At 49.8% G+C, this 922,746-nt stretch carries 784 protein-coding genes, 12 tRNA genes, 2 other RNA genes, 20 pseudogenes, 2 CRISPR repeat arrays, 2 riboswitches and 1 other annotated feature (2 of these 823 only partly in view); of the genes and pseudogenes, 358 read left to right on the forward strand and 460 right to left on the reverse strand.

What is annotated here, in order from left to right:
• From CWC46_RS16875 to CWC46_RS16885, 3 genes are all read left to right on the forward strand, one after another.
• Window positions 1-489 carry the final stretch of an HlyD/EmrA/EmrK family protein gene (locus tag CWC46_RS16875; protein ID WP_021015375.1) on the forward strand. 690 nt of this gene lie to the left of the window's left edge, so 489 of the gene's 1,179 nt are visible here — the last part of the coding sequence; its start codon lies beyond the left edge, outside the window; its stop codon occupies window positions 487-489.
• Window positions 490-499: 10 nt separating this feature from the next.
• Window positions 500-2,026, forward strand: a complete 1,527-nt coding sequence (locus tag CWC46_RS16880) for a DHA2 family efflux MFS transporter permease subunit (protein ID WP_021015374.1) — start codon at window positions 500-502, stop codon at window positions 2,024-2,026.
• 97 nt (window positions 2,027-2,123) lie between these two features.
• Window positions 2,124-3,146, forward strand: a complete 1,023-nt coding sequence (locus CWC46_RS16885) for a sugar kinase (protein WP_021015373.1) — start codon at window positions 2,124-2,126, stop codon at window positions 3,144-3,146.
• A 568-nt stretch (window positions 3,147-3,714) separates the two neighbouring features.
• On the opposite strand, the gene CWC46_RS16890 is transcribed toward CWC46_RS16885, so the two are convergent.
• A complete protein-coding gene (locus CWC46_RS16890) occupies window positions 3,715-5,673 on the reverse strand; it encodes a glycoside hydrolase family 127 protein (protein ID WP_021015372.1) in 1,959 nt (652 codons plus the stop codon).
• A gap of 21 nt (window positions 5,674-5,694) precedes the next feature.
• The gene (locus tag CWC46_RS16895; RefSeq protein ID WP_021015371.1) at window positions 5,695-7,092 is read right to left on the reverse strand and encodes an MFS transporter; all 1,398 of its coding nucleotides are present in this window, start codon (window positions 7,090-7,092) and stop codon (window positions 5,695-5,697) included.
• 263 nt (window positions 7,093-7,355) lie between these two features.
• On the opposite strand from CWC46_RS16895, the gene CWC46_RS16900 reads away from it, so the two are divergent.
• Window positions 7,356-8,177 carry an AraC family transcriptional regulator gene (locus tag CWC46_RS16900; RefSeq protein ID WP_021015370.1) on the forward strand — a complete coding sequence of 274 codons (822 nt, stop codon included), beginning with the start codon at window positions 7,356-7,358 and terminating at the stop codon, window positions 8,175-8,177.
• Between the two features lie 652 nt (window positions 8,178-8,829).
• Here the strand turns inward: CWC46_RS16900 and CWC46_RS16905 are convergent.
• Window positions 8,830-9,087, reverse strand: a complete 258-nt coding sequence (locus CWC46_RS16905; RefSeq protein ID WP_021015369.1) for a hypothetical protein — start codon at window positions 9,085-9,087, stop codon at window positions 8,830-8,832.
• Between the two features lie 335 nt (window positions 9,088-9,422).
• Between CWC46_RS16905 and CWC46_RS16910 the strand changes: the two genes are divergently transcribed.
• Window positions 9,423-9,935: a hypothetical protein gene (locus CWC46_RS16910; RefSeq protein WP_021015368.1), complete on the forward strand. Its 513-nt coding sequence runs from the start codon at window positions 9,423-9,425 to the stop codon at window positions 9,933-9,935.
• 200 nt (window positions 9,936-10,135) lie between these two features.
• Here CWC46_RS16910 and CWC46_RS16915 read toward each other — a convergent pair whose 3' ends face one another.
• The 5 genes from CWC46_RS16915 to CWC46_RS16935 are packed head-to-tail and all read right to left on the reverse strand — an operon-like array spanning window position 10,136 to window position 15,424.
• Window positions 10,136-11,650, reverse strand: a complete 1,515-nt coding sequence (locus CWC46_RS16915) for an ABC transporter substrate-binding protein (RefSeq protein WP_021015367.1) — start codon at window positions 11,648-11,650, stop codon at window positions 10,136-10,138.
• The gene (locus CWC46_RS16920) at window positions 11,631-12,665 is read right to left on the reverse strand and encodes an ABC transporter ATP-binding protein (RefSeq protein WP_021015366.1); all 1,035 of its coding nucleotides are present in this window, start codon (window positions 12,663-12,665) and stop codon (window positions 11,631-11,633) included. Before CWC46_RS16920 ends, CWC46_RS16915 begins: the two co-directional genes overlap by 20 nt.
• Window positions 12,655-13,647, reverse strand: a complete 993-nt coding sequence (locus CWC46_RS16925; protein WP_021015365.1) for an ABC transporter ATP-binding protein — start codon at window positions 13,645-13,647, stop codon at window positions 12,655-12,657. Before CWC46_RS16925 ends, CWC46_RS16920 begins: the two co-directional genes overlap by 11 nt.
• Window positions 13,644-14,489, reverse strand: coding sequence for an ABC transporter permease (locus CWC46_RS16930; RefSeq protein ID WP_021015364.1), 846 nt, complete (start codon window positions 14,487-14,489; stop codon window positions 13,644-13,646). The genes CWC46_RS16925 and CWC46_RS16930 overlap by 4 nt, the downstream gene beginning before the upstream one ends.
• Entirely contained in the window at window positions 14,486-15,424 is a 939-nt protein-coding gene (locus CWC46_RS16935; RefSeq protein ID WP_021015363.1) for an ABC transporter permease, read from the reverse strand. The genes CWC46_RS16930 and CWC46_RS16935 overlap by 4 nt, the downstream gene beginning before the upstream one ends.
• Before the next feature lie 381 nt (window positions 15,425-15,805).
• Here CWC46_RS16935 and CWC46_RS16945 point away from each other — a divergent pair, with 381 nt between their 5' ends.
• Window positions 15,806-16,561, forward strand: a complete 756-nt coding sequence (locus tag CWC46_RS16945; protein WP_021015362.1) for a LuxR family transcriptional regulator — start codon at window positions 15,806-15,808, stop codon at window positions 16,559-16,561.
• Window positions 16,562-16,662: 101 nt separating this feature from the next.
• Window positions 16,663-17,562 (forward strand): proline iminopeptidase-family hydrolase, encoded by a 900-nt coding sequence (locus tag CWC46_RS16950; protein ID WP_021015361.1) that lies wholly within the window; start codon window positions 16,663-16,665, stop codon window positions 17,560-17,562.
• Window positions 17,563-17,670: 108 nt separating this feature from the next.
• Here the strand turns inward: CWC46_RS16950 and CWC46_RS16955 are convergent, their stop codons facing one another.
• Window positions 17,671-19,707 (reverse strand): choline transporter, encoded by a 2,037-nt coding sequence (locus tag CWC46_RS16955; protein WP_021015360.1) that lies wholly within the window; start codon window positions 19,705-19,707, stop codon window positions 17,671-17,673.
• A 372-nt stretch (window positions 19,708-20,079) separates the two neighbouring features.
• On the opposite strand from CWC46_RS16955, the gene betI reads away from it, so the two are divergent.
• The 3 genes from betI to betA are packed head-to-tail and all read left to right on the forward strand — an operon-like array spanning window position 20,080 to window position 23,876.
• Window positions 20,080-20,667, forward strand: coding sequence for a transcriptional regulator BetI (gene betI / locus CWC46_RS16960; protein WP_021015359.1), 588 nt, complete (start codon window positions 20,080-20,082; stop codon window positions 20,665-20,667).
• A gap of 26 nt (window positions 20,668-20,693) precedes the next feature.
• Entirely contained in the window at window positions 20,694-22,166 is a 1,473-nt protein-coding gene (betB, locus tag CWC46_RS16965; protein ID WP_021015358.1) for a betaine-aldehyde dehydrogenase, read from the forward strand.
• A gap of 24 nt (window positions 22,167-22,190) precedes the next feature.
• The gene (gene betA / locus CWC46_RS16970; RefSeq protein WP_021015357.1) at window positions 22,191-23,876 is read left to right on the forward strand and encodes a choline dehydrogenase; all 1,686 of its coding nucleotides are present in this window, start codon (window positions 22,191-22,193) and stop codon (window positions 23,874-23,876) included.
• Window positions 23,877-24,232: 356 nt separating this feature from the next.
• Here the strand turns inward: betA and potE are convergent, their stop codons facing one another.
• From potE to CWC46_RS17010, 9 genes are all read right to left on the reverse strand, one after another.
• The gene (potE, locus tag CWC46_RS16975; RefSeq protein ID WP_021015356.1) at window positions 24,233-25,561 is read right to left on the reverse strand and encodes a putrescine-ornithine antiporter; all 1,329 of its coding nucleotides are present in this window, start codon (window positions 25,559-25,561) and stop codon (window positions 24,233-24,235) included.
• A gap of 78 nt (window positions 25,562-25,639) precedes the next feature.
• Entirely contained in the window at window positions 25,640-27,802 is a 2,163-nt protein-coding gene (gene speF, locus CWC46_RS16980) for an ornithine decarboxylase SpeF (protein ID WP_021015355.1), read from the reverse strand.
• A 454-nt stretch (window positions 27,803-28,256) separates the two neighbouring features.
• On the reverse strand, window positions 28,257-28,361 hold the full coding sequence (speFL, locus tag CWC46_RS22935; RefSeq protein ID WP_157831385.1) for a leader peptide SpeFL: 105 nt from the start codon (window positions 28,359-28,361) through the stop codon (window positions 28,257-28,259).
• Window positions 28,362-29,144: 783 nt separating this feature from the next.
• Entirely contained in the window at window positions 29,145-29,633 is a 489-nt protein-coding gene (locus CWC46_RS16985; RefSeq protein WP_021015354.1) for an arginine repressor, read from the reverse strand.
• A 122-nt stretch (window positions 29,634-29,755) separates the two neighbouring features.
• A complete protein-coding gene (locus CWC46_RS16990) occupies window positions 29,756-31,159 on the reverse strand; it encodes a YfcC family protein (RefSeq protein WP_021015353.1) in 1,404 nt (467 codons plus the stop codon).
• 130 nt (window positions 31,160-31,289) lie between these two features.
• The gene (gene argF, locus CWC46_RS16995) at window positions 31,290-32,294 is read right to left on the reverse strand and encodes an ornithine carbamoyltransferase (RefSeq protein WP_021015352.1); all 1,005 of its coding nucleotides are present in this window, start codon (window positions 32,292-32,294) and stop codon (window positions 31,290-31,292) included.
• A gap of 100 nt (window positions 32,295-32,394) precedes the next feature.
• Window positions 32,395-33,309, reverse strand: a complete 915-nt coding sequence (gene arcC, locus CWC46_RS17000) for a carbamate kinase (protein WP_021015351.1) — start codon at window positions 33,307-33,309, stop codon at window positions 32,395-32,397.
• A gap of 22 nt (window positions 33,310-33,331) precedes the next feature.
• Window positions 33,332-34,552, reverse strand: a complete 1,221-nt coding sequence (gene arcA / locus CWC46_RS17005; protein WP_021015350.1) for an arginine deiminase — start codon at window positions 34,550-34,552, stop codon at window positions 33,332-33,334.
• Window positions 34,553-35,378: 826 nt separating this feature from the next.
• Window positions 35,379-36,545, reverse strand: a complete 1,167-nt coding sequence (locus CWC46_RS17010) for a linear amide C-N hydrolase (protein WP_157831386.1) — start codon at window positions 36,543-36,545, stop codon at window positions 35,379-35,381.
• Between the two features lie 557 nt (window positions 36,546-37,102).
• Between CWC46_RS17010 and CWC46_RS17015 the strand changes: the two genes are divergently transcribed.
• Window positions 37,103-37,447 (forward strand): SymE family type I addiction module toxin, encoded by a 345-nt coding sequence (locus CWC46_RS17015; RefSeq protein WP_021015348.1) that lies wholly within the window; start codon window positions 37,103-37,105, stop codon window positions 37,445-37,447.
• A 98-nt stretch (window positions 37,448-37,545) separates the two neighbouring features.
• On the opposite strand, the gene CWC46_RS17020 is transcribed toward CWC46_RS17015, so the two are convergent.
• The 4 genes from CWC46_RS17020 to efeU form a co-directional block, all read right to left on the reverse strand.
• On the reverse strand, window positions 37,546-38,232 hold the full coding sequence (locus CWC46_RS17020; RefSeq protein ID WP_021015347.1) for a hypothetical protein: 687 nt from the start codon (window positions 38,230-38,232) through the stop codon (window positions 37,546-37,548).
• A 295-nt stretch (window positions 38,233-38,527) separates the two neighbouring features.
• A complete protein-coding gene (gene efeB / locus CWC46_RS17025; protein WP_021015346.1) occupies window positions 38,528-39,823 on the reverse strand; it encodes an iron uptake transporter deferrochelatase/peroxidase subunit in 1,296 nt (431 codons plus the stop codon).
• Window positions 39,824-39,834: 11 nt separating this feature from the next.
• A complete protein-coding gene (gene efeO, locus CWC46_RS17030) occupies window positions 39,835-40,959 on the reverse strand; it encodes an iron uptake system protein EfeO (protein ID WP_021015345.1) in 1,125 nt (374 codons plus the stop codon).
• A 20-nt stretch (window positions 40,960-40,979) separates the two neighbouring features.
• Complete coding sequence (efeU, locus tag CWC46_RS17035; RefSeq protein ID WP_021015344.1) at window positions 40,980-41,825, reverse strand: iron uptake transporter permease EfeU; 846 nt, start codon at window positions 41,823-41,825, stop codon at window positions 40,980-40,982.
• Between the two features lie 356 nt (window positions 41,826-42,181).
• On the opposite strand from efeU, the gene CWC46_RS17040 reads away from it, so the two are divergent.
• The 4 genes from CWC46_RS17040 (at window position 42,182) to CWC46_RS17055 (ending at window position 46,260) form a co-directional block, all read left to right on the forward strand.
• Complete coding sequence (locus tag CWC46_RS17040) at window positions 42,182-42,499, forward strand: DUF134 domain-containing protein (protein ID WP_021015343.1); 318 nt, start codon at window positions 42,182-42,184, stop codon at window positions 42,497-42,499.
• Window positions 42,474-42,992 carry a NifB/NifX family molybdenum-iron cluster-binding protein gene (locus tag CWC46_RS17045; RefSeq protein WP_021015342.1) on the forward strand — a complete coding sequence of 173 codons (519 nt, stop codon included), beginning with the start codon at window positions 42,474-42,476 and terminating at the stop codon, window positions 42,990-42,992. Before CWC46_RS17040 ends, CWC46_RS17045 begins: the two co-directional genes overlap by 26 nt.
• Before the next feature lie 197 nt (window positions 42,993-43,189).
• On the forward strand, window positions 43,190-43,531 hold the full coding sequence (locus CWC46_RS17050) for a carboxymuconolactone decarboxylase family protein (protein ID WP_021015341.1): 342 nt from the start codon (window positions 43,190-43,192) through the stop codon (window positions 43,529-43,531).
• A gap of 770 nt (window positions 43,532-44,301) precedes the next feature.
• On the forward strand, window positions 44,302-46,260 hold the full coding sequence (locus CWC46_RS17055; RefSeq protein ID WP_021015340.1) for a methyl-accepting chemotaxis protein: 1,959 nt from the start codon (window positions 44,302-44,304) through the stop codon (window positions 46,258-46,260).
• 62 nt (window positions 46,261-46,322) lie between these two features.
• On the opposite strand, the gene CWC46_RS17060 is transcribed toward CWC46_RS17055, so the two are convergent.
• The 12 genes from CWC46_RS17060 to CWC46_RS17115 all read right to left on the reverse strand — a co-directional run bounded on the left by CWC46_RS17060 (window position 46,323) and on the right by CWC46_RS17115 (window position 60,311).
• Entirely contained in the window at window positions 46,323-46,838 is a 516-nt protein-coding gene (locus CWC46_RS17060) for an Lrp/AsnC family transcriptional regulator (protein ID WP_021015339.1), read from the reverse strand.
• A gap of 160 nt (window positions 46,839-46,998) precedes the next feature.
• On the reverse strand, window positions 46,999-48,315 hold the full coding sequence (gene gabT, locus CWC46_RS17065) for a 4-aminobutyrate--2-oxoglutarate transaminase (RefSeq protein WP_021015338.1): 1,317 nt from the start codon (window positions 48,313-48,315) through the stop codon (window positions 46,999-47,001).
• Between the two features lie 170 nt (window positions 48,316-48,485).
• Window positions 48,486-49,412, reverse strand: a complete 927-nt coding sequence (locus tag CWC46_RS17070) for a 2-hydroxyacid dehydrogenase (RefSeq protein ID WP_021015337.1) — start codon at window positions 49,410-49,412, stop codon at window positions 48,486-48,488.
• The gene (locus CWC46_RS17075; RefSeq protein WP_021015336.1) at window positions 49,412-50,257 is read right to left on the reverse strand and encodes a GNAT family N-acetyltransferase; all 846 of its coding nucleotides are present in this window, start codon (window positions 50,255-50,257) and stop codon (window positions 49,412-49,414) included. The genes CWC46_RS17070 and CWC46_RS17075 overlap by 1 nt, the downstream gene beginning before the upstream one ends.
• A gap of 7 nt (window positions 50,258-50,264) precedes the next feature.
• Entirely contained in the window at window positions 50,265-51,596 is a 1,332-nt protein-coding gene (locus tag CWC46_RS17080; protein WP_021015335.1) for an NAD(P)/FAD-dependent oxidoreductase, read from the reverse strand.
• Window positions 51,597-51,683: 87 nt separating this feature from the next.
• The gene (locus CWC46_RS17085) at window positions 51,684-53,360 is read right to left on the reverse strand and encodes an ABC transporter ATP-binding protein (protein WP_021015334.1); all 1,677 of its coding nucleotides are present in this window, start codon (window positions 53,358-53,360) and stop codon (window positions 51,684-51,686) included.
• Window positions 53,357-54,208, reverse strand: coding sequence for an ABC transporter permease (locus tag CWC46_RS17090; RefSeq protein WP_021015333.1), 852 nt, complete (start codon window positions 54,206-54,208; stop codon window positions 53,357-53,359). Before CWC46_RS17090 ends, CWC46_RS17085 begins: the two co-directional genes overlap by 4 nt.
• Window positions 54,208-55,161 (reverse strand): ABC transporter permease, encoded by a 954-nt coding sequence (locus CWC46_RS17095; protein ID WP_021015332.1) that lies wholly within the window; start codon window positions 55,159-55,161, stop codon window positions 54,208-54,210. Before CWC46_RS17095 ends, CWC46_RS17090 begins: the two co-directional genes overlap by 1 nt.
• Window positions 55,162-55,176: 15 nt before the next feature.
• Window positions 55,177-56,781 (reverse strand): ABC transporter substrate-binding protein, encoded by a 1,605-nt coding sequence (locus CWC46_RS17100; RefSeq protein WP_021015331.1) that lies wholly within the window; start codon window positions 56,779-56,781, stop codon window positions 55,177-55,179.
• A 33-nt stretch (window positions 56,782-56,814) separates the two neighbouring features.
• A complete protein-coding gene (locus CWC46_RS17105) occupies window positions 56,815-58,092 on the reverse strand; it encodes an NAD(P)/FAD-dependent oxidoreductase (RefSeq protein WP_021015330.1) in 1,278 nt (425 codons plus the stop codon).
• Between the two features lie 35 nt (window positions 58,093-58,127).
• A complete protein-coding gene (locus CWC46_RS17110; protein WP_021015329.1) occupies window positions 58,128-58,796 on the reverse strand; it encodes a haloacid dehalogenase type II in 669 nt (222 codons plus the stop codon).
• A 42-nt stretch (window positions 58,797-58,838) separates the two neighbouring features.
• Window positions 58,839-60,311: an aldehyde dehydrogenase family protein gene (locus tag CWC46_RS17115; protein ID WP_021015328.1), complete on the reverse strand. Its 1,473-nt coding sequence runs from the start codon at window positions 60,309-60,311 to the stop codon at window positions 58,839-58,841.
• Between the two features lie 653 nt (window positions 60,312-60,964).
• Between CWC46_RS17115 and CWC46_RS17125 the strand changes: the two genes are divergently transcribed.
• Window positions 60,965-61,771, forward strand: a complete 807-nt coding sequence (locus CWC46_RS17125) for a C1 family peptidase (RefSeq protein ID WP_021015327.1) — start codon at window positions 60,965-60,967, stop codon at window positions 61,769-61,771.
• A 79-nt stretch (window positions 61,772-61,850) separates the two neighbouring features.
• Here the strand turns inward: CWC46_RS17125 and CWC46_RS17130 are convergent, their stop codons facing one another.
• From CWC46_RS17130 to CWC46_RS17145, 4 genes are all read right to left on the reverse strand, one after another.
• A complete protein-coding gene (locus CWC46_RS17130; RefSeq protein WP_021015326.1) occupies window positions 61,851-63,131 on the reverse strand; it encodes an MFS transporter in 1,281 nt (426 codons plus the stop codon).
• Between the two features lie 52 nt (window positions 63,132-63,183).
• The gene (locus CWC46_RS17135) at window positions 63,184-65,310 is read right to left on the reverse strand and encodes an alpha-galactosidase (protein WP_021015325.1); all 2,127 of its coding nucleotides are present in this window, start codon (window positions 65,308-65,310) and stop codon (window positions 63,184-63,186) included.
• A 107-nt stretch (window positions 65,311-65,417) separates the two neighbouring features.
• A complete protein-coding gene (locus tag CWC46_RS17140) occupies window positions 65,418-66,434 on the reverse strand; it encodes a substrate-binding domain-containing protein (protein ID WP_021015324.1) in 1,017 nt (338 codons plus the stop codon).
• 102 nt (window positions 66,435-66,536) lie between these two features.
• Window positions 66,537-67,070, reverse strand: a complete 534-nt coding sequence (locus tag CWC46_RS17145) for a DinB family protein (RefSeq protein ID WP_021015323.1) — start codon at window positions 67,068-67,070, stop codon at window positions 66,537-66,539.
• A 246-nt stretch (window positions 67,071-67,316) separates the two neighbouring features.
• On the opposite strand from CWC46_RS17145, the gene CWC46_RS17150 reads away from it, so the two are divergent.
• The gene (locus CWC46_RS17150) at window positions 67,317-68,375 is read left to right on the forward strand and encodes an MBL fold metallo-hydrolase (RefSeq protein ID WP_021015322.1); all 1,059 of its coding nucleotides are present in this window, start codon (window positions 67,317-67,319) and stop codon (window positions 68,373-68,375) included.
• 106 nt (window positions 68,376-68,481) lie between these two features.
• Here CWC46_RS17150 and phnE (CWC46_RS17155) read toward each other — a convergent pair whose 3' ends face one another.
• The 16 genes from phnE (CWC46_RS17155) to patD all read right to left on the reverse strand — a co-directional run bounded on the left by phnE (CWC46_RS17155) (window position 68,482) and on the right by patD (window position 83,397).
• Window positions 68,482-69,423, reverse strand: coding sequence for a phosphonate ABC transporter, permease protein PhnE (gene phnE / locus CWC46_RS17155; protein ID WP_021015321.1), 942 nt, complete (start codon window positions 69,421-69,423; stop codon window positions 68,482-68,484).
• Entirely contained in the window at window positions 69,420-70,283 is an 864-nt protein-coding gene (gene phnE / locus CWC46_RS17160) for a phosphonate ABC transporter, permease protein PhnE (RefSeq protein ID WP_037381427.1), read from the reverse strand. Before phnE (CWC46_RS17160) ends, phnE (CWC46_RS17155) begins: the two co-directional genes overlap by 4 nt.
• A 59-nt stretch (window positions 70,284-70,342) precedes the next feature.
• Window positions 70,343-71,272: a phosphonate ABC transporter substrate-binding protein gene (phnD, locus tag CWC46_RS17165; RefSeq protein ID WP_021015319.1), complete on the reverse strand. Its 930-nt coding sequence runs from the start codon at window positions 71,270-71,272 to the stop codon at window positions 70,343-70,345.
• Between the two features lie 58 nt (window positions 71,273-71,330).
• Window positions 71,331-72,164: a phosphonate ABC transporter ATP-binding protein gene (gene phnC / locus CWC46_RS17170; protein WP_021015318.1), complete on the reverse strand. Its 834-nt coding sequence runs from the start codon at window positions 72,162-72,164 to the stop codon at window positions 71,331-71,333.
• A gap of 156 nt (window positions 72,165-72,320) precedes the next feature.
• Window positions 72,321-73,070 carry a phosphonate metabolism protein PhnP gene (gene phnP / locus CWC46_RS17175; protein WP_021015317.1) on the reverse strand — a complete coding sequence of 250 codons (750 nt, stop codon included), beginning with the start codon at window positions 73,068-73,070 and terminating at the stop codon, window positions 72,321-72,323.
• Window positions 73,070-73,603 carry a ribose 1,5-bisphosphokinase gene (gene phnN / locus CWC46_RS17180; RefSeq protein ID WP_021015316.1) on the reverse strand — a complete coding sequence of 178 codons (534 nt, stop codon included), beginning with the start codon at window positions 73,601-73,603 and terminating at the stop codon, window positions 73,070-73,072. Before phnN ends, phnP begins: the two co-directional genes overlap by 1 nt.
• Window positions 73,603-74,739, reverse strand: a complete 1,137-nt coding sequence (gene phnM / locus CWC46_RS17185; protein WP_021015315.1) for an alpha-D-ribose 1-methylphosphonate 5-triphosphate diphosphatase — start codon at window positions 74,737-74,739, stop codon at window positions 73,603-73,605. The genes phnN and phnM overlap by 1 nt, the downstream gene beginning before the upstream one ends.
• Entirely contained in the window at window positions 74,736-75,440 is a 705-nt protein-coding gene (gene phnL / locus CWC46_RS17190) for a phosphonate C-P lyase system protein PhnL (RefSeq protein WP_021015314.1), read from the reverse strand. Before phnL ends, phnM begins: the two co-directional genes overlap by 4 nt.
• Window positions 75,441-75,543: 103 nt before the next feature.
• The gene (gene phnK, locus CWC46_RS17195; RefSeq protein ID WP_021015313.1) at window positions 75,544-76,320 is read right to left on the reverse strand and encodes a phosphonate C-P lyase system protein PhnK; all 777 of its coding nucleotides are present in this window, start codon (window positions 76,318-76,320) and stop codon (window positions 75,544-75,546) included.
• The gene (locus CWC46_RS17200; protein WP_021015312.1) at window positions 76,307-77,161 is read right to left on the reverse strand and encodes an alpha-D-ribose 1-methylphosphonate 5-phosphate C-P-lyase PhnJ; all 855 of its coding nucleotides are present in this window, start codon (window positions 77,159-77,161) and stop codon (window positions 76,307-76,309) included. Before CWC46_RS17200 ends, phnK begins: the two co-directional genes overlap by 14 nt.
• Window positions 77,139-78,230: a carbon-phosphorus lyase complex subunit gene (locus tag CWC46_RS17205; protein ID WP_021015311.1), complete on the reverse strand. Its 1,092-nt coding sequence runs from the start codon at window positions 78,228-78,230 to the stop codon at window positions 77,139-77,141. Before CWC46_RS17205 ends, CWC46_RS17200 begins: the two co-directional genes overlap by 23 nt.
• On the reverse strand, window positions 78,230-78,805 hold the full coding sequence (phnH, locus tag CWC46_RS17210) for a phosphonate C-P lyase system protein PhnH (RefSeq protein ID WP_021015310.1): 576 nt from the start codon (window positions 78,803-78,805) through the stop codon (window positions 78,230-78,232). Before phnH ends, CWC46_RS17205 begins: the two co-directional genes overlap by 1 nt.
• A complete protein-coding gene (phnG, locus tag CWC46_RS23105; protein WP_021015309.1) occupies window positions 78,802-79,251 on the reverse strand; it encodes a phosphonate C-P lyase system protein PhnG in 450 nt (149 codons plus the stop codon). The genes phnH and phnG overlap by 4 nt, the downstream gene beginning before the upstream one ends.
• Entirely contained in the window at window positions 79,252-79,971 is a 720-nt protein-coding gene (gene phnF, locus CWC46_RS23110) for a phosphonate metabolism transcriptional regulator PhnF (protein WP_021015308.1), read from the reverse strand. It abuts the gene before it with no gap.
• A 288-nt stretch (window positions 79,972-80,259) separates the two neighbouring features.
• Complete coding sequence (gene ygjG, locus CWC46_RS17225) at window positions 80,260-81,678, reverse strand: putrescine aminotransferase (protein ID WP_021015307.1); 1,419 nt, start codon at window positions 81,676-81,678, stop codon at window positions 80,260-80,262.
• A 294-nt stretch (window positions 81,679-81,972) separates the two neighbouring features.
• The gene (gene patD / locus CWC46_RS17230; protein ID WP_021015306.1) at window positions 81,973-83,397 is read right to left on the reverse strand and encodes an aminobutyraldehyde dehydrogenase; all 1,425 of its coding nucleotides are present in this window, start codon (window positions 83,395-83,397) and stop codon (window positions 81,973-81,975) included.
• 1,254 nt (window positions 83,398-84,651) lie between these two features.
• Here patD and CWC46_RS17240 point away from each other — a divergent pair.
• A complete protein-coding gene (locus tag CWC46_RS17240) occupies window positions 84,652-85,992 on the forward strand; it encodes an anaerobic C4-dicarboxylate transporter (RefSeq protein WP_037380791.1) in 1,341 nt (446 codons plus the stop codon).
• A 90-nt stretch (window positions 85,993-86,082) separates the two neighbouring features.
• On the opposite strand, the gene gltP is transcribed toward CWC46_RS17240, so the two are convergent.
• Window positions 86,083-87,408: a glutamate/aspartate:proton symporter GltP gene (gene gltP, locus CWC46_RS17245; protein WP_021015304.1), complete on the reverse strand. Its 1,326-nt coding sequence runs from the start codon at window positions 87,406-87,408 to the stop codon at window positions 86,083-86,085.
• A 655-nt stretch (window positions 87,409-88,063) separates the two neighbouring features.
• Between gltP and CWC46_RS17250 the strand changes: the two genes are divergently transcribed.
• Entirely contained in the window at window positions 88,064-89,050 is a 987-nt protein-coding gene (locus CWC46_RS17250) for a DMT family transporter (protein WP_021015303.1), read from the forward strand.
• A 268-nt stretch (window positions 89,051-89,318) separates the two neighbouring features.
• Here the strand turns inward: CWC46_RS17250 and hypC are convergent, their stop codons facing one another.
• A complete protein-coding gene (gene hypC, locus CWC46_RS17255; protein ID WP_021015302.1) occupies window positions 89,319-89,588 on the reverse strand; it encodes a HypC/HybG/HupF family hydrogenase formation chaperone in 270 nt (89 codons plus the stop codon).
• A gap of 404 nt (window positions 89,589-89,992) precedes the next feature.
• Here hypC and CWC46_RS17260 point away from each other — a divergent pair, with 404 nt between their 5' ends.
• From CWC46_RS17260 to CWC46_RS17345, 18 genes are all read left to right on the forward strand, one after another.
• On the forward strand, window positions 89,993-90,619 hold the full coding sequence (locus CWC46_RS17260) for a 4Fe-4S dicluster domain-containing protein (RefSeq protein ID WP_021015301.1): 627 nt from the start codon (window positions 89,993-89,995) through the stop codon (window positions 90,617-90,619).
• Window positions 90,616-92,637 carry a hydrogenase 4 subunit B gene (hyfB, locus tag CWC46_RS17265; RefSeq protein ID WP_021015300.1) on the forward strand — a complete coding sequence of 674 codons (2,022 nt, stop codon included), beginning with the start codon at window positions 90,616-90,618 and terminating at the stop codon, window positions 92,635-92,637. Before CWC46_RS17260 ends, hyfB begins: the two co-directional genes overlap by 4 nt.
• 13 nt (window positions 92,638-92,650) lie before the next feature.
• Window positions 92,651-93,598, forward strand: a complete 948-nt coding sequence (locus CWC46_RS17270; RefSeq protein WP_021015299.1) for a respiratory chain complex I subunit 1 family protein — start codon at window positions 92,651-92,653, stop codon at window positions 93,596-93,598.
• 16 nt (window positions 93,599-93,614) lie between these two features.
• Window positions 93,615-95,069 (forward strand): hydrogenase 4 subunit D, encoded by a 1,455-nt coding sequence (locus CWC46_RS17275; RefSeq protein ID WP_021015298.1) that lies wholly within the window; start codon window positions 93,615-93,617, stop codon window positions 95,067-95,069.
• Between the two features lie 9 nt (window positions 95,070-95,078).
• On the forward strand, window positions 95,079-95,729 hold the full coding sequence (hyfE, locus tag CWC46_RS17280) for a hydrogenase 4 membrane subunit (protein ID WP_021015297.1): 651 nt from the start codon (window positions 95,079-95,081) through the stop codon (window positions 95,727-95,729).
• Window positions 95,730-95,734: 5 nt separating this feature from the next.
• Window positions 95,735-97,375, forward strand: a complete 1,641-nt coding sequence (locus tag CWC46_RS17285; RefSeq protein WP_021015296.1) for a hydrogenase 4 subunit F — start codon at window positions 95,735-95,737, stop codon at window positions 97,373-97,375.
• Complete coding sequence (locus CWC46_RS17290) at window positions 97,368-99,095, forward strand: hydrogenase large subunit (protein ID WP_021015295.1); 1,728 nt, start codon at window positions 97,368-97,370, stop codon at window positions 99,093-99,095. Before CWC46_RS17285 ends, CWC46_RS17290 begins: the two co-directional genes overlap by 8 nt.
• 11 nt (window positions 99,096-99,106) lie before the next feature.
• Window positions 99,107-99,676 carry a hydrogenase 4 subunit H gene (hyfH, locus tag CWC46_RS17295; protein ID WP_021015294.1) on the forward strand — a complete coding sequence of 190 codons (570 nt, stop codon included), beginning with the start codon at window positions 99,107-99,109 and terminating at the stop codon, window positions 99,674-99,676.
• A complete protein-coding gene (locus tag CWC46_RS17300) occupies window positions 99,673-100,464 on the forward strand; it encodes an NADH-quinone oxidoreductase subunit B family protein (protein WP_021015293.1) in 792 nt (263 codons plus the stop codon). Before hyfH ends, CWC46_RS17300 begins: the two co-directional genes overlap by 4 nt.
• A complete protein-coding gene (locus CWC46_RS17305; RefSeq protein ID WP_021015292.1) occupies window positions 100,461-100,865 on the forward strand; it encodes a formate hydrogenlyase maturation HycH family protein in 405 nt (134 codons plus the stop codon). Before CWC46_RS17300 ends, CWC46_RS17305 begins: the two co-directional genes overlap by 4 nt.
• Window positions 100,866-100,887: 22 nt before the next feature.
• The gene (gene hycI / locus CWC46_RS17310; protein ID WP_021015291.1) at window positions 100,888-101,337 is read left to right on the forward strand and encodes a hydrogenase maturation peptidase HycI; all 450 of its coding nucleotides are present in this window, start codon (window positions 100,888-100,890) and stop codon (window positions 101,335-101,337) included.
• A 468-nt stretch (window positions 101,338-101,805) separates the two neighbouring features.
• A complete protein-coding gene (locus CWC46_RS17315) occupies window positions 101,806-102,762 on the forward strand; it encodes a PLP-dependent cysteine synthase family protein (RefSeq protein WP_021015290.1) in 957 nt (318 codons plus the stop codon).
• On the forward strand, window positions 102,759-103,955 hold the full coding sequence (gene lysA / locus CWC46_RS17320) for a diaminopimelate decarboxylase (protein WP_021015289.1): 1,197 nt from the start codon (window positions 102,759-102,761) through the stop codon (window positions 103,953-103,955). Before CWC46_RS17315 ends, lysA begins: the two co-directional genes overlap by 4 nt.
• 7 nt (window positions 103,956-103,962) lie before the next feature.
• On the forward strand, window positions 103,963-104,898 hold the full coding sequence (locus tag CWC46_RS17325) for a LysO family transporter (RefSeq protein ID WP_021015288.1): 936 nt from the start codon (window positions 103,963-103,965) through the stop codon (window positions 104,896-104,898).
• A 19-nt stretch (window positions 104,899-104,917) separates the two neighbouring features.
• Window positions 104,918-105,586: an alanine--tRNA ligase-related protein gene (locus CWC46_RS17330; RefSeq protein ID WP_021015287.1), complete on the forward strand. Its 669-nt coding sequence runs from the start codon at window positions 104,918-104,920 to the stop codon at window positions 105,584-105,586.
• A gap of 250 nt (window positions 105,587-105,836) precedes the next feature.
• Window positions 105,837-106,571, forward strand: coding sequence for an SDR family NAD(P)-dependent oxidoreductase (locus CWC46_RS17335; RefSeq protein WP_021015286.1), 735 nt, complete (start codon window positions 105,837-105,839; stop codon window positions 106,569-106,571).
• Window positions 106,564-107,610: a phosphotransferase gene (locus CWC46_RS17340; protein WP_021015285.1), complete on the forward strand. Its 1,047-nt coding sequence runs from the start codon at window positions 106,564-106,566 to the stop codon at window positions 107,608-107,610. The genes CWC46_RS17335 and CWC46_RS17340 overlap by 8 nt, the downstream gene beginning before the upstream one ends.
• Window positions 107,607-108,881, forward strand: a complete 1,275-nt coding sequence (locus CWC46_RS17345) for an aspartate aminotransferase family protein (protein ID WP_021015284.1) — start codon at window positions 107,607-107,609, stop codon at window positions 108,879-108,881. Before CWC46_RS17340 ends, CWC46_RS17345 begins: the two co-directional genes overlap by 4 nt.
• On the opposite strand, the gene CWC46_RS17350 is transcribed toward CWC46_RS17345, so the two are convergent.
• Entirely contained in the window at window positions 108,871-109,680 is an 810-nt protein-coding gene (locus tag CWC46_RS17350) for a DNA-binding transcriptional regulator (protein WP_021015283.1), read from the reverse strand. The genes CWC46_RS17345 and CWC46_RS17350 overlap by 11 nt on opposite strands.
• Window positions 109,681-110,064: 384 nt before the next feature.
• On the opposite strand from CWC46_RS17350, the gene CWC46_RS17355 reads away from it, so the two are divergent.
• The 7 genes from CWC46_RS17355 to mhpT all read left to right on the forward strand — a co-directional run bounded on the left by CWC46_RS17355 (window position 110,065) and on the right by mhpT (window position 117,624).
• A complete protein-coding gene (locus tag CWC46_RS17355) occupies window positions 110,065-111,723 on the forward strand; it encodes a bifunctional 3-(3-hydroxy-phenyl)propionate/3-hydroxycinnamic acid hydroxylase (RefSeq protein ID WP_021015282.1) in 1,659 nt (552 codons plus the stop codon).
• A 1-nt stretch (window position 111,724) separates the two neighbouring features.
• Window positions 111,725-112,669: a 3-carboxyethylcatechol 2,3-dioxygenase gene (mhpB, locus tag CWC46_RS17360; RefSeq protein ID WP_021015281.1), complete on the forward strand. Its 945-nt coding sequence runs from the start codon at window positions 111,725-111,727 to the stop codon at window positions 112,667-112,669.
• Between the two features lie 19 nt (window positions 112,670-112,688).
• Window positions 112,689-113,558 carry a 2-hydroxy-6-oxonona-2,4-dienedioate hydrolase gene (mhpC, locus tag CWC46_RS17365; RefSeq protein ID WP_021015280.1) on the forward strand — a complete coding sequence of 290 codons (870 nt, stop codon included), beginning with the start codon at window positions 112,689-112,691 and terminating at the stop codon, window positions 113,556-113,558.
• Between the two features lie 11 nt (window positions 113,559-113,569).
• Window positions 113,570-114,382: a 2-keto-4-pentenoate hydratase gene (gene mhpD / locus CWC46_RS17370; protein ID WP_021015279.1), complete on the forward strand. Its 813-nt coding sequence runs from the start codon at window positions 113,570-113,572 to the stop codon at window positions 114,380-114,382.
• Window positions 114,375-115,325: an acetaldehyde dehydrogenase (acetylating) gene (locus CWC46_RS17375; RefSeq protein WP_021015278.1), complete on the forward strand. Its 951-nt coding sequence runs from the start codon at window positions 114,375-114,377 to the stop codon at window positions 115,323-115,325. Before mhpD ends, CWC46_RS17375 begins: the two co-directional genes overlap by 8 nt.
• Window positions 115,322-116,329, forward strand: coding sequence for a 4-hydroxy-2-oxovalerate aldolase (mhpE, locus tag CWC46_RS17380; protein ID WP_021015277.1), 1,008 nt, complete (start codon window positions 115,322-115,324; stop codon window positions 116,327-116,329). The genes CWC46_RS17375 and mhpE overlap by 4 nt, the downstream gene beginning before the upstream one ends.
• Window positions 116,330-116,415: 86 nt before the next feature.
• Entirely contained in the window at window positions 116,416-117,624 is a 1,209-nt protein-coding gene (mhpT, locus tag CWC46_RS17385; protein ID WP_021015276.1) for a 3-(3-hydroxy-phenyl)propionate transporter MhpT, read from the forward strand.
• 147 nt (window positions 117,625-117,771) lie between these two features.
• On the opposite strand, the gene CWC46_RS17390 is transcribed toward mhpT, so the two are convergent.
• Window positions 117,772-118,452 carry a GntR family transcriptional regulator gene (locus CWC46_RS17390; RefSeq protein WP_021015275.1) on the reverse strand — a complete coding sequence of 227 codons (681 nt, stop codon included), beginning with the start codon at window positions 118,450-118,452 and terminating at the stop codon, window positions 117,772-117,774.
• Between the two features lie 513 nt (window positions 118,453-118,965).
• Here CWC46_RS17390 and CWC46_RS17400 point away from each other — a divergent pair.
• Together CWC46_RS17400 and fdhF are read left to right on the forward strand one after the other, a co-directional pair.
• Window positions 118,966-119,508, forward strand: a complete 543-nt coding sequence (locus CWC46_RS17400) for a 4Fe-4S dicluster domain-containing protein (RefSeq protein ID WP_021015274.1) — start codon at window positions 118,966-118,968, stop codon at window positions 119,506-119,508.
• Window positions 119,509-119,546: 38 nt separating this feature from the next.
• A complete protein-coding gene (gene fdhF, locus CWC46_RS17405; RefSeq protein WP_021015273.1) occupies window positions 119,547-121,697 on the forward strand; it encodes a formate dehydrogenase subunit alpha in 2,151 nt (716 codons plus the stop codon).
• A gap of 134 nt (window positions 121,698-121,831) precedes the next feature.
• Here fdhF and flhA read toward each other — a convergent pair whose 3' ends face one another.
• The gene (flhA, locus tag CWC46_RS17410) at window positions 121,832-124,015 is read right to left on the reverse strand and encodes a formate hydrogenlyase transcriptional activator FlhA (RefSeq protein ID WP_021015272.1); all 2,184 of its coding nucleotides are present in this window, start codon (window positions 124,013-124,015) and stop codon (window positions 121,832-121,834) included.
• An 890-nt stretch (window positions 124,016-124,905) separates the two neighbouring features.
• Between flhA and CWC46_RS17420 the strand changes: the two genes are divergently transcribed.
• Complete coding sequence (locus CWC46_RS17420) at window positions 124,906-126,198, forward strand: dicarboxylate/amino acid:cation symporter (RefSeq protein WP_021015271.1); 1,293 nt, start codon at window positions 124,906-124,908, stop codon at window positions 126,196-126,198.
• Between the two features lie 167 nt (window positions 126,199-126,365).
• Here the strand turns inward: CWC46_RS17420 and hypT are convergent, their stop codons facing one another.
• Complete coding sequence (gene hypT / locus CWC46_RS17425) at window positions 126,366-127,253, reverse strand: hypochlorite stress DNA-binding transcriptional regulator HypT (protein WP_037380782.1); 888 nt, start codon at window positions 127,251-127,253, stop codon at window positions 126,366-126,368.
• A 156-nt stretch (window positions 127,254-127,409) separates the two neighbouring features.
• Between hypT and cuyB the strand changes: the two genes are divergently transcribed.
• The 4 genes and pseudogenes from cuyB to CWC46_RS17445 form a co-directional block, all read left to right on the forward strand.
• Window positions 127,410-128,126 (forward strand): cysteate racemase, encoded by a 717-nt coding sequence (gene cuyB / locus CWC46_RS17430; RefSeq protein ID WP_021015269.1) that lies wholly within the window; start codon window positions 127,410-127,412, stop codon window positions 128,124-128,126.
• Between the two features lie 367 nt (window positions 128,127-128,493).
• Window positions 128,494-131,606 (forward strand): annotated as a pseudogene (locus tag CWC46_RS17435) (beta-galactosidase).
• A 286-nt stretch (window positions 131,607-131,892) separates the two neighbouring features.
• Window positions 131,893-131,968 (forward strand) — tRNA-Asn (locus tag CWC46_RS17440).
• Window positions 131,969-132,130: 162 nt separating this feature from the next.
• A pseudogene (locus CWC46_RS17445) lies at window positions 132,131-132,592 on the forward strand (tyrosine-type recombinase/integrase); the annotation flags it as partial.
• Window positions 132,593-132,761: 169 nt separating this feature from the next.
• On the opposite strand, the gene CWC46_RS17450 reads toward CWC46_RS17445, so the two are convergent.
• On the reverse strand, window positions 132,762-133,697 hold the full coding sequence (locus CWC46_RS17450; protein ID WP_021015266.1) for a quinone oxidoreductase family protein: 936 nt from the start codon (window positions 133,695-133,697) through the stop codon (window positions 132,762-132,764).
• A gap of 70 nt (window positions 133,698-133,767) precedes the next feature.
• Between CWC46_RS17450 and CWC46_RS17455 the strand changes: the two genes are divergently transcribed.
• Complete coding sequence (locus CWC46_RS17455; RefSeq protein ID WP_021015265.1) at window positions 133,768-134,250, forward strand: MarR family winged helix-turn-helix transcriptional regulator; 483 nt, start codon at window positions 133,768-133,770, stop codon at window positions 134,248-134,250.
• 97 nt (window positions 134,251-134,347) lie between these two features.
• Here the strand turns inward: CWC46_RS17455 and CWC46_RS17460 are convergent, their stop codons facing one another.
• From CWC46_RS17460 to CWC46_RS17475, 4 genes are all read right to left on the reverse strand, one after another.
• A complete protein-coding gene (locus CWC46_RS17460; RefSeq protein WP_021015264.1) occupies window positions 134,348-135,805 on the reverse strand; it encodes an efflux transporter outer membrane subunit in 1,458 nt (485 codons plus the stop codon).
• A 67-nt stretch (window positions 135,806-135,872) separates the two neighbouring features.
• On the reverse strand, window positions 135,873-138,923 hold the full coding sequence (locus tag CWC46_RS17465) for an efflux RND transporter permease subunit (RefSeq protein ID WP_021015263.1): 3,051 nt from the start codon (window positions 138,921-138,923) through the stop codon (window positions 135,873-135,875).
• Window positions 138,920-140,011, reverse strand: coding sequence for an efflux RND transporter periplasmic adaptor subunit (locus CWC46_RS17470; RefSeq protein WP_021015262.1), 1,092 nt, complete (start codon window positions 140,009-140,011; stop codon window positions 138,920-138,922). Before CWC46_RS17470 ends, CWC46_RS17465 begins: the two co-directional genes overlap by 4 nt.
• On the reverse strand, window positions 140,012-141,079 hold the full coding sequence (locus CWC46_RS17475; RefSeq protein WP_021015261.1) for an efflux RND transporter periplasmic adaptor subunit: 1,068 nt from the start codon (window positions 141,077-141,079) through the stop codon (window positions 140,012-140,014). It lies immediately after the preceding gene.
• Window positions 141,080-141,315: 236 nt separating this feature from the next.
• On the opposite strand from CWC46_RS17475, the gene CWC46_RS17480 reads away from it, so the two are divergent.
• Complete coding sequence (locus CWC46_RS17480; protein WP_021015260.1) at window positions 141,316-141,933, forward strand: TetR/AcrR family transcriptional regulator; 618 nt, start codon at window positions 141,316-141,318, stop codon at window positions 141,931-141,933.
• A 1,039-nt stretch (window positions 141,934-142,972) separates the two neighbouring features.
• Here the strand turns inward: CWC46_RS17480 and CWC46_RS17490 are convergent.
• The 4 genes from CWC46_RS17490 to CWC46_RS17505 form a co-directional block, all read right to left on the reverse strand.
• Complete coding sequence (locus CWC46_RS17490) at window positions 142,973-146,083, reverse strand: autotransporter domain-containing protein (protein WP_021015259.1); 3,111 nt, start codon at window positions 146,081-146,083, stop codon at window positions 142,973-142,975.
• A gap of 209 nt (window positions 146,084-146,292) precedes the next feature.
• On the reverse strand, window positions 146,293-146,973 hold the full coding sequence (locus tag CWC46_RS17495) for an HAD-IA family hydrolase (RefSeq protein ID WP_021015258.1): 681 nt from the start codon (window positions 146,971-146,973) through the stop codon (window positions 146,293-146,295).
• 11 nt (window positions 146,974-146,984) lie between these two features.
• Complete coding sequence (locus tag CWC46_RS17500; protein WP_021015257.1) at window positions 146,985-147,368, reverse strand: RidA family protein; 384 nt, start codon at window positions 147,366-147,368, stop codon at window positions 146,985-146,987.
• 52 nt (window positions 147,369-147,420) lie between these two features.
• Complete coding sequence (locus tag CWC46_RS17505) at window positions 147,421-148,545, reverse strand: alanine racemase (protein WP_021015256.1); 1,125 nt, start codon at window positions 148,543-148,545, stop codon at window positions 147,421-147,423.
• 87 nt (window positions 148,546-148,632) lie between these two features.
• On the opposite strand from CWC46_RS17505, the gene CWC46_RS17510 reads away from it, so the two are divergent.
• Window positions 148,633-149,538, forward strand: coding sequence for a LysR family transcriptional regulator (locus CWC46_RS17510; protein ID WP_021015255.1), 906 nt, complete (start codon window positions 148,633-148,635; stop codon window positions 149,536-149,538).
• A 43-nt stretch (window positions 149,539-149,581) separates the two neighbouring features.
• On the opposite strand, the pseudogene CWC46_RS23345 reads toward CWC46_RS17510, so the two are convergent.
• From CWC46_RS23345 to CWC46_RS17530, 4 genes and pseudogenes are all read right to left on the reverse strand, one after another.
• A pseudogene (locus CWC46_RS23345) lies at window positions 149,582-149,792 on the reverse strand (Bcr/CflA family drug resistance efflux transporter); the annotation flags it as partial.
• 235 nt (window positions 149,793-150,027) lie between these two features.
• A complete protein-coding gene (locus tag CWC46_RS17520) occupies window positions 150,028-153,117 on the reverse strand; it encodes an efflux RND transporter permease subunit (protein WP_021015254.1) in 3,090 nt (1,029 codons plus the stop codon).
• On the reverse strand, window positions 153,114-154,226 hold the full coding sequence (locus CWC46_RS17525; protein ID WP_021015253.1) for an efflux RND transporter periplasmic adaptor subunit: 1,113 nt from the start codon (window positions 154,224-154,226) through the stop codon (window positions 153,114-153,116). Before CWC46_RS17525 ends, CWC46_RS17520 begins: the two co-directional genes overlap by 4 nt.
• Window positions 154,227-154,303: 77 nt before the next feature.
• On the reverse strand, window positions 154,304-154,918 hold the full coding sequence (locus tag CWC46_RS17530) for a TetR/AcrR family transcriptional regulator (RefSeq protein WP_021015252.1): 615 nt from the start codon (window positions 154,916-154,918) through the stop codon (window positions 154,304-154,306).
• Window positions 154,919-155,007: 89 nt separating this feature from the next.
• On the opposite strand from CWC46_RS17530, the gene CWC46_RS17535 reads away from it, so the two are divergent.
• The 3 genes from CWC46_RS17535 (at window position 155,008) to CWC46_RS17540 (ending at window position 157,173) form a co-directional block, all read left to right on the forward strand.
• Window positions 155,008-156,459 (forward strand): efflux transporter outer membrane subunit, encoded by a 1,452-nt coding sequence (locus tag CWC46_RS17535; RefSeq protein WP_021015251.1) that lies wholly within the window; start codon window positions 155,008-155,010, stop codon window positions 156,457-156,459.
• 141 nt (window positions 156,460-156,600) lie between these two features.
• Window positions 156,601-156,753 carry a hypothetical protein gene (locus tag CWC46_RS22940; RefSeq protein WP_021015249.1) on the forward strand — a complete coding sequence of 51 codons (153 nt, stop codon included), beginning with the start codon at window positions 156,601-156,603 and terminating at the stop codon, window positions 156,751-156,753.
• A gap of 144 nt (window positions 156,754-156,897) precedes the next feature.
• Window positions 156,898-157,173: a hypothetical protein gene (locus tag CWC46_RS17540; RefSeq protein ID WP_157831387.1), complete on the forward strand. Its 276-nt coding sequence runs from the start codon at window positions 156,898-156,900 to the stop codon at window positions 157,171-157,173.
• 412 nt (window positions 157,174-157,585) lie between these two features.
• Here the strand turns inward: CWC46_RS17540 and CWC46_RS17545 are convergent, their stop codons facing one another.
• Window positions 157,586-158,323: an SDR family oxidoreductase gene (locus tag CWC46_RS17545; protein ID WP_021015247.1), complete on the reverse strand. Its 738-nt coding sequence runs from the start codon at window positions 158,321-158,323 to the stop codon at window positions 157,586-157,588.
• A gap of 512 nt (window positions 158,324-158,835) precedes the next feature.
• Here CWC46_RS17545 and CWC46_RS17550 point away from each other — a divergent pair.
• The gene (locus CWC46_RS17550; protein WP_021015246.1) at window positions 158,836-159,444 is read left to right on the forward strand and encodes an ATP-dependent Clp protease proteolytic subunit; all 609 of its coding nucleotides are present in this window, start codon (window positions 158,836-158,838) and stop codon (window positions 159,442-159,444) included.
• A gap of 113 nt (window positions 159,445-159,557) precedes the next feature.
• Here the strand turns inward: CWC46_RS17550 and CWC46_RS17555 are convergent, their stop codons facing one another.
• Together CWC46_RS17555 and fsa are read right to left on the reverse strand one after the other, a co-directional pair.
• Complete coding sequence (locus CWC46_RS17555) at window positions 159,558-160,310, reverse strand: helix-turn-helix transcriptional regulator (RefSeq protein ID WP_021015245.1); 753 nt, start codon at window positions 160,308-160,310, stop codon at window positions 159,558-159,560.
• Between the two features lie 676 nt (window positions 160,311-160,986).
• A complete protein-coding gene (gene fsa / locus CWC46_RS17560; protein ID WP_021015244.1) occupies window positions 160,987-161,649 on the reverse strand; it encodes a fructose-6-phosphate aldolase in 663 nt (220 codons plus the stop codon).
• 142 nt (window positions 161,650-161,791) lie between these two features.
• Between fsa and CWC46_RS17565 the strand changes: the two genes are divergently transcribed.
• Both CWC46_RS17565 and CWC46_RS17570 read left to right on the forward strand, forming a co-directional pair.
• On the forward strand, window positions 161,792-162,691 hold the full coding sequence (locus CWC46_RS17565) for a glycyl-radical enzyme activating protein (RefSeq protein WP_021015243.1): 900 nt from the start codon (window positions 161,792-161,794) through the stop codon (window positions 162,689-162,691).
• A gap of 4 nt (window positions 162,692-162,695) precedes the next feature.
• Window positions 162,696-165,128, forward strand: coding sequence for a formate C-acetyltransferase/glycerol dehydratase family glycyl radical enzyme (locus CWC46_RS17570; RefSeq protein ID WP_037381410.1), 2,433 nt, complete (start codon window positions 162,696-162,698; stop codon window positions 165,126-165,128).
• A gap of 88 nt (window positions 165,129-165,216) precedes the next feature.
• Here CWC46_RS17570 and CWC46_RS17575 read toward each other — a convergent pair whose 3' ends face one another.
• The 9 genes from CWC46_RS17575 to CWC46_RS17615 form a co-directional block, all read right to left on the reverse strand.
• Window positions 165,217-165,981, reverse strand: a complete 765-nt coding sequence (locus tag CWC46_RS17575) for a DeoR/GlpR family DNA-binding transcription regulator (RefSeq protein WP_021015241.1) — start codon at window positions 165,979-165,981, stop codon at window positions 165,217-165,219.
• Between the two features lie 144 nt (window positions 165,982-166,125).
• A complete protein-coding gene (locus tag CWC46_RS17580; RefSeq protein ID WP_021015240.1) occupies window positions 166,126-167,094 on the reverse strand; it encodes a chemotaxis protein in 969 nt (322 codons plus the stop codon).
• 436 nt (window positions 167,095-167,530) lie between these two features.
• Complete coding sequence (locus tag CWC46_RS17585; protein WP_021015239.1) at window positions 167,531-169,348, reverse strand: ABC transporter ATP-binding protein; 1,818 nt, start codon at window positions 169,346-169,348, stop codon at window positions 167,531-167,533.
• A gap of 3 nt (window positions 169,349-169,351) precedes the next feature.
• Entirely contained in the window at window positions 169,352-170,209 is an 858-nt protein-coding gene (locus CWC46_RS17590; RefSeq protein WP_416354409.1) for an ABC transporter permease, read from the reverse strand.
• 62 nt (window positions 170,210-170,271) lie between these two features.
• The gene (locus tag CWC46_RS17595; RefSeq protein ID WP_021015237.1) at window positions 170,272-171,243 is read right to left on the reverse strand and encodes an ABC transporter permease; all 972 of its coding nucleotides are present in this window, start codon (window positions 171,241-171,243) and stop codon (window positions 170,272-170,274) included.
• Between the two features lie 18 nt (window positions 171,244-171,261).
• The gene (locus tag CWC46_RS17600) at window positions 171,262-172,212 is read right to left on the reverse strand and encodes a nucleoside hydrolase (RefSeq protein WP_021015236.1); all 951 of its coding nucleotides are present in this window, start codon (window positions 172,210-172,212) and stop codon (window positions 171,262-171,264) included.
• The gene (locus CWC46_RS17605; protein ID WP_021015235.1) at window positions 172,209-173,162 is read right to left on the reverse strand and encodes a nucleoside hydrolase; all 954 of its coding nucleotides are present in this window, start codon (window positions 173,160-173,162) and stop codon (window positions 172,209-172,211) included. Before CWC46_RS17605 ends, CWC46_RS17600 begins: the two co-directional genes overlap by 4 nt.
• Window positions 173,159-174,043 (reverse strand): dihydrodipicolinate synthase family protein, encoded by an 885-nt coding sequence (locus tag CWC46_RS17610; protein WP_021015234.1) that lies wholly within the window; start codon window positions 174,041-174,043, stop codon window positions 173,159-173,161. The genes CWC46_RS17605 and CWC46_RS17610 overlap by 4 nt, the downstream gene beginning before the upstream one ends.
• 51 nt (window positions 174,044-174,094) lie before the next feature.
• Window positions 174,095-175,657, reverse strand: a complete 1,563-nt coding sequence (locus CWC46_RS17615) for an ABC transporter substrate-binding protein (protein ID WP_021015233.1) — start codon at window positions 175,655-175,657, stop codon at window positions 174,095-174,097.
• A gap of 152 nt (window positions 175,658-175,809) precedes the next feature.
• Here CWC46_RS17615 and CWC46_RS17620 point away from each other — a divergent pair, with 152 nt between their 5' ends.
• The 10 genes from CWC46_RS17620 to CWC46_RS17665 all read left to right on the forward strand — a co-directional run bounded on the left by CWC46_RS17620 (window position 175,810) and on the right by CWC46_RS17665 (window position 197,812).
• Window positions 175,810-176,694 carry a LysR family transcriptional regulator gene (locus CWC46_RS17620; protein WP_021015232.1) on the forward strand — a complete coding sequence of 295 codons (885 nt, stop codon included), beginning with the start codon at window positions 175,810-175,812 and terminating at the stop codon, window positions 176,692-176,694.
• A gap of 435 nt (window positions 176,695-177,129) precedes the next feature.
• Window positions 177,130-177,822, forward strand: a complete 693-nt coding sequence (locus tag CWC46_RS17625) for an EAL domain-containing protein (RefSeq protein WP_021015231.1) — start codon at window positions 177,130-177,132, stop codon at window positions 177,820-177,822.
• Window positions 177,823-178,845: 1,023 nt separating this feature from the next.
• Window positions 178,846-181,917 (forward strand): non-ribosomal peptide synthetase, encoded by a 3,072-nt coding sequence (locus CWC46_RS17630; RefSeq protein WP_021015230.1) that lies wholly within the window; start codon window positions 178,846-178,848, stop codon window positions 181,915-181,917.
• Between the two features lie 59 nt (window positions 181,918-181,976).
• A complete protein-coding gene (locus tag CWC46_RS17635) occupies window positions 181,977-183,791 on the forward strand; it encodes a non-ribosomal peptide synthetase (protein ID WP_021015229.1) in 1,815 nt (604 codons plus the stop codon).
• A complete protein-coding gene (locus CWC46_RS17640) occupies window positions 183,791-189,271 on the forward strand; it encodes a type I polyketide synthase (protein WP_021015228.1) in 5,481 nt (1,826 codons plus the stop codon). The genes CWC46_RS17635 and CWC46_RS17640 overlap by 1 nt, the downstream gene beginning before the upstream one ends.
• A gap of 74 nt (window positions 189,272-189,345) precedes the next feature.
• Window positions 189,346-193,416, forward strand: a complete 4,071-nt coding sequence (locus CWC46_RS17645) for a non-ribosomal peptide synthetase (RefSeq protein WP_021015227.1) — start codon at window positions 189,346-189,348, stop codon at window positions 193,414-193,416.
• Window positions 193,413-195,005 carry a DHA2 family efflux MFS transporter permease subunit gene (locus CWC46_RS17650; protein ID WP_021015226.1) on the forward strand — a complete coding sequence of 531 codons (1,593 nt, stop codon included), beginning with the start codon at window positions 193,413-193,415 and terminating at the stop codon, window positions 195,003-195,005. Before CWC46_RS17645 ends, CWC46_RS17650 begins: the two co-directional genes overlap by 4 nt.
• Before the next feature lie 9 nt (window positions 195,006-195,014).
• The gene (locus CWC46_RS17655; protein WP_021015225.1) at window positions 195,015-195,677 is read left to right on the forward strand and encodes a DUF3159 domain-containing protein; all 663 of its coding nucleotides are present in this window, start codon (window positions 195,015-195,017) and stop codon (window positions 195,675-195,677) included.
• Window positions 195,658-196,719 (forward strand): NADP-dependent oxidoreductase, encoded by a 1,062-nt coding sequence (locus CWC46_RS17660; RefSeq protein ID WP_237160188.1) that lies wholly within the window; start codon window positions 195,658-195,660, stop codon window positions 196,717-196,719. The genes CWC46_RS17655 and CWC46_RS17660 overlap by 20 nt, the downstream gene beginning before the upstream one ends.
• An 85-nt stretch (window positions 196,720-196,804) precedes the next feature.
• The gene (locus tag CWC46_RS17665) at window positions 196,805-197,812 is read left to right on the forward strand and encodes an HlyD family secretion protein (RefSeq protein ID WP_021015223.1); all 1,008 of its coding nucleotides are present in this window, start codon (window positions 196,805-196,807) and stop codon (window positions 197,810-197,812) included.
• A gap of 121 nt (window positions 197,813-197,933) precedes the next feature.
• Here CWC46_RS17665 and CWC46_RS17670 read toward each other — a convergent pair whose 3' ends face one another.
• Both CWC46_RS17670 and CWC46_RS17675 read right to left on the reverse strand, forming a co-directional pair.
• On the reverse strand, window positions 197,934-198,536 hold the full coding sequence (locus CWC46_RS17670; protein WP_021015222.1) for a response regulator transcription factor: 603 nt from the start codon (window positions 198,534-198,536) through the stop codon (window positions 197,934-197,936).
• An 801-nt stretch (window positions 198,537-199,337) separates the two neighbouring features.
• Window positions 199,338-200,117 (reverse strand): acetoin reductase, encoded by a 780-nt coding sequence (locus CWC46_RS17675; protein WP_021015221.1) that lies wholly within the window; start codon window positions 200,115-200,117, stop codon window positions 199,338-199,340.
• A gap of 384 nt (window positions 200,118-200,501) precedes the next feature.
• Here CWC46_RS17675 and pfkB point away from each other — a divergent pair, with 384 nt between their 5' ends.
• Complete coding sequence (pfkB, locus tag CWC46_RS17680) at window positions 200,502-201,467, forward strand: 6-phosphofructokinase II (protein ID WP_021015220.1); 966 nt, start codon at window positions 200,502-200,504, stop codon at window positions 201,465-201,467.
• A 72-nt stretch (window positions 201,468-201,539) separates the two neighbouring features.
• Here the strand turns inward: pfkB and CWC46_RS17685 are convergent, their stop codons facing one another.
• From CWC46_RS17685 to CWC46_RS17735, 11 genes are all read right to left on the reverse strand, one after another.
• Complete coding sequence (locus tag CWC46_RS17685) at window positions 201,540-201,842, reverse strand: chaperone modulator CbpM (RefSeq protein ID WP_021015219.1); 303 nt, start codon at window positions 201,840-201,842, stop codon at window positions 201,540-201,542.
• A 5-nt stretch (window positions 201,843-201,847) separates the two neighbouring features.
• The gene (gene cbpA / locus CWC46_RS17690; RefSeq protein WP_021015218.1) at window positions 201,848-202,780 is read right to left on the reverse strand and encodes a curved DNA-binding protein; all 933 of its coding nucleotides are present in this window, start codon (window positions 202,778-202,780) and stop codon (window positions 201,848-201,850) included.
• Window positions 202,781-203,086: 306 nt separating this feature from the next.
• Entirely contained in the window at window positions 203,087-203,653 is a 567-nt protein-coding gene (locus tag CWC46_RS17695; RefSeq protein WP_021015217.1) for an RBBP9/YdeN family alpha/beta hydrolase, read from the reverse strand.
• 100 nt (window positions 203,654-203,753) lie between these two features.
• Window positions 203,754-204,695 carry an oligopeptide/dipeptide ABC transporter ATP-binding protein gene (locus CWC46_RS17700; protein ID WP_021015216.1) on the reverse strand — a complete coding sequence of 314 codons (942 nt, stop codon included), beginning with the start codon at window positions 204,693-204,695 and terminating at the stop codon, window positions 203,754-203,756.
• Window positions 204,692-205,717: an ABC transporter ATP-binding protein gene (locus tag CWC46_RS17705; protein ID WP_021015215.1), complete on the reverse strand. Its 1,026-nt coding sequence runs from the start codon at window positions 205,715-205,717 to the stop codon at window positions 204,692-204,694. The genes CWC46_RS17700 and CWC46_RS17705 overlap by 4 nt, the downstream gene beginning before the upstream one ends.
• A 2-nt stretch (window positions 205,718-205,719) precedes the next feature.
• Window positions 205,720-206,637, reverse strand: coding sequence for a D,D-dipeptide ABC transporter permease (gene ddpC, locus CWC46_RS17710; protein ID WP_021015214.1), 918 nt, complete (start codon window positions 206,635-206,637; stop codon window positions 205,720-205,722).
• 5 nt (window positions 206,638-206,642) lie between these two features.
• Window positions 206,643-207,659, reverse strand: a complete 1,017-nt coding sequence (locus CWC46_RS17715) for an ABC transporter permease (RefSeq protein ID WP_021015213.1) — start codon at window positions 207,657-207,659, stop codon at window positions 206,643-206,645.
• 194 nt (window positions 207,660-207,853) lie between these two features.
• On the reverse strand, window positions 207,854-209,371 hold the full coding sequence (locus CWC46_RS17720; RefSeq protein ID WP_237160240.1) for an ABC transporter substrate-binding protein: 1,518 nt from the start codon (window positions 209,369-209,371) through the stop codon (window positions 207,854-207,856).
• A gap of 159 nt (window positions 209,372-209,530) precedes the next feature.
• On the reverse strand, window positions 209,531-210,121 hold the full coding sequence (gene ddpX, locus CWC46_RS17725; protein ID WP_021015211.1) for a D-alanyl-D-alanine dipeptidase: 591 nt from the start codon (window positions 210,119-210,121) through the stop codon (window positions 209,531-209,533).
• A gap of 59 nt (window positions 210,122-210,180) precedes the next feature.
• Window positions 210,181-211,056 (reverse strand): MurR/RpiR family transcriptional regulator, encoded by an 876-nt coding sequence (locus CWC46_RS17730; protein WP_021015210.1) that lies wholly within the window; start codon window positions 211,054-211,056, stop codon window positions 210,181-210,183.
• A 222-nt stretch (window positions 211,057-211,278) separates the two neighbouring features.
• Window positions 211,279-212,052, reverse strand: coding sequence for a hypothetical protein (locus CWC46_RS17735; RefSeq protein WP_021015209.1), 774 nt, complete (start codon window positions 212,050-212,052; stop codon window positions 211,279-211,281).
• Window positions 212,053-212,709: 657 nt separating this feature from the next.
• Between CWC46_RS17735 and CWC46_RS17740 the strand changes: the two genes are divergently transcribed.
• Genes CWC46_RS17740 through CWC46_RS17765 form a run of 6 tightly spaced genes read left to right on the forward strand, consistent with a single transcriptional unit; the run spans window position 212,710 to window position 217,786 of the window.
• On the forward strand, window positions 212,710-214,260 hold the full coding sequence (locus tag CWC46_RS17740) for an amino acid adenylation domain-containing protein (protein ID WP_021015208.1): 1,551 nt from the start codon (window positions 212,710-212,712) through the stop codon (window positions 214,258-214,260).
• Entirely contained in the window at window positions 214,247-214,519 is a 273-nt protein-coding gene (locus tag CWC46_RS17745) for a phosphopantetheine-binding protein (RefSeq protein WP_021015207.1), read from the forward strand. The genes CWC46_RS17740 and CWC46_RS17745 overlap by 14 nt, the downstream gene beginning before the upstream one ends.
• A 2-nt stretch (window positions 214,520-214,521) precedes the next feature.
• Window positions 214,522-215,469 (forward strand): chlorinating enzyme, encoded by a 948-nt coding sequence (locus tag CWC46_RS17750; protein WP_021015206.1) that lies wholly within the window; start codon window positions 214,522-214,524, stop codon window positions 215,467-215,469.
• A gap of 15 nt (window positions 215,470-215,484) precedes the next feature.
• A complete protein-coding gene (locus tag CWC46_RS17755) occupies window positions 215,485-216,147 on the forward strand; it encodes an alanyl-tRNA editing protein (RefSeq protein ID WP_021015205.1) in 663 nt (220 codons plus the stop codon).
• Window positions 216,148-216,156: 9 nt separating this feature from the next.
• Window positions 216,157-217,074, forward strand: coding sequence for a DMT family transporter (locus CWC46_RS17760; RefSeq protein ID WP_021015204.1), 918 nt, complete (start codon window positions 216,157-216,159; stop codon window positions 217,072-217,074).
• Window positions 217,067-217,786 carry a thioesterase II family protein gene (locus CWC46_RS17765; RefSeq protein WP_021015203.1) on the forward strand — a complete coding sequence of 240 codons (720 nt, stop codon included), beginning with the start codon at window positions 217,067-217,069 and terminating at the stop codon, window positions 217,784-217,786. The genes CWC46_RS17760 and CWC46_RS17765 overlap by 8 nt, the downstream gene beginning before the upstream one ends.
• A gap of 68 nt (window positions 217,787-217,854) precedes the next feature.
• Here CWC46_RS17765 and CWC46_RS17770 read toward each other — a convergent pair whose 3' ends face one another.
• Window positions 217,855-218,421, reverse strand: a complete 567-nt coding sequence (locus CWC46_RS17770; protein WP_021015202.1) for a helix-turn-helix domain-containing protein — start codon at window positions 218,419-218,421, stop codon at window positions 217,855-217,857.
• A gap of 823 nt (window positions 218,422-219,244) precedes the next feature.
• On the opposite strand from CWC46_RS17770, the gene CWC46_RS17775 reads away from it, so the two are divergent.
• Window positions 219,245-220,354 carry an SDR family oxidoreductase gene (locus CWC46_RS17775; protein ID WP_021015201.1) on the forward strand — a complete coding sequence of 370 codons (1,110 nt, stop codon included), beginning with the start codon at window positions 219,245-219,247 and terminating at the stop codon, window positions 220,352-220,354.
• 51 nt (window positions 220,355-220,405) lie between these two features.
• Here the strand turns inward: CWC46_RS17775 and CWC46_RS23705 are convergent.
• The 7 genes and pseudogenes from CWC46_RS23705 to CWC46_RS17805 form a co-directional block, all read right to left on the reverse strand.
• Window positions 220,406-220,543, reverse strand: a pseudogene (locus tag CWC46_RS23705) (IS256 family transposase); the annotation flags it as partial.
• A gap of 188 nt (window positions 220,544-220,731) precedes the next feature.
• A complete protein-coding gene (locus tag CWC46_RS17780) occupies window positions 220,732-221,862 on the reverse strand; it encodes an ATP-binding protein (RefSeq protein ID WP_237160189.1) in 1,131 nt (376 codons plus the stop codon).
• Window positions 221,808-222,557, reverse strand: a complete 750-nt coding sequence (locus CWC46_RS17785; RefSeq protein WP_021015199.1) for a response regulator — start codon at window positions 222,555-222,557, stop codon at window positions 221,808-221,810. Before CWC46_RS17785 ends, CWC46_RS17780 begins: the two co-directional genes overlap by 55 nt.
• Window positions 222,558-223,036: 479 nt before the next feature.
• A complete protein-coding gene (locus CWC46_RS17790; protein ID WP_084297631.1) occupies window positions 223,037-224,305 on the reverse strand; it encodes an MFS transporter in 1,269 nt (422 codons plus the stop codon).
• On the reverse strand, window positions 224,305-224,700 hold the full coding sequence (locus tag CWC46_RS17795) for a hypothetical protein (protein WP_021015197.1): 396 nt from the start codon (window positions 224,698-224,700) through the stop codon (window positions 224,305-224,307). The genes CWC46_RS17790 and CWC46_RS17795 overlap by 1 nt, the downstream gene beginning before the upstream one ends.
• 3 nt (window positions 224,701-224,703) lie before the next feature.
• A complete protein-coding gene (locus CWC46_RS17800; RefSeq protein ID WP_021015196.1) occupies window positions 224,704-227,850 on the reverse strand; it encodes an efflux RND transporter permease subunit in 3,147 nt (1,048 codons plus the stop codon).
• Window positions 227,851-227,862: 12 nt separating this feature from the next.
• Window positions 227,863-229,020, reverse strand: a complete 1,158-nt coding sequence (locus tag CWC46_RS17805) for an efflux RND transporter periplasmic adaptor subunit (protein WP_021015195.1) — start codon at window positions 229,018-229,020, stop codon at window positions 227,863-227,865.
• A 223-nt stretch (window positions 229,021-229,243) separates the two neighbouring features.
• Between CWC46_RS17805 and CWC46_RS17810 the strand changes: the two are divergent.
• Window positions 229,244-229,357, forward strand: a pseudogene (locus CWC46_RS17810) (IS1 family transposase); the annotation flags it as partial.
• 49 nt (window positions 229,358-229,406) lie between these two features.
• Here CWC46_RS17810 and CWC46_RS17815 read toward each other — a convergent pair.
• From CWC46_RS17815 to CWC46_RS17825, 3 genes are read right to left on the reverse strand one after another with little or no spacing between them, the layout of a single operon-like run.
• Window positions 229,407-232,472 (reverse strand): efflux RND transporter permease subunit, encoded by a 3,066-nt coding sequence (locus tag CWC46_RS17815; protein ID WP_021015193.1) that lies wholly within the window; start codon window positions 232,470-232,472, stop codon window positions 229,407-229,409.
• Complete coding sequence (locus CWC46_RS17820; RefSeq protein WP_021015192.1) at window positions 232,472-233,596, reverse strand: efflux RND transporter periplasmic adaptor subunit; 1,125 nt, start codon at window positions 233,594-233,596, stop codon at window positions 232,472-232,474. Before CWC46_RS17820 ends, CWC46_RS17815 begins: the two co-directional genes overlap by 1 nt.
• A 24-nt stretch (window positions 233,597-233,620) precedes the next feature.
• Window positions 233,621-234,433: a MipA/OmpV family protein gene (locus CWC46_RS17825; RefSeq protein ID WP_021015191.1), complete on the reverse strand. Its 813-nt coding sequence runs from the start codon at window positions 234,431-234,433 to the stop codon at window positions 233,621-233,623.
• Window positions 234,434-234,595: 162 nt separating this feature from the next.
• Here CWC46_RS17825 and CWC46_RS17830 point away from each other — a divergent pair, with 162 nt between their 5' ends.
• The 3 genes from CWC46_RS17830 to CWC46_RS17840 all read left to right on the forward strand — a co-directional run bounded on the left by CWC46_RS17830 (window position 234,596) and on the right by CWC46_RS17840 (window position 237,439).
• On the forward strand, window positions 234,596-235,285 hold the full coding sequence (locus tag CWC46_RS17830) for a response regulator (RefSeq protein ID WP_021015190.1): 690 nt from the start codon (window positions 234,596-234,598) through the stop codon (window positions 235,283-235,285).
• Window positions 235,286-235,291: 6 nt separating this feature from the next.
• A complete protein-coding gene (locus tag CWC46_RS17835) occupies window positions 235,292-236,476 on the forward strand; it encodes a sensor histidine kinase (RefSeq protein WP_021015189.1) in 1,185 nt (394 codons plus the stop codon).
• A gap of 201 nt (window positions 236,477-236,677) precedes the next feature.
• Window positions 236,678-237,439 carry a CDP-diacylglycerol diphosphatase gene (locus CWC46_RS17840; protein WP_021015188.1) on the forward strand — a complete coding sequence of 254 codons (762 nt, stop codon included), beginning with the start codon at window positions 236,678-236,680 and terminating at the stop codon, window positions 237,437-237,439.
• A gap of 292 nt (window positions 237,440-237,731) precedes the next feature.
• On the opposite strand, the gene CWC46_RS23020 is transcribed toward CWC46_RS17840, so the two are convergent.
• From CWC46_RS23020 to CWC46_RS17865, 6 genes are all read right to left on the reverse strand, one after another.
• Entirely contained in the window at window positions 237,732-237,878 is a 147-nt protein-coding gene (locus tag CWC46_RS23020) for a hypothetical protein (RefSeq protein WP_021015187.1), read from the reverse strand.
• A gap of 401 nt (window positions 237,879-238,279) precedes the next feature.
• Window positions 238,280-239,686: an NADP-dependent phosphogluconate dehydrogenase gene (gndA, locus tag CWC46_RS17845; RefSeq protein ID WP_021015186.1), complete on the reverse strand. Its 1,407-nt coding sequence runs from the start codon at window positions 239,684-239,686 to the stop codon at window positions 238,280-238,282.
• 186 nt (window positions 239,687-239,872) lie between these two features.
• Window positions 239,873-240,778, reverse strand: a complete 906-nt coding sequence (locus CWC46_RS17850) for a sugar phosphate nucleotidyltransferase (protein ID WP_021015185.1) — start codon at window positions 240,776-240,778, stop codon at window positions 239,873-239,875.
• Between the two features lie 70 nt (window positions 240,779-240,848).
• Entirely contained in the window at window positions 240,849-242,015 is a 1,167-nt protein-coding gene (locus CWC46_RS17855) for a nucleotide sugar dehydrogenase (RefSeq protein ID WP_021015184.1), read from the reverse strand.
• Window positions 242,016-242,129: 114 nt separating this feature from the next.
• Complete coding sequence (locus CWC46_RS17860) at window positions 242,130-243,137, reverse strand: NAD-dependent epimerase (protein WP_021015183.1); 1,008 nt, start codon at window positions 243,135-243,137, stop codon at window positions 242,130-242,132.
• A gap of 521 nt (window positions 243,138-243,658) precedes the next feature.
• The gene (locus CWC46_RS17865) at window positions 243,659-244,378 is read right to left on the reverse strand and encodes a glycosyltransferase family protein (RefSeq protein ID WP_051391469.1); all 720 of its coding nucleotides are present in this window, start codon (window positions 244,376-244,378) and stop codon (window positions 243,659-243,661) included.
• An 848-nt stretch (window positions 244,379-245,226) separates the two neighbouring features.
• Here CWC46_RS17865 and CWC46_RS17870 point away from each other — a divergent pair.
• Window positions 245,227-246,813 (forward strand): TerC family protein, encoded by a 1,587-nt coding sequence (locus CWC46_RS17870; RefSeq protein ID WP_021015181.1) that lies wholly within the window; start codon window positions 245,227-245,229, stop codon window positions 246,811-246,813.
• An 83-nt stretch (window positions 246,814-246,896) separates the two neighbouring features.
• On the opposite strand, the gene asmA is transcribed toward CWC46_RS17870, so the two are convergent.
• The 4 genes from asmA to apbC all read right to left on the reverse strand — a co-directional run bounded on the left by asmA (window position 246,897) and on the right by apbC (window position 251,513).
• Entirely contained in the window at window positions 246,897-248,729 is a 1,833-nt protein-coding gene (gene asmA, locus CWC46_RS17875; RefSeq protein ID WP_021015180.1) for an outer membrane assembly protein AsmA, read from the reverse strand.
• Window positions 248,730-248,771: 42 nt separating this feature from the next.
• The gene (dcd, locus tag CWC46_RS17880) at window positions 248,772-249,353 is read right to left on the reverse strand and encodes a dCTP deaminase (protein ID WP_021015179.1); all 582 of its coding nucleotides are present in this window, start codon (window positions 249,351-249,353) and stop codon (window positions 248,772-248,774) included.
• Between the two features lie 236 nt (window positions 249,354-249,589).
• Complete coding sequence (gene udk, locus CWC46_RS17885; RefSeq protein WP_037381372.1) at window positions 249,590-250,231, reverse strand: uridine kinase; 642 nt, start codon at window positions 250,229-250,231, stop codon at window positions 249,590-249,592.
• Between the two features lie 172 nt (window positions 250,232-250,403).
• A complete protein-coding gene (apbC, locus tag CWC46_RS17890; protein ID WP_021015177.1) occupies window positions 250,404-251,513 on the reverse strand; it encodes an iron-sulfur cluster carrier protein ApbC in 1,110 nt (369 codons plus the stop codon).
• Window positions 251,514-251,770: 257 nt separating this feature from the next.
• Between apbC and metG the strand changes: the two genes are divergently transcribed.
• Entirely contained in the window at window positions 251,771-253,801 is a 2,031-nt protein-coding gene (gene metG, locus CWC46_RS17895; protein ID WP_021015175.1) for a methionine--tRNA ligase, read from the forward strand.
• Between the two features lie 149 nt (window positions 253,802-253,950).
• Here the strand turns inward: metG and pgl are convergent, their stop codons facing one another.
• Window positions 253,951-254,949, reverse strand: coding sequence for a 6-phosphogluconolactonase (gene pgl, locus CWC46_RS17900; RefSeq protein ID WP_021015174.1), 999 nt, complete (start codon window positions 254,947-254,949; stop codon window positions 253,951-253,953).
• A gap of 180 nt (window positions 254,950-255,129) precedes the next feature.
• On the opposite strand from pgl, the gene CWC46_RS17905 reads away from it, so the two are divergent.
• Window positions 255,130-255,951: a pyridoxal phosphatase gene (locus tag CWC46_RS17905; protein WP_021015173.1), complete on the forward strand. Its 822-nt coding sequence runs from the start codon at window positions 255,130-255,132 to the stop codon at window positions 255,949-255,951.
• Between the two features lie 50 nt (window positions 255,952-256,001).
• Here CWC46_RS17905 and modC read toward each other — a convergent pair whose 3' ends face one another.
• The 4 genes from modC to CWC46_RS17925 all read right to left on the reverse strand — a co-directional run bounded on the left by modC (window position 256,002) and on the right by CWC46_RS17925 (window position 258,815).
• Window positions 256,002-257,060 (reverse strand): molybdenum ABC transporter ATP-binding protein ModC, encoded by a 1,059-nt coding sequence (gene modC, locus CWC46_RS17910; RefSeq protein ID WP_021015172.1) that lies wholly within the window; start codon window positions 257,058-257,060, stop codon window positions 256,002-256,004.
• Window positions 257,060-257,749 carry a molybdate ABC transporter permease subunit gene (modB, locus tag CWC46_RS17915; protein ID WP_037380771.1) on the reverse strand — a complete coding sequence of 230 codons (690 nt, stop codon included), beginning with the start codon at window positions 257,747-257,749 and terminating at the stop codon, window positions 257,060-257,062. Before modB ends, modC begins: the two co-directional genes overlap by 1 nt.
• Window positions 257,736-258,521 (reverse strand): molybdate ABC transporter substrate-binding protein, encoded by a 786-nt coding sequence (gene modA / locus CWC46_RS17920; RefSeq protein WP_021015170.1) that lies wholly within the window; start codon window positions 258,519-258,521, stop codon window positions 257,736-257,738. Before modA ends, modB begins: the two co-directional genes overlap by 14 nt.
• Window positions 258,522-258,665: 144 nt before the next feature.
• Entirely contained in the window at window positions 258,666-258,815 is a 150-nt protein-coding gene (locus CWC46_RS17925) for an AcrZ family multidrug efflux pump-associated protein (protein WP_021015169.1), read from the reverse strand.
• A gap of 201 nt (window positions 258,816-259,016) precedes the next feature.
• Between CWC46_RS17925 and modE the strand changes: the two genes are divergently transcribed.
• The 7 genes from modE (at window position 259,017) to gpmA (ending at window position 267,142) form a co-directional block, all read left to right on the forward strand.
• Window positions 259,017-259,808, forward strand: a complete 792-nt coding sequence (modE, locus tag CWC46_RS17930; RefSeq protein WP_021015168.1) for a molybdenum-dependent transcriptional regulator — start codon at window positions 259,017-259,019, stop codon at window positions 259,806-259,808.
• Between the two features lie 86 nt (window positions 259,809-259,894).
• Window positions 259,895-261,376, forward strand: coding sequence for a molybdate ABC transporter ATP-binding protein ModF (gene modF / locus CWC46_RS17935; RefSeq protein ID WP_021015167.1), 1,482 nt, complete (start codon window positions 259,895-259,897; stop codon window positions 261,374-261,376).
• A 214-nt stretch (window positions 261,377-261,590) separates the two neighbouring features.
• The gene (galE, locus tag CWC46_RS17940; RefSeq protein ID WP_021015166.1) at window positions 261,591-262,607 is read left to right on the forward strand and encodes a UDP-glucose 4-epimerase GalE; all 1,017 of its coding nucleotides are present in this window, start codon (window positions 261,591-261,593) and stop codon (window positions 262,605-262,607) included.
• Window positions 262,608-262,625: 18 nt separating this feature from the next.
• Window positions 262,626-263,672 (forward strand): galactose-1-phosphate uridylyltransferase, encoded by a 1,047-nt coding sequence (gene galT / locus CWC46_RS17945; RefSeq protein ID WP_021015165.1) that lies wholly within the window; start codon window positions 262,626-262,628, stop codon window positions 263,670-263,672.
• Window positions 263,673-263,677: 5 nt separating this feature from the next.
• Window positions 263,678-264,829, forward strand: coding sequence for a galactokinase (gene galK / locus CWC46_RS17950; protein ID WP_021015164.1), 1,152 nt, complete (start codon window positions 263,678-263,680; stop codon window positions 264,827-264,829).
• On the forward strand, window positions 264,819-265,859 hold the full coding sequence (galM, locus tag CWC46_RS17955) for a galactose-1-epimerase (protein WP_021015163.1): 1,041 nt from the start codon (window positions 264,819-264,821) through the stop codon (window positions 265,857-265,859). The genes galK and galM overlap by 11 nt, the downstream gene beginning before the upstream one ends.
• 530 nt (window positions 265,860-266,389) lie before the next feature.
• Window positions 266,390-267,142, forward strand: a complete 753-nt coding sequence (gpmA, locus tag CWC46_RS17960; protein ID WP_021015161.1) for a 2,3-diphosphoglycerate-dependent phosphoglycerate mutase — start codon at window positions 266,390-266,392, stop codon at window positions 267,140-267,142.
• A 55-nt stretch (window positions 267,143-267,197) separates the two neighbouring features.
• Here gpmA and aroG read toward each other — a convergent pair whose 3' ends face one another.
• Complete coding sequence (gene aroG / locus CWC46_RS17965) at window positions 267,198-268,250, reverse strand: 3-deoxy-7-phosphoheptulonate synthase AroG (RefSeq protein ID WP_021015160.1); 1,053 nt, start codon at window positions 268,248-268,250, stop codon at window positions 267,198-267,200.
• A gap of 293 nt (window positions 268,251-268,543) precedes the next feature.
• Between aroG and zitB the strand changes: the two genes are divergently transcribed.
• Window positions 268,544-269,464, forward strand: a complete 921-nt coding sequence (zitB, locus tag CWC46_RS17970) for a CDF family zinc transporter ZitB (RefSeq protein ID WP_021015159.1) — start codon at window positions 268,544-268,546, stop codon at window positions 269,462-269,464.
• A gap of 16 nt (window positions 269,465-269,480) precedes the next feature.
• Here the strand turns inward: zitB and pnuC are convergent, their stop codons facing one another.
• The 4 genes from pnuC to CWC46_RS17990 form a co-directional block, all read right to left on the reverse strand.
• Complete coding sequence (gene pnuC / locus CWC46_RS17975) at window positions 269,481-270,206, reverse strand: nicotinamide riboside transporter PnuC (protein WP_021015158.1); 726 nt, start codon at window positions 270,204-270,206, stop codon at window positions 269,481-269,483.
• Between the two features lie 215 nt (window positions 270,207-270,421).
• On the reverse strand, window positions 270,422-271,465 hold the full coding sequence (gene nadA / locus CWC46_RS17980) for a quinolinate synthase NadA (RefSeq protein ID WP_021015157.1): 1,044 nt from the start codon (window positions 271,463-271,465) through the stop codon (window positions 270,422-270,424).
• Window positions 271,466-271,691: 226 nt separating this feature from the next.
• Window positions 271,692-272,408, reverse strand: a complete 717-nt coding sequence (locus tag CWC46_RS17985) for a DUF554 domain-containing protein (RefSeq protein WP_021015156.1) — start codon at window positions 272,406-272,408, stop codon at window positions 271,692-271,694.
• 287 nt (window positions 272,409-272,695) lie between these two features.
• Window positions 272,696-273,319: a TetR/AcrR family transcriptional regulator gene (locus CWC46_RS17990; protein ID WP_021015155.1), complete on the reverse strand. Its 624-nt coding sequence runs from the start codon at window positions 273,317-273,319 to the stop codon at window positions 272,696-272,698.
• Window positions 273,320-273,555: 236 nt separating this feature from the next.
• Between CWC46_RS17990 and CWC46_RS17995 the strand changes: the two genes are divergently transcribed.
• The 3 genes from CWC46_RS17995 to CWC46_RS18005 are packed head-to-tail and all read left to right on the forward strand — an operon-like array spanning window position 273,556 to window position 278,267.
• Window positions 273,556-275,256, forward strand: a complete 1,701-nt coding sequence (locus CWC46_RS17995) for an FUSC family protein (protein WP_021015154.1) — start codon at window positions 273,556-273,558, stop codon at window positions 275,254-275,256.
• On the forward strand, window positions 275,253-276,728 hold the full coding sequence (locus tag CWC46_RS18000) for an aldehyde dehydrogenase family protein (RefSeq protein ID WP_021015153.1): 1,476 nt from the start codon (window positions 275,253-275,255) through the stop codon (window positions 276,726-276,728). The genes CWC46_RS17995 and CWC46_RS18000 overlap by 4 nt, the downstream gene beginning before the upstream one ends.
• A gap of 48 nt (window positions 276,729-276,776) precedes the next feature.
• On the forward strand, window positions 276,777-278,267 hold the full coding sequence (locus tag CWC46_RS18005; protein ID WP_021015152.1) for a carotenoid oxygenase family protein: 1,491 nt from the start codon (window positions 276,777-276,779) through the stop codon (window positions 278,265-278,267).
• A 184-nt stretch (window positions 278,268-278,451) separates the two neighbouring features.
• Here the strand turns inward: CWC46_RS18005 and CWC46_RS18010 are convergent.
• The 22 genes from CWC46_RS18010 to sdhC all read right to left on the reverse strand — a co-directional run bounded on the left by CWC46_RS18010 (window position 278,452) and on the right by sdhC (window position 298,318).
• Window positions 278,452-278,578, reverse strand: a non-coding RNA gene (locus CWC46_RS18010) — RtT sRNA.
• 40 nt (window positions 278,579-278,618) lie between these two features.
• Window positions 278,619-278,694 (reverse strand) — tRNA-Lys (locus CWC46_RS18015).
• A gap of 44 nt (window positions 278,695-278,738) precedes the next feature.
• Window positions 278,739-278,814: transfer RNA gene (locus CWC46_RS18020), tRNA-Lys, on the reverse strand.
• Window positions 278,815-278,988: 174 nt separating this feature from the next.
• Window positions 278,989-279,783, reverse strand: a complete 795-nt coding sequence (gene cpoB, locus CWC46_RS18025) for a cell division protein CpoB (protein WP_021015151.1) — start codon at window positions 279,781-279,783, stop codon at window positions 278,989-278,991.
• A 9-nt stretch (window positions 279,784-279,792) separates the two neighbouring features.
• A complete protein-coding gene (gene pal, locus CWC46_RS18030) occupies window positions 279,793-280,302 on the reverse strand; it encodes a peptidoglycan-associated lipoprotein Pal (RefSeq protein WP_021015150.1) in 510 nt (169 codons plus the stop codon).
• A gap of 40 nt (window positions 280,303-280,342) precedes the next feature.
• Window positions 280,343-281,632 (reverse strand): Tol-Pal system beta propeller repeat protein TolB, encoded by a 1,290-nt coding sequence (tolB, locus tag CWC46_RS18035; RefSeq protein ID WP_021015149.1) that lies wholly within the window; start codon window positions 281,630-281,632, stop codon window positions 280,343-280,345.
• A 132-nt stretch (window positions 281,633-281,764) separates the two neighbouring features.
• The gene (tolA, locus tag CWC46_RS18040) at window positions 281,765-282,919 is read right to left on the reverse strand and encodes a cell envelope integrity protein TolA (protein ID WP_021015148.1); all 1,155 of its coding nucleotides are present in this window, start codon (window positions 282,917-282,919) and stop codon (window positions 281,765-281,767) included.
• Between the two features lie 63 nt (window positions 282,920-282,982).
• A complete protein-coding gene (tolR, locus tag CWC46_RS18045) occupies window positions 282,983-283,408 on the reverse strand; it encodes a colicin uptake protein TolR (protein ID WP_021015147.1) in 426 nt (141 codons plus the stop codon).
• Window positions 283,409-283,421: 13 nt separating this feature from the next.
• Window positions 283,422-284,108 carry a Tol-Pal system protein TolQ gene (gene tolQ, locus CWC46_RS18050; protein ID WP_021015146.1) on the reverse strand — a complete coding sequence of 229 codons (687 nt, stop codon included), beginning with the start codon at window positions 284,106-284,108 and terminating at the stop codon, window positions 283,422-283,424.
• The gene (gene ybgC, locus CWC46_RS18055; RefSeq protein ID WP_037380766.1) at window positions 284,105-284,509 is read right to left on the reverse strand and encodes a tol-pal system-associated acyl-CoA thioesterase; all 405 of its coding nucleotides are present in this window, start codon (window positions 284,507-284,509) and stop codon (window positions 284,105-284,107) included. The genes tolQ and ybgC overlap by 4 nt, the downstream gene beginning before the upstream one ends.
• A gap of 134 nt (window positions 284,510-284,643) precedes the next feature.
• Window positions 284,644-284,937 (reverse strand): cyd operon protein YbgE, encoded by a 294-nt coding sequence (gene ybgE, locus CWC46_RS18060; RefSeq protein WP_021015144.1) that lies wholly within the window; start codon window positions 284,935-284,937, stop codon window positions 284,644-284,646.
• Complete coding sequence (gene cydX / locus CWC46_RS18065; RefSeq protein ID WP_021015143.1) at window positions 284,934-285,050, reverse strand: cytochrome bd-I oxidase subunit CydX; 117 nt, start codon at window positions 285,048-285,050, stop codon at window positions 284,934-284,936. The genes ybgE and cydX overlap by 4 nt, the downstream gene beginning before the upstream one ends.
• Before the next feature lie 16 nt (window positions 285,051-285,066).
• Window positions 285,067-286,206: a cytochrome d ubiquinol oxidase subunit II gene (cydB, locus tag CWC46_RS18070; protein WP_021015142.1), complete on the reverse strand. Its 1,140-nt coding sequence runs from the start codon at window positions 286,204-286,206 to the stop codon at window positions 285,067-285,069.
• 12 nt (window positions 286,207-286,218) lie between these two features.
• Window positions 286,219-287,787 carry a cytochrome ubiquinol oxidase subunit I gene (gene cydA / locus CWC46_RS18075; RefSeq protein ID WP_021015141.1) on the reverse strand — a complete coding sequence of 523 codons (1,569 nt, stop codon included), beginning with the start codon at window positions 287,785-287,787 and terminating at the stop codon, window positions 286,219-286,221.
• Between the two features lie 830 nt (window positions 287,788-288,617).
• On the reverse strand, window positions 288,618-289,490 hold the full coding sequence (gene sucD / locus CWC46_RS18080; protein WP_021015140.1) for a succinate--CoA ligase subunit alpha: 873 nt from the start codon (window positions 289,488-289,490) through the stop codon (window positions 288,618-288,620).
• Complete coding sequence (gene sucC / locus CWC46_RS18085; protein WP_021015139.1) at window positions 289,490-290,656, reverse strand: ADP-forming succinate--CoA ligase subunit beta; 1,167 nt, start codon at window positions 290,654-290,656, stop codon at window positions 289,490-289,492. Before sucC ends, sucD begins: the two co-directional genes overlap by 1 nt.
• A 131-nt stretch (window positions 290,657-290,787) precedes the next feature.
• Window positions 290,788-292,017, reverse strand: coding sequence for a 2-oxoglutarate dehydrogenase complex dihydrolipoyllysine-residue succinyltransferase (odhB, locus tag CWC46_RS18090; protein WP_021015138.1), 1,230 nt, complete (start codon window positions 292,015-292,017; stop codon window positions 290,788-290,790).
• 16 nt (window positions 292,018-292,033) lie between these two features.
• Entirely contained in the window at window positions 292,034-294,841 is a 2,808-nt protein-coding gene (gene sucA, locus CWC46_RS18095; protein WP_021015137.1) for a 2-oxoglutarate dehydrogenase E1 component, read from the reverse strand.
• 247 nt (window positions 294,842-295,088) lie between these two features.
• Complete coding sequence (locus CWC46_RS18100) at window positions 295,089-295,805, reverse strand: succinate dehydrogenase iron-sulfur subunit (RefSeq protein ID WP_021015136.1); 717 nt, start codon at window positions 295,803-295,805, stop codon at window positions 295,089-295,091.
• Between the two features lie 16 nt (window positions 295,806-295,821).
• A complete protein-coding gene (gene sdhA / locus CWC46_RS18105) occupies window positions 295,822-297,588 on the reverse strand; it encodes a succinate dehydrogenase flavoprotein subunit (protein WP_021015135.1) in 1,767 nt (588 codons plus the stop codon).
• Window positions 297,588-297,935 carry a succinate dehydrogenase membrane anchor subunit gene (gene sdhD / locus CWC46_RS18110; protein ID WP_021015134.1) on the reverse strand — a complete coding sequence of 116 codons (348 nt, stop codon included), beginning with the start codon at window positions 297,933-297,935 and terminating at the stop codon, window positions 297,588-297,590. Before sdhD ends, sdhA begins: the two co-directional genes overlap by 1 nt.
• Window positions 297,929-298,318, reverse strand: coding sequence for a succinate dehydrogenase cytochrome b556 subunit (sdhC, locus tag CWC46_RS18115; protein ID WP_037380765.1), 390 nt, complete (start codon window positions 298,316-298,318; stop codon window positions 297,929-297,931). The genes sdhD and sdhC overlap by 7 nt, the downstream gene beginning before the upstream one ends.
• Window positions 298,319-298,952: 634 nt before the next feature.
• On the opposite strand from sdhC, the gene CWC46_RS18120 reads away from it, so the two are divergent.
• Entirely contained in the window at window positions 298,953-300,236 is a 1,284-nt protein-coding gene (locus CWC46_RS18120; protein ID WP_021015132.1) for a citrate synthase, read from the forward strand.
• Window positions 300,237-300,431: 195 nt separating this feature from the next.
• Here the strand turns inward: CWC46_RS18120 and pxpA are convergent, their stop codons facing one another.
• The 7 genes from pxpA to CWC46_RS18155 form a co-directional block, all read right to left on the reverse strand.
• Window positions 300,432-301,169: a 5-oxoprolinase subunit PxpA gene (pxpA, locus tag CWC46_RS18125; protein WP_021015131.1), complete on the reverse strand. Its 738-nt coding sequence runs from the start codon at window positions 301,167-301,169 to the stop codon at window positions 300,432-300,434.
• On the reverse strand, window positions 301,159-302,088 hold the full coding sequence (gene pxpC, locus CWC46_RS18130) for a 5-oxoprolinase subunit PxpC (protein ID WP_021015130.1): 930 nt from the start codon (window positions 302,086-302,088) through the stop codon (window positions 301,159-301,161). Before pxpC ends, pxpA begins: the two co-directional genes overlap by 11 nt.
• Window positions 302,082-302,738: a 5-oxoprolinase subunit PxpB gene (gene pxpB / locus CWC46_RS18135; protein WP_021015129.1), complete on the reverse strand. Its 657-nt coding sequence runs from the start codon at window positions 302,736-302,738 to the stop codon at window positions 302,082-302,084. Before pxpB ends, pxpC begins: the two co-directional genes overlap by 7 nt.
• A gap of 68 nt (window positions 302,739-302,806) precedes the next feature.
• On the reverse strand, window positions 302,807-303,550 hold the full coding sequence (locus CWC46_RS18140) for a type 2 GTP cyclohydrolase I (protein WP_021015128.1): 744 nt from the start codon (window positions 303,548-303,550) through the stop codon (window positions 302,807-302,809).
• 16 nt (window positions 303,551-303,566) lie between these two features.
• Window positions 303,567-305,009, reverse strand: a complete 1,443-nt coding sequence (phrB, locus tag CWC46_RS18145) for a deoxyribodipyrimidine photo-lyase (RefSeq protein ID WP_021015127.1) — start codon at window positions 305,007-305,009, stop codon at window positions 303,567-303,569.
• Window positions 305,010-305,031: 22 nt separating this feature from the next.
• A complete protein-coding gene (locus CWC46_RS18150; protein WP_021015126.1) occupies window positions 305,032-305,991 on the reverse strand; it encodes a YbgA family protein in 960 nt (319 codons plus the stop codon).
• Between the two features lie 189 nt (window positions 305,992-306,180).
• Window positions 306,181-306,387, reverse strand: coding sequence for a YbfA family protein (locus CWC46_RS18155; RefSeq protein WP_021015125.1), 207 nt, complete (start codon window positions 306,385-306,387; stop codon window positions 306,181-306,183).
• Between the two features lie 339 nt (window positions 306,388-306,726).
• Here CWC46_RS18155 and kdpF point away from each other — a divergent pair, with 339 nt between their 5' ends.
• The 7 genes from kdpF to CWC46_RS18190 all read left to right on the forward strand — a co-directional run bounded on the left by kdpF (window position 306,727) and on the right by CWC46_RS18190 (window position 315,094).
• A complete protein-coding gene (kdpF, locus tag CWC46_RS23710) occupies window positions 306,727-306,816 on the forward strand; it encodes a K(+)-transporting ATPase subunit F (RefSeq protein ID WP_101377516.1) in 90 nt (29 codons plus the stop codon).
• Window positions 306,816-308,504, forward strand: coding sequence for a potassium-transporting ATPase subunit KdpA (kdpA, locus tag CWC46_RS18165; protein ID WP_021015124.1), 1,689 nt, complete (start codon window positions 306,816-306,818; stop codon window positions 308,502-308,504). Before kdpF ends, kdpA begins: the two co-directional genes overlap by 1 nt.
• A 14-nt stretch (window positions 308,505-308,518) precedes the next feature.
• Window positions 308,519-310,585 carry a potassium-transporting ATPase subunit KdpB gene (gene kdpB / locus CWC46_RS18170; RefSeq protein WP_021015123.1) on the forward strand — a complete coding sequence of 689 codons (2,067 nt, stop codon included), beginning with the start codon at window positions 308,519-308,521 and terminating at the stop codon, window positions 310,583-310,585.
• A gap of 15 nt (window positions 310,586-310,600) precedes the next feature.
• A complete protein-coding gene (gene kdpC / locus CWC46_RS18175; RefSeq protein WP_021015122.1) occupies window positions 310,601-311,176 on the forward strand; it encodes a potassium-transporting ATPase subunit KdpC in 576 nt (191 codons plus the stop codon).
• 12 nt (window positions 311,177-311,188) lie between these two features.
• Window positions 311,189-313,918 (forward strand): two-component system sensor histidine kinase KdpD, encoded by a 2,730-nt coding sequence (kdpD, locus tag CWC46_RS18180; RefSeq protein WP_021015121.1) that lies wholly within the window; start codon window positions 311,189-311,191, stop codon window positions 313,916-313,918.
• A complete protein-coding gene (kdpE, locus tag CWC46_RS18185; protein WP_021015120.1) occupies window positions 313,915-314,604 on the forward strand; it encodes a two-component system response regulator KdpE in 690 nt (229 codons plus the stop codon). The genes kdpD and kdpE overlap by 4 nt, the downstream gene beginning before the upstream one ends.
• 61 nt (window positions 314,605-314,665) lie before the next feature.
• Window positions 314,666-315,094 (forward strand): EamA family transporter, encoded by a 429-nt coding sequence (locus tag CWC46_RS18190; protein WP_021015119.1) that lies wholly within the window; start codon window positions 314,666-314,668, stop codon window positions 315,092-315,094.
• Between the two features lie 46 nt (window positions 315,095-315,140).
• Here CWC46_RS18190 and pgm read toward each other — a convergent pair whose 3' ends face one another.
• The gene (gene pgm / locus CWC46_RS18195) at window positions 315,141-316,784 is read right to left on the reverse strand and encodes a phosphoglucomutase (alpha-D-glucose-1,6-bisphosphate-dependent) (protein WP_021015118.1); all 1,644 of its coding nucleotides are present in this window, start codon (window positions 316,782-316,784) and stop codon (window positions 315,141-315,143) included.
• Between the two features lie 25 nt (window positions 316,785-316,809).
• On the reverse strand, window positions 316,810-317,349 hold the full coding sequence (gene seqA / locus CWC46_RS18200) for a replication initiation negative regulator SeqA (protein WP_021015117.1): 540 nt from the start codon (window positions 317,347-317,349) through the stop codon (window positions 316,810-316,812).
• A 341-nt stretch (window positions 317,350-317,690) separates the two neighbouring features.
• Here seqA and ybfF point away from each other — a divergent pair, with 341 nt between their 5' ends.
• Complete coding sequence (gene ybfF, locus CWC46_RS18205) at window positions 317,691-318,458, forward strand: esterase (RefSeq protein ID WP_037380760.1); 768 nt, start codon at window positions 317,691-317,693, stop codon at window positions 318,456-318,458.
• A gap of 184 nt (window positions 318,459-318,642) precedes the next feature.
• Complete coding sequence (gene ybfE, locus CWC46_RS18210) at window positions 318,643-318,924, forward strand: LexA regulated protein (RefSeq protein WP_021015115.1); 282 nt, start codon at window positions 318,643-318,645, stop codon at window positions 318,922-318,924.
• Window positions 318,925-318,965: 41 nt separating this feature from the next.
• Here the strand turns inward: ybfE and CWC46_RS18215 are convergent, their stop codons facing one another.
• Complete coding sequence (locus CWC46_RS18215) at window positions 318,966-320,633, reverse strand: methyl-accepting chemotaxis protein (RefSeq protein ID WP_021015114.1); 1,668 nt, start codon at window positions 320,631-320,633, stop codon at window positions 318,966-318,968.
• Window positions 320,634-321,050: 417 nt separating this feature from the next.
• On the opposite strand from CWC46_RS18215, the gene fldA reads away from it, so the two are divergent.
• Window positions 321,051-321,578 (forward strand): flavodoxin FldA, encoded by a 528-nt coding sequence (fldA, locus tag CWC46_RS18220; RefSeq protein ID WP_021015113.1) that lies wholly within the window; start codon window positions 321,051-321,053, stop codon window positions 321,576-321,578.
• 334 nt (window positions 321,579-321,912) lie between these two features.
• On the forward strand, window positions 321,913-322,359 hold the full coding sequence (fur, locus tag CWC46_RS18225) for a ferric iron uptake transcriptional regulator (RefSeq protein WP_021015112.1): 447 nt from the start codon (window positions 321,913-321,915) through the stop codon (window positions 322,357-322,359).
• A 72-nt stretch (window positions 322,360-322,431) separates the two neighbouring features.
• Here fur and glnS read toward each other — a convergent pair whose 3' ends face one another.
• Window positions 322,432-324,090, reverse strand: coding sequence for a glutamine--tRNA ligase (gene glnS, locus CWC46_RS18230; protein ID WP_021015111.1), 1,659 nt, complete (start codon window positions 324,088-324,090; stop codon window positions 322,432-322,434).
• A 178-nt stretch (window positions 324,091-324,268) separates the two neighbouring features.
• On the reverse strand, window positions 324,269-325,759 hold the full coding sequence (nagE, locus tag CWC46_RS18235; RefSeq protein ID WP_037380758.1) for an N-acetylglucosamine-specific PTS transporter subunit IIBC: 1,491 nt from the start codon (window positions 325,757-325,759) through the stop codon (window positions 324,269-324,271).
• A 432-nt stretch (window positions 325,760-326,191) separates the two neighbouring features.
• Between nagE and nagB the strand changes: the two genes are divergently transcribed.
• The 10 genes from nagB to CWC46_RS18285 all read left to right on the forward strand — a co-directional run bounded on the left by nagB (window position 326,192) and on the right by CWC46_RS18285 (window position 332,171).
• Window positions 326,192-326,992, forward strand: coding sequence for a glucosamine-6-phosphate deaminase (gene nagB, locus CWC46_RS18240; protein WP_021015109.1), 801 nt, complete (start codon window positions 326,192-326,194; stop codon window positions 326,990-326,992).
• A gap of 21 nt (window positions 326,993-327,013) precedes the next feature.
• Window positions 327,014-328,168 carry an N-acetylglucosamine-6-phosphate deacetylase gene (nagA, locus tag CWC46_RS18245; protein ID WP_021015108.1) on the forward strand — a complete coding sequence of 385 codons (1,155 nt, stop codon included), beginning with the start codon at window positions 327,014-327,016 and terminating at the stop codon, window positions 328,166-328,168.
• Between the two features lie 7 nt (window positions 328,169-328,175).
• Window positions 328,176-329,399, forward strand: a complete 1,224-nt coding sequence (gene nagC, locus CWC46_RS18250; protein WP_021015107.1) for a DNA-binding transcriptional regulator NagC — start codon at window positions 328,176-328,178, stop codon at window positions 329,397-329,399.
• A gap of 300 nt (window positions 329,400-329,699) precedes the next feature.
• Entirely contained in the window at window positions 329,700-331,361 is a 1,662-nt protein-coding gene (asnB, locus tag CWC46_RS18255; protein WP_021015106.1) for an asparagine synthase B, read from the forward strand.
• 220 nt (window positions 331,362-331,581) lie between these two features.
• Window positions 331,582-331,658: transfer RNA gene (locus CWC46_RS18260), tRNA-Met, on the forward strand.
• A 7-nt stretch (window positions 331,659-331,665) separates the two neighbouring features.
• Window positions 331,666-331,750: transfer RNA gene (locus CWC46_RS18265), tRNA-Leu, on the forward strand.
• Between the two features lie 29 nt (window positions 331,751-331,779).
• A tRNA-Gln gene (locus CWC46_RS18270) sits at window positions 331,780-331,854 on the forward strand.
• 37 nt (window positions 331,855-331,891) lie between these two features.
• Window positions 331,892-331,965: transfer RNA gene (locus CWC46_RS18275), tRNA-Gln, on the forward strand.
• A gap of 49 nt (window positions 331,966-332,014) precedes the next feature.
• Window positions 332,015-332,091 (forward strand) — tRNA-Met (locus tag CWC46_RS18280).
• A gap of 6 nt (window positions 332,092-332,097) precedes the next feature.
• Window positions 332,098-332,171 (forward strand) — tRNA-Gln (locus tag CWC46_RS18285).
• 67 nt (window positions 332,172-332,238) lie between these two features.
• Here the strand turns inward: CWC46_RS18285 and ubiF are convergent.
• Window positions 332,239-333,405, reverse strand: coding sequence for a 3-demethoxyubiquinol 3-hydroxylase (ubiF, locus tag CWC46_RS18290; RefSeq protein WP_021015105.1), 1,167 nt, complete (start codon window positions 333,403-333,405; stop codon window positions 332,239-332,241).
• A 206-nt stretch (window positions 333,406-333,611) separates the two neighbouring features.
• Here ubiF and miaB point away from each other — a divergent pair, with 206 nt between their 5' ends.
• The 9 genes from miaB to CWC46_RS18335 all read left to right on the forward strand — a co-directional run bounded on the left by miaB (window position 333,612) and on the right by CWC46_RS18335 (window position 342,874).
• Entirely contained in the window at window positions 333,612-335,036 is a 1,425-nt protein-coding gene (gene miaB / locus CWC46_RS18295) for a tRNA (N6-isopentenyl adenosine(37)-C2)-methylthiotransferase MiaB (protein WP_021015104.1), read from the forward strand.
• 228 nt (window positions 335,037-335,264) lie between these two features.
• Window positions 335,265-336,320: a PhoH family protein gene (locus CWC46_RS18300; RefSeq protein ID WP_021015103.1), complete on the forward strand. Its 1,056-nt coding sequence runs from the start codon at window positions 335,265-335,267 to the stop codon at window positions 336,318-336,320.
• Complete coding sequence (gene ybeY / locus CWC46_RS18305) at window positions 336,317-336,796, forward strand: rRNA maturation RNase YbeY (protein ID WP_021015102.1); 480 nt, start codon at window positions 336,317-336,319, stop codon at window positions 336,794-336,796. Before CWC46_RS18300 ends, ybeY begins: the two co-directional genes overlap by 4 nt.
• A gap of 107 nt (window positions 336,797-336,903) precedes the next feature.
• The gene (gene corC / locus CWC46_RS18310) at window positions 336,904-337,782 is read left to right on the forward strand and encodes a CNNM family magnesium/cobalt transport protein CorC (protein ID WP_021015101.1); all 879 of its coding nucleotides are present in this window, start codon (window positions 336,904-336,906) and stop codon (window positions 337,780-337,782) included.
• Between the two features lie 7 nt (window positions 337,783-337,789).
• Entirely contained in the window at window positions 337,790-339,319 is a 1,530-nt protein-coding gene (gene lnt / locus CWC46_RS18315; RefSeq protein ID WP_021015100.1) for an apolipoprotein N-acyltransferase, read from the forward strand.
• Between the two features lie 359 nt (window positions 339,320-339,678).
• Complete coding sequence (locus tag CWC46_RS18320) at window positions 339,679-340,572, forward strand: amino acid ABC transporter substrate-binding protein (RefSeq protein WP_021015099.1); 894 nt, start codon at window positions 339,679-339,681, stop codon at window positions 340,570-340,572.
• A 159-nt stretch (window positions 340,573-340,731) separates the two neighbouring features.
• Entirely contained in the window at window positions 340,732-341,472 is a 741-nt protein-coding gene (locus CWC46_RS18325) for an amino acid ABC transporter permease (RefSeq protein ID WP_021015098.1), read from the forward strand.
• A gap of 2 nt (window positions 341,473-341,474) precedes the next feature.
• Complete coding sequence (gene gltK, locus CWC46_RS18330) at window positions 341,475-342,149, forward strand: glutamate/aspartate ABC transporter permease GltK (RefSeq protein WP_021015097.1); 675 nt, start codon at window positions 341,475-341,477, stop codon at window positions 342,147-342,149.
• Entirely contained in the window at window positions 342,149-342,874 is a 726-nt protein-coding gene (locus CWC46_RS18335; protein WP_021015096.1) for an amino acid ABC transporter ATP-binding protein, read from the forward strand. The genes gltK and CWC46_RS18335 overlap by 1 nt, the downstream gene beginning before the upstream one ends.
• A gap of 54 nt (window positions 342,875-342,928) precedes the next feature.
• Here CWC46_RS18335 and CWC46_RS18340 read toward each other — a convergent pair whose 3' ends face one another.
• Window positions 342,929-343,411: a zinc ribbon-containing protein gene (locus CWC46_RS18340; RefSeq protein WP_021015095.1), complete on the reverse strand. Its 483-nt coding sequence runs from the start codon at window positions 343,409-343,411 to the stop codon at window positions 342,929-342,931.
• A 308-nt stretch (window positions 343,412-343,719) separates the two neighbouring features.
• Between CWC46_RS18340 and leuS the strand changes: the two genes are divergently transcribed.
• The 13 genes from leuS (at window position 343,720) to lipA (ending at window position 357,442) form a co-directional block, all read left to right on the forward strand.
• The gene (gene leuS, locus CWC46_RS18345; RefSeq protein ID WP_021015094.1) at window positions 343,720-346,302 is read left to right on the forward strand and encodes a leucine--tRNA ligase; all 2,583 of its coding nucleotides are present in this window, start codon (window positions 343,720-343,722) and stop codon (window positions 346,300-346,302) included.
• A 10-nt stretch (window positions 346,303-346,312) separates the two neighbouring features.
• The gene (gene lptE / locus CWC46_RS18350; RefSeq protein WP_021015093.1) at window positions 346,313-346,870 is read left to right on the forward strand and encodes an LPS assembly lipoprotein LptE; all 558 of its coding nucleotides are present in this window, start codon (window positions 346,313-346,315) and stop codon (window positions 346,868-346,870) included.
• A complete protein-coding gene (holA, locus tag CWC46_RS18355; RefSeq protein WP_021015092.1) occupies window positions 346,867-347,901 on the forward strand; it encodes a DNA polymerase III subunit delta in 1,035 nt (344 codons plus the stop codon). The genes lptE and holA overlap by 4 nt, the downstream gene beginning before the upstream one ends.
• Window position 347,902: 1 nt before the next feature.
• Window positions 347,903-348,562, forward strand: a complete 660-nt coding sequence (gene nadD / locus CWC46_RS18360; protein ID WP_021015091.1) for a nicotinate-nucleotide adenylyltransferase — start codon at window positions 347,903-347,905, stop codon at window positions 348,560-348,562.
• A gap of 150 nt (window positions 348,563-348,712) precedes the next feature.
• Window positions 348,713-349,030 (forward strand): ribosome silencing factor, encoded by a 318-nt coding sequence (gene rsfS, locus CWC46_RS18365; protein WP_021015090.1) that lies wholly within the window; start codon window positions 348,713-348,715, stop codon window positions 349,028-349,030.
• A 1-nt stretch (window position 349,031) separates the two neighbouring features.
• Window positions 349,032-349,502 carry a 23S rRNA (pseudouridine(1915)-N(3))-methyltransferase RlmH gene (gene rlmH / locus CWC46_RS18370; protein ID WP_021015089.1) on the forward strand — a complete coding sequence of 157 codons (471 nt, stop codon included), beginning with the start codon at window positions 349,032-349,034 and terminating at the stop codon, window positions 349,500-349,502.
• Window positions 349,503-349,538: 36 nt separating this feature from the next.
• Window positions 349,539-351,443, forward strand: a complete 1,905-nt coding sequence (gene mrdA, locus CWC46_RS18375; protein ID WP_021015088.1) for a peptidoglycan DD-transpeptidase MrdA — start codon at window positions 349,539-349,541, stop codon at window positions 351,441-351,443.
• Window positions 351,444-351,452: 9 nt separating this feature from the next.
• The gene (mrdB, locus tag CWC46_RS18380; RefSeq protein WP_021015087.1) at window positions 351,453-352,565 is read left to right on the forward strand and encodes a peptidoglycan glycosyltransferase MrdB; all 1,113 of its coding nucleotides are present in this window, start codon (window positions 351,453-351,455) and stop codon (window positions 352,563-352,565) included.
• A 9-nt stretch (window positions 352,566-352,574) separates the two neighbouring features.
• Window positions 352,575-353,669, forward strand: a complete 1,095-nt coding sequence (gene rlpA / locus CWC46_RS18385; RefSeq protein ID WP_021015086.1) for an endolytic peptidoglycan transglycosylase RlpA — start codon at window positions 352,575-352,577, stop codon at window positions 353,667-353,669.
• 193 nt (window positions 353,670-353,862) lie between these two features.
• On the forward strand, window positions 353,863-355,074 hold the full coding sequence (gene dacA / locus CWC46_RS18390) for a D-alanyl-D-alanine carboxypeptidase DacA (protein ID WP_021015085.1): 1,212 nt from the start codon (window positions 353,863-353,865) through the stop codon (window positions 355,072-355,074).
• A gap of 117 nt (window positions 355,075-355,191) precedes the next feature.
• On the forward strand, window positions 355,192-355,455 hold the full coding sequence (gene ybeD, locus CWC46_RS18395) for a DUF493 family protein YbeD (RefSeq protein ID WP_021015084.1): 264 nt from the start codon (window positions 355,192-355,194) through the stop codon (window positions 355,453-355,455).
• 119 nt (window positions 355,456-355,574) lie between these two features.
• On the forward strand, window positions 355,575-356,276 hold the full coding sequence (gene lipB / locus CWC46_RS18400; RefSeq protein WP_021015083.1) for a lipoyl(octanoyl) transferase LipB: 702 nt from the start codon (window positions 355,575-355,577) through the stop codon (window positions 356,274-356,276).
• A 200-nt stretch (window positions 356,277-356,476) separates the two neighbouring features.
• Window positions 356,477-357,442, forward strand: coding sequence for a lipoyl synthase (gene lipA / locus CWC46_RS18405; protein ID WP_021015082.1), 966 nt, complete (start codon window positions 356,477-356,479; stop codon window positions 357,440-357,442).
• Between the two features lie 123 nt (window positions 357,443-357,565).
• Here lipA and tatA read toward each other — a convergent pair whose 3' ends face one another.
• Window positions 357,566-357,772 carry a Sec-independent protein translocase subunit TatA gene (gene tatA, locus CWC46_RS18410; protein ID WP_021015081.1) on the reverse strand — a complete coding sequence of 69 codons (207 nt, stop codon included), beginning with the start codon at window positions 357,770-357,772 and terminating at the stop codon, window positions 357,566-357,568.
• Between the two features lie 158 nt (window positions 357,773-357,930).
• On the reverse strand, window positions 357,931-358,719 hold the full coding sequence (locus CWC46_RS18415) for a deaminated glutathione amidase (RefSeq protein ID WP_021015080.1): 789 nt from the start codon (window positions 358,717-358,719) through the stop codon (window positions 357,931-357,933).
• A gap of 101 nt (window positions 358,720-358,820) precedes the next feature.
• Window positions 358,821-358,881, forward strand: a riboswitch (Fluoride riboswitch).
• A gap of 74 nt (window positions 358,882-358,955) precedes the next feature.
• Between CWC46_RS18415 and crcB the strand changes: the two genes are divergently transcribed.
• Window positions 358,956-359,339: a fluoride efflux transporter CrcB gene (gene crcB, locus CWC46_RS18420; protein WP_021015079.1), complete on the forward strand. Its 384-nt coding sequence runs from the start codon at window positions 358,956-358,958 to the stop codon at window positions 359,337-359,339.
• Between the two features lie 64 nt (window positions 359,340-359,403).
• Here the strand turns inward: crcB and cspE are convergent, their stop codons facing one another.
• Window positions 359,404-359,613, reverse strand: coding sequence for a transcription antiterminator/RNA stability regulator CspE (gene cspE, locus CWC46_RS18425; protein ID WP_009113827.1), 210 nt, complete (start codon window positions 359,611-359,613; stop codon window positions 359,404-359,406).
• Between the two features lie 226 nt (window positions 359,614-359,839).
• Between cspE and CWC46_RS18430 the strand changes: the two genes are divergently transcribed.
• A complete protein-coding gene (locus CWC46_RS18430) occupies window positions 359,840-360,535 on the forward strand; it encodes an aspartate/glutamate racemase family protein (protein WP_021015078.1) in 696 nt (231 codons plus the stop codon).
• Window positions 360,536-360,914: 379 nt separating this feature from the next.
• Here the strand turns inward: CWC46_RS18430 and ypfM are convergent, their stop codons facing one another.
• Entirely contained in the window at window positions 360,915-360,974 is a 60-nt protein-coding gene (gene ypfM / locus CWC46_RS23715; protein WP_101377563.1) for a protein YpfM, read from the reverse strand.
• A 586-nt stretch (window positions 360,975-361,560) separates the two neighbouring features.
• Here ypfM and CWC46_RS18440 point away from each other — a divergent pair.
• The 7 genes from CWC46_RS18440 (at window position 361,561) to CWC46_RS18470 (ending at window position 366,261) form a co-directional block, all read left to right on the forward strand.
• Window positions 361,561-361,926, forward strand: coding sequence for an ArsR/SmtB family transcription factor (locus CWC46_RS18440; RefSeq protein WP_021015077.1), 366 nt, complete (start codon window positions 361,561-361,563; stop codon window positions 361,924-361,926).
• A gap of 2 nt (window positions 361,927-361,928) precedes the next feature.
• Window positions 361,929-362,408, forward strand: a complete 480-nt coding sequence (locus CWC46_RS18445) for an arsenate reductase ArsC (protein WP_021015076.1) — start codon at window positions 361,929-361,931, stop codon at window positions 362,406-362,408.
• A gap of 275 nt (window positions 362,409-362,683) precedes the next feature.
• A complete protein-coding gene (gene arsB / locus CWC46_RS18450; protein WP_021015074.1) occupies window positions 362,684-363,730 on the forward strand; it encodes an ACR3 family arsenite efflux transporter in 1,047 nt (348 codons plus the stop codon).
• Between the two features lie 181 nt (window positions 363,731-363,911).
• Window positions 363,912-364,271 carry an ArsC family reductase gene (locus CWC46_RS18455; RefSeq protein ID WP_071790877.1) on the forward strand — a complete coding sequence of 120 codons (360 nt, stop codon included), beginning with the start codon at window positions 363,912-363,914 and terminating at the stop codon, window positions 364,269-364,271.
• Window position 364,272: 1 nt separating this feature from the next.
• Window positions 364,273-365,400: a succinyl-diaminopimelate desuccinylase gene (gene dapE / locus CWC46_RS18460; protein WP_021015072.1), complete on the forward strand. Its 1,128-nt coding sequence runs from the start codon at window positions 364,273-364,275 to the stop codon at window positions 365,398-365,400.
• Complete coding sequence (locus CWC46_RS18465) at window positions 365,397-366,071, forward strand: M15 family metallopeptidase (RefSeq protein WP_021015071.1); 675 nt, start codon at window positions 365,397-365,399, stop codon at window positions 366,069-366,071. Before dapE ends, CWC46_RS18465 begins: the two co-directional genes overlap by 4 nt.
• A 1-nt stretch (window position 366,072) precedes the next feature.
• Entirely contained in the window at window positions 366,073-366,261 is a 189-nt protein-coding gene (locus CWC46_RS18470) for a YpfN family protein (protein WP_021015070.1), read from the forward strand.
• A gap of 13 nt (window positions 366,262-366,274) precedes the next feature.
• Here the strand turns inward: CWC46_RS18470 and CWC46_RS18475 are convergent, their stop codons facing one another.
• Window positions 366,275-367,195 carry a LysR family transcriptional regulator gene (locus tag CWC46_RS18475; protein ID WP_021015069.1) on the reverse strand — a complete coding sequence of 307 codons (921 nt, stop codon included), beginning with the start codon at window positions 367,193-367,195 and terminating at the stop codon, window positions 366,275-366,277.
• A gap of 640 nt (window positions 367,196-367,835) precedes the next feature.
• Between CWC46_RS18475 and CWC46_RS18480 the strand changes: the two genes are divergently transcribed.
• The 6 genes from CWC46_RS18480 (at window position 367,836) to CWC46_RS18505 (ending at window position 373,495) form a co-directional block, all read left to right on the forward strand.
• A complete protein-coding gene (locus tag CWC46_RS18480) occupies window positions 367,836-369,155 on the forward strand; it encodes a CitMHS family transporter (protein ID WP_021015068.1) in 1,320 nt (439 codons plus the stop codon).
• A gap of 49 nt (window positions 369,156-369,204) precedes the next feature.
• Window positions 369,205-370,545, forward strand: coding sequence for an acyclic terpene utilization AtuA family protein (locus tag CWC46_RS18485; RefSeq protein ID WP_021015067.1), 1,341 nt, complete (start codon window positions 369,205-369,207; stop codon window positions 370,543-370,545).
• The gene (locus CWC46_RS18490; RefSeq protein ID WP_021015066.1) at window positions 370,542-370,844 is read left to right on the forward strand and encodes an AtuA-related protein; all 303 of its coding nucleotides are present in this window, start codon (window positions 370,542-370,544) and stop codon (window positions 370,842-370,844) included. Before CWC46_RS18485 ends, CWC46_RS18490 begins: the two co-directional genes overlap by 4 nt.
• A gap of 161 nt (window positions 370,845-371,005) precedes the next feature.
• Entirely contained in the window at window positions 371,006-371,662 is a 657-nt protein-coding gene (gene atoD / locus CWC46_RS18495) for an acetate CoA-transferase subunit alpha (protein ID WP_021015065.1), read from the forward strand.
• Window positions 371,662-372,324 (forward strand): 3-oxoacid CoA-transferase subunit B, encoded by a 663-nt coding sequence (locus CWC46_RS18500; RefSeq protein ID WP_021015064.1) that lies wholly within the window; start codon window positions 371,662-371,664, stop codon window positions 372,322-372,324. The genes atoD and CWC46_RS18500 overlap by 1 nt, the downstream gene beginning before the upstream one ends.
• Window positions 372,317-373,495, forward strand: a complete 1,179-nt coding sequence (locus tag CWC46_RS18505) for an acetyl-CoA C-acetyltransferase (protein WP_021015063.1) — start codon at window positions 372,317-372,319, stop codon at window positions 373,493-373,495. The genes CWC46_RS18500 and CWC46_RS18505 overlap by 8 nt, the downstream gene beginning before the upstream one ends.
• 82 nt (window positions 373,496-373,577) lie before the next feature.
• Here the strand turns inward: CWC46_RS18505 and ypfH are convergent, their stop codons facing one another.
• From ypfH to dapA, 6 genes are all read right to left on the reverse strand, one after another.
• A complete protein-coding gene (ypfH, locus tag CWC46_RS18510) occupies window positions 373,578-374,264 on the reverse strand; it encodes an esterase (protein WP_021015062.1) in 687 nt (228 codons plus the stop codon).
• A gap of 723 nt (window positions 374,265-374,987) precedes the next feature.
• The gene (locus tag CWC46_RS18515) at window positions 374,988-377,018 is read right to left on the reverse strand and encodes a tRNA(Met) cytidine acetyltransferase TmcA (protein WP_021015061.1); all 2,031 of its coding nucleotides are present in this window, start codon (window positions 377,016-377,018) and stop codon (window positions 374,988-374,990) included.
• A gap of 28 nt (window positions 377,019-377,046) precedes the next feature.
• Window positions 377,047-377,499 (reverse strand): DUF441 domain-containing protein, encoded by a 453-nt coding sequence (locus CWC46_RS18520; RefSeq protein ID WP_021015060.1) that lies wholly within the window; start codon window positions 377,497-377,499, stop codon window positions 377,047-377,049.
• Between the two features lie 177 nt (window positions 377,500-377,676).
• Window positions 377,677-378,390 (reverse strand): phosphoribosylaminoimidazolesuccinocarboxamide synthase, encoded by a 714-nt coding sequence (gene purC / locus CWC46_RS18525; RefSeq protein ID WP_021015059.1) that lies wholly within the window; start codon window positions 378,388-378,390, stop codon window positions 377,677-377,679.
• 100 nt (window positions 378,391-378,490) lie between these two features.
• Window positions 378,491-379,528 (reverse strand): outer membrane protein assembly factor BamC, encoded by a 1,038-nt coding sequence (gene bamC / locus CWC46_RS18530; protein WP_021015058.1) that lies wholly within the window; start codon window positions 379,526-379,528, stop codon window positions 378,491-378,493.
• A gap of 16 nt (window positions 379,529-379,544) precedes the next feature.
• Window positions 379,545-380,423 carry a 4-hydroxy-tetrahydrodipicolinate synthase gene (gene dapA / locus CWC46_RS18535; RefSeq protein WP_021015057.1) on the reverse strand — a complete coding sequence of 293 codons (879 nt, stop codon included), beginning with the start codon at window positions 380,421-380,423 and terminating at the stop codon, window positions 379,545-379,547.
• 147 nt (window positions 380,424-380,570) lie between these two features.
• Here dapA and CWC46_RS18540 point away from each other — a divergent pair, with 147 nt between their 5' ends.
• The 4 genes from CWC46_RS18540 (at window position 380,571) to arsC (ending at window position 383,638) form a co-directional block, all read left to right on the forward strand.
• Window positions 380,571-381,140, forward strand: coding sequence for a glycine cleavage system transcriptional repressor (locus CWC46_RS18540; protein ID WP_021015056.1), 570 nt, complete (start codon window positions 380,571-380,573; stop codon window positions 381,138-381,140).
• Window positions 381,141-381,142: 2 nt separating this feature from the next.
• The gene (bcp, locus tag CWC46_RS18545) at window positions 381,143-381,610 is read left to right on the forward strand and encodes a thioredoxin-dependent thiol peroxidase (protein ID WP_021015055.1); all 468 of its coding nucleotides are present in this window, start codon (window positions 381,143-381,145) and stop codon (window positions 381,608-381,610) included.
• A gap of 186 nt (window positions 381,611-381,796) precedes the next feature.
• Complete coding sequence (gene bepA / locus CWC46_RS18550) at window positions 381,797-383,260, forward strand: beta-barrel assembly-enhancing protease (protein WP_021015054.1); 1,464 nt, start codon at window positions 381,797-381,799, stop codon at window positions 383,258-383,260.
• Between the two features lie 21 nt (window positions 383,261-383,281).
• Window positions 383,282-383,638 (forward strand): arsenate reductase (glutaredoxin), encoded by a 357-nt coding sequence (gene arsC / locus CWC46_RS18555; protein ID WP_021015053.1) that lies wholly within the window; start codon window positions 383,282-383,284, stop codon window positions 383,636-383,638.
• Window positions 383,639-383,647: 9 nt separating this feature from the next.
• On the opposite strand, the gene hda is transcribed toward arsC, so the two are convergent.
• The 3 genes from hda to upp all read right to left on the reverse strand — a co-directional run bounded on the left by hda (window position 383,648) and on the right by upp (window position 386,469).
• Window positions 383,648-384,355, reverse strand: coding sequence for a DnaA inactivator Hda (gene hda, locus CWC46_RS18560; RefSeq protein WP_021015052.1), 708 nt, complete (start codon window positions 384,353-384,355; stop codon window positions 383,648-383,650).
• Between the two features lie 102 nt (window positions 384,356-384,457).
• Window positions 384,458-385,750, reverse strand: coding sequence for a uracil permease (uraA, locus tag CWC46_RS18565; RefSeq protein WP_021015051.1), 1,293 nt, complete (start codon window positions 385,748-385,750; stop codon window positions 384,458-384,460).
• 92 nt (window positions 385,751-385,842) lie between these two features.
• The gene (gene upp, locus CWC46_RS18570) at window positions 385,843-386,469 is read right to left on the reverse strand and encodes a uracil phosphoribosyltransferase (protein WP_021015050.1); all 627 of its coding nucleotides are present in this window, start codon (window positions 386,467-386,469) and stop codon (window positions 385,843-385,845) included.
• A 233-nt stretch (window positions 386,470-386,702) separates the two neighbouring features.
• Here upp and purM point away from each other — a divergent pair, with 233 nt between their 5' ends.
• The 10 genes from purM (at window position 386,703) to CWC46_RS18620 (ending at window position 399,122) form a co-directional block, all read left to right on the forward strand.
• A complete protein-coding gene (purM, locus tag CWC46_RS18575; RefSeq protein ID WP_021015049.1) occupies window positions 386,703-387,740 on the forward strand; it encodes a phosphoribosylformylglycinamidine cyclo-ligase in 1,038 nt (345 codons plus the stop codon).
• Window positions 387,740-388,378: a phosphoribosylglycinamide formyltransferase gene (gene purN, locus CWC46_RS18580; RefSeq protein ID WP_021015048.1), complete on the forward strand. Its 639-nt coding sequence runs from the start codon at window positions 387,740-387,742 to the stop codon at window positions 388,376-388,378. The genes purM and purN overlap by 1 nt, the downstream gene beginning before the upstream one ends.
• Before the next feature lie 351 nt (window positions 388,379-388,729).
• A complete protein-coding gene (gene galS, locus CWC46_RS18585; protein ID WP_037380743.1) occupies window positions 388,730-389,770 on the forward strand; it encodes an HTH-type transcriptional regulator GalS in 1,041 nt (346 codons plus the stop codon).
• A gap of 310 nt (window positions 389,771-390,080) precedes the next feature.
• Entirely contained in the window at window positions 390,081-391,076 is a 996-nt protein-coding gene (gene mglB, locus CWC46_RS18590) for a galactose/glucose ABC transporter substrate-binding protein MglB (RefSeq protein ID WP_021015046.1), read from the forward strand.
• A gap of 75 nt (window positions 391,077-391,151) precedes the next feature.
• Window positions 391,152-392,672 (forward strand): galactose/methyl galactoside ABC transporter ATP-binding protein MglA, encoded by a 1,521-nt coding sequence (gene mglA, locus CWC46_RS18595; protein WP_021015045.1) that lies wholly within the window; start codon window positions 391,152-391,154, stop codon window positions 392,670-392,672.
• Window positions 392,673-392,691: 19 nt separating this feature from the next.
• Entirely contained in the window at window positions 392,692-393,702 is a 1,011-nt protein-coding gene (gene mglC / locus CWC46_RS18600; RefSeq protein WP_021015044.1) for a galactose/methyl galactoside ABC transporter permease MglC, read from the forward strand.
• 312 nt (window positions 393,703-394,014) lie between these two features.
• Entirely contained in the window at window positions 394,015-394,839 is an 825-nt protein-coding gene (locus CWC46_RS18605; protein WP_021015043.1) for an ABC transporter substrate-binding protein, read from the forward strand.
• Window positions 394,836-395,690, forward strand: a complete 855-nt coding sequence (locus tag CWC46_RS18610) for an ABC transporter permease subunit (RefSeq protein ID WP_021015042.1) — start codon at window positions 394,836-394,838, stop codon at window positions 395,688-395,690. The genes CWC46_RS18605 and CWC46_RS18610 overlap by 4 nt, the downstream gene beginning before the upstream one ends.
• 218 nt (window positions 395,691-395,908) lie before the next feature.
• Window positions 395,909-397,018 carry an ABC transporter substrate-binding protein gene (locus CWC46_RS18615; protein ID WP_021015041.1) on the forward strand — a complete coding sequence of 370 codons (1,110 nt, stop codon included), beginning with the start codon at window positions 395,909-395,911 and terminating at the stop codon, window positions 397,016-397,018.
• Window positions 397,011-399,122 (forward strand): TonB-dependent siderophore receptor, encoded by a 2,112-nt coding sequence (locus CWC46_RS18620; protein ID WP_021015040.1) that lies wholly within the window; start codon window positions 397,011-397,013, stop codon window positions 399,120-399,122. The genes CWC46_RS18615 and CWC46_RS18620 overlap by 8 nt, the downstream gene beginning before the upstream one ends.
• A gap of 90 nt (window positions 399,123-399,212) precedes the next feature.
• Here the strand turns inward: CWC46_RS18620 and ybbP are convergent, their stop codons facing one another.
• Together ybbP and ybbA are read right to left on the reverse strand one after the other, a co-directional pair.
• A complete protein-coding gene (ybbP, locus tag CWC46_RS18625) occupies window positions 399,213-401,645 on the reverse strand; it encodes a putative ABC transporter permease subunit YbbP (RefSeq protein WP_021015039.1) in 2,433 nt (810 codons plus the stop codon).
• Window positions 401,642-402,328, reverse strand: coding sequence for a putative ABC transporter ATP-binding protein YbbA (gene ybbA, locus CWC46_RS18630; protein ID WP_021015038.1), 687 nt, complete (start codon window positions 402,326-402,328; stop codon window positions 401,642-401,644). The genes ybbP and ybbA overlap by 4 nt, the downstream gene beginning before the upstream one ends.
• On the opposite strand from ybbA, the gene tesA reads away from it, so the two are divergent.
• The 3 genes from tesA (at window position 402,296) to CWC46_RS18645 (ending at window position 404,663) form a co-directional block, all read left to right on the forward strand.
• The gene (tesA, locus tag CWC46_RS18635) at window positions 402,296-402,934 is read left to right on the forward strand and encodes a multifunctional acyl-CoA thioesterase I/protease I/lysophospholipase L1 (protein ID WP_071790876.1); all 639 of its coding nucleotides are present in this window, start codon (window positions 402,296-402,298) and stop codon (window positions 402,932-402,934) included. The two genes, ybbA and tesA, sit on opposite strands and share 33 nt — an antisense overlap.
• Window positions 402,935-402,962: 28 nt before the next feature.
• The gene (locus CWC46_RS18640) at window positions 402,963-403,739 is read left to right on the forward strand and encodes an SDR family oxidoreductase (protein WP_021015036.1); all 777 of its coding nucleotides are present in this window, start codon (window positions 402,963-402,965) and stop codon (window positions 403,737-403,739) included.
• A gap of 63 nt (window positions 403,740-403,802) precedes the next feature.
• Complete coding sequence (locus CWC46_RS18645) at window positions 403,803-404,663, forward strand: co-chaperone YbbN (protein ID WP_021015035.1); 861 nt, start codon at window positions 403,803-403,805, stop codon at window positions 404,661-404,663.
• Between the two features lie 105 nt (window positions 404,664-404,768).
• Here the strand turns inward: CWC46_RS18645 and CWC46_RS18650 are convergent, their stop codons facing one another.
• From CWC46_RS18650 to menF, 8 genes are all read right to left on the reverse strand, one after another.
• On the reverse strand, window positions 404,769-405,962 hold the full coding sequence (locus CWC46_RS18650; protein WP_021015034.1) for a nicotinamide mononucleotide deamidase-related protein YfaY: 1,194 nt from the start codon (window positions 405,960-405,962) through the stop codon (window positions 404,769-404,771).
• A 197-nt stretch (window positions 405,963-406,159) separates the two neighbouring features.
• A complete protein-coding gene (locus CWC46_RS18655) occupies window positions 406,160-406,705 on the reverse strand; it encodes a YfaZ family outer membrane protein (protein ID WP_021015033.1) in 546 nt (181 codons plus the stop codon).
• A gap of 129 nt (window positions 406,706-406,834) precedes the next feature.
• Window positions 406,835-408,223 carry an o-succinylbenzoate--CoA ligase gene (gene menE, locus CWC46_RS18660; RefSeq protein ID WP_021015032.1) on the reverse strand — a complete coding sequence of 463 codons (1,389 nt, stop codon included), beginning with the start codon at window positions 408,221-408,223 and terminating at the stop codon, window positions 406,835-406,837.
• The gene (gene menC / locus CWC46_RS18665) at window positions 408,211-409,182 is read right to left on the reverse strand and encodes an o-succinylbenzoate synthase (RefSeq protein ID WP_021015031.1); all 972 of its coding nucleotides are present in this window, start codon (window positions 409,180-409,182) and stop codon (window positions 408,211-408,213) included. Before menC ends, menE begins: the two co-directional genes overlap by 13 nt.
• Window positions 409,182-410,039, reverse strand: coding sequence for a 1,4-dihydroxy-2-naphthoyl-CoA synthase (menB, locus tag CWC46_RS18670; RefSeq protein ID WP_021015030.1), 858 nt, complete (start codon window positions 410,037-410,039; stop codon window positions 409,182-409,184). Before menB ends, menC begins: the two co-directional genes overlap by 1 nt.
• Window positions 410,040-410,041: 2 nt before the next feature.
• On the reverse strand, window positions 410,042-410,821 hold the full coding sequence (menH, locus tag CWC46_RS18675; protein ID WP_021015029.1) for a 2-succinyl-6-hydroxy-2,4-cyclohexadiene-1-carboxylate synthase: 780 nt from the start codon (window positions 410,819-410,821) through the stop codon (window positions 410,042-410,044).
• Window positions 410,815-412,491: a 2-succinyl-5-enolpyruvyl-6-hydroxy-3-cyclohexene-1-carboxylic-acid synthase gene (gene menD / locus CWC46_RS18680; RefSeq protein ID WP_021015028.1), complete on the reverse strand. Its 1,677-nt coding sequence runs from the start codon at window positions 412,489-412,491 to the stop codon at window positions 410,815-410,817. Before menD ends, menH begins: the two co-directional genes overlap by 7 nt.
• Before the next feature lie 107 nt (window positions 412,492-412,598).
• Window positions 412,599-413,921, reverse strand: coding sequence for an isochorismate synthase MenF (gene menF, locus CWC46_RS18685; RefSeq protein WP_021015027.1), 1,323 nt, complete (start codon window positions 413,919-413,921; stop codon window positions 412,599-412,601).
• 1,203 nt (window positions 413,922-415,124) lie between these two features.
• Between menF and CWC46_RS18690 the strand changes: the two genes are divergently transcribed.
• The 3 genes from CWC46_RS18690 to rcsB are packed head-to-tail and all read left to right on the forward strand — an operon-like array spanning window position 415,125 to window position 419,641.
• Window positions 415,125-416,306, forward strand: a complete 1,182-nt coding sequence (locus tag CWC46_RS18690) for an MFS transporter (RefSeq protein WP_021015026.1) — start codon at window positions 415,125-415,127, stop codon at window positions 416,304-416,306.
• 4 nt (window positions 416,307-416,310) lie between these two features.
• Window positions 416,311-418,971: a phosphotransferase RcsD gene (gene rcsD / locus CWC46_RS18695; RefSeq protein ID WP_021015025.1), complete on the forward strand. Its 2,661-nt coding sequence runs from the start codon at window positions 416,311-416,313 to the stop codon at window positions 418,969-418,971.
• 22 nt (window positions 418,972-418,993) lie between these two features.
• Window positions 418,994-419,641 (forward strand): response regulator transcription factor RcsB, encoded by a 648-nt coding sequence (rcsB, locus tag CWC46_RS18700; RefSeq protein ID WP_021015024.1) that lies wholly within the window; start codon window positions 418,994-418,996, stop codon window positions 419,639-419,641.
• A gap of 54 nt (window positions 419,642-419,695) precedes the next feature.
• On the opposite strand, the gene rcsC is transcribed toward rcsB, so the two are convergent.
• Window positions 419,696-422,557 (reverse strand): two-component system sensor histidine kinase RcsC, encoded by a 2,862-nt coding sequence (rcsC, locus tag CWC46_RS18705; RefSeq protein ID WP_071790853.1) that lies wholly within the window; start codon window positions 422,555-422,557, stop codon window positions 419,696-419,698.
• A 125-nt stretch (window positions 422,558-422,682) separates the two neighbouring features.
• Window positions 422,683-425,322: a DNA topoisomerase (ATP-hydrolyzing) subunit A gene (gene gyrA / locus CWC46_RS18710; RefSeq protein WP_021015022.1), complete on the reverse strand. Its 2,640-nt coding sequence runs from the start codon at window positions 425,320-425,322 to the stop codon at window positions 422,683-422,685.
• Window positions 425,323-425,579: 257 nt separating this feature from the next.
• Between gyrA and ubiG the strand changes: the two genes are divergently transcribed.
• From ubiG to CWC46_RS18745, 6 genes are all read left to right on the forward strand, one after another.
• Complete coding sequence (ubiG, locus tag CWC46_RS18715; protein ID WP_021015021.1) at window positions 425,580-426,299, forward strand: bifunctional 2-polyprenyl-6-hydroxyphenol methylase/3-demethylubiquinol 3-O-methyltransferase UbiG; 720 nt, start codon at window positions 425,580-425,582, stop codon at window positions 426,297-426,299.
• Window positions 426,300-426,761: 462 nt separating this feature from the next.
• On the forward strand, window positions 426,762-429,047 hold the full coding sequence (gene nrdA / locus CWC46_RS18725; RefSeq protein WP_021015020.1) for a class 1a ribonucleoside-diphosphate reductase subunit alpha: 2,286 nt from the start codon (window positions 426,762-426,764) through the stop codon (window positions 429,045-429,047).
• Window positions 429,048-429,118: 71 nt separating this feature from the next.
• Entirely contained in the window at window positions 429,119-430,249 is a 1,131-nt protein-coding gene (gene nrdB, locus CWC46_RS18730; RefSeq protein ID WP_021015019.1) for a class Ia ribonucleoside-diphosphate reductase subunit beta, read from the forward strand.
• A 5-nt stretch (window positions 430,250-430,254) separates the two neighbouring features.
• Window positions 430,255-430,515, forward strand: a complete 261-nt coding sequence (yfaE, locus tag CWC46_RS18735; protein ID WP_037380739.1) for a class I ribonucleotide reductase maintenance protein YfaE — start codon at window positions 430,255-430,257, stop codon at window positions 430,513-430,515.
• Window positions 430,516-431,089: 574 nt separating this feature from the next.
• Window positions 431,090-432,004, forward strand: a complete 915-nt coding sequence (locus CWC46_RS18740) for an SPFH domain-containing protein (protein WP_021015018.1) — start codon at window positions 431,090-431,092, stop codon at window positions 432,002-432,004.
• Window positions 432,004-432,459 (forward strand): NfeD family protein, encoded by a 456-nt coding sequence (locus tag CWC46_RS18745; protein WP_021015017.1) that lies wholly within the window; start codon window positions 432,004-432,006, stop codon window positions 432,457-432,459. Before CWC46_RS18740 ends, CWC46_RS18745 begins: the two co-directional genes overlap by 1 nt.
• On the opposite strand, the gene cueR is transcribed toward CWC46_RS18745, so the two are convergent.
• Window positions 432,456-432,890 (reverse strand): Cu(I)-responsive transcriptional regulator, encoded by a 435-nt coding sequence (cueR, locus tag CWC46_RS18750; RefSeq protein WP_021015016.1) that lies wholly within the window; start codon window positions 432,888-432,890, stop codon window positions 432,456-432,458. The two genes, CWC46_RS18745 and cueR, sit on opposite strands and share 4 nt — an antisense overlap.
• Window positions 432,891-433,005: 115 nt before the next feature.
• Between cueR and copA the strand changes: the two genes are divergently transcribed.
• The 7 genes from copA (at window position 433,006) to ybaL (ending at window position 443,365) form a co-directional block, all read left to right on the forward strand.
• A complete protein-coding gene (gene copA, locus CWC46_RS18755) occupies window positions 433,006-435,747 on the forward strand; it encodes a copper-exporting P-type ATPase CopA (protein ID WP_021015015.1) in 2,742 nt (913 codons plus the stop codon).
• A gap of 118 nt (window positions 435,748-435,865) precedes the next feature.
• Complete coding sequence (locus CWC46_RS18760; RefSeq protein ID WP_021015014.1) at window positions 435,866-436,666, forward strand: TraB/GumN family protein; 801 nt, start codon at window positions 435,866-435,868, stop codon at window positions 436,664-436,666.
• 31 nt (window positions 436,667-436,697) lie between these two features.
• Window positions 436,698-437,177 carry a Cys-tRNA(Pro)/Cys-tRNA(Cys) deacylase YbaK gene (gene ybaK, locus CWC46_RS18765; protein WP_021015013.1) on the forward strand — a complete coding sequence of 160 codons (480 nt, stop codon included), beginning with the start codon at window positions 436,698-436,700 and terminating at the stop codon, window positions 437,175-437,177.
• Window positions 437,178-437,544: 367 nt separating this feature from the next.
• Window positions 437,545-439,200, forward strand: a complete 1,656-nt coding sequence (lldP, locus tag CWC46_RS18770; RefSeq protein WP_021015011.1) for an L-lactate permease — start codon at window positions 437,545-437,547, stop codon at window positions 439,198-439,200.
• The gene (gene lldR, locus CWC46_RS18775) at window positions 439,197-439,985 is read left to right on the forward strand and encodes a transcriptional regulator LldR (RefSeq protein WP_021015010.1); all 789 of its coding nucleotides are present in this window, start codon (window positions 439,197-439,199) and stop codon (window positions 439,983-439,985) included. The genes lldP and lldR overlap by 4 nt, the downstream gene beginning before the upstream one ends.
• Window positions 439,982-441,163: an FMN-dependent L-lactate dehydrogenase LldD gene (gene lldD / locus CWC46_RS18780; RefSeq protein ID WP_021015009.1), complete on the forward strand. Its 1,182-nt coding sequence runs from the start codon at window positions 439,982-439,984 to the stop codon at window positions 441,161-441,163. Before lldR ends, lldD begins: the two co-directional genes overlap by 4 nt.
• A gap of 519 nt (window positions 441,164-441,682) precedes the next feature.
• The gene (gene ybaL, locus CWC46_RS18785) at window positions 441,683-443,365 is read left to right on the forward strand and encodes a YbaL family putative K(+) efflux transporter (protein ID WP_021015008.1); all 1,683 of its coding nucleotides are present in this window, start codon (window positions 441,683-441,685) and stop codon (window positions 443,363-443,365) included.
• Between the two features lie 45 nt (window positions 443,366-443,410).
• On the opposite strand, the gene hemH is transcribed toward ybaL, so the two are convergent.
• The 8 genes from hemH to CWC46_RS18825 all read right to left on the reverse strand — a co-directional run bounded on the left by hemH (window position 443,411) and on the right by CWC46_RS18825 (window position 451,717).
• On the reverse strand, window positions 443,411-444,373 hold the full coding sequence (hemH, locus tag CWC46_RS18790) for a ferrochelatase (RefSeq protein WP_021015007.1): 963 nt from the start codon (window positions 444,371-444,373) through the stop codon (window positions 443,411-443,413).
• 236 nt (window positions 444,374-444,609) lie between these two features.
• Entirely contained in the window at window positions 444,610-445,254 is a 645-nt protein-coding gene (gene adk / locus CWC46_RS18795; protein ID WP_037381342.1) for an adenylate kinase, read from the reverse strand.
• Between the two features lie 246 nt (window positions 445,255-445,500).
• Complete coding sequence (htpG, locus tag CWC46_RS18800; RefSeq protein ID WP_173861230.1) at window positions 445,501-447,384, reverse strand: molecular chaperone HtpG; 1,884 nt, start codon at window positions 447,382-447,384, stop codon at window positions 445,501-445,503.
• Window positions 447,385-447,549: 165 nt separating this feature from the next.
• Entirely contained in the window at window positions 447,550-448,155 is a 606-nt protein-coding gene (recR, locus tag CWC46_RS18805) for a recombination mediator RecR (RefSeq protein ID WP_021015004.1), read from the reverse strand.
• Window positions 448,155-448,484, reverse strand: coding sequence for a YbaB/EbfC family nucleoid-associated protein (locus CWC46_RS18810; RefSeq protein ID WP_021015003.1), 330 nt, complete (start codon window positions 448,482-448,484; stop codon window positions 448,155-448,157). The genes recR and CWC46_RS18810 overlap by 1 nt, the downstream gene beginning before the upstream one ends.
• 41 nt (window positions 448,485-448,525) lie before the next feature.
• A complete protein-coding gene (gene dnaX / locus CWC46_RS18815; RefSeq protein WP_021015002.1) occupies window positions 448,526-450,547 on the reverse strand; it encodes a DNA polymerase III subunit gamma/tau in 2,022 nt (673 codons plus the stop codon).
• Window positions 449,135-449,199 (reverse strand) — a sequence feature (DnaX frameshifting element). Its footprint overlaps the gene before it by 65 nt.
• Before the next feature lie 74 nt (window positions 450,548-450,621).
• Window positions 450,622-451,170, reverse strand: coding sequence for an adenine phosphoribosyltransferase (gene apt / locus CWC46_RS18820; protein WP_021015001.1), 549 nt, complete (start codon window positions 451,168-451,170; stop codon window positions 450,622-450,624).
• Between the two features lie 166 nt (window positions 451,171-451,336).
• On the reverse strand, window positions 451,337-451,717 hold the full coding sequence (locus CWC46_RS18825) for a DUF454 family protein (RefSeq protein ID WP_021015000.1): 381 nt from the start codon (window positions 451,715-451,717) through the stop codon (window positions 451,337-451,339).
• A gap of 169 nt (window positions 451,718-451,886) precedes the next feature.
• On the opposite strand from CWC46_RS18825, the gene priC reads away from it, so the two are divergent.
• Both priC and rsmS read left to right on the forward strand, forming a co-directional pair.
• Complete coding sequence (gene priC / locus CWC46_RS18830) at window positions 451,887-452,420, forward strand: primosomal replication protein PriC (RefSeq protein WP_021014999.1); 534 nt, start codon at window positions 451,887-451,889, stop codon at window positions 452,418-452,420.
• A gap of 71 nt (window positions 452,421-452,491) precedes the next feature.
• The gene (gene rsmS / locus CWC46_RS18835) at window positions 452,492-452,656 is read left to right on the forward strand and encodes a pleiotropic regulatory protein RsmS (RefSeq protein WP_021014998.1); all 165 of its coding nucleotides are present in this window, start codon (window positions 452,492-452,494) and stop codon (window positions 452,654-452,656) included.
• Window positions 452,657-452,741: 85 nt separating this feature from the next.
• Here rsmS and mscK read toward each other — a convergent pair whose 3' ends face one another.
• On the reverse strand, window positions 452,742-455,999 hold the full coding sequence (gene mscK, locus CWC46_RS18840) for a mechanosensitive channel MscK (protein ID WP_037381339.1): 3,258 nt from the start codon (window positions 455,997-455,999) through the stop codon (window positions 452,742-452,744).
• A gap of 209 nt (window positions 456,000-456,208) precedes the next feature.
• The gene (gene acrR / locus CWC46_RS18845) at window positions 456,209-456,850 is read right to left on the reverse strand and encodes a multidrug efflux transporter transcriptional repressor AcrR (RefSeq protein WP_021014996.1); all 642 of its coding nucleotides are present in this window, start codon (window positions 456,848-456,850) and stop codon (window positions 456,209-456,211) included.
• 142 nt (window positions 456,851-456,992) lie between these two features.
• Between acrR and CWC46_RS18850 the strand changes: the two genes are divergently transcribed.
• Window positions 456,993-458,177, forward strand: a complete 1,185-nt coding sequence (locus tag CWC46_RS18850; RefSeq protein ID WP_021014995.1) for an efflux RND transporter periplasmic adaptor subunit — start codon at window positions 456,993-456,995, stop codon at window positions 458,175-458,177.
• Between the two features lie 16 nt (window positions 458,178-458,193).
• Window positions 458,194-461,340 (forward strand): efflux RND transporter permease subunit, encoded by a 3,147-nt coding sequence (locus CWC46_RS18855; protein ID WP_021014994.1) that lies wholly within the window; start codon window positions 458,194-458,196, stop codon window positions 461,338-461,340.
• 63 nt (window positions 461,341-461,403) lie between these two features.
• On the opposite strand, the pseudogene CWC46_RS18860 reads toward CWC46_RS18855, so the two are convergent.
• Window positions 461,404-462,405 (reverse strand): annotated as a pseudogene (locus CWC46_RS18860) (IS4 family transposase); the annotation flags it as partial.
• A gap of 479 nt (window positions 462,406-462,884) precedes the next feature.
• Between CWC46_RS18860 and CWC46_RS23350 the strand changes: the two are divergent.
• The 3 genes from CWC46_RS23350 to CWC46_RS18875 all read left to right on the forward strand — a co-directional run bounded on the left by CWC46_RS23350 (window position 462,885) and on the right by CWC46_RS18875 (window position 464,147).
• The gene (locus CWC46_RS23350) at window positions 462,885-463,031 is read left to right on the forward strand and encodes a ribosomal protein bL36 (RefSeq protein ID WP_101377565.1); all 147 of its coding nucleotides are present in this window, start codon (window positions 462,885-462,887) and stop codon (window positions 463,029-463,031) included.
• Window positions 463,032-463,521: 490 nt separating this feature from the next.
• Complete coding sequence (gene tomB / locus CWC46_RS18870) at window positions 463,522-463,890, forward strand: Hha toxicity modulator TomB (RefSeq protein WP_021014991.1); 369 nt, start codon at window positions 463,522-463,524, stop codon at window positions 463,888-463,890.
• A 53-nt stretch (window positions 463,891-463,943) separates the two neighbouring features.
• Window positions 463,944-464,147 carry an HHA domain-containing protein gene (locus tag CWC46_RS18875; RefSeq protein WP_021014990.1) on the forward strand — a complete coding sequence of 68 codons (204 nt, stop codon included), beginning with the start codon at window positions 463,944-463,946 and terminating at the stop codon, window positions 464,145-464,147.
• A gap of 356 nt (window positions 464,148-464,503) precedes the next feature.
• Here CWC46_RS18875 and ffs read toward each other — a convergent pair.
• An RNA gene (gene ffs / locus CWC46_RS18880) (signal recognition particle sRNA small type) lies at window positions 464,504-464,600 on the reverse strand.
• Between the two features lie 154 nt (window positions 464,601-464,754).
• On the opposite strand from ffs, the gene CWC46_RS18885 reads away from it, so the two are divergent.
• Together CWC46_RS18885 and tesB are read left to right on the forward strand one after the other, a co-directional pair.
• A complete protein-coding gene (locus tag CWC46_RS18885; protein ID WP_021014989.1) occupies window positions 464,755-465,075 on the forward strand; it encodes an MGMT family protein in 321 nt (106 codons plus the stop codon).
• 355 nt (window positions 465,076-465,430) lie between these two features.
• A complete protein-coding gene (tesB, locus tag CWC46_RS18890; RefSeq protein WP_021014988.1) occupies window positions 465,431-466,294 on the forward strand; it encodes an acyl-CoA thioesterase II in 864 nt (287 codons plus the stop codon).
• An 80-nt stretch (window positions 466,295-466,374) separates the two neighbouring features.
• Here the strand turns inward: tesB and amtB are convergent, their stop codons facing one another.
• The 5 genes from amtB to CWC46_RS18915 all read right to left on the reverse strand — a co-directional run bounded on the left by amtB (window position 466,375) and on the right by CWC46_RS18915 (window position 472,436).
• The gene (gene amtB, locus CWC46_RS18895; protein ID WP_021014987.1) at window positions 466,375-467,661 is read right to left on the reverse strand and encodes an ammonium transporter AmtB; all 1,287 of its coding nucleotides are present in this window, start codon (window positions 467,659-467,661) and stop codon (window positions 466,375-466,377) included.
• 41 nt (window positions 467,662-467,702) lie between these two features.
• A complete protein-coding gene (gene glnK / locus CWC46_RS18900) occupies window positions 467,703-468,041 on the reverse strand; it encodes a P-II family nitrogen regulator (protein ID WP_002208627.1) in 339 nt (112 codons plus the stop codon).
• Window positions 468,042-468,344: 303 nt separating this feature from the next.
• The gene (locus CWC46_RS18905; RefSeq protein WP_021014986.1) at window positions 468,345-470,129 is read right to left on the reverse strand and encodes a SmdB family multidrug efflux ABC transporter permease/ATP-binding protein; all 1,785 of its coding nucleotides are present in this window, start codon (window positions 470,127-470,129) and stop codon (window positions 468,345-468,347) included.
• Complete coding sequence (locus tag CWC46_RS18910) at window positions 470,122-471,891, reverse strand: SmdA family multidrug ABC transporter permease/ATP-binding protein (protein ID WP_021014985.1); 1,770 nt, start codon at window positions 471,889-471,891, stop codon at window positions 470,122-470,124. The genes CWC46_RS18905 and CWC46_RS18910 overlap by 8 nt, the downstream gene beginning before the upstream one ends.
• An 83-nt stretch (window positions 471,892-471,974) precedes the next feature.
• Window positions 471,975-472,436: an Lrp/AsnC family transcriptional regulator gene (locus CWC46_RS18915; RefSeq protein WP_021014984.1), complete on the reverse strand. Its 462-nt coding sequence runs from the start codon at window positions 472,434-472,436 to the stop codon at window positions 471,975-471,977.
• Between the two features lie 117 nt (window positions 472,437-472,553).
• Here CWC46_RS18915 and CWC46_RS18920 point away from each other — a divergent pair, with 117 nt between their 5' ends.
• Together CWC46_RS18920 and queC are read left to right on the forward strand one after the other, a co-directional pair.
• Entirely contained in the window at window positions 472,554-473,618 is a 1,065-nt protein-coding gene (locus tag CWC46_RS18920) for a PLP-dependent cysteine synthase family protein (protein ID WP_021014983.1), read from the forward strand.
• Window positions 473,619-473,746: 128 nt separating this feature from the next.
• Complete coding sequence (gene queC, locus CWC46_RS18925) at window positions 473,747-474,442, forward strand: 7-cyano-7-deazaguanine synthase QueC (protein ID WP_021014982.1); 696 nt, start codon at window positions 473,747-473,749, stop codon at window positions 474,440-474,442.
• 333 nt (window positions 474,443-474,775) lie between these two features.
• Here the strand turns inward: queC and CWC46_RS18930 are convergent, their stop codons facing one another.
• The 8 genes from CWC46_RS18930 to bolA form a co-directional block, all read right to left on the reverse strand.
• The gene (locus CWC46_RS18930; RefSeq protein WP_021014981.1) at window positions 474,776-475,153 is read right to left on the reverse strand and encodes a ComEA family DNA-binding protein; all 378 of its coding nucleotides are present in this window, start codon (window positions 475,151-475,153) and stop codon (window positions 474,776-474,778) included.
• A 141-nt stretch (window positions 475,154-475,294) separates the two neighbouring features.
• Entirely contained in the window at window positions 475,295-477,172 is a 1,878-nt protein-coding gene (gene ppiD, locus CWC46_RS18935) for a peptidylprolyl isomerase (protein ID WP_021014980.1), read from the reverse strand.
• 250 nt (window positions 477,173-477,422) lie between these two features.
• A complete protein-coding gene (hupB, locus tag CWC46_RS18940; protein WP_021014979.1) occupies window positions 477,423-477,695 on the reverse strand; it encodes a nucleoid-associated protein HU-beta in 273 nt (90 codons plus the stop codon).
• Window positions 477,696-477,896: 201 nt separating this feature from the next.
• Window positions 477,897-480,257, reverse strand: coding sequence for an endopeptidase La (lon, locus tag CWC46_RS18945; RefSeq protein ID WP_021014978.1), 2,361 nt, complete (start codon window positions 480,255-480,257; stop codon window positions 477,897-477,899).
• Window positions 480,258-480,447: 190 nt separating this feature from the next.
• Entirely contained in the window at window positions 480,448-481,722 is a 1,275-nt protein-coding gene (gene clpX / locus CWC46_RS18950; protein ID WP_021014977.1) for an ATP-dependent protease ATP-binding subunit ClpX, read from the reverse strand.
• 172 nt (window positions 481,723-481,894) lie between these two features.
• Window positions 481,895-482,518 carry an ATP-dependent Clp endopeptidase proteolytic subunit ClpP gene (gene clpP / locus CWC46_RS18955; protein WP_021014975.1) on the reverse strand — a complete coding sequence of 208 codons (624 nt, stop codon included), beginning with the start codon at window positions 482,516-482,518 and terminating at the stop codon, window positions 481,895-481,897.
• A gap of 377 nt (window positions 482,519-482,895) precedes the next feature.
• Entirely contained in the window at window positions 482,896-484,200 is a 1,305-nt protein-coding gene (gene tig, locus CWC46_RS18960; protein ID WP_021014974.1) for a trigger factor, read from the reverse strand.
• Between the two features lie 291 nt (window positions 484,201-484,491).
• Window positions 484,492-484,806: a transcriptional regulator BolA gene (gene bolA / locus CWC46_RS18965; protein ID WP_021014973.1), complete on the reverse strand. Its 315-nt coding sequence runs from the start codon at window positions 484,804-484,806 to the stop codon at window positions 484,492-484,494.
• A gap of 328 nt (window positions 484,807-485,134) precedes the next feature.
• Here bolA and CWC46_RS18970 point away from each other — a divergent pair, with 328 nt between their 5' ends.
• From CWC46_RS18970 to CWC46_RS19005, 8 genes are all read left to right on the forward strand, one after another.
• Window positions 485,135-485,713, forward strand: coding sequence for a lipoprotein (locus tag CWC46_RS18970; protein WP_021014972.1), 579 nt, complete (start codon window positions 485,135-485,137; stop codon window positions 485,711-485,713).
• A gap of 60 nt (window positions 485,714-485,773) precedes the next feature.
• The gene (ampG, locus tag CWC46_RS18975; protein WP_021014971.1) at window positions 485,774-487,240 is read left to right on the forward strand and encodes a muropeptide MFS transporter AmpG; all 1,467 of its coding nucleotides are present in this window, start codon (window positions 485,774-485,776) and stop codon (window positions 487,238-487,240) included.
• Window positions 487,241-487,660: 420 nt separating this feature from the next.
• The gene (cyoA, locus tag CWC46_RS18980) at window positions 487,661-488,608 is read left to right on the forward strand and encodes a cytochrome o ubiquinol oxidase subunit II (RefSeq protein ID WP_021014970.1); all 948 of its coding nucleotides are present in this window, start codon (window positions 487,661-487,663) and stop codon (window positions 488,606-488,608) included.
• Between the two features lie 19 nt (window positions 488,609-488,627).
• Window positions 488,628-490,619, forward strand: a complete 1,992-nt coding sequence (gene cyoB, locus CWC46_RS18985) for a cytochrome o ubiquinol oxidase subunit I (protein ID WP_021014969.1) — start codon at window positions 488,628-488,630, stop codon at window positions 490,617-490,619.
• Entirely contained in the window at window positions 490,609-491,223 is a 615-nt protein-coding gene (locus CWC46_RS18990) for a cytochrome o ubiquinol oxidase subunit III (protein WP_021014968.1), read from the forward strand. The genes cyoB and CWC46_RS18990 overlap by 11 nt, the downstream gene beginning before the upstream one ends.
• A complete protein-coding gene (locus tag CWC46_RS18995) occupies window positions 491,223-491,555 on the forward strand; it encodes a cytochrome o ubiquinol oxidase subunit IV (protein ID WP_021014967.1) in 333 nt (110 codons plus the stop codon). The genes CWC46_RS18990 and CWC46_RS18995 overlap by 1 nt, the downstream gene beginning before the upstream one ends.
• 14 nt (window positions 491,556-491,569) lie before the next feature.
• Complete coding sequence (cyoE, locus tag CWC46_RS19000) at window positions 491,570-492,460, forward strand: heme o synthase (protein WP_021014966.1); 891 nt, start codon at window positions 491,570-491,572, stop codon at window positions 492,458-492,460.
• Window positions 492,461-492,614: 154 nt separating this feature from the next.
• Window positions 492,615-493,979, forward strand: coding sequence for an MFS transporter (locus CWC46_RS19005; protein WP_021014965.1), 1,365 nt, complete (start codon window positions 492,615-492,617; stop codon window positions 493,977-493,979).
• A 120-nt stretch (window positions 493,980-494,099) separates the two neighbouring features.
• On the opposite strand, the gene CWC46_RS19010 is transcribed toward CWC46_RS19005, so the two are convergent.
• Window positions 494,100-494,591 (reverse strand): YajQ family cyclic di-GMP-binding protein, encoded by a 492-nt coding sequence (locus tag CWC46_RS19010; protein WP_021014964.1) that lies wholly within the window; start codon window positions 494,589-494,591, stop codon window positions 494,100-494,102.
• A 207-nt stretch (window positions 494,592-494,798) separates the two neighbouring features.
• On the opposite strand from CWC46_RS19010, the gene panE reads away from it, so the two are divergent.
• Window positions 494,799-495,707: a 2-dehydropantoate 2-reductase gene (gene panE, locus CWC46_RS19015; RefSeq protein ID WP_021014963.1), complete on the forward strand. Its 909-nt coding sequence runs from the start codon at window positions 494,799-494,801 to the stop codon at window positions 495,705-495,707.
• Entirely contained in the window at window positions 495,670-496,260 is a 591-nt protein-coding gene (gene yajL, locus CWC46_RS19020; protein WP_021014962.1) for a protein deglycase YajL, read from the forward strand. Before panE ends, yajL begins: the two co-directional genes overlap by 38 nt.
• A 94-nt stretch (window positions 496,261-496,354) precedes the next feature.
• Here yajL and thiI read toward each other — a convergent pair whose 3' ends face one another.
• Window positions 496,355-497,803 carry a tRNA uracil 4-sulfurtransferase ThiI gene (gene thiI / locus CWC46_RS19025; protein WP_021014961.1) on the reverse strand — a complete coding sequence of 483 codons (1,449 nt, stop codon included), beginning with the start codon at window positions 497,801-497,803 and terminating at the stop codon, window positions 496,355-496,357.
• Window positions 497,804-498,052: 249 nt separating this feature from the next.
• On the opposite strand from thiI, the gene xseB reads away from it, so the two are divergent.
• The 3 genes from xseB to dxs are packed head-to-tail and all read left to right on the forward strand — an operon-like array spanning window position 498,053 to window position 501,105.
• A complete protein-coding gene (xseB, locus tag CWC46_RS19035; RefSeq protein ID WP_021014960.1) occupies window positions 498,053-498,301 on the forward strand; it encodes an exodeoxyribonuclease VII small subunit in 249 nt (82 codons plus the stop codon).
• Complete coding sequence (ispA, locus tag CWC46_RS19040; protein ID WP_021014959.1) at window positions 498,298-499,209, forward strand: (2E,6E)-farnesyl diphosphate synthase; 912 nt, start codon at window positions 498,298-498,300, stop codon at window positions 499,207-499,209. Before xseB ends, ispA begins: the two co-directional genes overlap by 4 nt.
• Before the next feature lie 33 nt (window positions 499,210-499,242).
• Window positions 499,243-501,105 carry a 1-deoxy-D-xylulose-5-phosphate synthase gene (dxs, locus tag CWC46_RS19045; RefSeq protein WP_021014958.1) on the forward strand — a complete coding sequence of 621 codons (1,863 nt, stop codon included), beginning with the start codon at window positions 499,243-499,245 and terminating at the stop codon, window positions 501,103-501,105.
• Window positions 501,106-501,263: 158 nt separating this feature from the next.
• Here the strand turns inward: dxs and pgpA are convergent.
• From pgpA to nrdR, 6 genes and pseudogenes are all read right to left on the reverse strand, one after another.
• Window positions 501,264-501,778, reverse strand: a pseudogene (gene pgpA / locus CWC46_RS19050) (phosphatidylglycerophosphatase A).
• Complete coding sequence (gene thiL / locus CWC46_RS19055) at window positions 501,759-502,733, reverse strand: thiamine-phosphate kinase (RefSeq protein ID WP_021014957.1); 975 nt, start codon at window positions 502,731-502,733, stop codon at window positions 501,759-501,761. Before thiL ends, pgpA begins: the two are co-directional and overlap by 20 nt.
• A 59-nt stretch (window positions 502,734-502,792) precedes the next feature.
• Complete coding sequence (gene nusB, locus CWC46_RS19060) at window positions 502,793-503,212, reverse strand: transcription antitermination factor NusB (protein ID WP_021014956.1); 420 nt, start codon at window positions 503,210-503,212, stop codon at window positions 502,793-502,795.
• Window positions 503,213-503,241: 29 nt separating this feature from the next.
• A complete protein-coding gene (ribH, locus tag CWC46_RS19065; RefSeq protein WP_021014955.1) occupies window positions 503,242-503,718 on the reverse strand; it encodes a 6,7-dimethyl-8-ribityllumazine synthase in 477 nt (158 codons plus the stop codon).
• 122 nt (window positions 503,719-503,840) lie between these two features.
• Window positions 503,841-504,956: a bifunctional diaminohydroxyphosphoribosylaminopyrimidine deaminase/5-amino-6-(5-phosphoribosylamino)uracil reductase RibD gene (ribD, locus tag CWC46_RS19070; RefSeq protein WP_021014954.1), complete on the reverse strand. Its 1,116-nt coding sequence runs from the start codon at window positions 504,954-504,956 to the stop codon at window positions 503,841-503,843.
• Window positions 504,957-505,012: 56 nt separating this feature from the next.
• Window positions 505,013-505,462 carry a transcriptional regulator NrdR gene (gene nrdR, locus CWC46_RS19075; RefSeq protein ID WP_021014953.1) on the reverse strand — a complete coding sequence of 150 codons (450 nt, stop codon included), beginning with the start codon at window positions 505,460-505,462 and terminating at the stop codon, window positions 505,013-505,015.
• 517 nt (window positions 505,463-505,979) lie between these two features.
• On the opposite strand from nrdR, the gene mgtA reads away from it, so the two are divergent.
• Together mgtA and CWC46_RS19085 are read left to right on the forward strand one after the other, a co-directional pair.
• Complete coding sequence (mgtA, locus tag CWC46_RS19080; protein WP_101377566.1) at window positions 505,980-508,688, forward strand: magnesium-translocating P-type ATPase; 2,709 nt, start codon at window positions 505,980-505,982, stop codon at window positions 508,686-508,688.
• A gap of 186 nt (window positions 508,689-508,874) precedes the next feature.
• On the forward strand, window positions 508,875-509,453 hold the full coding sequence (locus CWC46_RS19085) for a SadB/YajI family lipoprotein (RefSeq protein WP_021014951.1): 579 nt from the start codon (window positions 508,875-508,877) through the stop codon (window positions 509,451-509,453).
• Window positions 509,454-509,540: 87 nt separating this feature from the next.
• On the opposite strand, the gene secF is transcribed toward CWC46_RS19085, so the two are convergent.
• From secF to queA, 5 genes are all read right to left on the reverse strand, one after another.
• Window positions 509,541-510,509, reverse strand: coding sequence for a protein translocase subunit SecF (gene secF / locus CWC46_RS19090; protein WP_021014950.1), 969 nt, complete (start codon window positions 510,507-510,509; stop codon window positions 509,541-509,543).
• Between the two features lie 10 nt (window positions 510,510-510,519).
• Window positions 510,520-512,367: a protein translocase subunit SecD gene (secD, locus tag CWC46_RS19095; protein ID WP_071790851.1), complete on the reverse strand. Its 1,848-nt coding sequence runs from the start codon at window positions 512,365-512,367 to the stop codon at window positions 510,520-510,522.
• Window positions 512,368-512,394: 27 nt separating this feature from the next.
• On the reverse strand, window positions 512,395-512,730 hold the full coding sequence (gene yajC / locus CWC46_RS19100; RefSeq protein ID WP_021014948.1) for a preprotein translocase subunit YajC: 336 nt from the start codon (window positions 512,728-512,730) through the stop codon (window positions 512,395-512,397).
• A 51-nt stretch (window positions 512,731-512,781) separates the two neighbouring features.
• Entirely contained in the window at window positions 512,782-513,939 is a 1,158-nt protein-coding gene (gene tgt, locus CWC46_RS19105; protein WP_021014947.1) for a tRNA guanosine(34) transglycosylase Tgt, read from the reverse strand.
• 100 nt (window positions 513,940-514,039) lie between these two features.
• Window positions 514,040-515,107, reverse strand: a complete 1,068-nt coding sequence (gene queA, locus CWC46_RS19110) for a tRNA preQ1(34) S-adenosylmethionine ribosyltransferase-isomerase QueA (RefSeq protein WP_021014946.1) — start codon at window positions 515,105-515,107, stop codon at window positions 514,040-514,042.
• Between the two features lie 117 nt (window positions 515,108-515,224).
• Between queA and CWC46_RS19115 the strand changes: the two genes are divergently transcribed.
• Both CWC46_RS19115 and CWC46_RS19120 read left to right on the forward strand, forming a co-directional pair.
• Window positions 515,225-515,806, forward strand: coding sequence for an acyl carrier protein phosphodiesterase (locus CWC46_RS19115; RefSeq protein ID WP_021014945.1), 582 nt, complete (start codon window positions 515,225-515,227; stop codon window positions 515,804-515,806).
• A 214-nt stretch (window positions 515,807-516,020) separates the two neighbouring features.
• Window positions 516,021-516,623 carry a peroxiredoxin C gene (locus CWC46_RS19120; protein ID WP_021014944.1) on the forward strand — a complete coding sequence of 201 codons (603 nt, stop codon included), beginning with the start codon at window positions 516,021-516,023 and terminating at the stop codon, window positions 516,621-516,623.
• Window positions 516,624-516,747: 124 nt separating this feature from the next.
• On the opposite strand, the gene proY is transcribed toward CWC46_RS19120, so the two are convergent.
• From proY to phoB, 5 genes are all read right to left on the reverse strand, one after another.
• The gene (proY, locus tag CWC46_RS19125; RefSeq protein WP_021014943.1) at window positions 516,748-518,121 is read right to left on the reverse strand and encodes a proline-specific permease ProY; all 1,374 of its coding nucleotides are present in this window, start codon (window positions 518,119-518,121) and stop codon (window positions 516,748-516,750) included.
• 75 nt (window positions 518,122-518,196) lie between these two features.
• The gene (gene brnQ, locus CWC46_RS19130; protein WP_021014942.1) at window positions 518,197-519,516 is read right to left on the reverse strand and encodes a branched-chain amino acid transport system II carrier protein; all 1,320 of its coding nucleotides are present in this window, start codon (window positions 519,514-519,516) and stop codon (window positions 518,197-518,199) included.
• 486 nt (window positions 519,517-520,002) lie between these two features.
• A complete protein-coding gene (locus tag CWC46_RS19135; RefSeq protein WP_021014941.1) occupies window positions 520,003-521,109 on the reverse strand; it encodes a cobalamin-independent methionine synthase II family protein in 1,107 nt (368 codons plus the stop codon).
• A 292-nt stretch (window positions 521,110-521,401) separates the two neighbouring features.
• On the reverse strand, window positions 521,402-522,724 hold the full coding sequence (gene phoR, locus CWC46_RS19140) for a phosphate regulon sensor histidine kinase PhoR (protein ID WP_021014940.1): 1,323 nt from the start codon (window positions 522,722-522,724) through the stop codon (window positions 521,402-521,404).
• Window positions 522,725-522,751: 27 nt separating this feature from the next.
• Window positions 522,752-523,441 (reverse strand): phosphate response regulator transcription factor PhoB, encoded by a 690-nt coding sequence (gene phoB / locus CWC46_RS19145; RefSeq protein WP_021014939.1) that lies wholly within the window; start codon window positions 523,439-523,441, stop codon window positions 522,752-522,754.
• A 212-nt stretch (window positions 523,442-523,653) separates the two neighbouring features.
• On the opposite strand from phoB, the gene sbcD reads away from it, so the two are divergent.
• The 3 genes from sbcD (at window position 523,654) to rdgC (ending at window position 529,677) form a co-directional block, all read left to right on the forward strand.
• Entirely contained in the window at window positions 523,654-524,892 is a 1,239-nt protein-coding gene (sbcD, locus tag CWC46_RS19150; RefSeq protein WP_021014938.1) for an exonuclease subunit SbcD, read from the forward strand.
• The gene (locus CWC46_RS19155) at window positions 524,889-528,572 is read left to right on the forward strand and encodes an AAA family ATPase (RefSeq protein ID WP_021014937.1); all 3,684 of its coding nucleotides are present in this window, start codon (window positions 524,889-524,891) and stop codon (window positions 528,570-528,572) included. The genes sbcD and CWC46_RS19155 overlap by 4 nt, the downstream gene beginning before the upstream one ends.
• Before the next feature lie 193 nt (window positions 528,573-528,765).
• The gene (gene rdgC, locus CWC46_RS19160) at window positions 528,766-529,677 is read left to right on the forward strand and encodes a recombination-associated protein RdgC (RefSeq protein WP_021014936.1); all 912 of its coding nucleotides are present in this window, start codon (window positions 528,766-528,768) and stop codon (window positions 529,675-529,677) included.
• 62 nt (window positions 529,678-529,739) lie between these two features.
• Here the strand turns inward: rdgC and CWC46_RS19165 are convergent, their stop codons facing one another.
• Entirely contained in the window at window positions 529,740-531,530 is a 1,791-nt protein-coding gene (locus CWC46_RS19165; RefSeq protein ID WP_021014935.1) for a methyl-accepting chemotaxis protein, read from the reverse strand.
• Between the two features lie 236 nt (window positions 531,531-531,766).
• Between CWC46_RS19165 and CWC46_RS22945 the strand changes: the two genes are divergently transcribed.
• Window positions 531,767-531,910, forward strand: a complete 144-nt coding sequence (locus CWC46_RS22945) for a hypothetical protein (RefSeq protein WP_157831388.1) — start codon at window positions 531,767-531,769, stop codon at window positions 531,908-531,910.
• A gap of 280 nt (window positions 531,911-532,190) precedes the next feature.
• On the opposite strand, the gene ppnP is transcribed toward CWC46_RS22945, so the two are convergent.
• Both ppnP and aroL read right to left on the reverse strand, forming a co-directional pair.
• Window positions 532,191-532,475 (reverse strand): pyrimidine/purine nucleoside phosphorylase, encoded by a 285-nt coding sequence (ppnP, locus tag CWC46_RS19175; RefSeq protein WP_021014934.1) that lies wholly within the window; start codon window positions 532,473-532,475, stop codon window positions 532,191-532,193.
• A gap of 105 nt (window positions 532,476-532,580) precedes the next feature.
• Complete coding sequence (aroL, locus tag CWC46_RS19180) at window positions 532,581-533,102, reverse strand: shikimate kinase AroL (protein ID WP_021014933.1); 522 nt, start codon at window positions 533,100-533,102, stop codon at window positions 532,581-532,583.
• Window positions 533,103-533,477: 375 nt separating this feature from the next.
• On the opposite strand from aroL, the gene CWC46_RS19190 reads away from it, so the two are divergent.
• Window positions 533,478-534,317 (forward strand): PhzF family phenazine biosynthesis protein, encoded by an 840-nt coding sequence (locus tag CWC46_RS19190; protein ID WP_037381336.1) that lies wholly within the window; start codon window positions 533,478-533,480, stop codon window positions 534,315-534,317.
• Between the two features lie 27 nt (window positions 534,318-534,344).
• The gene (locus CWC46_RS19195) at window positions 534,345-534,809 is read left to right on the forward strand and encodes a GNAT family N-acetyltransferase (protein ID WP_021014931.1); all 465 of its coding nucleotides are present in this window, start codon (window positions 534,345-534,347) and stop codon (window positions 534,807-534,809) included.
• Between the two features lie 99 nt (window positions 534,810-534,908).
• Here the strand turns inward: CWC46_RS19195 and CWC46_RS19200 are convergent, their stop codons facing one another.
• Window positions 534,909-535,346, reverse strand: a complete 438-nt coding sequence (locus CWC46_RS19200) for a carboxymuconolactone decarboxylase family protein (protein WP_021014930.1) — start codon at window positions 535,344-535,346, stop codon at window positions 534,909-534,911.
• Between the two features lie 50 nt (window positions 535,347-535,396).
• Window positions 535,397-535,828, reverse strand: a complete 432-nt coding sequence (locus CWC46_RS19205; protein WP_021014929.1) for a GNAT family N-acetyltransferase — start codon at window positions 535,826-535,828, stop codon at window positions 535,397-535,399.
• Between the two features lie 92 nt (window positions 535,829-535,920).
• On the opposite strand from CWC46_RS19205, the gene pdxR reads away from it, so the two are divergent.
• Window positions 535,921-537,336 (forward strand): MocR-like pyridoxine biosynthesis transcription factor PdxR, encoded by a 1,416-nt coding sequence (gene pdxR / locus CWC46_RS19210; protein WP_021014928.1) that lies wholly within the window; start codon window positions 535,921-535,923, stop codon window positions 537,334-537,336.
• A 133-nt stretch (window positions 537,337-537,469) separates the two neighbouring features.
• Here pdxR and CWC46_RS19215 read toward each other — a convergent pair whose 3' ends face one another.
• The gene (locus CWC46_RS19215; protein ID WP_021014927.1) at window positions 537,470-537,997 is read right to left on the reverse strand and encodes a GNAT family N-acetyltransferase; all 528 of its coding nucleotides are present in this window, start codon (window positions 537,995-537,997) and stop codon (window positions 537,470-537,472) included.
• A gap of 230 nt (window positions 537,998-538,227) precedes the next feature.
• On the opposite strand from CWC46_RS19215, the gene CWC46_RS19220 reads away from it, so the two are divergent.
• Window positions 538,228-538,776, forward strand: a complete 549-nt coding sequence (locus CWC46_RS19220; protein ID WP_037380716.1) for a helix-turn-helix domain-containing protein — start codon at window positions 538,228-538,230, stop codon at window positions 538,774-538,776.
• Between the two features lie 159 nt (window positions 538,777-538,935).
• Here the strand turns inward: CWC46_RS19220 and CWC46_RS19225 are convergent, their stop codons facing one another.
• The 3 genes from CWC46_RS19225 to CWC46_RS19235 all read right to left on the reverse strand — a co-directional run bounded on the left by CWC46_RS19225 (window position 538,936) and on the right by CWC46_RS19235 (window position 542,578).
• Window positions 538,936-539,985 (reverse strand): type II asparaginase, encoded by a 1,050-nt coding sequence (locus CWC46_RS19225; RefSeq protein ID WP_021014925.1) that lies wholly within the window; start codon window positions 539,983-539,985, stop codon window positions 538,936-538,938.
• Window positions 539,986-540,239: 254 nt separating this feature from the next.
• Window positions 540,240-541,361: a 5-methyltetrahydropteroyltriglutamate--homocysteine S-methyltransferase gene (locus CWC46_RS19230; RefSeq protein ID WP_021014924.1), complete on the reverse strand. Its 1,122-nt coding sequence runs from the start codon at window positions 541,359-541,361 to the stop codon at window positions 540,240-540,242.
• A 284-nt stretch (window positions 541,362-541,645) separates the two neighbouring features.
• On the reverse strand, window positions 541,646-542,578 hold the full coding sequence (locus CWC46_RS19235; RefSeq protein WP_021014923.1) for a LysR family transcriptional regulator: 933 nt from the start codon (window positions 542,576-542,578) through the stop codon (window positions 541,646-541,648).
• 163 nt (window positions 542,579-542,741) lie between these two features.
• Between CWC46_RS19235 and CWC46_RS19240 the strand changes: the two genes are divergently transcribed.
• Together CWC46_RS19240 and CWC46_RS19245 are read left to right on the forward strand one after the other, a co-directional pair.
• A complete protein-coding gene (locus CWC46_RS19240; RefSeq protein WP_021014922.1) occupies window positions 542,742-544,169 on the forward strand; it encodes a M20 family metallopeptidase in 1,428 nt (475 codons plus the stop codon).
• 8 nt (window positions 544,170-544,177) lie between these two features.
• Window positions 544,178-545,458, forward strand: a complete 1,281-nt coding sequence (locus tag CWC46_RS19245) for an MFS transporter (RefSeq protein ID WP_021014921.1) — start codon at window positions 544,178-544,180, stop codon at window positions 545,456-545,458.
• Between the two features lie 62 nt (window positions 545,459-545,520).
• Here CWC46_RS19245 and CWC46_RS19250 read toward each other — a convergent pair whose 3' ends face one another.
• Entirely contained in the window at window positions 545,521-546,054 is a 534-nt protein-coding gene (locus CWC46_RS19250; RefSeq protein WP_021014920.1) for a GNAT family N-acetyltransferase, read from the reverse strand.
• A 96-nt stretch (window positions 546,055-546,150) separates the two neighbouring features.
• Here CWC46_RS19250 and CWC46_RS19255 point away from each other — a divergent pair, with 96 nt between their 5' ends.
• Window positions 546,151-547,041, forward strand: a complete 891-nt coding sequence (locus tag CWC46_RS19255; RefSeq protein ID WP_021014919.1) for a LysR family transcriptional regulator — start codon at window positions 546,151-546,153, stop codon at window positions 547,039-547,041.
• A gap of 109 nt (window positions 547,042-547,150) precedes the next feature.
• Here CWC46_RS19255 and CWC46_RS19260 read toward each other — a convergent pair whose 3' ends face one another.
• Window positions 547,151-547,753, reverse strand: a complete 603-nt coding sequence (locus CWC46_RS19260; RefSeq protein ID WP_021014918.1) for a hypothetical protein — start codon at window positions 547,751-547,753, stop codon at window positions 547,151-547,153.
• A gap of 689 nt (window positions 547,754-548,442) precedes the next feature.
• On the opposite strand from CWC46_RS19260, the gene CWC46_RS19265 reads away from it, so the two are divergent.
• The 4 genes from CWC46_RS19265 to CWC46_RS19280 are packed head-to-tail and all read left to right on the forward strand — an operon-like array spanning window position 548,443 to window position 551,406.
• Window positions 548,443-549,672, forward strand: a complete 1,230-nt coding sequence (locus tag CWC46_RS19265) for a SpoIIE family protein phosphatase (RefSeq protein ID WP_021014917.1) — start codon at window positions 548,443-548,445, stop codon at window positions 549,670-549,672.
• A gap of 37 nt (window positions 549,673-549,709) precedes the next feature.
• A complete protein-coding gene (locus CWC46_RS19270; protein ID WP_021014916.1) occupies window positions 549,710-550,261 on the forward strand; it encodes a SiaB family protein kinase in 552 nt (183 codons plus the stop codon).
• 1 nt (window position 550,262) lies between these two features.
• Window positions 550,263-550,682, forward strand: a complete 420-nt coding sequence (locus tag CWC46_RS19275) for a DUF1987 domain-containing protein (protein WP_021014915.1) — start codon at window positions 550,263-550,265, stop codon at window positions 550,680-550,682.
• A 4-nt stretch (window positions 550,683-550,686) separates the two neighbouring features.
• Window positions 550,687-551,406, forward strand: a complete 720-nt coding sequence (locus tag CWC46_RS19280) for a GGDEF domain-containing protein (RefSeq protein WP_021014914.1) — start codon at window positions 550,687-550,689, stop codon at window positions 551,404-551,406.
• A gap of 86 nt (window positions 551,407-551,492) precedes the next feature.
• Here the strand turns inward: CWC46_RS19280 and CWC46_RS19285 are convergent, their stop codons facing one another.
• Genes CWC46_RS19285 through CWC46_RS19295 form a run of 3 tightly spaced genes read right to left on the reverse strand, consistent with a single transcriptional unit; the run spans window position 551,493 to window position 554,364 of the window.
• Window positions 551,493-552,380, reverse strand: coding sequence for an EamA family transporter (locus CWC46_RS19285; RefSeq protein WP_021014913.1), 888 nt, complete (start codon window positions 552,378-552,380; stop codon window positions 551,493-551,495).
• Window positions 552,374-553,126: a 2OG-Fe dioxygenase family protein gene (locus tag CWC46_RS19290; protein WP_021014912.1), complete on the reverse strand. Its 753-nt coding sequence runs from the start codon at window positions 553,124-553,126 to the stop codon at window positions 552,374-552,376. The genes CWC46_RS19285 and CWC46_RS19290 overlap by 7 nt, the downstream gene beginning before the upstream one ends.
• An 8-nt stretch (window positions 553,127-553,134) precedes the next feature.
• Window positions 553,135-554,364: an argininosuccinate synthase-related protein gene (locus tag CWC46_RS19295; RefSeq protein ID WP_021014911.1), complete on the reverse strand. Its 1,230-nt coding sequence runs from the start codon at window positions 554,362-554,364 to the stop codon at window positions 553,135-553,137.
• A 146-nt stretch (window positions 554,365-554,510) separates the two neighbouring features.
• Between CWC46_RS19295 and CWC46_RS19300 the strand changes: the two genes are divergently transcribed.
• Window positions 554,511-555,413 carry a LysR family transcriptional regulator gene (locus CWC46_RS19300; RefSeq protein WP_237160191.1) on the forward strand — a complete coding sequence of 301 codons (903 nt, stop codon included), beginning with the start codon at window positions 554,511-554,513 and terminating at the stop codon, window positions 555,411-555,413.
• Window positions 555,414-555,528: 115 nt separating this feature from the next.
• On the opposite strand, the gene CWC46_RS19305 is transcribed toward CWC46_RS19300, so the two are convergent.
• The 3 genes from CWC46_RS19305 to CWC46_RS19315 form a co-directional block, all read right to left on the reverse strand.
• Window positions 555,529-555,870, reverse strand: coding sequence for a zinc ribbon domain-containing protein YjdM (locus tag CWC46_RS19305; protein ID WP_021014909.1), 342 nt, complete (start codon window positions 555,868-555,870; stop codon window positions 555,529-555,531).
• Window positions 555,871-556,055: 185 nt separating this feature from the next.
• The gene (gene mbfA, locus CWC46_RS19310; protein ID WP_021014908.1) at window positions 556,056-557,033 is read right to left on the reverse strand and encodes an iron exporter MbfA; all 978 of its coding nucleotides are present in this window, start codon (window positions 557,031-557,033) and stop codon (window positions 556,056-556,058) included.
• Between the two features lie 175 nt (window positions 557,034-557,208).
• Window positions 557,209-557,652, reverse strand: coding sequence for a PaaI family thioesterase (locus CWC46_RS19315; RefSeq protein ID WP_021014907.1), 444 nt, complete (start codon window positions 557,650-557,652; stop codon window positions 557,209-557,211).
• Window positions 557,653-558,401: 749 nt separating this feature from the next.
• On the opposite strand from CWC46_RS19315, the gene CWC46_RS19320 reads away from it, so the two are divergent.
• Both CWC46_RS19320 and CWC46_RS19325 read left to right on the forward strand, forming a co-directional pair.
• Window positions 558,402-560,297, forward strand: coding sequence for a methyl-accepting chemotaxis protein (locus CWC46_RS19320; protein ID WP_037380708.1), 1,896 nt, complete (start codon window positions 558,402-558,404; stop codon window positions 560,295-560,297).
• Window positions 560,298-560,528: 231 nt separating this feature from the next.
• Window positions 560,529-560,993: a YehS family protein gene (locus CWC46_RS19325; protein WP_037380705.1), complete on the forward strand. Its 465-nt coding sequence runs from the start codon at window positions 560,529-560,531 to the stop codon at window positions 560,991-560,993.
• A 32-nt stretch (window positions 560,994-561,025) separates the two neighbouring features.
• Here CWC46_RS19325 and cobA read toward each other — a convergent pair whose 3' ends face one another.
• The 7 genes from cobA to CWC46_RS19365 all read right to left on the reverse strand — a co-directional run bounded on the left by cobA (window position 561,026) and on the right by CWC46_RS19365 (window position 573,631).
• Window positions 561,026-561,853 carry a uroporphyrinogen-III C-methyltransferase gene (gene cobA, locus CWC46_RS19330; protein ID WP_021014904.1) on the reverse strand — a complete coding sequence of 276 codons (828 nt, stop codon included), beginning with the start codon at window positions 561,851-561,853 and terminating at the stop codon, window positions 561,026-561,028.
• A 27-nt stretch (window positions 561,854-561,880) separates the two neighbouring features.
• Window positions 561,881-564,601: a nitrate reductase gene (locus CWC46_RS19335; protein ID WP_021014903.1), complete on the reverse strand. Its 2,721-nt coding sequence runs from the start codon at window positions 564,599-564,601 to the stop codon at window positions 561,881-561,883.
• Window positions 564,598-568,791 carry a nitrite reductase large subunit NirB gene (nirB, locus tag CWC46_RS19340; protein WP_084297627.1) on the reverse strand — a complete coding sequence of 1,398 codons (4,194 nt, stop codon included), beginning with the start codon at window positions 568,789-568,791 and terminating at the stop codon, window positions 564,598-564,600. The genes CWC46_RS19335 and nirB overlap by 4 nt, the downstream gene beginning before the upstream one ends.
• Window positions 568,792-568,810: 19 nt before the next feature.
• A complete protein-coding gene (locus CWC46_RS19345) occupies window positions 568,811-569,605 on the reverse strand; it encodes an ABC transporter ATP-binding protein (protein WP_021014901.1) in 795 nt (264 codons plus the stop codon).
• A 10-nt stretch (window positions 569,606-569,615) separates the two neighbouring features.
• Window positions 569,616-570,539, reverse strand: coding sequence for a nitrate ABC transporter permease (gene ntrB, locus CWC46_RS19350; protein WP_021014900.1), 924 nt, complete (start codon window positions 570,537-570,539; stop codon window positions 569,616-569,618).
• 11 nt (window positions 570,540-570,550) lie between these two features.
• Window positions 570,551-571,810 (reverse strand): CmpA/NrtA family ABC transporter substrate-binding protein, encoded by a 1,260-nt coding sequence (locus CWC46_RS19355; RefSeq protein ID WP_021014899.1) that lies wholly within the window; start codon window positions 571,808-571,810, stop codon window positions 570,551-570,553.
• A gap of 516 nt (window positions 571,811-572,326) precedes the next feature.
• Window positions 572,327-573,631 carry a nitrate regulatory protein gene (locus CWC46_RS19365; protein ID WP_037381319.1) on the reverse strand — a complete coding sequence of 435 codons (1,305 nt, stop codon included), beginning with the start codon at window positions 573,629-573,631 and terminating at the stop codon, window positions 572,327-572,329.
• 285 nt (window positions 573,632-573,916) lie between these two features.
• Between CWC46_RS19365 and nfsB the strand changes: the two genes are divergently transcribed.
• Both nfsB and mutS read left to right on the forward strand, forming a co-directional pair.
• Window positions 573,917-574,570, forward strand: coding sequence for an oxygen-insensitive NAD(P)H nitroreductase (gene nfsB / locus CWC46_RS19370; RefSeq protein WP_021014896.1), 654 nt, complete (start codon window positions 573,917-573,919; stop codon window positions 574,568-574,570).
• Between the two features lie 568 nt (window positions 574,571-575,138).
• Entirely contained in the window at window positions 575,139-577,700 is a 2,562-nt protein-coding gene (gene mutS, locus CWC46_RS19380; RefSeq protein WP_021014895.1) for a DNA mismatch repair protein MutS, read from the forward strand.
• Between the two features lie 90 nt (window positions 577,701-577,790).
• Here mutS and CWC46_RS19385 read toward each other — a convergent pair whose 3' ends face one another.
• Entirely contained in the window at window positions 577,791-578,264 is a 474-nt protein-coding gene (locus CWC46_RS19385; protein WP_021014894.1) for a copper resistance protein NlpE N-terminal domain-containing protein, read from the reverse strand.
• A 46-nt stretch (window positions 578,265-578,310) separates the two neighbouring features.
• Window positions 578,311-578,859 carry a YaeQ family protein gene (locus tag CWC46_RS19390; RefSeq protein ID WP_021014893.1) on the reverse strand — a complete coding sequence of 183 codons (549 nt, stop codon included), beginning with the start codon at window positions 578,857-578,859 and terminating at the stop codon, window positions 578,311-578,313.
• A gap of 239 nt (window positions 578,860-579,098) precedes the next feature.
• On the opposite strand from CWC46_RS19390, the gene CWC46_RS19395 reads away from it, so the two are divergent.
• Together CWC46_RS19395 and rof are read left to right on the forward strand one after the other, a co-directional pair.
• Window positions 579,099-579,299, forward strand: a complete 201-nt coding sequence (locus CWC46_RS19395) for a YaeP family protein (protein ID WP_021014892.1) — start codon at window positions 579,099-579,101, stop codon at window positions 579,297-579,299.
• Entirely contained in the window at window positions 579,286-579,546 is a 261-nt protein-coding gene (gene rof / locus CWC46_RS19400) for a Rho-binding antiterminator (protein WP_021014891.1), read from the forward strand. Before CWC46_RS19395 ends, rof begins: the two co-directional genes overlap by 14 nt.
• Before the next feature lie 45 nt (window positions 579,547-579,591).
• On the opposite strand, the gene tilS is transcribed toward rof, so the two are convergent.
• From tilS to rpsB, 19 genes are all read right to left on the reverse strand, one after another.
• A complete protein-coding gene (gene tilS / locus CWC46_RS19405; protein WP_037380701.1) occupies window positions 579,592-580,923 on the reverse strand; it encodes a tRNA lysidine(34) synthetase TilS in 1,332 nt (443 codons plus the stop codon).
• Window positions 580,913-581,302, reverse strand: coding sequence for a VOC family protein (locus tag CWC46_RS19410; protein ID WP_021014889.1), 390 nt, complete (start codon window positions 581,300-581,302; stop codon window positions 580,913-580,915). The genes tilS and CWC46_RS19410 overlap by 11 nt, the downstream gene beginning before the upstream one ends.
• A 176-nt stretch (window positions 581,303-581,478) precedes the next feature.
• The gene (gene accA, locus CWC46_RS19415; RefSeq protein WP_021014888.1) at window positions 581,479-582,438 is read right to left on the reverse strand and encodes an acetyl-CoA carboxylase carboxyl transferase subunit alpha; all 960 of its coding nucleotides are present in this window, start codon (window positions 582,436-582,438) and stop codon (window positions 581,479-581,481) included.
• Window positions 582,439-582,450: 12 nt separating this feature from the next.
• Window positions 582,451-585,933 carry a DNA polymerase III subunit alpha gene (gene dnaE / locus CWC46_RS19420; RefSeq protein WP_021014887.1) on the reverse strand — a complete coding sequence of 1,161 codons (3,483 nt, stop codon included), beginning with the start codon at window positions 585,931-585,933 and terminating at the stop codon, window positions 582,451-582,453.
• Window positions 585,934-586,013: 80 nt separating this feature from the next.
• Complete coding sequence (rnhB, locus tag CWC46_RS19425) at window positions 586,014-586,610, reverse strand: ribonuclease HII (RefSeq protein ID WP_021014886.1); 597 nt, start codon at window positions 586,608-586,610, stop codon at window positions 586,014-586,016.
• Window positions 586,607-587,755, reverse strand: a complete 1,149-nt coding sequence (gene lpxB / locus CWC46_RS19430; RefSeq protein ID WP_021014885.1) for a lipid-A-disaccharide synthase — start codon at window positions 587,753-587,755, stop codon at window positions 586,607-586,609. The genes rnhB and lpxB overlap by 4 nt, the downstream gene beginning before the upstream one ends.
• A 3-nt stretch (window positions 587,756-587,758) precedes the next feature.
• Window positions 587,759-588,547: an acyl-ACP--UDP-N-acetylglucosamine O-acyltransferase gene (lpxA, locus tag CWC46_RS19435; protein ID WP_021014884.1), complete on the reverse strand. Its 789-nt coding sequence runs from the start codon at window positions 588,545-588,547 to the stop codon at window positions 587,759-587,761.
• Between the two features lie 4 nt (window positions 588,548-588,551).
• Complete coding sequence (gene fabZ / locus CWC46_RS19440; protein WP_021014883.1) at window positions 588,552-589,007, reverse strand: 3-hydroxyacyl-ACP dehydratase FabZ; 456 nt, start codon at window positions 589,005-589,007, stop codon at window positions 588,552-588,554.
• A 151-nt stretch (window positions 589,008-589,158) separates the two neighbouring features.
• Window positions 589,159-590,181, reverse strand: coding sequence for a UDP-3-O-(3-hydroxymyristoyl)glucosamine N-acyltransferase (gene lpxD, locus CWC46_RS19445; protein WP_021014882.1), 1,023 nt, complete (start codon window positions 590,179-590,181; stop codon window positions 589,159-589,161).
• 3 nt (window positions 590,182-590,184) lie between these two features.
• A complete protein-coding gene (gene skp / locus CWC46_RS19450; RefSeq protein WP_021014881.1) occupies window positions 590,185-590,682 on the reverse strand; it encodes a molecular chaperone Skp in 498 nt (165 codons plus the stop codon).
• A 130-nt stretch (window positions 590,683-590,812) separates the two neighbouring features.
• Complete coding sequence (bamA, locus tag CWC46_RS19455; RefSeq protein WP_021014880.1) at window positions 590,813-593,239, reverse strand: outer membrane protein assembly factor BamA; 2,427 nt, start codon at window positions 593,237-593,239, stop codon at window positions 590,813-590,815.
• A gap of 35 nt (window positions 593,240-593,274) precedes the next feature.
• The gene (gene rseP, locus CWC46_RS19460; protein WP_021014879.1) at window positions 593,275-594,630 is read right to left on the reverse strand and encodes a sigma E protease regulator RseP; all 1,356 of its coding nucleotides are present in this window, start codon (window positions 594,628-594,630) and stop codon (window positions 593,275-593,277) included.
• Between the two features lie 21 nt (window positions 594,631-594,651).
• Window positions 594,652-595,509, reverse strand: a complete 858-nt coding sequence (cdsA, locus tag CWC46_RS19465; protein WP_021014878.1) for a phosphatidate cytidylyltransferase — start codon at window positions 595,507-595,509, stop codon at window positions 594,652-594,654.
• Between the two features lie 9 nt (window positions 595,510-595,518).
• On the reverse strand, window positions 595,519-596,280 hold the full coding sequence (gene ispU, locus CWC46_RS19470) for a (2E,6E)-farnesyl-diphosphate-specific ditrans,polycis-undecaprenyl-diphosphate synthase (RefSeq protein ID WP_021014877.1): 762 nt from the start codon (window positions 596,278-596,280) through the stop codon (window positions 595,519-595,521).
• A gap of 181 nt (window positions 596,281-596,461) precedes the next feature.
• Window positions 596,462-597,661: a 1-deoxy-D-xylulose-5-phosphate reductoisomerase gene (ispC, locus tag CWC46_RS19475; protein ID WP_021014876.1), complete on the reverse strand. Its 1,200-nt coding sequence runs from the start codon at window positions 597,659-597,661 to the stop codon at window positions 596,462-596,464.
• Between the two features lie 187 nt (window positions 597,662-597,848).
• Window positions 597,849-598,406, reverse strand: coding sequence for a ribosome recycling factor (gene frr, locus CWC46_RS19480; RefSeq protein ID WP_021014875.1), 558 nt, complete (start codon window positions 598,404-598,406; stop codon window positions 597,849-597,851).
• A 137-nt stretch (window positions 598,407-598,543) separates the two neighbouring features.
• Entirely contained in the window at window positions 598,544-599,275 is a 732-nt protein-coding gene (gene pyrH / locus CWC46_RS19485) for a UMP kinase (protein WP_021014874.1), read from the reverse strand.
• A 146-nt stretch (window positions 599,276-599,421) separates the two neighbouring features.
• On the reverse strand, window positions 599,422-600,279 hold the full coding sequence (tsf, locus tag CWC46_RS19490) for a translation elongation factor Ts (RefSeq protein WP_021014873.1): 858 nt from the start codon (window positions 600,277-600,279) through the stop codon (window positions 599,422-599,424).
• Between the two features lie 111 nt (window positions 600,280-600,390).
• The gene (gene rpsB, locus CWC46_RS19495; RefSeq protein ID WP_021014872.1) at window positions 600,391-601,116 is read right to left on the reverse strand and encodes a 30S ribosomal protein S2; all 726 of its coding nucleotides are present in this window, start codon (window positions 601,114-601,116) and stop codon (window positions 600,391-600,393) included.
• 337 nt (window positions 601,117-601,453) lie between these two features.
• On the opposite strand from rpsB, the gene map reads away from it, so the two are divergent.
• The 4 genes from map (at window position 601,454) to CWC46_RS19515 (ending at window position 606,413) form a co-directional block, all read left to right on the forward strand.
• Complete coding sequence (map, locus tag CWC46_RS19500; RefSeq protein WP_021014871.1) at window positions 601,454-602,248, forward strand: type I methionyl aminopeptidase; 795 nt, start codon at window positions 601,454-601,456, stop codon at window positions 602,246-602,248.
• A 116-nt stretch (window positions 602,249-602,364) separates the two neighbouring features.
• On the forward strand, window positions 602,365-605,049 hold the full coding sequence (glnD, locus tag CWC46_RS19505; protein ID WP_021014870.1) for a bifunctional uridylyltransferase/uridylyl-removing protein GlnD: 2,685 nt from the start codon (window positions 602,365-602,367) through the stop codon (window positions 605,047-605,049).
• A gap of 34 nt (window positions 605,050-605,083) precedes the next feature.
• Window positions 605,084-605,908, forward strand: coding sequence for a 2,3,4,5-tetrahydropyridine-2,6-dicarboxylate N-succinyltransferase (gene dapD, locus CWC46_RS19510; RefSeq protein WP_021014869.1), 825 nt, complete (start codon window positions 605,084-605,086; stop codon window positions 605,906-605,908).
• A gap of 115 nt (window positions 605,909-606,023) precedes the next feature.
• Window positions 606,024-606,413 carry a DUF3461 family protein gene (locus tag CWC46_RS19515; RefSeq protein ID WP_021014868.1) on the forward strand — a complete coding sequence of 130 codons (390 nt, stop codon included), beginning with the start codon at window positions 606,024-606,026 and terminating at the stop codon, window positions 606,411-606,413.
• A 179-nt stretch (window positions 606,414-606,592) separates the two neighbouring features.
• Here CWC46_RS19515 and CWC46_RS19520 read toward each other — a convergent pair whose 3' ends face one another.
• The 4 genes from CWC46_RS19520 to syd form a co-directional block, all read right to left on the reverse strand.
• Window positions 606,593-607,051: a flavodoxin gene (locus CWC46_RS19520; RefSeq protein WP_021014867.1), complete on the reverse strand. Its 459-nt coding sequence runs from the start codon at window positions 607,049-607,051 to the stop codon at window positions 606,593-606,595.
• 36 nt (window positions 607,052-607,087) lie between these two features.
• Entirely contained in the window at window positions 607,088-607,858 is a 771-nt protein-coding gene (gene truC, locus CWC46_RS19525; protein ID WP_021014866.1) for a tRNA pseudouridine(65) synthase TruC, read from the reverse strand.
• Window positions 607,851-608,183 (reverse strand): YqcC family protein, encoded by a 333-nt coding sequence (locus CWC46_RS19530; protein WP_037380683.1) that lies wholly within the window; start codon window positions 608,181-608,183, stop codon window positions 607,851-607,853. Before CWC46_RS19530 ends, truC begins: the two co-directional genes overlap by 8 nt.
• Window positions 608,184-608,819: 636 nt before the next feature.
• A complete protein-coding gene (gene syd, locus CWC46_RS19535) occupies window positions 608,820-609,374 on the reverse strand; it encodes a SecY-interacting protein (protein ID WP_021014864.1) in 555 nt (184 codons plus the stop codon).
• A gap of 234 nt (window positions 609,375-609,608) precedes the next feature.
• Between syd and ppnN the strand changes: the two genes are divergently transcribed.
• Together ppnN and xni are read left to right on the forward strand one after the other, a co-directional pair.
• Window positions 609,609-610,973, forward strand: coding sequence for a nucleotide 5'-monophosphate nucleosidase PpnN (gene ppnN, locus CWC46_RS19540; RefSeq protein WP_021014863.1), 1,365 nt, complete (start codon window positions 609,609-609,611; stop codon window positions 610,971-610,973).
• Between the two features lie 58 nt (window positions 610,974-611,031).
• Window positions 611,032-611,796, forward strand: a complete 765-nt coding sequence (gene xni / locus CWC46_RS19545; RefSeq protein ID WP_021014862.1) for a flap endonuclease Xni — start codon at window positions 611,032-611,034, stop codon at window positions 611,794-611,796.
• 27 nt (window positions 611,797-611,823) lie between these two features.
• Here xni and rlmM read toward each other — a convergent pair whose 3' ends face one another.
• From rlmM to CWC46_RS19565, 4 genes are all read right to left on the reverse strand, one after another.
• Window positions 611,824-612,927 carry a 23S rRNA (cytidine(2498)-2'-O)-methyltransferase RlmM gene (rlmM, locus tag CWC46_RS19550; RefSeq protein ID WP_021014861.1) on the reverse strand — a complete coding sequence of 368 codons (1,104 nt, stop codon included), beginning with the start codon at window positions 612,925-612,927 and terminating at the stop codon, window positions 611,824-611,826.
• A gap of 1 nt (window position 612,928) precedes the next feature.
• Window positions 612,929-613,315 (reverse strand): DUF423 domain-containing protein, encoded by a 387-nt coding sequence (locus tag CWC46_RS19555; RefSeq protein ID WP_021014860.1) that lies wholly within the window; start codon window positions 613,313-613,315, stop codon window positions 612,929-612,931.
• Window positions 613,316-613,363: 48 nt separating this feature from the next.
• Window positions 613,364-614,290 carry a transcriptional regulator GcvA gene (locus tag CWC46_RS19560; RefSeq protein ID WP_021014859.1) on the reverse strand — a complete coding sequence of 309 codons (927 nt, stop codon included), beginning with the start codon at window positions 614,288-614,290 and terminating at the stop codon, window positions 613,364-613,366.
• 367 nt (window positions 614,291-614,657) lie between these two features.
• Entirely contained in the window at window positions 614,658-614,879 is a 222-nt protein-coding gene (locus tag CWC46_RS19565) for a YgdI/YgdR family lipoprotein (protein WP_021014858.1), read from the reverse strand.
• A gap of 183 nt (window positions 614,880-615,062) precedes the next feature.
• Here CWC46_RS19565 and csdA point away from each other — a divergent pair, with 183 nt between their 5' ends.
• Both csdA and csdE read left to right on the forward strand, forming a co-directional pair.
• The gene (gene csdA / locus CWC46_RS19570; RefSeq protein WP_021014857.1) at window positions 615,063-616,268 is read left to right on the forward strand and encodes a cysteine desulfurase CsdA; all 1,206 of its coding nucleotides are present in this window, start codon (window positions 615,063-615,065) and stop codon (window positions 616,266-616,268) included.
• Between the two features lie 10 nt (window positions 616,269-616,278).
• Complete coding sequence (csdE, locus tag CWC46_RS19575; RefSeq protein ID WP_021014856.1) at window positions 616,279-616,725, forward strand: cysteine desulfurase sulfur acceptor subunit CsdE; 447 nt, start codon at window positions 616,279-616,281, stop codon at window positions 616,723-616,725.
• A gap of 1 nt (window position 616,726) precedes the next feature.
• Here csdE and tcdA read toward each other — a convergent pair whose 3' ends face one another.
• Window positions 616,727-617,542: a tRNA cyclic N6-threonylcarbamoyladenosine(37) synthase TcdA gene (gene tcdA / locus CWC46_RS19580; RefSeq protein ID WP_021014855.1), complete on the reverse strand. Its 816-nt coding sequence runs from the start codon at window positions 617,540-617,542 to the stop codon at window positions 616,727-616,729.
• A 291-nt stretch (window positions 617,543-617,833) separates the two neighbouring features.
• Between tcdA and CWC46_RS19585 the strand changes: the two genes are divergently transcribed.
• Both CWC46_RS19585 and CWC46_RS19590 read left to right on the forward strand, forming a co-directional pair.
• Window positions 617,834-618,217 carry a GNAT family N-acetyltransferase gene (locus CWC46_RS19585; protein WP_021014854.1) on the forward strand — a complete coding sequence of 128 codons (384 nt, stop codon included), beginning with the start codon at window positions 617,834-617,836 and terminating at the stop codon, window positions 618,215-618,217.
• Window positions 618,214-619,194, forward strand: coding sequence for a D-2-hydroxyacid dehydrogenase family protein (locus CWC46_RS19590; protein WP_021014853.1), 981 nt, complete (start codon window positions 618,214-618,216; stop codon window positions 619,192-619,194). The genes CWC46_RS19585 and CWC46_RS19590 overlap by 4 nt, the downstream gene beginning before the upstream one ends.
• Before the next feature lie 109 nt (window positions 619,195-619,303).
• Here the strand turns inward: CWC46_RS19590 and mltA are convergent, their stop codons facing one another.
• Complete coding sequence (gene mltA / locus CWC46_RS19595) at window positions 619,304-620,473, reverse strand: murein transglycosylase A (RefSeq protein WP_021014852.1); 1,170 nt, start codon at window positions 620,471-620,473, stop codon at window positions 619,304-619,306.
• A 217-nt stretch (window positions 620,474-620,690) separates the two neighbouring features.
• Between mltA and CWC46_RS19600 the strand changes: the two genes are divergently transcribed.
• Window positions 620,691-620,767: transfer RNA gene (locus CWC46_RS19600), tRNA-Met, on the forward strand.
• A 46-nt stretch (window positions 620,768-620,813) separates the two neighbouring features.
• Window positions 620,814-620,890 (forward strand) — tRNA-Met (locus tag CWC46_RS19605).
• Window positions 620,891-620,977: 87 nt separating this feature from the next.
• Here CWC46_RS19605 and amiC read toward each other — a convergent pair.
• Entirely contained in the window at window positions 620,978-622,219 is a 1,242-nt protein-coding gene (gene amiC, locus CWC46_RS19610) for an N-acetylmuramoyl-L-alanine amidase AmiC (protein WP_021014851.1), read from the reverse strand.
• Between the two features lie 245 nt (window positions 622,220-622,464).
• Here amiC and argA point away from each other — a divergent pair, with 245 nt between their 5' ends.
• Window positions 622,465-623,790, forward strand: a complete 1,326-nt coding sequence (argA, locus tag CWC46_RS19615) for an amino-acid N-acetyltransferase (protein ID WP_021014850.1) — start codon at window positions 622,465-622,467, stop codon at window positions 623,788-623,790.
• Window positions 623,791-623,835: 45 nt separating this feature from the next.
• Here argA and recD read toward each other — a convergent pair whose 3' ends face one another.
• The 12 genes from recD to rppH all read right to left on the reverse strand — a co-directional run bounded on the left by recD (window position 623,836) and on the right by rppH (window position 642,408).
• Window positions 623,836-625,689 carry an exodeoxyribonuclease V subunit alpha gene (gene recD, locus CWC46_RS19620; RefSeq protein WP_037380678.1) on the reverse strand — a complete coding sequence of 618 codons (1,854 nt, stop codon included), beginning with the start codon at window positions 625,687-625,689 and terminating at the stop codon, window positions 623,836-623,838.
• On the reverse strand, window positions 625,682-629,251 hold the full coding sequence (recB, locus tag CWC46_RS19625) for an exodeoxyribonuclease V subunit beta (RefSeq protein ID WP_021014848.1): 3,570 nt from the start codon (window positions 629,249-629,251) through the stop codon (window positions 625,682-625,684). The genes recD and recB overlap by 8 nt, the downstream gene beginning before the upstream one ends.
• Window positions 629,248-632,133 carry a pitrilysin gene (gene ptrA, locus CWC46_RS19630; protein ID WP_021014847.1) on the reverse strand — a complete coding sequence of 962 codons (2,886 nt, stop codon included), beginning with the start codon at window positions 632,131-632,133 and terminating at the stop codon, window positions 629,248-629,250. Before ptrA ends, recB begins: the two co-directional genes overlap by 4 nt.
• Window positions 632,134-632,150: 17 nt before the next feature.
• Window positions 632,151-635,564, reverse strand: coding sequence for an exodeoxyribonuclease V subunit gamma (recC, locus tag CWC46_RS19635; protein WP_021014846.1), 3,414 nt, complete (start codon window positions 635,562-635,564; stop codon window positions 632,151-632,153).
• A 26-nt stretch (window positions 635,565-635,590) separates the two neighbouring features.
• Entirely contained in the window at window positions 635,591-635,992 is a 402-nt protein-coding gene (locus CWC46_RS19640; protein ID WP_021014845.1) for a prepilin-type N-terminal cleavage/methylation domain-containing protein, read from the reverse strand.
• Window positions 635,979-636,431, reverse strand: a complete 453-nt coding sequence (locus CWC46_RS19645) for a DUF2509 family protein (RefSeq protein ID WP_333782986.1) — start codon at window positions 636,429-636,431, stop codon at window positions 635,979-635,981. Before CWC46_RS19645 ends, CWC46_RS19640 begins: the two co-directional genes overlap by 14 nt.
• Window positions 636,415-637,020, reverse strand: coding sequence for a prepilin peptidase-dependent protein (locus tag CWC46_RS19650; protein ID WP_021014843.1), 606 nt, complete (start codon window positions 637,018-637,020; stop codon window positions 636,415-636,417). Before CWC46_RS19650 ends, CWC46_RS19645 begins: the two co-directional genes overlap by 17 nt.
• A complete protein-coding gene (locus tag CWC46_RS19655; RefSeq protein WP_021014842.1) occupies window positions 637,014-637,505 on the reverse strand; it encodes a prepilin peptidase-dependent protein in 492 nt (163 codons plus the stop codon). Before CWC46_RS19655 ends, CWC46_RS19650 begins: the two co-directional genes overlap by 7 nt.
• Before the next feature lie 170 nt (window positions 637,506-637,675).
• Window positions 637,676-638,470, reverse strand: a complete 795-nt coding sequence (gene thyA, locus CWC46_RS19660) for a thymidylate synthase (protein WP_021014841.1) — start codon at window positions 638,468-638,470, stop codon at window positions 637,676-637,678.
• Between the two features lie 30 nt (window positions 638,471-638,500).
• Complete coding sequence (gene lgt, locus CWC46_RS19665; protein WP_021014840.1) at window positions 638,501-639,367, reverse strand: prolipoprotein diacylglyceryl transferase; 867 nt, start codon at window positions 639,365-639,367, stop codon at window positions 638,501-638,503.
• A gap of 255 nt (window positions 639,368-639,622) precedes the next feature.
• Complete coding sequence (ptsP, locus tag CWC46_RS19670) at window positions 639,623-641,869, reverse strand: phosphoenolpyruvate--protein phosphotransferase (protein ID WP_021014839.1); 2,247 nt, start codon at window positions 641,867-641,869, stop codon at window positions 639,623-639,625.
• 11 nt (window positions 641,870-641,880) lie between these two features.
• Entirely contained in the window at window positions 641,881-642,408 is a 528-nt protein-coding gene (rppH, locus tag CWC46_RS19675; protein ID WP_021014838.1) for an RNA pyrophosphohydrolase, read from the reverse strand.
• Window positions 642,409-643,098: 690 nt separating this feature from the next.
• On the opposite strand from rppH, the gene mutH reads away from it, so the two are divergent.
• The 4 genes from mutH (at window position 643,099) to CWC46_RS19695 (ending at window position 646,137) form a co-directional block, all read left to right on the forward strand.
• A complete protein-coding gene (gene mutH, locus CWC46_RS19680; protein WP_021014836.1) occupies window positions 643,099-643,785 on the forward strand; it encodes a DNA mismatch repair endonuclease MutH in 687 nt (228 codons plus the stop codon).
• A gap of 83 nt (window positions 643,786-643,868) precedes the next feature.
• Complete coding sequence (locus CWC46_RS19685) at window positions 643,869-644,585, forward strand: TerC family protein (RefSeq protein ID WP_021014835.1); 717 nt, start codon at window positions 643,869-643,871, stop codon at window positions 644,583-644,585.
• 160 nt (window positions 644,586-644,745) lie between these two features.
• The gene (locus tag CWC46_RS19690) at window positions 644,746-644,964 is read left to right on the forward strand and encodes a YgdI/YgdR family lipoprotein (protein ID WP_021014834.1); all 219 of its coding nucleotides are present in this window, start codon (window positions 644,746-644,748) and stop codon (window positions 644,962-644,964) included.
• Between the two features lie 132 nt (window positions 644,965-645,096).
• A complete protein-coding gene (locus tag CWC46_RS19695) occupies window positions 645,097-646,137 on the forward strand; it encodes an NADP(H)-dependent aldo-keto reductase (RefSeq protein WP_021014833.1) in 1,041 nt (346 codons plus the stop codon).
• A 57-nt stretch (window positions 646,138-646,194) separates the two neighbouring features.
• Here the strand turns inward: CWC46_RS19695 and CWC46_RS19700 are convergent, their stop codons facing one another.
• The 4 genes from CWC46_RS19700 to trmB all read right to left on the reverse strand — a co-directional run bounded on the left by CWC46_RS19700 (window position 646,195) and on the right by trmB (window position 651,964).
• Entirely contained in the window at window positions 646,195-649,134 is a 2,940-nt protein-coding gene (locus CWC46_RS19700) for an autotransporter domain-containing protein (RefSeq protein ID WP_021014832.1), read from the reverse strand.
• 957 nt (window positions 649,135-650,091) lie between these two features.
• Window positions 650,092-650,808, reverse strand: a complete 717-nt coding sequence (locus CWC46_RS19705) for a YggN family protein (RefSeq protein WP_021014831.1) — start codon at window positions 650,806-650,808, stop codon at window positions 650,092-650,094.
• Between the two features lie 92 nt (window positions 650,809-650,900).
• Window positions 650,901-651,245: a YggL family protein gene (locus CWC46_RS19710; protein ID WP_021014830.1), complete on the reverse strand. Its 345-nt coding sequence runs from the start codon at window positions 651,243-651,245 to the stop codon at window positions 650,901-650,903.
• Window positions 651,245-651,964: a tRNA (guanosine(46)-N7)-methyltransferase TrmB gene (gene trmB, locus CWC46_RS19715; protein WP_021014829.1), complete on the reverse strand. Its 720-nt coding sequence runs from the start codon at window positions 651,962-651,964 to the stop codon at window positions 651,245-651,247. The genes CWC46_RS19710 and trmB overlap by 1 nt, the downstream gene beginning before the upstream one ends.
• A 160-nt stretch (window positions 651,965-652,124) precedes the next feature.
• On the opposite strand from trmB, the gene mutY reads away from it, so the two are divergent.
• From mutY to mltC, 3 genes are read left to right on the forward strand one after another with little or no spacing between them, the layout of a single operon-like run.
• Complete coding sequence (gene mutY / locus CWC46_RS19720; RefSeq protein ID WP_021014828.1) at window positions 652,125-653,192, forward strand: A/G-specific adenine glycosylase; 1,068 nt, start codon at window positions 652,125-652,127, stop codon at window positions 653,190-653,192.
• Window positions 653,193-653,212: 20 nt separating this feature from the next.
• Window positions 653,213-653,485: an oxidative damage protection protein gene (locus CWC46_RS19725; RefSeq protein WP_021014827.1), complete on the forward strand. Its 273-nt coding sequence runs from the start codon at window positions 653,213-653,215 to the stop codon at window positions 653,483-653,485.
• 55 nt (window positions 653,486-653,540) lie between these two features.
• On the forward strand, window positions 653,541-654,629 hold the full coding sequence (gene mltC, locus CWC46_RS19730) for a membrane-bound lytic murein transglycosylase MltC (protein WP_021014826.1): 1,089 nt from the start codon (window positions 653,541-653,543) through the stop codon (window positions 654,627-654,629).
• A gap of 99 nt (window positions 654,630-654,728) precedes the next feature.
• Here mltC and CWC46_RS19735 read toward each other — a convergent pair.
• Both CWC46_RS19735 and CWC46_RS19740 read right to left on the reverse strand, forming a co-directional pair.
• Window positions 654,729-655,128: pseudogene (locus CWC46_RS19735) on the reverse strand (phosphoenolpyruvate hydrolase family protein).
• Between the two features lie 54 nt (window positions 655,129-655,182).
• A complete protein-coding gene (locus CWC46_RS19740) occupies window positions 655,183-656,394 on the reverse strand; it encodes a Tm-1-like ATP-binding domain-containing protein (protein WP_021014823.1) in 1,212 nt (403 codons plus the stop codon).
• A gap of 286 nt (window positions 656,395-656,680) precedes the next feature.
• Here CWC46_RS19740 and CWC46_RS19745 point away from each other — a divergent pair, with 286 nt between their 5' ends.
• Together CWC46_RS19745 and ansP are read left to right on the forward strand one after the other, a co-directional pair.
• Window positions 656,681-657,298, forward strand: a complete 618-nt coding sequence (locus CWC46_RS19745; RefSeq protein WP_037381307.1) for a TetR/AcrR family transcriptional regulator — start codon at window positions 656,681-656,683, stop codon at window positions 657,296-657,298.
• A 301-nt stretch (window positions 657,299-657,599) separates the two neighbouring features.
• On the forward strand, window positions 657,600-659,063 hold the full coding sequence (gene ansP, locus CWC46_RS19750) for an L-asparagine permease (protein WP_021014821.1): 1,464 nt from the start codon (window positions 657,600-657,602) through the stop codon (window positions 659,061-659,063).
• 49 nt (window positions 659,064-659,112) lie between these two features.
• Here ansP and CWC46_RS19755 read toward each other — a convergent pair whose 3' ends face one another.
• Window positions 659,113-661,266 (reverse strand): ornithine decarboxylase, encoded by a 2,154-nt coding sequence (locus CWC46_RS19755; protein WP_021014820.1) that lies wholly within the window; start codon window positions 661,264-661,266, stop codon window positions 659,113-659,115.
• A 622-nt stretch (window positions 661,267-661,888) separates the two neighbouring features.
• Here CWC46_RS19755 and CWC46_RS19760 point away from each other — a divergent pair.
• Window positions 661,889-661,964 (forward strand) — tRNA-Phe (locus tag CWC46_RS19760).
• A 258-nt stretch (window positions 661,965-662,222) separates the two neighbouring features.
• Here CWC46_RS19760 and CWC46_RS19765 read toward each other — a convergent pair.
• Together CWC46_RS19765 and CWC46_RS23355 are read right to left on the reverse strand one after the other, a co-directional pair.
• Window positions 662,223-663,185 carry a tyrosine-type recombinase/integrase gene (locus tag CWC46_RS19765; protein WP_021014819.1) on the reverse strand — a complete coding sequence of 321 codons (963 nt, stop codon included), beginning with the start codon at window positions 663,183-663,185 and terminating at the stop codon, window positions 662,223-662,225.
• Window positions 663,186-663,225: 40 nt separating this feature from the next.
• Window positions 663,226-664,725, reverse strand: coding sequence for a TraI domain-containing protein (locus CWC46_RS23355; RefSeq protein WP_021014818.1), 1,500 nt, complete (start codon window positions 664,723-664,725; stop codon window positions 663,226-663,228).
• 191 nt (window positions 664,726-664,916) lie between these two features.
• Between CWC46_RS23355 and CWC46_RS19775 the strand changes: the two genes are divergently transcribed.
• The 5 genes from CWC46_RS19775 to CWC46_RS23115 all read left to right on the forward strand — a co-directional run bounded on the left by CWC46_RS19775 (window position 664,917) and on the right by CWC46_RS23115 (window position 669,098).
• The gene (locus CWC46_RS19775; RefSeq protein WP_021014817.1) at window positions 664,917-665,471 is read left to right on the forward strand and encodes a hypothetical protein; all 555 of its coding nucleotides are present in this window, start codon (window positions 664,917-664,919) and stop codon (window positions 665,469-665,471) included.
• Window positions 665,472-665,778: 307 nt separating this feature from the next.
• A complete protein-coding gene (locus CWC46_RS19780; protein ID WP_021014815.1) occupies window positions 665,779-666,723 on the forward strand; it encodes a hypothetical protein in 945 nt (314 codons plus the stop codon).
• A 125-nt stretch (window positions 666,724-666,848) separates the two neighbouring features.
• Window positions 666,849-668,054: a conjugal transfer protein TraF gene (locus CWC46_RS19785; protein ID WP_021014814.1), complete on the forward strand. Its 1,206-nt coding sequence runs from the start codon at window positions 666,849-666,851 to the stop codon at window positions 668,052-668,054.
• A 52-nt stretch (window positions 668,055-668,106) separates the two neighbouring features.
• The gene (locus CWC46_RS19790) at window positions 668,107-668,652 is read left to right on the forward strand and encodes a hypothetical protein (protein WP_021014813.1); all 546 of its coding nucleotides are present in this window, start codon (window positions 668,107-668,109) and stop codon (window positions 668,650-668,652) included.
• Window positions 668,653-668,888: 236 nt separating this feature from the next.
• A complete protein-coding gene (locus CWC46_RS23115) occupies window positions 668,889-669,098 on the forward strand; it encodes an FxLYD domain-containing protein (RefSeq protein WP_255401463.1) in 210 nt (69 codons plus the stop codon).
• A gap of 76 nt (window positions 669,099-669,174) precedes the next feature.
• Here the strand turns inward: CWC46_RS23115 and CWC46_RS19800 are convergent, their stop codons facing one another.
• The 7 genes from CWC46_RS19800 to CWC46_RS19830 form a co-directional block, all read right to left on the reverse strand.
• A complete protein-coding gene (locus CWC46_RS19800; protein ID WP_021014812.1) occupies window positions 669,175-669,858 on the reverse strand; it encodes an N-6 DNA methylase in 684 nt (227 codons plus the stop codon).
• A gap of 107 nt (window positions 669,859-669,965) precedes the next feature.
• Window positions 669,966-670,325 carry a DUF5983 family protein gene (locus tag CWC46_RS19805; protein WP_021014811.1) on the reverse strand — a complete coding sequence of 120 codons (360 nt, stop codon included), beginning with the start codon at window positions 670,323-670,325 and terminating at the stop codon, window positions 669,966-669,968.
• A 1-nt stretch (window position 670,326) separates the two neighbouring features.
• Window positions 670,327-671,253, reverse strand: a complete 927-nt coding sequence (locus CWC46_RS19810) for a DUF1281 domain-containing protein (protein ID WP_021014810.1) — start codon at window positions 671,251-671,253, stop codon at window positions 670,327-670,329.
• Window positions 671,254-671,353: 100 nt separating this feature from the next.
• On the reverse strand, window positions 671,354-671,641 hold the full coding sequence (locus CWC46_RS19815; RefSeq protein WP_051391490.1) for a TA system toxin CbtA family protein: 288 nt from the start codon (window positions 671,639-671,641) through the stop codon (window positions 671,354-671,356).
• An 8-nt stretch (window positions 671,642-671,649) separates the two neighbouring features.
• Window positions 671,650-672,651: an ArdC family protein gene (locus tag CWC46_RS19820; RefSeq protein ID WP_021014808.1), complete on the reverse strand. Its 1,002-nt coding sequence runs from the start codon at window positions 672,649-672,651 to the stop codon at window positions 671,650-671,652.
• Between the two features lie 242 nt (window positions 672,652-672,893).
• A complete protein-coding gene (locus CWC46_RS19825; protein ID WP_021014807.1) occupies window positions 672,894-673,223 on the reverse strand; it encodes a hypothetical protein in 330 nt (109 codons plus the stop codon).
• 108 nt (window positions 673,224-673,331) lie between these two features.
• Entirely contained in the window at window positions 673,332-673,673 is a 342-nt protein-coding gene (locus tag CWC46_RS19830; protein ID WP_021014806.1) for a hypothetical protein, read from the reverse strand.
• A gap of 862 nt (window positions 673,674-674,535) precedes the next feature.
• On the opposite strand from CWC46_RS19830, the gene CWC46_RS19835 reads away from it, so the two are divergent.
• Window positions 674,536-675,710 (forward strand): IS3 family transposase gene (locus tag CWC46_RS19835; protein WP_101377519.1). Its coding sequence is split into 2 segments (ribosomal slippage): window positions 674,536-674,794 and window positions 674,794-675,710, totalling 1,176 coding nucleotides; the frame shifts between segments, so codons are not numbered across the junction.
• A 248-nt stretch (window positions 675,711-675,958) separates the two neighbouring features.
• Window positions 675,959-676,579: a LysE family translocator gene (locus tag CWC46_RS19840; protein ID WP_021014805.1), complete on the forward strand. Its 621-nt coding sequence runs from the start codon at window positions 675,959-675,961 to the stop codon at window positions 676,577-676,579.
• Between the two features lie 111 nt (window positions 676,580-676,690).
• On the opposite strand, the gene CWC46_RS19845 is transcribed toward CWC46_RS19840, so the two are convergent.
• Entirely contained in the window at window positions 676,691-680,314 is a 3,624-nt protein-coding gene (locus CWC46_RS19845) for an AAA domain-containing protein (protein WP_021014804.1), read from the reverse strand.
• A 343-nt stretch (window positions 680,315-680,657) separates the two neighbouring features.
• Here CWC46_RS19845 and CWC46_RS19850 point away from each other — a divergent pair, with 343 nt between their 5' ends.
• Window positions 680,658-682,178 (forward strand): ISNCY family transposase, encoded by a 1,521-nt coding sequence (locus CWC46_RS19850; RefSeq protein ID WP_021014803.1) that lies wholly within the window; start codon window positions 680,658-680,660, stop codon window positions 682,176-682,178.
• 383 nt (window positions 682,179-682,561) lie between these two features.
• Here the strand turns inward: CWC46_RS19850 and CWC46_RS19860 are convergent, their stop codons facing one another.
• Entirely contained in the window at window positions 682,562-683,485 is a 924-nt protein-coding gene (locus tag CWC46_RS19860) for an integrase domain-containing protein (RefSeq protein WP_021014801.1), read from the reverse strand.
• Between the two features lie 1,081 nt (window positions 683,486-684,566).
• Between CWC46_RS19860 and CWC46_RS22950 the strand changes: the two genes are divergently transcribed.
• Complete coding sequence (locus tag CWC46_RS22950; protein WP_021014800.1) at window positions 684,567-684,980, forward strand: hypothetical protein; 414 nt, start codon at window positions 684,567-684,569, stop codon at window positions 684,978-684,980.
• 30 nt (window positions 684,981-685,010) lie between these two features.
• On the opposite strand, the pseudogene CWC46_RS23360 reads toward CWC46_RS22950, so the two are convergent.
• The 3 genes and pseudogenes from CWC46_RS23360 to CWC46_RS19880 form a co-directional block, all read right to left on the reverse strand.
• Window positions 685,011-685,124, reverse strand: a pseudogene (locus CWC46_RS23360) (hypothetical protein); the annotation flags it as partial.
• Window positions 685,125-685,333: 209 nt separating this feature from the next.
• Window positions 685,334-685,972: a hypothetical protein gene (locus CWC46_RS19875; RefSeq protein WP_021014799.1), complete on the reverse strand. Its 639-nt coding sequence runs from the start codon at window positions 685,970-685,972 to the stop codon at window positions 685,334-685,336.
• Window positions 685,960-686,295 carry a hypothetical protein gene (locus tag CWC46_RS19880; RefSeq protein ID WP_021014798.1) on the reverse strand — a complete coding sequence of 112 codons (336 nt, stop codon included), beginning with the start codon at window positions 686,293-686,295 and terminating at the stop codon, window positions 685,960-685,962. Before CWC46_RS19880 ends, CWC46_RS19875 begins: the two co-directional genes overlap by 13 nt.
• Before the next feature lie 439 nt (window positions 686,296-686,734).
• Between CWC46_RS19880 and CWC46_RS19885 the strand changes: the two genes are divergently transcribed.
• The 9 genes from CWC46_RS19885 to cas6 all read left to right on the forward strand — a co-directional run bounded on the left by CWC46_RS19885 (window position 686,735) and on the right by cas6 (window position 696,610).
• Window positions 686,735-686,995 (forward strand): hypothetical protein, encoded by a 261-nt coding sequence (locus CWC46_RS19885; RefSeq protein ID WP_021014797.1) that lies wholly within the window; start codon window positions 686,735-686,737, stop codon window positions 686,993-686,995.
• 139 nt (window positions 686,996-687,134) lie between these two features.
• Window positions 687,135-688,016, forward strand: a complete 882-nt coding sequence (gene cas1 / locus CWC46_RS19890) for a CRISPR-associated endonuclease Cas1 (protein WP_021014796.1) — start codon at window positions 687,135-687,137, stop codon at window positions 688,014-688,016.
• The gene (cas2, locus tag CWC46_RS19895) at window positions 688,009-688,305 is read left to right on the forward strand and encodes a CRISPR-associated endonuclease Cas2 (protein ID WP_021014795.1); all 297 of its coding nucleotides are present in this window, start codon (window positions 688,009-688,011) and stop codon (window positions 688,303-688,305) included. Before cas1 ends, cas2 begins: the two co-directional genes overlap by 8 nt.
• 251 nt (window positions 688,306-688,556) lie before the next feature.
• Window positions 688,557-689,225: a CRISPR direct-repeat array (repeat unit 37 nt; unit sequence GTCCTTACGGACGCTCCCTGACTGAAGGGATTAAGAC).
• 191 nt (window positions 689,226-689,416) lie between these two features.
• The gene (gene cas10 / locus CWC46_RS19900) at window positions 689,417-691,867 is read left to right on the forward strand and encodes a type III-A CRISPR-associated protein Cas10/Csm1 (protein WP_021014794.1); all 2,451 of its coding nucleotides are present in this window, start codon (window positions 689,417-689,419) and stop codon (window positions 691,865-691,867) included.
• Window positions 691,868-691,891: 24 nt separating this feature from the next.
• Window positions 691,892-692,275, forward strand: coding sequence for a type III-A CRISPR-associated protein Csm2 (gene csm2, locus CWC46_RS19905; protein WP_021014793.1), 384 nt, complete (start codon window positions 691,892-691,894; stop codon window positions 692,273-692,275).
• Window positions 692,276-692,287: 12 nt separating this feature from the next.
• Window positions 692,288-693,034 carry a type III-A CRISPR-associated RAMP protein Csm3 gene (gene csm3, locus CWC46_RS19910; protein ID WP_021014792.1) on the forward strand — a complete coding sequence of 249 codons (747 nt, stop codon included), beginning with the start codon at window positions 692,288-692,290 and terminating at the stop codon, window positions 693,032-693,034.
• On the forward strand, window positions 693,031-694,014 hold the full coding sequence (csm4, locus tag CWC46_RS19915; RefSeq protein WP_237160193.1) for a type III-A CRISPR-associated RAMP protein Csm4: 984 nt from the start codon (window positions 693,031-693,033) through the stop codon (window positions 694,012-694,014). The genes csm3 and csm4 overlap by 4 nt, the downstream gene beginning before the upstream one ends.
• Entirely contained in the window at window positions 694,011-695,690 is a 1,680-nt protein-coding gene (locus CWC46_RS19920) for an RAMP superfamily CRISPR-associated protein (protein ID WP_021014790.1), read from the forward strand. The genes csm4 and CWC46_RS19920 overlap by 4 nt, the downstream gene beginning before the upstream one ends.
• Window positions 695,687-696,610: a CRISPR system precrRNA processing endoribonuclease RAMP protein Cas6 gene (cas6, locus tag CWC46_RS19925; protein ID WP_021014789.1), complete on the forward strand. Its 924-nt coding sequence runs from the start codon at window positions 695,687-695,689 to the stop codon at window positions 696,608-696,610. Before CWC46_RS19920 ends, cas6 begins: the two co-directional genes overlap by 4 nt.
• A 52-nt stretch (window positions 696,611-696,662) precedes the next feature.
• Here cas6 and CWC46_RS19930 read toward each other — a convergent pair whose 3' ends face one another.
• Window positions 696,663-697,415, reverse strand: a complete 753-nt coding sequence (locus CWC46_RS19930) for a DUF6602 domain-containing protein (RefSeq protein ID WP_021014788.1) — start codon at window positions 697,413-697,415, stop codon at window positions 696,663-696,665.
• A gap of 333 nt (window positions 697,416-697,748) precedes the next feature.
• Window positions 697,749-698,346: direct repeats of the CRISPR family, unit length 37 nt; unit sequence GTCCGTAAGGACGTTCCCTGACTGAAGGGATTAAGAC.
• Window positions 698,347-698,487: 141 nt separating this feature from the next.
• Here CWC46_RS19930 and CWC46_RS19935 point away from each other — a divergent pair.
• On the forward strand, window positions 698,488-698,874 hold the full coding sequence (locus tag CWC46_RS19935; RefSeq protein WP_157831389.1) for a hypothetical protein: 387 nt from the start codon (window positions 698,488-698,490) through the stop codon (window positions 698,872-698,874).
• A gap of 38 nt (window positions 698,875-698,912) precedes the next feature.
• Here the strand turns inward: CWC46_RS19935 and CWC46_RS19940 are convergent, their stop codons facing one another.
• The 5 genes from CWC46_RS19940 to CWC46_RS19960 are packed head-to-tail and all read right to left on the reverse strand — an operon-like array spanning window position 698,913 to window position 703,608.
• Entirely contained in the window at window positions 698,913-700,442 is a 1,530-nt protein-coding gene (locus CWC46_RS19940) for a conjugal transfer protein TraG N-terminal domain-containing protein (RefSeq protein ID WP_021014786.1), read from the reverse strand.
• Window positions 700,443-700,453: 11 nt separating this feature from the next.
• Window positions 700,454-700,807 carry a hypothetical protein gene (locus CWC46_RS19945; protein WP_021014785.1) on the reverse strand — a complete coding sequence of 118 codons (354 nt, stop codon included), beginning with the start codon at window positions 700,805-700,807 and terminating at the stop codon, window positions 700,454-700,456.
• Window positions 700,804-702,222: an integrating conjugative element protein gene (locus tag CWC46_RS19950; RefSeq protein WP_021014784.1), complete on the reverse strand. Its 1,419-nt coding sequence runs from the start codon at window positions 702,220-702,222 to the stop codon at window positions 700,804-700,806. Before CWC46_RS19950 ends, CWC46_RS19945 begins: the two co-directional genes overlap by 4 nt.
• 10 nt (window positions 702,223-702,232) lie before the next feature.
• Entirely contained in the window at window positions 702,233-703,207 is a 975-nt protein-coding gene (locus tag CWC46_RS19955) for a TIGR03756 family integrating conjugative element protein (protein ID WP_021014783.1), read from the reverse strand.
• Window positions 703,204-703,608: a TIGR03757 family integrating conjugative element protein gene (locus CWC46_RS19960; RefSeq protein WP_021014782.1), complete on the reverse strand. Its 405-nt coding sequence runs from the start codon at window positions 703,606-703,608 to the stop codon at window positions 703,204-703,206. Before CWC46_RS19960 ends, CWC46_RS19955 begins: the two co-directional genes overlap by 4 nt.
• Before the next feature lie 301 nt (window positions 703,609-703,909).
• Between CWC46_RS19960 and CWC46_RS19965 the strand changes: the two genes are divergently transcribed.
• Both CWC46_RS19965 and CWC46_RS19970 read left to right on the forward strand, forming a co-directional pair.
• Window positions 703,910-704,161: a type II toxin-antitoxin system Phd/YefM family antitoxin gene (locus CWC46_RS19965; protein WP_021014781.1), complete on the forward strand. Its 252-nt coding sequence runs from the start codon at window positions 703,910-703,912 to the stop codon at window positions 704,159-704,161.
• Window positions 704,158-704,445 (forward strand): type II toxin-antitoxin system RelE family toxin, encoded by a 288-nt coding sequence (locus CWC46_RS19970; protein ID WP_021014780.1) that lies wholly within the window; start codon window positions 704,158-704,160, stop codon window positions 704,443-704,445. The genes CWC46_RS19965 and CWC46_RS19970 overlap by 4 nt, the downstream gene beginning before the upstream one ends.
• Before the next feature lie 141 nt (window positions 704,446-704,586).
• Here CWC46_RS19970 and CWC46_RS19975 read toward each other — a convergent pair whose 3' ends face one another.
• From CWC46_RS19975 to CWC46_RS20020, 10 genes are all read right to left on the reverse strand, one after another.
• Window positions 704,587-704,985: a hypothetical protein gene (locus CWC46_RS19975; RefSeq protein WP_021014779.1), complete on the reverse strand. Its 399-nt coding sequence runs from the start codon at window positions 704,983-704,985 to the stop codon at window positions 704,587-704,589.
• Window positions 704,982-707,801 (reverse strand): conjugative transfer ATPase, encoded by a 2,820-nt coding sequence (locus CWC46_RS19980; RefSeq protein WP_021014778.1) that lies wholly within the window; start codon window positions 707,799-707,801, stop codon window positions 704,982-704,984. Before CWC46_RS19980 ends, CWC46_RS19975 begins: the two co-directional genes overlap by 4 nt.
• On the reverse strand, window positions 707,801-708,208 hold the full coding sequence (locus CWC46_RS19985; RefSeq protein ID WP_021014777.1) for a TIGR03751 family conjugal transfer lipoprotein: 408 nt from the start codon (window positions 708,206-708,208) through the stop codon (window positions 707,801-707,803). Before CWC46_RS19985 ends, CWC46_RS19980 begins: the two co-directional genes overlap by 1 nt.
• Before the next feature lie 85 nt (window positions 708,209-708,293).
• Window positions 708,294-709,817, reverse strand: coding sequence for a TIGR03752 family integrating conjugative element protein (locus tag CWC46_RS19990; RefSeq protein ID WP_021014776.1), 1,524 nt, complete (start codon window positions 709,815-709,817; stop codon window positions 708,294-708,296).
• Window positions 709,814-710,686, reverse strand: a complete 873-nt coding sequence (locus CWC46_RS19995; RefSeq protein WP_037381288.1) for a TIGR03749 family integrating conjugative element protein — start codon at window positions 710,684-710,686, stop codon at window positions 709,814-709,816. The genes CWC46_RS19990 and CWC46_RS19995 overlap by 4 nt, the downstream gene beginning before the upstream one ends.
• Window positions 710,687-710,706: 20 nt before the next feature.
• On the reverse strand, window positions 710,707-711,366 hold the full coding sequence (locus CWC46_RS20000) for a PFL_4703 family integrating conjugative element protein (protein WP_021014774.1): 660 nt from the start codon (window positions 711,364-711,366) through the stop codon (window positions 710,707-710,709).
• Window positions 711,363-711,737, reverse strand: a complete 375-nt coding sequence (locus CWC46_RS20005) for a TIGR03750 family conjugal transfer protein (protein WP_021014773.1) — start codon at window positions 711,735-711,737, stop codon at window positions 711,363-711,365. Before CWC46_RS20005 ends, CWC46_RS20000 begins: the two co-directional genes overlap by 4 nt.
• Window positions 711,738-711,746: 9 nt before the next feature.
• Window positions 711,747-712,097: a TIGR03745 family integrating conjugative element membrane protein gene (locus CWC46_RS20010; protein ID WP_021014772.1), complete on the reverse strand. Its 351-nt coding sequence runs from the start codon at window positions 712,095-712,097 to the stop codon at window positions 711,747-711,749.
• 15 nt (window positions 712,098-712,112) lie between these two features.
• Window positions 712,113-712,358 carry a TIGR03758 family integrating conjugative element protein gene (locus CWC46_RS20015; protein ID WP_021014771.1) on the reverse strand — a complete coding sequence of 82 codons (246 nt, stop codon included), beginning with the start codon at window positions 712,356-712,358 and terminating at the stop codon, window positions 712,113-712,115.
• The gene (locus CWC46_RS20020) at window positions 712,358-712,672 is read right to left on the reverse strand and encodes an integrative conjugative element protein, RAQPRD family (protein ID WP_021014770.1); all 315 of its coding nucleotides are present in this window, start codon (window positions 712,670-712,672) and stop codon (window positions 712,358-712,360) included. The genes CWC46_RS20015 and CWC46_RS20020 overlap by 1 nt, the downstream gene beginning before the upstream one ends.
• A 314-nt stretch (window positions 712,673-712,986) precedes the next feature.
• Between CWC46_RS20020 and CWC46_RS23365 the strand changes: the two genes are divergently transcribed.
• A complete protein-coding gene (locus CWC46_RS23365; RefSeq protein ID WP_021014769.1) occupies window positions 712,987-713,559 on the forward strand; it encodes a hypothetical protein in 573 nt (190 codons plus the stop codon).
• Window positions 713,560-713,613: 54 nt separating this feature from the next.
• Here CWC46_RS23365 and CWC46_RS20030 read toward each other — a convergent pair whose 3' ends face one another.
• From CWC46_RS20030 to CWC46_RS20190, 33 genes are all read right to left on the reverse strand, one after another.
• Window positions 713,614-713,847 (reverse strand): PerC family transcriptional regulator, encoded by a 234-nt coding sequence (locus tag CWC46_RS20030; protein WP_021014768.1) that lies wholly within the window; start codon window positions 713,845-713,847, stop codon window positions 713,614-713,616.
• A gap of 7 nt (window positions 713,848-713,854) precedes the next feature.
• On the reverse strand, window positions 713,855-714,613 hold the full coding sequence (locus tag CWC46_RS20035) for a TIGR03747 family integrating conjugative element membrane protein (RefSeq protein ID WP_021014767.1): 759 nt from the start codon (window positions 714,611-714,613) through the stop codon (window positions 713,855-713,857).
• Entirely contained in the window at window positions 714,613-716,718 is a 2,106-nt protein-coding gene (traD, locus tag CWC46_RS20040; protein WP_021014766.1) for a type IV conjugative transfer system coupling protein TraD, read from the reverse strand. Before traD ends, CWC46_RS20035 begins: the two co-directional genes overlap by 1 nt.
• Window positions 716,715-717,302, reverse strand: a complete 588-nt coding sequence (locus CWC46_RS20045; protein ID WP_021014765.1) for a restriction endonuclease — start codon at window positions 717,300-717,302, stop codon at window positions 716,715-716,717. The genes traD and CWC46_RS20045 overlap by 4 nt, the downstream gene beginning before the upstream one ends.
• Window positions 717,299-717,817, reverse strand: a complete 519-nt coding sequence (locus CWC46_RS20050; RefSeq protein WP_021014764.1) for a PFL_4695 family integrating conjugative element protein — start codon at window positions 717,815-717,817, stop codon at window positions 717,299-717,301. Before CWC46_RS20050 ends, CWC46_RS20045 begins: the two co-directional genes overlap by 4 nt.
• Window positions 717,814-718,452, reverse strand: a complete 639-nt coding sequence (locus CWC46_RS20055) for a transglycosylase SLT domain-containing protein (RefSeq protein ID WP_021014763.1) — start codon at window positions 718,450-718,452, stop codon at window positions 717,814-717,816. Before CWC46_RS20055 ends, CWC46_RS20050 begins: the two co-directional genes overlap by 4 nt.
• Window positions 718,431-719,153, reverse strand: coding sequence for a TIGR03759 family integrating conjugative element protein (locus CWC46_RS20060; protein ID WP_051391466.1), 723 nt, complete (start codon window positions 719,151-719,153; stop codon window positions 718,431-718,433). Before CWC46_RS20060 ends, CWC46_RS20055 begins: the two co-directional genes overlap by 22 nt.
• 9 nt (window positions 719,154-719,162) lie before the next feature.
• The gene (locus tag CWC46_RS20065) at window positions 719,163-720,008 is read right to left on the reverse strand and encodes a hypothetical protein (RefSeq protein ID WP_021014761.1); all 846 of its coding nucleotides are present in this window, start codon (window positions 720,006-720,008) and stop codon (window positions 719,163-719,165) included.
• Window positions 720,009-720,106: 98 nt separating this feature from the next.
• Window positions 720,107-721,312 carry a shufflon system plasmid conjugative transfer pilus tip adhesin PilV gene (gene pilV / locus CWC46_RS20070; RefSeq protein ID WP_021014760.1) on the reverse strand — a complete coding sequence of 402 codons (1,206 nt, stop codon included), beginning with the start codon at window positions 721,310-721,312 and terminating at the stop codon, window positions 720,107-720,109.
• A gap of 9 nt (window positions 721,313-721,321) precedes the next feature.
• Window positions 721,322-722,002 carry a prepilin peptidase gene (locus tag CWC46_RS20075; RefSeq protein ID WP_021014759.1) on the reverse strand — a complete coding sequence of 227 codons (681 nt, stop codon included), beginning with the start codon at window positions 722,000-722,002 and terminating at the stop codon, window positions 721,322-721,324.
• Window positions 721,999-722,475: a lytic transglycosylase domain-containing protein gene (locus CWC46_RS20080; RefSeq protein WP_021014758.1), complete on the reverse strand. Its 477-nt coding sequence runs from the start codon at window positions 722,473-722,475 to the stop codon at window positions 721,999-722,001. The genes CWC46_RS20075 and CWC46_RS20080 overlap by 4 nt, the downstream gene beginning before the upstream one ends.
• 6 nt (window positions 722,476-722,481) lie before the next feature.
• On the reverse strand, window positions 722,482-723,072 hold the full coding sequence (locus CWC46_RS20085) for a type 4 pilus major pilin (protein WP_021014757.1): 591 nt from the start codon (window positions 723,070-723,072) through the stop codon (window positions 722,482-722,484).
• Window positions 723,073-723,082: 10 nt separating this feature from the next.
• Window positions 723,083-724,201, reverse strand: a complete 1,119-nt coding sequence (locus CWC46_RS20090; RefSeq protein WP_037380658.1) for a type II secretion system F family protein — start codon at window positions 724,199-724,201, stop codon at window positions 723,083-723,085.
• Entirely contained in the window at window positions 724,194-725,762 is a 1,569-nt protein-coding gene (locus tag CWC46_RS20095; protein WP_021014755.1) for a GspE/PulE family protein, read from the reverse strand. The genes CWC46_RS20090 and CWC46_RS20095 overlap by 8 nt, the downstream gene beginning before the upstream one ends.
• A 13-nt stretch (window positions 725,763-725,775) precedes the next feature.
• Window positions 725,776-726,288 (reverse strand): type IV pilus biogenesis protein PilP, encoded by a 513-nt coding sequence (gene pilP / locus CWC46_RS20100; protein WP_021014754.1) that lies wholly within the window; start codon window positions 726,286-726,288, stop codon window positions 725,776-725,778.
• Entirely contained in the window at window positions 726,275-727,567 is a 1,293-nt protein-coding gene (gene pilO2 / locus CWC46_RS20105; protein ID WP_021014753.1) for a type 4b pilus protein PilO2, read from the reverse strand. The genes pilP and pilO2 overlap by 14 nt, the downstream gene beginning before the upstream one ends.
• A gap of 2 nt (window positions 727,568-727,569) precedes the next feature.
• On the reverse strand, window positions 727,570-729,258 hold the full coding sequence (gene pilN / locus CWC46_RS20110) for a PilN family type IVB pilus formation outer membrane protein (protein WP_051391487.1): 1,689 nt from the start codon (window positions 729,256-729,258) through the stop codon (window positions 727,570-727,572).
• 17 nt (window positions 729,259-729,275) lie between these two features.
• Entirely contained in the window at window positions 729,276-729,752 is a 477-nt protein-coding gene (pilM, locus tag CWC46_RS20115; protein WP_237160194.1) for a type IV pilus biogenesis protein PilM, read from the reverse strand.
• Window positions 729,713-730,912, reverse strand: coding sequence for a PFGI-1 class ICE element type IV pilus protein PilL2 (gene pilL2, locus CWC46_RS20120; protein WP_021014750.1), 1,200 nt, complete (start codon window positions 730,910-730,912; stop codon window positions 729,713-729,715). The genes pilM and pilL2 overlap by 40 nt, the downstream gene beginning before the upstream one ends.
• A gap of 203 nt (window positions 730,913-731,115) precedes the next feature.
• Window positions 731,116-731,547 carry a DUF29 domain-containing protein gene (locus tag CWC46_RS20125; RefSeq protein WP_021014749.1) on the reverse strand — a complete coding sequence of 144 codons (432 nt, stop codon included), beginning with the start codon at window positions 731,545-731,547 and terminating at the stop codon, window positions 731,116-731,118.
• Between the two features lie 231 nt (window positions 731,548-731,778).
• On the reverse strand, window positions 731,779-732,321 hold the full coding sequence (gene ssb / locus CWC46_RS20130) for a single-stranded DNA-binding protein (RefSeq protein WP_021014748.1): 543 nt from the start codon (window positions 732,319-732,321) through the stop codon (window positions 731,779-731,781).
• Between the two features lie 77 nt (window positions 732,322-732,398).
• Window positions 732,399-732,899, reverse strand: a complete 501-nt coding sequence (locus CWC46_RS20135; RefSeq protein WP_021014747.1) for an STY4534 family ICE replication protein — start codon at window positions 732,897-732,899, stop codon at window positions 732,399-732,401.
• A 628-nt stretch (window positions 732,900-733,527) separates the two neighbouring features.
• Window positions 733,528-735,540 carry a DNA topoisomerase III gene (locus tag CWC46_RS20140; RefSeq protein ID WP_021014746.1) on the reverse strand — a complete coding sequence of 671 codons (2,013 nt, stop codon included), beginning with the start codon at window positions 735,538-735,540 and terminating at the stop codon, window positions 733,528-733,530.
• A gap of 9 nt (window positions 735,541-735,549) precedes the next feature.
• Entirely contained in the window at window positions 735,550-736,290 is a 741-nt protein-coding gene (locus CWC46_RS20145) for a PFL_4669 family integrating conjugative element protein (protein ID WP_021014745.1), read from the reverse strand.
• A 20-nt stretch (window positions 736,291-736,310) separates the two neighbouring features.
• Window positions 736,311-736,745 (reverse strand): hypothetical protein, encoded by a 435-nt coding sequence (locus CWC46_RS20150; RefSeq protein WP_101377520.1) that lies wholly within the window; start codon window positions 736,743-736,745, stop codon window positions 736,311-736,313.
• A gap of 3 nt (window positions 736,746-736,748) precedes the next feature.
• Window positions 736,749-738,005, reverse strand: coding sequence for an STY4528 family pathogenicity island replication protein (locus CWC46_RS20155; RefSeq protein ID WP_021014744.1), 1,257 nt, complete (start codon window positions 738,003-738,005; stop codon window positions 736,749-736,751).
• A 106-nt stretch (window positions 738,006-738,111) separates the two neighbouring features.
• On the reverse strand, window positions 738,112-738,345 hold the full coding sequence (locus CWC46_RS20160; RefSeq protein ID WP_021014743.1) for a ParE family toxin-like protein: 234 nt from the start codon (window positions 738,343-738,345) through the stop codon (window positions 738,112-738,114).
• Complete coding sequence (locus CWC46_RS20165) at window positions 738,342-738,923, reverse strand: DUF2857 domain-containing protein (RefSeq protein ID WP_037380654.1); 582 nt, start codon at window positions 738,921-738,923, stop codon at window positions 738,342-738,344. Before CWC46_RS20165 ends, CWC46_RS20160 begins: the two co-directional genes overlap by 4 nt.
• Window positions 738,924-739,014: 91 nt before the next feature.
• Window positions 739,015-739,770: a DUF2786 domain-containing protein gene (locus tag CWC46_RS20170; RefSeq protein ID WP_021014740.1), complete on the reverse strand. Its 756-nt coding sequence runs from the start codon at window positions 739,768-739,770 to the stop codon at window positions 739,015-739,017.
• Window positions 739,757-740,005: a TraR/DksA C4-type zinc finger protein gene (locus CWC46_RS20175; RefSeq protein ID WP_021014739.1), complete on the reverse strand. Its 249-nt coding sequence runs from the start codon at window positions 740,003-740,005 to the stop codon at window positions 739,757-739,759. The genes CWC46_RS20170 and CWC46_RS20175 overlap by 14 nt, the downstream gene beginning before the upstream one ends.
• The gene (locus tag CWC46_RS20180; RefSeq protein WP_021014738.1) at window positions 739,995-741,719 is read right to left on the reverse strand and encodes a ParB family protein; all 1,725 of its coding nucleotides are present in this window, start codon (window positions 741,717-741,719) and stop codon (window positions 739,995-739,997) included. The genes CWC46_RS20175 and CWC46_RS20180 overlap by 11 nt, the downstream gene beginning before the upstream one ends.
• Window positions 741,719-743,092 carry an SPI-7-type island replicative DNA helicase gene (gene dnaB-PI / locus CWC46_RS20185; RefSeq protein ID WP_021014737.1) on the reverse strand — a complete coding sequence of 458 codons (1,374 nt, stop codon included), beginning with the start codon at window positions 743,090-743,092 and terminating at the stop codon, window positions 741,719-741,721. The genes CWC46_RS20180 and dnaB-PI overlap by 1 nt, the downstream gene beginning before the upstream one ends.
• On the reverse strand, window positions 743,089-743,964 hold the full coding sequence (locus CWC46_RS20190; protein ID WP_021014736.1) for a ParA family protein: 876 nt from the start codon (window positions 743,962-743,964) through the stop codon (window positions 743,089-743,091). Before CWC46_RS20190 ends, dnaB-PI begins: the two co-directional genes overlap by 4 nt.
• A 291-nt stretch (window positions 743,965-744,255) precedes the next feature.
• Here CWC46_RS20190 and CWC46_RS20195 point away from each other — a divergent pair.
• Window positions 744,256-744,630 (forward strand): annotated as a pseudogene (locus tag CWC46_RS20195) (Arm DNA-binding domain-containing protein); the annotation flags it as partial.
• A gap of 1,048 nt (window positions 744,631-745,678) precedes the next feature.
• On the opposite strand, the gene CWC46_RS20210 reads toward CWC46_RS20195, so the two are convergent.
• Entirely contained in the window at window positions 745,679-746,632 is a 954-nt protein-coding gene (locus CWC46_RS20210) for a LysR family transcriptional regulator (protein WP_021014734.1), read from the reverse strand.
• Between the two features lie 196 nt (window positions 746,633-746,828).
• On the opposite strand from CWC46_RS20210, the pseudogene CWC46_RS20215 reads away from it, so the two are divergent.
• The 4 genes and pseudogenes from CWC46_RS20215 (at window position 746,829) to CWC46_RS20230 (ending at window position 750,268) form a co-directional block, all read left to right on the forward strand.
• Window positions 746,829-747,988, forward strand: a pseudogene (locus CWC46_RS20215) (iron-containing alcohol dehydrogenase).
• Window positions 747,989-748,047: 59 nt separating this feature from the next.
• The gene (locus tag CWC46_RS20220; protein WP_021014732.1) at window positions 748,048-748,353 is read left to right on the forward strand and encodes a DUF1330 domain-containing protein; all 306 of its coding nucleotides are present in this window, start codon (window positions 748,048-748,050) and stop codon (window positions 748,351-748,353) included.
• Window positions 748,354-748,392: 39 nt separating this feature from the next.
• A complete protein-coding gene (locus CWC46_RS20225; protein WP_021014731.1) occupies window positions 748,393-748,941 on the forward strand; it encodes an NAD(P)H-dependent oxidoreductase in 549 nt (182 codons plus the stop codon).
• 190 nt (window positions 748,942-749,131) lie between these two features.
• On the forward strand, window positions 749,132-750,268 hold the full coding sequence (locus CWC46_RS20230; RefSeq protein WP_021014730.1) for an MBL fold metallo-hydrolase: 1,137 nt from the start codon (window positions 749,132-749,134) through the stop codon (window positions 750,266-750,268).
• 340 nt (window positions 750,269-750,608) lie between these two features.
• Here the strand turns inward: CWC46_RS20230 and CWC46_RS23370 are convergent.
• From CWC46_RS23370 to CWC46_RS20265, 6 genes and pseudogenes are all read right to left on the reverse strand, one after another.
• Window positions 750,609-751,044: pseudogene (locus CWC46_RS23370) on the reverse strand (zinc-binding dehydrogenase); the annotation flags it as partial.
• 27 nt (window positions 751,045-751,071) lie between these two features.
• Window positions 751,072-751,470 (reverse strand): (R)-mandelonitrile lyase, encoded by a 399-nt coding sequence (locus CWC46_RS20245; protein ID WP_021014728.1) that lies wholly within the window; start codon window positions 751,468-751,470, stop codon window positions 751,072-751,074.
• A gap of 30 nt (window positions 751,471-751,500) precedes the next feature.
• Window positions 751,501-752,649 carry an iron-containing alcohol dehydrogenase gene (locus tag CWC46_RS20250; RefSeq protein ID WP_021014727.1) on the reverse strand — a complete coding sequence of 383 codons (1,149 nt, stop codon included), beginning with the start codon at window positions 752,647-752,649 and terminating at the stop codon, window positions 751,501-751,503.
• Between the two features lie 204 nt (window positions 752,650-752,853).
• The gene (locus CWC46_RS20255) at window positions 752,854-753,300 is read right to left on the reverse strand and encodes a cyclophilin-like fold protein (RefSeq protein WP_051391465.1); all 447 of its coding nucleotides are present in this window, start codon (window positions 753,298-753,300) and stop codon (window positions 752,854-752,856) included.
• 52 nt (window positions 753,301-753,352) lie between these two features.
• Window positions 753,353-754,381: an alpha/beta hydrolase gene (locus tag CWC46_RS20260; protein ID WP_021014725.1), complete on the reverse strand. Its 1,029-nt coding sequence runs from the start codon at window positions 754,379-754,381 to the stop codon at window positions 753,353-753,355.
• A gap of 10 nt (window positions 754,382-754,391) precedes the next feature.
• Window positions 754,392-755,588, reverse strand: coding sequence for an MFS transporter (locus CWC46_RS20265; protein WP_021014724.1), 1,197 nt, complete (start codon window positions 755,586-755,588; stop codon window positions 754,392-754,394).
• A 238-nt stretch (window positions 755,589-755,826) separates the two neighbouring features.
• Between CWC46_RS20265 and CWC46_RS20270 the strand changes: the two genes are divergently transcribed.
• Window positions 755,827-756,714 (forward strand): LysR substrate-binding domain-containing protein, encoded by an 888-nt coding sequence (locus tag CWC46_RS20270; protein ID WP_021014723.1) that lies wholly within the window; start codon window positions 755,827-755,829, stop codon window positions 756,712-756,714.
• Between the two features lie 150 nt (window positions 756,715-756,864).
• Here the strand turns inward: CWC46_RS20270 and CWC46_RS20275 are convergent.
• Window positions 756,865-757,848 (reverse strand): annotated as a pseudogene (locus tag CWC46_RS20275) (Fic family protein); the annotation flags it as partial.
• Window positions 757,849-757,947: 99 nt separating this feature from the next.
• On the opposite strand from CWC46_RS20275, the gene CWC46_RS20285 reads away from it, so the two are divergent.
• From CWC46_RS20285 to CWC46_RS20305, 5 genes and pseudogenes are all read left to right on the forward strand, one after another.
• On the forward strand, window positions 757,948-758,967 hold the full coding sequence (locus CWC46_RS20285) for an IS630 family transposase (protein ID WP_021014721.1): 1,020 nt from the start codon (window positions 757,948-757,950) through the stop codon (window positions 758,965-758,967).
• A 251-nt stretch (window positions 758,968-759,218) separates the two neighbouring features.
• Window positions 759,219-759,383, forward strand: a pseudogene (locus CWC46_RS23380) (MobC family replication-relaxation protein); the annotation flags it as partial.
• Between the two features lie 58 nt (window positions 759,384-759,441).
• Window positions 759,442-759,660 carry a type II toxin-antitoxin system antitoxin CcdA gene (ccdA, locus tag CWC46_RS20295; RefSeq protein ID WP_021014718.1) on the forward strand — a complete coding sequence of 73 codons (219 nt, stop codon included), beginning with the start codon at window positions 759,442-759,444 and terminating at the stop codon, window positions 759,658-759,660.
• Between the two features lie 2 nt (window positions 759,661-759,662).
• A complete protein-coding gene (gene ccdB / locus CWC46_RS20300; protein ID WP_021014717.1) occupies window positions 759,663-759,968 on the forward strand; it encodes a type II toxin-antitoxin system toxin CcdB in 306 nt (101 codons plus the stop codon).
• Between the two features lie 468 nt (window positions 759,969-760,436).
• Window positions 760,437-761,162, forward strand: coding sequence for an SDR family oxidoreductase (locus tag CWC46_RS20305; protein ID WP_021014716.1), 726 nt, complete (start codon window positions 760,437-760,439; stop codon window positions 761,160-761,162).
• Window positions 761,163-761,257: 95 nt separating this feature from the next.
• Here the strand turns inward: CWC46_RS20305 and CWC46_RS23385 are convergent, their stop codons facing one another.
• The 5 genes from CWC46_RS23385 to CWC46_RS20325 form a co-directional block, all read right to left on the reverse strand.
• On the reverse strand, window positions 761,258-762,196 hold the full coding sequence (locus CWC46_RS23385; protein ID WP_237160195.1) for an ATP-binding protein: 939 nt from the start codon (window positions 762,194-762,196) through the stop codon (window positions 761,258-761,260).
• Window positions 762,193-762,864: a hypothetical protein gene (locus CWC46_RS23390; RefSeq protein ID WP_021014714.1), complete on the reverse strand. Its 672-nt coding sequence runs from the start codon at window positions 762,862-762,864 to the stop codon at window positions 762,193-762,195. The genes CWC46_RS23385 and CWC46_RS23390 overlap by 4 nt, the downstream gene beginning before the upstream one ends.
• A 197-nt stretch (window positions 762,865-763,061) precedes the next feature.
• Window positions 763,062-763,364: a hypothetical protein gene (locus tag CWC46_RS23395; RefSeq protein ID WP_021014713.1), complete on the reverse strand. Its 303-nt coding sequence runs from the start codon at window positions 763,362-763,364 to the stop codon at window positions 763,062-763,064.
• A complete protein-coding gene (locus CWC46_RS20320) occupies window positions 763,357-764,343 on the reverse strand; it encodes a glycosyltransferase family 9 protein (RefSeq protein WP_021014712.1) in 987 nt (328 codons plus the stop codon). Before CWC46_RS20320 ends, CWC46_RS23395 begins: the two co-directional genes overlap by 8 nt.
• A 6-nt stretch (window positions 764,344-764,349) precedes the next feature.
• Window positions 764,350-765,183, reverse strand: coding sequence for a helix-turn-helix domain-containing protein (locus tag CWC46_RS20325; protein ID WP_021014711.1), 834 nt, complete (start codon window positions 765,181-765,183; stop codon window positions 764,350-764,352).
• Window positions 765,184-765,852: 669 nt separating this feature from the next.
• Here CWC46_RS20325 and CWC46_RS23400 point away from each other — a divergent pair.
• Together CWC46_RS23400 and CWC46_RS23035 are read left to right on the forward strand one after the other, a co-directional pair.
• The gene (locus CWC46_RS23400) at window positions 765,853-766,104 is read left to right on the forward strand and encodes a hypothetical protein (protein WP_021014710.1); all 252 of its coding nucleotides are present in this window, start codon (window positions 765,853-765,855) and stop codon (window positions 766,102-766,104) included.
• A 202-nt stretch (window positions 766,105-766,306) separates the two neighbouring features.
• Window positions 766,307-766,483 (forward strand): annotated as a pseudogene (locus tag CWC46_RS23035) (integrase core domain-containing protein); the annotation flags it as partial.
• Between the two features lie 56 nt (window positions 766,484-766,539).
• On the opposite strand, the gene CWC46_RS20335 reads toward CWC46_RS23035, so the two are convergent.
• Window positions 766,540-766,854 (reverse strand): integrative conjugative element protein, RAQPRD family, encoded by a 315-nt coding sequence (locus CWC46_RS20335; protein ID WP_021014708.1) that lies wholly within the window; start codon window positions 766,852-766,854, stop codon window positions 766,540-766,542.
• A 292-nt stretch (window positions 766,855-767,146) separates the two neighbouring features.
• Here CWC46_RS20335 and CWC46_RS20340 point away from each other — a divergent pair, with 292 nt between their 5' ends.
• The 6 genes and pseudogenes from CWC46_RS20340 to CWC46_RS20370 all read left to right on the forward strand — a co-directional run bounded on the left by CWC46_RS20340 (window position 767,147) and on the right by CWC46_RS20370 (window position 772,312).
• Complete coding sequence (locus CWC46_RS20340; protein ID WP_021014707.1) at window positions 767,147-767,689, forward strand: GNAT family N-acetyltransferase; 543 nt, start codon at window positions 767,147-767,149, stop codon at window positions 767,687-767,689.
• A gap of 513 nt (window positions 767,690-768,202) precedes the next feature.
• Window positions 768,203-769,204: a siderophore ABC transporter substrate-binding protein EitA gene (gene eitA / locus CWC46_RS20345; RefSeq protein ID WP_021014706.1), complete on the forward strand. Its 1,002-nt coding sequence runs from the start codon at window positions 768,203-768,205 to the stop codon at window positions 769,202-769,204.
• A 17-nt stretch (window positions 769,205-769,221) separates the two neighbouring features.
• A complete protein-coding gene (locus CWC46_RS20350; RefSeq protein ID WP_237160196.1) occupies window positions 769,222-770,238 on the forward strand; it encodes a FecCD family ABC transporter permease in 1,017 nt (338 codons plus the stop codon).
• Window positions 770,238-770,999: a siderophore ABC transporter ATP-binding protein EitC gene (eitC, locus tag CWC46_RS20355; RefSeq protein ID WP_021014704.1), complete on the forward strand. Its 762-nt coding sequence runs from the start codon at window positions 770,238-770,240 to the stop codon at window positions 770,997-770,999. The genes CWC46_RS20350 and eitC overlap by 1 nt, the downstream gene beginning before the upstream one ends.
• A gap of 176 nt (window positions 771,000-771,175) precedes the next feature.
• Window positions 771,176-771,364, forward strand: a pseudogene (locus CWC46_RS20365) (IS1 family transposase); the annotation flags it as partial.
• A 243-nt stretch (window positions 771,365-771,607) separates the two neighbouring features.
• The gene (locus CWC46_RS20370; protein ID WP_021014702.1) at window positions 771,608-772,312 is read left to right on the forward strand and encodes an acyl-homoserine-lactone synthase; all 705 of its coding nucleotides are present in this window, start codon (window positions 771,608-771,610) and stop codon (window positions 772,310-772,312) included.
• Here the strand turns inward: CWC46_RS20370 and CWC46_RS20375 are convergent.
• Window positions 772,229-772,972 carry a helix-turn-helix transcriptional regulator gene (locus CWC46_RS20375; protein WP_037380641.1) on the reverse strand — a complete coding sequence of 248 codons (744 nt, stop codon included), beginning with the start codon at window positions 772,970-772,972 and terminating at the stop codon, window positions 772,229-772,231. The two genes, CWC46_RS20370 and CWC46_RS20375, sit on opposite strands and share 84 nt — an antisense overlap.
• Before the next feature lie 780 nt (window positions 772,973-773,752).
• On the opposite strand from CWC46_RS20375, the gene CWC46_RS23720 reads away from it, so the two are divergent.
• Window positions 773,753-773,947, forward strand: coding sequence for a transposase (locus tag CWC46_RS23720; RefSeq protein WP_021014700.1), 195 nt, complete (start codon window positions 773,753-773,755; stop codon window positions 773,945-773,947).
• 64 nt (window positions 773,948-774,011) lie between these two features.
• Here CWC46_RS23720 and CWC46_RS20390 read toward each other — a convergent pair whose 3' ends face one another.
• From CWC46_RS20390 to CWC46_RS20405, 4 genes are all read right to left on the reverse strand, one after another.
• A complete protein-coding gene (locus CWC46_RS20390; protein WP_021014699.1) occupies window positions 774,012-774,317 on the reverse strand; it encodes a hypothetical protein in 306 nt (101 codons plus the stop codon).
• Between the two features lie 442 nt (window positions 774,318-774,759).
• Window positions 774,760-775,554 (reverse strand): molybdopterin-dependent oxidoreductase, encoded by a 795-nt coding sequence (locus tag CWC46_RS20395; protein ID WP_021014698.1) that lies wholly within the window; start codon window positions 775,552-775,554, stop codon window positions 774,760-774,762.
• Window positions 775,547-776,179, reverse strand: a complete 633-nt coding sequence (locus CWC46_RS20400) for a cytochrome b/b6 domain-containing protein (protein ID WP_037381242.1) — start codon at window positions 776,177-776,179, stop codon at window positions 775,547-775,549. The genes CWC46_RS20395 and CWC46_RS20400 overlap by 8 nt, the downstream gene beginning before the upstream one ends.
• 138 nt (window positions 776,180-776,317) lie before the next feature.
• On the reverse strand, window positions 776,318-776,944 hold the full coding sequence (locus tag CWC46_RS20405; protein WP_021014696.1) for a hypothetical protein: 627 nt from the start codon (window positions 776,942-776,944) through the stop codon (window positions 776,318-776,320).
• Window positions 776,945-777,192: 248 nt separating this feature from the next.
• On the opposite strand from CWC46_RS20405, the gene CWC46_RS20410 reads away from it, so the two are divergent.
• The 3 genes from CWC46_RS20410 to CWC46_RS20420 are packed head-to-tail and all read left to right on the forward strand — an operon-like array spanning window position 777,193 to window position 779,802.
• Window positions 777,193-777,864 carry a heavy metal response regulator transcription factor gene (locus CWC46_RS20410; RefSeq protein ID WP_021014695.1) on the forward strand — a complete coding sequence of 224 codons (672 nt, stop codon included), beginning with the start codon at window positions 777,193-777,195 and terminating at the stop codon, window positions 777,862-777,864.
• Window positions 777,861-779,288: a heavy metal sensor histidine kinase gene (locus CWC46_RS20415; protein ID WP_021014694.1), complete on the forward strand. Its 1,428-nt coding sequence runs from the start codon at window positions 777,861-777,863 to the stop codon at window positions 779,286-779,288. The genes CWC46_RS20410 and CWC46_RS20415 overlap by 4 nt, the downstream gene beginning before the upstream one ends.
• Entirely contained in the window at window positions 779,218-779,802 is a 585-nt protein-coding gene (locus CWC46_RS20420) for an FMN-binding negative transcriptional regulator (protein WP_071790847.1), read from the forward strand. The genes CWC46_RS20415 and CWC46_RS20420 overlap by 71 nt, the downstream gene beginning before the upstream one ends.
• 317 nt (window positions 779,803-780,119) lie before the next feature.
• Here CWC46_RS20420 and CWC46_RS20425 read toward each other — a convergent pair whose 3' ends face one another.
• The 4 genes from CWC46_RS20425 to CWC46_RS20440 all read right to left on the reverse strand — a co-directional run bounded on the left by CWC46_RS20425 (window position 780,120) and on the right by CWC46_RS20440 (window position 786,331).
• Window positions 780,120-782,051 carry an FAD-binding monooxygenase gene (locus tag CWC46_RS20425; RefSeq protein ID WP_021014692.1) on the reverse strand — a complete coding sequence of 644 codons (1,932 nt, stop codon included), beginning with the start codon at window positions 782,049-782,051 and terminating at the stop codon, window positions 780,120-780,122.
• A 130-nt stretch (window positions 782,052-782,181) separates the two neighbouring features.
• Window positions 782,182-783,447 carry a gallate dioxygenase gene (locus CWC46_RS20430; protein WP_021014691.1) on the reverse strand — a complete coding sequence of 422 codons (1,266 nt, stop codon included), beginning with the start codon at window positions 783,445-783,447 and terminating at the stop codon, window positions 782,182-782,184.
• 17 nt (window positions 783,448-783,464) lie between these two features.
• Window positions 783,465-784,841, reverse strand: a complete 1,377-nt coding sequence (locus CWC46_RS20435; protein ID WP_021014690.1) for an MFS transporter — start codon at window positions 784,839-784,841, stop codon at window positions 783,465-783,467.
• 263 nt (window positions 784,842-785,104) lie between these two features.
• Complete coding sequence (locus tag CWC46_RS20440; RefSeq protein ID WP_037380638.1) at window positions 785,105-786,331, reverse strand: LysR family transcriptional regulator; 1,227 nt, start codon at window positions 786,329-786,331, stop codon at window positions 785,105-785,107.
• 135 nt (window positions 786,332-786,466) lie between these two features.
• Here CWC46_RS20440 and CWC46_RS20445 point away from each other — a divergent pair, with 135 nt between their 5' ends.
• From CWC46_RS20445 to CWC46_RS20455, 3 genes are read left to right on the forward strand one after another with little or no spacing between them, the layout of a single operon-like run.
• Window positions 786,467-787,210: a PIG-L deacetylase family protein gene (locus CWC46_RS20445; protein ID WP_021014688.1), complete on the forward strand. Its 744-nt coding sequence runs from the start codon at window positions 786,467-786,469 to the stop codon at window positions 787,208-787,210.
• Window positions 787,207-787,926 (forward strand): 4-carboxy-4-hydroxy-2-oxoadipate aldolase/oxaloacetate decarboxylase, encoded by a 720-nt coding sequence (locus CWC46_RS20450; RefSeq protein ID WP_021014687.1) that lies wholly within the window; start codon window positions 787,207-787,209, stop codon window positions 787,924-787,926. Before CWC46_RS20445 ends, CWC46_RS20450 begins: the two co-directional genes overlap by 4 nt.
• Complete coding sequence (locus CWC46_RS20455) at window positions 787,926-789,008, forward strand: 4-oxalomesaconate tautomerase (protein WP_021014686.1); 1,083 nt, start codon at window positions 787,926-787,928, stop codon at window positions 789,006-789,008. Before CWC46_RS20450 ends, CWC46_RS20455 begins: the two co-directional genes overlap by 1 nt.
• A 189-nt stretch (window positions 789,009-789,197) precedes the next feature.
• On the opposite strand, the gene idi is transcribed toward CWC46_RS20455, so the two are convergent.
• Genes idi through CWC46_RS20475 form a run of 4 tightly spaced genes read right to left on the reverse strand, consistent with a single transcriptional unit; the run spans window position 789,198 to window position 792,066 of the window.
• Window positions 789,198-789,743, reverse strand: a complete 546-nt coding sequence (idi, locus tag CWC46_RS20460) for an isopentenyl-diphosphate Delta-isomerase (protein WP_021014685.1) — start codon at window positions 789,741-789,743, stop codon at window positions 789,198-789,200.
• 51 nt (window positions 789,744-789,794) lie between these two features.
• Window positions 789,795-790,025 (reverse strand): non-oxidative hydroxyarylic acid decarboxylases subunit D, encoded by a 231-nt coding sequence (locus tag CWC46_RS20465; RefSeq protein ID WP_021014684.1) that lies wholly within the window; start codon window positions 790,023-790,025, stop codon window positions 789,795-789,797.
• 11 nt (window positions 790,026-790,036) lie between these two features.
• The gene (locus CWC46_RS20470) at window positions 790,037-791,464 is read right to left on the reverse strand and encodes a non-oxidative hydroxyarylic acid decarboxylases subunit C (RefSeq protein ID WP_021014683.1); all 1,428 of its coding nucleotides are present in this window, start codon (window positions 791,462-791,464) and stop codon (window positions 790,037-790,039) included.
• A gap of 2 nt (window positions 791,465-791,466) precedes the next feature.
• Entirely contained in the window at window positions 791,467-792,066 is a 600-nt protein-coding gene (locus CWC46_RS20475) for a non-oxidative hydroxyarylic acid decarboxylases subunit B (protein ID WP_021014682.1), read from the reverse strand.
• A gap of 212 nt (window positions 792,067-792,278) precedes the next feature.
• On the opposite strand from CWC46_RS20475, the gene CWC46_RS20480 reads away from it, so the two are divergent.
• Window positions 792,279-792,692, forward strand: coding sequence for a MarR family winged helix-turn-helix transcriptional regulator (locus CWC46_RS20480; protein WP_021014681.1), 414 nt, complete (start codon window positions 792,279-792,281; stop codon window positions 792,690-792,692).
• 41 nt (window positions 792,693-792,733) lie between these two features.
• Here CWC46_RS20480 and CWC46_RS23725 read toward each other — a convergent pair.
• Window positions 792,734-792,925, reverse strand: a pseudogene (locus tag CWC46_RS23725) (hypothetical protein); the annotation flags it as partial.
• Window positions 792,903-793,043 carry a hypothetical protein gene (locus CWC46_RS22960; protein WP_157831390.1) on the reverse strand — a complete coding sequence of 47 codons (141 nt, stop codon included), beginning with the start codon at window positions 793,041-793,043 and terminating at the stop codon, window positions 792,903-792,905. The gene CWC46_RS22960 and the pseudogene CWC46_RS23725, both read right to left, overlap by 23 nt.
• A 190-nt stretch (window positions 793,044-793,233) precedes the next feature.
• Here CWC46_RS22960 and yicI point away from each other — a divergent pair, with 190 nt between their 5' ends.
• The 3 genes and pseudogenes from yicI to CWC46_RS20495 form a co-directional block, all read left to right on the forward strand.
• Window positions 793,234-795,561 carry an alpha-xylosidase gene (gene yicI, locus CWC46_RS20485; RefSeq protein WP_021014680.1) on the forward strand — a complete coding sequence of 776 codons (2,328 nt, stop codon included), beginning with the start codon at window positions 793,234-793,236 and terminating at the stop codon, window positions 795,559-795,561.
• Window positions 795,562-795,574: 13 nt separating this feature from the next.
• Window positions 795,575-797,002, forward strand: a complete 1,428-nt coding sequence (locus CWC46_RS20490) for a glycoside-pentoside-hexuronide (GPH):cation symporter (RefSeq protein WP_021014679.1) — start codon at window positions 795,575-795,577, stop codon at window positions 797,000-797,002.
• A gap of 64 nt (window positions 797,003-797,066) precedes the next feature.
• Window positions 797,067-797,219 (forward strand): annotated as a pseudogene (locus CWC46_RS20495) (integrase core domain-containing protein); the annotation flags it as partial.
• 59 nt (window positions 797,220-797,278) lie between these two features.
• On the opposite strand, the gene CWC46_RS20500 reads toward CWC46_RS20495, so the two are convergent.
• The 3 genes from CWC46_RS20500 to CWC46_RS20510 are packed head-to-tail and all read right to left on the reverse strand — an operon-like array spanning window position 797,279 to window position 799,029.
• Window positions 797,279-798,130, reverse strand: a complete 852-nt coding sequence (locus CWC46_RS20500) for an MBL fold metallo-hydrolase (protein ID WP_021014678.1) — start codon at window positions 798,128-798,130, stop codon at window positions 797,279-797,281.
• Between the two features lie 25 nt (window positions 798,131-798,155).
• Window positions 798,156-798,482 carry a hypothetical protein gene (locus CWC46_RS20505; RefSeq protein ID WP_021014677.1) on the reverse strand — a complete coding sequence of 109 codons (327 nt, stop codon included), beginning with the start codon at window positions 798,480-798,482 and terminating at the stop codon, window positions 798,156-798,158.
• A 7-nt stretch (window positions 798,483-798,489) separates the two neighbouring features.
• Entirely contained in the window at window positions 798,490-799,029 is a 540-nt protein-coding gene (locus tag CWC46_RS20510; protein ID WP_021014676.1) for a hypothetical protein, read from the reverse strand.
• 157 nt (window positions 799,030-799,186) lie between these two features.
• Here CWC46_RS20510 and CWC46_RS20515 point away from each other — a divergent pair, with 157 nt between their 5' ends.
• Window positions 799,187-800,071, forward strand: a complete 885-nt coding sequence (locus CWC46_RS20515) for a LysR substrate-binding domain-containing protein (RefSeq protein WP_021014675.1) — start codon at window positions 799,187-799,189, stop codon at window positions 800,069-800,071.
• A 220-nt stretch (window positions 800,072-800,291) separates the two neighbouring features.
• Here CWC46_RS20515 and malM read toward each other — a convergent pair whose 3' ends face one another.
• The 3 genes from malM to malK all read right to left on the reverse strand — a co-directional run bounded on the left by malM (window position 800,292) and on the right by malK (window position 803,848).
• Window positions 800,292-801,191 carry a maltose operon protein MalM gene (malM, locus tag CWC46_RS20520; RefSeq protein ID WP_021014674.1) on the reverse strand — a complete coding sequence of 300 codons (900 nt, stop codon included), beginning with the start codon at window positions 801,189-801,191 and terminating at the stop codon, window positions 800,292-800,294.
• Between the two features lie 219 nt (window positions 801,192-801,410).
• Complete coding sequence (locus CWC46_RS20525; protein WP_021014673.1) at window positions 801,411-802,706, reverse strand: maltoporin; 1,296 nt, start codon at window positions 802,704-802,706, stop codon at window positions 801,411-801,413.
• Between the two features lie 32 nt (window positions 802,707-802,738).
• The gene (malK, locus tag CWC46_RS20530; RefSeq protein WP_021014672.1) at window positions 802,739-803,848 is read right to left on the reverse strand and encodes a maltose/maltodextrin ABC transporter ATP-binding protein MalK; all 1,110 of its coding nucleotides are present in this window, start codon (window positions 803,846-803,848) and stop codon (window positions 802,739-802,741) included.
• A 442-nt stretch (window positions 803,849-804,290) separates the two neighbouring features.
• On the opposite strand from malK, the gene malE reads away from it, so the two are divergent.
• The 3 genes from malE to malG all read left to right on the forward strand — a co-directional run bounded on the left by malE (window position 804,291) and on the right by malG (window position 808,053).
• Window positions 804,291-805,505, forward strand: a complete 1,215-nt coding sequence (malE, locus tag CWC46_RS20540; RefSeq protein ID WP_021014670.1) for a maltose/maltodextrin ABC transporter substrate-binding protein MalE — start codon at window positions 804,291-804,293, stop codon at window positions 805,503-805,505.
• Window positions 805,506-805,566: 61 nt separating this feature from the next.
• The gene (malF, locus tag CWC46_RS20545; protein ID WP_021014669.1) at window positions 805,567-807,141 is read left to right on the forward strand and encodes a maltose ABC transporter permease MalF; all 1,575 of its coding nucleotides are present in this window, start codon (window positions 805,567-805,569) and stop codon (window positions 807,139-807,141) included.
• 21 nt (window positions 807,142-807,162) lie between these two features.
• A complete protein-coding gene (malG, locus tag CWC46_RS20550; RefSeq protein WP_021014668.1) occupies window positions 807,163-808,053 on the forward strand; it encodes a maltose ABC transporter permease MalG in 891 nt (296 codons plus the stop codon).
• A gap of 304 nt (window positions 808,054-808,357) precedes the next feature.
• On the opposite strand, the gene malQ is transcribed toward malG, so the two are convergent.
• Together malQ and malP are read right to left on the reverse strand one after the other, a co-directional pair.
• Entirely contained in the window at window positions 808,358-810,448 is a 2,091-nt protein-coding gene (gene malQ / locus CWC46_RS20555; RefSeq protein WP_021014667.1) for a 4-alpha-glucanotransferase, read from the reverse strand.
• A gap of 10 nt (window positions 810,449-810,458) precedes the next feature.
• Window positions 810,459-812,864: a maltodextrin phosphorylase gene (gene malP / locus CWC46_RS20560; protein ID WP_021014666.1), complete on the reverse strand. Its 2,406-nt coding sequence runs from the start codon at window positions 812,862-812,864 to the stop codon at window positions 810,459-810,461.
• A gap of 296 nt (window positions 812,865-813,160) precedes the next feature.
• Here malP and malT point away from each other — a divergent pair, with 296 nt between their 5' ends.
• Both malT and katG read left to right on the forward strand, forming a co-directional pair.
• Window positions 813,161-815,884 carry an HTH-type transcriptional regulator MalT gene (gene malT / locus CWC46_RS20565; protein ID WP_021014665.1) on the forward strand — a complete coding sequence of 908 codons (2,724 nt, stop codon included), beginning with the start codon at window positions 813,161-813,163 and terminating at the stop codon, window positions 815,882-815,884.
• A 377-nt stretch (window positions 815,885-816,261) separates the two neighbouring features.
• Window positions 816,262-818,436 (forward strand): catalase/peroxidase HPI, encoded by a 2,175-nt coding sequence (katG, locus tag CWC46_RS20575; protein ID WP_021014664.1) that lies wholly within the window; start codon window positions 816,262-816,264, stop codon window positions 818,434-818,436.
• 254 nt (window positions 818,437-818,690) lie between these two features.
• Here katG and CWC46_RS20580 read toward each other — a convergent pair whose 3' ends face one another.
• Entirely contained in the window at window positions 818,691-820,589 is a 1,899-nt protein-coding gene (locus CWC46_RS20580; protein WP_021014663.1) for an aspartate:alanine exchanger family transporter, read from the reverse strand.
• Window positions 820,582-821,964 carry a glutamate decarboxylase gene (locus CWC46_RS20585; protein ID WP_021014662.1) on the reverse strand — a complete coding sequence of 461 codons (1,383 nt, stop codon included), beginning with the start codon at window positions 821,962-821,964 and terminating at the stop codon, window positions 820,582-820,584. Before CWC46_RS20585 ends, CWC46_RS20580 begins: the two co-directional genes overlap by 8 nt.
• Window positions 821,965-822,521: 557 nt before the next feature.
• On the opposite strand from CWC46_RS20585, the gene CWC46_RS20590 reads away from it, so the two are divergent.
• A complete protein-coding gene (locus CWC46_RS20590; RefSeq protein ID WP_021014661.1) occupies window positions 822,522-823,169 on the forward strand; it encodes a pentapeptide repeat-containing protein in 648 nt (215 codons plus the stop codon).
• Between the two features lie 475 nt (window positions 823,170-823,644).
• Here the strand turns inward: CWC46_RS20590 and CWC46_RS20595 are convergent, their stop codons facing one another.
• From CWC46_RS20595 to CWC46_RS20610, 4 genes are all read right to left on the reverse strand, one after another.
• Complete coding sequence (locus CWC46_RS20595; protein ID WP_021014660.1) at window positions 823,645-824,304, reverse strand: O-methyltransferase; 660 nt, start codon at window positions 824,302-824,304, stop codon at window positions 823,645-823,647.
• Between the two features lie 57 nt (window positions 824,305-824,361).
• Window positions 824,362-825,651, reverse strand: coding sequence for a chloride channel protein (locus tag CWC46_RS20600; protein WP_021014659.1), 1,290 nt, complete (start codon window positions 825,649-825,651; stop codon window positions 824,362-824,364).
• Window positions 825,652-825,845: 194 nt separating this feature from the next.
• Entirely contained in the window at window positions 825,846-827,162 is a 1,317-nt protein-coding gene (locus CWC46_RS20605; RefSeq protein ID WP_021014658.1) for a type II toxin-antitoxin system HipA family toxin, read from the reverse strand.
• On the reverse strand, window positions 827,156-827,485 hold the full coding sequence (locus tag CWC46_RS20610) for a helix-turn-helix transcriptional regulator (RefSeq protein WP_021014657.1): 330 nt from the start codon (window positions 827,483-827,485) through the stop codon (window positions 827,156-827,158). The genes CWC46_RS20605 and CWC46_RS20610 overlap by 7 nt, the downstream gene beginning before the upstream one ends.
• A gap of 305 nt (window positions 827,486-827,790) precedes the next feature.
• On the opposite strand from CWC46_RS20610, the pseudogene CWC46_RS23780 reads away from it, so the two are divergent.
• Window positions 827,791-827,914 (forward strand): annotated as a pseudogene (locus CWC46_RS23780) (DMT family transporter); the annotation flags it as partial.
• 8 nt (window positions 827,915-827,922) lie between these two features.
• Window positions 827,923-828,167 (forward strand): annotated as a pseudogene (locus CWC46_RS23405) (EamA family transporter); the annotation flags it as partial.
• Window positions 828,168-828,218: 51 nt separating this feature from the next.
• On the opposite strand, the gene CWC46_RS20620 reads toward CWC46_RS23405, so the two are convergent.
• Complete coding sequence (locus tag CWC46_RS20620) at window positions 828,219-829,463, reverse strand: aromatic amino acid transport family protein (protein WP_021014655.1); 1,245 nt, start codon at window positions 829,461-829,463, stop codon at window positions 828,219-828,221.
• 1,072 nt (window positions 829,464-830,535) lie between these two features.
• Here CWC46_RS20620 and CWC46_RS20625 point away from each other — a divergent pair.
• Window positions 830,536-831,363, forward strand: a complete 828-nt coding sequence (locus CWC46_RS20625) for a Rossmann-like domain-containing protein (RefSeq protein WP_201797186.1) — start codon at window positions 830,536-830,538, stop codon at window positions 831,361-831,363.
• A 90-nt stretch (window positions 831,364-831,453) separates the two neighbouring features.
• On the opposite strand, the gene tsaA is transcribed toward CWC46_RS20625, so the two are convergent.
• The 17 genes from tsaA to CWC46_RS20710 form a co-directional block, all read right to left on the reverse strand.
• Complete coding sequence (tsaA, locus tag CWC46_RS20630) at window positions 831,454-831,927, reverse strand: tRNA (N6-threonylcarbamoyladenosine(37)-N6)-methyltransferase TrmO (RefSeq protein ID WP_021014653.1); 474 nt, start codon at window positions 831,925-831,927, stop codon at window positions 831,454-831,456.
• A gap of 127 nt (window positions 831,928-832,054) precedes the next feature.
• Window positions 832,055-832,783, reverse strand: coding sequence for a DUF1295 domain-containing protein (locus CWC46_RS20635; protein ID WP_021014652.1), 729 nt, complete (start codon window positions 832,781-832,783; stop codon window positions 832,055-832,057).
• 18 nt (window positions 832,784-832,801) lie between these two features.
• Window positions 832,802-833,881, reverse strand: coding sequence for a hypothetical protein (locus CWC46_RS20640; RefSeq protein ID WP_021014651.1), 1,080 nt, complete (start codon window positions 833,879-833,881; stop codon window positions 832,802-832,804).
• Window positions 833,871-834,575, reverse strand: a complete 705-nt coding sequence (locus CWC46_RS20645) for a 4'-phosphopantetheinyl transferase superfamily protein (RefSeq protein WP_021014650.1) — start codon at window positions 834,573-834,575, stop codon at window positions 833,871-833,873. Before CWC46_RS20645 ends, CWC46_RS20640 begins: the two co-directional genes overlap by 11 nt.
• On the reverse strand, window positions 834,544-834,858 hold the full coding sequence (locus CWC46_RS20650) for an REDY-like protein HapK (protein WP_021014649.1): 315 nt from the start codon (window positions 834,856-834,858) through the stop codon (window positions 834,544-834,546). The genes CWC46_RS20645 and CWC46_RS20650 overlap by 32 nt, the downstream gene beginning before the upstream one ends.
• Before the next feature lie 13 nt (window positions 834,859-834,871).
• Window positions 834,872-837,184 carry a prodigiosin MBC biosynthesis protein PigJ gene (pigJ, locus tag CWC46_RS20655; protein WP_021014648.1) on the reverse strand — a complete coding sequence of 771 codons (2,313 nt, stop codon included), beginning with the start codon at window positions 837,182-837,184 and terminating at the stop codon, window positions 834,872-834,874.
• Window positions 837,181-838,656, reverse strand: coding sequence for an AMP-binding protein (locus tag CWC46_RS20660; protein WP_021014647.1), 1,476 nt, complete (start codon window positions 838,654-838,656; stop codon window positions 837,181-837,183). The genes pigJ and CWC46_RS20660 overlap by 4 nt, the downstream gene beginning before the upstream one ends.
• A 3-nt stretch (window positions 838,657-838,659) precedes the next feature.
• Entirely contained in the window at window positions 838,660-840,621 is a 1,962-nt protein-coding gene (locus CWC46_RS20665; protein ID WP_021014646.1) for an aminotransferase class I/II-fold pyridoxal phosphate-dependent enzyme, read from the reverse strand.
• The gene (locus CWC46_RS20670; protein WP_021014645.1) at window positions 840,618-840,881 is read right to left on the reverse strand and encodes an acyl carrier protein; all 264 of its coding nucleotides are present in this window, start codon (window positions 840,879-840,881) and stop codon (window positions 840,618-840,620) included. The genes CWC46_RS20665 and CWC46_RS20670 overlap by 4 nt, the downstream gene beginning before the upstream one ends.
• Window positions 840,875-841,921 carry a methyltransferase gene (locus tag CWC46_RS20675; RefSeq protein ID WP_021014644.1) on the reverse strand — a complete coding sequence of 349 codons (1,047 nt, stop codon included), beginning with the start codon at window positions 841,919-841,921 and terminating at the stop codon, window positions 840,875-840,877. The genes CWC46_RS20670 and CWC46_RS20675 overlap by 7 nt, the downstream gene beginning before the upstream one ends.
• Window positions 841,922-841,931: 10 nt before the next feature.
• Entirely contained in the window at window positions 841,932-844,493 is a 2,562-nt protein-coding gene (pigE, locus tag CWC46_RS20680; RefSeq protein ID WP_021014643.1) for a prodigiosin MAP biosynthesis aminotransferase PigE, read from the reverse strand.
• A complete protein-coding gene (gene pigD / locus CWC46_RS20685) occupies window positions 844,490-847,090 on the reverse strand; it encodes a prodigiosin MAP biosynthesis protein PigD (protein ID WP_021014642.1) in 2,601 nt (866 codons plus the stop codon). The genes pigE and pigD overlap by 4 nt, the downstream gene beginning before the upstream one ends.
• Window positions 847,091-847,252: 162 nt before the next feature.
• Window positions 847,253-849,925 (reverse strand): prodigiosin ligase PigC, encoded by a 2,673-nt coding sequence (gene pigC / locus CWC46_RS20690; RefSeq protein WP_021014641.1) that lies wholly within the window; start codon window positions 849,923-849,925, stop codon window positions 847,253-847,255.
• Window positions 849,922-851,934, reverse strand: coding sequence for a prodigiosin MAP biosynthesis oxidoreductase PigB (gene pigB / locus CWC46_RS20695; RefSeq protein WP_021014640.1), 2,013 nt, complete (start codon window positions 851,932-851,934; stop codon window positions 849,922-849,924). Before pigB ends, pigC begins: the two co-directional genes overlap by 4 nt.
• Window positions 851,931-853,091, reverse strand: a complete 1,161-nt coding sequence (gene pigA, locus CWC46_RS20700) for a prodigiosin MBC biosynthesis dehydrogenase PigA (protein ID WP_021014639.1) — start codon at window positions 853,089-853,091, stop codon at window positions 851,931-851,933. The genes pigB and pigA overlap by 4 nt, the downstream gene beginning before the upstream one ends.
• Before the next feature lie 922 nt (window positions 853,092-854,013).
• Entirely contained in the window at window positions 854,014-855,678 is a 1,665-nt protein-coding gene (locus CWC46_RS20705) for an FAD-dependent oxidoreductase (protein ID WP_021014638.1), read from the reverse strand.
• Window positions 855,679-855,726: 48 nt separating this feature from the next.
• Window positions 855,727-856,587 carry an MBL fold metallo-hydrolase gene (locus CWC46_RS20710; protein WP_021014637.1) on the reverse strand — a complete coding sequence of 287 codons (861 nt, stop codon included), beginning with the start codon at window positions 856,585-856,587 and terminating at the stop codon, window positions 855,727-855,729.
• Window positions 856,588-856,717: 130 nt separating this feature from the next.
• Between CWC46_RS20710 and CWC46_RS20715 the strand changes: the two genes are divergently transcribed.
• The 7 genes from CWC46_RS20715 (at window position 856,718) to CWC46_RS20745 (ending at window position 861,709) form a co-directional block, all read left to right on the forward strand.
• The gene (locus tag CWC46_RS20715; RefSeq protein WP_021014636.1) at window positions 856,718-857,074 is read left to right on the forward strand and encodes an ArsR/SmtB family transcription factor; all 357 of its coding nucleotides are present in this window, start codon (window positions 856,718-856,720) and stop codon (window positions 857,072-857,074) included.
• Window positions 857,064-857,492 (forward strand): YeeE/YedE family protein, encoded by a 429-nt coding sequence (locus CWC46_RS20720; RefSeq protein WP_021014635.1) that lies wholly within the window; start codon window positions 857,064-857,066, stop codon window positions 857,490-857,492. The genes CWC46_RS20715 and CWC46_RS20720 overlap by 11 nt, the downstream gene beginning before the upstream one ends.
• 53 nt (window positions 857,493-857,545) lie before the next feature.
• Window positions 857,546-857,968: a DUF6691 family protein gene (locus CWC46_RS20725; protein ID WP_021014634.1), complete on the forward strand. Its 423-nt coding sequence runs from the start codon at window positions 857,546-857,548 to the stop codon at window positions 857,966-857,968.
• A 40-nt stretch (window positions 857,969-858,008) separates the two neighbouring features.
• The gene (locus CWC46_RS20730; RefSeq protein WP_021014633.1) at window positions 858,009-858,824 is read left to right on the forward strand and encodes a sulfite exporter TauE/SafE family protein; all 816 of its coding nucleotides are present in this window, start codon (window positions 858,009-858,011) and stop codon (window positions 858,822-858,824) included.
• Between the two features lie 431 nt (window positions 858,825-859,255).
• Window positions 859,256-859,669, forward strand: coding sequence for a GNAT family N-acetyltransferase (locus tag CWC46_RS20735; protein WP_021014632.1), 414 nt, complete (start codon window positions 859,256-859,258; stop codon window positions 859,667-859,669).
• Window positions 859,670-859,698: 29 nt separating this feature from the next.
• The gene (locus tag CWC46_RS20740; RefSeq protein WP_021014631.1) at window positions 859,699-860,388 is read left to right on the forward strand and encodes a helix-turn-helix transcriptional regulator; all 690 of its coding nucleotides are present in this window, start codon (window positions 859,699-859,701) and stop codon (window positions 860,386-860,388) included.
• 13 nt (window positions 860,389-860,401) lie between these two features.
• Entirely contained in the window at window positions 860,402-861,709 is a 1,308-nt protein-coding gene (locus tag CWC46_RS20745) for a cytosine permease (RefSeq protein WP_021014630.1), read from the forward strand.
• A 207-nt stretch (window positions 861,710-861,916) separates the two neighbouring features.
• Here the strand turns inward: CWC46_RS20745 and CWC46_RS20750 are convergent, their stop codons facing one another.
• Window positions 861,917-862,843, reverse strand: coding sequence for a cation diffusion facilitator family transporter (locus tag CWC46_RS20750; protein WP_021014629.1), 927 nt, complete (start codon window positions 862,841-862,843; stop codon window positions 861,917-861,919).
• A 299-nt stretch (window positions 862,844-863,142) separates the two neighbouring features.
• On the opposite strand from CWC46_RS20750, the gene CWC46_RS20755 reads away from it, so the two are divergent.
• The 3 genes from CWC46_RS20755 to CWC46_RS20765 all read left to right on the forward strand — a co-directional run bounded on the left by CWC46_RS20755 (window position 863,143) and on the right by CWC46_RS20765 (window position 868,441).
• Complete coding sequence (locus CWC46_RS20755) at window positions 863,143-865,665, forward strand: cation-translocating P-type ATPase (protein WP_021014628.1); 2,523 nt, start codon at window positions 863,143-863,145, stop codon at window positions 865,663-865,665.
• A gap of 57 nt (window positions 865,666-865,722) precedes the next feature.
• Window positions 865,723-866,994: a ferredoxin reductase family protein gene (locus tag CWC46_RS20760; RefSeq protein WP_021014627.1), complete on the forward strand. Its 1,272-nt coding sequence runs from the start codon at window positions 865,723-865,725 to the stop codon at window positions 866,992-866,994.
• A 514-nt stretch (window positions 866,995-867,508) separates the two neighbouring features.
• On the forward strand, window positions 867,509-868,441 hold the full coding sequence (locus CWC46_RS20765) for a LysR family transcriptional regulator (protein WP_021014626.1): 933 nt from the start codon (window positions 867,509-867,511) through the stop codon (window positions 868,439-868,441).
• A gap of 135 nt (window positions 868,442-868,576) precedes the next feature.
• Here CWC46_RS20765 and CWC46_RS20770 read toward each other — a convergent pair whose 3' ends face one another.
• The 4 genes from CWC46_RS20770 to CWC46_RS20785 are packed head-to-tail and all read right to left on the reverse strand — an operon-like array spanning window position 868,577 to window position 872,843.
• Window positions 868,577-869,773, reverse strand: a complete 1,197-nt coding sequence (locus tag CWC46_RS20770; protein ID WP_021014625.1) for a multidrug effflux MFS transporter — start codon at window positions 869,771-869,773, stop codon at window positions 868,577-868,579.
• A gap of 58 nt (window positions 869,774-869,831) precedes the next feature.
• Entirely contained in the window at window positions 869,832-870,428 is a 597-nt protein-coding gene (locus tag CWC46_RS20775) for a thermostable hemolysin (protein ID WP_021014624.1), read from the reverse strand.
• Window positions 870,429-870,441: 13 nt separating this feature from the next.
• Window positions 870,442-871,920, reverse strand: a complete 1,479-nt coding sequence (locus CWC46_RS20780) for an AMP-binding protein (protein ID WP_021014623.1) — start codon at window positions 871,918-871,920, stop codon at window positions 870,442-870,444.
• 2 nt (window positions 871,921-871,922) lie between these two features.
• Window positions 871,923-872,843, reverse strand: coding sequence for a TauD/TfdA family dioxygenase (locus CWC46_RS20785; RefSeq protein ID WP_021014622.1), 921 nt, complete (start codon window positions 872,841-872,843; stop codon window positions 871,923-871,925).
• Between the two features lie 295 nt (window positions 872,844-873,138).
• Between CWC46_RS20785 and CWC46_RS20790 the strand changes: the two genes are divergently transcribed.
• The 4 genes from CWC46_RS20790 to queF all read left to right on the forward strand — a co-directional run bounded on the left by CWC46_RS20790 (window position 873,139) and on the right by queF (window position 877,746).
• On the forward strand, window positions 873,139-874,890 hold the full coding sequence (locus CWC46_RS20790; RefSeq protein WP_021014621.1) for a polysaccharide lyase family protein: 1,752 nt from the start codon (window positions 873,139-873,141) through the stop codon (window positions 874,888-874,890).
• Between the two features lie 524 nt (window positions 874,891-875,414).
• Complete coding sequence (locus CWC46_RS20795; RefSeq protein WP_021014620.1) at window positions 875,415-876,029, forward strand: helix-turn-helix domain-containing protein; 615 nt, start codon at window positions 875,415-875,417, stop codon at window positions 876,027-876,029.
• Window positions 876,030-876,899 carry a queuosine precursor transporter gene (locus CWC46_RS20800; RefSeq protein ID WP_021014619.1) on the forward strand — a complete coding sequence of 290 codons (870 nt, stop codon included), beginning with the start codon at window positions 876,030-876,032 and terminating at the stop codon, window positions 876,897-876,899.
• Between the two features lie 4 nt (window positions 876,900-876,903).
• Window positions 876,904-877,746: an NADPH-dependent 7-cyano-7-deazaguanine reductase QueF gene (gene queF, locus CWC46_RS20805; protein ID WP_021014618.1), complete on the forward strand. Its 843-nt coding sequence runs from the start codon at window positions 876,904-876,906 to the stop codon at window positions 877,744-877,746.
• Window positions 877,747-877,995: 249 nt separating this feature from the next.
• Here queF and CWC46_RS20810 read toward each other — a convergent pair whose 3' ends face one another.
• Entirely contained in the window at window positions 877,996-878,907 is a 912-nt protein-coding gene (locus CWC46_RS20810; protein WP_021014617.1) for a LysR family transcriptional regulator, read from the reverse strand.
• A 109-nt stretch (window positions 878,908-879,016) separates the two neighbouring features.
• Between CWC46_RS20810 and CWC46_RS20815 the strand changes: the two genes are divergently transcribed.
• Entirely contained in the window at window positions 879,017-880,096 is a 1,080-nt protein-coding gene (locus tag CWC46_RS20815) for a tartrate dehydrogenase (protein ID WP_021014616.1), read from the forward strand.
• 241 nt (window positions 880,097-880,337) lie between these two features.
• Here the strand turns inward: CWC46_RS20815 and azuC are convergent, their stop codons facing one another.
• Window positions 880,338-880,415, reverse strand: coding sequence for a stress response protein AzuC (gene azuC, locus CWC46_RS23730; RefSeq protein ID WP_369685791.1), 78 nt, complete (start codon window positions 880,413-880,415; stop codon window positions 880,338-880,340).
• Between the two features lie 293 nt (window positions 880,416-880,708).
• On the opposite strand from azuC, the gene CWC46_RS20820 reads away from it, so the two are divergent.
• The 8 genes from CWC46_RS20820 (at window position 880,709) to ydfZ (ending at window position 888,656) form a co-directional block, all read left to right on the forward strand.
• A complete protein-coding gene (locus tag CWC46_RS20820; RefSeq protein ID WP_037380628.1) occupies window positions 880,709-881,902 on the forward strand; it encodes a multidrug efflux MFS transporter in 1,194 nt (397 codons plus the stop codon).
• Between the two features lie 330 nt (window positions 881,903-882,232).
• On the forward strand, window positions 882,233-883,462 hold the full coding sequence (locus tag CWC46_RS20825) for an ABC transporter substrate-binding protein (protein WP_021014614.1): 1,230 nt from the start codon (window positions 882,233-882,235) through the stop codon (window positions 883,460-883,462).
• A gap of 157 nt (window positions 883,463-883,619) precedes the next feature.
• Window positions 883,620-884,492, forward strand: coding sequence for a carbohydrate ABC transporter permease (locus tag CWC46_RS20830; RefSeq protein WP_021014613.1), 873 nt, complete (start codon window positions 883,620-883,622; stop codon window positions 884,490-884,492).
• Window positions 884,489-885,316 carry a carbohydrate ABC transporter permease gene (locus CWC46_RS20835; RefSeq protein WP_021014612.1) on the forward strand — a complete coding sequence of 276 codons (828 nt, stop codon included), beginning with the start codon at window positions 884,489-884,491 and terminating at the stop codon, window positions 885,314-885,316. Before CWC46_RS20830 ends, CWC46_RS20835 begins: the two co-directional genes overlap by 4 nt.
• A gap of 9 nt (window positions 885,317-885,325) precedes the next feature.
• Window positions 885,326-886,405: an ABC transporter ATP-binding protein gene (locus CWC46_RS20840; RefSeq protein WP_021014611.1), complete on the forward strand. Its 1,080-nt coding sequence runs from the start codon at window positions 885,326-885,328 to the stop codon at window positions 886,403-886,405.
• Window position 886,406: 1 nt separating this feature from the next.
• Window positions 886,407-887,171, forward strand: a complete 765-nt coding sequence (locus CWC46_RS20845) for an MBL fold metallo-hydrolase (protein ID WP_021014610.1) — start codon at window positions 886,407-886,409, stop codon at window positions 887,169-887,171.
• Window positions 887,168-888,154, forward strand: a complete 987-nt coding sequence (locus tag CWC46_RS20850; RefSeq protein ID WP_021014609.1) for a LacI family DNA-binding transcriptional regulator — start codon at window positions 887,168-887,170, stop codon at window positions 888,152-888,154. The genes CWC46_RS20845 and CWC46_RS20850 overlap by 4 nt, the downstream gene beginning before the upstream one ends.
• A 295-nt stretch (window positions 888,155-888,449) precedes the next feature.
• Window positions 888,450-888,656, forward strand: a complete 207-nt coding sequence (gene ydfZ / locus CWC46_RS20855; protein WP_021014608.1) for a putative selenium delivery protein YdfZ — start codon at window positions 888,450-888,452, stop codon at window positions 888,654-888,656.
• A 104-nt stretch (window positions 888,657-888,760) separates the two neighbouring features.
• Here ydfZ and CWC46_RS20860 read toward each other — a convergent pair whose 3' ends face one another.
• The 11 genes from CWC46_RS20860 to CWC46_RS20915 all read right to left on the reverse strand — a co-directional run bounded on the left by CWC46_RS20860 (window position 888,761) and on the right by CWC46_RS20915 (window position 901,520).
• The gene (locus CWC46_RS20860; RefSeq protein ID WP_021014607.1) at window positions 888,761-889,447 is read right to left on the reverse strand and encodes a GntR family transcriptional regulator; all 687 of its coding nucleotides are present in this window, start codon (window positions 889,445-889,447) and stop codon (window positions 888,761-888,763) included.
• A gap of 342 nt (window positions 889,448-889,789) precedes the next feature.
• Entirely contained in the window at window positions 889,790-891,283 is a 1,494-nt protein-coding gene (locus CWC46_RS20870) for an MFS transporter (RefSeq protein WP_021014606.1), read from the reverse strand.
• Between the two features lie 422 nt (window positions 891,284-891,705).
• Window positions 891,706-893,109, reverse strand: a complete 1,404-nt coding sequence (uxaC, locus tag CWC46_RS20875) for a glucuronate isomerase (RefSeq protein WP_021014604.1) — start codon at window positions 893,107-893,109, stop codon at window positions 891,706-891,708.
• A gap of 177 nt (window positions 893,110-893,286) precedes the next feature.
• Window positions 893,287-894,777, reverse strand: coding sequence for a mannitol dehydrogenase family protein (locus tag CWC46_RS20880; RefSeq protein ID WP_021014603.1), 1,491 nt, complete (start codon window positions 894,775-894,777; stop codon window positions 893,287-893,289).
• A 10-nt stretch (window positions 894,778-894,787) separates the two neighbouring features.
• Window positions 894,788-895,258: a NanQ anomerase/TabA/YiaL family protein gene (locus tag CWC46_RS20885; protein WP_021014602.1), complete on the reverse strand. Its 471-nt coding sequence runs from the start codon at window positions 895,256-895,258 to the stop codon at window positions 894,788-894,790.
• On the reverse strand, window positions 895,255-896,280 hold the full coding sequence (gene yiaK / locus CWC46_RS20890; RefSeq protein ID WP_021014601.1) for a 3-dehydro-L-gulonate 2-dehydrogenase: 1,026 nt from the start codon (window positions 896,278-896,280) through the stop codon (window positions 895,255-895,257). Before yiaK ends, CWC46_RS20885 begins: the two co-directional genes overlap by 4 nt.
• Before the next feature lie 164 nt (window positions 896,281-896,444).
• A complete protein-coding gene (locus CWC46_RS20895) occupies window positions 896,445-897,740 on the reverse strand; it encodes an MFS transporter (protein WP_021014600.1) in 1,296 nt (431 codons plus the stop codon).
• A gap of 72 nt (window positions 897,741-897,812) precedes the next feature.
• Window positions 897,813-898,823 (reverse strand): Zn-dependent oxidoreductase, encoded by a 1,011-nt coding sequence (locus CWC46_RS20900; RefSeq protein WP_021014599.1) that lies wholly within the window; start codon window positions 898,821-898,823, stop codon window positions 897,813-897,815.
• A gap of 32 nt (window positions 898,824-898,855) precedes the next feature.
• Complete coding sequence (gene manD, locus CWC46_RS20905) at window positions 898,856-900,070, reverse strand: D-mannonate dehydratase ManD (protein ID WP_037380625.1); 1,215 nt, start codon at window positions 900,068-900,070, stop codon at window positions 898,856-898,858.
• 221 nt (window positions 900,071-900,291) lie between these two features.
• The gene (gene alkB / locus CWC46_RS20910) at window positions 900,292-900,951 is read right to left on the reverse strand and encodes a DNA oxidative demethylase AlkB (protein WP_021014597.1); all 660 of its coding nucleotides are present in this window, start codon (window positions 900,949-900,951) and stop codon (window positions 900,292-900,294) included.
• A gap of 128 nt (window positions 900,952-901,079) precedes the next feature.
• Window positions 901,080-901,520, reverse strand: a complete 441-nt coding sequence (locus CWC46_RS20915; protein WP_023278717.1) for a multidrug/biocide efflux PACE transporter — start codon at window positions 901,518-901,520, stop codon at window positions 901,080-901,082.
• Between the two features lie 95 nt (window positions 901,521-901,615).
• Between CWC46_RS20915 and CWC46_RS20920 the strand changes: the two genes are divergently transcribed.
• From CWC46_RS20920 to tehB, 3 genes are all read left to right on the forward strand, one after another.
• On the forward strand, window positions 901,616-902,482 hold the full coding sequence (locus CWC46_RS20920) for a LysR family transcriptional regulator (protein ID WP_021014595.1): 867 nt from the start codon (window positions 901,616-901,618) through the stop codon (window positions 902,480-902,482).
• Between the two features lie 565 nt (window positions 902,483-903,047).
• A complete protein-coding gene (fumA, locus tag CWC46_RS20925) occupies window positions 903,048-904,691 on the forward strand; it encodes a class I fumarate hydratase FumA (protein WP_021014594.1) in 1,644 nt (547 codons plus the stop codon).
• A 190-nt stretch (window positions 904,692-904,881) separates the two neighbouring features.
• Complete coding sequence (gene tehB / locus CWC46_RS20930) at window positions 904,882-905,745, forward strand: SAM-dependent methyltransferase TehB (protein ID WP_021014593.1); 864 nt, start codon at window positions 904,882-904,884, stop codon at window positions 905,743-905,745.
• Window positions 905,746-905,807: 62 nt separating this feature from the next.
• On the opposite strand, the gene ribB is transcribed toward tehB, so the two are convergent.
• Entirely contained in the window at window positions 905,808-906,461 is a 654-nt protein-coding gene (gene ribB / locus CWC46_RS20935) for a 3,4-dihydroxy-2-butanone-4-phosphate synthase (protein ID WP_021014592.1), read from the reverse strand.
• Window positions 906,462-906,584: 123 nt separating this feature from the next.
• A riboswitch (FMN riboswitch) is annotated at window positions 906,585-906,753 on the reverse strand.
• A 158-nt stretch (window positions 906,754-906,911) separates the two neighbouring features.
• On the opposite strand from ribB, the gene ubiK reads away from it, so the two are divergent.
• Complete coding sequence (ubiK, locus tag CWC46_RS20940; protein ID WP_021014591.1) at window positions 906,912-907,193, forward strand: ubiquinone biosynthesis accessory factor UbiK; 282 nt, start codon at window positions 906,912-906,914, stop codon at window positions 907,191-907,193.
• Between the two features lie 57 nt (window positions 907,194-907,250).
• Here ubiK and yjeH read toward each other — a convergent pair whose 3' ends face one another.
• The gene (gene yjeH, locus CWC46_RS20945) at window positions 907,251-908,501 is read right to left on the reverse strand and encodes an L-methionine/branched-chain amino acid transporter (protein ID WP_021014590.1); all 1,251 of its coding nucleotides are present in this window, start codon (window positions 908,499-908,501) and stop codon (window positions 907,251-907,253) included.
• 124 nt (window positions 908,502-908,625) lie between these two features.
• Window positions 908,626-909,549: a cell division protein ZipA gene (gene zipA / locus CWC46_RS20950; protein WP_021014589.1), complete on the reverse strand. Its 924-nt coding sequence runs from the start codon at window positions 909,547-909,549 to the stop codon at window positions 908,626-908,628.
• 220 nt (window positions 909,550-909,769) lie between these two features.
• Between zipA and cysZ the strand changes: the two genes are divergently transcribed.
• The 5 genes from cysZ (at window position 909,770) to crr (ending at window position 914,667) form a co-directional block, all read left to right on the forward strand.
• A complete protein-coding gene (gene cysZ, locus CWC46_RS20955; protein WP_021014588.1) occupies window positions 909,770-910,543 on the forward strand; it encodes a sulfate transporter CysZ in 774 nt (257 codons plus the stop codon).
• 146 nt (window positions 910,544-910,689) lie between these two features.
• A complete protein-coding gene (cysK, locus tag CWC46_RS20960; protein WP_021014587.1) occupies window positions 910,690-911,658 on the forward strand; it encodes a cysteine synthase A in 969 nt (322 codons plus the stop codon).
• 425 nt (window positions 911,659-912,083) lie between these two features.
• Window positions 912,084-912,341: a phosphocarrier protein Hpr gene (gene ptsH, locus CWC46_RS20965; protein ID WP_021014586.1), complete on the forward strand. Its 258-nt coding sequence runs from the start codon at window positions 912,084-912,086 to the stop codon at window positions 912,339-912,341.
• Between the two features lie 47 nt (window positions 912,342-912,388).
• Window positions 912,389-914,116: a phosphoenolpyruvate-protein phosphotransferase PtsI gene (ptsI, locus tag CWC46_RS20970; RefSeq protein WP_021014585.1), complete on the forward strand. Its 1,728-nt coding sequence runs from the start codon at window positions 912,389-912,391 to the stop codon at window positions 914,114-914,116.
• A gap of 41 nt (window positions 914,117-914,157) precedes the next feature.
• Window positions 914,158-914,667 carry a PTS glucose transporter subunit IIA gene (crr, locus tag CWC46_RS20975; RefSeq protein WP_021014584.1) on the forward strand — a complete coding sequence of 170 codons (510 nt, stop codon included), beginning with the start codon at window positions 914,158-914,160 and terminating at the stop codon, window positions 914,665-914,667.
• Between the two features lie 50 nt (window positions 914,668-914,717).
• Here the strand turns inward: crr and CWC46_RS20980 are convergent, their stop codons facing one another.
• Together CWC46_RS20980 and CWC46_RS20985 are read right to left on the reverse strand one after the other, a co-directional pair.
• On the reverse strand, window positions 914,718-916,070 hold the full coding sequence (locus CWC46_RS20980; protein ID WP_021014583.1) for an ATP-binding protein: 1,353 nt from the start codon (window positions 916,068-916,070) through the stop codon (window positions 914,718-914,720).
• Window positions 916,070-916,750, reverse strand: a complete 681-nt coding sequence (locus CWC46_RS20985; RefSeq protein WP_021014582.1) for a response regulator transcription factor — start codon at window positions 916,748-916,750, stop codon at window positions 916,070-916,072. The genes CWC46_RS20980 and CWC46_RS20985 overlap by 1 nt, the downstream gene beginning before the upstream one ends.
• A 190-nt stretch (window positions 916,751-916,940) precedes the next feature.
• On the opposite strand from CWC46_RS20985, the gene CWC46_RS20990 reads away from it, so the two are divergent.
• Entirely contained in the window at window positions 916,941-918,149 is a 1,209-nt protein-coding gene (locus CWC46_RS20990; RefSeq protein ID WP_037381194.1) for an efflux RND transporter periplasmic adaptor subunit, read from the forward strand.
• A 3-nt stretch (window positions 918,150-918,152) separates the two neighbouring features.
• A complete protein-coding gene (locus CWC46_RS20995) occupies window positions 918,153-920,105 on the forward strand; it encodes a MacB family efflux pump subunit (RefSeq protein ID WP_021014580.1) in 1,953 nt (650 codons plus the stop codon).
• Window positions 920,106-920,190: 85 nt separating this feature from the next.
• Here the strand turns inward: CWC46_RS20995 and CWC46_RS21000 are convergent, their stop codons facing one another.
• From CWC46_RS21000 to CWC46_RS21010, 3 genes are all read right to left on the reverse strand, one after another.
• Window positions 920,191-921,090: a Dyp-type peroxidase gene (locus CWC46_RS21000; protein ID WP_021014579.1), complete on the reverse strand. Its 900-nt coding sequence runs from the start codon at window positions 921,088-921,090 to the stop codon at window positions 920,191-920,193.
• A 206-nt stretch (window positions 921,091-921,296) separates the two neighbouring features.
• Window positions 921,297-921,887 carry an RpoE-regulated lipoprotein gene (locus tag CWC46_RS21005; protein WP_021014578.1) on the reverse strand — a complete coding sequence of 197 codons (591 nt, stop codon included), beginning with the start codon at window positions 921,885-921,887 and terminating at the stop codon, window positions 921,297-921,299.
• Window positions 921,888-922,083: 196 nt separating this feature from the next.
• The gene (locus CWC46_RS21010; RefSeq protein WP_021014577.1) at window positions 922,084-922,509 is read right to left on the reverse strand and encodes a GNAT family acetyltransferase; all 426 of its coding nucleotides are present in this window, start codon (window positions 922,507-922,509) and stop codon (window positions 922,084-922,086) included.
• Window positions 922,510-922,684: 175 nt separating this feature from the next.
• Here CWC46_RS21010 and hemF point away from each other — a divergent pair, with 175 nt between their 5' ends.
• On the forward strand, window positions 922,685-922,746 hold the beginning of the coding sequence (hemF, locus tag CWC46_RS21015; protein WP_021014576.1) for an oxygen-dependent coproporphyrinogen oxidase. Its footprint extends 874 nt past the window's final position; only the first 62 of its 936 coding nucleotides appear in the window; the start codon lies at window positions 922,685-922,687; the stop codon falls past the right edge of the window.

The raw sequence follows: 922,746 nt of genomic DNA on the forward strand, positions 1-922,746 counted from the left end.
CACGTGAGTTCCGGCGCGACGCTAATGACAATCGTGCCCCTTAATCAGATATGGGTCGATGCCAATTTTAAAGAAAGCCAAATGCAGCAAATGCGGCTTGGTCAGCAGGTTACCCTGACCTCCGACATTTATGGTGATAAGGTGGTGTACAAGGGTGCGATAGAAAGCCTTGGTATCGGGACTGGCAGTGCCTTCGCCTTGTTACCTGCCCAAAACGCCAGCGGAAACTGGATAAAAATCGTCCAGAGGCTCCCGGTGCGCATTGCTCTTGATCCAGAAAGTATAAAGCAATATCCGCTGCGTATCGGTCTGTCGATGTACGCCAAAGTGGATATTCACAATGATCAAGGCAAATTATTACCCACAGAAACGGTCAGTACGCCACGTTATCACACCGATGTTTACGACGTTACTCTTAAGCAAGCTGACGAACTGGTAGCGCAAATTCTCCATGACAACAGTTTACCGTTGACGAACACCCATGGCTAAGGAAGCAGTGATGAACGATAAGGCTGCTTTTACACCGCCGAGTCTGGCACTGGCGACATTCGCAATCTCGCTGGCGACATTTATGCAGGTGCTGGACTCTACGATTGCCAACGTATCGTTGACGACGATTGCCGGTAGTCTCGGCGTCAGTTCGGATCAGAGTACCTGGGTGATAACCTCTTTCGCCGTGTGCAACGCCATTTCCCTGCCATTGACTGGCTGGCTTTCCCGTACCATGGGTCAACTACGACTGTTTATTGTCTCGGTTTTACTGTTCAGTCTTGCGTCTTTCCTTTGCGGTTTTGCGCAGAACATGACAGAGCTGATTATTTTCCGGGCCTTACAGGGTTTCTTTGCCGGTCCAATGTACCCCATGTGCCAAACGCTGTTGCTGATGATATTTCCACCCTCACGGCGCAACATGGCACTGGCACTTTTGGCGATGGTGACAGTAGTAGGTCCGATCGTCGGCCCTATTACTGGTGGCTGGATCACCGATAGTTATTCCTGGTCGTGGATTTTTTACATCAACGTGCCGATCGGCATTTTTGCCTCGATCATTGTCTGGATGCAGCTACGTGACTGGCGGAATACCATAGAACGCGTCAGTGTCGACTATATCGGTATTGGGCTGTTGGTCATCGGCGTTGGTTTGTTGCAGGTAGTGTTGGATAAAGGCAATGATCTGGACTGGTTTTCTTCCACGAATATCGTAACGATGTCGGTTATTTCCGCCATCGCGCTGGTGTCCTTTATTATCTGGGAGTTGGGAGAACGCCACCCGATTGTTAACCTACGGCTGTTTGCCGACCGAAATTTCACTGTCGGTACGCTATCGTTGATGCTCGGGTACGCCGCATTTTTTGCCATTAATGTGATTCTGCCTCAATGGCTTCAGAGGTGGATGGGATATACCGCAATCTGGGCAGGACTGGCAGCCGCGCCAATGGGGATGTTGCCAGTGATACTGTCGCCGATTATTGGACGTTACGGCAACCGGGTGGATTTACGGCTGCTCGCCACAGTGTCGTTTGTGATCATGGGATTATCATGTCTGATGCGCGCTCAATTCAACACCAATGTAGATTTCATGACTATTGCCGGTGTGCAGCTATTCATGGGAATGGGCGTGGCGTTTTTCTTTGTGCCACTGACCTCTATTTTGCTCTCGAGTCTGCATGGCAAGGATGTGGCTGAAGGCTCAGGACTGGCAACCTTTTTGCGCGTATTGGGTGGGAGTTTTGCCTCATCGCTTTCCACCTGGATCTGGTCAAATCGTGAGATTTATCACCACGCGATACTGAGCGAAAGCGTGTCCATATATAATCCGGCTGCGGTAAGTTACCTCCATCGGATGGGCGGTATCACGCAAACCAATCTGGCACAACTGGATCAAACAGTGCAACAACAGGCGTGGATGTCCTCGACTATTGATTACTTCCATTTATTGGGGTGGGGCTTTCTGGGACTGATCGTGGTTATCTGGTTTGCCAAACCACCTTTTACAACGCCAGGACCAGTATCATCAGGGCATTAACTGGCTTAACGATATCAGAGCGTCGTTTTCACCTGTCTGCAACGCCAAATCTATTAGGTATATAATTCGCTAACTTATTCAGAAATGGACGAAATAAATGAAAGTGTTAACTTTTGGAGAAATGATGTTGCGGCTGAAACCTGTCGGTAACAATCGCATTATTCAGTCCGATGTTTTTGAAGCCGCCTATGGCGGTGCCGAAGCCAACGTCGCGGTATCATTATCACTGCTTGGAAATAACGCCGCCTACCTGACCAAATTGCCCAAAAATCTATTGGGTGAAACAGCACTTTCCACACTGCGTAAATATGGTGTCGATACGACAAAAGTGTTACGTGGCGGAAACCGTTTGGGGATCTACTTCTTCGAGAAAGGTGCCAGCGTACGCGCTACCAATGTCGTCTATGATCGTGCTGGGAGCGCTTTCGCGGAAGTGAAACAGACAGAGTTCAACTGGGAAGCCATTTTCAGGGATGTCGATTATTTCTATTTCTCCGGTATCACTCCCGCCATTTCAGTCGAGCTGGAACAAGCCGTAACAGCTGCCTGCGTCTACTGCCAGAAGCATAATATCCCGGTGGTCTGCGACATGAATTACCGTGGCAAGATGTGGTTACCAGAAAAAGCGCAAACAGTGATGTCCAGGCTGATGCATTACGTCACAATTTGTATCGCCAATGATGAAGATTTCGAAGCGACGCTCGGCATCAAGGCATTTGATGGCGATATGTCCCGCGGCATCGAACAGATTGACGCGTTTAAAGACGGCATGCAGGAAGTCACCAGAAGATATCCAGGTTGCAAGATGGTAGTCAGTGTCCTGCGTAATATCCAATCCGTCGAAGACAGCCAGTGGATGGGGCTGCTGCTGAGTGAAGGTACATTCTATGAAACCAACCGTTACAATGTGCATGTAATGGAAGGCGTTGCCGCAGGTGATGCTTTTGGCGCCGGCTTAATGCACAGCCTGCTACACAAATTTGACACACAGGAAGCGATTGAATTTGCGATTGCAGCCAGCGTATTGAAACTGACCATCAGCGGTGATTTGAATCTGGTTCAGGAGTCAGATATCCGCGCGGTGATGAAAAAAGGCGGTGGCGCAAGCCTCAGCCGCTAAGCGGTAGGAAAAAGTATTCCGGCTGAAGCTATCGGCCGGAATACGCCCATAGCTTACGGATGACATCGGGTTATGCAGCCCCCGCCAGGCAATAACCATCTCTGGTGACCCATTTTCAGCAGGAATTACTGCTGATAAGACGCTGATTAGCGTCGCGGGCAACCACATGAAGAAGGTATTGCGTTGTCATACCAAGCTTGAACAGTCGATTCATCAAGCCAAAAAGTTAGCAAACCCCGACTGATGAGTGCCCTGTAGTATCCCTTCCAGTTAGTGATGTTGAACTTTTACTTTGCCAAGGTATGTCGGGGTATCGTCAGGAATATCGTGAACTGATCCTGATAACAACCCAAAATTCAATTTATTCAACGTCTATTACGCCCCCTCGTTTTTACAACAACTGAATTTGATGCAGTATGGAACGTTCTATCAACGTACCGCGACAAAATGGGATGAACATCTCATTAATCCTGGCTGCATTACTGGTGCAAGCAGGTCGTCAGCACAAAAATTACCTGTACCAAGGCGTTCCCTGCCGCACTGTCTTCTTATGCACGGCGATATTGGATCAGGTTTCCGCAATCCATACCCGCATCTCCCCTTCGCCTCGGTTGGCCCAGCAAAAATAGGGAATAAAGAGCAAGGAGCACTGTCGGCGTCGCGGAGGCTCACCGTCATAATCATAAAGGGGCTGTTGCAACGCATCTGTTACCGACACGCCTTCCCCCGGTGCCTGGATCAGTGTTTTCCCTGCCAGTACTCCTTCGCCGGCCAACAAACGAAAATTATTGCCAGCAGACAAACTCAGTTGATGCAGATTATCGCCGTTATCAGCCTGTTCCAGGCAATACACCAGCGGTCCACGTTGCAAAGCAACCTTGCCCAGGTTTTGGCGTACCAGCGGATTGCTTCGTACCCGGCGCACCGGCATCGGTAAGATCAATTGAATATTGTCACCTTCAGACCAGGTACGCGTGAAATAGACATATCCTCGCCGGGGCGTCATATCAACAGGTTCGCCGTTCAGGATCGCCTGTGGCTCCGGGCACCAACCCGGCAAACGCAGCGCCAGCGTAAATGACGTCGCGGACGGACAAGTTACCGTGATATTAACGGTATCATCCCAAGGATAATTACCGGTTTGACACACCGTCAGGGAATGCTCGCCCACAAGAAGAGTCACCTCGCTGCCGATATAGAGGTTCACAAACAGGGTTTCTTCACTTCGGGTGTAAATGTAATTTCCGAGAGACCCCAACAACCGAGCGATATTGGGTGGACAGCAGGCGCAGCCGAACCACTGCTGACGCACCGGTTTGATGTGATCGAAAATATGGTTGCATTTGATGGCGCCAGGATGGACCTCCAGCGGATTGACGTAGAAAAAGTGTTTCCCGTCGAGAGCCATACCCGCCAGCACGGTATTATACAGTGCCCGTTCCATCACGTCGGCATATTGCCCGTCTGTCTCCATTTGCAGCATGCGCCGGGCAAACATCATCAGGCCGATAGACGCGCAGCTTTCTGTATAGGCGGTGTCGTTGGGCAGATCGTAATCGGAAGTAAACGCCTCTCCATGGCTTTGTGCGCCGATCCCGCCGGTAATGTACATTTGACGTTGCGTCATATCGTCCCATAAACAATGACAAGCGCGGCGCATATCTTCATCGCCGCTGATACATGCCAGATGGGCGACACCCGCCAGCAGATAAACAAACCTGACCGCATGTCCTACCGCTGTCGTCTGCAACGCAATGGGTTTGTGCGCCTGGCTGTATGATTTGTCTTTCACCATCCAGGCCGCGCCGTAGTTTTGCCAATAGGAGGTGCGACCGCGATGTTCATATTCAAGGTCATAAAAGTGGGGTTCGGTGCCCCGTTGTTCAACAAAATAACGCGCCAGGGAGAGATAACGTTGCCTGTCGGTGACGTCATACAATTCCATCAATGCCAGTTCGATTTCCGGGTGACCCGGATACCCGTGAAGCTGCTGGGGGCCGGGGCCAAAAACTTCATCAATATGATCAGCCAGGGCGCAGACAACCTCGAGCAGGCGGGTTTTACCGGTGGCGCGGTAGTAAGCTACGCCGGCCTCGATCATATGTCCGGCGCAATACAATTCATGGCATTCCGCCAGGTTAGTCCAGCGCTGCTTCGGTGCCTTCACTGTGAAATAGGTATTCAGGTAGCCGTCTGGCTGTTGTGCAGCGGCGATCAGTTCAATGGTTTCATCAGCGGTATGCTCTAGTTGCGGATCCGGCTGTTGGCACAGCATCCAGGCCACCGCCTCCAACCATTTCGCCACATCGCTGTCCTGGAATACCATACCGTAAAATTCTCCCTGGCTGCATCCTGCCGCGAGACGAAAGTTTTCTATGGCGTGGCTAGGCTCTGCGTCGGCGATACGATCATTTAGCGCCTCCCACTGGTACGGCAAGACCACATCCCTGACCAGTCGCTGATAATCCAGCCAGAAGGAATCGGTCAACTTGATATGATGCAGGTCTATTTCAGATGTTTTTCCCATTTTTGATTCCCTGGTTAAGGTTTAGGCTAACTGACGATCCTGAAGATCACGGGATATGCGAGTCATACTGGCATTGTCCAGTCGGCAGAAATGTAAGGCGACAGCCAGCAAGACATGAAATATCGCCGGTATTAAGCTTTCCATCATCCGGATGCCGTGGAGTGACGCGGGAGTTTGATGATCGATACCGGGAACATAGGCCACCAGAACAAACACCAGGCTGATAATACCGGCACTGGATGCCCAGGCCAGTTTGATAAAGAACAGATTAAACGCAAAGCTCATACCCGATGAGCGAATACGCGTTTTCCAGAAACCATAATCATCGGCGAACGCCATCAGGGAGAAATGCAACGTCAGGGTAAAACCAAGGATAACGCTGTTGATGAAAATCACCGCCAGCCATAGGGTGCGATAGGCTTCCCCCGTGGGGATAAACCACATCAGGATACCCAGGACCGCCAAGACGATATTGGTGTAATAATACAGCCTTACCGTGTCGATGCGGCGAGATAAACCATTGACAATCATTGCGCCAATAATGGATGCCACGGTGACAGCGGTAAAAAACAGCGACGTGTAACTGGAGCTGCCGTGCAGCACATAGGAGATGAAATACATATACCCACCGCCGCGAATATTAAAGACATTTATCAGCAAAAATGACATCAGTAACATCAGCAGCAACTGATCGTTTTGACGCAAACCCCGTAAATGTTCCCGAGGTGAAAACTTACCCAGTACCGTCATGGGAACCCGTTCGCGCACCCAGAAAAAGCAGCACAGAAACATCGTTACCGCAATAACACACAGCACAGCGACGCCGCGTTGATAGCCGTGGGCTGCATTGCCGTTCCCCAGTGTAGCCACCAGCCAGGGCAATCCCACCGAGACCAGGAAACCAGCAATACCGCACAACACGAAGCGCCAGGCCTGACAGGAAATCACCTCCCGGTGGACACCGGTCATGGTATTTATCAACGCGCAATAAGGCACATTGATGGCGGTATAGCTCAAGGAGAGCATCAGGTAGGTGACAAAGGCCCAGAGGATTTTTACATTGAGACTCACATCGGGCACAGTGAACGTCAGGATACCGATAATACCGATGGGTAAAGCAGCCCATAACTGCCAGGGACGGAATCGCCCCCAACGGCTCACGGTTCGGTCCGCTAGCACCCCCATCAGGGGATCGGATACAGCATCTACGACACGAAGCACAATAAACATGATGCCCACCAGTGCCGGAGTGAGACCGAATATATCGGTATAAAAGAAGGTCAGGAAATTCATCATCAGGCTGGTAATAACGGTGCCACCCGCATCACCTAAACCGTAGCCGATCTTTTCACGAATGGATAAATAGCTGCCGACAGTTATTTCCGGGACAGCAGTATGAGGAATGGAGGTGGTTGACATTATTTTCTCCTCGCCGATAACGAGTTATTGGCATGCGGAAGGGTAAGAAGTTAATGACTCAATTTAGTACATATTTTTATTGTTCCACTGGTTAAAACTCGCACACTATATGGGCCGCAACAAGGTGCGGAAAAGGTAGATAAACGGTACGATTCCGACATGGATTTAAAATTGTGAAGCAGATCAATAGTGCAGCCGTATTACCTGAAATTCCCGTGCTTGTTTGCTAAGTTGAAAAGAAGTAGTAATTACGGTAATTAATTATGCTTGAAATATCAGTCAATTATCCAATTAGAATTGAAAATGGCGGTTTGTTTATTTCTCGTGGACTCGGCCATCACCCCACCCGTATTCTGGAATCCTATGAATTGATTTTTGTTGAACAGGGGATATTAGCGATTCGAGAAAATCAGCATGATTTTTATGTCAAAGCCGGGGAATCACTTTTATTATGGCCAGGCAGGAAACATGCAGGAATAGGTGATTTTCCCGCAGATTTAAAATTTTATTGGCTGCACTTCGATAGTGTGTCTACCCGGCCCTCGAAAGAAGAGGCCATTAAATTACCCATACCGCAATATAGTAAAATACGCGATCCTCACCGGTTTGTTACGTTGTTCAGACTGTTTCTCAGCGAGCAGGAAAACCGGTCGCCTGCCTCCTCGTTGGAATTGATTCTACTGCTGCTGCTACAACAAGTGGCGGACGGCTGGACCGAAAGTACTGAACCGGCAGAACCGGGTATAGCATTGGCATGGAAGGCGCAACAGCTTATCGGTACCCAGTTTCATCTGCCCCTTACCGCATCCGGGTTGGCATCACAGCTCTTTTGCAATGTTGATTATCTGGGGCGGGTCTATAAAATGACCTTTCGCATGACCCTCACCGAGGCCATTCATCGGCGACGCATCGGTAACGCCGAAAAGATGCTGATAGCAGACTGCGGCGTCATTGCCGATATAGCAAAACGCTGTGGTTTTCAGGATGTGGGATACTTCAGGCGGCTATTTCGCCGGCTGACTGGTCTGACACCGCTGGAATATAAAAAGCGCTACTGTAAAGAGCATATCAATTCAGATATCTAGCCGGGACGAGCTGTAGGCACACCGACGGAACCAGGGTCCAGCCGTTTGTTCTCGATGATGAAACAGAGAAGAAGACAGAGGGGTATAACGCGGTTTACTCGTCAATGGGACAATCGCTGGAATCGTTGCCTTTCATCAGCATCAACCTGGTCTGTAAACCAGGTATCATGTTGTATTTCCTGGCTTCAATATCCCCTGCCGTTTTCCCGGGTCAGCAAGTGGCCGTGGTCAAAAAGTAAAACTCAGCGTGTAATTTCTCTTTTTATGAACGTTTTGGAAATTAGCTGGTTTTAGCTAATTGTTGAGTTAGTGATTGGCATGGCTTAATGAAATGGTCTCTCCCACAGTGGGATACGTTATCAGCAGTGCCGCTATAGAATGGGGATGACCATTTCATTAAACCGAAAAACATATAACCCGCGCCCTGTCATGAGAAATTCTTTTTATTTTTTTAGTTATGTTATTTCAACATAGTCATTTGGCGTAGACCTGAGTTTAAGAATAAGATAGTAGACAGATAAACCCCCAAATATAAGCTGGCAACGACTTTAGCTGGTGAACGTACGCATTGCCGATAATTGAGTCATCATATTGCCGGGTAATTTTATGTACTTCTGCAAATAACAATTGATCGGCACCGGTCATCTCCACTTTATGCGTCACCACAGCGAAACAGCACGGCATCAAAGCCGGCGTTCAGTTCTTTCAAGGCATCAATGAATGGGATTGGGCGGAACACACAACGTCGAAGAATGCAATAGCGTTCACCGAAAACGACATAGAACCAGGTACTTCCAGGCCAATACCAAGACAACACATTCAGGCTTTTATTCCGAAATAAGTGAAATTCCAATAAAGCCAATGATGCAGAACAACAACCATTAAAAATGATTGTTATTCTCATCCACATAAAATAATCCCCTGAACATGACTGTAATATTTACTCTTATTTGGTTATTAACATTTACATGTGTTAAGAAACGATATTATCGTTAGTAAATTTTAAAAAAATAAAGATAAAAAACCAAATAAACAAGATAAAACATTACTTGTTATTAATATCAAACATCATCTGATTTTATGGTGTATGAAAGCCTGAGTATTAAGTAACTTAATATTATTTCCTTCTTTTATTCTTAATGAAAATAGCGTCATATTAAAACGTTCGTTTATCCAATACAGAAACATTTCCATATGAAGCGTTTTATTTTGAAAATTAAATATTTAACTGAGAGGAATTAATTTATGACAGAAAATAACAAAGTCGCTTTGTCGGTCGATTTTTCGCCGGTGAAAATCGGCCTGGCACTAGTGTTTTTGATGATCCTAATGAATATCTTTTTAGGTATTTTGTTCGGCGTTCATGAGGATTTTTTTCAAAACTATATCCATGCAGGCATAGCGGCTCATCCGTCTTTATTCACTGATCCAGCCAAGGATCAGAGCATCATCTGGCGCTGGGTTGAGAGAGCACATTTCCATGCCGGGGGTATCGCCGCCTTTGTGCTGGGCATGATCACCATTACTGCGCTGACAGATATGTCGAATCTCCGTAAACAAGTCACCTCTATCCTGATGGGACTGTCGTTCTTCTACCCTATGGCGTGGTTTGCCATGTTTTTCTACGCGCCTCAAATAGGACGAGCAGCAGCCCATCACACTCTGCTGGTTGAAATATTTGTCAAAGTCGGCGTTGGTGGTCTCGGCCTGGGTATGCTTTCTTTGCTGTTATGGTTGTTTCTTCCCGCTAAAAAATAACAATCTATAGAAAATGATTAAATCAGCACGCTGCGACATTATCCGAAACCGCTGGATGGAGATTCCCCCCGGCACGGTAAGCCGTGCCAAACAACAAAAACAAAGCCCGCTTACGTTTTCTTAAGCGGGCTTTTAACTTTTGCTATTTGATTACATTTTTTATTTTGGACGGTATCTATTTCCCCTGGAATAGCAAAAAATTACTCCTTCACCGTTTCTTCCAGCGTGAAACGGCCTAACGGGTTTTGGTGGAATCCTTTAATGTTTTTACGAGTAACGTTGCGGTACGGGCTGTAATAGAGATCGATCCAGTTCACATCCGCTTTGGCCATTTTTTGCAAATCGATATACATCTGCTTACGCTTGACCGGATCCATTTCGACACGAGCCGCGGCAACCAACGCTTTGACCTTTGCATTATGGTAACGGGTCATGTAATTCATGTTGGAATCATCACCCAAAACAAAGGTGGTTTTCTGATCGGGATCGAGAATATCGTTGGTCCAGTACATCACTGAAATGTCATAGTCGCCAGCAACCAGCATGCTCCAGCTCTGGCTTGGGTCCACCTTCTGCAATTTGGCGGTGATGCCCGCTTTTGCCAACTGTTGCTGCAACAAAATGGCAATCTGTTCATCCACTTCGTCACCGGCATTCACCAGATAATTGAGCGTCAGATTTTTTACGCCGGCACTGGCTAACAGCTGCTTGGCTTTTTGTGGATTGTAAGGCCGTTGCAAATTATCCGCGTAGTGATAAAGCGCCCCGTCGGGAATATAGGAATTGGCGATTTTACCGTAGCCAAACGTGATGGTATCGACGATGGCTTTTTTATCTATCGCAAAATCTATCGCCTGACGCACCGCCACCTGGCCTAACGGGCCATGTGAATGGTTAATTAGCAAGTGATCTTCGCGGGTTGAGCGGTCCAGCCTAACGTTCAGGTTGGGATCTTTTTGCAGCGACGCGATACGAGAGAAGGGGATAGACAAAGCCGCATCAATCTCGCCAGCCTGCACTTTCAACATACGGGTGTTGTCATCCGGCAGCGTCAGCCATTCCACGCCATCCAGTTTCACTTTGTTGGCTTCCCAGTAATAGGGGTTTTTCACCAACACCACCTTCTCGCCCCGATCCCACTCTTTGACACTAAAAGCACCAGAACCTACCGGGTGTTCGGCAAAGTCCTCTTCGCCTTGCCTGGTCAACGCCTGTTGCGATATCACCGAAGCATTAGGCAACGCCAACTGTGACAGAAATGCCGCTGACGGCGTTTTCAAGGTGATCACCAACGTGTGCGGATCTTTGGCTTCCGCCTTATCAATAATGCTGTAAGAATCTCGCCACAACGATTCGGCACTGTCGCGGATACGCAGCAGGCTGAAAACGGCATCGGCCGCCGTCACCGGTGTACCGTCTGAAAATTTGGCGTCACGCATTTTCAGGGTATAGACCTTGCCATCCGGAGAAATACTCCAGCTTTCCGCCAGCCCCGGCACCAATTTTGTGCCACTGTCATCAACGCGAATCAACGGATCAAACACATTGGAGAACACCCAGTTATCCGCGTTTTGTGCCGATTTTATCGGGTCAAACGTGGTGCTGTCTTCATGGCGTCCAATAGTGAGAATCCCGGCAGCCGGTGCCATTTCACTGACCAGGCTGAACGCCAGCATCAGCCCGGCGGCAATAACGTTAAAATGCTTTTGCTTCATGTAACATTTCCTCAGTCAACGGATAAATCCTGTCGCTGCTGCTGTCATCAAGCACGCAGGCGAAGGCATGGTCGGCAATATGCCGGGTTTCGGGTACTGTGCCCTGACAGCATGACGGTAAGGCATAGGCACAACGTGGATGGAAAGCGCAACCGGCGGGAATATCCAGCGGACTAGGTGGCTCGCCCTGTAGCGAATGCCTGGGTAGTGGCCGGTCAGGGTCAATCTCGGGAATCGCTGCGACCAATGCCGCGGTATATGGGTGTCGCGGCGTGCTGAAAACGATGGGTGTTGGCCCACTTTCCACAATACGGCCGAGATACATCACCGCCACCCGGTCGCACAGGCGACGCACAATCGCCAGATCGTGGGCGATAAACAGAATCGCCAGCCCCATACGCTCACGCAGGTCCATCAACAAGTTGATAATTTGCGCCTGAATAGAGACGTCTAACGCCGCCACGCATTCATCGGCAACAATTAAACGCGGCTCGATGGCCAGCGCCCGGGCAATACCCGCCCGCTGGCACTGCCCACCGCTCAATGCCTGCGGACGGCGCGTCGCCTGCTCCGGGCTCAAACCTACCAGCGTCAACAACTCGGCAACCCGTGCCGCGATGGCAGATTCCGCCACTTTGTGATGCACACGCAGCACTTCGGCAAGGCTTTCACCTAGCGTCTGACGCGGATTCAACGACGAAAACGGGTCCTGGAAAATCATCGCGGTTTGCTGGCGCAACCGAGTAATATCCGGCCTCATCCCATCGGTAATCAATCGACCGTCAAAACGTACACGGCCTGAAGTGGCATTTTCCAAATGCAGAATCGCCCGGCCCAGCGTGCTTTTTCCGCTGCCGGATTCCCCCACCAGCCCCAGCGTTTCACCGGCCTGAATGTGTAAGGACACCCCATTGACAGCGTGAACATACCGTTTTTTAGGACTAAAACCACCGGACGCCGGAAAAGCGACCGAGAGATCTTCCACTTCCAGCAATGGATACGATTTACTGGCCATGTTCCCTCCCACACAGCATGGTATGTAACGGATGGTGACACGCGGCAGCATGCGCACTGCCAGGCGTGGCAGTCTGCATCACCGGCTGAACACGTTGACAGTCAAGGGTGGCGTGCGGGCAACGTGGATGAAAACGGCAACCAGTGGGAAAACGCTGCGCCAATGGCGGCTGACCCGGTAGGGTGATCAATCGCCCTAATCCACCCTCGCTGGCGGGCTGGCAATCAATCAGCCCGCGGGTATAGGGATGGCGCGCCTGCGCAAGTACCTGACGTTTATCCCCAGATTCACACAATCTTCCGCCGTACATCACCGCAATACGATCACAGGTTTGTGCCACCACGCCGAGATCATGGGTGATCAGAATGATGGCAATGCCCAGCCTGTCCCGCAGGTCGCCAAGCAGTCGCAGAATCTGCATCTGTACGGTGACATCCAGCGCTGTGGTGGGCTCATCGGCAATCAGCACCTTCGGTTCACAGGCCAGTGCCACGGCAATCATGGCGCGCTGACGCATACCGCCAGAAAATTCATGCGGGTAGTTGTCCACTCGCCGAACCGGATCGGGGATGCCAACCTGACGTAATAATGTAATCGCCTGCTGGCGCGCATCGTGGCGACTGGCGCCGAAATGCAGACGCCGACTTTCGGCAATCTGCTGACCGATGGTCATCACCGGGTTCAGATGGCTGGCTGGATTCTGGAAAATCATGCCAATTTCCCGACCGCGGATGGCAGTCATCTGCTTGTCGTTGAGCGTCAATACATCCGTGTCATTGAGCCTGATTTGACCCTCGCGAATCGTCAATCCCTCACCGGGTAAGAGACGTATCATCGCCCGGCAGGTCAGGGTTTTTCCTGAGCCGCTCTCCCCCACCAGACCAAGAATTTCCCCGGCGTCCAATGACAGTGACAACGTATCCACCAGCGCCGTACCCTGACGGTCTTCAATCATCAGGCCTGAAACCTGCAACAGTGTCATGGTTGTGCTCCCAGCTTGTCGCCCAATCCGTCAGCCAGCAGACTGAAACCCATCGCCAACACAACAATGGCCAGTCCAGGAAACGTGGTTATCCACCAGGCGGTGGTGATAAAACTTTGGCCTTCGGCCACCATCACGCCCCACTCGGCAATCGGTGGCTGAACGCCAAGACCGAGGTAACTCACTGCCGCGCCATTGAGCAACACCAGCACGCAGTCAGACATGGAAAACACGATCGAGCTGGTAAGCGCGTTAGGTAATATATGTATAAACAGAATGCGCGGGTGGCTATAACCCAGACTTCGCGCCGCCAGAATAAAGTCCCGATGTTTAAGCGTCAGCACCTGTGAGCGCACCAACCGCGCATAAGACACCCATCCCACCATCGCCATAGCGATATAAAAACTGCCGAGTCCTGGGCCAAGAATGGCAATAATCGACAACATCAACACCAGAAATGGAAACGCCAGCACAATATCGATGATCCGCATCAAGATGGTATCCACCACACCACCGAGATACCCGGAAAACGCGCCGATGACCGTACCGATGGTAAAGGGGAAAATCACCCCGATGATGCAGATTTGCAGATCCACCCGTGCGCCCCACATCACCCGGGAAAAAATATCCCGGCCAAAGTTATCGGTACCGAAAGGATGAAGCAGACCAGGCGGCAACAGTGTCGCGGCAACATTCTGAGCGATGGGATCGTAAGGTGCCAACCAGGGACAAAACAGAGCCAGTAACACCCAAACAAACAGAATCGCCATGCCGGTTCTTAACGCCTGCTGGCGCGGTAGCCAGCGACGTTTGACACCAGAGAGGATGGTCATCGCGCTCATAGTTTCACCCTCGGGTCTAGCGCTACGGTCAACACGTCAGCCAGGAGATTCACCACCACCGTCGCCAGGGAAAATACCAGCACCACGCCCTGAACCACCATGTAATCACGGCTGATGATCGCCTTAACCAGCAATTGCCCCATGCCGGGAATAGCAAAAACACTTTCAATTACCACGGTACCGCCAATCAGCCACCCGATATTGACCGCCAGCAGATTGACCGTCGGCACCAGTGAATTCGGTATAACATGACGCCAGAAAATACGATTTTCGCTCTGTCCACGCGCCCGAGCGGCGGTGACATAATCGTTTTGTAATTCCATCAGCAGGCTGGCGCGCAAATTACGGGTCAGCACGGCGGACAACGCCAGCGCGACCGTCAGACAAGGTAAGAACATATGATGCAAACGTTCGCCCCAGTCACTGCCATAGCCCGATACCGGAAACCACCCCAGCGAGAGGCTGAACAGCAAAATCATCATGATCGCCAACCAGAACGAGGGCAAACCCAGGCCAATGGTAGAGAACAGACGGACGGCCTGATCGGCCAGCTTTCCACGATGACGGGCGGCACTGGCGGCCAGTGGTATGGTAAACAGTATCGATAGCAACACACTGCCCAACACCAGATACAGCGTCGGTTCAAGGCGTGACATGATCAGTTTCAGGGTATCAACTCGATAGATAATCGATTTTCCCATCTCACCGTGCAGCAAATTGCGCAGAAAATAGAAATATTGCAGCCACAGCGGTTCATTCAGCCCATATTGCGCCCGAACGCGGGCGATAGCGGCGGGTGTACTGTGTACTCCCAGCAGAATGCGCGCCGGATCGCCGGGAATGGCTCGCACCATAATAAAAGTGAGCACACTGATACCGAACAATACCGGCAGCAATTGCAACGGGCGCCACAACATAAAGCGGTAACGGTGCATGGCTATCCTCTCATGTGATGCTTAAAATTCGGTGTACGGTGGCGAAACAACGGATCATGGGCATGCCACCTGAATGTCGGGTATGGCTGCGCACCTGATTGGTGCAACGCGGTATAACAACGCATACTGCCCAGACCTTCCATTCGGGCATCCCGCCTTTGCTGCTGCGCTGAATGGTCACGCTTTATCATGTTGCCCCCCTGCTTCTGATGGATACTTGCCAGGCTCACAGCTACGTTAGCCTCTGTGGTGTGCCGCCGGTAGTTAGTAAAAATACTAGTTTTTCGTAATGAGGAAGCTGGCACCGTGTTTGCATGGTGTCTGATCGGTAGCAGTATTTGTGCCCGAATAGGCAAGTGCCGATGAAGAGGAGATGGTTTCATGAAGGTCGCGGTGCAAGACAGAACCACACCAATGCGGGAAACAACGGTGAATAGCGCGTTTAGCCAACTTTTCGCGCAGACATCCCGTCTTGGTTTTGACGCGCTGATTTATGACTACACACCCGTGCCACGTTCGCTGGAAGGTGAGTTGATCACGCCGTCGATACTGCATATGTACAACGTGCCTGCCGATATGCAACGGCTGTGGAGTGAGAGCGGTTATTATCAGGTCGACCCAGTGCAACATTATGCGTTGGAAAGCTGTGCCCCTTTCATCTGGTCTTATCAACGGCCAGATAGCACCTCACTGCACAATCGGCTCAGCGACAAGAACAAACCCGTCACTCACTACATGTGTGACAACAATATGCCCAGTGGCGCGACCGTGCCGTTACATCTGCCTCATGGTGGTTTCGTGACCGTGACGGGCATTCACACCGGTACCGGGCATGAGCTGGATATTCATGATGTACTGGCCGAATTCAGCTTGTTGGCACAGACTTTTCAGGAACAGATCTATCCGCTGTTTGATGACCGTGTTCTCACCTGCCATCATGTGCACTTGAGTAAACGCGAGCGCGAATGTCTGTCCTGGGCGGCTGAAGGACTGACGGCCAAAGAGATCGCCCGCAAACTTAACCGTTCGATCGCCACCGTGACGCTGCATCTTAATACCGCGGGGCGCAAACTCGGCGCCAATAACCGGGTACAAGCGGTGGTTCGCGCCCTGCACTATCGTCTGCTCGATAGTTGAGCACGCGTCAGAACGCCGTGCTTTTCTATCTTTTTTACTAGCTGTTCAATACCGTCCGGACGTTTACCCTGTGGTTATTATTCACCGACAAGGGAAACGTTATGTACTACATCACCGAAGGCTACGCGCCTTATCTGGAATATCAGACCTGGTATCGTATCTGCGGCAACCTTCACAATGGTATGACGCCGCTGGTCGTGGCACACGGCGGACCGGGATGCACCCACGACTATGTGGATGCCTTTCGTGATATTGCTAAAACCGGCCGGGCAGTCATTCATTACGACCAACTGGGTAATGGCCGCTCCACTCATCTTCCCGACCAACCCGCTGATTTCTGGCAGCCGTCACTGTTTCTGGCTGAACTGGATACCCTGTTGTGTCATCTCGGTATTGAAAACAACTACGCGCTGCTCGGACAATCCTGGGGTGGCATGCTGGGTGCCGAACATGCCGTCACCAATCCGCCGGGTCTGAAAGCGCTGATCATCGCCAACTCGCCAGCCTCAATGGCCTTATGGTTGCAAGCCGCATCCCGTCTGCGTAGCGAATTGCCAGAGGAGGTGCAGGCCACGCTACTGGCCCACGAATCTGCTGGTACGCTGGACAGCGACGAGTACAAAGCCGCCTCTCAAGTATTTTACCAGCGCCATGTGTGCCGCCTCGATCCCTGGCCAGACGACGTCAAGCGCACCTTTGACGCCATGGACCTCGACCCGACGGTCTATCACGCCATGAACGGCCCCACCGAGTTCCATGTCATCGGCAGTATGAAAGAGTGGACGGTGATTGATCGCCTGTCCGCTATCGACGTCCCGGTACTGCTGATTTCTGGCTATTATGACGAAGCAGCACCGGAAGTGGTACAGCCTTTTGCGGATCACATCAAGGATGTGGAATGGGTGATTTTCGAACACTCCAGCCACATGCCGCACGTTGAAGAACGCGAAGCCTGCATGGCCAAAGTAGCGACGTTTCTGCAACAAAAAACGCCCGCCTGAACATTTCCCTCATTGGCAGAGATCATTTCAGACCGGCTTTTATCACCAGCCTGACGGGAGCCTGAAGCGGAATCACAGTAATATGATGACGCTTCAGACTACGCGTCATTACCCCGGGAAGGTCAGCGTGTTCCCAGGAGCCTCCCGATGGATATGCAGAAACTGCATATGACGTTCGTACTGATCAAGAATGTCATTGATGATCTGCTCTTTACTGTAATCCATCAGATCATTGCCCTGAGTTCCTTCCATAAGATAGGTTTCCAACCGGTAATAATGAGATTTTCCTGAGCGCGCCCGATAGGTAAATGCCGGTATCGAATAGCGTTGCGGCCAGATCTGATACACAAAGTTCTCCTCATCACCCAGCCGGACCAGCAATTCCAGATGGTTCAGGCGTTCATCGTCCTGCGGCGGCAGTTCGTTGAATTCCACTTTCGCACCACGCAACGCCAACTCCCGGGCCACGTCCTGCATGGCCGGACGACAAACTGTATTCAACATCTCCTCGGTATGGGTAGTACCAGGATAATTCATCACCCGGGACAGACGCTGTTTCCAGTTCAGCACTTCATCGCCAGAAACCGGTATTGGTGCGAAGATTTGCTGCGACCCAGCTTTACGGTAATCCTCCACTTTCAATGATTTATATAAACCAACCATGACAAAAAACATCACAAAACTGAACGGTAATCCCATTATCACCGTGGTGTTCTGCAAAGCGGTAATACCGTCGGTCATCAACATGCCCAACGTCAGCGAACCGATAGCCAAAGACCAGAAAATCCGTAGCCAGTTGGGTGCGTCATTATTGATGTCAGTCAGGCGAGAGGTGAAGTTCCCTAGCACCAGAGAACCCGAGTCCGCCGAGGTGACGTAAAATAGCAGACCGGTGATGGTTGCCACTGACGCGCTGAAGGTAAATCCGGGATATTGTGCCAGCAAGCTGTAAAAACCACGCTCCGGATACGCCATCACTTCTTTGGCAAAACCGATATTGCCATGCAGAACCTGATACAGCGCACTATTCCCGAAGATAGACAGCCACAGCAAGGTGAAGATAAACGGAATAACCAGTGTTCCCGCCACGAACTGACGGATGGTCCGGCCTCGTGAGATACGTGCCAGGAACAAGCCGACAAACGGTGACCAGGCAACCCACCAGGCCCAGAAAAATAGCGTCCAGCTATTCATCCAGTCGGTCGGTCGATCAAAAGCAAAACTGTTTAGCGTCATCCCTAAAAAGCGATTGATGTAGTCACCCACATTGAGCACCAGTGCATTCAGCAGAAATGCCGTATCGCCCCAAAACAGCAGAAACAGAATCAGTCCCATAGACAGCAGCACGTTTAGCTCGGAGAGAAAGCGGATACCTTTGTTAACACCAGAGGTTGCCGAGACGGTCGCCATCACCACAGACAGCATAATCAATGCTGCTTGCGCCGTCAGGCCTTCCGGAATGTGGAACAGAACATTGAGGCCGTAATTAAGCTGCACCACGCCGATCCCGAGTGTCGTGGCAATGCCAAAAATAGTACCGATGACGGCAGCGATGTCCACACTGTGACCAATCGGGCCGTAAATACGCTTACCGAAAATCGGATAAAGCGCCGAGCGAATGGTCAGCGGCAAATTGTAGCGGTAACTAAAATACCCCAGGGCAATCCCCATCAACGCGTACATTGCCCAACCAGTCAGCCCGTAGTGAAACAAGGTCCAGACCATCGCCTGACGCGCCGCTTCCAGGGTTTGTCCCTGGCCTTCCGGCGGCATCATATATTGTGTTACCGGCTCGGCGACCGAAAAGAACATCAGATCGATACCGATGCCCGCGGCGAACAACATCGACGCCCAGCTTAACAGGCTGAACTCTGGCTTGGATTGTTCAGGCCCGAGTTTGATGGAACCATAACGCGAGGCCCCGATATAAATCACAAAGACGATATAGAGCGTGGCGGCCAGCAGATAGTACCAGCCAAACGTAACCGACACCCAATTGAGAACAATACCGATCCATTTATTGGAAAGTACGGGATAAAAAATAGTCATTAACGTGAACGCGAGGATCAGTCCTGCGGACGTAAAAAACACCACCGGATTTATCGTATCCTTTTGCGGTTTTGTGTCGATGTCTGAAGTCGCCATCGTTTCCCCTGCATAGGTTTAAAGTTAAAGCTCCAGAGTGAGTTGGGTAAGCGTGCCTTAGCGCATATCAAGATGAAGTAAGCCAATGACACCAGGCTAACCACGGGAGATCCGCTGAGTACACTTGCCTTCCTCCACTCGTTACGAACCCAAAAAAATCATTAATTCTCTGTAGAGAATTAATGCCTGAAATTCAACAATCACCGACCACAAATCATACAATTTATTAACGCGGCGGTAATAAAATATATTCATTTTTGATTGAACGTTCAATCAAAAAAAAGTTTAATGGACATAATCGAAGACAGACGGTCCATCAGAAGACCGCTTTTCTGATGGCATTTATTGATTGGATTGATGGGAGTCAAACCCGTGCCCAAAGTAGGAATGCAGCCGATAAGACGGCAGCAATTGATTGAGGCGACACTGGCCGCAGTGAACGAAGTAGGAATGCACGATGCGTCGATTTCACAGATTGCACGTCGGGCTGGCGTATCTAATGGCATTATCAGTCACTACTTCCGTGACAAGAATGGCCTGTTGGAAGCGACCATGCGTTACTTGTTAAGTCGCCTTGGCGAGGCTGTCACACAACGGCTTGCCGCGTTGAACGACAACGATCCACGTACCCGTTTGCGAGCCATTATCGAAGGCAATTTCGATGAAAGCCAAACCAACAGCGCCGCCATGAAGACCTGGCTGGCATTCTGGGCCAGCAGTATGCATAGCCCTCAGCTCTATCGGCTACAACGGGTCAATAATCGCCGACTTTACTCAAATTTATGCACCGAATTCAGGCGTTGTCTGCCTCGCGATCATGCGCGACTGGCCGCCAAGGGAATGGCGGGCCTGATTGATGGATTATGGTTACGCAGCGCATTGAGTGAGCAAACCTTTAACCGCGATGAAGCCCTGCTGATCACCCATCAGTTTATTGAGCAGCAACTGAATGGCGTTTAATCGCCACGAAAAAGACTGGAGAAACCATGTCCCGCTACGGCTTACAAAAACTCTATATCAACGGTGCCTATACCGACAGCACCCGTGATGACACTTTCGATGCCATAAACCCGGCCAACGGCGAAATCATTGCGCAAATTCAGGCCACCAGCGCAGCGGATGTTGACAACGCAGTGGCCGCCGCCGAGCACGGGCAGAAAATATGGGCAGCGATGACCGCCATGCAGCGTTCGCGCATCCTGCGACGGGCGGTGGATATCCTGCGCGTACGCAACGATGAACTGGCGGCGATAGAAACTGCCGACACCGGTAAACCCCTGTCCGAAACCCAGACGGTCGACATTGTGACCGGCGCTGATGTGCTGGAATATTACGCCGGGCTGATCCCGGCGCTGGAGGGACGGCAGATCCCACTGCGTGACAGCGCGTTTGTCTACACCCGCCATGAGCCACTCGGCATTGTCGCCGGTATCGGCGCATGGAACTACCCTATCCAGATAGCCTTATGGAAATCGGCCCCGGCGTTGGCGGCAGGCAACGCGATGATCTTTAAACCGAGCGAAGTCACATCGCTGACCGCCCTCAAACTGGCGGAAATTTATACCGAGGCCGGCTTGCCGGATGGCGTGTTCAACGTATTGACCGGTAGCGGTCAAGAGGTGGGACAATGGCTGACCGGACATCCGGGTATTGCCAAGGTGTCTTTCACCGGCGGCGTCGTCAGTGGCAAAAAGGTGATGGCCAATGCAGCAGGTTCAACGCTAAAAGAGGTCACCATGGAGTTGGGGGGAAAATCCCCGCTGATTATTTTCGACGACGCGGATCTCGATAAAGCCGCAGATATCGCCATGATGGCCAACTTCTACAGCTCAGGACAAGTTTGTACCAATGGAACACGGGTGTTTGTGCCGCAATTATTGCTGCGCGCCTTTGAGCAGAAAATTGTTGAACGCGTGAACCGCATCCGTATTGGCGATCCTGCCGATCCGCACGTCAACTTTGGCCCATTGGTCAGTTTTCAACACCGGGATGCGGTGATGCGCTATATAAATAGTGGTAAACGCGAAGGTGCCACGTTGCTGACCGGCGGACATTGTTTGACGGAAGGCCCGCTGGCACAGGGCGCGTATGTCGCACCGACCGTATTTACCGACTGCCGTGATGAGATGCAGATCGTGCGTGAAGAAATATTCGGGCCGGTGATGAGCATTCTTGGCTATCAGCATGAAGATGAAGTTATCCACCGTGCCAATGCAACGGAATACGGCCTGGCAGCGGGACTGATCACCCAGGATATCAGCCGGGCACATCGCGTTATTCATCAGCTTCAGGCGGGTATCTGCTGGATCAACACCTGGGGAGAATCCCCGGCGGAGATGCCGGTTGGGGGTTACAAACAGTCTGGCGTGGGACGTGAAAACGGGATCAGTACGCTGGAACACTACACACAAATCAAATCGGTACAGATTGAGTTGGGTAATTTCAGCTCGGTTTTCTAATCCATAAACAGGAGGGAATATCCGATGGAATACGACTACATCATTATTGGTGCTGGTTCGGCCGGCAACGTGCTGGCAACCCGTTTGACGGAAGATCCGACCATAACGGTGTTGCTACTGGAAGCTGGCGGGCCAGACTATCGGCTGGATTTCCGCACCCAGATGCCAGCGGCACTGGCTTTCCCGTTACAGGGGAAACGCTATAACTGGGCTTATGAAACTGACCCGGAACCGCACATGAACAACCGTCGCATGGAGTGTGGGCGCGGTAAAGGGTTGGGCGGATCATCATTGATCAACGGTATGTGTTACATCCGTGGCAATGCGCTGGATTTTGATAACTGGGCCACACTTCCCGGCCTGGAGGACTGGAGTTATCTTGATTGCCTACCTTATTTCCGCAAAGCGGAAACCCGTGACTGCGGCCCGGATGATTTTCACGGTAGCGATGGACCGGTGAGTGTCACCACACCGAAGGACGGCAACAATCCACTGTTCCATGCGATGGTGGAAGCCGGGGTTCAGGCGGGTTATCCGCGCACCGACGATCTCAATGGTTATCAGCAGGAGGGCTTCGGTCCAATGGATCGTACCGTGACGCCGCAAGGGCGTCGGGCCAGCACTGCCAGAGGTTATCTGGATCAAGCCCGTCAGCGTAAAAACCTGACCATCATCACCCACGCACTGACCGAGCGGATTTTATTTGATGGCAAGCGTGCCGTCGGTGTCAGCTATTTCAGAGGTGATGAACGCCGTGCCAGAAATGCCTGTGCCCGCCGGGAAGTTTTGCTGTGTGCTGGTGCCATCGCCTCGCCGCAAATCCTGCAACGCTCCGGGGTGGGGCCAGTTGAACTGCTCAACCGGCTGGATATTCCGCTGATACACGATCTACCCGGGGTCGGCGAGAACCTGCAAGATCATCTGGAGATGTACCTGCAATATAGCTGTAAACAACCCATATCGCTCTATCCGGCGTTGCAGTGGTTCAATCAGCCACAGATAGGCGTGGAATGGTTACTAAAAGGCACCGGTGTGGGTGCCAGCAATCAGTTCGAGGCGGGCGGATTTATTCGTAGCAGCAAGGTATTTGACTGGCCGAATATCCAGTATCATTTTCTACCGGTAGCCATTAACTACAACGGCAGTAATGCGGTGAAAGAGCATGGTTTTCAGGCACATGTCGGTTCAATGCGTTCACCAAGCCGTGGTCGTGTGCAGGTCAGGTCAAAGGATCCGCGCCGGCATCCGAGTATCCTGTTTAACTACATGTCGACAGAACAGGACTGGCAGGAGTTTCGTGACGCGATCCGCATTACCCGCCAAATCATGGCGCAACCGGCATTGGATCCCTATCGTGGACGGGAAATCAGCCCCGGTGAACAGGTACAAAGTGATGAAGAGCTGGATGCCTTTATCCGCGAACATGCCGAAACGGCATTCCACCCGTCATGCTCATGCAAGATGGGTAGCGATAAGATGGCGGTGGTGGACGGTCAGGGACGCGTGCATGGTATTCAAGGGCTGCGGGTTGTCGATGCGTCCATCATGCCACAAATCATTACCGGCAATCTTAACGCCACCACCATCATGATGGCCGAAAAGATAGCCGATCGCATACGAGGTCATCAGCCGCTGGCGAAAAGCACGGCCAACTATTTCGTCGCCGGAGATACGCCGGCCAGAACAGCACCGGTTAGAGAAATTGCCTGACAGATTCTGATTTCGCCCACTCAGGCCGCTTTCGGACAAGAGTTGAAAGCAAACAGTAAAAAGTCCCATTGCATAACAATGGGACTGAGTTTGATGACAACGTCTGTATGGCGGCGATAATGAGAAGATCGTAAAGACGCTGCAAGTCCCTCCCTGTAAGCTCAAGCCGCGCCATCCCTGGCGCGGATGCTTTACTCTTCTTTCTCATTATCGCCGTTCTGACGCTATACATGATGTTGTCGACGGTCTGAATCCCATTGCATAACAATGGGACTTCAGTTTGATGATAACCGTTCTGGTTCTGACCCCTTCCCTTGCCAGGGGAAGGACGTTATTAACGACAGAGAGAGGGTCGTTTAACGCGTTCCTTCCGACATCCGCTTCGATGCCATAAACCGTGCAGAAACCAACCCGTACAGCGTCCAGCCGAGGAACGTCACAATCGCGCCCCACATCATCGCATCTGAACCGGAACTGTACAGTGCATAAAAACTGTACAAAGCACCGATAAAGGCAATCACATTAGCGATGCGCGCTTTACCCGCCTCAATACCAGACATTTTCTGAATCACCAGTAACGCTGCCATCGACAGAATATACGGAATGATATTCGTCACCACCGCCAGATTAACCAGTACATCAAACTGTTTACTCAGCGACGGACTAATTGTCATCAATGACATAGCACTTTGCAGGATAACAATGACCAGCATGCCTTTAACCGGCGCATCCGCTTTGGAGACTTTTGAGAAAATCCTGGGGAAAAAACCGGCATCGGCAGAAGACTTAAACACCTGAGCAATAGTGAACTGCCAACCCAGCAGAGAGCCCACACAGGACATCACCATTAATGCCATGATGATTTTACCCACTGTCGGATTAAACATATGGGCAAACGCCAGACCAAATGGTGCATTGGAATTGGCCAACTCCATGTTAGGCACAATCCCGGCGATAACATTGGTTGAGATAATATAAATGACTGCCGCGCTTAATGTCCCGCCCAATACTGCGATAGGGACGTTACGTTCAGGGTTTTCCACAGTTTCGGTGTTGGCGCAAGCGGATTCTAACCCCAGGAATGCCCACAATGTCATGGAGATAGACGACCCGATAGCTTCAAACGTTGGCACATGATGCGGATTCCAGGACGAAACATAGGCGTCACTGCTGAACCAGAACCAACCGAACAGGGATATTCCTACTACCGGGATAATTACCCCCCACACGGTGATACTACTAAGTTGCCCGGTAATCCGTGCGCCACCGAAGTTGGCGACAGTGGCCAACCATAGCACGCCGATGGTCGCGATACAGATACCAAACGGCGACAACGACGTATCCAGCAATTCGATGCCATAACCGACCGCCGAAATCGCGATGGCAATGTTGGCGATCAGCAAAGAAACCCCGTAAGTGTAATTTGCCATAAAATTACCGGGCTTGCCGAAGGTATATTCAGCGTATCCACCCATTCCTCCGGGCTTACGACTTAGCATGCCACATTTGGCAAAAGCGAAAGCCAGTGCCATTGAACCAACCGCGGTTACCAGCCAGGATATAATGGATATCGTCCCTACTTCGGCTAATTTGGTGGGAAGCATAATAATACCTGACCCCATCATATTTACGGTCGTCAAAATCGTGAGCGAGACTACGCCCATTTTATTATTGGACTTACTCATAGTTAATCTCTCTTTCTGTTTTCCCTGGTGATAATGTATTACTGACACAGGGTATTTCAGTAAATTCACTGGTATTAATTAGCAATTAATGACATAGCCATAAGCTCTTTTTATTCCATCATCGTCCTGTTGGATATAGACACCCTGTAATTCTGGTGCGAAACCCGGCAATAAATTAATACCTTCTTCCAATGCCAGAAAATAATGCAGTGCCGAACCACCCCATATTTCTCCGGGAACCACACATAATACGCCGGGAGGATACGGTAATGCGCCTTCTGCGGCGATCCGCCCTTCTGCTTTACACAGCGGAATTAATTCAACATTACCGCGAACAAGTTCAGTATTGGCATCTTGTGGATTCATGGCGATGGCAGGGAAATAATCTTTGCGGAACATCTCTTTCTGTAACTGTTTGACATTATAACTGACATAAAGATCGTGCATTTCCTGACAGAGTTTCCGTAGGGTATAATTTTTATAGCGGATCTCGTTATTTTTATATATGGTAGGTAACACCTCGCTCAGCAATGTATTTTGTTCAATATGTTTTTCAAAACGGGCAAGCAATGCGACCAGATGCTGCATTTTGGCAATATCTTCTGCCGGAGTCAGCAGGAAAAGAATAGAATTGAGGTCACATTTTTCCGGCACAATACCATTTTCACGCAGGTAATTGGCTAATACCGTAGCCGGAATACCGAATTCAGTATATTCACCGGTATTGGTATCAATACCCGGTGTCGTCAACAGTAATTTACAAGGATCAATAAAGTATTGTGATTCGTCATAACCACTAAATGCATGCCATTTTTCACCGGGAATAAAATTAAAGAAACGCAGATCATTGGCCATGACAGCGGTATCGTAATCCTGCCAGGGGCGGCCATCCACAGTAACCGGCACAAAAGGCTTAATCATCTTACAAGCTTCCAGCAGCATCTTGCGCGCTTCGATACCCAACTCAACACATTCGCGCCATAAGCGACGTCCACTCTCCCCTTCATGCATTTTGGCGTTGATATCCAATGCGGCAAACAATGGGTAAAACGGACTGGTGGACGCATGTAGCATAAAAGCATTATTGAAGCGTTTATGGTTGCAATAACGGGGTTGTCCTTTGATATGTTTATCTTTTTTATGTATTTGCGATGTCTGTGAAAAACCGGCTTGCTGTTTGTGTACCGATTGTGTCACCAGAATCCCGGGATCGTTTTCGTTCAGTTCCAGCAGCAACGGCGAGCAGTCTTTCATCATGGGAATAAACTGTTCATAGCCAACCCAGGCAGAGTCGAACAGAATGTAATCACACAGATGGCCTATTTTATCCACGACCTGGCGCGCGTTATAAATGGTGCCGTCATAAGTACCGAGTTGAATAATGGCCAATCGGAATGGCCGTGCTTCGCTGGCGCGTTCCGGGGCAACCTGGCGGATTTGATCGCGCAGATATTTTTCCGTAAAACAGTGGGCATCAATACCGCCGATAAAACCGAACGGGTTACGGGCCGTTTCCAGATACACTGGCGTGGCGCCAGCCTGAATCAGTGCACCATGATGGTTGGACTTGTGATTATTACGATCGAACAGCACCAGATCGCCGCGGGTTAATAACGCATTGGTGACCACTTTGTTGGATGCAGAGGTTCCATTTAAAATGAAATAGGTTTTGTCGGCGTTAAAGACCTTAGCCGCGTGAATTTGCGCGTCGCAAGGGGCACCTTCATGGATCAGTAAATCCCCCAGTTTGACATCTGCGTTACACATATCCGACCTGAATATCGTTTCGCCATAAAAATCAAAAAACTGGCGACCCGCAGGGTGTTTACGGAAGAATTGCCCCCCTTGATGCCCCGGACAGGCAAAGGTTGAATTACCCATCTCCACATACTGTTTTAATGTATTAAAAAACGGCGGCAATAGCTCACTTTCATATTTTGCCGCTGCCGCTTCCAGTTGCCGACCATAAAAGTCAGTATTCGCTGTACACAGTTCAAATACCCCGGTCAACGACGATAACGTCGTACTGTCTAATTCTTCTTCACAGCAAACCGCAATAAATATCGGGATAGAGAATCCCGTATTTTCTACCTGTTTAATCATGCCATTATTAACGTCATCAACTGAAATCACGACCGCCGCAATATCAGTAAAATCAGTATGATTAATATCCACCACTTCCCTTTGTATTTCGAAGCAGGATTGTACCGATGTACTAGTGGCAATTTTTAATTTTTGCATCTGGTTATCTTCTTTTATTTTAGGGTGAATCAATCCCGTCAGACCGAATTAATCGGTCCAACTTATTACTTGCCTAATTCAGGGCGCAAGGAAGCCTGACAATTCTTGTATACTTTAAATAATTCGAGTTACAGGAAGGCGGGAAGCTAATAAATCCCGATGAGATTACTCACGTAAGTGATTCGGGTGAATAAGCTCGGCCAACACACATGCAACTTGAAGTATGACAAGTAGAATTGTTCTTCCGATTACCGTTGACTACGCAAACATGTAATGCCGTAAGTTACAGCAATGATTACAATAATTAAGGACGTATCCAGTGATACCAATTATTGAAGACAAAGCATCACCTTTCGAAAAAAACAATCGAAGTGAGTTTTTGTTTCAACAGAGATGGATGACAGTCCGTAATAATTGAAAATCAAAATTAACGGATGCCATTGAAGAAGGGCGACTATTTTTTATTGAAGTAGGCAAAAGTAAAACAACTGCGACAAGACATCTTCATTAGATGAGTAACCCGCCTGATATGCGGCATAAAACGGTTATTGTTTTCCATTTTCTGACACCTTCTTGGGTTGATGATTTAGCGCTAATTCTAGCGTTAAAAAGCCATCAAACGGTGATATAGATCAATTATTCCCGCTCATTATAAATAACCATGCAGTCAGAAATGGATTTATTTGCATAAAAAAACACTTATTTTGACTTTTATTTTATCCTTTATTTATACGTTAATTTTATTATTCTATTTTTAAATCATTATTTCATTAACAGTCTGGAAACATTAATGGTTTTCTTGCTAAGTAATATGCCCCATTATAGTGCAATGCCGGGGGGGACATGTTCATAAGGTGTTACCTGCCGGGAAGAATTTATGGCAGATGCAGAGAATCAAAACTGGAGTGCATAAATATTGCATAATTATGCATTATTGAAATTTAACCGAATTGCTGAATATGTGATGCAGTTCAAATAAACAGGTTGTAAAAAATATCCACATCAGAACGGGGAAAAGCGAAAACCAACAATAATTCATTAAATACAATTAGTTATATGAGTAACTTGTCGCATGAAGATAAGCATAATTTTATCGTTTCAGGGAGTAATGCTGTGAACAGGTGAAAATTTTCGGCCCTCGGTTCAAAGACAGGTCGTTATCTGGAATCAGTACACAGCACAAACAAAAAATCTGAGAACGGTATATCACCCCTCTCAGACCATAATCACTGCGCCATTTAAAGAATTAATCACTCAGACGCGGAACCGCTTACGTCGTTATTCCTGTGTGAGGGCTATCACGCCCTGCCCTTGCTGCACAGCCAGACAGGAAAGGCGACCGTTAGACGTCTTCCAACCCCAGAGAACGCAGAACCCGCTGGTGCACCTGCAAAATATTGCGGGTATCCCGTGGGGCGATCCAGACAATATTGCTGGTCGCCACCACGCCCAAAACCTCTGGCAGAGCGTGGTGGTCAATGACTCGCGCAACCGCCCGCGCATAACCGGAAACAACGGAAATCAGGATAAACTCATGGTTATGTTCAACATGTACCACCATATCGGCGATCGGTCGGGAAGCATCCGGTTCAGGTTGCCCTTGTGGACTAAGTGCATAGATTTTGTGTCCTTTCGCGTTTCTGATTTTAATGACGCCGAGCAGCGTTAACAGCCGGGAAATAGTGGATTGACTAATCCCCTGGTACCCACGCCGTTGCATTTCCTTACGTAGTTGCTCCTGAGAACTATAGCTATTGCCAATAATTAGCTGCTGGCAAAGAGCCAGTTGAGCCTGTTCCTTATCGAGTGTTGTTCGAGATTTCTTCACCATAACGACAATCCTGTAGACAATAGAGTGCCAAATTTATAGGAAATAAAGGGTTTACTAAGGCAAATTTGCACATCAGCCGCAGAAACGATTACGCAACGAGATACAGCCGAAAAACGGCGTGCTTACAGAAGTACCCCCAGACTCAGAGCGACCATCAGCAGTACAGTCAGGATCGCGATTAACGGCGCGACCCATTGCAACCAACGCACATAGGGAATACGGGCAATTGCCAATCCACCCATCACAACAGCGGAAGTAGGTGTAATCAGATTGACCACGCCGGAAGCGGATTGATATGCCGTGACGACCAGCTCGCGCCCGACGTTGGCAAAGTCGGCCAGCGGCGCCATGATGGGCATGGTGAGCACCGCCAGACCGGAAGAGGAAGGCACCAGAAAAGAGAGCAAGACTTCAAGCAGGAACATCACGTTAATGAACAGCACCGAGGACAACCCGCTTACGCACTCTTCCGCCTGATTGAGAATCGTGTGTGTGATCATCCCGTTGTCCATAACGACCACAATGCCGCGGGCAATGCCGATAATCAGTGCCACACCCAGCAGATCCCTGGCGCCATCGATGAAAGTGGAGGTCAGTTCTGCTTCACTCATCCGGGCAATCAAGCCGATGATAATCGCTGCGGCCAGGAAAACGCCGGAAATTTCCCCCATCCACCAGCCCCGAACAGATACGCCGTAAATCATCACGGCGAAAGCCAGGGCAAAAAGGGTTAGCACCACTTTGCGGGTAGTGGTAAACGGCAGTATCTCATGGCTTTTATTGCCCAAAAAATGCTCACGATCGGCGTCCAATTGATCGGCTATTATCGACGCGGCAGGATCTCGTTTCACTTTACGGGCGTAACGCATGACATAAGCGACACAAATCAACCAGCCAATAATCAGAATGGCAATGCGCAAACCGATACCCGCCGTAAACGGAATTCCCGCCGCGTTGGCGGCAATCACGGTAGCGAATGGATTGATGGTGGAGCCGAGTGTACCGATGCCCGCCCCCAGCAAAACCGTTGCTGCGGCAACAACCGCATCAAAACGCGCCGCCATCATGACGGGTACCATTAGACTGTAAAAAGGGAGCGACTCTTCCGCCATGCCATAAATGGTTCCCCCGGCGGCAAACAGGGCCATCAGAATGGGGATCATCCACTCTTCGCGCCCCTTTAAGCGCACTGTGACTCGTTCTATCCCGGCATCAATCGCACCCGTTTTAGTCACAATGCCGAGAAACCCCCCCACGATAAGAACAAATAGCGCCACATCAATGGCACCAGCTTCATTAGTACGATGATTGTATAGACCATCGATCGGCGCCAGCAGCACATCCGTGATCCCCTGTGGGTGGGAGGCCACCGGATGCCAGGTTCCGGCCACTGGCACCTCTTTGCCCAATGTGGGGTTCATCTTCATATCATATTGACCCGCCGGAATAACCCAACTGAGCATGGCCATGAGTGTGATAAGTAAAAAAAGAATGGTGTAGGCTGAAGGGAATTTAAATGTTTTCATGATGTTACTTCCTTGCGCAGTGCATTAAGCACTGACAGGTGTGGTAAATAACCATCGCGGAATAAGCACCGGAGAAAACGAGACCCCCATCATCCCCGGTGGCGACAACTACCTTGACGCGGATCAGGCATTAACCTGCCAGCGTGGCAACCATGACGGCTTTGATGGTATGCATGCGGTTTTCTGCCTCATCAAAAACAATGGCGTTCTCGGACTCGAAAACGTCGTCCGTCACTTCCAGCCCTTTTAACTGGTAAGCCAGTTCAATCTCACGGCCTACCTGGGTGTGCTCATTGTGAAAAGCGGGCAGACAGTGCATGAATTTGGCCTGGGGATTACCGGTAGCCTCCATCACGGCACGGTTGATCTGGTACGGTTTCATCAAGCTGACTCGTTCGGCCCAGGCCGACTTGGGTTCCCCCATTGACACCCAGACATCGGTGTAGAGGAAATCGACCCCTGCGACGCCTTCATCGACAAACTCGGTCAAGGTAATACGGCCTCCGGTCTGGTGAGCAATGTCCCGGCACTGCTGTACCAGCGTGTCTTCCGGCCAGTAGGTTTTCGGTGCCACCAGCCGGATATCCATGCCCATTTTGGCGGCACCGACCATCAATGAATTGCCCATGTTGTTGCGGGCATCGCCCAGATAGGCAAAGGAAAGCTGGTTTAGTTGTTTACCCGGCGCATGTTCCAGCATGGTCATCAGGTCGGCCAGAATCTGGGTTGGATGGAATTCGTCGGTCAGACCATTCCATACCGGTACACCAGCAAACCGGGCCAGTTCCTCAACAATGGCTTGACCGAACCCGCGATATTCAATGCCGTCATACATTCTGCCCAGCACGCGGGCGGTGTCTTTCATCGATTCTTTATGGCCAATCTGTGAACCGCTGGGGCCGAGATAAGTCACTCGCGCTCCCTGATCAAACGCGGCCACTTCAAATGCACAACGCGTGCGGGTGGAGGTTTTTTCAAAGATCAACGCGATATTTTTACCGGTTAATTTCGGTTGCTCTGTACCGTTGTATTTGGCCTTTTTCAAATCAATGGCCAGGTTGATCAGGAACTGGATTTCCTCGGTAGTGAAATCCAGCAGCTTCAGAAAATGGCGGTTATATAAATTAATAGACATTATTTATTCCTTTAAAATCAATTACATAATTTTTACGCATCAGGAATTTGGCGCACAGTATTCCTGACCGTGAATAACGGTTTAATTAACCAGGTGTTATTTATGCGAAACGGATGAGGGTGCCTTTTTTCCCGGCCAGAATAGCCGCACCATCCGCGAGTGATCCGATGCCTGCCACCCCATGACATTGATTGACAAACCCACAAGCGGCAGCGATTTTAGGCCCCATGGAACCGGCATCGAAAGACATGCCCGCCAGATCGCCGGGCGTGACTTTATCCAGTGGTCGCTGGGTGGCTTTCCCCCAGTCGAGGTAGACGGCGTCGGCGTCAGTCAGTATCAGCAAAGCATCTGCCTTGATTTGACGCGCCAGCATGGCGGCCGAAAGGTCTTTATCGATAACCGCTTCGATACCCGATAGCTGGCCCTCGTGGTTACGGACCACCGGAACCCCACCGCCACCGTTGCAGATAACCAGATGGTCACGCGCAATCAAGGTACTGATGGCATCGCTCTCAACAATGCGTTGCGGTTGTGGTGATGCGACAACACGACGGAAATGCCCACCATCCGCTTTCATGATCCAACCTTTTTCCCGCCGAATAGTTTCGGCCTGTTCCTGCTGATAGACCGGACCGATATATTTTGTTGGTTGAGTGAAGGCTGGATCGTGCGGATCAACCTCCACCTGCGTCAACAACGTACTGATCTCATACTGCGGCAAATCATTGTGCAGGGCCTGTTGCAACAGGTAGCCAATCATGCCCTGACTTTCCGCCCCCAGAATATCCAGCGGATAAGGGGTAACCTCGGTATAGGCGTTATTCTGTAGTGCCAGCAATCCAACCTGTGGGCCGTTGCCGTGTACCAGCACCACACGCCAGTGTTCAGTTAGACCGGCAATGGTCCGAGCGGCCAGTTCGATATTACGGCGTTGAACTTCCGCTTCCAGCGGTTCGCCCCGTTTGAGCAAGGCATTGCCACCGAGCGCAACAACCAATGTTGGTTTTGTCATTCTGTTTCTCCTGTGATGTAGCTCAGATAGCGTCACGTTCAAGTGGGCAACTCATGCAACGCGCACCACCACGTCCCCGTCCGAGTTCATCACCGGGAATAGGTAACACCGTAATGCCTGCCTTATCATATTTCTCATTGGTCCATGTATTGCGCTCATAACCAATCACCACACCGGGACGCACAGTCAGGACATTATTGGCATCGTTCCACTGCTCACGCTCTGCTTCAAAACGGTCGCCACCGGTAGTAATCAGCCTGACGTGATCAATACTTAGTGCCCGCTCAATGGCTTTCAGGAAATTCGCTTCCTCCTGACGTTTCAGCCCACCATGGCCGTCGTCGGTCAACGTCCAGCACTGGGTGTCGTTACTCACGATTTCGGGATAAACAGAGAACGTGTCGACATCAATATGTGTCATCACGGTATCAAGGTGCATACAGGAGCGGTGTTTCGGCAATTCCAGCGCAATAACGCAATCGGCCTGTTTATGCTGGAATAAAGACCGCGTCAGGAATTCAACACCCTGGGGAGTAGTGCGCTCGGACATACCAATTAATACCGCACCACGACCGATAACTAATACATCGCCACCTTCCAGCGTGGCATGATCGTAATTATTGTTATCATCACCGAAATACTTGATAAACCCACCTGAGGCAAACAGCGGATGCCAGCGGTATATTGCCCGCAGATTATTGGTTTCTCGCTGACGCGCAACTTTTGCCATTGGATTAATGGAAACACCGTTATATATCCAGCATGAAGTATCCCGGGTGAATAAATGATTGGGTAACGGCTTCATGATAAAATCCGTTTCCCGATTGGTGTCCACTACCATATTACTGAACGTTTCGGGAATTTCGTTATATGTCAGCCCGCCGGTCATAATCCGGGCCAACTGACGGTGTGGCTGATCAGCAAGCCAGCCACGAATATCAGCTGCAAAAGAAGGGCCTAAACGGTAATCAGAAATCTGGGAATTTAACAGCCAGTCTTTGGCTTCTGGCAATTCCAGTGTTTCGGTAAGCAAATCTGTCAATAATAAAACCTCGACATTTTGCTGACGCAGGACATTAGAAAATATGTCATGTTCCTGACCAGCTCGTTCAACCGACAGCACATCATCAAATAATAATTCCTGACAGTTTGAAGGGGTTAGTCTTTTCAGACTTAAATTTGGCCGATGCAACATTACACTGCGCAATTGCCCTATCTCTGATCCGACATAATGTTTCTGCATGGTGATTCCTTTTAAATAAAACAGACAATATTAATTCGCGGTAAATAATGAATATTTACCAATTAACGTTTTTATTCCTGTCTGGAATACGTGGCCATATTATTTAATAGCGATGGGTTTATTGTGACTGAGATCACATGACGATATCTGAAATAAATAAACTTCTTTTTTATTGAGCCAGCGCATTGTTTTATTTATTTAAATAAAATCAAATTTGAATAGATAACATGAATAAGGACTTTTTATTTTCAAATGGACATTTTTAATTTATGAATCACCATTTACACAATTATTTAACCGCTTGATATTTATCATATGTTTTTCTTATGTTTAATAAGTATACTTTCTGCGCGATTAATTATTTTACATTAGTCAAAATTATCAGAATTGTTATTCATAAATATGCAAAATATGATAAAACATATTCTCGTGACGCAGTCGTCATTTTTTTTAATTCTCTATTAATAACAGCACATTGAAATAGTCGCATAGATAGCGTGAGTAATTACCTATTCAGTATAGTTGCATAAGCATTTCTCTTTAATTTGTCTCTGTTTGTATAATAAAGAAATAGTTATGTACTGTTGTCTGATTGAATATTGGAAAACCGATAGCAGGCAGAAGAAAAAAGATACCCCGGTGGTTTGAAATCCATACTCGTCATCTTTTAAATCACAGGCGTTTTATCTGCTTTCAATGACCCGGTCCATCCCTGGACCTCGCCTCTTTGAGGCCGTTGTGAGCCACATTCAAACCAATCCTTCAGGGATTTATTCGTTTGTTCCTTTACAACAGATTGAAATATATTGGGTATATACCTTTTTGACTATTTCCCCAGTTCGCTATTGGAGATGGTGTGATAGAGAGAAGATACCGGTTTATAGCATTTTCCATCCAGTGCTTCCCAATCCAGATCGTCGAGTCTAACTGCGGTGACTTGCGGTGAGTCGTAATAACGAATGGCATACACGTTATTTATCAGATCTTTGCTTACTACCCATTGGGTGTAATCTTCTGCTCCTTGTTCACCCGGTTCCTTGAGAACCCCTTTGGGAATGTCGGTTGTATTAAGAATATGGAAAGCCAAGTTCATTGCTTCATCCGAACTGACTGGTTGATCGGCAAAGCTGGTTATGGCAACAGCCCGGACAAAACGACTTGGCGGAGTCAGGTCACCGGGCATACCAAGCAACCCGGTTCCATTGCCTGTCGCCTCTACAACGTATGAGTTGAAGGAGGCCGTTGTAATATTGGTTTTTTGCAAATTGACATAATTTCTCAAATTTTGAAGATGCACTGGAAATTCAGGAACATTAGTACAAACATGCACCGGATTATTATATATGTGCATTTTCCCCGCGATAAATTCGATGACAATGCTATGTCCCGTGGCATCATTGATGGAGTAGTGAAGAGGAAAGAAATCATTCGAGTCACTAATACCAAGATCTTTATAAGAGATTTTAGAGACATTGACTTGTGGCTGCGTGCCCGGCAGAGGTTCATACTCAAAAAATGTGTGAAGGTCAGCCCCATCCGATACGTTTCTGCCTAGTGCGCTAATGACCTCATTGCAACGAGAAAAACTACTGAGCATCCATTGTAGAAAATCGACGCTGGAGATGGTATTGGCCGGATTTATATTCTCAGGATATTCGCTACCGGGCAACCATAGCATGCCACCAGAAAGTCCGTCGGTATTCATACCATCGACTGCCACATCAAGATTAAAGGCATTCATGCTCACGAAACTATACTTTCCTATCCAACTAAATTGGCATCGCTCAAGGCGCGCCGTTGAGTGGTACTGGTATCCCGCCTTGCGGAAAAATAGTCTTGAACCCAGTTCATCGGCAAACTCCATTGAACGTCCATTTACCGCATATTCGTTACCATTTTTGTTAATTAAGAAATCTAAGCACATGGTGTGTATCCTTTTATTAGGTTTGCTGCCATCAAAAACAGTTAACACAGAGTCTGAACTGTAAGTCACCCGGATAATCCAGATGATAGAGACTTATTCTTATCACTCTTACATAACGACACTTTATAAATAATAGCTGGTTTTTTATATCTGGCTAAAACACTGGCAGAATACCAAGACAAACCACTGTCTTATTAAGGCCGCGCATTATCTCTGATAGAAAAAAAGGATGGCCATAATAGCCAAAAAAAACGTCACATACCAAAATTCGGATTATAAAAATTCTCATCGAGAATAATATCGATTTAATCCACTAAAAATTTACCATACCGACATATCAACACTTTTACTCAAAATTGTATCGATAAAACCGTGCAGCGCCATAGCGGAATCCGCTGTCTTAATAAAGATAGACATTATAGTTGCACTATCCTGCGAATTAGGATGGACAACATCCAGGTAAAACCATTACTTTATCTCCAGGCATGTTGAAATTGACTATACCCGTCACTTTTCAAGTTGCAGGAAAGCGGTAAGTGAAGGCGTCCCGATGAGCTTACTAAAGTAAGTGATTCGGCTGACTGAGAGGATTTCCCGATGAGCCAGATAAAAAAGGAGAGTGTGCAATGAACGTTCAGTCTACGTTTCATAACAATGGACTACCAGAGCTGACCATGACAGGGCAAGCGTTGGATGACGCAGGGTTTACGGCGGGAACATGGTTTCATATCCAGCTATACCGCAACGGGTTGGTACTCACCCGGCTTAGCGACGATACCGACATTGCCGAACTGATGACACAGTTGGATAGCACTGAACAGGAAGGCGCTGACTGGGTACATGACAACGGTGAAATTTATCTGGCGGGCGACTGGCTTACCCGCAGTGGGTTAATGGCCTCAACGCATAATATTGAGCTGTTGCCCGGTAAGATCATTATCCGAGCTGAACAACATAGTATGCTGGCGTAATATAAATCCCGGATATATAAAAATAGCCGGGAATATTTTATGATTATGTCGGGCTAAATGCCTGTTCTGCTTTTTCCTAAAAAATGAAATGACATAACCTATTTACCTGTTACTGCTAATTTGCAGATATACATATCATTAATTAATTGGTTTACTTTTGCATCATCAATATTTTTGTTGGTTCCACCAGAAACGCCCGTCAGCGCTTTTTTCAAGGTATCCAGATCAGGTGTCAGAAGTTTTACATCAGATTGTTTCTTTTTTAGTTCGTAAGTGATATCGCCTAAATATCTTTTTTCTTCTTCTAATAGCCCTGGGAATAAATTAATGTTATTACTAGCACGTAGAAATTCACCGTTCTTAACTACCACATCATAAATACAATTCGCCGCTTCAGCAGCACTCCGGTAATTCATGGCCTGTGCGGAATACTGGTATCGCTGTGGCAGAATAGAAGAACCTGCCGCTACCCCGCCTCCAGCCCAGGCAGTCGTTGTGGCACCATTAACCCCGGCGACCAATGCCGTGACCGTGCCGATAAAACCCAATTCACTAAAGGCATTCGACTGAGTGACAAGCCCGAATGATTTATTACTCCAGACATCACGATATAAAATCGCCAAAGTCGTCATTTTTTGATACCCATTTATATCTTCATTAAGTACATTATTTATCTCTTCAGAGGAAGGCTCGGTGACGGGCACGGGATAGGGACTAACACACCCTGTAATTAGCATACACATTATTAGCATATATGTTCTTTTCTCTGCGTGAGTCGTTTTCATAATAGAACCTCTGCCATTGATGAAACATATCAGTGTCATACCCTATTTTTATATTTAGACTACTACGAATGTTTTTACATAAAAGGGCAACAATATATTTTCATGCAATTGTATAAATCCGAGAATATTCTATGAATAACGTACTAATATATTTGAATAGCTATGTATATTCTGAATAATTCGAGTTGAAGCATTCGATAATAGGTTGTGAGCAGGCGTAGTAGGAACACGTATCAGAAGGGATCTCGCTATCGTCTTATTCTCGATGTTGAGGGCGAATACATCGCCCCAACAATCAAGCCGTCAATAATCCACGAGCCAGATAGTCACCCGTGTTTTTCACCCCCGGCAGTACAAAGAAATAGCCACCACCGATCGGTTTGATGTACTCCTCCAGCGGTTCACCATTGAGCCGTTTTTGTACGGTCAGGAAGCCATTTTCCAGGTCAGCCTGATAGCAGACGAACAGCAACCCCATGTCGAGCTGGCCCGCGTTGGACACACCCAGAGAATAACTGTAACCACGACGCAGCATCAGATTGACGCGTGTCTCGGGTGTCCGTGGATTGGCAAGACGCATATGGGCATCCAGTGGGATCACCTTGCCTGCCGGATCCTGACGGTAGTCCGGTTCGTCATGCTCATGTTTCATACCAAGTGGTGCGCCACTGTCTTTTTCGCGCCCGAAAATAGTCTGTTGTTCCTGAAGAGGAGTCCGGTCCCAGGATTCGACATAAAAACGGATAATTCTCACCGCCTGATAACTGCCGCCCACCGCCCATGACGGCTCCCCAGAGTGCGGACCAACCCACAGAATCTTATCCATCAGTGTGGTGTCGCCGGTGTTGGGGTTGGCTGTCCCGTCTTTAAAACCCAGCAGGTTGATCGGTGTCTCTTTCCCGTTAGTCCGCGCCGCATGGCCAGAAATGAACCCTTCCCGCTTCCAGCGCACACTCAGCAGGTCCGGTGTGTGTTTGATAATATCGCGCAACGCATGCAATACAGTTTCGTTGCTATTGGCACAAATTTGCAGTAGCAGATCCCCGTGACACAGACTGGCATCCAGCGAATCATGTGGGAAACGAACCATACGTTGCAGTTTTAGCGGCTTGTGCGCCTGTAGTCCAAAGCGCTCATCAAACAGAGACGTCCCCACCGACACCATAATCGTCAGGTTATCAGGGTAAATCACCGGTCCCATGATGCCCGAATCCACTGGCGGCAACAGAGGATTAACCGCCGCCACCTCGCCCCCGGTGGTCAGAAAGGCAATGCGTTGGGTCAACAATTGAAACAGGCGCGTTAAGTCGGCCTTGCTGGTCGCGAGTACATCAAATGCCACCAGCAACATCGATGCTTGCTGTGGGGTGGTAATACCAGCCTGGTGAAGGCCATAGAACGACTGTTTTCCCCAACGATCATCCTGTGGTATCGACGGCTTTTCCTCCGCCTGTACCCCCCGGCCTCCCCCCAGCGCCAGTGCGCCACCCATCATACCCAGTCCTTGCAGCAAACGTCGACGCGACGGTGATGCGGCTTCCGGCTGTGGTGCATGTGGCCCATTATGCGGGCCAGTTGTATGACGACTCATGGTAATCCGCCTCAGTCCAGTCCAAGCACACCGCGCAGCAGCGCCAGATCTTCCGCCAGCGCAGTAATCGGCCCTTTCAACGCCGTGCGATCCGCATCAGTCAATTTCTCATAAGATTCGAAACCGTCTTTGGTCCGGTACTTCGCCAGAATGCCATCCACAGTCTTAAAATTGGTATCGATCTTAGCCAGCAGTGGCTGATTGGCTTTTTCCAGCAGAGGGCGTAATAAGTTGACAATCTTTTGCGCACCGTCAACATTGGCCTGAAAATCCCACAGGTCGGTACGACTGTAGCGGTCTTCCTCACCACTGATTTTGCTGGCTGCCACTTCTTCAATTAGCCCAGACGCGCCGCCGACCACTTTACTCGGCGGGAAAGTCAGCGTCGCAATTCGTTGTTGCAGTTCCAGCGTATCGCTGTACAGACGATCGGCATACTTCGTCATGCCTTTAGTGGTGTGATCAGCAAATAGCGCCTTCTCCAGGCGGTGAAAACCAGTGAAGTTTGGATCTTCAGCTTTCTTCTCATAGTCATCTTCACGGGCGTCAATACTTCCATCCAGATCAGAGAACAGCTCCGCGATGGGCTCAATCCGTTCATAATGTTGGCGAGTTGGCGCATAGAGCTGCCGCGCCTCCTCCAGCTTGCCGGCTTTGATGGCATCGGTGAACTTTTTGGTCTGCAGTACCAGTCCATCGACCTCTTTAGTCACATAGACCTTGTATTCCGCGATCGGCCCGACCAGATCCAACAGATTGATTTGCGCTCCAGACATCTTGTCTGACGTCGCGGTAACGACAATCTTGCCTTTAGGGTTACTGAGCAGACCACAAGTCATGTCATATTCGCCCGGTTGCAGGTTGGCGGTCATTTTTTGGGTAAAACCTGGCGCGATATTTTCACGCTCTTCCACCACCATCACCCCTTTGAGGATCTCCCATTCCAGATTTTTCTGGCTGGCATTCGATACCACAAACTGTGTTTTGCCCGCCTTCAGGGTGATTTGCATCGGTTCACACTGCTTGTCGCTAACCGTTACCTTAACTTGCGGAATATCCGCAGCCAGTATGCTAAACACGGGCAGGGTAAATAAAGCGGCGCACAACGATGTACGATTAAAGAATGGTGCAGACATAGACATATCCCTTTTTACAATTAATGATGATTTTTATGTTGTGCCGGAACCGCTATTGGCCCCATGCGTTGCGGAAAGAAAAAGAAAAACAGCACCGGGATCAAATACATAAAATAGACAACCACCTCGCTGACAGTTGGCGCTTCCTGATAGCCGAAGATGCCTTCTAGCAACGTGCCAAACAGTGTATGGGTAGAAAGTGTGGTACTGAAATCAAACGCTACCTGTTGAAACTGGTTCCACAAGCCCGCTTCGTGGAAGGCGCGGATCGCCCCCGCGGCCAGACCAGCGGCAACAAACAGGATGAACAGACTGCTCCATTTGAAAAAGCGGGCCAGATTCAGTTTCACGCCGCCCCAATAGATCATCATCCCCACCACGATGGCACACACGAGTCCGAGTACGGCGCCAATCGGTGCGGCAATACCGACATCCTGCTGAAAAGCCGCCAGAAGAAAGAACACCGATTCCAACCCTTCACGCGCGACGGCAAAAAACACCATCGCCACCAGCGTCCAACCCTGACGTTTACTGGCGCTGAGTGCCTGATCGATAGCACCTTCCAGATGCACCCGAACCGACCGGGACACTTTACGCATCCAGAACACCATGTAGGTCAGTATGCCAACGGCGATCACCGCGACAAGACCTTCGAACAGTTCCTGCTGTTTCTGCGGAAACTCTCCCGTAGTGGCATTGATAAACACCCCAAGCGCCAGACACAACACCACTGCCAGAATGACCCCACCCCAGACCGCACCCTGCCATTGTTCGCGTTGGGTACGTTTCAGATAACTGGCGATCAGGCTGACGATCAGTGCCGCCTCAAGCCCCTCACGGAACATGATGAGTAAGGGAACAAACATGAATAATGACTCCTTAAGCGGACATAATGCGTAGCGGAACACAGGTCCGCCGCAACAATATAAATGCAAACACAAGTGGTAACAATAATGGTTCTTATTTAACAATAAAAAGTAAGATGAGATAAAGTGATTTTTCTAATTAAATATTGTAGAAAGACGAACCCACCGACAGCCCAGCTATAGGCTTCCTGTATCACAGAAGCCGAAAAACACAGGTAATGTTCTGAAATACCGACGCTACTGGCCAGATATCAGCGCGTTATACATCAGCGCATCGGCTCGTAATTGAATATAATAATTTGCATATGCTATAAACGAAGCGTATATATGGCATATGCCACTATAGAGGAGACGTTATGCCGCGACCTAAAATTCCAAGAATCATTTGTGGAAGGCCCGCTAATAGCTGTTTCAAACCTAATGGCCGGTCAATGAATCAGCTTGAACGTGTCTATCTGAAAGAAGATGAGTTTGAAGCATTACGGCTGGTTGATCTGATGGGAATGCAGCAACAGGAAGCCGCCGTCGAAATGGGCGTTTCCCGTCAAACACTGGCCAACGTATTAAAAGCAGCCCGCTTTAAAGTCGTGGACTGCCTGTCTCAGGGGAAAGCCCTGATGATGTCCCATAATGAGAGGAGTATTGACAATGATCACAGCCATTCCGATGAATGAAGATCGTATTGCCGGGCACTTTACCAAAGCGCTGAGCATCGCGTTCATTAATGAGCATGGCACAGAGATAAGTCGCCATGCTAATCCGGCACTGGACACCAACTGTACCGGCAAGCAGCAACTGATTGAGTTACTTCTTGAACAACAAGCCGACCATATCATCGTGCGTAATATTGGTACACAGATGCTGGGACGCTTACTGGAACATCATTTCCAGGTATTCCAACTGGATGGACGTCAACCTGATACGCTCAAACCAGACGACATCCCCGTAACCGCATTAACTGAAGCCAGTCAAGGGAAAGCCTCGCCAAACCATGCTAACAAGCCGGAAGGTGGATGTGGCTGTCACCATCATGATGACAATCCCGCTACTGACGGAATTGTCAGACGCTGCTGCCAGCAAGATGCCATTCATGCGCCTGGACATAGCGCCTGCCATTCAAGTGGGAACAAGTCCGGTCATGGTCACGGTAAATGCTGCCATTCATGATGATCTATACCCAAAATAATTCGAGTTGCAGGAAGGCGGCAAGAGAGTGAATCCCGATGAGCTTACTCAGATAAGTGATTCGGGTGAATGAGCGCAGCCAACACACCTGCAACTTGAAGTATGACGGGTCTATACTTATTTATCTTGCGGTGGGAACACCCACTATCGAGCCATACGTTTGTTAACAGGAGCCAAGCATGAGCAAGAGTTACAAAACCATTAATCAGGAACAACGTCAGTTAAGCATGGCTTACCAAAAAGAGAGTACGGAGGTCATGGATGCGTTCATGACGCTGCACAAAGCAGCCATAAAGGAAGGCGCGCTAAGCATCAAGCAAAAAGAGCTAATCGCGCTGGGCATCGCTATTGCCGCGCGTTGCGACGGTTGTATCGCTGCTCATGTTGCCGACTCACTCAAGGCCGGAGCCAAAAGAGAAGAACTGGTAGAGGCCATCGATGTTGCCATTTTAATGGGCGGTGGCCCATCGATGATATATGGCACCCAGGCACTTGCCGCCGTTACTGAATTAACTGAATAATTCCGACTGACTTCCATACCGCGCCTGAGTCTGTATTCATTGACTGATTCCAGCGATTATCAAAAAGGCGCGGATGCAAAAACCAGATATACCCTGAATAATTCAAGTTGCAGGAAGGCGGCAACACAACGAATCCCCGGAGCTTACCCCCATAAGTGACCAGGGTGAGTGAGGAGAGCTAACACTCCCCGCAATTTGAAGGATGATGGGTATAAGATAGGTATTAATGCGAATCTGCTAATAACAGCATTATTAATTTTTAGTTAAGGTTTATATTATTCATAGCATGAAACATTCAATCAAAAATAATAAAAAACATCACTAATTCTACTAATAATCGGTTGAGATAAACATAATTACTGATCCGATGAATATACCTGTTATCTCGCACATTGCTGATATATTGGTATCCTTCAGTTACCCGGCACATCTCTGGGCTTCACCCCTTGGTGCAGCCGTCAGCCGCACGCAAACAACTCTATATAATATTAAATAAAATCAATAAATTATATTGAAAAATCAGAAGCCACTTACCTCCTATCTTCCAGCATATTGAAACCTGTTGGGTATAACAACATTGTAATATAATCCCGTAACATAGTTAGTGCAGATAAAATAGTTATTGAAAAAATGAAAACAGATAATTATTTCCACTAAATTAAAAAATAAAGATCAATTGGTTAATTCATCGCGTGACACAGATCAACGTTATGTCATATCAATATACTTTACGATGATTTAACATTTACTCAAGGATAATGGAGAGAATAATGGGAATAATATCGTCTTTCCTCTCTGCTGCCGGTAAAATCGGCATTCACGGAACCAGCCCCACCAGTGGTAGCTTTGATTGTGATGCCCTGCCAACATCACTCCACGCAGCCGGTGTTCCCAATAAATCAGGTCTGCTGCTTACTTTCGTGCCTCCCAATGTGAATTTTCCGCAGGTCAGTGCTGCCTGGCAGCGGTTCTCCACCCCCAACAGAACCGTGATAACCCTTTCATCGACAGGAGCGTTGTGCACCAAACCAGACGCCTCCACCTACTGCGACATGGAGGGCCATCAGGGCAGTTGGTTATGGTTACCTCAGTCATTGATTTCCCAACATGAAGTCCACATGGTTGATCTGCACGTGCAGCGAAAAGCCACTGCACGTCAGCGGATTGATGCTATTCGCAAGGAATTGGAACGACTTGATGTCAAAATGCCGTTATCGGCGGACAGAACGTTTGCCATGGTGTATTGCGATGGACTTTCTGCCTCGGAAGGTTTTTTGATGCAGGCCTGGTATGCCTGCGGACGCTTTCCCTGCCTGCCGATTGGTGGTTCTGCTGGCGGTAAACTGGATTTTAGCGCCACTTATATCGGTACTGGCGGTTCAGTACTACAGGGAAAAGCGGTATTAATTTTCTGCCGAATGGCTAAAGGCAAATCCTTTGCACCATTCAAAAGTCAAAACTTTGAACCGACATCAAAAAGCTGGCTGGTTGCCGAAGCCGACCCGGTGGCACGTACCGTTACCTCAGTATTCGATGATCAAGGCCAGACAATACCCATTGTTGCAGCATTAGCCGATTACCTCCGTTGTCCACCAGATCAAATCGGCAATCGCCTGGAGGGAAAAACCTTTGCAGTAAAAGTGGATAACGAATATTTCATTCGTTCTGTGGCGGCAATCAAAGCTGATCATATCGACTTTTTCTGCGATCTGGAGTTCGGCGACCGACTCCATCTGCTTCAGGCAACCGATTTTATCGCCACAACCCACAATGACTGGCAGCAGTTCATTTCCCACTGCGGTACAACACCCAGTGGCCTGCTGCTTAACGACTGTGTTCTACGACGAATGGGAAATCTCACAAAGCTGGGTAAGGCCAGTTTTTTCGGCAACGTCCCGGCCGCAGGCTTTTCCAGCTTTGGTGAAATTCTCGGTGTTCCTATTAACCAAACCTTGTCAGCGCTGGCTTTCTTCAATCGCGATATCCAGGCCATGACTCGCTTTCCTGTCGAATATGCGGCATATGCGGGTCATTATGCGCAACGTTCATTGCGCCGCTGGGAAGCGCTCAACAGCATTCAATCTCATGTTGTCAATCAGGTCGTAGACTATGAACGAACACTCGCGCCGTTGTTAAGCACTCTGCCCCAACTCGAAGAGGCGACGATGCGTCAGAGCAAAACACTGGAAATGGCGCAATCCAGTATCCGCGAAATCAGCGACAGTGCGACATTAACCCGCGCCGAACAGGATCGGCTGGAAAACGGTCTTAACGATCTGGAGCATATTTCGCTCGGTATCAGTCAAATAACCGGCGGTATCAACGCCATTGCCGATAAAACCAATCTGCTGGCGCTTAACGCGGCAGTCGAGGCTGCCCGGGCTGGCGAGGCAGGCCGGGGTTTTGCCGTCGTCGCTGAAGAAGTGCGCAAACTTGCCAGCTCGTCAAAAGAGCAGGTGGATGCCACCACAAAAAGCATTAAGGAAGCGGTGAATACCATTGCTCATATTCGGGAAATTGCCTCACAAACGGTCAGTACGACACAAGAAATGGCTGATAAGAGCATTTCTGCCGCGAATCAGATTGCCAGCATGAGTGCGGATACCAACAAAAACCACAGTAACCTCACCGCGAATCTGAATAATCTGAAAGAACTGGTCAAAGGGATGGATGCCATGCAGGACGCACTTGACCAATTAACCATGTTGCAACGATTGACATCATCCTGATGTACTGAATATTCGGCCCCCTCCTACCCGTGACGAATACACGAGGGGGCCAGCATTAATAGTCAGGATAAAGGGAGTTCTGCGTGAGTCTGGCGGGTAATCAGTGATCGCAACGGAACACTGCTTTTCATAATCGGCGATTTAATAACAATATAACTAAAGTATTTATCGATACCGACTTTGCGGTCCAACAGCCCTTCTATCACGTCCTGATAATGCTCAATGCTGCGGGTAATGAAACGCAGCAGATAGTCGTACCCGCCGGTAATCAGGTGACACTCCATCAGTTCATCCACCTCGCGGATCGCGTTTTCAAACTTGATGAACTCTTCCCGGCGATGCCCTGCCAACGTCACTTCAGTAAACACCGTTACCGAATCGGTAATTTTAGTGAGGTTGATATGTGCCTCATAGCCAGTAATAAAGCCTGCGGCTTCCAGTCTTTTTACCCGTTGCAGGCAAGGGCTGGGGGAAAGGCCAACCGCGTCAGCAAGGTTCACGTTACTGATACGACCATCTTTTTGCAGGTGTACCAGAATATTGATATCAATGCGGTCAAGTTTCATTAAACCGTTCATAACCCCCCTCATTGGCCAGTCAGACGCTATTACTCAGATGATATAGCACGACTCCGACGGTATAACACGCTTTCGACCTGTTACGCCAGTGTTAACCCTGGGCATACCATCGGTGTGTGATTTGTGAATAATGCTTTAAAATCAATAAGGAGTGAAATTACTATCCCAAGCGTCCCGAGGCACGAGCCAGTGCAATATCAAAGATATGCGAGGCTTCTTCCAGTTGCGAATCACTGGTGACCAGCGGTGCCAGAAAACGGATGGTATTACGGTATACCCCGCATTTAATCAGTAACAGCCCTTCCTGACAGGCATAATCCAGAATTTTCTGCGTCAATGCAGCATCCGGTTTACGGCTATCTGGATCGACTATTTCGGCAGCCAGCATAAAGCCCGTGCCGCGCACGTCACCGATGCAGGCATACTTTTCCGCCAGTTGCTGCAATCTGGCCCGCAGTTGCTGCCCCAGCGTATTTGCCCGAACCAGCAACGTCCCTTCTTCCATCAGATCCAACACCGCCAGCGCAGCAGCGCAGGCCAGGGCGTTACCACCATAAGTACCGCCCAACCCGCCTGGCAGAGCGGCATCCATTATATCGCCGCGACCAATCACCCCAGAAATCGGTAATCCGCCGCCAAGACTTTTGGCAACCGTGATCAGATCAGGCACGATGCCGCTGTGCTCATAACCAAACATTTTTCCGGTGCGGCCAAAACCACTCTGGATCTCATCACAAATCAATACGATGCCGTGCTGCTGGGTTAATTGCCGCAGCGCCTGCATAAAATGGGGTGATGCGGGCAAAAAACCACCGTCCCCTTGTATCGGTTCGATAATTATCGCTGCGACCCGCTCCGCCTGAATTTGTGCTACAAACAGCGATTCCAGCGCCGCCAGACAGGTAATTTCAGTGATGCCATGGAAGGTATTGGGAAATGGAACCCGATAGATATCTCCCGGGAACGGGCCGAAATTCTGTTTGTAGGGCTGACTCATGCCGGTGAGCGCAATACCTAGCGATGTACGGCCATGAAAAGCGCCGTCAAAAGCTATCACACCACTGCGCCCGGTATAGGCTCGGGCTATTTTCACCGCATTTTCCACAGCTTCGGCACCGCTGGTAAAAAATATGCTTTTATACGCCACGTCGCTGCCCATCAACTGATTCAGTCGCCGCGCCAATTCAATGTAACCGGGATACGCCGCCACCTGGAAACAGACATGAGAAACCTGCTGGAGCTGTTGCTGTACCGCAGACACTACCGCCGGGTGATTATGGCCCACATTCAGGACGCCGATTCCGGCGACAAAATCGAGATAACGATTACCTTCAATATCCCAGACCTCAGCCCCTTTGCCTTTGGCGATAACCAATGGATGTGCGGTGACGACACCACGCGGGATATGCTCTGCGCGGGAATCCAGTAACAGGGTGTTATCAGCAAATACCTGCTGTTCAGCCATAAATTTCTGCATTGCGTTACCTCATCGACGGAAAAATATCTGTGCTTATGTAATAAGCGCATTCGGCTGACGATCGGGATCACCGTATCAACAGCATGGACTATTGAGTTAATGGGTATTGCGTAAGTTACATTTCAGAGCACACTGCACGAATGGAGCCGATGACAGTGGCAGATCAACGGCTAATATCCCTGTTGCCGGTCAATCAGCCCGACCATCGTTTCACCTCGCTCAAAACGGACGATATTCTCCAGCAATGCCGCAACCGCTCCTTCAGCCTGAGTCTGACTGGCAATATGCGGCGTCAGCCATAATGCCGGGTGGGACCAGAAAGGATGCGCGGCCGGCAAAGGTTCAGGATCCGTCACATCTACCACCGCCGCGCGCAAATGGTGGCTATCCAGCGCCCGCAATAAGTCCTGATGATCAAGCTGTGCCCCCCGTCCCACTTGAACCAGCGCTGCCCCTGCGGGAAGCTGTGCAAATAATTGGGCATTCAGCATGCCAGTCGTCGAGGATGTTAACGGCAGCAGGCAAACCAAAATATCCGTGCGTGCCAGAAACGTGTCGAATTCAGCTTCACCACACCAGCAGCGCACGCCTGGTAACGCCTTCGGCGTACGGCTCCAACCGCCACAGTCAAAACCGAACTGTTGCAACTGCGCCAGCACCGCTTTTCCCAGTATGCCCAGCCCCATCACGCCGATACGGCGTTGCGGCGCAGGAATCAATTGATGCCCTTGCCAGCGAGCTTCACGTTGTTGTTGCAGATAACGCGGCATGTCACGGTGCAATCCTAAAACCGAAAACGTGACATATTCCACCATCCCACGGGTAATGCCCGGTTCGACCATACGCACCACCGGTAATGACCGCGGCAACCTGTGAAAATCGAATTGATCGGCCCCCGCCCCCACTGAAAACAGCACGTTGAGATTCGGTAAACGCGCCATCAATTCTGCTGGCGCATCCCAGGCCACCAGATATTCCACCGCGGCGGGATCCGGGATCTCCGGCCACTGACGAAAGATCGCCGTTGGTTGTTGTTGGGCAATTAGCGCCGCCCATTGCCGACCACGTTCCGGCGTGGATTTAAACAGAATGTTCATCAGGCCAGCGCCTGCGTCATCAGAGCAAAGGCACTCATGCCAGCCGGTGTCGGTTGCCAAGGCGTACCACGGATCATCATCACCGGCGCATCCACCTGTTGCAGGCCGCAATCCCTTAACCAGCTTCCCAGACCCAGTGTTGGATCGCTGTCGATGCGCACAAATTCCCCGTGCCGTGATGACATCAAGGCACTGATCAGCTGTTGCGCCGCCATCGCACTATCAGCGATAACGGGGCCGATCACGCATCCACGGCCAAAATGGTGCATGGCCGCGAACCCCACGGTTTTGCCATCCTGCACCAGCATTATTACTCTGGCCGTCGCCAACAAATGCTCAAACAGCGCCGGGCGATACAACCCATGAGCTTGCTGATCCAACGAGGTCAACAACGCCATGTCATCGGGCAACGCCAGACGTAATTGCTGGCCTGGCAGCAGCGGGATCGCCGCTATTGGCCTCAGTCGCGAACATTGATACTGGTGAATTTCTCCAGTGGCGGCGAATCCCAGCCGGGCATACAGCCCCTGACCCGCGACGGTCGCATGCAGACGGACATTGCATCCCGGTAACGTATCCAACAGTCCTTCCATCAGCAAACGTCCGATCCCCTGCCCTTGCCGTGCCTTATCCACCACCACCAGACCGATAGTCGCCCACTCATTCCCCCAGCGCCAGCACAGTGCGGTGCCGACGGGTTGACCATTCGCTTCCGCCACCAAACCCGTGCCAAGCTTCAGCGCATCCCGCCAGTCTTCCCGGCGATGCGGCCAATCCATCTGCTGTGTTAACAGCCAGCCACAGTCAGCATCTGCGGTAGTCATCGTGCGTAATCTCAGACTCATTTTTTCCTCACATCATGCCCGGCGCATCAAGCCCGGAACCATCCACCAGTCGTGAATAACGAAACGGAGTCGGGTCAACAATCGGCGTATCACCTGCGATCAAGTCAGCGGCCAGACGCCCGGCACCGGGGCCGATACCAAAACCATGGGCACTGTAACCCGCCGACAGTAACAGACCTGGCAATTTTTCCACCGGAGAAATAACCGGAATGGCGTCCGGCGTGCTGTCGATCATCCCACCCCAGGCTTGTACCGCTCGCACGGCAGCCAGTGTCGGATACTCTTTCCGCATCGCCGACAGACCTTCCTGCACCATCGACATATCCGCCGCCGGATCAAGGATACGTACCTTTTCAAACGGTGAACGTGCATCAAATTGCCAGGACGCGACAGTTTCCGGGCCAGTGAAGAACGGCTTGAACCCGATACGGAGTGAAAGATTTTTGCGGCGCGACTTGAATGTTGGATAGAACTGCCGGGCATAGCGCAAGCTCTGGATGCCCGGTTCCAATCTTCCCCGACCAGAAACGGAGACCGTATAGCTGCCATCCATCTGTGGTCGACAGGCAAATGCGGCGGTATAGAAAGGCATGCTGATCACTTGTTCAATCGGCGCGGTACGAAACGCGGTTCCGATAACATTACCCAATGGCAGCTCGATACCATGACGGCGACAGAACATCGAGGTCCACACGCCACCCGCACAAACCACACGGGTCGTTTTAACCAGCCCGCGTTCCGTCCACACCCCACTTACCTTGCCTGCGGAAATATCCAGCCCACGCACCGCGCACTGCTGGATAACATCGGCACCCAGACGTTGTGCGGCGATCACCAGTCCGGCACAGGCCAACGCGGGTTCAGCATGACCATCCATCGGCGATGACACGCCCCCTAACCAACGAGTAGTGCTGCCCGGCGTCATGGCTTTGGCCTGCTCGGCGGTCAGAATATCGCTGCGCACACCATAGGCTTTAGCCATTTTTCCCCAACGATCCCAGGCATCAATCTCCGTCTGATCCTGCGTGGCATACAGTAAACCGGAGCGACGGAATCCCAGTTCCTCGCTGGTTTCATGCTGTATCTCTTCCCAGCGCTGCAAAGCATAGATAATTAACGGCAACTCCCGCTCATCCCGGTTCTGCTGTCGACACCAGCCCCAGTTACGGCTGGACTGCTCCGCCCCGACCAACCCTTTCTCCAGCAACAAGACACTGATCCCTTTTTTTGCCAGTTCGTACGTCGCTGCGGCACCGGCAATGCCGGCACCCATCACCACCACATCCACCGCTTCCGGTAAGTGACTGCTATCCTGAACATATCTGATCGGTGCTGGCATCTGTTTTCCTCTGTTTAACCGTATGGTGTCATATTGTCTTGCCCGGTATGCGGGCTTATTGCTGCAAGGTGGTGGTGTTACCCGACACTATTCCGCTTTTAAAATCTCGCTAGGCAGTGCTTCATGCTCTTCCAGCCAGCCTTGCCGTAATTCCGGCACCGCCCGTTTCAATCGCTCATAATACAAATCAGTAGAGGGTTTATCGTAATCGGCCCGCACTACCTGCGTCACCTTGCGGCCACCCTGCATAACAATAATCTCATCGCACACGGCACGTACCGCATGCAGATCGTGGCTGATAAATATCACCGTCAACCCGAGTTCCCGACGCAGGTCGGTAATTAAATCCAGTATGGCGGCGGCCACCACCGTATCCAGCGCCGAAGTGACCTCATCACACAAAATCAGATCAGGTTCGGCAGCCAGCGCCCGCGCCAGATTAACCCGCTGTTTCTGACCACCGGACAGCGCGGCGGGACAGCGATGCAACACATCATGCGGCAGCTTGACCAGATCGAGTAATTGCCGCACCCGCCGTTCCAGCACTACACCGCGCAGCCCGTGAAAAAGCATCAACGGGCGTTTGATTATGGTGCCAATGGAGTGGGCCGGATTCAGCGCTGTATCCGCCATCTGGAACACATACTGGATGCGCCGCAGCTCATCCTGTGAACGTTGTGACAAGCTGGCGGCAATGTAGTGACCATTAAACAGAATGTGACCGTCACCCGGCACATTGATACCGGCAATCACATGTGCCAGCGTGGTTTTCCCCGATCCGGATTCACCGATAATCCCCAGTGCCTGACCGCGATATAGCCGGAAATTAAAATCGTCCAGTATTTTGACCCGCGGCTGCCCATCCGCACCCTTTGGCCCATAACCTGCTACCAAATCACGCACTTCCAGCAGTGGCTGCACCGTTGATTCTTGCGGCTGCCATACACTTTCACGTTGATGTTGTCGGGCCGCCGCCAGCAAGGCACGGGTATATTCCGCCTGCGGTGCCGTCAGCAATTGGCCGGTGGTGCCATACTCCGCGATATTGCCATTGAGCAAGACCAGAATACGGTCTGCCATCTGGGCTACCACCGCCAGATCGTGACTGACGTAAACCGCCGTCATGCCGCGCTGGCGCACCACACGCCGGAACACTTTCAGCACCTCCACCTGCGTGGTGACATCCAGCGCGGTGGTGGGTTCATCCAGAATCACCACCGCCGGATCACTCATCAGGGCCATCGCCGTCATCAACCGCTGCAACTGACCGCCAGACACCTGATGCGGATAGCGCTGACCAATACTTTCCGGTTCAGGCAGCGCCAAATCGCGGAACAGCGCCTGTGCTTTGGCTTGTGCCTCTTTACGCCGCATCAGACCGTGGATCAGTACCGGCTCAATCACCTGTTCCATAATCCGCATCGCCGGATTAAACGCCGCGGCGGCGCTCTGGGGAATATAGGCCACCCGATTGCCACGAAACTGACATAACCGGGATGGCGTCAACGAACGGACATCCGTACCGGCAACGTGAATGTTACCGTCGGCAATCCGGCAACCGTGACGGGCATAGCCCATCAACGCCAGTGCGATGGTGGTTTTGCCGGAACCGGATTCACCAATCAGCGCCAGCACTTCGCCTTTCTGTACCGTAAAGCGAATATCGGAGACCAGATTCACCTCCTGGCCCCCATCAGTCTGAGCGACAATACGCAGGTTCTCTACCGAAACCAGCGGCCGCGCTGTATGCGCTGTCACGTTCATGCACTCCCCCTGGCCAGCGTAAGTGGTCGCCGCGTTTGTAGACTGTCAATAAACAGGTTGGCGCCGATAGTCAGGCTGGCGATAGCGATGGCAGGCATCAGCACCGCCGGAGCACCATCAAACAATCCTTGCATGTTTTCCCGTACCAACGTACCCCAGTCAGCATAAGGTGGCTGCACTCCTAGCCCAAGGAAACTCAACCCACTGAGCAGCAGGACGATATAGACAAATCGCAGACCCAAATCAGTCAACATCGGATGCAGCATATTCGGCAGGATATCGTGCACGGCGATATACCAGCGACTTTCCCCCCGCAAGCGGGCCACCTGTACATAGTCCATTGAGCGCAGACTGCTGGCCATCGCGTAGGCAATACGATAAGCACCGGGCCAGTAGGTCACCACCGCGGTGAGAATCAGCATCGGTAGCGACGACCCAAACACCGCGACCATCATCAAGGCCAGAATCTTGCCGGGCATAATCAGCAACGCATCATTGATGCGGCCAATCACTTCCTCCAGCCAGCGCCCTGCCAATGCGGCAAACAACGCCAGCGCCGTTCCCAGCAGGCTTGCCAGCAATGCGGCCGTCAGCGCCAGCCCGAGGGTATAACGCGCGCCATACAGAATCCGGCTCAGCATATCCCGGCCGAGATAGTCGGTACCCAGCCAGAAGTGGCGGTTGACGTCGCCGAACAGATCACCGCTGCCGATATCCTCCAGACTATGCGGCGCCAGGCTATTTCCGCACACCGCCATCAAAATCCAGAACAGGGTGATCGATAAACCCACCCGCCCGGCGATCGACAGTGATAAAACAAAGCGCCACGGCAACAAGAGTCGGTTCATCAGCCCCTCCACTTAGGATTGAACGCAATGGTGATAATGTCCGCCATCAGCAACAACGACAAATAGCAGACCGAGAAAAACATCACGCAGATCTGTACCACCGGCAGATCACGGTTGCTGACCGCATCCACCATCTGGCTGGCCAGACCGGGATAGCTGAAAATGGTTTCAATAATCAGCACCCCGCCGAACAAATAGGACAGACTGAGCGAGACGGCATTGGCAATCGGCCCTACTGCGTTGGGTAAAGCATGACGCAGGATGGCACGCAGTGGTGAAACCCCTTTGAGCAACGTCATCTCAAGATAGGGGCTGTCCATCTGATTGATGATGGCCGAACGCGTCATCCGCGCCATCTGTGCCACCAGCACACAACACAGGGTTATCACCGGCAATGCGTAGGTACGCAAAAAGCCCGTCAGATCCTGATTCGGCGACCCCAGAGACATAGCGGGAACCCAATGCAGCTTCACCGCAAAAATCAATACCGCCACCGTCGCCACCAGAAACTCCGGCACGGCTACTACGGACATCGTGCCAATCACCAGCACGCGATCCAACAGAGAACCACGTTTCATCGCCGCAGTAATACCAATCAACAGCGACAATGGGACAGATACCAGCGTGGTAACGGCTGCCAGCTCAAACGTGGCCGGAATGCGTTGCGCGATCAATTGCGTGACCGGAACATTACTGGCGAAAGAGGTGCCAAAATTCCCGTGCAATATACCGGTAATCCACAAGATATAACGTACCGGCAAGGGTTGATCCAACCCCAGTTGCTGACGCAGCGCCGCCACGGTTTCCGGCGTGGCGGACTGCCCGAGAATCATTTGGGCCGCATCCCCCGGCAACAGACTGGTGATGAAAAACACCAGTGCCGAGATAATCAGTATCATCAACAGACCCGTGCCACAGCGCCGGGCGATCAGTGCCAACATGTACCGGTTCATTACGCTTCTCCTTGATCAGGCAGACAACCAGGCAAATTCATGGAAGCGATAGCCCATCAGCAGACCTGACGGCCAGGCCTCAATTCCTTTCACCTTACGGCTGTAACCATCAAGAGAACTGATGAACAACGGAATGAGTGTGCTGTTATGCTCATAAATCAGCTTCTGCATATCACCGTACATCTGCTTGCGTTTTGCCGTATCACGCTCACTACGCGCTTGCATCAGCAACTGGTCAAACTGCACATTCTTCCAGCCGGATTCATTCCACGGTGCATCAGAACGGTAAAATTGAGAGAACAGCATATCCAGCGTCGGGCGCGGATTAATGGAGCCGTAACCGATGGGATCTTTCATCCAGTGTGCTGACCAGTAGCCATCATAGGGTACGCGTCGTACCTGCAAATTCATCCCCACCGATTTCCCAATCTGTTGTAATAACTGACCGCCTTCCACCGCCCCTTCAATATTCGGCGTGGTAACAATTTCGGCTTTGATGCCCTGTAGACCAGCCTTTTTCAGATGAAAGCGGGCTTTATCCAGATCGTAGGGCCGCTGAGGCAGATCCTTGTTGTACATCGGATGCCAGGGTGGAACCGGCACATCGTTGGCAATGTCGCCATAGCCCTGCAACACGGTTTTCAACAACATTTCTCGCGGTTGCATGTATTTCATGGCCAGAACAAAATCAGGATTGTTTCCCGGCGCATGATCAGCGCGGATGATCAGGTCGCTGTACATACCGGACTTACTTTCCAGAATGCCGAACTGATTGCTCTGGTTGAGGCGTTTTACATCCCGGGCCCCAATGGTCGCCACGACATGCAGGTCGCCAGACAATAGTGCGTTAACGCGGGCCGCCTGATCGGTCACGCCCAGCAGTTCGACTTCATCCAGATGCGGCAGTCCCGGTTTCCAGTAATTTTTATTACGGATCCCTACCGAACGCACACCCGGTGAAAATTCCTGACAAACATAAGGCCCCGTGCCCACGGCTTTGGTGAAGCTTTTGGTGCCGTCCTGCAGGATCAAGAATGGGCTGGTGGCAAGGATGGACGGCAAATCAAAGTTGGGCTGTACCAGCACAATCTTTACTTCTGTCGGGTTGATCGTCGTTGCCGACTGAATCTGATCCGCCAGCTTGATAGCCACTGAACCGACTGCCGGATCTTTATGCCGCAGCAGGGAATAAACCGCATCCTGTGCTGTCAACGGTTTACCATCGTGGAACGTGACGCCGGAACGCAGTTTGAACTGCCAGACGCGACCATCGGTAGTTTCAATACTCTCGGCCAAGGCTGGCTGAGGGATCATGTGTTTATCCAGCTCGGTCAACCCATTGTAAAACATGAACTGGCGCGTGTAGTCGCCATTATTACTGCCTTTAGCTGGGTCGAGGGTATCGGTAGCCGAGGCATTGGACACCGCTGCACGCAGTTTTCCGCCGTTGACCGGGGTTTCGGCGGCGAAGCCCAGATCCGGGAAACCGAACAGCCCGGTACTCATCACCACACCAGCAGACAGCAGCTTGATGACGCCCCGCCGGGAAAACGACACATCGGTGATGGCTTGCGTCAGCGGTGAAATCTTTACCTGGTTATTTTTATCAAATTTACTCATCTGTCTACCCTCAAAATGATAACGTTGTAGAACTCAGGAGAACCGATCCCTGGCTTTGTAGTAGAGACCCGCTAGTGGTAAAAACCAGGGTTTGCCGAAATAACCGGGTATCGCTGGCCAGTGCTTGCGCATCCACGGGTTATCGCCAGCATGACCAGTAACACAGTTCGCCATAACGTTTCCCATCCATACCGACATCTGAGTACCGTGTCCGCTATAACCTACCGAATAGAACACGCCATCATGTTCACCAGCCCGAGGTAAACGATCGGCGGTCATATCTACCTGCCCCCCCCAGCAGTAATCAATCCGGGCTTCTCGCAATACGGGGAATAGCGCACTCATACCCGCTTTCAGTACCTCGCCACTGCGCTGATCCGAGGTCGGGTTGCTCATCGCAAAGCGAGCACGGCCGCCGAAAATCAGCCGTTGATCTGCCGTAGTACGAAAATAATTGCCGATATTCATCGACGTCACATAAGTGCGTGTCGTCGGAAACAGCGCGGCCAACAACCTGGCATCCAATGGCTCCGTAGCCACGATAAAGCTGCCCACGGGAATAATGCGGCGCTGGAACCAGCGGAACGGGCCGTGATTAGAACAACCGGTCGCCATCAATACCCGGTCGGCATCGATTTCACCACGCGGCGTTATTACCCGGTGGCGATAGCCTTCCACCCGATGCAGCCCCGTCACAGGAGTCTGTTCAAAAATACGTGCGCCATGACGAGCCGCCACATTCGCCAGCCCAATGCCAAACTTGCCCATGTGCATCTGTCCGCCACGGTGTTGAATCAACCCGCCATGAAAACGGTCGCTACCGATTTCATGACGGACATCCGCCGCACTCACCAGCTCAACCTCTGGATCAACCGTGTTACGCATCATTTCCCAGGCCGCCTGCAACACCGGGAAATGGGACGGTTTACTGGCCAGTTTCAGCTTTCCGCAACGCAGGAAATCACACTCGATCTGCTCTTCCACCACCAGCCGCTGCACATAATCGACGGCATCGGCATAAGCACGGTAATAGCGGCTGGCCTGCTCCAGCCCCTGACGGGCGACCAGTGAAGAAAAGTTTTGCGCCACACCGGTATTGCAATGCCCCCCGTTGCGACCTGACGCCTGTCCCAGCACCGTTTCCGCTTCTAACACCACGACTTGCTGTCCGCTGCGGGCCAGACTTCTCGCCGCAGACAACCCGGTAAACCCGGCACCGATCACCACCACATCAGCCTGTGACGGCAGTGCATCCTGATCCCCGCCAGTGAAAGCCGGTGCTGTTGCCTGCCAGAAGGATTCCAGTTTCATTACCCGCCCCTTTTCGTTACGGCGTAATTTGTGGTTTAAAGCCCGACGATGGCAGCCAGCCCACCGATATTGCTAATTTCGGTGTAGCCATAATATGGATTGGCGGCATCATGCCCGCGGTTTACAAAAACCTTATGGGTAATCCCCATGTCGTGGGCAGTCATCAGGTCATAACGCAGGCTAGAAGAAACATGCAGGATCTCTTCCGGGCCACAGTTGAGCTGCTCGAGCATATATTCAAAGGCCCGCATCTGCGGTTTATAAGCACCAGCCTGCTCGGCGGTGAAAACCTTGTAAATCGGCGCGCCCAGGCGCGGCACGTGATATGTGATCAAGTCATCCATAGAATTGGTCAGCAGCACCAGCGGGAATTCACGTGCCACAGTTGCCAGCCCGGCGGGAACATCCGGATGCGGTCCCCAGGTGGTGACAGCGGTATTGATGGTGTCACAGTCACGTTCGTCACAATGGAGATGCCATTTGGCACAGGTGCGTTGAAGCGCGTTACCCACTACCTGCGAATAGGGTTTCCACGCGCCCAACACTTCATCCATACGGTAGGCCGAGAAATCGCTGATGAATCCAGGCATATCCGTTTCGCTGACCCGATCAGCAAATCTGGCGGCAGCAGCACCGGCCATATCAAATTTGATCAGAGTGCCATAGCAATCGAACGTGATGTATTTCGGTTTAAACACAGCCATTTGCTACCTCAAAAAGTCAAAAATGGAAAACACCGTGCTGATTCAAAAATCAATCAATACGCTTTTATCGCGACGACAGCTTTCAAATGCCTGGCGACCTAAATCCTTGCCAATCCCCGAACCATGAAAACCGCCGGTAGGAATAATGAAGTCACCGGAACGGCCATAGCGGTTGATCCACACTGTGCCCGCAGCGATACTCCGCATGGCACGTAAGGCGCGCTGAATATTCAAGGTATGCACTCCGGCACACAGGCCGTATGTCGGATGCGCCGCCAGCGCCAGCCCCTCATCTTCATCGTCGAACAGTTGCACCGTGAGCACCGGGCCGAAAATCTCTTCAAGGACTGCCGGGTTATCCGGCTGCACGCCAGAAATCAGCGTCGGTTGCCAGAAATAGCCATCACCGGTGGCGTCAAAACAAGCCCCACCCACCAGAACGTCTCCCCCTTCAGACCGGGCCGCAGACACCCGTTGTGCCACCTTCTGCGCTTGCCGGGCATCGATCAGCGGGGAATAACGGCTGCTCTCCAGCCAGGTCGCACCGGGACGTATCCTCTGACAACCGGCAATCAGCTTTTCAAGCAACGGACCCGCGATAGCGCGCTGTACAATCAAGCGAGTTCCGGCCACACAAGCCTGACCGCCGTTGGCGGTAAATCCCCGCAGGATACGTCCGGCTACCTCGTCAACATCCCCGGCGTCATCAAATACCAGTTGTGGGCTTTTGCCGCCCAACTCCAGCGTCACCGGCTTCATACCGTTGAATGCCGCGTCGCTCATGATACGCGCGCCGGTCTGGGTCGAGCCGGTGAACGAGACTTTGCGGACCAGTGGATGTGCTACCAGAGCGGCACCGGTTACTGCGCCACTGCCCTGAATGATATTCAGCACACCAGGTGGCAGTCCTGCCTCCAACGCCAGTTCAGCCAGACGTACAGTGGAAAAGGGTGTCAGCTCAGAGGGTTTTAGCACCACCGCATTACCTGCCGCCAGCGCCGGACCGCATTTCCAGGACGCCATCGACAGAGGAAAATTCCACGGTGTGATAGCACCAATAACCCCATAAGGTTCAGGTACCAACATGCCAAGACTGGTGTCGCGGGTAGGAAATAGATCACCGCTATACTTGTCGGCGCACTCGGCATAAAAGCGAATGGCTTCGGCAGTAAAAGGAATTTCGTGCTGACGCACATCGGTAATAGGACGGGTTGAGCCCACCGCTTCAAGCTGGCCAAGATAATCTGCATCAGCTTCGATCAAGTCAGCCCAGTGCCGTAATACGACAGCACGCTGACGCGGCGGACAACGACTCCAACCACTTGCCTTCAGCGCGCTATCCGCCAGCGTAACGGCCTCATCCACCAGTTGGGTATCCGCTTCGTGTAAATCAGCATAAGGCTGGCCATCTGACGGACGCATCACCGTGATCGGGTTACCCTGCCCCACCCGTTGCCGACCATCAATAAAATGACTGGCAGGTAGCGCGACACTATCGGGATTGAAACTCAACATAACCTGCGCCTTATATTTGAATGCATTGGTTATAGCCGGCATTTTTCAAGATGACGGTTGATAACGTTGTTGGAAAATACGTTCAATTATCAGATAAGTTTTAATTACTTAAGTCACATCGTAGCGTTAACTTATCCTCAACTTTACGTTAACTTCGCTTTTAATTTCTGTTTTGACTAATGCAGAAAGTATGCCAGCCGATAAAAAATAATAATGCGTAAAAACGGAGCCAAAAAAATTTTATGCCGTTATGAACGGTAAAATTTTCCAGATACACCGACTAACTAATTACATGATTTTAATAAAAAATAAATGCACTATCACAATGCAATCAATTCACTACTTGCACCATTTAGGACCAGTTGATTCTCGCGGACAATACGCTGAAGACATGTGGGGGAAAATAAAAGGGAAGAAACGCCAATCTGGATTAATTATGTCGATGTTTTAACAATTAGATTAATTAGGGCAATAAATAATGAATAAAACTTATCTGATAGCAAACCACATTTTCAGCCAGTGCTGCCTGAACCTGCCGTCACATCTCGCAACAAAAAATCAATATTTATTCATTATCTCTAAACCCTTTCTGATAGCCGAATAATATGAGGTCGCCACACTGAAAAGGATTTCAACCACAGAAGGTAACTATCATGCTATCAAGAAGACACATATCTCGACTTGGCTACCGACCAGACCTGCCGGATATCCGCGATCACCACTACGCACCTGCTCTTGCTGTCCTGCATAGTCTGCCACCCGCAATGGAGCTGACTGTCGATTTTTCAGCGTATAACCAGGGAGAACTCGGTTCTTGCACCGCCAATGCACTGGCCGGTGCAGTACAATTTGATCGGCGTAACGCCCATGAATCTCCCGATTTCATTCCTTCCAGGCTGTTCATCTACTACAACGAGCGCACCATTGAAGGTGACGTGAAACACGACTCCGGTGCCACGCTGCGTGACGGCATTAAAAGTCTACACAAACTGGGCGTATGCCCAGAGTCTGACTGGCCTTATGACTACACGCGCCCTGACAGTGAAAGTGGTGCCTTTCCCCCCGGTGCACTGGCAGCCACCAAACCACCAGCAAATTGCTATAAAGAAGCGCTACAGTATGTCATCACCAATTACCAACGCGTAAATCAAGATCTGTCACACCTACAAGGATGTCTGGCAAGCGGATTCCCGTTTGTGTTCGGTTTTGTTGTGTACGACACCTGGCTGGAACACCCTAAGCCCCCTACGGTAGTCCCCATGCCCTCAGATAAAGACAAACCAGAAGGAGGGCATGCCGTACTGTGTATCGGCTATGACAACAGCACCAACCTGTTCAAAATTCGCAACTCCTGGGGAGTTGACGTCGGGGAACAAGGCGACTTCTACATTCCTTACGATTATCTGTTGGATAAGAAACTTTCCAGCGACTTCTGGGTGATCAATACAGTGAAAAATTGACGTTTTCTGCTTAACCCGCACGCAGTCGACGGTAATATTTGGCCCGTGATAAGTTCACGGGAGCCTCTCAACACCGCCATTACAGCGGTTCAGCCCGGTACAGCGCGGACGATTGCTTCCTGGCACCCGACAGGGTAAACACAGAAACCAGTGTGATACTCAGCACTATTCCGCCCAGGATGAGATACGTATCCTGAAACCCGATGCGATCGTACATATTGCCGGCAAAGGCGGAAAGGAAAATAGCCGCCAACTGTTTGGCAAACTGAAAACCGATCAGATAAATGGTGGCAGACAAGCGCGTGTCGAACGTCGTAGTAATGTATTTAAAGGCACCCACCAGCAGGAATGGGACTTCCAACGCATGCAGCATCTTCAGCGCCACCACTTCTATTGCCGTGGTGGCAAACGCGGAACCGATAATACGCACCGTCATAATCAATCCGGCCACCAGCAATGTGTTTTTAGCCCCGATACGATTAATAATCCACGGTGAGCAAAACATGATGATGGCATTCGCCAGCTCGCCCAGCGTAGTGGCAAAGCCGAAGATTTCATTGCCCTGTTGCGGCGAAACAAAAAAGGATTTGAAGAAGGTGGCAAACTGCTGATCGAACACGTCATACACACAGGCCACCCCGACGACATACAGCACGAACATCCACAGTTTAGGCAGACGGAACAGGCCGCTGACCATACGTAATGTAAGCTGGGGTTGGTTGGCACCCAACGCCCCCATCACCTCTGCGGTCTGATTTTTCTCTGGATGGGCCAGCAGCAGCAAAATAAGCAGAATCACCGCCGCACCGGAACCCATCCAGAACACCAGCGCCGGATTGACGTTAAACAACACACCGGCGGTAGAGGCACACAGCCCCCAGCCAAGGCAGCCAAACATCCGCGCCTTACCATATTCAAACCCGCTCTGACGGCTGACACGCTCAATATAAGCCTCCACCGCGCCGGAACCGGCTGAAAACACCAGACCGATATAAATCCCCCCTGACAGTGCGCCCAGCAGGCTGTTCACCTTCAACAACGGAGCAAACACATACAAGAAAAAGGGAGCGAACAGAAACAGCAGTATGGTAATGATCCATAACAACTGCTTTTTAAGCCCCAGTTTGTCAGAAATAATGCCCATCACCGGCTGGAACAGAATGGCAAACAGCGAGATACAGGAAAAAACAATCCCGGTCTGGGTTTTGTTCAGGCCAATGGCATCCGACAACCAAATGGGCAAAAACGGAAAACAGGTGGCCATGATAAAGAAATAGAGAAAGAAAAAAGCACCAAATATCCAGAAGTTACGGTTTTTTTTGTAGGTACATACGCGTTCGATCGTGCGACTGGTATCCATGTTCTTATCCTCGCGGTGCGATAAAGGAGAGGAGCCGCCTCTCCCGGCGGCATTACAAACGTTCTAATCCTATCAGCAGCGCGGTTTCCGGATTCATGATCGGCAACCGAAGTCCGGCCTTCATCAACCACTCCCCACTAAACTCCGCAGATTGCACCATCCACGACGGCAACCGACACATGGTGCTACCACCGTCGATTACCGGTTTCAGGTCGGGGTGGTCAAGAACCGTCAGCCGATAACATGCTTGAGGATTTAACCCCGGCAACCGTAGTACGCCAGCCAGCGAGTAGTCTGGCATCGCTAACTGCGCCACCAGAAATACCGCCTGACCCTGTTGCTGGCTGACCACACCCTGAACCTGCGTAGTGCGATCCGGCATGTCCACCCGCCACAGATTGCCGGTATGCAATAGCGGACGCAGCTGTTTGTGCAAGGCCACATAGCGTTGAAAACCGGCCTGCTCCTGCGCATCCGCCGTGACCGGATCCAGTTCGATACCCATATGACCGAACAGTGCGGTCAAACCGCGAAAGGCGATACTGTGCTGACGCCCGGTGGCGTGGCAACAATGGTGGCCGATGTGTGCCCCCATCACTTCCGGCGGGAAGAAATAACTCATACCACGCTGAATAGACTGACGCTCCAGCGCATCGTTATTATCTGAAGCCCAGAAACGATGACAGCGTTTCAGCACTTCATAATCGATACGTCCACCACCGGAAGCGCAGGACTCGAACTCCACTAACGGGAAACGCGCATGTAAGGTATCCAGCAGACGATAGAAATGCAGCGTTTGCGCATGGGCGGCGGCTTTGCCTTGATGAGCCGGCTGCACCAGCTCACGATTCATATCCCATTTGACATAGTCAACCGGGTGTTCACCCAACAGCCAGCTTATGCGCGCCAGCAGGTAATCGAACACCGCCGGATTCGACAGATCGAGCACGTATTGATAGCGCCCGGTGGGAGGCTCATAACCGGGAAGGGTCAGCAACCAGTCAGGATGCGCACGGTAGAGGTCGGAATCCGGATTAATCATTTCCGGTTCCACCCAAATACCGAACTCCATCCCCAGTGATTTGACATGCTTGATCACCGGCATCAGCCCCTGAGGATATTTCTTCTCGTCAATATACCAATCCCCCAACGCCGCCCGGTCATGATCACGCCCTCGGAACCAGCCATCGTCGACAATAAAGCGTTCCACTCCAAGCTGTGCCGCCCGATCGGCCATCCGCATGATGTAATCCGGGTCATGATCGAAATAGATCCCTTCCCAGGTATTGAGATGAACCGGCCGAGGATTAGGGCGTGGGAAGTGGATAATGTTCCGTCGCAAAAAACGGTGGAACTGTTGGCTCATGCCATTCAGCCCGTGATCGGCACAGGTGGCGTACAGCCACGGCGTCGTCAGCGTTTCCCCCTCCGCCAGCGCCACTTCCCCCGGCAAATACAATGCTTCGGCCTGAATCACCCGGCGACCATCCGTTTTCACCTCGGCCTTCATCCGGTGATTACCACTCCAGCCGAGATGCGCGCCCCATACCGCCCCTGTCTGCTCACGAAATCCCGGTTCGCCACAGACCAACGCCGGAAAATATTCATGGGACGTCCGCCCCCGGCGGTTTTCCTGCACCAAACTGCCATGTTCCAACAACACCCGATGCGGCTGAAATTCACGAACCCAGCGACCATGAAACGCCATCACTTCCGCCGCCTGTTCCGGTATCGGCAACGTAACCGCCAGACGGTTTACCTGCCAGGGTTGATGATGCAGATTGGTTAACTGATGGCGGATTTGCAGTACGCCGCTGTCGGCATGCAGTTGCAGCTCACTGACCAGGCGTAACCCGGCCTGTGGGTCTTCGGCCGTAATGGTGAGATAGTCCGCCTTTTGCATCACATCGCGGGTAACAAACACCGGAGATGCATCCAGCCCGTTGCGGTGACCCTCAATGCCCGGAGAACCAAACAGTCCTCGGCCGGTTTCAGCCGCCAGCGTCACCGGGGTATCCACATCCAACCGGCCATTGGCTATCGGACGTTGCAGACTTTGCGTATCCTGCGGGGAAAAACAGTCAAGATGCGGCCCCCAGTAGAGAATTTCGGCTGCCGGAGAACAACGGACAATCAAGTCGGCCACCGAACTGGTTAAACGAATGACGGTAGAATCCATAGTGATATTCCTGCGTGGGATTTCCATCATTCTTTACCCCAAACGTTTCGGAATAAAACCGAAACGTTTCGGATCTGTGATCGGCTTAAAGAGTAATCGTCGTTATCTCAGTGGGAAGGCGGATTATCCGTGCTGCCAAGACATAGCTGTGGTTGCCATAATACCTGTAATGTCGACACATCCTGCCCGGCAATCAGACGAAAAACCATCTGCGCTATTTGTCGCCCCACTTCAGCACGGGTCGCTTGGGTGATGGCCGTCACCGGCGTATCAATAATCGAGTCACCAGGCAGGCCGTCATAGATGATCAGCGATATCGCATTCTCCCCCTGTAAGCGCCCACATTCCCGCAACGCCAGCGCCGCACCCTCACCTTGCGTGCTGCAATCAGTCACTATCGCGGTCGGCGGTTCCGCCAGAGCCAGTAAATCCAGGGTCGCCTGATAACCAGCACGACGAGAAGGTTCGATCAGACAAAAATAGGCTTCCCGAAAGGCCAGCCCAGCTATCTGTAGCGCCGCCAGATAACCTTCCCGGCGCTGAATAATGAACGATTGAGGATTGTTTTCCCCCAGAAAAGCAATGCGTTGGTGACCCAGACTCACGAGACGGTCAGTCGCCAGCGCGACACCGGCCTGGTTATCAAAATCAAACCAGGCATACGGGGACGGCAAATTGCTACGTCCCAGCGCCAGAAAGGGGAAATTCAGTTCCTGTAGGCAATGCAGACGTGCATCATCAGGCAGTGTGTGAGCAATGATCAGCGCATCCACGCGGCGACTCTCCACCATCCGTAGAAATGCGTGATGATCCGTGGTGTCTTCATCAGCTATCAGCAACAGATCAATTTCCTGCGTTGCCAACTCATGGCTGATTTCCGCTACCATGTCCATAAACGTATAGTTGCTCAGTGGCGCAGACCGAACGGGAAACACCAGTCCGACGGCGTCTATTTTGCCCATTTTCAGACGGCGGGCAAAGGTATTGGGACGATAGCCGCGACGCCTGGCCTCTTCTTCCACTCGCAGGCGAGTTTCCTCGGCCACATCATCATAACCATTCAGCGCACGGCTGACAGTAGTAACAGATAGCCCCAGCTTTTTTGCAATCACCTTCAGTGACATAGGTATCCGGTAATATCAGACGGGTAAGCGGATAGCCTACCATAAACCGGATACCGGCCGGGATACGTCCGCGCAGCATAATGCGGGTTACACAAACCGCCCTCAATCATTGGGAATCAACATCAGCAGGTCAGTGGACCCGATATCAATACCTTCTTGTGATAATAGGGTTGTGACTTGTCCCCGGTGATGGGTTTGATGATTAAAAAAATGGACCAGTAAAGCAAAAAAGGGTTTGTTTGAAGCAATACCCTTAGTGTTTGAATACACTAACGCGCTATCAAGATCCGCCTCGGTTAGCAAACCGCTCCATTCACGGATAGTGAGATCAAGCTGTTTGCGGTGTTGCCACAGGCGCTCTATATCGGCGAATAATATTTGCGCCAATGCTGTCGGCATGGGTTGAACCCGGACAAAATCTAATGCCGGGTTGTTCGGCAGATGATTGGCAAAACGTTTAAGCCACAAGGTATCAGCCACGACCAGGTGATTAAGTGTCCCCAGGATAGAGCCAAAGAAAGCTTTTTTGTCCTCACTCAGTTGAGTGGGCGATAAACATCTGGCAGCCTCATAGATCTTGGTGTTCATCCACTGGTTGTATTCCGCCAATAGTTGGATATGTCCGATTCGCGTCATTGTCATCTCCAAAGACAGATGTTAATTAAACGGTCAGCTCATAGGGTCAAAGACATCATCCGACCCTCTATTTTTAACCCATTCATGGCCGGTTCATGTGAGAACAGCGCTCACCACCCATCATTTACCATCCACATCAGGCATTGACCATCCGCACACATTGCCGGGTGCGCAACATGAGAGCATGCTATTTTTGAACTTTACCATACGAAGATAAATACTGGACAAATGATTCCCGGAGGCTGTATGTCGAACCAGACCGTTGACCATTATTCTGCTGAAACCGGGCGATTTTATAATCCTCGAAAAGCCACCGCGCCACGCCTGAGTCTGAGAGAAAGCCTGTCGTTACTCTTCAAACTGGGGTTCGACACCGCCTCACGCCTCCCGGCAGGCAAACTCCCCGACATCCAACCGGACATGACCGCCTTTCTGGCACCGGCTGACCACCTGAAATTTATCTGGTTCGGGCATTCCACACTACTGCTGAATCTGGAAGGAAAAATCATGCTTATCGATCCGGTGTTTTCTGCCACCGTTTCGCCTTTCAGTTTTATGTTTCAACGGTTCCAGCCAGCGGCGATAACGCTGGATGAACTACCAAAAGTGGATATCATCCTGATTTCCCACGACCATTATGATCATCTGGATGAGAAAACCATCAGGTTCTTCCTCAACCAGGAAACCGCATTCATTGTGCCGCTCAAGGTCGGTAAGTATTTACAGAAATGGGGGATTGAGCGCTCACGCATTCAGGAGTTCGATTGGTATGACACCCTGCGCTACGGCAACCTGACATTCACCGCCACCCCGGCCCGTCATTTTTCCGGCCGTAGCCCCTTTGCGCATAACAAAACCCTGTGGGTTTCCTGGGTGATCCAGAGTCAGTCCGAACGGATTTTTTTCAGTGGTGACTCCAGCTATGGCACCCACTTTAAAGACATCGGCGAACGTTTCGGCCCGTTTGACCTCGCCTTCATGGAAAATGGTCAATATGACCGGCGCTGGCCGGATGCGCACATGATGCCGGAAAATACCATTCAGGCGGTGCAGGATATACAGGCAAACGTGTTTGTGCCCATCCACTGGGGGATGTTCACGCTCTCATTCCATCATTGGTCTGAACCGGTGATTCGCACCAGCCAGTTGGCGAGCGAGCGACAGCTCACCATGCTGACCCCACGACTGGGTGAGATTGCCACCAAACATCTGTCCCCCGTCTCACCTGCCTGGTGGGAGAGGGTACAGCACGTTGATGGCATATTGGAAGCCGCCGTTCCTTCACAGGAAACCCAGGTGGAATAGTCCGTGATGTAGATGTATTCCTGCATGCACCAACGATCTATCCAGTCGTTGGTTTTGCCCGATAAACCACAAAACCAACTATCGAAAAAATGACTAGCCTGATAGATCAGCGCGGTTTTTTTAAAGGCGGCGCGCTATCTGTCTGACGCGGCCCGGTGAGAAACGGTTTTTCCTGATACAACGCAATGGGCAGACCAATGATATAACGCTGGCGTAACCGGGAAGAGAGGTAATCCATTAGCATGACTACCACGACCAGAATCAGGGTGATAAACATCACCACATCCCAGTTCCACAACCGCATGTTTTCAGCGTAAACCAAGCCGACACCACCCGCTCCCACAAAGCCCAGGACAGCGGCCGAGCGAACGTTAGATTCCATCTGATAAAGGCTAAGCGCCAGTAAGGTAGGAAAGGATTGTGTGAAAATACCAAAGCGATGCTTTTGCAGGCTATTCGCCCCCACCGCCGTCAATCCCCGACTGGGTGAGCGCTCCACGGCTTCATGACCTTCGGCGTACAGTTTACCCAGCAGGCCGGTGTCCTGCATGATGATCGACAACACGCCAGCCAGCGGCCCCATTCCGACGGCGCGGACAAAGATCAACCCCCAGATAGCCATATCAATGCCACGTAATGTATCCAGCACCCGTCTCACCAGTATTGCCAGCGGTCGTTGCACTGGCGTTATCATCACATTGCGGGCAGCCAAAAAAGAGAGCGGCAGCGCCATCAAGGTCGCCGTCAACGTACCGACAAACACAATGGCAAGGGTGATCAGTATCTGCATCAGGTAATAGCCAAAAGGCCAGTTAAGGAAATCGTGCCAGACGAACATACGCAGGAAATAGTGGCCAATTTCACCGCTTCCCTGTAACCACTGTGCCCAGCTGATACCAAAAAAGACGAAAAAGTAGAGGTAGTAAAGCACGATAACGACAGCTAACAGACCCAAACGGAACAAGTAACGCCGTTGTATGCTAAACAGTTCGTGGTGTTGCTGTTTTACTACGGACAACTCCACCTGCGGCACGTTTGTCAGCTTCATTTTTCGCCCTCCACCACTCGACGGCGCAACTTGCCGGAGAGCGCGTCCAGGACGAAGACCACCAGCACAATCTGTAGCATCGTCATACTGACCTGATCGTAACGATCCAGTTTAATGTTGGTCATGAGTTCCTGCCCAATACCGCCCGCCCCCACCAGACCGAGAATGGTGGACTGACGGAAATTGATTTCCAGTCGCATAAAGCTGTAAGACAGAAAAACCGGCTTTACCTGCGGCCACATCCCGAAACGCATACGTTGCAGGACACTGGCGCCACAGGCCGCCAGACCCCGTACCGGCTTGCCGGATGCAGTTTCAATCGCTTCATAAAATAGCTTGGTCAGACTACCGACAGTGTGCAGCGCCAGCGCCAAAAAGCCCGGTATGGCACCGATACCAAACGCCATGACAAACATCACCGCCCAGGCCAGTTCCGGCATGGTACGCAGAAAAGCCACCAGAGTACGGACAGTAAAACGCACCCCCGGTGGACTTTGCGTGTTATTGGCCGCCAGAAACGCCAGCACCGTCGCTACCATCACCGAAAACACAGTGGAGGCCACGGCCAGTTGCACAGTTTCCCAAATCAACGGCAGTTGGATTGGCAGACGATAACCCCAGTAGGCCAGTGATCCCTGTGTATGACCATCCGCCAATAGCAGCTTCCAGTGCAGCACCGGCAGCGTCTCTGACAGATAATCCAGAAAATGAGGAAACGCCACCAGAATGGTACGCGGATTAAATTCCGCTATATGACCCGCGCCCAGATACAGCAGAACCAGCATCAGCGACCAGAGTAGGGAATCACGCGTCTGCCGCCCGCGTATCTGTTGGTAATAGTGTTCAAAGTCAGGGTTCAACATGCTGTCATCGCCTGTTATCAGGCCACCCATTCAGGCGGCCTGTATTCACCGTTCTGTCAACGACCGCCGCTGATCAGTTCGCGTTTCAGTTCGATGATCGTTTTATAGTCATCCAGCGTGGCATCGCCAATGTGCTGCTTGCCACCCATCGCTTTCACGAAACAGGCATGGTCTTGCTTATCCAGCGTTTTTACCGCAGCAATCAGTTTGGCTTTGAACGCTGCTGGCAGCGCATTGCTCACCAGTACCGGGCCGTTAGGGATCAGCGGCGATTCCCAGATAATGCGGATTTGTTTCATCAAATCCGGGTGATCCATGCGAATCAGACGGGTAAAGGCACCGCTGGAATACCCGGTGTTATAATTACCCACCATTGATGTCCAGGTCACCGCACCAGCAAACTGGCCATTCAGCACCCCCAGAATGTCCTGCTCATGTCCGCCCGAGAATGTGGTGCTGGAAAAAAAGTGGTTGTATTGATTATCCGTCGTACCACCAAATTTCTTTTTGAACGAGTGGTTAGGGATCAGGAAGCCAGAGGTGGAATCCGGGTCGGCAAAACCAAACGCCTTACCTTTCAGATCTGTCAGTTTCTTATAGGGACTGTCAGCCTTGACAATAACCACTGAGTGGTAACCACGGGACTGATCAGTGTCATCCACCGCGATACCCGCGATATCCACCGCTTTTGGATCTTTGATGTAGACCGAAGCAAACGCTGACGGTGACATACTCAGCACCAGATCGATTTTCTTGCCCAGCAATCCCTGAATTACGCCGGAATAGTCGGATGCGTTGCGCATCTTGGTATCCACATTCAATGTCTTGTCCAGAAAATCTTTGACGCACTGATTGTCGCCAATCTGCTGCGTGGCATTCTGCCCACCCAGAATACCCAGGTTAAGCTCTCTCGGTGCATCGGCAGCAAAAGCGTTGGCCGCAAACATTGCAGCTAACATCGTGGTCAAACGAACAATTTTTTTCATTGGTTCTCGCCTATATGTAGTCATGTCAAAGATAGTGGTCATGCCAAAAGTGGCGTTATTAGTGGAGTTGATTAATCTCATCGCCATAGAGAGTGTGAAGCAAAGCGTCGGTTAACTCAGCGGGATGACCGTCAAACAGAATGCGTCCTTTAGCGATGCCTATCGCCCGCGTACAGTACTCTTTTACCAGTTCAACGGAGTGGAGATTCACCACCACGGTGATGCCGTTGTCACTCACCTGACGCAGGACATCCATGATGCGTTGGGTATTTTTGGGGTCGAGCGATGCGACCGGTTCATCGGCCAGCAGAATATGGGGGTTTTGCATCAGCGCACGGCAGATGGCGACACGCTGCATCTGTCCACCGGAGAGATTTTCTGCCCGCTGCAACGCATGGGGTAGCATACCCATCCATTGCAGCAGGCCGATGGCATGCGCACGATCTTCATCAGAAAAGCATTTGAAAAAGGATTTAACAGGGGACGTCTGGCTCAACCGGCCAAGCAGGACATTGGTAAGCACATCAAGCCGCGGCACCAGGCAAAAATCCTGGAAAATCATCCCGCATTCACTGCGCCACTGCCGCATCTGGCGGCTGTTGAGTTGTGTGATGTCCTGTGTATCGCCATTGTCGCGGTAGTGCAGGATCTGGCCTTCACTGGCCGGGAGTGTACCATTCATGACATGCAACAGTGTTGACTTCCCTGCCCCAGAACGGCCAATCACCGCCACCATTTCACCACTGTGCAGATCAAAATTGAGGTCATCCAGTACCCGTTGCTGCGCCGTATAAGCCTTACTTAACTGGCGGACTTCCAGCACTTTCTTCTGTGTAATCGGCTGGGAATGAACGTGCAGATAAGTCTCAGATTCCAACAGTACCTGTGTCATAGCTGTGCCATATCTCGTCAATCAGTGAACGGAATAGCTGCTATTAAGGGCATCACAGATGAAAGCTTCATGACAGATTCATGATTAAAAAATGAACATAGTGGAGAACGTGTCATGATTGGTGCCAATTAATATGTAAAACACCACCAATTTGCATCAGGCATGCAGTATCAGACCATCCTCGGCGGTAGCTACTCTATCCGGTAGGGTATGCATCATTAACCAACTGTCCATTTCATGACTCAGGTGTGTCAACCAGGTCTGCGCTGGATTAAGCGCCTCATGAATGGCCAGTGCCCGGGTCAGGTCATTGTGATTTCGGGGCGGCGGTTCGCAAGGGGCGGCGGAGCAATCGACAATCAGATGAGTCAGCGCCCGTTCGCTCAGATAACGAAACGTCTCCGTCGGCAACCCGATCGTGTCCGTCAGGTACGCCAGCGTCTGGTGAGTATCTTCCAGCAAATAACCGAATGTCGGCCGCGAATGATTAAGTGGTAGCGGTGTCACGCGAAGTTCGCCTAATCGCAGCGTCTGGAACGGGGTCAGAAACGGTTTAAAATCCAACATCCCCGGATGCTTGTAGAGATCGTCGCAGCCCTGCATATCTGGCGGGCCATATACCGGGATTTTCTCCCCGATCCCCCAGCGTAGCGAAAACAGTCCCTGAACATGATCCATGTGGTAATGGGTTAGCACTATATGACTGATTTCGCCCGGACTGAAGCGCTGTTCCAGTCGCGGCAGCCCGGCATCCAACAACGTCGTTTCGTCGCCACAACGAATCGACGCGCTACAGGGACCGCGCCGGTAACGGTATTCACGCTGCGCCCGAACACACGCAGGACAGTCACAGCCAAACACCGGCACCTGCCGAACATCGCCGGTTCCCAGAAAAGTAAACTCCATCACGTTTTCTCCAGCAGTTGGCAAAATGCCAACAGGGTGTGTGATAACGGTCCATCATTCATCAATTGCTGACAATCGGCCGGCACCACATTATTGGCACGGCGCAGTCGTTGCTCAATCTCAGCAGCGCTCTCCCGTCCGCGTTGACGCAACCGCTGAGCCAACACCGAAGTAGAAACCTGTAGACACACTGGCAGCAGTTGTGCGCCATAACGCGCCTGAGCCTGATGCAGGGCAAACCGCGAGCCATTAGCCACCACATCCAGCCCTTGGCCCAGCCAGACATCAATCTCAATTCCCAGACCGTAATAGTGCTGATGCGCCTGCCAGTGCAGCGCAAACAGCCCGTTGACCTGACGACAGATAAACTCCCTCTCACTAAGAGCGACATGATTCTCGCCCCCGGCATCGGCAGGACGGGTGATATAACGATGCGCCACCAGCAGGTCATCCAGTGCCTGCTGGCGTAGAGCCGCTAGTAATGAGTCCTTGCCAGAACCGGACGCACCCATCAGCCAGATAAGCCGTGCCATCAAAACACCTGTCGCCCTTGCGCCCACACATGCTGCACCCGCACCTGACCATGCGGCGCATGCGCCAGCACCAGGTCCGCCCGCTTTCCCTCGGCAATCTGACCGCGATCCGTCAACCCGATGGCCCGGGCCGGATTAGCAGAGACCAGCGCCACTGCCTGTGACAGAGTGAATCGGTTACTGTCATCGTCGGCGATACGGAATACCGCATCCAGCATACTGGCGGGATAATAGTCCGACGACAGAATATCCAGCAGGCCCAACGCAGCCAGACGATGCGCCGACACATTACCGGAATGCGAACCACCGCGCACAATATTCGGCGCCCCCATCAATACCTGCATACCGCATTGGTGAGAGGCGTGGGCCGCTACTTCGGTGGTGGGAAACTCCGCAATCATACTGCCCAGCCCATAGGACTCCTCGACATGTTCAGCCGTGGCGTCATCATGACTGGCCAGTGCGATACCCCGTTCACGACAGCAAGCGGCAATCGCCAACCGGTTCGGTTGGGACCAACGCCCCGCCAGACGACGCTGATCCGCGTCAAACGCATCCATTTCATCATCATTCAGATGATATTTTCCCTGATAGTATTCGCGATATTTTTCTGGCGAGGCGAACTGACGCTGCCCCGGCGAGTGATCCATCAAGGATACCAGCGACAAATTCTGCGTATCGATCAACGCCTCAAACAGCGGTAGCGTGGAATCATGTGGTAACTCGCAACGCAGATGAAGACGATGTTCCGCCCGGTTCACACCCTGCTGTTGACTATGAACAATAGCGCCAATCATCCGTTGCAGGTTATCCAGCCGGTGGCCGCCATCGCGTACATCACCAACCGCCACTGCATCCAGCACGGTGGTAATACCGCTGGCGACAATCAGCGCGTCGTGACTGCTCATGGCAGAATGTGCCGGCCAATCTACCTTCGGGCGTGGCATGAAAAATTTGTCCAGGTTATCGGTATGCAACTCCACCAGTCCCGGCAATAACCAGCCATTCTCCCCGTCCAGTGCCTGCGGCAGCCGGCTGGGAGTATCGGAAATCGCACAAATCACGCCATCCCGGCATTCCAACGACCCGCTGACCACCTCATGGTCCAGAACCATCCGTACATGATTGATAATCATAGCGCTGGCTCCTGTATCACCGGATCCATCACATACAGACGATCGGCTACTCTGGCGCGCACTTGCGCATCATGAAATATCCCCACTACGGCAGCGCCACGTTCACGTGCCGCTTCGATTAGCATCACCACCGCGTCGCGGTTGGCATTGTCCAGTGAGGCTGTCGGTTCATCCAGCAGCAACACCGGATAGTCAGCAATAAAACCACGCGCGATGTTCACCCGTTGCTGCTCTCCGCCGGAAAAGGTGGACGGCGCCAACGACCACAGATGGGATGGCACATTCAGGCGCGACAACAGTGTCCGCGCCCGCTCTTCACACTCGCTGCGTTCCACTCCCCGCTCCAACAGCGGTTGCATGACCACCTCCAGTGTCGGAATACGTGGGATGACCCGTAAAAACTGGCTGACCCAACCCATGGTTTCCCGCCGTACTGCCAGCACCTCGCGGGCCGGGGCCGTCACCAGATCGACCCATTGTTGCTGATGGTGTACCCAGACATGGCCGCTGTCCGGTTGGTAGTTGGCATACAGTGAACGCAGCAAGGTGGATTTCCCGCTACCGGAATGACCATGCAGCACCACACACTCCCCGGCCGCCACCGTCAGACTGGCGTCATGCAGCACGGGCAGTTGGATGCCGTGCTGATTATGCAGCACAAAGGTTTTACACAGATTTTCGACGCGAAGCTGAATATTCATGGTTTTTACAACCTGTAGAGAAACATTATGGGTACCCGCGATATTGGTTCGGGCAAGCAAAACGACTCGTATCTATAGACACCTGATGAAGTTCGTGTGAATGCTAGTTCAGCACCGATGACACCAGCAGTTGGGTATAGGAATGATGCGGATCATCCAGCACCCGATCAGTTAATCCGCTTTCCACTACTTCACCTTGACGCATTACCAGCAAACGATGGGCCAGCAACCGGGCGACACCGAGATCATGGGTCACGATCACCACCGACAGATTCAAATCCCGGACCAGATTGCGCAGCAGATCAAGTAATCGCGCCTGTACCGACACATCCAGGCCACCGGTAGGCTCATCCATAAATACCAGCCGGGGATGCGTCACCAGATTGCGGGCAATCTGTAGGCGTTGCTGCATACCGCCGGAAAACGTGGTCGGCAGATCATCCAGTCGGGAAAGTGGAATTTCCACATCCGACAGCCATTGCCCGGCCTGACGACGGATATCGCCATAATGCCGTTGTCCCATCGCCATCAGTCGTTCTCCGATATTTCCCCCGGCGGATACCTGCGGACGCAGACCGTCCATCGGATTTTGGTGCACCACACCCCATTCGGCGCGCAACAGCCGACGACGATCGCTCTCGCTCATGGCATATAAATCGCGTCCCTGATAAAAAACGTCACCGTGTTGTGGCGTCAGACGCGCCGACATCGCCTGTAACAACGTGGTTTTACCGGAACCGGATTCGCCAACAATACCCAGCACTTCACCGGGATAAATCTCCAATGACACATTGCTGAAACCCTTCCCCGGCGCGTAAAGATGGGTGAGTTGTCGTACTGTCAGCAATGGTTGTTCGACAGTCTCGCTAGTGTGAGTCATGGCGCTGGGCCTCCTGACGTTGCTGGCAATAATCGGTATCAGAACAGACAAACAGTCGGGTGCCCTGGTCATCCATAACCACTTCATCCAGATAACTCTCCTGCGAACCGCATAGCGCACACGGCTGCTCCCAGCGTTGTACGCCGAACGGATGGTCATCAAAATCGAGGCTTTCCACTTTGGTATAAGGCGGTAAGGCGTAGATACGTTTCTCTCGCCCGGCGCCGAACAACTGAAGCGCGGGCATCATGTGCAACTTGGGATTATCAAATTTCGGGATTGGCGACGGATCCATAACATAGCGGTCATTGACCTTCACCGGATACGCATAGGTGGTGGCAATATGACCGAAGCGGGCAATATCTTCATACAGCTTCACCTGCATAATGCCGTACTCCTCCAGTGCGTGCATTTTGCGAGTTTCCGTTTCCCGCGGTTCGATAAAACGCAGCGGCTCGGGGATCGGTACCTGATAAACCAGAATCTGATCTTCACGCAGCGGGGTTTCCGGAATGCGGTGACGGGTCTGAATCAACGTGGCTTGCGTGGTACGTTCAGTAACGGCAGCGCCACTGACACGCTGGAAAAAACGCCGGATAGACACCGCGTTGGTGGTATCGTCCGCGCCCTGATCGATCACTTTCAGTACGTCCTGTTCGCCGATCAGACTGGCGGTCAGTTGAATACCCCCCGTGCCCCAGCCGTAGGGCATCGGCATTTCCCGTCCGCCAAACGGCACTTGATAACCGGGTATGGCCACCGCCTTGAGGATCGCCCGGCGCAGCGTGCGCTTGGTGTGCTCATCCAGATAGCCGGGGTTATAGCCGTTCAACGCTTTCATCCTTTCCCTCCTGATGTGCCTGACGTAAACGCCGTAACAGTTCCAGTTCAGCCTGAAAATCAACGTAATGCGGTAATTTGAGATGTGAAACAAAACCGGCGGCTTCGACGTTATCCGCATGTGACAGCACGAACTCTTCATCCTGCGCCGGGCTAGTCACGCGCTCGTTATACGCTTCAGCCTGCAAGGCACGATCCACCAGCGCCATCGCCATCGCTTTACGTTCGGCACGGCCGAATACCAGTCCGTAACCACGGGTGAAATACGGCGGCTCCTGTTCCGGCACCGTGAAACCGTTCACCATTTCGCATTCCGTCAGCAGGATCTCGCCCACCTCCAGTGAGAACCCCAGTTCTTCCGGCTCAATCTCTACCGTGACATAGCCAGTACGAATTTCACCGGCAAATGGATGAGTGCGGCCATAACCCCGTTGGGTGGAATATCCCAGCGCCAGCAAAAAACCCTCATCGCCGCGTACCAATTGTTGCAGGCGTGCGGAGCGGGGGGCGGGATACGAGGGAGGATCACGGGTAATGTCCTGCGGTTCGCTGCCATCATCTTCTTCCCGGGCGGCAATACCTTCCGACGTCATCAGCGTAAACATCGGTGGACATGGCTCAATCAGCACATTATCCGACGTCGACGTTGATGGGGTCGCACCTTCCGCCAGCAGAGCAAAATCCAGCAGACGGTGGGTGTAATCATAAGTGGGGCCCAGCACCTGCCCACCAGGCAAATCTTTGTAAACCGCCGAAATACGTCGTTCCAGACGCATCTGACTGCTGTCGAGCGGCACGCTGTCCGCCAGACGCGGCAAGGTCGTACGGTAAGCACGCAGCAGGAAAATGGCTTCCACCAGATCGCCACTGGCCTGTTTAATCGCCAATGCCGCCAGTTGTCGGTCATAAATCCCGCCTTCGGTCATTACCCGATCCACCGCCAGACTCAGTTGCTGTTCAATTTGCTCTACCGACAGTTCCGCCTGGTCGCTCGTTCCCCGGCGTAACTGCGCCTGTAACTGGTGGGCAGCATCGATCGCCTTTTCGCCCCCTTTAACCGCAACGTACATCAGGACACCTCCACATGTGTGGTGCGCGGCAGTGCCATCAGCGACTCACCACTGGTGAAAATAAAGTCAAATCCCAGCGGAAATGGGTGCGGCCGCTCACGCAAATAATGCAGCACACTTTCCGGCAGTTGCGGCGCGACACCGCGCGGTTCCGCCATTCCCGGCCCGCTAAGTTCCAATGGCAGTCCTCCGCCCAGACTGGGCACCTCCACAATGATCGAGGTGCTTTTTTCCGGTGCCAGTGCATCGCCGGCGGAAAAACCCGCCAGTGAAACCTGTGGCACTGACAGCAATAGCGCAAAATCCGCCTGCGCACGTTCAGTAACCAGTGCGCCAGTATGAAAGCGCAGATTAGTGAGCAGGGTTTCATCCTGTAACGCCGGATCCAGCCATAGCGGCGTTTCACGATCGACCAACGTCAGCAGAACCGCAGTCGCGGCCGGCGAAAGCGCGCCCCAACGCGGCGAATGAAGGAGAGAAACAATCACGCCCGGTTCGCTCATGGCCTTTAAAATACGGCGGAAGGCGTATTGCGCGTCCCCGAACGGATGGGTAAAGCCAGCAAGTAGCGTCATTCATTGTCTCCACGAACCAAAGTAAAGAAATCCACCTTGCTACTGGCAATTTCCTGTGCCCGCTGCTGCAATTGCTCTGCGCGGGTTGCCGCCAACGGTACGATTAGCTGCTGATAAAGCGGCGTATCGGTACCCTGTTTTTGCAACAGGGCATCCACCAACGCACACAGCTCGGCGTGCGGTTTGTTACGTCCGGTCACGTAGCTGTAACCACAAGTGCCATCATCCAGCCGTACCACTGCGCGAGTAAGGGTGACATCTCCCAGTACAAAGCGTTTTCCGGTGCCCCCCATGCGCCCTTGTACGCGCGCCAGTCCGGTCTCTGGTGTACGCAACACCTGGTAGCTATAGCGCAAACCCAGCTGTTGCCAGTGTTGTTGCATGACGTCCGGATCGCTGTGCGCCAGTATCGACATCCAGCGTTGTCTTGCCGTTTGTATTGCCATCTAGTGCTCCATGGTCAGTTCAATCATCTCTGCCCGAACCAGGCTGACGGAATACTCCGCCACGCGATCACTGTCGGTACAGATATTCAGGGTACGGATGCACAGCAGTGGCGATTGCGCCACCGTTTCCAGTAGTTGCCGCTCTTTCGCCTGCGCCGGACGGGCGCTGATGCGGGTTTGGCGACGGGTTAACGGCTGATGCAGTTCGCGGGCGATAAAGTCGTGCAGCGACCCGCTCTGAAATTGCTGTAGTGCGGGCCACCAGTTGAGTTCCGGCAAATAATGGTCGATCACACTGACCGGTACAGCATTGACCCGCCGCAGGGTACGCAGGTGAATCACCGGTTCCCCTTCCTGACAGCCTAGTGCAGAGGCCACGTCGCTATTGCAGGGCCGCAACACGGCCAACAGACGTTCACTGGTAGGGTGGCTGCCCTGCTCCATCAGATTCTGACTGAACCGGGCCTGGGCATGCAGCGGATAATCATAAGGACGCATCAACACCAGGATACCGATGCCTCGACGACGCTGAACCAGCCCTTTATTCACCAGTTCGTCCACCGCACGGCGTAGTGTATGGCGGTTCACTGAATAGCGATCCGCCAATTGCTGCTCAGAAGGCAGGTAATCACCACTGTGGTATCCCTTGCGTAGTTCCTCTTCCAACTGCGCGGCAATGGCTTGATATAGAGTGGTAGGATGTCTAGATAACTGAATCATTCAAAAAATCCCGTCATTGTCAGGTGAAAAACTCGTATCAGAAGAAAATCCATCAAATTGCATGAAACAAGAACGAATACGCAGGGGAACAACGGTGATTGGCATGACACTTACCTTCTATGGGCAATGGGTAACATGATGCCGACTGACTGTGACACTGAGGTGAAGGATGCATTGCGGGATAATGAAGAGATGTAACGGAGAGAAGACAAAAAAAAAGCCAGTCAGATTACCGGACTGGCTTGTCACATCGTGACAACACGACGTTGACAGAATTTCGCTGGTTTTTCACTGTATCGAAAGTTCCTCATCGATAAATTCTGGTTTAACCTCTGCCCGCTGCGTTTTCCATAACTTCTCCAGCGCCCGTTCTGCTTCAAGCAGAACATGGCAACATTGTTCATGGGTGATAGTCAGCGGCGGCTCAATACGGATCGATTTGGCATTGTTCAGCGTACCGGCCACCAACACTCGGCGTTGGAACAGTTCACTGGCAAAAGCATAACCGATCTCGTTCTTTTTAAACTCAATAGCCTGCAACAGTCCCCGTCCGCGAACCTCGGCCACCAGCTCTGGATAACGTACCGCCAGCCGTTTCAGCCCGGACAGCAGGAAGCTGCCTTGCTGCGCCGCCTGTTCAGGCAGATTGTCCCGCAGCAGCACATTTATCGTTGCCAGCGCCGCCGCACAAGCCAGCGGATTACCACCAAACGTAGTGGTATGCAGGAACGGGTTATCAAACAGCACCGAGAATACCGCTTCGGTTGCCACTGTCGCGCCAATCGGCATCACACCCCCGCCCAGTGCCTTCGCCAGACAAAGAATATCGGGCTGGACACCATAATGCTGGCAGGCAAACATTTTTCCAGTACGTCCCATACCGGTCTGAACTTCGTCCAGAATCAGCAATGCCCCAATCTCGTCACACAGTGCACGCACCGCAGGCAAGTATTGATCCGGAGGCAAAATCACCCCACCTTCACCCTGAATCGGTTCCAGGATCACGGCGGCAATGCCTTCACCGTTACTTTGGCATTGATGAATCTGCTTTCTCATGGCGTCAATGTCACCAAAAGGCACATGATGGAACCCCGGTAACAGTGGCATGAAAGGTTTGCGGAATATCGGTTTGGCGGTAGCGGAGAGAGAACCCAGCGATTTACCGTGGAACGCCCCATGAGCGGCGATAAAACTGAATTTCCCTTTTGGACCCTGATACGCTTTCGCCAGCTTCAATGCCGCTTCCACTGCTTCCGTGCCACTGTTGGATAAAAAGCTGTATTTCAGGTTACCCGGCGTAATCGCCGCCAGCGTTTTTGCCAACATACCGCGTAGCGGGTCCAGCAATTCCTGGCTGTGCAATGGCTGTTTGGCAAGCTGTTTCTCAACGGCAGCCACCACGGTAGGGTTACGGTGGCCAACATTGAAAATGCCATAACCACCGAGACAGTCGAGATATTCATTACCTTGGGTATCGAGCAGGGTATTCGGGCCGCTGGCGCGCCACTCTACTGCGCCATAGCCACCGCCGCTGGTAACTGATTTCCGGTATTCGAGGAAACCAGGATTGACATATTCACGGAAGGAATTCAGTGTTTCCTGATTCAGTGTCTGTGCATCCTCATCGGATAACACATCATTCATAATCCATTTAAGCGCCTGCTGAGAACACTCTAGCGGGTTGAGACAAGTCGGCAATCTGGACAAAATAGACTCCTTGCTTAACGGGTATCATGTGATACCAGTTTAAGTAATGCACAGAACACGCCAGTTGCCCATCAAATTTTGAAATAAAAACTTTTCGCCTCCGGATAGATGCTTTGTAAGATTAAATAAACAGGAACAGTGTGGAACAGAGATAAAAACCCATATCAATATTCTTCAGGATCAAATACCGCAAAACACTCAGACCAAATGCACCATTAGTGGGCATACTGCCCACTAAAGCGCCATTATTCATCGACAACACTATTCATCAATAACAATGGCGCTGGTTCTGAATCAATGGCGGAACATAATATGGCGCACCACGGTGTAATCCTCCAGCCCGTACATGGACAGATCTTTGCCATAACCGGAAAGCTTTTGCCCACCGTGGGGCATTTCACTCACCAGCATGAAATGCGTGTTTACCCAGGTACAACCATATTGCAGACTGGCCGCGATACGATGGGCACGGCCAACATCTTTCGTCCATATCGACGAGGCCAAACCATAGCCGGAGTCATTGGCCCATGCCACGACCTGGGCTTCATCATCAAATGGGGTGATGGAAATCACTGGACCAAACACTTCCTGCTGCACGATTTCATCGTCCTGACGGGCATCGGCCAGCACTGTCGGTTGAAAATAGTAACCGCCGCCTGATACACGCGCCCCGCCGGTAATGACCCGAATATGCGATTGAGCTTTGGCCCGTTCCACAAAACCAATCACACGTTCCAGTTGTCCGGCTGTGATCAGCGGCCCCAATTCAGTATCGTCATCCTGCGGATCACCCATATTCAGGGTGGAAACCGCTCTACCCAGCGCCGCGACCACTTCCTCATAGACTGGACGTTGCACATATAACCGACAGGCCGCCGTACAATCCTGACCCGCATTATAGAAACCAAAGCTCCGGATCCCCTCCACGACCTGCGCCAGATCGGCATCCGCAAATACAATGACTGGTGCCTTGCCGCCCAGCTCCATATGCGTGCGTTTAACACTGCCAGCGGTATGAGCCACAATATGAGCACCGGTGGCGATGGAGCCCGTAAGCGATACCATGCGCACCAATTTATGACCGGTTAAAGCATCACCGATATCTTTCCCCCGACCAAACAGGATGTTGACCACACCCGGCGGGAAAATATCTGCCAGCAGAGTGGCCAGATAAAAGGTGGTCAGCGGTGTCTGCTCTGCCGGTTTCATCACTACACAGTTGCCGGCGGCCAGCGCTGGAGCCAACTTCCATGCGGCCATCATCAGCGGATAATTCCAGGGTGCGATAGACGCGACAACGCCCACCGGATCACGGCGGACCATCGACGTGTGTCCTTCAAGATACTCACCGGCGGCCGACCCACTCAGGCAACGGACTGCGCCGGCAAAAAAGCGAAAGACATCGGCGACGGCAGGGATCTCATCATTCAGTACCGCATGGTAGGGTTTACCACAGTTCAGCGATTCCAGTTTCGCCAGGGCTTGGGCATGCATTTCAATCGCTTCAGCCACTGCCAGCAGCAGTGCGGCACGGGTTTTGGGTGATGTACGTCCCCAGTGGACAAAGGCCGCGTCCGCCGCGTTGACCGCATCATCGACCTGCACCAAATCAGCCTGTGGAATAGCGGCAATCTCTTCGCCGGTAGCAGGGTTGTACACCGCCAGATATTCGCCGTTTCCCGCAACCTGTTTACCATCAATAAGTAATTTGTCGTGCATAACACTCTCCCTTTGAGCAGAAATCTATCTGTGATGGACTAGCAAAATAGTTGCCACATTCAAAAAAGATGGCGACCAGTTACTGACCAGCATCGGTGTTTGTTGGCCACGTTGCCTTTACGCCCAAGATCCCCAGGGATACCGCGCCTAAGGTCACTCCGGCGGCTTACACCGCTACGCCCACCGACGCACACGCCCTGATATCTGAGATATCTGACTTTGTCAGCAGTCTGCTGATTCCGACCACCGGCTGACCGACGTTTTTCGCATATATCTTGTATAGCGCTGCACTGCGCATTTCACCAGATATTACTCTAGGTTCGATAATCAGATGAGAGGGGTCAGATGAAGGGAAAGTAACAGCGGCGGCAACGGCAAACCGGCAAGGTCATATTGCAGAGGACGGAGCATGAAAGTGCGGTGATTTTTACATACTAAACGGTTATCAGAACACGTCTATACCCGTCATACTTTAAGTTGCAGGTGTGTTGGCTGCGTTCGCTCACCCGAATCACTTACCTGAGTAAGCTCATCGGGATTCGCTCACTTGCCGCCTTCCTGCAACTCGAAGTATTTTGGGCATATACCGCCATTTACCGGCCATGTTATATTAATAAGTTTTATATTATCTTCATTTTAATAACTAAAGATACTATTGAGTTTTCTAACCATCATCCATGGAAAAATGTGAATCGCCCTCACATACCGGTACAACGGGTTGAATCTGTCGCAATCGCTAATCATTATCATCTGTTGATGAGATAATAAAGCGCGTTAATATTGACATTAATATTAATAAAGCGAACAATAAAGAAATAATCTAAAATTATCATATTTATCAATTGATTAAGTTAATTACCATAGGCTATCCATTTCAGAAGTCATTTAGATTAAGACATTTATTAGTATTAATCGCCAATAAAAAACAAACAAAGAACCTTATTACAACAAAAACAAAACAATAATATAAACAAAAAATCGACAACAAAGACAAAATCAAACCTGAAAATAGCGCTTAATATTCAAGATTATTTAATAAACTAATTTTATAATTAAGAAACTAAAAAAACCAATAATTATTTATTATTGTAGGGGAGTTCTTTTATTTAAGATAAATTTAAGACAAATTAAAGAAACATTAAAAATAATAGACTCAGATCAAGAAAAAAAATGGTCAATAATATCTATAGTAGCCGTGACGAAAGTAAGCCAATCTTAATTAATTAACTCGTCATTATGAGTAATGGGGAATCTATGGACTTTATCATTCAGCTTATCATTGTCCTGATATGCCTGTTTTATGGCGCACGTAAAGGTGGGATCGCGCTGGGTTTATTAGGCGGTATCGGGCTTGTAATTCTGGTTTTCATTTTCAAACTTCCACCAGGAAAACCACCAGTTGATGTAATGCTGGTTATTATTTCTGTAGTAGCCGCATCCGCAACACTGCAAGCATCTGGTGGTTTGGATGTCATGTTGCAAATGGCGGAAAAAATGCTGCGCCGTAATCCGAAATATGTTTCGATTATTGCGCCGTTTGTCACCTGTATCCTGACCATTCTTTGTGGTACTGGACATGTGGTGTACACCATTCTGCCCATTATCTATGACGTGGCAATCAAAAATAATATCCGCCCTGAACGTCCAATGGCGGCCAGTTCTATCGGTGCCCAGATGGGGATTATTGCCAGCCCGGTTTCTGTCGCCGTGGTATCGCTGGTTGCCATGTTGGGTAACTTTACCTTTCAGGGTAAACATCTTGAATTTCTGAACTTACTGGCAATCACGGTTCCGTCAACCTTACTGGGTATTCTGGCTATCGGGATTTTCAGTTGGTTCAGAGGTAAAGATCTGGATAAAGACCCCGTTTTCCAGAAATTTATTTCCGTACCGGAAAACAAAGAATACGTCTACGGTGATACCGCTACGCTGCTGGATAAAAAACTGCCGCGCAAAAACTGGATAGCCATGTGGATCTTTCTGGCGACTATTGCGGCTGTAGCGTTGATGGGGGCAGTACCCAGCCTGCGTCCGGTATTTAACAACAAGCCGTTGTCCATGGTGTTGGTCATTCAGATGTTCATGCTACTGTCTGGCGCCATCATCATCATAGCGACGAAAACCAATCCCGCGTCTATTTCGAAAAACGAAGTGTTTCGCTCAGGGATGATCGCTATTGTCGCGGTGTATGGTATTGCCTGGATGGCGGAAACCATGTTCGGCGCCCACATGTCGCAAATTAAAGATACACTGGGCGCATTGGTAAAAGATTACCCCTGGGCTTACGCGTTGGTCTTGCTGCTGGTTTCCAAATTCGTCAACTCTCAGGCCGCAGCACTGGCTGCCATTGTGCCTGTAGCACTGGCGATTGGTGTTGATCCCGCCTATATCGTGGCATCAGCGCCAGCCTGCTACGGTTACTACATTCTACCGACTTACCCCAGCGATCTGGCTGCCATCCAGTTTGACCGCTCCGGTACGACCCACATTGGCCGTTTCGTCATTAACCACAGTTTTATTTTGCCAGGGTTGATTGGCGTGAGTACATCCTGTGTCTTTGGCTGGATTTTAGCGGCACTGTACGGCTATTACTAACCGCGCGATGCGCCGGATGGTTCAGGGAAATCCGGCGTTAACGTGAAAAAGGTTTTCAATCGTCAAAAAACCGGGCAACGCCCGGTTTTTTTATAGCAACGTTTCCTGACTGGCGGGCCGAGCCTCAAGTCCGATCAGTTCACGCTCGTAAGCCCGTGCTTTCTCCTCGTCAAACTGACCTTCCCATTTGGATATCACCAGCACCGCCAGTGAGTTACCTACCACATTGAGCGCGGTACGCGCCATATCCAGAATACGGTCAACCCCGGCGATAAACGCCAGGCCTTCCAGCGGAATCCCGACACTGCCCAGTGTCGCCAACAACACCACAAAAGAGACCCCTGGTACACCGGCGATACCCTTGGACGTCAGCATCAGCGTCACCACCAGCAACAGCTCCTGGCTAAGAGAGAGGTCAATACCATAGAGTTGGGCGATGAAAATGGCGGCGATACTCTGATACAAAGTAGAGCCATCCAGATTGAAAGAGTAACCGGTTGGCACCACAAAGCTGGTGATGGCTTTCGGCGCACCATACGCTTCCATTTTTTCAATGATCCGTGGCAGTACGGTTTCCGAACTGGCTGTGGAATACGCCAGAATCAGTTCATCTTTCAGAATACGGATCAACATTGTCACGCGCAGACCACTCACGCGTGCCACCAATCCCAGCACCACCAGCGCAAAAAACAGGATGGCGACATAAACCAGTATCACCAGTTTTGCCAGTGGCCACAGTGAAGCAAAACCGAAATTGGCCACGGTGACAGAAATCAGCGCAAACACCCCCACCGGAGCATAACGCATGATCATATGTGTCACCTTGAACATGGTCTCCGATGCACTGCGGAACACATTCAGCAAAGGTTCACGCTGTTCTCTCGGTAGCGAGGACAAGCCCAACCCAAACAGTACCGAGAAAAAAATCACCGGCAGCATATCCCCTTTAGCCAATGCGGCAAAAATATTGGAGGGGATCAGCGACAGAATAGTCCCCACCAAACTGTGAGTACCGCTTTGTACTTGTTGCGTGGTTTTTTCATACTGGGAAATATCCACCGAGGTCAGTGTCGACATATCGATGCCGTAACCAGGATGAAAAACATTCGCCAACGTAATACCGAGAATAATGGCCAATGTCGTAATGATTTCAAAATAGACGATGGTCTTTAAACCGATGCGCCCCAATTTCTTGGCATCACCAACACCGGCAATTCCCACCACCAGCGTAGTGATAACAATGGGGACCACAATCATCTTGATTAACCGTATAAATATATCCCCTGCCGGACTAAGGATATTACTGATTAGCCATTGCTTGTCATTGGGATACTCATGTAAAAGCGCGCCGACAACAATACCGATAATCAGTGCGATGAGGATTTGCCAGGCAAGACTAACTTTCTGTTTTTTCATAGTGATAATCCATGTTTATGCTCCCTGCGCTAACCTGTGACAAAACGACTGCCAACAATCAATTCAGCTCAAGCTGAATTGATAAAACGAGGGGAGATTACGGAGATAAAATGTTGTTATTATCGTGACAAGCCATTTCATTCCAGCAAGCCACATACTTGAAAATCACATAGTTATTCATAAAAAACGAACAAGTATTTGATTACAAAAATAAAACATATGCCATAAGTTATTGTTATCGCCGCAAATGCTACTATCCAGAACAGATGAGATCAAGAAAATCGTGAAATTGATAGTTCATAACTATGCTGAATGGCACTCCATAATGGTCATCATATGCGCTATACCCGATCGCAAAAAAGGGCAGCCATCTCGCAGATATGACAGCTCACGCCGGACCAGGAAGAGAGAACCGCGTATTAACCACTTCGACCAGGTTGTAATGACAATGTGAAGATTCACGGATAACTTTTTAACTGCTGAAAGTTCACACCTTACCTCAGGTCAATTATGCTAGCAGCCATCATCAGTACGAAGTTTTGTTATTCCATACCAATACATAATTTGATTCTTTTATAGCTTTTCTATCATAAGTATTTCGATCAGCAGGATTACAGCTCCCCTTGGATATTTTTACTACAGAACAGGAAGGTTAATGTTAACCGGTATAATGTTTGCGCTATCCGCAGGCTTGATGTGGGGATTGATATTTATCGGGCCGCTACTCATACCCGACTACCCAGCCGCCTTACAGTCTACCGGGCGTTACCTCGCGTTTGGTCTGATTGCCCTGCCGCTGGCCTGGAGTGATCGCGCCCGTCTGACGCAGCTAACCCGTCAGGACTGGCTTGAGGCACTGAAGCTTTCGACGATCGGCAACCTGCTGTACTACCTCTGTTTGGCCAGTGCCATCAAGCGAACTGGCGCACCGATTACTACCATGATTATCGGAACGCTGCCGGTGGTGATCGCCATAAGCGCCAACCTGCTTTATGGTCGTCATGATGGTCGCTTATCATGGCGACGCCTGACACCCGCGCTGGGGCTGATTGCTGTGGGGTTAATCCTGGTGAATATAGCGGAGATCACCAATTCGTCGGCGCCGCTATCGTTATGGAACTACCTCAGTGGCATGGCCTTAGCCCTGCTGGCCGTTGTCTGCTGGACCTGGTATCCATTGCGCAACGCTCGCTGGTTACGCCAACATCCGGATAAAAACCCAGGCACTTGGGCTACTGCACAAGGTGTGGCGACATTACCACTGGCACTGGTGGGATACCTGCTGGTTGGTGGTTATCTGGCGTTGGCCGAGCCGCGCTTCGCACTCCCTTTCGGCCCACGACCGGGGGTATTTATTACCTTGATGGTGATCATTGGCCTGTTCGGTTCCTGGCTCGGCACGCTGTGTTGGAACGAAGCTAGCCAACGCCTGCCCACCATATTGGTGGGGCCACTGCTGGTATTTGAAACGCTGTCGGGTCTGACGTATACCTTTTTGCTGCGCCAGTCCTGGCCGCCGTTACTGACATTGTGCGGAATTATCTGCCTGATCAGTGGCGTCATTTATACCATGCTAATTAAACCGAAACCGATGGTTTCCACCGTATCGCCGCCGCCCATGACTGATCACGAGCATGGCTGAAGCCGCGTCAGAACAGATCAAACAGGCGATTGGCTCTGCGGAGCAGCACATTATATATACCCCAAATAATTCGAGTTGCAGGAAGGCGGAAAGAGAGTGAATCCCGAGGAGCTTACTCAGGTAAGTGATTCGGGTGAACGAACGCAGCCAACACACCTGCAACTTGAAGTATGACGGGTATAACCCGTATATGGGGTAACAATATTATCCCCGCCGCGTTGTCATCTCGATAAAATGAGTGCGGGATGGCAGGCTAGCGGTATCTCCGTCAGGTTCTCAGAAACACTGTCACGTCCTGTTCTACTTCTTCCATCTGTCGTAATGCGTCCAACGTATCACGGGCCTCACGTTCGTCGAGACGGCTCATGGCAAACCCGACATGAACCAGGACCCAACTGCCGATTAACGGTTGCTGATCGTCATCACCCACGATCAATGCCACATTGACCTCACGCTTTACGCCACAGACATCCACCCACGCCAATTGGCGATCCACTGACGCCCACTCCACGACCTGACCCGGAATACCAAGACACATATCCAGCTCCTCTCGATTGTCGACATAAAAAAGAATGAAACAGACTAAGCAAATTTAATGCCAGCGATCTTGATTACACCCAACCGAACCATAAAAACAGCGCTTATGACGATAATTTACCCTTTGATTCCCACTGTTTCGGCGAAAAACGCATCATCTGCCCCTTTCCGGTGTTTTATCCAGAATGAAAAAATCTTTTGCTGTCGATAGTGACGAGATTACCTTCATTGTCGGAAAGAACCGTCGTCACTAATGTCGAGCGACGTTTTTCACGTCACCCACTTTTCAGGAAAAAATAGATCAACATATTGATTTAAAATAACTAAATAAGAACTTAACTCATGTGGCATGGAATATGCTTTCCGGCGATGGACTACTTCATCATGACCCCGGAGGGTATGGCTATGAACCGCTTCGTCATTGCGGAGCCAAAACGTTGTATCGGATGCAACACCTGTATGGCCGCCTGTACACAGGTACACCGCCAACAGGGACTACAGACACATCCGAGATTGACGGTCGAGCGCGATGCCGGTGGCACCGCTCCGGTACTATGCCGTCACTGTGAGGATGCGCCCTGTGCCAAGGCATGTCCGGTCAATGCCATTACGCATCAGGATAATGCGGTGGTACTGGATGAGAATACCTGCATCGGTTGCAAGCTTTGTGCTATCGCCTGTCCATTTGGCGCAATCACTCCATCAGGCAGCAAGCCGCTGTCTATTCCGGAAACGTTTGATCAGCATATTCCGCTGTCCATGCTCTCTGACGTGCCGGTCAGCGTTTCCTCTATTCATCCGTTCCTGTCATGGAATGCCGGTGTTCGCAGCATTGCGGTGAAATGCGACTTGTGTGACTTCCTGGAAAATGGCCCGGAATGTGTGCGTGTCTGTCCGACCAACGCCCTGTATCTGGTCGATGACCAGAGCATGGAAAACGCTATAGCCGCCAAGCAGAAACAGGCGATGGAATGGCCGACCGGTAATATTCCTTTCCCGCCAACGGAAAATGAACGGGAGCCAAAATTATGATGACTGCATTGCAATGGCTGAGTCTGTCACTGGCATTTTATCTGGCGGGCGCACTGCTTTCCCTGTGTCTGTCGCGTCAGGAGTCGATGGCTATCCGCCTGAGTGGGCTCTGTTCGTTTGTCGGCGGTTGCGCCGGCGTCGCGGCGGCATTACCCCTACTACTCGGTGGCCCGGTCGTCACTGCCATGTTTAGTGGTCCATTTGATGCCTTCGCTCACCTGACCTTACGTCTTGATGCCCTGGCGGCATTTATGGTGATGGTGATTTCCCTGCTGGTGATGATGACATCGCTCTACTCACTGGCTTATCTCCAGGAATACCGCGGACGCGGCGCCTGGGCGATGGGGTTCTTCATGAACCTGTTTATCGCCTCGATGGTAGCGCTGGTGGTGGTGGATAACGCTTTCTACTTCATTATTCTGTTTGAAGTGATGTCCCTTAGCTCCTACTTCCTGGTGATTTCCGAACAAAACGAAGAAGCGGTCAGCGCTGGTCTGCTCTATTTCCTGATTGCTCACGCCGGTTCGGTGCTGATCATGATCGCCTTCTTCCTGCTCTACCGGCATAGCGGTAGCCTGGATTTTGCGGATTTCCGAAAGGCATCGCTGTCTGCACCACAGGCTTCCGTTGTCTTCCTGCTGGCGTTCTTTGGTTTTGGCGCCAAAGCCGGGATGTTGCCGTTACACGGCTGGTTGCCACGTGCTCACCCGGCAGCGCCGTCACACGCTTCCGCGTTGATGTCCGGCGTCATGGTGAAAATCGGTATCTTCGGGATCATCAAAGTCGGCATCGATCTGCTCGGTGCCACCGAAACATGGTGGGGCGTGGTGGTACTGGCGTTTGGTGCGGTGTCTTCGGTACTGGGTGTGCTGTATGCGCTGGCCGAACACGATATCAAACGGCTGTTGGCTTACCACACGGTAGAAAACATCGGCATTATTCTGATGGGTGTCGGCGTTGGCATGATTGGCATTGCCACGCATCATCCGCTGCTGGCGATGCTGGGTCTGCTTGGTGGCTTGTATCACCTGCTTAACCATGCCGTGTTTAAAGGCTTATTGTTCCTCGGGGCCGGGGCCGTCATTTATCGTCTGCACACTAAAGATATGGAAAAAATGGGGGGTCTGGCTCGCCTGATGCCACGTACCGCACTGGCGTTTATGGTCGGGTGTATGGCTATCTCCGCGCTGCCGCCACTGAACGGTTTTGTCAGTGAATGGTTTACCTATCAATCGCTGTTTAGCCTCAGTCACGAGGGCAGTTTTGGCCTGCGTCTGGTGGCACCGATTGCCATCGTGATGCTGGCGATTACCGGTGCGCTGGCAGCCATGTGTTTTGTCAAGGTTTACGGTATCAGTTTCTCTGGTGCGCCACGCAGTGAAAAAGCCGCTCAGGCCCGGGAAGTCCCATGGCCGATGACCACCGCCATGTTGTTGCTGGCGTTACTGTGCGTGCTGCTGGGTATCGGTGCCAGCGAGGTCGCTCCCGTCATTGCACAAGTGGCCGCCAGTCTGACCCACAATAGCGCCCCGACTGTGGCACTGGGTATGCAGGTATTCCCTGGCAATCCGCAACAGACCTCGCTGAACACCCCCTTGATCTTCATTCTGTTGCTGGCATTACCGCTGCTGCCGCTGCTGCTTTACGTCGGCTGTCGCGGTGCTCGCCTGAACTTCCGTCAACGCGGCACGCCGTGGGCTTGTGGTTATGGTTATGAAGCCTCGATGGCGGCATCAGCAGGTAGCTTTACCCAACCGTTACGCGTGATGTTCGCACCACTGTACCGGATGCGTAAAACCCTGGATCCCGCCCCGGCGATGCAAAGCGCACTGGAACATACCACCCAGGCGGCAGGATACGTCGAACCTGTGTGGGACGACCATATCGTGGGGCCATTAGTGCGGGGCGTACAACGTCTCGGCCGCGCCGCGCAGTGGATTCAGAATGGTGACTTCCGGGTCTACTGCCTGTATGTGGTCGCCGCGCTGGTTATTCTGATACTGGCGACAATGGCCTAAGGAGAACAGGATCATGACTCACGTTTCCGTATTTACCCTGATCGTCTGTGCCCTGTTACAGGCCGTGCTGTTACTGGCTATTGCACCGCTGATGTCTGGCATGTCGCGGGTCATCCGCGCCAAGATGCACTCTCGTCAGGGGCCGGGCATATTGCAGGATTACCGTGACCTCTTCAAACTGCTGCGCCGGCAGGAAGTGGCGCCGCAGCACAGTGGCGGTGTCTTTCGTCTGATGCCGTTTGTGTTGCTGAGCACCATGATGGTGGTCGCGATGACGTTACCTATCATCACCGATGCCTCTCCGTTCGGGGCCGGCGGCGACATTATCACCCTGCTCTATCTGTTTGCGGTGTTTCGTTTCTTCTTCTCGTTATCCGGTCTGGATTCCGGCAGTAGTTTCGCCGGGATTGGTGCCAGCCGTGAGCTGACACTCGGCGTGCTGGTGGAGCCGATTCTGATTCTGGCACTGCTGGTGGTAGCACTGATTGCCGGATCGACCAATATCGGCAACATCAGTCAGCAATTGGCCAACGGCCATTGGGTTTCACCGACCGCAACCGTACTGGCGCTGCTGGCCTGCGCCTTCGCCGTTTTCATCGAGATGGGCAAAATCCCGTTCGATGTAGCCGAAGCCGAACAGGAATTACAGGAAGGCCCGCTGACTGAGTATTCCGGTGCTGGCCTGGCATTGGTGAAATGGGGTATCAGCCTGAAACAGGTGGTGGTTGCCGCGCTGTTTCTGTCAATTTTCATCCCGTTTGGTAAAGCCGCCAGTGTCTCGCTGGCGGGCATACTGTGGGGTTCACTGACCTTTGTCATCAAGCTGGGAGTGGTATTTATCGTTGCCGCCCTGATTGAGAACAGCCTGGCCCGTGGACGTTTCCTGCTGACCGGGCGAGTTACCTGGCTGGGCTTCGGCGTTGCGGCGCTGGCGTTCGTTTTCTATCTGACTGGTCTATAAGGAGTAAGCATTCATCATGGAGACTTTTGCAATAGAGAATGTTGCCCTTGCGACCATCCTGCTGCCGTTCTTCGGCGCACTGTTGATCGCTTTTATGCCGCCGCGACAGGCCAAGATCCTGTGCAGTCTGTTCGCATTGCTGGCGACACTCGGCATGGGCTGGCTGGCCTGCGCCTATTTCAACAGCGGGAAGACGGACGTCACCTTCACCCTCTACCGCTACGGCCAGACTGAAATCTTCGGATTCATACTGGACAGAATCAGCCTGCTGATTGGCTTTGCCGTGGTGTCCCTCGGCCTGCTGGTGAGCATTTATTCCTGCGGTTACCTGACGCTGGGCAACCGTGAACATCCCCATGAAGGGACCAACCGTTATTACGCGTTCCTGTTGGTGTTCATCGGTGCGATGGCCGGGCTGACACTCTCTTCCACCATTCTGGGGCAGTTGCTGTTCTTTGAAATCACCGGAGGATGTTCCTGGGCGCTGATCGGTTACTACCAAACCCCCAAGTCGCTGCGCTCGGCGATGAAAGCACTGTTGGTAACCCACGTGGCCTCCATCGGGCTTTATCTGGCGGCGGCGTATCTGTTCGTCAACACCGGCACCTTTGCGCTCAGCGCGCTGTCGCAGTTGGATGAAACCGGCAAGATCGTCGTGTTCAGCGGAATTCTGTTTGCCGCCTGGGGGAAATCCGCCCAGTTCCCGTTACACGTCTGGTTGCCGGACGCGATGGAAGCACCCACACCGGTCAGTTCGTACCTGCACGCCGCGTCAATGGTGAAAGTGGGGGTTTACATTTTTGCCCGCGCCATTCTGTCTGCTGGTGAGGTTCCGCACGTGATTGGCGTCGTCGGTATCGTGATGGCCACCATTACCCTGGTGTATGGCTTCCTGATGTATCTGCCGCAAAAAGATATGAAACGTCTGCTGGCCTACTCCACTATCACCCAGCTGTCTTACATCTTCTTTGCGCTGTCACTGTCGATCTTCGGCTCACGCATGGCCTTTGATGCCGGTATTGCCTACATCTTCAACCATGCCTTCGCCAAGAGTCTGTTCTTCCTGGTGGCGGGTGCGCTCAGCTACAGCTGCGGTACCCGTATGTTACCGAAGCTGAAAGGGATAATGCGCAAGATGCCGCTGCTGGGCGTGGGATTCTGCGTCGCAGCGCTGGCGATCACCGGGGTGCCGCCTTTCAATGGCTTCTTCAGTAAATTTCCGCTGTTTGCCGCCGGTTTTGCGCTGTCCCGTGAACAAGTGTGGTTGCTGCCACTGCTGATCATCACGCTGATTGAATCGGTTGGCAGCTTCGCCTGGTTCCTTTACTGGTTTGGCCGTACCGTACCGGGCGAACCTTCGGAGGAAGTGGCTACCGCGACACCAGTGCCCCGCTCCATGCAGGCGGTGCTGTTGGTACTGATTGGGATGTCACTGTTTTCCAGCGTCATTGCCGCCCTGTGGCTGAAATAAGGAACGATCATGACTGGATCACTTATCGTAAATAACCTGGCCGGACTGCTGATCATCACTTCACTGCTGGTGATCGGCGCCAGAAAGCCCACCACCTCAGCTTGTTTGTACGCACTGCAATCGTTAGTGCTGGTGCTGATTTTCATTTCACTGGCCAATACCTTGCACGCACCGGAGTTGTACTGGTGGTCCATCAGCGCCTTTATCACCAAAGTGGTGCTGGTGCCGACCATCATGTACCGCTCCTTCCGTAAGCTGGCCGACCCGAAAGCCGATGGCGGCGTGCTCAGCCCGGCGATGATTATTCTGATCGCCACAGTGATTGTGGTGCTGAGCTACTTCGCGGTGGCCCCGGTGCAACTGCCGATGGTCAGCGAACTGAAACCAGCGCTGGCAGTATCGCTGGGACATTTCATGATTGGCCTGCTGTGTATTGTCAGCCAGCGCAACATTCTCAAACAGGTGTTTGGTTACTGCCTGATGGAAAACGGCGCACATCTGACGCTGGCGTTGCTGGCAAACCGCGCACCGGAGCTGGTGGAAATCGGTATCGCGACCGATGCCATTTTTGCGGTCATCGTGATGGCACTGATGGCACGCAAAATCCATCGCACACTTAACACGCTGGATGTTCAGCAACTGACAGCGCTGAAAGGGTGAATAACATGAGTAATATCGATCTCTTTCTCATCCTGCTGGGTTCACCGCTGGTGGTCGCCCTGTTGGCCTTTGTCTGCCGCTTTACCGGCGGCGCGGCGCGCGGGTTGGTTAACCTGTTGCACTTGCTGGGTATCATCGTGTTATTGGTTGTCACGCTGTTCGCCGTGTGGACCGTCTACCAACACGGCGAGTTGCTGGCCGCCAATCGCTGGCTGCATCTGGATAGCCTGAGCGCTCTGTTTCTGGCCATTCTGGGTATCATCGGCTTTATCACCGGCCTCTATTCGATCGGCTATATGCGCCATGAAGTGGACAGTGGTGAAATCACCGTGACCACATTGTGCAACTACTACGGTTTCTTCCACCTGTTCCTGTTCACCATGCTGTTGGTGATCACCAGTAACAACCTGATCCTGATGTGGGCGGCGATTGAAGCCACCACGCTCAGCTCGGCGTTTCTGGTGGGGCTGTACGGTCAGCGTTCCTCGCTGGAAGCGGCCTGGAAATACATCATTATCTGTACCGTGGGTGTCGCGTTTGGTCTGTATGGCACGGTGTTGGTGTATTCCAATGCCGCCAGCGTGATGGCTAACCCTGGCGACGCCATTTTCTGGACTGAGGTGATGAAACACGCCAGCCAGCTAGATAGCACGCTGATGCACCTGGCATTTATCTTCATCCTCATCGGCTTTGGCACCAAAACCGGCCTGTTCCCGATGCACGCCTGGTTACCTGACGCACACAGTGAAGCCCCCAGCCCGACCAGTGCGCTGTTATCAGCGGTACTGCTGAACTGTGCATTATTGGTAATAATCCGCTATTACATGCTGATCAGTGCCGCCATTGGCCCCGAGTTCCCACAACGACTGCTGATTATTTTCGGCACGATGTCGGTCGCCGTGGCCGCGTTACTGATTCTGGTACAGCGTGACATGAAGCGTCTGCTGGCCTATTCAAGTATGGAAAATATGGGGCTGATTGCCGTGGCGATCGGTATCGGCGGCCCGCTGGGCATACTGGCGGCGTTGCTGCATACACTGAACCATAGTCTGGCGAAAACCCTGTTGTTCTGCGGTTCCGGTAATGTGCTACTGAAATATGGCACCCGCGACATGGATGCGGTGAAAGGCATTCTGCGCGTGATGCCGCTCACCGGCGCGCTGTTCGTGGGGGGGGCGCTGGCGCTGGGCGGCATGCCGCCATTCAATGTGTTCCTGAGTGAATTTCTGACCGTTGTTGCCGGTATTCACGGCGGACATCTGGTGCTGGTGATAGTGCTGCTGGTGCTGCTAACCGTGGTATTGGCTGGTCTGGTACGGATGATAGCCAGTACCGTACTGGGCAGTCGCCCGGAAGCGGTCAGCAAAGGTGAACTGGGTTGGTTGACCACCGTCCCGATGGCGGTTCTGCTGATACTGATGCTGGTAATGGGCACCCATATTCCACAGCCGGTTACCCACCTGCTGGAAAACGCCACCACCATCGTACTGAACAACGGCAAGCCAGCCGAAACGCCGCCATTTTCCTTGTCATGGCAGTCATTGTTTCATCGTCAAACGGCGATTACCGCCACCGCAACGGACGCTGCGCCGCTGGCTGAGCATTCATCGTTAACCCCTTCCCGTCAGGAGATGTACCGTGATTAATGAAACCCCTGTTGCCAACCTGGACAAACTGGGTGCTGGCTATGTCGCCCGCGTCAGAGAGAAATTCCCGGCGACAGTCCTGGAGGAGGAGTGGCAAACCCACAACCAACTGACCCTGACCGTCAAACTGAACATGCTGCCGGAGGTAGTGGAATTTCTGTACTACCAGAATGGTGGCTGGTTATCGGTGTTATTTGGTAATGATGAACGCTCACTCAACGGTCACTTCGCGGTCTACTACGTGCTGTCGATGGAAGAAGGCGAAAAATGCTGGGTGGTAGTGAAAGCCCTGGTGAATCCTACCGTACCGGAATTCCCGTCCGTCACACCACGCGTACCGGCTGCCGTCTGGGGTGAGCGCGAAGTGCGCGACATGTACGGACTGATCCCGGTGGGTCTACCGGATGAACGCCGTCTGGTGTTACCGGATGACTGGCCGGACGAACTCTATCCGCTGCGTAAAGATTCAATGGATTACCGCCAGCGCCCGGCACCAACCTGTGACGACGAGTCCTATACTTTCGTCAACGAAGCCACTGGCGACACCCGTGTGGTGCCAATTGGTCCGTTGCATATCACCTCGGACGAACCGGGCCACTTCCGTCTGTTTGTCGATGGTGAACAGATTATTGATGCCGATTATCGCCTGTTCTATGTCCACCGCGGCATGGAAAAACTGGCGGAAACCCGCATGGGTTACAACGAAGTGACTTTCCTGTCTGATCGGGTATGCGGCATTTGTGGTTTTACCCACAGCGTGGCCTATACCTCGTCGATTGAAAACGCGCTGGGCATTCCGGTACCGCCTCGCGCCCATGCCATCCGCAGCGTGCTGTTGGAAGTGGAACGTCTGCACAGTCATTTGCTGAATATTGGGTTGTCCAGCCACTTTGTCGGCTTTGATACCGGCTTTATGCAGTTCTTCCGGATACGTGAAAAATCCATGCAGATGGCAGAGATGCTGACCGGTGCGCGTAAAACCTACGGTCTGAACCTGATTGGTGGTGTGCGCCGCGATATTCTGAAAGACAGCCGGTTAAAAACCATCAAGCTGGTGCGGGAAATGCATGAAGAAGTCACCCAACTTACCGATATGCTGCTCAATACTGCCAACATGGGGCAACGCACCCAGGGTATTGGTATCCTGGATCGCAAAGTGGCGCGTGACTACAGCCCGGTCGGGCCGATGATCCGCGCCAGTGGCTTCCAGCGTGATGTGCGCATCGATCATCCGTTTGCCGGTTACCTTGATCTGCCGATGGAGCTGCATCATCTGGATGCTGGCGACGTCTATTCGCGGCTGCTGGTGCGCGTGCGTGAAGTCTTCACCTCACTGGCGATGATTGAATTCGGTCTGGATAACCTGCCGGAAGGCCCGCTGCTGAACGAGCATTTCACTTATCAGCCGCATAAATTCGCACTGGGCTTCACCGAAGCGCCACGCGGTGAAGATATTCACTGGAGCATGACCGGCGATAACCAGAAACTGTTTCGCTGGCGCTGTCGTGCCGCCACCTACGCCAACTGGCCGGTACTGCGTTACATGCTGCGCGGTAATACCGTTTCCGATGCGCCGCTGATTATCGGCAGTCTCGATCCGTGCTACTCCTGTACTGACCGGGTAACACTGGTGGATGTGCGTACGCAGAAAATCACCACCGTGCCTTATAAAGAAATGGAGCGTTACGGTCTGGAACGCACCAACTCGCCGCTTAAATAGAGAGATGCATTATGTTGAAACTGTTTAAAACTATCCTGAAAGCGGGCAACAGCACGGTGAAATACCCGTTTGCCCCGCTTGAAGTTGCGGCGGGTTTTCGCGGTAAACCCGAGTATGACCCGGAACAGTGTATTGCCTGTGGCGCCTGCACCATGGTCTGCCCAGCGAATGCATTAACCATGGAAAACGACGTGGTGAACGGTACCCGCACCTGGCAGTTGTTTCTTGGCCGCTGCATCTTCTGTGGGCGCTGCGAGGAAGTGTGTCCCACCCGCGCCATCGCGCTATCGCCGGAGTTTGAAATGGCGGTCAGCAATAAAGCCGACCTCTATCAACGAGCAACGTTCAAATTGCTGGACTGCCATGTCTGCCACCGTCCGTTTGCACCGCAAAAAGAGGTGGAATATGCCATGGCGCTGCTGGTGCAATCCGGGCTGACGGAAGCTGAAGTAGAATCTCAGCGCAGCCGTTTTGAAACCTGTCCCGAATGTAAACGTAAACAGAATATGAACCAACGGGGTAACGTGATGTTGAGTCAGCATCTGTCCGCCCCGACGACCAGAGAGGGAGAGCGCTCATGAGCATGCTGCCTGATGGTGTCGATCACTATCGCACTACGCCTATCACCCTTGATGAGCAGGCGATTAAACTGAAAAAAACGCTGCTGAAGGACATTCAGCGTTCTGCCTATGTTTACCGCGTGGACTGTGGCGGCTGTAACGGCTGTGAAATCGAAATTTTTTCCGCTATTACGCCGCTGTTCGACGCCGAACGCTTCGGTATCAAGGTAGTGGCTTCCCCTCGTCACGCCGATATCCTGCTGTTCACCGGTGCGGTCACCCGCGCCATGCGCACACCGGCGCTGCGTGCCTATGAATCGGCGCCGGATCCGAAAATCTGTATCTCGTACGGTGCCTGTGGCTGCGGCGGCGGTATCTTCCACGATCTGTATTGCGTGTGGGGCGGCAGCGACAAAATCGTGCCGATTGACGTGTACATCCCCGGATGCCCGCCAACCCCCGCCGCCACTATCTATGGTTTCGCCGTGGCGCTGGGCCTGCTGGAGCAAAAGTTGCACGGCAGCGACCATACTCAGGGTGATAACGAAAAAGCGACCTTGATTCACCCGGATGTTCCACTCGATTTACGCATTCTGTTGGAGCGTGAAGCCCGTCGTATGGCCGGTTACTGGCAAGGTCGGGAAATCAGCGACAGCTTTTTGGCCTTGCTGGAAAACCAGCCGCTGGAAGGGCTTGATCAACGTATCAATGCCTACCTTCAACAACATAACGATCCGCGACTAACGGAAATCTTCGGCCAGTTGCAACAGATTTATCTGTCGTTACTTAATGGGGAGCGTTTGCGATGAATACGCGGGTCATTTTCTATGCCTTGAATCAGAAATTTCTCGATACACAGGACAAGATCCCGGAGCAGGCGCAGCAGGTCATGTACTACTCGCTGGCTATTGGTCATCACGTCGGGGTCATTGATTGTCTGAAACGGGTATTGGAATGCCCGCTGACAGAGTACGAAAGCTGGATCGATCAACTGGCGGAGGGTGAAGCCAAACGAAAAATGGCCGGTTTGATGAAATTCGGTGAAATTACCATTGATAGCACTCACACCACCCTGTTGGGTGGTGCTTTCAGCACACTGGACAGCACGCAGGACCACTACGCTGAATGGACCCGCACCCTGATGGACTATCTGGGGGCGATTGACCGTGAAACGGCTCTCTACCTGATGGTGAAACGCGTTGATTACTGAACGTCCACTACGAACTGAAAATATGGTGCTTACCGTCGGTAATACCATGATGGGCGACGATGGCGCGGGTCCGTTGCTGGCCGAGCGCATGACGCAACAGCCGATTGATGGTTGGTCGGTGATTGATGGCGGCGCCATTCCAGAAAACACGGCGCACACGCTACGCGAACTGTGTCCACAGCGCCTGCTGGTGGTGGACGCCACTGATATGGGTCTCAACCCTGGCGAAATCCGCATCGTCAATCCTGACCGCATCGCCGAAGATCTGTTGATGAATACCCACAACCTGCCGCTAAATTTCCTCATTGATCAGTTGAAGGAAGACATTCCCGAAGTGATTTTTATCGGCATTCAGCCAGCACTGGTGGCGTTCTATTTTCCCCTCGGCCCGGAAGTCACTCAGGCGGTAGACACGTTGTACCAACGGCTGGCGACCTGGGAAGGCAATGGCGGGTTTAGCCCGTTGGAATGATTAGACACGATATCATCTTCTCTACCTGCAACAATCCACAGTATTGCGGCAGGTAGAACACTCCCAGGCAGAACATCACCTTTATCTATTCCGCCTCATGCTTTAAGTCACAACGACATCATTAGCGATCTAATTCATATCCCTTATTATCTTTAGCATCCATATTAACGCGACTCAAAATGACAAAAATGGTCAAGCACTCATTAATATGAGAAAAAATAGTTAAGCGCTATCATTATTTATTAGAAATTTTAATATTAAAATAGGTGACATTAGTTATATTATAGCCCAAAATTAAAAACAAATATGAAATAAAATACTTTAATATATATAAATTTAGTTAAAAATAATAAAAAATACAATTTATTAAAAATAAAAAAATATTATTCCTTTATCCCATAAATAAAACAGCTTGACCTAATTCATTAAATTAATTTACATATAACCATATTTAAAAAGGAGGCGTATATGCAGGAAGTAACAGTAAAAACTAACAGAACAAGCTTACTCAAAGTGATCGGCAATACTCCGATGGTTAACATTCTGACAGCAGAATTTCCATCATGCGATCTGCGTTTAAAACTTGAGTCTTATAACCCTGGTGGTTCTATAAAAGACCGGGTTGCATTGCAAATTATTGAAGATGCAGAAAGAAAAGGCGATATAGAACCTGGGGATGAGCTGGTTGAAGCAACTTCCGGTAATACAGGCATAGGAATAGCATGGATAGGCCAACTAAAAGGATATAAGGTTACTATTGTCACACACGATCGGATTAGTAAAGAAAAGCTGGCCTTGTTAAAATATTATGGTGCAAATGTTCTGATTATGCCATCAGATGCCCCTAAAAATTTAATCCATAACTATGTCAATGTAGCGAGAAAGTACTCTGAAATACCAGGTAGGTATTTCTGTAATCAGTTTTATAACGAATCAAATACTCAGGCTCATTATAATTCCACTGCGCCTGAACTATGGTCGCAGATGGAAAATATAGACGCTATTGTCTGCGGAGTGGGTTCTGGAGGAACATTAATGGGGATAGCACGCTACTTCAGAGAAAAAGGAAGTACTACAAAGTTTATAGTTGCAGATCCTGTTGGTTCCATTTATAAATCTCACGTTTGTGGTGGAGACTTTAATCCATCACCTTGTAAAATTGAAGGAATAGGTTCAAATTTCATCCCTGGTATTTTAAAAAAAGAATTCATTGATGATGTTATGGAAATAAGTGACGAAGAAGCCTTTTCTACCTGCAATCTTGTCAGAAAGAATGATTCAATCGATATCGGACTGTCAAGTGGTGCTATTGTTGCCGCTGCAATAAAGCTACTGTCCAAAGACATGTATAAGAGAGTAGCCTGCATATCTCCTGATGCGGGAGAAAGATATCTTTCAAAATTTCAGAGTCAGAATAATCAATGAAAAACTCACAACTAATTCACAAAGTCATAGAAAACCACAAAACACCAGTATATGTATACTTTGAAGAGAAGCTAAAAAAAAACATTCAGAAATTAAAAGAATCCTTCAATGCTCATGGCTACAGCATACTTTATGCACTGAAGGCAAATTCAAATCCTACGTTACTAAAAATCATGCACAAGGCAGGGTTAGGTATTGACGCCTGCTCTACTGAAGAAATAGTATTATCATTAAAATGTGGTTTTAATCCAGGTAATATATACTACAATTCAGATTGTATTACTCTCGATGAGATGAGATTTTCTCATAGTCAAGGTGTTCATATTATTATTGGCTCACTTGACGCACTAGCTGTATATTGTACGTATTTTAAACAAAGTAAAATAAGCCTAAGAATTAACACAGGCATAGGAGCGGGACATTCTTCAAAAGTTATTACAAATGGAGAAATGTCTAAATTTGGTATTCTCCCATCAGAAATTGAGAAAGCAAAGCAGCTATGTCTGAAGAATAACATTGAAATAGAAGGCCTTCACTCCCATACCGGTTCAGGTGATATGTCATCAGAAAAATATCTGGAAAATGCAAGATCACTTATCCAGTTATCTAATAATTTCACTACTATTCTTTTTCTTAATTTTGGTGGAGGATTTGGTTATGACTACCACCACAATAATGACTATGACATAAGATCGGTGCGCCTTGGATTAGACAAAATGCGTCAGAACTTAAACGTCAACGCTAGTATCCGTTTTGTTGTCGAACCAGGAAGATATTTAGTCGCCGATATCGCCACTCTCGTAGCAAAGGTCTGTTCAGTAAAAGACTATGGCTCACGAAAATACATCGGTCTTGATACGGGTTATAATCACTTTCCACGGTGTTTCTATTATAATGCCTGGCACGAGATTGAAAACATTACCAGCACTCAAGAGAAAACAGAGAGTTATGATATTACAGGCTACTTATGTCAGTCTGGAGATATTTTCTGTCGTGAAAGATGCTTACCACGAACTTATGTTGATGATATCATATGCATCAATGATGTAGGTGCATATGGTTACTCAATGAGTTCTAACTTCAACCTACGGACGAAACCTGCGGAAGTAATGATTGATGAAAAACAAAACATTCATCTGATACGTAGAAAAGAAACTATTGACGATTTACTGACAACATGTTTATTTGAATGAGAAGATTATGAGCATTGCACTTTCAAATTTAATTCCTATTTTTTTAGTGTTCTTCCTAGGAATAAAACATCAATTTTTCATTCCTCACACCAACCTTAAAATAGTTGAAAAATTATCAAACGCCTGCCTTTATTTTCTTCTTATATTCATGGGTATAACCGTTGGGCTAATTCCAGATATCACAGAAAAACTTGTCACTGTTGGCGTAAATGCCATCAGCATTGCAGTTGCATCTTCTTTATCTATTGCGATTGTATTGAAAGTATTCCATTATAAAGAAAATGTTATTCTGGATGAGGGTATGGCTATTTCAGATAACCAAAAGGTTGCATTTGATTTAATCGGATATATTAAAGACCCTTTGGTTTTGACAGGGCTTGTCATCATTGGGTTCTTCCTTGGTTATAGACAAATAATCCCTACCATGAATTATGATATTCTTATAACTGCATTGTTATATTTGTTGATTTTTTTCATTGGAATAAAACTATCACGGTCAGGATTGAATTTAAAAGAAGTTTTTTTTAATCGTAATAATGTCATTATGACATTATTAACCGTATTTTCTTCTTATATTGGTGCTATCATTGTATCTTTTTTTATACCTTTATCATTAACACATTGCCTGGCTATCAGTTCAGGATTCGGTTGGTATACACTCTCTGGGATTTTATTTACTAAAATGAACAATCCACTACTAGGATCTGTCGCTTTCTTATGTGATCTTTTTCGTGAAGCAATTGCTTTATTATTAATTCCGACACTTTCTCGTATAGGTAACGGGAATATTGCCATCGGCGTCGCTGGTGCAACTGCGATGGATGTGACGTTACCTGTTATCGAAAAACACTGTGGAACGCCCTATGTCCCGGTTGCTTTGCTTTCTGGTGGTGTCATTACAATACTCGTCCCATTTTTAATCCCTTTTTTCTATTCTTTATAGCGTAAAGGAGCACAAATTCATGTTTACAACAATAAGGCTTTTTGATTCATCTCCTTATGAAAGTAATTTCACCGCAAAAGTACTCTTTGTTGGCGAAGACCATATTATTCTGGACAGAACGCTCTTTTATCCATTGTCAGGGAATCAGGATTTCGATTCCGGCATTATCAATAACGTTGATGTGACATCTACCTATGTTGATGTGGGCGAAGAGAATTTAAATAAATTAGATTTCAATGCGCCAATCAAGCATTATTTGAACACAAGTAGCTTTACCGTAGGGCAAAACGTTGAAGGCAGCATTGACTTTGAAAAAAGATGGCAAACAATGCGCCTTCACTCAGCCAGCCATATTGTCGAATATTTACTAAGCCAACATCCTGATTTTATGTCAGTTGAAGGATCTTTCGTTAACCATGAAAAAGATAGAAGCGACTATAAACTGTCCAATAATTTAACACCTGATGGACTTGCGGTTCTTGAAGAAAAAGTCAATGAATTCATATTATCTGACCAAGATATCAGTTGCACAATAAGTGGGAAATTAAGGTTCTGGCAATGCGCAAATATCTCAATGCTTTGCTGCGGAACACACGTGAAGAAGACAAAAGAGATAGGACAAGTGAAACTATCAAGAAAAAACAAAGGGAAAAACGTCAACAGAATTGAAATCCGCCTGCTTAGTTAATCGTACTCTTATTCAGAGGTAGATATTCTTATAGATAGGATATCTATACTCTACATAATTCAAAGCGTCTCGCTAAAACCGGGGAATAATTACCCCACTCCAGCTTTCTCCTTATCAAGGAGCCAGATACCCATCCTCCTTGTCAAGGGGAAGGCCGGATGGATATGGTTTCTGTTACCGCATTTTTCCGCTTGTGCCCAAAAAAATTTGGCTCTATTTTATGATGCATCATATATCTGGAGTAGCCCTGATGACAGATCATAAGACACTGTTGTTAACCGGTGCCAGCCGGGGGATCGGCCACGCGACGGTCAAACATTTCCATGCCGCAGGCTGGACCATATTTACCGCCTCGCGGCAAAGTTGGGTGGAAGACTGCCCTTGGGCTGAGGGATTACTCAATCACATTCATCTCGATTTGGAGGACATCGACAGCCTGAGCGCGGCCATACCGATGATTAAAGAACGTCTCGGTGGACAACTGCATGCACTGGTCAATAACGCTGGCGTTTCTCCCAAAGGGGAAGACGGCAGCAGGCTGGGCGTGCGTGAAACCGACTATGCCACCTGGATTCGAGTATTTAACGTCAATCTGTTCTCCACGGCGATACTTGCCAACGGCTTGTTTGACGAATTGCAGGCCGCCCAGGGAAGCATCATTAATATCACCTCTATCGCCGGTTCCCGCGTACATCCGTTTGCCGGAGCGGCTTATGCCACTTCAAAAGCCGGGCTATCCGCGCTCACTCGTGAGATGGCATGCGACTTCGGCAAACATGGTATTCGCGTTAACGCGATTGCGCCCGGCGAAATTGACACCGCCATTCTTTCACCCGGAACACAGGAGATGGTGGAGCATACCGTCCCCATGAAACGGCTGGGGAAACCGGAAGAAGTGGCGTCGCTGATCTATTTTCTCTGTACGGCGGGCGCCTCCTATGTCAACGGAGCGGAAATTCACGTCAACGGAGGACAGCATGTCTGATCCTCATGTCCTGTTCACCACCGATGTTCCATTGGTATCGCTCGCGCAGGCACATCACGCTTCCCGTGAACGTTATGGTGTTGAAGGCGATATCACGCCACTACCGGGTGAACGTGATGCCAATTTCTATCTTTGTACGGAAAAACAGCATGGATACATGCTGAAATTTATCAATCCGGCCGAAGAACCGGCCGTCAGTGATTTTCAGAGCGCCCTGTTATTACATATCGAACAGCAACATACCGATTTGCCTGTTCCCCGCGTCCTTGCTGACCAACACGGAAATAGGGCTCCGGTCGTAGATCTTGCCGGACAAACGCTACAGACCCGTCTGTTTTCCTGGTTATCTGGCACACCGTTACACCGGGTTACGCCGAATCCGCAACTGGCTCAGCATCTTGGGCAGACCCTGGCGCAACTTGATATCGCATTGCATTCATTTACCCATCCAGCGGCAGAGCGGACGTTACTGTGGGATATTACGCACATGGAACGGGTAGCGGGATGGCTGGATTATGTGGAAGATCCGGAGCAACAGATATTGATCAAACGTGGGTTGTCGCAGTGGGAAAACAGCGTTGCGCCCGTTATTCATAAGCTGCGTAGGCAGGTTATTCACAATGATCTCAATCCGTACAATGTTTTCACCACCCCACAGGCGGACTGGCAAATCACCGGCATTATTGATTTTGGCGATGCCCTGTACGCGCCGTTGATTAATGAGCTGGCAACCGCCCTCGCCTATCAGATCAGCGAGAGTGATGACCCGCTGCTATGGATTACGCCTTTTGTTTCGGCCTACCATACCCATCTGCCGTTAACCGAGCAGGAAGTCTGCCTGCTTCCCCGGCTGATCGTGGCTCGTCTGACGCTGATCCTCTCAATTACGCAATGGCGCAGTGCGCTCTATCCGGAAAACCGGGAATACCTGCGGCGGAATCTTCACCGTGCATGGCGTAGTTTGCAGAATCTCAGTCGTTTCCCGCTGACACAATATGAAGATCGTCTCCTGACCACCTGTAGAAAGGGCATCCAATGACCCCTCACTCTGAGCGAGATTTGCTGGCACGGCGCAAAAAATTGCTGGGTGCCGGCTATCGGCTGTTTTATCAGCAACCGCTTCACGTTGTCCGCGGCGAAGGCGTCTGGCTGTATGACAGTGACGGCAACCGTTACCTGGATGTCTACAACAACGTGGTTTCCGTCGGTCATTGCCATCCAGACGTCGTCGCGGCGATCGCCACCCAGTCAGCGCAGTTGAATACCCATACACGCTATCTTACTGATGCCATTCTGGAATTTGCCGAGGACTTTTTACAGGAATTTCCTGACGAACTGCAAAATATCACCATGACCTGTACCGGCAGCGAGTCGAATGATTTAGCCTTGAGAATCGCCCGACAGGTTACTGGCGGAACCGGCATATTAGTCACTCGCTGGGCGTATCACGGCGTGACTACCTTGCTATCCGGCCTATCCCCGGCGCTGGGCGCTGGCGCACCCCGTGGTGACAACGTCTGGTTGATTGATCCGCCCGACACATACCACCATGCTACTGGCAGCATGACCACCAGCGTCGTCCGAGCGCTTGAAGCGATGCAGCAGGCTGGTGCGCGCCCGGCAGCGTTGTTGTTTGATACCATTTTTTCCAGCGACGGTGTGTTCAGTGGTGAGATGCAAGACGTTCAGCAGGCCGTCAGGTTGGTACGCGACGCGGGCGGGTTGTGTATTGCGGATGAGGTGCAAGCCGGATTTGGTCGCACCGGTTCACACCGTTGGGGGTTCGCTCGCTATGGCATCACCCCCGATCTGGTGACGATGGGGAAACCGATGGGTAATGGCCATCCTGTGGCGGCGGTGGTCGGGCGACCGGCGTTATTTGATGAATTCGGCCGCCGTCAACGTTATTTCAATACCTTTGGCGGCAATCCGGTCTCCTGCCAGGCCGCTCATGCCGTACTGAACATACTGCGACGGGAACGATTACAGGAAAATGCATTACAGGTGGGCCATTATCTTGAGGTGGGTTTACGTAAACTGGCAGCACAACATGATGTGATTGGCGACATCAGAGCCTATGGTTTGTTCATTGGCGTCGAACTGGTGAACAACGCCAGTCGCCAGCAACCAGCAAGCGCTTATGCGGAACGGGTGGTTAATCTGATGCGACAAAAACGGGTGCTCATCAGCACGACCGGGCCGAATGGCAATATCCTCAAAATCCGCCCTCCGCTGGTTTTTCAACCTGAACATGCCGATATCCTGTTAAGTACGTTGGGTGAGGTGCTGACTATGCACCCTAACAGTTAACGGTCAGGGTTTTCTCCCCGTGGGTTGCCTGCGTTGCGCTTTCACCGATTTGATCGGCAACACGTTGTAATATTGATAAATATTTCTGCGCCGCCTGTTCTATGGTCATTGCCTTGGCAATATAGATTAAACTCAGGCAGCCAATGAGCCGCTCATCATGGCGAACTGGCACCGCAATAGCCGCGATGCGAGACTCACTCTCCCAGTTCTGATAGTTTTCGCCATAGCCATTTCGTTGTACGCGTTGCAAGATTTCTGCAAGCCTCACCGGTTCTCGCGCCAGACGGTACTCATCGCCTTCACGCCCCGCCAACATGGTAATAATTTGCTGTCGTTCGTTCTCCGGGCAAAACGCAAGGTATGTCAGACCGGAAGCCGTCAATAACAATGGCAACCGTCGCCCGACCATAGCCCGGTGAAACGACAGTCGACTGAAACGATGGGTAGTTTCTCTGACCACCATCTCATCCACATCAAGTGTGGTCACATCCGTAGGCCACACTACTTCCCGCAGTAAGTCACCCAGCAATGGGGCAGCAAGAGCGGAAATCCACTGTTCGTCACGAAATCCTTCACTTAACTGACGCACTTTCAATGTCAGGCGATAGCTATCATCGAACGCGCTACGGCACACATAACCCTCCTGCTGAAGGGTTTCAAGCAAGCGCCTGACCGTGGTGCGATGTAAACCGGTCAATAATGAAAGCTGGTTGCAGTTTGCGCCACCATCCAGACGGTTAAGGGCATTGAGAACATCAAGCCCACGGGATAAACCGCGCACATTTTTATATTCACTCATTGGATTATAGGGCTCATTTTTACTAAAAAGTTTTATTTAACAATGAAGTGCACCTAGTGCACATCCCATCACTTTTTCATTGTAGACCAAAAAATACCCTCTATACTGATCCAACAATTAAAATATATTTCACATAAAATTAACATATGAACACATTACCTAACCCTACACCGTCGCTGCCATGGTCTGATTCTTTTATCCGAGAATCCGATCTGCCCTGCATAACCGCTGCACGGTGTCGCCCCGAAAAGTTGTAACGGGGTAGCAACCATCAGGCACCACTTAGGTGCGTTTCTGCATAACACAGATTTCGCTTGTAAAAGTGTGGATGGCTATTGCCCAAATCCGGCGATAAGTCTCGGCTAAATGCAATGAGGTAACACCATGACAACGACACTGTCGGCGTTAACGCCGAAGGAATATCAATCACAAGTTGCCATTATAGGCACGGGTCCGGTCGGGCTGATGATGGCCAATTATCTTGGTCAGCTCGGCATTGAGGTGCTGGTGATTGAAAAGCTCGATGCGCTTATCGACTACCCTCGCGCCATTGGTATTGATGATGAATCATTACGCACCATTCAGTCCGTGGGATTGATTGAACAAGTCCTGCCGCACACCACTCCCTGGCACGCCATGCGTTTTTTAACCCCCAAAGGACGCTGTTTTGCCGACATTCAACCGATGACCGACGAATTTGGTTGGTCTCGACGTAACGCTTTTATTCAGCCTCAAGTCGATAAGGTGTTATGTGAAGGTCTGAAACGCTTCCCGAACGTACAGATGCGTTTTTCCCGGGAATTGACTCAGGTAACTCAGCAGGAACAAGGCGTCACGCTAACCCTGGACACCGCTGAGGGCAAACGAGAAATCGTCCATGCTCAGTGGCTGGTCGCCTGTGACGGCGGCAACAGTTTTGTACGTCGTACACTGGGCATTGGGTTTGAAGGCAAAACCGCACCTAACCAGTGGATTGTGATTGATATCGCCAACGATCCACTCAGCACTCCGCATGTTTATCTGTGTTGCGATCCGGTCCGTCCCTACGTCTCTGCCGCGTTACCCCATGGTGTGCGCCGCTTTGAATTCATGGTGATGCCGGGAGAGACCGAAGAACAGCTAATCCAGCCGGACAACATACGTGCACTACTGGCAAATGTGTTGCCCGACCCGGATCGCGTCGAGCTTATCCGTAAACGGGTCTATACCCACAACGCCCGGATTGCCAGTGAGTTTCGTCGGGATCGTATTCTGCTGGCAGGCGATGCCGCCCACATCATGCCGGTCTGGCAGGGTCAGGGGTATAACAGCGGCATGCGCGATGCGTTCAACCTTGCATGGAAACTGGCTCTGGTGGTGAATGGCGAAGCCAGTGACCCATTGCTGGATACCTACCAGCAAGAACGCCGGGATCATGCCAAAGCGATGATTGATTTATCCGTGATGGCAGGAAATGTCCTGGCGCCACCAAGGCGCTGGCAGGGTATCGTACGTGATAGCCTGACCTGGGCCATGAACTTCTTTCCACCGGTAAAACGCTATTTCCTTGAAATGCGCTTCAAACCAATGCCGGCCTATCGGCAAGGGGCGTTGATCACCACAAACGACAAAGAGACGCCAATTGGTCGCATGTTTATTCAACCCCCGGTACTGCTGGAAAACGGGAATCGAGTGTTACTCGACGACGTGATCGGGCCTCGCTTTGCGGTACTGGTATGGGGATCTAATCCCTTATGGGGACTGAATGCATCCCAGATAGCGCAATGGCGCCATGTGGGCGTCACGTTTATTGAGGCCGTACCGGATGTGCAACTGTCGGCGCTCGGCGACGAGATACCCGGCGTGATCCGGGTGGGGGATGTGACAGGCCGTTTACGTCATTGGTTCGCCGCCAACAAAGGCTCCGTCGCCATCCTGCGTCCAGACCGCTTTGTGGCTGGCGTGGCTATTCCACAGACGTTGGGCGATACCCTCGATAATCTGGCGGAAATTATGACGCTCGCCCCATCATCTGTAGAAACACAGATTGAAAAGGTGGCCTGATATGAGCGCCTATTTACACTGCCTGTCTCATACCCCGCTGGTGGGATATGTAGACCCGGAACCCGCTGTTCTCAATGCGGTAGATGATGTCATTGCTGCCGCCAGAAAGCGCATCGCCGAATTCAATCCCGAACTGGTCATCCTTTTTGCACCGGACCACTACAACGGTTTTTTCTACGATGTGATGCCGCCATTTTGCATGGCGATGGCCGCCACCTCGATTGGTGATTTTGACAGTGAACCCGGCGAGTTACCGGTTCCCGTCGATATCGCGCAGGCATGTGCCAGTGCACTGCTCCATGACGGTATCGATATGGCCGTATCATGGTGTATGCAGGTCGATCATGGCTTCGCCCAACCACTCTCTTTCTTGCTGGGAGGGCTGGATCGCTGTCCGGTCTTACCGGTGTTCATCAACTGTGTGGCCCCGCCACTGCCGACGTTCCAGCGCACACGTCTGATGGGGGAAACCATCGGGCGTTTTATCCGCAATCTCAATAAACGCGTGCTGATCCTGGGGTCCGGCGGTCTGTCTCATCAGCCCCCGGTGCCTGAGCTGGCAGGGGCTGATGCCCATCTGCGCGATCGGTTGCTCGGCAGCGGTCGCACTCTACCGCCCCACGAACGCGATCTTCGTCAACAACGCGTCATCAATGCTGCCCGCCAGTTTGTGGGGAATCCCCACTCGCTCCATCCTTTAAACCCGGTATGGGACAACAGCTTCCTGAACATTCTCGATCAAGGGCGTCTTGCCGAGCTCGATGCCATGAACAATGACGAATTGTCTGCCATTGCCGGGAAATCAACCCACGAAATTAAAACCTGGGTTGCCGCGTTTGCGGCGTTATCCGCGTATGGGTCTTACACCACGGAAGCACGCTATTACCGCCCGATCCCGGAATGGATCGCGGGTTTTGCCTCCATCAGTGCTGCACCACATCGTTAACCCTGTCAGGAGAATTATCATGAACACACAATTGTCTTTCAACGAAGCAGAAACCAGTCATTTTGTTGATGTAGAAGAAAATGGTCAGCATCTGCGTATTCATTACAACGACTGTGGCAGCGGCAAAGAAACGGTCGTGATGTTACATGGCTCTGGTCCAGGGGCAACCGGCTGGGCGAACTTCAGCCGCAACATCGACCCGCTGGTAATGGCCGGTTACCGCGTTCTGTTGTTGGACTGCCCAGGCTGGGGGAAGAGTGATTCGATTGTAAACACCGGATCCCGCGCAGATCTCAATGCCCGGGTGCTGAAACAGGTGATCGATCACCTGGATATCGAGAAAGTGCATCTCCTTGGCAACTCCATGGGTGGACACAGTGCGGTGGCGTTCACCCTCAGTTGGCCTGAACGCACCGGCAAGCTGGTATTAATGGGGGGCGGTACCGGTGGTATGAGCCTGTTTACGCCCATGCCGACGGAAGGAATCAAGCGCTTACAAGCGTTGTATCGGGAACCGAACATCGACAACCTGAAAGCGATGATGGACATTTTTGTCTTCGACACTCGCGATTTGACAGACACCCTGTTTAAGACCCGGCTCGACAATATGCTGGCCCATCGTGATCACCTGGAAAACTTTATCAAAAGTAGCGAAGCCAACCCGAAACAATTCCCGGACTTCACCCCCCGACTAAATGAAATCAGTGCGCCGACACTGATTATCTGGGGCCGTAATGACCGTTTTGTGCCAATGGATGCCGGGCTGCGTTTACTTTCCGGAATACCAGGATCACAACTGCACATTTTCCGCGATTGCGGTCACTGGGCTCAGTGGGAACACGCCGACACCTTCAACCGCATGGTTGTTGATTTTCTGGCCCACGCATAAAGGAGCCGATGATGAGTCACCATGAACTTGACGCGCTGGCACTACAGCTACGCGACGCTGAGCATACCGGTCGTCCGATTGATCCACTACGTGACACACTGGGTATAGACAACGCCCAGGATGCCTATCTCATTCAACGACTGAATGTCGCACACTGGACAGCGGAAGGCCGCCGGGTGGTTGGGCGGAAAATTGGGCTGACCAATCCGAACGTCCAGCAACAACTGGGGGTTAATCAGCCCGATTTCGGCACCCTGTTTGCGGATATGTGCTTCGGCGATAACGACCCCATCCCCTGGGATAACGTGATGCAACCCCGTATTGAGGCGGAAATCGCCCTGATCCTTAACCGGGATCTACCAAACACCGACACCACCTTCGCTGAACTGGCGGCGGCAATTGAGTGGGTGATTCCGGCACTGGAAATTGTTGGCAGCCGAATCCGTGACTGGTCAATCAGCTTTGTCGATACCGTGGCGGACAACGCCTCATGCGGACTGTTTGTATTGGGTGGGCCATTCCAACCTCTGGCTGGGGTGGATTTACGTCACTGTACGATGCAAATGACCCGCAATAACGAAGTAGTGTCCACCGGTCAGGGCAGTGAATGTCTCGGTAATCCTATCAATGCCGCCGTCTGGCTGGCGCGAAAGATGGCGATACTTGGTGAACCACTACGCAAAGGCGACCTGATTTTAACCGGTGCGTTGGGGCCAATGGTCAATGTCAATGCCGGGGATCATTTCGAAGCCACCATCAGTGGTATTGGCTGTGTCGCCACCCGTTTCACTCACACCGCCGAACAGGAGTATCCCCATGAGTAAAGTTAACGTTGCCATTATTGGCTCGGGCAATATCGGCACAGATTTGATGATCAAAATCCTGCGCCAGAGTAACCATCTCAACGTCGCGGCGATGGTAGGAATCGACCCCGATTCCGACGGGCTGGCACGGGCACGACGTATGGGCGTGCCAACCACACACGAGGGGGTAAAAGGGCTTATTGCCATGCCCGAGTTTGCCGACATTCGTATTGTATTCGATGCGACCAGCGCCGGTGCCCATGTCCACAATGATGCCTTATTGCATGCCGCGAAACCGGATATTCAACTGGTCGATCTTACCCCTGCCGCCATCGGTCCGTACTGTGTGCCGGTAGTTAATCTGTCCGAAAACCTCACCCAGAGGAATGTCAATATGGTGACCTGTGGCGGACAGGCCACCATTCCAATCGTCGCGGCAATATCATCCGTGTGCCGGGTGCACTATGCCGAAATCATCGCTTCCATCGCGAGTAAATCCGCCGGGCCCGGCACCCGCGCCAATATCGATGAATTTACCGAAACTACCTCACGAGCGATTGAAGTGGTAGGCGGAGCCAGCAAAGGCAAAGCGATCATCATCCTCAACCCCGCAGAACCACCACTGATGATGCGGGATACGGTGTATGTACTCAGTGAAGCGGCATCTCAGAAACGTATTGAGGAAGCCATCCATCTTATTGCAGCAACGGTGCAAGCGTATGTACCTGGTTACCGCCTGAAACAGGCGGTTCAGTTCGACGTCATCCCACCGGAACAACCATTGCATATTCCCGGTGTCGGGAATTTCTCAGGGCTGAAAACGGCTGTCTACCTGGAGGTGTTGGGGGCAGCGCACTACTTGCCCGCGTACGCGGGGAATCTGGACATCATGACCTCTGCCGCACTCGCAACCGCCGAGCGGATGGCCGAGTATCAACGTCAATCAGCAGGAGCCATAGCATGAATAAAAAACTCTATATCTCCGATGTCACACTACGTGATGGTATGCATGCTATCCGCCACCAGTACTCATTGGATGATGTCCGGATCATCGCTCAGGCGCTGGATAACGCGGGAGTGGACTCCATTGAGGTCACCCACGGGGATGGATTACAAGGCTCAAGCTTTAACTACGGATTCGGCGCTCACACAGATGTAGCGTGGATTGAAGCGGCAGCAGATGTTGTCAAACAGGCCAGTATCGCCACCTTACTGATCCCAGGTATCGGCACCATCCATGATCTGAAGCGTGCCTGGCGCGCAGGAGCCCGTGTGGTACGCGTTGCCACCCACTGCACTGAAGCAGACGTCTCACGCCAACATCTGGAATGGGCACGGGAAGCCGGGATGGACGCAGTGGGTTTCCTGATGATGAGCCACATGACCACCCCCGAAAACCTGGCCCATCAGGCAAAACTGATGGAAAGCTATGGCGCCACCTGCGTATATGTGGTGGATTCCGGCGGTGCCATGAATATGAACGATGTCCGTGCTCGATTCCGGGCCCTGAAATCGGAGTTAAAACCAGAAACCCAAACCGGTATCCACGCTCACCATAACCTGAGCCTTGGCGTCGCCAACTCACTGGTGGCAGTGGAAGAAGGCTGTGATCGTATCGACGCCAGTCTTGCCGGGATGGGGGCCGGGGCGGGTAACGCACCACTGGAAGTGTTTATTGCCGCTATCGACAAACAGGGCTGGCAGCATGGCACTGATCTGTATGCGCTGATGGATGCGGCGGAGGATCTGGTGCGACCCCTTCAGGACAGACCGGTCAGGGTTGATAGAGAAACGCTGGCGCTGGGCTATGCTGGCGTCTATTCAAGCTTTTTGCGTCACTGCGAAGTGGCCGCCGCTCGCTACGGGCTAAGTGCAGTGGATATCCTGGTTGAACTGGGTAAACGGCGGATGGTGGGAGGCCAGGAGGATATGATCGTCGATGTCGCTCTTGATCTTACTCGTCAGTAATTCCTGATAGTCGAATGATGATAACGCGTCAGCAACGAACTGACGCATCGCATAACGTACTGTCACTTTACCTGCAGGTACCCATTATGAGTATGAACATCACCCTACCTACGTCCCGATTACTGTTAACTATCTCGTTATGCTTTCTTGTCGCTTTAATGGAAGGACTTGATCTACAGGCTGCGGGTATTGCGGCGCCTGGGATAGCTACCGCGTTCTCCTTCGATAAAATGCAAATGGGCTGGATTTTCAGCGCCGGTATCCTCGGACTATTACCCGGGGCGCTGGCAGGAGGCTGGCTGTCAGACCGATATGGCAGAAAACCGGTTCTGTTTGGCTCCATGGCATTATTTGGTCTGTTTTCTCTTGCAACAGCACTCTCGTGGAATTTTCCCACCCTGGTGCTCGCCCGCTTCCTGACCGGTGTTGGATTGGGTGCCGCCCTACCCAATCTGATTGCACTATGTTCGGAGGCGGCAGGGCCGCGTTTGCGGGGTATCGCCGTCAACGTAATGTACTGTGGCGTACCGCTTGGTGCGGCATTCGCGGCATTCACTGGTACTTTTGTCAGTATCGGTGAGTGGAAAACAGTTTTCTGGATTGGCGGCTTCACGCCGCTGGCACTGTTGCCGTTACTTGGCTGGTTGCTACCGGAATCAGCACATTACCAACGCCAAAACAGCGCAGCCCCACCCCCCGTGCGGGTGTTGTTTACTCCCGGCACAATACGGGCAACCGGCTTACTGTGGCTGTGTTATTTCTTCACCCTGCTAGTGGTGTATATGTTGATCAACTGGTTACCCTTGCTACTGGTAGGTCAGGGTTTTTCATCAGGCGAAGCCAGTTGGGTGATGCTGCTTCTGCAACTGGGCGCTACCTTGGGAACCCTGTCGCTGGGATATTTAATGACCCGGTTGAACGCGCTGGCGATGGCAACATTAATCTACCTCGGCATGTTGACGGCATTGCTGGTGTTAGCCAGCGCCGAGCAACTCAGCACCATGCTGCTGGCTGGCTTTATTGCCGGGTTCTTCGCAACAGGCGGTCAGGGGGTCTTGTATGCGCTGGCCCCTCTGTTTTATCCCACCGAGATTCGTGCCACCGGCGTTGGCACGGCGGTGGCGGTCGGGCGCTTGGGCGCGATGAGCGGCCCGTTGCTGGCAGGGAAAATGCTGTCCCTTGGCACCGGAGCGATAGGCGTAATGGGCGCGGCAGCACCGGGACTGGTGATCGCAGGTGTCGCCGTGTTCTGGTTGTTCAACTGGCAACAGCAGCAGTCTCTGGTTAAAGGCTGACCGGCAGGACGAAGTGACATAAAAAGCCACTGTCATGAAGTGGCTTTTTCATCAGATTCCGACGACGAAAACGATCATCTGTCTCGCGGGAGTGGTACTGAATGGTGCTGAGAACTGCCGTATAATTGAAGCTCATTCATCGACTGTCTATGCCAGTTGATCATTACCTTTACTCTCCACACTGTTAAACAGCTTTTCATGACCATCCTGAATATCGTCCTGAATCGCTAATCTGGCGGCCTCTGGATCACTGTTTCTCAGCGCTGCCAGCACGTCCTGATGATGACCGATAGCCATGTGTTGCGAAAACTGGGCATAGGACTGCGCAATCAGCGGTCCGGTTCTCATCCACAAACGATCCAGAAAACTGCAAAGCAGTGGCATCTGTGCGGTTTGCGCCAATAGCAAATGGAATTCGCTGTTCAACCGCAGCGCATCCGGGAAATCCGCCTTGTTAATCGCCTTAATATTTAGTGCGATGTTCTCTTCAATCTGCGACAGCCTGATTGGCGTTACCAGACGCGCGGCGTTCTCCGCGCCGATGCCTTCGATGGCGATACGCAATGTGCGTATTTCCAGGTACTGCGCCAGTGTCAGTTCCGGCACCCGAATATCCCTTGGGGTGCGAAGTTCCAGGGCTTGCTCTTTCGCCAGTTGCAAAATAGCGTCGCGCACCGGTGTGACGCTGGTTCCCAGTTGTGCAGCCAACTCTCTGATACGCAGACGATCATTCGGCTTAAGCCGCCCGGTAATCAATGCATCGCGTAATGTTGCATAAACACTGGCATTTAAACCGGCGCGATTAATAGACGCAATCGGATAGTTCACTCATTCACCCAATAGATAGTCATAAGAAAAGGAAAACAGATAATGTGTTTAGCGAAGATTCACTGGTTATATACCCCAAATAATTCGAGTTGCAGGAAGGCGGCAAGCGAGCGAATCCCGATAAGCTTACTCAGGTAAGTGATTCGGGTGAGCGAACGTAGCTAACACACCTGCAACTTGAAGTATGACGGGTATAAACAACCGATACCTTATGGCAATATATACCCTAAAAGTGAGATCGCTTACCACGCGTACCCACAGAGACGTCTCCATCACGCGCTACGACCCACCGTCGTCAAATCTGCCGACACACTACGGCCGGCAGTCGTCACTCTGCGCTGAGTGACGTATAACTCGACTAAAAATAATATTTAATACTTTATAAATCAAATAATTATCACATAAAAAACAATCCTGGCATAAACCCTGCTTTAGGTGTGGTGATGTGTCGGCAGCAAGTCTATTGTCGACAAAACCGCAATTTAACCTGAGCCGAGGAAGGAGAAAGATGTCATGAACCGGTTCGTATTAGCAGATCCCAAGAAATGTATTGGCTGTCGCACCTGCGAAGTCGCCTGTGTGCTGGCTCATAGCGATGGCAATCCTTCTTCGCTGTCATCCGAACATTTCTCGCCACGGCTGAAAGTGGTAAAGGGACTGAACGTCAGCACCACCATTCAATGCCGGCAGTGTGAAGATGCTCCTTGTGCCAACGTATGCCCGAACGGTGCCATTATCCACGATGGGGATCACATCAAGGTTCTCCAGGAAAAATGCATCGGTTGTAAAACCTGCGTCGTGGCTTGTCCTTATGGTGCTATGACGGTGATCAGTAAACCGGTCGCTCGTATCAGTCATTATCAGACGTTGGGCCACTGCATTAAGGCCGAGGCGCAAAAGTGCGATTTGTGCGAAGGTCGAGCCGCAGGCCCGGCGTGTATTGAGGTCTGCCCGACAAAAGCGTTACGAATGATCAACCGTGATGAAATTCAGGCCATGATCCAACGTAAACAACGGCGTGCGGCACTTGATGAAGCCGCAGACATGCAATTCTGAGTAGTGCCATTCGGGTACGCTGAAGGAGAAGAATCATCATGCAGAAAGTGATTACCGTCTGTCCTTACTGTGGGTCAGGCTGCAAAATTAATTTACTGGTAGAAAATGGCAAAGTCGTCGGTGCCGAAGGTGCCAACGGTGTCACCAACGAAGGTGAGCTATGCCTGAAAGGCTATTACGGCTGGGATTTCCTCAACGACACCAAACTGCTGACCCCACGGCTAAAACAGCCGATGATCCGTCGTCAGAAAGGGGCACCGTTTGAAGTGGTCAGTTGGGATGAAGCCATTGAATTCGCCAGTTCCCGTCTGATGGACATCAAGGAAAAATACGGTCCGGATGCCATCATGCACACCGGTTCGTCCCGTGGTCCGGGTAACGAAACCAACTTTGTAATGCAGAAATTTGCCCGTGCCGTGACCGGCACCAATAATATCGACTGCTGCGCCCGTGTCTGCCACGGCCCGTCGGTTTCCGGCCTGCAAGTCACGCTGGGCAACGGCGCGATGAGTAATTCTATCTGCGAGATTGAACACACCGACTGTATTCTGGTATTTGGTTACAATGCCGCCGATTCGCATCCGATAGTCGCACGCCGAATCATAAAGGCCAAAGAGCGCGGTGCCAAAGTCATCGTCTGTGATCCTCGCCATATCGAAACCGCCCGTATCGCCGACTTGTGGTTGCCACTGAAGAATGGCTCCAACATGGCGCTGGTCAATGCGTTCGCCAATGTATTGCTTAACGAAGGTTTATATAACCAGAATTTTGTCGCCCAGCATACCGAAGGGTTGGAAGAATATCGCAACCTGGTGGCCAAATACACGCCGGAATATGTAGCAGAAATCACCGGTCTGTCACCGCAGTTAATCCGTGATGCCATACGAATGTACGCCGCTGCGCCGTCCGCCACTATCTTGTGGGGTATGGGTGTAACGCAATGGACGCAAGGTGTCGACGTCGTGAAGGGGTTATCCGGCTTGGCGTTGTTGACCGGCAATCTAGGTCGTCCCAACGTGGGCGTCGGTCCGGTACGCGGCCAGAACAACGTGCAGGGTGCCTGCGATATGGGCGCGCTACCGAATCAGTTCCCCGGCTATCAAAATGTTACCGACGCGGCTATCCGCGAAAAATTTGCCAAAACCTGGGGCGTACCTTCCCTGCCCGCTCATGTAGGTTACTCGCTCACTGACGTGCCTCATAAAGTGAAAGAAGGTAAAATTCGGGCCAATTATGTCATGGGAGAAGACCCATTACAGACCGAACCCGATTTGTCGGTGGTACGTGAAGCCTTCAATGAGCTGGATTTGTTGATCGTACAAGACATCTTTATGACCAAAACCGCTGCCGTGGCCGATGTCATTTTCCCCGCCACGTCCTGGGGAGAACATGAAGGGGTTTATACTGCGGCAGACCGTGGTTTCCAACGGTTCTACAAAGCGGTGGAACCGCAGGGCAATGTAAAACCGGACTGGGAAATCATTAGTCTGATGGCGACCGCCATGGGCTACCCGATGCACTACAACAACACGCAGGAAATCTGGGATGAACTGCGTCACCTGTGCCCACTGTATTACGGAGCGACCTACGAAAAAATGGCCGGTCTGGGTTATGTTCAGTGGCCGTGTCTTACCGAAGATAGCCCGGGCACACCGTGGTTGTACGCCGGTAACAAGTTTGACCGTCCTAATGGTAAAGGCTTCCTGTTTGCCACCGAATGGCATCCGCCGATGGAGCAGACTGACAGTGAATACCCACTAGTGTTGTGTACCGTGCGTGAAGTTGGGCATTATTCCTGCCGCTCCATGACAGGTAACTGTACCGCATTGCAAACACTGGCCGACGAACCCGGTTATGTGCAGATCAGTCCGGAAGACGCTGAGCATCTTGGTTTGCATGATCAGCAACTGACCTGGGTTGCTTCACGCCGCGGCAAAGTCATCAGCCGAGTATCGATCAGTGAGCGCATCAACAAGGGCGCGGTGTATATGACCTATCAGTGGTGGATCGGTGCCTGTAACGAGCTGACGCTGGATGAAGTTGATCCCATCGCCAAAACGCCGGAATACAAACACTGTGCCGTCAAACTGGAAGCGATTGCCGATCAGAACTGGGCGGAAAATTATGTCCAGCAAGAATATAGTGCGCTGAAAGCCAGACTGCGCAAGGAAGCAGAAGTCGCTGGTTGATCTTCATAAGGCGCTCCGCTCTGGAGCGCCTTAACTCACAAAAAACAACACGTTTATTGCCATTCCCAACGATCTCATCACTGTCGTTCGCCCACATGAGATTGAGTTAGCACGGTGGCGATGTTATGTCCGACTCACTCAATATTCTCGATTTCTTTCACCGAGATCCCCATTCGCTGCATACGGGAAAGCAGCGTGGTTCGCTTCAGGCCCAACCGGGCGGCAGCCCCTTTCGGACCCGCGACAATACCGTTGGTTTCCCGCAATACCCGGATGATTCGCTGACGTTCGGACTCCTCCTCGCCCTCTTGCTCCAGGTTTTTTTCGGCCACCATCGGTGACGAGGGGACCTCAGTCGCATGATAAACCGGCTTTGGCGCCTCCAGCGGCGAGAGATGGTGTTGCAACTCTTCCATTTGCAGGTTCAGCGTAGTACCACGAGTCAGGATCACCGCTCGCTCAATCACATTCTCCAACTCACGCACATTACCTGGCCACGGTAGACGGCTTAATTGGCGCAAAATATCAGACGGAATACTGTCGATAGTGCGATTCATTCGGCGGGCGATCTTGCGAGTGAAAAATTTCACTAGCAACGGAATATCTTCCGGCCGCTCACGCAGTGGCGGGATCACAATCGGGAAGACATTAAGACGATAGTAAAGGTCGCTACGGTACTCACGGTCAGCCACCATCTGTTTTAGATCGCGGTTAGTAGCGGCGATCAGCCTTACATTCACAGGAATGACTTTACTGCCACCTAAACGTTCAATTTCCCGTTCCTGCAATACCCGCAGCAACTTGGGTTGCAGCTCCAGTGGAATATCGCCGACCTCATCCAGAAACAGCGAGCTCTTGTCCGCCAGCTCAAAACGTCCCTGCCGTAGGCTAGTCGCGCCGGTAAAGGCACCTCTCTCATGACCAAACAGATCACTTTCCAGTAAACCGGAAGGGATAGCCGCGCAGTTCATTTTGATCATCCGGTTGGATTTGCGCTGGCTGAGACTATGAATCGCCCGGGCAATCAACTCTTTACCCGTACCAGTTTCTCCGAGGATCAATACCGTGCTATCGCTGGCCGCCACCATTTCCACCTGCTCCAGCACCTGGCGGATAGCAGCACTGCGACCAATAATCTCACCGAACTCTTCACCACCGACACGATGAATGTGCTCGGTCAATTGCTCGGTCAGATAGAAATTTTCATGAATCAGCGAGTCTTTCAACCGCGTAATCTGCTCATAAGCCAGCGCATTATCCAACGCAATCGCAATACGGGCCGCAATCTGACGCAACAGTTTTATTTCTGCGTCACTTACCGTCAAATCACTGCGATGCGCCAGTTCCAGAACACCCAGCACCCGGTTTCCAAACGCCAGTGGCAGCAGGCAGGCATGCTTTAACTGGCTGTCAGACCACTGTGCCAGATAGCGCGGCGCACCGGCATGGATAATGGACTGTTCAGCATTAATCAACTGCACCTGATTCGTATCAATAACGCCAGCTGCCAGTGCTTCGGCACGATCTACTTCACCCTGCACCTGTTTGGGCGAGCGCCCGGCAAGGTAGTGAGTGGCGTAATATTTCAATCTTTTTTCATCGCCATCGCTGTCCTTTAATACCAGTGCAATGAAATCGATACCAAAAAAGCGGTGAATTTCCTTTGAAACTTCCAGCGCCAGCGCTTTCAGTTCCAACTTGGAAATCACGGTATTGGTGACATCTACCAAAATACGATAGTGATCGCGCTCATGCCGCAGACGTTCTTCTTCGCGCTGCGTCAGCTCGCGCTCACAAATATTCTCGACCACGACAGAGATAACGCCGGACAAGGCCTGGAAAAAATCGATCTCACTATCAGTAAACCGGCTGCCGTCGGTTTTAAGAAACTCGATGCCGCCCAATGCGCGATGCGATGCCAACAATGGTAACTGGCAATAGTCGCTCAACCCAACATAAGCGGATTGTTCAATAAGATGGGGGAAATCACGTTGAAAATGCACACGATCACAATGCAGCAAGGCATGGGTGTTCCACACTACGCCGCCCGGACCATCCGCCAGTAGCACATTCTCTTCGCTGCATATCGTACAGCTCGCCTGACGGTCATGACGGTAAAACAGGATCTGGTTATGTAGAGGATCGATCAGCAACAGATTGACGCGCCCAAAACGCACCACTGAAAATGACAGGCCATCCAACACCTGCAACAGCGCATCAATACTGCGTTGCTGCAATAACGTCTGTGACACTTTCAGTAAGGCATCCTGCCACAGAATGGAAAGACGGGAAGGTGAATCTGTCAGTCGTGTCGCCATAACCACCGCAATCAACTTGCTATAACCAATTATGGAGAACAGTTTAGGATCTTCATCCAGTAAATGACACGCTACCTCGCCAATAGCTTGATCTGAATCGTACTTAAGAAGTGCTAATTAACCTTATCAACACACTAGGATAATAATAAGAATTATTTACCACCATAATGATCCCATTTTTTGTTCACGGTAAGAGCAGTATCGTCACTTTTGACGAATAAGCATTCTGCTGATGGTCAGTGATGTCGCTGCCTTATTCTAGTTATTTCCTGATGACATATGTGACGCCACAATGACATTGTCAATGCAGAAGTGCCATTACCTGGATTCATCGCACTGAGGAAAACCGATATTATCCACTTCGGCGCCAATATTGTGGAAATAATGAGCAGCATTAACGATAGATACTCATAATCACGAAACAAATATATTACTTCCTGACAATAAGCGGCTTAATGAATAAACAATAAGATGCTTATAATTAACACAATGAAATTGTGCCAAATTTTATTTATCGTTAATAACACCATTACCATAAATAAATCTTATGATTTAGCCATCTCAGGATTGAAACTTCAACCGTTGTTATACTAACAACTTGTTTATAAGTGTCATTCATGATAGTGCGCAAACGATTGCCAGCAGTCATCCGCTCGCCATTTCCCATCAAAAGAACGCTACCCGCTTTTTTTTCATCCAATATGATAATTTTGAATCTTATCACGCAGAAAAAAATGTAAAAAAAAATAATCGCTGTAATATCTGGGGCGCAGACACAACACCCCAATAACAGGTCAAGGGCGGCAACACCGTGTATTCACACGATACGCATAGCCCGCTAAGCCAATAATACTGTGTTGTCTGAGTCAATTCATCAACATGAGGTCAATATGCAAAGGCAGAAGTTAGTTATACAAATAGCTTTGGCTATCCTATTAGGGATATTCGTAGGATGGGTATGTCATCAATATCTGGATGGCGGACGTGCAAAAGAAGTAGCGTCTTACTTCAATATGATTACCACCATTTTTCTGCGCTTGATCAAAATGATCATCGCACCACTGGTATTTGCCACGCTGGTTTCCGGTCTGGCCAGTATGGGGAACTCTTCAGCGGTAGGACGCGTCGGTCTGAAAGCCATGACCTGGTTTATCTCCGCCTCTTTCCTTTCCCTGCTTATCGGTATGGTGTTGGCCAATTTCTTCCAGCCGGGGGCTGGAATGAATCTGGTGGTCACCGCCAACGCGCATGTCACTACCGGTCTGAACACCGACGGCTTCACATTGAAGAACTTCATCAGTCATATCTTCCCGAAAAGCATTGTGGAAGCGATGGCAAACAATGAAATTTTGCAAATTCTGGTCTTCTCTCTGTTCTTCGGCTCGGCTCTCGCTTATGTCAAAAACAAGAATAAAAATGCGACAGCGATTGCATCCCTGATCGAAGAGTTGGCTAAAGTGATGTTCCGCGTAACGGATTACGTCATGAATCTGGCACCCATTGCCGTATTTGCCGCACTGGCTTCTGCCATTACAACGCAAGGCCTGGGACTGATTTATGACTTTGGAAAGTTGATCGGCGAATTCTACCTGGGTCTGGCATTACTGTGGGCAGTGCTGTTCTTGGTGGGTTACGCGTTTCTGGGCAAAGCGATCACGGTGTTGGCAAAACTGATCCGCGAACCCACGATGCTGGCATTTGCCACCGCAAGTAGCGAGTCGGCATATCCAAAGACCATGGAAGCGCTAACTAAGTTTGGCGTACCGAAGAAAATTACCAGCTTTGTGTTGCCGCTGGGGTACTCTTTCAACCTTGACGGCTCCATGATGTATCAGTCATTTGCCATTCTGTTTATCGCTCAGGCTTACAATATTGATTTAAGTCTGACGCAACAGATCCTGATTCTGCTGACGCTGATGCTCACCAGCAAAGGGATGGCTGGCGTCGCTCGCGCCTCAGTAGTGGTGGTAGCGGCAACATTACCCATGTTTAACCTGCCGGAAGCCGGTATCCTACTCATTATCGGGGTTGATCAGTTCCTGGATATGGGACGTACCGCCACGAATGTGATTGGTAACAGTATCTCCACCGCCGTTGTCGCCAGTCTGGAGAAAGACGTGACTGACGACGAGGAAGAAGACGTTATCGCCTATCAGGAAGCACAGGCCGGCCAGAACAGTTAATCACTCGGGTCATATTTAATCGATTTCAGGTGCAGGAAAGCGACCATCGAGTAAATCCCCAGGAACTTACGCGAATAAGTGACTGGGGTATATGAAAGCCGGCAACGCACCTGCACATGAAAGATAACGAATATAGCGGCCATCGCGGTCGCTATTATTTTATCTTCCTACTGATGTAACGCTTTCATGTAACGCCAGAACTTTTCTGAAGCCACATTCAGCCGGGCATCAAGGCGATAAAGATAGACTTCCATATGCATAACCGCATTTTCCATCTGAAGAATAACCAATTCCCCATTCTTCAATTCTTCTTTGATGGAATAGTCCGGCAACCAGGCAATACCGTAACCTTTTTGCGTCATGCGTTTCAGCAGATCGCTCATGGAAGAAACGAAATTTACCGTGAATCTTTCGCTATCAATGGTAGAGAGATAACGGTTAACCTGGCGTCCCATGTAACTGGTATCAGCATAATTCAGTAGTGGGACAGTAGCGGCATTCACATCAAATATCGGCTTTCCCGCCGGGGAAGCAGCACATACCGGATAAAGCCGTGACGCCAGAATTTTTGTATGTAAAAACGGTTCGGACATCAACTCTTCATTATAAAAAGAGAAAATAAAATCACTGCGGCCATCTTTAAGGTTTAAAACCGCTTCATCTACATCGATGGATTCCACATAAAATATCTTTTCCTGTGGTTCTGGAACGGTCTTGAGTAATTCCGGCATGATAAATACCGATAATGAATGTGCAGCAGCAATGGTGATTTTGTTTTTGTAATTACTGCCGCCATGCAGTTTATTTATCTGATATTCGAGATCATCTAATGTATTACGGATATGCGCATGGAATACTTTGCCCTGCTCTGTTAATTGCAACGGTGTGGAATTACGGTTAAAAATATCAAAACCTACGGCACTTTCCAGTGCACGAATACGTCGACTAAAGGAAGATTGAGAAATATTTCTTTTTTCGGCGGCAGTAGTAAAACTACGGTATTCCTCCAGAGCGATAAAATCATACAGCCATTTGGTCTCAATATTATTCAGCATGGTATACCCGTCGTTAACATGGATAGTAATGCCAGTAAAAGCATAGAGATAACTAAAGCTATGCAAATCATACATAGCAGATGGGAATTTAGCAATTCACATTCTGAGCGATTATGCGATTATCCTTTTAATTTCAATATATAAGAGGTTAAGAGTGTGAACAGTTTAATCGGTATTCTTGGTGGCATGGGGCCAGGCGCCACTGTCGATGCCATGCAAAAATTGATTAAAAACACGCCGGCCTACAAGGATCAGGACCACATTCCGCTGATTGCCATTTCTATTCCAGATATTCCTGATCGCACTCAATGTATTCTTCAGAATAGCGCCTCACCGCTGAAAAAAATGATTAAATACATGAAAATATTAGAAAATGCGGGCGCAGAATGCATCATTATCCCCTGTAATACCGCGCATTACTGGTTTAATGAATTAAAACAACACACCCAGGTTGAGATGATCAGTATTATTGAAACCACCTGCCAACTGATCAAAGAGAAAAATATTCGCCGGATTGGATTGCTGGCAACGACGGCCACCATTAAAGCCGAAATATATCAAGGCTCTCTGAGGGAAAATCAGGTGCAGTGCTGCATCCCTGAAAGGACAGAGCAGGAACAGGTCATGAACAGTATTTACGCCTATAAAGCCGGTGATTTTGATCAGGCTTATCATCTGTTGCTACCGGTAAAAGCACGCCTGCAACAAATGGGCGTGGAAAAAATAATACTGGGTTGTACCGAACTGCCGCTCATACTGGAAAATGAAATCAAAGCCGCACCGTCCGACTATATTGACGCCACCGAAGAGTTGATTAAAAAAACCGTGTCTTGGTATTACCAACATGCGGGTCGCAATAACGTTGCGGCGTAAACGCCCAACCGTTTAATTACCCAGGATGCAGAATAGACGCTACGCAGTATGGCAATGCGTAGCGTCTGAAAATCATGTTCTGCCATAACATTCACCGTGTTGCATATTTCCTTACATTGTCCCGCTACCTGAATTGGTTATAACATACCGGCCATATTTCACGTTGCCAGGGTTTTCTATCAAACCACGCGCGGCCACAAATTGCTTCATCAATTAAAACCACAGCTAATCAGTTTGATTTAATGTGGTGAGACTTCCTATTTACTCCGGCAAAAGATATCGTGATGCTCAAATAAACTCTGAGCGAATAACAATAATACTACTGGTTACTATCATTGTTGCCGACGAAGCAGGGAAACTCAGCTTTATGTCTATTTCAATCTATCCTCATCATACACTTACGACTCTCACGGCTGTTCTGGCCCGGCGTGATTGGGAGAATCCAGCTTGTACTCACGTTCAGCGCTTGCCGGCACATCCCCCATTCCAGAGCTGGCGGACGCTAGATCAAGCCAGAGATTGTGCGCTGTCACCGCAGCGACTCTCATTAAATGGCGAATGGGTTTTCAGCTATTTCCCTCAACCGGAAGTGGTACCAGAAAGCTGGTTACGCCAGGATTTACCTGATGCTGACCAGATCACCGTGCCCTCAAACTGGCAGATCGCCGGTTACGACACACCCATTTATACCAATGTCAAATATCCGATTCCTGTCAACCCACCCTATGTACCCAGACAGAATCCCACGGGGTGTTATTCGCTCACATTTTCTATGGACAGTGAGAGAATAAATCACGAACAGACAAGGATTGTTTTTGACGGTGTCAGCTCAGCCTTTCATCTATGGTGTAATGGACATTGGGTGGGCTATTCTCAGGACAGTCGCCTACCGGCCGAGTTTAACCTCACCGCATATCTGAAAGTGGGAGAAAACCGACTCGCCGTCATGGTATTGCGCTGGTCGGATGGTACCTATCTGGAAGATCAGGATATGTGGCGTATGAGCGGAATTTTCCGCGATGTCACGTTGCTGCATAAACCTGATATTCATCTGTGCGATGTGCACATCACCACACCGTTACATCATGATTACACCCAAGGAACGTTGTGTGTGCAGGCGCAGGCCAACCTACCAGAAAAGACGACGTCGACCTGGCAACTGCATGTACAGCTGTGGCGCGGAAAAGCGTTGGTGGGAGAAACCCACCGTCCGTTTGGCAGCCAGATCATTGATGAACGTGGACATTATCACGACCGCGTACAGCTACAGTTACCCGTCGAGCATCCCGCACTATGGAGCGCCGAAGCCCCCAATCTGTACCGTGCGGTGATAGCGCTGGAAACCACGGAAGGAGCACTGATTGAGCCGAAGCCTACGATGTCGGTTTTCGTGAGGTCACCATCAGCCAGGGATTGCTGAAGCTTAACGGCAAACCGCTGCTGATTCGCGGTGTCAATCGCCACGAACACCAGCCTGAACGCGGACAAGCTATCGACGAAGCCACCATGCGTAACGATATTCTGCTGATGAAACAGCACAATTTCAACGCAGTACGCTGTTCGCACTATCCCAATCACCCATTGTGGTATCGCCTGTGTGATCGCTATGGTTTGTATGTGGTAGATGAAGCCAATATTGAAACCCACGGCATGCAGCCAATGAATCGTTTATCCGACGATCCAGGCTGGCTACCCGCGTTTGCGGAACGGGTAACGCGTATGGTGCAACGTGACCGCAACCACCCGTGCATTATCATCTGGTCGTTGGGTAATGAATCAGGGTATGGCCGTAATCACGATGCCATGTACCAATGGATCAAGCAGCAGGAACCTACCCGACCGGTACAATATGAAGGGGGCGGCGCCAACAGCAACGCAACGGATATCGTTTGCCCGATGTATGCTCGCGTCGATCAGGATCAACCCTTCCCGGCCGTCCCAAAATGGTCAATCAAAAAGTGGATTGGTCTACCGGGAGAAACACGTCCGCTGATTTTGTGTGAATACGCCCACGCCATGGGCAACAGTCTAGGCGGCTTTGATCGCTACTGGCAGGCATTCCGCCAACATCCCCGGCTGCAAGGCGGGTTTATCTGGGATTGGGTCGACCAGGCATTGATACAGTATGACGATCAACAACACCCTTTCTGGGCTTATGGCGGAGATTTTGGCGACCAACCCAATGATCGCCAATTCTGTCTGGATGGTTTGCTGTTCCCCGATCGCTCTGCGCATCCCAGCCTGTATGAGGCTCAGCGCGCCCAGCAATTTTTCCAGTTTGAGCTGATTTCCACCCAGCCCCTGACACTGAAAATCACCAGCGAATACCTGTTTCGCCACTGCGACAACGAAACGCTGCACTGGAACATCATGCAGGACGATCAGCAAATCAATGCTGGCAGTCTGCCGTTGACACTGGCACCACAGTCCAGCATCACCATCACATTACTGGATACGCTGCCACACACCGACAATGTGGAAGCCATGTGGTTAAATGTTGACGTCGTTCAACCCAATGCCACCGACTGGTCAGCCGCTAATCACCACTGCGCCTGGGATCAGTGGCAATTGCCCGTTTCACGGCTATTACCGACGCCTGACCATTTCGATGGAACACCACCACAACTGCATCAGGACGACGCCTGGGCACACGTTTATCACAACGATCAACACTGGGTTTTCAACCGGCAGACCGGCCAGTTGGAACAGTGGTGGCAAGATGGCAACGCAGGTCTGCTCAGCCCGTTACAGGACAATTTTGTCCGCGCCCCATTAGATAATGACATCGGCATCAGCGAAGTTGACCACATCGATCCCAACGCATGGGTAGAACGCTGGAAGTTGGCGGGCTTATATCAACTGAAAGCTCAATGCATAAGGATGGAAGCGGAGCAGTTAAGCAACCGCGTGCAAATCGTGACCGAACATACCTTCTGCCACCGGCAGCAAACACTACTGATAAGCCGCAAAGTATGGCAGATCAACCATCAAGGCGTACTGACGGTCGATATTAATGTCGATACGGCAGTGTCCCTGCCAGCGCTGGCCCGCATCGGATTGAGCGTTCAACTGGCGGATTCACACCCATCAGTAAGCTGGCTGGGACAAGGCCCGCATGAGAACTACCCCGACCGTCAACTGGCCGCACGCCACGGGCGCTGGACACTACCGCTGGAGTCCATGCACACACCGTATATTTTTCCGTCAGAAAATGGTTTGCGCTGCCATACCCGACGACTGAATTATGGCAACTGGTGCGTCGAAGGTGATTTCCATTTCGGTATCGGCCGTTATAGCCTGACGCAGTTGATGGACTGTAGCCATCATCACCTGCTGAAACCGGAACATGGCGTATGGCTGAATCTGGATGGTTTCCATATGGGGGTTGGCGGCGATGACTCCTGGAGTCCGAGCGTACATAGCGACTATCTGTTAACCGCCACTCACTACCACTACCAATTACGGCTCCAGAGGCAGTGATCAGCACAGCATCAGGGAAGATAGCCCTGATGCTTTCCGCCTGCTATTAAGCAAATCGGTGTGTTGATGGTTTTGCCAGTACCACTTGCCATGCAGGTCTGAATATAACGGTGCCAAACAATGTCATTCTGACGTGTGTTGCAGAATATTTGACTCGGCTCGACAAGGCGTGAGGATCACGGTTTCAGCCAGATCTGGTGATTTATTCTGCACTCGATACAAAAGTGTGAAAACAGGCTTTGACATCCCCTCAGGCCATCGTTAAGATGCGCCCCGTTCACACAATTCCTCTGTAGTTCAGTCGGTAGAACGGCGGACTGTTAATCCGTATGTCACTGGTTCGAGTCCAGTCAGAGGAGCCACATTTAGAAAAGCAGATGTCGAAAGGCATCTGCTTTTTGCTTTTTATTCAGCGTGATGACGTGAAAAACCGTCCCGATGCATGTTCAGTTTTCCCTTCGCATTGGGAAAATGTGGTGGTCAGATTGGGGGTCAGGTTGGTTCGATAATGGAGTGACCCCCACATGTCTCTTAACGACTCAAAAATCCGCAAATTGAAAGTATCCGCAAACCCCTTCAACGTTTCCGACTCTCACGGTCTGTATCTGTTGGCTAATCCCGGTGGTTCACGTCTCTGGTATCTCAAATATCGTATCAATGGTAAAGAATCCCGCCTCGGCTTAGGTGCCTATCCCGATGTATCTCTGGCGAATGCCCGACAACAGCGCGACGGTATCCGCAAGCTGCTGGCGCAGAATATCAACCCCGCACACCAGCGGGCGGCTGAAAAAGCGCCCTGTTCACCAGAAAAAACCTTCCAGACTGTGGCATTGTCTGGCATAAAAGTAACAGAACATGGTCAGAACACCACGCTGCTTGCCAGCATGAACAATCATATCTTTCCGGTTATCGGGCATCTGTCAGTCTCAGAGCTTAAAACCCATCATTTCATTGAATTATTAAAGAGAATTGAGAAAACAGGCCTATGACCCTGTAAATATTTCCGAACACAGCCACAACTTCCATACATCAAATTTAACATTCAGGTAATTAGCAAAGTAACAAACTCTCAACTTTATAAATTCCGCTAACTCTCTGAGTTTTCCATACCATATCTGAGAGACTCATTAAGGATCATGCTGAATCCCCTTAATATCAGATGGTGAAAACAGTGCGACAACGGCTGTCATCCTCATTCCATGCGTCGTTCACCTCATGTAACGGACGAAGACGGAATGGGACGGAGAAATCACTTAGTACAGCCGCTTGTAATAGTTCACCAACCGAAGCCACCAGCTCTGCATTAGATACGCTGCCAAGTCCACTCCCCATCAGGGTCAGTCCTGATGAGCGCAGCAATTTGCTATGCAATTCAATTTCTTGCCCGCTTAGCGAGCCGATCTGTACAAAACGTACTATCCTGGCGCCACCTGCAACGGCGGACTTCATGATATCAAGCGCACTCTCCCCCCAGAGATAATCCAGAACGACATCGATCCCCTCTTCCATCAGCGGGGGGAGTTCATGCGGCAATTCTTCCAGCGTAAACGTAATGTCTGCCCCCTGATTATGTAGCTTTTCCAGCGCTTGAGTATTACGTCCGGTTGCAATGATTTTCCCCGCGCCCAGGTGACGAGCGATACGTACGGCCAGACCGCCGGAAGTGCCTGTCGCGCCATTTATAAGAACGGTTTCTCCTTTTCGCACCTGTGCCCGACGCGTTAAAGCCGCCCAAGATGACATTCCGGGATTACCAATGGCGGCAGCCATAGCGGGATCGAGTGTTGCAGAGAGCGGTACGATACTTTTTCTCGTCACCAGCGTCTTCTCTGCCATACTTCCAAAAGGAGAATTCAAGGCGAAAAAAAAGACCGGATCTCCGTTAGTCAGATAACCGGTACCATCAATTCCAGGTATGAACGGATATTGAATCGTTGAGCTGTAATGTGTTCCCGCTGTCCGTGACTTGGCCAGTTGACTGATTGCAGCGGCTTTAACGTTGACCACAATATGCTGTTCATCTCCCTGAGGATCCATGAAATCTCCGTAAACCGGCGTTTCGCCTTTCCCATTAACAATTGCTGCTTTCATTGAGTTCACCTTTAGTTGAAGAATGATATGTGTATAATACACACATTATTCTTGTTCCCGGAGCCCGTCAATGAAAAGAGTGCAAAATACACATAATATCGATAATTTTGATGATTTACATGATACATTGTTGGCTATCGTCGGTGCCTTTAATCGGCCTCAACGTGATGAAATCATGATAAAAAACTCCGGGATAAATCTTGACCGTGCATTATTTCCACTGCTGGTCCTGATAGGCCGCTTTGGCCCGATGGGGGTAGGAGAACTCGCTGACCGGGTTGGTCGGGATTACACGACGGTAAGCCGTCAGGTAGCTAAACTCGAGCAAATGAGCCTAACTCATCGACAGAAAAACGTTAAAGACAAGCGAATTAACGAAGCGGTCGCTACACCTGAAGGAAAAATGATGACCGATAAAATCGATCACGCACGCGCACTCATTTATAACGACATATTCAATAGCTGGCCAAACGATGACCGCGTTGAATTCGAAAGATTATTGAAAAACTTCGTTCATGATTTTAATGCATTGGAACAAAAAAAGTCCGTTTAATCCGGAGTTATGACCACACAGGCGAAGTGCGCAGGACATTTATCCTGCCCATTAACGGCCATCCATGGCAGAATCCGGTTTAAACAGGCCTGGTGCCTCACTCTACGGCTTCATGCTCCCACCCTCCTCCAAGGGCCTTGTAAAGGGTAATAAGACTGTTTTGTTGTGAAAGTCTGCTCTGAATCAGAGACTGTTGCGCGGCGAATAACGTCCGCTGTGCATCCAGCACGTTCAGATAGTCCGTCGCACCGTTGGTATACTGAATCTGAACGAAGTCGAATGCCGCCTTTGCGGCCTGGACATTTTTTTGCTGCGCCTGGGTTTCATCGTCCACCACACTGCGTTCTGCCAGCGCATCCGAGACCTCACGGAACGCGGTTTGAATGGTTTTCTCATACTCTGCCACTGCGATGTTTCGTTCAACTTTTGACGTTTCTAACTGCGCCATAAGCCGCCCTCCGCTGAAGATGGGCAGATTAACCTGGGGGGCAAAACTCCAGCTGCGCCCCCCTGCGTCAAAGAGTTCCCCTAAAGCGTTGCTCGCGCGGCCGGCAGAGGTTGTCAGGCTAATGCTGGGGAAAAACGCCGCACGTGCTGCCCCGATGTCAGCATTAGCAGCCAGCAGATTGTGTTCCGCTGACATAATATCAGGCCGTTGTTGTAACAAATCAGAGGGGAGGCCTGCAGATAACGGTTTATTGCTGACCATGTTTGCTAAAGAATCAGTTGAGGGCAACAGGCTCGCGGGTAGAGATGTGCCCACCAGTAAAGTCAGTGCATTACTGTCTGACATTACCAGCTTATCAGCAAGGAGTAACTGGTAACGGGCACTCTCCAGCTCGCTTTCCGCCTGATGCAGCGGTAGTTGGGAGGATTTACCGACGTTGGTCAGACTCTGTTGCAAATCATATGCTGCCTGGCGACTGCGCAATGTATCCTGAGCCAGGCGTTGTAGATCCTGATCAGCCGCCAGCGACAAATAGCTTTCTGCCACTTCGGCGATCAGACTTATCTGCGTGGCCTGTCGTGACCAGACTGTCGACAGGTAATCCTGCTGTGCCTCTTCCTTCAGGCTACGGATGCGCCCGAAAAGATCGAGCTCATACGCACTGATACCGACATCGAGACTGTAACCACGAGTCACCCCGCCAATCCCCGTATAAGAGACCGACGCCGGTGTACGTTGGGCTTGCTCTGCTCCTGCTATTCCTATTTGAGGCATCAGCGCTGAGCGCTGTATCCGGTACTGTGCCTGGGCCTTCTCTATATTCAAAATCGCAATTTTCAAATCACGGTTGTTGTCCAGGGCCAACTGCACCACCTGCCGTAACTTGGGATCAACGAATAAGGTTTGCCAGGTTATCGCCGCAACGGACGTGTCTGACACACCAGTTTTAGCCTTTATCGGCCACGCAGACGCAACGGGCGCGACGGGACGATGATACTCGGGCACTAACGTGCAACCTGTTAAAAAGGTCGCCAACACTACCGCCGTGACCGGCGTCAGGGCGCGGCGGGATAAGTGTAGCGTTCGGGACACAATAAAATAACTCATGCCATTGCTACCTGATTCAGTGTAAAGAGGCGGCTTTCGTTCAGGCCGGCATCCATCAGCGGATATGTCATTCTGCTTTCTCCTCTTGAGGAATTTTGAACCACGTGACGTAGAGCGCGGGAAGGAATAACAACGTCAGGACGGTCCCGATAATGATGCCGCCCATCATGGCATAGGCCATTGGACCCCAGAATATTTCTCGGGCAATAGGGATCAGCGCAAGCGTAGCGGCGGCGGCCGTTAACATGATGGGGCGCATACGATGTTCGGTTGCCTCTACGACGGCCCGCCAGGGGGATATTCCCTCGGCCCGCAATGTGTCGATATGTACCACCAGGATCACCGAGTTGCGGATCAAGATACCTACCAGCGCTAACACCCCCAGAATGGCCACAAATCCCATCGGTGCATGACTCAGTAACAGTGCTGACACCACGCCGATTAACGCCAATGGGGCGACGGAAAAGACCAAAAACAGACGATGGAAACTTTGCAGTTGGATCATCAAAATGGTGGCAATGACAAAAATCATAACAGGGATCACCTTCTCTATCGGCGCCTGTGACTGCGCGCTCTTCTCAACCGCGCCGCCCGTTTCAACGGTGTATCCCTGAGGCAGGCTCTGCCGGAATGCATCCACTTTAGGCTCAAGGCGTTTCACAATGGTTGCCGGTTGAATGTCACCGATCACGCCTGCTTTCAGCGTAATGGTGGGCGCACGGTCACGCCGCCAGATGGTTGGTTGCTCAAGCTCATAACTGAAGGTGGCGACAGAAGACAAAGGTATCTGCTGGCCGTTAGCGCCATCGAGCTGCAGATCCCGCAATGCGCTTACTGAACCGCGCTCTTTCGGCTGCCCCCGCCACACGACATTTATCAGATAGATACTATCGCGAACCTGGGTGACCGTTGCACCTTCTGCCAGACCGTTTACAGCCTGAGCGATAGCCTGAGATGAAACACCCATCTGGCGTGCCTTATCCTGCAGGACATGTACCTTGACCACACGTGCCGGCTCATTCCAGTCGAAAGCAAGATTGCTCAGCGAAGGATCCTGGTTCAGGATTGCCGCCAGTTTATGTGCTTCGCTGCGTACCTGCTGGATATCCGGTCCCGCCACTCGGTATTGTACTGGTTTGCCAACCGGCGGTCCGATGTCCAGAAACTTGACGTAGGCGTCGGTACCCGGAAACCTATGGGCTAAATAGGACCGAAACTTTAATTGCAGACGATTCCGCGCTTTGATGTCTTTTGCCACAATCACTGTCTGGCCAAATGATAGCGATGGCGGTTGCACGTCAAACGACAGGATAAACCGCGGTGCGCCGGTGCCGATATAGCTCGACCAGTGATCCACATCAGGACTGTTTTGAAGTTCATCCCGTGCAAACTGCGCCATTTGGCGGCTGGTTTCTTCAATAGAACTGTTCTGCGGCAGATTCCAGTCTACGATGAGCTCGGGACGGTCGGAACTGGGGAAGAACTGATGCTGGACCTGCGACATCCCAAGGACAGAGAGAATAAATGCCATACAGACGCTGCCAATCGTCAGCCACCGGTGGCGGAGACACCAGTGCAGCATGCGGGAAAAGACTTTGTCGGTCAGGCTTTTGTGTTCTCCTTTCTTTTCTATCGTCTTTGGCAGCAGTGCCACGCCTAATAGCGGCGCGACCAAAACTGCAACCACCCATGAGACAATCAGTGAAACAGCGATCACAACAAACAGCGTAAAGAGAAACTCACCCGCATTACTGGCGTTAAATCCGACCGGAATAAAACTGGACACGGTGACCAGCGTTCCCGTCAACATCGGAAACGCAGTGGAGGTATACACGTGCGTGGCTGCTTTTCTAAGGCTGTCCCCCATTTCCAGGCGGGCCACCATCATTTCCGTGGCGATCATCGCATCGTCGACTAACAGCCCTAACGCGATGATCAATGCGCCCAGCGAGATCCGCTGCAAAGAAATACCGGCGTAATACATCACCAGGAAAGTAATGGCCAGCACCAGAGGAATGGAAATGGCGACTACCAGGCCAGCCCGGACGCCCAGACTGATAAAACTGATCGCCAACACAATGACGACGGCCTCAAATAAAGCATGGGTAAATCCAGAGACGGCTTCATTCACAATGGCGGGCTGATCGGAGACTTTTGATACAGACACCCCGGCAGGCAGATCGTGCATGATATTGCCAATCATCTGGTCCAGCGCGTGACCAAACACTAACAAATTACTGCCAGATTTGATGCCCACCGCCAGCGCGATGGCGGGTTTGCCATCGTAACGGAACAGCGAAGTAGGCGGATCAACGTAACCACGCGTAATCTTAACCACATCCGTGAGAGGGAAGAACCGGTTATTAATGTGCAGGTTGATGTGCCGCAGGCTTTGCTCAGAGGCGAAACCGCCATCTACCCTCAGCGCGATGCGGTCCGAGCCAGCTTCGATAAAGCCGGATGCGGTGACGGCGTTCTGTGCCTGTAGCGCGGCAATTACCGCGCTACGGCTCACGCCCAGTTCGGCACTCTTCCGGGGATTGAACTCCAGATAGATCACTTCATCCTGCGCGCCCAGGATCTCAACTTTGCCGACATTAGGGATGGTCTGTACTTTCTTTTGCGCCTCGTTGACATAATCACGCAGTTGACGCTGGCTGATACCGTCGCTGGTAAAGGCATAAATATTGCCAAACACATCATCGAAACGGTCGTTTAAAAAAGGCCCCTGTATGCCTGCAGGAAAATCACTATGAATATCCGCCATCATATTGCGAACCCGCTGCCAGACAGCGCGGACGTCCTTAGACGGCGTATTTTCCTTCAGATCCACATATATAATGGTTTGCCCCGCCGTTGTCTGGCTGCGGGTGTGATCTAAGGTATCAATGTCACGCAGCTTTTTCTCAATACGGTCGGTCACCTGATTTGTCATTTCTTCCGCTGTCGCCCCTGGCCACCGCGCCTGGATGACCATGGTTTTGATCGTAAAGGCCGGGTCTTCTTCTCTTCCCAGTCCCTGATAAGAAAAGAAGCCAATCACTGCCGAAATAATGATGAAATACCAGACCAGAGAACGATGCTCGAGCGCCCAGTCCGAAAGGTTAAATTTGTTCACAGTGTAGGCGTCCTCTCAATGCGGATTTTTTGTCCCGGCTGTAAACTGTTCACACCGGCCGTAACGATCTGCTCCCCCGCCCGCAGCCCACTCAGAACACGAACCAAGCCCACCTGCGGCGAAGGAATGAACTGGATCTTTCTCAGGCTGACGGTCAAAGAGGATGGGTTAATCACCCAGACAAAGTGCACCTGCTGACGCTCAAGAACGGCGGTTGCAGGAATAATCACTGACGTGTCCGCTTTTTTTGTCATCAGGGGAAATGCCGTTACCACAGTGCCTAACCGAAATGCTGGTGGGGCATCATTTATGGCGATCTTGACTCGTCTCAGGCGCGTAACCGTATCGGCCGCCGGCGCAATTTCTCTCAGTTCGCCCGTCCATTTAATAGAGGGATCCATTTGCAATGCGATTTCGAATTTATGCCCTAGACTCACGTTCTTTAGCTCCTCCTCTGGCACATCGACCACGGCATCCCGTTCCCTTAGACAGGCAACCTGAAATACGGTCTGTCCTGCAGCAACGGTTTGTCCGGTTTCGACGGACACCGAGGTGATGACGCCGTTAAAGTGCGATTTCAATTGGGCATAACTTAGCTGTTCGTCGGCCTTACGGAGTCTGGCCTGGGCTTCTCCCACCGCTGCCTGAGCGGCCGTCAGATTCTGTTCGGCCTCCTCCAGCTCTTCAACGCTTGTAACCTGTGCCGCGGCAAGACTGCGTTGCCGTTTGGCAGTAATCAGGGCATTTTGAAGTTTTGCCTGCGCATCCTGCAGGCTGGCCCGCGCGCTTTGTTGCGAAAACTCCAACGACAGAGGATCGAGTTCAGCAAGCACCTCCCCAGCACTCACTTCATCGCCCACTGCCACATGGCGTGACACGACACGGCCCGGAGTCTGGAAGGAAAGCGGTGACGTGACGCGGGGTTGTACCGTGCCGGCCAGGCTCATGCCGCCGGCCGACTCGGTGAGCGCGGTGGCGGAAAGAACATAGCGCGGTGCCGGAATGGCGGCAGTTTTGTCATCACATCCTGTGACGGTTGCCAGCAGCAGAGCCAATGGACAAATAAAAAACCATGGATGTCTGTTCATTTACTTTTGCTCCTGAGAAACGCGCTGACCTGCTATCAGAAACTTTCCGCCTTCAGTGACTACCCAGGCGCCAGGCGTCAGCCCTGCCGTCACTACCACGTCGTGGGCGCGGTAGCGCGAAACCGTAATAGCTTGCAGAGAAACGACGTGTTTTTCTTTATCTATCACCCATACGGCGGGCTTACCCCGCATTGAGGTCAGTGCGCCGGGTGGCAGTAAAATGCCCTGCGATTCTTTCGTGACAAAGCTGCCGACAACAGGTGCGCCGAGTGGCCACTGTGCCGTCGCGGGTAACGTGGCTTTCACCCTAACGGTACCGCGCGTCTCATCCAGCAACGGCGCAACTTCCCGCACCCTGGCAGTTAAAGGAGAAGAGGCTATCGAAAGCAAACTGACGTCAATGTTATCTCCTGGCTGCTCATTGACTAACAGGGCCTCCGGCACCTGGAACACGGCATCGCGTAAGCCATCATGAGCGAGAGTAAAAACAGTTTGGGCTGAAGCAACGACCTGACCGACTTCCAGCTGTCGCGAGACAATCACCCCATCCGCATCCGCTCTGAGCTCGGTATAGGTCAGCGCATCATTTGCCGTGTTAAGTGAGGACCGTGCGCTGGCCAATCCCGCCTGTGCACTACTGAAATCTTCCCGCGCCTGATCCCATTCGGCCTGTGAAATTGCCCGGGTCGCGAGCAACTTCTGATCGCGACTGAAGATGCTTTGTTTTAACTTAAGCGTTGCGCGGGCAGCGCGGAGTGTTGCCTGCGCAACATCCACGTCCGCTCTTTTTTCCACGTCGTCGAGCCTTGCCAGCACTTCTCCTTTATGTACCCGGCTCCCGACATCAACCAGCCGTGCAATCACCCGCCCTTCTGTCCGGAACGCCAGATCGGCCTGGACCTTCGCAGCAACCTCGCCCGATATATGCGTCACCTTTTGATAAGGAACCAGCTGTACCTGCATAGCTTTCACCGGCTGCGGAGGCGGTGCCGACGCCTGCTTTTGTCCGTCACACCCGGTCAGTGCTACGCAGACCAAACTGAATACAATTATCGAAACCCGTTGCATGGGACCCTCATCATTGAAAACACGGAAATAGACGCTATATTTATCATTGACTGACCAGTCAGTCAATTTATTGATGAGTAACTTCGGTTAATCGTCTGCATAACTTAAGACTGATTTAAACAACTTCGATTTCAGTACCAAGACCCTAACGGTATTTGCGAATATGCAGAACTGTGACATGATCCTGACAGGATAAAATCGAGGCCCGGCCACGGCTAATCTAAGGAGTTTTCCACATGTTAAATAAGATGACGCGGGCTCAACAAAAAGCGCAGCGCCCTCAGGAAATTATGGAGGCGGCTTTTGAGGAGTTCGCCATTAAGGGCTATGCCGCCGCCAGGCTTGATGATATTGCCCGGCGTCTGGGCATCAGTAAGGGCACAATCTATCTGTACTTTCCTACCAAAGAGGCCCTCTTCGAAGCGATGGCGCATCACCATTCCCAGCCATACCGGGATGTGTTAAGCATCGCTGAATCATTCAAAGGCACCTGTGCTGAACGCCTGCGTCAACTGCTTCTCTTTGCCTTTGAAAAAATATCTAAGGACAAAAAAATCCAGCAAATGCTGCGCTTGTCTTTGACTGAGGGTATACGTCTTCCAGAAATTGTTGATCGTCATTATGACGAATTCGTAGAGCCCCTCGTAGGAGCAATAGGCAAATTATTGAAAGAAGGGGTCGAAACAGGTGAGTTTCGTGATGGGCCTGCGTCTGGTACACCTGAGGTCATTATGAGTTCTATTTTGAATCTGATGGTATTGCATATAAACATTACCGGTCGCCGTCACCTTCAGAAGGAAATATTAATAGAAGCACATCTCGATCTCATGCTTAATGGGCTTGTAATCCGTTAACTGTAGAATAATTATTTGAATTGGCGAGCGTACTCAATCCTCGTCAGCTCTCCATTAAATAACTATTTCACTCACTAAATTAGGAAATTAAAAATAACTCTTGATAGAATTTTAATCTCAATGACATAAACTACTCATTATAATATCGATGCATAGTGAAATTGGATTGGTGGACAATATTTTAACCAAAATGGACTGCCCCCAAAACCGTGGACAGATCCTGTTCTCACGATAAGGCCCGTTCAAAGGCCTCGGGAGTCTCCACGATCCTAGGGGCAGTCCACTACCGCAAGATGCTTGCTTTGTTATTAGACAGGAAGAATTTCAGAAGCTCATCGCTTTATTGGCTAAAAAAACAGCAATCACCCTCAACATGAATATCAACTCCAATATCTTGTTTATTGTGGTTTGCTTATAAACATAACAAAGTAATAAGCCCATTAATTGGCCATCCTTATAAATCACTTTCAATATTTAAATAATGGGCTCCAATTGATGGTATGTAAGCGCAAGCTGTTTACTGTGATGGGCGCGCACAATCCGGGTAAAGAATCCTGCCTGGCGTTCGGCGTTTATCCTCGGGTGCCACTGCGCAGTCACCTGAAAAACATGACGTTGCACGCAAGCTGCTAGCATCCAGTATCTGCTCTTCCCTGCCCCCGAGAATCAGAAAAACGCTGTAAAAAACTCACCTTTAAACACATTGCTACCTCATGGCACATCAGCAGTCTCAGACCCTGGTCGGAAAACCACGCGGTTAAAATTCTTACCTGCCTGAAGCGTTACGCGTCCCTGACTTTGGCTCAGTGGACATCCACAGAGATCGAAACCCAACATCTGGCGCAGCTAAGATGCCCTTGAACGGCAAATGTGTCATAAGGAGCACAACAGCATACGTGCACAAAGTGAAACATCTGGAAGCACGGATGGAAATGATGCAGTGGTGATCGGTAATTCCCGCGTTATCCACGCAAGCTATTTTCCACAACGGCAGCCCGTCAAGGCGCCGCCCACCCGGTTCACACCCGCGCAGACAGGGTCAGAAATGGATGGTCAAAACGGCTTTTACATTGTGATCCGTCGCATTGTTGGCGATTTGCGCGGCATAGTTTATCCCGACACTGACGCGTTTGCCGATCACCACTTCAGCGCCACCGCTCAGGATTGCCACATGACGGGCCAACGGCGCGCCTACGAGCGTAAAATCATCGCCGCCGGTAAAAGCTTCACGACTGTCGATATCGGTATTGCCCAGCGCATTGCGCCAGCCGAGAGTGGCATAGGGCAAAACCTGCACCTGTCCCAACAGGAAAGACGACGCAAGATGTACCCCGATCGTACTGAAGCTGACGTCGTTATTCTGCCGCCGGGCGTTAAGTGCGGCGGCGCTGCCACTTTCGCTGAATCCACCGGTACGCAAATGGGTGTGATCCACACCAACAAAGGGCTGCACAAAGGTCGAACCAGAACCGATATCGTAGCCCAGCTCGGCGAAAGCCTGCATGCTGGCGGCACGGTAGTCAGAGTCAAGATGTTCCGGCACGCCGGTGTAATTGACCATACGGCTGGCATTAATATCATGTCGACCGTACGTCGCGCCGGTTTTCAGGCTAAACGCGCCCCACTGGGCATCGCTGTATAACCCAACATGAATATTATTACTGTCGGAGGAACCGCTGCGACCATCGATATTAGCTGAACTCCTGCCGCCTCCTAGCAGACCGCCCAGTCGCCAGACACTATTTACCGGCATATCGGCGCCGACCAGCACGGCATGGGCATCGGTATTCAAACGTCCTGTCGCTGCCGTACTGCCGATATGGCCAGAACCGTCCGGCACCTGTAGCCACACCGTACTGTCCTGTCCAAGATCGGCCTGTTGCCGATCCTGTGCTTCAGGGGCGAGCCGGTCATGGCTTTTAGCGTGCATCTGAGCCGACCAGAGACGATCACGCATGGCGTTGGTCACGGTCTGATCGAGCTGGATCAGCGCACTGTTGGTCGAGGCATGGATCTCATCCGTCAGGGAGGAGAACACGTCCCTGGCACCAGCGGTGTCGGATAACGCAACCTGATTCCACAAGCTGTTGCCGACCCCCAGACTTTCTATCCCCTGAGCAGTGGAGCGCTGATTTGGATTGGTCACCACATCAGCGAACGCGGTGTTGTTGCGCACCAGATTCAGCGCAATGTCTTGCGCGCCGTATTGCACCACGAGATTCAGAAAGACGGTATTGAACAGCACAGGACTGGCGAAGACACCGCTTACCCCACCCGCAGCACGTAAGATCTGTAATTGTGCCAGCGGATCCAGTAACTGGCTCACATCAAGGCTGAGTTGCGCGCCGTTGATGTTGGCCACCCCCGCCACGTTGACGCGGTCCGCAACGCCTGCCGGCGTGACCTGAACCTGATAAATCGACCCCGCGTCCAGATTCAGATCACCATTAACAGTAAGCAACCCGACCGAATTACCGGGCGCCAGGATGCCGCCGCTCTCGATATGTGTGCTGCCGACCGTGCCGTTGCCACCCAGGGTAGCACCCGAATTGACCGTTACGGCAGACCTGGCCAGGCTGCCGTTGACTGCAAGCCGCCCTTGTCGTACCTGTGTAATCCCCGTAAACCCGCTGTCCGCGGTGAGATTCAGCGAACCGACGCCAGTCTTGATCAGCGCTCCCTGCCCGGCCAGGATATTATCCATGCTGCCGTCGACTGATTGGTCGAGCTTTAAGGTCCCGTTATCGCCGATGGTAATAGTGCCGCTGCCAAAAGCCAGAGCGTAGCCGGTTAAAGTACCGCCTTCGACGACCGTGCCGCCGGAATAAGTGTTGTCGCCGCTGAGTATCAGCTCGCCGGTCCCTTGTTTTACCAGCCCACCGCTGCCACTAATGTCGTTACGCCAGGCATCCCTGGCATTAAATCCACCCTGTTCGGCACGCATATCAACGGTTACCGTATTATTAAACGCCCCATAGCCGTCGCCAGCGGCGAACAGGTTGAGCCGGCCGTAGCCGCCACTTTCATCAATCACGACATAACCTGAGGAGATCTCGGTACTGGCCAATATATCGCGGCGCTGGGCGGCCCCCAAATAAGGGAAACGCGTTTCCAGCAACACTTCAGCGTTTAACGGTACCACCGGTGCCAGGTTGGTGGGGCCGATCGGCGTAAAACCATAGGTCATGCGGTCGGTATACGTCGCTTTATCCTGTGAATGGGCGGAAAAACGATCGGTGGCGGGATCAACCCGCTCTACGCAGTTATTGATATCGCCGCCGCATTGGCTAGTGAAATACGCCAGCGCCTGCGCTCGGGAATCAGCTTTCAACTGGGTGTTATCTGAATTACTGAGGTTGTCGATCGCGAAATAGGTGGCGGTAATGCGTCCGCCTATCACATCCAGTGGCGAGTGCATGCCGGCTTCAATACGGTTGTCGCCTAATTGAGAGGCCCGCAGCAGCAGACTGTCGAAGCGCTCGGGGATGGCATAGGCCAGCGCGATGGACGAAAGATAGGCGGCATTGGTGTGGCCGCTGGGGAAACCCGAATCCGATGCTGGCGTGGTGCTGCGCTCGGGTTTCAGAGAGTCAGCGACAATGTCTTCGTCCGTCTGCCGCCAAGGACGGGGATACAGATAATGGTTTTTGGCTGGCGTGGTAGAGGCGTCGTTGCGCAGCGCCAAAACCAGCCGCACCACGTTGCCTAACGCCGAGTCGCTATTTCCCGCGCCATTTCCGGCATCGTTGTATTGCACGGTTTTGGTGGTGTCATCAAAGACCGGGATAGTGGTAAAGGCACCGGAACCGGCCAGATAACCGTTGGTCAGCGAACCCAGCCCGTTGATAACGCTATAGCTCTGGTTACGCCGGTCGTCATAATAGGCTGCGATTTCCTGCTGTTCGGTGCGGGTGTGAGCACGATCGATGACATATTGAATATTATAGGCCAACAGCGGCGCACCCAACGCCGTTGGCGTGCCGGTATTCCAGGTCGCACCGGTGTTCCACAGTTTACTGAAACCCGAAAGGAGATCGACCCCGTTAATCGCATTATTACCGGCGCGGCTTGCGCTATGCGCCGGAATGGCGCCCAAGGCAACCGCGACGGCAACAAACGTGGCGGGACGCATACATCGTGGTATTTCCATTGTTACTTCATCCTTTAAGCATAACAACGTGAATAATGCGTAAAGAATGAGTAAATAATGGGTAATTTTAATTACGCCTTGATTACTTTTTGCCTATTTGATTGTGACACGCGGGCACTGTGAATAAGCAGACCCGGGAAATGGATGGTTGATAAATACACTTGCTCATATTTCAGTTCCCAACATCGAAAGCCGCCAGGCATCTTCCTTCATGTTCCTGCCGAAATATCCGACAAGTCTGCCGCCAAGCGGTCTAATGTTGGTCTTATGATCAGAGGCGCTGGGGCACCCTCAGGTGCCGTCAGACCAATGCGGTTGTGCCATATAGTCGGCAACCCTACCTTCGCGGTGCCAAACAGGTCATAAGCGGAACCGGCTACGAACACTGCATTGGCTGGTGCGATGCTTAACATTTCCAGCGCCATGCGATAAGGTACTGGGTTCGGTTTGTAGAACCCCGCTTTTTCCGATGTGATGACAACATCAAATGGCACCCCCATCAGGTCTGCGGCGATACGGCCCAGTCTCTCCGAGCAGTTGGTCACGATGCCCAGCTTATAGCGCGGCTTGAGTGCCGCCAATACCATACTGGCCTCGGCCCATGGCTGTAACTCGCTCCAGCGTGCTTCCAGGTTTGCTGCCGCCTCGCTACCAAGCCCGACGTCAATCGCTGCCTCTTCGACCAACTTTTCATAGGGCCGATAACTGCCGCAGCCATAAGTAGCTTTCAGATACGCCATGCGCCATGTTTTCCCCATGTGATCGGAACCAGCTACTGAACTCCACAGCGTCCACGAGTCCAGCAAAGCAGTCAGCAGATCGAACAGCACCAGCTCGACTGGCGCTGCGGGTTGGTGAGGTCGTAGGGTAGTGGATAAGTTTGGCGTCATTGCAGGGATTCCTATACATAGGTGAAGAGTTCAGCGACAGCGGTTATTTCTACCAACGCACCGTAATGAAGTTGGCCGCAAGGAATGATTGTGCGAGCCGGCCGATGAGCACTCAGCAGTTCCGCATAATGCGTATTCACAGTTTGCCAATGCTCGACATCAGAGATAAAGATCTGCACGTTTACCAGATTTGCCAGTGTTGCATCAGCAACATGGAGCACCGTCTCGACATTTTTCATAGCTTGCACGAACTGGGCTTCAATGCCATCGGGAAAAGTGCCCGTTCTTTGATTGAATGGCAGTTGCCCGGATACGAACAGCAAGTTCCCCGAAAGCACACCCTGAGAGTAATGACCCCCCGGCGGAGGCAACTGTTGTGATGTGATAATTTTCATGGATATTCTCCGTTCTGGCGCTGGTTAAGGGATTAATAGCCGAAGACGCTATTTACCAACCCGAGATGCGTGGCCAGTAATCAAGGTGGCGCCCTTCAGTCAAGACGTGATAGCCGGCGTGCTGAGCGGCAGTAGCGCACGCATGATTGGGCAAAATCCGCAGTTGAGTGCCTATCGGCAGCACTGGGACAGATTCAAGGCGTCCCGAGCGCGAGGAGATGATTCCATGCTCCTGATTAGCCGCCGTAACGATCAGGTCGCCTATAGGCTGACCTGACAAGTCGCAGACAATACCGTACCCTTGATCCACGTATTGTTGGACAGTACCACGATCCCGAGACAACGCCATCCATCCAGCATCGACCATGGTCCAGCCTTTCTCAGTCTGATGACCAATGACCGTAGCCAGTACCGAGATAGCGATGTCCTGCACATTGCATACCCCAAGCCCAGCCATAACCAAGTCAAAGAACGCAAATACGCCGGCCCGAACTTCCGTGATACCGGACAGGTCGTGAGTAAACAGTGCGGTGGGAGTGGAACCTATGCTAATGATCGATAGTTCGAACCCTGCGTCGTTGAGCAAGCGTGCAGCCTCGATTACGGCGGCACGCTCTTGTAGTGCGTAAGCCTCGATATCAGCGATGGATCGGCTGTTGTACGAGTTTCCGGCGTGAGTCATAACACCGCTGACCCGGACCCCACTGTCACGAAACAAATTAGCGATCTCGACCAGTAATGTCGACTGCGGCACGATGCCCGAGCGATGCCCGTCGCAGTCGATCTCAAGAAGCACTTCGAAGGACTGCCCACGGCTGCGGGAAAAATCAGCCAACAGGCAGGCACATTCAAGATTATCAAGCACCAGCTTTAAATCCGCCCCGTTCTCAATTAAGCGGGCGGCATGAGCGAACTTATTGGGGGATATACCAACGCTGTACAAGATATCGGTGAAACCCGCAGCCAAAAAAAAGTCCGCCTCACGCAATGTAGAAACAGTGATAGGGCCTCGTCCGTCAGCAAACAAGCGCTTGGTGACCTCCAGACATTTATTGGTTTTGACATGTGGCCGCAGTGTTACGTTGAACTGCGTCAGCTTGTCACGCATGCGCAGAATATTGTTGTCCAGGCGGTCGCGGTCCAGTAACAGCGCGGGGGTATCGATTATTTCTGCCATTTGTAGTCTCCTGTAAAAGCGCTATTATAAATCACCAAAACCCCCATGAACTTTAATGTTCCTAATTCTATGATTCAGTAATTATTAATGACAGACTCATTTGAAATTCGTTTCTTGCTGGTCATTCGGGAAAGCAAAACCCTGCTAGAGGCATCACGTAAACTGAGGCTTACGCCTTCGGCGGTCACTCAGCGACTTCAACAGATGGAGAAAAAACTCGACGTCCGTCTGTTAGACCGGTCCGCGCGAGGGCTACGCTTTACCGACGAAGGCGAGTTGTTATGTGTTCGTGGGGCCGAGTTACTTCAACAGTTCGACGCGCTGATGGATGATTTGCACGAACGGCGAAGGGGTTTTGTCGGTAAGTTGAAAATCAACGCCCCCTTTGGCTTTGGCAGACAATACGTTGCGCCTGCTGTTGCAGCCTTCAAAAGTTTCCATCCAGAGGTTGAAATTTCCTTGTATCTGTCTGACCAGCCGATGGTTGAAACAAGCGACCGCTTCGATGTGGTGATCCATATTGGCCAGCTTGGCGCGTCCAATCTGGTGTGTCGTACTCTTGCGCCGAACCGCCGATTCATCTGCGCCTCGCCTGCTTTCATTGCACAACATGGTCTGCCCGATAGCCCCGGACAACTTGCCAATTACCCTTGTATAGCACTGCATGAGAACAATGAAGATGTAACCCTATGGCACCTTCGCCGGGGTCGGGAAACCCAAAGCATACGTATTAAACCTTCGCTCAGTAGCAATGACGGCAACGTTATCAGGCAATGGGGATGTGATGGGCAAGGTATTATCCTGCGCTCAGAGTGGGATGTTGCCGACGCGTTAAAAGACGGTAGTCTTGTGCGATTACTTCCCACCTGGAAGTTGCCGGATGCGGATATCGTGGCGCTGACCCATCAGCGGGAGGGACTACCGGAGCGAGTCCGCAACTTCATGCGTTTTTTGCAGGACACGTTCATGCCTGCCCCGCCTTGGCGCGCGTGACCGATTCTTTCGCATTAACTACCTATGGGGTTTAAGGTCCAGTAAAAAAACTGGAGAGAGTCAGGCCACGTTCGCGTGCTGACACCCCAAGCTGTTTTCCGATATCCGGAAACGCGGGAAGAATAATGTTGCTAGACAGTATGTCTAATGGCAGAAAGGCCAGCCAGTAACGCTACAATTTTACCTGTTAATCGCGAGCCATCGGAGGAATGGATTTTCACTCTGCCTTCAGTGGGGATGCTTTTCGTTTTCATGGTGAACGCTCAACGACAATGGCTGGCAGAAATACGCTGTTCATGCCCGGCGTCGCGGGTGCAAATATGCCGCCCCCCGTTACAACCGTTCGCTTTTGACCTTTAGATGCCATCATCAGGTTCCTTAATTTCTCAGTCAGCGCAGGAAAAACCACAGACCATCGCCGATGACAATGGTCTGTGGTGAGGCTAAACGGCAAAAACACTATTTAGCCATTCTCCCCCCCGACGATGCTTACACCGATGCCTGCCTTTCGTTCTGCGACTGATTGTCAGGACGTATCTTGAACCAGATGGCATACATTGCCGGCAGGAATACCAGCGTGATGATGGTGCCGCCAAACGTCCCGCCTATCAAGGTATAAGCCAGCGCTCCCCAGAACACCGAGTGCGTCAGCGGGATAAATGCCAGAATGGCGGCCATCGCAGTAAGCACTACCGGCCGGGCTCGCTGCACCGTCGCCTCTACCACCGCATGGAACGGCGCCAGCCCTTCCTGCTCGTTATGATGGATCTGTCCTATCAGGATTAAGGTGTTACGCATCAGGATACCCGACAGCGCAATCAACCCCACAAGAGCATTGATGCCAAAAGGCTGGTTGAAGATCAGCAGCGTTGGCACCACCCCAATCAATCCCAGAGGAGCAGTGAGAAATACCATCACCATCGCTGACATTGAACGCACTTGCAGGATGATGATAAGCAGCGTCATGCCAATCATGATGGGGAACAGCGGCGCCATCGCTTTAGTGGCTTTTCCTGACTCTTCAATCGAGCCAGCCTTCTCTATACGGTATCCGGCCGGAAGCGTGTCAATGACAGGTTGTAGTTTTTTCTGGATAGCCGTGGAAACATCCGGCGGTTGCAGATTTTCGGCGATATCCCCCCTTACGGTAATGGTTGGAGTTCGATCCCGACGGCGAAGCACAGGATCCTCCATACGCACCTCGACATCACCAACCTGCGACAGCGGAATGCGCTGACCCGCAGCACCCACTAATGTAAAGCCGCCTATTTTTGCTGGATCGAACCGGATATCCCCTGCCGCACGCCCCATGACCTGAACCGAGCGAATGTCTTCACGCACAGACGTAATCGGCACACCTGAGAGCAGAAACTGAAGTTGCTGAGCGACTGCACTTGATGTCAACCCTATCGCTTGCAGGCGGTCCTGATTGAGCGTGAAATGCAGCGTCGGCACCCGTGGCCCCCAGTCGGTATTGACGGTTCTCATCATCGGGCTGGCCTGCAAAACCGCCTCCACCCTGTCTGCAATCTCGCGCAGTTTGGTGGGATCCGGCCCCATAACACGCCAGGCCACCGGATAGGGGGAATATGGACCAAACACCAGTTGAGTCACGCGGACACGCGCTTCAGGGGCCAGCCCGTTGGCCACCGCCGCACGCAGTCGAAACTTAAGCGCCTCACGCGCTTGTGAGCTGTCCGTCAGCACAACAATCTTCGCAAACGACGGGTCTGGCAGCTCTGGCGCCATGGCCAGGAAAAAACGCGGCGGACCCTGCCCAATGTAAGACGTGACGATTTTTGTCTCTTTCTGCTTTTTCAGCCACTCTTCGACTTTCGCCGTTGCAGCGCTGGTCTGCTCAATCGAGGTGCCGTAAGGCATCTGGATTTCTACCAGCACCTCCGGGCGGTCGGAGGTGGGGAAAAATTGTTTCTTCACCAGCCCCATGCCGAGAATGGCGGCGGTAAACACGGCAATCACAGTGCCCGCCACTATCCATTTTCGCGCGATGACCCGGATCAGCAATCGACGAAAGCGATTGTAATGGCGAGTGTTATAGATAGCCGCGTGCCCACCCGCCACCGTTTTAATTTTCGGCAGCATTTTCACGCCCAGATAAGGTGTAAACGCCACCGCCACCACCCATGAAGCAATCAGGGCGATGCCCACAATCCAGAACATATTACTGGTATACTCACCAGCGGTGGATTGCGCAAAACCGTTGGGCATGAAGCCAACGGCTGTTACCAGCGTGCCAGCCAGCATTGGTGCAGCAGTGTGACTCCACGCATAGGCCGAGGCTTTGATACGGTCGTATCCCTCTTCCATTTTCACCACCATCATTTCGATGGCGATAATGGCATCATCCACCAGCAGACCCAGCGCCAGGATTAATGAACCCAGCGTAATACGATCGAAATTTTTGCCGGTCGCTTCCATCACCACAAAGACGATAGCCAGCGTCAACGGCACGGCAGCGGCCACCACCACTCCCACCCGCCAACCCATACTGACGAAACAGACCACCATCACCACGAGCAGCGCGACAAAGAATTTGATCATGAACTCGTCAACGGCTGAGCTAATATTGACTGACTGATCGGTGACCTTCGTTAATGTCATGCCCAGTGGCATGCCCTTATTGATCTTGGCTGTTTCCGCATCCAGTGCCTTACCCAGATCCAGGCCGTTCCAGCCCTCACGCATCACAACACCTAGTAACAATGCCGGTTCACCCTGGTTACGGACCAGGAAGGTCGCAGGATCCTCGTAGCCACGCTCAACGGTTGCCACGTCCGACAACTGCAATGTCCTACCCTGTACGACGATAGGCGTTTCGCGGATCTTCTCCAGTTTATCGAAGGCACCATCCAGACGGATAAAGACCCGAGGCCCTTTGGTGTCAATCGAGCCGGCTGGCGTCAGTACGTTCTGACTGTTCAGGGCGGCGAAAATATCTTGTGGAGAAATGCCCAGCGTTGCCAGCCGGTCATGCGAGAACGAGACAAAGATGCGTTCAGCCTGCTCCCCGATAATATTGACTTTCTTAACCCCCGGCACATGCAGAAGGCGCTGGCGCAACGATTCAGCATCGCGGACCAGCAGGCGCGGTGGCTCTCCTTTCGCCTTCAGTGCAAAAAGCGCAAAGGTGACATCGGAAAATTCATCATTGACCAGTGGCCCGATCACACCTGCCGGCAAGTTTTTCGCTTCATCGCCGAGTTTCTTGCGCGCCTGATAAAACGCTTCCTGCACCTGCGAAGGCGGCGTGCTGTCCTGCAATGACAACATGGTAAACGCCAGACCGGGGCGTGTGTAGGTCTCGCTTCGGTCGTACCATTTTAGCTCCTGCATACGCTTTTCCAGCGGTTCGGCAACCTGATCTTGCATTTCCTGCGCAGTGGCACCCGGCCAGGCAGAAATAATCGTCATCTGTTTGACCGTAAACGGCGGATCTTCTGCACGTCCCAGCTCAAGGAAGGAGAAAATACCGGCCACGGTAATCAGGATGATCAGGAATAAGGTAATCGAGCGCTCGCGGACGGCGATTGCAGAAAGATTGAATCGCCCGTTACTCATGGCCTGCTCCCAGCGACACTTATATCGCTTTGTTCATTTATTCGTACTTTCTCGCCGTCATGCAGTAAATGCGCTCCCAGGGCGACGACCTTCTCGCCGGCATTGAAGCCCCCAGTCACTCTTGCCGTATCGTCACCCAGGCCAAGTACCTGAACAGGCCGCCATGACACTTTTGCCGGGTGGCTTGAAATAGTCCAGACACCCGGCCCTTTACCCGGATCATAGATTGCAGCCAGAGGTACCTGAAGTACCTGCTGGCGGGTTGTTTTATCTTCTGCAATATGGAGCGTAACGGTTGAGCCAAGCGGTGCGCTTGCCAGCGCCCCTTCCAGAACATACCTCGCCTCGAAGGTGCGCGTCACAGGATCGGCCGCATCGGAGAGCAGGCGCAATTTCGCAGGAACTGACTGGTTTTCGATACCGTACAGCGTTGCCTGGGCCTCGCTGCCTACAACTGGTCGTAGCGTCTCGGGCAACTGAACGATGGCCTCGCGCTGCCCGGCTCTGGCTAACCGGACAACAGGCTGCCCGGCACTGACAACCTGGCCGGGTTCTGCCAGCGTATCCATTACCACGCCGTCGGCATCGGCTAGCAGTACGGCATAGCCCATGGCGTTTTGTGCCACATTCGCCTGCGCCTGAGCCGCACTGAGTTCAGCTTTGGCTGTATCAGCGGCGGCCTTTATCTGATCGTAGGCCGATGCAGATACTGCGCCTGCAGCGACCAGACCGCGATAACGCGCCTCGTCATCAGCTGTCTGTCTGGCGCGTGCCCGTGCAGCAACGACGGCCTGTTGCTGAGCTTGCGCCTTCAACCTCAGGTCAACGGGGTCCAGACGCATCAATGGCTGACCGCGTTTAACGGTCTGGCCAGTATCCACCAGACGTTCAAGGATTTTGCCTTGCACTCGAAAACCGAGGTTGCTCTGAATTCGTGCGACAACAACACCGGTGAATGCGCGAGAGGCATCGACAGCACTCACCACAGTTGCAGCCCTTACCAGTGGAGGTTGATTACGCGGATCGTCTACGCCGGAAGGGTCGCCGCAGGCCACAAGGGCAAGCGGCAACAGGCAAATAGCAAAAGTGGCAGGTTTGAGCCTGAGCATGGGTTTCCCTTATTTGATTTAACAGGACAGTAACCGCATTCTCAGACTAGTGACCAATAATGTCAATAGTCACAATCTCAGGGTGACAAACTTCTCAGTATCAGTGATGACAGTAGTGCAGCAGCTGACGATGCCGTCTCCAGGTTGTATTGCAGCTGAACTGGGCTGATATAAGGCCTCATGACCAGATATATCGCATGCGCCGCCTCATCCAGCGGCGTTTTTCGTTCAAATTCTCCCGTCTGCCGCCCTTCAAGAATGATTTGCTCAATGAGTTGTCGCAGGCGTTCTTCATGCGCCTCTGCTGAGGGCCACTTATCACGCGCAGCGACCGCAGCAATGTCGTAAAGCTTGCGATCGTGAAAAAACAAATCGCTACCGGCTTCAGTGAGCGCTCTGAATAAACGCCTCAATTTTTCGGAAGCCGTCGGCGCGTCTGCAATCGCTGAATTGACAATCGCCATGATCATCGCCAGCCGGTTGCTACAAATTACCTCGCCGATCGCCTGCTTGGAATCGAAAAATTTATAAATGTAAGCTTTTGAAAATCCTATTGATTTAGCCAAATCGGACACAGTAGTTTTCTCATATCCAAAATGCCCAAAATGCTCTGTGGCCGCTTCCACGACCTGATCACGGACACTGTGGTCCGATGGCCCCCGTGGGGGATGTACATTTATGTGTTTAGTCATTTTTCCAGCTTAGCTCAATGGGCCTTGATTGACAACGAGTGACCATTTGGTAATGTAGTCACACATCAAAATTGACTCAAGGAATATCAATGTCCCCCCTACGTACTCTTGCACTGGTGATAAGCACCGGCTTACTGGCGGGTTGCGCAGTCGGGCCGGATTATCATCGCCCTGATGCGCCACTTTCGGAACAGTACCAAGCGCAGTCTGCCGTCCAACGGAGAAGCGCATCCCGACCAGCCAGTTTTGCCGTCTGGTGGCAGGGCTTCAACGATCCTCTTTTAAGTAAGTTCGTTTCAGACGCGCTCGCGCAGAATCTCGATCTCGCCCAGGCAACCGCCCGGATGGCACAGGCCCGCTCCGGACTTGGTACGGCGACAGCTGCGCTGTTGCCATCGGGCAACATCAGTGGACAAGCCGCACGCGCGTATCAGTCGGTCGAAACCCCGCTTGGCCAGATTCTCAGCTCGACACCGGATTATAATCGCTACGGCAATGCTTATGAAACCGATCTGAACGCAAGCTGGGAGATTGATGTTTTCGGTGGTCTGCGACGCGGTCGCCAGGCTGCACTGGCTGACTATCAGGCTTCCGAGGCGGGTGTCGCCGCGACCCGCCTTGCCGTCGCTGCCCAAACTGCTGATAGCTATATCACCCTGCGCGGATTACAAGCCCGGCTGACGATTGCAAACCAGCAGGTCACTACACAGCAGGAGTTGCTGGAAAAGGTACAACTCCTCCACAGCAAAGGACTGGCTCCCGAGTATCAGGTTCGTCAGACCGAAGGAGCATTGGCGCAGGTTCAGGCAACCGTGCCGGTTCTCCAGACCGGGATTGATGCCGCCATGAATGCATTGGATGTTATGCTCGGCACGCCTCCCGGTACCCATCGCACTCAATTGGCTTCGTCAGGTGCCATTCCGCAGGCTCCGCAGATCACCTCAACAGGCACACCTGCCGACCTGCTGCGCCGCAGACCCGATATTATCGTGGCAGAGCGTCATCTCGCCGCGTCCAGCGCACGTATCGGCATGGCCGTCAGCGAGTATTATCCAACGTTTTCACTCAGTGCATTGCTTGGCAGCGCAACGGCAGTTGCAAGCGGCAACCTGTTCTCCAGTGGCGCCAGCCAGTCGTCAGGTGTACTGGGACTGCGCTGGCGACTCTTCGATTTCGGCCGTATCAACGCCCAAATCGATCAGGCGAAAGGCCAGGAGGCTGAAGCGCTCGCCGCTTACCGCCTGTCGGTGCTACGGGCGACAGAAGATGTTGAAAATGCCTTCTCTGCATTGGTCAATCGTGAAACACAGACAGCAACGCTGACCAGAGGTGAAACCGCCCTGGCCAGCGCCCGCCAGTCATCTTTTATCGCCTTCCAGCAAGGAACAGCAAGCTTGATTGACGTCCTGCACGACGATGAAACCCTATTGCAGGCTTCCGACGCCAGGACGCAGGCTCAGACAGAATCTGCACGCGCAGCTGTTGCGACATTCAGGGCGCTCGGCGGTGGCTGGCAGCCACCTGCAACAAGGACGCAATAAGATGCAGCGCACCTTCGCGAAGCGGAGTGCAAACACGACCACTGGGGTAGCCGTTGATAACACAACAGAACAGTACTGCCCCCAGTGTCAGCATAGTTGTCACCCCCTCTAAAAAATAAACCTGAGGGCAGGATGTGATAAATGAAACGTATTTCCCCAGAACGTAAAACCAGCGTGTTAGCGAAGTTGCTGCCGCCTTACAACATGACTGTCGCGGCAGTTGTGCAGAGGGAAGGGATATTATCATTGGAAACCAAGCCCAAACAGAGGGGAAACCGGTGTGTTGGCGGATAAAGGGGTTTATCTGGCGAGTGAATCAACCTTTTACCGGGTGTTGCGCCACCATGGAGAAGTTCACCACCGCGGTCGCCGTATCAGTATCAAGCCGAGTCGGATAAAGGCGCCGACCACGTTCACCGCCTCCGGGCCTTGCCAGGTGTGGACCTGGACATCACCTGGTTGCCTTCAGTGGTACATGGTCGTTGGTATTATTTGTATCCGGTGGAAGATGTGTTCAGCCGCTGGTGTTGCATGAACGGTGCGGCGATGAAATCGCAGACACTTCAGGTTAAGCTGACAGAGCTGAATATCTCGGCTTCGCACAGTCGACCCCGGGTGAGCAATGATAATGCGGATGTGGAGTCGTTGTTCCGCATACTGAAATATGTGCCAGCGTGGCCGTCGTCGGGATTTAAAACGCGGGAGGAAGCGTGAGTCTGGGTGGATAGGTTTACCGGTTGGTATAACGAAGAGCATCAGCACAGTGGGATAGGTTATGTGACGCCGTTACAGCGGCATACGGGTGAGGACAAGGTGTTGTTGACCCGTAACAACATCCAGATGCCCCTGCTCTGTGATGACCTGCGCAATAGCCGCATCAGCGGAATCCTGAGAAACACATCTAGCTCAGCTAGTATGTAATGATCTTTGGCGTAATCCAGCGTGCCAGTTACCTGCGGTGCATTACAGTCTGCGGTATTACGCATGCTGGCGTAAACGGTATGGCCTGCATGGGAAAATGCACGTGCAGACAATGGCCACTGGAAGCACCGGTAATCAGAATAACCTGCTTCATGAATTGACCCCTGAAGGACGGATAGTCTGGCTATCTGCTCAAATATGAAAATTAAGCGAAACCACCATTAACCCGAATAACCTGGGAGTTTACCCAGCCACCATCAGGACCAACCAGAGTAGCGACAACACTGGCGATTTCGTCTGGTGTCCCGATACGCTCCAGCGGAGCCATTTTTGCGATGGTATGGATTTGCTCTTCACTCTTGCCGTTGAAGAACAGATCTGTGCCGGTTGGCCCCGGTGCCACAGCGTTGACTGTGATGTTCCGACCTCGTAGTTCATTAGCCAGAACATGTACCAGACCTTCCACACCTGCTTTAGAAGCGATATATGGGCCATAAGCCGGGAAGGATTTCGCGATAACGCTGGTGGAAAGTACAACAATACGGCCACCATCGCTGATGTACTCTGCCGCGTTCGCCAGAATCAGGAAGGCACCACGCAGATTGGTGTGGATCACTTTATCGAAATCCGCCAGACCCGCCGTGGTGATTTTCGCCATCGGCATAATGCCGGCGCTGTGTACCACCACATCGAGCTGGCCGCTGATAGCTTTTACTTCTGCAAACAGGCGGCTCACATCGGCTTCGCTAGCAACATCTGCCTGAATAGCGATGGCTTTCCCACCCAGGGAAGTAATCGCCTGAACAGTTTCTCCCGCGCTTACGGCATTGCCTGCATAGTTTACGATAACGGTAAAGCCATCTTTTGCCAGACGTTCTGCAATCGCGCGGCCAATACCACGGGATGCACCGGTAACCAGCGCTATTTTGTTTGATGTGTTCATTGTTTCTCCCGATATTTTGTTGGGCACTATCAGTGCCGACTATGTTCGATATGTATACTAGTGTTTATATCAAAGAGATAAAGGGCACTAATTTGATATAATAATTCCATTATTATTAACAATAGAGAGCATCGCGCCACCAAAGCGCTAGAAAATCATCCTGAATGTCGCCTACTGGAGCACATCACTCGTCATGTGAGGCCGTCGCTGGACGGTCAGGCATACGAACATTGCACTCATATACTGTCTGAACTGGATGACGATCAGAACCGGCTGGGTGATTAACGGTTCCGGGATATTTTCCGAGGCATTGCTTGGACCACAGTCAAAATATTATCCAGCAAAGAAATAGCCTGCCTGCTGAATATTAATCGGAAGAATGAAGGGATATCTTTCTTCGGAGCCTGCCCGATAGCAATGAGATCATCCCCGCTCTGGAGTGATATTTTTACCGGGCAATGAGCGCTATACTGGCGTTGAACTTTATAGCTCGAGTAAAGGAGAGCCTGTCAATGTTGTTACCGATTCAGAAAGATGACGACGAAAAAAAGGAAACTGAGCAGAGCAATGCTTCATCGCTTATTCAGCAAAAAATGTTAGAGTCCCGCTCTATCATTATTTCAGGTGAAATCGATCAGAAGCTGACAGAAAAAGTGGTTTCACAGCTTCTGTTACTGCAAGGAATCAGTGCCGATCCGATCAAAATATACATCAATAGTCAAGGTGGACACGTTGAGGCCGCAGATACTATTCATGATATGATTAAATTCATCAAACCCGAGGTACATATTATCGGTACCGGTTGGGTTGCCAGCGCAGGGATTACTATTTTCCTCGCAGCAAAAAAAGAACACCGTTACTCCCTCACTAATACCCGTTTTATGATTCATCAGCCACTTGGTGGCGTCCGCGGCCCGGCCAGTGACATTGAAATTGAAGCCAAAGAGATCATTAGGATGCTGAACCGGGTCAACCAATTGATTGCTGATGCAACAGGACAACCGGTAGAGAAAGTAAAAAAAGATACGGATCGTAACTATTGGATGACACCGCAAGAAGCGATGGACTATGGGATTGTGGGTAAAGTATTGACTCGCTATGAAGATTTGAATCTGGACTAACCGCCCTACTCTTGCTTATTTTATCCCTGGCTCAAGGCCTTATGGCTTTGAGCTACATCATCCTCCCACTCACATGCCTCATCGTCATGAGTGCAGCGAATCAAGTGTTCGCATCATCCACCAGAAGTGGAAAGAATTGGCGTGATAAGCTGCAACTCAATACCGAGTCTAATCGCATGTTTAGCATTTATAGCGCCGATTTTTTTCACAGCATTACCAATATGAAACTTTACGGTACTCACTTTTATACCCAGGATCAGTGCAATTTCCTGATATGTTTTACCTACACTCGCCCAGTACAGGATTTCATTCTCTCGTTGAGAAAAGATCTCTTTATCATTTGACACTTTATTACTATTATTTTTGGTCATATCACGGTAAAGAGAAGTAATTTTCTCATGCGCTGTAATAAGCAACATTTGCAATTTATCTTTATTATTTTCGATCACTTCTTCAATATCACCAGTTTTAAACTTGTTCAGTAAAATAGACAGCATTGCCAAATTATTATTTTGATCATGAAGTACAAAGGTATATCCATTAACAATATTATATCTTTTTGAAAGATTAAATATTTCTGATAGTTTCAAACTTGAATTAATAAGAATGTTTTTCTCTAACCACAGAAAAGGAGAGACTTTATTTAGAGCGGTGAGAACGACGGGATCGATGTGTTGATAATTACCTTCTTTATATATTTCAAGCCATTCATCGGGGTAATTGGAAATTACCACTGTTTGTGTCAGATTTTTCTTATTCACGATCATATAAGCATATTTTATGTCACTATATTGATTTAATTCCTTATGAAAATAATTTTTCATTATGCTGCTTATAGTTTCGCTATCAAAAAATACCACTGACATTTAATTCCCCCAATACATAGCCAATGTCCCTATAAGGCTCAAAGCATAGTGTGAAACTATACTTAAGTCTAACTACTATCCCTTTATCGTCCCCTTTATACTCCTCGAACAATACTAATACGTCTAATAATGCTGTTCTGTTTTCTATTATGGCTAATACCAGGGAATACTACTGTAGTTATATATTTTAACCGCTGCACCCTCTTGCGCCCTTTTGAAAGGAGCGTAAGAGGGTGGTTCCAATAAATGTGTGATCCTGCTCACTAAAACCAATGCACAGATATTTTAATAATTCATCAAAATTTTTAAATGACTGATGAACTTATGTCAGCCGATTCTTAACTGATTTTTGATAGGCAATATTACATAACAACGTCGTTAAAACATCTAACGACAAGACTCGCTTCACGGCTCTTTAGCCAAATCATCAACGTATCGACTTCCCCAACCGTGGGGAGAATAAAATGGCAACATTTATCCACTCAGATTCTAAAACTTGTTACGGCGATGCCATGCTCTACGTTATATCAAAATTACCACTAAAGACGTCACCACCGGGCAAAAATGCCAACGCATAACTCGTCATCTTTCAAATTTCACATCGCAAGTGTATTGGTTTTTTATACATAGACTGAACTTGCCTTACGGTTCACCTACCTCATTTTTTGCTAAGGATTCATAACGTTAACGTTCCAAAAGCGCCTAACCAGTCTTTTTCAAATTTTTCAACCGCGGCCTCTACCGCTGGCATTGAAATGAACTGTTCCGCAACGTCAGGAGGCAAAGTGATACATTGACAGCCCGCCAGCAAACACGCCATCACCTGACGCGCCGTTTTAAAACTGGCGGCCAGTATCCTGGAATCCGGCGCATGTAAAGAAAGCAATTGCTGAAGATCCTTGACCATCTGAATACCATCGCCACCTTGTACGTCCAGACGATTGACATAAGGAGCGACATACTCCGCCCCCGCCAGTGCGGACAATAGCCCCTGACCGGCGCCATATACGGCGGTCCCCAAAGTTGGAATATCTTCTGATTTCAAAATCTTAATCGCTGCCAGTCCTTCTCTTGTCACCGGGACTTTGATAATCACATCGTCAATGATGCAACGTAACTGTCGAGCATGATTGACCATCCCTTCCGCCGTCGTGGCCAACACCTGAGCAAACAGACGGCCTTTTCCACCCAACGACTCTTTTAACTCAAGCAGCAGGACATCAATCGGCTTCCCCGCATGTGCAACAATACTCGGATTGGTTGTGACACCGGCCAGTGGGAATACGCGTGCCAGACGCTTTACCGCCGCCACATCAGCAGTATCGAGATAAAGTTCCATCGTAGTCTCCTCACAAAGTGTGATATTTCGCATATTTTGCCAGTATAACGATTAGAACCGGTTTCTTTGTTGATAGAAATCAATATAGGTTTCTTTCGAAACATATTAAATCTTCATATGAAGAATTTAGTGGGTTGATTTTATGATCTTCAACATTCAGCGATATTCAACACACGATGGCCCTGGCATCCGTACCGTTGTTTTTTTGAAAGGGTGTGCGCTGAGATGTCGGTGGTGTCAAAACCCGGAAAGTTATTCTCAAACCCAGGATGTGCTGTTCGATGCCAGGCTATGCCTGGAAGGGTGTGAACTGTGCCATCAAGCCGCACCCGATGTGATTACCAGAACGGCACAAGGTCTGGTCATCGATCGTCAGAAACTACGACCGGAACATTATCGCGCTTTGCAAGACTGCTGTCCGACACTTGCCTTAACGCTGTGTGGCGAAGACATGGATGTAGAGCAGATTATGGCGATAGTGGTGCGGGATAAACCGTTTTACGCCCGCAGTCAGGGGGGCGTTACCTTGTCCGGTGGTGAACCGTTTATCAATCCACAATTGACAGAAGCGCTACTCCGAAAAAGTCATGAGCAGGGTATACATACTGCGGTCGAGACCTGTTTGCATGTGCCCTGGCATTACATTGAACCCGCCCTGCCCTGGATAGATCTGTTCCTGGCAGATCTTAAACATGTGGACGCGACGGTGTTTAAAGCATGGACCGGGGGTTGTGCCAAACGCGTGCTGGACAACTTGCGTCGCCTTGCCGCCGCCAACCAGAAAATGATTATTCGGGTTCCATTAATCCCCGGCTTTAATGCCGACAAAAAATCAATCCGGGCGATTACGAATTTCGCCGCAGATGAACTGAATGTAAAGGACATCCATTTTCTGCCTTACCACACCCTGGGGATGAACAAATACGTTTTACTCAATCAACCCTATTTTGCCCCGCAGAAACCCTTTGATGATCCACAACTGCTTGATTTCGCAAGATCATACGCTCAGCAGAAAGGTCTGACGGCCACACTAAGAGGATAAGATGATGACTACCCTGAAACTGGATATTCTCAGTGAGCGCATTAAGGCGCATAAAGATGCACTGGTTCATATTGTAAAACCATCGGTATGTACCGAGCGAGCACAGCACTACACCACTGTCTATCAATCCAACATGGATAAGCCACTTCCGGTTCGCCGGGCACTGGCGTTGGCCTACCACCTGACTCACCGTACTATCTGGATTCAACATGATGAATTAATTGTTGGCAACCAGGCGAGTGAAGTTCGTGCCGCCCCTATTTTTCCAGAATACACCGTCAGTTGGATTGAAAAAGAGATTGATGAACTGTCCGAACGCCCAGGAGCTGGCTTTTCAGTCAGCGATGAGAATAAACGCTTATTGCATCTGATTTGTCACTGGTGGCGCGGGCAAACCGTTCAGGATCGCTGCTACGGTATGTTCACCACCGAACAAAAAGCGTTGCTGGAGGCCGGCATAATCAAAGCGGAAGGCAACATGACGTCCGGTGACGCCCATCTTGCCGTCGATTATGCCTTACTGCTGGAAAAGGGTCTGGATGGGTTGCGTGACATGGTAAGCGAACGTCGTTCCCGTATCGATCTGACCGTGCTGGAAGATGTGCACGGAGCACAATTTCTGAAAGCGATTGATATCACACTTCAGGCGGTAAGCCAGCATATTGAACGTTACGCTGATCTGGCGCGCGGTATGGCAAAGAAAGAGCCTCGTGCCAGCCGCCGGGAAGAGCTACTGATCATCGCGGGAAACTGCGACCAGGTTGCTCATAAACCACCGGAAACCTTCTGGCAGGCGTTGCAGCTTTGCTACTTTATCCAGCTTATTCTGCAAATCGAATCGAATGGCCACTCCGTGTCGTTTGGCCGCATGGACCAATATCTCTATCCGTGGTATCGCCGTGATGTAGAACTCAAGCAGACACTGGGTCGCGAGCAGGCGATTGAAATGCTGCAAAGCTGCTGGCTCAAACTGCTGGAAGTCAGCAAAATTCGCTCGGGTTCCCACTCTAAAGCGTCGGCAGGGAATCCGCTGTATCAAAACGTGACGATTGGTGGACAGAACCTGATCAACGGTAACGCGGTTGATGCGGTGAACCCGCTTTCTTATGCAATTTTGGAATCCTGCGGTCGTCTGCGCTCGACTCAACCCAATCTCAGCGTTCGCTACCATGCTGGCATGAGTAATGATTTTCTGGACGCCTGTATACAGGTTATCCGCTGTGGCTTCGGGATGCCGGCCTTTAACAATGATGAGATTGTCATTCCCGAATTCATCAAGTTGGGTATCGAACCACAAGACGCTTACCAGTATGCGGCGATCGGTTGTATTGAAACAGCGGTTGGCGGCAAATGGGGATATCGTTGTACCGGGATGAGTTTCATCAACTTTGCACGTGTCATGTTGGCGGCGCTAGAGGGTGGACGCGACGCGACCAGCGGCCAGGTTTTCCTGCCGCAAGAGAGGGCCTTATCCAAAGGTAACTTTGCTCATTTCAGTGAAGTCATGGATGCATGGGATGCTCAGATCCGCTACTACACCAGAAAATCTATCGAGATCGAGTATGTGGTGGATACCATGCTGGAAGAAAATGCGCATGATATCCTCTGTTCCGCACTGGTTGATGATTGTATTGAACGGGCCAAGAGCATTAAACAGGGTGGCGCAAAATATGATTGGGTATCTGGCTTGCAGGTCGGTATTGCCAATTTGGGTAATAGCCTGGCTTCAGTCAAAAAACTGGTATTTGATCAAGGTGTTATCGAGCAGCAAGCATTGGCCAAAGCGCTGGCAACCGACTTTGAAGGCCTGAACAACGAACAATTGCGCCAACGTCTGCTCAATACAGCGCCCAAATACGGTAACGACGATGATGATGTTGATCTGCTGCTGGTTCGTGCTTATCAGACCTACATTGATGAAATAAAGCATTACCATAACCCACGTTATGGGCGAGGTCCGATTGGTGGTAATTATTACGCGGGAACATCCTCCATTTCCGCGAACGTCCCTTTCGGCGCCGCCACCATGGCAACGCCTGACGGACGTAAAGCAGGAACCCCTCTGGCAGAAGGCGCCAGCCCCGCGTCCGGTACCGACCATTTGGGACCAACCGCCGTGATCAGTTCGGTAGGGAAATTACCCACTGGCTCAATTCTGGGGGGCGTATTACTCAATCAGAAACTAAACCCTGCCACACTGGATAACATAAACGACCGGCAGAAACTGATGGCACTACTGCGTACCTTCTTTGAAGACCATAAAGGCTGGCATATTCAGTACAATATTGTTTCTCGGGAGACGTTGCTCGACGCCAAGAAACATCCCCAGCTTCATCGGGATTTGGTGGTGCGCGTTGCCGGTTATTCCGCGTTCTTCACCGCACTTTCCCCCGATACCCAGGACGATATTATTGCTCGTACCGAACATACCCTGTAATCAATACGACTCGGGATTAAGCTACTTGCCGGTCGGGAGAAAATGAGAGGGTAGCCACTGGCGAGTGGCTACCTGACAGCAGGAGAACTCACATATTCTGCGGCAAAGGTTCTGGCACAATGTCCAGCTGGATATTCTGCTCTTTCAGATGCCGCTGGTAATCAGGCGAGAGTCCGCTGTCGGTGATGACTCTGGAAAAGTGATGTTCGAGGGACAGGGGATAAGGGTGAATAAGCCCAAACTTTGAGGAATCCGTCAACGCGATATTCTCGACGCCCTTTGCCAGCACTGCGCTCACCACATCGCTGCGCATCATATTACGGCTGGTAAACCCGGTATCGTCGTGATAACCATCAATACCAATGAATGCCTTATGGAAATGCACCTGATGGATACAAGAACGGGTTAACGGACCGACCACGGATTCGCTGCTTTTCTGATACAACCCGCCAAGAATAATCACTGAACAATCGGTGTCTTTGAGAAGATGGGCGATGTAATAGCTGACCGTTACAATCGTCACACGTCGACTCTCGGCCAGACAGCGCGCCAGTAAGGCATTAGTACTGCCACCTTCAATAAATACCGACTCTCCATCGTTGATAATTGAAGCGGCATAGTCAGCAAGGGATTGTTTTAACCGATAACGTGTGCACATGCGGGCACTCACGTCATCACTGTCAATGGCGACGGCGGCACCATGAACACGTTTGAGGTAGCGCTCCCGTTCCAGGATAGTCAAATCCTGACGGATCGTCACTTCTGATACGCCAGTGATCTGCGCCAGCTCACTGACACTGACGTTACCGCGCTCGTTAACCAATTGAATGATGTGCTGCTGGCGTGAATTCATGCGCAATGGCTTTTTTGATTAAGTATCGGGACAGTGTATCAAAAAAGTCGCTTACGGTCAGAGAGGTGCGGGGGGAAAGAATAGAGGTTGCATCAAGGTCCATACATCGTTTACCAACAGTACGATGTACGGACAAATATGAAATTAACCGGGGTTCACTTCATCAAGCACGTTGTGGATCGCCGTTGCCAGCTCGTTCACTTCGAATTTTGCCACATACGCATTAGCGCCTACATTGCGAACATGCTCTTCATTGGCACTGCCAGACAACGAAGAGTGGATAATGACTGGGATTTTCTTTAGAAAATCATCACGTTTAATATTCCGTGTCAGAGTGAAACCATCCATCTCAGGCATTTCCAAATCGGTCAGCACAAACGCGATTTTATCCGAAATCGGCTTACCTTCGGCTTGCGCCTCTTGGGCCATCAACTTTATTTTATTCCAGGCTTCCAGTCCGGTGACATGCATGATGAAGGGAATCGACATGATGTTTAGACCCTGTTCAAGCATCACGCGAGCAACTTTAGAATCTTCAGCCACAATGGCGACCGCCCCTGGCTTTAGGTGAAACGTCTTCGCTTCCACGCTCTCGATCTGCATCTCGCGAGCAGTGGGTATGATGTCATGCAGAATCTGCTCAACATCCAGCACCAACGCCAGACGGTTACTCTCCTTATCCTGGTCAAGGCGAGCGATACTCGTGATATAACTGCTGTTGACACCCGGCTCGGCGGCAAGCACCTGGCTCCAGTCAAGACGAACAATATCGTCAACGGATTCCACCGCAAACGCCTGGGTACTACGCGCATATTCCGTCACCAGAATGATATTGAGCCCGGTACGTGGCACACACCCGACGACGGCAGGGAGATCAATAACCGGGATAACTTGCCCACGAATATCAACCATGCCAAGCAGCGGCGATTTCATACCAGCAGCCTTGGTCAACGATGGCATTGGAACAATTTCCCGGAGCTTAAACACATTGATACCGAACAACTCAGACGGTTCTTCAGGTGAGGCCGACCCCACCTGGAACAATAACAATTCAAACTTATTAGATGAGGTGAGATTGGTTCTCTCCTCAATCTCTTTTTGAAAATTATCCATATTTGCCTCAATGTGAGTACTTAATTAATGTACGGTAACAACGTGATATGAGTGATACAGGCAACATCCAGCTCCCCCACTGTACGCAATACTTCCATTCAAATCACGTTGACATATTATCCACCGCAAAAAATAAAATATGTGTTCCACATCCTCTGCTACATGTTCTTGTTACCAATAGCATAATCCAGCGGACTGATATCCATTCTTTTTTAAACCAAAAGCGCTGACGCCACCGCATGGAGATTGTCCATCAGCCACCATACCGGCACCAAAAGCGGGTCAGAAGCGTTCAACAATACATAGGGATAAAGATGATGGTATGTCTACGGGAAATGAATAGTCTGAAATAACGCACCCTCTGAGGTAATAGGAAATCACGGCGCGGCCACTCAATACCAATCATCCTTTTATCGGGATGATTAACACAACCGGCTTACGACTCCTGTACCCAGTGCCCATCTTCATACTGATGATAACGTCGCTCGGGCGGACAATAATCCACCGGTCGCAGTGGGCTGGTCAGCTCTTCTTCGAATAGCGAACGTTTAACCCGTTTTTCAGGATCGGGAACCGGCACGGCGGCCAACAAACGGCGAGTATAGGGATGTTGCGGATTATCAAAAATTGCCTGCCGTGAACCGATCTCGACGATTTCCCCCTGATACATCACCGCGACCCGGTGGCTGATACGTTCGACAACCGCCATATCATGAGAAATAAACAGATAAGCCAACCCCAACTGTTGTTGAAGATCGAGCATCAAATTAATGATTTGCGCTTTCACCGTCATATCCAATGCAGAAACCGACTCATCGGCAATGATCACTTTCGGGTTCAACGCCAATGCACGGGCGATACAAATTCGCTGGCGCTGTCCCCCGGAAAACTGATGAGGGAAACGTTCACTCATATCAGCGCGCAGTCCGACTTTTTTCAATAAGTCGGCCACACTTCTCTTTGCTTGTTCGGGTTTGATGATGCCATGAGTGATCATCGGTTCGGCTATTGCCTCGCCAATACGCAGACGCGGATTCAGGCTTTCATAAGGATCCTGAAATATCATTTGCACCTGCATGCGCAATCGTGCCAGTTCGCTGCTATCTGCCGCCAGCATATCTTTTCCGTTAATAGACACCGTGCCGCCACACGGCGATGTTAAACGCAAAATAGAACGCCCGGTAGTTGATTTACCACAACCAGACTCGCCTACCAGCGACAACGTTTCTCCTGGAAACAGTTGAAAAGAGACCTTTTCAACGGCGTGTACGCGTCCGGTAACGCGTTTCAACCAACCCGATCTCACCTCAAATCGCGTCACCAAATCCTTTACTGCTAATATCGGCTCACCATGTTGTACGGTATCGGTGATCTGATCTTCAGCAATATTTTGCCAATCTGGTATCGCGGGCTGATCGGGATCAACCAGCGCAAAGCGCTGCGGTAAGCGCGTACCGGCCATGGCGCCCAGCCGTGGCACAGCGGAAAACAGTATCTTGCTGTATGTATGTTGCGGTTGCCGGAACAGTTGCCGGGTGTCAGCCATCTCCACCCCTTCGCCCCGATACATCACCATGGTTCTATCTGCCACTTCCGCCACCACACTCATGTCATGGGTGATGAACAGAATCGACATGCCGGAATCTTCCTGTAGGGTTTTAATCAGTGACAGAATCTGCGCCTGAATCGTCACATCCAGTGCGGTCGTCGGTTCATCGACAATCAGCAGTTTAGGCTGGCACGCCAACGCGATAGCAATCACCACTCGCTGGCGCATCCCGCCGGAAAAACTGAGCGGATACTCGTTAAGCCGCGACTTCGCCGCCGGAATTCGCACCTTCTCCAGCAGCCGAACCGCTTCCGCCTGCGCGCTGGCTCGGTCCATGCCACGATGGCGTCTCAACACTTCGGTAATCTGTGTACCAATCTTCAACACCGGATTAAGGCTGGTCATCGGCTCCTGAAAGACCATCCCAATATGGTTACCGCGAATTCGCTGCATGGCGGATGCAGACAGGGACAATAACGCCTGTCCGTCAAACTGGATGCTACCACTGACGCTGACTTGTGGACCGGCCAGCAGCCGCATGATTGACATGGCGGTCACGCTTTTACCAGAGCCGGATTCTCCCACCAGCGCCACAGTCTCACCTGATGCGATATCAAACGACAGATCGCGCACCACATTCATCCATTCGCCGTTGACGCGAAATGCCGTATTGAGTTGTTTAACGCTAAGCACCGGCTGGCTCACGCCCTACTCCTCATTTCTTGTATTTAATATGTCGCGCAGGGCATCACCAATCAGGTTGATGGAGACAATCAGCAACAGCAGCATGATTCCGGGGAACAGACTAATCCAATAATCGCCCGACATTAAATAGTCGAAACCGTTGGCAATCAGTAACCCTAATGAAGGCTCGGTGATCGGCAGACCAATGCCCAGAAACGACAGTGTGGCTTCCAGCATAATGGCATAGGCAATCCGCATGGTAGCCACCACGATCAGCGGTGGCAGGCAGTTAGGCAGCATGTGATGAAACAGAATACGGCGATCCGACAACGCCATCCCGCGGGCGGCATCAACATAACTGCGTCTACTTTCAATCAGCGCGGAACCGCGAATGGTGCGCGCGTAATACGCCCATTGGGTAATCACCAGCGCCAGAATGATTTTATCCACCCCTTGCCCAAAAACGGCCAGTAGAATCAGGGCAATCAGAATCGGCGGGAAACTCAACTGGATATCCACGATCCGCATCATTAACGCATCGGTTTTTCCGCCATGCCAGGCGCTGAACATTCCAACCGTCATCCCAATCAGCAGGGCAACAACCGCGCTGCTCACGCCGACAATCAGACTGGTCCGCGTGCCGTAAAGAATGGCACTCAGCAGATCTCGTCCCTGATCGTCGGTACCCAACCAATAGATCAGCCCCGCCGGACTCTGTGAGCCGGGAGGCAGACGATTGTCCATGATCTCCAACTGGGCAAGGTCGTAAGGATTCTGTGGTGAGATATAAGGTGCCAACACGGCCAGAAGAACGATGACCGAGAGTAATACCACCCCCATTAACGATAGGCGGTTACTGATCAGCGCATGCAGTGTGCGGATAAAGGCCGACCGTGTCTCCACAACATGCTGGGTAGTAGAGTGGATTGAATGGTCTGGCACGTTTAGCGCCCTCCCAGCCGGATACGCGGATCGACCACCGCATACAGCACATCAACCAGTAAATTAATCAGGCTGAACATGACCACGGTCATCATCAGGTAAGCCAGAATCACCGGTCGGTCAAGCACCGCGATGGAGTCAATAATCAGCTTACCCATGCCCGGCCACGCATAGATGGTTTCTGTCACCACAGCGAAAGCAATCAGCGACCCCAGTTCAAGACCAATCACCGTAATAAGCGGAATCAGCGTATTTTTCAACACGTGGACAAATAGGATGCGCGTCTCAGACAGCCCTTTGGCGCGAGCAAAACGCACATAGTCTTGTTGCAGACACTCCAGCACACCAGCGCGAGTCAGACGGATAATCAGCGAAATTTTGAACAACGCCAGATTGAGTGCTGGCAGAATCAGGTGCCGCCAGCCATCAATGGTCAACAGACTTGTCGGTATGCCAAATACCTCTACCGTCGCCCCCCGGCCAGAAGACGGCAATATTCCCAGCTTAACGCTGAACAACATGACCATCATCATACCGATCCAGAAAGTAGGCAGGCTGAAACCAAGAATAGAAAACGTCATCACCGATTTAGCCGCCAGACTGTCTGGCCGCATCCCGGCAAATACCCCCAGAGGAATTCCCACCACCAACGCCATCAGAAAAGCAACCAACGCCAGTTCCAGTGTCGCAGGCATGCGCTGCAAAATAAGATGCAGCGCCGGCTGATTAAAAATATAGGAATTACCCAGATTGCCATGCAGTGCATTGACCACAAACAGCGCGTACTGTTGCCATAACGATTTATCCAACCCGAAGGCGTGAATAACCGCATCGCGCTCCGCTGGCGTCGCATTGCTGCCCAGTAATAAATCGATAGGATTACCGACCAGATAGATCCCGCCAAATACCAGCACCGACATCACAACCAACGTTATCAGCGTTTGTGCCAGACGGTTAAGTAAGAAAGCGGTCATGCGATAGCGGCCCTTGTGTTATCCCTGATGATAGCCGTAGTGGCTTAGTACCCTCGTCAATAGTGCCATAAATTTCGCCTCATCGACGGATTGCATCACCGTTGCATTAGGAGCAGTCGGTAACTTGCCATAAAAATCCGCCCAGGTATAACCGGCAGTTTCTCCGGTAACGGCCACGCCGATGGTCGCCGACCTGCCGGCAAACAGCGTCGGTTGCAGTAACCAGGCAATCACCGTGGCGTCATGAATCGGCCCACCCTCGCGCCCCAAGCGACCAATATCACTGCGGTCAAAAGCAGCCAGCAAGTTTGCAATCGCTTGCCCCGGTTGCCCGGCGGTTTGCTGCAAAGTAGTGATCTCTTTCTGGGTGATCAGCGCTTGAAATGTCATATCAAGCGGCATCACGACCAGCGGTATACCGCTGGAAAACACCCGCTGCGCGGCATGAGGATCAGCATAAACATTGAATTCAGCCCACGGAACACGGTGCCCTAGTGCAGTAAACGCACAACTCATGGTAACAATTTGGCCAATGCCTTTCGCTACATCCGGATGCTGAATCAACGCCAGCGCCAGATTGGTCATTGGCCCGATGGCACAAAATGTAATCGGATCATTATCCGCCGCCGCCTGACGTGCAGTGCGCACGATAAAATCAACGGCATGCTCTGACTGCACCGCATAAGATGCGTCAGGCACCAGATCGTCACTGAACGCACCGATCGCCGCATATTTGCCATACCGTTGCGGACCGATCAGCGGCCCGTGGCTACCGGCATAAATCGCTACGCCCTGACGGCCTGAAAGGCTCACAATTTTCGTCGCATTGGTCACCGCATCATGGAGCGGCACATTACCAGCCACCACCGTAATACCCAACACGTCCAACTGTGGAGACGCCAGTGCCAACCATAGTGCAATCGCGTCATCCACGCCTGGATCGGTATCAATAATAATGCGACGTGTCATAGGCCGATCCCATACACAGAAAATAACTGACAAAACAACTGAAATACCTGTTCTGTATCCACACCGATAACAATGTCCACATTGGCAGTCTGACCCGATTTATTGTACAGATCGGCAATGGTTTGCCCCATGCATAGCTCACTCTGATGCTCAATAAACACCCGGGCCCGTTCAGTCCGAAATAGATCAGGGCGCAGCACCCAGGCAATCACCAGCGGATCGTGGAGCGGCCCGCCACGCGAACCATAACGGCGGACATCATTACGATCCCAGAAAGCCATCAAGTTGCCCAACGGCGCACTGATTCGCCCGGCCTGCGAGATCAGTTGCGTCACCCGTTCCGGCGTTAATATCACCTGATGGGTAGCATCCAGCGGTAATACGGTAATCGGGAGTGTCTGCGAAAAAACAATATGTGCCGCATGCGGATCGGCAAACATATTGAATTCGGATGTCATAGTACGATTGCCTGCTTCACGGTAGGCACCGCCCATCAACACGATACGCTCAATTCCCGACACAATATCTGGTGCGATACGGAGCGCAGAGGCAATGTTGGTTAACGGCCCTAACGCACAAAGCGTGATCCGTTCTCCCGAGATAACGGCAGCACGACAGCTGTCAATCAAGAAACCGACCGCATGCTGTGTTTTTACCTGCCGTCGCGGGGTGGGAAACGGGCAATCACCCAATCCGCTTTCACCATGAAACTGCCCGTGAATCGGTGCACGTAGTATGGGTTGCCAGCAACCGGCGAACACCGGTATGTCTTCACGCTGACCGAGTTCAACAATCTGTAATGCATTGCGCGCGGTGTGAATTACCGGCTGATTGCCATTGACTACTGTGATACCGAGAATGTCGAGCTGAGGGGCGACAAAAGCGCTGAGCAGCGCGATGGCATCATCAATACCGGGATCGCAATCAATAATGATAGGGATTTGACTCATAAAGCACCAACTGTATGCAATACAGCGGCGATTTCTTGTCTGGCCTGATCATTCAACGGCTGCTGTGGCGGTATCGGATCACCAACGGCAAAACCCTGTAGTTCCAGCGCCGCTTTGATACAGGCGGCAATAGTGTATTTGGCAAAAATTTCATTAACGCACCACAGCGGACGCTGTAGATCCATCGCCTGCTGCCAGTCACCACGTTTGGCAGCGTCGTACAGCGCCAGGCTCTGTTTGGGTACGATACACGCCGGTCCCGCCATCCACCCTACCCCGCCAATTAACATGACGCAGGCTGGAATATGTGCCGACGCGGCAAAAACCCGCATCCGCCCCTGCGTTCGTTCTATGATCGATAATAACCGTCCAGTGTTGGTCGAGGCATCCTTAATGTAGTTGATATTGTCAACATGACTGAGGCGCTCGATCACCGGCAGACTTAAGTCGGCACGCTGAAATTGTGGATTGGTGTACAACACCACCGGTTTTTGCTGTGCCGCCTGTGCGATAGCGCGGAAATAACCTTCAATCCCGGCATCAGTAACCGGGAAATAGGCTTCCAGAATCGCCAGGATGCCATCAACGCCAAGCCGGACATACGTTTGCGTTTGCTCCACCGCCTCCTGAACCGCGGTAGCGGCGACACCGGCAATAACCGGTACTCGCCCCCGCGCAGCATTCACTACGGTACTGACTACATCAAAACGCTGCCTGGTGTTCAGATAAGCAAACTCTCCCGTGCTGCCCAGCGGAACAAGACCGTGCACACCGCTGGCAATCAGGTGCTCTACCAGATCAATCAGCACGGCCTTGTCAACGCTGCCATTGGCATTCACCGGCGAAACCAGATAAGGATAAACGCCGCTAAATTCCTTCATTTTCTTACTCTTATTAGATAAAACCCTGGTGTTAACGCAAAAAATCACACACTACATATTTTCTTTTTTATGCACAAAATAGGGCAATGTATAGCCGTCTGTGCGGCCGGAATAGCTATATCCTTTCTTCATTGCCCAGGTATTGGACAGAAACAGTAAAGGGATAACCCCCTGCTCTTTCATGGCCAAATCGGTTGCCTGCTGTAGCAGTTTGTCGCGCTTAGTATCGTCGAGCGTAGCGCGCGCCTGATTCAGCAGTTTGTCAAATTCGGGATTGGAATAACGCCCACGGTTACCCTGCCCGGCATTCGGTCCAAAGGTTTCCAACAGCGGGCCGAGCACCCCGGAGGCTTCGCCGGTTTCAATCGCCGCGCCGCCCATCACCAGACTGAATTCCCGTTTGGACGCTTTGGCGAAATAGATACTGCCCGGCATGGTCACAACGCTGGTTTTAATCCCAACCTGAGTAAACATCTGCCCCAGCGCCTGAGCGATTTTGGCATCATTGGGGTAACGGTCATTGGAAGCATGGAACGTCAGCGTAAATCCATGCGGATACCCAGCTTCCGCCAGTTTCTTCTTCGCCAACGTCGGGTTATAAACCGGAGCCGGAATATCTTTTGAATACCCTGGATAACCGGGTGGCACCAACTGAGATGAAACCAGTCCCTGACCATCCAGAATACGTTGCACAATCGCATTACGATTAATGGCTAACGACATCGCCTGACGAACCAGCAGCTTCTTCAGCGGGTTTTTGCCATCATCACCTTTGGCAAACGGTGATACATCGCGGTCCTGATCCGGATGCAGGTACATGATGCGGTTGCCCGGTATCGAAACAGTGGTCAGGTTCTGTTGCCTGATAATGTTGCTTCTGTCAGCGGTAGGAACCTGTTCAATCATGTCAACGTCGCCAGACAGCAGTGCCGCAACGCGTGCGCTACTGTTTTTAAACACACGTAGAGTGACTTTCTTCCACTCGGCTTTGCCCCCCCAATATTGGTCGTTACGCTGCAAAACCACCTTGTCATCAGGGGTGTAGGAGACAAACTTGAACGGACCGGTCCCAATGACATCTTTACCGCTGTTCAGGACGTCGGTCGGTACATCGACAAAACGCGCGGGCATAATCGCGATGCGGCTTAAATTGTTCAGTAATAGTGCCGTAGGTGTTTTGGTCTTTATTTCTACGGTCAGCGGATCGATAGCTTTGGCGTCAGCAATATCCGCCACATACGGCGTATAGGCGCTAGGGCTATTTTTAGCCGCCAACGACACCCGTTTGAAACTGGCAATGACATCTTTAGCTGTCAGTGTGCTGCCATCGTGAAATTTGACGTTAGGCCGCAGCGTAAACCGCCAGGTGGTATCATCAATTTTTTTCCATGACACCGCCAATGCTGGCGTAATTTGTTGTCTTTCATTCTGATTAACCAACCCGTCAAAAATATTACGGGCCATCGCACTATTGGCGCCCCCTACGTAAAACAGCGGGTCCATAGAGGTGGTGGACGAAGCCAGTCCGATAGTCAAATCCGCAGCTTGAACCATTGGCAGAGGCAGCAGCGGTGCCAGAGCCATCAGGCTGGCAAATAGCGTTGTTCCTTTCATTCTGCATCCTTGTTATTTTCGTCATAATCGCGTTGTGTGACTCATGACAAACTGTACCTGCTCACTTTTTCGAGTGTAAGAGCTGGTAAAAATAATTAAAAATTGTATTTTGTATCGTACTCATAAATAAACGTTATGATTGGTAACATCTTATGCAACGTATCAACCTACGACAAGTCGAAGCATTTCATAAAGTGATCCTTACTGGCGGTATTACGCAAGCGGCCAATATCATGAATATTACGCAGCCAGCAGTGAGCCGTTTGATTAAAGATTTTGAATATTCGGTTAATCTGAAGTTATTCGATCGACATGGGCGAGGACTGGAGCCCCGGGAAGAAGCACTCAAACTTTTTCGTGAAATAGAAAGGCTCTATATGGGCATAGACCATATCGCTCACATCGCGGATGATATTCGTCACGCCAAAGGCGGCGTGCTGCGTATCGGTGCCGTGTCGGCATTGTCTAACCTATGTACCCGATACATTTTCCCTACCTTGTTGCAGCAACATCCCGACATCTCACTATTTATGGATGTAGAAAGTACCGTGTCCATCACCGATATGGTGATGAGTAGTCAATATGACGTCGGTTTTATCAATGGTACACGGGCTATAAAAGGATTACGGGCAGAATTACTGGGTGTCACTCAAGCAGTGGCAGTGATTTCACCACAACACGAACTTGCCCACGCAGACCAAATCACCCTGGATGATTTGACACGACACCGCGCCATCCTACCCGGGCGTAAAACGGTATTACGCGGACAGTTGGCCAAACTTATCTCGGCGGAAGATCGAGTCCTTCATTGTCCCATAGAGACGTCACTGCGACACTGTTGCGCTATGGCCTCATCCTGTCTGGGAATCGGCATTGTCGATTCCATAACCGCTCACACCAACGAGTCCAATATTCTGATCAAACCGTTTGAACCTAAAATAGATGTGGCCTATCTGGCCATCTTTCCACCCCAAAGTGCGAAAAGTTTACTGGTTGAAGCAATCATTGAAGACATGAAAAAACTCATCACTCTGTAACCTCAATACACCCGTTATAGTGAGTGCCTACTATTAAAAATAGCAGGCCTGATGAGATGGAGATGGGCACGTCTCACGGTCCGTCTGAACAGGCAGGCATTAAATATAATGAAGCTTAGTTTCAGACGATGACTCAGCATGAAAATGGTTGAAATCCCCAGACTGGAGAAAACCAAAGGCCACATCATGATCCTTTAGTGCTCGATATCAACGACATCTATTAATAATCTGCCAATAAACCGTAGTTATACTAAGATCATTCACATATCTACCCCAGCCATCAATCCGGCTACTTTTCACTACTTCTCAACGCTATAACCTATCAAACCATAAAAATTGATCGGTCAACTAATCACACTAATCAATCAATACATAGTTATTGATCGTTTTTATAGATTGATCAATAATGCTCAAAACATATCCAAGCAGGAAGCCATGGTGATTATCAATTCAGCCTTAAATAATAAAAAGCGCTATGTCATGGAGCCGATTTATAGCCGCCAGAACGAGCTGTTCGCTATGGAACTGCTTGCTCGATTTGATAATAGTCAGAATACAGAAAAATATATTCAGCAAATGAATAGTGTTGAAAAACAAGCACTATTTGTCGATAAGTTAGAGTGCATTGCAGAGAAGAAATCATATTTTATAGATAACAACATACTATTATCTATCGATGTCGACTTCTCAACAGTGGCATTTCTACTCCAGGATCTGCCCACAAAAAATTTACTGGATAAACTACCATTCATACGCCTGGAAATAAGTGAAAACTTTCCAAATCTTAATGATGGTAAACATAATCCATTGCTTACAAAACTACATGAATGCTACCCACTTTGGCTGGGTGATTTTGGCAGTGGAAACGCAAATCTTTATGCCGTCACTCAGTCTATATTTGATTATATTAAATTAGATAAGAATTTTTACCAGCAAATAATAAAACATGAAAAAAGCTATATATTGTCAGTCCTGATAGAAAGCATAAAAAAATACTGTTCTGGTGTCATTATTGAAGGCGTACAACATCATTCAGAATATTATTTTTTAGAAGAATGCGAAATAGATGGTATACAAGGCGATATTTACCCTAAATATACACTAGATGACATCAACTCATTAAAATAATGAGCATGCTAGTCATAGGACATATTTTATTTTTTAATTATCTATTCATTGTGCCATCACAGATGGTAAAGTCATAATCCAGAATGGATATGCGGTTTCTATCTTTATTTTTTCAAAACATTAGTTAATTTATGCACTACTACAAAGATATTGTATCTGGGCATAGACTATGCACACAACATAGTCTATCACATAAAGAGTGCCCTCCGTCTTGCCTTAAAAATTGCAACATATCTCATGGGTAATCCCACAAAAATGTTGTGCGTTACGAACCGGTTTTTAATCGTTTTATTAGCTGTCGAGCCGTAGTCAAAGTTATTTTCGCCTTAACAATAAAAATAGCTATAGACATCATATTTCAAGTTACAGATCTATTGGGTATAGAACAATTGATAGGCTCGCCATGAAATATCTTATTCAGGATAACATTACTGTCCATCGTGCCACATTGCATCAACAAAACCGCTTAAATTAAATAACAAATATCTCACAAAATAAGGTTAATTCAAATAAAACAAATTAAAATCAAATAGTTAAATATTTAAAATATAGAAAAGTCTCAAAGTGACACGTAATGATAGTTTTATATTGAAACCATTACAGCTTTTAGCTAGGTTAAATAGCAACCGGGCAATTATATATACCCAGGAATGCTTAAGCGATATTGACGGAGAGTTAAAGATTTATAGAAGAGAGCGACCATCGCTCCCCCTGGTATTAACTCAATTCATTGTTCGGGCAAGAGTCTGTCTAAACAGATTTGAACACATTTTAGAGAGTGGTTGTAGCAAACGAGATTCAGGGATAGATCGCACCATACTATCAACTCACCAGCAACTTGAATCGGTTGAATTGATTGGATTGGTTAGAACATAAATACCCTCATTTAAAAATGAGGACAAAATTTTTTCATTTTTATTATTCCTTTGGGTTTTAGTTTTAAATAGCTAGCCACTCTTCTTTTCAAGAACTTTTCCTGACGGGAAGCTGATGATTCCCTATGAATAATTCAGAGGTGAAGATATGGACAGCATAAATTACCTTATTTCTCAAAAAGTCACTTCCATTTCTCTTGCACGGCCGGAGAATACGGCCGTTATTTATGGGTCAAATAAATTAACCTATCGTCAGCTTGAGATACACACCACCCGCATTGCACACTATCTGGCTAGCCATTACCCAAAGAACAAGAATGGAAAAATAGCAATTTACCTTGAACCAGGGCTATATTTACCTGTCATTTTACTGTCAATAATGAAAGCCGGTTTTACATATATTCCACTTTCCCACTTTCACCCACTAGAAAGAATTAATACCATTATTGATGACTCCCTATCCTTTTTGATTATTACTACCAAGGATATTTATCAACGCGATAAACTGACCAACCTGGGAAAAAACACGCTATTCCTCGAAGACCTCATCGTTCTGCCGGAAGGCGCCATCACCGGTAATCTGCCGCAGGTCACCGCCGACGATCTGGCTTACATTCTGTACACTTCAGGTTCGACTGGCATCCCCAAAGGTGTTGCCATTGAACACGGCAACATGCGCTATTACCTGAACTGGTTCAACGAGGATCTGTGGCCGCTCACCCATGCATGCCTGCCGCTGACCTCCTCCCTAAGCTTCGCTGCGGCGGTCACCCAGCTTTATGCACCATTGCTGCGTGGCGATACACTGTACATTCTTCCCAAAGATATCCTGCATCACTATCCTGATCTGCTGAACTGGTATCAGCAACACCCTGACGGCGCGCTCTACTGCGTCCCAACCATCTGGGAAGAGCTGCTCAACTATACCCGCCAGCGTCGCGACATCGAATTACTGCGGCTGCCAAAAACGGTGTTCCTGTCTGGCGAAGCCGTATCCAACAATCTCAAGAACCGTACTTTTCGCGAAGTACCCGACATTCGCCTGTTCAACCTGTACGGCCCGACAGAAACCACCGCTAATGGCTCGTTCACTGAACTCTCGCCGCAACGGCCAGTCACCATCGGCAAAGCGTTGCGCGGCAGCGAGTTACTGATTGTGGACGAACAGTGCCAGCCGGTCATACCGGGCAAGGTAGGTGAAGTCTGCATTCTGGGTGATGGAGTGGCTCAAGGTTATATCAACCGCGACGCGCTGACCCGCGAGCGATTTTTTACTGTCGAGCGGCAAGGCCGTTCCTATCGGGCGCACCGCACCGGCGATCTGGGCAAAGTGCTTGACGACGGCGAGGTACTTTATCTCGGCCGCTGTGATCGGCAGGTCAAAATCAACGGTATACGCATTGAGCCGGAGGAGATTGAGCAAATACTGCAATGCCATGCAGGTATCGCCAAAGCAGTAGTACGCTGCGATGACAGCCTGACCACGCCACGACTGATCGCCTATCTGATCGCAGCCGGAGAACGTCTTACCCTGAAAGCGCTGCGTCAATATCTGGCTGAACGGTTGCCCGTCGCGATGATTCCCGGCAGTTTTATCTATCTGGACGCCATTCCCAAGCTGCCCAACGGCAAGCTGGATGTCAAACGCCTGCCGCCGCCATCCCCGCGGCGTCCGGCGCTGCAAACACCTTACGCCACTGCCACAAATAAGCTGGAACAGGAACTAATCGATATCTGGCAGGAAGTGCTGGGGATTGTCGATCCTGGCGCTAACGACAATTTTTTTGAGCTAGGCGGCAACTCGCTGCAAGTGATGCAAGTGCGCCGGCGTATCCGCCAGCAGTTGTATGCCGATATTGATCATGACTGTTTTTTCGCTAACCCAACACCGCGGGCACTGGCGGGCGTCGTCCCCTACTACTGCAATGACGAGAGTAACAGCGACGATGACAACAATGCCGAGCCCCGGCTATCCTCCCAGCAGCGCTACTTTCTGACGCTGGAACTGCTGAGTGAAAATCCCTGGGCGTATCAGATCTATTTCGCCATCGACATACGCGGCGATCTCAATGAAAACGCCATCAACCACAGTTTATCAAGGATCCTGGAGCAGAATGCCATTCTACGGACCCGCTTCGATCTCGACAGCGGCGACGGCTTCGGCGGTATTGCGCCTGCCGTCAAGGTCACTGTAGCGCGCCGCAAAGTGACCCTGCCCGACGCGCACCCGCTACGGGACAGCGTACTGCTGGAATTAGCGCGCGCCGAACCAGCAGAGTTCGAGCAACTGCCGATAGTGGACTTCCAGCTACTGGAACAAGCGCCACAGCACCACGTTTTACTAGGTAGAGTGCACCACACGCTGTTCGACCACGACGCTATCGCGCCGTTTTTCCACCAGTTCGTCAGCTACTATCGAGCATTTCTTGCTGGTGATACCGCTTACCGGATCAACTCGCCATGGCAGTACGCCGACTACTGTCGCCAGCAGACGTGTGAAGATACACCAGCACGGCGCCAACAGGAGCTAGCCTTCTGGCGTCAGACGTTAGCCGGCTATCGCCGTCAAGGCGCATTACCGCCGCAGGCTCTGCGGCCCACCGTGGCCGAGGGACGCAACTATCTGATCACATTGAGCACCGACATCAGCCACCAGCTACGGCATTTTTCCCGCCAACGCCAGGTAACACCGTTCATCACCCTGTTGACGTTGTTCAACCTATTATTACAGCAGCATACAGACTATCAACGGCGTCCCATCGGCATCCCAATCTCGGACCGCACCTCGCAAGACAACGCCGACATCATGGGCTGCTTCGTCAATATGACCAGTTTTTTTATGCCGATCGACAGCGGCGACACGCTGAAAAGCTTGCTGGAACGGTGCAAGAAACAGCTCTTTCCATTACTGGAACATCAGCACTTATCTTATCAGGATGTAGTTAACGCTTTGCGCAATACAGCAGATGAAACGCTGCTGCACTTTTCTGTCGGTTTTAATTATCTGACTGCACTACCGGAAAAGGAAAATAGCAACAGCTGTGAATTTAGCGTGAGCGAAATATATCACCAACAGGCAAGACTGGACATGACACTTTTAATTCAGGACGCCGACTGTTTCACGCTTTGTTTTAATTATAACCCGGGTATTTATCCGGAAGAAAATATCAAAAATCTGGCGAGAAAATATTGCGAACTATTATCCGAACTGCGCGCCTGATGATCATGCTCGCATAATCGTTATTGTTGCAAAATTAAAAATGGACAGAGGATCAGATCATGGAATCTGAGAAGACGCTTCACGCACAATTTATTGCGCAGAAAAATAAAACGCCCCACGCCATTGCTCTGAGATCGGATAAATCATTATTAACCTATCAAGAGCTGGATAGACACTCGACGGCGCTGGCGAGTTATCTGCTGGAACAGGGCGTAGTGCCTGGCGATAAAATCGGTGTGTACCTGTACAAGGGTTCCACGCTGGTTATCAGCCTGCTTGGCATCCTGAAAGCAGGCGCCTGTTATGTGCCACTTGACCCGTCTTACCCGCGGGATCGCCTACTGTACATGGTGCGCCACGCCGATGCTCGGGTCATCATCACCGAAACCGCTCTTGCCGCCAATCTGGAGGAAAACGAACGCCGTCTGATGGACATCTCCGCGCTGGATCTGGACGCACCCTGCGCCCCGGACTTACCACAGGTTGATGACAACGCGCTCTGCTATGTGATGTACACCTCCGGCTCTACCGGCCAGCCGAAAGGCGTTATGGTCAGGCACCGCACCGTCGTGAACTATCTGTTGTGGATGCAGGATGCCTTCGCACTTACGCCGCAGGATGTGGTACTAAACCAGTCTACGTTCAGCTTCGACGTGTCAGTATGGGAGATCTTCTGGCCGTTGATTATCGGCGCCAGCTGTGCGCTGATCGCCGACGACATGAAATATGACCCGGCGCTGCTGGCAGACTTCATGCAACAACATCAGGTTACCGTGGCCCAGTTTGTACCCACTGCGCTGCGCGTCATTGCCGCAGCGCAAGTGCTACCTTCCTGCCCCCGGCTTCAGCACCTTTTCTCCGGCGGTGAAGCACTAGACCAACAGTTGGTGAACGATCTATCTGCTCAGTTTAGTGGACATATTCACAACCTGTACGGGCCAACGGAAGCCACTATCTTTATCTGCCACTGGCTATGCCAACCCAGGGCAGATCTCACCATCGTGCCCATCGGTACGCCAATCCCCCACGCCCGTGCCTATGTGTTGGATGAGCATCGTCAACCACTGCCGCCGGGGGAAGCAGGCGAACTGTATCTGGCTGGCGACACCCTGGCGCTTGGCTATCTCAATGCGCCAGAACAGACCCAGGCCAGCTTTGTGCCTGATCCGTTTGTATCTGATAGTGCTGATCGCATGTATAAAACCGGTGATATCGTCCGGGCGCGGATGGATGGCGTGCTGGAGTTCATCGGCCGCGTCGACAGCCAGGTCAAACTGCGTGGTCACCGGGTTGAACTCAACGAAATCGAAGCCACTCTGCGCACCTTCAGCAAGTTGGCTAATGTGGTGGTGGCGCTGGAAACCGCTCAGGATACCCAGTCCCAAACATTAAACGCATTCTACGTTCTGCGGGAAAATGAAACGACCCATAACCAGGAATTAAAGGCGCACTTATCCAAATACCTGCCGTTTTATATGGTGCCATCCCACTTTATTGAGCTGAAAAAAATACCCACGTTACCAAACGGCAAAGTGGATAACGCTCATTTACGTCATTACCTTAAAAAAGGCGGAGGAAATATGTCTGAAAAGACCACAGTTCTCGGTAACGGTATTGAAACCGAGATTATAAAAATATGGAAACAGGTATTGGAGAATCAAAAACTTTCCGTACATGAAAACTTTTTTGATGCCGGCGGTAATTCATTATTGATGTCGAAAGTCCACAGGGAAATAAAAAAACACTTGGGAATTCCCATTTCAATTATGGAGCTGTTCCAGTACCCGACGGTAAAAACGTTGAGCAGCCATATTTCTAAAAAACACGCCAGCATCGCGGCCAGCCTGAAAACAGCTAAACAAGGAAGAGAATAATGGATAATCGTACCACTCTACGCGACAAGGATATCGCCATCATCGGCATGGCAGGCCGTTTTCCTGGTGCCAATGATGTCAATGCCTACTGGCGTAACCTGCTGGATGGTCTGGAAACCATCAGTGCCTTCAGCGAAGAAGAACTGCGTACTTCTGGCGTAGACGAGGAACAGATCGCTTCCCCCAACTATATCCGCCGCCGCGGTATTTTGGGTAACGCACAACACTTTGACGCCAATTTTTTCGACATCACGCCACGCGACGCTGAGATCATGGATCCCCAGCACCGCATCTTTCTGGAGTGCAGCTGGCACGCCTTTGAAGATGCCGGCTACGTGCCGTCCACCTATCCAGGCAAGGTCGGAGTATTTGGCGGTACCGGCACTGCCTGGCACCTCAACAAAGTAAACACCCACCCAGAGGTACAGAAGTACGCCAGCGGCGCATCTGTCGTCACCAACAACGACAAGGATTACGTCACCACCCGCGTCTCCTATAAACTAAATCTGAAAGGCCCGAGCGTTAACGTACAGAGCGCCTGCTCCACCGCGATGGTGGCTGTGGTCATGGGTATCAACAGCCTGCTAAATGGCGAAAGCGATCTGATTGTCGCCGGTGGCGTATCCATCGATACACCGGAACGTCGTGGTTATCAGTACATGCAGGGCGGAATGGAATCCGCCGACGGTCGCTGCTATGCCTTCGACGCCCGCGCTAACGGCACCGTATTCAGCCGCGGCGTCGGCGTGGTGATTCTCAAGCGCCTGAAAGATGCCCAGCGAGACGGCGACCACATCTACGCCGTGCTGAAAGGTGGCGCCATCAACAACGACGGTAGCTTGAAAGCAGGCTACACCGCACCAGGCATCGCCGGTCAGATCTCTGTCGTCAAAGCAGCGCTGGCCCGCGCCGAAGTAGACCCGGGCACTATCAGTTTTGTGGAAGCCCACGGCACTGCCACAGCGTTGGGCGATCCTATTGAATTCAGCTCCCTGAGCCAGACCTTTCAGGAATACACTGACAAAACCCAATACTGCCGATTGGGATCAGTCAAGACCAACATCGGTCACACCGATGCGGCCTCTGGCGCCGCTAGCCTGATCAAAGCCTCGTTGGCGCTGAAAAACGGCGTACTGCCGGCGTCACTGCACTATCAGTCACCAAACCCTAACATCGACTTTGAAAACAGCCCGTTCATCATGAACACTGAAACACACAGGTTGACGGCTGACGGCTCGCCGCTCCGGGCGTTAGTCAACTCGTTCGGCGTTGGCGGTACCAACGCCTGTGTTATTTTGGAAACCCCACCGGACGTAGCTATCAGCGATAGCACCGATGGTTATCTGGTGTTCCCCTTCTCCGCCAAAACACCCTCCGCGCTGGAAAACATGCGCGAAAATCTGAAGCAGTACCTGCAACAACACGAAGACGCTAACCTGGCAGATGTGGCCTACACCCTGCAAGTGGGACGCCAACACCTGACACATAGCTGCTGCACAGTGGCGCGCGATCGCGACACGCTGCTCAGTCGACTGTCGCAATCTGCCAGTGTCATCCCGCAGTTCAGCAAGAACAATAAGTCGGTGGTGTTCATGTTCCCTGGACAGGGCAACCAATACATCAACATGGCGCGCGAGCTATACGACACCTATTCGACGTTTCGCGACGCACTGGATCGCTGCTGTGCTTACCTACAGGACATCCTTGGCTGCAACTTGCTTGACATCATTTTCCAGAGCGACGACAGCACGGAAAAAGCGCGCATCAATGAAACCCAATACACCCAACCAGCGCTATTCGTGGTGGAATACAGTCTGGCTCAGCTATGGCTGTCATGGGATGTGAAGCCGGACATGATGATCGGCCACAGTGTCGGCGAATATGTGGCAGCCTGTATCGCTGGCGTATTCTCGCTAGAAGATGCGCTCACCGCAGTGGCGCTGCGCGGCAAATTGGTACAGCAACTGCCAGCTGGCGCCATGCTGGCAGTACTGATGGAAGAAGAAGCACTACATGAGCGCCTGCAAGGTACCAAGTTGGAGCTCGCCGCCGCCAACTATCCGGGCCTGTGCGTTATCGCTGGCGAGCTGGATGAGATCGAAATATTCCAGAATGCACTGGAAGACGACGACATTTTCTGCAAACACCTGGATACCTCTCACGCGTTCCACTCCTACATGATGGAGCCGATATTGGACGACTTCCGTAAAGTGATCGAAAAAATCACCTTCCACGCGCCCACCATTCCGTTCGTCTCTACCCTGACTGGAGACTGGATCACTGACAGCCAGGCCCAGGATCGCGACTACTGGGTCAAACACGTGCGACAGCCGGTACTGTTTACCCATGCCTTCAAAACGCTGATTGCCGAAGAGCATCACGATTTCGTCTTCCTGGAAGTCGGCCCCGGCCGCTCACTGGAATCCGCCGCCAAACAGCACATCAAAGCGGTTGAGAATCCATCCATCTTCGCTTCGCTGCCTACCGCCAGGGATGTGGCTCTCAGCGGCGAACAGTTGCTGACCACACTCGGCAACCTGTGGTGCAGCGGTGTCTCCATCGACTGGTCCCGCTACTACGCCGGCCAGCGTCGCCTGCGACTATCACTGCCGGGCTATCCGTTCGAACGCAAAGAATTCAAACTACCGGCAATACGGCAGGACGCCCAGGGCGGGCTGAACAACCGCTTGCTCAATACCCGTAAGCGCAAACAGGCGGACGTCGGCAACTGGTTCTACATGCCCACTTGGCGACGCACCATACCGGCGAAATACATGGCCGGCAAGCGCCCCGACCGCGACAATGACTGCTGGCTGATTTTTGCCGATGACCACGGCATCGCCGATGAAATGCGCGCGCAACTGACCAATGACGGCTATCAGGTGATGACGGTTACCGCTGGCGGTCGCTATCAGGAACGGGACAACGCGTTCGTCATCAATCCCGACGACAGCGCCGATTACATCGTACTGCTCAGAAGTGTCAAAAAGAGCGGTCGCCGCCCGAATCGCATCCTGCATCTGTGGAATCTGTCGGATAGTACCGCCGCCCCCCGCTTCGTTGATCGTTACCATGATTTCCAGGTCAATGCGTTTTACAGCCCACTGTACCTGCAACAAGCACTGGTTGGTGAAAATCTGCTGGAAGGCCTGCACCTGCTGTTCGCCGCCAACAACATCTTCAGCGTGGCGGATGAAACCATCCGTGCGCCAGAGAAAGCACTGCTTACTGGCCCGGCACGGGTGTTCTACCACGAATACCCGGAAGTGCACTGCCATCTGGTGGATGTCGATCTCGACGCGCCACGCACTGAAGTGGCCCGCCGGCTGATCGACGAAAGCCACATCGCCACCGACGGCAATCTGATCGCCATCCGTCGCCACAACCGCTGGGAAGAGGATTACCAGCAAGTTCCGCTGGCTCATGACGACAGCGGTAAACCGATCGCTATCCGCGACGACGGTGTCTATCTGATTACCGGCGGACTGGGTGGGCTGGGTATGCTGCTAGCCAGCTATCTGTCCGATATCAGCAACGCCTCACTAATTCTGACTTACCGCACAGCGCTGCCACCGCGCGAAGCGTGGCAGCAGTGGCTACAACAACACCCGGTAGATGATTACACCAGCGAGAAAATCGCCGGGATTCTGAGGCTGGAACAGCACGGCAATCAGGTCCACCTACTGAATGTAGACGTGTGCGACTACGAGGGTATGAAGGCCGGACTGTCTGCTTTCCCACATATTAACGGCGTGTTCCACACCGCCGGTATCGCCGGTGGCGGTATCATCCCACTGAAGAATGCCGCCGACTGCGCTGGCGTGCTGGATCCGAAGGTCATCGGTTCACTGATTCTGGACGACTTGCTGTCCGACCAGGCGCCGGAATTTTTCATTCTGTTCTCGTCGATCACCTCCATCGTCGGCGATATCGCACGTATCGACTACTGCTCCGGCAATGCTTTCATGGACGTGTTCTCCCACTACCGCAACCAGCTCCGCCCAGGCCACACCGTCTCTATCAACTGGGGCAAATGGGGTGACATCGGCATGGCGGTGCGTTGGACCAAACAGCTCATCGAAAAGAAGAAAAACAGCAAGACCACTACATTCGAAGAACGTACCGGTGATTTGCTGACGCTGATTGAAAGCGCAGGCGCGCAGGAGACGTTCCGCATCAATTTGTCAGTCAATCAGGACTGGGTGATCGACGAACACCAACTGTCGCACACCCCAGCGCTGGTCGGGACCACTATCCTTTCAATGCTGTACGAATACCTGACCGTGTTCAAACCACATGAGGATCTACAGGTCAAGAGCCTGATGCTGACCACACCGGTAATCTACCATCACGCCTGGCCACGGGAGATGCGGCTGTTCGTCACTGATGAGGGCAACGGTTACAAATTTAGTCTAAAGAGTCGCGGCCTGCTGGAACTGGATTGGCAGGAGCACGCGCTGGGCAACATCCGCCACAGTGATGAAGTAGAGACACATTACGCCACTGCGGAAACACTGCGCCAGCGTTGTAGTACCCTCTACCCGCACCAGCCGATGGCACTCCACATCGGCAGCGCTACCACCGGCGAGGAGTTCCTTACCTTTGGCAAACGCTGGGACAACCACTGCGAACTACGACAGAATGGCACCGAATGGCTGATCCACAAGGTATTGCCGGAAACGTTCAGTGCCGACCTACAACGCTATGCGTTCCACCCAGCGATGATCGACTCGGCGGCCATTACCTGTCTGATACACTTCACGCAAGACAACTTTCTGCCCATCAGCTATGGCCGGATTACCTTCCACGCACCGCTGGGACAGACATGTTACGTGCATCTTCAGTTACATCAACCTTATCAGTTGCAGGATAGCTCCATCGTTATGGACATCGTGTTCTTCAGCGAGCAGGGCGAACGCCTGCTGACGCTGGAAAACTACACCTTGATCAAAATGACGCAGGGCAACCAGGTGGTCGACTCTCAGACCAAACAGGCCGACGCAGTCAAAGTAAATCTACGCGATAAAGATATCCTGTTTTCTGAAGGCCTCGACGCCATCAAACGCCAACTGGCGCATCTGGAATTCCCTCAGTTGGTGGTGGTGACCAGCGATCTACATCAGTTGATCTACGAAGCCATCCCCGAACAAGAAGAGGAGAACACGGAAGAGGATACCGCTGACGTCACCGACGCTCACTCTCGTCCAGTGCTATCAGTGGAATATGTCGCGCCGGAAAACGATATCGAGAAGGAAATCGCCAGGGTGTGGCAGTCCACCCTGGGCATCTCCGGCATCGGCGTGATCGACAGCTTCACCGAGCTGGGCGGTAACTCCCTGCTGGCGGTGCAGGTAGTGTCAATCGTGTCCGGCATTTTCGAGATCGATATCCGCGTTGACCTGTTCTATCAGGATCAGACCATCAAAGGCATGGCCAATCTGATCGTCAAAGAACTGGAAGGCGTGCTGGAAGGCGAGTAAGTCAGCACCGCGCCATGGCTCCAGTATGGAGCCATGGCCGTACCCGCGGTGTCACCGAAATAAAGGGATAGTATATGACCAATAAAAGCGCGGCCATCCTCTCGTTGAGTCTGGATGAACTGAAAAAACTGGCTCAGAAGAAAAAATCACGGCCTGCCAGTCAGGGCGGAGACGGTATTCAGCGCTGTACGGACCCCACCCGTAGGCAGTTTCCGCTGACCAGTGCCCAAAAAAGTTTCTGGATGCTCGATCAGTACCTCGAAGATAAACGGGCCTACAATAACCCCTACGCCGTTATCTGCCGCGTCGACCACGAATTCAATCCAGATCGGGCGCGTCAGGCGCTAACGTTTCTGACCCGAAAGCACAGTATCTTGCGTACCACCTTTCAGGTGGTGAACGGCGAAATCATGCAGTGCGTATCGGACAATATCCATTTCGATTTCGTTTATGAGAATATCGTCGCCATGCCGCAGGACGAAAAGCAGCAGCGTATCAAACAGCAGGCGCGTGACGAAGGCTGCCGGGATTTCGATCTGGCCCGCGGACCACTCTCTCACTGGCGCATCGTCAAAACCAGCCATAACGAATACGTGCTGATGCTAACCTTCCACCACATCATCTCCGATGGCTGGACCGTGAACCTGTTTTTCAAGGAGTTCATGGAAATATACTTTCAGTTGGAAAACAACATGACGCCGGCGGTGGACAATTTTCTGCAGTTTACCGACTACGCGCTGGCGGAAAGTCAGTGGCAGACCAACGGCCACTATGACCAAGGACTGGCGTACTGGAAAAACAGGCTGGACGGTGTTCAGGGCATTCTGGATATCGTCACCGACGCGCCGCGGCCACCCAAAATGAGCTCGGCTGGCAGTCTCGTTAGCCAACGGCTGGATCCCGCCACCCGGGAAACGCTCAATACGTTATGCAGTCACCATAACGTCACGCTATTTCACGCTCTGCTGACGGCCTGGCAGGCCCTGCTGTACCTCTACAGCGGCCAGCAGGAGATCATCATCGGTATTCCTTTCGCCAATCGTAACCACCCGACGACCCGGGAACTAATGGGGCTGTTTATGAACACCCTGCCGCTGTGTGCCAACATCCGGCCAGAGTCCCGACTAGTAGACATGCTGTCTCAAGCGAAGGGGGAGAGCGAACAGGCGATGCGCCATCAAGACGTGCCATTCAACATGATCATCGAACACATCAGTTTCGGCCGTTCGCCACAGGTCAATCCGCTGTTTCAGGCCATGCTGACCTATCAGGTATTCCCGCATTTCCACAACAACACACTGTTCACTATCGAACCCCTGAAAGTGGACTACGGCGTTTCGAAAACCGATCTCAATCTGTGGGTAGAAGAAGACAACGGCATGCTGCTGCTAACGCTCTACTACAACCCGGTAATCTTCCGCCAAAACACTGCCGAACAGATGTTAGAACATTTCCAGCGCATCCTGCGGCAGTTCATTGCCAACCCAGAGATCACTGTCGCGCAGATCTCGCTGCTGAGCGAACAAGAGCGGCACCAACGCCAGGCCGAGTGTCAACCACAGCCCCCGTGCGCCGTCGAACCGGTACACCGGCAGTTTGCCCATATCGCCAGCGATTACCCGCAGCAGCCGGCAGTACGCTGCGACAATCGGGAAATGAGCTACCAAGCCACGGCGCAACTGGCGGAGCAACTGGCGCAGCGGCTGCTGGCTGCTGGTCTAGAGCCGGGAGAAGCGGTCGGTCTTTACATGAAGAAAGGCGTCGACTACGTCGTTGCGATAATGGCGATCCTGAGCGCTGGCGGCTGCTATCTACCGCTGGATATTACTCTGACGTGGGAGCGGGTGGATTATATCATCGCCGACGCCGCTGTACGGATGGTGCTGACGGATGCCGACGATATCGCCATCGACGGCGTCGCCTGCCTGAACATGCGCACAGCGGGCGTTGACACCGCTACCCGGCGGCCATTACCCGAGCCAACGCCGGACTCCCCTGCCTACATCATCTATACCTCTGGCAGCACCGGCGTTCCCAAAGGAGTACGGGTCAACCACGCCCAGCTCGCCTGCTACTGCAATAGTGCCCGTCAGGTACTACAACAGCCGATGGGCGCCCGCTACGGTATGTTTTCCTCCTTCACCACCGATCTGGCGCACACCATGCTGTTCCCCGCGCTAACCAGCGGCGGCTGTCTGGAGATCATCAGCGACCAGCAGTTACAGGATCCGGCCCGCTTGATGGCAGCGCTGACGCAGCATCCGCTCAACTGTATGAAGATCACCCCCTCCCACCTCGGCGCGCTGCTGGCGTCAGATCTGGCCGGCGTCCTGCTGCCGACCTCACTGCTAGTGCTGGGCGGCGAGCGAGCGCCTTGGTCGCTGATCGAACGGCTAAGGCAGCTCAACGCCCGCTGCCGCATCCTGAACCACTATGGCCCGACCGAGTGCACTGTCGGCGTCGCCACCTGGGAAGTGATGCCAGATACGCAATTGCCGGAAGGCAACTACCTGCCGATCGGTAAACCGTTCCCCGGCGTACACCTGTTAATTCTGGACAGCCAGCACCAGCTGGTGCCGGACGGTCTGCCTGGCGAAATACACATCGGCGGCGCTCACCTCTCCGCCGGCTACATTGGTAGTCAGGCAGGGAAAAACGCCACGGCGTTCATTCCACATCCGCTGTGCGCCGGTGAACGACTCTATCGCACTGGCGATAAAGGACGACGTCTGCCGGATGGTAACGTGGAATTCCTCGGACGCATCGACCGTCAGGTGAAAATTCGCGGTTTTCGGGTGGAACTGACGGAAATCGAACAAATTCTGCATCAGTGCCCCGGCGTGACGCTGGCAGCGGCCGCCCTACAGCCGATCAGTGCTAACGAACACCGACTGCTGGTCTTTCTGGTCGGCATCGCCCCGGCGCAGCGCGATGCAGTCAAAGACACCGCCCGCGCCCGACTGCCCCACTATATGCATCCAGATCGTTGGGTATGGCTCGACAGTATGCCATTGACTGCCAGCGGTAAGATCAACTACACCGCACTCACCACCATGACACTGCCGATCGGCAGTAGCGAACGACGACCACGCAGTGAAACCGAACACCAGTTGCATCACCTCTATGCCAGCGTGTTGGATCTGAACGAGGTCGATATCGACGACAGTTTCTTCCAACTGGGCGGCAACTCCATCAACGCACTAAAACTGGTGATGCAGGTCAACCAGCAGTTCGGCATATCCTTATCTCTGGGGCAGTTACTGGAACACAGCAGCATCCACCAGTTGGCGCAATTACTGGAACAGCTCGGCCCGCAGCAGGCACTCACCTCACTAGTGGAGCTCAACCGAGGCCATGATGACCAGCCAACGTTCCTGATGGTGCACCCGGCGGGCGGCAACGTACTCTGCTACTATCCGATGGTGCAGGCGTTAGGTTCCCGCTATCCGGTGTATGGCGTTCAGGTGGCAGATTTCAGCCAGGCGCACGACTACGACCGTGATATCACGTCACTAGCAGCGTTCTATCTACAACACGTCGGCCACATCGCTCGCCGGCCAAAACTCATCATCGGTGGCTGGTCGCTGGGTGCTACCATCGCGTTGGAGATGGGCCAGCAGATCGCCAGAAGTACCGGTCAAGCACCGACGCTGCTGGTATTTGATCAGCCGGCGCCGCAAGTGCGGGTCGACTACGCCGACGCCATGAGCGACAGCGACCGTCTGGCCTACTTTGCCAGCAAGGTCGCGCTGTTCACCGGCACCCGTTTTGATATTTCCGGCGAGAAGCTATCCGCCATGAGCGAGGATGATCGGACACGGCTGTTCCTGACGGAGTTTCGTCGGGCGCGACTGGTACCCTCCACGCTCAGCTTCGAGAACTTCCGGCACTTTCTGGTAATCCTATGGGCACACATCAACGCCAGCGACAGCTACCCAGGCGTATCCTACGCTGGGCCGATCCTGGTAGCGGAAGCTCAAGAGATCCTGACAGGGCGGATACGCCTGCCAGAACCAGGACTGGGCTGGCAGCGGCTGACAGATCGACCGCTGACCGTAGTGCCGGCGCAAGGAAATCACATCACCATGATGAACGAACCACATATCGTTGAACTGATTCAACGGATCAAACAGGTGCTGGCATGAGTGGAACGAGCGCGATGAACAGCTCGGGGGCTACGGCGGCAGCCGCCGCTCCCGCCGTCTCCGCCCGCAACTGGTGTGCCATTATCGGTGGTTTGATCGGCGGCTTCATGGCCATTCTCGATATCCAGATCACCAACTCGTCGATGAAAGTGATTCAGGGTGCGCTGTCCGCCACGCTGGGCGACAGTTCATGGCTGATGACCGCCTACTTTACCGCTGAAATCGTCGCCATCCCGCTGTGTGGCTGGCTGTCGCAAGCGTTGGGTACCAGCCGTTACGCACTATGGTGCATCGTGAGCTTTCTGGCGGCATCATTGCTCTGTTCGTTCGCCTGGAATCTCGACTCGATGATTATTTTCCGGGCATTACAGGGGTTTAGCGGTGGTGCGCTGATCCCGATCGCCTTCCGGCTGATTATTGAGATCCTGCCCAAAGAGAAGCGGCCGTTCGGCATGTCGTTGTTCAGCATCATCAGCACCTTTGCACCAGCAATTGGACCGGCGATGGGCGGCTGGCTAACCGACTCCTTCTCTTGGCACGCCATTTTCTACATCAATGCCGTACCGGCGTTGTTGGCCTTCGGGCTTATCAGTTACGGCCTGAAACACCCGCCGATCCGCTGGCAGGTGATCCGCGACGGCGATTACACCGGCATCGTCACCGGCATGTTATGGCTCGGTACACTGGAAGTGATCCTGGAAGAGGGGCGTAACAAGGGTTGGCTGGAATCTGACCTTATCTGCACGCTTGCAGTGATCTCGACCCTGTCATTCCTATGGTTTCTTTACGACCAACTGGTTCACCCGCGACCGCTAGTCAATATTCGCATGTTCCGGGACTCCGCCTTCGCCTACGCCACCGTAATTTTTGCCATGCTGGGCGTTGCCATATACGGCACGCTGTTTCTGGTGCCCTATTATCTGACCATGATCCACGACTACAATGCGTCGCAGATCGGTAATGTGGTGATCTGGATGGGACTGCCACAATTGGCGATCCTACCGTTCATTCCGTGGCTGCTGCAACGGGTAAACCCTAAATATATGATTTTTATAGGCTTCTCTGGCCTTGCTATTAGCGCTTTCATGAACTGCCACATGGATAGCAACTTCGCAGGACCGGAAATGAAGCTGTCGTTGCTGATCCGGGCTCTGGGCCAGCCGTTCATCATGGTGCCACTCTCCATCATTGCCACCCGCAACGTACAGGCGCAGGACAGTGCGTCATCGGCGGTACTGATCAATATTTTCCGTAGTATCGGTGGCTCGTGCGGCACGGCGATCCTGACCACCGTATTTGCCGACCATGCCCGGATACATGCCGCGCAGATCCAGTCGGCAATGGCCTCCGGCAGCGATGCCTTCACCCGCTATCTGAGCAGCATCAAAATCCTGCTGGCGGGCCATGGCAGCGTAACCAACAGCCTGCACGTAGAGAAGACGGCCTATTCCATTCTGGCCAACAACATCAAGATTCAGGCGGAAGTGATCTCATTCAATGACATGTTCTTCATCATGGGCGGTATGATGCTGGCAACCGCGTTTCTGGCGTTATTTGCCACACGAAATTTCCAGCTGTTTCATCATTGAGGAAATATAGTGCAACAGAGAAACTCACTCACTTTCTGGCGCTATCTAAGCTCTCGCGCCGCGCTGCTGAACATCATCATTCCGCTGGCGCTGTACAACGGCGCACTCTACTTCTCCGGCGCTGGCATGGCGCTGCTGGTCAGCGCCATCTGGGCTGGCGTTCTCGCCGTGTTGAGCGGCGATCGTCAGGCGACACTGTCGGTGGCACTGATGATCCTGCTGTCCGGCGCCAGCCACTATGTGTTCCTGCTCCATCCGGCATGGCTACCCATCCAGCGAGAGGCGGTATTTCTGGCACTGAGCGGCGCCCTGACCGTCACCGTGGTGTTTCTCTGCTACTCACTGCGTGGCCGCCCCATTGTGCGCACACTGGCGGAACAGGCGATACCAACGCTTACCACGCTGTCAGTGTATGGCACGCCAGCCTACGCCCGCGTCTGGCAGGAAGTGTCGCTGGCGTGGGTGACGGTTTATCTGCTCAAGGCCGCGCTGATATACGGGCTCTATCGCCTAACCAGCACATGGCTGGATGCTTTTCTGCTGCTCGCTGGCTGGCCGCTGACGCTGGCGATGATTTTTTTCAGTTTCCGCTGGCCGCGTTATCGCTGGCGAGCGATAGCCAAACAGCGTAACGCCCTTGCCGGGCAGCCAGATGGCACCGAATCAAAATAACTCACAGGACTATGAGGACGCTATGACCCACTATGAAAATAAGGCTGTTGTACTGGCCAGACACCCTGAAGGTGCTCTACAAATCAGCGATTTTCGCATGGAAGCCAGGTCGGTAAGAGCACTGGAGCCGGGTGAGTTTCTTATCGCCAACCACTGGCTCTCCATCGACCCTTACACCCGGCCGCGATTGAATCGGCACACGGACTACGTCAGCCCCATCGGGCTTGGCGAAATCATTTCGGGAGAAACAGTGGGAGTAGTGGTGGCATCCCGCACCCTGCACTATCAGGAAGGCGATAAGGTCTTCGCCTATTCCGGCTGGCAGCAATATCACATCACCAACGATCAAGACTTCATCGTTCACAAGCTGCCACCCACCGATCTGCCAGACACCGTATTTCTCAACACCGTCGGTACGCCGGGACGTTCCGCCTATTTCGGAATGATGCGCATCGCCAAACCGCACGCCGGCGAAGTGTTGGTAGTCTCCGCCGCCTCCGGTGCCGTAGGTTCGATAGTGGGACAAATGGGCAAAATGGCTGGTTGTCGGGTAGTGGGTATCGCCGGCAGCGCAGAAAAATGCCGCTATGTGGTGGAAGAGCTGGGATTCGACGCCTGTGTTAACTATCGCGATGACGACCTGAAGAAACAACTGCGTCACGCCTGCCCGGATGGCGTGGATATCTACTTTGAAAACGTCGGTGGCCGCATCTCTATGCTGGTGGCACAATTGCTCAACGAAGGCGCCCGGGTACCAATCTGCGGTAACGCCGCTCAATACGACAAGGGGACTGATGTCAACGTTTCCAGCCCAACGGCGTTTTTTTCCTCCTTGCCGGATGCGCCGACCAACCGCTTCTTTCTAGTGACCGAGTGGTTCAAGGACTACCCAGAATCCGACATGTGGCTACTTAAAGCGCTGAGCGAAGGGAAACTCAAATATCGGGAAACCCTGATTGCCGGGCTGGAAAACGCACCGCAGGCTTTCGTCGACCTGTTGAACGCCAGACATTTCGGCAAGCAAATCATCAAAATCGTGTGATCCAACTGGCCGGGAAGCACCTCGAACATCGATTCCCGGCTAATTTGCAACACCTGGAATTACAATTCTTTGTAACAGGGACACTATGAAATACTTCAAGAAAATCATTCTGCCGCTGCTGGTAGTCCTACTAGTAGCGGGTTACCTGTACTGGCTGCTGTACTGGCGTTATTTCCAGACCACAGATAACGCCTACACCCAAAACGACATCACCAATATCAGCGCTCGCATCAGCGCCCAGGTGATGCACTCCTTTATTCAAGACAACCGTGAAGTGAGGCAGGGGCAGTTGCTCGCTATCCTCGACGATCGCGCCTACAAAGTCGCGGTTCTGAAGGCTGAAGCTGACGTCGCGCAGATGGAGGCGGCGCTGGCCAACGCCCGGGCCAGTTACGAGATGCAGAAAAGCACCATCAACGAATACAACGACAGCTTGCGTTCAGAGCAGGCCAGCGAGAAATATGCCCACCAGCAGATGCTGCGTTACCGTCAGCTTAGCGCTAATCGCTACGTCTCGGCAGGGGACATGGACAACGCCGACTCTACCTACAATGTCGAAGCGGCCAAAGTGGCGCAGGCGCAGTCAAGCCTACAGACTCAGAAGGCCAAACTACCTGTACTACAAACCGCCATCGAACAGGCCGAAGCCGACCTGAAGCAGGCGCAGGCCAGCCTGGAAGCGGCAAAGTTGGAGCTCACCTACACCCGCATTACCGCCCCGATTGACGGCGTGATTGGCAACCGCAGCTTGCAGGTGGGCATGCTGCTCCAGGCCGGGCAAACGATCGCCAGCATCGTCGCCGACCAAAGACCGTGGGTCATTGCCAACTTCAAGGAAACGCAAAAAGGGGACATGAAGGCTGGTCAGCCGGTAGAGATCACCATCGACAGCTATCCGGGGCAGGTATTCCACGGCCACATCGACAGCCTCTCCCCCGCCACCGGTTCTATTTTCGCGCTGCTACCAGCGGACAACGCCACCGGCAACTTCACCAAAGTGGTACAGCGCGTCCCAGTGAAAATTGTGTTCGATACGCCGGTGAATATCGCCAGCGGCCTTTCCAGTGAGATCACGGTGGATACCCGCCGGTAACGGTTCAAACATACCCGCGATACACAGGCGGCATTTCGTTATACGTCGCCGGTTATGCCCTCCCCGGCTGATCCGGCGCATGGTTCCATGCGGTATCTTCATCGCCGCAGACTGGCAAGATTCAATGCAAACCATACTGACGCAACAAGCCAGCCAACCGAGGATTACCACGAAACAGCAGTCGTCGATCAGACAGAATGAGTTGTACCTTGGTGAACAGTTCCCAGTCATTAACGACTCCCAGCTTCACCATCGCTGAGCGCTTATAACGACTCAGATCCTTGATACTCCAGCATGTCAACGCATGTGCTTCAGAAATGGTCATCTCGAGGGAAAAAAGCATCAACACAAACTGTTCTTTATAATTCAGCAAATGCCAGAGATGCTCCGTTCTCGGGTCACCCTGACTGTCCATCAATGCCAGCGTCTGACGCATACAGCAGGTGAGTTCGTCACACGGCATTTTGATATCAATAAAATAGGGCGCACCAGAGCACACTCCATGCAACACCCGCCAAACTTTATCGTCGCCAATAACGATCATGCGCTTTTTTTTAGTATGTTTTATTTTTATATAATCACTCATCCCCAATGCACTGCTATCGCAAAAATACACAAAAGTATTATCAGGAATAATGAGTTTCTCTATCATTGACATGGCTGCTATTTTCATAAAACCATTTCGAGATAAAACATTAATTCGGGTATTTTCATGTATTGTCATAATATCCTCCCTGGACAAATACATTTCTTATAAAAAATGCAACATTTCCTTTACAACGAATCACTCATCGAAACAATTAATTAAGCGATAGCTGATAGTCGTTGAAATAATATTTTCTACATTTTTCTCTTACATCAAAAAATAAATTTATACTCGCTATCTCATTATTTCATTTACATTCATTCAAACGTAATAATGCTAATGGCCTTTTTATACCAAATAGATTTCGAGTTGCAGGAAAACGACAAGTGAAGAGATCCCGATGAGCTCACCAAAGTAAGTGATGCGGGCGACAATTCTGCCTGGAACAGAGTTAAACGCTACTTGCAGCAGTCCCAAAAGGTCGAAGCTCAAATATGAGTCAAGTAATTAAACACTACCAATGCATCTGCAACTCAAAAGATAACGAACAGATAATTAATACCATGTTATACCCTATATATCATGCTTATTTTAATAGATACGGACACTCTTTTTAACCAAAAAACACAATTAATAATAATTAAAAAATACATAAAAAACACACAATAGAAAATTAAAAGTGCGTTGTTAATGCTATTTTTTATGAATTTAATGGGAATTTATCTGATATATTTTCAATACTGCGGGGCTAATCATTAGCATGAGATATGACAAACAGCAGGAGAATATTACGTATTCTTACAATATTGATTGCACCCACGAGCAATAAACACTGGCCTAAGTGAGATTCTGGTTTTCAAATTATTCAGAAGCGGACCGTGCTGCTACATCCACTCATCAGACTTATTTGCTGCACAACAGTGCAGCAAATATCCACTATTACCGGTAAATCAATCCGCCATCAATCATCGGCGCCTGCCCGGTCATATAATCCGAATCCGGACTAGCCAGATAGGCGACAAATGCTGCAACATCATCCGGGGTTTCAGCCCGACCTAATGCAATGCCGCCGACATATTTCTCATAGGTCTCACCAATTTTAGCACCGGTTTCTTCCGACATACGCTTATCAATATCAACCCACATATCAGTGCCCACTACCCCTGGACAATACGCATTAACAGTAATTCCGGCGCTTGCCAGCTCTTTTGCCGCCGCTTGAGTGATTGCCCGCACGGCAAATTTGGTCGCAGAATAGATCCCCAATAAAGCAAAACCCTCATGCCCGGCAATCGACGAAGCATTGATAATTTTACCCTTCTGCTTTAGTTGTTTAAATTTCTCTGCCGCCGCCTGAATTCCCCACAGCGTACCTTGCAGATTAATACCGAATATTTTATCCACTTCCTGAGGAGTAACCTTAAGTAACGGATTAACCTGGCTGATACCCGCATTGTTGACAATAATATCAAACCCACCCAGTTCTTTTGCGGCAAACTCGACAGCCGCGAATACTTCCTCACGGTGGCTGATATCAGCCTTAAAGGTGACAGCCTTGCGTTTTAATGCTCTGATTTCTTCAGCGACTGCTTTGATTTTGTCATCTTTAACATCCACCAATGCTACATCCGCACCATCTCGCGCCAAACGTAAGGCAATAGCCCGGCCGATGCCTTGCCCCGCACCGGTAACCAACGCAACTTTTCCATCTAACGCCATGATATTTCTCCTCAACGTACAACGACAAAGATGGCTGACATGTTTCATTTTAGCCAGCCCGTTTCACTAAAATTAAAATCTGTTTACTGAGTATAGACGTTAAAATAAGCCCGCTTATCACATTAATGAGTAACAAACTCTCTCTGCTTCAAATGATTTTATTCAACCATCAGGCGATTTAAGTCATCATCTGACATACTCATATTAATCATTCTTGTCCCGGCATAAGCAGGACGATGTCGATCGTGCTACATTTAAATAAATATAAAAATCAATCATGTATATAGCCAATAGATTTCAAGATACCGGAAGGCGGCAAGCAAACGCATCTGCAACTTGAAAGATGAAAGGTATATCTGCATGGCTCTGAATGGAGAACGCATCATGCTACAGATCTTTACGCTCACGCTCGCTCCTTCGCTGGATTGCGCCACCACCACGCCCAGAATTTACCCGGAAGGCAAACTACGCTGCACCACACCGGTATTTGAACCCGGAGGCGGGGGTATCAATGTCGCCCGGGCGATTGTCCATCTGGGTGGTGAAGCCAGTGCCATTTTTCCGACCGGCGGCCCGACGGGCGAACATCTGGCGGAGTTACTTAAACAGGAAGGTGTCGGAACCGACACCGTACGCACGCAGGACTGGACGCGACAGAATCTGCATGTCCATGCAGATAACAGCGGCGAGCAGTATCGCTTTGTGATGCCCGGAGCCAGGCTGACTGAAAGCGAACTTGAACAGTTGCTCGACCGGGTGTTAAAACTTCCCTCGGGTTCAATATTGGTCATCAGCGGTAGCCTGCCGCCCGGTTGTGATGTCGACAAACTGACACATTTAGTGAAACAGTCACAGGCCAACGGGTTACGTTGCATCATCGACAGTTCCGGCCCGGCGTTGGATGCCTGCCTAAAGCTCGGTAGTCTGGCACTGGTGAAACCGAACCAAAATGAGCTGTCAGCCCTGATTGGGCGGCCATTGGAAAGCCCGGATGACGTTTACAACGCCGCATCAGCGCTGGTGAAGAAAGGAGCGACGGAACGGGTCGTGGTATCACTGGGTCCACAGGGGGCGCTGGGCGTAGACCACAAGGGGCGTATACAGTTTGTTCCGCCGCCGGTGAAAAAAATGAGTACCGTCGGTGCCGGTGACAGTATGGTCGGCGCGATGGCCTTAAAGCTGGCCGCCGGGGCCGAACTGGACGAAATGGTACGCTATGGCGTTGCCGCCGGTACCGCCGCGACACTGAACCACGGAACCCGCCTCTGTACCCGGGAAGATACTCAGCGATTGTATGACTATATTCTTCAGAGCAACATGGTTTCCCATGACAACATTACGCCAAAGTAACCAACTGATTTAACAGGCCATGATGGGGGTTGATACGTCACGAATTCAACCCCTGTCAAGGCGTCCCGCGCCTCAGGGCGTCATCAGAAAACGATCAAGCTGCCGGCGTAACTGCTCATTCTCTTTCTTGAGCTCCTCGAGCTTATCCAGCAACGTTAGCGTCATCGCAATGCCTGACCAGTCCAGATCCAGCTCGGCCTGCAATCGCAAAGCGCGCTTAAGGCAGCTCACCGCGCGAGAATCGAAGATCCAGTGCGGATCTTCCGGTTCCAGTGGGACAATAACACCCAGCCCCACCACTTCAATCAGCTCGTCCTGAGAAATATCCACCGACTGACACAACTCCATCACGGTAAACGTCATTTCTTCAGACATCGTACTTACTCCCATCCGGCTCGAGGATTAAATGCAGCCTGCTCCGCAAGTTGTTTCCACAGAGCACTGACTTTTTCATCTGGTTTCGCGGGCATAACCACCTTCAGAATGGCATACATGTCTCCAGTCCCTTTTTTACTGACCAATCCTTTTCCTTTAATTCTCAGCCGGTTTCCGCTCTGGCTACCGGGAGGAATCGTCAGGGAAATTTTATCCGTGAGTGTCGGCACCTCAATCCGCGAGCCTAACGCAGCCTCCCACGGTGCCAGCGGCACCACAATGTGCAGATCCCGACCGTCAATATCAAACAGAGGATGCGGAGCAATACGAATAACCAGGAATAAATCACCGTCAGAACCACCACCAATTCCCGCACACCCTTGCCCTTTCAGGCGAATACGGTCCCCATCCGCCACACCGGCCGGGATCTTCACATTCAATGTTTTGGCTATTTCTCGAATCTGACGACCGAATTCATCATAGACCGGCAACTGGTAAGAAATAGGCCGGTTTTGTCCCACCAGCGTTTCTTCTAAAAATAACGAGATCTTCATTTCAAGATCTTGCCCACGTATACCATGGGTTCGGTGGGATCGAGCAGAAGATCGATGTCCTGCCGCAGCGTGGCTACCAAACATTGACTCAAAGAAATCAGAAAAATCATGCTGCGCCTGCCCATCGCCTCTGAAGCCCGGAGAGGGCTCAGAAAATCGAGGATCGTTACGGTGCTGTCTTAGTTCATCATATTCGGCGCGACGCGTGTCATCTTTCAGCACTTCATACGCTTCGGCAACCGCCTTAAACTTATTTTCCGCATCCGGCTCGGTGCTGACATCAGGATGATACTTTCGCGCTAGTCGGCGGTAAGCCGTTTTGATCGTTTTCAGATCGGCAGATGGCTGTACTTCCAGCGCGGCATAGTAATCTTTAAACTCCATGCGGTAGTACCCTCACAATTCACTTGGATTATATACCCGTCATCTTTCAAGTTACCGAGGCATTGGCTACGCTCGGTTACCCGGCCCACATCCGGACCTCATCCTTAAATTTATTGGCTTATGTGTTCAACGTCATTTTCATCACTTATTGATACCATCTATTCTTTACTGTCAGTTCTTAACAATACGCCCTTCAGCAAGCCATTGCGTTATAAAAACCGTAGACGATAAGTCAGCCTTTCGGTGTGATCTAACTAAAGATGCCTGAAAAAATAATGAATTGATTATCGGCATTATTGGATCTGATTAAATCAGCATATCTTTCAGCACCGCGAACAGTTTGTCGAAACGCGTATAGCCGTCTCGTTCAAGAAAATGGCCGCTATCTGGCACGCCGTAAAGATCGGCATCAAGCTGCTGGCTGAGCGCCAGGCTGAGTTCAGGGGGGACAATATCGTCATTGAGAGAAAGAATGACCGCCCGACGCAGGATCTGTGTTTTCAGTTGCGTCATATTGAGGGGTTGTGCGGTAAATTCATCCAGACCAGGCAGTATCGGTAATGATGAGAGAAATCCGGCGGCCAGCACCGCCCCACCCACTTTTACACTGGCAGGTTTACTTTGCAGGTAGCGTAGCAATGTCACGCATCCCAGACTGTGACCGACAAAGAAGGTCTGCTCGTCCAATGTTTTCACATTTTCTGTAATGTGTTTCTGCCAGGCAGCATTGTCTGGGTCAGTAGAATTCGGCATCGCTAATATAGAGACGTCCGTCCCTAGCGAGTGTAACTGATCCGTTAGCCAGCCAAACCAATGACTGGTGGGCGTTGCGGTATAACCATGAATAACATAAACGTGCTTTTTATCGTTCATCGATACATCCTGCAAAAAGTTAGGGAAGAACTAAAGGGTCACCGTCACGGCTAATCCTATGGTCTTCCCTATTTTCATATCCAGTATCTTTTTATTTTTTTTATAACCGATGGCAACGCACCGCGATACCAGAGGCCGTCGGTAGTAGATCCTGCGGTTTCTGGCAGCGTTCATCCGCGTAAGGACAGCGCTCACGGAAAAAACAGCCCTGTGGCAGATCACGATTGCTGGGCAATTCGCCCTTACGGTCAGTCTGCCCGTCATCGAGAGAACGACCCGCCTGTGGAACGGAGTCCAGTAGCAAGCGGGTATAAGGATGTTGCGGTGCGCCAAGCACCTGTTGTGTCGGGCCGAGTTCGACGATTTGCCCAAGATACATCACGGCTACGCGATCACTCATGTGCCGAATCACCGAGACATTATGGGAAATCAGCACAAAGGTGAGATTGCGCTGTTGCTGTAACTCCACCAGCAGATTCAGGATCTGCGCCTGCACGGAGATATCCAGCGCCGACGTGGGCTCATCCAGCACAATGATATCCGGCTCCGACGATAATGCCCGCGCAATGGAAATACGCTGACGCTGACCGCCGGAAAACTCATGCGGCAATCTGTCGAGATACTCTTGCCGAATGCCGACTTGCGCGGCAAGCTCTGCTGCCAGCGCCCGCCGTTCGGCCACACTGTTATGTTTTTGCACATAAACCGGTTCGGTAATAATACGCCAGACAGGCAGGCGTGAGTCGAGAGAGGATTGCGGGTCCTGAAACACCATCTGCATACCTGAGCCGAACCAGGAACCGTCCTGCCGGGCGCGAACCAACTGGCCGCTGCTTGGTGACTGTAACCCCATCAGCAATTGCGCCAACGTACTTTTACCACAGCCGGATTCACCCACAATGCCCAGCGTCTCGCCACGCAGGATGTCCAGGTCCAGACCGTTAAGCGCATGGACAAACGTCTTGGGTTTTCCCAGCCAGTTATAACCGACCGGAAAGTGTACCCGCACATTCCGTAATTCCATCAAGGATTCACTGATCATGACGTCGGCTCCTTCTTCGCCTGTTGTGGATGCCAGCAGGCAACCTGTTGGTGACCATTATCGTTCAGCGCCATAAGTGACGGGGAGACACTGCATTGCGCATCGACATGCTGGCAGCGACCACAGAAACTACAGCCCGGCGGCAAATCTGCCAGATTGGGCACCGTACCGGGAATGGCCTTCAGCATGCTGCGTGGCGCTGCATTTTCTGGCGCGGCCTGTAACAAACCGATCGAATAAGGGTGTGCGGGATGGCCGATGACCTCATCGGTAGTACCACTTTCAATCACCTGCCCGGCATACATCACATACACCCGGTCGCAAAGCTGTGACACCACGGCCATATCATGAGTGATAAACAACACCGCCGTGCCACTGGCTTGCGCTTTTTGCTGTAGCAGGCGCAGCACCTGGCGCTGTACCGTTACATCCAGCGCGGTAGTAGGTTCGTCGGCAATAATCAATTCCGGTTCACAGGAAAATGCCATGGCAATCAGCACCCGCTGGCGCATACCGCCGGAGAGTTCAAACGGATAGCGGTTCATCACCTGCTCGGCATCCGCTATCTGCATCTCCCTGAGTAAACCGATGGCCTTAACCCTTGCCTGCTGATAGCTCAGTGCCTGATGCAGACAAATCACCTCACACATCTGACGGCCAATTTTGCGTGTCGGGTTCAGCGCGTTCATCGGCTCCTGAAAGATCATCGCTACCCGGGCGCCACGCAGAGTGCGCATCTGTTTTTCGCTGGCGTTCACCACGTCTACACCCAGCATACGCAGTTGCCCCCCGGTAATGCTAAAACCCTCTGGTGGCAACAATCTCATCGCCATCATGGCCGTTACAGATTTGCCCGAACCGGATTCCCCCACCACGCCGACGATTTCACCGGCGTTCACGGTCAACGACACCTGATTCAGCGCGTTCACCTGCCCACCGTACACCGGAAAAACCAGTTGCAGCCGGTCAATTTCCAGTATCGGCGCAGACGCATCAGGAGGTATTACTGTGGCAGTATTCATGGCTAGCGCCCTCTCCCTTTCGGGTCCAGCAGGTCACGCAGACCATCGCCGAACAGATTAAAACCGGTAGCGGTAATCAAAATAGCCATACCCGGAAATGCCGAATACCACCACTGATCGAGAATATAATTACGCCCATTCGCCACCATCGCCCCCCACTCGGCGGTCGGTTGCTGTGCCCCCAACCCGATGAACCCCAGTGTGGCGGCCATCAGGATCGAGGTGCCGATATCCAGTGAAGCCTGCACCACCAACGGTGGCAGTACATTGCGCAACACATGCCAGGTAATGAGGTGCCAACGCGACGCGCCAAAAGTCCGGGTAGCCTGCATATACGCCTGATGACGCAGCATTAGCGTTTGCCCACGGGCCAGACGCACATAGAAGGGAATACGCACCACGGCAATCGCCAGCATGGCATTGAATAGACTCGGTCCGAGGGCCGCTGCCAACGCCATGGTCAGCACCAGCGACGGTACCGACAGCATGATGTCCATACCACGCATAATCAGCGCATCCGCCATGCCGCCAATCACCCCGGAAAAACAACCGAGCAGTGAGCCAACCGTCCCAGCCAGTATCACCACCGCCAGACCGGCAGTGACCGACTGCTGGCTACCTATCAATACGCGGCTGAACAGATCACGTCCGACTTCGTCGGTACCGAACCAGTGCACGGCAGACGGTGCCTGCAAACGGGCGGCCAGGTCGATAGCATTAGGATCGAACGGCACCAGCCACGGTGAAAACACCATCAGCAACAGCACCATCAACATAATGGCCGCGCCGATCAGCGTCAGCGGGCTACGGCTTAGCAAGTAAAAGGTTTTGCGCATACCGGCAAAGCGCGAGCGCGATGTCACCGCGGTGGCGGTCACCGCACCACAACTCTCGTTCATGACAGGTTCAATCATAGACATCCGGTTCACCCCTCTCGTCCGATACGCGGATCAATCCACACATAGAGCAAATCCACCAACAGGTTGACGATCACATAGGCGAACGACACCACCACCGCAAACCCCATCACGGCTGGGAAATCCAGCGCCTGAATCGAATTCACCACGTAAGCCCCCATACCAGGCCAGGCAAAAACAGTTTCGGTCAACACCGCACCATAAAGTAAATCACCGAGTGCCAGCCCAAGCACAGTTACCGAAGGAATCAGTGCATTAGGCAATGCATGACGCAGGATCACCCGCCAATGAGACAACCCATTGGCCCGAGCGGTACGGATATAGTCTTCTCCCATCTGTTCCAGCATCGCCGAACGGATTTGTCGGGCGACAATACCCATATGGACAAACGCTAACGTCAACGCTGGCATGGCAAGATGCCGCAGACTGTTCCACAGGACAGCGCTATTGCCGGTCAGCAATGCATCGATTACGTAAAACCCGGTGATATGCGTAGGCGGATCGAGCCAATCGTCCAGCCGGCCGCCACCCGGCAACAGGTCTAGATGGCCATAGAACAGAATGATCACACCCAGCCCCAGCCAAAACGCCGGAGTTGAGATGCCAAGCACCGACAGAAAGCGCACGAGGTGATCAAGAAACTTATTACGATAAACCGCTGACAACACCCCCAGCGGTACGCCAAGCAAGATGGCAATCAACAGTGCACTCAGCGCCAATTCCAGCGTCGCCGGGAAGAAAGCGCGCAAGTCTTCCAACACCGGCCTGCCGGTACGAATTGAGACACCCAGATTGCCGTGCATCAGATCATACACATAGTGATAAAACTGCACATAAAGCGGCTTATCCAGCCCCAGTTGCTGACGAATATGCTGCACAATCGCATCACTTGCATGGTTGCCTGCCAGCAGTCTTGCCGGATCACCGGGGATCAAGTGCGAGATGATAAAGGTGATGACACACACACCTAACACCACCAGTGCCAGTCCCCAGCAACGTTGGCGAATAATGGTCCAGAAAGTCATAAACATCCCCTGACCGGCTCACAACACAATTTACCGTTTATCTTTCAAGCGGCAGTGGTACCCAAACCTCAGTCACTGAGTTGACTCAGCGCCTGGGTTCTGTTGGATTACCACCTTCTGTACCTTGAAATCTATCGGGTATAAATGCTGTTCGCCGGGTATAAACCGTCACTACACAGAGCGTTACCGCGCGGCTACTTCTTGCTCATTTGACCCACGTTAAACACCTGCTCCAACATCGGGTTGAACACAAAACCCTGCACCTGCTTATTCATCGCCACCTGATAGTTCTTCTGGAACAGATACACATAGGCCGCATCGTTGATGACGATTTTCTCTGCCTGCTGGTAGTAGTCCGTACGCTGTTTTTGATCCGAGACCAATACGGCCTTTTTCAGCAACGCGTCCACCGCGGGATTACTGTAGAAAGATCGGTTTCCCGGCAAGCCTTTTTTATCCGACTCGAACCAGTAGTTCATGTACATATACGGGTCGGCGAAATCTGGGCTCCAGTTACCGATAGAGATGTCATAATCCCCTTTACCGATACGGTCGCGCATAGTGGCATTGGCCAGTTTTTCCAGCTTCACATGAATGCCGACGGAAGCCAGTGTGGCCTGCATGGAAAGCGCGATGGATTCCCAGTTCGGATCGTTATCCGAATAGAGGAAGTCCAGCGTCTGGCTGTGATCTTTCACGTTGGACAGTGCAGCTTTGGCCTTGGCCAGATTCAGGCTGTACTGCATTGCCGTAGCATCAAAGCCCCACATACCGTCGGGGATCGGGCCACGCATTTGTTTGGCGTTGCCACCTAGAATCCCTTTCACCATGCCCTGATAGTCCGTCGCCCAGGAGATGGCACGGCGGTAATCGACATTATTCAGCGGCGCTTTGGCGTTGTTGAGATACAAATATGTCACACGCAGCGCCGGGAACTCGTCTACTGCCACTTTGCCTTCTTTTTTCAATGCCGCGAGTTGATCGACAGGCAGCGAATCCGCAATATCGATATCGCCACGGGAAAGCTGCAAACGGCGGGAAGCACTTTCACCGATGATCTTCACCGTAACGCGTTTAAAGGCCGGCTTGGGGCCGTGATAATAGGTGTTTGGCACCATGACCAACTGCTGCCCTTTTTGCCAGCGCGCCAGCATGTACGGACCGGACCCCGCAGTGTGGGTGGACAGCCAGGCTCTGCCCTGATCGTCAGGATGTGCTTTGGCGATAGCCGGGTTCACAATACTTGCGCCGTCGTTTGCCAGTGTATAAAGGAACGGGGCAAAGGGCGTTTTTAGTGTGAAACGCACCGTCATCGGATCAACGACCGTCACCTGCATATCTTTTGGAAACGCTTCCGATGGACCTTGCCCTATCTGCATCAGACGATCGAACGACCACTTCACGGCAGCCGCGTTTACTTCGCTGCCATCATCAAACTTTTCTCCCGGCTTGAGTTTGAACGTCCAGACCAGTTGGTCGTCTGATGCTGTCCAACTGGCGGCCAGTTCACCTTCTACCTGCGTCGAGCCTTTACCGTTTTCAGTTTTGTACTGTACCAATCGCTGATACGCCGGATAGGTTACCGTCCAGTCGTTGTTATCGATGGTGACGGCCGGGTCGAGTGTTTGCGGGTCGGCTGCCTTGCCAATTACCAACATATCCTTGGGTACTGCCGCCTCAGCCGGTAACACAGCGCCAGCCATGGCGAGCATGATGGTTCCGGCTACAACGCAGCGGGTAAACAGAGGGTGAAGTGGTGGTGTTGTGCTGGTTATAGCGGTTATTACTGTCGTTATTCTCATGGCAAACTCCTGAAGCAGATAAAAGTTATCGACTGGTGTTGTGATAAAGCCTAAGGACGAACAAGACTGTCACTGGGCCGATATCGGCGGATAACAGCCGAAACGGTCAGTTAACAGCGGGTACGACACCGCGTCTGGCAGTTCGAAATGCCACCATTCGCTGGTAATCCCCCGATATCCTCCGGCTACCATCACCGCATTGAGCAACAGGCGGTTACGCTGAATCTGCGGGGGGAAATCAGGGTAAAACGGGTGAGAACGTTCGTGCATTTCATCAAAATCAGCCCCCATATCGAGCGCCTCACCCTGTTCGTTCAACAAGGTGAGATCGATTGCCACCCCACGGCTGTGATGGGAACCACGACGAATATCCACCACATATTCCGGGTTGGGGAATGCCGTCCACAGGCAGGCCTGTGCCTGCTGCGGGCGATAAGCATCAAAAATTTTCAGACCGAAACCGGCCAACTTTGCCACTGCGGCACTGCGTACCAGAGCCTTAGCCGCATCAGGATGCAGGAGACAGTGATGCTCCCGGTAGATAGGCTGACCGGTCAGGTTATCGGCGGTGGCGTATTTCAGGTCGATGACCGCATCCGGCAGTAGTTCGGCGATATCCACCAGCACCACGTTGTCATCGTTAATCAAACCGTTTTGCATCACGGCATTTCCCTCTCTCATCATCAAAATCGTGCAATACAGTCGCAGTCCACTCAGCGTCAGGATTCGAACTGACCGAACTGTTTTTGCAGCTGACGGTTATCCGCCAGTCGTTGCTCTATCTCCGTACCACCAAGCTCCAACACTGCCGAAATCAGCAAGTTAAACAGACAACTGAGTGGTGCCAACGAATCCCAAAACTGCCCCGTATCGGTCTTCACTTGCAACAAATCGACGGGGTAGTCACGCGCCCAGGGGCAGTAAATGTCGGTAATTAATGCCACATTCAGGCCGCGTTCACCGGCTACCTGACAATATTTCTGGGCTACCACTGAATAGGCGCGAGTATCGGTCACCACCAAATACGGCGAAGCAAATTCCGAATTCAGCGATTCCACATAGGTGCCGGAAAGCCCGTCGGCGAAATAGACTTTGGGGCGCAAATACTCCAGATGGCTGTAAAAGGCATTAGCGATCCCGCGGGTGGACTGAATACCCAGAATAAACACCGCCTCTGCCTGGGCCAGTCGGCGGCTGATGCGGGCGAAGCTCTCGCTCTGCGCTAGTTGATAGACATGGTTGATGGCCTCCAGTTCTAGCGTTAACGCCTGCTGCAACTTTTGCGGTTGCGGTTGCTGTCGACGTTCCTGATAGGCACCAAGACGATCCGTCACCAGCCATGGCTGATAGAGGCCACCGCTGTTTTGCTGACGCAGTGTGCGTTTGAAGTCATCCAGATTGCGGTAGCCGAGACTGCGCAGATAACGCCCCACCGAAATGCCGCTGGTGGCCGCACTGCGGGCAATACTGTCTGCTGTTTCAAACGGCACCTGTGCCAGATTCGCCAGCAGGTATCCGGCAATGCGTTTGCCTGTCGGCGTCTGTACCGCAAACGAGGCTTCTATCTGCGCAATGACATCCTGGTTATCACTCATCATCGGCCCTTTGTTATTCATCCATCATACTTATGACATTTGTTATAAAAGTAACAATGCATGGATTATGCCAATACTGAAATAAACGTGGTTTTTTCATGACAAGCAGTGTGCGACAAGGAGTTAGCAGGAATACGCTAAAATGAAGGGATAACAAGAGAGAGGGAAACAAGTCACCATTGCACAACAAACAGGCAACCTGGTGAAGCTATGGTGCAATCACTATAAAGCGACGCTTGCCGAACGCCGCATGACGCCGGTCAGCAAAACCGTGACAACCACTGACGCCATAAAAGCCAGAATAAACGTCGCCAGCACCCCAGCCCAGAGTATCAGTTCCCGGATTACCACATAGAACAGGATGACTCCCGTTGCACTGACTGCGTTACCACGCACCACGGCGGCCATGTCTCCTCTTCCCCCTTGAATGTGGGCAAATAGCGTCAACGGCCAGGCAATAACGGGGACAGGAGCAAGCATGCCACTTATCTGGGGGCCGAGCAGGTGCGCAGAGGAGGTAATCGCAAACAGCAACGCTGTTGCCGTAAGCATACGCAAAGGAATATCCCAGTATGGTACTGCCGGTTCTTTTACTGCCCGCTCACCACGGTCAGTTAACCGCAGGATGATGATAATCGCCACGACACTGACAATAATCGCGCCTTCCGTTGACGTTAAGAATAGAAACAGTGTGGAGATCATCCCAAAGAAACAGATAGCACTGACACCAGCCACCAGGATGGAAAAGAACCGGGTCAGGATGAAATAGAAAAGATAGGTGAGTAATACCGCACTCAGTCCGGATAACGCTGCGCCAGCCGCTTCGGCAGCAAAATGCGGCCCTTGTTCGATCGCCAGAAAGACAGCCACCGGGCCAGATGTCAGCGGCATACCGGAGAGTATACCGCCGACGAAACTACCCCACTTCCGGACAGCCAGAGAAACGACAAGCATCAGAATCGGCGTGACAAGCAATTTAATGGTAAATATGTCCAAGTATGCCACCGCCTTTATTAACGACCAGGTTAACCATCGATGAACTGAACAATGCAGTTCCTTTCCCTAAAAAATGACATTTAATTAAATAAATTCAAAAAGATATAAACCAACGTCATCGCTGACCGCCCGGTGATAGACAATCAACAATATGCAAGCGACTGCTCTCTCTGCAACCGCGCTGAAACAGTCAAATTGAACCGGTTATCTGTTTCGGTATATTGGCCTGTCTCTCATCACTGGGCAATAGTCCATTTATCCCCATCATCGTTTAAACCGCAAGCACGCTAACGCCCCCATGCCGGCTGCCATCTTCCTGCATCTTGAAGCCTATTGGATATAACACATCAGATTTCTCTGTATTTATCACTTGATCGTTCTAAACCACACGCTAACCGATGGTTAGCAATCTACAGAGAGGCCTCATGTTTAGACGCAGATTCAAGTGTTCTTAATAAGAAACAATAAGTAAAAATATTCGCATTGGTTAGGTTAAAAAAATCAACAAAAATAAATCAAAAACCACTAACTAAATGTAATTTATACATATTTAATTAAATCATTGTGTTGATTTGTTAAGTTAAAATTAACATATAAAAAATATTTGTTCGTTTTAATTTTTAATTGTATGTTTATTAAGAACGAAAGGAGGACAACGTGGCTACAAACCTGACCCCAACGCAAGAGCACGTAACGCCACTGCATTGTTTCTTTGACGCTGCGACAAAATATCCAGAGCGCATCGCAGTAAAAGACTGTGCCAAGAGCGTTTGTTACCGAGATCTAAAAAACCAGATAATCAATATTGGCAACTATCTGCGTGGACAAGACATCAAAACAGGTGATCTTATCGCCGTTGAGTTTTTTCCGTCGGTTGAACTTATAGCAGCACTACTTGCGGTACAAAGTGTAGGAGCAGCCTATGTACCTATAGATAAAAAAGCCCCCAGAGAAAGAAATCAGCTGATACTTGACGATGCTCAGCCAGCACTCATTATCAGTGATACGCAAACTTCATTGCATCCCGGCTTTCGTAGCAAAGACATTAGCGACATCATTAATGCGAAACCGACAGAAAATAGTCACGATGAATCAACGCCAGATGGAATTGCCTACGTGATTTACACCTCCGGCACGACTGGCAGACCGAAAGGGGTTCCCGTTTCCCATCAAAGCCTACGCACACTATTTGCGGCAACAGACGGCCTCTACCACTTCAGCGAGAAAGATGTCGTGTTGATGTATCACTCTTATGCGTTCGATTTTTCAGTCTGGGAGATATGGTCAGCTCTTGCCTATGGCGCCACGCTACTGATCCCGGATGAGGAAACCCGGGTGATGCCAGAGAAACTGGCCAGACTCATTAAACATGAGAGAGTCACGATTTTAAACCAAACTCCGACAGCTTTTTCCATCAATGCAGAAAAGCTTTGTCAGCTTAATCCATGGGAACTGTCGTTACGATTTATTATTTTTGGCGGAGAAAGACTCAATTTTCAGACATTAAAAAACTGGAATCATCATTTTGGTCTGTCTTCTCCGCTATTGGTTAATATGTATGGCATTACTGAAACTACAGTTCATGCTAGTTGGCACATAATAAATGAGAGTGATTTAAAACGATCCGAATCTAACATCGGAAAAATACTCCCTGGGTTTTATTATATTATCCGACCACTTGGTGATCATGAATGGCCAGATAATAGCGGTGAACTTTTACTGTCTGGTCCTCAGGTCACTTGTGGATATCTAAATATTGATAATGAAGAAAGTGGCAAATTTGTATGGCTGGAAAATGATGGTGTTTCACATCGATATTACTGTTCCGGAGATATTGTTCAACATAATGCCAATAATGATTTAATTTATTTGGGTCGCAGTGATCAACAAGTCAAAATTCATGGCTATCGTATAGAAATAGGTGAAATAGAATCAGTCCTGGCCCAAATGGAAAGTATCAATGATATATCCGTTATCGCTACTCATTCTGAGTTGCACGGCCATCACTTAGTTTGTTTTTTTACTTCTACGACGCCTGCTGCCGAAATTATTGAAAAATTAAAGTCTATGGCAAAAAAACTCTTACCAGTTTATATGCGTCCGGCACTCTATAGAAAAATAGACATTATGCCTAAAACAGTTAATGGAAAAGTTGATAAAAAAAATATTATATACTCACTCACTGGAGCAACCTATGAACATCACTAATGATATAATTAAACAAGATAGTCAAATTAAGTCAAAAGCATTAGAAAAATACATATCTTGGTTAGAAGATATACTAGAGCAGCCAATATCCAAGGATGAAAATTTTCTAGATATTGGTGGCCACTCTATGATTGCAATTTCATTGAACGAACGCGTTAAAAATGAATTCGGCCTTAGTCTTTCCATTGAAAGATTATATAACACAACGTTAGACGAAGTATTTTCATCTGCCAATTACCTTTCAGAAGAAGGATGTTAAAAATGAATAAAACACTAAACTTAAATGAAGAACAGTTAGCAAATTTTCATAACAATGGATTCATTGGTCCACTCACTATTTACACCCCGGAAGAAATGGCGGAGATGTGGAATACAATACGCCGTCAACTACCCAATCGTAGTAACGCAGCTTATCCAGCAGACTCTTATGGCGCGGCTACCAATATATCAAACTATGATCGCCACTTAGATATTCAACTACTCAGCCAGCATATTACCAATCCACAGATAGTGGCGGCCGTATCCAGTATTCTGGGTGACGATGTCTTGTGCTGGAGAACAGAGTTTTTCCCAAAATACCCAGGGGATGAAGGCACGGATTGGCATCAGGCAGACACTTTTGCCAACGCCAGCGGTAAACCACAAATCCTGTGGCCCGGTGAAACTGAAGAGCAGTTTGGTAAAGGAACATTGACAGTTTGGACCGCTTTTACCGATGCGACAATTGAAAATGGCTGTCTGGAAATCATGCCTGGCACCCACAAAAAAATGAACTATGACGAAACCAAGTCGATGGCTTACCAGACCGACATTATTAATGCTTTGAATAAAGAAGGAAAAAACCGTGGATTCTTTGGTTATGACTACCGGAATCTTCAAGTCGATCCAAACTGGAAACCGAATGAAGCACAAGCCGTCCCACTGGAGATGAAAGCGGGCCAATGCGTGATCTTCTGGTCAACACTTATGCACGCTTCTTATCCTAATATTTCCGAAAAAAACTATCGTATGGGTTTTGCATCCCGCTACGCGCCAAGCTACGTCGATATTTATCCGAATACTGATCAGGTAAGTGAATACGGCGGGAATATCCCACTTGATAAGTTTGGCTGCGTGATTGTGTCTGGTAAAAATCACAACAGAAACAATCGTGTCGCGTCTCATAATTTGCTTGGTCAACCCTTTATCCAACTGTCAACTGGCGCGTAACGCGGGAGAAATTCGATGACTCAAATTCAGTGTTACCTTGATGATACTTACCGTTTTCACTCATCAAGTGAAATTATTGATAGCGGTTCTGATGAATCAGGCCAATGGATTGCACTAAAAGACAATATTTTTCATCCACAGGGCGGGGGGCAACCCGCCGATGTTGGCTGGGTCAATGATATCCCGGTTCGGGTTGGTAGGCTCTCCGCTGATAAAGTAATTCTCTATCCCGAAACGCCGCTGAGCACTATGGATAGCATCCCGTTGACCGCGACACTCTCCGCAGCGGATCGCTTGTTACATGCAGCGTTGCATACCGCAGGTCACCTTCTGAACTGGGAAATGCGCCAATACGGTTGGATGGCTGTCAGCGGACACCATTTCCCAGGCGAATCGCGGGTCGAGTTTTCGCCAATGGGCTCGACAGCCATGCTGGTCGACAAACTGCCATTACCGCTTATTCAGACAAACATTCAGGCATTGCTCAGAGATGGCCGCCCCGTCACAACCTGGCATGAAGAAGAAACGCGTCTCTGTCTGATTGAAGGAACCGAACCCATGCCTTGTGGCGGCACTCATGTAGATAATCTCAATAAGATTACCGAGTTCTCCATTAAGTCGGTCAAATTCAAAAAAGGTAAGTTACGTATCAGCTACGATGCCTCTCATGCGGTTTAAGGACTGACTATGTCTCATGACACATTGCAACTTCCCCGGTCCCAGCTTTATCTATTGGATTTCGGATTACTGGTTGTCGCCCTCTCCTGGGGAGCAAGTTATTCGTTAATGCAACTGACGGTTCGGGCCGGTGTTACCGTACCACTGTTTTTAATGCTTCGTTTTGCACTGGCTGTTCCTTTTATGTTTATCGGCACCCGGATACGTTTACGTGACATACAACGTGGAGAATGGGTTAATGGACTGATATTTGGCGGTTTACTCTATGCAATTCTGACGTTTGAAACCTTGGGGGTATCCCATACTACCGCAGCTAATGCAGGCTTTCTCATCGCCTTGTCTGTCGTTCTGGTGCCATTTTTTGAACGAGTGATTGGTAAACGTAAACAAAGTAAATTCATTTACTTTACCTGTTTTCTTTCTCTGGCTGGAGGAGGATTACTCAGTTTTTCTAATGCGACGGGTTTTGGGTTTAACAGTGGTGATACGTTGATTTTGATCGCAGCGTTAATCCGTGGGTTTCAGATCTTTATGTTCGGCAGACAGACTTCCGGCCAAAATTATTCACTGGTTAATATTACATTAATAGAATTGTTTACTGTTGCCATCCTGGGATTGGTTTTCGTTCTGCTATCTGATCCTACGTCGCTGAATATCATCCCGACTATTTCCCTTAGTGTCTGGGGATATATTCTGTTTTTAAGTCTGCTGGCCACAGCCTTCGCCTTTTTAATGCAACTGCACGCGGCAAAGACCACCAGTTCTACACGTGTCGGATTAATTCTTTCATTGGAACCCGCGTTTGCCGCCATGTTTGCCGTCTCGATTATGGGCGAAACCATCGGCTTACTTCAGGGTACTGGCGGGATAATCATTGTCTGTGCTGCATTGATGGGGCGTATTGCAGAAGGGAAACGTTATGAATGATCCACGCGCTCATCTGGTTATTTTCCATCATGCAGGCGGTAACGCGGCAGCATTGAGAACATTTGCTAAAAGTTTCCCCAGTGACTTTAACATCATTCTGATGGAGATGCCGGGTCGTGGACGTCGGCGCCAAGAGCCTTTATTGTTTGAAGCTGATAAAGTGATTCAGGACTTCTTTCCTCGTATCCCTGCTGAAGATCCGATTGTTTTCATCGGCCATAGTTTGGGAGCTTATATTGCCTATTTAATGGCAAGTTATTGTCGTACACGCGATCCATACAGAAATATTAGTTTGGTTGCTATTTCTAATTTACCAATTCACTGTCGGCAGTATTTTCCATCGTTAGACCTTAGTGATATATCACAACAACAGTTATTACAATTTGCGGAGCTGGCGGGCCAGCTTCCAGACTGGTTAAAGCAGAATGAACGGCTAATGAGGCAGTTTTTACAAGTATTCGCCGCGGATTTAAGCGTAGCAAATTCAATTAACACTGAGCAGGAGGCTCCTTTGGTGAATACGCCGATACTGGTAATCTATGGAAAGGACGATCCTTTACTCCCCTCGCCGCCCTATCGCTGGCAAGAGTGTACACAGGATACATTCCAAATGATCGGCATACCCGGAGAGCATTTTATATTAAATCAACACGAGACTGATATTAGTGGAATGATTACTCGATTTATTGATAAACATTATTGTATGGGATAGTCGCAAATTTAAATCAGCAAAACTGCTATTGCATAACAGGGAGCCACATGGCTCCCTGTTTGTTAATATCAAATAGAATAGGACATTACCACCGTTGCACTCACTGTTGCTTCAGGACATACATAAGAGTGCAGAACATCACCAGAAAAGGCATAAAAATCACCAGGTTGCAATACAATACTTTTATTATTTTCAAACCGGAGCATCAGTACGCCATAATGGATGATGATATGTTCATGTGTTCCGGAAATATGCGCCGGACTATTAATAATAGTCCCCGGATTCATTTGTAAATGCCATATTTCAGAGATATTCCCCAGCCCGATACGAAACTTCATGACCTGAGAATAGGGGGTCTCCATCGGAAGATATTTTTCCAGATAGGGATAGAGTTCATTATTGCCACCCAGTAGATCCCCCAATGGAAGACGCAGCGCGCTGGCAATGGCGTCCAGTGTATCGACGCGAGGATTAGAACTGCCAGACTCTAGTTTGGAGAGTGCAGCCTTGGATACCCCGGACAGTCGAGAAAGCTCGTTTAGCGAAATATTCCTTGCTAACCGTAACTGCTTAACTTTTTTGCCTATAGTACTGCAGGTTTTTTTTAATCCATCTTGCTGTTGAGTTATGTTCATCACTGAGCCGAGTACCAGTTATATATTTATTTATCATAACAGAATAAAAACACCCTTTCCGCAAAAAAAATACCCTTAGACCAAGCCATATTTAACACAAAATAGAACCTGAGATACTTATTAATACCTTCCTGAACATGATAAATACTCAGTGAGATATTAAAATAATTTATACTGGTTATATTAAATAACCGCTTTCAATCATTCAGTACATTACGTGTCCACACCAATTAAATGCGCAAGCAGTTATCATCTGATGACGACTCCCCAATTGATTGATGCATGGTAATGCCCTTTGGAGTCGGTTCCGATGGCAAGCATTGATGCCATTTATCCTTCTGTGGTGCAATAACCGCCAAGGCGGATTGGGCGCCACTCTATGGAGACTTAATGGAATAATGTGTAAATAATAACGCCTTGACATGCTGATACCGGCCCAGGTAAGTGTAATACGTTGGTCAGAATTCACAGCAATGTAAACCCTCCTAAAAAATTAATATTTTCCCTCGTGATATTGACATTTACCTATGCAGAGAATGGCTTAGAGTACAAATGTGATTATCGGTTGCCCCACTATTTTGTAAGCCCTGGTTTTACATTTGCTAACAGATAACTTACCAAATACACCAAACCTCCACAGAAATACGACAAAATCTCCATAATCAGCGTTTAACATAGCGAAAAGCACAACAGATTTAAGTCATGCAAGGATGAATTAAACGAGTCTGATTAGAAAATACTCCATGTATATAAAGAATGAAATAATCATGGCATTACTGCCCAAGCATTCAACATCGGCAAGATTTATAAAGGTGAAGGTGGCATGTTTAAGATTTTAATTACAGGAAGCACCGGTTTCATTGGGGGTAGTTTCATGGCCTATGCCTTGGAAAAATACGGAGCTGAAAATATCCTTACGATTGCCCGCGAAACCCAGGATAAAAGTGCACTGATACGTGTTAGGGAAAATCTAAAAAATTTTCATGTTAGTGATGAACTACTAGAAAAGTTATCTGATGATAATATCATCAATGGCGATCTATTGAATCCGGAACATTTTCTTAACGATGAACGCTTAAACGTTGTGACTCATGTTGTGAATTGTGCTGCTGTGGCTTCATTTGGCAATAATCCACGCATCTGGGCAGTAAATGTTGAGGGTACGTTTAAGTTAGCCCAAAAAATGGCTGAAGTTGAAGCTCTCCAGAAGTTTGTTCATGTTGGCACGGCAATGGCGTGCCTGCCGGAAAAAGGGGCGTTTGTCACTGAAAGATTATCCTCTTCCAGCCATGGTCAGCATATCGTGCCTTATACTCGTTCCAAAGCCGAAATCGAAGAACGAATAATAAAATATCTTCCTGGATTACCTTTAATTATCGCACGTCCATCCATTGTGGTAGGGCATTCTAAATATGGCTGCGAACCGTCGAGTAGCATTTTTTGGGTGTTCAGCATGGTGATTAAACTGAGCAAATATATGTGCTCGCTTCAGGATAAAATAGATATCATTCCGGTGGATTACTGTGCGGAAGGATTGGATCTACTCATGAATTGTGGCGATATCAATGATCCGATTTATCATATCTCTGCGGGAGAAAAGGGAGCGGTTACTTTTTCTGAAATTGACGCCTCATTCGCCGAAGCGCAGGGGACAGTCTCGATCTCAAAAAATTATGAACAGGTTGAATTTGACTATTTTTTAAAAAATAAAAGTAATTTCCGGATCATCTTTGGGGATTGCAATGAAAAATTGATGTTAAAGTCGATTTATTTATATGGTGAATTCTCAAAGCTTAACGTTATTTTTAGTAATGAGAAAATTGTTGCTCTAAGTTTAAAAGAACCAGCCCGGTTCACAACATATATCGACAAGTGTGTTAAAACCACTCAAGGAAAAAATATTATGGAAATGATGATGTGTGATTTTAAATAAACTTACAAGTCTTCGTGAATCTGTAAGTAATTATATGTAACTGCCACTATATTAATGGTGATCGCTCATGCGGTCACCAACCTCGAATAATAAAGCAGTTTATCACCAGCGCCAATTTTGGGTGGCCATACTCCATTTTTTCGATACTGCCTGTATTGCCAGATAAATGACCTTACATACTGAGTCATCTATCAGAACCTGGTACACCACCTTTAATCCTCCAACCACATGCCCAACAGCATTTTCTGGTCGTTGGTGTTGTAGCAGGCTTTAATTACAAAATAATAAAATAAAACAACTGGATACAGTAAATACAGCAAACAGTTTTGCCATTCGGTAATAAATTATAGTCTCATCGCTGTGGATTATTCCTCAATTTATAGTGAGCTATTTTTAGTCTCGGTTTTGTTAGGCCAGCGTACCTCGAAGAGGGTCCCACCAGTTAATGAGGGGCGGCAGGTCGCTTGCCCGCCATGTGCCAGCGCGATAGCCCGCACGACAGCCAATCCCAGTCCGCTACCGGCACCTTCGCGCGTGCGTGCGGAATCCCCACGCTGAAAGGCATCGAACACGTGGGCCGCAAGTGTTTCGGCAATTCCTGGGCCATCGTCTTCGACGCTCAGGTAGGATGAGTCATGCTCCACTCGCATCTGAACACGAACACCGCCGGGTACAGCGTGGCGTCGTGCATTTTCCAGCAGCGCCTGGAGAATTCTGGCTGGGTCACACCGAACAGGCTTGTCTTCCAAATCGAGTACCGGTGACAAACCGGCCGCGTGCAGGCTGGGTTCAAATAACTGCATGGCGGCCTTGATTTCACCAGAGAGGTCAGCGTCGCACAGCTGAATTTGCAGGTGACCACTGTCGGCAAGTCCTACCACCCTCAAATCCTCGATCAAGCGAGTCAACCCCTCAACCTGAGCGAGTAGGCTACGAAACTGCGCGGCGTCAGGTTCAAAAACGCCTTCGGCAAGCCCTTGAAGTCTACCCCGGAGGATGGTCACCGGCGTACGCAACTCGTGAGCAATCGCCGCGTTCCAGAAGGTTTGCTCTTGCGCCATACGCTGTAGGCGTTCAGCCATAGTGTTAAAGTCATGGACCAACAAAGCAGCTTCGCTCAACGAACTGTCGTTTGTGACTGCCCGGGCATCAAGATCGCCTTGCGCAATCTGACGGAGGCTCTCGGCAACTGACGTTAGCGGTAAAAGGATGCGGCGCGAGAGCTTAATGGCGACAGTGAGCGCGAGGGTCAGTGCGACAGCGGTGGTCGATAGTATCCAGCCCCATTCAAGCCCCGATGGTGCCCAATCGTCATTTGGAGGAAAGCTGTCCGGCCAAAACATCAGCAGGGCCGCATAAAAAGCATAGGATCCCAAGATGATCAGTAGAATGACCCCCAAAACCACTGCCATCATGGTCAGAGCAATCTGGCGGCTGAGTCCGGTCAATATTTTCATGAGGTACTGCCAAACTTGTAACCTACGCCGCGCACACTGGTGGGCACACATCTCACCCCAAGATCCTCCAGTTTCTTGCGCAGTTTGCTAATATGACTGTCCACCGTACGCTCCAGCGTGTCACCCTCTGGCAGGCAAACAGTCAGTAGTTCGCTGCGGCTGAATACCTGTCGGGGTGCTTTCGCCAGGTGCGCCAGCAGCTTGAACTCAGTAAGAGTCAGAATAAGAAGATGCTTGCGATGACCAAGGTCCACCGTGACCTCATGCTGGTCCAGGTCGATCTCGAAGATATCCACCCGCATGACTTTTGGCTCTGAACTCATGCCCCGGGCTGACGTTCGTCGCAACACAGCCTGTACGCGCGCGACGACTTCGGCAGGGTTGAAGGGTTTGACTACGTAATCATCTGCGCCGATACGCAATCCCATTAGCTTGTCGATATCCTGATCCAGCGCGGTAAGCATGATCACTGCCGTATCGCCACGATGGCGGATCTCGGATAGTACCTGCCAACCATCCATACGTGGCATCTGCACATCCAACAGCACAAGGTCGGGTTTAAGTGTCAGGTGTAGCTCCAGCGCCTGTAACCCATCAATGGCGTGGACGGTGCGTAAGCCACTACGCGTAAGATAAGCTGTCAGGATTTCAGCAATCTCAGACTCATCTTCGGCGATGAGTATCAGAGTAGATCCCTTACCATCATCCACTAGCTCAGTGGATAAATTATGTGGAAAGCCTGCCATGTTTATCTTTCTCGTTTGCGAGCATTAAATTTACCAATTTCATCATAATTCCACATATGTTCAACTCAAACTACATTCTTTTTTTGTAAAATCTCCACCTTTTCTGGAAGTACAACGGCAATTATAGTTCGTTGAATAGATTGATCCTGACCCAGCCAAAACCAGAATTCCGGTATGATAAATACGCCCCTGAATGGAGGTTGTGGCGATGAAAAAGTCACGATTTACCGGAGAACTGACGCTCCTCGCTATTAAGCAGACCGAACGGTGTAGTGCAGGATCGAGGACTCTCTGGGGGGCGTCGAATTGAACTCTGGGTTAAAATAACATCGGTTACTTCTGATCATTGTGTTACCTGTTTTTGACTATGAGGCGATGATATCACCGCTATCCAGGTGACCAAATTCAGAATTCCACTTCAATAAAGTCTATCTTCTCAAGAGTCATAATCAGCCATAATGAAAGTATACTGATTGATTTTAAAGCATTTTCTCCAATTTAAGTAATTTAGGAGAAAGAAAACCGGTCAGACACACCAGGCCGCCAAGCACGCCCATCAGCACAAATAACCACCGAATGCCGATCAGTTCACCCAACGGGGTAGAGATCGCCAACCCAATCGGTGCCGCCAATCCCATCACGGTATTCAACAGCGATAACACACGCCCCTGCAAATGGTTAGGTATGGTGCTCTGTAACAATGCGGTGAGCGGCGCATCACCGAGAATAAAGGTGAAACCGCTCACCACCCACCAAGCAATCGCCACCCCAAAAAGCGTGGGCGGTACCAGAGCGGTCAACGCCAGAGAAAAACACGATGCAGTAAAGCCCCAAAGAATCCAGGGCATTTTCCTCCGTGGCGCACTTGCCGCCACCACCAAGCCACCGAGCACCATGCCTATGCCCTCCAGCCCTTCCATGAGGGCTACCTGAGGTGCGCCACCAGCGAAATATTCTTTCACCAGCAGCGGCACCAGCATAAACGACGGCATAGTAACCAGCACGACAATCCCTAGTAAACCATAGAGCCTACGCAGGCCGGGGTCTGACCATACCAACTGCAGCCCTTCGCGGAACTCGCGCCATATGCTGCTGGAGGCATTCATACCGGCGCATGCCTGAGGAATGCTGAATATCAGCAAAGGCACGATGCCAAGCAGCGCGGTGGAGACATCAATGCTTAGCGCCCAGCCCAGCGGCATCACGCTGATGGCAAGCGCCCCAAGGGGAGCGGCCGCCACCAGCGTCAAGGCTTGCAGAGTCTGATTGAGTCCCGCTGCGCGCGACAAGAAGCTATGCGGCACCAGCATAGACATGCTAGCTGCCGCCGCCGGGGCCTGAAAAGCTTGCATCGCGCTGCGGATAAACATCATGGTGTAAAGGTGCCACAGCTCGATACGCTGGGTCAGAAACAACACGATCAATACCAGCATGCACAACGCGCTGATCACATCAGCGCCGATCATCAGCAGACGCCGACTATAGCGATCGGCGAACGTACCGCCCAAGGGACTCAGTAAGGCCTGGGGTAGCAGTGCCGCCATGCCGGCAGTAGCCAGGGCGGACACACTGCCGGTGGTATCCGTTATCCACCACAACAGCACAAACTGCGTCAGGGCGGAGCCCAGCAGAGACAGCGCTTGCCCACTGAAAATAGCCCAAAACCGTATCCGCCAATACGGACCGGGGTCAATATTACCTTCCGGTTTGGGCTGGTCCATAGGAACCTGTTTTGATTCAAGACTCATCAGCATAAAGAATCCATACTATTTTGGGCATTTGCCGCATCGATGGTTACGACGGATGAGTCATTAACTAAACCACTCGCCAAGGCTTTATACAGTGTAACCGCATTACTAATTTCATTTCGGCGCAGATCCAGCAACGTCTGGCATATGGCATACAACTGTCGCCCGGCATCAAGCAGATCCCGGTTGTTGACCAACGAAAATACCGTCAACCGCGGCAATCGCAGATCGCCGAACATCCTATGCCAGCCTGAGTCAGCGGTTTGGTCGGTTATACTGGCCAAACCGCTCGGTACGGGAAACATTACCAGTACCGAAGTGACAGGCTTAACCAGTTTGGACGTCAGGAAACATACAATAAGTGTCAGAATGAAAGGAAAAACAAGAAACGGCATTATTTAATCCTTTCTAAACTGAGAATGGGCGTTCTTCCTAGCCCGACGATCGATGCGCCATGCCTCGAAACGCGCCTGTAGCCCCATGACAAATACAAAGAATATCGGAACAAAAAATACCGCCAGCAACGTCGCACTGACCATGCCGCCGAATACGCCCGTGCCGATAGCGTGCTGGGTTTCGGCGCTGGCGCCCATGGCAACCATCAGCGGCACCACGCCCAGCCCAAACGCCAGCGATGTCATCAAGATCGGCCGCAAGCGCAGTCGAGCCGCCAATACTGCGGATTCCACCAGCCCCTTACCTTGCTCGCGCAGTTGCTTGGCAAATTCCACAATCAGAATGGCATTTTTGGCCGACAGGCCAATAACCGTGATAAGGCCGATCTTAAAGAACACATCGTCCGGCAGGCCACGCAACAATACGGCTGCAACCGCACCGATCAGGCCCAGCGGCACCACCAGCATCACCGACAAAGGAATTGACCAGCTTTCATATAGGGCTGCCAGCACCAGAAATACCACTAGCATGGACAGCACCATCAGCATCGGTGCCTGCGTCGCCGACTGCCGTTCCTGCAAAGACTGCCCGGTCCATTCGACCGTAAAGCCCGGCGGCAACTGTGCGGCCAAACGCTCCATCTCGATCATTGCTTCTCCGCTGGACGTCCCCGGCGCGGCGCTACCCGATATCCTGGCTGTGGGGTAGCCCTGGTATCGCACCAGTTGCAACGGCATTTCGCCCCACACCGGCGTGACTACCTCGCGCAACGGCACCATACCACCCGCCGCGTTACGCACATAAAGCTTGAGCACATCGTCCAACTGCATGCGTGCCGGTGCGTCCGCCTGGATGATGACCTGCTGCATGCGTCCGGCATTGGGGAAATCGTTAACATAAAGCGATCCAATAGCCGCAGACAGGATTTCGCTGATATTGGTGAACGATACCCCTAACGCCTGGGCTTTAGTGCGGTCGATATCCAGGCGGATGCTGGTGCCAGCTGGCAGGCCATCAGGATACACACCAGTGACCTTTTTGCTCTGCTCGGCCAGTTGGATTAACTGACTTTGAGCGGCCAGCAGCGCGGCATTTCCCTGGTTGGCGCGGTCTTGCAGCCGCAATGCGAATCCCGATGCCGTACCCAGGCCGTCAATAGCCGGAGGCATCAGACTCATCACGGTGCCATCCGCTGTCTGCGACATAGCCTGCTGGGCTAGCCAGACTTCCTCCTGCGCCGTCGCGCCGTGGCGGTCACCCCAGTCTTTCAACGTGGTAAATGCCAGCGCAGTATTCGGACCTGAACCGGAGAATCCAAAGCCCAGGATGGAAAGATTCGCTTCCACACCGGGACGCTTAGCCACATACCGCTCAAAAACCTTGACCACATCAAGTGTGCGCTCCATCGTCGCGTCCGCTGGCAACTGGAACGAGGTCATGAAATTGCCCTGATCCTCTTCAGGTAGGAAGGCGGATGGCAATTGACGGAACGCCAGCACCAATACCACCACGATGGCGCCAAAGACCATCATAACCCGGCCAGTACGCACCATCAGCGCGGATACGCCCATTTCATAACCTTGTGTCAAACGGTCGAACCGCCGGTTAAATCCGCCAAAGAAGCCGCGCTTTTGTTGATGCGCCGACACCACCGGCTTAAGCAGAGTGGCACATAGGGCTGGCGTCAGGCTCAGCGCCAAGAAGGCTGAAAACAGGATAGGAACCGCCATTGATAACGCAAACTGTTTATAGATCACGCCCACCGAGCCACTGGCAAACACCATCGGGATAAACACCGCGGTCAGCACCAGAGTAATGCCGATCACCGCCCCGGTGATTTCACGCATCGCTTTTATAGTCGCCTCTTTTGGCGATAGGTTTTCGGTGGCCATCAGCCGCTCAACGTTTTCCACGACTACGATGGCATCGTCCACAATGATACCGATAGCCAGCACCATGCCAAACATGGTCAATACATTAATCGAGAATCCGGCAGCCAGCATCACCGCGAAAGTGCCCAGCAAGGCGATAGGTGCCACAATGGCCGGGATCAAGGTATAGCGGATATTTTGCAAAAACAGATACATCACCAGAAACACCAGTACCATAGCTTCCAGTAGCGTGTAGATAACCTTCTCGATGGAGACTTTTACAAACGGCGCGGTGTCAAACGGTATCGAGTAATGCATGCCACGCGGCATTGACCTACTCAGCTCCGCCAGCCTGGTACGCACCGCGTCAGAGGTTCTCACTGCGTTGGCGCCTGGTGAAAGCTGCACCGCGGCACCCGTGGACAGCTGACCGTTCAGGCGCGTACTAAAACCATAAGATTGCGCACCCAGAGCAACCCTGGCCACGTCGCCCATCACCACTTTAGAGCCGTCCGCATTGGCGCGTAGCACAATGGCTGCAAATTGCGCCGGTGTCTCCAACTGCCCTTGTACCGTCAGCGGAATGGTCACCCACTGCCCAGGCAACGCGGGTGCATCACCCACCCGGCCCGGCGCAATCTGGGCATTCTGCTGACTGATCGCAGTGGACAAATCGTTCATGGACAGGTTAAACGAGGTCAGTTTGGCCGGATCGACCCAAATACGCATTGCTCGTTCGGCGCCAAACAACTGGACACGACCCACGCCATCGATGCGCCTAAGCTCTTCGATAATGTTGCGCGACATGTAATCGCTCAACGCAATCTCGTCCAGGTGTCCGTCTGTGGAGGTCAAAGTAACAATCAGTAAAAAATCCGAGCTGGACGACTCGACGTCGACGCCATTTTGCCGCACCACCTGCGGCAAACGTGGTTCGATCGCCTTGAGGCGATTCTGTACGTCCACCTGAGCCAGATCGGGGTTGGTACCCGGCCTAAAAGTTACCGTAATTTGCGCAAAACCGGAAGTATCGGTGGACGACTCGAAATACAGCATATTTTTGACGCTGGACAGTTCCCGCTCAATTAAGCTCACCACCGAGTCATTCAAGGTTTGCGGCGTGGCCCCGGGATAGGACGCAGTAATGTTGACGGTTGGAGGCGCCACTGAGGGATAGCGTTCGATCGGCAATCTGGGAATGGCGATCAGGCCAAACAATACGATGAAGGCCGCAACTGTCCAGGCAAACACCGGGCGGTTAATAAAAAATTGTGGCATCACGAAATTTCTCTATGGTTTAACAGATTGCGGCGTGGGCGCGGAGGCATGGGTCAGCCATGGAGAAGACGCCACTTCGGCCCCCTCTGCCAACCGCTCCATCCCTTCAACCACAATGTTCTGACCAGCATGCAAACCTGTAAGGATAAGGTATTGGCGACCCACCAGCTCGCCGAGCCGTACTAATACCAAATGTGCCCGACGCTTCTCGTCTACGACCCAAATACAGGCATCCTCCCCATTACGCACCACCGCCTGCTGCGGCACCAATAGCGCCTCGGCATAGCTCCCGTGCGGCACACGGGCCCGCACGAACATGCCGGGCAATAGCAATCTTTGCGGGTTATCCACCAGAATGCGTAGCAGTACGTCGCCAGTGCTGGCATCCACATTAATGCCCGAGAACAGGATGCGGCCGTTAACCGGATAAGCATCACCATTATTGCGAAGAATGGCCACCGGCAGGCCGTGACTGTCAGCCGTATTTGCTGCGGCGAACACGCCACGCAAAGATTCCAACGTAGACGCCGGTTGCCTCACATCAACATAAACTTGATCGATTTGCTGAATGCGGGCCATGGGATTGGTGTCGGACGCCCCCACCAGCGCGCCCTCAGTGACCAGCGCCTGATCGATACGCCCTGAAATGGGTGCATCCACCGTAGCGAATGTCAAATCCAGACGTTTGCGCTCCAGAGTGGCCCGGGCCTCTGCCACCTCGGCGGCAGCCTGATCGCGTTGCGCGACCGCATCGTCATATACCTGATGGCTGACGGCGTTGGTGGCTACCAAAGGATGCAGACGCCCAGCATGCACTTTTGCGCGTACATACGCGGCTTCGACACGTTGCAAAGCAGCCGACGCTATGTCCACATCAGCTTTAAAGGGGGCCGGGTTAATCTGGAACAGCGGTTGGCCAGCTTTGATTTCAGCACCCTGTTCGAACAGGCGGTGCTGGACGATCCCGCCCACCTGAGCGCGGATTTCCGCCGTACGCACCGCAGCCACACGACCAGGCAATTCATTGGTTAAATCCACCTTGGTCGCCACCAGTGCCATGACTGAGACCTGTCTGGGCGTATCTATGCGTTTCTGCTCAGGCTCGTCGCATCCAACTAATATCAATGCCGCCAGACAAACCACTCCAATATTGCATCGCCACCAGTACATTTTCATATCCATTCAACATCGGTTTTTCTGGAAAGAGCCGCATTATGCAAAATGAAAATGGAGTTTAAGTTGGATATATGTGGAGGCATGATGGAGAGAGCAAATTAAATGACAAAATGGTATATCTGGCCGACAGTTAACGTAAATATCGCCCCACCTGAATAGCAGAGATGATGCCAACATATTGATTGCTGTCCAGTCATACCTTTTGGAGCCAGTTTCGATGGCAAGTATTGATATCATCTGTCTTTCCTGTAGCGCAGCAGATGGCGTGTTTCGCAATGGTAAAAATACCGCTGGTCATCAGCGCTATCGCTGTTTCCCTGCATATTGCAAGCTGCTGGGTATACATTAATGAGCCAAATGGCCAATACCAGCCAATAACGTCATTTTTTCCCTTCCCATTGCATCAGTAAACTCAGCGCCGCCGGTAATACCGTCAGCGTAAAGATCGTGGCCACCAGCAATCCACCAATAATGGCATACGCCATCGGCCCCCAAAACACCTGATGCGCAATAGGGATCATACCGAGAATTGCCGCACAGGCGGTGAGCAGAATAGGTCGTGACCGGTGACGAGCAGCCTCAATAATGGCCGTCTGCGCCGCCGCACCACGGCAGATATTGCGGTCTACTTCACTGATCAGAATAACTGCGTTACGGATAATCATCCCCGCCAGCGCAATCACCCCCAACAGAGCAACGAATCCCATTGGCGTACCGGTCGGAAACATCGCGGCCACCACGCCAATCAGCCCGAAGGGCGCCGTCAGAAACGCCAGGATCATCCGGGAAAAACGCTGTAGCTGAATCATCAGTAATATCAGCATAACCAGCACCGTCACCGGCAGAACGGCATATACCGAGCCATTGCCTTTGTCAGACTCGATAACCACCCCGCCTTCCTCAATGCGATATCCCGTCGGCAATGTGGCCCGGTAGTGCTCAATTGCCGCTGCCAGACCGGCAGAAACCGTTTGAGCACGCAGACCCGGAGCCACATCCAGTTGCACACTAATAAAGGGCTCACGCTGACGACGCCAGATAATCGGGTCATCGACACCATAAGTCACCGAGGCTATCTGACGGAGCGGCACAACATGCCCATCCGCAGTGGGGATTTGCAGATTGGCCACTGTCGCCACATCCTGCCGCTCATCCTGTCTCCCCCGGATGACAACATCAACCAACCGGTTACCGTCACGTACGGTAGTCAGCGTTGTGCCGGAGAAAATAGCGGCTAACTCACTGGCAACCTCCTGAGAACTCAAACCGACTGCACGCGCTTCGGTTTGGTTAAGCCCCACGTTTACCGTGCGTTCCGGCTCACCCGCCGTCAGATTGATATCCCGGGTGCCAGGATGCTTACTAATCAGGCTGGCAAGCTTTAAAGCAATATCGCGTACCCGCTCGACATCTGGTCCGCTGACCCGATATTTGAGCGGCCAGCCGACCGGCGGCCCCAGCTCCAGCGGAGACACCCGTGTTACCAGATTACTGAAATCACTTTCCATCACTCGATCTAGCCGTGTTTGTAACACATCACGCGCTTTCAGACTCTTGGCCACCACCACCAACTGAGCAATATTTTCACGGCTCAGCAACACATCCATCGGCAGATAAAAACGCACTGCGCCCGAGCCGATGTAGGTTGAGAAGTGATCCACATCTGGATCATTACTGAGTATTTTCTCCAGTCGCAACGCCTGCCGTGCGGTTGCAGATTGAGACGCGTTTGTCGGCAGTGTCAGACTGACCAATAATTCCGGACGATCCGACGCCGGGAAAAACTCGCCTTCGAGCTGGGTTGCGCCGAACACGGCAATAAGAAGCATAACCATGGCAATCAGTATGGTTTGAGCCCGGTGATTCAGGACATAACGCAGTAGGCTTTCATACCCGTTGGTCAAACGACCACGGCCAGCCTGGTGAATTACCGATTTGGCGGGCAGTAGCCAGACACCCAACAAGGGTGAAAACAGAATCGCCACAATCCAGGAGCTGAGCAATGCCAACAGCACGACCACGAACAGCGAAAAACAGTATTCTCCGGCACTGGACGCCGCAAACCCCACCGGAATAAAACCGGCAATCATCACCAGCGTTCCGGTTAACATCGGAAACGCCGTGCTTTCATAGGCCGAGGCTGCTGCCCGTTGCAGACTCCATCCCTCTTCCAAACGGGATACCATGGCTTCAACAGTAATCATGGCATCATCGACCAACAGCCCCAGAGCGATAATCAACGCGCCAAGCGAAATACGCTGTAACCCAATACCAGCGATTTCCATACCGGTAAACGTCATCGCCAATACAACAGGTATCGATGCGGCCACCACTAATCCTGCCCGGCTGCCAAGCGAGACGAAAGACACCGCCAGGACAATACCGATAGCTTCCATCAACACCCGGATAAATCCGTTCACCGCGTTTTTCACCACCACCGACTGATCCGCCACCTTGACGGCCTCAATCCCGTGCGGTAACCGGGCAACAATGGTTTTCATGCGATCCCGGATCGCCTGACCGAAATTGAGCATATTGCCAGTCGGTGCCATGGAAATGGCCAACCCGATGGCTTTTTCACCATTGACACGGAACGTTGGCACTGGGGGTTCTGCTGGTTCACGGGTGATTGTTGCAATATCGGTCAACGGAATAAAACGCCCCCCGACGTGCAATGTCACCTGACGCAAGCTCTGTTCAGAAACAAATGCCCCGCTGACATGCAGTGCAACCTTGTCACTACCGGTGCGGATGACGCCTGCCGGGGTCACGACATTCTGCGCCTTGAGTGTGTCAATCACCTGTTGGAGACTCAATCCCAGCCCTGCCAGCTGGCGCGGTGAAAACGCGATGACGATTTGCTCTTCCTCGACACCCAGCATCTCAATTTTGCCGATATCCGGAAGGGTCAGCAGTTCAGTACGGATATCGTCGACCTTATCGCGTAATTCACGCGATGAATAACCGTCAGCGGTAAAGCCATAAATCGTGCCAAACGTATCACCAAACTCGTCATTGACAGCGGGTGTGCTTACACCTTCAGGCAGTGACGCGGCAACATCCGTCATTTTTTTTCGGATGGTGTACCAGATATCAGGTACCGAAGCTGGCGGCACATCATCACGCAGATTAACGAAAACCACCGTCTCTCCGGCACGGGTGTAGCTCTCAAGATAATCAAGATAAGGTGTTTCCTGTAACTTCTTCTCCAGCGTATCCGTGACAAAATTAAGCGTGTCTTTCACCGTGGCACCCGGCCAGTTTGCCGACACCACGGCAGTTTTGATCGTAAAGGCCGGGTCTTCATTACGCGGCAGACGTTCATAACTCATCACGCCGGCGACCATCACCACCAGCATCAAAAACGCCACCAGTTGTTGATGGGCCAGTGCCCAGGCTGAAAGATTAAACCGACCTTTCATCGGCGAATGCGGACCGGAAGACATCAGTGTGATTCCTCATCCAGCAATACTTTTTCATCTGGACGCAGTTTGCTTACGCCGGCGGTAACCACCCGATCGCCGACCATCAGACCTGTAGAGACAAAAATCTGTGTTTTGCTATAACGGGCAACGCTAATCGGCTGCAGACGCAACAATTGAGTTGCCGGGTTGACCACATAAACGGCGGGCTGATCCCCTTGGCGGCTCAATGCAGAGGCCGGAAGCGGAAAGCTCGCGGTACCGGGCAGTTGAACCGAACCGAGGACGGTAGCACCGAACACCAGCGCCGCCGGTGGATTGTCCAGCGCGATGCGCACCCGGTAAGTTCGGGTAACCGGATCAGCCTGTGGGCTGACATCACGAACATGTCCCGTCCCCTTGACCGAGGGATCGGAGATCAGCGATACCGTAACAACCGGATTGGTAAGACCACTGTTAATCAGCTGTTCAGACACATCAAACACCGCATCACGCCCTGAAAGAGCCGCCAGTTTGATCACTTCCTGACCGGCGCTAACCACCTGACCGGGATTGCCGCTGACGGAAGTCACGACTCCCGCCTGCGGTGCAACCAGCTGCGTAAAGCTACGCCGTTCCTTCGCCCCTTTAAGGGTGGACTGTGCACTCTCACAGCGAGCGACAGCGGTTTCCCAGGTAGACTGGGCCTCATCAAGCTGTACCCGTGCTATCGCGCCACTCGGTGCCAATTTTTTCATCCGCTTTAAGTTGATCCCGGCCAGACGCTCTGCCGATATCGCGCTTTGCAGGCTAGCTTGTGCGCTTTGAAGCTGATTTTCGCTGTCACGTGGATCGAGTGTCGCCATCAGGTCACCGGCTTTTACGACCGCGCCTACATCAACCAGGCGTGTGAGAATACGGCCATCCAGTCGAAACCCCAGTGTAGTTTCCATATGTGGACGAATTTCACCGGTCAGAGTGACAAGCTCACCGCCATCAAGCGGTTCAGCGATAACCGTTTTCACCGCTCTCGGAACGGGAGTAGCAGAAGGATTTTCGGCACCATGACAGCCGGCAAGAAGCACACCGGACACGAGCAGAAGCGTACGGATAACCGGTTGCACGATGCGTGTCAGACAGACAAGTAAGTCACGATATATCATTGTCATAGCGGTCTATTCCACTTGTCTGCATTAAAAGCTATACAGAACAGCCACGTTTGCCTCGGTATTACTCCGCTTTTCCACCACTGGACTTTTAGCCACGTTATTGTTCAGCCAGAGAGACGACAGCGACACGTTGGTCGCCCAATGGGCTGTGAACTGATGCCCCCAGTTAATTCCCAACGCATAGCCATAAACACCGCGGCCCGTATGATAAGCAGACAACCCCGATCGGGCATGTTGTTGTTCCGTGACGCCGTAATAGATGTTGGTGAAACGGGAATCACCAAAGAGTGCATCAGCGCTCAGCGAAACCGTGTCATCGGTGGATACAGACTGCCAGACAGTACTCTTCAGCCCGGCGCGATATTGATTCCCCCTCTCGCGTTCACTCAGAGCGAATTCACCGCTTACTTCCGCGGCGAGCCACGGAGCGAACTGATATCCTGCAATCAATGTCGTGGTGACGGCCCCGTTGATGCTTCCCATGCCTCGTAATCGGTTCGCGCCGGGTCGCCAGTTATTATTTTTGTCGGCCCGTCCCGGGTCATACCCGATGGAATGATCAAGATAAAATCCCGCAGGAGACTGCCACTGCCAGCCAATGCCACGTGTTGAATCAACGTACAACGCGCCTCGCTGTATCTGCACTATTGGCAATACACTGTTCTGACGCTGACTTGAACCGGTATAACGTGGCGAGTTCCTGGCGGCAATGCCGACGGTCACTGCGGTATGATCTCCCCAGAAGGCTGACGACGCATCTGCGGCACAGGCAGAGGATAGTGGTAACAGGCAGATAACCGGCAGCATCATCGCCGGAATAATTTTTTTGATTTTCACACCATGTCCTTGTCTTGAGCGATAATCTCGCATCATGAAAAATTTGACGTATCAGGATCCGCATTGCTTTTTACGTCAATAACCCTGTGTCGGCAGCGATTATGCGGGTATTAAGTCAAGAAACGTTTTGTGGTTCTTTAAGATTTCATCAAGAGGTGAAACATGACGGAAAAGCGCGTTCTGATTATTGAAGATGACAGGGATTCAGCCAGCATACTTGAGGCTTATCTGAGACGTGACGGCTATCAGGTTTCTATTGCCACTGACGGGCAGAGTGGTCTTGACATGGCGTTAAGCGGGAAACCCGATCTGGTCTTGCTTGATATCATGCTCCCCAAAATGAATGGTTCAGAGGTGCTGTCCGCATTACGCAAGCACGGTAATATTCCCGTCATTATGGTAACCGCCATCGGTGATGAACCGGAAAGAATAGGCGCACTGCGCTACGGGGCCGATGATTACGTGGTCAAACCCTACAATCCACAAGAAGTGGTTGCCCGAGTGCATGCGGTACTGCGGCGCGTAAACTATAGCGCGCCAAAAGACGATGTACTGACTTTCGAAAATTTGTCGGTCGATCTTGACTCAGTAACCGCCCGAATTACGCCACCGTCGTCGGAAACAATAACGCTGGATCTTACTCCGACCGAATTCAATATTCTTGCCACACTATTGAGAGCACCCAACCGGGCATTTACCCGCAGTGAATTACTCGGAGCCTGCCTGCCGGAAAGTGACGCACTCGAACGGGTTGTCGATACCCATGTCCATAATCTCAGAAAAAAACTGAATGCCCACAGTATGGTAAACGTTCTGGTCACTGTTAGAGCCGTGGGCTATCGGTTTCGGTGAGAAATGATGAAAAAACTCGCTTGCTTGTCAGAAAAAACATCATTATGGCGATGGTTGTGCTTGCGTATTCTCTCGCTCGCCATCGGCGCAATCATCGTGATAGCGGCCTGCATGTGGCTGCGTTTTGCCTTGTGGAACGCCTATGTTACGCAGCACATGCCAGAAACGGTCAGGGCGGAGTTCAAGGCACTAATCGCACGCCAGGATTACACTAATCCCCGTTATCACCAGATAACCGATCAGTATTATGGCAAGGCGTTTTCTTCCCCTAACATCACCGGCAGTGACTGGCGAGCATTGGCTATTCTGGTGCTTATCGCGCTACCAATCATTGTAATACTGGGTTTATGGCGGGCTCGGCCTTTATCCCAGCAATTTTCGTATATTGCCCGTTCAGCGCGGGAGGTGACACAGGGTAAATTTGATACCCGAACACAAATCGTTGAGCAAGCCCCTCTGGAACTCACCCTGCTGGCTAATGATTTTAATCAAATGACCACACAACTGGAGCGTTATGAACGTGAATTGCGTGAGTCCAGTGCCGCCCTGGCGCATGAACTCCGCACACCGCTCAATGCGGCCATGGGGAGAATACAAGGCATGATCGATGGTGTTTTCCCACTGCAAAACGCCCAGCTAACCATGGTAATTAAACAGCTTGAGCAGCTCAACCATGTGATTCAGGATCTTCACTTTCTTTCCCTTGCCAGAGCGGGACAACTCATACTGGTTAAAACACCTTTCTATCTGGAGGAGGTGATTTCAGAAAGACTTTCCTGGTATCGACCACAACTGGAAGCCGCCGGTTTCTGCATCCAGCAACATATTGAGCAAACTGAATTTTGCGTAGCCGATCTTGAGCGATTGGGGCAGGTGTTTTCCATCCTGATAGAAAACGTACTGAACTATGCAAGTGAGGGGAAATATCTGGGCATCCACGTCATCGAACAGGAACATCAGTGGGTAATCAGTCTCTCCGACCACGGTCAGGGCATTGATCGCGACTCGCTGCCAATGCTATTCGATCGCTTCTGGCGCGCGGAGCATTCACGGGGACGGCATTCCGGTGGCAGTGGGTTAGGATTATCCATTGCGTCAGCCATCATTACGGCTCACTCTGGAACCATTCATGCCGTTTCTGCACAAGGAAAGGGGCTCACCATTGTAATTACATTACCCCGTGAAACCTGAAATCGCTCACTTTTGATCATCAGCAGGACAGAGCACAGAGACGCGTAACTGGCGTTCGACAGGCGACACTGAATGCGTTTAACGCAATTTAATTTTGAATGTCATATTGGTGACATTGGTTATTCACCATAATCTCCTAAAAATACAATTTCTCGTCTATCTTCCTTTTAGCTACATTCCATTCTGCCAGGAGAGATCAGGATGAAGTATAAAAAATTATTATGGGCCATCGCCATAGTGATTATTTCTTTATTGTTTGTCCTATGGTTTATTTTAGGACGGGGAAACAGTAATGCACTCTGGGAAATAGTGAGTCAGAAATGTGTTCCTAATCAGCAGAGTAATGGTAATCCTGCGCCTTGCTTAAACGTCGATCTGAAAGATGGATACGCCTTACTTAAAGACCTTCGGGGGCCTTACCATGATTTGCTGATACCTTCCACCAAAATTACCGGTATTGAAAGCCCGGTGCTCTTACAAAATAATACGCCTTCCTTCTTCGCGGCCGCATGGAATTACCGTGGGTATATTGTCAAAGAAATCGGTAAACCGGTAAAAAATGAATATTTGTCACTGAGCATTAATTCTCAATATGGTCGTTCTCAAAATCAGCTACATATTCATATATCATGTCTGCGACCTGAGGTTTACCATACGCTACATGAACAATCGACAGCAATTTCAACCCACTGGCAACCACTGGGCGTTGAACTACAAGGGCATAAATATCTGGCGATAAAACTATCTACAACCGATTTAACGCAATCAGATCCCTTTAAGACGTTATATCAATATGTTCATAGACAGGATGACAGCATGGGCAATTATGGTCTGGCTGTTGTCTTCACCTCCAGCGGAGACCCCATCCTGCTCGCCAATCGTCTTGATATTCTGGATGCTAATCGTGGATCGGCAGAAGAAATTCAGGATATTACCTGTGCACTGGTTAAAGAAAACAATTAACACGATGCGGCGTATACCTTAGATAGAATAACGCCCCGATAGCGTATTAAGAAACGGGGATACACGGGGCGGCCGCCACGTTCGGCCTCTTTCCGAGCCCCCCACATCTGAGCCAGGTGAACGACACCGGTGTTAAGCCAACAAGGCGTAAGGTCAGGTGAAGCCACCGGTTTTCCCGGCGACAACACTTACCCACGCCGTTGTTAATGATCAAGCAATACACCAGACTTTTGGGGTGCCGTCGAGAAGATAACGTAGTTTGCTATCAGGGGATTTAACTATGACCAGGAAACTAGCCATTAGACGGTTGAAAATGAAAACCACCAGGTCCTCCGCCAGGCCCCCCACCATGTCCACCACCACCCGGAGGAGGGAAAATACACCCATTCAGGGCGACCGTCAGAATAAGTAAACCCATCAGTTTTAATAAACGCTTCATGTTTTACCTCGTTATACACGTTATTCGGCCGCATCATAGAAAGGGGGCACCTGTTAAACAAGCATCTTATTCCTAAAAAAAAATGTATTAACAATAAGTTATGTTATTTACATATCTCAATGGGAAAATGACCGTTTCCTTTACGATAATCTGATTGTCGCCAGAAAACAGGCGAAAAAAAACTGACGCCAATCAAGTCAGTAACGACCAGACGTGCATCAGTTTTTGCTCAAAAAACCTGATAACGTTCCCAACGGTGAGTTATCACCACTCTGACTGACGAACACAACACCAGCACAGGCAGCAATAGTGATATTCTCTCGACGGATAGAAAAAAGCGCGGTTTGAACAGACGTTCAAACCGCGCTGACACTAATAATTAATCAAAACTGACGTCATGTTTATTCCAACCATTCGGTATGGAATACCCCATCTTTATCAGTACGCTTATATGTATGAGCACCAAAGTAATCACGCTGCGCCTGAATCAGGTTAGCCGGCAGAACCGCTGCGCGGTAACTGTCATAATAGGCGATAGCCGCAGAGAAGGTCGGGGTCGGAATGCCCTGCTGAACAGCGTAAGCCACAACATCACGTAACGCCTGTTGATAGTCATCAGCAATCTGCTTGAAGTAAGGGGCCAGCAGCAGGTTGGCAATATTGGCATTCTGGGTGTAGGCATCGGTGATTTTTTGCAGGAATTGAGCACGGATAATACAACCGGCGCGGAAAATCTTGGCGATTTCTCCGTAATTCAAAGACCAACTGTTTTCATCAGATGCTGCTTTCAGCTGAGAGAAACCTTGTGCATAAGAAACGATCTTTCCCAGATACAACGCACGACGTACTTTCTCCACAAATTCCGTTTTATCACCAGCGAATGGCTGGATTGTCGGGCCGGTTAGCACTTTTGATGCTGCAACCCGCTGAGATTTCAGGAAAGACAGATAACGCGCGAACACGGACTCGGTAATCAGTGACAACGGTTCTCCCAGATCCAGTGAGCTCTGACTGGTCCATTTCCCGGTTCCCTTGTTTGCCGCTTCATCCAGAATCACATCCACCAGATAGTTACCATCCTCATCTTTTTTGGTAAAGATATCAGCAGTAATTTCAATCAAATAACTGCTTAATTCACCTTTGTTCCACTCCGAGAATGTTTTAGCCAGATCGTCATTATTCAGGTTCAATGCCTGTTTTAACAGCGAGTAGGCTTCAGCGATCAACTGCATGTCACCATATTCAATACCGTTGTGTACCATCTTGACATAATGACCGGCACCATCAGCACCAATGTAGGTGACACAGGCTTCACCATCAGCACGAGCGGCGATTTTCTCCAAAATCGGCGCCACCAGTTCATATGCGTGTTTCTGTCCGCCAGGCATAATGGATGGCCCTTTTAGCGCGCCTTCTTCGCCGCCGGAAACCCCGGTACCAATGAAGTTGAACCCTTCGGCAGACAGTTCACGATTACGACGAATAGTATCTTTATAGAAGGTATTGCCACCATCGATCAGGATGTCACCTTTCTCCAAGTGCGGTTTCAGTGAATCGATGGTTTTATCTGTTGCTTCACCAGCCTTAACCATTAACAGGATGCGACGCGGTTTTTCCAGGGATTCAACAAACTCCTCAACGGTGTAGTAAGGCACCAGTTTCTTACCCGGATTTTCTGCTACAACCTCATCAGTTTTATCTGCAGAACGGTTAAAGATGGAAACGGTATAACCACGGCTTTCAATGTTAAGCGCCAGATTGCGCCCCATCACCGCCATACCGACAACGCCAATTTGCTGTTTGGACATTAAAGCAACTCCTGTCTGAAGGATAATCTACCTGTTGCGAATATATGCGACACAGGCAATTCAAAAGCAGACAGACATGGTAACTCAGCTAACGCTGGGTGGGTAGTAATTGGTTTGATAGGAAGAGGTGTTCTATAACACGGGGATAACACCCTGCCTGAGCATCCGCTCAGACAGGATTGGTCACTAGGCAGAATGTCTGGCGAGCAGTGTCTTGATGTTCTCTTTAAACGCAGCACCCAGTTCTGGATTATGTAATCCATAAGAGACGAAAGCCTGCGCATAACCCAGTTTACGTCCGCAGTTGAAATTATGGCCTGTCATCTGCACCGCATCAACCGGTTGATGTTTGATCAACTCGGCAATGGCGTCAGTCAACTGAATACGTCCCCAGGCACCCGGCAGAATCTGCGACAAAATCGGCCATGCATCCGCCGTCAGCACATAGCGTCCGACAGCAGAAAGGTCAGAACCTTCAGTAGGCGTTAGCTTCGGTTTTTCAACCATGGAAGTAATGACCGCTGAATCACCCGCGTTGATTAACGGCTGTGCGCATTCCACCACGGAGTATTCCGGCAATACTTCATAAGGACGGTGTTTTACCAGCACCTGACTGTGCCCGGTAGCTTCAAAACGAGAGATCAATTGTGCCAGGTTATCTTTGGATTGATCCGCCGAACTTTCATCCATGACCACATCCGGCAAAACAACAACAAAAGGTGCATCGCCCACAATGGGATGCGCACAGGAGACCGCATGTCCAAGTCCCAGCGTTTGCCCCTGGCGAACATTCATAATAGTTACACCAGCGGGACAAATAGCCTGAACTTCTGCCAATAACTGGCGTTTGGCGCGCTCTTCCAACAAGGATTCCAGCTCAAATGAGGTATCAAAATGGTTTTCGATCGCATTTTTGGAAGCATGTGTTACCAATACAATGTCCTTGATACCCGCATTGGCGCACTCATTAACAATCTTCTCAATCACCGGACGATCGACCAACGGTAGCATCTCTTTCGGGATAGCCTTGGTAACCGGTAATAAATTCATTCCCAAACCAGCAACCGGGATAATCGCTTTTAATGTTGTCATTCGTTGCTCTCTCAAAAAGAACCCGCAGTCTCACCTGCATTCAGAACACACTCTATCACTAGCTTTATACCTAATCGGAACCGAAGAGATCACGTGTATAGACTTTTGCTGCAACATCAGATAATTCCGATGCCATCCGATTAGACAGTATCACGTCCGAAATCTGTTTAAACTCCTCCAGATCATTGATAACCCGCGATCGGAAAAACTCGGTCTCTTTCAGCTCCGGCTCATACACTACCATTTCGATGCCTTTTGCCTTGATACGCTTCATTACCCCTTGAATAGCGGATGCACGGAAGTTATCAGAACCGGTTTTCATCACCAGGCGGTAAACCCCTACAACTTTAGGGTTTCGCTTAATCACCGAGTCGGAAATAAAATCCTTACGCGTCGTATTGGCATCCACGATGGCACGAATCAGATTATTGGGGACAGCCTCGTAATTTGCCAGCAGTTGCTTGGTATCTTTCGGCAAACAGTAGCCGCCATAGCCAAAAGAGGGATTGTTATAGTGCTGACCAATTCGCGGATCCAGTCCAACCCCTTCAATGATTTGTTTGCTGTCCAAACCCAACGTCTGTGCGTAAGTATCCAGTTCATTGAAATAGGCAACACGCATTGCCAGATAGGTATTGGCAAACAGCTTAATGGCTTCTGCTTCCGTGGAGCCGGTAAACAATACCGTGATATCGGTTTTTCTGGCACCCTGCACCAAAAGTTGAGCAAATTGTTCCGCACGTGGTGATTGTTCACCCACCACAATCCGCGATGGATACAGATTATCGTACAGTGCGCGACCTTCCCGCAGAAATTCTGGTGAAAAAATGATATTTCCCGTACCAAACTGCTCGCGTACCTGCTGGGTATATCCCACCGGAATAGTCGATTTGATGATCATCAGCGCGTGTGGGTTGACGGCAGTGACCTCACGGATCACCGACTCAACCGACCGGGTATTGAAGTAGTTAGTTTTGGGGTCATAATCGGTAGGTGTGGCGATAATCACGAAATCCGCCCCCTGATAGGCAGACTTGCCATCCAACGTTGCACGGAAATTGAGCGACGGATTACACAGAAACTCTTCAATTTCTTTATCTACAATCGGTGAAATGCCTTTATTCAACATTTCGACCTTTTCGGCGAGAATATCTACCGCCACTACTTCATTATGCTGCGCCAGCAGCATTGCATTGGACAGGCCAACATAGCCAGTGCCCGCAATTGCTATTCTCATTTTTCAGTCACATTAATCAATATATTGTACGCAATGTACAAATTAAAAAAGAAATAGCAATGTAGCAGAAGACAACGTCTGCATATATATTGCTGTGCATCGATAACCAATTATTCAGACTTGATAAAAATCGCGGTACCAGTCGACAAAGGCCTGAACACCTTCGACCACGCCTACTTTAGGGCGATAGCCGGTCATCGCCAACAGGTCTTCAGTATCGGCGTAAGTTTGGTACACATCGCCTGCCTGCATTGGCATAAAGTGCTTTTTCGCTTCAATGCCGAGTGCATTTTCCAATGCAGTAACAAAATCCATCAGTTTCACCGGACTGCCGTAACCGATATTGTACACTCGATACGGTGCCGAACTGGTTGCCGGAGATCCATTTTCCACCGTCCAGGTGCTGTCTGCGACAGGAACCTTATTCACAATACTCACAACACCATCAACAATGTCAGTGATATAAGTAAAATCACGACGCATATCGCCATGGTTATAAATATCAATGGGATTGCCGGCCAGTATGCTCTTGGTGAATTTGAACAATGCCATGTCCGGCCGCCCCCACGGACCATATACCGTAAAAAAGCGTAACCCCGTCGTGGGAATGCCATATAAATGCGAATAGGAGTGCGCCATCAGCTCATTGGCTTTTTTGGTGGCGGCATATAGTGAGACAGGATGATCCGTCGAATCACAGGTAGAGAAAGGTGTTTTACCATTCAGACCATACACTGAACTGGAAGAGGCATACAGCAGATGCTCAACATCATGATGACGACAGCACTCCAGAATATTCAGATGCCCGATAAGGTTGCTATCAGCATATGCCATCGGATTTTCCAGCGAATAACGCACACCGGCCTGTGCCGCCAGATGAATAACCCGGTCAAATTTTTCTGCGGCAAAAAGCGCATTCAGCCCTTTGCCATCATAGATGTCCAGTTTTTCAAAACGGAAACGACTCACTGTCTGAAGTTTTTGCAAACGCGCTTCTTTGAGAGAGACATCATAGTAATTATTAAGGTTATCAATGCCGATAACATCATGTCCGTCAGCGCACAGTGACTGACTTACATAAAAACCGATAAACCCGGCCGCACCGGTAACAAGAAATTTCATTACAACCCCTTATATAACTTCACATATGATGCTGCAGCAGCATTGATATCATATCGTTTATTTAGACTATTATTAATACTACTTGTTTTTTAACTGAAACCATCAATTTTCTAAGCTGACAATATTATTGCGCTTATATACCAAAATAATTCGAGTTGCAGGAAGGCGGCAAGAGAGTGAATCCCGATGAGCTTACTCAGATAAGTGATTCGGGTGAATGAGCGCAGCCAACACACCTGCAACTGGAAGTATGACGGGTATAAATATATATTACATGTTGATGTCATAGATATAATCTAACATAAGATTAACCATCAGAAATAAGGCAACTTTAAAAAACATAGGTATTTAATAAAATTCGAATACATTCATTAACCCACATTTACATATTAAAAATAGAATTTGAATATCCACTCAAACTCTATAAAGCATAAAACTTCCATACGTATGATGAAGAACAATGAATTATAATTCAAAAACCAAGAATGAACAGTCCTGTCCTAAAGAATGGAATCATCACATCATTTAATTATCATTTTCTTAATTGTAAAAATCAAGATACTCTTTATATGCCAAAAAAAATGCCTGGAAAATATTTTTCGATTATTATACTGAGCATAGTGCACCGCCTTTACCATAGGTAAATATAGTGGCTTTATGTTCTTCTTCGTTGAGCGATAACAGATATCTATATCCTCACAGTACATAAAATATCGTTCATCAAATCCTTTTAAATTAGCATAATGGCTCACTTCAAAAATCATAAAAGAACCGGCCAACCAATCCACATAAGCGATATCATTGACCTCTTTTCTATTTATTACAGTATCATTCTTACCTAAAAAGAATGATTTAAAAAAATCAGACAAAACCGGGTAATGCCTAATGCCCTTATCATGAATTGTGAAATTTTCATCTGTGAATAGATTTATACCCGCTAATTTAAAATGATACTGGTCATGAAGAGAAATAATTTTTTCAATTTCTTCGCATGTAATAAGCACATCTGGATTTAATACAATAAACAGATCATTGTCTTTAGGATTAAACTTATCTTGTATATATTTAAATATCAAATTATTATTTTCGCCAAACCCTAGATTTTTTTTATCATCAATATAATCAATATTATTTTCCAAACAAAAAACATCAAACCCAGAGCGATAACGTTCTGAATTCTCTTTTACAACAACTTTATATTTTTTTGCAAGGTCAGGAAGGCAATGAATGTTTTTTATCATGCATTGATGACCATGTGAAACGACTGAAATATATACATTCATATTAAAAATATTCCGAGCATAAAATTTCATGCTCTCTAAGTATTCTTTATTAACAAGACAGATGCTATACCAATCGACCGTTTAATATTTGTATTCTATCACTCTCAAGTATGTTCACAAAATTCTGCTAATCAACATGATGCAAAGCAGAACAATATCTTCACATTCAGTTAATACACACCATTAATCTGAAAAAATCCACAAACCAGCGAACAGAAAAACGCCAGATCAGATGCCTATCAGAAATGCAGGGATTTTTCATACAAAAGAAAAAATCAAGCGGTTAGATTTAAGATTTAATCATAAAAAACAATAACAGGCAGGAAAAAGCAGTTTACACTATGAACTAAATAACGCACATGCACGCTACCGCCTTGGCTTTCTGGCTACCAATGCGCGACCAACCACAAATCCGAACTTGTGTCCATCACTATATCAATCTAAAGTGGCACCTAAAGATCAGAACACCCTTTGCTGAAACGAAGTAAAACAGCTGCCGCTACATTATTAACTGCATATAACATAATACAAGTGAAATATCCCGAATGAGGGAAATTTTACCAAGCTATAACTATCTTTTACATTTGAATTTCCGGGCATTTCTGTCTTCTGCACTTTTCGATCTCCATTCCGAATTTATATATGCTTTATCACCGAAGAAATTTTACAATAAAATGCTGTAGGGAGTAGTATTCGATGGGTTATTAATTCTTTCTCTCTCCCTAAGAAATCGCCTAACATAGACAACAAACGAACAAATCAAATAAAATTTAGAATATTATTCCAAAAAAAGGTAAAAATTCAGTATGGAATGGATAGTTGATCCAACAGTGTGGGCAGGATTGGCAACGCTGGTGGTGCTTGAGCTGGTATTAGGCATCGACAACCTGGTCTTCATTGCGATTCTTGCTGAAAAGCTGCCGGAAAAACTGCGGGACAAGGCTCGTGTTGTCGGTTTATTACTGGCACTGCTGATGCGGTTCATCCTGCTCTCCTCTATATCTTGGCTGGTTTCCCTTACTAATCCGCTGGTTACAGCGCTGGATCACGCTTTCAGCGCCCGCGATATTATCATGCTGGTCGGGGGATTGTTCCTGTTGTTCAAAGCTACGATGGAGCTTAACGAAAGGCTGGAAGGCAAGGATCAGGGACAACAGACTCAACACAAGGGCGCACGTTTCTGGCCGGTTGTCGCACAAATTGTCATTCTGGACGCTATTTTCTCTCTGGATTCAGTTATCACCGCCGTAGGGATGACAGAGCATCTACTGGTTATGATGGCAGCCGTCACCATTGCTATCGGCTTAATGTTACTGGCCAGCAAACCACTGACTCGTTTTGTCAATGCGCATCCGACCATCGTCATTTTATGCTTGAGTTTCCTACTGATGATTGGTTTTAGTCTGGTGGCCGACGCCTTTGGTTATCATATTCCTAAAGGCTATCTCTATGCGGCCATCGGCTTCTCCGTGATGATTGAAATGCTCAATCAGATTGCGCAGTTTAACCATAAACGTTTTCTCTCTTTGTCTCTGCCGTTACGTCAACGAACAGCGGAAGCGGTATTACGAATGCTACGGGGCGAACATAAAGATGCCGAACTGGATAACCAGACATCAGCCATGATTGCGGACAACACCGGCGACGCCGGTCAATCAGTTTTCAACCGACAGGAACAACGGATGATTGAGCGGGTGTTGGGCATGGCTCAACGTTCAGTGAGTAGCATTATGACCTCGCGGCACGATATAGAAAATGTAGATATCGACACCGAAACTGAACATTTCCCTGCTTTGATGGAAAAAAATCAGCATACCCGGCTGGTAGTGACAGACAAAAATGTATCAAATGAACCACTCGGTGTCGTGCACATTATCGATTTGTTACGCCAGCAGCTTAATTGCCAGCCTCTGGATCTGCGCAAGCTGATCCGTCAGCCACTAATTTTTCCAGAACAGCTATCGTTGTTATCAGCACTCGAACAGTTTCGTGAGGCCCATACACACTTTGCTTTCGTGGTGGATGAATTCGGCTCGGTAGAAGGGATTGTTACATTAAGCGACGTCATGGAGACCATTGCCGGGAACCTTCCATTGGAAGGTGAAGAGTTGGATGCTCGCCATGATATTCAGGAAAATGAAGATGGTACGCTGACCGCTAACGGTTATCTTCCCGTAGAAGATTTGATGATGTATGTCCCGTTACAATTGGATGAAAAGCGTGAATATCATACTCTGGCCGGATTGCTAATGGAGTACTCACAAAAAATCCCACAAGAAGGTGATGAAATCGTCATTGATGGATATCGTTTCAATGTGCTGACGGTCGAAAGTCACCGCATACTCAAAGTGTTAATTATTCAGGATACGCCACAGTCCGATTACGAGGTTTGAAATACAGCGGTTTAAATACACGATGGTGGCAAGTTAAACGGTCAAAATGACTCTGCAGGCGTATATATCGCCTGCAGAGTTAATCACAACCCCTGCATCAGTTGCTTGATATCTTTATTCTTCTGGTACTGCTTATTTTTGCCTATCCATTCATTTAGTCGTTTCTTCATTTCATCTTGCAGACGATTGCGTAGAATTTGATCAACCTGAAGTTGGTAATTAAGGTTATGCCAAGAACCATACAAACGGAACGGTATCACGATATCCTGAAGCATCTGTACAACGTTTTTGTCACCTTGCCATCCTTGAGTGACCTTCACACCCAGGTTGACATCACAGCGCTGTGCTGGGAGGTCAAATGTACCCTCACCGGTCAGTGACAATATGTCGGAACGACCATCCAACGCCTGTAGCTGTAATTTACCCGCGCTAAGACGAGCTTTAGCGGTCATCTGCCGCACTTCGGTATAACGTTCATAATTGCCTTGGCTGTGGACGCTGCTGTTATTACGCTCAACCGCCTGCTGAATCATCTGTTGAATATTCAGGCCATTCAGCCGCAGACCCGTCGCCTGCAACGTGGCATTGCCATGCCACTGTGACATAACTGCGGCGGCAGAAAGTGAATTGCCACTCATATCCCCTTGCAGACTAAGCTTGCCACTTAGGGTTTCCGGCAAACCAAAAGCGTGTAGCAGTGGTGATAACGCTATATTTCGAAGATCCGGTTGTACGGTAATAGAGGGAGACGCATCTATATTCATCGATCCTGGCAACGAAAAACGCCCATCGCCTAAGGTACCCACTAAGGTGGGCACCGATAGTTCCCCACGTTGATTGGTCGCCTGTAGTGCAAACTGGGTAACATGCAAGCCGTGATAAATTAGCTCATCGGCATCAATGGCAACATGGGCGGTAAAACCTCTCAACACTTCATTATCTTTTTGACCTGTCACATCTTTAGAAATCACTGGCTTGGCTGCAATGGCTTTATCTGCCGGCGCATCGCTATCCTGGAACTGTGCCAGTCCCAGTAATTCGTCCAGATCCAGTCGCGTAGATTTCAGACTCAGTATGTAGTCAGGAACACTACCCAGTACTGCCGTCGCAGAGCCTGTCAACTGACTGTTATTAGCGCTCAAGGCAAATTGACTGATGGTCATTTTTTCTGGTTGCTGTTGGTAACTGGCTTTCAGACTGCCTTTACCACTGATACCGGTCACCGGAATCCCTGCGCCCTGCAGCTGATAATCAAACTTTTCAACACTGGCGCTGACTTGTTGTGGGAAATGCTGCATGTCCATGTTGGCTGCCAACGTAAACGATAAGTCACGCTGATCACGGTTAATACGGCTGGACAGCTCCAGCTGTAGCTGATTGGCGCTGTTACGCACAACTTTCAGATTAATGTCACGGACATTAATCAAATCGTTATCAGTACGCTGGAAGACTAACAGGCTGTCGGTCACTTCTATACGGTTAATATCAAAGCGCCAGCCCGTTTCTTCTCCTGGTTCTGAAGGCCCAGGAGGAGCAATAGGTGCTCGACTCATCCGTTTAGCGGCACTTTCCGGTGTAAAGCGAATTACCGCACCTTTGAGCATCACCTGTTTTACTTCCAGCCGGTGGGAGAGCAGAGGCCATAACTTGACATCCAGGCGCATGTTTTCTGCGCTGACCAGTGGTATCTCTGCTCCTGGAGCACTCAACGACATACTGCCGGAAAGAATGCTCAACTCCGGCCATACATGCCAGCGCAATTCGCCATCAAGCTTCAGCTTGTAACCACTGTGCGCTGCCACCTGACGCACCATATAATCACGGAAGTCGTTAGGATTGATCAGTACAATCAGCGAGGTCATTCCCACGACCAGCACCACCAGCAGAATAACCAGCGCTGTTAGAAATCTTCTCATGCCATCCTCATTACAATAGGCATACAGCAAACTGTCGGGAAGCTAGTCTTCATCAATCCGGCTTGCGACAGCACCTTTCTGATCTTTATATTTAGCGTCCTGACGACGATTATAAGGCCTTGCTGCCGGACCGGATAATGGTTCAAAACTCAGGGCACCAATCATCATGCCGGGGCGTAATGCCAACGGCAACTTACCTGAATTATAGAACTCCAGCACGATGAGTCCCTGCCAACCAGGATCAATACGGTGTGCCGTGACATGAACCATCAACCCTAAACGCGCCAGTGAGGAGCGGCCATCCAGCCATCCAACCAGATTATCTGGCAGTGTTACCGACTCCAGCGTCACAGCTAACGCCAATTCTCCCGGATGTAGGAAAAAAGCTTCTTTTTCGGTCAGATTGATTTCGTCACTCATCACGCGATCCAACGCAGCACTGACTTCGTCTTTCGGACCACTTAAATCAATGAAAGGCGCCGTATGTCCACAAAATACGCGAAATTGATGGCCTAATCGGACATCCACTGTGGCACCATTAATTCGCTCTTGAGGGGGGCGAGGCGTAATCACCAATCGGCCATCATCCAGCCACCTTTCAATATCACGATCACACAGTCTCATTATTTTCTCCACTCAAGCAAGGTACCCACTAAAACGGCCACAGCCAGCCAGAAATCACCATGCCGACAATATATCCGTCATCTTTCAGGTGCAGGTGTGTTGGCATCATTCAAATCTGCCCCGACAGACTCATCACTCGAACCATCTACTGATGCAGGCTCATCGGGATTTATTCTTTCACCGTCGTTCTGCATCTTGAAATCTATTGGGTCTACATACAATAATAAAAAAACAAATTATTCAAAGAATTGACTAATTTTTGCTTTCAAGATATCAATCGCAATCCGATTTTTTCCGCCTCGCGGGACAATAATATCGGCATACTGCTTGGATGGTTCGATAAATTGCAAAAACATCGGACGAACGGTTTTCTGGTACTGCTCCATTACCGAATCCATCGAACGCCCGCGCTCATTAACATCACGGCGCATACGACGCAGCAAGCAGATATCCAACGGTGTATCGACAAAAATGGAAAAATTCAGCTCTTCCCGTAACCGGGCATCCGTTAATAACAGAATACCTTCCAGAATAATCACTTTCTTTGGTTCAAGTTGTACCGTTTCCTTTAACCGGGTATGTTCCACATAGCTATACCGGGGCAATTCAATTGGTTGCCCTACCTTCAGCATTTTCAGATGCTGTAGCAGCAAACCATGATCCATCGCGCCAGGATGGTCATAATTAGTTTTAACCCGAGTTTCCATGGTCAGATGAGTCTGGTCCTTGTAATAACTGTCTTCCGACACGACACCAATATGTTCATCGCCAACCTGATCACGTAACTCACGGTAAAGCGTACTGGATATAAGACTTTTGCCAGATGCAGATGCTCCGGCAATCCCGATGATGACACACTGATGAGATTTATCAGTCATGGTAATAAAGACCTGATTCACAAAATAAAGGAGGGGATGCATCGCCAGGATGCCCTGGCGCAGGCAATTATAGGGAGTTAGCACGGTTCATGCCAGCGTTTCGCGGAAACATGGCATTCAGATGGTGGGTTTCCGCGCCCTCTGCCGATGACGCGGAATGATGCGATGCCAATTACAATGAGCGAACGGCTATCTCGGTGGGAATAACTTCACCCTGCCAGTACAGTTGAGCGGCCACACGACCGGCCAACTCACGGTAGAGTGATGTAAACTCACTATCCGGGTGGCTGACCACCGTCGGCTCACCACGATCCAGATCCTCGCGCAAGGAAATGTGCAGCGGCAACTGTCCCAGCAGAACACAGTGATATTTTTCTACCAGTTTCTGCGCACCACCGGTGCCAAAAATAGGCTCAAGATGGCCACAGTTGCTGCAAATATGCACACTCATGTTTTCTACAACCCCCAATACCGGCACGTTAACCTTCTCAAACATGACGATACCTTTCATTGCATCCACCAAGGCAATATCCTGCGGCGTGGTGACCACGACAGCCCCCGTGACGGGCACGCTCTGTGCCAGTGTGAGCTGAATGTCTCCGGTTCCCGGCGGCATATCCAGCACCAGATAATCCAGATCCGGCCACAGCGTATCCTGTAGCAGTTGCAGCAAGGCTTTACTGGCCATCGGTCCGCGCCACACCATAGCATTATCATCAGTAACCAGATAGCCAATTGAATTGGTTGCCAGCCCATGCGCCATGATCGGTGCCATATGCTGACCGTCAGGTGACGTAGGACGTTCGTTGACCGCGCCCAGCATCGTAGGTATCGAAGGACCGTAGATATCAGCATCCAAAATACCGACGCTGGCACCTTCCGCCGCCAGTGCCAACGCCATATTCACCGCTGTGCTGGACTTCCCTACTCCACCCTTGCCGGAACTGACGGCAATAATATTTTTAACGCCTTTGATTCCAGGCTGGTCGTTCACCCGGCGCAACGTCGCGATATTATGTGATAATCGCCATTCCACTACTGTGGCGCCACTCAAACGCAGCAATTCGGCGCTAACCGTTTCCTTTAATACTTCCAGGCCACTCAACCAGACAAACGGCATGGTCAGTTCAATATGTAATACGCCATCCAGCAACGCACAATGATGCAGTGCATTAAGTGTCGTCAGGTTATTTTTGAGTGTTGGATGCTTAAAAGTAGACAGCACTCCGGTAACCATGGCACGCAACGCATCAGGGCTCTGCTCGGAGAGTTTATCGTTCATCCCGGCTCCTTGAAATTTGGTTATTTACCGATAAAAAACCGCTATAGCATATCAGAACGCCACGCTCCTGATGTACTGAAGGTCAAAAAACCGGGAGATAAACGAAAACGTGTTCCGGGCACGGTGGCCACCACGGGGAGGCGTATTCTCTTTGCCCCAATCTTCGTTTACACACACCAGCGGTTTACGTGCCAAGGCGCTATCGGTTAACATCAACACTTCGTCTCAATCACCATACAAAAAGCAAGTTCCCCACTATGACTCAAGTCGCAAAGAAAATATTGGTAACGTGCGCGCTACCTTACGCTAACGGTTCTATTCACCTCGGCCATATGCTTGAACACATTCAGGCAGATATCTGGGTTCGTTACCAGCGAATGCGCGGCAATCAAGTCAATTTCATCTGTGCAGATGATGCCCACGGCACACCGATCATGCTGAAAGCACAACAACTGGGCATTACGCCCGAGCAGATGATTGCGGAGATGAGTCAGGAACATCAGCAGGATTTTGCTGGCTTTAATATCAGCTACGACAACTATCACTCGACACACAGCGAGGAGAACCGTGAGATTTCCAGCCTGATCTACCATCGGCTGAAAGAGAACGGTTTTATCAAAACCCGGACTATTTCCCAATTGTACGATCCAGAAAAAGGCATGTTTTTGCCGGATCGTTTTGTAAAAGGTACCTGTCCAAAATGCAAGTCACCGGATCAATATGGCGACAATTGCGAAGTCTGCGGTGCCACTTATAGCCCGACTGAACTTATCAACCCAAAATCAGCGGTTTCCGGCGCCACACCGGTGATGCGTGAATCTGAGCACTTCTTCTTCGACCTGCCGGCTTTCAGTGACATGTTACAGAGCTGGACCCGTTCCGGTGCGTTGCAAGAACAAGTCGCCAACAAAATGCAGGAGTGGTTTGATGCGGGGCTGCAACAGTGGGATATCACTCGCGACGCGCCTTACTTTGGCTTTGAAGTGCCTGATGTTCCGGGAAAATACTTTTACGTTTGGCTGGATGCGCCTATCGGCTACATGGGTTCCTTTAAAAACCTGTGTGATAAACGCGATGATCTAAATTTCGATGAATACTGGCGCAAAGACGCCACTACCGATCTCTATCACTTCATCGGTAAGGATATTGTGTATTTCCACAGTCTGTTCTGGCCGGCGATGCTGGAAGGCAGTAACTTCCGTAAACCAACCAATCTGTTTGTTCATGGTTATGTGACGGTCAACGGCGCGAAAATGTCCAAATCGCGCGGCACGTTCATCAAGGCAAGTACCTACCTGAAACACCTGGACGCCGATTGTCTGCGTTACTACTACGCAGCCAAACTCTCCTCCCGTATTGATGACATCGACCTCAATCTGGAAGACTTCATACAGCGCGTAAATGCCGATATTGTTAATAAAGTAGTCAATCTGGCCTCACGTAACGCGGGCTTCATCAATAAGCGTTTTGGTGGCCAGTTGGCTGATCAATTGGCTGATCCGGCGCTGTATAAAACCTTTACCGATGCGGCACAAAACATTGCCGATGCCTATAACAACCGGGAATCCGGGAAAGCAATCCGCGAAATAATGGCACTGGCGGATATGGCCAACCGTTACGTGGACGAGCAGGCTCCGTGGGTGGTGGCAAAACAGGAAGGGCGTGACGCGGACCTGCAAGCGATCTGCTCAATGGGCATTAATCTGTTCCGTGTGCTGATGACCTACCTGAAACCAGTATTGCCCATGCTGACCGAACGTGCAGAAGCTTTCCTGAACACGGAGTTGACCTGGGATGCGATCGCCCAACCGCTGACCCACCACTCAATCAAGGCGTTTAAAGCACTGTTTAATCGTATTGAACTGCCACAAGTACAATCGATGATTGACGCGTCTAAAGAAGATATTGCAGCAGCGTCTAACGCCGTAACGGGTCCCCTGGCGGATAACCCGATTCAAGACGTTATCGGGTTTGACGACTTTGACAAAGTGGATATGCGCGTGGCGCTGATCACGGCAGCCGAACTGGTTGATGGTTCAGACAAATTGCTGCGTCTGACCCTGGACATCGGCGGTGAAACCCGTCAGGTATTCTCCGGTATCCGGGCCGCCTACCCAGACCCGGCCAAACTGGAAGGCCGACTGACGGTAATGGTGGCTAATCTGGCGCCTCGCAAAATGCGCTTTGGCGTTTCCGAAGGGATGGTCATGGCAGCCGGCCCGGGCGGGAAAGATATTTTCCTGTTAAGCCCAGATAGCGGTGCCCAGCCAGGTATGCAGATAAAATAGTACTGACTCGGGCCGGGAAATATTCCGGCCCGCACTTTTCATCGGTCACTAGATTGGAATGGCGGCAATTGTTTTTTCCCCGACACACTCCCCACGACGGCGCTGCCTTTGCCTATCTTGCCCTGGTATAGCAGATTCTCACTTCACTATTAGTCCAGTTGCAGAATGGAAACCCACATCGGGCCCTGACCAACCGCATAGCGCGCCAACGGATGCAACTCACCGGTTTGCTGATTGATGCGGTAAACCGCAATGTGATGAGATTTCTGACCGGAAGAAATCAGGAAATTCCCGCTATGGTCAATATTGAAACCTCTTGGCTGGGCTTCTGTCGGCTGGTGGCCGGCTAACGTTAATACACTACCCTCTTGCGAGACCTGGAAAAGACTCAACAGATTGGCAGTACGATCAGAAGTATAGAGATAACGGCCATCCGGCGTCATATGGATATCCGCCGCCCAACGGGTATCGGTAAAATCGGCAGGCATGGCATCCAGTGTCTGTACCCGGCGGATCTGTCCATTGACAGTATGGCGCTGAAATACATCCACCGTGCTATTCAGTTCATTAACACAGTAGGCAAATTCACGGTTCGGATGGTAGGACATATGACGGGGACCTGCACCGGTGACAGCCATCAACGCCGGTGGGTTATGCTCACTTAGCTTTCCGTCATCACCCAAATCATATAGCCGGATGCGATCTTCCTTCAGGCAGGGTGCCCACAGTACCTGATTGTCCGGGTCAATATTGGTAGAATGGCAACCTTCCAAACCGTCAAGTTGCTGAATCGGCGCTTCCACCACACCACTGGCACCAATCGGGCTGACGCTGACACAGGCATTACTGTAAGACGCACTGAACAGAAAACGTCCGCACCGATCGGTAGAAAGATGTGTCGGACTACCCGGTAATGGCGCAGAACCGGCTTCAGACAGCAATCCTTGTGCATCAATACGATAGCTGATCACCCTGAACTCAGGACGAACGCCAACATATAGATGACGCTTATCCGGCGCAATTACCATCGGCTGTACTTGCCCAGGAACATCCACTACTTGCAAGAGCGTTAGCGCACCTTCAATACCCAACTGCCAGACATGGATCTGCTGACTTTCCGGACTAGCGATATAGACAACTTGCTGCATGAGATTCTCCTTGTTACGCAAATTATGCGGCTAGACACCGACTCCAATGGAGTGAGTGGGGTGTGCTCTGTTTGGCCGCAGCTCCGACTTGAAATGGCAAATAAAACAACCCTATTGGGATAGGTGAACTTACAGTGTACCATCTGCTGAAAGACGACTTTATAACCTGATGAGATAATTATGACCTATCGTGTAATCGCGCTTGATCTAGATGGTACTTTACTGAACCAACAGAAAAAGATCTTGCCGGAATCACTGGCAGCACTGGCATTAGCCCGACAAGCCGGAATAACCGTACTGATTGTGACAGGTCGCCATCACTCGGCTATCCATCCCTTTTATCAGGCGCTACAGTTGGATACACCCGCAATCTGCTGCAATGGCACGTATCTGTATAATTATCAGACCAAACAAACGTCGGAAACCAACCCACTGACTGCCACACAAGCTAAAAACGTGCTACATCTGCTTGATCAGTTTGATGTTCACGGCCTGATGTATGCTGACGACGCCATGTTATATCAACATTCTACCGGCCACGTCACCCGATCACTGGCTTGGGCGGAAACACTGCCCGAACTGCAACGCCCTACATTTACCTATGTCAAAAACCTGTTCACCGCCGCGGATGATGCGTGCGCTATCTGGAAATTTGCCACATCACATGCGGACAGTACCGCACTGAATAAGCTTGCCGAATTGATAGAAAAAGAGCTGGGATTAACCTGCGAGTGGTCATGGCAGGATCAGGTCGATATCGCTCAGGCGGGCAACAGCAAAGGAAAGCTATTACAGAAGTGGGTGGAATCACAGGACATCGACATGAAAGAGGTGATTGCCTTTGGTGATAATTTTAATGATATCAGTATGCTGTCAGTCGCTGGGCTGGGTATTGCCATGGGGAACAGTGCCGATGAAGTGAAAGCGCACGCCGACCTGGTAATTGGTCATAATGAGCAGCCGGTGATCGCGGAAACGATCATGAAACGGGTGTTGGCATAGAAAGGTTGATTCCTGCCTGAACACGCAGGCAGGAAAGGAAATCACCAGGACTACGGTGTTATCGATACGCTTTTTATCTGTGCATACAGCCATTGATAAGGATGTAGTGCCAATTCATCCCGTGCCCAAGGGGTGATACGGGCCCACAGCACTTGATCACCGATCGACAGCTTAACCTCCACCTGCTCACCAACATCAATGCATTCCAGCACTTTGGCCGCCAATACGTTACGAATACTGCTGACCTTTGGTCGTTCCGTCACCAGTGATACATCGGCAGCATTGATACGGATACGCTGCTTCACATTCAGTGGCGCATCAATTTTACCCACCCACAGATGCTGTTCACCCAGTGACAATGCGGTCATTGCATAGCGAGGATGATGTTCCAGAACGGTGACATTCATAATGCTGCTTTGCTCCTCGCGCGGCAACCACGGACGCAACGCGTTACTAGCCCAGACAGCTTCCAGTTCACCTTGTGCCTTCACCTTCCCTTTATCCAGCACCAAGACGCGATCAGCTAACCGTAAAATCTCTTCCATGCTATGGCTGACGTACAGGATCGGCGTATTGACTTCTTTTGACAACCGTTCCAGATAAGGCATCAGCTCGCGCTTGCGGGGTAAATCCAGCGAGGCCAATGGCTCATCCATCAGTAACAGGTCTGGTGCCGTCAGCAGAGCCCGGCCGATGGCTACTCGCTGCTTCTCCCCGCCAGAGAGTGTCATCGGGTAGCGCTTGAGCAACGGTTCAATACCCAGTAACTGGACGATATCATCAAACTGACGACGCATGGATGCTGCCATGCCATAGCGCAGATTTCCTTGCACACGGTAATGTGGGAACAAGCGCGCATCCTGAAAAACATAACCAACTTTGCGCTGTTCCGGTGGCAGGAAAACACGTCGCCGGGTATCCACCAGCACCCGCTCATTAAGCTGAATATACCCTTCATCAAGGTGTGTTAACCCGACGATAGCATTAATCAATGAGGTTTTCCCGGCACCAGAAACACCAAAGATAGCTGTGATACCATTGGCTGGCAGGTTCGCTTTCACCCTGAGCGTTAAATCACCCAATTGCTGGTTAATATCGAGTTGTAGCATTATCCCCCCAACCGCCGTCGGCTCCAATGTGTCAGCCACTCCGACAGCAACAGCGATATCAACGAAAGGACAATCGCAATAACACATAGCCGCCCGGCCTGCATTTCTGCCCCAGGTGTTTCAATCAATGTGTACATAGCCAGTGGAATAGTGCGCGTTTCATCGGGAATATTGGACACGAAAGTGATGGTGGCGCCAAACTCACCTAACGAGCGAGCGAAAGCCAACACAGTGCCAACAATAACACCGGGTAACATCAGAGGAAGTGTAATCGTAAAAAATACCCGCCAGGGATTGGCGCCTAGTGTGCGAGCTGCCAGCTCCAGCCGGGTATCGACGGCTTCCAGCGCCAGGCGAATAGCTCTGACCATCAAAGGAAAAGCCACCACGGCAGAGGCCAAGGCTGCCCCGCGCCAACTAAAACTGAAGCTGAAGCCAAACCAGTCATAGAGCCATGACCCGATAACACCACGCCGTCCCATCGCAACCAGTAAAAGATAACCAATCACCACTGGGGGCAACACCAGTGGTAAATGAATAACACTATCCAATAGCGATTTTCCCGGAAAGCGACAGCGGACCAAAATCCATGCTACCAGTATTCCCAACGGCAAGCTGCACACGACCGCCACAACCGAAACTTTAAGACTCAGCTCGACGGCCTGCCATTCATAATCACTTAGCAACATTAACGGGTGTAAATCCATAACGAACAAACACGCTTAAAGCCTGTGGCGTTTTCAGGTAATCATAAAATGCTTTCACCGCCGGAGTATTATGACCTTTCACGATGGCCATAGGATACTCCACCGGTTTGTGGGTATTTGCCGGGAATATACCAACCACTTTGACTTTATTGCTGGCTATCGCATCTGAACCATAGACAATACCCAATGGTGCTTCTTCCCGTTCTACCAGCATCATGGCCGCGCGCACATCATTGGCTCTGGCCATCAACGGTGAGAGGGTGTCCCAGGCTTTCAGTTTTTGCAGTGCTTCCTTGGCATAAATCCCCGCTGGCACATGATCAGGATCGCCTACCGCCAGACGACCACCTTTCAACAGACTTTTCCAGTCAGTATTTTCATCAATTTTGACCCCTTTTATCGTGGCCGATTTAGGCGCGATAACCACCAGATCATTGCTCAGCAACGTATAACGGCTGTTATTATCCATCAGTTGTTTATTCTGTACATAATTCATCCATTGCTGATTCGCAGAGATAAACATATCGGCAGGCGCCCCTTGCTCAATTTGCCGGGCAAGCGTAGATGATGAAGCGAAAGAAGTGACGATAGAAACCGATTTCCCCTGTTGATACTGCGTTGCAATGTCCTGTAACGCATTGGTTAACGATGCAGCTGCAAAAACAGTTATTTTCTCTTCTGCCGCAGATGCGGTTGCAGTAATACTGAAACTCAACGTCAAGGCTGCCAACCATTTAGTCCATTGTTGCTGCATTGCTTTCTCCCAAAATATTTATCGTTGTGTAAGGGCTAATATAACGATAAAAAATAAAACTTCATCTGTTTTATACAAATGATCCTCCAAAAAAAAGTCCGGCAATATGCCAGACGTTTTGGAAACAGAAAGGAATCCTACAGATTATTTATGGATAGTATTTTCTTTGTCATGCCCAATACCGGAGAACACATTAAAGGCCTCTCCCAGCCCATAAATGGCTCCCAGAATCAGCGCCATCATCAATGGCACCATCGCAATCGCGAACAACAGGCTTTCTAATAACTCCAACATATCTACCTCACTTATTGCAACGGCTGTATATTGAACACAGCTCAATACTCAAGATTATATAGTAAACTTTCTCACTACCATCATAGTGGCATAGTTTACCTGAACGAACAAAAATAATACGGCCATTAGTGCGATTTGCTCCCTCGGGGGAAAATAGCGACAATACAAGCTGTTAACCGCTTCTTTCACGGACATTCCGCCATGCAAGCAGAAATTCTTCTCACTCTCAGACTTCAGCAACGCCTGTTTGCTGATCCCCGGCGCATCGCCTTACTCAAGCGGATTAAACAAACCGGATCGATCAGCCAAGGGGCAAAACTGGCGGGTATCAGCTATAAAAGCGCCTGGGATGCCATTAATGAAATGAACCAATTGGCCGAACAGACACTGGTCGAGCGCATGACCGGTGGGAAAGGCGGCGGCGGTGCCCAGGTAACTCGCTATGGTGAACGTTTACTCCAGCTCTATGATTTGCTGGAACAGATTCAGCAAAAAGCCTTTGACGTACTTCAGCAGGATAATCTGCCGCTGGATAGCCTTTTGGCGGCCATTGCCCGCTTTTCACTGCAAACCAGCGCCCGCAACCAGTTTTTCGGCACCGTACTGGCACGCAGCCAGCAACAGGTACAGCAGCATCTGGAAATATTATTGGCTGATGGGCAGACGCGCATTCAGGCGGCTGTTACCCAGCAGAGTGCGGACCGTCTGCAACTAACCAGTGGTAAGGAAGTTCTGGTGCTGATTAAAGCCCCCTGGGTAAATATCACCGCCCTTTCTGCCCCGGTTCCAACAGCAGACAATGTGTTATCAGGACGCATTACCCACTTACAACCTGGGGAAGATCATAGTGAAGTATTACTTGCTCTCAACGGGGGAGAAACCTTGTGTGCCACCGTTGCCAACACAGTTATTGAACAGTTGGGTTTACAGACGAATCAGCTGGTCAACGCCTGTTTTAATGCTGATCAGGTGATTATCGCCACGCTATGCTGACGCCCCCTCACACGTTCACACATTGACAAGCAAAGAAGATATCGTAATTCGTCTAAAGAGCGGATTACCTCTAAAACGGAGTAGACATGTCATTACTGCACATCCACCAGGCATTGTTTCGCTTAAGTGATACCCGCATGTTACGTCTTGATGAACTGACGATTCAGCATGATCAATGCTGGGCCTTTGTCGGTGCCAACGGCAGCGGTAAATCCGCGCTGGCCCGCGCCTTGTCCGGCGACCTTACGACACTGGATGGTCAGCGTCAGTGCAATTTCCAGCGCGTAGCCAGACTCTCCTTTGAACAGCTTCAACAACTGGTGTCGCAGGAATGGCAACGTAATAACACCGATATGCTCAGCGTGGGTGAAGACGATACCGGCCGCACAACGGCTGAAGTCATTCAGGACAACATACTGGATCCGGACCGTTGTGTGCGGTTGGCTACCCAATTTGGTATTTCTCATTTACTGGAACAGCGCTTTAAATATCTGTCTACCGGCGAAACCCGCAAAACCATGCTGTGCCAGGCATTGATGTTACAACCGGATCTGCTGATTCTGGACGAGCCCTTCGATGGTCTTGACGTCACTTCCCGAATCCAGTTAACGGCGCTACTTACCGACTTGGTCACGCAAGACTACACGCTGGTGCTAATTATCAACCGGTTTGAGGATATTCCAGATTTTGTGAATCAGGTCGGCATTCTGGCTGACTGTACTCTCACCCGACAGGGTGAACGTGAACAAATCATGTCCGATGTTCTGGTGGCGCAGTTGGCCCATAGCGAAAAGGATGTGGCCACAACCCTGCCGGAACCGGAAGACCCCCGACAGCAACCGATGTTACCGGCAGACCAGGCACGAATCATCTTGCGTAATGGTGTTGTTCAATATAACGACCGTCTGATTCTGAACGATCTGAGCTGGGAAGTGCTACCTGGTCAACACTGGCAGATTGTGGGTCCAAATGGTGCCGGTAAATCAACATTGCTGAGTCTGATAACCGGCGATCACCCGCAGGGTTACAGTAACGATTTAACGCTGTTTGGCCGTCGACGCGGCAGCGGGGAAACTATCTGGGAAATCAAACGTCATATCGGTTACGTCAGCAGCAGTCTGCACCTGGATTACCGGGTCAGTATTAGTGTGCGCAACGTAATTCTTTCCGGCTTTTTCGATTCTATCGGTATCTATCAGGCTGTATCTGATCGCCAGCGTCACCTCACTACGCAATGGCTAGCGTTGCTGGGATTTTCTGACGCGGTGGCCGATGCGCCATTTCAGTCACTGTCCTGGGGCCAGCAGCGGTTGGTACTCATTGTTCGTGCGTTGGTTAAACATCCTGCGCTATTGATTCTGGATGAGCCGTTACAGGGGTTGGATCCCCTTAATCGCCAGCTCATACGCCGCTGGCTGGATATTTTGATCGGTGAAGGTGAAACACAGTTGTTGTTTGTGTCGCACCACGCTGAAGATGCGCCACAGTGCATCACTCATCGACTGACATTTATCCCACACCATAACGGACATTATGATTATCAATTTGAAGACTTGAATTTAGTCTAACCATCATCTCAGATCCATGAACTCTGTTCGTGAGTCTCAAAATGGTAACGTTACCATTTATTTTTCTTCTCTAACGGGTAGAATAGAAAACAAGCAATCATCAGGCTAATAATATGATGCTGTGCCAGAAAATGCGCATTACTATTGCACTGATCACCGTTTTAAATGTTTATGCATGCTACTTTTCAATTAATTCACCACAACAGGAGTCATTATGAAGGTATTGGTTACTGGTGGAAGCGGTTACATAGGGAGTCATACCTGCGTACAATTAATCGCAGCGGGCCATCAGCCGATTATTTTAGATAATCTGTGTAACAGTAAAACCGGTGTGGTTGATACCATCGCACGACTGAGTGGTCAGAAACCGGTTTTTTATCAGGGTGATGTTCGAGACCGTCACTTACTGGATGATATTTTTTCGCAGCATGCCATTGATGCCGTCATCCATTTTGCCGGGTTGAAAGCAGTAGGCGAGTCAGTGCGTGAACCCATCAACTACTACGACAATAATGTCTACGGTACACTGACGCTGGTGGAAGCGATGAAAAAAGCGGAGGTCAACACGTTGATCTTCAGTTCATCCGCCACGGTTTATGGTGATCAGCCGCAAATTCCTTATCACGAAAGTTTTCCTACCGGCACGCCCTCCAGCCCTTATGGTCGCAGCAAGCTGATGGTGGAGCAAATTCTGCAGGACCTGCAACGGGCAGAGCCAGATTGGAGCATTGTCCTGCTGCGCTATTTCAACCCGGTCGGCGCCCATCCATCCGGTGACATGGGAGAAGACCCGCAAGGTGTCCCCAATAACCTGATGCCGTATATCGCGCAAGTCGCTGTAGGCCGCCGCGAATCATTAACAATATTTGGTAACGACTACCCCACCGCCGATGGCACTGGCGTCCGTGATTACATTCACGTGGTTGATCTGGCTGATGGCCACGTAGCCGCCATGAATATTTTGCATAAACGACCTGGCGTACATATTTACAATTTGGGGGCAGGTGTCGGCTATAGCGTACTACAAGTGGTTGAAGCTTTTGGAAAAGCTTGTGGCAAACCGATTCCTTACCATTTTGCACCGCGCCGTGACGGTGATCTGCCCGCTTACTGGGCTGATGCGGAAAAAGCCAACCGAGACCTTCACTGGCGTGTGAGCCGTTCACTGGATGAGATGGTAGCCGACGCCTGGCGTTGGCAGTCGAACCATCCCAATGGTTTTATTGGTTGATAATAAAAAAGGTATCACATGGTACATTTTGATCCTGTTGAACACCCACACCGTCGTTATAACCCGCTAACCGGACAATGGGTGCTGGTTTCTCCGCATCGTGCCAAACGCCCGTGGCAAGGACAGCAGGAGTCAGTATCCCCGATACAGCTTCCCCGGCATGACCCTGACTGTTTCCTTTGCCCGGGAAACACCCGTGTGACCGGAGACAAAAATCCGGACTATCAGGGTACATACGTTTTCACCAACGATTTTGCCGCCCTGATGTCGGATACGCCAGACGCTCCCAGCAACAATGATCCGTTGTTGCGTTGTCAAAGCGCACGCGGCACCAGCCGGGTAGTCTGCTTTTCCCCCGACCACAGTAAAAGTCTGCCGGAACTACCAGTACCCGCACTGGAACAGGTGATTATCACCTGGCAACAGCAAAGTGAAGAACTGGGCAAACACTACCCATGGGTACAGGTATTCGAAAACAAGGGTGCGGCCATGGGCTGCTCTAACCCGCATCCACATGGGCAAATCTGGGCCAACGATTTTCTGCCCAACGAAGCAGAGCGAGAAGATCGGATGCAGCGGGAGTACTTCCATCAGCACGGCATACCATTGCTGGTTGATTATCTGAACCGCGAACAGCAAGAACAAGTACGCCATGTCCTGGAAACCGAACACTGGCTGGTGGTCGTGCCGTACTGGGCGTCCTGGCCATTTGAAACGTTACTACTACCCAAGGCTCATATTCTGCGCTTGCCGGATATCAATGCGGAACAGCGTCACGACCTGGCCATTGCCCTTAAAAAACTGACCAGCCGTTATGACAACCTGTTCCATACCTCCTTTCCTTACTCAATGGGCTGGCATGGAGCCCCCTTTAACCAGGATGATCAACGTCATTGGCAGTTACACGCCCACTTTTATCCGCCGCTGCTCCGTTCCGCCACGATACGCAAATTTATGGTGGGATATGAAATGCTGGCAGAAACCCAACGCGATCTGACCGCAGAACAGGCCGCCGAGCGGCTACGAATGGTCAGTGATGTCCATTATCGTGATTCAGGAGTCTGATAATAATGACCTTATCCGAACGTACCCAGACGTTTTTCCAACAACAGTTCTCCTACACTGCGACACTCACTGTACAGGCTCCCGGTCGGGTCAATCTGATTGGCGAACATACCGACTATAACGACGGTTACGTATTGCCTTGCGCGATTAATTACTCCACAACCATCAGTATTGCTAAACGTGATGATCGGCTGATACGGGCGATTGCCATCGATTATGACGGTCAACAGGATCAATTTTCTCTTGATGCACCCATCCAGCCGCATGCGACCTGGCAATGGGCCAATTATGTTCGCGGGGTGATAAAACATCTGTTACAGCGCAGCGATGCCTTTGGCGGCGCCGATCTGGTGATCAGCGGCGATGTTCCTCAGGGTGCGGGGTTAAGCTCGTCGGCGTCACTGGAAGTTGCTGTCGGCAAAGCGTTACAGGCCTTGTACAACCTGCCACTGGATAACGTGGCACTGGCATTGAATGGTCAGGAAGCGGAAAATCAGTTCGTTGGCTGCAACTGCGGCATTATGGATCAGTTGATTTCCGCGTCGGGCCAGCGAGGTCATGCGTTATTGATCGACTGTCGCTCCTTGATAACGCGTGCGGTACCCATGCCGAACAATGTAGCAGTAGTCATTATCAACTCTAACGTCAACCGTGGTCTGGTGGGCAGTGAATACAACACCCGGCGCGAGCAGTGTGAGGCCGCCGCCCGCTATTTCCAGGTTCCCGCATTGCGTGATGTCAGCGAAGCCACATTTATGGCAGCCGCAGCACAACTGGACCCAGTGGTTGCCAAACGGGCACGCCATGTCATTACTGAGAACACCCGCACACTGGCGGCAGCGGAAGCTCTGGCCAGTGGCAATCTACAACAGATGGGGGTGTTGATGGCCGCCTCCCATGCGTCCATGCGGGATGATTTTGAAATTACCGTGCCCCCGATTGATATCCTGGTTGATATTGTCAAATCGGTGATCGGTGATGAAGGAGGTGTCCGCATGACCGGTGGTGGATTCGGTGGCTGTATTGTGGCACTGATCCCACAACGTCAGGTTGAAGCGGTACAAAATGCGGTGATGCGGGAGTACCCGCTAAAAACAGGGCTACAACCTACCTGTTATATTTGTCAGGCATCATCAGGAGCAGGTTATGTTGAATGAAGCAGAATCAGCAATGGCACCCGATGGTCAGCCGTTTCAACTGACCGTATTGCAAAACCGTGCCGGTATGCGTGTGTGTGTGATGGATTGGGGAGCCACCTGGCTCTCATGCCTGTTACCGCTAGCCAGCGGTGAAATCCGCGACGTATTGCTGGGATGTGCGCCAGAACAATATCCACAACAGAATGCTTACCTTGGTGCCTCTGTGGGTCGGTATGCCAACCGTATTGCCAATGCCACTATCGGCCAGGGAAGCGATATTATTCCACTGGTTGCCAATCAGGGAAGCCATCAGCTTCATGGAGGACCAGAAGGGTTTCACACTCGGCGCTGGCAAACCCTTCATAAAGACAATAATCAGGTCTCTTATCAGTTGAATTCACCGGATGGCGATCAGGGTTTTCCCGGCAATCTCAATGTACAGGTTTCCTACCACCTGACCGAAAAGAATGCTCTGGAAATCGAGTACCGTGCCGTAGTGGAAAAACACTGTCCGGTATGCATGACCAACCATGCGTATTTTAACCTTGATGACCATAATATGGATGTACGTGACCATAAACTCCAGTTATTTGCCGACTACTTCCTGCCAGTGAACAGCGAGGGTATCCCTGGCAATGAATTGCGTCAGGTAAATGGCAGTAGCATGGATTTCCGCCAGCCCAAGACGTTGTTTAAAGACTTTTTATCCGACGAAGATCAAAAAGCCGTGGGCGGTTATGACCATGCGTTCCTTCTTCACCGCACTTGTGGCTCAACAGAAAGCCCGGCAGCTAACCTATGGTCATCTGACGGACAGATACAAATGTGCGTCTACACCAGCGCGCCAGCGTTACAGGTCTACAGCGGAAACTTCCTTGGCGGCACGCCCAACCGCGAAGGCGGCCGCTATGAAAATTACGGTGGTATTGCGCTGGAAAGCGAATTTCTGCCGGACAGCCCCAATCACTTTGACTGGCCGCAGCCTGACTGCTGGTTAAAACCGGGCAAACTCTACCGTTCCCTGACAGTCTATGAATTCCTTTATTGACTGACTCGCTCTTCGGGTCAGAAGCACGATGGCTGGCCCTTTACAAATTGGTGCAATTTTCTGCTTGCCAGGCATGCAGCAACAAGTTTAAAGATTCACTGCTAATGCACCAAAAAAGCGGTGAACACTCCACCGACACCAGTTGTCAGATTGACATTCGAGAAGACAATATAGTGCGTGTTCACCCTAAAATGATAACCGTAGCCATCACTATGACTGGTGTTTTGCCTACGATTATATGGGGAGCTGGTTGCGGCTCAAAAATTGTGTAATGTATCGCCGCCCCATGATAGGTGGCATGATGGAGGTCGTCATTACTGTTCATGCGGGTTATCCCTCCGTGTTTTACTGCTGTACCGCCTTGTGACAGAAAACCCACAAGCTGAATCGTTCAAGCTTGTCTGTTTTCGCGCCATCACTGCTGGCAATAAATCAGGTAGAGCAACGACTAGCGATTGCCGATAACCGCCCTCCCGCCATATAATGCGAACAGTAATCATAGAAATCTTAGGATCTGAAGGAGTTAAGCTATGGCTGTAACTAAGCTGGTATTGGTGAGACACGGCGAAAGCCAGTGGAACAACGAAAACCGCTTCACCGGCTGGATGGATGTTGATCTATCTGACAAAGGCCGCACCGAAGCCAAACAGGCCGGTAAATTGCTGAAAGACGAAGGTTATGCCTTCGATTTCGCCTATACCTCCGTGCTGAAACGTGCCATTCATACCTTATGGAGCGTTCTGGATGAGCTGGACCAAGCCTGGTTGCCAGTAGAAAAATGCTGGAAATTAAATGAGCGTCACTACGGTGCTCTGCAAGGTCTGAACAAAGCCGAAACCGCAGAAAAATATGGTGATGAACAAGTTAAGCAATGGCGTCGTGGTTTTGCCGTTACACCACCGGAACTGACCCGTAATGACGAACGTTTCCCGGGACATGACCCACGTTATGCTTCCCTGAGCGACAAAGAACTGCCGTTGACAGAAAGCCTGGCACTGACGATTGAGCGAGTGGTTCCTTACTGGAACGAAACCATTCTGCCTCGCATCAAGACCGGTGAGCGCGTTATTATTGCTGCTCACGGCAACTCGCTTCGCGCGCTGGTCAAATACCTGGATAACATGGGCGAAGATGAAATTCTTGAACTGAACATCCCGACCGGTGTACCGCTGGTTTATGAGTTTGACGAAAACTTCAAACCAATCAAACATTACTATCTGGGTAACGCTGACGAAATTGCGGCCAAAGCCGCAGCAGTAGCCAATCAGGGTAAAGCGAAGTAATTCTACCAACTAAAAGACCACCTCCAGAGGAGGTGGTCTTTTTACTTTCCTTACATCAGCCACGGCGCTGGCGTACTGCCGCCGCTAATTGCCGTAGCAAGTTTTCCGTATCATCCCAGCCAATACAGGCATCGGTAACGCTTTTGCCATAGACTAACGGCTCACCGCTTTCCGGATTCTGGTTACCTTCCACCAGATGGCTTTCCACCATCACACCCACAATGGCTTTTTCACCACTGCTGACCTGGTGACTAACATCATCACAAACATCCATCTGTTTTTTATACTGTTTGCTGCTGTTAGCATGACTGAAATCGATCATTATCTGTGGAGGCAGGCCCGCTTTTTCCAGGCCGACTTTGACTGCCTGAACATGATCCGCACTGTAATTCGGCTCTTTACCGCCACGCAGGATAATATGACAATCATGGTTACCGCTGGTACTGACAATGGCAGAATGGCCCCATTTGGTTACCGACAGGAAGCAATGTGGCGCTCTGGCAGCATTAATGGCATCAATAGCGATCTTAATCGTGCCATCAGTACCATTTTTGAATCCAACCGGGCAGGACAAGCCAGAAGCCAGCTCTCGGTGCACCTGAGACTCGGTGGTGCGTGCGCCGATCGCTCCCCAGCTCATCAGATCAGCCAGATATTGCGGCGTGATCATATCCAGAAACTCACCGGCGGCAGGCAGACCGGAATCATTAATCTCCAGTAACAACTGACGGGCGATACGCAAACCGTCATTAATCTGGAAACTGTGATTCATGTGCGGGTCATTAATCAGCCCTTTCCAACCGACTGTAGTCCGTGGTTTTTCAAAATAGACACGCATCACCACTTCAAGATCATCACCCAATTCCTGCCGTAATTTGAGCAGGCGATCAGCATATTCTTTGGCCGCTTTGGTATCGTGAATGGAGCAAGGTCCAATCACCACCAGTAACCGGTCATCATTGCCATTGAGTATTTTGTGAATTGCAGTCCGTGCCTGAAAAACGGTTTCAGCGGCACGTTCTGTTGCCGGGAATTTTTCCAGCAGGGCAACTGGCGGTAGAAGTTCCTTAATCTCTTTAATTCTCACATCATCATTTTGGTAATTCATAGTGGTTCCATCAAACTGAAACGATACGCTTAACCCATCGTCAACGCACGTCCCGAAGGGGTAAAAACGACAGTCATAAAATGCGCAGTGCATATTGCAAGCTAGCTATTATAAGTCAAGAAGACGAAACAATGACGCTAAAATCATTCGATTTTGCATAATCTCCTACGTCATAAAGCAATTCTTTGCAAATTCACTCTCTTTCCGTGTATTAAGCATGCATAGGTTTTCCTTTACATTTACAGTAAAGTGAAACGGATATACCACTGGTGATTGATAACTCAGGACGAACTATGACTCATTCACATTCCGCGGGGCAAGGCAGCAGCAGACGCCTGCTGGCGGCTTTTATCGTTACAGCTCTATTCATGGTGGCTGAAGCCATCGGCGGTTTTCTATCTGGCTCTTTGGCGCTATTGGCCGATGCTGGACACATGCTGACAGATGCCGCAGCACTATTGGTTGCTCTGCTGGCGGTACGCTTTGCCCAGCGGAATCCCACCGGTCGCCACACTTTCGGCTATCTACGTTTGACCACGCTGGCCGCTTTTGTCAATGCCATCACACTGTTAGCCATTACCTTGTTTATTTTCTGGGAAGCCATCCAACGTTTCTACCATCCACACCCTATTGCCGGTACATTGATGTTGCTGATTGCTATCAGCGGTTTGCTTGCCAATATAGTAGCGTTTTGGCTCTTGCATCACGGCAGTGATGAAAAGAATATGAATGTACGGGCGGCCGCCATACATGTACTGGGCGATCTACTCGGCTCTGTCGGGGCCATTGCCGCGGCACTCATCATCATGTTTACCGGCTGGACACCAATTGACCCTATTTTGTCAATTTTGGTATCTGGATTAGTGTTGCGCAGCGCCTGGTCGTTAATGAAAGAGAGCATTCATGAATTGCTGGAAGGGACGCCTGACAAAATTGATGTTGATGAGCTAAAAAAGAGACTACAACTGGATATCCCGGAAGTGCGTAACATTCATCATGTGCACTTGTGGCAAGTTGGCGAAAAACCATTAATGACGCTTCATGCCCAGGTGATCCCACCTTACGATCATGATGCACTGCTGCTACAGATTCAAAACTACCTGCTTGAGCATTACCAGATAGAACATGTTACGATTCAAATGGAGTATCAGCAGTGTGATGACAACCATTGCCATATCCAGCGCACAATGGAACATCATCACCACCATCATTAGTCACTGTACTTTCTGGTCACAAGGTCCGCGCCAACGGTTGGGAGTGATTCTCCCGCGCGCTTTTAATCCACAGCCAGGAACCGTTGAGCGCGATCAGCGTCAGAATGGCATATTGCAACGACATGGCATATACCCCTTGATAAGCGAATATCACTACGCTGATAACGTCAATCACCACCCACAACAACCAGTTTTCAACATATTTACGCGTCATTAGCACCATCGCCACGATGGAAAGAACAGTCATTGTGGAATCCCAGAATGGAAATGCATCCGGTTGCAACTGTGGCAATTGCGCATCAATCCCTACCGACTGCATCAAAGAAACGGCGATGGATGATAATACTGCAAAAACCGGATCAATATAGGCGCTCATCAACCCAATAGCGACGACACATACTGCTCCCCATACCAGTGTTTGCGGTAACGACAACCAACGGATCTTCAGCTCTGCCTCATGACTACTGGTTTTCCGGCTCCAGGCATACCAGCCGTACAGGTTTGCACCAAAGAAAAAGATTTGCAGCAACAGACTGGCGTAGAGTTGAATCTGAAAAAAAATCAGCGCAAACAAGGTGACATTAATCAGGCCAAACAGGTAATTAATGGTTTTTTCCAGACTTGCCAGCCAAATACATAACAAACCAAAAATGGTTCCCAACGCTTCTACCCAAGAAAGAGCGTAACCATTTGTTCCCAGAGGAATATAAACCAAAATGTTGCTGGTACTGAAAAAATCCATATTTTCTTTACTCCGAATAAAAACGCTGTTTACCAGTCCCTTGTTGTTACTCAAACCAATTACCAGCAAAACACAACCGTGGCGTTCTGAGATAATGTCACGCCATAATCGGCTTCAGCCTTTTGTTTTTTCACTGAACAACATGGTGCCGGATGATGGATCTTCCCCACATTTACACAGAAATAAGTCAACGAGTTGCCAGCTATGCTTACTGCTTATCCCCTGAGTTTAGCAGCAAAATCGAGCATCCTGTTCAACGGAAGCAGCGCACGCTCACGCACCAGTGAATCCACATGAGTTTCATGGTTTACGCCACCGTCTTCCAACGCAGTGGTAATCGCCTGTAGTCCATTCATCGCCATCCACGGACAGTGCGCGCAACTACGGCACGTCGCGCCCTCGCCAGCAGTTGGTGCCTCCAATAAGGTTTTATCCGGACATGCTTGTTGCATTTTGTAAAAAATACCCCGATCAGTCGCCACAATAAGCTCTTGATTGGGTAACCGTTTAGCTGCCTGAATAAGTTGGCTGGTCGACCCCACCGCATCAGCCATATCCACCACGCTTTGCGGTGACTCAGGATGCACCAGAACAGCAGCGTTCGGATAAAGCGCCTTCATGCGTTTTAGTGACTGATTCTTAAATTCATCATGAACAATACAGGCTCCCTGCCAGCACAATACATCGGCACCCGTTTGCTTCTGTACATAGCGCCCAAGGTGACGATCGGGTGCCCAGATGATTTTTTCACCCAGACTATCGAGGTGATCGATCAGCTCCACAGCAATGCTGGATGTTACCACCCAATCAGCGCGAGCCTTTACTTCTGCCGATGTGTTGGCGTAAACCACCACAGTGCGTTCCGGATGATTATCACAAAAATCACTGAATGCCTGAGCCGGACACCCTAAATCCAGCGAACATTCGGCATCCAGTGTCGGCATCAATACCGTTTTCTCAGGATTAAGAATTTTGGCAGTTTCACCCATAAACCTTACGCCAGCCACGATCAGCGTTGAGGCCGGATGTGTATTACCAAAACGCGCCATTTCCAGCGAGTCGGCGACACAACCTCCGGTTTCTTCCGCTAATGACTGAATTTCCGGATCGGTATAATAATGCGCTACCAGCACGGCATTCCGTTGAATCAACAGCGCCTTTATTTGGTCGCGATAATGCACCTTTTCATCAACTGAAAGTGGTTTGGGTTTGACGGGAAAGGGATAATCGATTTCCTGGCTATCTAAGAATAGGCTCATGATAAATTCCGCACGGTTACATTAGCCCCTAACATCATCATGGGGCCACTTGTTTTTTATCCTAAACAAATTACCGCAGAAAAGCGATAAAGTCGCTTTATTTTTCCCAGTATGGGTGAAGTTTGTTTACTGGATTAAAACGACAATCGGCAGAAAGGTACTATTGATTGATATCATGGGGGAATAGCAAAAGCTGACCCGGAATAAAGGTCAGCGATAACAGTAATTAATCGAATAACTGATGCCAATACAACGACAACGGGATGATGAGTATCAGTGCAGGCAGGAAATTTACCACAGCAAACGTCTTTATCTGAGCAATACGCAATCCCACAGCCATCATGATAATGCCACCGCAAGCAGAAAAATCCCCCATCGTGATAACTGTCATCACAGGCATAATCAGTTTGGCTGAAAAGAATAACAGCATCTGGACAATGAACTGAGGAATAGCAATAGACATGACTGCCATACCCAGAGTAGTAGCAAAAATGAGTGCGGTAAAAACATCCAGTACCGATTTAATTATGAGGAGTTGGTAATCTCCCGTCAGACCTTCCGTCAATGCGCCTACCACGCCTGTACCACTGGCGCAAAACAATACAATTAACGCCGTAAAGTTCTGCGAATAGACGTCCTGAGGTAATCTATGCTCGGGTGGTGGTACAAACCGACTCAACGTCCGCTCAACAAAAATACCTGCCTTCTGTACACCCAATTCTAAACGTAACAACTCGCCGATACTCACGCCGATGACAATAGACAATGCCACTGCCGGAAGTTGTTGAACCTTCACAACTAACGTTACTCCCATGGCAATAGAAACCATTGCAAATGCAGGCGGCAAACCATCTCGCATACGTTGGGGGATAAAACGACGCAATAAAACACCTAAGCCTCCGCCAATTAAAATGGCAGAACCATTAATAAATGGACCAATCATTAAACGACCTTACTTGTGGGCTTGTCTGACTACTACATGAGTATTTCAGATGCAGTAAAATCCCGAGAGATTAAACAGAAGGATGAAACAGTCATTATAACGCAAACAGGCAGCCGGCAAGCCAGGAAAAAGGGTAATACCTGATACTGATCAGGAATAGCATTTTGTTTTGTCGGTCTATTCGGCAATCGACGACTGTCGACGTCGATTGCGTGACAAACAGCGGCCATATCAGATGATTAGCGGCATGTCCTCCATTCGACACGCTGCCACTGGGCTACCGTAGCTCACTTTGCCAGTGGGAGCGTTTCGTGCACCGCAAACGCTCTGAGATATACATTGGTCGCATCCTCAACCGCTGCACGGCGGATTGCTGTATCGGGGGCCTGGTCTAGCCCCCACAGCTGGCGCTCGACGAGGCCTGCCTCACAGAGTGCCTTGAAATACAGACCGGCTTGCCGAATGTCAGTACAACGCAGCTCGCCGCGATCCATCAGGAGTTCGATCGTTTCGCAGATGATGATCAGAGTCTTTCGGGGACCGTTCTCATAGAAGATGCGACTAAGTTGAGGATGTCTCCCGGCTTCTCCCATGATCAGTCGGTTGACCTCAATCACGTCCGAACGCGTGACGAGGTTCAGATACGCCATACCGAGGCGATGAAGAATCTCCCTCACCGGCCCATACTGTTTCGCAGCTTCGAGTTCTTCCAGGCCCCCTTTGCCTGCTTCGTGCACAAACGTCTCGAACAGGGCTTCCTTGCTCGAAAAATAACTATACAGCGTAGCTTTGGAGGCACCAGCCCGCAATGCGATTGCTTCCATCGTAACAGCACCGAATCCTTGCTCGACGAATAACACTCCAGCAGCCTTAACAAAACTCAGTCGACGATCCTCAGTTTTCCTTCTCACTAATGATGACTCCTTTAGAAACTTTTGCTTACACAGCGGTGATTCTGCTTAACCTTTAATTGAACGATATCGTATAGAAAACTTGACTTTTATGAAAGAATAAATAATAACTAAACGATGTCGTATAGATATAATTTGCCTATGGCTCACACATGACACAAACCCGGTCCGACGAAAGAGCTTTTCCATTTCACCGATCCTATCGTGAGATCGACTGTGCTCGGAAGGTGCCCAACATGAATGTCCTCCGTTCGGAATTGCCTCCGATTTTCGCACTACGGACAACAACCGCTGCGCTTTTCGCTTTCGCGACCGCCTGGAACTTCGGCATCCACCATCCTTGGTGGGCAGCCATGACAGTGTGGCTTGTTGCACAGCCGACACGGGGGCTTCTGCTTGAGCGCAGCCTCGCACGTCTTATCGGAACGATCGGCGGCGCGTTAGCCGGAGCATTGATCCTGGACCTGTTGGCGGAGAATCGGCTAGATGCGCTTGTCGCTGTCGCTACCTGGCTGGCGCTGTGTGCCGGGCTAGGTAGTATCTTTCGGCATTTTCGCAATTACGGCTTCGTATTGGCTGGTTACACGACGTCTATTATTGTCCTGTTCGGAATTGGCGAGGGGGTGTCCGATCCCGACCTCACGCTCGACCGGGTCATCTGTACAATGATCGGTATCATCTGCTCAGCGGTTTTCTCGTTTCGCGCATTGCCCGGCCGTAGCAAGGAACTGGCATGTCGGAGGACAGACGTAGTGGATCGCTGCCTCGCCTATGTTGAAGAATCCCTCCGCAAGGGCGCTATGAGTAGGTCTTGCGTTACTCTTTTTTCCGAAATCACAGCGCTCGATCGCTGCGTCGATGAATATGCCGCTGGTTCGCTCCATCGCCAGCGCGAAGCCCGACGCACACGATGCATCTCAGGATTGCTTCTAGAATTGATCGCTCTGAGCGCCACGTCGCACGGGGGCAACCTGCCACCGGAGGTCAATGGCCCCACCGAAAAGCGTCTGGCAATGCTGATCGCGGCAGCCAACGATTCCGATCAGTCGGCCACGGCGGACACACTCGACGAATTGCGGCAGCACCTGGCGAATGAGAGAACGTCGCCTGAGCCCTTGCAGCTCGATATCGATCCATCGTCCGTCTGGCGTGCGGCATCACGTCCCGTTGTTGCCTTGGCGATTGCCGCAATCATCTGGTGGGTGTCGGGCTGGGGGAGTGGTGCCATGATGGTGATGACGGCAGCGCTTTTCACATCGCTGTTCTCCAGCCACGACCAAGGCAATCACATGGTAATCCAAGTGCTGCTCGGCACTCTGGCTGGCGCTATCACCGGAGCTCTGGCTCGACTCTTTCTGCTGCCCCATGCTGATGGCCTCGCAACGACATTGCTGTGTATCGCTCCCTTCCTGCTTGCCGGTGCCTGGTTAATGCAGCGTCCGGCGACGTCGAAGATGGCCATTGACCTTACCATGACCTTCCTGCTGATATCACAACCCTCTTCGCCGCCAGTTGGGGCTGCTCTCGTGCTCAACGAAGCAGCAGCGATAATTGTTGGCGTGATGATCGCCGTGGCAACGTTCTGGGCCATCCTTCCAGCCACGCCGTCTGTTCGTAGCATGCTATTAGCGAGGAGGATCGTCCGACTAACCTTGCAGCTTTCGAAAAAACGGAGCACCACGTCAGCCAAGGCCATGCAGCAAAATCTGCGCAGTGCTGTGGCAAGACTACTCTATTTTACCAAGCCGCAGAGCACGATTTTTCTGGCCGCTCAGGAATGCCTCGCAGCCGCCAGCCAAGTGCTGGCAACGAAGAGCGAAAATCAAACCCTATCAACCTCATCGCCAAACACACCAACGTACGACTCTGCCGCAAGGCAAGCTGCCGCCACGCTGGCTAACGCACTTATAAAAAACCAAAAGGGAGAAACCTCATGAGTGCTATCAATCAAGCCCAAAATAACTACACAGGCCAATATATCGCAGGGCAATGGCGGCCCGGTCGTGCCGGAACCACGCTTCAGGACCATAATCCCTATAACCAGAAACTACTGACCGAGATTGCCTGTGCCTCGCGCGACGATCTCGATGACGCCTACCGCTCCGCTGCCGCAGTCCAACGCGACTGGGAACGGCTGATGCCAGGCGAACGGGCCGCCGTCATGTACCGTGCCGTCGACGTTCTTGACCGGCGTCATAGTGAGATCGTCGACTGGCTGATCGCCGAGTCCGGTAGCACCCGAATGAAAGCGGAGATGGAATGGGATGGGGTTCGCGCCTGTACGCTTGCGGCTGCCACCATGCCGGCCCGTATTGCTGGACGCATTCTGCCGATTGACGTTCCCGGCAAGGAAAGCCGCGTCTACCGCCGTCCTCTTGGCGTCATCGGCGTCATCAGCCCCTGGAACTTCCCTATGCATCTATCCAACCGGACGATCGCACCTGCACTCGCTATCGGCAACAGCGTTGTGGTCAAGCCGGCGGATGACACGCCGATCACCGGCGGCCTGCTGCTCGCGAGCATCTACGAAGAAGCGGGCCTACCTCCCGGCCTGCTGAATGCGGTGGTTGGCGAAGTCAGCGAGATCGGTGATGCCTTTACGCTTCACCCTATCCCGAAATTCATCTCCTTCACAGGATCCACGCGCGTTGGCCGCCATATCGGCGAACTGGCAATGACGGGTCCGATGTTAAAGCGGGTTGCACTTGAACTCGGCGGCAATGCGCCCTGCGTGGTGCTGGATGATGCTAATCTCGACCGTGCGGTTAGTGGGGCGATCGTGGGTCGTTTTCTACATCAGGGCCAGATCTGCATGAGCAGCAACCGAATTATCATTGAAAATGGTCTTTATGACCGTTTTGTCGACGCCTTCGTAGAGCGGGCACGCAAGCTCAAGGTCGGCGATCCCAATGAAGCCGATACTGTGATCGGGCCGTTGATCAATGAGAAACAGTTCAAGGCCGCACTGAAGCATATTGAAAAGGCACGCACTATCGGCACTCGCCAGCTTCTCGGGGAAGAGCCGTCGGGACTGGTGCTACCGCCGCAGGTCTTCGCCGATGTCGCCAACGACTCGGATCTCGCCCAGACCGAATTGTTTAGCCCAATCGCCCCGCTCATCCGAGCAAGGGACGAAGCTGATGCCCTGCGTATAGCCAACCAGACAGAGTTCGGACTGTCGAGCTCGGTGTTCACCGAGGATACGGCGCGGGGCCTTCGTTTCGCCCAAGGCATCGAGGCGGGCATGACCCACATCAACGACATTTCTCCCAACGACGATCCCAACACGATGTTCGGTGGAGAGAAGAACAGCGGCCTCGGCCGCTTCAACAGCGACTGGATCATCCAGGAATTGACGACCGACCACTGGATCAGCGTGCAGCATGAACCGCGCGCCTATCCCTTCTGAGTACCACCTGGTCAGCAATTCATCGCAAAAAACTGAGGAGCAATGATCATGAGTCTGAAATTTCCTGAAACGCCGGAGTTCACCGGCCTGTACAAACCGAGCCGTGTCGAGACGCAGGTCTTCGATCTGGAGATCGAAGGCGAGGTTCCGCCCCAGATCAAAGGCACCTTCTTTCAGGTCTCGCCGGATTCCTACTATCCGCCGATGCAGGGCAAGGACATCTTCTTCAACGGTGACGGGCTTGTATCAGCCTTCAAATTCGAGAACGGCCACGTCAGCCTGCGGCGCCGTTACGTTCAGACTGACAGGCTGAAGGCACAATGGAAGGAGCGACGTTCCCTCAACGGCATCTACCGCAACATCTACACCAACGATCCGCTGGCCGCCGAGAACAACACCACGGCCAACACTACCGTGCTGTTCCATGCTGGCGTCTTGTTGGCAATGAAGGAGGACGCACTGCCTTACGCGCTCAATCCTAATACATTGGAAACGCTTGGCGTCTGGGACTTCAACGGACAGATCACATCGGCCACCTTCACCGCGCATCCCAAGATCGATCCCGACAATGGCGACCTTCTGTGCTTCGCCTATGAAGCCAAGGGCGATGGTACATCGGACATTGCCTATTTCGAGATCGATGCCAGCGGTAAGCTGAAAAAAGAAATCTGGTTCAAGGGCCCCTATGCAGCGATGATTCATGACTTCGCCGTCACCGCCCACCACGTCGTCTTCCCACTTATCCCGCTGACCGCCGATGTCGACCGGATGAAAGCGGGCGGTCAACATTTCGAATGGCAGCCGGACCTGCCACAACTCTTCGGTGTCCTACCGCGTGACGGCAGCAGTGAGGATGTTCTGTGGTTCCACGGACCGAAGGATGGCTTTCAGGGGCATACCCTCAACGCTTATGAGGAGGATGGTTTACTGCGCGTCGACATGCCGGTAACGAACGGCAACGTCTTCTATTTCTTCCCACAGGCCGACGGTTCCGTTCCTCTACCGGAGACCCTGAGTTCACAGCTCATGCGATGGACGTTCAATCTCAACGGCCCGGGAGAATCAGAGGCTGGCCAACAGACTCTCCAGCCACAACCTCTCACGTCCTTCCCTTGCGAGTTCCCCCGCTGTGATGAACGTTTCACCGGCAAGCCATATGAGCACGGTTTTGTCCTTGCCTTCGACCCGGCTCTGCCCTTCGACGAGACACTGGGCGAACGGCCATTTCAGTTCTTCAACCAGCTTGCTCATGTCAACGTAAGGACCGGCGAGACTGAAACCTGGTATCCCGGTAATGCGCAGTGCTTTCAGGAACCGATTTTCGTTCCCCGTTCACCAGATGCGCCCGAGGGCGACGGCTATGTGATCGCGTTGCTAAATCATCTCCACGGCAACGATACCGAGTTGGTGGTGCTGGACTCGCTGAAGATGGCTACCGGCCCTGTCGCCCGCATCAAGGTTCCGTTCCGTCTACGCATGTCACTGCATGGCAACTGGACCCCGGCAGAGGCGTTGAAGGGTACCCAATCCGGCCGGTAACTCAGCAATTAGACACAGCCAGAGGTAGATCACGCATGGCTGGCATCGACACAGACTCTCCTTGTAAGAGGATTGTTGTGAGCGGTGCCAGTTTTACAGGACTGCAATTCGTGCGCAGTTCCACCATCACGATATGTGCAACATGCCGTTTTGGTGGAATAAAGACAATCAGCGTAATTTGAAATGGTGGGTCGTGCGGGATGATTCGGCCTTTGGCCTCACCCTCCGGGTCAACGCTATCGCGTTGTTGTCTCGCTTTCGCTCGGCTCGAACCTGAACGCAGGTTCTCACCCACACGATATGTGCAACATGCCGTTTTGGTGGAATAAAGACAATCAGCGTAATTTGAAATGGTGGGTCGTGCGGGATTCGAACCTGCGACCAATTGATTAAAAGTCAACTGCTCTACCAACTGAGCTAACGACCCGCAACGCGGAATTCTACAAAGAAAAAATAGTATTTCTTGAAATTTGGTGGGTCGTGCGGGATTCGAACCTGCGACCAATTGATTAAAAGTCAACTGCTCTACCAACTGAGCTAACGACCCAAATTTACAGCTGCTTTAGCGATTCAGTCTTGCCTTGGCAACGGCGGCATATATTACTAATATAATTTCTCAGTGCAACCTATTTCCCACACAAAAGGTCCGACTGCTTGTTCTTCACGCAATAAAGCACAAAAATCACACGGGATGAGTGATTTTTGTGCTTACCGAAAAGAATCACAAAGCCGTCAAACGCTTCCGTGCCTGTTTGGCGCTTTCAGTGTTGGGATAGATTTTAATAACCTGCTGATATACTGCTTTTGCCTTATCAGGCTGACCTTTTTCTTGCATGATTACCCCAACCTTGAATAACGCTTCAGATGCTTTGGGGGATTTAGGATAATTTTTGACGACATTAGCAAAATAATATGCCGCATCGTCTTTTTTACCTTTGGTGTAGTACAGTTGCCCAAGCCAATAGTTGGCATTTGGCTGGAAAGTAGAATCAGGATATTTCTTGATAAAATTTTGGAATGCAACAATGGCTTGATCATACTGCTTTTTTTCAAGCACTAAAGCTACGGCTTCATTATAGTCGCTGTTTGCATCCCCCGAACTGGCAGGCACAGCGGCCGGAGAAGTGCTGCTGGTATTTGTTGCGCCAGCATCAGGTGTCGTTGCTGTGCTGCCTTCCGCTGCCGCAGAAGACGGCTGTCCCCCTTTGGAACTCAGTCCATCAATTTGTTGATATATTTGTTTCTGTCGCTCAACAACCTGCTGCAACTGATACTGATTTTCCTGAATTTGGCCGCGTAAGCTATCAATCTCGTCTTGAGTCGCCGAGACTTGTTTCTGAAGTTCGGTTAAAAGCTGACCACGAGCGTTAGCGATACGCTCAAGTTCAATGACTCGATCTTCTATCGAGCCGGAGCCGGCATTACTGATTGGTGCCTGGGCAGTAGCGACCCAAGGGGTCGCTACGCCAATCAGTAACGACAGACTCAACAAATGATGTCTGAAGTTACTGTTCATGCGATTCTCTTAATATACCAGGACAGCACGACGGTTTTTAGCGTAAGCCGCTTCATCATGACCCAGAACAGCGGGTTTTTCTTTACCGTAAGAAACGATAGAGATTTGGTCAGCCGAAACGCCTTTACCTTGCAAATACATCTGTACCGCGTTAGCACGACGTTCACCCAACGCGATATTGTACTCTGGAGTACCACGTTCATCCGTGTAACCTTCGATAGTCACTTTGTAAGACGGATTATTACGCAGGAAGGCAGCATGCTCGTCCAGCATCTGCGCAAAGTCAGAGCGGATATCATACTTGTCCAGATCAAAGTAAACGGTATTGTTGCGCTGCAATTTTTGTATCTGCAAGCGAGCCTGTTCAGCAGATGACATATTGCCATTGTTTTCCATTCCCATTCCCGTTCCGTCCGTAGACGATTGGTCATTGTTAGCATGTTTATTAGAGCTACATGCGGCAACGGCCAGCACCGGCAAAGCCAACATGAGGCCTTTCAGTACTTTATTGAATTGCATTTTTATGTCCTTTGAATAGGTTATACATATTTGTTTGCATTTATAAATACGGCGACCAAGCAGGAGAGTTAACCTGTCCATCAGTAGCCGGAAGGCGCGCTTTGAAACGTCCATCAGTCGAGACTAACTGAAGCACGGATCCCAATCCTTGTTCAGAACTGTAGATCACCATGGTACCGTTAGGCGCAATACTTGGCGTTTCGTCCAGGAACGAGTCCGTTAATACTTGAACAGCGCCCGTTACCAGATCTTGCTTGGCAATGTGTTGAGCACCATTGTTAGTGCTCACCATCACCATAAATTTACCATCATTACTGATTTCCGCCTCTTGATTCTGAGGCCCTTCCCACGTCAGACGCTGAGACGGTCCACCGTTAACGCTAATCTTGTATATCTGGGGACGCCCGGTCTGGTCAGAAGTATAGGCCAGTGTCTGGCTATCTGGAAACCAAGTCGGCTCCGTATTATTACTGCGACTATTCGTTATCTGGCTAATCTGTCCAGAACTCAAATTCATGACATACAGATTCAGGCTTCCACTTTTGGAAAGTGCAAACGCCAATTTAGTGCCATCAGGAGAGAATGCGGGTGCGCCATTGTGACGAGGGAATGAAGCGACCTGACGGATAGCCCCGTTAGCCAGCGTTTGGATAACCAATGCCGAGCGACCACTTTCAAACGTTACATAGGCCAGTTTGCTGCCATCCGGCGACCAGGCTGGTGACATCAGCGGTTCAGGAGAGCGATGAACGACAAACTGGTTGTAACCATCATAATCAGCTACACGCAGCTCATAGGGATATTTACCGCCATTGGTTTGAACCACATAAGCAATACGGGTACGGAAAGCGCCCTTAATACCGGTCAGTTTTTCAAATATTTGATCACTGGCGGTATGTGCCGCATAACGTAACCATTGTTTCGTTACCTTAAACTGGTTTTGTGACAGGACGTTACCCGTGCTACCGGAAACATCGACAAGCTGATAGGAAATTACATACCCATCAGCACTCGGTTGAACCTGACCAATAACCACATCATCAATACCCAGTGCAGTCCATGCTGCTGGCGTGATTTCAGCAACACTTCCTGGTTGTTGAGGCATACGACTCGGATCAATTGGATTGAATTTCCCACTGTTACGCAAGTCCGCTCCTACAATGCCACCAATGTCTGCCGGTGCAGCACCAGGGCCAACCCATTTGAACGGAACAACACCAATCGGGCGTGCAGAGTCGACACCCTGGGTTATTTCTATACGCACTTCTGCATGTAGTACAGATGCCCACAGCATTAAAAAACTCAACACAACTTTAAATGCCTGCTTCATTTTATCTCCCTTATCCAGGCTCTTAGCCTATGATAAACAGCAGAATCTCAACAAACCAATATCAACAAAACACTATAACCCAGCCCACTTACCATAGTAATAGTCTCAAACCCATACTGGTAAGTGACATAATTATTGCGGTTTAAAATCTATCGGCGCGTTTTTAAAAGCTTCGTACACTTCCCGGCTAGGTGGCTTAGGAATTCTGGCCTGCTTAGCCGCAGCAGTTGCGGCCTGACATAAAGCGGGATCGCCACCTTCAGTCTGAACATCAACCAGTAAACCGTCTGGCGCCAATTTCACCCGTAATGTACAAGTACGCCCCTTATATGACTCCCAATTATAGAATTTACTCTGAATAGCTGCTCTGACCTGACTGCCATAGCTGTCAAGTGCAGCACCAGAAGCACCACTTTTCTTGTTGTTGCCAACACCAGCGGGTGCATTACCGGCATTTGCCGTCGCACTACTACCACTTTTGGGGGCATTCTTCGAAGAAGCCAGACCACCTAGCAAATTATCAACAGTATTGGCTTGTTTAGCCGCTTCAGCAGCCGCTTTCTTTTTATCTTCAGCCGCTTTTTTCCTGGCGGCGGCTGCCACTTCGGCTTTTTTGGCTGCATCTGCCGCAGCTTTTTCTTTGGCTGCTACGGCTGCTGCAGCCTTGGCTTTTGCTTCTTCTTGCGTTTTTTGTTTCGCTAACTCTGCTGCTTTTGCCTTGGCAACATCTTCCGCTTTTTTCTTCGCTTCCGCTGCTGCCTGTTTCTTGGCTTCATCTTCCGCTTTTTTCTTCGCTGCCGCCGCGGCTTTCGCCTGCTGTTCAGCCTCAGCCTTCACCTTGGCGGCTGCCGCTTCAGCTTGTTTTTGCTGTTCTTTGGCTTGCAGTACCGCTTCTTCTGCTTGTTTACGTTGTTCAGCCTGCTGCTGAGCCTGTTTTTTAGCCTCTTCCTGAGCCTGTAGGCGTTCTTTCTCCAATTCTTTCAGACGCTGCTGCTCAGCCGCCTGTTTTTCCTGTAACTCGACAGCCTGCTGTTCAGCTTGTTTTTGGCGTAACTGTTCAGCACGTTTGGCATCGGTCTGTTGCTGTTGCTGGCGGTTATACTGTTCAACAACCGCATTGGGATCGACCATGACCGCATCAATCGATGAACCGCCGCCGCCGCCACTAGCATCCATATTCTGGTTCGATGAACTCAGAACCAGCAACACAATCAGAATGATGTGCAAAACTGCCGAGACAATTACGGCACGTTTTAACTTGTCGTTTTGTTCGTTTGCCTTTAGCACAAGTGGTTTCCAAAAACAGTGTTGCCAGAAAAATGACTAACGCTCATTAACAAACCAACCTATTTAAATCGGTTGCGTCATCAAGCCTACAGATTTCACACCAGCCTGATGTAACAAATTCAATGCTTTGATAATTTCGTTATATGGAACATCTTTCGCTCCGCCAATCAAAAATATCGTTTTGGGATTCGCCGATAAGCGGGACTGCGCTTCTGCTACAACCTGCTCCGGCGGTAACTGCTCCATACGATTATGATCAATGACCAAGCTGTACTGCCCGACGCCAGATACCTCAACAATCACTGGAGGGGTGTCATTGCTGGAAACCGTTTTTGACTCTGTTGCATCCGGCAAATCGACTTCCACACTTTGGGTAATAATCGGTGCCGTCGCCATAAAAATGAGCAGCAATACCAGCAATACATCCAACAGTGGAACAATATTAATCTCGGACTTCAGCGCCCGGCGACCACGACGTACACGTGCCATGCTATCCTCCTGATTAACGACTATTTTCGCTGGAGAATGCCTGACGATGCAGGATGGCAATAAACTCTTCCATAAAGTTATCGTAATTCTGCTCGAGCCTGTTTACCTGCTGATTCAGGCGGTTAAATGCCATCACAGCCGGAATGGCAGCAAACAAACCGATAGCCGTGGCAATCAATGCCTCGGCGATGCCCGGAGCCACCATCTGCAACGTTGCCTGTTTTACCGCACCAAGAGCAATAAAGGCATGCATGATCCCCCATACAGTACCGAAAAGCCCAATATAAGGGCTAATGGAACCCACGGTACCCAAAAATGGAATATGCGTTTCCAAACTTTCCAGTTCGCGATTCATGGAAATACGCATCGCACGGGATGCACCTTCAACCACAGCTTCTGCCGCATGGCTGTTTGCCCGGTGCAGGCGAGCAAACTCTTTAAAGCCCGCATAAAAAATTTGTTCTGTTCCCGTCAGACTTTCCCGGCGAGTCTGACTCTCCTGATAAAGACGTGATAATTCAATACCCGACCAGAATTTGTCTTCAAATGCTTCAGCATCACGAGCCGCCGCATTCAGAATACGCGTACGCTGAATGATGATTGCCCAGGAAGCGATAGAAAAACAGATTAAAATTAGCATGATAAGTTTAACCAAAAGGCTAGCCTTCAGGAACAAATCAAGGATATTCATGTCAGTCACTGCTTAAACTCCGCGACAATAGACTTAGGAAGCGCAATCGGCTTCATTTGATGTGGATCGATACAGACGATCAAGACCTCAGCATGGCTTAGCACACTACCATGCGAATTGAGAATACGCTGAGCGAAAGTCAGAGAAGCTCCACGTATCAAAACGATCTCGCTTTGCACTTCCAACAAATCGTCAAGACGCGCTGGAACAAGGTACTCCACTGCTATTTTACGAACAGCAAAAGCAATGTGTTCTTCCAACAGCGACTGCTGATGAAAACCATGCTTACGCAACATTTCTGTCCGAGCCCTTTCATAAAAGGCAACATAACGGGCGTGGTAAACTACCCCACCTGCATCAGTGTCTTCAAAATAGACGCGTACTGGCCAGCGGAACACCTTATTACTCACTTTACATCCCAGCAATGCGATAAACCTCGTTACTATACGCAAGAGGGATGGTGTTTGGAATCGGAAGTATGTACAGGAAAGTAAATAATTATGGGCTGTTTACAACCCATAACAAAAAGGAATTAAAGATTCGTTTACAAGAAGTAGTAATACAATCCTGAGACAAGAATCACAAATGCAGGAAGAGGAGAGAAGATAGCTCGCCACCGCAAACGTTGCGGTCGGTAACCCGTCCCATGGACGACACCAGCACACACCGCCCAAACCAGTAAAAAACCTTGCCAGACAGCAAGAGAACTGGTTTTGGCAGCGAAACGTGCCGGTTCCCAAAACACACACCCAGCCAGCAAAAGCGCCATGATCAGGGAAAAGGCCCGGAACGGGCCTTTGTCCATTAAACGATAGAGATTATCAACAAGACGACTCATTGTGATTTATCTTTCACCGCTTTGCTTGTTTCACTCTGCTCAAGCGCCAGGGCAGTAACAATTCCCAGCGAACAAGCAAGAAGCGTTCCTAGTATCCAGGCAAAATACCACATAAATTATGCTCCTTACTTAATACAGCGAATGAGAGTTCTGCTCAACATGCTCTTTGGTAATACGGCCAAACATCTTGTAGTAACACCAGCAAGTGTAAGCCAACACAATCGGTACGAAGATAATCGCCACGACAGTCATTACCTGCAGCGTAAACAAACTGGATGTCGCATCCCACATGGTCAGGCTAACATTCGGCATGGTTACAGACGGCATAATGAATGGGAACATAGCCGTACCGGCTGTCAGAATGACACATGCAATACTCAGCGAAGAGAACAGAAATGCCATTGCGCCTTTTCCTAACCGGGCCATCATTGCTGTCAATAGCGGCAATACCACACCTAACAGCGGAATAGCCCACAGCACCGGATATTTATTGAAATTAATCATCCATGCTCCCGCCTGACGAACAACTTCTTTGTGTAGCGGATTAGATTCGGCAGCCGTATTAATCACAGAAGTGATGACATAGCCATCAATACCATAAACAACCCATACGCCGGCCAGTGCAAACGTAACCACCAACAGAAGTGATGACACCTGAGCCGCGACTTTGGAACGAATGTGCAATTCGCCGGTTGTACGCATCATCAGGTAAGTCGCACCTTGAGCCAGAATCATGCTCAGGCTGACGATACCAGCCAGTAATCCGAACGGGTTCAGAAGCTGGAAGAAGTTACCGGTATAGTACAAGCGCAGATATTCATCCATATGGAATGGAACGCCTTGCAGCAGATTACCGAAAGCCACGCCAATAACAACTGGCGGGATAAAGCTACCGGCAAAAATGCCCCAATCCCACATATTGCGCCAACGTGAGTCTTCAATCTTGGAACGGTAGTCGAAACCGACCGGACGGAAGAACAATGAGGCCAGCACCAGAATCATCGCAACGTAGAACCCAGAGAATGCAGCGGCATAAACCGTTGGCCATGCAGCAAACAATGCACCACCAGCAGTTATCAACCACACCTGATTACCATCCCAATGGGGAGCAATGCAATTGATCATCACCCGGCGCTCGACATCATTTCGGCCCATCAGGCGAACCAGGATGCCCACACCCATGTCAAAACCATCGGTAACCGCAAAACCGATCAGCAACACGCCAATCAGCAGCCACCAGATAAAACGCAATACTTCATAATCAAACATAGCGGACTCCTGTTACCGTGCGTCCTGCGCAGCTGCAATCGGCTGTTCAAAGTGGTAGGCACCCGTTTTCAGGCTACTGGGACCGAGACGCGCATACTTGAACATCAGATAAGTTTCTGCGACAAGGAATAACGTATACAGACCACAAATCAGCCCCATAGAAAACAGGATATCTCCGGCAGTCAACGACGAGTTGGCAACAGCGGTTGGTAATATTTCACCAATTGCCCAAGGTTGACGACCATACTCGGCGACAAACCAGCCTGATTCGACAGCAATCCACGGCAGTGGGATGCCATACAATGCCGCACGATGCAGCCACTTTTTATGACCAATTTTGTTTCTCAGCACTGACCAGAAGGAGAGGCCGATGATCAGCAACATCAAACCGCCACAGGCCACCATAATGCGGAAGGCGAAATACAACGGAGCAACACGCGGAATAGAATCTTTTGTTGCCTGCTTGATTTGATTTTCAGTTGCATCGGATACATTGGGCGTATAGCGTTTCAGCAGCAGGCCATAACCCAGATCTTTCTTGGCTTTATTAAAAGCCTCACGTACTGAGGGATCAGTATTACCCGCACGTAACTGCTCCAGCAATTGGTAGGCTTTCATACCATTGCGGATACGGACTTCATGTTGCGCCATAAGCTCTTTCAGACCGGTAACCGTTTTATCGGTAGAACGGGTAGCGATCAAGCCAAGCACATAAGGGATCTGAATAGAGTACTTATTCTCCATCGAATCCTGATTTGGCAGGCCAAACAGCGTAAAAGCAGCAGGTGCCGGCTGGGTTTCCCACTCAGCTTCAATGGCAGCCAGTTTGGTTTTTTGTACGTCACCCATTTCATAACCGGATTCATCACCCAGCACAATAACAGACAACACGGCGGCCATGCCAAAACTGGCTGCAATTGCAAATGAGCGTTTGGCAAAAGCAACATCTCGGCCTTTCAGCAAATAGAAAGAACTGATACCAAGAACAAACATCGCACCAGTACAATAACCTGCGGCCACAGTATGAACAAACTTCACCTGAGCTACCGGGTTCAGCACCAGATCACTAAAGCTCATCATTTCCATACGCATGGTTTCGAAATTGAAATCAGAGGCGATGGGATTCTGCATCCAGCCATTCGCAACCAGAATCCATAGTGCAGAGAGGTTAGATCCCAGAGCGACCAGCCAGGTAACCGTCATGTGCTGAACTTTGCCCAGACGATCCCAACCGAAGAAGAACAACCCGATAAACGTGGATTCCAGAAAGAACGCCATCAGGCCTTCAATAGCCAGAGGTGCACCGAAGATATCCCCGACATAATGCGAGAAATAAGACCAGTTAGTACCAAACTGGAACTCCATGGTTAGTCCAGTGGCAACACCGAGTGCAAAGTTAATTGCAAACAGTTTGCCCCAAAACTTCGTCATATCTTTATAGATTTGTTTACCAGACAGGACATATACCGTTTCCATAATCGCCAATATAAACGTCATACCTAACGTTAATGGAACGAACAGGAAATGATACATCGCTGTTAAGGCAAACTGTAAACGCGACAGTTCGACTATATCTAACATCTTGACTCCTTGCTCCTCGCAGGAAGGTTTTAGCTTTCAGTATAGACAAGCTGCTAAACACCCGGCAGTAATACCCTAAAAAGCACAAAAAATGCTTCAGCGCAGGCTGATACCCATGATCTTTCAAGTTACAGTAATGTTAGCGTCGTTCACTCACCCGAATCACTTATTTAAGTAAGCTCATCAGACCTCATTCACTTGCCACCTTCCTGCATCATGAAATCTATCAAGTATATACACATTGCAAATAAGTATAGTAAATCCAACAAGTAGACTCAAAAGAGAACATTGGTATTACAAATATCATACCCAAATAGAGTAACCGTATATTACGCCTCTAATTATCTACAATAAATAAGTTTTTACGTGATGTAGATTGGGTTTTTGATTCTATATCAACCCTTCTCACATATACACCCCAGAATGCAATTGATCTGACGCAATTTAGCATTATTAGAGAAATAACACCGGGTAGATTTTATTGATCTGAAACAATTATTCACGTTTATGTTAACTATCGATGTTATTTAATTTTTTATTAGCCGCATTGTTAATTTTATGTAATTCTTAAGTTTCAAATCATCGCTATCGATAATATATTTTTTACTTAAATTAAAAAAAATGTACGTTGATCCCAATTATCAAAAATTATAATTAATAATCAGCATTGTTATAATATTGTTGCGGATTTGATATATTTTAATTTCGCAAAAGTTATTTATATGCATATTAATAATGACGATACAAAAAAGGCCACGCGAAGGTGGCCAAACATGTCGAACTTTAAAAATATTACACACTAGCGTAGGAATATGTCCTGTAGTGTGGCTCTAGCGTGTCAGCACAGATTTTACTGCGTCGCCAATATCAGCCAGACTACGAACCGTTTTAACACCGGCAGCTTCCAGTGCTGCGAATTTATCATCTGCAGTTCCTTTACCACCGGCAATAATTGCCCCGGCATGACCCATTCGTTTACCTTTTGGCGCGGTCACCCCGGCTATGTAGCCGACGACTGGTTTTGTAATATGCTCTTTAATATAAGCAGCGGCCTCTTCCTCGGCAGTACCACCAATCTCACCGATCATCACAATAGCCTCGGTTTGGGGATCCTGCTCAAACAGCTTCAGGATATCAATAAAGTTTGAGCCGGGGATCGGATCACCACCAATACCAACACAGCTCGACTGCCCCAGACCAATATCCGTCGTTTGTTTCACGGCTTCATAAGTCAATGTACCTGAGCGGGAGACGATGCCCACTTTACCTGGCAGGTGAATATGGCCCGGCATAATACCGATTTTACACTCACCTGGCGTAATGACGCCCGGACAGTTAGGTCCAATCATACGAACACCGCTTTGCTCCAGCTTGACCTTTACGCTCAGCATGTCGAGGGTCGGGATCCCCTCGGTGATACAGATAATCAACTGAATGCCAGCATCAATAGCTTCCAGGATAGAATCTTTACAGAATGGAGCCGGTACATAAATAACTGATGCAGTGGCACCAGTGGCCTCTACCGCTTCGCGCACAGTATTAAACACCGGCAGTCCGAGGTGCTCGGTACCACCTTTACCCGGCGTTACACCGCCGACCATTTGTGTACCATAAGCAATCGCCTGTTCAGAGTGGAAGGTACCCTGGCTACCAGTCAAACCCTGGCAGATAACTTTGGTGTTTTTATCGATCAGAATGGACATTATTTACCCTCCACTGCAGCAACCACTTGCTGAGCCGCATCCGTCAGACTGGTCGCAGCAATGATATTCAAACCGCTGTCCGCCAATTTCTTCGCTCCCAGCTCTGCATTGTTACCTTCGAGACGCACAACGACAGGCACATTTACCCCCACTTCTGCTACCGCCCCGATAATACCGTCAGCAATCAAATCACAACGCACGATGCCACCGAAAATGTTCACCAGCACCGCTTTTACCTTGTCATCCGATAAAATAATTTTAAAAGCTTCTGTTACACGTTCTTTCGTTGCACCACCGCCCACGTCCAGGAAATTAGCTGGCGCGCCACCATGCAATTTGACAATATCCATGGTGCCCATTGCCAAACCGGCGCCATTCACCATACAACCGATGTTGCCATCCAGAGCCACATAATTAAGCTCCCACTGGGCAGCATGCTCCTCACGCGGATCTTCCTGACTGGCATCATGCATCTCACGTAATTCCGGCTGACGGAACAAGGCATTGCCATCAACGCCCAGTTTGCCATCCAGACACACCAGATCACCCTGTTGGGTGATGACTAATGGATTGATTTCCACCAATGCCAGATCACGTTCCAGGAACATGGTTGCCAGCCCCATAAAAATCTTGGTGAACTGAGTAACCTGCTTACCGCTGAGACCCAGCTTGAACGCTAACTCACGTCCTTGATAAGGTTGAGGACCAGTCAGCGGATCCAAGGCAGCTTTATGAATCAGATGCGGCGTTTCTTCAGCCACTTTCTCAATCTCAACGCCACCTTCAGTGGAAGCCATGAAGACAACACGACGACTGGCACGGTCAATCACTGCACCCAGATAGAGTTCTTTATCAATGTCGGTAGCACTTTCCACCAGAATTTGGCTTACTGGCTGACCATTGGCATCAGTCTGGTAAGTCACCAGACGCTTACCCAGCCAATTTTCCGCAAAGGCGCGGATGTCTTCTTTACTTTTTACGACCTTGACGCCGCCAGCCTTGCCTCGACCACCGGCATGAACCTGACACTTGACCACCCAGGGACCAGCACCAATTTTTGATGCAGCTTCTTCTGCCTCACGCGGCGTGGTGCAGGCATAACCGGTGGGTGCGGGTAAACCATACCGAGCAAAGAGTTGTTTTGCCTGATACTCGTGTAAATTCATGATGTTCTATCCATTTAAGTTTGAAGATAAGTCCCGGGACTTTCTTGTATTTTGGATAAAGCCGTTATGACAACGGCCTGCATAGCACTCTCGACAGGCGGCATAAAATTGATTATGCCGCCCAAACAGCTTTATACGTCCAACAACAGACGAGCAGGATCTTCCAGCATCTCTTTTATGGTAACCAGGAAGCCAACAGACTCGCGTCCATCAACCAAACGGTGATCATAAGAAAGCGCCAGATACATCATCGGCAGGATCACTACCTGGCCGTTAATCGCCATCGGACGATCCTTAATGGCATGCATACCCAGAATAGCGCTCTGCGGCGGGTTAATAATCGGGGTAGACATCAGTGAACCGAACACACCACCGTTAGTAATGGTAAAGTTGCCACCGGTCAACTCTTCAACCGTCAGTTTGCCGTCACGACCTTTTACCGCCAACTCTTTGATTCTTTTCTCGATATCCGCCATACCCAAGGCGTCAACATCTTTCAGAACCGGAGTCACCAGGCCACGTGGCGTTGAAACCGCAATACTGATGTCAAAGTAGTTGTGATAAACCACATTTTCACCATCAATAGACGCATTCACTTCCGGGTAGCGTTTCAGCGCTTCGACAACGGCCTTGATGTAAAAAGACATAAAGCCAAGACGAACACCATGACGTTTTTCAAATGCTTCACCGTATTGGCGACGCATGTCCATAATCGGCTGCATGTTGACCTCATTAAACGTCGTCAGCATGGCAGTACTGTTCTTCGCTTCCAGCAGGCGTTCAGCAACACGCTTGCGCAGACGAGTCATCGGGACTCGTTTTTCACTGCGGCCACCTAGTACCGGTGTCTCTACGGCATCCGTCACTGGCGTCGGTGTCACTGTCTTCGTACTTTCCTTACTTTGGGCGGCCAGGTGTTTTTCCACATCTTCACGCGTGATGCGACCACCAACTCCACTGCCTTTAATGGCTGTAGCATCCAGATCATGTTCAGCAATCAGGCGACGAATAGCCGGGCTAAGCACATCATTATTTTCTTCTTCCAACGCCGCGGTGTAACGCTGGGCAGGTGTAGACTCTTTGCTCTGTGGTTTTTCACTGCTTTCTTTACCCGTACTGTCTCCCGGACGAAGACGCCCCAAGACCTGACGGGAAGTTACCGTTGCGCCTTCATTTTCCAGAATGACATCAAGAATGCCCGCTTCAGTAGCTGGAACCTCTAAAACCACTTTATCCGTTTCGATCTCAACCAACACTTCATCGCGCTGAACGCTATCACCCGGGTTTTTATGCCAAGTGGCTACGGCAGCATCTACAACCGATTCAGGCAGGTCAGGAACGAGAATATCTACGCTACTCATTATTTATCCTTCTAATTTAATCAACGTTCAGCGCGTCATTAACCAGATCTTGCTGCTGTTTCTGGTGTACGGACATATAGCCGACGGCAGGTGAAGCAGAAGCCGGACGCCCGGCATACCGTAGAGATGCTCCGAAAGGAATCACCTCACGTAAATGATGTTGGCTGCAATACCAGGCTCCCTGGTTAAGCGGTTCCTCCTGACACCAGACAAAATCATGCACATGAGCAAAAGCTTCCAGTGCCGCTTGTACATACTGATGCGGGAACGGATAAAGCTGCTCAATGCGAACAATCGCCACATCTTTCTGCTCATTTTTACGACGCTGTTCCAATAAATCATAGTAAACCTTACCGGAACAGAGGACGACGCGCTTCACTGCCTTTGGCTCCAACGCGTCAATTTCAGCAATTGCAGGCTGGAAATGCCCATTAGCCAGTTCATCCAGTGAAGACGTAGCCAGTGGATGACGCAGCAGTGATTTCGGTGACATTACCACCAGAGGTCGACGCATGCCACGCAATGCCTGACGGCGCAGCATGTGGTAAACCTGAGCTGGTGTTGATGGAATACAGACCTGCATATTCTGTTCAGCACATAATTGCAGATAACGTTCCAGACGTGCGGAGGAGTGTTCAGGCCCCTGCCCTTCATAACCATGCGGCAATAACATCACCAGGCCACACATCCGCCCCCATTTTTGCTCACCAGAACTGATGAACTGGTCAATCACCACCTGAGCACCATTGGCAAAATCACCAAACTGGGCTTCCCAGATAGTCAACGTACGGGGCTCTGCTGTTGCATAACCATATTCAAAGGCCAGAACGGCTTCTTCAGACAGTACCGAATCCCATACTTTGAATTCGCCCTGGGAATTATGAACATGCGCCAGCGGAGTATACGTTGAGCCATTTTTCTGGTTATGCACGACGGCATGACGATGGAAAAACGTGCCACGCCCGGTATCTTCGCCAGACAGGCGTATCGGAATACCTTCATCAACCAATGTAGCGTAAGCCAGTGTCTCGGCACCACCCCAGTCAAAAAGTTTCCGACCCTCAGCCATTTCCGCGCGATCCTTATAAACCTTAATGACACGCGGCTGCATCTCTATGGCTTCAGGAATTTCACTAATCCGTCTGGCGAGTTCCTGTAATCGTTTCATCTCAACTTTATGAGGATACTCTTCATCCCATTCATGGTTGAGATACGGTGACCAGGTGAAAGAGTGCATATCCATCGGCTGCCACTCTTCAACAACGCATTCACCCTCATCCAGCGCATCACGATAGAGATTAACCAACTCGGTGGCGTCTTCCAACGTAGCAATCTTCTGCTGTTCCAGGCGATCGGCGTAAATCTTGCGCGGTGTCGGATGTTTTTTGATCTTCTGATACATCATCGGTTGGGTAGCACTGGGTTCATCCGCTTCATTGTGACCATGACGGCGATAACAGACCAGATCGATGAATACATCACGCTTGAAGGTGTTACGGAAATCCAGCGCTAAACAGGTGACAAAGGCCACAGCTTCTGGATCATCAGCGTTCACGTGAAAAATAGGTGACTGCACCATCTTGCCGATATCGGTACAGTATTCGGTAGAACGAGCATCAAGCGGATTAGATGTGGTAAAACCGATCTGATTGTTGATCACGATACGGATCGTACCACCGACTTCATAACCGCGAGCTTTGGACATGTTCAGGGTTTCCTGAACCACACCCTGACCGGCCATTGCCGCATCACCATGAATAGTGACTGGCAAAACCAACGAACTACTTGGCTGATCGAGACGGTCAATACGGGCGCGAACCGACCCTATCACCACCGGACTGACAATCTCCAGATGGGAAGGATTGAATGCCAGCGCCAAATGCACTTTACCGCCTTCAGTGTCAACGTCAGAAGAAAAACCCTGATGGTATTTGACATCACCGGTGCCAAGATGTTCTTTATGTTTGCCAGAGAACTCATCGAACAGTTCCTGTGGCTGTTTACCCAGCACATTAATCAGTACATTCAGACGGCCACGATGCGCCATCCCCAACACAACTTCTCGCGTACCGTTTTTACCGGCATGGCGAATCATCTCTTTCAACATCGGGATCAGGGCATCCCCACCTTCCAGCGAGAAACGCTTGGCTCCCGGAAATTTGGCGCCCAGATAACGTTCCAATCCTTCAGCAGCAGTCAGCTCTTTGAGGAAACGCTTTCTTTCTTCAACGCTGAAATTTGGTTGACCGACAACCGACTCAATACGTTGCTGAATCCAACGTTTTTCTTCCGTATTGGTGATATGCATGTACTCTGCACCAATCGAACCGCAATAGGTCTGTTTCAGCGCAGAATACAGTTCACCCAGTTTCATGGTTTCCTTGCCAATCGCAAACGAACCCACATTAAAGGTTTCGTTCAGGTCATCTTCCGTCAGATGATGATAGGCAAGATCCAGGTCAGGAACGATCTCCCGTTTCCACAAGCCAAGTGGATCAAGATCAGCAAGCTGATGACCGCGGAAACGGAAAGCATTGATAAGTTGCAATACCTTAACCTGCTTGGCATCACTGTCCGGATCGTTTACCGAAGAAGTATAGCGTGTTGTATCTTTCGCCAGGCGGCGAAAGTATTCCCGGGTTTTAGAGTGAAGTTGGTCCGGTTTGACCCCAGTGGTAGGCAATTGTTGAAAAATCGAACGCCAGCTGAGATCGATAGAATCCGGATCAGTTAAAAAATCTTCATAGAGCTGCTCTATGTAGGACTGGTTCGCGCCCGCCAGATAGGAGGAATCCAGCCAGGCCTTCATTGCGCCGTTCTGCATTATGATCCCTTAAGCTAATAAGCTTCAGTTTTCGCCGTGGTTAACATGTTTATTGTGTCGTATAAAAAACAGGTTGCCGTAAAAACGGTTCACTTATCGCGCCTGCTTATTGCAGGCTGAGGATATCCTTAACCTCTAAGGAACCTTTAAAAATCGGTTCGGCGCATAAGCCGGTTTTTAAAGGTTTCCTGCCGCCCCCCTGCAAAAAACACAGAGGAGCGAACATGCGACTCGCTACGATTTACTGTCAGGCACTGCGTTGCAGCAACATTGACTTGATATGACCGATAGCTCGTGTCGGATTCAGCCCTTTCGGGCATACGCTGACACAATTCATAATACTGTGGCAACGAAAGACACTGAAAGCATCGTCCAAATCATCCAGACGTGCCTGGGTTTCCGTATCGCGACTATCAATCAGGAAACGATATGCCGCCAGTAATCCGGCCGGACCGATAAATTTGTCCGGATTCCACCAGAATGATGGGCATGACGTAGAACAGCAAGCACACATAATGCACTCATATAATCCATCCAGTTTTGCCCGTTGTTCTGGAGATTGCAGATGTTCACGTGCCGGTGGATTTCGCCCATTATTCAACAAGTAAGGTTTGATTTTCTCATACTGGGCATAGAATTGCCCCATGTCTACTACCAAATCACGTACCACTGGCAAACCAGGAAGAGGACGAATCACTATCTTGTTGTTACCGCGCTGCAAGGAAGAAATCGGCGTAATACAAGCCAGCCCATTTTTTCCGTTCATATTTACTCCGTCTGAACCACAGACACCTTCACGGCAGGAACGACGGAATGCCAACGTGGGATCCTGTTCTTTCAACTGAATCAGCGCATCCAGTAGCATCATGTCACGCCCAGCGTCAACATCCAGGCTGTAATCCTGCATATGCGGCGCATCATCAACATCTGGGTTATAACGATAAATGGAAAATTCGAGTTTCATCGCTTAATCTCCGCAATTAATAAGTACGCACTTTCGGTGGAAAAGCCGGGCGCAATTTAGGTTGCATGTTCACCTTACGGCGCGTCATGCTTTCGGTTTGCGGTTGATAGAGCGTATGACACAACCACTTATCATCATCACGATCAGGATAGTCGAAACGACTATGCGCACCACGGCTCTCAGTGCGGAAATTAGCCGAAACAGCGGTGGCATAGGCGGTTTCCATCAGGTTATCCAACTCCAGACATTCAATACGCTGTGTATTGAAATCGTTGGAAGTATCATCCAGACGAGCATTCTTCAGACGCTCACGAATCACCTTAAGCTCTTCCAAACCTTTTGCCATGGCATCACCTTCACGAAATACCGAGAAGTTGTGTTGCATACAGGCCTGTAGTGCTTTACGGATTTCCACCGGATCTTCACCGGAACGGGTACTGTTCCAGCGATTAAGGCGATCAAGAGAAGCCTCGATATCAGAATTGCTGGCATCACGGGTAGCACCCTGTTCTTCCAGTGACTCCTGCAGATGCATACCGGCTGAGCGTCCAAACACGATCAAGTCCAGCAGTGAATTACCGCCCAGACGATTCGCCCCATGTACAGATACGCAGGCAATTTCACCGACAGCGAACAAACCGGGGATAACCACATCCTCACCTTGTTCATTCACGGCCAATACCTGACCGGTCACCTTGGTCGGGATCCCCCCCATCATATAGTGACAGGTTGGAATAACCGGAATAGGCTCTTTAACGGGATCAACATGGGCGAAAGTACGGGAAAGCTCCAGGATACCTGGCAGACGGGATTCCAAAACATCTTTACCGAGATGGTCTAGTTTCAATTTGGCATGAGGACCCCATGGGCCATCACAACCACGACCTTCACGGATTTCGATCATGATTGAACGGGCAACAACATCACGACCCGCCAGATCTTTGGCATTCGGCGCGTAACGTTCCATGAAGCGTTCGCCGTGCTTATTGAGCAAATAGCCACCTTCACCACGACAACCTTCAGTAACCAGCACACCAGCACCGGCAATACCTGTTGGATGGAACTGCCACATTTCCATATCCTGAACCGGCACACCGGCACGCAATGCCATACCAACACCGTCACCGGTATTAATGTGGGCGTTCGTCGTGGATTGATAAATACGTCCGGCACCGCCGGTTGCCAGCACGGTGGCACGAGCCTTGAAATATACGACTTCACCAGTTTCGATACAAATGGCGGTACATCCCATCACCGCACCATCCTGATTTTTCACCAGATCCAGTGCATACCATTCAGAAAATATCGTCGTGTGATTCTTCAGGTTCTGCTGATAAAGGGTATGCAACAAAGCATGACCGGTTCGGTCCGCCGCCGCCGCAGTACGCGCCGCCTGCTCACCGCCAAAATTTCTGGACTGACCACCAAACGGTCGTTGATAAATACTGCCATCATCCAGACGGGAAAAAGGCAACCCCATGTGCTCCAGTTCCAGAACCGCTTCCGGACCAGTTTTACACATGTATTCAATAGCATCCTGGTCACCGATATAATCGGAGCCTTTCACCGTGTCATACATATGCCATTCCCAGTTATCTTCATGGGTATTACCAAGCGCAACGGTAATCCCCCCCTGGGCGGAAACGGTGTGGGAACGGGTCGGGAACACTTTGGATAGCAGGGCGCAGGAAAGGCCCATCTGGGAAATTTGCAATGCAGCACGCATACCTGCGCCGCCCGCACCGATAACAACAGCATCAAACTCTCTGACTGGCAGATTCATTACGCACCCCACACTACAACAGTTCCATAAATGACATACACCATCAGCACAACCACGATCGCTAACTGCAAAGTTAGTCGGACGGCCAGCGGTTTAATGTAGTCGGTCAATACCTGCCACATTCCAATCCAGGCATGAACCAGGATCGAGAACAGTGTTAACAGGGTGAAAACTTTAGTGAGATGCATGGCGAAAAAACCATGCCAGACTTCATAAGTTATGTCATTAGCGCTGACAATGAAGCCAACGATATAAAGCACATACAGCACGATGACAATGGCAGAAGCGCGAAGTAATAACCAATCGTGTACGCCATTACGTCCCAATGCAGAGGCATTACTTACCATACGAGGACTCCAGCCAAAAATGAAAGCACGACAGTAATAATGAAGGAAAGATTTGCAGAGCGAGTTCCTGAGACAAGATCTTCTTCGATATATCCAAAATCCATCAGCAGATGACGCAGACCACCAACAATATGGTAAGCCAATGCAGTCAAGATGCCCCAGACGATAAATTTCACGATGAAGCTGTCCATGATGGCAGCAGCCTGCATGAAACCTTCCGGAGAAGAGAGGGAAATGCCCAGCAACCACAATAAAATACCGACGGCGACAAAAGTAATAACGCCGGAGGCACGGTGAAGAATTGATGCGATCGCAGTAATAGGAAATCGGATCGTTTGCAGATCAAGGTTGACAGGTCGTTGTTTTTTCACAGATTCGCCCACACAGCTTTTATTATTTTCTTCCTCCGGACCTGTTGTGGGGGGTCAGACAGCATAAAAGGTGGAATCAGTTTCATATTCCTTTGCTCACGCCGCTCTTACATATCAATGTCGAATGTTCAAACCGCGCAGACCTATCATACTGGGTGCTCCTACTGCAGGGTATTCCGGAGACCTGGCGGCAGTATAGGCACTTCACATTCTCATTACAATTACCACACAAACGGTTTGGACACATTTCCCTTGAACAGTGATTTAGATCACGATTTTCACAATTTATATAAAATCAATTATCTGATTTGACAAAAGATCAACATTTAAATTACAACTAGTGACTGGATTTCTTATGCTGTGCTAAAGGTCAACAGTGGCCCTTTCCCATCTGCACAAGTTATGTAACAGTGGGTAAATAACGTCCCCGGGAAAATCATCGTGCATCGTTAATGACTACAATGAATTCAGAACATGGTTAATATCCACACAGGGAGAACAACTTGTTCATCCTGAATGAAACCTGCCTGACGCACATAGTTTCGACTCTGTGCCCTATTGGTGCTGCGCATCCCTCTACAGAGTCAGGCATGACGATGTTTCTACGGTGGAAAATATTTAAAATCAAAGCGCTAAGGAGACTATAATGGCTGATAAAAAAGCGACGCTTATCATAGATCAAGAGCAGATTGAGCTTGATGTCCTGACAGGTACGCTCGGTAATGACGAAATTGATGTTCGTGCCCTCGGTTCTAAAGGCTATTACACCTTCGACCCTGGCTTTACTTCTACCGCATCGTGCGAATCCAAGATTACCTACATCGATGGCGACCAGGGAATTTTGTTACACCGTGGCTTTCCTATCTCTCAGCTAGCTGAAAAATCGACCTATCTGGAAGTCTGCTATATTCTGCTGTTTGGCGAAGCTCCGACTCAAGAGCAGTATGATACTTTCAAGACCACCGTTACCCGCCACACCATGATTCACGAACAGATCACCCGTCTGTTCCACGGTTTTCGTCGTGACTCCCACCCAATGGCCGTGCTGTGTGGGGTAACTGGCGCTCTGGCTGCCTTCTATCATGATTCACTGGATATCGGTAACGAACGCCATCGTGAAATTGCAGCATACCGTTTGCTGTCAAAAATGCCGACCGTGGCGGCCATGTGTTACAAATACTCTATCGGCCAGCCTTTTGTTTATCCGAAAAACGATCTCTCTTATGCCGGTAACTTCCTGCACATGATGTTTTCTACTCCGTGTGAAGAATACAAGGTGAACCCGGTACTGGAGCGTGCGATGGATCGAATCTTGATCCTGCACGCTGACCATGAACAAAATGCGTCTACTTCCACGGTACGTACCGCAGGTTCGTCTGGCGCAAATCCCTTTGCCTGTATTGCCGCAGGTATTGCTTCATTGTGGGGACCGGCACACGGTGGCGCCAATGAAGCCTGTTTGCGCATGCTGGAGGAAATCAGTTCTGTTAAACACATTCCGGAATTCATTAAACGTGCGAAAGACAAGAATGACTCTTTCCGTTTGATGGGATTTGGTCATCGTGTATATAAAAACTATGATCCCCGTGCCACCGTAATGCGCCAAACCTGTCATGAAGTGCTGAAAGAGCTGGGTACGAAAGACGATCTGCTTGAAGTGGCAATGGAACTGGAAAATATTGCGCTCAACGATCCGTACTTTATTGAGCGTAAACTGTATCCGAATGTGGACTTCTACTCTGGCATCATTCTGAAAGCCATGGGAATTCCTTCCACCATGTTTACTGTTATTTTCGCTATTGCCCGCACCGTTGGCTGGATTGCGCACTGGAGTGAAATGCACGGCGACGGTCTGAAAATCGCCCGTCCGCGCCAGTTGTATACCGGTTATGAACAGCGCGACTTCGATTCATCGATAAGCAAACGCTGATCCTGTTTGTATTAACTCGTGTCATAAGGGCCGGATAATCCGGCCCTTAACTATTTTTAATACAACAAATAACAACTGTAGCAAGTACCAGACAATGGCAATATTCTCTCAAGAACATAACCATTGTGGTGCTTATCGAGCGGGCGCCCATGTGTTCATCGCAATCGCAACGCTTTCCATCTCGCCCATTCAGACCTACTGCGCACTGACCCGAATCCCGTATTGGGTAAAACTTTGCCGTAGTTTCCGTGCAAAAATCAACGCATGATCACCATCGCCATGCAGACAAACCGTATCGGCCTGAACCGTGACCCAGCTTCCGTCACTGGCCCGCACCCGCTGACGCTGAATCATCTCCAGTGTCTGCGCCAATGCCAGTTCGTCACTGTTAATCAATGCTGAAGGCTGTCCACGCGGCACCAATGTTCCATCAAGCTGATAACCCCGATCGGCGAAGACCTCATGGCGGGTTTTAAGTCCAGCTCGTTTTCCAGCCCGTATTATCTCACTACCCGCCAGACCAACCAGACACAAGCCAGGATCAACAGCCTTGACCGCTTGTGCAATAGCATCCGCTAACGCTGGATCCCTGGCTGCCTGGTTATAAAGCATGCCATGAGGCTTCACATGGAACATCCGCGCTCCTTCTGCTTTAATGATCGCGGATAATGCCCCCAGTTGATAGACCACCTGCGCATAAACCGTTTCCGGTGGTAACTGCATGGCAGTACGACCAAAGTTTTGCCGGTCTGGAAAACTGGGGTGAGCACCGATGGCTACACCATATTTTATTGCCCAGAGAACTGACTGGCGCATGCTCAGCGCATCTCCGGCATGAAATCCACAGGCGATGTTGGCAGAACTGACCAACTGTAATAATTCCTCATCATATTGGCCACCTTCTCCCAGGTCGGCATTTAAATCAATTACCATGTAGCCTCCAAGCCAATTGTTCCAGATAACGCTGTTGCTCCTGCAACGTTCGCCGAGCATCCTCAAGCGAGCAGTGAATAAAGTGTACCGGCTCACCGAGGCGAATTTGTGCCAAATTGTAAAGATCGGCTTCGATTACACAGGCAATGCGCGGATATCCCCCGGTGGTTTGTGCATCGGCCATCAATACAATGGGTCTGCCGTTGTGAGGTATTTGCACCACACCTGGCAACACGCCATGAGATAACATTTCACGCGATATATGGCGCTCAAGCGACGGTCCCTGTAAACGGTATCCCATACGATTACTTTGCGGACTAAGATGCCAGTCAGCACGCCAGAAAGTATTACGTGCGTCTTCACTAAACTCCTGATATTCCGGCCCCGGCAATGCCCGTATACGATTACTGAACAGTAACTGCTTCACACCAACCTGTTTTTTAGGCAACACGATAGGTTTACCTAGCCGAAGCTGGTCACCGTCTGCCAGCAAACGTCCATCCAGGCCGCCGAATCCAGCTTTTAGATCTGTACTGGATGATCCCAGTATTTCGGGTACCTGGATACCGCCAGAAACCCCCAGATAGCTGCGCATACCATGTCGTGGTGCTCGCAAGCGCAATACCTGACCGGGTTCAACTGCAAAGCGCCATCCCGTCCACAACGGCTTTCCATCCAGGTCTGCATGGCAATCAGCGCCGGTCAGCGCAATCCAGCAATTTGACGTAAACGAAACTACCAACTGCCCCAGCGTAATCTCCAGCGCGGCGGCACCACTATCGTTACCAACCAGCAGATTGGCAATTTTCAATGCAGGAATATCCAACGCACCACACTGACTGACACCTGACCGACGCAAACCGAAACGGCCGGTATCCTGTACTGAGGTATATAAACCGGCCCGGCTAATATTCAGCATATTCCCTCCGGCTGGGGAACAAAACGTACCCGATCCCCTGGTCTTAACAAAGTAGGGGGATTGTCTGTCGGATTGAATAAAGACAAAGGGGTATGACCGATAAGCTGCCAGCCACCCGGTGTCGACAGAGGATAAACACCGGTTTGATGACCGCCAATACCAACGGAACCCGCTGGCACGTACAACCGCGGCTCGGCCCGGCGTGGGGTATAAAGCTGTTCATCTAGTCCGCCCAGATAAGCAAAACCAGGCTGAAAGCCAAGAAAATAGACGATATAGTGGCCTGCGGAATGACATGCCACCACCTGTTTTGCACTCATTCCACAATGCTCGGCCACCAACGACAAATCGGGTCCACTATCACCGCCATAGACAACCGGAATAGCAATATCCCGTGACTCCATCTCCAATAATTCACTCGCTTCCCACCAATGCTGCAACCATTCAATAGCATCCAGCGCCACTTGCTGAGGGTGTTCCAGTACAACCGTAATATTATTCATACCGGGAATGACTTCTCTCACATCTTCGTGATAATTCAGACGTTCAGCCAATCCCCATATACGCTGCTGGCTTTCCAGTAGTACCGGGGGTTCCAGTTCCAGCACTACAGCCTTCTCCCCCAACAGATAACAGCGTGCCCGTTGCATCCTTCCTCCACTATTGACGAATGGCCGGCCACTAATGGCCCCAACCTCATATCATGACTGAACGGTTCTTACGCCGGGTTAGGTATATCAATAAAGGTCACGTCAAAACCGTGATGTTGAGCCAACCACTCTCCCAACGAACGAATACCGGCTCGCTCCGTGGCATGATGACCCGCGGCATAGAAATGAATGCCCATCTCACGCGCGGTATGAATGGTTTTTTCAGACACTTCGCCGGTGATGAAGGCATCGACGCCAAAATCGGCCGCTTGGTCAATAAAACTCTGGCCACCACCGGTGCACCATGCAATCCGTTTAATTACCGCTGGCGCATTATCGCTACAGTGCAGCACCGTCCGGTCAAGCAGGACTTCCAGCTTTTGGCATAGATCTTCACCACTCTGTGGCTGACGCAGTTCACCATATGGCAGATACATCTCGATTTCGCCTTGTACGTCAATATCCAGCATTGCTGCCAGCTTAGCGTTATTCCCCAGTTCAGGATGGGCATCCAGTGGCAAATGGTAGCCGTACAGGTTGATATCATTGGCTAACAATGTTTTCAGACGCTGGCGTTTTATGCCGCGAACAGAGACGGGATCGTTTTTCCAGAAATAGCCGTGGTGTACCAGTACCGCATCCGCATTCCTCTCCACTGCGACATTCAGCAATGCCTGACAGGCAGTGACACCCGTAATAATACGTTTGACCTCAGGCCGCCCTTCGACCTGTAGCCCGTTCGGGCCGTAGTCCTGAAACGCCGCGACATTCAGTAACTGGTTAATCAGTGTTTCCAGTTCGGTATTACGCATAAACACGCCTCCTTTGTTATTTGTCACCACCAGGGTTGACATCTTTTGCCGCCTTAAAAGCGGCCAACGCCCGTAAGCGGGCCTGTTTGTGCTCAACTATAGGCTGAGGATAGTTCAACTGATGACGCTGACTTTCCGCCCAGCGGTGAGGTTGATGAATCGACTTTCCTGGTACTAGCGCCAATTCTGGTACCCAGTGTCGAATAAATGTCCCTTCAGGATCAAAACGTTCACCCTGAACAGTTGGGTTAAAAATACGAAAATAAGGCGCGGCATCCATTCCTGTCGAGGCCGCCCACTGCCAGCCACCATTGTTAGCGGCCAGATCGCCATCCAGCAGTTGCATCATGAAATAATGTTCGCCTTCCCGCCAATCGATCAACAAATCCTTCACCAGAAAACTGGCACAAATCATACGCAAACGGTTATGCATCCACCCCGTCTGATTGAGTTGCCGCATGCCGGCGTCCACAATGGGATACCCGGTATCCCCCCGCTGCCAGGCAGCTAACCCATGAGGATCCTGACGCCAGGCAATCCGTTGGGTCCAATCGATATAGGGTTGCCGTTTACATACAGATGGATTGAATGCCAACACGTGGCGATAAAACTCCCGCCAAATCAGTTCATTGAACCAGACAAATGCTCCCCCCTCACGTTGCTGTAACCAGTCGGGCTGTTCTATCCGCATACGGTTAATGCATTGCCGTGGCGACAACACGCCCAGTGCGAGATAAGGAGAAAGCTTACTGGTAGCTGCTTGTGCCGGGAAATCACGTTGTTGGTGATAAAACTGAATCTGTTCGTGGCAGAAATCACGTAACCGCTGTAATGCGGACTTTTCCCCCGCTGGATATGCGTCGTTTATTGTTTGCAGGGGATAACTGAATGGTGTCAACGGCCGTAGTGGAAGAGTGATTGCCATTGTGCGCGGCACCGGGGCGGGAACACAATGGATATCGCTATGTAGCAATCGTTTGATGAACGCCTCACGAAATGGTGTAAATACCTTATACATCTCACCATCTCCAGTCATAACACTACCCGGCGGTAGCAATACACTGTCGTCAAACCCCTGACAAATTACCTGTCCGGCCAATTCCTGCTCCAGCGAAAGATCCCGCTGGCGCTCGTTCAATTCATATTGATAGTTATAGAACAGATGGGTAACTCGCTGTTGCCGGCAATATTCCGTCAGCCAGCGAACGCTGTCTGTAAAATCAGCACATTGGTGATAGTGCAGTTCAATACCGATGTCATGCAAAGACCGTTGCAACACATGCAGATTTTTCAGCAAAAACGCGGCCTGACGCGGCGACATATCATGCCGGGCCCACTGCGCCGGAGTGGCAATAAACAGGGCTATCACGTTGGCCGTCGGATCCTGACAAGCCGCATGTAATGCCAGATTATCGGTAAGGCGTAAATCGTTACGAAGCCAGACCAGATGTGTGGTCATGAACCATCCTTTTCACTGAAAACTAATGACCATAACGTAAACGCAACGCTTCCGGGTAAGGGTCAAAATAACGCTGCTGGGACAAATAAGCATCCGGGTACTCAGACAGGTAGTGGCGTAACAACGTGATGGGCGCCAATAGCGGCTGCATACCCTGACGATACCGTTCAATAAGATGAGTCAACTCCTGTCGTTGCAGTGTTGTCAGCTGGCGACGGAAATAGCCCTGCACATGCATCAGCACGTTGGTATGGTTACGCCGACTGGCCGGATGCGATAACAGTTTCATCAGCCGTAAACGGTATTCCGCAGCAAAATCTGCCAGCGAATCCCATTGTTCCATCGCGGCCACGAAACGTCCCAACTCTCGGTACCCCGGTTGAGAGTGCGCCAGCAGCAGCAGTTTGTAACGGCTATGAAAATTCATCAACGCACCACGACTTAACCCCTGTTGCCATAGTCGATTCAATTCATACAACGTGAAAACCCGCTCAATAAAATTTTCACGCAGCACCGGATCATGCAGACGTCCATCCTCTTCAACCGGTAACCACGGCATTAACGTCATAAGTTGCTGAGTGAACAACCCTACGCCACTTTTACGTGCATTCTTCTGAGATTCGTCATAAACCTTCACCCGCTCCATACCGCAACTGGGGGACTTGGCACAAACGATGTAACCACATAAATGCATAAGCTTCTGTGTAGACTCCGTTGCAAACAGCTGCATTTTTTCGGTGACATCCAGCGGCGCACCATTACTGGCACGCATAGTGACCATGCCCTGGTCATCCTTCACCAGCCGCAGCGCAGGACGAGGCACTGGCAACCCTATCGCCATTTCCGGACATATCGATTCAAAACCAAAATAAGGAGTCAACTGCTCTACCGCGAAAGAAAAACGCTTGTGGCCACCATCAAAACGTACCGGATTTCCAAGCAGACAAGCACTAATACCAACGGGAATCTGATCAAGTGTCATTATGGCAACCTCGCTAAAAGATAGCGCTATCTCAATAGCATAGCGGATTTATGTCCGTTGCTGTGAAGAAGGGACAGAAAATAACGTAATAAATAATGAGACTGACTGGCAGGAAAAGGGCAAACAAAACCCTCGTTTATATGAACAGTGTGGTGTCCCAGCAAGGGCTGAAAAATAACGGCACAGTTATCAATAAAGATCGTTAATAACACTCTCTGACTGTGCCAGCCATACCGGTTTGTCACTGGTTTTCAGCCAGACGCAATGTAAATAGCTATAAAAGCGGGCGCGATCTCGCCAGAAAAGCAGCGCCGGAAACATCAGCGCACCAATTACAATCACCGTTATGCGGCGCAGAAAAATTCGATGCCAGGAATAAGCAGTATAAAGAGACATGACAATCCTCGATGTAAGGCAGTCAGGAACGATAAACCCCGACTGGCTATGAATGTCTACATTGGTAATGTCGATCAAAACGCTACCATGCGGATAAAATCTTATCACTTTATAGATCAAAAAATGCGCAATTTATTACTTGATTATTCAGCCACGATTTTGTTGCATAGTAGTGAATAACGTTACACTTCACGAGTTCCTCCCTCCGCAAATGCTCATTTCGCAGCCCGGCATTTTTATACTTTTTTTACGCTGGTCCTTGTCAAATTTGTACTTTCTTTTTTTCCATCCGAGTAACCTGACGTTCTCTCGCTCTGACAGCACCGTTGGGGGTGTATTGTGAATTTCGGAACCATCATAGGCAGCATTCTGGTTGTGCTACTGTTGATCTATCTGTTTTATGCCTTACTGAAGGCGGAGGATTTCTGATGGCCTCGGATGCTTTTTTACTGATTGCCAGTCTACTGGTGGCAGTAATACTGCTGGCTCAACCCCTGGGACAATTTTTGGCTCGTCTGATCGAAGGGGAAACCGGTACGGTACTACAGCGGTTCGAACTGACAGTGGCACGTGGCTTCGGTTTTAATACGGATGAAATGTGCTGGCAGCAATATACGTTGGCCATACTGGTGTTTAATCTGACCGGCGGATTGTTGTTGTTTTTCCTGCTGATGTTTCAGGATCACTTACCGTTAAACCCGCAAAATATGCCAGGGCTGTCATGGCATCTGGCGTTGAATACCGCCGTAAGTTTTATGACCAACACCAACTGGCAGGCTTACAGCGGGGAGAACACCCTAAGTTACTTCAGTCAGATGTTGGGGCTGACGGTACAAAACTTCCTCTCCGCCGCCAGCGGTATCGCGGTAGCGTTCGTGCTGATTCGTGCTTTCGCGCGCCATTCAACAACCGCATTAGGTAACGCCTGGTTAGATCTGTTACGTATCACGCTATATGTACTGTTGCCACTCTCGCTACTGTTAAGCCTGTTCTTTATCAGTCAGGGCGTAATTCAGAATCTGCTGCCTTACCAACACCTGACGACGCTGGAAGGCGCTTCGCAAATTCTGCCGATGGGCCCGGTAGCCTCGCAGGAAGCCATCAAGTTATTGGGTACCAATGGCGGTGGTTTCTTTGGTGCCAACTCGTCGCACCCGTTTGAAAACCCTACCGCGTTGAGCAATATGGTACAGATGTTGTCTATCCTGCTGATTCCTACTGCGTTGTGTTTTGCGTTCGGCCGCGCAGTGAACAATCCCCGGCAAGGTCACACTCTGCTGTGGGCCATGTTGCTCATCCTGGTCGTGGCTACCACGGCAGTAATGTACGCGGAAGTCAGCGGTAATCCGCATTTGCTGGCACTAGGTGCCGACAGTAGCCAAAACATGGAAGGTAAGGAAACTCGCTTCGGCATTCTTTCCTCGGCGTTCTTTGCCGCTATCACCACCGCGACGTCCTGTGGGGCCGTTAACGCCATGCATGACTCATTCACCGCATTGGGTGGCATGATACCCATGTGGCTAATGCAGATGGGTGAAGTCGTATTTGGCGGTGTAGGTTCCGGGTTATACGGTATGCTGATTTTCGTGCTGATCACCGTCTTCATCGCCGGGCTAATGATTGGCCGCACACCGGAATATCTGGGTAAAAAGATTGCGGCCTATGAGATGAAAATGACCGCACTGGTCATTCTGATCACCCCTGCACTGGTGCTGCTGGGTACGGCGCTTGCCCTCAGCACCAACGCCGGACGCCACGGGATCCTCAATCCGGGAGCACATGGCTTCAGCGAAGTGCTGTATGCCTTCACTTCGGCTGCGAATAACAATGGTAGCGCGTTTGCCGGTCTGAGCGTCAACACTCCGTTTTATAACGTCTTACTGGCGATTGTCATGTTGATTGGTCGCTTCTCGGTAATGATACCGGTCATGGCAATTGCCGGTTCGATGGTCGTCAAAAAGCGCCAACCAGAAACCAAAGGTTCGTTGTCAACCAGTGGTCCTCTGTTCATCGGCATGCTGATTGCCATCGTGCTACTTATTGGTGCACTGACCTTCATCCCCGCTTTGGCGTTAGGCCCGGTGGCCGAACATTTGACATTTAATCTGGTTCACTGAGCCGGAGATCTATGATGATTCGTAAACAGCAAGCACTTTTTAATTCCACTCTGATGGGTAACGCCCTGTTAGATGCAGTGAAAAAACTTGATCCCCGGGTACAGTGGCGCAATCCGGTGATGTTCGTAGTGTATCTGGGTAGCCTGTTAACAACCGGTATCTGGCTGGCGATTATCGCCCGGGAGACGACGGGTGACGCCTTCTTCACCGGTACGGTTTCCTTGTGGTTGTGGATTACCGTACTGTTCGCCAACTTTGCCGAAGCGCTGGCGGAAGGCCGTAGTAAAGCGCAAGCCGAAACACTGCGGGGAGTAAAAAAAACCAGTTGGGCCAACAAACTGACAGCACCGCACCACGATGCCGATGCCCAGCGAGTGACGGCGGAAAGCCTGCGCAAAGGCGACGTGGTGTTAGTTGTCGCCGGAGAGATGATCCCCTGTGACGGCGAGGTGCTGGAAGGCGGCGCTTCTGTAGATGAAAGCGCGATTACCGGTGAGTCCGCGCCGGTTATCCGCGAGTCCGGTGGTGATTTCGCCTCTGTCACTGGCGGCACCCACGTATTGTCCGATTGGCTGGTGATTCAATGCAGCGTTAATCCAGGGGAAACCTTTATTGACCGCATGATTGCCATGGTAGAGGGTGCCCAGCGCCGTAAAACGCCGAACGAAATCGCTCTGACGATTTTACTGGTGGAACTAACCATTATCTTCCTGCTGGTCACCGCTACGCTGTACCCTTTCTCACTGTTCAGCGTGGCGGCCAATAACAGCGGCACGGCAGTCAGCATCACTATCCTGGTGGCGCTGCTGGTGTGTCTGATTCCCACCACCATCGGCGGGCTGCTGTCCGCTATCGGAGTGGCCGGGATGAGCCGGATGCTGAGCGCCAACGTCATTGCCACCAGTGGACGAGCGGTGGAAGCCGCCGGGGATATTGACGTCCTGCTGCTGGATAAAACCGGCACCATCACATTGGGGAATCGTCAGGCTTCCGCATTCCTACCCGCGCCCGGTATCAGTGAGCAGGCACTGGCAGATGCAGCCCAACTGGCATCTCTGGCAGATGAAACACCGGAAGGCCGCAGCATCGTGATTCTGGCCAAACAGCGCTTTAACCTGCGTGAACGACCATTGCAGGAATTGGATGCCACCTTTGTGCCCTTCTCTGCGCAAACACGTATGAGCGGTGTTAATGTTCAGGGACGAACCATCCGTAAAGGCGCAGTGGATGCGCTACGCCGTTACATCGACGCCAACCAGGGACATTTCCCGACGGAAGTAGAAGAGATAGTGGCCGGCGTAGCGCGTCAGGGCGGAACACCACTGGTGGTCTCCGAAGGCAAACGCGTACTCGGCGTGATAGCGCTAAAAGATATCGTCAAAGGCGGCATCAAGGAACGTTTCGCCGAGCTACGCAATATGGGCATTAAAACGGTGATGATCACCGGAGACAACCCACTGACTGCCGCGGCGATTGCTGCTGAAGCGGGTGTGGACGATTTTTTATCAGAAGCGACGCCGGAAACCAAACTGATGTTGATTCGCCAATATCAGGCAGAAGGCCGCATGGTCGCCATGACCGGTGACGGTACTAACGACGCTCCGGCGCTGGCACAGGCCGACGTGGCTGTCGCCATGAACTCTGGTACACGAGCAGCGAAAGAAGCCGGGAACATGGTGGATTTGGACTCCAACCCCACCAAGCTGATCGAAGTGGTACACATCGGTAAACAGATGCTGATGACCCGTGGATCACTGACTACATTCAGCATCGCCAACGATGTTGCCAAGTATTTCGCCATTATTCCGGCCGCGTTTGCCGCAACCTATCCACAATTGAATACGCTGAATGTGATGCGATTGCACTCACCGGCCTCCGCCATGCTGTCGGCGGTGATCTTTAACGCGTTAATCATTGTGTTTCTGATCCCGCTAGCGCTGAAAGGCATCAGCTATAAACCAATGAGTGCGGCAGCGCTGCTAAGTCGTAACCTGTGGATCTATGGTCTGGGCGGGCTGCTGGTACCCTTCCTTGGCATCAAACTGATTGACATCCTGCTGACCGGGCTGGGTATAGCATAAGCTAAGGAGAAAGTTATGCGTTATGTACGTTCTTCGATTCTATTACTGCTGTTGTTGGCTTTAATTACCGGGCTGGCATACCCGTTACTGGTCACCGGGCTGGGACAATGGTTATTCCCGTCCCAGGCCAACGGTTCATTGATCTACCGGCAGGACAAAGCCGTGGGTTCAGCACTAATAGGACAGTCATTTAGCCGTGACGGCTATTTTCTGGGCCGCCCATCCGCAACCGCCGACAACACCTATAATACGCTGGCTTCTGGCGGCAGCAACCTGGCGGGTAACAATCCGGCGCTGGACAAGGCCATCAGCCAGAGTGTTGACGGATGGCATAAACGCATCGGTAATACCGAACCGGTGCCAGTCGATTTGGTAACGAGTTCCGCCAGCGGTCTGGACCCGAACATTTCACCACAGGCGGCTTACTATCAGGCCGGACACATTGCACAGGTACGCGGTATATCGCGGGAGCAGGTTGAACAGTTGATAAACCGCACCATTCAAAATCCTCAACCTGCATTTGCCGGAGGGCCGGTCGTTAATGTATTACTGTTAAACATGGCGTTGGATCAATTAAAACCACTTCCCTGATAAGGAAAAATCATGACCAACGAGGAACCACGTCGCCCCGACCCGGACAGTCTGCTGACGCAGATTGATGAGCATCCCCGCGGCAAGCTCAAAATCTTCTTTGGGGCCAGTGCCGGCGTAGGGAAAACCTACGCTATGCTACAGGAAGCGCATCGGTTGAAGGCTCAGGGACTGGATATTGTGGTTGGCGTAGTGGAAACCCACGGACGCGATGAAACAGCAGCACTGCTCAACGGTCTTCCTCGACTGCCGATGAAGAAATTCAACCATCACGGTCGGCATCACGATGAATTTGACCTGGATGCCGCGCTGGCTCGCTACCCGGCGATGATCCTCATTGATGAGCTGGCACACAGTAATATCCGCGGCTCCCGGCACCCCAAACGCTGGCAGGACGTGCAGGAACTGCTTGATGCCGGGATTGACGTGCTGACTACCGTTAACGTCCAGCATCTGGAAAGTCTGAATGATATCGTCGGCGGTATTACCGGTATCCGAGTACGGGAAACCGTACCTGACCCGATTTTCGATGATGCCAACGAAGTAGTGATGGTGGATCTACCGCCGGACGATTTGCGCCAGCGCCTGAACGAAGGCAAGGTCTATCTGCCGGTACAGGCGGAACGAGCCATCGAAAACTTTTTCCGCAAGGGTAATCTGATTGCACTGCGTGAACTGGCGCTACGCCGTCTGGCTGACCGGGTCGACGACCAAATGCGCGCCATGCGCGCCAGTCAGGGATGGGAACATGTCTGGCATACCCGCGACGCCATACTGTTGTGCATCGGCCAGGGTGCTGGTAATGAAAAGCTGGTTCGTACCGCTGCCCGTTTGGCAGCACGCCTCGGTAGCCTCTGGCACGCGGTCTATGTGGAAACGCCGCGTCTGCACCGACTGCCAGAAGCACAGCGCCGGGCCATTCTGAGAGCCCTTAAACTGGCGCAAGATCTGGGAGCGGAGACCGCCACTCTCGCCGATCCATCCGTAGAACGCGCCGTGCTGCGCTATGCCCGCGAACACAATCTGGGTAAAATCGTTATTGGTCGTCACCCTGAGCAAAAACTGGGATGGTGGCGGCGTACCCGCTTTGCCGAAAAACTGGGGAAACTGGGGCCTGATCTCGATTTGGTGGTGGTTTCTGTGCAGGATGAAACCACGCTGCTTCCCGCCAAAACGCCGGACAATCGAGGGATAGCAGAAAAATGGCGCATCCAGTTATATGGCTGCGCCATAGCGGTGATACTCTGTTCCCTGATCACGCTGCTGGCGTTATGGTCTCCCTTCTCCATGCTGAAACCGGTTAACCTGGTGATGGTTTATCTGCTCGGCGTAGTCGTGGTTGCGCTGTTTTACGGCCGCTGGCCCTCAGTATTTGCCGCTGTCATCAACGTCGCCAGTTTCGATCTGTTTTTCATCGTTCCCAAAGGCACATTTGTCGTGGCCGACGCACAATATCTGGTTACCTTCGGGGTGATGCTGAGCGTGGGCATTCTGGTGGGAAGTCTCACCGCCGGAGTCCGTTATCAGGCACGAGTGGCCCGCTACCGTGAACAGCGCGTCCGGCATCTGTATGAGATGTCAAAAGCGCTCAACTGTAGCCTGTCAGTGAATGATATAGCCAAAGCCAGCCACCATTTCCTGCGTTCCACCTTTCAGGCAAAAATTGCCATCCTGCTGGCTGACCAGGCATCTTCGCCGACCGCAGAATTACAACAAGCCGCGGTTGAAGAGCCAGATCAGTTGGTTGTCGATCAGGCCATTGCCCGCTGGAGTTTCGATCATCACGCGCCAGCAGGCGCCGGAACCACCACCCTGCCCGGCGTCCCCTATCAGATTCAGCCGCTGTCCACGCCCCAGCAAATTTTTGGCGTCATCGCCATTGAACCCAACAGTGTCCGTCAATTGATGATCCCTGAGCAACAACGCCTGCTGGAAACCTTTACCGTATTGATCGCCAATGCACTGGAGCGTTTGCAACTGATTAAAAATGCTGAGGATGCCCGGCTGAACGCTGAACGGGAACAACTACGCAATTCTCTGCTGGCCGCACTGTCACACGATCTACGTACACCGCTAACCGTACTGTTCGGACAAGCAGAGATTCTGACGCTCAATTTGGCATCAGAAGGCTCGCAGTATGCCCCACAGGCCAGCCAGATCCGCCAGTACATACTGAACACGACCCAGTTGGTGAATAATCTGCTGGATATGGCCCGCATCCAGTCCGACGGATTTAACCTGCGTAAAGAGTGGCAAACGCTGGAAGAATTAACCGGCAGCGCACTGCGGCAATTGGAAAACTTATTGGTCAACAATACTGTTCGGGTCAATCTACCGCCTGAGATGGTGCTAGTGTATTGTGATGCCAGCCTGATTGAGCGGGTGTTGATCAACCTGCTGGAAAACGCCATCAAATATGCAGGGGAGCGGGCGACCATCACTATTTCCGCTAAAATCAACAAGTCATCTGCTGTCGAAGAGAGTTTGGAAGTTACCGTGGCGGATAACGGCCCAGGTATTGCCAACGGTCTGGAAAAGATAATTTTCGATAAATTCGCCCGCGGCCATAAAGAATCATCCATTCCCGGCGTAGGGCTGGGGTTGGCTATCTGCCGTGCAATTATCGATATTCACGGTGGCAGTATCTGGGTTACCAATGCAGAAAACGGTGGTGCCGTTTTCCATTTCACTCTGCCACTCGCGACACCACCAGAGATAGAACCTGAATATATGGAGCCATGACGCTATTGCAGACCAACATCCTTATCGTAGAAGACGAAAAAGAGATCCGGCGCTTTGTCCGTAACGCGCTGGAAAGTGAAGGCTGTCGCGTATTCGATGCAGAAACACTGCAACGGGGTCTGATTGAAGCGGCAACCCGCAAGCCGGACCTGATTATTCTGGATCTGGGGTTACCCGACGGCGATGGTATTGATTACATCCGCGACCTGCGACAGTGGAGCACTATTCCGGTAATTGTGCTATCGGCCCGCACTGATGAACAGGATAAAATCGCGGCGCTGGATGAGGGTGCCAATGATTACCTCACCAAACCGTTTGGCATTGGTGAACTGATGGCCCGTGTTCGCGTGGCATTGCGGCGCTTCAACGCCCCTTTACAGGAAACGCCACTGATAAACTTCGATGCAGTGACGGTAGATTTGGTTAACCGCCAGGTATTGCGTGATGGCCTGGAACTGCATCTCACCCCACTAGAATTCCGCTTGCTGTCGACCCTGATTGCTAATCCCGGCAAGGTGCTGACGCAGCGGTATCTGTTAAATCAGGTTTGGGGACCCAATGCAATAGAACATAGCCACTATCTACGTATCTATATGGGACATTTACGTCAAAAGCTGGAAAACGATCCGGCTCGTCCACGCCATTTTCTTACCGAAACCGCCATCGGCTATCGCTTTATCCCCTGACACACTGGAGCTGAACAATTAGCAGGTGTAGCATCAGCATTTTCTCAATGAGAAGATATCGATGAGTAGCTGGCTAATCTATGCATTATTGTCCGCATTGTGCGCTGCGCTGGTAGCGGTGTTTGGGAAAATCGGACTACAACAGTTGGATGCCAATACCGCGACAGCAATCCGTGCGGTGGTGATGGCGTTATTTCTGGCGGGTGTGGTGGTAATGCAGGGAAAGCTGGCACTGGTCGGCACTATTTTCGCCAATCATAGCGCACTGCTATTCATTCTGCTCAGTGGTATTGCCGGTGCCATGTCCTGGCTGTTCTACTTTATGGCGCTGAAAACCGGCAGCGTGGCACAGGTTGCGCCTATCGATAAACTCAGCGTCGTGTTTGCCGTTATTCTGGCTGTATTGTTGCTGGGAGAAAAAATCTCGCTGCTGGCGGGATTCGGTGTAGCGTTGATATCGGCAGGAGCGCTACTCGTTGCTTTAGGATGAAAAAAGGCGCTGCATTCAGCGCCTGTAATCAATATCGGTAGCGGTCTTATTTCGTGTTATTCAACACCGCACTGACAATTTCAACCGCTTCTTTCTCGATTTTCTCGCGATGTTCAACGCCAAGAAAACTTTCGCAATAGATCTTGTAAGCGTCCTCTGTACCTGACGGACGTGCCGCGAACCAACCATTGTCAGTCATCACTTTCAGGCCACCAATCGACGCGCCATTACCCGACGCCTTCGTCAGACGAGCAGTAATGGGATCACCGGCCAACATACTGGCAGACACTTGATCCGGCGACAATCGGGACAACGCCGCTTTCTGAGCGGAAGTAGCTGGTGCCTGTATACGATTGTAGCTCGGCGCACCAAACCGTTTAGCCAGTTCATCATAGTGCTGCTGCGGGTTTTCCCCGGTAACAGCGGTGATTTCCGCCGCCAGCAAACACATGATAATGCCGTCTTTATCCGTCGACCAAGGTGTGCCGTCGAAACGCAGGAATGATGCTCCTGCACTCTCTTCACCACCAAAGCCTAAGCTGCCATCAAACAGACCATCCACAAACCATTTAAATCCTACCGGGACTTCCACCAGCTTACGTCCGAGGTCAGCCACTACACGATCAATCATTGCGCTGGACACCAACGTTTTGCCCACGGCAACAGACGCATCCCACTGTGGACGGTGCTGAAACAAATAGTTGATAGCCACCGCCAGATAATGGTTGGGATTCATCAATCCGGCTGGCGTCACAATACCGTGGCGGTCATAATCCGGATCGTTGGCGAACGCCAGGTCGAACTTATCACGCAGCGCCAGCAGGCCAGACATCGCACAAACGGACGAGCAATCCATACGGATCACCCCATCGTGGTCCAGCGTCATGAAGCGGAACGTCTGATCGATAGCATCATTGACCAACGTTAGATTCAATTTGTAATGCTCAGCAATTCGTTGCCAATACACGATGCCAGAACCACCCAATGGATCGACCCCTAATTTCAGGTCAGCGCGCTGAATCGCGGTCATATCCACGATATCGGTCAACCCTTCCACATACGGCTGCACCAAATCCTGCTCATGCAGGTATCCGCTCTGTTGGGCTTTAGCCAGCGTCAGGCGTTTCACACCACGCAGATTATCTGCCAACAGTGCATTGGCCCGCGTCTCAATAACGCTGGTAAGATTCGTATCAGCTGGGCCGCCATTAGGCGGGTTGTATTTAATGCCACCGTCTTCAGGCGGGTTATGTGAAGGGGTAATAACGATACCGTCAGCCTGAGCTTTCGTCTGGCAATTATGCGTCAGAATGGCGTGAGAGATCGCTGGCGTCGGTGTAAAGCCATTATCCTGTTGGACTATCACGTCCACACCGTTGGCAGTCAGTACTTCCAGCACAGAAATAAATGCAGGTTCGGACAACGCATGCGTGTCCTTTCCGACATAACAAGGGCCGGTGATCCCCTGTCTACTTCTCTCCTCAGCAATCGCCTGAGCAATCGCCAGAATATGCGCTTCATTGAAACTGTGACGCGCTGCGCTACCACGATGACCAGAGGTCCCGAACTTGACCGCATGAGCCGGTTCACTCACATCGGGACACAGAACATAATACTGTGACGTTAGCTGCGCGACGTTAATCAAATCGCTTTGCCGGGTGTGTTGTCCGGCTCTCGGGTGATTAGCCATTGGCGTTTCTTCCTGACGCTATGATTTAAAGGGTTCCGCAAACTTTCTCTATCAGCTCTGGCGGGAGCTGCATTGCCAGCATAATGCTTTCAATCATGCTGCGTTTACGATCGGTATTCGTATTGGTAATAACCCAGTAGGGCGTACCCTGGATATGCTTTGGCTTGGTATGTGTGCCATTCTGAAGCAGCGTTTGCTCATCCCCAGCGAAATAAACCCGAGTGCGACCAAGAAGAGACTCTGTTGCCACTGCAAATTCTTTGGGCGACAAATGATACAGTGTAGACAGAATCAACATAAAACGATTAACCGCCTTATGTTGATCCGCATATTCATCAGACAATAATAGCTCACGCAGAGTTCTTACCCGATCACGCGTACTCAGTGAAGCTGGAGCCAGGGGCTGAGCTTTTTCAGCTACTACCGGTGTTCCCGTTGCGACTGCTGGCTGCCCGGCGTTGAACTTCAGCATACGCCGCAAGATATCAGAAGCACTCTCGCCAATATGCTGAGTGTGGCTGGCGATATAACAATAAAGCTCTTCGTCAACGTCAATAGTTTTCATCTTTATCCAATACTGTTTTATGACTTAAAATCAATCGTCATGGATTATATACTCGCCATACTTCAAGCTGCATGTGCGTTGACCGTGCTCATTCACCCGAATCACTCGCTTGAGTAGCTCATCGGGATTCCTTCGCTTGCCGCCTTCCTGCAACTTGAATTATTTAGATTATACAGATTATGATTCACCCTCAAATAGCGACGAGCGACAGTCTACACAAAAGTAAGACAATACCTCATCATCTCTGCCACCATGAAGGTAAACACCTGTTTAGTCCACGGCAAGATAACGCAATAAAGTCATGATACCCTAAGCATCTGTCTCTCTAAATGAACTTCACTATGAAATTGAATTATCGTTGGCAAAACGCTCATCAGCCACAGAACAATTTACCTATTGTTTTTATCCATGGCCTGTTTGGCAATCTTGATAATCTTGGCGTATTGGCGCGCGATCTGCAAAACCAACATGACATATTGCAGATTGATGTGCGGAACCACGGTCTTTCACCACGTTCACCTGAAATGAATTACACCGTCATGGCAGAGGATGTCTTGGCACTCCTCGATGATTTACAACTGAAACAGGTCATTATGATTGGTCATTCCATGGGAGGAAAGATCGCGATGGCACTGAGCGCATTAATGCCCGATCGCATAGACCGCATTGTAGTTATTGATATTGCCCCCGTAGACTATCAATTACGCCGCCATGACCAGGTATTTTCCGCAGTGAAAGCCGTCAGCGCCGCAGGTATCACTCAGCGCGCCGCCGCCGCCGTACTGATGCGTGATTATTTGCCGGAAGAAGGTGTCATTCAGTTTTTACTGAAATCATTCCAGCAAGGAGAGTGGCGTTTTAACGTACCAGCCTTGTGGGATCAATATGAAAATATTGTTGGCTGGCAGGAACTGCCAGCATGGCATGGCCCGATTCTGTTTATCCGTGGTGGGAATTCCCCGTACCTGGATGATCGCTACCGTGATGCGCTACTACGCCAGTTCCCCGCCGCTAAAGCACACGTAGTCGCAGGGGCCGGTCACTGGGTTCACGCTGAAAAAACCGAGGCCGTTCTTCGTGCCATCCATCGTTTCCTCGATACCCATTGATATTGTTACCGTATTCACCGAACACGGGTTCAGTTAACCGTTGTCGCGGCCAGTACGGCTGGGGTATGATGGCGGCCGCAGTAAAGGAAGGCTGTCTGGCCACTGGCTTCATTAACCACATCATCAAAATGCAGCATTTGAAATGCCCGCATTTTGATCCGAATTTCTTGCAGTACCATTACTTATGGCAAAAGAACAAACGGATCGCACCACGCCGGATCTGTTCGCTGATGAGCGTCGTCCGGGTCGACCGAAAACTAACCCGCTCTCCCGTGATGAGCAGTTGAGAATCAATAAACGGAATCAACTGCGACGAGACAAAGTCCGTGGGCTACGTCGCGTAGAGTTGAAGATTAACAGCGATGCAGTGGAAATTTTAAATACGCTGGCGGAGGAACGTAATATCAGCCGCAGCGAATTGATTGAACAGATATTACTGGCGCAGTTGGCAGAGCGAAACGATTGATTTACCACCTTGGCGTCTTCCCTGACGCCCATGGTTATAACCTAGAATGTTTCCCAGTTATCATTACTTTTACCGGCAGGTAACGCCTTCCTGGCCGGAGTAGCAGCTACTGCTTTTGGTGTTTCACGAACTTGCGTCAACGCCGCTTGATCGTTGGTCAATTGAAACAAGGCTACCGTCTGAGTCAGTACTGAAGCCTGCTCCTCCAGTGATCGGGCTGCGGCTGAAGCTTCTTCAACCAACGCGGCGTTCTGCTGGGTTACACCATCCATTTCAGTAATTGCCATTCCAGCCTGAGCAATCCCTTTACTCTGCTCTTCTGATGCAGTGGCAATCTCGCCCATAATATCCGTTACGTTGGTTATGCCACGCACAATTTCTCTCATTGTGGTACCCGCATCAGCCACCAGCGTTGAGCCGGTATCCACACACCTCACCGATTCAGAAATCAGATTTTCAATCTCTTTGGCCGCCTGAGCACTGCGCTGAGCCAGACTACGAACCTCACCCGCTACCACCGCAAAACCGCGTCCTTGCTCACCAGCACGAGCCGCTTCCACCGCCGCATTCAATGCCAGAATGTTAGTTTGGAAAGCGATACCGTTAATTACCGTAGTGATCTCGGCAATCTTCTTCGAACTACCGGAAATATCTGCCATGGTTTTCACCACATTATCCACCAGATCACCACCTTTACGAGCGGTGGTCGATGCCTGGTGAGCCAACTGGCTAGCATGGCTGGCATTTTCCGCATTCTGTTTTACCGTAGAGGTTAACTGTTCCATGCTGGCGGCACTTTCTTCCAGTGCTGCGGCCTGCGCCTCTGTACGTGATGAAAGATCATTATTCCCCGAGGCAATTTCCGCGACACCCTGATAGATGGAGTCTGCACTATGCCGAATCGTGCTTACCGTTTTTGCCAGACTGGATTGCATGTCACGTAGCAACGGGAAAAGACGGCCAACGCAGTTATTACCAAAATCGATGATCGGTTTACTCAGATTTCCAGACGCAATAGCCTGAAAATGAGCGCGCAGATCATTCAATGGGCGCATCAGATAAGCCGCCAGATAGCGATCTGTCAGGAATAACATCAGTAAACCAGCGACTAATCCGGCCAGCAGAATATTTTGTCCCACCCAGGTGATACTCTCCAGACGCTCACCTGAATCAACAAACATTTTGGAACCGGCTTTATCAAAATGAGTAAACGCCACATTAAATTGTCGGCTAAAAGCAGGAACAATATCTTTGGCATATTTTTCATATTCGCTCAGGTTCTGGGCAACCGCGTTCTGATACATTGGTTCAACCCCTTGAAATACCAGATTACTCCAGCCTTGGGTAACCGCATCGACTAACTCCGGTGACATCCCTGCATGATCAATTTTTTTGAATGTGTCTAAATTTGACTTTAAAAGATCCAGTGCTGCCAATGCTGATTTCTGCTGATCATCCGCTTTTTTATTATCACCATTACGACGATAGTCAACCGAGCGAGCCAGGCGTGTAACCATACGAAAATACTGGTCGTTGCCGGTATTGACCAGATTCATGTTCTTCACCAGTAATGAACTGGTTTTTGAGGTTACATTCATTGTTTTGAACGAGTACATGGTATAGACCGAAACACCAATCCATAATGTACAAAAAGTACCTAGCACCCATAACATAGCCGTTCTAATAGAAATGTTTCGCAGAAATCGCATGTGTAGTCTCCAGACCTAACAACATAGGGAAGATGTTGTGATAACTAGCCAACATTAAACAAAGCGCATTTTTACGACCTTGACTTTGTTGTATGCTGAAATAAAAATAAAGAAGCACCTTCCTCTTTAATCGACATAATTAGAGGAATATTTAACGATAAATTGTGATTTTATAGTTATAAAATTTTACAAATTAAGCATATTGATAATGCTTTCAAGCAGATAATACATTTAGTTTTTAAAAAAAATTAAAAAACCATCTACCCAAAAAGAGAAGAACAGCTAATCATTTTCTCATTTTAGAACAATGTGTATACCGATATTCAAGTTTCTCATGCGGAAAGTGTCTGCTATTATTACTCGAACAGTGATGGCAAAGGTCATCATACCATTAAGAATCAAGAGGTTATTTTATTCATGGCACTCATAGGAATTTTCTTTGGCAGTGATACTGGCAATACCGAAAACATTGCCAAGATGATCCAACAACAACTGGGAACAGAAGTTGCCGAGGTTCATGACATTGCCAAAAGCAGTAAAGAAGATCTAGAGCGTTTTGACATTTTACTGCTGGGGATTCCAACCTGGTATTACGGTGAAGCCCAATGTGACTGGGATGATTTTTTCCCAACACTGGAAGAAATCGACTTTTCCGGTAAATTGGTAGCCCTGTTTGGCTGCGGTGATCAGGAAGATTATGCTGAATATTTCTGCGATGCCATGGGCACCATACGCGACATTATTGAGCCACATGGAGCCATTATCGTGGGCAACTGGCCGACAGAAGGCTACCACTTTGAAGCATCTAAAGGTCTGGTGGATGATGACCATTTTATTGGTCTGGCCATTGATGAAGATCGTCAGCCGGAGCTGACCAGCGAACGCGTCAATGCTTGGGTTACAAAAATCAGCGACGAGCTAGATCTGAAAGGACTTCTTGCCTGAATCATGTCCTCTTTTGGCTCTGGCAATATTTTGCGCCGGAGCCACATCAATAGCGAAAAACTATTACAGAAGTAGATACATTTTTTTAACTTTTCGCAATGGCAAGGTACAATGACGCTATCGGTTTGCCGAAATCATCATAATATTTCGCTAATCAACAAGGCATTACGTTATAGACCGCCCCGCTAGGCAAGAATAATATGGTTAAGATTCCGTTGTTTCTATTTTGAATATGCAGTTCTATAATTGAGACGCATAACCTTTTTTGAGCCGACCGATAATATTAGGCTAGGTAGCCTCCCTTGATAAAGTAGAGTAACAGGACTAAATCCGCATGACTGACAACAACACCGCATTAAAGAAGGCTGGCCTGAAAGTAACACTTCCAAGACTCAAAATTCTGGAAGTGTTACAGGACCCTACATGCCACCATGTCAGCGCGGAAGACTTATACAAAAAGCTGATTGATATGGGTGAAGAAATTGGTTTGGCTACAGTTTACCGTGTACTTAACCAGTTCGACGATGCGGGTATTGTGACCCGTCATAACTTTGAAGGCGGAAAATCTGTCTTTGAATTGACCCAACAGCACCATCATGACCATCTGATCTGCCTGGATTGTGGCCGCGTCATTGAATTTCGTGATGAATTCATTGAAGCTCGCCAACGTGAAATCTCTGAAAAACATGGTATAAAACTTACCAATCACAGCTTATATCTGTATGGCCACTGTACCGATGGTAATTGCCGTGAAGATGAAAGTATTCACGACGAACGATAAAATAAATCTTCTGCAAAAAATAAAACCGCCGCGGCGGTTTTATTTTTTCTGTATCCAGCCCGGCTTTCCCGCTTAACCAACCCAGGTATCTCGCAATCCCACCGTACGGTTAAATACCAGATTTTCTGTACTGGAATAGACGCGGTCTGCGCAAAAATACCCTTCACGTTCAAACTGATAGGCTTTTTCCGCTTTAGCATTAGCCAGACTGGCCTCAACAAAACCATGCTCAATGATCAACGAATTAGGATTAATAGTAGAGAGGACATCTTCTGCAGCCCCCGGATTCGGGACACTAAACAAGCGATCATACAGACGAAACTCTGCAGGAATAGCATGTGCTGCAGAAACCCAGTGGATCACCCCTTTTACCTTACGTCCATCCGATGGATCTTTACTCAACGTTTCGGGATCGTAACGACAATAAATGGTGGTGATCACACCTTGTTCATCTTTCTCGATATGCTCGGCCCTAATCACATAGGCATTGCGCAGGCGAACTTCTTTACCCAATACCAGGCGTTTATACTGCTTGTTCGCCTCTTCGCGGAAGTCGGCACGATCAATATAAACTTCACGGCTAAAAGCCACCTGACGCGAGCCCATCTCCGGTTTATTAGGATGATGTGGCATGGTTACCCATTCTTCGTGATCCATAGGCAGATTTTCGATCACTACTTTTACCGGGTTCAGCACCGCCATTGCGCGTGGCGCATTGTCATTCAGATCGTCACGGATACAAGATTCCAACGCGGCCATTTCAACATTGTTATCCTGTTTGGTTACACCAATACGACGGCAAAATTCACGGATAGACGAAGCAGTATAACCACGACGGCGCAGTCCGGAAATCGTCGGCATACGCGGATCATCCCAACCTTCCACTACCTGTTCAGTAACCAATTGATTCAACTTACGCTTGGACATTACAGCGTATTCAAGATTCAAGCGCGAGAATTCGTACTGGCGTGGGTGACACGGGATAGTGATATTATCAAGCACCCAATCATACAAACGACGATTGTCCTGAAACTCCAGTGTACATAACGAATGTGTTACGCCTTCCACTGCATCGGAGATACAGTGGGTGAAGTCATACATCGGATAGATGCACCACTTATTGCCGGTTTGATGATGCTCAGCAAATTTAATACGGTACAACACGGGATCACGCATCACGATAAATGGTGACGCCATGTCAATTTTTGCACGCAGACATGCCATACCTTCGGCAAAACCACCATTGCGCATTTTTTCAAACAACGTCAGGTTTTCCTGCACAGAGCGGTCACGATGAGGACTGTTTCTTCCTGGCGAAGTCAACGTACCACGGTATTCACGGATTTGTTCAGGCGTGAGCTCATCCACATACGCCAATCCTTTACTAATCAACTCGACGGCATAAAGATGCAATTGGTCAAAGTAATCTGAGGAGTAATGTATGTCACCACTCCAGGAAAAACCCAGCCACTTGACATCATGCTTGATAGATTCAACGTACTCGATATCTTCTTTTACCGGATTGGTATCATCAAAACGCAAATTGCATTGGCCGTTGTAATCATCCGCAATACCAAAATTCAGGCAGATCGATTTAGCGTGACCAATATGCAAATAACCATTCGGCTCAGGGGGAAAACGCGTCTGAATATGATCATGCTTACCGGAAGCCAGATCTTCATCGATAATCTGGCGGATAAAGTTAGTTGGGCGGGCTTCAGCCTCACTCATGCTTGATTCCTCAAATACGAAAAACGACATATAACCACTAATGATCCAACAAGCCTCGTCGGGAAACAACCGTTTGTTTCACCTAATTGCACGAAAATAGGGAGAATAGAAAGCGGGATGAGCTTTTCTTCTCATCCCGCCGATAGCTACAACATCTTAATGTATCAATATCACTGTACTATTCTTCACTTACTTCACGCATAGCAGCAGCGATGCTTTCCGCCTGAGTTCCCACCACAATCTGAATACTCTGCTTATTCAGACGAATAACCCCGGCAGCCCCCAGCTGTTTGGCCTGTGCATCATTAACAATAGCCGAATCCTTCACATTCAGACGTAAACGAGTAATACAGGCATCAATGCCAGTCAGATTTTCCTTTCCACCAACCGCCTGCAAGTAGCCACTGGCCAATACCCGACTGTCTGATGAGTTTGTCACCACTGCATGACTAACCTCGCCGCCGCCAGTTGCAGCGACATCAACAGGAAGCTCTCGTCCAGGCGTCATCAGGTTAAAGCGGGTAATCGTGAAGCGAAATACGACATAATAGATGATAAAGAACACGAATCCCTGCGGAATCAACATATACCAGTGTGTCGCCAACGGATTACGGGACGAAAGCACCATATCCACCAGACCCGCACTAAATCCAAATCCGGCAATCCAGTGCATACTGGCGGCAATAAAGACTGAAATCCCGGTCAATACCGCATGCAATACGTACAGCACCGGAGCTACAAACATAAAGGAAAACTCAAGCGGTTCGGTAATCCCCGTAAAAAATGACGCAAAAGCTGCCGCCAGCATGATACCGGCCACCCGGCTACGATTTTCAGGACGTGCACAGTGGTAAATCGCCAACGCAGCGCCCGGCAAACCAAACATCATGATCGGAAAAAAACCAGCCTGATAACGTCCGGTAATCCCCGGGATGGCTTTCCCGGCATCAATTGCCTGCTGGCCACTCAAAAAATTAGGGATGTCATTAATACCCGCCACATCGAACCAAAACACCGAGTTAAGCGCATGATGTAATCCGACGGGTATCAGCAGACGGTTAAAGAATGCATAAATGCCTGCACCAACCGATCCCAACTGCTGGATATGTTCACCAAACGTAACCAGCGCGTTGTAAATCACTGGCCAGACAAGCATCAGCGCGAACGCCACCACAATCATCAGCAACGAGGTCAAAATAGGCACCAATCGACGGCCACTGAAGAAAGACAGCGCTTTTGGCAATTCAACGCCACTGAATCGATTGTATAATTCAGCGGAGATCACCCCGACCAGAATACCAATGAACTGATTCTCAATTTTTCCGAACGCAGCGGGTACCTGCGCCAGTGGAATCTTTTGGATCATGGCAACCGCCGCAGGTGAACACAACGTGGTCACCACCAGGTAGCCCACAAATCCAGACAATGCAGCTGCACCATCTTTATCTTTAGACATGCCATAGGCCACACCTACTGCGAACAACACTGCCATATGTTCAATAATGGCAGATCCAGACTTGATAAAAAGAGCAGCCAAAGCACTTTGGCTACCCCAACCAACCGGATCAATCCAATAACCCACGCCCATCAGAATGGCGGCGGCAGGTAGTGTTGCGACAGGCACCATCAGCGCCCGACCTATTCTTTGTAAATAGTTTAATATACTCACCTTCCCCTCTCTTCCCTTGTGGGCAAATAACACAACCAATCAGATTTATCTGCCATAAAACGCCACTCAATACACAACACAGTCAAGTAACCGGGTTACCCAGGGTATTCACAAAATCGAGTATTCCTCGTTTCGTGTTGTCTCTGACAATCAACCCGCTTAAGCAAGCAACAGAAAGTCTCAGGCTAGCCTGACCATGGAGTGTAAAGAAAATAATTCGCCTCGAAAATTAAACTCAATCATTATGTGATAAAAATCACCAAAAAAGCACATACAAAAAGTTTATGACACTATATTTTCACCACTTATTTAAAGACAAAAAAAAACAAGTTACACTACAGACATACTATGGAGATGAGGAAAAGCACCCATTGTGTTTTTTCCCTCATACTTAAATTCGATTACCTCACCAATCCGCCAGGAGAACCCTTTATGAGACTGATTCCTTTAGCCACCGCGGCACATGTAGGTAAATGGGCTGCACGATATATTGTACAGCGCATCAATGACGCCAACCCTACGGCAGATAAACCGTTTGTGCTTGGCCTTCCTACAGGCAGTTCTCCGTTGGAGGCATATAAGTCGCTGATAGAACTGTTTAACGCGGGTGAAGTCAGCTTTAAACATGTGGTGACCTTCAACATGGATGAATATGTAGGATTACCGCCTGATCATCCGGAAAGCTACCGCACGTTTATGTATCAAAATTTTTTCAATCACATTGATATTCCGCAGGAAAATATTAACCTATTGAACGGCAACGCTGAAGATATTGCTGTTGAATGTCAGCGTTACGAAGAGAAAATCAAGTCTTACGGTAAGATCCAGCTGTTTATGGGGGGCGTAGGGAATGATGGACATATCGCGTTTAATGAACCGGCATCGTCCCTGGTTTCCCGGACACGCATCAAAACATTGACTGAAGAGACCCGTATCGCCAATTCACGCTTTTTTGGTGGTGACGTCAATCAAGTCCCCAAATATGCATTAACTGTTGGCGTGGGTACATTACTGGATGCCGAAGAAGTCATGATTCTGGTTAGCGGACGCAACAAGGCTCAGGCTCTCCAGGCCGCAGTAGAAGGCAACGTGAACCATATGTGGACCATCAGTTGCCTACAGCTTCATGCCAAAGCGCTTATGGTATGTGACGAACCCTCCACCATGGAACTGAAGGTGAAAACCGTTAAATATTTCCGCGAATTGGAAGCTGAAAGTATCAAAAACCTTTAATCGGTATGCCGGGAGCTCATAATGTACGCTTTAATTAATGGTCGTATTTTTACTGGACATCAGGTGCTCGACGATCATGCTGTCGTTATCGCCAACGGCCTGATAGACAATGTTTGTCCCGTCAATGAACTGCCTTCCGGGCTGGAAACACGTGATATTTCGGGTGCCTTGATCGCCCCCGGATTTATTGATCTTCAACTTAACGGTTGCGGTGGTGTTCAGTTTAACGACTCTTTGCAAACCATCTCTGTGAAAACGCTGGAAATCATGCAACGGACCAATGTGAAGCATGGTTGCACCAGCTTTCTACCCACGCTCATTACTGCTTCCGATGCGTTAATAAAGCACAGTGTTGAAGTCATGCGTGCCTGGCTGGCACAAAATCATCATCAAGCACTGGGTTTGCATATTGAGGGCCCGTGGCTGAACCCGGTAAAAAGAGGGACTCATGATGCAACACTCATCCGTCAGCCAGATCCAGAACTGGTGAATTTCCTCTGTGAGAATGCCGATGTCATCAGCAAAATCACCCTGGCGCCAGAGATGGTTGCCTCGACAGTTATTCAGCAATTGACCCGCGCTGGTATTGTCGTTTCCGCAGGGCATTCAAACGCGACCTGGAACGAGGCCAAACGTGGTTTTGCCGCCGGTATTCGCTGTGTGACGCATCTGTTTAACGCCATGCCTTATCTGGCCGGGCGTGAGCCAGGGCTAGTAGGTGCTGTCTACGATGCGCCTGAGATTTACTGTGGTGTCATCGCCGATGGCCATCACGTCAGTTGGGCTAATATCCGCAACAGCAAACGCATCAAAGGTGACAAGTTGGTGCTGGTTACGGATGCCACCGCACCCGCTGGCGCTGATATTGATCGGTTCATTTTTGCTGGTAAAACCATATACTACCGCGACGGCATCTGTGTGGATGAGAACGGCATCTTGAGCGGATCCGCGCTCACCATGATTGAAGCTGTGCAAAATTGCGTAGATCAGGCGGGTATCGCTCTGGATGAAGCACTCCGAATGGCAACACTGTACCCTGCGCGTGCTATCGGTGAAGACGGCAGATTAGGCAGTATTGAATGTGGTAAAGTAGCCAATCTGACGGTATTCACTCGTGATTATCACATCATCAATACTTTTGTGAATGGTGAAGAAGTATTGACCACAGGCGAGTAACGTTTTAATGACCACAAGCGGACAGACACAGATAGGGAATATTGATCTGGTTAAGCAACTCAATAGCGCGGTGGTATACCGACTGATTGACCAGCAAGGCCCAATCTCACGGATACAAATCGCGGAACAGAGCCAGCTTGCCCCCGCTAGCGTTACCAAAATCACCCGCCAACTACTTGAACGCGGGTTCATAAAGGAAGTTGACCAACAAGCCTCCACTGGAGGGCGTCGCGCCATCTCCATTATTTGTGAAACCCGCCCTTTCCATACAGTGGCAGTAAGGCTTGGTCGCTACGATGCCACGATCGCACTTTACAACCTACAGGGACGAATGCTGGCAGAAGAACATTACAGCCTGCCAGAAAAAACCCAGGAAACGTTGGAAACTGCACTATTTAAAGCCATCGACCACTTCATTGACACCCATCAGCGCCGCATCCGTGAACTGATTGCTATTTCAGTCGTACTACCTGGGCTGGTCGATCCGTTCGCGGGAATGGTGCGTTATATGCCACATATTAGTATTGATAATTGGCCATTGGTCCAACACCTGCAACAACACTTCAAGACTCACAGTTTTGTCGGTCACGATATCCGTAGCCTGGCACTGGCTGAACACTACTTTGGTGCCACCCAGGATTGTCAGGATTCGATACTGATACGCGTACATCGTGGCACCGGAGCCGGTATTCTGGTCAATGGGCAGATTTTTCTCGGCAGCAACGGTAATGTCGGAGAAATCGGTCATATCCAAATCGATCCATTGGGCGAGCGTTGCCACTGCGGAAATTTTGGTTGTCTGGAAACTGTCGTCTCCAATGCGGCCATTGAGAAACGGATACGAAATTTGCTTGAACAAGGCTATCCGAGCAAGCTGACGCCAGAAGAATGTCAGATTTCTGCTATCTGCAAAGCGGCCAACCGTGGCGATGCACTCGCACGTGAGGTGATTGAACATGCGGGGCAAAATCTGGGAAAAGCAATATCGATTGCGGTTAACCTGTTCAATCCGCAACGGGTCGTGATTGCCGGTGAAATCGCCGAAGCTGAAAAAATTCTGCTGCCAGCGATTCAACGCTGCGTTAATACCCAGGTACTAAAAGACTTCCGTAATAATTTGCCGATTGTCATTTCCGAACTACAGCATCTTTCTGCTATCGGTGCATTTGCCTTGGTCAAACGCGCCATGCTTAACGGTGTCTTGCTCCAACGTTTGCTTGAAAATCATTAAGTTTGGTTTTCCACCATAAGACCCGATTATGGAATCTCCAAAATTCAGGCATTTCTCTCTATCTGTTTTGAACAATACGCATCAAATTCCCATTAAAAATGAATATTCGATAGCACAAAGGTTTTTTTTATTAAACGATATTGAATTGTTATAGCATTTTGATGCTAAATCATTGGTACTGACACGGCAGGTGGTCATCATGGTGCAGTTGTAATGCGACAACATACCCCCTCTGATTGCTGCCGATTAATCTGAATATTGTTCACTTCAAACCAAGAGTGAATCAAGGGAGTCTCTTCTATGTGTTCCATTTTCGGTGTGCTCGATCTGAAAACCGATCCGGTTGAACTACGCAAGAAAGCGCTGGAGCTATCTCGTTTAATGCGTCATCGTGGCCCGGACTGGTCCGGTGTTTACGCCAGTGATAAGGCGATTTTGGTCCACGAACGTCTGTCTATCGTTGACGTAAATACGGGCGCTCAGCCGCTGTATAACCTTGATCACACCCATGTTCTGGCTGTTAACGGTGAAATATACAACCATCAGGCCCTACGTCAGCAGTACGGCGACCGCTACCAATTTCAGACCGGTTCCGACTGCGAAGTGATTCTGGCGCTGTATCAGGAAAAAGGCCCAAATTTTCTGGATGACCTGCGTGGTATGTTCGCTTTTGTACTCTATGACAGCGAAAAAGACGCCTATCTAATTGGCCGTGACCATTTGGGCATTATTCCGCTCTATATGGGTTACGATGAACACGGCAACTTCTATGTCGCTTCCGAAATGAAAGCACTGGTGCCCGTCTGCCGCACTATCAAAGAATTCCCGGCAGGTAGCTATTTATGGAGCCAGGATGGTGAGATTCGTGAGTATTATCATCGCGACTGGTTCGATTATGACAATGTCAAAGATAACGAAACCGATGCCAACGCGCTGCGTGAAGCACTGGAAGAGTCCGTCAAAAGTCACCTGATGTCTGACGTACCTTATGGTGTACTGCTGTCTGGCGGTCTTGACTCTTCCGTTATTTCCGCCATTACCAAAAAATTCGCCGCCCGTCGTGTAGAAGATGACGAGCAAAGCGAAGCCTGGTGGCCACAGCTTCACTCTTTCGCTGTCGGTCTGGAAGGCGCACCGGATCTGAAAGCCGCTCAGGAAGTAGCTGAACATTTGGGTACCGTTCACCATGAAATTCATTTCACAGTACAAGAAGGTCTGGATGCTATCCGCGATGTGATTTATCACATTGAAACCTATGACGTCACCACCATCCGTGCCTCTACACCGATGTATCTGATGTCTCGTAAGATCAAAGCGATGGGCATCAAAATGGTACTGTCCGGTGAAGGTTCCGATGAAGTATTTGGCGGATATCTCTATTTCCATAAAGCGCCCAATGCTAAAGAGTTTCATGAAGAGACCGTGCGTAAGCTATTGGCATTACACCAATACGACTGTGCCCGTGCCAACAAGGCGATGTCTGCCTGGGGTGTGGAAGCTCGTGTCCCATTCCTGGATAAAAAATTCCTGGATGTGGCCATGCGCATCAATCCTCGTGACAAAATGTGTGGCAATGGCAAAATGGAAAAACACATTTTGCGTGAATGTTTTGAATCCTATCTGCCACACAGCGTAGCCTGGCGCCAAAAAGAGCAGTTCTCTGACGGTGTCGGTTACAGCTGGATTGATTCACTGAAAGAAATCGCTGCCAAACAGATTTCCGATCAGCAGTTGGAAACCGCACATTTCCGTTTCCCGTACAACACGCCGACCTCAAAAGAGGGGTACTTGTACCGTGAAATATTCGAAGAACTGTTCCCGGTACCCAGTGCGGCTGAATGTGTACCAGGTGGTCCTTCTGTGGCCTGTTCTTCCGCTAAGGCGATTGAATGGGACGAATCCTTCAAAAAGATGGATGATCCATCGGGTCGGTCAGTCGGTGTTCACCAATCCGCTTATTAGTAATCTGTTTTTTTCTCAGCATAAACGGGCCTTTTACGGCCCGTTTCCCTTTGTTAATTGTGTTAAAAAACAGGCCTCCTGACGGTTTTCTCACCAGACTGTTCATAACCCAAACAAACGACGCCTCTTATCTGCTTTTCGGGAAAAAATGTGTTGACGACAAAAGACCAACTACGCATAATGCGCCCCGCAACGCCGATGAAGGTGACGCGGAAAGGATGGCTACGTAGCTCAGCTGGTTAGAGCACAGCACTCATAATGCTGGGGTCACAGGTTCGATTCCCGTCGTAGCCACCATCTTTTTGCGGGAGTGGCGAAATTGGTAGACGCACCAGATTTAGGTTCTGGCGCCGCAAGGTGTGCGAGTTCAAGTCTCGCCTCCCGCACCATTTACCTTCACGGTACTGACAAGATTTCTTGGGGTATAGCCAAGCGGTAAGGCAGCGGGTTTTGATCCCGCCACGCCCAGGTTCGAATCCTGGTACCCCAGCCATATTAAAGTAAGACGTCCTGCAAAGTACGCACCCAGTTGGGGTATCGCCAAGCGGTAAGGCAGCGGATTCTGATTCCGCCATCCGAGGTTCGAATCCTCGTACCCCAGCCAAGCATTTTGTCCGAAGTTATCAAACTTTGGAGATAACAAGCAGTAATTTGGCTACGTAGCTCAGCTGGTTAGAGCACAGCACTCATAATGCTGGGGTCACAGGTTCGATTCCCGTCGTAGCCACCACATTATTGGGGTATCGCCAAGCGGTAAGGCAGCGGATTCTGATTCCGCCATCCGAGGTTCGAATCCTCGTACCCCAGCCATATAAAAAGCCCGCTTTAGCGGGCTTTTTGTTGTTTATTTTTTATAAAACTGCTCGGCAGCACAACATTACAAACCAAGCGCGTACTTTAATGCTGCTTGTTTCAGTTTACCAGCACGCTGCGCTGCCATCAGGGCAACATTACGAGCCAGTTCCAACGGCGGAAGCTGATTGCTGAAAACGCCATAAAACAGATCCATACCGCTTTGCATCAGCATATTATCGATTTTGCGCCGATGCTGATAACGGCGCAGAACCGTTTCCGAATACCATGTTTCTCCGCTATCCCGCGCACGAATAACTACATCCAATAGTGCCTCAACATCACGGTAACCTAAATTCACGCCCTGCCCTGCCAATGGATTTATGGTATGTGCCGCATCTCCCAGCAAAGCCAACCCCGATAGCACATAACGCTGGGCATGGCGACGCACCAATGGGAAGGCACCGGCAGCAATAGCATTAACGTTGCCAAGACGAACGGGAAAGGCTGCCGTAATCTCTTTATTCAGTTGTGATAACGGCATAGCTTGCAACTGTCGGATACGAGAAGGCGTGTCATACCAAACCAATGTCCCCCAGTGGTCAAACAGAGGCAAAAAAGCACGCGGCCCTGCTGGAGTAAACTGCTGCCAGGTAACATCCTGTTGTGAACCAGACATTTCAATACTGATCAACATACAGGATTGACGGTATTGCCAGCCACTGACACCAATGCTGGCCCATTGTCTGACCTGAGAATTGGCACCATCGGCACCAATAACCAATGCGGTGCTGAGTGTTTGTCCATCCTCCAGTATCAGTAACCAATCCTCACCTGTCTGAGTCATTGATTTCAGTTGTATCGGACAGAAAAGATGCATGTTGGAACTACGCTGCAAACATTCCCACAGTGCCAGTTGCAATATCCGGTTCTCCACCATGAAACCGAGCTCCGGCAAACCAAGTTCTGCAGCATCGAATACCACGCGGGCGTTATCCCATTCCCAGGTTTCCAATCGGCGATAGGGAGCACACCGTCTTTTTTCGACCCCATCCCAGGCGCCCAACTGTTTCAGCAGGGCCACCGAAGCATAGCTAATGGCAGATACGCGCAGATCCGGGGTACTACCAACATCAAATTCTGTCGGTACATCCTGCTCCAGCACCGCCACCTGGAAACCGCTTTGCGAAAGCCCCAGCGCTACCGCAGCGCCCACCATACCGCCACCGACAACGACCGCATCATAGTGCATACCAGCCTCATTACTCTTTTTCAGTGTCTGCCAACAAACAAAATAAATATCTGGTGACAGTTTACTGGATTTTGGGTCAATGTTTCAGAAAAGCGAGTGTTTTCACGCACTGGTCACAACGGCAGCAAAAGATTACAATACGCGCCCGCATGCAGGTAGCGCGGGTTACCTGCACTGAGTAATGGCGTAATGGCAAGCTGATGACGATGACAAAAAAACTGCATATCAAAACCTGGGGCTGTCAGATGAATGAATACGATTCATCCAAGATAGCTGACTTACTGGCAAGTACGCACGGTTATACACTGACCGACGTCGCGGAAGAGGCTGATGTTCTGTTGCTGAATACCTGTTCAATCCGTGAAAAGGCGCAGGAGAAGGTCTTCCATCAGCTTGGACGCTGGAAAGCGCTGAAAGATACCAAACCAGACCTGATTATCGGCGTGGGTGGATGTGTCGCCTCGCAGGAAGGCGAACATATTCGCGAACGAGCGCATTATGTAGATGTGATTTTCGGGCCACAAACCCTGCACCGTCTGCCGGAAATGATTAACCATGTTCAGGGAACCCACAGTCCGATAGTTGACATCAGCTTCCCTGAAATCGAAAAATTTGATCGTCTGCCAGAACCACGGGCAGAGGGCCCGACAGCCTTTGTCTCCATTATGGAAGGCTGCAACAAATACTGTACGTTCTGCGTGGTACCCTATACCCGCGGTGAAGAAGTCAGCCGTCCCTGCGACGATATTCTGTTTGAAATTGCGCAACTGGCAGAACAAGGGGTGCGTGAAATTCATCTGTTGGGGCAAAATGTGAATGCCTATCGTGGTGCCACCTATGACGATGAAATCTGCACCTTTGCAGAATTACTGCGTCTGGTCGCTGCTATTGACGGTGTTGACCGCATCCGTTTTACGACTAGCCATCCCATTGAATTCACCGATGATATTATCAGCGTGTACGAAGACACACCCGAGCTAGTGAGCTTTCTGCATCTGCCGGTGCAAAGCGGTTCTGATCGGGTACTCACCATGATGAAACGCCGTCACACCGCGTTGGAATATAAATCGATCATCCGTAAATTACGCAAAGCCCGCCCGGATATTCAGATCAGCTCCGACTTTATCGTTGGTTTTCCAGGCGAAAACCAGGAAGACTTCGAGCAAACCATGAAGCTGATTGCTGACGTCGACTTCGATATGAGTTTCAGTTTTATCTACTCGCCACGTCCAGGTACACCAGCCGCTGATATGGCAGATAATGTGTCAGAAGAAGAGAAAAAACAGCGCCTGTACATCCTCCAGGAGCGGATCAGCCAACAAGCCATGCAATACAGTCGACGCATGCAAGGCACCGTGCAACGTATTCTGGTTGAAGGCACCTCACGGAAAAACGTGATGGAGTTATCGGGCCGTACCGAAAATAACCGTGTGGTTAACTTTGAAGGCTCGCCGGATATGATCGGTAAATTTGTGGATGTAGAAATTGTTGACGTCTATCCAAACTCGCTACGTGGTGTCGTCATACTGACGGAAGATCAGATGGATCTGCGTGTTATCGAGTCTCCGGCCGACGTAATAGCACGTACCCGCAAAGAGAATGAGAACGGCGTAGGCATTTACCAACCTTGATTCCTGTCTGGAACGGGTAGTTCAAGTTCAACTGCCCGTATCCATAAATTATTCCTGTTATATTGCTTTTGCGGCACTGTACCCCAATATAGCAATTGTTACTTGCACCCGGCTGCATTAGCGATAAATAATCAATGTTCGCATATGTATCAACCCCGGACACAGGTTAACGAATCGCTGATACCAAGGGTATCATTCGTTTTCCGGCTAAATACCAAGAGGAATAATTTGAACGTAACGATAAAAGAAATTGCCCTCGAACCCGCTGACAATAAACGCTTACTCAGTCTGTGTGGCCCGTTTGACGACAACATCAAGCAATTAGAACGTCGTTTAGGCATCGAAATCAACCGTCGCGATAACAAATTCAAGTTGGTAGGTAAAGAACTCTGCATTCAGGCGGCGGCTGATATCCTGTTGCACTTGTATGTTGATACTGCCCCGGTACGTGGTGAAATAAAAGACCTTGACCCAGAACATATTCATCTGGCAATTAAAGAGTCCCAGGTACTGGAACAAAGCGCTGAAAGCGTCCCTGAGTATGGTAAAGCCGTTCACATCCGCACCAAACGCGGTGTCATTAAACCCCGGACGCCTAATCAGGCCCAGTACATCGCTAATGTACTCGATCATGACATCACTTTTGGTGTTGGTCCTGCCGGTACAGGGAAAACCTATCTGGCGGTCGCTGCCGCCGTGGATGCGCTGGAACGTCAGGATATCCGCCGCATTTTGCTGACCCGACCAGCAGTAGAAGCCGGTGAAAAGCTGGGTTTTCTGCCCGGTGATCTGAGTCAGAAAGTCGATCCTTACTTGCGTCCTTTATATGACGCCCTGTTTGAAATGTTGGGCTTTGAGCGCGTAGAGAAATTAATAGAACGTAATGTGATTGAAGTCGCTCCTCTCGCTTATATGCGTGGTCGCACCCTAAATGATGCTTTCATCATTCTGGATGAAGGCCAGAATACCAGCATTGAACAGATGAAAATGTTCCTGACGCGTATCGGGTTTAACTCCAAGGCGGTGATCACTGGTGATGTTACCCAGATAGACCTGCCGCGTAACCAAAAATCGGGTCTACGCCATGCCATTGAAGTACTGGCGGATGTTGAAGAAATCAGCTTCAACTTTTTCCATAGCGAAGATGTAGTGCGTCACCCGGTAGTTGCCCGTATTGTTAATGCTTACGAGGCATGGGAAGCAGCCGATCAAAAACGCAGAGATGCACTGGCAGAACAACGGAAGCATGAGGCACAGATCTCATCCGTGCAGGAGCTCAAATGAGTCAGGTGATTCTTGATTTGCAAATCGCCAGTGAAAAAACGGAAGGCTTACCCACTGAAACTGATTTTCAACGCTGGCTGGAAGGTGTACTGCCGCAATTTCAGGAAATTGCAGAAGTCACTATCCGCATCGTGGATGAAGAAGAAAGTCACCAGTTGAATTACACCTATCGTGGCAAGGATAAACCTACCAATGTGCTCTCTTTTCCTTTTGAAGCACCGCCAGAAGTTGAACTGCCACTTCTGGGTGATTTGATTATCTGTCGCCAGGTGGTGGAACGAGAAGCAGCAGAGCAGGACAAAACGCTATCAGCACATTGGGCGCATATGGTTGTTCATGGCAGTTTGCATCTGTTAGGGTATGACCATATCGAAGACAGTGAAGCTGAAGAAATGGAAGCGCTAGAAACCGAGATTATGCAAATGATGGGATACACTGATCCCTATCTTGCAGAAAAAGAAGATTTTACCGAATAGCATCAAATTCTGTATCCTAACATCTGTAGTGAGCACCAGCGGTCGCAAAAATTCAGAAAGTCCGCTGGTCATAATTTCTTAACAAGAGTGATATTTACTAATACTCCATGAGCGATGACCATTCTACAAACAACGATAGCCCCAGTCCCAAAAAGGGATTTTTTTCCCTTATTCTTAATCAGCTCTTCCATGGTGAACCCAAAGATCGTAACGATCTGCTCACACTGATCCGTGATTCTGAGCAAAATGACCTGATCGATCCTGATACCCGCGATATGCTTGAGGGTGTCATGGATATCGCTGAACAACGTGTGCGTGACATTATGATCCCACGTTCACAGATGATTACCCTGAAACATAATCAAACACTGGAAGAGTGTTTAGACGTAATTATCGAATCCGCTCATTCACGTTTTCCTGTCATCAGTGAAGACAAAGATCATATTGAAGGGATTTTGATGGCCAAGGATTTGTTGCCGTTTATGCGCAACGATTCCGAACCATTCAGCATGGACAAAGTGCTGCGACCTGCTGTTGTTGTGCCAGAAAGCAAGCGGGTAGATCGCATGCTCAACGAATTTCGCTCCCTTCGCTACCATATGGCAATCGTAATCGATGAATTTGGTGGTGTATCCGGGCTGGTCACGATTGAGGATATCCTTGAGTTGATCGTTGGTGAAATTGAAGACGAATATGATGATGATGAAGATCGGGATATTCGCCAACTCAACCGCCAGACTTATACTGTCCGGGCACTAACCCCCATTGAAGATTTCAACGATGTTTTCTCTACCCAATTCAGCGATGAAGAAGTAGATACCATTGGTGGTCTAGTGATGCAGGCCTTTGGTCATTTGCCCTCTCGGGGGAAAACCATTGACATAGACGGTTACCTGTTCAAAGTTGCCATGGCAGACAGCCGACGTATCATTCAGGTCCATGTCAGACTTCCTGACAACGTTCCACAACCACAACTGGAAGATTAAATCGGTCATGGCTGTAACCTCCTTATTACAACGCCAGCAGGTTCGTATACTGCTGGCGATTTTATTCGGTGCCTGCGGCACACTGGCATTTTCACCTTTTGACATCTGGCCAGCTGCGATTATTTCTCTTATGGGATTACAGGGACTCACGCTTAATCGCACTGTGCGTCAGTCATCCTTGATCGGCTTTTACTGGGGAGTAGGTTTATTTGGCAGTGGAATTCACTGGGTATATGTCAGTATTGCCGACTTCGGTGGCATGCCTGGGCCGGTGAACGTTGGCCTCGTTGTTTTGCTGGTGCTCTATCTGTCGCTGTACCCGATGCTGTTTTCAGGTGTATTGACTCGATTATGGCCGAAAACCACCTGGTGGCGGGTGGCTATAGCCGCGCCGGTTATCTGGCAACTAACTGAATACCTACGCGGCTGGGTACTGACGGGCTTCCCCTGGCTACAGTTTGGCTACAGCCAGATCGATGGTCCGTTAAAAGGTATTGCCCCCATTATGGGTGTGGATACCATTACGTTTATGCTGATGATGATCAGTGGTCTGTGGGTACAGGCACTGAGTCAACGTCGCTGGAAACCTGCGTTGATTGCCGTTGCTCTATTTATTTTGGCCTGGCCATTACGCTCACTGCAATGGTTTCAACTCCAACCAGAACGAAGCGTCAACATGGCTTTGGTTCAAGGTGATATTCCACAAGAAATAAAGTGGAACCCTGATGAATTGCTGAACACACTGAAAATCTATCTGGATAATAGTTTGCCCTATATGGGCAAAGCCCCCATTATCGTCTGGCCAGAGTCAGCCATTCCCGACGTTGAAGTCCGCCAAAACAAGTATCTGACACTGCTTGACAATGTGCTACGTGAACGCCATAGCAGCCTGATTACCGGCATCGTCGATGCTCGCCGGGTAGGAAATAGTACCAAGTACTACAACAGCATTATCGTGCTCGGTGACGAGAAACCTTACCATTACCCTACCAGTAATCGTTACAACAAAAGCCACTTGGTTCCTTTTGGAGAGTTTGTTCCATTAGAAAAACTGCTACGTCCACTGGCGCCTTTTTTTGACTTGCCAATGTCATCTTTCAGCCGAGGAAACTACATACAGCCGCAATTAGTCGTTAATGGCTACAGACTCACCTCCACCATTTGTTATGAAGTGATTCTTGGTCAACAAGTGCGGGATAATTTCCGTGAAAACACCGATATGTTACTGACTGTCTCCAACGATGCCTGGTTTGGTCACTCCATCGGACCCTGGCAGCATTTCCAGATGGCACGGATGCGGGCACTGGAACTTGGCCGGCCATTGGTACGAAGCACCAATAACGGAATTACTGCCGTTATCAATCCTTATGGTGAAATCAGTGCCTCCCTGCCGCAGTTTACACGAGCGGTTCTTGAAACCCGCGTGACACCCGCTACCGGTATGACCCCTTACGCTCGCTTCGGTTCATGGCCTTTGTGGATCCTGAACCTGTTATTCGGCTTCAGCGCACTCATTTACAGCCTGCGCAGGCGCTGAACTCACGGCCTTCCATCCATTCTGGGCATGGCTGTCAGCATGCCCAGCGTCTTTTCCTGGCATATTAATTGCTTGTATTTACTCGAAATGGCTAATTTCATGTTTTTTGTAGATTTCTAAATTGGATTAGCACACATTCAGGGCATCTCACGCACTAAATGTGTGCATAAAGGCCTTTTTGCAGTGTTTTGGTGCGGCACGCCTCTCAAAAAACAAACATTTCCGTTTCAATATATTCACAATCCGCTATTTTTTAACAGTACAGTGTTTTTTTCGCTCTTTAGCGGTGCACGTTTTTTGTATCGCTTGAGATCAAATTATCATTTAATGGCTTAGCACCACAGCAAAGGAGTTAGAACATGCAACTGCGTAAACTGGCACTCTCACTACTTCTGATTGGTACCGCGAGTAGTCTGGCTCATGCAGATGACCTAACTGGCACCCTGAAGAAAGTGAAAGACAATGGTGTTATCGTTATTGGCCACCGTGAATCATCTGTGCCATTTTCTTACTATGATAACCAGCAGAAAGTTATCGGTTATTCTCAGGCGTACTCCAATAAAATTGTTGAGGCAGTCAAAAAGAAAATAGGTGCACCCAATCTTCAAGTAAAACTTATTCCTATTACTTCTCAAAACCGTATTCCATTATTGCAAAACGGGACGTTCGATTTGGAATGTGGTTCTACAACCAATAACCTGGAACGCCAGAAACAAGTTGATTTCTCCGATACTATTTTCATTATAGGTACGCGTCTGCTAACCAATCGAAATTCAGGTATTAAAGATTTTCCTGATTTAGCGGGTAAAGCCGTTGTGGTAACAGCCGGTACTACTTCTGAAATTCTGCTGAATAAGCTCAATGACGAGAAGCATATGAAAATGCGCATCATCAGTGCCAAAGACCATGGCGACTCTTTCCGTACACTGGAAAGCGGACGTGCCGTAGCTTTTATGATGGATGATGCCTTGTTGGCCGGTGAACGCGCCAAGTCAAAAAAACCTGACCAGTGGGTAATTGTTGGTACGCCACAGTCACAGGAAGCCTATGGCTGTATGCTGCGTAAAGATGATCCCCAGTTCAAGAAACTGGTCGATGACACTATTGCTCAAATTCAAACCTCTGGTGAAGCAGAAAAATGGTTTGATCGCTGGTTCAAACAGCCAATTCCACCTAAAGGTCTGAACATGAACTTCACGCTGTCAGATCAAATGAAAGCATTATTCAAGGCACCGAACGACAAAGCGTTGTAAACGAATTAATAATGAAAATAAGGGCAGTTTTTTCTGCTTTATGATTGCTGATTCGTGGCAAGACAGACAGGCATAGGGTGGTCGTTCCCCACCCTGTGTTCATCGCCACTCATCAATCTTCAGGGTAGCTTCGCTACCCTTTTTTTACCGGAGTTTGTTATGTCAATAGATTGGAACTGGGGTATTTTCCTGCAAGCCGCCCCGTTCGGGAATACGACTTATCTCGGGTGGATTATTTCTGGCCTTGAGGTCACGGTGGCCCTCTCCTTATGTGCCTGGGTCATCGCATTTATACTGGGTTCGCTCTTCGGTATTCTACGTACCGTACCTAATCGGTTTATTGCCAGTATCGGTACCTGTTATGTTGAACTTTTCCGTAATGTCCCACTAATTGTACAATTTTTCAGTTGGTACCTGGTTGTGCCAGAGTTGTTGCCTTCCAGTATTGGTACCTGGTTTAAAGCTGAGTTAGATCCCAACATCCAGTTTTTTGTATCTTCCATGCTTTGCCTCGGCATGTTTACTGCGGCTCGTGTTTGTGAACAGGTACGTGCGGGCATTCAGTCTTTGCCGAGTGGACAAAAAGCAGCAGGACTGGCGATCGGACTGACGCTAATACAAACCTACCGTTATGTGTTACTGCCGAACGCCTATCGAATCATTGTGCCGCCGCTGACATCTGAAATGCTCAACCTGGTCAAAAACTCAGCCATCGCGTCTACTATCGGTCTGGCCGAATTAGCCTCGCAAGCCGGGAGATTGCTCGATTATTCTGCCCACGCCTATGAGTCTTTCACCGCGATTACACTAGCTTACATCGGCATCAACACCATTATCATGCTTATCATGCAAGTGGTTGAAAGAAAAACCCGTTTGCCGGGTAATATGGGGAGCAAATAAGTATGTATGATTTTGACTGGAGCTCAATCGTACCGGGTCTCCCCTACTTGTTACAAGGACTGGGAATTACGTTCAGAATTACCATTACAGCCATAGTTTTCGGCATTATTTGGGGAACTGTCCTGGCAGTGATGCGTCTATCACCACTCAAACCCGTACGCTGGTTTGCCAAACTTTATGTAAACCTGTTTCGTTCAGTACCGTTAGTGATGGTGCTGTTATGGTTCTACCTGATCGTGCCTAATTTATTACAAAATGTATTTGACCTTTCACCGAAAACCGATATTCGGTTGGTATCCGCTATAGTGGCCTTCTCATTATTCGAGGCAGCCTATTATTCGGAAATTATCCGTGCGGGTATTCAGAGTATATCCCGCGGTCAATCCTCGGCAGCCTTGGCTCTGGGAATGACACATTGGCAATCCATGAAGCTGGTCATTCTGCCACAAGCGTTTCGCGCCATGGTTCCATTATTGCTGACACAAGGTATAGTCCTGTTCCAGGATACCTCGCTGGTATATGTACTCAGCCTGGCTGATTTCTTTCGCACCGCGTCCACTATCGGTGAGCGTGACGGAACTCAGGTTGAGATGATTTTGTTTGCCGGATTTGTTTATTTTATTATCAGCATTTCTGCATCGATGCTGGTCAATTACCTGAAGAAAAGGACGGTTTGATGATTTTCCTGAAAAATATTTCTAAATGGTATGGTCACTTTCAGGTTCTTACCGACTGTTCCACAGAAGTAAAAAAAGGTGAGGTAGTCGTCGTTTGCGGGCCGTCTGGCTCTGGAAAATCGACACTAATCAAAGCCGTTAATGGCCTGGAACCGATCCAACGAGGGCAGATTGAAGTTAACGGTATTATTGTTAATGACAAACGGACCAATCTGGCTCAGTTACGTTCCAAAGTGGGGATGGTATTTCAGCATTTTGAACTGTTTCCTCATCTTTCCATTATCGATAACCTCACACTGGCGCAGATTAAAGTGCTCAAACGCCAGAGTGAGCCAGCACGCGACAAGGCACTGAAATTACTGGATCGTGTTGGGTTATCCGCACATGCCAATAAATATCCAGGCCAGTTATCCGGTGGTCAGCAGCAGCGTGTGGCCATTGCCCGAGCCCTGTGCATGGACCCGATAGCCATGTTGTTTGATGAACCAACCTCAGCGCTGGATCCTGAAATGATCAATGAAGTGCTGGATGTCATGGTTGAACTGGCGCAGGAAGGGATGACCATGATGGTCGTCACTCACGAAATGGGCTTTGCCCGTAAAGTGGCACACCGAGTCATTTTCATGGATGAGGGCAAAATCATTGAGGATACGCGTAAGGATGATTTCTTTAGTAATCCTCAATCCGAGCGAGCCAAAGATTTTCTGGCGAAAATACTGCATTAAGCCTTCCAGCGAGAGTGTCATCGACACCCTCGCTGCTTCTCCATGACCAGAAACTCATGGTTGGAAAGGCTGCCGATGAAACTGATTGTGAGAACACTTAGGACAAAGTGGCAACACTTCCGGGGTATAAAACGCAATATGATGATGACACTTCTCACAAACCAGATTGCCTAACCCGACGACTTCACCACTATTATAGATACCATGGTGGTTGACATCTTTGAAAATTTCCCGCCATTCAAGCTGGGTTTTATCTGTGATATCCGCCAGTTCCTGCCATAGGCTTTCTTTAATCACCCGCATAAATACACTATCAGTAACCGCCTCCTGATTTTCTTCATAGCTACGGGCAAACTCTTCCAGATCGCGCCGTATCGCCTGCATCACCAGTTCAATTTCTTTCTGCGTCAGCTCATTGCTTTCCTGTAACATCTTCCTGGCATTAGACACCAGGCTATCCAAATCCCGCTCACCATTCTTCAAGTGTTCGGACACTGAAGACATCAGTTCACGGTAATAGTGGGCGACTTTGTTCATAGCAACTCCTTAGCGATTCTGGTGAATAAAACGTTTGCCGAGAGTGAATATCCACCACCAGGGGGTAACCTTCACTGATGAATCAATAAGCTATCTTTTCATTTTAGATCATTTCCTCTCCACAACCGGGAGCCGTACCCAAATATGAACAAATTTACAGCGTTCATACCCATCAATGCATAAATCTGCGCCTGACTGACTCAGGGTGTTGTTGCTCCACTCGCTTATCAGCTATGCTATGCGGATCTTTTGATTGAAACAAACATGCTACTGGCGTAGCTATTATCACCATAGGACCCCTGGCAGCCATGCAAGAGCAATACCGCCCAGAAGAAATAGAAGCGCACGTCCAGCTTCACTGGCAAGAGAAGCAGACGTTTAAAGTGACCGAAGAACCCGGCAAGGAAAAATATTACTGTCTTTCCATGCTACCTTATCCTTCTGGCCGTCTACATATGGGACACGTTCGTAATTACACCATTGGCGATGTCATCTCCCGTTATCAACGCATGTTGGGGAAAAATGTTCTACAGCCTATTGGCTGGGATGCATTCGGTTTGCCCGCGGAAGGCGCAGCGGTAAAAAACAACACCGCCCCCGCCCCCTGGACCTACGCCAATATTGAATATATGAAGAACCAGCTGAAACTGCTGGGTTTTGGCTATGATTGGAACCGTGAACTCGCTACCTGCCAACCTGATTACTATCGTTGGGAACAATGGTTTTTCACCAAACTGTACGAAAAAGGCCTGGTTTATAAGAAAACCTCCGCAGTAAACTGGTGCCCGAACGACCAGACGGTACTGGCCAACGAGCAGGTTATTGATGGTTGCTGCTGGCGCTGTGACACCAAGGTCGAGCGTAAAGAGATTCCACAGTGGTTCATAAAAATCACTGCCTACGCGGATCAGCTGTTGAACGATCTGGATACGCTGGAAAGCTGGCCGGAACAGGTCAAAACCATGCAGCGTAACTGGATTGGCCGTTCTGAAGGTGTGGAGATCACCTTTGATGTGGCTGACAGCGACCAAAAACTGACCGTTTATACCACTCGCCCGGATACCTTTATGGGTGTCACTTATGTGGCTGTGGCTGCGGGTCATCCGTTAGCCTCACAGGCTGCAGAACATAACCCGGCACTACAGGATTTCATTGCCGAATGCCGTAATACCAAAGTTGCCGAAGCTGACATGGCGACGATGGAGAAAAAAGGTGTCGCTACCGGTCTATTCGCTATTCATCCATTATCCGGGGAAAAAGTCCCGGTGTGGGTGGCTAACTTTGTACTAATGGAATACGGTACTGGCGCAGTGATGGCCGTTCCAGGACATGACCAGCGTGACTGGGAATTCGCCACTAAATACCACCTGTCGATTAAGCCTGTGATTCTGGTGTCTGATGGAAGTACTCCGGACCTTTCTGCCCAGGCAATGACTGAAAAGGGTCGCCTGGTCAATTCTGGCGAGTTTGATGGTCTGGAGTTCGACGCTGCTTTTAACGCCATTGCCGACAAACTGGTCGAGTTGGGTGTTGGCCAACGAAAAGTGAATTATCGTCTGCGTGATTGGGGTGTATCTCGCCAGCGTTACTGGGGCGCACCCATCCCGATGATCACACTGGAAGATGGAACTGTCATTCCAGCCCCAGCGGATCAGTTACCGATAATACTGCCGGAAGATGTGGTGATGGACGGGATTACCAGTCCAATTAAAGCCGACCCCAATTGGGCAAAAACCACAGTTAATGGTCAGCCAGCACTGCGTGAAACCGATACTTTCGATACGTTCATGGAGTCATCCTGGTACTACGCACGTTATACCTGTCCGCAATATGATCAGGGTATGCTTGATCCGGCGGCGGCCAATTACTGGTTGCCGGTCGATCAGTATGTCGGCGGTATTGAACATGCCATCATGCACCTGATGTATTTCCGCTTCTTCCATAAACTGATGCGTGATGCTGGTATGGTGAACTCTGATGAACCGGCCAAACGGCTGCTATGTCAGGGTATGGTACTGGCTGATGCCTTCTATTACATTGGCACGAATGGTGAACGTATCTGGATATCACCTGCCGACGTTACCATAGAGCGTGACGAGAAAGGACGCATTGTTAAGGCATTTGATACCGAAGGTCGTGAGCTGGTGTATGCCGGTATGAGTAAAATGTCGAAATCGAAAAATAACGGCATTGACCCTCAGACCATGGTAGAGAAATACGGTGCCGACACCGTACGCCTGTTTATGATGTTTGCCTCCCCGGCAGAAATGACGCTGGAGTGGCAAGAATCTGGTGTAGAAGGCGCTAATCGTTTCCTGAAACGTGTCTGGAAACAAGTCTTCGATCACACAGGGAAAGGGGCCACACTACCTTTGGATATTGCTTCGATTACCGAAGATCAGAAATCCTTGCGTCGAGACCTGCATAAAACCATCGCCAAAGTCACCGATGACATTGGCCGTCGGCAAACCTTTAACACCGCTATCGCTGCTATTATGGAGCTGATGAATAAACTGGCCCGCGCACCGCAGGAAAGCATTCAGGACCGTGCCTTGACGCAGGAAGTGTTACAGGCAGTAGTTCGTATGCTTTACCCATTCACACCACACATCTGCTTTACGCTGTGGCAGGCGTTGCATGGTGAAGGTGATATTGATAAGGCCCCATGGCCGATTGCTGATGAACAGGCTATGGTGGAAGACTCCAAACTGGTTGTGGTTCAGGTCAATGGGAAAGTACGTGGCAGAATCACCGTAGCGGCAGAGGCTACTGAACAACAGGTACGCGATCGCGCCGCACAGGAACCACTGGTGGCGAAATATCTGGACGGCGTCACTGTTCGTAAGGTGATTTATGTCCCGGGCAAACTGCTTAACCTGGTTGTGGGTTAAGGGAGGTACAGTGCGACACCCACTATTAACGTTGTTGCTGGGGCTAGTGGTCTTGGTTACCGCCGGTTGCGGATTCCATCTTCGCGGTACGACCCAAGTACCGTCACAGTTACATGACCTGATCCTGGATACAGGCGACCCCTATGGCCCGGTATCTCGCGCCATTCGGGAACAACTGCGTCTCAATAATATTAATATTGTTGAGAATGCGAGCCGTCGGGACGTACCCTCTCTACGTATTATTGGAGAATCTTCGACACGTAATGCTGTTTCTGTTTTCCAGGATGGTAAAGCCGCCGAATACCAATGGGTTATGGAATTAAAAGCGCAGGTTCTGATACCCGGGGATGATATCTATCCGCTCAATGTCAGAGTGTTTAGTACTTTCTTTGATAACTCGCTTGCCGCGTTGGCAAAAGATGCGGAACAAGACATTATCCTTCAGGAAATGCGTGACCGAGCTGCACAGAAGTTGGTCCGTGAGCTTTTGACCATCAAAGGAAAACAGGAAATGAAAAACAAGCAGAAGGATAAGGTCATCACACCATCTACACCAGCTCATTCATGATCCGTATCTATCCTGAACAACTTGCCGCCCAACTCCGCGAAGGGTTGCGCGGTTGTTATCTGACTTTTGGCAATGAGCCGCTTTTATTGCAAGAAAGCCTGGACAACATTCGTGCTGTTGCCCAACAGCAGGCGTTTCATGAACATTTCAGTTTTACACTGGATAACAATACCGATTGGGATGCCATTTTTTCTACCTGCCAGTCCCTCAGTCTATTTGCTTCCCGGCAGACATTGTTATTGGTCTTACCGGAAAATGGTCCCAGCGCATCAATGAATGAACAGCTGGTGAAGCTGTCTGAATTCTTGCACCCTGACATATTGCTGATGCTCAGGGGAAACCGGTTGACAAAATCTCAGGAAAACAGCGTCTGGTTTAAAACATTATCGCAAAACAATGTTTACATCCCGTGTATAACACCAGAGCAAGAGCAATTGCCACGTTGGGTTGCGCAGCGCGCCAAAACCATGAAGCTGGAGCTGGATGACCCCGCCAGTCAATTAATCTGCTACTACTATGAAGGGAATCTATTGGCACTGGTACAGGCATTAGAGCGTCTTTCCCTGCTTTATCCTGATGGTAAACTGACACTGCCACGGGTGGAACACACTGTAGATGATGCCGCACATTTCACACCATACCATTGGCTCGATGCACTACTTGGCGGGAAAAGCAAACGCGCCTGGCATATTTTGCAGCAATTGCGTCAGGAAGAGTGTGAACCGGTTATTTTATTACGTACCGTGCAGCGGGAATTGTTGTTGTTGTTGACACTAAAACGCCAAATGAGTGCCACACCATTACGCGCACTACTCGATCAACATAAGGTTTGGCAAAACCGTCGGGCATTGCTTACACAAGCACTACAGCGTTTATCTTTACTTCAGCTACAACAGGCAATAGGTTTACTGGCTAAGTTGGAAATTACACTGAAACAGAATTACGGGCAATCTGTCTGGTCCGAACTGGAAACATTAGCAATGATCCTGTGCGGCAAAGCGTTACCCACAAGCCTGCTTGAGGTTTACTAGTTTGTCGAGATTTACACCTAGACCACCGTTAACAGCTTATTTCGGTGGCACATTTGATCCCATCCATTATGGTCATCTACGCCCGGTAACTGCGCTTGCTACCCAGGTAGGATTACAACGCATTACGCTACTGCCAAATAATGTTCCACCACATCGTGAACAACCCGAAGCCAGCGCACTCCAGCGCAAACAGATGGTCGAACTGGCGATAAAAGATAATCCGCTGTTTAACGTAGATGATCGGGAATTACAACGCGAGACGCCTTCTTATACCATCGATACCCTCGAAGAACTGCGGCAGGAAAAAGGGCCAGACGCCCCACTGGCGTTTATCATCGGCCAGGATTCACTGTTTACACTACATCACTGGCACCGGTGGCAAGATATTCTTGGACAGTGTCACCTGCTGGTTTGCGCTCGCCCCGGTTACAAACAGCAACTCTCTACACCGGAAATGCAGCGCTGGTTGGAAGCCCACCATACCTACGATCCACAGCACCTACACCAAATTCCCAATGGATTGATATATCTGGCTGATACACCATTGCAACCTATCTCTGCCACCGAGATACGTCAACGGCGTCAGCAAGGACTCGATTGCCACGACCTGCTCCCCCCCACCGTACTGAATTATATTGACACATACCACTTATACCGATAGTGACGGCTTTATATCACTCACCCTAAGTGCGTGATATACTCCGCCGCTGGTTTCAACCACAGGTCCTGTGGTGGTTACGCGGGTATTCAAACTGATGCCACGCAATCCCAGTCAGGCTTCAGTTGATTAACAGTAACCCAGGGGGAACCTTTGCAAAACCAAGCACTCCAAGACTTCGTTATCAATAAAATTGATGACCTGAAAGGTCAGGATATTATTGCGCTGGATGTTCAGGGCAAATCCAGTATTACTGATTGCATGATCATTTGTACTGGTACGTCCAGTCGCCACGTTATGTCCATTGCTGACTATGTAGTACAGCAGTCCCGCTCTGCCGGCTTGATCCCGCTGGGTGTTGAAGGCGAGAACGTTGCTGACTGGGTGGTGGTTGACCTGGGCGACGTGATGGTGCATGTCATGCAGGAAGAGAGTCGCCACCTGTACGAACTGGAAAAACTCTGGGGTTAGTATGAAACTGCAACTGGTCGCCGTCGGTACTAAAATGCCAGACTGGGTGCAAGCCGGATTTACTGATTACCTGCGCCGTTTCCCTAAAGATATGCCACTCGAACTGATAGAAATTCCAGCCGGGAAACGGGGTAAAAATGCAGATATCAAACGTATTCTGGAACGAGAAGGCGAGCAAATGCTTGCTGCTGTGGGTAAAGGTAACCGTATTGTGACGCTTGATATCCCAGGGGCACCATGGGATACGCCTTATCTGGCGCAACAGTTAGAGCGCTGGAAACAGGATGGCCGGGATGTCAGTCTGTTAATCGGTGGGCCTGAAGGATTATCTCCTGAATGCAAGGAGGCGGCGGAACAAAGCTGGTCATTGTCACCGTTAACGTTACCCCATCCGCTGGTGCGGGTACTGGTTGCTGAAAGCCTGTACCGCGCCTGGAGCATTACTACAAATCACCCTTACCACCGGGAGTAAGGCGATATGATGAACTACGTTAAGTAAAATCGCCGGATGAAAATAGAACATAACCCTTTCCGTGATTATACCGCTGAAGCAGCTCTGTTTGTTCGTCGCGCATTTGTGGCGTTTTTAGGCATCGTGCTACTTACCGGTATTCTCATCGCCAATCTTTATCATCTGCAAATTTCACGTTTTGACGATTATCGTACCCGTTCCAATGAAAACCGCATCAAACTGGTCCCTATCGCACCCAGTCGCGGCATCATATATGATCGCAATGGCATCCCTCTGGCACTCAATCGCACAATCTATCAGCTAGAGCTGGTCCCAGAAAAAGTCACCAATCTCGATGCCACACTGAACGCATTGAAGCCTATCGTTAATCTGACAGATGAAGATATCGATAACTTCAAAAAAGAGCGTAAACACTCACGCCGTTTTGCCTCCATACCTTTAAAAACCGACCTGAATGAAATTCAGGTGGCACGTTTCTCGGTGAATCAATATCGTTTTCCCGGTGTTGAGGTGAAAGGATATCAACACCGCTACTACCCTTATGGTTCCGCACTGACTCACGTTCTCGGTTATGTTTCAAAAATTAACGATAAAGACCTTGAACGACTGGATAAAGAAGGCAAACTGGCCGACTATGCCGCGACCCACGACATTGGTAAGCTGGGCATTGAACATTATTATGAAACGCAGCTGCACGGAAAACCCGGCTACGAAGAAGTAGAAGTTAACAATCGGGGACGGGTCATCAGGCAACTGCATGAACAACCACCGCAAGCGGGAAAAGACATCTACCTGACGATTGACCTGAATCTGCAGACTTATATCGAAAAACTACTGGTGGGAAGCCGAGCAGCAGTAATTGTTACCGATCCGCGGGACGGTAGCATATTGGCGATGGTATCCACGCCCAGTTATGACCCGAATCCATTTGTGGATGGCATTTCCAGTAAAAATTACCGCGCCTTACTCGATAACCCCGACCGGCCCTTGATTAACCGGGCCACTCAAGGCGTGTATCCTCCAGCCTCCACCGTAAAACCCTATATTGCGGTTTCAGCTCTGAGTGCCGGTGTTATTACGCCCTACACTTCCTTGTTTGACCCTGGTTGGTGGCAATTGCCAGGATCCGAGAAACGTTTCCGAGACTGGAAACGATGGGGTCATGGCCGACTGAATCTGACCAAGGCACTGGAGGAATCCGCTGATACCTTCTTTTATCAAGTCGCTTATGATATGGGGATTGATCGCCTGTCCGAATGGATGACCAAGTTTGGTTACGGCCAATATACCGGTATTGATATATCCGAGGAACGTGCAGGCACCATGCCGACACGCGCCTGGAAATTGAAACGATATAAAAAACCCTGGTATCAGGGTGATACCATACCGGTGGGGATTGGTCAGGGTTACTGGACAGCGACGCCGATCCAGATGATGAAAGCACTGATGACCCTGATTAATGATGGGCAGGTGAAAACCCCGCATCTGTTGGGCAGTATCAGGGAAAATGGCGTATTAGTCCCTTACCGTCAAACCACCCATCAGCAAATTGGCGATATCCACTCCGGTTACTGGGAAATCGCCAAAGATGGCATGTATGGCGTAGCAAACCGTCCCAACGGGACGGCATATAAAAATTTTGCCAACTCTTCTTATAAGATCGCGGCTAAATCAGGGACTGCACAGGTATTCGGACTGAAAGCGAACGAAACCTATAACGCACATAAAATTTCAGAGCGATTACGCGATCATAAGCTGATGGTCGCTTTTGCACCTTATAATAATCCCAGAATCGCGGTATCCGTCGTTCTGGAAAACGGCGGTGCAGGCGCATCTGTAGGGACTATCACGCGCCAGATTCTCGACCATATTATGTTAGGTGATAACAATACAATACTACCGGATGCGCCCCCCTCGCCACCCGGCAGTGAAACCGAGTAAGAGATACCCATGACCGAAAGTCAACAACAAGGCTCGTTCTGGACCAAGCTTCATATCGACCTTCCTTTTCTCCTTGGCATTATGGGATTGTTGGGTTATAGCCTGATAGTCATGTGGAGTGCCAGCGGGCAGGATGTTGGCATGATGGAGCGCAAGATCGCTCAGGTCGTGCTGGGGCTCGTGATGATGATCATCATGGCTCAAATTCCCCCCAGGGTTTATGAAAGCTGGGCACCCTATTTATACATTATCTGTTTCATTTTATTGGTAATGGTCGATATCTTCGGACAAATCAGTAAAGGGGCCCAACGCTGGCTGGATCTTGGTGTAGTGCGCTTTCAGCCTTCGGAAATTGCCAAAATCGCAGTACCACTGATGGTAGCGAGGTATATTAACCGCGATATGTGCCCTCCTTCACTGAAAAATACGGCTGTTGCTCTGGTACTGATTTTTGTACCAACGCTGCTGGTTGCGGCACAGCCTGACCTGGGAACATCAATCCTGATTTGTGCCTCAGGGCTTTTTGTCCTGTTTCTGGCTGGAATGAGCTGGCGGCTAATTGCCGTTGCAGCACTACTTGTTGCAGCCTTTATTCCCGTGCTTTGGTTCTTCCTGATGCATGATTACCAACGCGATAGGGTTATGATGTTACTGAATCCGGAAGCTGATCCTCTTGGCGCTGGCTATCATATTATTCAGTCCAAGATTGCCATTGGTTCAGGGGGATTATGGGGAAAAGGCTGGCTGCATGGCACACAGTCACAACTTGAGTTCCTGCCGGAACGGCATACTGACTTCATCTTTGCCGTGTTGGCGGAAGAGCTAGGGTTGATCGGCGTACTGGTTCTACTGGCACTCTATCTGTTCGTGATTATGCGTGGTCTGGTCATCGCAGCCAATGCACAGACCTCCTTCGGTCGGGTTATGGTCGGTGCATTAATGCTGATCTTCTTCGTCTACGTTTTCGTTAATATCGGCATGGTCAGTGGTATTTTGCCAGTAGTCGGTGTACCACTGCCGCTGGTCAGTTATGGCGGATCAGCACTTATCGTATTAATGGCGGGATTCGGCATCGTCATGTCGATACACACTCACCGCAAAATGTTATCCAAAAATCTATAGGGGTGGGAAATGCGTAAGGATTGGTTTTGGATTAGTGTTATCGGCCTGGCGCTTTCTGGCTGTACCGTAACGGAACAACCTCAGTCACCACCACACCAGAAGATATACAGCGGACCAGTAGAAGAGATCGGTGGCGTGGAGCCGCACTATGAGCCCTATAACCCATCCACATTGCAGGACTACGTCGTAAAAGGGCGCACCTATAAGATTGTCAAAAACCCGGAAAACTTCAGAGAAACCGGTCTGGCATCATCGTATTCCAGAGAAGCTTCAGGCAACCGTACCGCCACGGGCGAAGTGTTCGACCCCAACGCATTGACCGCTGCACACCCAACACTACCGATTCCCTGCTACGTGCGAGTAACGAATCTGAGTAATGGGCGCCAACTGGTGGTACGAATCAATGACCGCGGCCCCTATATGCCCGGTCGGATTATTGACTTGTCAAAAGCGGCCAGCGATCGACTGAATATTTCCAACAATACCAAGGTTCAAGTAGATTTTATCAATGTATCTCCCGATGGCTCGCTTTCTGGCCCAGGAACTATTGGTACTCGCGTAGCCAAGCAAAGCTTTGCTTTACCAGAACGTCCCATCCTGGGATCCAGCGAACTTGGTACGCCGGTAATGCAGACTGAAGAACCATCTACCACCACAACAGTCCGCCCTATCAGTAACACAACATTGCAACCTGCGACAAACAACACAAATACAATAGACAACACCTCAGTTTCCCACGGGAGTTTTCTTGGCGCACCAACACCATTGCGCAGCGGCGTACTGGAAGGATCTGAACCCGTATCAACGGTAAACACACCACAGTCGGTGGTATCTGCTGGCAGTACGCCACAACCTCGGTCGTCAGACGGCGGACATTACGTTGTCCAAGTCGGTGCGCTGAGCGATCAACAACGGGCACAGAACTGGTTACGCAGCCTGAACGATCGCTTCCACGTTTCAGGTAAAGTAACGGCTAATGGCGGGCTGTATCGTATTCAGTTAGGCCCATTTAATAATCGACAACAAGCTACTGAACTTCAACAACGCCTGTTAGTCGAAGCTAAACAGCAATCTTTTATCACTGCTGTTCCTGGCACACGATAGCAACAAAATTAAGTGAAAGATGAGGGAAGCTAACTCATTAATCCTTCTTATAAACAAATGGGCGGTCCAAATAAGACAACATGACTGATATCAACAAGATCACGTAACATATTGTCGGATGCCCACACATTTTTCATCTGTTATAGTGTGACTCGTTTTTTAACTTATACCCACGGATGTCGTTGTTCCCATCATGAATACAGTAATCACGTCTCGCCACACTAAACATATTGTACTTAGCGCCCTGCTCGTTATCAGTGCATCATCTTTCGCCTACGCCGACGACATTAATCTGAAAACCATGATTCCTGGCGTTCCGCAGATTGATGCTGAAGCTTACTTCCTGATGGATTACAACTCAGGCAAAGTTCTGGCCAAAATGAACGCTGATACCCGTCGAAACCCAGCAAGTCTGACAAAAATGATGACCAGTTATGTCATCGGTCAGGCGATAAAGTCAGGGAAAATCAACCCAAACGATATCGTTACCATCGGAAAAGATGCCTGGGCTACCGGTAATCCGGTCTTTAAAGGTTCGTCGCTGATGTTCCTGAAACCAGGTGATCATGTGCCGGTGTACATGTTAAACAAAGGTATCATTCTACAGTCTGGCAATGATGCCTGTGTCGCCATGGCGGATTATGTTGCTGGAAGCCAGGATGCGTTCATCAATCTGATGAATGGCTATGTTAAAGAACTGGGGCTGAAAAACACCCATTTTGAGACCGTGCATGGTCTGGATGCGGAAGGACAGTACAGTTCTGCACGTGATATGGCGTTAATTGGTCAGGCATTGATCCGAGATGTACCGAATGAATATGCCACCTATAAAGAGAAAGAGTTCACTTTCAATAACATTCGCCAGGTCAACCGTAATGGCTTGTTATGGGATACCAGTCTTAATGTAGATGGCATTAAAACCGGGCATACCGCATCCGCCGGCTATAATCTGGTAGCATCCGCCACCGAAGGGCCGATGCGTCTGATTTCAGTGGTACTCGGTGGACATACGTTTAAAGGCCGTGAAACAGAAAGCAAAAAGCTACTCACCTGGGGATTTCGTTTTTTTGAAACTGTTTCCCCGCTGAAAGCGGATAAAGAATTCGCTTCCGAACCCGTATGGTTTGGTGACAGCGACCGCGTATCACTCGGCGTGGCAAAAGATGTTTACATCACCATTCCACGTGGACGCATGAAAGATCTTAAGGCCAGCTACATCCTGAACAATACCGAACTGCACGCCCCATTAAGTAAAAATCAGGTTGTGGGTACCATCAATTTCCAACTGGATGGCAAAACCATTGATCAGCGTCCGCTGGTCGTGATGAACGAAGTTAAAGAAGGCGGGGTATTTAGTCGGATGATCGATTACATAAAACTGATGTTCCATCACTGGTTCAGTTAATTTTGATCGTTCAGGAGATACGTCTCCCCATGGCATGACAAATATACTCCCGCTCAGGCGGGAGTTATACTGACTATCCATGTACTGTATCTCTATGCATACTACTCTGGAGTTTTCATGAAAACCAAACTCAACGAATTGCTCGAATTCCCCTGCCCTTTTACCTACAAAGTGATGGGATTGGCAAAACCAGAACTGGTAGATCTGGTAGTTGAAGTTGTACAACGCCATGCGCCTGGTGACTATACACCGCAAATCAAACCCAGCGCCAAAGGAAACTATCACTCGATTTCTATCACTATCACCGCGACTGATATTGAGCAGGTTGAAACGCTGTATGAAGAACTGGGGAAAATTGACATCGTGCGCATGGTTCTCTGAAACCAGCTCATCATTTAGACGGCTATCCTTCTCACACCAAGAAAAGCAAGTGTGGAAATCTCTGCTATTCGCTACTGCATCACGTCGTTATAATTGACACATTCCTCCTTAACCTGAAGATGACACGCTTGCAACAGGATAAGATAATCATTCGCCATCTGGGCGTGCTTCCTTATGAGCCAGTTTCACTGGCTATGCATAACTTCACTGAACATCGGTACGACACGACCTTTGATGAACTCTGGCTCGTTCAGCATCTCCCGGTATTTACCCAAGGTCAGGCAGGAAAGGCCGAACATGTCTTAATGCCTGGTGATATTCCGGTGATACAAAGCGATAGAGGCGGTCAAGTTACTTATCATGGGCCCGGCCAACAAGTGATGTATGTACTGATCGATCTCAAGCGCCAAAAACTGGGTGTACGGCAGTTGGTTACCGCTATTGAAGAAACCGTAGTACAAACGCTATCGCACTTTCACATTGATGCACATGCCCGACCAGATGCTCCGGGTGTTTATGTCGATGAGCGTAAGATCTGCTCGCTGGGGCTACGCATCCGCAAAGGCTGCTCCTTACATGGATTGGCACTGAATATTGCGATGGATCTGTCTCCTTTCCTACGCATTAATCCATGCGGTTATGCCGGCATGAGAATGACTCAACTCAGCGAGCTGGTCACTGGCGTAACGCTGGATGATGTTGCTCCGGTACTAACGTCATCTTTTATGCGCCTTCTGGGCTATAAAGAACATGAGCAAATTATCTGGGACTGGGAACATCAGGGTGAACCTCAGCCTCGTCCCTTCAGCGATTCTCCATAAAGCTATTGGTATTTTTATGCTGATGAATTCACATTTTATTTACACTTTTTGTTCATTTTGATTGTGCAAAAGCTGCTTGCCTATGGCAAAGATGATATAATTTTGTGATATTTTTAAAAAAAAGTTTAATCATTAAGATGATCCCATGAATTCTAACCATAAATTCATGATAGCGATTCAGAACTGGAACTTACGCAAATATGAGTAAACCGATTCAGATCGAACGTGGCGTAAAATACCGCGACGCAGATAAAATGGCCTTAATTCCGGTGAAAACAGTAGCGACCGAGCGTCAGGAAATGCTACGGAAACCAGAATGGATGAAAATCAAATTGCCTGCGGATTCCAGCCGGATTCAAGGTATCAAAGACGCAATGCGCCGCAACGGGCTGCACTCGGTGTGTGAAGAAGCATCCTGCCCTAATCTGGCAGAGTGTTTTAATCATGGTACGGCAACATTTATGATCCTGGGTGCCATTTGTACCCGTCGTTGCCCATTCTGTGATGTTGCCCATGGACGTCCAATCGCCCCAGACAACAATGAGCCAGAAAAACTGGCTCAAACCATCCACGATATGGGATTACGCTACGTCGTCATCACCTCGGTTGATCGAGATGATCTGCGTGATGGCGGGGCTCAGCATTTTGCCGACTGTATCAGCGCTATTCGCCGTAAAAGCCCACAGATTAAAATTGAAACACTAGTGCCTGATTTCCGGGGACGCATGGACCGGGCACTGGATATTCTGACCGTGACACCGCCAGACGTATTTAACCATAATCTGGAAAACATACCGCGTCTGTATCGCCAAGTTCGACCAGGGGCAAACTATGAATGGTCCCTCAAACTGCTGGAAAACTTTAAGGCTGTACATCCGGAGATTCCAACCAAATCGGGGTTGATGGTGGGATTGGGTGAAACCAATGAAGAAATTCTGGACGTGATGCGCGATCTGCGACGTCACGGCGTCACAATGTTGACATTAGGTCAGTACCTACAGCCAAGTCGCCACCACTTGCCGGTACAGCGTTATGTCCATCCGGAAGAATTTGAAGAAATGAAAACGGAAGCAATGGCAATGGGATTCACCCACGCCGCTTGTGGTCCATTTGTACGCTCGTCCTACCATGCCGACCTACAGGCAAAAGGCGTCGAGGTAAAATGATTTACTTCTGGAAAAATCGTCGTAATGCGCGGTTACATTTTCCTGATGCGAAAAAACGCGGGCGGTCACATGCCGTCCGCTATTGGTTTTTAACCGTCTCAAGAGCTTGCTCTTTGTGGGACCTTACTCTTTGTGATGAGTCGTATCGTTAAGTGCAACGGGTTCATCTGAGCTAGCATTATTCGTTGGTTGCTCATCACTCATCGCTTTTTTGAAACCCTTGATTGCCGCGCCAAGATCTCCGCCCAGGCTGCGTAATTTATTGGTTCCAAATAGCAAAACAACAAGCACGCCGATCACTAAAAGTTTGGCAATACTGATACCTTCCATACCTACCTACCTGATTATATACGCTGGGAACCAGCATGTTTCTTATCACTCTTTTTAAAAGAAAGCCCTTAACAACACAAAGGCTATATGTAACAAAGTAAGACCATGCCAGCCAAGAGCATGGTTACTGATGATCTGCTCTACGAGTAGAGTTCAGATTACCGTAATACAGGAGCCTTGAATCGGTTGTGACGCAAGACAGGTAACTGATGGCGAACATGTTGAATACGCTCAAAATTAATATCTGCAAAGATGAGGTCAGGAGCTTCTGCCGCCTGGGCAATCACAACACCCAACGGGTCAACAACCAGACTGTTGCCAATATTCTTTTCCCCACATTCACCGACTCCGACCATATAGCAGGTATTTTCCAACGCTCGCGTTCTGGTTAACAACTCCCAGTGCGCTTCCTTCTGCGGCCCTTTAACCCAGGCGGAGGGTAATACCAATACCTCCGCGCCATTCATGGCCAACTGTCGCGCCAGGTCGGGGAAACGGACGTCGTAGCACACCATCAATCCCACTTTTATTCCTGCTATTTCAATAATGGCCGGTATTGACTCACCTGGTATCACTCGCTTTGATTCCTGGGAAGAAAAAGCATCATAAAGGTGCAGTTTATGGTAGAAAGCCAACACTTCACCCTGACGAAGCACTAATAGAGTATTGTGCACAAACTCATTATGAACGGGGGTATGAATAGTAAAAATAACTGAGATATCAATCAATTGACTAGCTTCCAGCAATTGACTGACAAAAGGACCATTAATAGGCTGAGCGGCGTCCATCCCCCATTCAGCATTATTATTATCCCTGGCATGAACAGCTTCTGGTAACACTAATAAATCGGCTCCCGCCGCCGCTGCCCTCTGCATTAATGCTATACAGGTAATAGCATTGTCTTGCCATGTACGCTGTACGGCAAACTGGCCGAGTGAAACTTTCATCATCAGGCTCCTTAATATGTGTTAACACATTACACCGCATTGCATGCCATTTCATGGCAACACTCTCTACAAAAATGCGAGACAAAAAGGTAAACTTTTATACCAGTAACGGAGATGACATTCCTCCATAACCGCCTTCCGGCTAATGATGTCTACGAGCTCCTCGAAAAGGGGTCGTAGCGTTATACTCTTCTTTTCGAGATCATTCTGACTTTCCTTTAAACAAAAAGGTGACCATGTATAGTACTTTATTTGCTGTTTTTATTGGTGGCGGGATAGGAAGCGTCTTACGCTGGCTGCTGAGCCTACGTTTTAACAGCATTTCCCCTCAGATACCAATAGGGACTTTTTTGGCTAATATGGCTGGGGCTTTTATTATCGGTGCAGCAATGGGCTATTTTATTCGCCAACCCGATCTTGATCCGCACTGGAAACTACTCATTACGACAGGTTTATGTGGGGGCTTGACGACGTTCTCTACATTCTCTTTTGAGGTCGTCACACTATTGCAAGGCGGAGAGTGGCTTGCTGCCGGGTTGAATCTACTGTTAAATCTGGTCGGTTCATTGTTAATGACATCGCTGGCATTTGCTTTGGTAACCGGACTTACCGCACACTAGATCAAGTGATGTACCACAAAATAAAAACCCGCCTTTGGGCGGGTTTTTTAAGAAACCGGTATAATTAAATAGCGATAACGTTAGCAGCAGAAGGACCTTTAGCACCGCTAGTGATTTCAAACTCTACACGCTGACCTTCAGCAAGAGTTTTAAAACCATTACTCTGGATGGCAGAGAAATGTACAAATACGTCTTTGCTACCATCTTCCGGAGTAATGAAACCGAATCCTTTGGATTCATTAAACCACTTAACGCTACCTTTAATCTTAGACATCAAACTTACCTTTAACATGAATGAAAGACACAAAATCTGTGTCGCGTACAGTACAGCAATAGATGGACCATTTGTCCAGTCAAAGATAGATAAAAAGTGATAAAACACGATAAAAAAATGAGCAAAAAGCATTAATTCACCACTTTCAGGACTTTTACCTCTTTTCTCTGATACGTTATTCTTGATTCATCACTTTTTTCAGTATCCAAGTCGGAGGAGACTTTACATGCAAAAAATGCTGGGATTACTCGGAGGGATGAGCTGGGAATCCACAATCCCTTATTACCGGATTATCAATGAATATGTAAAAAACGAACTGGGTGGTCTGCATTCAGCCCGACTACTACTGCACAATGTCGATTTTTATGACATCGAACAACTGCAATCGCAAGAAGACTGGGAGACAGCAGCCCATGTTTTGTCAGAAGCAGCATGTGGATTAAAAAAAGCGGGCGCTGAAGCCATTGTGATTTGCACAAATACAATGCACAAGGTTGCGAACCAGGTAGAAAGCGCCTGTGAGCTGCCATTGATTCATATCGCCGATGCCACGGCCATCAGCATCCAGCAACAAAGTATCACCAAGGTGGCGCTGCTGGGCACGCGCTATACCATGGAACAGGACTTTTATCGTCGACGCTTGACAGATCTATATGGCATCACCGTCCTTACCCCTGACCAGCAGGAAAGAGAAATCATTAATAACATTATCTTTCAGGAGCTGTGTCTGGGAAAAACGCTTGATGCTTCGCGCCAACAATTCCGGAAAATCATCCAACGATTGGAACAGCAAGGCGCTGAAGGGATCATTCTGGGCTGTACAGAGATACCGTTGCTAATTAATGCAGACGATGCCCAGGTGCCTTTATTCGATACCACCTTACTACATGCCACCGCCGCGGCCCGTTATGCCCTTGGATGAGGGGAAATCGATCCGACAAACCGATGGATTGCTGATATTTCAAACAGAATGAGAATAATAGCCTCTTTTATTTACTTGGTTTTCCTCATTTATGCTCTGGACCAGACATAACCATTTCCAACGGGCATCAAAAAAAATCGCGAAGTAGATCACAAAAAAGGAAGTAAATTCTAAAGAAGAGAATAACGCCGTCTTAGGTTATCCGAAGTGTCGTGACGAAAATTAATATTTAAAAATCAGTTAATTAATAAATTAAATGTTCACTATCTCAGACACAAAAAAGCAGCAACGTCGACGTTACTGCTTTAGATTGCTCAAACTTTGTTCCTGGTCGGTAATGACACAAACAAAAATTATACTAATATGAATAGACCAATTGTTACTTACGTAACATCGCTTCGATGAAGCTTTTCCAGTTATTGAGTTCTATCTCAATCATGATAGCCCCTTAAGTCTTCTTATTCGGCGGGGTTATTATATGCTTTTTTTTTGACCATAATAAACCATTATACGCATACATGATGTGCCGGTATCACTACCCATTCTATAAGAGATTCATTTTTCAACTTAATTATCAACACATTACCTTTCCATTGCCACACTACAACACCGTGCCATTTTGTCATAAAACAGAAGAATAGAGTGGCACCGATTATACCCCAGACTTACCCCACAAAATTGGCCCATAAACAGCCACATAACCTAGGGTGGGATGGCGTGTGGTACCAGAGTATCTATGCCAACACACTGAAATATGTCAACAACTCCGATCCAAGGCATTTCCCCCGTAGCTTGGCCAGCATATTGAAAAAGCTAATAGAGGATACTGAGACGCAGAGTGACTACCGGCTTCTGATATGTTGAGCCAATGATTGAGTAAAACGATCCATTGTGGGCTTTTTATATAAAATTTATCCTTTAGTTGAGTATGGTGACTCATAGCTGGTTTTCCATTTTGACATGTGGTGACGTTTACGCCTTCTTAAACACTTGATCATTTCAACTATTCTTGTAGAATTGAAACAATGAACAAAGAAAACGCAGTTATTATTTTTGAATCTCTGGCATCCGGCATTCGATTGGATATTTATCGTTTGTTGGTGAGAACCGGGCTGAAAGGCCAGGTAGCAGGTGATTTAGCGCAGGAGCTTGATCTCGCGCCAAACAAACTCTCTTTTCACCTCAAAGCCTTGACACATGCCGGATTGACGACAGTCGAGCAGGAAGGACGCTTTCAGCGTTACCGGGCTAATATCCCCGTGATGCTGGATGTTATTGCTTACCTGACTGAAGAGTGTTGCTCCGGCCATCCGGAGGAATGCGCGTCATTCAGAAAAGACACTTCCTGTTCTTCGGCGGTATTGCCCAATGTATCCACACAAAAGGACTGATGATGAACGTTTTATTCCTCTGCACTGGTAACTCTTGTCGCTCCATTTTGGGCGAAGCGATTTTCAATCAATTGGCTCCAGAAGGTTGGCACGCAATGAGTGCCGGCAGTAACCCAACCGGCCAGGTACATCCTCGCTCAATCGCGTTGTTACAGCGCGAAGGTATTTCCACTGAAGGCTACTACAGCAAGTCATGGGAAAACCTGCCAGCGATACCTGACATCGTGATCAGTGTTTGCGGAAATGCAGCGAATGAAACCTGCCCGGCTTATCTCGGCCCGGTATTGCGTACTCACTGGGGCGTTGAAGATCCGGCGCATGCAACAGGTACTGATGAAGAAATTGACGCTTCATTCATACAGGCTTACAAGATCCTACGTGCCCGTATCGAAGCTTTTTTCGCTCTGCCGCTGAATGAGCTGCAACACGATAAAACTGCACTGAAAACAGCGATGGATGAAATTGCTCAAATCATTGTGTAGAGAGAAGCCATCATGGCGCTTATCCAGATTTTTGACCCGGTAATATGTTGTTCAAGTGGGGCATCCGGTACAGAAGCCGATAATTTTCGGGCTGATTTACACCAGAAGGGTATTGAACCGTGGGCATGGCTTATCAATAGTCGTCTGATGCTCGGTCATTCTACATCACCGCTATTACAGCAGCCTCTTGAACGGCCTGGAACCCAATCACATTAATTCAAACGCTAACGGTTGGTATTGAGTAACAATCATCCACAAATTAAGGAAAATCCTCAATGAGTGACATCACTCGCAAACTCTCATTTTTAGACCGATATCTGACTGTCTGGATTTTTGCTGCAATGGCTCTGGGTGTGAGTCTCGGTTTTTTAGTCCCTGGTGTAGAGAACTTCATTAACCGCTTTCAGGTGGAAACAACCAATATTCCGATTGCTACCGGGCTGATCCTGATGATGTATCCCCCTTTTGCCAAGGTACGGTATGAAGAGCTGCCAGACGTATTCCGCGACAGAAAAGTGTTAACCCTGTCGCTGATCCAAAACTGGATCATCGGTCCGGCACTCATGTTCGCATTAGCCGTGATTTTCCTGCATGACAAACCGGAATACATGGTTGGGCTTATCATGATCGGTCTGGCGCGCTGTATCGCCATGGTGATTGTCTGGAATGAACTGGCGAAAGGCTCAACGGAATATGCGGCGGGTCTGGTGGCGTTCAACTCGATATTTCAGGTGCTGTTTTTCAGCGCCTATGCCTGGCTATTTATTACCATATTGCCGCCGTTCTTCGGATTGTCTGGTTCAATTGTTGATATCTCCATCGCGCAAATTGCCAAGAGTGTGTTCATCTATCTGGGCATCCCCTGTATTGCCGGCGTACTGACCCGAGTGATCATGCTGCGCTTTGTTTCAAAAGAGTGGTATCACGCCCACTTCGTTCCCAAGATCGGTCCTATTACCCTGGTTGCGCTGCTGTTCACCATTGTGGTGATGTTCAGTCTGAAGGGGAAATTGATTGTCAGTCTCCCTTTCGATGTCGTACGTATTGCTATCCCTTTGCTTATCTACTTTGTTGCTATGTTTGCCATCTCATTTTTCATGTGCAAACGCTTAGGCGCGAGTTATGAAAAGAGTGCAACACTCTCGTTTACCGCTGCCAGTAATAACTTTGAACTCGCTATCGCGGTAGCCGTCGCTGTTTATGGCATCAACTCTGGTGCTGCTTTTGCCGCTGTCATCGGGCCGCTTGTTGAAGTGCCAGTGATGATTGGTCTGGTGAATGTTTCCCTTTGGATCAGACGAAAATACTTCCTTTCAGTCTAAAAAAAAGTCTGTGCTGCTATCAATAGTGAAACGGCACAGACTAATTTCCTCTTCCCAATAGACAGCCACTTCACTTAACTACATGATCTACTAAAACAAATTCAATACCCTGCCACCATTAGCGCGAATACGGTATGCTCTTCATTCTTATCAGATAAAAAGTGAAGAGTTTTATAAAATGATGACAGTTATGTACGGTATCAAGAACTGCGACACCATCAAAAAAGCCCGTCGCTGGCTAGAAAACAATCACATTGACTATCGCTTTCATGACTATCAGGTGGACGGTCTGGATGACGTACAATTGCAGGCTTTAATCAATTTGGTCGGTTGGCAACCCTTGATTAATACCCGTGGAACAACCTGGCGCAAACTGGATGAAGCGAAACGTAATGCAACCAATAATGAAGACGCGGCAAAAACTGTTATGCTGGAGCACCCCTCGCTCATCAAACGGCCCTTGTTAGTCACTGACCACGGTGCCGCATTGCTTGGTTTCAGCGAGGATAGCTACCAGCACTTTTTTGCGGAGAATAAATAACGTGTCTTGCCCGGTACTAGAACTGGCTCAGCAGTTAATTAAACGTCCTTCCCTCAGCCCTAATGATGAAGGTTGTCAGACGTTGATGATTGAACGTTTGCAGGCGATTGGCTTCAACATAGAAAAAATGAATTTTGGCGATACCCAAAATTTCTGGGCCTGGCGTGGCACAGGGAAAACACTGGCTTTTGCCGGTCACACCGACGTGGTTCCCTGCGGGGATGAAAAGCAGTGGCAGCACCCCCCATTTGAGCCCACGCTATGCGATGGCATGCTGTATGGGCGTGGTGCAGCAGATATGAAAGGGTCGTTGGCGGCGATGGTGGTTGCCGCTGAACGTTTTGTTGCCACGCATCCCCACCACCAAGGGCGCCTGGCGTTTTTAATTACTTCAGACGAAGAAGCCAAAGCCGTAAACGGTACGGTTAAGGTTGTTGAAACTTTGATGGCCCGCCAGGAGCGCCTTGATTACTGCCTGATCGGCGAACCCTCCAGCACGAAACGTATCGGGGATGTGGCGAAAAATGGCCGTCGGGGTTCAATCACCGCCAACCTTTACATACACGGTATACAGGGTCATGTTGCGTACCCCCACCTGGCAGACAATCCGGTACACCGCGCCATGCCCGCGTTGCATGAACTGATAGCCACGGAATGGGATCAGGGAAATGAGTTTTTTCCTCCCACCAGTATGCAGATTGCAAATATTCAGGCAGGAACCGGCAGCAATAACGTTATTCCTGGCGAACTGTTTGTGCAGTTCAATTTTCGCTTCAGTACCGAATTGACCGATGAACGCATTAAGCAACGTGTCGCTGAGCTACTTGACCGCCACCAACTCAAGTACACTCTGGATTGGCAATTATCCGGGCATCCCTTCCTGACCGAACACGGCGAGCTGGTGAATGCTATTATTGATGCAGTTGAACATTATTGTGAAATCACACCGCAACTACTGACCAACGGCGGCACCTCTGATGGCCGGTTTATTGCGCGGATGGGAGCACAGATAGTTGAACTCGGACCGGTAAACGCCACTATTCATAAAGTGAATGAATGTGTCAGTGCAGCAGATTTGCAGCTGTTAAGCCGGATGTATCAACGCATCATGGAGCAGTTGATCGCATGATCACGTCGGCAATGCTGACAGGCAAGAGTGATGGGCATCTGGTCACCCTGACAGGTCAACACCGTTTGCAACCGGAAGCTGTTATCGCTTTTAAGTCCATGCAACAGGCGGCCCGGCAGGATGGTTTTAATCTCCAGCCAGCGAGTACCTTTCGTGACTTCGGGCGTCAGCAACAGATCTGGAACGGAAAATTTACCGGTCTGCGGCCGTTACTGGATAAAGACAATCAGCCGTTGGATGCCCTCACGTTAAGTGAGGGTGACCGTTGTGAAGCGATACTGCGCTGGTCCGCATTGCCAGGTGGCAGTCGGCATCACTGGGGCAGCGATCTGGATATCTACGATCCTGACCGTCTTCCTTCGGGGCAAACACTGCAACTGGAACCCTGGGAGTACGACACTGGCGGATATTTCTCTACGTTGAGTGACTGGTTGGACTCACATATGCCGCTATTTGGGTTTTATCGACCTTACGCGCATGATCATGGCGGTGTTGCGGTTGAGCCTTGGCATATCAGTTATTTACCGTTAGCGCGATTAGCGATGGCGCAGTTGACGCCAGCAGTTATCCGTGAATCCTGGCACGGGGAAGAGATAGCTGGCTATCAATGGCTGAATAAACATCTGCCACAACTTTTTACCCGCTTTATCACCCGTATCGATGAGGTATAACATGGCATGGCTGGCTGACTATTGGTGGATCATTCTGGTGTTCCTGCTGGGAGTAATACTCAATGGTATCAAAGAATTACGGCGTCTTGACCACAAATCCTTTTTGAACGACAAACCGGAAATTCCACCCCATCGTGATAACAACGATAAATGGGATGAAGACGACGACTGGCCACAAAAAAAACCCTGATACGGCGCATCCTTCAGGCCCGAGTCAAGCGCGTTTTAAGCTCGTGCCCAACACCTTCCGCCCTGGCCTGAAGAAAGTCATAGCACTCCCTGGCACAAATTGAGAGTTGTCGTTCCTTGTCTGTCACCAGATAAATTCCGCGTCTCAGCGACAGATCTCTGAACGGAATGATTGCAATATCAGGATGCTGAAACTGAAACAATGTCAATCCCGTAACAATACTAATACCATAGTTAGCCGCCACTAATCCCATCATTGTCGTCAACTGTCTGACTTCAAGCACATAGTTGAATCCTTCTGGTTCGGCTAACTGATCGGTATATTGCCGGATACTGGTTCCCTTGGAAAAACCGATAAAGGCCCAGTCTTTAATTTCCTCTATCGACACCAAACTGTACTGTGCCAGTGAATGGTCCTTATGACAGATAAGGTAAAAGCTATCGGCAAACAACATACGGGAACTGAATGTTTCTGATGAAGGCTCACCCGCTGTCAACGCCAAATCAGCCTGACCATCCAATATGGCTTTTAGACAACGATCCCATTGCGTATCAATTAATTCCACCTTGATTTTCGGATAAGCATGATGATATTGCGTAAGCACCTGAGGAAGCCATTCAACAGCCAAAGACGGCAATACGGCTAAAACGACTTTTCCTTTATAACCTGTGGCGTGCGATTTTATTTCGCTGACGGCGTCATCATGCATTTGCATCAATCGACGGGCGATCTCAATAAAATGGATTCCATCCGCATTCAACTGTACTTTACGTGTATCCCTATCGAATAAACGATATCCCACATCTTCTTCCAGGCTGGCAATCAATGCACTGAACGCCGGTTGAGAAAGATTAACTCGTTGAGCCGCTCGGGTAAAACTGTCCGTTTCCGTCAATACCATAAACGCTCTGAGCTGTTTAATTGATAAATTCATAATACCCTCGCAAGAAAACCCACCTGTAATAAATAGTGTAAAAGCGCCATCAACAAGGCTATTTATTTATTTTCATGATCGAGCCCTCATTTATTTACATTTATTATTTTGATTGTTTTTTTATTTCTTATGTCAACTTACAACCGACATCACAAAAGCAAAATAACTCTGTCAAAAAAAACACAGTAACAATCATAGAAAACAGTTAGTTAATAACTCATCAATTAAACAAACAAATCAATAAATATTACGAATAAAACAAACCCATTAAATTATCGAATAGATTCATAAAGATTACGAGTTAGCACTTCAGGCATACCAATGGTAAAAAATACCCAGCAAAAAAACAAAACGCTCTGGGTTAATAACCTTTCACGTTAATTGCCGATTTCACGATGCAGGCAGGTAGCAACTAAGGAAATCCCCATGAATGTATGCACATCAGGGACTGGAGTGGCAAATCTACCGAAGCAGATTTGAACGCGGGTCCACACGACCGATAAAGGGCGAGATTCATGGAAGGGAGCGCCAACACATCTGCAACGTGAGAAATGACGGATATATTGGCAAATAAACGATTGAGTAAAGAAAATTCCACCATCACACAGCCCTATAACAAGTAATAAATATAGGAGTATTTATGTTGGCTTTAATCGGTGTGCTAACTATAGCCACATTACTGTTTTTTATTATGACAAAGAAAATGTCACCGCTGGTGGCACTAATTGTTATCCCAGTTATTGGCGCCCTGATTGCCGGTAGTGGAACAGATACCGCGAAATATGTCGTTGACGGTATAACCAAACTAGCGCCTATGGCTGCCATGTTTGTATTCGCCATCACTTTTTTTGGTGTTGTCACTGACGCGGGTATGTTCGATCCTATCATTCGGGGAATACTGCGTATCGTCGGGACCAATCCAGTCAAAATTATCATTGGTACTGGCGTACTGGCCCTGATGGCGCATCTGGATGGTAACGGTGCCGTCACATTTCTGATCACCATTCCCGCAATGCTGCCACTGTTTAATAAACTCGGCATGGACAAACGCATACTGGTCGGCATTACCGCCCTGAGTGCCGGGGTAAATTTTCTTCCGTGGACCGGACCGATGATCCGAGCTTCCGCCGCGTTGAACATCTCCACACATGATCTGTTTATCCCGCTGATTCCTGCCCAAATTTGTGGTTTAACTTTTATGGTAGGCATGGGCTACTACTGGGGGAAAAAGGAGCAAAAGCGTCTGGGGTTATCCAGTAATGGTTTTAGCGCCATCGATACCACGAGCGTCCACACCAGCCACGTAAAAGAATTGACTGACGCGGAAAAAGCACTCCGCCGCCCCCATATGTTTTGGATTAACATCGCACTGGTCGTCTGCGTTATCGGCACCATGGTGTTCACCAAAATATCACCGACAGTGGCGTTCATGATCGCGCTGACCCTGGCGCTGATGTTTAACTATCCCAATGTTGAAATGCAGAAAGAACGCATCAACGCGCATGCCAAAGCCGCCTTGATGATGGCTAGTATTCTTTTCGCCGCTGGTGCGTTTACCGGGATTATGGGTGGCACCGGTATGCTGAAAGCCATGTCCCATACAGCGGTTGACTTTATTCCTGCGTCCTTTGCCTCTCATATTCCGTTCATTATCGGCATAATTTCCATGCCGTTGAGCTTGATATTCGACCCTGATTCCTACTATTTCGGCATCATGCCGGTTATCGCACATACCGTAAACATGTTAGGTATTCCGTCCATTCAGGTCGCGCAAGCTTCAGTTATGGGACAAATGACCACCGGTTTTCCCGTTAGCCCGCTGACGCCGGCAACGTTCCTGCTTGTCAGTCTGGCGGGAGTCGATCTGGCCGATCACCAGAAGTTCGCTATCCCGGTACTTTGGGGTGCCAGCATCATCATGACGCTTACCTGCGTCCTCACGGGCGTATTCCCCTGGTAACCGTAACTACTTGAAAAATCTACTTGTAAACTTAACGATAAGGTGTTGTATGAAAACCATCCGTATTGGTTCAGGCGCCGGTTATGCCGGAGATCGCATCGAACCCGCTGTCGAATTGGCAGAAAAAGGAAATATTGATTATCTGATTTTCGAATGTCTGGCAGAGCGCACGATTGCCATTGGTCAAAAACAAAAACGACAAGATCCGAACAAAGGTTATAACGAATTACTGGCAAACAGAATGTATGCCGTGTTGCCACAGTGTCTGGAGAAAGGCATCAAGATCATCACTAATATGGGGTCTGCCAATCCAGTGTCTGCTGGTCAACGGGTACTGGAAATTGCCCGGGAACTGGGCGCCAGGCAGTTAAAAATTGCCGTTATCACTGGTGATGACGTCTATGCCCAATTGCTGGTAGTGGATTCCCGGCTGGATGACATTGGTGAACCCATTTCCAGATGTGGTAAAGATATTATCTCGGCCAACGCTTATCTTGGGAGTGACGCGCTGGTTGACGCACTGCGTCAAGATGCTGACATTATTATTGCCGGCCGCGTTGCCGACCCCTCGTTATTCCTGGCACCCATGATGTACGAATTCGGCTGGACCGCCGATGATTGGGATCATTTGGGTAAAGGCACCTGTATTGGACATCTGCTGGAATGTGCCGGACAAATTACCGGTGGTTACTATGCCGACCCAGGATTCAAAGATATTCCTAATCTGGAACGCCTTGGCTTTCCAATAGCCGAGATAAGTGACGATGGAAATGCGGTCATCACCAAGGTTGACGGTTCCGGTGGCTGTGTTTGCATAGATACCTGCAAGGAACAGTTACTTTATGAAATCCATCGACCCGACAGCTATATCACACCGGATGTCACTGCCGATTTCAGTCGTGTTCATTTCACTCAGGATGGAGAAAATCGAGTCCGTATTCAGGGGGCGACCGGACGTAAAAGGACAGAAACATTAAAAGTCTCAGTTGGTTATCAAGATGGTTATATCGGCGAAGGTGAAATTTCTTATGCTGGTCCCGGAGCAGTCGCTCGTGGCCAGTTAGCGCTGGAAATTGTAAAAGGACGCTTCACGCTGTGCCATTTTGCACCACAGGAAATACGTTTTGATCTTATTGGGATTGATGCCCTGCACGGACCTGTTCGTTCTCAAGGCCATCAGCCTTACGAAGTGCGGGCCCGCGTTGCCGCCAGATGCTCATCCAGAAGTGAAGCCATTAAAGTCGGTAATGAAATAGAAACACTTTATACCAATGGTCCAGCTGGTGGTGGCGGTGTGAATAAATCAGTAAAAGAAATTCTGGCGATGGATTCAACATTGCTGGCACGTTCGCTGGTTATTCCCGCCATTAACTATCTGGAGATTAAATGATGAAATTACGCCACATTGCGCACTCGCGAACCGGAGATAAAGGCAATACGTCCAATATATCCCTGATTGCTTATCGTGATGAAGATTATGAGCTATTGAAAAATAGCGTCACTGCCGAAAAGGTAAAAGACTGGTTTAAAGATATTGTTCAAGGCGATGTTGTCCGTTATGAATTACCGGAAATCAGTGCGCTTAATTTTGTTATGTATGGCGCATTGGGTGGTGGTGTCACCCGTTCTTTAGCATTGGATATGCACGGTAAGGGATTAAGTTCCGCCATACTCGATATCGATATTTAATTATTATTTTATCAGCGGGTAATTATTTACCCGTCATATACCCATCATCTTTCTCGTTGAAGGCGAATTATCTACTCTGGTTATTCAATTGCCGCCTTCCTGTAACCAGAAATTTATTGGTATAGCTTTTCTATTAACCATTATTGGTGGAATGTAAAACGATGAATAGCAAACTCATTGATGCAAGCTATTTCCGCTCCTGTCTGTATGACGGAATGACAATTATGTTCGGTGGTTTTATGGGGGTTGGAACACCAGCATTATTAGTTAACGAGATTATTCGATCCTGTGTCACGGATTTAACTATTATCGGTAACGATACCGGATTTATTGATACTGGCGTAGGCCCGCTTATTGCTAGTGGGCAGGTCAAAAAAGTCATCGCCTCACATATTGGCACCAATCCTGAAACGGGTCGCAGAATGATTGCTGGTGAAATGGAGGTAGAGCTGGTTCCCCAGGGAACGCTGGCTGAGCGTATACGCAGCGGTGGTGCAGGCTTAGGTGGATTTCTGACCCCCACCGGCGTGGGAACTATCGTTGAAGACAATAAACAGAAAATAACCATAAACGGTATCACTTATTTATTGGAACTGCCTTTAAAAGCAGATCTGGCCATTATTCAGGCCAGCATTGCCGACACCAGCGGAAATCTTGTTTATCACCTGACTGCTCGCAACTTTAATCCTCTTATTGCTTTGGCGGCAAATAAAGTTATCGCCCAGTGCGAACAGATTATTCCCGTCGGTCAACTATCGCCAGAGTGCATTATTACGCCAGCGGCGCTCGTCGATCATCTTTATGCAGGAGAGCAATAATGGATGCCAAAACAATCATTGCCCAACGGGTAGCCTTAGAACTCAACGATGGCGATGTGGTTAATTTAGGTATCGGTTTACCCACCAAAGTCGCCAATTATGTAGCGGATAATATTCAGGTGACGTTCCAGTCGGAAAATGGCCTGCTTGGCCTGGGTGCGATTTATGAACCCGATATGAATCTGGTTAACGCCGGTGGACAACCCTGCGGCATGGTACCCGGTGCTGCTATGTTCGACAGCGCGTTCTCGTTTGCTCTGATCCGCGGCGGTCACGTGGATATCTGCGTACTTGGTGGCTTACAGGTCGATGAGCATGGCAATCTCGCCAACTGGATGGTTCCAGGAAAAATGGTACCGGGCATGGGTGGAGCCATGGATCTGGTAGTCGGCGCGAAGAAAGTCATCATTGCCATGGAACACTGTGCAAAAAATGGTGAAGCAAAGCTATTGAAACGCTGTATTTACCCGCTGACTGCCGTGAATAAAGTCAATATGGTCGTGACCGAACTGGCGGTATTCCATTTTATTCATCAGCAATTGGTACTAAGTGAAATCAGCCCTCACACCACGCTGGAAGACGTGCGTCAAAAGACTGAGGCAACCTTTATTGTCTCCACCGATTTAAAAACAATGAAAATTAATGGAGGCAACGATGCATGACTCGGTCGTTATTGTCAGTGCCAAAAGAACCGCAATAGGAAAATTTGCCGGTAGTCTGGCCAATACATCCGCTATCGACATGGCCACCTCGACTATCCGTGATGGCCTTTGCACATTACCCGACGATATACGTATTGATGAGGTAATTCTCGGAAATGTACTACAAGCCGGATTGGGGCAAAATCCCGCTCATCAGGCAAGTATCGCATCAGGGATCAGTATTGAAACCCCATCGCTTACCGTCAGCAAGGTCTGCGGTTCCGGGCTCAAAGCGGTGGTACTTGGCGCACAATCCATCCTGGCCGGCGACAACCGGGTCTGTATCACCGGTGGTATGGAAAATATGAGTGCTGCGCCTTATCTGCTCGAAAAAGCCCGTCAAGGATATCGTATGGGGAATGGTAAACTGGTGGACTCTATGATTCAGGACGGACTCTGGTGCGCCTTCAACAACTATCATATGGGAACAACGGCGGAAAACATTGCCCGCCGATATCAACTGTCACGGGAAGAACAGGATAGTGTCGCACTGGCATCACAGCGGAAAGCTCAATATGCCATAGAGAGTGGGCGATTCAATGCCGAAATTACCCCCATTACGCTTAAACAAAAAAACCAGACCCGTATATTTGCTCAGGATGAATATCCGCGCACCGATACCACGTTGGACTCACTGAGCGCACTGCGTCCTGCTTTCTCTCCCGATGGTACGGTGACTGCGGGTAACGCTTCAGGCATCAACGATGCGGCTGCAACATTGATTCTGATGCCGGAATCTCTGGCTCACCAGCAAAACATCACACCACTGGCACGGATCAGAGGCTGGGCTTCTGCCGGTGTTCCCAGTGATGTCATGGGACTGGGGCCCATTCCGGCGACCCACAAGGCATTGACCAAAGCAGGCATGAGTATTCACGATCTTGACCTGATCGAAGCTAACGAAGCGTTTGCCTCTCAGTTTCTGGCAGTACAACGTGAGCTGCAACTTGATCCGGAAAAAGTCAACGTCAATGGCGGTGCGATTGCGTTAGGACATCCGATTGGCGCGAGTGGCGCCAGAATATTGGTTACACTGGTTCATGCCTTGCATAGTTATGATAAAAACCTAGGCTTGGCGACGCTCTGCATCGGTGGGGGTCAAGGTATTGCCATGATCGTAGAACGGATCTAAACAGGCTGTAGATATTTGAATCAGTGTGTTCTGAGGAAACCGCATGCAGCAGTACCACTACCTGCTTCATGCGGTTGATCAATCAGCGGAAAGCGATTAACTCGCCACGATTACCTTGTACTGCTTCATCCCAATAACGCTGTGGAATATAATTTTTCAGCCGATCCAATGCATAACCCATCATTTCATCATCAATGGCATGACCTAATTCTGGTACCAGATCCAGCGTAAAATCAGATCCATGCGAACGCAGACGATGCGCCGCAGTGCGCACGTGATCCACCGCAATAACCGGGTCGTCTTCACCGTGAATCAAATGCACCACAGTCTCGGTGAATGGTTGTTCCGGCAACGCGGCAAAGCGGCCACTGAAGATGACCACCCGACCAGCAAGATTCTCTTCGGCTTTTAACGCTTCCAGTATCATTATTGAACCTTGCGAAAACCCAATTAATGCAGTGTGTGCATAATCAACCTGACTGTATTCCTGCCAATAACGCACCGTGTCGATAAAACGGGGCATGATAGTGTTAATCCGCTCGACCCGGTTCTCTTCCGTAATTCCCTGTATCGAAAACCACTGTCGACCATTACCGACGTCACTGCTTTCTGGTCCGCCAATGCTCACCACCAGCGCCTGCGGGAAAGCCTCGGCGAAATAACGGCCTATTTCACCCATTGATACCGGATTATCGCCGACACCATGGAATAACAAGAATAACTGTTTAGGAGATACGGCATTCTGCACCATAACGTATTCATGTTTCATTTTACGTCTCCTGCCGGCTCACATTATGCAACCGGTACTTATCGATGTTTGTTAGCAGTTACTATACACTCCTCATTGGTAGGCCAATATTGAGGGTTATTGAACAAGTCATTCCATTATCCTGTATCAATATCAGTGTATACCACGGAGGAAGGACAGATGACTGAAGGCAAAGATCGAATTGGTAAAAATGTGAGCGATGCCTTATTGAAGGTATAAATATTTTTTTATTTAATTGATTAAGTTATCTAATATAAACACTCGGTTCATGTGATAAAGCGCCATATATAATAGTATCGTAATATATATAAACCTTACGCAAACCTATTTATTTTTAACACACCAGTGTTCAAATATAAAATCGTCTTGATAAATAACATTCTACAGTTTTAAAAATATTTAAACGTTATTGTAGCCTGAATGCATATCTCAACATTCATCTATCTAGACATCGTCTTTGTATGTAATTTCGTTACTCTCGAATTAACTCATTTATACCCGTCATACTTCAAGTTACAGGTGCGTTGACTGCGTTCGTTCACCCGAATCACTTATCTGAGTAAGCTCATCGGGATTCACTCTCTTGCCGCCTTCCTGCAACTCGAATTATTTGGGGTATATACATCCATATTATGCTGAGAAATACTGAAGGTAGACAATCCGCCTGCAACATGCAAGATAACAGGTATATACGACAAATCTAATTAGCCATCAGATATGAATTCAGGTTAATGATTTAATACTCCACCCTCGCCAGCGTTGTTCTGCAAAGGCGTCCAATTGCCGTAATACGCTGGAAGTTTCATTACGCCAGCACTGTATCAACGCTTTCCGTCCAGCCAAATGCAGGTGCTGAACACATTGCTCGACAGACATTCCCTGCACCAGCCATAACCGCAAAGCAGGGATGGATTGTTCAGTATGGGTTATCAAACGGGATAACGATGCCAGACAAGCCTCTGGTGGCCGGTGGGCAAAAGCAAAACCCGCCAAATTTTCCCAGTCAGCCTCGCTGAGGCCAGTAGCGTTATCCAGCGGTAAATCCAGCATCAACGGGATTGAACGGCGCAACCAGTACCAGTCACGCGCCAGCTGCGCACTTGCCTGTTCAGTCAAGGTTTGCCCTGCCTCACTCAGAGGAAGCAGCGCCATCGCACTGTAACAACCACTGCTGGCCTCAATATGGCTGCCAATACGCACCAGCGTAAATCCGCAAGAGTGCCAAAAGGCCCACAGATCGGCCTGAAAACCAAAACTTACCGACAGATAATCCAATCCTTGCCGTTGTGCCGCTTGTTGCTGAAAATCAACCAGGGCACGCCCTATCCCATGTCGGCGGCGCGCCGCCGTGATGGCAATACGGCTAATCCGATGCGAACGCAGTATTGGTGCCAGCCACTGTCCTCCATGTGCTGCCAAAGACTGTGCCACCAGATTGCCACGAGGCCGGCGACGTCCGGCCCACACCTCATGCGCCAACGGCGCAGAAAGCCCGCCTTCATCCACCGACCAGATAACACCGTAAATCGCATCCTGATGGCGGGCGCTAGCCACATGCATACCCGGTGCATCCATTAACCGGCGCAAATCCAGCGGTGAGGTACGGTAATGGGCACTGCATAACAGGCCATAGCATTGCGCCAATCGCTGTGGATATGCCAACCACTCATCCCGACTTTCATCATCAATGACAGGTTTGGTCTGTATGCTTGTCTCAGAAACGGCCTCTTCAGCGGTAAACAGCATCGACCTATCCAGCAGACGTTCCAGAGGATCGTCACCAGCCCAACGCAGTGGCTCAGTTAATTCAAATCCTTGCCAATCAGGTAATGCAGAACAGAATTTCAGTAAAAATCCGCGTCCGGTACCTTCATAACCTAGCACCGTTGTGGTCAACAATATCCGGGGAAAAAATGGCAGGATGGCATGCAGTATCGGCGCAGGGATGGCGGCGGCTTCATCAACAAGTAACCAGTCAATAACGGGTAAAGGGTGAGAGCGGCAATACTCCAGCAATGCATCCGGTGCCCAGAAATGAACGTTATCTCCCGAATGATGCAACAAGACATCCGTTGCCGCACGAGACGGCGCGATAACCCAGCATTCCCCACTGCAACAACGAGTCAACATCCCCGCCAGCGTAGACTTCCCTCGACCACGTGGCGCAGTAATCACGGAAACTGCATGCCGGGGCTGCTGAAGTCGCGCCAGAATCCGCTGCTGCTGACACGTGGGTGTGCCACTGGCAGGATGCCAATCAGGACGAGGGCGCAACGGCCTGATATGCAAGTCGTCCCCTTGACGCCATATCACCGTGTCTTCATCCGCCAACAGCTGATGCTGGAAATGACGGATAAAGTGTGGTGTGATAATAGGTTCTGGTTGTTCGCTCCAGCGCAGGCTATCTTCATCCGGGCGTTCCGGCCAATCATCCCATGCAGGCACCAGTAGAAGTAACCAACTTCCGGCTTTGAGCACCCCCGCCAGCATCGCCAACGCCTCAGCATCAAGACCGTGACGAGCATCAAATACAGCATGAAATTGCTCTTGCCCCAGTAGCGTTCGTACCCGGCCAGGAGCAACTGATGTTACCGCCGAAGGTGCATGGGCACTTACCCACAGCCAGTCGCCCGCCAGACAGTGACTGAGCTGGTATGCCTGCGTGGCACTCCAGTCCTCGTCCCCGCTTATCACCAGCAGGCGACGAAGACCATAACGCCGTTGTAGCTGCCCGTTGGCGATAAAGCTCTTCATATCTGACCTCTACCGATCAAAACCACTGTCACCCTTTACCAATTAATAAAGAGAGCAGCCCCGCAGCAATCAGCGGCCCCACCGGGACGCCGCGAAATAGTGCCACCCCCATAACGGTTCCCACCAGTAACCCCGCGACCACCGAAGGTTGGTTACTCATCAGGGAAACACCACGTCCCCCCAGCCAGGACACTAGAACACCGATAAATACGGCCAGCAGTGATTTCCAGTTCAGAAACGAGTGCAACACATCACTGGCGGTAATTTTCCCGCTGGCAATAGGCGACATCACCCCGATAGTTAATATCAGAATACCCAGGGTTAACCCGTATCTTTCCACCCAGGGTAAATAATGGTTCAGTGGTGTAATGCGTATAGTCAACAGCGCCAGCATTGCCAGCGTGACAGTCATGTTATGACTGATAATTCCCAGTGCAGCCAACACCAGTAGAATCAATAGCGTCGGGTCAAAATTGGCCATGAAGAATCCTTGCCAGGATGAAAGAAGAATTTACAGCGGAAAGAAAATGATAACACTAATATTCAGGGGACGATTGCAGATATCCGGACATCAAGCCGGAAAAATGAGATACAGTGAAAAATTGAAACAGTCAGGAACTCCCTGTTCCTGACGCTGGAAACGTAAACGATTGCGCAGTCAGTCTAATTTAATGCCAAGACGGTGTGCGACTTCTTCGTATGCTTCAATAAGGCCACCCAGACTCTGACGGAAACGGTCTTTATCCATTTTATTCAGCGTCGCTTTATCCCACAGACGGCTACCATCCGGAGAGAACTCATCACCCAGCACAATTTCGCCGTTGAACAGACCAAATTCCAGCTTAAAGTCCACCAGAATCAGCCCTGCATCGTCGAACAGTTTGCTTAATACGTCATTGGCTTTGTAGCTCAGTTCCTTCATCCGGGCCAGATTTTCTTCACTAACCCAACCGAATGTTTTGCAGTATGACTCGTTAACCATCGGGTCATGCATAGCATCGTTTTTCAGGAACAGATCAAACAACGGTGGATTAAGGATTTCACCTTCGGTAACACCCAAACGTTTCACCAGAGAACCTGCCGCACGGTTACGGACCACACACTCCACCGGCACCATTTCCAGCTTTTTCACCAGCACTTCGGTATCAGAAAGCAGGCTTACCATTTGAGTTGGAATACCTGCGTCTGCCAGCTTGGTCATAATGAAGTAGTTGAACTTGTTGTTCACCATACCTTTACGATCGAACTGCTCAATGCGCTGACCATCCAATGCTGACGTATCATTGCGAAACTCCAGCACCAGCAGATCAGGATCTTCGGTGGTGTAGACAGTTTTCGCCTTTCCACGATACAACTCAGCTAGCTTTTGCATCTTTAATTACTCCACACAGTGAGGGCCACCCGCAACGGCCCGATAATTTAACGCGTTGATAACTTAATGAAGAAGGGCCGGATAATCCGACCCTTACAGGTTACTTGTTGAATGCCGCCTGGAACACCGAGACCAGCGCATCGTTTTGCGACTGACCTAGCGTATGGCCTTTGGCGTCGGTAAATTGCAGGCTGCTGCGGTTACCAAGGTCACCAACCTGTAGTTTATAATCACCTTTCGGCAGTTGAGGATCTTTGGTCCCCAATGCATCCCAGGTGCTGCTGCCCGGCGCTTTGTAAGTGATGGAGATCGATCCCTGAGACTTACTGCGATCAGTCACCTTCATGTCGATATTTTCCAGTGCTTTTGGCAAGCGATCCCAGACTTGGGCATAGGTACCACGCACCACTAACAACGGCAAGCCGGAGTCATCGGCACCACTCTGCACATCCAGTGACGTACTACTGTGGTTAGCAAGCTCATCTGCGCGCTCTTGAGCTTGTTTCTCCAGCGCATTAGATATCAGATTAAGCATTATGCCGGCGTAGCGCTGCCTCTGGATAAGATCGGTAATCGCAACGTTCAACTGTCGCAGATCCAGCAACTTGACCACCAGCGCCAGTTGATAGCCTTGTGGTTGCACGGTGATCTGATAACGCGCCTGGTAGGCGACATCCTCATCTTCACGTTTCCAGGTAACCCAGTCAGTAGTCAGCGTCTGGTTGGCATCCTGACGGCTGGCAATGGTGAATCCTCTGGATTGAATAATATGCGTGACCTGAGACCAAAGCTGACTGTTCTTGGCATTTTTTTCCAGTAACAGCGTAGCTGTATCACCGCTAATACGGCCACGGGAACCATTCAACAAAGCCAATGGCTGCATTGGCGGACGGATATCCAGTGCTTTACCAACCATACCATTCTGGTTGGCCGACGGAATATCATAGTCACCATTTTGCAGAGGAAGAATCATACCTGCCGGCACTTTTAACGCCCGATGTTCTGGTGTTTTCAGATAGGACTCATCGCCGCTGACCTGACGCTTGTAACGCTGGTCACTGGAACAGGCGGCCAGCATCACCACCAGTGATACGCCAATAACCTTAGCCACCATCGACTTTTGCAATGAAGAACTCATCAAATCTCCCTAACGGTTACAGCAAACCGGCCTGCTTCATCGCGAGCTCCAACACCGGGCGACCAGTTTCAGTCAACGGTGTCATCGGCAGACGAAGCGTATCGGTCGCCATTAATCCCAATGCCTTACAGGCCCATTTCACCGGAATAGGATTGGGTTCAACAAACAGTTTCTGATGCAGTGGCATCAAACGCTGATTCAGGCGGCGAGCTTCGGTAAAATTCCCCTGCGCCGCCAGTGCACAAAGTTCAGCCATTTCACGGGCAGCAATATTTGCCGTCACGGAAATAACCCCTTTGCCACCCAGTTGCATAAAGTCCAGACTACTGATGTCATCACCACTCAGCAGAATAAAATCTTCATGAACCAGCACTTGGATCTGACTTACCCGGCTTAAGTTCCCGGTTGCTTCTTTAACTGCCACAATATTTTTAATTTCTGACAAACGGGCTATCGTTTCCGGCAGCATATCGCAACCGGTACGGGAAGGTACGTTATACAGGATCTGTGGCAAATCAGTATGTTCGGCAATCGCTTTGAAGTGCTGAAACAACCCTTCCTGCGTCGGTTTGTTGTAATACGGCGTTACAGTAAGACAACCCGCAACCCCGGTATCATTAAACCGCTGAGTCAGAGAAATCCCTTCCGCCGTGGCATTGGCACCGGTTCCGGCAATAACCGGGATACGGCCATCGCACAACTCCAGCGTTAGCATCACCACATCGCCATGTTCATCATGGCTTAATGTGGCAGATTCACCGGTAGTACCTACCGAAACAATCGCTGACGTCCCGCTAGCGACATGATAATCAATCAGTTTTTTCAGGCTAGCACGATCAACAGCACCTTTGTCGTCCATCGGCGTAACCAGAGCAACAATACTTCCCGTAAACATTAGCCATCCCCTCCACAAACAAGTTCTTCATGGTACTTTTGACTTCTATGCAAAAGCAAGCTTGCAACCGCTGTTGTAAGCGCTTGGCAGGTGGTTTTTTTTGTGTTTACCATGTTACTCCCAACATTTTGTACAGGAAGCATAATTTTGCCGAGCCAACAAGAACACTATCTGGTCATCACCGCACTGGGGACCGATCGTCCCGGAATCGTCAATGCGATTACCCGCCACGTCAGTAGTTGCGGCTGTAATATCGAAGATAGCCGTCTTGCCATGCTGGGCAAAGAGTTCACATTTATCATGTTGCTTTCCGGCAGTTGGAATGCCATTACGCTGATAGAATCCACCTTACCGCTCAAGGCTGCTGAAATGGCGTTGCTGATTGTGATGAAGCGCACCGAATCACAATTTCGCCCACCGATGCCTGCTACTGTATGGGTAAAAGTGGAAGTCACGGATTCACCCCATATTATTGAACGCTTTACCAATCTATTTGATTCTTACCAGATGAATATTGCAGAGTTGGTTTCTAAAACGCAGCCAGCAGAAGGGAATGCCCTCCCGCGGTTGTATATCCAGATTACCGCACACAGTCCTGCCGTACTGGCAGGCTCAATTATTGAGCCTGCCTTTCATCAGCTATGTACAGAACTGCACGCACAAGGCAATATTAGCGTCGTAAACTATCCGCAGCATGAAGAGAACGATGGAGAGTAGTGATGAACACACTGAAAGCCGGTGATATCGCACCGAAATTTAGCTTGCCTGACCAGGATGGCGAACAAGTTAATTTGACCGACTTCCAGGGACAGCGGGTCCTGGTGTATTTCTATCCCAAAGCCATGACACCAGGTTGCACTGTGCAAGCCTGTGGGCTGAGAGATAACATGGATGAGCTAAAAAAGCATGATGTTGAAGTATTAGGCATCAGTACGGACAAGCCGGAAAAACTATCTCGTTTTACAGAAAAAGAGTTATTGAATTTCACCCTGCTTGCCGATGAAAATCACGAAGTTTCAGAGCTGTTTGGCGTCTGGGGTGAAAAAACCTTTATGGGCAAAACCTATGACGGTATTCACCGCATCAGCTTTCTGATTGACACAGAAGGTAAAATTGAAAAAGTGTTTGATGATTTTAAAACCAGTAATCATCACGACATTATACTGAGCTATCTCAACGGCGTGTGATTTTTCGGGGTAACAATCTATTGACACCAGTGCTTTGTTTTTAAAGCACCGGTGTCTTGTATTTCAATTCACTGACTCTTTTTCCTGCCAGCTTTTCTCTATAAGTATTTCTTTGTGTGCCGTCGCTGGCTAAGATGTTGGCAGATACTTCTTATCTCACATGCTGTTCAGAAGGTTTTACCCGTTATGTCTAACCGACTCGGAAAAACGGTCATTCCCATTCTGGTAGGAACACTGCTGGCAAGTGGGGCGATCACCGCATATGCCGCATCCCAGGATTTGCTGCCGGATATTGGCACAACAGCCGGTAGTACGCTCAGCATCAACCAGGAACTGGCGATGGGGGATTTCTATTTGCGCAAACTACGTGCCGGCGCACCATTGATTAACGACCCGTTATTATTGAACTACATCAACCAGCTCGGTGATCGGCTGGTGCAATCCGCGAATTCCGTGCGCACACCCTTTCATTTTTTCCTGGTTAACAATGATGAAATCAACGCGTTCGCTTTTTTTGGCGGTAATGTTGTTATCCATTCTGGATTATTCCGTTACGTAGAAAATGAAAGTGAGCTAGCCTCGGTACTGGCGCATGAAATCTCTCACGTGACCCAACGCCATCTCGCCAGAGCGATGGAATCGCAAAAGAATAGCGCGCCGCTCACCTGGGCGGGAACGTTCGGCTCAATCCTGCTGGCGATGGCCAACCCTCAGTTGGGAATGGCGGCGCTCAGCGGGACGTTAGCGGGTACCCAGCAGGGGATAATCAGCTTTACCCAAGCCAATGAGCAGGAAGCGGACCGCATCGGTATTCAGGTTCTGCAACGTGCCGGGTTCAATCCACAGGCTATGCCGGATTTTCTGCAACGTCTGGCCGACATGTCGCGCTATGCCACTAAACCACCCGAAATGCTGTTAACACACCCATTACCGGAAAGTCGCCTAGCTGATGCCCGTAATCGGGCCAACCAAATGCGAGTCACCCCAGTACACTCTTCTCAGGATTTCCTGTTCGCCCGGGTCCGGGCATTGGGAATGTATGGCTCTCAGGACAATCCCTTCAATGAAGTACTGCTGAATCGTTGGGCCAAAGGCAATATCCGACAACAGCAAGCCGCACGGTATGGGCGGGCTATCCAAGCCTATCAGGCGAAAAAATACGATGATGCCCGCAATACGCTGCAACCGCTGCTGAAGAAATCGCCCGACAATCCGTGGTTCCTCGATCTGATTACCGACATTGATATCGGCCAGCAACGAGCAGCACAAGCGATATCCCGCCTACAGAAAGTTCCTGATGTACAGGATAATCCGGTATTACAGATCAACCTGGCCAACGCTTATGTGGAAGATCACCAGGCAGCGGCAGCCAGCAAGATCCTGCGCCGTTATACTTACGCACATCCAAACGATCCCAATGGCTGGGATCTGCTGGCGCAAGCCTATGCTGCCCAGGGATTGAACAATGAGGAAATGGCAGCCCATGCAGAAAATCTGGCCCTTGACGGCGAACTTGATCAGGCGATCAGTCTGCTCAGTAGCGCCAGTTCACACAGCAAGCTTGGCAGTCTGGAGCAGGCCCGCTACGATGCTCGTATTGATCAACTGCGGGCACTGCAACAACGGTTCCGTAAGTATGAAAAATCCTGACGTTAAAAAGGTTACTATCCCATGAACAGTCACGTCACTATCTACCATAACCCGCGATGTTCCAAGAGCCGGGAAACGTTGGCATTACTGGAACGGCATGGTATTCACCCAACAGTGGTGCTTTATCTGGAAACTCCGCCTGATGCCGCGACCCTTGCGGTGCTGATCAAGCAACTTGGATTTGACAGCGCCCGCGAACTCATGCGCAGCAAAGAAGATCTCTACCGACAACTGAACCTGGCGGATGATACCCTCACGCAAACCCAGTTGATTCAGGCGATGATGGAAAATCCTAAACTCATTGAACGCCCGATAGTGGTAGTCAACGATCAGGCCCGCATCGGCCGGCCGCCGGAAAGTGTGCTGGAGATTATTTAAACGCGGTCATTACAGACCAAGGATCTCTTTAACAAAGGGAATCGTCAGTTTGCGTTGGGCGGTAATAGAAGCATGGTCAAGCTGATCCAGCGTCATAAACAGGGTGCGCATTTCCCGATCCAGCCGTTTCAACAGGAAACGGCTGACATCTTCCGGCAGTTCAAAACCGCGGAGTTTGGCTCGCAGTTTCAGTGCCTCGCCTTTTTCTTCATCCGATAGTGGCTGAAGACGGTAAATTTGCCCCCAGTCCAGCCGGGAAGCCAGATCGGGCAATCGTAGGTTGAGTTGACGAGGTGGGCAGTCACCAGTGATTAGCAGCCGGGTATGGCCTGCCTCCTGAATGCGATTATAGAGATTGAACATCGCCATCTCCCAAGACTCATCACCAGCAATAGCATTGATGTTATCGATGCAAACCAAGGCCAGTTGCTCCATACCATCCAAAACTTCCGGCACAAAATAAGCACGTTTATCAAGCGGCACATAACCGACGGCTGTACCGGCACGAGAAAACTCGGCACAGGCGGCATGCAGCAGATGGCTCCGCCCCCCACCCTGACGAGACCAGAAATAGATGTAACTGCCATGCTCTTGAATCAAGGCATTATGGAGAGCCGCCAGCAGAGACGCATTTTCTCCCGCATAGAAACTGGCAAAAGTTTCGTCATCAGGTAAATAGAGTGGCAATGAAAGCTGCGCCGGCGTGTTCAGAAGCACCTCAAGCAAAACGGGCAAAAAAACGGAGTAAGTCTAGCATAGAAACTTCACCCTGTTGAACCTGCAAACTCGTCAGGCCAACAGGGATATATCAGGTTGCTGTCAGTGTTGAGCTGGTTGCTCTTCGTCTGATGGATCAATGATCTCTTCTTCACCGCGAACCAGACTGATGACCTTGAACAACAAACTCAAGCAAATACCCACCACCGTTGCCAACGCCATGCCTTTCAGTTCAACCGCGCCCAGATGCACCTTGGCGCCACTTACACCGATAATCAAAATCACCGACGTGAGAATCAGGTTCTGTGCTTTGTTATAATCCACTTTGGATTCAATCAGCACACGAATACCGGAAGCGCCGATAACCCCGTACAGCAGCAAAGACACACCGCCCATCACCGGCACGGGTACCGCTTGAATCGCAGCCGCAAGCTTACCCACGCAGGAGAGCAGAATGGCCAGCACCGCTGCACCGCCAATCACCCAGGTACTGTAGACCTTGGTAATAGCCAGTACGCCAATATTCTCGCCATAAGTTGTATTCGGCGTAGAGCCGAAAAATCCAGACAAGATAGTGGAAATGCCGTTGGCAAACAGAGAACGATGCAGCCCTGGGTCACGGAGCAAATCTTTTTTAACGATATTGGCCGTTACCACCAGATGTCCCACATGCTCGGCGATCACCACTAACGAAGCAGGCAGGATGGTCAACATGGCAAACCATTCAAACCGTGGGGTGTAAAATGTAGGTAATGCAAACCAGTGTGCCTGGCTGATCGATGCAAAATCCACCATCCCCATGGAAAAAGACAGAGCGTAGCCTGCCAACACACCAATCAAAATCGGGATAATCGCCAGAAATCCCCGAAACAACACAGAACCCAGTACCGTTACTGCGAGCGTAATCAGAGAAACCGTCACGGCTTTACTGTCAACCGGCACACCGTCAGCAGGCAACAGTCCCGCCATTCCTGCCGCAACCCCCGCCAACTCCAGCCCAATGACAGTGACAATCGCCCCCATTGCGGCTGGTGGGAAAATGACATTTAACCAACCCGTCCCGGCCTTTTTCACAATCAGCGCAACCAGACAAAACACCAGTCCACACAAGATAAAACCACCCAGTGCAACTTCGTATCCCAAAGGCAGCAGTAGTAAAACCGGTGAAATAAACGCAAAACTGGAACCAAGGTAAGCCGGAATTTTGCCTTTACAGATAAAAAGGTAAAGCAGCGTTCCTATGCCATTGAACAGCAATACGGTAGCAGGATTGATTTTGAACAGAATCGGTACCAGTACGGTAGCGCCAAACATTGCAAACAGGTGTTGAAAACTCAGCGGAATGGTCTGTAGCAATGGTGGTCGTTCACTTACCCCGATGGCACGACGAGTCATCTTTTTTTTCCTCTGTAATATTACTTTGGTGAAATGCCGACTGTCCGGCTGAAATAGGCAAAAAAAAGCCGACTGTAGAGTCGGCTTAAAAATCATTTCGTACCAAATATCTTATCGCCCGCATCTCCCAGGCCAGGCATGATATAACCCTGTTCGTTTAACCCTTGATCAATCGCCGCGGTATACAACTCAACATCCGGATGCGCTTTTTCCAACGCAGCAAGCCCTTCCGGGGCCGCCACCAGTACCAGTACCTTGATGCTACGACAACCCGCTTTCTTCAGCAGATCAATAGTGGCGATCATCGAACCGCCTGTCGCCAGCATGGGATCAACCACCAGTGCCATACGCTCGTCAATATTAGAAACCAGTTTTTGAAAATAGGGCACTGGCTCCAGCGTTTCTTCATTGCGGTACATCCCTACAACGCTAATTCGCGCGCTGGGTACATTTTCCAGCACCCCTTCCATCATCCCCAGACCAGCTCGCAGAATAGGCACTACAGTAATCTTCTTGCCCTTGATTTGATCGACTTCAACCGGTCCACACCAACCTTCAATAGTTACTTTTTCTGTGGCTAAACCCGCAGTTGCTTCATAGGTCAATAAACTCCCCACTTCTGACGCCAGTTCTCGAAAACGTTTGGTACTGATATCGTGCTCACGCATCAGCCCCAATTTATGTTTAACCAGCGGGTGTTTCACCTCGACGATCTTCATCACTATTCTCCTCTTCGGCGATAGACGGCCAAAAAAATCGCCGGATTATAACGCTTTTTTGGGCCAAGGCCATATGATTAAGTCTGATCCAGATCAAGCGATAACGGAAATTACTGATAGCAAGCAAAAAGCAAGTGGTTCTAATACTCCACTCGCAAACGATTGCTTACACTGTTAGAATTAGCGCGCTTGATTTCTCAATCACCAATCGTAACCTCCGTGGGGACTCCTCAGTGACCGACAAAACCTCTCTCAGCTATAAAGACGCAGGCGTGGATATTGATGCTGGCAATGCATTGGTAAACCGTATTAAAGGTGTAGTGAAACAGACCCGTCGCCCGGAAGTCATGGGTGGACTCGGTGGTTTCGGTGCCCTGTGTGCCTTACCGCAGAAATACCGTGAGCCAGTGTTAGTTTCCGGTACGGACGGTGTCGGCACTAAACTGCGTTTGGCGATGGACCTTAAACGTCACGATGCGATTGGTATCGATCTGGTTGCCATGTGTGTAAACGATTTGATAGTTCAAGGTGCCGAGCCGTTATTTTTTCTCGACTATTACGCGACCGGAAAACTGGATGTGGACACCGCTACCAGTGTGATTAGCGGTATTGCCGAAGGCTGTAAACAATCTGGCTGTGCCCTGGTGGGTGGTGAAACGGCAGAAATGCCCGGCATGTATCATGGCGAGGATTATGACGTAGCCGGATTCTGCGTCGGTGTGGTTGAAAAATCTGAAATCATTGATGGCAGTAAGGTTCAGGCAGGTGATGTGTTGGTTGCTCTGGCGTCAAGCGGCCCACACTCCAACGGCTACTCGTTGGTTCGCAAAATTCTGGAGGTCAGTGGCACTGATCCAACACAGGTACAGCTGGAAGGTAAACCATTGGCCGATCACCTGCTGGAACCGACTAAAATTTATGTCAAATCCATTTTGTCACTGATTGAAAAGAGCGATGTGCATGCCATATCACATCTTACTGGCGGCGGTTTCTGGGAAAATATCCCGCGTGTGCTACCACAGGGAATGCAAGCCACCATTGATGAATCAAGCTGGCAATGGCCCGCAGTGTTCAATTGGCTGCAACAAGCAGGGAACGTCAGTCGCCACGAAATGTACCGCACATTTAACTGCGGTGTAGGTATGATTATCGTTCTGCCTGCGGCGCAAGCAGACAACGCCATCGCGTTGTTGAACAATGACGGTGAGACAGCATGGAAAATCGGTGTGATCACTCATACGGATACCGGAGAAACAGTGGTTATTAAGTGATGAAAAATATTGTTGTTCTGATATCAGGCCAGGGGAGCAATTTACAGGCGTTGATTAATGCCTGTAAAAATGGACGCATAAAAGGGAGAGTCGCTGCCGTATTTAGCAATAATCCCGACGCTTTCGGCCTGACACGGGCACAGGAAGCAGGGATTGACACCCATGTTCTCAGCCCGAAAAGTTTCGAAGAGCGTGCCGCTTACGATGCAGCACTGGCTGATGAAATAGAAAAATATACTCCTGACCTGGTGGCACTGGCAGGTTATATGCGCATTCTCAGTCCTGAGTTTGTTGAACGCTTTGCCGGAAAAATGCTTAACATCCATCCGTCCCTGCTACCCAAATATCCTGGCTTACATACGCATGCTCAGGCTCTGGCAAATGGCGATATGGTACATGGTACATCGGTACATTTTGTCACTGACGATCTGGATAGTGGCCCCGTCATTCTGCAGGCCAAAGTGCCCATTTTTGCAGAGGATACTGAGCAAAATGTACTCGAGCGTGTTCAAGTACAGGAGCACACCATCTATCCGTTGGTTGTCAACTGGTTCCTGGAAGGCCGCTTGAAAATGAAAGATGGCGAAGCCTGGTTGGACAGCGTACGCATTCCCTCTAATGGTTACGCCGCTGAATAAGTAACCTGTTTCCCTGCCCCGACAAACCATCATTGTCGGGGTATTTCACAACTACCCTCCGATATTTCTGCGCTCCTGTATCTCAAGCCCATGTTCCCGACAATTATGTTAACCACCTTGTGTCTGACACTATCAGATATTAAATACTGAAAGCTCGCTGACAAAAAACACGCATTCAGGATAATGATTGTCGTCACAAAGGTTACAAAAAAGTTACAAAATGGCATGTAACCGCTTTCATTAGTGTGACAAAACTCACGCTGTATTCTGAAAACGCCTGACAGAATAACCATAAATATATTTTCATATATCAGGTAACAAATTTGTCTATTTCCTCTGTGGTGAATGTCCATGATTACTATACGTGATGTCGCACTTCAAGCTGGAGTGTCTATCGCTACCGTGTCGCGCGTGCTCAATAACAACAAGGCGGTAACGCCGGAAACGCGAATGCTGGTCCTACAGGCTATCAAGTCATTGGGCTACCGCCCTAATGCCAATGCTCAGGCGCTGGCAACGCAGATCAGCGACACCATAGGTGTTGTGGTCATGGATGTCTCAGACGCTTTTTTTGGTGCCATGGTCAAAGCGGTTGATACCGTGGCGCAATGCATGCAACACCATGTTTTAATTAATAACTCATACCATCAGGAAGCAAAGGAACGCCATGCTATCGAGATATTTATCCGACAACGGTGCAATGCACTGATCGTTCATGCCAAAGCGCTGTCAGATGCCGAACTGGCTGACTTTATGGACCATGTACCCGGCATGATACTGATCAATCGTATTGTTCCCGGCTATGCCCATCGCTGCGTCTGTCTTAACAATGTTTACGGTGCAATGATGGCAACCCGCATGTTGCAGCAAAGTGGACATCGACGTATTGGCTATCTCAGCTCCAGTCATCCCATTGAAGATGTCGGGCAACGCCGTTCAGGCTGGCAACAAGCATTGGCTGAACAAGGCACCGTACCGCCAGATATGTGGATTGCCAGTGGGGACCCCGATTTACAAGGCGGTGAAGCGGCAATGGTAGAATTATTGGGCCGCAATCAGCATCTCACGGCCGTTTTCGCCTACAACGACAACATGGCGGCTGGTGCGCTTTCTGCACTGAAAGACAATGGTATTCAGGTACCCCAGCAGTTATCCGTGGTTGGATTTGATGATATTCCCATATCACGGTATACCGACCCTCAACTAAGCACTGTACGATATCCCATTGTTTCCATGGCAAAATTGGCAACAGAGCTGGCATTAAAAGGCGCGGCAGGTCAGCTGGATAACAGTGCTCAACACTGCTTTATGCCTACGCTAGTCCGTCGCCATTCTGTGGCCACTTGCCAAAATGTGGAACCAGTCACTAATTCAACCAAAGCCTCCATGTAACCGCTTTCAATTTGTGAGTAATTTCACAGTTAATTAACATTGCGTTATTTATGATGACATTGTCCTGCAAGGGCTAACAAAATGTAACACGATGAAATTCATCATTACCTTATCGAGTCCTTACGGCAAAACGATTCATAACCTATTTTCAGGACGTTTTACGCAACAGGGAAGTCAGGTTTTGTAGTAGCGTCCACCAGCCTGGCGTAATCACTCGCCTTGCTAATTTTTCTTAACTGATTGTCAAACCACTCTCATACAGCGTGGGCGTGGTAGACGTAGAACTACCCTGCATAAACCCGGAGATACCATGAATAAAAAGGTTTTTACTCTCACCGCCCTGGTTGCCAGCATGATGTTCGGCGCCACTGCCCATGCAGCAAATATCCGTATCGGCGTCACTATTTACAAGTATGATGACAACTTCATGTCGATGGTGCGCAAAGACATTGAGAAAGAAGCGGAAAATATTGGTGGTGTACAGCTGCTGATGAATGACTCACAGAATGACCAATCCAAACAAAACGATCAGGTCGATGTGCTGCTGGCTAAAGGGGTTAAAGCCCTGGCGATTAATCTGGTGGATCCAGCGGCGGCGGCGGTGATATTGAATAAAGCCAGTAGTAGTGGCATTCCAGTGGTGTTCTTTAACAAAGAACCGAATGCCAAAGTGATGGCTCGCTATCCTAACGCCTACTACGTTGGCACTGACTCCAAAGAAGCCGGCATTATCCAGGGGCAGCTGATAGAAAAACATTGGAAATCAACCCCGGCATGGGATCTGAACAAAGATGGCCAGATTCAGTATGTGCTGCTGAAAGGTGAACCAGGACATCCTGATGCTGAAGCACGAACCAAATATGTCATCAGCACACTGAATAAAGACGGTATCAAAACTCAGCAGTTGCAGATGGATACGGCCATGTGGGACACCGCTCAGGCAAAAGATAAAATGGATGCCTGGCTGTCCGGCCCAAATGCCAACAAAATCGAAGTCGTGATTGCGAACAACGACGCGATGGCCATGGGCGCTATTGAAGCCCTGAAAGCACATAACAAAACGTCTATTCCCGTATTCGGTGTTGACGCCTTGCCGGAAGCTTTATCGCTGATAAAATCTGGCGCTATGGCGGGTACGGTATTAAACGATGCGGAAAGTCAGGCGAAGGCCACTCTGGATTTGGCAAAAAATCTGGCGGAAGGTAAACCGGCGACTGAAGGAACCGCGTTCAAAATAGAAAACAAAATTGTCCGTGTGCCTTACGTTCCCGTCGATAAAGACAATCTGTCACAGTTCATGAAATAAATAAATCGCTTCGGGCACAGCATAGTACTGTGCCCTGCTTCGCTTGACCGAATGATTTTTTCAGCCAGGTAAATTATGGCCAGTGATAAAACAACACCACAACACGAATTCTTACTGGAAATGACCAATATCAATAAGTCATTTCCCGGAGTAAAGGCATTAGATAATGTCAATTTGAAAGTGCGACCTCACTCTATTCATGCTTTGATGGGAGAGAATGGTGCGGGGAAATCGACACTATTAAAATGCCTGTTTGGTATTTATCAGAAAGATGCAGGAAATATCCTATTCAAAGGGGAGGAAATTAATTTTAACAGTTCCAAAGAGGCGTTGGAAAATGGCGTATCAATGGTTCATCAGGAATTGAATCTGGTTCTGCAACGCTCAGTTATGGATAACATGTGGCTTGGCCGTTATCCCAAAAAAGGACTGTTTGTTGATCAGGATAAAATGTTTCGGGATACCAAAGCGATATTTGACGAATTAGATATTGATATCGACCCGCGGAGTAAAGTGTCGACACTCTCTGTTTCTCAAATGCAAATGATCGAAATAGCCAAAGCTTTTTCCTATAATGCGAAGATTGTCATTATGGATGAACCGACTTCCTCGCTAACCGAAAAAGAAGTCAATCATCTTTTTACCATTATCCGAAAACTTAAAGATCGCGGCTGCGGTATTGTTTATATCTCGCACAAAATGGAAGAGATATTCCAATTGTGTGATGAAATAACTATTTTACGCGATGGCCAGTGGATTACGACCCAACCACTGGAAGAACTGGATATGGACAAGATTATCGCCATGATGGTCGGCCGATCCCTCAACCAACGTTTTCCGGATAAAACCAACAAACCGGGTGAAGTGATTCTTGAAGTAAGAAATCTGACATCACTACGCCAGCCCTCCATCCGTGATATCTCCTTTGATTTACATAAAGGCGAAATTCTGGGCATCGCTGGTCTGGTCGGTGCAAAACGTACCGATATTGTCGAGACACTCTTTGGCATCCGCGAAAAATCAGGCGGCAGCATCAAGTTGCATGGCAAAGCTATTAATAACAACAGTGCCAATGAAGCCATTAATCATGGGTTCGCGCTAGTCACGGAGGAACGTCGCTCGACCGGTATCTATGCCTATCTCGATATTGGCTTTAACTCGCTGATCTCCAATATCCGTAAATATAAAAACAATATTGGTTTACTGGATAACAACCGGATGAAAAGTGACACCCAATGGGTAATTGATGCCATGCGAGTAAAAACGCCTGGGCATCGTACTGCCATCGGATCACTGTCTGGCGGTAACCAGCAAAAAGTTATTATTGGTCGCTGGTTATTAACCCAGCCAGAAATATTAATGCTTGATGAACCAACACGTGGTATTGACGTTGGGGCAAAATTCGAAATCTATCAGTTAATTTCCGAACTGGCGAAGAAAAACAAGGGAATTATTATCATCTCCTCTGAGATGCCGGAGCTTTTAGGTATTACCGACAGAATACTGGTGATGAGTAATGGCCTCGTTGCAGGCATTGTCGAAACCAAAAATACCACGCAGAACGAAATATTGCGTTTAGCGTCGTTACACCTTTAATGATGCAAGGGCCATTATCATGAACGTTATTACTAAAAAAAATACGCTGAATTGGTTAAAAGAGGGCGCCATTTATATTGTTTTGCTGGCATTACTGGCAATTATTATTATCCAGGATCCAACTTTCCTCAGTTTAATTAATCTGAGTAATATTCTGACACAATCTTCTGTGCGCATTATTATCGCGTTGGGTGTAGCAGGATTAATCGTCACACAGGGAACCGATCTATCAGCAGGACGCCAGGTTGGTTTGGCGGCGGTGGTTGCCGCCACGTTGTTACAGTCGATGGATAATGCCAACAAGGTGTTTCCGCATATGGAAACCATGTCAATTCCGCTGGTTATCCTGATTGTTTGCGTTATTGGCGCGATCATCGGTTTAGTTAACGGATTGATTATTGCCTATTTACAGGTTACGCCGTTTATCACCACGCTTGGCACCATGATTATCGTCTACGGGATTAACTCGCTTTATTACGATATTGTTGGTGCATCGCCCATTGCCGGCTTTGATTCGAAATTTTCAACATTCACTCAAGGGTTTTTGAAATTTGGCGATTTGAAACTCTCGTATATTACGTTCTACGCGATTATCGCCATTATTTTCGTTTGGGTGTTGTGGAATAAAACCCGCTTTGGCAAAAACATTTTCGCCATTGGCGGTAATCCAGAAGCGGCAAAAGTATCTGGTGTCAATGTGCCATTAAATCTGATTCTGGTATATGCCTTGTCTGGCGCATTCTATGCCTTTGGTGGCATGCTGGAAGCTGGTCGTATCGGCAGCGCGACCAATAACCTGGGCTTTATGTACGAACTGGATGCTATCGCCGCGTGTGTGGTCGGTGGCGTGTCCTTTACCGGTGGTGTGGGGACGGTTGCAGGCGTCGTCACTGGGGTGATCATTTTTACCGTCATCAACTATGGGTTGACCTACATCGGCGTGAATCCATATTGGCAGTACATCATCAAGGGCAGCATTATTATTTTCGCCGTAGCGCTGGATTCATTGAAATATGCACGCAAGAAATAAGGTAATGCCAACCAGGCATTAACCTGAAGATCCCTGCGCAAGCGGGGATCCATTCTGGTGTAAGTACATTGATGAAACACATTGATAGGAAACGGATTCCCATTTCGTGAATTGCATTCACCGTTTTTACGTTTTACCTTCCCGGCATGACATGATAACCACGTTATCGGCGATGCTCGCCTCCGATATAACCCATCGGTTGATCATGTCATCTACTGTTATAAGATAGAGGTTTTACCGATTTCCGTTGACGGAAACCTTCCTGTAAAGTGGACTTTCAGTGGTTAGCATCCTGGTTTGTAGGGAATACTGATGAAGAAAATTTTTGCATTACTCGCTCTCAGCATAGTGATGTGCCTTACCTTTGGTACCGTATCACGGGCGGGTGAAACGCTCGATCGGGTAAAACAGACCGGTGTAGTGCGCAATGTGTTGTTTAATGATTATCCACCGTTCAGTTACCTTGATGACAACAATCAACTGGTTGGTTTCGATGTTGATGTGGCCCACGCCGTGGCACAAAAACTGGGCGTAAAACTGGAACTGGCCACCCCCGGTTGGGAAACCATTGTCGGCGGTAAGTGGCGGGGTCGTTGGGATATGTGTATCTGTTCCATGACACCGAATGCTGAACGCATCAAGATGCTGGACTTCGCAGTACCTTATTACCGTTCTTATGCCGTGTTAATCGTGCATAAAGATGAAAAAAACATCAAATCAGCCGCTGACTTAAGCAATAAGAAAGTCGGGTTGGGTCTGGGTTCCAGCTATGAAAATTACCTGAATAAAACATTGGTGATCCCCGGTTCAACGCCTATCGCTTTCCCGTTTGATCATGTTCAAGCCATCCCCACGGATGAAGCAATAGCCTTTCAGAACCTGGCACTTGGCCCCGGTAAACGCCTGGATGCTGTCATCTCCGATCGTATCACCGCCAAAGCCCGCCTTGCCCACATGCCCCAGCTACGTATGGTGGCGGAGCTGTATGCCGAACCCAACTGGATCGCTATCGATAAAGGCGACCCTGCATGGAGTAAGACGCTGGCCGATACCATTAACGCCCTGCGAGCAGACGGTACGCTGGAAAAAATATCCCGACACTGGTTCGGCGAAGATATTACCCGGATTACACCATGATGCCGCAGCCCTCTCCTCAGACGGAAAACCCTACCCCATCAGCACCCGTAGCACCGCCACATATCGGCAATATCGGATTTCGCCTGCGAACCGGCCTGACCTGGATATTGCTGCTGAGCCTGCTGTTATGGCTGTTTTCCAGCCTGAACATGGATCTCGGACTTATCCGGCAAAAATTGCCTTCACTGCTTGGTCTGCACCTCTCACCGGATGGTTTCATACAGGGCGCAGTACTGAGCATCGTCATCACCGTCATTTCCATGCTGTTTTGCACCCTTCTGGCCATTATTACCGCCACAGGACGTCTATCATCCAGCGCACTGGCATTTGGCTGCGCGACGTTTTACGTTTCCCTGTTTCGCGGCACGCCGTTGCTGGTACAGGTGTTGATTATTTACCTGGCGTTGCCACAAGTGGGCATCGTGATAGGGGCATTTGCTTCCGGTATCATTGCATTATCGCTTAACTACGGTGCTTATCTGGCAGAAACCATCCGTAGCGGTGTGATTGCCGTTCCCCGTGGGCAAACAGAAGCCGCTATGGCGCTGGGGCTATCTCGCTGGATTACCGTCACGCATGTCATCGCGCCGCAGGCATTGCGTATTATCGTGCCCCAGGCCGGTTCACTGTTTATTTCAATGATTAAAGATTCTTCGTTGGTTTCCCTGATGGGATTATGGGAACTGAACTTTCTGGCTCAGTCGTATGGACGTAGTACCTATCACTATATGGAAATGCTGAGCACGGCTGCGGTTATCTATTGGTTGATGTCACTGGTACTGGAGCTGTTACAAGGAAAGCTTGAACGCCATTTTGGCCGTGGCTATCAGCATAATTCCTCCCAACAATAGGACTTTTCATACTGTCATCAGATGATTTCAGTGCCTGATTTCGCTTGAAAAATATCTTACTGCCACCATCCGGCAGATTTAATTATTTACATAAATTTAGTCATCATCCTGATATATAAGTATTTTTATTTTTATCCCCTCTGGTTCTTTTTTACTTATGTTGCAAATAATAATAATTATTATTACCTTTCCCATCCTGATTATTATGGGAAACACTGATGCGCATCATCCTACTACTGATTTCATCACTGCTTTGTAGCACACCGTCGCTGGCGAAAACCGTTACCGATATATTAGGTCGTCAGGTTGCTATTCCCGACAATCCACAACGTATTGTGCTGGGTGAAAGTCGGATGCTCTATACGCTGGCGCTGATAGAACCAGGAAATCCTGCCAAACATATAGTGGGATGGCCAAACGATATGGCACGCTACGATGCGCAAAGCTGGCGGCTCTATACAGAAAAATTCCCCGAAATAGCCAACATTCCCCGATTAGGTAATGGCAATCCCAATGCCCTTAATGCCGAAATGCTATTACAGCTGAAACCTGATCTGGTCATTCTACCGCGGCTGGCAAAAGGTTCCGACAACGAACAGACACTGCAACAGGTACTGAATCAAGCCGGAATCCCCTTTATTTACGTCGATCTGCGAATCGATCTGCTCAATAACACCCTGCCCAGCATTCACCTGTTGGGAGAGGTGTTAAACCAACCAGAACGAGCGGCGGCGTTCGGCCGTTTTTATCAACAGCATATGGATAAAGTTCGTCAACGCATCAGCCAGTATCACGGCAAGAGAACCACCGTCATGCTGCATTTGCATCTTGGTCGCCGCAATACCTGTTGTACCACCGCAGTAGGCGGCAACCTTGGCGATCTGCTGCGTTTTGCCGGCGGAGACAATATCGCCAGTGGCATTATCACTACCGTTTATGGTCAGCTCAGTCCAGAACAGGTTCTGGCGGCCAAACCCGACGTCTATATTGCCACTGGCATGGCTGGACCCGGAGGAAAAGGCAACTCAGGTCTGATGCTCGGACCGTTGGTTACAGCAAAACAGGCACAGACAAGCTTCAGTACATTGATCCAACGAGATCCATTGCTCTCGCAGCTTGATGCGGTGAAAAACGGCCGGGCCTGGAGCATGTGGCATAATTTTTACCTCAGCCCTTATCACGTCGTGATGGTAGAGATGTTCGCCAAAGCGCTCTACCCCGATCTATTTAACGATATCGATCCGCAGCTTACCTTAAAACAACTTTATCAGCAGTTCTTACCTATTGGTTTTTCAGGGAATTATTGGAGTCATCTACCACATGAATAAGCGATTATCGCGCGGAGGCTGGCCGCTATTGACCATGCTGCCTTTTTACACACTAGCCACAACACAGGACGATACATTGGTCGTCACTAGTGAAATCGGCACCGATAAGCAAGCGGAAAGCGATTATCAGCCACACAAAACGGTAACGGGAACCCGCACCGAAAGCCGTCTTCTGGATGTCCCGCAAGCGGTTAACGTCGTGCAGCAGCAGGTTTTGCAGGATCAGGCGGTGCGGAATATTGATGAGGCGCTATATAACGTCAGCGGCATCACTCAGGCCAATACACTGGGCGGTACGCAGGATGCGCTGATGAAACGCGGTTTTGGTGATAACCGCGACGGTTCTATTCTACGCGATGGTGTTCGCTCGATTCAGGCCCGTAATTTCACGCCTACCACGGAGCAGGTCGAGGTTCTAAAAGGACCGGCGTCAATGCTGTACGGCATGGGGGACCCCGGTGGGATGATCAATATCATCAGCAAAAAACCACAACTGGTGCAAAAAACACATGTAGAGGGCTGGGGCAGCAGCTTTAATGGCGGTGGCGGTCAGTTGGACGTCACCGGTCCGTTAGGCACTTCCGGCCTGGCGTACCGTATGCTGGTTGACCATGATGAAACGGACTATTGGCGTAATTTCGGCCGTAACCGTCAGACGACTATTGCTCCGTCGTTAATGTGGTATGGCGAGAATACCACGATACGTGTGGCCTATGAGCACATGGAATATCTGACCCCATTTGACCGTGGCACCGTTATCGACAGTCGCACCGGCAAGCCGGTCAATACCCCGCGAGAGCGCCGTTTTGATGAAAGCTATAACGCCACCCGGGGTGATCAGGACACCATTACGTTTCAGGTGGATCGCACCCTCAGCGACCGCTGGAAAAGTAGCATGACCTATTCTTACAGTCGTAATCGTTACAATGATAATCAGGCCCGCGCCACAAAATACAACGCCAATACCGGCATGTTAACCCGTCGTGCGGATTCCACTGCTAACGCCCGTAGTCAGGCACAAGTAGTACAGTTGACCCTGAACGGCGATATTGACTGGGGATCGGTGAACCATCAGTTGCTGTTTGGTGTCGATCACGAAGCAGATCGCACATACCGTGGCGATATGCTTCGCAGCACAGCGGTAGGTGGTTTTAACGTCTTTGACCCGGTGTATGGGCTGTTACCGGCATCGACCACCGTCAGTGATTCAGACAGCGACCAGCGTGAAAATATAGACAGCACAGGTGTGTTTATGCAGGATGCCATGCGCCTCAATGATCACTGGCTGTTGTTGGGTGGAGTGCGCTATGACAGTTTCGATGTCATGGCTGGGAAAGGCCGCCCATTTGTCACCAACACCGATAGTTCAGACAGCCGACTGGTACCCCGTACCGGCATTATTTATAACCTGACCTCTTATTCTTCGCTCTACGTCAGCTATAGCGAATCCTTCAAGCCCAACTCATCAACGTCCACACAAATTGGTGCACTGGCGCCAGAATACGGTAAATCTTACGAAATCGGTGCCAAACTGGATCTCCCCAATCGCATCACCGGGAATCTGGCCCTGTTTGATATCCAGAAGCGCAACGTCATGGTCAGTGAACTGGTGGACGGCGAAACCGTCACCCGTACCGCCGGTAAAGTCCGTTCTCAAGGTATCGAAGTGGATATGGCGGGGAAACTGACGAACTCGCTGAGCCTGATCGGTTCTTATGCTTACACCGATGCCCGCGTTACGTCCGATCCAGAAAATCAAGGCAATGAAATGACCAACGTGGCGCGCCACACCGCATCACTGTTTCTGACGCAGGATTTCGGAACACTCGGTCTGCATGCCGGTGACAATCTTCGGGCCGGCATCGGTGCGCATTATGTCGGGCGTCGTCCCGGTGATGCCGCCAACAGTTTCTATCTGGATGCCTACACGGTTGCCAATGCCTTCGTGTCTTACAGCATGCCGGTAAAAGGGTACAAAGTGAAATGGCAACTTAACCTGAAAAACCTGTTTGATAAAACCTATTATCCATCCAGTGGCAACAACCTGCGGATTGCCATCGGTGAACCCCGGGAAGTGGTATTGCGTGCCAGCGTCGATTTCTAAGCGGCAAAGCTGATTATTTAACCTGCATTATCAGGATAATGCAGGTTTGGGTTTGATGACAAAGCGCCTATAGCGGCAATAATGCGCTATTCATGCCGAGTAATGTCGGAATAGCGCCTTACCCCGTAACAACCGCAGCCCCAACCAACCGCCACACAGAGAAAGCAGCAGCGCACTGAGTGGCGGTAGTCCGACCCACAACCACAGATTGGGTTGCCACGGAAAATCAAAGACCTTGCGCTGCAATAACCACAACGCCATTTCAGCACCCAATGCCGCCGCGATACCAGATACCAGCCCCAATACAGCGAATTCGCACCACAACGTGGTGCGCAGCAGACGCAGCCCTGCGCCGAGAGTGCGATAGACCATCAGTTCCTGACGGCGCTGACGCATCCCCACCTGAATCTGAGCCAACAACAGCAGAACGCCGCAGAAAATCACCAGCACGACCATAATCTCCAGCGCCTGACTGACTTGCTGCAACACCTGCCCGACCTGTCGCAGAATCGTGCCAATATCCAGCACACTCAATGTCGGAAACCGTCGGTTCAGTTGCGTAATCAGATTGTCATTATCCTCATGATGGAAACTGGTCAGCCAGGATTGTGGCTGGTTATCCAGTACGCCGGGCGGAAAAATAAAGAAAAAATTGGGGCGCATACTTTCCCAGTCCACCTGACGGAAACTGGTGACTTTAGCGCTGAATGGCTGAGTGTCGCCGGTAAACGTCAGCGTATCACCCAGTTTGATACCCAACCGGTTTGCTACGCCCTGCTCCACAGAGACTTCACCCGGTTGCGATGTCCAACGCCCCGCCAGCAATGGATTGTGATCCGGTAACACCGGTAGCCAGGTCAAATTCAACTCCCGGTTAACCGTTTCGCCCCCTGGCGCATCCTCACGGATCAGTTCAGTGGCCACTTTCCCGTTAATTTCCGTCAGACGGGCACGGACTATCGGATAAAAGATTCCCGGCGTCACCTGGTGTTGTTCAAGAAACGTTTTAACCGTCGGCACCTGTTCCGTCGTGATATTCAGCACAAAATAATTCGGGCTATCGGGCGGCAATTGCTGCTGCCAACGCGCCAACAAATCCCCACGCAGTAACAGTAACAGCGCCAACAGCATAAAAGAGAGGGAAAACGCGGCCAGTTGACTGGCCGTCGCCCACGGCTGCCGCAACAAACGATTGATAGCCAAACGTAACGCCAGCTGTTTTAGCGTTATGCGGCGTAGCAGCAACAGGCTACCCCAGCCAATGGCGGCCAGCAGCAGCGACAACACCGCCATCCCGCCCAGCAGAGACCATAACAGCGAACTCCCACCGGAAATCAACATCAGCAGGCTGACAACAATGGCCGCCACCACGGGCAGATAGTAGCGCAATGGCCACAGGTTAACCACAATATCCTGCCGCAGCACCCGCAATGGCGGGGTCGCCAATAACAGCCGATACGGGCGGAATCCCACCAACAGTGAAATTAGAACCAGCGTACCCAGTGCCCATCCCCACGGCCATAGCCCAGAGGGGGGTAACGCCGCAGGCAACACTGGTGCCAGCATTTTTACCAGCGCGGCTTCAAAAAGCAGCCCCAGCAGACAGCCACCGATGGCGGACAGAGCAAGTACAGACAACCATTGCCCGATGATTAGCCGCCGCAAAGCCTGGCGTCCGGCCCCCAGGGTTTTCAGGATCGCCACCAGATCATAACGACTGCGGCAATAATGACTCATGGCGACAGCCACTGCGGCGATAGACAGCAGTAACGTCAGCAGCGCGGATAACAACAGGAATTGTTGGGAACGTTTTAAGGACTGGCTCAGTGCGCCTGGCGAATCCTCCATGCCATACCAGCGTTGATCCGGCTTTAGTTGCGGCTGGATAAAATCGCCCAATCGGCTGATTTGTTGCGAATTACCGGCAAACATGTAACGCCAGGTGATACGTCCGCCCGGCTGAACGGCACCGGTCTTTTCCACATCGGCCATATTCATCAGGATGCGGGGAGCCATCTGAAAGGGATTAAATCCCGCATCCGGTTCCTGAATCAGCTCCCCGGCAATACGCAACGAGGTATCACCCACATCCAGTGAGTCACCGACCTTAATATTCAGTAATGCCAGCAATCGTGGCGCGACCAATACCGAACCAGGTGTCACACGCAATTGTGGTGGCTTAGTCAGTAACTCACCATACAACGGATAACGTCCATCAACGGCCTTGACCTGTGCCAGTTGTGCCGTGTCTCCAGCGTAGGTCATAGTCATGAAAGAAATCTGTCGGCTGACGGTCAAGCCCTGCTGCCGGGCATACTGTAACCAGGATTCGTCCACAGGATGCGAAGCACGCAACACGCGATCACCGGCCAGAAAATCCCGGCTCTGCTGATTCAGCCCTTTCTCCATCCGATCGCTGATCATACCCAGCGCCAACACACAGGCGACCGCTAATGTCAGTGCCAGCCAGACAATCAGTAATGAAGGAGAACGACATTCACGCCAGAACCATCGCCAAATCATTCCTCCTCCCATAATTTTCCATCCAGCAGATGCAAGCGGCGTTCACAACGCGCAGCCAGTTGTTCATCGTGGGTCACCAAGATCAAGGTGGTTGCATAGTCACGGTTGAGAGAAAACAGCAGATCGGCGATGCGTTCACCGGTTTTGCGATCCAGATTGCCGGTCGGCTCATCGGCAAACAGCACGCCAGGACGGCCGCTGAACGCTCTCGCCAACGCCACCCGTTGTTGTTCTCCGCCGGAAAGCTGAGCTGGCAGATGGTGCAGTCGGCCACCCAAACCCAGTTGTTGCAGTAATTGTTCAGCTTGCTCACGACTCTGTCGGTCACTTTCCCCACGCAACAAGGCGGGCAATTGCACATTCTCCAGCGCATTCAGCGTCGGCACCAGCATAAAGGATTGAAACACAAATCCGACGTCTTTGGCGCGTAGTGCGGCGCGCCCTTCCTCGTCCAGTTGGTTCAGCGATTGCCCCATTAGCGAGACTTCACCTTCACTACCATCATCAAGTCCGGCCAGAATACCCAACAGGGTCGATTTACCGGAACCCGACTCACCAATCAAGGCAATCGTCTGCGCAGGTTTGACAACCAGCTCAACTCCGGTGAGGATTGAGAGCTGGTGTTCCCCTTGACCAACGTGTTTACCAAGATGATGAACTTCAAGAATGTTTTCCGCTGGCATTTTCTCGTCCTTTTGCTTCTGGTATTACTCAGTGTACGTGCTCTGGCGGCCAATACGCTATTAGTGCTGGGCGATAGCCTGAGTGCTGGCTATCGTATACCGGCCGCCACGGCCTGGCCCGCGTTGCTGAATCAAAAATGGCAAAACGCACCAGATGGTGTAAAAATTATCAATGCCAGCATCAGCGGTGATACCGCTGCTCAGGGGCTGGCGCGACTGCCGGCATTACTACGGCAACACCAACCACGCTGGGTACTGATAGAATTGGGCGGCAACGACGGCTTGCGTGGTTTTCCACCACAAAATCTGGAAAAGGATCTCGCGCGGATTATTACATGGGTCAAAGAAGCGAAAATAGAGCCATTGCTGATGCAAATCCGCTTGCCAACCAACTACGGACGACGCTATACCGAATCGTTCAGCGCTGTTTATCCTCGTTTATCCAAACGGTTTACTATTCCTTTGCTGCCCTTTTTTATGGAGCAGGTTTACCTGAAACCGGAATGGATTCAGGAAGACGGTATTCATCCGACCCGCGATGCGCAGCCTTTTATCGCTGACTGGATGGCAAAACAGCTCAAACCATTAGTTAAACACGGCTCCTGATATTTAGGGCTTTTAGTTAGGTAAAGTTATGCAAAAAGCGGTTTTAATTACCGGCTGTTCCAGCGGCATCGGTCTGATTGCGGCGCAGTATCTGCAACAGCGCGGTTATCGGGTGTTGGCTGCTTGTCGGCGGTCGGAAGATGTTGTCCGGATGACTACGCTGGGCCTGGAGGGTATCGAACTCGATCTGGATGACCCAGACAGCGTGGAACGGGCGGCGGCCCAGGTGATAACTTTGACCGATAACCGGCTTTACGCGCTGTTCAATAACGCCGGTTATGGCTTATACGGACCGCTCAGCACCCTTTCACGCCAGCAGTTGGAACAACAGTTTTCCAGTAATCTGTTCGGCACCCATCAATTGACACAACTGTTGCTCCCCGCCATGCTGCCATACGGCGAAGGACGGATCATCCAGACCAGCTCGGTAATGGGATTGGTAGTAACGCCTGGCCGCGGTGCCTATGCTGCCAGTAAATATGCGCTGGAAGCCTGGTCTGATGCATTGCGTATGGAGTTGTATGGCAGCGGCCTTCACGTATCACTGATTGAACCCGGTCCACTGGCTACGCGTTTCACAGACAATGTCAGCCAGACTCAAACCGACAAACCGGTGACCAATCCCGGCATTGCCAGACGTTTTACCTTACCGCCAGAAGCCGTGCTGCCCAAATTGCAGCATGCACTGGAAAGCTCGCACCCCAAGTTACGTTATCCGGTGACGCTGATAGCCTATGCGCTTTCATGGTTACGGCGCTTGCTCCCCGGACGTGCGCTGGATCACCTGTTACGCACCCGTTCCTGATACGGGCTTGAAATGGTGGCATTTGTCCCCCATAACTAATTGAAACGGATAAGAGAGAATTCCATGCCAGAACAACACGCCAACGTTATTGAAATTAACGAAACCAATCTGCATCAGGTGCTGGAACAATCCATGAATGCGCCGGTGCTGTTTTATTTCTGGTCTGCCCATAGCCAGCACTGTCAGGAACTGGGGCTGGTGCTGGACAAACTGGCCCGCGAGTATGCCGGCCAGTTTACGCTGGCCAAAGTTGACTGTGATGCAGAACAACGCGTGGCTGCCCAGTTCGGGTTACGTGCCATCCCTACCCTGTATTTATTTAAAGATGGTCAGCCGGTAGATGGTTTACAAGGACCGCAGCCAGAAGAGGCTATCCGCGAATTGCTGCTACGCGTGCTGCCGAGAGAAGAAGATCTGAAAACGGCTGAAGCCCAGCAATTGATTCAGGAAGGCAAACTGCCGGAAGCGATGCCGTTGCTGAAACACGCCTGGCAATTGGATCCAAAGCGTAGCGACATCGCGCTGCTGCTGGCTGAAGTACAGATTCAGCTTAATCGAGCTGAAGACGCGGAAGCGGTGCTGGCCAAAATCCCGTTACAGGATCAGGATTCCCGCTATCACGGTCTGGTGGCAAAAATAGAATTGATGAAACAGGCAGCAGATACGCCGGAAATTCAGCTGTTACAACAACAGTTGGATGCTGATCCGGATAATGCGGAGTTGGTGGTGCAATTGGGACTGCAACTGCATCAGGTCGGGCGCAACGAAGAAGCCCTGGAATTGCTGATGAATGTGCTGAAAAAAGATCTGTCGGCCGCTGACGGTAGCGCACGTAAAACCCTGATGGACATCATGGCAGCATTAGGAACTGGGGATGCGCTGGCTGCCCGCTATCGCCGCCAACTGTACTCTATGCTGTACTAATCCTTGACGATAAAAACCCGCCGCAATGGCGGGTTCAGCATGCGGGCCGGGAGTTACACCAGATCAAGACCTATCACCGACCTCCGAGCAAACACTGATACTGCTTTACAGCGTCTCCAGCACCGTGATCCAACCGTGACCACCATATACCGACCAGCCATTTAACCATCGACGCATCATATTCATCGCCAGCATCGCTACCACTTCCTGATGGATTTTCAGACTATGGCGCTGAACAGTAAACTGAATGGTCTGGGCAAAAGTGCCGTCCGGCGTGTGTAACGCCATTGACAATCGATCATCCTGTAACGCCCCTATATGTAGTGCCAGTGGTGCGTTATGACGGGCAGCCAGTTGGCGGGTCTGCTCCGCCAGAAATGGCAGATCAGGCTGGCTTTTCGTGGTCAATAACTCTCCTCCCGCCAACGGGACATTGGCTGACTGCAACTGCCAGTTAAGCAATCCCGCGGTAAACTGCTCACTGACTGCCACACACAGTTGACGCTCATCCAACCGGCGAGCCAACTGTGCCGGTAATCCTTCCGTCCCTTCAAAAACCATATTTTCACCGGCAACCTGACGCACCTGCTCCCATACGGTTTCCATCGCATGCCGCTGCGACGCCGGCCCGGTCAGCTTCAGTTCAATAATCGGCATAGACGAGCGATAACCCAGCACCGATCCTTCGGGCAACGGCAAACCATCCAACTGGTTGGCAAGATCACTTTCAGAACGACCAAAAGTGGTTAAACGCAGACACAACGGCGCATCAGCCACCTCAAAACGCTGCCGCAATCGCGGCATAATTTGTTGTTCTACCATCACTTTAAATTCAGATGGCACGCCCGGAGTAAAAAACATCAGGCACTGATTTAGCGTCAGGGCAAAGCCACAAGCGGTTCCCACCGGATTATCCACCAGTTCGGCGCTAGCCGGGATCTGTGCCTGCTTGCGGTTGCTGGGTGCCATTACCCGGCTCCGTTCGGTAAAAAACGCTTCCATTCGGGCAATCCACTCTGGATGTTCGACCAGCGTTTCACCAGCAGCCGTAGCCGCGGCAAGTGAACTCAAATCATCGCTGGTCGGCCCCAGTCCACCGTTGACAATCAGTACATCGGCAAACTGGCTCCGCTGGGTCAGCGCGGTGACTAGCGCGTCAAGATCATCTCCCACCGTCATACGGCTCGACATCGGTAGTCCCTGCTGGAACAAATAGTCCGCCAGCCACGCCGCATTGGTATCCACAATCTGACCATGCAGCACTTCATCCCCCGTACACAGCATCTCAACCCTAAGCATTCGTTATTCCCCATGATGGTTTTCAGTCACTTTAAAAAGTCACCGGTTCAAATACAACGCTTGTTTTAATTATTGATGAAAACACCAGGGAGAATGGTGCCCCGTAAAAAAACCACTACTCTTCAGTTGGTTGGCAGATACAAAAAAAGGGTGAGCAATTAGCCCTCCCTTTTTTTCGCAATCTTCGCTGTACTGCGTTAAAAACTCAGGCCCAGCCCCACATATGCAGTATCGGCAACTTTATTATCATTATCACTTTCACCCGACGCCATATTGATATAACGATAACCGACATCAACAGACAACGGACGGAATACCTGCCAACGCACCCCGGCTTTGGCTTCCACATAATGATCAACATGGCTGGAGAACGCATCCGGTGAATAATAACCCTCACCATAAAGCGAGAATGAACTGTTCAACGGTATCTGCAACCCACCGCCCAGCGCAACACCATAACCATCGTCAAAATGGTTCTGGTTCATATACACCCCTTTCGCTCCCACGGTCAAAGAGGCATTACTCAGACTAAATGTGTAACCTAGTCCCAGGCTGTAGGAGTCATTACTGTGATCGCTATTATGTCCCCAACCCACATTTCCGGACAGCCCAGGGACTGGCAGTCCAAACCCGGCGCTAGCTCCCACATAATCACGGCCAGCTTCTCCAGAAACACTGACGGCCTGAGCCGATGCTGTGGCAAGCAGCAGGCTCCCTGCACAGGCAATCACGAACTTTTTCATTATGAAAATCCTTAAAACAGTAGATTAAACGCACATAAAACATGCCACGATAGCCTCGTCGAGGCTATCTGAATTTATGGGTCATTGCCGTTCAGAGCGGCATATTCGCCCACATGAATATACGCCGTGTCAGCCGCATGATACTCGTTGCCGCTGCACCCAGGTTTTCACTTGCTGACGGGAAATTTTAATGCCGCCGGTTTTTAATTCCAGAGGTAGGTGGTAGTAAGCTATCGGGCGTTGAAATCCGGCCAACTGCGGTGACAACCAATCACGCAGACTTTCCAGCGCCACTTCTTCTGCCACTGCCACAACGGCTACTGGCCGATGGCCGAACTCCTCATCATCCACTGGCACCACACAAGCATATTCAACGGCAGGATGTCGCAACAGCACCGCTTCCACATCTTCAGGCTGGATCCCCTCTCCGGCACTAAAAAACTGATTATCCAACCGCCCGAGAATACGCCACTCATCCTGTTCCCGACAGCCACGATCTCGAGTATGGAACCAGCCATCCTCATCAGTTAGCGGGATTAACCGACCATCGCGCCAGTAGCCCGATGCCAGGCTGCTGCCGCGCAGTAAAACCTCTTCGTTGAGCAAGCGGATTTCCCGAGCTGCCAATACACTCCCCACACCAGGACGCCCATCCGCACGCTTGGCACAAACAGTGGAAGCCAGCTCGGTCAGGCCATAGCCACACCAGCAGCGAATCCCTTGTGCCTCGGCCTGCTGCGTCAGTGATGGTGGGATCATCGCGCCGCCCAACAACACGTTTTTCAATGTTTGCGGTCTCTCGTCCTGCGACAACAGACGCCACAGTTGGGTAGGCACCAGCGAAGCATGGGTACAATCCCACAATGCCGCTGGTAATGGCCGGGAAGGTCGTACCACCAACGTCGCGCCAGCCACCAGCCAACGCCAGACAATGCCCTGACCGGAAACATGAAACAGCGGTAACGATAATAACCAGCGCTCGCCCGGCCCGAACGGCATCAGTTGTAACACACCTTCCGCACTGGCCAGATGCGCAGCATAGTGATGTACCGCCGCTTTGGGCATGCCACTCGATCCAGACGTTAGCGTCATCGTGGCAAATCGCTGCGATTGCCACTCCAGCCTGGATGGCGGTTGGTGTACTACTGATGTTGTTAGGTGGAGTCGCCTGATACCAGCAGGCCAGGATTGGTTTTTCAGGCAAAGCGCAAAATCGATATTCAGCGCGGTCAACAGTTCATCGGTCAAGACATTAGGCAGTTGTGGATTGAGCGGCAACAATCGCGCCCCACATTGCAAGCAGGCCAGATAACACAACAGCATCTCACTGCTGTTTTTTCCTCGCAGCGCCACACCACAGCCTGGGACAACGCCCTGCTGCACAAAATTAGCTGAGAGATCATCAAGATACCCGGCCAACTGCTGCCAGCTCCAGTCCGTATCCTCAACGATCAACGCCGTCGCTTGTGGACAGAGACCAGCCCAGACGTGCCAGGGCCAGTCGTTCAAGATTGCCATACCACGTCCAGTTGACCGACATCCAGTAACGGCAACGCACTATCAGGCCAACGACGGACAATCTGTGCCTGCATCAGATCCAGTGTGTCGAGTCCCGGTATGGTCAATGGCGTTAGCCACCCTGCCAGGCGCGCCAGTTGTGTCAATCCCAGACTAGATTCGATACTGGAACTGATGACCGCCGTTAATCCTGCCTGATGGGCCTGATGTACCAGTTGCTGGCAGCGAGCGATACTGCCAATCAGGGTTGGCTTAATAATAATGGCGCTAACGCCCGGTTCAGCTTCCACTTGAAAGTCCGCCTCGCGCACGCTTTCATCCCAGGCGATATTGATCCCGGTTGTCAGCGCAAAATCGCGAGACTCTTCACGGGTTTTGCAAGGCTCTTCCAGAAACGCAATCCGTGAACGCAGTTCTGGGGAGACATAACGGGCAAAACCATCAGCCTTGGTCCGTGTCCAACTACGGTTAGCATCCAAACGCAACGAGAGATCAGGCAACGCCTCCAGCAATACGCTGACCACCATGCCGTCACGTACCGCTTCATACAACCCGACTTTGACCTTGGCCACTTTGTCGCCCGGCAACCCTTGCAACATGGCAAATAACTCGTCCGGATCACCGCTGCACAACGGCACTTTACGGTAGTCCGCCTCGATGGGTAACTGCTGCGACAGCTCCGCCAACGCACAGCTCAGTCCGAAAGCGACAGACGGCGGTAACGAGTCAGACACACTGTCACCGGCCAGCCACCGCGGTAACTGCTCAAGAATTGCTGCTTCCGCTTCGGCCAGCGTTTCGATACTGAACTGCGGCAGAGGCGCAATTTCACCCCAGCCTTGCTGTCCATCCTGTTGCAGGCAGACAATTAATCCGTCACGGGTTTTCAGACGCTGGTTACGCAGCACGACGCCGGCATCCATCGGCACACTGTAACGATAGAGAGTTACCTTACGCATTATGGATTCCGCCGGAATTTGCTGAAGTCAGGCTGCCGTTTTTCGTTGAAGGCGTTACGACCTTCCTGTCCTTCATCCGTCATATAGAACAGCATGGTGGCGTTACCCGCCAATTCCTGTAATCCGGCCTGACCATCACAGTCCGCATTCAATGCCGCTTTCAGGCAACGCAACGCCATTGGACTGTTTTGCAGCATTTCACGACACCAGCGCACGGTCTCTTTTTCCAGCTCAGCCAACGGAACCACTGTATTGACCAGCCCCATGTCCAGCGCTTGCTGCGCATCATACTGACGGCACAGAAACCAAATTTCACGGGCTTTTTTCTGACCGACGATGCGCGCCATGTACGATGCCCCCCATCCACCATCAAACGATCCCACTCGCGGACCGGTCTGGCCGAAAATGGCATTTTCAGCCGCAATGGTCAGGTCACACATCATATGCAGCACATGCCCGCCACCGATGGAGTAACCGGCGACCATTGCCACCACGGGTTTTGGGCAGGTTCGAATCTGGCGCTGAAAATCCAGCACATTCAGATGGTGAACACCGCTGTCATCCTGATAACCACCGTAGTCGCCACGGACTTTCTGGTCGCCACCAGAACAAAACGCTTTATCCCCGGCGCCCGTCAGAATAACAGTGCCGATACCGTCGTCATAACGAGCGTTTTCCAGCGCCTGCATCATCTCTTTCACCGTTTGTGGACGGAAAGCGTTACGTACCTGAGGGCGATTAATAGTGATTTTAGCGATACCATCAACCGATTTGTGATAAAGAATATCGACAAAATCACCGCTGCAATCATGCCATTCTACTGGGGCATAAAGCAGTTCTTCACTGGGATACAGCATAGTCATTGTTCCTTAGAGGGATGAGAAATAAACCAACGAATCCGTGCGGCATAGTCAGCCGGATTCGCCTGATGAGCGTTATGACCGGCATGGGCCACGCTCAAGAGCGGTAATTGATATTGTGCTGCCAACGCCTGAAATTGGTTATCACTGTCGCCGCACAGGTAGCCAAACGGCACGCGAAGCTGGCGCAGTTTGTCCACCAGCCACGGCTGGTGGGACAACGAAGTTGCCTCCAGCATACCCGCGACGGCGGGGCCATGATTGTGGCTGCGCCGTTCAGTCAGCGCCTCACGCTGCATTTTGTTCAGATCGGCAAATACCGGCTGCGTGTACCAGTCCGGTAATACCTGCTGCAACGGCTCGGTGCGAAAACGCGCCGCCCAGTGTGCATCATGCCGTTGCCGCGCGTCCCGCTGTGCGACATCGGCCAGACCGGGATGCCCGCCCTCCACCAGTAATCCACGTAGCCCGGGGTCATCACGCTGGCACGCGTGATACATGGCGAGACGACCACCCAACGAATACCCCAGCAGCCAATAATCCGTCACCGATTGCTGAACCAACAGGTCATGCAACTGTTGGCTGACCGTAGCAAAACTGTCCGCCGCGACCCATCGAGACGCACCGTGACCGGGAAGATCCACCAGTAACACCGGACGATCCTGCAAAAATGGCAGTAGCGCTTGCCAGTCTTCACCGCTGCCAAGCAACCCATGCAGAAACACCAGCCACGGTTGTCCTGGCTGCGCCGCTCCAATTTTCTGGCAGTGTATTACCATGATGCTACCTCGGAAAGCAGCTGGCTCAACGTTTCAGCCCCCGCTTTTGGTGTTACCACCACCTCCAACAGGGTAGTGTCGCACTGTTGCCAACCTTGCGTGACCGCGTCTTCTACCTGCTGCCAGTTCTCCGCTCGTACATAACGCAAGCCAAACATCGCCGCCGCATGGCCGAACTCCACCTGCTGCGGCATACAGTAAAACATTTCCCGCTGTTCTGGCGGTGTCGGTAGCAGAGAAAATATCTGCCCACCGTTATTGTTAACCACAATGAGCACCAAGGATGCTGGCACCTGACGCAATAACGCCAGCGCATTGAGATCATAAAGCGCCGACAGATCGCCAATAATACCCAGTGTCGGACGACCATTCGCCCGCTGCACACCAGCCAGCGTAGAAATCAGACCGTCAATACCGCTAGCCCCACGGTTACTGTAAACCGGATATCCAGCCGGCAATTGCGCCAAAGCATCCACCAGACGCACAGTCAGGCTGTTACCCACAAAAAATTGCCCATCTGTAGGCAGCAATTCGGGAACACGGTGCGCCAGTTGTGCCTCACCAAAACCGAAAGTCAGTCGAGAAACCACCTGCTGATGTACTCGCCCGACACAGTCGTCGAGTGCTTTCGCCCAGGGAGCCTGAGCGGAAGAAGGATGGGCCGTCAGCCAGACACCGATATCAGCCACCAGTCGCCGCCCACGATGTTGGGCCGGGTCAAGACGCCCCGATAATGGATCAACCAGCCAGTATTCCAGCGGCTGGCTCGCTGCCTGCCACTGCAATAACCGTTTTCCGGTCAGGCTACCGCCAAACTGCACGACCAGTTCGGCCTGTTGCAAAATCGCAGCCTGCGGGTGTGCCAACCATAAATCTGCGCATGGCAACGGTTGTCCGCTTTGTGAGAGCACATCGCCAATCAGTGGCCAACCAAGCTGTTGTGCCCAATGGGCAATTTTTTCACCCTGCTCTGCCGGCACTCGCCCAACGATGACCACACCGCGTTTCTTCTGCCATGACAGCCAGTCCGGCTGCATAATACACCCGGCCGGCGCAGTATCCGCCCGCAGCCAGGGGGAACCATCCCGCCACCAGTCTCCCAGCGTTTGCAGCCAATCCTGGTAAATATCCGGGTCATCAGCACCATAGAGTGGTTCGGCAAATGGACAATTGATATGCACAGCGCCATAAGAAAGTGATGTCAGGGCGTTATCAACGGCAGATACCAGCCAACGGGCAGAAATATCGGGTGTCGGACGGGGCAGGCTCAGTGTTTGCTGCGGATGTGAAGCAAACATGCCTGCTTGACGAATAGCCTGATTTGCCCCGCAGTCAATTAGCTCTGGCGGACGATCGGCGGTCAATACGACCAACCGTTCACCGGTCAACCCCGCCTCTATCACTGCCGGATAAAGGTTGGCGGCTGCCGTACCCGACGTCACAACGATCGCGACGGGTTCACGTCCTGCCTTCGCCAGCCCTAACGCCAGATGTCCCAATCCACGCTCATCAAAATGCGTATGGCAAATCAACGCCGGATGATTGGCGGCGGCAAGAGTCAATGGCGTAGATCGAGAGCCAGGCGCGATGCAGACATGGTGTACACCGTGACGGGTCAGCGCTTCGAACAACACTGAAGCCCAGCGGTGGTTAAATACATTTGTGGACATGATCGTCTCAACAACTCTGGTTGCGGGTTGTAGTCATAATTATATTTTTTTCTGTACCATCGACTTTGATATAAACCAGCAACTGGCACAACGAACATAAAACAAAACTATGACATATCACCGTCTAATAGCGATTTAAGTCCAGCGGCCTTGTTTTCCAGCTCCTGCCACTCTTGTTGTGGATCAGAACCAGCCACAATACCGGCGCCGGCATACAGCGTTAGTATATTTTCCGCGATATCTGCCGAGCGTAGCGCCACACAGAACTCCGACTGCTGACGGGAAAGATAACCGGCAGATCCAGCGTACCAACGACGGTCAAACGGCTCATGCTGCGCCAAGAATTGTCGAGCTGCTACTCGCGGTAATCCTGCCACCGCCGCAGTGGGCTGTAGCAGGTGGAGGCAGACACGGTCCGAGGCTTCACGCAATGTTACCTGAATGGACCGTCGCAGATGCTGAACTTTGCGCAAGCGAACAACCTCAGGTCGCATTACATCCAGCGTCAGTGCCGACTGACGTAAGCGCTGGCAGATATCGTCCACCACCAACATGTTTTCACACTGGTTTTTCACATCATTCATCAACCAGTCGGCCAGTTCTGCCGCGCGCCTGTCGTCCCGATCACTGGCCACGGTCCCGGCAAGGGCTTCTGTTTCCAGTTGATTTATCTGGCGGAGATACAAACGTTCGGGGCTGGAACCCAGAAAAGCCTGATGGGCATCAAACGCCAGCATAAAGTGATAACAGCGATGATTGACCGCACGGCTGGCGGCCATAAACGTTGTCGCCCGCAACGGCGTATCCAGCGTCAGGGTGGTCGCCCGAGCAGGAACTACCTTTTCCATTTTGCCAGCGTTAATGTCTTCCAGCGCGTGGTGCAACATGTCGATCCACTGCTGGCGATCAGGTTGGTGCTGCGTGTGCTTAATTACCGCATATAGCGGTGGTAGGGCGTGTAATGGGGCAAGCTGGCGCATCAACGCCAGAGCCTGATGCGCATCATCCTGCAACGATGTGTCACTGAACAGGTTAACGCACACCTGCAACAGATTACCCTGCCGCAATAGCGCAATACGTGGCAAGAACAGGTAGCCCGCTATCTGCTCTCCGTCCCGCTGTTGTTGCCCGAAAGCATTCAACCCCCAGATACGAACACGGTTATCAGTCGTATGCTGCTGCAAAAACGTTTCTGCTTCTCCAATATTATTGAAGTTACAGGCCTGGCCACACACGGCGGCCTCTTCATCATCCTGACGGTGCTGCCAGTAAAATTGGGGGTACAAGGGCTGTGACGCCAGCCATGCCAGTAATAAGGAGGTTTCAGTCAGCGTCATCGACAATGTAATGGGCCGAAAGCCGGCTTTCTCTGGCAATGGTTTACTTAATTCTTTCTGCATGCGTTGCAACAAGCCTGAAAGTTGCTTCACGTTAACCCCAGCATCCTAACTGAAAGGATGGAATTATACGGGCCGTCTCGTAGAAACGAAATGCCACAGAAGTGCGATCCCGCATCAATCGCAAAATCCACTATCTCAGAGAATAAAAAATGGCCGAGTGAGGTCCAGGAATAGAAAAAGTAATCAAAGGCGACCAACGCATTTGCAACTCGAAGGATAACGGGTGCGTACTTAATAGATTTTAAGTTACAGATATGAGTAACCTCGTGGATGATGCGGCAATAAATACGGCGTTTAATCGGGAATAGCGCCCGCCTGATAAGGCACTAAAAAGTGTAATTCCCGGCCACCTCAACGTTTATCATTTAAAAGTCGAGATACATACTCTATTTTTAAACACATAAAACAACACTTATTTACAATCTGATACGACAAATGCGTAAGCAATAGGGAAAAATCGTTAAAGATAAATATAATCAATAAATTACAATCATAAATTTTCATTAAAAATAATAATTATAATTTTTTTCATATTTAAATATGAGATATTTCAGCATAATTGCCTATTCATACACGGATGTTATGAATGAAAAACATTCTGTCGATATATGATATCATTTCGCATTAAGTGATAAAAAAGTAGAAAATGAACGCTTTACACTAATCATTCTTCATCATCTTCATTCCTCTATTAAGAATATTTTCTTTTCTATTGCCGGTTCGTCCGGCATTTTTTATAGTTCGATAGAACCTGCTATACCCCAAATAATTCGAGTTGCAGGAAGGCGGAAAGAGAGTGAATCCCGAGGAGCTTACTCAGGTAAGTGATTCGGGTGAACGAACGCAGCCAACACACCTGCAACTTGAAGTATGACGGGTATATACCCAATAGATTTCGAGTTGCAGAAAGACGTCAAGTGAAGGAATCCCGATGTGGCGTCCACTCAGGTAAGTGATTCAGGTAACAAATCTGTCGAGAGCAGATTTGAACCCTGTTTATAGCGGCTCCAACAGGGCGAGGTCTGGTCATGGGCACGTCATTGGACGCCGCCAACGCACCCGCAACTTGAAAGATGACGGATATATCACTGTGTTTAACGCTCATACTCCTCATTTCGCAATCACGCAGAGAAAAACGCTTCCCTTCGCGATAAAATGATTCACTTATGGTAAAAGTAAGCGCTTATTTGTGTTTTTCTGACTCATGTTTTTTCTGGCGGTATCCATCAGGCTATGAGTACAACATTAGACCCCAAAACGACCAACGGACAACCGTCGCTTTCTGGCAGACCCGAGCAGATGGCAACACGCCTCGTCTTCTTCATTACGGGTATCACCATTTCTGCCTGGGCACCACTGATACCGTTCGCAAAGACGCGACTAGGCATCAACGATGCGTCACTCGGCGCATTGTTATTAACGCTTGGTATCGGATCATTACTCGCGATGTTACTGGCTGGATTCCTTACCAGCCGTTTTAGCTGTCGTCGTGTCATTCTGATAGCCACAATCTGCACATGTCTGATACTCCCTGCGCTGACCCAAGCCGATACCATACTGGAAATGGCGGTGGTTCTGTTTCTATTTGGTTTTGCGCTTGGCCTTATTGATGTTTCCATCAACATTCAGGCGGTGGTGGTGGAGCAGGTCAGCGGCCACGCCATGATGTCGGGGTTTCATGGCTTTTACAGCGTGGGGGGGATCGCTGGCGCCGGAGGGCTCAGCGCCTGTCTTTGGCTGGGGCTGTCACCGTTTTTCGCTACATTGGTGGTGGTGACGCTCACTCTGCTGTTATTGCTTGGGTCACAACGTCATCTACTCCGGTCAAGAAGCACACAGAACAAGGGGCCATTATTGGTACGTCCTCGTGGTCGGGTACTGGTTATAGGCATACTTTGCTTCATAATGTTTCTGACCGAAGGCGCCATTCTGGACTGGGGAGCACTTTATCTGACTACCGCTCGTGGTTTTGACAATAGCTGGGCGGGTATCGGTTATGTGGCTTTTTCCATTACCATGACAGTGGGAAGACTTAACGGTGACCGAATCGTTAATGCGTTAGGACGTTACGCCGTCGTCGCAGGAGGTAGTCTGTGTGCCGCTTTGGGTCTACTGTTAAGCATCAGCATTAACCATCCGGCAACGACCATTGTCGGATTTATGATGGTCGGCATTGGCGCGTCTAATGTAGTCCCCATTCTTTTCACTGCTGCCGGTAACCAGAAAACCATGTCCACCAATATGGCAATCGCGTCTATCTCCATCCTCGGCTATATCGGTATTCTGGCCGGTCCAACACTGCTGGGATTCATTTCACAATGGAGCAACCTATCACTGGCACTGGGTGTTGTCGTACTGTTGCTATTGATTGTCAGCGCAAGTGCACGCACCGTGACCCGTCCATCAGGAGTCTGATTTAATGCCCGCCATCATCATTCGTTACTTCGCCCTGTTCATTATGCTGTTACTCCTGATAACCGGGGTGTTTAGCTATAGCTATATCAATAGTTGGATGACGGAGAAAAAATACGATTTGACTGATATTGCAGAAGATATGCAAAAGCGTATCGATGCTTATCGATTCTATACCGACCAAATATACAAAAACCTGATCAACGATCCTGTCACCGCCACAGATAACAGTAATATCAATCTCATCACGCTGGTGCCGAATGTATTTTATGCAGAAAAAAGCGGCCAGAAAACAGATGCGCTGATCTTTGGGCAACATGACCAGGCGACCCTGAATTCAATGCGCAAAATGTCGCAGTACCTGGACATTCTGTGGGGTGCCACAACTGATGTATATTCGCTGTATTATCTGAACGGTGCGGATAATAGCCTGACGATGATCTCCACCCAACCACTGAAAGATATCTCTTCACAATTTCGCGGTAACTATATTTCCTCAATGGTGGAAGCCCGTAAAGCCGAGATGCTACAGCAGGCCAATGCGCTGGACGAACGCGAAAGCTTCTCTCCGCTACGTAAGCTACGATTTTACAACGATTATTATTTTACGCTGCGCACGACATTCAATCAGCCGGGACATCTGGCAACCGTGATCGCATTCGATCTGTCGATCAATGATCTGATTCCCAGGGATATGTCCAGCGAAGGGTTCATCCTGCGCCAGCAGACACCACCAACCAATATTGAACCGACGACAGAGAATGAAATCCCCACCGATGTCACTCTGGATGGCAGGACACTGGAAGTTTCTGCGCAGCTAATGAATGCTCCGATCAAAATCATCTACATGATTCCGCTGGGTCGTCTGATTACCAACATGTTAAGCGCCAATATCTGGCTGATATTGCTTAATCTGGCTCTACTGGTCATTGCCCTGATGGGGTTCTATGCCTTCCGCCGTCACTATACTCGGCCCCAGGAAGATCTGTCGTATCGTCTTAAAAAACAACAAAGAATGTATACGGAAATTATCAGTCAGGTTCCCATCGGGGTATTGGTTTACGATTTCGGTAGCAACAAGGTAGTGGTCTCCAACTCGCTGGCGGAACGGCTCTCCCCGCATTTGAGCCTGAAGAAAATTGCAACACTGGCGGAGGAGCATCAGGGAGTCATTCAAGTGACTGTCAATAATGAGATGTATGAAGTCCGTCTGTTCCACAGCCAGGAAGCACCTGATTATTACCTGTTCCTGCTGCGTGAGCAGGACCAGGAAATTCTGGTGAATAAAAAGCTACAGTTGGCACAACGGGAGCTTGATAAGAATATTGAGGTACGCAGCAGTCTATTTCGCAATTTAGGTCAGGAATTCAACCAACCTTTGTCATCAGTATATGATCTTGCGCTTTCACTACAGAAAACCGATTACCAACCAGAACAACAACAAGTCATTCGGCAATTAATTGCCGAAGCGGCCCGCGCCGCCAGACTGATGGAAAATATTTCACTACAAGCGCACCTAGAGACAGAGGAATGGACTGCGGCACATGACACTTTCTCGCTATTGACACTGATGGACAATCTGCTGCTGGAATCACTACCGCATATTCGCCAGAAAGGATTGATGCTATTTAACCATTATAATCTCGACATGCGTCAGACTTATTGTGGTGACAGCGAACTGTTAAAGAAAATGCTGTCATTATTGCTGGATTACTCCATCACTAATACAGATTACGGCAAGATTACTGTTTCCCTGACACAGGCAGACGATGCACCTGAACAGCTGATTATCCAGATCAGCGACACAGGCACTGAAATTTCTGACGTCATCCAGGATAATCTGCGCCACCCTTTTTCTACCCTGCCACTGGCAGATCGATTCAATCAAAATTCCGGACTAACCCTATTTTTGTGCAACCAGCTTTGTAACAAACTGGGGGGACAGTTACAAATTAACAGTAAGTCAGGACTGGGAACACATTATATTCTGACGTTAATACTGAAACCGGAAGCTCTGCCTGTCGACGACGACGACGAAAAATTGCTGGATGGTATTACCGTATTACTCGATATCACCGCGATTGAAGTGCAACACATTGTCAATCGCATGGTCAGTAGTTGGGGGGCCAATTGTGTTATTTACGATGAACGATTGATGACACAAGAGGCCGCGCTGACGATTACGGATGATATGGAAAAATTGACCGATTACACCATTCTGGTTACCAGTGACGACACACAACTGGTGCCGATAGGTCATCGTCGATTGCGTACCAATTACAACATCAGCCAGCTTATGCTCGATGCCATGCTGAAACTGATTGAGCAGCAGTTGGAAACTTCTTCTGAAGATACCGTGTCAGAAAACGCTGATGGCATCAGTTTCTACGTCCGTCAGATCAAAAACAGTGACTATTACTCACTGTTTGTAGAGACAGTACCGGAGGATTTAAAGAGACTGTATACTGAAACAGAAAACGGCGATTTTTTGTCACTGGCGCAGACCGCACATCGGCTTAAAGGCGTATTCGCCATGTTGAATCTGCACCCTGGCAAGCAATTATGTGAAGAGCTGGAGAAACTTATTACCTCACAGGATAGTGTACAGATTGAAAATAACCTTCAACGAATTGAACGTTTTGTCAGTGCATTACTACAGCAGGGGTAACTAACAACATGAGTAATAAACAATGAGTAACCTAAACGTAATTATTGCAGACGACCATCCTATTGTCATTTTTGGCATCAGAAAGTCGCTTGAGCAAATTGAATGGATAAATATCGTGGGTGAATTTGAGGAATCCACAACACTGGTCAATAATCTGCCTAAACTGGATGCCGACGTTTTAATTACTGATTTATCCATGCCTGGTGATAAATATGGCGATGGTATTACTTTAATCAAATATATCAAACGACATTTTCCGCAGCTCTCCATTATCGTTCTTACCATGAATAACAATCCAGCCATTCTCAGTGCGGTGCTGGAGTTGGATATTGAAGGTATTGTGTTAAAGCAAGGTGCGCCAACAGACCTTCCCAAAGCGCTGGCTGCCTTGCAGAAAGGAAAAAAATTCACACCAGAAAGCGTCACCAAAGTGCTGGAGAAAATCAGCGCCAGTGGTTATGGCGACAAGCGACTGTCCCCCAAAGAGAGTGAAGTGCTGCGTCTGTTTGCCGAAGGTTTACTGGTGACAGAAATCGCCAAGAAACTGAACCGTAGTATCAAGACTATCAGTAGTCAGAAAAAATCAGCGATGACCAAGTTGGGTGTCGATAATGATATCGCCTTGCTGAATTATCTGTCTTCCGTCAGCGTTACCTCTGACAAAGAATAAACACACCGGGCGTGGTGAATACTTGTTTGCCATTCCCGGCCACGTTAGCCAGAGTCAAGAAGCGGATGATTCCTGTTTTTGTCGCACCAGATTACTGTAGTAGGACAGCGTTTTTTGCAAGGTATCCAACGTCACTGGCTTAGACAGACAGTTGTCCATACCGGCCTGTAAACAGCGTTGCCGCTCTTCTGCCAGGGCATTGGCAGTGACGCCAATCACGGGAAAAGTCTGTTGCATCTCCCTCAGGCACTGAGTCAATTTATAGCCATCCATATTCGGCATATTGACGTCAGTCAGCACGATATCAACGCTGTTCTTCTTCAACCGCTCTAATGCATCAATTCCGTCATTGGCAGTAATAACCTGATACCCCAACGAAACCAGTTGATCTGCCAGCAGACGCCGGTTAATCGGGTGATCATCCACGACCAGAATATTGATGTACTCATTTTCATTGTAGCTGTAACTATCCACTTCCGGTGTTGTCACCGATGCCGGAAGTTCTGCCACCACACGATAGATCCGCCGCAATAATAACGGCAAATCCTGCGGTGCAGAGGTACTGTGCACCCAACAATCCGGACTGACTTGTTGCGCGGAACCGATATGTGAACCGCTAATCATGATCCAGGCACGCATGCTTACAGGCATTGTTAACAGATAATCGGCGATCACCACATCGTCTGCACCGATCTTCTGCCCTTCATGACGTCGAGCATCCAACCCATGATCCTGCAAGAGATCCAGTAAATAGCCCTCCAGACGTACATTACGGACCAACAACCAGCATTTTTTCCCCTGTAAACTGGCGTCAATCACCGAATGAACATAATTAGCCTGATAAAGCGGAATGCGAATGCCAAATTGGCTTCCGATACCAGATTCAGATTCAATCATAATATCACCATCCATAAGGCTGACCAGCTTCTCACAAATCGCCAGCCCCAGTCCGGTTCCCTGAAAATGACGCTGGACACCTGTTCCAGCCTGAAAGAAAGGATCAAACAACTTCATCACTTCCCGGGTATTAATACCGACGCCAGTATCCCGGATCAGAAACTCAAGATAACCATCCCGACAGCCCACCTGAAACACAATACAGCCTGTATCAGTGAATTTAATGGCATTACTGATCAAGTTGGATAATACCTGCTGTAAACGAACCGGATCACCAGAAAGATTCAGCGGTACTCGGGGATCAATAAAGCAGTACAGCGTCAACCGTTTCTTCACAACCAACGGTAGATAGTTGCCCACAATATGACTGATGACTTCACGGGGGGAAAACTCACAGGGCTCTATTTTCAGTTGTTCAGACTCTATCTTGGAAAAGTCGAGAATATCGCTGATGATTTTCAGCAGTAGCTCAGAAGAGTTATGCATGGCGGAAACCAGACGGTTTGCATCTTTGGGCAACGTCTTGGTTTGTATCAAATCAAGATTACCGATAATGCCATAGAGCGGTGTTCGCAACTCATGACTAACCGTCGCCAGAAACATGGATTTAGACTGACTAGCCTGCTCCGCCGCATTTGCCATTTCCTGCAATGACTCCTCCATCCGGACACGCGCACTCACATCCAGCAACACACAGATGGCGACATTCTCATTACGATAGCGCGAATGGACAAAGCTGATTTGCAGATGATGCTGGCGTCCAGTCAGTACATCGACCGACTTCGATTGCTGTTCACAAATAATATGGGTGATCCGTAAACGATCTTCATAGCTCAACAGATTAAGATAATTATGGGCCAGCTCATTACTGAGAATATTAGTGCCGTCACTAAGGCGTAGAATACAGATACCCACAGGGGCAGAAGCTACAATTTTACGATTGAACTGTTCATTTTCTTCCAGTTGAAATGCATTCTTCTCTGCCGGTCGGAATATCTTGCGCTCAAAGAGCCGCGTCATCAAAAACAGGAGAACAGCCACCAGCAAATTCAGCACCACAGTTTTAATTATCAGCGAATTGAGCGCACTTAGTAGCACATCCAGCGGCAGCGAATACACAACATTTAATGTGGTTGGCAACAACACCTTTTTCAGAATCAGCTCGTTGTACCCATCGACATAACCAAAATAGTTAATCACCTCAGGGTAATGGCTGATACTTGCACTATTACGATTCATATCGCTGAACTGCAACAGTGTCTTATTATTTTTATCCAGCAATTTCACGCCAATCGGTAAATCACTGCTCATCAGAAAATCATCCAGACGAATGGTTTGTTCTATCCCCATTATCGTGATGAGCCGGTTATTGTCATAAATTGGCGTTAAGGCATAGAAATAACCCACATCTGATGTAGGACCAGGAGTAACCCAGAAAACACTGTCGTTCCGACGGCCTAATAATTGCTCATTTTTCTCATTCAGAAAGTGGTCCTGCACATTCTTCATCAGGCTTTCACTATCCAAAGACTGATTGCGGATCCCAAAATCCACCATACACTGTTGATTGCTATCGATAAAAAAGATTCTGTTGAGATCGTAAACCGAAGAAAAATCCTCATGCCACTGTTCAAAAAAAGTCACCAGCGGTGTCAACTGCGCAGGATTTTTAGCATATATCGCCGAGCAATTTCGCCCCGAAGCAAGGGAATACACTGAAAACAATGATGATTTGTCAGGCACAGACTGGTCATGCTCTGCCGCCAAAAGAGTGCTTAACCGTTGGGTAGCCATGTATTTCAATTCACGCGCAATATCGGTGGCATGACGTATATATCCTTGCGACTGATCAAAGTTCAGGTTGAAGATCTGACGCAGTTGCGACTCTTTATCATTCATCACCTTACTGACATAAAATACCGATATCAGTGCGCCAAGGAGCCACAGCATAATAGCCAGTATCCGGAACATATAGCGGGATACTTTGAGCGTAGTTTGAAATGAAGCTATAAATTTCAAAGGAATACCGTAAGGTTGTGGAATTATCACCAATAGGTAAAATCTGCGAATACACTACCGACACTGCATAAAAAAAGCCAGCGTATCACTCGCTGGCTCTGGGTTACTCTGGACAAGTATCTGGGTTATTCATCATCTTCAGGAATGTCGTCATCGTTATCGATGTCATCGACATTACCCTCGTCTTCAGGCACTTCACCCTCAACGGCCACAACACCGTCCAGTTCTTCGTCTTCTACAGGTTCAGCAACCCGCTGCAAGCCAACGACATTTTCATCGTCTGCTGTGCGAATCAGCGTAACCCCTTGTGTATTACGGCCAACAATGCTGACTTCAGATACACGGGTACGTACTAGCGTGCCGGCATCGGTAATCATCATTATCTGATCAGCCGCATCAACCTGCACCGCACCAACAACCTTGCCATTGCGATCGCTCACCTTGATTGAAATCACACCCTTGGTAGCACGGGATTTCACTGGATATTCGATGACCGCAGTACGCTTGCCAAAACCATTCTGCGTTACCGTCAGAATATCGCCCTCACCTCGAGGAATAATCAGGGAAACCACCCGATCTTCGCCCTGCAAGTTGATACCTCTCACGCCTGTCGCTGTCCGGCCCATGCAACGGACTGCGCCTTCGGAGAAGCGAACCACTTTACCGGCAGCAGAGAACAACATCACTTCATCGCTACCATCGGTGAGATCAACCCCGATCAGCTCATCACCGTCATTCAGATTCACAGCAATGATACCGGCGCTGCGTGGACGGCTGAATCCAGTCAGTGCAGTTTTCTTCACTGTACCGCTGGCCGTTGCCATGAACACACTCTTCCCTTCTTCGTACTCACGTACCGGTAGGATAGCCGTAATACGTTCATTTGGCTCCAACGGCAACAGATTCACGATCGGGCGACCGCGTGCTCCACGGCTGGCTTCCGGCAACTGGTAAACTTTCATCCAATAGAGTCGGCCACGACTGGAGAAACACAGGATTGTGTCATGGGTATTAGCCACCAGCAGGCGATCGATGAAATCTTCTTCTTTAATACGCGCAGCAGATTTGCCTTTACCACCACGACGTTGTGCTTCGTAGTCGCTCAGCGGCTGATATTTGACATAGCCCTGATGAGACAACGTCACCACAACATCTTCCTGGCTGATCAAATCTTCAATATTGATGTCAGCAGTGTTATGGGTGATTTCCGTACGACGGGGATCGTTATACTGCTCTTTGATCGCTTCCAGCTCTTCGCGGATCACTTCCATCAGACGTTCTGGATTCTGCAGAATGTACAGCAGCCCGGCAATCTGAGTCAGAAGTTCTTTATACTCATCCAGCAATTTCTCATGCTCAAGACCAGTCAGCTTCTGCAAACGCAGATCCAGAATCGCCTGAGCCTGAGGCTCGGTGAGATAATATTTCCCTTCATGAATACCGAATTCCGGCTCCAGCCATTCCGGCCGTGCGGCATCATCCCCCGCATTTTCCAGCATGGCGGCAACGGTACCCAAATCCCAAGGTTTGGAAATCAACCCCGCTTTGGCCTCCGCCGGTGTTGAAGCATGACGAATCAACTCGATTATCGGATCGATATTCACCAGAGCAATCGCCAGGCCTTCCAGGATATGGGCCCGTTCGCGTGCTTTACGCAATTCAAAGATAGTTCGGCGGGTAACCACTTCACGACGATGACGGACGAATGCAGATAAAATATCCTTCAGCGTCATAAGCTTAGGTCTTCCCTGATGCAGGGCGACCATATTGATACCAAAAGAAACCTGCATCTGCGTCTGGGAATACAGATGGTTCAGCACCACCTCACCGACCCCATCACGCTTGATTTCAATCACGATGCGCATACCGTCTTTATCCGACTCGTCACGCAGCGCGCTGATTCCCTCAATACGCTTATCTTTTACCAGCTCGGCGATTTTCTCAATCAGGCGGGCTTTATTCACCTGATATGGAATTTCATGCACGATGATCGTCTCACGACCACTTTTGGCATCAGCTTCTACCTCGGCGCGAGCACGGATATAAACCTTGCCACGACCGGTACGGTAGGCTTCCTCAATACCACGCTTGCCGTTAATGATGGCAGACGTAGGGAAATCCGGCCCTGGTATATGGGCCATCAGGCCTTCGACGCTGATATCTTCATCGTCAATATAGGCCAGGCAACCGTTGATCACTTCAGACAGGTTATGAGGAGGAATATTGGTCGCCATCCCCACCGCAATACCGGACGAACCATTTACCAGCAGATTCGGAATGCGGGTAGGCATAACGTCAGGAATCTGCTCCGTACCGTCATAGTTCGGTACAAAATCGACGGTATCTTTTTCCAGATCGGCAAGCAGTTCATGGGCAATTTTCGACATGCGAACTTCGGTATAACGCATTGCAGCGGCGGAATCGCCGTCAACGGAACCGAAGTTACCCTGACCATCTACCAACATGTAACGTAATGAAAACGGCTGCGCCATACGCACAATAGTGTCATACACTGCGCTATCACCATGTGGGTGATATTTACCGATAACATCCCCGACCACACGGGCCGATTTTTTGTAAGGTTTATTCCAGTCATTCCCGAGTACACTCATCGCAAACAGTACGCGACGATGTACCGGCTTCAGGCCATCACGAACATCTGGCAACGCACGCCCGACAATAACAGACATGGCATAATCCAGATATGAGCTTTTCAGCTCGTCCTCGATGTTGACCGGTGTAATTTCTCTGGCAAGGTCGCTCATGGAGCCGCTATCCCTCTATTAATGCATCCACCCGGGTTCAAAAGGTGAAAAATTATAGCACAAAGCGCAGTTTCTGGGAAAACTCCACACCCGTTACCCTACTTTTATTCATCAGAAAAAACGTCACCCGGACAGAAAAGAATCGCCACATCACATTTATCCCTTCATACCGACAAGAATAACCAGCCGACTACAACATCGGTTGCAGGATAGATATACTCGCTATAGCGAAAATAAAGACAAGGTTATAAATACCCATGAATGCAGACACCAAACCCCTGAATGTCGATCACCAGGAAATTGCCAAATTTGAGGCAGTAGCCTCCCGCTGGTGGGATCTGGAAGGTGAGTTCAAACCATTACATCGTATTAACCCACTGCGCCTGAATTATATTGCTCAACACGCAGAAGGTATTTTTGGCAAAAAAGTACTGGATGTCGGCTGTGGCGGCGGCATTCTGGCAGAAAGCATGGCCCTGGAGGGAGCCAGTGTTACCGGGTTGGACATGGGTAGCGAACCGTTACAGGTAGCACGGTTGCACGCACTGGAAAGCGGTATTACCGTTAACTATGTGCAAGAGACGGTAGAAACGCACGCTGAAACCTGTGCTGGTGAATATGACGTCGTCACCTGTATGGAGTTGCTGGAGCATGTCCCAGATCCACAGTCAGTAGTGGAAGCCTGCGCCAGGTTGGTAAAACCGGGAGGGCACGTCTTTTTCTCCACCATCAACCGTAATGCCAGGGCCTGGCTGATGTTGATTGTCGGCGCCGAATACATTACCAATATGGTTCCTCGCGGTACGCATGACATCAAAAAATTTATCCGTCCGGCGGAACTGTTGCAGTGGGTTGACGCCACTCGTCTGCGAGAGCGTCACATCAGTGGCCTGCATTACAATCCGCTAACCGACCGTTTCCGGTTGGGAACAAATGTAGACGTCAACTACATGATACATACCCGGTGCGACAGCTAAAAAAAACAAATAATTTTTAAAACCAGTGCCTTTGTAACACTGGTTTTTTTATATCCAAAGCTCAAGAATAGAATGCCCCTTCCACTCTCCCGGCTATTTAAAGGATTTCGGCGTAAGCAGATTATTCCGAACGCTTCGTACTTGAATCCTCTTCAGATCAAGAAGATAATTTTCACATCGGACAAGAAACCGGCATTCGATCAATTTTTTTATTTTTCCATTCGTTCGGTTGACAAAAAAAGAAGCCGCATAGGGGCTGGGATTTAGCGCATTTGTAACATTTTGTCCCTATGTTATCCACAAACCCGCCGTTTTTGTTCACTTGCAATCACTGACTTTTCCCACTATCTTGTTATCAAAACCAACCCAACCCCCTATATATAGTGTTTTCTTCTGACAAAAAACACTATTTTCGTTTTTGTTATAATAGGGTGTTAAAAGAAATAACAGGTACTAAGCCACATGAATCAGAGTCTGCTCGTTACCAAACGCGATGGCAGTAAAGAACGCATCAATCTGGATAAAATCCACCGGGTGATCGCCTGGGCTGCAGAAGGATTACACAACGTCTCTGTTTCGCAAGTTGAATTGCGTTCCCACATTCAATTTTATGACGGCATAAAAACCGCTGATATCCACGAAACCATTATCAAAGCGGCGGCCGACCTTATTTCCCGGGAAAGTCCTGACTATCAGTATCTGGCCGCGCGTCTGGCCATTTTTCATCTGCGTAAAAAAGCTTACGGTCAATTTGAACCGCCATCACTGTACGACCATGTGGTGAAAATGGTTGGGCTGGGCAAATACGATCATCATCTGCTGGAAGATTACACGCCTGAAGAATTTACCCAGATGAATATGTTTATCGATCACTGGCGCGATATGAACTTCTCCTATGCTGCTGTCAAGCAATTGGAGGGGAAGTATCTGGTGCAAAACCGCGTCACGGGCGACATCTATGAAAGCGCTCAGTTCCTGTATCTGTTGGTCGCAGCCTGCCTGTTTTCGGGCTATCCGCGCGAAACGCGTCTGGATTATGTCAAACGCTTCTACGACGCCATTTCCACGTTCAGGATTTCACTGCCGACACCCATTATGTCTGGCGTGCGCACCCCGACCCGTCAGTTCAGCTCTTGCGTACTAATCGAGTGCGGCGACAGTCTCGATTCCATCAATGCCACGTCCAGTGCGATTGTTAAATATGTTTCCCAGCGAGCAGGTATCGGTATCAACGCCGGTCGCATCCGTGCACTGGGTAGCCCGATCCGCGGTGGTGAAGCCTTTCATACCGGCTGTATTCCTTTCTACAAACATTTCCAGACGGCAGTGAAATCCTGCTCTCAGGGCGGTGTACGTGGTGGTGCGGCCACACTGTTCTACCCGTTGTGGCATCTGGAAGTGGAAAGTCTGCTGGTGCTGAAAAACAATCGGGGTGTGGAAGGTAACCGCGTCCGTCATCTCGACTATGGCGTACAACTCAACAAACTGATGTATCAACGGCTGGTTAAGGGTGAAGACATTACGCTGTTCAGCCCGTCAGATGTTCCCGGTCTCTATGACGCGTTTTTCGCCGATCAAGATGCATTCGAACAGTTGTATGTGAAGTATGAACAGGATGACAGCATCCGTAAAAAGCAGATCAAAGCGGTAGAACTGTTCTCCCTGATGATGCAGGAGCGCGCGTCCACGGGGCGTATCTATATTCAGAATGTGGATCACTGCAATACCCACAGCCCATTTGACGCACAGGTAGCGCCAGTACGTCAGTCTAATCTGTGCCTGGAAATCGCGCTACCCACCAAACCGCTGAATGACGTCAATGACGAAAGTGGTGAAATTGCGCTTTGTACGCTTTCCGCTTTCAACCTTGGCGCCATTGACAGTCTGGACGACCTGGAAGAGTTGGCGACGCTGGCGGTACGCTCGCTGGATGCTCTGCTCGATTATCAGGACTATCCGATCCTTGCTGCAAAGCGCGGTGCTATGGGCCGTCGCACATTAGGTATTGGTGTCATTAATTTCGCCTACTATCTGGCGAAAAACGGCGTGCGCTATTCCGATGGCAGCGCTAATAACCTGACGCACAGAACCTTTGAAGCCATCCAGTATTATCTGCTGAAAGCATCGAATGCATTGGCCCGCGAACAGGGTGCCTGCCCATGGTTCAACGAAACCACGTATGCACAAGGTCTGCTGCCGATTGATACATATAAACGCGATCTGGACGCCATTTGCAGTGAACCTCTGCATTATGACTGGGATGCGCTACGTAAGGATATTAAACAGTATGGTCTGCGTAACTCTACGTTGTCCGCGCTGATGCCATCCGAAACCTCATCACAGATCTCTAATGCGACCAATGGTATTGAGCCGCCTCGGGGTTATATCAGTGTGAAAGCGTCCAAAGACGGTATTCTGCGTCAGGTGGTGCCTGAATATGAACGTCTGAAAGATGCATATGAATTACTCTGGGACATGCCTAACAATGATGGTTATCTGCAACTGGTAGGGTTAATGCAGAAGTTTGTCGACCAGGCAATCTCCTCTAACACGAATTACGATCCGGCACGTTTCCCGTCAGGGAGAGTTCCGATGAAACAGCTCCTGAAAGATTTGCTCACAGCGTACAAATTTGGTGTGAAAACGCTGTATTACCAGAACACCCGTGACGGTGCCGAAGACACGCAGGGCGACCTGTTGGATACCCCTCAGGACGACGGTTGCGAAAGCGGTGCTTGTAAGATCTGAGTCTATTACAGAGGCTGCTCCACAGCCTCTGTGTTTAACAAGAAAACCATTACTGCCAGATCGAGATACTCATGGCCTATACCACTTTTTCACAGAATAAAAACAACCAACTACTGGAACCGATGTTCTTCGGCCAGCCAGTCAACGTGGCGCGTTACGATCAGCAAAAATATGAAATTTTTGAAAAGCTGATCGAAAAACAGCTTTCTTTCTTCTGGCGCCCGGAAGAAGTCGATGTGTCCCGCGACCGTATCGACTATCAGGGTATGCCCGAACACGAGAAACACATTTTTATCAGCAACCTGAAATACCAGACGCTGCTGGACTCCATCCAGGGACGCAGCCCAAACGTGGCCTTGCTGCCACTGATTTCCATTCCCGAGCTGGAAACCTGGGTGGAAACCTGGGCGTTTTCAGAAACGATTCACTCCCGTTCCTACACACACATTATCCGTAATATTGTCAACGATCCGTCACTAGTATTTGATGACATTGTGACCAATGAGGAAATTCTCAAACGGGCAAAAGATATCTCCGGCTTTTATGATGATCTGATTGAAATGACCAGCTACTACCACCTACTGGGAGAAGGCACACATCAGATCAATGGCAAGAGTATTACTATCAACCTTCACGTATTGAAGACAAAACTCTATCTATGCCTGATGAGTGTCAACGCACTGGAAGCCATTCGTTTCTATGTCAGTTTTGCCTGTTCATTTGCTTTCGCTGAACGCGAGCTGATGGAAGGCAACGCCAAAATCATCAAGCTGATTGCCCGTGACGAAGCCCTGCATCTGACAGGAACGCAGCACATACTGAATCTGATGCGTGCTGGTCATGACGACCCGGAAATGGCGCAGGTGGCGGAAGAGTGTCAACAACAGTGCTACGATCTGTTCGTACTGGCAGCGCAGCAGGAGAAAGAGTGGGCAGATTACCTGTTCCGCGATGGCTCGATGATTGGCCTGAACAAAGACATTCTTTGCCAGTATGTGGAATATATTACCAACATCCGTATGCAAGCCGTTGGTTTACCACTGCCGTTTGAAACCCGCACCAATCCGATTCCGTGGATCAACGCCTGGCTGGTTTCAGACAACGTACAAGTGGCACCACAAGAAGTTGAAGTCAGCTCTTATCTGGTCGGTCAGATTGATTCGGAAATCAACGCCGACGACCTGAGCGACTTCCAACTGTAATTTCCATGAATATTTCAACAATTACTCTGCGCATCTCTGGTGCGCAGCTTTCCTGTTCAGACGAACACTCGTCACTGCTGGATGTTCTTGAATCCCACCGGATAAATGTCGACTATCAGTGTCGATCTGGCTATTGCGGCGCCTGTCGTACCCGACTGCTGAAAGGGAGTGTGGTCTACCGACAAGCACCACTGGCCTGCCTTCGACAGGATGAGATTCTGCCCTGCTGCTGCATGCCTGTGGATGATATTGAGCTGGATATATAATAATGCCTTTGTAACTGCACTATTATTCTGTTTATTTTTATAGCTACAGGCGTTGCTTAATCATTTCGGATAACGCAGGTTATTCTAGTTAGCAATATTTCATTTTATGGTTTTCTAGCAAGACACTATACCCAAAATAATTCGAGTTGCAGGAAGGCGGCAAGAGAATGAATCCCGATGAGCTTACTCAGATAAGTGATTCGGGTGAACGAACGCAGCCAACACACCTGCAACTTAAAGTATGACAGGTATATTCCCTCATACTAATTACGTTCAATAATAAATAATTATCGGCACCTGCTTGTCCCGCCATCTTCCGGTCGTCTCAGTGAAGCCATATTGCTCAATCCAGTTGAAAACAGAGCGATGAAATCAGCAGATCGGCAAAGCAATTGGGCAAATTGCAGTATCTCCGATATTATCATTAACAAACAATCCCGAATCAGCAGATAACGGGGGTTTGGTCGCTTGCTGGGAATAGGCAGCAGCCACTCCGTCGAGCGTCGTTCCCCCCGATGATGTGTAATGAGATATCGGCTTAATCGGGATATAAAAAACCACTGGAGGCTCATTGATGTTTACGTTTATTCCTGTCGTAATTTTTGTCGCGCTGATCATTGTCTGGTCAGGTATCAAGATCGTGCCACAAGGTTACCAATGGACGGTGGAACGCTTTGGGCGTTATACCCGCACGCTGATGCCCGGACTGAATCTGGTGGTACCGTTTATGGATCGCATCGGCCGCAAGATCAACATGATGGAACAAGTGCTGGATATCCCGTCACAAGAAATTATCTCACGTGACAACGCCAATGTAGCCATTGATGCCGTTTGCTTTATTCAGGTTATCGATCCTGCACGAGCGGCTTATGAAGTCAGCAATCTGGAGCAGGCTATTGTTAATCTGACCATGACCAACTTCCGTACCGTGCTGGGTTCAATGGAGCTGGATGAAATGCTCTCACAACGCGACAGCATTAATACCCGTTTGCTGCACATTGTCGACGAAGCAACCAATCCATGGGGTATTAAAATCACCCGAATAGAGATCCGTGACGTTCGTCCGCCAGCAGAGTTGATTGCTGCCATGAACGCGCAGATGAAAGCCGAACGTAACAAACGTGCTGATATTCTTGAAGCGGAAGGTATCCGTCAGGCCGCAATTCTGAAAGCCGAAGGGGAGAAACAGTCACAGATTCTGAACGCGGAAGGTCTTCGTCAGTCCGCATTTTTAGAAGCCGAGGCCCGCGAACGTGCAGCCGAAGCCGAAGCCCGTGCCACGCAGATGGTATCTGAAGCGATTGCGGCGGGTAACATTCAGGCAATCAACTATTTTGTAGCACAGAAATATACTGATGCGCTAAAAACCATCGGCTCAGCCAGCAATAGTAAAGTGATTATGATGCCACTGGAGGCCAGTAATCTGATGGGGGCGATTGGCGGCATTACCGAACTGATAAAAAACAGCCAGGATAATCGAGGTCAATGATGGGAATTGAACTGGTGATGGAAAACGCGCACTGGTTCTGGTTATCACTCGGCGGCCTGTTGCTGGCAGCCGAGATGCTGGGTACCAGCGGCTATCTGTTATGGAGCGGGATGTCCGCAGTACTGGTTGGGTTACTGGTCTGGCTGGTGCCAATAAGCTGGCCGTGGCAGGGGACCGCATTTGCCATTCTGACCATTATCACCGCCCTGCTCTGGTGGTATTGGCTGCGTAAACGCGCACTAAATCGTCCCCCCTCTACACTGAACCAGCGTGGACAGCAATTGGTCGGACTACGAGTCACACTAACTGAACCGGTCGTGGACGGGTTTAGTCGCGTCAGAATCGGTGATAGTACCTGGCGGGTGACAACCAGACAGGATTTGGCGGCAGGTACGGTCGTGGAAGTGATCGCCGTTGAAGGCATTACACTACATGTCCGCGCCCTTAACACCTAGCGGGAGTTATTCTCTCCCGACGGCAGTACGGTATCCTGATGGCAACACCCGGACAGATGGCTCATAATCGGACACTCTGCATTGTTGTCACCAGGACACTCATCGGCCATCGCCATCAAGCGCTGACGCATGTGTTTTAATTCTTCAATTTGTATTTCAATGTCCCGAACTTTTTGCAGGGTTCGTGCTTTGACATCAGCACTGTGCCGCATCGGGTCATTAAACAGCGTGACCAGCTCACGACACTCTTCCAGACTAAACCCAACCTGGCGTGCCTGGCGCAGTAGTGTCAGTTCTTCAACATGATGAGCGTTATAACTACGATAGCCATTTTCACAACGTAATGGTGCCGTCAATAACCCTTTTTCCTCATAAAAACGGATTGTCTTGCTGCTAAGACTGGTTTTTTTGGCTACGTCGCTAATGTTCATTATTCCCCCTTGACCCTCCCCTTGCTGGAAGGTTTAACCTATCTTATAACTAGTGGAAATCATACGACCGGTCAACGAGTTTGACCAACGGTTGTGATCACGGGAGAAAATTATTATGTCTCAAACTATTGTATTATCACTACAGGGTTTGTCCTGCGAGCACTGTATTGGGCAAGTAAAAAAAGCACTGGAAGATCGTCCGGATGTGGAACATGCAGAGGTATCACTAAAGTATGCCAAAATTACCGGCGAAGCAGACAACCACACGCTGATTGCTGCGATAGAGCAGGCTGGCTATAAAGCCAGCCCCGCCACCATACCGGACGTCACCTTGCAGCTTTCCGGTCTGAACTGCCAGCATTGTGTGGCGTCGGTCCGTAAAGCGCTGGAAGCCGTTCCTGATGTTAGTGCAGTGGATGTTTCACTGGAACAAGCGCTGATTTACGGTGACGTAACCCCAGATACACTAGTGCAAGCTGTTGAACAGGCTGGTTTCCATGCCAGCGACACTACAGGTGCTGCTCACCCAAAAACTGAGCCGCTGACACCGATAGCAACTACGCCGGAAATGCTGTCAGCGGCTTCAGTATCCATTCCGGCCATCACTGAAAATACAGATGACGAAGAGAGTATTCAGCTCTTACTGCAAGGTATGAGCTGCGCCAGTTGTGTAAATCGGGTACAACAGGCGCTTGAGAACGTCAGCGGCGTCACCCAGGCCCGGGTCAATCTGGCCGAGCGTAGTGCATTGGTCAGCGGAACAGCATCGCATCAGGCATTGATCGCCGCAGTGGAAAACGCGGGCTATGGCGCTGAGATCATTCTGGACGAAGAGGAGCGACGGGCGCGTCAGCAGCAAACAGCACAGCAAAACGTTCGGCGTTTCCAGTGGCAGGCGGCACTGAGTTTACTACTGGGTATCCCGTTGATGTTGTGGGGCGTTCTGGGCGGTAGTATGACATTAACCGCCGGGAATCGTACTCCGTGGCTGATGATAGGTGTGCTCACACTGGCCGTGATGATCTTTGCCGGAGGACACTTCTATCGCAACGCCTGGCGCAGCCTGCGCAACGGCGGCGCCACCATGGATACCCTGGTAGCGTTGGGGACGGGTGCCGCCTGGCTATATTCCATCACCGTCAACCTCTGGCCGGATAGCTTCCCACTGGAAGCGCGTCACCTCTATTACGAGGCCAGCGCCATGATCATCGGTCTAATTAATCTCGGTCATGCACTGGAGCAACGAGCCCGTCAACGGTCATCTCGTGCACTGGAACACCTGCTGGATTTAACCCCCCCGACGGCACGGGCCGTCACTCCACAGGGAGATCAACTTATCCCACTGGCGGAAGTGAAGAGCGGAATGACACTGCGTCTGACCACCGGCGACCGAGTGCCAGTTGATGGTGAAATTCTGCAAGGCGACCTGTGGATGGATGAAGCCATGCTTACTGGTGAGCCGATTCCGCAACAAAAATCAACCGGCGAGAAAATCCATGCCGGTACACTGGTGCAGGATGGCAGCGCCACCTTTCGGGCTGAAGCGATTGGCAACCAGACTACCCTGGCCCGAATCATTCACATGGTTCGTCAGGCTCAGAGCAGCAAACCTGCCATTGGCCAACTGGCAGACCGAATTTCTGCCGTGTTTGTACCAATAGTGGTCGCGATTGCGCTGATCAGCGGAGCCATCTGGTATTTCATCGGACCACCACCGCAAATCATCTACACACTGGTGATCGCCACCACAGTCCTGATCATCGCCTGCCCTTGTGCATTGGGTTTGGCGACCCCAATGTCCATTATCTCTGGCGTTGGGCGGGCCGCCGAACTGGGTGTACTGGTACGTGATGCGGACTCACTGCAACAGGCCAGTCGACTGGATGTACTGGTATTCGATAAAACCGGGACATTGACCGAAGGGCAACCACGGGTAGTGAAAATCCATACTTTTGGCGACATCAGTGAGCAACAAGCGCTTATCTGGGCGGCATCGCTGGAACAGGGGGCCAATCATCCACTGGCAAAAGCTATCGTCAACCAGGCTGACGGACTGCCTCTCAGTGAAATCACCCAATTTCGGACATTGCGGGGGTTGGGTGTCAGCGGGCAGGCTGATTCGATATCCTTGTTATTGGGCAATCCGTCACTGCTAAGCCAACATCAGGTTGCACTTACCACCGTCCAACCTGATGGGTTATCACCTCAGCAACGCTTGCAGCAGCAGGCAGAGCGTGGCGTTACCCCGGTGTTGTTGGCGGCGAACGGTCAAATCGTTGCACTGTTCTCGATATTCGATCCACTGCGCCAGGATAGCGCAAGTGCGTTACAGCGCCTGCATCAACAGGGATATCAATTAGTCATGCTGACGGGAGATAACCCGGTGACCGCCAACGCGATTGCCAAAGAAGCCGGTATCGATCAAGTCATCGCCGGAGTGTTGCCAGACGGCAAGGCGGATGCGATTAAAGCCTTACAGGCACAGGGTAAACGCGTTGCCATGATTGGTGATGGTATCAACGATGCACCAGCGCTGGCTCAGGCAGATCTGGGAATCGCCATGGGCGGCGGCAGTGATATCGCTATCGAAACGGCCGCTATGACGCTAATGCGCCATAGTTTGCATGGCGTGGCCGATGCTCTGGCGCTATCGCGCGCTACGCTGCGAAATATGAAACAAAACCTTATGGGAGCGTTTATCTATAACTCGCTGGGTATCCCTATCGCTGCCGGCGTGCTTTACCCCATTACCGGAACACTACTCAGTCCGGTCATCGCCGGAGCAGCCATGGCACTCTCTTCCATCACGGTAGTCAGCAACGCTAACCGATTGCTGCGTTTCACTCCCCGCTCCTGATGTAAACACCTGACCACTCAAGGGTGGTCAAACAAACTCTCTCTTTTCGGTCTAATACCGATACAACTTGTCCCTTGATGCGTTTAGCATGGGGAGATCATCACAGGAGACAATGCGTATGAGGCAACTGCTACGACAAATGGCGACATTTCTGGGTTTTATCTCTCCAGGAGACTATGCCTACCCCGCCGTCGATGTTCAGGTAGCAAACCAGCGGCAATTTCATCTGGTGGGCAGTATTCACATGGGAACTATTGATATGTCTCCGTTGCCCGTTGAATTACGTCGGCAACTGCAACACGCTTCAGCACTGGTGGTAGAAGCCGATATTTCAGACCAAAGCTCGCCATTCAGCGATATTGAGAGCGAACCACCGCTGGCGGAGCGGCTGGATACAAAAACCGACGCGTTATTGAAAAAATTATGTACCGAGTTGACTTTCAATTATGACAGTATTGAACATCTCCCCGCCTGGCAGATAGCCTTAATGCTACAGGCTCGGCAGGCCCTGATGCTGGGATTGCGGCCCGACTATGGTATCGACTATCAGTTGATTACGGCGGCCAGAGAGCAAGGGTTGGAAATTATTGAACTGGAAGGTCAGCAAGCACAGGTAGGATTGCTACAACAATTACCACATGGCGGGGCACAACTGTTAGAAGACACATTAATCCACTGGCACACCAACGCCCGGCTACTGCAAACCATGGTGAGTTGGTGGTTAAACGGCAAACCCGTTTTAACTGGACAGATTCCGCCTACATTTGGCAATGAAATGTCGGAACTGTTAATGAATCAACGTAACCGTCACTGGAAACAACGGTTAATAACGCTGCCTCCCGGGCAGTATGTCGTGGCCGTCGGTGCACTTCATCTGTATGGCGACGGCAACCTGCCCCAATTATTACAGACTCATTGAACAACCTATCCCATGTAAGGACCGTGACATCATGACTCCCGCAGTAAAACTGCTTGAGAAGAATAACATCACCTTTACGCTTCACAGTTACCATCACGATACTGATGAAACCAATTTCGGTGAAGAAGCAGCAAGCAAGCTTGGCCTGGATAAGCAGCAGGTCTATAAAACACTGTTGGTCGCATTAAACGGCGATGCAAAAAAACTGGCGGTGGCTGTCACCCCCGTCGCTAGTCAGCTGGACTTGAAAAAAGTGGCAAAAGCGCTGTCCGCCAAAAAAGCCGATATGGCCGACCCACAAATTGCCCAACGGGTTACGGGCTACCTGGTCGGTGGGATCAGCCCGCTGGGTCAAAAAAAATTACTGCCTACCGTGATTGATGAAATGGCACAACAGTTTGGCACCATTTTTATTTCCGGGGGAAAACGCGGTCTGGATATTGAACTGGCCGCATCAGATCTCGCGCATCTGCTGAAAGCCAATTTCGCCGACATCGCCAAACGAGACTAAAAAAGTTGGTAGCCGAGGGTTTCGCGGCCAGTGGACTCTCGGCTACCGCTTCGTAACACAGTAGCGGATAACGTTCCCCCGTCACACAAAGCGTATCATCGGACCACGCTGCACAGTCACCGTTAAATCACGGTTTTTCAGTTCTGCCTGACGATCACCGATCCCTTCTGACATCAGCCCTCATATTGGTCCTACCAATCAAATCGAAAATGTGACCGTTTTGGGCATAACGACAAAAAAAACAACACATCCATTGCCATTTGTTAACACTGGATCAACGATTGGTCATCATTTGTCTTACATCACAAGATTGGTCCTACCAATCAAGTAAGAAATAATAAGTACATCACGTTCTGGAGATACCTGCATGCAAGTCTGGCAACAAGTCTACGATCCGGTCGGTAACATCTGGCTATCAAGCCTCATCGCCGCCATCCCGATTCTGTTTTTTTTCTTCGCGCTGATAAAGCTCAAACTTAAAGGCTATATGGCAGCTACCTTTACTGTGGCTCTCGCCCTACTGGTAGCACTTTTTTTCTACCACATGCCGGTTGACCGCGCTGTCGCCTCGGTGGCTTACGGTTTCTTCTACGGCCTGTGGCCGATTGCGTGGATCATTATCGCTGCTGTGTTCGTCTACAAAATCTCGGTAAAAACCGGGCAGTTCGACATCATCCGCTCATCAATTCTCTCCATCACCCCCGACCAACGTCTGCAAATGCTGATTGTCGGCTTCTCCTTTGGAGCGTTTCTTGAAGGGGCCGCTGGCTTTGGCGCGCCAGTCGCGATCACCGCCGCACTGCTGGTGGGACTGGGTTTTAACCCGATGTACGCCGCCGGGCTGTGCCTGATTGTCAACACCGCCCCCGTCGCGTTCGGTGCCATGGGCATCCCGATTACCGTTGCTGGTCAGGTCACCGGATTGAATAGTTTTGAAATCGGCCAGATGGTTGGCCGTCAGTTACCCTTCCTGACTATTATTGTGCTGTTCTGGATCATGGCGATCATGGACGGCTGGCGTGGCATCAAAGAGACCTGGCCAGCGGTCATGGTCGCCGGCGGCTCATTTGCCATTGCCCAGTACCTCAGTTCCAACTTTCTCGGGCCGGAACTACCGGATATCATCTCGTCGCTGGTCTCACTGGTATGTCTGACAGCATTCCTGCGCGTCTGGAAGCCAGTGCGTATTTTCCGCTTTGGCGATCTCGGTGCCTCAATGGTGGACAAGACGCTTGAGCGCGGCAACTATTCTATCGGGCAAGTGATTCGCGCCTGGATGCCGTTTATCTTCTTGACCGCCACAGTCACGCTATGGAGCATTCCGCCGTTTAAAGCGTTGTTTGCCTCGGGCGGTACGCTGGCAAACTGGGTTATCAATGTCCCCGTACCGTTCCTCAACGAACTGGTCGCAAAAATGCCACCCGTGGTAGCTAACGTTCTGCCGTACGCAGCGGTCTACAAATTTGACTGGTTCTCCGCCACTGGCACCGCCATTCTGGTCGCCGCGCTGATGTCCATTGTTTATCTGCGTATGAAACCCGCCGCTGCCGTGGCCACCTTTACGGAGACCCTTAAAGAGCTGGCGCTACCAATTTACTCCATCGGCATGGTGCTGGCGTTCGCATTTATCTCGAACTACTCTGGCCTTTCCGCCACGCTCGCACTGGCTCTGGCGCATACCGGCCACGCGTTCACGTTCTTCTCACCGTTTCTCGGCTGGCTGGGCGTGTTCCTCACCGGATCCGATACTTCATCAAATGCGCTGTTTGCCGCGTTACAAGCCACCACAGCACAGCAAATTGGCGTCTCCGACCTGTTGCTGGTGACTGCCAATACCACCGGTGGCGTTACCGGGAAGATGATCTCGCCACAATCCATTGCCATTGCCTGTGCAGCGGTGGGTCTGGTGGGTAAAGAGTCTGAGCTGTTCCGCTTTACCGTGAAACACAGCTTAATTTTCACCTGCATGGTAGGGGTGATCACTACCCTTCAAGCCTATATCTTAACCTGGATGATTCCATGACGCTGTCTGCTCCACGCCTCGCCGACCACTTGGTGGAACAGGTGAAGGCACTGATTCATGAACGAAAATTGGATGCGGGCATGCGCTTGCCCGCGGAACGGCAGCTCGCCACCGAACTGGGTGTCTCTCGCTCATCGCTGCGCGAGGCGATCCAGAAATTGATCAGCGAAGGGGTGCTGATCAGCCGCCGTGGCGGTGGCACCTACGTGCGCTACGAGCGCGAACCCTGGTCGGAACAGCGTATCGTCCAGCCGTTGAAAACACTGGTGGAAAACGACCCCGGTTATCGCTACGACATTCTGGAAGCACGTCACGCCATTGAGGCCAGCACTGCCTGGCACGCAGCAATGCGCGCCACCGAGGCGGACAAAGAGAAACTCAGAGCCTGTTTTGATGCTACGTTGAAATTTAAAGAGAGTGACAACCCAGATTTGGCTGCCCAGGCCGACGTGCGTTTTCACCTCGCTATCGCCGAAGCCTCGCACAATGTGGTGCTACTCCAGACTATGCGCGGTTTTTTCGATTTACTTCAGTCTTCGGTGATGCACAGCCGCCAGCGCATGTACACCGTACCGACCATCTTTGCCCACCTCACCGAACAACATGATGAACTGCTGCGGGCAATTCTGGATGGCGACCCGGAACGCGCGAGCAAAGCCGCACGAGCACACCTCGGGTTTGTCCACACCACCATCAAAAACCTGCACGAAGATGAAGCCCGGCAATCACGCATTACCCGGCTACCAGATGAAAATACCGATGTTAAAAGGAAAGACAAGCCATGATTATTTCCGCCGCAACTGATTACCGCGCCGCCGCACAACGCAGATTACCGCCGTTTCTGTTTCACTACATTGACGGTGGTGCGTATGCCGAGCACACGCTGCGCCGCAACGTGGAGGATCTGGCACAAGTGGCGCTGAAGCAGCGTGTGCTGAAAAACATGTCGGCACTCAGTCTGGAAACTACACTGTTTAATGAGACGCTCTCCATGCCGGTCGCTCTGGCCCCGGTTGGGCTATGTGGCATGTACGCACGTCGAGGGGAAGTACAAGCTGCACAAGCCGCCGCAGACAAAGGCATTCCCTTCACACTGTCCACCGTGTCGGTATGCCCGATTGAAGAGGTTGCCCCAGCCATCAACCGTCCAATGTGGTTCCAGTTGTATGTGCTCAAAGATCGCGGGTTTATGCGCAACGCGTTGGAGCGCGCCAAAGCGGCGGGCTGCTCCACACTGGTATTCACCGTGGACATGCCGACGCCGGGGGCTCGCTACCGCGATGCGCACTCCGGCATGAGTGGCCCCAATGCCGCGCTACGCCGCTACTGGCAGGCAGTGACCCATCCGCAGTGGGCCTGGGATGTAGGTCTGCATGGCCGTCCGCATGACCTGGGAAATATCTCCGCGTACCTGGGAAAACCGACTGGGCTTGAAGATTACATCGGCTGGCTGGCGAATAACTTTGACCCGTCCATTTCGTGGAGCGATTTAGAGTGGATCCGCGAATTCTGGGATGGGCCGATGATCATTAAAGGAATTCTGGATGCTCAGGACGCCCGTGATGCGGTACGTTTCGGTGCCGACGGGATTGTCGTCTCCAACCACGGTGGCCGCCAGCTCGACGGTGTGCTCTCATCGTGTCGCGCCCTGCCCGCCATTGCTGATGCGGTGAAAGGCGATATCACCATTCTTGCCGACAGCGGTATTCGCAGCGGACTCGATGTGGTGAGGATGATTGCGTTGGGTGCTGACAGCGTACTACTAGGTCGTGCGTACCTATATGCACTGGCCACTAACGGTAAGGCGGGGGTGGCCAACCTTCTGAACCTCATCGACAAAGAGATGCGTGTAGCAATGACGCTAACCGGCGCGAAAAACATTAAAGAAATCTCCCGTGAATCACTGGTGCAAGAAGGTCTGCACGATGTTTTGCCGGCTGAAGGCATCGCGGTTAGATTCTGATACATATCCTGCATCTCAAGATGCAGGTTCCCCTTCCCCTTACCGAAAACACCATGAAGGTTCTGGACTGATTCACAAAGTAATCATCGATAAACAGAACCTTTCATGTAATTGCAAGCCATCAGGCATATAACCCTACATTTTCCCATGTAATGACAGTCAGAATATGATCTATCATCGCCGATGTGTCTATAAGCCCATCGTGAAATCATCAATGATTAGATTTACAGTAATTAATTATTCATATAATTCAATTACAAAATAACCAATATACCGATAAATACATGTTATAATTAAAAACATGGTTTAATTAGGATTTATCACAAAATTCTTTTATTTCCCCACATTATGTTTTCCATATACATGTACACTTAATTAATGAGCCTATCCCACAAACGCTTTAATCCTATGCATGGCGTATAAGCGATACAGTAAGGTTGAAAACGACATGAGTCATCTGACCTCATCGGCTATGGAACCTTCGCTCATTCACGTTTATCTATAAGCAAAGGAGTCAGGATGCATGACACAACACCGCTAATATCCACTATGGCTGTAGGTCTGGTACTTGCTTTTCTACTGGGTATTCTGGCGAATCGTTTGCGGATTTCCCCATTGGTAGGCTATCTGCTTGCTGGCGTGCTGGTCGGTCCTTTTACACCCGGTTTTGTAGCTGATGCCAAGTTAGCGATCGAAATTGCCGAATTGGGGGTAATTCTGTTGATGTTTGGGGTTGGCCTGCATTTTTCCCTGAAAGATTTGATGGCAGTAAAATCTATCGCTATCCCCGGCGCTATTGCGCAGATTGCGGTTGCTACACTGTTGGGTATCGGTCTTTCTTCCCTGCTGGGCTGGAGTTTGCCAAACGGATTGGTTTTCGGATTGTGTCTTTCCACTGCCAGTACTGTGGTGCTGCTGCGTTCACTGGAAGAACGCCAACTCATTGATAGTCAGCGTGGGAAAATAGCCATCGGCTGGCTGATAGTGGAAGATTTGGTCATGGTGCTCACACTCGTGTTATTGCCAGCATTCGGCCATATGTTTGAATCGTCGACCACAAATATCTATCAATTACTGTACGATTTAGGCTGGACACTCGGTAAAGTGATTGCCTTTATTACGCTGATGGTGGTGGTTGGTCGTCGTGCTGTGCCGTGGATACTGGCTAAAAGCGCCAGTACAGGTTCACGGGAATTATTCACATTGGCAGTGCTGGCGATGTCACTGGGCATTGCCTTCGGTGCCGTCAAACTGTTCGATGTCTCTTTTGCCTTAGGTGCTTTTTTTGCTGGTGTAGTGTTAAACGAATCAGAACTCAGCCAGCGGGCAGCCCACGACACACTACCGCTGCGGGACGCCTTCGCAGTACTGTTTTTCGTCTCTGTGGGTATGCTGTTTGATCCGATGATTCTGCTCAACGAACCTATTGCCGTACTAGGAACACTATTAATCATTGTATTGGGTAAATCAGTGGCCGCTTTTGTACTGGTGAAACTGTTCGGACACTCTAAACGTACCGCGTTGACGATCTCCGTCAGTCTGGCACAAATCGGTGAGTTCGCGTTCATTCTCGCCGGACTGGGTATTTCGATCGGCTTGCTGACCGAGAATGCCCGCAATTTGGTCCTGGCCGGCGCTATTCTTTCTATTATGATCAACCCGCTGCTATTTTCCTTGCTGGGTCGTTATCTGATGAAAACAGAAACTATCGAAGAACAGATCGTGGAAGAGGCGATTGAAGAGGAAAAACAGATCCCGGTAAATTTATGCAACCATGTGCTGCTGGTGGGTTACGGCCGAGTCGGAAGCTTAATCGGATCACGCCTGCACCAGGCCGGTATCCCGATAGTAGTGGTCGAAACTTCGCGCACCCGTGTCGATGCCTTACGTGAACAAGGCATCAAAGCCATACTGGGCAATGCCACCAGGCCAGACATTATGGACATTGCGCGTCTGGACTGTGCTCGTTGGCTTCTGCTGACCATCCCCAACGGTTATGAAGCCGGAGAAATCGTGGCCGCAGCCCGTTCCAAACGGGAAGATCTGATCATTATCGCCAGAGCGCATTATGACGATGAAGTTAACTACATTACCGAACATGGTGCCAATCAGGTCATCATGGGCGAGAGAGAAATTGCAGACGCCATGATTACGCTACTGAATATTGATGAAGCACAATCGGTAAAAACGTGTCCACTTTAAATCGGAGAACATCAGACGCGAATGCAGCGTCTGATGTTCAGTGCGTCAATTACCCTGTGTAACTAATTGCTCAAACAAATCGATATGCATAGGATCGGCATTCAGTGCAGGAATGTAGGCAAATCGCTCCCCACCCGCATGTAAAAAAACATCCCGGTTTTGTTCCTGAATTTCTTCCAGTGTTTCCAGACAATCCGCAGCGAAACCAGGACAAATGACCTGAATGTGTTTCACACCCTGCGCTGGCAATCCTTTCAACGTCTCATCAGTATAAGGTGTCAACCAAGGCTCACGACCAAAGCGGGATTGATATGTCATCAGCACTCGTTCTTTCGGTAATCCCAGCGCAACAGTCAGCGCGTCAGCCGTCGCCGCACAATGCAGCGGATAGTCATCCCCTTCATCGGCATAACGCTGCGGAATACCGTGAAAAGAGATAACCAGTTTATCCGGCACACCATACTGGGCAAAAGATTGTTCTACGCGATGCTTCAATGCGGCGATATATGCCGGATGTTCCGCGTAGTCACGGATAAAACGGATGGCGGGTATCCGCCGATACTGTTTCAAGAGAGTAGCCAGGCCATCCCATACTGCTGCCGTGGTGGAACAGGAATATTGTGGATAAAGCGGTAAAACCGTTAGCTGAGTGACGCCTTGAGTCAACAAACTATCCAACGCAGAGTGCAAACTGGGTGAGCCATAGCTCATACCTAACGCAACGGGGATGTCCGGCAAGCGTTCAGCCAATGCCTGTTGCTGTCGACGACTAAATACCAGCAGCGGGGAACCGTCTTTCATCCAGACAGACCGATACAATTTTGCCACCCGCGGCGCACGAATCGGCAGGATAATGCCATAGAGAATAGGCCACCAAATCCAACGGGTAAGATCCACAACTCGCCGATCGCTGAGGAATTCGGCCAGATAGCGCTTTATCGCCTGAGGCGTAGGTGAATCGGGTGTTCCCAGGTTAACCATCAGCACACCACGTTTTTCTTGCCTCATTAACGTTATCCTCTTCCAGCTACAGGGCTGGCGTATTGTTTTAAATCCCATTATCAGACCGCTATTGTAGCGAAAAAATCGAATAAAAACGGGCAGACAACATGGTTAAAATCAATACTAGCGATTGCTGAAGCTGATGTAGTGAAAAAACCATAAAAAATGCCAGACATAGTGTCTGGCATCATAATTAACACCGTACCGCATAACGACCGAATAGCAATTTGCGACGATATCTATTAGCCCAGAATACCAGCCAGTTCGGCGCTGACTTCACTCACTTTACGAGTACCATTCATTTTATGGTACAGCGTGTTGCCCGCAGACGCTTCTTTCTGATAGTAGGTCACCAGCGGTGCTGTTTGCTGATGGTATTCCACAAGACGTTTGCGCACAGTATCTTCATGGTCATCCTTGCGGATCGTCAGATCTTCACCAGTGACATCATCCTTACCTTCCACTTTGGGTGGATTGAACTTTACATGGTATACGCGACCTGACGATGCATGAACACGACGACCCACAATACGTTCCACAATCAGCTCATCAGGCACCGCAAACTCGATAACATAATCAACGTTGATGCCCGCTTCTTTCATGGCATCAGCCTGAGGGATCGTACGAGGAAAACCATCCAGCAAGAAACCGTTACGACAATCATCCTGTGCAATACGCTCTTTCACCAAGGCAATAACCAGTTCGTCAGTGACCAACTTACCCGCATCCATAATTTCTTTTGCTTGCTTGCCCAATTCAGTACCAGCTTTTACTGCTGCGCGCAGCATGTCACCGGTGGAAATCTGAGGAATTCCATATTTTTCCATGATGAACTGAGCCTGAGTACCTTTGCCTGCGCCCGGAGCGCCCAGCAGAATAATACGCATCGCGTAAATCCCCTTGCATGTAATTTTTTTAAAATAAATTTGAAAATCGCCAAACCATACCATTCCATGCGCCCATCCTCAAGGAACGGGCTCGGTTCAGCTTTTTTTCGCACATGAAATCATGACCCGTCAGTGCTATAACGGGTGTTATGACAGTGTAGACGATGAATTAATTAACAAGCCAGTAACAATAAAAAAACATTTACGAGACATTGCCCCAGTTGTAAAACCGGGGCAACAGAGGATTTAAGCCGTTAGCAACTGATTCATACGGCGAACAAACTGATTCGGATCATCCAGTGTACCGCGTTCTGCCAGCAGAGCCTGATCCAACAATAATTCCACCCACTCAGTAAACTGAGTGTCGTCGGTAATATCAGATGCCCGCTTCACCAGCGCATGCTCTGGATTCAGTTCAAAAATGTATTTCACTTCCGGTGCCGCCTGGCCCGATGCAGCAAACAATTTCGCCATCTGAGTGCTCATGTCACTAGCATCAGTAGTGACAATCGCTGGCGTATCGGTGAGCCGATGAGTCAGACGAACATCTTTCACTCGTTCACCCAGAAGATTTTTCACACGATCAACAAAAGGTTCCAGCGCTTTGTCTGCCTCCTTCTGCGTGTCGCTTGTTTCATCCGCCAGTTTGTCCAACGCTTCATCCGCCTTGCTGACTGACTGGAAAGATTTACCATCAAACTCCGTTAGATAGCTCATCATCCATTCGTCAATGCGATCGGAAAGCAGCAGTACCTCAATGCCTTTTTTGCGGAACAGTTCCAGATGAGGACTACTCTTGGCTGCGGCGTAGCTGTCGGCAGTGATGTAGTAAATCTTCTCCTGACCTTCAACCATACGGCCGACATACTCTTCCAGCGATACCGTCTGGACAGCGCTATCAGTATGCGTAGAAGCAAAGCGTAACAGTTTGGCAATCGCTTCACGGTTGCTGCCATCTTCTGCCGGCCCTTCTTTCAGCACCAAACCGAACTGTTGCCAGAATTGCTGATATTTTTCACTGTCGTCTTTCGCCAGTTTTTCCAGCATCTGTAATACACGTTTAGTCAATGCGGTACGCAGGTTCTGAGTAACACGGTTATCCTGCAAAATTTCACGGGAGACATTCAGTGGCAGATCATTAGAGTCGATCAGACCACGAATAAAGCGCAGATAATTTGGCATAAACTGTTCAGCATCATCCATGATGAACACCCGCTGTACATAAAGCTTCAGACCGTGTTTATGGTCGCGGTTCCACATATCCCACGGCGCCTGGGATGGAATATACAGCAGACTGGTATATTCCTGTTTCCCTTCAACCCGGTTATGGCTCCAGCTCACCGGATCGGTAAAGTCATGGGCAATGTGTTTATAGAATTCGGTATATTCTTCGTCGCTGATTTCAGACTTGCTGCGTGTCCATAACGCCTGAGCCTTGTTAATCTTTTCCCAGCTTACTGTCGCTTCGCCACCCTCTTCCTTGCTTTCAGTATGGGACTCAATCTCTACCGGCAAAGCGATGTGGTCAGAGTATTTGCTGATGATGGAACGCACGCGCCAACTGTCAAGAAACTCGTCTTCACCTTCACGCAGATGCAACGTAATTTCCGTGCCACGCTCTTCTTTGGTGATATCGGCGATGGTGTAATCCCCTTCGCCCGTGGATTCCCAGAATACCCCTTGATCAGGGCTAGTACCCGCAACGCGAGTGCGGACAGTGACTTTATCCGCCACAATGAATGCAGAATAAAAACCGACACCGAATTGACCAATAAGCTGGCTATCTTTTACCTGATCAGAGCCCAACGACTCTAAAAAGGATTTAGTGCCTGATTTGGCAATTGTTCCCAGATTATCAATGACCTCGTCGCGGGTCATCCCAATACCGTTATCGGCAATAGTAATAGTCCGTTTTTCTTTGTCAGTAGAAACTCGCACCCGCAACTCGCCATTGCCTTCATACAGTTCAGCGGCAGACAACGCACGGAAGCGTAATTTATCAGCCGCATCAGAAGCATTGGAGATCAATTCACGCAGGAAAACCTCTTTATTGGAATAAAGTGAATGGATCATCAAATGCAGCAACTGCTTCACTTCAGACTGGAACCCGCGGGTTTCTTGGCCTTTCATACTCATTGTGGCTTACCTCAATATCTGTTTTATTCCGACTGATTAAACAAAGATGAGCATGAGGTGGGGATAAAACAGTGGGATTTCAAGGGAGAAACGAGAAATTAAACGTAGAAAATAGTAAGTGTATGACAGCCGCCGGCCAAAACGCCGACAGCCACAAGATCAAAACGTGATTGGATGCCGTCCTGCCAGCGAATGAGATAAGGTAGTACCATCCACCATTTCCAATTCACCACCGACTGGAACACCATGAGCAATACGGCTGGCCATAACACCATACTGTGAGCACAACTCGGCAATGTAGTTTGCCGTAGCGTCACCTTCGACTGTCGGATTGGTCGCCAGAATCACCTCGCTGATAGATTCCGTAGACAAACGCTCTTCCAAACGCCCCAAACCGATATCATCAGGACCTATGCCATCCAAAGGTGAAAGGTGCCCCATCAACACGAAATAACGCCCGGAAAACTGACCTGTCTGTTCTATTGCATGGATATCAGCCGGACTTTCCACCACACAGATTTGTCCTGTTTGCCGACGACGCGGATTAGCGCAGATAGTACAAACATCCTGTTCGGTAAAGGTACGGCAGTCGGCACAATGTCCGATTTCAGACATCGCACGGGTCAACGCCTGCGCCAACCGCATACCACCGCTGCGATCACGCTGCAACAGATGGAATGCCATACGCTGCGCCGACTTCGGCCCCACGCCAGGTAAACAGCGCAGGGCTTCCATCAACGACTCAAGAAGTGGACTAGTCTGCATCAGAACGGCATTTTGAAGCCCGGTGGCAACTGCATACCACCGGAGACTGACGCCATTTTCTCTTTCTGCGTTTCGGCGATACGGCGTGCCGCATCGTTAAATGCCGCAGCGACCAGATCTTCCAGCATTTCTTTGTCGTCTTCCATCAGGCTAGGGTCAATTTCCACACGACGGCAGTTATGAGCACCATTGATAGTCACTTTCACCAGCCCGGCACCCGACTCCCCCGTGACTTCCAGATTGGCAATCTCTTCCTGCATCTGCTGCATTTTCTCCTGCATCTGCTGGGCTTGTTTCATCAGATTGCCTAAACCACCTTTACCAAACATATCGCTCTCTCTATCACTTCGGGCTGCCTATTCAGCAGCAGTTAAACGGGGCGGATACTTTCTTCGTCCAGTTCCGCGTCAAAGAAACGCCGCAGCGTTTGAATATTATTGTCCGTCATAATGGACTGACGAGCCTCGGTCAGCATCTCTTCATAGATAACCTGTCGCCACTCCAGCGGTGTATGCACCGTAAGGTCATCATCTTCAACTACGGTCAGCACTATCGGACGACCGTAGTGTGCCATCAATGCCTCTGCTAGCGTTTTTTGCGCCACAGCACTATTCAGGTGGCGCAGAGAAGAACGCAGATGCAACTGCACAACACCCACTTCCGGCTCTTTTTTAAAAGCATTCAATGCCAGCTGTTGTACCAGTTTTGGCAACGTCAGACTGTGGACTTCCGCCGCCCAGGCATCCCTTTCTATCGATTCTTCAACCAGACGAGCCACCAATTCCGGTGTTTTCTCATGTTCCAATGCCGAACGCAATGCCTTGGGCGTTGTCGTGACATTTTTCTCTACCACTTCAATTTTTTTCTGTGCTCGCCAGCGATAAGCTTCCTGCTTTTTCTGCTCCGGCTGTGCGGTTTCTTTAGCAGACATCTGCTGCTGACCACGCTCAGCCACGGAAGCCAGACGCTCCAGTGCCGAGGTTACCGGCCGCGTTTTACTGAACGCCGCCGCTTCACTCTTTTTTGGTGGAGTTGCCTCTTGCTTGCGTAACAGTTGGCTACGAGCTTGCAACAGTTGCGCGGTAGAGTCAGACAGCTCACTACTGTAGTTGTCGTTTTCCGGACGGCTCCCCGCAGGCTCGGGTTGTTCAGTTGTAGCAGCTGGCGCCGGGTTTTCTGACGGCGCCATCGTCCGGGGGTGATTTTCCATTCGCGACATTGAAGCCGCTGGCTGATGTGGAACAATCACTGGCTCTATGGCCGAAGGAGTCGATGTAGAAACCGGGGCCTGGGATTCAATGACCTGATTGGGATGAAAAGCCAGCGCCCGCAGCAGCGTCATTTCTACCCCCATACGGCGATCTGGCGCATATGGCAATTCTTTGCGGCCAATCAGCAAAATTTGATAGTAAAGCTGAACATCCGCTGGTGGTAACACGCGGGCCAAATCTCGCAACCGTGGCGCCACCATCGCATAATCGTCACCCAATGCGGAAGGCAGTAGCTGCACCATCGCGATACGATGCAGAATGGTGAGTGTTTCTACCAGCAGCGACTCCCAATCAACCCCGCGGGAAGCCGCCTGCGCCAACAGCATCATGACCCGTTCACCATCCGCTTTCACCAGTGCTTCAATTAACGCCAGCGGTTGTTCATCATCCAATGTCCCGAGCATCTGGCTTACCGCGGCTGTCGTCACCTGCCCCTGTCCAATGGCAATCGCCTGATCGGTCAGACTTAATGCATCACGCAGGCTACCATCAGCCGCACGGGCCATCAGTTGTAACGCCCGCGGCTCAAAAACCAGTTGTTCTTCCTGCAGAACATGTTCCAAATGTGCGCGAATTTGTTCAACATCCAGCGCTTTCAGATGAAATTGCAGACAACGTGACAGAATGGTGATCGGCAACTTTTGCGGGTCGGTGGTAGCCAACAGGAATTTAACGTGGGCGGGAGGTTCTTCCAATGTTTTCAACAGCGCATTAAAACTGTGGCGTGACAGCATATGCACTTCATCGATGAGATAAACTTTGAAACGACCGCGCGCCGGGGCATATTGTACGTTATCCAGCAGGTCGCGGGTATCTTCAACTTTTGTACGTGAAGCCGCATCAATCTCAATCAGATCAACAAACCGCCCTTGTTCGATCTCTCGGCAACTGTCACACTGACCGCAAGGTGTCGCAGTGATGCCCATGTCACAATTCAGCCCCTTTGCCAGCAAACGCGCGATGGTGGTTTTTCCCACACCGCGAGTGCCAGAGAAAAGGTAGGCATGGTGAATCCGGCCTAGGGAAAGACCGTTAGCCAACGCCGTCAGCACATGCTCCTGACCAACCACATCAGCAAAGGTTTGGGGGCGCCACTTACGGGCAAGAACCTGATAGCTCATCAATACCGCAACAGTTGAGTTATTGAAGAGGTGATGCTAACACAGTCTCGCCACTATCGGCGAGACTGTTATGCTTAATGTCCGGGGAAGTCAACCAGGCTGTAACAGTTCACGCCTATGCTTTCAAGACGCTGGCGGCCACCCAAATCGAACAGATTGATAATAAACGCCGCATCAGAAACCTGCCCACCTTGACGGCGAATAAGTTTCACAGTGGCTTCAATTGTGCCGCCTGTAGCCAACAAATCATCAATCACCAGCACCCTATCACTGGAATCAATTGAATCTGCATGCATTTCCAGCGTATCGACGCCGTACTCCAATACATAGCTTTCACTGACAGTAACACGCGGCAGTTTACCTGGTTTACGCACTGGAACAAATCCTACGCCTAACGCCAAAGCTACCGGAGCACCAAACAAAAAACCACGGGCTTCAGTACCCACAACTTTGGTAATCTCAGCATCCCGATAATGCATTACCAGCATCTCAATACTCATTGAGTATGCCTGAGGGTTTTCCAACAGGCTCGTGACATCCCGGAACAATATGCCCGGTTTAGGGTAGTCTCGAATACTTTTGATACTATTTTTAATTAATTCTGGTTGCAGTGATACGGTCATGATCTTGTGCCTGATAAAACGTTCTGTTTACTGAATAACCCGCTGCGGACCTTCGCTTCATCAATAATAAAGCGCCATTTACCGGAAAGAAGGAAAGTGGTGATCTACACACGAAAACGCCCAAATCTAGTCAAAGTGCTCGGTAAATGCAACCGCCCCACCAAAATCAACTCGTCTTTTGTTGCTCAGGATCAATAACGGGCAGGCGTAGCATAAAAATCAGCAACACAGCCAAAATAGCCAGTAGCAAGCCTCTGACCCAGGTAATTTCCACCATCCAGAGTGATAAAACAAATGTTGCTATAATTACAGCAATCGCTTTTCCTTTCACCCGTGGTGGCAAAGCACGATGTTGCTGCCAGTGACGAAGATAACCGCCAAACAAAGAACGGTAAAGCAACCAATGATGAAAACGTGGCGATGACCGAGCAAAACACCAGGCAGCCAGTAGCAGGAAAGGTGTCGTCGGCAATAACGGTAATATCACGCCAAATGCCGCTAGAATCACCGCCAACCACCCGATGACGATCAGAAATCCACGATACATGCACACCTCTTTTCTAAATGATAACTACCCGCATTTAACTTTATCATCACATTTGGCTTTTTACCGGATAATATCCTCTGTACTGTAAAGGCTGAAATAGGACCTACGTATTGTATCTATCGGGATTAACAGGCAAGCTTGCCGCCCATGCCAATGGTGAGGAAACTGTGTGAATACGCAAACATTGTTGCAAGCGCTGGAACACCAGATAACAACCCTGGCGCAGGAAATCGCCTCTGTTGCCACACATCCCGCTTCACAATCTCGGTTTGATCGTCAGTTGTTCAGCTGTTACGGCACTCGATTAGGCGATTATCTGCATGAAGTACAACAAAACCATCAGCATCTCCGGCAATATGTTGCGGAAAAACGCACCGAACGAGTAGCATTTATGGCGGAAAAGCTGTTGGCGCAAATCACTGCGCTACAACGTGAATTAGCGACGCAGCAATTACGCCAGCAAGAACCAACTTCTGCTCCACCGAAGGATCTTTACCATAAACTATCCGAACATCAAGGTTTTGAGCGCCGTTTGCTGGCAATGATTCAAGATCGTGAAAGCCTGTTATATCAACAAACTACACTCAGCGAACAACAACGACTGCAAAAAGAATTGGCTGCATTGGAAGGTCGTCTCTTACGATGCCGGCAGGCATTGTCTCGTTTAGAAAAACAGATAGAGCGGCGGGAACAGGGCCACTAAATCTCGTGGTATCAGGCAATATCTGCTATATCTAAAAACCGGACTTAGAGCAATAGGAAGGTGGACTCACTATGTCACTGGAAAATGCAGCTCCCGAAGTCAAGCTGGCGGTAGATCTCATTATGTTGTTAGAAACCAACCATATTGAGCCTGAAATCGTGCTGGCTGCGCTGGATATTGTACGCAGGGATTATCAGCAAAAAACACAGCACAAAGAAGACAGCATGGCAAGATAAGATGATTTGCTCCGCCGGAGCAAGATTGCCCTTTCTTGCTCCGACAGGCTCTGGCTTATTCAACATTCAGACTATCATCTGGCTGTTAGCGGGAAACTTCTTTAAACTCAGCGCCCTGAGTGTTATGCAGATAAACTTCCAACTGATTGAAAGCAATATTAATATTATTTTCCCGGCACAGGCGATCAATCGCTCGATTGAGTTCATCCACGGTATAGCTGCGGTCACCCAGTTCCCGGACATACAACCGCAGCTCGTGATCCAATGAGCTGGCACCAAACTCCAGGAAAAAAACTAGTGGTTCAGGATCAACCATAACTCGAGGGTTCTCCCGAGCCGCCTGTAACAACACCTCTTTTACTTTCTCCAGATCCGAGCCATACGCCACACCAATACGAATAATGACACGCGTAATCGTATCTGACAGTGACCAGTTGATCAGCCGCTCTGTCACAAAGGCCTTATTGGGGATGATGACTTCCTTGCGGTCGAAATCCGTAATCGTGGTGGCACGAATACGGATTTTGCTCACTCCCCCGGAAAACGAACCAATGGTGATGGTGTCGCCGATGCGCACCGGACGCTCGAACAAAATAATCAGACCAGAGACAAAGTTGGCGAATATCTCCTGCAAGCCGAAACCTAATCCGACAGATAATGCTGCCACCAACCATTGCAGCTTATCCCATGATACGCCCATTGAACTTAAAGAAGTTGCGGCACCGATGATCGTAATCAGATAAGTCAACATTGTGGTAATGGCATAGGATGTCCCCTGACGTAGTTGGAGTCGGGAAAGAACCAGTACCTCCAGCAAACCGGGGAGATTTCGGGTCATCACATAAGCCACAGCAATAATCAACAATGCGACCAGAAGATTACCCAGTGTCACCGCCTGCAAAACACTACTGCCAGCAACAGAGGTGTTGTAGTGCCACAACGTAATGCTGTCCAGGTAAGAGAATACGGTGATCAGCTCTGACCAAATCCAGTAGAACGCCACGGAAAAAATAAGCAACATCACCATCGTGGCCAAACGCAACGACTGTTGACTGATCTGCTCTAGCGCCAGAGGTGCTTCTGGAACTGGCTCACTGCCTTCCGCGCCCTCTTTAGCCATATTCTGCCGTCTTGCCAGCGCGCGACGATAAGCCAGACGCCGGGCCGCAACACTGAGTCCTCGGATTATTGTCATATAAACAGTATTCCATACCATCCATAGACAGAGTGTTTCTATCCAGCGTGCCGATAGTCGTAAGGTAGTATAGAAATAACCATTGAACATCAAGCCAATCAGGAATAGCGGCATGAGAACAATGGCAGTCACAATGATAAGCCTGGCAGTATGACGCTCTTTTTCACGCCAACTGTCTCGGCACAACGGGAAAACCAGAACAGTCAGCAAAATCAGGTTACAAACGATAATAATCTGCCCAATAACATCGTCAGCCAGATAAAGTGGCATTTTATCGCCGATCACTGACCAAAAAACCAGCGGTAGTAATGCGCTCCCCAGCCTCACCGTTTGTCGGCGATAATGCGCGCAACGTGAGGACGGAATACTAAAATGGCGTTCACAAAGACCACCGGGTTTCAAGCTGATATAAGTCATCCCGAATACCAGCCAGAGCAACGCTAGATTTTCACTCAGTAGCCAGGAAAAACTGCTGATCTGGCTATCCATCTTTTTCAACCATATCCCCAAGGTAAGAATAATCAGCACCCCGGGTAAGGTTTTTAACACAACCAGCAGAATAAACTGCGGCGTGTGAAGCTGACTGTCTCGCTTAAGCTGACCGACATCATCCGACAGCTTGTTCATGTAGTTATCAATCGCCTTGCGTCGCCAATAAATCAGCCCGATAGCAAGCAATGATGGCACCACAAACAACAGTGATTGCAGTGTGCCCTGCAATAATTGTGCTGGCTTCAGCGTCAGATGCAGATCATTTACCTGCTGCTTCAGTGCTGATGGCAAATCTTCCAGCCAGCTCCAATCCATTGGTTTATTGCTGTTTACCCAGAAGATCTGCTGCGTTAACGTGTGCTGCAAAGAGGTATTAATACCCAGTAACTGCTGCCTGTTGATTTGTAGGTTTATAGCCAACATCAGTTGATTACCCAGTTGCTTATTGAGCTGATCAAGCAACTCTCTTCGCATGTCCAGCACTTGTCCCAGAGCATCGGTTACTTCCGCATCAACCGGCTTATTACTACGTGCTAACAATTTCTGGATATATTCATCTCCGCGAAATAACACATCACGTTGCTGATTAATATCGAATTGCTCAAGACGTAAGTCAGCAATCTGCGCACTCATGTCACTCAGTGAATCAGCAGAAGGCAGGTTAAGCTGCTGCTGATAGAGAATCCGCGATAATAACAAACTGCCTTTTAATACTGTCACCTGCTCTTTCAGATTACGCTCAGACTGAGAGGCGCGATCCAACCAGTTTTTTACCTGAATAGTTTGCTGGACCAGCGTATTGCTCTCTTCGGTAGCCTTGATTAAGCGCTGACTAAGCTTTTGATTTATATCCATTTCTGTTTTCACTAATGGATTTTCTTGGATGCGTTGTAAATCTTCGGAATTTTGCGCTTCTTTGGCTGTTTTTTCAGAAAGGTTCAGACGCTTGCCATTAATAATGCCTTGCAGTGCCTGAACCATGCGTTCCAGTTGGTTAATTTGTGCCGCAGTATAATCACGCTGTTTCTGTAATAAATCCTGCAAGGTCGTATTCACCTCCAGGCTTTTACGTTGCTGCTCCATTTGCAACGTCACCAGAACTTGCTCTGCCTGCAACAATACCTGCTGACTTGAACGCAAAGGCGCTTGATTCGAGTCCAATCCATTGAGTTGGTTACGTAACTTCTGGCTACGCTGCAAAGCAGCAACCAGAGCGCTTTGTACACGCTCTGGTTGAGTTTGCAGAGAAATTAACTGACTGTTGTAGGTAGAAAGGTTTTCCTGAGCAGATTGTAAATCATTCAGGGTTTCGTTCAAACGTGCTTCGAGCTGTTTGAGGGATAGAGATTCTAATGATTTAGGTACATCATCCTCGCTCGTCGCATTGAGGGCATCCAGATCTCCACTGACCTGTTTTAATTTGGCAGGCGCCTGCGCCGCCTGCTGTTTAAGCTGACTAGTCTCCTGCTTTACCCGATCAATGGTATCCAATACATCAAGAGTTTGTGTTAAATCCTGCTGGGTCAGCTTATCCATCGGCGTGAGGTTTTTTTGTTTATTCAGTATATTCAGCCGATTTTGGATTTCACTATGCGTTGGCAAATCACTTCCAGCTTCCACCGCAGGTGAAAACAAGAGTATGGCAAAACATATCATCGATATGTGTAACATATGACAAAACACAACATCGAGGCGATAATCAGAAAAAACTGAACGAAGACGGAGCGAAACCACTGGCCAGTAAACCATGATACATCATCAAGTTGATGGAAATACTTTAGCTTACCATGACTCGTTACAACAAAGTATGAGGATTGTCAGGTAAAAGTAACACTTTCCTTCACGCATTATTTACCGGCACAGGATCACTCACGTTGACCGCGCAATGCCGGGCTGGTACGAAGCATATCAATTAAAATATCCACCAACAGAGGAGATTCCTGCTTCAGGTTGAAGCTGCTCGGCATAAATAACCAGTTTTCCATGATACCGGAAATATAAGCGCGCGTTACAATAGCGGCCCGCCTCACGTGAAGATTGATAGGCAGTAACCCTTGGCGAATACAGTGCTCCAAGTTTTCTTCTATTTGTAGATAACAATCAAGATACAATTCTTTACGTCCGTTGTATAATGGCGCCATTTCCCCGACAAATTCACACTTGTGAAAGATTATTTCCATCATTGAACGCCATCCTGGATCAGACTCGGTGAGTCTCAGGATATAAATCAGCATTTCTCGCATCACATGCAGTGGATTATTGGGAAATTTTGCCTGATACTCGGTTTTGAAATCAGTAATTTTAGACTCTGCTCGCGCCCAAATTTCATCAAAAAGTTCAGCTTTGTTTTTGAAATGCCAATAAATAGCGCCACGGGTCACACCAGCAGCAATTGCGATGTCAGACAATGATGTAGAAGAAACCCCACACTCAGAAAAAAGATATAGTGCAGCATCCATTATTTGGATTTTTGTTTCCTGAGCTTGTCGTTTGGTTTTTCGTGCCATAGCGCCGCTTTTACAAAAAAGTGCGATTTACATACATTCGAGAATGTATGTAACATAGCATGAGTATAACATTACCGCAGCAATGGGTTTAAAAGCTTGTGATCCATTGACCAATTTCAAATCGGACACTTGAGGTTTATTTATGAACAAAAACAGAAGGCTTACACCTCTGGCAGCAGTGCTGATGCTTTCTGGCGGCTTAATGCTCACGGGATGTGATAATAAAGGGAACCAACAGGGGGCACATCAAAGCCTTCCTGAGGTCGGCATCGTCACGATAGCTGCACAACCTCTCAATATCACAACAGAACTCCCTGGGCGCACGAGCGCTTATCGTATTGCAGAAGTTCGTCCTCAGGTAACCGGTATTATCCTGAAAAGAAATTTCGTAGAAGGCAGCGATGTCAAAGCAGGCTCATCGTTATACCAAATTGATCCTGCTACCTATCAGGCACAGTACAACAATGCCAAAGCCTTACTGTCTCAGGCCCAGGCTAACGCAGCAATCGCTCATCTGACAGTTAAGCGCTATAAACCCTTGTTGGGTACCAATTACATCAGCAAGCAGGATTATGACCAGGCGGTTGCTACTGCTCGTCAGGATGATGCATCAGTAGAAGCCGCAAAAGCGTCTCTGGATTCAGCACAGATCAACCTGGCTTATACGCGGGTGACCGCGCCGATCTCCGGTCGAATTGGTAAATCAACCGTCACTGAAGGTGCGCTGGTTTCCAACGGCCAGTCCACAGCTTTAACAACGATTCAGCAGCTCGACCCAATCTATGTTGACGTAACCCAATCCAGTAACGATTTTTTGCGTCTAAAAAAAGAGATGGAAGACGGCACACTGGAGCAGAGTAATGGGAAAGCCAACGTCCGATTATTACTGGAAAACGGGATTGAGTATGCCCAAAAAGGTACGCTGGAATTTTCTGATGTCACTGTAGATGAAACCACCGGTTCTATTACTCTGCGAGCCGTATTTCCCAATCCACAGCATAACCTGCTGCCAGGTATGTTTGTGCGTGCGCGTTTAGATTCCGGTATAAACAACAACGCCATTCTGGTACCTCAACAGGGAGTAAGCAGAACACCACGCGGTGATGCCACGGTAATGGTGGTGGATAAAGATAATAAAGTGGAAGTTCGCTCGATTGTCGCCACTCAAGCGATTGGAGACAACTGGCTGGTGACATCCGGTGTTAAATCTGGTGATCGCGTGATTGTTTCTGGCCTGCAAAAAATCAGACCAGGCATCCAGGTAAAAGCCCAGGAAGTGACTTCCGATAATACCCAACAACCTCAGGCACAGCCCGCTAAGTCTTAACAGGAGCCGGTAATCAATGGCTAAGTTTTTTATAGATCGCCCCATCTTTGCATGGGTAATCGCCATTATGGTGATGCTTACCGGGATGCTGGCAATTGTTAAACTGCCCGTTGCGCAGTACCCGACTATTGCACCACCAGCAGTACAGATCACCGCATCTTATCCAGGTGCTGATGCTAAAACACTTCAGGACAGTGTAACGCAGGTTATCGAACAGAATATGAATGGCATCGATAATCTGCTGTATATGTCTTCCAGTAGTGACTCGTCAGGTACGGCGCAAATTACTCTGACCTTTGATGCCAAAACCAATCCCGACATTGCCCAGGTTCAGGTACAAAATAAGTTACAGTTAGCAATGCCGCTGCTTCCCCAGGAAGTGCAAGCGCAAGGTGTGAATGTTCAGAAATCCAGCAGCAGCTTTCTGATGGTTATCGGTTTTATCAGTGATGATAAAAACATGACTCAGCAGGATATTGCTGACTACATAGGCTCCACTATTAAAGACCCAATCAGCCGTGTAATGGGCGTGGGTGATACTCAGTTGTTCGGTGCCCAATATGCCATGCGCATCTGGCTCGATCCTAACAAGCTGAATAACTATCAGCTCACCACATCAGATGTGGTGAGCGCCATTACAGTGCAAAACAACCAGATTGCCGCTGGTCAACTGGGTGGTGCTCCGTCAGTTCCAGGGCAAAAACTGAATGCATCCATTATTGCACAAACTCGCCTTAACTCTCCTGAGCAGTTCTCTAACATAATCCTTAGGGTCAATAAGGATGGCTCTCAGGTGCGTCTTAAAGATGTAGCAAGAGTAGAGCTGGGGGGGGAAAGTTACAGTACTGTCGCACGCTACAATGGTCAGCCTGCCTCTGGTCTCGGTATTAAACTTGCTACTGGAGCCAATGCGTTAGATACCTCCACTGCTGTAAAAGCGGAAATAGCAAAACTGCAACGGCAATTCCCGGCAGGAATGAAGGTAGTTTACCCCTATGACACCACACCTTTCGTTACGATTTCGATTAACGAAGTAGTAAAAACCCTGATCGAAGCTATCGTTCTGGTGTTTTTGGTGATGTATCTGTTCCTGCAAAACTTCCGTGCAACGCTGATTCCTACTATTGCCGTGCCGGTAGTATTGTTGGGGACTTTTGCGATTTTGTCTGCGTTTGGTTATTCCATAAATACACTGACCATGTTCGCGATGGTGCTAGCCATCGGTCTGCTGGTAGATGACGCCATTGTCGTCGTGGAAAACGTCGAGCGAATAATGACCGAAGAAGGTCTGTCACCCAAAGAAGCAACACGTAAATCGATGGGGCAGATTCAGGGGGCATTGGTCGGCATCGCGCTTGTTCTGTCAGCTGTATTCGTTCCTATGGCTTTCTCTGGTGGTTCAACCGGAGCTATCTATCGACAGTTTTCTGTAACCATTGTGTCAGCCATGGTGCTTTCAGTGTTAGTGGCGTTGATTCTAACCCCTGCACTTTGTGCCACAATTCTGCAGCCGGTCACCAATCATGGTCACGATGAAAAAAGAGGCTTATTTGGTTGGTTCAATAAGTTATTTGGAAAAAGTACCAATCACTATTCTGACAGTGTTGCCAGGATACTGCACAGTACCGGCCGCTATGTTCTCCTTTATATGATTATCGTGGTGGGCTTGGGGCTACTGTATACACGGATACCAAGTTCTTTCCTGCCAGAAGAAGATCAAGGGGTTCTGCTGACCATGGTGCAATTACCTGTCGGGTCGACACAGGAAAGCACACAGAAAGTTCTCGACAAAGTAAATAATTACTATCTGGAGCATGAAAAAAATAACGTTAAGTCCGTTTTTACTGTTAATGGCTTTGGTTTTGCTGGTCAAGGTCAAAACATGGGTCTGGCGTTTACTAGCCTGAAAGACTGGAAGGAACGTCCTGGTTCGAAAAATAAAGTTAGTGCTATTATCGGAAGGGCTTACGGCGCATTTTCACAGATTAAAGAAGCGTTGGTCATTCCTTTTAATATCCCGGCTATCGTTGAGCTAGGCACTGCCAGCGGATTTGACTTCGAGCTCATTGACGAAGGTGGCCTTGGCCATGAAAAATTGATGGCAGCTCGTAACCAACTGCTAGGGATGATCGCTCAACATCCTGATACGTTGATACGCGTACGTCCAAATGGTATGGAAGATACGCCGCAATATCGGATTGATATCGACCAGGAGAAAGCAGAGGCATTGGGAGTCTCGATTTCTGATATTAACTCAACGCTTTCTACCGCATTGGGTGGTAGTTACGTCAATGACTTCATTGACCGTGGCAGGGTGAAAAAAGTTTATGTTCAGGCTGATGCCCCTTTCCGTATGTTGCCCAAAGATATCCAGGACTGGTATGTCCGTGGCACATCAGGGCAAATGGTCCCTTTCTCCGCATTTTCATCAGCACATTGGGAATACGCCTCACCTCGTCTGGAACGCTATAACGGCTTACCTTCTGTTGAACTGGTGGGTGAAGCCACTCCAGGTAAGAGTACTGGTGAAGCAATGGCAATGATGGAGAAATTGGCATCGCAATTACCGAAGGGTATTGGCTTTAGCTGGACCGGGATGTCTTATCAGGAACGTCTGGCTGGTAACCAGGCGCCTGCATTGATCGTTGTTTCAGCCATTGTCGTGTTCTTATGCCTAGCAGCGCTGTATGAGAGTTGGTCTATCCCATTCTCAGTTATGCTGGTTGTTCCTCTTGGTGTCTTGGGTGCGGTTATTGCAACCAGCATGCGTGGCTTGGAAAATGACGTTTACTTTAAGGTAGGGTTGCTGACCACCATCGGGCTTTCAGCGAAGAATGCTATTTTGATCGTCGAATTCGCCAAAGATCTGATGCAAAAAGAAGGTAAGGGTTTAATAGAAGCAACGTTGGATGCCAGTCGTATGCGTCTACGTCCAATTCTGATGACATCACTGGCCTTCATTCTCGGTGTTCTTCCGCTCGCTATCAGCACGGGGGCTGGTTCTGGCGCACAGAATGCTGTCGGCACCGGTGTGATGGGGGGGATGATTACGGCAACAATACTCGCCATCTACTTTGTGCCTGTATTCTTTGTTGTCGTTCGACGCCGCTTCGATAAAAAGAAAGGTAATGATGCGGCAGATCAATCTATAGAACACCATTAAAAATATCTATTAGTAGTGATTAAAAGGCCACTGACGCGCTGAGGGATCCCCACAAAATCAGCGCTAATAAACCAACACCAGACTTCGGTAGGTTTTGGCGAGGTGATTAAGAACAGCGTGCAATGCTGTTTGTTTTAATGCTAGCGGAGAGTGTCGCAAGACATTCTCCGCTAATGTCAGGTAAGAGATGACCCGTCGTGATTTTACGCTGTTGGCCTGATATCTCAGATGTAACCCTTTATTTTCAGCGTCATAGCCCAACAGCCACAGTACTGCTGTGACCAGCAGTCGCCAGCAGACTCCCTGACGTACCACGGTGACAACCACGCAGACCAAAGCCAAAGCGTTCGCTTTTCTCGTCACGAAAGTTCTGCTCAATCTGCATTCTACGGCTGTAAAGTTTCATCACTTCACGCGGCTTAAATTCGTCTGTGCTGCTGAAAATAAGCCAGGGCTCTTTGGCTGTTGAACGCCCGTCATGCTCCTGAGACTTACGCTCAATACGGCAGCGGGAGCGGCGATGTTTTCTGCTTTTCGCTTCTTTTTTATGCAGATAAAAGTAACCGTCACAACGGGAATATTCCACACGGGCGAAGGTGCCCGGCCCGAGATAGTCCGGCGTATTACCCGCTTTCAGTTCCTGTCTTCTGAACCAGCACTCACCTTTTCTGTCCAGACGCTGCAGGGTATTTCCCCGCACCCGCCCAATAAAATCCCAGCCCAGTGATTTGATATGCCGGAACCAGGCATTCTGGAACCCGGCATCGGTAACAATAATGACCTTCTTATCGGGTGCAATGGCGTTGCGGAGCGCATCCAGAAAAGCCTTTTGAATCTGGGGGGCTGCTGCTTGTCAGAAGAGACAATCTGACTCATCAATGGGATATCGCTGTGAAGCGAGACATTCCCCAGCAAACGGTCAATGGGTTTAATCTTGTTTTTTATCTGTGCAGACCCGGGAAGATATCGTCCGATACGGGTCAGGGTGAGCGATGCACCACGCGTTAAAGCCACAGTCGCATCGAGAAGGGCATTCTGTCGATATTGGTGAAACGGGGCTAAGCTTCAAACCATATTTCTACATCTTCGTTTTCTTTCACTTTAAAATCCAATTGTTGATCAATCAGTGAAAAAAGAGCAACATGAAAGTTATGTTATAACATATCCATTAACATCTTTATAAAGCCCGTCATCCAGACGAACTATCGTACAAAGGTATTTTATGACATCCGTAATTGTATTTTTTTACCAGGTAAGTCCAGCGAAGATTAATGCATAACCCATTAAGCGGAAAGGAAAGATATATATCTATACCCAATAGATGGAAGACGGCAAGAGAGAGTCTCAATGAGCGTACTCAGGTAAACGAATTCGGGTAAGCGAACACAGCCAACACACCTGCAACTTGAAAGATGACGAGTATATGTTAATGTTGATATTTCCTTTGCCTTACTACGGGAAAACAGAAATAATATTTCACGGCAGGAAGCGCTACCGACGTTCTCGAAATGCTTTGGCTGACTTTTGAAATTCTAGCACTATCCATGCAGGTACTAAGCGCACACCATGCAGCTAAAACACCTCATAAAGATTGTATTGCTGTCCAACGATACAGACATGGCGGTGTAATTTGTAAAACAAACCCTCGATTCCACACCATACGATGGAAAAAAGAAATGGTGATAATGTAGCTGAACAGATAACCATTAAAGAGAGGTGCCAGTATAGCATTCCGCTTTTATTTTAATTATTTATAAAACAATAGGATAAATATTTTTTACTTTTTATTGATACTCATCTGTGAGACAGACATATAAGCTCAGTCAAATAACCGGTCCCCAATCACGGATTAAAGGTAAAAAAAGGTAAATAAAATTAGACAATGGCCGATTAATATACTGCAATGTGGAAAAATGGGGCAACCCCGATAGCAATGTTAGGTACAAAAAATGACACCAAGGTACAAGTAAGACTGATTTTTTTGCTATAGTTAAGACAGAATAATTTTTGATAGTGAAGTTGGGTCATTCTTTAACATTCACCTCATCGCCTTTGTTTGGTCTTCACCCAGTAATTCGAGGCATACTGAGGGGGCATTCTATCTTCTGCAATTCATCACTCTACCTGTTTAGCAGGTGTTAACCCTAGTAACACTGATCGCGGTTTAACGGAGGGATTGAAATGGATGAGTACTCACCTAAACATTATGATATTGCCCAACTCAGATTCTTATGTGAAAATCTGCGCGATGAAAGTATCGCTACGTTAGGTGACAGTAGCCATGGCTGGGTTAATGACCCTACGTCGGCTGTCAATCTTCAGCTAAATGAACTTATTGAACATATAGCTGCATTTATTGTCACCTATAAAATTAAATACCCGAACGACGAAGAACTTTGCGAGCGGGTTGAAAAATACCTAGACGATACCTATATTCTTTTTAGTAACTATGGCATCAATGATGGCGAGTTACGTAGATGGCAGAAATCCAGGTCACAATTATTCAGAATGTTCTCGGAAAAGAGCATCTGTACGGCAGTCAAAACTTAAGCAATAATTTGTCTTATACTTATTCTAATCCAGGAAAATTCATAAAGGTTATTATGAAAAAAATCGATTATTTGATGCGTTTACGTAAATGCACCTCCATCGACACACTTGAGCGTGTTATTGAAAAAAACAAGTACGAACTTTCAAACGACGAGTTAGAAATGTTCTATTCTGCAGCTGACCACCGCCTGGCCGAGCTGACTATGAATAAGCTTTATGACAAGGTTCCTGTTGCTGTTTGGAAATACGTACGCTAGTTGTTAATTAATTTCGAGAACATTAGCAGCGCTAAATAGACTGGGCCGGTATCAATATCGGCTTTTGTTTTTATAGGCTATGTAGTGTTATAGCAAAAGTTGTAACAAACTGTATGGGAGAATTGATAATGTACTGTTCTACTTTTAAATTATGACTTAACCAATACAGACAATATAATCACTTCTTTTTTGTCGAAAGCATCCTATCAACAGCATTGATAAATAAAAATCTTGTTTTTTTATCTTATGTGATAAGAGTACCAGAAACCATTTACGACTGAATAACGATTAAAGAACCACTGTCGTTAATCACGAACGGAGAAAAGCTGAAATTGATATTACAGAAATGGTGGGGGCCCTGCCAGCTACATCCCGGCACACACATCGTCCGCTGCGGCTGCTTCCTTCCGGACCTGACCGAATTCACAGAGTAGTGTTGCGGGAGAACCGACAGAGCCCCCATTGACAGCTCAACTAGTGTAAAGCGGAGGGCATTATCTGTGATGGATTATGTAATTGCAAGCCTACATCATCTAATCGCTGTTTTCTTACTCATTACTCGTATTATACTTCCTGTTTTATCATCTAAATCAGTATGAGACTTACAATGCCTAACAATAAGGATAATTTTCGTCAGCGCGTTTTTCATATTGTTTCGGCCATTCCCTATGGAAAGATTGCCACCTACGGAGATATTGCATGTTTGGCAGGCTCCCCACGAGCAGCTCGTCAGGTTGGTGGAATATTGAAAAATCTCCCTGAATGCACCAAGCTACCATGGCACCGGGTTATTAATCGTAAAGGGGAAATATCGTTGATAGGTAACGACTATCTGCGACAAAAAAACGCACTTGTAGCTGAAGGGATCCAATTTGATGAAACAAACAAAATAAATTTACATCTCTTCCGTTGGCAGTACACATCCTAGATTTCTTTCAGAGTGATGCACCATCAGAGTCGTGACTCAAGGTTATTACGCTGAAGTTAAATAAACAGATCATGCAAAGAATTATTATAGGTTATGCATCCGTATTGCCAGGGGTTTAGTTGGAGCAGGCCTTGCGATACAAGCCCTGTGGGTTGGGGCCCCGATCATAACGACAATACCCCTCCCCAGTGAATATAATTGAAAATGTGATACCACCCAATGTAGATCATAATTTCATGTGGCAGGTCTCTTTTTCTTATTGTCTGATTATAATCTCCTCATGTGGAACTCTCTTATAGCTACTATTCCAGTCAATTTGCTTTTTTATAGACATATTATTAATAAGGATAAAACTATGAGTCAGGCATTGCAGAACCTGCTTAATCTGCTTAATTTGGAGAAACTTGAAGAGGGGCTATTTCGCGGACAAAGTGAGGATCTTGGATTACGGCAAGTATTTGGAGGACAAGTTGTAGGACAGGCACTTTCAGCTGCGAAACAGACAGTTCCTATTGAACGATTCGTTCACTCCTTTCACTGCTACTTTTTATTACCTGGAAACAGTCAGAAACCGATCATTTATGACGTAGAAAAATTACGTGATGGAAACAGTTTCAGTACCAGACGTATTCGCGCCATCCAGAATGGAAGGCCTATTTTTTATATGACTGCCTCTTTCCAAAACCGAGAGGTCGGATTCGAACACCAAAATGTCATGCCTCAGGTTCCACTGCCAGAGGGGCTACTTTCCGAACAAGAGATTATACGGAGCATACTGCATCTGTTACCTGAACAATTCAGCGACAAGTTTACTCGCGAAAGGCCCATTGAGATACGTCCGGTAAAATTTCACAGCCCTTTCAAAGGCGAAGTAGAGAAACCATTCAGGAATGTATGGTGCAAAGCCAATGGCGACATGCCGGACGATGAACGTACACACCAGTATCTGTTGGGCTACACGTCAGATTGTAACTTCTTATTGACGGCATTACAGCCTCATGGTGTTGGGTTTCTGGAACCGGGAATGCAAGTCGCTACCATTGACCATTCAATGTGGTTCCATCGCCCTTTTCGCTTAGATGATTGGCTGCTTTATTCGGTAGAAAGCACTTCTGCTTCTGGGTCCAGAGGATTCGTCCGCGGACAGTTTTACTCCCGTGATGGTGTCTTGGTTGCCTCCAGCGTTCAGGAAGGTGTAATACGCCGTCATAGTGTTTGAAATTCAGACATAAAAAACCACCTACTAGAGGTGGTTTAATGGCAAAGGCGTGAAGTCACACGCCTTGGGATAATTAACGATTACTGGTTGTATGCATTCTCACCATGGCTGTTCACATCCAGACCTTCGCGTTCCTGTTCTTCCGGTACGCGCAATCCAACAGCCATATCCGCAACTTTGAAAGAAATAAATGCGGCGACGCCAGACCATACAATACAAACGACGACGCTGAATAGCTGCACCCACACCTGATGAGTCATGGTCACACCTTCAGCATAGCCCGTACCACCCAGTGAGGCAGAAGTGAATACACCAGTCAGGATGCAACCGACAATACCACAGACGCCATGGACACCGAACACATCACACGGATCATCGACACGTAACCATCTCTTCAATACCGTTACGCCCCACAGACCAGCGAAACCTCCAGCCAGACCGATAATCATTGCACCGCCGATACCAACAGTACCTGCAGCAGGCGTGATAGCCACCAGACCGGCGATACAACCAGAGCAAGCGCCCAGCAAAGAAGGTTTGCCTCGAGCGACCCACTCACCAAACACCCATGCCAGAATAGCGGCCGCTGTTGCAATCACAGTGGTCAAGAATGCCAGTGCAGCGATATTGTTGGCACCGCTGGCCGAACCGGCGTTAAAACCAAACCAACCAATGTACAAAATAGCGCAACCGATACATACCATTGGCAAGTTGTGTGGTTTAAATGCTTCTTTACCAAATCCAACACGTTTACCCAACAACAATGCGCCAACCAGGCCAGCAACAGCAGAATTAATATGCACCACCGTACCACCGGCAAAATCCAGTGCACCATCAGCCGCCAGATAACCACCACCCCAGACCATATGTGTCATCGGCAGGTAAGACAACGTGAACCAAATCGCAACGAAAATCAGCACAGCAGAGAAACGGATACGTTCTGCAATCGCACCAATAACCAGACCAACAGTAATACAGGCAAACGAAGCCTGGTAAGCGACGTGAATAAACTGGTAGAACGTCCCGCTCTGCGAGTTAATATTAATGCCATTCAGCATAAAGTTAGTCAGACTACCGAAAAACGCATTGCCGGAACTAAATGCAATACTATATCCATAAACTACCCACAGGATACAAACTAAAGCAAACGACACCATGACTTGAGTCAGCATGGATAACACGTTTTTAGAACGGTTTAAACCACCGTAAAACAATGCAATACCAGGTATAGTCATGAAAAGTACCAGAGCGGTACAGATCATCATAAAAGCGTTATCCGCTTTATCAATAGCAACTGTATCTGCCATCGCCCATGTGGGGAGCATGGCTGCCACACCGAGGCTCAACGAGAAAGAAAGTTTCTTCATTTTTCACTCATCCCTATTCATAAAACCAAATCAGGTAGTTGTTATAGTGCGGCTTCGTCAGTTTCGCCGGTACGGATGCGGATAACACGCTGTAATTCAGCGACGAAAATCTTACCGTCGCCAATTTTTCCGGTATAAGCCGCTTTACTGATCACATCAATGACCTCATCAAGCTGATCGTCAGCAATAGCAATATCGATTTTCACTTTCGGTAAAAAGTTAACACTGTACTCTGCACCACGATACAGCTCCGCATGCCCTTTTTGACGTCCGAACCCTTTCACCTCAGTGACGGTAAGCCCCTGGATGCCCACAGAAGATAAAGCCTCACGTACATCTTCCAGCTTGAACGGTTTAATCACTACAGTAACCAGTTTCATCCTCATCTCCCTAACCATTAAGTCCAGGCCTTCGCCCGTCACTATCAAATGTGTATACGCCATCAATAAAGCAAATGGTGTGCCATAAAATGATTTATCTTAATCAAAGCGGTAAAACATGACAGGCTCACGTTAACAAACAGATGATGGTTTATAATATGAGCACTAGAGAAGAATATAGTACATTTCGGTAGCACTATTTTAGTGCAATACGCTTAATTGCAGTGCATCTTAAGGAGGCAAAAAAGAAACAGCTGCTAATTTATGGTGCGTGCCTTTGCACTGAAGAAATACTACAGGGACTCAAGAGAGCTCGGTAATAGTCTCATGTCGTTCCGTGGCTGTGAGCTCTTTTCCCGCCAATTGCAGTTGATACATTTGATAATAGCGGCCCTGAAGGGTAAGTAACTGTTCATGTGTACCCTGCTCCGCCATCTTTCCATGATGGAGCACCAGGATGCTATCTGCATCTACAATGGTCGATAGCCGATGTGCAATCACAATCAGTGTGATTTGTTCGCGGATAAGCTTTAGTGCCTGTTGAACAGCCTGCTCCGTCCCGGAATCAATATTAGCCGTGGCTTCATCAAGGATCAGGATCTTTGGCGCTTGCACCAACACTCGGGCTAACGCCAATAACTGTTTCTGTCCCACAGAAAGGTTATTGCCCTGCTCTCCAATACGACTATGAATACCTTCCGGCATTCGGCGAACCAGTTCGGCAAGCTGAACAGCTTCCAGTGCTGCCCAGACTTTTTCTTCACTGATAGCACGTCCTAATGCCACGTTAGCGTACATTGAATCCGCCAACACCACCGGATCCTGCTGTACCATAGCCACATTATGGCGCAAAACCTGATGAGACAGTGTTGACAATGGTCGGCCGTCAAGACGAATCTCCCCACTATCAAGCGGGTAATATCCCATCAGCAAATTTGCCAATGTACTTTTACCGCTACCAGTATGCCCGACCAATGCAACAAAGCCGCGTTCGGGTACGGTAAAAGATATATGTTGTAATACCGGTTTCCCTGCATGGTAGGAAAATGTGACATCATCAATATCAATACGCCCGCTGGTGAGCATCTGTTGATCGCTACCGTACTGCTGCTGAGCACCATCCATCAGTTCAAAAATTCGCTCACCCGCCACTACAGCCTGCTGCAACATAGATTGTTGCGTCGTCAGTTCTATCAATGGTTCATTCAAACGCCCCAGATAGTTAACAAAAGCATACAGAACCCCGACGCCAACAGAGCCGATGGAACTGAAACCAAACTGGATCAATAGACCACATAGCACCAGCGCTGAAAACAGGCTCATCAGTGGACGCAACAAAAAGCCGTTCAACCTCAGTGTTTGCACACGTGTCTGATAATGTAACTGACTTGCAGCATTCAGCTTTTCACCGAAACGGATTTGCTGACGGAATTGCTGGATGACATTCATACCATTAATAACTTCATTAAAGCCGTCATTAATATCCGCCAGATAGCTGCGCATCCGACGAACGATCGGCGTGCTGTAGCGTTGATAAATTATCATCACAATGATAACTGCCGGGAAAATAGCTAAAACCACTAAAGCCATACGCCAATCCAGACTGAACATTGCCACCAGCATTGCACCAATCAAAGCAGCACTGCGTAATACGGTGGAAACCACCATCACATAAAGATCTTTTACCACTTCAGTATCATTGGTGACACGGGAAATCAGTTGCCCAACAGGTTGTGTATCAAATGTAGACAGCGGCTGGCGCAACGCAGCATCCATAACATCAATTCGCAACTGCTGCACCACGCCAACCGAAACACGGTTGAACACGATGGCCTGAAAATAGTGCAATGTTGCAGCCAACACCTGCAAAAGCACATAAGCCACGGTCAAGCCCGTGACTATCAACAGCGGGAACTTCCCTTTCGCTACCAGTTGGTCAATGAAATAACTGACTAATGCTGGTCCGGTGACTTCAGCCGCAGCAGCAATCCATAACATCAACACACCTTGCGCTAGTGGCTTACGCCATGGAGAACCATACGCAAGCAACCGTTTCAGCGTCGGCCATAATGGATGGGAATTATCCATCTTTCTTTTCCCCATCAACAGGTAAGTCGTCCAACGCCGCTTCCAATTGCTGATAACGATACATATCCCGATACCAACCTGCCTGCTGTGATAGCGCCTGATGATTTCCTCGTTGCACAATACTTCCCTGCTGAAGAACTAAAATTTCATCGGCATTGGTCAATGCTGAAAGCCGATGAGCACTGATAATTAACGTTCGTTTTTCACCCCACTGGCGAAGGTTGTGCAAAATGCGATGCTCAGTACGACCATCAACAGCTGACAACGCATCATCCAGCACCAATATCTCAGCTTTTAGCAACAAGGCACGGGCGATGGCAATACGCTGCTTTTGCCCCCCAGACAACATCACCCCCTTGTCTCCGACTTCAGTCTGATATCCTTGAGGTAAACGTAAAATATCGTCATGTACACTGGCTAACCGAGCTGCCTCTTCGATTTGCTGCTGAGTAGCATCCGGTCTTCCCAATGCAATATTATTCGCGACTGTATCAGAGAACAGAAAGGGCGTTTGTCCGACAACAGCAAAGCGATGACGCAAGTCATCCAGCGATATCTGACGCAATGGCGTCTGGTGATAATGAATTTCGCCCTGCTCAACATCGAAATAACGCAAAAGTAACGACAGTAAGGTACTTTTCCCTGAACCGGTCTGACCACATAATCCCAGAACATCGCCTGGTTTCAAGGTAAAACTAACGTGGTTAAGCACCGATTGAGTATGGTCGGGATAATGGAATGATTGAATATCCACCACCAAGGTTCCTGCGCTTGCGGGAAGTGAGCAGTTACCATCTGCAACAACCGGCTCCTCCGCGAGTAACTGTCGTATACGACTGTACGCTGCGCTACCTCGCTCAACGATATTGAACATCCAGGCCAGTGCCAACATCGGCCAAATCATCAGTCCTAAATACATCACAAAGCTGGTTAATAGCCCCAGCGTCAACGAACCATTAATCACGAGCCAACTCCCCCCACCGATAGCCAGCAAGTTTGAAAAACCAACCGCAATATAAATAGTGGGGTCAAAGCGGGCATCAACGCGGGCAACATGGATATTTTTTTCCCCCGCATCCGCAGCAACCAGAGCAAAGCGATGTGACTGATAATCTTCCAGACCAAAAGCTTTAATCATTCGGATACTGGTCAGGCTTTCCTGCGTTTGATCGTTCAATGAGGAGAACGCCGCCTGCGCCGCTCTAAAACGCTGGTGGAGCTGCGTACCATAATACTTGATTACCATTGCCATTACCGGCATTGGTACTAATGCCAATAACGTCAGTTGCCAACTGATCTGAGTACACATTACAACCAGAACTGCACATCCCATCACCAGTGAATCAACCAGCATCAAGACACCTTCACCCGCAGCAAACACTACACGATCCACATCATTGGTGGCGCGGGCAATCAAATCACCCGTACGGTGATGCAAATAAAAAGCGGGATTCTGGCGACTTAACTGGCAATAAAAATCTTTGCGCAGTTCTACCGCTAACTGGTAGGACGCACTAAACAACAACACGCTCCATAAGTACCGGAGCAGGTAAATAACAATTGCCGTAAGCAGAAGAATACCAATCCACCGAGTGATAGCTGCAGCAGACATGGTATTTTGAGTAACGCCATCAACAATAATTCCAACTACTTTAGGTGGCAATAATTGCAGAATGGCAATAATGATTAACAGTATTACCGCGCTCAAATATCGTTTCCATTCGCGGCGAAAATACCATCCAAGTTGAGTAAAAAGTCTCACGCAGTCTTAATTCCAGTTGCTAAGCAAGCGTCGTTGTTATACTGAACAGAAATATTATACATAAAGCTGATAACTGATAGATTTTATATTTGAAGCGGCAAAGCGGTAGTATGTTTTATACGTTCCATGGCAAAACTGGAAGTTACATCCACCAGACCGGGAATACCATTAACCAGCCGCTTGTAAAAATTATCATAGCTCTTCATATCAGCTACCTGAACCTGCATCAGATAATCATACTCGCCAGCCATTCTGTAAAATGCCAAAACTTCTGGCATATCCGAAACAAAACTGGCGAACTCACGATACCAGGAACTGTTATGCTGCTGAGTTTTCAGCAAGACAAATGCCGTCAACACCAATCCAAGTCGATCGCTATCCAGCAATGCCACACGCGCCCGGATGTACCCATCTTCATCAAGACGCTTAAGGCGTTTCCAGCAAGGTGTCGACGTCAGATTCACCGCATCTGCCAGCACTTGCAATGACAAGGTGCAGTCCTGTTGCAACAACGAGAGTAAAGTACGGTCAGTTTTATCTAACATTCCGTCACCTAATAGAAAATATTTCTCCTATTTAGTACATATACAGTGAAAAAGGCAATCTTTTTTTCCTGAGTAACCGTTACGCTACTGCTATCGTTGCCAACAGAGTTTTTCATTATGACCAACACCTGGATAAAAGAAGCCATCAGCACCATTGAAGCAGACTATCAACGTTCGGCAGATACCCATTTGATCCGTGTGACATTATCAAACTATCCCGGTATTTATTTTTATTTAAAAGATGAGAGCACCCATCCCAGCGGCAGCCTGAAACATCGGTTGGCTCGCTCACTGTTCCTCTACGGCTTAAGCAACGGCTGGATAAAAGAAAACACCCCGATCATTGAGGCATCTTCAGGCAGTACCGCTGTTTCAGAGGCCTATTTTGCCCGCCTGTTAGGGTTACCGTTTATTGCCGTCATGCCTGCATGTACCGCAAAACGCAAGGTGGAACAAATTGCGTTTTACGGTGGCAGTTGCCATTTTGTCGAACAGTCCAGACAGATTTACGCGGTTTCAGAACAACTCGCCCGAGACCTGAATGGTCATTACATGGACCAGTTCACCTATGCAGAACGGGCAACCGATTGGCGTGGTAACAATAACATCGCCGATAGCATTTACCGGCAAATGTCCCGTGAACCATTTCCAGTACCCGATTATCTGGTCATGAGCGCCGGCACTGGGGGTACCTCGGCCACATTAGGACGTTACATTCGCTACAAGGGACTGGATACACAACTGGTCGTCGTAGATCCGGAAAACTCGGTATTTTATGACTGTTATCAGCATAAAGATCCCATGATTACCGGTCAGTATAGCAGCCGTATTGAAGGAATTGGTCGTCCACGTGCGGAGCCGTCGTTCATCCCAAGCGTTATTGATGAAATGATCAAAGTACCCGATGTTGCCAGCATTGCCACTATTTACTGGCTGGAAAGTATTCTGGGCCGCAAAGTCGGTCCGTCCACCGGAACCAATGTCTGGGGGATGTTACAACTGGCTAAAAGAATGGTAGACGAAGGACGCGGGGGTTCTATCGTTACCCTACTGTGTGACAGTGGTGAGCGTTATCTGGATACCTACTACAACCCTTACTGGGTAGCGGAGAACATCGGCGATATTGCACCTTATTTCCAACAATTAGCAGAAAAAACCAATGATGAATGCACACCGGTTTGATCCCCTGGAATCCTTCGCTGAACAGCGGGAGATTTTTCAGGTACCATATCTTTTTCTATGATACGTGAAGTTATATGACCGATGTTATATAACAGCATGGAGACTCATCCCCGGTAAGGTGAATCAGAATGAAAAGCGCAGTTGTTGTTTTTAGTGGTGGACAGGATTCCACGACCTGCCTGATACAGGCACTGAAGCAATATGATGAAGTCCATTGCGTTACCTTCGACTATGGACAACGTCATCGAGCTGAAATTGAAGTAGCCAAAACGCTCGCACAACAACTGGGAACCAGATCGCATAAGGTGCTTGATGTCGGTTTACTTAATGAATTAGCCATAAGCAGCCTGACTCGTGACAACATTCCGGTACCTGAATTTGAAGCCGACCTTCAGGGACTTCCCAGTACTTTCGTTCCCGGACGTAATATTCTGTTTCTGACGCTAGCCTCAATTTATGCCTATCAAGTTGGTGCCGAAACCGTAATCACTGGTGTTTGTGAAACGGATTTTTCCGGCTACCCAGACTGCCGCGACGAATTTGTCAAAGCGCTTAATCAGGCCATTGCTCTCGGATTGGCCAAAGACATTCGTTTCGTAACACCTTTAATGTGGCTGAATAAGGCTGAAACCTGGGCCCTGGCCGATTACTACCATCAGTTGGATACGGTCAGAAATAATACTCTGACTTGTTACAACGGTATCAAAGGTGCAGGATGCGGCCACTGTGCAGCCTGCCACTTACGCGCCAAAGGTCTGGAAGAATACCATCAGGATCCCGTTGGGGTCATGGCGTCACTGCGCCATAAGACAGGCTTGCAGTAATTATACAAAGACGATCAGACAATGATCACTGCCTAGTCTGAACACCGTCCTTTGATATGACTCTCATCTATTATCTGAGATGGTTATAATCTCAGGCACAATTCGGTCCATTCTCCGGAGAATGGACCGGACGAATATCCCCCAAACGTACTGCCTCAGGGACCCCAGGTAGCAAGCACTGTTTACGATGAAAATGCCAATATTATAGCCACGAACAGTGATACGGGTTTGTGTTGTCTTACAATAGTCGTCTCAGGAAAGAACCTGTTCAATTGATACGCATGGCAAAGGTTCGCAGCCAGGTGAATCTGCCACACCAGGCCGCGAACAATATCACAGTTTTAAACGAGACAGATTCCGTCCGACCAGCGCGGCACCAATCCCTGGAACCTCCTGGAGTTGTTCTATCTGGGTAAAAGGACCATTTTGCTCACGGTAGGTAACAATAGCTTGTGCTTTTTTCAAGCCGACCCCATTCATAATCGCCGCCAGTTGCTCTGCTGTTGCCGTATTGATATTTACCTCGTCTTCATCGCTGTCAGCTATGATTGCTTTTTCCAGTTTCTGTTTCGGTACAGACGATTTCATAACCTCCGATGATTTTTCCAGTGCACCTTTCTGTTCAACCGTAGTGGCTTGTACCATTACCGTTAAACCAGACAATCCCATTCCAACAATCAGGCAAAGCGCTTTTATTCCTGACTTTTTCATGCTGTTTCCTCCTTGTGTTTGACAGCATCATCACATTGCCGCAACGTCAGATAATCAGCAAACCTCAAAGTTAAAATGTGGAAAAGGCCGCGAAAGCGGCCTTTGTTTATTGCAGAGATTTGCAGATGTTTGCGAGGACGATTACTGTTCCTGGACGACTCTACCCAGTTTGATTGTTGCTTTGCTACGCAGGCTGCTAATCAGCGAATCAAACAGTGTGCCAACAGCCCCTTGTTCAAGCTGGGAAACAAACTGCGTTTTCTGTTGTTCTTCCAGGGTGTGCGGCTTAACGCTATCTAGCGCTACCAACACAATATTACCGGCCTGATCCTGAGCAATTCCATAAGAAGGTTTATCCTTCTGCGGATGTGGCAAAGAGAAAACAGACTCAGCCATCACATCATTCTGAGCAACAGAGGACATAGTTCTTGGTTCGCTGAAACTCAAGCTTGCGGCCTTAAGACTATCATCCTTGCCTTGTTTCAGATCGACCAGAATTTTTTCAGCTTCTACCCGGGCCTGTTGCTCTGCTTTCTGACGCTTCAGGGTCTGAACCACCAGATCATGAACCTGGTCCAGTGGTTGAGTCGTTTCAGCTTTATGATCAGTGATCCGGAGAACAAAAGCACGATCACCATCAACGGTGATGACATCAGAGTTATTGCCCGGCGCCCCATTTTCACCTAACAGGGAACCGCCAAAAATGGCCTGGGTCACCGGCTGGAAATTCAGCGCTGCTGGCGGCTTGTCACGTGTAAACCAACCCGTCGATATAGCTTTGGTGCCTGAAACCTGCTCAGCCGATGCCAAAGATTCATTATCATTGGTGGCAGCGTCACTCACTTTCTGCTGCAACGCATAATATGCATCCAGCGCCTTCTCGCGCTTAACCTTGGCAACCACCTCGTCTCTGACATCATTCAGTGGCTTGATGCGCTGAGGCTGAATGTCATCCAACCGAACAATCAGATAACCGACTGAAGACTTGATCACACCAGATAATTGGCCCTTCTTCGTCAGGTTAGCCTGCTTAAGTTCATCCACCGTGGAATCAGCATCCATCCAGCCCAGATCACCGCCCTTAAGACGAGAAATGACATCTGTCGATTCTTTTTTAGCCAAGGTAGCGAAATCAGCCCCTTTCTTCAGCTTATCCAGAACAGCGTTAGCATCAGATTCACTTTTAACCTGAATCACGCTATATCTCTTACGCTCTGGCTGAGAGAAATCGCTTTTATGCTGATCGTAATACTGAGTAACGGCTGCATCATCTACCGTGGTTTTATCCATGATAGCGGCAGCATCCAGCATGATATAGCTGACTTTAAACTGTTCAGGCGCGAGATAACGACTCTTGTTCTGATTATAGAAGTTCTGTATCTCTTCATCAGTAACCGTTTGAGTTTTCGCACGATCAGCAATATTGATAGTCGCAGTACGAATAGTCCGGTCCTGTGCCGCCATAGAAATCAAGTTATCGATTTCCTTCGGTAACAGAAAATCGGTATTACCTAGTCCATGAATCAATTGCTGTGTAATCAACTGCTTGCGCAATAGTTGAGCGTAAGCATCGGCTGTCAGACCAAGACGACGAACCTGAGCCAGGTATTTTTCGTTATCAAACCGATTATTGGTCTGGAATGCGGGCACTGCAAAAATCGCCTGTTTAACTTGCTCATCGCTAATGCTCAAACCAAGCTTATGTGCGTACTGATCCAACAATACTTCATCGATCAATTGTGACAATACCTGATTACGCATCTGCTTCATGTAACCATCGTTACCAGCCAAAGCGGAAAAATTTTCCCCCAGCATTTCCTGCTGACGGCTACGCTCGTTCTGTACCGATTGCTCCAGTTGAGCACGGGAAATTTCCTGTCCATTAACCTTCGCAGCATAATCACCTGAACCACTAACCAGGTAACTGCCTACGCCAGTCAACACAAATGAACCGATGATCAAGGCCAGAATAATTTTAAGCACGACGTTATTAGCGGCCGCGCGTAAATTGTCCATCATAATGTGACAACACTCCGCTGTAGAATGGATAAAACTCCCTGCGCAAGCCGTAGCCATACGTCCTTGCTATTGCTATAGCCGAAACCGGCTAGGGCGCATTCAACCTTTTGACTGATAATAATAATCCTGACTATCAGTAAAAAAGGCACACCATAAAATGGCGTGCCCTCTATCTTACCCTACCAGTAACTTTGCGTCAGGTAATGTTTCCGGGAGAAACCAGCATTCCCAGAGCTTTTCTGTTCAATGATCAGTTAACTGCATCCTTCAGTACTTTACCGGCACGAAAGCCCGGCACTTTTGCTGCAGGTATACTAATTTCTTTTCCGGTCTGTGGGTTGCGGCCAGTACGTGCTGCGCGTTCGCGCACAGAAAAAGTGCCAAATCCCACCAAAGCAACGTCATCTCCTGTTTTCAGAGATTCGGTAACAGACCCAATAATTGCATCTAGCACACGCCCTGCCGCCGCTTTGGAAATATCAGCATCTGCGGCAATTTTATCGATCAATTGTGACTTGTTCACACTTTCATCCCCCTCTGAAATCTTGTAATCATGATGTCTTTTTTAAAAACACGATACGTAACTTTATATAGATTCTGTCAAGTCATCCCAAACGTTATCGATAAACCTAACAGTGCTCTAAATTAGCGGTACAAAAAAAGGCTGGCAAGCATCATTTCACTTACCAGCCCTTATTTTATCAATGGTTTTTGCTATAGGTCACTATTTGGCCGTAGCTGTGACCACTTGCATACCATAAGGTGCATTCAGCAATGCTATAGACAGAACTTCCTCAATGCATTTCACTGGATGAATATCCAAGTCAGCAATGATATTCTGCGGAATCTCTTCCAGATCACGTTTATTCTCTTCAGGAATCAACACTGTTTTAATCCCACCGCGATGAGCTGCCAACAGTTTTTCCTTCAATCCACCAATGGGCAAAACCAACCCACGTAACGTAATCTCACCAGTCATGGCCACATCCGCTCGAACCGGGTTCCCCGTCAGACAAGATACCAGCGCGGTACACATGGCAATCCCCGCACTTGGACCGTCTTTTGGCGTAGCCCCCTCGGGCACATGCACATGGATATCCCGTTTCTCATGGAAATCCGCATTGATACCCAGTTTATCTGCCCGGGCTCTTACTACTGTCAGCGCTGCCTGAATGGATTCCTGCATCACCTCACCCAATGAACCGGTATAAGTCAACTTCCCTTTACCTGGCACACTAGCCGTTTCGATAGTCAGCAAGTCCCCACCCACTTCCGTCCAGGCCAGCCCGGTTACCTGGCCGACTCGATTTTCATCATCTGCCCGGCCATAGTCATAACGCTGTACACCCAGAAAGTCCTTCAGATTATCGCCAGTGACTTCAATATGCTTGACAGATTTATCCATCAGTAATGTTTTCACTGCCTTACGGCATAGTTTGGAGAGCTCTCGTTCCAGATTACGCACACCCGCTTCCCGAGTGTAATAACGAATAATGCCAGTAATAGCACTATCCTCAACAGTCAGTTCACCTTTCTTCAGTGCATTGCGCTCAATCTGCTTTGGCATCAAATGCTTTTTAGCGATATTGAGCTTTTCGTCTTCGGTATAACCGGACAAACGAATCACTTCCATACGGTCCAGCAGCGGTGCCGGGATATTCATGGAGTTGGACGTCGCAACAAACATCACATCAGAAAGGTCATAATCGACTTCCAGATAATGATCGTTGAATGCCACATTTTGTTCAGGATCAAGCACTTCTAACAATGCCGATGCTGGATCACCGCGCATGTCCGAAGACATTTTGTCGATCTCATCCAATAAGAACAGTGGGTTTTTCACTCCCACCTTCGCCATTTTTTGGATCAATTTACCTGGCATTGAACCAATATAAGTCCGTCGATGACCGCGGATTTCTGCTTCATCACGCACTCCGCCCAACGCCATACGGACATACTTACGCCCAGTCGCCTTGGCAATAGATTGACCCAAGGATGTTTTACCCACTCCAGGAGGCCCGACCAGACACAGAATGGGCCCCTTGATTTTGCTCACGCGACTTTGAACAGCAAGGTATTCCAGAATACGATCCTTAACACGCTCCAGACCATAATGATCGGTATCCAGCGTTTCCTGTGCCTTAACCAAATCTTTCTTAACTTTACTGCGCGCATGCCAAGGAACCTGGATCATCCAGTCAATATAGCTACGGACCACTGTCGCTTCAGCAGACATCGGCGACATCATCCGCAATTTCTGCAACTCAGCTTCGGTTTTTTCCCGCGCCTCTTTCGGCATATTAGCGGCATCAATCTTACGTTTCAGCGCTTCATGCTCATCGGGCGTATCATCCATTTCGCCCAGTTCCTTCTGAATAGCCTTCATCTGCTCATTCAGATAATACTCACGCTGACTTTTTTCCATCTGTTTCTTAACGCGGCCACGGATCCGTTTTTCAACTTGTAACAAGTCGATTTCCGACTCCATCATCGCCATCAGATACTCCAGACGCTCAGTCACATCTGACATTTCCAGTACAGACTGCTTGTCCGCCAACTTCAGCGGCATATGCGCCGCTATCGTATCAGCAAGACGAGCTGCATCTTCAATGCTATTCAGTGAGGTAAGTACCTCAGGAGGGATTTTTTTATTCAGCTTGATGTAGCCTTCAAACTGATTAATAGCCGTGCGCATGAGAACTTCTTGCTCACGCTCTTCAATTGCCGGCGAATCCAGATACTCGGCCTGAGCAGCAAAATGCTCACCGCTGTCAGATAACGTCGTAATACGAGCTCGCTGTAGGCCTTCAACCAGTACCTTAACAGTGCCATCGGGCAATTTCAGCATCTGAAGAATGGAGGCTACCGTCCCCACCGAGAAAAGATCGTTAACACTTGGCTCATCCGTTGATGCCTCTTTCTGCGCCACTAACATGATTTTTTTATCATGATCCATGGCGGCTTCAAGGCACCGAATCGATTTCTCCCGACCAACAAACAACGGAATGACCATGTGCGGATAAACCACCACATCGCGCAATGGCAATACGGGGATTTCTATGCGTTCGGAACGCTCAGGGTTCATAGAGCTCTCTCTTAGTTTCATTTCCGCCAGGTTAAGGGAATCTCGTGAAACTCGGTCATCACGGGTTTCACCTCTAGGTATCGAGTATATGGGGATAAATATCTTACATTCAACGACCAGAATACGCGTAAAAACGAATGGGGGGGATAACCCCCCCCATTTTATCGCTTAGTTTCATTTTTTCGGCTATTTATTCGCCAGATGCCTGCTGAGCTTCCGGTTTACCATAAATCAGCAGTGGTTCAGATTGGTCAGCGATGACTGATTCATCGATCACAACTTTATCAATATTTTCCAGAGAAGGCAGATCGTACATGGTATCCAGCAAAGCAGCTTCAACGATGGAACGAAGACCACGTGCTCCTGTTTTACGAGCCATTGCTTTCTTGGCAATTGCTGTCAGTGCTTCATCACGAAACTCCAGATCCACACCCTCCAGTTTAAACAATGCCTGATACTGTTTGGTCAAAGCATTTTTCGGTTCACGCAAAATCTGGATCAGCGCCTTCTCATCTAACTCTTTCAATGTCGCGACAACAGGCAAACGGCCAATAAACTCAGGAATCAAACCAAACTTGATTAGATCACCCGGTTCAACCTGGCTTAGCAGCTCACCTTCCGTCACTTTCTGTGACGGACCTTTGACTGTGGCACCAAAACCGATGCCACGCCCAGTATCGGTACGCTGTTCAATAACCTTGTCCAGACCAGCAAAAGCACCGCCGCAGATAAACAGAATTTTAGACGTATCCACCTGTAAAAATTCCTGTTGAGGGTGTTTACGACCCCCCTGAGGAGGAACCGCTGCAATAGTGCCTTCAATCAGTTTCAACAACGCCTGTTGAACCCCTTCACCCGAGACATCACGAGTGATAGAAGGGTTGTCTGATTTACGAGAAATTTTGTCAATTTCGTCAATATAGACAATACCACGCTGTGCCTTCTGTACATCGTAATCACATTTTTGCAGCAGTTTCTGGATAATATTTTCGACATCTTCACCTACGTAACCGGCTTCGGTAAGCGTAGTAGCATCCGCCATGGTGAAGGGGACATCCAGAAAACGTGCCAGCGTTTCTGCCAATAGCGTTTTACCGCTACCGGTTGGGCCAATCAGCAGAATGTTACTCTTACCCAGCTCAATACCATTCTTACTGTCACCGTTCCGTAAGCGCTTGTAGTGGTTGTATACCGCGACTGCCAGTACTTTTTTCGCCGGTTCCTGACCGATGACATAATCATCCAGGTGGTGACGAATTTCGTGTGGCGTTGGTAGCGCACTACGTTCACGATGCGGGGCCACCTCTTTAATCTCTTCGCGAATAATGTCGTTACACAAGTCAACACATTCATCGCAGATATACACTGACGGCCCGGCAATCAGCTTACGAACCTCGTGCTGGCTTTTGCCGCAGAAAGAGCAGTACAGCAACTTTCCTGAACCGTCTTTGCGCTTATCTGTCATCAGTAAACCTCTTCTTTAGTCTCTTGCCCGCAGGACAACCATACAGCGATAGCGTCACAGCGATCACCGACATTTCTAGCCAATACGCGCAACAACGACTCGCACAACAGACTATTCGGCCGAACACTGATTCTAACTACTACAAACCACTCCCCCGCGCATAACATTAACATTACTCACGATGGGTTAATACGGAATCTACCAGACCGTAGTCTACCGCTTCATTAGCGGAGAGGAAACGATCTCGCTCAGTATCTCTTTCTATCGATTCAAGAGACCGTCCCGTATGAGTGGCCATTAATTTATTCATCCTTGCTTTCACTTTAAGGATTTCTGTGGCATGGATTTCAATATCTGTGGCCTGTCCCTGAAATCCGCCCAACGGCTGATGAATCATCACCCGTGAGTTAGGTAAACAGAAACGCTTGCCTTTGGCACCAGCCGTCAACAGGAATGCCCCCATCGATGCAGCTTGCCCCATACAAATGGTACTAACATCCGGTTTAATAAACTGCATGGTGTCATAAATCGACATACCGGCAGTAATGACCCCGCCTGGAGAGTTAATATACAGGTAGATGTCCTTTTCAGGATTTTCGGCTTCCAAAAACAGCATCTGAGCCACAATCAGGTTTGCCATGTGATCTTCTACCTGACCAGTCAGGAAAATCACACGTTCCTTCAGTAATCGTGAATAAATATCGTAAGAACGTTCTCCACGTGAAGTCTGCTCAACCACCATCGGCACCAGAGCCATATGTGGAGCTTGTGTTTCTTGTTCGCCACTGTATGACATTAATGTCTCCTAGATAAATACATTCGGCGTATATCGCCTGATTCTACTTGAGATATAGAGTGAAGACCATGCTCAGGCATCCAGTTCGCCAATCCCTTTAACACAACAAAACCAATCGGAATCCCTGACGGTGCGACATGTACTGTTGCTAATCAATTGGGGTATCCTGCATCCGTTTTCAAGCTTACACCAGTGATTAATCTTGATTAAAGCCTTATCGTTATGAAAACAGGCTTCATCACTAATGATAGTGCAAATTCGGTAGCGTTAGCCGGGGATTTCATATCAACGACCGTAGGTAGCTGGGTAGAAAAAAGCCCACAGCGGCAAGACTGCGGGCTCTACCTGATTCAACGCTTCCCCGAGGGGAATCGTTATTATGCGGCAGTGGTCTGGTTCATCAGCTCATTAAAGCTGACAACTTTTTCAACCACTTTCGCCTTGGATAGCAGCATTTCAACAGCCTGTTCTTCCAAAGCGACATTGCGCATATTGTTCATCATTTCTTTATTTTTCTTGTAGAAATCAATAACTTCTTTTGGATCTTCATAAGCAGAAGCCATTTCTGCAATTAGTGTATTAACGCGAGCGTCATCCACTTTCAATTCGTTGACACTAATAACTTCACCTAACAACAGCCCAACAACCACACGGCGTTTGGCTTGTTCTTCAAACAACTCGCGTGGCAATTCCAACGCCTGCTTTTCATCGCCACCGAAACGCTGTGCGGCCTGGCGACGGAGAACATCAATTTCACCATCAGTCAGCGCAGCAGGGACATCGATTTCATTCGCTGCCACTAGCCCATCGATAACCTGTGATTTCAAACGGTTACGTATAGCACTTTTCAGTTCACGTTCCATGTTTTTACGTACTTCGGCACGCAGGCCGTCAACAGAACCGTCTTCAACACCAAAACGTTCGATGAATTCAGCCGTCAATTCTGGCAATTCACGCTCTTCAACCTTTTTCAGCACAATAGCAAACTTGGCCGCTTTACCTTTCAGGTTTTCAGCATGGTAATCTTCAGGGAAATTTACATCAATCGTGAATTCTTCACCGGCTTTATGGCCCACAACACCATCTTCAAAGCCAGGGATCATACGATTCTGACCCATTGCCAGTACAAAATCGGACGCTTTACCACCTTCAAACACCTCACCGTCGACAGAACCGGTGAAATCGATAGTTACACGATCTTCTGCCGAGGCTGCGCGATCAGTTTCTTTCCATGTTGCCTGCTGTTTACGTAACGTTTCCAGCATGATGTCAACATCAGCATCAGTCACTTCAACCAGCGGTTTTTCGACTTCAATTGTATCCAGACCTTTCAGCTCCACATCCGGATAAACTTCAAACTCCACAGAGTAAGTGAAATCAACACCTTCCTGATATTCACCCGGAACATAGTTCGGAGCACCAGCAGGATTAACTTTTTCTTTGATGATGGCGTCAACAAAATGACGCTGCATCAAATCGCCCAGCACATCCTGACGCACGGATGCACCATAACGCTGAGCAACGATGTTCATTGGCACTTTGCCTTTACGAAAGCCGTCGATACGAACCTTTTTAGACACACTGATCAGTTCGTTCTTAACAGCAGTCTCGATACTATCAGCAGCAACGGTAATCGTTACGCGGCGCCCAAGGCCTTGAGTGGTTTCAACAGAAACTTGCATCTTGTTACCTCAAAAAATCACAGTGCTCGGTCAACCCCAAGGGCCATTCTCATGAAGAACATCTCAGTAGATGTTCTGCTGATCACAGCCTAACAGAACCAGGATGGCTACTTTACCAGAGCCCTGTTCCCTTTAGTCAGAAGCGTCCCGAATACATTCCGGAAAATAAGACGCAGCATTATAGCGATATAGATAGAATGAGTCGAGGAGAGTAACCACTCTATTAGAGAAGGAGATTCACACTTTTCGCACCATGGCATCCGTGCACTCTCGAAAAGCGTGCCTGAAGGTCTAAATTGTCAGCCCTGCGCCACCACAAGGTGGAGAAGAAGGCACTGCATTTTTCAGGTCATTCCACTCTTTTGGGGTATAAGTATGCAATGCCAGCGCATGCACCGAATCCGCCAACTCTTCGGCTAATACACCATAAATTGCACGGTGGCGACTGATCACCTTCTCACCGGAAAAATGCTCACTGACCACGACAACTTTGAAATGGCTTTCAGAACCAGCAGGTACGTTGTGGCGATAGCTTTCATTGATCACTTCAAGGTGCTCTGGTGCAAATGAGGAGCGTAATTTAGCTTCAATATTCTCACGAATCATACAATTACCCTTTTAGATCTTAGGGAAAGGAGCAATATCTATCGGTGTTTTCATCATGTTATAAACTCTCTGTTCAATCCAATATTAGCGGTGTTTTCACTGATATGAATAGCTTTACTCAAGTGATAAGTAACAAAAAAACGCGCGCACCGCCAGCGTGTATTACGCCATCAGTTTATAGTAAAAAATCAAACATCTGGATTAGCCCGAAAAAGAGAGCATTCGGATGATATTAACCACTCTCAGCTCTTTCCCTTATTAATGGCAATGATATGATGGCAGGAATGTTTATCAGCTAACGCCCCTAATCATTACTGAGAAAATACGCATGTTAAAAAAATTCATTTTACCCCTGTTCGCCGCACTCATACTCGCAGGATGCGCGAGCAAAAGTAATACGCTTGAGATTACTCCCAAGATTACGCTTCCTTCGCAGGATCCTACATTGATGGGGATAACAATTAGTATCAATGGTGTTGATCAGCGAACTGATCAAGCCTTGGCCAAAGTTAACCGTGATGGTCAACTGGTTACCCTAAAGGCTTCCCGCGATCTGCGCTTTCTGTTACAGGAAGCCCTGGAAAAACAAATGGCGGCCCGTGGTTATATGATTGGTACCGGTGGCCCAGTAGCATTGCAGATCGTTGTTAATAAGCTGTACGCCGATGTCACTGAAGGCGACCTGCGCTATAGCATCACTACTCGTGCGGATGTTTCTATCATCGCTCAAGCAACAAATGGTAATAAACAAGTAAAAAACTATCGCGCTACTTATGATGTTCAAGGCGTACTGACCGCCACCAATGACAAAATAACCAAAGCAGTTAATCAGGTGTTAGGTGATGTCATTAACGATATGGCACAAGACACCAGCATAAGCAGTTTTATCAAGACCAATTCCCATTAACTGTTCATTCCGCTTCCCTTGTCCTGATAAAACCGTTCAGGACAAGGGAAAGGATCTCTCATGTTAAGTCGTATTTTCGCACTGTTAAGTCAACGTAATGCCATTTTTCTGCTGGTGTTGGGATTCGCTTCCGGACTACCACTGGCATTAACGTCGGGTACGCTTCAGGCATGGATGACAGTGGAAAATATCGATCTGAAAACGATAGGTTTTTTTTCACTGGTCGGTCAAGCCTACGTTTTTAAGTTTCTCTGGTCCCCGTTGATGGATCGTTACACGCCACCTTTTGCCGGACGCCGTCGAGGGTGGCTTCTACTAACTCAACTTGCTCTGGTAGTTTCCATTGCGTACATGGGCATGCTCACACCATCAAGCGATTTATGGTTGCTTGCCACATTGGCCATTTTCGTCGCCTTCTGTTCGGCCTCGCAAGATATTGTTTTCGACGCTTACAAAACGGATCTGTTACCCGCCCAGGAACGGGGTAGTGGCGCAGCAATATCCGTATTGGGCTATCGTTTGGCCATGTTGGTATCGGGAGGTCTGGCATTATGGGTAGCCGACCGATTTTTAGGATGGCATCTTACCTACTGGCTCATGGCTGGATTAATGCTGCTTTGTGTTATCGCTACCGTATTCGCCCCTGAACCAGACAATAAGCCAGCACCACACAATATGGAGCAGGCGATTGTTGCACCATTGAAAGACTTTTTTGGCCGTAATAATGCCTGGCTTGTGTTGATATTGATCGTTCTGTACAAGCTCGGCGACGCTTTTGCTGCCAGTCTCAGCACCACATTTCTCATTCGTGGTGTGGGTTTCAATCCAGGTGATGTCGGACTAGTGAACAAAACGCTGGGGCTGTTTGCCACCATCGTAGGCGCACTCTACGGTGGCCTGCTGATGCAGCGTTGGTCTCTATTCAGAGCGTTAATGATATTTGGCATTCTTCAGGCGGTGTCCAATGCCGGATACTGGTTTCTCGCGATCACTGAACGGCATATGCTAACGATGGCCAGTGCCGTTTTTCTGGAAAATATTTGTGGTGGTATGGGGACGGCGGCGTTTGTAGCCTTACTGATGACGCTTTGTAACAAGTCATTTTCCGCAACACAATTCGCGTTACTATCAGCGATTTCAGCGATAGGGCGTGTATATGTCGGTCCAATATCAGGGTGGTTCGTCGAATACTATGGCTGGGGATGGTTTTATCTGTTCTCTATTTTTATCTCTATTCCTGGATTACTACTGCTACTGTTATGCCGACGCACCCTTGAATATACACAAATAAATGACACCTTCATGCCACGGGATTCGTATCCAAAATTTTATACTGCTGCGGTAAGGATGTTTTTCATCGGTTGTGTAGTCGTGGTGGGTGGTGCGGCCTTATGGATACTTCATCGACTGGCGTGGTTTCACGCCACTAGCGTCTTTGATGGCATGTTGCTACTGGGAATGACATTGGCAATATCCGGTATTCTTCTAGGCGGCCTACTGGATTACCTATCGTTACGCCGTTTGTAAACTTGTTTACTGCATCGATGAAACATGGAAATAAAGCACTAATGAGTATTTAATCACTTCGTTGAATTATTTTCTTTCTGTCAGGATAAAAGAAGAAAAAAATTAATTTTGCTACTGTAGTAATTATTTCAACTATTTTTTTATTATGACGGTACACCATTCAGTGTTATGCATTACATCTGCAAAATTAATCCACAGAGTCAATTGTATTTTTTAGCATGAATCCATATTTTCTTTTAAAATATGTTACTTACTGTTTTTAAAATAATTTTTCATAATAGGTTGCATATGTGACAAACAGAGCAAATCTCAGCAACAAAAGAGCGACATACCCTTAATAATGTTTACAGTGCGGCAACCTTCCCGTAAAATGCCCGCTCGCGTAAATGACAATAGAGCCCTTGTAATTGAGGTCGCTAGATGAGACTCAAGAAATACAATAAAATTTTTGGGATGTTGTCTTTATTTGCAACCACTTTACTACTTAGTGGTTGTGATATGGCACTAATGAACCCCAAAGGACAGATCGGCTTAGAACAACGTTCGTTGATACTGACAGCCCTTGGCTTAATGTTGATCGTCGTTATCCCCGTGATCGTTATGACGATCACTTTTGCCTGGAAGTTCCGTGCGTCCAATGAGAAGGCGAAATATACGCCAAACTGGTCCCACTCCAATAAAATCGAAGCCGTAGTCTGGACAGTGCCAATTATCATTGTTGTGATCCTGGCTACCATTACCTGGAAGACAACCCATTCGCTTGATCCATACAAGCCACTGGATTCTGATGTCGAACCTATCACTGTTCAAGTCGTTTCCCTTGACTGGAAGTGGCTGTTCATTTACCCCAAATTGGGTATCGCCAGTGTAAACGAACTCGCTTTTCCGACAAACGTACCTGTTTCGTTTAGGATTACGTCGGATTCAGTGATGAATTCCTTCTTTATTCCTCGTCTTGGCGGACAGATCTACTCAATGGCTGGGATGCAGACAAAGTTACATTTGATCGCAAATGAACCCGGGAAGTATAAAGGAATTTCAGGCAGTTATAGCGGAAAAGGATTTTCTGGAATGAAATTTACCGCTATCGCCACACCCACCCGAGAAGCATTTGATCAATGGGTCGATAACGTCCGTAAATCATCCCATACACTGAGTAATATGGATGAGTTTGACAAACTGGCGCAGCCGAGCGAGTACCATCCAGTGGAATACTTCTCGCAAGTACAACCGGATCTGTTCCGTCAGATCATCAAAAAATTCACTGGCAACGACATGATCATGCAACACCATGATGAAAGCGCATCTAAAAAAGATGACACGCCAAACCATGAAAACATGAACATGAGCGAGCACTCCTCTCATTGAGGAACCGAGGGATAATACGATGTTCGGAAAATTAACTCTTGATGCGATTCCATACCATGAACCAATCGTCATGGTCACCGTCGCAGCGATCATTCTGGGTGGATTAGCGCTGTTGTCCGCTATCACCTATTTCGGTAAATGGAAATGGCTGTGGTCGGAATGGTTTACCTCTGTTGACCACAAAAAAATCGGCATAATGTACATTATTGTCGCTTTTGTCATGATGCTGCGCGGTTTTGCTGATGCCATCATGATGCGTACTCAGCAGACACTGGCCTCTGCTGGTGAAGCTGGGTTCCTGCCTCCTCACCACTATGACCAGATTTTTACCGCACACGGCGTTATCATGATTTTCTTCGTGGCAACGCCTTTCGTCGTGGGTTTGATGAACCTTGCCGTTCCGCTGCAAATCGGTGCCCGTGACGTTGCCTTCCCCTTCCTGAACTCGCTCAGTTTCTGGTTTTTTGTGGCTGGTGTGATTCTGGTTAACATTTCACTCGGGGTTGGCGAGTTCGCACAAACTGGCTGGGTAGCCTACCCTCCCCTTTCAGGTAAGGAGTACAGTCCTGGCGTAGGTGTCGATTACTGGATATGGAGTCTACAGATATCCGGCATAGGTACCACGCTGACCGGGGTGAACTTCTTCGCCACGATTATGAAAATGCGCGCACCAGGCATGAGCCTGATGAAAATGCCGGTTTTCACTTGGACAGCATTGTGTACCAACATATTGATCATTGCTGCGTTTCCGATCCTGACGGTTACTATCGCATTACTGACGCTTGATCGTTACCTTGGCACCCATTTCTTCACTAACGATATGGGTGGCAATATGATGATGTACATCAACCTGATATGGGCGTGGGGACATCCAGAAGTTTACATTCTGATACTGCCGGTATTTGGTGTTTATTCCGAAGTAGTAGCGACATTCTGTAAAAAACGTCTGTTTGGGTATACTTCCCTGGTTTGGGCAACAATTGCCATTACCATTTTGTCTTTCATTGTCTGGTTGCACCACTTCTTTACAATGGGATCCGGTGCAAACGTTAATGCTTTCTTCGGCATAGCGACCATGATTATTTCGATCCCAACCGGGGTTAAAATATTTAACTGGTTGTTTACCATGTATCAGGGACGCATCCAGCCTCACTCTTCAATGTTGTGGACTATCGGTTTCATTATCACCTTCACTATTGGCGGCATGACAGGTGTACTGCTGGCGGTTCCCGGTGCCAATTTTGTGTTGCATAACAGCTTGTTCCTGATTGCTCATTTTCACAACGTGATCATTGGTGGTGTGGTATTTGGCTGCTTCGCAGGTATCACGTATTGGTTCCCGAAAGCCTTCGGTTTCACATTGAACGAAACCTGGGGCAAACGTGCTTTCTGGTTCTGGATCATTGGTTTCTTTGTCGCCTTTATGCCGCTATATGCATTAGGTTTCATGGGAATGACCCGTCGTCTGAGTCAACACATCAACCCGGAATTCCATCCGTTGTTGGTAGTGGCATCAGCTGGTGCCGGATTAATTGCGCTCGGTATTTTATGCCAGATAATCCAGTTCACTGTCAGTATCCGCGATCGCCATCTGAACCGCGATCTGACGGGTGACCCATGGGATGCACGCACACTGGAATGGTCGACATCCTCCCCACCGCCGTTCTATAACTTTGCCATTGTTCCACACGTTAATGAACGCGATGCCTTTTGGGAAATCAAAGAGAAAGGTGATGCTTATCGTAAACCAGCGAAATATGAAGAAATTCATATGCCTAAAAATACTGGTGCCGGAGTAATCATCGCGGCGTTTGGCCTGGTGTTTGGTTTCGCCATGATATGGGATATCTGGTGGATGGCGATTATCTGTTTCGTCGGCATGATTTCGACCTGGATCATACATAGCTTTAACGAGGATGTTGATTACTACGTTCCAGTTAAAGAAATTGAGCACATCGAGAATCAGCATTTCGATCAAATCAGCAAGGCAGGCGCGAAAAATGTCCACTGAAACTCTGACTAACCATAATGCAGCCCATGTTGAGCATGGGCATCATGATACAGGAGCGATCAAAGTATTCGGCTTCTGGATCTACCTGATGAGCGACTGTATTTTGTTTGCGTGTCTGTTCGCAACGTATTCAGTACTGGTGAATGGCGTAGCGGGTGGCCCGACAGGAAAAGATATTTTCGAGCTGCCATTCGTTCTGGTTGAAACCTTCGCGTTGCTTTTCAGTAGTATTACTTACGGCATGGCTATCGTTGCCATGAACAAGGGCAAAAAATCACAGGTGACCACATGGCTAGCACTGACGTTTCTGTGCGGTCTCGTGTTTATTATGATGGAAGTTTACGAATTCCATCACCTGATTGCCGAAGGATTTGGCCCGGATCGTAGTGCTTTCCTGTCCGCCTTCTTTGCATTGGTGGGAACTCACGGTATTCATGTGACGTCCGGCCTGATTTGGATCATCATCATGATGATTCAGGTATCTCGCCGTGGTCTGACTGCTACAAATCAAACACGGCTGATGTGTCTCAGCCTGTTCTGGCACTTCCTTGATGTGGTATGGATTTGTGTCTTCACCGTTGTTTACCTGATGGGGGCGATGTAATGAGTCATTCAACATACGATCATGCAGGCGCCAGTCACGGCAGCGTAAAATCGTATCTGATAGGTTTTATATTATCGATTATCCTCACTGTCATTCCCTTCTCCATGGTGATGACTGGCTCAGCGTCCAATAGTACCGTTATTCTTACCGTAGTAGGTTGCGCGATAATCCAGATCCTGGTGCATTTAGTGTATTTCCTGCATCTGAACACGTCTTCGGAAGGACGCTGGAATGTGGTAGCACTTGTCTTCACCGTCCTGATTATCGGAATTGTGGTAACGGGTTCCATATGGATCATGTGGAGCACACACTACAACATGATGCTTCAGTAACAGAGCCGTAAATGATGATTAAGCAATACCTGCAGGTCACCAAACCAGGAATTATTTTTGGTAATCTAATTTCTGTTATTGGCGGTTTTTTACTGGCAGCCAAGGGGGTCATTGATTATCCCTTGTTTACTGCGACGCTGATTGGTGTGTCACTGGTTGTCGCATCAGGTTGTGTCTTTAACAACGTAATCGATCGTGACATCGACAAAAAAATGGAGAGAACCAAGAACAGAGTGCTGGTTAAGGGACTTATTCCACTGAAGGTAACTCTGGTTTACGCGTCTCTGTTAGGTATTGCTGGTTTTGCACTACTGTACATCGCAGCAAATCCACTGGCCATGTGGTTGGCAGTGATGGGTTTTGTGGTTTATGTCGGCATATATAGTCTTTATATGAAACGGCATTCTGTCTACGGCACATTGGTTGGCAGTTTATCCGGGGCTGCGCCTCCGGTAATTGGTTATTGTGCAGTCAGCAATCAGTTTGATGCGGGCGCCTTTATCCTGTTACTGATTTTCAGTCTTTGGCAGATGCCACATTCCTATGCCATAGCTATTTTCCGTTTTAAAGATTATCAGGCAGCCAATATTCCCGTGTTACCGGTGGTAAAAGGTATCTCGGTCGCTAAAAATCATATCACGCTCTACATTCTGGCATTCATGATTGCCACGCTGATGCTGTCTATCGGCGGTTATGCGGGTTATAAGTATTTAATTGTTGCTGCGGCTGTCAGCGTGTGGTGGCTGGGAATGGCACTTTCCGGTTATAAAAAACCCACTAATGACCGGGTATGGGCGCGAAAATTATTTGTGTTCTCTATTGTGGCGATTACTTCATTAAGCATCATGATGTCCGTAGACTCCATCGCTCCGGCACAAGAAGCATTACTCACCTACCTGCACTGATCGATCATTCCACACTATAACAGACGAGAATGCTCGTCTGTTTTTTTACACTCTCCTGCCGTCATAACCAATCACATATCAGTTAACAAAGCTGTCGTTTACGGGTTGACGCTTAGCGAACTAAAATAGCGCTGACTGATAGCTAGAGGTATTAATGAACGACAATAGAATGACACCTACAGAATTGCGTGCGACATGGGGACTTGGCGCAGTATTTTCTCTGCGCATGCTTGGCATGTTCATGGTTCTTCCGGTTTTGACCACCTACGGTATGGCCTTGCAGGGTGCCAATGAATCTCTTATTGGTATTGCGATCGGAATTTATGGCCTGATGCAGGCAATATTTCAAATTCCGTTGGGCCTTATGTCAGATCGTATTGGCCGTAAACCACTGATTGTTGGTGGATTGCTTGTATTTGCTCTGGGGAGTGTTGTCGCAGCTCTCAGCAGTTCAATATGGGGAATTATTCTCGGCCGTGCAATGCAAGGTTCCGGGGCTATCTCTGCGGCGGTGATGGCGCTGCTTTCTGATTTGACACGTGAACAAAACCGAACAAAAGCAATGGCTTTTATTGGTATCAGCTTTGGCATTACTTTCGCCATTGCGATGGTTATTGGTCCTATCGTGACGCACGTTCTGGGGCTACATGCCCTATTCTGGGGGATTGCAGTATTATCCGGTCTGGCGATTATCATCACATTGATATTAATTCCCACCTCGTCAACGCATATTCTTAATCGAGAATCCGCTATTGTCCGTGGCAACTTCAGCAAAGTATTGACGAATAGCCGCCTGCTGAAACTGAATGCCGGTATTATGTGTTTGCATATTCTGCTGATGTCGAGTTTTGTCGCGTTACCTCGAATAATGGAACAGGCTGGTTTAGCACCGCAGAATCACTGGAAAGTCTACCTGGGAACCATGCTTATTGCCTTTGCTGCAATCATTCCCATCGTCATTTATGCCGAAGTCAAGCGTCGCATGAAACAGGTATTTATCATTTGTATCCTGATACTTATTACCGCTGAGCTGGTGTTATTCATTTCGGGCCATCGGCTGTGGTACATCATTTTCGGGATTCAGTTATTCTTCCTGGGCTTTAATGTCATGGAAGCATTACTACCATCGTTGATCAGTAAAGAGTCTCCTGCCAGTTATAAAGGTACGGCGATGGGCGTTTACTCCACAACACAGTTTATTGGCGTTGCCATCGGCGGAAGTATGGGCGGGGCTCTGTTTGATTTGCACGGTGCACCGCTGGTGTTTGGTGCAGGGGCCGTAGTGGGTATAGCATGGCTACTAGTGAGTTTCACTATGCAAGAGCCACCGTATCTCAGCAGCTTAAGACTTACCTTATCGGATCTTGCCCTACAGGATAATGCGCTGGCTCAGAAACTACGTACGGCTCCTGGCGTTGCCGATGTCGTCATCGTTCCGGACGAGTACAGTGCCTATGTAAAAATCGATAATAAAAAAACCAGTAGGCAAAAACTGGAACAGTTGCTGAGTCAATGCTGATAACGCCGTAGTGTTGTCATGGAAATCATCACGTTGAGCTCTCGGGGGAACGTCGAACATGATGTTCCCCCAGGTATGTTTTTCTCAACGGACAGGCATTATCGCTCAGGTCTTTTATTACTAATCACGGAAATTGCTGAATTGAAACGGTTGCCCTAATTCAGCACCACGCACCAACGTAATAACGCTTTGCAAATCATCACGGGATTTGCCTGTTATCCTAACTTGCTCACCCTGAATTTGTGCCTGTACTTTAAGCTTGCTGTCCTTGATCAGCTTGACGAGTTTTTTCGCCAACGCCGTTTCGATACCTTGTTTCAGTTTTGCCTCAACACTATACGTCTTGCCGCTACGTTCCATTTCCTCTGGGATTTCCAGTGCGCCACCGTCGATCCCGCGTTTGGACAGTTTCTCCCGCAAAATGTCTACCAACTGTTTTACCTGAAAATCAGACTCACTAGTGATCTTGATCGTTTGTGCTTTCTCATTTAGATCAAAGCTGGCAGGAATATTACGAAAATCCCAACGGGTACCGAGTTCACGTGTGGCATTTTCTACAGCGTTGCGCGTTTCCTGCATATCAATTTCCGAAACTATATCGAAAGATGGCATAATTTTCTCTCCTGACAAAATCGCTGCCGAGCATAATAACCGTTCCCATCTCATAAACAAAATGCGAGGCAACACGAGGATTATTGTGGTTAGACTTTATTCTACAATCACAGCTTATTAGTCTGTTCTAGGCTACTGGTAAGGGGAACAGCCTATTATAGGCCTAAACAAGAACGAGAGTTCCCGCCTTTATAAAGGGAGATATGCATGAAAATTACCGTTCTTGGTTGCGGTGCAATCGGACAACTATGGCTCGCAGCTTTACATCGGCAGGGCCATGACGTACAGGGATGGTTACGTATCCCACAACCGTTTTGTCCAGTGAATGTCATGATGCTGAATGGGCAACACTGTAATCTGAATCTGACTGCAAACGATGTTGAACATCTGGCACAAAGCGAATTATTGCTGGTAACACTCAAGGCATGGCAAGTTTCTGATGCTGTGACCAGCCTGATCTCACGGCTTGATCCCAACTGTACTATTCTGCTGTTGCATAATGGCATGGGTGCCCGTGAAGAGCTGCCGACGCTTAAGCAACCTGTATTGCTTGGTGTGACAACCCACGCCGCACGCCGCGATCCCACCACCGTTGTACATATGGCCGCTGGGATAACACATATTGGTTCAATAAATGGCGTTGATACGCAAAGCCACTTTGCAGAAATACTGCACCATGCCCTGCCAGATGTTGCCTGGCATAACAATATTACCGTTACCTGCTGGCTGAAACTGGCGGCAAACTGTGTCATCAACCCGCTTACTGTCGTACACCACTGTACCAATGGTGAATTACGGGCCTACCCACAATTACTACAATCTCTTTGTCAAGAAATTGCACTGGTGATGGAACGTGAAGGATTCCATACTTCAACCGAAAGCCTGCTACTCTATATAAACCAGATTATTCAGAATACGGCAGACAATACATCCTCCATGCTACAAGACGTATTGGCACAAAAACACACTGAAATTGATTACATCACGGGTTATCTGTTGAAGCGCGCTCGCGTTCATGGATTGTCATTGCCGGAAAATAGCCGTTTGTTCGAATATATTAAGCGAGAGGAGAGTGACTATGAGCGCATCGGTACTGGTATGTCTGGCACCTGGTAGCGAGGAAACGGAAGCTGTCACCACTATCGATCTATTGATAAGGGCCGGTATACGGGTGATCACCGCCAGTGTGGCGAGTGATGGTCATCTTGAAATTATCTGTTCCCGTGGTGTCAGACTGATGGCGGATGCGCCGCTGGTTGCTGTCGTCGACCAGGAATTCGATGCTATTGTTCTTCCGGGAGGAATGCAGGGTGCAGAATGCTTCCGCGATAATCCGTTACTGATTGAACGAATTCGTCAGACACACCAGGAAGGGAAAATTATCGCAGCAATCTGCGCCTCTCCTGCAGTGGTATTGGAATATCACCAGATCTTCCCGATGGGGAACATGACCGGATATCCGACCCTGAAGGCGCAAATCGGCATAGATAAATGGGTGGATAAACGCGTGGTTTTCGATCCTCGTGTCAATCTACTGACCAGCCAAGGACCAGGTACCAGCATGGACTTCGCACTAAAGTTGATTGATCTACTATTGGGAAAAAAGAAAGCAGCGGAAGTGGCAGCACAATTGATATTGCCGTCGGGAATTTATAACTATCAAGACTGAATGCAAAAAGGCGCGCCTGCGCCTTTACAATCGCGCCATTATCGCCGCCGCCATGTGCACATTATCACCAACCTCAGGTGTGCCAGTGTTTTCCTCAGGGACGATAAACTTTCACATTACTAAAGCCCTGTTCACGCAGATAAAGCGCCTGTAATCGACTCATCACACCACGCGCACAATAAAGCAAATAGGTTTTGCTTTGGTCCAAATCGCCAAATTGGGTCGCCAGCTTATAGAAAGGCAAACACTTAATCGTTACCTGATCCAGCGACAACGGTTTCTCTTCCTGCTCATCAGGCGAGCGGATATCCAGCAAAACATCATTGGCGACGAAGCCCGCCACGGTTTCCACTTCAACGACTTCCTGACGGGTTTGCTCTGCAATCTCACGGATATCAATATTGCGGGCTTCGCTAACCACTCGGTCCAGAATAGAAAAGTCAAAATGAGCTTCTTCATGCTCAATTTTTGCTTTCACCGCTTTTACCGTCGGGCTCTTGGAAATCACACCACAATATTCCGGCATGGTCTTGGCAAAATCTTCAGTGCCCAGCTCGCGCGCCAGCTTGATAATGTGTTCTTTATCATGAGAAATCAGTGGACGTAAAACCAATGTATCGGAAGCATTATCGATCAAGCGTAGATTGGTCAATGTCTGGCTGGAGACTTGCCCCAGTGCTTCGCCGGTAACCAGTGCTTCCACACCATAACGCTCGGCAACTCTCGACGCCGCACGAACCATCATGCGCTTCAGGACGACACCCATCTGGCCATCATCGACGTTCTCCAGAATTTCTCCCACCACTGGTTCAAAATCAATAGCGACAAAACGAACCCGGTGTGAACTGCCAAAACGATTCCAGAGATAATGAGCAACCTGCTTCACACCGATTTCATGTGCCGCTCCGCCTAAATTAAAAAAGCAGTAATGGACACGGCAACCACGACGCATCAGCATATAACTCGACACACCGGAATCAAAACCGCCAGAAATCAGAGATAACACATCCTCCTGGGTACCAATCGGGAAACCGCCGATACCTTCATGGCGCCCTTTAATCAACAGCAGGCGATCCTGCTCGATTTCCAGATGCACCGTTACCTGTGGAGCAGTCAGATTGACACGTGCGCTTTCGATATGCTGGTTCAAGCCACCACCAACATAACGCTCAACATCCTGAGAGCTGAAATCATGCTTACCACGCCGCTTGACTCGGACACAAAAGGTTTTCCCTTCCAACTGTTCCCGATACATTGCCAGTGTTTGTTCAAAAATATGGTGCATATCCGTATAGTCACGATCTTCAACTTCAAGAATATGGTGAATGCCAGGAATTCGAGTCAGCGCATCACATATGCTATCGTGCTGAAGTTCATCTTGTGCTCGAACTTCAATATGATCCCAGTGACGGACAACCGCCAGTGTTTCATCATGGGACTTTAAAACGTTACGAATATTACTGGTGAGAATTTTAATAAAGCGTAACCGTACAGATGGGCTTTTGATGGTAATTTCTGGGAACAATTTAATGATAAACTTCATGGTGGCTTTCGTTACTTGGTCTGAAAGGCGTAAATAAATTTACCCTGAGCGCTAAAATCGCGTTATCGGTAAAACCAGCCGTTTATATGATGGTTTACCAATAGCATCTAAAGCGCGGAGTATATCACCATATTGCGGATGGCTGCGTGCTTTAAGCGTATAATTGCAGCGATATTGCAAGCTGGTACGCTGATAATTGAGTGGCGTCCTCACAGCCAGACGCGTATAAACAGGAGTCTGAAACCGACTATGCCGAAAAAAACTGAACAACCCGTCAGCTTTGAAAGTTCACTCAGTGAACTGGAGCAAATCGTAACGCGTCTGGAATCTGGCGAATTACCGCTGGAAGACGCGCTGAATGAATTTGAGCATGGCATTCAACTGGCGCGTCAGGGTCAACAAAAACTTCAACAGGCTGAACAACGTGTGCAGATTCTATTAAATGATGACCCGGAAGCAGCATTAACGTCTTTCACTCCGGATAATGAGACGCTATGACAGATTTCGATACGCAGCTGAATGTTCTCTACCAGCGCAGTAATGCTGCCTTGAGCTGCTTTATTTCAGCACTACCTTTTCAGAGTAGTCCATTGGTAGACACCATAACTTATGGCACGCTTCTCGGAGGGAAACGGCTGCGTCCGTTTCTGGTTTATACTACCGGACACCTTTTTGGATTAGCCACAGAAAGCCTTGATGCGCCAGCGGCGGCGGTTGAATGTATTCATGCCTATTCACTCATTCACGACGATCTGCCCGCGATGGATAATGACGACCTGCGCCGAGGACAACCTACCTGTCACATGAAATTTGGCGAGGCCAGCGCTATTCTGGCAGGAGACGCATTGCAGACGCTGGCGTTCTCTATACTGGCTGACGCGCCTATGCTGCATGTCAGTGACCGTGACCGGTTGGCAATGTTATCTGAACTGGCTCAGGCCAGTGGCGTTAGCGGAATGTGTGGTGGTCAGGCGCTGGATCTTGCTGCGGAAGGGCATCAGGTGGATTTGTCCTCGCTCGAACAGATCCATCGCCACAAGACCGGCGCATTGATTCGAGCCTCCGTACGATTAGGCGCACTTGCAGCTGGCGAGCGTGGACGGGATGCCTTACCTTATCTCGATCGCTACGCCAATGCTATCGGGCTGGCTTTTCAGGTTCAGGATGACATACTGGATGTCATTGGTGATAGCACCACGACGGGGAAACGTCAGGGAGCCGATCAACAATTGGGGAAAAGTACCTACCCCGGCTTATTGGGTCTGGAGAACGCGAAAGCCAAAGCTCGAGATCTTTACCAGGAATCTTTAGCCGCGCTGAGTGATTTGGTGGCTTCCAGTGATATTCCATTAGTCGTAACACCACTGCAAGCCTTAGCGAATTACATCGTTGAACGCGATAAATAACACCAATACAAGTAACTCCTTAATGGGCATCCGATGAGCTTTGATATAGCGAAATATCCCACGCTGGCGTTAGTGGAAACTCCAGAAGAATTGCGTCTGCTGCCAAAAGAAAGCCTGCCAAAACTATGTGACGAACTACGGCAATATTTGCTAGATAGCGTTAGTCGTTCGAGTGGTCACTTTGCCTCCGGTTTGGGTACAGTTGAGTTAACGGTCGCACTGCATTATGTCTATAACACCCCTTTCGATCATCTGGTGTGGGATGTGGGCCATCAGGCTTATCCGCACAAAATTCTAACCGGACGCCGTGATCGTATATCCACTATCCGTCAAAAAGACGGTCTACATCCGTTTCCCTGGCGCGAAGAGAGCGAATACGATGTACTCAGCGTGGGACACTCATCCACGTCCATCAGTGCCGGGCTGGGTATGGCCGTGGCGGCCGAACGTGAAGGTATGGGACGACGTACCGTTTGTGTTATCGGTGATGGTGCCATTACAGCAGGAATGGCATTTGAAGCCATGAATCATGCAGGCGATATCAAGCCTGATATGCTGGTGGTTCTAAATGATAACGAGATGTCGATTTCAGAAAATGTCGGTGCATTGAATAATCACCTCGCTCAACTGCTGTCTGGGAAGCTTTATTCCACCCTGCGTGAAGGCGGCAAAAAAGTCCTTTCGGGATTACCACCCATCAAAGAATTGATGAAACGGACTGAAGAACATCTGAAAGGTATGGTAGTGCCCGGAACCTTGTTTGAAGAACTGGGTTTTAATTATATTGGCCCGGTTGACGGTCATGATGTTCAGGCGCTTGCGCAAACACTGAAAAATATGCGTAGTCTGAAAGGCCCGCAACTACTGCATATCATGACCAAGAAAGGCAAAGGTTACGCACCTGCCGAACAAGACCCCATTAGTTGGCACGCAGTGCCAAAATTTGACCCGGCCAGTGGTACTCTGCCTAAAAGCAAGGAAAGCCTGCCGACCTACTCCAAGATTTTTGGTCAGTGGTTGTCTGAAACAGCCGCACAAGACAGCACACTGATGGCTGTCACTCCAGCCATGCGCGAAGGGTCAGGGATGGTGCAATTTTCCCGCGACTATCCGCAACAGTATTTTGACGTTGCGATCGCTGAGCAACATGCCGTTACCTTTGCCGCCGGTCTGGCAATTGGTGGTTATAAACCTGTCGTAGCCATTTATTCAACGTTCTTGCAACGCGCCTACGATCAAGTGATTCACGATGTCGCCATCCAGAATCTGCCAGTACTGTTTGCCATCGATCGTGGTGGCATTGTCGGTGCTGACGGGCAGACTCACCAGGGTGCTTTCGACCTGTCCTTCCTGCGTTGCATTCCCAACATGATAATCATGGCTCCCAGCGATGAAAACGAATGCCGTCAGATGCTTTACACTGGTTACCATTACCAAAAGGGCCCAACGGCAGTACGTTATCCCAGAGGCTGTGGGATCGATGCCGAACTCATGCCGTTGCAGGCATTACCCATCGGTAAAGGTGTCATCCGTCGCCAAGGTGAGAAAATTGCCATACTAAACTTCGGGACACTGCTGCCAGAGGCGAGGACAGTAGCTGAAACGTTGAACGCTACGCTAGTGGATATGCGATTTGTCAAACCGCTGGATGAAGCATTGGTTGAGACATTGGCGAGCACTCATCAAGCACTGGTAACGCTGGAAGAGAACGCCATTATGGGCGGAGCCGGCAGTGGCGTGAATGAATTCCTGATGTCAAAACGACTGTTGGTCCCGGTGCTGAACATCGGATTACCGGATCGTTTTATTCCTCAAGGGGTACAGGGAGAGATTCGGTCCGATCTAGGTCTGGATGCAGCAGGTATTGAGCACCAGATAACGCAATGGCTGGCATAACGGGCTGATAAAAAACAAGGAAGTAGTGACGCGTCCCTGATAGTGTTCACTTAGAACGATTGCCACAAAAATACGGAGTGAGATCCTAAGGAAAAGGTATCCACTCCGTATCGACTATCCCGATTGCTTCATTGACCGGTATTCATGTTTAAAAAAGTTCACAGCGGCCAATAATGGCCAGCCAAATAAATAATCCCGGTTGATATCACACCAGCGACGATGTCATCCACCATAATACCTGCGCCACCATGAACATTACGGTCAAACCAGCGAATTGGCCAAGGTTTCCAGATATCAAGACAGCAAAAAACAACAAATCCTATAGCAATCCAGCCTCAGTTTCTGTTTGGAATCGCCATCAGCGTGATCCACATGCCGACAAACTCATCCCAGACAATGCTGCCATGATCGTGGATACCCATGTCTTTTGCCGTCTGATGACAAAGGTAAACACCGATACAGATACGACACATCACCAGCAGCACGTAAAGTTGTCAGGACAGGAACGACATCAGATACCACACGGGAATCGAGGCCAGAGATCCTACTGTTCCAGGCATCCAGGGTGACAGGTCGCTGCCAAAGCCCGTTGCCAGAAAATGCAATGGATTACGATGCGCAAACGGTTTTTGGCAATTTGAGCGCTTTTCTTATCATGAGCCAAAATGGTCATAACCCTTCAGATTCAGTTCAAGGGGTTTATCATGCTGAAAAAAACGTAACCCTTCAGAAGAAGGACCAATCTGCCCGATACAAGTATAGCGAGCCCCCAGATGGCCCAGGGCCACATCCAGAGCACCACGATTAAGCTCTGGAACGGTAAAACACAACTCATAATCCTCACCACCACTGAGGGCCCAGTTCATTGCCCAGGATGGATCCGCGTGCGCCAGCAAGGCATCAGAATAAGGTAATGCATCAAGGTTGATTCGCGCACCACATCCACTTGCTTTCAAAATATGCTGGATATCGGATACCAATCCATCGGAAAGATCGATAACCGCACTGGCCAGATCGCGCAGCGCCTGCCCTTGTAAAATCCGTGGATGTGGCCGTAAGTGGCGTTGAATCAGCATCTGATGTGCTTCAGGATCAGCAACTTCCCATTGATTCTGCAAAATCGCCAGACCAGCCGCACTGTCCCCCAGTGTGCCAGTGACGTAAATCCAGTCGCCAATACGAGCCTTGCTACGTGTCAATGCGCGTCCGACCGGAACCAGGCCATGGATAGTCAGTGTCATACTCAGCGGGCCGCGAGTCGTATCACCACCGATTAACTGCATGCCATAGTAATCCAACTGCTCAAACAGACTGTCACTATAGGCCGTCAACCACGCGTGATCGATTTCCGGCAATGTTAATGCCAGCGACAACCAGGCAGGATCAGCGCCCATGGCAGCCAAATCGCTCAGGTTAACCGCCAGGGATTTATAAGCCAGATCAGCGGGATCAATATCAGGCAGGAAATGAATCCCGGAAACCAGTGTATCGGTACTTATCGCCAGCAGTTGCTTGTCAGCGACTGTTAACAAAGCACAATCATCACCGATCCCCAGTTCGACATCCCGACGTGAAGTTCTTACCCGATCAAAATAACGGGCAATAATCTCAAACTCACCTTCAACCATAACCCTTCCAGACTGGTGAATCTAAAAAAACCAAGGCCGGTAAGCCGGCCTTGGTTATCTTATTTTCTGCCTTTACGTATGTGAGGAGCAGCTTTATCCAGCACACCATTCACAAATTTATGACTATCTTCTGCACCGAAAGTCTTGGCCAGTTCAATGGCTTCATTAATTGCCACTTTATAGGGCACATCCTCGCGCTTGCTCAATTCGAACAGCGCCAAACGCAGAATGGCTTTTTCCACCTGACCTAATTCTCCCAATTGACGGGACAGATAAGGAACCATCAAGGCATCAAGCTTATCAGCCTGACTGGCAACCCCTGACAGGAGTTCACGAAAATAGGTGATGTCGACATCTTTGACATCCTGCTCGCTCAAAAATTGTAGTTCAATATCGGCAATATCGTTCTTTGATAACTGCCAAGAATAAAGCGCTTGAACCGCACATTCACGAGCACGGCGACGAGCAGCAGGTTTCACGGAATTCCCCTTAACTTAATAAATCAGGCTTACTTGATAGCGTTTAATACATTAATCATTTCAAGCGCGGTCAGGGCTGCTTCCGCCCCTTTATTACCCGCTTTGGTACCCGCACGCTCAATGGCCTGCTCAATACTTTCTGTCGTCAATACCCCGAAAGCGACCGGAATATCACTACTCATGGCGACATGAGACAAACCAGAGCTACACTCGCCGGCGACCAATTCAAAATGCGCAGTACCACCACGGATAACCGTTCCCAGAGCAACTACGGCATCGTACCCACCATTCTCAGTACTTTTGGTCAGCGCACGGACTGCCAGCGGCAATTCATAAGCACCTGGGACCCAAACGACGGTAATGTTCTCATCTTTAACCTGGCCAATGCGTTTCAGTGCATCGATGGCACCTTCCAGCAGGCTATCATTGATAAAATGGTTAAAGCGGGCAATAGCAATCGCCACACGGGCATTAGGAGTAGCAACAACACCTTCAATAACGTTCATAGCTTTCCTTTGACTGTTTTATTACCCCGCAGGGGGGCGGATTCTATCATATTCTTTTGGTCGGCGTATCCGCTTTTGTCGGACCAGGAGAGTCGCCTGACACCGGTTATTACTCTGGGTGTTCAGTACTGTGGCTTCAGGATAATCCGCAGGTCCGGCCCCACCAATCGGACATCTGTCATTGAGAATTCAGGTGCCCGCGCCAACGTCTCCAGTCCCGGCAACACACACAGCGGACGAGCCAAATCCCCAAGCAGTCTGGGTGCCATGTAGATAATCAACTCATCCACCACATTTGCTTGTAGTAACGCCCCGGCAAAGCGAGCACCAGCCTCCACCCACACCGAGTTAATCTGACGCTTTCCCAGCAGCATCATTAATGCCACCAAATCGCTACCATCACCTTGTTGCGGAACCAAAAGCTGTTCAACCGTATCCGGCCACGGCTGTTGATCCCGCTGGGGACGCGCCAGCCAGGTCATACCCGGCTGATGGATAATACGATGCTGTGGTTTCACCCGTAGTTGGCTATCGACAATAATCCTCACGGGCTGACGCAGTTGATCTTGCGGATAGACACGTTGCGTATCCTCATCCAATTCCGACCAACGTACGGTAAGTGAAGGGTCATCAGCCAGCACAGTAGCGCTACTACTCAGAATAGCGGCACTCTGTGCCCGAAACCGCTGCACATCCTGCCGTGCCTGCGGTGATGTAATCCACTGGCTTTCACCGGAGGCCATTGCCGTACGTCCATCCAGCGAAGCCGCCATTTTTAACTGTACATAGGGGAATCCGGTACGCATCCGCTTGAGAAACCCCCGATTAAGCTTTTCGGCTTCCGCCATCATGACACCGTGGGTAACATCGATACCGGCCTGCTGCAAACGATACAAACCGCGCCCTGCCACCTCGGGGTTGGGATCCTGCATTGCCGCAACAACTCTTGCCACTCCTGCCTCAATTAATGCATCAGCGCAAGGCGGAGTACGACCATGATGACTGCACGGTTCCAGCGTTACATACACCGTTGCACCGTTGGCCTGCTTTCCCGACGTCCGCAAAGCATGGATCTCTGCATGAGGCTCACCGGCTTTATGGTGATAACCTTCGCCGACAATTTGTCCATCACGCACAATGACGCATCCCACATTCGGATTCGGCATCGTCGTAAAGCGACCACGCCGCGCCAGCGCCAATGCGTGAGCCATATAAAATTCATCAGACTGTATAGCCATCCTGCGAGTCCTTTTTGCGTGAAGAAAAACAGTTTTATTCTTTTGAAAGTAGCGGATTAGTCTTGCAAACGGGCAATTTCTTCACCAAATTCGCGGATATCTTCAAAACTACGATATACCGAGGCAAAACGGATGTATGCGACTTTATCTAACTTTTTCAATGCATCCATCACCAGATTTCCCACCATCTTGGCAGTAACTTCCCGTTCGCCAGTAGCCCGGAGTTGAGATTTGATATGACTAATGGCCATTTCGACGTCATCAGAACTGACGGGCCGTTTTTCCAACGCCTTTAGCATTCCGCTACGCAGTTTATCTTCGTTGAAAGGTTCACGGACATCATTACTCTTGATTACCCGGGGCATCACCAGTTCGGCTACCTCAAAAGTCGTAAAACGTTCGTTACATACCAGGCACTGTCGGCGGCGGCGGACCTGAGAACCTTCCCCAACCAAACGGGAATCAATAACTTTGGTATCAACAGCAGAACAAAATGGGCAATGCATAAGATTTACCGACCATAACCATCAACATGGATATAGTTTACCCTGAATTCCCCGCGTGACCAAAATCTCGACATGAGTCCGCGAGTGAAACACACGCATTTGACCGACCCCGCGACAAACTGTAAAAAATTCGTGTTAATTATACGAAAGAGTAACGGTTTAAGCTTTATTGAGGCTACATCAGCTAAAGTAGCCCCGCGATGTGGTCGTCCTATGCGCCAGTTTAATGAAAGCTGCCGATAGCGATTAGACCCACCTGTAATACCGCAGACTTGCCCTATCGTCTGCGCATGTTCAATAACCGGAGAACCCCTAATGGGACCAGACCCTAATCCTCACCCGGAAAACAGAGTCATCCACCGGTAAGCCAGCTTTTTTGCTGCCTTGCCGGTAACAGGCAAGGCAGTGACGTCTTCGTTCGTCCCTGCTGAAAACAATGAACTGCACGCTGGTGTATCGCCGCCACGTGTCGTTTTAGTCGTGGTATCTCTGATACTGCGGCAGGGAGATTTTTATGTTGTTTATTCGTCTCACACGGCAGCTGTTGGCACAGCTCAGCCGTCATTTACCACGCCGCCTGTTCCAGCGCGATCCGCTGCCAGATGGGCACCTGACTGCCACTCACGCGATGGCAGATACCATGGCCGAACGCTGTCTACGTCTTTCCAGACTAAGTGAAGTCGCACTATATCAGGAATTTGCCAGTCATCCAGAAGGGCTACTGCCCGTCGAAGTAGTGCAGGCCAGAGAAACACACGGCGAAAACCGTATCCCCGGAGAGCAACCCGCGCCTTGGTGGATCCATCTGTGGCATTGCTACCGCAACCCGTTTAACCTGCTGCTAACACTGCTAGGGATGGTTTCCTACGCCACGGAAGATATCACCGCCGCGTTGGTGATTGCCCTGATGGTGTTAATCTCCACCCTGTTGCACTTCATTCAAGAGGCACGTTCAGGTAAAGCGGCTGACGCCCTGAAAGCGATGGTCAGCAACAAAGTGACGGTACTACGCAGCGATGCGCAGACCGGCTACAGCGACTATCAGGATATTCCACTGGTTCAGTTGGTCCCCGGTGATATCGTCAAACTCGCGGCCGGGGATATGATCCCGGCGGACTTGCGGGTACTTCAAGCACGCGATCTGTTTATCAGTCAGGCTTCGCTGACGGGTGAATCCATCCCGGTAGAGAAAGTGGCACAGTCCCGGCAACAGAACGGTGTAGCTGCACTGGAATGCGATACGCTCTGTTTTATGGGCACCAATGTGGTGAGTGGTACCGCGTTGGCTATCGTGATCGGCTCTGGGGCCAATACCTGGTTTGGCCAGTTAGCTAGCCGCATAGTTCATCAACCCGGAGAGGAAAATGCCTTCCAGCGGGGTATCAGCCGGGTCAGTTGGCTATTGATCCGTTTCATGCTGGTGATGACGCCAGTAGTGTTGGTGATCAACGGCTATACCAAAGGTGACTGGTGGGAAGCCGCCTTGTTTTCACTCTCTGTTGCCGTAGGTCTGACACCAGAAATGCTGCCGATGATCGTCACCTCGACGCTAGCCAAAGGCGCAGTGAAACTGTCGCATCAAAAAGTGATCGTCAAACGCCTGGATGCAATCCAGAACTTTGGCGCCATGGATATTTTATGCACGGATAAAACCGGCACGCTGACACAGGATAAAATTGTACTGGAGTGTCATACCGATGCGTTTGGCCGCGCCAGTCAGCAGGTACTGCATCGTGCCTGGCTCAACAGCGCCTACCAGACCGGATTACGAAATCTGCTGGACCAGGCGGTACTGGACGTTATGCCACCCGATCAACAGCATTCTACCCTGTCTCGCTGGCGGAAAGTGGATGAAATACCGTTCGACTTTGAACGTCGTCGTATGTCGGTAGTGGTGAGTGAGAACCACAGTGGACATTTGCTGATCTGCAAAGGGGCGCTGGAAGAGATGCTCAGCGCCTGCTCACAGGTACGGCGAGGCGAACAGTTGCTGACATTAGATGATCAGTTGCTGACACAAATCCGCCAGTTGACTGACGATCTCAACCGCCAGGGGCTGCGTGTGGTGGCCGTCGCCAGCAAAATGATGACAGCTGACCGTCAGGATTATAGCCGTGTAGATGAGTCCGATTTAATTCTGGAAGGCTACATCGCCTTTCTTGATCCGCCGAAAGAAAGCACCGCGCCGGCACTGAAAGCGCTGAAAGATAACGGTGTAACGGTCAAGATCCTTACCGGCGACAGCGAACTGGTAGCAGCCAAAATCTGTCGGGAAGTTGGTATTGAACTCGAAGGCAGTCTCATCGGCAGCGATATTGATGCGCTCAACGACAAACAATTGGCCACAAAAGCACTCACCACGACACTGTTTGCTCGTTTAACGCCGCTACACAAAGAACGGATTGTGAGGCTGCTACGGTCTGAAGGACATGTGGTGGGCTTCATGGGCGACGGTATCAATGATGCTCCAGCTCTACGTGCCGCAGACATCGGTATCTCCGTTGATTCGGCAGTGGATATCGCCCGTGAAGCCGCAGACATCATCCTGCTGGAAAAAAGCCTTATGGTGCTGGAACAAGGCGTGATTGAAGGACGTCGCACGTTTGCCAACATGCTGAAATATATCAAAATGACTGCCAGTTCTAATTTTGGCAATGTTTTCAGCGTGTTAATTGCCAGTGCTTTTTTACCGTTCCTGCCAATGTTGCCGTTGCATTTGCTGATTCAGAATCTGATGTACGATATTTCGCAGATTGCCATCCCGTTTGACAATGTGGATGAAGAGCAACTCCGACAGCCACAACGCTGGAACGCCAGAGATCTGGGGCGTTTCATGGTGTTCTTCGGTCCCATCAGTTCGATTTTTGATGTGCTGACATTTGCGCTTATGTGGTGGGTTTTTCATGCCAATACACCGGAACTACAGACGCTGTTCCAGTCTGGCTGGTTTATTGAAGGCCTATTGTCGCAGACGCTGATTGTGCATATGATTCGTACCCGCCGGATTCCCTTTATCCAAAGTCGCCCGGCATGGCCACTGGCAGTGATGACGCTATTGATCATAGGAACGGGTATTGGACTTACCTTCTCACCATTGGCTGGCTTCTTGCAATTGCAGGCGCTGCCCATCAGCTACTTCCCGTGGCTGATCGCGATTCTGGGTAGCTATATGTTGTTGACGCAGGCAATGAAAGGCTTCTTTGCCCGTCGCTATGGCTGGCAGTGATACCTCTGCTTCTATTCCTCCGATACAGCGGGCAGCGTCCCGCTGTATTTCTATTTTTTACTACAATTCAGCATTCTCCACCTATCCTTCCCTGAAAGTTGTCAGTCACTATAGCGGAGATTAAATCACCTCTACATTGATGATCATTAAATAGCTCATGTACACGGTCCAAGGGAGAAACACGACATGACCATCCGCTATCGCCTCATCTTCACGCTGTCGGCTATGGCATTGCTGGCAGGCTGCGCCCAGCCTCAAACAACCCATGTACAAAATGAACTCGGTCAGCTCAATCAGAAACTGCGAGATCTGTCCGATCGCGCCGCAGCGCTGGAACAGCAAAATTCGCTGAATGCCAACTCAACCTCCGGGGCATATCTGTTGCCTGCGGCGAAAGACAGCGCACTCATTGATAGCAGTATCGGCAGACTGAGTCTGTCACTCAGCCAGATCGAGCCCGAGGCCAATGGCACCCGTGCCTTGCTGGTGTTCCGCACGCTTAATGACACAGCTTTACCCGCTTTCAGTGTCCAGATCAACTGGGGTCCGCTCGATCCAGTCAGCGGAAAACCGTTGGATATTGATATGCAAACCCTGTCACTGACAGTTCCACAGCCCTTGATACCAAAACCAGAAGTCACTGTCGACGTCAGGTTATCTGACCTCTCCCCAGAGCAACTCGGATTTGTACGTGTACACCATATTATTGCCGAACCATCAACTCATGGTGTTAATGAGTCCACCGGGACGTCAGGACGGAATTAATATCCATAACTAAAAAACCCGCCAATTGGCGGGTTTTTTAGTTCAACTGAAGGTCAATCTTTATTAAAAATCCGATAAACCAACAGATTACGGCAGCAGTGACGGCTGGTCAGCCCCTTCTTTCTCTACTTTTTGCTGAAGCATATGTTCACGTTTCATACCGAGTTTCAGCGCCAGCGCAGAAGCTACGTAGATAGAAGAAACCGTACCAACTGATACCCCGATCAACATGGAAAGTGCAAAACCATTCAGCATCGCACCACCAAAGATATACAGCATCAGTACCACTACCAACGTAGTGGCGGATGTCATAATAGTACGGCTCAAGGTCTGCGTCAGAGAGACATTCATGATTTCATACGACGTACCACGGCGAATTTTACGGAAATTTTCACGGATACGGTCAGAAACCACGATACTGTCATTCAGTGAGTAACCGATAACGGACATCAGCGATGCCACGATAGTCAGATCAACCTCTATCTTGAACAGTGATAACACCCCTAACGTAATAATGACGTCATGAGCCAAGGCAATAACCGCCCCAAGGGCCAAACGCCATTCGAATCGGAAGCCCACATAAATCAGGATACAAATCAGTGCAGACAGCAATGCCATAGCACCGGCTTGCGCCAAATCACTGCCCACGCTGGGGCCGACGAACTCAATCCGTTTTACTACTGCATTCTGCCCGATTTTCTGGTTAATCACGCTCAATACCTGATTACCCAACTCCTGTCCAGAATTGCCCACTGACGGCGCCATGCGCACCATCAGATCACGGCTACTGCCGAAATTCTGAACCAGCGGATCAGCAAAACCCGCTTGTTTAAGCGCATTACGCATCACATCCAGATTGGCTGGTTTCTCAAGGTGAATTTCAATTACCGTACCACCGGTAAAATCCAGCCCCCAGTTAAAACCACGAACACCTATCAGAACGAGAGCGATAACCACCAGTGTCCCTGAAATCAGGAAGGCAAGATTATCCCAGCGCATAAAGTCAATGACTTTACGCCCGTAGTTGAGTTGCTCAACAGTATATTCCTGTGCCACAACGCACTCCTCAGATAGACAGCTTGTTTATGCGTTTACCGCCGTAAAGCAGGTTAACGATGGCACGAGTACCAACAATTGACGTGAACATAGAGGTAAGCACCCCGATGGTCGTCGTGATGGCAAACCCTTTTATGGAACCGGTACCGACGGCATACAGGATTACCGCAGTAATCAACGTGGTCACGTTCGCATCAATAATACTGGAGAATGCGCCTTTATAACCTTCATGGATCGCCTGCTGAACAGTACGGCCGTTCCTCAGCTCCTCCTTGATACGCTCGTTAATCAGTACGTTGGCGTCAACGGCTACCGCCAGCGTTAGCACGATACCTGCGATACCCGGCATCGTTAGTGTTGCCCCTGGCAACAGCGACATCACACCAATAATCAGCACCAGGTTAGCGAGCAACGCGGTGGTCGCTATAATGCCGAACTTACGGTAGTAAACCACCATAAACAGAATAGATGCCACCAATCCCCATAGACAGGCTTCCAGACCCTGTGTGATGTTCTGCATCCCCAGTGTCGGCCCGATGGTCCGCTCTTCAACAATCTGAATAGGTGCAATCAATGCACCAGCACGCAGCAGCAGTGACAGCTGACGCGCTTCATTTGGATTGCTGATACCTGTGATTCGGAAGCTATTCCCCAGACGAGACTGAATAGTCGCAACGTTAATCACTTCTTCATGTTTCACCAGGATGGCGCGACCTTTGGCATCTTTCTTACCACTGTCTTTATACTCTACAAACAGTGTTGCCATCAGCTTACCGATGCTGTTCTTGGTGAAGTTGGACATGATGTTTCCACCAGTGCTGTCCAATGAAATATTCACTTGCGGACGGTTATATTCGTCAGTGCTCGAAGTAGAGTCAGTAATGTGGTCACCGGTCAGAATCACGCGTTTGTATAGCACTACCGGAGAGCCATCCTGCATGTACTTCACTTCTGAGTCACCCGGTATATGGCCACTGGCCGCCGCCGCTGCGTCAACATTACTGTTTACCAGACGGAATTCCAACGTTGCGGTAGCCCCAAGGATCTCCTTGGCTCGCGCGGTATCCTGAATCCCCGGCAATTCAACAACAATACGGTCTGACCCTTGACGCTGCACCAATGGTTCAGCCACGCCCAGCTGGTTTACGCGGTTACGCAGAATGTTAATGTTCTGCTGTACGGCATATTCGCGAGCTTCTCTCAAACGGGCATCACTCATCACGGCATGCAGCATATCGCCGCCTGAAGCATTGATAACCAGATCACGGTGGCGTGGCGTCAGATAATTAACAGCTTCATCGCGGGTCTGACTGTCGCGGAAACGAATCTCGACACCATAATTATCTGACTTACTAACTGAAGAATAAGGGATACCTTTATCACGCAGGTCGCTGCGCAGGGAATCCATGGTCTGCTCTTGCAGTTTACTTAGCGCGGTACCCATATCCACTTCCATCAGAAAGTGAACGCCGCCACGCAGATCGAGCCCTAACTTCATGGGCTCTGCCCCCAGCATTCTCAACCACTGCGGTGTAGCCGGAGCCAGGTTAAGCGCCACTACAAATTTATCGCCCAGCGCGCTGAGCAGCGCTTCCCGGGCACGAAGCTGAATATCAGGATTAGAAAAGCGAGCCAGAATCGCACCATTTTCCAGTGCAATCGACTTGCTGGCGATATTTTGTTCTTTTAATACTTTCTGGACCTGGACCAGCGTAGATTCACTGGCGGCGACACCTCGCGCGCCAGTAATCTGTACCGCCGGATCCTCACCATACAGGTTAGGAAGTGCATAAAGCAGACCGACAGCAAGAATCACGATCAGCATGATGTACTTCCACAAAGGATAACGGTTCAACACGGTAGTTCCCTTCGGGAAAGTCGAAAATTACAGGGCTTTCATAGTACCCTTCGGCAACACTGCCGCCACGAAATCACGTTTGATAATGACTTCATTATCATCATTCAAGGCAATCGAAACATAACCAGTATCGGACACTTTGGTTACACGGCCAACCAAGCCGCCTGTGGTCAATACTTCATCACCCTTGCTGATAGAATCCATCAGCTTTTTGTGTTCCTTGGTACGTTTTTGCTGGGGACGCAGGATCATGAAGTAAAAGATCAGACCGAAAACGGCCAGCATAATAACCAGAGAGTACGGGCTTCCCTGAGCCGGAGCACCAGCGGTTGCTGCTACAGCATCGGAAATGAAAAGACTCATTTAAGTTTCCTCTTTGTTATCAACACAAAAATGTTATCAATAAAACGATATTTAAAGGTGGCCACCCTTATCATCTACAACATCCTGTTCAGCCAACGGCGGAACCGGCTTACCCATACGCTGATAAAACGCAGCCACAAAGTCCTCTAATCTACCCTTTTCAATGGCCTGACGTAAACCTGCCATCAGCCGCTGATAATAGCGCAAATTATGGATAGTATTGAGTCGTGCACCAAGTATTTCGTTACAACGATCAAGGTGATGCAAGTAGGCACGGCTATAATTGCGACACGTGTAGCAATCACAGTGTTCATCCAATGGTCCAGTGTCGTCCTTATACTTGGCATTACGGATTTTTACTATCCCATCGGTGACAAACAAATGACCATTACGGGCATTACGCGTTGGCATTACGCAGTCAAACATATCAATGCCACGCCGCACCCCTTCAACCAAATCTTCCGGTTTTCCGACCCCCATAAGATAACGGGGTTTATCCGCCGGAATTTGCGGACAGACATGTTCCAGAATTCGGTGCATGTCCGCTTTAGGTTCGCCGACTGCCAAGCCGCCCACAGCGTACCCATCAAAGCCAATGTCTACCAGTTCTTTTACCGAGACATCTCGTAAATCTTCGTAAACACTACCCTGAATAATCCCAAACAGCGCATTCTTGTTACCTAGCTCGTCAAAACGCTGGCGACTGCGTTGCGCCCAGCGCAGCGACATTTCCATTGAGCGCTTGGCATAATCCCAGTCAGCAGGATACGGCGTACACTCGTCGAAAATCATCACAATGTCGGAGCCCAGATCATGCTGGATTTCCATGGATTTTTCAGGGCTCAGAAAAATGGCATCGCCATTAATCGGGTTACGGAAATGGACACCCTCTTCCGTAATTTTACGGATATCTCCCAGGCTAAACACCTGGAAACCGCCGGAATCAGTAAGAATAGGTCCGTGCCACTGCATAAAATCGTGCAGATCACCATGCAGCTTCATGATTTCCTGCCCAGGACGCAGCCACAGATGAAAAGTATTACCTAACAGGATCTGCGCGCCGGTTTCCTTGACTTCTTCCGGAGTCATCCCTTTAACCGTACCGTAAGTACCTACCGGCATAAATGCCGGTGTTTCCACTACACCGCGTTCAAATACCATGCGACCACGGCGAGCGCAACCATCGGTATTTAATAATTCATACTTCACTTAACCTCCAGCATCAGAGAAACAGTCTGATGTTATCGTTGATTGCTTATAAAACAGTCATACCCACAGAACCTGGTCTGTAGTACATAATAACAGGGAGTTACCCGATTTTTTCCTGCTCAGCCGCAGCATTGTGCGTGATAAACATCGCATCGCCATAACTGAAAAAACGGTATTGCTCCGCCACTGCCTGCTGATAGGCGCTCATGGTATGGTGATACCCGGCGAAGGCTGAAACCAGCATGATCAACGTGGATTCAGGCAGGTGAAAGTTAGTCACCAGCGCATCGATCACCCGATAGTGGTAACCGGGATAGATAAAAATGCGGGTATCACCAAAAAAAGGGGAAATCAATCCATCCTGGCTGGCCTGCGCCGCACTTTCCAGCGAACGGACTGACGTGGTGCCAACAGCAACAACCCGATTGCCTCGCGACTTACAGGCCAATACCTCATCCACCACATTCTGTGGTACTTCAGTGTACTCCGCGTGCATGATGTGCTCTTCGATGGTCTCGACCCGTACAGGTTGGAAAGTACCAGCCCCGACATGCAAAGTGACAAACGCCATCTTCACACCCTTGGCGCACAGAGCAGCCAGCATCGGTTCATCGAAATGCAATCCAGCAGTAGGTGCGGCTACCGCACCTGGTCGCAGGCTGTAAACCGTCTGGTACAGCTCCCGATCGCTTTCTTCATCAGGGCGGTCAATATAAGGCGGCAACGGAATATGGCCGATATCATTAAGGATGGTCAGCACATCGCGCGCGTCATCAAAGCGAATCTCAAACAAGGCATCGTGACGGGCCAGCATCGTTGCACGTACGCTCTCATCTTCACCGAGAATCAGCACCGCATCGGGTTTCGGCGCCTTAGACGCACGAACATGTGCCAGTACACGGTGTTCATCCAGCACTCGCTCCACCAGCACTTCCAGTTTGCCACCGCTGGCTTTACGACCAAACAGGCGAGCCGGAATGACTCGAGTATTGTTGAAAACCAGCAGATCGCCAGCATCCAGTTTGTCCAATAGATCGGTAAACACGCCATGCGTTATCTTCCCTGTCGGCCCATCCAGCGACAGTAAACGACAACCACTGCGTTGTGGCTGTGGATAATGGGCAATAAGAGATTCAGGAAGTTCAAACGAAAAATCGGTAACACGCATGACAATTCACTTAGCTTTTCGACATAGTAAAAAAAGAGGCGGCCTAGTCTAGAGCCGAGAGAGGATGGCTGCAAGAAATAAGCAAGGAATACAGATAAATTGCACTATACTGGGCACATGAATTTTCTCGCGCACCTCCATCTGGCCACACTGTCCAACAGTTCTCTGATCGGGAATCTGATGGCTGATTTTGTACGGGGTAATCCCCAGGAACATTATCCGTCTGACATTGTGGCAGGCATCCGATTGCATCGTCGCGTCGATGTCCTTACCGACAGTCTGCCTGAAGTACGGGAAGCCTGCCGCTGTTTCAGTGCGGACTATCGCCGAGTCGCCCCGATCACACTCGATGTTCTGTGGGATCATTTTCTGTCACGGCATTGGTCGACACTGGAACCTACGACCTTGCTGGATAACTTTATTACTACGGCGCAATTGCAAATAGTCCCTCATTTGTCCCAAACGCCAGATCGCTTCCAGAACCTAAACCGTTATTTATGGCCGGAACGTTGGCTGGAGCGCTATGCAGAGCTCCCCTTCATCGCCGATGTACTGCATCGGATGTCAGTGCGTCGCCCGCGTCTGGCCGCACTTTCTGGCTCTTTTAGCGATATTGAACGTCACTACCACCAATTTGAAACATTATTCTGGCAATTCTATCCTCGTATGATGCAGTTGGCGAAAACGGGTCAACTTTAGATCTTAAGCTGGTCTGCTATAGTTTTGTCGATACTGCTTGCCCTTTTAGACAAAGGGATTAATTTAAGTATCAGGGTTAAATACCAATTGATTCGATAGGCAAAAGCTATCTCATTGATTGGTCGCTTTATCTTTATTCACTAGTATGGAGTCCCTATACTTACTAACGTTTTCTACATCAATCCATCATTCACAATTATTTACAGGAGTAATTATGGTCCTGGTAACTCGCCCAGCCCCCGACTTCACTGCTGCAGCTGTTTTAGGAAGCGGAGAAATTGTTGAAAATTTCAACCTGAAAAAGCATATCAGTGGTAAACCTGCTGTGATCTTCTTCTGGCCGATGGATTTCACTTTCGTTTGCCCTTCCGAGCTGATCGCATTCGATCACCGCTATGAAGAGTTCCAGAAACGTGGTGTTGAAGTTGTTGGTGTTTCTTTCGATTCTGAATTCGTACATAACGCCTGGCGCAAAACGCCGATCGATAAAGGCGGTATCGGCGAAGTGAAATATGCAATGGTCGCAGATTCTAAACGTGAAATTCAGAAAGCATATGGTATTGAACATCCAGATGCCGGCGTGGCACTGCGCGGTTCTTTCCTGGTTGACAAAAATGGTGTTGTCCGCCATCAGGTTGTTAACGATCTGCCGTTAGGCCGTAACATCGACGAAATGCTGCGTATGGTTGACGCATTGCAGTTCCACGAAGAGCATGGCGAAGTATGCCCGGCTCAATGGGAAAAAGGCAAAGCCGGTATGGGTGCCTCCCCTGATGGCGTAGCTAAATATCTGTCTGAAAACGCGGCCAAGCTGTAAGAAACAACTTCTTCCGGTTATTCGTTTTTATCAGTGTTAAAAAGCCAATTGCTAACGCAATTGGCTTTTTTCTTATCTTTAAGATTTATCTAACGGAAAATACCTGACAGCAGCAATGCCGTTATCAGCAGGTAGCTGTTTCAAGTTTTTTGCGACGTTGATAAATGGCATAGCTTAGCAGCAGCATAACTATCCACAGCACCCCGACATACAGAGAAATTCGGGTATCAGGGAAATAACCAATCAATCCAATGATAAAAATCAGGAAAACCACCCCGACAGCAGAGGTGACAGCGCCACCACGTAACGGGAAGGCCAGTGCTTTTGTTTCTTCACGGCTGAGTTTGCGACGAAAGGCGATTTGAGAACACAGGATCATAATCCACACCCATACCGTCGCGAAGGTTGCCAGAGAGGCGATCACCAGAAAGACTTTTTCCGGCATGATGTAATTCAGGTACACCGCCACCAACAACGCCATGGTCATCACTACTACTGTCACCCAGGGAATGCCATGTCGTGAAAGTCGGGTAAAGATCCTGGGCGCTTGTCCTTGTTCCGCCATACCGTGCAACATACGTCCTACACCAAAAACATCGCTGTTAATCGCGGAAAGCGAGGCAGTAATCACCACAAAATTCAGAATACCCGCTGCGGCGGTAATGCCCATATGCTGGAACGTCAGCACAAACGGGCTACCGTTAGTCCCTACCTGATTCCATGGATAGATGGACATAATCACGAATAGTGTACCGACATAAAATACCAGAATACGCCACGGTACTGAGTTGATGGCCCGTGGAATCGATTTACGAGGGTCTTGCGCTTCCCCAGCGGTAATACCGATAATTTCGACACCGCCATAGGCAAACATCACCATCTGTAGTGAAATAATCATTCCCATAACCCCATGGCTGAAAAAACCACCGTTGGACCACAGGTTATGAATACCGGTCGATTCGCCCCCATTGCCGATTCCCCAGACGATAATACCGACGCCGGCGATGATCATGACAACAATGGTTGCCACTTTGAAGAAGGACAACCAGAACTCCAATTCACCAAACACCTTGACGTTCATCAGGTTGATCGCACCGATGATCATCACCACGCTCAGCACCCATACCCAGTGTGGGACATCGGGAAACCAGACGCTCATGTAGATGCCAAAAGCGGTAACATCGGCAATCGCAACGATCAGCATCTCAAAACAATAGGTCCAGCCGGTGATATATCCCGCCAACGGCCCAAGGTAATCCAGGGCGTAACGTGAAAAAGAACTGGCCTGGGGGTTATTGACCGACATCTCCCCCAAGGCGCGCATGATAATGTAGGCCACCACGCCCCCAATCAGATAAGCCAGCAACACGCTGGGTCCCGCCATCTGAATAGCGCTGGCTGAGCCATAGAACAAGCCGGTACCAATCGCCGAACCTAAAGCGATAAAACGGATGTGCCGCGCACTTAACCCACGCTTGAGCTTGGATTGTTGTTCCATAAATAAGCAACCCTGTTTTACAAACGAAAAAACCACAGGCGCTTGCCTGTGGTACAAAATTCAAACAATCACAACTTAAAGATGCACCCTGACTTCCTGATGACCAGACACCCGGTCGTAAATAATCGCCACCAGCAACACCGCCATGGATGGCGGCAGCCAGGCCAACCCTTGTTCACTCAACGGCAAATGCAATAACCACAGTGGCAGCAACGGCTGGAAGGCAGACGATTTTACACCATCAACCATGCCAAATAACAGGCTCACCAACATCACCGGCGCGATAATATGCGCACTGTTATTCCACCAGCGAAGCGTAAAACTCAGTAAAACCAGCACGATACAGGGCGGATAAATCGCCGTCAGCACCGGAATGGACATTTGAATCAAGTGGCTCAATCCCAGATTAGACACCACCATTGAAAACAGCCCCAGGGTGAAAACCAGTGTACGGTAGGAAAAAGGCAGATACTGGGAAAAAAACTCCGCACAGGCGCAAGTCAGCCCTACCGCGGTCACCATGCAGGCAGTAAAAATCAGCAATGCCAGAAAGCTACTGCCCATATTACCAAAGGTGTGCTGAACATAAGCATGCAGAATTTCAGCCCCATTCTGCGCTTCCGGCACCAAAACACCGCTGTTCGATCCCAACTGGAACAGACTCAAGTAAACCAGTGTTAAACCAACACCCGCAATCAACCCCGCCAGCATGGTGTACCGGGTAAGCAGGGCAGCATCGACAACCCCTCGGGAACGGGCGGCGTTAACTATTACAATACCGAATACCATCGCCCCCAGCGTATCCATAGTGAGATAACCATTAATAAACCCGCTGGAAAAAGGCACATGCTGATAGATATCAGTAGCCGGAATGGGAGCACCGACAGGCCACAGTAGCGCCGCCACACCCAATATCGTCAGAGCGATAATTTTTACCGGTGCCAGAATATGACCGACAGTATCCAGCAAACGTCCCGGATACAGGGAAATCCCGATGACAATCGCAAAATAGATCAGGCTATATATCAGTAGCGGTGTGGTGCCCTCACCCACCAACGGTGCAATACCTACTTCAAACGATACTGTTGCGGTACGAGGGGTTGCAAACAATGGACCGACGGCCAGGTAGCATACCGTCGCCAGCACAACGCCGGCTTTCTTGCCAATCGGACTGCTCAAGGTATCGATACCACCGCCAACCCGTGCCAAGGCAATAATGGTTAGGACCGGTAGCCCAACGGCAGTGATCAAAAAACCGAGTGCGGCGATCCAGACATGTTCTCCCGCCTGTAAACCCACCATCGGGGGGAAAATGATATTCCCCGCGCCGACAAACAGGGCAAAGGTCATAAAACCCAATGCCATGATATCTTTGGACGTTAAACGATGACTCATAGTTATGTCGTGTTGCCTGTATAAACTCGCTAAAAAAGAAAAAACCGGGTAGAAAAATCAGCGACACCAGATTTTCATTCGGGCAATGTGCAGAATTATTGAAATAATTGATTGGCGTATATATCCATCATCTTTCAAGTTGCAGATGCGTTAGCTGCGCTCAGTTACCTGACTGCCGTCTTCCTGCATCGTGCAATTTATTGGATATAGCCACAATGGGGGCTAAGTAAAGCGTTTATAGCGAAAAAATACAATACTTGATCTAAAAAGCAGAATATTAAACTAAATTTAATTATCAAGATGGCATATTGAGTTAATTTAGGACAATCGACCAATACATGATTTGTGCATCATAAGAATATTTAGTGCAATAAAATCCCATTAAATACTTAAATTGTACAAAATAAAACCATAACCAAAACTTATAGAAATAAAAAACGCCGGCGAAATATGCCAGCGTTATAACAAACATAAACGGGTACTGAATCACCACACACGCTGGGCGATATCGACCACTAGTTTCAGCTTGTTCCACTGAGCGTCTTCGCTCAGGCTGTTGCCCTCTTCTGTTGACGCGAAGCCACACTGCGGACTCAGACAAAGCTGTTTTATGTCAACATATTTTGCCGCTTCAGCAATACGACTTTCTACATCCTGTACATTTTCCAATTCGCCATTTTTAGTCGTGATAAGCCCCAGTACAACTTGTTGGTGTCCCGGCTTGATATAGCGCAACGGCTCAAATCCCCCCGCACGCTCCGAGTCATACTCCAGAAAGAAAGCATCGACATTCACTTCACCAAACAGGGTTTTGGCCACCGGTTCATAGCCCCCTTCGGAAATCCAGGTCGAACGGAAATTCCCCCGGCAAACATGCAGCCCGATAATCAGATCGTCTGGTTTGCCAATCAACGCTTTATTCAGCACATCCGCATAAATACGGCATAGTTGTTGTGGATCTTCACCACGTTCACGGATTTGACGCTTCTGATCGTCAGAACACAGATAGGCCCATACCGTGTCATCCAGTTGCAAATAACGGCAACCTGCATCATAAAACGCTTTAATGGCATCACGCCAAGTCTGTGCCAAATCGTCAAAGTAGGTGCCCAGATCGGGGTAAATAGTGCTATCAATAGCCTTACGACCGCCACGAAAATGCATCACGCTTGGACTGGGTATGGTCATCTTCGCCACCGCATCGCCCGCAATAGCGTGCAGATAACGGAAGTCTGCCAGCATGGGATGCTGTGGGTTGAAACTCACTTTACCGGTTACTTTTATGCCACGGGACTTGGTCTGAATACCGTTGAACTGAATGCCTTGCTCGGCTTCATAACGCTCAACACCGCTCAACCCTTCAAAAAAATCGAAATGCCACCAGGCACGACGAAATTCACCATCAGTCACCACCTGCAATCCGGTGTTCCGCTGCAACTCAACCGCACGCAGAATTTCCTGATCTTCTATGTTCCGCAATTGAGCGGCGTCAATCTCACCAGCCTGAAACTGCTCACGGGCCTGTTTAATTGCTGCGGGACGCAACAAACTACCGACCACGTCGGCACGAAACGGAGGAAGTGTTTGTGTCATGTTTTGCTCCTGACAGCCTGTTGACAGCGCAATTACTGTCACAGAGTTATAGTTTCATTATAAAATAATTACGCCGCTGTATTTAATGGACATCTAGACGGCTAAAAGTGAGGGCATATTGGCATGAGTATTAATCAAGGACAAGGGAGTAATTTTCACATCACATGAAATAAATTCATCTTTCCGTGACAAATACTCATGAATGTATAGCGAGGTTGGGTACCATAAACAACACCGAGCAGCAACAACATAGCTGCGGCGGCATGGTAGCGGATTTCATCAGGTATTTCCGTCAGGCTAACGGTTTAGCCGTATTTTGGTTCAGGGCGGAAGACACTATTAACCGGTTTGGCAGGGTAAACATAAAGCGAGAACCAATACCTTCCTCGCTAATAACTTCCAGCCTGGAGTCATGATGGCCAAGGGCGTGTTTCACGATAGCCAGCCCCAGTCCACTCCCCCCGGTCTGGCGGGAACGGGCTTTATCCACACGATAAAACCGCTCGGTCAGGCGAGGTAGATGTTTGGGGGCAATACCTGGCCCGTTATCGCTCACCTGAAACTGTGCGCCCGATGGCGTCTGTTGCCAGCACACCTCAATACGGGTTCCCTTCGGCGTATGATTCACCGCGTTATACACTAAATTAGAAACCGCGCTGCGCAGCTGATCTTCATTACCGAACACTTTTAATTGTTCATTAACACGAAAAATGATCTCATGGCGCCCTTGACTCAGCGTCTCCGCTTCACGCTGTAACACCCGCAGCATCAGCGGAATGTCCACTTCCTCGCTCAGATCGATAGCGGTTGCCGCCTCGATGCGGGATAGCGTAAGCAGTTGTTTAACCAGGCCATCCATCCGCCGCGTCTGCTCCTGCATGGTATTGAGCGCCTTTGCCTGTAAAGTGGCATCCAGCGATTCATCACTCATCATTTCCAGATAACCTTGTAACACTGTCAATGGTGTACGCAGCTCGTGACTGACATTAGCAAAGAAATTACGGCGGGCACCTTCAAGCTGACGCATTTGCGTCACGTCGCGAGCCACTATCAGCAGTTGTCCCTCTGAATAGGGCATCACGCGGAACTCGACATGGTACGAATTATTCAACAGCAACATCAGCGGCCCACTGAAGTCCCGTAACTGCATATATTCGGTAAATTCAGGATAACGCAGTAAATTGAGAATATTTTGACCATTATCCTCTGGCCAACGAAATCCCAGTAGATGCTGGGCCAACCGATTACACCAGATCATGGTGCCTTCTTCTGTGGTGATCACTACCGCGTCAGGTAGTGACTCAGCGCCGCTGCGAAAACGTTTGATCAACAGAGCCAGTTCGCGCCGACGTCGACGGTTGCGCAACTGCATCTGATAAAGACCATAAAACAGCGGTTCCCAGCTCCATCGACCGGGAGGTGGCGTCATGCTGCGGTCAATCCACAGCCAATGAGAGAGTTTAAGCTGATTGTAAAAATTCCAGCATAAAGCCGCCAGAACAAAGACCAGAAGAAACCAGGGCAGATAACCAAAAATCAGCCCAAGCAACACAGCAGGAGTACAAAAAAAAGCCAGCTCCAATGCCAGCTTTTTCCAGGATAAACGTTCTAGCACGTTAGAAAATCTCCCAAACTAACGCTGTCAGTAACGCGTCGAGAAACGATAACCGGTTCCACGAACGGTCTGCACCATTTTGTCATGCCCACTGGTCTCCAGCGCTTTACGAAGACGGCGGATATGAACATCAACAGTACGATCCTCAACATAAACGTTAGTGCCCCAAACATGATTCAGCAACTGTTCACGACTATATACCCGTTCAGAGTGCGTCATAAAGAAATGCAGCAATTTAAATTCAGTTGGCCCCATATCCAGCGCGTACTCATCCGTCGTCACTCGATGTGAAGAAGGATCAAGGCTTAACCCGCGCATTTCAATCACTTCATCCACCGCCATGGGTGAAATCCGACGCATCACAGCCTTGATACGCGCTACCAGTTCCTTGGGGGAAAATGGTTTGGTAATGTAATCATCCGCACCGACTTCAAGCCCACGCACCCGATCTTCTTCTTCTCCGCGCGCGGTAAGCATCATTACCGGAATATCCCGGGTCAGTGTTTCACGTTTCATGTGCTTGATGAATTGCAGGCCTGAACCGCCAGGCAGCATCCAGTCAAGCAGAACCAATTCAGGGTATGGTTCAGTCAGCTGGTTTATCGCGCTATCATAATCTTCCGCCTCAACTGGCTGATAACCGTTCTGTTCCAGCACAAAGCACACCATTTCACGGATAGGCGCTTCATCTTCCACAACCAAAATACGTCTTGCCATCGTTAATCCTGCCATTAATCATCGCTATTAGCGTGCGGAATGCATTATGCGTCACTTTTGTGACAGATTTATGAACAGAAACCTGCCCCCGGATACACTCTTCTGGTCTGATTTAACCTGACGTAATTACTGCTATTCTTTGCGACAGCACTAAACTGACCACCTATAATCGCCGATGATAACTATTACATACCCCATCAGCAGGGAGTTTCATGCGAATTATTCACACTTCTGACTGGCATCTTGGTCAATATTTTTATACCAAGAGCCGTGCCGCTGAACACCAGGCCTTTCTACGCTGGTTGATTCATCAAGTTCAACAACACGATGTGGATGCAGTAATAGTAGCAGGTGACATTTTCGATAACGGAACCCCGCCCAGCTATGCACGGGAGATATATAACCGTTTTGTCGTGGATTTGCAGCACACCGGTTGCCAGTTGGTGATACTTGGCGGAAACCATGACTCAGTGGCCACGCTGAACGAATCCCGTTCCCTGCTGGCCTGCCTGAACACGCAGGTCATCGCCAGCAGCGATAACGATATTGACCGGCAAGTGCTGGTACTGAATAACCGTCAGGGAGAACCGGGTGCCCTATTGTGCGCCATTCCTTTCTTGCGTCCGCGCGATTTGCTAACCAGCCAGGCTGGCCAGTCTGGTGCAGATAAACAGCGAGCGCTGCTGGACGCCATTGCCGAACATTATCAGCACTGCTACCAGGTTGTCTGTCAGCGACGTGATGAGCTGGGATTACCCTTGCCCATCATTGCTACTGGTCACCTCACCACTGTCGGTGTCACAACATCGGATTCAGTGCGTGATATTTATATTGGCACGTTGGAAGCCTTTCCAGCTCAACTCTTTCCCCCCGCCGATTATATTGCCCTCGGACACATTCACCGCCCTCAACGAATCGCAAAGACCGAACACATTCGTTATAGCGGCTCCCCCATCGCATTGAGCTTTGATGAGTTGAATCACGAAAAATCCGTTTATCTGGTCACGTTTGACCAAGGATCACTCCACACTGTCGATACATTGACCATCCCAGAAACACAGCCGATGCAGTTGATCAAAGGCGATTTGGTAGAAATTGAACGTCGCCTGAACGGATTCAGGGAGTATCAGGGAGCATCGCCAGTCTGGCTGGATATTGAAGTCGCCACACAGGACTACCTGAATGACATTCAGAAACGGATTGAAGAACTGACGGTGGGGCTACATGTTGAAGTGCTGCTACTGCGCCGGGCGCGGGAACAACATTTACAAATGCTGATACAACAGGAAAAAGAGACACTGAACGAACTGAAACCAGAAGAGGTCTTCGAACGGCGCCTGGCGTTGGAGCCCGACCTGGAGACACCACGTCGACAACGACTTCAGACACTGTTTACACAGGTCATGCATGACATCGAACAGGATGAACACCGGCAGGAGGACAAGGTATGAAAATACTCAGCCTGCGTTTAAAAAACCTCAACTCGCTACAAGGCGAGTGGAAAGTTGATTTCACCCGCGAACCTTTCGTCAGTAATAGCCTGTTTGCCATCACCGGGCCGACCGGTGCTGGTAAAACCACACTGCTCGACGCCATCTGTCTGGCGTTATATCACCAGACACCGCGGCTGAAAGTGACACCCACTCAGAATGAACTGATGACGCGACATACCGCTGAGTCGCTGGCCGAAGTTGAATTTGAAGTCAAGGGTATTGCCTATCGAGCCTTCTGGAGTCAACGTCGGGCCCGTAATTCACCGGAAGGGAATCTACAACCACCGAAAGTCGAGCTAGCCCGGTGTGCCGACGGTAAAATTCTGACAGAAAAGATCAATGACAAGCTGGCAATGATTGCCGATATCACCGGCCTTGATTTCGACCGGTTCACCAAATCCATGCTGTTATCCCAGGGGCAATTCGCCGCTTTCCTCAACGCTGACGCCAACGAACGGGCAGAATTACTGGAAGAGCTGACAGGTACGGAGATTTACGGCCTCATTTCCGAACGGGTATTTGAACAGCATAAAGAAGCACAGGTTCAATTGGATACATTCCGCGCACGCGCCAGCAGCATCGAACTGCTAAGTGATGAACAGCGTGCGGAACTGGAACATCAGTTGTCAGCACGACAACAACGAGAGCAGTCACTGAGTCTACAACGTGATGAAATCCTCGCACATCAGCGCTGGTATGAAACACTGGCGCAATGTCAGCAGGCGCTCACTGCCACGCAACAGCAGCGCAGTCAGGTAGAGCAGATGCAACAACAGGCTCGACCACAACTGGAACGATTGGCGACAAGTGCGCCAGCGGAAAAATTACGCCCTCTTTATGATACGCAAGAACGATGTCAACGTGAAAAAACGTTACTGGCCCAGCACATTACTGACTTGACTGACCAGTTGATCAACCAGCAATCCGTCGTGGCTTTACTGAAATCACAAGCCGAAAAAGCGATAGTGGCGCAACAGGAACATGCCGATTACCGTCAGCAACAGGAAACCCTGATCAACGAACAAGTCCTACCGCTGGACCTCCATATCGCCACGCAACAGGAGCAACGCAACCGGTATCAGCACGCGCTAGAGCAACAGCGTAACCAACAGAAAGCCGCTATCGGCAAGCTAGAGCAATTACGTCAGCAGTATCGCCAAACCCAGGAACGGTTAAGGCAAATTGACATTTACCGACAGCAAAACCTGATGTATCAACACTGGGGAAGCCATATTCCGCTTTGGCAGGCCCAGTTCCCACAGCAACGGAAACTATTACAGGAACTGCTGATACTACAGGACAGACTTGCACAACAGCAGGAGCAGTCAGAACATCTGCAACGTCAGCAGGTAAAGCTAATCGAAAAACGTGATGCACAGCAGGCCGCCACCGGACGAGCGCAGCAGTTACTCGGACAACATCAGCAACACCACCAGCAACAAGAACAACAGCTGCCAGTAACGACGCTTCAGCAGCAGCTTGTCCAACTCACCACTCAGCGGCCGCAACGGCAACAACTCTCGACCAGCACCACAGTCCTGCACCGATTGTCCAACCAGTATCAATTGTTGGATGCACAGCAACAGGACTCTCAACACCGCATCGAGCAGTTGGAAGCATTACAGTTACGACAACGTCAGGAGTATCAACGACAGGCCCAACACCTGATCGATTTAGATAAACGCTATGAACTGGAACAGCGGATTGCCAGTCTTGAAAACGAACGAAGTCAATTGCAGCCGGGTAAAGAGTGTCCATTGTGTGGTTCTACACATCATCCGGCAGTTGAACGCTACCAGACACTGCGCGTTTCAGAAACCCAGAATCGACTGCATGCCCTACGTCAGGAAGTGGAAACACTGAAGGCGGCAGTGATACAAACAGAAACGCAGCTACAGTTATTGCAGCAACAGCGTCAACAACAACAAACTGCACTGTTAAATGTTTCTCAGGAACATGAGGCACTACAACAGGAATGCCAAACGCTAAGTGAACACTTACTTGTAAACTTCAACCCACAGCAGCCAGAAACACTTATCACCTGGCTGGAACAGTGTGATGAGCAGGAACGGTCACTCCAGTCCCAGATTACAGAACGAGAGCAAAATCAGCACCAGATACAGAAAAGTAAGGATTTACTGACCGCAGCCAATCAGCTATTGCAACAAACGGAACAGCAGATGGCGTTGAATATCCAGCAGCAACGCATGCTGGAAACCACGCATATCGAATTGCAACAAACTCGGGAAAAGGTCGAGCAGGAACAAAATCGACTGCACCAATCCATCACGCAATCACTTACGCGTTTCGGTCTGCCAATTCCCGATGCTGACGAGCAAGAATCATGGCTTGGTCAACGTCAGATGGAGTGGCTGCGATGGCAGGAGAACGAGCACGAACAACATCAGCAAACCCCTCTGTTATCGTCACTGAATACCGAAATTGAAGGTGATGAACGGCGTTTGCGTGAAATAGACGAAGTCATCAAAACACAACAACAGCAATTGACGGAAACGGAGCAGTCGCTGGAACAGGCTCAACAGACCCGCTGGCAGTTATTCGGCAATAAACAGGTCAATGACGTTCTTGGGCAATTGCGTCAGCTCAGTCAGAAGCATGAACAATACCGTCAGAAGTCTCAGGCACAATGGCAGCAAGGACAGTCTGCGTTCAGCCGTCTTACCGGTGAAAAAGGCAGTCTGGAACAGCAATATCAACGAACACAAGCAGCTTATCAGCAGGCAGTACAGCATTTTGATACTGCGCTGCAACAGAGCCAGTTTGAGAATCAAGACGCATTCAAACGCGCGCTGTTGGACGAAGCCGAGCGTAACCAGCTTATGGCGTTGAAAGAAAAAATCAGTCAGCGGCAGCAGCAGGTTGAGGCATTGCATCAGCAGGCGGAACTGGCGCTGGCACAGCACCTGGCCGGAAAACCTGATTCATTGTCAGAAGACATTAACCCGTCAGATATCAATCAAACGCTCGCTGGATTGAGCAATGAGCTTAAAACCGAAGTTCAACGACAGGGAGAGTTGCGTCAACAACTGGCCAGTGACCAGCAACACCGACTCAAACAACAGGTATTGCTGGATGATATTACCAAAAGCCAGCAAGGATGCGACGACTGGGGTTATCTTAACCACCTGATTGGCTCGCAAAAAGGCGACAAATTCCGCCGTTTTGCCCAGGGATTAACACTGGACCATCTGGTCTATTTGGCCAACCGCCAACTTTCACGCCTGCATGGCCGTTATCTGCTGCAACGTAAAGCCTCTGACACGCTGGAGTTACAGGTAGTAGATACCTGGCAGGCGGACGCCGTTCGGGATACGCGAACCTTGTCCGGCGGGGAAAGTTTTCTGGTCAGTCTGGCGCTGGCGCTGGCGCTCTCCGATTTGGTCAGTAACAAAACACGCATTGACTCGCTATTTCTGGATGAGGGCTTCGGTACGTTGGATGGTGAAACGCTGGATTCCGCGCTGGATGTACTGGATAACCTGAATGCCTCTGGCAAAACGATTGGCGTAATCAGCCATGTTGAGGCGATGAAAGAGCGAATTCAGGTACAAATTCGGGTAAAAAAACGCAACGGTCTGGGCATCAGCCAACTGGACAGTGAGTATGCAGTGAAATAACAACTTGCGGGCCACGATATCCCCAATGCCGTGGCCCGATTCAACACTCGCGACACGGGAAACGACGACATACGCTGACCGTGAATCCGTTATGAGACTATTTTATCTTACTTTCCCCCACTGCAATTCGTTATCATGCGCACTGTGAATAAAATCGCGTGTCTTCACCACACGCCAGCCTGGGATAACATAAATGCTGTGGTTTAAAAATTTAATGATCTATCGCCTGAATCGCGATATCAGCCTGTCAGCGGATGAAATGGAAAAACAGCTGGCCGCCTTTGCCTTTACACCGTGTGGCAGCCAGGATATGACCAAAAGTGGATGGGTTTCACCGATGGGTTCCCATAGCGACGCATTTACTCATGTTGCCAACGGCCAGATTATTATCTGCGCACGCAAAGAAGAGAAAATTCTACCCTCACCAGTCATTAAACAAACCTTGCAGGAAAAAATTGAAAAACTGGAAGGCGAACAACACCGTAAACTGAAAAAAACCGAAAAAGACGCTTTAAAAGATGAGGTCCTGCACAGCCTGTTGCCTCGGGCCTTCAGCCGCTTTGGTCAAATCTGGTTATGGGTAGACACAGTCAACAATCTGATTATGGTTGATGCCGCCAGCGCAAAAAAAGCCGAGGACACACTGGCCTTACTGCGGAAAACCCTCGGTTCGTTACCAGTAGTCCCGTTAACAATGGAAAACCCGATCGAACTCACGCTTACTGAATGGGTGCGATCTGGTGAGACACCTGCTGGTTTTACACTCCAGGATGAGGCAGAACTGAAAGCCATTCTGGAAGAGGGTGGCGTTATCCGTTGCAAAAAACAGGCACTGGTCAGCGATGAAATTGCTGCCCACATCGAAGCTGGCAAGGTGGTGACCAAATTGGCGCTGGACTGGCAGGAGCGAGTACAACTGGTACTGTCCGATGATGGTTCGCTCAAACGACTGAAATTTTCCGATATACTGCGTGAACAGAACGACGATATAGACCGGGAAGACGCAGCACAACGCTTTGATGCGGACTTTATCCTGATGACCGGCGAGTTGGCCGCGTTGATCAAAAATCTGACGGAAGCCTTGGGTGGCGAAGCCCAGCGTTAAGAACATTGGTGCGTAAAGGCATCCCGCCGCATAATCCGGCGGGATGGGTTGCGTTATGACAATTACAGTTTGAAGTGTCCGATGGTTGAGGTTAGTTCTTCCGTTTGCGATTGTAGTGCTGCGGAAGCCGATGCGGATTCCTGTACCAGTGCGGCATTCTGCTGCACCATCGAATCCAATTGCGCCACCGCTTTATTGATCTCCTGAATGCCGCGCATCTGCTCTTCAGAAGCTTGTGTTATTTCAGACATTACTGTGGTCACAGTAGAGACACCACTCACTATTTCATTCATGGTGTCGCTGGCCTGACGGACCTGTCGAGACCCTTCGGTAACACTCTCTACCGTCGCTTCTATCAATGTCTTAATTTCTTTTGCCGCCTGCGCGCTGCGCTGTGCCAGCCCGCGAACCTCAGACGCCACCACGGCAAAACCACGGCCTTGCTCGCCGGCACGCGCCGCTTCCACTGCCGCGTTAAGAGCCAGGATATTAGTCTGGAACGCAATACCATCAATAACACCGATGATATCGCCGACTTTACCAGATGCGACGACAATCTCATCCATCGTGACGATAACATCGGATACCACTTTACCGCCGGTACTGGCATCACTCGCCAGTGATAGCGCACGAGCATTGACCTGTTGAGCGGACCCTGCCGACTGCGTCACGGTAGCAGAGATCTCTTCTAACGCCGCGGCCGTCTGCTGCAAACTCGCCGCAGAGGCCTCAGTTCGAGAGGAAAGATCGTTATTCCCGGCAGCAATTTCATCGGTAGCCACTTGTAGCGAGGCACTGATATCCCGGATTTGCAGCATGATCATGCTAAGTTTATCGATGAAAGTGTTAAATGAACGGGCAATCTGCGACACCTCATCATGACCGTCATCCGGCAAGCGAAGTGTTAAGTCATTGGTGCCACTGCTGATGTCGTCCATCGCGTCACGAACTTGCAACAAGCGCCTCAGCGAAGAATTGATCAGGAATCCCACAATCAGTGATCCCAGGATTGCAATCACCACCAGCGTACTCACCGACGTCCACAACAGTGAATGCATTCCGGCCGTAGCTTCTTTTTCATCCAACGCCACCAGCATATACCAGTCAGTCCCCTTGACCACCTGAGCACGTACCAGTTTATCACTGCCACTGATCACAACATTCACCGGATGTTCCGCTTTTAGCACCTCACTCAAATTAATGTCAGGTGCAATATCCGTGATTTTCTTCAGCGTCAGTTTCTCATCAGGATGTGCAATGATAGTACCGTCCGCTTGAATCAGGATGCCGTAGCTGGCAGGTGTGGGATGGATGGATTTAACGTTGGCAATGACACTTTGCATCGTCACGTCGCCGCCCAATACGCCTTTCACCATACTGCCATCCAACACTGGCGCAACAAAAGACACGACAATCGTGTTGGTCGCCATATCCAGATAAGGTGCGGTGACAACCGGTTTGCCCTCACGTACCGCCTGTTGATACCAGGGACGGACTGTCGGGTTATAATCGGCAGGAATATCACCAGGATCGGAGAACTTCGCTGTCTTGTTGGCATACCCCATATAAACGTTAATAAAATTTCCTGCGGCAGCCATCTGCTTGAAAGCAGGAATCGGGTGTTCACTGGTCAGTGCAACATTATTCAATGATGCAATCATCTGTTTTTTTGACTCAACCCAGTCCCCAATGGCGAGACTATGACTTGATGTTACTGCTGTCAGAAGGTTATTGATGGATTCTGTATTGTATTTGTCCGTCACCCGATAGTTAAAAAAGGTATTAATAGCCAGGGAGAACACAATGATGGTCGTACAAACAGCCAGAATACGTGAACGTGTCGTTTTAAGCATAGTTAACCACTTATGAAATGATTATTTATACCCGCCGTCGTTCAAGTTGCAGATGTATTGGCTACCCGCTCAGTTACCCAGCTCATCTCTGGACCTCGCCCCTTTGGGGCAGTTGTAAGCGGCGTTTAAATCTGCCCTTGGCAGAGTTGTCACCCTGGCCACTTACCTGAGTAAGCTCATCGGGATGTTTTCGTTTGCCGCCTTTCTGCCACTCGAAGTTTATTGGGTATGTAATCATGCTGATTATTTTAAATAAAAACCCAGATATTCCATTTTGTGAGAGCAACAATATTCCTGCCAAATTCCCGCTAACCACCATTCCCCCAGAAGACTTGATTAAACGATCTGTCCAAAAGGAAAAATCTGCTCAAAGAGAATAAGAGAAAAATCAGATTAATCTCACAGAAAAAATACAACGACTTGCATTCATTTTATAGAGTTTTAATTTATTTTTTTAATATAAGAGAATATTATGAATAAGAAAAAGTGGTAGGGGATGAAAAATATTTAATAAATTCAAAATGTTATTTAGTCACCCCCTCGTACTCATCTCCTGCATCTTGAAATCTATTGAGTATCAGGGTGTATAAAAACTGGAGAGTATCGGCTAATAACATTTCATTATTAGCCATCACAAGAAGAGATAATTACGTACTGTGACTACAAGTATTTGCAAAGATAGGATGAATTTTCAGATACCTGTAAATTGAATTCACTTTTAGCCGGTACGAAAAAAGACTCACCGGGCATAAAAACCTGCCAATCAGGCGAACCGGGCAATAATACATTTAAGGCGCCGCTAATAACTGTCATCTCTTCGGCCTGGCCGGTACTAAAAGTATATTCCCCTGCTGCCATCACGCCGACACTAGCGCGGCCAATGCTGCCACTATCAAATCCAATTGATTTCACTTTCCCTGAAAAATATTCATTTACATTCAGCATAGTGCGCTACCTTTTTGTCGAAAAGTCGATGAAATTCATATTAGAAGGAGAAAAGGCTGGCTGTCACGATTTATTCTGCGAATTTGTGCAGCCACTGGCATTGTCTCACGCTATTGGTAAACGCAACGCCTGTATTACATCGGTCACAATGGATGACAATGATTGCGTGGCATCAATCCTGTAATGAGCTACATCCTGATAAAACGCCTCACGCTCCGCCAGAACTTCCGCTATTTCTTCAGCAATCGGTCGCCCGGTTAATGTAGGCCGCTGATGTGCCTGTGGGCTTTCTTCCAGACGTTGAACCAGCGACGAAGCTGGCGCATACAGATAAATAACCGTACCCTTTTCACGCATGAAGCGCCGATTCTTCTCCAACAGAACCATGCCGCCACCAGTGGCAATAACCCGATTCGACATCGTGACTGCCTGCAATGCTTCACTTTCCCGACGGCGAAACTCTTGCCATCCTTTCTGAGCTACGACATCGGCGACAGTCATATGACTGGTCTCCTGCATAAAAATATCCGTATCCACAAAGGTATAACCAAGAGTCCGCGCCAGTTCACAACCAACCGTGGTTTTACCGCACCCTCTGGCACCAACCATAAAAATGGGCTGTGTCATCTAAAGATGTATCCTTATTTTTCTCTCAGGCCGGTCACCAACGAAGAATGTCGTTGGCCATACCAGCTGCACAAGCCCCAAATCATACAAGTAAAATTCATTAATAAGGAAGACTCTGATGTGGTAATGATCGGGAAAATCATCAATATTGGTGCTTCTAGTGCCAATTTCCGCACTTTTTTGCTGAAAGCAGGCAATTGAGAATAATTAATGATGATATCAAATTATTTTTTGGCCTCCGAAAAGAAGTGACATTATAGACATGGATTCGATGTTCTGGTGATAAACGCAGGAGGCGATGTCCTTTCATAACCCCATTTTCGACGGACAAAAAGATCCCGTCATCTCGACGATATGGAGACACGTTTTATGACTATGATTCCCGACATCCCAGTGGAACGGTTCGCCGCCTTTTCGAATGGTGATCATGGCGGCAATCCCGCAGGTGTTATGATCTGCAACACTTTCCCTGAGCCTTCGGTCATGCAACGTCTCGCCGCCGAGATCGGTTATTCCGAGACGGTGTTTGCGATGCCTGATAGTGGTGACTGGCGTGTTCGTTACTTCGCACCGGCCATGGAAGTGCCTTTCTGTGGTCATGCGACTATCGCGCTTGGCGCAGCATTGGCGGCGAGACAGGGAGACGGCCACTTTCGGCTCCAGCTCAAAAATGGGCAAGCCACCGTCGAGGGACGCACATCTGGTCGTTTGACGAGGGCTACTTTACAATCCCCGCCAACCACGATGAAGATTGTGCCACCCGCTTATCTTTCGAAAGCCCTTGATTTATTCGGCTGGTCAAGTACTGATCTCGACCCGCACATCCCACCAGCGATTATCAGTGCCGGTGCCAACCATCTTCTGCTGGCCCTCAATAACCGCGAAAGCCTGCGTGATATGACCTACAACCTTGATGCTGGCAAAACAGTGATGGATGCTGAATCACTGGCGACGATCATGATTATTTTCTCCGAGACGGCTCAGCGCTTCCATGCGCGCAATCCGTTCGCTGCTGGCGGCGTCTACGAAGATCCAGCGACAGGGGCTGCCGCTGCCGCCTTGGGGGGATATTTACGGGAAATTCATTGGCCCCATGGCGGCAACATCACGATTATACAGGGCGAGGATATGGGCATTCCATGCCAACTTGATGTGGAAATCACCGATATCCCCGGTGCCAGCATTCGGGTCGGCGGTTGTGTTCGGAGGCTATGATATGCAAGTAAAGATAAGGATGCCGTCATGATCATCAAAGCCGGCGACGTTGATAACCCCCAAGCCGTAGAACTTCTTCACCTTCATTTGCAGGGTATGCACGCTAACTCCCCGCCCGGCAGCGTATTTGCGCTCGATATGTCCGGCCTGAAGCGACCGGATATATCTTTCTTCACAGCCTGGGAAAACGACCAACTGCTTGGTTGCGGTGCATTACGCGAACTGTCGCCGACCCACGGCGAAATCAAATCGATGCGAACCGATCCTGCACACTTGCACAAGGGTGTGGCCGCGAAAATACTCACGCATCTGCTCGCCGTCGCCCGTAGCCGCGGATACCAGAGGGTAAGTCTTGAGACCGGCTCTGGAAATGCGTTCGGTCCAGCGGTGGCACTCTATTCGCGATTTGGTTTCATCAAGGGTGAGGCATTCGGAGAATATACCGCCACAGACTTCAACCAGTTTTTCCATCTGGATATGACGGCAACATAGTATCAGCGCTACTTGCTTGCAACACTGCGCGGTCAATATAGAGGCTTAATTGACGCGCAAAGGAAACCGGATCATCACGTCACCGGATTGCTCAGATTGTTACTGACGTAATCCAATAGCCAATCGGTTAAACGCGCTCATCAGCGAGATAACAAAGCAAAGATCTGATATTTCCTGGTCACTGAAGTGTCTTTTCAGCGGCTCAAATGCGTCGTCAGGCGCATGGGTATCAGCGACGTCCGCCAATGATTCGGCCCAGGCAAGAGCGGCCTGTTCGCGATCACTAAAATGATGGCTTACCCGCCAGCCGGCCAGGCTATCCAATTTCGCTTCTGATACGCCATCGGCACGCAGCAACGTTGCATGCATTTCCAGACAATAAGCACAGCCATTGATCTGCGAAATCCGCAAATTAAGCAACTCGATCAACTGATTGCCAAGAGAACTTTTCTCTAGCGCTTTCTTCGTCGTCAGGAAACCTTGATAGGCATCAGGCGAAAGCATTTTATAAGGTAGGCGAAGGGTATTGGTATTCATGGGTATTCTCCATAGCGTAATGAAAGTGTTGGTCTCCTGCCCAGATGTCGTCAGACGGGCAAGCTAAAGTGCAAACCTTTTGCCAGCAGTCCCTGACGAAAATAAAAGCGCTGCGCCAACACATTAGCCAGGCCGGTATCCAACACCAGGTGCGTACACGCCAGACGTTGTGCTGTCTGGCGAAGTTCTTCAATGATCTGTCGGCCGATGCCGTGGCTTCGTACCTCCGCCATAGCCGCCAGGTCATCAACATAGATAAAACGGCCATACAGTAAATTTTCCAGCAAGCGATAGCCGGCGAAGGCCACGACCTGATCTTCTTGCCATGCTGCAAGCATTCGATAGCCCTGCCGAATCTGTCTCGAAACTTGTTCAGCAAAAACGTCTTTGCTGATGAGATGGGGTCTCAGTTCTTGTGCGACAACAAAACAGGCCAGGCAATCACGTTCGGTGTCAATATGGCTTAAACGAATAGTTTTCATAGCGAAACGCCTTGTCAGAAGTGTTGCCATGTTAGAAAAATAATGGCCTATTCAATAGATGCAAGAATCGATATTATTAATAGGCCATGAAGATGGATTTCAGTTATTTCACACCACATCGAGAGCAGGCAGTACCGATCTATTTACAGTTGTATCGCCGCTTTCGTGATGCAATCACCGAAGGCAAGTTGAATCCCGGGGAACGGGTGCCGTCAGTACGCAGCCTTGCCAGCGAACTGAATCTGGCACGCGGCACCGTCGAAACTGCCTACCAGATGCTAAGCAGCGAAGGCTATTTCGTACCCCGGGGCCCCGCCGGCACCGTTGTATCGCCACAATTGACCCGGTTGCGCAACGTGACTACGCAGCCCACATCGAAGAATAGCGGACGACAGTCTCAAGCCGAACTATCTGGGCTCAAGGCATTTCAGCCAGGATTACCCGCATTGGATGCCTTTCCTCGCAAGACATGGGCGCGACTTGCCGGACGCCAATTACGCGCCATGAATGCAACCGTCATGGCTTATCCTGATCCAATCGGATATGAGCCGCTGCGCCAGGCAATTGCCGTTTATCTAGGTATTTCCAGAGGTATCGATTGTACCCATGAGCAGGTTTTCATCACGACTGGTTATTGCAATTCACTGGACCTGATTTTTCACACACTATTGCAAGTGGGCGATACCGGATGGTTCGAAGAACCCGGTTATTTATTTGCCAGACAATATCTCGAACACACTGGCATGCGTCTTGTTCCCGTGCCCGTGGATGGTGAAGGACTGATCGTTAGTGCTGGCCTGCAAAACGCGGCTGACGCTCATTTTGCTGTTGTCACGCCGACACATCAAAGCCCGCTGGGTGTTGCTTTGTCGTTACCTCGACGACTGGCCTTGATGGAGTGGGCCAGTGCCCGGCAAGCCTGGATTATTGAGGACGACTATGACAGTGAGTTTCGTTACTGTGGTCGGCCACTTCCTGCCTTAAAGAGTCTGGATCAATGTGGTCGGGTCTTGTACACCGGAACGTTCAGTAAAGTGCTCTTTCCCGGGCTACGCCTTGCCTATCTGGTCGTGCCAAAAAAAGAGATAAAAAAATTCCGGGAGACAGCGAACCGACTTCAGTGCAATAGCTCCTTTCTTACGCAAGCAACGGTTACTGATTTCATGGTTCAGGGGCACTTTGCCCGTCATCTCAGGAAAATGCGCACGCTCTACGCGCTACGGCGTCGCTATCTGATCGATGCCTTGGTTCAGGTATTTGGTGAGAAATTACAGATCTCTCCGTGGGCAAACGGCCTTCATGTGCTGGTATATCTTAAAACAAAACATAGCGACGACATCCTGGCCTCATTGGCGAATGAGCAGGGACTGGCAGTGCAAGCGTTGAGTAATTGGTCTATGCGCAAAGGCTCACCGTCAGGGCTCATACTGGGCTTTACCAATCTCGCCACACCGGAGCAGGCCCTGGAAAATGTGCTGCGCTTAGGTAAAGCGTTGGGGAAATTCTAGCCCTCATCCTTAAGCCAGGAGAGGCTTATCTTTGACAATACCGGGATAATGGAGCAGGTCACTGCACCCCGCATCAGATCAATTCGTTGATGTCATGATAAGCCGCCGGATCAGGGACGTCCCCCGGTGGGGTTCAAACTGGTTTCGTATTGTCGGGTTCTAACCGCGCATCAAGCACTAACTGGAAAAAGGCGAGATCGAGCCATCGCCCAAATTTTGTGCCTACTTGCGGCAGCAGACCAACGTCCACAAACCCGAGTTTACGATGCAGTTCGATCGAGACGGTGTTGGTCGCCTCAATGCCAGCCACCATTACATGTTTGTCAAGGTCACGAGCGCGCGCAATCAGCGCGTTCATCAGTACCTTACCTGTCCCGTAACCGCGTCGATCCTTATGTACATAAACGGAATGCTCCACCGTATGACGGTAGCCGTCGAAAACACGCCAATCACCAAAGGAGGCATAGCCGAGTACGGAATCCGCATCATCGACAGCCACCAGCACCGGATAGCCCTGACGGCGCCTGTCTGCGATCCAAACTTTCCGATTATCCGCGTCGACCGCCTTCTCGTTCCAGATCGCAGTGGTGTTAAGTACAGCATCGTTGTAGATCGCCGCAATACCATCGGCATCATCATCATTTGCATCACGTATTTGCATGGTTCTCTCCGGATCATCAATATGGTTAAACGTGCCGCCGATCCACCAAAGTGAACAGACCAACGGCAGAATGGTATTCCACGCCATCTCACTAGTCTAATAAATTAGACATTTGAAAATGGTATTCTGCAAGATAAACCAAAATATACCAATAAAACGCCCTACTTGTTGGTTGAAAACACGACATTTGTCCACTATAGTATTACGCAGCAAACAACAAGGAGAACACCATCGACAAGCGCATCGGTACTCGCATCAAGATGGAACGGGAAAGTCGCGGCTGGTCATTAACCGAGCTTGCTGAGCGCTCGACCGTATCGCGGGCCATGATTCACAAGATCGAGCGCGGTGAAAGTAGTCCGACCGCAACGTTGCTCGGCAAACTTTCTGGCGCTTTTCAGCTCAGTATGTCAACACTCATCGCACGAGCCGAGTCCCAACAAGGGCGCCTGCTTCACAAGGCCGATCAACCGGTCTGGACCGACCCACAGACGGGGTATCAGCGCCGGCACATCTCGCCGGACTCAGACATGCCGCTCGACCTGGTTCGCATCGAGCTGCCAGCCGGAGCCCTGGTTCCCATGCCCGCGTCCGCTTATGCATTTGTGCGTCAAATCATCTGGGTTTTGGAAGGTAATCTGGTCTTTCTGGAGGGCGACACAAAGCACGAGATGTCAACCGGAGACTGCCTCGAACTCGGACCGCCATTGAATTGTACGTTTCAGAACGAAAGCAATACACTCTGCGTTTACGCGGTCATCGTCCTGCATAGGACATAACCAATAGTAGCGTCGCCAAAGTCAGATATTGTGGGCTGTGAGCATAGACAAATTTGACCGGCTAGCCTCAGCGTAGATCACCCCAATTCAGTTGCTAATCACTGCACAAAGTAAAAACCCCGCCTAAATGCGGGGTTGAGCAATACAAATCAGCAACAATCAGTAGGTGTGGAAATATTCCTGAATCACTGCCGGATTCGTGGTTTTAGTCAATGCCAGCATCAGCAGAATACGAGACTTGGCTGGGTTAAGTGAATCAGAAACCAGGCCGGGCTGGTTAGCATCCGGTGGCACAATGCCATTGCCAGTCCGGGTGGAACGAACCACGATAATACCTTTACTTTCAGATTTACGGATACCGGCGTCACTACGTTTGGAAACGGAGCCCGCTCCCATGCCAGCGTAGACAATCCCCTTCACACCATGCGCAATAGCGCTGTCATACATGTATTCCGGGTCGTCCTGATAGCCATAGATAATATCCACTTTCGGCAGTGATTTCAGATGCGTCACATCGAATACAGAACGAGTGGTATGGATTTTGTCCAGTCGATTCTGATAGTAGATATGACCACCAATAATCACGCCCAGATACCCCTCTTCCGGCGCTTTAAAGGTATCCAGTGTAGAAGCATTGGTCTTGCTGATAAAACGTGCAGAACCGATACGATCATTGAGCACCACCATCACACCACGACCACGTGAATTCTTGTCTGCTGCGACTTCCACTGCCTCAAACAAGTTCATCGGACCATCGGCACTCATGGCCGTTGCCGGACGCATGGACGCTGCAAACACAACGGGTTTATCGCTTTTCACGGTCAGATTGAGAAAATATGACGACGCTTCCAGCGTATCTGTACCGTGGGTGATCACGACACCATCCACATCGTCACGCGCCAATAGCGCATTAACCCGGTGACTCAGTTTAAGCAACACGTCACTGGTCATATTTTCACTACCGATGTTGGAGATTTGCTCTCCTTTTATATTCGCCATCGTTTTTAGCTCTGGCACCGCATTAATCAGGACATCAACCCCTAATGCGCCAGCTTTATAACCCGTAGTCTGCGTATTAGTGGCCGCAGACCCGGCGATAGTACCGCCTGTTGCCAGGATAACAATGTTCGGCAGTTTTTCTGCCGCGTTGACCATGAAAGAAAAACAAAGGACAAGAATTACAGAGAGAGTTTTAAACAATTTTTCCATAACATATTCCAACTCATATGTCAGAGCGACAAACCAGCCGACCAGAATTCCGGGAAGGTGATTTGCCTGTTTTTTATTTTCGGTATATCCATACTGCTGATCGAATGTATCAGCATCGACGCTTATCTTGCTCCAGCACTGCTAATCTGTATAGCTGATGATTGCTAACTGGAGAGCTAAGTCACTGAATGGTCAAAGTTTAGACAGCCCAGTCTTCCTATTATCGCCAGGACGTAAAACCAGATGACTCACGATTAATCGGGCATCGTCCACACCTCTTGCGCGATATTGACAATATGACGTAACTTCGCCCACTGCTGTTCCTCCGTTAACATCGCCTCTCCGTGCGTCGAGGAAAAACCACATAGCGGACCAAGCGCCAATTGTTGTAAAGGCACATAAAGCGAAGCAGTGTTAACCGCCATTTTTATCGCTGCCGAATCTTCCAGTTCGCCTTTGTGGGGAGTGACAACACCCAGCACCACCTTTTGATGGGTAATATGTCGCAATAACTCCAGGCTACAGGAATGCTCATCGTCATACTCCAGAAACAGGCCATTAACATTCACACTGGCTATCACATAACCAATGGCGTCATAGCCGTCCTGGTAAATCCAGGAAGGCATCGCACTTCCGCGGCAAATATGCATGCTGATGTACATATCCTCAGGCCGCACTTCCAGCACCAGATTAAGAGTCCGGACACAGATATCCAGCAGATACTGGAGATCGATACCCGCTTCCTGCTCTTTTTCCCTCTCCCGTAGATCAAAGAGGTAGGCCAAGAAAACGTCATCCAACTGCAGATAACGGCAGCCCTCATCATAAAAAGCCAGGATCGCCTTACGATAGGTATTGGCCAAATCGTCGCTATAGGCTTCCAGTGAAGTGTAAAATGCATTCTCCCGGATGCAGGAATGCATCAGCATGGTGGGACTCGGCAACGTTTGCTTTGCCAGACTCCAACCATCAATACCAACGGCTTTATGCAGAAAACGGTAATGTTCCAGAAAAGGATGTGAAACATCGAAATCAATTTTACCCACCACACGGATATGATGAGTACGTGGCTGAACAGTATTAAAAGGTTCACCATCCGTATCGTTATAGCCTTCAAGACCTTGTAAATGATCAAAAAAATCAAAATGCCACCAGGAACGCCTGAGCTCACCATCAGTAATCGCCCGCAGGCCACACGCTTTCTGGTTTTCCACTACCCGCAAAACTTCTTCATCTTCAATTTCAGTCAGTTTGTCGCGAGACAACCTACCTTGTTCCCATTCAGCACGCGCCTGTTTCAAACGAGAAGGTTGAAGGAAACTGCCGACATGATCGGCATGAAAGGGGGGATAGTTTTTTTTTACTGTACGGCTCATGCCAACTTCATCCTTTTCATTAACAAGCCACTGTCAGCGCATCAATGCGCTATTTTTTAACTCAACGCCATCACGATAATGCGAATCTCACAATATAACGGCTAACATGCATCGTTTTCAGGTACATACCACATGCCTACGACAGCGGGTAACATATTTAAATGGTAAAGCTCAAATAACTATATCTAATTATTATTTTCGAAATCTTATTTAAATTTTCGTTTTATTTACATTTTAAGCTGTAATTATTATCTTTTCGGGCGCGGTAACAGTACCAGTCACTATTAACACCCGTTCAGGGCTACATCCCGTAAAAACCTTTCGCTTTCCCGACGCAGTTCCTCGGTAAGAAAATCGATAAAATAACTCAGTGCTACCGAGCGATGCTTCCCGGCCATGGTTTGTACCTGGAGTGTTCGCTGGCCAAGCTGCTCACTGTCCACCGATTTCAACGTCAAATTATCTGCTCGCGCCCGGTACAACACGGAGAAATGGCTGCAAGCGGTAATGGCATTCGGAGTCTGCAATGTGAAGTAGTAAAGAGCGGAGAAATTGTTACAGCTAAGCGTGGGCTCAAGAAATGTCCCACTCATCCGACATGACAGATCAAATAGTTGGCGAATAGTCGTGCCAGAATGTGAAAGCGCTAGCGGGAATTCATGCAGATCCTCCATGTGTATTTTTTTCCGTGCCAGCGGATGTTCGTCCCTCATCAGCAGCAAAACTGGTGCGGGATAGACGGCGATAACCTCAACACCTCGTTCTGGCGCCAGACAAAACTGCAAGGCGATATCGCATTCACCATTGCGCACCATTTCTGAAACCTGCATAGCGGAACCCACCACCAAGTGAAACGTCACTGACGGCGTTGACTGTCGGAAACGGGCAAACAACCCTGGCAGCAGATCAAATGCCATTCCGTCGGTACAGGCAACGCGCACAAAAGTACGCCGTACCGCCTTCAATCCTTGAATTTCAGCGATGGCATAGTCCATATCCATCAGGCTTTTGCGCACATGGTTTTCCAGAATCTGCCCGGCATCGGTCAACACCATACCGCGGGCATGACGCTCGAACAGCGGTACACCAATCCGCGTTTCCAACTTCTGAATCTGCCGGCTAATGGCGGAAACCGCCACGAACAATTGCTGGCTGGCCGCGCTTAACGAACCCATATTCGCGACAGCCAGAAAATAACGTATTTCACTACTGTGCATGAGAATCCCCAGTCCGCCTCTTTTTTGTGCAAAGAGATTTATATTAAAAGCAATGCTTGCTTGCAATTATTATTATTGTGGCAAGGCTGGGTTTTGGTTTAGAAACCAATAAACATTAAAAAAAACCAAACAGCCCCATAAGGCATGACAAGACAGGGTAACCATGACCGCTGAACAAGCCGTAAGACAAGCACTGGACTTTTTTGATAGCGGAAATTTTAAACAGATACTGGCACGGCGCGTTGCCATCACCACCGAAAGTCAGCGCCACGATCGTAACGAGGCGCTGTACCATTATCTCAGTGCTGAAATCATACCCACATTGCAAGCTATGGGTTTTGAACTGCGCCAGGTAGATAACCCACAAGCCACTCATCGCCCTTTTCTGCTGGCGACTCGAACTGAAAACGCCGCTCTTCCCACGCTGCTTTGCTACGGTCATGGGGATGTGGTGTTCGGTGATGATGAAAACTGGAGCGATGGTCGCTCTCCGTGGCAACTGACTGAGGACGGTGACCGTTGGTATGGACGGGGCAGCGCAGACAATAAAGGCCAGCACTCCATCAATTTCACTGCGCTAGAACAGGTTTACCAAGCGCGTGGTGGGCGGTTAGGCTTTAATTGCAAATGGATTTTTGAAATGGGAGAGGAAATCAGCTCCCCTGGATTAGCTGAAGTCTGCCAGCAACATCGAGAACAGTTGCAAGCGGATATATTTATCGCCTCCGATGGTCCGCGTCTAAATGCAGAACGCCCTACGTTATTTCTCGGATCCCGCGGTTGCGTCAATTTCCGTTTGAGTATTCATGCCCGCAACAAAGACTACCACTCTGGTAACTGGGGAGGCTTGTTAAGCAATCCCGGAACGCAGTTAGCCAACGCTATCGCCAGTCTGGTAAACCAACAGGGTCAATTGCAGGTTGAAGCACTGAAGCCACCACATCTGACTCCCGCATTACGGGATATCCTCAGCGATATTACCCCAGGTGGCAATGCCACTGATCCTGATATCGATAGCCAATGGGGAGAAGCAGGATTAACAGCATCCGAACGACTGTTCGGCTGGAACACACTGGAAATACTGGCCTTCTTGACGGGAAACCCACAGCGTCCCATGAACGCTATCCCCGGGCACGCTACGGCTGTCTGCCAACTGCGTTTTGTGATCGGAACCGACTGGCAGAATCTGGCCCAGCATCTTCGGCACCATCTGGACGCCCAGGGATTTACCATGGTTGATATTTCAGAAGTCCGAGGCACACCGGCCACCCGGTTGGATCCAACCGACCCACTGGTGAACTGGACACTGGATATCATGCGTCAGAGCAGTGATAAAAAACCGGCACTATTACCTAACCTCGGTGGTTCCCTGCCCAATGAAGTTTTTGCCGATATCCTTGGGCTACCGACATTGTGGATCCCGCATTCATATCCTGCCTGCGGTCAGCACGCCGGGGACGAACATATGCTGATCTCCGTCGCCCGGGAAGGGCTACAGATAATGACCAGGCTGTTCTGGCAACTAGGGGAACAGGGAAACGATATTTTGGCCAGACACCGCGCGCACCGCGCATCTTCTGGCATTCGCTGAGGTGAACCATGAGCACATTATCCAGCCAGCTTGATTCACCCGCTGCAACGCTTCGTCCCAGTCTGTACAAAACGCTGTTTGCCACGTGCATCGGTAACGCGTTGGAGTGGTTTGATATCGCAGTATATGGTTTTTTCGCCATTTATATTGCCCACGCATTTTTCCCGACCCAAGATTCGGCAGTCTCCCTGCTGCTGACCTTCGGCAGTTTTGGTATAGCGTTTCTGATTCGTCCACTGGGTGCTGTGGTGCTGGGTGCCTATGCAGATCGCGCCGGACGCAAAGCGTCCTTGCTGCTGTCCATCAGCCTGATGCTACTGGGCGGCGCTATCATTACATTCATGCCGACCTACGCGGCGATTGGCCTGGCGGCACCCATCCTGATTATCCTGGCCCGTCTGATTCAGGGTTTCTCTGCGGGTGGAGAATTCGGCAGTTCCACCGCCTTTCTGGTTGAGCACTTTCCCGAGCGCCGGGCCTTTATCGCCAGTTGGCAGTTTGCCACCCAGGGGGCCAGCACCTTGTTGGCGTCAGCGTTCGGTCTGGGATTATCACAATTTCTGAGCGAAACGCAGATTCAGGACTGGGGGTGGCGTATTCCTTTCGCTTTCGGATTAATGATCGGGCCGGTTGGGTTGTACATTCGCCGGCACATTCATGAGCCGGACAGTTTCCACCAGGCGGAAAAAAACGCCACACCGGTAAAAACGATTTTTACCCGTCAGAAGAGCCTGTTTTTTACCGCTATCGGTTTGATGGTGATTTCAACCGCCATCAATTACATGTTGAATTACGTACCAACGTACGCCACCAAGACATTGCATCTGGCCTCGACCACCGCATTCAGCGCCACACTGATCGCCGGTATTATCCTGACCATTGTCACCCCTTTGATGGGACTGTGGGCAGAAAAAATCGGCCGTCTGCCACTTATGTGGGCGGCACTGCTGTTACTTATCATCACCATCTATCCGGCATTCTGGCTGATGACGAAATACCTTTCTCCACTATCTCTCATCATCGTAGTCGGTTGGATGGCGCTGCTGAAATCGGTTTATTTCTCCACCGTTCCTTCCATGATGGCAGACCTGTTTCCAGTATCTACCCGCGCCAGCGGCATGGCCATCAGCTATAACGTCTCCGTAACGGTCTTTGGCGGCTTCGCACCGTTTATCTGCACGTTGCTGATCAGTGCGACCGGTAGCAGCCTGGCCCCCAGTTATTACCTGATGATAGTGGCATTACTAAGTGTGATTGCCTTGTGGAAAACACAGCAGACCCATCACTGATGCCCCGATAATTTACGCAACGGATTGCTACATCATGCGCCGCCGGCGGCGCATGATGTTTATCAGGCCTCATCCGGTAATGTGGTGTCGCCGGCACCCAGCGCCCGCTGAAGTAATACCGTATCCACCCAGCGTCCATGTTTCATGCCAACTGAACGCAATGTGCCAACCATTTCAAAGCCCAGCGATTGATGCAATCCCAGCGAAGCATGATTCTCGCTATTTCCTATTACAGAAATCATCTGCCGGTAGCCCTGGTTTTCCGCCAATGTCAGTGCCGTCGACAAAAGCGTCTTCCCGATACCTTGCCCTTGGACATCAGGATGAATATAGACTGAATCTTCCACGGTAAAACGGTATGCCCGACGTGTGCGATACAGCGAGAGATAACAATAACCAACCACCAGATCGTCTCGCAACGCCACCAGCCAGGGTAGCTTTTCAGCGCGGACTTTCCTGAGACGGGCCTGCATTTCGGCAATATCGGGAGGTTCTGTCTCAAAGGTTGCGATACCATGCAGAACATGATGACTATATATCGCCTGAATCGCAGCGATGTGATGATCTTTGGCTTCTTCAATAACGACCAGATTCATGCATACTCCTTATTGATGTTTAGCAATAAGAGTAAAACTTTCATTTTCTGGTGAATAGAGCCTGAAACTTATACGCGGTATAAAGGAAACTTTGCTATGGCCAGGTTGAATCCGGATCTGTTGGCAACGTTTGCCATCGTTGTGCGGGAAAGCAGTTTTTCAGCCGCCGGAGATATTCTCGGGCTGACACAACCGGCAGTTAGCCTACAGGTTCGTCAGTTAGAGCACTATTTTGGGTTGCGGCTGGTGGAACGTGCCGGGAAAAAACTCCGCCCGACCCCGGCGGGAGAAACACTACTGACACAAGCTGAACGAGTTAGAGTCGTACTCGATGATGTACAACAGGTCATGGCTGATTATTCACAGGACGTCATCGGCAGTGTGGTGCTGGGGACTGGCGCCACGGCTTGCATTCATCTGATGCCCCCTCTGCTTCGTGAACTTCGACAGGATTATCCGCGAATTACTGTCGGCATCCATACCGGCAATACACGGGACATCGTCAAAGCCGTGGCAGATAACCAGATTGATGCCGCGTTGGTCACAATGCCGGCTAGCGGACGAAATCTTGTTATCTCACCCCTACTGGAAGATGAATTCGTAGCGATATTAAGTAAAGACTGTGCCACGGCCCCCCTTTTCGATGCCGCGACACTGAATCGTTTACCCTTAATTGTATTTGAATCAGGCAGCAGTACCCGCAGTCTGATTGATGACTGGTTCAGTGCATCGGGGGAAAAAAACGTTCCGGTGATGGAGTTGGGCAGTATTGAAGCTATCAAAGAAATGGTGGTCGCTGGGTTGGGATACAGTATTATTCCCAGCATAGCCGTGACACCCGAATTATTGCGGCGCGGTGTCTGCGCCCGTGCGCTAACACCACCACTCAGCCGCACGTTGAGTATTGCTCTACGACAGGACAAGTTACTGAATAAAGCATTAAAAATTGTGCTTAACCGTCTTGAAAAAACTGCCCTGACAAAATAAATAGAAACAAGGCAGTGATTCGAAAAAATAAAAAATACCCAATCTCAGTTAGTGACTTAACTGGAAAGCATCATACCGGGTGTTCAGCATATCCCCACGCTTAACCGGTTTAAGAGAAGAGATCCGATGAACCGACGACTTCCCAGCTCATGCCGTCAGACTCCATGCTCAGCATCTGTTGTATCTTTTCGTAGATTTCAGCAGCAGACATGCCTTTATATATTCCTTGGCTATAAAAATTAAACATATCCAGGTTTTTACTGCTGTTTTGCTGACTCATCCGTGCGGCATTTGCGGATGTCACCGGTTGACCGGTAAACACATCAAGCGCTTTCCAACTACCATCCGGGTAGCTCGTCATGGAAACTAACGTTCCACCATACAATGGAATACCATTCATCATCTCCAGAGAACGTTTTGGAGACACGCCTTCTCTTTGTTTTTCCTGTTTGTCCCTAACTTCCTGCTCAGCGGTTTTTTCCTGAAAGCCACTAATACTCCCAGTTGACTGGGCAGCATTTGACTTATTTTTTCCGTCAGGGGATAACGTGACCTTTGTACTCGCATCAGGGGTAGTAAATAAGTTCGCCAGCGCATCATTACTCGTGGAGTCCGAGGATGAATCCCCTTTACTCACCGAACTTATGGTTGTTATGAGCGGGTAAAAAGACTTTACATTCTGACTATGTGTTTCAAGACCCGATATAGCCACGACGTAACTCCTTTCGTCTATTGAATTTAACGTCTGTATACCCGTCATCTCTCAAGCTACCGATGCGTTGGTTGCGTTCAGTTACTCGGCCCATCCCTGGAATCCACCTTTTGGGATCGTTGTAAACAGTATGCAAATATGCTTCTGGCAGATTTGCCACTCCTCAAATCATTTGCCTGAGTAAGCACGCCGGAATGCTTTCGCTTACCGCCTTCCTGCAACTCGAAATCTATTGGGCACATATTCTGATGGTGGCAATTGTCAGTCGTGATTCACACACAATTTGGTTAGGCAAAAGAATGAAATCGAGAAATCTAACCACCCCATCGATACATATAACCGTTTTTCATATAAAAAATAATTTATGAAAAAAAATGAATAAAACGCCATGGTGTCACATTTACTAACGTTTAATTACTTATTTTGACGACAACATTTACATTGCTAACGTATAAAATATATCGGCCATTTTGATTTTTTGTTAAGACATAATTGGAATAACAACGTTCATTTATTGAGCTAATAAGAAATATTCACACTATTCCCCCTCACGACATCGACAAGATTCGCTGACCCATAGCATCCCGATTACCCAGTCACAGAAGACAATAGTTGCGGAATAACGTCATGAATTCGTCATATAGGGTTGTTATGTTTTATCCAGAACAATCTTATTGTTAAGACACCTGATGCATACCTTATCTGTCCCGAAACCACGGTTGCCCTCAGTACATTTTCCCAGTGCACGCGACTTGTGTATTACTACACCCGATGTTTCTCCGGCTACGGAGAATGCCAGCGTATTACAGATCTTTGGTCAGCATAAAGATCTGGTCAGCTTGCCAGTAGTCGAAAATGGCCGACCATTCGGATTAATCAACCGGAATATTTTCCTCTCTCAGATGGCCCGTCCTTTCTATCGCGAGTTGTATGATAGAAAAAGCTGTATTGCTTTCATGGATAAAAATCCGCTGGTAGTAGAGGCTTCTACCTCCTTAAGTGACGTGACAGATAAGGCGGTGATTACCGGCGATAGATTTCTGACTGATGGATTTATCATTGTTGAACAAGGGCAATATCTCGGCATTGGACTGGGTATTGACTTAATTAAAAACGTTGCGGATATGCATGCACAAAAACACCAGCAAATCATGCAAAGTATTGAGTATGCCAGCGTCATCCAGGGAGCAATGCTGGCATCCTCACATCAGGCAATGTCCAAAACGTTGGCAGAATGGTGCCTGATATGGGAACCGCGTGATTGTGTCGGGGGAGACTGTTACTACTTCAAACCCTATGCTCATGGCTGGCTGGCCGTGGTGGCGGATTGTACAGGTCATGGTGTCCCTGGTGCGTTCATGACACTGATTTTTGCCTCGGCACTGGAGATGGCGCTAACCCTACATGGACCGGAACAACCAGCACAGCTGTTGCAGACTATCAATCGCCACATCAAAGATACATTGGGGCAGATTAGTCATATCGGACAGAAACCTTCCTCTAATGATGGCTGCGACGCCATTCTTATATTTATGGAAACCGCCTCATCTACCCTTAACTGGGCCAGTGCGCGTATACCCGCCTTCATACTTAAAGCCCAGAATCGTGAAATCACGATGCTTGAGAACGATCGCATGGGCGTTGGCTATACTGACACACCTTATGACTACACTTGGCCAGCGTTCCGACAAACACTGGCACCACAGGATATAGTTTTCACGACCACCGATGGACTGACCGATCAGATCGGTGGTGAACGACAGATCATGTTTGGTAAGCGTCGCCTGCAAGACTTATTGCTGCGTTTTCAAACACTCCCGATGCATAAACTAGCCAACCAGTTGATGCAGCAACATAACGCCTGGCAAGGCGAACAATATCGACGAGACGATCTGACATTTTGGGGTTTCAGGCAATAAACGAGATTATCAATTGGCAATTGGGTGGTTCAGCGATATGTCAGACACGAATTACGACGGCTTTTTTGACCTTACACAACAGCAGGATCTTACGCTGTATTACGTGGGGTACTTTTCACAAAATATCATCTGTTCCCTGGCGGAGGCGGTGAAATTACAACTGGAAAAAAAACAGGTGCCTGCCAATGTTCGCCGCAAATTGTTTTCCAGTTTTGTAGAAATAGTTCAGAACATCATCCGTTATTCAGCCGCTAATCTGACATCAATTGATCACCCAAATGAAATGCGGCATGGATTGGTATGCATCGGCCATGAAGCAGGGAAATACTTTCTGCTCTGTGCCAATCGGGTCCATCCCTATGACATGGAAAAACTGCGAGTGCGTCTGGAACCGCTGTGTCACATGACGCTCGAAGAAATCAAACTCGCCTACAAAGCCTCGTTACGTGATGATACTCCGCCCCAGAGCAAAGGCGCTGATATGGGGTTACTGACTATTGCACGCGATGCCAGTGAACCCCTGCAATTCACTTTTCGGAGTGATGAATCAACGGGGTTTCCCACGTTTTATCTAAAGGCAATTATTTAACATGACAGAGACTATAACAACAGAGAATCTCCATATTGCTGGCACGCCAAGCTCGCCAACCGTAGATTTTTATTTTGATACACACCAGCTCTCTCTTTCCGGTGAGTCCTATCCTGAAAATGCGGCGGCGTTTTACAACCCGCTCATTACGCGGATTCAGCATTATCTCACCACCATACAGGCTACAGACATCCTTCTTGACAAGAAGATCAATGTGCATGTGTCGTTGATTTACTTCAACAGCTCCAGCACCAAGATGCTGTTCAGCCTATTTAACCTTCTCAATCAGGCTGCTGAAAACGGGCTTCCCATTGTCCTACATTGGTATCACGACCAAGACGATGACATTACAGAAGAATTCGGACAAGAACTGCATCTGGATTTCCCGGCACTTGAATTTCATAGCCATATTTTGGAGTAACGCCATGAGCACCAATGAACTGTTTACACCAGAGTATGATATTTTGCTGTCAGCACGTCACGTCGCCGCACAACTGGATATGCCAGCTGAAATATATCGGGACAATCTGATGCTGTTATCAGAACATTACCAGCGTCTGGTTCGGGAGACCTACCGACTGATTACCCGCAGTGATCGTGCCGAAAAGGAACTTACACGCCTTAATACCCAACTTCACACATTAGCCGTCGAGTTGGAATACAAGGCGACCCATGATCCGTTAACCGATATTTTTAATCGCCGCGCAATTATCGATCTTGTCGACGAAACGCTGGCACAGAAACCAGCCGCGCTGATTGTGCTGGATATTGATCATTTCAAACAGGTCAATGATACATTCGGTCATCCCACCGGCGACACTGTGATTTGCAATTTGGTTTCACGCATTCGAGAAGTATTGCAGGGACAAGGCTATATTGGCCGCGTGGGCGGCGAAGAGTTCACTATTCTGTTGAGTGAATATACGCTGATGCAGGCAGTCTCTATTGCGGAACAGATCCATCACAGTCTCAACCAAACCCCATTGCTGCCCCAGCGAAAAGTAACCGCCAGTTTCGGCATCAGTTGGACACCGGCTCAAGCTCGCTTTGACACACTCTACAGCATCGCTGATAACGCGTTGTATCGGGCTAAAAATAAGGGTAGGAACCGTGTCGAATATAGCGTCGATGCCATCATAGAATAGTGGTGGTTAAACAAGCCGCCACCGTTGCCGAACGAATATTCCCGCCAAAGCGTCGCGCTCATCGGCTGCGTTTTCATGGTCTGTACTCATGGTTCGCTGATGGAAATTCTCCTGACCGGCCGGGGCCACGATGCCCACAGCGATGATGCGACAATCATCCCTCCCCCCAACCATGCAAATACGCTCAGCCGCTCTTGCAACCACAGAGTGGCAAATATGGCACCAAAAAAAGGCTCCGACCCCATCAATAATGAAGCCCGTGTTGGGGTGATTCTGCGAACGGCATAGTTGGCAAACATCGTGCAAAACAGCACCAGATATAACGTCGCTGACCAAAACGCCCAGGTCGTTGGTAATGGCGGGATCCCCTGCTGAGTACAAAGCAACAGGATCAACGAGCCGCCCGCAACAACACCGGTTTGCACTGCGGTAAGCGCCAACGCGGGAACATCATGATGCTCCATCAGTTTTTTGGTCAGACAGACCATCAGTGCGCGCAGCAATGCCGCGCCCAGTACCAATACATCGCCGACATTCATCTCAATATCGTCGTTTGTGCGGGTTAACAGTAGCGCACCACACAGTGACAATGTGGCTGCAACGAACACGGCGGTTTCTGGCCGCTGGCGAAAAATGGACCACTCAACAAATGGCGTCAGGACCACACACATGCTGATCAGGAAAGCTGCATTACTGGCGCTGGTATACATGACACCGAAGGTTTCACACAGGAAGATCGCCAGCAAGAGCAAACCAAGGACAGCACCCGGCAATAACGCCTGACGATAATGATTGCGCAGCACAGGCAGCAGTAAAACAAATGTCATGATAAACCGGATAAACAGGAACCCGGCTACCGGATAAAATAGTATGGCGCCTTTCGCCACACCATAACTGGTTCCCCAGATCATCGCGACAGCCAGTAGCATTAACTCCGCATAACCACGGGTGCTTTTGTGTAGTTTATTCAGCATGGGCATTCTCGCTCAAAGGCAATAACCAGGACATCACGATATCCCTGTGAACCTTGACTACAGGAGATAGGAGAAACCTCGTGCATTATTCGGCGGTCATCAGCAACAATAATATCCATCGGCTGGTTAAGCGTTTTGCTATGCAGAGGTGTACGTTGGCTATCCGTAATGGTTGTCACACCTCCCGAGACATTGACGCGTCGAATTAACGCCATGGCAATATAGTCAACACCATCACGATGTAATCCTTCCGGGGTCGGTTTTCCAGTCTCTATTTTATTAGTCAGAATACGATAAGGATACAAACGGATAGTCCATGTTCGTGTTTCCTTCTCAGCACAGTTAAATATTTGCGCCAGCCCCCGGATCAGGGAAATAAATAAAGGGTGATTAATAAAGTTAGTCTCCAACGGAGGATAATAACGTTCGACACCACCATTCAGATAATTGAATTCAGTTGATTGAGAATAAGGCTCATGTGGTAGCAATATCAATTTACCGTGCGGATCCTCCAGTCGGAAATGGCTATAACGGCGATAACGGTACGTACCATTGTCAGCCATAAATTCATCGCGAACCAGAGAATCCCAATAACATCCGAATGAGGAAACATAATCATAATCCAATTCGAGATCATCAATAACATCCTGCCCAGCAATAAATGCCCATCCTTGTTTCTTTATTTCATTTGCCGTTGTGTTTATCAAATTTAATGGCAATGCATAAAACTCATCAATTAATTTCATAGATCACCTCATGCGGACAATGCGTAATGGTTGGTGAGCGAAGAAGATAATTCAGCCAGGCTGCGACAACCTCGCGCAATGGCAATGTTTTTCTCCCAGCCATCGCGATCCGTAAGATAGAGTGGGTTCAATGCATGCACAGACGTGAGGTCTGCCACCCCAGGACGCAGCGAAAACGTAACACTGCCGGTGACCGCTTCCGCGCTTTTTTGGATGAACGCTGCCGTTGCTGCGCTTAACTGACCAAACCAGCGCCCTTCAATCGCTTCACATACCCAGATTTGCTCTATCGCCAATTTATTTCTGAGTAAATTCGCATCCAAAACCGCAGTTTCTAAATGCCGATAGGCCGCCATGAGCAGTGTCGCTGCTGGCGCTTCCCTGACTTCAAGCACTTTCTCTCCGCCTTCCAGATGCTCAAGGCCGCTGTAGCGCCCGATACCATATTTCCCTGCGACGTTGTTAAGCGTGTCGATCAACTCGATCATCGACTGTGGCGTGTTATTGATGGAAACGGGCTTGCCGGACTCAAATCCCAGAGTTAACGACGTTGAAGAACTCAATGGTTGCGAAGGCTTAGCAGTCCATTTAAACAATCTCTCGGGAACGCTGAAATCTTCCGGATTATCCAGTTCACCAGACTCATATTCTCTGACCCAGAGATTGGCGTCACCACTAATACCTCTTGCCTGGAACCGATCTAACCCTATCTGACACAACGATTTAATTTTCTCTTCCCGGCTAAAGGCCGAATACTCATATGGACTGCCAATATAACCAGGGAAATTAAGTTGCCGCAGAGCCCCATTCAAGCGCCGCAAGCTATTCTGTGATTGATTTGCCGTATGCAGGATGGCATCACAACCCAGTCCTTTTGCCAATTCCACCGCATATTGCGCGATGATCGGTCGTGATAATGAGGAACTGATAGGATATATCCCCATATATTTTGCATTAGCTTGAATTGCCGGAATAATCGCTTGCTCAATAAATCGTTCACGAGCGTCAATGACTTTTAATCTGACACCAAAGCATTCCGCAATATATTGTAAATCCTCGCTGACAACACCATCGCCAAGATCAATAGTTAATGCCGTGACTTTACAGCGATACTGCGATAGCTTGTAAAGAAGATAGCTACTATCTACCCCGCCGCTAAATAAGGTGAGAATATGTTGTGTGTGCTTAGCAATAAAAGACAGATCTTCCAAACTCCTCACTTCCAGAGAACGCGTCATTTTCGTTTCCTTTTAGCTGTGTATTGTAATGATAATGACTTGCTGCCTGGTCAGTATCGCTGATCCGTCCACGTGGAATAATAGTGATAAACAAATAACTCTTTTGCATTATGAGAACAAATCAATACATGGGTTTAATGCCGTACATGGCTGTTTTCGTCCAGGTCGTTGAGTCTGGCAGCTTTTCAGCCGCCGCCGAACAACTTGGCACCACGGCATCATCAGTTAGCAGGCAGATAGCCAGCCTGGAACAGGCGTTGTCAATAAAATTACTGGAGCGCACGACGCGCCGGCTCAAACTCACCGCCGCTGGCACGGAAGCTTATGCGTACTGTAATGAGATGATTGAGTCAGCAAAAAATGTAATGGAAATAGCAGATCGCTTCTGTAACAGCCCTCAGGGGCTGGTGAAAATCAGCGCCCCCAGAGCATTTGGCCGTGATTTAATCACACCGCACATTGCCGAGTTTCTACGGCTGTATCCCCATGTGGATGTGCAATTAATGCTGACCGACAGGCTGGTTGACTTGATTGGCGATGACATTGATTTAATTATCAGAATTACAGATGATCCTCCCGCCGGACTGGCCGCAAGACCACTTATTCGCGTTAATCATATTATTTGTGCCACAAAAACTTATTTAGATGAAAAAGGTACGCCTCAGCATCCTCTTGATCTGACGCAACACAGTTGTATTTATTTAGGTGAAACACCTGGCGATAATTGCTGGAAATTTAAAAATACCGTCACTGGAGAACAAAGCAGAGTAACGGTAAGAGGCCGTTATGCCACCAACCATAGCAAAGCGCGGCTTGATGGCATTCTCAACCATTTAGGCATTGGCTGCCTGCCTTTTTTCACGGTACAAGAAGCAATTGAAAAACAGCAAGTTATTCAGGTACTGCCACAGTGGGACTATATGACAACCTATTACGGAATGTCGTGGATCCTTTATCATCCCAATCGCTATTTACCCTCTAAATACCGGGTTCTCATCGATTTTCTGACGGAAAAGATTTTAGTCCGCAAACAGACCGGCAACCCTTAGCCACAGTGAAAACGGGACCCACAACCTTTCGCAGTGTGGGTGCCGTTCCATCGAATGGGTTCGTTGTGAGAGTTTACTGTCAGAAAGCCCGGCGGTAGTAGCTGAGCTTCATTAATCAGCTTTTTTTCACAAACTCGGATTTCAGTTTCATCGCGCCAAACCCATCAATTTTGCAATCGATATTGTGATCGCCTTCGACCAGACGAATGCCTCTGACTTTCGTCCCGATTTTCAATGTCGAGGAACTGCCCTTTACTTTCAAGTCCTTAATCACTGTCACAGTGTCGCCATCCGCCAGCAAATTACCATTCGCGTCTTTGACTATCAGGCCTTCGTCCTGAGAAGCAGAGCTGCTGTCTGCCGACCACACATGACCACATTCCGGACAATTGAATAACTCGCCATCTTGCCACGTATATTCAGAATTACATTTTGGGCAACTCGGTAACTGAGGCATCGGTAAACTCCTAAAAAGATAAAAAAATAGAGAAAAAGTGTATAAAATCATATAAAAATGAGTTTGCTCACCACTATTTTATCTTGTTGTCATCGTGGTGAGTAGCCATCTTTTACAATGAAATTACCGCGATTGCCTCAACCATCGTATCAAAGGAGAAAATCAGCACGCCTGATAGAGGCTGGCTAAGCGTTTCCGATCAAAACCCCGGCGGCAAAAACAAGTGCACCACCCAACACTACCTGTAACGCAGCACGCCAGAATGGTGTTTCCATGTAGCGCTTTTGGATCCAGGCAATACTCCATAATTCACAGAATACCATCACAAAGGCGATGCTGGTTGCCATCCAAAAATTAGTGATAAGATAAGGTAATGCATGACCCAAGCCTCCCAGGGCCGTCATCACGCCAGCCGCCAATCCCCGTTTGATTGGCGATCCCCTTCCGGAAATTGTCCCGTCATCAGCCGCCGCCTCCGTAAACCCCATAGATATTCCCGCACCAATCGATGCGGCCAGACCAACTAAAAAAGTGGTCCAGGTCGACTGTGTTGCGAACGCTGTAGCGAAAACCGGAGCCAGAGTCGAAACAGAACCATCCATTAGTCCTGCCAATCCCGGTTGTACCCAGGTCAGGATAAACTGGCGATGTGCGAGAGCATCCTCCTCCGAACGCACATCCTCAGGCAGCATCTCTTTTTCCAGGCTTGCCACGAGATCAGTGTGCCGGGCTTCCATTGCTGCCAGGTCACCGAGCAATCGCCGAGTATCCGCGTCACTCGTACGTTGTGCGGCTAATATGTAAAACTGATGTGCCGCCTCTTCCATTGCTGCGACTTCTGCCCGAATCCGGGCAATGCCCAGATTTTGAACCAGCCATAGTGGTTTACGATTGTAATAACCGGCAATATGCTCGCGTCTTATCAGCGGAATAATATTCCCAAATCGACGCTGATGCAGGGATATCAGCCGTTCGCGATGACGGTTCTCCTCCTTTGCCATCCTCAGGAGCATTTCTGCTGTTGCGGGATAGTCCTCTTGTACATGCATCGAGTACGTCTGGTAAATACGGGCATCATCCTCTTCAGAGGAAATTGCCAGTGAGAGGACCTCTTGCTCATTAAGCTCGGAAAACTGACGCCTTCTATCAAATCCAGACCACACATTGACCCCCTAAATACCAAGAATGAATAACAGAATGTAACGTTAATTTAAGATGTCTCGAATTGTTTTCCCTTGCCGACAGCAGGCGGGCGCTTTCGGTAATAACAAGGCAAGCCAACATGTTGATTCAAATCCATTAAAGATGTCATTGTTACAGGCAACAACAACCAAGCGCTCATTTTTGATAGAAAAATGCCTGGGGAACCGCCATAAATTTTGCAGTTGCCCGCGCCAAATGCTTCAATTCTCCCCGAAAACAGATAGTAGATTCCAATCGAAAGATATTTTTTCTTTGCGATAAAACCCAAGATGTAATCGACAGGTAACTACCCACTGGTATTGGAGTAGAAAATCGCACCAATAACTCTACCGTTAGAGCATGAATACCTCGGGAAAAGAGGCAATTTGTCATGGTTGCATCCAGAAGCGTCGAGATCAGACCACCGTGCAATAATCCCGGATAACCCTGGTGTTCAGGTGTCACCAGAAAATCGGTGGTAACCGCACCATTGGCCATTTCACGGAACACCAGCCCGAGAGCCAGTTGCCCCTCTGCTGGCTCACCACAAGCGATACATTGCGCATGAATCTTCTTCGTTTCCGTATATAAGCTATTCATAATGTGTCTCCATGGGGGAAAAGAAGCCCCCTTAATCAGACTGCTGTTCGGAGGGCTCATCCACAATAATCCGCGTCCGAGTCATATAAATTACTACGACACCCGCTGCCCATCCATACAGTAGCATCAATGGTTTCAATCAGTTTTTTATTGCATTGCTCCTATCCCGAACGGTCCTGACATCAAAATAATTGAATTCACTTTATTTCGACTAACAGCCGTTACTTTCAATCAATGGCGCCCAACGTTCTGGTCAATAAGCATATTGGGTCTGAGCTGGCGGCTTCATTTATAGCATATGCCACATAATAATCTTATTTATTGCCTATGTAATTATTTAATCTTACCGATATTTTATGACCGGTAACGGACTCATTAGCCACTCTTCAGTATCAGGGAGTTGCCCATGCAAACCGGAAAGATTAATCAACGGCGCGGATGCCCCATATAGCGTGGTGTAGAAGAGCGGTAATTTTCGGGGTAAATGGCAAACTGTGCACTCAGCCGTGATGACAAACCCGGGAAGTTCGTCACGACCTCCTGAGATAAATAGCTATATAATTCATATTGATATGTTTAATCGCCTGCCGATAATACCGCGGATAATCTCTGCGTTCTCCCAATGTGGAAAGTAACAAAGCCTTCGAGTTTCATTGCAAAAGTGTGCAGATGATCACCTCAAGTTTCTCTTTAGCATGCCGTTGGTTGGTATTAAGGCAATCACGCTTTTCGGCTTAAGTGGTAGACATATGTTAAAAACAACACAGTCTCGCTTTACTGTCTCCATCCTCGGTTTTTTCGTCTTGCTGATCATTGTGACCGTGGTGGTTATCAAGCAATTTGTGGCGCCGCAGTTGACCGATAATGAAGAACGCCTCGTGCGCTATCAAGTTGACTCACTTGCAACCACGATCATAGAACAGATGAACCGCGTACAAGCACAGCAACGCAGTATTACCGAAGCCATCAGCGTGATGGACAGTGCATCCATTGATACCTTACTGCCGGCACTGGTCAATCAATATCAGGATACCAACGTGTTTGGTGGCGGTATCTGGCCGCTGCCGAAACTGCGTGATCCGGAACGCGATAAATTTTCGACCTTCTTCGCTCGAGACGACAGTAACCAGCTCAAAGTGAATACCTACTGGAACTCGGCGGAAGCGGATAAATATTACGAACAACCCTGGTATAAAGAGGGTATGGCTGCCGCCAAAGGTGTGTGCGCCTGGGCGAAAGCGTATCAGGACGCAGCCAGCCCACAGCCCCGAACCAACTGTGCGATGGGCATCTATCGCAACGGCAAAGCCTGGGGTGTCGCCACCATCGATGTGACGCTTGGTTTTTTTAATAACCTGGCGAAAAAAATGGGCGATGCCATTAACGGTCGCGTACTGATTATTGAAGCTGATGGAAAAGTGGTGGGTAATGCGGCACTGGTTGGCGCTGCGCCCAAACTGGAAAATCTCAGTACACTCACCTTGCCAATGGCGGCGCCACTGCGGGCCATGTTGGTAAACGCCGGTAAAGAACCGATTCAAAGCCAATATGACGCTAAAGACGGTAGCCATACGTTGTTCGTTCAACCCATTGCCGGCAGTCCCTGGTATCTTGCCAGCGATGTTCTTACCAGCCAGTTGACTTCACAAACCAGCGATATGCTGATACGTCTGGGTGCCGTTCAACTCCCATTGGCCATTATTCTGCTTCTGGTATTGTTGGGTTTTATCCGCACGATGATGAAACGCCTCAATAACCTTAACGACAATATTCTATCGCTCTCAACGAGCGGTGCCGATCTGACTCAGCGCCTTCCCGTCAGCAATAGCCCGGAATTCAACAATGTTTCCCAGAGCTTCAACCATTTCATCGCCTATCTACAGGATATGATGCATCAGGTTGGTGACAGTACGCTGGCGATCACCTCCGCGTCACGCCAGATTGCCCGCGGTAACATGGACTTATCATCACGTACCGAGGAGCAGGCCAGTTCAATTGTGCAAACGGCAGCCTCCATGGAAGAGCTAACCGGCACGGTCAAACAAAATGCCGACAATGCCACTCATGCCAACAAACTGGCCAGTGAAGCGTCTCTTGTCGCCGAACGGGGAACACAGGTGGTACAGCAGGTGGTTTCAACCATGGGTGAGATCAATACCTCATCACACAAAGTCGTCGATATCATCAGCGTCATCGACAGTATCGCTTTCCAGACTAATATTCTGGCGCTAAATGCCGCTGTCGAAGCCGCCCGTGCTGGTGAACAAGGGAGAGGATTTGCCGTGGTCGCCTCAGAAGTTCGTAGTTTGGCACAACGCTCAGCCAACTCGGCACGTGAAATCAAGAAATTGATTGAAGAGTCTGTTGCCAGCATTGACGCAGGTAGCAACCTGGTAGAACAGGCAGGACAAACGATGGATGAATTGATGCAAGGGGTGAACAATGTGACGACGCTGATAGGCGAAATCATGTCCGCCAGCCGGGAGCAAAGCATGGGCATTGAACAGGTGAATCAGGCGATTAACCAACTGGATAGCACCACTCAGCAGAACGCCGCACTGGTTGAAGAGGTTTCTTCCGCTGCCCGCGCGATGGAAGAACAGAGTGAGCAGCTCGAATTGGTGGTGCAAAGCTTCAAACTCTGATTCTGACCAGCCACTCCAGGGACGAACCGAAAGCCAGGTTCGTCCCTCCTCGCTCCACCGGGACTCTCCCGTTACATCTGATGAATGTCCCCATCTGGCGTTAGCGGCAAGCCGAACTACCTTGTTTGAGGTGAGCAGCCTGATGCTAGCTCGAGTTCCTCTCTGCATTTTTTCACTGTTCCCTTATACTACCCGTCTATAACGATGATGAATGGCGAGAAAAAACCGGGAATGATGAATAACGACGTGCTACGTAGCGTGCGCTATATGCTGAATTTAAATAACGATCATCTGCTGGCAATCCTGACGCTAGCGGAAATGACTGTGCCTCTCCAGCAATTGGCAAGCTATGTGAAAAAAGAGGATGAAACCGGCTACCAGCCGTGTCCTGATATTGTGATGAGCTATTTTCTCAATGGCTTGATTCTGCAAAAACGCGGCAAAGACGAAAACCAGCCAGCACTGCAAGTCGAGCGTAGAGTCACCAATAACATCATCCTGAAAAAACTGCGCATTGCATTTTCGCTGAAAACCACGGATATTCAGGAAATACTGGCCGCCCAGGATTTCAAGGTCTCTCAGCCAGAGCTGACGGCCATAATGCGTTCACCGGATCATAAAAATTACCGCGCCTGCGGTGATCAAATTCTACGCTACTTTCTAAAAGGATTAACCGCTCGAGTTCGTCAGCGTTGACCGTCCTTGTGACATTCTGCCCACTGTCGAGATCAGGCTGCCGCCGGTGCCATAAGCGGCATCGGTAACGCCGCGACCGTCAATGCCGGGTGATGGCAGAATTTCACTACCTCGCCGACCACCAGCAGGCTGGGTGACTGTGGTTGATAACGCGCCAGCAATTCCGGTAATGTCGCCAGTGTAGCGGTTAACAATCGCTGTTCCGGCTGAGTGCCGCGCTCAATAATCGCCACCGGCGTCTGTGCAGACAACCCATGCTCGATCAAACGCTGACATAAGCGGCTGCCGTGGCTTAATCCCATGTAAAACACCAGCGTTTGTTGCCCATCCACAAATGTCGGCCAGTCCAGTTGCGGTTCACCATCTCGCGAATGTCCAGTCACAAAGCGTACCGACTGCGCGCAAGCCCGATGCGTTAATGGCAGTCCGACTGCCGCTGCACAACCGGTCGCCGCCGTAATTCCGGGAACGACATGACACGCAATACCCGCCTGCTGGGCATAATTCATCTCTTCACCACCGCGACCAAAAATAAACGGATCACCACCTTTGAGACGGACAACGCGCTGACCTGCCTGCGCCAGTTCAACCAGCAACTGGTTGATTTTTTCCTGAGAAAGACGATGGCAACCACGGGTTTTGCCCACATCAATACACAGCGCCTGCTGTGGCACCAGATCCATTATATCCGCTGATACCAGCCGATCGAACACCACCACATCAGCCTGTTGGATAGCACGCAGCGCTTTCAGCGTCAGCAGTTCTATATCGCCCGGCCCTGCGCCAACCAGCCAAATTTCGCCCGCCAGTACCGGCTGACTTCGCTGCGCCTGAACCATAATCTGTTGCAGTGTTTTCATTTTTTACCTCTTACCTTCGTCAGCAGGTTAACCTGCTTTCTGTAGTTCGCTCTTCGCCGCCGGCGTATGCTGACTCAATAATGCTTTCAGCTCCGGGATACAGGAACCGCAGTTGGTACCGCACTTCAGCTTGCGACCCAACGCCGAGACGCTGTGACAACCCTGCCGGATCGCACCAATAATAATTTCCTCACCCACGCCATAGCAGCTACAGACGGTCGAACCCTGTTTTAGCTGCCCTTGTGCCATTTTCCCCGCCAACAGCGCCTGTCGCTGGTAAGAGGATTCTGGTGGCGTGATAAACGCATTACAAATACTGTCGTTATCAATCTGTAGCGACTGTGCGCTGACATACAACGCCAGCACTACACGCTGGTCACGCCAGGCAACCAGATGAAACAGGCCTTTGCCCTGCGCAATCTGATACTGCACGCTATCCCGCCCACTGTTTTCTATAAATCCATAGTGCTCTGCCAGCCACCCTCGCCAGTCAGCGATATCCGTTTGCCCAGCGAGTACATATTGCGTTACGGTTTCATGCGGAATCTTGCTCCAATACGCCGTTGGCGGTTCGCTGGCATTCGACCACTCTCCGGTATTGGATAACAGCGCCTCATCCAATAAAAACAGCGACGCCTGCCACGCCGGCTGCCAACGCTGCACCCGCACCCGGCCATGCTTACTCTCGGGCTGCCCGGAATAGGGATCGGTGATGGGTGCAATCAGGCTATCGACGCGGGCCTGTGCGCTGAACTGTCGGTTCCAATGCATCGGCACAAACACGCTGCCACGCGCTTGTCCGGTGCTGATTTTTGCCTTAGCCAGCATCCAGCCCTGTGCTGATGACAAGCGCACCAGATCGCCTGCGTGAATATCTTCGTTCTTAGCGTCCAACGGATGCAGTTCACAGTAAGGCTCTGGCTGGTGACGCATCAATCGAGCGGATTTACCCGTGCGCGTCATGGTATGCCACTGATCGCGTATCCGTCCGGTGTTCAGTACCAGCGGATACGCCAGATGATGAGGATGTAGAGGAAGCTGTGGCGTCACGGCAATCAGCCGGGCTTTGCCATCGGCATGCCAGAATTGCCCATCGTCACCCAGTCTGGCGCGCCCTTGAGGGAAACGCGCGTTGACCGGCCACTGGACCGGTGCCAGATGCTGCCACTGCGCGTCGCTGAGCGCTGCCAACGCGCTGATATCAAACACCCGGCTACCGTTATTCTCAAAACCGGATAAGGCGGCGTGTTCACGGAAAATCTGTGCTGGATGCTGGTAATCAAATGCCGCCGCAAATCCCATCCGTTGCGCCACTTGAGTCAGTATCCACCAGTCAGCTTTTGCTTCCCCCGGTGCAGGCAGAAACGCCCGCTGGCGGGAAATACGCCGTTCAGAATTAGTGACGGTGCCATCCTTCTCCCCCCAACCAAGCGCCGGAAGCAAAATATTCGCGGTCGTCCCGGTATCCGTGTGGCGCATCACATCAGAGACAATCACCAGCGGGCAACGCGTCAGCGCCTGTTTTACCCGGTCGGCATCCGGCATCGATACCACAGGATTGGTGCCCATGATCCACACTGCTTTCACTTCACCGCGGTCAATAGCGTGAAACAACTCCACGGCATTCAGGCCAGGTTGGGTTGCAACCCGATCGGTCTGCCAGAAACGCTTCATTCGATCAATATCCTGCGGCGTAAATCCCATGTGGGAAGCCAGCTGATTGGCCAGACCACCAACCTCACGCCCCCCCATCGCATTGGGTTGTCCGGTAATGGAAAAGGGACCGCTGCCGGGACACCCGATTTTCCCGCTCAGCAGATGGACATTAATAATTGCGTTGCATTTATCACTACCAGATGACGACTGATTAATCCCCTGGGAATAGAGTGTCACCACCGTTTGCGACTTGCTGAATAGACGATAAAAGCGCTCAATCAGCGCCGCATCCAATTGACAAAAATCAGCGATTTGCGCTGGTGACCAGGGGTCGGCCGCCGCCAGCGCGTCATCCAGCCCGGAAAGGCATCCAGACAGCGCCCCACGATCGAACACGGCTTCCTGCTGTAGCCAGCGCAACAGACCGTTGAACAATCCGGCATCGCTGCCTGGCTGTAATGGCAGATGCAAATCGGCAATATCACAGGTGGCAGTGCGACGCGGATCGATCACCACCACCCGCATGTGCGGCCGTTGCTGTTTAGCCTGAACCAGCCGCTGGTACACCACCGGGTGTGCCCAGGCCGTATTAGAACCCACCAGCACCACCAGATCCGCCAATTCAATATCTTCATAGCTGCAAGGTACTGCATCTGCCCCCAGCCCACGTTTGTAGCCAATCACTGCCGACGCCATACACAGCCGGGAATTGGTATCCATGTTGGCGACACCGATAAAGCCTTTCATCAGTTTGTTGGCAACATAGTAATCTTCCGTCAACAGTTGACCGGAACCATAAAACGCCACGGACTGCGGCCCATGTTCGGCGATGGTTTTCTGTAAACGCTCGGCGACGGTGTCCAGCGCCTGCGACCAACTGACGCGATGGCCTTCCACTATCGGCCACAGCAAGCGGCCTTTCAGATCCAACGTTTCGCCCAACGCAGAACCTTTTACGCATAATCGCCCAAGATTGGCCGGATGATGGGGATCACCTGCAATGGTCACCTTTCCCTGTTCGTCGATTTCGGCCAGCACGCCACAGCCAACGCCACAGTAGGGACAGGTTGTCTGACAGATGCGGCGGTTCATGATACTTCCGCCATGGCCGCAGTTTTAGCCAGACTCAGCGGCTGACGGTTCACCCATATCTCCCCTTGTTCAATCCGTACCGGCCACACCTGTACACGCAGTTCCGCATCATCCGGACTGATGCCATCACACAGTCGGAAACGTTTTTTGTATAACGGGGAGATCACCACCGGCTGGCCGGCTGCGTCGCCAATCAGCCCACGGGACAACACATTCGCCCCACTGCCCGGCTCGTGGTTTTCCAGCGCGTAAACCTGTGGCTCACTACCGGAGAGATGAAACAGAGCGATCTGCTGCTGCCCGATACGGGCCGCCATCCCGGCATTGGCGGGGATATCCTGCAATGCGCCGACATGAACCCATTCAGTCTCATGATCCACCGGCTTCAAGGCAAATGGCGCATTAGCTGACGGTTTTTCATCACCCTGCGCCGGACGAATTTGTCCCCGTTCCGGCACCATCACTACCGCTTCGTCGGGGCTGTCGCTGTTGAGGAACCCACGGAACAGCGCCAGACGCGCCGGACTCTCCAGCGTGGTTTGCCACTCGCACTGGTAGCTGTCCACCACCCGCTGCATGTCGTTGTCCAGTTCGGTCCCGATGTTGAGGCTATCATCCAGAATGACCTGACGCAGGTAGTCGATGCCGCCTTCCAGATTATCCATCCAGGTGCTGGTGCGCTGTAGCCGATCAGCGGTACGGATGTAGAACATCAACACCCTATCGATGGTCTGAATCAGGGTTTCGGTATCCAGATCACTGGCAAACAGATCAGCATGGCGCGGCTTCATACCGCCGTTGCCGCACACGTACAGATTCCACCCCTTATCGGTAGCAATCACGCCGATATCTTTACCCTGCGCCTCCGAACATTCACGGGTACAGCCGGAAACGGCCATTTTTATCTTATGCGGTGAACGCAGCCCTTTGTAACGCTGCTCCAGTGCAATGGCCAACCTGGTGGAATCCTGCACGCCGTAACGACACCAGGTTGATCCAACACAGGATTTCACAGTGCGCAACGATTTGCCGTAGGCATGGCCAGTTTCAAAACCGGCGTCGATCAATTCACGCCAGATCGCCGGTAACTGCTCCAGCCGGGCGCCAAACAGATCCACACGCTGACCACCAGTAATCTTGGTATACAGGTTGTAGCGCTGCGCGACCTGACCGATAGCAATCAGCCCTTGTGGGGTAATTTCTCCAGCCGGTATACGCGGCACGACAGAATAGGTGCCATCCTTCTGGATATTGGCGAAGAAGCGGTCATTGGTATCCTGTAACGGCAGGTGCTGGGGGTGCAGTAAATAATCATTCCAGCAGGATGCCAGCATGGAACCCACCAACGGTTTACAGATTTCACAGCCCAAACCGTGACCATAGCGCGCAACTAATTCGTCGAATGAGCGGATCTCATGGACGCGGATCAGGTGATAAAGCGCCTGACGGGAGTAGGCGAAATGTTCACAGATGTCTTTCTTCACTTCGACACCCCGTTGCGTCAATTCATACTCCATCACCTGTTTCAGCAGTGGAACACAGCCGCCACAACCCGTACCGGCTTTAGTGCGAGACTTAATCGCCCCCAGTTCGGTGCAGCCGCTGGCTACTGCGGCAGAAATATCGCCTTTACTGACGTTATGGCAGGAACATATCTGTGCGCTGGCAGGTAACGCCGCTACACCCAACCCTTTTGGCGCATCACCGGAGCGGGCTGGCAAAATTAAACTTTCCGGCTGAGTGGGCAGCGGCATATCATTCAACATCATCTGCAACAACGTGCTGTACTCACCACTGTCACCCACCAGTACCGCGCCCAGCAGATGTTTACCGTCCGCGGATAGGATGATTTTTTTATAAACCTCGTTCGGCCCATCCATCCACTGATAGCTTTGACTGCCCGGCGTGCGGCCATGCGCATCACCCACCGACGCCACCTCGACGCCTAACAGCTTCAGTTTGGTGCTCATGTCCGCGCCAGTAAAGGGGGTTTCCCGCTCCGCCAGCGTATCTGCCACGCTACGTGCCATTTGATAACCCGGCGCCACCAGGCCAAAAATCTGTCCTTTCCAGAGTGCGCATTCGCCAATGGCGAAAATCGCCGCATCCGATGTCCGGCAGGCATCATCAATCACAATGCCGCCACGCGGACCTCTCTCCAATCCGCAAACTTCAGCCAGCTTATCGCGCGGACGAATACCGGCGGAAAACAGCACCAGATCAGTTTCCAGCACACTACCGTCGGCAAAGCACAGCCGATGTTGCGCCTGCTCGCCATCAATGATTTCACGGGTTTCCTTGCCGGTATGTACCCGCACCCCCAACGCTTCAATTTTGCGGCGCAGCATCGTTGCCCCGCCGTCATCAAGCTGTACCGCCATCAGACGCGGTGCAAACTCCACCACGTGCGTTTCCAGCCCCAACTGACGTAACGCATTCGCCGCTTCCAGGCCCAACAGACCGCCGCCAATCACCACGCCGACGTTGGACTGCTTCGCCTGAGCGGCGATGGCATCCAGATCATCCAGCGTGCGATAAACCAGACAACCCGGTCGCGTATTCCCGGGGATCGGCGGTACAAACGCATAGGAGCCGGTCGCCATGACCAGTTTGTCATAAGCTGTTTCTCGGCCCTGCGCATCACAAACACATTGATGCTGACGATCGATATGGATGATTTCACGGGCGTTGCGCAGTTCAATACCACTGTTGGCGAAAAATCCCTCTTTTACCAGCGACAACGACGCAGCGCTACGACCGGAAAAGTATTCGGAAAGGTGAACACGATCATAGGCTTCATGACGCTCTTCGCCAAAAACCACAATGTGATAACGCTGATGCAGATCGCGTTCGACCAGTTGTTCAAGAAAATAGTGACCGACCATGCCATGACCGATAACCACCAAAACTGGCTTGCTCATTACAGGAATCCTTACAGCCGCTGGCTGTGAATCAAAATCAGAGAAAGAAAGACCAAAAAGCAGCGATGTAGGAGAAGGCCGCAAGGTCTCAGGTTGAGGATTCTCCATGATGTTCAGCAGGTGCTGGTTATTATTCGTATCGCCGTACAACAAGACGCCAGCCAGACGGCCAGCGCGAAACAGCAAACGACGATAGTGCTGTTCCAGAGGATCAAACAGGGTGTAAAGCTCATCATCAGGAGCCACATTGATGTCGCCGCCGCTGACCACACCGATGCCGGTCACCTTCAGTCGGGTAGCGACTGGCTCGCGCTGATAATCCGCCGGTGTGTGGCCTGCCAGACGTGCGGCCAGCAGCATCGCCTGAGACAAACAGGGGGCCACCAGACCGAAGGTTTCGCCGTTCAGTTCACAGCATTCGCCAATGGCGCTAATGTTAGGATCGCTGGTACGCAGTTGACCATCCACCAGCACGCCACGATGACACGTCAACCCACACTGGCGCGCCAGATCGCTGTCCGGCAAGACACCCGCCGTGACCACCACCAGCCCGGCAGGTATCACCCGGCCATCTGCCAGTACAACGGCGCAGACGTGATCCGCCCCGTTGAGGAACTCACCACGCAAGGCCACCACCTGAACATCGGTTTCACACACGATGCTGCGTGACTGTAAGCTGTCACGCAGCAACGCGCCGGCCGTCGCATCCAATTGGCGTTCCATCAACACCGAGCGGCGGTGCAGCAGCGTGACATCCGCACCACGTCGCTTCAGTGCCGCCGCCGCTTCAATCCCCAATAGCCCGCCGCCAATCACCACCACGGGTACACACTGGCTGATCGTCGCCAGCATCAACTCCACGTCGTCCAGAGAGCGAAAACCACAAACGCCTCGCAGATCGATACCCGGTATCGACGGCATAAAAGGTCGGGAACCTGTGGCCAGCACCAGATGGTCATAGTCGATCTGGCGTTGCGTAGTGATAACCTGACGCCGTTGGCGATCGATAGCGATCACTCGCTCCCCCAGATATCGACGAATCGCGGGCGATTGATCTTCAGCGCTGGAAACCCCATCCGCTGGCAGCAGGATTTCAGCAACCGTTTTTTCACCGCTCAACACCGGTGACAATAAAATACGGTTATAGCCGGGGCGTGGTTCCTCACCGACGACTGTGATTTGATAGTGCTGCGGTGCCAGTTGCAGCAGCGTGTCTACCAGTCTGGCGCTTGCCATGCCATTACCAATCACCACCAGATGCGGTTTCATCATGTCAGATGCCTCCCGCTCAGGCGGCCTTCGGCTGTTTTTCATACAGGAAGTGCAAAACTCGCTGCCGGTAGTGGTGATAACGGGAATCATCCGCCAGCGCGATGCGTGAACGCGGGCGCGCCAAATCGACAGCCATGATTTCCCCTATCGTAGCCGCCGGGCCATTGGTCATCATCAAGACACGATCCGACAACAGCACGGCTTCATCCACATCGTGGGTAATCAGTACGATGGTGGTGTGCAGGCGTTGTTGAATGTCCATCACCGCATCCTGCAAATGTGCGCGAGTCAGTGCATCTAGTGCGCCGAACGGCTCATCCATCAGCAGCACCTTGGGTTTCATCGCCAACGCACGGGCGATGCCCACGCGCTGTTTCATGCCACCGGAGATCTCATTCGGGCGCTTATTCAACGCCTGGCCCATATGCACCAGTTCCAGATTGTGGACAATCCACTCATGCATTTCGGTTTTACTCATCTGCCCGCGAAACACCTGATGTACCGCCAGCGCGACATTGTCGTAAGTAGTCAGCCACGGCAGCAGAGAATGGTTCTGGAACACCACGCCGCGATCCGGGCCGGGGCCATCGATCTCGCGGTTATCACACAGCAGACCTCCGCTGCTTGGCAGCGTCAGACCGGCAATCAGGTTCAACAGCGTAGACTTGCCGCAGCCGGAATGACCAATCAGGCTGATGATCTCTCCGGGGTGAATATCAAAACTTACGTCACTCAGTGCCAGAAACTCGCCACTGGCAGTATTAAAACGCTGGCTGACCTGTTGTACCTGAATAATCGGATTCGTACGCATCATGGGCTCCTTAACGATCGTCATAGCTGAAACGTTTAGCAATCAACATCAACCCCTGCTCCAGCAACAGGCCGATCACACCAATCACCACGATGGCGATAATGATGTTTTCCACGTTCAGGTTGTTCCACTCATTCCAAATCCAAAAACCGATACCAATCCCGCCAGTCAGCATTTCCGTCGCCACAATCACTAACCAGGCAATGCCGATCGACAAACGCACGCCGGTCAGTATGCTGGGTAATATCGCAGGCAGCAGAATCTTACGCATCACAGTGAATTCAGACAGCTTCAGCACCCGTGCCACATTCAGATAGTCTTGTGGGATATGTTTTACGCCCTCGGCAGTATTGAGGATCATCGGCCAGATGGAGCAGATAAAAATCGTCCAGCTGGAGGCGGGTTCGGCGCGCTGAAACAGCAGCAGACCGATGGGCAGCCACGCCAGCGGACTGACCGGACGCAGCAAAGAAATAATCGGATTCAGCATGTGGGCCAGAAAGCGAAAGCGGCCAATCAGGAAACCCGTCGGGATCCCCACCAACGCCGCCAGCCCAAAACCGATACCGACGCGTTGCAATGATGCCAATACATTCCAGCCGATCCCCTGATCGTTCGGGCCAGCCACATAGAATGGATCGGCAAAAATACTCAATGCCGCCAGCCAGGTTGACCACGGCGTCGGGAAGTTTTTACTGTTCAATGCCGCGATCTGCCAAATACCAAGTAACAGTACGATGCCCAACAACGCCGGAAAGATTCGCAGTGCAGCTTGACGCAGCAGCGAACGATAGCGCCTAACCGGTTTCATCACCGGGGAGGCTAGCCTCTCGGGCGTTGCCACCGTTGACGGTAATGACATAACCTTCGCGCCAGGTGAGATTTCAGGGGCACTATCTGGTGCTATCGAAATGACTTGGGCCTGGTTTTTCATCATTGCCTCACTTATTTCTTCACGCTAAAACTGTTGGCATAGCCTGCTGGATCGCTGCCATCCCAACGACGACCATCCATCAGTACACTGCTGCGCATGTCGCTGCCCGGCAGCGGCACATTGCCCACCATCGCAGCGGCCTGTTTGTAGATATCGATACGGTTAATCTGTTTGGCTACGGCCAGATAATCCGGGTCTTTGGTGAGTAGTCCCCAGCGTTTATGCTGTGTGAGGAACCACATGCCATCGGATAGATAGGGATAGTTCACTTCTCCATCGTGATAAAAGCGCATGGCATGAGGGTCCTGCCAGGTTTTCCCCAGCCCGTTCTCGTACTGACCCAGCATGCGTCCAACAATGATTTCTTCTTTGGTGTTGATATAGGCGCGGCCCGCCACCACACTGGCCGTCTCACGGCGGTTAGCATCCGACGTGTCGATCCAGCGTGACGCGTCCAGAACGGCAGCGGTAAGCGCACGTGCGCTGTTCGGATTGGTATTGACCCAGTCGGCGCGTGTGCCGAGCACTTTTTCTGGATGATCAGGCCAGATGTCCTGTGACGTCGCTGCCGTGAAGCCAATTTTTTCGCTAATGGCGCGCTGGTTCCACGGTTCACCCACGCAATAGCCGACCATGTTGCCAATCTTCATGTTCATCACCATCTGTGGCGGCGGCACCACCACGATGCGGACATCGCTCAGCGGATTAATGCCGCCGGCCGCCAGCCAGTAATAGAGCCACATGGCATGCGTACCGGTGGGAAAGGTCTGGGCAAAGGTATATGTCCCCGCCGGACTCGCGGCGACATATTTTTTCAGCGCGGCAAGATCCGTCACATTGACGGCTCGCAGTTGATCGGCAAGCGTAATGCCTTGCCCGTTCTGGTTGATGCTCATCAGCACAGCCATGTTGGTTTGCGGACCCGCCAACCCCATTTGCAGGCCGTAGAGCTGACCGTACAATATGTGTGCGGCATCAAGCTCACCGGAGATCAGTTTGTCACGTACCGTTGCCCAACTGCTCTCTTTACTGGGAATAATCTTAATGCCGTATTTCTTATCGAACCCTTTCACCGCGGCCATCACAACCGACGCACAGTCCGTTAACGGAATGAAGCCAACACGGATCTCTTTTTTCTCCGGCGCGTCCGATCCTGCGGCCCAGGCACTGTTCATCAGACCTGGCAACATAAAACTCCCCCCAATTGCCGCACTACTCAGTAAAAACTGACGACGGGAAACCGTTATGCCTTTTGTCTTGGAATCACTCATTAACGATACCTTTTCAGCAGATAGCCGTTTACGGCCGTAAAAAACAAAACGGCGTCCATAAGCCTATGCAAAGTCATGCACGCTTATGGACGCCGTTATCCAGTTAACTCATTTCGAACCGCCATTGGCGCAAAATGCGTTAATGATGTTTAGTTGTTGCTGCCAAGTTAAAGCAATGTGTATGCCAAGAGTGATATCTCATGTAATAGCGAGGTGGGATTATAGGTAATAGCGTGACGAGATAACAGAGCGCGTTTTAGTAATAGAAGCTATTTGTGTGCCGCCATATTGTCATTTCTGCTACGTCATAGCACGCGCTCGGCACAAGGTACTCCGTCATTGCCGCTCCGTGGGCCAAGGCTTTTCACAAACATAATGTCGCTACGCGATACCCTCAGAAAAATACTCGCCAGCAACGCAATATCCATAATGTTTTTCAGGATAATAAAGATATGCACATCTCTGCTTTTGCACCGCAAGTTAGCAGAATACGCACAGTTCATGTGCATATACTCCTTAAGGAGTATCTTGAAAAACATCAGCTACCGCCAGCATGGCAGTAGCGATCTCAATCAGTTTTTTATTCTGATTCATCGCCATCCGGCGCAAGGTTTTATATGCGTCTTCCTCACTCAAACCACGGTGCTGCATCAGCAGGCTTTTCGCTCGATCGATATGTTTTCTTTCATTCAGTGTATCCCGTAACGCCGCCAGTTCGTGATCCAACGTCTGTAGACGCCGCGACTGTTGTTGCACCAATGAAAGCAACGAACGTCCCAGTTGAGGCCGGAGACCGTCACTACTCAACCAACCGTTCGGCGTACGTTGTCCGTCCAACGCATGCCCGGCCATGTCATGGCCCGCAATAAACACCGAATAACCCGGATCATCGTGTCCCTGCTGGGACATCAGGCTTTCAATATCCGCCATTTGCTCACTGCAAGCCTGTTTCGCAGCAGTGATGCGGGTGCGACAAAGCTGCATCAACGTCAGCTCCAGATGATCTTCCACCTGCTTCATTTCATCAATGCGCTGCGTGGCGATAGCAAACCACCGCAGGCTACCCTCCTCCGGCAATTTCTCCGTGCTACTGCGCGTACAGGCGATACGGCGCAGGCGTTCAAAATCACTGTCTGTCGCTATCTGTAACCAGCGCTGCCGGTTCTCTTCATCGGTGAAATCCGCAAACGTATCGAAACAACGCTCTTGTCGTTCAATCAAATCCATCAGCTTCAGCCGGGTTGCTTCATTGAACTCGCCTACGGCAAAGGCCGCTGCCCCGATGGCTCGCTCTTGCCCGGCGAGTTCCTTACCCTGCATAAAACTGAACATGGCAATCAACGCCCGTGAAATCACCGGCTCCGTCGCCGTGTCCGAGACTTCAAACACCAGTGATAACAGATTGCGGATAATGTCATTGAAGAAGTCCATGGCCTGCGGCTGTTGCAACAATCGCTGCCGAATTTGCTGACGCAGTGTCGGCAGCAGGCCCAGCGCATACACCACGCTGGCGACACGGCTGAACAACCGGCTGGCCTGCGGTAAATCGGCTGTCATGGTTTCCAGCTTTTCCAGATGCGCCATCAGCGGCACCTGTGCCAATGCCACTTCCTGCTCACGCAGTGTTAATTCATCAGCAAACAGACGGCCATCAGAACAGAGAAACAAGTTGGATGAGCCACGTTCACGTTGCAGCATATGCACCAGCTGGCTGATCTTCCCGACCAGTTCACCGCTTTGCAGTAGATAATGCAGACTGTTCAATTCACACTGGCGCGAAGCAAGTAAAAATCGAATCGTTGTGGAAGGGTCTGCTACCATCATCGTTTCTCCCGAAAAATCATCAATCAGGTAAGGCAATTAACACACCAGTTAGCCAGAGATTAATATCCACTACAAGCGTCCCCGATGACCATTGCCGTTCATAAAGGGATGAGAGTGATAATAACCCAGGCAAGGAAAGCGTTGTTCCAGTGGTTGACGGATATACGCTGTAGACGTCATCTTGATGCGATAATATGGTGACCTTCATGTCCTGTTACGTGTCCTGATCAACGCAACATAAGCAGCAACCCATTAATGTCAACAATGTGAGAGGAGAGAAAAATGACACTGAATGAAGCCGTCATTAACCGCCATACCGTTAAGGCTTTTGACTCAGGAAAAACGCTGCCGGAATCCCAAATTGAATCCCTGCTAAATGTGCTGCGCAACAGTCCTTCTTCTGTGAATTCCCAGCCCTGGCATTTTGTTGTTGCATCAACCGCAGACGGGCGGGCGGCCATCGCAAAATCGACCACCGGTGCGTTCGCGTATAACGAACCTAAAGTAGTAAATGCATCGCATGTTATTGCATTGTGTATGCATACCGATATGGATGAACAGCATTTGAACAATATCCTGACTCAGGAAGATCAGGATGGTCGTTTTGTCGCGGAAGGGTCTAAAGCCGGACAGGATAAGAGTCGTCGTTCCTATGTGGACATTCACCGCTACGAACTGCGGGATATGCCGCAGTGGATGGAAAAACAGGTTTACCTGGCGCTAGGGGGATTGCTTCTAGGAGCAGCAGTATTAGGCATTGACGCCACGCCGATGGAAGGGTTTGACCAGCGCACACTGGATATTGAACTGGGGCTGCGTGAACAAGGGCTGACTAGTGTGGTACTGGTCTCGCTGGGGGTCAAAAGCGACAAAGACTTCAATGCTCTATTACCTAAATCACGATTGCCACGCGAGCAGATTTTCACCTTTATCTAGACCAAAGAATGTTTCCGACCCGGCGGGAATCGATGCCATGCTGAGACTAAACACGTGGTTGATTGATACCCGCCCGCTCACCAACAACAATTACCCGATCGTTCCCCCAATATTTAGTCGTACCACGCATTAGCGTCGCTTCTCTTCTTTTAGTTCAGTGGTGGGCAGCGCCCTTTATTTCTGATTTGCTTTAGTTCTTGCAACTTCATACGTATCATTTCAAGTGGAGTTTGCGGGAAGCTTCCACGTTTTACTTGTGACAGCTTGTTGATCACTGGGCTAGTATAGCGGTAAGAGAAGGTTTGAATACCCGAGGACACGTAACCTTCTGTTTTCAGCGGTATCGGCCTTATTTTCATCCGCTGGTTTCATCACTTCGATAGTTTTGGATAATAACGGTTTGTTTTCCTGTCATTTCCGTGCCGTTATGATTGCTAACTGGCTGATTTGTATAAACTGATTTTCATTTACAGCACCAAAATGCAGGTAGCAAGATCTCCTGATACAAAACGAGAATAATAAAAATCACAGTAAACTTTAAATTCAATGGAATAGAAAACATAACCGCATGAAAACCACCGACAACCTCGATAACCACACCCCCATGATGCAGCAGTACTTAAAGCTAAAGGCGGAGCACCCTGAAATACTGCTGTTTTATCGTATGGGTGACTTTTATGAGCTGTTTTATGATGATGCCAAACGGGCATCTCAGTTACTGGATATTTCGCTGACTAAACGGGGTGCTTCGGCGGGTGAACCGATCCCGATGGCGGGTGTTCCTTATCACGCGATAGAAAACTATCTGGCGAAACTGGTTCAGTTAGGCGAGTCCGTGGCTATCTGTGAGCAGATTGGTGATCCAGCGACCAGCAAAGGTCCGGTAGAACGCAAGGTGGTCCGAATTGTTACACCGGGCACCATCAGCGATGAAGCCTTATTGCAGGAAAAGCAGGATAATCTGCTAGCTGCCATCTGGCAGGATAGCCGTGGCTTCGGCTATGCCACACTGGATATCAGCTCCGGGCGTTTTCGCCTGGCCGAGCCGACTGATCAGGAAACGATGGTAGCGGAGTTGCAGCGCACCAATCCCGCTGAACTGCTTTATCCGGAAAACTTCGAGACGATGTCGCTCATCGAGCATCGTCGTGGCCTGCGCCGTCGCCCATTGTGGGAATTTGAACTGGATACCGCACGCCAGCAATTGAACCTGCAATTTGGCACCCAGGATCTGACCGGCTTTGGCGTCGAACAGGCCAAACAGGGGCTGCGTGCCGCCGGTTGTCTGCTGCAATATGCCAAAGACACGCAACGGACATCGCTCCCCCATATCCGTAGCATCACCATAGAACGGCAGCAAGACGGCATCATTATGGATGCAGCAACATGTCGCAATCTTGAACTGACGCAAAACCTTTCTGGTGGTATAGAAAACACACTGGCAGCAGTGCTCGATTGTACGGTCACGGCGATGGGCAGCCGCATGCTGAAGCGCTGGTTGCACGTACCCAGTCGGAATACCCAAACCCTGACCCAGCGGCAACACGCTATCGCTGACCTACAGAATATTACCGCTGAACTGCAACCCTGTTTACGTCAGGTTGGTGATCTCGAACGGATCTTGGCACGACTGGCACTTCGAACAGCTCGCCCGCGCGATCTGGCCCGGATGCGTCATGCTTTTCAACAACTGCCCGAAATTCATGCGCAGTTATCTTCGATTCATGCAGATTATGTGCATCATCTGGCGAGCCAAATTGGTCAGTTTGATGAACTAAGGGCGTTGCTGGAACGTGCCGTGGTAGAAGCCCCGCCGGTGTTGGTACGTGATGGCGGCGTTATTGCTACCGGTTATCACGCCGAGCTGGATGAATGGCGCATGCTGGCAGACGGCGCCAGCGATTATCTGGATAAGCTGGAAATCCGGGAACGGGAAAAACTGGGCATTGATACGCTGAAAGTCGGTTTTAACGGCGTTCATGGTTATTACATTCAGGTCAGTCGCGGTCAGAGCCATATGGTGCCGATACACTATGTTCGCCGCCAGACACTGAAAAATGCCGAGCGTTACATTATTCCCGAACTGAAGGAATATGAAGACAAAGTGCTGACATCGAAGGGCAAAGCACTGTCGCTGGAAAAAATGCTGTATGACGAGCTGTTCGATCTGTTGCTGCCGCATCTGGCTGAACTGCAACAGAGTGCCAGTGCACTGGCTGAACTGGATGTACTGACCAATCTGGCGGAACGCGCCGATACGCTGAGTTATGTGTGCCCCACGCTGAGCGACAAACCCGGCATCAAAATTGTGGGTGGCCGTCATCCGGTGGTGGAACAGGTACTCAGCGACCCTTTTATTTCCAATCCACTCTCGCTTTCTCCCCAGCGTCGGCTGTTGATCGTAACCGGTCCGAACATGGGGGGTAAAAGTACCTATATGCGTCAGGCGGCACTCATTGTACTGATGGCGCATATCGGCAGCTATGTACCTGCTGAGCAAGCCATCATCGGCCCGGTGGATCGCATATTCACCCGGGTAGGTGCCGCAGACGACCTGGCTTCCGGTCGATCCACCTTTATGGTGGAAATGACGGAAACAGCCAATATTCTGCACAATGCCACAGAAAACAGCCTGGTACTGATGGATGAAATTGGCCGGGGTACATCAACCTACGATGGACTTTCTCTGGCATGGTCCTGTGCAGAAAACCTCGCTAATAAAATCAAGGCCATGACACTGTTCGCGACTCACTATTTCGAGCTGACGACCCTGCCAGAAAAAATGGAAGGCGTGGTAAACATTCATCTTGATGCCATGGAACACGGCGACACAATTGTCTTCATGCACAGTGTTCAGGAAGGTGCGGCCAGTAAAAGCTACGGTCTGGCAGTCGCCGCCCTGGCTGGGGTGCCTAAAGAAGTCATCAAACGGGCGCGACAGAAACTGAAAGAACTGGAGTCACTTTCCAATAACGCGTCCGCCAGCCATGTTGACGGGTCACAGTTAACGCTGCTCAGCCCCGAAGAAGAGCCCTCACCCGCACTGGAAGCCCTTGAGTCTATCGACCCAGATACTCTCACACCACGTCAGGCACTGGATTGGTTGTACCGCCTGAAGACGATGTTGTAATCCGTTGAGGTCAGAAAGGATATTATATAGTAAGGGCTGAGGTCTGGCCCTTGCTCATTAAACTGCGTTCGCGTGAAAAAATCATAATAATCAAGAGAATATTACTACACGGGTATGATACGTTACTGGTTGCCAGATAATCACCGGAGCTTTCATTCGCGGTTCATCAATCGCAATTAACTGATGACGATTACGAAATTTCAGCGGTTTCCCGTCACTATCCAAAACTTCCAGTTCATTACTATTTTTGGGTCGGAAATAACGTTTCTCACCATTGAAACCGGTCAATACCAGCTTCTCTGCCGTCCGGCGCCACTGCCCATATTCCGCAGTAGTTTTCAGACCATCTTCCCCACTCTGATAATATTTTTGTAAGGCAAAACGGCCGTCTTTACCCAGAAACAGTGAAACTTCAACATTGACACAATCACTACTCGATAGCGTACCACGGTAATTCTGTGCCATCGGTCGCAAAGGTTCTTCCTGAATCGGAGAAAATGAACGACAACCGATTAACACTGACAACACAAAAACCAACACCCCCCTTATCATCAGTTTATTCATTCTAATTCTCCTGTCGTATCTCCATGTTGAGCGCTGAACATCATCTCTATTGCCGGGCAATTTGCCACTCAGTAAACGATAATTCCAGATTATTATCATTATCTGATAGCCAAATAATTCCTTCCTGTAGCGTAGCTTGTAATGACATATTACGCTGTACCAATCCTGCTAATTGATTAAGCTGCTGGTCATCCAGAAAACGTATCGTCAGGTTTTTGAATGCCACCACTTTCTCCGCCATATTTTGCCACCAAACCTGTGCAGCTCGTTCACCATAAGCATAAAGCACCACATGAGGCGATAAACTACAGGCTTTTTTGAGTCGCCGTTCATCCGGCAACCCGAGTTCGACCCATAGTTCCAGTTGCTGTGAATCGCTATGCTGCCAGATTTCCGGTTCATCATCCGCACTGAGTCCTCGGGTAAAACGCAGATTATCATCAGCATGGCAAATCCAGGCTAACAACCTTAACATCATACGCTGATCGGTTTCGGAAGGATGTTGGGCAATCGTCAGACTGGCATCGTGGAAAAACTGCCGATCCATATCTGCTATGTTGATTGCCGCTTTATAAACCGTTGCTTTTAACGCCATTATTCACCTCATTGAGTAATGCAGTCAGTGTACTTGAGAATGTGCAATGCTCACAGTAAAGGTGACACTTGCGCCGTTAATCGCGGATTAGACTGTTGCATAATGCTGATAAGCTGCGAATGGCTATGCTATAGTCGAATGAGATAACAGAGTTTATCTTCGTAGGCTTACGTAGTCCGTTAACATAATAACGTATGATGCATGAATGCCTACCGGGTTGAGCTCTAAGGGAGGATCTTGTGCAACAATACAGTGAAATAGTACGCCGTCTATACGCTCAAATTGCCAGTGGTGATCTGGGCTATGTACCCGACGCACTGGGTTGTGTATTAAAAACCCTGGATGGAATCGCCACAAACAGCGAATTGCCGTCCTCAGTCAGGGAACAGGCGGCTTATGCCGCCGCTAACTTATTGGTGAGCGATTATGTCAATGAGTAATGAATATCAACCCATCAATTGTGATGATTATGACAACCTGGAGGCAACCTGCCAGCAGCATCTTACGCTAACGGTAGAGTTGCGTAATGGAGAAATCATTACCGGGAAAGCCAGCGATATGGTCTCCCGAAAACATATTGAATATTTGGTGCTTGAAGATGCTGGTCACCTCCATGAGCTTAGGCTCGATCATATCCTCAGCTTTAGCCATCCGGAAATAGGCAAAGTTGTTGTCAGTGAGCCTTAAATCGCTACTATAAACGGACAACTCAGGTTGTCCGTTTTTTTATCTTCATCGCTGCCAGTCAATATGCCAACCATCTTCACCGTGTTGCACCTGCCCTTCCATCGTGATAAACACACCCACAGCGGCAATAAGTTGCTCATTATAAAAGAGTAGTGGCGTGCGTTCCCGCTGCCAGGGCGGAACACCCATTTCCTGCCACAACTTTTTCATCTGACGGCCATGTTGTCTACCCACTATATGAATTTTCCCTTGCGCCATAAACCGGACTGTTACCTGCTCTCCCTCTCGTGGAGAACGCACATGAGTGCCATGAGACGCTAGCATTAAACACCCCAACCCATCCGGTAATACAAGCGGTGACGACGCCGCCAGTTGCCACGGCAGAATGCAAGATTTGAGTGAATCCATCAGCGGTAATAAATAAAGTTGCTGCCGAAAACGCCTGACTTGCACATTGCCCAGTTGTAATTGCGGCTCCGCATCTTGCTTACTCATTGCCACTTCTTGCCATACGCGTTGCAACTGATCACGGGAAGGCATCTGTGCACCTTGCCTTGCTATCCAGCGACGCAACAACGCAAAACGACGTGCCGGGCTCAATGGCATCAGTGCATCAATGCACAGAGCACCATCGGCATCGCTCATTGCCTGTAACGACTCGGCCAACAACTCATCCAGTAATTGCTCTTGTTCTGCGCACAGTGCAGCACTACGTGCCACAGCAGAAAGAAAATGCGGCCAGCGCTGTTTTAACAAAGGTAATACGTGCAGACGTAAAAAGTTGCGGTCAAAACGTTCATCGCCATTGCTATCATCTTCAATCCAGGAAAGCTGTTGTGTCTGTGCATACGCTTCGAGTTGAGTACGGGAAAATGTCAATAATGGGCGCAATAAAACATGACCGTTCGACGTGGAGTGTTCAGCCATTGAGGCTAGCCCTGCCGGGCCGCTCCCTCGTTTGAGCGCCAGTAGAAAAGTTTCGCTCTGGTCATCCAGATGTTGGGCAGTCAGTAACGCTTCACCGGGTAACAAATGATTTTTCAATGCCTGATAACGCGCCTCACGTGCCGCTGCTTCAATCCCTTTCTGCCGGGCATCGACATCCACATGCAGCACATCAAACGGAACCTGCCAACGCTGACATTGCTGGCGGCAATGCTCTGCCCAGCTATCCGCCAGAGGATTCAAACCATGATGGATATAAACCGCCCGCAAGGAAATATGCTGTTGCTGGCTGATGCGCGTCATCAGGTTCAGCAATACACTGGAATCCAGTCCGCCGCTGTAGGCCACCAGACAATGAGAATACATTGCAGTCCTGCGACACACCTCAGCCAGCAACATCTCTTCGCTGCTCATATCATGGTTACCGTTCATACAATTCAAGTGGCAGCCCATCAGGATCACTGAAAAAAGTGAACCGGCGCTGGGTTTCCTCATCAACACGTAGAGGCTCACAGATCACACCGGATTGTGTTAGCTCAGCGATAGATTGTTCAATATCTTCAACAAAGAACGCCAGATGACGTAAGCCACAGGCCTCAGGGCGACTCACTCGGGTTGGCGGTTGATGAAATGAAAACAGCTCAACAAGGTAATGACCATTTAATGCCAGGTCGCCCTTCCAGGAATCACGCGACGCACGGTAAACCTCATGCAACAGTGTAAAACCCATCACATCACAATAAAACCGCTTACTACGTTCGTAATCAGATGCGATGATAGCAATATGATGAATATCTTGAATTTTAAGCATCACTCTCTCACGGTTTCAGTGCAAATAGTTATTCAGTACGGCAACACCCGGCATAAGCGAAAATCGTCCTGTCCGCCCCATAATAACAAAAAGTCCGCGCTCATTTCTGATTGCGGACTTTTAACGATGTTTAAATTACTGTGTCAAACCCATAGCGTTTGGAAACTTGAAAGGAATCAACAGTAACCGTAATTCATCAAACGCTGATAGCGACGATTAAGCAATTCCTGCTCACTAAATACATCCAGATCACGCAAGTCAACCAACAACTGGGACTTCAGTGATTCAGACATCGTTTCAATATCACGGTGAGCCGAGCCAAGTGGCTCAGGAATAACGCTATCGATCAGATTCAGCTCTTTCAACCGGTGCGCGGTAATACCCATCGCCTCAGCGGCCAGAGGTGCCTTATCGGCACTTTTCCACAGAATAGATGCACACCCTTCCGGGGAAATAACAGAATAGGTGCTGTATTGCAGCATATTCACCTTGTCACCCACACCGATGGCTAATGCTCCACCAGAACCACCTTCACCAATAACGGTACAGATGATTGGTACACTCAAACCCGACATTTCACGCAAATTACGGGCAATCGCTTCAGACTGACCGCGCTCTTCCGCACCTACGCCCGGGTATGCGCCAGGGGTATCAATGAAGGTAATGATCGGCATTTTGAAACGCTCGGCCATTTCCATCAAGCGCAATGCCTTTCGATAACCTTCTGGTGCTGGCATACCAAAATTGCGACGAATTTTTTCTTTGGTTTCGCGACCCTTCTGGTGACCGATAATCATCACAGGACGCCCATCCAGACGAGCAATCCCACCAACGATGGCTTTATCATCAGCGTAAGCTCGATCTCCTGCCAATTCATCAAAATCAGTAAAGATGTGCTTAACATAATCCAGCGTATATGGGCGCAGTGGATGGCGAGCCAGCTGGGCGATTTGCCAAGCACCCAGATCAGCGAAAATTTTACGTGTCAACTCAACGCTTTTTTCGCGTAGACGCTTAACCTCTTCGTCCAGGTTAATATCCAATTTTTCGTCTTGACGGCTGACTGCGGTCAGCGAGTCAATTTTCGCTTCCAACTCTGCAATCGGCTGCTCAAAATCAAGAAAATTCAGACTCATAGTATTCCTATATTAGTCAAATTCCAGTTCTACCTGTTCATTACCCACTAAAGTGCGCAAATCATTCAGCAACACATCGGTCGGCGTGACACGCCATGCAGCACCGAAGCGTAACCGGGCACGCGCATTCTCCCGTTGGTAGTAAAGATGCACTGGAATCGTCCCTGATCGATGGGGTTCCAACGACTGACGGAGACGGTTTAACAACTGGTCATCAATTTGCCTGTCAGTCAGCGAGATAGCAAGTCCGCGAGCATATTTTTCCCGCGCGTCACTGATATCCATTAACTCGCGGACCGTCATTTTAAGTCCACTGCTGAAGTCATCAAAGCTGACCTGTCCGCTGGCAATAAGAATGCGGTCTTTTTCCAGCAGATGCTGGTATTTTTCCAGTGCATCGGTGAACAGCATGATCTCAAGACGCCCGGAACGATCGTCAAGAGTACCAACACCAATCCGGTTTCCACGCTTAGTCACCATAACTCGGGCAGACAGTACCAGACCGACTGCCGTGGTGAGTTTTCCCCGTTCCGTGGGGTGCATATCTTTTAAACGTAAGCCTCCTGCATAACGCTCAATTTCCTTAAGATACTGGTTAATAGGGTGGCCGGTCAGATACAAACCCAGCGTTTCCCGCTCACCATCCAGAACAACCTGTTCCGGCCATGGAGACACTGTACTATATGACTGCTCTACCTGTCCCGGCGCCTCCGCCAGGACACCGAACATGTCCACTTGCCCGATAGCTTCCGCTTTCGCATGCTGATCCGCAGCTTTCAGCGCATCCCCCAACGAATTCATCAGCGCGGCCCGATGAGGTCCAAGTCGGTCAAAAGCCCCCGACATAATCAGCTTTTCCAGTACCCGTCGGTTAAGCTTTTTAGTATCAGCACGTGCGCACAGGTCAAACAGCTCCTTGAAGTAACCATCCTTATTTCGCGCTTCAATGATTGCTTCAATCGGCCCTTCACCCACGCCTTTAATCGCGCCAATGCCGTAGACAATCTCTCCGTCATCATTCACATGGAAATGGTACAGCCCACTATTGATATCCGGCGGCAGAATTTTCAGGCCCATGCGCCAGCACTCGTCCACCAGACCCACAACTTTATCGGTGTTATCCATATCCGCTGTCATCACGGCAGCCATGAATTCAGCCGGATAGTGCGCTTTTAACCACAGCGTCTGATAAGAGACTAGCGCATAAGCCGCAGAGTGCGATTTGTTAAATCCATAACCCGCGAATTTTTCCACCAGGTCAAAGATTTTCATCGACAGCTCACCGTCGACGTTCATTCTCTCCGCGCCCTCTTTAAACACAGAGCGCTGCTTGGCCATCTCTTCGGGCTTTTTCTTACCCATCGCTCGACGCAACATGTCCGCGCCACCCAGAGTATACCCTGACAGCACCTGGGCTATCTGCATCACCTGTTCCTGATACAGGATAATACCATAGGTCGGTTCCAGCACCGGTTTGAGTGACTCATGCTGCCATTGGATATCGGGATAGGAAATAGCTTCTCGACCATGCTTACGGTCAATAAAGTTATCTACCATACCCGACTGCAAGGGCCCGGGACGGAACAAGGCCACCAGCGCGATCATATCTTCAAAACAGTCAGGCTTCAGGCGCTTAATCAAGTCCTTCATGCCGCGCGATTCAAGCTGGAACACCGCCGTGGTTTCCGAGCGCTGTAGCATGTCAAAGCTCTTTTTATCATCCAGCGGAATAGAGGCGATGTTGATCGGATCCTGTCCGGCCCGAGCCCGACGCGCGTTGATCATCTCCAGTGCCCAGTCAATGATGGTCAGCGTTCGCAGGCCAAGAAAGTCAAATTTCACCAGCCCGGCGTATTCCACATCGCTTTTATCAAACTGAGTAACTGGGTGATGACCTTCCGGATCGCAATACAGTGGCGCAAAATCAGTGATTTTAGTCGGTGATATCACCACACCACCGGCGTGTTTACCGGCATTACGCGTTACCCCTTCGAGCTTGCGCGCCATGTCGATCAACGCTTTGACTTCCTCATCGGCATCATAAATTTCGCCTAATTGAGGCTCGGCGGCAAATGCTTTTTCCAGGGTCATACCAGGATCGAGTGGTATCAGCTTGGAAATTCGATCCACAAAACCATATGGATGCCCCAGTACGCGCCCTACGTCACGGATTACCGCTTTAGCTGCCATCGTACCGAAAGTAATAATCTGGGAAACGGCATCCCGACCATACATATCCGCGACGTGGTCAATAACCAGATCACGCTTTTCCATGCAAAAATCGACGTCAAAGTCTGGCATGGAGACACGTTCCGGGTTAAGGAATCGTTCGAACAGCAGATCGAATTCAAGCGGATCAAGATCAGTAATCTTCAGCGAATACGCCACCAACGATCCGGCGCCTGAACCTCGCCCCGGACCAACCGGTACATTGTTATCCTTAGACCACTGAATAAACTCCATCACGATAAGGAAGTAACCGGGAAATCCCATCTGGTTGATGACTTTCAACTCAATATCCAGACGTTCATCATATTTTTGACGTTTCTCAGCCCGATCTTCTTCATTCGGGAATAGATACTTCAGACGCTCTTCCAGCCCTTCTTTCGCACGCTTAACCAGGTAATCTTCCGTGGACATATCACCCGTAGGAAACTGCGGCAGGAAATACTCTCCCAGCCGAATAGTGACATTACAACGTTTAGCAATCTCCACGCTGTTAATCAGCGCTTCAGGAATATCCGCAAATAGCTCGCACATTTCCTCTTCGCTGCGCATGTATTGCTGCGAACTGTAATTGCGCGGACGTTTGGGATCGTCCAGCGTAAATCCATCATGAATGGCAACGCGGATTTCATGCGCATCAAAGTCGTCTTCACTGATAAAGCGAACATCGTTGGTCGCGACCACGGGCAAACCATGCGCCACCGCCACTGCCACGGCAGAATGCAGATAACTTTCTTCATCGGGACGACCAGTACGGATCAACTCAAGATAGTAACGATCAGGAAAATGCTGTTGATAAAAAGCCAAACATTGCGTTGCCTGCGCCTGATTACCACGTAATAAAAATTTCCCTACATCACCATGTCGCCCGCCTGACAACAATAACAAACCATGTTGATGCTCAATCAGCCATTCACGTTCAATGGTCGGCCCAACAGGACCGTAACCCCGCTGGTAAGAACGAGAGATCAGTAGCGTCAGGTTCTGATAACCTTCATTATCCATTGCCAGGATAGTGAGTTGAGACGGCTCATCGCCCAACTCTTCACTTGAAACCAGTAAATCAGCACCGACAATAGCCTTAATTCCAGCACTGTGCGCACCGCCGTAGAATTTCACCAGGCCACACAGGTTGGTGAAATCGGTAATCGCCAGCGCTGGCATTCCCAGCGACGCTGCTTTTTTTACCAACGGCCCGACTTTCGCCAGTCCATCGATCATGGAATAGTCACTGTGAACACGCAGGTGAACAAAACGTGGTTCGGCCATATCCAGATCCTAGAATGTGTCAAGTAATTAACCTGATAACATAATGAAATTATCAGGCAGATAAGTAATATGTATTTCTACTATGCCAAGCCCAACGCTCGTTTAACTGGAGCGAAACTGCTCCTGTGATGATGGGTAGCCCCTAAGGTAGCCAGTTTTTCCAGGTGATAAGCGGTAGGATAGCCTTTATGCTGCGCAAAACCATAAGCGGGGAAAATCTTGTCCAACGCTTCCATTTCCCAGTCTCGCGTGACTTTGGCAAGTATTGATGCGGCACTAATCTCCGGTACGAGGTCATCACCCTTCACCACCGCCAACGACGGCATGGGTAGCATCGGGCAGCGATTACCATCGATTAAAACATAATCAGGCGTCAAGACCAAACCAGCGACTGCGCGTTGCATTGCCAACATTGTGGCATGCAGAATATTCAGTTGATCAATCTCTTCCGGTTCTGCACGTCCCAGACTCCAGGCTAGCGCCTTGTCCTTAATTTCGTCATACAGAGAAAGACGGCGTTTTTCACTCAATTTCTTCGAGTCCGCCAACCCGACAATCGGGCGATTAGGATCAAGAATCACTGCCGCAGTAACAACTGCGCCCACTAACGGGCCTCGCCCTACTTCATCAACCCCGGCAATACAGGTTGCCTGAGGGTAACTAAATGATTTATTCATGATTTTGATAATTCCAGTACTGCCTGAGCAGCCTGCTCGTCAGCATTACAGCGAATCTGTTCATGCAACGTCAGGAAATTACCCTGCAACGCGACGGCATCTTCTCCTCTTTGCAGCCAAGGCATCAGAGCTGCCGCCAACTTGTCCGGAGTGCAATCCGCTTGCAGTAACTCTTTAACCAGTTCACGACCAGCCAACAGATTAGGTAACGATACCCAAGGGGTTTTTACCAGTTTCTGGGCCAACCAGAAGGTAAACGGCTTCATTCGGTAACCCACTACCATCGGGCATTTTGCCAGCATACACTCCAGTGCAGCCGTACCGGAGGCCAGTAATGTGGCGTCACTGGCCACCATAGCTTCGCGGGCATGACCATCCAGCATGTGAACTGTCAATTCCGGTGCTACTACATCTTTTACCTGCTCAAATTGAGCCCGACGTTTGCTATTAACCAACGGCACCACGATTTCAAGTTCTGGGTAAGTTTGTCGTAGCAACTGCGCCGTTTTAAGAAAATCGGCACTCAGCATTTCCACCTCGGCACTCCGGCTACCCGGTAGCAACGCCAGACAACGTGCATCCACCGCCAACCCCAGAGCAATGCGTGCAGCCTGTTTATCGGGATGTAATGGCATGGCATCAGCCATGGTATGACCGATAAAACGGCAGGGGACATTAAAACGATCATAAAACGCTTTTTCAAAAGGCAGAAATGCCAGAACCAGATCTGTTGACCGGCCAATTTTGAAAACCCGTTTCTGTCGCCAGGCCCATACTGATGGGCTGACATAATGAATGGTTTTGATTCCACGCTGCTTCAGACGTCCTTCCAGCGTGATATTGAAATCAGGTGCGTCAATCCCAACAAAAACATCTGGCTTCAATTCACTGAAGCGGCGTGTTAAATCACGACGAATCTTTAATAACCGAGGCAGACGTTCCAGTACTTCGACCACTCCCATGACTGCCAACTCCTCCATTTCGTACCAGGCTTCACATCCTTCCTGCAACATCTGCGGTCCGGCAACGCCCACAAAACGGACATCCGGTATTTTGGCCTTAAGTGCGCGAATTAATCCGGCACCAAGAATATCGCCGGAGGTTTCCCCGGCGACTATTCCGATAATGAGTGGGCGCGGAGTCATAAATCAGCGGATAATACCGCGCGTCGAGCGGGCAAAGAAGTCGAGAAACACTTGTACTGCCGGATGACTAACGGCCAGTGCTTCAATCTCGGGTTTAACATCGTCGAGTGTTCTACCACTGCGGTAAATTAATTTGTAGGTGTTACGAATAGCATGCTGGGTTTCTTTATCAAAACCACGGCGTTTCAGACCTTCAATATTAATCCCGAACGGTGTGGCGTGATTGCCTTGGGCAATAACATAAGGTGGAACATCCTGCGCTACGCCGGAACAACCACCAACCATAACATGCGCACCAATAACACAAAATTGATGAACCGCCGTCATCCCGCCGATAATGGCGTAATCACCGATGTAGACATGACCACCCAACGTTGCATTGTTAGCCAAAATACAACGGTCACCAACCATGCAGTCATGGGCAATATGTGTATTGATCATCAATAAATTGTCGTTACCGACTTTAGTCAACCCACCACCTTGTACCGTGCCACGATGAATACTCACACTTTCGCGAATACGGTTACGATCGCCAATCTCGACACATGTCGGCTCTCCCGCATATTTCAGATCCTGATTAACTTCACCAATAGAGGCAAACTGATAAATTTCATTATCACAACCAATTTTAGTGATACCGTTAACCACAACGTGAGATTTGAGTACCGTTCCTGCACCGATTTCGACCTGAGAACCGACATAACAAAACGGACCGATATGCACACCGGCACCGATAACAGCACCCTCTTCAATAACCGAGCTGGGATGAATAAAGGCAGTTTTATCTATCACGCTATCAAACCTCCCGACGACGAGCACACATCATTTCAGCTTCACAAGCCACTTCTCCATCGACTTTGGCTACACCTTTAAAACGGGCGACACCACGACGTTCTTTAATAAACTCGACTTCCAGGATCATCTGATCACCTGGCTCTACCGGGCGTTTAAAACGGGCTTCATCAATGGCAGCAAAATAATAGAGTTCGCCAGGTTCAAGTTTACCAACACTTTTAAATGCCAATATTCCGGTTGCCTGTGCCATTGCTTCCAAAATCAGTACACCGGGGAAAATAGGCTTCCCTGGGAAATGCCCTTGAAAAAAAGGCTCATTGAAAGAAACATTTTTAACCGCACGTAAAAATTTCCCTGCTTCAAAATCCAGCACACGATCTACCAGCAAAAAAGGATAACGATGCGGTAACAACTCCAGAATTTCTTCAATATTCAGAGTATGGGTGTCAGTATTCAAAATACTCTTCCTGTCCATATAAAATTGATGTCATCAACAACACGGCTCGTATAGTTCCTAAAACAGGGAACATCAAGCAGGCCGCAAATAAGGATTAAGCGCCTTTGCGCTCGTCTTGCTTGTAAAACACGGCGGAGATAAATATTGGTGACTAGATTTTTCCGAGCTTGCGCTCAACAGCTTTCAGCCGCTTACTTATATCATCAATATTCATTACCAATGCTGCGGTCTTACGCCAGACTTTATTGGGCTGCAACGGAATTCCTGATGAATAGACGCCAGGCTCGGTGATAGGGCGCATTACCATACCCATGCCAGTCACTGTTACTTTGTCACAAATTTCCATATGACCATTAATCACGCTGGCCCCACCAATCATGCAATAACGGCCGATCTTCAAACTTCCTGCCATAATCACACCACCAGCAACTGCGGTATTGTCGCCAATCACAACGTTGTGTGCAATCTGGCACTGGTTATCAATGATGACACCATCACCGATGATCGTATCATCCAATGCGCCACGATCGATGGTAGTATTGGCACCGATCTCGACGTGATCACCGATTTTAACCGTCCCTAGTTGTGGTATTTTTATCCAGTTACCACGATCATTCGCATAGCCAAAACCATCTGCGCCAATCACTGCTCCTGATTGAATCAGACACTTTTTACCCAGCACGACACTATGGTAAATCGTTACATTAGCCCATAAACGGGTTCCTGCGCCAATTCTGGCATTTTTTCCAATAAAACAACCGGCACCGATCACCGCGCCATCACCTAGTACGGCACCAGATTCAATGACTGCATTGGCACCAACTGATACAGAATCCCCCAAACACGCATCGGAAGCAATCACTGAGGCAGGTGATATACCCTGAGCCGGAGTCGGCGTAGTATCCATCAACTGCGCCATACGCGCATATGTCAAATAAGGATTCTTTACTACCAACGCAGGAATCTTGCAATAAGGTAAATCCGCTTCTGTCAGTACGACAGCTGATGCTTGCGTATCTGCCAGTTGTTCACGATAGCGGCTATCAGACAAAAAAGTGATCTGACCTGCCAGTGCTGAATGCATCGACGCAACAGCGGTGATGACGATATCGCCATCACCGTGTAATTGAGCATCCAACTGTTGTGCCAAGGCGTCCAGTCGAATTGAAAGCATGTATTATTTAGCCTGTGTCAACACGTCAGCAGTAATATCTTTTGCATTATCCGCATAAGCAATAGCATTAGCGTCAATCACAATGTCATAACCCTGCTTTTTAGCAACAGCTTTTACCGCATCCTGAATACGGCTCAAAATCTTGTTACGTTCTTCCACCTGACGACGACGGTTATCCTGATCGAAAGCCTGCGCTTTGGTAGAAAATTCTTTGCGCTGTGCCATTATCGCTTTTTCCATTTTACTACGATCACTGGCTTTCATTGTCGAGCCATCACGCTGTAGTTTCTGCATTTTCCCCTGCAGATCGCGTTCCATAGCCTGTAGTTCAGAAGCACGGCCTTTGAATTCATTTTCCAGTTGTTTAGCAACTGTTTCTCGCTGTGGCAGCTGTTGAAAAATGCTGGAAATATTGACAATTGCAATTTTGTCAGCAGCCTGCACGCTGGCTGAAACAGCCAACACGAAACCAAGACCCGCAGCATACAACCACTTTTTCACTATAAAACTCCTCACCCTAACTGATTTGTGCTTTTCACACATTGTTAATCTGCACAGTACAATGGTTTCGGCACACTAGCTTGAACACCGGCGCCATAATATCCGTGCGACGCTTGCCTATATGATCAGATTACCAGGTCTTACCAATATTAAACTGGAACTGCTCCGACTTATCCCCACTATATTTCTTAATCGGTTGGGCATAAGAGAATACCAATGGCCCAAGTGGTGACATCCATTGTAGCGCAATACCGGAAGAAATACGGATGTTACCAGGGCTATTATAATCAGGTACTCCAGCAGCCACGGTTTGTGCTGTATTTTCCCAGTGGGTATCCCATACCGTACCAGCATCCACAAAGAGGGAAGTACGTACTGAACTGGCGTATTTCTCACTGATGAACGGTGTCGGAACGATTAATTCACCACTCATCACTGCCATAGCATTCCCGCCAACAGCATCACTGCTATTGTCGATCGGGCAATTGGCATAAGACGCCGCACCAGAAGCACAATTGTAATAAGCCGCCTTCGGACCAATCGTGTTAGAACGGAAACCACGCACGGTACTGGAACCACCAGCATAGAAGTTATCGTAGAACGGCACTTCTTTTCCGCCCAGGCCATCAGCGAATCCGGCTTTGGTCCTGCCCATCAACACCCAATCATGGTTTTCACTCAGTGGGAAATAGCTCGTTGAATCAAAAGTCAGCTTATAGTATTCGTTATCCGAACCTGGCACGGTCACTTTTGCATTCAGAGAAGCACGGCTACCTGCTGTTGGGAAATAACCACGATCAAGGTTGTTATAAGTCCAACCGGTTTTTGCAAAGAAATCGTTCGCCGAGACGTCGGCACTGCTAGTAGAGTTAGATTCAGTGACAACATCAGGATGGATACCCATTTTCCCCAGATAACGCCACATAGACACTTGTGGCTTCATATCCGATAGATCATTGTGGACATAATCTAAACCAACGTTCAGCGAGTTATTTTCGTTAACCGGGAAGCCCAGCGTGGCGCCGGTTCCGTAACTGCGGTCAGTATAGTCGGACAAATCAGCATTATTGGCGTCAAAATTATTATAGAAGATTCGTCCACCTAAACTGACTCCGTCGACCGTAAAATACGGGTCAGTCATGGAGAGTTCAATATAGGTCTGGTAATCATTCTTCGTGCCACTAATCCCCACAGAATTACCGGTACCCAACCAGTTATCCTGTTGCACCCCAGCTTGAAAACTGACGCCACTTTCCGTACCGAAACCAATACCAAAGTTAAAAGTACCGGTATTTCGTTCTTTTACCTTATAGATGACATCTACTTGATCTGGTGTTCCTGGTACGCGCTGGGTTTCAACATTTACGCTTTCAAAATAACCCAGACGGTTGAGACGTTCTTTACCTTTTTCGACCAAATTGTTAGCAAGCCAACCGCCTTCCATCTGGCGCATTTCCCGCCGTAGCACAGAATCTTTGGACGTATCGTTACCTTCAAAACGGATACGGCGTACAGAAAAGCGATTCCCCGTATCAACATTGATATTCAAGCGAACCGTTTTATCCGCATCGTTGATTTCAGGCTGGGTAACCACACGTGGATAGGCATAGCCATAACGCCCCAACAGTTTCTTGATATCATCTTCCATCCGGGTCACTTTAGTGCCGTTATACAGCTCTCCCGGCTGGATTTTGGTCAGCGCCTCGATTTCAGCCGAATGGCCAGCCAGATTGCCACGGACCGTCACACCAGACAGCTTGTATTGCTCGCCTTCGGTCAGGTTAATGGTGATGTAAATACCTTTTTTGTCTGGCGTCAGGCTAACCTGCGTCGAATCGATTTTGAAACGTGCATAACCACGATCCAAATAGAAACTACGCAATGTTTCCAGGTCACCGGAAAGTTTTTGCTTCTGATATTTACGATCGCCGACAACATTCCACCAGGGAACCTCATCACGTAGTTGAAAATGAGAAATCAACTCATCAGAGTTAAATGCCTTATTCCCAACAATATTAATCTGTTGGATTTTCGCTGATACCCCTTCCGTGAACACCAACTTAAGGTCGACACGATTACGCGGCAGCGGAGTCACTATTGCTTTTACCGTAGCGCTATATTTACCCACGCTATAGTAAAAATCTTCCAGACCTTTCTCAATATTGGAAATCGTTGTGCGATCAAGTGCATCGCCTACACGAACACCGGAGGCATCCAGATTCTCCTTCAGCATTTCTTCCTTAACCGATTTATTGCCGGAGAAAGTTATACTGGCGATCGTTGGACGTTCTTTAACCTGGACAACCAGTGTTTCGCCATCACGCAGGACTCGGACATCCTCAAAGTTTCCGGTCGCAAATAAAGCGCGAATGGTATTACCGATATCTTTATCACTAACGGTATCCCCCACTCGGACTGGCATACTAAGTAATGCCGCACCGACGGCAACCCGCTGCAGGCCCTCGAAATGAATATCTTTCACTACGAACCCGTCTGCACCGTATACGGTGGCGCTGCTAAACAGCAGCGACGCTATGAGCAACTTTTTCATCGCCATCGTTGTTATGCGCTTATCCTAACCTGGTCTCACACCTAAAGGCGGGAGAAATCATTGAAAAGTGCGAGCCCCATTAACATCATCAGCAACACCGTGCCAATGCGATAACCGAAGTTCTGCACACGCTCGGAAACCGGCTTACCCTTCAGTTTTTCAAGCACCAGAAAAAGCAGGTGACCACCATCTAATACCGGTAGAGGAAACAGATTGATGACCCCCAGATTGACGCTTATCAATGCCAAAAACATCAGGTAATAAATCAATCCATAATCCGCTGACATCCCTGCCCCCTGAGCAATCGATATCGGCCCACTCAGGTTGTTCAACGTTATATCGCCGGTAATCAACTTACCCAGCATACTGACCGTCAGCTTCATTAATTGCCAGGTTTTATCGCTGGCTTCATAAATAGCGCCAAACGGCCCATACTGACGTACCGTTCTATACTCATCGGGCAATGGTATGACTCGAGGGACAACACCAGCGAAACCCACATATTGACCTTGTCCCACAGACTTCTTGTCTGGCGTCAGAGACAACGTCAGGGTTTCCCCTCCTCTTTCAACCTCCAGAGTGACTACATTACCTGGGTTATCACGTATCGTGGTAACAAACTGCTGCCAACGCGTCAGCGGTTGACCATCGACTTTAACGATCCTGTCCCCGACATCTAAACCCGCCTTTTCTGCGGCTGAATGAGGCTGGACTTGTGTTAATACTGCGTCGATCTGCGGTCCACGAGGAACAATTCCCAACGAAACGGCAGGATCCTGTTTATCGGGCTCAAAATGCCAGTCACGCAAATTCAACGTTTTCCGTTCAATCTGCGACGAACCCAATGGCGCGGTACCAATGATAACTTCAGGATCACCAATCTTGCCAATCAGAGCCAGACGTGCACTATCCCAATCAGGCGTTTCGATACCGCCAATGGTCTTTAGTTCCATTCCTGGTGAAATTTGCGCGTGTGATGCAATCGAATCGGGCAAAACTTCACCAACCACTGGGCGTATGCCTGGTACTCCGATGATAAACACCATCCAGTATGCAAAAACAGCGAAGATAAAATTGGCAATTGGGCCGGCACTTACAATCGCAGCACGTTGCAAGACAGTTTTATTATTGAAGGCTTGGTGGAAAAGTGCTGTCGGGACATTATCAATCCGGCCATCCAGCATTTTAACATAACCACCAAGAGGGATGAGTGCGATAACGTATTCTGTACCATGACGATCATAGCGTCGCCACAACGCTTTACCAAAACCAATCGAAAAGCGTTCGACTCTGACGCCGCATCGGCGTGCGACCCAGAAATGGCCGAATTCATGAACCGTTATCAATACACCTAATGCAATGATAAATGCGGCCAGATTCCAGAGGATATTCATCATAAACAGGCCTTAACCTTTTCCCTAAATAGCTTTAAAAATCAGTAGCATCAGGCAAGAAAAAACCGGTACTGCCGCAGTAAGACTATCTATACGATCCAAAACACCACCATGACCAGGTATCAAGTGACTACTGTCTTTTAGACCTGCTTCACGTTTGAACATGCTCTCGGTCAGATCACCCAGAACCGAAGCTAACGCGGCCACAATAGAGCAAACCAGCAACGTTGTCATTGACGTCGCCAGTGGCACATAGTGACTAAAGAGTAGCGAAATCAGCGCGGAAGTCACTAATCCTCCAACCAAACCTTCCCAGGTTTTTCCTGGTGAAACCTTAGGTGCAAGTTTACGCTGCCCAAATAGCCGACCAAACATATAGGCACCACTGTCCGCTCCCCATACAAGCAACATGACATACAACAACCACCAGGCGCCGGCGTACGGATTAGACTCGTAGTCATACTGCCGTAATGCCAACATTCCCCAGAAAAATGGGACAATAGTCAATACACCGAAGAGCAGGCGAAGTATCCGTGAAGAACGCCACAATGATGCTGACGCCGGATAAAACAGCACCAGTAGCAAAGCCAGGCTCCACCAAACTAACGATGACCAGAGTGACATCCTGACTTGCAAGATAGATACAGGATGATGATATGGCGGAAGGGTAAATAGCATCAGAGCCAGCAACAAGCCACAAAAAATCGCCAACCAGACTCGATGAGTATAGGATGCAAATCCGGCAAATTGCCCCCATTCCCAAGCTGCAAGCATGCATACCGCCAACGTAACCAAGGCAAAACCCACAAGCGGCAATAAAAACAGTGCAGCGATAACAGCAGGAATAAGAATCAAAGCAGTTATCAGACGGTACTTCAGCAAAAGTTCTCCCTAGGATACATCAGTATCAATAGGTGTTGTTCCCCCGAAGCGACGCTCACGTTGTGCAAATGCATTCAGAGCACCTTCAAAGACTTGTTCATCAAAATCGGGCCAGAGAACATCGGTAAAATAAAGCTCAGCATAGGCAATCTGCCACAGTAGAAAATTGCTGATACGGTGCTCACCACCGGTTCTTATTACCAAATCCACAGGCGAGAGATCACTCAGACAGATGTAACGGCATAGAGTTTCTTCATTGATGGTATCAGGGCGTAAAACGCCTTCCTGTACCTGCTCCGCTATCTTTCTGACACTCTGAATGATATCCCAACGGCCGCCATAATTTGCAGCGATATTCAGCGTAAGCCCAGTATTATTTTCTGTCAGATGTTCCGAGCGGCGAATCCGTTCCTGTAACCGAGTATTAAAACGACTGATATCGCCAATAATACGTAACCGGACGTTATGTTTGTGAAGATTTTTTACTTCACTATCGAGCGCCCGTACAAACAACTCCATCAAAGACGTCACTTCCTGCGTCGGACGATTCCAGTTTTCGCTGCTGAACGCATATAGCGTCAACGCATCAAGATGATGACTGACAGAAAAACTCACAGCACGACGAACAGACTTTACCCCCGCCTGATGCCCGAATATCCGCAGTTTACCCCGATGTTTAGCCCAGCGCCCATTACCATCCATAATAATGGCGACATGACGTGGCCCAACGGGTAACTGATTCTGACTACCTTGCTGATTTTCGGACGGCATAACGTGTACTTAATTTCCTCAAATAAGAAAAACGGCTGTTTATCCGTGACGTTCGATCTGACCAGCGCAAAAATCGCGAACAGGTAGAACCTATTGCCATCGTTGACCGTCACACCCATCCCCCACACCAAATGGCGCAGACTATATCATTTCAATGGCACGTGAACAAACGCGCGATCAACTAAGGTTGCTGATATCGCAACAATGTCTGGGTGGCAATACGTCTGGCCCAACGATCAATGACAAGAACGTCGTCCACACTGTCAGGCTCGGGTAAAGCAAGCTGTTCCAACACGCTCTGGTTGACCGCAGCAATATCAGTAAAACGGATACCCAAACGTAGAAATGCCTCTACCGCAACTTCATTAGCAGCATTCAGTGTGGTTGTGGCGGCCTGCCCTTGATTACAGGCTTCAATGGCCAGCCGCAAACAAGGATAGCGATGATAATCTGGTGCTGAAAATGTCAATGCGCCAAGACGACAGAAATCCAACGTTTCTACGCCGGAATTCACTCGTGCCGGATATGCCATCGCGTGGGCAATCGGCGTACGCATATCGGGAGCGCCCAACTGCGCCAGCACACTGCCATCCCGGTAACGCACCATGGAATGGATGACCGACTGAGGATGAATGATAACCTCCATCTGTGCTTCCGAAGCATTGAAAAGCCAGCGGGCTTCAATGTATTCCAGCCCTTTATTCATCATGGTCGCCGAATCCACTGAAATTTTGCGTCCCATCGACCAGTTAGGGTGAGCACAAGCCTGATCGGGGGTCATTGTACTCATTTCTGCTAGCGGGATTTCACGAAAAGGCCCACCAGACCCAGTCAAGATAATTCGCTCGACACCGTATTGAATCAGAGAACCATGCCCCAACTGACATTGGATTTGCTCAGGTAAGCTCTGAAAAATGGCATTATGCTCGCTGTCTATGGGCAACAATTGTGCACGGCTTTTTGAAACAGCGTCCATAAACAGACGGCCGCAGGTAACCAGCGACTCTTTATTGGCTAACAGCACCTGTTTATCGGCTCGGATGGCCGACAACGTTGGAAACAATCCTGCCGCCCCCACAATGGCCGCGATGACCTGATCAACATCATTCAGCGCCGCTAGTTCGCACGCAGCTTGCTCTCCCGCCATTACTTCTGTACGACAACCATGCTGGCTTAGCTGCCAGCGTAATTCCCGGGCAGAACTCTCATCTGCCATTGAGGCATAGGTTGGATGGAATTCCAGGCATTGTTCTACCATGCGGGATACATTACGTCCGGCGACTAATGACTTGACCGAAAATTTATCAGGATTGGCCCGAATGACCGACAGTGAACTGACGCCAATCGAACCGGTAGAACCAAGGATGGTCAGTGTCTTCATGAAATGCTCTGAATAACTGCAATTGATTACAGGGAGGTAACTCAGTCTGAAACGATTAACATAAACTGTCTATGACCGTTATAAAAAAAATAACCCTGCATCAAGGGAACAATAAAAAATAAAGCGCCGCAGGGAGAGAAGGAATACATACTGTTCCTACCCGGCGACGCCGACCCAAACTGATGGATTAAAAATCCATCAGTTCGCTTTCTTTATCAGCCAATGTGGCATCAACCTTTTTGATATAACTGTCAGTCAGTTTCTGAATATCATCCTGAGCACGATGTTCTTCATCTTCACTGATAGTCTTGTCTTTCAGTTGGGCCTTTAATTTGTCATTCGCATCACGGCGGACGTTGCGGACAGAGACGCGGCTTTGCTCAGCTTCACCACGGACGACTTTGATCAGATCCTTACGACGCTCCTCCGTCAACGGCGGCAGCGGTACACGAATAACGGAACCTGCCGACATAGGATTAAGCCCCAGATCGGATTTCATAATTGCTTTTTCAACTGCTGCTCCCAACGTGCGATCGAATACCGTGATCGACAAAGTACGGGAATCCTCTACTACAATGTTGGCAAGCTGACGCAACGGGGTCGCAGTGCCATAATATTCAACATGAATACCGTCCAGTAAGCTGGGAGAGGCACGGCCGGTACGGATTTTGCCGATCTGGTTCTTAAAAACCTCAACGCATTTTTCCATGCGTGTTTCAGCATCTTTTCTGATTTCATTAGTCACGTTGTGAACCCTTGAAAACTGGTTGCCTGTCAGATCACGTCTCGACATGATCCGGTGAATAATTTACACCAGCGTCAGCTGGCAATGTATGGCGCTATCTTGTGCCACCAAAACAGAATATTACCTTACTTTTGTCGTCAGCCGTTATTACTGATCAACGTCCCTTCTTTTTCACCCATCACGACACGCCGCAATGCACCCGGTTTATTCATATTAAACACCCGGATTGGCAAATTATGATCTCTCGCCAAGGTAAAAGCAGCCAAATCCATAACTTTAAGTTCGCGTTCCAGTACGTCCTGATAGCACAGTGTTTCGTACAGCGTAGCATTGGGATCCTGTATCGGATCGGCGGAATAAACACCATCGACCTTGGTGGCTTTCAATACCACATCAGCTTCGATTTCAATGCCGCGCAAACAGGCAGCAGAATCGGTGGTAAAAAAAGGATTACCTGTCCCGGCGGAAAAAATCACTACGCGATTATTACGCAACAGGCTGATGGCTTCTGCCCAACTGTAATTATCACAGACACCATTCAATGGGATAGCAGACATCAAACGGGCGTTGACATAGGCCCGGTGCAATGCATCACGCATCGCCAGTCCATTCATTACCGTAGCCAGCATACCCATATGGTCACCCACAACACGGTTCATGCCTGCTTTAGCCAAACCAGCACCACGAAACAGGTTACCACCGCCTATTACCACTCCGACCTGGATATCCAGCTCAACCAGTTCTTTTACTTCCTGAGCCATGCGATCCAGGATGCTTGCATCAATACCGAAACCTTCGGCGCCTTGCAGGGCTTCGCCACTAAGCTTGAGCAGGATACGTTGATATACAGGTTTTGAGTTGGTTGCCATGGTGTTTTTGTCCTAACAGGCTGTCATCGTATTGAGGGTTATTACAATGACACTGAGCGACCTAGGATAAAGATACGCTCAGTGCCACGAAACTATTTTTAAGGTTGGATAAAAAGGAACCGCCGATTGGCGGTTCCTTTTTATAATTAAGACTGCTTACTCATTGCCGCGACTTCAGCAGCAAAGTCAGTTTCAGCTTTCTCAATGCCTTCACCTACTTCAAAACGGATGAAGCCGCTTACACTGGCACTATGCTCTTTCAGCAACTGACCAACCGTTTTGCTTGGATCCATGACAAAATGCTGACCAGACAGAGAGATCTCACCGGTAAATTTACGCATGCGTCCTTCAACCATTTTCTCTGCAATTTCACGCGGTTTTCCAGATTGCATCGCAATGTCCAACTGAATCTGATACTCACGAGAAACAACGTCAGCCGGTACGTCTTCGGCGTTAACATATTCTGGTTTGCTAGCCGCAATGTGCATAGCAACGTGTTTGATCAGTTCTTCATCAGCACCCGTGGCCGCGACGAGAACACCGATACGCGCGCCATGCATATAAGAACCCAAAGCATCACCAGTCTGAACAGCAACACGGCGAATGTTGATGTTTTCACCAATCTTGGACACCAGCGCAGTACGGCCTTCTTCAAACTTCGCTTTCAGTGCTTCAACATCGGAGATGCGCTCATTCAGTGCGGCATTGATAACATCTTCACCAAAAGCTTTAAAACCGGCATCTTTAGCCACGAAGTCAGTTTCACAGTTCAGTTCAACAACAACACCGTATTTGCCGTCTGCAGAAATTTTGGTCAGGATAATACCTTCAGCGGCAACACGTCCTGCTTTTTTCGCAGCTTTAGCCTGGCCTGATTTACGCATGTTATCGATGGCCAGCTCAATGTCACCATTCGCTTCAACCAGTGCTTTCTTACATTCCATCATGCCGGCGCCAGTACGCTCACGCAGTTCTTTTACCAGGGCAGCGGTAATTTCAGCCATTATCTTTTCCTCGGTTATCTCATGGGGGAGATAAGTAAAAGGGGGCCTAACAGGCCCCCTAACCAACATATGTCATACCTGGTTAATAAGGGCTCAAAAGAGCCTGTCTTATTATTCAGCTTCGACGAAGCTCTCTTCTGCCTGTTCAACCAGATCCTGAGAACGACCTTCGCGCACAGCAGTTGCGACCGCACTCAGATACAGGTTAATTGCACGAATAGCATCATCATTACCAGGAATAATGTAATCAACACCGTCTGGATCGGAGTTGGTATCAACGATAGCAAATACCGGAATACCCAGGTTGTTTGCTTCTTTGATAGCAATGTGTTCATGATCGGCATCAATAACGAATAGCGCGTCAGGCAGGCCGCCCATGTCTTTGATACCACCAAGGCTGTTTTCCAGCTTGTCCAGTTCACGAGTACGAACCAGCGCTTCTTTCTTGGTCAGCTTGTCGAAAGTACCATCCTGAGACTGCGTTTCCAGATCTTTCAAACGCTTGATGGACTGACGAACGGTTTTCCAGTTAGTCAGCATACCGCCTAACCAGCGATGGTTCACGAAGAACTGATCACAGTTGGTAGCTGATTCTTTTATCGCTTCGCTTGCTGCGCGCTTAGTACCAACGAACAGAATTTTACCCTTGTGAGAAGCAATTCTGCTCAGCTCAGCGAGAGAGTCGTTGAACATCGGCACGGTTTTTTCAAGGTTGATGATGTGAACTTTGTTACGTGATCCAAAAATGAAAGGTTTCATTTTCGGGTTCCAGTAACGGGTCTGGTGACCAAAGTGTACGCCAGCCTTAAGCATGTCGCGCATGGAAACAGTTGCCATGATTACCTCTAAATTAAGTATGGGGTTATGCCTCCACGTGTCCCATTACACCGACTCTGAATGCAAGCACCAGAGCACCCCGGCAAATGTGTCGACACGTGTGTGTTATATACACATAGTGAGTTCTATGAAGATTCAGCCATTTCTGTCGCAGAAATATAGCCGGATCGTCGGCGCGCTTTATACCATAATCAGCCTTCGGGCACCAACTTTTGTTGTGTGTTATACCAATGTTATGGAATCATGATTTGGCAGTGTCTGGCGGGGCTGATACCATAAGTTACTATCTTGTTGACTCTATTTCGTTAAAAACAACGACACTTGTGGACAAATTTCAATGGCAATATCAATTAAAACAGCTACAGATATCGAGAAAATGCGTGTAGCCGGGCGCTTGGCTGCTGAAGTATTGGAAATCATCGAACCTTATGTGGTTCCCGGAGTCAGCACCGGCGAACTGGATCGTATCTGTCACGATCATATCATCAATAAACAGCATGCGATCTCAGCATGCCTGGGTTACCACGGTTTTCCGAAATCAGTCTGTATTTCTGTTAATGAAGTAGTGTGCCACGGTATTCCCAGCGATGAAAAAATTCTGAAAGATGGCGACATCGTCAATATTGATGTCACCGTCATCAAAGATGACTTTCATGGCGATACATCAAAAATGTTTATTGCCGGGAAACCCACCATTTTGGGAGAACGCTTATGTCGGATCACCCAGGAAAGCCTCTATCTGGCGCTCAAGATGGTTAAACCGGGCATTCGTCTGCGCACCCTGGGTAAAGAAATTCAGAAATATGTGGAAGCCCAGGATTTCTCCGTGGTACGTGAGTATTGTGGCCACGGCATTGGCAAGGGTTTCCATGAAGAACCCCAAGTGCTGCATTACGATGCCGATGACGGTGGTGTGGTGTTACAACCCGGCATGGCGTTCACAATAGAACCGATGGTCAATGCTGGTGATTTCCGCATTCGCAGCATGAAAGATGGCTGGACAGTAAAAACCAAAGATCGCAGCTTGTCGGCGCAGTACGAGCATACTATTGTGGTGACAGAAAACGGCTGTGAGATAATGACGTTGCGAAAAGATGACACCATCCCCAACATCATCACACATCAGGAATAAACACCAGCCGGCAATCGCCGGCTTTATTATGGTGGAAGATTTCTGTTTACCCGCTTTCGGGCCGCCACAAGTGGTGTTTAAAATCACTCTCTACGATTTCATATGGGTTGAGTAACATGATCGACAGAGACCTTCCGCACGATACGCCAGAGTCCGCCGTCGCGGTCCATATGACCCCCACCTCGCCATTAACCTTCAGCGATGGCATGCTCGAATGCCAGACGCTAAAACAGCATCTGGAACAATTCCAGTTGTGGTTGGCCGATGAGTTCAAAGCGGGTGTCAGTGCGGAGATATTAATTGATGCAAGAACCTTGTTTATCGATCATCTGTTGCAGCGTCTATGGCGCTTTTATGGCTTTGAAAACGTACAACAAACCGCTCTGGTCGCGGTAGGCGGTTACGGTCGTGGCGAGTTGCATCCACTTTCTGACATTGATCTGCTGGTATTAAGCCAACAAAAGCTGAGTGAAACCCAGTCGCAAACCATCAGCGCGTTTATTACCTTACTGTGGGATTTGAAACTGGAAGTCGGTCATAGTGTCCGCACACTGGATGAATGTCTGCATGAAGGGCGAGCCGACATTTCCGTTGCTACCAACCTGATTGAATCTCGAATGATTTGTGGCGATGTCGCGCTTTTTCTTACACTTCAGAAGCATATTTTCAGCGACGATTTCTGGCCCTCAGAGAGGTTTTTTGCAGCAAAAGTTGCTGAACAGCGGGAACGTCATCAACGTTATCACAGCACCAGTTATAATCTGGAACCTGATATTAAAAGCAGCCCCGGAGGCTTACGGGATATTCACACCTTGCTATGGGTCGCCCGTCGCCATTTTGGTGCTACGTCCCTGAATGAAATGGTGGAATTTGGTTTTCTGACCGAGGCTGAACGCAATGAATTGAACGAGTGCCAGAGTTTTCTCTGGCGTATCCGCTTCGCGTTGCATCTGATTTTACCTCGTTACGACAATCGACTATTGTTTGACCGTCAGCTCAATGTTGCCCAGCTTTTACAATATCAGGGAGAAGGCAACGCTCCGGTAGAACGAATGATGAAAGACTTCTATCGAATGACGCGGCGAGTAGGTGAGCTGAACCAGATGCTGTTGCAACTGTTTGATGAAGCTATTCTGGCACTGGATACCAGTGAAAAACCGCGTCCTCTTGATGAAGAATTCCAGTTGCGCGGCACCCTGATAGATCTACAGGACGAAACGCTGTTTGAGCGTAAACCTGAATCCATTATGCGTATGTTTTATGCGATGGTACGCAATAAGGAAATTACCGGTATCTATTCCACCACGCTGCGCCAGTTACGCTATGCGCGGCGTCACCTCGCCAAACCCTTGTGTGCCATTGAGGAAGCGCGTCATCTGTTCATGATGATACTACGCCATCCCCACGCTGTGAGTCGGGCGCTGTTACCGATGCATCGCCACAGCGTATTGTGGGCTTATATGCCCCAGTGGGGAAACATTGTCGGACAAATGCAGTTTGATCTATTCCATGCCTACACGGTAGATGAGCATACCATCCGGGTACTGATGAAACTGGAAAGTTTTGCCGATGAATCCACCCGCACCAACCATCCACTGTGCGTGGAGCTTTATCCACGTCTTCCACAGCCCAACCTGCTTCTGCTGGCCGCACTGTTCCATGATATCGCCAAAGGTCGGGGAGGAGATCACTCCGAGCTGGGTGCCAAAGACGCACTTGAATTTGCCGCCCTGCATGGTCTGAACTCGCGGGAAGCTCAGCTTGTTTCATGGCTGGTTCGCTGCCATTTGCTGATGTCAGTCACCGCACAGCGCCGTGACATTCAGGATCCGGTGGTCATTCAGCACTTCGCCGAGCAGGTTCAAAGCGAAACCCGGCTGCGTTATCTGGTTAATTTGACGGTGGCGGACATCTGCGCCACTAATGAAACGCTCTGGAACAGTTGGAAACAAAGTCTGTTACGCGAACTCTACTTTGCAACCGAGAAACAACTGCGTCGTGGTATGCAAAACACACCGGATCTGCGTGAACGGGTACGGCACCATCGCCTACAGGCGTTAGCACTGCTGCGCATGGATAACATTGACGAAGAAGCACTGCATGATATATGGAGCCGCTGCCGCGCTGACTATTTCCTACGTCACTCACCAAATCAGTTGGCCTGGCATGCACGCCATCTGCTGGAACATGATACCAGTAAACCACTGGTGCTGATCAGCCATCAGGCCAGCCGTGGCGGTACTGAAATATTTATCTGGAGTCCAGACCGTCCTTATCTGTTTGCTGCCGTAGTCGGCGAGCTGGATCGTCGAAATCTCAGTGTTCATGACGCCCAGATTTTTACCAGCAGGGATGGGATGGCGATGGATACATTTATTGTGTTAGAACCGGACGGTAGCCCGTTGGCACAGGATCGTCACGAAATGATCCGCTATGCGATCGAGCAGACGTTAACGCAACGTGATTACCAAAACCCGCGTATCCGGCGTCCATCGTCCAAGCTAAGACACTTCAGTGTTCCCACGGAAGTCAGCTTTCTACCAACACATACCGATCATCGTAGTTATATGGAGCTTATCGCGCTCGACCATCCCGGTTTGCTGGCCCGTATCGGAGAGATTTTCGCCGACCTTAACTTGTCATTACACGGTGCACGAATTTCCACCATTGGTGAGCGTGTAGAGGATTTATTTATACTGGCGGATGATGAAAGCCGGGCATTAAGTCCCGAATTGCGCCTTAAGCTACAAGAACGGTTGACAGAAGCCCTTAACCCAAACGATAAAGTAAACTTGTCTTAATTGTTATTTCAGTAAATCAGGAAAGAGAAACAGAATGCAGCAACTACAGAACACCATTGAAACCGCCTTTGAACACCGTGCGGAAATCACGCCCACTAACGTGGACAGTGTGACACGTGACGCGATAAACCAGGTAATCAGCCAATTGGACAGCGGGGCATTGCGTGTCGCTGAAAAAATCAACGGCCAGTGGATCACGCATCAATGGCTGAAAAAGGCGGTACTACTCTCTTTTCGCATCAACGATAACTGTGTGATGGAGGGTGCCGAAACCCGCTATTACGACAAGGTACCGATGAAATTTGCAGATTACGACGCCGAGCGTTTCCTACAGGAAGGTTTCCGCGTTGTACCACCCGCCAGCGTTCGCCAGGGTGCCTATATTGCTCGCAACACGGTACTGATGCCTTCCTATGTCAATATCGGCGCTTATGTTGATGAAGGCACCATGGTGGATACGTGGGTTACTGTCGGCTCTTGCGCGCAGATCGGTAAAAATGTTCATCTGTCTGGTGGTGTTGGTATCGGTGGCGTACTGGAACCATTGCAGGCTAACCCGACAATTATCGAAGACAATTGCTTCATCGGTGCTCGTTCTGAAATTGTAGAAGGTGTCATTGTTGAAGAAGGGTCCGTCATCTCCATGGGCGTGTTCATTGGTCAAAGCACCAAGATCTATGACCGTGAAACCGGTGAAATCCACTATGGCCGGGTACCCGCTGGCTCCGTGGTCGTTTCCGGTAATCTCCCCTCTAAAGATGGCAGTTACAGTCTCTACTGCGCCATTATCGTGAAAAAAGTGGATGCCAAGACCCGCGGTAAAGTGGGAATTAATGAGTTATTACGCACCATCGACTAAACTTCTCTGGCGGGTTAAATAACCTGCCATTTTTTTATGACCGGTAAGCTATCACAGACAACACAGACCAGCTACATCACTATAGTGACATGATTTACAACAAAAAGGTGGTGCTATGTACGACAATCTGAAAAGCCTGGGTATTACCAACCCGGAAGATATCGACCGCTACAGCCTGCGACAGGAAGCCAGCAACGATATTTTGAAAATTTACTTTCACAAAGACAAAGGTGAATTTTTCGCCAAAAGCGTCAAGTTTAAGTATCCCCGCCAACGTAAAACCATTGTGGCTGACAACGCCGGGCAAGGTTATAAAGAAATCAATGAGATCAGCCCAAACTTGCGCTATGTCGTCGATGAGCTGGATCAGATTTGTCAGCATGAACAGGTAGAAGTGGATTTAAAACGCAAAATTCTTGATGACCTGCGTCATCTGGAGAGTGTCGTGACCAATAAGATCAGTGAAATCGAAGCCGATCTGGAAAAACTAACCAAAAACCGCTAATCCTTTCCAGCACATGCAATCCGTTACTTTAACAGGACCTGTTCACTGCTAATCCTGTGCTTAGGGTGCCACCATGTCAGGTTCCTTCTCAAGGAGCACGAAACGTGGTGGTTGCCCTATTTTACTTACTTAAACTCAACAGGCAGTAGACCCCGGCCCGTTATTTTGTCTACTCGGCATTATCCTTGCGAATCAATCAGCTCCGCCCATTGCTTCACCCATGGAGATGAAAGCACTTCAGGCTCTGGATGCTCAGTTGCATCAATTTCCAGTACCTGACCAATGCGTTGCGCCCCGATCTCCTGCAACAGCGAATCAAACTGATGACCGCCGCCACAGAAATGCTCATAACTGCTATCACCCAGGGCAATCAAACCATAATGTAACGCTGGCTGATAACCGCCCTTCTCCCGCAGCGCCTCATACAGCGGTGCAATAGACTCCGGCAATTGCCCCTGGCCAGTAGTGGACGTGACTACCAACACATAATGCTGACAGTATGCCAACCAGGACTCTAGCGAAGCGTCCTCAAACACAGCCACTTCGTGACCATGCTCTTTGAGAATGCTTTCCGCTTCTTCAGCAACCAACAACGCGTTCCCATAAACCGTGCCAACAAAAATGCCTATCTGCGCCATGATACTGACTCCCTTATGATTAATGCCGCAATCAAGTCAGCTATCCTGCCCCGGACAATCAGGAAACTCAACCCTTTCAAATTCAGGGAGATTCCCCTGCCACCCCAATTGTGCCATGACACCTTGCCACGGATCATCCCAGCGAGCTTCAAACGTCAGCATGTCTCCACTGACCGGGTGTGGCAACGTTAATCGGCTGGCATGTAACATCAACCGACCACAGGAAAAATGTGTTTCCATTCCACGATTCTGACGTAAATCACCATGGGCAGAGTCGCCAATAATGGGATGACGTATATGTGACATATGCCGGCGTAGCTGATGTTTACGACCCGTTTCCGGCTTCAGTTCCACCAGACTATAGCGGGACGTTGGGTAACGACCAATTGCTACCGGCATTTCCGCCTGAGCCAATGCCTGATAATGGCTGACCGCTGGTTGGGGGCCCTTATCCAGATTGGCATATTTATCAGCAATTTTATCCAGCTCTTCCGTTAGTGCATAGTCAATCACACCAGAGTCAAAGACGTACCCGCGCACCACCGCATGATACGTTTTCTGGATTTGATGCTGCTCAAATTGGACCGAAAGTTTACGTGCCACCTCACTCGACAGCGCCAGCAACAGGAGTCCTGACGTTGGCCTATCCAGTCGATGAACCGTGAACACATGCTGGCCAATTTGATCGCGTACCGTCTGCATAACAACGACTTTTTCCTTGCGATCCAGCCAACTACGATGGACCAACCAACCTGACGGCTTATTCACGGCCACCAGATACTCATCCTGATAAATGATTTCAAGCATCTGATTGCCCGCTTAACAACACATCGAGCCGCCCCAGTTCAAACAACAGCGGCTTCACCCCTTCCAGAGTGTCATCCAATGCTTCTTCAAAGTAAGGCAATAGAGAAAAACGTGATGGCAAAGGTGCGTTGCTATCCAGTAGCCTATGCATCCGGGGTAACAAGACCCACTGCAACCATTGCTCGGGACGCATGGTATCAATACAAAAGGGTTCAGCACTGTTAAACGCTGTGGAATCTGGCGGGGACGACTGCCAGAAAGGGCTCTCTTTCAACACGCGCTCGGTTTCAAACAGCGCCTGACGAAGCTGGATCTCTACACTCATGCAAGTATCTCGACAGACTAACAACAAGGCGGCAAAGCATAGCATTGTTGCTTCCACCGATCACTCAACAGCCAATTCTGACGGAAAAAATGGGGGTACTGATTGCTCAGTACCCCCGATTCGTTTTATAGCAATCCCGCTACACAATTGCGTCCCTGCTCATCCTTGAAAACTTTTCCTTGAACGGTCTTCCTAACCAACAATCCTTGCCGGCGATCCCTCTTTCATCCTTGACGGTCGTTCCTTCATGATCATCCTGATCATTTCTCCTTTAGGCTCCTGCCCCACCAGCCTTCCCTATGCTGGCTCTCATTCTCCTTCCTGGAGGTGTCCTTCATTCTTCCTGAAAAAAGAGTCTGGCCATAACAGAACGCTGTCTACCTTCTTCATGATGGTATGAAATACTCTGTTACTGTGTTGCTCTACTGAATAATAAGATGTATTAATTAAACTGAATCGGCAAGCCACTTACACGGTGTAATAACCACACAAATTATAAAAGAAAGTAATAGAAATCATTAATCCCTTAATTAATAATGAAAAAAATAAATATAAATGTAAGTTACATATTAAAGAGAAGAGATAACTTACAAGTAATGTAAGAGATATCTTACAAGGCAGAAAGCGAAACACGGTTCAGTAATGCGGAATCAATGGCTGGAGCTTATCGAGGAAGTCAGATAGTGTGGGGGCCAGAACATCCCGTTGCCTGGTACCAAACTCTTCCAGAATAACTTCGCCACTAATATTACATAAAGATATAAGCGTCATTTCAGTATTTGTGGTGGCTAAAAACAATGTTGGTGGCAATTTCAGTCTTTTCTGTGTCAAAAGATGACCAATCAGATTCTCTTGCATACGGATAAAATCATCCTCACTCCATACCTGCAATAAAGTGCAGGCAATATCACCGTAATTCGCTTCCATATCGCCTGCATATTGACAGGTAAAAAATGCATGAGCGGCAGGATGGATACGTATGTTCAGCGCACGTTCGACGCCATCCAACCGAGATGCTAAACCGGAAGGTTGCGGCAACCATTGCACACGATGATCATCACTGGCAACAATGCATGGTGACCCCACACCATGCAACGCTTCACTGGCCGGAGGATGCCCCATCTCCATCTGCCATAAATTGACATAACGTTGTGTAAACGTGCTCAGCGCCTGTACTATCTCATGCTCCATAATGTCTCTCATCATTTTGTCTGCCGGGTTACACTCATTGCCATTATATCTGGCTGATTATCCCTATAGTGCGGGATGTGGTCGACGGTTAAGGCAATAAAATGCGTGGAAATGCGCAACTTTTCCTGCTAACTGGAACCACCATTGGCAAAACGATGGCAGCACGTTAAGGTAGAGACAAACCGGTAAAGCATTACGTGATTGTCGTAACATACTGCATTTCAAGGAGTAAAATTGATTACACATATTAGCCCATTAGGGTCAATGGATTTGTTATCGCAGTTGGAAGTAGACATGCTGAAAAGCACTGCCAGCAGCGATCTTTATCGCTTATTCCGTAACTGCTCACTTGCTGTACTGAATTCCGGCAGTCAGACTGATAACAGTAAGGAGTTACTCTCCCGTTACGAAGACTTTGACATCAACGTGCTACGTCGTGAGCGTGGAGTAAAACTGGAATTGGTGAACCCTCCTGAAGAGGCATTTGTCGACGGTCAAATTATCCGGTCACTGCAAGCCAACCTGTTTGCCGTATTGCGCGATATCCTGTTTGTTAATGGGCAAATTGCTTATGCGAACTATTATCAGCACCTGAATCTGGAAGATTCGACGCATATTACCAATCTGGTATTTTCCATTCTGCGTAATGCCAGATCACTACATGTGGGGGAAGAACCAAACATGGTGGTGTGTTGGGGCGGCCACTCGATCAAGGAAAGCGAATACCTTTATGCACGCAAAGTTGGCAGCCAACTGGGATTACGGGAATTAAATATCTGTACCGGATGTGGTCCTGGCGCAATGGAGGCCCCAATGAAAGGCGCCGCCGTCGGCCATGCTCAGCAGCATTACAAAGAGGGGCGTTTTATCGGCATGACCGAACCGTCTATCATTGCCGCCGAACCGCCGAACCCATTAGTGAACGAACTCATCATCATGCCAGATATTGAAAAACGGCTGGAAGCGTTTGTCCGACTCGGTCATGGCATCATCATTTTCCCAGGCGGTGTGGGTACGGCTGAAGAGTTTCTTTATCTACTGGGGATCATGATGAACCCGGCAAACAGTGAACAAGTTCTGCCCATCGTGCTGACTGGACCAGAAGAAAGCGCGAATTACTTCCAGGTGCTGGACGAGTTTATCGTCAGCACGCTGGGCCGTCAGGCACGCCGTTACTACTCTATCATTATCAATGATGCGCCCGAGGTGGCCAGACAGATGAAAAAGGCCATGCCGCTGGTTAAAGAACAGCGCCGCCATACGGGTGATGCCTATAGTTTTAACTGGTCAATGCGCATTGAAGCAGACCTACAGCGGCCCTTTGAGCCTACACACGAAAATATGGCAAACCTCAATCTGCATCCAAATCAACCCGCAGAACAACTGGCCGCGACATTGCGTCGAGCTTTCTCTGGTATTGTCTCAGGTAACGTCAAAGAATCAGGTATTCACGCCATTGAGCTGAATGGCCCATATAAATTGCATGGTGATGCGGAAATCATGAAAAACATGGACAAGCTGTTGCAAAGCTTTGTCGCCCAGCAACGCATGAAACTTCCGGGCAGTGCCTATATTCCTTGCTACGAAATTTGTACCTGACAACCTCGATACCGATGGTGAAAACGACGTTACTATCGGTAGCATCAGGACTCTGCTTATGCTCGTACATCTATTAATTATTGATGCGCTTAATCTGATCAGACGTATCCATGCGGTACAGGGTTCTCCCTGTGCCACGGCTTGTGTGCATGCAGTCAACCAACTGATACAGCACAGTCAACCGACCCATGCAGTAGCCGTGTTTGACGATGAAGATCGCTCGACAAGCTGGCGCCATCAATTATTGCCGGAGTATAAGGCCGGACGAAAGGCCATGCCGGAAACACTGCGGCAGGAGTTGCCGCGGATTAAAGAAGCGTTGCTCACCATAGGGATCAATAGTTGGCATTCGCCCGGTGATGAAGCCGATGATCTGGCGGCGACGCTGGCAAAAAAAGTCGCCACACAAGGGTTACACGCGACGATTATCTCCACGGATAAAGGATATTGCCAGTTACTGGCGCCAACCATTCAGATTCGTGATTATTTCCAGAAACGCTGGCTGGATTTACCTTTTATTCAGCAGGAATTCGGCGTCACCCCACAGCAATTACCCGATTATTGGGGGTTGGCAGGTATCAGCAGCAGCAAAATTCCAGGGGTCAGTGGCATTGGCCCAAAAAATGCGGCGCAGTTACTACAACAGGCCGGTTCACTGGACAATCTTTACCAGCAATTGGACCAACTACCTGACAAGTGGCGCATTAAACTGGAGCAACAGCGCGAGATGGCTTACTGCTGCCGTCAAGTAGCAACGCTCAGGACTGACCTCACACTTCACGGTAATCTGCAACAACTACGATTGCGCGCATCGGCTGGGTAATCCCAGCCCATTCTGTGCAATAATAAATCACCCGCGCTCATCGCGCCGCCCCGGCATAGCACTCCAGATACGTCGGGCATGTATCGTGACTTCTTCTCGATCGTGGTAGAGCTGTTTAGCGTGAATTTCAGAATTGATACCGTTTTCCTGCAAACGCTCGGTAAGCAAGGCCAGATTCTGCATCACTTCCTCATAGCGTTTTTTCATTGGCAACTTGAGGTTGAAAATAACCTCACGACACCATCCATTAACCAACCAGTCGGCCATCCTGTTAGTCACTTTCGCCGGTTTCTCCACCATGTCACATACCAGCCAGGAGATATTGTTACGGGGGGGTTCAAAACGGAATCCATCGACCTGATGATGAGTAACCTGTCCGGTATCCATCAGACTGGGAGCCATCATTCCGTTATCAACAGCGTGAACCATCATGCTGCGTTTCACCAGTTGATAAGTCCAACCACCGGGACAGGCCCCCAGGTCTACCGCATGCATCCCGCTGGCCAGCCGCTCATCCCACTCATCGGCGGGAATAAACACATGGAAAGCCTCTTCAAGCTTCAGAGTGGAACGACTGGGAGCATCAGATGGGAATTTAAGACGCGGAATCCCCATGTAGAAAGGAGAGTTATTATTAGTGTAGGAGTACCCTACATAACAACAGCCTGGCGCGATAAAGAGTACATGTATCACGGGTTTATCAGCCCTCTCCTGCGCCAGCAAAATATGATGCTCACGTAAAACGGCACGTAAGGGCACCGTAAATTTGCGACAGAACGTCATCAGCTCTTTACTTTCATTGGTGTCAGGCACTTCAACCCGCAGTTCACCAGCGCACTCCAGTACCCCCGTCAACATACCCACAATCGGCGTGATACGATCTTCCGGAGGCAGGTCCCGCAACAATTCGCCACAGACCATCATCTGCCGGACAAAAATCAGTTCCCGAAACGGCAATTCCTTAATCAAACGGTCAGCATCTTCATGTTGATAACATTCGAATATCACATAACCGCTGTTATCCTTTACTCGCACGAAACCGTATACATTGTAACGAGCGGCTTTATCGGTAATTTCCGCTGCACACTCTTTTTCAAAACCGGGCCGACAATACAAAATAACTTTATTCATGCTACTCAGCCTTTTTCTTTAAACGTAAGGCACCAATCAACAACAGTATCCAACCCACCAGGAAAAATACGCCACCCACCGGGGTAATATAGACCCAGAATTTCAGGAGAGAGAGTGCCAGACAGTAAAGACTACCGCTGAATAACACCGTGCCAAGTCCTAAAAAAACACTGCTCCAGTAGAACCACAAATTGCTTCTCTGATTCATGGCGATAGAAAGGGCCAGTATCACCAGAGTATGAAAAGCCTGATATTGTAACCCGGTATGTAACCAGCTCAGTTCAACGTCACCTAGAGATTTACTCAACACGTGAGCACCAAATGCCCCCAGCGCGACATAAATAAATCCGCTAATGGCAGCAAATACCATCATGAAACGACTGTTCATCGTTGTTATCCATTCACAAAGAAAGAGAGATCTGAAACCGTTATGGTATCAGCGTGTATTGTGATCATAACGAAAGCGAAATTTTTCCTGCTCACTGGCCGCCCGAGAGAGTATCCACTGGCGAAAGGCGGCTATTTTACCTAGTTCGGCCTGACTGTCATGACATACCAGATAAAAAGCGCTCTTGCTAACCAAAACATCACTAAACGGACACACCAACCGGCCCGCTTCAAGTTCTGTCTGTGCCATCACGTTATTGGCCAATGCCACGCCCTGCCCATGAATGGCAGCCTGTAATACCATAGCGCTGTGACTGAAAATCGGCCCCTGTTGCACATTAATCTGCTGAATGCCCAGTTGCCGGGTATAAGCCAACCAGTCCCGGCGGGAAGCGTCATGTAGCAAAGTGTGCCAAACTAAATCTTCCGGTGTTTTCAGCGGATGTGCTCCCGTCAGCAATAGCGGGGAGCAAACCGGCAACAAGTACTCGGCATAAAGTTTTTCCACCCGTAAGCCCGGCCAATTACCCCGTCCATAAAAAATGGCCACATCTACATCATCAGACAGACGATCCTCTTCTCGATCTACTGCCTGAATCCGCACATCAATGCCGGGATAATCCGAATTGAAACTGGACAACCTGGGTACCAGCCAATGGATAGCAAAACTAGGCAACAGACTGACGGTCAATGCCCCTTTGGCACTGCGGGCCTGTAACTTACGCGTAGCTTCATTCAGCGCAGAGAAAATTTCTTTTATATCCAGAAAATAACTTTGCCCCTCCTCGGTAAGCAGCAACGAACGGTTGCGCCGTCGGAAAAGCTTCAAGCCAAGAAAATCTTCCAGAGACTTGATCTGGTGACTGATGGCAGCCTGAGTAACAAACAACTCTTCAGCCGCTTTGGTGAAGCTTAGATGGCGGGCAGCCGCATCAAATACGCGTAGTGCATTGAGTGGAGGTAGTCGTTTTGACATAAACGGATTTCTTTTATTTACCGGGAAGTAACGTGTAATACACACTCATATACACATTAGTTTTTATAATCCGAGGCATTATAAATTGTCCGTTGAGGATGCACCAGCAAATACCTATATTAGTGCTACTTCCTGAGCCGGAACGAAAAGCGCGAAGGGGAAATCCTGATGTGCTTTTGGCTTGTGGTTGTGATGTTGTGTTTGCTATTTGTTTATTGTCTGCCTTTTCAGACACCGGTAGCTCAGCTACTTTTTCACTTCCTGTATTTACCCTGTCTGTCTATAGTGATTTTGTATAGCACCGCGTACTTGCGGTGCTTTTTTTTGTTATGAATGTCCCGTTAGTAACCCAAACACTATCAATGCGTTACTTGGCTTCACTCATTTGTTCTATATCGGAACGGTTAATCTGTTGCTCGTTACCCTCGGCGTCTTTGTATTTAATCATGCCGGTTTCATCATCCACTTTAGGTTTTCCTTGCGCCACAATATCCCGCCCGTCATGGGTATGCATAACGTAATTACTGGAACAGGCCGCCATAGAAAATGCCATCATAACCACTGCCAAAATTAATATATTATTCTTCATAATAAACTCCCGGTAATTTTAAAAACCCATTAATTGAATCTAAATGCCATAAAACTCCATTTCTTAACAGTGCTAAGGTTAGCAACCTTTATTCGTTTTGTCAGAATATGCGCTTAAGCATTGTCTGAAACTTGTTTCGACGGCAAGAATGCGACAAGATCTGCCGCTCAATAGAGGACTGCTATGAAACTGTTCAACGCCGCCACTTTTCGCCAACAATTCCCAGCATTACAGCAGCCTGGGGTCTACCTTGACAGTGCCGCCACGGCGCTGAAACCACAGGCAGTTATTGACGCTATCGAACAAAGTTATTCTCACCATATCGGGAATGTGCATCGTAGCCAGCATCATGGTGCCCAGGCGTTAACTCAGCAGTTTGAAGATGCCCGTGCGTTGGTCGCCGCATTTATCCATGCGCAAGACAGTCGAAACATCATCTGGACCCGTGGCACCACCGAAGCGATCAATCTGATTGCGCAAAGTTATGCTCGCCCACGACTACAACCTGGTGATCAGATCCTGGTGAGTGAAGCCGAGCACCACGCGAACCTGATCCCTTGGCTCATGGTGGCGCAGCAAACTAGCGCACAAGTCGTCAAGCTGCCAATTGGCACGGATTTAGTGCCAGATCTCAACCAACTGGCAACCTTACTGACACCCCGGACTCGGTTGCTGGCACTGGGGCAAATGTCAAATGTCACTGGTGGGATGCCTGATCTGGGAAGAGCGATTACGCTGGCACATCAGGTGGGGGCCGTCGTGGTTGTAGATGGTGCTCAGGGCGTCGTCCATCACACACCCGACGTACAGTTGTTGGATATCGACTTTTATGCCTTTTCCGGTCACAAGCTGTATGGCCCTACCGGGATTGGCGCACTGTATGGCAAACCTGACCTGCTGGAATCCATGCCACCGTGGCACGGCGGTGGGAAAATGATGACGGATGTTTCTTTTGCCGGTTTTGTTCCTCAGGTTGTTCCTCAGCGTTTTGAAGCCGGAACGCCGCATATTGCCGGTGTGATCGGACTCGCTGCCACGCTACGCTGGTTGGTCGAACAAGATATGGACGCCGCCGAACAATACAGCACGGCATTAGCTGAAGAGGTGGAAACCCGGCTGGCCACGCTTCCCGGCTTTCGCAGTTTCCGCTGTCCGGGTTCCAGCCTACTGTCATTTGAATTTGACCAGGTACATCACAACGATCTGGTTACGTTGCTGGCGGAAGACGGTATTGCGCTGCGTGCCGGCCATCACTGTGCACAACCGCTGATGAACGCGTTAGGTTTGAAAGGGACATTACGCGCCTCTTTTGCCCCTTATAATACCGAACAGGACGCAGACCGATTGGTTGAAGCCACCCGGAAAGCACTTGAATTACTTACTGATTAAATGACACAACATGAATAACCCACAACCTACACAGCATCCGTTTGGCACACTCATCACCACAGAAGATTTGGCACAACAATTTAACGCCTGTCGTTCATGGGAAGAACGTTATCGCCAGATTATTTTGCTGGCCAAACAGCTTCCCGTGTTACCCGAAGCACTAAAACAGGATCAGATAGCACTGTCAGGCTGTGAAAATCAGGTCTGGCTGGGTTATCAGCGCCGGGATGATGGCACCCTGCATTTTTACGGCGACAGTGACGGCCGTATCGTGCGCGGTTTGCTGGCAATACTGCTCACCGCCGTAGAAGGGAAAACACCAGAAGACCTGGGTCAGCAAGACCCACTGGCACTTTTCGAACAATTGGGTTTACGGGCACAGCTCAGCGCGTCACGAGCCAGTGGATTGTCAGCGCTGGCGACACGCATTCACGACATCGCCGCACAGAAACGCTAATTTACGCAATCGGTCTCTGCCGCTGCGCTTTAGCCATCATTTTTTTCAGCGCATGTGACACAGCCACAAAACCAAATGTCGCAGTGACCATTGTTGCCGCGCCGAAGCCAGAGGCACAGTCCATCCGCTTTACACCTTCCGCCGTGCTGCGTGAAGCACAAACAGAGCCATCTGGTTGAGGATAGACCAGCGGTTCACTGGAAAACACGCAGTCAATACCCAGCTTACCCTTGCTGTTTTTTACAATATTAAAATCATGTTTCAGCCGTTCGCGCAATTTCGCCGCCAACGGATCCTGAATGGTTTTGGCAAGATCTGCCACTTCAATGCGCGTTGGGTCAATTTGCCCGCCGGCACCGCCGGTTGTCACCACCGGGATCTTATTACGTCGACAATAGGCCAGTAATGCGGCTTTAGCACGCACGCTGTCAATGGCATCAATGACATAGCTGAAATTTTGAGTCAGCAACTCTGCCATATTGTCTGCATTGATAAAATCGTCCACACAAGTCACGCGGCACTCAGGATTAATCGCCAAAATACGCTCGGCCATCACGTCGGTTTTTGGTTGGCCGGTATACTGGCGCAGTGCGTGGATCTGCCGGTTGGTATTGCTAACACACACATCATCCATATCAATCAGGGTAATCGCGCCAATGCCGGTTCGCGCCAGTGCTTCCGCCGCCCAGGAACCGACGCCGCCAATGCCAATCACACAGACATGTGACTGGGCAAACAACGCCAGCGCCGGCTGGCCGTATAAACGAGCGGTACCACTGAAACGTTGCAAATAACCCTCGGATAATGGCGTACTCATTACAATCAACCTTGCAGAAATGAAAATAAAACGGTACGAATCATACCTCAGCGACGTTCATTTGCGGAGTAAATTACTTCGGATGTCAGGTAGTAGCCTCGCGACGATTAAAAATTTCTTCTGGACAATTTATCCCGTCTTCGATCATGTTAATGATCATCATCGAATACCATTCGGTAATAACAGAATCGACCTCAGCCCGTATGCAGTTCAGGAAAACCGATGAAACTTGAATGAGTAAAGGCGACAGCATCTGACATTAATTTTCTCTTACAACTAAGAGAGTTAACGATGGGGAAGTATCTGGCTGAAATAGGGGCCGCCAATGACAAAGCATCCTACCTTAAACGGATCTTGTATAACTTTGAGGATGCTCAATTGGTTATGATTAACGGACAACCCGCCGGACTATTCAAGAGCAGCTTTATTGCCGAAAAAGATCACTGGTATCTGGTGCAAATCCAGGTCCATCCAGATTTTCAAAATCTTGGTATCGGCAAAATATTCATCACTACCCTGCTTGAACACGCCCGCGCAGAAGGAAAAAATGTGCTACTGAGCGTATTGAAAAACAACCCGGCCAAAGCACTTTATTACCGATTGGGCTTTAGAACGACGGAAGAAAACAAATACGAGTATGTGATGGAATACCAGACCAGTAGGAAACCTGTATGAAAATTGCCGTATTAGATGATTATCAGGACGAGGTAAAAAATCTGACGTGTTTCTCGCTGCTGGCAGGACATGATGTGCAGATTTTCCATGAAAGTTATGCCGACATCAGCGAACTGGCTGAAAAACTTCAGGATATAGAAGCGATCGTGCTTATCCGGGAAAGAACCGCGATCAGCGACGAATTATTGTCCAGACTTCCGCATCTGAGACTCATCAGCCAAACCGGAAAAATCAGTAATCATCTGAACCTTGCCACTTGCACCCGACATGGCGTGGCGGTGGCGGAAGGTATCGGTTCCCCCATTGCACCGTCTGAATTGTGCTGGGGACTGATTATGTCGGCATCGCGTTATCTTCCCCAATACTCTGCGAATTTATCAAAGAATATCTGGCAGCATTCAAATGCACTTGGGTTGGGAAGAACGCTCAACGGACTGACACTGGGGATCTGGGGCTATGGAAAAATAGGTCAACACATCGCACAGTATGCAAAAGCGTTTGATATGCGAGTACAAGTATGGGGAAGTGAAGCTTCAAGAGCCAAAGCGCAGGAACACGGGTTTACTGCTGCAAAGACCAAAGCTGAGTTCTTCGCTTCAGCAGATGTCCTCTCACTGCATTTACGGTTGAACGAAATGACCTACGGATGTGTGACAAAGACGGATCTCGAACAAATGAAGCCTGATTCGCTATTGGTAAATACCAGTCGGGCAGAATTGATCGAGCCAGGGGCGGTATATCAGGCATTAAGTACCAATCCGACTAAACGCGCGGCATTGGATGTATTTAATATCGAACCGGCCACACTGGAAAATGAACCGCTTCTCTCTTTGCCCAATGTCCTCTGTACGCCGCATCTGGGTTATGTAGAAAAAAATAGTTATGAGCTATATTTCAAAGTGGCATTTGAAAATGTGATCGCATTTGCGCAGGGAACCCCCACCAACGTGGCCAATAACATATTGCCGTTCAGTTAACGTCGATAAATATCAAATCAATAATGAAGTATCGCAGTAACGGTATTCAGCAGAGAACGTGCCGGCTCGTTTATCAGCCGGCTCGTTCTCAAACCTTACTGGCACAGATTTAATTCTGGGGATTATCGACCAATAGCCCGCCACTGCCATTACCGGATGAACGATTGCTGGCACTGAACAGCGTGCCGGTGTTCCTCTGCCCAGGTGCGCTCTTCAACACCCATACACGGCCATAATGATTATAAAAACCAGCGGCATGACCTGCTTGTTTACCTATTCCCTGATAGATATCAAAATGCTGCCCTTTGATAGCCCCCCCCACATCCAACGCCACCATCAAGCGCATTTCATATTTGCCCGTAAATTTTCCGTCATTATCCAGCAGTGGTACTTCAGCCAACAATGAGGTACCTGCCGGGATCAGGGAACGGTCTGAAGCCACGGAAGCTTTCGCGACCAACGGAACCGCACTCGCGCCCTTGACTTGTGTCGCCATCATTGGCTTAAAGAAAACGTAAGAGGGATTTTGTTCCAGTAATTCACGGACTTCAGCTTCTGTATGGCACGCAGCCCATTTGCGGATTGCCTGCATGGACATATCTTCTTTCGCCACTTCACCACGGTCGATCAACACTTTACCGATACTACGATAAGCGTACCCATTCCTGCCGCCATAGCTAAAAAAGGTCAGCGGCTGCCCGTCACCGAAATCAACATAACCGCTACCTTGTACTTCCATCATAAAGTTATCCATCAGCGAGTTAGTCCAGGCAATGACCAGACTATTACTCAGCGCCCCAGCATAAATAGCACGACGATCAGGTAAACGATGGTTTTTCCTGACCCGAGGCATCGCATACAGCGGATAACGGAATTCTCCCTGACGATAATGGCGGGCCTGCAACACTGGCGTGTAATAGCCAGTAAATTGGACATTGCCGAAACTATCAACACCTTCCATTTGCCAGGCACTGAGACCGTACTTATTTAAATCTCGGGTATCACCGCCCGCCACGATCCAACTTTCGATAGACTGGAAAATGTCGTTGTTGCGGTAGTATAGCTCGGGAGATGCCGCCTGAATCTGGGTAACCTGATTAACAAAGTCTCTGGCATTCACTGGCTTACTGGTGGCATTCGGTTCATTCACCAGTTCCAAAGGCTGATTAAGGTGTCCGTCTTTATATTGCTGCCCGCGATCAGTCGGCCTTGTCTGGCACCCGGCCAGAATAGCGATCATCGCGCCAGTCAGCACATACTTACTCCACCATCCTTTCATTTCTAGCGCTCTCTTTATCTTTTAACTTTTACGAACACAACGTAGAACGATAACAAACAGCTATGGAGAATTAAACGCGCAGAGACAAAACCTTTCCCATTACGCTTAAAAAACAAACCATTCGACGACAAAAGCATCACTCATCGGTTCAATCGTTAACTATTTTAAAAAAGGGGTTGCATACCAATCCATGCAGAGTATAGTGCGCTTCCACAGACGCGGGGTGGAGCAGCCTGGTAGCTCGTCGGGCTCATAACCCGAAGGTCGTCGGTTCAAATCCGGCCCCCGCAACCACTTGATGTCCCAGAACATCATAGAAGAAATAAAAAAGAAAGACGGACGCGGGGTGGAGCAGCCTGGTAGCTCGTCGGGCTCATAACCCGAAGGTCGTCGGTTCAAATCCGGCCCCCGCAACCAATTATCACTGAACACCCTGACGGGTGTTTTTTGCTTTTCAGGGCTTATCACTTCTGATATTTTCCGGCACCCGAGGTTATCACTACATTACCTGATCTGGCTGGCAAAATACGCCTTGATCCCCTCCAGAATAGAAGTTGCTATCTGTTGCTGAAAACGACTGGTGCGCAGTTTACGCTCTTCTCCCAGATTGCTTATAAACGCCGTTTCCACCAACACTGACGGAATATCGGGAGCTTTCAATACCGCAAACCCGGCCTGATCGACGCGATTCTTGTGCAAACGGTTAACTTCACCCAATCGATGTAGAATCTCTCTGCCAAATTTAAGACTGTCGTTAATCGTAACGGTTTGCACCATATCGAACATGGTGTGGTCGAGGTAACGATCACCACTCATGCTCACGCCACCTATCGAATCCGATTCGTTTTGAGAATGGGCCAGAAAACGCGCCGCCGAGCTGGTTGCGCCTTTTTCGGATAGCGCAAACACCGATGAACCACGAGCGGAACGGCTGGTAAACGCATCGGCATGAATAGAGACAAACAGATCGGCTCGTTGCTTACGCGCTTTGGCAACACGCACTCTCAGCGGGATGAATACATCCTCGTGACGCGTCATATACACTTTCATATTAGGCTCACGTTCAATCAGTGCCTTCAGACGATGCGCGATTTGCAGCACCACATCCTTCTCTCGGGTTCTGCGCATTCCGATAGCCCCCGGGTCTTCACCACCGTGTCCAGGATCCAGCATGATAATCAACGGTCTGTCACGCCCGATCTTGCCCGGTTTTGGCACCTCCGGCGGTAACGCTTGCTCCAGATCACCCTTGTTGTAATCTTCCAGCAACGCCAGTAACGGATCTTCCGCGTTATCGTAACGTCCCGCCAACGGATACAGATCCATCACCAGGCGATTTTTAAAACCGGCGACAGGCGTCAGCGAAAACATATTGGGATTAACACTTTGTTTCAATTCAATCACTAGCCGGACCGTATTTTTATCAAACTGGCCGACACGTGCTTCTTTTATCAACGGGTCATTTTTGCCAAATTGCCCGCTCGCATTTTTCAGGACGCTGTTAAGCACCACATTATCAATGTCAATGACAATCCGTTTTGGATGTTCAAGCGTAAACTGCCGGTATTTCAGCGGATGATTCGACTCCAGCGTCACACGGGTATAAGAGGAGGACGGCCAAACACGTACGGCAATCACCTGCGATACAGCCGCTGCCATACTGACACCACTGACGCTTAATAACCAGGTAGCCGCTGCGCCCTGCAACAAGCGCCGCCGAGTCAGATGATTATTTGAATGAGACATGCAACTCCGCTTTCTTTACCGTATGAACCTGATAGATGATAAATGAAAATATCAAACATAAAAACGCGAAAAACTTTAACGAATCTATCACTGACTGTCATGCAAAAATCATTTTTATACTTTATAAGTAGTTTAATCCACATCAGCTATGTCTCACTTTTCTCCTGATGACTTATCACTTGCCTTTTGCTTCATGAAGAATAAAAATACAAAAATATCGAATAAAAATTCAAAGAGGACTCGCAGTGAAGGAACGTAGTACAGAACTGGTTCAAGGCTTCCGCCACTCAGTTCCCTATATCAACGCCCATCGGGGTAAAACGTTCGTGATCATGCTCAGTGGTGAAGCCATCGAGCATGAAAATTTTGCCAATATTGTCAATGATATCGGGCTATTGCACAGTTTGGGAATCAAACTGGTGGTGGTTTACGGCGCACGACCGCAGATTGACACTAACCTGTTGGCCCATAACCACGAGCCTCGCTACCATAAACATATCCGAGTTACGGACCGCACCACGTTGGAACTGGTAAAACAGGCGGCGGGTATGCTGCAATTGGATATTACGGCACGTCTGTCCATGAGTCTGACCAACACGCCACTTCAAGGTGCGCATATTAACGTCGTCAGCGGTAATTTCATTATCGCCCAGCCGTTGGGTGTCGATGATGGTGTCGATTACTGCCATAGCGGACGCATCCGTCGTATTGATGAAGAAGCATTGCACCGTCAACTGAATAGTGGAGCCATCGTCCTGCTCGGGCCAGTGGCTGTTTCCGTCACCGGTGAAAGCTTTAACCTGACATCGGAAGAAGTCGCCACCCAACTGGCGATCAAGCTCAAAGCCGAGAAAATGATTGGTTTTTGCTCCTCACAGGGCGTGACCAATGAACAGGGTAATATTATTTCCGAAATGTTGCCTGAAGCTGCGCAACAACGCATTCATATACTGGAAGAACAAGGTGATTTCAATTCTGAAACCATCCGCTTCCTACGAGGCGCGACGAAAGCCTGTCGCAGTGGTGTGCGTCGCAGTCATCTGATCAGCTATCAGGAAGATGGTGCCCTGGTGCAGGAATTGTTCTCCCGCGATGGTATAGGAACCCAGATCGTGATGGAAAGCGCCGAACAGATTCGGCGGGCCACCATTAACGACATCGGCGGCATTCTGGAACTCATTCGCCCTCTGGAGCAACAAGGTATTCTGGTTCGTCGCTCACGCGAACAACTGGAAATTGAGATTGATAAATTTACCGTGGTAGTACGGGATAATCTAACCATTGCTTGCGCAGCACTTTACCCCTTTCCGGAAGAAAAAATTGGTGAAATGGCCTGCGTGGCAGTTCATCCTGAATATCGGAGTTCCTCTCGCGGCGACCAGCTACTGCAACACATTTCAGCACAGGCCCGGCAACAAGGGCTAAAACGGCTGTTTGTATTGACCACCCACAGTATCCACTGGTTCCAGGAACGGGGTTTTCAACCGGCAGAAGTCGACGTACTGCCGAAGAAAAAGCAGGAACTCTATAACTATCAGCGCCGCTCCAAAATTCTGGTAACTGATCTCTAATCCGCTGTACTTTACTTGCGCGTGGTGCTCACTTCACCACGCGCATCATGTCATCAACATCTGAATCTGTTCGGCTAATCCACTGTAACGCAGAGTCGGTGTTTTCACTGCCCGACACAAAACAGGTATGTCTGTATACAGCGATAAACGCTCGCGGGCGCGGGTAATCGCGGTATAAACCAGTTCCCGGGTCAATACCGGCAGGAAGTGGTTCGGCAACGCCAGGGCCGTATGCTCAAACTCGGATCCCTGAGATTTATGTACCGTCATGGCATAAGCCGTTTCATGGCGTGGTAACCGATTGGGAGCCACGGACTTGGTACTGCCATCTGGTAACTGAAAGTAGACCCGCAAGTCGTTATTCTCATTTAACAACGCGATACCGATATCGCCATTAAACAATCCTAACACCGCGTCATTACGTTCAATCATGACCGGTCGCCCCACATACCAGTGACTGATGGAATTTGTACTGTGTCGTATCAGTCCGGCCTGATGTAAAGCTTGCTCAATTCGCGGGTTAAGTCCCGATACGCCGAACGGCCCTTCACGCAGGGCGCACAATTGGCGGTAACGCTGGAAAGCCCGCAGGATCGCTTCTGGTGTATCGTCGACGCCAATACGCGTCAGATAGTCACGGTAACCGGCGACAGCTTGAGACAACAACTGCTGGTAATCCTGATTATCAGCCAGCGGCTGACAGGTAATATCAGCATGCCCTTGTTGCAGCACACGTTGCACCTGTAGCTCATCACCGTCATTCACCGCCTGGGCAAGTTGGCCGATTCCCGACGATTGATCAAAACGATAGCTTTTACGCAGCAGGCAAATACTGTCTGCCACGCTGCGCTGCGTTTCTATCGCAGTATGTGTCAGCGGACAACCGGTAAGTCGGGACAATTGCTGACTGCGACTGCGGCTATAACCTTGTTCGGCCGAGCGACAGATATCACCCAATACGGCACCGGCTTCCACGGAAGCCAGCTGGTCGCGGTCGCCAAGGAAAACGACACGGGCATGAGGAGGCAAGGCGGCTATCAAACTCGCCATCATTGGCAAGTCGACCATGGAAGCTTCATCAACCACCAGAACATCCAGATGCAATGGATTTTCCTGATGGTAACGCAGCCGGTTGCTATCCGGTACGGCCCCCAACAAACGGTGAAGCGTTGTCGCCTCTTGCGGGAAAACGTGCTGCTGTCCGGCACTGAGCAGCAGGTTGCCCAACGCCGCCCCCAATGACTCCGTCAAACGCGCCGCCGCTTTACCTGTCGGCGCGGCCAATTGAATACGCAATCGTGCACCGTGATGCAGTTGAACCAACGCTGCCAGCAATCTGGCGACCGTGGTGGTTTTCCCCGTTCCCGGACCACCGGAAATCACGGTGATACGCCGTGTCAGCGCCACCGCAGCGGCAATTTTTTGCCAATCAGTTTCCGATGTAGCGACGCCAAACAAACTATCCAGCACCTGACGTACAGCCTGTTCATCAACGGGCTGATCGTGACGATCACTGGCAATGAACTGCGCCACCCGACATTCACTCTGCCAGCTACGCTGCAAGTAAAGCCGCCCGTGTTGCAGTACCAGCGGCGTTGCTATACTGCCATCGCCCACCGCTGGACAAACTGACAGCTGACGATGCCACGCCGCTGTATCAGGCTCCCCGACCGATTGCCATACGGCCTGAGACAGCTCTGGATCACGCCCATCAAAAAAATCACGTGGATGCAATTGCGCCAGTGGTAAACAGACATGCCCTGCCCCGGCATGGTAGCTCAGACTGGCCGCAGCCAACAGCAAATGCGGTTGATCATCATTTGCCAGCATTCTGGCAAATTGCAGATCCAGCGAACGCAGTAATTGGCGCTGAAAAGCAATTTCCAATAGATCAATCATGCCCGGCACGCTGTTCCCCCTCACTGCTTTTCCCCTGAAATAGTTGGTCCATGCCTTCTACCAAACCCTGTGGCGGACAGCAGAAAAACACGCCATTTCCGGGATAGGCGACGTCAATACCCCGTAAAAAAAGATAGAACACACCGCCAAAATGCTGCCGATAATCATACTCAGGTAGCCGATGACGCAGGTAGCGATGTAATGCCAGGGTATACAATTGATACTGCAGATCATAACGGTGTTCCGCCATCGCCTGCATCATGGCAGACTGGGTATAAGCGCTGGCATCAGCCCCTAACCAGTTGGATTTGTAATCCAGCAGGTAATAACGCCCCTGCCAGCAAAACACCAGATCAATAAACCCTTTAAGCATTCCTTTGACCTGCTGGAATGCCAACGGCGGACATTGAGCAGAAAGAGGATCAAACGTCTTGGTCAGGCTATCCAGATTTCTGGCCTGCATCGCTTGCTGAATGGGCAGATAGAACTGCATTTCCGCCTGCTTGTGTCCGTTATCCAACTCAGCAAGCTGAATACCGTCCTTATTCAGCGGGGTAGTCAGTATGGTTTCCATCCACTGTCTGAGTACCGAGCACCAGATCTCATCAATGCCGTATGCCTGTAGCTGCGTCATCAGCCAGTCATCATCAACGGGTTGGGTAAAATCCAACGATTCAAACAAGCCATGTAAGAAAGTGCCCGGCGAGGCGCCTCGGGGAAAAGTATGTGGCGTTAACTGTGACTCCGGCTCCTGCTGCCGCTCCCCCATGGCTTCGATATCAAGGCGGGGTAATAAATCCTGCACGACTGAAGAACCATGCTGCTGTAATCCCGAATAACTGGTCACCCGCCAGCCATCACGTAATACACGCGTATTCTGGCGCGCCTGCAACCCCTGCTGGTCTTCGATCAGTGGCTGCCACGGCTGCTCATCCTCCGGGTTCACCAGACAGGTGGTCACGCCATCCACTGCCATGCCATCCAGCTCGGCAATGAGCCCCGCGGCATCCGCTGGTACTCCCCGCTGTAACAGATACCCCAGAGCGCTCTGGTGCATGTCGCTATCCCCCTCTTTCTTCTGGGAACGCTGGTAAAGCGGAGCCACCCCGATACTACAGTGATAAATGGCCCGGGTCATCGCGACATAAAGCAGACGCAGATCTTCCGCCAAGCGTTCTTCTTCCGCCAGCGTCTGGCTCTCTTCACTATTTTGCAAATCCAGCAATGCCTGAAAACTTTCCCGGTCATGATAAAGACCCTGCGACTGCTGCCGGAAATTACCGATAAAAGGCAACCATACCAACGGATATTCCAGTCCTTTGGATTTATGAATGGTGACAATCTGCACCAGATGCTGATCACTCTCCAGACGAAGCTGTTGATTTTCCGCCTGTGGATTGGGCTGCATAATCTGCTGCAATAACCAACGCACCAGTGCGTGTTCACTGTCCAGAGATGAAGAGGCTTCCTGTAACAATTCACCAACGTGCAGAATATCCGTCAGTCGTCGTTCCCCATCACGACTGGATAACAGATTTTCAGCCAATTGGTGACGGCGCATCAACGCCCGCAGCATCGGCAGTACACCACGCTGTTGCCATAGAAGACGATAGCCTGCGAATTCATCCACCAACGCATCCCAGTCCGCTTCATTATGATTCAACGCCTCTAGCGCCGGCGCATCCAACCCCATCAATGTGGTGGCCATGGCGCTGCGCAGTGTCCGTTCCTGCTCCGGGGCCAGCACAGCGTGTAATAGCCAAAGCACATCCCGGGCTTCAGGTGTGGTAAATACGCTATCGCGGTTTGAGAGATAAACAGAAGGAATATTCAGGCGGCCGAGCGCCTGGCGCACCAAGGTTGCTTCATGACGACTCCGTACCAGTACGGTAATATCCGCCGCCTGCACTGGCTGGCGTTTATCACCGTTCACCAGCCAGGCCTCGTGGCGTTGCCCCGCCATCAGCCAGTCACGGATTTGAGATGCGCACTGTCGGGCCACTATCTGCTGGTATTCGCTCACACCGACACCTTGTGTTCCCGTTAACCAAAACTGCAATGCAGGACTCACGGCCCCCTGATACTCAAAGGACAGTGAGCGGTTGGACTCGGCCGGTTTGACCGCCATAAAAGGGATCTGCGAAAAAATAAATGGCGCATCGACGCGCTGGAACAGGCAATTGACGGCATTCACCATATCTGGGGAAGAACGCCAGTTGGTGTCCAATGTGTAATGTGCGGTCACATCGTCCCGCGCACGCATATAGGTGAAAATATCCGCGCCGCGGAATGCATAAATGGCCTGTTTGGGATCACCGATCATCAGCCAGCCACATTGCGACTGACCGGCATACAAGGTGCGAAAAATACGGTACTGCTGGGTATCCGTATCCTGAAACTCGTCAATCATCGCCACCGGATAACGCTCGCGGATAGCCTGTGCCAGTTGCTCTCCCCCGGCCTGTTGTAATGCTTCATCCAGACGGGAAAGCAGGTCATCAAACCCCAATTCGGCCCGCCGTTGCTTCTCCTCACGTACCGAGCGGCGGATCTCTTTCAACGCCAACCAAATCATCAAATCCCGCAGTGACAGAGACAGCTGTAAAAACAGATCCACAGCATCAAAAACCGCATGTGATGGAGGTTCACCCTTGATCGTACGCTGATTCAGTTCTGACTGGCCAAACCGCTCCAAATCCTTGGGAAATTGATAGTCTACTGTTGGTTGTTCCTCGGCCCACTGGGTCACATTACGTAACCAGTTAGGTCGATTACGGCTGCTGTAACGCCGTTTGTCCACACCCGATGCACTGATTAACGCGTCCAGTTCCGGGGCCGCTTCCCGCCACTGCTGTTTGAAACCGTCGATAGTGGCAATGATTTTCTGATGCCGCTCTACCAACGTTTCACTTTCCTGCGGCGGCAGGCGCAGCGCAGGCGTATCACCATGCAAATAAGGCGTTAGTTCCTGCAACAGTTTTTCCGGCCCGCTCCACAGTGTCCCGATTACCCGCGCCATATCCAACGGCAGCGGGTAGCAGTAGCGACGCCAGAAATCAGCGCAAGCCTGACGACGCAATGGTTGTTCATCTTCCAGCAGACGCTGTTCAAACAACACCCCAGACTCGAACGCATTGCTGGTCAACATGCGCTGACAGAAACCGTGAATCGTGTAGATAGCCGCGTCGTCCATTTGCCGTTCGGCCATCAACAACGTTTCCGCGGCATCGGCCCGCGACGCTTCCGGGATCTCCGCTAACAATTGCGTCATCAATGGGTTATCACTCTGACGGCGGATACAGGCCAAACGCAGTTCATGAATCCGCTCACGGATACGCTCGCGCAGCTCTTCCGTCGCCGCTTCGGTAAACGTCACCACCAGAATTTCATCCACTGACAACGGGCGCAGATAAGCCGCTTCTTTACCCAACCCCAGCAATAAACGCAGATACAGTGCCGCCAGTGTGTAGGTTTTTCCGGTACCTGCCGAGGCTTCAATCAACCTTTCGCCAAACAATGGTAACGTGAAAAAATTCAGTGGTTGTGGGGGCGCATTGGTCATTTATTTTCCACCTGCTCAATGGGCAGCGTTTTCTGCAACGACGACGCGTCGGGATAGATTTTCCATCCCTGAGGTGCCGCGTAATCCGCCTTATCATGATGACTACCGGAAACCTGAGACAGTACCGCCAATCCCTGCGGTTTCAACGCGTGTTGAAAAAAGTCGGCCAGTTGAGTGAGCGTTATCGCGTTCACCTGTTCGATCAGCTTTTGCCGCGTGTCAAAGGCAAAGTTTTCCCGCTCCAGATCGTTGCGCAGACGACCAGCTTCTTCATCCAGCGTCTGCGGACGCTGGCGCAATTCGTTAATCAATCCCCGTTTATTCTGTGCAAACTCGTCTGGAGCCATCGTTTGCAGGCGCTCCCCGGCTGTGGCATAGAAATTTTGATAACGCTGAAACAGATAAGCCGGTTGTCGGCTGTTGCTTTGCAGCAGAAAACCAATACCCCACTGACGACCGATGGAGAACGGCGTGGCAAACACCGCATATCCTAACTGTTCTTGTGTCCTGAGCTGGCTATAAAACCAGGGATGCAAGATTTGTCCCAGCAAACTGCTATAGGCCATACCCTGTACCTCATCATAGCCAGCCGGAATGTAAACCGCCGCCAGCGCAGAATCTGTACTGCTGCCCACCTGTTGCAGAGTGGCACGCTGAGTCTGGGTAATTTTCACTTTTTTGCTTCGCCACCACTGGACGCCGCCACAGCCCAGACGCTTTTTCAGGCTCTGCGCCAGACGGACCACATCATCCGGCAGCACGTTTCCCACCACCATCATTTCCGGTGTAGCTTGTTGCAGCAGCGCGTTGCGATAATCCATTACATCTTTCAGTTGTATGCCCCTGAGCAACTGACGGCGTTCTGAGCGTTCCGTGTAAGGAACGCGGGACAGCGCCTGTATCGGCTGTATCGTTTGTTCATACGCTTTAGCCTTATCTGCCGCATCCAGCTGTTGGGCATACCAGGACTTTGCCTGCGCTAACTGCTCTTGCGTAGGCGTAAACGAGGAGTAGACATCAATTAACGACTGCAATAATTCGGGTAGGTGCTGGGTATAGCCACTGGCCTCCATAACCACGCCACCATTACCGCCGGTAGAAAAACCAATGCCACCCACCGATGCTTGATAACTCAGTTCATCCAATGCCAACCCGGCCAGATAATCATGCAGTGCAAACAACACTTGATGACGAGCCGTATCGTCAGCCATTTTATTGCGTAACAGTAGGGTGATATTGGCTTTCGGTTCATCCGCAAAGTAGCGGCTGGGCATATACAGCACACGCAAACCAGGTTGTTCCAGCAACATTTTAGGATGGTCAATCGTGGTATTCGCTTTGATCAACGAAAAATCATTCGGAATATAAGGGTTGGTCGCAGGCAACGTCAGGTTGATACTCTTTTCCTGTTGTTGCCATTTGGCTATCTGGTCAGCCCTGATTTTGTCGACTTGATAAGGTGCCTGAACGAAGTAGGCCATTTTGTTATGCGGCTCATCTGGACTGATAAACCAGATACGGGCGTTCTGTGGCGTCATATCGTCCAGCCTTGCCGCAATAGCTTTGGGGTCATAATGATCGGCAAGATAAGACGCGTCCAGGGTATGTTCAATCGGAACACGCAGCATGGTATCCACCAGCCACTCGATATAGCCCATATCACGATTGATCGAGGGATAACGGAAATCCACATTCAGTACATGCGCGATCTCATCAAAATAGCGTGTCTGAATCCCGTCCTGACGTATTCTGTGCAGATAACTGAAGATCGCAGCAATCACCTCATCTTTCTGCGCCAGTCCTTTATCCGTAAGATTCGCGGAAATAGTCAATATCCCGCCATTACGCTCAACCATGGGATTGGCACCCGCGTTGATCGAGTCCACCAGTCCCTGCTTCTGTAACCAATCTGAAAGTGTATTCTGGCTGCGATTACCAATCAAATAACTGATATAGGTATCGGTTTTGCTTCGAAATGCCTGACTATTATTCTCAATTCTGAATTCAAGGCGCAGCTGCTTTCGTGGTTGAGCCGGCACGTAGTGAATAATGACACCACGCTGTTTTTCAGTCACAACCGGTACCGTAATCTCTGGTACATGGGCTTGATGGTTGGCAATACGGCCAAAGGTTTCTGCTGCGATTTTGGCCATTTCCCCCAAGGGTTTATTAGTATAGATAACGCCCTTCATCAGGTTTGCGGAGTAATAACGCTGATAAAAACGGACCAGTTCATCATGCAGATTGCTGCCTGGTTTATCACGCAGGGTTTCCAGATTCCCCCCCGCGAACCGAGAACCGGGGTGTGCCGGGTTCAGTGTCTCAGCGCTCACCTGTGACATTCTCAATCCGTCTCGTGAACGGGCCATAGTCAGTTCGGCATTGACGGCATGGCGTTCACGATCAGCATTGACCGGATCCAATAAAGGCTCCGCGATAGCATCTGCCAGGCGATCGACCGCGGGTTGCAAAGCATCATTTTCAACTTCCAGATAAAACGCGGTACGGTACGATGCGGTGCTGGCGTTATGGCTGCCTCCGTGTTTTTTCAAAAACTCGGACAAGCTTTCCGGCTGCGGATAACGTTTGGATCCCATCAACAACATATGTTCCAGATAGTGCGCCAACCCGGGCTGGCTCCTCGGGTTATCCAATGAGCCGACCGGCAGTGCCAGCGCGGCCAGAGAACTGGTTGCCTGCGGATCAGAAACCAGAAGCACCGTCATGTCATTGTCCAGCTTGATCGCTTGATATTGCCGCGGATCGTTGGCGCTTTTATTGATGGTTTGCGGTAAAACCTGCCAACCGGTATCGGCCCAACTGATCGGAAGCCAGAAAATCAGTAACAACAATCCGGTGATCCAGACATACTGTCTACGCATGCAACGCTCCAAATACTTCACGTGGATATACTCACTTTCTTGCCGTACTGATTAAAACGCACCGGTGGTAACAGCCAGGTTTGCGCCGCATCAATAACCTGCTCGACCCGTTCACTGTCCATGATACGGATAATCCGCTGGAGGTAATAATCCTCCCCTTCGCCCAATATCATCCGGTTTCCCTGCCAGGCATCCAGCAGTTTGAGCCGGGCTTTTTGCCGAATATCTTCATCTGACGACAGACGGTCAGCTTCGCGATCATAAACTTCCGTCAACCAGGCACTACCTGACCGATTAAGCAATAACAGAGGCTTATTCATTCCCTGTTGATACCCGTCGACCATCACTGCCAGGAATTCCCGCGCCTGCTCTCTACTCAAAGCCGGGAAGCGCCAACCGGTATCCTGACTACCATAGCTACGGCTCTCTCCCTGTCCGCCCATCAGGCAATAGGCCAAATGTTCCAGCCACAACATCATGCCGTCTTTCATCGCCAACTTGCCGGGGCGCCAGCGTAACAAACCATCATGCTGAACCTGCGTCAGCCAGCCTGTTATCCGTACGCCATCCAACTCGATATCCAGTTCCTGACTACCGAGCGGGTCAGGTCGCCACTCTTCACGCACCTTGGCGGCCAGTTGGCCCATTTCTTCCTGCTGAGTCTGCCAATACAGTTGACCGAAAGCACCGTAAGGTAACTCTCCTGCCGCCCGGACATGCTGATACAAACGTTCAGCATCGCCACCATTAATCAAGGCATTGAGCAGTTGAATATTCATCTGATAACGGTTCAGACCATCAACCTGAAAAGGTTCCTCCTCCTGCATGTCACTTCCTTCCAGCAGGAAACTCACCCCCAGACGCATCTGGAAGAACGCTTTTATCGGATGGCGGTAAAAGCGACTTAAATCATCCAAGGTTATCTCGCGATACGTTTCATGCGGTAAAGGATGATCAAAAATCGGCTGACTTTCTCCCTGACGGCCTGCCGCCGCCAGCCATTCCGCCGCAAAACTTTGCGGAACCGGATCCGGGATAAAATTGGCGGTATCGAACGGCATCCGTGAATGTTCATGCCACAAATGTGCTATTACCCTGTCTGCACTGGCATCAATATCCAGATCCTCGTCACCGGGCAGATAATGGCTTTGGGCAATATAGTCCATCAGTTCACTGACCAGCACAGATGGAAAACGCCGGGTGTTATCCTGTATTGAACGTCCGATAAAACTGATATAGAGACGCTGTTGAGCAGAAAGCAACGCTTCCAGAAACAGATAACGATCATCATCACGGCGACTACGATCCCCCCGACGAACCGGCCGGGTCATTAAATCAAAACCTAATTGCGGGAGTGTTCGCGGATAGACGCCGTCATTCATACCCAGCAGGCAGACGACATTAAAGGGGATAGAACGCATCGGCATCAGGGTACAAAAGTTAATTGCCCCGGCGAGAAAACGCTGACTCAAACGCGCCTGATCAAGCTTTCTGGCCAGTTCATCCCGCAACAACGTGATAGGAACCACCTCGGGGTAACGGGACTGCTCTCCCATATTGATAATCTTTTGCCACTGTTCTTCGATCAGTGTTAACGCGGCTTCGGTATCATCATCCGGTTTAAAGAAGGTCTCCAATAATTGACGACACAGCGGTTGCCATGCCTGTATTTCACGGGTTTGACGCAAACATTCCCGCCACCGGCTAAGCTGCATCAACAGTTCGGCCAATTGCCCAGCCAGTTCGGCTATCAAACCACTGGATTCATCGTAGGGTAATACGCCTTGCCAGTCTCCTGACTGGCTATCCATCGCATAACCGAGCAACATCCGTGTCAGGCCGAAACGCCAGGTATGCTGACCAGTGGCAGGCAGGTTCAGATCTCGAACGTTATCATCGTCCAACCCCCAGCGAATACCCGACTCGGCCACCCACAGCCGCAACCGCCGCAGACCGTCTTCATCAATGCCAAAACGCGCTGCCAACGCCGGGACCTCCAGCAACGCCAGCACCTGTTCCGCAGTGAAACGGCTGTCAGGAAGCTCCAGCAACGAGAGCACCGCCTGTAAGGCCGGATGTGCATGGCGAGCTCGCTGGTCTGATATAGAGAAAGGCAAGTAGCGCTCTTCAGGCGCATTCCCGAATACCGCCTGAATAAACGGGGAGTAGCTGTCAATATCCGCCACCATCACAATGATGTCCCGTGGCATCAATTCAGGATGGTCCGCCATCATTGCCAGCAATTGATCATGCAGGACCTCAACTTCGCGCTGGGGGCTATGGCAGGCATGCAGAGAAACCGAGTAATCATCGGGCAACAGTTGTCGCTTCTGACGGCTGTTTTCCAATGTCGTCTGATCGGTGGCAATTACGCTGTGATTTTCCAGATCAAGAATATCGTGCTGAAGAGTCGAAAGCAGGTTATGGGCATCGATATCCACGAACGCATCAATACTGCGCACCTCATCCAGTTGTTCCAGCAAATAGAGATGATCACGCCCCAGCTTGCCCCATGAGGCAAGTAACGGATTTCCCACGCTCGACTCGCCACTCGCCTTGAATAAGGATTCAGCCTGATTGGGCTGACGAAACAGAGGCCGACTCATCGTCGTTATCTGGCTGTTTTGATACAGCAACCGTTGTCGACGCTTTAGTTTGGCCAGAAAGGTTTCATCCTGAATATCACTCCAGTAATCCCGGCATGGGTTGGTAAACAAGAGATGGACATCAATATGCTGCCCCAATGCCCGCAACGCCTGCAAATAAATAGGGGGAAGCGCCGAAATACCGCAGATAAATACTCGCACAGGTAATCCCGGCGGGCATGCGTCGGCACGCGCCAGAAGACCGATAAAACGTTCATAAAGACTGGCATGATGCCATCGCGGTTGTCCCAATTGATGAGTGTAATCCACCAGCGCACGCCAGAGAGGAGACTGCCACTGTTGCGCATCGCCGATGTCTGCTACCCATTCATTCTGTTGCCAGCACGTTATCCAGTCAGGACGATAAATCAGATACTGATCGAACAGATCGGCAATACGCCCGGCCAACTGGTGCAGTTTGCGTTTGTCAGCATCTTCTTGTAGATAGTGCGCCAACAGGGTGAACGCCGGATCCTCCAGATGTTGTGGCAGCAAATGCATCAGCTTCCAGGCCATGGCATCTTTACTGAAGGCACTCTCTGGCGGAATATCCGGCATCAGAAGACGATACATCTCCCACAGAAACACGCCTGGTAAAGGGAATCGGATATTGGCGGCAATGTTGAAACTGTTTGCCAACTCTATCTGCAACCACTGCGCCATACCTGGACTCTGAACCAAAATCACTTCCTGCTGGAAGGGATTACTCAACGGTTGCCTCGCGATCAACGCTGCCGCTACGTCTTTTAAAAGATCCAGCCGATTTGAATGATAAACCGTGAACATCCTGACTCCTGACCATCCACTGCCATTTAAGGTGTAGTTTGCGTCTGCACGCCCAAAGAATCTTCCGCTACGATACGGCAAAACCAACGGGTAAGTACGGCCCGGTAACGATAAGGAGTTACTGTGGTTACCGTCACGCTATGACACGCCGTGGTACGGACTTGCTCTGTCAGTGTCATTGACCACCCTGACGGCAATGAGATGACCCGCACCTCTTCCCCGGCGGCTGAACCATAAACATCTAGCTGCTGATGTGCGAATCGCCAGGCCTGACGCTGCTGCCATTGATGCTGTAACAACTGTTGAAGCACCTGATGATATTGCAATAATCCAGCCAGCGAAACTGCAAACAACAAAGCCGCAACCAGTGTTTCCGGTAAACTGAACCCTTGCTGCGCCGACGCCAATCCGCTATCACTCACTGGCACACTGACTCTCCTGCGATTCAGGGCAGGAATCAAACCATCCCTGAGCTAATGGGCGCAAGACCAGACCAGTGGCTGAAGCCAGGCTTTCCACCCGGTGATAGAGCAATAACGGTGTGGTCTGTGACGAAAACGCGCCTTCACCCCGCAGAATGCCACGGCCATTTTCCGGCGAAAGTCGCAGACAAACCCGCAGTATTTCCGCAGATAACCGCTGACACTGCCAGTCGCTTTGGTCTCCCTGCCACTCGAGACTTAACCCCCAACTCAGTGACGAAAGCGCTCGATTGAACGCCCGCCAATATTGTTGTTCATCGCTCCCTATTTGCACCGTCGCATCTAGTTGCCGCTGTAATCCTCCCAACAGCAACAATCCGATCATTAACAGTAACATCACCATCAACAATGAGCTGCTTCCGACCTGACTATCCTTTTTCATCATTTAGCCTCACGACCAGACGGCCAACCTGCTGCTTAATCTCAGGTCGTCGCGACCAATATCCCGCCAGTTGTATCGTATAGCGCGCGTTGTCTCCGCCGCTTTGCGGCAGAACCTGAAACTGCGTTATCGTTACCTCATCGGGGTCGAGAAGTTTTTCCCAGCGTTCGCCCTGACATAAGCTTCTACCGGTTTGAACCTCCAGCGCGCCGGAACGTAAGCGGTAACTAAAAAATTCCGCCTCCGGCTGATCAGTCTCATCCCATTGTCCATTACGATTAACGTCGTAAGCCACCGTCAGGCAGTTTTGCGCCGGGTTTACCGTATCCGGGATGAGGGTTAATGCGCTCCCGTTACAGGTACCAGCACAGAAACCGGCCCGGCGGATGTCTTTTTCAATGCTGAATAATGCCTGACTGAGAAGCTGCTCCAGCCGGAAATAATGCGCGCTATTCTGACTCTGAGCGCGCAGCACCGGATAAATCTGTGCTGTAGAAAGTATAATCAAACTACTCAAACCGAGAGCCACCATCATTTCCAACAGGGTAAAACCGCTTTGCCCGCACTGATTATGGTTATGGTTGTTCAGCATACAGAAATCGCCAGCACCGGTTGGGATTCGCTGCAAAGCCGTAATCGCCCCCGAACCGAAATGACCAATCGCACGCGCCCTGCGGGATTAGACAGTGTCAAATGTCCGGATTGCGCTGTATTGCGAAATCCATAAAATAAAAATTGATCTGCCGTTGTTTCTGCCAAATCAATGTGCTCCGCTGAGCGAGTGTGATACTTGGAGCTATCTGGCGGGCAGACCGGCATTTCCGGGCCACTGCCAACACACCAGCGATCCCCGCTCTGTTTGATCCAAACCGAATATGTTTCATTATGCCAATAGGCATTAGCCTGAATGCGGGCAATAAAGCTCAGCAGTTGCCGAGCGCCTTGTTCCAGTATTAATGCCTGACGATATCCCAGCCAGCTGTGTAATCCACCCCCGGCCAATAATCCCACGATTGTCATTACCATTAATAATTCAGGCAGGGTAAACCCCTGCTGCCATCCTTTGCGTTTTTTCATACTCACAGTGTAGAGGACGAAGACCGGAGCGACAGAACGGCATATTGCTTTTTCAAAGCAGTACGCAATGTTTTTCTGCAAACAGGTAACGGTGGAATAGTGGTGCGTAATTGTCTGGAAAAAAACGTGAAAAAACCGCCCTAAAGGCGGTTCAGATGGGCACAGCTGGATTAGATGGCAACAGGTGCTTTGATGGCGGGATGCGGATCATATCCTTCAATATCAAAATCTTCAAAACGATAGTCAAACAGTGAAGCCGGACGACGTTTGATCACCAGTTTTGGCAGTGGACGTGGCTCACGACCAAGTTGAAGATGTGTCTGATCCATATGGTTGTTGTAGAGATGAGTATCACCCCCGGTCCAGACAAAATCACCGACCGCCAGGTCACACTGCTGGGCCACCATATGAACCAATAAAGCATAACTGGCAATATTGAAAGGCAGGCCAAGAAATATGTCACAAGAACGCTGGTATAACTGACAGGACAGTTTTCCGTCAGCCACATAGAACTGAAAAAAGGCATGACACGGCGCCAACGCCATCTGATCCAGCTCACCAACATTCCAGGCCGATACGATAATACGGCGAGAATCCGGATCCTGTTTCAGTTGGGTCAGCACGTTTGTCAACTGGTCTATATGGCGACCATCCGCCGCCCCCCATGAACGCCACTGCTTGCCATATACAGGGCCGAGGTCGCCGTTGTCATCGGCCCATTCATCCCAGATAGTGACACTATTATCATGCAGGTAGCCCACATTGGTATCCCCATTCAGAAACCACAGGAGCTCATGAATGATAGAGCGTAGATGGCAACGTTTGGTCGTCACCAACGGGAAGCCGTCCTGCAGATTGAAACGCATCTGATGACCAAAAATCGACAGTGTACCTGTGCCAGTGCGATCGTTCTTCGGCGTCCCTTCATCAAGCACTTTTTTCATCAATTCCAGATACTGTTTCATACAACCTCGTCTAAAGATTAATAATCGCCGTTATTGTTTTGCAGACTGATGCCGATACGCCCATATCATCATCAGAATCCCCACCAGCACCATGGGAATGGACAGAATTTGCCCCATACTGATAATGCCGTCGAACAACCCCAGTTGAGCATCCGGCTGACGGAAAAATTCGACAAAAATACGGAAAAGTCCGTACCCGATCAAAAATAGACCGGAGACACTCCCCATCGGACGTGGTTTGCGGATAAAAGTATTCAGAATGATAAACAGCACCACACCTTCCAGCAGCATCTCATATATTTGCGAAGGATGGCGGGGCAATAGGCCATACTGATTAAAAATCGCCTGCCATTTGGGGTTAGTAGCGGCCAACGCCATATCTTCACTATGGGAACCAGGAAACAGCATTGCCCAAGGCGTATCTGTCGTGACGCGTCCCCATAATTCACCATTGATAAAGTTACCCAAACGCCCGGCACCCAAGCCAAACGGAATCAATGGCGCGATAAAATCCGCAACCTGAAAGAAGTTGCGTTTGGTACGGTGAGCAAACCACAACATCACCGTAATAACCCCTATCAGCCCACCGTGAAAAGACATCCCCCCATCCCATACCTTAAATAGGTAGAGCGGATTCGCGATGAACAAAGGGAAAGCATAAAACAACACATAACCTAAACGACCACCAACAAACACACCGAGAAAACCAAAATAGAGCAGGTTTTCAACTTCATCTTTCGTCCAACCGCTTCCTGGCTTGTTTGCCCGGCGTACAGCCAGCCACATAGCGAAGACAAAGCCGACTAAATACATCAATCCATACCAGTGCAGCGAGACTGGCCCAATAGAAAAGATCACCGGATCAAACTTGGGAAATACCAAATAGTTCGTCGTCATCGATCACCACATCTCGTTGTTTTGTCCCTGATTACGGGGTTTTTGATAGACAGGAGGAAGAAACGACATTCTTCCACACACTGCGGTTGCGCATCATAACATAGCGCACCAGGACAAGCGGCTCAGTTGCAGGAAAAGATCTGTAAAATATGGATTCAGTTAAAGATGGCTAAGCTAAAAAACGAGCTTGATAAAACCGTGCCGACAGACGCCGCATCTTCACATCCCCCCTAATATGAAAATATCAGGTAATGATTAACGGCCACCGCGAATCAACCCTCCCAGGCCACGCTCTTCAATGAAGATCGAGGCCCACTGCCGCACTTCGCTGGCCGTTTGTGCTTTCAACACTTTACTCGCCAGCAGTTGCGCCTCTTCTTGCTCGATATGTCGCAATAAGTATTTCACGCGCGCCACACTGCGCCCGTTCATACTCAGAGTCCGGTAGCCCAACCCCATCAGCAATAACGCGCCCATCGGCTCTCCCGCCATTTCACCGCACACAGAAACCGGCAGGCTATAGCGCTGACAAGCGGTAATGATCATGTGTAATGCCTGCAACATGGCCGGATGAAGGCTGTCATACAGCGATGCCACATGAGGATTATTGCGATCAACGGCCAACAGATACTGCGTTAAATCATTGGTTCCCACCGAAACAAAATCAATACGCGCAGATAGATGCGGTAGCAGGAACAGCACTGACGGGACTTCAATCATGATACCGATACGGGGTCGAGGTTGCAGGAAGCCCAGCATCTCTTCCACTTCTCTGGCGGCCTGGTCAATCAGCCTTCGGGCCTCATCGATTTCATCCAGACTGTTAATCATCGGCAGTAAAATATTCAAGTTGCCAATATAAGCGTTGGCACGCAGCATCGCCCGCACCTGAATCAGGAATATTTCAGGCTGATCGAGTGTGACACGAATCCCACGCCAGCCAAGGCAAGGATTCTCTTCACTAATGGGCAAATACGGTAGCTGTTTATCAGCACCGATATCTAACGTACGCAGCATAACCGGGCGCGAAGGATAGAGACGCAGCATTCCTTCATATTGTGCCATCTGCTCATCTTCTGATGGGAAACCGTTCTGTAGCATAAACGGAATTTCAGTACGATATAGCCCGACACCATCAACCTGATTAATAAAGTGTTTTTCATGCTCGGCACTTAACCCGGCATTCAACATCACGTTTACCCGTTCGCCACTTTTCAACATGGCAGGACGGTCCATATCATCTTCAGTCAACCGGGTCAGTTCATCTTCCTCACTGATAAGTCGCTGGTATTCCTGAATCAGCACGGGTTCCGGATCTACCAGCAGTTCGCCGCGATAACCATCCAGAATCAACATACGCTGATGTAGCAATTCTGGTTGTATATCAGCGCCCATCAACGTCGGAATCCCCATCGCCCGCACCAGGATAGCCGCATGAGAGTTGGCCGCACCATCATAAACCACCACGCCAGCCAACCGTTCCGCCGGAAGTTCAGCCAGCAGCGTCGCTGTCAGTTCATCAGCGACCAGAATAAAGCGCTCCGGCCACTGCGAAATACTTTGGGCATTATCATCAAGGTGAAACAGTAAACGTTGGCCCAACGCCCGTAAATCCCCAGCCCGCTCGCGCAAGTAGGTATCCTTCAGGACAACAAATTGCTCGGCAAAGCGTTCAATAACGACTTTGACTGCCCATTCCGCCGCGTTACCCTCCCCCACTTCCTGAAACAACTCTCGCTTCAAGCGGGCGTCATTCAATAAATGAGAATAGAGATCAAAAATAGCCGCGCTTTCTTTCTGTGCACCCGCGGTGAAACGTTTACTGAAGCGACGGAACTCGGCGGTAGCCTCTTCAATAGCCAAGAGTAAACGGGAACGTTCCCGTTCGGTATCCAAAGTAGAGGTGGGGAAAACCTGATCCAGCGAAGGTTGGCTACAATCTTGCCAGCCCGGAGCAATCGCCACGCCAGAAGAGGCAGCCAATGCCTTTATACGGGTCTGCCGATATTGTCCAAATAACGCTTTCATTTGTGACTGTGACAGAATAGCCGCCATCTGAGTGGCCAGCGTCACCATAAAAGATTCTTCATTCATGTCAAACTGGCGGTGCTCACACTGCTGAACAACCAGAACACCCAACAGTTGACGGCGATGAATTATTGGCACACCCAGGAAGGAGCGAAAACGCTGTTCTTTAACCGCAGGAATGAATTTGAAACTGGGGTGGCTTTGCGCATCCGCCAAATTGATAGGTTCAGCCCGCTGCCCCACCAAACCAACAATACCTTGACCAAAAGCCAACGTAATAGTGCGACCCCGAGGCTTTTTCAACCCCCGGGTCGCCATCAGGTAATAACATTGGCGATCATGATCGGCCAGATAAATGGAACAGACCTCGGTATCCATCGCCAGACAGGTTTCATTGACCAAAATATCCAGCGCATCATTCAGTTGAGCTGTAGCCGCGACTTTCTCGATAATTTCTCGCAAACGCGTGAGCATGATGTACTGAATTATCCTCTTTTTCGTCTGGAACCTGATGACATCCGGGCAGCAGTATTCTCCTGTAACTGTATAACTGGAGTGATAAACTCCTTCATCACCCGCCGATAAACATCCCGTTTAAAAGAAACCACCTGACGTACCGGATACCAGTAGCTCACCCAACGCCAACCATCAAACTCAGGTGTGCTACTGCTTTGCATATTGATATCTGATTCATTACACATTAACTGTAGCAGAAACCATTTTTGCTTTTGCCCGATACAGACTGGTTTTGTATCCCAACGCACCAAACGTTTTGGCAATTTATAACGAAACCAGCTACGGGTGAAAGCCAAGATACGGACATCTTTCTTCCGCAAACCAACTTCTTCGAACAGTTCACGGAACATCGCCTGTTCTGCACTTTCACCTGGGTTAATCCCACCCTGGGGAAACTGCCAGGAGTGCTGACCGTAGCGACGAGCCCAGAGAACTTGCCCCTGCCGATTACAAATCACAATTCCAACATTCGGGCGGTAGCCATCATCATCGATCACCGGACTACCTCAATAAACGTAAAATGCAAAGATAAGCTGATTGTTTCACACTCCCGCCAGACGGTAAACCACCGCTTAACATCGTTGACTTTATAATAAAATCTCGGTAACTCACAGATAAGATCAAAGTTATAAACATACAAAGCGTCATTGTATCGGTTTATTCACTTTTTCTGTGGACATCTTTGTGAAGAACATCATGAAAAAGTGAGTAAAACTTCTTTCTCTTGCAGAAGTACTTTCGGTTAAAATTTAAAATAGCTTTTTAATTTCATGATGTTATTTCTATCCTCTACCACATTTATACCCGTGTATAACCTGACAAAAAAAACGGATCACTAAAATCGGTGAAATATCACGCTACGGACATTTTATCCACAGACGCTGAGGTAATATCAAACAAAAAACCGGCAAAACCAGCAAAAAAAGCGGCCGTCAAGGCTGTAAATGGAACCAGTGATCCCAACTTATTCCACTTATCCCAAAAAACTGTGGATAACATGGTGTGCAATCCTGTTCATTCCCGGTGTCTTACCGTGCACAAGTTAATAGTGATATGCTGAGTGATAAATATCATCAAGAAAAAATCCAGCAGAATCATGTTATTATTATTCTTATTCATGGTTAGCGTTATCTATTTTCTACTATCGCCGCTGAGTGTGCTTTTTTTAATCAAAATCAGGTAATGGTATGTATTCACCTTCGATCCACAACATCCCACCAGAGAATGAGCAGGAGTTGCTGCAACGTGCCCGTGCGCTGGCAGGTTATAACCTGGCAGAACTGGCAAACATGGCCCAACTGCCGATACCTGCCGATCTGAAACACGATAAAGGGTGGACCGGCGTTCTGTTGGAACGTTTTCTGGGAGCCAGTGCGGGCAGTAAGCCTGAACCGGATTTTCCACAGATAGGGATAGAATTGAAAACCATTCCCGTGGATGAAACCGGGCGGCCATTGGAAACGACCTTCGTTTGCGTGGCACCGCTAACTGGCAACAGTGGCGTTACCTGGGAAAACAGCCACGTGCGCTATAAACTGGCGCGAGTGTTGTGGATTCCGGTTGAAGGTGCGCGTCATATTCCGCTGGCCGAACGCCGTATTGGTGCACCATTATTATGGAGTCCCAGTGCAGAAGAAGAAGAAAAACTGAAACAAGACTGGGAAGAACTAATGGATCTTATCGTACTGGGCAAGGTAGAAAGCATTACTGCACGGCATGGTGAAGTGCTGCAACTGCGCCCCAAAGCGGCTAATAGCCGGGCATTGACAGAAGCCATCGGCGAGTATGGTCAGCCGATTATGACACTGCCTCGTGGTTTTTATTTAAAAAAAGCATTTACCGCCCCGCTGCTGGCTCGTCACTTTTTACTCTGATTTGTCACGCATTATATTGCCTCCAGACTAACCGGGCAGCCTATAATTATCGTTTACGTTTTATTTAAAGGTGCAATGTTACAATGTTCAATTGGATTGCGGATCCCAACGCCTGGTTGGCGTTAGGTACACTCACCATCCTGGAAGTTGTTTTGGGTATCGACAACATTATTTTCCTTTCTCTGGTTGTCGCAAAACTCCCAAAAGCGCGGCAAAACAAGGCCCGTCGCATCGGTTTGCTTGGGGCGATGTTAATGCGCCTCGGACTATTGGCCTCCATCGCCTGGGTTATCCGGCTGACAAACCCACTGTTTACCGTAATGGGAAATGTAATCTCCTGCCGTGACCTGATTTTGCTCTCCGGGGGACTGTTCCTGCTATGGAAATCCAGCAAAGAAATTCATGAAACCATTGAGGGAGGATCAGAAGATCACGCTTCAATGGTGTACTCGTTTTGTGGCGCCATCGTGCAGATTATGATGCTCGATATTATCTTCAGTCTGGATTCGGTGATCACCGCAGTCGGCCTGTCTGACCATCTGTTTATCATGATGTCTGCAGTCGTGATCTCCGTTGGGGTAATGATGTTCTCTGCCCGTCCTATCGGTGAATTCGTGGAGCGTCACCCTTCAGTGAAAATGCTGGCCCTCGCCTTCCTGATTCTGGTGGGATTCACTCTGATACTAGAGGGTTTCGACATCCATGTGCCGAAGGGTTACATCTATTTCGCCATGTTTTTCTCAATGTCGGTAGAAGCGCTAAATCTGGTGCGTGGTAAAAAGTCGGATAAAGCCGTCTGAATAACACGGGGAAACGGGTGGACATACTCGTTTTCCTGACATATTTTTTTCTAAATATCAGTTATTTTCTTCCATTAATCCTAATTAAATCATCAAATCTCTTTGGTAAACTGGTCGAATAACCTTCAGTTTTTTTGCTGTTAACAACAGGTACACCACCATGAACGTTTGGATGAAAACGGCGCTCACTCTGGCATTAATTACTCAGCTCTCCGGCTGTGCAAGTGACTACGTCATTGCCACACAGGAAGGCCAGATGCTGTTAACCAAAGGCAAACCCACATTGGATAAAAACACCGGGATGCTCAGTTATACTGATGAAAATGGCAACCATCACCAGATTAACCGCAACAAAATCTCCCAGATTATTGAACGCTAACAGCCACCGCTCCCTGGTCCGATACGCTAGATTACACGTAAAGACGCTTTCCCCTCTGACGAGGCTTGGTTATAGTCAGACTGAGGTGCCTTGACGAGCACCTGCTCCTCTCAGACAAAAAGGAAGCTGGCAATGCAATATCACCGTATTCCCCACAGTTCTTTAGAAGTCAGTGTGCTGGGTCTCGGCACGATGACATTTGGTGAACAAAACAGTGAATCTGAAGCCCATGCCCAATTGGATCACGCCATTGCCGCTGGGGTTAATCTGATTGATGCTGCTGAAATGTATCCTGTTCCTCCACGCCCGGAAACCCAGGGACTGACCGAACGTTATATCGGCTCCTGGCTGAAAAGCCGTGGTGGACGTGAAAAACTCATCATAGCGACTAAAGTCGCAGGCCCGACACGTGGTAACGATAATGGCATTCGCCCGCAGCAAGCACTGGATCGTAAAAATATCCGTGATGCGCTGAATGACAGCCTGACACGGCTAAATACGGATTACGTTGATCTGTACCAGTTACACTGGCCGCAGCGGCAAACCAACTGTTTCGGCAAGCTGAGCTACCAATACAGTGATGAAAAACCGACGGTAACATTACTGGAAACACTGGAAGCCCTGAATGAGCAGGTACGGGCGGGTAAAATCCGCTATGTCGGCGTATCCAATGAAACACCATGGGGTGTGATGCGCTACCTGCAACTGGCGGAAAAGCATGACCTGCCACGCATTGTATCGATCCAAAACCCGTACAATCTGCTCAACCGCAGCTTTGAGATAGGTCTGGCAGAAATCAGTCAGCATGAGGGGGTGGAGCTATTGGCCTACTCAGGTCTGGCGTTTGGTACTCTGACTGGCAAGTATCTTAATGGCGCTAAACCGGCCAGAGCACGTAATACTCTGTTCAGTCGCTTTGTCCGTTATTCCGCCCCACATACTCAGCATGCCATTGCCGAATATGTCGCATTGGCACAGAAATATAGCCTCGATCCGGCACAAATGGCACTGGCATTTATCCGCCAACAGCCCTTTGTCGCGACAACACTGCTGGGAGCGACATCAATTGAGCAACTGCAAATCAACCTTGCCAGCCAGGATCTGACATTAAGTGCAGAATTACTGGCCGAACTGGAGGCGATCCACCGTCGTTTCACCATTCCGGCACCTTGATCTTTATCGGCTTACCATGCAGCATCGCCTCTTACAGAGACGATGCTGCATCTGCCGTCAGAACGCCATACTGAACTGCACTCTGGCACTGTCATCCTTTACATTGGCCGCACGATCTCCCTGATATTCAAGTAATAAATGCATATCTCGACTAAAATCCGCTTTCACGCCAGCGCGAAGAAGAGTCAGGTTCTCTGCCGGTTGCAAACCTTCCACCTCGTACTGATCTCCCCCCTGAACAAACTGGAGTTGCATCTGGTGGTTAGCCTCCTCAGTCATACGGTGCTGATATCCCACATCGCCGTAGAGCGAGATCGGTACGCTGGACAAAGGTTGGATTTCCATCCGCAAACCCGCTGTTGTAAACGCGGCTTCGCTGGTTTCCTTGTCAAAAACCAGCGCGGCACGATTGCCGGTTTCTTGCCCACGCGGGCTTTGCAACCATACATAGGCAGCATTGCCATAGGGCTCAAAGCTGACAATATCAAAAAAGCTGAACCGGTGGCTGGCTTCAACAAATCCCTGTGCCAGATTGGCGTGATAATCTGCTTCCGCCACTCCATTCAGCCCAGCAACAGTAATATCCCGCTGACTATCCAGAGTCAGATAGCTATAACTGATCCCGGAATGCAGATCGAGGGCTAATGTGTGACCAGAGAGATATCCCGCAATATGATAAGCAGTTACATCAGCGCGAGAGGCACGATCATCCATGGTAATCTGACCTTTTTCCGCACCGATGGCGAACCCCATGACCCCCTGTTTACCTATCCGGCCACCATTCCCTATCAACAAGCCGTAGCCATCATGCTTCACCCCTGCCCTGGGGCCTTCACTATCCTGGTGCCCATCATAGGTCCAGGTGTTTAACCAAGGGTGTTCCGCCATACCAGCAGTACGCATGGTACTGTTCAGTGCATCACGCACATACCGACTGTTTTGTATCAATGCACTGCGGGATGTCGCGAAAAATTCTCCGTTGAGATTATCGAACGCACGTTGCGCCGACCCCACATCCTGTAAATCAGCAATGGCGCTAAATACCGGGCCACCAGACTGACTTTCGATAGCGTTTGCCACCGCTTTCTGATTACTGCCCAATGCCACATCACTGAACAACACATTATTTCGTGTTACATCAATGAAAGCGTTTTGTGCGCCATAACCAAGCTTATCCGTTAAAAACAGCGCGCTATTGGCTGCTTCCAGATTATCAAACGAACCAGAAAGGGTTCCACCCACCTCTAGCAGGGTAAAGTGATCGCCTAAATGCCCGACATTCTGGTTCACCACTTTCAGCGTCCCTGCCAGGACGGCATTGTTTGTCACGATGAGCTTATCTGTATTCCCTTGTGAATCAATCTCATACTCATACACCGACCCGGGGTTAAACAGCACATTCCCCACGGTCAATGTCCCGATAGAGTTACCGGGAGAGAGGGTACCATTACTCTGGACAACCACCGAGCCCTTGACCGTTCCGTGTCCGCCCAGTACGGCACCAGACTCCACCCAGACACTACCCGCCAGACTACCACTGCCGCCGGCCACTTTGCCGACCACCAACTTGCCGCCTTCGATCACGGTAGGCCCCGCAAACGTATCATTCCCAGTCAGATACAGGGTTCCAGTTCCTTGTTTGCGCAAGCCGACATCAAGCTGAAACAACGTACTACTACTGACATCGTGCTTCACCTGAGCGATATCATTACTCCAGGTACTGTCGAAACCTTGCGTATTGACGGAGTACAGCGCGTATTTGCCACCAAACTGACCGTCATTCAGATCGCTGTCGGTCAAACGTTTGGCATTCAGCGCCCCCGGACCTTGTACTGCCTTATAGGCGTTCACAATGCCTTGACCAAACAATGCTTCATAATCGTTTTGGGAAAGTACCGTAATACTCTGATCGGTCGCGGCCGCTAGAATGACTTCTTTTACTCGCTCATCCGCCACGGAAGGTATTTGAATTTTCACTGATTTGATCAATGCCGTCATTTCCTCATCGCTAAACGTAATCCCCGTTCTGGTGGAATAGACCTTGATGGTAACGCCAGTAAGTTGCTGGGAATCGTCAAAATCTTGACGGAGCAGAACTACCGCTTTCGGCAAGTTTGCGCCGGTAAGCCGCGTGGCAGTAGAAAGCAAGACATCGGCGAGTTGTTTGCCGCTCATGTAAGGAAACGCTTCGCTGACCAGCGCCGCAACACCGGAAACATAAGGTGCGGCAAAAGAGGTCCCATTGGTTGTCACATAGCTGTTATTTTCAGAAGTGGTGTTAATACCCACTCCTGGTGCTAGCAGGCTGTAATCTGAAGCGCCCTGCGCCAGATTGCTGAACGTGGCGATAAACGCGGCACTGGTACTTGCCTGGGTAGGATCATACGCCATCACGTTGAGCCAGTTATTGGCAATATTATCCTGAAAACCAGTGGTATCCAGTAATGTGGGGAATGCAGAAAGGAGTGACGGTGTTAAATGACCATCATTACCGGCAGAAAACACCATCAGTTGCCCTTGATTGGCCAGCGTTTCCCCTAAAGACTGGAATATCGGGATTATGGTATCGGTCAGTTCAGCCTGGGTATCAGAACCATAAGAAGCGATTTCGTCATAATACAGACTGAAACCCCAGCTGTTGTTGATGATTTTGACATCCGGGTGTGCTGCCATCGTCTGCATCGCTTGTGCTAGCGCCAGCGTGCTGGCATCGGTACCCAATGGCAACAAATTCGCGTTATAGGCAATACCATGAATGCCGATGTTATTTTTGGCTGCTCCGATAACACCCGCCACCCAGAAACCGTGATCATTACCATCGTTTGGATCACTGATCCATTGCGCACCGGAATCTATTCTGCCTTGAAATTCATCGCCAGTTAAATCTGCATTTCTGTCAATAATACCGACGGTCACTCCGGCTCCGGTATAACCTAACGCATAGGCTTCAGCAGCATGTATGGAATCCAGTGCTGCACCATTGCGCATATATTCCATAGTGCGGAAATCCTCTGCGGTAGCCGCAAAAACAGAATTAACCGAAAACGTAATAACGGCCGTGAGTAATAGCCAACAAATTAATTTTAAATCACTTCGCTGGTTTTCAAGTGGTTTCCAAATATATCTAGAATAGGATCCTGATATTTCATTAAAATGATTAAAAAACGATTTATTAATTTTCATACATACATTCACCCTGGCAATTAAAAAACATGTAGTTTTCCTGGCGAAAAGTGTTTATTCCTATTCGCGTCATCGAAATACCATCGTGCTTGTCATTTGCTGTGCAAGGGTTAATACATAATTCAATTAATGGGTTGATATACTTGTCACTTTTCGAGTTTCAACTGCATTGATGGCGCACAATTACTTGGCCCATCGCTGGGTCTGTTGTCGCAAACAGCGGCCACACTGGCTTCCGGCAGATTTATCACCCAAACGCTTATTTGAGTAAACTCATCGGGATTCCTTCACGTGCCACCTGCCACCAACTCGAAATCTATTAGGTATATACACACTAAAAAATGGACGAGATTCTATTCCACTCATCATGAGTGATATCAGAAAATATCATTATTATTAAAGACACATAAATTATGTAAAGGTGATGCTTAATTTAAAATTCATTCATTGAATTATAACTAATCACAAAGCTACCAACAAAAACACTCAACTTATTAAAAATAACAACTTACAAAAAAATGAGAATCTCTTATCGAAATGATTACATTAAAAAATGAACAAAAAAAGCTATTTATTTTATTTTTTCATGACGAAATATGAACAAAGAAACAAAATGACATCAATATTAATGCCATCAAAAAATCGCAGTTATTTTCAACAATGGATTATTATTAAAGGAGAAGGTGTTTTAAGAAACAGGGGTGGGTATAATTTGGAAAAAGAATAATAAAAAGACGAGAAATAAAAAACCTCGTCTTTTTCAAAAGAAGGCTATTTAATTGACTGTAAAAGAGTCTGGCGCTGTTTTTCCAATGCGGTTACGCGGCTACATACATCATGCCCAAAGCGCTGAAAATCCATTTCTTGATTGTTCCATTCACTCTGAATCGCTTTCTGTAACCCCCCCAGATTCCCCATTATCGCCTGCAATGGATTACTACCGCCATTGGACATCTGCTTAACACCCATTTCATTCAGACTATCCTGCAACACCCCACCCAGACTGTTCTGCACAATCTGACGACCGTCCTGTTCTACCTGCTTAATCGCGTTGTGATGGAACGTCAGACCGTCGCTACGGTGCTCAATAATACGCTCCATCTGCTGTTTTAACTGTGTATCCAGCGCAGTCAAGCGTTTACGCACACCACTGTCACTACCCAGTTCTTGCACAATCACTTTATCCAGTGCCTGATTTGCTTTCTCCAGATGTTGCTCTGCACCGTTATCAATCCACGGAAGCTGCTCGCGCAGTGCCGCCTGATACGATTTTGCCTGCTGGCGCTGGGAAGCATTAAGGGATAGCGGTACTCCGTTTTGTATCACATCTCCTTGCGGGGAAAACTGTAAATCACCGCTAGCGCCCACCACCTTAACACTCTGCGGGCTAATGATGATGTCATCCTGAGGTTGGACACTACACTGATAGCTCGCCTGGGCTTGCCAGGCAAACAACATCAATATACCAAGGGTCATTCTACGCAACATATCTTTCTCCTGAAAAAACAGCGCTAAAAGCGGCAACAGGCGTCATCTCCGGCCTGAAAGACAAGAGATGACCGACAGATAGAAAGGCAGGATTAAGCGAGGTTGGCAGGCAAATCCCACCAAATATCAAACAGATCACTAACGCTTACTTCTGTCAACTGATGATCTTTCAGCCAGCTCATCACCTGTTGGCGATGTTCATCTGTGCAGTTACCTTGCTTTTGCAGGCAAATCAGCCCTTCCCATTGCAGATAACCACTACCTTCAAATGCCAGGCCATTTGGTTCAATTACGTCGTCCACAAATTGATCCAGTATACGATCGATCCCATTAACATCGGTCCCTTCGGCGAAGCGCCAGTTTACTGAGAAACCAAATTCCTTAAATTCGTCAATATGCATTTTTTTGCGTAAACGACGGCTACGATTCTTTGCCATTAGTTCATCCTCTCAAACATAAGATCCCAGACACCATGCCCCAAACGCTGGCCACGTGCTTCAAATTTCGTTAACGGCCGGGAAGCTGGCCGCGGTACATAGTCATTATTCTCGGCAAGATTGCGATAACCAGTGACTGAACTCATCACTTCGAGCATATGTTCTGCATAAGGTTCCCAATCGGTCGCCATATGAAATACACCGCCGACCTTAAGCTTACGCAACACCAACTCCACAAACGGCACCTGCACAATACGCCGTTTATTATGTCGTGCCTTATGCCACGGATCGGGGAAGAACAACTGCACCATCGACAGGGAGCCATCAGGAATCATTTTTTCCAGCACTTCTACCGCGTCATGACACATGACGTGCAAATTGCCGAGATTGGCATCCTGAGCTGAAGACAGACAGGCCCCCACACCAGGCCGATGGACTTCTATTCCTAAAAAATTCTGCTCTGGATGCTGCTCTGCCATCGTCACCAGCGAAGCGCCCATCCCAAAGCCGATTTCCAGCACTACTGGTGCATCACGCCCGAACAACTGGGTAAAATCCAGTGCTTCATCCTGGTATTCCACGCCCATCACTGGCCAAAAGTTATCCAGCGCTTGTTGTTGCCCTTTCGTCAGGCGTCCCTGGCGGCGAACAAAACTGCGAATCCTGCGCAGCGGACGCCCGTTTTCATCAAATTCCGGGGAGATGACATTATTAATCATAGTGCGTTATGTGAGTCCGATTTCATTAAGGAAACGCGCATTATGCAAGGATACCGGTGTTTGGCAAGTAGACAGCGTCGGAAAGTTCCGGTTTACAGCGCATTCACTCTGTGCTGGAATCCCAATCAAATTTTCACCTGCCGGATAATACCTTATTTCAATGATGCAAACGCAACCGTTCACTCGACAGGTGCTGGATTGGTATGAGCGATATGGTCGCAAAACCCTACCTTGGCAACTGAAAAAAACGCCGTATAAAGTCTGGCTGTCTGAAGTAATGTTACAGCAGACTCAGGTGACTACCGTTATTCCTTATTTCCAGCGGTTCATGGCAAAGTTTCCCGATGTAACCGCGCTGGCAACTGCACCGTTGGACGAAGTGCTGCATTTATGGACCGGGTTGGGTTATTACGCTCGCGCCCGTAATTTGCATAAAGCCGCTCAGATTATCACGGCAAAGCATGGTGGAATATTTCCCACTACGTTTGAAGCCATCGCCGATTTACCAGGTATCGGCCGTTCAACCGCCGGTGCCATTCTTTCGCTGGCGCTAGAACAGCACTACCCTATTCTGGATGGCAATGTAAAACGCGTTCTGGCTCGTTGTTATGCCGTCGCTGGCTGGCCGGGAAAAAAAGACGTGGAACAGCGATTATGGGCTATCAGTGAGGATGTCACGCCGGCACAGCACGTCAACTGCTTCAATCAGGCCATGATGGATCTGGGGGCCATGGTATGCACTCGCAGTCGGCCAAAATGCGAACTGTGTCCACTGAATAATTGCTGCATCGCCTATGCCAACCACAGTTGGACTGAATATCCCGGTAAAAAACCCAAACACACACTGCCGGAAAAAACGGCCTGGTTTTTACTGCTGCAACAGGATGATACGGTCTGGCTGGAGCAACGTCCGGCCATGGGATTATGGGGAGGGCTATTCTGTTTTCCACAGTTCAATAATCGGGATGAACTAGAGAGCTGGTTGCGGCAACGTGGTATAAAAACAGATCAACTGCAACAGTGGGTGGCATTTCGCCATACTTTCAGTCATTTTCATCTGGATATCGTGCCGTTATGGATCAATGCCGCACCATATCGTTCCTGCATGGATGAAGGCGCTGGTCTTTGGTATAACTTAACGCAGCCTCCTTCCGTCGGGGTAGCCGCTCCGGTAGACCGGTTGTTACGTCAGTTGGCTAAGCCACGATCAGCATCCGTTGATTCTTGAACGATAAAAGAGGAATAAGCATGAGTAGAACGATTTTTTGTACTTTTTTACAACAAGACGCCGAAGGACTGGATTTTCAATTGTACCCCGGTGAGTTGGGAAAACGCATTTATAACAACATTTCCAAAACAGCCTGGGCACAGTGGCAAACCAAACAAACCATGCTGATTAATGAAAAAAAACTCAGCATGATGAATGTTGAACACCGCAAATTGTTGGAACAGGAGATGGAGAAATTCCTGTTCGAGGGGCAGGACGTTCACATTGACGGATATACTCCGCCAGACCATTGATTAGTGAAGGATCCATGGCCTTGAATTCGTCCCTATCCCTATACGGTTTTATACGATGAAGAAACTGTTAGTTTTGCTGCTCGTCGCCCCATTGCTGATCTCCTGCTCCAGTAAAAAGGGGTACGTTGACAACGAAGCTTATATCAAAGATACCAACGCTTTTGATATTCTGATGGGGCAATTTGCCAACAATATTGAAAACATCTGGGGTATCAATGAAGTACTGATAGCCGGCCCCAAAGACTACGTAAAATACTCCGATCAATATCTGACACGTAGCCATATCAACTTTGAGGCGGGGACAATTACCGTCGAGACGATTTCAGCCACCAACTATCGAGCGAGCCTGCGTCAGGCGATTATCACCACGCTGTTGATGGGAGATGATGCCAGCAACACTGACCTGTATTCCGATGCCAATGATATCCAGATCAGTCGCGAACCGATGTTATACGGTCAGGTGCTGGATAACACCGGGCAACCGATTCGCTGGGAAGGCCGAGCCAGTGCCTTTGCCGATTATCTGCTTCAGACCAAACTGCAAAGCCGCACCTCCGGACTGCATGTTATCTGGTCTGTTACCATCCAGTTAGTACCTAACCACCTTGATAAGCGTGCTCACAAGTATCTGCCCATCGTGCGCCAGGCATCTGAGCGCTACGGTATTGATTCCTCACTGATTCTCGCCATCATGCAGACAGAATCCAGTTTTAACCCTTATGCCGTGAGCAATTCCGACGCCCTGGGATTAATGCAGGTCGTTCAACATAGCGCCGGACGCGACGTATTCAAGATGAGGGGAAAATGGGGAAAACCGAGTCGCAGCTATCTGTTTGACCCGGAAAAGAATATTGACACGGGCACCGCTTATCTGTCGATTCTGAAAAATGTCTATCTGGCGGGCATTGAGAACCCCACATCACGGCGTTACGCCATGATTAGTGCTTACAATGGCGGTGCAGGCAGCGTACTGCGAGTATTCTCTAATGATAAGAATAAAGCGGTGAATATCATTAACGGGATGTCGCCAAGTGAAATCTACCAGACACTGGTAACACGTCACCCGTCTGCCGAGTCACGCCACTATCTGTACAAGGTCAATTTGGCGCAAAAAAACTACCGGCTTGGCCGCTATACGCAATAGATTTCAAGATGACAGGTATAGTCACAAATGATATAGCCAGCAGGGTGTTCCTGCTGGCTATATTTTCCCCGCTGTTGGCAAATAATCAGCCTAAAAATATTAACGCGTGATACTCTTGAACTGCTTTGTAGTATCCGTTAGTGCTATTTCTGTCGGTAGACGTTCCATCGAACTCGCACCATAAAAACCATCACATTGTGGACAATGTTCCATGATGTATTGCGCACCTTCCGCACTGAATACATAAGGTGTGGTCAGCATATTTTTCTCATGCGCCAGACGGATCATGTCCACTTCCAGAGCATACCCCATACCGGTCTCTTCCAGATTGGCGCGGAAGTTGCCGTATGCCAGCAAACCCGCCAGCGAACCACGTCCGGCCATTCGATAACGACCTGAGTTATATGATGTTCAGGTCAATGCCACCCGCTTCTTCACACTTCGCCGACAGACCCATACCAACTCCACCACCGATAATCGGTTCACGACGGGCAATCATCTCCCTAAATTTTGTCAACAACGGCTGATGATGTTGCACATATGTTTTTTCTCCTTATCTGAACAGAGCCCTAAACACAGCCACTGCCGTGCTGGCAAACAAAGGATCGTTAATGTGGTACGGCAAGTGGACTATCTGCCGTTTCTCCGTTTGGTTTACTGTCATTTCCAACGTCTGACTAAAGGCTTCTTGTGCCGATGGATCCCAAAACGCCTGACCAGGAGCATCCAGTGCAGAAAAACCGCCATCCGGGATCAGAAAACGAACTTCGCCTTCACAATGGTTAAGCTTGTTGCCAATCCATTTCGCCATAACGATGTTCTCTTCCACCGTGGTACGCATCAGAGTGACCTGTGCATTGTGGTTATGAAATAACCGACCAGCGTATTTTCCAGGGATGGTGAAAGGATGGCCGAAATTCACCATATCCAACGCGCCACAGGAAACGACATATGGCAGTTGTGTTCGGGCAATGGCATCAAACCGTTCCGGCATACAGGCCAATACACCATCAAATAATAAATCACACACCTCAGTGGTCGTAAGGTCGAGCACACCCGCCAACAAGCCGCTGTCCACCAGTTTTTCCATCGCCCGACCACCACTCCCGGTAGCATGGAATACCAGACAGTCAAAATCGTTTTCCAGCGCCTGACAGGCAGCCTGAATGCAAGGTGTAGTGACGCCGAACATGGTCAGCCCCAGCGCCGGTTTATCATCATGGTTTTGCTGCGTACGGAACTTCACAGCTCCGGCCATCTGGTGCGCAGCATTGCCCAGCACCTGACGAGAAATTCGGTTCAGGCCGGATACGTCGGTAACCGAGTACATCATGCTGATATCGCTAGCGCCGATGTAACCTGAAATGTCGCCCGACGCCATAGTTGAAACTATCAGCTTGGGCAAGCCAATGGGTAGAGCCTGCATCGCCGGAGTGATCAACGCGGTACCACTGGATCCTCCCAACCCTAACAAACCTGCGACATCTTCACGAGATAGCATAAAACGCTCAAACGCTTGCGCCATGGCGCTAATCGCACATCCACGGTCACCGCAGAATATCGCTGCTGCCCCCTGTGGATGATAAGACGCCACAGTGCCAGCGCTGATATCAGTTCCCGCATCCTCAGTCAACGACTTGGTAGAAAGGTCAACAGTGACAGTATCAAGTCCGGTTGCCGCAATCAGATCTCGGATGTAAAACAGTTCTATTCCTTTAGTATCTGATGTAGTTGCAATATAAATACTACCTGATCCCTTCCCCATTGACTCCTTTCCTACATCTGGTTAATCTATAAAAACACTTAATAATTAGCATGTTAAGTAATTTTATTATCAATACATAATGAGACTGCCGTATCAATATCGCAAATCGCTAAGCAATCAAATGAGATTGAGGTCTCACAAAAATATTGTCGCTACTGTATGTTGTAGCGTAAAAGTTGACATGGCAGGTGTATCACCCATTTTATTATATTGCCGTCAATACAGCGGCCTGCTGTCTGACCATAGCGTGATAAAAAATAATGAGGCCTACGTGACTGGACAGGAAATGACACTCACATCCACACGAGCACGAACCCGCCGGCTGTTGATTGAAACCGCCATAAAAATGTTCGATCAGGAAGTTTTTCCTTCGATTACCGACATCGCCGCCGAAGCACAGCTCTCCCGTGCGACAGCGTATCGCTATTTTCCTACTCAAAGTGCGTTGGTTTCTGCTGTAGTCGCTGAAAGCCTGGGGCCAATTCTCGCCTGGCATCCTACCCAGCCTGATGCAAATTTACGGGTTGCCGAGCTACTGAGCTTCGCCTATCCACGGATGTTTCAGCATGAAGGTGCATTGCGGGCGGCATTGCAGCTTTCGCTGCAACAATGGGCAGATCGTCAGGCAAACCGTCAGCATGGTGACAGGCTGGTTCGTGGTAATCGCAAGCAATTGCTCAAACTGGCGACCGAACCGCTGACAGGTAAGATCACGGAACAGGAGCAACAGCGGGTCATTTATGCTCTGTCACTGATTTACGGCTCTGAGGTGTTTCTGGTTTTGAAAGATATCTGGAATTTGGACAATGGCGAAGTTCAGGATGTCACCCAATGGGTGGCCAAGGCAATTTTACGCCAGGCTGAAGAAGACGCCGCACAGGCCGTAAACATATCGTCACAGTAATAAGCAAATGCTATGATTAATTGATTACACAGCCAGAAAAACCATAGAAATACCTTATTTAATCAAGTTATTCTGGCTTTCTACGTGTTTCTCTTATAACCCTCTTATTTTGATTCTTTACCAACCCAGACAATTTTTGCCTCCCTTGTTAAGAAAAGGTAGCATCGCTGACGTTTTTAACGCCGCCCTCCCTGTTGGTTCGGGTTGTACGGCGCGCAGAAAACCTGATTTACAGCTAACTGATTAAAATAAAACATCAATTTCAGACTCCTGAATGACAGACAAGGGAATTAAACCGGTAATGAATCAGCATAAAAATACAGATACCGAGCACCATGCTGCGAAACGGCGCTGGCTGGACTCACATGAAGCGGGATATCACAAAAGCATGGGAAACCGCCAGGTACAGATGATCGCCATTGGCGGTTCCATCGGTACCGGATTGTTTCTTGGCGCAGGCGCCCGTCTGCAAATGGCAGGACCGGCACTGGCTCTGGTTTATCTGGTCTGCGGGATATTTTCGTTCTTTATTCTGCGGGCGCTGGGAGAGCTGGTTCTACATCGCCCTTCCAGCGGAAGTTTTGTTTCCTACGCTCGGGAATTCCTGGGGGAAAAAGCCTCCTACGTAGCAGGATGGATGTACTTTCTTAACTGGGCGATGACAGGGATTGTCGACATTACCGCGGTCGCGCTTTATATGCATTACTGGGGCACCTTTGCTGATGTGCCTCAATGGGTATTTGCGTTAAGTGCGCTGGGTATTGTCACCACCATGAATATGATCGGCGTAAAGTGGTTTGCGGAAATGGAGTTCTGGTTTGCACTGATCAAAGTCGCGGCGATCTCCCTCTTTCTGATTGTCGGGACCCTGTTTCTCGGAAGCGGCAAGTTGCTGGGTGGTAATCCCACCGGCTTTCATTTGATCAGCGACAATGGCGGCATGTTCCCACACGGTTTGCTACCTGCATTGGTTCTGGTTCAGGGCGTTATTTTTGCCTTTGCTGGCATTGAGCTGATCGGTACCGCCGCCGGAGAGTGCAAAGATCCGGAAAATATGTTACCCAAAGCGGTGAACAGTGTTATCTGGCGCATCAGCTTATTCTACGTAGGCTCGGTGATCCTGCTGGTGTGCCTGCTGCCGTGGAATGCCTATCAAGCTGGAGAAAGTCCGTTTGTCACCTTCTTCAGCAAACTGGGTATACCCTACATCGGTACTATCATGAATCTCGTGGTATTGTCAGCCGCGCTTTCCAGCCTTAACTCTGGGCTTTACTCGACTGGTCGCATTCTGCGTTCCTTGTCGCTCGGCGGCTCCGCACCGAAGTTCATGTCCAAGATGAGTAGCCAGTCCGTACCCTATACCGGCATTCTGGTGACGGTGGGCATTTATATCATTGGTGTATTCCTGAACTACATCGTGCCATCACAGGTATTTGAAATTGTTTTGAACATTGCGTCTCTTGGCATTATCTGCTCCTGGGGGTTCATCATCATCTGTCAAATGAAACTACGACAGGCCATCAGGGAAGGAAAAGCCAAACCCGTATCGTTCAGAATGCCTGGTGCACCGGTGACCTCCTGGTTGACGCTGGCATTCCTGCTAGGGGTATTGGTTCTGATGGCAATGGACTACCCGAACGGAACCTGGACTATCGCCACCATACCCATATTGGTATTGGTGCTGATCGCTGGCTGGTATGGTTTGCGCAAACGGCAAAAAGAGGTCAATCGGCCGGATACTGAGCACAAAAGTCTGGTCAATTGAGCGTAAAACCCCGGGAATTCCCGGGGATTATCTGGGTTGGTTACTGTGTTTACTGTGCAATCACATGCGCATACAGTCGCTTACTACCATCGGCTTGCGCCACGCTGTAAACCCCTTGCAACTCCGGTGCGAAACCCGGCATCAAATTGATTCCTTCTTCTAACGCCAGGAAATAACGCAGTACCGCGCCGCCCCATACTTCGCCTGGCACCACGCAAAGCACTCCCGGTGGATAAGGCAATGCGCCTTCTGCCGCAACACGACCTTCAGCTTCATCCAGCGCAATGAACTCGATATCGCCCCGGACAAAAGCGCTATTGGCTTCCTGCGGCAACATCACCACTTCAGGGAAAGAGGATTTACGAAACATCGCTTTTTGTAGCAGTTTCACATTATGACTGACATAAAAATTATGCATTTCCTGGCATAACTGGCGCAGCGTATAACCTTCATAACGCTGTTCATATTTATGATACAACCCCGGCAACACGCTACTCAGCGGTGCATCCTGTTCAATCAACTGCTCAAAACGAACCAGAGCCTGCACCAGATGCTGCATCTTGAGACTATCTTCCGCTGGCGTTAGCAGGAACAAGATGGAATTAAGATCGCATTTCTCCGGGATAATGCCGTGTTCACGCAGATAATTAGCCAGAATTGTGGCCGGAATACCAAATGGGGTGTAATCACCGGTGAGCGCATCAATTCCTGAGGTGGTCAGTAACAGTTTACAGGGGTCGACAAAATACTGCTCCGGCGCATAACCTTCAAACGAATGCCAGCGATCACCCGGCCTGAAATTGAAGAAACGGACATCTTGCGCCATTACGTCGGTTTCGTGATCCTGCCAGTGGATCCCGCCGACACTGACCGGGACAAACGGCCGGATGAGTGAGCAGCACGCCAACAGTTGCTTGCGAGTCTCGATCCCTAACTTGACACACTCCAGCCATAAACGACGGCCACCAGCACCTTCATGCATCTTGGCATTGACATCCAGCGCGGCAAACAGCGGATAAAACGGACTGGTCGATGCATGCAGCATAAACGCATTGTTCAGGCGTTTGTGGTTGCAAAACCGCTTCTGCCCTTTAATGTGAGTATCCTTTTTATGGATCTGTGACGTTTGGGAAAAACCAGCCTGCTGCTTGTGTACCGACTGAGTAACGAAAATACCGGGATCATTCTCGTTCAGTTCCAGCAACAGCGGAGAGCACTGTTCCATCATCGGAATAAACTGCTCATATCCCACCCACGCGGAATCAAACAGGATGTAATCACACAGATGGCCAATACTATCCACCACCTGACGGGCGTTATAGATGGTGCCATCATAAGTACCAAGCTGAATCACCGCCAGCCGGAAAGGACGCTGTTCATCAGCACGTTCCGGCGCGACCTCCCGCACCAGCTCACGCAGATAGGTTTCATCAAAACAGTGCGCATCAATACCGCCAATAAAGCCAAACGGATTTCGCGCCGTTTCCAGATAAACCGGTGTAGCGCCAGCCTGAATCAACGCGCCGTGATGGTTGGATTTATGGTTATTGCGGTCAAACAACACCAGATCGCCACGGGTCAGCAGTGCATTAGTCACCACTTTATTGGCTGCCGAGGTCCCGTTCAGCACGAAATAGGTTTTATCCGAGTTAAATACCCGGGCAGCAAACTTCTGCGCCTTTTTAGCCGCCCCTTCATGAATCAGCAGATCGCCTAGTTTGACATCGGCATTACAGATATCCGAACGGAACACATTTTCGCCATAAAACTCATAAAACTGACGGCCCGCCGGATGCTTGCGAAAGAATTGCCCGCCCTGATGTCCCGGGCAGGCAAATGTACTATTTCCCATAGCGGCATATTTGATCAGCCGACCAAAGAAAGGTGGCAACAGCGCGCGCTGATAACCTTCCGCTGCCTGTTCCAGAGTTTCTGCGTGTTCGCCAGACTCATCCAGCCACAACCACTCACTGCCAGGTGGCAGCATTTCCAGACTGTCATTCGTTTGCTCCCGCGCCACAAAAGCCGGAATAGCAAAACCGGTGTGATGCAGCACCGACAAAATGCCGCTGCGCGCTTCTTCCACCGAGACGACTACAGCGGCGATATCGGTAAAATCGGTCTGACTCAACGCCACAATCGGACGCGTTGTGATTATACGGGAGGCAATCGCCGCATTAGCCGCAATTTTTAACTGTTTCATGTAACCAAACCTAAAACGGTTAAGGATGAGTGTACGTGCCTAAAAGACACAGTGCAGGAATAAGGTTCCCAACCAACTACAATGCCAATCAATCACGACACATGCATGATCTACAGCGTTAAATTGCCGATAACGAATGGGAAAACTGGGATCAGCACCATCCGATAGACATCAGTAAAATCAGAGGAGTTACTCTATTTTTAATCATGTCTAACAGTGAGCGTCATTATGCCTCACCGCATGGTGACAAAGGATAAACGGGGAGTGAAGAAAGCAGAAACAGAACCACCAGCATACTGCGACATCATCAAAGTTCTGGCACATTGTTTCCGCACCATGAGCATTGAATCTGGCATATCAGCGGCCCTCTATAACCACAAGTGAATAGGAAGTCATAAACCGCGCAATAGTGGCACTCTTTTAGGTCAAATTCAAGAAAACAGACTCACTCATCAGGACGGATTACCAAGTGGTATAATAGCCATTTTGTACCGACTGGTGTCATCCATTCCCCATATTGATGATTAATCCAGCATTAGTGACTGAAAATAGAGCAACCGTACCGAGTTGTGACAGAAACCCGTTGACGACTTTAGTGATATACGGTTTAATGCGCCCCGTTGCCCGGATAGCTCAGTCGGTAGAGCAGAGGATTGAAAATCCTCGTGTCCTTGGTTCGATTCCGAGTCCGGGCACCATCTTCAGAGCCTGTTCGTTAAGGGATGAGATCCTTAACGGGCATGACATAAGTACCCGAATCGACTTCATGTGATAAATATGCTTATCGCATCGATTGTTGAACACTCGGGACTAAGAAGCTAGAGAGTGATTTCGCCACTTTCTAGCTTTCTCTCGTCCTTCCAATGAGAATTCTTACAGTTTCCTACCGGTAGTGTCAATCTTCTGTAAAGGAAAGCGCCATTTTTTGCTTTCAGTCACCTGGATCTGACCTGGTATTATCCCTGTCTGTCAAATACCTCGTCCAATGCCAACCGTAAACTGTCCATATTTCCTTCGACATACTCCAATGTGACCGCAACACTTGAATGTCCAAGGAGTGTCTGAACCACTTTCAGGTTACGATCGGGTGATTTCATCATATCGGTAGCAATGGTATGCCGGAACCGGTGCGGGGTGATGGTGCACTGACACTCTTTCGAGAGCCGACGGAAGAAAGCACGCAGCGGTTGATAAGCCATAACGTCAGTTAGCATGTTTTTTCGTCCATCAAACCGGCTTGCGTTAAACAACATATCACTGTGTGTTGCGCCGCGTTCTGTGGCAACCATAATCAGTCGTTCTAGTCTGGGCCGCAGTAATCGGGTGATTGGAACCCGGTGCTCTCGGTGATTTTTAGACGCTTCTGATCGTAAATTTATCCATCCTTCCTCGAGTTGAACATCTTCAAGACGAATATTGAGCAGCTGATTTTGTCGCATCCCCGTATAGCGAAGCGTATCTACTACACTAAGCCAATACCACGCCGGCCGCAGTGCAGAGCGTATTTTCTCAGTAATGCCAAGGCCCTCCTCCTTTTCCCTGGCCTCCAGCAATAAATAGATTTTCTTGATCTCTGACTCAGTGAGCGTTTTTTTACGCTTAATATCGGGTCTGACAACAACGCCATTAAAAGGGTTGTCTTTCAGGGGAATAATTTGTTGCTGTAATACATGATTATAAATCGCCCGCATATGCGCGACTTTGTTATTCCATGTTATGGATGAGAGACACTGTTCATTTAATATATACCGGCGCCAATTCAGCACGGTCAGTCTGTTGACCTGACCAGGTAAAACTTTATCTTCTGTATAGCGCCGGAATGAATTAACAACCTTTCGATAACTCAACTCGGTAGCCGGCCTTAATACCTTACTGAAAAAATAATCCTGCAATATATCGTCATAATTAATCAAATCCATTTCACTCTCCGTATTATTCAATTAAAGATGTCATTAATACTTATTTATTAGGTGCCAACCATGGGCTATCAGAAAGCACCACACCTTTCTTGAAAACCTGCGCTACCGGGATCATATAACCTGACATTTTTGTAAAACGCCCTTCTCTACCATCGTTCTCATATTTTCTGTAGATATAAATCCCCTTGCCATTCCTTGAATAATGCCTGTTCAGGGCTTCAAAGGTTTTTTGAACCTCATTTTTATCTGCTTCAGCATTATTCCGCGTTGCCAGGTAACGGTAAAAACAATCAGGCGTTTGAATGAAAACATACTGCGCCATAATATGAAGCAGGCTGTCCTGCGCATTAACGCTTAATGTTCCCTCCTCTGTGGAATCAATCAGCCAGTTCCAGAAACGCTCTCCCGAGGTGAATGTCTCGTCAGAGATTGGCTGAAGCAGAGCCTCCGCAGGGGAGAGACTCTCGGAGGAAGCAGAGCCAGAGATATCCGTGGGTTCAGCGCCGGTCATTTTATCCAACAACGTCAATAATTCCCCCGGCGTCCCTCCCTCCAATGGCGTATCTGTCCCCGATACGGCCTCATCAACTGGCTCGGATTGACTGATGGCAGAGACCAGTTCCGACCCGGGGAGAGAGACAGGTACGCCATTCGGCGACTGAGAGTCATTATCATTATTCTTGGCAGAAACAATGGGGCTGATAACGAATTCATCGGTGGGATGTTCGGCAGACGCCTGAAGTGCACTCTGGCGTAAAGACTCAGGATTTTCTGCTGCAGAGTTGACCGAAGACAGGAGAGAGGTGTGTTGAGCAAACAGCCCACATTTTTCGCGGGCCTCACTCACGGCGACATGAAGGATAGCAGCAGCGGACTTATCGCCCGACAGGTAAACCAGCAACGCGTCCATCAGTTGCGGCCAGCGTGCCACCCAGCGCAAGCCTTCACAGGGTAGCAAGCGATAAGCCGATGTGGCAGCCCGGACCACTGAATTCGTTGTCTGATCACAAAATCTCACCCGCCAGGGCGCATCAGGCACCTCGACCCCCGGATACCACCGGCGACCATCCTCATGAAAAGCAGCCATCTGCTCCAGGCTGCCCAGATCATGCAGCAATGCTGCCCAGAAAATGGCGGTGCACCAGGCAGCACTCTGTGCAGCCTGTTCTTCCGGGGGTGCCCCCGGCGGCAGCATCCATCCCCGGGACAACCTGACCGCGCAAACGGCCACTTCCAGCGCCTCATCCAGCATGCCTCCCTCACGGGCGTAAGGCCCAGTGGACGCTGCCGGCAACTGCTGTAGTCTGACCGCCAGCCGCCTGACCGGATCCAGCCAAAACGCGTCCCATACCTGTCGGGAGAAAGGACTGTTGTCCCATAGCTGCTGTAGCGCCTGTTTTCTGGCCCGCGTGGACAGAAGCTCGTCGGCATTTTGCGGTGAAAACCACCCTCCGGTATTCAGATTCTCTGATACCACAGCAACCTGAGGTGACATATCTACTGTCAGAGTATGTAGCTTGCCTGCAATCCACTTTAGCATTGCCGCCCCGTATCAATCACTCGTAAAGGGGCATTACGCTATGCTTTATCGTTATCCTGGCAAGCCGGAACTGTTTATTGATTATCTCCATTAACCTCTTGATCTTTTTTTTGGATCTGCATGAAGAATTTCAACGGGTGAAAAATAAAGGGATGTGCATGAATGTGTTTTTTCAAAGGTAAGACACAGGCATGAAATCAGACCGTTTCCTGCTGGCTACGATTGCCTCCAGTTGGCTTTTGCTCTGCGCCGCCATCACCCTAATCATCACCGGAAGAGGCATCACATCAGGCTCATTGGTGGTGTTCGGCATACTTCATTTTTCCCCATTGCTGCTCAATCCGTTATCACGGGTGATGCTGTTGTTCAGAAAATCCCCTTTCGTGTTGATGAAAAAACGACACAGAGTATGGCTGCACCTCAACCCCTGGCTCTCTGTTGGCCAGCCTGGTTTGAGGGACATCAACCATTTTTGGGATGCGTTAATACACACGCTCAGTACCGGCTTAGCCTCTCCTGGACGCTCGCTTATCCTGTCATCGCATCTGCTGAGCTCTCGGCGGCTAGCAAGACTGTTACGCCACTTTCCCCCAGAGCATTACCAATACCGCATCCTGGGAAGGCCATTGGGCCGTGCAGAACGGTCAGGACTTCAGCTTGAGACACTCCTGAAGGAATGGCGATGGTATTCCCCTTCAGTGCACTGCGGTGTTCTGGTGATACGCAAAAAAGACAAGAGGCACTGACGGATATGCTGTCCTGGAAACGGATGAAAGCCACGGAAAAAGCCTGCAGGAACCTCGGCGAAAATGAGGAAGCCGCCGCGCACGACCATCATCTGCTGCCTCTCCCATTAATTTGCAATGCTGAATGAACAATTTCCCGTTATGTCCCTCCGGCGATGTATTCATACTGGCTACATAAACCGTTTCGATCTGAACGATCGAAATTGTCCGTTATACAACGGCAATCTGTCTGATTATGGTATTCACATCGAATACAAAGAATAACGCACCATCGATACAGCGCCTTATTTCAACACCAGGGAAAACCATGAACCTTAACGTCACGTCACTGCTTTCACACCTGGTCCTTGAACAGGACGATAAGCTCAGCGTGCTGCTCAGCGCCGCCGCGACGGAGAATAAAAAATCAGGGGACCCATTGGCGGTCAGGTTCAAACCAGGTATCCGAGAATATGTCACGCAAGTCTCGGCGAAGTTGGGGATCTCAGCCTCCGAGTTTATCAATGTTTTGATTGAAGGCGTGATCCGGGAGACCCTGTCTCCCTTCCAGGCTCGGGCAACACAAGTTGTTGAACGTTTTCAGCTACTCATGGATGCCCATGATCTGAAGATCACCGATGTTGCTACACTGCTGTCTCAGTGGAACATCGGTCTCAGTGTCCTGGAAAACCGGGAACGGACGATGGATTATTTGACGGCACCGTTGCTTTCAGAGATGGCTGACTGGTTTAACGTCAACAAGGCATGGCTTCGGGGTGAAGTCGCCACACCAGGGATAACCTCAGGCAATATTACGGACTGGCACAGTCTGTCTAAACAAATTGATAATAAAATAGCTGAAATACCAGAAGCCCCATTACCTCAGATTATCTTATTGCGCGATGACCTCGCACCACCGGTCGATATGCGCAGTCATGAAACACTGATTAGTGTCTGTCTTATTCAATTTAAAAAGATCAATGGCATCAGGCTGCGCACCGTTGAATATTTTGGAGAGCAAATACCTGATGGTGAGCATGAGCCGTTTATTTCAGACTTTCTTTCATATTGTGGTGTGCTGGAAAAAAAGGGGCGTGCTTCTATTACAACCGCTGTAGCCGATGCTGCCATATTATCCCTGCTCTCATCCGGAAAAGTTCTGCCCATCATGGCCGTGGACAAAATACTTTTTTCAAAACAGTTATCCGCGTGGCAAACAGAAGAATTAATGCCACTCAGATTTTCTGAAAATAGGCAACACCGGCGTGGTTAAAATAAATAGATGACATGAACTAATTAATTAATCCGTTATTCAATAAACAAATAATTTTAATCGGTGCGTCAGCATCAGGGAATTCTTTTACCTAAAAAACATAAACTGCACAGGAAAATACAATAATGAAAGCCACATTAATAACACGCTGCCTGATGGTCGCCAGTCTGGCATCTTCACTGCCCACGGCGCAGGCAGCCGGTACCTGGTTTGAAGCCCGTAACGATGCGATGGGAGGAACCGGCGTCGCCTCCTCAAAATACGGCGCAGCGCCGCTGCTGAACCCCGCCCTGCTGACAAAGTCGGGCCCCAGCGATGATATCAGCATTATCCTGCCTGCCGTGGGCGCCCAGGTCAGTGACCCAGATAACCTGCAGGACGGTTTCGATAACGTCAAACACACCTGGGACAATCTGGAGAACACCACCGGTACCGGTCATTCCGCTTCTTCAGCCGCTGACCTCAGAAAATCGCTGACCGATATCTCTGGTCACAGCGGTCGTGCAGATGCCGGTGTCGGTGCGATGATTGCGGTACCGAATGCCACCCTGCCGTTTGCCCTGGTCATTAAAGGCTGGGGACAGGCGAAAGCGCACGCCGTGGTGAGTGACAGCGACCTGACGTATCTCGATGCTGCCAGCACCGGCCTTGTTCAGCCTGATGACTCCACGCTTAACAACCTGACTTCGCGGGCTGAAGGTGTAGCCGCACTGATCAGTGAGTACGGTATTGCCATGGCACATCCGTTTACCCTGGGAAAGGTGCCGGTGTCCGTGGGGATCACCCCAAAATTCCAGCGTGTTGATACCTGGAACTACAACGTGGCCATCAACAACTACAGCACGTCCGACTTTCACAGTGGTGACTGGCAGCGTTCAAAGAGCGGCGCCAACGTTGATCTTGGTTTTTCTGCTGACCTGACTCCCGAGTGGACGGTAGCACTGGCAGTACAAAACCTCGTGGCACGCAGTGTCGATACCCGCGAAGTGAATGGCCTGCAGGACAGTTTCAACATTCGCCCTCAGGCCACAGCCGGTACTGCGTGGAGCAATGGACTCGTTACCTTCGCGGCCGACATTGACATGACGCCCGCCAGTGGATTCGCCTCCGATGAAAAAAGACAGTATGCCAGCATCGGTGCCGAACTTAATGCCTGGTCATGGGCGCAACTACGTGCTGGTTACCGCGCTGACATGCGTAACAGTGGCAACAATGTCGTGACGGCCGGCATCGGTATTTCTCCGTTAGACGTCGTTCACCTCGATCTGACCGGCATGGCCGGAACGGATCGTACCTACGGTGCCGTGGCCCAGCTTTCTGTCACTTTCTGATACCGCCAGGGGCATGTCCAACATGACCCGTCCCCCTTAACGGAGAAATACCATGACAACCTCAAAACAACACTGCGTACCTGTGACCCTTTTGGTTATGGCAATCGTCCTGGGTGCTACAGGATGCAGTAATAGCGATCTGGGCACTTTAACACGTCAAATCAGCGAGTTCGGTTCTTCTTTTTCACCATCGACAGCGTTATCTAATAACGGGAAATCACCTGAATGGGGTGAAGTCAGTAAAACCCTGACGGTTCATGCTGATGTCGATACGGCCGCCGCAAGGCTGAAACGTTATTACCGCTTCACGTCGGACGATGAAATCACCGCCGCAAAAAACAGCGGTAAAGGAAATTCAGGATGGGTGGCCAGCGCAATGGCAGAAGGGACTGACTGGAGCGCTCAACCGGGATCTTACTACCGAATGAGCCGTATCTGGGGGAAAGCAGACCATCTGACACTGGAAGTCAGCCGCGAAGGGAGCAACAGCCAGGTCGCTGCAACCTATCGCTCAGCAGACCCGTCCCACCTAAAAGAGGCCTGGACGAAAAAACTCTGGACACAAATTGGCCCGGTGGCGGAAGGAGAAATTCGCTGATTTTTAACTATGATGCCATGAATTAGTGGGACGGGAGACTTTCAATGTTGGATCTGAATTCAAAATTGAACGGCATCCCTCCTTATTACTGATGCTGAAGAAATTGTTCAAAAAAGAGGGAGAAAACGCATTCAAAATACAGAAAAAAGTATTTCCAATGGGTTAAATAGGCCAGTGGAAATAAAGTCACACTAAGTGAACTTCACCTTGAAAACACGTCCAATAGATTAATTGCTATCGTCGGTAAAGGACACAACAACACCGATGCTACTATCAAAAATGTGTTCATCAAATTTAACCTTTATCAAGGTGATACTGTCGTCAGCGACACCATTGACTCAGCCGCAAATCTATTGCCTGGGCAAAACGTTAAGGTGCAAGCGTTCGTCAACACGATTAAAGGTAAACCGGACAGTTTCAACGTCACTGAAATAACTGCATATTAGCCTCTTCTGGCCATAAAAATTTAGCGCTAACTCAATGTATTAAAAGCCTCTGCAATGCAGAGGCTTAAGTTTAGGTTTATACAGCGTGTACAGCGCAGCTTTTTAGACGCGATGGCCAGTTTCCCAGCCAATGCGCCGGTGTAAACATGACCCGGCGACGTTCACCATTCAGTGCATTTCCCGTCACCACTTCACCAGCAACCCCCGTCAGAGACAACTGAATATAAGCCATTCCTGACGCCACGGGATCGATATCAATACAAGAAACCCAGAGATGCCGGGACGGATTAAAACCTTTTTCCTTTATCACCTCAGCGATAGCCAGAAGCATTCCAGCAGAACCGCAAGCTGGCTCGTAAACAGTAACAAAGGGCTTATCTATCAGTATGTTTTTGATATCACCCAACTGTATCTCAGCCATCATCCGGGAAACGCAAAATGGTGTGAAAAATTGGCCTCGTGCTGATTCACCAAGCTCCAGTTGCATGTAGAGCGAACCAAGAAAATCACTGCTTTCAGCCGCAAGCCCCATTGCAACTTCTTCCAGTAACATGGACATCCGTTCTGCATCTTTTGCCTCATACTGGCGAACAGTCTCCATATACTCCTGCTCCAGCAGGTCATCAAAACAGATACCGTTATGAATCGATGCGGCCGCGAGAGTAATAAAGTCGCGAAAGACCTTCTGCCGGTGATGGTAGCGGGCGGTTTCGTTAAAAATGGATATGAATTGCTTCTTATGATCGACCATGATGTTCATCGCATATCTCCAGGGGAAATATGCCCTGAAGGGGATATTTCCCCTTCAGGATGGTGAGAGAGACGGAACGAGGTTCCGCCTATGTAACTGTTGAATAAAGCACAGGCTTACCAGTCATGGACAGCAAACCCGCTTAGTACCTCACCGCAACAGTCAAAGTGGATGAGCGAGATATTTAATCGTCTCATCATTACGTAGATCAGCCTGCGTGCATTTTTTGAAAATCCACGCTTCTTCAGAACCAGCAGCGGGAAGCTGAAGGCACTTAACCGCACCAGATAGCCGGTGCCAGTAAGATGGATCCACTCTGAATCCCCCCACTCACACCGCTGATGACCGAGGCGATGACACAACTCAGCGTCTTGCTCAGTCAGATGTGCGGTACTGCAAACAACATACCGGTAAAGTTCTTCAGGTTGCGCGTATTCACCCGCTGTGCGACTCAACACCTTATTGCCATTGACCATTTCACACATCCTTCACCTGCGGCACATCGGCCTGTTCGTTCACCGACAACGCGTCTGCCGGGAAAGACAGCAGTTCAGCCGAAAACGACCCCGTCCCACACTTGCCGCTATCAACATGGTCTCCGCGGTCATAGCAGTCATAACCCCGAATACCGTTGACCGGCTCCTGATACCAATGTCGGATTTCACAGTCAAATACGGCTGAAATTTCCCCCATTAATTCACTGGAGGGCGGATACGATGGTGAATCAAACTCCAGTCGCAGACTGTTTATACGGTCGCGATGCCAGAGAACGTTATGACCGCAAGGCCACTCCATCCCGTGGACCCGACTGTAAAGGCTACCCGTACTGGACATTCCCGTCAGCAGATGGCCATTACCGTTAAGTTCCGCCGCAAGCCGGGAGGGAATAATCATCAACATGTCGCAATGGCAGGCACGATCAGGTCTTTTCCCCAGTTTTTCCCAACAGGCGCCGCCATCGATATGAGATGACCAGGTGGCCACACCAAACCAGTCAACGTACTGTCGGGTCATTAACGGCGTCATTATCTGGCGTGCTGCCAGAGGGATCGTCTCCCATCTGACCGCACTCAGACCTGATTGCGTCCAGATACGGTCAATCTGTCTGACGGTATCCGGATTGAGCACGGCATCTTTCTGCAGTAACTCCAGCCAGTGCTGAAAAGCCAGATTTGAGGCGATGGCCGGGCCAGAACCATGAGATACCAGCCCCGGGAACGGGAGGTATTCCACATTTTTAGCCGGCTTCAGTATCCCTGCCGCGCCAGCCAGAAACAGCTGAATACTCTGTTGTACGGCGTGACGGTAGAGCGGAACTTCATCGCCCGTCACCCACTGCAGCATGACATCGATAAATACAGAACGACCGGTGATTTCCAGACGATTTTTGCACCATTCAAACATGGTTACTTCTCCTCTTTTGGACATAAAAAGAGGGAGACTCCCCACTGGGGGAAGATCTCCCCCTGTGGGTGGTGAAATGAATAAAACGGGTCAGCCCCGTTTACGGGTGACCGATGAACCCGAGCGTTGCACCGGCCTCAAGGCCGGCAATCAACTCATCAGCCGCAGTCAGATAAGGCGAACGCGGCCGGTAAGCGGCACCGTCAAGATGAGTCAGGTGGTACTTGTCCACCAGGTCATTAATCGCTTCAAAAGGTTTGATACCCGCTTTTTGCAACGCGTCCACACAAGCTTCATCGCATAAATCGGTATCATTCAACGTCAGGCCAAAGTGCCTGGCCAGCAGTGCCGATGCGGTGGCCTGCCAGAATTGTTGTGTCTGCATCATTATCTCCATCAGGCCACTTCTGAGGCCGTTAATGCCGATTCAGTGCCAACCTTCAGATCTAATAAAAACGCTGAAGCCTCCCGTGCCTGACGGCACGCCCGGAACAGGGCCCTTTTGTCTTCCTTGAGGGCTTTTAGCCAGCCACTGATGTAACTGTCATGCTGCACCTCGCCGTACACGCCAAGCTCTGCGCAAAGAAAGGCGCTGCCCAGCTCGGCGATGAACTCCTCGAACACATAAACCGGATCCCCAAATTGTCGAGTCGAAGAGGTTATCCCTTCCCGGTTTAGCCGTTTTTGATGGCCACTGGCATGCACCAGTTCGTGAAGTAATGTGGACCAGTAATCCGCCTCGGTAAAAAACTGCCCGGAAGTCGGCATCACTATCTGATCCGCGACCGGCCGATAATATGCCCGGTTTTGATTCAGAAAGTTTACGGTCACACCACTGGCATTGAATATCTCCAGTACACGGTTCATCACCGGTGCAGAAACCGTCTCCGTCTCTTCCTGCGTCAGAATAGTGGCCGGTGTATCGGACAACGCTGCCGGCAGACCGTCACATTGTTGCGTATTAAACAGTTGCAGGGGTTTGAGCATGGCTCGGGACGCCATTACGGGTTTCCCGTCATCATCGACAAGCTTGTTGCCCTGGTCATCTTCAGCCTGGACCTCAAACGGCTTGAAAATCACGGCCAGGCTACAGGTTTCGCCAGTACGGATGTGTCCTCCGGCACGCTGTGCCTGCCGGTAGGTGAGCCAGCGATCGGAGCTGAACCCTCGCTCCTCTGCCGCCATCCATAACAGGGGGATATTTATCCCGCTGTAAGCGTTGCCGGTCGTGGCATTCGCCGGCAGAGAACTGCCGGCAGGCTTTTGTGCAGCACGCCAGGGTCTTCGCCAGGGCGCGGTCCCCTTCTCCAGGGCGGCAACAATTTTGTCAGTCACCTGCTGATAAAGGTCAGCACGTTCAGTTTTCGGTGCCCTGCGGGCAGAAGACGTTTTTTTCATGGGATAAACCTCAAAAAGGCGTATCCCGGCCAGTGGCGGAATACGCCACTGGGAGTGGAAGAAAATTATCGGTTATCGGGTAAAAGAGGGGATGATTTCACCCTCCGGAGTGACCGAATTGATACGATATTTACGCAGAGAAGCGGAAGTAAAACGGAACATGATAAGTCCCCCTCTGTGGTTAACAGGAGAAACTTCCCGGAAGGAAGTCTCTCCGGGAAGCCGTGTCATAAAATTCGGTGTCACCACGTGTTGAGGGCGCCATCGCTAAAACGATAACGATACAAAGCCAGATCGCGAGCCATTCTACGGGCTGCTTTCATGGCCTGACGTGCAGAACGCCAGTGACCACAGGTGCAAAAATACTGCACCTGCCAGTCACGGGAACTGCACCCCGTTCGACACGCGACCGAAGCCGTAAATTGCCCCAGCCCGTTTTGAAAGACTTCGGGACGGAAGCTCAGCTGGCCCGTTCGATTGGTGAACCAGTCGTTGTCATGCTGCCCCAGCACAGTAGAAAAATGTTCCAGGGCGACGGCTGCTTTATGTAAAGCAGAAATGAGGATTTTCATGGTGTTTCTCCTGCAGTGAAGCGGAGAAACTTTCACCACCTGCGGGGGAAGTTTTCCCCGCGTGGGTGATTAGTTAAGTAGCCTTGTTAGGACCTCGGTGAAGCGCTATCAGAAGTCTTCGACAGACTCCACGCCTTTATGGAATCCATATTCCCAAGCATATTCATCTACAGTTTGACCAAGAAGAATGAGCTCAGTGATATACTTTTGAAAAAGATAATCAGGTATCAGATTGGACTCGCAGGCTTTCCCGAGCTGTCCAGCAATCCAAATTATCTCGTTGGTCCGTGATGGGAAGCCATCTACATCGACGTCATCCGGAATACCACAGCGTTCTAATGCACGTATAGTGAGTAATGCCGCTTCCATTTCAGAAGCGAGCACGATGAACTCAATATTCGACCGGGTACAAGCGTGAATACGTTCGACAGTAATGTCATAGACAGACATGGCAATATCCTCTGATAACAGGGAAACCATGCCCGAAGGGAGCAAAGTCCCTGCAGGGTAAGAAAATCTGATGGCGAAGTGCCATGGGGTAACAGCAATTAAGAGTAAAACGTGTGAAGTGAGCCTTAACCCGAAGGTCTCTGTTTTCAAAGGATAAACAGATTTAACTTAACCGCCCGAAAGCGCCATCTCTCAGGTCATGATGGCATTGGCATGCGATTACCCGAAGGCGTTCCTCTCAAATCACTGGAACATTGGCAGTTGTCGGAGACAACGTTAGCGAATTAATCGTACACAATCTGCCCAAACTCAGCAATACCATCAACGCAAAGATTTTTCCATTTTGTATGATAAAACCAGGTCATAAATTGTATTAGCGTGATTACCAAGAGATACTGACAGGTTTTTTTGTTAAGACACGATAAAACCTGACAGTCTGCTATAAGCGCAGGCTGTGTGAAAACATTTTGGTCGCAGAGACTGCCAAAAACAGAGCTGAAAACCGCGCTCATACGTAAAATTCGGCTCTAACTAACCAGTCGATCAATTTCAGATTTTGCGTAGACGCGCGCACTTCAGTTTTTGGTCAGGGTTTTCACACAGCCTGAGCGAGGAGCAGGCGTCCAGTTTGCAGCAAATATGACTTGAGAATATTTAGATGAGCAGGTCGTTACAAACCAGAATCTACCTCCCTTCTCATAAGGAATTCGTCATGAAATACACCATCAACACATAGTGCTTCTTTATCGATTGCCCATTCAACGAACCCATAAGAGCGGTAAAGTGATATGTAGTGGCACACTGAATTTGGCCACCTGAATAGAGGTGATATCATCACCTCACAGTAAAAACAGGTGACATTATGACCGGACGTAACAGACGCAATTTTAGCCCCGAGTTTCGCCTCGAAGCTGCCCAGCTTGTACTCGATCAGCATTACACCGTTGCCGCCGCTGCTACGGCAATGAACGTCGGCAAATCCACAATGGACAAATGGGTTCGACAACTGAAAGAAGAGCGAGCGGGAAAATCACCCACTGCTTCACCCATGACACCTGAGCAGATTGAAATACGCGAGCTAAAGAAAAGACTTCAACGCGTTGAAATGGAAAGGGATATATTAAAAAAGGCTACCGCGCTCTTGATGTCAGACTCCCTGAACAATTCTCATTAGTTGAGAAACTCAGGGCGCGGTTTCCTGTTGCCGTTGTGTGCAACGTGTTTGGGGTTCATCGCAGCAGTTATAAATACTGGCGGCAGCCCAGGAAGCCTGACGCCACGAGAGTGGCATTACTGAGCCTTGTGCGTGAAGTTTATCGCGAAAGTAACGGCTCAGCAGGAGCGCGAAGCATTGCCGCGATGGTCACCACCAAAGGTATAAAACTGAGCCGCTGGCGGGCAACAAAGCTAATGAAAGCGCTCAATATTATCAGCTGTCAGCAACCTGGCCATCGTTATAAGAAGGCGTCTAAGGAACACATTGAGATCCCTAATTATCTGGATCGCCAGTTTGCTGTTACCGAGCCTAATCAAGCCTGGTGTGGTGATGTGACTTATATCTGGACGGGAAAACGCTGGGCTTATCTGGCTGTAGTACTCGATTTGTTTTCCCGTAAACCGGTTGGCTGGGCGATGTCATTTTTCCCTGATTCAGCACTGACAGGTAAAGCCCTGTCGATGGCCTGGGAAGCACGGGGAAAACCGGCTAATTTACTGTATCACTCGGATCAAGGCAGTCACTATACCAGCAGGAATTTCAGGCAGTTACTGTGGAGATATCAGATAAAGCAAAGTCTGAGTCGCCGGGGAAATTGCTGGGATAACAGCCCAATGGAACGGTTCTTCAGAAGTCTGAAAACAGAGTGGGTACCGGATAATGGCTACGCTAATTTTAGCCAAGCCAGCACGGCAATAACGAATTACATCACAGGATATTACAGCCAGCTCAGACCTCATCAATATAATGGTGGTTTGACGCCGAATGAATCAGAAAGATTGTTTTGGAAAAACTCTAAAGCCGTGGCCAGTTTTTGTTGACCACTACAGTCAGCTATCTATTCGTATTTATCATAAAGCCCTTCATAGACATTGCCTAATAGCCTCTCAGCACAATTTTTATCCGTCCAAGTCGAAACACCATTTTAGCTAAGTCCGATCTTGGCACAGAGCGGTCGGCAAGATGTGCTCAATGACTGTTACGAGCGAGGACGTTTTAAAAAAGTGATATTTGATGGATTGATTGTATGGAACTAAATGATTAGCATCTGCTCTTTCGGACAAAGAAAATGACTGTTAACGATTCCCTCTTGGCATTCTCTCTCGCAGCACTGTTACTTACTCTTACTCCCGGCCTCGATACGGCACTTATTCTTCGCACCGCTTGTGCTGAGGGCGGCAAAAAAGCTTTTCAGGCTGCCCTTGGTATTGATGCTGGCTGCTTTATATGGGGCGCGCTGGTCGCGTTAGGTCTTGGTGCTCTGCTGGCGGTTTCAGAGATGGCTTACACTGTGCTAAAAGTTTGTGGAGCTGCCTACCTGAGCTGGCTGGGCTTACAACTGCTGATACGCCCCCGATCGTCTTTCAGTAACAGCGATGGGAGCAACGGTTCTCAGGGGAACTGGTTTATCAGAGGAATGCTTGGGAATGTGCTCAATCCCAAAATGGGTATTTTCTATGTCTCTTTTTTGCCTCAGTTTATACCTACCGCCCACTCTCCTTTAATATGGACTTTTGTCCTTGTTAGCATACACGTAACAATTGGGACTATGTGGTCAGTCACACTCATTTTATCCACGCATTTTGCGTCAGCTATATTGAAGAAAAGTAGCGTTGTCAAAGTCATGGACAGAGCAACAGGGGGCTTGTTTTTATGCTTCGCGGCTAAACTGGCTGTAAGCACGAGATAGCTTTGGGTAGGTTATTTCTGTCCGCTGGCACATAACGGCCGGTCTGTTACTGAGGTAAGTTGAAGATTAGCCGCGATGCGCCCTCAACAATGAGTGCCGCCTCCGAGATTGTCAGGCTGATTGCGCCAATTGCCGCTGCAAGACCTGCAGGCTAGTTCCCGCCCCTGCCCATGCAGCAGCCGAGCCGACTACATATAGGTTTTGCTTGGCGCGTGAGACGGCTACATTGATAATGTTTGGCGGACTCGCCGCCCACTGACGCGCCCTTTGCTGACTCGCTTTCGGCGCACCCAGTAGCAGGATGACCGTGTCCGCCTCTCGGCCTTGGAACGTATGGATCGTGCCTACACGATCACGGATCCATTCATCCAATTTTACACCGAACGCCCGCAGCAGATCTGTCTCACTGTCGAGACGCCGACGCATTTTCTGCTCTACGATCTTGAATGGTGTGATGATAAAGATGTCCGGATTTGTAACGCCCGATGCAGCCAGCTCTTTGAGCATTCGCACAACCGCGTCGCCCTCGTCGGGGCACCACTTCGTCTCGGCATCGCCATTGACGTCGATCCAGCGAGATCGCCCCAACGCCGAACCTATAGGTCCAGGCCTTTTAGGCCCGACAGCATGGACCATCTGCCCGGCATAGGCGATGGAGTTAGAGACATCGAACATTGGGTTCTGGCAGCGCCTATGAACGAGGAGTGGCAGCCCGACCTCTCGATCACCTGCGTCTGCGACGAAGGTGGATTTGAAGCGCGATGCCTGATCCGCAAGGGTCTGCGTAGATGCCGCGGGGGCAGACCATTCGATCTGGTCAATGTCGAAGAACTTACAGATTTCGGCGTTCAGCTTCTCGGGAAGCGAAACCACAGGTGGGATCTGCAACGGGTCGCCCACCACGATGGAGCGCTTTGCCCTCATGATCGCTCCAACTGCCGCTTGAGGAACAGCCTGGCCTGCTTCATCGACCAAAAGCCAGCCAATACTCTCTGGTGGCAGATCCCCGAACATCGTCCGGACAGAGGCGAAAGTCGTGGACACAGTCGGCACCACCATGAAAAGGCTCGACCAAAGATCGGGGAGAAGTCCACGGTGAGCGGGAGACTGGAAGGCGCCAGCCACCATGCCTGACATTAATAGCCCAAGATTGTGTTGTAAGCGGTTGGCTGAAGCATCGATGAACGCTTTATGCACCGCTAAGGCGGCGGCGAAGAGATCTTCACGCAGGCGATGAACTTCATCGGGAAGCCATGGCGCCGTAAGGTGGATAGCCTCGTGCTCGCGCTCGAAGAAAATTTCGTCAACGACTCTGTCGCCCATGCGGTTTCGTGCCTGAGCCGCGGTCGCCTTCAGTTCCGATACTGCCTGACATCTGCTGGAAATTTCCTGGTCGAGTTGCTGTAACTTGGACTGAACATTGCTCCACTCAGTTCTTGCAAGCTCAAGGGCGTCGTCCGCAACCTGCGCCCGTAGGGTTGATTGCTGCAAGGTTGCCGAGAGCGTCTGCAGTGTCGAGCTCCACGATTTCCAGGCCGCAGTCCCGAACAAGCGGGAGAAGAAACCCGGACGGCCAGCAAGATGGCTATCGAGCAAGATCTTGTCACGTTCGACCTGCGACTTTGTCTTCTCCTGCTCCCGATGGCAGGATTCAGCAACCTGGCATGCCTGTTCGACGGCTTCATCCAGGCTTGGACGAAGCTGTTTCAGATTTTGAAGTTCGGTGGTCGCCCCCTTGAGCGCCCGGATATCCCGGCGCATCCCTTCGATGCTGGTAATTTCGGAATCCACCGTCTCCTTGAGTTTAAGGAATGCGGTTCGTGCTTTTCGCCAAGCCGCAGCAGCGTCTACTTCGTTGGTGCTGGGTCGCTCATTGACGACCACGCTGGGCATCACGCGATCAATGACTGCGCCAGTTTGTTCGTCCTTGATCTCACGCAGGACGTTCATGCCGCGAGCTGCTTTCAGGTAGGTAAGGAAACCGCCGTCCTCATTCCACCAGAAACCCTGCTGGAACGCGCCTCGGTTGCTGCTCTTGCCAAGTGCGGCGGCGATCAATCCCCAGGTTTCGATAGGATCGGAGAGGGTGTCGCCCTCGGCTTCGAAATAGCCAGCGCGTTTGGGGTTCGCGATCAGGTCGCTGATGGACCGGAAGTAGGCGATCTGTTCATGGCGACCATTGGCTTCCTTGAGGGGAAGCTCTTTGCTGACGTTTTCGACCGCTTTGTTATTGGAGGACGCTACGACGATCTCATGGCCCTTCAAGGATGCATGCAACCTGTAGAAGTGCAAGAAGGCATTGGAGCCGAATGCCAGCTTCTCGCCTGTCGTGGAAAAGGCATCCTGCGGTTTGTTGAAGCCGGACATCGCCGTGGCCCGATCGAGAATGCAACCAACGACGATATCCCGGAGAAGAGTGGTCTTTCCGGTTCCCGGCGGCCCATTGACACCGATGATACCCGGAGCATCAATCAGCTCAGCACGCGCTGTATTCACGGCGGCCTGTTGAAGCAGCACCAATGGATGACCGCCTTGCGAAGGCCAACGAGCCTGCGGCATGAGCGACGGTGCTACGAACGGCTCGACGGCGGAAATGGGCGACAGCACGTCGATTTTCTGGTCAGGCCTGTCAATTCCCATGTAGCGCCGCAAACCGGTTCCGGCTTTGCCCACCGCGATCAATTCTGCTGCTTCGCCAAGATCTTCAAGATAGAAGGAATTCAGCAACGAAGGCTCAGGCGGCGCCTTGGCTTTGAAATGCTGAAACACCTTGAGTACGAATGTGGGTGGTTCAACTAAATGCTCGGGCACACCGAACTGCGACACAAGCCATCTATGAGCGTTAAGAACGGCATCCAGATCGATTGGTATGGGTTCTCCATCCTCGTTGTGGCGGCGAACCATCCGATCCAGACGCTCAATAATGCGCAGCTCTACTTTCGGCCAAGCCCCTAAGCTTCCGAGCTTCAAATCGAGTGCCTGCTTGAGCGCCCAGGCAAAACTGGAAACGGAGACGCCGTTGTCCTCAAGCACATAGCCTTCCTTATCGATCAAGAGCGAGCCGATAGCCGCTTTCTTGCCGTCCGGACGTGAACGCTCCTCATCCTCGCCAAAAACCTTGACCAATTCGTCCGTCGCCTTGTCGAGAGCAATGGCGCCGAGGACGACCTCGAAATAAAGCCTATGGTTGGGCTTGCTGCGGGCATTTGGCCCCCATGGAACGCCTCGCTCCAATAGGGCAACCCTGGAGCGGTCGCCGGTTACCATATCTTCAGGACGCTTATAACCTTGAGGTGACAATGCTTCGAGGGCTGTCCATGCCGCCAGTATCGCGCGCGCATCATTCGCCTTACCTGACGGAGAGAAAGACGGGAGCGGGCCTAGGTCGATCTGATCGTCGCCGAATTGCTGTCGCATGACAGGGTCTGGAGTAGCCTTCTGTCGCAGTTGCACTACCGTTGCAGGCGCATCGTGGGGCACAACTTGGGAAGATTGCGTGGATGCCGAACCGGGATGAAGCGCTGATGGACTGGAACCCGATATGGAGACCACGCTGCGACCGCTAAGTGCGGTTAGGGCTTGCTTGATTTTAGTCGTCAGCCTCCGCGCCTTGGCAGTTTTGCGAAAGGTTAGCTCGTTCAACAGCCGTTCAAGTTCACTAGCGTTGTTGCGCGACCGCTCGAAGATTGCTTCCAGATCGAAGATTGATTTTTGCGCATACTGCCTTGTCGTCATTTATTTCTGCTGCTCCATATCCCATCAGTTGATAGATTTTAGGCTAATTAGCTTGATTTCTTAAACTGTTAACTTCCGCTCCCGGCACGAAGCGGGCAGGTTGAAGGACCGTAAGGTCTGCGATGAGCTAAAAGCTGTCTGTCAGGTTGGGTAGGGATCTAAGCCAAAAAAGTGTCAGCTCAAATCTGCGCTAATACACATAAATTTGTGAACACCAAGCGATTTTGTCGTACTTTAATTACCACGCGATTCTGTCGTAGTCGCTAATTACCAAGGGAAATTGACGGTTATCTTTAACCGTGTTCTTTGAATGTTTTGTTTGTGCATTTGAGGAACGCTAAGGATGATTGTGTTGAATTCCAAAGCTCAATTGACAGTTGATGTCATCGCGAAAGTGGCTGAGCGTAAAATTACGATAGCCAATGCCGCTAAGCTCCTCAATAAATCCAGACGTACTATTGAACGTTATTTACAGCGTTACCGAAGCCAAGGACTACAGTTTGTTGTTCATGGTAATTCCGGCAGCGAGCCTGTTAATAAAACGCCAGATAGGCTTAAGCAGCAAGTTCAGTCGCTAATCCGCGAGAAATACTATGATCTGAACCTGTTGCACCTTGCCGAGATGCTTGAGACTCATGAACATATTGTTGTTAAGCGCGAGACACTGCGTAAATGGGCACATGATATCCATCATGTAAAACGGGCGAAGCGCAGGCGTAGCCGTGTTCACAAACGCAGAGAGCGAATGGAAGCGCCAGGGTTAATGCTGCAAATGGACGGCAGCACACATCGCTGGTTCGGTGATAGGAAGTCGTGTTTAATCGCCATGATTGATGATGCTAACAGCGATATTCATGCTGAGTTCTTTCCGTCAGAAACGACTGAAGGATGTATGAAAGTAATGCGCTCAGTCGTTGAGAAATACGGTGTATTTAAAACCCTGTATGTTGATCGTGCCGGAATATTCGGTGGCCCTAAACGCTGCAATTTCTCCCAGATGCAGCGGGCCTGTGAGGAATTAGGGATTGAGATCATCTTCGCCAGTTCTCCTCAGGGTAAAGGTAGGATTGAACGCGCCTTCGATACCCTGCAAGACAGGTTGATACCGGAGTTACGACTCAACAAAATTACTGACATGACGGGCGCAAATAGCTACCTCCAACACGTCTTCATCCCCCAGTTCTGGCGTAAAAACCTGGTTGTAAAATCAAGAGCATCAGACACCGAATATACACCTGTACCACGCTACACCAATCTTGATGATATCTGCATCACCAAGGTCTACCGGAAAATACGCAACGACCATACGTTTAGCTACGGCGGAAAATTCTACTTCATCGACTCACCGCTTAAGCACTCAATCGCAAACCAGAAAATTGAAATTCGCACAGGTAAAAATAAGCGGTTTGAAGCTTACTTCGCTGGACGACAGCTACAGGTAACAGAAGTCACTGAGCCTGAAAAAGTGTCCTCGGAAGACAATGAGATCCAGAAGAAGCTAGAAGTATTAGCACTGGCTGACAGGCTTGGAAATGTGGCAGAAGCTTCCCGACTTAGTGGCGTTTCCCGCGATACGATTTACCGCCATCGTAAGCTGATTAAACAAGGTGGAATTGAATCGTTAAAACGTCAGGAAACACCGGATCTTCATCACAAAAACCGTACTGACAGAGCTATTGAGGAAGTCGTCATCGAATTCTCCCTGGCTAACCCACACCTGGGTCAATCAAAGGTATCACGGCTGCTCAAATCCGAAAGAAACGTCGATATACACGCTAGCGGCGTTCGAAATATCTGGCTGAGGGAAAACATGAATACTACTGCGTTACGGCTGGCAAAGCTTGCCGAAGCGCGGCAACATTGATAGTGTGATTACGTCAAAATCGCCTGGTACTTATACCGTCAGTATCCCTTGGTAATCACACTAATACACATAAATTTGTTACACATAAATTTGTTACACATAAATTCATCTGAAGAGAGACCTCTACTCCCAATCACATTTCTTTTAAATGAACCCTCATCGACATCAACATGGTAAATAAAACTATCGGTAATACTGAATTGATGCTCCCGCCAGTCTGCATCTAAAGCAATGGCTGAAAATATCCGTGTCGTCAGTCCAGAATAGTCGGGCATATTAACATCACCCTCGTAAATATAACGCCAGAATACCCGCTCAACACCCAGCATCTTCTCTGGTAATACGCCGAATAAGATTAATGTCGAGATTAATATGAATTAACATCAGTCCCCCTCCGCCACATCATTCCGATAATAAACCTGTTTAATATAGCGCCCACGGCCATCACCGTGACCTAAATCCATTGAAACCAGTGCCAGGACTTCGCTATCGTTAAAACCATTATCTTTGTGATATTTCGAAAGTTCGCGGGCAAAATTATAGCGCATGCTATGTGGTGCTTTCTCACCATTCAAACCAGCTTTACGAAGAAAATATCGATACCGGTTAATTGCCTGATGAATGCCTGGCTTGTCAATAAATTTACCATTGCGCTCTTGGGCTTCTTTTTCTGCATACAAAATTGCCCTTCGGGCTTCATTGCGATCAATGATTGTTGTATCACGGGGACGGCCACCTTTCGTACCAAACACAACACGAATGGATTTATCACCACGTTCAACGGCCTGTTTCCAGGTTGATAATGATTTGCAGGCTTCAACCGACTCTTTCGTTCTTAATCCGAAAACATAGGCCAGTCTCATCGTGGCAGCCACACCGCGATCCTGTTTTTCAATTTCATTAAAGGCTTTTAAAAACTCATCTTGTGTTAACGCCGTTTTCGTTCCATCACGATTTACGCCTGAAATACCGAGCGATTTATTATTCAGTCGTTCATTTTTAGGGTCTGCCAAGCGGTGTTTCCCCGCAGCACTGAAGATCCCCCTTAATACTGACATTTCATTCTGCAGAGTGCGATTGCTCAGATTTAAACTCTTTCGGTATTCAATATAACTCTCTACGTAACGCACTTTTAACGCGTCAACGCTGCGTAACTTGATACCTGTATTGTTAAGGTGTTCAAGAAAGTAACGCCCAATACGCTGACGATCTGCAATAGTCGCGTATCCCCCTGCCCCGGCTCTGGCAAGCGAAATGAACGCTTTCCTGAAACACTCAATCTTGGAACGGGTACTTTTCTGCTTCATTCTTCTCCCCTGTTCAGCATTCAGACAAAGCCTTTCTGCCGTGAACCACTCGTAAGTGGCACCTGGCAGAAAGACTCACAACGATGACCAATACGTTGGTCAGACGTCCATGCGTGTCGGTTAGTTTGCCATCCTGGCCGTCAGATACTGTGTAGCATGGCGAGGCTGTGTTGAGTTGTTGCAGGAGCCCGTTAAGCACTCTGTGCGACGGTTTTTATGCTCCCCGTTCACCCGGTTTTGGTGAACGCCTCAGTACCTGGACGATGTCCTCCTTTTTCATGTAGTCAGGACTTAAAAAAGTCATTAGTTGAAGTTTCAAGTTTTGCGGACGTCCGTGAAAACGGACGCAAAACGGATACGTAATTACGGAGCGATTTGGTGATTCTCGTGAAAAACACTTAAAATCGCTTTCAAAGCCGCGTATTACGTGGTGTTGACGTTGTCCGCCTTGCGGCGTCACTTGGTACTCGTTTCACTCGAACGCAAGTGACGCCGCGCTCCTCTGCTCTCAATGCGTACGTGGAAGATGCCAAATGTTCCAATTGGCATACCCACGGTCTGCAAAGTTTGCAACCGGAAGCTGACGTCAAAGCATCAAATCGAAACGAGTAAAAAATTCGCAGAATGTATCTGCGATAGAAGATTCTGCATAAAGCAGATCGTAGTGAAGTGAACCTTCATCGCTGTTGCGATCCTCGTTTTCAAAGGTTAAACGAGGGTACCGCCCGAAGGCGCCACCTCTCAGGTCAAGGTGGCATTGGCATGTGATCACCCGAAGGCGTCCCTCTCAGATCACAGGGACATTGGCATGTTGCGCGAGGCAACGTTACAACACAGTTATCTTAGATCACTTAATGGTCCACATTCAAGGCGTAAACTACCCAGCCTTAGAACGTAGGACCTTTTCTAACTTACTCTTATCTTTATAAAGGGGTTTGATGCTCGGTGGAATGTGGTGATCAGCGAGGCTGAATAAGGCCTCGCCGGGTAATTCGGCGATTACGGTTATTCTATCCATTTGTTGATTTATCGTGATGCGTCACGTAAAATAATTAACACCATATCTTCCCGGTGCCGTCCGATGCCAACCACAACAAATTTAGATCTAAATCTGTCACAGCGCGGTCGTGGACGCCCACGAACCGGAACCGCATTATCTGATGCAGAACGGGCTAGGCGATACCGTGAAAAGAAAAAGCTGGCCGTCGCTAATACAGAGCCATCACTAAAAAGCGAACCGGACACCATAACCGAACTCCAGGAGCAACTGGCCGCCGCGCAAGATGAAATCTACGCTCTCCGGACACAGTTAGCCTCGTTCGTCACGAAAAACGATGACTCCGGCAAATCCTGGTCTATCCAGGAGCGCAAGGGTAATGCTAGTTGGCGCACGGTGGAAAAAGGGCTGTCCCGATCAGCAGCGGAAGGGAAACTGGATAAGCTCGCTGCGTCGGTTGGTACGTCCCGCTACAGTTATCGGATGATTGAAGACTAAAATTAAATTATTGTGATGCGTCACGATAATTATTTTGGCATCCAGTACCCAGCTCACATTTGTCCGCACTAGCCCTGTGGAAAGCGCGTCCAGCACATCGTGCTGATTTCGCCCAGGTATTAACCCGTAAGAGAACCCCATAAAGTAATAAAAATTACTGATAGTAATCCCCTGCTGTTCACAATAATGCTATTTAGTTAATCCGCTGTGTTGCCATGCATCAATATGCTGTTGCTGTTGCGAATAAGTTCGGGTGTGCCGTTTTATCATGATCAAATTCACGCCGGTAATGGGTGAAAAGAGAATTTCATAACGGTTATCAATCAACAAGGCGAGATGCCCGATTGCTTACATTATAAGTGGCGAGCAGCCAGAACAATGTGTTCCATGTTCTGGTGAGTAGGCCGGAAGCCAAGGCGTTCCAGATTGAGAGAATCAACAACCTCATCTGGCCCCCCCCAGATAGTATCGCCAGCTTGCTCCAACGCATCTATCTCGCCGGTATATGCTTCTGGTTCACCATCAACAAGCCGGTATTCAAGACGACCATCACGAACCTGCATAATGTTAAGCTGTACAGTGTCATCTTCAGCCATAAGAAGCCAGATAAGCATTCCACCGGCTGTCTGGTGAGTATCACTGACCACAGCATCATAATGTTTCATGATCATGCGATAGACATGCTGAGATAGTTTCGCGGCGCGATAATCAACACCAACAAATGCGCTGCTTACCTGCGGGATGTTTTTCGGAAACCCTTCAGGGGCTGTCAGATTGAATTCCAGCACGAAGTTAGCCGATACTTCCTTACTCTCGATGTGGCGCAGATACAGTCGAGCCATACCGCCGCCATCGTCTTCCAAGATAACTTCATGTTTGTCATCATCACCGTCGATGATGTTAGCTAACTTTTGATAGACTCGTCCTGGTTCCTTGAGATCATCAGGCCAGATAAGATTCTTATCGTGCGCTTCGATTACTAATGGTGACATGCCAGTGTGCAGTGTTCATTCCGTTGAAAAAATTCCACAGCACGGCGGCTAAGGTCTGCCAAATCGACGGATTTGAAAGGGGTTTCTTCTTTCTGCTCAATGTACTTTTTACGCCCATCTTCTTCGAACTGCACCACAACCAGGGGAGCAATACGCTCACGGCGAGTTGCTTCATGCCAGTTCTCATGCACAACAATAAGACGAGGACGCTTTACGCGGTCGTTGAAAGCACGAACTTCGAATTTCCCCCGAACGCCGGGCACACGCAAGCTGCCCAAAAGAGCATAGCTATCAGCGATAGTGAATCGAGTATGTGTAATCATATTCACCTCCGGTGTTCAAGGTATTCTTAGTAATCATTGAGATACCGTAGACCATTGCGCTGCAATGGGTTTTTTGATTTAAGTATCATATAAATACTACACTATTTTGCAACTTATTTGTTTATTGTTTCGCCATTAGACTGTGCCCAATGGGCGGATAAAGGTTTTTTGAAGCATCGGAGTCGCGGCATTAGCCATATTTTTACCCTGCTTATACAGAAGAACAGTCATTTTCAGGAGCAGTCTGCTTTTGCGCCATTACAGGCACGAATGACGGTCATTTTGGATACGCCAGCTAGACTGTCAACACTACGATCTTTGCCCATTACCGTCTTATATCACTGGCGCTAACAGAACAGCACCGGACGAACTGGAATGCGCCTGGAATGAGCTCATCGTCCATATTAATGACATCGCAAATAGCGAGATCCATGTTCTGATGCAGTCGCATCTGTTTACCGGCAGCAAGATTAGAAGACTGAAAAATACCTTTACGCAAATACGCATTTACGTCCGGCAATGGCGCATGCCATGGTGGCAGGAAGGCATGTTCAGAGCCACCGAACTCTGCAAACAGTGGCGCTATCCACGCATCCGCTCTCAGGGCTTTATGCTGGTTATTCGTGCACGCAACGGAAAAATCATGTCTGGCGTAGAAACGATTTCCTCTGTCACCTCGTCGACAATGTATTCAAAATGACTACATGAACAGATTCACAACGTCGGGTGCTAAAAACATCACACTTTTCTCTTTTACGCTCCCCAGCCTCTATTTTTATAATCACACCGTTCACATCAGCCACTATGATTAAAAAAACTTCATAGTGAACATCGATACCATGACGACACTGATACTCGACAGGCCTGATTATCATCTCTGTTTGCAAGATGGACTGCTTCATCTTTCTCACCCGGAGAGAAATACCCGCCTGTTTCCATTAGGCGATCTTGAACGCATCGTTATTGGTCAGGGGATTACCCTCAACAGCGATCTCCTGTTACGGCTGGCTGAAAACGGCATTGAACTGATCGCAGTCGGACGCCGAGGTTGCGCACACCTCTTTAACCCGCAAACACCGCCTAACGCATTACGCCTGCTACAGTATCGAGTAACATTACAAGAAGACAGCCGAGCTAAGTTGGTAATGCAATTGATAACGGCGCGCCGGGAGGGACAAAATCGGGTTTTAAAACGCTTACACGCCGAGCCGCTACCACCACTGCCAGCTGAAATACACCATTCGCTGATGTTGGATGAGGCCCATCTCAGCCATCATTACTGGCAAGCATGGCATCACGCGCTGCCGGACAGCGGCTTTCAAGGTCGCCAACGCCAGCCACCGTGCGACCCGATAAATGCGCTACTGTCACTTTCATCTACGTTAGAAGATCAGGCACTGATACGCCCGCTCCTCGCTGAAGGATTTGACATTAATCTTGGACTGCACCATAGCACCGGGTATCGCCGCCACAGTCTATTACTCGATATCAAAGAACTGACACGCGCTACGCTGGAAAACCACATACTGGATTTATGGCAACAGCACCAGCTCACTGCCGAACACTTCACTCATAATGATTCCGCCTGTCGGCTTACCAGGCAGGGACAGCAGATTTTCTACACCGACTGGTTTAGCTGGCTGGCAAGCCGCCGCCAGGATTTACGCCGCCTGGCGCGGTTGTGTCGCCACCTACTGGAACGGGAGGCCCGTCATGTCTAAACCCCTTTGGCTGATTGGTTATGACATCACCTGTCCAAAGCGGCTGCGAAAAATGCAGCGACGCTGCGCGTCACAAGGCTGGGCATTGCAAAAGTCGCTGTTTTTATTTGCGCTTACCGTGCCGGAACGCCAGGCTCTATGCCGTGAATTACAGCGCCTGATTAACCCAGAGGAAGACCGTCTTCTTTGCCTGCCGTTTGACACCCCATCCGGCAGTTTTCACCTTGGCCCTCGATCGGATTACTTACTCATTCACTCCGACCCGCGCCTGAATGATTTTGTATTTTAAACACACAACCGGCACACTCTTTGCTTATTTTACCCTCTGAACCCGCCACCACCCGACGGGCCAATTTTTTGCACAAAAAACCAACAGAAATAAAATCACGTCAATAACAACACACGTGACATCAGGTCGTTAGCGCCACGACGTTTGCACTGGCACCAGTTTTGCTTAAAAACGTGCTTTTTGAGGCGAGAAAAACAGAAAAAACAGGGTTTGCTTGATCAAATAAAAACAATGGGTTATAAATTTTCATTGTCCTTACGGACGCTCCCTGACTGAAGGGATTAAGACCCTAATTTCTTTCACACTACGTGTCGGTTTTTTTGTCCTTACGGACGCTCCCTGACTGAAGGGATTAAGACTTAAATGGGTTGATATTTTTAACGGAGTCTTTTAGTCCTTACGGACGCTCCCTGACTGAAGGGATTAAGACTTACACGGTTGCGCGTCTAAGATTTCTTTTAAGGTCCTTACGGACGCTCCCTGACTGAAGGGATTAAGACTAAGCGGCAGAACGGGCGGTATAGGCGGCATAAGTCCTTACGGACGCTCCCTGACTGAAGGGATTAAGACCATTTACAGAACCTGTTCCACTTAATGAAGTTGCGTCCTTACGGACGCTCCCTGACTGAAGGGATTAAGACCAATCGGCCCCATAAATCACCTCTTTATGCATGGGTCCTTACGGACGCTCCCTGACTGAAGGGATTAAGACATTACAGAATCATTGTCCTGACACGGTTCTGGGTCCTTACGGACGCTCCCTGACTGAAGGGATTAAGACGAAGAACAAAGCTCGCCCAAAAAATAGTTTTTGTCCTTACGGACGCTCCCTGACTGAAGGGATTAAGACTCTAATTTCTTATTAGTAGGTACTATTTCTTTGGTCCTTACGGACGCTCCCTGACTGAAGGGATTAAGACATAGGCAGCATAGACGGCATAGGTCCTCACAGACTCCCCTGACTCAAGGGATTTTCTCTCCACCGGACGGTTTTCCGCTCATTCTCAAATTTTCCTTATCCGTTGATAGGCATTTCGGCTGAAATTTCGTATGGTTAAACCCATTACGGGCGGGCAACGTGGCGCGCCCCTTTTGGCACAAGGAGATGTCAATGAACTGGCTTGCCGCCTCTTGCCATGTGGCTGCCTTTGCGCTGTTACATAACCTGAAACCGCTGGCGCAGCGTGCCGGCATTCAGGATTTCCCGTCACCGGCGCTGGCAAACAAACTGTTTGCGCCGCTGCCGGAAAGCCTCTCGGCCCGTGCGGATCTGCACGAAAATACATTAACCCTGCTATTGGATTTCGCCGCCAGACTGGCGCGCGGCCTGCCGGAGACGCCCGTAAGCCGTGGCGAAACCGGGCTGATACCGCTCACCCACCTGTTAGCGGACGATAACCACAGCGCCCCGGCGGAGCGCTGTTACAGCCCACTGGCCCCGCTGGGGGTCGATTCGCTGATGCCGGTGACGGCAGCGTTGCCCACCGGCGAACGGCAGGCGGCGTACCGGCAGGTGTATCAGGCATTGATAGAGGGGCTGGAGGCGATCCCCGCCGCCCACCGCCTGCAACCGTCGCTGTGGCTTGACCACCTCGACAGCCTGTGGATGACCACCTGCCACGCGCTGCCAGACGGCGACGGGGCCAGCGGTATCTCGCTGTACGATCAGGGCAAAACCACGGCGGCGCTCGCCGTCGCACTGTGGCAGCACCACGCCCGTCAGGCCACACCGGAGAAGGAAATTTCACTCACGCCAGGCGACGATGCGCGCCTGCTGCTGATTCAGGCCGATGTGTTCGGCATTCAAGAGCTGATTTTCGCCCAGGGCAATCAGACGCAAAAAATGGCCGCCAAACTGCTGCGCGGGCGTTCGTTTCAGGTATCCCTGCTGGCGGAAACCGCTGCGCTGCGGGTGCTGGAAACCTTTGACCTGCCGCCGGTTTGCCAGTTGATTAACGCCGCCGGCAAAAGCCTGATTGTCGCGCCGAATCTGCCGGATGCCGCCGAACGGCTGGCCGGGTTGCGTCAGCGTCTTGATGAGTGGTTTTTAACCCACACCTACGCGCAAACCGGCATCGGGCTGTGCAGCACGGTGGCCGGCAGCGCTGAGTTCCTCGGCGAGCAGGCTTACGGCAGGCTGCAAAACCGGCTGGCGCAGGCGATGGAGCAACAGAAATACCAGCGTTTTTCCCTGTGTGCCGGTGATGCGCCCCCGCCGGTGTTTGAGGGTTATCTGGACCAAATAGCGCAGGGCGCAGGCGGTGAACCCTGCCCGATGAATGGCCTGCACCCGGTGGAAACCACCCTCAACGGGCTTGGCTGTAGCCGACTGGCGGCAGACCAGATAACCCTCGGCCACTGGATAAACCACGGCCACTGGATAAGCCACGGCGAGCGTTACGCCCGGCTGTTGATCCTGCGTGACAGCACCGCCACCTTCTCTGATGACCGCTGCCTGCACCTGACGCTGTTTGGCTATCAGGTGGTGGCCGTCAGCCTGAAAGAGGACAGCGGCGAGTTCGGCGAACTGGCGTGCAACGGCAGCCTGCGCCGCTGCTGGGATGTCAGCCTGCCGCCGGAAGGCACCTCCCTGTTTCAGGGTTATGCCCGCCGTTTTATCAACGGCTGGATGCCGCTGGCGCAGGGGGAATATCAGCCGGAGTGCTACCCCGGCATTGAAGAAGCGCTCGCTAACGGCGACATCAAAACCTTTGATCACCTGAGCTGTGAAGATTTGTATCAGGATGCCGACCAGTCGTTACGCGGCACCTGCGCGCTGGGCGTGCTGAAAGGGGATATCGACAACCTCGGCCACCTGTTTCGCAGCGGCCTGCCGCAACCGGGCTTTGCCAAAACCATCGGCCTGTCGCGCCAGATACACCTGTTTTTCACTCTGTGGCTGCCGCATCTGTGCCGCAAAGACCCGCGTTTTGCCAACACCTACACCGTGTTCGCCGGCGGCGACGATTTCTTTTTGATTGGCCCGTGGCGCAGCCAGCAAACGCTGGCGCTAACAATGGCGCAGGACTTCGCGCGCTACAGCGGCCACAATCCGGCGCTGCATTTTTCACTCGGGCTGGTGCAGGCCAAACCCGGCTACCCGGTGCGGGCGCTGGCGGCTCAGGCCGAAGCCGCTCTGAAGCAGGCCAAGCAACACCCCGGCAAGAACGCCATCTGCCTGTATAACGAGGTGATGGGCTGGCCGGAATATGACGCGTTACTGGCGTGCAGTGAGGAGCTGGCGCGCTGGCGCGAGCATGACGGCTACCCGCTCTCCTCCGGCCTGCTTTACCGGTTGCTGGCGCTCAGTGAACAGTCGGCGGAGGAGTCAGAAAAACCGCAGGCGGCACTGTGGCGCAGCCGGCTGGCCTATTTTTTACGTCGCAATCTGGTGGATAACGTGAAAGTCCCGACGAAAGAAAACCCGGCAGCGTTCCGCCATCAGCTTCATTTGGAATTGTTTGAGAAACTTGAGCAGCACCTGAAACGGCACCGCCAGCGTTACCGGGTGGCGCTTCAACGCCATCTCTACCACTACCGCACGGTGCCGCGCGGCGAGTAAAACGCATAACAACAAGGACACAGCATGACGACGCTCGACTATTTTAAACGCCAACTGCACAAGCCGGAGGCGACATTTTTTGATGACGACGCCCAAAAATTTGCCGAACAGTTGGCTCAATACGGTAAGAAGGGCAAACCCACTCAGTTGCGCCGCTTTTACGACCAGTTACAGCAACTGGAGCAGCGCATCAATGGCGATGAGGAAAAACTGGCTCTCTACCTACCCGAGATCCGCATGATCAGCGCCCATCTGGCGTATGCCAAAGGGCGCGAGCTTATCTCTGACGAGTTTTGCCAAACCATGCAAAACCTGATTCGCAGCATCAACACCTGCCAGCACCTGAAAAATGGCCGGCTGTTTTTTGAAGCCACCCTCGGTTTTTTACGCGCCATACGCCGCGACTGACAAGGACATCTCATGCAACTGAACAATATCCAGACGTTACGCGCCACTCTGGTGTGTGAAACCGGGTTACACATTGGCGGCGGCGACACCGCGTTGCAGATTGGCGGCATCGACAGCGCCGTGGTGCGCCACCCGTTGACCCAGCAACCTTACATTCCCGGCTCCAGCCTGAAAGGCAAACTGCGCAGCCTGCTCGAATGGCGCGCTGGTGTGGTCGGCGATACCGAGGGCAAGGTGCTCAGTCATCAGGTTTACCAGCAACTGATCGACGATAAAAAACAGGCACAGGCACTACAGGCACTGAAAATCCTGCAACTGTTTGGCGTCAGCGGCGGCGACAAGCTTTCCGCCGAACAAGCCCAACAGATCGGCCCGACTCGCCTGTCCTTCTGGGATTGCGAATTTGACGAACACTGGCTGGCGCAGCAAGGCGGGCGCGTCCAGACCGAAGAGAAAGCGGAAAACTGTATTGACCGCATCAGTGGCGTGGCGCTGCACCCGCGCTTTATCGAGCGTGTGCCCGCCGGCAGCCGCTTTGACTTTCGCCTCACCGTGCGCCAGCTTGATGGCGACAGCCCCGACCTGCTCGACACCCTGTTGGCGGGCCTGAAAATGCTGGAGCTGGACGGGCTAGGCGGCAGCATTTCCCGTGGGTATGGCAAAGTGCGCTTTGAAGCGCTGACCCTCGACGGGAAAGATCTCCAGCCGCGCTTTGAGCAGTTACAGCCGTTTAAACACACCACGCAGGGAGCCGGATGATGCCCTCCCCCGTTGCCCCCGCCGCCGCATGGCAATGGCTACGCCTGCGGCTGCTCCCCGACAGCGCCTTTGCCACCGCGCTGCGCGGTGACACGCTGTTTGGCCAGTTATGCTGGTATTTGCGCGAATCCCTCGGTGAGGCGGGCCTGAATGCGCTGCTGGCAGGCTACCACGACCAGCGACCGTTCGCGGTGATCAGCGACCCGATGCTGGCCGACCACCTGCCGCGCCCGCACCTGCCCGAACACCGGCTGGGCTTCGCCGCCGCCGATGCCCGCGCCCGCAAACAACGTAAACAGCAATGCTGGCTGCCGCTTGCCTTCGCTCACCAGCCGCTGGCCGAGTGGGGCGCACACTTAACCGCCGCCCCTGAGCACCACCAGCACCGCAGCGACGTGCAGATGCACAACAGCATCAACCGCCAGACACTTACCACCGGTGGCGATGACGCGTTCGCCCCGTTTGGCAGCGAGCAGCACTGGTTTGATGTGGACACCGCCTGGGATCTCTACCTGCTGCATGATAAGCGCCTGAGCGCCGCACAACTGACCGACGCGCTGCGTGCCATCGGCCTGCTGGGGTACGGTAAAGATGCCAGCATCGGCAAGGGGCGTTTTCACCTCACGCCACAACCGATGCCGGAGCTGCCCACGCCTGATGGCAACCCGCTGCGCCTGACGCTCGCCCCCTGTGCGCCGCAGCAGGGCCACTGGCACAGTGCCGACAGTTTCTTCTCGCCGCTGGTGCGCGTTGGCCGCCACGGTGCCGCGCTGGTGGTGCAGGGCCATCCGTTTAAAAACCCACTGCTACTGGCAGACAGCGCCGCCGTGCTGGCCCCCGTTACCCCGGATAACCGCCCGTTTGTCGGCCAGGGATTAGGCGGCAATGGCCGTCTTTCCACCGCCCTGCCACAAACGGTGCATCAGGGCTATGCGCCGGTGATCCCGGTGCGCTTTCACCATAAGGCACAGCCACAATGACCCGCGACCAGACGCCACGTCGCCACACCGCCTGTGACAGCGACAACATGCAATACTTTACCCTCACCTGCCTGTCGCCGGTGCATGTCGCCACCGGCGACAGCCTGAACCCCGGTGAATACCTGATAGACGAAAATGCACTGTATGAACTGGGGCAAGGTGGTCTGAGCCCGGCGCTCACGGCGACACAGCGCAGCGAGTTGCTCACTATTCTGGAGAGCAATGACCCTGCTCTGCCGCTGACCGTGCAGCGTTTTCTGGCACGGGAAGCGGGCAAGCTGAAATACGCCGCCCGCCGGATGTGCCCGCTGTTACCCGGCATCAGCCGTTATTACCAGTCACGGCTCGGGCAGGTGATGCAGAACGATACCAAAAACAAAAAGCAGATGATCAACCAGCTAGAGCTGATGCGCCACGTCGGGGCCGCACTGGGCGCGCCTTATATTCCCGGATCTACGCTCAAAGGGGCTATCCGCACCGCACTGGTCAGCGCGCTCAATCAAGGCCAGCCACTGCAAGCCGAGCGACGGGAAACCGACAAACTGAGCAGCAAGGTGGCGCAGGATGCGGAACGCCAGCTACTGGGCTTTGATACCCGCCGCGACAGCCCGCGATACCGCATTGAGCATGACCCCTTCCACTGGCTACAGGTGGGGGATGCCGTAAGCCCGGCAGAGCACCCGCCCATGCTGGATTACTGGCTGGTACGCCGCCAGCCGTTCAAACGCACCGAGAAGCAGGACAACAAGGCGGACAATATGGAACTGTCGCCGGTTGAATGCCTTAAACCCCGGCAAAGCCCGTTGCACTGCCAGATAACCGTGAAAACGCCGCCCACCGCTCTCGCAATAAAAAACCCGCGCCTGAAGCAGTGGCTTGGCAAGGTGTCGCAACTGGCGCAACAGGTGAACAGGATAACCCTGCCGCAATGCCATCACGAGCTGGCATGGCTGGCCGAAAAGCACATCGGCACGGATGATGTGTACGCCCCCGGCCAGAACTGGGTGGCGCAGATGCAGCAATTACTGCGCCAGTTAGACGACCCGCTACAGCGCGGCGAGGCACTCTTGCTGCGGGTGGGCAAATACGGCGGAGCCATCAGCAAAACCGTGGCAGGCTGGCGGCATATCGCCCGGCTGGGGAGACAAGGCACGCGCACCACCTACCACCCGGACGTCACCACCTGCACGCTGGCGCTGCCGCAAGCTGATGCGCTGACACAGGCGCTGCCCTTTGGCTGGGTACTGTTGCACCAGCCTGACCAGCCGGAGGTGACCGAGTTTGTCGCCAGCCATCATGACTGGTGCCAGCAACAGCAACAGCGGCTTGACGCGCATCAGCAACAGCAGCACACCCACCGCCAGCAACGCCAGCAGTTGGCTCAGGCTCGTGAAGAGGAAGCGCAGCGGCTGGCAGACAAAGCCCGCCAGAGCAAAGCGCGCCAGTCCATCATGTCGCTGGCAGAACAACTGGCGAGTGAGCAAACGTTTCAGCATAAAAACCCCAACGGCCCGCTGCGCGGTCAGTTAGCCACCTGTGTGGGTTGCGTTGCCACTGAAGGCTCAGCAGAAGAGAAAGCCGAGTTGTGCACACTGTTTGACGACATCCTCAACTATTGGGGCATCAAACCCGGCAAAGATAAAAAGCTCACGGCCTTGAGGAATAAGCTGTTATGACATGGGTTTGCCATCTGGCGCGTTACCGCCTCTGTTTTCAAAGCATCGAACCGCTGGCGCTGCCGCTGTTTAGCGGCTCCATGCTGCGCGGCGCGTTCGGCCATGCGCTGCGGCGCATCTGTTGCATCAGCCGTCAGAAACAGTGTGACGGCTGCCCGTTGCTGGCCGGTTGCCAGTACCCGCTGTTGTTTGAGCCGCGCTTGCTGCAAAACACCCCCGGCCAGCCCCAACCGGCTCCGCCTTATGTGCTGGAGCCAGCGGCCGTTCAGAGGGAGCTTGCCGCAGGGGAAATCTGGCCGGTAGACGTGGTGCTGCACGGCCCGGCGCTACCGCACCTGAGCCTGATTATTCTGGCCTGGATGCAGGCAGCTGTTCAGGGGTTTGGCAGCCAGCGGGTGCCAGCACAGTTGTGCCAGGTGCAGGTAGAGCAACCCGATACTGAAGCGCGCTGGCTGACGATCTGGCGTCACGACCAGCCGTTTATCCTGCCACACGCCACCACGCAAACACCGCCACCGCCCCCGGCGGCAGAGGCGCTGCGCCTGCACTTCACCACCCCGACCCGGCTGTTGCGCCAGGGGCAACTGGTACGGGTGCGTGAACTTCAGGCACACGACCTGCTGGCCGCGCTGGAGCGACGCCTGCACACGCTGGCCGCCTCGCTGGGCATTGCCCCGCCGCCGTCGCTGACCACGCAACTCGTTACGCTGCAACCCGGCCAGTTGCGCTGGATGAACTGGCAACGCTACTCCAGCCGCCAGCAACAGGAGATGAATCTCGGCGGATTTATCGGTGACGTTACGCTCCACGGCGAGCTGACGCCGCTGTGGACATGGCTGTGGCTGGGCCAGTGGTTGCATGTGGGCAAAAACAGCAGCTTCGGGCTGGGACGCTATCAGTTAGAGACGGTTCCCCGCTAACGCCAGGAAGAAAAAACGCCGCCTGCGGGCGGCGTGGAGGGGGTTTACTGCGTTATTCCAGACTATCTATATACACCCGCCAGTCAATTGCGGGCACCGTACCTAATGATTGCAATTTACCGAGCAAACGGAACAGAAAAAAGATTAATGCATTTTCACCGCTTCTGATTTTTATTTCCTCATCATAACTATCAAAACATGCGCCCGACACCGCCAGACCGCAATCCAGTTTTCGGTTTTCATCGCTGGAAACAGCCTGCAAATTTTCAGTAAATGCCTTTCCGAGTCCGTCTTGCCACTCAACATCAATCGCCACAATACCTGCTACGATCGGGAAATGTTCGACCGGTTTGGCCGTACCGTAAATATTTTTTATTACCGTACTGGTTCGATATAATTTTCGGACAGATGCAGCTTTATCGGCTGCATATTCAAGGTAGGTTTTATTAATGGTTGGTTTAACCTCCAGTACCGCGTACACCGCCTCTGCCGGAATAAACCTGTGCCCTTGTTGGTCTAATAATGTCGGTGTGTAATGCCGGTCAAAAATCACTGCATCTATCTGGTCGCTGGTCTGGCCTTCTGAATCCACCACAACTCCCCGGTCAACCGAGTAACGTTCAGGCAAATACTGGCGGATAATACTCAAAAAATAACTTTCATTAACCTCCCCCATCGTTCCATCATGCGTAATCGTTCGGGATAAATTTAATTGAGAGGCCAATAGTTGTTGTTGTAAATTAAAGGACTGTTTTAAAAACTCCCTACCATTAATTCTAGATAACTTTTTTGCCTGATTAGTCATATTCCTTTCCTGATTTTAATTTTCTGAATATCCACCCGGTGGGAAAGTATATCGCTTATCCATAAATTTTCCCGCGATATCAGCCCCCATTCAGGCACAGATTTTGCTTATTTTCCCCGCCGCGCCCGTCGTTCTCCGGCAGGCCGATTTTTCGCACAAAAAACAAGCAAAAATAAAATTATGCCGATAACAACTCACATGACATCAATCTATTAGCGACACAACGTTTGCACTGGCACCACTTTTGCTTAAAAACGTATTTTTTGCGACGGGAAAGCAGAAAAAGTCAGGCTTGCTTGATCAAACAAAAACAATGGGTTATAAATTTTCATTGTCCGTAAGGACGTTCCCTGACTGAAGGGATTAAGACTTATTATCTGGATATGTATCCCCACAATCTATAGTCCGTAAGGACGTTCCCTGACTGAAGGGATTAAGACATCAATGCATCGCCAGACAGTGAATTGACTACTGTCCGTAAGGACGTTCCCTGACTGAAGGGATTAAGACTTGGTCACCCGGTTTTGTTTCTATCAAAGGTACGTCCGTAAGGACGTTCCCTGACTGAAGGGATTAAGACACTAGATTTCCTTCCGTTTCATTAAGCCAATAAGTCCGTAAGGACGTTCCCTGACTGAAGGGATTAAGACAATTCACGGGCAGCGGCCTCCTCCACAGAGTTGTGTCCGTAAGGACGTTCCCTGACTGAAGGGATTAAGACAATGACCCGCTAGCCGCCGCGCTTACCTTTACCGTCCGTAAGGACGTTCCCTGACTGAAGGGATTAAGACCAATTTAGCTTTAAGCTCTGCTACACAGTCTCGGTCCGTAAGGACGTTCTCTGACTGAAGGGATTAAGACTGAAAACTTTCACTTCTTTATGAGTAGCTCTTTGTCCGTAAGGACGTTCCCTGACTGAAGGGATAAAAAACCCCTCAATTTTGAGGGGTTTTTTTATGGTGTTTTTATACTTAGTCAATTTATGCCGCTATCTTGGGTCTCAATGGAATCGGCTGTACAGAGCATTGTCTCTTATTAGGTTAATAAAACTGGCATTGCTAAAAAGCTGAGTATGAGTAAAGAAACTTCATATCGTTATCTCAGAACAAGGATTGAAAACGGTCGCTTTTCAAGCATAATTATATTAACCTGTAAGAATAGTTACTTTTTTAAAAAGGATATTATTTTGAAAAGTAAGCAAAATTTTCTGAAAGATGAAAAATCCGACTGGGACATTGAGCTGGGTTTACTTGAGCAAAATTCTTATTCCGCTGATTTGAAAGAAGCTGTAAGCGCTACTTTCAAAGTAGCAAGTGTTGTACTTTCTTTTTTACCAGATAAGAAACGCCGCAGTTCTTCTCTCACTGACGGGTTGTATGAAAATACCTCAAACGATGGCTGGCAACACGGCTCTCAAGGGTATGGTTTTTACATGAATGGTATGAAGGATAAAGATTAAAAACCGGCAACACCGGCTTTTAATCTCAAATTGATAACTTATCCTTTGCCTTTAGTAGCTGCAGTTTTAACAGCGCCGACCGCAACTTTACCTCCTTCACCACCTGCTTGCTGTGGCATTTTCGCTCCAGTGTTCATTGCGGAGTCAACCATGTTACCTATATGAGCCCCCGCCCATCCAAGTGATCCAATCCAAAATGCCGGGAAAACAACATACATCATCCCCAACACCATATTCATGATCCAGCCATCACGCGGTGAACTCATAAATTCCACAAGAGGGGCACTAAGATTTAACATCCCCTGTTCTGCCATGGTTTGGTAGAGGATGGTAATGAGTCTGTCATCGAGCCACCCCGCCAGTTCCCACCAGAACGTGATAAACATCAGAGCAAACAGTGCAAACGAAATGGTCACCACCGTCTTCGGCTCATAGGCGCTGAACATCATCAGTACCGGGATCACGATGATGATCATCATTTCCAGGAGTGCCTGGATCATCGGCAATGCCTGCTTCAGCGCATCAAAGCCGGGTAAGGCTTCCGCCTGCTTTAGCCCCAAACCTATTGAAGAGACAAGCCGGGTGACGTTGCCAGTCAACCCGGAGGCCGTATCACTACTACCAACGGCGTAAGTTTCTCCGCTACCCGATAAACCGACATTACGGGGACTCACCAGCCAACGCAGCGCCATCTCTTCCCACTGCGTTTTACTGAATTGCCGTTGCAGCCCTGTCTTTGTTGAATCATCGATATTGGCCAATACCCTTGTTTTGAGACCGTTGGTACTGTCAGACCACCACTGTTTACAGGTCGGATAGCCGCCTTTCCCCACATTGGGATAGCCGCTGTCCCGGACGTTGTCATAAGGCCACTGACTGCGTGGTTCAATAGACGTGTAGTAATCATAATAACCGGCTGTATTAAGAAAATAGCTGCTGCCAATCCACCCCACGGCGTTGATGGTGGCATCACTCAGCTGGCTGTTTCTGTTCTTAAGCTTAAAGTACGAACGGGAGTAGCACTGGTCGGCAAAATCTTGCACTTCCTGCAGCACGATGGGGTCCCGAATTTTGGTATTCTGCACGTCAAAGCGCAACTGACGGAGCTGGTCGCCACAGGGGATTGACGCAATCATCGCCTGCGTGATGCCTTTGGAAATCAAATGCAGAAGGTACCACCACACTGGCACCTCGGCCGTCTTTCCGGCGAAATCGTTGACCAGCCCTTTATAACCGGAGTTCTGTGGTGTGGGTACGCTAACCCCACACTGTTTCGCCCGCGAACTGTCAAATTTAATGGTGTTGATATCAACGGGCAGCAGCGGAATGCAGCAGAACAACATCACGCAAAACGACACGTAGAGTGCATGCTCAACCCGCGGCAATGCCAGTACACCTTTGTTACCCTCATCGGCCCCCTCTTCCCGCACCTTCAGCCAGATACCCAGGACTTTGAAAACCAGAGGGAGGGCGAACAACCCCGTACTGAGAAGAATGTCCCACAGTGCGTTGTTCAGCATCCAGCCGAACAACACCAGAAAATACTCCAGAAAACTATTAGCCGTCATGACATCCCCCCTTATGCCAGTATGGAACGCCAGGCGGCGAGTTCGAGAACCACGATAAACCCCACTGCCGTCCACTCCAGACGTCGAAGTGATCCCCCCAGAGACTTTTTAACGACCGCTGGGCGCACGAGACAAAACCAGACCCAGCCCAGCACGACATACAGTGTCAGCCGCCACACAAACAGACCGTAGCGGCTGGCACTCAGCCAGCGCCGTACTTTTTGCCCATCCGGGTCAAATTCAAACAGCACTGAGGCGAACAGAAACAGACCGGTGGTCAGTGCCACCATCACCAGAAAAATCAGCACGAACTGGCCCGTCCGCCCCAAACGACGCTGCTGTTTTTGTGACGTCGGTGTCTTCATTGTTGCTCTCCTGATTTTTGGCTCATGCTGCTAAAACCCTGGTCCTGGCTTCCGCTGTGCTGCTGCAGACGACTGTCCTGATTGCGTGCGCCCTGGCGTTCCAGGGTAGTGAGCAAGCTGTTATTGCTGATGGATTTCCGCAGCGCCATTTCGTTACTCAGTGCAGCAAGCTCCCGGTCCAACGCATCGATACGACGGTCACCTTCCGCCAGTGCTTCTGGCTGGTCAGCCGCATTCGGCTCAGACTGACCGGTGGTCAACATGCGGCGCATGGTCAACGCCTGCTCCACGGTGTCAGACATGGCCAGTTCTCCTGCGAGGCGCTGTACCAGTGCGGCGCTGTCCGGGTCATCTTTCAGGGACTGGATGACCCCGCGGGTCACCACCAGGCTGCCCGTTTTCAGTTTGGCCAGGTTATCGGCGGTGGGCGCTTCTGAGCCGCCGACCAGTTTGTCTAACTGCTCGAGGTTCTCTTTGGTGGCATCTTCAAGCATGGGGGAGAAACCTGTGCCGGCGACAGTGCTGCCGGCGGCGTTTTCATCTCCTCCGCTGCCGCATTCACTGGCCTCACGGCACGTCCGGATAGACCGGTCGCCCAGCACTTTCACCACGGCTGCCGCCGCGTCCTCCGAGTTTGAGTAGCGCTGGCATACCGAACCGTTGCAACTGGATGCTCCCACGGTGCTGTTACTGGTGACCGGCAGGTTGTTCATCATGTTGTAGCCGGCTTTGGCGAGATCATGCGTCGGCTTAATCGACGGTTGCCCTTTGCCACCGCGTTTCTGTCCCCCAATCCAGGTAGCCCCGTCCTCACCGGTCGCTTTCTGCAGTTTCTGGTCACTGCTGACCGCATCACCGTCACTTGAGGCGACGATGTTCTTGTACTCTTCGGTCACGGCCGCCTGCGTCCACTTGTTTCCCATCGTGTAGTCGGCCATTTTATTGGCCAGGTTCTGACAGTTCAGTTTGGCTTTGTCAAAACTCAGGCCGGCCTGAAGCACACCGTTGGTCAGCATTTCATACAGACCCGGATTAGCGCGCTGTATCACCATCGCCGGCATGCTGGCAACCGCGCCGGTAGCGCCCTGAATAACCGTACCCATCAGGTCTTTAAACCCGCTGGTCACGCCATTAAGCTGGTTACCCACCGTCGTTTTAATGTCGAAGTTGCCGCACATCAGGTCACTGCTCAGGCCACCGCTCATCCCCAGGCGCGTCATGCTGTTGCGGGACGCGGGCGGAGATATCACCGAACCCCCGCCAATCGAATAAAACAGGCCATCACTGATAGCCCCGTTGGCGGAGACGCCACTTGCAGAGGCGGTGACTTCGGCATATGCAGACGAAACGCCGCCGGTCAAGATAACCAACAACGTCAGTGGCAAAAGCGGATGGGTTTGTTTTTTCTTTTTCATAGCGGAAGTCTCACGAAAAGTCGGTGCTGAAGAGGAAAGTCTGCCCGCGACGTTTGCAGCAGCTATAGGGTTGCCAAAGCGCCCAGGCATAGTTACCGTCCTGGGCGACAGTTGCGCCGGTATCAGGGAAAACAGCACAGGTGGTCGACAGCGCCGGAGAAAGGCGTTGCCATTTATGGTTCTGAGTACCGGTATTCTCTTCTACCGGCTCCGGGGGCCAGTAACCTGGTGACCGCTGACCAACGAGCGGCTGATAAACGTGAAGCTGGCCGGTGCGGGTGATCACATCGGCCACGCGCTGAGCGACAACGGCTGCAGATTTATAGCTGTCTTCCTGGGTGACAAAGCCGCTGCGCGGGTAAATATTGCCCCACATGTTGGCGCTTGTCTGACTGCCGAGTTCACGTTGACCAGGGATGAGTGCTTCCGGGTACAGGGCTTCAGGCAGACCACTGCGCCATACCAGAGCATCCAGCGAACTGACAAAGTAAGGAACAAAAGGCGTGGCGGCAGATTTGCAGGAATACCCGGCAATCTGTCCCCCGATAAGCGTGGTAGCCGGATGTCCATAAGCATCGGCATAATGAAAATGCAGATTCTGTTTGCGCAACCCGGGGGCTTTCATTTCCTGCTGGCCGCCACCGGCGCTGATGCCGCTAAGCGCGCCAATAATGCCACTTTCCCCGCTGCCGGCCGCATCACTGACGGTGGCCATTTCTGTCCAGGGATTATCCCCCGGCCCGGAATACGCAGATACCACGGCTTCCGGGATAAAATGCTCAACTTTTACCGACGTTTTGACAGAACAACCAAAGGGAGTACACAGCAACCAATAGCAGATCCCCTTCACCTTCCAGCTGATGCAGGATACGCTGGCCGCGCTGGAAATCAGGCTGGCGGTATTGACGCTGGCCATACACAGCCCGCTGCCGGTCAGCAGTGTGGCCAATAACAACCGACGCGAACGCCACGCGGAGTGTGTCATTGGTTTGCCCCCTGCCAGTCCGTCATGTACCGCATGGCCACATTGACGTCAGTGGTCCCGTAGATCACCCATTTATCGTCAAAAACAACCGCAGGGTATTTGGTCAGCCCCAGTGACCAGGCTTTCATCAGCCCCTGATACGCGCTGGCCAGTTGCTGTTGTTGCGATTTGAACGCTGGTGAGTTCAGAACATCGCGGGCCTGCTTTTCGGCAAGGGCGGGATTTGCCGGTAAGGTGCCAAAGATACCCGTCTGCACACGCTCAGGCGCATCGAGGTACACCACAGGAATATCAGGAGAAGAAGAGGTAACGGGATGGGTGCTATCAGTATAAATGACCGTGCTGGCACAGGCACCCGCAGACAGGCACAGTGCCGGCAAACAGCCGATGAGTCTTTTCATGGTGAACACTCCTTAAGCGGATAACCCGTCTAAGGTGCGTCGATACGGTATTCACGTCAGTAAACAACTCAATATCTGACAGTGAAAATTTATTCGGATTACTCGACCGCTTCCTGGGGGATAAGCCAGAACCCCAGTTACCAAACTGAAACCTCACAGCAGCTTTTTTACCTCCCGTTTAATTTCCGCCGTACCTGGATGTTCAGGTAATTCTATCCATACTCAAACATCAAAAAGACTTGTTAACAGGTCCTTTTGGTTATATTGTAAAGACCTGTTAAACAGTCTTTACAGGTGTTATATGCCAAATATCATCCTAAGTGATATGAGTGCTAGTGTCAGCGAACTCAAGAAAAACCCTATGGCGACAGTCAACGCCGGGGAGGGCTTTCCAGTTGCCATACTTAATCGCAACCAACCTGCTTTTTATTGCGTCCCTGCCGAACTGTACGAGAAGATACTTAATGCACTCGACGATCAGGAACTGGTGAAGCTGGTAGCCGAACGCAGCCACCAACCCCTGCTTGATGTGGATCTGGATAGCTATCTATGAGCTACACGGTCAAATTCAGGGAAGATGCGCTGAAAGAATGGCAGAAACTGGATAAAGCCATTCAGCAACAGTTTGCAAAAAAACTGAAAAAATGCTGTGAAAATCCACATATTCCTTCAGCTAAACTGCGTGGAATAAAAGACTGCTACAAAATAAAACTTCGAATGTCTGGTTTTCGCCTGGTTTACCAAGTGATTGACGATAAATTAATTATCGCTGTTGTCGCTGTGGGTAAACGGGAACGAAACGATGTTTATCATCTGGCTAGCGAACGGATGAGGTAATGTTCCTGCCAGAAGTAAACCAGACCCTTAATCCTGCCGAATGCTTCCTCTCCTCCCTTTAAAAACAAGCTAACGCGCCTGCGGCTTGTTCAACTGGCGTCGTCTGCCCAAAAGATTTGAGCAGTCGCCGCCAGTTTCCGATCACCCCTCGTTGACCGTGACAACATCCAGCGATTTCAGCAGCCACATCATGTCAGTGGCATCCGGCACATTGATATACCACCGGGCCCCCCGTGCATATTCATTATCATCTGGCCAGACCGTGTTACCAGCGAGGGTGATCAACAGATCCAGCGTGGTACCGGCCTTACCCCCCAGATGGATGGAAAGGCAATTGAGCATACCCACTCGATGCGGCCGTATGGAGAGAGTCATCGGTGAATGCAGGCGCCGACGGATATTATCTTTCAGCTTCATCAGCTGACGGTGATCACTTTCACCAATATACGCATCCCCTTGCGGTGGCACATCAAACATGACGGCAAGACTCATTTCGTTATCGTTGACCACCGTCGGTGGTGACATTCCACGTCGTCTCATGCTGCCCTCATTTCAGTGAGTATTCCCCGAGCTTTGTCGAGCTTGCGTGCCACATGGAACGCCGCATCCAGTTCACTACAGTGATGTTCATTCATCAGTGCCCGCCGCTCCGCTTTCTCTTCTTTTTCCGTCATCCCAAGCGCCAGGTACAGGCTGGGAGGAACGGCCCTGAACAAGGCCTCTACCCGTTTGGCCAACACCACGCCTTCGGTATAGCACCGCGGCAGTTTGGTCGCCGACAGCAGCATGGCTTTTTGTTCCTCGGTGAGTTTCTTAAAGCGGGCGATTTGCTCGACCTCATCCGGCGGCATGGTCAGGCACAGCCACCACTCGGCCATGTTAAGCATTTTTTCCGCCGTATCGGGGTAGTCCGCAAGGTTCTGTGTGGCCAGCCACAGCCAGGCGCCGAGCTTACGCCACATTTTCACTACCTTGGTCATGTAAGGTGACAGCAGCGGGTTGGTGGTCACGATATGGGCTTCATCGATAACCATATTGATTTCCCGATCGAGGTACTGATCGCGCTCGGCAATATTGTTCACGGTATTGACCAGGGCAATGACGGCCACCGCCATCTGCGCTTCATAACCTTCACGGGCCAGCGTCCCCAGGTCAATCAGCGTTACGTCCGCCTCTGGCCACGGCGTACCAGGACGGTTGAACAACTCTCCCTCAAAGCCTTCGGTAAACATACGTAATGCTTCGGACATTTCTTCCGCACGCGCACGCCGGCTGGCCGTTCTGCGCTCGCGGCCGTCTGCGTCTTTCGCATTATCACGCGCAATATTTTCCAGCGCATGCATCAAATCCTCTGGCAACATTTGACGACTTTCACCGAATGACGTGCGTGCCGCGGCTAAAATTGCTTCACGCAACATCCCACGGTCAGCACGGGTCATACGTGCTTCCTCTGCGGCTTCCCCGCCGGTGACCATCAAACGCGCCGCAATTTCCATCTCGCCCAGGATGTCACGTTTTTCATCCTCTTCATCATCGTCAGTGCCGGCATCGAGTTCTGGTAGTGCCGACTCATCCGTTACCAGCTCATCCGGTGATGCCTGCAGCAGCAGATGGGCATCCGCAAAGGGTGCCAGAGAGACCCCTTTCCCCGGCTTCACGCTGATTTTATTGACAGTCAGTCCAAGCGACTCACAGTAATCGGCAAACAGCCCGAAGGAGTTACCCGCTTCCAGCAGGAACAACCGTGATCGGTGAACCGCCATCAACTGAGACAACGCACTGCACAGCGTGGCCGACTTCCCGGAGCCTGTCGGTCCGAACAGCAGTAAATGTGCATTCTGCGTACGGTCGGTTTTGTTCATCGGGTCGAAGGTCAGCGGCGCACCACCGCGATTGAAGAAGGAGAATCCAGGATTGCCCGTGCCGGTGTCTCGGCCAAAGACCGGCAGCAGGCAGGCAAAATGCTGCACAAACGTCAGCCGACTGTACCAGTGATTTTTATCCACCGTCGGGTTAAAGCACATCGGCATCGCTCGCAGGTAACCGTTCAGTGGGGCCACATCATGTTCCGGATTCACCGGCTGTAGTCCTGCATTGAGCAGTTTGGCGCTGATATCGAGATAACGCTTGTCGAGGGTATCGAGATTAGGTGCCCGGATGAGAAAAGTCAGCGCCGCACGGTACAACTTATGCCGTTCCCCCAGGTATTCACGGGCTTTGTACGCATCCTCGCGGGCACGAGTGGACTCGATATTTTCGCCCATGGCATTGCGACCAAGACGATTGAACTCCTCTTCCAGCACATCCTGTGGTTGAACTATCAGCGTCATGGCAATCATGGTGCCTTCCGGCATCAGATCCATCAGGGTATTGATGTTCTCCCCCCGCCGGACTTCACCGGTCAGATGGCCGGTCTGGGGCGCGCGACGTAAACGTTCAACCGGTACCGCCTTGTGAGCGACGTTATCAAACCACCATACACCACGCTCGGCATCGCTACGCGGGCGCGTAAACCACAGCGTTTCACTGAAATCATTGAGGATAGGCAAGCTATCTGGCTCGCCGTCGTCGTGCCGGGCGGCACGGTAGAGCACGTCCGGGGCGACCCATTGCGGGCTGGGGTTAAACCAGCGCAGCAACCAGCTGTGGATCTGCTCACCGTTTTGTCGCTCACAGCGAATACCGGCTCCAGCCATGGCCGACGTCAGGCGGTCACATACCTGATTTAACATGATGGCCGGCGGCAACGGATCACGCGCATTCTTTTCGACGTAACGATAAATCACCATACGTGTACGCCGGGTCTGGCCACGCCAGGGGGCACCGGTGACAATCTTGTCTTCAAAGAGCCCCTTTTCTACTGAGATACTTTTCATATGCCGTTCGGTTTCGGCCAGCCAGGCCTGAGTAAACGGCGTTCCCTGCGCCCAGGGTTTCACATAACCCCGCAGCTTATCCATATACGCCGTGACATCGGTTTCATCCTGGCAGTAAAACTGCGTCACCCACTGGTTGCCATCGAGTTCCGGCAAGCTGTCCTGCAGCGCATCTTCCACCACGTCCCGGATCTCCTCCAGACGTTCGGCCGGGCGGCCTTCTGTGCCGACAGGGATCACTTCAAACACGGCACCGACGGAGACACCGTCATCAAGTAACAGGCATCGTCCTTCAGGGAGATATTCCCCCCAGGGCATATAATCGATAATAGAAGGCTGTTGGCTGTAGGCCCTGGCCTCATCACGGTGAGTAAACGTCCCTTCACGGCTGAATGGCTCATGCCCTTCGACAGCAAAAGGGCCGCTGCCGGTAAGGTGCACTTCAGAGGCGTCCGGTTGACGGCGAAACAATGAAAACATTACAGATCTCCTGTGCGTTCGCCCGGCAGGGCGTATTGGATCTGGCTGTAAAATGGAAATACGGTGCTGTACCCCGGCACCGGCGCATTGCCCTCGGCGATGTGGGGGTAGACATACATCACCATGTCGGGATTAGGCAGACGCGGAAACGTCTGCTGAATTTCATTTTCCTGAGTACGGCTGTAGCTTTCCGCCATCGGCGTTGACGCAGTGCGTTCACGATCATTTAGCGCCCGACGCAAGGTTGCTCGACCCTCGCCGGTGGCATGGGTCGTCGAAGCCCCGTCATTCCACAACTCCAGCATGGTGCTGTCACCGGGTGGCAGCATGGCATCTTTACTGGTACTGCAACCGCTCAGCAGCATCAGTAACACTGCATACAGCAGCGGTGTTCTATTCTTTTTCATGCACCTGTCCACCTTTCTTGTAGAGTTCATCCGCTGAGACAACGTCCCGAAAACAGCGCAACAAAAACCTGTCCATATCCCCCATTCAGTCCAGTCCCGTGCCGGCCTGGCTCAGGCTGAAGTCATACTTCACTTTGCGGCCTTTCTCTTCATAATCAATCGCCAGCTGCCGGGTGATATGGACCGCCACCTTCATGCCCGGGGGTACATAGATGGCATCAAAGGTCTGGCCATAACGGGCTTTCACCCAGTCCGCCATATCCCGCATCCCCCCGGAGACCGCTTTACCGAGGACAGACTGTCCGGCATCGCCCGTCAGCGTTGATGTCACACCACCATAAGCGTTCGTCTGCGCAGTATTTTGGTTCTGGGCCAGCGCATCGCCAGCGGCGCTGCTGGCAGAGAGCGCAAAGAGTGTGGGCAAATAGGTCGATGCGTTCGATTTCCGCTCGCCAGAGAGACAGGGAATACCGTTTTCATCTGACAGCCAGCCAATACTGCCAGCATTGTTGCCGTTGTTTCCGCCCTGGCTGTCGGTCTGCCCGGCAGGCCGTGGCAGGGTACGTACTGTGCCATCAGAAAAAACAAACGTGATGCTGGTCACCGAGCCGCGCACGCACGACAGCGTCCAGTCACCGGTCGCCGTGCCGGAGACAATTGCGCCCTGCACATCCGGCAGGTCGATACCGTTCGCGGTCAGGTTGTCTTTGCCAATAAGCACTTTGAAGGGATAAGGGTCGGTGACTTTTCCATCGATAGGGACGCGTCCGAGCAACGCGGTCATCGCCCGGCTGCCAATTAGTGTTGAATTTTCAGGCAGGGTGTACACCGGATCAACGGGGCCCTCGGCGGCGTTATTGCCACTGAGGGTTTTGCCGGCATTGGTTTTATTGGCCAGCTCGGCTTTCTGACGGGTGATGGCGTTATCATCCAGGAAGGAGGTTGCAAAGGAAAAACCGTTGGCAATGTTGGTATTCCCTTCTCCAACCGGTTTGCCGCTGGCATCTACCGCCACGCCGTCTTTAGGTTCAACCCACAGGAGACCATCGCTCCCTGTTGAGGGCACGGCACTCCCGACGCCTCCGCCATCGAGCCCCAACCCCACGGGGATATCACTGCCGATGGTAGAAGGATTTCCTGTCATCGTTCCCTGACCGCCGTTGCCTTTATCCTTCAATTTCTGCATGAGGTCGCCAATCTGTGTAGTCAGTGCTTGTACCTGGCCTTTCAGATGGCTTTGTTCTTTATCTGCCGTTGACTGCGCATTGATCACCGCCTGATGGATACGCTCATCAACGTTCTGATTGCTCTGCTGCAGATTTTTATTTTCTTCCGCCAGAGCCTTGTTGTCGGCGTCAAGCTGGTTTTGCCGCTTCGTCACCGTCTTCAAACTGCCGACCAGCGTGCGCAGGGTGTCCTGAGGCGTGTCCCCTTCAATGCCCATCGCCTTCATGTCCTCCGGCGTCAGGTCAGGCACTGCCGTTCCTGCATTGGCCTGCGCGTTTTTCTCCCCGCCATCTGTTGAGCAAGATTTGACACCAATGAACACCGTGCCGAGGATAGCCAGCGGCACCATGAGTTTGACGAGACCATTGGATTTTATTTTCATTTACGGGTACTCCGCGTCTTTTTGCCGTTGACCAACGGCACGACGGGCTCGGACAAGAATGCGCTTTCCGGACGGCCTTCCGTCACCAAATACAACACCGTGGTATCCTCGGGCGTCCCTGCATTCCCTAACCATCGGTGCTGGAAAGTCGCCGAGACAAACTGACCTTCCAGTTCCCGGGGATCGAGAATGACCTTTGTCGCCGATGTGTTGCGCACTTGCAGGGCAACGACGCTGTAACCGTTAAGGCCCCAGGCTGCCAGCGGACTGACGGTCACTGGCGCTGAGGGATAGAGAGTAGTGATCCGGGAAGGCACTTTAAGCGCGACGGTACTGATACCCGGCACGGCCTCCACGGTGCGCAGTGGGCCGTAGAGGCTTTGTGCGGCATAGCGAGTCAACACCACCGGTAACGGAGCATTCAACTTTGCTGGCTTGCGCCGTTCTGTCATCGCTGCATTCTGAGTCGATACCGATTGACCATGGCGACTGCCGGTACCGCTGACCTGCGTTTTGTCGCTGGCAGAAGCCGATGACACGTCACCGTCATACACCACCTGAACCGGTTCGCGGGTCGTTTTTCCCACAGCAGCGCTGACATCGAGCAAAATGATTTCGCCGTTTTCCTTGTTCTGCAACTGCAAACGCGTCACAGGAAAGGCATCACTGGCATCCAGATAGACCGCGCCCCCGCTGCTTTGTACTCTCAACTTGCCGTTAAGGGAGGGTGGGAACCCGACCCGCACGTTTTTATCCACAAACACGATCCGCTCTTGCCCCACGTTGAGAGGAATTTGCAGAGGGATCCGCTCCCACTTCATCAGCTCCACGGCATGAGCCACACCAACCGTTGTCATTATCAGTCCCATCGCGGCCAGGATTTTTAGTTTCACTGGAACACCCCTGTTTTTTTCTCAGGTGCCTGAACAGGTATGGCTTCCAGGCGCTGAGGCACACCGTAATAACAATCCATCGCCAGCCCGAACGGGTTACGCTCAGGGTCACCTTCCCAGCGGATAACCTTGATCGGATAACGCACCATCGCCCGTTTCACCGGTTCGGTGTGGTAATACTCGTCAGCCACCAGATCCAAGCGGGCAACCCATTCATCATCGGATTTGATCTCTACACTTTTGCTGCTGTAACCGCGTTTGGGGATCTCATAGACCACGCGCACGCGGTCTTTCAGCTCTCCGCTGTTGGTGCGAAACTCGGCATCCTTATTCAAAAAATCCTGACAGGCCGGTGTCAGATAAGGGCTCATCTGGGCAATTTTGGCTGGGTAATCCACTTCCCCATTTTTAGGCCAGGCATTCAGTTGCTGAAAGATATAAAACGCAAAGCTGTATACCGTGGAAGGTGGCACTTCCCACCATTTTTTGGTGCTGCCCGAACGGAGATCGGGCGGATTGTGGATAGTCAGGTTTCGGGGAGCCAGCATCCAGCCGGTGCTGGTTGTCATCATCGCGACAAACAACATGGCGCACACCATACGCAGGGTGAAAATATGGTTGTCCCGGGCGCTGACCGCATTGCGAAAACGGCTCATTGGATGGCTCCCCGTTTAAAGGGACGCGTACGCCTCAGCGCCCACGCCTGACTATGAATGACCAGCCCCCGGAAAAGCCCAGCGCGAGCATGCAACTCCTCCAGCCGCCGCCAGAGATAGTTATCCGGCTTGCCGCGTTTGTAATTGCTGACCCAGCGGCCACCAATAAACACAACCATGATGGGCATGATCAGCATGCAGGTCGGGATCGCAATCCAGCCGACTGCGGGGATGAAGACCAGGGGGAGGGAAACGGGAATACCGAGCAGAAACCCCACCGCAGCAGCCAGCAGGAACTCACCGGCAGTGAAGCCTTTCCAGACAACGGGCGGGGTATTCAGACGGTCGGGTAAAAACTCGATCACGGCCATACTGCCCCCTTAAAGAATGTCGCTGGCTTTGGTGACAAGCCAGATAACCACCACTAGCAAAATGACACCGATGATCACGAAGGTGCCAAACTCCGTCCAGGTCGCCTTACCCTGACGGACGTGATGGAAACAGCTGATGGCCGCATTGGCGACCACGATGAAGGCAACCGCCGCTATCACCAGACCACCCAGGGTCAGGCCATCACGCAGATAACCTTTGATAGTGGCGTATGTGCCGCTCCCGCCGCCGGAAGTCGGCTGCTCGATTGACGGCAGGTCAGCCAGGGCATTGCCGACATAAAACAGGGTACTGCCTGCCAGCAGCGCAAACCTGTTTCGAAAGAAAGTCATTAACTTCATTGAATTATCCTTACTTCAGTGAAAAAAGAAGAAGAGTGTCAGGAGCAGCAGCACAACCAGACGAATAGCCGTCTCCGGCAACTTGCTCATGGGAATGGATTTATCAGAGACGCCGCGGTAGGCGGTCACCAGCACCCAGGCAACAAACAGAAAAAGTACCGCCCCGAGGAGTCCCAGAATGAGAAGATTGAGAGATGCCGGCTCCATGCCACCGCCGGTGCCGGCACTCCAGCCTGACTGCTGAGCACTGGTCATGGCCATTAGCGCCCCTCCTCACGGTACTGACCGGTGACTGACATTGGCACCGAAGGCTGAGCCCGGGACGGTTCCAGATAATGCGCAATACCTTGTTTCATCGTGGTGATATCGCGTGTTGCACTGAGGTAGTCGAAGTAAAAGCGGGCATTCTGGTCATTCTGATTGGCCACGACGCGAGCTCTGTCGAGACCGGCCTGAACCTGGTCAAGCTGACGCATCACCAGGGCCAGCTCGTCTTTTTCGGAAGCCTGCGTCTGGAACGTGCTGAAGCCAAAAATGGTCAGTAGCAGCACGCAGAGCCCGGGGGATTGGCGCATGACGTTCTCCTGTGTGTTTAAGGTTGCGGGGAAAGACTGACGCAACCGAACAGGGAGAGCAGCAGGAAACTGTTTATGACGGGGCGAAAATTAAAATGAAAAAGCCTGTTTGCAGGCCGAACGTAGTTAAGCCTTTACTTTTGGAGTATATATATTGTTTTCAACGGGTTTGATAAAAACAGCTCATTCAGACTGACAGAGGAGAAATCACAAATAAAAAAAACATTACGCCCATCTACAGACTGCGGAAGAGGGCTCAGTGCCACTGCAAAAACATGCAATCAATTCAATTCGACAGATAATAAGGAGAAGATATGAGTCAGTTAATCTCTGGTTATGAGAAAGAATTCCACAATGCAATAGAGCGAACGGATTCATGGGGGCTGTGCGCACCGTACTTTAAGACATCTGACAAACGATATATTGATGAAAAAACACTGCAAAAACTGACTGAATACCTCCAAGTTTTTTTTGAAAACCGTGATATCAAGCAAATCTCCCAACAATGTTTTGCGGTCAACTTTTTAATGCAGAGACAGGTAGAAAAACTTTTAGGAACACCTCTCACTTATACGTTGGGATATGTAGAACGTAATCAACACAAAGTATTTTACACACCGGAGGAACAGCTCCGAGAACGACTGTCTGCCCCACCTTCATTGCGTCCTGTAGACCTTCACGCTTGGTTGACCTCACCTTCTTATGAAATTATCGATCTTACATTTAGCACAACTTATGGCGTTGTCCTTGACACCCCTGAATGTATAGGTTTGGTGGCGGCACAACATCATTCACTGTTTAATGAAGCTTTAATCCACCATCCTCAAATTGTTGGGAAGGATTTCTTAACTGCTATTGGTCTATTGTTGCAATTTGAGGAGGACTAAACTGGAGAAGTAATCCCTCTTGTCCCCTCGCAGCTCGGTACTGAGTTTGCGTTTCTAGTAACCGTCGCTATATCGAAGCTGTTGTTTGTAGAGTTTCCGATTATCCCGACGACGCTGGTCGGGCGCTATCTTCACAGACATGTTCAAACAATGTTCCCGTCGCCTGATAATTGCCTCACGAACAGAATCATCCACCGTGAGATCGAGCACGTCCAGCCAACGGCGTGCAGCCCGATGCCACCATCCACGCTCTTCAAGCATCTCAGCCTGTTCATCTTTTAACGTCATGTTCATCTTAAAGATACTTTTTGAATGCCCCCGTCACAATCGACAGCACCACCCCCAACATCACCGCCGCAGGCAATAGCAGTAAATTAGGCCACACCGCCGTCGGCCAGGCCAGATACAGCATACAGGGGCCGTACATTGCCGGTTTCACGTAACGCTTGGCATGATGATAAACAAAACTGGATTCATAACCGGCACCGTAACGGCGTAAATCACGACGAACGAGTCCGTCAACAATGCCAGTAACGCTCACCATAATGAACAGCGGTATCGACAGCACCAGAATGGCTACGCGAATGGCAAAGATGATCGTTACATACACCGTGGCCTGGAAATAATCCCAGAGTGCCATCGCCAGCCAACTGCCTACCCGGTTCAGTGCCTCAATAGCACCGCCCTGCCCCTGTATGTGGCGGGCGTGATTAAGCCAACTGATAAAGCCGCTGTCCACGAACACCCACTGATATGCCTGTTTTATCCACACACTCATGACCGTCACCGGCTGTGATAGCATCAGGCTGCGGGTGAAACCTTCAGACAAGTAGCCACTTTCCGTCAGCATTACCTGGCGGCTGTGTTCTGCGCCTTCGCTGGCCCAGATAAATGTCATGCCGGCATATTCGATAAGCAGGCTGACCAATAAAGACGCCAGCAGGATCCCGATAATCTTCCAGGGCAGTAGCCAGAACAGCGTAATGAACAGCCCGGGCTGTTTGGGCGGGACCGTCTGTGTCTGTTGTCGGGATTGAACTTTCTCCTCGGCCATTATCCCTCCGTGGATGATGCCGCCAGGGCATCGGAAGGCAATGAGCTGCCCGTCCACCAGGTCTCACCGGTGCGATAATTCTGCTGCATGTACTCTGCGATGCGGCTGATACTTTCCGGCATAAGCGGGTCATTATCGCTTCCCGGCAGCGGCATCCGGATTTTCCACAGGCGCCCGCCCTCAAGCAAAGCAAATGCCTGGCCTTTGGGCAGGTTGATAATATCTGCCGGCGTTATCATCGGCATTCTGGCCAGCGTCACCTGATCCTGCACGTTACTGTTAAAATCCGTTCCTTCTCCCGGCCGCGAAACGTCGGTCACGCCAGACGTCAGGGTTTTGTTGTAGACGTCCACTTCGGGTAACTGTTTGGTCAGCAATTCTGCTGTGCTGTTTTCACGCACCCTCAGCATAATCAGCGAGTTGAAATTACCCACCACCTGATTGGCTTTCGCCCGGCTGCCCACCCGTGCCTCGATATCAGACAGGGTCTGTGTATACGCCGTCACCTGAATACCGGCACCGCCCCCCTTGTTGATAAGCGGGATAAACTCATCCCCCATCAGCTCATTGAACTCGTCACAGTGCAGGTTAATGGGGACTTTCTTTGGCATCGCTGCGTCGGTTTCATCAGCAAGGCCAAATTTATAGATATGGCCGGCGACAGAGACCAGATCGGCAAACATGCTGTTGCCGACAGCTGACGCCACCTCGGAGTCGGACAGCGCATCGAGGCCAACATAGACAATCCCTTTCTTGCGGATCACCTCCTGCCAGTCAAAAATGGGGCGGTTGTCGTCCATATCATTGTAATCCGGGGCCAGAAGCGCGGCAGTTTTGCCGGTAGTCAGCTTCTCAAGCAGAGGCAACAGGGAGGCCACGATTTTGTCAAAATAGGTGCGGTCATAGCGGACGGCACTACGCAGGCCGTCCAGCACCGGATCCCACAGTTTTTTCCCTTCATCAGAACTCAACGTCATTTCAATAGCCCACACTCTCAGCGCATTGGCCTGACCCTGCATATTGCGCGGCAAGTCCTTTTCTTTGAGCATGCCGGATGACAGCAGGTTTTCTACCTGCTCCAGAAGATGAGGCGCCCGGGACGCCAGCATGTTCTCAACGTAGGTTTCATAGAGCTCGCCAATGTTGGTCACATAGCGCAAGATCAGACTGTAATCAGGACGTTGTCCGAGCGCGACCAGCGCCCGGGTAATGATGTTCACAAAACGCCAGGCGAATTCACGAAACGCCGCCGAATTACCTTCACCAGACAGTTGTCCCGCGACGCGGGAGGCCACCTCAGAGATGCGGCTGAAGCGGCCAATGGCGTTATAGCGCGCACTGATGTCAGGCCAGCCCAGATGAAAGACGTAAAACTCGTGTTCCCTGCCCGACCGTCGGGCCTCTGCCCACATGCGTTTGAGCAAATCGGCATCACCTTTGGGATCGAACATCACCGTGACATCGCCACGACGAATATCCTGCGTGACCAGCACCTCCGCCAGGCGAGTCTTGCCCACTCGGGTCGTACCGATAACCAGTGTGTGTCCCACCCGTTCGCCCAGGTCATATAACACGTCGCCTTCGCTTGGCTCCACGCCATGATAGACAGGACTACCGCCCACCGGCGGTAAAGGGCGCACCGGATTGAGCAACGTATCCGCCTGGGCCAATCGGCACAGCCACGGCAGGCTGTACTCCAGCCGTTTTTCCAGATCCCGGGCCATACGATAGATAACGGAAGGCTGAACATAATGTTCTGCTTCAGGACGTCGCGCTTCGAGCAGGCGTTGCGTGTGTTTTTGCGTCCACTGAAATCCGCGCCCCAAAAACAGATAACGGTGGCTCACGGGGATTTGTCGGCTACTCAATTCATAACGGGGCAACCGCCGGATATTGCGCCGGTAACGCAGGATGCGCAGCCCCTGGCGGGTACGTTTGAGCGCCAGCACGCCAAAGCCGGCAGCGGTGACCCAACTGACAGAAGGGGCCAGCGCAACCGCCCAGGGGGCCGTCAGACAAATATAGGTCGCACTCCAGGCCGTCCCCGCCGTATACAGCTCCACCGCTGGACGCAGTAGGGATTCCATCACATAGCGATCGCTCATCGGCCCCTCGTTTGCCAGCCGGCGTCACCGGCAAGAAGTGTTAACAACCGGCCGCCGCTTATCAGCGTAATGTCGGGAACAGCGCTCAATGCTTCGCGGCTGACCTCCCCCGTTCGTCCCGTATGCACAAAGAAGCCGCGACACTTTTCCTGACGAACTAATTCACCGAAATCCCGGACATGACCTGACTGAATACAGGATGAAAATCGCTTGGCTTGTATCAACCAACGCTGGCCGTTGATCCACACCTGTCCATCTATCCCGCCGTCGCCGCTATAGCGGACATTGCGCTTAATCCGGTAACCCTGACGGGCAAAGGCAGTCAAAAGCATCTCTTCAAACACGTAGGGATTGATTTTTCGCAGATAGACAAGCCTGGCCGCATCATCGCGCAGTTGTGGAAGTCTGACGAGAACGCGGCTCGCCTGACGCTGATAGCGACGGTGGCGTCGCTGGCTCACGGGGAAGCAGATAAAAGACAGCGCCAGTAACACCAGGAGCAGGAGCAACAAACTCAACCACAAGCCCGGTGTTTCTTGCCGGATGGCACTGATCATTTCAGCACCAGGAGAAACAGGGATCATTGTGCTAGCCCCTTTTCAGTGATGATCAGGGGGTAATGAGTCAGTTGCAGGCGGTGGGCCAGGTCACTGCCGGAAACGGGCATCATGTTGTTGTCCGGTAGCAGTGACTGCAATGCCTTCAGGTGAGCCTGGTCGGCAACATTCACCACAAACCCGGCTGCATTAAGCCGCTTAAGATCGGCCCCACGCTGAGCCAGCCATCGCCGGGACAAATCATCGTCGCCAATAATAAAAATAGGCGGCATCCCGGGAAGCGTGAGCTTTCTGGCGGTCACCGTCCCTGGCGTAAGCTCCGGTGTATGGACGGGTAACATAGAAGCCGCCGACACCTGCGCGGGTACAGAGGGAGACGCCAGCGATTCAGGAGGGGTCAATTCATCGGGCTGGGCATTCACGGCGTCAAAATAAGGGCCTGTCGGTTCCCCGCCCAGGTCTCCCACTACAGTCAGTGCTGCATAACCCGCGGTAGCTCCTCCAATAGCAAACAGCATTACAATCATTTTCAGAATTTTCATTTTGGCTCTATCCAGGTGAGTTGATTACTGACCAGTGCAACACCATTCAATGGTGTTGGCATCAGGGCCTGCGATCCTGATGTGGCCAACTGAGCGGGTGCGAGGGTGTCAAGCTTGCGACGAACAATGGCAATATAGGTCGCTGCCGCTTTGCCGCCGGCAGGATGGTGATAACAACCTGCCGCTTTTATCCAGCTTCCCGGACTGGCGTCATAGCAAGTGCGCAGAATATTCGCCGCGACGCGTAAGTTGGTATAAGGGTCGAAGGCATCGTAAAACGAGGCAAACAGATGTCCGTTCCAGCCCAGATTGACCTGAGCAATACCCACATCAATCCGCTTGAGCGGGTATTTCCGGATAAACTGAAGCAGTGCCTGCCAGGCGGCTTCTCGGGTCTTAAAACGATATCCTTTGCCCGCCACATTGATGGTCCAGGGCCACGGGCGTTCACCATAGGGAAGACGTCGTGAACTTTCCGTCAAGGCCAGGGAGTACAACGACTCGGCCGGCACGCGGGCCGCTGCCGCGATGGCATGATAAACCGGCGGGATTTGTTGCAACGGCTGACCACGCTTTGCAAAAACGCACAGCGGTAGCAGCAGAAGTGCTGACATCAGAATGCGGCGAGTTGCCATCCGTGTTCCCCTTGTTGCAGGATCACCGGCATTTGCCCCTGCCCGTAGGTCAACCACAATCCGCGATCGTGATTTAAGGTGATTTGACGGCTTCTCACCCGGTCGACCGGAATGTTGTGGCTCAATGCCCATTTGCGCACCGTGTCGTCTTTGCCGTCACTGCCCACCAGATAGATATCAACCGGGCGATTGTCGGCCAGCACAGCGGCCAGACGCGCATCACAGCGTTCACAGTTTTCACGCACAAACAACGCCAGGCGCCCGTTGGTGTCATGGGCAAGCCCTGAAGCATTGCCCATATTGACCGACAGCGCATTCGGATAGAGCCGGTTCCAGGCGGCGTTCACTTCGCGCTGAAACGCCAGTTCTTTTTCCGTGCGTCGGTACGCCTCTTTAACCCACAACTCCGCCAGACGACGACGTTCTGAAGAACTTTCGCTTTCCACACCCAGTGTCGTCAGGGGGTCAAGTCCCGGAGACTGGATCCCCCGCTTACCTTGTTTCAACTGCTGGTACTTTTGCCACTCGGTATCACTGAGCCCCCATTGCTGGGCCGATTGTTGGGACTGAAGTTGGGTCGATTTATCCCGCAGGCTATTCGCCGTTGAAGTGGTGCCGGTCACACTGTTGACTGTTTGCGCGCTGGCGATCCCCATTCCCCAAAACGCGCAAAAAACCACTACATTGCTGATTTTCATCATGACTCCCTTTTACTGCGCACTGATGCGCTGTGGTATGCCGTTAACGGAGAACAAAGCCTCATTGCCCTCCAGGCGTCGAAGCTTCCATCCCCAGGCAGAGTCACCCGGTGACAGAAGCCGCATCTGAGATAAGGTCGTCGCGCCCCGGGGAGCAACGACAGCGAACGTCTGACCACCGCGCTGTTCAATGCCGGTCAGGATAAACGGCGCAACCAGTGGCACCGTTCTGGCTGACCGATGAGACTTTTTTGCGGGAGTCGTCTTATGTTTTTTTTCTGAAGACACCGCATGACCCGATGAGGCGGCTGGGTTTTTTTCTACCAGACTGGCTTTGAGTGTTTCGAAACTGGCTTTTAGCGATGAAAAATCCAGGGCGCGCGCCTGACGACCATCAAGTTCATACTGCAGCGCTCTTTTCTGCTCATCGATTTTACTTTCCAACTGCTCGACTTTTTGGTTTTGGTCAGAGATTTGCCCGTCCAGCGTTTTACCGAGCGTCCTCATGCCTGACACCACGCTTTCTTTCAACGCAAAGCGCTCGTCTTGTTCAGCAACATGTTTTTCCAGAGAGGCGACTGACGACGAGAGCTGACTCAACTGACCGCTACGAAGTGCTGCTTCGAGAGAGTGAATTCGAATGTCCATGTTGTTGACTTGTAGATAGAGGATCACACTCAACACACCGGGAACCGTTGTAAATAATGCGGCCAGACCATATGCAAAACGCTTTAGCAGCGCACGCCGACTTAAGAGGAACATTGGACGCCGGGCGGAGGGAAAGTTTTCAGTACCACCGCGCCCCGTTTTCTCGGGGTCTAAGGTCGGCTCTTGTTCTGGCAATGCTTCGGTGGTCATTGCACGTCATCCTTTCAGTTGTTCAGAAAGGTGTAAGGTGCAAAAACAGGAAGAATAAGGCGATGCTTAACTCAACATCGCCGTTTAAAAATTAGCAGTTAATAACCGACGAGCAGTTTGCCTACATATCCGCAGGTCATTGCACCGCCACCGGTCCTGCATTGACAATAACTATGTGTGCTCAACTGCCCGCCACAGGTACTAGCAGAGTTGTTATCGCAAATGCTATACGGGCACTGATAGATGTTTATGTTTGTTGATTCACCACCGCTTGCTACCCATACACCGTCTTTGCATGACAGTATTCCGCCAGAAGCATCATGGCTTATATCCCCATTTCTGCTACACGGAGCGCCAGCAGCATTCACTTGATCCAATTGCAGCACACCCCCTCCGGAAAGGTTGCTATCCGAACGGACACTGCCCCCTCTTACCTGCCCCCCGGTGTAAATATTTTTGTTATTGATAGCCCGCACCCAGTCATTGTCCGTCATGGTAAACCCGCCACCGTGGGTTTCATTCAGCCAACCGTTACTTCCCCTCGATATGAGCCAGCCACCATTACTGCGGATATCACCGCCGGCAGTCACATTGCCACTGAAATTCCCTGTCTGAGCATTCACCGTATTGGTGTTATTGAGATTATTACTCCCCATATCAATATTGGTATGCATACGGTTCAGGTCCGGTTTACCCGTTACCGAGAAACGGTAGAGACGGTCACTTTCTTCCCGGGCAACGCCCAGTTCGTCTGAAGGGATCAGCGCCCCAACATGCCCGCTGGATGTGCTCACCCCAAAACTGGCCAGTGGCACACTCCAGCTCGCCATGGCACCGGTCACATTGGTGCTTTTCCAGACGTAACCGCCCATGCCATCGATATCTACTGAAATATTTCTCAACGCCGTGTACGGTAGACTCGCTCCACCCTGCGTGATCACCAGTGCCTGCAGTTGGTCGGTATTCGTGGCATTGCGCGTCACCACCGCACTGATTTGTTGTCCGTCGGCGGTGGTGTTGCTAAACCCCGCTTCCAAAAGACCGGTATTTTTAAGTATGGTCGGTGTGACAATGACCGGTACAGTGGTACTGGCCGCGGCCAGTAACGTGTCATAGTAACGGCCCACATAGGTTTTCACCGACGCCCTGAAACGGGATAACTGAGATGCCGTCACCTGCCATCCACGCTGCTGGATATAATCGTTGTAATACCCCATTGACCAAACCGCGACGATCAGGAGAATTAACAGTCCGATACCGGTGCTCATCATGGCCCAGCCACGGTCGGCTGACTTACCTTTCATTGACATATATCACCACATCAGAATAGGGTCAGAAATAGAGAGGATCATGGACAGCAGCGCACTGTAACCCAACCATGGCCCCATCGGGCCACCGCGGGAAACCGTACTCGAACCGGCATACCAGAGGATAAAACCCATCACTCCCCCCATGAGTGAGAACAGGGAAAGTGGCGAACCAAACCAGGCACCTAACCCAGCAACCAGCCAGACATCGCCCAGGCCAAGCACTTCACGATGAGCAAACCGTTCTCCCAGTTTTCGAACCAGTAATCCGGCGATCAACAGGATAAGTGACATTATGGCGTGGGAAGACAGGACATGATGTTCAGCGGCAACACACAGACCCGCGATCAGAAATGGCCAGGTAAACTCCCGGGGCAACCACCCTGTCAGGGTATCGATAAGACTCATCCGGAAAATAAACAGTACAAATAATCCCGACGTCATCAGCTCAAACGGCCTGCTGAGTGACGACAGCATTACCATCACGGTCAGGGCCATGGCATGCAGCCAGATATGCTGTTTGACAGCCTGTACTTCAGGATCCGGTGACGCCGGATGCCCATATTCCGTCATCACCCCCGTCACCTGGGCAGTTTCCAGGCGGAAAATAAGCAACGCAAGACAGAACAGCGGCAATAACAGCGGCCACGGACCAATCAGCGTTAACAACGTCACCGGTCCGGTCAAAGCACTATCCCCCGCTCCTGCTTCAGGAGCCGCTTGTAGATGGCATAAATACGGTTGGCATAGGATTCCCGTGTTTCATGGCGGTCCTGGCGAAAACCGGCGTTATAGGAACCGAGACAGTTCCAGCTGATACCACAGACCTGAAAATGCGAGGCCAGAATCCGTGTACCGATTTGCACATTCAGACAAGGGCGCGTCAGCAATTGATTTTTACTGGTGATAACGCCATCGTGAATGAGCGCAGGGATATGCGTGGAGTTCACCTGCATCAGGCCGTAATCCTGGCTCAGTTCACGCCCGGTTCGCTTATCACGGTTAATATTAATGCTCGAGGGATTAAGACGGCTTTCACCGCAGGCAATGGCTTTTATCAGTAGCGGATCAATATGGTACTTTGCACCAGCTGCATCGAAACAAAATGCGGCCACCGGTCGGCACACGACCAGAAGTAAAAAAAACAGAACACGTGCCATGCACTTTTACCCATTCACTGTAAAGGTCAGCGTGTTCTGCCCGGTACCGCCGCTGTCCTTGACGCACTCCTTAGCCGCAGTTTCCGCTGTCACATTGCCGTCAGTGTGCGCCGTACTGTTAATGCTGACGCTGGAATAAGCACCATTGCCCATCTGCTGAGCGATAGAGATACAGGCATCCTGTGGAATTTTGGCTGAAGACAGGGAAAAACCGTTGTTGAAGCCATTTGAAGCCACCGGCGTTAATATCACTTGCCCACCAAAGGTGTTAAACATCGTGGCAGACCCGGAGGTGACATCCCCCTGAACGGTCATCCCCTTCGCACCGCCTGCGGCAATAACGGTACCGGTCATCGTGCTGGCGCTGGTGAAATCATAACCACCAGGCCCTTTGAAATTGCCCCGGACATAGGTGATCAGGCTCTGATAATTGGTGGTTTCCATGGCCACACTTTTCTGGGTCCATAATCCCCACAACTTGCTGACGACATACACAATGACAATGATTATCAGAATAGCGAGGGTCCCATTCTCAATAATGCCCCACCCACGATGAGGCTGTCGGCGAACTGAAACAGACAACGGATTAGCTGACATAAGAGATCCTTTAATGAGGTGAATACTGAGTCATGTCCTGAATTTGCATCACCATGCCCAGCATGAGTAAGAAGAAAGTGATTATCAGAAACAGAGAGAAAAGTTTTGCGACGTTGGCGCGTCTGGCAACCAGGCCGAGTACCTGTTCAAGCCAACGGTTAGCGTAATTGCTGATGAGGCGGGATGCCCCGTCGCCCTGCCCAAGAATAGAAAGGTAGTTAGCCGCTTCCTGGCTGGGGAATTGATATCCGCAGTCGCGAAGCGACTTCCCAAGACCAACACCATTATTGATACCGTCCGTCACCGCTTCGAGGCGCTCCTGTAACCAGGGAGAGCCAAAATCATGAAGTATTCTGACCGCATCAAGATGCGGGACCCCGGCTTCCAGCAATGCGGAGACATTCATCAGAAAGACCGCACCCTGCAGATCCTTATAAATTGACCACGGCATCAGTCGGTCAGCGAAACGCCGTAATGAGCCACGCCAGCGTGGCAGAGACCAGAACACCAAAGCAATAAAGGCCACACAGCACAACCCTGTTATTCCGCCATATGCCGAGGTGAATGCCGAGATGTGGTTCATCAATCCGAGAGCACCGGTCCAGGAATCCGGGGAGGAAAGTTTGCTGAGCGTGGGGATCAGCAGCCAGTTATTGACCGTCAGCAAACCGGCACCCAGAAACAACAGTAAAATCGGGTAAACAGAGGCCATCAGGACCTGACCCAAAATTCGCCGGCGTGCCACAATCAGCTTGTCAGCCTGTTCGAGTGATCGCGGCACACTACCGCTTCGAATACCGGCACTGATCAGCGCGGCCTCTTCTCTGGGTACCCAGGCAGCCAGCACATCCGGTAAGGAATGCCCGGCGCTGTTATCGGCAATCGCCTCAAGGCAATCCTCAACCAGCTCACTGTAAGGGTGCCAGCGACGACCAAAGTCTGTGTGCACTTCACCAATCAAACTCAGTGCCTCTTTAAATGATTTTTTATTTTCCAGCAGAAAGCGCAGCGTCTCGTAGAAGGGTTGACGATATTTACCGATGAAAGTCCTGCGAACAAGCTCATAGCGGATTCGCTGTAACAGGCTCATATCCTGAGCACGGTAGGAAACAGATGCATACTCAGACATGGGGCACTTCACAGGCAAGCAGTTCATCTTCATCCAGAGGACACACCAAATCGCCATCGAGAGGGTCCACCGTTCCTTCAGCCAGACGCCTCAGAAGATGCGTGCGCCGACTGATCCCGCCAAGATGCTGTAACCAGTATTGACGTGCGACGGCTGCACCTTGCGACAGGAACAGGGTCATAAAACGGGCATCTGGGCGGATCACTTCGGCCAGCACGGTACGACCGGTCACGCCACGACTGACAATGCGCCCGGTAAGCTCCACCTTTTTCTGGCAATGTTCACACCCTTGCGGATGACGAAACCAAAGCTGTTCCGCCGCGCAAATACCAGGCACATTGCAATATTTTTCCAGTCTGCTGCGGACGTCAGCCGGTAACGCCGACGCCTTTTGAGTCCAGGGAATACGGCAGTGTGGGCACAAGGTCTGGACCAGCCGCTGGCTGAGCAGACCAATCATGATTTGCGGATCTGCAATGAGCTGAATATTGACGCCCATCGACGCCATACGAGGTATCGCCCCGGCCGCACTGGGCGCGTGGAGTGTATCGAGGACAATGTGACCCGATTCTACGGCATGGACAGCTGCCATCACCGAATTACGCTCCTGCATCTCCCCAATGACGATGGCGTCCGGATCAGATCGAAGTGCGGCCGCATTGGAGTCTTCCCAGGCCTCAACCACGGCTTCACGAGCGCTGCTTTTTGGCGTTACTGAGGTTTGGATAGCCCCGGCAATACGCCCCTCAACGGGAAACTCGATAGTCAACAGGCGTTTTTTACCCTGAGTACGATCCAGCCAGTGCCGGCTAAAGGTGCGGAGCGTCGTGCTTTTTCCCGACCCCGTAGGGCCCGTCAGTGTCACCATGCCTTCCGGTATTCTCAATATTTTCTCTGCAAGCGCCTGTTGCTCGGGCAGAAATCCGAGTTGTGCCATGGTGGGCACTTTATGACTGTCATCCGGAATAATACGTAACACGACATATAACCCATCAGGTGTCGGCATATGCTGGTAACGCGCCCCAAACAACCCGGCACGGCGGGCATAATTTGAGGCCACACGGCCCTTTTGCGCAATCTGTTCAAGAAAATCGGTGGACTGCAAGTCACACATGGACCGGTAGATAGTCGACACCAGCGACAAACCTTCGTCAAAAGTCAGCTCATCAATGATTTCCAGTTCACCGTGGATACGCATTTCAATGACGGTGATTTTTTCGTTTTTACTCAGAGTCAGGTGAATATCAGAGGAGTCCAACTGCCCCGCCAGTGCCATATATGTCAGGACTTTCTGCTGGGTCGCGCTGATATCCTGCGCCTGTACCCCACGGGGCATAACGCTGTCCTCAGCGTTTGCCTGCCGTTCCCGTCGCGTATTGAGTTCACTGAGAGAAACGAACTCTTTGACTGCCATGGGAAAAGCACTGACCATGTCCATGACCCATCGCTGTACCAGGGGATCGGTACGGCGGTTCGTATCAATCACCAGCCTGACCCCCCCTTTACCGTCGGGGACGTCTTCAGCCAGCACAAAATCCATAATCTCTTTATCTGGTTGCATGATATTTCCTTCTTCAGAACGACAGCGCTGTTCCGTCACTGAGTTTCACCGCATTTAAGGTCACCGACGTCACGCTCAGCTTGCTCCCCGGAAGTAGGTCACCGGCAGACACTTCGGTGATCCCTCCCTGAGGGAGCACAATGCGCGCATGCAGCTGGGTGCCACGCCCGTAAATCTCCTGCAGACGGATAGCGCCCATGACACGTTTCGATGACGTCGCGCCAGCGGCCGATTGTCCGACATTCATGCTCAGCGGGTTAGACGGCATGAAAGGCAACGACGCCGGCACATTCGCCGCCTGGCTGACCTGGCTTTCGCTTTGACTTTCACGAAGCTGCCTTTTGAGTCTGGCGGTCTGTACCTGTTGTTCCAGAAGAAAGTTACGGGACTGTATGGCCTCAAGCTGACCAATAGTGACATTGTCCGCGTCGGCAGAAGCCGGACGATCTTCCGCCAGGCTCTGCTGGCTGAATACCGCGAGAATGCCAAGCAGCCAGAGCCGGCAGGCGGAGTTAACGTTGTGCATACAGACTCCCCTTAACGGTGTAGTCAAACTGCCCTTGCGGGCTTAACGTGAAGGCAATGCTGAAAAGACGAAGTCCGATATCATCACAGCCAGCAAGCATCCATTCCGGTGCCAGCCGGGTATTCACCGCGAAGGTAAACTCCCGCCAGCCCTGAGGCGGTGCGGTATTGGCAGCGCCGGGGATCACGTCGGGTGGTTTGATTTCCGTAAACCGGACACGGATGTTGCGCCGCTGCAGATGGGTCACGAAACGCATCAGTTGAGTATTCCCGTCCGGCACCGCTTCATCCCTGGCAGGTAGCGAAGTGGCGGCGTAGGGCACATTGACGTCCCCGTTCTGCCCCCCGTCTTTCAGGTCAAATACCGCGCTCTGGCCAAAAATATGTTTTGCCCGACGGGCAAAATCTTCCACCGTCGTACCGGGCATCGCCACATACCGCAGACGTAAGCCCGCCTGCGTGCATTCGCCGGCGGTAAGCCGCCACCCCACTACCGAAACAGGCAACGGTTCACGGGTAAACCAGCATTGGCTCAGGAAAACGGAAGACGGCAACAAAGAGGCCCACGGATGCACAACCTGCGGTTCAACGGCAGGTTTATGCTCCGCCAGGACCTGACGTGCTTTGTATTCAGCCAGTGCAGCCGCCTGCCGGGCCTTGAGTCCGGCATCATCCCGCCAGTAAAAGAGGGCGGCTGACACCCCCACGACTAAAAACGCCAGCGTTCCCAGCTTTCGCAACGACGGGATTTGCCGCAGATGAACGCGACGCCGCTGCGTGCGGGTCAAAAAACCCGTCAGGTTCTGCCAGGACTCAGGTTGTTCAGGTCTGGCGCTACAATGCCAACCACGTTGCAGATCGCCGGGGTCATTGAACTCCATGAAGCGCTCACGGGCGGCGTTCACTTCCTGTAATGTCCCGACCACATCCCCCATGACGGAGATACGCCCCCCGACGGTGGCTAAAAATACCCAGCGGTCCGCCGCCTCATCAAGCTGGTAAATGCCGTAACTGTTGCCCCCTTCACGCACTAAAAATGCGGCGGCCAGGGAGCAGAGCCGTATACCACGCCTGACGCGGGCAGGCAGGGCAAATCCGACCATCCGGTCGGGCTTCCTGCCGGTCTGGATCCAATGGGTATCACCACGGGTATTCCGCCAGAATCCGAGCCCGGCACCTTTTTCATCTACCCAACGCAATCCGGCCAGCCACCCGGTACGCCCCTGGATAAGCACAGGCTGGGTACCTTGTGCTCGGCGGCGTTCTTTTTGTTTTCTCATCGTTACCTCAGCAGCACAGGTGTAACCAGAATGACCAGGGTGGTTCGCGTCGTATTACCGTTTTGTCCCCCACCTAGAATGAAGTTGCCCGGTGTGAATGTCCCCTGCTTGTCCGTCGTGGTGGTGACCTGATCAGACCCCGTCAGCACCAACGTTTCACCGGCACGCATATTGACTTTCTGGGTCAGGGCTTCCTGCTGGAACGTCGGGACGTCATTGCGCGTATTCCCGTCTTTGCTGACAAAGGATTCGATTTTGGGCGGGCTGGAATAGCTAAAGGCAAACTGCAACTGTACGTCGCCGTTTTCCTGGATATATGGCAGCATCGTCATGAACAGGCCAGTGGTCAGGATGCTGGTCTGCATCGAGGAGGTGACTCCCACGTTTGCCGTCGCTGTCGTGCTTGAGCTGGTCAGGATACCTTTTTGATTGGAAAGCTGGTAAGGAACTGGCGTCAGGTTCGTTGTGGCGCGGTTGAGCTGGGTGACAACACTGACGTTTCCCTGCTCAGAAAGCGCTTTGATGAGCAGTTGTGAGCCGGAGAAACGCGCCGCGCTACCGCTGGCCGTGTCCAGAATGGAAAAGCCCGCCGAACCCGCGTTGTCGGCAGCGTTGGTGAAACTGCCCGAAAGCGTAGCCCCTGCAGTATGCAGAGACTTGTAAACCAGCCCCCAGTCGAGTCCCATCTGCTCATTACGGGTCTGAGTCACACTCAGCACCCGCACACTCAGTTGAACCTGACGGTTTAGCACTTTGTTCTGGTACGCGATGTAACGGCCAATACGGTCCAGAACCACCGGCGTATCCGTCACCGTCAGCGTTCCGCTGGCAGACGAGAGCCAGTAGCGCCCTTTTGACGGCGTGATCATGTTGTCGATGGTTTTACGGATATCATCGTAAAGATTACTGCTAAGGTCGTACGCCGTCTTTTGCGCGGAATTAATATCACCGGACGTGCCTGAACTCGTCCCGCCACTGCTTCCCAACTGGTTACCAGAGCCCGAATTTACTGAAGCGGTACTGTCGATTTTGGTATTCAATATCACCAACTGATAGGTACGGGTATCGAGCTGGTAAAAAACGATAGTGCCTTGGTCATTACGCACGGACAGGCCAAGACGGCTGGAGATAATATCAAGTAACCCGCGCAGCTTGCCCTGCCATTTCAGGCCGGTGAGCACCGGGTTTTCCACAGAGACCGAAGCCGCCTGCTGGACTTGCCCGCCGATCTGCGACAGGGGAACTCTGCCGTTATCATCCGGAGCAGGCAATTTGCCGGTCATCTGTTGCGTAGTGACGTTACCGCCACCGGTGGAAACCAGCGCTTGCAAGGCATCAGGTGTAATGGTGACTCTCAGCCCACAGACTGCGGTAATGCGCTGCCCAATCTCAGGTAACGTCATCCCCTCCGGCCGGATAATTGTTATCTGGCAATCGGGGAACGACGTATCTTCTGGCGAAGACACCACGGGGATCACCGGCCTGAGATTAACCCAGGGTTTATCTGTCCATGTCACCGATTCTTGTGTTAACGCCGTTCGGCTCTGAGTGATCCGTTGTGCAGTGTCAGCATCCCCCCTCGCCTGGTGCTCCATCCGGTTAATTTCTTTGAGAGAACATCCGGACAACATCACCAGCGCGGCTATCATCGTGGCGTGGAGAGTTGGTCGGGACAGGAAAAACGTCGGCATCGGCATCCTCGACTCCTTTAATTGAGATAAACGACATTGCCTTCCGCCACGCCGGCGGGAAGGAGCAAATTCATATCGGTACCATCAGACATTTTGAGGCGTCCGCCGGACACCGTGCAGACCAGCGCAGAACCCGCCGACTGACGATGTAGAGAATCGACCAGCCCCGGACGATCAACAGACCAGAGCCAGAGACGTCCCCCTTGAATAGCGGCCTGAATGCGGCTATCAGTTGCCGGAAGCATGCCAAACTGCCCGGTGACAAGCGGCCCCTCGGCAAGCTGATGGGTATACCGCCAGTCATTGACTGCGCTCGCCAGCCTGAGGATGTCTGCGGCCAACAGGTTGGCATTGACCTGGATGTTCTGATGCACAAGACGAGAGGCATCACGGGTCTGTACGTTGCCAACTATCAGCAAAAAAATCAGGGACAGAGCAGCAATACCGTATCCCATCAGTGACGGCCTGGATGATCGCTGACGGATACCAGGCATTGCATACGGCTGGCGACGGCATAAAGCGGTTTCTCCGCCTGGCGATACAAGTCGAAAATCTGCACCAGAACTGACTCAAAATTACCGTGGAACACCAACGGTGCGTCAATCCGGTAGTCCAGCGAAACCGGCCAGATAACGGCCCAATCTCCCCCGTTGTCGCACTTTGCAACGCCTGCCCAGCGGGTCAACGTCTCTTTTAGCGTGGAACCCACTTCGGCACGCCACCGTTGCCCGGATGGCGCAGCCATCACCGGGGCACCAGGCGTAAAGACCGGGTTTCCTGTAGGCGCAGATGAGTGGGTACGGGTGTTTTTTACAGGCCCCGGTGTTTTCATCGGAATGACCGGTACTAGCGGTTTAGTCAGAGGCTGTACCGCCTGTTTCATCTGATAAGCAGATGTCACCGGAACGGTTGGCTTAGTACCAGGTATCGTTGAGTTGCTCACATTGGCGCCGCGCTTCATCGCCGCCAGTACCGGTGAAGGCACTGGGACACTTTCCGGTGTCAACCCTGACGTCGACTGAACCGCCGCTGGCACGGTGAGCGGCGGTGTGGAAGGGGTGACTTTTGAGGCGATAGGAGAAGAGGCTGAGAACGGATTACCCGACAAACGCGGTGCAACAGCGACCGATGTGTTAGCACGGGGGACGAAATCCCGATAGGCATCGCGAAGCGTAAAACACACCTCGCGATTAACATCATCGACACGTAAACGCCAGGCTGGACCGGCCAGAACCTGCAACGCCTCGCTAAGACGAACAGGTCCTATTGAGCGCTGTACCGCAGGCAGTGGACGGCTCAGTAACTCAACAAATGCGGATGAAGATGCCGGGCACAAAGAGTATCCGGACTCCAGCAGCAGGTACCGAAATCCATCCCCGACTGAACGCACTAACTGCGCCGGCATGGTGATATCAACCATCTGATTCAAGGGATCACGCTGAGCATCAGCGGGCCGGGTACTGACCAGGGTATAACGGTCATAGCGCATCACCTCCGGCGATCGGCCCCGGTAAATATCACTCACTCTGGGGTGGGTGGAGATACGCGGCAGTGCGTCAGCAGCAGAAATGCCGTTATTGGCGCACCCGGCGGTTAGCAATGACAGCGTTAGCCATGCCAGTTTGTGCCCAGGATGCAGGGTCAGTCGTGCCATCAATGTTCACCGTGAGAGTATTCCTAATAAGTGGCGGATATTCTGACGGCGGCACAAAATGGAACAACGCTAAACTCTTTCCGGGAACTCAAGAAAAAAAAGTGTCATCGAAATTTGGGCGGACACACGCTGGCTGGAGGCGGGCTTTTCTAAGGGGGAATATAGAGAAAAACGCCGGACAAGCCGGCGAGATATTCATTGCGTTAATCAGGATAAAATTCGCTATCCATGACCTGGTCAAACGTCCACGGACAGGATTTAGGGAAAGTTTTCTCATCCATTCCCGTCTCTCTGGCAGCAGATAAAATCGCATCACCGTAAGCATCTGTTGTCATCTCATCAAGTTCACGCTTTAAGCTTGGACTTTTAGAAAGACGACGGGCAACTTTACGACGCTGTTCTGCAATGGTCAGCTGCCAGCTACGGCCACGGTGCGAAGGCTGGAAAGCCCACTTCAGGAGGTGAAGGAACAATACCTCAAGGCGTGACTCCAGCTCGCTTCGTTGGCTATTGCCCATGCTCTCGATTTCCTCCAGAAGGTTTGGGGTGTCTAACTGACTCAGGCGACCAGAACGCAGCAGATCTGCCTGTTCCCTGGTCCAGCCATAAAAATCAGTATCATAACGGTTAGTCATAGTGTCCTCCGCTAACAGCGCACCTTACCTTTAGTAAGGTGAGTCTGTCAGAGAATCGAACGCCAGTCAAAACTGGCAGATTAGTTTGCGCCAAGCATCTGAATGTCCGGATGTTGGTGCCAACGACGTGCAGCAAAAACATCACAATGCTGACGCCAAAAAAAGAAGGAGAACCACCCTGAGGGGAAAGTTCTCCCCACAAGGTGGATAGTTAAGGTTAATACGTCATCATCAGGAAATAGCATAAATCGCGCTGCGACAGACGCCATAACCGAGCCCAAGAAACGGGATATCGTCGTCGAAGTCCATCGGTGGTTCATTGCCCATCGACTGTGATACTGGCTGAGGCGTCCCACTGTGACCAGGTGTCGCTGCAGAAGTGTGTTTACCGGCAGCCTGACCGTTTCCACTTGTGTTGGTGCGGTTACTGCTGCCCAACATCTGCATGGTGCCTTGCTGTTTGACCATAATTTCAGTCGTCCAGCGTTCGACACCGGCGTTATCTGTCCACTTACGGGTCTGCAATTGGCCCTCGATGTAAACCTGAGAACCTTTGCGCAGATATTCTCCGACGATTTCAGCAAGCTTCCCGAACATCACTACGCGGTGCCATTCGGTTCGCTCTTTCTCTTCGCCTGTTTGTTTATCACGCCAGGTTTCGGCAGTGGCCAGCGAAAAATTGGCCACTGCCGTTCCATTAGGTATGTAGCGGATTTCAGGATCCTGTCCCAAAAATCCGACCAGAATGACTTTATTTACGCCGCGACTGGACATAATAAATTCCTCTTAAAAAATGGTTGAGAGGAACACACCCGCTGGTGTGTTCCAGCCAGGTGTGTGTCCAGATCGGTTCAGAATGAGTTGTCAGCGTAACTTCTAGGCTGTTCCGCATGCTGTCCTGGCGGAGTAGACGTCGGTTTTTCGGACTTATAGACGATCTCGCCACCAATTTTTATCCACTCGACCGCAATCAGTCGGGCTTTTAAACTTGGACGACTTTCGCCGGCATGATCACCCTTAGATAAGGTGAACACGTCAGCAGTAAGACCGCTAAGCACAAAACCAACCAGCACCTGTTTCTCCTCATCTACTGATTTTTGGCAGCGATTAATGAGTGAAACACTTTCCTTACCTGCGACAGTCACATCAAAACGGGTATAGGACGCGTTGTCGGTAGGGCCGGTCAGGGCATTAATCACAGCACAGGTGAATTCACCCGTTGTGCCTGCGACTTTACGGATATTGTTGAGGTATCCGATGCCGGTAACGTTCAGATTGAAATATTCAGTCTTAGACTGAGAGGAAGAATGTGAAACATTGTTTGAAGCAGGGGTATTTGCAGTTGCAGTCATGATGTTCTCTCCGGAGTGAAATAAACTGGGTGCGGAGAAACAATCATCCCGTGCGGGAGAAAGTTTCCCGCAGGGAAGTCAGTAACAGTATTACTGACTGGCTGAATTAGTGAAGTGAGCCTTAACCCGAAGGTCTCTGTTTTCAAAGGATAAACAGATTTAATTTAACCGCTCGAAAGCGCCATCTCTCAGGTCATGATGGCATTGGCATGTGATTACCCTAAGGCGTTCCTCTCGAATCACCGGAACATTGGCAGTTGTCAGAGACAACGATTAGCCCATTCAGTTTTAAACCACGGCGAAGAGAAGTCAATATAGCGGGTAGGAAAAAATGTAGAATGCGAAGACATAAATAAACAGCGGTACCCTGAGAGGTACCGCTGTTGCGATCTGCACCATCGATCTGAAGTTAAGCTGTTCTCACAGCAGCTCCGGGGCAGGTTCAGGACCCGGCACGGTTTTCACGGAGGTTATGTGCCTTACAGACTCTTCTCTCAGGTGTGGGAGCGGCCTGTCAGACTGTTCCGCCAGAATACAATGCATGTAGCATTCTGGCAGACCGCAGTCACGGGGTGCGGCTTCAGAGCCACGAGAAACATAGCAAAATACAGGCTCTGACCGCAATCGGTTAATTCTGCTTTGGCTTTCGAGACGTAGACTTCGCCGATTTCCTCTTCACCTGGTCAGGGACATTAACCACACCTTTGCAGGACGGATATTTCTCACAACGGTAAAAAGCCTTTTTCTCACCACGACGCAACCGGGTTTTACTGCCGCAGAGAGGACAAACTGGCGTCGGTGGCAAACGGATCACCATATTCTGTGCCAGTCCCTGAGCAACCAGTTGCCGTGTCCAACCTGTCTGCCGGGCCATAAAGTCTTCAAGACGCATGCGGCCCGCGGCCACCTCATCCAGCGCCTGTTCCCACAGCGCCGTCATGCCCGGTTCTTTCAGCGGAGCTGGCAAAGCATCCATCAGATCCATCGCCACTTCGGTCGCCCGCAGATAACGTCTATTCATGACGATGTAGCCTCGCTTAAGCAGCGTATCAATGATGCTGGCGCGGGTAGCCTCCGTCCCCAACCCGGCATTCTCTTTCAGGACTTTTTTCAACTGCAAATCGGTCACGTAAGATGCTGCGTTCATCATCGCGGCAATCAACGTATCAAATGTAAAATACAGCGGCGCTTTCGTCTTAAGATCCTTCACCTCAGCCACCGTCACAGTACAGACATCGCCTTTGTTGAGGGATGGCAGCGCATTGTCCTCATCACCCTGAGCGTTACCTTTTCTGTCAGTCGCCGAACTGAACAGCACTTTCCAGCCAGGCACCACCACAACCTGTCCGGTTGTTCTGAAAAGCTGTCCCCCGATGCTGAGATCAAGACGGGTCACGTCTCGCTCATACAGTGGGAGGAACTGGGCCAGATAATGCCGACGAATAAGCTCATACACCCGTTTCTCCACATCATTCATGTTGCCCATGTCGCTGGCATGCTTAGTGGGGATGATCCCGTGGTGCGCCGTGATTTTTTTGTCGTTCCAGATACGTGATACAAAACGGGGATCAAGAGTCGCTATCGTCGTCGTGAGGGACGGGTCAGTTTTCGCCAGTGCGGCAAGAACCAGCGGGATCTCTTCACGCATCGACTCCGGCAGAAAACCACAGTCGGTACGGGGATAGGTTGTGGCCTTATGGGTCTCATACAGACTTTGGGCGGTATCAAGCACCTGCTGAGGCGACATATCCCACAGTTTGCCGCAGGCCTGCTGCAAGGCCCCTAATGAAAACGCCAACGGAGCGGCCTCCGTCTCCCGCTTTTTCTCCTGCTCAATGACCTGGGCCTGACCCGACTGACGGCAAAGCTGGGCCACCTGCTGAGCAATGCCCTGATGAACACAGCGTTTTTCCTCATCGGTGTACATCTTCGCGGGCACCCAGCGGGCAACAAACGCCATCCCACACGCCTGGAGAGCCGCGTTGACCTGCCAGTAAGGCTTCGGGACAAAAATGGCGATTTCTCTGTCCCGATTCACCACCAGTGCCAGCGTCGGTGTTTGCACCCGCCCCACGGACAGCACACCGTCAAAGCCTTTTTCACGGGCCTTCAACGTATAGAGCCGGGTAAGATTCATGCCCGTCAGCCAGTCTGCCCGGGCACGGCCTAACCCCGCGTAGTACAGCGCCAGCGTCTCATTACCGGGTTTGATGTTATTCAGTCCGTTGCGAATACTCGGTTCATCCAGGGCAGATAACCAGAGCCGGTTTACCGGGCCGCGCCACTGGCAAAAGTCCAGCAATTCCCGGGCAATGACCTCGCCTTCTCGGTCGGCATCGGTGGCAATCACCACTTCGTCAACCTGCTTAAGTAATTTCGCGATGGCCTTAAACTGATCTTCCGTCTCCTTTTTCACTACCATTTGCCACTGTGCCGGTAATACCGGCAGAGCATGGATGTTCCAGGGTCGTGCAAACTGAGTGCCATACGCCTCAGGAGAGGCGGTTTCGAGTAAATGTCCGACAGCCCAGGTCACAGTAACACCGGGGCCCTGAAGAAAGCCGGTTCCTCGTTTAGTGGCACCGAGAACGGCCGCAATATCTCTCCCCTGGGAGGGTTTTTCACAAAGGAAAAGGCGCATCCTCCCTCCTTATTGAGCAGCACTGTTATCAACAGCCCGGTACCGAATACGCAAAAGGTTGACACTGGATTCATGAATAGGTGGGGAGAAAGAGGAACGGCGGTTTCCCAGCAGCACGTCAATGTCCGGCTCACCCAGTTCTAAAACGGCCTGTTGCCACACATCGTTATTTTCGACGGCATCCTGGCGATACACAGGCAATGAACGATACGGAACAACACTGCCATATATCTGTCGGATCAACCGGCCGCCTTCACTGAGAAGTTGATCGCGCTTAGCTCGTGATACCAGCCCATAGTGAAATGCCTGAAGTACCTTCTTTGAGAACTGATCAAAACCGATTAACAGATACACGCAGCGATAACCCAATGGGGTATTGCTGTACACCTTGATATCCAGCGGCGTCTCAACACCAGCTTCAGTAAACGTGACACCTGTCGGAAGCAACTGCATTTCCTTATCCAGGCTATTAATCAGATTGGACATCGTGTTACTGGCTCCACTGATTTTGTCTTCCAGTGCAAGCATCGCTGCATCCGCCCAGGGATTATTTTTCAAGGAGTCTTGGTTAATCCTGGACGCCAGGCTGAGAAAACGCGGCATTCCCATAATGGCGGGCTTACCTTTATTGCCATCATCCTCTTTCTCTGCCCGCCGACCTTGCCATAATCCAATGGCATAGTGGCTGTGGAGTTCAATTTTCAACTCTGAGTGCAATGCACCTGTTCTTTTTTCAGTGCTGTCTGCCATCTCTGTCACCGTCTTATCAGTTAAGAAGGTCCTGATAGTCCTGAAAATGATGGCGAAGCAACAACGTAAAACTCTTCATCCGTTTCGTGAATAAACTTTATCTGATCGTTTACAAGCTTTCTGACACAGATAACTAACCTTTTATCGTCTGCTGCGGGGCGCAGCACTGTACATTTATCAGCCTCTGCTGCGGGGCGCAGCACTGTGCATTTTTTAACCTCTGCTGCGGGGCGCAGCACTGTGCATTTTTTAGCCTCTGCTGCGGGGCGCAGCACTGTGCATTTTTTAGCCTCTGCTGCGGGGCGCAGCACTGTATATTTATTAACCTCTGCTGCGGGGCGCAGCACTGTGCATTTTTTAGCCTCTGCTGCGGGGCGCAGCACTGTACATTTATTAGCCTCTACTGCGGGGCGCAGCACTGTGCATTTTTTAACCCCTGCTGCGGGGCGCAGCATTGGCTAATTTTTAGACTTCCCCAAAAGCATCGCATTCCGAATATCGGCAATAACACTTGAAACCCGCTCAGCAGAAGCCCGTTCTGCAGGACGTGGAACGGTTGGCATTGGCGTCAATGTGGCAGTAGTTGCCTGTCTGACAGGCTGGGACGTAGTGGAAACTCCGGGTATTACCAACTGTCCCTCACGGGCCAGCTTGAGCATTTTCAGCATCCAGCCCGTAGGATTGGTTAACTGCCCCCTGCCCAGCTGGTTTTTCAGCATGCCCAACAAGGCTGACGACTGTGGACCCGGCAAGGCAGTCAGTTGAGCCGTCAGCATAACTGCATCGTCAGCAGAGATTTTGCTCGTCAGCGATTCGGGTAGCTCAGGGACTGGCTGGCCTTTACCACCGTTATCATCAGATACGTACGTTTTTTTATTCACACCTTGTGTGAAACTACGTACGTTACGGTTCGATTTCCGAACTCCGTCGTAACCACCTGATTTTAGACTGAGTTCGGAAACCGAACTCGGATCTGACTGCCCCTTTTCATCACTGAGTTCGGTATCCGAACTCAGTATTTCCTGACTATTTTCTGCGCTTTTGATACTGAGTTCGGGAACCGAACCCGGCTTATACGCACGGCGTAAACTGGCCATTTGTAACGGTGTTGCTGCCGAACCGAGCCGACTTTCAATCATGGCAAGACGAGAATGACGGTGACGCATCGTTGGGTCGTTTCGAATTTCAGCCAGAACGGCCAGTGCCGTCATGCGGACAGACTTATTCCTGTGCTGACAGCTTGATGCCACAAGATCCAGCCAACCCGGGTCAAAGGTTTCCGCATCACGGCAGCTGAGCGGCTCATCATGTTGAGCATAAATGTTCCCCCTCACGCGACCACGCACATCCCTTACCCGCTTACACAGGCTCAGCCAGCCGGTGATCCTCAGCATAAGCAGCACTCTGCTGATCGTTTCACGGGAAGCCTTTTCCGCATGGGGAGAGGCAAGCTGTAGCTGTAGCTCGTCGTAGGTCGGAAATACCGCCCCTTCGTTTTGCTGCGCATAGAGACGGATCATCACCCACGCCGTTTTATCCAGCGGGGAAAGACGGGTATCCATAAACAGCCGGCGTGGAAAAGCATCATGAACATTTCCCAGGAAAAGCAGACCGCTGCGTTCACTGGTAACATCGCTCTCCGCCGTTCGGCTGGCAAGGTTGTTCTGCATTCGTGACAGCGTGAATTCTACGATGCTGTCTGGTGGTAATCCCATCTCGCGTCCTCTTTAAATATGACAGTGACAGCACTGCGGGGCCATGAAGGCCCCGATCCTGGTTGTGCTGGTCATCGTGCCGCAGGGCTCTACAAAACCCGCGTCACTATTTCCTGATTTCACGGTTGTACGTCTGGTGATTCATCAGGAACCAGCGGTGCCCACCGTCTTTACTGAGCATCCGCCAGAAGGGACCAATATTAATCTTGAGATAACCCTTTTCATCCAACCGCTTGCACACCTTCCGGCCGTTTTTAAGAAAGTCCACCATGCATAGGGCTTTACGCCGTACTGCTGGCGTGACGTGCTGGCGAGGACAGAAATCAATGAGTTCAGTCATACCGCCTCCCGTCTATTGCCTTTCCGGTCACGCTCCCGGCACCATGTGGTGACGCGCGTCCAGACAGCTGTCAAAGAAACGTCATGTAGCTCAGCGGCGAGCATCATCACATCCAGCGCATCATGAGAATCCGGAGAGGTGAGGCCCGATGAATCCCACTGCGTCCAGATACCGGCATCCGCCTCTTCATCCGGTGCCTGAGTACGCCCTCGCGCTGTATCGATACCCTTAAGACGCCGGCGGGCACTGACCTCGGCAGCGCTCAGACCAAAATAGGTCTGCATAAGCTCAATCGATCCCCCAAGGGCTAGCGCTCGATCAATCCGCTGCATCCGCTTCTGCTCCGTTCTGGACTGCTGAACGATGATCCAGAAGTTATCGTGATTGATGCTCAAATTCAGTACCGACACACTGCTTTGCATCAGGTAATGAAGATCATCCACCGTCAGTTGGCTCAGTTGACGCACTTCCTCAATCGTCATGCCCAGCGACTCGCACCGGCGGATGTTGCCAGATTTCAGCTCCATAAGGAGATGTGTCAATATGGTGTTCGTTGCCTGAGATAAATTCTGGCTCACCGTAACCCCCCGTTAATCCCCAAGTCCGTAAGTAACCAAAAGCCCGTTATCCAACGGGTAGAGCACGCCATGAAAATCAGCACATTACTCATCATCCCTCCCCTCCGGAAACCGTTAGAGACAACATGGATGCCGTCGATGCTTGACCGTAAATCCCTTTATTCAGCTCTGCACGTCGACCGGCCAGCCATCCAGATATTCGCGCGTTGGAATCCCCGCGGCAGCGCCTTGCCTCACGAACGTTAACGTCGGACAGTGCCGGGCCGCATCGCTGTGCCAGCCAATTTCGCAGGACACCTGATTCTTTCTCTGTCGGGGCAAACGGCTCCAGGACATTCCATACCCCCACCACCCAACCTTCCCGGAACTGGTCTGCCCGGTTACGTTTTGTCCGCAACTTGAGTCGTTTAAGCTGGTATGCCGAACGCATATGACATGTGGTGGCATTTTTAAGTTGACGGGACAGCACAGTAAAAACGTACAGCGCCACGTCGGGACGTTCGTTCAGTCCATAAAAATGCAATGAGCGCCGGTCACGCTGCCGCCCCACTCGAGTGACCGTGCGATACCAACTGAACCAGCAACGGCAGCCCGTTGCCATGCAGACGACAGCAGCCAGCGCATTCAACCATCCGGGAATACTGATAGCGTCGGTATACACTTGATAACTCACCGCTTCCTGTACAGCACAAACCGCGACATCGTCCTGCGAAAGGTTGTGTCGTTGCATCAGCACCTGCGCAAGGCGCACAGCCCGGGCCGCTTCATACGCGTTATTGTTACGGGTACCCAGAGCCATCAGCTTCCGGATACGGCGCAACAGCTTTTCATTATCACCGGTGATCATCGTTCCTCCCCGTTCCAATATGTTGATGGTGTTCCCTGACTTCCTGACAGCCGACACAGAACCTGACACCGCGTACTGCCCGACGGCGCGCTTCGGGGATAGTGGCCCCGCAGTCCTCACAATAATGATGTGATGGTTTATCAGAGCGCACTTCATTAAGGATCTGGCTTAAACTTGCTCTGAGCTGCTGTTCTGTCACGGCCTGCGCCATTTCATCATTGAGATCAAAGTTCATGGGAACCTCCTTTCGCCGCATCGCGCTGCAACTCACGCAGGCGGCGTAACACGCGGATCAGCCGCATCATTTTAACGACATGCAGATCATCAAAAACAGGCTGGTCGCTTATCACAGGCGAACCGAAAAAATTTAGGCAGAACATGAACATATTAAAAGGTTCGCTCGAAAAGCTCCCGGTCATTCCCGCTAGGAAAAGCACAAATTCATTGCTGCTTTGAGCAGAGGCGCTATAGCCAGCCGAGTGTTCGGTTTTATCTTCAGAAATACTGTCTGTGCACCCCATCGCCTCGGCGAGTTCAAAAGCCAGCCGATAAGCCATATCCTGCAAGTGCTCGATATCGTCCTGTAATGCGGGGATATGCCAGATATCGTTGACCGGCTCCAACCCAACCGCCGCAAACGCCACGGAGGAGACAGAACGGTCGGTTTCATCAGAAGATTCAGATAACGCAGAAAATAGGTTGTCCGTATTAAAGGCCGGGCGGGCTTCAGTCTGCCCGCTGATAACGGTGGAGCCACCATAGAGATCTGGCTGGGTTTCAGTTCTGTCAGTGGGACGTTTCTGATCTCCGTCCATCAGGGTCTGCATGGATGAAGGTAATGTCGGGACAAGCAATTCAGCCTTGTTATCCGGCGACGGTTCAGGTCGGGTACCCGCGCCGGTCAGGGTACCGGAACGCAGGCCGGTGAGGTGAGGTTCCCCATCAGACTGTGGTGGGAGCTGGGTGATCGCTTTGCCTGATGATGCAGGCTGTGGTGACTCCTGATATATGACGACCGGCGGCTTAGGCGGGTCACCAAACATTTCCCGACGCTGCTGCTCTTTCGGATCAAGTTCAATCAGCCAACGGTCATAATTTAAAGAGGGGTGAGGTAATGCCTTGAGCAGTTCACCGATAAGCTCATCACGGAACATTTCGAGGGAGTACAAGTCTGGGTTATTAAACGACTCACTCGTCTTTCTGAAAACATCATCATATGTTTGGGTGGTATCAACACTGGTGCAATACTCACTCCATGTTTTTTCGGCGGCGGACCGCAATGCAAGCAAAGGCATCACTTGCCCACGGCTCAACCCAGACTTCAGCACATCAGGCATATAGGGATAGAGATATTTTAACGTATCTTCCATACGACTGATCGAAGAGTTATGGATCGGATAACCTTCCTGATTAAGCAAATCTGAGAGTTCCCTAAGCGAAACATTTCTTCCGAGCTGTTTCTCGCTGATAGCCCGTGCGTTATGAATCCCTAAGGCTTTTTCAAGGTAGGTCAGGTCGCCCCGGACTTCATTTTCAGCCAGATGGCCAATCAAGCACTTCAGCCGTCCCGGCCATGGCTTAACAATGGTCTGGATCCGATAAAAACGGTCTTCTCCGGTTTCTTGCCATAATTCACAGAGGATCTGATAACGAGTATTCCCTCCGTCGCTGAAGATATACACATCCTCACCGTCCGGATCGCGTGTCACTTTAGGAATGGAATCCAACCCGCGCGCGCGGATTGAGGACTTAATGTCATTAAACCGGGGATTACGGGAAGTTCGCGGATTATCTGGATTGGGACGCAGCTGATCCAGAGTAAGCACCATCGCCATTTCACTGACAGGAGGTACCAGCGGTGAAACATTGCTTTCGGAGTTCAGCAGTGACGGTGATTTCCCCCGCTGAAGCATGGCATCTGAAAGATTCACTTTGTTGTATTTGGCCATCAGTATGTCCCTCCCTGAACGGCAGGAGCCCGAAGAGACTCAAAACGCGTAAACCTGCTGTCAAACCGCAGTCTGATCATACCGATGGGTCCCTGACGCTGCTTGCCAATGATAATTTCAGCAAGTCCTTTATCTTCCGTGTCCGGGTTATAGACTTCATCGCGATAAACGAACATGATGACGTCGGCATCCTGCTCCAGCGCTCCGGAGTCACGCAGGTCACCATTATTTGGTCGTTTATCTGCACGGGATTCAAGAGAGCGGTTAAGCTGCGAGAGCGCCACAACTGGACATTTCATCTCCTTGGCCAGTGCCTTTAGCGATCGGGAAATTTCAGCGATTTCCTGCGTCCTGTTCTCCTGATCAGGGCAGCGCATCAGTTGTAAATAATCCAGCATGATAAGCGACGGTTTACCGTGTTTACGGGCACTGCGACGCGCTCGAATGCGAAGCATTGACGGTGTCAGGTAGCTGCTATCATCAATAATCAACCGGTCGCGCCATTCATTCGCAATGAGACCTGCTACGTTGCTGATACGCGCCCAATCTTCATCCTCTAACAGTCCGCTTTTCAGACGCTGAAGTTCCACATTTCCCAGAGAGGAGATCATACGCATCAGTAACTGTTCAGTCGGTTGTTCAAGGCTGTACACCTGAACGACACTGTCTCTCTGCTGCTCAAGCGCGCCAGTGACTATCCCCATCGCCAGTGCCGTTTTGCCCATCGATGGACGACCGGCCAGCAACACTAAATCACTGGCCTGCAGCCCGCAGGTGCGGGTATCAAGATCATCAAAACCTGTCGGCGTACCAGTTATCCCATTACCGGATTCATTACGTATCTCCAGATCACTGATAAGACGCTCTAGCCCCTCAATCACAGACGTGCCTTTTTCCGGCTCCGCTTTTTCGGCAATATCAATGATCCGTTTTTCAGACTGTTCCAGGATGGCGGATATATCAGCCCGCGGGGCTGATACTTCCCTGGTCAGATCGTTGCCTAATGCGGCGAGCTGACGTGCGCGGCTATACCTCGCCACAATTTCACTGTATGCCACAATATTGGCGGCGCTGGGCGTGTCTTTACTGAGTGTGGCGGAGTAACTAAATCCACCCACCAGTTCGAGCAAGTTCTGTTGTTCAAGAGAGTCGGTCAATGTAATGAGGTCAATGGGCTTGCCCGCGTCAATCAGACGTTTCATTTCACGAAAATAGATTTGATGAGCTTTGCTGAAAAAATCCTCTGCTGAAATGATGAGCGCGACATCATCCCAGCGGTCGTTATCGAGCATTAACCCGCCTAAAATGCTTTGTTCGGCCCCGTAAGACACGAGGCCTTTCAGCTTATCTTTATCCAAATCAGCCGGTTTCATAGGCTCACCTGCCCTTCAGTTTTCAGTGAGTCGAAACGGCTCTGCCATTCAGGGAAAAGTTCGCAGGCCAGTTGGTGCATGGTGGAGAATGCAGAATCACTGACACGCCCTGTTTTCTTTTCCAGACGATGGGCCGGCTGACCAACCGCATGTCCTTCAACATAAATTTCAAGGTCATAGATAAAGGTGCTAAGCAGAGAGACATCAATCTTCTCGCAGTGCGCACTGTATCTGCCGTCATTAATGATTTCTTCGAGCTGCTGGTACGTTGCGCGAGCAAGGCGGGTGTACTTCATGCAATTAATCAAAATGCGGATTTCGGGGAGCTTCAGACCAAGTGCGGAAAAAGGCAGCAGGTTTTCCATCATATTGACAGTGCCACGGATGAACTCCCTGACATCAGGCAGTATGGGTTTTACCACGCCCACAGCTGTCTGTGTCGCCGCAAGAACAATCAATTCCAGCATAATGGAACGGGCACCTTGGGAATCAACGATGATGACGTCATAAGACTGGAAAAGGGGATGCTGCAGAACATTGCGTAAGCGTAACCGCCCGTCTGGAGCGTGCAGCATGGCAGTAGGAAGCTGAGCGTGGGGATCGTTGGAAACAATCACATCCAACCCGTCAATAACACTATTGGATATGATGCTGGAAGGCTGACTTAGATCCGCAGTCTGCATGAGCAACTCATACAAACCTTTGGGTGCTTCGTAGGTGAGAGAGAAAATGCTACTGGCCGTGGGCTGAGCATAATCACCATCGATGAGAAGGACTTTTAGATTTGCATCGGCAAGGAAACCGGCAAGGTTGGCTGCTTGAGTGGATTTACCTTCCCCACCCTTGGTAGAAATTACTGGAATTACATGCATTTAGGCACCTGATATTTATCTCAGGATGCGAACTTGCATTTAAATCACAAGATAGTAATGAATTTAACAATTAGACATAAGGATTGAAAATCCTCGTGTCCTTGGTTCGATTCCGAGTCCGGGCACCATATTTTTGTTTTGGGACGTCTCTATTCGTCCGGGAACATAGAAAAATCAGTAATTTGATGAAAATCTGGAGTACCTCAAGGTACTACAAGATTTTTTGACATCCGTAGTTTTTGGGGGCTTAATTGGGGGCCTGTCGGTTCGATAAACTACGGAGCCCCAGCCATGCCTCTGACTGATACCACCATCCGCAACACCAAGCCACTCGATAAACCTTACAAACTCAGCGACGCGCAGGGTTTATACCTGCTAATCAAACCTAACGGTTCTAAACTCTGGCATCTTAAGTACCGCTTCGGCGGCAAAGAGAAAAAGCTGGCGTTTGGCGCTTACCCAACCGTCACGCTGGCAAATGCCCGTAAACTGCGTGAAGAATCCCGAACTATTCTCAGCGCAGGGGACGATCCCAGTGTTAAGAAACAGCACGACAAACAGGCGAAGAAAAACGGCAATACCTTTGAGGCCGTTTCACGTCAGTGGGTGGCCGCGAACATTCGCTGGAGTGAGACACACGCCGCCAAAGTCCTGCGCTCGCTGGAGAACTGTTCACACCGCCTATATCCACAAGGCGGAACACCTCGACGAACGCACACAGATGATGCAATGGCGGTCAGACTATCTCGACGCCTGCCAGCATCAATTCATCCCGGCTTACCGCTTTGAGAAGCCTGTTAAGGTCGCCTAAGTCAGTTTGATGACCAGATAAAGAAAAGCCGCTCCTGAACGAACAGGTGCGGCTTTTCTTTTTTTGTCTACGACGCTATTGCATCAGGGCTGAGGCGGAGCGCAGCAGAGAGCACCGAACATCCCTGACACAACAGCGGAATCCGTTACCATCGCATGTGCTCATTTTTACAGGGACAAGCCATATCAACAGGCGACGCTTGTATGGCTTTTCAATTCCTGCGCCCCCCTCAGGAATTGAAAAGTGGCGTGAAGCGAGGAAATTTCATTTCGCAGAAATGACTAATTTGCGTCGCCCGAACCCACCGGCGAGCGTTTACCCCAAGGGGAACCGAGCAGGCCGGGGGGAGCCGAATAAATTTTGCCGCCCCAGCGAGCGAAAAGACGCGCCCACGCGTCGGTTTATTTGGGGGGCGTCAGCCCCGCAGGAACTGGCGCACACCGTTCGAGCCGGGAAGTGTACTTCTCGGCGCATGGCACTCGACCGCTTTCAAATAACGGTGGTGTGCTCGGTCGCGCTGACGGCGATGTACCGGCTGGTCATCAACGATCCGCTGACCACTGCGCTGCGCTGACTGGGCCGGACTTCCGGCCCCGAAAAATTACTTCAGGACGGTGAAGTCACCCTGCCAGCAGGGTTTTCAGCCGTTAACTTTAGTTACGCAGGTACCCAACCTCTGTACCGATTCGAAAGTTAGATTTGGGCATTATTTATCCTGCCTGGCAGGAGCTAAAGTAACTCAGACCAATGGCCGATTAATTCCGGTAAAATTAGTATCGAAATGCAGCGGACATTCCACACAACGGCTGAGAGCCAATATCTCGGCCGATACTATCATTCAAACAATAAACTGAAATTGACCGGTACCCCGTTAAGCAGCCAATAGCTTGGTGGCTCTGCCTTTTAGCTGACATAGGCTGCTAGTGCCATCTGCGATACATGTAGCGCATCATCTTTTGCAAAGACAGCGAGCAAATAATCGATCGTTGCGCGTACTCTGGGGGCCATCAAAGCCCGGTGCGGATACTGCATTACCATCTCGTAGCTGCCAGGATCATGTTGGCCTAATAACAGCACTTTTAATGTGCCGGAACTTAGATGCTTCCATGCATGGTGAACGCCAACCTGTGCAATACCCATATCAAAACTGGCAGCCTGAACCAAAGCTTCTGGAGCCGACAAGGTCAGCATGGCATGATTCTGGTCTAGTGTGATGATGCTGCCATCTTCTGCCCGAAAGCACCAAGGAGAAACCCGTCCTCCCAAGAAGCGACGGGTAATCAGCTTGTGTTGACTGAGTTCCTTCGGCGTACTCGGAACGCCATTGCGCTCCAGATAGGTTGGAGATGCAACAAGAACCATGTTCAGGCGGCATATTGGTCGCGCTATCAAAGCAGAATCAGCAATACGCCCACCTCTGATCGCCAGATCGTAACCGTCATGCACCAAATCGATAACCCGATCATCGAAGTCGACTTCGACGGATAAGCCTGGGTAGCGGGTCAACAGTCCCGGAAGTGCTGGCATCAGTTGGTCTCGACCAAATGCTGAGCTGGTCGAAATGCGAACGTGTCCGCTCGTTTCCACACGTTGAGCGGCGACAGCATCCACTGCGGTATCGAGCGCCTCTAGCGCAATACGCGCTTGCTTGAGGAATGCAGAGCCTTCGTTGGTGAGATTAAGGGTTCGCGTGGTGCGGTTCATCAACCGGACACCCAGGGCCTGTTCCAGTCTGGCCACATTCTTGCTAACTGCTGCTGCACTGATTCCTAGCATACGGGCAGCTGCGGCAAAGCTGCCTGCATCCGCGACTTGCACAAAAGAAAGAATGGCACGTACGCGCTGTGATAAATCCATTACCCCTCCGAATATTCACACTGTCCCGATCATCTAATTATTAACTTTAAGTTAGTTAATCATAAACCAGATAACTCATTTTTGTTGCGAATGGCAACGCTCATAATCCATTCCATCGAGAACATGACAGTTGGCCCGTCCACTTCTTAATACTGTTCTTCAAATACCAATTATTTGATTTTCTCCGGAGACAATAATGTTCAATTTTGAATTCCAGAACCCAACCCGCATCGTCTTTGGCCAAGAAACCGTGGCTCAACTCGATAGCCTTGTTCCCGCCAGCGCACGAGTAATGGTGCTCTACGGTAGAGAAAGTGCCGAACGCTATGGCACACTGGCTGAAGTTCGTTCCGCGCTGGGCCTACGCGAGCGCTTCGAGTTTGGCGGAATCGAACCCAATCCGACTTTTGAAACACTGATGCGTGCCGTTGAGCTGGCTCGCGCAGAAAAGGTGGATTTCCTGTTGGCCGTAGGCGGAGGCTCGGTTATTGACGGTACCAAATTTGTTGCAGCAGCCACCTTGATTGCAACAGATCCATGGCAGATTCTGGAAACCTACGGGGCTGTGGTCACCCAAGCGCTGCCGTTCGGTGCGGTTCTGACCTTGCCTGCCACTGGCTCGGAAATGAACAACGGCGCTGTGGTCACCCGCAAATCAACCAAGACCAAGGCGTACTTTACCTCGCCACGGGTATTTCCACAGTTCTCGATTCTTGATCCAACAAAAACCTACACTTTGCCGGCAAGACAGCTTGCGAACGGGGTCATCGACTCATTTGTACATGTGATCGAGCAGTACCTGACCTTTCCCGCAGAGGGTCACGTTCAAGATCGATTTGCGGAAGGTCTGCTCCAGACGTTGATCGAAATCGGCCCGAAAGTTGTCAGCGAACCGGCTGATTATAATTCGCGCGCCAATCTGATGTGGGCCGCCACGATGGCAGTGAATGGTCTGATCGGCGCAGGTGTACCGCAGGTCTGGGCAACACATTTGATGGGTCACGAACTGACCGCGCAGTATGACATCGATCATACCCGTACGCTGGCAATCATTCTACCTTCGATGCTGCATATCCGTCGCGACAGTAAACGCGCCAAACTGCTGCAGTATGCTGAACGTATCTGGAACATCACCGAAGGCAAAGAAGATGACCGAGTCGATCAAGCCATCGAGAAAACCCGTATGTTCTTTGAAAACCTCGGCGTAAAAACCAGTCTTACCGACTACGACATTCCGGCAGCCGCCATTGATGGATTGTGGTTCAGCAATTGGAAGTGCATGGCATGAAACAGCTTGGAGAGCGTCAGGATGTAACGCTGGAAGTCAGCCGCAAGATTTTCGAAGCCAGCCTCTAACTCTAAACAGCTTAACCGGCTCGGCTTGCAATGACAGGTCGGGTTTGGGAGATTTCATCATGGCTAATCCTGCCTATTTCGTTTTCGACGTCAAAATCAACGATCCCGAAGGTATCAAACCTTATCAAGCCAAAGTGGCTGAAACCTACGTGCCTTACGGCGGCCAGCCCATTGTTGCTAGCGGAAAAGTTGAGGTCTTGGAAGGCAAGGCACCAAACAGCATCATCGTGATTTTGCAGTTTCCCAGCATGGAACAAGCTCATGCCTGGCACGAATCCCCGGAATACCAGGCCATTCTCGGCTACCGGCAGGCGGCATCGGAGAGCAATGCCTATCTGGTTGAAGGCATAGCCCCAGTTATCTGAATACGCACACACAAAGAACAGAACTCAAGGAACATCCAAATGAAAACCCTCGTTATCGTTTCCCATCCCTATCCCGAACAATCTATTGCAACCAAAGCGTTGCAACAAATTGCCGAAAAAACCGTCGATGCCACCGTTCGTAATCTCGAAGCCCTGTATGGCAGCGATATCAACGGCTTTGACGTTGCTGCCGAACAAAAAGCGGCGGAAGCGGCAGATCGCATTGTGTTTCTCTTCCCAGTTCATTGGTTCAATCTGACCCCGATGCTCAAGGCCTATCTCAATAGGGTCTGGACGTATGGCTGGGCATTTGGTCCGAATGGCATCGCCCTGAAGGACAAGGAAATGCAGATTGTTGTAACTGCGGGAGCCAACGAGTTCACCTATTCGGAAGAAGGCATCATCCGGAGCACCATGGCGGAAGTGTTGAGCCCGATGAAGGCCAGTGCTCTCTACATTGGCATGAAGTACAACCAGCCGCTGGCTTTCTACGAAGCGATGGGAGCCACTGGAGAAACCATTTCTTTTCTTCAAAAAACCTTTGCCGAACGGTTAGATATGTCGTTGGGCTCAGTGATACAGGAATAATTTAGGCGAAAAACCAAGAATTGCCTATAGGCCATCTGCTGCCTCTTTTCACAAGAAGCGGCAGCTCACTAGCAAGAGGGTTAGGCAACAACATCCGAGGATCGAGCTATCCCTTGCATGGTAAGACAAGAAAGAATGCTTATCGAAAATTATAACGGACAACTGAGGTTGTCTTCATGAGGTGGTCCGAGTGACGAAACGAGTACGCAAAATGTTGATCGGTCTTGTTGCTTTTGTATTACCTCTTGTGCTGAGTGTGGGCGTCTATCTTCAACTCCCCAAATTTGGGGCCTACCCCGAAGGCAACCGATTGGAGCGGGTTCAGCACTCACCTCACTATGCTAATGGGGAATTCCACAACCTTGTTGCCACGCCGATACTTGCGGAAGGAAATAGTTCGTTTTCCATTCTTGCCAACAGTCTGTTCTCGCCGGTTGATAATCTGATACCCAGCTTGCCTATCCCTGCGATCAAGACCAATCTCAAAACACTGGATGCAAGTCGTGATACGGTCGTCTGGCTCGGGCATTCCTCGTATTTTGTACTATTCGCGGGCAAGCGCATCCTTATCGACCCGGTATTCAGCTCATATGCAGCACCAGTTTCATTTTCGACCAAAGCGTTTGATGGCACCAACCTTTATACGGCAGACGACATACCGGAGATTGATGTTCTGCTGATTACCCACGATCACTGGGATCATCTTGATTACGCGACGGTGACTGCACTGAAAGGAAAGGTCAGACACATGATTGTTCCTCTCGGCGTAGGTGCGCATTTGGAACGCTGGGGCTATGCACGGGAAAAATTCAGCGAGGCAGACTGGTACGATAAGCTGGACTTCGGTGCCAACCTTGCCATCTATCTCGTGCCAGCGCGTCACTACTCAGGGCGTTGGATGACGCGGAATAAGACGCTGTGGACAGGCTTCGTGCTGGAATCTGCCACGCGGCGCATCCTGTTCAGCGGCGACACGGGCTATGGCCCGCATTTCAAAGCGTTGGCGCAGCGCTTCGGCAGCTTCGATCTGGTTGCACTCGATATGGGTCAGTACGATGCGCGATGGCCCTATATCCACATGACACCGGAGGAGGCTGCACAAGCGGCGGAGGATTTGCAGACTAAAGCCTTGCTACCTGCGCACGTAGGACGATTCAACATCGCCCAACATGCTTGGTACGAACCCTTCGATCGCATCAGTGTCGCCAGCAAAGACAAACCCTATCGGCTGGTTACGCCCATAATTGGCGAGCCATTGCGACTGGATGAAGATAAGCAGCGCTTTTCTCAATGGTGGGATGGCTCAAGGCCGACGCATCCTCGATAAACTCAAGGAAAAGCCAATGCAACGTCAAAGCAAAGAAACCACAGGGCCGTGTCGATTAGTCTGACGCAAGCGAGACATTACACTGGCCGTTTGATCTTCACATTGATAGAGGGATTTTTTGTTTCAGCGTGCTCGACAATCGACGACGCTCCCGCAACACAAAGCTTATCGACGACATTAAGCCTGGAGGCCAATGCCTGACCAGATCGCATAGACCCCCCCCATCGGGATCACTCGCAGGGTGAGCGCCAGAAAACAAAACGAAATTCCGTAACCAATGACTACCGCGACCGATGGACAAAAGCGTGAAAACCCATCGCTTGCTTTCAAAGAAGACGTTGCCATGCTCGCCACAGAAATCGAGCATTTCCTGGGTAGCGGCGATACCGCTGATCATCGATGCGCCTACGGCTTTGCCACCAATAACCATAGGCATCGAATTGTGTGAGGGTTTGATCGGGCCAAGATAGCCGACTAGTACCAGCGCCCCCTTGAACGACAGCGTCGGGATATAGGGGTTGAGATCATGCACATAGGGCACAGTATCGACGATCAAGTGGAAACGTCCGGCGACAGCGGCCATCTGCGCGACGTCGGATGAAACCACAACATGGTCCGCGCCCAAGCGCTTGGGCATCAGCTTCTTTGCCCGCAGAGCGGATGAACAGAGTCACTTCCGTGCCCATGGCCTTGGCTAGCTTGATGGTCATATGACCCAGACCTCCAAGGCCGACAACTACCAAACGACTACTCTGGCCGACATGGGCGTTTTTCAGCCATGATTTTTCCTTTATGTGATCCTGTTAGCTTGCTGAGTACTCGACCTCACTGACCGGCTCAAACCAGTCAGCGGCTTTACCATCCTGCGCCTCCTGAATGGCAATATGGGTCATCGCGGTCGCGGGCGCAGCACCATGCCAGTGCTTTTCGCCGGGCGCGATCCAGACAATGTCACCGGGCCGGATTTCCTCGATTGGTTTACCTTGCAGCTGTACTCGTCCACAACCGGAAAGTACGACGAGTGTTTGTCCCAAAGGATGGCTGTGCCACGCGGTACGCGCACCTGGCTCAAAGGTGACTGCAGCGTTTGATACAGTGGCCGGCGATTCGGCATAGAACAGGCCGTCAATCCGAACCTTGCCGGTAAACCACTCAGCCGGCCCGAGCTGGGAAGAAATCGATCCATTATGTAAAATTTTCATCAAACAGCTCCTTTTATAAAAATCTGGTTACTACAACGCGTTCTTCAGAATGATCGTCACCACTTCCGGGGTGTAGGTCTCAGCGATGCCGAAGATGCGCACATTTTTCTGTACGTTTTCGAGGATGGCCGGCAGATCGGCTTCCTTGATGCCCAGTTGCGGCAACTGCGTTGGCGTGCCGATCTTTTCGTACCAGCTCTCCAGCGCAGCTATGCCATTCTCGGCGGACTCCACGCCGAATACGTTCTCAGCAAATCGTTCGAACTGAGCCGGGTTACGGTCGAGGTACCACTTCATCCAAGCCGGGACCACCACCGACAGACCGGCCCCGTGCGGCACGTTGAACAGGGCGGAGAGCGAGTGCTCAATGGCATGGTTGGGATAGCTAAAACCGGCAGCACCGGAGAAGGTCAGGCCATTCAACGCCAACGTCGCGGCCCAGGCAAACTGTGCGCGGGCATCATAATCCGCAGGGTCGGCAAGCAGCGCTTCGGTTGTCTCGATCACCGTGTTAATGAGCGATTCGACCAGACGCGATTGCAACTTTGGATGCACGGCCGCGGTGAAATACACCTCGATCAGATGGGCAATGACATCCGAAGCGGAATAAACGAGATAGTCGCGAGACACCCCCTGCATGAGCGCAGGATCGACGATGGATACTTTGGGGAATAAACAGGGTGCATGGATGAAAAACTTCTCTTTGGTCTCGTCATTGGTGACCACCGCCCCAGGATTCATTTCACTGCCCGTTGCGGCAAGCGTCAGGATGGCAAACAAAGGAAGTGCAGATTCGATGTTGGCCTTGCCGACAAACAGATCCCAAACATCACCATCGTGGCAAACACCCGCGGCAATCGCCTTGACACTGTCGAGCACGGAACCGCCGCCCACACTCAGGATGGCATCGACCTGATCCGCTCTCGCCAAAGCAATGCCCTCTCGCACCTTCGAGAGAACGGGATTGCTGACGATGCCACCGCATTCAACCAGTTCGATGCCTTTCTCGGAAAGGCTCTTGCTGACGATGTCGAAAAGTCCATCACGCTTGATGCGCTCGCTGCCGTAGCAGAGCAGCACTTTCTTGATACCGTGTTCGGAAAGATGCTGGCCGATCAACTGTTCCTTGCCGGTACCGAATTCGATTTTGGTCGGATTGAAGAATGTGAAGTTTTCCATGTTACGGTCCTTTATGTTTGCCAAGTAGGTCGCTCGACCGATCTGGCGTTTGTGTTGAAGTTCAGGAATAAAAAACAATCTGGAGGGCACTGCGCATGGCATTCGGTCACAACTGTTCTCCGGGATACACAGGTATTAGCAGCACGATAGTTGCGAGCGCCATGACAGAAGGGCAGCCAACGAAGTAGGACAAATATCGGTGTTTTAATGATCGTTAAACCTGACCCATATTTTCTTTTTGTCCATCTGAGCGGGGAGATTTTCTGGATGAATAACTTTCCCAATAGGGGTATAGCGATATGAGGACTCAAATGATGAATAGAATAAAACCAACGTTTGCGTTCCGTACAGCATGAGATCGCCTGCCTGAATGGTCCCAGGCCGCACCGGGCTGGAAGGGAACGTATGAGGAAGGTCGGCGAATTTCTCATTGCCATTCAACTCATCCATTTCAAGTTGCAAAGGTAAAGTATTAACAAATGCTTTAGCCGCTGGATTGTCGTGAAGTCTGACCTCAAATTGTTGGTCATTAATGTTCATTTTAACCGTCATCGCGTTCTCTTTAAGCTGCGGGGTAATGCTAGTGTCGGCATGGCCTGCAAAAGTACAACCCAGAAGCAGGCCCGGTATTAAAGTACTCAGATATTTCATACGATGAACCCCGCAAAGGTTAGCCACACCCATCAGGATGCGGCTTTGGGCATTATTTTAGGTTAGCTTTAAAGAACGACGTCAGCTTAGCAAAAGGGATCAGGTTAGTACGGTCATACAGATCGACATGGCCTGCACCAGGTACGATGTACAACTCTTTCGGCTGTCCGGCACGTTTGTAAGCATCTTCGCTAAATTCTTTCGAATGTGCCTGATCGCCGGTGATGAACAGCATCGGGCGTGGCGAGATCGTTTCAATATCGTTGAACGGATAGAAGTTCATAAACTTCCCTATGCTGCTCAACATCGGTTTTGTAGTCAGCGCTTCTTTCTCACCCTGTGGCGTATAACCACCACGTGATGTGCGATAGAAATCGAAGAATTCTCGCTGAACCGCAGATGTTGAATCATCAAGCTTGTTAACAGTTCCTGGAATATAGGCAGTTTCTCCGCCCTTAAATTCGGCAAGGCGCTGATCTGTAGCGGATTTAATAAACGCTTTGCGCTGTTCAAGCGTAACCGAATGATTAAGACCATTACGGAAAACAGACCCCATGTCATACATGCTGACCGTGGCAATTGCCCTCATTCTCGGATCAATTTTGGCAGCACTGATAACGAAGCTCCCACTACCACAAATACCCAGTACGCCTATTTTTCCCGGATCAACGAAAGACTGAGTACTCAGATAATCGACTGCGGCACTATAATCATCCGCATAAATTTCCGGAGAAATCAGATGACCGGGTTTTCCGTCACTCTCGCCCCAGAAGGAAAGATCAATCGCCAGCGTCACAAACCCTTGTTCCGCCAGTTTCTGAGCATATAAATTTGAGCTTTGTTCTTTTACAGCCCCCATTGGATGACCAATGACAATAGCTGGATTCTTAGCGTTCTGATCCATCCCTTTCGGCATAAACAGATTACCGACGACCTTCATCTGGTACTGGTTTTTAAAGGTCACCTTTTGCAAGGTGACCTTATCGCTTTTGTAAAAATTATCTGCTCCGTTAGACATATCCGCTCCTGTTGCAGCAAACGAACTGATTAACAGCCCTAGTAGCATGGTATATATTCTCATTGGATAATCCTTAGTTGGTTTGGTAAATATCTTTACGTGACGTCAATAAAGCCAGGATAGCCGCTATCACTAATAAAATGACGCTGATGGTGAAAGTGCTTTGATAGCCGCTATGGTCAAATGCTAAACCACCGAGGGTGGATCCCAGTGCGATTGACAGTTGCACTATGGCAACCATCAGACCACCGCCAGCTTCCGCATCCTCCGGCAGTGTTCTGGCGACCCATGTCCACCAACCGGTCGGTGCAGCAGTGGCGATTAACCCCCATAAACCAAGCAGCGATGCAACAATCCATATACTGTGACCAAAAGCGATCAGAGCTCCGGCTATTGCGGCCATCAGCAATGGGATGGTGATAAGCGTGAGATAAAAGGCGGATTTCAAAAATGCGCCAATCACCAGGGTACCAATAAAGCCAGCTACACCGATGGTCAGCAAAATGAGCGACAGCGTGGTGATATCCACCTGCGTTACCGTCTCAAGGAACGGACGCAGATAGGTAAACAAAGAAAACTGGCCCATAAAGAACAATCCGCAGGCCATAAGGCCAACTGTCACAAGCGGGTTAGCAAAAAGACGAAAAACAGTGCCGGTACGCTTACCGTCTTTATCCGTTGTCATTGCAGGCAGGCTGAACCACTGCCAGATAAAGGCAATTACCGCGACCGGAACGATACAAAAGAATGCACCTCGCCAGCCGATGACAGAACCCAGATAACTGCCAAGTGGTGCGGCTATAACGGTTGCCAACGCGTTACCACCGTTAAAAATAGCCAATGCACGAGGAACCCGATGCTGTGGAACCAGGCGAATAGCCGTGGCGGCAGACAGCGACCAGAACCCACCAATAGCAATACCAATCAGGGCACGGCCAGTCATGTAAATCAAATAACTAGGCGCTAACGCGATAATGGCTCCGGAAAACGCCATCAACGCAGTCATACCCAACAGCAATACCTTGCGATTGAGAGCCCAGGCCAGTGTAGAAATGGAGAGACTCGTCAATACCGCAAACACGCCGGAAATAGCGATCCCCTGACCAACCAGTCCCTCACTGACGCCTAAATCTCCTGATATAGGCGTCAGCAGGCTGACAGGCATAAATTCCGAAGCAACTAGCGCAAATACGCACAACGTCATGGCGAATACACCGCTCCAGTACGCACGCTCTTTGTGTAGTGGTGTGCCACTCGACGATCTGGGCATAAATTGCTAACTCCGAATAATCTCCGGCAGTTTTCAGGTAAGCCGGGGCCGAACGCTATTCGCAGGAATAACGTCAGAAAATGAAAAGTGAAAGAAAGATGAAAAGGACAACAGCGTTTATCCGCCATCGCTTAATAATCTCTTGCTGGAAATTTTACACGCCGGGTGCATTATTACTAGCTAATGAATACTTAATGGCTTTATAACTAATGCTTATTAATAGAACGGGGCATACCTGATGAAACGCAACCTAAACGACCTGCTTTATTTTGTCACGGTCGCTCGTGAAAGCAGTTTTACCCGCGCCGCTGCACAGTTGGGTGTCACTCAACCTGCTCTCAGTCAGGCGATTTCCGCACTTGAAGAGCGTATGCAAATTCGCCTGCTGACGCGCACCACCCGGAGCGTGTCGCCGACTTCCGCCGGAGAACGATTGCTACTGGCTATAGGCAATCGTATTGATGAAATTGAAGCTGAACTGGATATGCTGACCGACCTGCGCGATAAGCCGGCAGGTACGGTCCGCATCACCTGCGGGCCAGATGTTTTGCACAGTACGCTGCTGCCAAAGCTGGCACCACTGTTGCGTGAGTACCCGGATATTAATATCGAGTTCGACGCGAACCATGGTTTTCGCGACATTGTGACAGACCGTTTTGATGCGGGCGTTCGACTGGGTGACACAATTGATAAAGATATGATAGCGGTACCCATCGGCCCTAAATTGCGTATGGCCGCAGTGGCATCTCCAGACTATTTTTCGCGTTATCCTGTCCCCAATACACCCCATGAATTGACGCGACACCTGTGCATAAATCAACGCATGATCAGGTCTGGCGGGTTATATGTCTGGGATTTTGATCAGGATGAAGGAAATCTTAATGTGCGCGTCAGCGGACAGCTCATTTTCAATACATCTGAACATATTGTTGATGCGGCGCTTGCAGGGCTCGGGATTGCTTTTTTGCCAGAAGAAGAGTTTGGAACACATATTGAAGACGGTCGTCTGGTTCGCGTGCTGGAGCAATGGTGCAGGCCATTTCCTGGCTACTACCTGTATTACCCTAGTCGCAAACAACCTTCCCCGGCATTCTCATTGGTCGTTGAAGCGCTACGGGTGTTCTGACGGAGCAATTTATTCAGATATCTCCTGCCTTCTCATGTTTTCAGTTTCGTTTATTTTTTATCTTGAGTGTCGATTCGTAATAGACATTAATAAAAAAATACAAACTAGACCGAATACCATTACGTCTAGCGAAAACACCCAACACCGAAATCACAAATCAGGAATAAACCCTTCCTCCCGCAGGGCCTTAATCACCCCACGAATCAGATATGAGTTAGAAAACTTCGCCGTATAGGAACGCGCCCCCTCTTCCACTGGCTGGAGCAGTCCCCGATCGATCAACTTGCCAAGTTGATAAGTCACCTGCGCTGGTTTTAGGTCAGGTAAGGCGGTACGGAGATCACCCGCTTTTATCGTCCCTAGCTCGACAGCGCGTTTCAGTACTTTAGATTCCAACGGGTTTATTAGCCCTCTTTCAGATGAAAAGTCGATCGCCGGATACAGTATTTTTGTACTCAAAAAAGCATGATTTGTCAGTTGATCGACTTTCTTCAACTCAGATGAAATTCCCGAAAGTACATATAAACACCATTCTTCTAAGCCCTGCTCAGTTCCTTTATCCGCTAACGACAGCATGGCGTAATAGTGCTCGCGATCATTACAAAATACCGCTGTCGGATTAAGAACCCGACCACCTGCCTGAACATTAAAACCATACTTGATCAATAACGCATAGGTCAGCAGTCTGACCGTTCTGCCATTACCGTTACCGAATGGATGTATCCAGCCAAAACGGTGATGCACCAGCGCAATCTTCATCAGATCATATTTTGGTTTATCAGCACGGTTAATAAAGGCAGTTAATTCTGACATATAGTCAGGGACGCGGATGTGATCCGGCGGCAAATGGTCAGACTGAGCGATGCTGACGTTATGTTGTCGATAGGCACCGGGCGTTTTATCACCTTCCTGTTGCAACCCGACAACCGCCAGACTATGTAGCTCGCGGATAAAATATTCCGTTATCTCATCACCATTATTTAGATGCTCGTCGATGAATTCCATCGCAGCTTCAATATTGTTGATTTCTTTGAGCTGATCCGTCGAACTCTGTGTTCCTTCGACTTTGCTTTCCACATAGTCGGCAAGCGTCGTGTGGTTTCCCTCAATCCTTGCGGAGCCCAAACTCTCTAAATAGCTGTTCCAAATAATAGATCACCAGAAGGGAACTCAGTCCGATTTAAGCGATCTGATCAATCGCTGAATATCCCAAACCACCAACCGGACTGAGTTATGCCGATCATAGCACCGATACCCGATATCGAAAGATGTCTGATGCAAAAAACTATTCATAAAACAGACGACAAAAACTACGCACGCAGACTCACCGCCATGCTGATGCTTCACCGTGGTGACACGGTCAGTCATGTCGCCAGAACACTTTGTTGTGCGCGGTCATCGTTAGGTCGCTGGATTAACTGGTTCACTCTTTATGGCCTCGAAGGCCTAAAATCTTTACCTTCAGGCCGTGGGCGATGCTGGCCGTTTGAGCATATTTGTACGCTATTGCGTCAGCTGATTAAGCATTCTCCGAGCGATTTTGGTTATCAACGTTCTCGTTGGAGTACTGAACTGTTAGCAATAAAAATCAATGAGATAACCGGGTGCCGTTTGCATGCTTCAACCGTTCGCCGATGGCTTCCCTCTGCTGGAATAGTCTGGCGAAGAGCGGCCCCCACGTTGCGCATTCGCGATCCGCATAAAGAAGAGAAAATGGCCGCTATCGCCGAAGCGCTAAGCGAGTGTAGCGTCGAACATCCTGTGTTTTACGAGGATGAGGTCGATATCCATCTCAACCCCAAAATAGGTGCTGACTGGCAACTGCGTGGTCAACAAAAACGAGTTGCTACGCCGGGGAAAAACGAAAAATATTATCTGGCTGGGGCGTTGCACAGCGGCACAGGAAAAGTCAGTTACGTCGGCAGCAGCAATAAAAACTCGGGGTTATTTATCAGCTTGTTAAAACATCTAAAAAGCACGTACCGGCGGGCAAAAACGATCACACTGGTCGTTGATAACTACATCATCCATAAAAGTCGTGAAACGCTTCGGTGGCTGAAGAAGAACCCAAAATTTATTGTTATTTATCAACCAGTCTACTCTCCATGGGTGAACCACGTTGAACGGTTATGGCAAGCATTACACGACACGATAACCCGGAATCATAGCTGTCAATTACTGAATAAGGTACGCCACTTTATGAAAACGGTAAGCCCATTCCCAGGCAGGAAGCACGGTCAGGCAAAAGTGTAGCGATATTAGGATCAGCTATTTAGCGTGGCCTGGCTCGAATCTGAAATTGACGAATGGATCAACCTTAAATTAGAGAGTCGCTAAAAACATTTGAGGGAGAATATTTATGAAAAACAGACAAGACAAATATTTACCTGCCACTTCAGGTAAGCCCATTGCAATTCACCTGTTTTACTGTCTCCACGTTAAACTGTTTGAGGAGACGAAATTATGCTCCCGTCTCTGAATTACGCTGTATTAACCGACGCCCGATCGTGCCCAATCCGCAGATGAAACGCGCGATTGAGCTGCTGTTCAATAGCATCAAGCACATCATTGTGAATCATCAGCACATCCCGCTGGAAGCGAAGCACCGGAATGTTTTTCGGGTTTATACGTTTGAGGAGTTGGAGGCGTTGACGTTGAATTGTGGCTAATTGCTGAACAACCATGTGGGGTATATACTCGTAGTATGCATAATAGAGGATCACTATCATGAAACACCGCGTCAGCGTTACCGTGGACAAAGACAATTATCAGGTTCTGAGTGCTGCCGGAGTCAATATTTCTGGTCTGGTGAATGATGTCATTGGCAAAGAAGCCCGCCGCATCAAAGCCGAAGCGTGGAAGAAAGAAAACCGCGAAGGGATGGAAGAAGTCGCCCGGTTTATCACGCAGAATGGATCCTTTGCGGATGAAAACAGGAACTGGTGATCATGCAATTCATTGTTTATCAATACAAACGTACCAGTCACTACAAAATGTTTGTCGATGTGCAAAGCGATATTGTCGAGACGCCAAAACGACGGATGGTCATCCCGCTTATCGAATCGCATCATCTGTCTGATAAAGTGAATAAAACGCTGTTTCCTCTGATCCGCATCGACAGCGAAGATTACCGGCTGATGACGACTGAACTATCGAACGTTCCTGTTGAGGTGATTGGTGAAGTGATTGCAGATCTCAGCAAATGCTCAGATGAGATCAAGGATGCTATTAATCTTATGTTTTGGGGGATTTGAAGGGAATTCAATGCATTTACATTGAGCCTTACACATAGCACCATCCGCAGATGAGTATGCAGAAAAAGATCTAAAAGTGGATGGTTCTGGTTACCGGAATACTTACAGGCGGTTAACGCAAAAATTCTTTAACGCACACAAAATATGAAACCCAACCGGCGCTGCGCGATTATCAACGCACCACTTTTGCCTTTAATTTTTGGGCCATAAAGCAATTTGCCACTCTTGCCCAGCCAATTATGCCGGAGGGCAGCGAATATATTCTCAAGCTGCTTGGTCTGGATTTTGACGGCTGGAAGCACGATCGGAAAGGTTTTATCGCAAGTTCTCACGTACTTTCAGAGTGCAATGAAGGCTATTTCAACATCATCCCCGAGGATATTGGGGAACAGGTTTACCAAATTAACTAACCGAAAAATTGTTTTATCGGGCTAATACAATTTACTTTTAATAACAGGAATCAATGTTATGTCCAATGCTAATTTGCGTGTAGTTATCACCGGTGCGGGCCGTGAAATGGGGCGTTCTCTGGCAATTCGCTATGCGAAATCTGGGGCAGAGGTGCTACTTTCAGCGCGCAATATCGAAGCGGCCGAAAAAGTGCGTTACGAGCTTCAGACGTGTGGCTGCACCCGCGTGCACGCTTTTGCCTGTGATTTATCGGATCCTGCCAGCATCCGGGCATTTGCGCAGGCCGTTGAAAATAAGTTTGGTCACGTGGATGTGCTGATTAACAACGGCAGCCCGTGGGCGGAAGGTCAGGAACTTGATGCCGCCAGTGATGAGGAAATTACCAACGTCATCATGTCCTGCACGGCGGGCACGGTATTGATGATTAAACATTTCCTGCCACTGTTACGCCAATCTGAGCGGCCGGATATCGTGAACATTATTTCTTCTTCCGCTCACCCCCTCACCCATGACTGTGAAGGCCATGCCGCCTTTTATGCCGCCAAAGCCGGGCAGGGGCGTATGGCAGAAACTCTGTCCCTGCGCCTGCGTGAAGAGGGGATCCGCGTGATTTCCCTGTACCCGCCCAAATTTGACAACAGCGATCCACTCGTCGGCGACGGGCAGGTTTCTCGTACCTCAAAGGATCGACTGACTTCGGAGTCCCTAATCGATTGCATACAGTTTGCGGTGAATATGCCTAGAGACTGTTTCATCCGCCGCTTTGATTTTGAATCGGTATAAACAGGCCGTAGTGCGGTTGTAGTGCGGATTTTCCAGAGCATCACGTTTCTTTTTGGGAGAAGTATCCATGTGCGGAATTGCAAGATGGGCAAGGTTTAGCCGTAATTTTCACGCCAGTCGGCGCGAGCTGGAAGCGATGGCGGCAACAATGGCGTTACGGGGGCCGGATGCTTCGGGGAAATGATAGGCATTTGTAGATCACTTAAAACAAGGTCAAACGATTTACGATATAATTTCTCCAATGCTCTTTCTGGATACGTTGTATACTCAACTGAAAAGTCATGCTGAAGAATTGACACTAAGGATTCGCATGCCATTTCATTATCATCGATAATTAATATACTAATCCCCTTAGCTGAAAAAGGTTTGTCATCGATATCGGTGATAATTTCAATCTCTGCAGGCGTTGACAGCTCAATGGGTAATGAAACGGTAAACACAGTTCCTTTACCAATGTCACTTTTCACATCAATAGTCCCTTTCATGGCTTTAACAACACCATGGACGATAGCCAACCCCATCCCAAAACCGGGCACTTTGTTGTCGTTTTCGACCCGTACAAACGGAGAGAATATGGCGTCTATTTTATCGTTCGGGATACCCTGACCCGTATCTTCGACCTTAATAACCAGTTTAGACTTTTCGTGAACAATAGCATTTATCTGCACGTTACCATTTTCGGTGTACTTTATGGCATTGGTGACAATGTTTTCTATGATTTGCATGACTCTGGAAGGATCACTTTTTATATATACATCTGAAACTTTTTCCAAGCTTACATTGACATCGTTCTTGTTCAGTATGGAAATGCTTTGTTCGACGGTGTCATGCACAAGCTTATGTAAGTTGAATGATGAGCTTTTTATTTCGACGTTACCGTTATCAACCTTGGCAAATTCAGCAAGGTCTTTCATTTGACGTTCCATTTTCATGGCAGCATTTTCCAAACGTTCGAAGTGATTGAATGCAGTACCATCTTCTTTCTGAGTAATCACCTCTACCGAGGATATTATTGCCTGGAGTGAAGTTCTCAATTCGTGACCCAACACTCCAAGGAAAGCATTTTTGTTGTTAAAGGATTTTTTTCTGATTCTAATTGGTTGTTAATGGATTTTACTTGTCGATATGAGATGAAAAGCATCAACAAAAACAAGAAATACAGTGACGCAACTGGAAACTTCATAGAGTTTCCTTTATCGATATAGTCCTGTTGAATAATATTTCGCTGTCTGACTTCTGCATGATCTGAAATAACAACAAGTTTTTTATTATCTTGCCCTATTAATTCAATTTTTTTAAGGATGATCGAGTAGTCAGGAGTGTTTTTATTTAACTCGTTATCGATATTTTCCAGGTTAGCATTTATTTGTTCTACAGCTGTAGCATAACCAGTCTCTTCAAATAAGTATCTGGTTGATACACTTTCATGAAGTAAAACATTAGAGTTCGAAAAAAGAAGATCAAGCTCAGTTTGTAATTCTTCTTTATCAATGTTCCCCAATCGTAACTGACGCTCAATATTTGCATCAAATCCTGCCAGCCTGATCGTGAATTTAGCTATTGCCCATGCATAGTTTTCTTGTGGGCCTGCCGATTTCATATTATGGCTTGTGGAGAAATACTGTTCATACATCCACACAAAACCGCCGGTTAGAATCAAAAAAACGACGACGTACTGAATCAGGATCCGTTTTAGCTTCATTTTTCTATTACCGTCATACTATTTACTTGCCAGATATAACGAGCTTGATATATTGGGCTATTGAGTTTTTCGAAAAATCTATCTAAAGGATAAATAACGAAATAGGGACCGAAGTTTCTTACCTTCAGACCCACGCCATCCATTTTGTTTGCTAGAATAATATCGTATTGCTCTACGTCAGATAAAGGAATGTCGACTCAGTAGTCATTCAGTGCCCTCATTCTTAACGTTTTGCCATGAGCCCCGACAAGTGTCAATAAATCCTTGAATTTTACCCCTTCGAAATCCACCACGTGTCCAGTCTCAGTCCAGGATGTAGTTGTTTTTATATGGGATTTTTTTAGTTTATTAAAGTCATCCATGGTTAACAAATATCCGCTGCCATGATTTTTATTGGTTATGTCGCCATCTATATAGAGATCCCCAATCTTTGCAAAAGAAGGGACTGAAAATAATAAAGTAAGTATGAATAATGTGGACAGTGATTTTAACTTACGCATAGTAAATCTCAAATTCTTTACTTATTGAATTAACTAAAATTACATCTTCACTATTATGGATCCCTTCTGTTTTATCATTTCCGATGTAAACAGACTCGCAATGAGTATAGTATAGACTACGAAACTCTGGTTTCACTGTTGTAAAAATACAGGTGGTTGGTATGTTAAAACCAGCGCCAATATGTAAGGCTGCGGAGTCACATGTATAGAGGTATTTTGCATATTTTATTATAGATGCAAAGCAAGCAGTGCTTTTTGATAACTCAGTAATGTTAGTATAATTTTTATGGTGAACATCACTGAACCCAAGGACTTTAACCTTAAATTTATCGCTTAATTCAGATATTATTTTTCTATGATACTGTTGCGGTATACTTCTTATTTTTGTACTTGCGTGAGGGCAGAACAGAACATATTCACCTAGGTTGTTATTATCAAGGGTAGAATTTTTTAGCCATGAGTTACTTTTGAACTCAACAGGAATAAAGTTATGTTCGAGACCAAGGTTTCTTAAAAAGAAGTCGTGCATCTCCCACTTGTTAAAGTCTTCCCAATATAGTTGATTCCCTATGTCTATTATTAGTTCGGATTCCGCTGCCTTGGTGATGTCAAATGGCATGAAGTGAATTTCATTTATTATATTGTTCGTTAGAGTATAAATCTCATTAACATAATTAGGGCAGTTCTCCGGGCGAATGACTCTGATAACAATGTTGGGATTTATATTTTTAATTGCATGCAGTGCAGATATACCGATTATAGAATCACCCAGAGTCACACCTAGTCCATTGATGACAGACAGACTTTTAATTTTTGAGTAGTCAAACGAAATGTTGGTGATTGCGTTATTGTGGATCATTGGCATACGTAGTGGGGAAATATCTCCACATAGCTGCTCTTTACTCACCCCATAAGGAGAAACAATATACCTTCCATCAAGTAAAAGGCTTCCAGTATATGTTAATAAACTGTTGTTCATAATTACTCACTTAGGAAAATGCTTGTTGATTAGTGATTTTATAACACTGGTTTTAATCGATTTTGCATGAGGACCAGTAATATCATAGTCATTTATTGCACTTGCGATTTCGCTATCAGCAATCCCTAGTAGCTGTCCAGTAAGAACCAGGATCATGGCATTTTTATTCTCTGAGTTTCTTATTTCTTTTATTGTGTTAAAAACGGTTCTCGCCCCAACAACCCAATCCAGTATATAGGCGTCATAAGGGCTGTTCTTCAGGCTCACTTCTAATGATTCTATGCTATAGAATGGGTCTACAACATATTCATAACTGCCAATGATTTCCTGAAGACTATCTACTATGTTCTTGTCGTCATCAAGAATTGCAATTCGGTGTTTTTTTACATTTTGCTTATGAGGATATAGCTGAATAATTTCAATATTACGCTTTGACTCAAATAGTACGTCATCTTTTATATCATCAGTACGGAACACAACCCATTCGTCGTTGATTTTTAAAGCTGAGTACTCCGTTGGGCCATTGGAATTGATATCTGTTAAATATATTTTGCATTTAACATTTGTCTTTCCATCGTTCCAGATCGCGGTATGTACTTCATTTACTGAATAGCTATATATGTCGAAGAAGTCGCTCATCTTCATACCGATAGAGTCAATTACTCTAATCAGTTGCGATACTTCCCAGTTCGAGGCCCCAGTCAGCTTCTTTTGTGCCACAGCTGTTGTGATATTTAATACACGGCTGGTGTGGCTGATATGCTTTTGCTTTGTAATACCTCTCATCGCCAAAGCTTTGGCAATGACTTCCCCCAGAGCACTTTTATTGTTGATTTCCATCTCCCACCTTTGGCCAAATTCAGCTTAAAAAACAGTCATTATTTTATACTCAAAGTTGTATTTTTCAATGAAAAGAGCGGGTTATGATATCTCACAATGATTAAATAAATCGTAAAAGTATCAATTTCATTGACATAATGTCATTTCAGTTAACAAAAAGAAGCCGGAGTGTGGAAGCCAGAGAGAACGAGCTCAAGCTTCTGAGCGTTATGCTCATTTTCTTTCAGATGAGTATAACGCTCAGGTGATACCAGCACGTACAACACCAGAGGAAGTTCCAACTCAGAGTTGGTAGGGGGTGCCTGACGATGAGGAGGGATGCGCATAACATTGAGGGTGGACTTTTCGCGCTTGAACGAATTCTTGTGAATCGTCAAAACACCCCGTAATAAATTCACCTGAGTTTTGTTGTTCTTGGCACCAGGGAAAATTGATAAAAATCATAATCAAATAACAGTATTTTGGCTTTGGGATTGCCTTCTGAAGTATCGATATTGCTCATTGCTTTTACATTAATAGACGCCAGCAATGCTGGGTTGATAACTGTCTATCAACCTGAAAACGACTGACTATGGGAAACTTTCTCTTCTGGAAAAAGGTTTTTCTGTGGTGCTCGTCGTATTGACCTGCGCAGCATAAGCGCCGGTCAAGCTTTGCGGAGTGCTGTTGATGTCTTATTGTTATACACCTGAACAGTCCGCCATCATCGGTTGGTCTGGAAGCAAACTGGTGGTTAAGGCTTTTGCCGGCACCGGAGAAACGTCCACACTGGTGCGGTTCGCGTTAGCGAACCCTGACAGCAGGGTGCTCTATCTTGCCTATAACCGGGTGGTCATGGATGAAGCAGAACAAAAATTCCCATTCAATGTGGAATGTAAAACGTCCCATCAACTGGCCTGGCCCAACTTCGGGCGCCACTAATATGCTGCTGAAACGGCAGGGAGAAACGCTGTCCGTGGTCGGAAACGGCGGCAAAGACAACGTAGTGGCGAGCTTGTCGGCAGAGGACAAGTCACAACACGTGGCCGTACTCAGTCGGACCGTTGCAAGCGTGATTGGTGTGGCGCTTGAAGCCAGCCTGGCGGGCAGAAAAGTGTATTGGGTTGGCGGTATCGCCGGTTACAAAACAGAAATGCTGGATATGTATCTATTTAAAGCATTGTCAGAGGTACAATATTTAACAGAAAACTGGCGTACAGAATATAACAAAGAGCGGCCACACAGCTCACTCGGAAATCTGCCGCCGGTTATTTATGCACGACAAAAACTGACCGGAAACTCTCAATGGCAGTGGTACTAAAGTCGGAGGGATTACACCGGCACTCCAGCCTGACTGCTGAGCACTGGTCATGGCCATTAGCGCCCCTCCTCACGGTACTGACCGGTGACTGACATCGGCACCGAAGGCTGAGCCCGGGACGGTTCCAGATAATGTGCAATACCTTGTTTCATCGTAGTGATATCGCGTGTTGCACTGAGGTAGTCGAAGTAAAAACGGGCATCCTGGCCATTCTGATTGGCCACGACACGGGCTCTGTCGAGACCGGCCTGAACCTGGTCAAGCTGACGCATCGCCAAAGCCAGCTCATCTTTTTCGAAAGCCTGCGTCTGGAACGTGCTGAAGCCAGAAATGGTCAGTAGCAGCACGCAGAGCCCGAGGGATTGGCGCATGACGTTCTCCTGTGTGTTTAAGGTTGCGGGGAAAGACTGACGTAACCGAGCACACAGGGCAGCAGTAAACTGTTTATGGCAGGATGAAAATTAAAGAGGAGATAAAAGAGTGATGCTATGGTGCATCATTGGGGTCCTTTGCCACCCCAGCACAAGCCAGGCTTGTGCTCCCCACAGTCCTCTTTTCTCCGAAATGCACACTGCATGCTTACGGAGAAAAGAGGAGTAAGAAAATGATTAATGGGAAATTTAGTCTGAAGCAAAAACACCCATTAGGTAATATGAGGTTTTCATGATCTTAACGACTACGCCACGACTCATTATTCGTGCATTCAAAGACAAAGACGCATCTGCGCTTTTCGACTATCTGTCTTCGCCCCGAACACCTTGTTTTCAGGATGAGAAACTCAGTTCATTCGCAGAGGCAATAGAAGAGGTCAACAAAAGATCCCGTGATGCCAGCCAGTTTGCAGTATGCCTTAAAGAGACTGACGGGTTGATTGGCCATCTCTTTGCCGATAACAGTGAAGAGCCGGATCGGAATACCTGGTCAGTGGGCTGGCACTTTAACCAACGTTACGAAGGCCAGGGTTATGCCACTGAATCCGTCGCGGCACTGTTTCAATATTTATTTTCTGAAAAAGAAGCCAGACGCCTTTATGCCTACGTTGAAGACTACAATCTGGCCTCTCAGAGGCTTTGTACCCGCCTTCATATGCGTCAGGAAGGCTGTTTTAAAGAGTTTGTCTCGTTTGTGACGGAAGATTGCGAAGAAAAATACGACGATACCTTTGTCTATGCGCTGCTCAAAAAAGAGTGGCAGCCTATGGTATAGCAGCGGATGTATGACAGTTTCTCGCGCTTAGCCGACCAAGGCTCCCTGCGAAAGGGTCGGTGCCAGATATAGCGGACATCACAAATAACACAGGAGGCTTAACCAACAAGGGCAGTTCAGCCGGTTTATGAATAGCACAAGGAAATCTCGTAAAGCACAAAGAGCCAAGACTGATATACTAAAAATGTTATCCGGTGTAGCATACATCACTGGAATTACAATTATTTCGGTGTCCAAGTCAGTATCAATGAACAGGAAGCTTGTCGTTTTTAACCAGACTGCTGCGATCATCCGCAACTAATGGGGCAAATCCTGCAACCTTAATCGCCGTCTCGTTATACACGGCATCATACCTACTTTAAGCGTTTTTTTGCCGCTTAATTCCATAATGTTGATGTGTATTTAATACGTATTTTACATAGGTTAAGCAGTAAATTTTATCGCATAATAAATAATTTTCATTATCATTACGCTTTCGTATTTAAAATTCATTCCGTTGAAGAGTAGTGTTTAATGAAAAAAGTCATCTGCGTGTTAGGAATGGTGTTCGCCTCAGTCAGTTCTGCTTGGGCAACCACGTATCCGCTAACGATTGAGAATTGTGGATATAAAGAGACGTTTACCAAAGCCCCTGAACGCGTTGTCGCACTGGGACAAAATACCGTCGAAATTCTGCTGCTATTAGGGTTGCAGGATAAGTTGGTCGCCAGCGCGTTTTGGCCGACTAAAGTTCTGCCGCAACTAGCTGAACAGAATGCAAAAATCAAAACGCTGACGGTGGAAATACCGACACTTGAATCTATTCTTGCCCAAAACCCTGATTTTGTTCCCGCACAACTGCCTTTGCTGCTCGGCCCAGAAAGTAAAGTCGCCAAGCGTGAAGATCTCGCCACCGTTGGCGTAAATAGCTACATGTCTCCTGGTATGTGTGCAACCAAAAAAGACATTGGCGATATGTACGGTAGCCGCCAAAAACTGTGGAACATGACATTTCTTTATAAAGAGATTGAAGATTTCGCTAAAATCTTCAATGTAGAAGATCGCGGCCGGGCGTTAATTGCCGATTTTAAAAAACGCGAAGCAAATCTTCGCCAGGAGTTCGGAAAAAACAAAAAAGACCTTTCGTTTGTTTTTTGGTTCTCCAGCGCTTCCCCCTCCTCTGACGCCTATGTTGGCGGCAAGAACAGTGCTTCCGGTTTTATTGCCAATGTGTTAGGCGGCCATAACGCCATCACCTCAGAGACAGAGTGGCCAACCGTCGGTTGGGAGAGCATCATTGCCGCGAATCCCGACGTGATTGTCGTTTCAAGCCTTGACCGTAATCGCTGGGCACTCGATAACGCGGAAGAAAAAATTAAATTCCTCAAAACCGATCCTGCTGTCAGTCAGCTAGATGCGGTGAAAAAAGGTCACATAGTCGTGATGGACGGTCAGGCGATGAACCCAACTATTCGCACGATCTATGGTGCTGAACAAGTCGGCGAACAGCTCAGAAGTCTGGGACTAAATAAATGACCTCTGTGGCACAGCCGATGAGACAGACGTTCCTGCTAGGCACGTCGAGTGTTCTTTCAGTAGCGCTGTTATTCCTGGTGATCGCGATTGGCGTCAGTGTGGGTGAATTGTCTATCCCGCTGCGAAGCGTGTTCTACGCCATAAGCAATAAACTCGGACTGACAGAGGTGCCCCTTAGCCGCATTTACGAAAGTGTAATTTGGGACTTTCGCCTGAGCCGAGCTCTTGTTGCGGCCTGCTGCGGTGCCGGGTTGGCGATTTGCGGTGTGGTACTGCAAAGTCTGCTGAAAAATGCACTGGCAGAACCTTATGTGCTCGGTGTTTCTGCCGGCGCTTCAACTGGTGCGGTTTCAGTGGTCGTATTGGGCATCGGAACGGGTGCCGTGTCGCTCTCTGCTGGAGCATTTGCGGGGGCATTTTCTGCCTTTGTATTTGTCGCCTTTTTGACCAATGGCGCACGCGGCGGTAATGACCGCACCATTCTGGCGGGTGTTGCTGCGTCTCAGCTCTTCAACGCTATTACCGCTTACACCATTAGCACATCCGCTAGCGCGCAGCAGGCGCGTGACGTGATGTTCTGGTTATTGGGCAGTTTCAGCGGCGTGAGATGGCCTGAGTTTCAACTTGTTCTGGTAGTCGTGCTGGTAGGGCTTGCCGTGTGTCTTTACTATGCTCGAGCGTTGGATGCTTTTACTTTTGGCGATGATGCGGCCGCCTCTCTGGGCATTTCCGTTCCCTGGGTTCGCCTGATCCTGTTCACTACCACTGCACTGATCACCGCCACCATTGTTAGCATGGCTGGTTCCATCGGTTTTGTAGGTTTGGTCGTTCCGCATGCCATGCGCTTCTTCTTTGGGCCGTTGCATCGCACGTTGCTTATCGCCAGCGCACTGGCAGGTGCCATCTTGATGGTATTGGCCGATATAGCTTCGCGCTTATTGATCGCCCCGCAAAGTCTCCCGGTCGGCGTGGTCACCGCACTGGTTGGCGTGCCGTTCTTTGCCGTTATTATCTACCGCTCAAGGAATAAGTGATGAGTATCACCGCTGAAAATATTACCTGGACGGTGGGTAAAAAGACGATCGTCAACAATGTCTCGCTGAGCGTTTCGCGTGGAGAAACCGTCGGGCTGATTGGTCCTAACGGCTGTGGTAAGTCATCACTTCTGCGGATCCTCGCTGGATTACGACGCCCCCACTCGGGTACTGTCACGCTGGACGGGCAAAACATCGCTCGGATTGCCAAAAAACAGCTGGCGCGCCGGGTGGCGTTTGTTGAGCAGCACGGCATGACGGAAGCAAATATGCGCGTTGTCGATGTGGTGAAACTGGGGAGAATTCCCCATCATTCCCCATTTTCTAACTGGAGCCCGCAAGATGACGATACTGTCACCGCCGCGCTCCAGCGCGTGGATATGCTTAGCAAAAGCGAACAGGGGTGGCTGAGTTTATCGGGTGGCGAGCGCCAGCGCGTTCACATTGCACGGGCTATTGCACAATCGCCGACGGAAATCCTCCTTGATGAGCCGACCAACCATCTGGATATCCATCATCAGATACAGTTGATGAAACTCGTCAGCGAATTGCCAGTGACCAGCATTGTAGCTATTCATGACCTTAACCATGCCTCCATGTTCTGCGACGCGTTGATTGTGATGCAACAGGGCCAGATCGTCGCTGCGGGTAGCCCGCAGGTGATCCTCACTGAGTCACTGCTTTGGGATGTGTTCGGGGTAGAGACAAAGATCGAAATATCTCCATTCCACGGAAAAAAACATATCTACTACATCGCTTAAGACCAGGTCATTAGCATGACTTATCAATTCTGCGGTCAGTTGCTCAGCTCTGGCCGCTTGTTTTATTGGGTAGCCAATTTTTTAATATCGGTTTTCACGCCGTTGTGCCGTTTATGAACGTACTTTTATGCGGCGATATGATGCTGTCCGGCGGACTCATCGAGCTGATATTAGGTTATAGCCGGGAAGTACCGAAGGATAAGCATCTGACGGGCAAAATATTTACTCAACGTATTGAACGTAACAACCTGACGTTACGAACCCGCATAAAGCGCCGGGCCTGTAAAACAATCGGCTTATCACGATCGATTCAGTTGCATGAAAAGGTCATCGGGGCCTTCATCGAAAAGTATATGTTCTACTAATTGGAGTCATTACCGAAAATTGTTAATGAAGTATTGCTTTCTTTTCCAAATTTCATCTCTGATTTTAATTTTTTATTATTTGTTCTAAGAATAAAGAAGTGGAGTTATTTATTTCAAATGAGTCTCGTTATGAAAATAATCTTGTCATGGGTTTTAAATTTACTTGTCACATAGGCTCTGATACAATTACTCGCCGTGCCCTATGACAACGTTGAAATATATTTTTATTATGGGAACGCTATAATGATAGACTTTTTTGATTTAGATTATGATTCATTATCCCAAAAGAGATCAGCCGAGCTATTTTCGCTTAGAAAAAAAACGTTTAAAGATCGCCTTAACTGGAGAGTGAGTTGTGAACAAAACATGGAATTTGATGTGTATGATAATAAAAACACCACGTATATCTTTGGTGTTTATGAAGGGAGTATTATTTGCAGTTTGCGGTTTATAGAAACAAGATTCCCTAACATGATAATCGATACATTCAAACCCTATTTTACTCAGTTGCATTTACCGGAGGGTAATCATATTGAAGCCAGCCGTTTATTTATTGATAAAGAGCGCATTAGAGCACTTCACCTGCAACAGCACCCGATCAGTTTACTTCTTTTTTTATCGATGATTAATTATGCAAGAAGTCTGGGCTATGAAGGTATTTACGCAATTGTCAGTCATCCGATGCTGATTATATTCCAACGCTCCGGTTGGCAAGTTTCTATTGTTGAAAAGGGGCTTTCAGAGAAGCATCAGAATATTTATCTGATCCATATGCCTGTGGATGAGCATAACCAGCATCTATTGATAAAACACATCAACAAAAAATCACCCCTCTTGAATAACACATTAAACGCGTGGCCACTATCATTCTGCGTCAGGGAGAATCGGTCTGATCAGTTTCAGCTCGACCCCAAGCCTTATGGCATGTTTGGCATTGGTAACACCTAGTTTTTTGACAGCATTACCCACATGATATTTTACTGTGGTGAGTTTAATCCCCAAGATAAGGGCGATTTCTTGATAAGATTTCCCCATGCTTGCCCAGTAAAGTATTTCATTTTCACGTTTGGAAAGTATTTCTTTTTGGTTTTTTTTATTAAACTGATGGGTGTCATTGATTTCTTGATAAAGTGTTATCAGTTTTTCATGCGTTGTTAATAACAACATTTGCAGGTCATTTTTCTTGTCGACTATTATCTTTTCTATATCATCATCGCAGGATTTGTCCATGATGATAGATAGAACAACCAGGTTGTGATTGTGGTCGTGAAGTACAAAGGTATACCCATTAATGACATCATAGTTTTTAGCCATATTAAAAATCTTGGGCATTTTTAATCCTGAGCTGATCATGATATTTTCATCCCATAAAAAGGGGGTAAAACAGCATGATGCCGTGATCAGAACGGGATCGATGAATTGAAGGTTATTTTTAGTATAAAAATCAAACCATTCCATTCTGTTGGAAATGATGGCGAAATCATTCGGATTCTTTTTATTCATTATGGCATAAGCGTATTTGATATTGTTAAATACTTTTAAATTTTTCTCCAAATAGTTTTTTATGGATATATTAATAGACGTATTATTAAAGAATGAATTAGACACCCAATTATCTCCTTGATAAAAACATATCGCAATCGTCATAGTATACCATAAGATCCTACTGTAGGATAATTGTCTGACAAGCATGAATGCCTATCAGAAAGTTACTCGGATATTTTATTCTGTGAAAATGAGCGTAATATACTGATTACGATTGTATCATAATACACGATTCTGCCTAACTAACATCAATCAATAAATACCAGAGAGAAAAGAAAACTGGACAATCTGAATACGTCAGTATTCTACTTTATCAAGACTGAATTAAATAAAATCGTTAGCGTGTTATGTTATTTCTTTCTTTTTGAAGGCCATCATTGTTTGAATGCATGTGCATTTTTATCTGGTAAATAACAACAATATAGTTTATTTATAAAACGGCAGGTATGTAGGAAGAGTCTCACTCGTTTATCACAAAGTGAGACTAAAATTGACAGATTATTGACTATTCGTAATAATGGTAAAAATTTTCCCTGGTGTTGGCCAAAATGGCACCTGATCCTTTAAACGGGATCAGTTTTTTTTCACATTCAAAACACTTTATTCTTGTGCAGAAACAATAAAGTTTTTTATCAATGAATGATAGATAGACTAAAGTACAGTCTCACACTGTACTTTATTGGTAAAAGGTCTTCATTTCATCTTCTTCTATGGATTAATAGCTCGCTAATTCAGTGTAACCACCCGGCCACAGGGGGAGACTTCCTTCTTGTCAGATACTGATCTGTCCTTGATTTAATGCCCACCTTGTTTTCAAAGCAGTCAACGAAAGCGAGGGTCCCTATGGCAAGACAACAATATACCCTGGAGTTCAAGCGCCGAGCCGTGACATTACTGTTCGAAAGCGACAAGTCCGTAGCCCGTATAACACAGCAACTTGATATCAAAGAGAATACACTCCACAACTGGAAAAATGCGGTTAGTGATTTTGAACTTTTGTTTTTGCCAAGGGATACCGCGATATCATCAGGAATGTAGTGATCTGATCCTGATTGCGGCCAAAAGTTCGATTTATTCAACAAAATCCCCTTGTCACGAGATATCAAAAAAGCGTGGTTTCAAGACTGATTTCTTCCACACGGATGATCCCTGATATGTCAAATCCTTCCATATCAGCCTTGAACTCCTCACTACGCATATATTCCTGATTCAAAGCATGGGGATCACATCCGTCAGGAAGAGTGACAATCGCGATAACCTGACTGGCCTGATCATCTGTGCCAAGATACACGTTGTTAATAAATATACCAAATTTAGGTAGACTTATCAGATGCTTGGGCCAGTGGTGATGAAAGTAGGTCTCCGCAGTATTCTTATCTTTCAGTGTATAAATTCTGAGTTGTTTCATCGTTAGCGCCTTAAAATTATCTGTTCAGCAGGATGCCAAACCAGCATACAGATACAAAGTTAAGTTGTTTTAACAAAAAATCACACATGACAGGATGAGAATGGGCAGAATTCTCCTATTGTCCAACGCGCGAAGAATAAAAAATGTCCCAAGGTGGTGAAAAATCGTTCACACCAGGATCGTAGATCACCATCGCCATGCTTAGGTTGTACAGCCAGATTAACCACTGAGGTATCGATTTGCGCGATCAGTACAGCGGGGCAATGCGTGATTAATACCGCTTTTGAACTAGAGGATTTCGAAACCTGCCCTTCTACCAAAGGGTTGATTTGATGATTCGGTATTGATGGTTATCTTTAGCATTTTCAGAAGTATCGCCCCTGCGCTTTATCAAGCCAAGCGTCAAGGACGAGACTACATTTGCGTAGCATAAGATGCCAGGTTAGAGACCGCTGAACCAGTTATACCCCTGATCTTCCCAATATCCTCCCGGATAGGTGTTGCTTACCGAGATGGCGACAATATGCTTGGCATTTTTAAAGCCCAGCTTGGTGGGAAGGCGCAAACGCAGCGGAAAACCGTAGGAATCCGGCAAAGTTTTACCGCTAAAGTCCAATGCCAGCGTGGTCTGCGGATGCAGCGCGGTGGCCATATCAATACTCGAATAGTAGCGATCGGCACAGCGAAAACCGACAAATGCGGCGTGAAGGTCTGCGCCTATGCGTTGTAAAAAGGTACTTAGCGGTACGCCACTCCACTGACCAATGGCGCTCCAGCCTTCAATGCAAATCAGTCGGGTAATCTGACTTTGTTGTGGCAGCGCTCGCAGTTTCTCCAGGGTCCAGGGTTGTTTGTCGGCAACCCGGCCAGAGACGTCCAGACGGTAGCTCGACAGATCAATCTCCGGCACATTGTCCTCTGGGTAAAAGGCATTGAATGGAAACGGATGGGTTATCTGATCGGCCGCGTAGGTCTGTGCCAACCGTCTACCCCCGAACAACCACCCCTGAACCCGATCGTTCCAGCGGGACATAGCCCAAAGCACTTTGTCCACCTGGTCGCCGTCTTGCATATTGCAGCCGCTAAGCAGGGTCAACGCACCGAGCGTCAGGCCGGAACGCAACAGCAAACGGCGCTGCAAGCAATGCAACTGCTTTTGTTGCGCGGGTTCCAGTTGGAGTTGGATTCGTGGTGCCGCCGGATGATCATTGCTGCGGTTCTTTTCAAGCTCAGTCATGATTGATTTCCTGTCGTCCACGCTTAGCGTTCGGCTTCGCGGAGCCGGTGATCATTGGCAGCAAGGTCGAGGGAACCATTATCACCATCGCCATATGCACGATGATGAACAGCCCGATGCCGGCCATGGCGAAAAAATGGACATAACGCGCCCGATCAAACCCGCCAAACACCATTACCAAATAGGATAGCTGTACTGGTTTCCAAATCGACAAACCGGACAAAACCAGCACCAGACCACATAGCAGCACCAACAGATAAAGCGCCTTTTGCACCGTGTTATAGCGCCCAAGCCGGTGTTCTAAGCGCAGCGTCAACGCCAGTTTGATATCCACCAGCAACGAACGCGGCGTCACCGGTAAAAAATCATGGCGAAAATGGCCGCTGCACAGTCCCCATAACAGATAAAGCAGACCATTGGCTACCAAGGCCCACATTACCGCCAAATGCCAGGCAATCGCCCCGCCCAACCAGCCCCCGAGTGTCAGCGCAGGAGGGAAAGTGAAGCCAAACAGCGGAGACGCATTATAAATTTCCCACCCACTCATCAACATCGCACCGATAATGGGCACGTTTAACCAGTGCATAATCCGCACCGGCGCGCGATGAATTCGGATTTTAGGCAACTTGGCAGATTTTCCCACAAGACCTCCATAAACCAGACCTTCGTGAACAACACCTGCATACACCACGCCTCGGTGAACCAGCCGAAAAACCTGTTGGGCATCCCGGCCTGAATGGATATGGCCTCAAGTCGGATTGAATTACATCGGCGGTATAATACCGTTGATGCCGACAATCATCCGCCCCGCAACGATAGGCTTCGTGTCGTCGGCGGCCGGGAATAGAATCACATGGGCGCCCATTTTAAGCAGCGATGAGTCTCCAGATGACAACAGCACAACTGGCACATCCTCCGGCACAACGATCTTTTTCTCACCATGTTGATACTTAACGATCATTGTTCGGCCATTAGCATTCACCAACTGCCCCACCGTGCCGTTGGTCATGGTGCCAACCTTGCCATCCGCGCCTTGCCAGGGTCTGAACCCCTCACCCGAACCACGCAGCGCCGGATCAAACACATGGACCTCCAGCGCTTTTAACGTACCATCCGGCTGAGGCGCCGCCGCAGTGCCAATAAAGCTGTCGGGTTTAATGTCGCTGATTTTACCCTGTGTCACTGCGATAAAGCTGGTTTTACTGGTGAATGTCACCTCATGGTTCCCCCCTTTTCGATCGGTTACCTGTAGATGATCGCCACTTATCTTGGTTAGGGTACCGCGTAAAATGCCCATCGATTTGCCCGGTGCATCTGCCGCCATCGCCGCAAAGCTACCTAGCGTTAGGGCTCCCAATAAGATACCTGTTAACATCTTCTGTCTGGTCATTTCCACTCCTGTTATCAGTCTGGCCGAACGCCTGGGCGCCGGGTACAACACTTATACAATGCCGCTCTATCCTGAATCGTAGTTAACATCGTTAGCTTGGCAAACCGACCCGCTCCCCCAGATGACCATTTGATGACAATATTGTCATCAAATAACCAAGGACGAACTGCTACACTGGTCGCTTGGCTGCCATGGGCCGATGATAAACGGCCTGGTTTGCCGGGTGTGGAACGACGAGGACCCCGTGGATGCGTATATTGATAGTCGAAGATGATCACAGCACCGGAGAATATTTGCGCAAAGGACTGGGTGAGGCGGGTTATGGTGTGGATTTGGCTCGCAACGGTACCGACGGACTGTTTATGGCGCTGGAACAAACCTATGATCTGATCGTACTGGACGTCATGTTGCCCGGGCTGGACGGCTGGCAACTCATAGAAATTATCCGTAAAAAAAACGATGTGCCGGTATTATTTCTAACCGCCCGCGACGGGGTGCAGGATAGGATCCATGGTCTCGAATTAGGCGCGGATGACTATTTGATAAAGCCCTTTTCATTTACCGAGTTGGTATTGCGTATCCGGACCCTGCTCCGGCGCGGCGTCACCCGCGAAGAGAATGACTATTGGTTGGCGGATCTGCATCTCGATGTATTACGGCGTAAAGTAACCCGGCGAGATCTGGCGGTTGTGCTAACTAACAAAGAGTTTGCCCTGCTCGCGCTATTTGTTCAGCGCCAGGGTGAGGTTTTATCCCGTACCCAGATAGCGTCTCAAGTGTGGGATATGAATTTTGACAGTGATACCAACGTGGTTGACGTCGCGGTTAAACGCTTACGCGCTAAAATAGACCGTCCGTTTGAATTAAAATTGATCCATACAGTACGCGGTATCGGTTATGTCTGCGAGCCTCGGCAATGAAAACGCCGCCAATGCCATTGCTTTCCCTGACACTGCGTTCGGCACTGCTGTTCGCTGCTGTTGCCGCGCTAGTGGTGAGCATCGTGGGGTTTTACCTGTATGGTGACATCGCCCATTCCATGCGGCGCATGGCCGGCATACATACGTCCGGTCGAGTAGAGTATTTCCGCAATTTGCTCAGTAATCAATTCCCTCTCTCCAGACTCAGTGAAAACCCGCACTTATTTGAAAATATGCTGGGCAACGAGTGGGATATTCTGGTTTTCCAGCGGCCCGGACAGCCCCCTTTGATTAATGTCAATCCACGCGGTTATGTCTTGCCTGCTGTCACGCCGGTGCCCGCCGACCAGCCGCTGAACCTGGCAACCGTCCATCTGGCGACAACACCCAACGGCGTGCCGATCCGTTTTGTCAGCGCGCTGGTGGATAATGATGATCAAGAAACAATACAAATTACCGCCGGTCACGTGATGGTCAACGAGACCCGGATGCTGGAACAATACCGTAATCGCATTATTGAGGCGACGATTGGCGCATTTATGCTGATAGCAGTAATGGGATATTTGGTTTTGCGTCAAGGTCTCAAGCCATTGCGTCGTATGGCGGCTCAAGCGCGGGGTATTCATCCGGATACGCTTGATACCCGGCTATCGGAGCAGGGCGCGCCCCCTGAACTGCACCAGCTTATCGGATCATTTAACCAGATGCTCGATCGGTTAGCGGACGGCTATCAACGCTTAAGCCAATTCTCGGCTGATTTAGCCCATGAAATACGCACGCCGATCAATGCATTGATGGGGCATTGTCAAGTGGCGCTTTATCAGCACCGTTCTGCGCAGGAGTACAAGAGCGTACTGGTGCGCAACAGTGAGGAGCTAGAGCGTATATCGCGCCTGGTGGAAAATATCCTGTTTCTGGCACGAGCCGGGGAAGCGCATTCGGCGATTCAACCGACGCTGTTATCACTTAACGCCGAGATCACAAGAGTAGCGGACTATTTTGAAGGTCTGGCAGAAGAGCGCGAGCTTTTATTAGATTGCCAGGGCCACGGCCAAGTGTGGGCAGATGCCATACTATTACGCAGGGCACTGAGCAATTTAGTGGATAACGCCATCCGATATGCCAATCAACATAGCCAGATTATCCTGTGCGGTCGCCGTACTGCCGGCGGTTGGCTAATCGAGGTGACTAACCAGGGGCCGGTTATTCCGGCACAAAGTATGGACAGGTTGTTCGACCGTTTTTACCGTGCCGATAATGCCCGCACCCGTAGCGGCAATTCCACCGGTTTAGGCTTGTCTATTGTCCAGGCGATTATGACGTTGCATCAAGGCTGTGCAACGGCCCGCTGCGATGCTGACGGCACCTTGTGTTTCAGCCTTTACTTCCCTGATCGCCCCCCGCAAACTTGCCCGGCGGAATAGCAATATAATAATTTCCGGTGAAAATCTGATTGAGACTCATCTGGCGTCAGGCAATCCACAATTGACCTCACTGGACAGTCAAGTCTGCCTGCTAAATGTTCTTGGTCCACATGCGTTTATTTCTACAAGCCATTATCTGGTTCGCCCGGCCGTTCCCACCTGGAACTATGCCTCGGTCAGCCTAAAAGGGATCAGTACACTGATGGCGCCACATGATCTCAGTTTATCGCTGGACAAAATGCTGGCGTTTTTTCAACCGGAACTGATGCAGGATAAGGAGACGCTTCCGGATGAGTTCAGAAAGAAGCTCATGCTTGGAATAACAGGGATAAAAATTGAAGTAACAGAAATGAAAGGTAAGTTAAAGCTGGGTCAGCACCGCAGCCAGGCTGACCAGCTTAATGTGTTTAAGCAGTTGGCGGGAAGTCACGAAGAAAATGCCTTATATGCCCATTTTGCACAGCAGTGGCTGAAAAAGTTCCGGCCGTCTGTTTTGGATGGTGCCTCTTCATAATGACAGGAATATTCATGGTTTTGAGGGCGGTCCAAGCGAGCAGCTAAGTAAGGTGCGATCTTTATGGGCCGGGCAAAACATATCCTTGAATTAAGGCTGGCAGTGGTAAAGCATTATCGTTCCGGCAAAGACGGGCCGGTATGCTCTCTCTTTTTATTCGGGTTTCACGCAGCGTTTCGGTCGCTATCTAATTCCTGCACATAAACGGGAGCCATTTTCACTGTCCCCGTTCGAAAATGGCTCCACAGTCTGTTAATAATGACGTTTCAACTTACGTATCGCGCCACCTCGGCCTCTACAGGGGTAGATTAACGTTGTCAGCGCTTGTTCGCCGGCAACATAAAGCCAGCAAAAAACGCTGACAATTCATCAAACGCCTGCAACGACAGGACATGAGCCACATACTGGTCGGGACGTACCACCACAATGGCGCCCGATGTGCGATCTATTCCCCGTACGGAAAAAATATCCTCCCCGGACTTCAGGTCAGGGCAAAATATTTTTTCATAATCAATTAACCCATATTGACCTTTCCGGGGGAGTAAATAGGGAGGCAGATGGTCTATTTTAAGCTCGCTGGCCGGCTGCTGAAAAATAACTCGGATATCAAACACATCATCACAATCGCCGCCCGGTGGGGTGAAACGATTAATCGGGGAACTAATATCCTTATAAAGGAATGAGCAAAGCTGATTGACGGCTGATGACGCCTGATAAGGATCCTCATCAGAGGCAAAGATAAACAAACGCCAGCGAGCATCGCTTTTAATGACATGACCAAGCTGTACCGGTTTGATATCCGCCAGACGAAGGACCGGGGCCGAGTGGAAACGGCTGCCAATGATGAATCCAGAGGCGAGATCCTGCCAGGCGGCTATCCCGGTCAGCCTGGAGGGCTGATAAGTCACCGACATCCCCGCGGTATAGCGGCCATGCTGAATAAAATAGCGTTGAAATTTGGGCTCATTACCCTGACTGTTGTCATTAAGTTCTGGTCGTTCACTCATAATTCTCGACCATTCACGATCAAAATTAATCAGATCCTGCGCCACGCTCTGCCGTTCTTCTGAGTAGGTGTGCAGAATCTCCGGCGGACTGATGCCTTTCATCACGGCGATCAGCTTCCAACCGAGATTAAACGCATCGCCCATGGAAACGTTCATTCCCTGTCCAGCTTTCGGGCTGTGGGTGTGGCAGGCATCGCCACAGATAAAAATGTGGGGCAGTTGATGCGCCACCGCCGTCTGCGGCACCTCATCAAACTTATCGGTCAGCCGCTGTCCGATTTCATACACTGACCACCAGACCACCTCTTTGACGTCAAAGTGATAAGGCTGAAAAATACGCTGTGCCGCGCCAGTCAAATCATCAATGGTGATATGGCGATTGCGGATCCGCTCACCCTCAGTCAGTTTATCCAGTTCGATATAGAGTCGAGTCAGATAACCGCCCTCGCGTGGAATAATAATAATGTTGCCCTCGAAGGCTGACTGAATCAGCGACTTACAGCGTATGTCCGGAAAATCCGTAACGGCCAGGACATCCATCACCCCCCAGGCCTGGTTCGCCGAATCACCAACCAGCTCGCGGCCAATCGTCTTGCGCACCGTACTGCGCGCACCATCACACCCCACCACATATCGAGCGCGAATGGTTATCCGCTCGCCCGTCGGCATGTCGTCAACCAGCCAGACCAGGGTAACTTCAACAGGGTACGTCGGGTCTGCTTCCGGCGTCAGCACGATGTCGGTTACGCTGATGGAGTAAACTGGCTCCAGACGGGATGGGGATTTACGCATCAACTCCAGGTACATATCGTGAATACGGGCCTGATTAAGAATCACATGCGGCATCTCTGATAACCCGTCGGCAACGTCCTGGATACGTCCATTGCGGGTAATGGTGGTAGGCGCGTTATGGGCAGGTTTCCAGAAAGTAGTCTCATTCACCCAGCAGGCCTGTTTCAATATCTGTCCGGCAAATCCAAACGCATTGAACATCTCCATTGAACGACAGGAAATGCCATCCGCCTGCCCCTTTTGCAGCGGCCCTGGTTTTCTTTCCACAATCAGCGTTTCTATCTCGGGGAAGGCGGCCAGTTGCGCGGCCAGAGTTAAGCCTGCCGGGCCGCAACCGACGATCAGCACATCGGTTTTGTCAGGTAACGTATCCGGTGCTCGTACGTTTTTCCTGCCATCTTTGAACCACTCCGGATCGCCGGGCTGAAAACCATTAAGATGATATTGCATACTCTTTTCTCCATTTAGCGGGCTACAGGCTAGCTATACCGCCGTTCGACCAAAGCAATAATTGAAGGGTGTATCGCGCAAGAGAACCAAAGCGCTATGCCCTGAGAAAGCAGGGCCGATCGCCATGCGATCATACCGTTGGCTCTTTTCCCGCCACTGAATAGATGACCTGCTGATTACGGGTTTTCATAAACTCATCCAGTGGCACGCCTTTCATGGCCGCATAGATATCCAGGTTTGACGCACCGGTTACCGCACCGAACTTCTCCAGTAGGAAAAAACTGGCGCCGTATTGGATCAGCTTGCGCCAGTCGCGTTGGCGTATCATTTCGCATTCCTGTTCGCTCAACTTCGCTTCGGCAAACATTGTCTGCGCATCGTGGCGAAAACGTTCACGCAGTGCAGGCTTAATCAACTGGTATAAAAAACGGTTCAGTCGCAATGCCTCCAGACTGCGCGCCTGGGTAAACGGATAGGAACCCGATAGTTTTTCTATCCCCGCCAGCTGTTCCGCCATCTTGGCCTGATGGCGTTTTACCGTATTCACCGGGAGCGTACCTGACTGATTTTCCAGGATTAATGTGGCAATACCCGTCATGGACGGCAAATAATAGGCCTGATGCTTTTTCACCACATTAGCCGAAAGCGCGCCGCGCATGACTAGCCACATAATCTCCTCGGCACCTTCCACTCCACTGAGTTCGGCATACTCTGCAATGGTCATTTCTGTTAAACGTTGTGGGTCATTTACCAACAACTCCATAAACTGCGCGTCCCATTCCACGTTATTAAAACCGCAGCGTTCACCATGTACCTGATGTGATAACCCTCCGGTAGCCACAATCGCCACATTGATATCCTCCGGGTAACTCTCGATAGCGCGACGTAACGCCTGGCCCAGTTTGTAACAGCGTTTTGCGGAGGGAATGGGGAATTGCAACACGCCAACCTGTAGCGGGACGACACGGGTTGGCCAGCCGTCCTTGAATGGCATCAGCGCTGAAAGGGGGGAGAATAATCCGTGATCCAGTGGCTTATCCATAAAGAACGACATATCGAACTCATCGCTCATCAGGCTGGTGCCAATATGGCGAGATAACGCGGCGTCACCTTTCACCGCCGGCAACGCACGCGGACCGCCACCTTCATCAGCGACGTGATACTCATGGTCGATTCCCAGTGAAAAAGCGGAGTAGTGATCAAAAAAAAACGAAGTGACATGATCATTGAAGATATAGAGCAGCGCATCCGGCTTTTTCTCGGCCAGCCATTGCTGCATAGGGCCGAAGCCATCAAAAATCCGCTCCCAGGCTCCTTCTTTCTGTTTATCGTGATCAACGGCAAAGCCGATAGTTGGGGTATGAGACACGGCCAGGCCGCCTATGATATTTGCCATAACGATAACTCCACTTATCAGTTATTTAACGTTTGTGACAGCGTAGGGATTTCACCGAGTCCGGCGTCCTTTACTTTTCTGACCCGAGTAATGTTTTTATGCAAAATAATGCTCAGTGCGGCAAAAAACGCCGACAAGGCAAGCACGAAGAAAATCGCTGATTGCCCGGGAAACGCCCCCATCAACAGGCCGCCTAACGATGAACTGGTGATAGCGCCAATGCGGCCAATGCCGTGCATCCAGCTCACGCCGGTGGCGCGGATTTCCGTTGGATAATAGCCAGGTGAGTAAACTTGTAGACCGTTCTGCGCGCCATTAATGCATACACCGGTAATAAAAATGATCACGCCCAGCGCCACGCTGCTAAACCCGAGGATCCCTTGCATCAACAGGCAAACAAAACCCATCAGGTAGAACAGACCAATGACATATTTTGTCCGCAGTTTATCCATCAGGATACCGACGATAATGCCACCCAACGGCCCCCCCAACTGAAACAGTCCGGCGATGATGGCAGCCTGTTCAAGTGAAATGCCGCCGGAGTGCATGATGGTCGGCAGCCAGCCGTTAAGCAGATAAATGACAAACAATCCCATAAAGTAGGTCAGCCAGAGGGCGATGGTGCCGCGAGCGTACCCATGGTGGAACAGCTCGGTAATCGAGCTGTTCCGTTTCACGTCAGACTCAGGAATCGTAAACTCGGTGTCGGCAGAAAAGGTGCCACCCATGCGATTGAGCAGCGAGACGATTTTTTTAGGTGCCGTTTGGCGCGATACCAGATTAAGTGCTGACTCGGGTAACAACCAGGTGAACAGCGGCAACATCAGCAAAGGTACCGCCCCACCCAGGATCAACACAGATTGCCAATGATAACGCGCTAGCAAACCTGCCGCGATAAACCCGCCGAGACCAGAACCGATATTAAATCCGCTGAACATCAGCGTTATCATCAACCCTTTACGACGCTCCGGTATATATTCCGCCAGCAGCGTTACGCAGTTGGGCATCACTGCCCCCAGGCCAAGCCCGGCGATAAAGCGTAACAGCGCCATCTGAAGCGGTGAGGCGACAAAGGCACAGGCAAGACTAAAGGTGGAAAATATCAGTATAGAAAACAAGATAGTACCCTTGCGACCATAGCGATCGGAGAGCGGCCCGGCGATCAGCGCGCCAAGCGCTACGCCAAACATCGCGGCACCCAGGATGGGGCCCATAGCAGCACGGCTCATCCCCCAGTGCTCGATCAAGGCCGGGGCGATAAATCCCATTACCGCCGCATCATAACCATCAAACATAATGATAATCAGGCATAGCACCAGCACACGCCACTGGAAGGCAGTGATAGGCTGTGCGTCAATCCAAGATTTCACGTTGATCAAGTTGTTTGTTTTCATCGGGTACGCTCTCTGTCATGCCGCTAATGGCAGCTATTGGTGTAGTGAGAGAAACTTAACAATCCTGCAAAACGTTAAGCGCACCGGCGAAAAGTGTCTGTCAAAAAAGACTTTTAGAGGTATGAGTTAGGTTTATATTGTGATAGAGATGGCAAAGTTTCAGTCAGGAAAAACCCTGTAACAAACTCTCTATGCGGGCATTTAGTCGAAGGTTTTCAATAAAGGCCATATGAATTTTGTTTAGTCTGCCAAGACAGAGGGGATCAGATTGGCTGCACTACCTCACCGATGCACTGTAACAGCGCCGTCGCGGCTGGCGAATGCAGCGCTCCCTGACGAAACGTCAGGCCTATTTGCCGCCGCGTATCGGGCAGATTCAAACGTAGGGGTTTCAGTATCCCGGCACTGAGTTCATATTCCAACTGGTGAGATGACACCGCCGCCACCATATCCGAATTAAGCAGCAGGCCACGCACGATGGCTAAATCGCCACTTTCCACCACCGGCAAGGGAACGTTCATCCCCAGGGCCTGAAACGCGCGGTCGAGCAGATGGCGCGAAGGGGAGTTATCGCGCGGCAAGATCCACTGCGTGGCATGCAGATCGGTGGAGACCAGCGGGCGTCCCGCCAGCGGATGCTGAGGCCGCGCCAGCAAGATCAGCTCTTCGTCGAACAGCACCTGATTGTGAATATCCAGCACGGCTTCATCCTGCCGCAACGCGCCCAGAATAAAATCAATATCACCCGCGCGTAGCTCGGTCACCAATGCACTAAAAGCGCTTTCATTGGTTACCACCTTAACGCCAGGATAGCGCGCCATCAGTAGGCAGATGGCGCGGGGAAGCAAACTGCTGCGGCACAACGGCAGAGCGCCGACGTGTACCGTACCGGTCAGCACCCCCTGATAAGCGGCAATGTCTTCCGGGATGCGGCGGATCTCATTCAGGGCGCGGCTGATGAAGGGAGCGATTTCGCGTCCAGCCGGGGAAGGCATCATGCCTTTAGGCGTTCGCTGAAACAGCAGCATACCAGCCCCTTTTTCCAGCACCTTCAATGCGGCGCTAACCGCTGGTTGGCTGATGCCCAACGCACTCGCTACGCTCTGGGTATGGTGCAAATGGTAGAGCGCCAAAAAAATCTGCAAACGTCGCAAGTTGAATAACCAAATCGGCTCGGCATCGTTACGCCGAGCGGTGTCGTGTTGTCTTAGCCGATGCAACATCTGCGGTGCCTGGTGTAATTCCTGAACGGCGCGCCGGGCGCGTGGCAATACGCATTTCCCCATTTCCGTCAATAACATGCCGCTGGCATGACGTTCAAACAAGAGAACGGACAGCGTAAGCTCCAGATCGCGGATTGAACGGGTAATAGCTGATTGGGTACGAAATAAATTATTGGCAGCAGCGGAAACTGTGCCGCGATCAGCAATCATGCAAAAAGCCCGTATTTGCATGATTTTTATTGAATTATCATCATTTTTATTTTTCATTTCCATACCGTGTAACAGACGAGGGGAAGATCACAACATAAATAAAAATCATAGCCTGCGCAATGAAAGGCATTATCCGCCATTGCTGACTCCATGCCACGATGAAACAAATGGTCAAATCGGGAGTGGACAGTGATGAATAACACAGAAAAAACAGGAAAAAGTGCCCTGGTGGTCAGTGCGCATTCTGCTGACTTTGTCTGGCGTGCCGGCGGCGCTATCGCCCTGCATGTGGCGCAAGGCTACAAGGTGCACGTGGTGTGTCTCTCTTTTGGCGAGCGTGGCGAATCAGCGAAGCTGTGGCGCAAGGGCAATATGAGCGAAGAGACGGTTAAACAGACGCGGCGCATTGAAGCGCAGGCCGCAGCAGAGATCCTCGGTGCCAGCATTGAGTTTTTTGACCTGGGTGACTATCCGTTGCGCGCCGATAAAGAGGTCCTGTTTCGTTTGGCCGATGTTTTCCGGCGCATACAGCCGCATTTTGTATTAACCCATTCGGTTAATGATCCCTACAACTATGATCATCCACTGGCGGCCAGCCTGGCCCAGGAGGCGCGCATTATTGCGCAGGCCGAAGGATATCGCCCAGGAGAAACTATCATTGGCGCGCCACCGGTATACTGCTTCGAGCCACACCAGCCCGAACAATGCCAATGGAAACCAGACGTGCTGTTGGACATCACCACCGTGTGGGATAAGAAATACGCGGCGATTCAGTGCATGAACGGTCAGGAGCATCTGTGGGAATACTACACCCGGGTGGCATTGCAACGCGGAGTACAGGCAAAACGTAATGTAGGTATCGCCAGCTCGCGCGTTATCAGCCACGGCGAGGGGTATCAGAGCCTGTTCCCTCGCGTCACGGAGGACCTGTCATGAGCATAACGGGTAAAAAAGGCGTGGTGGTACGCCATATTGAGCGCGCCGATGCGGCGCTAATGCCGCGCTTCGCCAGTTATGGCGTGGCAACGGTACACGAAGCCCAGCAACGCCAGGGTTTACTGAACGTGCGTATCCGTCCCGTGCAACAAGGGAAGAGCATCGCGGGCAGCGCGGTAACGGTTCTGGTTTCACCGGGTGATAACTGGATGTTTCATGTCGCCGTCGAGCAGTGCCAGCCAGGCGACGTTCTGCTGGTTACGCCGACCTCCGAGTGTCACGATGGTTTTTTCGGCGACCTGCTGGCAACGTCCCTGCAGGCGCGCGGCGTGGTGGCACTGGTGGGCGATATTGGTATTCGCGATAGCCAAACGCTGCGCAACATGAATTTTCCCGTCTGGTCGCGCGCAGTTTATGCCCAGGGCACCGTTAAAGCCACGCTGGGCTCGGTGAACATTCCCCTCATCTGCGCCGGACAGTTAATCTATCCCGGTGATGTCGTGGTGGCGGATGACGATGGTGTCGTGATTGTCTCTCGCGAACAGGCCGCTGCGGTTGCGCTGGCGGCGCAGAAACGGGTTGAACTGGAAGAGGGCAAGCGGCGGCGGCTGGCGTCGGGTGAACTGGGGCTGGATATCTATCAGATGCGATCGCAATTGGCGGAAAAAGGCCTGCGCTACGTGGATTCTCTTGAGCAACTACAGAGTGAACAATGATGAAACAGACGCTGCTTCCCTGTGTATTGATGCGTGGTGGAACCTCAAAGGCCGCCTGCTTTTTAGCCACCGATCTGCCTGACGACGGCACCCTGCGCGACCGGGTTTTGCTGGCGGTCATGGGTTCGCCGGATGTCCGACAGATTGATGGCATTGGTGGTGCCGATCCACTGACCAGTAAAGTCGCTATTATCTCGCCGTCGTCACATCCTGAGGTTGATGTCGATTATCTGTTTGCCCAGGTCAATGTTGATAAGGCAGTGGTGGACTATGGCCAAAACTGCGGCAATATTCTTGCCGCCATTGCCCCTTATGCCATTGAAAAGGGGCTGGTGACAGCACAACGCACGACAACGATAGTGCGTATTTTTATGGTAAACACCGGCCAAATCGCCGAAGCGGTGGTCGCCACACCGGATGGGGTAATAGAGTATGAAGGGGATGCCCGGATTGACGGCGTACCGGGATACGGTGCTGAGCAAATCCTGAACTTCGAAGATATCGCAGGTTCCAGTTGTGGTGCCCTGTTACCCACCGGCCAGGCGCGTGACTGTTTTGATGGCATTGAGGTTACCTGCATCGACAATGGGATGCCGGTAGTGTTGCTGAGGGCGGACGATCTTGATCGAACGGGCTATGAAAGCCGTGACGCGCTGGATAAAGACGAAGAACTGAAAACCCGTCTGGAATCCATTCGTCTACAAGCCGGAGAGAAAATGCATCTCGGTGATGTGCGCCAGCGAACCGTACCCAAAATGACGCTGATTGCGCCCCCGACCCAAGGCGGCACCTTGGCTACCCGCACGTTTATCCCGCATCGCTGTCACGCCTCTATCGGCGTGCTAGGGGCGGTAAGCGTGGCGACTGCGTGTCTGATTGCCGGCAGCGTCGCGGCGGGCCTGGCGCAGGTCGGCACAGAAGAGAAACAACGCCTGGCGATCGAACACCCCAGCGGAGAATTCGGCGTGATGTTGCAGTGTGACGCGAACGGCGATGTCGTGAGCAGCGGATTGATCCGTACCGCTCGTTTGCTGTTTGACGGCAAGGTGGCTATTCCGGGATCGCTTTGGGACGGCAGATAAAGAAGAGAGAATTCCCCCCGCCAAGAGTTGGGGGGAATCAGGGTGTGGATGTATTGTAGAAACGAATAGCACTGCGTCTTCTCAGGACGCCCATTAGCGTTGAAATTGAGATCAACGACGCGTAACCGGCGGCATTTTCCCCGGCCTCCCCCGCTTAAGTGGACTTATTACCTGTAAGTTGCTAGTTGCTTATTTTAGAAAGTTCAGAAGGTTATCACGAATAGACGACTTATTTAGCTGTTTCACTATCCAAGGACTGAATACAAAAGGAGTGAGCTTTATTACCGTCAGGAGATCCGGCAAGGCTATCCACTGATGTTCCATTACCTCGTCGGGATTGGGATGAACATCCGATGCGGCATGAGCAGCGAACACAGGGCAATATTCATTTTCAACAATTCCCGAGGTATCCCGAAACATGTAGTGAAAATTATCGTCGATGATAGTTACATTGCTGACGTGCATATTCAGTTCATCACCGGAGCGACGTCGCACCGCCTCCACTGGCCTTTCCCCGGGTAGCGGATGACCACACACGGAATTCGTCCAGACACCTGGCCAGGTTTGTTTATCTATTGCTCTGCGGGTGATGAGTAATTGGCGCTGCTCATTGAATATATAGCTTGAAAAACCCAGGTGTAGCGGCGTTGACATGCTATGCACCTCGGCTTTCGCCATTTCTCCAATTACGTTGAAAGATGCGTCCAACAGTACGACATTTTCTCTGTGAAGCATTCCAGTTACTCCTGTATAAGAACAGTGAGCATAATGCCCACTGGGAAATAATTATGACTTCGCCAAAAGAGGAGGAATGACTGGCACTTCAGGTGCGTTATCAATATCCTTCTGCGTCATACGAAAAGCCTCCGGATAATGTTCGCGCTGAGTCCGGCGTTCAGGTTCGGTATCGCGCCAGGTATACAAACAATGCTGGCATTGATATACCGTCCAAATGCCGGTTACTGGCGATTTGGCCATGACGTCAATCTGTTCATCTGTACAACGTGGACATATCATACTTATTCTCCTTAATTACGATTGGCCAGAAGAGCGGTCAATTTCTCCACCCAACGCACTGTTTCAGGCAGGTCTTTTACCGGCTGGCTGTAATGTCCACGCATATCGGGCGCGACAGGTGTGGTGGCGTCAATGATCAGCTTGTCGGTGATGCCTGCGGGGCTTGAGCCAGGATCAAGTTCCAACACCGACATGTTGGGTAGTTGCACCAAATCGCCCGCCGGATTCACTTTTGACGAGAGTGCCCACATGACCTGCGGCAGATTAAACGGATCGACATCCTCATCCACCATGATTACCATTTTCACATAACCCAGACCATGCGGCGTGGTCATCGCACGCAGTCCTACCGCCCGGGCAAAACCGCCATAGCGTTTTTTGGTGGAGATAATCGCCAATAGACCGTGGGTATACATGGCATTCACTGCTTGTACTTCGGGGAATTCCGCTTTTAATTGCTGATAGAGAGGCACACAGGTTGCCGGCCCTATCAGATAATCAATTTCAGTCCAGGGCATGCCAAGATAAAGAGATTCAAAAATCGGCTTGGTGCGATATGAAACTTTATCGATACGCACCACCGCCATATTGCGTCCCCCCGAGTAGTGGCCGGTGAATTCGCCAAAAGGCCCTTCAATTTCACGTTTACGCCCTTCGATCACGCCTTCAAGAATGACTTCCGAACCCCAGGGCACATCGAAACCGGTCAGCGGCGCGGTAGCGATAGGATACGGGCGTTCACGTAACGCGCCGGCCATTTCATACTCCGACTGATCATATTTAAGGGGGGTGGCGCCCATCAGCGTGATAATGGGGTCATTGCCCAAAGTAATCACAATGGGCAAATCTTCACCCCGCTCTTCCGCTTTATGCAGATGCAAAGCGATGTCATGCATCGGCACCGGCTGCAAACCCAGCTTACGTTTGCCTTTGACTTCCATGCGGTAGATACCCACATTCTGTTTGCCGAAGTGATTCGGATCGAGCGGATCACGGCTAACCACGCAGGCTTTGTCGAGATAGAAGCCACCATCGCCATCGTTCAATCGAAATAGCGGCAGAATGTCGAACAGATTAATGTCTTCACCGTCCATCACATTTTCCGCCCAAGCTGGGTTTTCGCGACGCTCCGGTGCCACTGGAAAATTATCCCAGCGACGGATGAATTCATCAATTTGCTGCTTCACCGGTGTGTTAAGTGGCAACCCCAGTGCGATAGCATGGTTTTGCCACGAGCCAATGGTATTCATGACAACATGTGCATCCCTGAATCCACTGATGTTAGTGAACGAAAGTGCCGGCGCGCCTTCGCCGATACGTCCGGTGGCGTTCGCCGCCGCCGCGATATCGGGCTCGGCCTGCACCTCTTCGCTGATGTTGAGCAATTGTCCCTGCTCATCCAGCGCCTTTAAATAACTACGCAGATCATCAAATGCCATTTTTAATCCTCATGTCTCAGGTCATTATTCAGTTTTGAATCTCGCAACCCTTGCCAGCGTCGCGCCTTGGGATAATCGAGGCCGAACTGATCGAGAACGCGTGCAACAATGTGGTCTGTCACATCCTCAATGGTTTCGGGATGGTTATAAAAAGCCGGCATCGGAGGGACTATCGCCACCCCCATGCGTGACAAGGCCAGCATGTTTTCCAGATGAAGGGTGCTGAGAGGCGTTTCGCGGGGGACCAGGACAAGCTTACGTCCCTCTTTCAATACCACATCTGCAGCGCGCCCGATGAGGCCGTCGGCATAACCGGCACGGATACCGGCCAGGGTTTTCATACTGCAAGGAATAATGATCATACCGTCGGTATGAAAGGAGCCTGAAGAGATCGACGCAGCCTGGTTTGCCGGGCCGTGCACCACATTCGCCATATCGGCTACATCGCGGGTAGTGTAAGGTGTCTCAAACTCAATAGTGGTTTTGGCCCACCTCGATATGACAAGATGGGTTTCAACCTCAGATATCAATTTAAGCGCCTTTAGCAAGGCAATGCCTAAGGGCGCACCTGTCGCGCCAGTGATCCCAATAATTAGCCTCATGGCATTTCCCTCACACATTGTTCGTATAAGAACAAGAATTCACGATACCCTGTTATCTCGCGACAAACAAGCTAGCCATGGAAAAAGTTCTTATACGAACTTGATGGCAATATTTTACTCACTCACAGATTACTCAATCAGGCGGGTATTGCCGTAGCCACCACTTTTTGCGATGGTATGGCCACAGTTTGAATTGATGAAATCACGTTACAATGACAAAAGTTCTCGGAAATATCCCATTTCACCTGATGCGACAGCTTTTCCAGGAACATACTTCGCTATGGCAAAAATTACTGCCTGAACTCACTAAGCAACAATATGTCGTGCTCTGCGTCGTCGCCGAGCAGCCGGGAATTGAACAGATGGATTTGATTGATGCGGCGCTCAGCACCAAGGCCACGCTGGCTGAAATGCTAAAGAGGATGGAAAAAAAAGGCCTGTTAGTAAGACATCAACGTGACGATGACAAGCGCCGACGCTTTATCTTTCTGACCGACGAAGGGCTACAGGTATTGCAACGCGCCCGTCCGGTGGCCAACGATATTGACGCTGCGTTTCTATCACGAATTTCTGCCAATCAACGTGATGACCTGGTGTGTCTGCTGCAGGCCATGTTGGATACTTAAGGATCTTCGCATATCCTCGTAGCGAGTTGATTCCCTGGCCTTGGCGTCACATAACCTATCCCACTGTGCCGGTGCTCTTCGTTATACCGACGGCTAATTAAACCTGTCCACCCGAACTCACGCCCTCCTCCAGCATTTTAAAGCCCGGGACGGCCATTGGGGCACATATTTCAGCGTGCGGAACAATGGCTCCACATACGCGCATTATCATTACTGACCTTCGATCGGCTGTGTATCGAGAGCAGCGTCCGATATCGCTTCCCTCTGCGCAACAGCCGCGACGGTCATGTTGTAAAAGGGAAGCCATTTTGCCAACACACTGTTTTCACGTGCTGGGGAAATACGTTTCATTTGCCACTTCGCTGCCCTCTTATCCATTTTCAGAAGAAGGGTGACAACGATGCTGACACTGAAGGGACCCAGGTCACATTTAAAAAATATCGTAACTGGAATATGAATTTAAACAATTTTATTTCCATTCAAAAATCATAAATATGTAGTTAAAAATAGGACTATTTTATTCTGGAATAAGGGGTTCTGTATGAAAATTAGTGATGGCAACTGGTTAATCCAGGATCACTTAAATCTGATATCGCCTGTTCACCTCTTTGAGTACCAACGTACCAGAAATAATGAAATTACCGTGTACGCTTCGCCTATCGACGGAAAAATCAGAGAGAATCAAATTGGCTCTCCCCTTTTTACTATCACGCTAACAGCACCGATAACTAATGTAATTGGCGTTCGTTATGCGCACTTCAACGGTAAAAAAGACAAAGGCCCACACTTTGAACTAGCGGAAAAACATGTTCAATTTGAAGTAACAGAAACCGATGATGTGTTGATCGCCCAAAACGGTACCTTAGAAGTTCATATAGAAAAAAGCAGTTGGGGAATTAGCTTTTATCATAATGGTGTTGAAGTTACTAAATCCACGACTACATCATCAGGCTATGCAATGGATAAGCAAGCCGGCAAGAACTACTTTTTTGAACGTCTAGATCTTGGTGTTGGTGAACTGGTTTACGGATTAGGTGAGCGCTTTACTGCCCTGGTCAAAAATGGTCAACAAGTTGAAACCTGGAATAAAGATGGTGGCACCAGTACAGAGCAGGCTTACAAAAACATCCCATTTTATATGACAAACAAAGGTTACGGTGTTTTTGTTGACCACCCAGAAAATGTCTCCTTCGAAGTCGCATCAGAAAAAGTATCTAAAGTTCAGTTTAGCGTTGAAGGTGAATCACTTTCATATTACGTGATTGATGGCCCTACGGGTAAAGACGTATTAAATAACTATACCCAATTGACCGGCCGTCCAGGTTTACCACCAGCCTGGACATTTGGTCTTTGGTTAACAACCTCATTCACAACCAATTACGATGAAGCTACTGTAAACTCATTTATCGATGGCATGATCGAACGTGATATACCTCTTCACGTATTTCACTTCGATTGTTTCTGGATGAAACCATATCAGTGGTGTGATTTTCAGTGGGATGACAAAACATTTCCAGATCCAGAAGCAATGCTCGCTCGCCTAAAAGCAAAAGGTTTGAAAATTTGTGTTTGGATCAACTCTTACTTAGGTCAAAAATCACCATTATTTGAAGAAGCGGCACAAAAAGGTTATTTGCTTAAGAACCTTGAGGGTGACATATGGCAGTGGGATCACTGGCAAGCAGGAATGGGTATTGTAGATTTCACTAACCCAGAAGCATGCAAATGGTATGAATCCCATTTAGAACGACTCATCGACATGGGTGTCGATAGCTTCAAGACCGACTTTGGTGAACGTATACCAACAGACGTTCAATGGTTTAGTGGCGCATGCCCTCAAAAAATGCACAACTACTATACCTTCTTATACAACGCATTAGTGTATCGAGTTCTAGAAAGAAAATCAGGCCAATATCAAGCAGCACTATTTGCTCGCTCAGCAACTGCCGGTAGCCAACAATTCCCTGTTCATTGGGGAGGGGACTGTTATGCCACGTATGAATCAATGGCTGAAAGCTTACGAGGTGGCCTATCACTCGGTCTCTCAGGGTTCGGCTTCTGGAGTCATGATATTGGTGGATTTGAAAATACCGCCCCAGCGCATCTATATAAACGTTGGTGTGCATTTGGTTTGCTATCAAGCCATAGTCGTTTACATGGTAGTAAATCTTACCGTGTGCCCTGGGCATATGACGAAGAGTCTTGTGACGTAGTAAGAAGCTTTACCAAGCTGAAAGCTAATTTAATGCCCTACCTGTACTCTATGGCTCATAAAGCAAAAGAGACTGGCACCCCAATGATGCGTGCTATGTGGCTTGATTTCGAACAAGATCTAACCACGCACAACCTTGATCTTCAATACATGCTAGGTGATAACCTGCTAGTCGCTCCAGTATTTAGCGAAAAAGGAGATGTAAATTACTATCTGCCACAAGGTAAATGGACGCATCTTCTAACGGGTGAAGTGGTTGAAGGTGGTAAATGGTATCAAGAAACTTATGATTTCATGAGCCTACCTCTATATATTCGCCCTAATACCTTGTTAGCTTCTGGTGTCGATCAAACAGCAGTGGATTATGACTTTATTGCTAATGCTCAATTCCACTTGTACCAACTGTCTGATGGTCATACCTCTCATGCTCGAATCATTAATCCTGATAATAAAACAGAAGCCACTGTTTATGTGACCCGTAATTCGATGGACTTAGATGTGACGGTTGAAGGTCAAATAACAAATCTAACGCTACAACTACATGGGCTGAAACCACACAGCTTAAGTGTGTCTGGCACAATTCAAAATGATCGGGTTTCTATTGAAGCAATAACTGAGGCTGAAATACATCGCTTCCAAATTAAATTGGAAGCATAAAGGAAATAATCTGATGACGAGTTCAACTCAACCTACACAACTAACTGAAAAAATATCTTCAAAGGAGAAAATTGGCTACGGCATGGGGGATGCTGCCAGCCATATAGTATTCGACTCCTGTGTCGCTATCTTAGCTTATTTCTATACTGATATTTATGGGTTATCCCCGGCAATCATGGGTACTATTTTTTTAGCAGTACGCTTATTGGATGCTTTTACTGACCCAATTATGGGCGCCATTGCAGATAACACTGTTACTCGCTGGGGACGTTTCCGCCCATATCTATTAATCATCAGTATTCCATTTGCTGTTAGTACAATATTGGTATACACAGTTCCAGATTATGGCGAAACGGGGAAAATCATCTTTGCTGTCGCAACCTATGTCTTCATGACGTTAATGTATACTGCGATTAATATCCCTTATTGTTCTTTAGGCGCAGTCATTACGGCTGATCCAAAAGAGAATATGTCGCTTCAATCATATCGCTTCGCTATTGCTCCAATTGGTGGCGCTTTAGGTACAGCGGCAATTCTTCCGCTAGCCGACTACTTGTCTCCCGGGGATAGAGCTGCGGGCATCCAGATGGCAATGGCTATTTTCGGTGTGCTTGGCTGCTTAATGTTCTTATTCTGCTTTTCATTTACAAAAGAACGTGTTCAGCCCCTAAGCGAAGAAAACATGGATATTATTCGTGACTTGAAACTCTTGGTTAAAAACGACCAGTGGAGGATTCTTGCGGTCTATAACTTCACCATGTTGGTATCCTTGGTCATTCGTGCCGGTATGATTTTGTATTATGTTACTTACATTTTGAATAAAGATACTGATATAGCCTCATATTTCCTATTAGGCACAACGATATTCAGCATGTTGGGCAGCCTCATTGCCAAACCATTTAGCGACCATTTCTGTAAAATCCAATTATCTATCTGGAACAATATATTACTAGGTTTAGCCGGATTACTATTCTTCGTAATTCCTGGAGACAACTGGATAGTAGCACTATGTTTATACCTATTCTTACAAACACTACAAGGTGCAAATGGCCCACTACAGTGGTCAATGATTACAGATGCTAACAACTATGGTGAATGGAAAACGGGCCGTCGTATTACCGGGATGAATATTGCAGCTAATATTTTTACCATTAAACTTGGTGTTGCAGTTGGCGGTGCTCTAATTGGATGGGGGCTTGCATGGTTTGGTTTTCAAAGCGCGGTTGACGGCAAACCAATACAGCAGACACAAGAAACTCTGAATGGTATTTTGATTATCTTCACGGTATTCCCAGCGATTTTATACTTAATTACAGGTCTATACCTGAAATTCAAACGCTATGATTTAACAGAAGGTAAAGTGAAAAACATCATACATGACTTAGAGCATGGACGTTTTTCTAATAAAGTAAACGAGCCAGTTCCCCCGGTGCCAAAGTAGTTGAGAAGATCCCCTTTCCGGGATTTCATCCTCAATCCAGGGGGCAGGAGTATCTTCATGTCGCAATGAAACACTGAGAACAGAAATACTGGATATGTATCTATTTAAGGCATTGTCAGAGATGTGATATTTAATAGAAAACTGGCGTACAGAATATAACGCAGAGCGGCTACACAGCTCACTCGGAAATCTGCCGCCGGTTATTTATGCACGATAAAAACAGATCGCTTCCCTTTGATCAGACAGGCCGAAATTGTAATGTCATCAGCTAAATAGCTATATGGACGTTGCCGGTACATATTCAATACAGTATCCATCCTGAAAAGCGTCGATATGAGCAAATGCGGCTTCTCCAAAGTGCATCCCGGCAACCAGGAGTTTCTCTCTGGCGGCTGATTCCAGAATCATTTTACGTGTTTTTACCGCCTGCCCGGGGTCGTAATCAAAAGCGATGGTGACATCCGGATGTAAAACCTGAATATACGGAAAATGAACGATATCGCCCCAGATCAGCAGACTCTCTCCACCCGAATCAATGCGGTATCCTGTATGCCCTGGAGTATGTCCGGGTAACAGAATGGCCCGGAGGCCGGGAACCACGTCATCCTCATCCAAGAGGTGCAGATTCTGACGGTATACGTCAAGAACACGCCGGGCCAGCGAAAAATTACCCTTTGCCCTTTCACTAGCCCCACATAAATTATCATCATCCAGCCAGTATGCAGCTTCACGCGGATGAATGCAGAGTTTCGCGTCGGTAAACACGCTGTTGCCATCAGAATCGATCAGGCCGCCAATATGATCAGGATGCCCATGAGTCAGAAGGACAGTATCAATATCCTGTGGGTTAACGCCTGCGGCAAGCAGATTATTTACCAGTCTACCGCCCTTCTGGTTCAGGCCTCCGGTGCCGGAATCTATAAGGATAATTCTCCCCATACCACGAACGAGATAACAATTAATATGAATATTACCAGGAACTGCAATACTGGCAGATCGCTGTATATGTTCAGCTTTATCAGACTCTATGCCGGATAACATATTCAGATCTATGGTCATGTCACCATCACTGATTGCCATAACGGAAAAATTACCAATACTTTTTGTCACCAAGGGGAAATTGCTCATCGTCAGGTCTCCTGAATGCTGAGTGTTAATTGCGCGAATATATCTGCGATGGTGCAGATCCAAAGCAGCGGATCCGCGCCATCAGGCCGATCTCCTGCTGAATTACAGCCTCCAGGTCGCTAATGAAAGATGCCATAACTTCCGGTGTACGGTGCGGTTCAAGGCGGTAGCAGACTTCTGCATAAACCGGATGCCCACGTCCGTTCCGGATGGCAATGTATATGATGTGTACTTTATCCGGTTCAGCTTGCAGTATGCCCGTGCAGAGCTCTGCGCACCGATGAGTCAGCGCAGGAAGTCCGGTTAATTCATCGAATTTATCGTCAGAGATATAGAAAGAAATATTTGGCATCAGGAATCTACTCTATAGGAGAAGCAGAACCGTTTTTCAGTTGCTTCGTCATCGGTTCGTAACGGTAAATACCTGCGGAAGAACCAGAAATAAGTCCTGAATCTTTCTGTGACAACACGTAGAGCCAACGTTGTGCCGGTGATTTTTCGAGCCCCACTGCCCGTAATTCAAGCGGCATCCCCCCTATTTCACATTCAAGAAAGTCAACAGGGGATAGGCTAAGTACCATAATCTCATTTTCCGCAACAGCTGGCGCGGCATTCACGCCATCATAGAGATTCCGGTGCCAGTCTGAAATATGCCGCTGCCAGCGGGAAAAATTTCCGCCACCTTTTTGTCGGTATTCTTCACTGTCAAGCACACCAGGATCCCGAACAGTATGGATAGCCAGATACACAGGACATCCGTCGGTAATAGCCCTAAACCGTTGAGATGTACTGAATCCGGTTACTGAGACAAGCGCCGGTAACTTCTCTGAACTATAAAATTCATTCCATCCGGTTTCACTGTCCGGGTCGGTATAAGTGCATTCCACCGTATAAAACATTAGCTGACCTCTTCTCTTACCCGTGAGTCATACGCTGACTCATATTGCATAATGATGTTTAGTCATGCTACATGTCTGAATACACGGCAGAAATCGATTTAATCTCATCCTTCAGTGACATTATGTCAATGTAGGGCATCATTACCCGGAGGCAGAAATGCGTCGTAAAATACCCAGTACGTCAGCTCTCATGGCCTTCGAAGCGGCAGCAAGGCACGGCAGCTTTGCACGCGCAGCCGGGGAACTGGCCCTGACCGAAGGCGCTATCAGCCGGCAGATTGCACGGCTCGAAGACTTCCTGGCATGTAAACTGTTTGACCGGGCGGGGAACAGAGTTAGTCTGAGTTCCAACGGCGCCAGGTATGCCCTACAGGTGCGTGAAATTCTTGAACGTCTGGACAGGGATAGCCAGTATCTGAGAGGCTTACCTTCAAGCAGCGCAAGCCTTGAAATTGCTGTCATTCCGACATTTGCTAGCCGGTGGCTTATTCCCCGCCTGGGCCGCTTCCAGGATAAGTACCCTGGAATTACTCTCCATCTTGCTGAACGAACCGAACCGTTCGTGCTTCCCGGAAGTGGTTTTGATGCCGCGGTTCATTTTGAACACCCCGCCTGGGCAGGCATGAGTATATTCCGCCTATTTCAGGAAGTACTGGTGCCAGTCTGCCATCCGGCACTCCTGACGGGGAAAGATATCAACGTTTTACTGAACACACTGCCACGCATACACCGACGCCAGAACCCGGACGCATGGGAAAATTACGCACATGAGACAGGCATTGTGCTGGAAAACCCTTCAGCCGGCGTCCGCTACGATCTGCACACCATGTCAATTGCATCAGCTCTGGCTGGACTGGGCGTCGCACTTGTTCCTCGGATCTACATCGAAGCGGAAATTCATGAGGGAAAGCTGGTTGCTCCGTGGCCGGAAGCAAAAACAGTAACGAAAAACTTCTGTCTCGTTCTTCCAGGAACCGCGGCTCAGAATGAAGGAGCGTTAACCGCTTTCCGGGAATGGCTATTGGAAGAGGCGAGAAACTGATGAAAAATACCTCTGCCAGACAACGTAATGGAAGACGTAAAATCAAAATAAATTCATATCTGACTACGAGTTAAAAACGTGGATTTCACACGGTTGGCGAACTACCCAACATCGCTCCTGACGTGATGCCGAGATTGAAAGCCGGGATTTCGTTCGGTATTAAGGAGCATGAATACCTTTGCTCCTCCCCTTGGCAAAGGAGGAACAAAGCATAACGATTTTAGTGCTTAACGCTTTCAATAAACGTCTTGCGGGCAGTTTTCGACCCCAGACGTTCAGCTTCATCAAGTAATTTCAGCGCCTTATCAACGTCCCCGGCTTTCACGGCTTTCTTAATTGCGTTGTTGTAGTAGTTTTCAGAATCCGACAGCAGCGGTTGAGACGGTTTAGCTGGCATCGCAGAAGGTGCCGGTTGCTGGCCAACGACGACGGGTGCAACGGCCGACGCATCTGTGGCGCTGTTAACGTTCAGAGCCTGGCCGATCATGATGTTTCCGGATTTCTGCTCGGCACGGACTTTAATGCTCAGGATGCCGGACGACGTATGACGGGCCACCGGATCCGGAATATCCGGCACGGCGTTACCGACACCGGCAGCATAAGCTTTCGCCGGGTTAGTCATCTGGGTGGTTTCAGCCAGATCTTTTTTAGTGGTGTACACCAGCAGGTAAATTTGTTTTTGACCCAGCGCTGGCGTCAGTTTCAAGGTACCTTCCAGGCGATCGCTGGAGACAATGCCTGGTTTTTCATACGGGAAGTAGCTTGACGGGTAATAGGCCGCCGGGCGCATCTGTTCGTCCAGAACCAACACATTAGGTGCGTAGACGGTTTTACCGTTCGCGATGCTGGTCAGGGTTATTTCCAGCGACCCACGGTCCGCAGGCAATGCAAACGCACCTACTGCCCCCTGAATATCCCCCTGATTAATTTGTACACCTGTGGTACTCAGCGTGACATCCTGTGTTACTGGCGGAACCAGCGGCGTCCAGGGTAAATGATGTAAAGTCTGAGCAGAGATCATTGGCGCAATTGACGCATCATTTTGCGCCGCATTCACTCCCGCAGGTACAGTAGCCAACAGGCTCAGCGACAGACACAGTGACAGCAGATTTTTTTTCATCGTTATTTCCTTTTGAATCACCATGAAGGCTGGCAGTTATCGAATGACATTCCGCCAGCCAGGGCATCTTAAAGCCAATATAGAACTCAGCTTTTCCCTATAGCCTTCGTGTTGTGGGAAGGCGGCAACCGAACTCATCCCCGGGAGCGTACATCAGTACGTGATCGGGGTGAGTAAGGACAGCCAACGCACCCACAGCGCGAAGGATGACGGGAAAAGTTACCACCAGATTTCCATCTGGGCTCCGAAGGTGACTTCACTGTCTTTACCACGGCTGAAAGTCTGTAAACTGGTGTCGCTCATGGCCAGGCCGTTATTTATACCGCTGTCGGTGTCATAACCCCATTTTTCATCCCATTTTGCGTACGTGGCGAAGACGCGGATGGCCGGGCGAGACCAGATGCTATCGCCTGCCTGCCACTGTTGCGCCAGCGTGACTTTATATTGTCCGTTGGTATCGCTGGTGCGCTGAGATTTCACATTGTCGTAACCGACTTCCAGCAAGGTGCTCATGACTGGCGTCCATTTGTACATCGGACGGACACCCACGGTATACCAGGTGGTGCCGTTGTTGTTGTCACGGTTGACATCCTGATACATCGCTACGTACATCAGGCCCCAGGTATCGTTGAAGTCAATCGCACCATGGTCGATTACACGCACCATATGGCCATTATTATTGATGCTGGCACCATTGGAGTGACCGGTTGCCGCCCCCGTCGTCGGGTCAGTCATTGAATCAGTGGCGTATTGCAGTACAAACTTGTTGTAGCCGTTATAGATGCTTTGCGTGTGTTCTGCGGTCAGCATCACGCCATCTTTGGTCGCATCATTAGCAAGGGAATAGCCGTCACGTGCATTGGCACGCCCGTAATCCACTCCCAGTTCAAGTACACCACCGGGGTTTAGGTTCAGACCGGCCAGGCGCGCATCGAAAACGTCGTTTGACGTCGGCACTTCGTTACGCTGGTTAGCGATATAGCCATAAGATCCGCCGCTTTCGGTGTTACGCGTCGCCGCTAAAGACAATTTACCAAAGCCCAGATCCACATCTTCCAGACCAGCACCCGGGCCGGAGATATCCCAGTAGTAGAAATCGATCATGTGGATGTCATGGCGCTGGTAGAAACGTTTGCCGGCCCAGATTGTCGATCCCGGCAGCCATTCGATCAGGTTTTTACCCTTGACGTTCGCTTCGCGGAAAGCCGGACTGGTTGATTCCCAATCGTTCTGTTGTGAAACGGAATACGCCACGTTGGTGTCAAAATAGAAGCTCTTATCCCCTTCTTTCCACACTTCCTGCCCAAGCTTTAACTCGGCATAAGTCTCACATTCGTTACCCAGACGATATTTGCTGTCAGCCCCTGTTGTTTTGAAACACTGCTGCTCACCACCGCTGCCGGTCCAGCCAATGCCAGAACGTGCGTAACCAGTGAAGTCCACTGCCATGGCTTGTGTAGAAAAAATGCCTGCCGCAATAGCCAGCGGCAGAGAGTATTTACGCAGAGTTATCATCATCATTATTCTCCTGTAGGGGGATGCGTGCTTTAAACGCCAGGCTCCGGGTGTAGCCGTCGGCACGCAGTCCCGTCCTCGCGGAACAAGTGACAGCGATGTGGCGGCAAGCCAATAGCGAATGTTGCACCTTCTTCTACCAGCACTACGTCGTTCTGGCGGTACACCAGGTTTTGACGGATAGCCGGGATCTGGATATGAATCTGAGTTTCGTTGCCGAGCTGTTCGACTACCTGCACCAAACCGGACAGCGCCACTTCGGCGAGATCGCTCGGTAATAAGTGTTCGGGACGGATCCCCAGAGACAGATTGGAACCAACCGTGACCTCGAGGCCTTCTACCGGCAGCCAGACGCGCTGGCGATCTGGCAATTCGATTTGCACACGCTCAGGTTCAGCACCGGTGACTTTCACCGGCAGGAAATTCATTTTTGGTGAGCCAATAAATCCGGCAACAAAGCGGTTGGCTGGATAGTGGTAAAGCGTGAGGGGCTTACCGATTTGCGCCACGCGACCGGCATCAAGCACCACGATCTTATCGGCTAGCGTCATGGCTTCGATCTGATCGTGGGTGACGTAAATCATTGTGCGTTTTAGACGCTTATGCAGGCGAGAGATCTCAATACGCATCTGTACGCGCAGGGCAGCATCAAGGTTGGACAGTGGTTCATCGAGTAAAAATACGTTGGGTTCAGCCACTAGCGTGCGACCAATCGCCACACGCTGACGCTGTCCACCGGAGAGCGCTTTGGGGCGGCGGTCAAGCAGATGAGCCAGTTGCAGAATCTCGGCCACCTGATTCACCCGCTGGGCGATCTCCACTTTTTTGCTACCGGCCAGCTTTAGGCCGAAAGACATGTTTTCCGCCACCGACATATGGGGATAAAGGGCATATGACTGAAACACCATGCCGATGCCGCGTTCAGCCGGAGGAATTTCATTCATGCGCTTGTCGCCAATCAGCAACTCGCCGGAGGTAATGTCTTCAAGACCAGCAATCATGCGTAACAGGGTGGATTTCCCGCAACCGGATGGCCCGACAAACACCACGAACTCGCCCTCTTCAATCTCAATGTTTACGTCTTTTGAAATAACTGTTTCGCCAAAGGCCTTATAGAGATGACGAAGTGATACGCCTGCCATACCCGACTCCTGAACTGACTGGTAAAAAGTCCTGTGAAGCAAGGCAAGTGTGAGGTAATGAGCCTTGTCAGCAAGGAAACTGAATGTCAGTGAATAGCGTGAGGGAAATAACAGATTGGGTAATCATCCGTAACAACGTTTTTCATGGGGGAGGACAAAGGAGGATGAGCCTTTTGCATAACAGGCTGAAAGTTCACACCAAAAGTCAAATTCGTGATCTTAACGGCAAAATGCTACCCCGGTTTTTGCGTGTTCCTCCACAGAAAGCGCGGCAGTGTTAACTGGATCACACAACCAGAGCCGGGGGCGTAGAGCTGGGGATGATGAAGCCATACGGCCTTATCGCCGACACTAGTCCGGTACGCTTTTCTTCATCTTTGATAAGCATCCAAACTTCATATAAAAAACCCGACTCCCGACAGAAACTCAAAAGGATTGGATTATGACTATCAGCATCAAGACTTTTCACATAAAGAAATTGGTCAAACGCACTCTGGCACTGTCAGCGCTGGCTGCACTGGTACTGTCCTCTTCTGCTTTTGCCAAAATAGAAGAAGGCAAACTGGTTATCTGGATCAACGGTGACAAGGGCTATAACGGGCTGGCGGAAGTCGGTAAAAAATTCGAGAAAGACACCGGCATTCCAGTCTTGGTGGAACATCCAGATAAACTGGAAGAGAAGTATCCGCAGGTGGCTGCCACCGGCGATGGCCCGGACATTATCTTCTGGGCCCATGACCGCTTTGGTGGCTACGCGCAGTCAGGTCTGCTGGCTGAGATCAACCCGGACCAGGCCTTCAAGGACAAACTCTTTCCTTTCACCTGGGACGCCGTAACCTTCAACGGCAAGCTGATTGGCTATCCGGTCGCCGTTGAAGCGCTGTCGCTGATTTATAACAAAGACATTATCAAGACCCCCCCGAAAACCTGGGAAGAGATCCCGGCATTGGACACTGCACTACGCGCCAAAGGTAAAAGCGCCATCATGTGGAACCTGCAGGAACCCTACTTCACCTGGCCAATCATCGCTGCTGACGGCGGTTACGCATACAAGTACGAGAACGGCAAATACAACATCAAAGACACGGGTGTGAACAACGCAGGTTCACAGGCAGGTCTGCAATTCATCATCGATATGGTGAAGAACAAGCACATCAACGCCGACACCGACTACTCCATTGCTGAAGCGGCCTTCAACAAGGGTCAGACCGCGATGACCATCGACGGTCCGTGGGCGTGGTCAAACATCGACAAGAGCAAAATCAATTACGGCGTTACCCTGCTGCCAACCTTCCACGGAAAACCGTCCAAACCGTTTGTCGGCGTACTGTCCGCTGGCATTAACGCAGCCAGCCCGAACAAAGATCTCGCGAAAGAGTTTCTCGAACACTATCTGATAACCGATGAAGGTCTGGCCGCCGTCAATAAAGACAAACCGCTGGGTGCCGTGGCGCTGAAGTCTTATCAGGAAAAGCTAGAGAAAGATCCGCGGATTGCCGCTACCATGGCTAACGCAAAAATGGGTGAAATTATGCCGAACATCCCGCAGATGAGCGCTTTCTGGTACGCCGAGCGCAGTGCGATTATCAATGCCATCAATGGCCGTCAGACCGTGAAACAGGCGCTGAAAGAAGCGGAAACACGCATCATCAAATAACACGTAAATAAAACGGCGGGAAACGTCTTCCCGCCACAGCAACCTGAAGGATGAGGACCCTATGCAAGCAGCTCAAACCGGACTGCCTATTCGCAAAAAACGGCAGATAAGCGATGTTCTGAAGGGGCTGATTATTGGCCTGTTCGCACTGATCACCGGTTACCTGATCGTACTGATGTATGCGCAGGGAGAATATTTGTTTGCCATGCTGACGCTGCTGCTCTCCTCCGTCGGCCTCTATATTTACACTAACCGCCGCGCTTATTCATGGCGCTACGTGTATCCCGGTCTGGCCGGCATGTCGTTATTCGTGTTGTTTCCGCTGGTATGTACCATTTTTATCGCCTTTACCAATTACAGCAGTACCAACCAGCTGACCTTTGAACGCGCCCAGTCAGTACTGATGGATCGCCAGTTTCAGGCCGAAAAAACCTATCCATTTGGCCTGTATCCGGCAGGTGAAAAGACGGATCGCTGGCGCCTGGTGCTGAAGGCGCCTGATAGCGGCGCTATATTGGTGTCCGCACCGTTTGAGTTCAACGCCACCACACCGCAGACCCTGACGCTGGCACCCGCGCCGATGCCGCAGGGTGAAAAAGCCGGGCTGCGGGTGATTACCCAAAACCGCCAGGCGCTGGGAGAACTGACAGCAAAGCTTCCCGATGGAGAAACCCTGCGCATGAGTTCACTGCGCCTATTTTCTGCCAGTCAGCCGTTGTATAAAAAATCCGCAGATGGCAAACAGCTGACCAATGTGAAAACCGGCGTCACTTACCGTCCCAACATGAAGAGCGGTTTTTATCAGGCGGTGAACGCCAACGGCGAATGGCAGGCCGAAAAACTCAGCCCCGGATTTACCGTCAATATCGGCTGGGCCAACTTCCTGCGCGTGCTGCATGACGACGGCATCCAGAAGCCGTTCTTGTCGATCTTCGTCTGGACCATTATTTTCTCGCTGCTGACCGTGGTCCTGACCGTGGCCGTCGGCATGGTGCTGGCCTGCGTGGTGCAGTGGGAGGAACTGAAAGGCAAAGCGGTTTATCGGGTGCTGCTGATCCTGCCCTACGCGGTACCGGCGTTTATTTCCATTCTCATTTTCAAAGGATTATTCAACCAGAGTTTCGGGGAAATCAATCTGATGCTCAGCAGCCTGTTCGGCATCAGACCGGCGTGGTTCAGTGACCCGCTGACCGCCAAAACCATGATTATCATCGTCAATACCTGGCTGGGTTATCCGTACATGATGATCCTGTGTATGGGCCTGCTGAAAGCCGTTCCCGAGGATCTCTATGAGGCCTCCGCCATGGACGGCGCAACGCCAATGCAGAACTTTTTTCGCATCACGCTACCGCTGCTTATCAAACCGCTGACGCCGCTGATGATCGCCAGTTTTGCCTTTAACTTTAACAACTTCGTGCTCATTCAGTTGCTGACCAATGGTGGCCCGGATATGCTCGGTACTACCACACCCGCCGGCTACACCGACCTGCTGGTCAGCTACACCTACCGCATCGCCTTTGAAGGCGGGGGCGGGCAGGACTTCGGGCTGGCTGCGGCCATTGCGACGCTGATTTTCATTCTGGTGGGTGCGTTGGCGATGGTGAATCTGAAAGCCAGCCGAATGAAATTCGACTAGCCGACCAAGGAGGAATAAGAAATGCCCATGGTTAAACCGAAGTCGCAAAAAATCAGACTGTTCGTGACGCATCTGCTGTTACTGTGCTTTGTGGCGCTGATCCTCTTCCCGCTGCTAATGGTGTTTGCTATCTCGCTGCGGCCCGGCAACTTCGCCACCGGGAGTATTATTCCCGATCACGTGTCGTGGGATCACTGGAAGCTGGCACTCGGCATGGCAGTGACCAACGCCGATGGCAGCGTCACCCCGCCGCCGTTTCCGGTGATGCTGTGGCTGTGGAACTCAATCAAAATTGCGGTGATTACCGCGATAGGTATTGTGTCGCTCTCTACCACCTGCGCTTATGCCTTTGCCCGCATGCGCTTTCGCGGCAAAAGTACTCTGCTGAAAAGCATGTTGATATTCCAGATGTTCCCGGCGGTACTTTCACTGGTGGCGCTTTACGCCCTGTTCGACCGCCTCGGCCAGTATGTGCCGTTCCTTGGGCTGAACACCCACGGCGGAGTAATTTTTGCCTACATGGGAGGAATTGCGCTACACGTATGGACCATCAAAGGCTATTTCGAAACCATAGATAATTCGCTGGAAGAAGCCGCGTCACTCGACGGCGCCACGCCGTGGCAGGCGTTCAGGCTGGTACTGTTGCCGCTGTCCGTGCCGATCCTGGCGGTAGTATTTATTCTGTCGTTTATCGCCGCCATCACCGAAGTTCCGGTCGCTTCGCTGCTGCTGCGTGACGTCAACAGCTACACACTGGCAGTCGGTATGCAGCAATACCTTAACCCGCAAAACTACTTGTGGGGCGACTTTGCCGCCGCCGCGATTTTATCGGCAATACCCATCACCGCCGTGTTCCTGGTGGCCCAACGCTGGCTGGTTGGAGGCTTAACAGCCGGTGGTGTGAAAGGATAGATTTATACCCTGAATCACTCGGGTTGCAGGAAGGTGGCAAACTCAAGGCTCGTCCAGGCGCATGACCGTATCCTGTGACCGGGATGAGTGAGTACTGCCGAGCATCGGTGACATGAAGTATGACAGGTAGAGTGCAAGGCCCTCGTTGTTTTTTTGGTAGTACCTCTGTGTCTGACGTTCTTTCGGCGGCCTGAACAGGCCGCTTTTTTTATATTTTCAATCAGGATAGCGAAAAAAAAGGTTTCCATTTAATCCCGGAAACCCTTTCCCATTTCGATAAAGCATTTGATCAACGCGACAAAACCTAACTCACTGACACTTTCCTGCGCCGTTTATCCAGGTCCTTGATCAACTTATTGACGTCATCGTTGGCAAACATCGCTTCCAGCGTGCAGGTCAGTTTGCGCCGCCAGTTGGGGTACTCGTCTATGGTGCCGGGAATATTGACCGGTTCGTGCATATCCAGCCAGTCTTCCGGCTGAAGTCCCAGCAAGGCGCAGGCACTGTCAGCCATATAACGTTGCAGGCCACGGCTAAGCGTCGGGGTCATGCCCATCGCATCGGCTTTGTGCCCGATATTCTTTGGCACACAGCCATAATTGTGCAAGCCGTCAAGCAGGCCCTGGCGCGCACGCGCACGGTCGACGAACAGCTCATCCAGCACCGCTTCATCAGGATACAGACCGAGTTTTTTACCCAGCGTCAGATCGTCGGCTTGCCAGTAACCACGCAGCGTTGGCAGGTCGTGGGTGGTGATAGTCGCTATCGCCTGTACCGGATAGGACTGTGGCGCACGGAAATTGTTATCGGTATCGCGCTCGAAGTACAATACCTTGTAGGAGTACACCCCGCTTTCACGCAATTTGCTGACGATCTCCGCCGGCACCGTACCGAGATCTTCGCCGATCACCATGCAGCGATGACGCTGACTCTCAAGCGCGAGGATCGCCAGCAGATCGTCCACCGGATACTGCACATAGGCGCCGTTATCCGCCGTTTCCCCGCAAGGGATCCACCACAACCGCAATAATGTCATCACATGATCAATACGCATTGCGCCACAGTTGGTCATATTGGAACGCAGCAGATCGATAAACGGCTGATAGGCACGCTTGACCATAACGTGTGGATCCATTGGCCGCAGATCCCAGTTTTGACCGAGAGGGCCGAGAATATCCGGTGGCGCACCCACCGAGGCTTTCAAGCAATAGACATCGCGATCGCCCCAGGTTTCCGCGCCACCTTCTACCACGCCCACCGCCAGATCTCGGTACAAACCGATCGGCATGTCAGCCTGCTGGCTATCGTGGTAACAACGGGCAAATTGCCATTCGGCCAGCCACTGCAACCAGAGATAGAAATCAACCTCGCTTTCGTACTGTTCACAATAGGCTTTCACCGCAGCACTTTGCGCGCTGCGATACTTTTGCGGCCAGTGCGTCCAGCCACCCGGTTCATCACCCTGCTTCGCCAGATGAGCATACAACGCATCAAAAACCGCTTGCTGATAGAGGCTTTCCCCACCTTCACGGACAAACCGCTGATATGCCTTTTGCATAGGATCGCTGGCGCGGCGTGTCATAAATCGCTGATGTGCCAGATGCAATCCAGTCAGTTTTAGCAGCATGATGCGGACATAATCCACCCAGGCACTATCGCGGACTTCTTTAAGGATTTTCTGCGTTTGCGGCTCATACCACCAACGCTGAGCCTCTTCACTCAGTTGGAAATCCTCAACCGCGTTGACATCAATATAAATCACGTTCAGCCAGCGCCGCGAGGACGGGCTATAAGGACTGGCGGCCACCGGGTTACCAGGGTAGAGCGAATGAATCGGATTGAGGCCGACGAAGGCGCCACCGCGACGGCCTATCTCATTGACCAACTGGCGAAGATCGCCGAAATCACCAATGCCCCAGTTATTTTCCGAACGCAGCGTATAAAGCTGCACACAGACACCCCAGAGCTTTTTGCCCGCCAGCAGTGCATCAGGTTCATAGCAGCGCTTCGGCGCAACAATGATCCGACACACCCAGTTTTGGCTCTTCTGGGTCAACGTCAGTTGGTGATAGCCGGTCGGAATTTTACCGGGCAGCGTCAGCGTCATTTTTGCACTGGTGCGGCCCTGCTGAACCACGCCGTTTTCCAGCTGCAATTGCCACTGAAATTCACCTTCACCAGCGATCGGCAACGCCAGACGGTTGCCTTTGATAAACACCTTCACTACCGGTACCGGCGAGGAAACGGCCTGTTGCTGATCGGGTTGCCAACCCATCGCCTCGAGTAATTCCCGTTTGGTGGCAGCAGCAATGGCCTGTTGTTTACCGTGAGCGTTGATGTATCCGGCAACGATCCCCGCTTCGATTGCCGCCTGTTCGAGTTGCTTGCTCTTCATTCCTGCTCCTTTAGCGCTTCGCCTGCCAGATCCGCTGTTGATAATCGCGGATCGCGCGATCTGAACTGAACATGCCGACACGAGCGGTATTGAGAATAGTACGTCGTGTCCATTGCGCTTTATCACGGTACAACGCATCAACCTGCTGTTGCGCCTGGCAGTATTGGGCAAAGTCGGCCAACACCAGATAGGGATCGCCACCCGTCAGCAGACTGTCGATCATCAGGCTGAAGGCACTCTCGTCACCGTCACTGAACATACCGCTTTCCAGATCTTTCAGCGCCGCATCAAGGTGTCTATCTTTTTTGCGCCACTCCAGCGGATCATAACCGTCCGCTTTGAGGGCTTTAACCTGATCGACCGTATTACCAAAGATGAAGATATTCTCTTCACCGACCTGCTCAGCGATTTCGACGTTGGCACCATCGAGCGTGCCGACAGTTAGCGCGCCGTTCAGGGCCAGTTTCATGTTGCCGGTGCCGGAAGCTTCCGTCCCGGCGGTCGAGATCTGCTCAGAGATATCCGCCGCGGGGATCATCAGCTCAGCCACCGATACGCGGTAGTCAGGAATAAATACCACTTTGAGACGATCGGCGACGATTGGATCGTTGTTGACCTTTTCCGCCACCTTGTTGATCGCATGAATAATATTTTTTGCCAGGTAGTAGCCCGGCGCCGCCTTGGCACCGAACAGGAATACGCGTGGCGCCCTATCCATCTGCGGGTTCTCGCGTAACTGGCGATAGAGTGAGACGATATGCAGCAAATTGAGATGCTGACGTTTGTACTCATGCAGGCGCTTGATCTGTACATCGAAAATCGCCTCCGGGTTCAGAGTGATGCCCATGCGTTGCTGAACGTAGGCGGCCAGACGTACTTTGTTGTCGTATTTGATCTGCTGATAACGCTCGCAGAAGGCCGCGTCATCGGCGAATTTTTCCAACCCTTTGAGCACATCAAGATGAGTGATCCATTCGCTTTTCAGGCTCTCATCAATCAGCGCAGAAAGCGCCGGATTACACTGTTTCAGCCAACGGCGCGGCGTGATGCCGTTGGTCACGTTATGGAATTTATTCGGCCAAAGCTGGTGATATTCAGGGAACAGATCTTTCACGACCAAATCAGAATGCAATGCTGCCACACCGTTGACCGCAAACCCGCTGACCACGCACAGATTAGCCATATGCACCTGCTTGTTCTGATGCACCGACAGCTTCTCCCATACTGCGTTGTCGCCCGGCCACTGTTTTTCCACCAACTTTTTAAAGCGAGCGTTGATCTGCTTAATCAGCGAAAAGTGGCGCGGTAACAAGCTACGAACCAGTTTCTCATCCCAGCACTCCAGCGCCTCCGGCATCAGTGTGTGGTTGGTGTAAGCGAAGGTTTTGCTGGTAATAGTCCAGGCGACGTCCCAGGTCAATTGATGTTCGTCGATCAGAATGCGCAACAACTCGGGAATAGCAATAGTCGGGTGAGTGTCATTAAGCTGGATAACCTCAAAAGCAGGCAGATCTTCAATCTTACGGCCAAGGAAGTGATGGCGACGCAAAATATCTCGCACCGAACAGGCGCACTGGAAATATTGCTGCATCAGACGCAGGCGTTTGCCCTGCTGATGATTGTCATTCGGGTAGAGCACCTTGGTAAGTTTGGCGGCATCAATGCCCTTTTGCTCGGCCTTCAGGAATTGTCCGTCGTTGAACAGCGTCAGGTCGAACGGGTGGAGATCCGTTGCCTGCCAGAGGCGCAGCGGCTGACTGACGCCGTTACGGTAGCCAACCACCGGCAGATCCCAGGCTTCGCCACGCAGGCTGAACGCGGGCTGCCACTGCTCCACTCCGGCGCTGTTTTTCGTCAGTTTCCCACCAAAGGAGACGTCCACCGCCAAGCGGCTGTTGTGGCTGAACCACGGATAGCTTTCGCGATACCAGTCATCCGGCGCTTCCTGCTGTTTGCCCTCGTCAAATGACTGACGGAATAAACCATACTGGTAGTTCAGCCCGTAACCGGTAGCAGGCTGGCCGACCGTCGCCATTGAATCAAGGAAACAGGCAGCCAGGCGTCCCAGACCGCCGTTGCCCAGCGCCGGATCGGTCTCCTGTTCCAGCACATCAGCCAGTTCTACGCCTTGCTCAGACAGTACTTCACGCACACTGTCGTACCAGCCGAGGTTAATCAAATTGTTGGCAGTCAGGCGGCCAATTAAAAATTCCATCGAAATGTAATTTACGTGACGCTGATCCTGTTTCTGATCCTGCACCAGAGGTCTCGCCGCGAGCTGTTCGGACAGCGCGCTGCTGACTGCCTGCCACCACTGATGCGGCGTCATATCCTGTGCGCTTTGCAGACCAAAGCCTTGCCACTGGCGGGTCAGGGCATCCTGAAACTGTGTTTTTTCTAAGGTGAGTTGTGACATAGATCCTCTCTGAGCAGGTAATTTTGCAGACGATAACGGTATGCTGAAGGGAAGCCTACTGAGCGGCATCATCCCGCCGGGGATTAGAGAGGGAGGAGATAAAGGGCGTAGTACAGACGGAATTAAGTAGTGTAAAAACAAATAGTAAAACTGTGATGCAGTGCAACTTACCAACACGTAAAAACGTAACAATATTGTTATACCCGCTGCATTGAAAGACCTTGGTAATACTATTAATTACGCATTGTAAAACAAATATACCTCCCGTTAGTTTATCGTCATAAGAATGGATAACCATGCTAATCCCTTCGAAACTCAGCCGCCCGGTGCGGCTACAAAATACCGTAGTGCGCGAGCGCCTGTTAGCCAAACTTGCCTCTGCACAAAATTACCGTCTAGTGCTGGTCGCCTCGCCTGCCGGTTACGGAAAAACCACGCTGGTTGCCCACTGGGCAGCCGGAAAAAACGATCTTGGCTGGTATTCGCTGGACGAAAGCGACAATAAACCGGAGCGTTTTGCCAGCTATCTGGTGGCCGCCATCCAACAGGCCACCGGCGGGCACTGCGTCAAAAGTGAAGCACTTAGCCAGAAACATCAGTACGCGAACCTGTCGGCGCTGTTTGCGCAATTATTTGTCGAGCTGTCTGACTGGTACCGCCCGCTGCTGCTGGTGATTGACGATTATCATCTGATTTCCAATGACACCATCCACGAAGGGATGCGCTTTTTCCTGCGCCATCAGCCGGAAAATATCACTCTGATGGTGCTGTCACGCACCCTGCCACCGTTAGGCATCGCTAATCTGCGTGTGCGAGATCAACTGCTGGAGCTGGATGCCGCGCAACTGGCCTTCAATCATGCCGAAGCCCAACAATTCTTTGACTGCCGTCTGTCAGAGCCGATTGAACGGGCTGAAAGCGGCCGCCTGTGTGACGACGTCGCAGGATGGGCCACTGCGCTGCAACTGATTGCACTCTCAGCACGCCAGTCCAGCGCATCTACTGCGTCAGCGCAGCAGTCAGCTAAAAAACTGGCCGGACTGAACGCCAGCCATCTTTCAGAATATCTGGGAGATGAAGTGTTGGACCGCGTCGATGCGCCAACCCGTAACTTCCTGTTGCGCTGTTCACTGCTGCGCTCGATGAATGATTCTTTGATCGTCAAACTGACCGGCGAAGACAACGGCCAGCAGCGACTGGAGGAGCTTGAACGTCAGGGGTTGTTTATTCACCGTATGGACGACAGCGGCGAGTGGTTCAACTTCCACCCGTTGTTCGCCACGTTCCTGCGCCAGCGCTGCCAGAGGGAACTGCCGGCCGAGTTACCCGCTATTCACCGCCTCGCGGCAGAGGGATGGCTCGCGCTGGACTTCCCGACAGAGGCTATCCATCACGCACTCGGCGCAGATGACACCCATTTACTACGCGATATACTGCTGCAACACGCATGGTCGCTGTTCAATCAGAGCGAACTGACGTTGCTGGAAGAGTGCTTGAATGCGCTGCCGTATGAATGGCTGATTCAGGCTCCGAAACTGGCGCTACTACAAGCCTGGTTGGCCCAAAGCCAGCATCGTTACAGTGAAGTAGAAATGCTGCTGGAACGCGCCGAAAACGAGATGCAACGCCGACATATCGAGATGGATAAAACCCTCAACGCCGAATTTGATGCGCTGCGGGCACAGGCCGCCATTAATGACGGCAAGCAGGATGAAGCCGAGAAACTGGCGACGCATGCGCTGCGGTATCTGCCCTATTCCAGCTATTACAGCCGCATTGTCGCCACCTCGGTGACCGGTGAGATTCAGCACTGCAAGGGTGATTTAAGCCGCGCGTTGCCCCTGATGCAGCAAACAGAACAGATTGCCCGCCGCCACGAGGCTTGCCACTATGCCCTGTGGGCACTGTTGCAACAGAGTGAAATTCTGATTGCACAGGGGTTTTTGCAGGCCGCTTATGAAACACAGGACAAGGCGTTTGAACTGGTACGTGAACAGCATCTGCAGCAATTGCCGATGCACGAATTTCTGCTGCGGCTGCGCTCACAGCTTTTGTGGTCATGGGCGCATCTCGACGATGCTGAAAACGCCGCCCGTGACGGACTGAAAGTGCTGGCTAACTTCCATCCCCAGCAGCAGTTGCAGTGCCTGGCCATGCTGGCCAAATGCTCACTGGCCCGCGGACATCTCGATAATGCGCACCATTACTTACAGCGCTGCGAAAGCCTGCTACAAAACGGCCAGTACCACACTGACTGGCTGACCAATGCCGACAAACCCAGGGTGATTTACTGGCAAATGGTCGGCGATAAAACCTCGGCGCGCAATTGGCTTAACCAGACGGCCAAGCCTGGCATGGCCGACAATCACTTCCTGCAAGGCCAGTGGCGCAACATTGCCCGCATGCAAATTCTGCTGGAACAGTTCGACGAAGCCGAAGTCGTGATGGATGAACTTAATACCAATGCCCGTCAGTTGAAGCTGATAAGCGACCTCAATCGCAACCTGATCCTCTGCAACCTACTCTACTGGCACACCGGACGTAAAAATGAAGCCCAGCGTGTATTGATTGAAGCGCTGGAACTCGCCAACCGCACCGGGTTCATCAGCCATTTTGTGATTGAAAGCGAGATGATGGCGCAGCAGTTGCGCCAACTTATTCAGCTCAATTTACTGCCGGACATGGCACAGCGCCGGGCGCAGCAAATCCTGCGCGATATCAATCAGCATCATCGGCATAAATTCGCCCATTTTGACGAAAGCTTTGTGAATAAGTTACTGACCCATCCGCAAGTGCCAGAACTGATCCGCACCAGTCCGTTGACCCAGCGTGAATGGCAGGTACTGGGGCTGATTTACTCCGGTTACAGTAATGAGCAGATTGCCGGTGAGCTGACGGTGGCCGCCACCACGATAAAAACCCACATTCGCAATTTGTATCAGAAGCTCGGCGTCACGCACCGTCAAGATGCGGTGCAACAGGCCCAACACCTGTTGCAGGTGATGGGCTACGGCGCCTGAACCCAATCAACAACAACGCACCTCATAATCAAACCGCCAGCCACTGGCGGCTTGATCCGAAACATATTGTGCAGACTGTTGGCTTGGGAATGGTGACATTCAAGTAGAAATTATGAGTCATCAGGTACAGCGTGTCACTGTCAACCAGGAGCTTCGATAGGCCACTTTATCTTTCTTTTCCTTCATTCATTGTTTTTACCTATTACAATAATTAAGCCATTCTGGTCAGAAACCCCCCTTCATCCATTTCAAAATGGCACATGCGAGCCTATAGTTGCTGTAGCTTTTTTTTAAAAGCATCTGCAAGGATATTCCGAGTAGATGCGGGCCTACATCGCTTTTTAGTCAAAAATATCAACAAATAACAGGAGTGCTCGATGGAAGATAAAAATGCAAGTTCCGCTGGTAAGTGCCCAGTCATGCACGGCGGTGCCACATCTGCGGGCATGTCCAACATGGAGTGGTGGCCTAAGGCCCTGAACCTGGACATCCTTCACCAGCACGACAGCAAGACCAACCCGATGGGTGCGGCCTTCAACTACCGGGAAGAAGTCAAAAAGCTCGATGTCGATGCGTTGAAACGAGACCTGAAGGCATTGATGACCAGCAGCCAGGAATGGTGGCCGGCGGACTGGGGGCACTACGGTGGCCTGATGATCCGTATGGCCTGGCACTCGGCAGGAACCTACCGCATCGCTGATGGTCGTGGCGGTGGTGGCAAGGGCAATCAGCGCTTTGCACCGATCAACTCCTGGCCCGACAACGTCAACCTGGATAAGGCTCGTCGTCTGCTGTGGCCGATCAAGAAGCAATACGGCAACAAGATCAGCTGGGCTGACCTGATCATCCTGGCTGGCACTATTGCCTATGAATCGATGGGTCTGAAAACCTTTGGTTTCGCCTTTGGCCGGGAAGATATCTGGCACCCCGAGAAGGATACCTACTGGGGTTCAGAAAAAGAGTGGCTGGCCCCCAGTGGCAGTGCTAACAGCCGCTACTCTGGCGAGCGCGATCTGGAGAACCCACTCGCCGCTGTGATGATGGGACTGATCTACGTGAACCCGGAAGGCGTAGATGGCAAACCCGACCCGATCAAGACCGCCCACGACGTGCGCGTCACTTTCCAGCGCATGGCCATGAACGACGAAGAAACCGTGGCCCTGACCGCTGGCGGCCACACGGTGGGCAAGTGCCACGGTAACGGTGATGCGAAGCAACTAGGCCCCGATCCCGAAGCCGCTGATGTAGAAGATCAAGGCCTGGGCTGGATCAACAAGACCAGCCGCGGCATTGGCCGCAACACGGTGACCAGCGGTCTCGAAGGCGCGTGGACCACCCACCCCACCCAGTGGGACAACGGTTTTTTCCACCTGTTATTAAACTATGACTGGGAACTGAAGAAGAGCCCGGCAGGTGCATGGCAGTGGGAGCCGATCAACATCAAAGAAGAAGACAAGCCAGCCGATGTCGAGGACCCTTCTATCCGCCATAACCCGATCATGACCGATGCCGATATGGCCCTGAAGATGGACCCTGAGTATCGGAAGATTTCGGAACGCTTCGCCCGAGACCAAGCCTACTTCTCTGAAACCTTTGCACGCGCCTGGTTCAAACTGACCCACCGCGACATGGGGCCGAAGGCACGCTACATTGGCCCAGATGTTCCGAAAGAAGATCTGATCTGGCAAGATCCAGTGACTGGCGGTCGCAAGGATTACGATGTAGCCGACGTCAAGGCAAAAATCGCAGCCAGCGGGCTGAGCATCAGTGAAATGGTGTCCACGGCCTGGGACAGCGCCCGCACCTTCCGGGGTTCGGACAAGCGCGGTGGCGCCAACGGCGCACGCATCCGTCTGGCCCCACAAAAGGACTGGGAAGGCAATGAACCAGCCAGGCTGGCCAAGGTGCTGGCCGTACTGGAAGGTATTGCGGCGCAGACCAAGGTCAGTGTGGCCGATGTCATCGTCCTGGCTGGGAATGTCGGGGTCGAGCAGGCTGCCAAAGCGGCGGGTTTCGACGTCGTCGTACCTTTCGCACCTGGTCGTGGCGATGCCACACCGGACATGACGGATGCCGAGTCGTTCGATGTGTTGGAGCCGTTGGCCGATGGTTACCGTAACTGGATGAAGAAGGACTACGTCGTCAACGCCGAAGAGTTGTTGCTTGACCGCACTCAACTGCTGGGCCTGACCGCGCACGAGATGACGGTTCTGGTAGGTGGCATGCGCGTCCTCGACACCAATCACGGCGGCACCAGGCATGGGGTGTTCACTGATCGCGCGGGTGTTCTGACAAACGACTTCTTCGTCAACCTGACCGACATGGCTCACACTTGGAAGCCTGTGGGGCGCAACCTGTACGAAATTCGCGACCGCAAGACAGGCGCCGTGAAATGGACCGCCACGCGTGTCGATCTGGTTTTCGGCTCGAACTCGATACTGCGCTCCTACGCTGAGGTCTACGCACAAGACGACAATAAGGGCAAGTTTGTGCAGGACTTCGTTGCGGCATGGACTAAGGTTATGAACGCCGACCGTTTCGATCTGGCCTAATGTCGACTGCGGGCTAACCCGCCAACACTCAGTCGCAGAAAGACCGAATAGCATAATTGCTTTTCGGTCTTTTTTTGCACTGTTAAACTTGCTGATCTGTCTTTGATTTAGCCCTCACCTTGTTTTCAAATCAACCAACGAAAGCAAGGCCACGATGACAAGACAACAATATACCCCCTGGAGTTCAAGCACAGAGCCGTTTAGCGATCTCCCGGTTTGCCATCAACGGAGATCGCTATATGTACCGAGCACCATCAAGACAGTATCATTGAGAAGTAGCCACCAATCAGAGCAAGCACTGTCGTCAACGCATAGCCAACCGGATAGGGTACGGCAGCGATGGAACTACCAGACTCCTCGATGATCGCGTTCAAGCCCGGTGTGCTGTTGCGGGCTCCCGTGGCGGCACCATCGGCAATGATCGAGTTCAGACCGAACACCTTGATCCCAATCCAGAAAGCAACGAACGGCGGCACTAGTGCTCCGATAACACCGATCAGCGCAAGCCACAGGATCGTGTCGCCGCCAAGAGCGGTAATAACCTTGGGACCGACATTGGCTGAAAGGACGGCGACAAAGGCATTCAGACCGAAATCCTGAAGGAAGCTCCGCGCGCCTTCGTGTACAGGGCCACCGAAGTCAGGATTTCGGCTTCGGAAATAACTCACGCCCACACCCGCCATGATTACCCCGGCTGATGTTCCGAACGCAAAGGGGATACCCGAAATCGTAACTGTAACAATACCCACGAGATAGCCCACCAACATGGCCAGCGCGAGATAAAGCACCTCTGACTTCATGGTCGGCAGGATGGCATGTCCGCCCAGTCGCTTTGCCGTTTTCTGTAGTGCCACGTCTGGGCCACTCAGTCGCAGTACGTCACCGAACCGGACATCACTCTTTGGCCCGAGAGGCAGTTCAGTACCGCCACGAAACAGGGCCCGCACGGCGACGCCGCCCGGCATAATCCGGCCAAGATCCGATAAACTCTGCCCGGATAGTTTGTGCGAGCTAATGTGTACATCGGCAACCTCTATCGGGACGTTCCGAGCCAGCGAGTCGTCGGATTCCGGGCCAATCAACTCGCCCTCTTCCAGGATAAGGTTGTCCACATCTGCACGCACCGTGACGATGTCATTCTTTTCCACAGTTGGATCGCTGTCCAGGTCAACAATCTCGCCGTCCCGTACGACGCGCAGGATGGGCGCTTCGGGAAAGTCTTCGGCCAGTTGCGACACCGTGCGGCCGATGAACTTTTCATGTGTGACGGCAAAGGCGCGGACGCCGAAGGGAGAAAACCCCATAACCAACGCACCGGGGGCACCTGGCACAGGATGCGTAGCACCACCGCTGAACTCGGCCTCCGCCAGTTTCGCGTCGGCGACAGCGTTTCGACCGAAGAGGCGTGGAAGATAGCGGATCAACAGTATGATGCCCACCGTAGACAGAACATAGCTGATCGCATAAGCGGCCGCCATATTGGCACCGACTTCCGCGACCGTCATGCCCGCCGGCGGCGTATACGCGCCGCTGGCCAATGCACCCTGACCGACGCCCAGGATCGCCGTGATGGTATAGCTTCCCGAGATCAACCCGGTCGCATAGCCCGGTGCGAGACCTACCAGCTTTGCCCCGAAATAGCAGATGACCCAGTTCAGACTCCAGACGATCAGTCCGATACAGACGAACGCCAGGCCACCCTTTCGCAGACCTGAAAAGAACTGCGGTCCCACCTTCAGCCCAAGGGCATACATGAAGAGCAGCAGCATAAAGGACGACAAGATGCCCGGAATCGCATAGGTAATGCCGTACGCGGCTTCGGCGATCATCGAGAGCACGATCCCCACCAAAAGGGTGCCTGCCGTAGACCCGAGAGAAATAGTCTTGAAGCTGAACTTTCCGAGCAGCGTGCCAAGGGCAAGTGCGAGCAGGACAAACGCAATCGGCTGGTTGCCCAACAGTTGGAAAAAACCGTGAATTCCCGTCTCCGTCACAGGACGGATCGTGTCGAACACCTGCCCGATAACGCCACTGGCCGATGGAGTAGTATCGCCCTGGGCTACAGCAGACCTGGCGATGAAAAGCAGCGGCAATCCTACGCTATTGATGGCGGATTTCAGGATCGCCCTGTCGCCGTGTTCAAGATCAGCCATGATGGAACCCCGGCTTCGCCGTAGAGTTCAGAATCGGGTTCTTCGTGAGGTGATCGATCGATCGCGTGATATCGTCGAGAAGCAGTTGCGCCAGATCCCGACTAACCCCATGGCGGATCAGGATGCGTTGAACGACCGTTTCCTGACGGTTCATTGGCAGTGGATAGGAGGCGATCTGCCATCCGCCCATCCGTACCCGTTCCGACAGATCGTAAAGCGTAAAGCCTTGAACCGTATCGGTTAGCTTGTAGGCAACCGCGGGAAGACCGCCATGACCATCATAGACCATCTCAAAACACTCGAGCGCCGCCAACTTTTCACCCAGCCATTGGGCGGTATCAGAGCAGGCTTGCTGGACCGCGGTATAGCCCTCGCGACCAAGGCGCAGAAAGTTGTAATATTGCGCGATGATCTCACCGCCGGGGCGCGAGAAGTTCAACGCGAATGTGGCCATGTTGCCACCGAGGTAATCCACGTAGAAGATCAGCTCTTCGGGCAGGTCTTCCTGGGATGCCCAGATCACCCAGCCCACACCAAGGGGGGCCAGGCCATATTTGTGGCCAGAAGCGTTAATAGATTTGACGCGTTCTAGCTGGAAATCCCAGACAAGGTCGCGCTGAATGAAAGGAGCGATGAATCCGCCGGACGCCGCATCCACGTGGATAGGAATATCGAGCCCGAGGTCGCGCTGCATTGCATCGAGTTCCTTCGCCAGCGCCTCAACGGGTTCATAGATACCGGTGAAGGTGACACCCAGCGTCGCCACGACACCGATCGTGTTTTCGTCGCAATACTGGCGCAGGTCTTCAGGTTTCAAACCAAGGGCGTCCCCTTCCAGTGGCACCTCACGGATCTCAACATCGAAATACCGAGCGAATTTCTTCCAACAGATCTGCACCGGACCCGTCACGATGTTTGGCTTGCTCGTATCCTTACCTGCTGCTTCCCGGCGCTTACGCCATGCCCACTTGAACGCCAGGCCGCCCAGCATGGCCGCCTCGCTTGATCCGGTCGTTGAACACCCCACCGTTTTCCGAGATTTATTCGCGTGCCAGAGATCAGCAATGATGTGGACACAGCGATTTTCGATTTCGGCTGTTTGGGGGTACTCATCTTTGTCGATCATGTTTTTGTCGATCGAGTCGGTCATGAGTTGCTTGACCTCGTCCTCCACCCACGTGGTGCAGAAGGTTGCGAGGTTCTGGCGGGCATTCCCATCCAGCAAAAGTTCATCCCGAACGAGCGCATAGGCGGCGCGAGGTTCAGTACGACCTTTTGGAAGCTGATACTTGGGGAGGCTGTCTTGTGAGGCTTTCGTGGCATAAATATCCAACCGGCTGGACTGGTTATTTAAGTCAACGTGATGGATAGGCATTTCATCGCTCCTCTGGAGAGATACTTACTGCTAGCGGAGAAAGCGCCGCTTCGCTCTTGTTTGCGAACGCAACCGTAATGACAAGCTATACCCAATAGATTTCAAGATGCAGGAAGGCGGCAAGAGAGCGTCCCGATGAGCTTACTCAGGTAAGTGATTCGGGTAAGCGAACGCAGCCAACACACCTGCCACTTGAAAGATGACGGGTATAAACACGCAGTACCACCTAGAGCACATAGCGCCCTCCTGCGTTCGATTCAGTTGCATCCCTGAGTGGTACACGCCGGAGCGTCTTTCACCGCTTGCCGGGACAGATTTACCAATATAAATAGAGTAGTACATAACATCAGTCTCTGTGGCAGCAGCCACCAAATCGAAGTCACGGACATATCGTTCGGATGTCAGGCACGCCTTGTCGTGGCGCGCTGAATCTGGCTTCCTGAATAGAGATAATATTCTTGAACTTGTAGCAAAATTTGGTCAGGAGTTAGTAATCTATTACACTCAGCGAATGGAATTACAAAAATATTGTAATAAGAATAAAACTGGATAATCGGGTGGTAGCCTTGAAAACCTTACATTTTAATAATGAAAATTTCCCTGTTATTACCGGAGAAACATTTGAGCTAGCCGATTTTTCCGAATGTGAATTTACACGGATAAATCTAAGTGGAGCTACCTTTATTTCATGCGATTTCTATGATAAAGAAAGGAATATGGGATGTTCATTCCATCATGGAAATATAAGAGAAACCAGATTTATTAACTGTGATTTATCATTAAGCTCTTTTAGCTACACAGATGCTTTTGGCGCAGAATTTCTGAACTGTAGATTGATAGGTGCAGATTTTGAAAACGCCAGCTTTGCAAATTTAATTGCCAAAAATAAATTTTTCTGCTCGGGCAAAATAGAGAATTGCAATCTCAGCAATGCAAACCTGGCAGGCATCATTATGGAAGATTGTATACTGAGGGAAAACAAATGGTTTGAAACAGATATTACGAAAGCTATATTTAAAGGCTCGGATCTCTCTAATGGCGAGTTTTCGGGTATCCGATGGACTGATGCCGATTTCACCGAAAGCGACTTAAGAGGCTCATCGCTACATGGACTTGATTTAAGAAAAGTCAACCTTACAGGGGTTAAATTGGATGCATGGCAGATTTCCTTTTTGATTTCAGAATTAGGTATTATTATTTCTTGAGCAAGTGAAGCATAATTTGCGGCACTTTCTTATTTTTAATATAAAATCACCGATGAAATGAGTATTACCCGAGGCAATAATTCCACTCGAGATAATATTCACTAATACAGTCACCACTCCCTGAACTGAAATTAATTTCACTCTTATTGGTGTCATATTATTTGAGCGAACAATAACGCCGAACAGAATTATCACATAGAAGACAGTAATAATGCCTTACTTAAAAGTAACCGCAACATCGCTCTATCCGCGCTCGAACTCCGGGGTGTATTGATGTCTTGCCACAGTGACCTCACTTTCGTTGGTTGTGTTGAAAACAGAGTGAACACAAAATCAAGGGCAGATGGCTTCAACCCGATTGACTCCGGCCCCATATATTCACCTAATCGTATAATTTAAATCAGCGCATCTGCACCAATGGTTAAAGACTGAACGCAACCTTCTCGTCTCAGGGACATGACATAGCAAAGAAGGGTTATCGATTTTGTACACGAAACAGGGCAAAACCATCCCAGCCTTTACTTCCAACGGTCTGCAACGCAGTGCCGGTTAGCACCGGTAACCCCTTCACCGCGGTCAGCATCTGGCAAATTCCTTCGGCATGCACGTCACGCTGCACATCAACAATAGCGCCGCCGCGGATAACATTATCCATAATGATTACGCTTCCGACACAACTGAGCTTGATAGCCCATTCCAGATAAAGCAGACTGTTCTGTTTATCGGCATCGATAAAGATCAGATCAAATGGCGGCTGATGCTGTAAGGTTGGTAACGACTGAGCCGCTTCGCCGACAATAATTGTCACCTGATCCTGCAAACCAGCCCGCATCAGATTCTCACGCGCCACCTGCGCATTGACGGCTTCTTTCTCCAACGTGACCAGACTGCCGTTCGGCGGCAGCGCCCGCGCCATATATTGAGTACTGAAGCCCCCCAACGTGCCGATTTCCAGTACCCGCCGTGCACCACTGATCTGTACCATTAGCATCAGAAATTGCCCTTGCAAAGAGGACACATCGTGTGGCGGCAAGCCCCGCTCAGCATTCAGCGCCAGGGTTTGCGCCAGATTAGCATTCTTCGGAAGTAAACTACGTTCCAGGTACGCATCTACATCCTGCCATTTCTGCTGCATACTGATCCTCCGGTGAATACGAAAATAACAATATAGATATCTTAAACTTCATGATTTTCATGGCGTTTGCTTTTCGCCGGTGCGCACAAGAGTGACCTTATCCTGTTTATGCAGATAACGCCCGGTTAGCGTTGCACCCGCCGTCGCGACGATCAGTGGTATCAAGAAACCAGGCTCGACATGCGTAAACTCCACGATCAGCACAATGCTGGTGAAAGGCATGTTCATTGCGGCACCCAGAAATGCGGTGGCTCCCACAAGAGCGAAAGCGCCTGGCGCGTACTCCGGGAACCACAGGTTCCACACGGCTCCGGTAATATACCCAAGCAGCGCACCACAGCTCAGGCTGGGGGTCAATAATCCACCTCGAGAGCCGGCTTTCAGCGAGCCCCACACCACTCCTGTTTTGCAGATTAACAGTAGTAGCGCCAAACTTATTGACAGTTGGCTGGTAAAGCTCATTTCGGCAATACCTTTCCCGTTGCCAAGCAATTCCGGCAACCAGAGAACCAGTACGCCCATCAACGTGAAATTAATCAGGTTGAAAATAAGCAGGCGCTTATTCTGCGGTATCGATTGCTTGGCGGAGTGCATCATACGAGAAAATAGCCAGGCTGCCGCACCGAAAATGGGGCCGACCAGGAGTGCCCAGATAACCAGGCTACTCGATATATGGAATGTAGCATTGAGAGGATACTGATAATTGTCGCCCAGTACATAACGGGCGGTGAGTGTGGCAAGAACACTGGTGAGCAGCGCACAGAAGGTCAGTTTCAGTCCGGTTTTTTTTAACAAAACCTCCATGGAAAACACGGCGCCAGCGAGCGGCACATTATAGACTGCGGCTAAACCGCTGCCGGCGCCACAGGCTATCAGGACACGCGCCTGTTCAGGGAGTAAGGACCACCGCTGGCTTAAGTGCGATGCGAATAACGAGCCTAGCTCGCGAGGCGCGGTTTCTCGCCCCAGCGGCGAGCCTAACCCCACAGTCACTATCTGCAAAACAATATGGATCAGCGTCTCCCTGATCGGCATGCTGACGGCGCAGTTCTGTAGTGCGGCGGAGATGCTGACCAGCCTGCGTCCATAACGATACAGCAGCATCCATCCCGCGCCAGCTACCACGCCGCACATCATCATGGCCAGAAAGCGACGTGAGGGAACAGCCGCAGTGACGCCATCGAGAAAATGTTGTTGACCCAAAATATGATTCAGGCTGTATCCATAGGCCAGATGCTGAACAGCATGCAGTAGCAACGTCAAGAGAATGCCGCCTATTCCCGCCACAATCCCGGTCAACACCAGTCCAGTGATGAAGCGCCAGTTGAAAGGGGGGGAATATGACATAGTTCACCATCGTGGATTAGCCGTTACTGGTATACGATATACTCGCGATATTACAGGAGGAAGGTGTTCACCTTACTCACTGAATCATCTACGTTTCCGTCGATTCGCGCACCGCTTTCCTCGTAGCTTAAATTATTTATACTATAAATAATTGACGTGTATCATGTGTTTGTAGCGCTGCGCTTGTGTTTAAACTACATTTTTAACCTTAAATTTGATTCAACCTCATCTATCAATGATGCTCGAACCTCTTGTATATCAGCGAGTTTTCTCCAACCAGATACCGTCTCGATGGTTTCATCAATGATGTTGTTGATGCGCCCTTTGGTAAAAAGTGGGCTCAACTTTTCAAGTGAATAAAAATCCTGGCGAACAAAATCATCCCGTTTGCCATTCAAGCTCATCCAGTGACAGTTTATCCATTGGCTTCCCGGTTTATAGCTGTAGGCTAAGTCGTAGGCTGGAGCCAACGACCACGTATCTCCGGTTAAAATGAAAGCCACGTTTTTGGAGTGATCGTCATGGTTTCGAGCAACAATATTGAATGTCATTCTTCTTAACAACTGCTCGGCATCAGTTGCTGACAATTTAAGTTGCCTTGCCACACTAAAAAGCTCTGAGTAGGAAAATGAACCCGGCTTTTTATAATCGACGTGTGCAATACCATTCAGTGTTTGAACATGGACTTTTTTATTCCCGAGGCGGTCGAATCGTTGTGTGATGAAATGTCTGCGATTTCCTTCAGGTAATAACCGACACGGCATCATGTTAATGCCACAGCCTTTAGCCATTAGATAATAAACATATTCCATCGCACAGAATCCCAAAGGATCACCGAAAGTCTCCTGGTTCTTATTGTGTTCGCTTACACCGTCAAATTTCATTAAGTAATGGGTAAACCCAGCGGGAACACTGGATTGGCCTGAACGAGCCTGAGTAAAGTCTGCATTAAAAGCTAAAACGGCTTTCGGTCTTGCACCACCGGCACTCATACCGACGGAAAGCAAAGACAGCATGGTTTCTCTGTCTTCCTGACCATCCTTGTTAAGCTCAATGTCGAAGTTGCTTCGAGAATCCAATATTTCCTGTGCGATAGAAATCAGGGCGTTAATCTCAACCTGTTTCGTTGCATTTAGCCCCTTCATTCTGGTTGCGGGCATATACTCAAGCGCCCCCATACCACGCTTCCCGGTATATTGGAGCCTTTGAAGTGGTGTAATTGTGCTGGGAGATTTACCTTGTGTGGCGACCCATGCATTAAGTACCGCGTTGCCAAAATCATCAGGCAGTGAATCTGCGATTAAACCGGGTAACCCTTTAAAAGTATTAAAATTCAGCTCTGGAAAACTATAGATGCGTTTTGCTAAAGGCATTTTCAGAGGAGCGAGTTCTATGCCTTTCTTGATGAAACCAGGATCGTATTCGAAAGCACCAAGCCCGCTATCCGTATCAAAACTTACGGCGCCGACCACATGGTCTTTATAGCTGACATTGATAACTTCCATCACCATTCTGGTACATCCTCTTCATTGTTTTTTCGTTGCCCCGAGGCGCGTCGCCGCTTTTTACCCTGTAGCCTGGATAGCTGGAGCGGCGAAATCTGCTGTCTAGGAAGAAAACGCTCTAGTTGCTCTGTTAAATTAAGCGCGGCCATGATGGCAACAAAAACGTCTAGCTGAACTCTCCCTTTTTCCGCATTAAGGACTGACTTTCGCGTGATCCCGGCACGTTCAGCTACTTCTACCTGGGTCAGATCATTGTTCAGTCGAGCCTGTTTTAAACGCTCGCCTAGCTCTTCAGCAATCGAAGATGCTGATCTTTCAAGAAAACTCATAATGATCCTTAAATGGTACTTTATATCTTAAAAATATAGTTAATGAGCCAATTGTAGCACATAATAGCATTTAATTATGTCGTCAGTTAAAGTTCAAAATTAAGCACATAATGCGATAAAAACTGCTTAAAGTAACAAATACAGGACATTAAAATATAAAGACTCTAATACCAATAATAAAAACCGCGTGATGGTACCCGACGTAATGGAAAGGCCATAACCTTGGGAATCTGTTGATCATCATCATTAATAAAATGGGTACGGCAGAGTATGTTTTTTTCACGCCCATGACAGAGGAACACATGATGCCTTATTTGTTACTTACACTCGCTGCCATGTTCCGGGGAGGAAACTATGTGGTGGGCCATATCCTGGTCAAAGAGGCAAACCCTATCGTTATCGCGCTGGGCGCTTACAGCTGCGCTGCTGATGGAGGTTTGGTACTTTTCCCATCCTGGCGTCTTATTTGTTTTCGAACCGCGGTATTGCTGAAATTGGTGCCACCCGAGGAGAAATCTATACCCATATTATTCCACTGTCTGGCGGCATTTTTAGTGTCGTGTTTCTGGGAACCACATTTGAATCATTCCGCCTTATCAGTGCCGGGCTCATCATGGTCGGGATCTGGCTGTGCTCAAAAACGCTGGCTAAGTCGTCACCTAAGGCAGCGCTTTCAGAATAAATAAGGTCTTATCCGTTACTATTTTTAGCACCTACTCAAATTCATTGAGCATCACCAACCAGCGGGCAGATAGTCCAACAGTGACGCGATGGCATACACTGCGCTGGACAGATACAGCAACACAATGCTGACCTGCAACAGCGGATGGGTGATCCAACTACACTGCCAGCGCGGTACTTTGTCACCATGCTTACGCGCCCCTCGCAGAATCAACATCGGCATAACCGACAAGATCACCCCACTGAATACGCCGGCAAAATACAGTGCGTTGACGAATGACACCAAACCGCTGTAAGCCAGGACGAACGGTGGCAACACCACTAACAGCAGTACGCTGAAACGACGTAGCGGTTGCTCATCACGACCCAGTTTGAACTGATCGAAAATATTGCTCAGAAAACTGCCGCCCAGCCCCCAGTAAGAGGTCAACATCGCGCACAACGCAAAGATGTTAGCGGAGAAAAACGCCCACTGCCCCAGCGCCTGGCCCCACGAAATAGTTGCTACGTCGGAGATACTATTCAGTCCGCCAAGTGCAATCACCGACATCGGCACCGCCGTCAGCAGCACAAAGGTCATCACCATGCCAACGATAATCGCCTTTGGCAACTGCTCAGGCTTGTCCGAAAAGCCGCGTGCCATTTCCGGCACGATATATTGTGCCGAGAAACAGAACACCACCACGTTGAATACCGGCACCATAAAACGCCAGTCACCGTCCAACAGATTGTGCATCTGGGTCGTGTCTTTCAATAGCGTCGCGACTACCAGGACGCTCAGCATCACCACCATACCGATACTGATAAATTTCTCACCGCGACCAATCGCTTTCAGCCCAAGATACAGCACCCCTGCGGCAGGAGCGAAGAACAATAGACTACCGATCGCTGGGGAAATACCGAACAAAGACTGCAACAGCTTGCCACTGCCGGTCATATAAGCGGTGAGCGCTCCCACACTGTTGACGCAAACCGAGGCAAACATCAGCCAGGAGCCCATGCCACCGACATAACGCTTTGCCAATCCGCTCAGTTGCAGATGGGCATGCGTACGCAATGTGGATTCAGCGACATACAGCATGGTAATGGTGGTCAGCACACCGACCAACACCAACCAGAACAACAATGGTAAAAAGCCGGATTTGCTGGAAGCGTAGGCAATAGAGAGGACACCAGCGCCAATGTTGGTGCCGACGATCATCGCCACCCCTTCGAGAAAGCTCAGAGGTTTGGCCGGTGCAGGTGTTCGTGCCACGGTGGTAATCGCCGAAGAAACATAGGTATTATCAGAAGACATATGTATCATCCTTTCTTCCCCGGTAGCGCCGGCTAGCGGGATAAGTTAATTTGCCAGTGGTTAACAGCCACATCGCTATACCCGATAGATTTCAGGACGGGTATGCGCAGGCATTTCAGCTCCAGATACACCTAAATTCTGTAGCGCGATCCATCACACCTGGTCCTGACGGTTTCATATCGCCAAAGGGTACCAGTTACACCATTCATTCACATTTCTGAAACAATAAGTTTTATTTATGCAGAATGTGGCCCTGTAATCTAGAGCCAGTTGCAAATAATTGAAGGATCCAATTTCGATCGTGAGATGATGATCTGTTGTTGCGCATCTTGATAGAATAGCTAATAAACGCATGAATAATAAGTGATATAACAAATACATCATCAGTATTACGATGTACTAGCTGTCACCTTTCAGCTGTCAATCGTCTCGCGGGGCATAATGCGACAGCCAGGCTATCACGCAACACAACGTTAACTATCTATGAACAATTATCAGGAGGGGAAGGGAAATAAAAGTACGATAACAGAGCAAAATCGTTTCCAGACAAGACGGCGGGTAGCCGGCCTAACCACGTCAGAGTAAAGCGTACTTCAGATCGACCAGATTAGGGGGAGGTTCTTCTTGCTTAAATATAGCATATGCCATATTGTTCTATAGGTAGCACCTGCTCTTTTGATTGATCAGCAGGATCGTTTCCAAACCTTAAAATAAAGAGAAACTTTGCGACCAGGCAGCCTGCCGAAGCGTTAAACTGAATCAAAGTTCGGATCTCTGTGTCAAAAAGGAATTTATACAGATGAGCTCGAATAGTCGACATAGCTGATTTACCCGAGGATGTAACAACGACGGGCTACGATATCAACAGGGACTTCACGCCGGACATTAGCCAACACGCTAGAAACCGTCTGATGTACAGTGATTGACTGTCTGACTCACGGGAAAACACATGTCTGGACAAGCCCGCAGCTCATCCGGACCAGAGTATAAAGAGATATCTATGAATTACCATGACCTCAGAAAGATCATAACATTGCGTAAATTGGGCCTAAAAAAGCGTAGCATTTGGAAGATGATGTGGTCTTCTGACGCAACAAAACTAAATTACCCGCAATTTATACAACAGCTACAACAACTCGAATCATCCTATCAGCACAACAAGCTGCATTCAGATAACGAAATCAACAAGCTGTATGCGCTTCTCAAAAAGGATTTTCTTGAGCAAGTTAACAAATTCGATCTTCAGCGGGAAACGTTGCAAATCCGCTGTCAGGCGCTCAGCTCGGTTGAAGCTATTGGTCATCCTCAACATCAGGACTACCCCATTATTCGAGGTCATGAAAAGATGATCGAGGCGGATTTTATGGGGAGCCGGGGCCAGGCGTTTACCGATCACTATCACAATAGCGAGTATTCACTACAGCAGATCCTTGAACTGCCACTGGAGAATGACCAGCAGCGGGCTGATTTTATTGCCGCACTCAATGCAGTTTATCGACACCTGAAACTATGTGATAAGACCGTACATTGTAAAAACGATGAAATCGTCCTGTGCGGCAAACAGGTAGATAGTGCGGTGATGGCAGATCAAAAAATTTTACTGATCGGTCTACAGCCGAGGATTCTGGAAAACTTGTCGAGCAAACAGCCTATTCGGGTAATCGATCTTGATCCGAGCAATATAGGCCAGCACAAATATGGCGTCACCATCGAAGATGAATCGCAGACCGAGACAGCCATCGATTGGTGTGACCAGATCCTGGCAACCGGATCGACGTTGGTTAATGGCACCATCTGCCAATTTTTACAATCTCAAAAACCGGTTACCTTTTTTGGTGTCACGATCTCAGCAGCAGCAAAGATCTTGAATCTGGATCACTACTGCTTTTGTGGGCGCTGACACCATACACAACATAGCCACAAAACCAACCGGCGGCATCTTAACCTCGGCAATAAAAATGAAAACAGCAACCGGTAACGAATTCATGTTCTATTTAAAACGCTCGTCAGATAGCGTCTGATGTGGATTCATCCCCTGCAAATACCAGCCATCACGGGTTCCCTGAACATTATCGAAAGCTTGAATATAAGGTTTGATATCAATAATGGGTGTGCCGTTCAGCAGATCCAGACCTCGAACATGCAAGACATTTCCCTCCCGGCGTTCTAATTGCACAATAGTGAGACCAAGTGGATTAGGCCGTCTTGGTGAGCGAGTAGCAAAAACGCCTCGCTCCTGAGTATCCAGGAACGGTTTTACCTTAAGACTATGGTTATTAGAACGATGCAGATGAAACAGCAAATAAAGGTGGGAGAACCCCTCAATATCTTGTAATCCTTCGGCGTAATCATCAAAAAGCACGATCGTCCCACGAGAGTCGGAGATACCATATCCTTGTAATGGAACGCCATCGACGGATTCGAACTCTGTCATAGCCTTGCCGATTTCAGAAAACTTAATCATTTGATGCTCATTAACAGTAGATGGTGGCAATATTTTACCGCTTGAATAGAGCATATGCCATGAAAGAGTGACCTTAGATGCCCCAGGCTATCGTTAATCAAACCGCTACTGTTCCCTGAGCTATCCACTAAAAGATAAAGGGGATAAAGCACTTCACTTTCCTTTTATAGTCAAGCCAGGCGTTACCATAGCGCTGTTCGGCCATTTTCTCACTTTTGGGAATCGCATCAGCGAAGTATTGGACAATATTGGTCAGCGGCGCAATTACCCCAAACCAGTTGCCCGCCAGCAGTCCGAAACTGGCAAAAATCAGAAAGTCGCCAAAATAATTGGGATGACGAGACGTCGCCCAAAACCCGGAGCAGAGGATCTGGCCTTTATTTTGCGGATTTTGTTTGAAGCGGCGCTTTTGGTAGTCGCCGCCAAAGTGATAGAGGGTGCCGAGACTATAAACCACGATGGCTACCCATTGAACTGTGCCAAATGGCCCTTGCAATTGACTGGCCCAGTAAAAAGGCAGGCAATACAACCACCCGAAGATGTTCACCATCATCACCGCCAATAACGGCACCTGTTGTGTGGGTAACACATCCTTGAGTTTGGATGCAGCAGTATTGCCGTACCAGAGTGTCAGTACAATATTCATATGAAGTAGATAAATACCGACAAAGGCCAGGATCAGAGCTTTATGGTTTATATCACCCCCACCAAAATAGCAAAATACCAAGGCAACCGGCCCCATCGCATTGAATCCCCACAAAAACATCGGCCGGGTATCCCGTGCCTTTTGGCTCGTCACGAAGGCCAGAAAAGACATGACTAATAATACGACAACCACTGCAATCCAAACGTCCATTATCGATTCCTTATCCGGTTAGGGTTGTTTTACATCAGCCCCGTTTTCAGGGGAGAAACTATGCTGTGTTGTGGTTAAAATACGCTGCCAGGCGCGTCTTGGAGTGGGTATTCCCGACTGACGGTGCTGGCCAAAACGCGCAAAAAAAACCGGTAAGCCGGTAAGCCGGACAGTGTCAGCCAAAGCGCACCGCGCAGTGGCGTGCTGCACCAGCACACTGAGCGGATGCAAGCTCCACCCCCACGACTGTAACATCAGCCACAGTTGGCCAAGCTTCATTCCGGCGATAAACAGATTTTCGTCGCTCTCATGTTCAAGACTCAACGCCAGGTATTGCGGGCCTTCCACCACCAGTTCGGCTAGCCCTTTCGCCATGGAAGCAGGCAATCGCAATCGTTTTGCCAGCCAGCTTAGCCTGGGGTGAAACGCAATCCGGAAAAACCACCTAAATCCGCATGATACCGGCCCAAACAAATGATGCAGATAAAACCCATCTTCGGCGGCCTGCTGCTCATTGAACCGAATATAGTGATAGGTTTCCCGCCAGGCCTGTTGATCGGCAAAATCAAGCGATGCATAGTTTGCCGTGAGAAAAGCGACGTCATGACGCGTTGCTTCGCCATATTTGATGTCGCAGGTCACCGGTGAACGGTCAAATAACGCGTATAGTTGTGCCTGTTGTTGTTCATTCACCTGTGTCGGCTGATAGGCCGTTCTGACCGTATGCCGATCGCTGATCCTTTGCACCCATTGCTGATAAGCCACCAGATCAGCGACACATGGCGCACTCGGCGCAAACGATATCAACATACCGCTCGAGCCGTTCTGCCGCGCCCCCACCCACTGCCAGTCAAGCGGATAGCCTGAATGCTTGAGCAACGTACTCAAGTATTCAAAGAAGATCCCACAACTCATCAGCATCTCGCGCTCCAGCGAGGGTAATCCCTTGAGGGCGCGCTGCCGATCAATCGAGACTTCACCACATCGGGTAGCCGCATCGTAGTGAACAGACCAAGGCTGGCAATTATGTGATGATGGCGCTAACCGTGCGATATTAATGGCGTTTTGCAATGCTTGTTCAAATGTGTCATTCACCATGATGAGATTCCCCTTGTCGCTCAATAGACCCACCGGGAACCACCACAATATCCGTGTCAGTCATCAATGATCCCTGTAGCGGAAAACACAGTGCGCATACCCAATCCAGGCTATACCACAACCAAAACTGCCGGCACTCCAGTTGGTCAGGATGCGATACCAACGCATTATGCCAATCGATCCGGATATCGCTGAGCCGATAGGGAAGTCCACAACCATGACTTTTTAAAAATGCTTCCCGAATGGCCCAGGCCGCACACGCCTGAACCCGGCCCCAATGCTGTTCACCGGCAGCAAAGGCGTAACGCCACGCCGTTGTACCAAAAGTGCGATACTGCTGAAGGTCGATTCCCACCGCAGTGTCGCTGGTCGCCCCGGCATACCATGAATGCGAATGGCTGATCGACACCGCATATTCGCCCAACAGGGGATGTTCACCCACCGGCTGACCACTCGGCCGATGAGTCAGTGTAAAACCCGCCATCTGAGAGGCGCCATCCCCGGTTTGCCAAACCCGATTCAACAGCGCTACCGCCAGTTCACGTGCCCGCTGTTTCACCATCCGTTGTTGTAGGGCAACCCCTATCGTGTGGCATTCGGCAACCGAAATGGTAATACCTCGATGATGATGCCCGTGCTTAACCCATGGCGGCACGCCGTCTTTATGATGGATAACCATCGGCGATCCGCTCACCCGCTATCTCCTCAACCACCTCAGCCAGTTGATCAAACTGGCTCACCAGTCTTTGAAAAAGCGGGGTTTGCATCTCTTGTGCAAAGGCGTCCATCGAGCTTATGTGAATAATCTCAATAAAGTGAAATGGCGCTTCCGCCACCTGACTGACCTCAACCACTTCAAAGGCCAATACGGCGTCAAGGCTCTCGCAAGCGCAATAATCCGTGGTTTCAACCCAATGACGAAATGCCGAACGCTGAGTAATATCTTTCAGGCGAATTTTATGGACGATAACCTTCATCTACACTTCCTTTTTAAGACGATTGTCTGATGACAAGGTGATAGTTAATACCGCCAGTGCCAAAGGCGTTGATCGCCGCCTTGCGCTGACCATCCTCAGACAGCCGCCAGGGTATGGCCTGTTGTGGCACCTCCGCCGGGATATCGCCCAAGGGTAAATCAACATTGAGTTCAGACACTGGCGTGGGGGGGATCCGCTCATGTTCGAATGCGCTCAACACTTTACACAAACTGAGCGCACCAGCACCGGCGAAACAGTGACCAAAGTTGTACTTCGCCGACCCGATATACAGCGGTGAATGCTTGTCACGGTGATAACTGTACTTCAGTGACATCACTTCCGATCGATCCCCAAGTTCAGTGCCTGTACCGTGTGCTTCAAGGTATTGCACCGTTTGAGCATCAATGGCGGTCAGACTCAGGGTTTTCTTGATAGCCAGCGCCTGTCCCAGTGGATCTGGCGCCGTCATGGAATAGCTATCGCAAGAACCCGATATCGCTTCAATGGTGGCAATCGCCCGAGGTACAGGGTGATGGGTCAGCATAACAAAACCACCACCATCTCCCGGCGTAAACCCGTCAGCGCCTTGTGAAAACGGGCGAATGCGCGAGACCGAAAGCATCATTTGCGCGCTGCACAGCACCAGATCCCGCTCTAATGTCGCCGTTTCGATGCCGCCAACAATCACCGCGTCATAACGTCCCGCTTGCAGTGCCCTGACCGCATCATGCACTGCGGCCAGCGAACTGGCACAAGCGGCTTCCACCGCATAGCAATCAGCGCTAATGCCAAAATATTGCGCCAAAAGCTGTGCTGTCCCGATGCCGCAGGCACCGTACCAACTCCAGTGGTTAATCGAAGGCAGCTCAGGCAGAGGGATTGCTCCTTCTGAACCCGGCAGGCCGGACCATAATGCCCTCATAGCCTGTAACCGATCCGCGCTTAACGATAAATTACTGGCAATGATGATCGCCACACGCTCGAATTGGCGGATTTTTTCAGACCAGGAATGGCAGCTATTCAGCGCATACAATTGCGTCACATCCAGACGCTGTTTTTTGGCCGGCATCATCGGTTTTTTCAGCGCCACGTCACTGGGTGAATGCGCAGGGAAACTCATCGTACGATGAATATAGGTACTGAGTTTTTGTTGGGTGGTGCGCACAAACGCCTCAGCATTAAGCTGCGCCGCACTATGCTCCCGCAGCGCATCTTCCCCCTGCTCCAGCGTCTGCCAAAACTGCGTTTTGTCCAATCCCTGACCGGTAATCGGCTGATAGTCGACAATCGCGACACGGTCATCCACGGCGGGAGTCAATGACTGCGTTTGCGCCACGTTGACCTGCCAACGCCCGCCAGTAAAGGACCGGCCTTCACAACGCTGATGCTGACGCAGCACCATCTCAACGATCTGGCAAAAAACCTGGTTGGCTCCGGCAAAGTATAACGCGGCCGGATGGTCTGCCTCAGGTTGCGGTGACCCATCATGGGTGGTCACAATATCCCCGAGTTGGGTCAGCACTGGCCACCCTTGCTCATGCGCCACCGCGAGGGGACACACCACCAGGCTGATCGCCCCTTCCAGCCAACAGGCATCCTGCGATACCCCTTGTTCGAGCAGCATGTACGCCTGGGGACGATGGTGAAAGCATTGAACAGAAGTCAACACCGCCATCTGGCTATCATGATAGCGAAAGCAGTCCTGAGCCAGTTGCAATAAACGTAGCCCGCCCTTGTCAGCACCGTCGAGGGTCTGACATTTACCGCGCGTATGAGCAAAGTGAGCGATTCGCGCAGGAATGCTGGAGGCCATTTCCCCCACCCGATCATGAGATGAACACCCAAGCGACTCCGCCAGCGGTTGTTTATAGTCGTCAAGCCGACGCCTCACCTCCGCCGCCGGGCAACCTTGCGCCTGAAGTTTTTCGGCTAATGCCCGTAACGCGCCCACTTTCGTCGCATTGCGGTAGGCGGCATCACTGCCCAGGTGAATGGCACAAAACTGATCGCAGCAGTCACGCAGTGATTCCGGCAACACCAGCCCGGCCAGAGCATCTTCGGCAGCCCGCAGTGCCAAACGGGTTTCCCGGCTAACGGCTTTCCTGAATAAAGGCGGAATAGAAAACTTTTTAAAATCAAACCCGGAATCATCCATCTGCCGACCTTGAATTGGTCGGGATGTCTCGCTCCACGCCAGCGGTGACGCCGACTGAAACACCGTTTCCCAATCCGCAATAGTGTCTAGCGCCCGAAAATGGTCAACACCGGGCAACACGCACCCCATGCTGACCACCGCCAGTGGTGCGATGTGTTTATCATTACTCATACCGCAACCACCCCGGCTAACTGCTTACGATCAACCTTGCCATTGGCGTTAACCGGCAAACTCTCGGTGATCACCAGCTTATTGGGGATCATATAAGAGGGAAGTTTCTGTTGCAGGAACTGTTTTAGTTCCAGCAGACCCGGCGGCACTGCGCCAGTCTGTAGACTGATCACCATGATTAACGTCTGCCGGAGATCCCCAAGTTCGACACATAGCGCCGCCCGATCAATCGCCGGATGCTGATGAAGTACCGATTCAATCTCGCCTAACTCCACTCGATAACCATTGATTTTGACCATATCATCAATACGGCCACGGAATACCAGACCCTCTGGCGTCATCTCTACCCAGTCCCCGGTGGCATGGCATTGATGTGGATGCAAAGCGGCCTGCCGGGGAACGACCACATTGCTGTAGCCCGGCGTCACACACGGCCCGCTGATCAGCAACTCGCCGCTTAAGCGCAGTTGTGCCGTCAGCGGATGTCGGTCACCATTTTCATCTTCGAGCTGTGCCGTCAGTCCTTCAAGGGGAAGTCCAATCGGCACCTGTTTCAACATAGCCAGTCGCGCCCGATCAATCGCATAGGCCACGCAGACATTGGTTTCTGTGGGGCCATACCAGTTACTGACCCGGCATGGCTGAGGCAAACAAGGCAAGAGCCGTTTTAACGCAGTGACCGGATAGGGCTCGCCAGCGAAAATGACTTGCCGCAGAGATTGGCCGAGCGTCGGGTTCAACAGTGTACTTTTTTCCAGCATGGCTAAAATGGAAGGCACGCTGTACCACACCGACACCGCATGTCTTTGCAGCCCCTGTGCCAACGCGGCGCAATCTTTCTGTTCGCTTTCGCGAATAATCCAGGTGGCAGCACCGACATAAGCACTGGCAAACAGGTCAAAGGTACTTAAATCAAACGCAAAACTGGCGTGATTGGACAGCACATCCCGCGCTGTCAGTTGCGTATCCCGCACCGCCCACTGGATAAAAAAGCCCAGCATTTCGTGGCTGATTTGCACCCCTTTCGGGGTGCCTGTCGAGCCGGAGGTATATAAAATGGCAGCGATGGGATTGTGGTACACCATACGCCCAACTGGTTGCTCCGCATCGAAAGAGGGTTGGCTATCGAGTGTGGCTAACCACGCTGTATCAATAATCAACGCCGGGGCGGCAGCGGCAATAATGCGTTCAATACGTGATGACGGCTGACTATAGTCAATAGGAATGTAGTGGTTACCACTTAGCCAGGTGGCATATATCGCCGCAACCGCATCCAGACTTTTCGGCAGATTAAGCAAAATGGCCTGACCCGATAATCCGGCCTGTCGCAGGGCCGAGGCCATAACGTGAGCACGAGTGACCAATTGCCGATAATTCCAGTGTTGATCACCACACAACAAGGCTGTCTGTTCTGGCGTTCGCTGGGCGTGCCTGATGAGACTGTCGATAATCACGGGAGTGGATATTGTCATCGGTTAAGCCTCCGCGACACTCGCGTTCTCTTCCTGATGAGCGGATGCATTAACCGGCACACCGACTTCCAGAGCCGATGCCACCAGGATCGCATACGCTTCGTCCAAATCTTCCCGAGTGTGTTCAGAGGTGATGCTAATGCGTAACCGCGCATCCCCTACGCTGACACCAGGGAAGACGACCGTTTGGCAAAACATTCCCCGCGCCCGAACCGCTCGACCAAAGAAGAGCGTCTTGGCATCATCGCCGACCACAATCGGAATAATGGCCGAATCAGAGTTCTCAAGATCAAAACCGGCATTGAGTAATCGGGTGCGGAAGTAGTAAATATTGTCCCACAGTTTGGCTAAACGCTCGGGTTCACGCAGCATCACATCAATTGAGGCGATCACTCCCGCCGCCACGGGTGCCGGAATGGTGGCGGCAAAGACATAGGAGTTGGAATAAAAGCGCAAATACTCAACCACGTCGCCATCACCACAGACATAGCCTCCCAGACCGGACAGCGCTTTACTCATGGTTCCCAGTTCCAGATCCACCTGACCTTTCATATTGAAGTGTTCCGATGTCCCCGCCCCGGTTTTCCCTAAAACGCCAGTGGAGTGCGCATCATCCACCAACACGCGTGCGCCGTAACGCTCGGCCAGCTTCATCAACCTGGGCAGGTCGACAATGTCGCCATGCATACTGAACACCCCATCGGTCACAATCAGTTTACCGCCAGGATGATCAGCATATTTGGCCAGGGATTTTTCCAGACTGGTCAAGGAGTGATTGTAGATCTTGCGCTGCGCGCCAGCCAGCTTACAGCCATCCTGAATACTCATGTGATTGATGGCATCGGTAAACACCAAATCGTGTCTGCTGGTCAGCGCCGAGATGCACCCCAGGTTGGCTGAGTAACCGGAAGGATACACAATGCAATCATCACGACCTTTAAGTTTGGCCAGTTTGCGCTCCAGCTCTAAATGCAGCACATTACTGCCAGCGATAATACGACAGCCGGTATTGGTGGCCCCATATAAGCTGGCCGCATCCTGGATGGCATGAATGATTTCCGGATGATTCGACAACCCCAGGTAGCTGTTGGAGCCAAACATTAAAAACTCACGGTGTTGACCGGTTGCTTCATCAAACATAACGGCCCGGTTTTTACACGGCGTCTCCAGCGGCATGCCATAGAAATAGAGCTGCCGTTTCTTTTTATCCTGATAAAAGAGGTGGAATTCCCGCGCCTTGTGGAAAATATCCGGATGTTCTATTCCCACAAAATCACGCATGGTGCGTGGATCGCCGATCTCGGCATTGATCGCGACGGGTGTCGCTGTTGGCGGAGTCACCTCCGCCGTCGTGTCGGCATCATGGTCAATGGCGGAGTCGGATTGCCCTCTCCCACGTTGTTCAAACCAATCCTGACCTTTTTCTTGCACCAGACGCGCCGCTAAACACTGCTTCAACGCTGACAGCGTGTTGCAGTTCGCGATGATGGTTTCGCTATTTAATTGCAGCGTATTGAATAGTTCACCCTGAGCGGACGCCACCGACACCGAGTCGATCCCCAGATCACTTTCGATTTCAGCATCCAGCGCCAGCGCATTAACATCATAGCCACTATGGCTGGCAAAGATCTGACGGACAAGATTACCAAGCCAAAGGTCAGCGTCCCCGGAGAGAGCAATTGCTGCCGGCTCGACCTTTTCCGACAATTGAAACTCGCGTTGCAAAATGCCGTCAAGCGCGTCCTTGATGGTGTTTATATCCTGAATCAACAATGGCGTATTAAGCTGAAACTGTCTGCTCAGCGAGACGGCAATCTCTGCCAACGCGATGGAATCCACCCCCAGATCATTTTCCAAATGGCTGGTTAACGATAGCTCTGACACGTTGTATCCGGTCAATTGCGCGAAGGTGTGCAATACAGATTGTTTCAGGGTTTCATAGGTCTCGGTCGTTACATCGTTCATGCCGCACCTCCCTGCTCCGGATGCGCCTTCAGCCGTTGCACCAGCGCAACCATACTCTGCACGGTGGCGAAATTTGCCGGGTGAATCTCTTGCATGCCAATCGAGACCTTGCTCTCTTGCCTTAAAAAATCCACCAGATCAAAAATTGCAGCCGAGTCAACTATATTCAGCTCAAACAAGGGTGTTTGGCTATCCAGGCCATCCTTTTCACCATCCAAAAACTGAGTAGCAATATGGTTTATCAATTTACTTTCTAACATTGTGAACTCCCGTTGTTATGCGTTGTTTTCTCGCCGACTATCAGTGTACGAGGACCGGATATATCCATGATCCGGGCATTGCTGAATCCTGCCTGATGAAACCGGGACAAATACTCCTGAGGACTGCTTTCGATACCGCCATCGGTGGATACCAGCATGTTCAGCGATAACAGTGCGGTAAACTCAGGGCCTGACTTATCCGCATTCAGCGGCGTTTCAGAGGCGATAAACCGACCACCGACCGGCATCGCATCATAGATATTTTTCAAGATGATCAATTGCGTTTCAGGAGCGTAGTCATGCAGCATCCATCCCAGGTGGATCAGGTCATAATCGCCAATCGGCAAATCACCGCTAATCACATCCCCCTCAAGCACCTGGATCCGCTGCCCATAACCTTGCTGAACCAACTTGTCACGCAAAAACGTCGACGTTTGGGGCAGCTCGCAAATCGCCAGATTCACGCCCGAATAGGCATTGGCTACTGCGATAGGCAAGCTCCCAATTCCACTGCCAATATCTAAAAATGCCTGATGCTGCGAGAAGTCATAATCCTGAATAAACCCGTCGATGAAGGGGGCGGCAAACTTCCCCAGAAACTCCTGGAAATCAGTCACGTCATCCGGGTTTTGGTACAAAATATCGAACCAGCTTCGATCATCGCCGAAGACGGTCTGGCGCTGGTGGGTATCGTTTTCAACAGCCGCTTTCAACTCTCCCCATAGCGGGTATAGAAAAGTGTCGATATGACGGCCCAGCCATCCCAGCCACTGTGGTTCATCGCTGACCAAAAACGCCCGGTGTTCCTGCGGCAAATGATAAAGACCGTCCTGTTTTTCAAGATATCCCATCGCCTGCAAGGCAATGAGTAACTGCTCGCTCGAACGCAAAGGACAGTTGAGTAATGCGGCCATCTGTTTAGCGTTGCGATCCTGATCACGCAGGTGATCAAACAACTTTAATGACAGCGCCGTGATCAGCGTTTTGGACTGAAAAAAGCCCATCATCTGGTTGACTGCGTCTTGCTTGGTTAATGTCATTTCAGCGTCCTTACTCTAAAAATGTTGATAGCTCATCGCACACCGTGGCAAACGCACTGACAAAACGATCGATCTCAGCCTTGCTGATGGTCAGTGGCGGTTGAATTCGAATAACGGTTGAGCTGTTGGCGGTAATAAAGGTCAGAATGTTGTGATCCTGACAAAGCTTGGTCACAAATTTCATGCAGAACATTTCACCCAGTGATTGTTCCATACGCTCCATCGCCGCCTTTAAGTGGGCTTGTACCGGATCAGGCAGGAATTTCCATGTCGTGTGCCAGTCACCGGGCAGTCGGGTGGCAAACTCCCGGGCCGAAGCACCTACGGCACCAGCGAAGGTTTGATCGAACTGGATCCCTAACATCAAGCCGCGTCCGCGTATTTCCGCCACAAAGGGGTATCGGGCAGCGACATCGGTAAGCGCCTGCTTAAAGTACGTGCCTAGTCGCTCGGCGTTCCCGACCAGATCCTGAGCCAGAATTTCTCTTAACGCACTGAGCGCCACTACCGCCGCGATATTCCCGCCGCCAAAGGTCGAGCTGTGCATCAAAAAGCGGTCTGCGGTGCCATAGGCCCGTTGCCAAATATCGGCCCGACATAGCGTGGCGCCAATAGGCATTACCCCGCCGGACAGTGATTTCGATAGCATCAGTACATCCGGCTCGATCCCTTCCCACTCACAGGCAAAGAGCTTCCCGGTGCGCCCCAACCCGGTTTGCACTTCGTCAACCATCAGTAAGGTATCGGTTTGACGGCAGATCTCCTGAACGGTTCGCAGGTATCCAGGCGGAGGAACATGGACCCCGCCTTCACCCTGAATCGGTTCGATCATCAACGCGCCGATGTCATCACGGCTTAAGGTCTGCCGCAGTGCCTCAATATCAGCAAACGGTACTTCAATCATCGACGCCAGCAGTGGCTTAAAATGACGGCGGTGTTTTTCTCGTCCGGTAATGGATAACGCGCCCAGCGTTTTGCCATGGTAGCTATTTTTCAGATACGCAATGCCGGCTTTGCCCGTCGACGCTTTGGCCAGCTTCATTGCCGCCTCGACCGCCTCCGTCCCTGAATTACTGAAGAACACCCTCCCCATATTGCCAGGGGCGAAATGGCAGAGCACTTCGGCCAACTTGGCAGCTTGCTCGGGGATCGAAATATACTGAATAAAATTGGGCCCCTGAGCATCGAGATAGGCTTTTAAAGCATCGATGATCGGTTGCGGATTGTGACCCAGATTGATGCAACCATAACCGGCCACCATATCCAGAAAGGCTTCGCCGTCAGCGGTAAACAGCTGAGTACCCGAGGCCCGCCGGAATACATTGTCACAGTGTTGCAGTTTGAGAAATTCCACCATCATCGGGTTAATGAACTGATGATAGCGATCCAGAGTGTCTTCTCTGGCGGGATCCTGAGCAATAATCGCGTCGATAAAGGCTAACTGCGACGCCGGCGGTTGTTCAGTATCAGGTTCATCGGAATAAATATCATGGTGATAGTAACGCTTGAGATTGATCACCCGTTGACGATCAATCCGCTCACCATAAGAGGCCAGTGGATAGACCAGGAAACCATGTTTTTCCGCAAGTTCCCCGATTTCAAGCACGTTATCCAGCGCCAGATAGCGGCCCAACGAGAAATTCTCCCGGCGATTTTCCAGTGCCAAAACAATGGTTTCCGCCATACAGCCATTCAATTGCTGTTTAATGGTGACGTTCAGTGACTCACCACCCAGTTTGACCGCATCGGTGGCCGTAACGCAGCCGCCGTCGATAATCAAAATGTCGTCCCGATCGGGACGCGTGTCAGAATTGATATCTCTGGGCAGTGCCACATCAATAAAGACCGAACCCGGTTGCAGTTTATACGGGTCAATCACGCCTCCGGCGGATGTTGCGGCGACAAACAGTTTACAACGCGGGTATAAATCCTCGGGATCACTGGTCAACGTGACGCGTGAGCGATATTGCTCCGGCAAATGGCTGAGCAATTCGTCTTCATCTTTATGGCCGGCCCGATGCAGCAAATGCAGGGAAAAACCCTGGGCGAGCAATAACCGGCTCAGCGCCAAACAGATGGAGCCCGGATAGCCGACAATCGCAACCGGCTCCTGCTCTGGCTGAATATCCAGCCAGGACTGAATCTGCATCAGCGCTTTGTAACCCGCATAGGTGGTTAACGAATTACCGGAGGTCACCGGAACCGGTGATTTCTCGGCGGTGGCTTCACCACGCCGCCCGACAATGGAGGTGAATCCTCCCAAACCGACCAGTTCAGCGCCATCCTCGACCAGTTCTTCGATACCCGACACCACACGATTGGCAATGCCGCGAGCATCAGCCAGCATCTCATCCGCGACCAGCGGCATGTATTTGATCACTCCCTCACAGGTAGCGCCGGTCGCTGAGGTAATTTTGGCAAAGTTCATGAAAGGGACCAGGTTTTCCCGGCGCCAAAGGTCTCGTTTGTACCCGCTATGCAACTCCGTCGAATTACGCTGTAATAAATCAATCATTTTGACATAGCGTTTTAAACCAACCGAGGTTGGATGAGCGATAAATCCAAACTTCATGATATAGCTTCCTTGTTTTGACCTTGGTCGAATGAAGTGCTTGTCGATTCGGGCTGGCGAGCCGCCCAGTCTTTACGCTCTTGCAGCGCTTCCCGGTCGCTGGGGTCGCGTTGCCAGCCTTTGGCTGTGGCTAACGAAATGCCATCCCCTTCATTGTTATGCCCCAGTACCACTGAAAACAGGTTCAGTCGTTTGGGGGTCATCAATGCATGACGAATGGTGTCCTCATCAAAATGAGTGAGTGTTTTACCCTGAATATGAAAATCATCCACCGTCTGTTCAAACGCGGGTTGATCAACGTTCACCAGGCGCATCTGCCGCGATGTGCGGTTAAACAAAATACGTTCCTGATAGGTGTTGATGACCGACAAGCCGCCATTGCAAAAATAGAAAATGGTGATGCTTTTATTGAGTAACTGCGGATGGGTGAGAATGTTGTCGATAAAGGCGGGTAAAATATCCGGCACAATCCCTTTGGCCCCGTCGCCGATAAACGCCACCACATGGGTGGGACTGGTATGCGCCAGATAGCTGGTGGCCAGTAATGCATCGCCCATCAAGGCCCGACCATACCAACCCGAGAAACCGCGCCGCGTCTTGGCAACATTGCGTACCGCTGAAATACCACAGCGCCCCACATCGTAAACCCCGGTAAAATCGAAATTTTCCGTCTTGATTAAATTCTCGATAACCCGATTCAATTGGCAAAAAAAGTAGTTCGCCGACATCGGCAGGCTGGGTAACTGGCTAACAACATCTGAAGGGGAATCCAGATAGGCAGCGATGAGCGCTTTGCGTTTCTCCCGTAGTGCCGCATCGACATGCAGATTGGCTTTCACCGCCCGGAGGAAAGTCAGGCAATCCATATGCAGTTTCAAATCGGCGTACGGCGATAAGTGTCGTTCATCGTGCGTGAGTTGTACCAAATGCACCTTGCGCTCGAGCCGACCATCAGAGAACGGCGTGGTGATCTGCGCCACACGGCTTTTGATCATAAACACACTTTGATCACTCATTGGATTGAGTTTGTCGTTGGTATGCAGGAAGTTGTAAACCCGGGGGCTATAACCATAAATGGCCAGGGTTCCCAAATAGTGGGGATTGCGCTTGCCCTGATAATATTTCGGTGCCGAACCCGGATGCGCTAACGAATCCACCAGCGCCAGGCCGGCAGCATCGGCAATTTCATGAACCAGGGCATACTCATCGTCACTGACCGGTCCTAACTGCCAAACCAGTTTTTCCGGCCCTTCATTAATCAGCGCCATGGCTTGCTCAAAACTGTCGCTTATCGGTGGGCAGTCATAGGCTGGCAAACCAGAAACCGGCGGCAAGTCACCCGGCACCGGCTCCAACGAGAGAGTCGATTCCAGTACATTTTGCGTCGCTAAAATAACTACCGGCCCCTGGGCCTGATGGTAGAGCCGAAACACTTCAGCCAGGCCATCAGCAATCCCGTCAACATCATCAATGTAGACATACGGAATGCGCTTGGCGGCCAGGACATCGCGCATATCTTCAGTCGGCGTCTGTGTGCCCTGGAAGCTATACCACTGATTATTACGATTCTCTGCGGCAACAATGATGCCCTGTGCTGCCGTCTCTTTCAGATTGATCAGCGTGCCTTTAAATTCATCCATCATGCCGGAGGTCACTACCCCCAGAAAAGGCATGCGATAAAGCTGCCAGTTCGCCATGGCGCCACAGGCAATGGCATGTTCGTTAGGGCCACGCAGAACTAACGCACCATGCGCTTCAGCATGTCTGTCCAGATAACCGATCAGATTAGAGATGATCGAACCGGTATAGTAAGACACCAACCAACGGCTGGCGGCAGTGCGCTCAAAGAACTGAATCAGTTGCTCGGCCAGGGTGTTATGAAGTGCCAACGCCCCAATCGGTTTGACACGGCGGTTGGTATAATTCATCTCAAAAAAGTCCATCCACAAACACAGCAGTTCGGTTTGGAAGATGGCGGGGTCTTCACTGCGGACAATTTCTCGATACTGCTGGGGTAGATAACGAAACGACGAACGGACATCACGAATAAAGGTTACTGTTGAGAAAGTGGTATAAAAAGCGGGGATCCCACCTCTCTGCATGGCGCTATAAAACGCGTCCAGATCCCGGTCAATTTTCTCAATGCTGTCGTCAACATTCCCCAACGAGGTTTGATCGTAAAACAACATTCCCATCTGAAATTCAGGCTGCTGTTCCAGAGCATGGGTATAAATAATTTTCCCCGTCGCTTCGGCAAGACTGGCACACTGGATGACTTGAATATTGAGCGCCTTGCTCTGATTTTTTAGAAAATGAATCGCTTTTTCGCGGGCTTCGGAATAAAGCGGGTCCGACGCTAATTCAGATAACTTCAGCGGAAGTTCCGATTGAATATGCACACGATTGAACACATAGTCGCGAATATCATTTAACACGCTGAGCCCGGTTTGAAAAAATGTGGGATTGCGCGTCACTACCACCACACCCACAGTGAGGGTATCGGGCTCCATCCCTGGACAGGGGGCTTGTTCTGCTTGCCAAGCCTGCTCATAAGAAGAGGAGCCTGCTTGTCTTGTTTGTCCTATCATGGTTGTCATGACCGAATCCTTATGCAGCCAAAATATAGTTATGACGTCGGCCAATCAGACAAATTTGGCACGACACAGCCCGTAACGACGTTGCCGTGGCTATGACCACTCGCACCGCCATCGTTGTATTGCATTCATTACAGTGATTTAAATCAGATCGTGACAGCCCGGTTAACCGTCATGGTTGCGCTCCTCTTGGTGTTGGATAATGACCGTCCCGCTATCTCCATCAAGGATCAACATGTCGCCACTATTGATAATCTGGGTGGCGGTTTTCAGGTTCACCACGGCGGGGATCCCAAACTCACGCGCGACAATACAACTGTGTGAAAGTGTGGAACCAATATCCGTGACAATACCGGCCGCCAGGGCAAATAACGGCGTCCAACTGGCATCGGTAAAACGAGCAACCAGAATTTCGTCTGGCTGGAACTCACCGGCCTGGACCTGCAAGTCAGTAATCACCCGCGCTTTGGCCACTACGTTGCCAGGACTGGCCGCCAGGCCAGTGAGTGACCGGATGGTTTTATCATCCTGCGTGGGTGCTTTCACTTTGGGGGTATAGGGACCGACAATCGCCATCGGCGGTTCTTCGGCATGTAAATTGAATAAATGTTGATGGCGATTCTGATCGAGCCGCGCTTTGGAAAACGCCTGTTCAGCTGGGATGGTCCCCGCCACATACGCACGGAACTGTTCAAAATCGACATAGGGCAGATCGGCACTACTGGCAATCCCCTGCGCGTCCAGACGCCGTAGAACTTCCAGCATGATGCAACGGTAGAACCAGGTTTCGGTGATAAACGTTGGCCGCGTCGCTTCACGACGTTCGGCCATCATGCCATACAGCTTGATGAGGGTTTTGAGCTTGAAACGGCCCGACCAGGACATCGCACTGAACAGTGCTTCACTATCCTGCTGACGCAGCAGTTCCGTTTCCCTGAGCTTCTTGTGCAAATCTACCGGGTGTTGCAAATACATCTTCATTACTTGCAATAAATAACTCGGGTCATCACGCCAACGCGGGATACTCAGATCAAACTCCTGGCGACCGCGAGAACCAAATTCAACCAGAAAATCTTCAAAATCACCCTGCCAGAAAGCACGGGATATGTCATGGACAGGTAGCAAGGTGACTAACTCATCGGCACGATGCTGTTCAAATAACGCTTTTAATTCAGTCTGTTGGTTAACTGTCGCAACCAATTTGATGATACCGAGCGTCACTTCGATCGTGCGCAGGTTATTCATTGACGCCTTGATGCGATTTTGCAGACCTTTACCATCCTTGATATGGCGTTCACAGGCTTGCGCCAGCGCATCGTAAAGGGCAAATGATTGCAGGAAAAAAGGCATATACGCCGCACAGCTATCGAGGAAAAAGCGGTCAATCCGTTGCAGCTCTTGGTCCAACTGCTGAAGCGTCATGGCGGTCAAATCAAGCCCCAGAAACCGTGTGGTTTCGTCCTGACGCAGGGCAATCATCTGCTCGACGGTCCTGGCGGCGCTGCGCATATTACGGACTTGCTGTTTTAGCCAGTACCAACAACTCTTGGCATAATCCCAGCCCTGCACGCCTGCACCATAGGGGTTTTTATAGTCCTTAAAATCGATCTCGTCCGTGGCATAGCGGGTGGTGAACTTCATTTCATTACGGGTCGGTGGACACTGCCTGAGCATATAGGCCGAACCGGAAATATTCAGATAAACATAGCCCTGGATATAGCCCATATAGATCTGCCAGTGACTAATATCGGCAAGCCCCATGGTCTTGATGGCCGGGCCATGAATGTGCTTTTGATAGAACTGACAAAATGACAACCCCAGTGGCGTCATCAGCCCCGTCACAATCTCTCCGGTATCCATCCGCGAGAAAAAAGCGCCCTCCTTCGCAGCCGGGTCGCTCTCCCACGGATTGGCGTAGATAACGTTAGCCGTTTTGGCCGATGTGGTTACCGGACGCGCCTGTAATAACCAGACTTTGTCATCTTTCACCGCCCATTCAATATCCAGTTCGGTGCTGTAGATAAGCTGGGCCTGTCTGGCCAGCGTGACCAACTGTTGCAACTGAGCCGGCGTCAGACTGGGGAGATCCCGTTTGGCCTCCGGGGTTTGCAACAGTGTCACCAGACCATGTTCGTCCCGCTGGCAGTAATTCGGTTTGTGGCGAATCTGCTGATCACATAGCTCACCGGTGGCTTTATCCAGCGTGAAACTATCTGTGGTGACTTGCCCGGAAACCACGCCTTCCCCCAGCCCCCAACAACTGTCAATCACCACCTTATCGGTGCTCCCTGACAGAGGATCCTGAGTAAACATCACTCCCGCTGCATCGGCATCAACCATCACTTGTAGAATCACGGCAATGGCACTGTGCGACGCAGATTCATGACGATATTGAGCCGCTCGCTCAGCCCAAAGCGACGCCCAACAAGCCTGAACCTTGTGCAACACTGCCTCTGAACCCTTCACATGCAGGTAAGTCTCGTACTGCCCGGCAAATGACTGACGTTGACCATCTTCATCCAATGCCGAAGAACGAACCGCAATGGTCGTGTCATGGCCCAGGTGTTGATAAGCATCACCGATAGCCTGCTTTAGCGAGTCGGGAATATCGGCATGCAGGATGGCGTCACGCACCGCAATCAGGTCGCCGTCAGTTAATTCCGCCCCCGGCACCACCTCTTCAATAAACTGTTGGTAGGCTTGTGCCGTCACACAAAATGCCGAAGGTACTGGCAGGCCCGCATGAATCAGGTTGTTGAGTGAATAACCCTTACCGCCCAAGTGGTGATGTTCAAGCGCCTTATCACCGGATATTTCAACAACCAGTGGTTGATTCATCCCGCCACCTCCACGACATTTTCCGTATCCATGAGTTGCGCTTTAACCGCGTTGGCTGCATCAATTCCCGACAGGATGGCACTCTCGATATTGCCGACACCGACACTGTCCTGATTAGCGAAATGAATATTTTCAAATGACTGACGGGCGGTTTCGAATACACCTTCAGCCTGTTGCCCCACTACCGACGTCACCAGCCCTGCGGGCCAATACCAGATCTGGATATCCTCAATAACCTCGGCACCAATCCCTATGTTGCGCAGAACCTTGGCAATTTCGGCATAGGTTTGCTGTTGTAGCGCTAAAAACGCATTCTGTGCGGTACGGTCTTGCCGCTCTGAGCGCGTCGTGGGTTTAAGCAATGTCAGCACGCCCACATCCACGTCAGCATGATCGTCCATCCAGTTGGCCACCAGGCAAGTCCCCGCTTTACACCAAGAGAACGGATCTTTATTGCTGTCCGGTTCGATCATATAGCCACCAAACGAATGACCCAGCACCGGTTTTGACAGGAATACATTCGCCAGATAGTAGTCTTCATGACGAATGTTCTTGATGGCCGCCAACTGTTTGGCCGGCAATCCCGGCAGCCATGTGGCAAGTTGCGTTTTAGGCGCGGCCCAAATGATCTGTTGAGCCTGCACTTGGCGGGGTTGACCATTGATCGTGAACTGGATGCATGTACCATTGTGCTGCGGCTCAACCGCTGTCAACTGGACATGGTTTTGCAACGTGACATTGCGCTGATGGCTTAGATACTTACACAACCCCGCACTGATACTGCCATTACCGCCAGGCAGGGTGACCAGGTTTCCGCGCAGATAGCCCACCAGAAAGTGCAAACCGACATAGGCAGAGACATCATGAATATCCAGACACTCAACCCGCAAGGTGGTGGATACTGCATTCTCAACCAGTTTACCCAGTCTGGCGGGTGGCCGCAGCTGTTCCGGTAACCGGCCAAGCTTATCCGGCTCAAACAAATAGGTGTAAAGGGAAATATTATCGAGCAACTCCATATGCGCTTTGCTCCAGGAACCGTTCGGTGTCCAGGGCAGGCGTGGATAAAAGTCGCCACGAGGAGAGAACTTATCCAGAAAGGTATAAAGATCGGCAAAGATCGGGTCACCAAGTTGTTTGGCCGCTACCACGTAGGGTTTACCAATTATCGCATGCAGAAAAAGCTGGCTGGTCAGCCCCCAGACCGAGAGTTTGAGCAGATAACGTGGTTGCTTAATAAAGCCGACCACAATTTCACCTAAGCATTTGAGCAATAAAAAGGTATCAAAAAAGACCAGCGTGTCCTTTTCGTTGGACTTGTATTTTCCCTCCAGACCAATCTTTTTCAGTAAGCGCAGCATATTCGAACCGGGAAACGGTTCTTGAAAACAAACACCGGCGGTGGGATGCTTTAACCGGTTAAAGGTGTGGTAGCGGGCATTCCCCCCGAAAGTGGAGCTTTTTTCAAGCACCAACACCCGTTCATGAGTAAATTCACTGGCCGCCGTCAGTCCGGAGGCACCACCGCCGATAATCACGACATCATACTCATCACCCAAGGGAGCAGAAAACGATGATTCAGAAGAGGGTGTGGGCAGCGAAAAAGACGTGGTCGGGAAGGTTCTCGGCTTAGGCTTACGGTGATACTGACCGCGCAGCATGTAAAGCGCGGCCAGCGCAAATACGCCATCCAGCAACATGACCTGGGGCTGGGACTGATGCAAAATCACCACAAAGACAGCCATCATCAAAAGCTGGGCGTAGATCACCAGCGTCGTCCAGAGTGGGTTGAGCATTAATATCACTCCCGACCCAAACAGCACCACTCCCACCAGGATATTGATCACATCACCATGTGCGCCCAGCCAGATACTCGCCGCCGCGTACCAGGTTCCCTGGTTGGCAATTGCCGCCTGCCGAAGAACAGCGGGAACATTCTCAAACTGCGGGAAAGCTTTCGCCAAACCGGCAAGCATATAGAGGATGCCGAAGAGCCGTTGAATAATCATGATGATGTTCCCCTTAAACCGAGTTTACGGGCAATAATCTCTTTCTGGATATCATTGGTACCGGAGAAAATTCGACTCGGGATCATATTCAAAAGATGGCGAACCAGGCCGAGTTCCTGATCCATCGCTGCTCCGCCAAAAGTTTGAATGGCATCCAGACCGGATTGAACCGCGTACTCGGAAATCAGCAGTTTACTCATGGCGATATCGGCTTCGGCATCCTGACCCTGATCATGTTTCCAACAGGCGCGATAGAGCATCAACCGACACTGCTCCAGGCGCAGTTTCATATCGATAATTCGATTAGAGACAGATTGGAACTGACCGATCGCCTTACCAAATTGCTGGCGCGCTTTGGCATACTCTAGGGTCGTTTCTAAAAGGCGCGCCAATCCCCCCACAAACAGGGCCGACAAACAGCCTTTTTCCCAAATCATTGAATCATGGAAAATAGCCCCGCCCGCACCTTCCATCCCGATACGCTGTGATTGAGGAATAAAAATGTCGTTGAAAACGATCTCACTCCAGGGGCAATTAGAAAGACAATCTTTCGGGATCACCTCCCCTACGTTCAGGCCCGGCGTGCCTTTCTCGATAAGAAAGGCCGACACGCCCAGGAACCCGTGATCAGGATTTGTTTTCGCATAGATGATAAATACATCGGCAATCGGCGCATTGGTAATAAAAATCTTTTTCCCATTAAGAATATATCCCCCCTCGCAGGGTTGGGCTGTCGCCTGCATATTGTAAATATCGGAACCTGCATCAGGTTCGGTGGCCGCATTCGCTGCAATTAATTTCCCGGTCACTAACGATTCAAGATATTTATCTTTCAATTCACTTGAACCAAAACGATAGAGAGGAATAACACAAGCGCATAAATGGGCGCATAATGAAAACGATAATCCAATATCACGGCTTCCTTTTCCCAGGGCCTCGATCATCAATGCAGTATCAAGCGCCCCCAGCTCCGAGCCGCCAAATTGGTGAGAAACCGGACCATGTGCAAATCCATAAGCAGCGGCCTTTTTCCATAATTCAGTACTTAAAATCTTCTGTGATATTCGCGTTTGTGCATCTTGATCTAATACATCGCAAGCAAATCTATACGCTGACTCATAAATATCTGACTGACTATTTGACAGGTTAAAATCCATAAAACACTCCATTGCTTCCATTGCTACAACGGTTAATTGACTTCGCTATTATCTTTAATGTTGATGAGCACAAAATGCAACATTGGAAAATACGTCGTAATGTGAATAGCTTTCCAGTTACCAGTAACATGGTTACATACCCACAATTAACACATGGTTTAACCTTTGATATATAATAAATTTTTAATAAAACAACAATACACAATATTTTACAAATTACACTTTTAATAAACAAACATTAAACAATCCAGATCTTGCATAAGCGTTTGACGTTGTTCTGACTTACGGAGCAGTGAGAATATTGATGCACTTTTAATATTGATTTAGCTAAGTATTTTTATTGCAAGTAAATAGAGGCCATTGTTAAACCGACGCTAAAACGACACTGATGACCGAAGGTCATCAGCTAGGGATTCATTAAGCTTATTGTTACAATTTGGTGAAGAAGAATTGGTGTATCGAGGCAAACCGTGACCATATCATGATATAAATTTATAGATTATGGTGTTCCTATGCGTGAGTTTTTTCCTGAATAAAGGGTTAACTGATCAGTTGAATTAATATTGTGTTTTATACAAAACCTTACTGCCATATATTATTTAAATATTACAATATCATTAAACTTATAGTTCAATAAATTCCGAAGTTAGAACAATAAAATAAATAACCTCATCTAATAATAAAATACAATATTGACACAAGAGTAATTACTCAATGCTCGAAAGATTGAATAAATAAGCATATTACATAATAATGAATATAGATGTCCTGGATAACTTTATTTGCAAGATGGCGGCAAGCGAAAGGATACCGGTTATTGCACTCACATAGTGAAATCGTATTTTTATATTACATCATCTGGTTTGGCATGACGGCCCCTATACTTGCCATCATGCCAATGATTAATCCGAACGCTAATGGTTCAGGCGGACAACGTCAGGCTGTAAGTTTTATATCCCCCGGACAAATTCCGGGCGCGGAAGCCATGTTGCGTGAGTAACCGATAGGCAACATGACCGCGCAAACCCGATTGACAACCGATTAGAATTTCCTTGTCTTTCGGTAATTCATTTAAGCGACCGCGTAATTCATCAACCGGGATATGTAATGCTTCCGGATATGTACCAATCGTTTTCAACTCTTGCGAGGTACGTATATCCAGCAGGCACTGTCCCTGATGGTCAATATTCACAATGTCGACGACATGGCAAATCTTGGTATCACCATTAATCACGTTGCTCGCCAGCATACCGGCCTGGTTAACCACATCACGCGCACTATTAAAAGGAGGCGCATAAGCAAGCTCAAGGTATTCCAAATCCTGAACTTTCAGATGTGCCCGCTGTGCCACCGCTATCACATCAATACATTTATCAATGCCAGCCTTACCCACCGCCTGCGCCCCGAAAATATCGCCAGTAATGGGATTAAACAGCAACTTGAATGAAATCGGAGAACTGCCAGGATAATAACTCGCATGATTGGGTGTATGGATATACACCTTCTGGTAGTCCATTTGTAAACGCCCCAGCGCTTTTTCATTCAATCCCACACTGCCAACAGCATGGTCAAACACTTTACAGATAGCCGTACCCTGACTGCGCTGGTAGCGACGCTCACCACCCAGCATGTTCTCGGCGGCGATACGCCCTTGACGGTTAGCAGGGCCGGCCAGAGGGACCAGCATCTCATTACCCGTCACCCATTCTGCAGTTTCGACGACATCACCGACGGCATAAATATGCGGGTCAGATGTCCGCATAAATTCATCAACCTGAATACCGCCATGCTCTGCCAATGTTAATCCGGCGCTGTTGGCCAACTGGGTGTCGGGCTTAACGCCAATAGCCAGCAGTACCATGCCAGTAGTCAACTGCTCCGTATTGCTTAGTGTAATTTGCAAACCATCGTGATCATCGATCTGTTTTATCGCGCTTAGGCCGGATTGCAAACGCAGGTCCACACCCTTCTGACGGATCACCTGATGTAATGCGGACGCCATCTCGATATCAATAGACGCCATGACTTGTGAACTCAATTCCAGCAATGTGACCTTGAGCCCCAAATGTACCAGGGACTCCATCATTTCCAGACCGATAAAGCCGCCGCCGACCACCGTTGCATGCGTCACCTTATGTTGCCGGATATGCGCCAGAATATTATCCATATCGGGAATAGTTCGCAGAGTGAACACACCAGGAAGCGTGATGCCCGGCAACGGGGGAATGATAGGACTGGCACCCGTGCTTAACAGCAGTTGGTCATAATTTTCGCTGTATATCTCACCGGTGTGCTTATTTTCAATCTGTATCACTCGTTTGGCAGCATCAATATTTAACACTTGATGTTCAATACGCACATCAATGTTGAAGCGCTGAGTAAAATCCTGCGGTATTTTTAACAGAAGTTGTTGGCGTTCAGGAATTTCCCCACTGATGTGGTAGGGCAGGCCACAATTGGCGAAAGAAACATAGGCACCACGTTCCAATAGAATGATTTCGGCTGTTTCAGATAAGCGCCTGGCCCTGACCGCCGCAGAAGCACCGCCGGCAACCCCACCCACGATAATGATTTTGACTTGACTCACAGCAAACTCCTTTTTTATATCTTGGAGACAAAAAACACGTTTTCTTGATTACAAACGATTTAAGGGAATTTTTAAGTAACTGACGCCATTTTCCTCTGCTGGCGGGAACGTACCAGCTCGGATATTTACCTGGACAGAAGGTAACAAGAGTGTAGGCATCGGCAGGGTTTCATCCCGCGCATGGCGAAGCGCCACAAAGGCTGCCTCATCCACGCCATCATGGACATGAATGTTATGCGCGCGTTGTTCCGCAACCGTACATTTCCATAGGGGGCCACGGCCGGACGGCGGATAGTCATGACACACATACAGACGTGTATCTGCCGGGAAAGAGAGGATCTTACTGATGGAACGGTAGAGCGCCTGGGCATCGCCGCCAGGAAAATCACAGCGGGCCGTGCCGACATCCGGCATGAAAAGGGTATCACCCAGGAAAATGGCATCATCAATATGAAATGCCATATCCGCCGGGGTATGGCCGGGCACATGCATCGCCTGCAACGATAACTGACCGATTGACAGCATTTCACCGTCTTTCAACAAATGGTCAAATTGCGAACCATCCGGCAAAAATGTACGTTCAATGTTAAAGATATCCTTGAAGATCTTTTGTACTTCAACAATTTTTTCACTTATGGCGATCTTCCCACCGACCTGATCGCGTAAATAGTGCGCCGCTGAAAGATGGTCCGCATGAGCATGGGTTTCCAGCAGCCAATCGACGGTAAGATTATGTTTTACCAGATAATCAATTAACTTATCAGCAGACGCAGTATGCGTGCGCCCAGATTTGGGATCGTAATCCAGAACAGGATCAATAATCGCGGCATGACCACCAGCCTGATCATAAAGAACGTAACTGACGGTGCTGGTGGCAGTGTCGAAAAAACCCTCGATATGTAGTGTCATGGTTAACTCCTTACTGGCGGGTTTCGGTCTATTGCCTTAAACAACAAGACTTGAATTAAATATACAATATTATATTATATAACATTGTAAAGTGTTTTGTTGAACTATACCTTAGTTTGAAAGGATCCCTATGGATAACGCGACGATTAGCCAGGAAAAAATTGACCAGGAGAAAATGCGCGACGCCGCCGCAACAGCCACCACGGTATTACGTGCATTGGCTAATGATGATCGTCTGCTGTTGATGTGTCATCTCAGCCAGGGAGAAGCATCAGTAGGTGAAATGGAGGCGGCGTTAGGTATTTATCAACCAACATTATCGCAGCAGTTAGGTGTGATGCGCCGGTTACAACTGGTTGCAACGCGTCGTGAAGGAAAACAGATTTTCTATCGTATTGATGACCCGAAAGTCCTCGTTTTACTCAATACGTTATATCAACTTTACTGTCCAAAAGATGAAATAGAAGGCGCAGGTCATGACCATTAATATTGAGCAGTTCACGCCATTGATGAGTTTTCTCGGAGGAATGTTGATTGGGCTTGCAGCATGGATATTGATCCTTTTCTGTGGGCGCATAGCAGGGATAAGCGGCATCCTGGGCGGGTTACTCTCCCCAAAAACGACGGATCGCACCTGGCGACTCGCCTTTCTGATCGGCATCATCGCATCACCAGTCTTGTATAGTCTGGTCGCCCCCTTACCTGCCAGTAAGATCGACGCCCCCTGGCCAGTGTTGATCACCGCCGGATTGCTGGTCGGAATAGGCACACGTTATGGTTCCGGCTGTACCAGTGGCCACGGTGTGTGTGGGTTATCGCGCTTATCATTGCGCTCTCTGGTGGCCACACTCACCTTTATGTTGGTGGCCTTTATCACCGTCTGGCTAATGGGTTCGCAAATTTAATCTCCAACTATCTATTCACACTATTCACACCGAAAACCGGTTAAAGGATCCATATGAACTTACTTTTTTCACTGTTGGCCGGGGTCATATTTGGCATCGGGCTACTGGTCAGTGGGATGGCAAATCCCGCCAAGGTTATTGGATTTTTAGACATCACCCGCGTTTGGGACCCCTCATTAGCTTTTGTTATGGGAGGCGCCATCAGCGTCGCTTTTTTTGCTTTTCGTTTTATCAAAGGTCGAACGCAGTCAGTTTGTGGCGGACCGATAAGTTTACCGACCCGTACGCATATCGATAAGCGGTTGGTGGGTGGCGCCATTCTGTTTGGTCTCGGCTGGGGATTGGCAGGAATCTGTCCTGGACCGGCATTGGTGCTACTCGGTACGGGTGCGACCAAGGGCATCGTATTTGTGGTGGCAATGCTGGCCGGCATGCTGATTTTTGAACAATTGGAAAAAACCAGACAAAGGCATTAATCATGCCCACGCCTACCGGTTCATTCGCTCAGGAAAAAACATGTTCATTTCATTAGTTTTAGGTTTGTGTGTGGGGGCTATTTTAGGGATAACCGGTGCAGGCGGCGGTATTTTTGCCGTTCCTGCCCTGGTCATTGGCATGGGATGGAGCCTCCCACAGGCCGCACCTGTCGCCCTGGTCGCAGTAGCCGGAAGCGCCGCCCTGGGTGCCGTCGAAGCCTGGCGCAAGAATCTGGTGCGCTATCGTGCCGCAATTGTGATGGCATTGGCCGGTATTCCGGTCACCGCTGCTGGCGCTTTTGTCGCTCACCACACCTCCCCCACATTACTTACCTTACTTTTCGCCGCCGTAATGATCGTAGTAGCCGTTCGTTTACTACGCAGCCAACACAAAAAAACCACGACGGACACACAAGAGATCACCACTTATCGTGTCGTGTTAGATGAACATACTGAACGATTCGTGTGGACGATGTGGACCTGGTTACTGTTTTTAAGTTTTGGTGCCATTACCGGATTTATGACTGGACTATTAGCTGTTGGGGGCGGATTTATTATCGTCCCTTTGCTGCGACAATTTACCCCTTTGACCATCCACGGTTGTATCGCTACCTCACTGCTAGTCATCGCGCTGGTAAGTTCCGGCGGTATTGTTACCACTGTTATGCATGGCGCATCATTGCCGCTCCCCATGACCGTATGGTTCGCACTCAGCACGGCTGCTGGCATGTTCATTGGTCGGAAAATCGGCAATTATTTGCCTGATCATATCGCTCAACTCAGTTTTGCCGGATTATTGATCATTGTGGCACTGGGGATGGCGATAAATGCCACGATAGTTAGATTTGCCGCCTGACCACTTTTTGACGGTGGTTAAACCACCGCCAGATAATATCCCTCAGAAGCTTTAGGTGGTTATTTGGTTTATATATCTCCTTCATCGTTCAGGTTACCTGTATGTTGGTCGCGCTCAATTACTCGCCCCTGGTTATAAACTAAATACCCCTCTGGATAGCCGTTACTTGATCCTGTTAAATACTTTCCCTGGTGAGGATAAGTATTGCCATTTTAATAGTTCATGACTGTTAGTATTATTAGTTTAATTATTTTATCTCATAGTAAAAATAGACAATACTATTTTTACCGCAATATTATTTCACAATACCACCCTCTTCACAGATTGAAACGAGTAGACATCTCTCTTGTAATAAAAAATATTTCGTGGTATCAGGAAGCACTCACAAGAGTGAGTATTAAGATCAATGACACTTCAGGATTAAAATAAGAATGAATTTAAATATTACCGACACACCTAATCAAAAAGAGGAAGATTATGTTATTAAAAGTTTATGGCAGCACAATGAACAATATGATGCTGTAGATATTCATCCCCTGTTTTTAACCATCACGGACGATGATAACAACATCATCGCCGGATTAGTGGCCAGGACATGGTGGGGAGGGCTTGATATTCAGTATTTGTGGGTGAGTGAGAAGTACCGGAAAAGCGGGTTGGGTAGTCAACTCATGCAAAACGCAGAAGAAGAAGCGCTAAAACGTGGTTGTCATATGGCTTATGTCGATACGTTTAGTTTCCAGGCCAGAGGGTTTTACGAAAAACGAGGATACCGTGAGTATGGAAACTTGCCAGGATTCGCCCATCGACACACCCGTCACTATTTATCCAAGCGTATTCAATGAGTAAACTCTCATTATAAAAGGAGGACGGGATGCCACCGTCAGAGAAAACCATTACAGATTATATCAGTAACCTGATTACTTTACTGGAAGGCTTAAATGAACCGTGGGGTATAAAAGATTTAGAATCACGGCACATCTACATGAATAAAGCGGCATATCTTTACACCAACACACCGCGAAACTTTGATATAGAAGGGAGATTTGATGAGGAATTTCCGGCCGAATGGGCTGAACTATCCGATGACTTCAAAGAACATGACCGGCGTACAGAAAAGAGTAAAAAACGCGTTGCTATTATAGAGACTCATTATTGGTATGGAAAAAAAACATTGACGCCGTTTATTAGCGAAAAAATACCCATCTTTGATAACGATAAGAAATGTATTGGGACACTGTGGAATTCCAAACAACTCGACACACTCTCTCCGCTGATATATATCAACAAGGAAAAGCCGACAACATTAAAAACAGAGCTGACCACAACTATTTTCACTAAATCAGAGTTTGATATTATTTTTTGGATGTTGCAGCGATTTTCAAGCAAACAGATAGCGCAAAAAATCAATGTCTCACATAAAACAATAGAGAACAGGATATATAACATGTATCAAAAGGCCGGTGTACATTCACTGCATCAGTTTGAAGAGTTCTGTTATCACCTAGGATTGAATAATTATATTCCTGATTCCCTGATATCCAAAGGCGTGCAATTTATTTAAGGAGATTACTTAAATGGAAAGGATAGATGATTATCCAGTCAGTCGAGTTCCCCTGGACATGAGATTGCCATTTTTCAATGTGGCGTTGGTTCACATCGGCATGCTGACGGCATTGGATCAATTCATGCTCGGGGCGGTATTAGGTAATTCGATGACCTTAAGTCATGCCTATTTGTCGATATTGATAGGCAGTTTTATTTTTGGCGTGGTGACGTTAGGACTTGGTTATGCTGGCATGAAAGAGGGACTGTCAGGTAGCGTACTAGCAAGATGGTGCGGATTCGGACGTTTGGGTTCAGTCTTGATAGGCGTCGTCATTGCGGTAAGTCTGGTCGGCTGGTTCGGAGTGCAGAATGCCGTTTTCGCCAAAGCGCTCAATTTCGCCTTGAATAACCGTCTCGGCTTCGGCTGGTCAGCGGCAATATCCGGTATCGCGTTGACTTTTTTGGTGGCCTTCGGCTTTAAAGCACTGCGATTTACCGCAAGAATAGCCGTGCCAATGTTCATATTGATTGTTGGGTATATATCAACAATGACTCTCGCCGGGCATGGCATTAATGAGCTCATTAGCTCGATACCACCAGGCGTGCCAATTTCGGTTAGTGCTGGTGCCACAATGGTGGTCGGCGGTTGTATTGTCGCCAGCCTGATTACGCCAGATATGACGCGCTATTCAAAAAAAGGGCAGCATGTATTCTGGATGACGATCATGTCTATTATCGTTGGTGAGTTTATTGTTAACGGATTAGCGATATTAATTGCGCGAGCGTTAAATACTGCTGACGTCGTGACCATTATGTCCCAAACGGCTGGCGGGATCGGTCTTATCGTGGTTATTTTCTCTACATTAAGGATCAACGACATCAACCTTTATTCATCATCCTTAGGAATCGCTAATGCGGTAGAAGGTATGACAGGAAAGAAGCTCAGCTATATGTCGATAACATTGGTTATTGGTTTTATTGGAACGTTTCTTTCTGTGATTGGCATTTTAGACCGATTTGTCGATTTCCTCACTTTGCTCGGCGTTCTTTTCCCCCCCATTATCGGAATTATGCTGGTCGACTATTATATTTTGCAGTCTCATCGAACACTGCTGGCAGAGAGTCGGCGAACAGGGAGACTCCCGGATATAACGGAAACACCACGCATTGGTTGGGCCGCAATCATTTCAAGTATTGTCGGTGGCATAATAGGGTTCGCAATCGAATGGGGAATACCCGCGTTTAATTCATTGCTGGCAGCCAGTCTTATGTATTGGCTATTTAAAAAGCTCGCCCTCGCTGCCGCGGCTGAACCCGGACAACGTACTGAAACTTGAGCATAGGCGAAGTCGGGGAGGATATTAAGCACCGCTCAGATTTAAGCCTTCATGAGATAGTCAGAACGGTGATAATGGGAGAGAAGAGTAAAGCATCAGCGCCAGGGATGGCGCGGTTTGAGCTTACCAGGATGTACTTACAGCGTCTTTACGATCTCCCGATTATCACTGCGATGTACACTTTGTCATAAAACTTAAACCGGTAGGTTATCTGCTGGCGTTGGTATCGACCTCAACAGGATCGACATGGGTCATCATGTTCAGAACAGAGAAATTATCCAGCACCGCTTTCCTCGCGGCAACGGCAATATCATGACCTTCTCTGACTGACAATGCGCCATCAATTTCCAAATGCACATCGACGATAATCAGATCGCCCATCTTACGGGTTTTCAAATCGTGAATGCCGGATACACCTTCGGTTGCCAGGATAGTATGTTTAATTTTTTCTTCTATTTTCGAATCAGCGGCTCTGTCCATCAGATCGTGCAACGAATCCCACATGAAAGCCGCCCCCATCTTCGACACCATCAAACCCACAACTAATGCAGCGATCGGATCGAGTAGTGTGAATCCCATCAGGTTCCCGATGATACCCACCGAGACAACCAGGGACGAGGCGGCATCCGAACGGGCATGCCAGGCATTGGCGACCAGCATGCTTGACCTGACCCGCTTTGCCACAGCCAGCATGTAGCGAAAAAGGAGCTCTTTAGATACCAGCGCCACCAGTGCCACCCACAGTGCAATGATATGAACTTGTGGGATAGATGCCGGATCCTGAATTTTATGACCAGCGGACCATAGCATTCCTATACCAACGACCAGCAGCAACGTCCCCAACGCGAGAGATGCCGCATTCTCATAACGGTGATGACCGTAAGGATGGTCATCATCAGCTTCTTTCTTGCTTTTATGATTGGCGACCAAAACCACAAAATCAGCGACCAGATCAGATAATGAATGAATACCGTCGGCAATAAGACCTTGAGAACCAGAGAATACGCCGATCGTGACCTGACCCAGAGTAAGAAATACATTTACAACGACACTGACCCAGGTACTTTTACGGGCAGCGTTAAAACGTTCTGACTGTTTGGTGTCGTGTTCATCAAATAGCATCTCTTTTTCCATAAAATATTCCTGCTAAAACCAGCATTGATAATTAGTGATTAACTTATGGTAATTATTCAGAGTGTGGTTTACCGCGGCAAAACCACACCAGCGTCACAGAGATGCAGCACATCGAAGGAAATATTGAATGGCTACGACTCTGAATGACAATCCAGTTTTAGGACTGGGATTGCTGTCCAAAGTGATAACCCACCGGTTAACGGCGATGCTTATTATCTGGGGTTTTATTTGTTCTGTAAACTGCGCTGTTACACCCTCCATAGTCTATTCTTTAATAAGTCGTATCTTCTGGATTTAACATGAATAAAAACCGCCAGCATTTCACCGGCCTTACCACCCGGGAAGCTGATCTGCGACTGTCAAAGTTCGGCCCAAATCAATTGACGGCCAAACCACCCCACCCGGTTTTGATGGTATTGCGGGAAACATTGACTGAACCGATGTTTTTGCTGTTGATTGCAGCAGGCGCTATCTACATGTTGCTAGGTGATATTCACGAAGCCATGTTGTTGGTGGGTTTTGTGCTTATCATTGTGGTCGTCACCGCCTTGCAGTCACACCGAACCGCCAGGGCGCTGGCCGCATTGAAAGAGTTGTCCTCGCCCCACACACACGTCCTGCGTGATGATGAATGGCAACAGATCCCAGCAGAAAATCTGGTTCCCGGCGATGTAATACAAATAGGTGAAGGCGAGCGTTGTCCGGCCGATGGTCAGCTGCTATCCGCACATGAGCTTGCTGTCGATGAATCACTGCTCACCGGTGAATCTGTCCCGATTGCCAAATTTGTCTTGTCTGCTGATGCTCCCCGTACTCGTGCCGATCTTTGTGCCGGGACCGTCGTCACTCGAGGACAAGGCATCCTGCAAATAACGGCTACAGGCACGCTCACGCAGTTGGGGCAAATTGGCACCAGTCTGGCCGAAATGGAAGACACTCCTTCGCCTTTACAGCAGGAAATTCGTCATTTCATCCGGCGCTTTACTCTATTTGGCGGAGCAGTCAGCTTTATCGTGCTGTTATTGATAGGTCTTATACGCGGCCAATGGGTAGAAGGCTTTCTTGCCGGGATCATGCTGGCAATGAGTCTACTGCCTCAAGAATTCTCCGTAATTCTTACCGTATTTATGGCACTCGGCGCACGGCGGATTGCCACACACGGTGTACTGACCCGCCGGCTTTCTGCTATCGAAACGTTAGGTGAAACACGCGTGTTGTGCGTGGACAAGACCGGCACACTCACCCGTAATCGTATGGCGGTAAGAATGCTGTCGGTGGGCGATGATCTGCTAGATGTTAATGAAATCCAGGCCAGCACATTGCCAGAGGCATTCCATGAACTGGTGGAGTACGGCATTCTGGCCAGCGAACTTGAGCCATTGGACCCAATGGAACTGGCTATTCATCAGATTGGGAAAGTACAACTCTCAGGTACCGAACATTTGCACAATAACTGGGTCCTGGCGCGGGAATATGAAATTGCCCCAGACCTGTTGGCCATGAGTCATCTCTGGCAGGCACCTGGATTCAAGCATTTCCCGGTCGCCTGTAAAGGTGCGCCTGAAGCCGTGGCTGATCTTTGTCATCTGCCGCCGCAAGCGTCACAGGCTATGTTGGCGCGTGCTGATGAAATGGCCAAACACGGTCTACGTGTGCTGGCGGTAGCCCGGGCACAACATAATCACGGAAACTGGCCAGAGATTCAGCACGACTTTGTCTTTGAGTTACTCGGTCTGGTCGGGTTGGCTGATCCACTGAAAACAGAAGTGCCGCAAGCCATTACCGCATGCCATAACGCCGGGGTACGTGTAGTCATGATCACGGGAGATCACCCGGCTACCGCCCGGGCCATTGCTGATGAAGCCGGTATTCCATCATCACAGGTTATCACCGGCGACCAGTTGAAAAACATGACCGATGAAGAACTCAGTCTGAAAGTCAGCAGCGTCAATATATTTGCCCGTATTGCCCCTATTCAAAAGTTACGATTGGTGAATGCGTTTAAGCGCGGCGGTGATGTCGTCGCCATGACCGGGGACGGCGTTAATGACACACCGGCGCTGAAGGCCGCACATATTGGGATCGCCATGGGCAGCCGCGGTACCGATGTAGCGCGACAAGCCGCTGATCTGGTGTTGGTCGCGGACGACTTTGCGGCTATTGTTCAGGCCATGCGCATGGGGCGGTGCATCTACCATAATTTGGTCAAAGCAATTACCTATGCTATCGCCGCACATCTACCGATTATCGGTATTGCCATGTTGCCCCTGCTCTTCGGCGCCCCGATGATGCTGACACCGGCACTTATCGCCTTTCTGGAACTGGTGATCAGTCCAACCTGCTCCATTGTTTTCGAGGCGGAAACCGCCCCCGAACGCTTGATGCATGAACCCCCTCGTTCACAGGGAATGCAACTGTTCAGCAAAAGAACACTGCTGCGCAGTGTGGCTCAAGGTGCGTCCGTCTTTGCTGCAACAGGGTTGACCTATTGGATTGCGCGCGCAATTGGAATGGGAGGGGCCGAAGCTCGCACGCTCGGCTTCCTGACATTAGTGCTGGGAAATCTGGGATTGGTTTACGTCAATCGGGATCTTGACTCGCACTGGATGGCAGTAAACTGGCAATTTGTCAGTGTGGCTGCCGGTTCACTGGGACTCATGCTGTTGATTATTCATCAATCGACGCTAGCTGCTTTATTTGGATTTTCTCCACCGGAAACAAAATATTATGCACTGGTCATCGTCTGTGTCATCACTGGCAGTCTGTGTGCAGCGCTGGGGGGAAAAATCGTTGATATATTTATTGATAAGTTAAAAAAATAATAAATTACAAATTTTCACCTGTGATGAAAAACTAATCATGATATCGAGGTGACATATATGTATTACTTACTTGGAATAATAGTTATCTGTGCAATGGCATGGTTGACAAGTCTCCCCGCTCAGAATGACGTCGTCGATTTTATATATTGGAGAAATCAGATAATTCAGCTTTCCGGATTATTGTCCACGGTTCTTCTCAGTACACTGCTTATTTTTGCCACCCGACCATCCTGGATTGAACAACGATTAGGTGGGCTGGATAAGCTGTATCTGTTGCATAAAAAAATGGGTATAGCCGCTTGCATTATGATCACCATCCACTGGCTCTTGTCAAAAGCGCCCCGCTATCTGTCTGAGTTAGGTTTCATCCGCCTTGGGCCACATCGGAATCATGGCGCGATTCCATGGCGAGGCTTTATGGTCGATATAGGTGAAATAGCATTTTATGGGATAGTGATCATTGTCATCATCAGTCTTATAAAAGCACTACCCTACAATCAGTTCAAAATAACCCACAAAATTGCTGCCATTGTGGCTGCATTAGCGCTAATTCATGGTGCTTATCTTGTAACACCCGCCTTGCGTTGGACATCATTCGGTATATTGACATGGCTGACATCCGCTACCGGTTTTTGCGCCGCCCTCTTTTGTCTCAGTGGTCAAATAGGCAAAAAGCATCGATTCTCAGGACATATCATCGCCGGTAGATCGCTTAATGACGATGTCATTGAAATAGATATCAGCGCAGCACAAGGATTTGTGGAAAAATATCAGCCAGGCCAGTTTGCTCTGGTAACCCTCGATGAAAAAGAAGGCTCACATCCGTTTACCGTGATGAAATATGATAGAAAAAACAGCATATTAACATTTGCAATTAAAAAATTAGGGGATTACACGGGTAGATTACACGCTTCAATTAAAAATGGAGCATCCGTTTCTGTAGAAGGCCCTTATGGTCGATTCATCCTACCGTCTAACAGCAATACTACAACTTATTGGATCGCTGGCGGCATCGGTATAACACCGTTTATTGCCTGGCTGGAAGCGCTGGTTGAACGGAATGAAAAAAGGCCACACACCACGCTGATATATTGCGTTAATAACCATCAGGATTTGATCTTTGAGGAGCAATTAAAACGCCTCACCGCACTGTGTGGCATTACTCTGAAAATTTTAGTACAGAAACAGGACGGATTATTAGTCCCGTCAACACTAAACAACTATCAGAATAGCGACTATTGGTTTTGTGGGCCAATAGGCATGAGAAAAATGCTATTAGCAAACCTGCCCAAAAACAGAATTCACTTTGAAAACTTTACTTTCAGATGACAGACGATACTGTCTGGTAAAGAGAGTATTAAAAACACCCGTTGAATGGTAATTAAACCTGACCGCCGCTTTCTCCCACCATCTCGGATATATCAATAGATGACTAGTGCAGGAAAGCGGCAACCGAGTGAATCCCCAGGTAGCGGCGAGGGGTATATCGGGCTAAGGCACTCAGTCCTGGAAACATCATGATCAATCCGCACCACAAGCATTAATGCTCTAATCAAACGGCGTCACCCTTTTCCTATACCGATAAAAGTTAAAAATGGAGCCATCGGTTGTACCTGCTGCGAAAGTCAGCTAATCGCCTTTTCCCCAACCTTTTCTCCTTGCTTCTTTTTCTTTAAATAGCCCCCGGATAGCTTATGTTTTTTTCTCCGATGAAATCATAAATAAGTTTTACTTACTTTGATCATATAATGTTCATGTGTATGTGAAGACGCCAGGCTTATCACTGTATCTCTTTGAATACATGTTATTGATGGCGTTAATGCTTCGAACACAAGGAGTCGTTATGTTGCACAGGAACTTCCTTAATCAATTGGATTTAAAAGATATTAATACATTTTTAATGCTTTACGAATGGAGAAGCGCCCGAAAAACAGCAGAGAAAATGAACATTAGTCAATCCACCGTCAGTTACTCTCTTAAAAGGCTAAGGGAATGCTTCAATGATGTATTGTTCGAGTTTACCCAAGGGAAACTGATCCCAACGGAGAAAGCTGAAAAAATGGTGCCTTATCTGAAGGTCGTTCTTGACTCAGTGAACAAATGTGCAGGTACTGAAGTTAACAACTACGCCCTACACATCAATAAAGTGATTCACTACAGTGCACCAGAATATTTTGAGTTACTGATTTTACCGGATCTTATTCATTCATTAATAAAAGAAAAAACAGGCAGCTCATTTTATATCGATCGATTAAATAAAACGGTTCCTGTCGAGAAAATTATTTCGGGTGAAATCGATCTCGCTGTCGGGTTTGGGCCCGGATATCACCAGATTCATCCCGAACTAAGTTGGGAGCCCATCGTGGAGGAGAAATTCATCTGCCTTACCAGTTACGACATCAATACCACAGAACCATTACATTTAGATGATTTCTGTTCCATGCTGCAAGTTTACCCTACCCCCTGGATTTCGGAAAAAAACATGGTGGATGGCTGGTTGGAGATGTTTAGCAAAAAACGTCATATTATCGCCAAAGCCAACACCTATCAGGCATGTATTAACATAATAAGCAAAACAACCGCGACGTTCGCCCTGCCATCTCGTCTTATTCACACCTTGCATATCCCGGAGAATGTCCATTGCTGCGAGCCACCGCTTGGTTTTCCTCATTTTACGGTAGATATGTTCTGGGCAAAAAAAAGAGAGAACACGGATGAACTCCGGACATTACGTGCACTTATTACAAAAATCGCCCAACAATACTCAGACAAGTAATCAGCGATGATAAATATGAACCTGCTGCTTCTATCAGCAGGTTCACGCTCATAGAGGTACACCCGACTAACAGATACCCAGCCAGATATGCACGCACACAATCTCATTCAATTTTGAAACAATAACCCGATGACGCTACATACTTTCATTGGCATAAACACGCTGCTGTGATTTTAACAAGATGAATAGCCCGGCCAGAGAAAGCGCTAACAGCCCCATAAAGAGCGTGGCGATATTGGAATTATTTTCCATCGGGAAATAGCTGGCAACAGCGGAAGATAATGAACCGAAAACCAGCATCAAGCATCCCTGCAACGAGGCGGCGATACCGGCTCGGTCTGGAAACAGCGACATGGATTTAGCCATTGCATTGGAAAAAATAAACCCTTGGCCAAACGCAATTAGAATAATCCCTCCCAATACGCTCCATAACGTCATACTAGATGGCGAGGATGAAATGACAACAATACCCAGCGCAAACAGAATATAGCCGAATTTCATCAACCGGATGCTGTGGAAACGGTTAACCAGTGCCCGATTTGCCAACGTCCCCGTCAGATAGGCGATGCCGACAGTCAATGCCGTGGTCCCAAAAAAATCAGCGCTTAGCCCTAATTGCTGCTGAATAATATAAGGTCCAATCACATTCCACATCAGAAATGCTGAGAAACTGCCGCCGATAATAACGACTGACGAAATGAATCGGGCATCAGATAAAATAAACTTATAGCCTTTTATCGTATCCAGTGGGCTTCGGGGACGAGTTAATGACTCCTTTAATCCATACATAACGAACGCCAGAATAACCGCGCCATAGAGGCTATAAAGAACAAAGTTATAACGCCAACCCAGAAAAACCTCGATTTTCCCACCGATAAACGGCGCAATAACCGGCCCAAGACCAAAAGCGAGGCTAAGGTAAATTATCGCCACACCAAATCGTGGTCCTTTAACATTATCCACCAGGAGTGCTCGCGCTACGACCTGGCAGGCTCCGATAGCAAATCCTTGAATAGCTCTGGCCACCAATAACGTTTCAATATTTCTCGCGAACACCGCCAATACACTACCAGCCAAGAAAAGTAACAGGCCAGAAACAATGGATGCCTTACGTCCTTTTGAATCCGATAAAATGCCAAAAAATAACTGCCCGATAGCGTAAAAAATTAATGTGATCGTAATGGTACTTTGCATAATACCTGCCGACGTGCCAAATTCCCGGCCAATAGACGGCAGACTGGGGGCATAGAGATCAATGGCAATCCCCCCAACGCTATTGATTAATGGCGCTAAAAAGACAATGAAATTTTCATAACGTTTATTCGTACTCATAGACATCCCATAGGTTTAATAAGTAAATATACCCAATAGATTTCAGGTGACAGGTATATCAATATATATTTCTTACGGCATGATATCCCTCTATCAATGCCCCCGATTCTCCAACGTGAAAAATATTATTATCTCTAAGAGGAAAAACTACGACCCGTGGGTCGTTATCATAATAACTTCCCCAATTAACGTTTAGATCAGGGACTCTATTATAATTTGCCACCCCCATATCAGTATAATAAACCTTCAAGGTTTGTAATATTTTTCGCACATGAGGTGTTGCTGTCATAATCACTAACTGATATTTATGAAGACTCAGATGACTGAGTGCTAAAGATAAAATATATTTTCCATACCCATTCGATGAAAATGAACAGAATGAGCCAATTTCTACTATCTGGCCTCTATCTACACCATACTGTTTACTGAGGTCAGTATTAATATAATGCTCGCTGAATAACGTCCTTTTATCGCCAGTCGTTATTCCAAGACATGAATACCCAGGAGCTTTACCGTCAAGCTTCGTTAAACAAATAAAAAAATCTGGCTGAGGTTGGACCGATGCACCAAATACATCCTTATAATGCAAGCTCACACATTGCTTAACAACCTGATACTCTGTTTCTTCTGGGTGAAATTCTTTCATAAGGTACATAATCAGTTCTCCATCACTGATAGACTATCTCAGAATAGTCCTCTTCAATCTCTTTTCTTCTTGGCCGCCCAGTCACGGTATAATACTTTCTTCTAAAACCAGCAATATTATTAACTACCGCATACTTTCCAACTCGGGCGAATTCGGCCAGACGATTATTTTTTGATTCTAATGCACGCTGGACATCTGATTCAGGATGAGGGCTGAGAATAATGGCACCTAATTGTTCCTGCCCTTCACCAATAACAATCATATCCTCAATAATTTCACTTTCTTTATATATTGTTTCCACCCATTCAGGGGAAACATTTCTGGCGGTAGAAAGAATAATTACATGTTTCTTCCTACCGGTAATATATAAATAGCCATCCTCAAAATGAGTAATATCTCCCGTATGAAGATAACCATCAGTCATGTCGCAAGAGGTCTCGTCAGAATTATAATATCCCGCACATAACGTAGGCGTTTTAACCAGTAATTCACCCTCAACCAATAAGGGGGTAATACCATCCAACAATTTACCCACCGAACCAATTCTCCGGCAACCAGGGTAATTCAATGAAATAATGGAACTGTTTTCACTGAGTCCATAGGCTTCGTATACAGCAACCCCTTTATCGTCCAACGCCTGCAACACAGATACCGGAATTTTGGCACCACCAGTAATAATATGTGGATTATTACGCCCCAGCACATTTTCACTGCCATCCATCTCAATAAGCGCGAGTGCCTCTTCCAGTAATTTCGGCGGTAGATACAGAAAATCAGGTTCGACTTCAGCGATCATCCCTAAATAGAGTGCTGCGTTTCCTGACGCGGAGCCATATTCCTTAATACCTGGCGGCATTAATGTGAGCGTACCACCAGACAGTAAAGGAATAAAAATACCCAGAACTTGCTCTATCAGTAAACTCATGGGAACAAGGGAGAAATAATGCAAAGGCCTATTCGGCAGCCTTTTCATTACGTTATCTACCAACAACCCCACTGCTGCATCTCTGATCATAACGCCTTTGGGTTTCGACGTTGTACCGGAGGTATGGATGATAGCGGTCACACCATCACTGATTCGTTCTTCTCCCGATAATCGCAAAGTTTGCGAATGAACTTTCACCTGATAGGGGTAGAAACAGGGTTTACCGGGGAATATAGAGTCAATGCGCTGCCTGGTCGCATCATCGGCAACAAAAATCGCACTTGCCTTGGTGAGCAGGCTCGATATCTGTTCGTCAGAAAATTCGATAGGCACCGGCAGCAAGACCGCACCGACTTTTTGAATCGCCAATAAAGTGGTAACCCATTCATAACATGAACGCATGGCGATACCGAATACCAGGCGGTCACACGATCCATAGATCTGATTTAATCCCGCCGCAATATCTTCAACGTCACGACGAAGTTCAGAGTGATAATGGGTCTTGCCATTCATTTCACGAATAACGATGCGATCTTCCGTTTCATGAAGAAAATTCTGCATTTTCGTACTGATCATTATCATTCTCCTTTCCGATAGCTTTGCGCACCAAAAATTCTTCGTTTGGGGTCATCAAGTTTCCTGCGACCATGAACGACCCGAGTATTGTCAACGACAATAATGTCTCCCTGTTGCCAAAAATGATCATATGTATTTCTGGAGGTAACCTCTTTAATTTCATCCCAGACATCCAATGAAATTTCCGTACCATCTTCCCAAGTTATTTTCGGCGGTTCATAATTAACGCTTGGACTTAACAAAGAATTGCAGAACGCTTTCTTGCCAGAGAAACAGCTTTTAGTAATGGCATCAGTATTGAATTCAGAATAAATAAGATTTTTATCAATTCTTTTATATGTCTGTCCTGGCACCATTTCATTAACTATTTCCAGATGCTCATCAGTTACCTGATCAATAGGAACCTGTAATTCAATACTGAGAAAACGTTGCACATTGGCAAAGGGGATCCGTCTGACAAACTTTATCCGATTATTTTCGAAAATTTTCCGGGTACTTGAGGATAGGTCAAATAAAACTTTCTCCCCATCACATAACGTAGTCTGGGAACCTTTACTTGCGGCCTGAAGACAATAAAACCATTGAATATCTGGATTAAAGGGAAGATTGCCATTTTCACGATGCAATCCCATCTCCAACACTCCGGCATCAATTTCAGCCGTATTGCTGGTAGCCGCTTTTCGGGCCGGGTCAAACGTTACTTTAGATGAATGCTCACTGACAAAATCATTAAAATCCTCCAGTGAATCACTAAAGTCACGATAAATAACCGCACCACTATGCGCCAGATCGGCATAGAGCGTTTGTGTATTAATTGATGAAATAACCTTCATATCCTGAGCATCGGCTAATATTCTTTCAAAACCATAGCAAGGAACCGGATTACGATAAAAACAAGCTGAGTTTGCGAATAATTTTTCCATTACGCATTTTCCTTTTTAGATAGAGCTGAATGTTTACGCGTTCAGATTAAAGGAAAACATGTACCGGGCTATTCTAATATTTCATATTCAAATGCTAATTTTTAAAATCATCAGACCCACATTCAGTCACTCCCTTCTTTTCATAAAGATGAGATCGATCATCTAATTCTTCACCTCACTGCCACCATGGGTTCTCGGATGGCAGCCGTACAAAGGTTCAACGTATCAGACAGCGGTAAGTTACAAACTGAAACATATCCTGCAACCGTTACACAATGATAATGGAAGATCCGCTATGATGAACTGTTTGCAAAAATGGCGCACACCGCTGCTGGTCATTCTGCCTTTGTTGGCACTGGCACCTGCAACCGTATTAGCTAGTGCGCCAGTAATCATGAATATCAATGGGTTAAATAGCACACTGGATAATGGACTGGTCAAGTTCAGCTTCGGCTCGGACGGCAGTGCGCAAGAAGTATGGAAAGATGGCACCAACCTGATCACTCATCTTTCCGGCGCAATACGCGACCCCAGTAAAAACCGTAGTTTTTATCTGGATTACTATTCCAGCGGCGTCAATGATTTTATCCCCAAGCGTGTTGAAGTTATCAGACAAACGCCAGAACTGGCCCACATTGCGTATATTGACGATAGCGGCGGCAAACTACGACTGGAATACCACCTGATCATGAAAAAGGGTATCAGCGGCCTCTACAGCTATGTCGTCGCTTCAAATCCGGGACAGGAGGCGGTCAATATCAGTGAACTGCGCAATGTCTATCGTTTTGATGCCAGCCGGATGAACCAGCTCTTCAACAGCAAGCATCGTGGTACACCACTGCTGTATAGCGAGTTGGAACAATTGCCTAAAGTTCAGGACGAAACCTGGCGGCTGACCGACGATAGCGTTTATTCCAAGTATGACTTTGCCGGTTATATCCGGGAAAGTCCTTATTGGGGGGTGATGGGTAACGGCTTTGGTGCCTGGTTAGTGCCAGCCAGTTATGAATATTATTCTGGCGATGCCTTAAAACAGGAACTGTTAGTACATCAAGACGCCATTATTCTGAACTATATGACTGGCTCCCATTTCGGCACACCCGACCTGGTGGCACAACCGGGCTGGGAAAAACTTTATGGTCCTTGGCTGCTGTACATCAATCAAGGTAGTGACACTCAGCTCATCGCGGATGTCAATCGGCAGGCAAGTCATGAACGTGCCAGTTGGCCCTATCGTTGGGTTGAAGATTCACGTTATCCACAACAACGAAGCACACTAACCGGTAAGTTAAACATAAGTGTACCCAAAGCGATGGTCGTGTTGACCTCCAGCGATGAGCCGTTCGATATTCAAACCCATGGTTATTTCTTCTCAGCCAAAACAAAACGTGATGGTCTCTTTTCTCTGCATAATGTTCCTGCGGGAAAATATCACTTATCGGTATATGCTCTCGGTGGACAACAAATCGGCATACTGGCACAGCGTTCTATTACTGTTGAGAAACAGCAGCAAAATCTTGGCACCATCAAGGTCGAACAAGCAGACAGGATTATCTGGAGTATTGGCAAGGCGGATCGTCGCGCCGGTGAATTCAAGTGGGGTGACCGTCCACGCAATTATCAGTGGCAAACACAAGTGCCCGCCAACCTGACATTTGAAATCGGCAAAAGTAAGGACTCACAGGATTGGTACTATGCTCAGACCAAGCCTGGCAGTTGGATAATTCAGTTCAACACCCATGTCGACGCATCACCACGGGTACTGAATATCGCTATTGCCGCAGCCAGTAATAATGGTATGACGACGCCGACCACTACGCCTCAACTGGCGGTGAAGGTCAACGATCAACGACTGAGCACGCTAAAGTACAGCAATGATAAAGCCATTTACCGTGAAGCCATGCAAAGCGGTAAATACCACGAGGTCCATATCCCGCTACCTGAAGGCATTCTGAAAAAGGGTGTCAATCGCGTCACGCTGGAGTTGCAAGGTGGTATGGTGATGTATGATGCCATCAACCTGAGTGAACCGTCTGAAGAGGAATAATCGACGAGTTATCCCATAGCAAACATCCCCCCGCTTACACGGGGGGATGTTATTGATGCTGTCACCACAGTAGTCACTCCCTGTATTTACTCATCAAAATACAAGCGTCCTTTCTTTGGTTCCCCTGGTGTTGGGGGATGACAGATCTCGTTATTTCCAATAAAAACCAAGCAAACAAATTATAATTTAAAAAATAATAACTTATATAAATAATGACTTATGTCCAGCCAATAGCCAATTCATCAGGCTAGCTAAACAATAGCGCAATGTAAATGTTTAAGTCAACGCATTAGTAGACATAAAGTTGTTATTTATGTCTACTTTTTATGATTTTTAGGCATTCATTCCAGTTTTACTCACTTATTTTCCTATAGTCTCTCCGCCTCACCACTAGAAATATATTGGCTCGTAACCTCACGAGTGTTCCGCTTTTCCACAGAAGCGGAATCTTGTTCCGCTCAGGGTTGGATGACGTCACGGCGTGATATATAGTGGTCTGAGAAGCTATTGCTGAAGGAATTACCATGAAAACAACCAATGCCCAGCGTAAAGTAAACATCATTAAAAATATTGAATATCTGATGCGCACACGTGGAGAAACCAAAGCCTCTTTTTCAAACCGCACCGGCGTTACGCGAACCACAATCTATAAAATACTTGATGGTCGCGTTAATAACGTGCAGCAATCAACCGTCAACAGAATCTCGGACTTTTTTGGCGTTTCCTGTGAAGAAATAGAAGATTACGATCTTGAAAAGGTCGAGTTGCTTAATAAGACCATCTCTTTTGAAGGCAATAGAAATCCGTCTGCCGTACCTATAATTCCTCAGTCAGAACTACTATCTGTATTTGAACAAAAAATTGGACAATTAACCATTCAATACCCGTTAACCTATTTCTTTGGCGATGAAGCAAATATGCTGGCGATAAAAGTAGAGACCGCTATTGGTGATCAATTCTCACCTAACGACACTATTATTATCAAACGCCCACCAGCACTGGTATTGAATACACCAATGCTCTGCTATTCATACTCATCTGGCTTTATTATCCAATCAGCAGAAGAGCAGTCTACAGCAGATAAAAATAAACCACATGATATAAAGCTTTTGGGATATATCATAGAGGAAAGATTGTAAATGGAGTCTAACAGGAAGTTTAAATTATTAGGTTTTAACCATAGCGGGAAACTATCTGCCAATATCATGGTTCTCGCTACGGGAAAAACCATCAGCATGGATCTGAAGGAACTCACTGATAGTGAAATATCAGAAGATTTCAATCGGCATGAACTGAATGCCTTATACAAAAAGCTTTATAGTGGAAAAGAAATTGTTACTACCTATGATCTTAGTGACCGTCATGATCGTTCCTGGCATGCTTATGTTCTGCTCAGTATCGCACTAACTGTTATTTTTATTTTTTCCACTGTCGCCGGCGTTAAACCCATTAATATTCCCAAATTGAATATGATTGTTCCACCTGCGGTTTTCGTTTATCCCATTACGTTTATTCTGGTGGATATTCTTAATGAATTTTACGGTTTGAAACTGGCCAGACGGACGATTATCATCAGCTTCTTCGCCCACCTTTTTTTCGTGTTGGCGTTATGGATTACCAGCCTGATTCCACCACTGCCCCAATGGGAATACGGCCAAACGTATAATGGCATTATTCATAGTATGATGGCCGTATTGGTGGCCTCGTCTCTCGCTTATCTGGTTTCTGAAAACGTTAATGCCTACGTACTGTATAAAATAAAGATCCTGACCAAATCCAAATATCTGTTTATCCGCGTGATTACCAGTACCGTTACAGCGTCTGCCCTGGACAGTATTATTTTTTGTACCCTGGCGTTCTATAATGTGCTGAGTTTTGAGATAATCAAAGAGATGATTTTGTCGCAATTTCTGATCAAAGTAGTCTATGCGGTGCTGGGTGTCGGCCCTATTTATGGTACCCGCAAACTGTTCAGAAGCTATATCAATACCGCTACGGCAAGGAACTGATTACATGCATATTACGGAAAAAGATCACATCACACATTTGGGCGTCCGCTCCCATTATCCAGACCAGTACTCACCCCAGTTGCTGGAAGCCTTGCCCCGCGCCCGTGGCCGGGAAGTGATTGGTTTGAATACGCCGGCGTTACCGTTTACCGGATACGACTTATGGACAGCATTTGAGCTTTCCTGGCTGAATAATAAAGGCAAACCCGTGGTGGGAATTGCGGAATTTATTATTCCCGCCAGCTCTGAAAACCTGATTGAGTCAAAATCATTCAAACTTTACCTTAACAGCCTCAATCAGACCCGTTTCCGAGACCTTGAAACCCTGCTCGCGACCTTAATCAACGATTTGTCTGAAGCCGCCAAGGGAGATGTCAAGGTTACGCTGTACCCTGGATTATCTGGTTACCCTTCGGCTATTGATACACTGCCTGGTATCAATATTGACGATCTGGATATTGAAGTGAACAACTATGACTTTAATCCGGATTATCTGAAATACGCCATATCCGAAAAATCAGACGATATCGCTGAAACACTATGCTCCAATTTACTGAAATCCAACTGTCTGGTGACCTATCAGCCTGACTGGGGCAGCGTCGTCATTAACTATGAAGGTAAGCAGATCGATCGAGAATGTCTGCTACGTTATCTGATCTCTTTTCGTCAGCATAATGAGTTTCATGAACAGTGCGTGGAAAGGATCTTCAATGATATCAAACGCTACTGCCAACCTCAGAAACTGACCGTGTTTGCCCGTTATACGCGACGTGGCGGACTGGACATCAATCCATTCCGCAGTGATTTCGAAGAAAAAACAACGACGGGCCGCCTGATTCGTCAATAAACCGCTATACCCCAAATAATTCGAGTTGCAGGAAGGCGGAAAGAGAGTGAATCCCGAGGAGCTTACTCAGGTAAGTGATTCGGGTGAACGAACGCAGCCAACACACCTGCAACTTGAAGTATGACGGGTATAACCTTTCCGCCTACGGTTAAACTGAGTCATGCCCGTGCAATACCGGGCATGACGCGATAGAACAATAAAAAAATATATCAATAACCTGGGATGTTCCAGTGTAAACGGGGATAGCGTCTAATCAGTTGTCTCAGTTACCCCTTTCACCATCAAATGCTGCTTCAGGTAGCGAATAAACGTATTAATACGCACCGGTACATGACGGCGATGCTGATAAACCGCATAAATATCCGCATCAGGCGTTTTGAAATCCGTCAGCAGCGCCACCAGTTCCCCCCGTTCGAGATGAGCCTTCACATCCCAGAAAGAGCGCAGGATAATACCTTGCCCATCCAACGCATAATGCACAATCGTTTCACCATCATTGCTGGAAAGGTTGCCGAAAGCACGATGTGTCAGCTCCTCACCGTCCCGATAAAAACGCCATAACGCATAGTCACTCTCATACTGACGCAGCACCAGGCAATTATGGGCAACCAGCTCCGCTACCGTTGTCGGTGTTCCGGCACGTTCAAGATAGGCAGGTGCTGCGCACAATATGCGGGGATTACTCATCAGTTTATGAGCAATCAAGCGGGAGTCCGGTGGTTCCCCCACCCGGATATCAATATCAACCCCGGCATCCAACATGTTTACTGGCAGGCTCGCTAGCCGAAGTTGTATCTCCAGTTCAGGATGCTGTTGGGAAAAAGCGGAAATCAGCGGTGCGACATACCGTCGGCCAAAACCAAAAGAGGCATTGATGGTTAACTTACCGCGTAACGCCAGTTGATTACGGCCCACCACGCTTTCCAACTCTTCAATCTCATTCAGTATCGGTAGCGCCCCTTCAGCATAAAGTTGTCCTTCCGGGGTTAAATCCAGGCGTCGGGTCGTTCGTTGAATCAACTGCACACCCAAACGGTGTTCAAGCCGAGTTAATCGTTTACTGACCGCGGGCAGTGACACGCCCTGTTCCCGTGCCACGGCAGTCAGGCTGCCAAGAAACGCGATGCGACTGAAAAACAGCAGATCATCAATAGCACTCATGCATTATTCTCTTTAATTCAACAATGACTTGCTCATAAGGCGAATTGTTTACATAAGACAGAGTAAATACACTGCTTCCTACGTTAGTACAACCACACAGGAATCTCTGATGTCTGCACCTCACTACAAAATTGCTGTTATTCCCGGCGATGGAATTGGCAAAGAAGTCATGCCGGAAGGCGTACGGGTGATGGATCGCGCCGCACAACAATTCGGTTTGAACATCCAATGGGAATGGTTCGATTTCGCCAGCGCCGATTACTATCTCAAGCACGGCAAAATGATGCCGGATAACTGGTTTTCCCTGCTGAAAGACGCTGATGCTATTTATTTCGGTGCTGTTGGCTGGCCGGAAGTGGTACCGGACCACGTGTCACTCTGGCAATCCCTGTTGTTGTTTCGTCGCGAGTTTGATCAGTACGTCAACCTGCGTCCGTGCCGCTTGATGCCGGGGGTAAAAACGCCACTGGCCGGACGTCATCCGGGGGATATCGATTTCTATATCGTGCGCGAGAATACCGAAGGGGAGTACTCCAGCGTTGGAGGTACGATGTTCGCCGGTACTGATCGGGAAGTAGTGATACAGGAAACAGTAATGACCCGCGTCGGGGTTGATCGCATTCTGAAATTCGCTTACGAGCTGGCGATGCGTCGTCCTAAAAAACACCTCACATCGGCGACCAAATCCAATGGTATCGCTATCACCATGCCATATTGGGATAGCCGTGTCGCAGAGATGGGGAAAAACTATCCGCAGGTCACGGTGGATAAATTCCATATCGATATCCTCAGCGCCAACTTTGTACTGCATCCGGACTGGTTTGATGTGGTGGTTGCCAGCAACCTGTTTGGCGATATTCTTTCCGACCTTGGTCCGGCCTGTACCGGCACCATTGGCATTGCACCATCGGCCAACATCAACCCGGCCCGAAATTTTCCCAGCCTGTTTGAACCGGTACATGGTTCAGCGCCGGATATCGCAGGGAAAGGCATTGCCAATCCGATTGGTCAAATCTGGTGTGGCGCGATGATGCTGGAACACTTAGGGCATTTCGATGCCGGTGCAGCGGTATTGAAAGCAATTGAAACTGTGCTGGCGCAAGGGCCGGAACAGGCGCCACTGACGCGAGATCTGGGAGGGAAAGGCAATACTGAATCATTGGGAAGAGCGATTGCTGACGCACTGTAAGTGAGAATCGAGAAAACACAAAAAAAGGCCGCTAAACGGCCTTTCAGACCGTTGACAAACCTACGTATAGCGTCAGAACGGTGATAATGAGAGAGAAGAGTAAAGCATCCGCGCCAGGGATGGCGCGGCTTGAGCTTACAGGGAGGTACTTGCAGCGTCTTTACGATCTTCTCATTATCGCCGCTATATAGACGTTGTCATCAAACTCAAAGACCGCTAAACGGCCTTTTTCATAGAAATATTAATGCATGGCGCCAGGAGGAACATCTTTATAGACGTTGACATAAGCGGCCAGGATTTTTTTCAGTAATTTACGCACGTTGATTACCTTGATTTACGTTGTTGTCTTGTTACTTGCCGGTGAAATATTCTACTGAATGTTGATAAGCACCACAATATTTTTGTGATACCCATCACAAAAATATTCGTACACCCATCTTCTGGTGTATCAATAACGCGACATATGCTGGTTTTTAGGACCTAAAATCAGACAAATTTTAACGTACTGATGTAACCTATTTCGTTATTCTTTGATATATAAAAGCATTTCACGATGACATAAAAACAGCCATACTAGTACTTCGCCGCCTAAGTCATTACCATCCTTATCTTATGGAAACATGGAAACTCAATCTCTTCTCTGCCTGGCTAGGATGCTTTTTCACCGGCATGGCAATGAGCCAGATCCTACCTTTTCTACCACTGTATATAGAACAGCTTGGCGTCACTGATCATGCGTCACTGAATCTCTGGTCTGGTCTGGTTTTCAGCTCATCCTTTCTGGTTTCAGCCATTGTCGCACCCCTATGGGGAAGTCTGGCTGATCGTAAAGGCCGCAAGTTGATGCTGTTGCGGGCCGCGCTGGGGATGGCGATCGTCATGTGCCTACAAGGTTTGGCAACCAACGTCTGGCAACTGTTTTTCCTGCGCGCGGCAATGGGCCTGACATCCGGTTTTATTCCCAATGCCATGGCGTTGATTGCCTCGCAAGTGCCACGCACCAAAAGCGGCTGGGCACTGGGAACACTCTCCACCGGGCAAGTTTCTGGTGTGATTATTGGCCCGCTGCTAGGGGGGTTCATGGCGGACCACCTCGGGCTACGGCTGGTATTCTTCGTCACTGGCGGTATGTTGTTCATCAGCTTTTTAATCACGCTATTCGCTATCAAAGAGAGTGTTATCAAAGTCAGTAAAGCCGACCGGCTAAGTGGAAAGGCGGTGTTCTCCACATTGCCTTTTCCAATGCTGATTATCAGTTTGTTCTTCACCACCATGATGATCCAGATGGCAAACGGCTCGATCAGCCCTATTCTGACGCTGTTTATCCGTAATCTCTCGCCCGGTATTGATAATATTGCCTTTATCAGTGGCGTCATTGCCTCCGTCCCAGGTATTTCCGCATTGATATCAGCGCCCCGGCTCGGCCGGTTAGGTGACAGAATTGGTTCTCAGCGAGTACTGATTGTCGCGTTGATTTTCTGTGCCTTGCTATTTTTCCTGATGTCTTCCGTGCAAAATGCCACACAGTTGGGTATTTTGCGCTTCCTGCTCGGGTTCGCCGACGGTGCCCTGATGCCCGCTGTACAGACCTTGCTGGTTAAATACAGTAGCCAGCAGGTAACGGGTCGTATCTTTGGTTATAACCAGTCTTTTGGCTATATGGGCAATGTCGTCGGCCCGCTGCTTGGTTCCAGCATTTCCGCCATGGTAGGCTACCGCTGGGTATTTTTGGTGACCGCCCTGCTGGTACTGATCAACATGCTACAGTTGCTCATCAGTTTCCGCCGTCTGCCAAGAAAAACCTGATGTCCCAGACTGTTGGCTAACCTATGTATGGCGTCAGAACAGTGGTAATGGGAAAAAGAGTAAAGCATCTGTGCCAATATTGGCGCGGCTTGAAGCTTACAAAGATGCACTTGCAGCGTCTTTACTCTCCCCCCCCATTATCGCGGCTACTTGCACTTTGCCATCAAACTCATGTTCTTTATTCTCCATTCCCTACAACGCCGATAACCGGGTATAGCGGCTTAGTTGTCGTATCGCAGACTCTTCATCTGCCTTTCATGATTTTGTCATCTTCCTCCTCAAAGATAGCGCCTGTGCAAACGTATGCACTCCTGAAAAAAGGCGCTCACTATGTTTGGCAAGAAACCACTTTCACGTTTTATTCTCGCTTCCGGGCTGCTGTTTAGCCTGATAGGCCACGCAGCAGATTTGGTCATCGCTGGCCGCGATGACGTTTATGGCAAAGCACTCGACAGCACACTGACCCGTTTCCAGCAGAAACACCCCGGCAAGCAGATTGAACTGCTTAAGCTGCCCTACGGCAACCTGTATGAAAAACTGGTCATCTCCATGCGTGAAAACGCGTCAGCCTACGATCTGGTATTGATGGACGATACCTGGAGTCCTGAGTTTGCAGGTAACGGCTGGCTGCAACCGCTACCGAAAAAGATGCAGAGCAATGACTTTATCCCGGCGGTGATGGACATCTCCCGTGTGCCGGAAAAAACCGGCCCGGCATACAGTTTACCGGTAGTCGGTAACGTAGAAATGTTTGCCCTACGCAAGGATCTGTTCGACAAACATCAGCTTAAAGCCCCCACCAGTTGGGACGATGTGTTGAGCAGTGCGAAAATCCTGCAACAACAGGAACCCGGTGTATCCGGCGTGGTGTTCCGCGGCATGAAAGGCAACCCGATCGTCTCTGGTTTTATGCCTATTCTGTGGGCCTACAACGGCGCAGTGGTTAAAGATGGTAAAGCTGCGCTGGATTCCCCACAGGCGTTACAGGCCCTGAAAACCTTCATCGCGTTAAAAGCGTTCGCGCCAACCGGTGTAGATGTTTATAACGCCGCCGATGTCCGTCAGTCGCTGGAGCAAGGTAAAGCAGCGATGGCGATTGAAGTGTGGCCGGCATGGGCGGCGGCGCTGGATAACCCGGACAAATCCAAGGTCGTAGGTAAGGTTGAATTACAACCGGCACCCGGACAGGTCGCCGGCCCATCCCCTATGCTAGGCATCTGGCAGATGGCGATTACCAAAAACAGCCAACACAGCAAGCTGGCGCAAGAATTCCTGACCTACCTCACCAGTGCTGAAAATCAGAAAGCGTTGGCGCTGGAACTGGGACTTCCGCCGACCCGCCGCAGTGTTTATCAGGATAAGCAGATTATCCAGAAATACCGCTGGTATCCGGCACAGTTGACCGCACTGGAAGCGGGCAGAGCCCGCCCACGGATCCGTAACTGGCAGGAAGTGGAAAGTATTCTGGGTGACTATCTGCAACTGGCGTTGATGGATCAAATGCCAGCGCAGGTCGCACTGCAACAGGCTAACCAGAAAATTGCCCAGGCGCTGAAATAATCCGCCACTACCGACAACGCGATCCCTGCCACGCGGGGATCGCGTTGAACACAATCCTGCGGTGGAAACAGGAACCCGGCCTGCACAGGTGTGACACCCAGGCTAACCGCCGGGTTCAACCGTCGGTATCCGTGATTTGATGGCTGAAGGACACTCCATGCTTTTTGATTCCCGCTGGCAGCGCTGGCTGTTACTGCTCCCCGCCACGTTACTGCTGGCGGCGCTCACGCTCTACCCTATCGGACAAATGTTGCTCTATTCGTTCAGCCATGTCGACTATGCCTCCGCGAGTCATCACTGGGTGGGCTGGGATAATTATCGCCAGTTATTCAATGACTGGTTCTTCACCACCAGCCTGAAGAATACGCTGGTGTTCTCACTGGGCAGTTCGCTGCTACAGGTCTTGCTTGGTCTGGTACTGGCGCTGCTGCTGTATCGCCACTTTCCTGGTCGCCAGTGGGTTCTGAGCCTGATGATTTATCCGATGATGCTGTCCACGCTGGTCTGTTCCGCTATCTGGCGCGTCTGGTTTCACTATGATTTTGGCCTGCTGAATAACTGCCTGACATCGCTGGGCCTGATGCCGGTGGAGTGGCTCTCCAACCCACACATCGCCTTATTATCGCTGATGCTGGTGGATATCTGGCAGTGGACGCCGATGGCCTGCCTGATCATCCTGGCGGGATTGCAGTCAATCCCCAAAGAGCTGCTGGAAGCAGCACAAAGTGACGGTGCCAACGGCTGGCGACGTTTGTGGTACGTCACGCTACCGCTTATTCGTCAACCTATTTTGCTGGCGCTGCTACTGCGCTCCATCGACACCTTCAAACTGTTTGACAAGGTCTATGCGTTGACCGGCGGCGGCCCCGGCTACGCCACAGAGACGCTGTCACTGTACATCTATCAGCAAGGATTCAAGTTTTTTAATCTGGGGCTGGCCAGCGCCGGAGCCGTCATCATGTTGTTGTGTGCCAGCGTGATGAGCCTGACATATGCCTGGCAATTGATGCGCAAAGGAGAACCCCAATGACACGTTTTTCCTGGTTATCGATCTTGCGCGCCACGGCCATTATCACAGCGATGCTGTTTTTTACTCTACCGATTATCTGGATGGCGGCGGCGGCCTTTAAGTCTACCGCCGAATTTTCCAGCCGACACAGTCCCTTCTGGCCACAGCACTGGACACTGACCCACATCACTACCTTGCTGGCAAACGGCTTTGTAGACCGGCTGATCAACACGCTGCTGGTCGCAGGCGGCGCTACCGCACTGTCTCTGCTGGTCGGGTTTATGGCGGCTTATACGCTGGCGCGTCACCGTTTTCCGGCACGACTGGACACGCTGTTTCTGTTGCTGGTATTGCTGATCAAAATGATGCCGCCGATTGTGGTGGCTATCCCGTTGTTCTCATTACTGAAAACGCTGCATCTGCTGAATAGCCTCGCCGGATTGGTACTGGTATATCAGGTTTATACGCTACCATTCTGTATCTGGATGCTGCTGAGTTTTATCCGTGAGATCCCACTGACACTGGAAGAGGCCGCGGCGATGGATGGCGCCAACCTGTGGCGACGTCTGCGCTACATCGTCATCCCCGCCTGCGCGCCTGGTCTGGTGGCAACCGCCATTTTCACCCTGATTATCGCCTGGAACGAATTTCTCTTTGCCTTGCTTTATCTGCAAACACCGCAGCAGTTCACACTGCCACTGTTCATCGCCAATTTTATGACGGAAAACCAGGTGTACTGGGGAGAGCTGATGAGTATCGGCCTGCTCTCATCACTGCCGGTACTGCTGGTGGCGGGTTTTGTTCAACGTTATTTGTTACGCGGCTTTGCCGTTAGCCAGAAATAGGAATCCGGGATGAGTGAATTACAGTTACACCACATCACCAAAGGCTTTGGCAAACAGTCGGTGTTGAATGATATCGATCTGCACATCAATCACGGCGAATTGATGGTATTTGTCGGCCCTTCCGGCAGCGGTAAGTCCACATTGTTGCGGATTATCGCCGGGCTGGAACAGCAGGACAACGGCCAAATCCTGCTGGATGGCGAGGATATTTCCCGTCAGGCACCAGGACGGCGTGAAATGGCGATGGTATTTCAGTCCTACGCGCTCTATCCCCATATGACGGTAGCGGAAAACATGGGCTTTGCGTTGAAGATGGTCGGTGAGAAACAACCGGTGATTGCGGAAAAAGTCGCGCGGGTGGCAGAGATGCTTCAGCTCACACCACTTCTGAAACGCAAACCCGCTGCGCTCTCCGGCGGACAACGCCAGCGGGTGGCTATTGGCCGAGCCATCGTGCGTAAACCACGTTTATTCCTGTTCGATGAACCGCTCTCTAATCTGGATGCCAGACTCAGAACCCACACTCGCGTACAGCTCAAAGCGCTGCATCAGCAACTGGCCGCCACAATGATTTACGTAACACACGATCAGGTGGAAGCCATGACATTGGCTGATCGGATCGTGGTATTGCATAACGGTAGCATCGCCCAGATTGGCACGCCGGAAGAGCTATATCACCGGCCCGCCAACCGGTTTGTGGCCGGATTTATCGGTTCGCCGGAAATGAACTTCTTCCCGATCATCGCCGAACAACCGCTGGCGCCGTGGTTGCAACGGCTGTCATTGACCAATACGGCCGCCGTCACAGTAGGCGTGCGCCCGGATGCCTTTGAAATCATCGATAGCGTACCGACTTTTCAAGTGGATCTGCTGGAAAGTCTGGGTGCGGTATACCACCTGCATGGCCACTTTATTCATGAACCGCACATTACGGCAGTGGTGGAAACCCGTCAGACAGTTAAGCCAGGGAACCGACTGGCGCTTAATGTCAATTTATCTCGCTGCCACTGGTTTGACGTGGCAGGCAATCGCCTGACTTCCCCTGCTGTTTCCTGTAGCGCAACGCAGAAAACCGGAAAGGGAATGTAATATGGAACTGGATATTCTAGGTAGTGGGGAAGCCTACGACAGTCAGCGGATCAATGCCTCTATACGGCTCATCAAAGGGGATTTTCAGTTACTGATCGACTGCGGACCAACGGTGCCTCAGGCACTCTGGCAACGGCAGATCCAGCCGGATCAGATTCAGGCGGTCTACTTTACCCATTGTCACCCCGATCATGTGCTGGGCTTCACGACCTGGTTGAACTGGTGCGAGTCTTGTGGACGCACTGCACCACTACAAGCTATTGCGCCCCGTCAACAACTGACTCAGTTACAAGCGCTGGCGGATTTCGCTTTTTGGCCCGCCAACCGGCCACAGTTCGCTATCCATTGGCTGGCAACCGATCAGTTGCACACTCTTGGCCCGTGGCAATGCCAGACCGCCGCCACACACCACTCAGTACCTAACGTATCACTGCTACTAACCGGGCCAGAAGGTTCGCTGTTTTACAGTGGCGATGGAGCGTTGTCTCCGAAGAGCGAAGCGTTACTCGCGCAAGCGGATATGGCACTGGTGGAGTGTTTTTCCGTACAGAACAGTGCCTCGCCTTATCATGGCTCCTGGTCAGAGATCCAACACTTTACCCGCAAACCAGGTGCCATGCTGGGGCTTTATCACGTTCAGCAAATGCAAAAACCCTTACTTCAACAAACGCTGAAGCAGACAAAGCAGGTGTTCCTACCCGAGCAAGGGGAACGCTGGCAACTGCATAATGGCATCTGGCTATCTACCGCAGGAAGACAATCATGACGGTAAAACGTGTTACATCCATTGACGTCGCACGCTGTGCGGGGGTTTCGCCTTCCGCCGTATCCCGCACGTACACAGCGCAGCACAAGGTCAGCCCGACAACCCGAGCCAAAGTTCTGGCAGCAGCGGAAACGCTGGGGTATCGCCCCAATGCGCTGGCGCGGGCGCTGGTAAATTCCGGACGCCAGGGCTCTGGCATTATCGCCGTGGTGATGAGCGAGTTCGATAATCCGTTTCAGCCCTATCTGTTTTGCCTGTTAACCCAGGCGTTACAACGACATGGCTTCGTGCCCATGCTGATCACCGTTATCGAACCCTGTGATATTCGAGCCCAGTTGCAACAGGCACTCTCCTATCAAGTGGAAGCCGCGATTATCTCAGCCGGCAGTCTGTCGCAGCACACCACCGAACGTTGTCTGGAACTGAATCTGCCCATGGTGCTGATGGGCCGCGAGGATAAGCGTGAAACCATTACTGCTGTGCTGTCCGATAACCGGATGGCCGGACAACTGGCGGCAGACTATCTGGTCAGTCTTGGTCTGACCCAGTTGGCGTTTATCAGTGGCCGGCAAGATGGGCAGGCTTCGCAGGAACGACTGGCTGGCTTCTGCGCCACACTGCAACAATACGGATTGCCATCGCCGCATATCATGATCAATCAGGACTACGCTTATCACAGCGGGTATCGCGCCATGAAGCAGCTGTTGCAAAGCTACCCCGAAACTGAAGGCGTGTTTTGTGCCTGTGACGCACTGGCGTTTGGCGCGTTGGACGCCCTGCGGCTGGAAGGTGGCGACACACAGAAAATTATCGGCTGCGATGACACACCGCTGGCAGCGTGGGAAGGTTATCGGCTGACCACGATCCGCCAGCCGGTGGAGCAGTTGGTAGAACAGGTACTGGTGAATCTGGAACAGGTACTGAATGGCACCGCCAGCAGTGGGGTTACGGTGCGTATCGAGCCAACGCTGGTAGTACGTTAATATGACACAATCGAACGACAATAATGGGTACCGTGGCAATAACCGGGTGAATTCCTGGGAGCGGACTCCATGACAAATCTGCCAGAAGCCGATTTGAACGCAGTGTGCAGCCGCCCCATAAGGGCGAGGCCCATGGATGATGGAGCGAGTAACTGAGGTTCGACACCATACACCGGCAGTTTGACAGATGACGGGTATAGAACCATTGTTTATAACCCGGCTAATGTTCTGGCACCGATTCCTCTCGTGCAGTAGGATCAAAGACGGTTTTTGTGGTCAAACGAAGGAGGTTATTGTGTACACAGCGTATGACAGATACAGAAATCCACTCAACCCCGGTTGTCGGGTGATGCAAAACGGTTCTCATCTGGTGGGTACTATTGCCGCTATTCACGACGAAAAGTTGAAACGTGAAGAGGTCCGTAAAGCAAAATGTGTTGAGCTGAAAAACGTGGATGGCTATTTCGCACCAGAAGAGCTGATGCGTCTTGGGGGCGACTAAACCACGTTTATCGGGCGTCGTTCTGTCGCCCGATAATCATGTTTTCCGTCACATATTTTTTCTCATTATCCGCAATAAATCCCACCGCACACCTAAAACCCGCATCAGAAATGCTCGAACCAATCGCGGTTCTGTTGGGCAATCGGGGTGATGGAATAGATCATTTCCTGAAGGTGTATACGAATGGCATTCTCCGCATCATCCGCATTGTGGGCTTTCAGCGCGTTGAAAATCTGGTAATGCTGCTGAATCAGACTCTGTGGCGGTGATACCTGGCTCAGACTGAGGAAACGAACTCGGTCCATAGTGGACTTAATGGAATCTATCGTATCCCATGCCAACGGACAACTCGCCATCTGGGTCAAAAGGCGGTGAAAATCATCGTCCAGGTTAAGAAATTCCCGCATCTGGTTGTTTTGCGCGGCCAGCTCCTGCCGGTGCAAATTATGTTCCAGAATCAGCAGTTGTTCATCCGTCGCCGCTTCAGCAGCACGACGGGCAACGGCGCACTCTATCGCCTGCCGAATGAACCTCGCTTCGGCGACCCGCTGCTCCGAAATTTTCATCACAAAAGTACCGCGCTGGGGCAATATCTGCACCAAACCAGCTTCGGCCAATTTGATAAACGCCTCACGGACTGGCTGTCGAGAAACATCAAAACGCGTAGATATTTCCTTTTCGGATAACAGCGTACCCGGTGGAATACTGCACTCAACGATATCTTTACGCAGCAAACGATATATTTGCTGATTTATCGGCTCGTTGTTGTTGATCTGAGAAGATGTATCCATACCACACAGTGATTTATTCAAGAAATTTATCGATTATGATACAGGTATAATCAAGACTATATCCATCTTCTTTTTCCAGCATTACATCAATCTGACGTTAATCATCATCACGCCCATATTTTACTGAATGTATGGAAATTTGGCACAGTCTATACTCAAAATAATTCGAGTTGCAGGAAGGCGGCAAGTGAGCGAATCCCGATGAGCTTACTCAGGTAAGTGATTCGGGTGAGCGAACGCAGCCAACACACCTGCAACTTGAAGTATGACGGGTATATATGGAGGAACACTATACCGTCGGCAAGTGACGGTATAGTGGAGTGCGCATCTGAACAAGGAAGGTTAGTCTGTCCAGACTTTTTCATATTTATAACCGGTTAAATCTTCAACAACCTGTTTGGTATTTACATCTACGGTTTGTTTACTACCGTGGTCTCTTAAACGTTCAACTTCGTTGACCAGAATAGTGTGTGTTTTCTTATTCAATCTAAAGGTCAACGCGGTCATTAATGCCAGAACTAATAGGACCCCCGTTCCCAGAAACAGGAGTAAGGCAATTGTTTTTATCGCTTCTGGTGATTGAATTCTACTACCCGTTACAAACCCACCTTCCTGTAAAAATACCCCTACAATAAAGGTAGCGATAGCAACAGTGGTTTTTCTGGAAAATGTCATTACTGCGGCAAATAACCCTTCACGCCTTTTTTTGGTAATGGCTTCGTCTACATCCGGGATAAAGGGAAAAACATTCCAGGGAGTGAATTCCAGCACACATCGCCCAACCTGATAAATACCCGCAATGATAAACAACAGTATGATTTTTGACTGTGGTTCATAAACATACACCGCATACAGGCACCCCAGACACAGCAACATGACGGAATAGGCAAATATATACAGTCTGGAAGGCCCATACTTGATCATAGCCAGACCGGCCAACAGCGTCACGGGCAACCCGATAATACTTAATGACAACAAACTTCCTGCCACAGAAGAAGAAATACTCAAACAATATACACAGAAGAAAACAAATACGGTGTTATAGATGTCTTTAGCCGTAAATGACAGTAAGTAGATGGCTAAATGTTTCCTGAATGCTCTGACCCTTAAAGTAGAAGCATATTCGGCCCACAGATTACAAAAACGAGTTAACTGTTCTCCAAGCGTCCTCTTCTGAGTGGCTTCCGGGGACTCTAATACCGCCTTCATCTCATCCGTCAATTCACGTTCCCAGGTGACTTTATAAGAGATAAATACACAGATGGCGAACAAAATAGCGAAAAACAAACCATTCACAAAATAGGCCGATGGGTTATGTTCCCCAAAATGGCTAATCAACAAACCAGGGATAAAGGTTGCCAGAAATGTCCCGACTGCCGATAAAAACATGCGGCATGTTGACAGTTTGGTACGCTGATTAAAATCTTTGGTCATTTCCGATGGCAGCGTTTCCCATGGTATCAATACCATGGCTGCAATCACTTCAAATAATAGATAAACCGTCAGATAGAACCAGTAGTTCATACCATTCACCCACAAGAGGGTATAAACCAGCATTAATGGTGTGCCAATTAGCAGGAAAAATCTCCGCCGGCCAAATTTCTTGCCGAAATAATTTTTGTAAAAATGGTCGGTAAAGCTCCCCATAAACAAGCTGATTATCGCATCGACAATACGGGCGATCGCAACAATTGACGCGGCTTCTATAGGTGTTAAACCAACAAATGTGGTATAGAAAAATAACAACCAGGCACCGATAACCGTAAAGGCGCCTCCACCCATAATATCTGTTAACCCATAGCCGATGCCAATGGGTACGGTAACTTTTTTAGACATTCTATTAAGCCTCTATTTGCAAAAAATTATACGCAATGGAAATATCGTGGTAAAAATGTTTTTTTAATAAGGCCATCAGATACAGAGAAAAAATCATCTTCATACCTAACTTATTCGAACATCATCATTTTCACCTGGTGTATTCATCCCCTCGATAATGAAAATCCTGATAGCGCTCTGTTTTATTTTTATAAAAATCTCAAAAAACAACACAATCTAAACTACATCTGATAGATAAAATTCCATTTAATATGGACAGGGAAAAATCATATCAGGTATATACCCGTCATACCTCAAGGTGCAGGTGTGTTGGCTGCGTTCGCTCACCCGAATCACTTACCTGAGTAAGCTCATCGGGATTCGCTCACTTGCCGCCTTCCTGCACCTCGAATTATTTTGGGTATAGTTATCCTTATTTAAAACTAAAAATTAAAGTAATCCCGTGCGTTCTGATAACAGATGTTCTTAATCAGTCGGGTTAGTAGCTCATTATCGTCAGGTATTTCACCATCCGTTACCCACTGCCCGACTAGATTGCATAAAATACGACGGAAGTATTCATGTCGGGTATAAGAAATAAAGCTACGTGAGTCAGTCAGCATGCCGACAAAATTCACCAGCAAACCATGATCGGCCAGCGCGGTTAATTGTCGAATCATTCCACGTTTGGTGTCATTGAACCACCATCCCGCCCCCAATTGCATACGGGATTTCACAGCGCCTGCCGCCTGAAAATTTGCCAGTGAAGAAGCCACGACATCGTTATAGGTTGGATCCAGGTTATAAAAAATAACCTTAGGCAGCGCGTCATTACGCGACATTGCATCAAGCAACCCATTTATATTACTGGCGACATCCGTTTGATCACAGATAGAGTCATAACCGACATTAGCGCCTAACTGTTTAAACATACGGCTGTTATTATTACGGGATGCGCCAAAATGAATTTGCATTGCCCAGTCACGTTTGGCATAAGAGGCCGCTAACGATAACAACACCGCAGATTTATAGCGAGCATCATCATCGTGAGATAATGCCAGACCTTGTCGTTTTTTCGCAAAAAGCGCTTCCTGCTCTTTTTCATCCGACAGCATGAATTCCAACTTGGTTAAACCATGATCGGATAAACGCCCTCCTTTCTGATGAAAATAGGCTACACGCTGATCTAGTGCGTCGAGGAAGTCTTGAAAATGGGTGATCGTCTTATTGTTCAATTGTTCCAGACGGCCAATAAACTGAATAAAGGTGTCGCCATGACCATCGAGTGCCTCATCCGGCCGGAATGTCGGCAACACTTGGGTTGTAAATGTTTTATCTGCCCGCAGAATATCATGATATTCCAGTGAGTCAGTCGGTGCATCTGTTGTACAAATGGTTTCCACATTAGATTTCTTAATTAATCCTCTCGGAGAAAATGCCGGTGAACGGAGTAATTCATTACATTTTTCCCAAACAGATTTCCAGTTATGACTATTTAACGTCTCCGTGATCCCGAAATAGAACTTTAATTCCAGATGCGTCCAGTGATAAAGCGGATTACCAATACACGATTCAACGGTTTCAGCCCATGCCTGGAATTTCTCTATTGCTGTTGCATTCCCGGTTATTTTCTCTTCCGGAATACCATTAGCACGCATTGCCCGCCATTTATAATGATCTCCGGCCAGCCAAAGCGCCGTGATATCAGCAAATGGTCTGTCTTCAGCGATTACTTTTGGATCGAGATGACAGTGATAATCAATAATCGGTTGATGCTCAGCTACATCATGATAAAGTTTACGAGCGGTCTCATTATTTAAAATAAAATCCTTTCCGATAAACGCCATATTTTCCCCCTTATGTAAATAAATTCACACCACAGTCCATTTATTTCCTAGTGGAAAGATAATATCCTTTCCTCAATAAGAAAAAATAACGTCATATTTAGTGCCAATTCATTAATATATAGGGATAATGCGTCACACCGTTTATCCCTATTACCCAATATCAGTCAGATTATGAAATCAGTATTTATTTACCTTCTGCAAAATCAGGCCAACTGATTTTTTTGCACCATGCGTTTGCAGTAATGTATAAGCCGCAGAGACCTGCTGAATAAAAATAGAACTGTCTGGCAAATCGTTACCAAATACGTCACGCAAACTTAATAACGCGTTGACTCTGGCCTGGCCATCCACACTTTGTGCCACCAGTTGTGCCAGTTTTTCTTTCAATGGATCACTGATCTCAATAGCTTGCCCTGCATCGTCCACGCCACTGACATAGCGCATCCATCCCGCCACGCCCAGTGCCAGAAAATCAAAAGACTCGCCTTTAGCCAGATGGACACGAATTGAGTCCAGCATGCGTTGTGGCAGCTTCAACGTTCCGTCCATCGCAATTTGCCAGGTACGGTGCTTCAGCCCGGTATTCCAATAACGCTCGAGCAATGACTCGGCATAAGCCACCAGATCGACATTTTCAACATGCAACGTTGTTGCCTGCTCATTCAGCATCAATTGCCGTGCTGCCTGAACATAGTCCTGGTCCTGCATGCACTCATCAATATACTGATAACCCGCCAGATAACCGAGGTAAGCCAGAAAAGAGTGACTGCCATTCAGCATTCTCAGTTTCATTTCTTCGTAAGGCAGTACATCAGCTACCAATTCTGCACCGGCCCTCTCCCAATCGGGACGTCCAGCGACGAAATGATCTTCAATGACCCATTGTCTGAAGGGCTCGCAGGCAATCCCCACCGGATCCTGAATGCCTCCAATGACCTGTGTAATTTTCTCCAGAGAGTCTGGTGTTATCGCGGGAACAATCCGATCAACCATCGTTGAAGGGAAGCTGACGTTGTTTTCGATCCATGTGGCCAACGTAACATCCTGCGCTTTAGCCAATGCAAGAACTACGTTGCGGGTGACGCTGCCATTATTCGGCATATTGTCACAAGACATCACGGAAAACGGCATCAGAGATTTTTCCCGACGTAACCGCAATGCTTCAATAATCACTCCAGGCGCGGAGTGTGGCTGACGCGGGTGAGCGATATCATGCTGGATCAACGGGTGACTCACATCAATAGATGCGGTTGACGGTAAATAGCAATACCCTTTCTCCGTCACCGTCAGCGAGACAATCGCAATATCAGGCTGAGTCATCGCCGCAAGCACCTTCTCAATACCATCCACTGCGCCGTGCAGCGCTTGTCGCACAACACCCACGACACGACCATGCCAATGGCTGCCACTCATTTCACAGACGGAATAGAGTAAGTCCTGTTGTTTCAGATCAGCAATTTGCTGTTCGCCGCCAATCAGGTTAACTTCGCAATATCCCCAGTCGCTGCCATGTTCAGCAGCCAGTTGATCAGCGAAAACCGCTTGATGTGCCCGATGGAATGCGCCGAAGCCCAGATGCACGATACGTATTTTCAGTAAACTACGGTCATATACAGGAACAATCACGCCTGGCGACACCTGTTTAAGATTATTTTGTGAAAGATTCATCGAAAGACTCTCATTTCAAATTCAGCAAGCTAAGCGGAACCTTAGCCACAACTTTACGAACCGGCTGTACCGCTTCCACCTGACATAACGGAGTGTGGATGTCCCAGGGGAACAGCACGACAAAATCACCACTATTGAGGATCAAGGATTTTTCGTTACCTGATTTGCCATAATAGAAATCATTGTCCTGTTCAGGATGTGCCTCATCCGATGTACGCGAGAGCACCGGCTGATATTCCAGATACTCAGTGCCAGAAATAACGAACTGTACATCTATATTCTGTCGATGAGTTTCAGCGATACGGGTTGCTGATGGCTCAGTATTCGCATGGAATGTTTTGTAAACCACACCCTGCTCGATCATTTCACCGTCCGGATGCTGGCTAAAATCCAAGTTATGGATCCGAGCCAAAACGTCATAGATAGTCTCAGCAAACTCAGCTCGGCTTTTTTCCAGTTGGAGAATATTGCCAATAATCATGCGATCACCGATTTCGACAATGCTAAAACTTCAGCCCATACGCCATCGTCGACCGGAATTCCCTGGACCCGATTTTCATTGCGGGTTTTCATCTCACGTTCTCCTGGGTAGTAGACCTCTTTCTGCCCTTCGGCAAGTTCCGACGTTTTAACGTAATCCGCTACGCTATCAGCCATACGATTACTGAAATCACGCCCGCCAAGCTGGGCTGGATCAAAAACGATAAAAATCTGACTGGCCCCGGTACAACTGCCTCGTCCAACGTTATCGATCTCATTCGTTGGATTACCGGCAGAAAGCAGAGCGGCCATCGCATCAAGCAGAATTGCCATACCGGAACCCTTCCAATAACCGGTAGGCAAAATACGCATAGATTGTTCAATCGGGCCGGGCTCATCCGTCAGGTTGCCCTCTTTATCGTAGCCGCCGGGGAAAGGTAAACGGTCGCCTTTCAGGCGCGTTACCTGTAACTTTCCGTACGCATATTGAGACATCGCCATATCCAGTACCAACGGTCCTTTTTCACGCGGCACTGCCATCACAAAAGGGTTATTACCCAAGCGGGTATTTTTAGCGCCCCATGCTGGCATGCAAGATTCCGTATTGGTCCAGCAAATGGCAGCGAGCCCCTTTTCTGCGGTTTTCCATCCATACGTGCCGCCTCGCATCCAATGTGTGGTATTACGTAATGCAACAATACCGATACCATTTTTACGTGCGACTTCTGTCGCTCTTTCAACGGCAAACAATGCGTTAGTAATACCGACACCTTGATTACCATCATAAATTTCAATAACACCCAATGATTTAACTTGAGTGGGTTCAGCCTGAATATCAACCCAACCTTTTTTAACGTAATCGACAAACCGGGATACGCGATTCAATCCATGTGAATAGATGCCATCACAGCTGGATTCAGTATGAATCTGAGCGCAAACCTCGGCTTTTTTTTCACTTAATCCCACATTCATAAATGCTTTTTTTACCGTCGCTTTCATGACATCAAAATTAATTCTTTGCATATATCCCCCCCATTAATTATGTGAGTTAAAGATAACTGTTATTTCTATTCAGAAGTCATGATCAAGAAGGATGACATACCGCATCAATAATTAATGTCGGTTGAACTCCATTTAATAACATCATGACATATACCTGCTAAATATTCCGAATACAACAGAGTGAATTATAATGTAGACGCTGATTTCAATGATTCGTTTGATAACTTGGGCGGTTTAATCACCAACAATACTAATACTGCCCCCAATGCTGCCACACCACCGGCAAGAATAAAGGCACTGTCAAACTTACCGGTATTTTGCACAATAAAACCGGTAACGACAGGGCCGACAATTCCTGAAATACTACCAATTAAATGAATAAATCCACTGGTGCCACCAACGCGGCTTTTATGTACCACATCCTGAATAATCGCCCAATAGATAGCACCTGTAATATAAAGGAAAAAAATAGACACAGACATTAACATAACCGCTGGGACAACACTGGAAACCATCCCCGCTAATGCGACGCATACTGCGGCAGAAAAAAGAGATACAACTAACACTATTTTACGCGAAAGCAGTAACCGTCCGGTAATTTTGAATATCTTATCAGATATCCAGCCACCCAATGCCAACCCAACAAAACCGACAATCCATGGAATAACTGTAGTCAAGCTCATTTCTTTAATATTAAGACCATGTGCTTGCACCAAATAAGCCGGGAACCAACTGAGAAAGAAAAATAGAATATAGTTATAACAAAAGAAGGCAAAGGCAGTGACAAGAATTATCGGCTGACGCAGATAATAGCCAAGTCCATGTGCAGAATGGGCCATTTCATCTTCAACAGAAAGGCTCTCGTCTTTAAGCTGATTAATCAGTTCTCGTTCGCTTTGGGTAATGTGCCGACTACTAGCCGGATTATCTGATGAGAGGAAAAACCAAACCACCATCCAGACAATACCCACCGCGCAGATAATCATAAAGGCGGGACGCCAGCCAAAAGAGAGTGCAAGATACCCGACAATAGGCCCGGCGACAGCGCCTCCCAATGGCGATCCGGCACTTAACAGTCCCATCGCGGTAGCAGCCTGTTTTTTGGGAAACCATCCGTTGATCATTTTATTCGCCGACGAACAGATAGGACCTTCCGCCATGCCGAACAGTACCCGTAAAATCAATAATGACCAGAATCCCGTTGCTATTGCCGTCATGCCGCAGAAGATGGACCATAATCCAACAGCGAATCCCATTACTAATGTTGGACCAAATTTATCTACCGCCAATCCACCAATAAAATTAAATAATGCATAACCAAAAAAGAAACTACCAAAAATCATGCCGAACTGTTCAGCATTAATCATCAAATCTTTTTCGATCATAGGAACGGTAATAGATAAGGCCACACGATCAAGATAATTAATCATGTAAACCATAAATAATAATAAGACAATAATCCAACGTAAATTTCTGAACATAATTGCTCCGAAATATTAATTTATTTTTAGTAATGTAGGGGCAGAGGCAGCATAGCCGCCTCTATGGAGTCGTTAATTCACGCTTAAAATAACCTTACAGCAATTACGCTGATCTTTCTCAAATAGGCTCATTGCCTTTTCTATGTTCTCTAACGGAACATAATGCGTTACCAGTTTTCCCGGCTTAATAAATCCTTTCACCATCCATTCAATAACAATTGGGAAACGATGACTATTCAGACGAGAGGTAAATAATGATAACTCTTTACTGGTTAGACTCTGCTGTGTAATTAAGCTGGGTTCGCCAGAAAACCCAAGTAGACCAATACGTGCGGCAGGTGATGCTAATGATGCGGCTTCAGCCAAAATAGAAGGATGACATGCCGCATCAATAATTAATGTCGGTTGAATTCCATTTAATAAGTCAGACAAGAGTGTCTGGCTATTATCCAATATCATGTCAGCGCCATTTTCTTTTGCCATAGCCAGACGTTCAGGTAACCGATCAGCAACAATAACCTGTTGTACGTTGTAAACGCCTTTTAATACCTGAACAGCGGTAAGTCCCATTGGACCAGCACCATAGACCAGCGCGATATCTTTTGCGGTCGGTTGTAAAAAGGCAGTAATGTTGGCCGCGATCGTGAAAGGTTCAACCAAACTCGCCAGCTTGTCTGGTATTGAATCAGGAATACGGTAAGCATTGGTTGCAGGGGCACAAGCGTATTCGCTAAAGCCGCCATCACGATGTACGCCGATGACCTGTAACTCGCTACACACATTAGGACGACCGACAGAACAAGGGTAACAATGTCCGCAGCTAACCACCGGGTCTACCGCAACACGTTCCCCAATACGCGAGACATCAACGCCCTCACCCACTGCATCAATAATGCCAAAAAACTCATGACCAATAACCCGAGGATATTTCGCAAACGGATTGTGTCCGTGCCAGATATGCACATCAGAACCACAGATACTGGCATAGCTCACCTTTACCCGAACTTCATTCGCGGTGGGCTGAGGCAGCGGACGTTCCTGAATAATCAGGTTTCCTGGTGTTTCAATTACAACACTTTTCATTGCCTGGACTCCTGTTTTTTAATTGTCACTATTTACCAGCTCCACATCGTGCCATCTTCCAGACGCGCAACGGGCAAACAGGCTGGCTCATAGGGATATTTAGCAGCCAGTTTTTCATCAAAAGCGATACCTAGCCCCGGTTTATCGCTGGGGTGCATGTAGCCGTCTTCGAATGTCCAATGATGCGGGAAGACTTCCAGCATCTGTTCGGAATAGCCCATATACTCCTGTACGCCAAAGTTGGGTACCCACAGGTCAAAATGCAACGCCGCCGCCATACAGACCGGGGACAAGTCAGACGGGCCATGGGAACCGGTACGCACCTGATACAAAGAGGCAAAATCAGCGATACGACGCATACCGGTAATGCCGCCCGCATGGGTAATGGTGGTACGGATGTAGTCGATCAACTGCTCTTCGATCAGTTGTTTGCAATCCCAAATACTGTTAAAGACTTCCCCCACCGCGATGGGCGTTACCGTATGCTGGCGAATTAAGCGGAAACATTCCTGGTTTTCAGCAGGCGTAGGATCTTCCATCCAGAACAGGCGATAATCTTCAACGCTCTTGCCAAAACGGGCCGCTTCAATCGGCGTCAGGCGGTGATGCATGTCATGCAGCAGATGTTCGTTAAAACCAAACCGCTCGCGCACCGCTTCAAAGAGTTTGGGCGTGAAGTCGAGATATTTTTCGGTCGACCATAACTGCTCTTCAGGCCAGTTACCTTTCGTGGCCGGTTCATAAGCCAGACCTTTACCTTTCGCCATGCCATAGGTGGTTTTCATGCCCGGAACTCCACACTGTGTGCGGATGGCTTTAAAACCCATTTCCTTATGTTTGGCGTAATCATCCAGCACCTCATCAATGCTGTGACCCGTCGTGTGGCAATAGACCATCACACCACTGCGGGAAGCGCCACCCAGCAACTGGTACACCGGCATATTGGCAACTTTTCCTTTGATATCCCACAGCGCCATATCCACGGCGGAAATGGCAGACATGGTGACCGGCCCTCGTCGCCAATACGCCCCTTTATAGAAATACTGCCAAATATCTTCAATCTGATGTGCATCACGGCCAATCAACTGCGGGCAGACATGATCTTTGAGATAAGACGCGACGGGTAACTCACGGCCATTCAATGTGGCATCGCCCACGCCGGTCACGCCGCTGTCGGTCGTAATTTTTACGGTGACGAAGTTACGCCCTGGACAGGTAACAAACACTTCAGCACTGACAATTTTCACTTTTCGTATCCTTTTAAACTCGATATAACGGCTTAGTTCTAATGCAACTACCATACAAGTATAACCAAATATAAAAATTGAAGCACCTCACAGTTATGCATTCAGGAAAAGGAAAGATCCCGACAGGATCCTGATGACAAAATGCCGCCACTCGTGATGAGCTTAATACTTAGTTAGGCAGGAATAATCAGGAAAAACAGTCGTGTTCGTGTGGTGGGAACCTAGTAACCGGCTTTGCGAAAAGTCAGGTTAAAGCGGTATGCGCCCGGCATACCCGCCGGAAGTGGGCCGTTTTTTAACGACTGAACTGCATGGTAATACAATCGAGACGCCCCACCCCACACCACAACATCACCATGCCCCAGTAACAGCCTTTGGACCGGATCATTGCGTTTTATGCCACCGAATAAAAACGTCGCGGCCAGCCCCAATGAAAAAGAAACAATAGGCTGGCTAAAATCCCGCTCGTCTTTGTCCTGATGTAGTGAAAGCCGGCTCCCCACGTCATAACGGTTAATCAGACAAGCATCGGGGAAAAAATCCGGAAATCCTGCCGCCTGCGCGGCGAAGGTCGCCAGTTGAAAAAACAGCGCCGGCATCTCAGGCCACGGCTGAGCGGTTAACGGATCTTCGGTCACATAGCGATAGCCGCGTTCATCTGTCACCCATCCCCGCGGGCCACAGTTAGTCATAGCCACCGACATGGTATAACCGCCTGGCGTCACCATATGGCGAAACGGTGAAGCGTGGGTAATCTCATCAATCAGGGTGATCAGTGTCTGCGCTTGTTCCCACACATAGCCATGCAGGATGGCGGCACCCGGCGCCAGGTTTTCTGTCCAGCGCCTGGGCATTTCATCGGCAAATAAATCGAAAGTCATCGCTACTCCGCATTCGATCTGTCTCTCTGACAACATTTATCCTGTCTTCACGGGCATACGCCGCATTCTGCAAACAAAATAGTTATCGCTGATTGACTCAATGCCAACGCGTACACTGCAACCGTGATTTAATGTGAACCCACTACCTTCTCACGTCGAAGAACTCGCTCGCGCAACGTATCATAAACCCAATTATAAGCGACGGTATAAGGCAGGAAAAACAGGAAAAAACCCATCTCAATCAGGAATGCTTGCCACAGGGTAATATTCAGCATCCCTGCGGCCAGTGGCAGACCGATCACGATAAAACCACACTCAAAACCAACCGCATGGCTTATACGTATGGACAGACGTCGTTTGATTCGGCTTACCGGCCACAGCCGATCGAACAGACGGTTGTAAATCACATTCCAGATCATTGCCACGCTAGAGAGCATCATCGAGAGCAGACCTGTGTCAAATAGCGGACGATCCAGCAGGATGCTACTCGCTGGCGCACAGATTAACATCGCCACGACCTCAAATCCTACGGCATGAACCATCCGTTCACATAAGGTTTTTTCTTTCATTTCACACCACAGTTGATAAAACAGTGGTCATTTTCATCGCTATAATCAATAGAAAGAAATTAGTTTCCATCGAAAAAAGCGATAGAGGTATGATGATGCGTTATTCTCCTGAATCCTTGTTAGCTTTCGTGACAACTGTCAATACCGGTTCTTTTTCCGCAGCGGCGCGCCATTTACATAAAAGCCAGTCAACAATCAGTACTTCCATCGCTAATCTGGAAACCGACCTGAGGCTGACGCTGTTTGACCGACACGGACATCAGCCCGTATTGACCCCGGAAGGCCGCAAGGTGTTGACACACATTAAGGCGATCCTGTCAGCCAGCGAAGCACTGGATGAATTAGCTATCCGGCTAGGAGACAGCATCGAGCCAAAACTGACGTTCGTACTCTCTGAAACCTGGCAAAACATCCACTATGAGTCTGTCTTACAACGCTTTTCCCAGCGGTTTCCTGATATTGAGTTTGAATGCTTGATTGCCGAAGATGAAGATGTGCTTGACCTATTACAATCCCAGCGCGCTCATGTGGGTATACTGCGCGCCCGACCGCACTATCCAACGGATATTTCGGTGTCGCGGCTACGGGTGACAACAGAGATGTCCGTGTTCGTTGCCACCACTCATTCATTGGCTCAGATGCCAACCGTAACCACTAGCCAACTCGCCACCGTGCGGCAATTGTGTCTGAATACCTACGCACAAGGAGAACGCCCCCAGACTGAAGGGCTCATCTGGTCCGCGCCCTCTTACCTGATGTTACTGGAAATGGCAGAGCAAGGATTCGGCTGGAGTATTCTTCCACGCTGGCTCATTACACAGTACGGCAATCAGAAGCTAACAGAACTGACGCTACCCGGTTGGCCACAGCACATTAAAGTAGATATCGCGTGGTCACGCCCTCACCCACCGGGTCCAGCCGGGTTATGGATGATTGACAACCTGCTGGCACAAAGAGAGTAAATATCCAGGAGTTACTCTCGCACATAGCAGTAACAACGGTTTCTTTTACGATGCATGGTTATTGCAACCCGTCAGGGAATTAATTAAACAATAAACCATATTTATTTAGTGGTTATTGAATTCATTCACCATCAATACTTTAATTAATTAAGTTAATTAACTGATTTAATGTTTATGTTGTTCATAAAAGCACATTACAGGCGCAAACCATTGCTATTTTTTCAATAAAAACATGATAGAGATTAATAATAATGTGACACAACAAAGTGGTACTAAGCGTTATAAAACCCTACTATGATAAAGCTTATTGCTTTTTTCATAACGCAAATTGAGATTGCCACGATGACGAAGACCTGCACAAGAACATAAATAAAAGTCCATACCCAATAGATTTCAAAATGCTAAAATCGTCAAAATATAGATCTATGTGAAAAATACAACAGGGTAGCAAGCCTGACTCAGGTTCATGATGGCAAAATAAGCCAGCCCATTGGGATAATCTCTAAGGAAATTAAACCTAACAGGATTAACACCTACAATTAATACAGCTGTAAGTGAGAAAACAATGCCGAATAAACCTTTTTATTACCAAGAACCGTTTCCGCTAGATAAAGATAATACTGAGTACCGTTTAATCAGTAGCGACTATGTTTCCGTCGCTCAATTTGAAAACCAGGATATCCTTAAAATCGCCCCGCAAGCACTGACACTGCTGGCACAACAGGCTTTCCATGATGTCTCCTTTATGCTTCGCCCCGCTCATCAGCAACAGGTTGCTGATATTTTGAGCGACCCCGAAGCCAGCGAAAACGACAAATATGTCGCTCTGCAATTTCTGCGTAACTCTGAAATCGCCGCCAAGGGAATTCTGCCTACCTGTCAGGATACCGGCACAGCGATTATCGTCGGCAAGAAAGGCCAGCGCGTGTGGACTGACTGTAACGATGCAGAAGCCTTGTCTCACGGTGTTTACAATACTTTTACCGAAGACAATCTGCGTTACTCACAAAATGCGGCACTGGATATGTACACAGAGATCAACACCGGCACTAACCTGCCCGCACAGATCGATCTTTACAGTACCGAAGGCGAAGAATACAAATTCCTGTTTGTTACCAAGGGTGGTGGCTCCGCAAATAAAACCTATTTGTATCAGGAAACCAGAGCATTGCTGACACCGGTAAAATTGAAAAACTTCCTGGTGGAAAAAATGCGCACACTAGGCACCGCAGCCTGTCCGCCTTATCATATCGCGTTTGTCATTGGTGGTACTTCTGCGGAAACCAACCTGAAAACAGTGAAGCTGGCATCCACCAAATATTACGATACGCTACCTACAGAGGGTAATGAGCACGGTCAGGCGTTCCGTGATGTGGCCTTAGAGCAGGAATTGTTGCAGGAAGCCCGTAATCTGGGTCTGGGAGCACAGTTTGGCGGTAAATATTTCGCCCATGACGTACGTATTATCCGGCTGCCGCGTCACGGTGCGTCCTGCCCGGTCGGTATGGGGGTTTCCTGCTCCGCAGACCGCAATATCAAAGCCAAAATCAACCGCCACGGCATCTGGCTGGAGCAGTTGGAACAAAACCCTGGGAAATATATTCCGGAACACTTGCGTCAGGCTGGTGAGGGTGAGGCTGTCCATATCGATCTCAACCGCCCAATGGCAGATATTCTAAAGACACTGTCACAATATCCGGTATCTACTCGCCTTTCTTTGAGTGGCACTATCATCGTGGCTCGTGATATCGCCCATGCCAAACTGAAAGAACTCCTGGATAATGGTGAAGCGTTGCCGCAATACGTGAAAGATCATCCGATCTACTATGCAGGCCCAGCAAAAACCCCGACCGGTTATGCTTCCGGCTCTCTTGGCCCCACTACGGCTGGACGCATGGACTCTTATGTAGATCTGCTGCAATCCCACGGTGCCAGTATGATCATGCTGGCAAAAGGTAACCGCAGCAATCAGGTTACCTACGCCTGCCATAAACACGGCGGTTTCTACCTTGGCAGCATCGGTGGCCCGGCCGCGATCCTGGCAGAAAACAGCATCAAGAGCCTGACCTGCGTGGAATACCCGGAACTGGGTATGGAAGCTATCTGGAAGATTGAAGTAGAAAACTTCCCGGCCTTTATTCTGGTGGATGATAAAGGTAATGACTTCTTCCAACTGATACCGCCAAACAAATGTAACACGTGCGACTAAATATCACCGATAGTCCAGTAAAACCCCGAGAGTGTCGGGGTTTTACTGTTTTCCCCGTCTGTTTTCCTTCTTCAGTAACAATACCAACCACAGCCAGATGCCTTAATTGATGCATTTATAATACATGTTATTGGACATACTATGACAAGGTTTATAGAATCACCTCATGACACAGAGACAAGAGGTTTTTATGCAGGCGTTGATTTGCTACAAACAGATGCCAGTGTGGAACAGTGACACGTTACCGGCAGCGTTCAGGGAAAAGCACAATACCCAGGAAGGTACCTGGGCAAGATTACATATTCTGAAAGGCAATCTGACTTTCGCACAGTTAGAAGAGAACGGCGACACTCGAGAGTTACACTATTTTTCGGTCCAACAACAACCACCTTATATTGAACCCCATCATTGGCATCGCATCGTTTCATGTTCTGATGATATGGAATGCCAACTTGGTTTTTACTGTAGCACAGAAGATTATTACCACCAGAAGTATGAGTTAAGCCGCACCCATTCAGAAGTCATTAATGCAATAGACCATATCAAACCGGGTAGAGCATTGGATTTGGGTTGTGGTCGTGGCCGTAATTCACTCTATCTGAACCTGAAAGGCTTTGAGGTAACGGCCTACGATAAGAGTGCGCAAAGCATCAGTGTGCTAAATAACATTATCACCCATGAACAGCTCAACGGGATCCATGCCACTGTACATGACATTAATCTGGCGGATATCCACGCCTCCTACGATTTTATCTTTTCCACGGTGGTATTCATGTTTCTGGATCGGGAACGTATCCCTTTTATTATCCGCAATATGCAGCAAAACACATCGGCAGGAGGTCACAATCTGATAGTGACCGTCATGTCGACAGACGATTTCCCTTGTACCATTCCGTTTTCGTTTACCTTCAAACAGGACGAGCTACGGCAATACTATACTGGATGGGAATTACTCAAATACAACGAAGACGTTGGCGAGCTGCATAAAACTGACGCTAACGGCAACCGTATCCAACTACGCTTTGCCACTTTGTTAGCGAGAAAACCGGAATAAATTCCCAGAAAAAAAGGCCGACAAGTCGGCCTCTGCTATATCGTTCAGTTCAAGTCACCAAATCAGCTTGCTTTGCGCTCCAGGACGTGACGATATTCCACCAGATCTTCAATGGTCAGCACAGGCATATCGTGTTGTTTGGCAAAAGTGATCACTTCAGGTGCGTGAGCCATGGAACCATCATCGTTAGTTAATTCACACAGCACACCAAACGGTTTCAGGCCAGCCAGTGTCATCATGTCGACAGTTGCTTCAGTGTGACCCCCACGAACCAGAACCCCACCCGGCAGAGCACGCAGCGGGAAAACATGACCAGGGTGATTCAGATCGCTGGGACGGGCATCATCGGCAATCGCGGCACGGATAGTGGTAATACGGTCAGCGGCAGACACGCCGGTGGTTACACCTTCTGCGGCTTCAATCGTCACCGTGAAGGCCGTCTGGTAATGGCTGGAGTTATGCTCCACCATCATGGGCAGTTCCAGCGCCTGACGGCGTTCTTCTGTCAAGCACAGGCACACAATGCCACTGCCATGACGGATCGTCAGTGCCATCTGTTCCACCGTCATCTTCTCCGCAGAGAAGATCATGTCACCTTCGTTTTCACGATCTTCGTCGTCCAGCACCATAACACCACGCCCTTGACGCAGAGCATCAAGCGCACGTTCAACGCGTTCAACAGGAGTACCAAATTTGGAAAGTAATGTCTGATTCATGGTAAAAAACCTCACCGTTATTATGGGTTACCAGAATCAGGGCGATCTTGAGGAGTTGCTTTTGTCACTGATTGCAACAAAAACCAATAAAATAACGCGAGCAGGCGTTAACCTGACAGAAACCGTTAATCTCTCCCATCCGGACTATAACCGTCGGCTCCGGAATTTCACCGGATCTGCTGACCTCAGGCTGCACGGGCAACCTGAGCGCTCGCGGGCTTCCAACGGATATACATCAGTATATCGCTGGTTTACCGCCGGTGGGGAATTACGCCCCGCCCTGAGAATAAGTTCGATAACTATAACGCCAATTATATTACAGAGCAATTCATAACATGGGTGTGCAGAGTGAAATTACACACGATGGCAATCACTTTTAGTTTATACAACGCCTGACACGCATTACACTTACAGACATCATTATGCCGTCAGAGAAACCAGGAAAACCTCATGATTGACCCGAAGAAAATAGAACAAATCGCCCGCCAGGTGCATGAATCCATGCCCAAAGGCATCCGGGAGCTGGGTGAAGACGTGGAGAAAAAAATCCGCCAGGTGTTACAGTCGCAACTCACCAAACTCAATTTAGTCAACCGGGAAGAGTTCGACATACAAACGCAGGTACTTTTACGCACCCGCGAAAAATTGGCGATGCTGGAGCAAAGGCTGGCTGAGCTTGAAACGAAAACAGCCGCTGAGGCTGCGGCGCAACAACCTACTGATCACGAGTAGCGCATCAGACAGAGCCATGACTAATCCGGCTCTGTCTTTTGTATACCAATAGTGGTTTTATTCTGATAGCAACGCAGTAGACTTATGCGGCAAAAACAACCACAGCGCACCGAACATTATCAGTGCGTAGAGCGACTTCCCACCAATTACGACCAACAAAGCACCACAGAGTACGCTGCCGATAGCCGCCATCACTCGCGAGCGTCCCCGTAATAAACGACATCCCGCCAGCATACAGAGCAGGTATATCAGCACAAAAATACCATTGGCATACACAATCAGCGTATCCAGCGGTAGCGCCAGCCAGTAAATCAGCACACAACACACCAGGCAGCAGAGCACCACGACAGAAAGAGCATTAACGGGAGCCTGGCCGGCGGAGAGCTTTGCCAGCGGGCTACTGCTCGGTGCCTGTGACCACACCAGACGAGAAAATCCCTGCGTATAAATGTTCACGCTGGCAAAGCAGGCGAGATAGCCCACGATACAGGCAATCCACAACGCACGCTCACCAAACAACCGTACAACGATGTCTGGTAACGATGCCGTAGCGGCCCTACCCGGGCCATAGGCGCCAAAATGCAGTACCGCGACAGTACATCCCCAGTAGACGACTCCAGCGACCAACATGCCGATCAACAATGCGCGCGGGAAATCCCGTTCCGGTGATTTGAATTCTGTTGCCAGATGAGCAAACGCCTCCAGCCCGACAAAACACCAGAACATAACCGCTAGCGCATTAAAGGTATGAGGCCATGAAATATTATCCAATGCTGGCCAGGGAATTTGTGCCGGCGTAATATCGCCCCGCCACCAGATAGCCACCACCAGGGCAACCACCAGGAATGCGATAATCGTTTGGATCGTGGCACTGGAACCGGCACTGCGTATCCCCAATAGCCAAATAACACCAAGCGTCAGTAGCTGAACCACCAACAACCCTCGCTCTCCCCACCCAAATGCCGCCTGCCAGAACCCGGCGGCAATTTGCATAGCGGCCGGCAAACCAATAGGAATAACAGACAAAAACAACCAGCCAGTCACCCGCGCCAAACGAGGGCCAAACGCCAACGTTACAAAATGCGCGGCTCCTCCAGCATTTGGGAAATGACGCCCCAGAGAAGCAAAAGCAATGGCAATAGGAAAGACAAACAGGATCAACAACGGCCAGGCCCACAAACTATCTGCATGTGATGATTGCGCCACTAATGCCGGTACAGCAAATACGCCGGTGCCCAATAGCGATGTTGACAGCAATCCGATACCCTGCACTAAACCAATTTCCTGTTTTAATCCATTCGCGCTCACAACCGACCACCCTGTATTTCTATTGTTCACCACAGCTGGAATACTCAAACACATTCATCATGGTGTAAAAGTAAAAAGCCCCCGTAAGCGGGGGCTTTTTACTTTTACATCTAAACCACAGCTATCAACTATTGGCTTTCAGTACATCACGAATTCGAGCTTTATAAGACTCAACCTTTTGCGGCGTCATCATTCGTCGTTCATCATCCAATACCACGCCGCCGACATCATCCGCAATACGCTGAGCTGACTGTAGCATCAGCTTGAAATTCTGATTGGCATCGCCGTAGGAAGGCACCATCATAAAGATTGACACGCCGGGCGTCGAAAACTCGGACATTTCATCCACACTGAAAGACCCTGGCTTCACCATATTTGCCAGACTAAACAACACCGGACCACCGCCCGCAGGATTAACGTAACGATGGAAAATGCTCATCTCACCAAACTGGAAACCTGACTGCAATACACTCTGCAACAGCACTTCACCGCCGATGATGCCACCGTGGTGGGCCGCAACATGCAACACCAGTACGACTTCTTTTGCCGCGGCATCCTCATCAGGCGTGGATTCTGCCACCGGTGCATCAAATTCAGGTTCTGAATAGGAAGTTTCAGACGGCTCTATAGACTGATCGTCATCCCTTGGCCGCTGCCGAGGCGGCACAGCACCAGAATCATGCTGGACATGAAAAACGTCCTCCGACGTGTTTTCACCCAACAGTGGATCGTAATCATCGTCAGATGCTGACATAGAACGCTGACTTGGTGGAGAAGATGGTTTGTCAGCCGCATTCTGCCCCTGAGTATTATAGCTACCCAGAGATGGTTCATTCTCCGTTCGAGTCTTCCTGACACGAACTTCACCCACACCTTCGTCAAGCTCCTCAAGCGGCGTTTCAGTACGTTCCGGCTTGATACGCTTAACGGGACGATCTCGAAAAAGGGACGAACGCTCTTTACGGCTTGTCCACAAGCCGTGCAGTAACAGTGCTATAATTGCGATCGCGCCAACAACGATTAATATCAGACGCAAGTCCTGCATCATTGCTATCCCAGTTGTTCCAATACATTGCCACCACGGCAAACCCTCATACCACTAACTCTATTTGCCTGTGTACACAAGTGCAAGTCTGGTCGGTAGTTTATGATAATAAAGATAGATAGTACGCACCTTTTTGCTGTTTTTTCATACAAAAGCGCTCTAGCCAGCAGAAAATCATCTCTATATGATGCGATAACCTGCAATTAATGGAGCGACCGACAAGATGTCTGACCTGCAATACACTGATAACAACCATAGTGGTATCTATTACTTTGTGAAAGGATGGCATTTGCTCTCTCTTCCCGGCATCCGTCGTTTTGTCATTCTTCCCATGCTGATCAATGTTCTTTTGATGAGTGGCGCTTTCTGGTGGCTGTTGCATCAGCTAGATAACTGGATACCCCGCCTCATGGCCGATATTCCACATTGGTTGCAATGGCTAAGTTATCTCATCTGGCCACTGGCTGTTATTTCTGTCTTGCTGGTTTTCAGTTACTTATTCAGCACCATCACCAATTTTATTGCCGCTCCTTTCAATGGTCTGCTGGCCGAACAGTTGGAAGCGCGCCTGACTGGAAAACCGCTGCCGGACAGCGGTATCATCAGCATCGCCAAAGATATTCCCCGCATCATGAAGCGTGAAGTTCAGAAACTGGCCTATTATTTACCTCGGGCAGTGGTATTGCTACTGCTCTATTTCATACCGGGAATCGGTCAAACACTGGCACCTGTAATTTGGTTCATGTTCAGTGCCTGGATGCTGGCAATACAATATTGTGATTATCCATTTGATAACCATAAAGTCAGTTTTCCTGTCATGCGAAGAGCACTACGGCAGCACAAGATGACCAATTTGCAGTTTGGCGCCTTGATTAGTTTGTTTACGCTCATTCCGGTACTTAACCTAGTTATCATGCCAGTTGCGGTTTGTGGCGCAACGGCGTTGTGGGTTGACCGTTATCGCCATCTGTCCAAGGCACTAAAACCACGCCGGTAATGTAATCGGTTGATATCAAGTAAATGATGAAAATATATTTCCTAAGAACATAACGATATAACGATTCCTTACTTCACTGGCCGCCATGAACAGGTATTCTCTCTGATGTTCACAAAAAATTTCATACAGTCATTAAAGGACAGGCTATGAGCAAGATCTATGAAGACAATTCTTTTACAATCGGCCATACGCCGCTGGTTCGCCTGAATCGTATCGGTAATGGGCGCATCCTGGTCAAGGTTGAATCCCGTAATCCAAGCTTCAGCGTAAAATGCCGCATCGGTGCCAATATGATTTGGGATGCGGAAAAACGTGGCGTACTGAAATCGGGTATCGAACTCGTAGAACCTACCAGTGGTAACACCGGTATTGCTTTAGCTTACGTTGCTGCTGCACGTGGCTATAAGCTGACGCTGACCATGCCGGAAACCATGAGTATTGAACGCCGCAAGTTGCTCAAGGCGCTGGGAGCCAACCTGGTACTGACTGAAGGTGCCAAAGGGATGAAAGGCGCGATCACCAAAGCAGAAGAGATCGTTGCCAGCGACCCGCAGCGTTATCTGATGCTGCAGCAGTTTAGTAACCCGGCCAACCCCGAAATTCATGAAAAAACAACTGGCCCGGAAATCTGGGAAGATACCGACGGTCAAGTGGATGTATTCATCGCTGGGGTGGGTACAGGGGGGACATTAACGGGAGTAAGCCGTTACATCAAGAACACCAAAGGTAAAGCGATTACTACTGTCGCCGTTGAACCCACTGATTCTCCGGTAATAAGCCAGGCACTGGCTGGTGAAGAAATCAAGCCGGGTCCACACAAGATTCAGGGCATCGGTGCTGGATTCATCCCAGACAATTTGGATCTGAAGCTGATTGATCGCGTAGAAAAAATCAGCAACGACGAGGCTATCCAGACAGCCCGCCGGTTGATGGAAGAGGAAGGTATTCTGGCTGGTATTTCCTCCGGCGCAGCAGTAGCTGCGGCACTTAATTTACTAAAAGAAGATGCATTTTCAAATAAAACTATCGTCGTTATTTTACCTTCTTCCGGTGAACGTTATCTGAGTACGGCCCTGTTTGCTGATCTGTTTACCGAACAGGAACTACAGCAGTAGCCCTCCACCATACGCACAAATAGTAATCAAAATGTTAAAAAAAGCACCTCGCGGGGTGCTTTTTTGCGGCAGACTTCAAACTTTCCATTACTTATGCATTGCTTTTCCGAGCCAAGTTTAGTATTTAACCGGTCAATTATTTTGATGCGTGAAATTAATATCCGTTAAGATCCTTTTTGCAAAATCGCGCTTGGTAGAGATGAAATAGTGAAAGTAAACTTCCCACACTGCCAGTGTTCGAGTAGAAAACAGGTGATTATTACTGATATTGTAATAAGGGAAACGTGAAGTTGTCTCCTTGCCGCATCCCGGCCTGCCCCTGTAACATGCTCAGGGTGCTAACCAAACAGGCTAAAGTTCAGTGAACACACTAAACTTTAGCTCCACAACACTAATTTTTAATCCAATAAGTTGGGGAAAACAGAATGTTCCAACAAGAAGTAACTATTACCGCTCCGAATGGCTTACACACGCGACCCGCCGCCCAATTTGTCAAGGAAGCCAAGGGCTTTGCTTCAGAAATCACCGTTGCTTCCAACGGAAAAAGCGCCAGCGCAAAAAGTTTGTTCAAATTACAGACACTCGGTTTAACTCAGGGTACTGTTGTTACTATTTCAGCAGAAGGTGAAGACGAACAGAAAGCTGTTGAACATCTGGTTAAACTGATGGCTGAGCTCGAATAAACGGCACGGTCTTTTTAGTGAACATCAGTATCAAGTAAGGTAAGGTTATGATTTCAGGCATATTAGTATCACCCGGTATTGCTTTTGGTAAGGCACTTTTACTGAAAGAAGATGAAATTATCATCAACCGAAAAAAAATCTCTGCAGATCAAGTAAATAAGGAAGTCGACCGTTTTCTGGAAGGCCGCGCCAAAGCGTCTAAACAGTTGGAAGTGATCAAGACCAAAGCGGCAGAAACGCTGGGTGCAGAGAAAGAAGCCATCTTCGAAGGGCATATCATGTTACTTGAAGATGAGGAATTCGAGCAGGAAATCATATCCCTGATTAAAGATGAGCACGCCTCTGCCGATGCAGCGGCGTTTTCTGTTATCGAGAACCAGGCCAAAGCGCTGGAAGAACTTGATGATGAATACCTGAAAGAACGCGCGGCGGACATGCGCGACATTGGTAAGCGTCTGCTGAAAAATATTCTCGGCATGAATATCGTTGACCTGGGCGACATCCAGGAAGAAGTGATTCTAGTCGCAACTGATCTGACGCCATCTGAAACTGCGCAGTTAAATCTGGACAAAGTGCTGGGGTTCATCACTGATATTGGCGGACGGACATCACATACCTCTATCATGGCTCGTTCACTGGAATTGCCAGCCATTGTGGGCACCACCGACGTCACCAAGCAGGTTAAAAACGGTGATTTTCTGATTCTGGATGGTGTCAACAACAAGGTTTATCAAAACCCAAGCCAAGAAACAATTGACCAGCTCAAAACGGTTCAGCAGCAATACAACACCGAAAAATATGAGCTCGCCAAACTGAAAGACCTGCCGGCCATAACACTGGATGGTCATCAGGTAGAAGTCTGTGCCAACATTGGTACAGTACGTGACGTAGCAGGTGCCGAGCGTAATGGCGCCGAAGGTGTCGGCCTGTACCGCACAGAATTTCTGTTCATGGACCGTGATACCTTCCCGACAGAAGAAGAACAGTTCCAGGCTTACAAGGCCGTGGCTGAAGCCGTAGGTGCACAAGCAGTGATTGTCCGCACCATGGATATCGGTGGCGACAAAGATTTGCCATACATGAATCTGCCAAAAGAGGAAAACCCTTTTCTCGGCTGGCGGGCTATTCGCATCTGTCTTGACCGTAAAGAAATTCTTCATGCACAGCTACGCGCCATTTTGCGTGCGTCCGCATTTGGTAAACTGCGAATCATGTTCCCGATGATCATTTCAGTCGAAGAAGTTCGTGCCCTTAAAGCCGAACTGGATATGCTGAAAGTGCAGTTGAAAGAAGAAAGTAAAGCTTATGATGAGAATATCGAAATGGGCGTAATGGTGGAAACACCGGCAGCCGCAGCCATTGCTCACCATCTGGCGAAGGAAGTTGATTTCTTTAGTATTGGGACAAACGACTTAACTCAGTATACTCTGGCTGTAGATCGCGGTAATGAGCTGATTTCCCATCTCTATAACCCGATGTCCCCAGCGGTATTAACCCTGATCAAACAGGTGATTGACGCATCTCATGCCGAAGGCAAGTGGACAGGTATGTGTGGTGAGCTCGCTGGAGACGAACGTGCTACACTACTGTTATTGGGAATGGGTCTGGATGAATTCAGCATGAGTTCTATCTCTATCCCAAGCATCAAGAAAATAATTCGTAATGCAAATTACGAAGATGCGAAGGCGCTGGCGGAACAGGCTATGACCCTACCAACTGCAGAAGAGTTAAGTAACCTGGTAAGCCGGTTCATTAAAGAAAAAACACTTTGCTGATACCACTACGCTGGCCCAATATTAATGCTTAGGAGAGAATCATGGGTTTGTTCGATAAACTGAAATCTCTGGTTTCTGATGATAAAAAAGACACTGGCAGCATTGTGATCATTGCCCCACTGTCCGGAGAAATCGTAAATATTGAAGATGTTCCTGATGTTGTTTTTGCCGAAAAAATCGTAGGTGATGGTATAGCGATTAAACCGACAGGCAACAAAATGGTGGCCCCGGTTGACGGCACCATCGGTAAAATATTCGAAACTAACCATGCTTTTTCTATCGAATCAGACAGCGGCATCGAACTCTTTGTTCACTTTGGTATTGATACCGTCGAACTGAAAGGCGAAGGTTTCAAACGCATCGCGGAAGAAGGCCAGCGGGTGAAGAAAGGCGATTTGGTGATCGAATTTGATCTGGCTCTGCTGGAAGAGAAAGCTAAATCTACCTTAACACCAGTAGTCATCTCCAATATGGATGAGATCAAAGAATTGACCAAACTGACCGGGACAGTAGTGGTCGGAGAAACACCGATAATCCGCATCAAAAAATAATACCGATTACCGATTATTATATAAATGGCGCCTGGGTGAAGGCGCCGTTTTCATTTCCAGCGTGGGATACAGACCCGAATCAGTAATCCGCCTTGTCCCCGGTTTTCTGCTTCAATCTTACCACCATGAGCCTGTATTGCCTTGCGGGCAATCGCCAGCCCTAAACCATATCCTTTACCTGATAGTGGCGAATCTATGCGTATAAACGGGTCAAAAATACTGGAAAGCTTACTTTTCTCTACACCAGGCCCCTGATCAGCCACACCGATAATCCATTCCTGCTCATCTCGTCCCAAAGTAACTGACACCAGTTGCCCAGGCGAAGAAAAACGCAGCGCATTCCTGAGAATATTGTCAATTGCGCGACGAATCAGTTCTGAAACACCAGTAACCGTATAATCATCAAATCCACCGGTGCTCAATGTAATCTCAATCCCTGGAACCTGTGCCTCATAACGGGCGTCATTCACCACCGCCGTCACCAACCCAAGTAAGTCAAAGTATTCTTCATTAGCGGCCGTGTTTTCAGTACGTGACAATGTCAACAACTCACCGATCATTTTGTCCATACGTCCAGCTTCACGCTCAATACGGTGTAATGAATTTTCCAGGTTACCTTCGTTCTGTCGTACTAATCCTATCGCCAGTTGCAAACGAGCCAGTGGTGAACGCAGCTCATGTGAAACATCGTGCAACAGTTGCTCTCTGGCACTGACCAGCACCTCCAGCCGCTCGGACATTGAGTCAAAATCACGGGCCACATCACTGATTTCATCATGACGCCGCCGCATGACGGGCAGCAATCGCACTGATAAATCGCCCTGAGCTACTCGCCCAAACCCGGCGCGCAATTGACTGAGTGGACGCGTCAGGTTCCAGGCCAACATCCAGCTAAAAATCAATCCGCCCAAGACACCAATCCATACCATTGGTGCAGGCAGATGCAGAAACTGTTGTATCTCTGGTGGTCCGGGCAAGAACTCTTTACGCCAGATCTTCGTATCAAAATAGAGCTGGTAATGCTCACCGTTTGGCCCGGTAACCTGTGTCAGGATGTTCCTCTGTGAAGATCTGAAACGATCCCAAAAACTATCGGACTCACTGTGCTTATCAATAATGGAATCTATTGGTGTGGGAAAATCTTTCGTGAAGACTTTTAAGTACCGACGCTCACTTTCAGGCCATGTGGCGACTACCGCTTTTAACCTAGGCAATCCTCCCTGTTGCAGGGCCTGAGTCGCTAACGCTATCTGTAAAGTGCTAACATGTTTTTCCACCTGAACTTCCGGTGGATCACGTCGGTCACCATAAAAAGAGAACCCCACCCACATTAGCTGAGATATAAAAATAAACGTGAACCACAGCCCCAACAGTATTTTCCAGAACAATCGCCCATACATCATTAACGTATCCGATAACCAACACTACGTACTGTTTCAATCAGCAAAGAACATCCATCCAGGGCAATGAGCTTTTGGCGAATATTACTGATATGCACATCAACACTACGATCATAGGCCTCGCGCTGGCGACCCAGACATTTTTCTGATAGCTCGTCTTTTGTTACTACACGTTCAGGAGATCGCACCAACAGTTCCAGGAGATTAAACTCAGAAGCCGTAAGATCAAACGGCTGACCACGCCACTCACTGCTACGCGTCGCTGGATTAAACACCAGATCGCCATAACTAACGATACCGGTGTTATCGGTTTTATCCGGTTTTTCTTCATAACGCCGGAACACCGCCCTCAGCCGAGCAACCAATTCTCGGGGATAACAGGGTTTCGGTACATAGTCATCCGCACCCATTTCCAGCCCAATGACCCGATCAATATTGTCACCTTTGGCTGTTAGCATAATGATTGGCAGTTGACGATTACGCCTGACATTGCGAAGGACATCAATACCGCTCATATCCGGCAGCATAATGTCCAGAATCATTGCGGCATACTGATCGGACATTGCACCTTCAATGCCCTCTTTTCCTGTCAATACCTGAGAAGCTGAGAATCCTTCCGCTCCCAGATACTCGCAAAGCATTTTTCCCAGTTCGGCATCATCATCCACCAGTAAAATTTTCATGCACTATCCCCATTATATTTTTACATTACAGAATCTATTGTCAGGCCTGGCCTTGATCTTCGCAGTCGGATTTACGGAATTCTTACTTTTCCCTTAAGGAAATACTACCTCTCACTACTGAAGTGAAGAGTAAATTATCACCTCTTGATGCCTTTCGTTTAGCAGTAATAGTGAGGAAGCTCCTGTTTTGATAAAATCGCGTTTACTTTCAGCCCGCTCGCTACTGATATTGTTGTCAGTAATAATCGTTGCGCTGCTTTTCTCCCTGTTCTTCGCCCATCAAGGTACTCCGGTACACTATATTACCACCCCGGTTGTTGTCCGCGATTTAGAGCAAACTGTATTAGCCGATGGCACCATTCAGGCACAAAAACAGGTAAGCGTAGGCGCGCAAGTTTCAGGGCAGATAAAAACATTGCGCATTACATTGGGTGATAAAGTCAAAAAAGGCCAGCTATTAGCAGAAATCGATGATCTTACCCAACAAAACTCGCTTAAAGACAGCGAAGCCGGGCTGAAAAATATTCAGGCCCAACGGTTGGCTAAGCAAGCCACGATGAGAAACGATCTACTCAGTTGGCAGCGTCAGAAAATGCTAATGAAAAAAGGCCTGGGAGTGCAGGCCGATTACGATAGCACACAGACCACGCTGGAAGCCACTCAGGCGGAAATAGCTGCACTTGATGCGCAAATCATTCAGGCCAAAATCGCGGTTAACACGGCCCAGGTTAACCTGGGATACACGAAAATCCGCTCTCCCATTGACGGCACTATCGTATCGATTCCGGTTGAAGAGGGCCAAACGGTCAATGCAGCACAGAGTACGCCCACTATTGCCAAAGTTGCCAACCTGAAGACCATGACGGTAGAAGCAAAAATATCAGAAGCTGACGTCATTAAAGTCAAACCCGGAATGCCGGTCTGGTTCACTATTTTAGGCAACCCCAAGAAACGCTATCAGGCCGTATTACGTGCAATAGAACCTGCCCCTGAATCCACCAGCACGGATAGCACATCAAGCACCAGCACGACCAGTTCAAGCAGTAGTTCATCCTCCAGCACTGCCATTTACTATTACGGTCTGTTTGATATTGATAATCCAGGGGAAGTCCTTAGGATTTCCATGACGGCACAGGTCTATATTCTGTTGTCATCGGTAAAAAACGCGCTGGTTGTACCGGTTACCGCATTAAGCACGATGGACGGTAAGGATGTGGTTCAGGTCGTTGGCCCCTCAGGGAAAATATCAGCGAGAGAAGTAAAGACCGGGGTTAGCGATAATGTCTATGTGCAGTTGGTGTCAGGTGTTAAAGCCGGTGAAGAAGTGATTGTCAGTCAGCAAAGCAATAGTGGGACAACCACCACACAGCAACGTCCCGGCCCACCGATGGGATTCTGAATGATGGCGATTCCTTTACTTCAGCTCACCAATGTCACGCGCCGTTTTGTTAACGGTGATCAATCCACCGATGTCCTGAAGAACATCAATCTCACCATTCAGAGCGGAGAAATGGTGGCGATTGTTGGTGCGTCAGGTTCGGGGAAGTCAACACTCATGAACCTTCTCGGCTGCCTGGATAAGCCCTCTGAAGGCGACTATAAAATTGCAGGACGCTCGATTCTCTCACAGAACAACGATCAACTGGCTGAATTGCGGCGTGAACATTTTGGCTTTATTTTTCAGCGTTATCATTTACTCAACGACCTTACTGTTCAGGATAACGTAGAAGTACCGGCTATTTATGCGGGAAAAACACGCCATGAACGTCAACAACGATCTATTGAATTGTTGTCCCGACTGGGATTGAAAGAACGCCTTCACTACCATCCAAATGAACTGTCGGGGGGCCAACAGCAGCGTACCAGCATTGCCAGAGCGCTGATGAATGGCGGCGACGTCATTCTGGCGGACGAACCCACCGGGGCGCTGGACAGCACCAGCGGCCAGGAAGTTCTGAATATATTGAAAGAGCTTCACCAGCAAGGACAAACTATCATTATCGTGACTCACGATATGAACATTGCCCAACTGGCCGAAAGAATTATTGAAATAAAGGACGGTGAAATTATCGCCGACAGCCGGACAAGCGCCACTGTCTCTGTGGTTACGCCCAAACCAGCAGCAACGATCATCACTGCGAATCCGTTCAGCCAGTTCCGTGGCCGCTTTTTCAACGCCTTTAAAATGGCTTTGCGCGCCATGAATGCCCAACGGATGAGAACGTTCCTGACCATGTTGGGCATCATTATCGGTATCGCTTCCGTCGTTTCTGTCGTCGCGCTAGGCAAAGGATCACAACAACAGGTATTGGCAAATATCAACGCCATGGGTACCAGTACGCTGGAAATCTTCCCCGGCAAAAATTTTGGTGACATGCGTTCCAGCGCGATCCAGACACTACGGGCTAACGACATCAAGCCACTGGCTGAACAACCTTATGTTCATAGCATAACCCCCTCACTTTCCACCAGTGCTACATTGCGCTATGGCAACATCGCGGTATCCACTAATGTCACAGGCGTAGGCGAACAGTTTTTCACTGTACGGGGATATACCATTGATGAAGGCATTACCTTTCCACCATCCAGCGTAAAACAATTGACCCAGGATGCCGTTATCGATCAAAACACCCGGGCTGAACTGTTCAGTTCAGGGGAAGATCCAATTGGACAGGTTATTCTGCTGGATTCTTTACCCTGTCGGGTGATTGGTGTTATCACCCGTAAACAAAGTGGTTTCGGTAGTGATGACAATCTGAATGTCTGGATCCCCTACACCACCATGATGTGGCGTATGGTCGGCCAGTCCTATCTCAAAAGCATTACGGTAAGAGTAAAAGATAACGTTGATCTCAGCGTGGCCGAGCAAGGTATCACACAGGTGTTGACCCGCCAGCATGGCACCAAAGACTTTTTTATCATGAATACGGACAGTATTCGTCAGACCATTCAGAAAACGACATCAACCATGACACTGCTGGTTTCGCTGATCGCCCTGATCTCGCTGATTGTCGGTGGAATTGGTGTGATGAATATCATGCTGGTTTCAGTAACGGAGAGAACGCGAGAAATAGGCGTTAGAATGGCGGTCGGTGCCCGCACCAGCGATATTCTACAGCAGTTTCTAATTGAAGCTGTCCTGGTGTGTCTGCTTGGTGGGTTTCTGGGCGTGATACTGTCTTTGCTTGCCGGCGTTATCTTCAGGCAGTTTACCAGCAGCTTCTCCATGGTTTATTCCACAACATCCATTATTGTAGCGTTCTTATGCTCCAGCCTGATTGGCGTGATATTTGGATTTTTTCCTGCCAAACGGGCCGCAAACATGCAACCTATCCATGCGCTGGAAAGAGAGTAAACCGGCTCCTACAGGTTAATTATTTTCCCCATAAAAAACAGGCACCGTTGAACGGTGCCTATATAACAAAATACGGGTGAATGCGTTACAGCGATAGCAAGCGATCAAGAGAGGGTGCAAAGAAATAGCTGCCGCTCACTGCGCGGGTAAAACGCAACATATCGTCACGTTTCCCGTCACGTTCACCGAACATGCTCAGCAGTTGTTGTTCTATATTGTACAGGCGGGCACAGTAGGCGATGAAGTAAAGACCGTTTTTGTCGCTGGCCGTCCCGTAAGGTAAGCTCTGACGCAGAATTTTCAGCCCCTTGCCATCTTCTTTCAAGTCAACACGGCTGACATGAGACGTCGCTGGTCGTTGATCTGACGACAATTCTTCATTGTCCTGTTTAGTGCGACCAATAATTTGTTCCTGCTGCCCTACGCTCATCCGCTGTAACTGCTTCAGGTTATGTTCCCAACGCTGAACGAAAACATAACTGCCGCCCGCTCCAGACTTCTCGTCAGGAATAATGGCAACACTATGACGCTCTTCACCTTGCGGGTTTTCGGTACCATCCACAAAACCACTCAGATCGCGCTCCTCTATCCAACGAAAGCCATGAGTTTCTTCTTCGATATGGATGGTCTTACCAAAACTGGACAGCACTGCCTGTGCCAAAGTGAAATTGACATCGTGGCGCAGAGACTGAATATGAATCAACAGGTCGCGCTGGGTAGCGGGTGCCAGGCCGTTACCTAATGGCGTGAAAGGTTTAAGCTCTGTCGCACTGTTTTCGCAGTCCAACTCACGCCATACGTCGTCACCAAACGCAATAACAGCTCCCAGGCCAGCATCAGGGAAACGCTGCTGCAACTCACTCAATGCCTGACAAAACTTTTTGCAACCCTGGCGGATGGCATCAAATTCCCCTTGAACCATCGCTTCCATAAAAATGGCAAAACGGCGATGCTCCAGCAAAATACCGCTTTGAATTTGTGTCATCTCTTGCTTCCTCACGTTATTCAGTGCCTTAGTTGTTATCTGGCATCCACCATGCGCAGCCTGTTCATCATACCGGATACGGTAAATTTTACTTTGCTTCAGCGCAAAATGTTCCGGTAATCACATCGGTAAAGAAAGAAACTGGGAAATACGCTGGCGATAGGGGGTAGCAAGGCGCGCGCCACAGACGCAACGCCTATAAATGCTCAGTTTCTGGCTTGGGCATGCCAGATAATTTTACTGACCTTCCATTTTTTCAGCATATCGTCAGGAGGCATCAACCCTTCCGGCCCACTCCATGTCCCAGAAAACAGGTAGCTAACGTGTTTGCTTTGCGGAGCAACACACTCCACACTTTGTGCGTTATTACCCTGCCCTAATCGACAAACATCAAACGCTTTACTGTAGTACGAACCGAATTCATCACCAATTTTCACACCCCATTGGCTGGCAATGCTCTTATCCTGTACTTCCACCTTGTTCACATGGCCTTTAGGCTCGCCGCTAATCACCAGCATCACGTTGTTATCTTTGCGAGCTTCATAAAACGCTGTCAGCTTGCCATTTTCGATACCCATGCCACTGAGCAGGGAGTAATTGCCATTCAGCGCTTTATCCAATACCGGCTGTGACAACGGCGTACCGGCGTTGATTCCCCCAACACCAGCATCAGAAACAGTGATTGGACTACCAAACCAGTTGAACGGCGACAAGCTAGACCAGGAAAAACCAGAAAGCGTACTGCATCCCGACAATAGCAGCGGTAATGCCAGAAACAACGGGCGGACTTTAATCACAACTCACTCCTCAAAATGAAACAGCACCTGATTTTTACTTGTTGGACCGATGGTGCAGACCTCAGCCGTTATGTCAGACGGGTAAAAAAACAAAAAGTGCCGCAAAACGGCTATATAGTTTAATCCTTATCAGTAAAAAAACCTGGATACACTGGGCGACCACCGCGTCGTGCGTCTCTCTGGGGAGAGACACAACCTAATACTCCTGATCTTCAATCAGTCGTTTACCCAATGTCACACTATCGACAGTTTCGTAATCCAGCTTTTCATACATCCCGATAACTGCCTCATTATCTTCTCGCACCATCAGGTGGATTTTCGGGCAACCACGGGCAATCAGCTTTTTCTCCAGGCGATTGATCAACGCATTGGCAATACCTCGGCCGCGAAAATCCGGATGGACACCAAGGTAATAGGCGGAGCCACGGTGACCGTCATAGCCACCCATTACTGACCCCACCACCTCGCTACCCACTTCAGCCACCAAAAATAAATCAGGATCATGGTTGAGTTTACGTTCAATATCCATTTCCGGATCATTCCAGGGACGCAACAGATCACAACGTTCCCAAAGGGTGATCACTTCCTCAAAGTCATCTTGCCTGAATATGCGAATTTCCATTGCTGATTGCCATTCGATAAATTAGGGATGTTTTGATTATCGCGTGATTTGTGTCAGACGCAACATCAAATTCATAGGCTTCTGACGGGAAAATACGAGTAACTGCGCTGATATTCATCTGCCGCCGATTCCCGTTATACTGGCTGCTTTCTCACCTCTCATCATAAGGGACATTATGAGCACACCTGATATCAACCAGGTCAAAAGCTTTCTGCTTTCCTTGCAGGATACGATCTG

This window comes from Prodigiosinella confusarubida (assembly GCF_002847015.1).
In the GTDB taxonomy this organism is placed as follows: Bacteria; Pseudomonadota; Gammaproteobacteria; order Enterobacterales; family Enterobacteriaceae; genus Prodigiosinella; species Prodigiosinella aquatilis.

Coding starts and splice junctions, on each gene's coding strand:
- CWC46_RS18810 (WP_021015003.1), bottom strand. CDS start 448,484: ATGTTTGGTAAAGGTGGTTTAGGCAATCTGATGAAACAAGCCCAGCAG.
- CWC46_RS19845 (WP_021014804.1), bottom strand. CDS start 680,314: ATGACGACAAGGCAGTATGCGCAAAAATCAATCTTCGATCTGGAAGCA.
- proY (WP_021014943.1), bottom strand. CDS start 518,121: ATGGAACAACAATCCAAGCTCAAGCGTGGGTTAAGTGCGCGGCACATC.
- malM (WP_021014674.1), bottom strand. CDS start 801,191: ATGAAAAAAAATCTGCTGTCACTGTGTCTGTCGCTGAGCCTGTTGGCT.
- nadA (WP_021015157.1), bottom strand. CDS start 271,465: ATGAGCCTATTCTTAGATAGCCAGGAAATCGATTATCCCTTTCCCGTC.
- CWC46_RS18215 (WP_021015114.1), bottom strand. CDS start 320,633: ATGCGATTTCTGCGAAACATTTCTATTAGAACGGCTATGTTATGGGTG.
- pigD (WP_021014642.1), bottom strand. CDS start 847,090: ATGACAACCATGATAGGACAAACAAGACAAGCAGGCTCCTCTTCTTAT.
- tsf (WP_021014873.1), bottom strand. CDS start 600,279: ATGGCTGAAATTACCGCTGCCCTGGTAAAAGAACTGCGTGAGCGTACT.
- CWC46_RS17665 (WP_021015223.1), top strand. CDS start 196,805: ATGAAATACTTCAAGAAAATCATTCTGCCGCTGCTGGTAGTCCTACTA.
- CWC46_RS23390 (WP_021014714.1), bottom strand. CDS start 762,864: ATGAAGCTAAAACGGATCCTGATTCAGTACGTCGTCGTTTTTTTGATT.
- CWC46_RS19270 (WP_021014916.1), top strand. CDS start 549,710: ATGTCAGACACGAATTACGACGGCTTTTTTGACCTTACACAACAGCAG.
- lldD (WP_021015009.1), top strand. CDS start 439,982: ATGATTATTTCCGCCGCAACTGATTACCGCGCCGCCGCACAACGCAGA.
- ppnP (WP_021014934.1), bottom strand. CDS start 532,475: ATGCTGAATGTAAATGAATATTTTTCAGGGAAAGTGAAATCAATTGGA.
- CWC46_RS17100 (WP_021015331.1), bottom strand. CDS start 56,781: ATGAGTAAATTTGATAAAAATAACCAGGTAAAGATTTCACCGCTGACG.
- menB (WP_021015030.1), bottom strand. CDS start 410,039: ATGCTGTATCCCAGTGAAGAACTGCTTTATGCCCCAGTAGAATGGCAT.
- CWC46_RS17285 (WP_021015296.1), top strand. CDS start 95,735: ATGAGTAATATCGATCTCTTTCTCATCCTGCTGGGTTCACCGCTGGTG.
- CWC46_RS17780 (WP_237160189.1), bottom strand. CDS start 221,862: ATGTGTGCCCACCAGTGTGCGCGGCGTAGGTTACAAGTTTGGCAGTAC.
- tolR (WP_021015147.1), bottom strand. CDS start 283,408: ATGGCACGTGTACGTCGTGGTCGCCGGGCGCTGAAGTCCGAGATTAAT.
- CWC46_RS20085 (WP_021014757.1), bottom strand. CDS start 723,072: ATGTCAGCTAATCCGTTGTCTGTTTCAGTTCGCCGACAGCCTCATCGT.
- nrdB (WP_021015019.1), top strand. CDS start 429,119: ATGGCCTATACCACTTTTTCACAGAATAAAAACAACCAACTACTGGAA.
- CWC46_RS17135 (WP_021015325.1), bottom strand. CDS start 65,310: ATGGATTCTACCGTCATTCGTTTAACCAGTTCGGTGGCCGACTTGATT.
- CWC46_RS20885 (WP_021014602.1), bottom strand. CDS start 895,258: ATGATTATTGGCAATATTCTCCAACTGGAAAAAAGCCGAGCTGAGTTT.
- CWC46_RS17300 (WP_021015293.1), top strand. CDS start 99,673: ATGAGCATGCTGCCTGATGGTGTCGATCACTATCGCACTACGCCTATC.
- CWC46_RS20735 (WP_021014632.1), top strand. CDS start 859,256: ATGAATTTAAATATTACCGACACACCTAATCAAAAAGAGGAAGATTAT.
- CWC46_RS17115 (WP_021015328.1), bottom strand. CDS start 60,311: ATGTTGAGTTTCAATCCCGATAGTGTCGCGCTACCTGCCAGTCATTTT.
- CWC46_RS20435 (WP_021014690.1), bottom strand. CDS start 784,841: ATGAAAACAAACAACTTGATCAACGTGAAATCTTGGATTGACGCACAG.
- CWC46_RS20080 (WP_021014758.1), bottom strand. CDS start 722,475: ATGGCACGTGTTCTGTTTTTTTTACTTCTGGTCGTGTGCCGACCGGTG.
- phnP (WP_021015317.1), bottom strand. CDS start 73,070: ATGGAGTTTACTTTTCTGGGAACCGGCGATGTTCGGCAGGTGCCGGTG.
- kdpE (WP_021015120.1), top strand. CDS start 313,915: ATGACGCTATTGCAGACCAACATCCTTATCGTAGAAGACGAAAAAGAG.
- lpxD (WP_021014882.1), bottom strand. CDS start 590,181: ATGCTTTCAATTCGACTGGACGCCTTGGCACAACAGTTGGATGCTCAA.
- CWC46_RS20825 (WP_021014614.1), top strand. CDS start 882,233: ATGTTTGGCAAGAAACCACTTTCACGTTTTATTCTCGCTTCCGGGCTG.
- pyrH (WP_021014874.1), bottom strand. CDS start 599,275: ATGGCAACCAACTCAAAACCTGTATATCAACGTATCCTGCTCAAGCTT.
- ptsI (WP_021014585.1), top strand. CDS start 912,389: ATGATTTCAGGCATATTAGTATCACCCGGTATTGCTTTTGGTAAGGCA.
- ispA (WP_021014959.1), top strand. CDS start 498,298: ATGACAGATTTCGATACGCAGCTGAATGTTCTCTACCAGCGCAGTAAT.
- CWC46_RS20390 (WP_021014699.1), bottom strand. CDS start 774,317: ATGAAACAACTCAGAATTTATACACTGAAAGATAAGAATACTGCGGAG.
- CWC46_RS20175 (WP_021014739.1), bottom strand. CDS start 740,005: ATGAACTTTGATCTCAATGATGAAATGGCGCAGGCCGTGACAGAACAG.
- zipA (WP_021014589.1), bottom strand. CDS start 909,549: ATGATGCAGGACTTGCGTCTGATATTAATCGTTGTTGGCGCGATCGCA.
- CWC46_RS20780 (WP_021014623.1), bottom strand. CDS start 871,920: ATGATCAGTACGAAAATGCAGAATTTTCTTCATGAAACGGAAGATCGC.
- CWC46_RS16910 (WP_021015368.1), top strand. CDS start 9,423: ATGACAGAAAATAACAAAGTCGCTTTGTCGGTCGATTTTTCGCCGGTG.
- CWC46_RS20420 (WP_071790847.1), top strand. CDS start 779,218: ATGCTGACGGCACCTTGTGTTTCAGCCTTTACTTCCCTGATCGCCCCC.
- CWC46_RS19830 (WP_021014806.1), bottom strand. CDS start 673,673: ATGTCTGTCTATGACATTACTGTCGAACGTATTCACGCTTGTACCCGG.
- CWC46_RS17760 (WP_021015204.1), top strand. CDS start 216,157: ATGTCTCATGACACATTGCAACTTCCCCGGTCCCAGCTTTATCTATTG.
- cas6 (WP_021014789.1), top strand. CDS start 695,687: ATGACATGGGTTTGCCATCTGGCGCGTTACCGCCTCTGTTTTCAAAGC.
- thiI (WP_021014961.1), bottom strand. CDS start 497,803: ATGAAGTTTATCATTAAATTGTTCCCAGAAATTACCATCAAAAGCCCA.
- CWC46_RS17805 (WP_021015195.1), bottom strand. CDS start 229,020: ATGTACTGGTGGCGATGCAATATTGGAGTGGTTTGTCTGGCGGCATTG.
- tig (WP_021014974.1), bottom strand. CDS start 484,200: ATGCAAGTTTCTGTTGAAACCACTCAAGGCCTTGGGCGCCGCGTAACG.
- CWC46_RS19785 (WP_021014814.1), top strand. CDS start 666,849: ATGAAAGCCACATTAATAACACGCTGCCTGATGGTCGCCAGTCTGGCA.
- pigC (WP_021014641.1), bottom strand. CDS start 849,925: ATGAATCAACCACTGGTTGTTGAAATATCCGGTGATAAGGCGCTTGAA.
- CWC46_RS17070 (WP_021015337.1), bottom strand. CDS start 49,412: ATGAACATTCTGTTTAAATCCACGCCGGAACGTGGTCGGCAATGGGCG.
- CWC46_RS19590 (WP_021014853.1), top strand. CDS start 618,214: ATGAAAATTGCCGTATTAGATGATTATCAGGACGAGGTAAAAAATCTG.
- CWC46_RS17350 (WP_021015283.1), bottom strand. CDS start 109,680: ATGAGTGAATATAAAAATGTGCGCGGTTTATCCCGTGGGCTTGATGTT.
- hycI (WP_021015291.1), top strand. CDS start 100,888: ATGGTGCTTACCGTCGGTAATACCATGATGGGCGACGATGGCGCGGGT.
- CWC46_RS20370 (WP_021014702.1), top strand. CDS start 771,608: ATGATAGACTTTTTTGATTTAGATTATGATTCATTATCCCAAAAGAGA.
- cas10 (WP_021014794.1), top strand. CDS start 689,417: ATGAACTGGCTTGCCGCCTCTTGCCATGTGGCTGCCTTTGCGCTGTTA.
- CWC46_RS20015 (WP_021014771.1), bottom strand. CDS start 712,358: ATGGCCATGACCAGTGCTCAGCAGTCAGGCTGGAGTGCCGGCACCGGC.
- CWC46_RS16950 (WP_021015361.1), top strand. CDS start 16,663: ATGTACTACATCACCGAAGGCTACGCGCCTTATCTGGAATATCAGACC.
- hypC (WP_021015302.1), bottom strand. CDS start 89,588: ATGTGTCTTGGTATTCCGGGTCAGGTCGTGGAGTGGGCGTCAGTGGAT.
- CWC46_RS20500 (WP_021014678.1), bottom strand. CDS start 798,130: ATGAGCAATTTCCCCTTGGTGACAAAAAGTATTGGTAATTTTTCCGTT.
- tesA (WP_071790876.1), top strand. CDS start 402,296: ATGATGAACTTCAAGAATGTTTTCCGCTGGCATTTTCTCGTCCTTTTG.
- CWC46_RS23720 (WP_021014700.1), top strand. CDS start 773,753: ATGGCAAGACAACAATATACCCTGGAGTTCAAGCGCCGAGCCGTGACA.
- sdhA (WP_021015135.1), bottom strand. CDS start 297,588: ATGAATCTGCCAGTCAGAGAGTTTGATGCTGTTGTTATCGGTGCGGGC.
- katG (WP_021014664.1), top strand. CDS start 816,262: ATGGAAGATAAAAATGCAAGTTCCGCTGGTAAGTGCCCAGTCATGCAC.
- CWC46_RS17535 (WP_021015251.1), top strand. CDS start 155,008: ATGTCCCCCCTACGTACTCTTGCACTGGTGATAAGCACCGGCTTACTG.
- CWC46_RS20160 (WP_021014743.1), bottom strand. CDS start 738,345: ATGACTGAACTCATTGATTTCTGTCCTCGCCAGCACGTCACGCCAGCA.
- CWC46_RS16890 (WP_021015372.1), bottom strand. CDS start 5,673: ATGGGAAAAACATCTGAAATAGACCTGCATCATATCAAGTTGACCGAT.
- csm4 (WP_237160193.1), top strand. CDS start 693,031: ATGATGCCCTCCCCCGTTGCCCCCGCCGCCGCATGGCAATGGCTACGC.
- CWC46_RS19230 (WP_021014924.1), bottom strand. CDS start 541,361: ATGAGCCGTACAGTAAAAAAAAACTATCCCCCCTTTCATGCCGATCAT.
- lldR (WP_021015010.1), top strand. CDS start 439,197: ATGACGCTGTCTGCTCCACGCCTCGCCGACCACTTGGTGGAACAGGTG.
- hyfE (WP_021015297.1), top strand. CDS start 95,079: ATGACTGGATCACTTATCGTAAATAACCTGGCCGGACTGCTGATCATC.
- modC (WP_021015172.1), bottom strand. CDS start 257,060: ATGCTACAACTCGATATTAACCAGCAATTGGGTGATTTAACGCTCAGG.
- CWC46_RS20480 (WP_021014681.1), top strand. CDS start 792,279: ATGACAAAAGTTCTCGGAAATATCCCATTTCACCTGATGCGACAGCTT.
- CWC46_RS18155 (WP_021015125.1), bottom strand. CDS start 306,387: ATGTCTCTTTATACTGCTTATTCCTGGCATCGAATTTTTCTGCGCCGC.
- CWC46_RS19935 (WP_157831389.1), top strand. CDS start 698,488: ATGAGTAAAGAAACTTCATATCGTTATCTCAGAACAAGGATTGAAAAC.
- CWC46_RS20625 (WP_201797186.1), top strand. CDS start 830,536: ATGATGTGGTCTTCTGACGCAACAAAACTAAATTACCCGCAATTTATA.
- kdpC (WP_021015122.1), top strand. CDS start 310,601: ATGCGTTATGTACGTTCTTCGATTCTATTACTGCTGTTGTTGGCTTTA.
- CWC46_RS17375 (WP_021015278.1), top strand. CDS start 114,375: ATGAGTAAAGTTAACGTTGCCATTATTGGCTCGGGCAATATCGGCACA.
- CWC46_RS17495 (WP_021015258.1), bottom strand. CDS start 146,973: ATGACGCCAAACTTATCCACTACCCTACGACCTCACCAACCCGCAGCG.
- tatA (WP_021015081.1), bottom strand. CDS start 357,772: ATGGAAGGTATCAGTATTGCCAAACTTTTAGTGATCGGCGTGCTTGTT.
- CWC46_RS17745 (WP_021015207.1), top strand. CDS start 214,247: ATGAACATCACTAATGATATAATTAAACAAGATAGTCAAATTAAGTCA.
- asmA (WP_021015180.1), bottom strand. CDS start 248,729: ATGAGAAGATTTCTAACAGCGCTGGTTATTCTGCTGGTGGTGCTGGTC.
- alkB (WP_021014597.1), bottom strand. CDS start 900,951: ATGACTTTCGATTTATTTGCCGATGAAATGCCCAGGCGCTGGACAGAA.
- CWC46_RS17870 (WP_021015181.1), top strand. CDS start 245,227: ATGGAATGGATAGTTGATCCAACAGTGTGGGCAGGATTGGCAACGCTG.
- CWC46_RS20285 (WP_021014721.1), top strand. CDS start 757,948: ATGCCGATCATAGCACCGATACCCGATATCGAAAGATGTCTGATGCAA.
- CWC46_RS20470 (WP_021014683.1), bottom strand. CDS start 791,464: ATGGCATTTGATGATCTGCGTAGTTATTTAAAGGCGCTGGATGAGCAG.
- CWC46_RS20750 (WP_021014629.1), bottom strand. CDS start 862,843: ATGGAAAAAGAGATGCTATTTGATGAACACGACACCAAACAGTCAGAA.
- CWC46_RS19650 (WP_021014843.1), bottom strand. CDS start 637,020: ATGCTGAACAACCATAACCATAATCAGTGCGGGCAAAGCGGTTTTACC.
- CWC46_RS20045 (WP_021014765.1), bottom strand. CDS start 717,302: ATGATCCCTGTTTCTCCTGGTGCTGAAATGATCAGTGCCATCCGGCAA.
- CWC46_RS16915 (WP_021015367.1), bottom strand. CDS start 11,650: ATGAAGCAAAAGCATTTTAACGTTATTGCCGCCGGGCTGATGCTGGCG.
- CWC46_RS20430 (WP_021014691.1), bottom strand. CDS start 783,447: ATGGCAAATATCATAGGCGGCCTGGCCGTGTCTCATACCCCAACTATC.
- CWC46_RS17045 (WP_021015342.1), top strand. CDS start 42,474: ATGATCACAGCCATTCCGATGAATGAAGATCGTATTGCCGGGCACTTT.
- CWC46_RS17240 (WP_037380791.1), top strand. CDS start 84,652: ATGGACTTTATCATTCAGCTTATCATTGTCCTGATATGCCTGTTTTAT.
- cas1 (WP_021014796.1), top strand. CDS start 687,135: ATGACGACACTGATACTCGACAGGCCTGATTATCATCTCTGTTTGCAA.
- CWC46_RS17850 (WP_021015185.1), bottom strand. CDS start 240,778: ATGACAACATTAAAAGCGATTATCCCGGTTGCTGGTTTGGGAATGAAT.
- CWC46_RS19710 (WP_021014830.1), bottom strand. CDS start 651,245: ATGGCAAAGAATCGTAGCCGTCGTTTACGCAAAAAAATGCATATTGAC.
- CWC46_RS17715 (WP_021015213.1), bottom strand. CDS start 207,659: ATGACTTTCTGGACCATTATTCGCCAACGTTGCTGGGGACTGGCACTG.
- aroL (WP_021014933.1), bottom strand. CDS start 533,102: ATGACACAGCCCATTTTTATGGTTGGTGCCAGAGGGTGCGGTAAAACC.
- CWC46_RS18875 (WP_021014990.1), top strand. CDS start 463,944: ATGAAAAAAATCGATTATTTGATGCGTTTACGTAAATGCACCTCCATC.
- CWC46_RS20030 (WP_021014768.1), bottom strand. CDS start 713,847: ATGACGTTAAAAGATGAACAGGCTGAGATGCTTGAAGAGCGTGGATGG.
- CWC46_RS17815 (WP_021015193.1), bottom strand. CDS start 232,472: ATGTCTTCCGGTCCGCATTCGCCGATGAAAGGTCGGTTTAATCTTTCA.
- CWC46_RS17490 (WP_021015259.1), bottom strand. CDS start 146,083: ATGGAAATACCACGATGTATGCGTCCCGCCACGTTTGTTGCCGTCGCG.
- mhpC (WP_021015280.1), top strand. CDS start 112,689: ATGAACACACAATTGTCTTTCAACGAAGCAGAAACCAGTCATTTTGTT.
- CWC46_RS20250 (WP_021014727.1), bottom strand. CDS start 752,649: ATGGAAAACTTCACATTCTTCAATCCGACCAAAATCGAATTCGGTACC.
- cbpA (WP_021015218.1), bottom strand. CDS start 202,780: ATGGAGTTTAAAGATTACTATGCCGCGCTGGAAGTACAGCCATCTGCC.
- CWC46_RS20745 (WP_021014630.1), top strand. CDS start 860,402: ATGGAAAGGATAGATGATTATCCAGTCAGTCGAGTTCCCCTGGACATG.
- CWC46_RS20710 (WP_021014637.1), bottom strand. CDS start 856,587: ATGACACTACATATCGAGGGTTTTTTCGACACTGCCACCAGCACCGTC.
- metG (WP_021015175.1), top strand. CDS start 251,771: ATGACTCAAGTCGCAAAGAAAATATTGGTAACGTGCGCGCTACCTTAC.
- cpoB (WP_021015151.1), bottom strand. CDS start 279,783: ATGAACAGTAACTTCAGACATCATTTGTTGAGTCTGTCGTTACTGATT.
- mltC (WP_021014826.1), top strand. CDS start 653,541: ATGAAGAAACTGTTAGTTTTGCTGCTCGTCGCCCCATTGCTGATCTCC.
- CWC46_RS20725 (WP_021014634.1), top strand. CDS start 857,546: ATGAACTTACTTTTTTCACTGTTGGCCGGGGTCATATTTGGCATCGGG.
- CWC46_RS19280 (WP_021014914.1), top strand. CDS start 550,687: ATGAGCACCAATGAACTGTTTACACCAGAGTATGATATTTTGCTGTCA.
- rcsD (WP_021015025.1), top strand. CDS start 416,311: ATGCCCGCCATCATCATTCGTTACTTCGCCCTGTTCATTATGCTGTTA.
- CWC46_RS19825 (WP_021014807.1), bottom strand. CDS start 673,223: ATGAAAATCCTCATTTCTGCTTTACATAAAGCAGCCGTCGCCCTGGAA.
- CWC46_RS17660 (WP_237160188.1), top strand. CDS start 195,658: ATGGCACCGAATCAAAATAACTCACAGGACTATGAGGACGCTATGACC.
- ssb (WP_021014748.1), bottom strand. CDS start 732,321: ATGTCCAGTCGCGGCGTAAATAAAGTCATTCTGGTCGGATTTTTGGGA.
- CWC46_RS20210 (WP_021014734.1), bottom strand. CDS start 746,632: ATGGATTTATCACAGCGCGTACGTGCCATTCTTTCTTTTGTGCAAGTC.
- CWC46_RS19290 (WP_021014912.1), bottom strand. CDS start 553,126: ATGAAATTAATTGATGAGTTTTATGCATTGCCATTAAATTTGATAAAC.
- CWC46_RS18520 (WP_021015060.1), bottom strand. CDS start 377,499: ATGGCCAATTTTGACCCGACGCTATTGATTCTACTGGTGTTGGCTGCA.
- CWC46_RS19860 (WP_021014801.1), bottom strand. CDS start 683,485: ATGAAGCAGAAAAGTACCCGTTCCAAGATTGAGTGTTTCAGGAAAGCG.
- pigA (WP_021014639.1), bottom strand. CDS start 853,091: ATGGATTTTAACCTGTCAAATAGTCAGTCAGATATTTATGAGTCAGCG.
- CWC46_RS20640 (WP_021014651.1), bottom strand. CDS start 833,881: ATGGTGAATGACACATTTGAACAAGCATTGCAAAACGCCATTAATATC.
- CWC46_RS17555 (WP_021015245.1), bottom strand. CDS start 160,310: ATGTCAGTGGTATTTTTTGATAGCGAAACTATAAGCAGCATAATGAAA.
- acrR (WP_021014996.1), bottom strand. CDS start 456,850: ATGGCACGAAAAACCAAACGACAAGCTCAGGAAACAAAAATCCAAATA.
- CWC46_RS20475 (WP_021014682.1), bottom strand. CDS start 792,066: ATGAGGCTAATTATTGGGATCACTGGCGCGACAGGTGCGCCCTTAGGC.
- CWC46_RS17020 (WP_021015347.1), bottom strand. CDS start 38,232: ATGAAAACGACTCACGCAGAGAAAAGAACATATATGCTAATAATGTGT.
- mglB (WP_021015046.1), top strand. CDS start 390,081: ATGAATAAAAAGGTTTTTACTCTCACCGCCCTGGTTGCCAGCATGATG.
- CWC46_RS18610 (WP_021015042.1), top strand. CDS start 394,836: ATGATGCCGCAGCCCTCTCCTCAGACGGAAAACCCTACCCCATCAGCA.
- CWC46_RS17570 (WP_037381410.1), top strand. CDS start 162,696: ATGACTACCCTGAAACTGGATATTCTCAGTGAGCGCATTAAGGCGCAT.
- rpsB (WP_021014872.1), bottom strand. CDS start 601,116: ATGGCAACTGTTTCCATGCGCGACATGCTTAAGGCTGGCGTACACTTT.
- glnS (WP_021015111.1), bottom strand. CDS start 324,090: ATGAGTGAGGCTGAAGCCCGCCCAACTAACTTTATCCGCCAGATTATC.
- efeO (WP_021015345.1), bottom strand. CDS start 40,959: ATGTCTGCACCATTCTTTAATCGTACATCGTTGTGCGCCGCTTTATTT.
- CWC46_RS19930 (WP_021014788.1), bottom strand. CDS start 697,415: ATGACTAATCAGGCAAAAAAGTTATCTAGAATTAATGGTAGGGAGTTT.
- crr (WP_021014584.1), top strand. CDS start 914,158: ATGGGTTTGTTCGATAAACTGAAATCTCTGGTTTCTGATGATAAAAAA.
- sucD (WP_021015140.1), bottom strand. CDS start 289,490: ATGTCCATTCTGATCGATAAAAACACCAAAGTTATCTGCCAGGGTTTG.
- CWC46_RS17790 (WP_084297631.1), bottom strand. CDS start 224,305: ATGAGTCTTGAATCAAAACAGGTTCCTATGGACCAGCCCAAACCGGAA.
- CWC46_RS18490 (WP_021015066.1), top strand. CDS start 370,542: ATGATGAAATTACGCCACATTGCGCACTCGCGAACCGGAGATAAAGGC.
- CWC46_RS19705 (WP_021014831.1), bottom strand. CDS start 650,808: ATGTTGCGTAGAATGACCCTTGGTATATTGATGTTGTTTGCCTGGCAA.
- pgm (WP_021015118.1), bottom strand. CDS start 316,784: ATGGCTAATCACCCGAGAGCCGGACAACACACCCGGCAAAGCGATTTG.
- CWC46_RS20515 (WP_021014675.1), top strand. CDS start 799,187: ATGCGTCGTAAAATACCCAGTACGTCAGCTCTCATGGCCTTCGAAGCG.
- speFL (WP_157831385.1), bottom strand. CDS start 28,361: ATGGAAAACAATAACCGTTTTATGCCGCATATCAGGCGGGTTACTCAT.
- CWC46_RS17830 (WP_021015190.1), top strand. CDS start 234,596: ATGACGGAAAAGCGCGTTCTGATTATTGAAGATGACAGGGATTCAGCC.
- corC (WP_021015101.1), top strand. CDS start 336,904: ATGAGCGATGACCATTCTACAAACAACGATAGCCCCAGTCCCAAAAAG.
- cas2 (WP_021014795.1), top strand. CDS start 688,009: ATGTCTAAACCCCTTTGGCTGATTGGTTATGACATCACCTGTCCAAAG.
- CWC46_RS20675 (WP_021014644.1), bottom strand. CDS start 841,921: ATGACATTAACCAAGCAAGACGCAGTCAACCAGATGATGGGCTTTTTT.
- glnD (WP_021014870.1), top strand. CDS start 602,365: ATGATCGACAGAGACCTTCCGCACGATACGCCAGAGTCCGCCGTCGCG.
- CWC46_RS18500 (WP_021015064.1), top strand. CDS start 371,662: ATGGATGCCAAAACAATCATTGCCCAACGGGTAGCCTTAGAACTCAAC.
- ppiD (WP_021014980.1), bottom strand. CDS start 477,172: ATGATGGACAATTTACGCGCGGCCGCTAATAACGTCGTGCTTAAAATT.
- apt (WP_021015001.1), bottom strand. CDS start 451,170: ATGACCGTATCACTGCAACCAGAATTAATTAAAAATAGTATCAAAAGT.
- purC (WP_021015059.1), bottom strand. CDS start 378,390: ATGCAAAAGCTAGCTGAGTTGTATCGTGGAAAGGCGAAAACTGTCTAC.
- argF (WP_021015352.1), bottom strand. CDS start 32,294: ATGTCTATTAATTTATATAACCGCCATTTTCTGAAGCTGCTGGATTTC.
- CWC46_RS19940 (WP_021014786.1), bottom strand. CDS start 700,442: ATGACGGCTAATAGTTTTCTGGAGTATTTTCTGGTGTTGTTCGGCTGG.
- CWC46_RS17335 (WP_021015286.1), top strand. CDS start 105,837: ATGACAGATCATAAGACACTGTTGTTAACCGGTGCCAGCCGGGGGATC.
- CWC46_RS19820 (WP_021014808.1), bottom strand. CDS start 672,651: ATGAAAAAAACGTCTTCTGCCCGCAGGGCACCGAAAACTGAACGTGCT.
- bepA (WP_021015054.1), top strand. CDS start 381,797: ATGTCTAACCGACTCGGAAAAACGGTCATTCCCATTCTGGTAGGAACA.
- CWC46_RS18335 (WP_021015096.1), top strand. CDS start 342,149: ATGATTTTCCTGAAAAATATTTCTAAATGGTATGGTCACTTTCAGGTT.
- queC (WP_021014982.1), top strand. CDS start 473,747: ATGAAAAGCGCAGTTGTTGTTTTTAGTGGTGGACAGGATTCCACGACC.
- ybeD (WP_021015084.1), top strand. CDS start 355,192: ATGAAAACCAAACTCAACGAATTGCTCGAATTCCCCTGCCCTTTTACC.
- malP (WP_021014666.1), bottom strand. CDS start 812,864: ATGTCACAACTCACCTTAGAAAAAACACAGTTTCAGGATGCCCTGACC.
- CWC46_RS19700 (WP_021014832.1), bottom strand. CDS start 649,134: ATGGAATATATGCGCAATGGTGCAGCACTGGATTCCATACATGCTGCT.
- arcC (WP_021015351.1), bottom strand. CDS start 33,309: ATGACAAAACCAACATTGGTTGTTGCGCTCGGTGGCAATGCCTTGCTC.
- CWC46_RS19365 (WP_037381319.1), bottom strand. CDS start 573,631: ATGGTAGCAGACCCTTCCACAACGATTCGATTTTTACTTGCTTCGCGC.
- CWC46_RS17685 (WP_021015219.1), bottom strand. CDS start 201,842: ATGTCTGAAGAAATGACGTTTACCGTGATGGAGTTGTGTCAGTCGGTG.
- cydA (WP_021015141.1), bottom strand. CDS start 287,787: ATGTTAGATATAGTCGAACTGTCGCGTTTACAGTTTGCCTTAACAGCG.
- CWC46_RS19775 (WP_021014817.1), top strand. CDS start 664,917: ATGAAATCAGACCGTTTCCTGCTGGCTACGATTGCCTCCAGTTGGCTT.
- CWC46_RS17460 (WP_021015264.1), bottom strand. CDS start 135,805: ATGAGTTATTTTATTGTGTCCCGAACGCTACACTTATCCCGCCGCGCC.
- CWC46_RS17480 (WP_021015260.1), top strand. CDS start 141,316: ATGTTAAATAAGATGACGCGGGCTCAACAAAAAGCGCAGCGCCCTCAG.
- menC (WP_021015031.1), bottom strand. CDS start 409,182: ATGCGTAAGGTAACTCTCTATCGTTACAGTGTGCCGATGGATGCCGGC.
- CWC46_RS20125 (WP_021014749.1), bottom strand. CDS start 731,547: ATGACTAACCGTTATGATACTGATTTTTATGGCTGGACCAGGGAACAG.
- dnaB-PI (WP_021014737.1), bottom strand. CDS start 743,092: ATGAAACCGGCTGATTTGGATAAAGATAAGCTGAAAGGCCTCGTGTCT.
- lgt (WP_021014840.1), bottom strand. CDS start 639,367: ATGACGACGAACTATTTGGTATTTCCCAAGTTTGATCCGGTGATCTTT.
- yicI (WP_021014680.1), top strand. CDS start 793,234: ATGAAAATTAGTGATGGCAACTGGTTAATCCAGGATCACTTAAATCTG.
- CWC46_RS17200 (WP_021015312.1), bottom strand. CDS start 77,161: ATGAAAGCGTTGAACGGCTATAACCCCGGCTATCTGGATGAGCACACC.
- rseP (WP_021014879.1), bottom strand. CDS start 594,630: ATGATGAATATCCTCTGGAATCTGGCCGCATTTATCATTGCATTAGGT.
- CWC46_RS17260 (WP_021015301.1), top strand. CDS start 89,993: ATGAACCGCTTCGTCATTGCGGAGCCAAAACGTTGTATCGGATGCAAC.
- cyoE (WP_021014966.1), top strand. CDS start 491,570: ATGATTAAGCAATACCTGCAGGTCACCAAACCAGGAATTATTTTTGGT.
- CWC46_RS22950 (WP_021014800.1), top strand. CDS start 684,567: ATGCCAACCACAACAAATTTAGATCTAAATCTGTCACAGCGCGGTCGT.
- CWC46_RS20835 (WP_021014612.1), top strand. CDS start 884,489: ATGACACGTTTTTCCTGGTTATCGATCTTGCGCGCCACGGCCATTATC.
- speF (WP_021015355.1), bottom strand. CDS start 27,802: ATGCAAAAATTAAAAATTGCCACTAGTACATCGGTACAATCCTGCTTC.
- dnaE (WP_021014887.1), bottom strand. CDS start 585,933: ATGGCCGAACCACGTTTTGTTCACCTGCGTGTTCACAGTGACTATTCC.
- atoD (WP_021015065.1), top strand. CDS start 371,006: ATGAATAGCAAACTCATTGATGCAAGCTATTTCCGCTCCTGTCTGTAT.
- CWC46_RS17525 (WP_021015253.1), bottom strand. CDS start 154,226: ATGCTCAGGCTCAAACCTGCCACTTTTGCTATTTGCCTGTTGCCGCTT.
- CWC46_RS17995 (WP_021015154.1), top strand. CDS start 273,556: ATGAATGTCCTCCGTTCGGAATTGCCTCCGATTTTCGCACTACGGACA.
- CWC46_RS19320 (WP_037380708.1), top strand. CDS start 558,402: ATGTTAAAAACAACACAGTCTCGCTTTACTGTCTCCATCCTCGGTTTT.
- pal (WP_021015150.1), bottom strand. CDS start 280,302: ATGCAATTCAATAAAGTACTGAAAGGCCTCATGTTGGCTTTGCCGGTG.
- CWC46_RS17075 (WP_021015336.1), bottom strand. CDS start 50,257: ATGAGTCTGAGATTACGCACGATGACTACCGCAGATGCTGACTGTGGC.
- ptsH (WP_021014586.1), top strand. CDS start 912,084: ATGTTCCAACAAGAAGTAACTATTACCGCTCCGAATGGCTTACACACG.
- betA (WP_021015357.1), top strand. CDS start 22,191: ATGGAATACGACTACATCATTATTGGTGCTGGTTCGGCCGGCAACGTG.
- CWC46_RS17985 (WP_021015156.1), bottom strand. CDS start 272,408: ATGATTGGTCCATTTATTAATGGTTCTGCCATTTTAATTGGCGGAGGC.
- CWC46_RS16895 (WP_021015371.1), bottom strand. CDS start 7,092: ATGTCAACCACCTCCATTCCTCATACTGCTGTCCCGGAAATAACTGTC.
- ptrA (WP_021014847.1), bottom strand. CDS start 632,133: ATGCGTAGACAGTATGTCTGGATCACCGGATTGTTGTTACTGATTTTC.
- leuS (WP_021015094.1), top strand. CDS start 343,720: ATGCAAGAGCAATACCGCCCAGAAGAAATAGAAGCGCACGTCCAGCTT.
- CWC46_RS19005 (WP_021014965.1), top strand. CDS start 492,615: ATGAACGACAATAGAATGACACCTACAGAATTGCGTGCGACATGGGGA.
- CWC46_RS17110 (WP_021015329.1), bottom strand. CDS start 58,796: ATGGCTGTGTTTAAACCGAAATACATCACGTTCGATTGCTATGGCACT.
- CWC46_RS17620 (WP_021015232.1), top strand. CDS start 175,810: ATGCAACGTATCAACCTACGACAAGTCGAAGCATTTCATAAAGTGATC.
- arcA (WP_021015350.1), bottom strand. CDS start 34,552: ATGCAGAAACATTATGTCGGATCAGAGATAGGGCAATTGCGCAGTGTA.
- pilO2 (WP_021014753.1), bottom strand. CDS start 727,567: ATGAGAAAACAAAAAGAACGCCGCCGAGCACAAGGTACCCAGCCTGTG.
- rsmS (WP_021014998.1), top strand. CDS start 452,492: ATGTCACTGGAAAATGCAGCTCCCGAAGTCAAGCTGGCGGTAGATCTC.
- recB (WP_021014848.1), bottom strand. CDS start 629,251: ATGACCAATGCGCCCCCACAACCACTGAATTTTTTCACGTTACCATTG.
- CWC46_RS19690 (WP_021014834.1), top strand. CDS start 644,746: ATGAACGTTTGGATGAAAACGGCGCTCACTCTGGCATTAATTACTCAG.
- CWC46_RS19010 (WP_021014964.1), bottom strand. CDS start 494,591: ATGCCATCTTTCGATATAGTTTCGGAAATTGATATGCAGGAAACGCGC.
- udk (WP_037381372.1), bottom strand. CDS start 250,231: ATGACTGATAAATCTCATCAGTGTGTCATCATCGGGATTGCCGGAGCA.
- cueR (WP_021015016.1), bottom strand. CDS start 432,890: ATGAACATTAGCGACGTAGCCAAAAAAACCAGTCTTAGCAGCAAGACA.
- CWC46_RS19885 (WP_021014797.1), top strand. CDS start 686,735: ATGCAGTCGCATCTGTTTACCGGCAGCAAGATTAGAAGACTGAAAAAT.
- CWC46_RS17785 (WP_021015199.1), bottom strand. CDS start 222,557: ATGGCAGGCTTTCCACATAATTTATCCACTGAGCTAGTGGATGATGGT.
- CWC46_RS20920 (WP_021014595.1), top strand. CDS start 901,616: ATGCGTTATTCTCCTGAATCCTTGTTAGCTTTCGTGACAACTGTCAAT.
- CWC46_RS17800 (WP_021015196.1), bottom strand. CDS start 227,850: ATGCCACAATTTTTTATTAACCGCCCGGTGTTTGCCTGGACAGTTGCG.
- CWC46_RS20915 (WP_023278717.1), bottom strand. CDS start 901,520: ATGAAAGAAAAAACCTTATGTGAACGGATGGTTCATGCCGTAGGATTT.
- CWC46_RS20880 (WP_021014603.1), bottom strand. CDS start 894,777: ATGAATCTTTCACAAAATAATCTTAAACAGGTGTCGCCAGGCGTGATT.
- CWC46_RS19205 (WP_021014929.1), bottom strand. CDS start 535,828: ATGAAAACTATTCGTTTAAGCCATATTGACACCGAACGTGATTGCCTG.
- kdpB (WP_021015123.1), top strand. CDS start 308,519: ATGATTCGTAAACAGCAAGCACTTTTTAATTCCACTCTGATGGGTAAC.
- kdpA (WP_021015124.1), top strand. CDS start 306,816: ATGGCCTCGGATGCTTTTTTACTGATTGCCAGTCTACTGGTGGCAGTA.
- CWC46_RS17635 (WP_021015229.1), top strand. CDS start 181,977: ATGGAATCTGAGAAGACGCTTCACGCACAATTTATTGCGCAGAAAAAT.
- CWC46_RS19655 (WP_021014842.1), bottom strand. CDS start 637,505: ATGAAAAAACGCAAAGGATGGCAGCAGGGGTTTACCCTGCCTGAATTA.
- pilN (WP_051391487.1), bottom strand. CDS start 729,258: ATGCCGACGTTTTTCCTGTCCCGACCAACTCTCCACGCCACGATGATA.
- CWC46_RS20415 (WP_021014694.1), top strand. CDS start 777,861: ATGAAAACGCCGCCAATGCCATTGCTTTCCCTGACACTGCGTTCGGCA.
- panE (WP_021014963.1), top strand. CDS start 494,799: ATGAAAATTACCGTTCTTGGTTGCGGTGCAATCGGACAACTATGGCTC.
- CWC46_RS17400 (WP_021015274.1), top strand. CDS start 118,966: ATGAACCGGTTCGTATTAGCAGATCCCAAGAAATGTATTGGCTGTCGC.
- pigJ (WP_021014648.1), bottom strand. CDS start 837,184: ATGAGTAATGATAAACACATCGCACCACTGGCGGTGGTCAGCATGGGG.
- CWC46_RS20775 (WP_021014624.1), bottom strand. CDS start 870,428: ATGTACCTTATGAAAGAATTTCACCCAGAAGAAACAGAGTATCAGGTT.
- CWC46_RS17720 (WP_237160240.1), bottom strand. CDS start 209,371: ATGCTCGCCATGGCTGGCGCTGTGTTACCGGCTGAGGCGGCAGTACCC.
- ccdB (WP_021014717.1), top strand. CDS start 759,663: ATGCAATTCATTGTTTATCAATACAAACGTACCAGTCACTACAAAATG.
- bamA (WP_021014880.1), bottom strand. CDS start 593,239: ATGGCGATGAAAAAGTTGCTCATAGCGTCGCTGCTGTTTAGCAGCGCC.
- CWC46_RS20525 (WP_021014673.1), bottom strand. CDS start 802,706: ATGATAACTCTGCGTAAATACTCTCTGCCGCTGGCTATTGCGGCAGGC.
- aroG (WP_021015160.1), bottom strand. CDS start 268,250: ATGAATTACCAAAATGATGATGTGAGAATTAAAGAGATTAAGGAACTT.
- CWC46_RS20850 (WP_021014609.1), top strand. CDS start 887,168: ATGACGGTAAAACGTGTTACATCCATTGACGTCGCACGCTGTGCGGGG.
- CWC46_RS20505 (WP_021014677.1), bottom strand. CDS start 798,482: ATGCCAAATATTTCTTTCTATATCTCTGACGATAAATTCGATGAATTA.
- CWC46_RS18480 (WP_021015068.1), top strand. CDS start 367,836: ATGTTGGCTTTAATCGGTGTGCTAACTATAGCCACATTACTGTTTTTT.
- phnG (WP_021015309.1), bottom strand. CDS start 79,251: ATGGCAATACAAACGGCAAGACAACGCTGGATGTCGATACTGGCGCAC.
- CWC46_RS19880 (WP_021014798.1), bottom strand. CDS start 686,295: ATGATTACACATACTCGATTCACTATCGCTGATAGCTATGCTCTTTTG.
- CWC46_RS20450 (WP_021014687.1), top strand. CDS start 787,207: ATGAGCATAACGGGTAAAAAAGGCGTGGTGGTACGCCATATTGAGCGC.
- CWC46_RS18340 (WP_021015095.1), bottom strand. CDS start 343,411: ATGAACAAAGTCGCCCACTATTACCGTGAACTGATGTCTTCAGTGTCC.
- hemH (WP_021015007.1), bottom strand. CDS start 444,373: ATGAGGCAAGAAAAACGTGGTGTGCTGATGGTTAACCTGGGAACACCC.
- CWC46_RS17520 (WP_021015254.1), bottom strand. CDS start 153,117: ATGAGTAACGGGCGATTCAATCTTTCTGCAATCGCCGTCCGCGAGCGC.
- CWC46_RS20090 (WP_037380658.1), bottom strand. CDS start 724,201: ATGTCTGAGTATGCATCTGTTTCCTACCGTGCTCAGGATATGAGCCTG.
- kdpD (WP_021015121.1), top strand. CDS start 311,189: ATGACCAACGAGGAACCACGTCGCCCCGACCCGGACAGTCTGCTGACG.
- CWC46_RS17505 (WP_021015256.1), bottom strand. CDS start 148,545: ATGGCAGAAATAATCGATACCCCCGCGCTGTTACTGGACCGCGACCGC.
- CWC46_RS17015 (WP_021015348.1), top strand. CDS start 37,103: ATGAACGTTCAGTCTACGTTTCATAACAATGGACTACCAGAGCTGACC.
- CWC46_RS20190 (WP_021014736.1), bottom strand. CDS start 743,964: ATGCATGTAATTCCAGTAATTTCTACCAAGGGTGGGGAAGGTAAATCC.
- mutH (WP_021014836.1), top strand. CDS start 643,099: ATGTATTCACCTTCGATCCACAACATCCCACCAGAGAATGAGCAGGAG.
- CWC46_RS19970 (WP_021014780.1), top strand. CDS start 704,158: ATGAGCTACACGGTCAAATTCAGGGAAGATGCGCTGAAAGAATGGCAG.
- ybgE (WP_021015144.1), bottom strand. CDS start 284,937: ATGAGTCGTCTTGTTGATAATCTCTATCGTTTAATGGACAAAGGCCCG.
- mrdB (WP_021015087.1), top strand. CDS start 351,453: ATGACCGAAAGTCAACAACAAGGCTCGTTCTGGACCAAGCTTCATATC.
- CWC46_RS19355 (WP_021014899.1), bottom strand. CDS start 571,810: ATGAGTGATTCCAAGACAAAAGGCATAACGGTTTCCCGTCGTCAGTTT.
- nagB (WP_021015109.1), top strand. CDS start 326,192: ATGAGACTGATTCCTTTAGCCACCGCGGCACATGTAGGTAAATGGGCT.
- CWC46_RS20405 (WP_021014696.1), bottom strand. CDS start 776,944: ATGACCAGACAGAAGATGTTAACAGGTATCTTATTGGGAGCCCTAACG.
- CWC46_RS18470 (WP_021015070.1), top strand. CDS start 366,073: ATGGCATGGCTGGCTGACTATTGGTGGATCATTCTGGTGTTCCTGCTG.
- eitC (WP_021014704.1), top strand. CDS start 770,238: ATGAGTATCACCGCTGAAAATATTACCTGGACGGTGGGTAAAAAGACG.
- adk (WP_037381342.1), bottom strand. CDS start 445,254: ATGCGTATTATTCTGCTGGGCGCTCCGGGCGCAGGCAAAGGTACTCAG.
- CWC46_RS18120 (WP_021015132.1), top strand. CDS start 298,953: ATGGCTGATAAAAAAGCGACGCTTATCATAGATCAAGAGCAGATTGAG.
- CWC46_RS19990 (WP_021014776.1), bottom strand. CDS start 709,817: ATGAAAATAAAATCCAATGGTCTCGTCAAACTCATGGTGCCGCTGGCT.
- CWC46_RS20425 (WP_021014692.1), bottom strand. CDS start 782,051: ATGCAATATCATCTTAATGGTTTTCAGCCCGGCGATCCGGAGTGGTTC.
- CWC46_RS20730 (WP_021014633.1), top strand. CDS start 858,009: ATGTTCATTTCATTAGTTTTAGGTTTGTGTGTGGGGGCTATTTTAGGG.
- CWC46_RS18995 (WP_021014967.1), top strand. CDS start 491,223: ATGAGTCATTCAACATACGATCATGCAGGCGCCAGTCACGGCAGCGTA.
- CWC46_RS17305 (WP_021015292.1), top strand. CDS start 100,461: ATGAATACGCGGGTCATTTTCTATGCCTTGAATCAGAAATTTCTCGAT.
- galE (WP_021015166.1), top strand. CDS start 261,591: ATGAAGGTATTGGTTACTGGTGGAAGCGGTTACATAGGGAGTCATACC.
- CWC46_RS20980 (WP_021014583.1), bottom strand. CDS start 916,070: ATGATGTATGGGCGATTGTTCTGGAAAATACTGTTGGGGCTGTGGTTC.
- yajL (WP_021014962.1), top strand. CDS start 495,670: ATGAGCGCATCGGTACTGGTATGTCTGGCACCTGGTAGCGAGGAAACG.
- CWC46_RS17860 (WP_021015183.1), bottom strand. CDS start 243,137: ATGAAATTTCTTGTTACCGGTGCGGCCGGGTTTATCGGTTTTTATGTA.
- thyA (WP_021014841.1), bottom strand. CDS start 638,470: ATGAAACAGTATCTGGAATTGATGAAAAAAGTGCTTGATGAAGGGACG.
- CWC46_RS18190 (WP_021015119.1), top strand. CDS start 314,666: ATGAGTAGCTGGCTAATCTATGCATTATTGTCCGCATTGTGCGCTGCG.
- mhpB (WP_021015281.1), top strand. CDS start 111,725: ATGAGCGCCTATTTACACTGCCTGTCTCATACCCCGCTGGTGGGATAT.
- CWC46_RS19300 (WP_237160191.1), top strand. CDS start 554,511: ATGGCTGTTTTCGTCCAGGTCGTTGAGTCTGGCAGCTTTTCAGCCGCC.
- gpmA (WP_021015161.1), top strand. CDS start 266,390: ATGGCTGTAACTAAGCTGGTATTGGTGAGACACGGCGAAAGCCAGTGG.
- CWC46_RS20715 (WP_021014636.1), top strand. CDS start 856,718: ATGGATAACGCGACGATTAGCCAGGAAAAAATTGACCAGGAGAAAATG.
- CWC46_RS19805 (WP_021014811.1), bottom strand. CDS start 670,325: ATGGTCAATGGCAATAAGGTGTTGAGTCGCACAGCGGGTGAATACGCG.
- CWC46_RS17835 (WP_021015189.1), top strand. CDS start 235,292: ATGAAAAAACTCGCTTGCTTGTCAGAAAAAACATCATTATGGCGATGG.
- phnE (WP_021015321.1), bottom strand. CDS start 69,423: ATGAAGCTGACAAACGTGCCGCAGGTGGAGTTGTCCGTAGTAAAACAG.
- CWC46_RS20595 (WP_021014660.1), bottom strand. CDS start 824,304: ATGCAGCAGAAATGGCAGGATGTAGATGCGTACCTGGAACGTAGTTTA.
- CWC46_RS17795 (WP_021015197.1), bottom strand. CDS start 224,700: ATGCCGTTTCTTGTTTTTCCTTTCATTCTGACACTTATTGTATGTTTC.
- CWC46_RS18475 (WP_021015069.1), bottom strand. CDS start 367,195: ATGAATTTATCAATTAAACAGCTCAGAGCGTTTATGGTATTGACGGAA.
- ypfH (WP_021015062.1), bottom strand. CDS start 374,264: ATGAAACATGAATACGTTATGGTGCAGAATGCCGTATCTCCTAAACAG.
- menD (WP_021015028.1), bottom strand. CDS start 412,491: ATGTCCACAAATGTATTTAACCACCGCTGGGCTTCAGTGTTGTTCGAA.
- clpX (WP_021014977.1), bottom strand. CDS start 481,722: ATGACAGATAAGCGCAAAGACGGTTCAGGAAAGTTGCTGTACTGCTCT.
- CWC46_RS20095 (WP_021014755.1), bottom strand. CDS start 725,762: ATGCAACCAGATAAAGAGATTATGGATTTTGTGCTGGCTGAAGACGTC.
- phnL (WP_021015314.1), bottom strand. CDS start 75,440: ATGAATATTCAGCTTCGCGTCGAAAATCTGTGTAAAACCTTTGTGCTG.
- CWC46_RS18485 (WP_021015067.1), top strand. CDS start 369,205: ATGAAAACCATCCGTATTGGTTCAGGCGCCGGTTATGCCGGAGATCGC.
- cyoA (WP_021014970.1), top strand. CDS start 487,661: ATGAGACTCAAGAAATACAATAAAATTTTTGGGATGTTGTCTTTATTT.
- CWC46_RS20320 (WP_021014712.1), bottom strand. CDS start 764,343: ATGAACAACAGTTTATTAACATATACTGGAAGCCTTTTACTTGATGGA.
- CWC46_RS17775 (WP_021015201.1), top strand. CDS start 219,245: ATGTTTAAGATTTTAATTACAGGAAGCACCGGTTTCATTGGGGGTAGT.
- CWC46_RS17610 (WP_021015234.1), bottom strand. CDS start 174,043: ATGAAGGAATTTAGCGGCGTTTATCCTTATCTGGTTTCGCCGGTGAAT.
- CWC46_RS20455 (WP_021014686.1), top strand. CDS start 787,926: ATGAAACAGACGCTGCTTCCCTGTGTATTGATGCGTGGTGGAACCTCA.
- CWC46_RS20760 (WP_021014627.1), top strand. CDS start 865,723: ATGTATTACTTACTTGGAATAATAGTTATCTGTGCAATGGCATGGTTG.
- rdgC (WP_021014936.1), top strand. CDS start 528,766: ATGCTGTGGTTTAAAAATTTAATGATCTATCGCCTGAATCGCGATATC.
- CWC46_RS20035 (WP_021014767.1), bottom strand. CDS start 714,613: ATGGCCGAGGAGAAAGTTCAATCCCGACAACAGACACAGACGGTCCCG.
- miaB (WP_021015104.1), top strand. CDS start 333,612: ATGACAAAAAAACTGCATATCAAAACCTGGGGCTGTCAGATGAATGAA.
- CWC46_RS17080 (WP_021015335.1), bottom strand. CDS start 51,596: ATGCCAGCACCGATCAGATATGTTCAGGATAGCAGTCACTTACCGGAA.
- rnhB (WP_021014886.1), bottom strand. CDS start 586,610: ATGAATAAATCATTTAGTTACCCTCAGGCAACCTGTATTGCCGGGGTT.
- CWC46_RS19085 (WP_021014951.1), top strand. CDS start 508,875: ATGACCATCCGCTATCGCCTCATCTTCACGCTGTCGGCTATGGCATTG.
- CWC46_RS19800 (WP_021014812.1), bottom strand. CDS start 669,858: ATGAACATCATGGTCGATCATAAGAAGCAATTCATATCCATTTTTAAC.
- CWC46_RS20770 (WP_021014625.1), bottom strand. CDS start 869,773: ATGAGTACGAATAAACGTTATGAAAATTTCATTGTCTTTTTAGCGCCA.
- CWC46_RS18415 (WP_021015080.1), bottom strand. CDS start 358,719: ATGAAAGTTTCACTCGGCCAGTTTGCCGTACAGCGTACATGGCAAGAC.
- CWC46_RS20840 (WP_021014611.1), top strand. CDS start 885,326: ATGAGTGAATTACAGTTACACCACATCACCAAAGGCTTTGGCAAACAG.
- CWC46_RS18430 (WP_021015078.1), top strand. CDS start 359,840: ATGCAAAAAATGCTGGGATTACTCGGAGGGATGAGCTGGGAATCCACA.
- CWC46_RS20440 (WP_037380638.1), bottom strand. CDS start 786,331: ATGAAAAATAAAAATGATGATAATTCAATAAAAATCATGCAAATACGG.
- fsa (WP_021015244.1), bottom strand. CDS start 161,649: ATGGAACTTTATCTCGATACTGCTGATGTGGCGGCGGTAAAGCGTCTG.
- ubiG (WP_021015021.1), top strand. CDS start 425,580: ATGAATGCAGACACCAAACCCCTGAATGTCGATCACCAGGAAATTGCC.
- CWC46_RS19240 (WP_021014922.1), top strand. CDS start 542,742: ATGACCGCTGAACAAGCCGTAAGACAAGCACTGGACTTTTTTGATAGC.
- ybaL (WP_021015008.1), top strand. CDS start 441,683: ATGCATGACACAACACCGCTAATATCCACTATGGCTGTAGGTCTGGTA.
- modA (WP_021015170.1), bottom strand. CDS start 258,521: ATGCAGCAACAATGGACTAAATGGTTGGCAGCCTTGACGTTGAGTTTC.
- CWC46_RS17840 (WP_021015188.1), top strand. CDS start 236,678: ATGAAGTATAAAAAATTATTATGGGCCATCGCCATAGTGATTATTTCT.
- lpxB (WP_021014885.1), bottom strand. CDS start 587,755: ATGACTCCGCGCCCACTCATTATCGGAATAGTCGCCGGGGAAACCTCC.
- CWC46_RS17125 (WP_021015327.1), top strand. CDS start 60,965: ATGCTATCAAGAAGACACATATCTCGACTTGGCTACCGACCAGACCTG.
- zitB (WP_021015159.1), top strand. CDS start 268,544: ATGACTCATTCACATTCCGCGGGGCAAGGCAGCAGCAGACGCCTGCTG.
- nrdA (WP_021015020.1), top strand. CDS start 426,762: ATGAATCAGAGTCTGCTCGTTACCAAACGCGATGGCAGTAAAGAACGC.
- CWC46_RS19875 (WP_021014799.1), bottom strand. CDS start 685,972: ATGTCACCATTAGTAATCGAAGCGCACGATAAGAATCTTATCTGGCCT.
- CWC46_RS20790 (WP_021014621.1), top strand. CDS start 873,139: ATGATGAACTGTTTGCAAAAATGGCGCACACCGCTGCTGGTCATTCTG.
- recR (WP_021015004.1), bottom strand. CDS start 448,155: ATGCAGACTAGTCCACTTCTTGAGTCGTTGATGGAAGCCCTGCGCTGT.
- CWC46_RS18505 (WP_021015063.1), top strand. CDS start 372,317: ATGCATGACTCGGTCGTTATTGTCAGTGCCAAAAGAACCGCAATAGGA.
- dapD (WP_021014869.1), top strand. CDS start 605,084: ATGCAGCAACTACAGAACACCATTGAAACCGCCTTTGAACACCGTGCG.
- CWC46_RS20985 (WP_021014582.1), bottom strand. CDS start 916,750: ATGAAAATTTTACTGGTGGATGATGATGCCGAACTGGGAAAAATGCTT.
- CWC46_RS18855 (WP_021014994.1), top strand. CDS start 458,194: ATGGCTAAGTTTTTTATAGATCGCCCCATCTTTGCATGGGTAATCGCC.
- mglA (WP_021015045.1), top strand. CDS start 391,152: ATGGCCAGTGATAAAACAACACCACAACACGAATTCTTACTGGAAATG.
- gltP (WP_021015304.1), bottom strand. CDS start 87,408: ATGAAAAAACAGAAAGTTAGTCTTGCCTGGCAAATCCTCATCGCACTG.
- CWC46_RS18650 (WP_021015034.1), bottom strand. CDS start 405,962: ATGCTTAGGGTTGAGATGCTGTGTACGGGGGATGAAGTGCTGCATGGT.
- syd (WP_021014864.1), bottom strand. CDS start 609,374: ATGGAGCATGAGATAGTACAGGCGCTGAGCACGTTTACACAACGTTAT.
- purN (WP_021015048.1), top strand. CDS start 387,740: ATGAAAAATATTGTTGTTCTGATATCAGGCCAGGGGAGCAATTTACAG.
- pnuC (WP_021015158.1), bottom strand. CDS start 270,206: ATGGATTTTTTCAGTACCAGCAACATTTTGGTTTATATTCCTCTGGGA.
- modE (WP_021015168.1), top strand. CDS start 259,017: ATGCAAGCAGAAATTCTTCTCACTCTCAGACTTCAGCAACGCCTGTTT.
- ispC (WP_021014876.1), bottom strand. CDS start 597,661: ATGAAGACACTGACCATCCTTGGTTCTACCGGTTCGATTGGCGTCAGT.
- CWC46_RS19275 (WP_021014915.1), top strand. CDS start 550,263: ATGACAGAGACTATAACAACAGAGAATCTCCATATTGCTGGCACGCCA.
- xseB (WP_021014960.1), top strand. CDS start 498,053: ATGCCGAAAAAAACTGAACAACCCGTCAGCTTTGAAAGTTCACTCAGT.
- CWC46_RS20815 (WP_021014616.1), top strand. CDS start 879,017: ATGTCTGCACCTCACTACAAAATTGCTGTTATTCCCGGCGATGGAATT.
- fur (WP_021015112.1), top strand. CDS start 321,913: ATGACTGACAACAACACCGCATTAAAGAAGGCTGGCCTGAAAGTAACA.
- rlpA (WP_021015086.1), top strand. CDS start 352,575: ATGCGTAAGGATTGGTTTTGGATTAGTGTTATCGGCCTGGCGCTTTCT.
- CWC46_RS18740 (WP_021015018.1), top strand. CDS start 431,090: ATGTTTACGTTTATTCCTGTCGTAATTTTTGTCGCGCTGATCATTGTC.
- xni (WP_021014862.1), top strand. CDS start 611,032: ATGCTCGTACATCTATTAATTATTGATGCGCTTAATCTGATCAGACGT.
- CWC46_RS19645 (WP_333782986.1), bottom strand. CDS start 636,431: ATGATGAAAAAGGATAGTCAGGTCGGAAGCAGCTCATTGTTGATGGTG.
- CWC46_RS18000 (WP_021015153.1), top strand. CDS start 275,253: ATGAGTGCTATCAATCAAGCCCAAAATAACTACACAGGCCAATATATC.
- CWC46_RS20445 (WP_021014688.1), top strand. CDS start 786,467: ATGAATAACACAGAAAAAACAGGAAAAAGTGCCCTGGTGGTCAGTGCG.
- CWC46_RS17325 (WP_021015288.1), top strand. CDS start 103,963: ATGAGCATTGCACTTTCAAATTTAATTCCTATTTTTTTAGTGTTCTTC.
- CWC46_RS18515 (WP_021015061.1), bottom strand. CDS start 377,018: ATGAAGAGCTTTATCGCCAACGGGCAGCTACAACGGCGTTATGGTCTT.
- malK (WP_021014672.1), bottom strand. CDS start 803,848: ATGGCAGGCGTATCACTTCGTCATCTCTATAAGGCCTTTGGCGAAACA.
- CWC46_RS19335 (WP_021014903.1), bottom strand. CDS start 564,601: ATGAACCGCCGCATCTGTCAGACAACCTGTCCCTACTGTGGCGTTGGC.
- CWC46_RS20765 (WP_021014626.1), top strand. CDS start 867,509: ATGTTGCACAGGAACTTCCTTAATCAATTGGATTTAAAAGATATTAAT.
- CWC46_RS17865 (WP_051391469.1), bottom strand. CDS start 244,378: ATGATAAAAAACATTCATTGCCTTCCTGACCTTGCAAAAAAATATAAA.
- CWC46_RS16905 (WP_021015369.1), bottom strand. CDS start 9,087: ATGTGGATGAGAATAACAATCATTTTTAATGGTTGTTGTTCTGCATCA.
- pxpB (WP_021015129.1), bottom strand. CDS start 302,738: ATGCAACGGGCACGCTGTTATCTGTTGGGGGAGAAGGCTGTAGTGCTG.
- CWC46_RS19810 (WP_021014810.1), bottom strand. CDS start 671,253: ATGTTTGAATGGTGCAAAAATCGTCTGGAAATCACCGGTCGTTCTGTA.
- CWC46_RS20845 (WP_021014610.1), top strand. CDS start 886,407: ATGGAACTGGATATTCTAGGTAGTGGGGAAGCCTACGACAGTCAGCGG.
- CWC46_RS23020 (WP_021015187.1), bottom strand. CDS start 237,878: ATGAAGCGTTTATTAAAACTGATGGGTTTACTTATTCTGACGGTCGCC.
- ansP (WP_021014821.1), top strand. CDS start 657,600: ATGAATCAGCATAAAAATACAGATACCGAGCACCATGCTGCGAAACGG.
- nrdR (WP_021014953.1), bottom strand. CDS start 505,462: ATGCATTGCCCATTTTGTTCTGCTGTTGATACCAAAGTTATTGATTCC.
- CWC46_RS23365 (WP_021014769.1), top strand. CDS start 712,987: ATGAGTCAGTTAATCTCTGGTTATGAGAAAGAATTCCACAATGCAATA.
- CWC46_RS16990 (WP_021015353.1), bottom strand. CDS start 31,159: ATGAAAACATTTAAATTCCCTTCAGCCTACACCATTCTTTTTTTACTT.
- CWC46_RS17545 (WP_021015247.1), bottom strand. CDS start 158,323: ATGAACACATCAAACAAAATAGCGCTGGTTACCGGTGCATCCCGTGGT.
- ampG (WP_021014971.1), top strand. CDS start 485,774: ATGTTAAGTCGTATTTTCGCACTGTTAAGTCAACGTAATGCCATTTTT.
- CWC46_RS22945 (WP_157831388.1), top strand. CDS start 531,767: ATGCTGATTATTTTAAATAAAAACCCAGATATTCCATTTTGTGAGAGC.
- accA (WP_021014888.1), bottom strand. CDS start 582,438: ATGAGTCTGAATTTTCTTGATTTTGAGCAGCCGATTGCAGAGTTGGAA.
- galK (WP_021015164.1), top strand. CDS start 263,678: ATGACCTTATCCGAACGTACCCAGACGTTTTTCCAACAACAGTTCTCC.
- CWC46_RS17700 (WP_021015216.1), bottom strand. CDS start 204,695: ATGATCAGTGAATCCTTGATGGAATTACGGAATGTGCGGGTACACTTT.
- CWC46_RS19305 (WP_021014909.1), bottom strand. CDS start 555,870: ATGCCTCAGTTACCGAGTTGCCCAAAATGTAATTCTGAATATACGTGG.
- cydX (WP_021015143.1), bottom strand. CDS start 285,050: ATGTGGTATTTTGCCTGGATACTAGGAACGCTTCTTGCTTGTTCGCTG.
- efeU (WP_021015344.1), bottom strand. CDS start 41,825: ATGTTTGTTCCCTTACTCATCATGTTCCGTGAGGGGCTTGAGGCGGCA.
- rcsB (WP_021015024.1), top strand. CDS start 418,994: ATGAGTAACCTAAACGTAATTATTGCAGACGACCATCCTATTGTCATT.
- CWC46_RS19950 (WP_021014784.1), bottom strand. CDS start 702,222: ATGAAAAAGAAAAAACAAACCCATCCGCTTTTGCCACTGACGTTGTTG.
- malG (WP_021014668.1), top strand. CDS start 807,163: ATGCCCATGGTTAAACCGAAGTCGCAAAAAATCAGACTGTTCGTGACG.
- CWC46_RS20170 (WP_021014740.1), bottom strand. CDS start 739,770: ATGATCACCGGTGATAATGAAAAGCTGTTGCGCCGTATCCGGAAGCTG.
- CWC46_RS20150 (WP_101377520.1), bottom strand. CDS start 736,745: ATGCTGCGCCCCGCAGCAGGGGTTAAAAAATGCACAGTGCTGCGCCCC.
- phnF (WP_021015308.1), bottom strand. CDS start 79,971: ATGATTCAGTTATCTAGACATCCTACCACTCTATATCAAGCCATTGCC.
- CWC46_RS21010 (WP_021014577.1), bottom strand. CDS start 922,509: ATGGAAATTCGCATATTCAGGCAAGATGACTTTGAGGAAGTGATCACC.
- CWC46_RS18005 (WP_021015152.1), top strand. CDS start 276,777: ATGAGTCTGAAATTTCCTGAAACGCCGGAGTTCACCGGCCTGTACAAA.
- pdxR (WP_021014928.1), top strand. CDS start 535,921: ATGGATTTCAGTTATTTCACACCACATCGAGAGCAGGCAGTACCGATC.
- CWC46_RS20610 (WP_021014657.1), bottom strand. CDS start 827,485: ATGAGTTTTCTTGAAAGATCAGCATCTTCGATTGCTGAAGAGCTAGGC.
- CWC46_RS16880 (WP_021015374.1), top strand. CDS start 500: ATGAACGATAAGGCTGCTTTTACACCGCCGAGTCTGGCACTGGCGACA.
- CWC46_RS20060 (WP_051391466.1), bottom strand. CDS start 719,153: ATGATGAAAATCAGCAATGTAGTGGTTTTTTGCGCGTTTTGGGGAATG.
- CWC46_RS18615 (WP_021015041.1), top strand. CDS start 395,909: ATGCGCATCATCCTACTACTGATTTCATCACTGCTTTGTAGCACACCG.
- uxaC (WP_021014604.1), bottom strand. CDS start 893,109: ATGGCGTTTATCGGAAAGGATTTTATTTTAAATAATGAGACCGCTCGT.
- CWC46_RS17755 (WP_021015205.1), top strand. CDS start 215,485: ATGACTCAAATTCAGTGTTACCTTGATGATACTTACCGTTTTCACTCA.
- pxpC (WP_021015130.1), bottom strand. CDS start 302,088: ATGCTGAATATTAGCCGGGCCGGTTTATATACCTCAGTACAGGATACC.
- hypT (WP_037380782.1), bottom strand. CDS start 127,253: ATGCTGAATAATATTGAGACCAAATGGCTGTATGATTTTATCGCTCTG.
- ubiK (WP_021014591.1), top strand. CDS start 906,912: ATGATTGACCCGAAGAAAATAGAACAAATCGCCCGCCAGGTGCATGAA.
- fdhF (WP_021015273.1), top strand. CDS start 119,547: ATGCAGAAAGTGATTACCGTCTGTCCTTACTGTGGGTCAGGCTGCAAA.
- malF (WP_021014669.1), top strand. CDS start 805,567: ATGCAAGCAGCTCAAACCGGACTGCCTATTCGCAAAAAACGGCAGATA.
- mutY (WP_021014828.1), top strand. CDS start 652,125: ATGATGCAAACGCAACCGTTCACTCGACAGGTGCTGGATTGGTATGAG.
- CWC46_RS22940 (WP_021015249.1), top strand. CDS start 156,601: ATGAAACGTATTTCCCCAGAACGTAAAACCAGCGTGTTAGCGAAGTTG.
- bcp (WP_021015055.1), top strand. CDS start 381,143: ATGAACACACTGAAAGCCGGTGATATCGCACCGAAATTTAGCTTGCCT.
- holA (WP_021015092.1), top strand. CDS start 346,867: ATGATCCGTATCTATCCTGAACAACTTGCCGCCCAACTCCGCGAAGGG.
- CWC46_RS16920 (WP_021015366.1), bottom strand. CDS start 12,665: ATGGCCAGTAAATCGTATCCATTGCTGGAAGTGGAAGATCTCTCGGTC.
- nfsB (WP_021014896.1), top strand. CDS start 573,917: ATGACACTGAATGAAGCCGTCATTAACCGCCATACCGTTAAGGCTTTT.
- CWC46_RS20830 (WP_021014613.1), top strand. CDS start 883,620: ATGCTTTTTGATTCCCGCTGGCAGCGCTGGCTGTTACTGCTCCCCGCC.
- malE (WP_021014670.1), top strand. CDS start 804,291: ATGACTATCAGCATCAAGACTTTTCACATAAAGAAATTGGTCAAACGC.
- CWC46_RS17705 (WP_021015215.1), bottom strand. CDS start 205,717: ATGAATACTGCCACAGTAATACCTCCTGATGCGTCTGCGCCGATACTG.
- pilP (WP_021014754.1), bottom strand. CDS start 726,288: ATGCACAACGTTAACTCCGCCTGCCGGCTCTGGCTGCTTGGCATTCTC.
- CWC46_RS19250 (WP_021014920.1), bottom strand. CDS start 546,054: ATGAATCTGGTCGTTATTGAAGAAGCCAAAGATCATCACATCGCTGCG.
- CWC46_RS17420 (WP_021015271.1), top strand. CDS start 124,906: ATGCAAAGGCAGAAGTTAGTTATACAAATAGCTTTGGCTATCCTATTA.
- CWC46_RS17270 (WP_021015299.1), top strand. CDS start 92,651: ATGACTCACGTTTCCGTATTTACCCTGATCGTCTGTGCCCTGTTACAG.
- CWC46_RS20870 (WP_021014606.1), bottom strand. CDS start 891,283: ATGTCTAAAAAAGTTACCGTACCCATTGGCATCGGCTATGGGTTAACA.
- CWC46_RS18440 (WP_021015077.1), top strand. CDS start 361,561: ATGAACAAAGAAAACGCAGTTATTATTTTTGAATCTCTGGCATCCGGC.
- tsaA (WP_021014653.1), bottom strand. CDS start 831,927: ATGATTAAGTTTTCTGAAATCGGCAAGGCTATGACAGAGTTCGAATCC.
- dacA (WP_021015085.1), top strand. CDS start 353,863: ATGAATACAGTAATCACGTCTCGCCACACTAAACATATTGTACTTAGC.
- copA (WP_021015015.1), top strand. CDS start 433,006: ATGTCTCAAACTATTGTATTATCACTACAGGGTTTGTCCTGCGAGCAC.
- brnQ (WP_021014942.1), bottom strand. CDS start 519,516: ATGAGTCATCGTTTAACGTCCAAAGATATCATGGCATTGGGTTTTATG.
- queF (WP_021014618.1), top strand. CDS start 876,904: ATGCATATTACGGAAAAAGATCACATCACACATTTGGGCGTCCGCTCC.
- truC (WP_021014866.1), bottom strand. CDS start 607,858: ATGCTTGAAATCATTTATCAGGATGAGTATCTGGTGGCCGTGAATAAG.
- CWC46_RS20510 (WP_021014676.1), bottom strand. CDS start 799,029: ATGTTTTATACGGTGGAATGCACTTATACCGACCCGGACAGTGAAACC.
- CWC46_RS17455 (WP_021015265.1), top strand. CDS start 133,768: ATGAAAAGAGTGCAAAATACACATAATATCGATAATTTTGATGATTTA.
- CWC46_RS16945 (WP_021015362.1), top strand. CDS start 15,806: ATGAAGGTCGCGGTGCAAGACAGAACCACACCAATGCGGGAAACAACG.
- pilV (WP_021014760.1), bottom strand. CDS start 721,312: ATGAAAGGTAAGTCAGCCGACCGTGGCTGGGCCATGATGAGCACCGGT.
- crcB (WP_021015079.1), top strand. CDS start 358,956: ATGTATAGTACTTTATTTGCTGTTTTTATTGGTGGCGGGATAGGAAGC.
- CWC46_RS20010 (WP_021014772.1), bottom strand. CDS start 712,097: ATGAAGTTAATGACTTTCTTTCGAAACAGGTTTGCGCTGCTGGCAGGC.
- CWC46_RS19200 (WP_021014930.1), bottom strand. CDS start 535,346: ATGAATACCAATACCCTTCGCCTACCTTATAAAATGCTTTCGCCTGAT.
- CWC46_RS20220 (WP_021014732.1), top strand. CDS start 748,048: ATGGCTAATCCTGCCTATTTCGTTTTCGACGTCAAAATCAACGATCCC.
- ybfE (WP_021015115.1), top strand. CDS start 318,643: ATGGCAAAAGAACAAACGGATCGCACCACGCCGGATCTGTTCGCTGAT.
- CWC46_RS19410 (WP_021014889.1), bottom strand. CDS start 581,302: ATGCTTAAAATTCAAGATATTCATCATATTGCTATCATCGCATCTGAT.
- CWC46_RS20465 (WP_021014684.1), bottom strand. CDS start 790,025: ATGATATGTCCACGTTGTACAGATGAACAGATTGACGTCATGGCCAAA.
- CWC46_RS20050 (WP_021014764.1), bottom strand. CDS start 717,817: ATGAAAATTCTGAAAATGATTGTAATGCTGTTTGCTATTGGAGGAGCT.
- CWC46_RS20255 (WP_051391465.1), bottom strand. CDS start 753,300: ATGAAATATCTGAGTACTTTAATACCGGGCCTGCTTCTGGGTTGTACT.
- CWC46_RS18745 (WP_021015017.1), top strand. CDS start 432,004: ATGGGAATTGAACTGGTGATGGAAAACGCGCACTGGTTCTGGTTATCA.
- CWC46_RS16985 (WP_021015354.1), bottom strand. CDS start 29,633: ATGGTGAAGAAATCTCGAACAACACTCGATAAGGAACAGGCTCAACTG.
- CWC46_RS22960 (WP_157831390.1), bottom strand. CDS start 793,043: ATGAAACGTATTTCCCCAGCACGTGAAAACAGTGTGTTGGCAAAATGG.
- CWC46_RS19980 (WP_021014778.1), bottom strand. CDS start 707,801: ATGTTTTCATTGTTTCGCCGTCAACCGGACGCCTCTGAAGTGCACCTT.
- apbC (WP_021015177.1), bottom strand. CDS start 251,513: ATGAACGATAAACTCTCCGAGCAGAGCCCTGATGCGTTGCGTGCCATG.
- CWC46_RS19995 (WP_037381288.1), bottom strand. CDS start 710,686: ATGGGACTGATAATGACAACGGTTGGTGTGGCTCATGCCGTGGAGCTG.
- CWC46_RS20635 (WP_021014652.1), bottom strand. CDS start 832,783: ATGGACGTTTGGATTGCAGTGGTTGTCGTATTATTAGTCATGTCTTTT.
- mhpT (WP_021015276.1), top strand. CDS start 116,416: ATGAGTATGAACATCACCCTACCTACGTCCCGATTACTGTTAACTATC.
- ybbA (WP_021015038.1), bottom strand. CDS start 402,328: ATGCCAGCGGAAAACATTCTTGAAGTTCATCATCTTGGTAAACACGTT.
- CWC46_RS19920 (WP_021014790.1), top strand. CDS start 694,011: ATGACCCGCGACCAGACGCCACGTCGCCACACCGCCTGTGACAGCGAC.
- CWC46_RS17355 (WP_021015282.1), top strand. CDS start 110,065: ATGACAACGACACTGTCGGCGTTAACGCCGAAGGAATATCAATCACAA.
- CWC46_RS16885 (WP_021015373.1), top strand. CDS start 2,124: ATGAAAGTGTTAACTTTTGGAGAAATGATGTTGCGGCTGAAACCTGTC.
- nirB (WP_084297627.1), bottom strand. CDS start 568,791: ATGAAACCGCATCTGGTGGTGATTGGTAATGGCATGGCAAGCGCCAGA.
- mhpD (WP_021015279.1), top strand. CDS start 113,570: ATGAGTCACCATGAACTTGACGCGCTGGCACTACAGCTACGCGACGCT.
- menE (WP_021015032.1), bottom strand. CDS start 408,223: ATGGCAATCTTGAACGACTGGCCCTGGCACGTCTGGGCTGGTCTCTGT.
- CWC46_RS20820 (WP_037380628.1), top strand. CDS start 880,709: ATGGAAACATGGAAACTCAATCTCTTCTCTGCCTGGCTAGGATGCTTT.
- CWC46_RS19520 (WP_021014867.1), bottom strand. CDS start 607,051: ATGGCGCAGATAGGCATTTTTGTTGGCACGGTTTATGGGAACGCGTTG.
- CWC46_RS20325 (WP_021014711.1), bottom strand. CDS start 765,183: ATGGAAATCAACAATAAAAGTGCTCTGGGGGAAGTCATTGCCAAAGCT.
- CWC46_RS20895 (WP_021014600.1), bottom strand. CDS start 897,740: ATGTTCAGAAATTTACGTTGGATTATTGTCTTATTATTATTTATGGTT.
- galS (WP_037380743.1), top strand. CDS start 388,730: ATGATTACTATACGTGATGTCGCACTTCAAGCTGGAGTGTCTATCGCT.
- CWC46_RS19345 (WP_021014901.1), bottom strand. CDS start 569,605: ATGCGTACGAATCCGATTATTCAGGTACAACAGGTCAGCCAGCGTTTT.
- CWC46_RS20585 (WP_021014662.1), bottom strand. CDS start 821,964: ATGCCTATCCATCACGTTGACTTAAATAACCAGTCCAGCCGGTTGGAT.
- CWC46_RS18970 (WP_021014972.1), top strand. CDS start 485,135: ATGTTAAAAAAATTCATTTTACCCCTGTTCGCCGCACTCATACTCGCA.
- CWC46_RS18140 (WP_021015128.1), bottom strand. CDS start 303,550: ATGCGTAATACCGAACTGGAAACACTGATTAACCAGTTACTGAATGTC.
- CWC46_RS19790 (WP_021014813.1), top strand. CDS start 668,107: ATGACAACCTCAAAACAACACTGCGTACCTGTGACCCTTTTGGTTATG.
- amiC (WP_021014851.1), bottom strand. CDS start 622,219: ATGTCTCATTCAAATAATCATCTGACTCGGCGGCGCTTGTTGCAGGGC.
- CWC46_RS19780 (WP_021014815.1), top strand. CDS start 665,779: ATGAACCTTAACGTCACGTCACTGCTTTCACACCTGGTCCTTGAACAG.
- CWC46_RS19215 (WP_021014927.1), bottom strand. CDS start 537,997: ATGCAAATACGTGATGCAAATGATGATGATGCCGATGGTATTGCGGCG.
- nagC (WP_021015107.1), top strand. CDS start 328,176: ATGACCACAAGCGGACAGACACAGATAGGGAATATTGATCTGGTTAAG.
- CWC46_RS19315 (WP_021014907.1), bottom strand. CDS start 557,652: ATGAATAGCTTATATACGGAAACGAAGAAGATTCATGCGCAATGTATC.
- upp (WP_021015050.1), bottom strand. CDS start 386,469: ATGAAGATCGTCGAGGTGAAACACCCGCTGGTTAAACATAAATTGGGG.
- betB (WP_021015358.1), top strand. CDS start 20,694: ATGTCCCGCTACGGCTTACAAAAACTCTATATCAACGGTGCCTATACC.
- cysK (WP_021014587.1), top strand. CDS start 910,690: ATGAGCAAGATCTATGAAGACAATTCTTTTACAATCGGCCATACGCCG.
- CWC46_RS19585 (WP_021014854.1), top strand. CDS start 617,834: ATGGGGAAGTATCTGGCTGAAATAGGGGCCGCCAATGACAAAGCATCC.
- pfkB (WP_021015220.1), top strand. CDS start 200,502: ATGCTACAGATCTTTACGCTCACGCTCGCTCCTTCGCTGGATTGCGCC.
- CWC46_RS20055 (WP_021014763.1), bottom strand. CDS start 718,452: ATGGCAACTCGCCGCATTCTGATGTCAGCACTTCTGCTGCTACCGCTG.
- CWC46_RS20810 (WP_021014617.1), bottom strand. CDS start 878,907: ATGAGTGCTATTGATGATCTGCTGTTTTTCAGTCGCATCGCGTTTCTT.
- ptsP (WP_021014839.1), bottom strand. CDS start 641,869: ATGCTCACGCGTTTGCGAGAAATTATCGAGAAAGTCGCGGCTACAGCT.
- CWC46_RS18150 (WP_021015126.1), bottom strand. CDS start 305,991: ATGACACTTGATCAGATTCCCGTTGGTATTAGTGCTTGTCTGCTTGGA.
- CWC46_RS17650 (WP_021015226.1), top strand. CDS start 193,413: ATGAGTGGAACGAGCGCGATGAACAGCTCGGGGGCTACGGCGGCAGCC.
- dxs (WP_021014958.1), top strand. CDS start 499,243: ATGAGCTTTGATATAGCGAAATATCCCACGCTGGCGTTAGTGGAAACT.
- CWC46_RS17550 (WP_021015246.1), top strand. CDS start 158,836: ATGTTGTTACCGATTCAGAAAGATGACGACGAAAAAAAGGAAACTGAG.
- CWC46_RS19115 (WP_021014945.1), top strand. CDS start 515,225: ATGAATTTTCTCGCGCACCTCCATCTGGCCACACTGTCCAACAGTTCT.
- galM (WP_021015163.1), top strand. CDS start 264,819: ATGTTGAATGAAGCAGAATCAGCAATGGCACCCGATGGTCAGCCGTTT.
- pilL2 (WP_021014750.1), bottom strand. CDS start 730,912: ATGGCACGACTGACCCTGCATCCTGGGCACAAACTGGCATGGCTAACG.
- CWC46_RS21000 (WP_021014579.1), bottom strand. CDS start 921,090: ATGACACAAATTCAAAGCGGTATTTTGCTGGAGCATCGCCGTTTTGCC.
- mscK (WP_037381339.1), bottom strand. CDS start 455,999: ATGATATGTTTTGCCATACTCTTGTTTTCACCTGCGGTGGAAGCTGGA.
- CWC46_RS17050 (WP_021015341.1), top strand. CDS start 43,190: ATGAGCAAGAGTTACAAAACCATTAATCAGGAACAACGTCAGTTAAGC.
- ybbP (WP_021015039.1), bottom strand. CDS start 401,645: ATGATTTGGCGATGGTTCTGGCGTGAATGTCGTTCTCCTTCATTACTG.
- CWC46_RS17040 (WP_021015343.1), top strand. CDS start 42,182: ATGCCGCGACCTAAAATTCCAAGAATCATTTGTGGAAGGCCCGCTAAT.
- csm3 (WP_021014792.1), top strand. CDS start 692,288: ATGCAACTGAACAATATCCAGACGTTACGCGCCACTCTGGTGTGTGAA.
- htpG (WP_173861230.1), bottom strand. CDS start 447,384: ATGAAAGGCCAAGAAACCCGCGGGTTCCAGTCTGAAGTGAAGCAGTTG.
- CWC46_RS19530 (WP_037380683.1), bottom strand. CDS start 608,183: ATGAGTGTAGAGATCCAGCTTCGTCAGGCGCTGTTTGAAACCGAGCGC.
- CWC46_RS19745 (WP_037381307.1), top strand. CDS start 656,681: ATGACACTCACATCCACACGAGCACGAACCCGCCGGCTGTTGATTGAA.
- CWC46_RS19515 (WP_021014868.1), top strand. CDS start 606,024: ATGTACGACAATCTGAAAAGCCTGGGTATTACCAACCCGGAAGATATC.
- CWC46_RS17905 (WP_021015173.1), top strand. CDS start 255,130: ATGACCTATCGTGTAATCGCGCTTGATCTAGATGGTACTTTACTGAAC.
- hyfH (WP_021015294.1), top strand. CDS start 99,107: ATGTTGAAACTGTTTAAAACTATCCTGAAAGCGGGCAACAGCACGGTG.
- cydB (WP_021015142.1), bottom strand. CDS start 286,206: ATGTTTGATTATGAAGTATTGCGTTTTATCTGGTGGCTGCTGATTGGC.
- CWC46_RS19390 (WP_021014893.1), bottom strand. CDS start 578,859: ATGGCGTTAAAAGCAACGGTTTATAAAGCGGCAATCAACATAGCAGAT.
- CWC46_RS18930 (WP_021014981.1), bottom strand. CDS start 475,153: ATGAAAAAGTCAGGAATAAAAGCGCTTTGCCTGATTGTTGGAATGGGA.
- pilM (WP_237160194.1), bottom strand. CDS start 729,752: ATGCCTGGTATCCGTCAGCGATCATCCAGGCCGTCACTGATGGGATAC.
- ybfF (WP_037380760.1), top strand. CDS start 317,691: ATGAAATTGAATTATCGTTGGCAAAACGCTCATCAGCCACAGAACAAT.
- CWC46_RS18320 (WP_021015099.1), top strand. CDS start 339,679: ATGCAACTGCGTAAACTGGCACTCTCACTACTTCTGATTGGTACCGCG.
- CWC46_RS17730 (WP_021015210.1), bottom strand. CDS start 211,056: ATGAGTGATAACCAGGATGTCATTGCGCAGATAGAAGCCTCGTTTGCG.
- CWC46_RS19985 (WP_021014777.1), bottom strand. CDS start 708,208: ATGAAAAAGAATAGAACACCGCTGCTGTATGCAGTGTTACTGATGCTG.
- recD (WP_037380678.1), bottom strand. CDS start 625,689: ATGATTGATCTATTGGAAATTGCTTTTCAGCGCCAATTACTGCGTTCG.
- CWC46_RS18325 (WP_021015098.1), top strand. CDS start 340,732: ATGTCAATAGATTGGAACTGGGGTATTTTCCTGCAAGCCGCCCCGTTC.
- pxpA (WP_021015131.1), bottom strand. CDS start 301,169: ATGGTAATTGATTTAAATGCCGACCTGGGAGAAGGTGGCCAATATGAT.
- CWC46_RS20900 (WP_021014599.1), bottom strand. CDS start 898,823: ATGAAAAGTGTTGTAATTGAAACACCAGGAAACCTGATTATTCAGGAA.
- lon (WP_021014978.1), bottom strand. CDS start 480,257: ATGAACCCTGAGCGTTCCGAACGCATAGAAATCCCCGTATTGCCATTG.
- CWC46_RS20180 (WP_021014738.1), bottom strand. CDS start 741,719: ATGGCCAAATACAACAAAGTGAATCTTTCAGATGCCATGCTTCAGCGG.
- CWC46_RS20005 (WP_021014773.1), bottom strand. CDS start 711,737: ATGGCCGTGATCGAGTTTTTACCCGACCGTCTGAATACCCCGCCCGTT.
- gndA (WP_021015186.1), bottom strand. CDS start 239,686: ATGTCCAAACAGCAAATTGGCGTTGTCGGTATGGCGGTGATGGGGCGC.
- CWC46_RS23350 (WP_101377565.1), top strand. CDS start 462,885: ATGCAGGTACTAAGCGCACACCATGCAGCTAAAACACCTCATAAAGAT.
- hyfB (WP_021015300.1), top strand. CDS start 90,616: ATGATGACTGCATTGCAATGGCTGAGTCTGTCACTGGCATTTTATCTG.
- CWC46_RS18915 (WP_021014984.1), bottom strand. CDS start 472,436: ATGTTAGATAAAACTGACCGTACTTTACTCTCGTTGTTGCAACAGGAC.
- mrdA (WP_021015088.1), top strand. CDS start 349,539: ATGAAAATAGAACATAACCCTTTCCGTGATTATACCGCTGAAGCAGCT.
- gabT (WP_021015338.1), bottom strand. CDS start 48,315: ATGCAGAAATTTATGGCTGAACAGCAGGTATTTGCTGATAACACCCTG.
- csdA (WP_021014857.1), top strand. CDS start 615,063: ATGAAACTGTTCAACGCCGCCACTTTTCGCCAACAATTCCCAGCATTA.
- gyrA (WP_021015022.1), bottom strand. CDS start 425,322: ATGAGCGACCTTGCCAGAGAAATTACACCGGTCAACATCGAGGACGAG.
- CWC46_RS17510 (WP_021015255.1), top strand. CDS start 148,633: ATGACAGACTCATTTGAAATTCGTTTCTTGCTGGTCATTCGGGAAAGC.
- CWC46_RS17820 (WP_021015192.1), bottom strand. CDS start 233,596: ATGACAATGATATATCGTGACTTACTTGTCTGTCTGACACGCATCGTG.
- odhB (WP_021015138.1), bottom strand. CDS start 292,017: ATGAGTAGCGTAGATATTCTCGTTCCTGACCTGCCTGAATCGGTTGTA.
- CWC46_RS20650 (WP_021014649.1), bottom strand. CDS start 834,858: ATGAAGGTTATCGTCCATAAAATTCGCCTGAAAGATATTACTCAGCGT.
- CWC46_RS17640 (WP_021015228.1), top strand. CDS start 183,791: ATGGATAATCGTACCACTCTACGCGACAAGGATATCGCCATCATCGGC.
- modF (WP_021015167.1), top strand. CDS start 259,895: ATGTCATTACTGCACATCCACCAGGCATTGTTTCGCTTAAGTGATACC.
- CWC46_RS18640 (WP_021015036.1), top strand. CDS start 402,963: ATGCAAAAAGCGGTTTTAATTACCGGCTGTTCCAGCGGCATCGGTCTG.
- CWC46_RS17750 (WP_021015206.1), top strand. CDS start 214,522: ATGAATAAAACACTAAACTTAAATGAAGAACAGTTAGCAAATTTTCAT.
- idi (WP_021014685.1), bottom strand. CDS start 789,743: ATGCTTCACAGAGAAAATGTCGTACTGTTGGACGCATCTTTCAACGTA.
- CWC46_RS19565 (WP_021014858.1), bottom strand. CDS start 614,879: ATGAAGAATAATATATTAATTTTGGCAGTGGTTATGATGGCATTTTCT.
- CWC46_RS18850 (WP_021014995.1), top strand. CDS start 456,993: ATGAACAAAAACAGAAGGCTTACACCTCTGGCAGCAGTGCTGATGCTT.
- trmB (WP_021014829.1), bottom strand. CDS start 651,964: ATGATTAATAATGTCATCTCCCCGGAATTTGATGAAAACGGGCGTCCG.
- CWC46_RS19555 (WP_021014860.1), bottom strand. CDS start 613,315: ATGAACAGTCGTTTCATGATGGTATTTGCTGCCATTAGCGGATTTATT.
- pgl (WP_021015174.1), bottom strand. CDS start 254,949: ATGCAGCAAGTTGTCTATATCGCTAGTCCGGAAAGTCAGCAGATCCAT.
- CWC46_RS17345 (WP_021015284.1), top strand. CDS start 107,607: ATGACCCCTCACTCTGAGCGAGATTTGCTGGCACGGCGCAAAAAATTG.
- sbcD (WP_021014938.1), top strand. CDS start 523,654: ATGCGAATTATTCACACTTCTGACTGGCATCTTGGTCAATATTTTTAT.
- CWC46_RS18760 (WP_021015014.1), top strand. CDS start 435,866: ATGAGGCAACTGCTACGACAAATGGCGACATTTCTGGGTTTTATCTCT.
- CWC46_RS19765 (WP_021014819.1), bottom strand. CDS start 663,185: ATGGATTTGATTAATTATGACGATATATTGCAGGATTATTTTTTCAGT.
- pigB (WP_021014640.1), bottom strand. CDS start 851,934: ATGATTATTCAACGGCTCTTCGGCATCCTCTATATGCTTGCCGGTTTG.
- CWC46_RS17630 (WP_021015230.1), top strand. CDS start 178,846: ATGGACAGCATAAATTACCTTATTTCTCAAAAAGTCACTTCCATTTCT.
- ribD (WP_021014954.1), bottom strand. CDS start 504,956: ATGGCTATACAGTCTGATGAATTTTATATGGCTCACGCATTGGCGCTG.
- CWC46_RS20665 (WP_021014646.1), bottom strand. CDS start 840,621: ATGAACGATGTAACGACCGAGACCTATGAAACCCTGAAACAATCTGTA.
- CWC46_RS19245 (WP_021014921.1), top strand. CDS start 544,178: ATGAGCACATTATCCAGCCAGCTTGATTCACCCGCTGCAACGCTTCGT.
- CWC46_RS17275 (WP_021015298.1), top strand. CDS start 93,615: ATGGAGACTTTTGCAATAGAGAATGTTGCCCTTGCGACCATCCTGCTG.
- mltA (WP_021014852.1), bottom strand. CDS start 620,473: ATGAAAGGATGGTGGAGTAAGTATGTGCTGACTGGCGCGATGATCGCT.
- CWC46_RS17205 (WP_021015311.1), bottom strand. CDS start 78,230: ATGTACGTTGCGGTTAAAGGGGGCGAAAAGGCGATCGATGCTGCCCAC.
- cspE (WP_009113827.1), bottom strand. CDS start 359,613: ATGTCTAAGATTAAAGGTAGCGTTAAGTGGTTTAATGAATCCAAAGGA.
- CWC46_RS20000 (WP_021014774.1), bottom strand. CDS start 711,366: ATGAGCCGTTTTCGCAATGCGGTCAGCGCCCGGGACAACCATATTTTC.
- ribH (WP_021014955.1), bottom strand. CDS start 503,718: ATGAACGTTATTGAAGGTGTTGTTGCTACTCCTAATGCCCGTGTGGCG.
- fumA (WP_021014594.1), top strand. CDS start 903,048: ATGCCGAATAAACCTTTTTATTACCAAGAACCGTTTCCGCTAGATAAA.
- CWC46_RS19165 (WP_021014935.1), bottom strand. CDS start 531,530: ATGCTTAAAACGACACGTTCACGTATTCTGGCTGTTTGTACGACCATC.
- CWC46_RS18455 (WP_071790877.1), top strand. CDS start 363,912: ATGACAGTTATGTACGGTATCAAGAACTGCGACACCATCAAAAAAGCC.
- arsC (WP_021015053.1), top strand. CDS start 383,282: ATGAACAGTCACGTCACTATCTACCATAACCCGCGATGTTCCAAGAGC.
- yfaE (WP_037380739.1), top strand. CDS start 430,255: ATGAATATTTCAACAATTACTCTGCGCATCTCTGGTGCGCAGCTTTCC.
- phnN (WP_021015316.1), bottom strand. CDS start 73,603: ATGGCACGGCTTATCTGGCTGATGGGTGCGTCCGGTTCTGGCAAGGAC.
- CWC46_RS19265 (WP_021014917.1), top strand. CDS start 548,443: ATGCATACCTTATCTGTCCCGAAACCACGGTTGCCCTCAGTACATTTT.
- ubiF (WP_021015105.1), bottom strand. CDS start 333,405: ATGCACTATGATGCGGTCGTTGTCGGTGGCGGTATGGTGGGCGCTGCG.
- tolB (WP_021015149.1), bottom strand. CDS start 281,632: ATGAAGCAGGCATTTAAAGTTGTGTTGAGTTTTTTAATGCTGTGGGCA.
- phnH (WP_021015310.1), bottom strand. CDS start 78,805: ATGACGCTACTTGCTGGCTTTACCCATCCGTTCGGGGACGCGCAATAC.
- CWC46_RS20270 (WP_021014723.1), top strand. CDS start 755,827: ATGAAACGCAACCTAAACGACCTGCTTTATTTTGTCACGGTCGCTCGT.
- CWC46_RS17855 (WP_021015184.1), bottom strand. CDS start 242,015: ATGAGAATAGCAATTGCGGGCACTGGCTATGTTGGCCTGTCCAATGCA.
- mglC (WP_021015044.1), top strand. CDS start 392,692: ATGAACGTTATTACTAAAAAAAATACGCTGAATTGGTTAAAAGAGGGC.
- rof (WP_021014891.1), top strand. CDS start 579,286: ATGTCAATGAGTAATGAATATCAACCCATCAATTGTGATGATTATGAC.
- CWC46_RS19850 (WP_021014803.1), top strand. CDS start 680,658: ATGATTGTGTTGAATTCCAAAGCTCAATTGACAGTTGATGTCATCGCG.
- CWC46_RS20860 (WP_021014607.1), bottom strand. CDS start 889,447: ATGGATACATCTTCTCAGATCAACAACAACGAGCCGATAAATCAGCAA.
- gltK (WP_021015097.1), top strand. CDS start 341,475: ATGTATGATTTTGACTGGAGCTCAATCGTACCGGGTCTCCCCTACTTG.
- dnaX (WP_021015002.1), bottom strand. CDS start 450,547: ATGAGCTATCAGGTTCTTGCCCGTAAGTGGCGCCCCCAAACCTTTGCT.
- phoB (WP_021014939.1), bottom strand. CDS start 523,441: ATGGCAAGACGTATTTTGGTTGTGGAAGATGAAGCGCCTATCCGTGAA.
- mhpE (WP_021015277.1), top strand. CDS start 115,322: ATGAATAAAAAACTCTATATCTCCGATGTCACACTACGTGATGGTATG.
- ybeY (WP_021015102.1), top strand. CDS start 336,317: ATGAGTCAGGTGATTCTTGATTTGCAAATCGCCAGTGAAAAAACGGAA.
- CWC46_RS20335 (WP_021014708.1), bottom strand. CDS start 766,854: ATGCGCCAATCCCTCGGGCTCTGCGTGCTGCTACTGACCATTTCTGGC.
- phnM (WP_021015315.1), bottom strand. CDS start 74,739: ATGATTATCAATCATGTACGGATGGTTCTGGACCATGAGGTGGTCAGC.
- CWC46_RS16935 (WP_021015363.1), bottom strand. CDS start 15,424: ATGCACCGTTACCGCTTTATGTTGTGGCGCCCGTTGCAATTGCTGCCG.
- CWC46_RS20580 (WP_021014663.1), bottom strand. CDS start 820,589: ATGGCTGATCTTGAACACGGCGACAGGGCGATCCTGAAATCCGCCATC.
- CWC46_RS17095 (WP_021015332.1), bottom strand. CDS start 55,161: ATGAACCGGTACATGTTGGCACTGATCGCCCGGCGCTGTGGCACGGGT.
- CWC46_RS19965 (WP_021014781.1), top strand. CDS start 703,910: ATGCCAAATATCATCCTAAGTGATATGAGTGCTAGTGTCAGCGAACTC.
- amtB (WP_021014987.1), bottom strand. CDS start 467,661: ATGAAGAAACTTTCTTTCTCGTTGAGCCTCGGTGTGGCAGCCATGCTC.
- CWC46_RS17090 (WP_021015333.1), bottom strand. CDS start 54,208: ATGAACCGACTCTTGTTGCCGTGGCGCTTTGTTTTATCACTGTCGATC.
- CWC46_RS20135 (WP_021014747.1), bottom strand. CDS start 732,899: ATGACTGCAACTGCAAATACCCCTGCTTCAAACAATGTTTCACATTCT.
- CWC46_RS17625 (WP_021015231.1), top strand. CDS start 177,130: ATGGTGATTATCAATTCAGCCTTAAATAATAAAAAGCGCTATGTCATG.
- bamC (WP_021015058.1), bottom strand. CDS start 379,528: ATGAGTTCTTCATTGCAAAAGTCGATGGTGGCTAAGGTTATTGGCGTA.
- CWC46_RS17105 (WP_021015330.1), bottom strand. CDS start 58,092: ATGAAACTGGAATCCTTCTGGCAGGCAACAGCACCGGCTTTCACTGGC.
- CWC46_RS16925 (WP_021015365.1), bottom strand. CDS start 13,647: ATGACACTGTTGCAGGTTTCAGGCCTGATGATTGAAGACCGTCAGGGT.
- malT (WP_021014665.1), top strand. CDS start 813,161: ATGCTAATCCCTTCGAAACTCAGCCGCCCGGTGCGGCTACAAAATACC.
- CWC46_RS20740 (WP_021014631.1), top strand. CDS start 859,699: ATGCCACCGTCAGAGAAAACCATTACAGATTATATCAGTAACCTGATT.
- CWC46_RS20265 (WP_021014724.1), bottom strand. CDS start 755,588: ATGCCCAGATCGTCGAGTGGCACACCACTACACAAAGAGCGTGCGTAC.
- CWC46_RS19955 (WP_021014783.1), bottom strand. CDS start 703,207: ATGACACACTCCGCGTGGCGTTCGCGTCGGTTGTTATTGGCCACACTG.
- CWC46_RS17315 (WP_021015290.1), top strand. CDS start 101,806: ATGCAGGAAGTAACAGTAAAAACTAACAGAACAAGCTTACTCAAAGTG.
- CWC46_RS17770 (WP_021015202.1), bottom strand. CDS start 218,421: ATGAACATAACTCAACAGCAAGATGGATTAAAAAAAACCTGCAGTACT.
- CWC46_RS19295 (WP_021014911.1), bottom strand. CDS start 554,364: ATGACGCGTTCTCTGGAAGTGAGGAGTTTGGAAGATCTGTCTTTTATT.
- fldA (WP_021015113.1), top strand. CDS start 321,051: ATGGCACTCATAGGAATTTTCTTTGGCAGTGATACTGGCAATACCGAA.
- CWC46_RS20800 (WP_021014619.1), top strand. CDS start 876,030: ATGGAGTCTAACAGGAAGTTTAAATTATTAGGTTTTAACCATAGCGGG.
- CWC46_RS18990 (WP_021014968.1), top strand. CDS start 490,609: ATGTCCACTGAAACTCTGACTAACCATAATGCAGCCCATGTTGAGCAT.
- CWC46_RS17500 (WP_021015257.1), bottom strand. CDS start 147,368: ATGAAAATTATCACATCACAACAGTTGCCTCCGCCGGGGGGTCATTAC.
- lipB (WP_021015083.1), top strand. CDS start 355,575: ATGACACGCTTGCAACAGGATAAGATAATCATTCGCCATCTGGGCGTG.
- phnD (WP_021015319.1), bottom strand. CDS start 71,272: ATGAAAAAAATTGTTCGTTTGACCACGATGTTAGCTGCAATGTTTGCG.
- CWC46_RS17130 (WP_021015326.1), bottom strand. CDS start 63,131: ATGGATACCAGTCGCACGATCGAACGCGTATGTACCTACAAAAAAAAC.
- CWC46_RS19255 (WP_021014919.1), top strand. CDS start 546,151: ATGGCCAGGTTGAATCCGGATCTGTTGGCAACGTTTGCCATCGTTGTG.
- CWC46_RS16900 (WP_021015370.1), top strand. CDS start 7,356: ATGCTTGAAATATCAGTCAATTATCCAATTAGAATTGAAAATGGCGGT.
- CWC46_RS17765 (WP_021015203.1), top strand. CDS start 217,067: ATGAATGATCCACGCGCTCATCTGGTTATTTTCCATCATGCAGGCGGT.
- CWC46_RS20605 (WP_021014658.1), bottom strand. CDS start 827,162: ATGGTGATGGAAGTTATCAATGTCAGCTATAAAGACCATGTGGTCGGC.
- CWC46_RS17475 (WP_021015261.1), bottom strand. CDS start 141,079: ATGCAACGGGTTTCGATAATTGTATTCAGTTTGGTCTGCGTAGCACTG.
- glnK (WP_002208627.1), bottom strand. CDS start 468,041: ATGAAACTGGTTACTGTAGTGATTAAACCGTTCAAGCTGGAAGATGTA.
- CWC46_RS19740 (WP_021014823.1), bottom strand. CDS start 656,394: ATGGGGAAGGGATCAGGTAGTATTTATATTGCAACTACATCAGATACT.
- CWC46_RS19560 (WP_021014859.1), bottom strand. CDS start 614,290: ATGTCAAAACGACTACCTCCACTCAATGCACTACGCGTATTTGATGCG.
- CWC46_RS17530 (WP_021015252.1), bottom strand. CDS start 154,918: ATGACTAAACACATAAATGTACATCCCCCACGGGGGCCATCGGACCAC.
- CWC46_RS19325 (WP_037380705.1), top strand. CDS start 560,529: ATGATGAATAACGACGTGCTACGTAGCGTGCGCTATATGCTGAATTTA.
- CWC46_RS20260 (WP_021014725.1), bottom strand. CDS start 754,381: ATGAGAATATATACCATGCTACTAGGGCTGTTAATCAGTTCGTTTGCT.
- potE (WP_021015356.1), bottom strand. CDS start 25,561: ATGAGTAAGTCCAATAATAAAATGGGCGTAGTCTCGCTCACGATTTTG.
- ispU (WP_021014877.1), bottom strand. CDS start 596,280: ATGCCGTCCGAAAATCAGCAAGGTAGTCAGAATCAGTTACCCGTTGGG.
- sdhD (WP_021015134.1), bottom strand. CDS start 297,935: ATGGTAAGTAATGCCTCTGCATTGGGACGTAATGGCGTACACGATTGG.
- CWC46_RS18100 (WP_021015136.1), bottom strand. CDS start 295,805: ATGAAACTCGAATTTTCCATTTATCGTTATAACCCAGATGTTGATGAT.
- CWC46_RS17925 (WP_021015169.1), bottom strand. CDS start 258,815: ATGTTGGAGTTATTAGAAAGCCTGTTGTTCGCGATTGCGATGGTGCCA.
- CWC46_RS20600 (WP_021014659.1), bottom strand. CDS start 825,651: ATGTCATATTCCCCCCCTTTCAACTGGCGCTTCATCACTGGACTGGTG.
- CWC46_RS18825 (WP_021015000.1), bottom strand. CDS start 451,717: ATGTATCGTGGATTTCTGATCGTCATCGGGTGGTTGGCGGTGATTCTA.
- CWC46_RS20155 (WP_021014744.1), bottom strand. CDS start 738,005: ATGGGATTACCACCAGACAGCATCGTAGAATTCACGCTGTCACGAATG.
- ccdA (WP_021014718.1), top strand. CDS start 759,442: ATGAAACACCGCGTCAGCGTTACCGTGGACAAAGACAATTATCAGGTT.
- CWC46_RS19190 (WP_037381336.1), top strand. CDS start 533,478: ATGATTCCCGACATCCCAGTGGAACGGTTCGCCGCCTTTTCGAATGGT.
- CWC46_RS19225 (WP_021014925.1), bottom strand. CDS start 539,985: ATGGAAAAATTGTTTAAAACTCTCTCTGTAATTCTTGTCCTTTGTTTT.
- seqA (WP_021015117.1), bottom strand. CDS start 317,349: ATGAAAACTATTGACGTTGACGAAGAGCTTTATTGTTATATCGCCAGC.
- CWC46_RS17600 (WP_021015236.1), bottom strand. CDS start 172,212: ATGACACGTCGCATTATTATTGATACCGATCCAGGCGTGGATGACGCG.
- CWC46_RS23355 (WP_021014818.1), bottom strand. CDS start 664,725: ATGCTAAAGTGGATTGCAGGCAAGCTACATACTCTGACAGTAGATATG.
- CWC46_RS19135 (WP_021014941.1), bottom strand. CDS start 521,109: ATGACACAAACACTTCCTCCGTTTCGTGCCGACGTGGTCGGTAGTTTG.
- dcd (WP_021015179.1), bottom strand. CDS start 249,353: ATGAGACTGTGTGATCGTGATATTGAAAGGTGGCTGGATGATGGCCGA.
- CWC46_RS17145 (WP_021015323.1), bottom strand. CDS start 67,070: ATGACGCGAATCGGACATATCCAACTATTGGCGGAATACAACCAGTGG.
- sucC (WP_021015139.1), bottom strand. CDS start 290,656: ATGAATTTACACGAGTATCAGGCAAAACAACTCTTTGCTCGGTATGGT.
- CWC46_RS20145 (WP_021014745.1), bottom strand. CDS start 736,290: ATGGCAGACAGCACTGAAAAAAGAACAGGTGCATTGCACTCAGAGTTG.
- CWC46_RS17450 (WP_021015266.1), bottom strand. CDS start 133,697: ATGAAAGCAGCAATTGTTAATGGGAAAGGCGAAACGCCGGTTTACGGA.
- ddpX (WP_021015211.1), bottom strand. CDS start 210,121: ATGCAAAACGGTTTGATTAACGATGACAACGTGGTGCTGGTGGATATC.
- modB (WP_037380771.1), bottom strand. CDS start 257,749: ATGTTGCTAAGTGATTATGAATGGCAGGCCGTCGAGCTGAGTCTTAAA.
- CWC46_RS19120 (WP_021014944.1), top strand. CDS start 516,021: ATGGTCCTGGTAACTCGCCCAGCCCCCGACTTCACTGCTGCAGCTGTT.
- dapA (WP_021015057.1), bottom strand. CDS start 380,423: ATGTTTACGGGAAGTATTGTTGCTCTGGTTACGCCGATGGACGACAAA.
- phnK (WP_021015313.1), bottom strand. CDS start 76,320: ATGACTCACACTAGCGAGACTGTCGAACAACCATTGCTGACAGTACGA.
- CWC46_RS19960 (WP_021014782.1), bottom strand. CDS start 703,608: ATGAAAAGACTCATCGGCTGTTTGCCGGCACTGTGCCTGTCTGCGGGT.
- lnt (WP_021015100.1), top strand. CDS start 337,790: ATGGCTGTAACCTCCTTATTACAACGCCAGCAGGTTCGTATACTGCTG.
- ribB (WP_021014592.1), bottom strand. CDS start 906,461: ATGAATCAGACATTACTTTCCAAATTTGGTACTCCTGTTGAACGCGTT.
- CWC46_RS20340 (WP_021014707.1), top strand. CDS start 767,147: ATGATCTTAACGACTACGCCACGACTCATTATTCGTGCATTCAAAGAC.
- map (WP_021014871.1), top strand. CDS start 601,454: ATGGCAATATCAATTAAAACAGCTACAGATATCGAGAAAATGCGTGTA.
- sucA (WP_021015137.1), bottom strand. CDS start 294,841: ATGCAGAACGGCGCAATGAAGGCCTGGCTGGATTCCTCCTATCTGGCG.
- arsB (WP_021015074.1), top strand. CDS start 362,684: ATGAGTGACATCACTCGCAAACTCTCATTTTTAGACCGATATCTGACT.
- CWC46_RS18465 (WP_021015071.1), top strand. CDS start 365,397: ATGATCACGTCGGCAATGCTGACAGGCAAGAGTGATGGGCATCTGGTC.
- CWC46_RS17060 (WP_021015339.1), bottom strand. CDS start 46,838: ATGAACGGTTTAATGAAACTTGACCGCATTGATATCAATATTCTGGTA.
- nagA (WP_021015108.1), top strand. CDS start 327,014: ATGTACGCTTTAATTAATGGTCGTATTTTTACTGGACATCAGGTGCTC.
- traD (WP_021014766.1), bottom strand. CDS start 716,718: ATGAGCGATCGCTATGTGATGGAATCCCTACTGCGTCCAGCGGTGGAG.
- CWC46_RS19755 (WP_021014820.1), bottom strand. CDS start 661,266: ATGAAACAGTTAAAAATTGCGGCTAATGCGGCGATTGCCTCCCGTATA.
- mutS (WP_021014895.1), top strand. CDS start 575,139: ATGAAAACCACCGACAACCTCGATAACCACACCCCCATGATGCAGCAG.
- CWC46_RS17470 (WP_021015262.1), bottom strand. CDS start 140,011: ATGAACAGACATCCATGGTTTTTTATTTGTCCATTGGCTCTGCTGCTG.
- queA (WP_021014946.1), bottom strand. CDS start 515,107: ATGCGTGTTACCGATTTTTCGTTTGAACTTCCTGAATCTCTTATTGCC.
- CWC46_RS19725 (WP_021014827.1), top strand. CDS start 653,213: ATGAGTAGAACGATTTTTTGTACTTTTTTACAACAAGACGCCGAAGGA.
- CWC46_RS20660 (WP_021014647.1), bottom strand. CDS start 838,656: ATGACAATATCCACTCCCGTGATTATCGACAGTCTCATCAGGCACGCC.
- CWC46_RS16930 (WP_021015364.1), bottom strand. CDS start 14,489: ATGAGCGCGATGACCATCCTCTCTGGTGTCAAACGTCGCTGGCTACCG.
- CWC46_RS23400 (WP_021014710.1), top strand. CDS start 765,853: ATGTCTTATTGTTATACACCTGAACAGTCCGCCATCATCGGTTGGTCT.
- CWC46_RS18655 (WP_021015033.1), bottom strand. CDS start 406,705: ATGAAAAAGTTCGTGATTGCCTGTGCAGGGAGCCTGCTGCTTGCCACA.
- CWC46_RS20490 (WP_021014679.1), top strand. CDS start 795,575: ATGACGAGTTCAACTCAACCTACACAACTAACTGAAAAAATATCTTCA.
- CWC46_RS20620 (WP_021014655.1), bottom strand. CDS start 829,463: ATGTCTTCTGATAATACCTATGTTTCTTCGGCGATTACCACCGTGGCA.
- CWC46_RS20245 (WP_021014728.1), bottom strand. CDS start 751,470: ATGAAAATTTTACATAATGGATCGATTTCTTCCCAGCTCGGGCCGGCT.
- tesB (WP_021014988.1), top strand. CDS start 465,431: ATGAGTCAGGCATTGCAGAACCTGCTTAATCTGCTTAATTTGGAGAAA.
- CWC46_RS17250 (WP_021015303.1), top strand. CDS start 88,064: ATGTTAACCGGTATAATGTTTGCGCTATCCGCAGGCTTGATGTGGGGA.
- phnC (WP_021015318.1), bottom strand. CDS start 72,164: ATGACACAGGTACTGTTGGAATCTGAGACTTATCTGCACGTTCATTCC.
- uraA (WP_021015051.1), bottom strand. CDS start 385,750: ATGACTCGTCGTGCCATCGGGGTAAGTGAACGACCACCATTGCTACAG.
- CWC46_RS17140 (WP_021015324.1), bottom strand. CDS start 66,434: ATGTCACTGAAGGTGATTGCAAAAAAGCTGGGGCTATCTGTTACTACT.
- lldP (WP_021015011.1), top strand. CDS start 437,545: ATGCAAGTCTGGCAACAAGTCTACGATCCGGTCGGTAACATCTGGCTA.
- CWC46_RS19815 (WP_051391490.1), bottom strand. CDS start 671,641: ATGATGCAGACACAACAATTCTGGCAGGCCACCGCATCGGCACTGCTG.
- CWC46_RS20225 (WP_021014731.1), top strand. CDS start 748,393: ATGAAAACCCTCGTTATCGTTTCCCATCCCTATCCCGAACAATCTATT.
- CWC46_RS18605 (WP_021015043.1), top strand. CDS start 394,015: ATGAAGAAAATTTTTGCATTACTCGCTCTCAGCATAGTGATGTGCCTT.
- CWC46_RS18620 (WP_021015040.1), top strand. CDS start 397,011: ATGAATAAGCGATTATCGCGCGGAGGCTGGCCGCTATTGACCATGCTG.
- CWC46_RS18445 (WP_021015076.1), top strand. CDS start 361,929: ATGAACGTTTTATTCCTCTGCACTGGTAACTCTTGTCGCTCCATTTTG.
- CWC46_RS19235 (WP_021014923.1), bottom strand. CDS start 542,578: ATGCACAGTAGTGAAATACGTTATTTTCTGGCTGTCGCGAATATGGGT.
- CWC46_RS17580 (WP_021015240.1), bottom strand. CDS start 167,094: ATGGATAATTTTCAAAAAGAGATTGAGGAGAGAACCAATCTCACCTCA.
- CWC46_RS20785 (WP_021014622.1), bottom strand. CDS start 872,843: ATGGAAAAATTATTCGCAAACTCAGCTTGTTTTTATCGTAATCCGGTT.
- CWC46_RS20065 (WP_021014761.1), bottom strand. CDS start 720,008: ATGACCACCGAAGCATTGCCAGAACAAGAGCCGACCTTAGACCCCGAG.
- eitA (WP_021014706.1), top strand. CDS start 768,203: ATGAAAAAAGTCATCTGCGTGTTAGGAATGGTGTTCGCCTCAGTCAGT.
- CWC46_RS17670 (WP_021015222.1), bottom strand. CDS start 198,536: ATGACAATACATGAAAATACCCGAATTAATGTTTTATCTCGAAATGGT.
- clpP (WP_021014975.1), bottom strand. CDS start 482,518: ATGTCATACAGTGGCGAACAAGAAACACAAGCTCCACATATGGCTCTG.
- pigE (WP_021014643.1), bottom strand. CDS start 844,493: ATGAAGTTTGGATTTATCGCTCATCCAACCTCGGTTGGTTTAAAACGC.
- CWC46_RS20795 (WP_021014620.1), top strand. CDS start 875,415: ATGAAAACAACCAATGCCCAGCGTAAAGTAAACATCATTAAAAATATT.
- CWC46_RS23395 (WP_021014713.1), bottom strand. CDS start 763,364: ATGCGTAAGTTAAAATCACTGTCCACATTATTCATACTTACTTTATTA.
- menH (WP_021015029.1), bottom strand. CDS start 410,821: ATGGTAATACACTGCCAGAAAATTGGAGCGGCGCAGCCAGGACAACCG.
- efeB (WP_021015346.1), bottom strand. CDS start 39,823: ATGAGTCGTCATACAACTGGCCCGCATAATGGGCCACATGCACCACAG.
- CWC46_RS17645 (WP_021015227.1), top strand. CDS start 189,346: ATGACCAATAAAAGCGCGGCCATCCTCTCGTTGAGTCTGGATGAACTG.
- CWC46_RS18690 (WP_021015026.1), top strand. CDS start 415,125: ATGAGTACAACATTAGACCCCAAAACGACCAACGGACAACCGTCGCTT.
- CWC46_RS17575 (WP_021015241.1), bottom strand. CDS start 165,981: ATGAATTCACGCCAGCAGCACATCATTCAATTGGTTAACGAGCGCGGT.
- ntrB (WP_021014900.1), bottom strand. CDS start 570,539: ATGAAAAACCAGGCCCAAGTCATTTCGATAGCACCAGATAGTGCCCCT.
- cysZ (WP_021014588.1), top strand. CDS start 909,770: ATGTCTGACCTGCAATACACTGATAACAACCATAGTGGTATCTATTAC.
- CWC46_RS17615 (WP_021015233.1), bottom strand. CDS start 175,657: ATGAAAGGAACAACGCTATTTGCCAGCCTGATGGCTCTGGCACCGCTG.
- CWC46_RS18905 (WP_021014986.1), bottom strand. CDS start 470,129: ATGGATAATTCCCATCCATTATGGCCGACGCTGAAACGGTTGCTTGCG.
- CWC46_RS20670 (WP_021014645.1), bottom strand. CDS start 840,881: ATGTTAGAAAGTAAATTGATAAACCATATTGCTACTCAGTTTTTGGAT.
- malQ (WP_021014667.1), bottom strand. CDS start 810,448: ATGAAGAGCAAGCAACTCGAACAGGCGGCAATCGAAGCGGGGATCGTT.
- CWC46_RS18920 (WP_021014983.1), top strand. CDS start 472,554: ATGACCAACACCTGGATAAAAGAAGCCATCAGCACCATTGAAGCAGAC.
- lysA (WP_021015289.1), top strand. CDS start 102,759: ATGAAAAACTCACAACTAATTCACAAAGTCATAGAAAACCACAAAACA.
- CWC46_RS17675 (WP_021015221.1), bottom strand. CDS start 200,117: ATGGCGTTAGATGGAAAAGTTGCGTTGGTTACCGGTGCGGGGCAAGGC.
- CWC46_RS20305 (WP_021014716.1), top strand. CDS start 760,437: ATGTCCAATGCTAATTTGCGTGTAGTTATCACCGGTGCGGGCCGTGAA.
- yajC (WP_021014948.1), bottom strand. CDS start 512,730: ATGAGTCTTTTCATTTCCGATGCTGTAGCAGCAACCGCTGGTGCTCCG.
- patD (WP_021015306.1), bottom strand. CDS start 83,397: ATGCACGACAAATTACTTATTGATGGTAAACAGGTTGCGGGAAACGGC.
- rlmH (WP_021015089.1), top strand. CDS start 349,032: ATGAAACTGCAACTGGTCGCCGTCGGTACTAAAATGCCAGACTGGGTG.
- csm2 (WP_021014793.1), top strand. CDS start 691,892: ATGACGACGCTCGACTATTTTAAACGCCAACTGCACAAGCCGGAGGCG.
- CWC46_RS20020 (WP_021014770.1), bottom strand. CDS start 712,672: ATGCGCCAATCCCCCGGGCTCTGCGTGCTGCTACTGACCATTTTTGGC.
- CWC46_RS20720 (WP_021014635.1), top strand. CDS start 857,064: ATGACCATTAATATTGAGCAGTTCACGCCATTGATGAGTTTTCTCGGA.
- CWC46_RS19945 (WP_021014785.1), bottom strand. CDS start 700,807: ATGAAGACACCGACGTCACAAAAACAGCAGCGTCGTTTGGGGCGGACG.
- csdE (WP_021014856.1), top strand. CDS start 616,279: ATGAATAACCCACAACCTACACAGCATCCGTTTGGCACACTCATCACC.
- tehB (WP_021014593.1), top strand. CDS start 904,882: ATGCAGGCGTTGATTTGCTACAAACAGATGCCAGTGTGGAACAGTGAC.
- asnB (WP_021015106.1), top strand. CDS start 329,700: ATGTGTTCCATTTTCGGTGTGCTCGATCTGAAAACCGATCCGGTTGAA.
- tilS (WP_037380701.1), bottom strand. CDS start 580,923: ATGAACGGTAACCATGATATGAGCAGCGAAGAGATGTTGCTGGCTGAG.
- CWC46_RS20350 (WP_237160196.1), top strand. CDS start 769,222: ATGAGACAGACGTTCCTGCTAGGCACGTCGAGTGTTCTTTCAGTAGCG.
- CWC46_RS17085 (WP_021015334.1), bottom strand. CDS start 53,360: ATGAACGTGACAGCGCATACAGCGCGGCCGCTGGTTTCGGTAGAGAAC.
- CWC46_RS18645 (WP_021015035.1), top strand. CDS start 403,803: ATGCCAGAACAACACGCCAACGTTATTGAAATTAACGAAACCAATCTG.
- ddpC (WP_021015214.1), bottom strand. CDS start 206,637: ATGTCTATGATTGAACCTGTCATGAACGAGAGTTGTGGTGCGGTGACC.
- CWC46_RS20140 (WP_021014746.1), bottom strand. CDS start 735,540: ATGCGCCTTTTCCTTTGTGAAAAACCCTCCCAGGGGAGAGATATTGCG.
- cobA (WP_021014904.1), bottom strand. CDS start 561,853: ATGAAAACACTGCAACAGATTATGGTTCAGGCGCAGCGAAGTCAGCCG.
- CWC46_RS18885 (WP_021014989.1), top strand. CDS start 464,755: ATGCCTAACAATAAGGATAATTTTCGTCAGCGCGTTTTTCATATTGTT.
- cyoB (WP_021014969.1), top strand. CDS start 488,628: ATGTTCGGAAAATTAACTCTTGATGCGATTCCATACCATGAACCAATC.
- CWC46_RS16955 (WP_021015360.1), bottom strand. CDS start 19,707: ATGGCGACTTCAGACATCGACACAAAACCGCAAAAGGATACGATAAAT.
- CWC46_RS19695 (WP_021014833.1), top strand. CDS start 645,097: ATGCAATATCACCGTATTCCCCACAGTTCTTTAGAAGTCAGTGTGCTG.
- CWC46_RS20410 (WP_021014695.1), top strand. CDS start 777,193: ATGCGTATATTGATAGTCGAAGATGATCACAGCACCGGAGAATATTTG.
- CWC46_RS17340 (WP_021015285.1), top strand. CDS start 106,564: ATGTCTGATCCTCATGTCCTGTTCACCACCGATGTTCCATTGGTATCG.
- CWC46_RS19840 (WP_021014805.1), top strand. CDS start 675,959: ATGACTGTTAACGATTCCCTCTTGGCATTCTCTCTCGCAGCACTGTTA.
- CWC46_RS17150 (WP_021015322.1), top strand. CDS start 67,317: ATGTCGAACCAGACCGTTGACCATTATTCTGCTGAAACCGGGCGATTT.
- thiL (WP_021014957.1), bottom strand. CDS start 502,733: ATGGTTGAAGGTGAGTTTGAGATTATTGCCCGTTATTTTGATCGGGTA.
- flhA (WP_021015272.1), bottom strand. CDS start 124,015: ATGGCGACACGACTGACAGATTCACCTTCCCGTCTTTCCATTCTGTGG.
- CWC46_RS19685 (WP_021014835.1), top strand. CDS start 643,869: ATGTTCAATTGGATTGCGGATCCCAACGCCTGGTTGGCGTTAGGTACA.
- rlmM (WP_021014861.1), bottom strand. CDS start 612,927: ATGAATAAAGTTATTTTGTATTGTCGGCCCGGTTTTGAAAAAGAGTGT.
- CWC46_RS19195 (WP_021014931.1), top strand. CDS start 534,345: ATGATCATCAAAGCCGGCGACGTTGATAACCCCCAAGCCGTAGAACTT.
- CWC46_RS19385 (WP_021014894.1), bottom strand. CDS start 578,264: ATGAATAAACTGATGATAAGGGGGGTGTTGGTTTTTGTGTTGTCAGTG.
- CWC46_RS19155 (WP_021014937.1), top strand. CDS start 524,889: ATGAAAATACTCAGCCTGCGTTTAAAAAACCTCAACTCGCTACAAGGC.
- CWC46_RS17055 (WP_021015340.1), top strand. CDS start 44,302: ATGGGAATAATATCGTCTTTCCTCTCTGCTGCCGGTAAAATCGGCATT.
- tomB (WP_021014991.1), top strand. CDS start 463,522: ATGGATGAGTACTCACCTAAACATTATGATATTGCCCAACTCAGATTC.
- CWC46_RS17565 (WP_021015243.1), top strand. CDS start 161,792: ATGATCTTCAACATTCAGCGATATTCAACACACGATGGCCCTGGCATC.
- CWC46_RS20395 (WP_021014698.1), bottom strand. CDS start 775,554: ATGACTGAGCTTGAAAAGAACCGCAGCAATGATCATCCGGCGGCACCA.
- lipA (WP_021015082.1), top strand. CDS start 356,477: ATGAGTAAACCGATTCAGATCGAACGTGGCGTAAAATACCGCGACGCA.
- CWC46_RS20995 (WP_021014580.1), top strand. CDS start 918,153: ATGGCGATTCCTTTACTTCAGCTCACCAATGTCACGCGCCGTTTTGTT.
- CWC46_RS17605 (WP_021015235.1), bottom strand. CDS start 173,162: ATGAGTCAAATCCCTATCATTATTGATTGCGATCCCGGTATTGATGAT.
- CWC46_RS17330 (WP_021015287.1), top strand. CDS start 104,918: ATGTTTACAACAATAAGGCTTTTTGATTCATCTCCTTATGAAAGTAAT.
- bolA (WP_021014973.1), bottom strand. CDS start 484,806: ATGATTCGTGAGAATATTGAAGCTAAATTACGCTCCTCATTTGCACCA.
- recC (WP_021014846.1), bottom strand. CDS start 635,564: ATGTTCACGGTTTATCATTCAAATCGGCTGGATCTTTTAAAAGACGTA.
- CWC46_RS17595 (WP_021015237.1), bottom strand. CDS start 171,243: ATGACCGCTTTCTTACTTAACCGTCTGGCACAAACGCTGATAACGTTG.
- tcdA (WP_021014855.1), bottom strand. CDS start 617,542: ATGAGTACGCCATTATCCGAGGGTTATTTGCAACGTTTCAGTGGTACC.
- galT (WP_021015165.1), top strand. CDS start 262,626: ATGGTACATTTTGATCCTGTTGAACACCCACACCGTCGTTATAACCCG.
- phrB (WP_021015127.1), bottom strand. CDS start 305,009: ATGACCACACATCTGGTCTGGCTTCGTAACGATTTACGCCTTACCGAT.
- ybaK (WP_021015013.1), top strand. CDS start 436,698: ATGACTCCCGCAGTAAAACTGCTTGAGAAGAATAACATCACCTTTACG.
- CWC46_RS19975 (WP_021014779.1), bottom strand. CDS start 704,985: ATGAGACGACGTGGAATGTCACCACCGACGGTGGTCAACGATAACGAA.
- CWC46_RS17695 (WP_021015217.1), bottom strand. CDS start 203,653: ATGAACGATAAAAAGCACGTTTATGTTATTCATGGTTATACCGCAACG.
- yiaK (WP_021014601.1), bottom strand. CDS start 896,280: ATGCAAAGAATTAATTTTGATGTCATGAAAGCGACGGTAAAAAAAGCA.
- CWC46_RS20755 (WP_021014628.1), top strand. CDS start 863,143: ATGAATAAAAACCGCCAGCATTTCACCGGCCTTACCACCCGGGAAGCT.
- CWC46_RS19285 (WP_021014913.1), bottom strand. CDS start 552,380: ATGCTGAATAAACTACACAAAAGCACCCGTGGTTATGCGGAGTTAATG.